Below are 922,746 nucleotides of genomic sequence, written 5' to 3'. Positions count from 1 at the left end.
CATGATTCGTTCGGCAGGGTTACGGGAAGACGAGCAGCTAGAATCCATTCAGAGAATTTCGGTTTGCCCTCCTGATATTGCCGAACAGATGAGATTTTCCGAGAATGAGCCCATGATTGCTCTAGAGCGTACACGCACTGCCAACGGAGAGGCTGTAGCCCACTCTATCAACTGGATGCCAGAGAAATTAGCCGGACCCATTCTGGAAGGTGACTCTTTTTCAGGCTCGCTTTTTCAGAGTCTTGAGTTCAAGGCGGGGGTACGAATCGTCGGAGCGTATTCCGAGCTTACCGTTCCCAACTATGACGATGCACATATGACGCGTCTGTTGAAGCATCCGCAGGCTACGGTATTACTATTGAAGCAGCTTCACTATGATGAAATGAACAGGCAAGTGCTGTATTCTCTGGATTATGTCCGCAGTGACATTTTCCGTTTCTGGGTGCGTCGTACGCGCTGATTCGATCAGAAGGTGGCATCTCCTATTGAATTGTGCTAGTTTTACATATTCCATGGGTTAAAAATCGTCATATCTCGTCAATACTGATCTATATGCACTTCATGATGATACACACATGGCAGGATGCGTATAAGGAGGTAACGGGATATGAGGTGGCTTGGATGGCTGCTCAAAAAAGGAATGACAGTCGTGTTGGTTAGCGCACTAACGCTGGCAGTGACAGGTGTAGTCGTTAATGCTTATGTTCAATCGCTGCTGCGGCAGTTTAACATTCAGCTTGATCATCAGCCCATATGGGGATTGGGTTGGCTAAAGGGCAATGCGGGTACGGACCAAAGCACAGACACGGGGAAGAACAAGACGACAGGGAGCAACTCGGGAAGTGTAACACCGCCTGATGATGCGTTGCCTGTCATGGGACAGGGCTTAGAAGAAAGCGGAAGTGAGGCTGGTGGCGCAGCCAATGGCAAGGCATCTCAGGAGGGTGCCACGTCGGCGGGAACATCAGGCAATGAGTCTCGGAAGCAGGCAGAAGGTACAACAGCTACACCTGAAACAAGTATTGAAGGCCATGATTTGGTTATTACGCCCGACCATTTGACGGAAAAGAAGAACAATTTACCGGCGGCACAGAAGCAGGAGATTTTTGCGATTCTGATGAATAAGCTGCCGCCGGAGGAGATGCAGAAGATATCAGCTGCGATGGAAGGCGGTCTCACCGAGCAGGAGCTTCAGGATATTCAGCAGGTGCTAGCGAAGTATTTGACCAAAGAGGAATACAACAAGTTAATGGATTTGCTTAAATGAGTATTTTGCAAAATCCTGAATAAATAACGTTGAATTCAGGGGAAATGTTTATGCTCCAAATAGGACTGTAGAATCCGCGCCATGCGCGGATTTTTTTGCGTGCCAGGAAGGAATTGGAGTGTAGTTGAATTCTTTGTAAAGGCTATGTTAAAGTAAACAGTGTTGTAAAAAGGTTAAATTTTTGAAACCTTTTACGCAACTATGCAATGGTAGATAGCGACTAATATCATAGATGCTTGTGAATACAGGCTAAATTCATAGTGTGAAAGACCAATAACGAACGCATTTATATAGAGATAAGATATGCTGAAAAGGAGAGAGTCATGAAGGTTTTGAAGGAGCAGGATTCACCAGGCAGCAGGAATGCAGTTTCAAACGTTGCAGACAAGCCTGCTGTGGAAGCGGGGAAAATAGCAAAGTGGTGGAGCGGTCGGAGAAAATGGTTGAGCTGGACGGCAGGCGGTGTGGTGATTGCAGGCAGTCTTATTTTTGCGAGTAATCAGTATGTCGGAGCTAACACAGTTCCTTATTATAAAGTGTATGTAAAAGGCGTCGAGGTCGGAAATATCTTGAATGAGCAACAACTTAAACAGCTATACGCAACGAAGAGCAAACAGTATAAGGATAAGTATCCCGGCGTGGATATGGTGCTCAATACGAGCGCGGTAACGACAGACATTGAGAAGGCATATAAAGCGGATATCGACAGTGCGGCCACGCTGAAGAAACTGGACGGTATGCTGACAGCGTATGCCAAAGGGGTAGAAGTGAAGGTCAACGGTCAGACGGTTGGCATTGTAAAGGACAAAGCGACTGCACAGGCGGCTTTAAAGCAAGTACAGAAGAAGTACACACCTGTGGGTGAGGGAACATCTACAGGCATCAAGGGGCTGGTTCGCAAAACATCCGTAGGCAGCAGCCATGCGAGTGCTAGTACTAAAACCCCTAAAGCATGGCTGGAGTCTGCCAGTATCCGTGAGAAAATCGCGTACGAGCCTGTGAAAGCAGACCCGAACAAGGTACTGACGGAGGCAGAAGCAGTCAAAGTGTTGACTGAGGGGCGTGAGGCTCCTATCACGTATACAGTGCAAGAAGGCGATTCTTTGTCGTCGATTGCAACTAAATTTAATATGACCGCTTGGGAGATTAAGCAGAACAATCCCGGCTCGCGTGAGCTATATTTGCAAATTGGAGATGAATTGAAGCTTACTGCTCCAAAGGCTCCGGTTACGGTGCGAACAGTAGAGAAGGTCGTCGAACAGATTGCCATCGAGCCTGAGGTTGAGATTCGCCAGAGCGATGAACTGAAGGCAGGGGTTACCAAAGTAGTCAGACCAGGACAAGTAGGTCTTAAAGAGATGGACTATCGTTTGACCAAGGAGAACGGTGAGGTCGTGCAAGAGGAATGGCTTGGTCAAAAGGTGCTGCAGCCGTCTATTACTGAGGTGGTTCTTAGAGGAACGAAGGTTGTGGGAGAAGGCTCAGGGCAGTTTGCTTGGCCGGTGTCCGGCGCATCGATGTCGAGTAGCTTTGGCGCACGTTGGGGACGTATGCATGAGGGTGTCGACTTGGTCGGTAGTGCTGACATTCACGCATCCGATGAAGGCGTGGTATCATTTGCAGGTCAGCAGAATGGATACGGCAATGTCATTATGATCGATCATGGCAACGGCTACCAAACCGTGTACGGGCATTTGAGCAGCATTGGCGTTCATGTAGGACAGGTGGTTCAGCAAGGCGAGTCGATCGGGGTCATGGGGAACACGGGACGCTCGACTGGAACGCATCTGCATTTTGAAATTCGTAAAGATAATACGCCACGCAATCCAATGACGTATTTAAGATAGGTTGGATGTTTATATCGAGAGTTACATGATTTATGAGGATCAAGGGGAAAGGCCATGTTTTTCTGCATGCTTAACAGTAGGTGCAGGCATGGTTTTTTTCTGCGTAAAGAAAAGGGTCTGGAGAAGTAATGGAATGGCGCACGGGTATGATAGAATAGAATAAACATCTTATAGGTACTGACAAACGAAAGTTAATTATAGATTATGATCCGTGAAGAGAGGTGAACGCTATATGCAGGGAACGATTCTGGTAGTGGATGATGAACAGCCAATCGCTGATATTTTGAAATTTAATTTAGAAAAAGAGGGTTACCAGGTGATTTGCGCCTTCGATGGAATCAGCGCGGTGGATATCGCGGTCAAGCAGCAGCCTGACCTGATTCTGCTGGATCTGATGCTGCCGGGCATGGATGGCATGGACGTATGCCGCGAGGTACGTGGGCATCAGCTTCAGACGCCGATTATTATGCTGACCGCCAAGGACGGCGAAATCGACAAAGTGCTGGGGCTGGAACTGGGCGCGGACGATTATGTGACAAAGCCGTTCAGCACACGGGAATTGCTGGCACGAGTGAAGGCACAGATGCGCAGACAGCAACGTGGCGGGGCAGGCACGTCGGAAAACCGGCCGCAGGAGGATAAGCAGGGGCTGCGCGTGGGCGACCTCTTTTTTGATACAGATATGTATACAGCTTACAAAAACGGAACACCGCTTGACCTGACGCACCGCGAATATGAGCTATTGCACTATATGGCGAAGAATGCTGGAAAAGTCATGACGCGGGAGCATTTGCTCCAGGCAGTATGGGGCTTCGAATACTACGGGGATGTGCGGACAGTAGATGTGACCATTCGGAGGTTGCGCGAGAAGATTGAGGAGAACCCGAGCAAGCCGGAGACCATCCTGACGCGCCGTGGTCTTGGATATATCGTGAGCGGGGGCAAAGGTGGCCTGCGGGCATGAGATGGCTGTCTTTCTTTCGTACCATTCATGCAAAGCTGATTATTATCTATGTGTTACTAATCTTGGTGGCTATGCAGCTGATTGGGGTTTATTTTGTCAGCTCGATGAAGAACTCTCTCACGAGTAATTTTACGCAGGATTTGCAAGCACGGGCGGAGATGCTGTCCGTGCTGGCGGAGCAGGATCTGAGTGGCAGTGACGGCAAAATGGAAGAAGACAGCGTGGAAAGCCTGCGGGCACGCGTAAATAATTTGTTTGATTTCAGCGGCGCGGAAATTCAGGTGCTGGATGCCAGCGGCAAAGTGTTAATTACTTCCCAAGGTTCACACGCCGATTATGTTGGACGCAAAAATACGCAGACAGTGGTCAGCCGCGCACTCCAAGGTATCCGTGATAACGAGGAATACATGGTGGACGAAGATAACGTCCGCAAGAAGGTCGTCGCCAAGCCCGTCATCAGCCAAGGCAAGATTGTCGGCGCAGTGTACATCGCCGCTTCGATGACCGAGCTCTACGATACGATGAAACGCATTAACAATGTGTTTCTCTCAGGTATGCTCATTGCGCTGGCGCTAACGGCTGTGCTGGGCGTGGTATTGGCCCACACGATTACGCACCCGATTAAGGTGATGACACGTCATGCAACAGAGGTTGCGGAAGGAAAATTTGACCAGCAGATGCCTGTATTTGGGGATGATGAGATCGGCAGGCTCAGCGTGGCCTTTAACTATATGACAGGCCGTCTGCGTGAGGCACTGTCTCAAAATGAAGAGGAGAAGGAGAAGCTCTCCTCCATCTTGACCAATATGAGCGACGGTGTGGTCGCTACCGATGACAATGGCCGGGTCATTCTGGTCAACCGCCGGGCCAGCGCTATGCTGGGCGTGAACGAAAACGAAATGACCGGCAGGCATATCGCGGTACTACTAGGGATCGACCCGGAGGAAACCGAGGCCCTGTATAGCGGATCTTCGGCCTCCACGCTCTTGCAGCTGGAGCCAGCCGGTCAGGATGAACCCATCGTCATCCGTGTGACATTCACGCCGATTCATCGGCGGGAATTTGGCATTACGGGGACGATTGCCGTGCTCCAGGACGTGACGGAGCAGGAGGAAATGGAGACGACACGGCGGGAATTCGTAGCGAATGTATCACATGAGCTGCGCACTCCGTTGACGACCATCCGCAGCTATGCTGAGGCGCTGGATGACGGCGCGATGGCTGAACCGCAGCTCGCGGAGCGTTTTGTAGGCGTGATCCGCAACGAGACAGAGCGTATGATCCGGTTGGTTACGGATTTGCTGCATCTGTCACGGCTCGATTCCAATGAGGCGCCTTTGCGGATGCAGCCTGCGGATGTGATGGAGATGCTGGACGAGGTCGCAGATCGGTTTTCTTTTCAAATGAAGCAAAAGCACATTCGCTCAGGGATGTTCGTAGAGCAGGGAATCGGTAAGGTCGTGATCGACCGGGACCAAATTGAGCAGGTGTTGGACAACTTGATGTCCAATGCGTTGAAATATACGCCAGATGGCGGGAGTATTCGGATTGAAGCTCGCCGCAACAGTGAGGGAATGCTGTCCATTTCGGTACAAGACACCGGAATTGGTATTCCCAAAAAAGATCTGGACCGGATTTTTGAACGGTTTTATCGTGTAGACAAGGCGAGATCGCGCAATATGGGTGGTACGGGACTGGGACTGTCGATTGCCCGGGAAATTGTAAAGGCGCATGGGGGCCAGATTTTTCTGGAATCGGAATACGGTCAGGGAACCTGTACGACCTTTACGCTACCCATGTCGAGTGAAGGGAGGGAAGCACAGTGAAGGAACGTTTGAAGTCCTGGACGCTTATTTTGCTGGTTGCTTCCAGCCTGGTACAGACTTATTTTTTGATTTACCGCCTTCCAGGCAGTGATTCTGTACTCACTTCAGAAACGAACTATGTCAAAACCGAAAGCATGGGGCAGGAGAAAAAGATTGAGAACCTTGTGTTTCCTGATAAAATGCTCATTCACCAAGGTGAGAAGAAGCATACCGTTTTTTATCCGGGTGTTACTTTTTACGATTTAATTTATACACGGCTGGAAAGCCGGAGCTTTAACAACTTCCAACGTCGAAGTATCCAATCGGCGGACTGGGCGCAGATTCGCAGCGAAAATGAAGGCATCGAATTATCCTTTTCAGGCGGAGTCCCGGTTTCATTATTGGAGCGGGTCATGCGTCTGACGCCGGATTCGGTGTTTCAGGGAGAGACGATTAACCGCATTTGGATCTATATAGACGAAAAGAATGCCAAGCCGCATGCGCTTTTTTTCAGTGCCAGAGGCGATGTGGTGTATGAGGCGAACCAGTTCGATATGACGGTAGAGGACATTCGGCAGCATGTGAATTTCGGTGAAAATGCCCCGTTGTACGAGCTGGTGGATAATCAGTACTACATTCCCGTGAATGACCTGGAAACTGTGCAGCCTGTGGTGTATGCCGGGTTGTTTACGACGGAGCAAATGCAGCGGAACTTGTTCTTCGATCCGGGGATTACCCGCAATATTCAGGAGAAGGACGGCTCACAAATTTACACGGATAGCAAGCGTAGTCTGCAAATCAAGCAGGAGCAACGATGGATGAGCTATACCGATCCCAGTGCGCCAGGGGCAAGTGGAAGCAGTCCAATTAGGGATGTACTGGCCGCAGTTGATTTTGTGAATCAGCATGGCGGTTGGGATGCTTCGTACCAAATGAAATTAAGAAGCAGCGATGAAAATCGTACGACTGTGATGTTTCAGCAGTATTATGGTGCTTATCCGGTGCTGGACACACCATCATTCCGCTTTGGTACGATTTCGCTGCAAATCCAGCAGGAAACGGCTTCTGTCTATGAACGTTCGCTACTGTATCTCAAGGGAGGAGAGCAATCCTCGAAGAAGGTTATGCTGCTGGGTGGCGAGCCCTTGAAGAAGCAACTGGAGAGTGTAGCAAAAGGGAAGACGATTCGTGAGCTGACTCCTGTATATCAGCCGGAGCTGACCAATGATGGATTGAAGCTTGCTCCTGAGTGGCACGTTACGCTCAGTGACGGTTCTGTTGCAGAAATTCATGCTGTTCCTGTAACGACAGCATCCAACACAACACAAACGAAGCCAGACCGGGAGACAAAGAGGTGACAGGAAGGGGGAACGGGAATGGATTGGAGCCGCGCCAAAAACGTATTGATCTGTACATTTTTGCTGCTCAATGTGGTATTGGGTTACCAATTGTGGCATGATGCGCAGGAAACGGCAGGGCCGAATCTGGATTTTACTTCATTGGATGAAAATACGCAGCGTTTAATGGAAGAGAAAAGCATTCAGGTGCTGGCTCCGATTCCCGGGGATACCCCGCAGCTGCCTAAACTTTCTTACACATACGTTCATAGTGGAGAAAAGGATGATCGTGTGCAGCTGGTGAAGCCGGTGGACAGCAAACTGGTATTCACCCATGACGCGCTAGTTGAGGCATTGGAGCCACAAATCAAGGATATCGATAACTTTCAGTACGATCCGCTGGATGTTCAGGAGGAATTGGCATCCGGACAAGCAGATGCTTTTGTACTTCATCCGCTGGTTCAGGGCAAATGGCCGCTATTTAATGTGAAGCTGGCTCTGTTTTACAGCAATCAGAAGATTACAGGGTATCGCAAAATTAAGGTCGATCTCCAGCCTTCGGATGAGGCAAAGAAAATGCTGCCTGCGTCCAAAGCACTGGCAAGGCTGATCGATGGCTATTTGCCGCGTGATACGATTGTGAAGGATATCCGGCTCGGTTATTACGGACAGACCTTTAACTCCGATAGCCAGGTGGCTGCCCCCGTGTGGCGGTTTATGCTGGACAACGGGAAAGGTGTGTATTATGTGCAGATGAACGGAGATGTCATTAGTCCAAAGACAGAACATACAGAAGGGTCTTGAACAGATATGGGGATTTCATTTACCGTGCTGTCGAGCGGTTCGACCGGCAACGCTACCGTTGTGCGGAACGAAGACACGACATTGCTCATCGACGCAGGTCTCAGCGCGAAGCGTATTGACGAATTGCTGAAAGAACGCGATCTGAGCGGAGAAGAGTTGGATGGTATTTTGGTCACGCATGAGCATTCAGATCATGTTAAAGGACTAGGCGCCATGGCGCGTAAATATAATTTACCTATATATGCTAACGAGAAGACATGGTTTGCCATCAGCAATGCTGTTGGGCAAATCGCAGACGATAACCGCAGAATATTGGAGACAGGCGCAACGCGGGAATTTGAGTCATTACGCGTGGAGTCTTTTGGCATATCCCATGATGCGGCTGAGCCTGTAGGGTATAGCTTTTATGATGGGGTAGAGAAGCTCAGTGTAGCGACCGATCTCGGCTATGTCAGCGACAAAGTGAAACAGGCGATATCAGACGCGGACGTATTGGTACTGGAGTCTAATCATGATGTGGAAATGCTGCGTATGGGACGTTATCCGTGGAACATCAAGCGCCGTATTCTCAGCGATATCGGTCATTTATCCAATGAGATGGCGGGCGCGATTCTTAGCGAGCTGCTGACAGGTCGTACGAAGCGAACGTATTTGGCACATTTGAGCCGCGACCACAATATGATGGAACTTGCGAAGTTGACTGTACGTGGGGCGATGGAAGACCGCGGCTGTTTTTACAAGGACAGTGAGTTTCGATTGTGCGATACGTACTATGATCGTCCTACACCTTGGGATAAGGTAAGTGAGCCATAAAGCTGTCCAGCTCGGCGGCTTTGCGTTCTACCTCTTCACGGGTCACTACGCCTTTGTCCACCAGTAGTTCAATCAATGTACTTAGCGCCAGTGTATTGCGGTAATGCTCGTCTTTCAAATCCGCAAGCTTGGCAGCCATGCGAACTTCATCCATAGCCGAACGATGTGAATTCATCATATATTCCTCCTGTAAAAATATTTTAGAAATGGCGTGCAATGAGCTTGGTTCTGCCTGTGGTTTTGCTGGGTGCTGTGATACAATAAAGCTAACAACGGAAAGCTTTCTGAAGGAAGGCTCTCATCGAAAGTATAGGCAGCTTTAAGCGGACGGGAACAGGCCAGAACGTCTCTATGAGACGATCATTTTGTAATAGAATAGAAGACTTGTTACTATTGTAGTCCATTGGTTTGGAAATCATTCCTCTTTTTTCCTCTATTCGGAGTCAGATTCGGCGTGTATGCTAATTTATGAGATTCGGTTGCTTAGGAAGGCACCATTTGTGGTGATTAATAAGTAGGCCGGAACGATTGGTTGCTGGATTCCGATGATAAGGGATATTCAATCCATTTGAGATGTTCAACGGAGCAGGTTCTCTGTAGCATAGGTTGGCGCAAGCCCGAATAGCCCTAATTTTTTAGTGAGTGTCGGTGCATGACAACGAAGGGGAGAGGATTAGCATGGGCTTGTTTGAGGACGATTTTTATTCAACGAAGGTATCCACACGTGCGGCTAAAAAAATGGCATTTAAGGCGCGCCGTGGAGGACGGGGACGTTGGCCACACAGGAAGCGTGGAGTAAGTCCGGTGCAAGCTGCTGTCATTAGCGGTGCAGTCAGTGCAGTGGTTGCTGTGCTTCTGTTCAGCTTTATTACAGGTCTGCCCTCCACTACAGCGGTAACCGGAGCCAGTCACTATCCCTTGCGGCAAGCAGCGGGTGATCCGTATGACCGGATTGTGCAGGCGGCAGCCAAGGTGCGCCCAGCCGTCGTCAGCATCGTGAACCTGAAAGAGGAAGAGGGGAAAAGCACGGAACAATCCGCGCTTGGATCGGGTGTTATTTTCCGAGTGAGTTCAGGCAAAGCCTTCATTATGACAAATAACCATGTGGTCGAAGGATCAGATGATCTGGATATTGTAACGGTAGACGGCGTCAGAAAAGAGGCAAAGCTGATCGGAAAGGATCGCATTAGTGATATCGCTGTACTCGCAGTGGACGATAAAGGCATTAGCACGGTAGCGGATATTGGCGACTCCAGTAAACTTCGTCTGGGTGAGACGGTCATTGCTATTGGCAATCCGCTCGGCCTGGGAGACACGCTTACCTCCGGTATTGTGAGTTATACGAATCGCATCATTCCGATTTCCATTAACCAGGATGGCGTGTATGACTGGGAGCAGCATGTTATCCAGACCGATGCGGCGATTAATGAGGGAAACAGCGGCGGCGCCCTAGTCGATCTGGACGGACGTGTGATTGGCATCAATACGATGAAAATCGCTGATACAGGTGTTGAGGGACTTGGTTTCGCCATTCCCGCCAATGAGGTGATGAAGACGGTGAATGAACTGGTTGAGGACGGCAAGATCACTCGCCCTTATCTGGGGGTATACACGGTCGACCTCAATAATGAATATGCACCGCTGGATGAAACTCAGCGCAAGGAGCTCAAGTTGCCGGACAGCGTGAAGAATGGGGCTGTCGTTCTGGAAGCCCACGGTCCTGCCAAGGAGGCTGGCTTGAAGCTGAACGATGTCATTACAGCGTTTGATAGCGAACCGATTAACTCTACGCTTGATTTGCGTCGCTACTTGTACGATAACAAGAAGATTGGCGATGAGCTGAAAGTTACTTTTTACCGGGCAGGCAAGGAAGAAACGGTGACGTTAAAATTAACAGATAAGCCGGAAGGCTAAGGTATGATTATAGGTTTAACTATAAAAAGGCGCTCTCCGGCTTATTCCCGGGAACGCCTTTTTCGATCTTCTGCTGCGCCTTAGATTAAGATGTCGTTCCCGTCACACGGGTTCCGCTCTTAGTGATTTTGTATGTCACCACATCGCCGCTCCAGAAATGGAACTTCAGCGTGACTTCACCATCTTTTACACTATTAAAAAATTCAGGTAGCAGGTTGATGCCATTGGCATCATAGGCAGGGGCAAAGGTATTGCCAAACTCTTTATAAGGTGTCCAATCCTGTGGACCGGCATTGCCACCATTGGTATAAACGGCTTCCATCGTGGCAAGCTGGCTACCGCGGAAGTCCGTTGGAATGGTAAAGGCTTGTGTAGTCCCTTCGACAGCACTTAATTTTGGAGTATCATACACGACTACTTTGAAATTCCAGTCTGCCCCCTTGTTAAACTTAGCGGTAATGACGGCATTCTCCCCATATTTACCGGAAGTGGTCAGGCTAGTGAGCAAGCTGGCCTTTAAGGTTAATGTGTCTCCGCTCAGCGCATAATCGGTGCCCTGTGTCAGTTGCTTGCCGCCCACACTGAGTGTTTTCAGCTGATTGCCGTTCAGGTTTAAAATGACCTTGCCATCCTGAGCAGGAGTGCCCTTCTTCAAGTGAATGAGGTCACTGGCTGCATTGGAGGAACGTCCTTTTAGGCTGGACTTAATGACATTGAAGAGTTCAGGATCAGACCATTTGTACGTTGTCCGGTTCAAGTGCTGGCCGTTATCCCAGAGCATACCTGTTATTTTTTTCTCTTTCATATAATAGGTCAGGAACTCGAAGAATTTTAGCTTTTCGCCCTGTTCAATAACGCCTGTATTTTTATCGAAGCCGAGTAGGCCGTATTCACCAACAATGACTGGGATTCCCTTGGCTACAAAGGTGTTATAGACGTTATCAAAGGTTTGAACAATATCGTTCTTGGTATCTTTCTCAAATGTAGTATATCCGGCAATGTTCACACTGAAAGGCCAGAAGCCATAATAGTGGACGGTTGCAATCAGGTTGGGATCGTTCAGCTTGGTTATCGTGTTGTACAGCTCGTTGATTTTGGCCTGAGCAGGTGATGTATCCAAGCCAGGCAGAACAAGGGGGCGAGTGGCATTTTTACCGCCAGAGGCACGGACAATTTTGTGGAAGGATACATTCAGTTCTTGGAGCATCTGGTTCATTTTCGCTTCATCCGTAGTCCCTCCTTCGGAGAAACGGGGTTCGTTAATGCTTTCGAACATCAGCTTGTTAGGTTGATCTTTAAAGCGCTGGGCAATTTGTGTCCATAACGCGTTATAGCGAGCCAACACTTCATCATGTTTGGGCTCCATACTGCTTACCCACGTCCATGAATCATGATGGATATTGATCATGACGTACAGATTGGCATCCAGTGCCCAGCGAACAACCTCTTCCACACGGTTCATGTAGGCAGACTCAACGGTATAGTTGGGTGCTGCTCCAATGTGCTTATCCCAGGTGACGGGAATACGAATACTTTTGTAACCTTGGGCAGCAATTTGCTGGATCAACGCCTGGGTAATGCGCGGATTGCCCCAGGCTGTCTCATCCGCTCCGACAGCATCCAGCGAGTTTCCTAAATTCCATCCAGGCTGCATGGCTTCCACATACGATTGCATGCTGCTCGCAGCCGCAGCTTGCGGTGCTTGTCCGTCAGATTCGGCAGCAGCGGCAACGGATGCGAACGTAGATAACAATAGAGTGATGGCAAGCGTCAACGACAGCAATGAAACGGGTCTTCGTTTTAACATAACAGGCCCCTTTACAAAGTTATTTTTGAAAGCGCTTTCCAATAAAACACTACCACACTATTTGAATATGGAATACCTGTATAATTCATGTAAAAATCATGTGTTAATTAGATATTTTAATTTTGTAAGCGTTATTATTGAAAAAATACAGAAATGAGTGTAGAATCTATGGCCCTACGTGGATTGTAGTATAGCATCGGATTTGTAAATACAAAAGAAAGAAGGAGATGAATATGAATAAGTGGGACACGGAAGAGGCCATTCGACGCTGGGATATGCATGCAGAAAACTTTACTGCCAAGTACACTGAGGAAGGAGATCGATCTCGCGAGGTACTGCTAAATCCGGCATTGCAAGCTTGTATGGGACCTCTCGGGGGCAAAAAAGTGCTGGATGCCGGGTGTGGCGAAGGTTATCTGAGCCGGAAAATGGCCAAGGCGGGTGCATCGGTGGAAGCCGTCGATTACTCGACAGAGATGCTGAAGCTTGCAAGAGAGCGAACGCCGTCAGCGTTGGGAATTACATATCACCATGGCAATCTGGAAAAGCTGGAGATGTTCGGGGACCAGAGCTTTGATCTGATCGTGTCCAATATGGTCATCCAGGACTTGGCCCATTATGAGCAGGCGATTGCCGAAATGCAGCGGTTATTAGTTCCAGGGGGCCGCTTTATTTTTTCTATTCTGCATCCATGCTTTCAGACACCGCAGAGTGGTTGGGTGAAGGATGAGACAGGAAAAAAGCTGTATTGGAAAGTGAATCAATATTTCAACGAAGGTCCACTGGAGCAAGCAATCCCTTATGATCAGGAAGAAAAGTTTTTATACTTTCACCGTACGCTGGGCAGCTATGTACAGACCATTATTGAGGCGGGTTTACTGTTGGAAGGGATGATCGAACCCAAGCCGTCTGCCGAAATGTTGGAAAAATATCCCCATTTTCACGAGGACCTGAATGTCACTAATTTTCTTATTTTTACAACCAGACGATTGGGGTAAAAAGCAAGCCCTTTCCTTTCTGCGTCAAGTGTGGTAGAACAAAAGAAGGCGGTTTTGGCACACCTACAACAGGAAGAGCTTCAAACGGAAAGGGATGCAACTGGAATGTACGTGGTATGTAAAGAGCATGTGGAACTGGCAATTGATATGTTCGTCGATGAATACGAGGATGCACCGGATGTCGTCGATCTCAAGGAAACGAAATTTTCGGATTGGGACCCTCCAGTGAAGTGCAAGGAATGTGAGAAGAAAGCAGAGTTTTTGGTCGTCTAAAAAACAAGCACGGGCGTTTCGGGGAGAAACGTCCTTTTTGTATATCAGGATTTATTGCAAAAATACCCCATACATAGAGCTATATATTTATTCCCACCACGTGCTGAGACAGGAGTGAACGATGGATGGACCCTTTGCTGCATTCACTATTTCGTCCCCTTCAAGTCAATGGAAGTGATCTCTCCACGTATTATATCGAACAAAAGCCGTCTGCTGCGCTGAAAGCTTACGTGGCCTGTTATTGGGAGTCCGGTCCGGCTAATAGGGTGGTAGAAGAGAATCTAGCAGCTTCGTGCGAAGACACCGCTTTGTTAAGCTTGCCGCAGGAAGAAACCATGGAGCGGGTATTACCTGACGGCTGTACGGATATTCTATTAGAATACGATCCGGTGAGTAAGCGTCAGGAACTCTCGTACTGTGGGACATTTACGCAACCGTTTGTGTCTGCCAGACAAGCAGGGTCCGAGACACGTATTTTTGCCGTTCGATTTTTTCCGGGCGGGGCACATTATTTTCACGGGATGCCGACTCACTTGTTTACAGGCGGTAATTACCGCTTGGAAGATCTCTGGCCCGAAAGCATCGCCGTCATAGGTGAGCGCATTTTGGAAGCACAGAATTTCAATGAACGGGTGCGCATAATGGATGAGTATCTTAACCGGCTTCTGCTGCGCCAACGCACGAACGATTGTGATCTGATGAAAAACCTGCTGCATCGCATCTTTGTGAGCGGTGGGAGTGTGGGGGTTAAGGAGCTTGCGGAGCGTGAGGCGATCAGTGAAAGGCAGCTTAATCGTAAGTTTGGACAATGGATCGGAATCAGCCCCAAAAAGTTCAGTGAAGTCGTCCGCTTCCAGAGCGTCCTGCACAGTATCCAAAGCGGCGGGGGTCTGGATTGGACGGAGCTGGCATTGAAGCATAGCTTTTTCGACCAAGCGCATTTAATCCGCGATTTCCGCAGGTTTTATGGCGATTCTCCGCTTACTGCGCTTAAGGATTTCCGGAAGTTGTCCGATTTTTACAATACACGCCCAGAGGCTTCGGCTATACTCAAAATATGAATAAGAATGGCAAAGGAGAGATGTGAATATGAGTGGAACGCTGCAAGTTCGAGATCATTTGCTGAATGAGCTGGAGACGGGAGTACGGACGGGGGAAGCCTTGATCCGTAAAATACGCCCAGAGGATTGGGGCTTTCGCCCACAGGACAATTTCCGCTCACTACTGGAGTTAGTACATCACTTTGTACTTATTCCAGCTTCGGATCTTGCGATAATGCAGGAGAAGTCTGAGGGTGAAGTGGGAAGCATTGAAAACAGCCTATCCGGGGTGGAAGATCCCGAGCGCTTGGCTGCGACTTTCAGGCAGAATTTTGAAGCCTATAAGGCTTACATTCTTTCGCTTAGCGAAGACGATTATCTGAACCGTTCGACGAAGGCCTTCTATATGGAGCATGGACATTTGCAGGTTCAATGGCAGATTGAGACCGTAACCCATGTGTTCCATCACCGTTCGCAGATTTATAATTATTTGAAGCAGCTGGGACATGATGTGAGCTTTTTTATGTTGTATGCTTAAGTATTTTTATAAAAGGTTTAGAGGGCACCTGTGCGGTGCTCTTTTTTGTTTTTATTTAAGGCTTTTTAGGGTGGAATGGCTTAGTCGAACGCACGTGAAACTTCTTTACTAACTCGTCTGAGAATGCCGATTTGTTCTTCATTCAATCTGCTGGTCAACGCTACAAACTCATCTATCGCCTCTTGCCTGATAGTTTCGTCTTCAGTCATATGTTCTTTGGAAAACATTAACTCACTGATAGACACGTTTAAGGCGGTTAACACTTTCTCCAAGGTATCAATCGAAAAGTTTCTTTCGCCTCTTTCTAATGCACCAATATATCGATAGTCCAAGCTTGCGATGTCAGCTAGCTTTTGCTGTGTAAGTCCCTTTGCATTTCGAATAGCACGGATTCTTATTCCCATCTGCTTGCGTAATTCTGTCATATAACCACCTCATAACAAGCTTATGGAAGATGAAGTGTAAAAGTCAGGTAGAAGAGAACTGTTCAATTCTTTTTTTGTTGTAACTCAACTAAACCAACAATATTTTTAGTTATAGTAGTAAGAATTTCGAGCTCTGTTGTTTCTCTTGAATTTATGAGCACCATAAGTTCATTTATGATCTGTTTTCGATCCGTATTTTCATCGAATTGAAAAAGTTCAAAGGGTGGAACGTTTAATGCTAGAATTATTTTTTCCAACGTCTCCAATGAAATATTTCGATCTCCACGTTCTACTCCACCAATATAACTGTAATGAAGTCCTGCAGCTTCTGCCAGTTGTTCCTGTGTCCATCCTTTAGCTTTTCTTAGCTCCCGTATCCGATTTCCGACACTTTCTGGTAAACTCATGTAATCACCTCCACTTAAGGTTAGAAGAGGAGAGAATATCGTTACAGACCATCTTATACAAAATAAATACATATAAAACTGTACTTTTAAGTACTATTTATATTGACCTCCTTTTTCACTTTCTATACAATTGGTTATGAATGGAAATATAAGGAGGGGCTACTCTTGAGAACTTCTATCCTGAAATCACTCAAACCGGACATTATTGTTGAAATGTTGGAGATGACTGTGGCTTTTGAAAATTGGAAAAAGGTAATGGAGACGGCGGATATTTTGTATCAATGTGTCCAGCGTATCTACGAAGAACGGCAGTATCATAAAGCAATGAAATTATCCATCCCACATGTCAATTTAGAACGTCCGTTGGTATATTATTTTGGGCTCAGTCACCTGACGTGTGGAATGGCTCACCAGAACCAGGGTGCATATGAGCAGGCAAGGGAGTGCATCTATAAGTATGCTGAGCTGGGGTGGATGGAGGATTTAAAGGAAGAAGACAATCAGGTTGTGGAGGAATTCAGGTTTTTAGCCAAAACTAATTTATATACAGTAGATATTTTGTCTGGAAATATAGAGCTTGTCGAGGAGTACGTAGCCTTTTTGCAGGATAATCTAGAGGAAATATTACCGGGGCTGAATACCATATTACAGGCAGCGCTTATGTATCATTTGGATGTAGGAGATATTTTACATACGTTTGCAGAGCAGATTGATGAATTCGGGAGTTATGAAGACTCAGAGAACGTATCTTACTATTATAGCTACTGCTATCATTTGGCTTTGTACTATCGGAAGTATGATAAATTACAGGATGCAGTGAGGCTTACTTTACAGGCGATGCAACTAGCTGATCAGTCGGGTAACGATCGTAATTTCAAGAAATGTACAGCATTGTTCGAATCATTGCGGGAGTCAGCGACAGCGGAACAAATCAGCAAATATCGGCAGCTGCTAATGCAGTGTCTTGATGAATACGAAACGGATAGCATTTCATTGTGAAGAGCGTAAATGAATGATCCGCTATGATCTGAACAGGGAATAGGCTCGTAGTGGAGAGGAAATAGATAGGTAAGAGACGTTTCAGGTGCTAAAATAACTATGTTAAAGGTATCTTTCATGTATGGGCTCGTAAATGCGATTTTACATTATCATTCGACATAGATAGGGGTATGGAATTTGTTTATTCAGCTTATAGGTGTGGGGAAGTTAAAAGAGAAGTATTTGGTCATGGGCATTCAAGAATACGCTAAACGGCTGGGCCCATACATTAAGTTTCAAATGATCGAAGTAGCGGATGAAAAGGCTCCCGATACACTGAGCGAGGCGGAGGTTCGACAGGTCAAGGAGCGAGAGGGCGAGCGTATTCTTGCCCATGTGAAAAGTGAAGCACATGTTATTGTGCTCGCCATCGACGGCAAACTGTGGAGCTCGGAAGAACTCGCAGAGGAATTGGACAAGCTCGGCACCTACGGCACAAGCCATGTTGTCTTCGTCATTGGCGGCAGTCACGGCCTTTCTGACGAAGTCCTCCGCCGTGCCCAGCAGAAGCTGAGCTTCGGAAGAATGACCTTGCCACATCAGCTGATGCGATTGGTGCTGGTGGAACAAATTTATCGGGCGGTGAAGATTAATCGGGGTGAACCGTATCGCCTATAAAGGTAAAATAGAAAGGGACTTCATGATGGAATCCCTACGATTATCCCTCGGTAGATTGTTGTCAAAATCCAGCATCCATGCATCAACCGGAACGGCCTAGTCATATGATTATTTCGTCGTAAGGTGGTTAAGCAGGTTAAAAGAATCGTGGTTGATACAATCAATAGTAAAGTCAAAATGAAGATTAATGGCCTTGACCTGCCTTCCTTTGCCTCGGGGGGCTTCGAGGGTAATCGGGATGCTTTCGACCATTGGTCTTAACAGGGCTTTCTGTTCTTCTGCGACCAGCTTGTCCTGAATGTGCTTTAGTAGGAAGTACAGGGCGGTTCGATCAACGGGGTGCTTTTGTCCTCAGCAATTTTTGCTCCCACAGCTTCGAGATTCTCCTTTAGCTGTTCATGTTGCTGATGAGCCTTCATAATCTTGGGCTTAAGAATAGGAACAAGCTCAGGGTCGTTCATCAGATTGTCCTCGAGCTTTTACAGCTTTCTTCCTAAGTTGTTCATCTCATTTACAATGGCTTTCTTCTCAGCCAGCAGGGGGGGCGTATTGGAACGAAGCTTGTTGATGTTGTCGGCCAGTTTCTGGGCAATTCCGGTCTGGAGGCGACACTCACAAGTTCTTGAAGCAACTGCTCCTCTGCTACATCTGCACGAATCATATTGGATCGCATACCGTCTTACTCTTATTATGAAATTGTCCGCACATATAGTAGCGATATGATAGCCCTTTGGCTCCTTTGGAGCGGGGCCAGAACCATCCCATGACCGCATACTGGCATTACATCAAAGAAAGCGAACTACTCCTCATTTTCCGATCTACCAGCAACAAACTGGGCATCACCATTCGTAGAGGCAGTGAAGGACTACATGACGGGCTACCGCACTGCGGATGGTAAGTACATATTTAATTCAACAGCACCAGCAATCCGTGAAGATGTGACTGTCGCTATCGTTAAACTTAAGGGCTATGATACTACTCGTTTGCCGGATCAAAGTATCATTGAAGCCATGTTCACGGACTTTGAAGGTATATCTGAATCGGCAAAGAGCTATGTTGCATTAGCTGTGGAAAATAGCCTTGTATCACGCTTTCAGGATGACACATTCCGTCCACAGGCTATGATTACTCATGGAGAAGCAACGGTAATGTTTTGGCGTGCTTATCAGTACAGCAATGACAATAAAGAAATTAGCGGTGGACAACCACGTCAGACCCAACATCAACAACTCCTTCCACACCGGACACAACCTCACCAAGCCCATCTGCATCAAATCCACCAACAGAACAGCCATCTGTAGAGATACTGGTCGGTGGAACAGGTGCTGCTGATGTAGCTGCTCGATATAGTCCAATCAACAACAAAGTGCACTTAATGGGTCAAAGATCCCAAAAATATGCTTACGACAATAATTTCGTCTTTTTAGATGGTGCATCGGTAAAATTAGAGTAATTCTTCTTAATACTCCCAATACCATTAATTTCATATTATTTATGGTAGGGATGATTATGGATAATACGGAATGCTCGATAAAGCTGCTCAACCAATATGGTTGTTTTGAGTCCTGTGTCCATATCCATTTGACTTAGCGTCAGAGTCTCATCGTATGGTGCAGTTTCTGAGCCGACAATAATGGAAATATCCGATGTTCCGGAAACTCCTAAATCACTGATCTTTGCCGCAAGCTCCTCCGACGACAGCGATTGCTTGGTGTTGGTCACAATAATCTTATAGCTGCTATCGATAAGCTTCTTTTCAAGCTGATTTTCCCTTTTGAGATAGATTAACTTAATTGTGCAGTATCGTCCTAGCCGCTTTTCGTATTCTTTTATAGCCTCAAGACAAAAGCTTTCTGTTTTCTCGCTAACGGCATATATTGTGAACTTCATACTTTACCTCATTTCATAAATTAGCTTAAACGAGCGATATTAGTATAATCTTAAACAGAAATTAAAACACTTGGAAACGAACTGATATACTTAATAAGCTCTATATCTTAGCTCGGCAAAGGAAGACTTTATAAGGTGAACTGCAGAATTTGTAATATTTCTGTGTAAATTATCTTTTAAAATTTAATGTTATGCAGGTAATTAGTCCTAAGTGTAGAATAGTATTTAATTCAGGAAATGTAAAATGACAAGGCAATACGAGCTTGATATAATGGGGAATAAACGTTCGTGGAGAAAGGTTTTGAAAAATGAGAGTAGCTGATTTTTTTTGTGGTGCAGGGGGATTTTCTGAGGGATTCAGGCAAGCGGGTTGTAAAACTATTTTTGCTGTGGATAAATGGGTTCCAGCAGTAAATACACATCACGCTAACCACCCATATTCTAATACAATACTAGAAGATGTAGAAAAGATTTCTTTACTTCCTGATATCGAGTTCCACAACTTGGTTCCAGATACGGAGGTCATTATTGGATCACCTCCTTGTGTCGCATTTTCTAATTCTAATAAATCAGGAAAGGCAGATAAAGCCCTTGGTATACGGCTGTTAGAATCATACTTGAGAATAGTTGCAAGAAAAAAATATAAAGAGAATTCTATACTGAGGTACTGGATACTCGAGAATGTACCAAACATTCAAAAATATATAAATCCGCTGTATACTTCAAATGATTTGGGTCTTAATGGCAACTTCACACTACAAGTTTTATATGAAAATTCAGGAGTGTATAACTCGAAGAATTTTGGAGTCGCACAAAATAGAAAAAGGTTTTTGTGTGGACAGTTTCCCACGCCAGAATTAATTATCAATAAAGATGAGGAAGTAATACCTTTAAAAGTAATACTTCAGTCATTAAAAGGCCCAACTGATGATATAGATGGAACAATTATTGATCCCAACTACAAATTTCAAATGGAGTCAAAAAATGTGACTGATCATCACTATATAAAAGAGTTGGCAACACATGAATGGAAAAAAGCAAAACAGCTAAAGGAAGATAAAGGATATATGGGGAGAATGGCCTTTCCTGAGGACGTAGATAGACCTGCAAGAACTGTGATGGCCAATTCTTCTGTGTCTTCAAGGGAGTCTGTTATTTATCACTATAAACAAAATAGGTACAGAATGCCAACAGTGAGGGAATTAGCTTCAGTCATGAGCTTCCCTATAGATTACCGTTTTTATGGTGAATCTAGAGGAATAAAATCTAAATTAGTAGGTAATGCGGTCCCTCCTAAGATGGCTTATGCATTTGCTAGAGCGATTACAGCAAGTTTAGGGAGGACAGTTCCGGATCAATACAAACCAATCGAACACGCAACAGATATAAGCTTTGTTAATTTAAACAACACTATGTTTCCTTTAAATAATGAAAAGCCCAAAAGGGATTCGGCTCGATTCAAATACCATCTTCCTTATTTAATAGTAAGAGCGTTTCGAGTTGAGCTAACCAACTATAAGTCGGATTTTGAAAATAAAAACTATCAATGGAATATTGAAATCCATAAAAGTCAAGGGCCAAGAGCTAAGATATTCTTGCCTTTTATTGAATCAACGATTTTTAGTAATGAAATAAATAAAAGAATACAATTTTATATTTTATCCATTGAACATAAACTAGTTTCTTTTAATAAGTTTCAACAGCATTACTGTTTGACTACTGAAGAGAGGAAGGATTTATTAGGGCCAGATGAGCTTTTAGAGTCAGTTAAGGAGTTAGTTCTAGAAATAACAAAAGGTAATTTTGGCGAATCAGTTATGATTGATGAAGAACCTAATACGCTTCCTACTGCAATTGCAATCGGTTATTTTGTATTAAAAATACTAATTGAAAAGATGGGGCGAATAAAAGATGAATAAAGATTTGAGAATTAAGAGGTTAAAAGAGATTGTAGACAATGAAATCCCCTATATGACTGGAATTAGAATTAGATACAAGGGGGAAATTCAAGAGTTTAAAGCCTATAAAATACCATTGGATTTTCTTGTATACAATAAGTACAACGGCAGAATTGGAAGTGTAGTGAAATCTTTTGAAAAGCAACATCGGTCGATTAATCCCGAAGACATAGAAGATAGAAAAAGGCTTGAGGATTATTTATTCGCCTCAAAACCTGGAAGAAATGAAACAACACTCAAAAATTTGATTGAGAATGGCCAACAACAGTATGGAATTGTAACTAATGATGGAGTAATTATTGATGGAAATAGGCGTGCAAGTTTGCTAAATATTATCTATCGTGATAGAAAAAAATGGCCTAATCATAATCTTGATCACTGTCAGTATTTCATTGCTGTCATACTTCCAGATACCCCTGAACCAAAAGAAATAATGAGATTAGAAACAACCTATCAAATGGGAGCAGACGAGAAGCTAGATTATAATCCTATTGAGAAATATCTTAAATGCAAGGATTTAAAAGATGTTGGCTATGAGGAATCTGATATGGCTGATATGATGAGTGAAAAAGAGAGCACCATTAAAGAGTGGATCGAAATTATGGACTTGATGGATGGTTATCTTGATTACTTAGATTATGACGGTATTTACACGAGATTAGAGAAACGTGAAGGTCAGTTTGTGGATTTAAACGGATATCTTAAAACATATAACAAAGGAACAAACAGGGCCGAGTGGGGATTTAAAGAATCAGATGTTTCCGATTTAAAGGCTGTTTGCTTCGATTATATTAGAGCAAAATACGAAGGTAAGGAATTTAGATCTATTGCTAAACCAAGTAAGAAAGAAGGTATTTTTTGTGATGAAAATATATGGAATACATTTTTAGACGAGCATACAAAACATATTGAATCTATAACAGAAGATTCGCCTGAGCAATTGTACAAAGATAATCCAGATGCTGACTTGTCTAAGTTGTTGGAAGCAAGAGATGATTCATGGGCAGACCAAGCTAGAGGATTATTACAAGGAAATTTAAATATTTCGGTAAGAAAATTAGACGATAAGAAAGATGCTAATGAGCCTCTAGAATTATTAAAAAGGGCTAAGAATGCTTTGGAAGCAATTAATTCAGATGCATTAGATAAAAATAATTTAAATCTTGTTAAAGAAATAAGTACAATTGTTTGGGATTTTAAAAAAATAATAGAAAAGAAATAGGTGCATCCCAATATGCGAATAGAAGTTGAAATTAACCAAGAAAACAAGGAGTTTATTTTAACTGGTTCAACTGACGATCTTTTAAAAAATAGAAGAGCTAAAATATACATGAAAGATTATTTGAAAGCTAGGTTGGTAGAAAATGAAATAGTTATTCCATATGAAGATGAAGATCAAGAGAAAGTCTTGACGCATATAAGAGAAATGTTATCAAAATATGGATTTGAAGAAGCACAATCAGCCTTGGTAGAACAAACATTAAATCACTATTTTCAAGAGGAAAAGAATTTTAGTAAATTTTCTGAACAAGCGTATAATATACGAAATAATAATTTTGATGTAGTTGATTTTGCTGAGTTTACGAAAAGTCTTGCGCAAAATTTGCAAAATAGAACGTTATATAAATTACAACTATTATCTGCCTACCATTTAGCATTTTCTCAAAATGCTTGTAATTTTTCGGTTCCCGGAGCTGGAAAAACTAGTATTGTTTATGGTGCATACACATATCTAAAAAATCTTGATGAAAACGATCCTAAACATGTGAATAAAATTCTAATAATTGGACCGCTGAGTTCATTTGGCCCCTGGGAAAATGAGTATGAAGAATGCTTTGGTGTAAAGGCACAGTCAAAAAGACTTTCAGGTGGAGTTTCAAAACAAGAAAAATCAAAATACTTTTACTCTTTTGAACCAGATGAACTAACTTTAATGTCGTACCAAGCTGTAAGCAGCGTAATAGAAGATCTCATTTATTTTATTAAAAAACATAAAGTTATGGTTGTGCTTGATGAGGCACACAAGATAAAAAATACTGAGGGAGGAGTAATTGCTGATTCAATACTAAGTTTTGGAAAATATTGCCGATCAAGAGTTGTTTTAACTGGTACCCCAGCACCTAACGGTTATGAGGATTTAATTAATTTGTTTCAATTTCTTTGGCCGTCTAAGCAACTTATTAGGTTTCATAAGTATCAGTTGAAGGAAATGTCAGAAAACCCTCAAGATAAAAGAGTTGAGGAGCTTATTGAAGATATTTCACCTTTCTACATACGAATTAGAAAAAGTGATTTAGGCTTACCAGAAGCTATCAATCATCCTCCTATATTTGTTCAAATGGGGAAATATCAAAGAGAAATATATGATTTCATTGAAAAAAATTATATGGACTATTTCATTGATAAAACTGAACTAAATGATATCAGAGGTGCTTTAATAAAAGCTAGGTTAGTAAGATTAACGCAAGCTGCTACAAATCCTAGTTTACTGATTAAACCGGTTGATCAATATTTTAGCGAACATGGATTGACAGAAAGAACATATATTGATGACTCTGAAATTATAAATAAAATAGTTAAGTATAATGATCTCGAAACTCCTTCAAAATTTAAAGTAGTCCTCAATTTAGTTAAGGATATAATTAACAGAAAGCAGAAAGTAATAATATGGGCTATTTTTGTTCAAAATATGCATGAATTAAAAGGTTTTCTTGCTGATCATGGTATTGAATCTAGATTACTTTATGGAGATGTTCCCGTAGAATCGGATGATAAACAGTCTTCAGTTGAAACCCGTGAAAGTATAATTAAGGACTTTCATGATAAGGATTCAAAATTCAAAGTTATAATTGCAAATCCCTTTGCAGTTTCAGAATCTATCTCATTGCACAAAGCTTGTCATAGTGCCATTTATTTAGAACGTACATTTAACGCAGCACAGTTTATCCAATCCAAAGATAGAATACATCGTTATGGTCTAAAGTCTAATGATGAAGTTAATTATTATTATATATTATCGGAAAATTCTATAGATCAAACTGTGCATGATCGACTTAATTTTAAAGAAAGTAGGATGAACCACATCATTGAAAATGAACCTATACCGTTATTTTCTTTAGTTGATGAGGATGACTTTGGTGATGATGATATAAAGGCGTTGATTAATAATTATGTTAAGAGAGTTAAAGAAACATAATAATTTAGGAAGCTTAGAAGAAATTTTGTATGTGTTAACTGAAGCTATATCCAAAAATCCTAAGAGGATTACTGACATTGAAAAATTTTGTCTTAACAGTACTTTATTTTATAATATTCCTAATAAAGGGATATTATCACTGCTTCAGTTTATTTCAGCAGTTTCGACTTGTGACAGTGGACTGTATCTAAGTAAAGTTGGAGAAGAACTTTTAAGTTCTGAAATTGAAGGGACTATTGGGGAGAAGATAGCAAAAAAAGTTTTATCAAAAATTTTAACGAATGATGAATTCTCGGACTTTCTTGATTTAGATTCCATATACTTTGACTACCTTCATGAAGCCTATATTATTAAAAATAATCATATCCCTTTTAAGTATTCTGGGGTTAGGAATTTGCTAATAGAGTTAGGTTTTTTTTCTTCTAGCTCTCAGGTGAAAAATTTACTTGTTATCCATGTTGGCTACAATGATTTTTTAAAAGGAATTCTTAGACCTGTTCGAAAGAAAATTAGCATAAAAAAGTTTAAAGAGATGCAGGTACTTAAAGAGAAATATGGGCGGGAAGCTGAAGAATTTGTATTAAATTATGAAAGGAATCGAATTTCTGAGCATGCACAAGCTTCAAAAATTTCACAAATATCAGATATTGATGTCAGTGCAGGTTATGATATAATCTCATTTAATTCACTTACCTCATTAGTTTTTGACAGGTTTATTGAGGTAAAGTCATATTCGAAAAATCTCAGTTTTTACTGGACTAATAATGAAATCAATGTATCAAGAAATAAAGGATCCAATTATTATTTATACTTAATAAATAGAGAGCAAATGAATGAAGATGGATATGAGCCTTATATTATCGCTAATCCATTTGAAACAGTGTACAAGAACGACATTTGGAAGCGAGAACCTCAGACATGGCTTTTTTATACTTTACCTGAGTTAAAATAACCGTTGTAAAATGAATTGAAAATAAAGGAGAGGAGATTAAGCCTCTCCTTTATTTATTAGTTTACCATATCAACCGATACGATGAACCGTACCATAAGTAGGGCGAATAGCTTAGAAAAAAGAGATCATAAACATGCTCTAATGGAGATGAAACTCCAGGTAGGAGAGCAAAAAACCATACCTCAAGTGACGGTAAAATGTTGTAGTGAATGCAAAATAGTTCAAAAGAGGGTGTCTCAAAGCCGGAAAATAACGGAGAGACATCCTCTTTTATCATGAGGGAGTGAATCGCCCATATTTCCAGGATTCAGGTAGAAAGTAGGTAGATTTAGGACAAACAATTTTTATAATGGAAATAAGATATATATTTTATAGGGCTAAGGGGCGAATGTCATGAAACCGACGCAAGGAATAGAGGCGCTGGCGGCAGAGATTGCCGATGTGGCTAGGAAGTCCTTTCGCACTCTTTTTGAAAATGGCGAACGTTACTATTACTGCACGCTATTTACTACTGGAGAGGGACATGCGCCAAGCATCTCCGCCTGGTCATGGGAGGCCTTGGAGAGGGAAGCGGCCAGGCAAAGAGAAGAAAGTGACATGCCGGGGTCAACGATTGCGGAACTCATCAAATGGTCCTATGCCGATTCACCCTATTGTTGTTTCAGGGATGAGGACTTCGATGATGTTAAACAATTGTTTATGAGGCGTCCTTCTATTGCGGAGCTTGAAGCTGACGAATGGAATCGTGAATTTGATTCGAGGCTGAAGGCCATGGAGCTGGCGATGAAAATGCTCGATGATGAAGGCATGTTTGCCTTGAATCAACCGCGAGAGGCTGTATGCGTCCTTGTCGAGGTCATGCCGCCGGATGAGATCAATACCGAAATCGCCTTACGTTTGAATCGGGCGGAGTCTCCGGCTATGCAAGCATGGCTGGTGGAAGCAGCGGAGTAAGGGCATTCGCGTTTCTTGAGGGAGAGTTGTAAAATGCCTAATCATCAAGCGATTTTTGGCGTGCGTATGTCCCATTCGCACAAGCAGACAGCCCGCCCCTGGCGTAAACTGAATTATAATCAGTGAGCGAGGTGAACTTCCATGGCACAATCGAAAGAGATGCGTGCACGGGCTAAGAAGTTTCAGGGCCGTCCGGTCTGTGTCACCCTGCACAGCGGAGAGACTTACGTCGGCTACATCACCGATGTTAATCACGGCGGGTTGGTACTTGCCAGCGCTGGAGTCCCCCCACGCACTTCTTCCGGGAAGCAAGGCTCCCGATCTATTAAACGCAGAGCTGGTACGCATGCCCCGGGCGTCCGTCTCGGCAACCGGAAAAGCGGCGCGCGCAAGCCGTCTGGCCGTTCGCGCTCCCGCAAGCCGGACGCCAAGGTGTCGGCATTCCTGCCGATGATGGGCTCGCTGTTAGGCGGCCTTGGCGGCGCCACTGCGGGCGCAGGAGGGCTTGGCGGTATGCTCGGCGGCGGCTTGCGGCTGTTCGGCATGATCCAGAAATTTGTCCCGGTCGTGAAGATGGGCTACGGTATGATCAAGTCCATTCGTCCGTTTCTCGGCGCCGTTAAAGGCTTGATGCCCCCGGCCAGTCCAGCCACGCCGGATAACGAATAATCGTATCCCTGTGGACTTTAAGTCCCCTTTGAGTGGTCAAAGGGGGCTAGCTCACACCATCATTTTCTAACAAGAATAAAAATGATCACGGTCTTCGTCATCAAATTTGCCAAGTGTCCGTCTCCTAACAAATTTGTGTTGGCCCCCATATGGATTCCATTCATATGGAATTTGTTCTGTAGTACTCTAAGGTGGTTCAGTGGTGACCTTAAGAGAAGCTACAATGAAAGATTACTTAAAGATACATATCATTTTAAAGAGGTACGACCCATAGAAAAAATAATAAAATTGCTGGATAAGCAAACAAAGGAAACCTGGCTATGGTCAACAGGAGGGTTCAATATGTGGTTTAGGAAGAAAGAAACGCAACTGGATCGAATAAAAAACAAACTGAGTCAAGCTATGCACAAAGACGCCGATTTCTCAGTGTTTGGAGCATCCTCACATCAATATAGGGTTAAAGAGAAGCTTACAGCAAAAGAGCTGGCGGACTGGCAAGTCCGCAATCAGGTTACACTTCCTGAGCCTTACGCGCTGTTTTTAACGAAAGTCGGCAACGGAGGCGCCGGACCCTATTATGGAATCTATTCAATTGGAAAGGCAACTTCCTACACCGAGCGCCAGGCGCTCCTTGCAAAATCCGTTCTGTATCCCGGGATGACCAAAGAGGAATGGAACCATCTGATTGAGCCCCTGACCAAGGACGAGGACATTCCCGATGAGGAATACGACGCCACCCGTAATAAGGTGTTGGGCGGCATGTTGTGCATAGGCACCCAAGGCTGCGAATACGATATGTATCTCGTACTTGAAGGGAAATACAGGGGGAGAATTGTGTACACCTCCGATTTTCATCCCGATCATCCTTTTTTCTTTGTCTATGAAGACAGCTTTCTGGACTGGTACGAGCGCTGGCTGGATGAAATTATTCTGGATTATGATATCGGGTGGTTTGGCAGTCGAATGCCGGGTGATGAGAATGCGCTGATCCAGACTTATCAGAGCGCTCCAAACGAAGAAATCCAAGCCAAAGCGCTTAATGGAATGTTCAAGTTTAAGAAAGTCTCTCAGCCAACCATTGATTTTTTGAAACATATTGCAGAGCAAAGCCCAAAAAATCAGACTACAGCCATTTGGCTCATTTGCAAAACTTCTTTTGACGCGGGTAGAAAATATCTTCTGGAGCTGTTGCAATCGAATGGACATGAGAGTTTTCTGCAATCCTTACAGATTCTGCACGCTTCCAGTAAAACTGAGGATTTAACGGATTTTATTCCAGTGATCTTGCAAAGGCTTGACAGGATTCACGACCCGGAAACGTTGCGTTATGCAGGATACATCTTGGAAGATTACGGTGCGATTACGCTCCAGAACTTCGCGCCTTTTTTGTGTCACGCCGACCCTAAAATGCAAGCCACTGCGATCTATGCCGCGCGCAGTTGCGAAAACAAGCTGGGAAGCTGGGAGATCATTGAACAGATGTTGATGGGGGGCGGCCCGGAGGTTCTGAATAACTCGATTTTATACTGGGGCATTATTCCACATGAGAAGTTGCTGCCTCACTATAAGGAGGTATGGCCGCAATACAAAAGCAATCCGAATTTCAGAGAAAAATTTATCGGTTGTTTGCGAGAGCTGCATTTGCCAGATGATTATTTTGACAAAGACGAATGGTGAAGAAGGTGTACATGGATTATCCAGCTCACCTTCGATTTAATTTGACGTGGCGGAGCCTGAACATTCCGAAATCGGATTTACGAGGAAACCAAAAAATGAAAAAAAGCTACTGACATCCCGTTGTCAGTAGCTTTTTTGTACATTAGGAGTATGCGAATAGCGCAGTGTTTGGAGATGGGGCGACCTTTCTCAAAATCTTATCATAGAGGTGGAATTTATTTATGAGCAATATCAATTGGGAAGTGGATCCGGACCACAGTTCCGTCGAGTTTTCGGTGACGCATTTAATGATTAGTAGAATTAAAGGAGTATTCGAGCATTTCCAAGCGATCTTGAGTTTTGACCCCAACGATTTAACAACCATGGGTGTTCAGGCCTCCATAGATGCAAATAGTATCACAACTCGCCAATCGCAACGAGATGAACACCTGAAGAGCGACGACTTCCTTCATGCAGCCAAGTATCCAACCATTACGTTTCAAAGCACCAGCTGCGTCCTTGCTAGCGAAAGGCAATATGAACTTACGGGCAATCTAACTCTGCATGGAGTAACCAAACCCGTCACTTTTCATACTATTTTTGAAGGACTTAACAAGGACCCTCGCGGCCGGGAACGTGTAGGATTTCATTCAACAGCCAGTATCGAACGCAATGAATTTGGCTTGACATTCAACTCTCCTCTGGAAAAAGGTGGGGTTGTTGTCGGAAATGAAGTGAGAATCGAGCTTTATATCGAGGCAATTAGAATAGATTAGCGTTCCTCAAGGCCATCCTTTTAGCGGGGTGGTCTTTAAACTTGCCGTTACATGTAGGTTGGGGAACCGTATCACAAATAAGGGCGAAAATGTTGAAGCAAAATTGTTCAGAAACGAACCAAGACTAAGAGCTTACTAATAAGAATGTGGACTAAATGCTAATGCTTCGATAGAATATCATTCTATATTGTTGTATTCAGGATTTTATTAAGGGGATTGGAGAGGTCATGGGAAATACGGATAAGTTTGAAATGATAGCTAATATATATGACACTTCTGAAAGAATTCAAATTGCAAAGGTATCATCTGATGCCATTCGTGAATATGTAGTTGACGCTAATAGTAAGAATGCTATTGATTTTGGGTGTGGAACGGGTCTTGTCGGAATGAGCTTGTTAAATGATTTTAATTCTATGCTTTTTCTGGATACTTCACAAAACATGATTAATCAAATAAAGCAAAAAATTACTGATCTTCATATTCAGAATGCAGATACATTATGTTTTGATTTTGAAAAGGAAGGTCTAACGGATTTACATGCTGACTATATTTTTATGGCTCAGGTTCTACTCCATATTCATGATGTTGAATTCGTTTTATCAAGGCTATTTGATGTTCTAAATGAAGGAGGACATTTACTAATCGTAGATTTTAATAAAAATGAAAAAGTAGTTTCAGATATAGTTCATAACGGATTTAATCAAGAAGAGCTGACTGACATTATGACTAAAATAGGATATAGAGATATTCAGTCGAAAACTTTTTTTAACGGAAGTAAAATATTCATGGGACAAGATGCATCTATGTTTATTCTTGATTCTCAAAAATAAAACTTTTAGGCAGAAATCAGCTCTCCTTATAGTCGGGGTGCTAAGGTACAACGAAATAAAGGCCGCCCCTTATGAGACAGCCTCATGCTTCTTGCAAGGTTTTTAACTTATGATTCAATCTGTGCCTAGTAATGAATCAACTATGTTCAGGTGGCTTTTTTATAAACCAACCCAGCACCAGAATAAGTATTGCAAGAATAAATTCAATCCAAAAAACCGTTTGTAGACCGGAAGCCATGCTTTGTGTCTTCTCATGCATCGCAGTGGGATTGAGCGAATGGTGAAGATAACGATTGGCCCCAGACGACATGATGCCGACGAACAATGCGATGCCAATCCCTCCTGCAATCTGTTGGAGCGTATTGTATATGGCTGTGCCATGAGGGATCAGGTGACGTGGAAGTTGATTCAATCCTGTCGTCTGAGCCGGCATGACGACGAACGACATGCCTAAGAATAAGAGGATATGATTGAACAGAACGGAACCTTGTGTTGTATCACTGTCGATGCCGGTAAACAGCCACAACGATATGACGATCAGGAGCAGTCCGGGCACAATTACGAGTCTCGGCCCGAATTTATCGAGTAATTTCCCCGATACTGGCATCAGCATCCCGTTCAAAATGCTACCTGGCATTAGAAGTAAGCCTGTCGCGAATGCTGTCAACTTCATCACATCCTGCATATAGAACGGCAGCAATGTTGTTGTGGCGAATAGAACCATCATCAGAATTACAATCAATACCGCAACCAGAGAAAAAGTGGAATGCCGGAATACGGAAAGATCGATCAACGGCTCTTTGATCTTAAGCTGGCGCCATACAAGCAAGAGCAAGAAAAGGCTACCTATTGCAATTGATCCGTAACCTTCTGGCTCAAGAGAGACACTTGTTTGGCTGAAGCCATAGGTGACGCAGCCGAAACCGACGGTTGACATCACAATGGATACAAGATCGACCCTTGGCTTGGTCAGTTCTGTCACATTCTTTAAGTACATGAATGCATAAATCATCGAAAACAGTGCGACAGGAATCACCATGTAAAACAGCCATCGCCATTGAAAGAAATCGATAATCAAGCCAGACAAAGCCGGCCCGATGACAGGGGCGACCATGATGACCAGCCCCATGAGACCCATGGCGGCACCCCGGCGTTCTGGAGGATAGAGGGCGAGAATCGTATTCATCATCAACGGAATCAATAATCCTGTCCCGCAAGCCTGAACAACCCTGCCCATCAGCAAGATTCCGAATCCCGGGGATACTGCACACAAGCAGGTACCGGCCAAAAATAACGCCATCGCAGACATAAACATCTGGCGAGTCGTGAACCATTGCTGTAGTAATGCGGTCACCGGCACCAGTACGCCGACCACAAGCATATAACCCGTCGATAACCATTGTATGGTCGAAGCCGCAACGTTAAATTCTCTCATCAATGCAGGAAACGCATTGGTAAGTAAATTTTCGTTAAGAAACGCGACAAATGTACCGATGAGTAGAGCGGTTAATATTTCTCCTCTCTTCATTCCTCTTGCATCTTGAGCCTGATTGTCCATCTTCTACCTCCCGATTGTTCATTACGTTCCGTCCATTGTTTGTATATCACTTATCCCGCAACGCCTGAAGATCATTCTACGTGAGGTGGGATGAATTGGAAAAAGCGAAATTGTCCATCATACTCGGAAATTCATTCATATTTCGAAAGCATAAGGGGGGCTCCCCCGCGATGTCGCTCATTCGCGCATTATTTCTTGACAAGATGAGGTTAGGGGATTATGATAACGTGCCGGTCAACTCTACAAGGCAAATAAAATCAAAAAGGCTGATTTTTCGTAGTGCCTTGGCACCGGAATCGTCAGCCTATCGTGCAGATTATCCTACACCATCACTTTCTAACAAAGAATAAAAATTATCACGGTCTTCGTTATCAAATTTGCCAAGTGTCCGTATCTTAACAAATTCGTGTTGGCCATACATGTCTATTTCCTCACCGTACCTATTGTAGAGCGCGATCATATTTCCATCCTGATTCAACTCCATGTACCCGTAACATTTTGCTTCAGGCGCTTCACCGTAAAAGAGCATAAATTTTATTTTGACCACTCTGTGCATGCAGATCCTCCTTTTCTGTCTTTCATATTGGCTTTGAATATATACAGTATTTTCCATGAAGTGTCAACAGATGAGGTTTCCACGTGATGTGAAAACAAAGTAATTATTAATATGATGGATTAAAATTTTTGTATGTATAACTAAGATCGAACGGTTTTTACTTTCTCTGGAGCTCATTTTATTCCACTATGTGTTCCAGCACAGAAACTTGAAGGATTCGTTGTCCAAGAATATAAAATTTCTTGGGAAATATCTGAGGAGAAAGGATATATGGATAGTGTTAATTTCAAGCTTCTAAGTCTTTCCGCCTTGTGTCATATGACATTATGGCACTGGCCGATTTGACATCAAGAGCCGTAGGATACGACTACTACTTGTAAAGGATGTGGGCTCTTTGATGACAAGAACCGTCGTCAGCTTTATTCAAAATGGCTATTTCCTACTGCTTACTTTCGCTACCGGATTGTTTTACTTTTGCTTTTATCTGGTCGCTCTTACATTAGGCTTGAGTCTTTCGTTTACCGTCGCGGGCGTTCCTCTGATTACTCGCATTTTGCGAACTACATACGCCTTCCTGCAATTTGAACGCACACAGACCAAGATCTATACGGACATTACCACCGAGCTTTACGTTAAACCAATAAACACCGATGCCTCTATCTGGCTTCAAGCAAGGAAGGAGCTGCTAAATCGGCGCAACTGGATTGCTATCGGCTGGCTGATGCTGAAGCTTCCGGTGGGTATTTTTAGCCTCATTAGTGCGGCCTTGCTTTATATAACTCCACTCGCAATGATTGCGACCCCGCTCCTCTTTCCGCTATTTAATTATTATTTTATGGGTTTTCTTATAGATACTGTGATAAAATCCATACTGGTTTCGGCCTCAGGAGTCGTATTCACTATGGTGAGCTATAGGCTTGCGAACAGCTTGACGCGTATGCTAGGCGGCTACACCCATCTTATGATCAAGAGTGTGAACCGTTAACCGGAATGTCCCGGTCTGGATTTAAAAGTATTGTTGGATGATGTTCTGCTCTATAATAGTTACGTAATGTCATACTGATAGTTCTTAGGGGTTGATGTTTTTGTTCGATATGGTAAAGCAGTGGTTCTGGTACGACTGGTTCATGCTTATGATCCGCCTGATTTGCAGTACTTCTCTCCTGCTCACTATCATAGAGCGGCAAGCTCATTTCACGCTGCCGCTTGGGGTTCTTGTGTTTTGGCAGCTTATTGCTTTTTCCGTTCCCTGGCTGTGCTTGCAGCTCAATTATAGATACTACCTGCTTACCGAGATTGTGATCCCGGGCGGGCTGTGCTTGTATTTAGCTTCGTTTTTTCCGGAAGCCTACCTCACATTCCTGTTGTATCCATTTTTAATTGCCGCTAACAGCAAACAAAGAACATATCTTTGGTCAGGTCCTTTATCGGTATTGCTCCTACCCACTATAATTAAGCTGCTTGTAGAGCAGACTGATTTTTGGGTTATGACCATTCAATTCGGGACGGCTTATGCATTCGGATTTTCCTTCCATTTATTGATGGTCAATCATCGTCAAAGCGAAATTATACGCGAGCAAAATGCGGTGCTGGAGCAGTACTTGTCCCAAATCGAGCGCATCACGCTGGCCGAAGAGCGGAATCGGCTCTCCAAAGAGCTTCATGATACTGTCGGTCATGCCTACACTTCCCTCATTATGGGATTGGAAACCTTGCGCCCTGAGCTAGAGACGGATACAGGAACGAAACGGCTCGATTCCCTATTGAACCTGGCCCGGAAGAATATGGATGAAGTGAGAGGCTATGTGCATCAAATCGAATCGCCGCATGAAGAACTCCCACTGCTTCAGTCTTTGCGGAAGCTGGCAGAGGAGTTTCAGGAGCATGCTAAGGTGTCGGTTCGTTTCCAGGCCTTCGGAGAGGAATACCCTGTAACGAAGCAAGCGAAGATAGCACTGTATCGCTGCTTGCAAGAATCATTGACGAATGCCGTGCGTCATGGACACTCGACGGAGATTACGGTTTTGGTGCAATTTGAGCCTCAGCAGACGAGGCTCGAAATTAAGGATAACGGCCGCGGGATGGAACATGGACGGGATGGTTTCGGCTTGAACGCCATGAAAGAGCGAGCGATGAATTTGCAAGGTCATGTTGGCATCTATACCCAACCGGGCGAAGGCACCCTCGTTACCTGCACCCTACCACGGCAAACGGAGCTTAAGGATGAAGTCATCCGTCTGTTGGTCGTCGATGACCAGCCTTTTATCCGTGAAAGTCTGCGGACTCTTCTCGAGGAGCAGCAAGATTTGCAAGTCGTAGGGGTAGCAGAAGATGGCGAGCAAGCCATCGAACTGTGCAGGCAGGTTCAGCCTCAGCTGGTGCTTATGGATTTGGACATGCCGAACCTGGACGGAATCTCCGCATCCCGTACCATAAAACAAACGTGGCCCCACATCCGCATCTTGATTCTCACCACGTTCGAAGATACTGGACAGGCTCTGGAAGCGCTGCGAAGCGGAGCCGACGGATACTTATTGAAGGCGATGAAGCCAGTAGAGCTCGCCGAAACAATACGCACGGTCTATCGCGGAGGCACGCTGATCGATCAGGAGATGTCGCACAAATTGTTTGCACAGCTGGAAGCCGCCAAGGGCGGGGAAGATCCGTCGACAACTCGAGTGGCCGCGACCTATGACTTAACTCCACGGGAGCTTGAAATTTTACAGTTCGTGTCGAAAGGACTGCGATATAAAACCATTGCCTCCAAATTGTATTTATCTGATGGTACGGTTAGAAACTATGCGTCATCGGTCTATCTGAAGCTGGGGGTTCGCAACCGGGAGGAAGCGGTGCAAAAAGCCGGGGAGGCAGGGCTTCTGGAATAAACCTTACGGCTCGATGCGGATTTCCGTTGGATATGGAGAAAACTAAAAATAAGCGGCAGCATCAGCAGCCGCTTGTTTCTTATTATACAAGAAAACCCCCAGTTTGATCGGGGGTTCAGGAAACCTTATAAAAAGTATCATTATCTTACTTTTTCCGGTTAACCTTTTGAATTAGTGACTGATTGGCAACGTATAGTAATTAAATGCTTGATCTAATAAGGCACTGGCTTCTTGACGCTTCAAAAGCTGTTTGGAGCGGAAATCTATGGAGCCGTCTGACTTGATCTTGGTATCCGGGTCCATGATACCTTGGGAAACAAGAGCTGTGACTGCTTTAACTGCCCAAGCATCCGTTTCACCACTCCATTTAACCTTAGTTCCAGGCTCAACCTGTTTCAGGTTCTGGATCATTACCGCCGCCATTTGTCTAGTGATAGGAGAATTAGGCTGATAATTACGTAGTCCGGCCATCATCTGCTTCTTATTCGGTTCAATCATGAAGGGTTGTTTATACCATCCGTGGGCGCGCAGCAGCACTTCTGAGAATTCTCCCTGAGTCATCGTTCCTTTCGGATCGAAGAGGTTGGCTGACTTTCCGCTCATGACGTTCAAAGCATTAAGGTTGTTTATATATGGAATATATTTACTATCCGCAGGTACATCAGAAAATGGTGAATCAATGTTTATTTTTTGCGCATAAGCAACGAGGTCTGGGAGCTGCATGTAATACAAATATGCAATATGGCCTGCTTCATTTTTATTAAACGTCAATTTATTACCTGATTCATCTTCAAATAATAAAGGGTGGATCATTTTTAGTGTATGTTTGCCTGATGTTCCTGTCTCCATTATTAATTTCCCGTCCGAATACGAAACCTTCGTCCTTAAGGCAGCGAAACGCGTGTTTTGGTATAATCCCACGTAGTCTTGGGCCTGCTGCTCACTTATTGTCGCGTAGGTTGACTTTGGAACTTCTGATTTTCTCGGATAATAATGATTCATAAATTCTTCATACACGTCAAGACTCATCATGGAGTCGTTATTGTAGGACATATACATCGCTGTATTCTTCTCAGGCAGAATAACAACCAAGGAAGAATGCCCTGTAACATTTCCTCCTTTTAGAATCACATGCTGATTATTCATCTTCTCTTTGAAGTAGCCTTCGAATCCAATTGTTGTAACCGGGAACTCCTTGTCAGGGAATAATTGGTATGTGTGCATTTGCTCTATGCTCTTTGGACTCACCACTTCTTTACCTTTGTACTTTCCTTTGTTCAGGTGCATCATGAGGTACTTCGCCATGTCATCTGCTGTTGAAACCATACCGCCTTCAGGTTTTTCCGTTGGTTTAAACCCGTCCAAGGGTATCAGGTCGCCTGTTGGTCCATAGTGAGCAGCCATTCTGTTTAACAATTGGGGGGTAAACCGCACACTCGTCGAAGTCATGCCTAACGGTTTGAAAATATTCTTTTCCATATATCGGGAATATGACATGCCCGTTACGTTTGCTACTGCATATCCCGCTAGCATGAAACCAAAATTGTCATAAGTGTACGCTTCTCCTGGAGGCCTGACAACAGTTGGCATACGTGATGCAATGTACTTCTTCATTGGAAAATATTTGTCCGCGTATTCTGGATGCATTTCCATGAGAATATCTGGTTCATCAAATCCACTTGAATATGTAAGTAGATCAAACATCGTCAGTTTTTTTCCTGTTTTATTCGGAACCTTTATTCCTCCTAAATACTCTTGGATATCGTGTTTTAAATCCATTTTCCCCTTATCGACCAACTGCATAGCTGCCAATGCAGTGAATGACTTTGTAACAGAGCCGATTTGGAAAACGGTATTTTTATCAACAGGAATTCTTTTTTTCTTGTCGGCATAACCGTAACCTTTGCTTAGCATCACTTTCCCACCCGTGACGACCACAAAATTAGAACCAACTGTATTAAACTTCTTCATCTTGTCCGCAAAAAGACCATCTGCAAAAGCTTCTAGTTCCTTGGCATTTCGCGGTCCCTCCAAGCTAGCCTTTTCAGATGTAACTGGTGCGTTAACGGGTGCGGCAACTGACGCGCCGTTGGGTGCCATACAGGCGGTAGTTATCGTAGCAGATAACAGTAGAACCGCGAGATTGGTATGAATCATTTTTTTCATGAATGATCTCCTTGAAATGTATTTTTGCCTCATAGCGTCCGGCAAAACCAAGTATGGCAAAGGACTTGTCATACCAACAAGTTACATTTCGTCACCGACCCATACCAGTCACTTCAAAGTGTCATATGACAATTAGGCACTAGGTGCCTAGTGTTCAATGGTAATATCGTTTTTGGGTGTGTCCATTTGATTGTTTACAATGAATGTTGGACCCCTTCACTTCAGTTTCTTCTTTACCGTCTCTCCTTCAATTAACACAGGTTGATAATAGGTGTGGTTGCGTAGATCTTTCTTCCCTTGCAGTTTCTTAATAACCCAATCGGCGGCATCACGTCCCATTTGTTCCTGTGGGTGTGTTAATGTCGTTAGTTTGATGTTTGCATTCTTGGAAATATAGGAATTATCTTGACCAATAATGGATATGTCTTCAGGAACAGATATACCAAGTTGTCTGCATACATGTACAACTTCTAATCCTACCTCGTCGTTATAGCAGACAATTGCGGATAACCCGTCTCTTTGTTCGGTTAGGAATTTTTTTAAGTTGGTGGACAGGTCTTGCTTCGTCTCTGTATAGAATGAGAGCACTTGCTCTGGGTAAAACCGTAATTTGGCTTCTCCAAGCGCCTTGATATAGCCCTTCATTCGATGCTTTCCTTGTAAATCGTCCATTTTGGCAATGATACCAATGTGTGTGTGTCCGTTAGCAATCAATTCTTTTGTTGCCAGATAGCTGGACTGTACGTCATCGAGACAAAAGAAGGGAACTTCCAACTCTTCATAATAAGCATTAATCATGATGAACGGAACTTCCTGCTCCTTGAACGTCAGATAATAAGAGATATTGGGATTATATAGATTGCTCTTCGTAGGCTCAATGATCAAGCCATCCACACCAAAGGACAACATCATCTCCAAAGCTTTCTTTTCTTGTGCGACATCATTATTTGTACTAGCTAATAGCAATGAATAATTATCTTCATTCAATCTGGCTTCAATCCCGCGAATAATAGAAGGGAAGATGTAATCGGAAATGTAGGTTGTGATGACTCCGATGGTTTTATTACTGGAATTCCCGCCGTTTTTTGATCGAAATTGGTTACTGACATAAGTGCCCGATCCTTTTTCACTTCTTAAAAAACCCTCGTTGGATAGTTCTAAAATTGCCTTACGTACCGTCTGGCGGCTAACTTTATACATATCCTGCAAAGCCGATTCCGTTGGAATTTGTTCTCCTACGCTGTATGCTCCTGATAGAATGTTGCTCTTTATATCCTCAAGGATGACCTGATACTTTGGTTTCACTTTATTCCTTCTTTCCTGGTTGTCCTAATACTAATTTACCTACCCATAATATTTGTATGTACATATCTTAGCATAATTATGAACTATTATAATCCATAGCCTAACATGCATAAATACTGAAGGCCAAGTGGGGCAAGTTGTACCCAATGGAGATGCGGTCCTGGGTTTGCCAACGATGTTTTATATCAGAAGCTGCTTTAAGCCCATATTACGTTATTGTCACACACCTAATAAACCTAAAAGGCGAAAAAAGGTTGAACAGATTTTATCTTGCTCAACCTACATTCATAAATACAAATTGCTATTAACAAAAACTGAAAAAACAGTGGTAGGCATTTGTATAATATGCTTTTCAAAGAGCGGAATTGCTAATCACCGCTTTAACACAAGTGGCAAGAATACTTCGTCCACAATCTCAGCAATCGTCTGACACCTCTCCTCGGTCAACGGCTCGCTGTAGCACTAATAATCGGTCCATGAGAATATTTGTAGGTATAACTATGTATTCACGTTGACAAATGTACGAACAAAAAATATACTAAGGTTGTAAATTAAAGAAAGCGCCTTCTTTCAATTATTGCGATTATAACAGTTGTTCAGAGAGAGGAGTAACGTGAGCATGGATCAAGACATTAAACAAGCGATTACTAAGGGAGAAACCTCACTTGGTATCGAATTTGGATCCACACGTATCAAGGCAGTGCTGATTGATCATCATTTTGAAACCATCGCATCTGGAAGCTATGAGTGGGAAAATCTCTTGGTGGACGGATATTGGACGTACAACTTAGAGAGTATTATTACGGGTCTGCAAGAGGCTTATAGTGAAATGAAGCAAGAGGTTGAACAAAAATATGGGATCACCCTTCGTACCGTTGGTTCTATAGGATTCTCTGCAATGATGCACGGCTATATGGCTTTTGACAGCAAGGGTGAGTTGCTTGTTCCGTTCCGGACTTGGCGGAATGCGACAACCAGTGCCGCAGCAAAAGTGTTAACTGATAAATTCCAATTCAACATCCCTGAGCGATGGAGTATTGCTCACCTGTATCAAGCTATATTGAACGAAGAGCAACATGTCCCTCAGATTGATTTTATGACGACGTTAGCTGGATATATTCACTGGCTGCTGACTGGAAATAAGGCTATTGGCGTCGGGGATGCTTCGGGCATATTCCCAATTGATGAGACTACACATGATTATAACGAATCGATGGTTAAGCAGTTTGACGAACTCATTGCAGCCAAAGGTTACGATTGGAAGCTAGAAGGAATTCTCCCTAAAGTTTATATGTCAGGCGAGCAGGCAGGTGTACTAACCGCCGTGGGAGCTAAAATCTTAGATAAATCCGAAGATTTACAACCAGGTATTCCGCTTTGTCCTCCAGAAGGTGATGCGGGAACAGGGATGGTCGCTACGAATAGTGTGAGAAAACGGACGGGCAACGTCTCTGTGGGAACCTCGGTTTTTGCCATGCTTGTATTAGAGAAGGACCTTTCAGCGGTATATCCGGAAATTGATCTGGTGACTACACCGAATGGTAATCCGGTCGGAATGGTTCATGCCAACAACTGTTCAAGTGATATCAATGCTTGGCTGGGATTGTTCCGTGAATTCTCTGAGGCAATGGGGCAAAAGGCGGATCCGAATCAATTGTTCAGTGTGCTGCTGAACAAGGCTTTGGAAGCAGATCCAGATGGCGGCGGTTTACTCAGCTATGGCTATTTGTCAGGGGAGAATATCACCGGAATAGAGAAAGGCCGGCCATTGTTTGTCCGCTCTCCTGAAAGCCGTTTCAATTTGGCCAATTTCATGCGGACTCATCTATTCACTGCGTTTGCTGCTTTGAAAATCGGAATGGATATTTTGACAAAGAAAGAAAATGTCGCAATTGACAGCATTCTGGCTCACGGTGGCTTATTTAAAACCCCTATCGTCGGACAAAAAATTGTTGCGGCTGCCATGAATGTCCCGGTATCCGTGATGTCAACAGCTGGAGAAGGTGGGGCGTGGGGGATTGCTATTCTGGCTTCTTACATGATGAACAAGGATCAACAAGAAAGTCTGGAAGACTTCCTCGACCAAAAAGTATTTAGAGATGCTGAGGGGCAAGAAATTTCTCCCGACAGTTCCGACGTTAAGGGATTTGAAGCATTCATGGAACGCTACACACAAGGCCTGGCGATTGAACAGGCTGCTGTAGATAATCTAGTGGAAAACTGGAGGAATTGACGTGTTAGAGCAACTGAAAGAAGAAGTATATCAAGCCAATCTGGATTTGCCTAAACATGGACTCGTGAAATACACCTGGGGTAACGTAAGCGCTGTTGATCGTGAAAGCCGCTTATTCGTTATCAAACCTAGTGGTGTTAGTTATGACACGATGAAACCTAGCAATATGGTGGTTGTTGATTTTGATGGCAATGTTGTTGAAGGAGAGATGAGACCTTCATCAGATACACCGACTCACGCCGTACTTTATAAGCATTATGCAGAGATCGGCGGTATTGTACACACGCATTCGACTTGGGCGACCATTTGGGCTCAAGCAGGCTTGGATGTACCTGTAATGGGTACTACTCATGCAGACACCTTCTATGGTTCTGTTCCTTGTGCCCGTTTCTTGACGCAAGAGGAGATTGATCGTGGTTACGAAGCGGAAACCGGCCGTGTCATCATCGAAACTTTTGAGCAGCGCGGGCTGGATATTTTAGCAGTGCCGGGTGTTCTGCTTAAGGGTCATGCTCCCTTCACTTGGGGCAAAGATGCAAAATCGGCAGTCATGAATAGCGTCGTGTTGGAAGAAGTTTCGAAAATGAATTTATTCGCACGAGAATTGAACCATTTTGCTGAAGAATTGCCGCAACGCATTCTAGATAAACACTATTTACGCAAACATGGGAAAGACGCGTACTACGGGCAAAAGTAATATAAATTAAAAAATTAAGAAAAGAGGATGAATGATGTCAACAGTAGGTACAAAACAGTTCTGGTTTGTCGTAGGTTCACAACATCTGTATGGAGAAGAAGCATTAGCAGAAGTTAAAGCACACGCACAAGAAATGACCGATGCCTTAAATAAGAGTGGCGTTCTGCCTTATCCGCTTGTATTGCAGGATCTGGCGGTTAGTGCAGACAAAATCACCAATCTCATGAAAGAAGTCAACTATCGTGACGAGGTTGCTGGTGTCATCACTTGGATGCATACCTTCTCACCTGCAAAAATGTGGATTCGTGGTACTAAATTGCTGCAAAAGCCGCTACTTCATTTGGCTACACAGTTCAATGAAAGCATTCCTTGGGCTACGATTGACATGGACTTCATGAACCTCAATCAGGCAGCTCATGGTGACCGTGAATATGGATTTATCAATGCCCGTCTGAAGAAACAAAATAAAGTGGTTGTAGGGTACTGGGAACGTGCGGAAGTGCAGAAGCAAATCGCAGAGTGGATGGATGTAGCGGTTGCTTATAACGAAAGCTTCAATATCAAAGTTGCCCGCTTTGGCGACAACATGCGTAACGTTGGCGTTACGGAAGGTGATAAGGTCGAAGCTCAAATTCAATTTGGATGGACCGTTGACTACTTCGGAATTGGCGACCTTGTTCAGTACGTCAATGCTGTGAAAGAAGAAGAGATTGATGCTTTGTTCGCGGAATACTCCGAACTCTATGAATTTGATTATGGTACTTATAGCAAGGAAGCTTGGGAAGCCAGTGTAAGAGTGCAAGCAAGCTATGAAATTGCCCTTAAACGGTTCCTGGATCATGGCGGCTATACTGCCTTCACTACGAACTTCGAAGACCTCTATGGTATGAAACAACTTCCTGGTCTTGCCGTTCAACGTTTGATGGCACAAGGATACGGCTTCGCCGGTGAAGGAGATTGGAAGACTGCAGCGCTCGATCGTCTGCTTAAAGTCATGAGCCATAACCAATCCACTGGCTTTATGGAAGACTACACCTATGAATTAGCGGCTGGTCAGGAATCGATCCTTCAATCGCATATGCTTGAAGTTGATCCAACGTTGGCAAGCAACAAGCCTAAAATCATCGTTTCTCCGTTAGGTATCGGCGATCGTGAAGATCCAGCTCGTCTGGTGTTTGACGGCAAGGCAGGAGACGGTGTAGTTGTTTCCATGGCTGACTTTGGCACGCATTATAAACTGTTGATCAATGAGGTTGCTGCATTTGAACCGACAGTTCCTGCTCCAAATCTTCCAGTGGCCCGTGTACTGTGGAATGTGAAGCCAAACTTCCAAGATGGGGTTAAAGCATGGATTGAGAACGGCGGTGGTCACCATACCGTGGTTTCCTTGAATCTAACCACAGACCAAATTGTTACTTATGCAAAACTGGTTAACCTGGAATACGTAATTATTAAGTAACTAGAAGATAGTCATCTACTAAAAGCATTGGGTCAGTCCTCAGGACCCAGTGCTTTTTATTAGTTTTCTAAGAATGTCGAGATATGGGAAGGTTCCTAAGCTATCTGGCGTTATAACGGGATAATTGGTTTCTCCTTAAGGTAATCATTTAATTCATAAGGATGTGATACTATGGCCAATTTACCAGCTACGAAAACGAAACTGGTTATCGTTGAAGGTATACCTGGCTCTGGCAAATCCACATTATCTAGACACATACATGACATGTTAAACACACATCAAATAGAATCGGAATTATTTTTAGAAGGGAACTTACGACATCCCGCTGATTATGAATCGGTTGCATGTATGCCGAACGAAGAACTTGATCGGCTCCGATCTATCTATTCTGAGGTGTTTCATTACATTGATCCGTTTGTATCTGTGAATGGCAACGACTCTTTAATCGCATATGCACTTGCGCAGCAATCAGCTCCAAATGGAATCCCTTCTAGTTTGTATGAGGAAATCCAGCGTTATGAAATTTACGATGGAGTACCCGTAGAAAAGCACTGCGAGTTGATGATTCAACGTTGGAAGTCTTTTGTTAAAGATCAGCGAGAAAAAGAAAAGTTGATAATACTCGAATGCTGTTTTTTACAGAACCCAGGGTGTGCATTACTTGCCCGGCATGATGCTGGAGAAGATCGTTTTACTCAGCATGTATTACAGATTGCGGAGCAAATTCAGGAGTTAAATCCAATTTTGTTCTATTTGAAGCAACCGAATGTGCATGAGACGATTGAGCGTGTTAAAACAATGAGATCTCAAGAATGGTTAGATTTCGCGATTTGGTACCATACGGAGCAAGATTATGGAAAGAACAAGGGGCTTTACGGATATGAGGGATATATTCAGTTCCTTGAACATCGACGAGAGCTAGAATTACAAATTATTGAGCAACTCCCTTTTCAATCGTTTATTATGAATAACTCCGATTATGATTGGGAGAATCAACAACAGACCGTTTTGAATATCATAATGAAGTATTTATTAGGGTCTATCCCGTAAAGACATATTTTACCGAATTATTCATATACATGGACTATTGATTCAATCATTGGAAATTTGATACTCTACATCATTTGCTTCTAAACGCTTTTTTGGTGTCTGTTATGACTGCTAGTAAGTGAAGCCCAAATAATACAGCGTGTTGAGATCCATTCTTATTATTTCTGCAAAGAAAATTCTCACTTTTTAGCAGAAATGATTTATAATTATCAGATAATAGACAATATAATTTTTAAAAGATTATATTTTAGTTATAATAGAGACAGAAAAGATATGTTCCTGAGTGGAGCCTTGCTTCTTGTATCACCTAAGCAGGAGGGCCTGCTCTTTTTTGCAAATATAAGAGATAAGGAAGGTTTTTATGAATAGCATTCAGAAAAAAACAGACATTATCTTAATCGGTGCCGGAGTCATGAGCGCGACTCTGGGATCATTGCTGAAAGAGTTAGCACCAGAATGGGAAATCAAAGTGTTTGAGAAACTCGCAAACGCGGGAGAAGAAAGCTCTAACGAATGGAATAATGCAGGTACAGGCCATGCTGCACTGTGCGAACTGAACTATACATCCGAGAAGGCTGACGGATCTATAGATATTCGTAAAGCTGTAGACATTAATGAGCAGTTTCAGCTTTCAAGACAGTTTTGGTCTTTTCTTGTAAACAGCAATTTGATTCGTAATCCACAGGACTTTATCAAACCAATACCTCATATGAGTTTGGTAACAGGAGAGAAAAATGTATCTTTTTTGAAAAAAAGGTTTAAAGCGCTTTCAACTATTTCTCTGTTTCAAGGCATGGAATTTTCCGACGACCCTGAAAAGCTGAAGGAATGGATTCCGCTGATTATGGAAGGCCGTACATTGAATGAACCCATCGCGGCAACCAAAATCGACTCTGGAACAGATGTCAACTTTGGTGCTTTAACACGCATGTTGTTTGAGCATTTAAAAAGTAAAAACGTCGAGATCAATTACAAACATAGTGTAAAGGATATTAAACGTGCGAGCGACGGCTCGTGGAAAGTCAAAGTCCATAACCTGGACAACGGTAAAATCGAATACCATAATGCCAAATTTGTCTTTATCGGTGGTGGGGGTGGAAGTTTACCTTTGCTACAAAGAACCGGTATTCCTGAGTCCAAATATATCGGGGGATTCCCGGTAAGTGGACTATTTATGGTATGTAACAATCCTAAGGTTGTCGCCCAGCATCATGCAAAAGTATATGGTAAAGCTAAGGTTGGTGCTCCTCCCATGTCTGTTCCGCATCTGGATACAAGATATATCGGTAACCAAAAAGCACTGCTATTTGGACCGTTTGCCGGCTTCTCACCGAAGTTCTTGAAAACGGGCTCAAATTTGGATTTGATCGGTTCTGTAAAACCCAATAATCTCATCACGATGTTGGCCGCAGGCGCAAAAGAGATGGCATTGACCAAATATCTGATCCAGCAAGTAATGTTATCGAATGAAAAGCGTCTGGAAGAATTACGCGAGTTTATTCCGAACGCCAAAATCGAGGACTGGGAGATCGTGGTAGCAGGCCAACGTGTGCAGGTGATCAAAGATACGGAGGGTGGAAAAGGAACACTTCAATTTGGTACGGAAGTGGTTAGTGCCGCTGATGGTTCGGTAGCTGCACTGCTCGGCGCTTCTCCGGGTGCTTCTACTGCTGTTCACGTTATGCTGGAAGTATTGGAAAAATGCTTCCCACAACATATGGAAGAGTGGGAACCAAAAATCAAAGAGATGATTCCTTCTTATGGGGTGTCACTAGCGGAAAACCCAGAGCTTTACCAAGAAATTTACAATTCCACAACGGAGGTGCTGGGTCTGGGCGAAAAAGAACCGCTTCATCGTTAATTTTTGCATGGCTGGTAACTGGATCATCCCACTACTTTTTAATAAAATGTACAGTAATCTTACGATATATTTTAAAGTCGAATAAGCAATAATACCAAGCGGCGGGAAGGAAGTCCCCACCGCTAAAATGCTTGCTTAACAATACAAAATTTTGCAATCCTTAGGGTGGAAATAATTATTTAACGACCGTTCCCAATATGATAGGATGAAGCCAGACAGAAAAGAAAGCAGCCCTATAGGCTCTATTCAGTTCCAGTTGTCCAATGAACTGGTGCAGCGGATTGCTACCCCGGCTTGGTTAAAACGCAGATGGGCGGGGAAAAGGCAGAGCTGTCGGTGGAGGATGGAGCGAAAACGGCGGTCCGACTGGCGACCCTCTCGGAGGATGGTCCAACGGGCGGATTCTATTACATGGATGAACAGCTTCCATGGTAAAGCTTTATGCTAAATAGATAGGGATGCACTCACAAGAGGAGGTGCCCCTATCTATTTATATTACATTTGTGCGGTTGGACGGATTACGATTTCGTTCACATCAATATCGGCCGGTTGTTCAATTGCGAATCCAATTGCACGGGCTACCGCGTCAGGTGTCATGGCTAGTTTATCCCGAATGGCAGCGAGTTGATCTCTCAATGCTGGATTGGTCATACCCTCCGTGAAATTCGTCTGCACAATACCAGGCGAAATGATGGTCACGCGCAGCTTGTCGCCAGCCTCCTGGCGCAATCCCTCTGAGATGGCGCGCACGGCGAACTTCGTACCGGAGTAGACCGACTGGTTCGGCACAGTCTTATGTCCTGCTACAGAAGCGATGTTCACGAAATGTCCGGAACCCTGCTTGCGAAAAATAGGCAACGCTGCGGCTATACCGTACAAAACGCCTTTAATGTTGACATCAATCATATCCTCCCAGTCCTCGACACACAGATCTTCGAGAGGGGAAATAGGCATAACGCCAGCGTTGCTGACGAGAACATCCAGCTTCCCGTACTTTCGCAAGCCAAATTAACGAGATTGCACAGATCCTCGCGCCGTCTCACGTCAGTGCGTGCATAAACAGCTTCGCCACCTCCATTGGAAATGCGTGTCGCCAGCGCTTCAAGGCGCTCCGCTCCGCGTGCTCCAAGTACGACTTTTGCTCCACGCTCGGCAAGCAACAGTGCTGTTGCTTCTCCAATTCCGCTGCTTGCACCTGTAATCACGACGACTTTGTTCTCTATTCTTCCTTCCAAATGCATAGCCCAATCCTTCTTCCTTTGATCTATTTGCCTTAGGCCCTCTGTTGGCCTTGCAAGTAAATTTTAAGTAGAATTCGATTGAGACAGGTAGACCGATCAAGTCCAATTCTTGCCTAATCCTATTCGGCGCGCATATAATTAGCACATCAATATTAGCGTTCAACGGAAAGGAAGGTGAAGCATGAATGATTTCGTCTCCTCCCCCCTCTGATATTTCTACGAATCTACAAGAACTGATTCATCTAATTGATCAACATGCGTCTTCGGATGGTACGTTTGTCTCGTCTGTGCCAGGACTTTATTTCAGACGTGCAAGCCATGTGTCCGAGCTGAATCATACGGTCCATATGCCCTCCCTGTACGTGGTTGCACAAGGCTCAAAGACAGCAATGCTGGCTGGAGAAAACTATGTGTACGATCCAACAACCTACATGGTCACATCAGTTCAACTTCCCGTAATTGGTAAAATAACTCAAGCCTCGTCGGAGCTTCCTTATCTAAGTCTTCAATTATCCATTAGTCCAGACGTCATCCTGGACATTATCAAGAAGAGTCCTCCTCAAGGTACCGTAAAGACTGGACGCGGCATACTAGTGAGCCAATTTGACCCTCTGCTGCTTGATGCGCTGCTTCGGCTTGTCAGACTTTCGGATACGCCTGCGGATATTCAGTTTCTTGCGCCGCTTATCACGCACGAGATCCTTTATCGTGTATTACAAGGTGAGCAGGGGGCTTTAATCAGGCAATTTGCCGTAGTTGGTAGCTATGCACATAGCATCTCCCAAGCGATCCATCTGATAACCCGCGATTACTCTAAGCCTCTTGTGATTGAAGAATTGGCGAAGGAAGTAAACATGAGCCCTTCTTCCTTACACAAGCATTTTAAAAAGGTAACGGCTATAAGTCCTCTGCAGTATCAGAAGGCCATTCGACTGCAGACTGCACGCCGCTTGCTGCTCTCGGAGGGATTGGAAGCGGCCAATGCAGGCTTTCGCGTTGGCTATGAGAGCCCTTCGCAGTTCAGCCGAGAATATGGACGCATGTTTGGGCGTCCACCGATGAGTGATGTTAAACATTTGCGCAATTCCCTTAGTGTCTCAGTTGATTGAGAGATTCTTCGGGTGATCTGGAGGAGGCCCAGAGCAAGTTGTCTTTGGTCTGGTCAAAGAGGATATATCACACCAACGGAAGTTCGTCGAGCCGTTCGTAAATCAACAATCCTTTCTCTTTCGCAACCCTTACCATTTCATCGGCACCCTGAGAGGGTCCTCCAACCCGAAGCACGGCGTTACAGTAATCAAGCAGGCGAATGGAAGACGGGTGAAAGATTTTGTTAAAGGTCTTGTCTCCCAGAGCAGTGGAACCGGATGTCGCGATAAGGGACAAAGCATACCACTCTCCCAGCACCGGCATGTGACCAGCCTCGTAAACTTGAAGAGCAATTTCATTCATGTAGTTGACGTTCTTCTCAGACCTGGGGATTCGTACTGTACTTGTCGTAAAGATGTATTCGCGTTTACAGACGGTTCGCCGTCCGATATTGTTCCCCCCAATTTTGCTCACTCTGCACGGTTTGGATAACATCCGCCAAATGGTTCCAATCGGAGCCATAGGCCGACATTTCCATAGCATCTCGTATTGCATGCACTACGTGCTCCGTATGGGCGATTTTCTTTTGTAAAACATCGAGTTGTGCTTGCAACGAATGTCTGATCTCTCCGTTGGATGGCGATTCTGCATCTAAAATGTCCATTATTTTTTGAAGCGATAACCCTAGATACTTCAACATCTGAATTCGCTGTAATCTTTCCATATCTTTCATGTTGTACAGTCTTATGGATCCAGTGCGATGACTTCCTGGACTCAGAAGTCCAATTTGATCGTAATATCGCAATGTCCTGACCGTTATCCCTGTACGTTTGGCAAGCTGTCCTGTCGTCAGACAGTTCTCTTTTTCCATCCATTGCTCACATCCAATTGATTGCTCTAGCATGTCGTTCTCAGTCAGTATAGCAAATGACGTAACGTCACCTTCAAGAAAAATTTATGCAATAAGAAAAGAGAAAACTATCCTAGCAAAAGGTGACTTGGTAGTGAGTCACGAATATCATGTAATAAAAATTCATCAGCTCTTCATGGAGGATACTATGAAAACTTTCATTTACATGGTGAGACATGGCGAATCACCGAAGACGGAAGGAAATGAAAGAACAAGAGGTTTGACTGATAAAGGCAAGTCAGATGCTTTTCAAATAACTGAATTATTAAGAGAAGAGGGGATCGAGGTTTTCGTTTCAAGTCCATATCAACGGGCAATCCTAACCATTCAAGAATTAGCTCAATGCTCAGGACAAGAAGTTTTAATATTCGAGGATCTTAAAGAAAGAATTTTTTCTAGTGAAGACAACCGAATGCCCGATGATGAATTATTCCCTTTGTTAGATAAGTCATTTTCTGATCCCAACTTTTCTTTAACGGGAGGAGAGTCTAATGCAGTTTGTCAGAACCGAAGTATAACGGTCTTAAAGGAATTGTTAAAAATCTACCGAGGACGGAAAGTCGCATTAGGCACTCATGGAGCTGTGATGACTTTAATGATGGGGTATTATGACAAGCAGTACGATTTGGATTTTTTACTACACACATCCAAACCAGACGTATACAGAATGGAATTCAATGATCAGGAATTAGTTGAGGTAAAAAGATTGTGGAACATGCCGTAATAGTTTGTGAGGAAAAGGTATAAGGACTATTCTCCAAAAAGAGACCACCCTTAAAAAAGGATGGTCTCTCTTCAAAGCTTTTCTTTTATAGCTATTGCGGTGAACCGTTAAGCAAATCTTCGGCTATTTTTACCAGGTCTTCTTTGCTCAGCGGGCTGTCCTGGTTATCAGATATGTTGTAGTGTAAACGCCTTTTTTCATCGAGCCATCCCAGTCGATTTTTCCCTACCTCCAAGGGCGTGCTTGTTTCGCTTGCCCTGATGTAATAGGCCTTGGTTCCTTTGATCATCAGTTCCTCAGCCGAATCCTGTTCATTTTGCATCACGGTCGTCTTTGTGACTTCGGGAGCGTACTTGGTGACGGTGATGTTTACATAGTCATTTCCTCTTGCATACCGGGCAAAGGTGAAGTCTGACTTGCCCCAGCTCAGCTTTTGAATAAACAGATTTTCACCTTTCGGTGCGGCCTTGGCCTGTTGCATCAGTTTATCCGTTAAAGCCCGATATTCCTCTTTGTTCATCATCCCAGGATATGCAGCGACTGGATAGACGTATCCGAAATCAAATCGGTAGTCATTCGGCAGATGAGTAGGATTGTGGAATAGTGGGGCTTCTGTACGCTTGATTTCATCCTGCAGACTGCTGAAGCTAGAAAGTTCAGTCGGTTTGTATGCAAACAGGACAGGATTAGACGAATTTCTTGGATTCATAGAATCGTCTTTAACGTAATAGGCGGCATACTCTCCAGGCTGTAGACGGTCTCTCACCTTTTCGTTCCACTGTGTGTAGGTGGTTGTATACGTTTGGGAAGCGTCCGTTTCGGCAGGTGTTTTGGCGGTATTTAATACGACATCGCCTTTGCCGTTACGTAATTCCAGATATTGCGAAGCGGCGTACCCAGTCACAGAGGCGCCTAATACAAAAAGTAAGATCATAATAGGAGCGGTGATGCGCGGTTGAAGACGCATTTTTACGATGAGTCCCTTTTTGGGTTTCGCCTTTTGGTAGACCTGTTCCATCACTTTGTCAGAGACGTCAAAGGCTTGTATTTTTAAGACGTTCTCTGGCTCCGTCAACAAGTCCATATTTTTAAAGCCTTTGTCTTTCAGGTCGGTGTATTTCAGACCTTGTTCCTGAGTTCTGTCTTGTAATTCACGCATTTTGGGTCCTCCTTTATGGGCTCCATCATTTTTTTGAGCTTTGTTTTTGTTCTGCCGTATTTTTTCTTGATAGCTTCCTCGCTTTTGTTCATAATTTCCCCGATTTCTCCAAACGATTTTTCTTCAAAAATGCGTAGCACCAGCAGGTTTCGTTCTTCTGCATTCAGTTGGCCCAATGCCCGGCTTAGCGGTTCACTGAAAAGCTGACGTTCCATAACCTGCGCGGCGCTGTCTGAAGTCATGTTAGTTGAGGTAAACAAATTAATTCTAAATTTGCGTTGCAGATTCTTCCGGCGAATCAGGTTCAGGCAGTGATGATAAGCCATTTTATACAACCAGGAAGAAAACCCCATAGTCGGCTTGTACATATTAATTTTCTCAAAAGCTTTGACCAAAATATCCTGCACGGCTTCTTCTGCTTCATGCTCACTTCCTAACAGCCGCCAGCAATACACAAAAATCTGACGCTGATGCTCCTTCACAATGTAGGCGTAATCCTGGATCTCGCCAGCTTGGACCCGTTTAATTCTATATTCGATTTCCTCATTCAAAGATTTAGGCACCCCCTCGGATTAAAAAGAAAACTATATCTGTATAACAAATGAAGAGGAACCAAAGGGACATCTTTTCTAAAATTTTTTAAGTATTAAATCAACCCTCTAAGAGAATACGATAAAGCAGAACAATTATCACCAACGTTGTTGATTTCATAGAGCTTGTATTTTTATTGTGGAAATAAATAGAATAATAAATATACCTATCAAAAAATTAAAAAATAATTGTAAAGAAAAAAGGGGATGGGAAATGAAGTTTTATGATAATAGGGGAGTCCAGATGGTGGTTGCACTTTTATATCCTGTTATAACATTTGTTATATTAAGTAATGGTCATAAGATAGGTTCATGGACTGTTCCGGCCATTATTGCAATTTTGTTTTGTCTGTTATGGAAAAATACTTTTTATGTAATCATCTCTAATGTCTTGGTGTGGATTATATCCGTACCTATGTGGTGGCTGCTAGTTGAACGTGTGAAAACAGACCAGGGCGCTGAAATTTTCATTTCGTCATTACCATTCATTATATTGTTATACATATTTGCTGTATTGATTAAACAATCAAGAGATAAACTCGGCAATCCCGCCCGTATAGCTAACGAAAACCATCGGCTATGCTGGGCGGGATTGCCTCACCCTCTTTAATGCAGCGTATCTTCTACTTATTCCCTTTGCGTACTTTTAACAGCTTACCCTTTACGGTTGTATTCTTCATAATCTCGAGCACCAGTGGACCTTTACCATTCAGAATTTCAACATCTGTCGCATAATCCAGAATCGTAATAATCCCGATATCATCTGCGGTGACCCCATCAAGCTTAGCGATGGTCCCCACGAAGTCGACAGCTCTAAGTTTTTTCTTCTTACCGCCGTTAAAATTCAGCTTCATAATCTGTTGGTTTAATTGCTCGCGCTTATCTTTTTTGAGTGCGGTTTTTACATGCAGTTTCTGCTCAAAATCTTCTCTACGGAGGTCAACAGCCTCTTCTGAGGGAGCCTTTACCTGCGGAATCGCGAACCCAATATATGCTTCAATATCAGCTAATCTTCGGCCATCCTTAGGAGTGATGAGGGAAATGGCTTTACCCGTTTTGCCAGCACGTCCCGTACGTCCTGTGCGGTGAACATAGCTTTCCTTCTCAAGGGGAATATCGTAGTTAATGACATGGGTGATATTCGTGATATCAATTCCTCTGGCGGCAACATCTGTCGCGATCAAGTAACGGAATTGACCCCTTCTAAATGCATTCATTACCTCAAATCGCTCGTCTTGCTCCATGCCACCATGAATGCGATCACATGGATATTCAAGATCAGCCAATGCTCTGAATAATGTATCTACATTCTCCTGCGTACGACAGAAAATAATGCAGCTGTCAGGATTCTCAACAATCAGCAGATCTTGCAGTAGTGCCAGCTTGTCTGACTCCTTCACCTGAATAAGAGAGTGATCAATTGTAGCGGTCGTTATACCGGTTGCTTTTATTTCAATTTCAACAGGATCGTTCATATACTTGTGTGACAGTCTGGCTACATCCTCAGGAAAAGTAGCGGAGAATAACATGGTAACCCGGTCACTAGGCAGGGCCTGAATGATCGACTGAACTTGCTCGATAAAGCCCATATTCAGCATCTCGTCAGCTTCATCAATCACGAGGTAGGCCATTCGATCTAACGATAGCGTGCCTCGTTCAATATGGTCCAGTACACGTCCTGGCGTACCTACAGCCATATGTGTTCTTTGTTTTAACTCGGCCTTTTGGATATGAAAAGGATGTTTTCCATAAAGGGGCGTCGCTTTTATCCGCTTAAAGCGTCCAATATTCGTGATGTCCTCGGTGACCTGTAATGCAAGTTCACGGGTTGGCGTCAGAATTAAAGCTTGGGGCTTATTCTCATTCCAATCTACTAGCTCACAAAGTGGAATACCATATGCTGCTGTTTTGCCGCTACCAGTTTGCGATTTGGCGACAAGGTCCTTCTTCTCAAGCGCAACAGGAATAACTTCCGTTTGAATCTCTGTTGGCGTCTCATAGCCCAAGCTATTCAGCGCTCTTACAATTTCTTCACTTAATGCGTAATCTGTAAAATGCTTCTGACTCATTTTCAACCTCTTCTGCGCTGTATTTGAATACCATTACATATATAATGTCATCGTGTATCGAACTTATACTCATATAGTATACTCTATATCCAGGTTCACTCTAATACATATCAGCGGTTTACAATTTCATACAGAATTAATCTTTTCGTCTTGCTGTTTTCCAGTAAGGCAACTATACAAGAGTACCATGTCAGTAACCTTCCCCCCTCGGGATGTCCATCGTTTCGATTTAAAAGGAGGGGGATTAAAATGAAGCTTTGTCGTTTGATACGAGGCTAGATTTTAACCGAAACGATGTGTTAAAGGAGCACCAGGGTGTTCAGTCACCCCGCAATGATGTAAAGTTTTTCGGGTAAAATCTTTACTTTTACATGTAGCGGACAATAACCTTTCATTCTTATAATTGGAAATGTAAGCGATTTATTTAGAGGTAAGAATATTAAAAACTATACGTATGAGGAGGAGATTTTATGTCGAAATTTAAAGTGGGCAAGTTGGTAAGCAGCTTGGCGTTGGCGGGTGTGTTGTTATCATCAGTTCTGATAAACCCGGCTAGTGCCAGTATGGCGAACGGTGGCAAATTCCTCGGGAATATCATTGCTGGAAGTGTCCCTGCAAGTTTCGGAACATACTGGAACCAGGTGACGCCAGAGAATTCGACCAAATGGGGGTCGGTTGAAGGCAGCCGTAACAACATGAACTGGTCGCAGGCGGATACCGCCTACAATTATGCCCGTAACAATGGCTTCCCGTTCAAGTTCCATACATTGGTATGGGGTGCTCAGGAGCCAGGTTGGATTAGCGGACTGTCGGCTGCTGATCAGAAGGCGGAAGTGACCCAGTGGATTAAAGCAGCAGGTCAACGCTATCCGAATGCGGAGTTTATAGATGTGGTGAATGAGCCCCTGCATCAGAAGCCATCCTTCCGCAATGCCATAGGCGGTGACGGGTCGACCGGATGGGATTGGGTCATATGGTCGTTCCAACAGGCAAGACAAGCCTTTCCAAATGCCAAGCTGATGATTAATGAATATGGAATTATCAACGATCCCTCGTTAACCGACCAATATGTCAATATTATTAATCAGCTCAAGAGCAGAGGCCTGATTGACGGAATTGGTATTCAGTGCCACCAGTTTAGCATGGACACTGTTTCAGTTAACACAATGAACACTGTACTGAACAAGCTGGCGGCAACAGGATTGCCAATCTATGTGTCGGAACTGGATATAACTGGAGATGACAACACCCAGCTTGCCAGATACAAGGAGAAATTTCCGGTATTATGGAAGCATTCTGCGGTGAAGGGAGTTACGCTCTGGGGGTATATCCAGGGACAAACTTGGAAGCCGAACACACATCTGCTGAATTCTAACGGCACGGAACGTCCCGCGCTCCAATGGCTGAGACAATATGTGCAGAGTTAAACTATAGGTGGCACTTAAAACCCAACAGATACGAACTTTTGCCAAATGTCTGGGCTGGGTAGATGTTTATTTGACGAAGTCTTGGCTGAAATGTTATACGCCCAAGGCTTCTTTTTATTTAGCTTAAACCTAACGTATCAAAACCTAATCCAACTCAATTAGGCTTACATACCCAATCCATAACTTTAACCCACTTGAAATAAAACCGTCTGGACGGTATAGTAAAGAGGGGTGATCAATATGAATACAACTAAAAAAGCATTAAAAAGAGAATTAATTCTTAAAGCGGCCTCGATGATTGTGCACGAAGAAGGAGTAGAGAAATTAACGTTAGAAGCGGTGGCTAAGAAAGCGGGAATAAGTAAAGGAGGATTGCTTTACCATTTTCCGAATAAAGATGAATTGATTTTGGGAATGGTTGAACAACTATCGACCAGCTTTGTCTCCGAATTTAATGAGAGAGCAGAAAACGATATGCATTCCAAAGGAAGATGGACTCGCGCGTATATGAATACATCATTTTCTGGCGATCGGAATGCAAGTGACCTGTATACCGCTCTCTCAGCAGCACAGTTTACGAACCCTCACATGCTAAAATTACTTCAGGACGAGTATGAGAATATCCAAAATAAAATTGAAAACGACGAATTGGACCCCGTTCGTTCCACGATAGTCCGATTAGCTATAGACGGTTTGTGGTTTGCTGAAATGTTTGGGCTTGCTCCTCCCAATGAAGAAATGAGGCAAAAAATGATGGAAGAATTGAAAACATATATAAAGGAGAATGAATAATGGCTTATCTTTTCTTGGCAATCTCTATTGTTGGTGAACTTGTTGGAACTTCAATGCTTAAAGCTTCAGAAGGTTTCACCAGACTGTATCCGACTCTATTCACAATTGTGGCGTTCGTGATCTCTTTCTTCTTTATCTCCTTATCCCTTAAGACGCTCCCCTTAAATATGACTTATGCCATCTGGTCAGGTGTAGGAGCTGTTGCTACAACGCTTATTTCAGTATTGATTTGGAAAGAAAAAATCAATACAGGAAGTATCGCAGGTATTGCTTTAATTGTTATTGGCGTGGTGGTACTGAACCTATTTGGTGCAGGACATGGTGAGGCAAAAGGAACAACAGAAGCAACGAGTTCAATCGTTCAAAAATGAGATGAAATAGTATAGACACTGGAGATTTACTATCACTATCGATCACTGCCAGTTTGTGTGAAAGGACCCTGCTGCATCACTTCGTTCATAAGTATGGGCACCAAAATAATCCCTTTGTGCTTGCAAAAGGTTAGCATTCGAAATGCCTGTCCGGTAACTATCATAATAAGTAAGTGAAGCACTTAAACATGGAAACGAAGTGCCAGAATTAATACCCTCACAGACAACTTTTCGTAATCCTTTTTGATACTCTTTAACTTTTTCAGCAAAATACGGGGCGATTAACAGATTAGCCAAATTCGGCTGTTCTTGATATGTTTCGCTTATTACGTTTAAGAATTCAGCACGAATGATGCAACCACCACGGAAAATAAGGGCTATATCCTTTAAAGGTAAATTCCATCCGTAAAGTTCAGAAGTCATTTTATATTGTATAAATCCTTGCGCGTAGGCACAAATCTTACCCATATAAAAAGCTTGTCTAATGTACTCAATCCACACATCTTTATCTAAACTTCGCTGATCAATCCCTGGTCCTGTTAGAATATTTTCTGCATAAACTCGTTCTTCTTTTAAAGAGGAGATGTAACGGGCAAACAATGACTCTGTAATAATGGATGATGGGATCCCATTGTCAATTGCTTGAATGCTTGTCCATTTACCTGTGCCCTTTTGCCCTGTTTTATCAAGAATCACATCGATTAGTGGTAAGCCTGTTACATCATCCTTTTTCCGTAAAATCTCTGCGGTGATTTGGATTAAATAACTTTTCAGTTCCCCTTGATTCCATATTTCAAAGATATCAGCAATTTCATTCACAGATAAACGTAACCTTTTTCTTAAAAATGTATAGGTTTCTGCGATTAATTGCATATCTGCGTACTCGATTCCGTTATGTACCATTTTTACAAAGTGACCGGAACCTTTTGGACCCATATAAACACAACAAGGGTCTCCGTCCACGTGGGCCGCTATTTTTGTTAGAATAGAAGCTGCTTTTTCATATACGTTTTTATCTCCACCAGGCATGATCGAAGGTCCATTTAAAGCCCCAACTTCGCCGCCGGAAATACCGATTCCTAAATAACCGATTCCTTTTGACTTCAATTCATCATATCTACGTTCCGTATCTTTGTAATGGGAGTTACCACCGTCCATGATCACATCGCCTGCTTCAAGGAAGGGTACTAATGTACCTATTACCGAATCGACCGGTTTGCCCGCTGTTACCATAAGGAAGATTTTCCTTGGAGTTTTTAAGGAGTAAACAAAATTTTGAATTTCGTAGTAGGGATGGATGGAGTGACCTTCACTTTTTTTAACAAGATCATCCGTTAAATCCCTCGTATAATTATAGACAGCGACTTGCTCACCCTTACCAGCCATATTTAAAGCGATATTACGGCCCATTACCCCTAAACCAATGACACCAATTGTGTTGGACATTTTTTCTGCTCCTTTTATTTGAAATGAATAGGCCGTAGATCCTCACTTATAGGCTTAGAAGATTCTAAGAAAAATAAGTGGGGATCTACCGCCCGGGAATCATGATTTATACGAATAAACTTAGTACTAAAATAAATCCTAATCCAGCTACAGAAATGATGGTCTCAAGTAATGTCCATGTTGCAAATGTTTCTTTCATGCTTAAACCAAAATATTCTTTAAACATCCAGAAACCAGCATCGTTAACATGTGAAGCTATTAAACTACCCGCTCCCGTTGCAAGCACAACTAAAGCAAGATTAACGTCGGATTGTCCTAACATCGGAATAACTAAACCAGCGGTTGTTAAAGCTGCAACAGTTGCAGAACCTAAGGAGATTCGTAATATTGCAGCGATAATCCAGGCAAGTAAGATGGGTGATAATGTAGTTCCATTGAATAATTCAGCTACATAGTCACCTACGCCGCCATTAATCAGTACTTGTTTGAAGGCTCCGCCACCCCCAATGATTAAGAGCATCATCCCAATATGAGTAATAGCCGTTGTACAAGATGCCATTACATTTTTGATTGGAATTTTTCGTGCTATTCCCATGGTGTAGACAGCTACCAGTAAGGAAATTAACATGGAAGTTGATGCATCACCAATAAAACGGATCGCTGCTAGTAAACTGCTATCTTCAAATCCCATTGTTTTTTGAAGCAAAGTAATAACCGTAGCAATAGACATTAAAATAACAGGAAGCATTGCAGTAAATACACTGATACCAAATCCCGGAGTTTCCTCGGATTTAAATACTTTTTGTTCACCTAAAGAGGCGATATTACCGGTTTTCGTAAATGATGCAGGTACGAGTTTTTTGGCAAGCTTAGTAAATACAGGTCCAGCTAAAATAACGGTTGGAATGGCAATAATGAAACCGTAAAGTAAAACCTCACCAAGGTTCGCGCCATATTCACCAGCAATAACTGTTGGTCCTGGATGTGGAGGTAAGAAACCATGTGTTACGGATAAAGCTGCAACCATCGGAATCCCGAGATATAAAATAGAAACCTTTAATTCTTTTGAGATGGCAAATATGATTGGAATTAACAATACTAATCCTACTTCAAAAAATAACGCCACACCGATAATGAATGAAGCAGCTACGACTGCCCATTGGATATTTTTTTCACCAAATTTGTCTACGAGGGTCATGGCAATTCGTTGAGCACCACCAGAATCAGCGATCAACTTACCTAACATCGCTCCAAGTCCAAAGATTAACGCTAAGTGACCAAGGGTTCCGCCTAATCCGGCTTCGATGGTTTTGACAATTTCCTCTAATGGCATTCCAAGTGCTAAAGCGACGCCGAACGATACAATGATTAATGAAATAAAGGTATTCAATTTGAAGCCCATTATTAAAACTAATAATGCTAAAATTCCAATCGCTACGATAACTAATGGCATTGTAATTACCCCCTGCTTTTTATCTTTTTAGTGTTTAATTAAGCTTCTTTGATAATTGGAAATCCGTGTATAATCATCTTCTAATACTCTGGATAGGTTAATGAAAATCGGCAGTAATTTCCTATATTCCTTGGTCGCTTCTTCTTTTGGTGTATGTTTGTTGGTACTGCCAATCATTTCAGAAACGACTTCAAAGGACTGGATTTGTCCGGTGGCATACAAGCCTAAAATACAAGCTCCTAGACAAGAACTTTCGTAGCTTTCTGGAACGACGACTTCAGATGAGAATATGTCAGACATCATTTGCCGCCAAACATCTGATCTTGCGAAGCCTCCAGTAGCTTGAATTCGGGTCACAGGACCGTCCATACATTCGGTTAATGCTAAAAATACGGTGTACAAATTGTAAATGACTCCTTCTAGGGCTGCGCGAATCATATGTTCTTTCTTATGTGACATCGTTAAACCGAAGAATGAGCCACGTACGTCTGGGTTCCATAATGGCGCACGTTCACCAGCCAGGTATGGATGGAATAACAATCCGTCAGATCCTGGTCTTACACGTTCAGCAATCTTGGTTAGTACATCATATGGATCAATTCCTAGTCTTTTCGCTGTTTCTACTTCTGATGAGGCAAGTTCGTCACGGATCCAGCGAAGGACCATCCCGCCATTGTTCACCGGCCCCCCAATAACCCAGTGCTTTTCTGTTAAGGCATAACAGAATATTCTTCCCTTTTCGTCTGTTTGAGGCTTGTCTATAATGGTTCGAATAGCTCCGCTTGTCCCGATTGTAACGGCAACTTCACCTTTTCGTATCGCATTTACACCTAGATTAGAAAGGACTCCATCGCTAGCTCCAATGACAAACGATGTTTGTGGATCGATCCCCATCTTTTTTGCTAAATCTGAATCACAGTTGGTAAATATCCTGGTTGTTGGCACGAGCTCAGATAATTGAGAAGGGGTTATACCAGCAATTTTTAATGCTTCTTCATCCCAATCTAATTTTTCTAGATTCATCATGCCCATGGCAGAAGCTAGGGAATAATCCACTACATATTGATCAAAGAACTTTTTAAAAATATATTCTTTAATTCCGATATACTTTTTAACCTTGACAGCGGTTTCAGGAAGGTCATTCACAATCCAGGCTATTTTCGTTAAGGGTGACATGGGGTGAATAGGTGTTCCTGTTCGTTTATAGACTTCATGGCCATTCAGCTCATCTTTTATTTTATGTGCCCATGCTTCACTTCGATTATCTGCCCAAGTGATACAAGACGTCAGTGGGCGGTCATTTTCATCCATGGCAATGACACTATGCATGGCACTGCTAAATGAAACAAACGATAGCTTTTTTTGTGAGTGATGTTTCATGATATTCGAAGTGGCTTGCAGGACAGCCTGAAAAATCTCTTCTGGGTTTTGTTCAGCTGTCGCTATATCCGGTGTATAAAGCGGGTATCCAATATTCTCTTGTTGGATGACTTCGCCTTTTTCGCTAAATAGAACGGCTTTCGTACTTGTGGTTCCGATATCTATACCCAACATATAGTTAGTCATTTTGTTGCACGACTCCTTTAGATAGCATTTGTTGTGACATCCATAGGTCTTCTACTTTACCTTGAACATCATCAAAGTTTTCATGTAAAGACTTGATCATGAGGTCTCTATCTTTTACTTTGATTGCTTCAATATAAAGTTCGTGATTGTTTATAATCCTTGTAAAATCTTCATACTTTTCAGTGAAACGCATACGCATCGACAAAAGAATGAGACTTTCCATAACAGGCTTTAAATTATTCCAAATCATCAGAATATGTGAATGGTTGACTGCACGAATAATCGTTTCATGGAACAAGACATCTTGATACGAAAACTCATCAGCATCACTATATTTGACGGCGACTTTCATCATTTCGAGTATTTTACTAAGTTCCTTCGCCAAATCATTAGTGTCCATCTTTACAAGACGTTCAAATACGAAGGATTCTATGAGCAGACGGACATCATAAATTTCTTCTATTTCTTTTTCTGATAGGCCAATAACAACGGCTCCCATTCTTTCTAATCGAATGATATTTTCGGATGCCAGTATTTTTAACGCTTCACGAATGGGTGAGCGACTTACAGTGAAATCAGCAGCTAGTTTATTTTCAGATAATATGGTACCGCTTTCAATTCCGCCAGAAATAATGCGCATTCTAAGCTCGGATGTTACGCGATCACCAGCTGAGGCTTTTAAAAGCCATTTGGAGGGATATAGGAATTCTGATTCGACCATCATTTCACCTTCTCAATTAATCAAGTATACTTGTATACAGGTATTATAATCTGAAATTTTAAATTTGCAAGCGTATTCATTGAATTTGTTTTGTGACACTCCGACACATAGAATGAAATTTTCATATCAAGACATAGATCCTGTTCGGATTTTTTGTTCAAATGCACAATCAATTTCGTCTGTTCTTCAATATTTTTAACGTGCGGCAATCGATATAATGAAAGCGTAATCAAAAATTGCCCGGGGGGTTAGACAGATGGAAGGATTGACGATCAGTTGGATAGGAGCTCTGGCAGGGCTGGCTATTGCAATTATTCTGATATTAAGAAAGCTGAATCCGGTTTACGCTTTATTTTTGGGAGCTATTGTAGGCGCTTTATTGGGCGGAGCCAATTTGGAACAGACGATCAGCGTGTTAATAAGCGGTACGCAAAGTGTGATGGGGACGGTCATTCGTGTGCTTGCCGCAGGTGTATTGGCAGGCGTAATGATGGAATCTGGGGCGGCGGAGACGATTGCGCAGGCTATTGTAAAGAAGTTCGGCGGCAGTAAAGCGATACTCGCACTAGCCTTGGCGACGATGATTATTACGGCGGTAGGTGTATTTATTCCCGTTGCCGTGTTGATTGTGGCACCTATTGCATTGTCGGTCGGTAACAAAATGGGGATTTCCAAGCTGGCGCTCCTGTTGGCTTTGTCTGGAGGCGGAAAAGCGGGGAACATCATCTCTCCCAATCCTAATACGATTGCAGCGGCGCGCGGATTTAATCTGGATTTAAGCCACGTGATGTTGGCGGGTGTGGTTCCTGCGATATGCGGTTTAATCATGACTGTTTTGGTGGCATCTATGTTGAAAACCAAAGGTGTGAAGGTGTCTGACCAGGATATCATGGACAGTGATGTCGATACATCGAAATACCCGGCGTTGGGACGGGCGATTGTAGCCCCGCTGGTAGCTGTTATTTTGCTGATGATTAACCCGATTGGTTCCATCTCTGGTATTGAAGCACTTTCGAATTTCAAGGTGGATGCGATGTACATTTTGCCGATCGCTGGGATTGTAGGTATGCTGGCCATGGGACAAGGGCGCAATATCCTGAAGTATTCGGCCTCCGGTTTGAATAAAATGACGGCGACCGTGCTGATTTTGATCGGTGCAGGCGGGATTGCGGGCCTGATCTCTGCCTCCAACTTGTCTGCTCAGGTGGTTGGTCTGATTGAAGCTTCAGGAGTTTCCGGTACATTTTTGGCACCGCTTGCAGGTATTCTGATGGCAGCTGCTACGGCGTCCACCTCGACGGGCGTTATTTTGGCGACAGGCTCGTTTGGGGAAGCCATTCTGAACATGGGAACGGCCCCGCTCGCTGCAGCTGTGATGGTGCATACAGGAGCTACAGTCATTGATTCCTTGCCGCAGGGCAACTATTTTCACGTCACGGCAGACAGCATGAAAATGAGCATTAAACAACGGATGGGATTGATTCCTTACGAAGCTATTGTGGGTGGAACGATGGCAATTGTAGCGACAATTATGTATGGATTTTTACTTTAATATTCACGATGGGGTGAGAAGATGAGAGAGAAAACATTTGTGCTGGCACCAGATTCTTTTAAAGAAAGCATGACGGCTAAAGAAGTGTGTATCGCGATGGAGAAAGGACTGCGCAAGGTCTATCCGGCGGCGAATTATGTCCACGTACCGATGGCGGACGGCGGTGAAGGAACGGTGCAGTCACTGGTGGATGCGACAGGCGGGCAGATTCGTTATATCGAGGTGACAGGACCGCTTGGAGAACCTGTAACTGCTGCATACGGCTTGCTGGGAGACGGCACCACGGCGGCAATCGAGATGGCATCTGCTAGTGGAATCCATCTGGTCAACAAGGATAACAAAAACCCGCTAAAGACAACAACCTACGGCACAGGGGAGTTAATCCGTGAATGTCTGAACCAGGGAATTCGAAAAATTATCATCGGCATTGGTGGAAGCGCGACGAATGATGGCGGTACAGGAATGGCGGAAGCGCTGGGCGCCAGATTTCTGGATGCAACAAGCAATACTCTTCCGCGCGGCGGCGGTAGTCTGGGCGAGCTGGCCAGTGTTGATATTTCATCACTGGATGACCGCTTGCAGCAGGTACAATTGATTGTAGCCTGTGATGTGACAAATCCGCTGTGCGGAGAGCATGGGGCATCTCAAGTATTCGGGCCACAAAAAGGGGCAACCCTGGAGATGGTGCAGCAATTGGATGCCAATCTTGCTCATTACGCCGATGTGGTGAAACAGCAGCTGGGCAAGGATGTGCGCGATCTCCCAGGCGCAGGCGCAGCAGGTGGATTGGGTGCGGGCTTATTGATTTTCACTCAGGCGACGCTGCAAAAAGGCATTGAAATTGTGATTGAATACACCGGTTTAAAACAAAAGCTCGCCACTGCCGATATCGTTTTGACGGGGGAAGGCGGTATTGATTTTCAGACCAAATTCGGTAAAACTCCTTATGGAGTAGCTCAGGCGGCAAAACAGTCTGGTAAAAAGGTCATTGCGGTCGCAGGTTATATTGGGGACGGGATCGACACGTTGTACAAGGAAGGGATCGATGCGGTGTTTGGCATCGTGCCGGGAGCCTCGGAGCTCGGTAAGCTGCTGGCCGAAGGGCCGCAAAACGTAGAGCGTACGTGCGAGAATATCGCAAGAGTACTTCAGTTCAGCGAGAACTGAACAGATGGAGAAGTGGGTTATAAACATAAAACGGCATCATACAAATACGATATAATACGAGCGCTCGCCTGTAATCCCGAACTTAGCCAAAGCTGGATTGACTGAGAAATTTGGGAGACGGCGAGCGAAAATATGGTGTTACTGGTGCATGGTCTGGCGTGAATACAGCAGTTCATTGATACAGTGCCAATAAGCCATGCGTAAGCTCAAAAAGCTGAAGGAGGTTCCGGGGATCTTTACCGGTTAAGGTATGGATGCGCTTCAGGCGGTATTGCAGCGTATTTCGGTGAATATTTAATTCATCTGCGGTAAAGGAGACACTGCCGTTATGGTTAATAAAGCTTCGCAGCGTATCCAGCAAATCCACAGTATCTTCCAGCTTGCTAACCAGATAGATCGTGTTCGTCAGGTTCGTTTGACTCAATTTGACCAGAAACTCGACTTCCGCAAAAGAAATTTTTTGCACAGGCGGGCGCAAAGCCAGTAAAACATTCATAGCTGACTTGGCTTGCATATAAACATCCGCAATGTTGTGCTCCTGTCTGCTGACCGTAATCAGCACATCGGGATGGCTACGCACAAGTGGCTCTAGCAGTTTGTCTGTCGGCTCCTGATTTTGTATCAGAATGAGATAGCAGTCTTCCTCCATACGAAAGGACGGATGCTGCATGAATATATTGGACAACTCGGCTAAATGAGCTGGATCAGCAGGCAGATACTTTACATATACAGCCGAAGTTTTTAGAAGTAAATCAATGTGATATTGAGCTGCTTCTTTTTTTGTTTTTTGTGTGTAGGCTCCCTGATGATTTAACAACATTTCCAGCACAGATTTTTTGCGATTGGCTTCATGGGCCAGATGCTCCAATGAGATCCGCTGTTCAATCAGGAGAGACACCGTAGTTTTAACAATATTGCAAAAAGGACGCACTTCATCGGGATTGCCTGAAATACCAATGACACCAACTAACTCATGATGAATGACAATCGGTTCATTGGTTCCCTTTTTCTCATAGTGGCCGTCCTGCCACACTTCAACCATTTTCCCAGTTTCGAGCGCCTGAACAGCTCCTTGGTGAATGGTTCCGATTCGTTCACTCTCGCCGCTGCCAATGATGATGCCTCGTTCATTCATAATATTGATATTGTATGGAATATCCTTCATCATTTTGTCTACGATGTCTTGGGCTTGTTTTTCGGAGAGCTGAAACAAATCCGGATTCCTCCTTTATCTATAGTGATATAGCGTATTTTAATGTACCACCTTAGTGAAAGGGTTTTCAATTCATTGTGCATCTGAACAATATGATAAGGCGGATTACCGAACATGTCAGTCAATTTTATCATAGATGTGAAATTGCAGCGTATTATGATAATCCATTAGACGATGTTATATATTTTTGTATTGAGTGTAATCTAAGGAAGAGTATAGTTGTACGCAAAAAAACAGGGCTCATAGGAGCACCTGCTTTTTGTGTCTATCCTTTTTATTGCCAGCCACGCTGTCTAATGACGAACCTCGCGGAAGCTATAGGTTATGTCGTGTAGTTCTTTCTTTAAACGGGCATCTTTAGACGCTGGTGCATATCCAAGCACCTGGTAGTAATACCTTTCGGTCTCAATAATCGCTACATGGGTAACATATTTGTCCACATCTTTCTTGCCTTTAATCACGAACTCAAGGGCAGGATATCCATAAATGGTTGTGTTAGAGACAGGTCCTACACTGGACAGGTTGCACTCTTTGGTTAAGTTATTTTCAGCTTTCTTACCATACTGTTGGAGAGTTATATTGCCCAATTGCTTTTTTGAGTGGGATAGTACCACAACGGATTTTTGGATGTACGGATTGAATATTGCAATCTCTGCCTTTCCTTCACGGTCCGGGTCTGTTGACCAGTCCAGCGGGGCCGTGATTTGAAATCGTCCATCTTTACTTACATAGCTTTGCTCTTTCTTGCTCACCAGAACTTCAGGAGGTACGTAACTGTCTGCAAGTATAAAAATAGCATTTACAAACGAGGCTCCCAAGATCACCATTGCGGTAAAAAATATAAAGAGCGAACGTTTCATTGTCTTTTTGCTAATCGGCTCTAAATCCCGTACCTTTACAACATATGTACCTGCAGCTAAATCTCCAATTCGTTGTCTTGATGCAGTTACTAACACACTGATACCAGCAGGTATCCCACCCATTAGCAACGGATTGGTGTCGATTAGCCTGAGCAGCGTACGAATGAGTGATTTAAGAAAACCAGGAGGCTTTCCTTCCCCGTTAACCACCTGAATACGAAAAACGAACTTACCCAGCGTATAGCCTGTGTAACCTTCCAAAAGCAAATAATAGCTGAAGAAAGCAATAAGCAGAATACAACGGGTTGCAATCGCTAAAGGCAAAAACCATCTGTCCGTTATTTGAATGACAGAAATAAAAAAACAAATATACCCGATTACAAAAAATATGCAATCAAAAACTGTTGCTCCCCACCGTCTAAACAGAGTAGAATTCCCGTATGTTTTTGATAACGCCGCCATCCTATTTGGATCTACCCCATAATTTTGACCATGCCGAATGTACGTCTGTCTTGAAGTTTCCTGCGGATTGTGTGATATGTTTGGAAGAAGAAAGTAACGATAAGCGATTATTGAACTCAGGAGGCATGGGTATGCAAGAAGAACTGGCAAAAGCGAATAAGGCAGCAAGAGGTGAGAATGTGAAAGGTGAGTTTCCGGTTATAACGACTGAACGTCTCATATTACGAAAAATGGTAGCGACGGACAGCAAGGACATGTTGGAATACTTTTCAGATGAGCAGGTTATGAAGTTTTATGGACTTATCCCGTTTGAGTCTGAACAGGATGCGCTGGATGAGATTAGTTGGTATGATCAGATTTTTGAGACAGATCAGGGAATCCGCTGGGCTATTCAAACAAATGAAGGTAAAATCATCGGTTCTTGCGGATTTCATAACTGGGATCAACGTCATCACCGGGCAGAAATGGGCTATGAATTGTCCAGAGTCTATTGGGGCCAAGGGCTAATGTCGGAGGTACTTGCAGCTGTAATCGACTATGGGTTTAACACCCTCTCATTGAACCGCATTCAGGCGCTAGTAGAGCCAGAGAATGCACAATCCTTGCGGTTGCTTGAAAAAGCAGGCTTTCGGCAAGAAGGGCTCCTCTCCCAATATGAATTTACGTTAGGAAAATATGATGATCTTTATATGTGCGCATTGCTCAAATCAGTGTATATCAATCGTTCTCAGAAATGATAGATGTAGGTGAATCAAGCAGGGGAGCATGGATAGGAAGAAGGTTGATCATTGTACAACATGATCGACCTTCAGCGGCATACCCATTTCATATTGCTCAATGGGGTCTTTCAAGAGACCTATTTTTTGGATAAAGCCTTCAAGAGAGTCATTGTCAGACAGACAGATGTTCACCTTCTCAATCTTTTGGATCTCTGCTGCTCTATGAAGGAGGGCGCATCCTAATCCTTGGTTGCGATGCTTAGGATCGACCCAAAGAAAGTTGATTTTACCCTTAGCACTCATGCTCACCATGCCGAGGCACGTTTGATTTACTTCGTAGATGCCGAGAAAAGCTTCCTGTGTACTGGTGGCGTAATAAGGTGTGTCACTTTGCCAATGGATGTGGCAGTCGATAAGGGTCTTTCGAAAAGCTGCGATGTCATCAAATGTAACTTCCTTAAAAATATACGAAGATGAGAGGGCAGCGGGTGGCGCGGAGGGCAGAGTGCCGTTGTAGTATTTCAGCGTATAGCGTGGCTGATAGCCTTGCTTTTCATATAATTTGACGGCCCGATGATTATCCTTGATGACTTCGAGCCATAGCTGCTGGCAACCCGCGGAGATGGCTGTTTGTTTATGTAATTCCAGCAACTTGTTGCTAATCCCCTGACCGCGGTAAGCCGGAGCGATGCATAGCGTGCCGCAACGCATGGTCTTGTACCCGTCGAACTGCCGGACACCGCCGAGAATTAAGCCGATCGGTTGATCCTCATCCATGGCAAGGAAAGAGTGATTCCGTGTATTACCCTCTGGACCAAAAAAACGTGCTGCGAAATCGTCCTGATCCGTGGTCAGGCGAATGGAATAATCCGAGAACCCAAGCGAAAATGCTTGGAAAATGTGTTCCATGCTGACGTCGTTGCATCTCATATAGGTGATCATCGTTATTCCCCCTAGAAATTCATGCTATATTTGGATTATAGGGAATTAAGGGAGCTCCATCAATCTCCCGCTGGAAATAAAAAAACCCCTTAAAAAAGGGGATTGGTGCTGGGTGTTATAGGGTTGCAATTCGTATCGCTAAGATCAGGATTGGTAGAGAGGTCACGATAGTGATTGAGCTTATATTCAATAATTTTTTGAGTTTCCATCAGTCTGGAAATTTCTTGTTGAATCTTCTGATTATGTTTTTCAAGTAAGGAGTATCTGTCAGGAAGGGTAATGTTACCTTGCTCCGAAAGTTCTCGATAATGCTTCATTTCCTCTATAGTCATTCCAGTGGCTTTTAATCGGGTTAAAAAGATAATCCCCAGAATCTGATCTCTACTGTAGAACCTGTGTCCGTTAGCCTTTCGTTCTGCATAAGGCAGCAAGCCAATTCGCTCATAATAGCGTATGGTATCTTCTGTTAAACCTGTTAGTTCTGCGGCTTGGCTAATAGAGGTTATCGTCTCCGGAATTTCTTGCAAAGTATTCAGCTCCTTAGTAGCAGTTACCAAGGTACTTCTCCGTTGGCGTCGAAAAATCCTCCTGTCGGCCCTCCATCATTTAAAGTGGCTAAACGAACAACGACAGCAGCGGCTTGCTGTACCGAACCCGTTCCTGTAAAGCCATTTAAGTCAGTGGCGGTAAAACCAGGGTCAGCCGAATTGATTTTGAGAGGTGAGTCTTTGAATTCTTTGGCAAGGGTGACGGTGAACATATTAACCGCTGCTTTGCTGCTATTGTAGGCAACCAAATTAAATTGGGCATGCTCATGCTCAGGATCGCTATTATAGGTTAACGAACCAAGACCACTCGACAAGTTAACGATTCTACCGCATGGAGATTCTTGCAATAAAGGTAGCATGGCTTGCGTCACCGCGACCAAACCGAAAAAGTTTGTTTCATACGTTTCTCTTAAATCGTCCAAAGAGAACTGACTTGGAGGAGTGGCTCCTCCTAAAGATATGCCGGCATTGTTGATGAGTACATCAAGGGAACCGAATTCTTGTTTGATCTGTTGGACTGCGGAATCAATCGTACTTTGATTCGTCACGTCTAACAAAATCAATCGGGCTTCTACTCCCTCATTAGCCAACTTAGCCACCGCTTCCCGGCCGCTCTGCTCATTCCGTGAGCCAATCAGGATTGTAAGACCCATCCCCCCCAATTGTCTGGCTGTTTCATACCCGATGCCTTTGTTGGCCCCAGTAATAAGAGCTGTTTTTCCAATGATCATGAGCGATTCCTCTTTTCATTATTCTTGAATTTGGCGGCCACCATGCTTTAAATGTACTACTTGGAGTATACTTAAAGTCAACACAAAACCAGCAAAAATATAGCTCGAAATGCCCTGGACATTCTTTATTTTGGAAGATGGGAGAATGGAATGAATAAAAGGCAAATGGAAATTTTACGCCTGTTGTTAACTGAACCGGACCGGTTGTGGTTAGCGCAGGATCTGGCGGATCTGACCGACTGCTCTGAAAAGACGATCCGCAACGATCTGAAAGTAATTGAAGATTATATCGTCAAGCATTCTGATGCCAATCTGGTGAGAAGGCCGGGACGCGGCATTTATCTGGAGATGGGTGAAGCGGATCATAATGAATTGTTCCATCGACTGTATGCGGACGAGAGTACAGCCCAACATGAGTCGGATGAGGAAAGGGTGCTGCATGTCGCCTATCGGCTCTTGATGAATGCCAAGCCTGTGACCATCCAGGATCTAGCTTCACAGTATTATGTGAACAAGACTGTGATTCGTAGAGATATGGAGAAGATCGATGGCTGGCTGCACAGCTTTGATCTGGCCTTGATTACCAAGCAGCGCGTTGGATTGACCATTCAAGGCTCTGAGAAAAATAAGCGTATCGCTTTGGCGCGGATGAACCAGCTGATTGACAGTCCTGAGTTAACAGGACAGATGATGCGCAAACAGTTTGAATCGCACGAGATTACAACCATAAATCATGAATTAAAAGCATTTCAAAAACGCCATGAGCTCAGCTTTACTGACGAAGCTTTCGAAGCTCTAATGCTGCATATCCTCTTAATGGTTAAACGAACCAAGATGGGACAACCCATTTCGCTCTCCAAGCAGGACATTGCCTTTTTGCAGGAGAGACGCGAATTTACATGGGCTACGTCTTTTTTGCAGCAGTTGCAAAAGTTGTTTGCTGTGCCTTTTTCCAAGGAAGAGACGGCGTATTTAACTCTGCACCTGCTTAGCGGGAAGTTCCGTTACCAGCAGGAGGGAAAAACAGGAAAACAAGGTGAGCTGGCAGATAGCCACCCGCTTTTGCCTGAGTTGATTGAGCAGTTAGTCCGGCGGATGTCCGAGCTGAATATGATTGCCTTTTCCAAGGATAAGATGTTGCTGAAAGGGTTGAATGTCCATTTATATACGACCCTGAACCGTCTTCAATATGGATTGACCGTGTCCAATCCTATGCTGGCCGAGATCAAGAAGATGTACCCCTACATGTTCGACCGAGTTATTATTACACTGGAAGAGGTGGGGAAATGGACCCGGCTATCATTCCCCGAGGAGGAAGCGGCGTATTTAACGCTGCATTTTCAGGCTTCTGTGGAGCGATTGCACCAGAAAGAGAGTCATCCCCAGAGAGCCATCATCGTGTGTCACATGGGCATCGGTATGTCCCAACTGCTACGCACCAAGGTGGAACGTAAATTTCCGGCTGTACATGTGGAGACAACCCTTTCCAAAGCAGAAGTCCAGGACTATCTGGCAGCCCAGGAGGTGGATCTCGTCATTACCACTGTAGATCTCCCAGAGATGAACATTCCGCACATTCTCGTCTCTCCCTTGCTGGATGCCAAGGACGAACGTCGACTGGAGCAAGTGATCCGACGACTGGATGAGCCGGAACATAGGGCAGCAGAAGAATCGGTATTTTTTAAATATACAACACCTTTTTTGGTCTTTCCCCAGCAGGAAGTGCAGCATCCGGAACAATTGATCTCCAAGCTGGCGCAAATACTGGAGGACAAAGGATATGTGGAGCCTGGTTATGTGGACAGCGTACTGGCGCGAGAAAAAATGTCGGCCACGACGATTGGGGGAGGCATAGCCATCCCGCATGGCGGTTCTGAGTGGATAAGGCAGTCCTCCATTGTAATCGCTACCTTGAAGCAGCCGCTTACCTGGGGAACCGAGAAAGTAGAGCTTGTGTTCTTGCTTGCGGTCAAACAGGATGGGCGGGGAGAAATGCGCCAGTTATTTAAGGAATTGTCCCTGATCAGTGAGCAGCCTGCTTTGGTTCATGCCTTATCTAAGGAGACCGATGCGATGAGATTATTAGGGAGAATGAAGGGATAAACTAAAATCAAAAGCTGTGCTCTGGAACAGGACTTATAGATAAGTCCTCAGAGTGTCGAGAAAGTCCAGAGGACTTTTCGACACTTCTATTTTTATATGGGGAGACGCATCTTTTAAAACAAAAATCGATTTAAAACGATCTGAGGACCCTAGTTTTTAGACCACTAAGACAGTTTTAAACCCCCTGCAAAAAAACAGGGGGTTTCTCGACAATCTGAGGACTTATAGATAAGTCCTGTTTTTTTGTTGGTATAATTCCGTTTTTCCGAAAGTTCCGGTAAAAAGTTCGTCCGATAACAGCAAGATAGGCCTTTATACTATGAATGTAAGCGGAAACAACAGAGAGAAGGGGAATGACTATGAAGATATTAGCGATTACCTCATGTCCTAACGGAATTGCACATACGTATATGGCAGCTGAGAATCTGCAAAAGGCAGCAGCAAAGCTGGGCGTCGAGATGAAGGTCGAGACACAAGGCTCCATTGGAGTCGAAAATCAACTGACCGAGCAGGAGATCCGTGAGGCAGATGGCATTATTATTGCAGCGGATAAAACGGTGGTCAAAGACCGCTTCGTCGGTAAGAAACTACTGGTCGTTGGCGTACAGGATGGCATTCGCCGTCCAGAAGAATTGATCCAGCGGGTGATGAAGGGTAATGTACCTGTGTACCAAGCAGAGTCACGTTCTGCCGAAGGTAGTTCACAGGAGAACAAACCGAAACAAAATCCCATCTACCGCCACTTGATGAACGGTGTATCCTATATGGTACCCTTCATCGTCATTGGGGGATTGCTCATTGCCATTGCGTTGACGATTGGCGGTGAGAAGACACCAGGCGGTCTGGTTATACCGGACGGTTCATTCTGGAAGACGGTTCAGGATATCGGTTCGGCTTCGTTTACCTTTATGATACCGATCCTCGCCGGATTTATCGCGATGAGTATTGCAGATAGACCGGGGCTTGCACCGGGTATGATTGGCGGATTCATTGCTGCGAACGGCAGCTTTTATGGAAGTGAGGCGGGGGCTGGATTTATCGGCGGCATTATCGCCGGTTTCCTGGCCGGTTATGTTGCACTTGGGATTCGGAAAATCAAGGTTGGCCGAGCATTACAGCCGATCATGCCTATAATTATTATCCCTGTATTGGCATCGTTAATTGTTGGATTAATCTTTGTCTTTGTGATTGGTGCTCCAGTCGCACAATTGTTTGAGGCTTTAACGGGTTGGCTTGCAGGTATGCAAGGTACAAGCTCAATTCTACTGGCATTGATTCTAGGTGCGATGATCTCCTTTGATATGGGCGGCCCTGTGAACAAAGTTGCTTTCTTATTCGGTTCGGCCATGATCGGCGAAGGGAATTATGAAATTATGGGGCCAATCGCCGTTGCGATTTGTATTCCGCCGATTGGGATGGGACTTGCAGCCATGATCAACAAACGTAAATTTGCACCTGCGGAACGCGAGGCTGGGAAGGCAACATTCACAATGGGGTTGTTCGGTATTACCGAAGGTGCAATTCCATTCGCGGCGCAAGATCCACTACGTGTTATTCCTAGTATCATGGTAGGATCCATGGTCGGTTCAGTCATTGCGATGTTGGGGAATGTAGGTGACAAGGTAGCTCACGGTGGACCGATTGTAGCTGTACTTGGTGCAGTGGACCATGTGCTCATGTTCTTCATCGCCGTTATTGTCGGCGTAGCTGTATCGGTTGTCCTGGTGAGCTTGCTGAAAAAAGATATTGCAGCAACTGTAACTCCTGATGTTGCTGGGGAAGCTGGACAATCTGCGATTACTACAACGGCCGCTACGGAGTCATCTGCTTCAACAACTGTTACAAATAATGGGCCAGCCGTTTCTCCACAAGCCATTCACATTGAGAAACTGACGGATATTGTAACGATGGATCTGATTAATTTGGATCTGGAAGGAACGACACGAGATGCTGTGGTTGATGAAATGATCGGAGTACTTGAGAGAACTGGAGCCGTAAGTTCTGCCAGTGATTTCAAACAGGCGATATTAGCCAGAGAGGAAGAAGGCTCCACAGGCATTGGAATGAATATTGCCATTCCTCATGGCAAATCGGAAGCTGTCCTGAAGCCAAGCGTGGTCTTCGGCATCAAGCAGGGCGGGGTTGACTGGAATAGTGCAGACGGAAGTGAAGCAAAACTGATCTTCATGATTGCCGTACCGCGCAACAGCAAGGAAAATGCGCATCTGAAAGTACTGCAAATGTTATCGCGTAAGCTGATGGATGATCATTTCAGAGAAGCGCTCCTGGCGGTTAAAACGAAGGAAGAAGCATATCAATTGCTGGATCAGGTGCATTAATTCCAAGCGATAAGAACTTGAATTAAAGAAGAGAGGCTCCCGAAGTTTCAGCCGGGAGCCTCTCTTTCCTAAAGCATGTATTCTTACGAGGATTGTGCCATGCGTACTAGCATATGGGCAAGCGCATGCTGCTGCTCTTTGTCCCCCGCTTTCCACAGCTCCTGGAGGAGCTTCTCCTCGCTGTTTCGAGGTTCTTCTTTGGCTGCCAGATATCCAGCTATCTTCTCAGCTGCTTTTGCGATCAATTCTTCATTCAGACCAATATTTTGAGCCATTTCAATCTTGTCGCTCAAATAACTTTTGAATGAATCAAAGTTGCTCAGAATGTCATCCTTTTTGCTGTCGTCTATCCGATTTAATGCGTCATCTACTTTGTTCAATGCCACTTCGCCTTCCTTATTTACAACATGATTGTGCTCTGCCATTTCTAATGCCTCCTCAAGATTGTTTTTAAGGGATAAGGACTTTTCCGATATAGTGTACTTACCCCGACTAACTAAAGTGAAAACGTGAGAAGCAAGCAGAGTATCGTGGAGTGATGAAGGAAAACAGAGTAGAGAGATTCCAAGAAAAATACAGTTGATCCTACATAAAGTCAAAAAAATAACGAATTACGTGGAAAAAGACGGGCGAGGTGTAGGTCAAGCTATCCACCCGGCTTAAGTAGCTTTTTTTCAAAGCATCGAACTTATCATCATCGCCGATTAATAAATCCCGCTTCAGCACGGAAACCGTTAAGCTGCCGAAGAAACCGCTCAAGCTGATCAGCATGCCGAAAATAATTCCAAATTTCAGGTCAAACGGCGTCAGGTAGGGATAGATGAGATAGGAGGCCGCTATAGTTACGGGAAAAGCGAATGCAAACCCTTCCCAAGTTATATTGGGATTGGATGTCGGGACGATTTTCCGTTTTCCGAAATAGAGTGATGCTAGATAGTGTACGACATCATTGAGTTGCGTCAGTAACACTAGAAAAAGTACAAGTTTCGCTCCGTATTGCGGCGTAGCAAACTGAAAATAGGCCAGATGACTCAACCCGAAAACCATCAGCATGAGTCCCCATTGGGTCGAGCTGACACTGCGCAAAAAACCAACCGTTCCTTTGTTGATCAATCGCGGGAGCGGTAGCAGCAAGAATACATAGATAGGGATAAAGACAATAAACATTCCGTACCACCCGATATAAATCCAATAAAATTGTACGGGAATCGCCAAGTACGCCCATAGAAACAATCTGCGATCAGCTTTTCTGGATCTAATCATGGAAAAGTATTCTTTTAGCGCAAAAAAGGTGAGTGCCATCAAGGAAAGCAGTGAAACGATCGGATTGAAAAGAGTTGCCAAGCAAAAGATAAAGAACATACCCCACCATGTCTTGATGCGAAGCCCAATAGCTGCATAGTCTTTGTCTGGCTGTGTTTTGACTACTACTATGTAAATCAGATGGATGACCAATAAGGCTGTAAAAATAAGGATTAACGTTAATAGCGAACTATCCATTACCACTCACCAACTTATCGCGAAATAGGGTTCCATTAGGGTTCCTATGTTATTATGAAGGAATAATTCAAACTTGATAAGGGGAAATTTCGTAAATGGTAGCAGATCAATCCGTCTTTATCTTGCTTACGAATACGGGAACGTTTCTTACGAGAGTCATTAAAAGCTATACGAGAGCGCCATACAATCACGCCTCCATTTCCTTCAACCGGGAACTTTCGGAGTTATACAGCTTCGGAAGAAAGACCCCGAATAACCCTCTGGATGGTGGTTTCGTGAAAGAGGATATTAAGACAGGTACATACAGCAGATTTCCGAATACAACATGCGTTATCTACGAGCTTCAAGTAACCGACCGTGAAGTCGAAAAAATGAAGCGAGTTTTACATGTATTTATCCGAAGTCGTCAAAAATATATGTATAACTTACTGGGTTTGATCGGTATTGCACTCAAAGAACCAGTCGAGTTCAGCAATTCCTATTTTTGTTCCCAATTCGTCGCGGAAATTTTACAGCGATCCGGCATAAAAATATGGAACAAACTGCCCGCTCTTGTTACGCCAGATGATTTTCGTCAAAGTGATCGATTCCATTTGATCTACGAGGGGAAATTGAGCGAGTATGATCCTCAAGCTTGAGGACCAGCACCGCATTACTTAAACCTCTTCCGGCACAATTACCTCAATATGACGCGGTAAAATACCAAGCTCGATAGGCAAAGACGGCCCTTCCTCACCATCTACATTCGTACTGACCGGTTCTGTGGAGCTGACACTTACATGCTTTGCGGTAAAGTAAACGATATCACTATGATCCTTCAGGTTGCCTAAAAATAAGGATATGCTGGCCGTCACGGTGTTCAATATATTGAGGTTTTTGAAAATAAAGCAGTGAAGTAGACCATCATCAACAGCCGCATCGGGTGCCAGTTTCTCGAATCCGCCAACTGAATTGGTTAACGTAGCCAAAAAGAGTGGAGATTTCCCTTCCCAGGTCTTGTCATCATAGCGGACGATAAGTGAGTGGGCAGGATGGCTGATAAGCTCTTTCATGCCTTCTTTGAAGTAGGCAAACGTGCCAAACATGGATTTATCGTCTGATGATACAGCTGATAGCGATTCAGCAAGCGAACCTGTGGCAACCACATTGGCAAACATTCGGCCGTTTAAGAGGCCCATATCTACGTTTTTCACGCGGGTAGAAGTCAGTGTACGGATTGCCAGCTCAGGACTTAGCGGAATGTGTAAGGCACGGGCAAAATCATTGACTGTCCCAAGGGGGATGACACCCAGCCTTGGACGGTGGTCTTGATCAATGAATCCGTTAATGGTTTCGTGAAGTGTGCCATCCCCACCGATGGAAACGACTAGGTCACAAGCTTCCTCACACGCATTAACGCAAAAACGGGTGGCGTCCAGTTCCTTTGCCGTCTCTTTAACCGTAACAACGTATCCTTGATCACGTAGAATTTCTTCTACGCTGCTGACATGTTGGAGGGATTCCTCTTTGCCGGAAGAGGGATTTACAATGATCATAGCTTTCTTCATATACAGGTTCCTTTCTCTGGGGAAAGTTTGGGTTACCCACTCTTACCCGAAAAGCAGACCTTTAGACTCTAGATTAGACATGTGTTATATTTTTAGTTACTATATAAAAGTAAACAAAAATCTGAATGGAGGATTTCATATGAAAATCGCATTAACAGGAGCAACGGGGCAACTGGGTTCCATCGTGGCAGATACGTTGCTTACATTTGTCTCCGCAAACGATCTTATTGTTAGCGTAAGAAATCCAGAAAAAGCAGAGAACTTAAGGTCTCGTGGTGTTGACGTTCGTCATGGCGACTTTGATAAACCGGAGACGCTGGATCAGGCGTTTGCTGGAGTAGACCGATTGCTGATTATATCCGCAGACGGGGATAATGATACTAGAATCCGTCAGCATAAAGCGGCTGTTGATGCTGCTGTACGTGCTGGAGTAGGCTTCATCGCCTATACTAGCGCTGCCAATGCCGCTGACAGCACTCTATTCCTTGCCCCCGTACATCGCATCACGGAGGAGTTCATTCGCGAGTCAGGTATTCCTTACTCCTTCCTGCGTAATAATTGGTATCTGGAGAATGAGGCAGGCACGATCCAATCCGTACTCGCGGGGGCTCCTTGGCTAACCTCGGCAGGGTCCGGTAAAGTAGGTTGGGCTACCCGCGCAGATTATGCGCAAGCAGCTGCAACCGTTTTGTCTGGCGAAGGGCATGAGAATACAATATACGAGCTCTCCGGTAAGCCGATTACCCAAGAAGAGTTTGCAGCGATACTGGCTGAGGTTCTGGGCAAAGACGTTCCTGTACAGCAGGTGGATGATGCTACGTATGCCGAGGTTATGCTCGGTGCGGGAGTCCCGGAAGGTGCAATCCCTATTGTGGTCGGTATTCAACAAGCGATTCGTGAAGGAGCTCTGGATGTCGTAAGCAACGATTTCGAGAAGTTGTTGAAACGCCCCCTTACGCCGCTTAGCCAAGGAATGAGTGAACTGATCAAGCAAACCCAAGCATAATAAACGTACCGTAGAGTACAATTTCAACATATGATACTGCTTATGTCTAAAACGGATGCTGCCTAGAGAGGTCAGCATCCGTTTTAGTTACATGTTCACCCTCTGGGTATTTTCAGAGGCAGGGCGCTTACGTATCGGTACAAAACTCAGATTAATTTCATCCATGAGTGGAATCGTGACTGTTTATCCAATATACTTGTAGGGAACTCCAAGGGAGACTTGGAGCAGGCTTGGTCTATCCAGGAAGCTTAGCATAGCAGTAGAATTTGAAAATGAATGGAGTACATAATACCATGTCTAATTTACCAAATTGTCCTGAATGTAATTCAGAGTACACTTATGAGGATCGCAGTCTTTTCATTTGCCCGGAATGCGCTCATGAGTGGTCTACCGAGTCAGAAGCAAGCAGTGAAGACGTAAAGGTCGTCAAAGATGCGAATGGTAACATCCTGCAGGATGGTGACTCTGTAACGGTCATTAAAGACCTTAAAGTGAAGGGAAGCTCATCCGTCTTGAAAATCGGGACCAAAGTAAAAAACATCCGTCTGGTGGATGGCGATCATGATATTGACTGCAAAATTGATGGTTTTGGAGCAATGAAGCTAAAATCGGAGTTTGTAAAAAAGAATTAAAATGTAAGAAAGGAGAAGCCGGGGCTTCTCCTTTCTTATGTTTATAATGGTGCTAACCATACGGTTCCTGTTCCCCTGTACACATTTACCAGCCCTTCGCCGGAAGCAGCAGAACCCATTTTGGTTTTCCCGGATTTTTCGACGGTGAACTGTAAGGTATTGGACCACATGAGGGCAAAGTTACCATCCACCTTCAGCACATCATTTTGCAATTCTATAACGACCGCTTCCTCGGAAGGGATCGGAGCTTGAAGTGCCAGCACTCCTTTCCCGCGGGCGCTTAAATTAAATAACCCTTCTCCGCCCAGTGCAGCAGAGGAAAGATTACTACGTGCAACGACGGATATGTCTAGCGTCGTGTCACAAGCCAAAAACAAGCCGTCTTCGATGGCAATATCATCATTGTCCACATCAATAAGCCAAATATATTGGTAGGTAGGCTCCAGCATGATGGTACCCGTGCCTTTATAGTGTGGTTTAATGGCACCTGTCCCGGTTACAGCACCGGACACCAAGTTTCGCATTAAGCCTCCAACGCCTTTTACACCGGTAGTCATTTCCATGCTACCCACAGTATATTGCATGGCTCCCGCCTTCATCATAATCTCGCTATTGTTGATTTCGATCATGAGTTGTTTGCGGCGCATATTACTTTTGCTCATATAGTAATTGTTTTTCGCAGCCTCCACCGAGGTGGAACTCAAATCTGTTATGTATTCCAGTACCGTAAATCCGCCTAATTGGTCAGTGATGGCAACATTGCTGTTATCCTTTAAATTGTTAATGACAAAAGCCATAAATGTATGTGCCTCCTTGTTGTATTCATGTTGTGGGATGGGAATCTTCTTTATTCCATACCATATTCGACAAAGAGACTTCTTTTCCTGCGGCGAATCTAGACACTTCCCTTGACTGGTTTTCAGACTCAGAAAAAGAGAGCTTGAAAAAGATGTGAAAAAGGTTCAATATAAAGATATCGGTTTTTAAAATGATTGGCTTTGAAAGCAGCCGTATGAGAATAGGGCATGAAAATAGGGGGTAGAACAAGTGGAGATAGGGATAAGCACGTTTGTAGAAACAACGCCGGATCCCCAAACGGGTGAGGTCATCAGTCATGCACAACGAATACGTGAAGTTGTCGAGGAGATTGTGCTTGCAGATCAGGTAGGGCTGGATGTGTACGGCCTGGGGGAGCATCATCGTAAAGATTATGCAGCATCTGCTCCGGCTGTTATCCTCGCTGCTGCTGCTGCGCAGACCCAACGAATTCGGTTAACCAGTGCAGTTACGGTGCTTTCATCGGATGATCCCGTACGTGTGTTTCAGGATTTTGCTACACTGGACGGCATTTCGAATGGACGAGCTGAGATTATGGCAGGCCGGGGTTCTTTTATCGAATCGTTCCCGTTATTTGGGTATGATTTGGATAACTACGATGAATTATTCGATGAAAAGCTGGAGCTGTTATTGAAAATACGGGAATCCGAGAAAGTTACCTGGAAAGGCGGACATCGGCCGGCAATCAACAATTTGGGCGTGTATCCGCGTCCAGTTCAAAATCCGTTGCCCGTATGGATTGGGAGTGGGGGTAATCAGGAATCTGTGGTTCGTGCAGGCTTGCTCGGATTGCCGTTAGTCCTGGCGATTATTGGGGGTAGTCCTGTACAGTTTGCCCCGTTGGTGGAACTGTATAAAAAAGCCGCTAGGCATGCCGGTCATGATGCATCGCTGCTTCCGGTTGCATCACACTCACATGGTTTTATCGCAGAGACGACTGAGCTGGCAGCGGATAAGTTCTTCCCTTCTACTCAGCAGAGCATGAATGTGCTTGGGCGTGAACGGGGGTGGGGTCCTTACACTCGCTCCAGCTTCGATGCCGCACGCAGCTTTGAAGGAGCGTTGTATGTAGGCGATTCCGACACGGTTGCCAAGAAAATCATCCATCTGCGTAAACAGGTAGGCATTACACGTTTTCTGCTCCACGTACCCGTCGGGACGATGCCGCATGATGATGTCATGAGAGCTATTGAGCTATTGGGAACAGAGGTAGCACCACGGGTGCGTGAAGAGATATCCAAGTGGGAATCCGAGAGTAAATAAGCGGATTACCTCATAGATAAAAGAGAAAGGAGCAGGCCATGGGGGTGAGGTCGCTCCTTTTAATAAAAAATATGACTGCTTTAGATCTCATGCAATTTTCGAATTAGGAATTCTACATCAATTCTTTCTCAGTCTTGTAGGTACTGCAACACGGTTGGATGACAGAGGTTTTCCCTGTTTCAATTTTTTAGCCGTTCTAGGTATTCTTACGACTAAGGATCCTTCTGTGCTTTGTTTGGAAGGCAAGGCTATGCGGATATTCCCGGATTGAGGTGCGCTTTGGCTAGCGCTGCTAACCAGGTTGATGGTGTAACTTGCGTAGATTGGACTGACAGGAATCCGCCGCATACCTAAATTCCTACAGGTCGTACATCCTACGTTCCAACACCAATGGAAGGCCTGGCTAGGGAGCTGGGTAAAATAAGAACCTGACCATGTGCGTCCAAAGCTACTTTCGGCATAGTAATAGAACGTATTGCCTCCGGCATATCCACTCCAAACTTCTCTTGTCTGCCCAGGATCTACACGATACCAGCCAATCTTGGCATAGTTGATAGGACTACAGTTGAAGTTCGGATAAGCGTAAGCAATATAGATAGCCGCATTAGTACTGTTGCGAAAATTGAGACCCATTGTCGTCACTTCTTTCCTCATATATTAATCCTACAGAATATTCTATGAGAGTTTTGAAGGAAGGGAACGGACAGGAGTCTCTTAATCACTAAAATTAAACCATTTGCTGATGTCTATTTTGTGATGTTCATTCATAGATTGCCACTCGTTTGATTCTGGTTGATAGGTATAATCTTTTTGCCAGGTCATGATGTTTTCCACGATTGCCCGTATGGAAGAGGCGATATAGGAGACTTCCTGATTCGTCATCATGGGATGGAGCGACAGACGCACCCAGCCCGGTTTTCGAGATAAGTCTCCCGCATGGATCAGGTCTGTCATTTGTTTAGATGTTTGGTGGTCGATGCCCAGCAAATAATGTCCGTAGGGGCCTGCACAAGAGCAGCCGCCCCGGACCTGAATGCCAAACCGATCATTCAATAGTTTTACAATCAGGTTATAGTGAATATGGCCGACAACGAAAGAAACGATTCCCATTCGTTCTTGGCTGCCTCCTCCTAAGATGTGTAGCCCTGGTATGGTACTCAAGTTCTTTAGTAATAATGATGTCAGTTCCTTTTTGCGCTCCAACAAGCGCTTCTGTCCCATTTGTTCCTTCAGCCGAATGCAGAGCGCGGTTCGAACGGCCTGTAGAAAGGCAGGCGTCCCTCCATCCTCACGGGCCTCAATATTATCTTTATACTCGTATCCACCCCAAGGATTGGTCCAGCTAACTGTGCCCCCTCCGGGCTGATCTGGAGCACAATGGAGGCACAGCCTCGAATCCATAATTAAAACGCCGCTTGTACCGGGACCCCCAAGAAATTTGTGGGGTGAAAATACAATCCCGTCCAGTTTCTCAAGCGGATCTGTGGGGTGCATGTTGATCTCGGCGTAAGGTGCGCTTGCCGAAAAATCAATGAAACAAACGCCACCATGTTCGTGCATTTTGCGGGCTAGCTGGTAAATCGGTACTTCGAACCCTGTAACATTGGAGCAAGCGGTAAAGGCGCCGATTTTGATAGGGCGATGCTGGAATTGAAGCAGCAGTCGTTCGAGATGAGTTGGATCGACCATTCCGCCGGGACCCGGAGGAAGACACACAACGTCTCCAATGGTTTCTGCCCAGGAAATATGATTGGAATGATGCTCCATGTGGGTAACGAAGATAACGGGACGTTCTTTTTCGGCGATGGGGTAGAGAGGCTTTAAATTTTCATGTATTTTCAATCCTAACAGTCGCTGAAGCTTATTCACTGCACCTGTCATACCGGACCCGGCGAACAGGATGATATCATGTTCATTGGCATGAACGTGGTTTTTAATGATTTGTTTCGCTTCTTCATAGGCTTGGGTCATCAGAGTTCCTGTCAAATTAGACTCCGTATGCGTGTTCGCCACAAAAGGGCCTAATTCATTAGCTATTTTCGACTCGATGGGTCCATACAGACGGCCGCTGGCTGCCCAATCCGCATAAATCAGCTTTTTTTGCCCGTATGGAGATTCAAAGGTCTGATGATATCCGATTGTACTTTCACGATACCTTTGGAAATAAGCCTCGTTAGAAGGCTGATACCTACAATTACTGCTTCCAATTCGAGCCATGAGCATACGGCGCCTCCCAAGTCGTTCTGTCTTCTTAGGGTACGTAGGTAGGCCCGAATGGGTTAAAAAAAATAGGCGAGTGTCATCATTTAGTCACAATAAAAGCCTCATCCAAAAGCGGGATAAGGCAGTAGGTCTATCTTATATAAACAACTGCATATCGGATTCGAGCGCATCTTTTAGATACGTTTTGGCCTCGATAATTTCTAGTTCAGGTATAAATTCTTCCGGTTTAAAACCCATAATATCGACCGATAGCTTACAGGCATAAAATTTTACATTTTTCTTTCGGGCTCCTTTCAGAAAATGAATGAGCTTCGGGGCTTCGTTATCTTCGATCATTTCTGTCAGCATCAGCTTGCCAAGGCCACTAAAATTCATTTTGGACAATGGCAGCTCCTCGGGTCCTTTTGGAGTCATCCAGCCCATGATTTTTTCATAAATGGTCTTGTCTTCAAACGTCATCTTGTCAGGGTCACGAACCAGAAATAGTCCCCAGAACGCAAAAAACATCGTCACATCCACATCCAGCTCCCGAGCTGTATTTGCCAGAATCAGTCCAGCCATTGCCTTATCATAATCGCCGCTGAACATAAGCAGATTCATCCTTTTATCCATAATTCCCGCCTCCATTACCAACAGATATATTCAGTATGGATTTGGGAATGAGAAGTATGCCTAGTTCACATATTGATCACAATTACAGGACATGTGTCGGAATCAAGGGCACTATTCAATATATGTTATTATTATCTATGGAAATTACATAGCACCATTGTTTTATGGAATATTAGTAGGATAAATGTGAAAGGAACGGGGTTTGAAATTTATGAAAAGGGATGGATCATCCTAACGGGGTGAAAACGTTGGTGGTATTCCCTTCCGAGTCTACAGGTTGGCCGCTCGACCTGTCTTCAACTGGAGAATCGGAAGCCTTTGACGAGTTTGGGGAATTGAAAGCAGGCTATAGGCTTCAAGCGAGTGTTTACGACTTTGATCATGATGGAACTAACGAGATAGTCATTGCAGCGGGTGACTTGGCTACGAATGCTGAGACATGGGTTTTTTCATTTACAAATGTAGAAAACATTAAAAAGATAGATCCCTTTCATCAGGAGTTAGCTGTAACAGGGCAATCCTATATTACTTTGAATGGACATGAATTAGATGTACCTTATGGCTCTCAAGGTTTATTTGAGGCTTATAAGTATGTAGATAAAGAATTTCTTACTTCTGTCAAGTAGCCCGCCGTTACCAATGTCATATCTACAAACCGCTCCCATCTGTATAATCTCAAGGGAATTCAAGACTTAAGCCTGAGATTGGGAGGATCATGAGAAAGTGAGTATAGACAACAAATATAAAGCACTTGAACTGGAAAAGCCGGGCATCTACGAGCTGGAGGGACTGGAAGTCGGGGTTACCTCCAATTGCAACTTCAAGTGTGATTACTGCTGTGCGTATCAGCGGAACGACGGGCAATGCATCAGCAGCAAAGAAGTCATTGATATTATTGATGACATTCCAACGTTAAAACGTGTGCGACTGTCCGGGGGAGAAGTGACCTTGAAATATGAGGATTGTCTGGACATCGTGAATCACTGTTCAAGCAAGGGCATCGCAACCCAACTTAATACCAATGCCAGCTTGCTCAGCCCTGAACGAATTGAGAAACTGCGTGATGCAGGACTTTCCAATATTCATATCTCCTTTAACTTCACGGATGCTGATAAATATGCAACCTATTATCATGTTCATCCTCGCATGTATGAGAACATTGTACAGAATATTCGGTTATGTACCGAAGCCAAGCTAGAAACGGTGCTGGAGACGTTGCTATTTGCCGAGACGCAGAACAACATGCCAGCTATTAGCGAAAAGGTATATGAACTCGGTGTGCGTATCCATGAAATCCAAAACAGCATCGTAATGGATCATACCAATTGGAACGCTATTTCTACCAAGGAAGCGCTCATTCGTTCCGTTCATGACCTGATTGCACATAAAAAGGACGATACTGTGTTGTATTTCACCTGTATGGACCGTTTTGCAGAAGCACTGGGCTTCAAGGAGCAGCCGGGTGTTTATTTTTCCAACTGCGTTGATGGTAAAAAACAGCTCCATCTTCACGGGAACGGGGACATCCTGATCTGTGAGCTATGCCACCCTGTGGTCATCGGCAATATTTATAATGGAACATCCCTAAAGGATATTTACAAAAATAAACCGAAGCAGCTTCAGGAGTTTCTCGATAAACTGCCTTGTCCTGCCTATGATGCGCTTTTTCCTGTAGGAAGCAAGTAGACATGATTTAAGATTGTGAGGCTATGAGCATCTACCATCCAAATAGGTTGGATGGTAGATGTCCTTCATGTAACTCCATGAATCCTTTATTATTTCAGGATTTTGCAAAATCCTCATTTGTTTTAATGAAAGGGTTTACATGTTAAAATATAAAAATATGATCCTCTTATGAAAGAAGGAGTAGATATGAAATATAGAAATGTAGGCAACAGTGGTCTTAAAATTAGTGAAATCGGTCTAGGGAGCTGGTTGACGTACGGTACAGCCGCCGAGAAGGAAGCCGCTCATACCTGTATTGCCAAAGCGTTTGAACTTGGGATTAATTTCTTTGATACCGCGAACGCGTATAACCGGGGAGAAGGCGAGAAGGCTATGGGAGCTGCCCTGAAGCCTTATCGAAGAGAGAGCTATGTGTTATCTACCAAGGTGTACTTCCCTATGGACTCCGGTCCCAATGACAGGGGACTGTCACGCAAGCACATTATGGAGCAATGTGAAGCGAGTCTGAAGCGTCTTGGTACGGATTATATCGACATGTACTTCTGTCATCGTTATGATTCGGATACTCCTTTGGAAGAGACGCTGCGAGCGCTCGATGACCTTCAGGCTCAGGGTAAGATTCTGTACGCTGCTGTCAGTGAATGGAGTGCTGCCCAGCTCACGGATGCCTATGGGATTGGAAAAAGGCTGAATTTGCGCCCGCTGATTGCCAATCAGCCGATATATAATATGTTCGAACGTTATATCGAACATGAGGTACTTCCCGTATCCGGGCAGGTAGGTATCGGCCAAATTGTATTTTCGCCTCTGGCCCAAGGTATCCTCACGGGTAAATACAAGCCGGGACAGCCTTTACCGACGGGTAGCCGCGGGGCTGATGCCTCTGTCAATAATGTCATCAGCAGTTACATGAACGATACCGTTCTAAACTGTGTCCAAGAGCTGGATAAGCTGGCGAAGGGCTTGGGTGTCACCCTGTCACAGCTCGCGCTTGCCTGGATTCTGAGAGAACCGGGTATCAGCGCTGCACTCATTGGGGCTACTAAACCGGCACAAATTGAAGAAAATGTGAAAGCAGTCGAAGTGACGCTACAACCGGAGACATGCGTGGAAATTGAGCGAATTCTGAAGCAAGCAGAGGGTTTTGAACCTTTGCGTTAAGCATTTTTAACCTGCTTCAAGCATGGCATAAATACCTGAACCCACACTAAATACGATCCCGTTCACTAAAACAAGGATTTGCTTCTTACTGAGATCCAGCGGATCAAAAAAGATGGGCAACAGCCATTTTAGGCTGATGACAGCCCATAAACCCTCCAGTAATCCTAGCATCAACACCTTTTGTCCCCAGTGAAACTTCATTTGCGGTGTTAGCGGACCTTCAAGAAACAGGTCACCTGAAGTATGGAGGTTCCAAGAAACGATAACTACGAATATAAGAAGAGTTAATAGGGTTGACATAATATAGGTGATATCTTTTTTAGCCTCTTTCGTAAGTCTCGGCGATTTTTTAAACTCAGGCAAGCCAATCAGGAAAAAGACGATTCCTACGATAATAGCCACGCCTACAGAGGAACCGAGTATGATATTGGCTAAGATGCCGATGCCATTGATGATTAATAATAAAATAAGCTCTCCCCCTTTGGGGTTACGACTGATAGTTATTTTATTGTACATGTAGGAACGAAAATGCTCAAATATTTGAAAAAGCCCCAGCACTTTCGCCTGGGACTTTTTTGCTTTTTACCAATTACAATGCTGATTTAATGACCTTTTTATAATACAGGATGGATAGTATCCCAAAAATGGAATATAAGGCGGTGTACAGCACCATAACGATGATCATAGGCATCCAAATTTCAGTTCCAAACAAGAACCAGCCGGATTGGACGGCGAAATAGCTATGTGAAAGGCCAATCACTAATGGGATGCCGAAGTTAAAGAGTTGTTTTATTTTAATGCCTCTAAGCAGGTCACTTTGAGTGAACCCTAACTTTCTTAACACGGTGTAATTGGCTTTTTCGTCTTCGCTCTCATCCATTTGCTTAAAATAAAGGATACAGCCTGATGTAATGAGAAAGGTGAGTCCTAAAAATCCAACTACAAACATGATCACTCCCATGTTCCGCTTCTGATTGCTGCTCATTTCAAGGCGTGATGTTTGTTGATCATTAAAATCCGCAGCTGCAAAGAGACGATTCGCTTCTTCAATCTGTTCTGCATTTATCATATCAATTCCAATATATAAGGATGATTTCTTTTGAATCTCAGGATTTATATCTTTCTTTAACCGCTCAAATATGGTTTCGTCTACAATGGCAGTGGGTAGTCCCCCGGCTGTAAAATAGTAGGGAATCACATACTCCTTTTTTAGACCCAAATATTGTTGATGTATGACTTCTTTTTTTCCCTTCAAATCCAATGGACCAAAGTTTTTCAAGGACATAAATTTCTGTAACAAATCATTATAGCCCATTAAAATTGCTTGACCTGGAGATACATCCGTACCCTCCACAGATTGATCGCTTATGACAGGCAACGTCATGGAATTCGCACCGATATTTAACCCTTCCAGAGGAGTCTCCATGATTTGCGCTGTGTCCACACTGACTTGAATAACTTCAATTTTCTTCTCACGATACTTTATGTCATGCTCCTGAAGTAACGTTTTGAATTTCTCAGCATCCGGTTCATTCGTCATTGCAAAATGGGAAGGTACATTGTCCTCAGCTGATTGATCCGCAGAATAATAGGCGATATAGCTTAAGGAAAGTAAACCGATGGCAAGTGCCGATACTGTTGTAATAATGGTCAACAACAAAGCATTGGATTTCATGCGGAACATAATGGATGAGAGAGATAGCACCTCATTAATGTTCAAATAACCGCCTTTACTTTTTCTGACGATATTGGAAATAAAGCGGATAGATCCTTTATAAAAAAGTAGTGTTCCGATGATGACAGTGCCCAAAATAAACACCATAGCCATAAACAACTCATTCATGGATGTAAAGTCTCCGCCAAATAATTTGGAGGAAACATAGTAACCTAAAGCGATGAGAGAGATGCCAATGATCCCGATGATCATCTCATAGATCGTTATTTTCTTGATTTTCCCTTCGGTGGTTGAGTTCACTCTGAACAAAGACAAAATACTTTGTCTCTTGATAAAGGAATAATTCATGAGCATGATCAACAGGTAGATGATACAAAAAACGATGAGTGTTTGAATCAGTGCTTGGTTAGAGAAATATAGAGTGGCAATGGCTTCGACGCCTGTCGTCTTAAATAAGATCATGATCACTAATTTAGAAAAGGAAAATCCAACTCCGATTCCAATAAACAGGGAACTAAAGTATAGAATTAAGTTTTCAGCACTCAGGATGCGAAAAATTTTGTTTTTGGTCATTCCGATCAATTGAAATAGGCCAATTTCTTTGCTGCGTCTTTTTATAAAGATATTATTAGCATATAAAAGGAAGATACAGACAATGGCGACCAGTAAAACGGAAGCTGCCCTTATGGAAGCTGCCCCTTTAACAGAACCCTTCACTTCGTCCATGGAAGGATCGTATTGTAATGTGACGAAAGCGAAATAGAGCGCAACACTAAAAATGAGAGCAAAAACATACAGGTAATAATTCTTTAGATTTTTTTTCAAATTCTTTAGAATGAGCAGATTAATGTTCATATTGGACCCCGCCTAAGACCCCTTGGGTTTTCATAATATCCTGGAAGAAGCTTTGTCTTTCCTGCTCGCCTTTATGAAGCTGCGTATACATCTGCCCATCCTTAATAAAAATGACCCGACTGCAATGGCTGGCTGCGACAGGATCATGCGTGACCATAATAATGGTCGCCTTGCGTTTTTGGTTCAACTGGCCCAGCTTATTTAATAAATCGGAGGCCGACTTGGAATCCAGCGCACCCGTAGGTTCATCGGCAAAAATAATACTGGGCTCATGAATAAATGCTCTGGCCGCAGATGTACGCTGTTTCTGTCCACCCGAGATTTCATTGGGGTATTTGTCCTTGAGCTCATAAATTCCCAGTTCTGTAGCTACTTCCTGAAATTTTTGGTTGGCTTCTTTTTTAGGCGTTTTGGTGATGGATAACGGTAAGAGAATGTTCTCCTTCACGGTTAGCGTATCCAGCAGATTATACTCTTGAAAAATAAAGCCTAAATGCTGTTTGCGAAATTCAGCCAGTTGCTTTTCTTTCATTTTCGTCATTTCGATATCATTGATTTTAATGGAACCTTGGCTCACTTTATCAATAGAGGAAAGAACATTCAGCAGTGTGGTTTTACCTGAGCCGGAGGCTCCCATAATACTGACAAATTCCCCTTCTTCAATGACGATATCAATTCCCTTCAAAACCTCCTGCATATTTAACTTATTACCGTAGCTTTTATGAATTTTATGGGCTTCTAAAATATTCACTTCGATGCACTCCTTATTGTTCTTGTAGCCTTATTATAAAAATAGAGCCGATGTTTTTCCTTTGATTGGGCGAACAATGCATAAAAGCATGTGACATCTCTGTCACATGCTCACCATGCTCACGAAATCATTTCGTTTGGGAAAAATTAAAGTGAAGGTTGTACCCACGTTCGGTTTGGAGTGCACATCTATATGTATGAGCAAGGACTGGGCTGCCTTTTTCGTTAAATATAACCCCATGCCCGTTGAAGTATGATCAGAATGTTGGGTTGTGGAGGTAAAACCTTTCTCGAAAATACGGGGTATATCCTTCGGATCAATACCGCGCCCAAAGTCTTGGATCTCAAGCTGTATTCGATCCCTCTGTTCATAGCTGTGAATGATAATATCACTGGCATTGCTATATTTGATGGCATTAGTTAAGAGCTGTCTGATGATAAAGGCCAGCCATTTGGCATCACTCAGCACTTCCATGTGCTCCAATTGGATGTCAAAACCGATCCCTTTTTGGATGCACCATGACTGTAATGCTTTGATTTCATTAAAAACCAGAGATTTTAAATTCACTTGCTCAACATACAGATCATTTTCAATAAAGGATATGCGTTTGTGATGGAGCTGCTGATCCAGCAGTAAGTGGATTCGTAGCCATTCATAGGTTAACTGAGCTTTTAGGGGCTTATCGTCCAACCGCTCAATCATCAAATGCATGGTGGTCAAAGGCGTTTTTACCTCATGAATCCAGGATAATAGTTCATCTTTTTCATGTTCAAGTATCAATTGATTTTGTGAGATGATCTGTTGTAACCGTTCGGTCTGGTCAGTGATTTTTTGTTCAATGATTTGCTCAAACGGACTCTCCGGTTCGCCTATACCCGTTAGTTCAAGAGGGCTCCTCCATTCTTCTAGTGTTGTATAGAATTTGGTTTCCTTGGGATAGCGCATGATTAAAAAAGCCAAGAAAATCATCATGGATAAGAAGACGATATAAAGGATGGGCATTAACGGAATTGCTGCATCCACATAAGCAATGAACAGGATCAGAAATTGCTGGCATACAAACAGTAGAATCCAGCTCCGCCTCTCTATAAGATATTTTTTAATCATAGGAAGGTGCCTCTTCTGTAGCCATGTAGCCTTGTCCGACTTTCGTTTCAATGAAACGACCCAAATCCAGCTCGTCTAATTTTTTACGCAGGCGGTTCAAGTTGACGGTCAGGGTATTGTCGCTGACAAAACGTTCATCATCCCAGAGGCTTTTAATTAATTCCTCTCGTGCGACAATTTTATTTTTTTGTTCGATTAGCAGCTTCAAAATAAAAATCTCGTTCTTGGTTAATTCGATGGAGCCAGCCTCATTGGCTACTACATTTTTTTCATAATCGACCGTCGCTCCACACCATGTTTTCAGGGAGACGGGTTCTGTATTGTAATTATATACGCGGCGGAGTGTCGCCTGTAATTTTGCAATGAGTACATCAAAATGAAACGGTTTTTGGATAAAATCATCCGCTCCAAGCTGCATCGACATCACCATATCCGTAGGATGATCCCGTGACGATAAGAAAAGGATGGGGACGTTAGAGTGGGATCGAATCATTCGACACCAATGAAACCCATCAAATTTCGGCAATTGAATATCTATCACGATCAGATCAGGTTTTATCGTTGTGAATTCCTGAATGACTTTATTAAAGTCATGGATGCCATACACATCATAGTTCCATTGAGTTAACCGATCCTTCATTTCATGGAACAAAGTTTCGTCATCTTCAATTAGTAAGATTTTGAACAACGATTTCACCACTTTTTACTTTTTTTGTTTTTTGGAAAATTCGATTCCAGTCGCTTATTGGATTTTGCAAACTCCTCTTTTATAAAGTGTATAGCAAAAATTGTGTATGTGCTATATGGTGGACTCAACTTGATATTGCGATAATCTACTGTTAATAGTTGAGGTTTATAGTGGGTTTATATTGACTATCTCATATATTTTAAAGGATGGATGCAATGATGGGAATTCACACGTATTTTCGGTCGCTAAATGAGCTGGAAAGAATCATCCGTTGTCCAGGTAAGTTTAAATTTGAGGAACACAGCGTATCGGCTCATTCCTGGAAAGTGGTGCAATATGCCAAAACGCTGGCTGATATTGAAGAAAGAAATGGTGTCAGTATTGACTGGAAAAAGCTATACGAGATTACGAGCAGTCACGATTACGGGGAGATTTTTATTGGAGACATCAAAACGCCAGTTAAGCATTCCTCTAAGGAACTACGGCTATTAATCCAGCAGGTCGAAGAAGGTATGGTTGAGTATTTTATTGAAGAGAATATTCCCGAGGATTTTAAAGCCATTTTTCGCAAACAGCTAAGGGAGGGTAAAGATAATTCAGTAGAAGGTTTGATCCTTGAAGTTGCTGACAAGATGGATCAGGTGTACGAAGCATTTGCCGAACTACAGCGGGGAAATACTGAAAAAGAATTTATAGTCATGTATCGTAATGCGCTTGTGAAAATCAAGAATATTCAGTTACACTGCGTTGATTATTTTTTGGAAAATATCCTGCCCGATATGGTCAAGGAAGAAACGCCTTCATCCATTGATATCAAAAAGATTACGGAAGAGGCCTTAGCTCTGTAAATGAATTTCCCTACCGTCCAGAAGCTACTGAAGCGCTTCTGTTCATACATAATCATAGTTTTATTTAAAATAAAGCAGGTTTTATATGAAAATAAAAAAGCAATAAGGACAGTTGATTGAACTGCCCTTATTGCTTTTTTGGGGTTGGAAAAAACGGAGGGCTAAGCGTATTCCTTAAACAATTTATTAAGGATAAGAATATTAGTTATTTGGAAAATGGATTCGGGAAATTCGATTTCGTGGCAGCATATTGTTCCTTGGTGCTACCGATTCCCAGTTCGCCGTTTTTGTTATATCCCCAGGACCAAACCGTCCCATCGGCTGTCAAAGCATGGGAGTGGGTTCCTGCTGCACTGAATGCTACTACATCGGTTAGTGGCGTGTTTGTGTCATCTACAACTTGGGAAGGGACTTTAACAGAAAATACATCGGTCCCGTCACCTACCTGTCCCTCATTATTGGTTCCCCAGCCCCAAAGAGTTCCATCATTTTTAAGTGCAAAAGTTTGAGTTTTGCCTGCTTTCAATCTACTTACATTGGAAACATTGATCAATACGGGTGATCTTCTAAAAGTAGAGGTTCCATCCCCAAGCTTTCCAGAAGTGTTACTCCCGGAAGCATATACTTCTCCGCTGTTCGTTAGTACATAAATGCGGTCAGCTCCGGCAGTAAAAGTTTTAATATCATCAATTCGATATTGAACAGGGGTAAGCTGGTTTTCTTTGTCATCCTGCCCCAGTGCGCCGTCATAACCACGTCCCCATACCCATAGCTGATTATTTTTGTCCAGGGCTGCGCCAAAACTGTCACCAGCATCAATGGATACAATATCTTCTAAACCTTGTACCTGAACAGGCTTAACGGAAAAGGCGGAAACTCCTTTTGTGCCAATCCCCAGCTGTCCAAAGTTGTTTTCTCCATAAGCCCACACTGTGCCGTCATTTTTGAGCGCAAGCGTAAATTGACCTCCTGCTCTCACTTCTTTAACATTATCAATATATTTGTTTTTAACAGGTACTCTTGCCGTATCCCTCTTATTCCCTGTCCCTAGTTCGCCGTAACTTGCAAACCCCCAAGACCAGATGGTTCCGTCTTTTTTGAGCAAAGTTGAATGCAAATCACCAGCATCAATCATTGCGATGTCGGATACATCTGCTTGCATTGGGCTTGTTTTATTATTCCCTCCGCCAGCGCCTACGCCGAGCTTGCCATCACTGTTACTTCCCGTTGCATAAAATGAAGATCCATCTTCCATGGCCAGGAAAGCGTTAGTGGTCCCTGCCGAGAGCAAATGATCGTAATTTACAGTAGAATCAGCGCTTGCCGTAATAGAGCTTCCTACTAAAAGTGTTGATGCAGCGAGGACTGCCAAACCGAGTTTTTTTAACATATAATTGCACACCTTTCAAAATGTAATAGATAAATACAGATTAAGGCAACCAAATTGTTCCTGTCCGCGTCTTAATAGTGAACATATTCTATAAACCAGATTAGGGAGGATCACTTATGAAAAATAGAGTTTCTGCCCTTGTCCTTGTCTTGCTTGCGGCAGCATTACTGCCCGCATGTTCTACAACAGAATCGGCTACGCCGGTTAACGAATCTAATGGAGCGGTGGCTCAATCTATTTTTGACTTAGACCGTCTGGAAAGCACAACGGTATACACAGGGCGTGCCAAAATCGAAAGTATTAAAAGAATTGAAAAAGAAGTAGAACAACCATTAGCAGCCCCCACCATGGACTATTTGGTCCGATTTGAACAGCCTGTTCAATTTGCTAAAGAACTACCCCAAAGTGATGATCCAACGGAAAAACCTATCCAATCGGTCTATATATCTGTCCCAGATACACATATTTATAAGCAGATGGATGGTCAGCGGAGGCAATTAATCAATCCAGCAGAATTACAGGTAGGGCAACCGATTGAAGTTTCTTATGTGTATCCTGTAACACCTGTTTTCCTAGCATTGGAAATGGTCGTGCTGGATGAATTGTAGAGGAGGCCAGTAAGGCCTCCTTACTCCTATGAAAGCACGTCATATCATAAGGCTTAGGTGATATTAATGAGTTTTACCATGTTGTAGATATAACGTGTCTGCTCATACTTAACCATAGTGCCTGCAGAGTTTTTAACTTGAATACCGGACGAGCCTCCACCATCAAGAAGAATGGCTTCAAAGCAATCCTGTTTAATAAAATAATTGCGAAGTTGTTTCAGTGTCGCATTTTCATGAACAACCAGGTAGACTTGCCAAACATTATTTACGACCTTGAAGCCCAGGCCAGTTCGCCCGGTGGAATCGGTGTATCGCAAGGTTCCGTTTAAATCAAATTTTTCAATATCTTTTAAATCCTCAAGCCATGCTTCTTCCTCTTTCTTCAGCGACAGGCTACCGCCGCTAATAATAGACTTATACGTAATCGAAGTCCCCATTTGTTTTTTGAGATCCGTCACACTTGAAGCACGGGTAATCCCTATTTTTGTTTTGTTGCTCTCCGTGTATACAAATGCTGTACCACGGCTATTCCCTTTGGCATTCGCCTTAGTATCATGGGTATTATTAGGTGTGACCGCGATAGACAAACACTCGGTCGGCGCCTTTGTTGTGCTGATTGGGTTAAAGAAGCCCCCATTAATCCCGTAATCGGTTTGCTGTGTGATCCGGCTTCGAATATTTTTATTTTGAATATTCGAAGCTGGCGTGATGATAACATGGAAACCATCGGACGTTTTGGTGTAAGAATAGTTTGCTGGCATGGGAAACCTCCAATTGGATTATTTTGAAACCGAATCTCGCGCGATAATTCGTTTCTCATATATATAGGAAATTTACAGCTGCCTCTTACAACCCGGAAATCAAATTTTTCTAAAAAACTTTGAAATAGCATATACAAGACAATGCTTGACTTCAAGTTAACTTTAAGTAGTAACATACGGAATGTGACGTAGTGATTAGGAAATGCGATGACTATTCTGATAATTTAGGAGTGATAGAAATTGAAAAAGAAACAACTGGGTAACAGCGACCTTCAAGTATCTGCACTGGGTCTGGGCTGCATGGGTATGTCCGAATATTACGGTGAGTTGAATGATCAGGAGTCGATCAAAACGCTTCATCGTGCGCTGGAGCTAGGGATAAACTTCTGGGATACTGCCGATGTCTACGGTGTGGGAAAAAATGAAAAACTGATTAGCCAAGTCCTGCGGAGCCACCGTGACGAAGTCGTATTGGCTACTAAATTTTCCATTATGCGTGGGGAAGATGGCGAATTCCTGGGTGTTAGCGGTCGTCCTGAATATGTAAAAGAGGCATGTGACCGCAGCCTGCAAAGACTGGGTGTAGATGTGATTGATTTGTACTACCAGCACCGTGTCGATCCGAATGTACCTATCGAGGAAACGGTGGGTGCGATGAGTGACTTGGTTCAGGCGGGAAAAGTCCGCTATTTGGGGCTGTCCGAAGCTTCTCCTGGGCTCATTCGACGCGCTCACAAGGTACATCCGATTACAGCGCTGCAAACGGAATACTCCTTATGGAGCCGGGAAGCGGAAGATGAAGTTATACCGACGTGTAAGGAGTTGGGTATCGAATTTGTGGCCTACAGTCCACTTGGACGCGGATTTTTGAGCGGGCAAATTCAGAAGTTTGATGATTTTGCAGAAGATGATTTCCGTCGCTCGGTGCCACGTTTCCAACCTGAGAATTTCCAGAAAAATCTGGACCTCGTGCAGCATGTTAAGGACCTTGCCGCCCAAAAAGGGGTCAAACCTTCTCAACTGGCGTTGGCATGGCTACTTGCGCAAGAGGGAATTGTACCGATTCCAGGAACCAAACGGGTTACGTATTTAGAGGAAAATGCAGGTTCCATCGATGTTGTTTTATCCACACAGGAAATGGAAGCTATTAACGCAATCATTCCAAAAGGAATGGCAGCAGGCCTTCGTTATCCGGCAGAGCGGATGCCGAATTGGCAAGCTGAATAATGAAGATAATGAGATAAACCCCAAAGCCGTCTTTCACGCGGATCGGCGTGAAAGACGGCTTTGCGGGTTTCATAGATAAGCAAGAACGTACTTTTTATAAAGCTAAAGGGACGTCCAACGAGCAAAAAATACGGCCAAAGTTATCTTTTTACAAAACGGGAGCTTGCAATGCAGTATTGATATTTTGCAGATCCATCGAAAGCTGCTCTTTTACGTTCCAAGGGTGATACCAGCCGCGTTCAATCATGTACGTGGAAATTTGCTCATGCGTATCAATAGCTTCATCCAGTTGCTTTGTAAGAATTGCCTTAATTTCTGGAGTTCCCGCTTCTGTTACGGCCATAGCGTAATTTCTCACACCGCTTTTGGCCGCGTTCAGAAAATCAGCTGCAATGACTTGGTCCGTTAAGGTATGCAGTCCGGTCAAATGCTCCAACAGTGTATTCATGGCTTAACCTCCTGTGAAATGGCTTGATCTAAGAGGGTGCCGAGTTCTTGTAATTGGCGGGTCGATAAGTCAACATCCTGCTGTAATATAGCTTTGAGAGTCGGATCAGAGATTAATGCTTGCATTGTTTTGGACTTGGTAAGACATACTGCTTTGAACGCTGACAGTTCATGGACTTCAAGGGTTTCATGCAGGCCATACACCATATGACGTTTACCTCCAATACTCCAATATATAGTTAAGGTTTAAGTACCACTTTGATGCAATTGTCTTGTCTGGTATCGAAAATTTCGTATCCACGTTTGGCGTCGCTTAACGGAATGACGTGTGTAACAACGTCTCCGGGGTCCACCTTTCCCGTATCAATCAGCTCATACATATATGGCATATAGTGAATAACGGGAGCCTGTCCCGTACGTAAATTAACATTTCGCTGAAAAATGTCTCCCAAAGGAAAACCGTTATATCGTCCGCCGTATACCCCGGTAACTTGAATGGTCCCGCCTTTGCGGACAGCTTGTGTGGCTATGACCAATCCTCCTAAAGCTCCACCGTGAAGTTTGAGACCAGAAGCCAAGGATTCCAGCGGAGACATTTTACCGCTCATGCCGGAGCAATCAATAACTACGTCCGCGCCTCCTTTGGTCATCTCCTTCAGGTAGTTGCCAACGTTTTCTTGCGATTCCACATTAACGATCTCCACGTGATTGGTGCGCTTCGCGTGTTGCAGACGATAATCCAGATAGTCTGCCGCAATGACTCGTTTTGCTCCTTTGAACCAGGCGAACTTTTGCGCTAACAGACCTACCGGCCCACAGCCAATAACAATGACAGTATCCCCCTTCTTCACTCCGGCATTATCGACGCTCCAAAATGCAGTAGTCATGGCATCAGCAATCAGGCAAAGCTTCTCGTCAGGATGTTCACAACTCTCCGGAATTTTGAAGTGAGTGAAGTTGGCAAAAGGCACACGTAAATATTCAGCTTGTCCACCCGGATATCCACCGGTTGTTCCTGAATAGCCGAAAAAGCCGCCCATTTCTCCATGCTCATTAGAATGATCACATTGGCTTTCCAATTGGTTTTTACAATAAAAGCATTCACCGCACGCTATGTTGAACGGAATGATCACGCGGTCTCCCTTTTTCAAGTTGGTTACGCCGCTGCCGACTTCTTCTACAACCCCCATCGGCTCATGCCCAATTACATAATCCTCTTGTAGATTCGGAATCATTCCATGAATGAGATGCAGATCTGAACCACAAATAGCGGTTGTTGTCAGTCTGATAATCGCATCATCGGCTTTTTGAATACTCGGGTCCGGAACATCTTTAACCACAACGTTTTTGATACCTTGGTAGGTCACTGCTTTCATGCCTGGTTTCCTCCCATATGTTCGTCCGGCGTGCGATCAAACATACCCTTGCGGGTGGTATCGTCTGGGAACAGTTTCATTTTACTGATGTCCACCGTCTTGTTGGCTGATAGTTGATCCAATTGATACTGCTTTTGCAGATCATAGGGATGAAACCATTTTTTTCGTACCATAAGATCAGTGATTTCCTGATGAAACGCGATGCCTTGATGCAATTGATCGCGCAACAGAGTTCTAGCATCTGGAGAGACGGTTTCCGTCAAGGCTATGGCTGTATTTCGAACCCCTTCCTTGACGCGAATAAGAAAGTCCATTGCAAATGTCATGTCTGCCATTTCTGGCATATTTAATGAGTTTTTTGGATCCACATAATCCATTTTAGCGGACTGGGTCTGATCTAATGTCACATCATTTCACCTCAATTTAAAATTGGTGTTGGTCGGAATTCTGGAACAGGTGCCTGGAACGGCGCTTTAGCATAGATTGCTTGCAGATCGGCAATAGCCTGAATAGATTGCTGAACATCTTTTTCCATTAAATCCTTTAGCTCTTGATCGAATACTAAGCCCTGCATTAATTTGGACTTGGCTAAGCATAACGTTTTGAAATTAAGCGCTTCGTGGATCTCTAGGGACTCATGCGCCGCTAATGTAGGCTGTTGGCTTATCATAGGATCACCTTTCTTTTATGATTCTCAAAGGTATGTTGTCCTGCGTAACTAAGTTTATTCAGAGCTATGAAAAGGTTAGGTTACCAAACGAGGGCGACCCTTTTGGAAGAACAGCGAGCGGTTCCAGTAAGGCCTGTGCTCTTGAGTCTCCTTAAGCATACAAAGGTTGGTGCTATTCCCCTTCAACCTTGCCAAGCGATTTTTTGGCCGGACCTTCAATGACTTCGCCTTGATATGAAAAGCGTGAGCCATGACAAGGGCAATCCCATGTTCTTTCCGCCTCATTCCACTCGACTTCGCAACCCATATGGGTGCATGTTGTGTCCACTAGGTGTAATGCTCCTTGTGGGTCGCGGTATGCGCCCGCTCTTTTGCCGTTCACCCGAATGACCGCCCCTTCGTCGTGCTGCAGTTCTTCGGCTTTTTTGTAGTTGATCCCCAATTTCCCAGCAATCAAATGTTTAGCCACATTCGCATTTTGAGTCACAAATGTTTTAATGTCAGGGTCCATATGAAATCTTGAAGGGGAGAAAAGATCCTGATACGGGCTTTCCTCTCTGGTAATCAGATTCGTATTTAATAAAGCTGCCGCTACACTTGTGGTCATCCCCCATTTTCTATACCCCGTAGCAACGAGGATGTTAGAAATGCTAGATAGTTCCTGCCCAATATAAGGGAGTTTGTCTAGTGTATATAAGTCTTGAGCCGACCAGCGATAAACGATCTCCTTTAATCCAAATGTTTGCTCTGCGAACTTTTGTAAAGCTTCATAGTACTGGAAAGTACAGATTCCTTGTCCCGTTTTGTGGCCTTCGCCACCGACGATGACCATCGGTTCACCGTTTATTAGGACAGAGCGAAGCGAACGTTTGGGGGTTTCCGCACTTAGGTACATACCACCCGGATAGGTTTTGTCCGTCTTGACCGCTAGTACATAAGACCGCTCGGCATGCAATCGCGCAAAATAAAGACTGTTTGGATCATTGAACGGAAAATGCGAGGAGGATACGACATAGTTGCAGGTGATTTTGTGCCCGTCGCTTGTATTAATAATGGAGGGGGTTCCCTTATCCACACCTACAACGGTGGTCTGCTCATAAATCTTCCCGCCTTGCCGGATGACTTGATTGGCTAGATACCTTAAGAAAGGAATCGGATTAAACTGAGCTTGGTTTTCCATCATAATAGCTGCTTTAGTTGAAAAGGGCAGAGGCGTATGTTCGACATAACTTCCCGGGATGCCAAGTTCCTTGTAAGCTTTATATTCGTCGTTGATTTTTTCCACATGCGTATCCGCACATGTATAAACGTAGGCATCTTCTTCTGTAAATTGACAATCGATATGATACTCTTCTACCGTTTGTCTGATAAATTGAAGAGCATCACGGTTCGCTTCGTAATAAAGCCGGGTTTTTTCCTTGCCAAAATGTGAGAGAAACTCGCTGTAGATCAAATCATGCTGTGCGGTAATTTTGGCGGTCGTATGGCCTGTCGTTCCATGAAGTATCCGCCCTGCGTCGACGACTGCGACGTTTAGTCCTTTTTTAGAAAGTAAATAAGCAGTGGTAATACCAGTAATCCCCGCACCTACAATGGCAACATCCACCTGAATATCTTCACTAAGTTTGGGAAAGTTGGGGATGTCAGTTGAAGCTAACCAATACGATTCGGGAAATTGCGGAAATATAGTACGAGATTCGTCTTGTGTCATTTTTACAAATACCCCTTTGATTACAATTTATGTATATTGTTATCATCGTGGGCTTTTATATTCACTAAACGACTCTCTTTAGTATTTTTTTGATACGGAGGGAGTGATGGAAAAGAAACAAAACCGTCCTTAACGCGGATCGGCGCGAAAGGCGGCTTTGTGGGTTTACATATACAGCTAAGGACGTGGCTTAAAAATGCCGAAAGGACGTCCGACGGGCAGGAATGTACGGCCAAAATGAGCATTCAGAACGGCAGCTCCTGTACCATACAGTGAGAGCAGACCAATGCCCATTTCAGCATAAGCGGCGATGGTATGGAACACCTCTGGGGCAACGCCAAATGCATCGAAGCTAAGACCGAGGAACAGAAAATCAATCAACACAAAAATAAAGAATAAAACCTTATGCGTCTCCATCGCTCCAATGGTCATGAAAAGCGTAAAGATGAGATAGCCCGCAAAGGCAAAGCCGAGCTGTTTGCCATCTACAGCAGATGCCAGCTCTGAGCCGAATACGCCCATTTTAATCATCCAGCTACTGGCTACGGCCAACCAGAAGAAGGCGTAAGCACCAAATGCCGTCATGCCGAAGGTGTTGTTATGTTTTGCATCCTGAATGGAAGCAAATAGCTGTGCAAAAGCACCGAGAAATATAGCCCAAGGGATGATGAAGCTTAAGCCTTCGGTGAGGCCAAGCTTTTGGGATGAAGCCACAAGCGTTACAATAGCCAAGCCAAACAGGCCGATCGCACTCGGATCGGCCGTTATGATTTTTACGTTAGAATGAGATTCATTTTGCATAAAAAAATAGAAGCCTCCAATAATGTTCAAGTACGCGTCAATCTGCCGATGCCAGAATCACACTGACATATTGTAACGGAAACCGACGTACTCGCATAGTAGGTAAGTTATAAAATTTCTACCGATCTGTCTTGTGATGGGGCAAGGATTATTAAATGGTGTTACCGCAAGATTTGTGATAATATTTACACCTATATAGAATGAGGAAGTGACATAGTGATTAATATAACAATTCCAACTCCGGATATCACGATTACCAAACAGGTTAACCCTGAGCTCAGCCATATTTACGGATTTACCGACTTTCACCTGATCCCTAGAGATAAGGCGGGTATCTTTATGTTCTACAACACACAGGAGGAATTGCTGTTTGTTGGTAAAGCAAGAAAGCTGAGACAAAGAATCAAAAAGCATTTTGAAGATACCGTATCGCCGATCAAGGACAAGCGGAACGAAGTAGCGATTATTGAGGTTTGTATTGTGGAAGATGCAGTAGAGCGGGAAATTTATGAAACCTACATCATCAATTCACAAAAGGCTAAATATAACGTCGAAAAAGTATTTTTTAAGTAATGGAGTAACTTCCATATGAAAAAAGAGCAATAAGTCGCAGTGACTGTACTGTCCTTATTGCTTTTTTGTATTTCTGCATTTTTGATCCTTCCAGAGAGGGGCCGTGACATGAATAAAACAGATCGTATGCTAGCGATCTTGCTAGAGTTGCAGCGTAAGGATATTGTACGAGCCGAGGATTTGGCAGCCATATTCGAAACGAGTGTGAGGACCATCTATCGGGATGTTCAGGCTCTAAGTGAATCGGGCGTACCGATTGTAGGAGCACCGGGCATTGGATATTCCTTGATGGAGGGGTACTTCCTGCCCCCCTTGAGCTTTACCGCAGAAGAGGCTGTGGCGTTGCTAATCGGAACGGATTTTGTCGAACAAAAATTTGATACAGACTACGGCATCAAGGCGCAAACCTCCCGCAGGAAGATTGAAGCTATATTACCGGAGAGCGTCCGCAGGGAAGTCTCCCGGGTGCGTAAGACCATCAGACTGCTCGCGGTGGGTGAAGGAGCAAACCATAGAGAGAAAACCTATTTGGAAACGCTGCGTCTCGCTGTATTGGAAAAACGGAAAGTACAGTTTGGCTACTCCAAAAGAATGCCAGAGGCTGACGGGAATCGTCAAAGTGTGCGTGTGGTCGCTCCTTATGGTCTTGTCCTGCTCCGTGGTTCTTGGGTGTTAATTGGGCAATGTGAATTGAGGCAGCAGCTTCGCCATTTCCGTCTGTCACGTATGGACGAGCTTATCGTGCTGGAGGACAGGTTTCAGTTGCCTGTCGATTTTCATTTGCAGGATTACAAGCAAACCGATGACCGTCATGTAACTGTTCGCATACTAGCACGTTCGGATATCGCAGATAAGGTGAAGGAAGCGAACAACTTTTATATGGAGGCCATAGAGGAGCGTGCAGATGGACTACATATACTCTTCCGCGTCAGACAGCCGGAGGAATTACTGCAATGGGTACTTGGATGGGGCGCGGATATGGTTGTGCTGGAGCCTGAGTCGCTCCGGGAGCGGATACGTACGGAAGTGGAAAAAATGTTGAAATGCTACTGACATAATGCTGTCAGTAGCATTTTTGTATAGTAAAGCTACTTTGATAGAGAGGGGCAATTATTAATATATGAATACAACTGAAACATTACAGCGTTTCGAAGAAACGGCACAACACTATCTTCTTGAATTGGACAGCTTTAGCTTGGAGCAATTGCAGTACACACCTCAGGAGGGTCAATGGTCGCTTGGACAAATGTATCTTCATTTGGTGAACTCTGCACTGTATATGCATCTTAAGAACATTGATCTTTGTCTACAGCCTAATGGGGAGACCGGAGTTAAAACGGAGGCAGGCACGGCCATTTTTAATCTGGGGAGCTTTCCAACAATGCGCATCCAAGTTCCACCATCCCCGCAGTACACTCCCCAACAACCCACTAGCAAAGAAGAGATTGTGGAGGGATTAAACGTCGTGATCCGCAAGATGAGAGAGATTGAGCCAACCGTTGGGAAATCAACAGGGCCGTCTACCGTCTCTCATCCCAGTTTCGGCGCGCTGAATGCTGGAGAGTGGTTTTCGCTCATCGAGATGCATTATCGTCATCATCTTTTGCAGAAGGAGCGCTTGAAGCACGCAATAGCCGATTAATCGTCTCCCGACGCAGCCCTATAAACTGGCCGATTTCCTCCTGCGTCAGCACGTCCGTTAACGTGGCGGGTGCGATGTAGGAGTGGAACCAGCGTTGAAGCTTCCGAAGCTTCTCGGCAGGTGACACCTCGGTGAGCTGGTCAATTCGTTGCTGCATCATGCGCAACTTATCCTGTAGCTGCAAAGCGATCTCCCGACATTGAGCTGGGTCTTGCTCCAGCTTTAGATACCATTCTTTTTGCGACAAAACCCCAATCTCAGAGGTTACCAACGCCACCGCTGTACCATAATAAGGATTGGGGCTGATCAGGGAGTGGTGCGGAATGATTTCATCGGGCACAATCACATTAACTAAAATTTGCGAGCCGTCTTCATGGACTCGGACAATTTTTAACAAGCCGCTCTTTAAGTGATATAAAGGACCCGATTCTCCTTGTCGAAATAAGGTCTCGCCTTTGTGTAATATCATGAACGTAAACAGCCTCCATTCCATGTATTCCAGCTTTTAGATAAACCCGCCATTGACGCGGATCGTCTGCCCGGTAACCCACTGTGATTTGGCGCTGACCAGGAACTCAATCACATCAGCGATATCTTCCGGTTCGCCGAGCCGACCCATAGCATTCATTTTTTTCATGCCTTCGATTTGCTGCTCGGTTTTTCCTGCTTGGAAAAGCTCGGTGTTCACAGGACCGGGAGCCACGGCGTTGATCGTAATTTGCTTGCTTCCGAACTCCTTGGCTAGCTGACGTGTAAATTGCTCCACTGCGCCCTTGGTACCTGCGTATACGCTATATGCCGGGAACATTTGTCCGATCACGGATGTGGACAGGTTCACGATTCTTCCGTAGTTCTCCATATATTTCATGGCTTGCTGACAGGCAAAGAAAGTGCCCTTTACATTCAGTGCGAATTGTTTATCAAAATCAGCTTCGGTTACCTCAGCCAGAGGTTGGGTGATCATCAGCCCAGCGTTGTTAACCAGAATATCCACTTTACCAAATTCAGTAATCGTATTTGTGAATAATGCTTCAATATCACTCATTTTTCCCAGATCAGCGTGAAGTGCTATGGCTTTGCCGCCTTTTTGGATAATGCTCTCGACGACTTCTTGGGCTTTATCCGTACTGCTGGCATAATTGATGACTACATTAGCGCCTAGATCAGCCAGTTGCTCGGCAATGGCACGTCCAATCCCTCTGGAGGACCCGGTGATAATTGCTGTTTTTCCGTCCAAATGCTTCATATGTGTTCAGCCCTGCTTTCCATATCTATTTTAAGTGATTCCTTTTTCTAAAAGCGTCCACACATCCGAAAACTCCTGATTAATCACAGGGCTCTTCCATTCGTAAGCATGAGCGGGGTGATGAAAACGGGCTGTGGCATAGAAAAGGGTACGCGCCAGTTGGGCTGGCTGATCTGATATGATGTCCCCGCGTGCAATGATATCAGCGAGATGATCCACAATGTGGGCGATATGCTGGTCGATTAAATCAGCGGCTTGCTCGGTGACCCTCGTATACATCTCGAACATTTCCTCGTCGTCGCGAGCATAATACTGTTTGAGTTCAACCAAGGTCTGTATATATCGTTTTAAATGTGGCGTTCCCAGTATAGATGAATTCTGACAGACCTCCGTTAACGGGCCAATAATCTTTTCATTCAGCCATTTCTCGGTCACGCCTTCAAGAAGCTCGGCCTTACTTTTAAAGTGTCGGTAAATGGTGCCATGACTTACTCCCAATACTTTGGCAACATCGGTTACGGAGGTTTTGGCTACACCAAAACGCCTAAGTGTGTCTTCAGTAGCAATGAGAATCTGTTCCTTGGTTAGCACATCTGAGGATTTTTCCATAGGGACACGGTCAAGTGCCGTGTGAGTCACCTCCTTGAAGTCAGGATAACACAAAGAGTATCAAATGACAAATATTTATTTTTGTCATTTGATACTCTTTTTTTTAAGAATCCAAAGAAATGAACAGAAAAACTACAATAGCGATTCGATGACAGGATCAATGGTACAGGGCTCTGTTGTTACTTCAAACCTTCCTTTTACCTGGCCATCGCGATCGACCAAGAATTTAGAAAAATTCCACTTGATACCGTCGCCAGCGTATATTTCTGGATACTTATCCCGCAGGAAATCCTCCATCCATTGACCGTCTTTGGTTTGGGTATCGAAGCCTTGAAACGGTGCCTGTTGGGTCAGATATTGAAATAAAGGATGAGGAGATGAGCCTCTTACATCCGTCTTCTCAAAGAGCGGGAAGGTTACTCCATGGTTAATTTGACAGAATCCCTGAACCTCCGAATTGCTACCTGGCTCTTTTTCATTGAATTGGTTACAAGGAAACGCGAGGATTTCAAAGCCTTGTTCCCTCCGTCTCTCGTAGAGCCTCTGCAGATCCGCGAATTGACTGGAGAAGCTACACTTGCTGGCTGTGTTTACAATGAGGAGAACCTTTCCTCTGTAGTCTGAGAATTCAATCGGTTTCCCGTTAATTGAGGTTGCTTGAAAATCATAAATAGACATGTTAACGTTCCTCCTCACGTTATTATTTAATACATCATATATCCAGAATTATTATTGGTCTAATATATTATTAGGATCAACTTTATAGGTATTTACAATAACTTCGTCTTGCAGAACACATTGTCCATCTCTCTCTTGAAATCAAAGAAAACTCGCCTTAAAGAAAGTAGGAGATTTGCCTCTTTCATAGCAAACTGTGGCATTCGCCGTTACCAAGATAGAATATAGATGCATATTCATGTAATGTGTGCAAAAACCCAACAGAATCGAGGGATATTCGTGCCCATTGGAAAGATGATTCAATACAAGGAAATGCAACAACATCCCATTTTACGTTCTCACTTGCCCGAAACCCGCTGGATCAGTAATGCAAGGACTTTACGGATGCTGGATACCTATCGCACAGTCTTTATCAAGCCTAATTATGGGAGTGGAGGAACTGGCATCATACGTGCGAAAAAGCTGGGGAGGAAATATGAGGTTCGTTGTGGCTCCAGTCGCAGAGTCGTTAGATCCCACGCCGTAAGAAGAGCAGTTAGAACCTATCGGAGACCTCATCGTCGTTATTTGGTACAGCAAGGACTTAAGTTAGCCAAGTACAAAGGTTCCATTTTTGATGCCAGAGTGTATATGCAGAAGCCGGAATCGGAATGGGTCATTTCAGGAATAACCGGTCGTGTCGCTGCACCTCGAAAAGTCGTTACCAACTATCGGAAGGGAGGACATGCGGCGCCGTTGTCCAAAGTGCTTTTAAGGGTCTTTAAAAATGACAGAATAAAAATGAAAGAGATTCTGGACCAGATCATCGAGCTTTCTAGAATCATTGCCGACACGATAGATAAAAATCATCCGGTTCGCGAGTTGGGCATCGATCTTGCTATTGAAAAGAGCGGTCAAATCTGGATTATCGAGGCCAATCCGCATCCCGGACATATGTTGTTCAGGCAGCTCCCCAATCACAAGATGATTCGCAACATTTTGAGAAACAAACGTCGTATTCATCATTAGGATAAAGTATGTGAAATCATTCATTGATAAGAAAAGGAGGAGAACGCCCAAGCAAAGATGCGGGAGCGTTCTCCGTTTTTTTTGTTAAATGACTGACGGATTTAAGACGAAGCTTTTATGTTAAAATATGTCCGCCATCCACATGAAGGACGGTTCCGGTCACAAACTGATTTTGAATCAAATAAAGTACACCTCGTGCAACATCCTCCGCAAGTCCAACTCGCTTTACAGGAAGCTTATGTGCGACCGTATCATAGAATTGATTACGCGTATTTTCAGGCATTTTGCTGCGGGAAGGTGTATCAATAATGCCGGGTGAGACGACATTCACGCGGATGGGAGCAAGTTCTAACGCCAAAGTTTGACCAAGATTCGAAACGGCTGCATTCACAGCACCGAGCGCAGAGGAGCCAATCATCGGCTTGTATGCCACCACTCCTGAAAATAAAGTAATGGAACCCTTGGTTGAGAGTTGGGAAGCCCCGTATTTAGCTGCATAATATTGGCCCCAAAATTTGTTTTCGAATAGCTTGCGGGCTTGATCCGTCTCCAATTGAAGGAATGACCCGCCTGATGTTTCTGCGGCGCTAACGATAAGATGATCATAGGGACCGACTTTTTCGAAGAAAGATTTTACCTGCTGCTCATCTGACGTGTCCAGCACATATATTGCAGCACGAGGGCCCAGCATTTCTTTGGCCTTGTGCAATTTATCCTCCGAGCGGCTGGCGATTACCACTTCCGCTCCAAGCGAAATGACTTGCTTAGCTGTTTCTAAACCGATACCTGAGCTTCCACCAATAATGACAATCTTTTTGTTTTGCAAATGGATTACCTCCTCGTATTAGAGAAAACATGACTTGCTACAGCGATATTGTATATGTAGTAAGTTTATTTAGGGAAGTAGTGATATTTAATTCATATAGTTTCCTAAAAGGAACTATTGTGATACCATTGGTTTTAACAGATGATTTTTGGAGGAGTTCCCATGCATGCCCAAGAACCTATTGAATTGACCAAAGGAATACCAGGCAAGCCGTGTCCTATTGCCCAAACACTTGATTTGATCGGAACGAAATGGACTTTTCTAATCATCCGTGATCTGCTTATCGAAGGAACACTGAGATTCAGCCAACTTCAGAAATCCATGAAGGGGATTAGTCCCAAAACGCTTTCTCTACGCCTGAAGGAACTTGAAGATAACGGCCTGTTAGAAAGAAAGGTATATGCCGAGGTTCCACCGCGAGTTGAATATTCGTTAACGGAGAAAGGGAAGCGACTGGAAACTGTTTTTATTGAGCTGAAGAGATTTGGCTTAGATTTAGAAGCAGATCATTGAGGGATATGACTGCAACATTCCGAGGTATCGTTGAGTTGAACGATGCCTATTTCTTATATATATAAAGGGAAGCGCTTACTATAAAGTTCACAGAAAGTTCACTTATGTGGAGGTTTCGACTATTTATATAATTACCAAGGTACACAGAAGGGATGATGGAATTGCCAACAACGAAGAAAGAAAATTTTTATTTTGGTTTAATGATGTGCTTGGGGATGGTCGTATTCATGACATTTTATAATCTATATACAAATGACTTGATTGGCACAATATCTCTAAAAGTAATGTTTCTTCAATTTATTTTATGTTTTATCATTGCTTTCGTATTGGAATTATTTATTGTCGGTCCACTAGCAAAGAAAATAGCCTTCTCATTACCATACGACAAATCTAAAAAGGTATTTGTGATTCTGTCCCTTTCATGCTGTATGGTCATTGGAATGGTTCTCTGTATGTCACTTTATGGATTGGGGACAGCTTACTTTTTTAATGGTCTTTCGGGAGATTCATTATTTAAAAATTACTTATCTTTAGTTTTTAAGAATTTTATTTTTGCTTTCCCTCTGCAGCTCTTAATTGTGGGGCCGCTTGTTCGGTACTTATTTGCTAAATTCGTGAAAGGTACACGAATTGCGGTATCTATAAGCTAAAACGTAGTCAACGACGGTATACGATAGCTCAAAAGCCGCCTTCTGTCTGAGAAGGCGGCTTGTTTTTTTACGCAGAAGTCTCAGTATCTTTAAAGTGTTTGTCCGCTGTCCACCGTAATAATCTGGCCTGTCATGGCTTCCTGTTCCAAAGCAGAGCAGATCATGCTGGCAATATCCTCCGGCGTAGAAATGCGCTGTAGGAGTAAATGAGGAAACAGTTGCTTCATTTGTTCTTCCCTGCCTGCCCACCATCTTGTCGCTACGGCTCCCGGCACGATGCAATTGACGCGAATATCCGGTGCCAGTGCTCGTGCTAAAGATTTGGTCAGTCCGTGGACGGCCGCTTTGGATACCGCATAGGGAAGAGAGGAACCTAGCCCTGTTTGTCCTGCTATACTTCCCAGATTGACGATAGCTCCTTGTTTACTACGCTTCATAAAAGGAGCTACAGCTCTGGCACAGTAAAACATGCCTTTTACATTTACATCAAATAGATCATCCCATACTTCTTCCGTGGCTGACTCCAGATCATCCATAGGAATATGATGTGTAATGCTAGCGTTATTCACGAGTATATCAATCGTACCGAATTGCTGGACAATCTGGTCAACCATAGTTCGAACTTCCTGATCTCGGGAAACATCTGCCTGTAATGCGATAGCACGTCCACCCTTTTCGAGGATCATACGTACCGTTTCCTCAGCATCGTTTTTAGAGCGGGAATAGTTTACGACTACCGTAGCTTTTCGATCTGCCAAGGCCATACATACGGCTCTCCCAATTCCTGTACCTCCACCTGTAACCAGTGCTACTTTTTGATGTAAATCCATATATATTCGCTCCTTCTCCAAACAGTTCATTTTGCGTCTGAAAATAATATGATCTGATATGTATCATTGTAGAGGATGTATTGTGTTCTGTATAATTGAATTAACTGAATTTATGATTCAATAAAATTGAATTAATTGTGCATATAGGAGACTGAGAATGGACATTAAAACGCTCAAAACATTTCAAATGATTGTGAATTACGGGAGTTTTATGCGTGCAGCGGAAGAGTTGAATTATGCACAATCTACCGTGACGATGCAAATACAGAAGCTGGAGTCCGATATGGGAATTCAACTGATCGAACGGGGCAAGAAAATAAAGTTAACTGAAGCGGGCAGGATGTTTTACGAGCAAAGTCTACATATTGTAAAGGATATGGAGCAATTGCAGGAAAATATGGACAATCTGCAAAGAGGAACCGCAGGCGACATTCGTATAGGAGTGACCGAACCGACTGCCAGTTATCGACTACCAGAAATTTTAAAACGCTTCTTAACCCATTATCCGAATATTCGGGTTTCTGTTGAGTTTGGGAATACCCCTACCTTAAGCGAGCGTATTCTCAAGGGGGATATTGACTTAGCGCTGTGTTCTACACCGGAGGTGGGCACAGAGCTATATTTTGAACCTTTATTTAAGGAGAATTTTGTAGTTTTAATGCCTGAAAATCACCCGCTTGCGGAAAAAGAAAACATTGGACCAGAGGATTTACAGGGGCATCGGTTGCTTATTACATCGGCCACCTGTCCATATCGTCGCAAACTTGAAATGGTCATGAAGGAATATGGAATAACCACGCTAGATACGATGGAGATTGGCAGCATGACGGCTCTGAAATTTTATGTGGAAAGCGGTTTGGGTACTGCCCTTGTGCCACAAATTCTGGTCAGTCCTATCCCGGCAGGAGTAGCGGTGAGGGAATTAAGCGGCAGCCTGATCGATATGACCTTCGGCCTTCTTTGCAAAGCAACAGACTATCCGCTAAGGCTGGCAAGCTCAAGGCTATATTCTGTGTTGAGGGAGGAGCTTGGGAAATGGTCCTCGGTGCATTGAGCTAGAGTAGCGAGTATGCAGGGAATTGTGTTATCTGTCACCTTATGATGTAAATGCAGTACGGTATAAAACCGACTGCGATACGCAATCGGTTCGGTTTGTTTACTTTTTCTTAATCGGAATCCAAACTTCACTTCGGTAGTCTTCAGCATGTGAATCTCCCATAGTATACACTTCTAGTTCCGGGCCGCCTGAATGCTCATAATTACTGGCAGGGAACCATTCGTGAAAAATTCTTTGCCATACCTTTTGGATCGAGTGAGGCATAGGGCCGATGGATGTAAACACTGCCCAGGTTGAAGCCGGAATGGTTCTGGATTCCAGCCCATTCGCGGTCGCTACGTCTTCGCTGCCTTCTGCGGCGATTAAGTAACTTAACGTCTCCTCACCATGTTTCATGTCCAAGCATATACCGAGTATATCGTCGCCTGTCCCCAAGGCATGAATTCGATCCGATGTACCATCCGCATTCAGTTCGTTCCAGAATTTTGGGATTTCTCGAAGATTATCGCCGTTCTTAGTGGTGACTTGAATGGACTTGCCAATGACCGTAAAGGCCGTTTTCTCTACAATTTTGTAATCCATTTCCTGATCTCCCTTCAACGATAGATGGAAGGTGATGCGTGGAAAGGCTTTCAGGTTTACCCCAGGGCTTCTGGCCTCAGAGGGAGAAATACCGTGTACCTTCCGGAACGCTTTAGAAAAAGATTCGGGGGAATCATATCCGTATTTGAACGCTACATCCAGCACCTTGGCGGAAGAAAGACTCAATTCCTGAGCAGCCAAGGTCAATCGACGTTTGCGCACATATTCTGCAACCGTGACGCCGGTTAGCATATGAAACATGCGCTGAAAATGGAAAGGAGACGAGTAGGCTGCCTTTGCAATTTCCTCGATATCGAGTGGCTGCTGCATTCTCTCTTCCATCAGATCGAGTGCGTTCTTGATCCGAAGCAACCATTCCAACCGCATCACCTTCCTTAGTTGTGATCATATCATTAGGAGTATCTGTAATCCTGTCTTTGCGTGCTCTTGTTGAACAGGTTCTGTCGCATAGTTTAATGTGGCTTGTACTTGGTTTCAAGACATAATTTCACGCTAAAATTTTGGAGAAACAATGTGCCTGCCCCCTTGTGTTCATAATTAAAATTTGGGACAATGAAAGAGGCGCTTAAATAGCGCAGATAGCTTAAACATGCTATGATGCAATGATGGTTGAGACGAATGGTGCGTGCTTAGTTTTATATAGAGGAAGACGAATTTGAATGTTTTGAAAAGAGGATCGAACATGAAAAAAGAATCCATTTATGGATTAACGCTAGATCAATTGACAGCATGGCTCATCGAGCATGGACATAAGAAATCCCGGGCATTGCAGGTATGGGACGCATTGTACCGGAAGCGGGTTACTGATTTTGCAGCGATGGCAGAGGTTCATGAGGATTGTACTCGCCTGTTGGCAGAGCACTTTTCCATTGAAACACTTGAAGAACACGTGAAGCAACAGTCAGCAGACGGGACGGTCAAGTTCTTGTTCCGGCTTCAGGATGGTAATTTGATTGAGACGGTATTGATGCGGCATAAGTTTGGCTTATCCGTATGTGTGACTACGCAGGTAGGATGTAACATTGGGTGCAGCTTCTGTGCGAGCGGATTGTTGAAGAAGAGCCGTGATCTGTCCAGCGGTGAAATTGTAGAGCAAATTATGAAGGTCCAGCTGTATCTGGATCAGGAACGTCCGGGTGATCAAGTCAGTCATGTTGTTGTGATGGGAATTGGCGAACCGTTTGATAACTTCGTGAACTTGTCCGATTTCATTCGGGTCATTAAGGATCACAAAGGGCTAGCGATTGGGCCGCGGCATATTACCGTTTCCACAAGTGGACTTGCTGATAAAATCATTGAATTTGCAGATTCCGACCTGCATGTCAATCTGGCGATCTCCCTCCACGCTCCGAATAATGAGATTCGTACTCGCATTATGAAGATCAACCGGGCGATTCCGATTGAGAAACTCATGCAGGCGATTGATTATTATTTGGATAAAACGAATCGTCGGATTACGCTGGAGTACATCTTGCTGAAGGATGTTAATGACGGTAAGGAGCATGCGCTCGAACTGGCTGAGCTGGTGGGCCATCGTCGTAATCTGGCCAATGTAAACCTGATTCCGTACAATCCGGTGGATGAGCATAGCCAATACCAGCGGAGTGAGTCGGAGTCGATTACGGGCTTCTATGATGTGCTGAAAAAACAAGGCATTAGCTGTAGTGTTCGGCTGGAGCATGGAGTCGATATTGACGCAGCCTGCGGACAGCTACGCAGCAAGCAAATCCGTAAGGATGCCAAGGGTAGCCGCAATGCGGAGCGCGAAGCCATTAGTTAAATACACAAGCGTACTCTCTAACAGGAGTACGCTTTTTTATATCACGAGTCGTAGGGCGAAACGTTGCCCTAAAATGTGAAAATAGTCACGTAATAGTTGCTGCTTTTACGTTATAGTGAGTGGTTAGTGGAGGGGTTATATGGCTAACGTAATTTCGAATGTGGCGCTCGTACCGGGCATCTATGTGATGAAAATAGAGGGAAAGTTTAAAGGGGACATGGGGCAGTTTTACATGCTGCGCAGCGGTACAGGTTACCCACTGCTGCCTAGACCCATCAGCATTTATGATATCGGGGAAGAGAGTATTTCCTTTTTGTACCGGGTTGTTGGAGAGGGGACAAATTTGTTTTCCCAATTACAGCCTGGTCAGGAGATTCAGTTAGAAGGACCTTTCGGAAACGGTTTTCCGCAGGTAGAGGGTAGTTTGGCTTTAATCGGCGGTGGCATGGGTACAGCTCCGTTGCTGTTGGCTGCAAAGTACTACCCGCATGCGCATGTTTATCTGGGGTTTGCACAGCAAGCCTTCGGGGTTGAAGCGTTCGAAGCTGTGGCGGCATCTGTACAGGTCAAGGTAGGGGGAAGCATCGTCGAACAGGTCGATCCGACGCTTTATGCAAATATGTTCTCCTGCGGGCCAACTCCGATGTTGCAAGCACTCGCCATGAAAACGGTGGATACGTCGTCCCGTTTATATATTTCAACTGAAAGACACATGGCCTGTGGTATTGGCGCATGTTTGGGCTGTACGATGCGTACCCGTGGAGGCAATCGGAGGGTATGTAAAGAAGGGCCTGTATTCCCGGTGGAGGAGGTGGAGTTCGATGATCTCCATGGCGTGTAATATTGCGGGTGTACCGTTCAAGAACCCAATCATCATGGCTTCCGGTACGTTTGGATTCGGACGTGAGTATGCGGAATTTTATTCTCCTGAATTATTGGGCGGTATCGTCGGCAAGGGACTAACCCTGCATCCGAAGGCTGGTAATACGGGATCACGAATACATGAGACAGCATCCGGCATGCTCAATAGTGTAGGGCTGGAGAATCCGGGGGTTGCCGCCTTTTTGAAGGATGAACTGGATGACATGACTCACTGGAACACGGCTATTATTGCCAACGTAGGCGGCTCCAATCTGGAGGAATATGTTCAGGCCGTAGCGATGATTACGGAAAACGCGCAAAAACGACGCACGATGAATCGAAGAGGCGTCGATATGCTGGAATTGAACATTTCGTGTCCCAATGTGAAGCAGGGTGGAATGCAATTTGGTATCCAGACGGAGGTAGCGCGGGAGGTTGTGCGTCAGGTGCGCAATGTGACTGCGCTTCCGTTGGTCGTCAAGCTGTCTCCAAACGCAGAGAACATCACGCAGATGGCGGTTATGTGCGAGGAAGAAGGCGCAGACGGAGTTTCGCTGATCAATACATTTTCTGCAATGAAAATAGATATACGCCGGCGTCGCAGTGTCTTCGCCAACACGTATGCTGGTCTTTCCGGCCCGGCAATTAAGCCAATTGCCTTGCGCATGGTTCACCAGGTGGCACAGGCGGTGTCGATTCCGGTAATCGGGATGGGCGGGATTAGCTCGGTAGAGGATATTATTGAATTCACCATGGCAGGGGCCGCTGCCATTCAGGTGGGAACGTACAACTTTGTCCATTTACATGCAGGGGCTGAACTGGTACATGGACTTGAACAATGGATGCAGCGGGAAAAGGTGCAGTCATTGGATGAGATACGGGGAATTTTGTGAATTTGAAACCTTTTAGCATACACTAATTCATATAGAACCGGCTTGTCTTTAAAAGACAAGCCGGTTTTATTTATTTACTGAAATAGCCAAGCTTCAACTAGTGGTTAATATCGCACTTGTTCAAGATGAACGAAATTTGATTTTCCAGTCGATGGATGGCATCCTCGGATGCCTGGTCGTTCGCACCTTGTTCCTGAAGCGCGGCGAGTTCCTGTTTGAGTTGATGAAGATCCTGCCCTGCATTGGCGCAGTTGTAGTTACTTTCGAGATTTTCGATCATCCTATATCCTCCATTCGTTAGGTATACGTCCTTATTATGGAGAGTTGATACTTCCTTATTCAGCATATTGTCTTAATTCAGATAAAGTTTACGTTGTTGTCGCTGGAATGCATAGAGCTTGCGAAATAAGAAGGAAATTGTCAAACGGTGTCGAATAACAAGGGATTATAGGGGAAGAGATAGGCTCTTTTTCCTAATGGAGAGCTTGACAAAGAAGCTGGGTGATGGGGTTGCGGTTAATAGGTAAGTCGAAGCCGAGACGACAATTCAAGGTTTCGCTACAATTCATGATTATTATTTTGGTTGTTTTAGTTATTATTATTTCCTTAATTATATCCTTGCTTCTCATTCGTAATTTCGTAATTAACCAACATTTTGATAATACGAAGGAAAAACTTTCGGGTATTGCCAAGGTGGTCGCTAGTGACAACGATGTTATTCGTAATGTTGAGCAGGGAGTCCCTGTGAAGCAGATCCAAGACTACTCGCTTGGAGTCATGCACAACGTTAATGTGGATTTTGTAGTCATTCTGAACCACGATTTAATTCGGCTATCTCATCCGAATGCAACGATGGTTGGCAAACCGTTCTCTGATTTGAATGATGCCAGAAGAGCGCTATCCGGTCAGGGACATTTTTCTGAGAATATAGGTATTTTGGGCAAAGGTTACCGATATTTTACGCCGATATTTAATCAACAGCATGAGGTCATTGGCATTGTATGTGTAGGGCTGACCATGAGGACCCTAAATCATGATTTGATGCAGGCGCAGTATACCATTTTTGGGGGGCTGATGCTGGGGCTCTTTAGTGGAGTTCTGGGCGCGATCATTCTGGCTCAGAAAATCAAAACGATTTTATTTGGGCTTGAGCCGCAAGAGATAGCAACACGATTGCGCGAAAAAGAAATTATTGAAAATGAGGTCGCTGAAGGAATTATAGCCATTTCGGCGGACAAAAAAATTATGCTCATGAACAAAGAAGCCCAGGCCAAGTATCAACTGGCAAACCAAGAGATAAAAGCCCCGATTGGAGAGCAGATAGATACCAACTTTTATAACGTGCTCTTCAAGAGAGTGTTTGATGATAAGAAGAAGATCAAGGATCGCTCATTTTATGTGAATGGTATAGAAGTCATTGCGACAGTAACCCCTATATATATTGAAAATGAGTTTTTTGGGGCGGTTGCAACGTTACGCGACCAATCCGAGATGATTCATCTTAGCAACCAGTTAAGTGGTACAAAATATTATATTAACTCCCTTCGCGGACAGACCCATGAATTTATGAACAAAATGCACGTAATATCCGGGCTGATTGAAATGAGGAAATATGCGGAGGTCAGTCAATATATTCAGCAGCTAAATCACCGATATCAAGATGAGGTAGGCTTTCTGACTGAGAGAATTAAAGTTCCGGCATTAGCAGGTTTTATTATGGGTAAAATCAACGAAGCACGCGAACAGAATATTTCGGTTCTTCTTGCAGAAAGCTCGAATGTCTCTAATGTGGAGATGCAGGATATCGTTCATGATGTCATACACATCCTGGGTAATTTTTTTGACAACGCCATAGATTCCATCTTACAAAAAAAAGAACCCGGCAAAATTGAGCTGAAATTGAACTATGAGTGTGAGGGAAATGTATTTATTTTGAAAGTGAAAGATAATGGGTTGGGGATTGATTTTGAGATGCAAAAAAGAATATTCGAGCATGGCTTTTCAACCAAAGGAGAAGACAGAGGCTACGGCTTGAATCTGGTTAAAACCATGGTGGAAAATCATCAAGGAATCATTGAGCTTGATAGCCAACCGGGTCTGGGAACAAGTATTTATGTAGAGTTGCCCTGTACATTGGAGGTGACAACTGAATGAAAGTTCTAATTGTTGAGGATGATCCGATGGTTGCTGAGCTTAATCAACAGTTTATCGAGCGCATGGACAATTTGGACGTTGTATGTAAGGCAGATACCGTCAAGAAAGCACAAGACTGTCTCCAAAAGTGGAAACCGGATCTGGTATTACTGGACGTTTATTTACCTGGAAAAAGCGGATTAACTTTATTATCACATATGCAGGAGCATCAGTATCATGCTTCAGTTATTTTAATTACGGCTGCAAAAGATATTCAGACGGTGAAGGAAGCTGTTTTTTATGGTGTTGCAGACTATTTAATTAAACCCTTTACATTCGAACGCTTTAGACTGGCTGTTGAGAAAATCCAGCGCCTAGCCACGGTGATGGAGGAAGGGAACGGAATTAATCAAGCTGTCATTGACCATTATTTTAATAAAGAAGAGTATACGGGTGTGGAGAAGAAAAAACCTGTTGAACATCCATCGCATAATCTACCGAAAAACCTGTCTAAAAATTTGTCCAAACTGACCATGACCACGATACTGAAGAGTATTCAAGAGCTGGACGGACCATTCTCGGTTGAAACGTTAGCCAGAGAAGTGGACTTGTCCCGTATCACGGTAAAAAAATATATTCAGTTCCTGGTGGACGATGGCTTCCTGGTTGAATCGATAGAATATCACAAGGTTGGCAGGCCGCTAATGCTCTATCAGTTAAATCCTGATGTAAAAGAACCGCTATTTCCATTGTAATCTGGAAATAGCGGTTCTTTTTTTGTTCACAAGAGTACCGAGCTTCCTAATTATTTCATAGAGAGAACAGGAAGTGGGACTAGGTTATCTGAAGAATGAGTTGTAACGATATCATGGAAGTTGTCATAGCTAGTTTCAATCATGTTGGATAACGCCGTAACGGTATTCGAGCCAGCATGAGGCGTTACCAAAACTCTTGGATACAGCTCCACAAGCTTCTGGATCGTTGGGTCCGGGAGCATTTGCCATGGTTCAAATGCTTTAAAGAATAATTCATCTTCTTTAGGGAAGACATCCGTAGCGAAGCCTTCCAGATGGTTACTGAGCAAAGCGTCCAAAATAGCTTGGTTATCTTGTAATTCTCCACGTGATGTATTGATGAGAATAGATCCCTTTTTCATTTTTGCTAAAAAGCTGGCGTTAATCATTTTGTCGTTCTGTCCCGGCAGATAAGGAACATGCACACTAACGACATCACACTCTGCTAGTAATTCATCCAAGGTCGTGAATGGAATGACTTCCTTGGCCGCGTCCGATTGGTACACATCATAGCCGATAACAGAAGAACCTAATCCTTTAAATAATTTGGCTTCTGTCAGACCAATGCGGCCGACCCCAATTATCCCAACTTTACAGTTATGGATCTCTTTGCTGAATGTATGCTCGTCCACAATAAAATTTTTGAACGAGCTTTTGGTAGTCATATAAGCGGTGTGTCGGAACAGCATCATTGCTAAGGTTAAGGAGAGCTCGGCGATGGCATTCGGAGAGTAGGATGGTACGCGTGCCACCTTCATTCCGAATTCGCTGCAGGCATCCAAATCAATGTGGTTGATTCCGACTGTTCTGGTAAAAACATATCGAATGCCGTATTCATTGAATTTTGTGATATTTTCCCGATTGGCAGCACAGTTTCCTCTTAGCAAAACGGCATCGTGATGCTGTGCCAATTCTGCATTGCTAGTGGTTAACAACTCTTCTACCAGCGTTAGTTGAAAGTTATATTTATTGAGATCCTGGAAATAGGGTTTCTCATAAGAACGGACACCATAGCAAATGATTTTTAACATGTTGTTTTCCCCCTGATTTAGAAAATTCCAATTTTATCAATGACATTGAGCGTAACGATCCACACTGGAATCATGACGACAGAAGTAATAGTTGATAGAAGCGATGCATTGGAGGTCAATATGGCTTCCTTATCAAAACTGATGGCATAGGCTGCGGCTACGGTAGCTGTAGGAGTAGCCATCATGATGACAATAGTAGCTAAAGCGACTGAATCGACTGACAGAATATGAGATACAGTCAACAAAGCCAGCAAAACGATGTTAACAATAGGTACAAGCCAAACCTTAACTATGCTGTAATACCAAGAGGTCTTATCCGTAGCTGCTGACTTGAAGCTGATCTCCCCTAATGTCGAGCCAATCGATAACCAGGCTAACGGAGAAGCTAGTCCAGCAAGGTAGGTCATGGGCTTGAACAGCCAGACAGCGGTTTGATCAATTCTTAGAAAGGCGAACTGCTGAATGGCCCCATCCTCTGTAGCTACACTCATCTGTGGCAAATAACCTTGAAACAACCAAACAAACAAGCCTAGAAACGTGGCGATAACGATTGGATTCAAAAACATGGTTTTGAGATTTTTAAGCTCCATTTTCAAGCCGCTCATTTTGATATAGCCATAGGAGTATAAGAAAATGCGGTACCCTATGTTAAAAATGGAACTGTACATCACTCCGGTAGGACCGTAAATGGCTCCGACAATTGGAATTCCGAAGAAAGTCGTAGAACCGAAAATGGTTAACACCCGCAAAACATCCTGTTTATCCTTGTTGTAGCTCAGAAAGAACGGTTTAGAAATAAAGATGAGAATAATATAAATTAGAACTCCCCATATTAAAACATTCATTCCTTGTTTTAACATTGAAGGATTAATGTCCTGCATGAAAGAATTAAAGGCTAGTGCCGGTAGAGCCACGGTTAGAACAACCTTGGATAACATCTTTCCTACTGCTGCGTTAAAAATCCCCTTCTTGCGGCAAAAGAAACCAAGAAGGATAATAAAAACGGTGGAAGCGATAGAACTGACAATTTTGTTATCTGTTAAGGTCGCTGTAATCATTTCTAGTAAAGACATAGATAAAACCCTCTCTTGTACCTTTTTTCACATAAATGACGATGCAGAATGTGACGATGCAATTCCCTGATCTTTTGGCCAAAGTGTTGGTTTGCACTTTTATAGTAAAATGACTTTGTGAAAAAAAGAACAATATCTAATTAATTTAACTTATGAAACTAATTTAAAAAATTTATACGTTACATCAGATGGCAAATGAAACGAGAGGGGACGTCTTCACGGAATGATTATTTCTTGGCTTTGTGAGTGCTCATCAATATTCGTGCTATAATGTAAATCATTAAAACCCACTTGATTAGTGGGTTTAGTAGAAAAGACGAGCAGGAGGGGCCGCATGAATCCGATACAACATATACTGGACGAATTTCAGCTGATCGTGCTGGACGGCGCAATGGCGACCGAGCTAGAGCGTCATGGACATGATCTGAACGATAGCTTATGGTCAGCTAAAATCCTCCATGAGCATCCGGAGTCGATCAAGCGTGTGCATAGAAATTATTTTGAGGCTGGGGCAGACTGTGCGATTACTGCGAGCTATCAGGCTACCGTTGAAGGCTATGTTAAACGAGGCCTAAGCGAAAATGAGGCGCTGGAGTTGATTCAATCATCGGTGCGGATTGCTGTGCAGGCACGCGATGAGTTTTGGGCTGACGTGATGGCTACTGCAAGTCAGCGACATCGTCCCAAGCCGCTAGTCGCGGCCTCTGTAGGCCCTTACGGGGCGTTTTTGGCAGATGGATCAGAGTATCGCGGCGATTACAAACTGAGCGAGGAACAGCTAGTGGAGTTCCACAGGCCGCGTATGAAAGCTCTGATTGAGGCGGGTGCAGATATTTTAGCTTGTGAAACGATACCCTGTCTGGTTGAAGCCAAGGCCATCGCCCGATTGCTGAAGGAATTCCCTGGCACGTATGCCTGGATCAGCTTTAGCGCAAAGGATGGGCAGCATATCAGCAATGGTGAGTCTGCCGCTGCATGTGCTGAGTGGCTGAATGGGCATGAGCAAGTGGCTGCTGTAGGAATCAATTGCACTTTGCCGAAATTCGTTCCATCGCTTATTCACGAAATACGCAGCCACACGGATAAGCCTGTGGTGGTATATCCCAATCTGGGGGAGGAATATGACCCGGTCACCAAGACATGGCACGGCAGCACTTGTACAGAGACATTCGGACAAAGTGCCCGCCAATGGTATGAAGCGGGAGCTCGTCTGATTGGCGGTTGTTGCCGGACTCAGCCGCAGGATATTAAAGAAATAGCATCATGGTCGAGAGATGAATAAACGGAGATAAACGATGGTCCGAAAAAAACAAGCAGGCTGAACCAAGTTGTGCTCCAGTAATGGAGGGGCTTGGTTCAGCCTGCTTTGTCTACTACCTTCGCCGATCCGGTCAGCTTTCTGCCAAACGTTCCAGCAGCGCGTCTCCATTGCGGCTCACCCGAATATGGGCAAAATGTGCGTTCTGTTCTACAGTACGTCCGGTTCCCTCAGGAATGAAATAATTCTCAATACCGTACAGAATACGGGAACCATACCATTGTCCATTTAGAATGACCTCATGGCTGGCAAGTTTTTCACCATCTTGATATAGGCGATCCGCGACGTATACTCCTTGGCTATCTGGTGTGAGAACGACTTTGACCTTGCCTCGGCTCCATTCCTCCTCCTGAAGAGGGGTCTTGGAAGGCGGGGTAGATATGTCGTAATTCAGTGCCACATAATCGCCTTGCAGCAGGGAGCGCGGGTCTATAGGAGCCAGTTTGAGCTTAATGGAAGCCCCTGTGGCGAGCAGGGTTTCACTTCTCGCCGTCTGATAGCCGACGATCCCCAGCTGTAGCACGATGACAATAGCGATGAGTAACGGGCTTAAGCGCATGAAGCTAAAGCTGCGGTGGTCAGCATCGAATGCTGCTTTGCCGCTATGGGCCATTCGCCGATCCGCCCACCAGGTAATTCCGAGCGCAATGATCCCCAGTAGCGCCAGCGTAAAAGATTTATACAGTAGCGTCCACAATAAATCATAATATTTGAAGCCGATAAAAATAAACCAGAAGACAACGCTCGTGATAGCCTCCGATTTTTGTTTCAGACGGGCAAAGGCAAAGATCATCCCGGTAACGATAACAAAATAAAAAATGTTAATGAACATATAAGAGTGTGGAACGACATCCTCGAAAAACGTCGCCCAAAACAGGAACAGCAAGCTGAAAAATAATGAGCCATTCCGTAGATGTTCTTTTAACTCCGTCTTGGATATAAAGTAACTTACCCCATATAACACGGCATTGACGATGAAAAGAGAGAAGATGATGAACTTATAGGTCCAGTTCCAACCATCCCACTCCTGATACTGCTGAAATAAAATGGTCGCCAGATTCAGGTTTACAAAGGTGTAGGCAAAAAACAACTGCCTTTTCCCCTTGGAGCGGAACCATCCAGCGATGGAAACGATCAGAAATAATACCGAAAGCAGCGACTGATCTGACCATAGAATGGCCGCCAAGCCTGTAATATAGCTGATGGTCAGCAGTGTATAACGTATTACCGAATCCAGCTTGGATTCCGGTATGACAATCATCAAAATCATAAGCAGCAACGACACAACCAACAGTACATATTCGGTGTGGTTTACATTCGTGCTAATCATAATCAATCCGATGAGAGATATACTGCCGATCAGCACTCCAACCACTTTGATCACACGGGATACGGTTTTGCTAATCCATTCACTGCCATGTTCCTCGTGGACGGTCGCCTCATTCTTTGATGTACTGATGTCCGTTGTCCCTGAATCCGGCAGTGTTTTCCCCAAACGATTCAAATAGCGGAAAAACCACACGTTACCCGTCAGCAGCAAAGCCACAAAAATCAAACCAAAAACAAAAAACAGAGATGAGGAGTACGCCTCAGCCAGCTCTATAAATTTAAAGACAGCAAACGCCGAAAGTGCCAATGCATTCAAGGTCAGTAGCGTTTTATTCAGCCGCACCTTGATAAATATATAAAATCCTAAAGCAATCACAGCAATATGCGGTACATTCATGATCAGGCCATACTCATCAAATGCAAAAGAATTGGTCATCGCTAACATGGCTATATGGAAAACCGTAAAGCTCATATATTGTAGTGGAGCAGAATGTATACGATGGAGGAACGTCAATAAAAATAGCAGCAGATTGACTATTGCGAACATTCCGGCAATGGACAACGATTCCAGCTCGCTATAAGGCACACTTTGCATCGTAGGGTAAAAATAAAGCCACAAACCAAGATGAATTAGTACATAAGACAGCATATAAAAAGGATTGTAGCGAGTAATCCAGCTAAGCAGTAGAGCCGGCACCGACCAAATAAAAAACAATCCGTAGCTGTCCGCATGGGAATTGTAAATTTGACCGAGCAATGCCACGGAAACGCCAAAGGCTATACAGCCAGCCACCAAAAACATATTAGACAGAAAAGCTTGTTGACCGGGAACAGCACGTATCCGTGCAAATACAAAAGACAAGCCGTAGAACAGAACAATAAGTGCAGCAGCAAGTACAATCTTGAATGTCCGATCCAGTCCGCCCCAATTGGAGGCGAAAAAATAAATAATTGCGGCCAGTATCAGTGAGATGCCCAGCAGATAGCCCGTACGTATCGCATTGAATCGCAGCATGGATTTCACGTACCTTTCCTGTTGGTTTGATGCCTATTATAGCGTTGAAAGGGCTCAGAACCAAGTGCGAATTAGGATCAGGTCATAAAAAGAGAGAGACACCGTATACAGTGGCTCTCTTTAACGTTACTGGATTCCGACTAAGCGTTGACGGTACGAATCTCTTGCCGGGACTGATGTCGGAAGCGATACTCACGCGGTGGAATCCCTGCTGTTTTCTTAAATGCCTTGGAAAAGGTGGACATATCGGTATAGCCGATGGACTGGGCTATGATCGACAAATTGTAAGTCGTCTGCTCCAGTAATCTTTTGGCTTCGTTAATCTTGAGGTTTTGCAAATACTTGGCAGGAGAGATGAGGAAGGTGGAATGGAATTTACGTGAAAAATGCGCACGATCCACACCTACATGCTCGGCAATTTGTTCAATCGTAACACGGTCACAATAATGCATTTCAATGTAATCTTTCCCCTGCTGGAGCCAATAATCAGAGCATACAAAGTTGCGCAGCACGTCAGATGTGTTGCGGGACAATTCCTCGAAGATCTGGTGCAGTGTAATCAAGCGGGCCAGATCGCTGCCCTGTCTGCTGTTGTCGTGTACGATGGAAAACAGGTTGGAGATAAGTCCGAGGATTTCCTCGCTCACTGCGTTAGCCATCAATGGCGTAGAGGGATTAATTCCGATCCGCTCCAGCAATGCGAGGGACTTGGGTCCCTCAAAGGCAATCCATACCTTTTGCAACGGGTGCTCCTGATCGGTGTAATATTCATGGGCAAGATGCGGAAAAAAACAGAATAAATCAGACTTTTGGACGCGGTACTTTTGTTGCTTATAAATAAACTCAGCCTGACCTTCAAGTACAAAAATCAAATAAAAATAGGGAACAGCCTTGGGACCGACATGGCAGCTTGTTTTCGAAATATCCATACCTAGTCTGACAGGCCAAACGGCGCTGGATTTTTCCAATTCGGTGGCTGTGAAATAATGGTCTTCCACGATGTCGAAGTGATCTTCATTTTTTGCTCTTTTCATAACTTGTCACCTCTCCTTTGGTGGAGATAAGGGAATTTTGATTTTATTGTATATAAAGGAAAGCATAATTACAAGTTAATTCATTGGAATTGAGGGTTATATAATTGAAACTAGGTATGCCAAAGGCTCCATGGCCAGTTTAAGACGATCCATGGAGCCTTTTAAGTTCTGTATTATGAGATGGAGATTAGTCTATATTTATACGTTCAGGATTCCTTCTTTTGGAGTAACGTTGAAGGCTTTGGCCAGATCGGCCAATTCCTGATCTGTAATCCGTTGCTGAATATCATGGTGAGCAATGAGCATATAAATTTGCGCCGCTTTTTCAATCGTTTCAATCAGGCCAAATGCTTCATCAATGGAGCTGCCCGTTCCGAAAATGCCATGATGAGGCCATAATACAGCGTGATGATCCTTCATTTTTTTAGCCGTTTCGCGGCCGATTTCGCTGGAACCCGGTACCATCCAAGGGATTACACCGATACCGTCTGGGAAGACGACAATACATTCAGTACACATTTCCCACAGCGTTTTGGTGAATTGGTTTTCGTCCAGACTATGAATGAAAGTCATGGCAATAACATGGGTGGCATGATTATGAATCACAACACGATGGCTAGGATCGACCTTCAAGCGCTCAATATGGCTCATAAAATGGGAAGGCAACTCACTGGTAGGCACTGCGCCATGTTTGAGGCCCCACAAGACTTCCAATTGCTCGCCATCCTGGGAGACACGAAGGACTCCTAAGTTAGCTTCTGGATCTGCAATTACGTTTTTGAAATATTTCCCTGATCCGGTGACGATAAAATATTTACCAGCCAGTTCATTCACCGGGAAAGCAGGTTTAATCGTCCGAATGACCTGATGAATATCTATATATTTTGCAACCTCAGCTTCATCCAGAATATAGCTTACATTCCCTCCATTGCGTTCATCCCAGCCGAATTTCCACATGTTTTGTGTAATTTCCGCCATCTCGCGAACAAATGGGATATCCAGTCCCGATTTTCGTTCTTTTTGATTCTCCAGTACAGTAGTCATGGATAATCTCTCCCTTTTGGATGATATGAATATAAGCATTATCAGTACAGTAGTTAACGTTTCAGCAGTACCTGTTGTTCATAATTTTTAACTTCGGCCAGCCATTCCTCACGAACAGGAACGCCGTTTTGAGCGCAATAGTAATCCCATATGGCACCAAACGGATACGATTTAAACTCTTCGACCAGAGCAAGACGAGTGGTAAAGTCCCGTTCCTCTTCCGCCTGCTTTAATGCTTCAATCGGTTCGAGCATAGCGCGAAGCAGCGCTTTGATCGTGTTGCGTGTTCCGATGATCCATGCTGCTACATGATTGATACTTCCATCAAAGAAATCAAGACCGATATGGGTTCGGGAAAGCAATTCACCGCGAACCAGCTCACGGGCAATGTCCAGCAATTCGTCGTCCATTGTCACGACATGATCACTGTCCCAGCGAACCGGTCTGCTGACATGGAGCAATAATTGGTCGGTGAACATCAGCACAGAGGACAGTTTGTTCGAAATGACTTCGGTTGGATGGAAGTGACCAGCATCGAGACAGATAGATTTACCGCGTGTCAGGGCGTAACCCATATAGAATTCATGGGAGCCCACGACATAGCTTTCCGAGCCGATGCCAAACAGCTTGCTTTCAACCGCATCGATGTTGTATTCCTCGCTGATTTCCTCGCTGAAAATTTCGTCCAGCGCATCACGCAGCCGTTCTCTTGGAGCCAACCGATCAACAGGGGTATCCTTGTAACCATCCGGCATCCAGTGGTTTGTGACACAGGGCTGACCGAGTTCTTTTCCAAAATGCTCTGCAATCCTACGTGATTTTTTACAGTGTGTGATCCAGAAATCACGAATTTTCGAATCCTTATGGCTCAGTGTGAAGCCGTCTTCCGCTTTGGGATGGGAGAACAGTGTTGGATTAAAATCAAGCCCAAGCCCTTGCTGCTTAGCCCAGTCTACCCAGTTCTGAAAATGGCGTGGCTCCAGTTGATCCAGATCCACTTGTTCTGTGGTGTCCGCATAGATTGCGTGCAAATTGACCTTGTGTTTACCCGGAATGAGTGCTAGAGCTTTTTCTAAATCCTGACGCAACTGATGCGGCGAGCCTGCTCTGCCCGGGTAGCTGCCCGTTACGGCAATCCCCCCGCTAAGCTGTTTGTCTTTGAACAGAAATCCCTGAACATCATCTCCCTGCCAGCAGTGCAGTGATATTTTGATTTGTGAAAGCTTCTGTAAAATATCGTCAACTTGAATACCGTGGCGGGCATACAGCTTTTTCGCTTCGTTATAACTGGCTTCATTAGCTTCGTTCATGGCTTTACTCCTTTATTGAGATATGTGAATAGAGGATGTTGCTTGTATCTTAAGGTGCTCCCAGCGATCCAAAAGTTCTTGCACGCCTTCCACCGATTGTGGCTCATATAGCCGAGTCGGAAAGGAGCGGGCGATGGTTCGGCCAGCAGCTTTGAGATCCTCAAGAACACCAGAGCTAATTAATTGCACGACAATATTGCCGATGGCCGTAGATTCGGAAGGACCTGCCTGAACCTCAATTCCCAAGAGATCGGCGGTTAGCTGACATAGTAATTCGTTGTTAGCGCCTCCGCCAACAATGTGCAATCTGGTAATTGTTTCGTCTGTTAAACATTGCAGTTCGTGTAAGGCATCGCGGTAGCTTAAGGCCAGACTGTCAAAAATACAGCGGGCGAGTGAACCCGGCGTCCTGGGGATGGGCTGGCCTGTTTCTTCACAGAATCGCTGGATTTCAACGGTCATACTATCCGGGTTTAAAAAGGATGACTGGTTACAGAGGACGAGACTGACAAACGGTGCCTCTGCTGAAGCCAGTTCGGCCAATTCGGCAAAGCTATGTGCGGAACCGCCCTCTCTCCTAACCTCCTGAATCATCCATAATCCCATAATATTTTTCAGAAAACGGTACGTACCGTAAGCGCCCCACTCATTCGTGTAGTTCGCCTGCATGGCTGCCTTGGTATTCAAGGCTTCGGATCGTTCCATTCCCAGTAGTGACCACGTTCCGCTGCTAATATAAGCCCAAGGTTCTTCCCGCTGTGACGGAACACCTGCAACAGCCGATGCAGTATCGTGAGTCGGCGCAAGAATGATCTGACAGTCTGGAAGATCGTATTTTTGAACAAGCTCCGGCAAAAGAGAACCCAGAACCCGTCCAGGCTCGGCAAGCTCTGAAAACTGATTGCGTCGCAGTTGGAGCAGGGAGAGCAGGTCTTCATCAAACTCTCGGGAGTTCACGTTGAGAAGCTGCATCGTGGACGCATTCGTCATTTCATTGATCATGATGCCTGTCAGGCGATAGTACAGATAATCGGGGACCATCAATATTTTATCCGCCTGGGCAAGCTGTTCCCGATCATGGACGAACAGTTGATACAGGGTATTAAAGTTTAGTTCCTGAATGCCTGTTTTCTCATACACAGCCTCTCGACTGATGAGCTGATGCAGCCTATCGTGTGCATGGAGGGTACGTGCATCCCGGTAAGCGTATACCTCATGAATGCGGTTACCTTTCTGATCAAGCAGCACGTAATCTACAGCCCATGTATCAATGCCGAGCGTACAGGAATGAATCCCTTTTTGTTTAGCTTTTTGCAAGCCCTGAATAATCTCATTTAATAGTTCGTCGATATTCCAGTAATCGTGTCCGTTTTTTTCGGTAAAGGAGTTGTTGAAACGGTGAAGCTCTTGCAAGTGTAGCTGGTCACCTTGCAAAGTTGCACTTACGAGCCTTCCGCTTGAAGCTCCAATATCAACAGCAAGATAATTATTCATATCCAATCTCCTTGCATGGATAAAATACGGGCAGCCTGAAAGTCTGCCTTTTGTTTTCTTAACTAACTCCATACTACTTCTGTTTTTCTTTGCAGTCAACAGAAACGGAAGTTGAATTTGTGGTTTTATTTTTGTTTTCTAAAATTATAATTAAAATTAAGTGTTGTTTTGTATGCATTTTTGTTTTTTTATCTGTTTTCTACAATCAGGATAATGCAAAGTCCTCACAATATATATACCTTGAACAAAGTTCGATTTGATTTTACGATATTCCAATTGTGGAAGGTTCTCCAAATGCCGCTGTCTGTATGAAAAATAGTCTTGAAACCGCCCGCCAGAGGGTGTAGTATACAAGATATCAATTTCATATGACTCGTATAATATTGGGGATATGGCCCAAAAGTTTCTACCGGATGACCACTGTAATCGTCCGACTATGAGTGATAGCGCATCGGCTTTGGATGAATGCGGGCATTTATTTGTGCGCCAATCCGTCAGGGATGACAACCCCAAGGACAGGCTTCACTTGAGAAACAACTCAAGGGAGCCTGTCCTTTTTTGGTTTTGGCAGGTTTTATACTATTTTAAAGTACAGAAGGAGCGATACTCGCATAATGAAAGCTTTGGAGGAACGTATTCGTCAAGAGGGACAAATTTTATCTGACACCGTATTAAAGGTAGATTCATTTTTGAATCATCAGGTAGATACAGCATTAGCATTGGAGATTGGTAAGGAGTTTGCACGCCTTTTCGGCAGTGCTCCGATCACCAAGGTACTTACCATTGAAGCTAGTGGTATTCAATTTGCTATGGCTACTGCTATTGCCTTGGGGGTCCCGTTCATTTATGCGAAGAAAAAGAAGGCAATCACGCTGAATGAGCAGGTATACTTCGCAGAGGTTCATTCGTTCACTCGGCAGGAAACCTATCAGGTGAGCATTTCCCAAAAATATCTCGATGCTAGCGACCATGTGCTGATCGTGGATGATTTTCTGGCTACTGGCGCAGCCTTGGTCGGACTTACGGATATTGTGAAGGAGGCAGGAGCGGAGCTGGCCGGGGTTGGCTGTGTGATTGAGAAGAGCTTCCAGGAAGGCCGTGGACTGTTGGAGCAAAGAGGCGTTGCCGTCCGTTCTCTTGCGCGTATCGCTTCCATGGCACCAGGCGAGGTTCATTTTATAGAGGAAGCTGGCGCGGTGATTCCTCCCGTTAAGGAGAATGTGGGATGTTAAGTAAACAAAAGTTATTCGCGCTGGGTTTCCAGCATGTCATGGCCATGTACGCCGGAGCAATTGCTGTACCTCTAATTGTAGGGGGAGCATTGCACCTGACACCAGCCCAGATGGCTTATTTGGTGGCTGCCGATTTGTTCACTTGCGGGATTGCTACGTTATTACAGATTATGGGAACACGCTTTTTCGGTAGTAGACTGCCTGTCATTTTAGGCTGTACGTTTACGGCAGTAGGGCCCATTATCGCAATTGCTTCGACCTCAAATTTAGCGACAGCGTACGGTGCCATCATTTTGTCCGGTATATTTGTGGTATTAGCGGCACCGTTGTATGGCAAGTTGCTACGCTTTTTCCCGACGGTCGTTACGGGTTCGGTCGTTACGATTATCGGTCTATCTCTTATTCCGGTGGCGATGAACAATGTAGCAGGGGGCCAGGACAGCGCGGATTTTGGACAGCCACGTAATTTGCTGTTGGCGTTAGTTACACTACTGGTTATCCTGCTTGTGAATCGGTTGGCAAAAGGCTTTTTGCGCTCGATTTCCGTGCTTATTGGTCTGTTCGCGGGTACGGTGGTTGCTTATGGAATGGGAATGGTGCATTTTGCTCCCGTGGCGGAAGCCTCATGGGTGAGTGTCGCGCAGCCGTTTTATTTTGGTAAGCCAGAGTTTAGCATGATGGCAGTATGTACGATGATTATCGTCAATATTGTCAGTATGGTTGAGTCTACAGGCGTTTATCTGGCAGTAGGCAAAGCGATTGATCAGAAGGTGGAACAGAAGCAGATCGTCAATGGTCTACGTTCCGAAGGACTCGCGATTATGCTTGGGGGTATTTTTAATGCGTTTCCTTATACAGCTTTCTCGCAAAATGTTGGCCTGATCTCACTCACACGCGTCAAATCGCGGAACGTTATTTTTGCTGCGGGCGGGATCATGGTTGTTCTTGGTTTGCTGCCTAAGCTGGCTGCCTTAACGACAGTGATTCCTAACGCTGTGCTGGGCGGGGCGATGATCGTCATGTTTGGCTCGGTTGCTGCATCAGGCATGTCTATTTTGTCAGAAGTGGATCTGCGGAAGGAAAGCAATCTGCTGATCGCAGCATGCAGTATTGCCGTGGGCCTAGGCTCTGCCGTTCTGCCACAAATGTTCGACCAGCTGCCGAGCTTTGCCAAAATGCTGCTGCAAAATGGGATCGTTTCGGGTTCGATTACAGCGATTGTCTTGAACATTGTTTTGACGAGAAAACAAGGGGAATCGGTCAAAAGCGTGACGGTTTCGGAGGTTCCACAGAAGGTTTGATGATTAGGAATAAATAAAGATAGCCGGAGAGAGGACGTATGCCTCTTTTCCGGCTTTTTGGCATGGAGTTATCCAGATAGTAGATACCCTTGCCGTGTGGGGACATATAGATAAAGCTTCGGGATGAAATGGGTAGCTCTAATTTGGTGCGTTTTCCAGTTTATGCGCTAGAAGAATTTGCTAGAGTGGTAGGAAGGGGCATGGTATAATCCAAATTATGGATTTTGAATAGTGGTGGATGTTTTCGGACCACGGTGCAGCTTCCCGAAAGGGGGTGAAGCCGATGGTCAACCTTGTGTCGTGCTACGATGTGTTGCGTTGGATGGTTACGTTACTAAGCCTGGTGTTTAGTATTCGTAAACTTTATCGCTGGCTACGTCGGAAATTTCGGACAAGCGAAAACCCACCGCGTAATTAGGTTAGGCGCCTAACGGTGGGTTTCGTTTGCATTAACATTTAGTTGTGCAGCGCGCCGTGGTGGTGATCCACAGCCTTTCAAGTCCTAAGAGTCTTTGCCGTTGGCGCGGCGAAGGCTCTTTTTAGTATACGGACACGGTGGTTTACTCTATACCTAATTTTAGCACGTTCATTTCGTGCACGCAATGAATAGCCATTACCTTCATTCTCGCCATATTGTTCAAATTTAAATTATTGTGCAGCCTTTATTGACAAGCCTGTGACAACAAAATAAGATCGTAATGGAAAGAAATAAAGGAAGAAAACAGGTGTGAGCCGGACGACTCTATGTACGGGGTTTTGTTGAGACCATGTGGATAGTTGTTGAGCGTGTTCACTTAAAAGGGAAGTTCGGTTGATTCCGACACGGGCCCGCCACTGTATACAGGCATCAGCAGGATACTGCTGGAGCTTTCAGAACAGCCACTGGAACTGTGAAGAACCGGGAAGGCCTGAAAGATACGCTTGGAGTCAGGAGACCTGCCTGTTTTGACATCACTGTCAGACCCACGGGATGCTGGGGAGGTGGTTAGGCGTGCTGCATACGGAATGTCTGAAACCGATCTGATCCCTTCTATGTTTTTGGAGTTGGCTTCGAGGTGTGTTTTGACATTTTATAATGAAAGCATTTCTGACTGCTGATCAAGTGGTCTGGAATGCTTTTTTCGCCTTTTGCGTTAGGTTTATATGATTTTACAAGATAGAGGGGGATTCATCGAATGATTAGCAATCGTAGCAGGCGCTCATGGTTGATATGTACAGGGGTGATGCTGTTACTGGCAGTTATGGCTCTTTCGGGATGTACTAGCAATAAGACGTCGAATAGCTCCGGCAAAGATGAGAACGCGTCAGCACAACAAACAGCGACAGGTAAAAAGCTGGTAATGGCGTATACATGGAAACCGTCAGGTGTTGACCCGCACGGAGATAATAGCTGGGATGTGATGCGATCCGGTGCAGGTGAGACACTGGTACGTTTGAATGAAAAGCTGGAGCCTGTGGCTTGGCTGGCAAAGGAGTGGAAGCAGGATAGTCCTACAGTTTGGACGTTCAGCTTGCAGGATAAAGTCACTTTTCATAATGGAAAGAGTATGGATGCAGCAAGTGTAAAAGCATCTTTGCTACGCTCTATCGAGAAAAGCCATCTGGCGAAGGATTTACTGAATGTGAAGTCCATTGATGTAAGCGGCCCGCTGGCCTTAAAGATCACGACAAACCAGCCGAATGCGGCGTTGGTGTCCAATCTAGCTGATCCATCGACGATTGTACTGGATGTGACATCGATGAAAGATGAGCAGAGTTACCCAGCGATGACAGGCGCCTTTAAAATCAAAGCGTTCAACAAGGACCAATCCTTGATCGTAGAGCGTTATGACGGATATTGGGGCGAGAAGGCACGATTGGCTGAAGCGACGATGAAGTTCATTACGGACGGGAATTCGCGCCTGATGGCGCTGCAATCCGGCGAGGTGGATGTAGCGACGGATATTCCGGTTGATAACGCAGAGGTACTGAAAAAGAACGACAAGCTACAGGTGCTGTCGGCTCCCTCCTTGCGCACCCATATGCTCGTGTATAATATGGAATCCCCAGTATTCAAGGATGCGGCGAACCGTAAGGTGGTGGACAGCCTGATTCCACGCACATCGATTGTGAGCGCCGTCATGAGGGGCTTCGGTACGGAAGCAAGCAGTCCGTTCCCGAGCATTCTTCCCTTCGGTAAAGTTGAGCGTAAAGCGCTGGACGGAACGGCGGATCAGCTGTTAACGAAGGATGGCTGGCAGAAGGACGCCCAAGGGACATGGACTAAGCAAGGCAAGCCGTTCGAGGTTACGCTGCTGACTTTTCCTCAGCGTCCAGAGCTCTCTGTTATGGCTGAGGTCATCCAAAGCCAATTGCTGAAAGAGGGAATCCAGGTCAAGATTCGCAAGGTGGAAAATATCGACGAGGCGTTGACCAAAAACGATTGGGATTTTGCTATGTACAGTATGCTTACTGCTCATACAGGAGAGCCACAATATTTTATGGACATGTTTTATTCTTCGCAAAGCGAAGCCAATGTAAGCCGTTATAGTTCCAAACCGCTGCAGAGTATTCTTAACAGCTTGAAGCTGGCGAAGGATACAGCGCAGCGTAATGCTGTGACACTACAAGCGCTGGATATCATCAATACGGATTTGCCACAGTCCTTCATTGTGCATCCTGACAATGTGTTTGGTGTGAAAAAAGGGGTAGAGGGTTTTACACCCCATCCGATCGAGTATTACTACATTACAGCGCAATCCGATATTGCGGAATAACGAGCGGCGTATCCTATGATTCGTTTTATACTGGAACGTGTGGCGCAGCTGCTCATCATTGTATTTGTTGTATCCACGCTGACTTTTGTACTGATGCGGCTGGCTCCTGGAGACCCTGCTACCATTTTGCTCACCGCGCATAATGTCCCTGCCTCTGAGGAGGCGTTGACGACGCTACGGCAGGAACTAGGCTTAAACGAACCGTTTCATATTCAATATGTGAACTGGCTGCGGGATGTGTTCACAGGGCATTGGGGCACCTCGTATGTATCCAAGGAATCCGTGCTAGCCGAACTGTGGAACAGACTGCCTGCTACTGTGGAGCTAGCTGCTGCGGGCTTTGCCGTCATGACGGTGCTTACGCTGGGGTTGGGGCTGGCTGCCTCTCTAAAAATTAGCGGCCCATTGGATCGTCTGGGCAGGCTATTCGCCCTGCTGGGATCGTCGATCCCCTCTTTTTGGCTTGGTTTTCTGTTGATCTATCTATTCTCCGTTCGCTTGGGCTGGCTCCCATCCATGGGAAGGGAGGATTGGACACATTTAGTGCTCCCAGCGCTGACTCTTGGCGCAGGTTTGGGAGCTGTGCAAGCCCGTGTACTACGCGCTCAAATGCTGGAGCTGGGTGACCGGAATTTTGTGAAAGCAGCGAAGGCTCGAGGCTTTTCCCGTATGCATATCCTGTTTTTTGAGATATTTAAGCATGCGGTTCTGCCTATAATTACACTGCTAGGTACCAATCTATCATTTATGCTGGCAGGTAATGTCATCGTAGAGACCATTTTTTCATGGCCGGGGTTGGGCAAGTACTTTATAGATGCAATTACACAGCGAGATTATCCGGTGATTCAGGGGTATGTTATTTTCGCCGTATTTTTAATTGTAGGAGTTCAGTGTTTGGTGGATGTGGTCCAGACGGCGATAGATCCGAGGCTGCGTTTGCGTTAAGGGGGAAGCTGAAAATGAAAAAGATACGGCTTTCCTTTCAAGGGAGCTTGCTGGCAGGAGGCGTACTGTTTGGTCTGATCGTGCTGCTTGGGTTATTAGCTCCATGGGTCGCTCCTCATGATCCTCTTCAAGTGGATCTTTTGAACCGTCTGGCACCACCCAGTCGGAAATATCCTTTCGGTACGGATCATCTGGGTCGGGATGTAATGTCAAGGCTAATTTACGGGATTCGGATGAGCGTGCTAATCGCATGTGCAATTACTGTAGCTACGTTATGCTTCAGTCTGCCTATAGGGTTGCTCATTGGTTATGTGCGCGGACGCGTGGATCAGCTGATCATGCGGGGAATCGACGGCGTACTGGCTTTTCCTGATATTATTTTAACGGTGGCAATTGTGGGCATTTTGGGTCCAGGTTTTGTTAACATGACCCTTGCGATTATTGCGGTACGGTGGGCGGTCTATGTCCGGTATATCCGTAGTCTGGTTCAAAAAGCCTGTCAGGAGGACTACGTTCGATATGCCCGTTTATCCGGCAATTCACACGTACGTATACTGAGCCGTTATGTATTGCCACAAGCGTTGCCGCAGTTGTTGGTTTATGCGGTATGGGATATCGGACGCGTGGTGCTGATGATCGCTGGGCTGTCCTTTCTTGGATTGGGTGTACAGCCGCCTAAGCCAGAGTGGGGCGTGATGCTGCATGATGCAACCTCGTATTTTCAGGTGGCCCCGCATGTCATGATTTTCCCGGGCTTGGCGATTATGCTGTTCGTACTTGCCTGCCAGCTTTTGGGCGACCGCTTTTCGGAAAAGGGGGCGGACAAATAGTGGAGGATCAAACAGCCCTTGGGTGCAAGGATACGATAGAACAAGTGGCAGGGCGAAGACCGTTGTTACACGTGGAACATTTGGAAATCTGCCGCACAGGCGTAGGAGCAAGCGGAAGCGGGGGCAAACTACTGCTGCGTGATGTGAGCTTTTCCATATATTCAGGGGAGATTGTGGCCCTGACCGGACCGAGTGGATGCGGCAAGAGCCTGACCGCACACGCAATCGCAGGCATGCTGGAACCAGGTATTAATGTTACGCAAGGGCGTATCTATTATAACGGGGAAGACATCCTCCCGTTCCAGGAACGGCGCTGGCAAAGGCTGCGCCGAGAGGATATTGCCCTGCTCATTCAACAGTCGCTGAGCGGGTTGAACCCGATCCGGACTGTCCGCGCCCAGCTGATGGATACGCTTAGACTGCACGGGCGGCGTCGGATGCCGCATGACCAGATGGAGCCGGGGCACGCTGATGCTGTCGCATCCCACACTGCACCGCAGCAAGTCCACCCACTGGGCGTGCTGCCACGGATGGGGCAGATGCTGAGCCGTGCCACGGAGATAGCCAGAGGAGGCGCTACTCCAGTGCGGGAGGCCTATTTGCGCTCTCTGCTCCGCAAGGTTGGATTTGCAAATCCTGAGCATATTTTGTCGTCATATCCTTTTGAACTAAGCGGAGGCATGTGTCAAAGGGTGCTGCTGGCTGCAATGTTAAGCTCCGGTCCGAGCCTCTTTATTGCCGACGAGCCTACTACGGCGTTGGATGTTATCAACCGCGACAAGATTCTGGCATTGTTGCAACAATTGAGAGAAGACTTTGATCTCACCATATTGTTGATTTCACATGATCGCCAGGGTATGAGCCGCATAGCAGATCGAGTGTTGGAGATGGGTCCGGAAGGAAGGATGAACCAGTGATGCTGGAATTGAAGAATGTGACCAAAGCATACCCTGTCCGCAAACGGAGAAAAGGTTGGTTCAGCACGCAAGATAGCGAGCAGGCCGTGAAGAAGGTGAGTCTGGAGTTACAACAGGGGGAATGTCTCGGACTGGTTGGAGAAAGTGGAAGTGGCAAAAGCACGTTGGCACAATGTATTCTAGGGCTGGAGTCGTTGACCTCAGGAGAGATTTGGCTGGATGACCAGCCCATTCACACCGGAAGGGTGAAGGATATCCATCTGTACAAACGAATCCAACTGGTCGCACAGGATTCGTCTTCCTCGCTCCATCCTCGCATGACCATACGAGATATTTTGGAGGAGCCAATCCACAACTATTTTCCCGGACGAAAAACGCAAGCACTCGATATTTGCCAGTCTTTACTGGAATCTGTGGGGCTGGACACGGAATGTCTGGAAAAATACCCAACACAACTAAGTGGCGGGCAAAAACAGCGGGTATGTATTGCCCGAGCGTTGGCGGTGGAGCCGGATATTATCTTGTTCGATGAATCGATCGCCAATCTGGATACGACAACGCAGTCTTCTGTACTGGACATGCTCAAAAGAATGCAGATGGAACGTCAGTTGTCCTACCTATTCATCACTCACGATCTCCAATCTACTCGTCAGTTTTGTGACCGCGTTGCCGTTATGGTTCAGGGGGAGATCGTGGAAATATTTAAGGAATGGGATGAAGACTTGTTACAGCATGAGTACACGCGTGCTCTGTTTCAAACGTTGGCGAATTAAGCCATAAATTTAATATTCTACAAATTTAAAAATAAATAAGAGGACGGCTTGTCGAATGTTGTTGACAAAATAGAACGTGGTACCTATTCTAAATATGATTATGATAATCATTATCACATATATAGAAAAGGGGAAATACATTGATGTCCGTTCGACACCGCAAGACTGCCACCCTTATGTTGGTGGCGCTCCTCTTATTATCCGTTGTTTTGGGCTGCGCGAAGCAGGAGAACACGCCTGCATCCACCTCAACTGACGGAGCTGCCAATGAAAAGTCGATCACGCTATCGTGGCCGCGTGACATTGGTACGATGAATCCTCACGTATATAATCCTTCCCAACTTTTTGCACAATCTATGATTTATGAGCCGTTAGTCAGCTACAAGCAAGGAGGTAAGCTGGAGCCTGCTTTGGCTGAATCCTGGACTATATCCAAGGACGGCAAAATATATACGTTTAAGCTACGCAAAGGTGTGAAATTTTCGGATGGAACGCTATTTAATGCGGGCATTGTCAAAAAGAACTTTGACGCTATTATGAAAAATGAGAAGACGCACAGCTGGCTTGGTATAGTAGGCGTTCTCGACAAAACTGAAGCTGTAGATGACAGCACCTTCCGAATGACACTCAAAGAACCATACTACCCAGTGCTTCAGGATTTGTCTGTCGTTCGCCCGTTCCGTTTTCTGGGTGAAGCGGGGTTCCCGGATGATGGAGATACGTCCAAAGGAATCAAGAAACCTGTAGGTACAGGACCTTGGATGCTGGATGAATACAAGCAAGATGAATATGCAACCTTTAAGCGTAATCCAAATTATTGGGGCACTGCACCAAAGGTGGATAAAATTACGGTAAAAATCATTCCCGATGGCGAAACCCGTGTAATGGCCTTTGAAAAAGGCGATCTGGATCTGATTTATGGAGAGGGTGTCATTAGTCTGGATGCTTTCAAACAGCTTCGCGACACGAATCAGTATGTTACCACGCTGTCCGAGCCTGTTGGTACAAGAAGCCTGTTACTCAACTCATCCAATCCCAAGCTGGCAGACCTTCGGGTACGTCTGGCACTCCAGCATGGCTTTAACAAGCAGGCAATGGTGGAAGGTGTAACCTCGGGGCTGGAGGAAACAGCGGACACGGTTTTATCCAAAAACTATCCGTATACGAATGTAAACTTACAGCCTGTTGGCTATGATGTGGAAAAATCCAAAGCGTTGCTGGATGAGGCTGGCTGGAAGCTGCCCGCAGGGGGTACAGTACGCGAAAAAGACGGACAACAGCTAGATTTTGAGCTGATTTTCGATAAAACCGATCCGATCCAAAAGGCGATGGCTGAAACCATTCAGGCTGAATGGGGAGAACTGGGTGTCAAAGTGAACCTGACCGGACTGGAGCTGACGGTTCAAATTAAGCGTCTTAGATCCAACCAGTTTGATCTGTACTTCTGGTACAACTATGGTGCGCCTTATGATCCGCATTCCTTTATTAATGTTATTGCTAAGAAGAGCTTCGGAATTTCCGAGGTGCTGAGCGCCCTTCCGATGAAGAAAGACCTGGATCAGCAAGTACACGAAGCGCTCTCATCGACAAATGAAACCAAGCGCCAAGAGCTGTATGCTTCGATTCTGAAGACGCTCCAGGAGCAATCTGCCATTGTGCCTATCTCGTATATTAAGAAAACGGCAGTGTACCAGAAAAAGATTACAAACTTTGTATTCCCGGCTAATCGGGATGAAAATCCGTTTGAGGGAATTGAAATCGGAAAGTAGCTGAAGCCGATGGGTAACGGTAGTTTACAGGATAGGAGGACAACTCATGATCAGCTATATCGGGAAGCGAATGGTAGCGGTCATTCCTATTGTTCTCTTTGCCACCCTCGTTACCTTTGCACTCATTCATATTTCACCAGTTGATCCGGCCGAGGCCTATTTGACGGCTGCTCATATTTACCCTACTCCAGAGATTCTGGAGCAGAAAAGACATGAGTTCGGGCTGGATCAGCCTTTGCTGACGCAGTATATGCATACACTTCAAAGAATCAGTCAATTGGACTTTGGTACTTCGTATCTAACCAACAAGCCGGTGTGGGATGAGGTCAAGGTTCGGCTGCCCGCCACTTTTGAATTGGCTGTGAGCAGTATGTTGCTATCTATTGTGGTAAGTATTCCGCTGGGCGTGCTGGCGGCGATGCGTAAAAATGGCTGGATCGACCTGCTTAGTCGAGGAATTTCATATTTTGGCGCGTCTATACCCCAGTTCTGGCTGGGATATTTGTTAATCTTCTTTTTCTCTGTCCGATTGGATTGGCTCCCTGTGGAGGGGCGAGGAACGTGGCAGCATCTGGTGTTGCCCACGTTGACCCTGTCGCTGGTTCTGATTGCTTTATATACGCGCCTGCTGCGTTCCAGTGTGTTGGAGCAGCTTCAGGAAACGTATGTGCAGTATGCCAGAACTAGAGGAATTCGTGAGCGGGTGATCATGCTCAAGCATGTACTGAAAATTGCCATTGCTCCACTGATTACAAGTATGGGTATGAATCTGGGCAAGCTTCTGACCGGAACAATTATTGTGGAGCAGGTGTTTTCATGGCCCGGGTTTGGCCGTTATTTTGTGGAAGCGATTTTTAACCGGGATATTCCCGTCATACAATGCTATGTGTTTTTGGCGGCATGCCTGTTCATCGTATGCAATTTGCTCGTTGATCTAGTGCATTTGTATATGGACCCCCGAATTTCATCGAAGGGACGAGCAGAGCAGTGATGATAAGGTTGCGTACAATGTTCAAAAGTCAAAAGGTAATCGTGGTCTGCTCTGTCGTACTGGCTGCTCTTTTTATCATTATGGCGCTAGCTCCTTGGCTGGCTCCCCATGATCCGGTTAAAGTCAATTTACTGCACAAGCTGGAGGGACCTTCGAAAGAATACTGGCTGGGGACCGATCATTTGGGTCGATGCAATTTATCCCGGTTGCTGTATGGAGCGCGGATTTCCCTCGGCTTTGCGACATTAATTTTCCTGTCCTCGCTTAGTATCGGCGTTGTGATCGGGTCGCTTGCAGGTTATGTGGGTGGCTGGGTCGATAGTGTGTTGATGCGGTTTTGCGAAGGTATTATGGCGTTTCCGAATTTGGTGCTTGTGCTGGGCATTGTCGGTATTTTTGGGCCGGGCCTCATGCAGGTGCTGCTTGCTTTAATGATGGTGCAGTGGGTGTATTATGCCAGAATGTGCCGCAATATGGTCGTCAGTCTGAAAGAACGGAATTTTATAGCTGCCGCAAGGATTAGCGGGTCCTCCTCAGGGGCCATTATCCGCCGGCATATCATTCCAAATGTACTAAGGCCGATTGTGGTCATTGGTACGCTGGAAATGGGCTGGGCGATCATGGATATTTCTGCGTTGTCTTTCCTCGGTTTGGGCATCCAACCGCCGACTCCCGAATGGGGAGCGATGATTCATGAGGGAACGGGATACATCCGCAGTCACCCGGAATTAATGATCTATCCGGGGGTTATGATTCTGGTGGTGGTGATGGCCTTCAATATATTGGGGGAGGCGCTGTCCGACCGATACAGAATTGCCAAACGTCAGTAAAACAGGAGTGAGTTACAACGATGGACGACAGGGCGAAGGTGCTGGAGGTCAGCGGCTTACAGGTGAAGCTCAAAACCGATGCCGGGGGGGTATCTCTGCTGGAGCCAACTCATTTTGAGCTGAAAAGGGGACAAGTTCTGGGTCTTGTCGGTGAGAGTGGAAGCGGCAAAACGGTGACTTGTAAAGCGTTGCTCCAACTGCTGGATCGCCAGACGATGGACGTGGAAGGTAGTGTCCGTCTGAACGGGCGTGAACTGAACGGAATGGCGGCCGAGGAAATGCGGCGTATTCGGGGCAAGGAAATCGCATTTATAATGCAAAATCCGATGAGCGCCTTTACGCCAGTGTATACGATCGGAGCTCAGTTTATGGAAACGGTCCGCACGCACACCGGATTAACCAAACGACAGGCCCGTGATCTTGCCATAACGGCTCTGGAAAATATGAATTTGCCCGATCCAGCCAAGCTGATGAAGCGTTATTCGTTTCAGTTGAGCGGCGGGATGCTGCAACGGGTCATGATTGCCATTTCCATGTGCCTGCGGCCAGCAGTGGTTATTGCGGATGAACCAACGACGGCGCTTGATGTGGTCAATCAGCTACAGGTGCTAAGAGAGCTGGATCGCTTGCGTACGGAATACAATACGTCTATTTTGCTGATCTCGCATGATCTGGGCGTCATTTCCCAATTGGCGGATGAAGTGGCTGTCATGCAGCAGGGTCGTATTGTTGAGCAGGCTGAGGTCCATCAGTTGTTCGATCACCCGCAGAATGAATATACCAAAATGCTGCTACAAGTCAGACCCAAGTTGTCCATTCGGGGCATGAATCAGGTAGGTGGTTAGTCGCCTGTTCGACAGTTACACTTTCAAAAGGGGAGCGAATGCGTATGCTACAAGTGAAGAAAGTAACTCATAGCTATGGAAGGCGCAAATGGCTGGGCCGTTCTGAACCACGCCCCCCTGTGTTGGCTAACGTTTCACTTACTATAGAGAGTGGGTTTTGCCTAGGCTTACTTGGAACCAGTGGAGCCGGTAAAAGCACGCTGGGCAAGGTTATTCTGGGGCTGGAGAAGCCGCAGGAGGGTCAGGTGCTGTTCCAGGGACAGGACATTTATAATGCGAGCCCTCAAGTCCGCAGGGGAATGCGACGGGATATGCAGGTCGTATTTCAGGACTGCTACTCTGCTGTAAACCCCCGAATGACCGCCGGGCAGATTATTGGGGAGCCATTGGACAATTACGAACGGTTATCGGTGCAGGAACAAAAAAGAACGGTCGAAAGCCTACTGGAACGGGTCGGCCTCAAGCCAGAGGATCGGATTAAATATCCGCATCAGTTCAGTGGCGGACAATTGCAGCGGATCAATATTGCACGGGCGATTGCGCTCAAACCAAAGCTGATCGTGCTGGATGAGTCCGTCAGCAGCCTCGATATGGTTCACCAGATGCATATTTTATCCCTGCTGGGAGAACTGAAATCTTCGTTTGGATTGTCATATCTGTTCATCACGCATGATATTCGGGCAGCTTATGCTGTCTGCGATGGCATTGCTGTGATGGAGCAGGGGAGACTGATCGAGCGCTGTGATGAGAAGGATCAGATTTTTGAATCTGCTCATCCGGCTGTACGACGGTTGATCTCGTCCATTTTGCCGGAACATCCAGCAGAGCGTTTTCCGCTTCATGGATGACATTGGACCCGCAAGGGTCCTTTTTTGTGCAACATATAGCTAAATAATCAATATGAAATTTACTTGTTGTATTATTTGAATAACCCGTTATAATATAAAATCATAGTAAATTACTTGGATATTAAAAAGGGGATGTCATAATATGAAGAAATCTGCTTTGGTAGCAGCGATTGGTCTATCTCTTGTGTTATTAACGGGTGCCTTGAGTGGATGTTCCTCGAAGGATGCGGCATCGGGGGATAAGGTAATCTATGTCGGCACACAAAATGACTACCCACCGTTTGCTTTTATGAATGATAAAAACGAGCTGACTGGATACGATGTGGAAGTAGTCAAGGAGATCGACAAGAAGCTGGACGGTTATAAGATTGAATTTGTACCTTCGGGCTGGGATGCGATATTCCTTGCACTAGATTCAAATAAAGTTCAGATGATCGCCGATGAAGTTGCCAAAAATCCCGAACGTGAGAAGAAGTATTTGTTCTCGGATGAGTCCTATTTCTCGGCTCAGTCGGTTATTATTGTGAAAAAGGGTAGAACGGATATTCATTCCCTCAAGGATTTGGAGGGCAAGAAGGTAGCGGCCTCGGTAGGCGACTCCTACACACAGTTGCTGGAACAGTATAATGCGGAGAACGGAAATAAAATTATTTTGAAATACAATGATACAGGTACTTCGTCCGATAACCTTCAAGACGTGCAAAATGGCCGAGTGGACGCTTATGTGAATGATCCGGTTATGGCGGCGGCAACAATCAAGAAGGAAGGCTTGCAGGTGGAAGCTGTGGGTGAGCCGGTGCAAAGCGATAACATCAACCTGGTGTTCAAAAAGGATAAGCAGGGCGAAGAGCTGAAAGCTAAAATCGACCCGATTATTAAAGAGCTGAAAGCGGACGGAACACTGAAAAAATTGTCTGAACAGTGGACAGGTGGAGAATTTATTCCTCAGTAATAACAATGTAAAGGGTAAAGTGGGGTTCCTATGGAAAAGCTGTTTGATCTTGATTATATGCTGAAAAGCCTTCCCCAGATCGTCGAGTATCTCCCCGTGACCTTATGGATTGCGTTTGTGTCCATGCTGCTGGGTGGGATCATCGGGTTAGCTACGGCCTTAATCCGGATATACAAGGTGCCTGTCTTGGCGCCATTGTCTACGTTGTATGTCTCGTACATTCGGGGAACACCGCTCATTGTGCAGCTGTTTCTCGTATATTATGGAATACCCAAGTTTCTGTATTATTTCCAGAGCGAATATGGATTCTTACAGCAATTCAATGTCTATGTCATTCCGCCCGAGCTGTTTGCGTTGCTCTCATTTTCATTGAACCTCGGGGGATATTTGTCGGAGACGTTCCGGGCGGCGATTCATTCAGTCGACCGGGGACAATTTGAGGCTGCCAATTCCATCGGTATGAGCCAAACACAAATTATGATCAAAATTGTATTGCCGCAGGCGTTGACGGTCGCTTTGCCCAATTTGGGAAACACGCTGATCAGTACGGTGAAGGATACGTCTTTTATTTTTATGATCGGTGTCGTCGATATGATGGGACAGGCTAAAATCATGGGCGCGCGAGCGTTGGCTTTTTTTGAGGTATATGTTGCGGTATCTCTGATTTACTGGTTGGTGTGCATTATTATTGAGCGCGGGCTTGTCGTGCTGGAGAAGCGTATTCGAATTTACGAAAGAAGTGAGTAAGGGTATGATTCAACTTCATCAAATTCATAAGCATTTTGGACAGCATCACGTGTTGAAGGGCATAGACCTAACGGTAGGCAAGGGAGAAGTCGTAGTGATCCTGGGCCCAAGCGGATCGGGGAAGTCCACGCTGCTGCGCAGCATTAATTTTTTGGAACAGCCGACCAGTGGTGTTATTGAAATTGACGGTGTAAAGGTCGATGCCGCCAAGGCGGGAAAAAAGGACATTCTCGGACTACGGATGGCAACGGCAATGGTATTTCAGCAATATCAGTTGTTTAAAAATTTGAATGCACTCCACAATGTGATGATTGGTCTGACCAGTGTGAAAAAGCTGGATCGTAAGCAGGCGAGAGAGATCAGTGAAAGCATTCTGGAAAAGGTCGGGTTAAAGGATCGTATGACTTATTATCCTGCCCAGCTTTCGGGTGGACAGCAGCAGCGAGTTGCGATTGCCCGTGCTTTAGCACTAAATCCACAGGTGTTGTTGTTCGATGAACCGACATCCTCACTTGATCCTGAATTGGTGGATGAAGTGCTGTCCGTGATTCAAAAGGTGGCGAGTGAAGGCAATACGATGATTATTGTCACACATGAGCTTGGTTTTGCGAGAGATGTAGCGGATCGGGTTGTACTAATGGAGCATGGCGTGATCGTGGAGCAGGGACCCGTCGAGCAGTTTTTCACCAATCCGAAGGAAGAACGGACACGGCAGTTTCTGGGCAAAGCGTTGGTACAGAGAGCGCCACAGGAGCAGCCTGTATCCCCATAAGAAGTACGTGGATGGGTTATAGGTATGTGGTGCAGCGCTGTAGAGTTATTGCACCTATAGTAAAAAGCACGTTAGACAAGTCGCAGGAGGAAGGAAAGCCCGCGCTTGTTTGTCGTGCTTTTTTTGGCCCCTCATATCCCAAATTCTTTTCCATTGCAAAGTAGCTTATCACACTTATTCATGATAAATTCTAAGAACAATACAGTGAAGATGTAATCGGGAAGGAACATTGGCATATGAAAAAGGTTTTGTTCATTAATACCGGAGGGACCATTTCTTCCTCCTATCAGGAAAGCGGCCTGACACCGACCCAATCGGCTGAAAATATTTTGGCGGAAATTCCGGAGCTGAAGGAGATCTGCGAGATTGATGCCCATAATCTGATGAGCATTGATAGCACAAATACACAACCTGAGGATTGGGCTTCTATCGCCCGGATGGTACATCGTTCGCTCGATCAATACGACGGTATTGTCATTGCACACGGCACGGATACGATGGCTTATACGGCTTCAGCCTTGAGCTTCATGCTGGGAACCGTAGACAAGCCCGTCGTCGTGACAGGTTCGCAGGTTTCCATTTTGGCGGAGCACAGCGATTCCAAAAAAAATGTAATCGACTCATTCCTGACCGCATGTGGCGAGGTGGCCGGGGTTTTTGTTGTGTTTAACGGCAAAATTATTAACGGCAGCCGCAGCTCGAAGATCAGAACACGCAGCTATAATGCTTTTGAGAGTATTAACTATCCGTATATCGGACTCGTGGAGAACGGTAAGGTGATCTATACGGAGGGCGTATTTGCAAATCGCGGTACCGCTCGTCACCCATACAACGACGGGTATGCTTCGGAGGTATTTCTGCTCAGGCTGATTCCGGGTACGAATCCGGCGATTTTCGATGCCATTCAGGGCTTGGGCTATAAAGGTATCGTCATTGAGGGCTTTGGTATGGGTGGCGTTCCTTTTAAAGAAAGAAGCCTGATCAGCAAAATCGAGGAGCTGATGAAGGACGGTATGAGTATTGTCGTGACTACTCAATGTCCTTATGAGGGCGGGGATTTGACGATTTACGAAGTGGGGCAAAAGGTACTGGAGAAGGGCGTTATTCCGGGGTATGACATGACAACGGAAGCGCTGGTGACGAAAATGATGTGGGCGTTGGGGCAGACGACCGACCCGGCAGGGGTAGCCAAGATTATGGCAACGAACTACGCGGACGAAGTTTCCTTGCCTGCGGATACAGCTTCCTTATAGGAAGCTGATTTCCCTAGATAAGAACAGGCATAAGAAAAAATACGGGGTTAACGCTGGGTTTGCCCCAGTCTGCTTTTAATCTCAACAGCCACTTTCAGCGCTTGTACAGCCGATTCCAGTGAAATCAGGTTTTCCGAATGTCCGCCAAAGCATTCAAGTGCATGATCCAAACTTTTTTCATATGGATTGGCAGATTCGAGGTTGATTTTTTGCTGTCCTGATGCGGTGTACTCATATAATGCGGTAGGTATAAGATCGTTTTCGTCGCTTTCATGAAATACCAGCTTGGCCTTTCATGAACTGAGTAGGAATGGAGCTTAGTCCAAGATCCCCCCACAGAGGAGGCGTTTCTCTTTTCAAAGATAAGGAGATGAGCTTCCCGTATTTCTGTTGGCGGTATGCCTCATACAGATAGGTATAGGCGGGATCAAACTTAATGAACTGGTTGACCAGAATCTTTTTGCTATATTGCTTCTCAGCTTGTTGCATAAGAAGAGCGTCTTCGAGATCAAAGCAAACCGGTGTTTCACAAAATACATGCTTACCGTGCTTCAGCGCATCCACGGCATAGGACCTATGCAGCTGGGAGGGCAGGCATAGATCGACGATATCCACGTGTGGGTCCAGCAGAATATCCTCTATATTTTGTGTGACTTCTACGTTTAGCTCCTCTTTCAGCTTTTGCAGCTTGGTTTCGTTCCTTCCAAATACCATGATTCTGTTTACTTTGGGATGGTTGTTTAACAGTGAGGCATGATACGCGCCGAATCCCGTCCCCAATATTCCAATATTCATCATCCATTACACCCCTTTACTTCTATGATACACACCTATTACTGCCAACAGGGTGTCAACAATCGTTGCATCATCTTTTCAATTCGGGTTAACCATCTATTGTGGAGGTATGATTGTGAGACTGCATCGTTTAATCGCGATTTTATTATGTATCAATCTAGAGGGAGAATGAAGGCCAAAGAATTGGCGTTGGCACTGGAAACCTCTGTACGCTCTATTTACAGGGACATCGATCTCCTGGCTGAAGCCGGCGTTCCGATTGTTACCGCATCCGGCCCGAAGGGCGGAATTTATTTAATGGAGGGTTATACGGCGAACTTGAAACAGTTGAATGGCGGGGATGTTATTCAGTTGTATTTAACAGGGATGGGCATTTATACAGGCGGGCCCACGGAATCGGGTTTGAAGTTAAAGAATGCTCTGCTCAAACTGGAACAGACGATGCCAGACCCGTATCAGTCCGATATTAAGAAAGCCAAAGCGCGGTTTTATTTTGATGATACGCCGTGGTGGACGGAACGTATAGCCATTCCTTGTCTTGAGGCCGTGAGAACTGCAGTGTGGGGGTCACATAAAATAACCATTCAATATGAGAAAGCTGACGGAATCTGTTCTTCCCGTCATGTGCATCCCTATGGACTTGTGGTGAAAAAAGGAGATAAATTATTAAAAAAACACCTGCCTAGGGCAGATGCTTTGCTTGTTAAGTCCAGGCCCAGAGAAATCCGTCACGATCCCAGGCAATTCTGCCACCATGAAGCTTGCGGAATGCCTTTTTGATTTCTTTTTCCAGAGATACATGACCATGCTCGCTTATAAACACATACTGCTCTCCATACTCAGAGCGTACATATGCAATTGCATCTTCTTGTTTCAGGGTGCCCACTTCACGGATCTGCGCGACCATCCATTGTGCAATCTCTTGTTCTGTTGTAGGGGTGTTGTCCATTTGTCGTATCCTTTCCTGCGTACCGATTGGGTGTAGCTGTTCGGCTCACCTCCCCGTAGTATACGGCAATTCGGAGAATTATTGAATTTTTTGATATAAATTTACTTGAGCGGTTGGCTAAGTGGTCTTTCTTTTGTATAATTAAGGGAATATTCACGGGAATTTTCTTTTTTTGTATTGTAATCATGCAAGTAATCCCTGGGGGTGCCTGATTTGAAGGAAACAACCACAATTCGCGCAGAGCTGGAGCAGTACATCAGACGAGAAGGAATTACGATTAGTAAGTTTGGGGAGAACACAGGTATTAATGCAGGAACGATCAGTGCCATTATTAACGGTAATCGTCCGATTGCGATGCTGCTATTGGATCGGATTGGTGCAGGCATGGGGCTTGAAGAAGGGAGCCTCTATGAGTTATACATTGATGAATTTATACGGAATACGGCACCGAATTGGCGACGGGTTCGTCCCTTTTTGCATCGCTGTGCAGAGCTGAACAAACTGGATTGTATTAAGCAAGTCGTGGAGTTTATGATGGACTATCTCATATACGCCCCAGCTTTGTTTGAGACAGCAGAAGAATTATTCAGTGAAGGTAAGCTTGAGGCTGCGGCAATTATTTATAAAAATGTTTCCGAAAGTGAGAAGTACCAACATTCAGAGCGTCTGGCGCTCTGCCAATATCGTTTATTTACGATTGCCGTTGGCGATGACCAGGACGAAAATTTATGGGCAGCCACACACTTCGAAAGCTTTGTGGACCGACTGGGTGAAGCAGACCAACTGGATGCCTTAAGAGACCTGGCTAATACCTATGCCTCCTTGCGGCGTTGGGATAAAGTAGAATGGTTTGCTGAAAAAATGGCTCAAAAAGCCAAGGTACAATACGAGCAAAAATACGGAAATACCAGAAGACCGGAGCGTGGCAAGGAACCCAAGGGTCCTTTGTTTATGTATATTGTATACTCTTACGTGTTGCGTGCCGGGGTGTGGGATGAGCGCGGGGATTATCAGAAGGCGCTGGAGTATGTATCGCTATACTCTGATTTGAGCTGGGTGCAAGAGGATACGGAAGAAGCTCGGCGTTTGAAGGCCCTTTGTAGCAACTGGGCTGAGGCCAACGGGTATTTGTATCAGTTGATGTCAGGCAGCTTGGATGTGATTCCACAATATGTGGATTATTTGGAAAAAAACGAAGGCGAAATTCTGGTGGGGTTGCATAAAATTATGGTAGCGGCCAACCGTTATGATTTTAATGTGGATCATGTACTGCAACGTTTTGAAAAACAAATTGAGGCATTTGCAGATCAGCATGTCAAGGTAGGCACCTATACGGAGCAAATGTCAGCAGATCTTTATGCACGATTTTTGGCAGAGATGGCTTGTTATGATCTCAACAAACACCGTTATACCAAAGGCATGAAATTCTTGCTTGAGAGTCTTTCCTATTCTGTAGTGCTGAATGGTAATCCTGTCACCATTAAATGTGTAGGACTATTTGAAAAGTATCGGCATACTGCCACTTCTGAGGACAAAGAGGAATATAAAAACTTACTTGGAGAGGTAGAGTACATCCATGATAAAAAAGATCGTTTTTTCTCTGCTCGCATTTAATGTTTTTGTCCTATTGAATTTTTCACCCGTTACCCCCCCTCTGGAAGATCCTAGCGACGTCCACAGTCATGGGTTGGGGGGATGGGCTTTTTCATCCCTTGAACCATCCGCTTAGAGGATCTAGAAAGCGGCATTCAAAAAGGTATTCTCTTATGAAGAAGAGGATACCTTTTTTTGATGTGAAGTGCATTTGAAGGAGCACTTTTGCCGTCAAGAGTGGGGAGCTGGAAGTTGAGCAGGTGGAAACCAGACATGACGTAGATCCACCCAGCCCTGACTGTTAAAAGATACGCCACGCACAGAAGGGAGATAGGCCGTCTGAACGGGCTTTTCATATAAAATATGCAGCTGGTGCTCATCCATGAGCCGAGTTTCGATATGTTCGAATTGCTGCGCCCTAACAGTATGATCGGCCTCCCGTGCAATTTCACGCAGCAGTCTTTCGATATCCACACGGCTATGAGGCTCCACATGCCCAGATACATTGAGATACAAGTCAAACAGGCGTAATTGCTCATCACGGTCACGAAAGAGAGAAAAGATGATTAAGTCTGACTCCATACGGATAGATGAGCTTTTGAATTCATTCATAGATGCGGCCACGATGTTACAGGTATACCCACAGGATTCGAGCTGAGCCGCAACCCGGTCTGCGTCCGCTTTATACTCGGGAATGGTAGCAATTTGCAGCGCCGCCAGTGGTTCATAAGAATCGTTAGGTGAATCCACTGCTGGAGGAAGGGAGCGATGATCCAGACATGCTACAATGCGGGCACGTATTTCTGGATTGCGTAGCGGTCCATCCTTGTGTGTATTACATGTGATAAATTTGCGTACCGAAGCCGCCGAGTGAATCTGGCTCCATGCGGTATCCGTATCTCCCGCCGATACGGGATTATGGATAATGTGAAAAGAAGAAGCGGTGTCTTCCGTATCCGACGATTCCAGCTTAGTCGCCCATGGGAGTTGGACAATTTCCACTCGGTCCAGATGAGCCCGGCCTTGAAAATAAGGTGCGAAAGCCTCCAGTGTACACAGGCTTTCGTTCATTTCCGTGACTTTGAATGCCCCTGTACCGACAGGGCGGATGCCAAAGGCGGCTTCACCCACCTGATTAAGCTCACGCGGCACAATCGCAGCCCGGCTGGTACACAGGAAGGATAGAAACAGCTCGTTTGGCTCCTTTAGTACGAAGCGTACCATCGTCGGACTTAACGCCTGAACGTGCTGAATTTGCCGGACGATAAAATGGTAAAGTCTCCTTCCCGGCGCCCGACTCAGTCGCTCAAAGGTATAGACGACGTCTTCAGCGGTCAGTATTTTTCCGTTATGAAACAACACTTCTTTACGCAGGAAGAAGGTCCACTGTGTACGAGTGGTGTCCACCTCCCAAGCGTGCGCCAATCCCGGCAAAATCTCGCCGCTTTCGTTCGCCCGGCGGGCCAGACCATCAAAGACGTGGCTGGATACGAAGGACTCGGCGAGCCAGTTCAAATACAACGGGTCCAGCGTATAGAGCTGCTGGCGAATAGGCAGACGCAGCGTGTCGATCTGCTGCTGATCACTGCGCACCTCTGCGTGATGCCCAAAATAATTTAGCAACCAGCCTTGCAAATGCTCCTGCATGGTGGAGGAGCGTGAATGAACTCGAATTTCATCCAGCGCGCGTTTGATATCATGGCGGTCTATGGCTTGCATCATGGATTGCACGGCAATGTCTTCCGGTTGAATGAGGAAGCGCAGACTGGAGCGACGACCTCTGCCTCGGCGGGGAGTCCATTGTATCCAGTCATGCTGCTCCATTTTCTGAATGATCATCAGGGCGTTGCGGTGAGTACAGTCAAAAATAGCCGCAAGCTCATCCAGCGTCGTCTCTATGGTATGGTTATCGTCCTTGTCGTCAGCTGCGTGGGAGTGAAGCCGTAAAAATTGGGCATGGAGTTTCATTCAAGGTTGCTCCGTTTCCCCTATATTTGATTAAAAGCGTCGTCACTTTTATAAAATAGGAAATTTTGTTTGAATTAATTTCTCTTTATCTTCTTATTTTATCATCTACAATAAGGGTTATAAAGCATATTTGTGGAGGTATTTACCATGCATGACAAGATGAATGGAACGTCTTTGCCGAAAACGTCGTTTCTGTCCGCCTTTGCTGGCGCAATTGTGTTGGCGCTGGTTCATCAATATCTGTTTTACGGACATGGGCTGGGCGTGTCTATGCCAATTTTTGTTATTGGGTTTTACGCCTATATGTATGCCTTTAATCGAGATCGTTTCCAGTCCAGATCATGGATAGGGCGTTTGCTGTTTGTGATCATTATGATGCTGGCATTGACATACGCGCTGTTCAATAATCCGGTCCTATACGTGTTAAATGCGCTGGCGATACCTGCTCTGATTAGCGTACACATGGTGCTGCTGTTTGGGGAGAAAAGGCATAGCTGGTCAGAACCCGGTATTATTGGTCAGGCGTTAAGCCATTGGTTTTATCAAAACTTTCGTCATATCGTGACCCCCTTTCGGATGGTCAAGACAGTAGCTCTTCGGAATGTAAAGGATGAGCGTAAGCGTGTATTGGGTAAAGTGATGATTGGTTTACTTATTGCCTTGCCGCTACTGTTCATTATCATATCTTTGCTGGCTTCGGCGGATGGGATGTTCGAAAAGTTGTTAGCTGGAGTACCCGAATGGATCGGAACGCTGTCCTTTGGGAGTGGCATGCTGCGGCTGATCTGGACCTGCTTTTTCACCTTCTGTTTCTTCTGTTATTTGTGGGGATTTGTACAGCCTGCTCCGCGTAATACGCAGAGAGAGACCCAATCATGGCACGGGTTAAATGAGCGCACGAATGGCCAAACCACCGAGTATGATGGTCACTCTTCAGTGATGATTGACCGACCAACGGTGCCTTACCACGAGCCGGTCGCGATTAAATTTGACCCTGTCATTACCGCTACGGTGCTGATTGTCATGAATCTGGTGTATGTTGTATTCGTCGTGTTGCAGTTCGGATATTTGTTTGGTGCATGGGAAGGTGCTCTGCCCGAAGGAACCTCGTATGCCGAATATGCGAGAAGAGGATTCGGGGAGCTGGTTATGGTAACAGGTATCAACTTTGTGCTGATGATCAGTGTATTGAAGTGGACTGAATTTGGCTCAGGTATAGTGCAAAAAATGAACAGTGGCCTGCTGTACATACTCGTGGGTTGTTCGGGTGTGATGCTGTATTCGGGATATACCCGGCTGGTTATGTACGAAGAAGCATACGGCTATACGTACACCCGCTATTTGGTACACGCGTTTATGATTTTTCTGGGCTTGCTACTGCTTATTGCAGCAATGCGCATTCATTTCCGTCAACTGCCGTTGGCGAAATATTATATTGTACTCGCTCTGGTCGCCTATGTCGTCGTGAACTATGTGGGCATTGATATACGGATTGCTGAAAATAATCTCGAACGGTATCGCACGACATCGGTGATAGATAAGGAATATTTGAGTGAGCTATCGGCGGACGCGATTCCGCTGCTGATTGACTTTAGTCGTAAGGAACATGGATCACTAGATGAGTTTTTACAAGCCCGTTTGACGAGCATGACGAGAGAAGAATCGGCTTGGCCTGAATTCAATTGGGCAAAGTATCGAGCGCAACGGGAATTGCACGACTATATTTTGGAATGAGAGGTGTTTGGGAATGATCGGAACAGAAACGGCACAGGGTATGGTACTGGAGCTACAGGATGAAATGTCACAGTATCAGCATCAGTTTGGTGTAAGACGGAACGATTTTCTCGTGGAGGCTATGTCTTACGGAATGAGTGAGGAGGAAGCTCGGTCTTATGCTATCCAGAGTATCGGTCCGGTCGTTCCCGTCGCCTATATGCCTACGTTGGCTCCCGGTAAAATCCGACCACTCAGTCCAATGCTGGCAGCGCGGTACCGATATGCGGGAGATTGGAAGGATATCGACGAGCATCTGCTCCTACCTGATGAAGTCCTGCGGATCGCAGGTACAGAGCAGTTCCGCAGCTGGATCAGCGATATGCGGAATTACTGGGTGGAATCGGCTCCATACCGATTCGGGGATGATCGTCTTTCGCTGCTATCGGTTGCGAGCGAGGAAGAGGGTCACTTTTCCATGCTCGTCTGGAAGGAGCCCGGTGAAGAGCCAGAAGTATGGACGTATGCCTTGCAGCATGAATACCGATTCAGTCATCTGCTCCATTGGTTCAAGTGGCTGAACGGGCGCAGTGAAGAATGAGAGGTACAGATGATGAAAAAGAATCGTAATTGGGTCGTGCTATTTATCGGCATCGCTCTGATGATGGGGGCAGCAGACTATTTAACACAAGCTAAGCCTACGACTACTCCTGAGCTTATCGTTCCAACCGTAATCAGTGAAGAAAGCCTTCAGTTATGAGAATGAAGTGTTTTTTTGTAGTATTACGTTGTTAAAGTAAGCCGGAAATCACCCTAATAGTTGAGAGGGAATTGAGGCCAACATCAATGAATGTGGAGCCATTCAGATGTTCAAGCGACTCCGTCGTTTCCTCTACAACTTATATTCAGGGGGAATTTCAATGGCTAGAAGTGCAAGTACTTACGCATCTGTAATTGACGGTTTTAAGGTAGAAACGAACAAAAAGTATTCGCCAGTAGGTGGAACGAAGTGTAATATTTTTGCACAAGATGTGATGTCTGCGATGTCGGCTTCCCTGCCAAGTGGCTTAGCCAATCAAATGGCTGATGCTTTACTGGGCAACAATGCGCCGGGATGGTACACTGTAACCTTTCAGGATGCTCAAAAAAGAGCAAATCTCGGGTATCCTACCATCGGAATCAAAAAAGCAGATGGGCATGGTCATGTGGTCGTTGTCAGACCGAAGGGTTCATCGATCACGATTTTGAAAGAGGTACAGGTTGCACAGGCCGGGACCAAAAATTACAACAGTAATACCATTAATTATTCGTGGGTGGCAGCAGATCTGCCTGGAGTAAAATTCTACACACACGACTAATTGTATACAAGATATTGGAAATCTAATGACCCCGGAAGCAGATTCACTCGATCTGCCTTCGGGGTCGTCTTTTTTATTTTGAAACGGAATGTTTAGATACAATAAACGCTTTGCCTGGCTTGATAAAAGCAACAGCATAGCCATTGGAGAAGGAGGAGGATTCCGCTCTGTACTCAAGTTTAGTTAGCAGTTGCCCTTGACGATTGATGTAGCCAAATTTGCCGTCTGAGACGGATGATTGGGTTTGTTTACCGACTAAAGCTAAGCCTTCTTTGAACGGAGAAGTAACATCATACTTTTGTTGATATTTAATGACCAGCGTTCCGTTTTTATCAATAAATCCGACTTCGTTTTTTGCATTTTTCACACTCGCCAGGCCTTCACTAAAATCCTGGGCATCTGTAAATTTAAAGGGAATCGCGATTTTTCCCTGTTTGTTGATGAATCCCCATTTTCCCTTAGTATTTTGCACAGGGGCCAATCCTTCCGAGAAGTCTCCACCGGATAGATATTGAGGAGGAATAACTTCTTTCCCTGCTGTATTGATATATCCGTATAGCCCTTTGCTATTCTGAACAATAGCCAAGCCATCCGAGAAACCACGACTGTATTTATATTTATAGGGAATCGCTAGTTGACCAGAGGTATTCACAAAACCGATCTTGCCAGTGTTGGGGGCGTAGGCGAGGGCCAGACCGTCTGTAAATACATATTCTGACTCCACATTTTCTTTAAAATGAGAAAGAATTTTTCCCGTTCGATCTATAATTGCATTTTCTTTGGTGTCTGCTATGGTAACCTTGGCCTTTCCTTCGGAAAAGAAATTGGCTTCGGTATATTGGCAAGGGATGACCAGTGTCCCTTTGGTGTTAATGTATCCATAGAGATTGGTTTTTGTATTTTTGACTACGGCTCGTTGCTCATGAAAATCACCAATGGGTTTAAGCTCGGCGGGAAGTGAGAAAGCTTTCTCTCCTTTGGTATTGTAATACACGAGGTTTCCAGCAGATGTTTCAGCAGCCAATAAGCCATCATGAAAAGCACCATCGCTCAGCGGGCGAGCAACGTTGTAATCCAGAGCAGTTTTAGAAACTTCAATGGTTGTTGTGCCGGATGCGGCCCAGCCTGTTCCAATAACGGAGAGGCTAGTAACCAGAATCAATGCAGCTAATCCTAACTTTTTTAACATGCATAAGCTCCTTTGTGAGTTGATTTTTTACCTTTGGGCTTCGAAAAATCTTACCTTCATACGTAAGGTATTCCATAATATAGACGATAAAAATGTAGGAATGTTTCTTAATATTCTAAATTTTTCTAATTTTCATCTCGATAACCAGAAAGGGAGCAAGCTAATCGCTTGCTCCCTCTACACCTAAACCTGCCCTATATCTTTCGTATGCTTAACAGAGAGTTGCCGTTACGCATAAACTCATACGGAACCTTGGCCTCTGTCACCCGTAAGCCTTCTGCCTCCAGCTCAAGAATCAAACGATCTAGCAGATCGTAACGAGTTCCCGTTAAATCGGTCAGAGGAAAAATACGAACTTCCTCTGAAGCCACTCGCAGCAGTTCGTGTACCGTATTCTTATGAAACTCATAGTCGAGTCGATCACTATACATAAACAGAAAATGGGCAGACAGCACGATATTAAACTGTTCATCTTCAAAGGGAAGCTCCGGCAGTACCGCAGCAACGTAGCGTTCTGGGTGCTTCCTCATATCCTGCGTGCAATCCTGCAGTGCTTGATGGCGCTGCTCGCTAAGCCCTTGCACATCTCCATAACAGCTCCAAACATAATTATCTTTTGCACGTTCTAGCGTTTCCATTGCATGCTCAATATCCAATAGGCCTTTGCGTTTCAGATCATCAATCTTGTGGTCGTAGGCGATATCACTTGCGGTGATATCCAGCGAGGCTTTGGTGCCCAGAGCGGTGAAGGAACATGCTCCCGCAGGACAGTCCAAAATCTTTTTGCCTACAAGTTCAGGAATGTGCAAATTGAACATTTGGACGTATTCCTCAAACGTGCGGCCGATGAACACGACCCGGTCTAACTCTTGCTTGGTTTTACTTTGACTCTTCTCATCTCTACTCATCTCTTCTCACCTCAGCTATTCTTTGGCTACGGAGGAGCAATCAAGTTTACTCCGTAAGCTCATGTTAACATTTTACAGAATCGAATAACATATCATTTGGCAAAACTTCTTATAGTGAAAATCGATTCTATTGAGAGATTAAAGATAAGAGATCACGTTCATTTTCAAGAAAAAAAGTGAAGAAACAGTGTCATTTTAAAAAAAGTCTATACATATATATTAAATGTATAGACAAATCAAAAGACTGGATTTATAATTACGCTGTAAACGTTTTCTAGTAGTTAACATCCAATCAGACCTTGAAGGGAAGGAACAATCATGAAGAAAATTTTGCTGGCGTGCAGCTCAGGTATGTCTACAAGTTTGCTGGTTACTAAGATGCAGGATTATGCTAAGTCCATTGGAGACGAGGCTGAAATTTGGGCAGTAGGTCAAGATCAGGCGGCAGAAGACATGGCTAAGGCTGACGCAGTATTGATTGGCCCGCAAATGAGTTTTCTTAAAGGACAGCTGGAAAAGGAAGCAGCCCAATATGGTATTCATGTAGAAGTGATTGACATGATGGCATACGGGATGGTTGACGGTAAGAAAGCCTATGAGCAAGCAGTGAAGCTGGTGGAACGCAAAAATGGATAAAGTCAATATAGCCGAACTGACGGAAGAGCAAATTAGTTTCCAACTTATTCTTCATAGTGGAAGCGCTCGCAGTAAAGTGATTCAGGCGCTGACCGAATATCGAAATGAGAATGTAGAGGGTGCGGACGAACTGCTCAAACAAGCCAAGCAGGATTTACGTGCTGCACATGATATCCATTTTCAAATGGTTAAGAAGGAAGCGGGAGGTACCCAAACTCCTTTCTCGCTCCTTCTAATGCATGCCGAGGATCATCTGATGTCCACGGTTACCATGAAGGATCTGGTTCTAGAATTGCTGGAGCTGTTCAAATCCAGAAATTTATAACGGAACATGTAAGTTTGTGAAATTTGGGACATGAAAAGCTTGCAATCCTATTAATGCAAGTCACTTCGCGGGGAGGAATAGGCTTTGTTTGAGAAATTAAGCCGGATACTGATACCTATTGCCGGTAAACTGAACAACAACCGCTATCTTACTGTACTGCGTGATGCATTTATGTTGTCATTTCCATTAACAGTTTTTGGCTCCATCATTGTCGTTATTATCAATCTGCCGTTTCTAAAAGATTGGATGGGCGACGGTAATTATGCGACTTTTAACAGTCTGCTGAACATTGCGCCGAGTGCCACCCTGAACATCATGACCTTATTCGTGGTTGTCGGGATAGGCTATTATTTATCCCGAAGTTATAAGGTCGAGCCCATATTCGGTGGCATGATCGCGTTGGTCAGCTTCTTGATGCTCACCCCGTTTGTGCTGACACAAGAAAGCGGTGCCACGATTGCTGGTGTCATTCCGTTGGATCGGATTGGGGCCAAAGGCATGTTCCTTGGCATGATCGTTGCTTTTATAGCTGCTGAAATTTACCGAAGAGTGACACAGCGGAACATTGTTATCAAAATGCCTCCAGGCGTTCCGCCAGCCGTTGCCAAATCGTTTGCCGCTTTGCTTCCGGCGTGTATCACATTGGGCATATTTTTGATCATTAATGTTGTAGTTACACTGACTCTTCATAATAACCTGCATGATCTGATTTATCATGCTGTACAGGCACCTCTGGTGCACTTGGGCAGTGGTATTATACCTACATTAATTGCTATTTTCTTTGTTCAGCTTTTATGGTTCTTTGGGCTTCATGGTCAGATTATTATCAACTCAGTCATGGAACCGATCTGGAATACGCTGGCACTTGAAAACTACGAAGCGTACTCCAAAGGAGCGGAACTGCCGCATATTATCACCAAGCAGTTTGTGGATATTTATACCGTAGGTATCGGTGGTACAGGTATGACACTGGCCGTAGTGCTCACGATTCTGATCTTCCTGAAGAGTAAGCAATTGAAGCAGGTCAGTAAGCTGGCCCTTGGACCGGGTCTGTTTAATGTCAACGAGCCCGTCATATTCGGTTTGCCGGTTGTGATGAATCCGCTTATTTTTGTCCCATGGGTCATTGCTCCAATGATCGTTACGCTGATTACTTACTTCGCCATGTCTACTGGGATTGTACCGCCGCCAAACGGAATACAGGTTCCTTGGACGATGCCGTTGTTCTTTAGTGGAATGATGGCTACGGGATCTCTGATGGGAGGCGTACTGCAGTTGTTTAATATGGCTGTCGTCTTTGTCATCTGGTTCCCGTTCCTAAAAATTATTGATCGGATGAACGTTCGTAAAGAGCAGGAAGAGGAGCTTAACCAAACAGCCATTGCAGGTAAGGATCAAACTGTTGGAATGTAATGTGAATAAGCTGCTAGATTAGCAGCTTATTCATGCAAAAGAGAGAGGAGTAGAGCTGTGAATCATACCGAAATGAAAGATATAGAGCAGCAAACCATTCAATACCGTTTTCCATCCGACTTCTGGTGGGGCTCATCGGCCTCGGCTACCCAGACAGAAGGAACCGTGGAGGGAGACGGCAAAGGACCGAACATTTGGGATTATTGGTTTGAGCAGGAGCCGAACCGTTTTTATGACGGCGTTGGACCTGGCGAAACGTCCCGTTTCTATACCCGTTACAAAGAAGATATTGCACTCATGAAAGAGCTTGGTCACAACTCCTTCCGGTTCTCTATTTCCTGGTCGCGTCTGTTTCCGGCAGGGAGAGGTGAATTGAACCAGAAGGCGATTGATTTCTATAATGCCGTCATTGAAGAGTTGCATCAGGCGGGGATTGAGCCATTTGTGAGTTTGTATCATTTTGATTTGCCGATGGCTTTACAGGAAAAAGGAGGCTGGGTGAACCGGGAGACGGTCGAAGCTTACGTAGATTACGCTAACACTTGCTTTGAGCTATTCGGGGATCGTGTAGCCAAATGGTTTACGCATAACGAGCCGATTGTCCCGGTGGAAGGCGGCTATCTATACGATTTCCACTATCCGAATGAAGTGGATTTCGGTAAAGCCGTACAGGTGGGATATCATACCCTGTTATCGAGCGCCAGTGCTATTAAGGCTTACAGAGAGGGCGGTTATAAGGGGAAAATTGGAATTATTTTGAACCTGACGCCGACTTATCCGCGTAGTCAGCATCCGGCAGACGTGCAGGCTGCTGAAATATGCGATGCGTTCTTTAACCGTTCCTTTTTAGACCCATCTGTGACGGGAGAATTCAATCCTTTGCTCGTGGAGCTGTTACGCCAAGAGGGATATGTACCAAGCATGGAAGACGGAGATCGGGAGATTATACGCCAGGGCACTGTGGACCTACTGGGTATTAACTATTATCAGCCCCGCAGAGTCAAGGCTCGTGAAAGTCTGCCGAACCTGGATGCTCCTTTTGTGCCGGAACGTTTCTTCGATTATTACGTCATGCCTGGCCGCAAGATGAATGAGATGCGGGGCTGGGAGATTTATGAGAAAGGCATTTACGACATCCTGACCAATGTCAGAGAAAATTATGGAAACATTGAATGCTTCATTTCAGAAAACGGAATGGGCGTTCAAGGTGAAGAAAAGTTCAGAGATGAACAGGGCATGATCCGCGATGACTATCGCATTGATTTTATCCGTGAGCATCTCAAGTGGGTTCAACGGGCCATTTCAGAGGGCTCCAATGTGAAGGGCTATCACTTATGGACGTTTATGGACAACTGGTCCTGGACGAATGCTTATAAAAATCGCTATGGTTTTGTGTCTGTCGATCTTCAGAACGGTGGCAAGAGATCCGTTAAACAGAGTGGGCACTGGTTCAAACAGGTGATCGAGAATAACGGATTCTAAGGTGGTCCTCTGGACCGCCTTTTTTTCTTCATCATCATCAAAGAACTGTGCTGTACGCCGCTGGTGAGAAAGTATAATGTTCGGTATACTTACTTATACCGTGATACCTTAACGTCCCGCCTGCAGAACCAAAAGAACCAGCGCTACCGATGTTTTGGTAAAATGCTGACATAAAACAAATTTTAGTACAGGTGGTAGACCAATGAACAAATACGAACGGATTGCACAAGAGGTCAAGAAGCGTATTATAGACAAGACCTATAGCAGTGATGATCCGATTCCCGATGAAATTTCACTGGCCAGTGAGTTCCGGGTAAGTCGGATGACGATTAAGAGGGCATTGGATACCTTGGTGTCGGAAGGGCTGTTGAATCGTAAAAGAGGACACGGAACCTTTATCGTCAAATCGATCTACAATGGCCCGGTTAATGTCGTTGTGAATGAAATGCTGGGGCTGACAAACGTGCTGCGCGGGAAAGAAATCAAAAGTAAAATCATAGCCTTTGACGTTCAATTTCCATCTGAAGAGGTAGCGGCGCATCTATTTATTGATGCCAATTCTCCTGTGTATCGTGTAGTCCGTCTGCGTATTGTAGAGGGCGAGCCGTATGTGATAGAGCGCACATACATGCCTACGAAGCTGATCAGCGGTATTACCGAGCAGGTGTTGCACGGCTCAGTGTACAAACATATTAAGGAGGAGCTGGGCCTTAATATTGTCAGTTCACATCGTACCATCCGCGCGTCCAAGTCGACCGAGCTAGATTGGGAGTATTTGGATTGTGGTGCGGATGATCCAGTTTTAGAAATTGAGCAGGTAGGTTATCTGGATACGGGTATACCGTTTGAATACTCATTCTCACGGCATCGGTATGATAAATTTGTGTTTACCACAGTAAATCGGATACGTTGAGCGAATGAGTACGAAACAGGTGGTAAAGCAAACATGGCAGAAGAAGCCTATCTAATATGGGATTCTCCTGCCATGTTCTTTTTTAATGAAGCAAGTTAATTGCCAAGCAATCTTACTTCATGCACTGTCGGGGTATACCAGTTGTTCGGATTATTGAATAGCACTGCATTTACAAGGTTGATTCGCACGTAGCGAGCTTGAAAATTGACTTTGTCACTGGTAAAACCATACGTGGTATTACCTGTGCGGTCAATCGTGGAGTAGTTAACTCCATCCGTGCTGTATTCAATTTTATATTTGTAATACGCTTCAGATCCTTTGTACATAAACCATGAAATATCCACTTCGCTGATGGTCTTGGTACTGCCCAAATCGACCTGCCACCAAGCGGGCCAGGATGCGGAAGCAGCTTTCCACGAGGTTTGGGCGTTGCCATCGTTCGCCAGTGAAGCTGGAGAACTGGATGCGGCTGAGCTCGCAGTCGCTGTTTTGCCCTGTGCGTGATTCACAAAGGACGGTAGGATTACTGTGCCTGTCGCAGCATCCAGATCCCAGCTACTGTACCAGTTCAGGGTTGCTGTTTTGTTGGAGTCATTCAGAGTTAGTGGCAACCAGATGAATTTGTGGTCGCTCAGATTGAGCGGATTCCAGCGGTCGCCCATATAGATGTAGCTGGTTCCTGAGCTACCCGTAATTGTGGCGATGGAATGGATTTGCGAGCCGTAAGCTGCCGGGTCACCGAAGGGCGACAGAGCAGACCAGCTTCCAGTCATGGAACTGGCGGTTGCGTAAGCGCCCTGATTCGGATACCAGCCGGAAGCCTGCGAGGTGAACAGGTAGTAGGTATTGTTCTTTTTCACAACAGCAGGAGCTTCGCGATAGCCATTTTCAAAAATCCAGCCAACGAACGACTGCACGCCTGTATAATCGGCTGTCAGCTTGAAGATCGCCATCGTATCGTTGGCGCCGCCATTTTTACGGGAAGCTGTAATAAGGTAGCCGCTACCGTCAGTATCCGTGAACACCGTCATATCCCGAGACTCGTAATTCAGCGGGCGGAAGCTGCCTTGGTAGGCAAAATTTCCGTCGGGTGTATCGCTGGTAGCGACGGCTACACGACCGAGTGAGTAGTCCGTGCCATTTTCATAGTGCGCCCATAGTACATATTTTCCGGTGGTTTTGTTGTAGATGACTTTGGGACGCTCAATTTTGCTCGAATTCAGCTCAGGGGCGGAATCTTTGGTGAGAATACTGCTGCGGAAGGACCAATTTTTCAAATCGGTTGAGGTATATACGTTCACTTTTTCAAATTTCCAGTTTTCGGCGTGCTCGCCGTACCAATAATAAGTAGAACCTACTTTTAGAATATTACCGCTGTTCGCCTGAATCGGGTTACCTGCGGTGTCTTTCCAATCCGTTCCGTTCGTAATGGCTGTGCTTGCTGTTGCGCTCAGGGATAGTTCAGCATTGGCGACGTCCAAACCATTCAGCGCTTGGTTCACCTCGGTCCCGTAGGTTGCTTGCGTAACGCCTGTTGTATGGGCATGTGCTGTATCGGGTTGAAGACCCGCACTGGCCACTGCGAATAGGATACAAATCCATGCGGCTAACCATTTGCTGCTGTTGATCCACTTCACGATATCATCTGCCTCCTTTAACACGGATAGGATAGGCCGAAACGGCTTGTCCGGCACTTCATCTTCGATTTTATCTTAATTGGAAGCGTTTACAAGTGGAATAAATTGAAGTCTTTAGCATGGTGAAACTGTTGTTACGAGAAAGGAAAAATCTGAACACTACATACAAAATAGGTATATAGATATTTGAAACTTTGGGGAAAGCTCGTCAGTTATGTGGAAAGTGTGTTTTAATTGTGCGTTTTGTCATTGACACGTTCACATTATTTCAAATTTAAAGTGACTGGAATCACATAAACGGTTACTTTATGTGGGTATACTGGGTTTTAAATTGAGGATTAACAAATGGGACATATGTTGAAATACCCTTTGTTATCTTATTTTGGAGAGAAGAGGGATACAAAGATGCTAAGTGAGCAAACCATTGCAACGATCAAATCGACTGTACCTGTTTTGGAGGTACACGGAACTACAATCACCAAGCGTTTTTACCAGATGATGTTTGAGGCCCATCCCGAGCTTCTCAATATATTCAATCACGCGAATCAGAAGCAAGGACGTCAACAGGGAGCGCTGGCCAATGCTGTATATGCGGCTGCACAGCACATTGACCGCCTGGAGGAAATTATTCCGGTGGTACGCCAGATTGCACATAAGCATCGCAGTTTAGGAATTAAGCCCGAGCATTATCCTATCGTCGGAAAATATCTGCTCGCTGCGATCAAGGACGTACTGGGAGATGCTGCTACAGACGAGATCATTGCCGCATGGGCCGAAGCCTACGGCGTGATCGCTAACGTATTTATAGACATGGAAGCTGAAATGTACAAGGAGGCTGGTCAGCAGCAGGGAGGCTGGTCAGACTTTAAGAGCTTTGTTGTGCAGAAAAAGGTTAAGGAAAGCGACCAAATTACGTCCTTTTATTTGGTGCCGCAGGATGGGCAGGTGTTGCCTGACTTCGAGCCTGGACAATATATCAGCTTAAAGATGGAAATTCCGGGCGAACACAATACCCACATTCGTCAATACAGTCTTTCGGATGCACCGGGCCAATCTCACTACCGGATATCTGTAAAGCGTGAGGATGCTGTAGAGTCCCGCCCGGCAGGTAAAGTATCCGTGTATCTGCATGAGCAGGTGCAAGAGGGCGATGTGCTTCAAGTATCTGCACCGGCGGGTGATTTTACGCTGGATCGGACAGATCGCAGACCTGTCGTGCTGATCAGCGGAGGGGTCGGACTAACCCCGATGGTTAGTATGCTGGCTTTCTTGGTGAAATCTGCTCCGCATCGGCCTATCACTTTTGTCCACGCAGCAGTCAATGGGGATAACCATGCTTTGCGTAATGAGGTAGAAAAGCTGGTCGCCACACATGCACAGGCTGCAGTTCGCTGGTGTTACAGCAGACCAACGGAGCAGGATCGGCTGGCACAGGCTTTCCACAAGGAAGGCCGTTTGGATCTGGCCTGGTTACAATCCGTGATACCGGATCGGAACGCCCAATATTATTTTTGCGGCCCTGAGGCATTCATGCAATCGGTATACGGCCTGTTGAAGGAGTGGAATATCCCTACTTCGGATATCCACTATGAATTCTTTGGTCCTGCCAGCGCATGGGAAGCAGAAGCACAATGACACAATGAAACACCAAAAAAGACGAAGGGTATTTATCCTTCGTCTTTTTTGCGATGATTACGATCGAAAATCCTGCTCATTGGGTACTACTTTTCAAAGTGCGCTCCTGTTTTCATAACAAGGGAGTACGCAAAAATTCCATACCTCGCGGCATATATGGGCGTAAAGCCTCCGGAATACGGATCGAACCGTCCTCTTGCTGGTGATGCTCCAGCAACGGAATCAGAATCCGGGGTGAAGCGACCGCTGTGTTGTTGAGCGTGTAACAATATTTCAATTTGCCGTCCGCATTGCGGTACCGGATGTTGGAACGACGTGCCTGGAAATCAAGCAGCTGGGACGACGAATGTGTCTCGCCGTAAGCTTGGCGGCTGGGCATCCATGTCTCGATGTCCACCTGCTTGTAGGTTTTTTGCGCCATGTCGCCTGTACAGACAGCCATCTTACGGTAGGGCAGCTCCAGCAGTTGAAGCAGGTCTTCCGCATTGCGCGTAATCTCCTGAAACATCTGCTCTGAAGCGTCCAGGCTGGCTTCGCAGATGACGACCTGCTCAACCTTGGCAAACTGGTGCACACGATACAGTCCATGCACATCCCTTCCGGCCGAGCCGACCTCATTGCGGAAGCATACGGACACGGCTGCCAGCCGTATCGGGTCCGTAACATCCACGATCTCACCGCTGTAATACGAGACCAATGGCACTTCCGAAGTGCCTACAAGCCACTGATCCTCTCCTGTGATGCGGTACGTCTGATCCAGTCCGAGTGGGAAAAAACCAGTGCTGCGCATCGCCTCTGCACGTACCATCAGTGGAACGTCCAACAACTGGAATCCGCGTGCAGTCAGCAAATCCACCGCAAGCTGCTGAACAGCCCGATGCAAAGCAACCCCTGCTCCCGTCAGATAGTAGTTACGGGTACCGGCTGTTTTGACACCCCGAGGGACGTCGATAAGCTTGTGAAGCTCACCGAGCGCCATATGATCCTTTGGTTCAAATCCGAAGTTCGGAACCGGCCCGACCCGCTCCAGTTCTACATTATCGTCATCCGATCTTCCCCGTGGCGTATCTGGCGATACGATATTAGGCATCAGAAGCAAAAGCTGTTGAAAGTGTTCTTCTACTTCCTGTTGCGGGGCTTCCAGAAGATCTAGCCGTCCGTTAATTTCTTTGACCTGCCGCTTTGCCTCTTCTGCCTGTTCACTCTTGCCGGCATGGATTAACGCGCCAATATCCTGACTACACTGATTACGCTTCTGTCGAAGCTGTTCCACTTCCTGAAGTAGCTGTTTTCTCTGATCATCCAGGGTCAACAGCTCCACGACCGATACCTGTATTCCTTTGCCGTCTGCTGCTGTCTGAACTTGCTCTTGATGCTCTCTGATCCATTTGATATCCAACATGACACCGCACTCCTTTTCGGATAAAAATACAAAAAGCGCCCTCATCCACATGGGACGAGGAGCGCTTTGATCTCGCGGTGCCACCCAAATTGACCGGACAGCATGACAGATGTCATGACTCTCCAATCCACTTTGCTCGCTGTAACGGGCGGGTCCGGTTTACTTAGGTACATATCGCCATATCCTACGCTAACGTATGGTCCTTGGCGTAAACGCCTCCGAGTTGGATGCTCTTCACAGGCATAATATCGTTTGCTTTTTTGTTAGTATACGGATTTTCGGCAGGTTAATCAAGCTACAACAACTTTTTAAGCTGCGATATACGGACTTGTGACACGCCAAGCCATTGTGCATATTCGCCCTGCTTGGCATGGGGATGCTCATGCAGAAGTTCCCTTAGGTGTTGGATTAATTTTTGTGATGATTGGTTTACTCTCTTTCCTTTGTGCACAGGTTTCTTAGCCATTGGAGCAGGAGTGCGGCTTACGGCTATATTTTCTTTGAACTCTTGTATACAGGTCTTACATAAAAGTGAATCCCTAAAATAGGTCAGATCTTCATCAGCATTACATAGGTTACAAGCGACCCCGATATACTTTCGCATACTCAAAAAAACCGTTTCGATATCCATATAAAATTCTATAGGATCGCCAACATCTATCCCCATAGACATCCGCATTTCTTTAGGAATAACGATTCGTCGTAACGAATCTAAAATCTATCCTTTGACCTAAATGTAAAAGAAGAAGGCCTAGGCCTTCAGAGTGTCGAGAAAGTCCAGAGGACTTTTCGACACTTCTATTTTTATATGGGGAGACGCATCTTTTAAAACAAAAATCGATTTAAAACGATCTGAGGACCCTAGTTTTTAGACCACTAAGACAGTTTTAAACCCCCTGCAAAAAAACAGGGGGTTTCTCGACAGCCTGAGAAGGCCTAGGCCTTCTTCTTTTTTTTCAAATATCCATATTCACTTATAATTAAGTAAGCTACTCCAATAATCAAAGCCATTACGGCAAAAACTTTTAAAGAACCAAACGGAGCATAAAAAGGATTTAACTGCCCGGCTCCTGTAATTGCTGCACAAAGATAATAAGAAGAATACAACATAGCAGATATAAAACAAAATATTGTTCCTGTCGCAGCCCTATTCATTGTCATCACCCTTTATAATTTTATGTAATAAATCCAAAAAATACAAACGTGATTATTATAATCCAAAAGATTGCGCACATCAACTTTTGGAGATTATCATATTCATCACTTCTTTTACCCCTCTCAGTCATCCTGACAGAATCAAAACGAAGTATGTATTTGTAAAAAAACTTCAGTCAAAATGAAGTGGTTTACAATGTTCCAGAGGCTACAGATAAAACCAAAGTAATTATTGCATATGACGTACTTATGTTAAGGAAGAATAACAATCGTTGAAATTTACACTCATTACAAAAAATAAGAAAGCTAATTTTAAGTGACATGCAGAAAGCTCTAAAGTCTGTGGCGACTTTCATGAAAAAGTATTAATTTTGTGTAAGGAAGAATCCTACGGGGTTCTTCCTTTTTTCATCGTGATCTTTCCAATAAAAATAAATACACAGCGTAGACTCTGCAACACATCCATGCGGATTTCATGTTTGCGAAGGGGAAAGGTAGGCTTTATTTCATATGTATATCCATTCTACTTCATCTGCGATCATGAAACTGGAAGAATATATAAGTAAATGCCCCAATTTAACGTCCAAAATGGGCTATAGTCTCTATAATGACTTTTTAATTTCATGTAAAATGTAATGATTACCAAAATGGACAGCAATGGAGGAGAACATGGAGGATTTTAAAGATCGTTTACATACGATCCGCGAAGAACAGAACAAGCTGCTCAAGGAGTATCAAACATTAATCGCGGACTATGAAGCCTCAGATATCATTTTGGAGAATGAGGTTCTGCGAAAAAAGTTCGAGGATTATCAGGCTCGCTGCATTCACTTGGAAGAGCGAGTACGACATATTGAGCAGGAAAATGGAAAGCTGCGCACTGCGCTGACGGAGCAAATGCTGAGTGAAAAGGCAAATATGATTCGCATTTCGCGTGAAAAGCTGGAGACCTATTTTGCTTCCAGAACCGCAGAAGGGAAAAATCGGCTGACATCCTTTGAATATGGGGCTAAAAACCGGGTGGACCAGCTTATTCAGCAAACTACGCATGAGCTTAAAGAAGATCAGGACGAGATCGTCGCCAGATTACGATTGTTCTCAGAGGAGATTCGTGACCGGATCATGGAACAACGCGAGCGGTTTCAGGAGGCCGAGCGCAAATTGCTTCATCAGACGGCAAGCGAGTTTCAGCAACTCGGAGAAGAAGAAATCAGCGAGGAAACGATGCAGAAGCGCATGAAGCAAAATCAGTTTGAAATGAAGCTAGGCTTGAACTGGATCAACAAGCTGGGGATTTTGCTCATTATATTGGGTGTGGGAGCCGCTTTTAAATACTCATATTCGAACTGGTTTACAGGAAATATGAAGGGTGTGGCCTTCTTTCTGCTAGGAGCGCTGATGCTGGGAGGCGGCGAATGGCTGTATCGCAAGCAGAAGCAGACCTTTGCGCTCGGTATTTTGGGCGGCGGTATTTCTGTACTGTACGGATCGATTTTTTACAGCTACTTTTTGTTAGAAATCATAGGAATGTATACAGGCATAGGCTTGTCCGTACTAGTTACGGTGACTGCTGTGCTACTGTCATTAAGGTATGAATCCCGAACGATATGCTCTTTCGGTTTAGTAGGGGGGTATCTTCCGCTCTTTTCTTATATGGCAGCCAACGGGCTGGAAGGGAACGCCGTGTATATCGCCATGGGCTATTTGTTCCTGTTAAACCTGCTGATTCTGCTTGTATCCTTCCGCAAACGGTGGGTCGTCGTGCAATATATCAGCTTTCTGCTTAATACGCCCTTGATGATTGTGCTGGCGTGGTTATCGGAAAGCACCGTAGCGAGCATGCTGTATGCAGTCATTACATTTGCGATGTACCTCGGGATGACACTGTGGGTGCCGTTCCGTTTAAAAACAAAACTGTCATGGCTGGATTTCTCCCTATTGGCTCTGAATACAGTCGTGAGCTGTTCCGTTCTGTATTCTCTATTCGGCGATGCAGGCCTGGATGATTATAAAGGTTTGCTGGCTCTGGTCTTTTGCTTGGTGTACGGAGGTCTGGGACAATGGGTCCGTCGATATATTCCAGAGGAGAAACAAACCAAAATATTATTTTATGCGACTTCTTTGACCTTTGCCATCCTCATGATTCCGTTCCAGTTTGGAGTTAGATGGTTATCTATGGGGTGGTTGATCGAAGCAGTTCTTCTTACATTATATGGACACCGTTACCGGTTGAAGGAATTGGAACGAGCTGGCTGGGGCATTTTATTACTGTGTCTGGGCGCATTCTTTTTCGTCGATTTCCCTATATATCTGTTGTCAGGATTTGAGACAGACTATTTTGGACTCAAATATACGCTCATTACACTGGGAATGTTGATCGTTACCGTCTTCTATGCGATTGAATTTAGCCGTCCGAATGCTTTCAAAAACAATCGGTTGTACGAAATGCATATCATGCAAGGATTTAAATATGTAGCTTTGGTGAACGTATATTTCTACCTTTTGTATGAAGCAGGGCATTGGTATAACATCGTCTTATCCGACGAGTTTGCTCATTACACCTTGTACAAAGTATTGTTGTATGCCTGCGTATCGCTGGTGTTGGCTTATTTCCTGCCTAAGGTGAGGTTGCTGTATGATCGGGTGATTAAATACTACAGCTTGGCGTTGTACGTCATAGGCTACGCGCTGGCACTGGTGGTTACTGTAACGGTCCCAACCTTGCATGAAAATTATGCGCAAAATACGGCTGCTGATTATGTGGCATTGGTGGTACTCGCAGCCTTTAATGTGTTGGTATTTTTCAGCAGCAGGGATTTCCTGAATGCACTGATGACCCGACATTATAGAAGTAACGAGTTGTATCCGGTTATTATGGGTGTATATTTGCTGGGCATCATAACCGCCTTTCTCGGAGTTCAGTTCCGCCTGGGGGATGCTGGTCTTGTGTTCAGTCTGGTGTATTTGCTGCTGGCCATTTTGTATATTGTATACGGCTTCCTCAAGCGAGTGGTCTACATTCGCAGATTTGGATTGGGCTTGACCTTGCTGTCGACAGGTAAGCTGCTGTTGTATGATCTACATCTGTTAACGACAGGAAGCACGATTGTAGCCTACTTCTCTTTTGGTGTTGTACTGTTGGCGATTTCGTATATTTATCAAAAAGTATCTAATCGCATGGGAGAGACCATAATAAAGAAGGATGTTGAAGAAAATATGTAGTTTTCTGTTGTATTTTGTAGATACCGAACATTATGAAAATAAATCCGGTAATAGTGAAAAATTATGCATGACCTTACATCCTACTTACGCTATAATGAGTAAAAATTATTTATGTACGCATGCTCATGTTTATGCGTAAGTAGAGAGAATGAGGGGGATATAATGAATTTGAGCAAGGGGCAGAATAGCCTGTCTGATAAAAATGAACGCTTCTCGTCTGCTGGATTTATATTGGCGGCGATCGGCAGTGCGGCAGGACTGGGTAATATTTGGAAATTTCCGTATATTACAGGACAATATGGTGGAGCTGCATTTTTCTTATTGTTTATTGTCTGCCTGTTGCTTGTTGGTTTGCCTGTACTTTTAGCGGAGCTTGCGCTTGGTCGTGCAGGTCGAGGAAGTGCTGCTTCTGCAATGGTAAAAGTAGGCGGTCATCCAATTTGGGGCAAGATGAGCATCATGTTTGTTATCGTGCCGTTTGTTATCTTGTCGTTCTATGCCATTGTAGGGGGCTGGACACTGCATTATGCCGTTGAGGCATTTAGCGGAAATCTGTTTTCGAATAATGATTTTGCTGGACAGTTCGCTTCTTTTTCCTCCGGCTATGCGCCGTTGGTTTGGCTGTTAGTTGTTTTTGCATTTACAGCAGTCGTGGTAACTCTTGGGGTATCGAACGGGATTGAAAAGTTCAATAAAATTTTGATTCCTGCCAAGGTCATCCTGTTGCTCGTGTTGATGATTAACGCTCTTATGCTGCCAGGCTCTGGTGCGGGCGTATCCTTCTTTCTGAATCCCGACTTCTCTAAGCTAAGTATAGAGTCTGCATTGGTTGCTTTGGGACATGCCTTCTTCTCACTCTCACTGGGGATGGGAATTATGATCACGTACGGTGCATACGTAGATCGCCGTCAATCGCTGGGTGGAGCCATGCTGGCCGTTGGTGGCGGAGATTTAATCTATGCGTTTATCGCAGGTATGATTATTTTCCCTACAACCTTCTCCTTCGGAATTAATCCGGCTCAAGGACCATCGCTGGTTTTCATTGCTTTACCGGCTGCTTTCTCGGCAATGCCTTTTGGTGCATTCTTCGGCGGTTTGTTCTTCGTACTGCTGGCGGTTGCTGCATTAGGTTCTATGGTATCCTTGCTGGAAGTTCCAGTAGCCTATGTCATGGAGCGTATGCGTTGGAGCCGGGTTCGCTCCGTTCTCGTCGTATCGGTCCTGTGCTTGATGCTGGGCGTCCCTTCTGCATTGTCCATGGGGCTGGTGCCTGAACTAAAAGTAGGGGATAAATCATTCTTTGATTTCGTAGACTTTACCGCATCCAACATCTTCTTACCGTTAGGCGGTTTGTTGATTGTTATATTCACAGGTTATTACTGGAAGACTGCGGCTGAGCATGCGAACATCAAACCCTTCTGGTTCAACGTATGGTTATTCGGTCTTCGGTATGTTGCACCGATCCTGATGTTGTTGGTCTTCCTTCATACCTCAGGTATCATCAAGTTTTAAGAGAATAGAATACTAATAAAAAGGCATTTTCTTCCTAAGGGAAGAGATGCCTTTTTTTGTATATCTATCAGTGGTTACCTAACTGTGGAAAGGAATGATATAATAAAAACATTGTCATTAATTTTAACTTCATTGAAATCATTACGATTATGAAGTTTTATATAATGAATGAAAAGGCTACAGGGCATCGCAGACGATGTGCAGGAGAGGGAAAGGGCAGAAGAGCATTGAAACAGACAGGGAGCTTGAATTTGCAAGAAGGACGGCGGCTGAAATGAAGTCTAATCGGTTGTCGTCACAACGTCGTTATATGCCAGGTTTGGATGGTTTAAGAGCGCTGGCAGTCATCGCAGTCATTGTGTATCATCTGAATCCGGATTGGTTGCCGGGTGGTTTGTTGGGTGTAGGCGTGTTTTTTACTTTGTCAGGATATCTGATTACAGATATTTTGGTTAGTCAGTGGGATACATATCATAGTTTTAAAATGAAAGATTTCTGGTTGCGTCGTGCCAGAAGGTTGCTGCCTGCCATGTTGACGGTTGTGGCTGTCATTGTCCTGTGCTCGTTGCTTTTCGATCCGTCCCGGCTCACGGCCTTGCGCGGAGATGTACCTGCCGCATTGGTGTATATGAGCAATTGGTGGTTTATTTTCCATCAGGTTTCGTATTTTGAAAGTTTCGGCCCACCTTCTCCGCTTGGGCATCTGTGGTCGCTGGCGGTGGAGGAGCAGTTTTATATCCTGTGGCCCTTACTGCTGGCGCTCGGGCTAAAATTCATGCCCAAGCGTATTGTGCTCGCAGGCTGGGTAACTTGTCTGGCATTAATATCTGCGCTCCTGATGGCAGTGATTTACGTACCGGGAAGCGACCCGAGCCGGGTGTATTACGGCACGGATACGCGCGGATTTGCTTTGCTGATTGGTGCGGCACTGGCTTTGGTGTGGCCAAGCGGCAAACTGAAAGAGAAAGCTTCTGCTAAGGCGCGTATGCTTCTGGACAGCATCGGTGCAATAAGCTTGCTGTTGCTTTGTCACTGGGCGTGGGCCACGAATGAATATGACCCATCTCTGTACCGGGGCGGCCTGCTGGGCATAGCTTTAGTCACTGCTATTGTGGTCGCAGCGTTGGCACATCCGGTAAGCCACCTTGGTCGTCTGCTTGGAATCAAGCCGCTACGTTGGATTGGAGCCCGTTCCTACGGACTGTATCTGTGGCATGTTCCGGTTATCACGCTAACGACGCCTCAGGTAGATACCGATGGCGTGCATGTGCTGCGTATCATTTTACAATTGCTAGCTACCGTATTGCTGGCGTCTCTCTCGTTTAAATATATTGAGGAGCCGATTCGCCATGGAGGATTCCGCCACTGGATCACAGGAATCCGCTCTGCGGTTCGTAGACAGGCGCGGTGGAGATGGATGCCTACAACTACAGCGGCTGTGCTGTTTGTAGGTATTCTCGTGGGTACCGTCCACCTGTACGTGGCTTCTCCTGATGCAACGATTCAGGCGGCATCAAGCGATGAGAATCCAGTCGCAAAGGCAAAGGCGATGCCGCCGCTTCACGGAACGGTATCCGTGGCTTCCAAGGAGCCCCAAGCCATCAAGCTGCAAGGGTCCGAGGGCAGCAAGGCGCAGACCCCAGTCCCGTCTCAAACCCAGACGCCTAAGAATACGGCGGTCCAGGCTGGTACTACGGACGATGTTACGAAACCGTCGGAACCTTCGGACAAACCCAAAGAAGCTACGCCTATGACAGGTGATGGCTCGAGTGTTACCGCCATTGGAGACTCTGTCATGTTGGATGTACAGTCGTACATTCAGGAATCCTTCCCGGGAGCTGTTGTAGATGGGCGGATCGGCCGTCAGATGGCGGAGGCGCCTGCCGTACTGGAGCAGCTAAGACAGAACGGACAGCTCGGTAAGACGGTTATTATTGAGCTGGGCACGAACGGCGCTTTTACCAAGGACCAGTTATCCGATCTGTTGGCCAGCCTGAAGGATGCGAAGCGTATTATACTTGTGAATACCCGTGTGCCTCGGCCGTGGGAAAGTATTGTGAACAAGCATCTTGCCGAAGCAGCGTCCCAGGACCCGCGAATTACAATGATTGACTGGTATGGAGCCAGCTCTGGTAAAAATTCATATTTCGAGCATGACGGAGTACATTTAAAACCTAAAGGTGCTAAAGCTTATGCGTCCTTGTTGGCTCAGGCCCTAACGAAGCAATCGTAATAAACTGCAATGATACTCATAAATTATGTAAATGCAAGACAAGAAAGCCACCGGGAGTAGGTTGTCCTCTGGTTGAAGCACATCCCTAAATTTTCATCGGCTAAACCTAAGGGTTTTTCCAATGTCTATTCTAAGGTGTGTACACCAACCCTGATCCGGTGGTTTTTCTTATTTTAGTATGGAGGTACATAAGCTAATGGAAAAGGGCTATTCACATAGTAGGACAATGGAGCACCGCTTGAAGAGGAACAGAAAAAGACTCATTTGGATTGCTATTTTATTATTTGTGGCAGGTTGTATTACTTTCATTGCAATAAAGGTCTCAGATAACAAAACACATGCGCCAACACAGGAGCTTGCTAAAAAAACAGATTCCGTATCCAAGGACTCATCAAAAGGTAAAGCGGTCTCTCCAAAAAGCGACCCCGAAGTAGAAGATGGTGCCTTTGTCGAAAAATATTTAAAGCAGCAAATGCTAGGGCAGATGCCCGATGGAGCCGATGGTAAAAAAGTGGCCTACTTATCCTTTGATGATGGTCCATCCGTGACGGTAACACCTAAAATATTGGACATTCTGAAAAAACAGAAGGTCAAGGCAACCTTTTTTATCGTAGGAAAAGAAGCCGATGAAAATGAACATACCAGGAACATTATCAAAAGAATTGTTAAAGAGGGTCATGCGATAGGAAACCACACGTACTCTCATAATTATAAGTATTTATATCCTAACAGGCGGGTAAGCACGGACCATGTTATGCAGGATATTGAGAGGAACAATAAGGTGTTAAAAAGTATTCTAGGGCCAGAATTCACCACAAGAATGATCCGGTTTCCTGGGGGCCACATGACATGGAATAGAAGAGATCCACAGGGGATGGCTGCTTTGGATAAAGTCTTACTTCAGAAGGACTATCATCAGGTAGATTGGAATGTACTAACGAAGGATGCAGAGGGAGCATCCAAGAAAGCCCCCGGACTAATCAACCAATTTATGAGGTCAGTGAAAGGTCGAGAAAAAGCCATCATACTCATGCATGACACCTATGGTAAAGAAGAAACTGCAAAAGCTTTGCCGCAAATTATAGAATATCTAAAAAAACAGGGATATGAGTTTAAGGTTATGAAGTAAGATATGTTTATATATAAGAAAAGGACGGAGCTGATGGCCACCGTCCTTTTTGCTAATAAGGTATATCGTTCGGGTGTTTTAGATACGCTCTGCTTCACCCATTGCCTGAATGAAAGCTCCGATACCTTTGGGGTCGTTGGTTATAATCGGCTCACTGATATAGTAAGCGAAGGTACCGTCCCGACGATCTTTGCCACCCAAACCGCTTACTTGCACCGTTTTGTTCAGATTCACGAGTCCTTCTTCAGTGATCGTGATAAATTCATCGATAATACCCTTACGGATGATTTCTGCCTCTTGACGATATTGCTCTGGCAGATAGCCTTTGCGAACGCCCTTGGCAATAGCATAGAGAATCATGCAGGAAGCAGAGGCCTCCAGATAGTTGCCTTTCACATGGCCCAGGTTGAGCACTTGATAAAAGACTCCACTTTCTTTATCACGCACTTTCAGCAGGGCTTCCAGTGTTTCCGTCAGCATATCAATCAGGACGGGACGGTCTGCATGATCCTCTGGAATATAGTCCAACACGTCAACGAGTGCCATAACGAACCAACCCATCGAGCGTCCCCAGAAATTTTTAGAGCAGCCTGTTTCCGGGTTGCACCAATGCTGCTCACCCTTCTCATCCCAAGCATGGTAGAGCAGACCTGTTTCAGGATCACGCGTATGTTCGTAGCAGAGCTTGAATTGCAGGGTCACATCGTCAAACTCTGATGGATCTCCGAATTCGCGGATGAATTCAGCATAGAACGGGGCACCCATGTACAAGCCGTCGAGCCAAATTTGATACGGATAAATTTGCTTATGCCAGAATGCGCCCTCGCTTGTGCGTGGGTGTTTTTCCAGCTGACTGCGTAATTGGTAGGCTGCCTTTTTGTATCGTTCATCTCCTGTGGCACGATACAGCGAGAAGAGCAGCTTGCCGTTATTCACGTGGTCAATATTGTACTCATCTACTTTATAGCGCTGAATTACGCCATTTTCGTCAACAAAATGGTCCATATGTTTTTTTATAAATTCCATGTACTTGGGATCGCCTGTCAGTTCGCCAACCCATTCCAGACCTCTGTAAATGACACCGTGGTCATATTCCCATTTTTCATAAAATTCCGGGCTCCGTTGCAGAACGGAATCGCTCATACGTACAGCCCAAGAATCTGTTTTTGTAGGACTGGTGGTTGGTTGTGATGTTGGATTTGCCATGATACAGTCACCTCTTTAGTAAATGTTTAATCTGTAATTGTTATTGTTGTTACATAGATGGAGTGTGTGTCTTAGGGTCAGCGGGTTTGTTCTTGAAGCCCACGTTATTGTTACCCCAGCACCGATCGTAATGGAAGCCTGTCAGTTCCTCGAATACCTTCCGGGCTTCCGGTTTGGCTGATTTCATGGAGCCACCGTTTTTGAGGCGGTCAATTTCGGCGATTAGCTTCTTGTGGCTGTCAATATCCAGCTTCATCACGACAGAAGCAATCATACCGATGATCGCGAGAACGATAGTACCAACCACGAGTACATAAAAGATGGCGTGCTGAGCAGCGACGGGCTGACTATCAGCCCCGGATACAAAGCCAAAATGCTGTAACACCCAGCCGAGAATGAAGACGACAACGGCCCGCACCATTTTTCCGGCAAAAGTCATCATACCTGCATAAATACCTTCCCGGCGACGGCCGGTCAACGCTTCATCCACATCGGCAAGGAACGTGTATTGATTCCAAGGGATGTAGTAGACGCCCCCAGTACCAAGCCCCATGAACAGGGTGATGACATATAGCCATACCATCGTATTCGAGGCTCCCGTTATATAGAGCAGGCCATAACCTGCTACGCTAAAGCAAACGACAACGAGTGCGGCGATGAAAGGCATACGGAACCCTTTACGCACGCAGAATTGGATGAAGAAATAGGTAGAAATCAATTGAATGACAGAGTTAAAGCTGTTCAAATTGGATACCATCTCCGAGCTTTGGAACAAGGAGAAGACAATAAAGTACGTAAAAGCAGAAGTAAACAGCCACTCAGCTGAAAAGCCGCCCAGGTACATCCCGAGATGATGACGGAACGTCTTGACTCGGAAGGTAGAGGAAATGTCAACAAACAACTTTTTCATCGAATCTATGAAGGAAAGCGGAGCTTCACCTTCCAGTTCCTTTTGCAGTTCCTCACTTGGACGTTCCCAGGAGTTTTTGTACAAGAATGCCATCGCAATCAGCAGAATAGCTGCAAAAACGAGACCGGTATAAAAGAAAGGCAATGGAGAGTCTTTGCCATACTCGGCAATAAAGCGACCAGGGATAAAAGCGGCAGCGAAATTGGCAATTTTGCCAAACATAGCCTTCCATCCAGTCAATCTGGAGCGTGCGCCGAAGTCCCGTGTCATCTCTGACGCTAGTGCTTCATACGGCACCATGACAGAGGTATACACCAGTTCAAACAGCACGTACGTACTCAGGTAATACCAGAAGCCCAACCCATCTACCCAAAGCATCGGATACACGAGCATCAGCGGGATACCCATCATGATGAAAAAGCGTCGTCTGCCGAATTTACGGCCCAAGCGGGTCCGGTGAAAGTTATCGCTGATAAAGCCCATGACCGGATTGCTGACTGCATCTATGATGCTGGCAACAGAGAAAATGGCCGCGGCCTGAACGGGAGACAGTCCGCAAAAGGTTGTATAAAAGTACATTAACCATGCACCGCTAATAGCAAGTGCGCCACTTCCTAGCATGTTACCGCTTCCATAGGCGAGTGTATGTTTCAGTGTGATTCTTCGTTCCATGATCTGTTCACCTCATATTTTGTCTGGTTATGAGGACAATCACCGGTCGCTATATTATGCAAAATTGTCTGAGTTGGTAGATGGGCCAGGGCGTCCTGATTAGGCGAGGCTTTTAACGTGCCCCTATATTTTTTCCGCTCGGAGTACCCGAGCCGATCAGATCGCTTCCTTTGGCCAGCTTAAGGAAATCACCTAGCTGGATGGAACCGTCTGCACTTCGAGTGATAGAAGGCGTGAGACTAACAAAGTCGTCTGCACTGACTACCAGACCATTGGCATTCGTCGATTTTTTGTTTTTCCACCAAACGCTAGAGTTGTCTTGATCTGTACCGCTTGTTTTGTCACTGGCGCTTCCCTCAAAGGAAAGATTGTTTATGAACACGTGATCACCCTTGTCAAAAGCAAAATTACTTTGTCCATTGTCCCACGAAGTATTATTGGTCAACGTAATGCTGCCGGGGTTGCTATTGTAGGTGAAGCCGTGTTTTTTGTTTTGGAAAGCAATACTGTTTTTCACAATATGGTTGACTTTGATTTTGTCTCCACCCAGCTTAAAGCCGTTGCCGTCGCTGTTCGCGGTAGACGTTCCATCTGCGGTCTGCCCGTTGTGGTGGGCCACACTGTTCAAAATGGTTACTTCGCCGATGGGACCCGTTTCGGTTTTGCTATACAAATCCCAGCCATCGTCTACGTTGTACGCAGCCAAGCAGTTATCAAACACATTGCCTGATCCCACAGTCAATTTGGCAGCGAAGCCATCGGCATCCTCACCATTATCGGGATCAGCGTTATCGTGAGAGTAAGAATTCAAAATCAAATTGTTCGAAGGCCACTCACTAGTGGAAGCGTTAGGGGAGTAACGTCCAAGCTGAAGTCCAGTATCCCGGTTGTGGTGAGTTTCCACGTTTTCGATTCGGTTATTGCTGCCGCCGATATAGATACCATTATCTCCGGCACCCTTGACTTCCAGGCCCTTTACCAGCCAAAAGTCTCCGTTAAGCTGAAGTCCACGATTGGCTGAACCAAAGGCTTGAGCAGAGAAATCAAGTACCGGCTTTTCACTACCGTAAGCGACCAACCCTTTGAGTGAGCCGTTATTGCCGCTATTTTCACGCTGAATTGTAACCGTTGAGGAGTAGGTGTAGTTGCCACCGCGCAGGTAAATGGTTTTACCAGGAGCAATTTGCGTAAGTGCTGCTTCGAGCGTGGTAGGACTGGATATTGTACCCGGATTGGACACGTTACCATTTGGCGCTACATACAAATCACCTGCCGCTAACGTTGTGGAGACGGTGGTTGAGTCGGTTGTACTAACTGCCTCTTCTGTGAGTGCGGAAGAAGGGATGTCGTTGGATAACGTATCTGCGTAAGCGGTTCCAATAAGGCAAGAAGAAGCAAAAACAAAAGAAACACCGAGTCTTAGAGCGTTAAAGCCGGTTTTTGGACGATCATTTCGTTTAAACATGTAATTTCCTCCTTATTTGAGCTCATATTTTAAAAGAAGATAGCATCTATAAAAGTGACTCATGCTGTCTTTCCACTAAAAACAGGACACCTCCTGGGGGAATAGATTGATCTACCATTAGTCCAAAACGCTCTAAGAAGTATATGCACAGTGTAATATATGTTAACGTTTGCATCAACAGTTTTTTACTGTTTTTTTGATATTGTGAAAAAAAGTTCACACTTTTGTTTCAACTAAAAATGTAGTTTTGCCAGACTGGGAAAATTTGATTATACTTAAACATTATACATATAATAGGAATGAAAACTGTGGGAAAGGGTGGGTTTAGCGCATGGAGAGTGGAAATCATTTGACGGATTCAACTGTCGAACAATTGCAGGAAAAGCGGCCACGAGTGAAAAATGAGATGATCGATTGGCTTAAGGCCATTATTGTAGCCATTGTGTTCGTGTTCATTATACGTTGGCTATTATTTGCGCCATTTATTGTTGAGGGAGCGTCCATGGAACCGAATTTCAAGACAGATGAACGAGTGGTCGTGAACAAGGTGATTTACGATTTTCGTGATCCCAAGCCGAGTGAGGTTGTTGTATTCCATGTGAGAAAGGAACAAAGAGACTTTATTAAACGTGTTATTGGAGTGGCTGGAGATACGATTCAGTATCAAGGCGACAATCTTTATGTGAACGGTAAGAAAGTAGAGGAGTCATACATTCAGGGAGCTATTCAGGATGCGCACGCCAAGGGAGAACTATATAACAATGTTGATTTTCCAAATGGAACCATAACCGATTCCAAGGTACCTGAGGGGTATATTTTTGTGATGGGTGACCACCGCAATAATAGTAGGGATAGTCGTGCTATTGGCTTTGTCTCTATTAAAGATATTGTTGGCCGTGCGGATGTGATTTTTTGGCCGGTGGATAGCGCACAATGGGTTAAGCATAAATAATATAAGAGCGCCTAAGAGGGGGGGATTCCTCACTTAAGGCGCTTTTTATTTTATAAACTTCGAATATTTGACTCAGCCTTTGACGGCTCCAGCAACGACGCCTTTAACAATGTATTTTTGCAGAAAAATAAATACGATGATCGAAGGCAGAACAGCCATTACCATCGCGGTCATGGCATATTGCCAGTCTGACGTATACTGTCCGACAAAGGTGTAGGCGGCCAGCGTCAGCGTTTTGGTGCTGGGTGAGCCGTTGACCATGAGTAACGGAAGCAGAAAATCGTTCCAAATCCACATCACGTCGATAATGACAATGGTGGCGGTGACTGATTTTAGCAAGGGAAAAATCACGGAAAAGAAAAGCCGGAAGCCCGAGGCCCCATCGATTTTGGCGCTTTCATCAATCTCAGCCGGAATACCTTTCACGAAGCCGTGATAGATAAACACTGCCAGCGGTGCGCCGAAGCCCCAATACAGCAAACCAAGTCCCCAAGTGCTATCTGCCAGATTTAAGTCTTTTGCCAGTCGCAAGACAGTGAGCATGATGGACTGAAACGGGATCAGCATCGGCATAATGCACAGCATGTAAATCACGGAGCTCCATTTGCTTTTGGTTCTTGCCAGCTTGTAGGCCGCGATGGAAGATATCAGTACGATACCTGCCAGTCCGACGACGGTGATAATGGTGTTATTCAGAAATAGGCGCGGATAGTCAATGAATTTCCATACATATACGTAATTATCCAGCGAAAGCTGCTTGGGCAGCGCAATAACATCGGTCATGACCTCAGCGAAGCTTTTGAACGAATTGTTAATGGCGAGAAACAGTGGGTACAAAAATAACAATGATAATACAATCATGCCCGCTTCTAGCAAAATACGTCCCGTACGGCTGCGTTGCATCAGGCTTCAACCTCCCTGCGTTTGAAAATAGACAATTGAATAATCGTAATGATCAGGACTGCAACGAATAAAATCAATGCTTTGGCTGTTCCGTAGCCATACAGATTGTTCTGGAACGTGTCCCGGTAAATATCATACGCAATACTGTATGTCGTACCACCTGGCCCACCGCCGGTCAGAGATAAAATGACGTCAAACACTTTGATCGAGTTGGTCAGTGCCATGAAGACTGAGATCGTAATGGAAGGTGCGAGCATCGGTAGAATAATACTGAAAAATCTCCGAATCGGCCCCGCGCCATCGACAATGGCAGCTTCTTTTAAATCCTCTGGCACAGATTGCAAGCCTGCAATATAAATGACCATGTAAAAGCCAATGGATTGCCAGATCGATACCGCCAAAATGGAAATAAACGCGAGCCCTTCCTCACCCAGCCAGCTTAGCTGGAAGATACCCCAGCCTGTACTGTGTCCCAGTGACTCAAAGCCTTGCATGAAGATGAATTTCCATATAAAGCCGACAATCACGAGACTGAGGATATACGGGATAAAGAAAGCCGCCCGCAGCCAAGCCGAGCTTTTCAGCTTCATATCGAGAACGAGCGCCAGCAAAATGGCCAGGACATTCACCAATACAATGTACAGAATGGCATACTTGACGGTAAACCAGGCTGCATGTGCAAAATTGGCGTCCCCAAGCAGGATTTGCTTAAAGTTATCCAGACCTACAAATTTCGGATGTTTGGATATGCCGTTCCACTTGGTCAGGGAATAGCGTATCGTCATCAAAAACGGAATATAAAATGCAATCGTAATGCACAGGATTACGGGCAGTGTGAATAAACCGAATTCCAGTTTACTGCCCTTGTCGCCCCAAGTTCCCCTTTTTTTCAGCATAACGCACCTCTTTTTCTCAACATTTTCCGCTCTTTCGCTCCAAGCTGTTTAAGATATAATGAAAGTATAGGATAGCCCCTAGGGCCGGACCAATGGATTTAAGAAAACAGTTGAGGGTAAAAATGTGTACGCTTTCAAAAGGGGCGATTATCATGATGTCAGAGCGTGTAGGAACGTTTCTTCGCTCTATGTGGAGGAGGATCACGCAAAAATTAGTGAACAAGCTCATTCTACTTTTTACCTCGGTGATTATTCTGGTGGTGGGCTCACTCACAATTATTTCCTATCAGATGATTGAAAAGGAGTCGGTTAACCATAGCATCGCCAGCACGACCAATAATCTATTGCTGGTCAATCAGAATTTGGAGGATTACTTGGAGGGAATGCAGCAGTTGGCTCTTCCGCAGCTTCGTTATAACGATATCATGAACGCCATTGCCAATGAGAATCGAGACTATGCTTCGAGAATGGTCATTGAAAATTACTTGCGCAGCATGTTTTATTCACGTAATGATCTGGAAGCGATCTATCTGTACGTGGCGGACCGACATCAATACTATGTGGTCACCAGGGAGACATACAACATTACGGTGCGCAAAGGAATAAACACGGATATTCCCAAGCTTCCCTGGTATAAAGAGGCGATGGCTAGTACCACGAACGAATCATTTCAATCCTTTGTGGGGTCCCGCTCTGATATGGGCTATGTGGCGCCACAAGCGAGCTTTATGGCATACCATCGAGTGTTGAGGTCGATTGCATCCCGCCATCCGCAGGCGGTGCTGTCTTTTTATTACAATACGAGCGCCGTGGATGAAATCATGCAGAACATTCCACTCGGCAAAGGGGATCAATTGATGCTAATGAGCCCTGAAGGGGTTCCCTTTTATGTGAACAGCTTTCCGCTATATGAGCGGATGCGTGATTCCGGAGTGTTGGCACAGATCGGCAAGGGAGGAAGCGGGCGAGTAACGTGGTCAGATAGCAGTGGGGATCAGGAGTATTTGGTCGTCTATGATGCTGGTGAAAAAGAGGGGTGGCAGCTCATTAAGCCCATCCCATACCGCCAGATTTATGAAGCAGCTACGACAACACGGAATTGGAGCTATGCCATCGGAGCTTTATTTTTAGGTGTGTCTATTATATTAGTGACACTGACCTCGAACGCTATTACCCGACCTTTACATAAGCTGTCCACCCAGATGAAGCGGTTTAGCACCGGAGATTTTGGAGCAACAGCTCCTGTGAAGGGACATGACGAGATTGCATATTTGTCGCTGCATTTTAACGAAATGGTACAAAGAACCGAAGAACTTATTAATGAGCGCTATCGCATGAAGCTGGTCGAAAAGAACGCCATACTCAAGGCGTTGGAGGCTGAAATTAATCCTCATTTTCTGTACAATGCCCTGCAAGCCATATCCACGCAGGCATTAAAGCGGGAGATGTTCGACATGGTGGATATGGTGGATGCGTTGGCCCAAACGTTGCGGTATTCCATCAACGGCAAGGATATCGTAGTTGCCCGCGAAGAGCTTAGGCACATTGAACGGTATATAGGTCTGCAAAAAGCAAGGTTCGGAGCGAGACTGCGGGTCGAAGTGGTATGGGAAGAAACGCTGATGGAGCTGCCGATTCCGAGATTATCTGTGCAGACGTTGGTGGAAAACGCTATCAAGCATGCGTTGGAAAAAGTATCAAGCGATATTCTGATCGTCATTTCAGCCGAATCGAGTTCTACAAATGCCACAATTACAGTCAGGGACAACGGACCTGGAATTTCAGAGGACAAGCTGAAAATGGTGCTGGATTCATTCCATGAAAAATGGGAAGAACGGGAGAGCGAGCATATTGGTTTGAAAAATCTGAACACACGGTTGAAGCTTTTGTATGGAGATCAGGCAGGATTATTCATACTTACGGATGAAACGGGAACGGAAATGAGAATGCAAATTCCCCGGGGAGGAAGTAGTCATGTATAACGTATTGATTATTGACGATGAGGAGCCGTTGCGCGAAGCCATTCGTATTATCGGGGACTGGGACGGTCTGGGCATCGAACATATTTATGAGGCGACGAATGGAAGGTTGGGACTGGAGCTGTTGGGTCAGCACCATATAGATGTGGTGATGGTCGATATGAAAATGCCTGAGCTGAACGGTATCGAATTTCTTCGTGCCATCGAAAAGGCATATCCCCACCTGCTGACGATTGTCATTAGTGGCTACAATGACTTTGAATTTACACGGCAGGCGATTCAATCCCGGGTGGTGGACTATCTGCTCAAACCTATTAATCGTCACGATCTGAACCAGGCACTGCGCAAAGCAGTGGACATTCTGGAAAGTCGAGAGCAAAGCAAAAACAAGTTCATTAGCCAGAACATTACACTGAATATGTCACTGCCGAAGCTGAAAGAGAAGTTATATTTGTCCATTTTGGACGGTAGCTTTAAAAGACAGGCCAATACAGCGTTGCTCCCATTGATCGGAGCGGATCAGCCGGGGAATCGCTTTGGGGTGATTGTGCTGCGGCTGCTGAACAGGGATGAGATTCGCAGGACGCGTTTTCATGGCGATGCCGATCTGATGGATTTTGCCGTGACCAATGTGTTAGCTCAGACGTCAGATGAACGGTTGAGTTGTTTTAGCTTCTTCCATCCGCGACGGGAGCGTGAGGTCGTTTCGATCTGTACCTTGGCCCCAGGACAAGAAGAACATATGGCCTTACTATTGGCACAAGTGACACAGAAGGCGGTGGCGAATCTGCATGGGCTGTTCAGTATGGTGGTAGTTGCCGGATTGGGTAAGCTCTGCACAGATGTATTGGAGCTAGCGTCTGCTTATATGGATGCCAAGACGCTCATTCACAGCACGGATGTGTTGAAGCTGGAAGGGGAATCCATTCTTCATACAGTGCCACGGCAAATGGGTACGTTAGAGGAAATGTCATGGACGGAGCGACTGTTGTCGATCCAAAAGGATGCTCAGACAGGTCAGGCGAACCGGGCAAAGGTACTGCTGGGCGATCTGCTGAAACAATTGGCATCAGGCCCTATTTTCCGTTTACAGGATGCGGATCGAATGATGAACGAGTTCCATTTTTTACTGAGAGAAGCTGCGATTGAGTTAGGTGCGTCTACGTCAGCGTTGAATCAAGATGGAGCTTTGAAAGAACTGGAGCACGCGGGGGAAAGCGATTTGTCTGCTGATTTTACGAGCTTTGTCCACTACGGTCAGAGATTGAATCGGATGCTGGAGCTTTACATTGCTGGGGTCCAACATGCTCAAGCGGGGAACCAGCCCTTTGACATAACGGATATCAAAAGGCACATCGACCGTTATTATTTTGAGGATATCAAAATTTCGTTTTTTGCCGAAACCTATTTCTTGAGTCGGGAATACCTGATGAAGCTGTTTAAGCAGCAGTTTGGTTACGGTATTCACGAATATGTACAGAAGGTTAGAATGGACAAGGCGAAGGAGCTGCTGGGTGATTCTAGCCTGAAAATACAGGAAATCTCGGATATGCTCGGCTACAAAGATAAAAATTATTTCAGTAAGGCTTTTCGTAATTATTATCAGGTGTCACCGTCTGAGTATCGCGTGAGCCTGCAATAAACCACTTTTTTACCCTTAACGCTTCACTAATCTGCCTTTTTAAATTGGAGTATATTTTTTAGAATGAGCGCATGGACGTTGATCACAAACAAATGGGGGAGTATCCATGTTAAAGAAGATGATGGCGTTATCCGGCAGTTTGCTTTTGACGGTCGGTTTGTTGAGCGGATGTGGAAGCAGCGGCGGCACGGATGCGTCGAAAGAAAGTGCTGGCGGCAAAGAAGATTTGAAAACGGTTACAATAAACATGTTCACAGCTTCACCAGAGTATACCGATGCTTTTAACGCGTATATCGAGGAGTATAAGAAGGTCAAACCTAACGTGAAGATCAATCTGGAGATCATGCAGGCAGACTACAACACGATTCTGAAGTCGAAAATAGCCTCAGGTAGTACACCGGATGTATTCCAAACGACGGCAGGAGGCGACATCGACACGTATGCGGATTATAGCGCTGATCTGACCAATGAGCCGCTGGCAGCAGCCATGACGGATGCTGTTCGAGCGAATATGAGCTCCAGTGACGGCAAAGTGCTGGGACTCCCGGTAAAAGGGAACCTGTTTACGCTGATTTACAATAAGGATTTGCTTACCAAGGCTGGGATAACCTCCCCGCCGAAGACGATTGCAGAAATGCAGGATGCGGTCACCAAGCTAGAGGCGAAGGGCATTACTCCATTTGCCAACGCATATAAAGAGTGGTGGGTATGGAAACATATCTTCCAACACTATGTAGATGCTGCCGCGCAGGATGCAGGCGTGGAACCGAAGCAACTCGTTAGTGATTTTATCGCAGGCAAAGCAAAAATCAAGGACTACCCCGTGCTGTACAATAACTTCTTTAACTTCATTGATTTGACGGTGAAACATGGCACAGATAAGCCACTGGAACGGGACAGCAATGCGGAAGTAAGTGATTTTGCATCCGGAAAAGCTGCGTTTATGACCGGTAAAGGTGCATGGGATGAGGAAGCAATCAAGAAAATTAATCCTGATCTCAAGATTGGCATCATGGGATATCCGGTGAGTGACAAAGCGGACCAATCGGTCATTATTACCGGTGCAGATCAGGCGCTGCGTATCAACAAGGATTCCGAAGTATCCAAGGAAACAATTGAATTTTTCAACTGGCTGTACACTTCGGAATACGGTAAGAACTGGTTCTCCCAGGTAGCGAAGGTGATTCCTCCAATTAAGGATGCACCGCTTCCTGATCTGGAAATGCCTAAGGAAATGGAAAGTATTTTGAAAACGTCGAAGTCCGGTGATCTGTCTGTTAACTACTCGCTGGATACGTTCCACCAAAAATTTGGTGAGCTGATGCAGGCATATATCAGCGGTAACATGAACAAGGATCAGGCGGTTGCAGAGATTGAGAAGGCATGGGTACAATTAGGTTCAGCACAATAAGATTGGTATTGCAGAGGCGTCCGTAAGGGCGTCTTTTTGTGTTATAGCTAGGAGGCGGAAAGGGGATGGACAAAAAAATATTTAATAATATTTAAATATTTACTTGCAAAAAGTTATTGAGTTGTGGATAATAGGTTGTGTGCAATATATCTACACCATACAACATACATAATGACTGCAAGTTGCAAATGTGAGAGATCCCCCGTTGGAGGGAATCTCTTTATTCCGTTTGGACTATGCCGATTATGCCTATAATAGACCGTGTTAATTTGGAGCGTATTTTTAGTTATGTGGTAGAGATGAAAAAGGAGATGAGCGTTTTGAAGACTTCGTTGTTTACGCCGTATACAATCAAAGATTTGGAATTAAAGAATCGTGTGGTGATGCCCCCGATGTGTCAATACTCGGTGACAGCCAAGGACGGGATTCCGAATGATTGGCATCATGTCCATTACCTGAGCCGAGCTATTGGAGGCACGGGCCTGATTATTATAGAAATGACGGACGTGGAACCGGATGGACGGATTACAGATTATGATCTGGGTCTTTGGTCAGACGAGCATGTCCCAGCTTATAAGAAGCTGGTTGACGGCATTCATGCGCACGGGTCCAAGGTAGGCATCCAGATTGCTCACGCGGGCCGTAAAGCTGAGGATGCAACTGAGCCAGTTGCTCCTTCCGCGATTGCATACCCGGATGCGAATTATAAACAGCCACGCGCGCTTACGACGGAGGAAGTCCGTGGCATGGTGCAAAAATTCGCAGACGCTACCCGGCGTGCAGTTCAAGCGGGCGTGGATACGATTGAACTGCACGGGGCCCATGGTTACTTGATTCACCAATTCCATTCGCCAGTTACAAACAAGCGGGACGACGAGTACGGTAAGGATTTATCCCGTTTCGGCGTTGAAGTCATTCAGGCTGTACGCAAGCAAATGCCTGCGGGTATGCCGTTAATCTTACGCATCAGCGCGGTGGAATACGTAGATGGTGGGTACGATGTGGATCATGCCATTGAGCTGAGCCGTGCATATCAGGCGGCAGGCGTAGACGTGATCCATGTTAGCTCGGGCGGGGAAGGCCCTGCTGGCGCCAGAAAGCCGGGCAACTATCCGGGCTATCAAGTGCCGTTCGCACGCCAAATTCGCGAGGCACTGAACATCCCGGTGATTGCTGTAGGCTCATTGGATGACCCAGCCTTGGCGCAGTCCATTATCGGCAACGAGGATGCCGATCTGGTCGCTGTGGGACGCGGATTGCTGCGCGATCCATATTGGGCGATTCATGCAGCAGTGACGCTGCGCGGCGAGGAGCCTTCCATACCTGAACAATATCAACGTGGCTACTGAGGCCTAAGTAATCCCACGTTGTTTATATATAAACAAGGCACCTGCAACGAAGTGTACGCTTCGTCAGGTGCCTGTTTTGTTTTATGGACAGATGGTACAGTGTAAGCAATCTTACACGTAGTAGTGGTTATATTTTGTATACTTGTATTATTTAGTGATTAGGAGGTTTGAAAGTGGAATATATTATCGAAACGAAAAAGCTCCGCAAACAGTTTGGGGGGGCTGTAGCTGTAGACGACATATCCTTACATGTGGAGCGTGGCAGTATCTACGGTTTCCTCGGTGAAAATGGAGCTGGTAAGACAACCACTATCCGCATGCTAATGAGGCTAATTGAGCCTACAAGTGGGGAGGTTTTTTTATTTGGCGAGCGGCTGGAGAAAAACTATCCTTCTATTTTCTCGAAAATAGGTACAATTATCGAAACGCCTGGTTTATATGAAAATTTGAGCGCACGCGACAATCTAAGAATTTGCTGTATGTACATGGGGGTGCAGGATGATGGGAGAATTGAACGAACATTAACTACTGTGGGATTAGAGCATACCGGCAAAAAAAAGTTCAAGAATTTTTCCCTAGGAATGAAGCAAAGATTAGGGATTGCAAGGGCGCTTGTTCATGACCCTGAGTTGCTTATATTAGATGAGCCGACGAACGGACTGGACCCATCTGGAATTAAGGAAATTCGTCAGCTATTGAAGCGGTTGTGCGAGGAAGAAGGAAAAACGATTCTTATTTCCAGCCACATCTTGAGCGAAATTCAGCAGTTAGCTACACACATCGGGATTATACATAATGGAAAACTGTTAGCGGAAGATCGTTTGAGCCGATTAGAGGAAGGTTTTGAGCAATATACAGATGTAAAGGTAGACGATGCAGAAGCAGTGCAAGCATTTCTGCAAGAACACATGAAGCAACTTCAATCTAAGGTGATATCCCCACAACAACTAAGAATTCATAGTCAGATTGAGAATACAGCTGCGTTAAATAAGCAGTTAATAGATCATCAGTTTTCAGTCTATGAGATACACACCACAAAGCAGACACTGGAGGAGTACTTTCTAACACTCATTTCAGAAGAGGGTGAGCGGCATGATTAGAGCAGAACTTATTAAGCTTAAAGGCTCTAAAGCCTTCTTGTTGAGCTATATTATATTACTGGCTGTTGTACTGTTGATGTTTGGATTGAGCGCTATTTTTTACAGATATTCAATTGATAATCTAGGTTGGGACTACTATTTTACAAATATTGTTTCCTTGGTCAATATTGCAGCCGGATTTATCAGCTATTACATTTTAACGGGTCATATTTTTGCAAGAGAGTATCAGGAAAACACGCATCTGTTTATGTTTACCACGCCTGTCACCAGGGTTAAATTTTATTTTAGTAAATTGATCCTTATTTATGGATTTATAATGGTGTCCTTATTTTTCGTGCTGTTTTTGTCTGCATTATTAGGCATGCTCATTACAGATCGACCTTTAACGATGGCTATCTGGGTATACCAAATCCAAGTGTTTGCTAAAATGTGTGTGATGCATGCGATGTTAATCCCAATCGCCTCTTTTTTTGCTATACGCTGGAAGAGCATCATGGTGGTTGTACTCGTAGTTTGTACTGCAATATTTTTGAATTTTATATACAAAAGTGAATGGTACCCTTGGATTGTGCCCTATCTCTTATCTCCTAATGAAAGAAATGCGACTATACCTACCAATGTTTCAATAGCATGGCTCAGCTTATCCGTGATCTTTCTTCTTGGATTGTTTTTATCCATATGGACATATCAAAGAAAAGACTAATGGAGAATTTAAATTGAAAGGAGGGATACTATGCTTGCCCTGTTCAAAGCAGAATGCTTGAAGCTAAAAGGAACCAAAATTCTTTCTCTAAGTGTGTTTATCTTAATTGTAACCGTATTTTTAACTTTTAGTACTTTCGCTGTAAGTCCCAAGTTTTCCTTGGAGCGTAACGGATGGAATGAATACTTTATGGATTTGGTATCCTCCATTAATTTAATAACTGGATATATGAGCTATTACATTTTGACCTGCTATATCTATGCGAGAGAATACCAGGAGAACACTCATATTGCACTGTTTACAAACCCAGTTCGCCGAACTCGGATTTACTTCAGCAAGCTGCTCGTTATCTATATGTACATCGCTGTTAGCCTGCTGTTAGCATTTGTGCTATCTACAGTATTGGGTACGTTTATTACGACCAGACCGCTAACCTTTGAAATTGTTATGTATCAGCTTGGGGTATTTGCTAAGATGATTCTTATGCACGCTATGCTCATCCCGATCATCACATTCTTTGCTATTCGCTGGAAAAAATTTGTACCCGCCATTATTGGGATGTGTACGGTTATGTGCTTAAATTTTGTTTTGATTAATACACCGGGGAATACCTTTTATCCATGGACAGTGCCGTTATTGTTTTCTCCCCATGGACAAATGGGCAGAACACTCACGTATGTTCCTGGAGGGGTCATCAGTATTTTCTTTATATTTGTGCTGGGACTTTTTTTAGCGTTGCGAAGTTATGTTCGTATAGAAAAATAAGTAGAGTATAACAAAAAGAAATAGACCGCCCTGGAGAGGGAAACACGGTCTATTTCTAATAGCTAGCCCTTTTCAGCCGACCGCTCTTCAAAGCGGCTGTTGCCAAGAGTAGGGATGTTACCAGCATCCTTGCTCTTTTTTTAGTATATCCTTCTATCATTTATTTCAGCACATCTGAATATTCGGTGTAACTTATTTGGTGAAAACTTTAACTTCCTTTGGAGCGAGAGTCACGGTGATCGAACCGTTGTTAATCTGAATGGAGTCGTTGCTCAGCTGGTTGGTCAGACGGGTACCGTTGGACAGATTGTCGAAGTTGCCAATCGTGCGAGTTTGACTGCTCCATGAGTTGTTGATAAGTACGATGGCCTCGTCGCCGTTTTTAGAGCGCTGGAAGCTGTAAAAGGAGTCGTCTACCCATTTTTCCTTTTGGCTCCCGTTTTGCAGGGCAGGGTGGCTGTTGCGCACACGGTTCAGCTTAGCGATGTACTGATACAGATCATGATTGGCGTTAAACACAACGTTTTCCCGGTTAGCAGGATCATCTCCGCCACTAAAGCCTTGCTCGGTGCCTTGATAGATGATAGGAATCCCGCGTGAGGTCAAAGTAAAGCCTAAGGCAGTTTTGAGCTGTGGCCATTTGTCATAGTTAGCACCCGGCTTGCCGGAGGCGTCATTCAGGAAACGTTTTACATCATGATTGTCGATAAATACACCGTTGGTCTGGGCATCGCGATAGTAACGATCATCGGAGTAGCGCTCCTTGATTTTTCTCATGGATTGATCGTGTCCGAACACGTCCTTGATTGTATAATACATCGGAAAATCTAATGCGGCATCGAGATATCGGGTGTAATCCCCCACATAAGCAGGGTCGCCATGGAAAATTTCACCCATGGTGAAGGTATTGGCGGCTTGGTCAAAATCCTTCAGGAACCCTTTGGGTACATGCTTCACAGTGTCCACCCGCAGTCCGTCGACCCCCGACTCGTTCAACAGCCATTTGATCCAGTTTTTGAGCTCATTTGCTGTTGCAGGGTTGTCCTGATTCAGGTCATCTAATCCAGCCACATCACCGTTTTCGATTTTCGATTGGTTGTTGGAGCTGTAGTCTGCTCCTGTGATGTCGCCATTGTGATGATACCAATCTGCTTTGTCAAAGGGAGCCTTGGCGATGCCGTTCCCAGGTTGAAAATCGCCGGTGTGATTGGGAACTACGTCCAGCATAACAGCGATATTTTTGTCGTGTGCCTTACCAACCAGCTCTTTGAACTTGTCCATGGTACCGAGATGTCCGTCTACCGCATAAAAATCATACGTATGATAGCCGTGGTAAGCGTATTCGCTCTTTTGCATCGTTACCGGAGTAATCCAAATGGCAGTAAATCCCATATTTTTAATGTAGTCGAGTTGGTTAATAATACCTTGAAAATCGCCGCCATGCCACTTGCGCTGATCGCTGTTGTTGGAATTGAAGCCACCGTAGTTATCGTTGGATGTATCTCCGTTGCTGAAACGGTCTGTCATGATAAAATAAATGCTCTGTTTGCTCCAGTCTGTGCCAAGGGGAGTGGGCTTGGAGAGGGTACCCGGATCTATAGAGGTTAAGGCGCTCGAAAGCGCCTCCGTTTGAGCAGTTACTTCAACTCCGTTAACATTGGATGTGTAGGTAGAAGTGCTTACGTTTAAGGATACACCCGAAAGTTTTTCTGTTTGGATAGGCCCTGCCACTTCGTTGAGGTCGGTTGTGTAGGTGGAAGTCACTACGCTGACGGCACTTCCTGAAGGTGCCCCCGTTCGGATAGATCCTGCAGCTCCGTTCAAGCCGGGTGTGTAGGTAGAAGTTCCCGTGCTGAAAAGGTAATTTTTCGTGTTGTTGCTGTCCCAGCTGTTATTGCCGTCGTTAAAAGCGGCTTCCAATTGGGCGGCAGAACCGATATCGACGGTAATTTTGGCATAGCCGCTAATTTCGGCATCCTGCATTTTCACACCCGGTGCAGCAGTCCAGCTACCACCAGCCGGACGGTAGTGAATGTAAGGCGAGTTAAAGCCTTTTTTGTAGTATACCGTTACCTTGTTAGTTGTACCGCCGCCATCCCCGGGAATCGTACCCGCTGGAGCGCCAGATGTGATCGTTCCCGCATTGCCGCTGTTACCGGGCGTGTACGTAGAAGTGCCCGTGCTGAAGGAGTAGTTTTTGGTGTTGTTGCTGTCCCAGTTGTTATTGCCGTCGTTAAAAGCGGCTTCCAATTGGGAGGCAGAACCGATATCGACGGTAATTTTAGCATAGCCGCTAATTTCGGCATCCTGCATTTTCACACCCGGTGCAGCAGTCCAGCTACCACCAGCCGGACGGTAGTGAATGTAAGGCGAGTTGAAGCCTTTTTTATAGTATATCGTTACTTTGTTGCCTGTACCGCCATTATTGTCAGGCTTGGCTTTGCTGATGATATATTGTTTGAATCCACTCAACTCACCGGTTGGTGAGCCATCATTGTTGACGAGATTATTGATGCGCAATAACGTAAACCCGTGATAACCGAACTTCGTGATTTTCTCCTCGATTTTTTGGAAGCCGCTGCCGCCTGTCGGGAGTGCATTTTCACCATTCAGGCGAACACCCTTGGCATTCGCGATGGAGGAGACGGTATCAACCAGGGTGGACGGCAACGAATAATTCGGTGCTGTGCCACTGTCACTCATCTCCAGGCAAGTAAATGTCAAGTCTAGATCGGCATCCTTGAATTTCTGAATGAGACGGTTGTAATCATAATATCCACCCGCTTGTTCTGTGCTGTGCGGCATGGCAGGATTGTTCATCTGCCAGTGCAGACCGGAAATCTTGGCTCCGATACGGACACCGAACACAGAATCGAAGTTTTTGTGTGCAGCTGCTCCGATGACGCCCAGATGCTTCTCAAGCACACTTTGGTACCACGACAGAAAATCCTTTCCATACGTGGAATTATATCCCCCATTCGTGTAAAATCCGTCCCCATCGGTCGGCGGATTGATTTGGCTAAGGCTACTCAGCTTGGTACCCCATGCTGCATTAATCTTGTCCATTGATCCGTACTTTTCATTCATGGCCGTGCGGAACGCACTTTTAGCTGTTTCAGTGTAGGCTTGGAATTTGCCCCGTGCAGGATAACTCCATCCCGCTGCCGGATAGTATGAAGGATATCGCAATTCTCCAGAGGGCCCACCGCTTAAATAAATTTTGGGAATGATGCTTTTGTAGCTAGCAAAGGTTTGAGCAAATGAGGCATATAGCTCGTCATATTGTTTACCAGTCCCGTTCCATAATGGAGAGAGGGCTTCGTTATTGGCAAAACCGCTTTCGTCCTTGAACTGCATTTCATCTGCACTGCCCTTGCTCGACAGCCAGCTTGGCAGTGGGATGTTGCAGTCATCTCCCACATTTCCTCCACACTTATGCGTTGAGATGATAGGAACCCACTTCAGTCCCGCTTCTTTCACGGCATCTGCATAGGTCTTGTAGTAGCTCCAATCGAACTGGTTGTCTCCTGCGCTCTCCACATAGCCCCACCAGACGTCGGTAGTGATGGCATGCACGCCATTGTTTTTCAACGTTTGCAGTTGCTTTTTAAAGGAACCCCAGTCATTAATTTTCGCCAGCGGTCCCATAACGGAAGCCTGAAAATCATCTGCAACCGCAGCGCTCGCCGTATTAGAGGGTGAGCCAATGAAGGCGGTCAGAGACAGCACAAGGCTCAGTAGAAGCATACACCCTTTTTTCCATAGACTTCGATACAAGGTCAAACCGATCATCCTCCCCAAAGCATAGTCTAATTCGACAACATTTTGTAAACGTCTACAAAAATAGTATAAAGCAAGCGGTTGCATAAAAAGAAGAATTTATTGCACACTCAGAGTGGACAAATATGACATTTTACGTAAGCAACCGTGTGCTTAAAAGTTTCCAGGCAAAAAAATAAGGCATAGGTCTGAGTAAGACGCATGCCTTTTAATGATGTGTGGATAGACAATGCCAGTATAGGAGAAGGCGAATCTAGGCGTAGAGAAGCCTTGTTCCAGTCTGTATGAAAGTATTGCCGAGGCAACTTGCTTAATAAATAGGGCGATCCTTCTGGTCGGCAATGCCACTTTTACGGTAGAAATACGTATTGATCCGATCCCGCCATTCTTTGGCATGCTCAGTCTGATGCTCCAGCCGCTTCAGAACCTGTTCATACATGGCATCACTCAATTGCCCTCGTAGACTAACCCATGTGTCTCGGAGATGGGCCGCACGTTCTGCACCTTCAAAATGGGTATCATAAATGTGCTGTATGACAGTTTGACCGGAGTGGAGCAAGTGTGTATAAGGAACATGGTGAAAGAATAAAAGCAGCTCATCCGGGCAGGTGTCCGTAGATTCGTAGATATTAGTATTGGGAGAAAAATATTGTCCTGCATAGCCCGTTCCGGTTGCGGACGTGCGATCTACCCCGATCCCCCGGCAATCAGCAAAATGGTAGGTGCCCCACATAGAATATTCGTACCCGTCTACATCCGGCCCATAGTGATGATCGGGACTGACCATCCAGCCGACCCCGAGAGGGGCGGTGTAGGATTCGTAGATATTCCATGAATCGAGCAGCATCTGCTTAATGGTAGAAATTAAATCTGTGTCGCCGTCGCTATTCCCTTGTCTGCCAAACGTCAGCCGAACCCACTCATCAGCGATTTCGTCTGCGGACAGGTCCGGGTCCCAAGCCAACCGACCATAGCCATAAAGATTGGATTGGGCGAGCAAATGTCCGGTCCAATTGGTGTCTGCACCGATATTGGATACAGCGGCTATTCCATAGTTGGTATGCTTGGGAGAATGCAAAGCGCCACTCACGATACGCTTGATGGTGGAGCCTTTTCCTCGGGCGTAGGTGTCAAAATCCAATACCTCTTTCCATTGCGGAACAAGGTAACATAGATGTTTCTGTTGGCCGGTGTACTCTTGCGCAATTTGAAATTCCAGCAGTACCTGAGTGGATTCCAGCGCACCGAACAGGGGGGAGACAGGCTCCCGCACCTGAAAATCCATGGGACCATTTTTGATCTGTAAAATGACATTTTCCCGAAACAGCCCATCCAGCGGTTTAAAATGGTCAAAGGCTGCGCGGGCCCGATCCGTCTTGCGATCGCGCCAGTCCTGCTTGCAGTTGTAGACAAAGCAGCGCCAAATCACGCGTCCGCCATAGGGCTGCAATGCATCTGCCAGCATATTGGCTCCATCGGCGTGATGGCGTCCGTAGCTGAACGGTCCGGGCCGATTTTCGGAATCGGCTTTGACCACAAAACCACCCAGATCAGGAACGGCGGCGTAAACTTCCTGGGCTTTGGTCTGCCACCATTTAGCTACAGCGGGTTCTAAGGGATCGGCCGTGGTTAACCCGCCGAGCTGAATAGGACTGGCATAGTTAATGCTCAAGTAGATCTGTATGCCATAGGCGCGAAACACCGCAGCTACTTTAGCCACATCCGGTAGGAATCTATCTGCGATCAGCTCGGTTTCTACCTGATGGACATTCACATTGTTGATGGATAGCGCTTGAATGCCTACAGAAGCGAGTAGACGGGCATAGTCACGCAGGCGCTCCATATTTGTAGTAAAAGCATTATTGTCGTAGAAAATAGATCCGCCCGCATATCCACGTTCAACACTACCATCCATGTTATCCCAGTGGTTGATCATGCGGATGGGATTAACAGGGTTGGATAATTGGTCTAGAATGGGGGCGTGCAATGATTCGGTGGTGGGCTTCAACTTCCCATCTAGTCCTCCCTGTAGGTAGCGCAGCAGATGAAAGACTCCGTACAATACGCCTTTGGAGGTCTGCCCTGCGACTGTAACGTATTGTCCTTTGAACTCATCGTTACCATGCGAAGCTGAATATGCTGGATCTGGCATCTCTATCCCGCGAATTCGGTAGCCTTCTGCGCCCACTTCTGCCTGTTCCTCTGCGCTGAATCGTTCTGCGACCAAAGGATGCGCTGGGAACGTACCCAGCGCAATGAATGGCGCATTCACAGGAACGGCGCTGATCTTCGGCTGCTGTCCAAACATGGAGGTCAATCCGTGCTGAAGCTCACTCGCAGCCGATTGAAGCACTTCATCTGTCTCATGGACCACGATGAACCTGCACCAAGCGGGTAGCTTTTCTACCTTACTATTGCGGCTGTAATGCAGCCAAGCCGCATAGCCGCTCTCTTTTGGCATATCCATAAGCTTGCTCATATTGGAGCCTCCTTTTGGGCAGGTGAAGATGATCCTCAGACATGCTGTTTCTGATCCTGACTCATATGCTCAGGGAGAGTCAGACGGTTGCCGTTGCCTTCATACAGCCACAAAATAGCAGTAACTCCGCGTGGATAGTATTTGCTGCCGTGAGCAATACCGGAGAGTATCTGATCACTCCAGCACCAATAGGATTCTTCAGGGTGAAGGAGCCATGAGACGTGGGCAGCGTCTGCGGCCTGCCCTGCTTCTTCCCAAGGCAGTTCCAGCAGCTCGCGGGCAATAAACTGTGACAGATAGATTTTGCTCAGCCAGGAGTTGTTACTGGTCGAGGACAGCTTCCAGCCTCCGTCTTCAAACAGACAAACTCCCGGTACCAGTACAGTTTCCAAATGGCGCCGCAGTGCTTGAATATATCCACCGAACCGTCCATCAGGCTTAAGCGCAGCCTCACATCCTGTAAAGTAAGGGAAGATCAGCCCCTCAATGGCAGGAATAATCTGCGAGTCATTGCCTTCCTTAATAACTGCAGGAATATAGCCCTTGTCTGTCATATGTGCTGTGATTGCTGCTGCGCATTTGTCCGCCTGTAAGCCAGCCTCCTGTGAGAGGGAGTTAAGCCCTTTTGAGGCAAATATTTTTTCCAGTGCAACATATACCGCCCAGCATTTGCTGCCTAGATAAATGTTGTTGCGGGACTGACCCAGAGATACGTCCAGACTGTCGTAGGTCGTAATTTCTGCGCCTCCCCGGGTTCTAGAGCTGTCCAAGCCCATCAAGCCGTTTCGTTGTGCCGGGTCGGGGTGATCCCGCCGTAGCATGCTTTCGAAGCAGTCACACAAGACAGGCAGCATGCGTGTTGTAAATGACTGATCCTGTGTCTGCTCGATATATACCGTAGCGCAGCAAAGCCAGTTCACCAGCTCCTCATGGCTCATGTAAGAGAAGCAGTCGTCAATCCCTGCCAGCTCATAACAGGAGTATCCCTGCCGGGAGAACACGTTGGCCACGCCCATATCATGCGTAAACGTGATACCACCCGGATAGGTCTGTTCCTCTCCCGGAAAGCGTACCTCATCCCGATAGCTGTACCTTTGGACAAACCACTCCAGCTCGTTGCGCACCGTCCATGGATTTAAAATCAATTCATAGTAGAGCTGATCTGCCGTCAAATCGAGTGTATTCATCATCCGATACTCGCCTTCGTTCACAACCCAGATCGGTTCTCCATCCGCTTGGTGACTAAGCAGTTGGGTGCTGCCGTAGTAGCTGTGGATCGCCTGAGCGAGCATAAATTCCTGATCCGGGCTCAGGTTGGCCGACTCCATCCAGCGATTAGCCTGAACACAGGCTGCGGTGAGGTCTGTAAAATGCTTCAATGCATAGCTCCCCACGTCTTCAATATCCTTGAACAGCCGGGTATAGTAATACGATGCTTCGATGCCTGTCGTTACGATGCCGCCGCGATAGAAGCATATGGCGAAGGTATACGTGCGCTTCTCACCTGCGGGAACGTCCATCAGAAGCGCACCCGTCACGCCCAGGCCAAAGGATAAATTCTCGGCCATGGTCTCCCCAAGCAGCTTCTCCATTGCAAATCCGCTGGCAGGTACTGCTTCGCTGCTGTTGGTCACAATGGCTGTGCTGCGCCCTTGGCCGATGCCTGTGAGTCTTCTCTCCAATGGGGTAGAATCCGTAGCGTCCCTGCGCGGATCTTCTCCAATAATGCGTATGCCGCTATACGGATCACTGCCCTGATAGCCGAAAAAAGCTTTTCGCGCTGCAGTTCCTTGCGTGTTATCGACGGTTAGCTCAGCGAATACCGCCGGAACCAACGCTGCTCGCAGCTCATCCATACCCGCGGTTCCCGGCTCGGGCACCGGGCGAACAGGAGAGTACAGTCGGAACGTCAAATCACCAGCCCGCCATGTATCCGTTCCTGCTTTTAGCTCACGGGTAATGTCTGAATCGGCAAAGGCCATAAGCTGTGGTTCCGTTCGTTTACCCTTTTTCTCCACGTCGTAGCGGGCACTTTCATCCTGTGTGGATGCAAAAAAGGGAAGCGCCTCGTATGATCCGCCATCTCTGGATTGCAGCCCAATATATACATTTTCATCGGCAGGCTTGCCCAGCTCCAAACCGAGTCCGCCGCGATTGCCCTTAAACCCAAGCGTAAAGCTGGAAAAAGAACCGATAGGTGCATGCTGCGTGTTATAAAATATATTTTTCGACATATAATGAAACCCCTTTCATAGTAAGGTTTAACTTTGACTAACTTCACTTAGAGCCTAGCATGTCAAATGGCGGGGAACCATTGTCAAATCGCTCAACTATTTATCCAAATCGCGCTGAAAGCGATATACTGGAGTATATCCATGTAAGTAAGCCAGGAGGGAAAACATGTCGTCACCACGTTTACCGAAGCTTCCCCGTTATCCAGACCTTACAGCTGCCGGAGAGGAATTCTTTTTTCCCGATGTACGGACCACGGTCAATTTGTTTGCCATTCATACACGAAGTGTCGGAAGAGAGTGGAGCTATCCGCCACACGAGCATCCTCAATATGAAATTAACATCGTGCTTGCGGGAGAACAGATCATGGTTGTGGATGGTTGCAGCTATACCCAGCGACAGGGTGATCTGGTGCTGCTGCGCCCGGGGATTGTCCACTCCAGCCATAGTAACGGAGAGGGATTTACGTATTTTTGTATGCATTTCGACATTGATGATAAGCTGTTTCTCTCGCTCCTGAGTCGTCTGGAGCAGGTGCTGTTTCCAGCTGAAGGCACCGTGGCAGGTCAGATGGGACCAGCGTTGAGCAAGCTGCTCGATCTTTCAACGCCAGAAGACATAGGAATAGGTAGTGATTCGGTGGCAAAGCGTATGCGAATTCAATCTGCTGTGTTTGAACTGTTCGCAACATTGTGGGAGGCTGTATCCAGTGAAGCGGCCCATCTGCCGGGGCGTGGATATGTGCAGGCAGAGCTTGCCCATCAGATTGCCAGTCGTCTTCAGGGCAGAGTGAATCAGCCTTATGGACAGGCCGGATCGGTGGAAAAACAGGATGGGATCGAGGGGATTTCATCCGAGCTAGGTATTAGCGTGTCCCATTGTAATCGTGTATTCCGTAGCGTTTTCGGCGTATCTCCCCGTGTATATCTATCTGAGCTTGTGCTGCATGAGGCCAAGTTGCTGTTAGCTGACCCGCAATGGTCGGTGCAACAAATTGCCGATATGCTCGGCTATGGGGATATTGCGCATTTTAGCAGACAGTTCAAGCGCTGGTCGGGCCAATCGCCGACATCCTATCGCAAAAGCACGGTACAGGAAAGCCCATACGAATAAAAATGAGTATGTCTTAAAAATAGTTACGATATAATCCTTATAAAGGAGCTGACAATAATACGCATTTACATAATCAACGTGTCGTCGTGATTGGCGGCAGTGCAGGTATAGGGCTGGCAACAGCCATAGAAGTAGTAAAGCAAGGGGCAAGCATCGTGATCGCTGGGCATGATCCAATCCGACAGGCAGGAATCAATCTTTAAACAAAAATCGGTTCAACACCATACAAAGTGTTGAACCGATTTTTTATGATAACATGCTTGGCCCTCTTGCAACTTTTTAGCTTTGCACATCTAACCCTTTATATTTTCGCAAAATACGTGGATAAATCAACTTAGACCCGATGCATATCATCGCCAGCATGGCGAACAGCAAACCGCTCCACAGCGTCCCATGGATTCCCGCTCTGGCAATAAACCACCCCCCTGCCAGCGAGCCCAGTGACACTCCTAAGTTAATAAACGAGATATAAAGACTATTGGCAAACGCGGGAGCTTCTTTGGCCTCATCAATCACCCAAATCTGGGCGACAATCAGTCCGCTGGTATGAACGGCCCCCCACACGATAATGATGAAGAGCGTAGGGATAAATGAAGAACTGATCCCGTACAACAACAAATAGGTGCCCCCCAAGACTACTGGATGAAAAAGAGCGGTCCGTACCTTATGCAAGCCCATGAGCTTGCCAGCCAACAGATTGCCGAGCATTCCGCCGATGCCGAAAATAATAAGCAGAAAACTACTGATAACCTTGCTGCTCATCCCTGTATTTTGCCCCAAATATTCGGCAGAATAGCTATACACCGAGAACATGGCTGCAAAAATAAAAGTAGCCGCCCCGATATTGAGCCACAGCGATACTTTACGCAAAATGCCAAGCTGCTTCCGATAGGAGAACATTTCGGCTTGCGGTGTATCCGGCAGCATAAATAAAATACCGATCCCTGCAAGCCCATTCGCTACCGCAGTAAACCAGAAGGAGGCCTCGTATGAAAATTGATTGGCGATATAGGCTGTAATTGGAATACCGAGTACCATTCCCATGCTCGTGCCGAGAAAGGCCTTGGCGGAAGCTTGCGTTGCTTTTTCCGGGGGATACAACGCAGTGGCAGCGACAAAGGCAAGCGAGAAATACACCGGGTGAAACAGAGCCGGAATGATACGTAAAATCACTAGTAGATAAAAGTTGGATGTATAGGCTGACAGCAAGCTTGTTATGGCAAAAACAAACAACGACATTGTCATGATTCGCTTGCGGTTAAACCTGGACATCAATAGCACCATGAAGGGACCGAACAACGCGATGATCAATGCAAATGAACTGACAAGAAACCCGGCCTGAGCTGCCGTAATATGAAACCGTTCAATGATGACCGGCAAAATGCCAACCACACCGAACTCAATCGTGTATACACCAAATAGGCCAAGCGCAATGAAAAGCAGGGGCTTACTATATTTCATTAGTTTCATTCCCTTTCCACGTCTTCCTGCTTTACGTCCTTGGTTTTGCATGCTAATATTTCATTAAATCATAAAATAATAAGGCAATATTCGAAATAATACATAATAATAATTGTGTTTTTGTAATATTACCTTGAACTTAAGGAGGCTGGTTTGATGGATCAAGTGGATCATAAAATTTTGTTGTGTCTACAAAACCAGGCGCGTATCTCCATGACCGAGCTGGGAAAGGAGGTTGGGCTTTCCCAGCCTGCCGTAACGGAAAGAGTGCGGCGCATGGAGGATAAAGGTATTATCACTGGGTATCGTGCCATAGTTTCACATGAGAAAGTTGGAAAACCGATCATGGCTCACGTGCTCGTGCACACGAATCAATGCAATTCATTTGTTGAGTTTTGCCAATCTGCACCTGAAGTCATTGAGTGCCATAGAATCAGCGGCGAGCAAAATTACTTACTGAAAGTCATGGTTGAGTCTATGCTCAAGCTGGAGCAGTTCGGGGATGAGTGTGGAAAGCATGGGCACTCTACCACGTTAATTGTCCTGTCCTCGCCTGTAGACCATAAACATGTAACCCCCACTTTATTAGACCCTATTTGAGCTACCGTAAATGGCTTGGCAAAGCTCGGTTGTAAACGGACCTGACATCCCTTCAAATGCTGTATTGGTAAAGGCGACCACACTAAGTCTTAGTGCGGGATCAACGAACCACGAATGACCGTAAGCTCCTCCGAGACGCCACGTTCCGGGTGATTCTGCTGTTCCGCTTTCATCGGGATTTTGGAGTACGGTGAATCCTAATCCAAAACCCCGCCCCGGCCAGCCTGCCAAGGGGAGGTTCCCGGTCTGGATGGTGCCCATTTCGCGGACCCATTCCTCTGAAAGTAACGGATTGCCGCCGTTTCGCAGTGTTTCCAGCAGCCGCATGAAATCTTTTGCGCTGCCAATCATACCAGAGCCACCAGAGTGGAAAGCCGTGGGATCAAAGGCTCGTGCAGGCTGAAAACGAAGTCCTGCGGTGCCTTCAAAAACCTGCGCAACCTCAAGCTCACGCATCCGCCGGGGTTCTGATATATCGTTGACATAAGGAGCCGCAAGCCGTCCAGCATCCGCGACCGCGAAACTGGTGTCGTGCATACCGAGAGGTTCTGTAACGAGCTTTTTAATAGCTGCATCAAGGGTTGTGCCACATACACGGCTAATGATAGCGCCGAGCACATCAGTAGCAATCGAATATCCCCACGCTTTACCCGGTGCATATAACAGAGGCACAGAAGCCAAACGTTGCAAGTTCTCTTCCAGTGTAAGATTTGAAAAATCCATGCCATCTGATACGCCTGCACGATGATAGGGACCGCCGCCTTCTTCCTCTAAAAAGCCATAGGTCAACCCGGCAGTATGTGTCAGCAATTGGCGTACTGTAATGGAGGGCTGCTCACCACTGATTAATCGGGGGCGGAAATCGGGCAACCAGCGTTCAATAGATTCATCGAGCTTAATCAATCCTTGGGCTGCCAAAACCAAAGCCGCAGTAGATACAATCGGTTTGGATACAGAAGAAAGCCGAAATAAAGCATCCTCGTGCATAGGACGTTGTTCTTCTCGATCAGCCAGCCCCGCCGCTCGGACATACACGGGTGAACCATCCATATATATCATGACGACTGCGCCGACCAGGCGCTTCTCGGCAAGGGTTTGATCTATAACTGCATTTACACGTCCGTCCAGACCAGCTTGTATCGCAAAAACTCTATTATCCAAACCCATAAATATCTCATCCTCTCTATGATCCAGCGGTTACCGCTTGATGGAACTTAGTTTACAGGATGGGAAGACGACATTACATAAGGTAACAAAGGTATTCGGTGAGTATTTACGTTAAAATAAAATTATATGAAAAGAATGGCCTTGGATTTAAATGAATGGGGTTTTACAAGAAGTTATGCTGCGTTTTACAGTGGCTGTTTAAGTTGAGATACGTTGAAAATAGGTGGTAAAATTTACAACAAAGGGGGTTTTATTTATTGAGGATTGTATCGCGTAATAAGTTGGCTTGCTTGGTTGTCTTAGGAGGGATTTTGACCGTAATTGCTACAGGTTTTGGAGGAGGTAAGGAATCTTATAAACTTCCCGATAAGCCCAAAGAGGCTGCTATCTCGACATTTTCAGAATATATGAACGCTTCTATGAGTCGCGATTACGATAAGATGCTTTCACTGTCTGATGATTATCGCTTTAAAACAGAACGGGCACGGCTTAATTTTCTAAAAGCCCAGGGAACACCGATTGATTATCGTATCGTGTCTGTGGATGATTCTAACCCTTCCAAGATTGTTGTTTCGTCGATAACGAAGTATGAGGATATGGAGTTACCTTCCATTAAGCATATTCTTGCTTTTGAGGAAGGAAAGTACAAGCTACAAATGAGAAATGTTGTGATCAATATGATTCCTTCATCACCTGACTACAGAACGGTCGAGTACGAGCCTGACAAAGTAGACGACAATTTAGAAGGTAATTTCAAGTGATTTTAATTTTTCAATTTTCTAATCAAACAGTCCAAAGCGTATCCAATGAGATACCAGAAAACTAGTGTAGTAAAGTAAACAATGGTTATGGGGATGTTTGCCTCTCGCACAAATCGAAATGATTCATACATCCAAACTAGCGGGCTAATGATAGCCAATAGTATATTATAGTCGTCGTACCCCGTAATATTAACAGTAATAACTAGACATGAGATTAGGACTAGCCAAAAACGAAAAGAATTCATTGCCTGTACCTCCATTCCATTCGTACAACGAGTTTTCCCTCCTTTCGACTCCATCTTAACAGTCGGAATGCAGGAATATTTGATTTGAGTTGCATGCACTCTTTTGTATCCATGAAGCTTTAACCAAGGGCTGTGTTAGTCCTTGTTGTCTTGTTCTGTTTACTCCTCTACATAACGGATATATGGGTGTTGAAAGTACCTTTGATCAGACACGAAATAATATTGTTTGCCTATAACCAGAGGAGGGATCACAGACTTTGGGGAAATATATAATTCTTTATATTCACCTCCGCTAGAAGCATCTCTCTGTATGACCAAGTAATCATCTGTAGTTTTAACTAATTTAGCGGTTTCTGCCGAGTGATGACCTGAATAATAATAAATCCAGCTGAAAATCAGTAAAAAAAATATAATTCTTAGAATAGTTGCAGCCGTTTTATTCTTTGTAATCAACATTCGCGCAAACCTCCTATAATCCATTCTTTCATTTGTAATAAAATATGTATGATTGGTTATTTAACCTGTTTATGTATATTGTAAGGCGTATGATCGGTTGACGAAAGTAACTTTCACACAAAAAGCCTATCTGCCGTTGTTCCGGCAGATAGGCTTTTATAACATAAACGTCCACTATACTTCATGTTTATATGCAGTCTGTGCCTCTACATTGCAATTGCACCGACCACATACTCCCTATTGTCAGTTATCTCTACGCTGACGTGCGCGGGCTTCGCCGCCTTTACGGCCAGCTTCTTCCCTGCTCATTTTCCCGTCGCTATCACTTTGGTCTGAGTTGCCACGGGCTTCGCCGCCCTTGCGTCCGATTTCTTGATAGAATTCCTTGTCATGGTTTTTGGAAGTGGCTTCGCCGCCTTTTTCACCAATTTCCTGGTAGAAGTCCTTGCCATGACTTTTGGAAGTGGCTTCGCCACCTTTTTCGCCAATCTCTTGATAAAATTCTTTGTCGTGATTTTTAGCAGTAGCTTCTCCACCTAAACGTCCTGCCTCTTCGCGACTCATTTTGCCATTTTGGTTGTTGTTAGCCATGTTCAATCACTCCTCATCGAATTTTAGTAAAGCGGGTACGTGTATCTATTAACCTTTGTGTCAGGAATTAAACATGTCTCTTTTATTTTGTGAAATCACAGATAACTGGGGATATTCACCTGATTAGCGTTCCCATGCTTCTGTGTGCAGTTGTTGCTGGCGGTTAAATAATGCCGGATAAATGAACAGGCTGAGCAGCACGCTGGTCAAAATAGCAGAGGTCATGGTAGTGAATACAATTAGCAATTGCAAACGCACGGCGGCAATCGGATTGGCACCTGCGATGATTTGTCCGGTCATCATGCCGGGAAGCTGGACAAGCCCCAGCGTTTTCTGCCCCTCAATGGTTGGAATCATACTGGAACGTATGCAATCCTTGAGTATAGGGAAGATGGCTTGTCTAGGCGTACCGCCTAACGCCAGAATGAGCATGATTTCAGGCTTGCGCAGCAGGACTTCCGACTTGAGCCGAGACACCAACAGGCTGGACAAAATCATGGAACTGCCAATGATCATGCCGCTAATCGGAATCATATACCGGGCTGTCGCAGGAATGATATGCAGGCCAATGAGGAATGTCTGTGTAACGATTTCCACACACAGCAGCGTCAGGAATGATTTCCACATGAGACCGGGGATAAATCGTCCTTTGCGCGCAACATTTTGTGAGGCTACGGTAATCATGAGCAGAATGAATAATACGATAAATCCGTAGCTTTGCATCCCAAAAATCAAATGCAACACATATCCAATCGCCAGCAGTTGAACCGACGCTCTGATTGTGGCGATGGTTATGTCTCGGTCCAGACCGAGTTTGAAGGATTTGGACATGACGATGGCGATAAATACAAAACCGAGAGAGAGAATCAAGGCAACAATCGTCATACCCATTCTCCTGCTACAAACCTGCGGGTCTCACTATGCTGTGGAGCATTAAAAAACGTCTCCGTATCCGCTTGTTCTATCAGTCTTCCGTCGATCATCAGCCATGTTTCGTGGCCTACCCTGCGGGCTTGTTCCATATGATGCGTAATCCAGATCATCGTTGTTCCTTCTTCTTTGTTCATTTGCAGCAGCAATTCCTCAACCTCTTTGACCGAGGCAGGGTCCAGTGCAGAAGTAATCTCATCCAGCAGTAAAATATCCGGACGGTTCGCGAGTGTCCGCGCCAAGGCCAAGCGCTGTCTTTGTCCGCCGGACAGTTCCTGCGCCTTTTGTTCCAACAGGTCGCGAGTAAGTCCTACGCGTTCCAACAGGCCGGCAGGATCTTCCAGTACTGTACCGTGCAGCCGTTCTACGGTTTGGAGATTGTATAAGACCGTTCCCTGAAGCATGGGGGCATCCTGAAAAACCAATGCTACTTTCCGTCTCAGTTCAGGGATCTCCCACTCCGATATAGGTTTGCCGAGGACATGGATGTCTCCTTCATCCGGTGTCATTAGGAGGTTGCACAGTGAAAGCAACGTGCTTTTACCAGACCCCGATGGACCGACCAACGTGGTGATTTTGCCGGGGGAGACTTTTGCTGTAATCCCGTTCAGAACAGCACGTTGCTGTCCAGACCCGGTGAAATATTTGATAATGTGATTGAATTCAATAGCTGGAAGTGGCTTGGGTTCCATAGATATAGCTAGCTCCTTTGTAAGGGATCGAGAAAGGGATCAGATCCGTTCCGTTTATGATTTTATTTTTTTATTATATCAGTAATGCCTGCTATGCTCTTCTATAAAGGTTCGATGCAGGTCGGCTGTTGTAAATGGCATTTTCTTTGTATAAACTAACAGGATTAGTTAAAATAGAATCTGGATCGACTCATTATATGCATAAGGAACCGGATTACATAGAAATTAGATGGAAGGAGGCAGGATGATGTCGCCTAGAAACGGAGTAAAACTGCAAGATATTCTGCGGGCTGCCGAGGACATTGCCAATGAACAAGGGATGGGGGATGTCACGCTCACCACGCTGGCGCAAAAGCTGCACATTCGCCCTCCGTCCTTGTATAACCACGTGAACGGATTGAATGGACTGCGCCAAGTACTGGCATTGCACAGCCTCGAACAGTTGGAGGAAGCTTTGATGAGCGCAGCGGTTGGTAGAGCGGGCGAAGATGCGCTGACCGCTATGGGGAAGGCGTATATGCGGTATGCTCGCGAGCGACCAGGTTTGTATGAAGCGATGCTGTATGCAACTGATCGAAATGATACCGAAATGAGGCAGGCTGCGGATCGCGTGGCTGAGCTGGTCATTACCGTCCTGTCCAGTGGTTATGGCTTTAAGGAAGAAGATTGCATTCATGCAGCGAGGGGATTCCGTAGTCTGCTTCATGGATTCGCCTCGCTTGAACAAAAGGGCGGCTTTGGTTTACCTGTGGAGGTGGACCAGAGCATTGAGGTGATGATGGCTACCTTTTTGGCAGGTCTGCGTGTGCGGCAAAAGCGAGATGTCGAGCTTACCAAAGAAGTCTGATTTCAACCTGATGCAGCTAACATGATTGCGTCGCAGACCCGAAGGGTAAAATACATCTGTATAATGTAGATGAGAGACTGCGAATACAGGAGGGGTATGAGTGAACGTACTGGTGATTGGCGCAAATGGAAAAGTAGGCAGACATCTTGTCCGTCTACTGGGGCAGAATAAATCGCATCGCGTAAAGGCGTTGATCCGCCATTCGGATCAGGCCGAAGCGCTTGAACGTTTGGGAGCAGAAACGGTGGTAGCTGACCTCGAAGGGACGGTTGGTGATATTGCCGCAGCTATAAAAGGCAGCGATGCTGTCGTATTCACAGCAGGCTCCGGTGGAAAAACAGGAGCGGATAAAACGCTGCTTATCGACCTGGATGGAGCGGTCAAGGCGATGGAAGCCGCCGAACAAGCGGGTATCCAGCGCTTCGTTATGGTCAGCGCCCTACATGCGGAGAATCGGGAGCAGTGGCCTGCATCCATTAAACCGTATTATGTGGCGAAGCATTACGCTGACCGCCTGTTGGAAGCGAGCAACCTGGACTACACGATTCTTCGTCCGGGTGGTCTGACGGATGATGTGGGCACCGGAAAAGTTGCTACCGGTGAGGAGCTCACCAGCCACACCATTTCTCGTGAAGATGTGGCGGCAGCGGTGGTAGCAGCGCTGGAGGAACAGCAGACGTATCATCGTGCAATTAATCTGGTGTCTGGCAGTACGCCTATTGCTGAGGCAATCCGGCTGTAATTACGGATGAAGTTGTTGCCCAAAGGACGCTTATAAATGACAAAAAAGCGAGAAGACGGCCACAATGGTCATCTTCTCGCTTTAATAATTTTACAGCTTGGTTGGATCCATTTCTTTTGGGAATGTTTCTTCAAAGCTGTGTTTTTTCTCGTATAAGTTGTACCAAGTTTCTGCAATGATATCTGGATGTCCTACCTATTCATGCCAACATCATACATGAGGCTGGTTATTTATGGGCATCTGGAATTACTCCGTTTGATAAAGAGGAAATAGTCAAGAAGGCTTCGTTATTAATAACAGGAGGAAAAGATTAATTCTTGTTTTGAGAGGTATCCCCGGTGGCAGAGTCCCGGGGATGCTTTTTGCTGTTTTCTCAGTACGGCCGTCCCCGTAGCAGTTCCAAGCTCCAACTCCAGCTGAATAGCAGCAAAAGTATTTGCTTAAAACTAATTATATTATTTATAATACTAATATAATTAGTTTATAATTAAGTCAAGGAGATGAGATAAATGCGTATTGTTCAGGTGCAGCATGTGTATCAATTGACGTTTATGCCCCGGCTGTTCCCGGTGAACTGTTATTTGGTGGAGGAGAAAGAGGGGCTCACCTTGGTAGATGCCGGATTGCCATACAGTACCCGTGGTATAGAGCAGGCTGCGGCGCAGATCGGGCAGCCGATTATTCGAATTGTACTTACCCATGCCCATGGGGATCATGTGGGTGCGTTGGATAAGCTCAAGGCAAGGTATCCTGACGCGCAAGTGTTCATTTCCAGGCGGGACGCACCGCTGCTACAGGGCGATGTATCGTTGGAGACAGGAGAACCGGATACTCCTATTCGAGGCGATGTACCGAAGCATATCCTTACCCAGCCTGACGTTTTACTGGAGGATGGGGATCATGTAGGTTTGCTGTTGGCGATCAGTGCACCAGGACATACGCCGGGCTCGATGGCGTTTTTGGATACTCGCACCCGAGCGCTAATTGCAGGCGACGCCTTTCAGACCCGAGGTGGTATAGCGGTTTCGGGAAGGCTTAAGCCGCTGTTTCCTTTTCCGGCACTGGCTACCTGGAACAAGGAAATTTCGCTGAAAAGCGCCAAAAAGCTGGCGAGTTTCTTTCCATCTTTATTAGCTGTCGGTCACGGTAACATGCTGAAGCATCCACAATCTCAGCTGGAAAGGGCGATTATGGAGCTGGAACGACAATCTTCAGTGTGATGATTTCGTATTCAGCCAACATTCAGCCAGAACTCACAAAGTCCTAAGCTAAGGCAGATACAATATGGGAAAATAGAAACAGAGAGAGGTGCATCGGATTTGAACGTTTGGAAAGCGAACGGTCTGAAATATATACTTCTATGTAGTCTCATATTGTGTGCTGTCGCTAGTGTCGTTTCGTTATGGAGTTATTCAGGTAGCTCCGCGTCCCAGTCTGCGGCTGTTAGGCAGGGACCATCCGGCGGGTTTGGGGGAGGAGGCGGACCTGGCGGAGGTATGAGGGGGACGGATTCGGCGAATAGCGCTGACAGCAAGAATCAGGGGACGACAGACCAAACTACCAACTCCTCCACTGAGGGGACATCGACATCGGGTGACAAAGGTACAACGACCGGGAATGATACGTCTGTATCGGGCGGCAGTGGTGTTGCCAGAGACGGACAGCACAGAGGCCCCGGTGGCATGTCTGGTAACGGATCTGGCATGGGCGGTCCTGGCGGTGGTATGGGTGGTGGAAGAAGTGGGAACTCCTCATCTGCTTATGCTACTCCGCTGGCGATTTTCGCCGCTTTGTTCTTCGGTGCGTTCGTGTTTATTGCGTACCGGTTTCGGACTCGTGAATGGAAGCTCGGGGAATGTAATCGAGGACTGATGCTGTGGACTGTGCTGGGTGTGGGTTTCTTTTTAAGAATGGCGATCGCCCCATGGATTTCGGGTCACATGGATTTAATGCTATTCCGGAACTGGGCTACGACAGCAGCGGATAGCTTATCGGGCTTTTACACGAACGGATCAAGTGATTATCCGCCGTTTTATATTTATATTTTATATGTGATCGGTCAAATCGGTTCTACGGATGCTTTCAGTCCCTATATGTCCGTGCTGCTGCGGCTTCCCAATATATTAGCCGATATCGTGACAGCGTACATGCTGTACCGGTTGGCGAGCAAACGGGTCGGCTATGGAATAAGCCTTGGATTGGCTATATTCTACGTGTTTAACCCGGCGGTGTTTATCAATTCGACCTTCTGGGGGCAGGTAGATTCTTTCTTTACGATGCTGATTGTGGGCATGATTGTGCTGCTTGTGGAAAACCGGGTCGGCTGGTCCGCCGTATTGTTTACGGTAGCCGTATTGATGAAGCCGCAGGGAATTATTTATGGCCCTGTTCTGTTCTTTGAGCTGTTGAGACAACGTAAAATACAGCCTTGGCTGTTGTCCATTGGCGGTGCTGTTGTGACGACCATTCTGGTCATATTGCCATTTTCGTGGGGGCAAGAGCCGTTATGGCTACTTGACCTATACAAGGGAACGGTCGGCGAGTATCCGTATGCTTCGGTGAACGCGTATAACTTTTTTGCATTGATCGGTGGCAATTATACGCAGGACACTACAACATTGTTCCTGTTCAGTTACCATACATGGGGTATGATCTGCATTGTGCTGGTGACTCTATTTACATGGTGGATGTATATCCGCAGTCGCAAACCACAATTTGCAGCAGCTGCTGCGCTGGTGCTCATTGCAGGTGTATTTACCTTCGCTTCCAGCATGCATGAACGGTACTTGTTCCCTGCGGGCGCGTTAGCTGTACTGGCGTATCTGTATTTACGAGACCGCAGATTCTTGTGGCTTGCGGGGGGATTCAGTCTTACGATTTTCCTGAACACCTTTGATATTTTCTATAGCTCCAACTCTCGGGATCAATACGGTATTATTTTGTGTGTGACATCATTGTTGAATGTGTTGTTGTTTGGGTATTTGATCAAAGTAGTGTGGGATTGCTCCAAATCGACCACGATTGAGGCTGCTCCTTCCACAGACAGAGTTTCGCCAGAACTTCCTTCAGCGCGGCCTGCATGGGGAGCGTCTTCCCAAGGTGTAAACACGACAATTGATAGTTAGTGGAGTATAAAATATGCTAAAAAACCGCCTTTTAACGAAATGGAAGTGGTTGATAGATCAACTGCAATCCATAAGTTAAAGAAGCGGTTTTTTGTTGTCCTCATGTTAGAGTAACATTGTATCTATGTGTCTCAATCCATATATTCGTTCAGTTTCTGTACATCGCAGATGGTAATCTCTCTTGTACCCCTGCTATGAATAATCCCCAGCTGTTCAAATTTTCCGAATTTGCGACTGATGGTTTCGCGGGTGACACCCACATAATTAGCCATTTCCTCGCGTGAAAGGGGGAGGTTTATTTTAATGTAGGAACCATCCGGCTTGCCGTATTTATGTCCAAGCTCAAGAATCATATAGGCGATGCGGATTTCCGGGTCTTTGGTAGCTAGGCTTTGAGCCAGGTTTTCGGTATGTGCCAAGCGTTTAGTAATGGTTTTGAGCAGCTTCAAAGAGATATCGGGATTGTTGCGGATCAACTGCTCCATATCATCCTTGGTGAGCATACAAATATCAGTATCTTTTAAGGCATACGCACTAAAGTTACTCAGCTCATCGCTGTTAAATATGTTCAACTCGCCAAAAAAATCGCCAGTTGTCAGAATGTGCAGAATTTGCTCCTTGCCCTGAGGCGTCATCTTCAGTAGCTTGACATGCCCGCTTTTAATAATGTACAGCGTATCGGATGCTTGTTCCTCGATAATCAGGGCTTCACCCTTCTGATATTTTCGGTGTCGGATCATAGAGCTGACCTTACACAAATCTTCGCAGGACAAAGAGGAAAAGATAGGCACTTTGCGGGCACAGGGCTCCTTTTCGCACTGGCAGGGACAGGACATCGCATTCACATTCATTCACTCCATTCATAAACCGGAAACTACAGGTTATAGCGCATGGTTGTTATTCTGTATCATCTATTGGGGCAAAATGACTTTGATCCTCACCGCAGACGGGACAAACCCAGTCTTCTGGAAGATCCTCAAACGCTGTACCAGGCATAACGTCTTCATCGGGGTCACCGATAGCAGGATCATAAATGTATCCACAGGGCTGACAAACATATTTTTCCATCTCTAGTTCTCCTTGTCATTCAAAATTTTTGTAAGCTCTGGTGCGTCCGGTTTGAGTCCCTGCATGATGGCTGTTTTGTATGGTAGTGAAGCAAGGGCATCTCCAAAGCCAATCACGCCGCAGATAGAGCCGTTTTGTATAAACATACGTGTATAAGAAGCTCGATTTTTAATAATCAGGCTGGTGTCGCAGACTTGTTCATCTACCAGACCGATGGAAAAGAGAGGAGATTCATAGCAGTTTGAAAGGGTTACAGGGAGGGGACGCTGATAGCTGACGGATGCGCCCGCCATATTAGCGCCTGCTATTTTTCCCTGCTCCATTGCGCTTTCCCATAACCCATCTACTCTACTTTGAAATTCGGCTGCATCACCTGCTGCATAGATATTGGCGGAGCTGGTCTCCATCTGTGCATTCACCAGAATGCCTTGTCTAATATCAAGGCCGATTTGGCGAGCAAGCTCCGTATTCGGCACAATTCCGATAGAGTATATGACATGTTCGCAGGGGATAACAGAGCCGTCCTGTAGTTCCACACCTTCTACGTGATCTGTGCCTTTAATACGTTTTACGCCTTGCCCAAGGTGGATCTGAGTACCCCGTTCGGTCATTTGATCGGTCAAAATAGCGGAGGCCTTTTCATCTAGCTGGCGGGGCATAAGCCGATGCGAAGCTTCCAGTATGGTTACAGCATACCCGGCTTGCTGGAAGGACCAGGCGGTTTCCACGCCTTGAATACCGCCCCCGATGATACATATCCGGTCTCCCTGTCGCAATTCTGCTTTAAGGCTATCTGCATCTTGTCGAAAACGGATATTGTGAACGTTCCTTAGGGAAGCCCCATCCAGCACAAGCTTACGGTTGTGAGCTCCTGTACACAGCAGCAGCTTGTCATAAGCAACGGTTTGTCCATCTATTGTTTTGATAATACAATCCTCTGGATGTATCTCGGTTATCTTGATGCCGGAATACACATGAATTCGTTGATTGGCAAACCATTTTTCCTTTTTGATCAGGATTTTGTCACTGTGCAAATCAGTAAATAGTCCCTTGGAAAGTTTGACTCTGTTATACGGAAAGGATGCTTCCTCCCCGTAAATAGAAATTTCGGCCAGCTCATCATGATCTCTAATCGCTTTTGCCGCGTTGACGGCGGCGACACTGCCTCCGATAATAACGTAATGTTGGTTACCCATTCAGTATCTCTCCTATTCGCTATACGCTACTGTGTTTTAAATAACACTAAGCAGTAGATCTGAGACAAATTCAGCGGCATTTTTAATTTTTTTCACTTTTTCAACTTCTGTAGGAGAGAAACGAATACGTACCGGGAATTCCACATGGGTCATACCCGTTGATTTGATTACATCTGAAGTGCTTTGCACCTTCATATTAGTACCGTTCAAGTAATCCTGTACAACTTCAATGGCTTCCCCGCTCCAGCCGTAGGAACCAAAGGCAGCAGCCAGCTTGCCTTCCAGATTCATCTTTTGCATTTGTTGCAATAGGTCTTCCAATTTGCCCGTCATATCGGCATATTTAGTAGAGCTACCAACGAACACAGCATCTGCTGAGGCGATACTATTCAATATTTCTGTTTCATCCGCTTTATCCACGTCCCATAGCTCCACCTTGATTTGGTTCTCCAAAAAGCAGTCCTTCAGGATGTTTGCCATTTTTTTAGTATTATTTTTTAGGGTGGCATAGACAATCGCTACTTTTTTATCTTCCTTGGTTTCGGTACTCATAGAGGCGTACAAATCAATAAACTTGGCAATATCATGCCGGATCGCGAAGCCGTGGGAAGGCGCAATCATCTCAATATCCAGATCGGCAACAGCTTCGATTAATGTGCGCACATATCTGCGATGTGGATGAATAATAGCCTGATAGTATCCGATAAAGTCCTCGGTGATATCAAAACCAGCCTCATCGGCAAATAGATGCTCTACAGCCACGTGTGTACTGAAAATATCGCAAGGGAACAAGATTTTATCTTCTATACAATACGTAATCATGGTTTCTTCTGTATGCAGGTAAGGTGTTTCTTTGAACAGCAGCGTTTTGCCTCCAATGTCCAGTTGATCCCCGTCCTTGATTACGAGGAAGTTGCGATGCTGAAGCTTGTACATTTGTTGAATTTCCGGAACGGCAATCTCAGTGCAGACAATCGTAGCGTTCGTTGCCTTGGAAGCAAGTGCCGCCAATCCGCCCGAGTGATCTGGTTCCGTGTGATTGACGATGATATATTGAATATCCAATGGATCGATCAATTCGGTTACAGCTTCGGCAAATTCTCTACCGAACGCCATATCCACGGTATCCACAATGGTTGGCTTTCCGGTTTTTAATAGATATGCATTATAAGTTGTACCCTTTGATAGTAGAAGACGATGAAAGGGAACCTCACGATTATCAATTTTTCCTACCCAATAAATATCCTTTGCCAGCTTGAATCCGGGCTTCATAGGAATAACCTCCTGCTTGTTATTGTTTTAGCATCTTGCATAATCCGATTCTAGTTGGATGTGTCGATGAAAAAGATGATTGAAATCAAATTTTTAAATAATTAAAAGTATTTTTTACTTAAATTTAGTTTTGTGATTGCAATCACAAGGCGAGCGAAATAATCCAATACAATAAAGGTATTCATCCATCTTAAGCAAATTTAATTTCAAACAGGAGCGTGAACCAATATGAAAAAATCAAACCTCATTCAATTTCAGGAATATAAAGAAGCTGCGTTTACAAAACGAATTGTGCATAAGGAAGCCGACAATGTAATTTTTATTCTCAACTTTACTCCTAATGCCGAGTTGCCAACACATAATCACCCAGGAGCGAATGTATATTTGCTTGTTCTTGAAGGCAGCGGGACTGTAACTGTGAACGGCGAAGCAACGGAAGTTGTCCAAGGGGATATCATTCATGTTACGGGAGATGAGCACTTTTCCTATCGTGGCGGTGCAGAGGCGAATTCCAGTCTGCATGTAGTATTGACCCAAACGCCAAGTGAAAGCTATGCGCAGAACATATAAAAGAGGACACAGCACCATCATTGTATAAATAGCATTTGCATAAATCGTAAGAGCGGGTCTCCAATCGGCAATATATAGATATTGAATGATGCAAAATGCTCATATCAAAAAAAGAAAAAGGTTATTTTTTTTACACTCGTATTGATAATGAATATCATTATCAAATTTTAAGAAGAGGTGTTAATAGCCAATGCAGACAGTAGATTACAAACAGGTGCCAGGGCACTGGATATTAGCAAGTCTCGGTAAGCGCGTGCTTAGGCCCGGAGGGTTAAAAACGACACGTTGGATGATAGAGGGACTTGACGTAACCGGGCAGGATGAGGTTATTGAGTTTGCCCCCGGATTGGGTATAACTGCCCAAATCACACTGCGGCTTAATCCCCGTCGTTATATTGCGATTGAACAGAATGAGAAGGCGGCTTCTATCGTAAAAACGTATGCAAGCGGAGCAAATCGGGAAGTCATTATTGCCGATGCTGAACGGGTTCCGTTGCCGGATGCCTCTGCGACGGTGGTATATGGGGAAGCCATGCTGACGATGCACACAAGGGCCAAAAAGGCGCAGATTATTTCGGAAGCCAGGCGGCTTTTGAAAGCAGGTGGGAAGTATGCTATTCATGAGATGTGCCTTGCTTCTAACCATATTGAGCCTGCGCTCAGAAAACAAATTTACAAGGATTTGGCTGTAGCCATGAGAGTTAATGCGACACCGTTGACGGTGTCAGAGTGGGAACAGTTACTGAAAGAGGAAGGCTTTAAGGTCGTTAAAATCTATACGGTTCCCATGCACTTATTGCATTTGCCACGTATCATTCAGGACGAGGGCTGGTTGAGATTTGGGAAAATTGCCTTTAACCTTATGCGTAACCATGCTGCCCGGACAAGGGTTATGGGTATGCGCAAGCAGTTTGTAAAGTACGCCGACCATCTGCAAGCGGTCAGTATCATCGCTGAGCGATAGCCTGAATTCACGAATAAGAGAATAAAGCTTTTTACGCAATAGCAAAAAAGGAGACGAACCCCTATTCAGGGATTCGTCTCCTTTTTGTATATTTGCTGCTTTGGCTTGGCCGCTGGCGTGCGCATGCTTTGCACCCCTCTGTTCGTCATATAATACGCGTAACGAAAATTTCCAATTCCTGATGTTTTACATTACCATAGTGACTGAGATCATTGGAATAGTTAACCAAAATAATAAAATAGGCATACTTCAAAAGGAGGAAGCGTGTTATGAAGCTGCATCGAGCCATTGTGGTGGATGATGAAACCTTTACTCGTAAAGGGCTGCTTCAACTCATGGATTGGCAAGCCTGTGGTTTTGAAGTCGTAGGAGAAGCTGATAACGGTGAGGATGCGCTGGAGCTAATCAGCCGTATTCACCCGGACCTGGTCATTACCGATATTCGTATGCCTGTGCTGGACGGATTAGAGCTGATTCGGTCTGTGCTCGAACAGAGTACAGAACATCCCGCGTTTATTATCTTAAGCGGCTATAGTGATTTTGCTTATGCGCAGCAGGCAATCCGCTATGGGGTTCATGATTTTATGCTTAAGCCGATTGATGAGGGTGACTTTTCGGCTACATTGCGCAAGCTGAGTGAAAGACTGCATCGTGAACAACAGAATACGCAACGATATCAGAATCACCATGCAGGTGGGCTGTTAGAGACTGTGATGATGAACCCAGTGGATGATGTAGTGGTGACACAGTGGGAGCAGCAGCTACGGCTTGGGGAAGCCACTTATATGTACTATGTACTCGTCGAGCTGAATGACCAACATCCCTGGCGCTCCGGTGACAATAATATCATGCTATCGCTTTTCCAATTCAGGGAGCTTATAGAGCAAGCGCTTCATCGTTTAATGGATGGCAAGTACCCTCTCTATGTTCATGAGCATCGTAACCGGATTGGTCTTATCGTACCGGACTTCCTTTTGGAGTGTTTTGAAGGCAAGGTCCAAGTTTTTATGAAAGCGCTACAACGCGAGATAGAGGGGATGAAGACACTAAAAGATCAGCTGGGAAGTCGAGTTTTCATCTATGCAGGAAAGCCTGTGAATCGGTTGCAGGATATCCAGCAGTCCTATGCCTGTGCGAAGGAGGCAGTGCTCCATAAATACATTTATGACCATGGCGGTATTGTTGTATATCTACAGAAGGAAATGCCACCACTTCACTATAAGACCATCCCTCAGGACGTACTGGATCGCTTGACGGAACAAGTTGAGGAACTGCGGTTGGATGAGCTGCGTGTGGCCGTCGATTATTTATTTAGCATCTTTCGGGAGGAGTGTTATGCTCCTGAGGCTATGAAAATGAGTCTGCATCAGTGCGTACTTAGTATCGTTCGGGTCATTCAAAACATGCAGGGAGATGAGCGCTCACTTCAGTCACTAGAACCGATGATGAACTGGCAGGACATTAACCTGTCCCTGGGTGAACTACAGCGATTGTTTACAGCTTTTGTCGAGGAAAGTGGAAGGTATATCGGGGTTCTGCGCAAGGATTGTCAGCAAGGAGGCATCCAGCACATCCGTACTTACATTGAGCAGCATGCCGCCGAGAATATAAGCCTGAAAAGTATTGCGGCTCGCTTTTACATGAACCCGGTATACCTCGGTCAATTGTTCAGAAAAACGTATGGTGTGTACTTTAACGAATTTCTGCTGAAATTGCGCGTTCAGGAGGCGAAACGCTTGTTGCGGCAGACGGATCTGCGGATTTATGAAATTGCTGAGCGCGTGGGCTTCGGCAGTTCAGACTATTTTGTTACCCAGTTTGAAAAGATGGCGCATGCCACACCAAGCGAATACCGCAACAGCCTGATTGTTGGCAACGAGTCAGAGAGGGCCGGCGAATGAAGATGCTGAGAATGACTCTTGATCATGTGCGACTGCGAGATAAAATGCTGCTGCTTTATTTTCTCTGTGTTTTTACGCCTGTAGTGTTGACCAATCTGATTTTTTACCATGTCACCTCGCAAAACGTGAAGGAACAGCGTATGCAGGATATTTCGCGCGCACTGGAACAGATTAAAATTGAATTTTACCGTGAATTTGAAGATGCGATGGAAATCTCGTCTATCTTTTATACGGATCATCAGCTCAATGAGGTATTGGAAGAAACATATCCCCACCCTGCTGACTATATCGCCGCTTATGACTCTTATTTACGTCATATCTTGAACAACACTTACAGTCCTGCATACCATTCCGTAGGTGGAATTACGATCTACACCAATAATTCAACGCTGCTGAATTCCGGGGGAATCAGCTTTATAGATGAGGGAGTCAGAAGTTTGCCTTGGTATACCAAAATCTCGCCTGGACGCCAGTCCAAGCCTATATTTGTACGTACCGATGACAGCACAGGTGAACAGATGTACCCTTTTAGCCTGATTCGGCGGATGAACTACTTTTATTCCCAAAATGGTCGTGAAAAAATACTGAAAATAGAACTGCGAATGTCGTCCATTCGCGAGATTTTCAATAACCTGAATTTGCAGGGAAGTCTCTTTCTGCTGAACGAACGAGGGGAAATCGAATATACAACCGACCCCAAAGTGGATATAAACCACAAACATGTAGCCTATAACACTCTCAAGCTGCCCGAGGACACCATGGAGTTCAAGACGAATTATGTGCTTACGAGCAATCTGAATGGCTGGAGCATTGTGGCTGCGGTATCGAGAGATGCAGTGCTGTATGAAATGCAGGAATCTCGCAATTTTGTGCTCTTGTTAACCTGTGTAAATATGCTGCTGCCTACATTAATCATTATTTGGATTACACGTTCGTTGAACGTGAGGATTCATCGTATTTTAAAGCACATGAAAAAGGTGAAAAACCAGCATTTTGAGCTGATTCGCGGTATAGAGTCGCGAGATGAGATCGGGCAATTAACAGGTGAGTTTAATCGGATGACGCTGAAAATAAAGCGACTGATTAACGATGTCTATATGGCCGATATACAGCGAAAAAATCTGGAAATTCAGCGCAGACATGCCCAGTTGAATGCACTTCACAGCCAGATCAACCCACATTTTCTGTTCAATGCACTGGAGACGATTCGCATGCGGAGCTTGATGAAGCATGAGGATGAGACAGCGCGCATTATTCATAACATGGCACGGATTTTCCGCAATTCGCTGGTGTGGAACAAGGATCGGGTTACTTTGCGGGAGGAGCTGGAGCTGATCCGTTGTTTTCTGGAAATCCAGCAATATCGCTTTGGTGAGCGAATACAGTACGAAGTGCAGGCGCGCTCTGAAGACTTAGACAATCTGCTTCCCAAAATGGTCGCGCTGACACTGGTTGAAAATGCAAGCATCCACGGCATTGAGCCGCTAAAGCATGGAGGACGCATTGAGATTCATTTTGAGCATGAGGAAGGACAACTGATTCTAACGGTTCGGGATGATGGGGTGGGCATGTCTGAGGAACAGGTACAACGCTTATATAGTTACATGCAAAGGCAGGAAGAAATGGGTGAGCGTATAGGTCTACAAAATGTCATATATCGTCTTAAACTTTACTACGGGAGCCGCTTTGAGCTTGCCATTCGCAGTGCACCCGGCGAGGGTACGGAGATTCGAATTAGGATTCCTGCGGATCGGGAGTGAGATGGAGAGTAGTACCTATTTTGCTTTGAAGGACCTTTACCTATAGTTTTCTAAGTAACACCTTTAGATTGACAGGTGAACGAAATGAACAGCATTTTATAAAATGAAAGTGCTTACAATTTAGGGTGTGCGGGATTCTCAGTGCTTGAGGTACGTGCGCACGATATTCACACACAATCGACAAAAGAGGGCGAAAGGGGAGGGTCTGGCATGACAAGCAAAAGGTTCGGAATCATCAGTCTGGTAATGGTTATGATGGCGTCTATGATCGCTGCTTGCTCAGGGAGCTCGGGCAAGGAGCCGGCGTCAGGAGATAGCAAGGAGAAGGTCACATTCACGTATTTTAATGCCACTGCGGGGAGGGACATTAATACCAATGAAACGCGGATCGGCAAAATCCTGGAGGATCAGACGGGGGTAAACTGGAAGCTGGAGCATTTGGTGGGTGATTCCAATACGAAGATCGGTACATTTATTGCCAGTAACGATTACCCGGATGTGATAGTGCCGGATGGCACGATCGATAAGCTGCTGGATGCCGGGGCTTTTATTCCCCTGAATGATTTGATCGACAAATATGGACCCAATATTAAGCGTGTATATGGACCGTACTACAACTTGATGAAGGCGGAGGATGGGAACATTTACTTTCTGCCGCTAAGTGCGGTGGTAGGCGATTATTTACCTGCGCCTAACTTAGAGCAAGGAGCCTTTTGGGTGCAACGCAGGGTATTAAAAGAAGCGGGATATCCAAAAATCAAAACACTTGACGAGTATTTAGCTCTGATTCGTAACTATGCGAAAAAGCATGCAGATGAGGGCTTGACTGGGTACCTAGCGTTAACCACGCAGGATAGGTTTTATGCTCTTACGAACGCGCCGATGCATCTGGCAGGCTATCCGAATGATGGCGGCACGATTATTGATATGAAAACACACCGGGCCACGGATTATGGAGATATGGAAATCACAAAGCGGTATCTGAAAGAGCTAAATCAGCTCAATGTAGAGGGCCTATTTGATAAATCGTCCTTTGTGGACAATTACGATCAATATTTGGCAAAGCTGACCTCGGGTAAGGTGCTGGGCTTTTTCGACTACCGCTGGCAGGCGGGGCAGGCCCTGAATAATCTGCAAGAGGCTTCCAAGCAATCGGGCAATGATGATATGGAGTATATAGGGCTGCCTGTTGTATACGACCAGAATATAAAGGATCAGTACATTGATCCTTCATCATTCGTTAATAACCGAGGCATAGGAATTACGGTCAGTGCCAAGGACCCGGTGCGTATCATCAAATTTTTTGACAACCTGCTGACGGACGAAAACCAGATATTATCCAACTGGGGAATCAAGGGAGAAACCTATGATGTAGATAAAAAAGGACGCTTTTACCGGACTGAGGAGCAAATTAAGCAGACTGGTCAGGACGCGTTCCGCGAATCATTTGGGTTCAAATATTTTGAATACAGTTGGCCGCGATACGGTAGCGGTTCTACCCTGCCTGACGGCAACTCGGTTGGCCCCGGACGGCAGCCTGAGGTTGCGCGTATGTCCTACACCGAGGGAGATAAAAAGCTACTAAAAGTCTATGGTGTAGAGTCCTTCTCGCAAATGTTTTCCGCACCTGACGAGCGCCCATGGTATCCGGCCTGGAGTATTCCGATTGCTCAAGGCTCAACTGCGCAGCTCTTCCAGCAAAAGAAGGGAGACCTACAGCGCAAATATTTCCCGCGTTTGGTGCTGTCTGCACCGGAGCAGTTTGATGCGATTTGGAATGAATACACCACTGAATTCAACAAGCTGGATGTAAAGGCGTATGAGGAGCTGATCACGAAGGAGGTTGCCAAAAAAATCGAAAATCCCGGTAAAAAATAAAGGAGGAAGCAGCTATGGGCCACTCGTCACCGCCACCTGTCACGATCTCCTCGGATCATTTGCCGCCCTCGCGGCGAACCGGCTTTAGGGGATTTATGCACAAGCTGAATCAGCAACGGGCACTGGTATGGATGTCCGTCCCTTTTTTAATCTGGCTGTTCATCTTCAAGTATTTGCCCATCTGGGGTTGGACGATTGCCTTTCAGGATTTTAGGCCTGCCCGCAAGTTGCTCGATCAGCAATGGGTCGGATTAAAACATTTCCATTTTCTATTTCAGGATGAACACTTTCTGCGGGTCATGCGCAATACGCTGGCGATGAGCTTTATTAATCTGGTGCTGGGCTTTGTCACCGCTATAACATTAGCGATTTTGCTGAATGAGCTTCGTCAGATCATGTTCAAGCGGGTCGTGCAGACGGTCAGCTATCTGCCACATTTTATTTCGTGGGTGGTCGCGGCTAGCATCATCAGTACGGCACTGTCTGCGGATGGCGGCATCATCAATGAGGTGCTGATGTGGCTGGGGTTGATTAAGGAGCCTATTCTGTGGCTGGGCGAGGGAGGCTATTTTTGGGGCATTCTCGGGGCATCGGAGGTATGGAAAAATGTCGGCTGGAACACCATCATTTATTTGGCCGCGATGACGATGATTGATCCCTCGCAGTATGAGGCAGCCGAGATGGACGGAGCAGGGCGTTTTCAGCGGATTTGGCATGTGACATTACCGGGATTGAAGCCTGTATTTATCATCCTGCTCATTATGAACATTGGCAATTTACTGGAATCCGGCTTTGAGCCGCAATACTTACTGGGCAACGGCATGAACGTGGATTACTCGGAGAATCTGGATATTTTCGTGCTGAAATATGGTATTCAGATGGGTAATTTCTCGCTTTCCATTGCTGCTGGGATGTTCAAAACGGTGGTCAGCTTCATCTTACTGTTTAGCGCCAATCATATTGCGAAGCGGTTAGGGGAGGAGAGGCTGTTCTGAAAAAGGAGTGAGTTATGGTGGGGGACGGCCGCTTCGCGTGCGGATTGTTCTTCCGATCGCTGTTATCCCCGTATTTTCTTATTGGAATAAAGATCATAGGTTAAAATCCGGGGATAAAGGCGAACGCTCCGCTTCTTCAGAACAATTCCGCCCGCTCCGCTGCTACCCGCCGTAAAGTCACTTTTTTAAGAACTGAGGGTAGGGGCAGGGGAGAGCTTAAGGAAGGCGTGTGACTCGCACTTCCTTGGGTAAATGTGCCATCATGGTTGGCTCAGCTTCGCTATCGCTTGTTTTTAGGATTGTGCTAGTGGTGGTGGTAACAGAAGGCGCATGCTCATGCATACTACAGGTGCAAGTCAGTGGATTTTTAGCAGGCCGCTTCGCTGACCTCATCAAAACCTTATCAAACGAACTAAAACATGACTTCTTATAGTACCAATAATATTTCACCAAGGTTAACTCCAATTGCCACTAATATAACCACTCAAAATAACAGTTCCAAGTAACAGCACCAACAAGCTCCAATAACAATTAGTTGAATTAGGGTGCGGGATCCAAATGCCTAAACTATTTTTTAGAAAGGAGCGGAAAGTCATGGGCAAAGGGAAGGCCGTACACGGGCGATTTCGGGCCCCCTCAGATCGAATTTTTGATGCGTGCAATATCGTGTTTATGCTCTGCCTGATGGTGTTCACGCTGTATCCGTTTTTAAATACGCTGGCGGTTTCGTTAAATGAAGCGAATGATTCGATTCGGGGCGGGATCTATTTGTGGCCACGTGAATTCACGTGGAGTAATTATGAATTTGTGTTTAAGGAAGCGACGATTTTCCATGCTACGCTGATTTCTGTATTACGTACAGTTGTGGGTACAGTGACTTCGGTGTTTTGCTGCGCGATGGTGGCGTACACGATCAGCCGGCCGGAATATGTGCTGCGCAAATTTGTTTCGATTGCTTTTATTTTAACGATGTATTTTAGCGGTGGATTGATTCCGAACTTTCTCCTGATTCGTGAGCTTGGGATGCTGGGGACTTTCTGGGTGTATGTCGTGCCGGGATTGATTGGGGTGTTTAATGTGATTGTCATTCGCTCCTTTATTGAGGGATTGCCGGAAGGGATTTTGGAGTCGGCGCGTATTGACGGGGCTGGGGAGTTTGCCACTTTTATGCGCATCGTTTTGCCGCTGTGTGTTCCCGTACTGGCGACGGTGTCGCTGTTTACAGCGGTGGCACAATGGAATTCCTGGTTCGATGTGTTTTTGTACAATTCATCATATGAGCAATGGAGCACTCTTCAATATGAGCTGATGAAAATACTGCAAAATTCTAACACGTCTGTTAACGCTCAGGACTATGCGAGCCAATTCGCTGGTTCGGAAAATCTGGCGAAGTCGGTCACGCCTACCTCGATTCGGGCCACGATGACGATTGTCGCTTCAGTGCCTATTATTTTAGTGTATCCCTTTTTGCAAAAATACTTTGTGAAGGGTATGACCTTGGGCGGTGTCAAAGGATAGTAAATGAAAACCAATGGTGCCAAATACCAATTCCAAAAAATTGGAGTACGGGAGGGATTGCTTTGCGGTCATGTTGGGTTAAGCCTTTTTGTCTGGTACTGGCTGGAGCGCTGTTGTTATCGCCTGTCGGTTGGTGGGGAGCGTCTGTGGCGAAGGCAGCTCCGTCTATAGAACATTCCCCGCCCGTTTCGGATATGGTGCTATCGGCGGGTAGTATCCATAAGACCATTGGAACGTATGGATTTGAGCAAGGAAACAGCGACGGCTGGAAGCCGCGAGGAACTTATACCCAAATTGCATCCGTCACGGAAGCAGCATATGGCGGCACGCACAGTCTGAAGGCAACCGCTCGTACAGCGGCTTGGAACGGGGCGGAGCTGGATGTGAAGTCGCTGTTGCAGCCGGATGTGGAGTATGAAATTAGTGGCTATGTGAAGCTGGATGGTCATTCTGCGGTTCCGAGCATGGTTAAACTTACAGTGGAGCAGCAGCCCACAGGCGGGACTACGACATGGAAGACGGTAGCGCAGACGGAGACGGCGGATACATCGTGGATCAAACTTCAGGGGAAATATACTTTTACCGGGGGGATGGATGCATTGAAGCTGTATGTGGAAAGCTCGAATCCCGCGCAGGCCTACTATGTGGATGAGATAGAAATAACACAGGTATCGAAGACGCCAACGGAGCCGGGCAATGGTATCGTATCCGGGTTTGAAGATGGTACGGCTCAAGGATGGGTGTCCCGTATGGGAGATGAGACCGTGCAGGTTTCGGACGCCGATGCACGAAGCGGCTCATACAGTCTGCTGACAACAGGCAGACAAAAGACATATGCCGGACCCAAGCTGGATGTGACTGCTACGATGCAAAAGGGCAGCCGATATACGGTCAGTGCCTGGGTGAAGCTGGCGCCGGGTGAGCAGCCTGCCAAGGTGAGACTCAGCGTACAGCGTGATCATCAAGGGGATAGTGCGTATGAAACTGTTGTAGGCGACACGGCTACTACGACAGGGGGATGGATGCATTTGTCTGGTATGTATACGCTTGCGCATGATGCAGACACTGTTTCTATGTATTTGGAAACGGCAGAAGGAACGTCTTCCTTTTATATGGATGATTTCGAGCTGTCACTTGTACCACCGCTGGCTATTGAAAAGGACATTCCTTCTTTGCATGGATTATATGGGGGACAGTTTAGCATTGGCACGGCGATTGAAGCTTTCCAGACCGAAGGGGCTTACGGAGAGTTGGTACAGAAGCATTTTAACAGCGTCGTTGCAGGGAATGCGATGAAGCCGATCTCCTTACAACCGTCCGAGGGACAGTTCCATTGGGAGGAAGCAGACCAAATTGTGCAGTTTGCTAGACAGCATGGACTGGAAATTCGCTTCCATACTTTGGTGTGGCATAACCAAACTGGGGATTGGATGTTCAAGGATAAGAATGGACAGCCGATGACGCCGACTGCTGAGAATAAAAAGCTTTTGCTGGATCGGCTGGAGACGCATATTCGCGCTGTTGCAGCCCGGTATAAAAATGTCATCACCGATTGGGATGTGGTGAATGAGGTCATTGATCCTGATCAGCCGGACGGCATGCGCCGCAGCAAATGGTATCAGATTACCGGTACTGATTATATTGAAAAAGCATTCCGTGTCACGAGGGAAGTGACGGGCCCGAACGCACGGCTATTCATTAACGATTACAACACGCATGAGCCGAAGAAACGGGATTTTCTGTACAATTTGGTACGTGATCTGCTCGCTAAAGGTGTACCGATTGACGGGGTAGGCCACCAATCGCATATCCGCCTGGAGTTTCCCGCTATTAGCGAGATTGAGCAGTCCATAGAGAAGTTTGCTTCGCTTGGTCTGGATAATCAAATTACCGAGCTGGATATGGGTCTTTATTCCAATGACACAGATCGCTATGAAACGATTCCAGAATCTATGCTCATCCGGCAGGCTCACCGCTATCGGGCGCTGTTCGATATGTTTTCAAGGCAGCAGAATCATATCAGCAATGTGACGATTTGGGGTACGGATGATGGAAATACGTGGCTCAGCACGTTTCCGATAGCCCGGTTGGATAAGCCGCTACTATTCGACGAACGGTTAAAGGCCAAATATGCCTATTGGGCACTTGCTGATCCGTCCAAAGTTCCGCCGTTGCCAGCAGGGAATAACGAATAAATGGTTTGAATACATGCCGGGCTTGTTTTGCCTTATTCTATGCTGTATCGAACGTCGCCTTATACAAGCATAAAAGCAGGCTGTCCTTCACATGTGACATGTAAAGGACAGCCTGCTTTGTTATCGTAAAGGAATTGCAGTTTTATTCCAAATTGGCGTGTTGACCAAACATAGATTTGGAGGTCAGCTTGCGCAGATCCATCGTTCTGAGTACCAATGCGTCACCGTACAACAGCAGGGTTTGCTCAAACAATGAGCCCATGGGCTGGATCGTCTGGTAGTCCTTGTTGGACGGGTCCTTGGCCGCACCAGGCAGCTTGACGATGATATCGGCCAGTTTGCCAATGGTGGAACCGGGAGAAGTGGTTAGTAGCGCCAGAGAGGCTCCGAGTTTCTTTGCTTTTTCTGCCATGGAGATCAGGCTTTTGGTTTCACCAGAGCCTGAACCGATAATGAGCAGGTCGCCCTCGCCCAAACCGGGAGTTACGGTTTCCCCGACTACGTAAGCTTGAATTCCCATATGCATCAGCCGCATTGCCAGCGAGCGAATCATGAACCCTGAGCGGCCCGCACCTGCCACGAATACCTTATTGGCAACGGCGATGGAATGGATCAGCTGTTCCGATTCCGTATCACTGATCAATTGTGGAACCAATTGTAGCTCCTTGAGTACCTCAGATAAATATTGAGAGGTTTCCATTGGGGTTAACCTTGTTTGATGAGCTGTTGCATTTGGGAAGCTACAGCCTTTTTGTCGTCCTCGCCAGTGATACCACCGCCGACGATAACCAGATCCGGTTGAGCCTTTACGACTTCAGCCAATGTGCTCAGCTTAATACCGCCAGCCACAGCAGTTTTGGAGTTTTTCACGACTTTTTTGACGGTTTGCAGTGCTTCGAACGGGCTTTGTCCTTCAGCTTGCAGATCGTAGCCTGTATGCACACAGATGTAGTCAACGCCCAGAGCGTCGATTTCTTTCGCACGTTGCTCCAGGTTTTTAACACCGATCATATCCACCAGGATTTTTTTGCCGCCTTGTTTTTTCGCTTCTTCTACTGCGCCTTTGATTGTTGCATCTTCAGCTACAGCCAAAATCGTAACGATATCTGCACCAGCCTCGGAAGCTTTTAGCACTTCATAGCCCCCTGCATCCATAACCTTCAGGTCAGCCAGCACTTTCAGATTCGGGAATGCTTCTTTCATTGCTTTTACTGCATGAAGTCCTTCATTGATGACAATCGGCGTACCGATTTCTACGATATCAATATACGACTCTACTTCTTTTACCAATGCAATCCCTTGCGGGATATCTACTAAGTCTAAAGCCAATTGAAGTTCCATGTTATTAACTTCACTCCTTAAGTGAATTTATATTTTGATGAACAGGTACATGCTCTGTTGAGTATCAATCTATACTTTAGTTTCATGCACAGGTTTGATTGTAAGGCCCAGCTACCCGGTTGAAAAGTACGCACTAATTCGTAACGTAGTTACCCCCACGATACTATAGCATCATAAAAACCATCCATGAGAGAGCCTACATTTTGTCTTCTTTAGCATTATTTCTATAAGGGGAGTCAACTATTCGTAACCGATAACCGTACACAGCAATGTAAGGTTGCAAAAAAAGAAGGTAGTGATGATTGAATTGACTTCAAGTTAGGTTTTGACTATATTTGTAATATAATGGTATACAAAAAATGGAGGCTAAGAGTATAACTACCCTGAAGAGTAGCCGCTGTGCTAAGGGGTAATCGCAATTTTCAGGATAGGGAGGCGGGTTTAGTGGAAGAGGTCCTGAACCAAAGGGAAGCCATTTATTTGTTGTCGGACAGCCACGAACTCGATAAAGCTTGTGAGTTGTTTAGAATCAGCTACACACATAATGATTGGGATGAAGCGAACAAAGTAGCAGACTATCTGCATACGTTGGCTGAAAACCTGTATCACACCCAACTGAGAAATGCTGCAGACGGCAAGTATGAGACATTGGACACCAAACACCCGCTAGTGTTTTATTATGCTTATAGTTATTTGGCGAAATCTATTTACTATCAGAATATGGGCAAGTATGAGGAAGCCAGAAACTATATTATGAAGTATAGCGAAATGGGTTGGTTTATGGGCCTGGATCAGAGCGGTCACGAAGAAGTAGAGAGATTCCGTTTCCTCGCCAAGGCCAATTTATTTACGATTGAATTACTTTCGGGGAGAAGGGAACTTTTGCCTGAGTACGTTCAATTTCTTCACGACAATGACGAGGAGCTACTTCCAGGATTGGTTGGTATTGCCGAAGCAGCTAACCTGAATAATTGGAATATAGACGACCTGCTGAACGATTTTGCCGATGATATTAAGATATTTGAAGGTTATGAAGATAGAGCAAACCGCGTATATTATTTAAAACTGGTCAACCAATTGGCCATTTACCATTTCAAGAAGAAGCAGTACTCCGTTGCCTTAAATTATGTCCTTGATTCTCTGCAATTCTCTGCCAGTGTAGAAGCGGATGCTGATTTCAGGACACTGGTTGCTCTGTTTGAGACTTATCGAGCTTTGGCAACACCATCACAGCAAGAGCAATACCAAACCATTTTATTAAGGGGGCTTCATAATGAAAAAGGCATTAATCTCGGTAATTATGGTCTTGGCGTTTCTTAGTATTGCTCTTCCGGTGGGAAATATTTTGGGAGGGTTAGACCCTGTAATTCCTTCAAATCATGGTGTTTTTTCTTATACTGCTTGAGTCAGAATTAGACCTTCAAGCCCGATAGGGCTTTTGTACATAAAAGGAGCACACTTTTACGCATTTTGCGATCAGTGTGCTCCCCTCTTTTATGCCAAGATTTATTTTACGACATACGAAGTCAGGTGACTGGCCAGATGTTGCATCGTTTCACTCGCCTTTTGCATACGCTCCATCACTTCAGTGAAAGAGCCTACCAGAGTCGCCTGCTCCTGAGAAGAAGAAACAATTTGCTCAATTTCCTGCTCCATTTGACGCATGGAGTTCTGTACATCCTTAAGGGCTCCTTCAATATCGACCGTCGCCTTTTTGGATTCTACGGATAGCTTGCGCACCTCTTGAGCGACGATACCAAAGCCTGCACCTGCTTCTCCGACACGCGCGGCCTCGATCGCTGCATTCAATCCAAGCAGGTTGGTTTGATCAGAAATTTCCTTGATGAACACAGCTACCTGATTGATTTTACCCGAGTTTTGTACGGCGATTTGGGTGTTTTTCAAAATCTGTTCACTGGTTGCCTGAAGCTCCTCGGAATGAGCCGCCACATGCTGTACCATATCAATGAGCTGCTCGGTGATGGAGAGGTTCTCGGATACGATTTGATCCAGTTGATTTTTGTTAGTCAAATTATAAGAGGCCGCAAATGCTGCGATGACTTCACCTTTCTCGTCAAATACAGGAATACTGATCATATCAAGAGGAAACCCTAGAATTTCAGCAGGGATGTGGGTCAGGCTGGGCTCACGTCCATTTTTAAGCATGGCAAAATCTTTATAGTCTTCGAGCAGCTCCGAGCCCGTTTCAAAGCCGAGGTCCATACCCTCCGATTGGGTATACATAAGGACATGAGTGCGGTCGAAGAGAGCAAGAGTCACTTTCTCACGCATAATCTGTTGTATGTAGGGAATGGCTGCAATTAATGCATCTATTGTATTCAAATAGATAACCTACCTTTCTTTACTAGATATATTTTTTATAGTCTCGTATATAGTTGTCGGTCTAAAGACGGATAAAAGTTATAAAGATATTGAAAATTTAAAGGGAAATGAAAGCTTGAGAAAAAAAGGCATACCGTTTCCATTACGGAACGATATGCCTTCTATTTAATCTTAACGTGTCAGTGCTGTGTATAGGTAGTTCACTTGCCGCGTTGCTCGAACAGTTGTGCGATTTCCACAATAACCTTGGTAGCAAGTACCATGTTGTCCACCGACACATATTCAAACTTACCGTGGTAGTTCTCCCCACCTGTAAAAATATTCGGGGTAGGCAGTCCCATGTAGGATAGCTGTGAACCGTCTGTACCGCCACGAATCGGCTTAATAATGGGTTCGATATTCAGCTTTGTCATTGCTTCATAAGCGACATCGACGATATGCTTGACTGGCTCTATTTTCTCTTTCATGTTGTAATACTGATCTCTCAATTCCAGCGCAATACGGTTTTCTCCATATGCGGCCTGCAGCTCTTTGACTACATTTGTTAAATAAGCTTTCCGGTTTTCAAAGCTCTCGCGGTCAAAATCACGGATAATATAGTATAGCTTAGCTTGTTCTGCCGTGCCTGTAGACTCCAAGAGATGATAGAAGCCATCATATCCGTCTGTATATTCTGGGGCTTCGTTTGCAGGTAACCGACTGTGCAGCTCCATAGCGATTTTGGCAGCGTGGATCATTTTGTTTTTAGCCGTACCGGGATGCACATTCACACCGTGAATGGTAATATGGGCGGCTGCGGCGTTAAAGCTCTCATACTCCAGTTCTCCGAGCGGTCCGCCGTCTACCGTATAGGCATATTCAGCGCCAAAAGCGGCTACATCAAAGCGTTCCGGTCCTCTTCCAATCTCTTCGTCCGGTGTAAAGGCAACGCGAATTTTGCCATGTTGAATTTCTGGATGGTCAATCAGGTAGTGGATAGCTGTCATGATTTCTGCGATCCCGGCTTTGTTGTCTGCACCGAGCAGGGTGGTACCATCTGTTGTGATCAGGGTGTGGCCTTTATATTGAGTTAGTTCGGGAAACTCACGTGGAGAAAGAACCACACCAAGCGAAGCATTCAGCGTGATATCGCCCCCATCATAGTTCTCCGTCAATTGCGGCTTTACCCCTGCGCCAGTCAGTTCGGTAGCCGTATCGAGGTGAGCGAGAAAACCGATGACGGGAACCTCTTTATCCGTATTGGAAGGAAGGGTCGCCATCACATAACCATTATCATCAATAGTTACGTCTGTCATACCAATGGCTTTCAATTCGCCCACCAAGAGGTTGCCCAATGTGAGCTGTCCGGGTGTAGTGGGGCAAGTGTGGCTGCTTTCATCAGATTGGGTATCTACCTGAACGTATGTAGTCAGGCGGTCAATCAGTTCCTGTTTCATGTGTGTATCCTCCTTAGTGTCATTTCTATTATGGTACGTATTTTATCATGATTAGGCTTATAATATGAAAAAAATGGTTGACCCTTTTAGGAATGACGGGTTGTGTTGCACAGGGGAGACGAGTAAGATAATAGTAAAATAAAAGTAAAAATAGAGTAAAACGATTAAAGGAGTCTGCAATGCCTACGTTAAAAGATATCGCCCAGGAGGCAGAGGTTTCGATATCCACGGTCTCCCGAGTGCTGAATTATGATGAAACACTGTCTGTATCAGAGGAAACGCGGCGTAAAATTTTTGAGGTTGCCGAGCGCATGAAATATACGACGGTTAAACGTAAAAATGGCGGTATTGGTCGTCAGCCCCGCAAGAAGGCAGAGGGACCCATCCGGTTAGGTATGGTGCACTGGTTTAGTGCGTACGAGGAACTGGAAGACCCTTATTATCTATCTATTCGGTTTGGCGTGGAAAAAGAGTGCCGCCAAAGTGGGGCGCAGCTGGAGCGTATTTTCAGAAGAGAGGACCTAACTACACTGAAGGCATTATCCGAAGGGCTACATGGACTGATCGTGCTGGGGCATTTTAGCAGTGAAGAGGTAAAACGTATGCTGGAACTGCCCATTCCTTGCGTCTTTCTGGATCATCCGGTAGAGCGTACAGGGGCAGACTATGTGGTCATTGACCTTGCTCACGCTGCGGCTGATGCACTGGATTATTTGATGGGCGCGGGCCATCGTCACATCGGATATGTAGGTATGGGTAAGGATGAGCAGTCCCATGATTCCGAACGAGCGGATCTAGATGCCCGCTATGAGACGTTTTTGCGGTATCAGGAACAGCACAGGCTATGCACGTCGGATGATATTCATGTGTGCGGAGGAACGGCGGCAGACGGCTTCCGTGCGATGGAAGCGGCTATTCTGGCAGGACCAGAAAACCTGCCTACAGCCTTCTTTGTCGCGAGCGATTCGGTAGCTATTGGGGTGTTGAAGGCGCTGGAGCAGCATCAGCTTGCGGTGCCGGAACGTATCTCAATTGTTGGCTTCAATGATATTCCGACAGCGGAATATTTGACCCCATCTCTGTCAACAGTCAAAACGCATACCGAACTGATGGGAGAAACGGGCGTTCAGCTCTTGCTGCATACGGTACGAAACGGTGCAAACGAGGTGGGGCGCAAGGTCATCATTCCGACCGAGCTAATGATTCGCAACAGCAGTGCGCCGCTGCATACCGATACACAATAAAATGGCCGTTATTGATTTGAACAGCCCCGGCTTACCGGGGCTGTTTTTGGTATGAAAAGATACAAAAATGGATTGACAATTATCTTGGAAATGCTTACATTGAACATATATTTATTTTACTAAGTTTTACTCATAATTTTTACTTAAATATTTTACTTTGGTATAAGAGTGAAAATAAAAGGTTGAGGTGACTGCCCATGCGTACCATTTTGCCGTTGAATGATCAATGGTTTTACCTTCCTGAATATGTCGAGAGCGAAGTAAGCGCAGGCATTGATGCAGGTCGGTATGAGCCAATTCAGCTGCCGCACACCAATGTAGAGCTTCCGTATAATTATTTTGACGACAAGGCATTTCAGTTTATTTCTACGTATAAAAGAGAGCTGAACATTCCGGCAGATGCCAAAGGTAAGCGAGTGTATGTTGATTTTGAAGGAGTCATGACCTATGCCCAGGTATATCTAAACGGGGTAAAAGCGGGGGAGCATAAAGGTGGATATACACCGTTCAGCGTTGAATTGACCGAACTTGCCGAGTATGGCGGCTCCAATGTGCTCACAGTCATTGTCGATTCCACGGAACGGGACGACATCCCTCCCTTTGGGGCAGTCATTGACTATCTGACCTACGGCGGTATTTACCGCGAAGTGCAGCTGCGAATAGTGGAGCCTGTACACCTTGGAACGATATTCATTCAGACACCGGAGCCGCTTGCGGTAAATAAGGCGGTGCGCGTGGTCGTGGAGCTGGAGGGCATTGGCGATCAACAGGACGACTTGACGGTCGCGCTGCAATTGCTGGACGGAGCGAGCGTGAAGGCGGAGACCGAGCTGGCAGCGGTGACGGCGGCGGAAGTAACGCTGGATCTGAAAGAGCTGGGCGGCCTGCGGCTTTGGGATATAGATGATCCCAAGCTGTATGAAGCGAAGCTGACGCTGCTACGAGGCGGAGAAGAACTGGATCAGGTGACCGTGCGCTTTGGCTTCCGCGAGGCTGAATTTCAGCCGGACGGTTTTTACTTGAACGGGCGGAAGATCAAGCTGCTCGGCCTGAACCGTCACCAGTCCTATCCGTACGTTGGCTATGCTATGCCCAAAAGAGCGCAGCGTCGTGATGCAGATGTGCTCAAGGAGGAGCTGGGGCTGAATATGGTACGGACATCCCACTACCCTCAGTCCCGTCATTTTCTAGACCGCTGTGATGAGATTGGATTGCTCGTTTTCGAAGAGATTCCGGGTTGGCAGCATATTGGCGGTGAAGCGTGGAAGGAGCAGGCGGTGAGGGACGTAGAGGACATGATTATCCGTGATCGTAATCATCCCTCCATTGTAATCTGGGGCGTACGAATTAATGAGTCGCAGGATGACCATGATCTGTACACGCGTACCAATGAGCTGGCACGAAAACTAGATCCGACCCGTGCTACGGGTGGTGTGCGTTATATTGTAGGCAGTGAGCTGCTGGAAGATGTATATACGATAAATGATTTTGTTCATGATGGTGGGCACAAAAAATATTTGGCGAAGGAAATCCGCAATTTTGATACGTATGACGATACAGAAGGCGTAGATGGCGAAACGACAGGCTTGCGCCAGCCGTCTCTCGTTACAAAGCTGGATCATCCAGTCCCTTATCTGGTAACGGAATATAACGGGCATATGTACCCGACCAAGCGTTTTGACCAGGAGGAACGGGTAATGGAGCATGCACTGCGCCATACGCGGGTCCAAAATGCTTCCTATGCCGATGAGGGCATTGCCGGAGCGATTGGCTGGTGTGCTTTTGACTATAACACTCATGCTGATTTTGGTTCCGGTGATAAAATCTGCTACCACGGTGTCATGGATATGTTCCGCCTGCCTAAATTTGCAGCCAGTGTGTACCGGAGCCAGAAGAACGTCGAACAGGAAATCGTTATGGAGCCGGTCACTTACTGGTCTCGTGGCGAGCGGAATATCGGGGGTATCGTGCCGCTGGTCGTGTTCACCAATTGCGATGAGGTGGAGTTCATCTACGGTCATGAGCGCAAAGGTATTTATCGTCCGAACCGAGAGAAGTACCCGGCGCTTCCTCACCCTCCTGTCGTGATCGATGAGTTGACAGGTCACTGGGGCATGAAGTGGGAAGACGCTGTATTCATTGGGTACGTAGATGGGCAAGAAGTGATCCGCAGATACTATTCACGTAATCCGGTGCCGACAGAGCTACGGGTAGCTGCAGATGATATGGTACTGGAAGCTGGCGATTGGGACGTAACCCGAGTAGTAGTGGATGCTCTGGACGAATACGGCAATGCCCTGCCGTTCTATGCAGATCCTGTTTCGGTGGAGGTCGAGGGAGTGGGTGAATTGATCGGTCCTTCAAGCTTATCCCTAATTGGTGGACGCATTGCATTCTGGATTCGTACAAAGGGTGAGGCTGGCAATATCCGCGTGAAGGTTTCAGCGCCTTCTCGTTTCGGTTTGCAGGAATTGAGCATTGACGTGCAATAAGGAAGCAAAGGCAACATACAATCCTGCTAACTGCTAATATACTGTCTGATACTTCTATTATTTAATAAGGAGTTGTCCGCAGATTCTGCAAAGAATCTGAGAGGGCAACTCCTTTTTAGCATAGGTTAGGGTACGTTAATCTATAAGTCTTTCAAATTGTGTCTTATTACTGAGTCACTTAACGTTACGCTCGTAGATTGGAAGCATAGAATACACTATCAAGCGCAAGGGAGGTGAAAACTATGGCGATTCTTTTACCTCAACAAAACTTTACGATAGCGGCTGGTATCGGCAAATCGTATTATGAAAATTTGCGTGGTGGTGCAGATGCAGCAGTAACCGTTAATAATAACGGTCCCTTTCCGATTGATCTTGTCCTTACTGTTGTCAATGCGCCTGTGATTACCTATACGATCCCTGCATTCACTAGTCTTACGGTGGAAGTTGCCTTATTGCTGGTAGCTGGTTTATTGACTAGCGCGGCCGGAGGCACATTTGGTACGATTCAGATTGCGACAGCTGATCTTTAACCTGTAACGACCTGATCCTCTAACTCTAGCTTTGCCATGTGGCAAGGTTAGAGTTTTTTTGAAATTTTCTGAAACTTTTTTCATATTGTGCCGATATATACATATAGCATAGCAAACAACAACATCGAAAAGGAGTACCCTGTATGAGCTTTAGCAATCCGGTTTTACGTGATGACATCTTTTTGCGCGAAGATGAAAGAGAAGCTAGTGAACAACGCATGACCATCGGAGGAACGGTGAACAAAACGTTGCTTCTGCTGGTTCTGCTCATCGTCTCTGGAAGTATTACCTGGTACATGACCTACGAAGGAACCGTAGAGGTGCTATCCTTGCTGACGGCAGGCTTTATTGGTATGGCAGGCGTAGCACTTGCGATATCCTTTTTTCCCAAAACGGTTCCATTACTCTCTCCTGTATATGCGATTCTGAGTGGTTTTGCTTTGGGTGGCGTTTCAGCTTTTATGGAGTATGAGTACCCTGGAATTGTAGCCAATGCCATTTTACTGACCGTGGGTATCTTGTTCTTGATGCTCTTTATGTACACACAGCGAATCATCAAGGTGACACGCGGCTTTATCTCATTCGTTGTCCTGTGTACGATGGCGATTTTTCTGGTGACGCTGGTTGATTTTATTTTGAACTTTTTCGGTATGAATGTTCCCTATATCCATGAAACAGGTTGGCTGGGTATTGGCATTAGCTTATTTATCGTGATCATTGCGGCTTTGAATCTGCTGGTTGATTTCAATTTTATTGAAGAGCAAGCAGATCAAGGCGCACCCAAATATATGGAATGGTATGGTGCTTTTGCATTGCTGGTGACTCTAGTATGGCTGTATGTACGGATTTTGGATCTGTTGGCCAAGTTCAGTAAGAGGGACTAAGTGCAGGGTGAGAAGAAAAGGATGGCTGAATGCCGTCCTTTTTTGTATTAAATAGACGGTTTAAAAATTGCATTTTACGTTAAATACATAGAAGTTGGGTAAAACATAAAGACAGACAGGAGAGGAGTGAGTGCATGTATCAAGTGGTGCTGGTTAGGCATGGACAGAGCGTGTATAACCGACAAAACCTGTTTACGGGCTGGACGGACGTGGACCTGACTGAACAAGGGACTCATGAGGCCATTGAGGCGGGACGTATTCTCAAGGAAGCTGGTTATACGTTTGATTTGGCATTTGCCTCTGTGCTAAAACGTTCTATCCGCACGCTGTATCACATCTTGGATGAACTGGATCATCTGTGGATACCTGTGCAGAAGTCGTGGAAGCTGAATGAACGCCATTACGGTGCTCTTCAGGGGCTTAGCAAGCTGGATTCCGCCGTGCAATACGGCGAGGAGCAGGTTCATATCTGGCGGCGTAGTCTGACGGTGCGGCCTCCCATGCTGGATGAGAAGGACGAGCGGAGTCCGCATCGGGAAGAGCGTTATCGTAATATTAAGCCAGAAGAGCTGCCGCTTGGGGAAAGTCTGGAGGACACCGTGCATCGGGTCGGTGAGTTTTGGAAGCAGCGGATTGTACCTTTGATTCTCAAAAAGGATCGAGTTATCATTTCTGCACATGGTAACACTTTGCGGGCCTTAATCAAGTATATGGAGAATCTGGACGAAACCGAATTGCTGGATTTGAATATTCCGACAGGCATTCCACTGGTGTACGAGCTGGATGAGCATATAGATCCCATCCGGCGTTTTTATCTCGGTGATCCGAGTCATGTAGAGGCTAAGAAGCAGGCCGTGGCCAACCAAAGCAAGGTAACGGAGTGACTTTCCATACACAAAGAGGACAGGGCGCTTCCTCGCATCCTGTCCTCTTTGTGTTGGGTATAGATTAAGCGTTCGCTTCCTCTTCTTCTGTTTCCTGGCTGTCTTCCTCTGCGGGAAGTGCCCACACCGATACACTGCCGGCACGAACGGGAAATATGCCGTAGCCATCCTGCTCAATCTTTACGGTATGATCGTGATGTCCGGTCAAATCCATCCATTCTTCCCCTGCACGTTGTTTACCTACGAACATGCGCTTTTCTCCGTCATTTGCGTTGGTGATCACCACAGCACATCCGGAGCCTTCCAGTTCAGGCACGCCTTGACGAACCCATCCAATCGTATGGGGATCATCGAAATAATCTTTTTGCTCACCATAAGCTTTATGGTACCGGGCATATAGAAGCGGGTCTAGCTCAGCCTGCTTGCCTTTCACGGGTGTTTGCCCCTGGATACCGTAGTAATCGCCGTAGAACACACAGGGATAACCGTCCTTGCGCAGCAAGATGAGTGCATAGGCGCTAGGCTTGAACCAGTCCTCCACCCAGGATTCGAGCGCTTCATGCGGCTGGGAATCATGATTATCGACAAAAGTAACCGAGTTCAGGGGATGGGTATGAACAAGCGTATCCTCGAAAATGGTGCTTAAATCGAAATCCTTGCCACCCAAGGAAGCGCTATGTAGTTTGTAGTGGAGGGATACGTCAAACAGGTCGATTTTATAATCAATGGTATCCAGGAACTTTTGACACGATTCCAGATCCGGTTTCCAAAACTCGCCTACCATATAAAAATCCTGCCCGCGTTTTTTAATCATTTCTGTAGCAAACTCTCGTACAAATTCATGATTAATATGCTTGATTGCATCCAGACGGAATCCGTTGCATTGCAGAGTATCTACCAGCCATTTTCCCCAACGGATCATCTCTTTGCGCACATCCTGATGATTATAGTCAATATTGGCGAACATTAAATAATCATAATTGCCGAATTCATCATCTACATTTTCGCTCCAGCTTTTATTTTTACCTAAAATACGATAGATTCCTGTCCGGTCCTGGCTTGCATCGTAATCGGTTCCGTTAAAATGTTCAAAGTTCCATTGAAATGTGGAATACTGACCTTGACGGCCGGGGAACGTAAATTTAGTCCAGCCTTCGATATCAAAGGGCTCAGAAATGACTTCATTGCGGTTATCCGGGTTGACCTCGACGACCTTGAATACTTCAGTTTCATCCGCGCCGGCCTTATGATTCATGACCAGATCGACATAGACGGACACGCCGTGGCGAACACAGGCGGCAACAGCCTCCAGCAGGTCTTCCCTGGTTCCGTATTTGGTGCGCACCGCACCTTTTTGGTCAAATTCGCCCAGATCATAAAGGTCATAGACGCCGTATCCCGTATCCTCGGGCGATTGGCCTTTGGTGACAGGTGGAATCCATATCGCGTCAATTCCTTTGGCCTTCAGTTCCGGCGCCAGGCGGGTAAGCTTTTTCCAGTGAGAACCGTCAGCTTCGACATTCCACTCGAAAAATTGCATCATCGTATGGTTCCTTTTCATGTACGTCCCTCCTTCATATATAACAAGTTACCCACCAAGTGAGGGGGGCTAAACGTCAGACGGTCAATATGATGCTGAATGAAGAACAAGGATCGCTGTATAACGTATGCTGAATCATTAAAATTTGTTATACCTGAGTGTTCACAACGACTCGGGTAGCTAGAAAAGAGAACGTGAAAACGGTAAAATGAATCTAACTTAACAATAGTTCGGGTTTTGGGCAAACTGTGAAGCGCGAGCAACAGAGGAAAGGAGGAGTGGACGTGACAGAACCGCAGCAGAACAAGGATGAAGCGAGCAAACCGCTGATTAAAAAATGTACGTATTGTCAGGAGATGAAACCTTTAACGGACTTTCAGCGCAGAACGGGTCGCCGGGCTGGTCCTTATTCCCGGCGTGGTCCTTGCCGTTCCTGCCGAGGATTGGCCCCACAAGAACGTGCGGCTACGTCCGCTCCCTCCGGCGAGGAAACAAATCCCTCGGCTGCTCCCGTGATGCAGCATAGCCTTGAAGCAAATACGGCTGCGCACAGCCTAGAGGCGTCGCTACCTATGGAGGCACAACGCCCCCGCAGGAAGCCGGTCACGGACAAAGCGCGTGAGCGCCATCGGCAACGGGTTCGGCATCTGCTTAGCAGGCTGAAGCCTGCGGATACCCGGGCGTTGCGGCTCAATCGCAATGGCATGATTCGGCTAAGAGGCAAAACCGACCAGGGGAGACGCTGGCATCAAGAGATTGAGCTTGATCTGGCCATGACCCTGGTCAGAGAGCGTATGGCGGTGATTGTTAATCCATACACCGTGCGTAGACTGTATAGCAACAAGGAATTTCGTCAATATGTGCTTAAGCGTGACCGTTATACTTGTTTTTTTTGCGGGGGCTACGGTGACACGATTGATCATTTACTGCCTCGGGCAAAAGGGGGGCACACGACGCCGGTCAATTGTGTATGTGCTTGCAATGAATGCAATCAAGTTAAGGCTGCCCGCGATGTAGATGAGTTCATTGAGTCTGGTGTACCGCAGCCGTCTCCTGATGATTTCGAGGCACCTGATAATCCTGACGCTTCTGAAGGCACCCTACATACGTAGGGCGACTCTTGCAGCGTAGATCCCTTAGTACAGTTCTATTTCAAAGCTGGATTCCTTCCAGGCTGTTGTTCCGCCTTCGATAAAAGCTACATTGGTAAAGCCCATCTGCTGGAGTGTATAAGCTGCCAATGCAGCTTGTCCACCTGCCCCACAAGTGGTGATAATCGGGCGGTTACGGTCACGTAGACGTTCGTCACGCAAATCCTGTGGAACCTCCAAGTCAGCGCGGATGGGCAGCATGCCCAATGAAATATTGGCGCTTCCGCGAATCAGACCGCAAGCGCCTGCATCATGGGAGTCCTGTACATCGATAACGAATGTATCTGGATTTGCCTCCATTCGCTGACGTGCCTCCTGTGAATCAATGCCCTGAACGTGCTGCCTCGCTTCTTGAACCATATCTCCAAATGTTTTAGCCATCATTTAAAACCTCCGTATGAATATATTTTGTGTTATTTTCATATTATCGAACTAAAACTCACTCTCTTTATTACCCTCCTCTAGCATAAGATGACCCTTCTTTTAAGGGAAACTTGGACAAAAATCGAGCTTATTCTAATTTTTATCTAAAATAACAATAAAAATTTTGCAGAAATTTGTGCAAATTTAAAATTTCTTCGACGATTGTGTCGTGAAAGGTGTAATATAGAGGTATAGGGTTCCGTTTCGGCCTGTTGTAGTCACGAAGGAGCGCTTCGTGGAATATTCCGCAGCAGTAACAACAGAATACCGTCTGAGCAATATACAATTGGCATCTGCGATAAATCAGTCTTGCCCTGTAGGGTATAGGCCGGTTTTAGCTGTGCTTCTTGCATGTTTAAGGGCGTGAATTCGATGAACGTTTTATTGCTAGAGTTTATGGATACAGGTTACGAGAAAGGAATGGACTTCTATTTTCACAGTAAAGGAGGACGTTCACGCATGTCTGAAAACCAACAAGAGGTGGCAGTAACACAGGAAGCTACCAAAGAGTCTCGGGATGTATTGGACCAATTGATGAAACCGGAGGTTCAGCAATCGCTGACCGTGCTGGTAGAAAATCTGCCCAAGTTGACTGAGATGGTTACTTTGATGACCGACGCTTATGATGTAGCTCGCAGTCTGGCGACTGACCCTGTCTTTATCGGAGATATGAAAAGCTCCATGGGAGAGTTTGTGAAGCCTGTTACAGATTCGGCTAAAGGATTGGCTTCTGCTGCAATTGAAGCAAATGACCGTGTACAAACTACGGACGGCAGTGTAGGTCTGTTTGGCCTGCTCAAAATGCTTAAAGATCCGAATGTACAAAAAACGCTGCGTTTCAGCCAGGCTTTCCTGGATATTCTGAATGAGCGCCAACGCGAAAGCAAATAATTACCTGATCGAGAACGGAGGATGGACATGTCGAAGCAAATTTTGATCTTGGGCGGCGGGTACGGCGGATTGCTAGCCGCTCTTACAGCACGCCAGCATATGGACGCTAGCCAAGCAACCATTACAGTGGTTAACCGCTTTGCGTCGCACCAAATTATTACAGAACTGCACCGTTTGGCGGCAGGTACAATTGCCGAAAAAGCTGTTGCGCTTCCTTTGGAAAAGCTGCTGCGTAACAAAGAAATTATCCTGAAAGTGGATACTGTTTCCGAAATCAAGCCTGACGATAAAAAAGTAACCTTGGCCAGTGGCGCTACGTTGAGCTATGACGCTCTCGTTATTTCCCTGGGCAGCGAAACGGCTTACTTCGGTATTCCAGGACTGCAAGAGCATAGCTTCACGCTGAAATCTGTGGCAGAAGCCAATCGTATTCGCGCACATGTGGAAGCTCGTCTGGATGCTTACAAGCAATCCGGTAACCAAGCAGACGCTACAATCGTTATCGGTGGTGGCGGTCTGACAGGCGTTGAGCTGGTGGGTGAATATGCTGACAAATTGCCTGTAATTTGTCGCGAAAAAGGTATTAACTACGAAGATATCAACTTGTATTGCGTAGAAGCTGGACCATCTATTTTGGCAGGCTTCCCTCAACCACTGGTTGATCGTGCAGTAACAAGCCTTGAAAAACGTGGCGTTCAAATCGTAGCGGGTGTTCCGATTACAGAAATGAAAGCTGACGAAGTTCTCTTGAAAGACGGACGTTCGATCAAAACGAACACACTGATCTGGACAGGCGGCGTACAAGGTAATGCACTGGTTGGCGCATCTGGTATCGAAGTAAACCGTGGTCGCGCTACTGTGAATGGTGCACTGCAATCGACTTCTCACGAAGACATCTTCCTCGCTGGCGACAGCGCAGTGGTGTTCCCGGGTGAAGGCGAGCGTCCATACCCTCCAACTGCACAGTTGGCTTGGCAAATGGGCGAATTAGTTGGTTACAACATCTTCGCTTATTTCAACGGAGCGAAAATGGAACGCTTTACACCAGTATTCTCCGGTACACTGGGCAGCTTGGGCAGAACAGACGCGATCGGTACTGTAGGCGCGAATGGCACCCAACTGAAAGGCGCTGTAGCTACTTTGATGAAGGAAGGCAGTAACATCCGTTACTTGTCCCACATCAAAGGACTTTTTGCATTGGCCTATTAATATTCCTTATATTTTATATGTTTCATTGGAAGAGAGCGCTATTCAGTGCTCTCTTTTTTTGTGGTTTTTCTTTTCGACACTAGAGTTGCTTACGATTCATTAGTCTTAATTCACTTCATCTTCGCTAACTCTGCCACCTGTACAGGGGGGAGCGCACCTTCAAATATACTCAGCTCATCAATAGATCCTTTGAACGCAGGGTCCCACCAGTTGACACCTAAGCTGAATGTTCCAGATTTGGAGGTAAAGACATCTGGGAATTCTGAACCGATAAATTGAAGCTCGCCATTCACATACACGGCTAACACCCCACGTTCTACAGTGAAGGCGAGATGGGTCCATTCATTTGTTTTGATCTTTAGGCCAGTACTGCCGGTATACCAAAGTGAGCTGCCGGACCAGACCATTGTATTATCCTTCTCGGGTCCTCTGGGCAGAAGGCTAATCCAGTGGTTACTATCCATAGCTCCAAAGAAAGTTGGTGTATGCAGCGTCAAATCGCTTGGTTTTACCCACAGTGACACGGAATATGCTGAGCTGGATATGAGTCCTTCAGGTAGAGCAATGCCTGACTTTCCATCAAGGACTATAGCTTGGCCCTTTACGCCTTCAGCGTAGGATACACTTCCTCCCTGGCGATCGATTCGGTCACCGATAACTTTGCCATTAGCAAAAGCATCCTGCTGATCCTCCAGATTATTTTCAAATGTGTATGACGCAGTCAATATAGCTTTCTCATAAGGGGATACCGTGATGTTAAAAACTTTGTCCCGACTACATTCTCCTTTGGTAATGGTAGCCGTCAAAGTGGCAGATGCAGCCTTTTCTCCGATTCCTGGACGCTTGATTTCACCTGTATCCGTAATGACGCTTTGGTCTGAAGTTTTCCAGGTAATCCGGGTTTGCCGACTGCCTTCCTTCGGAAGATTCAGGCTAGCCGTCACCCGACTTGTATCGCCAAGATCTAACTCACGATATACACTGTCCACTACTGTCGTATCGGTCATATCAGGGAGCTTACTGCCCCAAGCCATTTCACCTTTATTCGATAAAACTGTAAACGCCAGGATGTATTGATTCGTAACCTGATCCCATTGTCTTAAGAACACCCCATCCAATACAGCACCATCCAGTGTTAATTGGATATTCGCATTTCCCGACTTGCGCCATGTTCCTTGCACATCGCCTTCGATGGTATGATCTGCTCTAAGCTGAATGAATTGTGTATTCTTGATCGTAGCCGAAGAATCACTGCCATGATTAATATATTGATAATCGCCAATGAATTGTTTCTCATCCAGCTTTGTAAGCGTCTCGCCACCGTAACGGTAAGGAGCTACGACAGGCCAGTCATCCTGATTCATGAACATTTGGTGTACACGCAGCTCATGTGTCTCCCCCTGCTGAGGGAATCGGGTATGAAAGACGACAAACATTTGTCCAGTAGTAGGATTGGTGTATACAGAATTGTGTCCAGGGGAAATATAGCCGTAGCCAGTGCCTGAACCGGGATCGCCTATTTTACTATCGAACAAGAAATTACCTATCAACTTGTTTCCATAAGTTGTATTTTTGGTGTTTGCCGGCAAAACAGCATTCTGTCCTTTGGCATCTTTATAAGGTCCTGTCGGACTCTTGGAACGGAATAACCTCATGTTATACCCTCCGTCGGCTGCAAGACCGCCGTAGGTTACATACAAATAGTAATAACCCGTTTTTGGGTTGTATTCAATATACGGACCTTCCCCGGACTCACCGTATCCACCTGCGATCTTGGTGCCAAAATAACGATCAATCAGACGGCCGTCCTCCGTAGTTCCATCTTGACCTGGATACATGGGTTTGCCAGTTGCCTTATCTAGCTCCAGTAAAAATATTCCTCCGGACCATGATCCATACGTCATCCACAAGCGCCCATTTGCATCGTAAAAGACGCTTGCATCGATTGCATTTGGGAACATCCGGTTCGCATAAGAACCATCGGTATTAAACCATCCCGGTCTGAGCCCCTCGAGCTTGCCTTCCTTAATGAGTTGTTGAATCGGCGTATTTGTCCATTTTTTATCTACCTTGCTATCTTTATCGAATGCAGTCTCCTTCGTAAAACCAGTGTGTATAATGGTATCCACATATTGATATGGACCCTCGATTTTGGGTGCAACTGCAATGCCGATCGCGGAACGAATGTAGGTGGAAGATGCGCTATAATAAATCATATATGCCCCTTTTGTCCCATCCTCATTGACATAATGCTCATTCCAAAATACATCGGGCGCCCATACCGAGAATCCTCCCTTACTGTCCGCATCATTCTCACCCGCCCAAGCGAAAGATCCAGCCAGATTCTTCGATAAGTCCCCGTAAAGTGTGTTCCCAGGCGTAATGTAACCGTTTGCAAAATAAGTCCAGTTTGTGAGATCTTTGGACTTCGCCGCAGAGATGTGTGACCCAAATACATAATAAGTGTCACCGTCTTTGACAATGGAAGGGTCATGAACCGATACATTAGAGAAGGTTGGCGCATCCTGCTTATTATTCTGGTCTGGCACCGTTGCCGCCGCGTCTATTGCACCTACTGGTGCGCTTGCGATTGCTAATATTAATGTTATTGCAATACTTTTCCTGACTTTACGTTTAACAAAACTTCTCATCATACACATTTGCCCCTTTATTTCTGAATTGGAGTACAGTGATATATTCTGCTTTTATTGCTAAATACCTTTATACTTATGAGTATTATTAATGTATTTATGAATTATATGGCTGTTAGGTAAAAATTATAAATTATGGTTGACGTTGTGATTTTGTGAGGGTAATCTAATTAAGAAAAGTAACTATAAGAAGGTTGCTTAAACAAATTTTTATTTTAGCCTAAACGCTAGCAAAGGAGAACATTATGAAAATCAGACTGTTGGTCTGCCTTATGATTGTACTAAGTTTTGCTACTGTACACTCCAATTCGACATCAGCTCAAGCTCATACGCCCATACACTTGAAGGTCAATGATCATTACGTTTTATACACCTACCCTGCATCCCCCTTTGTGGATACGAAGGGAAGGCTGCTTATACCGCTCCAAGTGGCTGAGGATATACTGGGTGGCAAAGTAACTTATAATGCAGCGAACAAGACGGCTGCTGTTGATCTGTTGGGGCGTAATGTAACGGCTACGATTGGATCACCCGAAATATCAGTTAACGGTGAGCCGATGACAATGGACACAGTCCCCATCATAAAAAGCAACGCGATGTTTTTGCCGGTATCCATTTTGTTGAAGGATACAGATGCGCAGATGGAGTGGGATTCCAAGCGTGGCTTATTGAAGCTAAGGCATGATAGCTTTACAGAAAGTCCAGTTCTTATGAGGTTCAAGGGACAAGACTTGGCCCAAGTCATTGACGCGAATGCATTTGATCTTTTTTCCTTTGGCTGGGATCAAAGGCAAGGTGTATTGAATATTCATGCTACGTATAAGAGCGACTTATCGCCCGCCTTCAAGCAAATTGACTTTAATCCTATGATTGTTTATAGCAAAGGGACCTATAGTGTATATCCTTATTCTAAACCCAGTATGTTTTACAAAGTTAAAATAACCAGTCCTGGTAATTTGGTTTATACAATGAATATCGATACAACCAATGCGGATGAAGATTATATAAAATATATTACTTCTGTTGGCAGATTAATTAAGTAGTAGAATGTATGTTGCTTGTACATTATAAAAAAGAGACAAAGGCTTAAGGGCCTTTGTCTCTTTTTTTGAAAGATTAATCTTAGAAGGTAATGATTTGACTGCTGTTTCCTTTATTGCGTACGTATCCCACGACTTTGGATACAGACTCTCTGTCTTTAAGATAATTAGTAACGCCGTCTGTCAGGTTGTTTTTTTGATTGTTTGACATTTTATTCCAGTCATCCGAATTTACATAAACTTCGACGATAGCTTCACTGCTGTCGCCTCTTACTGTGAAATCAAAGCCGACCCCATTATAGGTGCCATATCTATCGGACAAGTTACGTTGGATCGTACTTGTATCCAGAGAAGAAGCTACCTTTTTAATCGTCACATCGCCTCTGCTGTTGGTTGAAAAGGTCGCCAGTTTATCTCTATTACTGGAGTTTTTCACTGTGCCTTCAATATCAGCATCTTTATACTCTTTCAAAATATCTTCAACGATGTCTTCCAGGTAGCTTTCCTTTCTGCTGTCGGATAGATCATCCCATCTGGATTTTGTCATTTCGATGGTTACTGTAATATCACTTTTGTTACCATCCAACGTGATATCAGAGTTGGTGCTATAGGCATCGCTGTGATCATCGTTCAGCTTCTTTTGAAGATCCTTCAAGGAGCTAGAGCTATTTTTGCTTGCGTCATCTTTTAGCGTCTGATTGTCTTTTTGCAATTGAGCAATGGTAGCGTCCTTCGTCGTGTTCGCTGCTTTTGCTGTGTTGAGCTCTTGAGTCAGCGTCGTAATCTGGTTGTTCAACGCCGTAACTGTAGACTGATCAATCGGAACGCCGTTATCAGCAATGACTACGCGTTTGTTTGTTCCATCCCATGTTACTTTTTTATCCAAAGCTGTACCTGCCAGCTTCAGTGGGATATACGTCACGCCATCCAGCAGAAATGGTTCTGTTTTAGCATCAGCAGGAACCTCGGTTCCGTTGTAGATAATTTTAATATTGTTATATACTGCTTGGATCGGCTTAGTTACTTGTGCAGCATATGTAGATTGGCTGAACAGAGCCCCGGAGATGGCCAAGGCCGATACGGCAGTAATGATGACAGGTTTCTTCATGGACTTCAATGATTTCATTCGTCGGTCTACCCCTTTATTTAAGAATTATAGCGTGATACATAGACTAGAGTAACATTAATACATGCAAAATCCAACAGGTTGGAAGGGTTGTTATTGGTTGTGCCTATATTAGTTAGACGCAAAGGTGCCTGCAAAAGTTGCCCTGTTTGCGAAAATATTTTTCCAAAAGTATCCGAACAAAAATTAAACAAGCCCGCTGCAAAAGCAGCGAAACTTGTTTGTAGGACAACCCATTACAGTCTCAAGAGTTGGATTATTTGCCGTCCTTCAGTTTGCCTGCTGTTTCCTGAAGATGGCCTTTGGCCTTATCCAGTTTGCCTTCGGCTTGAAGGGACTTATTATCGGTAGCGTTCCCGATTTGGTCCTTGATTTCACCTTTGGCTTTGTTCACATTACCTTTGATTTTATCGCTAATTCCGTTATCCTTCATGTTATAGCCCTCCTTATGTGATCGAACTTTCATTCAACATGCTGTAGTTAGTCATTACCCGAGCGAGGGTAATACGAAACCAGAGGCTGTATATCACAGACGGGGGTATAATGTTGGATACGGATTAAATCAGAACGTGAAGTGGGGAGTGAGCGCATGCTCAAAATTTTATTGTTTATTCTCGTTATTCAAATTATTTACGTATCGGCGTATACACTGCGCATGATTCTGACGCTGAAAGGACAGAAGTACATTGCTGCGCTCATTAGCACCGTGGAGGTTACGGTCTATGTATTGGGCTTGAATGTTGTGCTTAAGTATCTGGATCAAGTGGCAAGTCTTGCAGTATACGCCATTGGCTATGCATTGGGCATTCTTATTGGAGCATGGATTGAGGAAAAAATAGCGCTCGGTTATGTCACCGTTAAGGTGATCAGCAATGAGATCAATGGAGGAATTGCCAATGCGCTGCGGGACAAAGGATACGGCGTTACAGCCTGGCTGGGCAGTGGACGTGATGGAGAGCGCCTGGTAATGGAAATTTTGGCTAAACGAAAAAACCAGAATAAGCTGTATCAGTCCATTCTGGAGCTGGACCCTAAGGCTTTTGTCATTACGGTAGAGCCGAAGCAGTTTCATGGCGGCTTCTGGACTAAGGCTATCCGTAAATAAACATTTTGGTAAATTGCGCATATTTTTTGGAGGTTGGAGCATATTAATACCCGCACAGGTGAGGATTTTGCAAAAATTCAATAAGCGAATTCCAATGAACAAGATATAGATCGAAATGGTTTAGTTCGTCTATATCTTGCACTTCGGAGCGACTGGAATCGAATTTTGCAAAATACTGGCGTGGATAGAAATTAACAGTAAGTCGACAGGGGATATTACCCTATAAAAACCGAGGGGGGATATAGATGTACAGACGCCAGGCCCCGGAAATCATTCCAGAGGAAAATACGGCTATTTGGTCGTGTACAAACGAGGGTTGCAACGGTTGGATGCGAACGGATTTCACCTTTTTGAACGAGCCAGCTTGTCCATTTTGCCAAGCCTCAATGGGGCAGGAAATGCGGATGCTGCCGATTCTCAATCGGGCGGGCAATTCCTTTGTCGCCCAGCGCTCCTAATCCAGGATTTTGCAAAATCCAAAATTGGAAAGTGAGTACGATGATCACACTGCAGAATTTATGAATGCCAAAGGCCGCTCCAGCGACATGCTGAGCGGCTTTTGGTTGTGGAAATTGGGGTAGGGGTGACCTGTCCCCGAGTAAGTATGTGTTGATTATGGTCTCTGGATGGGCTGTACGGAATCACGATATACAATATGACCCTGCACGAGGACTCGACCAAAGCGGCCGCCGGGATGGCTTATTTTTTTCATCATCGAATCAATCGCGGTACGTGCCATCTGCTCGATGTCTACTCCGACCGTGGTCAGTTGCGGAACAATAAGAGTGGCATATACGTCGTTGTCAAATCCGACCACAGAGCAGTCCTCAGGCACGCGGTATCCTAGACCAATGAGCTTGTGTACCAGATTGTGAGCGACCTGATCGCAGTTACATACAAAGGCAGTCGGTAGCGGCTGAGGCAGCTCCATTTCAACAAAAGCACCTTCGTCGTCCCGGTCACTGAGCACCCACTCGTTACGGAGGGGCAGTCTGTGCTCCAGCAAGGATTTATAGTAGCCGAGGAAACGATCCTGAATACTACTGGTGGAATAGATATTGCCTACATATGCAATATCACGATGCCCCTGGGCGATCAAATAGTTGGTCAGCTCATATGCTCCGTAGAAATTATCCGTCACCACGGAGTCGATATCGGCATGTTCATCATAAAAATCGAGAAACATTTTGGGTAGATCCATGGTTTGTACCAGCTCGATATATGGCTTGCTCACTTGGCCCAGGAGAATGAAGCCGTCCACCTTGCGGTCGTAATAGATACGTGGCAGATTAAGCTGTTCTTCGTCTTCGCGATGAAGGATGTGAAGGATGCCATAGTAGCCGTATGGCTCCAGTGCCCGTGAAATTTGCTGGTAGATGTGCAGATAAAACGATTGGCCGGGGCCAGTAAAACGTTCAGGAATGACAACACCTATGTTATAGGTGAGGCCCTCCTTCATGGACTTGGCAACGGTATTGAAACGATAACCCATTTCGCCCGCGAGCGTCTTAATACGCTCTTTTAGCTCCTCGCTAACCCCATCCTTGTCATTGAGCGCCTTCGACACGGTCACGCTGCTTACTCCCAGCTTATCTGCAATATCCCGCATCGTAACGTTGCTCTTCATTCCTGTTCCGCCTTCCAATTTTAAAAAGATAAGCATTTTGCCTAATCCAGAGAATGGATGCAAAATGCTGGGGAATATATCCGTAGCTTAGCCGCCTGTAAAATCCAAAAAACTTAGCAGCATGGCTGCCCATAGAACAACTATTAGCCTGCGGGTAACAGTTGTTCTATGGATAGTATACATGGTTCCGCAAGTAGGATAAAGCCTGCGGCTTATGTCCGCTGGGAAGGACGGGAGTGTGCTTGCAATAGCGCTTCATTGTGATGAATTAACTCGCGGCGAACAGCGGCGCTGCCGAGAGAGCGCAAGGGATCGGATGGTGTATTGAAGGTGTAGTCCTCCAGTCGAGCGATGGTGGTCGTCGCTACGTGAATACGGGTATCGCTGGACGCGTAGTAAATAAAGACTTCATCTTGCTCGTTAACAACAGCCCCGTTGCAAAAAATAACATTCGAAACGTCGCCCACGCGTTCCTCATCATAAGGAGCCAGAAAGTGCCCGCCGGGCTTAGCAATGACGCGCGTAGGGTCTTCCAGACTGGTGGCAAAGGTATACAGCACATACCGCAGCCCGGCGGCTGTATTGCGTACCCCGTGAGCGATATGAATCCAGCCGCGACTGGTCTTGATCGGGGCAGGGCCCTGCCCGTTCTTGGCTTCGTACACCGTATGATAACAGCGCTCATCAATGACGGTTTCGTGTTCAATCACGGGTTGTGTAATATCTTTGCACAGGCCGAAGGCGATGCCTCCGCCTGAACCGGTGGAAATAAACCCGTCCTGGGGACGAGTATAGAAGGCATATTGACCGTTCACAAATTCAGGGTGCAGGACAACGTTGCGCTGCTGTGGGGACTGGGTAGTGATGTTAGGAAGCCGGGTCCATGTACGAAGATCACGAGTGCGGACCAGTCCGGCCTGAGCGACAGCACTGGAGGTATCGTGGGGTGGTGCGTCAGGGTCCTTTTTTTCCGAGCAATAAATACCGTAAATCCAGCCGTCCTCATGCTTTACCAATCGCATATCGTACATATTTGTTTCTTCCGGGTCGATATCCTCCCATACGAGGGGAGCGTCAATGAATCGAAATTGATCAATGCCGTTATCGCTCTCTGCCAAAGCAAAAAATGACTTTCGATCCAGTCCCTCTGTGCGCGAAACAAGAATGTATTTTCCTTCATGATAGATCGCCCCTGGATTCAATGCCGCATTTACACCCAGCCGCTCCATGAAAAAGGGATTGGTTTGCGCATCCAGATCAAACCGCCAGTGAAGTGGAACATGATGGCGTGTGAGCACTGGGTAGATGTAGCGTTCGTAGATACCATTATAAAAGGTAGTTTTAACCTCATTGGGGCGTGTAATCAGTTCCTCTTGCTGCAACCGCAGCTCATTATATTTGCTATGGATCATTGGTTTTCCATCCTTTCTAGCATTTCTATGCAAAATCGGCTGTTGTGATAAGGGCACTTCCAGGGTCCTGCAATCTCTCTCGCATCAGGCTTACCATCCGCTTGAACTGACCAGAACCATTCGCCTCCGGGGCGCGGATCGATGATATGTTGCTGGGTATAGGACCATAGATTTTTCACAATTTGCAAAAAACGTTCGTCTTTTGTACGTTGAAACGCATTATAAAAACCAACCATCCCCTCGGCCTGTACCCACCAGATACGTGAGGTGTCTACCCGCTCTCCTTCCCGCTCATTGATGAGCGATCCGTCTGGCTGAACAGCGCGCTCTGCTACCGCATTGGCAATATCCATCACCATATCCACGTATTCTGACGGGTAATAACCAAGCACATTCATAGCGTCCTCAATCAACCAGCTGGCTTCGATGTCGTGACCATATGAGGTCAGGTCAAGCAGAGAGCGCCATTCACGGTCGAAAAATACCCCCAGTCGTCGGGCAGAGGCATCGTAAACACGATGATATAAAATATCCAGTACGTTCGTCAGTGCATCTCGAACCTCTTCATTTGGCCAGACGCGCAGCAATTGGGTGTACGCCTCCAAAACATGAATATGCGTATTCATAGTGATATGCGCGGTGACGCCATTTTCGCTGAGTAACTCATTAGGCTGCGTGTTCCACGAGCGGTCATATTGTTCGCCGTATGCCTGCCGGGTGGGATCATATCCTTTTTGCTCCAGCAGGTGGAACAGCTCCATAGCTAGTGGTAATGCATTCGGGTCGTCTGTGGCACGTGCATACTCTGCTATCGCATAGATCGCGAATGCCTGCGCGTATACATGCTTGCACGTGTCCACGGGTTGCCCGGTGTAGTCCACCATCCAGTACATTCCTCCATGTAATGGATCAAGCAGGTGATCTCGCAGGAATGTGAATGCATGTCGTGCGGCTTCTGCATAGGTATCTTCCCCTGTTACACGGGCAGCCGCCGAGAATGACCAGAGTAGCCGTGCAGTGGCAATCCCTCCTTTGTCGGCTTGGTTATGAATGTGCAGATCCACGTCCACCTCGCCGTAAAACCCACCGTGTGTCTCATCCTTCAGTCCAAGCCAGAATGGGAGTATGTGTTCCTTCCATTCCTGTCTAATTTCGTCCAGTAATGTTTCCAAGAGACAAAGCCTCCTTCGGAAAATAAATTATTAAGTTATCGTTAACTTTACAGGAGTATCATATCTAGCTGTTTGTAAACTGTCAACCATGCTAAATTGGTGTTTTTTCATAAGATGTGACCCATTCCACTTTACAAAAAGAATATTGTAATTGACACAGTAAGCGCTAACATAATAAAATGATTTTGTTACTTTAACGATAACCTTATTTGAAAACAACAGGAGGAGTCGTCTCATGAAGTTGTCCAAGGTTTTGATGTCATTACTATCCGTGGTTTTGTTAGCGGGGCTGTTTACTGGCTGTACCTCAAAGAAGGATGAGCCAGCTGCCAGCTCTGATCCGAAGGGTGTGGAAGGTGAAATTACGGTTATCACACAGCGGACTGATATTGTGGATACCGTATTTCAGGATTACGCCAAGGAATTTAACAAACTTTATCCGAACGTGAAGGTCAATTTTCAGGCATTGGCCGATTATGAGGGTCAAATTAAAATCCGGATGGGGACCAGGGATTATGGAGATGTTTTGCTGATTCCTGGCAGTATTCCAGTTGAAGAGCTGCCCAACTTTTTCGAGCCGCTGGGTACTTATGAGGAGATGAAAAACAAGTATACCGGCCTTGAAGAACGTACGGTGGATCATAACAGCTACGGTATTCCAATTGCGATGGTTTACTCTGGTGTGATTTATAACAAAAAGGTGTTCAAGGACGCAGGAATCACGCAGCTTCCCAAAACACCGGACCAATTCCTGACAGCGTTACAGCAGATTAAGGACAAAACCAAGGCAGTACCGCTGTTTACGAACTATGCCTCTGGTTGGGCACTGACCCAGTGGGAGTCTAGTCTGGCAACATTGGCGGGTACGAAGGAATATGTGAATGTCACACAACCGAATACAGATGACAATTTCACGAAGGGCCAGCCTCACTATGAACTGTATAAGGTCCTATACGATGCAGCTAAAAAAGGCCTGATTGAAAAAGATCCAACGACTACGGATTGGGAGACCTCCAAGGCGGATCTCGCTCAAGGCAAAATCGGTACGATGGTACTTGGCTCTTGGGCGATTGACCAGATCAAAAGCACAGCTTCTAACAAGGATGATATCGGTTTTATGCCTTTCCCGACGAATGCCTCCAAGGTACTTGTGCCTCTAGCTGGTGATTTTAACCTCGGTATTAACGTAAACAGTGAAAATAAACCGGCGGCCCGTGCCTGGGTGGATTGGTTTACCGAAAAGTCCAACTATGCCGTAGAGCAGGCAGGTAGCATTAGTCCGCTGAAGGGTGCCCCAATGCCTAGCATTTTGAAGCAATACGAAGATCAGGGAGTCGTTTTTGAAACGCTCACTCCGTCTCCAAAAGGACAGGAAGGGATTGTCGATAAAATCGACAAAAAGGGAGAAATCGGCTTGTGGCAGCCTGACTTCAAAAAACGCATTATTGAGGCAGCGGTCGGTAACCGCCCGGAATCGTATGACACCATTATGAAGGATCTGAACGACGCATGGGTGAAGGCGCGTGCTGAAGTGGCTGCAAAGGAAGCAAAATAGCCATCTGAACTGACGAAAAGAAAGGATCGACGTAGCAGTCGATGGACGGATAGCCAGGAGGTGCAGCATGTTAAAATTTTCGAATCTCAGCTACTCCAAACAAAGATTGGCGATTATTGTTGCCTTTTCAATTATTCCGCTAGCGCTGCTGATCACTTTTGCGTACTTGCCAGTGATCAATATGTTTAAGTACAGCTTTTCGGACTGGAACGGTTATAGTAAGCGTCTGGAATATGTGGGTTTTGAAAACTATATCAAAATCTTTACCGACCCCGAGTATTTCTCGGTGTTTAAGGTCAGTCTGTATTACTTTGTAGCCACGTTTGTACAGATGGGGCTGGCCCTTTATTTTGCAACCATTCTCAGCTTTCAAACCTGGTTTAAAAATTTCTTTAAAGGCGTTTTGTTTTTTCCTTCCCTGATGAACGGGGTAGCTATTGGTTTTATTTTTCTATTCTTTTTTAAGCCAGACGGTACCCTTGATACACTGCTTCAGGCGATGGGGCTGGGTTCGTATGTCAAGCTGTGGCTGGGCAACCCGGAAATTATCAATATTTCGCTGGCTGGCACGTCGATCTGGAGATACATGGGCTTTAACTTTATCGTGTTTCTCGGTGCGATTTCCTCCATATCCAGTGATCTGTATGAAGCGTCTGATATAGACGGGGCTAATCGCTGGCATCAATTCCGCTCTATTATTTTGCCGAGTATCAAGCGGATTTTGCAGTTGAATCTCATCTTGGCGATTAGCGGGGCGATCAGTGCGTTCGATATCCCGTATATTATGACCGGTGGCTCCAACGGCAGTGAAACATTCGTCATTCAGACGCTTGATGTGGCATTCAAATACAGCAAGGTCGGTTTGGCCTCAGCGATGGCGGTCGTTCTGCTGCTGATCGTGATTGCTGTTACGCTGCTTCAACGGTTGCTAATTCGGGGAGAGGAGGACTAATCATGTATAAGCTGAAAAGAATACTGGGTAGCAGCATCAAGTATGCCGCGCTTCTACTAGGTGCGTTCATTGCACTGCTGCCGATTGTTGTCATTTTGTTTGCATCTTTGAAGACGAAGGCTGAATATGCGGCAACCAGTCCTCTGACTCCCCCTGTGAACTGGCTGAATTGGGCTAACTATACCAAAGCCTTTATCAACGGAAATATGCTGACCGGATTTGCGAACACAGCTTTTATCCTGTTGATTTCGATCATCGGAGCTACGTTGACGGGTTCCATGATCGCGTATATTTTGAACCGTTTTAAATTTAAGGGCAAAAGTCTCATGCTGGGTGCGTTCTTGCTCGCCACGCTCATTCCGGGGGTGACGACACAGGTGTCGACATTCCAAATAATCAACAAGCTGGAGCTGTTTAACACGCCTTGGGCGGCGATCTTGCTGTATTTGGGAACGGATATTATTGCGGTGTATATTTTTCTGCAATTTCTGGATTCCATCGCGGTGGCGCTGGATGAATCGGCCATGCTGGATGGGGCCTCCTATCTGACGATCTACTGGCGCATTATCTTGCCCCTGCTGAAGCCTGCCATTGTGACGGTGATCATTATCAAGGGCGTTAATATTTACAACGACTTTTACACCCCGTTCCTGTATATGCCCAAAACAAGCCTTCAGGTCATATCGACGGCGCTGTTCAAGTTTAAAGGGCCATATGGCTCGCAATGGGAAGTCATTAGCGCGGGCATAATCATTGCCATTATTCCGACGCTGATTGCGTTTTTATCATTACAAAAATATATCTATAACGGTTTCGCGCAGGGTTCGGTGAAATAGAACAATGGCGAAATAGAAAATTTGGTGAATCAAATATCTCGGTGAGAGGGGAATACACGTATGAATAAATTGAATGTGGATTTGGGAGTAGATAGCGTACGAATTGTGGGAGGTAGTCTGCCGGAAATGCCGTGGCAGGATAAGCCTGAAGGCAGTGAGGCTCCGGTATGGAGACATAGTGAGAATCCGGTCATTGGACGGAATCCGGTACCGGGCATTGCCCGTATTTTCAACAGTGCAGTAGCTCCGTATGAGGGAAGGTTTGTAGGGGTATTTCGGGCTGAAACGATTAATGGACGTCCGCATTTGCACCTAGGCTGGAGTGACGACGGCTTGGCTTGGGACATTGAGACAGAACGTTTGCATTTGGTTGATGAGGAAGGGAACGATTACCAGCCAAATTATGCTTACGATCCGCGTCTGGTTCGCGTGGAGGACACGTATTATATCATCTGGTGTACAGATTTTTACGGTGCAGCATTGGGGATAGCACAAACGAAGGATTTTAAAAGCTTTGTACGATTGGAAAATCCGTTCCTGCCGTTTAATCGTAATGGTGTGCTGTTGCCCCGCAAGCTAAACGGAAACTTTATGTTGCTATCCCGTCCGAGCGACAGCGGACATACACCATTTGGCGACATTTTTCTGAGTGAAAGTCCTGACTTGGTCTATTGGGGCAAGCACCGTCATGTCATGAGCAAGGGCGGACAGGGCTGGTGGCAATCGGTAAAGATTGGTGGCGGACCGGCTCCGATTGAGACGACAGAGGGCTGGCTGATGTTCTACCACGGGGTGACAGGCACGTGCAATGGGCTGGTATACAGTATGGGCGTAGCCGTTCTTGACCTGGATGATCCGTCTAAAGTTAAATATCGTTCCTCGAATTTCGTGTTGACCCCGGAGGAATGGTACGAAGAACGGGGGTTTGTGCCGAATGTGGTGTTCCCGTGTGCTACGCTGCATGATGCGGACACCGGGCGGATTGCGATTTATTATGGAGCCGCTGACACGTATGTAGGTATTGCATACACGACAGTGTCTGACATTATGAAGTATGTCATCGCAACGGATGAAGTGGTCGCAGACGACCGTGAGTCAGGCCGGATGTAGGAGGAACTTGAATGCCGGAGGATATGTCTTTACAGCAATTGCAGTCATATATGGGGAGTAACCCGAAGCCGCCGGATTTTGACGCATACTGGGAACGGGCATTACAGGAGCTGAAGCGGCAGCCGCTTGATTATACACTGGAGCCTGCTGATTTTGTCTCTCCGATGGTGGAGTGTTACCATCTATATTTTACTGGAGTGGGTGGAGCAAAGGTTCATGGGAAGCTGGCTCGTCCCAAGCACCTTACGGAACAAGGGCCAGCTTTGGCCATGTTTCATGGATATTCCTGCGACAGTGGCGACTGGTTCGACAAGGTAAGCTATGCGGCACACGGATTCACTGTGCTGGCCATGGATTGCCGGGGGCAAGGTGGGCTGTCCGAGGACAATTTGCAGGTTCAGGGAACGACGGTACGCGGCCATATCATCCGAGGGATTGACGACCCGGACCCGGATCGGTTGTATTACCGCAATGTATTTTTGGATACCGTGCAGACGGTGCGCATTCTGATGTCTATGGAGCGGGTCGACCCTGAAAGGATCGGCGCATTTGGCTGCTCCCAGGGAGGGGCCCTGACGGTTGCCTGCGCTGCATTGGAGCCGCGTGTCCGTATGGCAGTTCCGGTATATCCGTTTCTGTCGGACTATAAAAGAGCCTGGATGCTGGATGCCACTACATCTGCATATGAAGAACTGGTTTATTATTTTCGTTGGTTTGATCCGAACCATCTGCGCGAGGAGGAGCTGTTTCACCGACTAGGCTACATTGATATTCAACATTTGGCAGATCGTATTCGTGGTCGTGTGTTGTTTGTGACAGGACTGTCGGACATCATCTGTCCGCCTTCCACGCAGTTTACGGTGTACAATAAAATCGTATCAGACAAGGAAATGCTCCTGTATCACGAATACGGTCATGAGTACCTACCTTATCTGTCGGATCGTGCTATGAGCGAATTTTTGCGGCTGTAGGGGGTTGAACTTAGCCACAGGCTCCTTTATAGTAATAGCTATAACCTTCGTGAATGCGTAATAAATGAATGCCCCATTTGTATAACCTCAATAATATGGTTTGAGGGTCTCTACCAGGAACCGATAAATCCTGATTACAAAAAGTGTACGTCTTGTACATTTCTTGTGGTCAGGATTTTTTTGCGTAATACGAGGGGATTTACATGACAGCAAAGGAGCTAATGTAATGAACTTCAAAGTAGTTATTTTAACGATTGCGACCTTTACGGTGGGGCTGGTGGAGCTGATTATCGGTGGCGTGCTACCCCAAATTGCACAGGATTTGAATGTCTCCGTAAGCACGGCAGGACAGCTTATCATGATCTATGCGCTCGTGTATGCTATTGCTGGGCCAACTTTGTTGGCGTTGACCGCCAAAATTGAACGAAAACGACTGTACCTGTGGTCGATGTTTATTTTTATTCTGGGAAGTCTGCTGGCCTTCTGGAGTCCGAATTATGCAGTCTTGTTTGTATCCCGTATCATTACCGCTGCAAGCGGGTCGCTGATCGTGACATTGTCACTGACCATTGCAGTCAAAGTGGTGTCCAAGGCTTATCAGGCCCGTGTCCTCGGTGTCATCTCCATGGGGGTTAGCTCCTCCATCGTTCTAGGTATTCCAGCCGGGGTGCTGATTGGAAATGCATTTGGCTGGCGGGTGCTTTTCCTGATCATTGCTTTGTTGACGGTCGTTGCTATGATCGTTATCAACTTGTTTATGGAGCGGATTCCGACAGAACATGTTGTACCTATGCGTGATCAGTTGAAATCCTTAAAAAATGTTAAAGTCATCAGTGCTCATTTGGTGACCACGCTGACACTGGCGGGCCATTACACGTTATATGCATATTTCACTCCGTTTTTAGAAAATATGATGGGCTTGAACGCTTCGTGGGTTAGTGTGGCCTATTTTGTCTTTGGGCTGGCGGCAGTGAGCGGTGGTTTTATTGGCGGCTCTTTGGCAGATCGGTTCGGCACAGCGAAAAGTATTCTAGTTGTCGTAGGCGTGTTTATCGCCGTGATGTTCTTGCTGCCATTCTCAATTCACTCGATTTATGTATTTGCGCCACTACTGATTATCTGGGGCATACTGAGTTGGGCCTTGTCGCCCCCGATGCAAAGTTATCTTATTGAAAATGCACCCGAATCGGGTAGTATTCAGCAAAGCTTTAATTTCTCCGCGCTCCAGGTCGGGATCGCTCTCGGTTCTGCCTTGGGAGGAGTAGTGATTGAGAATAGTGAATCTGTTGCCACGAACGCTTGGGTAGGTGGGGCATTTGTGATTGTTGCTTTTGTCTGCGGCGTATTTTCGATTACCAGAGTCGGGACTTCGCAGGCTGTCAGAGGACGCCACTCTGTTTCATAGTTCGATGGACCATCGTTCTCTTTCATAATACGAGCAAACATGTTATACTACACACAATTATGAAGAAGGAGGTGAGGTAGGTGAATCACGAGATGCTGAACAACCGTATTAGCCAGCTGCCGATTGCTATGGCTGGCATTGTTCATGCTTTTCCATCCAACGGGAGAAGTCTGTCCAATTTTAATCATACGGTTGTAAACATCGCGAGAAGACGCCTACCTTAACTCGAACGGATTGCTGTATCTTCCGAAGAGTCGCGGGGTTGCTCCTGCGGCTCTTTTTGTGTTACCCGGGTAAGGGTCTTCCTAAATAAAGGAGAGCCTGAACATGTATATAGTAAACGGTCAACAATTGAAAAAATACCACGCTGCCAATCTGATTTTGGATGGTGCATCGTTTGATATCCATACGGGAGAAAAGGTGGGACTCATCGGCCGCAACGGAAGCGGTAAAACCACCCTATTACGCCTAATCGCACGTTTGTCCCGCCCAGATGAAGGGCAGCTCGTCATCGCCAAGGATACGAAAATTGGCTATTTGCCGCAAATTCCGGCGGAGTTTGAGAGCTTCACCGTGTACGAAACGCTGGCTTACGCCTATCGTGAGCTGAAGGATTGCCGCAATCAGATGAGCACACTGGAACGGGAAATGTCAGATCCGGTTGTGGCAGCGGATGCGAGCCTTCTGGAGAAGCTACTGCAATCGTATGCTGCCTTGCAGGAACGGTTTGAACGCAATGGCGGCTATGAAATGGATGCAAACATTGACCAGGTAGCGGATGGGCTGCGTATTCCCAAAGGTATGTATACGCGCAGCTTCGGCTCGCTGTCGGGTGGAGAGAAAACAAAAATAGCGCTGGCATCACAGCTCATCGGACGACCGGATTTGCTGCTGCTGGATGAGCCGACCAACCATCTGGATTTGAAGGGGCTGGAATGGCTGGAGCAATTTTTGCAGGGCTATACAGGTGCGTGTGTGGTTGTATCTCATGATCGTTATTTTCTGGATCGGGTCGCCGTTAAAATGATTGAGCTTGAGGATGGCGAGGCGTTTACGTATTATACGAACTACAGCGGCTATGTTAAGGAAAAGGAAGAACGATTGCTACTACAATTTGAAGATTATAAGGAACAGCAAAAACGGATCAAAAAGATGAAAGAGGCCATTCGGCGTTTTGAAGAGTGGGGTCGCAATGGCGACAACGAAAAGTTTTTCAAAAAGGCAGCCTCCATTCGTAAGGCGTTGGAGCGCATGGAACTGGTGAAGCGGCCTGTATTGGACCCGCAGGGGGCGGAATTTCACTTAAAGCTGGAGGATCGTTCCGGTCGCCGGGTGCTGCAGTTTGAAGAAATTGTTAAAGCCTATGGAGAGCGCCAGATATTAAACGGGGCAACGGGTAGTCTGGAATTCGGCGAAAAGGTGGCCTTGCTGGGTGATAACGGCTCAGGCAAAACGACGCTGCTCAAGCTGCTGCTTGGTCAGGAAAGCGCAGATGCAGGCACGGTCCAGTGGGGTGCACGCGTGGAGTACGGATATTTGGCGCAGCAAGAGAGAGAACGGAATAGCCGGGCAACTGTGCTTGCTTACTTTAAGGAGGAAGCAGGGGTGGAAGAAGGCGAGGCACGCGGGTTGCTAGCGAAGTATTTATTTTACGGTGCCGATGTGTTTAAGCCCGTGAGCATGCTGTCCGGTGGCGAATGGTCCCGCTTACGGCTGGCGTTGCTGGTCATGAAAAAGCCAAATTTGTTGGTGCTGGATGAGCCGACGAACCACCTGGATATTGACTCACGCGAGGCACTGGAGGAAGCGCTGGATACCTACACGGGAACGGTGCTGGCGATTTCACATGACCGCTACTTTGTGAACAAGCTGGCAGGGCGCGTGTGGGAGCTGGAGGCTGGAAAGCTGACCTTTTATCTAGGCAGCTTTGATGAGTACCGAGCGAAGAAGCGGGAGCTGGAGAACGCTCGTCTACAGAGCGAGGGGGATACCGGGACACGCCCGACATCTGCAAGCAGAGCCGCATCGGGTGGCGGCTCAGGCTCGGGCACAGCTGTACATTCCAGTGTAGCGAGCAATGGCATGGGGGCGGCTGCGCATACGGGAGCGACTACGGAAGACGATGCGAGCCGTACACGCTCAGGTCGCTTGGGCTCGCCCGCTGCCGGGTCTGGGGCACGCGAAACGAAGGCCGCGAAGCCATCACGCACGCCCGCTGCATCCAGCGAGCGGTTGGAGCGGGCCATCGCCGCCAAAGAAGCAGAATTGGTGGCGGCGGATGCCGAGCTGGAGCTGCTCGGCACAAGCGGCGACACGATACACATGGCGGAGCTGTGGGACGCGCGTGAGCGACTGCAAGCGGAGCTGGATGTATTGCTTGGCGAGTGGGTTGAACTGGAGTAGGTGACAGGCTGGTTACTGAATGGACAATGGTTTATTTTATATAGAGGGTGGCCCTGAGGTAGAGCGTTTACTGAGGGGCTACCTTTTTTGCAGCGTAAAGACAAAGATATCATCACGAAAATTAATGACCATTAATTAAGATAAATGGTATTGATGTGTCATTATCATTATATTTTACATATAAAGTGAGTTGTTTGCATTTCGCAACATGTGATATTTTTTAAATTGAATAAATAATTTGTTTCATTGTTAAGCGAAGTCTGTGTTGTCCATCATGATCTTACATATCAAATGCACGCGTTGGCTATGTTGTGATTTGTTATGGATGGAGGGAATAGTATGTCAGACTCCTTGCTGGAGGTCAGTCAGGTAACGAAAAGAATGGGGAAAAGGCATTTGTTAGACCGTGTTTCCTTTAAGCTTCAGAAAGGGAAGATATATGGATTCATCGGACCTAATGGAGCTGGTAAAACTACAATGATGCGAATCATGACCGGATTAATGCAGCCAACCAGCGGCTCTGTAAAGATAGCTTCATATGATGTACAGACGGATCGGGAAAAGGCGCTGTCCAAGGTGGGGGCTATCATTGAATCTCCGGTCTTTTTTGATTATATGACAGGCAGACAGGTTTTGCGCAATTTGTCACGGTTACACTCTGAGATTGCGCCCTCAGATCGGGAGATACATATTGAAGAGTTGCTTACAAAGGTGAGACTGGAAACACGGGGAGATGACAAGGTGAAAACCTATTCGCTGGGAATGAAGCAAAGGCTAGGTATTGCGCAGTCCATGCTGGGTGCTCCTGAGCTTTTATTGCTGGATGAACCGTCTAATGGGCTTGATCCTATGGGAATGCGGGAGCTGAGAGATATCGTGCTTCAGCTACGTGATTCAGCGAATTATGCCTTTTTTATCTCCAGTCATCTGTTGGATGAACTGCAACAGATGTGTGACGAACTCATTGTTATCAAAGAGGGCAGGCTAGTTTGGCAGGGACCTGCTGATCAACTAGTAGAGGACGGCCAACGGCTAGAGGATGCTTTCATGGGATTGATGGGACTATGAAATCATTAATATACAGTGAGTTCGAGCGATTATGGAGACGAAAGTGGTTCTGGCTCATGGTGTTATGTACGCCGCTGCTTGCTTGTTCGACAGGAGTATATTTTTTGCGCACGATGAAGGTTCCTGTTGAGGTATTATCTTTAAACTTTGTCGTTACTGGTCTGCGTGAGAATTTGTTTTTAGTATGCAACATAGCTGTAGCTGCTTTAGCTGCTGCTGTATACACAGAGGAATTTCGAAGCGGGCAACTGCGGTTGTTATTTATGCGCCGATTTACCCGCGGGCAGATTTTCTGGAGTAAACTGCTGGTTTTAAATGCTACTATTTTGTTTCTTCTCATTGTATTTGCAGTATCATCGCAGGTGATCGTTGAAGTATGGACTCTTTCATATGATGTAAGTGATGCGGGGTTGTCCGAATCTCAAGGACTGCAGATGCTTAAATACTATGGTTGGGCGCTTGCCTCATTATTAGCAATATGCTCCTTCTATTGTTTCGTCGCTATGTATAGCAAAAGTGTAACGTATGCCATCGGTGTTTGTATGGTATACAATCTGGGTTCTCTGTTGTTTGATTCATTATATTTAAAATTGGCCTCTTTTGTTTCCCATATCCCATACCTATATAATGTGATCGCATTTATGATTATTCCATATATGCAGCATACAGGATTAGATAGGTCCTTAATGGGCAATTCGTCTGTGAATGGGGCGATTATCACCGTTGTTAGTCTATATCTTATCTTGTTTACTTGGGGCGCATACCGCCGTTTTGTGACTGATGATTATCTGTATTAGGGGGGATTTCCTCATGCTGGCAATCTGGCGAAGTGAAATGGAACGAATTTGGAATCGCAAATCCACTCTCTTATTATATATAGCCTATATATTCATCGTGGTTGCAATTATATGGAGCCATAAAGTAACGGGTACGAAGGTCTTACGTTTTGGTGAAGGAACTGTGGTCGTAAATAATCTGAACCTGCCGTGGCTGATGATGAGTGAGGTTGCCTTATTTCTAGTTACAGCAATCCTGCCCATTCTGTACGTGGATCAGTTAAGCGGCGATCTCTATTCTGGAGCATATAGGCTATATATGCTACGACCGTATCGACGTTTTCAGTTTTGGCTTGCCAAGTTGTTCGCACTATCAGCCTCAACGGCCATTTTTATGGGGACAAGCTTGCTTATAGGTGTATTCGCTGGATGGTTGTTTTTCCCACACAGCTCTACTTTTTTTAAATATGGTTCATCCGTCGCCTCTTCCCCATCAGATGCCGTACCCTACATACTTTCGTTTTATTTGGTATTAATGCTGGTTTGCTTGGTAAAGCTCATGTTGAGTAGCGCTGTATGTTTGTTCATGTCACGGCCACTGTTTGCTTATATAGTGATTCTTATCTTATCCGTATTTCTCTTTGAGTTGTTTAGGCCCCTCATTATGTTAATGGACCCATTTCAGCAAATAATGCTTGCTTTAAGAGTAGACAGTTCTTTTAATTTTTGGATGTGTGCAGGTGGATTGATTCTGGTAAGTATCATTATTAGTTTTACACGATGGGAAAAAAAGATTGTTTAGAAATAAGACTTGTAACCTGAACATCATAAAAGTAAAAGAAAGATCCAACCGACCGTTTGAGGGTCAATTGGATCTTTTTTAACATTGGTTCCTCCTGTTATCAGATTGTTGTAGCAGTATCGTTTCTTTTCCATAAGGGACGGGTATTAATTGTCTAGTTCCGCATAGATTGACATAGGGGAAAAGGAGGTATGAGCATGTGGTGTTGGGTCAAAAAGCTGTCTACACTGGCGGCGATCCTTTTATTGGCTATTTTTGTAAGCGCATGCAACAAGGGTGATGCTTCGGGTAAGGTGAAAATTGAGTTTTTTCAAAACAAGCCGGAGGCCAAGGGTTCATTCGATAAGCTAATCTCTCAATTCAATCAGGAACATCCCGGTATTGAAGTGACACAGGTCAACCCGCCAGAGGCAGAGACTGTGTTATTGACCCGGGTTGTCAAAAACGATGTACCTGACATTGTGGGGCTTGGAGCCACTGATACCTACTCCATTTTGGCACAAAGCGGTATTTTTACGGATCTGGCGAATACAGAATTGCCACGTACGATTGACCCGATTTACCTCAAAATGCTTAAGGATGTGACCGGGGTCGATCCCGTGTATGGAATTCCTTATGCTGCGAATGCGAATGGTGTGATGTATAACAAAACGCTTTTCAAGGAAATGAGATTAAGGGTACCCAAAACGTGGGATGAGCTGATTGCAACGGCGCAAAAGATCAAGGCAGCTGGAAAAATCCCGTTCTATTTTACATATAAAGATGATTGGCAAACGAACCTCCCCTTTAATGCGCTGGGCCCGAATCTGGTGGGCATTGATTTTTTCCTGCAAAGGCGTGAAAATCAGGTCACTTTTCAGGACAAGTACCGCGAGGTTGCGGAAAAGCAGCTGGAGCTACTGAAATACGGACATGGTGATAATTTTGGCAAAAACTATGCCGATGGTAACCGTGCCTTCGCTAACGGGCAGGGATTGATGTACATTCAGGGCTCGTGGGCCATATCTGAAATTCGCAAAGCCAATCCGAAAGTGGAGCTTGGATTTTTCCCATTACCAACAGGGAATGACGAAAAGGCAGTCAAGCTGGTGTCCGGTATAGATACGCTATTAGCCGTATCGGAGAGCACTCCGCATAAAAAGGAAGCCGAGGAGTTCATTGCCTTCTTGTTGAAGCCGGAGAACAGCAAGCAATACATTACAGAGCAAACGCTGTTTTCGGCGGTGAAGGGAGTCACGCAGGATGATCCGAGTGTGGCAGAGCTGTTGCCGTATTTTAAATCGGGCCGCGTCGTTGATTTTGCCGATCACTATATTCCCAAAGCGGTCCAATTGAATTCGATTGTGCAGGCCTTTCTGCAAAACAGAGACATCGACGCCTATCTAGCTAAGCTCGACCGTGAATGGAATAAGGTAGCTAACCGCCGATAGGAGAGGAGGAGACATGAATAAGCGACTAACGACTTTTTACTGGATGACGGTGCCGGCGGTGCTATTGTTTTTTGTATTTTTGACCTTGCCTGCCTTGCAGGGCTTTTATTATTCGCTTACGAACTGGAACGGCTTTGGTCATCAGTATCACTTTGTCGGGTTTAAGAACTATATTAATTTGTTTCAGGACGACAATGTGGGGAACGCATACTGGTTTACTTTCAAATTTGCGATTGTGGTTACCATTGCGACTAATATCCTTAGTTTGCTGATTGCGCTAGGGCTGAATGCTAAAATACGGTTTCGTAACTTTTTCCGCGGTATTTATTTTCTGCCTAATATTTTGAGCGTGCTAATCGTGGGTTACATATTCAATTATTTGTTCTCGAACGTGTTTACGATTTGGGGGCAAAATTTAGGTATTACCTCATTGTCGACGAACATTTTGGGCAGCGAACAACTGGCTTGGGTGGGGGTTGTCATCGTAGCTGTATGGCAGGGGATTGCCTTTAATACGATTCTCTATCTGGCCGGGCTGCAAACCATTCCGACAAGTCTGTATGAGGCGTCCAACCTGGACGGTGCGGGTAAATGGCGCGAATTCTGGAGCATTACCTTTCCGTTAATTGCACCGTTTTTCACGATTAATATGGTATTGGCGATGAAAAATTCCCTGATGGTGTTCGATCAGATCGTGGCTTTGACGAATGGCGGGCCGGGACGAGCCACCCAGTCGATTTCCCACCTGATATACACCGGGGGATTTAAAGGCGGAGAATTTGCTTATCAGTCGGCTAACTCTGTTATTTACTTTATTGTGATCGCGATCATTTCCATCTTACAGCTGCGATTCCTCCAGAGAAGGGAGATGGATAACTGATGAAAACAAGCAGACGTACCAACTGGCCTGTGCTGCTTCTGGTAGCGTTGGGGACAATATTTATCCTGTTTCCCCTCTATATGACGGTAACGATAGCACTTAAAAATCCCGAACAGATGGCGCACTCCGCCTTTGCCTTTCCGACCGAGCTGCATTGGGAAAATTTTAGTCGTGCAGTAGAAATGACCAACTTCTTCAGCGCTTTTCAGAACAGTGTGATGGTCACGACATCGACGGTCATATTGACTTTGCTAACCAATTCGATGGTCGCTTATGCGATTGCCCGTAATATGCAGCGACGCTTGTTTAAGGGATTATATTTTTACTTTGTGAGCGCCATGTTCATTCCGTTCCCGATCATTATGTTGCCGATTGTTAAATTGGCCTCGGGACTTCATATGACCAATCTGTTTGGCCTGATTATGCTGCATACGGTGTATGGTTTGGCGTTTAATGTTTTCGTCTATGTCGGCTATATATCCGTTCCATTCCGGTGGCGCTGGAAGAGGCGGCTACGGTAGACGGGGCGACGACATGGGGCACGTTCTGGCGAATTATTTTTCCGTTGATGGCACCGATCAGTGCTACCGTGGGGATTCTCACCTGCCTGTCCACATATAACGACTTCCTGCTGCCGCTCATTATTATCAGCGATGCAGAGCAGTACACGCTGCCGCTCGTTCAGTATGTGTTTCAGGGGCAGTTCAATACCGACTTTAATCTGGCCTTTGCCTCGTACCTGATGGCCTTGCTGCCGATGATTATTGTCTATCTGATTGCACAAAAATGGATTATCAATGGCGTTACGCAAGGTTCTGTAAAGTAGGACGGGAGTCAATCGTTCCAGGCAGACTGTGCCTTCATAGGAAAATAAAAAGGGGTTCCCTATACCACGGTTCACACAGGTATAGAGGACCCTCTTTTTATAGCATTGCTATTTGGATGCTTTGCTGTTGCTTGTCAGAGGCTGCAAGGGTACGGTTGTCTCTGCTTCCGGGTCGTCCGTTGTATAGTAGAACATATAGATAGAAGCTTCCTTCTTTTTGAAGTTCTTGTAGACATCCACTGCCTTGTTATTGCCGTCTCCGGCAAAATTGGCTGTGATCGGCTTGCCGATAATCCGTTCTTTACCCAGGCCAATATGCGTCTGGTTAATCCCTCCAAAGTGAGCATCCTCGCTTTCGGTTTCTACGAATAAGTCTGATCCCTGTTTGTAGTAGGTCCACTTAACAGGATAGCCACCGACTTGCGTCGTTAGTGCCTGCTTTTGCTCAGAAATGTCAGTTAAACGCTGTGGCGTTTTGTCATCCGAATGGGTCGTAACCTTGTATTTGCCTGTAAAAGTAATAGGAGTGTCCTTGGTAATCACAAGATTGGAAGGTCGTTCAAAACGGATCGTGTTCAGATCGTGTTCCTGATCAGGTGAAGACCAACGACTACCTTCTAATGTTGTGCCGTTCACAGAAAGAAAGTACTTTTGATAAGGTAACATGGCGAATTTCTCCTTGCTTCTGATCGTGACACGGATTTGCGTAGGTGTGACAATCATTTGTTCTAGCAAAACATTTGGATTGCCTTTCTCCAGTGGGATATTCAGCGCACTTTTAATCGTCCCGCTTTCCATCTTCTTCTTGCTTAGCTGCAGGTCAAATTTTATAGGTTCATTTATACTTTTCTCGGTTTGCGCATATTGAAGTTTGAAGGTAGTCTGTCCTTCCGGCATATCCGCTTTGGAAAAATATTGCTGTGCTGTATACTCCCCGTTATCACCGGGTTTGCCAAAAGTTCCTCCCGGCTGCGACATCACAGGGATTCCGCCCTTGTAGGCCATGATCTGCGGATTATCCCATCTCTTGGGTATCGACGAATCGAAGGTAATTGCCGAGGACAGCATCAGCTTATCCTTCCCTTGTTCAAATACCTGCACTTTCATATCTTGTAAGCCATTACGATCCAGCTTGAACGTCTGCATCTGAGACGATGTGATATCGAGCGGCAATCCCAGTTCTTGAACGCTGGTGAGCTCAATATGATCTACGTTCAGCCGCACGTTCTCTGTTTCTTGCTGCGGTGTCCAGTCACTTTCAAAGTACCCGTTGTACCGTTGATTTTTCGGGTCCCATTGCTGAAAGTTATATTCCCCTGCACTGCTTTCCCCCGCGGCACTTTTTAGCGATACGCCTTTGACATTCCAAAACTCGTTGTCTGCTCGTTTTCCGACCTCCAAGCTGTACAGAATCACGGTCCGGTTCTCATCGACAATAGCTGTATGCAGCGTTAGCTTCACTCCGTCTCTGGTCACGGACTGCTCCAGCGGTTGCCCGAGGTTTTGCTTTAATGCTGTCTGGATGCCACTTCTTCCGCGTAGCAGATTGTCCCAGTTGTAGTGGATGGCGGCATAGACAGGAACTGCAACCAGAAGTGCACTCAGAGAGGCGGCGATAGCTATTTTGCGCCAATTTCTGTGTCGGTGCGGAATGAATGAATCGGAAGTGTCGGTTAGCGTAGGGACAGTATGCCCTGTCTGTTCCATCCGGTTCCACATCTCACCGAAGTCAGGATAGGCCATTTCCGAATCATCATTTAACTTGCGCTTCAATGCCTTTTCTACGTTGTTCATAGTTCTCTCCTTCCATCTCGGGAATTTGTACCCCTGCATCCCGCAATATTTGCTCCAATAACTTTAGTCCTTTGTGAGTCCTCGATTTGACGGTTCCCAGCGGAATTTCCAGCAGTTTGGATATTTCCGCCAGCGTGAAATCATGCATATAGCGGAGTGTCAGCACAGCGCGGATTTTGGCCGGAAGGCGATTCATATAAACGGCCCATTCCTCTGCCGATTCGCGTTCTTCCACCAGCCTGTCTACAGGTTTACCTTCCGCCCCACTAAATAGATAGGGATTAGCCGATACCTTCAAATGCAGGCTTTTCTGGCGTTTAAGGTAATTCAGACAATGATTGACCGTAATCTTCATAATCCAGGCTTTTAGTCGTTCGATCTGTTCACGATTGCTGCGAAACAGGATGATAAACACTTCCTGCGTTAAATCCTCTGCATCCGATGCATTATGTACCATGTAGTAGCAGGTTCGGTATACATCTCGTTGATACAAATCAAACAACTCTCGATTGCTCTCCAATGATGTGCTCTCCTTTCTCGTGCAGTTTATCTATATAACAACTGGGGTCCTCAAAAGGTTCATTTGGTTGCGAAAAGTAAACCGTCTGCTTCAAATGTACCACACGAAAAAAGAAGCCTGTAAATCTCAAAACTGCAGATTTACAGGCTTCTTACATGTTCCTAAGCTAGACCCTATGGGATGACACTTCTTCACGCGAAAACACGTCAATGGATAGCTTGCGGACTACTCCGCTTAGTCAACCAACCGTACTAGCGTTCTTCCTTGCGAGCGGGCTGCAAGGATGTCTTCGAGCGCGCTTGGCAGGTCGGCCAATCCGACTTCGCGCTCAACGAGCTGCTCCAGCTGTTCCGGCTTCCATTCGCTGCCGAGCCGCTTCCAGATCGCTACGCGGGTGTCGTATGGGCAGAAGACAGAGTCTATGCCCAGCAGACTTACGCCGCGCAAAATAAACGGCAGCACCGTCGTAGGCAGCTTGGTGCCTGCCGTCAGGCCGCTCACGGCAACGGAGCCGTTGTAGGCGATCTGGCTGAGCAGCGAAGCGAGCGGCTTTCCGCCTACAGGATCAACAGCCGCTTGCCAAAGCTGCTTGCCCAGCGGGCGGACGCTCTCCGCACCGTCGTAGACCTCCTCGCGGGAAATAACCTCGGCTGCTCCGAGCGCCTTGAGGTAATCATGCGCATCGGCCTTACCACTGCTGGCTACGACATGATAGCCCCTCTTGTTCAGCAAGGCAATGGCTGCCCCGCCTACGCCGCCCGTCGCTCCGGTGACGAGTACCTTGCCCTGCTCGGGAGTAACGCCGTTTTGTTCCAGTCGATATAACGACAGGGCTGCGGTGAATCCGGCTGTCCCGAAAATCATTGCCTCTCTCGGCGTGAGTCCGTTTGGAAGTGGAACCACCCAGTCCGCAGGCACGCGTGCATATTGGCTGAATCCTCCGAATTGAGACACACCCAGCCCGTATCCGGTAACGAGCACCGCTTGTCCTTCGCTAAAGCGGCTATCCTCCGAAGAGACGACGGTTCCCGAGCAATCTATGCCTGGTACGAACGGATAGGCTTTGACAATATTGCCATCCTTGCGGGCAGCAAGCCCATCTTTATAATTGATGCTGGAATAAGCGACACGAATCAATACTTCTCCAGCAGGTAAACTGCCAGCTTCCAGAGAACGTACCCCTGCTTGAACTTCACCGTCCTGTGTCTGATCGACGACAAGAGCTTGAAATGATTGAGTCATCTGTAAAAGCCTCCTTTATTACCTTTTAACCCTATGAATGTCCTATATATTCCATCTTTAATTCACAAATTATGCTTAGGAAGCATACAACAATCTTCACAACCTGTCAGCGGCAATGCTCACAGGCTCGTATTCTATTATACTCTTTAGCTCATAATTGCGTCGAAAAGACCAGACTACTGATATATTCTTGCAATATCCTGTTTCAATAAAGTTCGATAATCAATTATAAAGAGGGTGATAAATGAATTCTTACGCATTTTGCAAATCATTTTACGTAAACGGGATGTATTTTCAGAATGACTGTGCTAACATACCTTTTGATCGTTAAATAAATCTATGAAGAAAGGTGAATGAATGACAACCAGAGCACTAAAAAAAGGTTCGGTATTGTCCGAAGCTAAGGAACTGAATTTGTTCCGTTTAACATGGCCTATTTTCCTTGAATTGTTTCTGTTTATGCTAATGGGGAGCGTCGACACATTCATGATCAGTTCTGTATCTGATAATGCGGTGTCGGGTGTGGGCGCGTCCAATCAAATTATTTCAATTGCTATCCTTGTACTGGAGGTTATCGGCAACGGCGCTGCTATCGTCGTAGCTCAATATATCGGTTCTAAGAAACTAGTCGAAGCGGCCCAGGTTACAGGTACGGCCATTACGTTGAATTTGATGGTAGGTCTTTTGCTTAGCGTAATTTTCCTCGTATTTGGTACGCACATGTTGCAATGGCTGAATGTCCAGGGTGAGATTCTGGCTTACGCGGAGTCTTATATGAGCATCGTCGGAGGTGCCATTTTTCTTCAAGCATTGATTAATGCGCTGGCGGCGACTATTCGTACACATGGTTTTACCAAAGAAACAATGTATGTCTCGGTTTTTATGAACGTGATCCACGTGGTCGGCAACTATGTTTTGATTTTTGGGCATTGGGGAATGCCTGCACTTGGAGTAGAAGGTGCTGCTATTTCTACAGTAGGTAGCCGCTTTATTTGTCTCCTGATCTTCTTCTGGCTGATGTACCGGGTCACTGAGGTTCGTGTCGAGTGGAAATATTACGTCCAATTGTCCAAAAAGTTCATCTCTAAAATATTGCGCATTGGTGTACCATCCGCGCTGGAGTCCATTATGTATCAGTCGTGTCAGCTCATCTTCACACTGTACGTGACTTATCTGGGCGCAGAAGCAATGGCGACACGTCAATATGCGAATAATATTTCGAGCTATATTTACTTATTCAGTATGGCAGTCGGTATGGGTACGGCTATTGTGGTAGGAAGGCTCGTGGGAGCCAGACAGAAGGATACTGCCTATAAACGTGTACTGACCAGTGTGAAATGGGCGCTACTCGTGACCGTGATTATTGATGCGGTGGTCATCTTTTTCCGTGTTCCCTTGCTTGGTTTGTTCACGGAAAACCCTGAAATTATTCGTTTGGGAGCACAGGTCATTTTACTTAGCATTCTGCTAGAAACTGGTCGGACCACGAATATCGTCATTATTAACTCGTTGCGTGCTGCTGGAGATGCCAAGTTCCCGGTCTTTATGGGTCTGATCTCCATGGTTTGCATGAGCTTGCCGCTTGGCTATTTGCTTGTGTTCAAGCTGGATATGGGACTCGCGGGTGTGTGGCTGGCCATTGCTGCTGATGAATGGACTCGTGCTGTCATCATGTATGCCCGCTGGAAAAGCCGGTTATGGGAAAAGCATGCGCTGGTCGAGCACGATACACCAGATCAGTCTGCAACGCCCGTTCCGGCACATTGATGTCGAGCAGCATTTAGGGCCAGCTGGAACCTAGCTTTTCGATAGAGTTGTGTACGCGGAGGCAGTTCAAGAGAACATCTTGAACTGCCTCTTTTTGCTGCTGGAGAACCATACTTCTACACGGGGGCACAATAGGCAGCTTTGAAGTTCGACTTATATCATAATGGCATCCATAAATAGAAGTATGGTAAATTTACTAAAAAAAAGATATACTTTTGTTGCACTAACGCAGTACATGAAAGACAAGGAGTGTACCGATGAAGAAGCCGACGATTGAAGATGTTGCCCAGAAGGCAGGAGTGTCTAAAAGCACTGTCTCGCAATTTCTGAACAAACGATATAAATATATGAGCGACCAGACCAGAGACCGGATTGCCGAGGTTATTCAAGAGCTGAACTATCAGCCTAACGGGCTGGCCCGCAGCTTGAAGCAAAACCGGACGTTTATGGTGGGGGTCATTGTAGCCAACATTGATTATACGCTGTCGATCCAATCTATCCGTGCGATTGAGGAGGAATTGCAGCGCTTCGGCATTCAGGTGATCATTTGCAACGCCGATGAAAATCCCGACAAGGAGAGTCAGTATATTGAGATGCTCAAGGCCCGTCAAGTGGACGGCTTGATCATCTTCCCGACAGGCAAGCATGCAGATATTTACAACCAACTCATTCGTGAAAAGTATCCGTTAGTGTTTTTGGACCGTTTGGTAGATGGGGTAAATACGCGCAGCCTGCTACTGGATAACGAAATGGCGATTAAGCTGGCGATTCAGGAACTTGTGGCTCATAAACATGAGCGAATTGCGCTGATTACTTTGCCCCTTGGCTTGAATCGGATTACTCCACGAGTGGAACGGCTCAGCGGATACAAAAAGGCGCTGGAGGAGCATGGCTTGCCGTCTCGTGAAGAATATATGCACAGTGTGCCGAGAGAAGAAATTCAGCAGACGCTGAAGGAGCTGTTCCAACTGCCGGAGCCGCCGACTGCGCTGTTGGCCGGGAATGATATCGTGTTGGCTGAGGTGTTGAAGTATGTGAATGCCCGCCGTATACGTATTCCGGCAGAGCTGTCCATTATCGGGATTGACGATGCGGAGTTTGCCCATATTTACAATCCGCCGATTACGACCATTACACAACCGATTGCGGATATGGGGAAGCAAGCGGCAAAGACACTGCTGTCCAGCATTGAGGAAGGCGGCGAATCGGTTCCGATTATTTACCGTTTTGTGCCGGACATCAATCGGGGAGAATCCGTCAAAACGCTGTAGACGAGCAATGTGTCATATATTATAAAAATAGCCCGTATTCCTTTGTATAACCTGAGCTTGCGTATGCTACTCAGGTCACACAAATGCGAATACGGGCTATTGAAAGTTAAGGCCGACTTCTTTCGGCCTTGTTGAGCTTGCGCTAATAGCGGTGAAGGCTATGCGGGGAATAAACCGGACTAATTCGTGCTGGCACTGAGCAAAAAGGATTCCAGCTCGGCTCGTGTCGGATAGCCGTCCATATCTCCGGCTGACATGACGGCCAGTGCGCCAAGTGCATTCCCGCGCTTGACCGCTTCAGCCAGGGGTAAGCCCTCCAGCAGCGCACTAATCACACCTGCGGCAAAGCCGTCACCTGCGCCGACGGTATCTACGACATGATCTACGCGGAAACGTTTGACATATCCCTCAGCATCTGCGGATTTGTAATAGGCGCCTTCGGTTCCCAGTTTGATGATGACCAGCGAGGTACCTCGGTTAAGATAGAAGGAAGCGATATCCTCTGGTGAGGTGTAGCCTGTCAATATTTTACCTTCATGAATGCCCGGCAGAAGCCAGTCGCACCCCTCAGATGCCTCGTTAATAGCCTCCACCATCGTTTGCGTGTCAGGCCATAACTTAGGTCTGAGGTTCGGATCAAAGGATACGGTTTTGCCAGCCTTTTTCATAAATTGCCGCGCATGACGTGCGAAATCACGGCACTCAGGGGAGAGGGCGACAGAAATACCTGTAAAATGCAGATGGCGAGCTCCGGAAAAGTAAGCCTCGTTAAAATCAGCGATGCTTAATGTAGAAGCGGCGGAATGTTTGCGGAAATATTCCACCTCGGGGTCCCCACTTGTAACTTTGGATTTAATCAGCATCCCGGTAGAGTGGTCTTTGGTAAACATGACGTTCTGTGTGTCGATCCCTTCCTGACGTAGCGCACTGGCAATGAACTTGCCGAACGTATCCTCGCCGAGTTTGGTCACGAGTCCCGCCCGTAGCCCCAAACGCGCCAAACCAGCTGAAACATTCGTCTCTGCCCCGGCTAACGCTTTGGTGAATGAACGCACCTCATCCAGAGAGCCTGCTTCATTGGCATAAAACATGGCCATCGGTTCTCCGAAGGTAACAGCATCCAATGTTGCGGTCATTTGTATTCCTCCTTATGTTTAGTAAACTTAATCTGTAAGCGCATGCACCAACTGAATAAATTGAAATTATCACATAAATCGGTTTTTCACAATGATGAAGTTGATATATTGGCTAAAAACTTTTTAGGTAATACAGATAAAAAAATGTGATTTTGTTTATCAAAAGGTAAAAAGCGTGTAAAACTTCGTATGTACTAAGGGTTTTTCTAGGAATAGTGAAGTTTTGGGTTGACACCCTCTTAGATAATTATTACAATTCTAGCTAAGAAGTAGAGTTAGAAACCGCTTTTATAACAATTCCGTTGATAAAAAAGTTTATCTAAACAGGAGGAATGTTTTTATGGAAATGCGTTATTCAACTCATCCCGAACATGCCAAGCATTTTACGACTGAAGAGTTGCGTCAGCACTATTTGATCCAGGAACTGTTTGTACCTGAGGAGGTAAAGCTGGTCTATACGCATGAAGATCGTGTCATTATCGGGGGCATTTATCCCGTGAATAAATCTGTTGCGCTGGAAGGTAACGATCAAATCAAAGCAGAAACTTTCCTGGAGCGCCGCGAACTGGGCATTTTTAATGTCGGCGGCAGCGGTACGGTCAAGGTGGACGGTGAAACTTACGAGCTGGCCACAAAAGACTGTCTCTATGTAGGCAGAGGGGGCAAGGAGTTGATCTTTGAAAGCGATTCCAGTGAAAAGCCGGCGAAATTTTATATCGTTTCGGCCCTGGCTCATACCACGTATCCGACGACGAAGCAGTCTTTTGCCGATGTACCGTCTGAAAGTCTGGGTTCGCAGGAAACAGCTAACAACCGTACGTTGCGTCGCTTTATCCATGATGAAGGCATTCAAAGTTGCCAATTGGTTATGGGGATGACGACGTTGGAGAACGGCAGTGTGTGGAACTCCATGCCGACACATGTTCATGACCGTCGGATGGAAGTGTATTTCTACTTTGAACTGGATGAGAATGCGAGAATGTTCCACCTGATGGGTGAACCGAACGAAACGCGCCATCTGGTGATGAAAAATGATGAAGCCGTTATTTCTCCACCTTGGTCTATCCACTGCGGTGCGGCTACGGGCAGCTATACCTTCATCTGGGGCATGGCCGGTGAAAATAAAACATACAAAGACATGGATCAGGTTGCCATGAGCGAGTTGCGTTAATCCAATTAGTGTATTGGGGCGTGAATCTGCAAGTGGCTGAGGGTACATGGTCATCCCATTCGTGGAAAGGATCAGGAACATGACGAAAAAGAAAGTTTTGGAACATATCACTTCAGTAGGTGTCGTCGCAGTCATTCGGGGAAACACGGCGGAGGAAGCATATCTAATGTCTAAAGCCTGCATTGAAGGCGGCTTGGATAATATTGAGCTTACGTTTACAACGCCGGATGCGGATCAGGTCATTCGAAGATTGAGAGACGAATTTAAGGATCGGGCAGTAATTGGTGCAGGAACGGTACTGGAGTCACTGACGGCAAGAATTGCTATTCTAGCCGGAGCAGAGTTTGTCGTGAGTCCTTCTTTTGAAGAAGAAACAGCGAAGCTATGCAATTTGTACGCGATTCCTTATATGCCCGGCTGTATGACGCTGAATGAGATCAAGGAAGCCATGAAATTGGGTAGCGATGTCGTGAAGTTGTTCCCAGGCAGTGCGATGGGGGCGGACTTTGTGAAGGCTGTCAGAGGTCCAATGCCTCATGTACAGATTATGCCAACTGGTGGCGTTGATCTGGACAATATGGAAACCTGGCTGCGTAACGGATGTGTAGCCGTGGGAATTGGGGGTAATTTGACCGCTCCAGCCAAGGAAGGTCGCTACGACTTGATCACAGAAAATGCAGCACGTTATGTAGCTAAATATAAGGAAGTACGCGCAGCGCTGTAGGCTTCAGGAATATAGGTTTTTATACTAATTTGTAATGGAGGCGTAGGCATGGGTCTGGACAATTTTTCATTGGATTTTTTCAGTCTAAAAGGTAAAACGGCGATTGTAACAGGAGGCAACACTGGTTTGGGTCAAGGATATTCCGTAGCCTTGGCCAAAGCAGGTGCAAATCTGTTCATTGTAGCTAACAATGATGAATATGAAGAAACAAGACGTTTGCTGGAGCCAACGGGTGTGAAGGTTGCCTTTTATCAGGCTGATCTGACAGAGAAAGAATCCATTAAAAAAATTGTAGAAGAATGCGTCAATGAATTCGGTAAAATTGATATCCTTGTAAACAATGCAGGTACGATTCGTCGCGCCCCTCTGCTGGAGTATAAAGATGAGGATTGGGACGCTGTTATGGAGATTAACCTGAATGCCGTATATCACCTGAGCCAGGAAGTGGCAAAGGTGATGGTAGAGCAAAAAAGTGGGAAGATTATCAATGTCGCTTCTATGCTTGCTTTTCAGGGTGGCAAATTCGTTCCGCCGTATACAGCGAGCAAGCATGCGGTAGCTGGTTTGACCAAGGCATTTGCGAATGAGCTGGCGGTTCATAACGTTCAGATTAATGCGATTGCGCCGGGTTATATTGCTACGGCAAATACAGCTCCAATCCGTGCGGATGAAAGTCGCAATCAAGAAATCTTGTCGCGTATTCCTGCGGGTCGTTGGGGCGATCCGTCTGATTTGATGGGAGTTGTGGTTTTCCTCGCCAGTCAGGGTTCCGACTACATGAACGGTCATATCTTGGCGGTGGACGGCGGCTGGCTGGTACGTTAAGCAGCGCTGGTCGCATCGAAGTTTATGAACTGAAAGCTGCCTCAAAAGGAAACTATCCTTTCAGGCAGCTTTTATTTTTTCAATGAAGCTATATGCTGAACTTGAAGACTTGGAGCGCTGTTTCGATCCGTCCTATGCATATGGCACGAATGCCTTTATAATTTAATGAGATAAAAATTGCTAGGCTCCAGCCGTACACTTGGTTGGAGCCTTTGAGCATAACACAGATAGATTGGAGAATGGAGAGATGAGTTCACAGCAACATCAACGAGCTTTGGTATACAAATCTTTGTGGCATGCCGGTCCTTGGGTGCTTGCCATAGGGATCATTCTGGTAGGTGCCAATCTGCGCGCCTCGATTACCTCGGTAGGACCTCTTATCGGTTTGATTAAGGATTCTTTGCATATTTCGAATACACTGAGTGGCCTATTAACGACATTGCCGTTGCTGGCTTTTGCCCTGTTGTCGCCTTTTGTAGCTAAACTGTCGCGCCGCTTCGGGTCGTCTCTTATTATTTTTGCAGCCTTGCTGCTGTTGACCGCAGGTATTGTGGTGCGCTCAACGCTGGGGGTGACCGCATTATTTGTCGGGACCGCCATGCTGGGACTGGCTATTGCCGTGTGTAATGTGTTGCTGCCGAGTCTGATCAAAGAGGAGTTTCCTCGCAACAGCGGACTGATGACCGGTGTATATTCAGTATCTATGAATGTGGTCGCTGCAACAGCCTCTGGCCTGAGTATACCGCTGGCTTTGAATGGAGGTATGGGCTGGCGAGGTGCTTTGGGAATATGGGCGATTGTGGGTGTCGTAGGTATTTTACTCTGGGTGCCCCAGCTCCTTAAGGCCCGCAAAACAGCCAATAAAGCGGCAGTGTCTGCCCGAACCGTGAATGTATATACATCGTCTTTGGCTTGGAAGGTGACGCTGTTTATGGGGCTGCAATCTGCCTTGTTCTATGTTCCTGCCGCTTGGTTTCCCGAAATGATGAGCGGACAGGGGATGGATTCAGAGACTGCGGGATGGATGCTGTCCGTGCTGCAGTTTTCACAAATGCCATTTACTTTTATTGTGCCTATTTGGGCAGCGCGGGTGAAGGATCAGCGGGTATTGGTTCTAATTATGGCTGCGCTGTATTTTATCGGTTTGGGTGGATTTCTGCTTGGGGCTACACAGTGGAGTGTGATTTGGGTTATTTGTATCGGTATAGCGGGTGGTTTTGCTTTCCCGTTAGTGATGATGTTCTTTAATTTGCGGACGCGGACACCGCAGCAGGCAGCAGAGCTGTCTGGTATGGCACAATCCTTTGGTTATTTGCTAGCAGCAACAGGACCGACGCTGTTCGGTTATTTGCATGATGCGACGCAAGGCTGGACAATCCCGCTACTGCTGCTCTTGTGTCTGAGTGTGTTGCTTATGTTTATAGGGCTGGGTGCAGCTAAGAAACGATATGTCGGAGGCGAGGTGGATGATCAGGCTACAATTTGATGCAGATGGGCTACAGTGTGGTCTGTAATGCAGATCGTGTTATGTTGTTGGCTAAAGAATTTGCGCTGTTGCGCTTTCTGTACGATAACCGGAATCAGGTGTTCACCCGGGAACAACTGTTGGATCGTGTGTGGCCGCTGGAGTATCCGGTGGAGCGTACGGTGGATGATCATATCTACAGATTGCGCAAAAAACTTAAGTCATGGGATGGGCTCCGTATTCATACGGTTAGAGGGTATGGCTACAGCTTGACCTTGACTGACGTGCAGCCACAGAATCATCCGTCCTTGCTCGATCAGGAGGTGCAGGACGCCGTACATGGACTTTTCCGGAAATACCAGCTGTTGGGGCAGGGGAATTCCATCGTAGCGCTGGCTGCCCAGCAGGAGCAGATGGGTTTTCAAATGTCTGCCTTTTATCAAATGTATACCCGTTTTGTACAGGCGGATGTGTCCTGGTTCTTGGAGCGGGAGGATTTTGCCCCTGTAGACCGATTGTATTGGATGTTGCTGCTATTTACGGGCACAGCAGGGGTAACGGATGCGGGGATTGCTCTATGTGAGTGTGCGCTTTCCAGCAGGCTGCTGTCCAGTGAACAGGAACGGGAATTACGCATTCTCAACATCTTGGAGGCTTATGTGGAAAATGGAGAACCTGAACGCGCACAGGAAGGTCTACCACTAACCTTGAGGGTAATGAAACGGGATAATCTCGATAAATTTGTGATGCCTGTTGCACTGATGGAGATGTACATGCATCTGGTTTCCAATCATATGGAAAAGGCTGCGGAACTGTCTGATCGTCTGGAAGGCATGCTGTCGGAGGCTCCGTATTTGCGTGAACTGGGCCGTTATCGCATGATGCGCGGACTTATGCTTTTGCGTACTGGAGATGTGAACAACGCCGAGCGGCTTATGGATGAAGGGCTGGATACCCTTGATATGGCTAAACAGGAATTGCTAAAAATTAAAGCGGTCTGCCAAATCCGCGGTTTTTTGAAGCTCTGTGGCACCTATCCCACGCTGGAAGAGAAATATGCGGCTCAATATGATCGGCTTGACCGGGACAACAGTTTAACACTGCATCGTCAGGCGCTAAGGCACTGGTTGGAGCAAACACTTTCTGTGGTCTGATGTTTTTAGCTGTCTGATTTTCCTCTGATATAGACCCGCTAGAATGTTCTTATTGCTAAAAGAAGCTGAAAATGAGAGCAGGGTGAGTAGATAATGAAGGAAAAGAAAGAACTGCAATCCACGCCTAGCATTTGGCGCAATGGCCGTTTTCGGCGGATGTTTGCGGCGCACACGGCTGCCTCCTTTGGCGATTGGTTTGATGCTATCGCCATTCAGGTGCTTGTTGCCTATCGCTGGGAAGCCGACCCTATGATGATTGCGCTGATTCCGGTAGTGATGGCCCTACCGGGTCTGCTGCTGGGTTCCATCGCGGGCACGTTAGCCGACCGGGTGCACAAGGCCCGGCTGATGATCGTCTGCGATGCAGCTATCGCCTTATTGACGCTGGCGATCCTCGCCGTCCCGGGCCCGGCGTGGCTGCTGCCTTTGCTCGGTCTGCGCGCGGCGGCTGGCGTATTCCAAATGCCTTCACAGCAAGGCTTGACCCGCACGGTAGTCGCCAGCGACGACCTGTTTCGGGCGACCTCGCTGAATGGGCTGGTCAATCAGGCCTCCAAAGTAGCAGGGCCATTACTGGGCGCTATGACCTTGACTGTGTTGTCCCCTCAGGCATGCATTATTCTCAATGCATTGCTGCGTCTCTGTTCCGGCCTGCTGCTGTGGCCGTTGCGCGGAATCGGTCCTACGCTGGTCAGCACAGACCAACAAGCTGTTGCAGCCGGGCAGCAAGGAAAGTCGGTTGCGCATATAGCGCCTGAGGCTGATGAAGCCAAAATGCGGGAGGAGCATGTCCGCGCATCTCGTTTTTTCAACCAATGGCGCGAGGGCTGGGCGTTCTTATGGCGCAGTCGAATGCTTTTCCATACGCTTATATTCGGACTTTTCGGCTTGATCGCCATTCTCATGATCGACTACCAGTTCCCTACATTGCTGCGAGTGCTCGCTCCGGGTAATGAATCACTGCTTGGCTGGCTGGTTTCAGCCATTGGGGCTGGCGCCGTCGGCTGCATGCTTGTGCTTAATCGTTTGAATCGCATAAGCGCAGGCTGGGGGCTCGGTGGTGGATATGTACTGGTTGGCGGAGCTATTGCTGCTTTAGGCTGGGCGCGACCCGGAACAGGATTGCCTGTACTGCTTATGATCGGGGCCGTGCTGGGCGTGGGCAACGGCCTGTACATTATCACCCAGAATTATATATTACAAGCCAAAACCCCTGCTGATATGGTGGGGCGCGTCTTTGGTATCCAAAGTACCGTGATTGGAGCAATCATGGTCGTTTCCCCGCTTGCAGGGGGAGTATTGATCCGAATAGCAGGGGCGAGAACGGCTTTTGTCTGGATCGGGATGACTGTTGGAATCTTGGGTTTGGCAGGCCTGCTGCTTCAATCCGTAATTTGGCGCGAGTCCCTCGCTGATTCTAGCCTGACTACGGAGCAAAATGCAGACCTTGCGTAGTCGAACTTGCGCAATATTTGCTTTGATTTTCGTCATTTATATTATTAGCATGGGAGAGATCATGATGACTCAACAAACTTCAGCCTCAGAGCCTGTGGCACGGTTACTTGAAGGATCACGGGTGTACTTGCGTCCCGTTAACGTAGAGGACACCGAGCTATACTATAATACATTGTTCCATCAGGATGTGCGGAGGCTGACAGGCACACAACGCAGCTTTACCAAGGATCAAATTGCCCGTTATATTGAAGCTAAAGGACAGGACACCTCAAGCCTGTTGCTGTTGATTGCGCTTCGCGAAGATGATCGTGTCATTGGGGATATAGCCCTGCAGGATATGGACAGCCTGAACCGCAGTGCCAACATCCGTATTGCGATCAATGAGCAGGGAAATCAGGGGAAAGGCTACGGCACCGAAGCGCTTGTACTCATGCTGGGTTACGGATTCGGTATCTGTAATCTGCATCGGATTGAGCTGAACGTATTTGATTTTAATGAACGTGCCATTCGTTGCTATGAAAAAGTAGGCTTTCAGCGCGAAGGTGTGCAGCGGGATGCTTTATTCTACAATTATGAATACCATGATTCGATTCTGATGAGTATGCTGGACCACGAATACCGCGACCGCTATGTGAAAAAAGCAGAAAATTGATTCAACACGTTTACACGGGTTTGCAGAAGAGATATAATTAAAAGATAAAATTGCTTGTTTGCGCAAGTATGACCGACAACATCAAATGAATATATGAACTTACCGGAGGAGCCTGTCACCAAGGCTCCTTTATGTCTTTTTTAGGGGAACCTGTGCTTTATTTCAGGTTTCCCTTTTTATTTTGCGAGCAGTTTGTTTCAGGTCAGACACATATTTTGCACGTTTGTTTAGCATTTTATGATTATCAGTATCTTCAATATTGTGGGTTATGCGCAGATGAGTTCAAGGATTAAATAAAAGGAGGTTATCAGCCTATGCAATTTATACTATATCTTCTGCTGATTCTACTGTTCACAAAAGTCGCGGGTCATTTGTCCGTCAAGCTCGGTCAACCAGCGGTGTTAGGAAAGCTGATCGCAGGAATTGTCCTGGGTCCAGCCGTATTGGGATGGGTTCAGAATGATTCACTGATTCATGATATGTCTGAAATCGGCGTGCTGCTGCTGATGTTCATTGCTGGACTGGAGACGGATTTGGATCAACTTCGACGTAACTGGAAGCCTGCGGTAGCTGTGGCGGTTGGAGGTATTATTTTACCGCTAATTTGTGGTTTTGGTGTAGGGGAAGCCTTTGGATTCTCGGTACATGAAGGCTGGTTTCTAGGAATTATTCTGAGTGCTACCTCGGTAAGCATTACGGTACAGGTACTCAAGGATATGAATAAGCTGAATACCCGGGAAGGCTCAACCATTTTGGGTGCGGCAGTGCTGGATGATGTGCTTGTCGTGGTGCTGCTAGCGGTAGTAATGAGTATATTCGGTATGGGTGGAGAAACTTCGCTGGGACTTCTTGTTGGCAAAAAGCTAGTTTTCTTCGTCGTAGCTATTCTGGGGGGCTGGTTCGTTGTTCCATGGGTTATGAAAATACTTGCTCCACTCAAGGTGACTGAAGCAGTCATCACGACTGCGTTGATTATTTGCTTTGGGTTTGCGTATTTTGCGGATATGTTGGGGATGGCAGGGATTATCGGAGCCTTTGCGGCCGGGATTGCCATTGCACAAACCAGCTTTAAGCATGTTGTAGAAGAAAAGGTGGAACCCATTGCTTATTCCATCTTTGTTCCTGTATTTTTTGTCAGCATCGGATTAAATGTTTCCTTTGAGGGAGTAGGACAGCAGCTCGGATTTGTTGTTGTTTTGACACTGATTGCGCTGGTGACAAAGCTTATCGGGGGAGGACTCGGGGCGCGGCTGACGGGCTTCGATAACCGTTCTGCCCTTGCGATCGGATCCGGGATGATATCTCGCGGCGAGGTCGCACTTATTATCGCAGCTACCGGTCTACAGTCGGGTCTGTTGGCACAGCAATATTTTACATCGGTGATCATTGCCATCATTCTGACGACCTTGGCTTCGCCTCCGATTCTCAAGCTGTGTTTTAGCGATAAGAGGGAGACTTCCGCTCACGATACAGAAAAGAAGGTCAGCACGGACAAGTCATAACGAGAGTATCAACAGGTCATAACAAAAAGACCCTTCGGGTTCAATTTCTCATAGCGTGCAGCATGAGAGAATGGGCAAAGGGTCTTTTTTATGCTAAATGTGCTGCGAGAACACAGTAATTAGGACTCGGATACGACAGTGAAACGTTGGTTCAGATGTTGTGGTTTTTCGATTTCGTCCACTACGGCAACTGCATAATCTTCGTAGCTGACATAGCTTGCACCTTTGGAATTAACCAACAGTGTGTCTTTTCCCACTTGGTAAGAGCCTGTACGTTTACCCAGTGCAAATTCCGCTGAAGGGCTAATGAAAGTCCAGTTCAGGTCGCTGGTACCACGCAAAATTTCCAGGTTTTTTCCTTGATTATTTGCTGTTGGGTATACGAAATCAGGGAAGCCGGGAGCATCTTTTACCAAAAGTGTTTGGGATTCATCAGTGAACAGGCTGCCTGCACCACCTACGACAATCAGGCGAGTACCGGATACATTACGCAGGGCTTCAATCAGTACGTTACCTGCATCGACATGCAGATGCTCTTGTCCGAGTGGAGCGGCAAATGCATTAACGACTACGTCAAAGCCTTTCAGATCATCTGTTTTCAGATCAAAAACGTCTTTTTGTACTACAGTAGCACGACTTTCTGTTACTTTAGCCGAGTCACGGACGATGGCGGTTACTTCATGTCCTCTGTCTAATGCTTCTTTTACGATATTACTTCCTGCTTTACCGGTTGCACCAATAACTGCAATTTTCATAATAGATAGCCTCCTATAAATATGATGTGGATGATGGATGATTCATTCGTTTGATCGTAAGTGTACCCAGTGCATTTACGAACTTTAATATGTAACTATTATAGTTACAACACAAAATAAAAGTCAAGCTCTTCTGTTGGGCAAACTAAAATCCTCCGATTGGAAAGAGAGGAACTCGTTTAAATATATAAGGTGAAACTAAATGAGCAAACTTAAGCCATATGGATATATGTAGACCACAGAATCAGAAGGGAAGAGTGAACCGATATGAGTAAAAAAGTACAGCTTGAACCGGCAGCACAGAAATTTGCAGACGATAATGCCAAGCCTCCGTTTCTATATGATTTGGGTCCTGAAAAAGGACGTGAAACGGTCAATGAGGTTCAATCCGGTCCAGCAGACAAACCTGCCGCAGATGTAGAAGATTTAACTATTCCAGATGGGCCTGGCGGTGAGGTAAAGGTCAGAATTGTTCGTCCACAACAAGTGACAAGCGATCTGCCGGTCATTGTATATATTCACGGAGCAGGCTGGGTATTCGGTAATGCCCACACGCATGATCGTCTGATTCGTGAATTGGCAGTCGGCTCCCAGGCAGCCGTTGTATTCCCGGAATACAGCTTGGCACCTGAAGCTAAATATCCGACGGCGATTGAGGAAATTTACGCGGTCGTTCAATGGGTGGCACAGCATGGGCGCGAGCATGGACTGAAGCCCCATACGCTGACGATAGCCGGAGACAGTGTCGGCGGCAACATGACCGCGGCCGTAACGCTGCTGGCCAAAGAACGCGGTGGTCCTGCCATCCGGCAGCAGTTGTTATTTTATCCGGTGACGGACGCTTCCTTTGACACGGAATCCTACCAGGAGTTCGCCACAGGATATTTCCTGAGCCGCGAAGGAATGCAATGGTTTTGGGATCAATATACGACAGATCCCAATGAACGAGCGCAGATTACGGCGTCCCCGTTACGTGCCACCACAGAGCAGCTCAACGGGCTACCGCGTGCGCTGGTCATTACAGGCGAGGCCGATGTGCTGCGCGATGAAGGTGAGGCCTATGCGAACAAGCTGCGTGAAGCAGGGGTAGAGGTAACCGCTGCACGCTTTCAGGGCATCATCCACGACTTTGTGATGCTGAACCCATTGTCGGAAACCGCGGCCAAGCGCGGTGCGATCGCGCTCGCTACCTCATGGCTGCGCCAAGGGTTTGAGGGCTAGTACACTATAGAGCGTTTTAAGGGTGCCGTCGTGTGATTTGATCCAGTTCCTTTGAACGATTGGGCTGACTTCTTCCTGCTGACATCTATTGCAGGGAAGGCAGCCTTTATACATATCTGCAATGAAACCGCTTCACGTTCGTCGAACAGAGTGATAATATAAAATTTGAACGAGTTTGACCGACATTCAGCCTAAGGGGGATATCCATGCCATTTCAGGGACAACGCATTTTACCTGCAGCTAAGCATATGAAGCAGCTGGAGGGTATTTTGGACAGTTCTTATGAGTATGCTGTTTTTTTGGATACGCATGTAGCGCAGCTGCGCAACCTGTACCAGATGGCTAGAAGTCGCAGCAAGCAAATGCTCCTGCATGCCGATCTGGTGCAAGGCTTGAAGAATGACGAGTATGCGGCTGAATATTTGTGTCAGGAAATTAAGCCATTTGGGATTATTTCGACCCGATCCGGGGTGATCGCAACCGCTAAAAAGAAGGGGATTCTTGCTGTACAGCGGGTGTTTCTGCTCGATACGATTGCGCTGGAAAAAAGCTACGCGCTGGTGGAAAAAACACGACCTGATTATATTGAGGTACTGCCTGGTGTTGTCCCACTGATGATTAAGGAAGTCAGCGAACGCACGGGCGTTCCTATTTTGGCGGGCGGACTTATTCGCACCCCTGAGGATGTGGAAGCGGCGTTGGCTGCGGGAGCTACAGCAGTTACGACCTCCAATAAACAACTGTTCGAGCATTATAAGCAATAGCCTCTATTTGGATCAAGTGGGCAACAATACATAAATATGCAAGGAGGCTGGAAAACGATGGAGCAATACATTCTTGCCTTGGATCAGGGCACAACCAGTTCGCGGGCCATCTTGTTTGATCGGCAGGGAAAAGTGGTATACAAGGCACAACGGGAGTTCCCACAGTATTTTCCCCAGCCGGGGTGGGTAGAGCAAAACGCAAATGAGATATGGAGCTCTATTTTGGCCGTCATCGCCTCCTGCTTGTCGGAATCAGGTGTGAAAGCCAGCCAAATTGCCGGGATTGGTATTACGAATCAACGGGAAACCGTAGTGGTGTGGGATAAACATACGGGTCTGCCTGTATATCATGCGCTGGTATGGCAGTCACGGCAAACAGCCGGGATCTGCGAGGAATTGAAAAGCCGTGGATTTGATCATATTTTTCATAGCAAAACGGGACTACTCATTGATCCCTACTTTTCTGGCACCAAGGTCAAATGGATACTCGACAACGTCGAAGGGGCACGAGCTCAAGCAGAGCGCGGGGATTTGCTATTGGGTACGATTGATACCTGGCTAATCTGGAGATTGTCCGGTGGTAAAGCACATGTAACGGACTACTCCAATGCGGCCCGCACACTCATGTACAACATTTATGAGCTAAAATGGGATGAGGAGCTGCTGGATATTCTCGGCGTTCCTGCGTCTATGCTACCAGAGGTGAAATCATCTTCTGAGATATATGCGCATACGGTGGATTATCACTTTTTTGGACAGGAAATTCCTATTGCCGGAGCGGCGGGTGATCAGCAAGCAGCTCTGTTCGGTCAGGGATGCTTTGACAAGGGCATGATTAAAAATACTTACGGTACGGGATGCTTTATGTTGATGAATACCGGAGATGAACCCTGTGACTCGGAACATGGACTGATTACGACCATTGCATGGGGGCTGAATGGTCAGGTGAAGTATGCGCTGGAGGGCAGCATTTTTGTAGCCGGATCTGCTATTCAGTGGCTGCGTGATGGGTTGCGTATGTTCCGCGAAGCCAAAGATAGTGAAGCGTATGCGGCGCGTGTGACCTCGACGGAAGGGGTATATTTTGTCCCGGCCTTTGTGGGTCTGGGCAGCCCGTATTGGGACAGTGACGTGCGCGGTGCGACATTTGGTTTGACGCGGGGAACGACCAAGGAGCACTTTATACGAGCGGTACTGGAATCGCTGGCCTACCAGACTAAAGATGTCCTAACTGCCATGGCGAGCGACTCGGGTGTACCTGTGCGTTCATTGCGTGTAGATGGGGGTGCAGTGATGAACGAGTTCCTGATGCAGTTCCAGAGCGATATTCTCGATCTACCTGTAGAACGACCTGCTGTGAACGAGACAACTGCACTCGGTGCGGCGTATTTAGCGGGACTGGCAGTTGGGTTTTGGAGCAGTCTGGATGAAGTCCGGGGATATGCTCAGAGTGATCAAACCTTTACTCCGTCCATGAGTGAAGACGTGCGGGCTAGGCTTTATGGTGGTTGGAAAAAGGCAGTTCATGCCGCAATGGCGTTCAAGTAGGGATGGTTTTACGATAGAAGGCAGCCATGTGGCAACAGGCAGATTTCCCTTTTCATAGCGTATCGTGTGTGCTACGATATAGATAAGTTAATACTCGTCAGGAGACTTGGAGAGACCATGAACCGCTCGGCATCCGCCGCAGCGATGTTCGTGGTCTTTTTTTGTACCTTATGATGATTCGGTTGGCAGATTGCATCGTGAATATATACAAAGCTGGAGGGATACATGATGGGAGAACAGGGATTTGCTGCGCAGGAGAGAACCGCTGTTTTGGAACGTATGGGAGATGAGCATTTTGATATTTTAATTATTGGCGGCGGCATTACAGGGGCGGGGATTGCGCTGGATGCGGCGGATCGTGGTTTGAAGACAGCACTGGTGGAGATGCAGGATTTTGCAGCAGGTACGTCCAGCCGCTCGACTAAGCTAGTGCATGGTGGTCTTCGTTATTTGAAGCAGTTTGAAGTTAAGATGGTAGCCGAGGTCGGGAAGGAGCGGGCCATCGTATTCGAAAATGGCCCACATGTGACCATACCGGAGCGTATGCTGCTTCCTTTTCACAAGGGCGGCACGTTTAACGCATTCACCACCTCTGTCGGGTTGCTAGTATATGATTTCCTTGCTGGTGTTAAGCGTAGTGAGCGCCGTCGTATGCTGGACATCCAGGCTACGCTAGAGCGCGAGCCTTTGCTGAAGCGTGATGGACTGAAGGGGAGCGGCAGCTACGTGGAGTACCGCACAGATGATGCTCGCCTGACGATTGAGGTCATGAAGGAAGCTGTTACACGAGGAGCGCTGGCGGTGAACTATGCCAAGGCTGACAAGCTGCTGTATGACGAAGGACGAATAAGCGGTGCAAGCGTAACGGATCGGGTAAAGGGAAAGCCATACGAAATTCGAGCTTCACTGGTTATTAATGCGGCCGGACCATGGGTAGATACGTTGCGGGAAATGGATCGCTCCAAAGAGGGCAAGGTGCTACGCCTGACGAAAGGTATTCACCTGGTGTTCGATGCTGAGCGCTTTCCACTCCAACAGGCAGTGTACTTCGATACACCGGATGGGCGCATGGTATTTGCCATCCCACGTGATGGAAAAACCTATGCAGGTACGACCGACACGGTGTATGAAGGGGATACGGCGCATCCTCGGATGACCGCCGAAGATCGGGCCTATGTGCTCCAAGCGATCAACGGAATGTTCCCGGATGTGAAACTGACTGTTACGGATGTAGAATCCAGTTGGGCAGGGGTACGGCCGCTCATTTATGAAGACGGTAAAAGTCCTTCGGAAATTTCACGCAAGGACGAAATTTGGGAATCCCGTTCAGGTCTGATCACGATTGCAGGCGGCAAGCTGACGGGCTACCGGAAAATGTCCGAACTCGTCGTGGATCGTGCGGTACGGGAGCTGGGACGCTTGCACGGGCAAAGCTTCCGGGCATGCCGCACCAGACATATCCCGATTTCGGGCGGCAGCGTAGGCGGCTCGGCGGGCTGGGACGCCTTCGTGAGCAAGCAAGCCGCAGCGGGTGTTGCGCTCGGTTTGTCGTCGGATATAGCTAGAGCATGGGCTACTCGCTATGGCTCCAACACAGAGCGGCTGTTTGCCATAGCGGCACGGAGCATGAAGGAGGCTACCGAGAAGGAAGCAGCGCTGCCTGTGGAAGTGCGTGTCCCGCTCCTGTATGCGATGGAACAGGAAATGACGGTGACACCGTCTGATTTTTTCATACGCCGAACCGGGGCGCTGTTCTTCCAAATTGACGAGGTGAAGCGCTGGAAACAGCCCGCCATTGCATTAATGTCCGAACATGCAGGCTGGAGCGCCGCACAAGAACGACAATATACGGCTGAGCTGGATGCTTACCTGTATGAAGCTGTAACGCCTGTAGAGGCAGAGGTGAAACCCGGCAACGTTAAAGCTATTTGAGGCCGCAAGGGAGTTATATCCTTGAGCCGTCCATTGCTTTAAGACATGGACTGAAAGCAAAGAAGCAGCGATTCTTCAATAACAAGAGAATCGCTGCTTCTTTGTATACAGATTGCTTACAGCATCAAGTGGAACAGGAACGGGGCGGCTGCCAAGGTAAAGAGAGCGGCGAGCACCATCGAGATGCTGGATATCGTCCCCGTCAGCGAACTGAACTCGAAGGCTTTGGAAGTGCCAGTACCATGAGCACCGGTACCGAGCAGCACCCCACGTGAGACTTCATTTTCAATACGGAACAGTTTTACAATCATCGGACCGATAATAAGACCGCTCAAACCGGTCAGAATAACGAATACAGCTGTGACCGTCGGATTGCCGCCAATCGTTTGCGATACATTCATCGCAATGGGTGTCGTAATGGAGCGAGGAATCAGGCTGCTCAGCAGCGAAGAATTCAGATGCATCCACTTGGCAAGCGCCATGGAGGACAACACGGCTACAACGGACCCAGACAGCACGCTAAGCACAATTTGTGTAGCATGTTTTTTTAACACAGGGAAATATCGGTACAAAGGGACAGCAAATGCAATCGTAGCTGGCTGTAGCAGCATGGACAGCAAGTGGGCGCCCGAATTATAAGAACGGTAGTTCACACCCGTCAGCGTCAAAATCAAAATGATAACAACAGGTGTAATGAGCAATGGGGACAAATACACCTTGGGCAGTGTGCGGTACATGCGTTTGGCCATCCAGTAAATAGCGAGTGTCAATATAATACATAGAAGACCGGTCATGATGATTTATGCTCCTTTCGTTTACCAAGCAGACTGGCGACCATACCTGTGCAGGCCATCACCAGAAAGGTGCCGAGCAACACGACCAGCATGATGCTCATACCATCGTGTTCCAGCATCGGCCAATAATTCATAACGCCGACAGCGGAGGGAATAAAGAATAATAGCAGCTCGGCCAGCAACCAGTTTGCGCCAACTTCAATCCAGCTTAGCCGGACCAAGCCGGTTTGCAGCAGAATAAAAAGGATCAGCATACCAATGATACTACCGGGTACAGGCAGGTGGAGCCAGGAGACTACCGCGTTCAGGATGAGCGAAAAGGCCATCAGGACGGCGATCTGGAGGACACCGCGTATGAAGCTTTTCATATATAATGGCTCCTATCTTTGAGATCGGTTATTTTCAAACTGTAATGAAATTTTACATCACAAGCTTTCATGAGTAAAATGCATATAAAGAATGCAATCTATTCCGTTTGTCTATAGGAGAAGGTGTAAGTTTGGATATCCGACATTTACAATATTTTTTGGAAGTCGCGCGATTGCGTAGCTTTACAAAGGCAGCCCAGAGCATGTTTATTACCCAGCCGACGATCAGTAAGACGATTAAAAGTCTGGAAGATGAGCTGGGGGTCGCTTTGTTCGACCGAATTGGCAAAAGAATCGAACTGACGGACGCGGGAAAGGTAATTGAGCTTCAAGCACAAGCGATTGTAAAGTCCTTTCAGAGCCTGTCCTCGGAGCTGAGTGATTTGATGAACCTGAAAAAAGGACATATCCGTATTGGCCTGCCCCCTATGGTCGGATCGAGCTTTTTTCCGCGTGTCATTGGAGAATTTCATAAGGCATATCCTGATGTGACCATTCAATTATTTGAGGACGGGGCGAAGAAAGTGGAACAGGACGTAGAAGCCGGGGCATTGGATATCGGGGTGATTGTGCTACCTGCGGTTGGAGATATGTTTGAGACATTTCTGTTTGTGGAGGAAAAGCTGAACTTGCTCGTTCATCCTACGCATGCATTGGCAGAGTGCAAGGAGGTACCGCTATCTGCGCTGGCGGAGGAGGCGTTTGTACTGTTCCGTGAGGATTTTACGCTGCATGACCGTATCATTGCCGAATGTGTCCGTGCGGGCTTTCAGCCGCGTGTAGTCTACGAAAGCTCGCAATGGGATCTGATTAGCGAAATGGTTGCTGCAAACCTGGGAGTAGCGCTGTTGCCGGAGGCCATTTGCCGAGATCTGGATTCTGAGCGCTTGCGTGTTCTTCCATTGGTGGACCCCGTCATTCCTTGGCATTTGGGGATGATCTGGCGGAACGATCGTTATCTGTCCTTTGCAGCCAGAGAATGGATATCGTTCACACAGCAATTGTTGCGGACGGAATATGGCGGGAAGTAGTCAGTCCGCGAGAAGGTGAGTACGATGCAGATGTGTACCGAAGGAGGACGAATACTGTTTACATCATAAAAAAGCTGCCCTGAGGGGCAGCGATGTAGCTTGCTTCTATGAGTGTGTTTGGTTTATTGCACGCTTGGTGTGAAGGTACTTGTCCATAATACGGTCAAGTCTGGAGGATTTGTCCAATACACGTTCATCTTTTAATCCGTGTAAGTCAGCCATGCGATTCAGTTCACGGCGTTCTTTTTCCATGAGTTTTTCCAATTGTTCGAGGTTCACAAAGCCCACCCCCCATGTCGATTGTAAGGCATGTCTCCACTAGCGGCAGAAGTTTTTTTGATAACGATGTTATTTCCATTTTACCACTTTTTATTAACAATAATCCAGCTTTCCTGACATTTAGCGACTAATATCTATGGTTTTGCTAGTTTCACCTGATTGCGTCCTGAACGCTTAGCTTCATATAATGCCTCATCTGACTTTTCCAGTAAGTGCCTCGATGCTATGACAGGTGAACTGCCTGCTCCGATGGATACGGTTAGAGAGATCGAGGTTCCGTCATTCAAAAGGAAACGTTCATTTTCCACAGCTTTCCGAATTTTTTCGGCAAAGCTTGCTGCTTTCTGACTATCACAATTTCCAATCAGAATGGCAAATTCCTCTCCGCCCTTACGGGAGGGGTACGCCCTCGTTGTAGATTCCCGGGTTAACAGCATTCCCAATTGGCTTAAGACGGTATCTCCGTTCAAATGACCATACGTATCATTAATATTTTTAAAGTGGTCAATATCCAGCATCACGAGTCCAAAGGGTTGTTTTGTAGTCTTGGAAGTATGAAAGACCTCTTCAAATAGCGCATCGAAAGCACGTGGACTGTAGAGTCCGGTTAAATGATCCCGATTTGCAGCTTCTTCCAGCAGATGAACAGCCCGTTCTGTTTTTTTGATATAGGACATCATAAAATAAGTGAACAGGCCGCCAAGCAACTTAACAGTTGTGATTATTATAATAGATTCATTATCAGGAGGGTTAACTACAAAGAAAGTAGATAACAACGACACTACAGCAGCTCCAAGTACGGCCGACATCCACTTGCGGAGTGTTAGGCTTTTTTCTCGAATAAAGATAAGTGAAATGCCCAATGTCATGAAACAATTGACGGTAGCAGTCAGAGAAACATCTGTCCAACCACCTGTGATGTAAATACGGTACAGGCTTATGATCAAGGTGGTCAGCAGACCGGATACCGATCCTCCCATATAAACAGATATGATAATCGCCAATTGGCGCAGATCGACCACAAAGTGCCCACGGACCCATAAACCGGTCATCATTAACAGAATGCCAAACAGACCCAGCATTAAACCGTTCATTACCCGATAAATGAATACATGTTTTTTTAGGTAACGTTCATATTTCCGGAAAAATAAATTTCCAAAGAATAAGAAGCTTGTTAATAACGCAAAATTGTTAATTAATTCTTTTAACATATCCCTATCCTTTATGCTGTATTGAGAGTTGTAGTATCGTGGGGAATAAAGCAAAAGGCCTCGTTTCTATATTTCGGTAAAAAGTAGGCATGAGTGAATACCAATTGAATACAAACGATTCTTATGTCCCTTACGTTTCGTTTATCTACGTGGTACAGTGAAAGGACTATGACCGGAACGGGTGATCGTATGAAGGAACCAATTCACATATCGGTGCGTCCACTTGTGGAATATGTGCATCGGAGCGGTAGCATTCATAGCGGCTTTCGATCGAATAGTAGTATGCTCGAAGGAACTCGCATGCATCAGGTTATCCAGAAAGGTTACAAGGAGCATGACCGCAAAGAGGTACATTTACGTACAGAAATTCCGTATAAGGATGAATTGTTTATCATTGAAGGCCGCTGTGACGGACTGATTGAGCTGGATGGCGTATGGACGGTCGATGAAATTAAGTTGATCTCTTTGCCACTCGAAGATATTCAGGGTGACGGCCAACCTGTACACTGGGCACAAGCATTTCTGTATGCCTATATGATTGCTCGTGAGGAACAACATCATTCGATGCAGGTCCAGCTTACTTATGTACAGGCACACGGTGAAGACATTCGCCGATTCAGACGGGAACTATCCTTTACTGAGCTAGAAGCTTTCGCACAGGAGATGATTGCTGGTTATGCTCCGTATGCATTCCTGCTGAGAGCACATGCGGAAAAGCGGGATGCCAGTATTGCTATGTTGAACTTTCCCTTTGACACGTATCGTTCGGGTCAGCGAACGCTCGCGGGTTCGGTGTTCAAGACGATTGCCGAAGGGGTTAACCTGTTTGCCAAAGCACCTACAGGTATTGGTAAAACGGTATCCACCTTGTTTCCTGCGATCAAGGCGATCGGCGAAGGATTGGTAAGACGAGTATATTATGTGACGGCTCGTACCACCACTCGGGCAGCAGCCGAAGAAGCTTACGCCAGAATGCAGGCTCAAGGGCTGCACATGCATGTGGTGACATTGACTGCGAAGGATAAAATTTGCTTCAAGGATGAAAATGATTGTGATGCTGGATCATGCAGCATGTGCAAGGGCTATTACGACCGGATCAACGGTGCGGTTTCCGATATTTTGGCGAATGAGACGTTAATGACCCGGGCAGTGATTGAGCATTATGCGCGCAAGCATAATGTATGTCCCTTTGAATTTTCTCTGGATGTGGCGTATGCCTCGGATGGTATAATCAGTGATTATAATTATGTTTTCGATCCACGAATTTCTTTGAAAAGATTGCTGGAGGAGCACAAGCGAAAAGGTGTTGTACTGGTGGATGAGGCGCATAATCTGGTCGAACGCGGCCGGGACATGTTTTCGGCGGAAATTTTGAAATCTTCTTTTTTGGAACTGAAACGGGAATTTAAGTTGCTAAGCCCAGAGATTGCTGCGGCTGCGAGTGCAGTGAACGCACATATGATTACGCTGCGTAAGCAATATGCAGATACAGGAAAAGCAGTGGAGACAGCAGCACCGCAAGAGGTACTGGAGCTGTTGGTGCCTTTTGTAGAAGCAGCTGAACGTGAACTGGTGACGGGGGGCAGTACAAGCCATGCAAGCGGTGAGGGTACGGCTTATGCATTGCTTCTAGATACGTATTTTACCGCTCAGAATATGCTGCGAATTGCAGCTTTATATGATGAACGGTACGTTACTTATGTGGAAGCAGGACGCAGTGAAGTGAGGGTCAAGCTGTTCTGCCTTGATCCTTCTCACTTGCTGGGACAAGCTATTAAGGGCTACCGCTCAGCCATTTATTTTTCCGCGACGTTGACACCGCTTGCTTATTACCAGGACATGCTCGGAGCAAACGAGGAAGATTATACGTTACAGGTTCCTTCGCCCTTCCATCAGGAGCAGTGGGATGTACGTCTGCTGCCGCTCTCCATCCGTTATCGGGATCGTGAGCGTTCCAAAGGGGCGATTGCGGATATGCTGGCTGCATTGGTTGTGGAACGGAAAGGAAATATCCTTGTGTTTTTCCCGTCCTATCCATATCTGCGTGAGGTGTATGAGGAATTCATGCTTCGGGACGTGTCCGCAAATACGTTGGTACAAAGTCCGGGGATGACCGAACCAGAGCGGGATCAATTCCTAGAGGCCTTCCAGCCTGGGCAAGAGCACACCTTGCTTGGCTTTGCCGTATTGGGTGGTGTGTTTGCTGAAGGTGTCGATTTACCTGGGGATCGCTTAAATGGGGTAGTGGTCGTCGGCGTCGGCTTGCCGCAAATTGGAGCAGAGCGGGATGTGCTGCGGAATTATTTTTCGGAACAGGGACGGAATGGTTTCAACTATGCGTATGTATATCCGGGAATGAACAAGGTTTCTTCAGGCAGGTGGCAGACTTATTCGCACAGAGCACGACGAAGGATTGCTGATCCTGGTAGATGATCGTTTTGCCAAGGAACCATATGCTTCTTTGCTGCCTGACGAATGGAAAAGCTACCGTCTGACGGAACAAGCGGGATTAAGGAAGGAATGGATAGACTATGAACTTTAATTTTCATAATGACTCCATACGCGGGGTGCTGCGTAGCTTTGGACATGAAGATGCCGAAGTGGATAATATAGAGACTTTTGTGACATTTGCGCGCTTGGCTAATGGTATTTTCAGAGAAATGGATACGGATTTTAGCAAGTTGGGGGCTTCTCAGGGTCGGATTATTGTTCTTAGCCTGTTGCATTGCCATTCGCCGCATCGCATGACACCATCAGAGTTGGCGGAAAAAGCTGATGTGACGCGTGGAACCATGACGGGGCTGATCGACGGATTAGAGCGAGATGGCATGATTGAACGTGTGGCTCATGAGAGTGACGGACGGATGGTGACTGTCGGATTAAAAGAGGCAGGACGAGAGCTGTTAAGTAAGATAGTCCCTTATTATACGAAGTTGATTCGGTCGTGTATGTCTGAGTTTACGCCACAGGACCATAAGATGATGAAGGGTTTACTGGGAAAAATGAAGGGCGGTTTTGAGCGGTCTTTGCCGAAATGCTGAGTTCCTAATATAGGGAGTAAGGAATAGGAGAGAGAACATGTTTTTTTATACAGATGAGGTCTATGAAGCCCGTGATTTTGGCTCAATGGATGCCAGAGAAGGCGAGTGGAGAAATTGTGAGTTTACCCGATGTCGCTTTCGGGGTGTGGAGATGAATGAGTCCCTCGTGGAAGGCTGTACTTTTGTGGACTGTGATTTTACCGGAGCCATCCTGAATGCATCTCACTACAAGGAGTCGGCTTTTACCAATTGTTTGTTCACCAGCGCCAATTTGTTTGTAGTCCGGTTTGAAAACTGCAAGCTGGTAGGTTCAGATTTTGCGGGGGCGAATATGGATGGTATCACAATTACGGGCGGAGACTGGTCTTATACGAATTTGCGTCATGCAGATTTAAGAAAACAAGATTTGCGAAAAATACGATTCAAGGAAGCCGACTTATCCGAATGCAATTTGGAAAAAGCAGATTTGCGGGAGGCGGATCTTACCCGGGTAAGACTGCACAAAGCCCATCTTCAAGGAACAGACCTGCGCGGTGCGAAGATGGATGGCGTGAATTTTAAAGATCTGGACATCACCGGAGCCAAGTTGGATATCGAGCAGGCAGTAGCGGTGGCCCGCTCCTATGGAGCCAAGGTGGAAGGCTAAAAAGCACGGGATACAGGACCCGTCTCGATCTGCAGTACCCCGTGCAGGTGAAATGGATGGTTGACTCGAATGTGAAGAACTTAATCTTTAGGGGGTGCCGGCAGTAGTGGAATCGCTGCTCCCGGGTCCCGGTTTGGCAAATGATCCACTCCCACAGGCTCTAGAGGCTGCTGTGGAACTGTCCAGTTGCGCGCGGTATCTGCGGCAGTTCGCTGCTCCAGCAAGCGTTTGGCTACTTCATAACATTGATCGACATGCCGATTACCAATGGTTCGCATAGCAGTAAAGCCAATTGCCGCGGCTAGCCCTTGCCCCAGAAGGGGGACAAACTTGCTAACCTGCTTGGTAGCGATACGAATGCCCATTTTTTGCAAAATCTGCACGATAACTTCACGGGTGATGAGTCGCCCGATCAGCTTGCTGCCAATTGAGGTGATAAAACCATACACCATGGATTTTGTTTCTGCGTCCAGACCTTCCAGCTGCTTCTCAGATAATCCGAATTTTCCATTAATGGCTGGAAGTAGCTGCATCAAAATGCCAACATCAGCAAGAACGTCAGCCCCTGGAACTGGAACTAATACCGCTCCACCAGAAGCCGCAGCCCTTTTTGTCACCATGGATTTGCACTCTTTACGGATCTGCTCCAACTCTTCTATTGTTCGGGCTGTCATATGCATCTCTCCTTCATACGCTTCCGATTAGAACCCATGATTCTACCCTGTTATTACACACATTTCTACCTTTCTTAAGCATGGAATAAGCAAAAAATCCCTGATCCACACACTATCGCACATTTACTCCTGTGAATCGATCAGGCATAATGAAGGATGGTTGCCGATAAGAACAAGCCTGTTTTACGGGGATAAAGGAAGGAAGAGACAGATGAGTCAGACAAACGTTTATTTTAATCATGATGGTGGAGTGGATGATTTAGTATCCCTGTTTATGTTGCTTCAGATGGAGCAGGTTCATTTGACCGGAGTATCGGTTATTCCAGCAGATGGTTACCTGGAGCCGGCGACGGATGCCAGCCGTAAAATTATTGATCGTTTTGGAAAAAATAAAGGGCCTGTGGAAGTCGCCAAGTCTAATTCACGCGGTAAAAATCCGTTTCCTGCCGCTTGGCGTTTACATTCCTTCTATGTAGATGCATTACCTGTGCTGAATGAATCGGGACGAATGGAAGCGCCGCTTTCATCCCTGCCAGCTCATCAGCATCTGATTGAAAAGGTACGCGGAGCTGAAGGTAAGACGCTGTTGCTATTCACTGGACCGCTAACCGATCTGGCGCGAGCGCTGGATGAAGCACCGGATATTGAAGCAAAGATCGAAAAGTTGGTATGGATGGGCGGAACCTTTGAAAAAGGGAATGTGGAGGAGCCGGAGCATGACGGCACAGCAGAGTGGAATGTGTTCTGGGACCCAGAAGCGGCATATCGGGTGTGGCAAAGCGGCATCACGATTGATCTGGTAGCGCTGGAAAGCACAAGCAAAGTGCCATTAACTCCAGCAGTACGCAATCGTTGGGCGGCCGAGCGCCGATATGAAGGCGTGGATTTCTTGGGTAATTGCTATGCTGGATGTCCGCCGCTCGTCTATAGCGAAACGAACTCAACCTACTACTTGTGGGATGTACTGACCACTGCATCCGTAGGACGCCCGGACATTGTCAAGAAAAAGACGGTGCATTGCAGCGTTATCGCAGAAGGTCCAAGTCAGGGCAGAACGGTGGAACAGGCAGAGGGACGTCCTGTGAACCTGGTATACGATACAGATCCAGAAGCCTTTTTTACGTATATGGCGGATTTGGCCAAGCTGGCTGCTCCCAAACGTTACTAAGTCTGACTATGCACAAACGTGCGGCCTAGGGTGATAATACTGCCTAATGACACGTATCCATAACATAAAGCCCGTGACGTTATGCGTCACGGGCTTCTATTACATGATGTGTCCTATAATTATCACAAGCTAGTTTCTATTTCATGCTGACCCCTGGTATGTTTTCAGAGTGAACTGGAGCGTTATTTCTGTCCCGCTACCAGGTTCACTGATTCCAGTCATTTTACCATTCATTCGTTTTAATAGATGTTTGGTAATCTGCCAACCCAATCCTGGATTGCCATATGAGGGAGAGTTCCCACGGTCATGCTCAAGCCACAATTTCAGTTTGTTAGGAGATATACCGATCCCAGTATCCTTCACCTTTAACTCCAGTTCAACCTCAGGTGCATCGGTCACGGATTGGGCGGTTGCAGATAAGATGACAGCTCCTGTGCTTGTAAACTTTACTGCATTATCTACCAAATTAATCAGCATACGGCGAATTTTAGCCTCATCCCCGATAAAAATAGGCGAGCTGGTGAGATTCCAGTCGAGCTTCAACTCTAGATTCCGTCGCGCAGCTACCTCTGTATACAGACTCAACACATTTTCCATCATCGTTCTCAGATCAAACGGATCTTCAATATCATCGATCTGCCTGGACTCTATATGGCTGTAATCCAAAATATTACTCAACAACGTCATAAGCGAGCGACTGCTCGACTCCATGATGCCCATATATTGCTGTTGTTCCTCTGTTAACTCCGTCGTCAGCATGAGATCAGTGGCTCCCCATATTTCGGTCAGCGAAAACCGAATTTTATTACTCAGGGAAGATATCAAATCCAGCTTGCTCATGGAAGAGATTTCAGCATCGATCTTGCCTTTCTCCAGTTCAACTACATACCCCAGAAATACGGCCATAGCCTGTAGTGCCTTCAGTTCTGATTCTGTCAAATGTACAGATGGCGCGTCCAAGATACAAATGGTTCCGTAAGCCTGACCATTTTTCATGCGAATAGGGATTCCAGTAAACGAGTGGTTTCCAATGGTTTTAGTCACATCTAAATCACGTGTTTGTGGATGAGTAGACGTTTCCGAAATGATGAGGTAATCCGCAGAATGGTTCAGCACCAGACTGCAATAGCTAAGCTCAAAAGGGAGCTCCTCTCCATTACGAACCAGCACCTCTTCCCGGTTAAATGAATCTACAATTACATTTGTAACCCCATCATTAGCGGCAATAAAAATGGTATTAACATGTAAAATATCACTCAACACATCAATGACATGCGCGGTAGCCTCTTGAATACTATTATAAAAACCTGTAGGTGAAGTAGTCATATGTCTCCAATCTTGATGCAAAGTGGTGGTTAACAAAACTCTAATAGTTTGTGTATCCCATTCCTAGTCCTCTGAAAGTATTGCTGGAGCGTATTATTAATTATACATGATTATTTCGTTATAAACCTGAGTCTTCTACTTCGATTTACCTATTCGCTTGCACAAACCTTCATTTTTTAGGTCTAATACTGGCCTTTCTTGGAGAATTTTTGAATATATTATTACACATTAACGAAAAAATGTGATTATTTTCATTCTGTTTTCATACATTCATATGTAATCTCATGATATGAAAATTGTGTAATAAAATAGGAGGATAGAACCAGTAATATCATGTAAATATTCTATATAATAGGTTCAGAGGTGGAATTATGAATAGACAGGAAGCCCTACAACACTTCCATAAGACCTATGCGGAAGATGTACTGAATGAGAAATTACATCAGGCAGCGTCTTTATATGAGCATAGAAAAGAGGAACTCATTTTTTCTTTTATTCAATCCTTTCAATCAATCTGCCTGCAAGCCCATTCTGCAGAAGTGGCCAAGACAAGGATCGGATACATTACTTATTCTATGAGGCGCACGTATCTGATGGATCGTAACTATAACTATGTCGTCGAAGCCTATGATAAAAATTGGTTCTTTGATCCTCAACCTTGTTATGGAATCTATGATGCAGGCTGGGCATTCAGCTTTTTGGGAGAATTGGAGGATGAATTGAATCAGCTTAGTACAAATAGGGCGGCCGATGGTGAGCATGGTGCTGAAACTAATTATGCTAAAGATTTGATGAAAGCCAATAGCTTAATATTTGGAAAAATATTGGGCTATATATATTATGGTCAGGGATTTAGGCAAGCAGTAGTAAAAAACAATAAATTGAGTGGTATTACAGGCAAAGGAGACGTTTTTCAATACTGTAATTGGTTCACGCCGATTCTTAGAATGAAATCTAAGCGAGTTGAATGTGGTATATACGCTAGCGATAACCGTTGGGGTGAGAATGTGCAGAAAATATACAATACCTTTAGTGGGAATGAAGCTTCTAACTATGAACAATACCTGTTGAGTCTTGATAAAAGTGTAACTCAGAAAATTGCTGCATCCGAAGGTATTAAGCTTCCTAATTTTAAATTTAAACCTACCCAAAATGGTAACGATAGCAGAAAAAATGATACGAGTGAGTGGAGTATCGTCGGTGAAAGATAAATCACAATTCGAAATGAGGAAAAGAAGTGTACAAACCAAGTTACGGTTATTTCATGATAATGCTTATAATGATTTTTGGAGTAACTGCGTGCGGTTCCACAGATATCAATAATTATAAAAGTGAGAAAACAGTTAGCGTCAAAGACCAGAGCACAGGGAACTATCGAGGTGAAAAAGTCGAAAAAGCCCAGAATATTGCATCTGCCGATCCGGAGTCCCTTCAGGACGACGACTTTGAAGTCTCATATCGATCACATAAGATTGATAAGAATACGGATATTAAAGAACTTATCCATAAGTGGGGTTACAGTGAAGGATTTGAAGCTAACAATAGAGGATATAATAGTGGGAATGGAACATATAGAAGATGGAGTCTGTCCTATCCTAACTATGAGGAGCCAGAAATAAGATTTGTAGTTTTATCTAAGATTGAACTTGAAGGGGAGGAACTGGTGGATGGTGAAAGCTATTTAGTAGCCGTGAGTTTGGAGAATCCCAAGTTTAAAACAAAAAGAGGCTTGAAGATCGGTGATACCCTTGGCAAAGTGCTACAGCTCTACGGCAAACCGAGTATTGTAACTAATGGGAGTCTGCTTTATTCCAAGAATGGCTTACATTTGAGGATTCAGTGGGATACTGAAACGGAAAAAGTAAATAATATCTTCATAGAATATAATATGGAGAAATCCGTAAAGCAGCAACGTAGTGCTGACTATGTAGAAGAAGGTGCTCAGCCCGACCCTGATCTGGAACCTTATACTATTCAAAGAGAACAATCATTTACCACCACTCTTAATGGATGGGGAGAAGTAAAGTTTATATCCACTTTAAAAGATGAGGATACGGATGATCTGATTCAAGCAAAGTTTTTTTTGGAAGCCAACGACGAGAAGCATGTGGAAAACAAGATCCTGTACGAATTCCCCGAATTTTATGGTAACAACGGTAAAATGATTGATAGGATCAAGGCAGTAAGTTTTAAGGATTTGAATCAGGATGGACGTACAGATATTGTTATTATTGCTGATTATATCACCGGAGTTAATGCACACGGAATAGAGACTCTACCTGTCGCGGGGATTTACTTTCAGAAAAAAGATAACACATACACTACCCAGCCTGAATTGGATAAAAGTATCAATCAAACTGGACATAACCGAACACTTCAAAATGTCATTCAATACGTAAGCAAACAACGAATAAACGTACAGTGATTAATACAAAAGGGAGTTTTTTGAAATCAACTTTATAAAACAAAATAAAATACTATTTTTAATATTGTTATTTAGTCTGCTATTTAATGGATGTTCTGAAAAGCCTACGAATGAGAAGAAACAGGCAGTTGAGCCCATCAAACCTAGCACTCAAGTGATAGAGCAAAAAGTTGTGACTGAACCAGAGTCTGCTGCTCAAGAACAAGATCGAAATAGCAATATTGTGAATCCGGTAAATAAAAGAAATGGAAATTACACCACAGATTCTAACACATTAGATCAGTTTATAAAGAAAATCCAACCCCAAAATGAGCAGCTTCAAAAAATAATAAAAGAAGATTTGGACCATGATGGAAAGCCGGAATATGTGCTTGCTTTTGGATTAGAAAAAGAGGAGATTTACAACATATTTGTAGTCCGGGAGGATGAGGGTTATCACATCATTGATAAACTAGAGGACCCGGTTATAGTTGTGCATCTAAATACTGATGTGAAAATCATGAAGCTGGATCAAACAGACCAAAAATTTATCGTAGTATATTCCACTAGCGAAGTGGATGAGGCCGAAGGATTCTCTATATTTACTTTAGACCATAACCGAATTAATAACCTGAATTACAGTTATCCAGAAGCAACAGGGCAAGGGAGCAGGAAGCTAGAGGACATTAATAAAGATGGTGTTTTTGAGGATGTGAGTTACTACCGTTTTCAGGATACTCAACAACATACGATAATAACATATCATAAATTCGACAGCACCGGACCCGAAAAAACAAAAGTCCTATATGAAAATAAGAATAAAAAATTTGTATATCCCACGGTTCCTAAAGATATTATCCAAAATTATTTGGAAGATTATTATCTTATGAATCGCTTCTTGATACACTTGCCCGAAATGGAGGTATTCACTGCTTTGTTAGCAAGTCCAAAAAATAATTTTGAAGATATCATAGATTTTTCCGCTATGGACTATACGGGATTAGATCTAAATATAAAAGAGATTGCTAATAAGGCTAATCAGCGGGCGTTTTTGGTAAAGAGTAGCTCAGAAGAAGAGGAATCAAACCAAGGACTTGTATTTACATTAGAAAAGCAATCAGGCAAGTGGAAGATTATGAGTATAGAGATGAACGATAAATTGTAGAAAGTGTGATATCCAGCATGAATTACTTGAAGTACGGGCGAGCTTCTTGCGTCCTGTTATTACTCATTTCCTGTGTAGTGCTGAATGGGTGCATGAAGGGACAGGATTCTCCAGCGACTGAAACAAATCATGCGCTTTCTCTCCAAAATGACGATAAAACGATTTCCTATTCGAAAAAGCTGGACACGCTAGTGGAAAAACTCCATATAGTCAACGATGAAAATAAGGATTCTGATACCAGACAAAATAAGCTTGAGGAGTTCACACAGGAACTTAATTCGTTGTTAAACGAGCCTGAAAGTGTAGAGATGAAGGATGAAGAATTAGTAGAAAAGTTCGATAATAATCTCACTATCTTAACAAAATCGTTTCCGTTAAAAAGCGGGCAGCTAAACGTTAGGGTTATGAATTATAGAGCACCTAAAACGGTGACAGGTACGATCGGGGATAAATACACATTTATTCAGTGGTGGAGTAAGAAGCAACTTGTACACGCCCAGATGATTCAGAATGGCGGGTCAGAGTTGACTACAGACTTTGTGGTTCGAGATTCAGACCAAGGAATACAGTTGTGGTTAGGGGGACATGTCTCCATATATCACCCAGACCCTGTATTTGTGGATTTGTGGGAGTTGTCTGGACAAAAGTGGACGGAGAAAAGCATAAATGTAGGTAAGATGAAGCTTCCGGATGCGTGGGAACTGAACAAGGATATGAATAAGCCTATCATGTTTGAGAATCGACAACATGATAGCATGAGTATCGGAGTTTTAGACCACGGCGATGGTTTCTTAATAAACAGTGATGATTCTGAACAAAACCTTATCATTGAGTTCTCCAAAAGTGGAGAAGTCCGTATTGATTCTGAGTATAGCACCGCCTTGAATACTCATAGTGAACGGCAAAGCTATGAACTCATTCAAGAGGAATATTCAAAAAATGGGATCGTGATTAAATACCCTCAAATTATAAAACTCAAGGATATTGCAAAGCAGAAATCTTTAAACAAAATTCTTAAGGCTGATGCTTTAGAAGGATTACAAAACTATGCGGATTCCAATTCTGGAGTCCATGTCGAAATTGATTATGAGATCAAACGACAGAGTGAACGATTCTTGAGCGTTCAATATACGGGTATTCATTATATGAAGGACGCAGCCTATCCTACTTATATGTTTTATACCACGAACCTGGATATGAAGCAGGTTTCAAGAATAAAATTGAGAGATCTGATAAAAGTCGAGAAACCTTTTATTGAGCTTATAAAAAGCGGGAAGATTACAGCTGTTCAGCCGGAGCAACAAGGGTTAATTGGTGATTTCACAAAAGATGATTTGATTCAATTGTTAACAAATGCGGATGTAACCAAAGGTTCGCTTGCGGAAGTAGAAATGGAATCGTTTAGTTATTTCACAAATGATTCGTTAGGGATGAGTGTACCTATGGCACATGTGGTAGGGGACCATGCGGAGTATGAAATTCGTTTTGCACAAATTCCAGAGAATATTAGGCGAAATGAGGAACTATGGAGTGAGTTAAGTTCTGTTGAGGATCAGTCTGTTTCCACAGTTGGCGGTGAAAAGTTGAATACTGACCAATATGAAATTGAAGAGTCGCAGTCTTTTCAAACTACTTTCGAAGGCTTTGGGAAAGTACGGTTTGTATCGACATATGGGTATCCGGAAGGTTTTCGTAAATTCTTTTTCTTCCTATTGGATGACCAAGGACATATTCTGTATCCATTCCCCGATTTCTACGGGAACCGTGAGTGGGTTGCACGTTACGGAGGAGTAGAAGCAGTGGCCTTCAAGGATGTGAATAAGGATGGATTGAAGGATGTTATCATCATTGCCGATGTTGATAATGGGATTCATGGATCTGGTAGAGTTGATGAATTCTCTATAGCGGACATATATTTTCAGAAAAAAAATAAAACTTTTACCACGATTCCTACATTAGATGAGGCTCTCAACGATCAGGGACATAATCAAACCATTAAAGATGTCATTCAATACGTAAGCAAACAACGGATAAACGTAAACTAACCGACAAAAGGGAGCGGTAACATGGGATATCCAATCATAAAGTATAACGGAACGGTTTTATCTCTTAAAAATCCGAAAGTTAAAGTTGTACAGAAAATGAATGAGCATGTGAAAGTCTTTTTGACAGGTGTGTTAACGGGTGCCCAAATGGAAGAGTACACAGATCATATGGAGGCAGGGGCCAAGTTAGTCGTTTCTTATGTGAATGATGATCAGAAGCAGATTGTATTATTTAGGGGATTAGTCACGCAGTTCAGAATCAAGTTGGTGTCCAATGTAGCTCATTTGGTTGTCGAAGCTCTATCTTATACAAGCCAGATGGATGAAATACCTCATAGACAATCTTTTCAAAATGTAAAGATGAAGCTGCAAGCATTGCTTGAACACGTGCTCAAATCCTATCCCAAAGCCAATTGTACGAGCCGGTTGAAGGATCAGCTTCTACAGGAATTTACGATGCAATTCGACGAAACGGACTGGTCATTTCTAAAACGTATAGCGTCTCGGATTGGTTGGGGACTGACACCTGATCCGATTGGAGACAAACCGCAGTTTTATTTTGGATTACCGGATGGCGTCAATCAGCCTGAGCTCAGGCAGTATAACTACTCCATGACCAGAAAAACCAAACCAGGAGCCAGCAAGGATGGCAACCTTCTATATTATAAAGTACAAACGACAGGGGCTAGAGATGTCTTGCTGCAAATTGGGGCGGAGGTTAAATTTAAAGGGAAAGCATTATACGTCCTGCAATCGGTTGCGTTTATACGCCATAGTGCTTTGTGGCATGAATATGTGCTGACTACATCGGATGGAATGAAGCAGGATTTGATTGTAAATGAGAGCATTCGTGGCATCTCGTTGAAGTCCAAGGTTATTGGAATTGAACAGGATCATGTGAAGGTTTTCTTTTATGAAATGGATAAGGTCAAGCCTAACGTCAAGGAAACCTGCGCTTTTCCAACGGCTACATTTTATACATCGGAAGGGAATACCGGATGGTACTGCATGCCAGAGCTGTTTGACTTTGTAGATATCTACTTTCCGACCTCTACAGAAAAAGATGCCATTGTGACCCACTCGATCCGAAAGAGATCCAAAGGCGGTGACTTTATTAAGGACCCGTCGACGAAGATCTTTATGACCAAGTACCGCAAAGCTATTATTTTTGAGAAAAATGAAATTTTAATCACGGGGAACGACGATGAAGTGGTGATTCGACTGCTGGATGACCATGGAATTGAACTGCGAAGCAAAAAGGATATTCGTGTAAAAGCCGACGGGAACCTGGTATTCAACGCAGGTAATACAATACAGGTCACCGCGAAGGATGCTATCGGTTTAAAATGTAAAACGAGTTTGGTAGAAATGGATGGTAACATCAAAATGACTGGAGAAAAGATAAAGACGCAATAACTAAAACCACCAAGAGAGGGTAAACCATGGCTAAAGTAACTACAGGAGCAATCGTGAATGAGAAACCGCCTACCCAAGAAGACATGATACAAGAGTGGAAACGTAAAATAAGCAAAGGTGAATATCCTTTTATTCATGTAACTAAGCATAGCGCCCAAAGTGAAGAGCGCTAAATATGTTTAGCAACAAGTAAATAAGGCTCCTAAGGAGCCTTCAGAGTGTCGAGAAAGTCCAGAGGACTTTTCGACACTTCTATTTTTATATGGGGAGACGCATCTTTTAAAACAAAAATCGATTTAAAACGATCTGAGGACCCTAGTTTTTAGACCACTAAGACAGTTTTAAACCCCCTGCAAAAAAACAGGGGGTTTCTCGACAATCTGAAGGCTCCTAAGGAGCCTTATTTGAGTTTGATGATCTATACCCTTTTAGCACTGTTATGTAGCCGTAAAGGTGAATTTTATTAACTACATTTGTCATTGCATACTCTTTAATAGTACAAATTAAAAATGGTGTTCATCTATGCAATTTTCCCCTAACATACAGTTACAAAGACCTATTCTACATAAACTATGTACTGTGACCAGATATACTGTATCCAATGACTTTATACTTATTTTTCCTCTCGGCTATATCGCTCGCAAAAAGGATGCACTATAATTATACTACTTCTTAATTTGGGAAAAATTAGACTTTAACATAGATTACAAATATTTTGAGAGTGAGATGCTCGATGAGTATCCCTTCTCAGGAAGAAGGGGTCTTGTATTTGGGGACTTCACTGTCGATAAACCAATCTGGCCCGGAGACGTCGATCACTTCTTTGGTTTTATAATTATAGTAGATGGTAATTTTGTTGTCTTCGTGGCCTTTAATGTACCCATATAGATAGAGCCTGGAGTGGACAGCAGGATCATCCACAGCATAATCCTTTAATATGAAATCGGCATTATAGTGTTCTTTAATAAACTCCACACCGATGGGAGTGGCGACGTCTACTAATTCTTTTTTCTCTTTGTCGGACAAGCTGGAACAACCTCCTAAATACATAATAATTAAAATAAGTGCCAGAATCAGTGGGATTTTTCTGTTCAAGTTACAATTCTCCTTTTCTGGTAATCACCTTTTTTCATAACTCTATAATATATTTACACAATAGACAAGGTGGGAATAACTTGACCTACATTAACGATAAAACATACTGGACCATTGCGGATAGAGTTTATGACCGAGAGTTGACTGCCAAAGATTCTAAAAGCAGAATTCTTCCTGACTGGAAGATTGTTGAACCTGAAGGAGCTATGCTGCATGATACGAATGGTTCTGGATTCGATGCGACTGTATTCCTTAACGAGAAGACCAATCAGGTGATCATCGGTTATAGGGGGACAGAACCTCCGAATCGACCCAAGTGGAGCGTGGCGATGGACTGGGGAACGGATTTCAACGATGTCGTCGGAGGACGCGCGAAAACGTTGGAAGAAGTCCATCAATATTATGAAAATAATAAGGCAGAGGTGGCTAAAATCCCACCACAAGTGCAAAGCGCATTTCTTCAATATGAGGAGAAGTACCAGAATAATCAATTTACACAAGCTGAGAATCTATATGATGTTGTAAAAAAAGAGTATCCCTCTGCTGAAATAACGACCACAGGCCATTCTCTGGGAGGAGCGGAGGCAGAATATGTGGCGGTGCGGAACGGACTGACATCAGTCGCTTATAATCCACCAAGCATTGTACATCTATTACCGGATGATCTTCAAAAGAAGGTGGAAAATGGCGATTTTCGAAAGACGAATGTCGCTTATGTCAATCCGAAAGATACTATCGGTTCGGGAGCTAATGATGCACAGCCACATGTGGGCACAACCTACTTTATAGACAATGATTATAAGACGGCTAATAAAGCCAAAATCACTATTCCTGTTTCATTACCAGTCGAAAGAGAAAATAAGTGGGCTAACTTTTTTTTGGGACCCAAATGGTCTCCCATTGTGTATGTCCCGATTACGTTGCCTATGATGCAGCAAGATCCGATTACAAAGTTCTATAATTCGGTATTTGGAGAAGCGACGCATAGCATGGATCATTTCACATTTGATGAAAACGGCAATATAATCAATCCACTGTACACGATGGACGGTCAATTGGTGGAAGGCAATCCACGGGTGCAGGCATACGAGCAGATGCTGGCCGCGCGAGCAGAGCTCAAGGAAGTCATGGGCGATCTGGTTGAACGCTATGGTGGACAAATGGGGGCCTTCGGGCAGTTTGCTGCTAATGCACTGGGAGTGAATATCCTGGGAGTAGGACAACAGAATGGTCGCTCCAATGGCGGTGCATATTTTGTAGGCAACAAAAATGGGGGCACAATTCAATTAACACCTGAGGAGCTAAAGCATGCGGCTAACCAGATGCGTTCCAGCCTGCATGGATTTTCTAGCGATACCCGAGCATCCATCCAGTTATTTCAGGCTCATATCGGGACAAGTGAAAGTCAGTCTTTGACCCCAATTGCGCATAGTGCAACGGCGACACTGGATGGGGTTAATCGCTGGTATCAGGAATCGATTACAGAGATAGCAGAGTACATCGATCGCAAGGGCCAGGAATTTACGATGGTGGATCAATAAAAAGAGCAGCTGGAAGAACACAACGGGAGGCAAAAGAGATGAGTAGAATATCTTTGAGCCTGGGGGATCTGCGTAGGGCTGTACAGCAGTGCGAGCAGCTAAAGCAAAGACTTCAGCATCAGGAGCAGCAGATGAGAAATATATATGGTCGTCTGCAAGACTGGAGGGGCGAATCGGCTGCTGAATTAACACGTAAAATGGAGACGTTTCTCCAAGGCACAACTGTACGAATACAGGAATTGGATGATCATAAAGAGCAGTTGAAACGTTATATTCGGAAAATGGAAGAAGCTGATCGGCGTGAGGAGAGACGTAAACGGGCTGCACAATGGTGATACAGGCAGACTGCAATAGTTAGGAGAACATCATGAAAGATCAAAATGCATTTGTCATTTTACTTATATTGAATATCGTTTATGGCTTAACGCTGTTTGCCTATCCGGCCATGCTGATGGTGGTCGCATTTTCTTTCGATGCACCAACAGCTGGAGATTATCTCATCAGTTATATTTTTGCCTATGTCATAATGAGCTACCCGATAGGAGTATTTATCTCATGGAGCTGTTGGTATTTTTATCATCGTTATGCTTTTAAGAAGGCGTATATCATAGCTAACTTTATGCTGCTGTGGCCAGCTACTCTTGTAGTGTCCTCGTGGATTCAATCGGCTTTTTCTTGAAGGGGTTCCCATCTGGCCAGTCAGCTACATAACATAAAAAACCGTACAATCGCTAGGGGGCTCCCGCGGGGTACGGTTAAATGCGTTTAAATAAAAACTACATATATAGTAGTAGAAAAAAATATTCTTCCAGAGAGGTGACGGTAACGACTTTGTAATCTACTTTAATTTTCCTGCGGGGAATATAGCAGTGTTCGAAAACTTAAGGGTTAGACGAAAAAGTGTAAAAATGTTGAAAAGCTACAAAGTTCGACATATTGTTCGCTTTTTCGCATCATATGTTATTAGATTAGGGATTTTTGTTTGCTATTTATCGTATATTTATGTATAATCTATCGTGTTGAAAGATTGATTGTACGTAATATGCTGATGAGGGTGGGTTCATGACGCTGCTCGACAGTAACGAAAGCAAGAAGCGGATGTGCCAGATTTACAATGAAGTTTCAAAGGAACTGTTCGGCTTCGGGACCACGCTACTGCGGGCCACCGTTGAGAACAACATTGTTACCTTTGTGGCGAAGCACCGGCGTTCTCCACGCTCGGCGGCATTGGAAGTGGAAGCCCCCGGCTTGAAGCTGGAAGTGGATTTCCGAATGTCCATGCTGTACAAGAAGAGACTTCGCGAGAAGCTGATTGAGGATATGGAGCTCGATATAGAAGCTTTACTGCGTGATTATGATTCAGCAACGCAGTGGGCAATTACGAACATCATACTGAAAGAATCCTAATAAAATTGGATATTCGGCTTTTCGCTTCGGATCTATCTGAGGGGAGAACCTGTTATAACGCGCAGCGGGATCAACTTATTCTTTGTTTACGAAGAAAAGTATTCTTGTTTTACAAGAGTACTTTTCTTTTTTGTGTCATAAGGTGTGCATAATAAAAAAATAGGGGGAGTTTCATATGAAAAAATGGTTTAAAGGGTTTATGGCTGTGACCTTGGCATCCGTGGTACTGGCAGGTTGCGGCAGCAATGCTACTGGCGGTCAGACAGATGGAAAAGATGGTTCAGCTGATGGGAAAAAGAAACTAGTTATTTCCACATGGGGCTTTTCCGAGGATTTTTTTAACAAAGAAGTGTACGAGCCTTTTGAAAAGGAACATAACGTTGATATTGTTGTAGAAATCGGAAATAACGCGGAACGGTTGAACAAAATCAGTCAAGGCAGCACTGATGTCGATCTGATTTATCTGTCTGATTATTATGCCCAACAGGGAATTCAACAGGGATTGTTTGAGAAGCTGGATCGCAGTAAAGTGCCGAACTTGAACCAAATTTATGATATTGCCAAAGCGCCGCTGGGTGAGGAGTATGGTCCTGCTTATACAGTTGGACGCCTTGGTATTGCCTATAATCCGGAGCTGGTGAAAAAGAATGTGACCTCTTGGGCTGACCTGTGGGGAACTGAGTTCAAAGGAAACGTGACTTTGCCGAATATTACGGCGACTGCCGGACCGATGATGGTAGATGCAGCCTCCAAGGTAGCGGGTAGTAAGGAGTTTAATGAAGACCAAGCCTTCGGAAAACTGAAAGAGCTGAGTCCGAATATCGTTAAGTTTTATAGCAAAACGTCCGAGTTCGTGAACATGTTTAGTCAACAAGAAATTGCGGGCGGTCCGATCATGGAAATGTACTTCAAAGATTTGCAGGCGGCTGTGCCAGGAGCGAAATTTGTAGCTCCTAGTGAAGGTGCTTACGCAGTAATGAACACGATTAATGTAGTGAAGGGCTCCGACCAGAAGGAGCTGGCTGAGAAATTTATCAACTGGCAGCTGAGCAAGGAAGTTCAAGAAAAATCCGCCAAGGCGAAGGTTGATTCTCCGGTGAACACGCAGGTGGTACTTTCCGGTGCGGATACAGAAGGAATTACGTACGGTACAGATGTAGTGAATAAGCTGACCAAGCTGGATATGAAGTTCGTTAACGATCATATCAAGGCATGGACAGATCGCTGGAACCGGGAAGTAGCACAGTAATGAAAAAGGTCATATTAGATGTAGATACGGGCATTGATGATGCGTTGGGTATTTTACTGGCCGCCAAAAGTGGTCAGTTGGATATCCAAGCGATTACTACAGTATGCGGTAATGTTTCACTTAAACAAGCAACATTAAACACATGCAAAATCCTCGACCTTTTGGATAGACCGGATATTCCGGTTTATCGGGGGGCGGAGGCTCCCTTAATACGTAAAGGTCTGCACGAGCACCGTGTCCATGGAGAAGACGGCATTGGAGGTGCATTGAGTGGAGTAGTCCCAGCGATGTCTGCGTCCGAAGGTTTTGCGCCGGATATCATCATCGATACCGTGATGGCTCACCGGGGGGGAGTGACGCTCATTTGCACCGGGCCGCTCACCAATTTGGCACTGGCGCTGCTGAAGTGTCCCGAACTGACGGATCACGTCGATGAGGTCATTTTTATGGGCGGTGTTATTCACGGGTGCGGCAATATTACACCTGTAGCGGAGTACAACATGTATGCTGACCCTGAAGCCGCACGGATCGTATTTCATGCAGGATTTGGTCGGTTGATACAGGTGGGACTGGATGTAACACGGAAGGCTCTGCTGACTGCCGATCATATTGCTCGTCTGTCCCATCCTGCAATTCGTAATTATGTAGCTGAAAGTACGGCTGTTTATACCAAGCGTTATGAAGAACGCAACGGGGTAAAAGCGTGTGCGCTTCATGACCCGCTTGCCGTAGGTGTCGCATTGAATTCGAGGTTAGTAGATACCTCGTCGTTGTATGTCGACGTGGAAACCTCCAGTCGTATATGTGACGGACAAACGGTGGGCGATGTGCAGAACCGCCTCAATCATAGCCCCAATATGAATGTGTGCGAACAGGTGGACAGCGAAGCTTTTCTGGAACTGTTTATCCAGGTGCTGAATAAGGAATAACATTTTGATAACCGCAAGGAGCTACCCATGAAGAAAACATACTTGTATTGGCTGCTGCTGCCAGGTCTGCTCTTTCTGGCGGTGTTCATGGTCATTCCGATTGTGTTGACGATCGGTTCGACCTTCGTACAGAACAGCTCATTCACCCTAGAAGGCTATCTCCATTTCTTCAAGGACCCTTATTTTCTGAAAATATTGCTGACTACGCTGGAAGTCAGTGTCGTAACGACACTCGTGTGCGTATTACTCGGCTTCCCGACGGCTTATTATATTTCGCAAAAGGCCCCGCGTCGTAAAGGTATTTTGCTTGCGCTGGCTATCTTTCCCTTGTTGACGAGTCCGGTGGTGCGGTCATTCAGCTGGATGGTCATTCTGGGTCGCAAGGGGCTGTTAAATAACGTGCTCATCGGTTTAGGACTTGTAGATGAACCGCTGAATATTTTGTACACCCCGGCAGCGATGATTATTGGTCTGGTTCATTTGTTTTTACCACTGATGATTATTTCACTGATTGGTGTGCTCGAAAATATCGACGGTGATCTTGTTCATGCTGCTCAGAGCCTCGGGGCTTCCAGATTCAGCGCATTTCGTAAAATCGTATTTCCGCTGTCTGTGCCGGGCCTGATCATTGGAAGCATTCTCGTTTTCGTAGGCAGCCTGACTGCATATACGACACCAGCACTACTTGGAGGAAAACAGCGGGTTATCGCTACATTTTTGTATCAGAACGCGATGACGCTAAACGACTGGTTTTTAGCTTCTGTTATTGCAACAATTATGATTGTTATTACATTTATCGTGGTCGGTCTCTTAAATAAGGCGGCCCATAAACTCAATCCGAAGGGGTAGGTGGATATGCGGGAGAAACATTACGGACTAGGCTTCTTTAGCCTGCTGGTCTTCATCTTTCTGCTCGGTCCGCTGTTGATCATATCGGTCACTTCTTTCGAGCCGGGCACGGTATTAAAATTTCCTCCGCAGGGCTTTTCTTTGCGCTGGTATGAAAATATTTTTGAAGTGGATTTGTTTATGTCCACGTTCAAAACGTCCATTGTCGTCTCTCTGCTAGGCAACATCTTGGCACTGCTGATCGGTATGCCTGCCGCCTATGCACTTAGTCGTTTTTCGTTTCGCGGGAAGGATGCGCTGAATGCTTTGTTCCTTTCCCCGTTGCTTATACCGGGTATTGTTCTTGGTTTTACACTGCTGCGCTATTTGATCATTGTTTACCATTTACCAGTATATGCTGGACTATTGATCGGACATACGGTGATTATGTTGCCGTTCATTATTAGAGTCATTGCATCCAGTTTGTCTAACTTTGATTTTGCGATTGAGGAAGCAGCGCTTAGTTTGGGGGCTGGACGGCTGGAAACCTTTTTCAAGGTGGTTCTGCCGAACATCCGCTCAGGTATTATTGCGGCTATCCTGATTGCCTTTCTGGAATCATTCAACAATGTCGACATCTCCGTCTTCATGACAGGACCGGGCTTCAGCACCCTGCCCATTCAAATGCTGACTTACGTCGAAAATTATTTTGACCCGACGATTGCAGCGATTTCGGTTATGCTGATGATTTTGACCGGTATCCTGATGTTCTTGATTGAACGACTGATGGGATTGTCTTACTTCACTAAAAGGTAATGGAGGCTTCAACCTTATGGCACTGCTTACTCTGGATCGCGTGTCGGTCGCTTATGACAACCAACTGATCTTGCAGGATTTCGATTTGCAGCTCGAACGGGGCCAATTGCTCTCGTTGCTGGGACCGAGTGGTTGTGGCAAAACGACCACACTTCGTCTCATTGCAGGATTTCTCGAAGCTAAACAAGGAACATTTTTGTTTGGTGATAAGGATTATACTCGGGTTCCGGTGAATAAACGGAACTTCGGCTTTGTATTCCAAAGTTATGCACTCTTCCCGCATTTGTCCGTTTTTGATAATGTTGCCTTTGGTCTGCGGTTACGTAAGGTAAAGGAAGATGATGTGAAACGTCGCGTTATGGCCATGCTGGATACGGTTAGCCTGGGGGGATTTGAAAAACGTTTTCCCGGTGAATTGTCAGGCGGACAGCGTCAACGTGTTGCGATTGCGCGAGCGCTTGTGATTGAACCCGATCTGCTGTTGTTTGATGAACCTCTGAGTAACTTGGATGCTAACCTGCGTGTAAATATGCGAGTGGAAATCCGCCGTATTCAACAGGAACTAGGCATCACTACTGTGTATGTCTCGCATGATCAGGAGGAATGTTTTTCGATTTCTGACCAGGTTGCGATTATGAATAAGGGGAACATCGAACAATTAGATGCTCCATCGACCATTTTTAAATATCCGACGACCGAATTTGTCGCCCGTTTTATTGGGTTTAATAATTTTCTGAGTTTTGACGAGCGTACTGAAGAAGGGGATCGTATTCGACTGAATACAGGCGATCTTTCGTTCGGCGTAGCGCGTAATCAGGGTACTGCCCAACCGGGTGCTCGTCAGGGCGCTATTCGCCCGGATGATTTGGTCATTCGAACAGAAGGCAACGAGACAGGGGAAAATGAGCTTCCCGGTATTATTAAAGTAAGTACTTACCTGGGACGTAGCTATCAGTATGTGGTAGAAACGGCGAAAGGCAACTTTACGGCTAATCAGGAAATGGATACGCCTTACCTGAGTGGTCAGCGGGTTACCCTACATTTTCCGGCAGATAAAATGGTGCTGGTCCAATAATCAGCGGGTTCGATGAAGGAGATACATCATGCGTGCAGACAAAATGATTTTACAAGTTAAGGTGTATAACAGTTACTACAAGACGTTCGAAGAAGGTAATGTAGCTATACTTGGCGGTAAGTTTATGTATATCGGTCAGCGTGGTCTGGAGTCTTTCGAGGTGGCTGAAATTGTGGAGGGGCATGGGAAATATATGATTCCCGGCCTGATCGACATTCATTTGCATATCGAAAGTACCATGGTGACACCGGCAACCTTTTCCTATGGGCTGATTCGCAATGGGGTAACGACGATTGTACCGGAACCGCACGAAATGGCGAATGTTTTCGGATTGGAAGGCATTCAGGAAATGATGGAAGCCAGCAAAGATTGCGTGGCTGATATGTTCTACGGCATTCCAAGCTCTGTCCCGGCAACGCCGCTCGAAACCTCAGGGGGCGAGATTGGTATTCCCGAGATTGATGCGCTACTGCAAACCGGCGAAATGATCTGCCTGGGTGAAATTATGAACTATGTGGATGTCATTCGAGATCCAGAGAGCAAGACGAATCGCATCTTACGCCATGTTCGTGAGCACTACCCGGAGCTAATCATTGAAGGCCATACGCCGCAGTTGCTTGATCTGGATCTGCATCAGTTGATCTATGCGGGAATAGGCTCGGACCATACTCACCAAAGTATTGAAGGTATGAAGGCGCGGATGGCTGCCGGAATGTTTATTGAAATCCAGGAAAAATCCATGACCCCTGAAGTGATGGACTATCTTATTCAGGAAGATGTGGCACAACATTTTTGCTTCGTAACGGATGATGTCATGCCAGACTCTTTTGTAGAGCGAGGTCATCTGAACCATATTGTAAGTAAAGCAATCGGAATGGGCATGAAGCCTGAGGATGCCATTTATGCAGCTACGTTTACTCCTGCTGCACGGATGCGAATGCATGACCGCGGAACAATTGCACCGGGAAAAATAGCTGATTTTGTATTGCTGTCCGATCTTGGTCAATTTGATGTGGAGCAAGTCTATAAGGACGGACTCAAGGTATTCGATAAGTTCGAGGAATACCATCAAGCACCGATAAAAAGCCGCTTCCCCGCCCATTTTTATCAAAGTGTGAAGCTCAATCCGCTCACGGAACAGGATTTTACGGTAAAGATGGATGTAGCTGATGGCACACATCAATGTCGTATTATGATGGTCAAGGATGGCTCAACTTTTACGAGCGAACAGATTGCACCTGCACATGTGGAGCAGGGTGAACTGGTATGGGAACATGGTGAACATGGACTCATCGCTACGTTTGAACGGTATGGAAAGAATGGCAACCGTGCTTACGGTTTGATCGGGGGAGATACGATTAAACGTGGGGCAGTGGCAACCACCTATTCGCACGATAACCATAACTTGCTGGTCGTAGGGCATAACAAGCAAGATATGATACTGGCTGCGAATACGGTTTTATCCAGCCAAGGTGGCTTTTGCGTAGTTGAAAATGGCAAGGTGCTGTCCCATTTGCCGTTAACCGTAGGCGGGATTTTAACAGAAGGACCGCTGGAAATGGTTGCGGCCCATGTGAAGGAGCTTCGTTCAGCCTTGCTGTCGCTGGGCTACCGCCATTACAATCCAATCATGTCGCTGAGTACGCATTCTTTGCCGGTCAGCCCGGCCTTGAAAATTACCGATCACGGCCTGATTGATGTAAATGCTGGCAAGGTTGTATCCTTAATCGTGGAACCTTCGGAGATGCAAGAATAAAAAAAGAGCCGACCCTCTTACGGGTCGGCTCTTTTTTTGTCGTGGCTAGGTATGAGGTAGTAGGTTATGGACTTTGCCTACAATACAGATACTTTAGCAGACAAAATTAACATCTTTTTTACTCCTATTGATGTAACCTATGTATAAAAGATAAATAAGTCTTGGTCTGGATATCCTATTGCCTATAGAGTTGTTTGATTTATAATCAATTCACGTAATCTTCATGATTAAAACCGAATAAAGACTTGAAAAACATCGACATAGTGTTATAATTAAAACAGGATTTAGATTAAGTCTAAATTAATTAGTAAATATTTATTGGATTCACGCATGGGATTTTGAAGAAAATCAGACACTACTGTTAACGAGTATCCAAGCTTTACACCAACTATACTTTGAATGAAACGAGAGGGGATTTTAACATGAGTACATTAAATCATACGAACGCACCTACACAAGAGGCTATTCAAGAATTGCACAAGGCATTGAATCGTCAGGTAGCTACCTGGTCTGTATTGTATACGAAACTGCATTATTTCCACTGGTATGTGAAAGGACCTAAATTCTTCACACTGCATGCTAAATTTGAAGAGCTTTACAATGAAGCAACAGCTAATTTAGATACGATTGCTGAACGTTTGTTGGCTATTGGTGGCCGTCCGGCTGCGACCTTGAAGGAGCATTTGCAACTTTCAGCTATTCAGGAGTCCGCAGGTGAACAGACAGCTGATGATATGGTGAAGTCCGTTGTTGCTGATTTTAAAACCATCACTGTTGAACTGGCTAATGGGATGGAAGCAGCGGAAGCAGCACAGGATAAAGCGACAGAGGATCTTCTTAACGGCTTGAGAGAAGCAATGGATAAACATATCTGGATGCTGAGTGCGTATTTGGGATAATTAATTGGTGTATATTTCCATGTATATGGAGATCAGGTGAACAAGATACACATCCCGTTGGTTCCAGTCTGCCACTGGAGTATAATGGCGAGAAGGCGTGGAAGACCACGGGCTCTTGAGTCATGGAGCTGCCGGGATGGGGTGTATGTTATGGAAGTAAAACAACAGCTTTTGCATGAAGCGGAGCAGTTTATATATACATGTTATGAGGAGCTGGGCCGAAGCCGCGATGAAGCGGAAGCCCGGCTTCTTAATATTCGTTACGACATAGAGGCTACGGGAACGTATGATCATACTTACGAAGAGCTGGAACACGGAGCGCTCATGGCTTGGCGCAATAGCAATCGTTGCATCGGGCGCTTATTTTGGGACAAGCTTTTGGTCAGGGATGCGCGGGGCGCATCAGATGCGACGGAGGTGGTCAGCGAGCTTCTGGAGCATATACGCATAGGAACGAATGGCGGTAAAATTAAGCCAACGCTTACTGTATTTCGTGCCTCCAAGCCGGGGCAGCCGAATATCCGCATCTGGAACCATCAACTCATTCGTTACGCTGGATATGAAACCGATCAAGGGATCATAGGAGACCCGGCCTCGGTGGATTTTACCCAAGCTTGTAGAGACATGGGCTGGCAAGGGGCGATGACTCCTTTTGATATATTGCCACTGGTTGTGGAAGCCGGTGGGCAGCCTCCCCAGCTCTTTGATATTCCCAAACATTTGGTAATGGAGGTGCCCATTGAGCATCCAGAACTCTCAAGTATAGCCTCCCTTGGACTACGTTGGTATGCCGTGCCTATGATTGCGGACATGACGCTGGAGATTGGCGGTATCATCTATACAGCGGCTCCCTTTAACGGCTGGTATATGGGAACAGAAATCGGCGCCCGTAATTTTGCGGATACCTTCCGCTATAATATGTTGCCACAGGTTGCTAAGCTGATGGGACTCGATACGACGAGTGAAACAACGCTTTGGCGTGATCGGGCGCTGGTGGAATTGAATATTGCTGTGCTGCATTCTTTTAAAAAAGCGGGAGTCAGCATTGTCGACCACCATACCGCAGCGGCACAATTCAAGTTGTTTGAGGAACGAGAAGCCAAGGCTGGGCGTGCGCTGACAGGCAATTGGACATGGCTGATCCCCCCGCTATCCCCGGCGACAACGCATATTTTTCATAGTTCCTATGATAATCGGCTTGTGAAGCCGAATTTCGGAGTTCAAGAGAAGCCGTATATGTCGAGACAGGCTAATACAGCATCAGATACAGTGCTTCAGCAGAAGCGCCAAGGCTGCCCTTTTCATTCCGGATAACGATGGGAATGACCTAATGGCTGGATTAGGGCTCCAGCTTATCCCATGCAACGATAAAAAGGGTAGCCAGTGGCCCTATTAATAGGGAGAGCAGAAACCAATTTAGCCCGCTCCGGTTTTTGGACTGTGCCAAGCCGGCATTAATCAGGGCAAGCGTTCCCCAACCTATATAATAATCTTCTGACATGGTATTCTCCTTTGTAAAAAGGTATAATATCGTACTGTATATGGTATGAACACATCCATGATTTCATAAGTTTAAGGTAAATATAACTTTATATATCCTGGTTTGAGGAGCGAAGCTAAGTTGGAAAGAAATCAGGCAGAGCGCATTGTCGCTGAGCTGTTGGAACGGGCTGCTATAGGTGTGACAGTCAAGCTGGAGAAACGTTTTCCTGGTGGAAGGCTGATTGGGGGCAAGTATGCCATGAATGCTCACGCCATTACCATGTATACGGATGTTATTGAAACACAGTGTGTACAGATGTTCGGCAGCGTTGATCGAGTTGAGGAGTATTTTACGGTTGTGCTTGCACATGAGATCGGGCACGCCGCCGATACGGAATTAGTGGACCTCTCCGATGCGTTGGAGCAAGAGAACGGGATAGGGACCCGGCAACGACTTGCGCTGCAAATTGAAGAAAACGCATGGAATTATGCGCTTAGACTGGTGCCTGAAATAGAAGCAACGTTTATTTCTGCCGTAATAGACGAGTCCTTGCTGGCCTATCGGGTCCCGGTTATAGAGCAGTCCGACATTGCGTAACGATGATGATCCAAGAGCCGTCAGGCTCTTTTTTTGTTGATTAGAACAGACGAGATCGGGTCGGATGATTTAAAGAAGTAGCTTTTTAAGCTGTGACACGCGTCCCTGGGATAGTTCGAGCATTTCGGCTAATTCTTTTTGAGATACATTAGGATGCTCCTGCATGAGCTGTTTTAGTTTATTCAGGAGATCATTCTGATTTCTGTAACTCCTTCTTTTCTTGGGCTGGACAGGACGGGATTCATTCAAATGACTGGAAGGATTATCGCTCTTCAGATTTTCAATACAACTTTTACATATCAGATGATCCCTAAAATAGCTCAAATGATCTACGGCACCACAAAAATAGCAAGAAACCCCCGTATACTTGCGAATCATCAGTCCCTCTGGGGTAATAAAAAAATCGAGGGCATCTCCAATATTAATATTCATAGAATTGCGCAGCTCCTTGGGCAGCACAATGCGGCCCAAATGGTCTAATGGCCGTGTCATTCCTGTGTTCTTCATCATTTTTCCCCTTTCCTGAAATGCGCTTATAGTTGTAGGAATTGTATGTATATATGCTGGAAGTACAAAGCGCTTATATTACAGTTTGTTTTGGTATAGCTATGCTGAAAAAAAGCTCCGGCATGACGAACAATTACGTCTGCCGGAGCATTGTACAGCCAATGAATCTAAGATGTCATGTCGAATTACTGTGGGTTGGTTGTCCAAATACCGGCTACTTTTAATTGAACCCGTGGAGGCAGTTTCAATGCGGCTAATGTCAGATCGGCCAAATCCTGCGGTTGAAGCATGCGATCCTCATCACCAATAGACAATCCTGCGTTTGCCGCCAGTTCTGTATTGACAGTACTTGGAGTCAGCGCGGTGACGCGAATATTGGATTTGCGAACTTCCTGCATCAGTGCTTCCGTGAAGCCCATCAAAGCAAATTTGGATGCGCAATATGCCGAGCCTGTTGCAAAACCTCGTTCTCCTGCCGTCGAGGAGATATTAATAATGTTTCCGCTCTTTTGTGCCAGCATGCTTGGAAGAGCAGCATGTGTAACATAATAGGTTCCCATCAGGTTTACGCGAATAATACGTTCCCACTCTTCGGGGTCCATATCTGCGACTGTGCCAAAGGTAGCAATGCCTGCATTGTTGATCAAAATATCGACAGCGCCCAATTCGTGTTCCAGTGAAGCTACAGCGGCAGCGGCCTGTGCGCGATCCGATATATCTGCAACAGCACTCACCACTTTCACGCCGTATGTACTCCCCAGCGAATCCTGCAGCTTTTGCAGGTCAGTCAATGTTCGTGAGATTAATCCCAGGTTAACGCCTTCCTTGGCTAAAGTTTCGGCAATTGCTTTACCGATTCCTTTGCTGGCTCCTGTAATAATGGCTGTTTTATTCTTAAGTTCCATCCAGTCTCCTCCTTTTCACTCCATAACGTGGTTGTGCATGTGAGCACATGGTTACATTATACAAGGTTAAACTCATTGAACCAAACTTCGCCTCTGATGAGGTATTCATCTAGAGGTCTCCTATTTGGAAATATTAATATCCCCTGAGGTGGTTTCTACCTTTATCACGTTCACACTACCGGGAACAGATTCGGGAGTATCTATACTCCCAGAGTCAGAGTGGACATTATAAACACCTTTAAAATCGGGAGCTTGTTTAATCTTCACGTCACCAGAATCAGCATTCACTTCCAAGTTGGCTACGGCACGTTGCGTAATATTTGTCTCCCCTGAGGTTAGGGAAATAAGGCCATTACCGCTATAATCGCGGATGGTAACATCGCCTGAAGTAAGCTTCAACTCCAGATCTGCTGCAAGCTGACTGGCTGTAAAATTACCGGATGTTAAATTTGCGATCAGGTGGGTACTTTGGAGGTTTGTAATCTCGGCAGTGCCTGAAGTAGCGGTGATGGAAGTATTCTGCACGGAGGCATCTTGAAGTTTTACATTCCCTGAATGTGCATCTACCTGTAGGTCAGTTAGTGTTTCGCCGGAGGGCATCTCTACGGTAATCGTTTGATCTAAATCAGGGGTGATCGAAAGAAATGACAAGGAAGCGGCCGGCTCCGATTGAATCGTAAGCTTACCGTTCTCAATTCGGGCATTATGAATTTGGTCGGCTACCTTTGTCTGAACTTCTCCACTAATGCGTATCGTACCTTGGTCGCCAGAGCCGGGAGTAAACAAAATAGAGACATCATCAGAACTGTCCACTTTCAGCTTCTGTAGCTGACCACGTGTGAACGTCCATTTTTTGTTAATCGCAGTTGTTTCCTTCATGACTTGTTGACTCCATGGGGCACCGTAAGCCACCATTCCGGCTACACCGATCACAATGCACAGACCTGCTGCAATAAACCACTTTTTATTCATGTTGTTAGTAAGCTCCCCTCAGGGTAGTCTGATTCCATTTCCAGTATCGTACTGTGCCTTTGACCATAAGGAATAAGAGATAACGTACTCCAGGCAGCAGCAATAGACCTATACCCGTCAACGTGATAGAGAAAAAGAATTTGGCCGGGTAAAAGGTGTTGTTCAGCGCATAATCAGTAACGGCGAGAAGGGGGGCTGCAATGAAGCTGACCGCTACCACGGTCAATGAAACCCATACTACCCATAGGGTAGCCATAATCGGGATGGAGATCAGCAAGTTGAGAAACAGCAGTCCTAAGAAAGTAAAAAGATTGCGTGCGAAGCTTCCCTGGCGAAGCGGAGGAGAAGCGTTCCAAGCTGCATTAGGATCATCCAACGCTTCTCGGGCAATATCCTCTGGGTTACCCAGCTCATTGGCAATCTCACTTTCGCTTTTTCCATTGACCAACCCGTAGTCAAAATGCTGGCTCAAATCACTAAGCAGCTCATTGCGTACCTCTGCAGGGAGAGGAGAAAGACGCTGCTCCACCTCTGTAAGAAACTGTTTTCTATTCATCGGAATTTCCTTCCTCCAGTAGGCTTGCGACATGATGGACAAAATCATTCCATTCCCGCGTAAGTATTTTTGTATAATGGCTTCCAGTATCAGTCAGCCGATAATATTTACGGGGAGGCCCCTCGGTCGATTCCTGTAAATACGTTGTGCAGTATCCTTCTGATACCAGACGGCGAAGCAGTGGATATAGGGCTCCCTCAGCTACTTCAATATGACGGGAGACGGCTTGAGCCAACTCGTAGCCATAACGGTCTCTGCGTCCAATTAGAACTAGAACGCACAGTTCCAGTACCCCTTTTTTGAATTGGATGTTCACATTCACGAGCGGTGCTCCCTTCCTGGATGTTATCAATGATTCATAGGTGTCGTTCGGAATAAGGGGAAGAAACGTGTGTTTGTGCATAATTTGTCACGGGTACTAATTATAGAACAGTAGTCAGGTATAATTTAACATCATGTACTGATTAATGCAAGGTACTAAATTTTTAATAATAAAATATTTGTGCCGAAATGGGCAGATTTTCTTTCTTGAAGGCTTTATTGAATAGCGAATGTTGTAGAAAAAAGTAGTTTCATTTGGAAATTCCTCGAAATCTGGCTGGAAGCCCAAATAGGCTGCCGCTTTAATTTCATTCATTAAAATGATAGATTGTAAAGTATTCAATAGGGTTAAAGATTACTTTTTATGAAGAGGTGGTAAGGGTGGATTGGAAACACTGGTATATGGAACTGGAACAGGATGATGAGTCTTGGGATGTATCTGAGGAGATTGTTCTGCGTGGTATAGTACATGTTAATTTTTGCGGGCAGCCCTCGGAAGTAGAAGTCGAATTTATCGTGGGAGCCGACTCCGAAGAACAGGCACAGACTATAGAAGAACCTACACAGTTGCAAAAAAAGACATGGGAGCAGTATATGGAATATTCGTCAACTATTCATCCTCAAGTGTTGGAGTCCATACACCATCATTATGCTGGCATAGTGGAAAAGTACCGGAATGCTTACAGTACATGGGGAGAGGACCCAGATGAATATGCGCCTTATGTGGAGCGCCCGGAACAATTGTTGGATCGAATACAGCTTATGTCTATACTGATTTCCGACTCATCGGCAAAGGATGAACTGTATTTGAATTTTAGTTGCTCCTGGGATCGAGAACATGGCTTAGGCGTACATATGAAGCAGATGAAAATGGAGCATATTCAAGGCGTATATACATTATATGATCTAGAATAAATCCCCCTTCCTGGCTTTTAGCAAAAAGGGCCGGAAAGGGGAATAGGATAAGGCGAAAATGATGGCGCGATTGGATACGATAAAAAAATTAGTTGGATACAGCCAATGCAGCCCGGGCTGCTTGAGCCGCTTGTACCATTTGTCGCAAGGCGGCGACAGATTCCTCTTTGGTACGGGTTTTCAGACCACAATCCGGATTAACCCAGAACAAATCTGATGGCAGTACGCGCAGGGCACGCTGGATCATGCTTAGCATTTCAGATACATCGGGGATGCGCGGGCTGTGGATATCGTACACGCCCAGACCGATGCCTTTGTCGTATACCTGATCTTCAAAGCTGACAATCAGTTCTCCGTGGCTTCGCGAGGTTTCAATAGATATAACGTCGGCATCCATATCGGAGATGGACTGAATCATATGCTGAAATTCGGAATAGCACATATGCGTATGGATTTGGGTCGCTGGCTCAACGGTGGCCGTGGTCACAAGGAAGGCTTGAACCGCCCAATCCAGATAGGCTTGCTGCTGTTCTTTTTTCAGCGGAAGCCCTTCACGAATTGCAGGCTCATCGACCTGAATCATGCCGATGCCCGCTTGTTCCAGTGCCTCTACCTCTGCCCGTAATGCCAGAGCCAACTGTAAAGCAACTTGACTACGTGGAATGTCATTACGTTCGAAAGACCAGTTCAAAATGGTCACAGGACCCGTAAGCATTCCCTTAACAGGCTTGGAGGTTAACGATTGGGCGAATGCCGTTTCTTCCACGGTCATGGGCTGATCGAAGGAAACGTCTCCGTATATAATCGGTGGTTTGACACAGCGGGAGCCGTAGGACTGCACCCATCCGTTTTGCGTAAAAGCAAAGCCGTTCAGCTTTTCGCCAAAAAATTCAACCATGTCGGTCCGCTCAAATTCCCCATGTACAAGCACATCAATGCCAATGTCCTCTTGGATATCAATCCATTCCTTAATTTGCTGTTGGATGAACGTTCGATATTGCTCGGCAGACCATTCTCCTTTGCGATAGTGCAGGCGGGCCTTGCGGATCTCGGCGGTTTGCGGGAAGCTACCAATGGTCGTCGTAGGCAGTGGAGGCAACTTCAGCTTATTTTGCTGAATCTCACGACGTTCGGCAAAAGGAACGCTGCGTGACAGAGGCTCTTTGGCCAACAGGTCGGCCAGATCGGCAGCTGTCTGTACGCGTGCTGCTGAACTGTTGAAACGGGCTACCGCATCTGCACTTTGCTCAAGCTTGGATAGTGCGGATGGATCGTGTTTGCCAAGTGCAGCCGTCAGGATGGCGATTTCCTCTAGCTTTTCATCAGCAAAGGCCAGCGCTTGCACCAGCTCCTTGTCCAGCTTGTGCTCTGCCTCCAGGCTGACTGGCACATGCAGCAGACTGCATGATGGCTGTACGATAAGCTGCTCGGCAGTGGTCTGTTCTGCTAACTGACCCAGCAGAGCAGCTACAGCGTTCAGGTCGCTGCGCCATATATTGCGTCCGTCAATGACACCAGCGCCCAGCGTTTTTCCTTTAGGAAAGCCATGCTGCAATATATGCTGAAGATTTTCGCCATCATCATACACAAAATCAAGACCCAGCCCCTGTACTGGAAGTACGGACAGACGCTCATAATGATCTAGGCTGCCAAAGTAGGTTTGCAGCATTATATTTAAGGAGGGCGCAGCTTGGGTCAAAGCTTCATAGACTTCCTGGATAATGCCCAGATCCTCTACTGGGAATGAGGTGGTCAGGACAGGTTCATCGATTTGGACCCACTGAACACCTTCTGCTGCTAGTTCAGACAGGACACGGGTGTATAAAGGCAGGAAGGTTCTTATAATAGAGGCAAGCTCCTTACGATCATAGCCTTTGGAAAGGGTAACGAATGAATAGGGGCCGATGAGGACCGGTTTCCCATCAATACCTAGTTCTTGTTTTGCTTCACGATAAGCCTGTAAAGGTTTATTTTCAGTGAACACCGGAACTGCATTCGCCAATTCAGGAACGATGTAGTGATAATTGGTATTCATCCATTTGGTCATTTCACTGGCGGTTGCTCCCTTCTGACCGCGAGCGATCCCGAAGTACACGGACAGAGGAATCGGACCTGCGGGACGATAGTTGAACCGTTCAGGTACTAGACCGAACATCACAGATGTATCCAGCATGTGATCGTAATAGGAGAAGTCTCCGACAGGAATGCGATCAATCCCCTTGTCACGCTGCTTGCTCAGATGCTCCAACCGTAATTTTTTCATCTCCGTCTGCAGTTCGCTTTCGTTAATGCTGCCGTTCCAGAAGCGTTCCAGTGCTTTCTTCCATTCCCGGTTTTCGCCGATACGCGGATATCCCAGATTACTGCTAATTAAGCCGGACAATTCAGGCCATTCAATAATGGACATGTACTTTTCCTCCTAGTGGGTAGCTGTTTTATTTTTACGTACCAAAAAAGGCATTCTTCCCCCCAAGGTTAAAAATAAGTAGGGGAAAGAATGCCTCCGTGATTAAAAAATCAAAAATACGGCGACTGCTCTTAACACCTCCCTATCTTCCGTAGGTACTTGCGATGTTGTTAAAATAGGCAGGTCTCCTGACTTACGGATCATGACGCTCAGCACTCCTTCCCGGTCTGTGGACCAGTGGATATATGAACAGCTGAAAGTTCCCCGTTTACAGTGGCGGGACCGTGCCGGATTTGCACCGGCTTCCCTTTTAAGCCTGATCTGAATAGAACAGACACCTATCTCCAAGCTATGCGGTTAAGGTATGACGAATAATTATGCACTCGTATACTTGTTCACCATCATAAGTGAAACTTACAGGATGCGCAATAGAAACTCCAATGGAATCTGTTAGCTATATGAAAAAAAGACAAGCTTACCCATGATGGGGGCTTGTCTTAGATTAGATATAGCATCTTGCTTGCTGGGTAAGCATCGCCTTATGTCAATGAAACGGTATAACCTGCCTGAATGCTGGCTTTTACATCTACCAGACGCTGGTTGCGACTGCCCCGGAAGGGAAGGGTCAGGTCCTTTTGCTGTTCTACAAAACGACCGTCCACAATCACATCGCACAAAAGTGCCAGTTCCTGTCGCTCCGGATCTGTGAGTAGATCTTCATAGACAAAGCCAGTGTAAGCCCACACGGTTCGGTCGGGACAGGCTTCGCGGAAGTCACGCACAAATTGCGAGCATTCTGCTGCTGAGAAAAACGGGTCTCCCCCGCAGAGAGTCAGTCCATCCAACAACGGATTTTCCATGATGTCACGAATGACCTCCTGTTGTCGTTGGGGGGTGAATGGCTCGCCTGCACGGAAGCTCCATGACTCTGGATTAAAGCATCCAGGACAGGCATGACGGCAACCGCTAATGAACACAACGGTGCGCAGGCCGTATCCTTCGTTCAGAGATTCCGGAATGTAGCCACACAAATTCACTTATGTTTCACCCGGTCTCGAACTTCTGCCTGTTTTGCGGCATTAAAGCGAACGGTATAATCTCCTGTCAGATATCCGGTTACCCGACGTAAGCGCTGAAAGTGTGTGTGCTCCTCATCTGTGCCACATTGGGGGCAGCTTGTCCCGATAATCCCTTCATAACCACATTCCGTACAACGATCCACCGGATGGTTGATGGAGAAATAGCCGATGTTCTGATGCAGCGCATACTGAACAATTTTAAGAAACGCATCCGGGTTATTCCGCGCATTACCGTCCAGCTCAATGTATGAAATCGCACCAGCGTTGCATAGGTTATGGAACGGAGCTTCCAAGCTGATTTTACGAGCAGCCGGGAGCGTGTAATACACGGGAATATGAAAAGAATTGGTGTAATATTCTCGATCATTTACCTCAGGAATAATCCCGAAATCACGTTGATCCAGCAATGTGAACTTGCCCGACAGACCTTCGGCAGGCGTAGCGAACAATGTAATATTTAAATTGTGATATTCACTCATTCGATCGCAATACACGCGCATGGAAGTGATGATTCGCTGTGCCTCGCGGTATACAAAATCATCCTCCCCGTGGTGTTTCCCGTATAGTGCCTTCATGCACTCAGCCAGCCCGATGAACCCGATCGAAAGCGTACCGTGTTTTAGTACGCCTCCCACCTTATCATCTGGTGCCAGTTGTTCTCCACCTTCCCATACCCCTTCGCGCATCATAAAGTCCGAGGCTTTGGCCGGTTGGCTGGTCTGGATTTGATAGCGATGAATTAGGCCATCTACCGCAATGCGCATAACTTCTTCTAGTCTCGCATCAAAGCGATCACGGTCAGGTGTCAGGCGTTTGCCTGTGCAAATACCATATTCAATGCCAAGCCGCACCAGATTAATGGTATTGAAGGAGAGATTCCCCTTGCCACTCTGCCGGTTTCTACCGAAACGGTCAGAAATGGTGCGGGTACGGCAACCCATTGTCGCTATAATGGTATCTGGATCATCAGCACGGTAAAAAGGCAGGTTGAAGGTGGCATCCACATTCACAAAATTGGGATACATCCGTCTGCTAGAGCATTCTACCGCCCGTAAGAACAAATCATAATTGATGTCGCCTTCTGCCTGGTTGATTCCCTCTTTACATTGGAAAATATGTTGTGGAAAAATAGGAGTTTCCCCGCTGCCCAAGCCGCGAATAGTGGCCTCCAGCAGCGATTGAGTAACAAGCCGTCCCTCAGCAGACGTGCACATTCCGTAATTCAGTGAAGTGAATGGAATCTGTCCCCCCGCCCGACTGCTCATGGTGTTCAGGTTATGAATGAGCGATTCAGCAGCCTGCCGGGTTTCCGTCTGCGTTTCTTCGCGTGCGAATGCGTATGAACGAGGGCAGACTTCTTGCAAATGGGGATTGGCCATATGTAGTTCGTCGTCAGACAGACTGGATTCTACCTCTTCCTCGAACAGCCGAAGTCCCTTGCGCAGATGCTTGCGGAAGGACCGGGCAACGTATGGGGCAAGGTCCCAATCGATTTTATTGGCAGAGACACCTCCGAATTGGCTGTTTTGCTGAGACTGGAATATGATGGCGACAAGTGCCATAGCAGACATAATCGTTTGCGGTGTGCGCACAGAGCCGTTGCCTGTATTGAAGCCGTCTCGCAGTAAACGACCAAAAGGAATAAAGATACAATTTGTAGTTCCGAGTGCATATTGGTCCAAATCGTGAACATATACATACCCGTGGTCAATCGCGTTCGTCAGTTCAGGCGGAAGTACCCGCAGGCGCGCATACCATTTGGCATACTCGGACCCAAGCTTGCTCATTTTGCCGCTGAACGATTCTCCATTCAAATTTGCATTCTCCCGCAGCATGTCCAGATCTTGTGCCCCAATGACCCGTTCGCCGATGTCGTATAATTGATGTTCCTCCAGCACCTTCATCGTAAAACCCTCCATATAGTAAAATATATATATTTTTCACAAAAACAACATATTGATGATATCTTGTGTTAACCAATTGTTTCGATCTATATATTGTATATACGTATACATTGAGAGTATGTGACTATTGTCACATTGGTAGGGGCGGGCAGCATAAAAAAGCCAGATACAGAGTAAGGGACACATCCACGGATATGCACCTTACTCTATATCTGGCCATCGTAGTTGCGATGAAAATGATAGGCTTGCGAGTACATAGTATATGATCTTGGGATATTGTTTTGAGAAGGTTTAGAGTAGCTTTTTCAACTGGGACACCCGGCCTTGGGAAATATCTAGCATTTCGGCATATACTTTTTGTGGCAGGTTCGGGTGTTCCTGAATCAGCTTGCGTAGCTTTTTTACCATTTCACCTTGCTGCACTCTAGATTGCTTGGGTTGCCAGGTTGTGTTGGTTCGGGTCGGCTTAGAATCTTCTTGAGCCTGGATAGCATCGGTGCTTGTGGCATGCACGTTTTCATCGGTCTTTAATACCTGGATGCACTCTGCGCAAATAAAGCTGTCGCGAAAATAAGTTAAATGATCCACCGCGCCGCAAAATTTGCAGGAGACACCGGTGTATTTTCTTAGTACAAACCCTTCTTCATCTACGAAAAATTCAAGTGAATCACCGATATTGATATCCATTGTGGTCCGCATTTCCTTAGGAAGTACAATCCGGCCCAATTGATCTAGAGGCCGTGTCATTCCAGTATTTTTCATTAGAGCTTCCTCCTTCCATGATATATCCTGATTATACCAAAAAATATTATTTTTAGCTTTGTATATTGAAGGTAAAATACAACTTTTTTTGTCTTTATGCTGCGGTCTCTCTTTCAACCAGTATAGGATGTTTTCGGTATTGTTGCCGGGGTATCCCTTTTTAGCTATGATATATTAAAACGCTTTCATAAATAAACTTTTTATCATCTTAATTAAGCTTATGCCACAATTGAGCTGCGTTTGGACGCGCCGGACAGCGAAGCTGTGGCACGTGTGAATGTGGGCAATACAGGAGGGGCGCAAGCATGGGCTACGCTCGCGGAAGCGGTACATTCAGTCTCTGGCACACGTGATGTATACCTGTTGTTGAGCGGGGAAGTGCGGCTAGCTCATTTTACTTTGGGCGCTAATGCTACAGAGGATTCCGGCTTTCAGGCTTGAACTTACTTCTGACATCACGTACAATGCATTCAACGAAGTTTCTACAGCTTAGGGGTGTCATCTCATTTGAATAGTGAAAAACGACTACGCACCGCAACGCCCAAATGGCTTGGGGTGGCGGTAAAGGCGCTTGTCTATTTGGAAAAGTACGGAGAACTCTGTGCCAGCGGTTCTATTGCCCGTTCCATTGACTGCGAAGTCACTTTGGTGCGCAGGGTGCTGACGCGACTTGTACAGGCAGATTTGATTGCAGCACGCGAAGGTCGTGAGGGAGGCTATGTGCTTACCCGTTCGGCCGACCATATTACACTTGCCGATATATACCACGCCATTGAAATATGTGATCCGATTTTCCCGGGTATGATGCATGAACCGGAAACCAATCCTTTTTGTGAGGAGTTGGCGATAGCCGTATCCGAAATTTTAGCCGAGAGTGAACAACGTATGCTAGAAGTATGGGGGTCCCATACGCTGGCTTCGCTTGCCAATCGTACGTCACTCGTGGTGGGGAAATGCAATCATAATGAAGATTCAAAATGATAATAGCCGATACGACTCTCAAGAGAGGGGGGTATCGGCTATTTCTATGAAATGGTCATGTCTCAAATTATATTTCATATGAGCAAACCCGGTTACGTCCTGCATTTTTAGCTTCGTATAGTGCTTTATCTGCCTGCTCCAGCAGGGCTGCCCCGGACATATCTTCCCCGGTACCAGGAAAGGTCGTCACGCCGATGGACACCGTGACTTTAAGAACAAGATCGTCCGCTAAAATAAACTCGTGCTGATTTACTCCACTTAGAATCTGATTAGCTATGCGTAGCGCTTGTCGAAAAGCACAATTCGGCAAAAGCACGGTGAATTCTTCCCCCCCGCTGCGGGTGACTACATCATTGGGACGACATTTTTCCATTAAAATCTGCCCAAGCTGGCGCAGCACTGCATCTCCTGCCGCATGTCCGTAGCTATCATTAACTTTCTTGAAGTGATCAATATCCAACACCAGTACAGATAAGTGCTCATGACGTTGGCGAGCTTGAGGGAGCTTCTCTTCCAATGAAAACTCAAGCTGTCTTCTGTTGCTTAAATTAGTGAGATGGTCTGTGTAGGAGGTATGCTCCAGTCGAAGTAACAGCTCATTGGATGTGTTGATAGATTCAGCAATGAGGTACAGAAGACATCCACCAACCATCGAAATGAAGAACTGAAGCGGATAAACATGCAGAACATCATCAAGATCTTTTAAATTAACCATCAGGGAACAAAATATAAAGCCCAAAGCAAAAATGTTCATCATAATCAGCTTGGGCAAACGTGACCACGACAAATGTGACAGTATAGCGCACCCCAGACCGGCAAACAGCATAAAAACAGCGCCTACGATGGCTTGAGTGTTAATACCAAACAGTAATAATCTACCTACACATATAAACAGGGTAGCCATGAGTGCTGCTGGGGCGCCGATATACGTTGCGGTAGCTACGATGGCCAAATGACGAAGATCGGCAATCGTATTAAATCCTACTGGAATTGAATAGTACATCATAACAATGCCGTAGCACCCAAAAAGGGCGCCTCCGATCCAATGTATCTTACGCTTCAAGGTGTGCAGACGGATTTTATATCTTTGTGATATGAGGCCAGTTATGTACAAAAAGGTGACAAGGATACAGGTATTTACAAAAAACGTACTGAACAAGATGCTAACCCTCCCGAGAGGCATATTTCTTCATTTTATCAAAAAAACTGACATTAAGCTTAAAAATGAAGAATTTATTGAAATTTATTATGCGGGTGCGCTTATAACGTTTCGTTCACGTGTTTAGTGCATAACTGGGAATAGATTGAGCATACTCCAAAGATACAAGAATAAGGAAAAATGGGCGGTAGCTATTGCTGCCTTACTGGAGATGAGGTTTGCTCATGATTCGCTATCCCTATCGCAAACATAATAAAAAGTCGGGTGCGGACAGGAATAAAGAAAATTCTTCACGTTCTTTAAAGATCGAGGCTCATTTGGATACCAACTTGCAGCAAATTAAGGAATCGACGTCTAACAGCCCAGACTTCTTGATTCGCCGTTTTAATGTCGGACTAAAGGCGGATGTTCCTGCCGCCATTGTATTTCTAGATAGTATGGTCAAGACGGATACGGTGAATGAGCTCGTCATGAAATCATTGCTTAGCCGCCCATCTGCCGAGGTGGCTGCTGAGGTAGAAAGTGCAGAAGAGCTTTACAATCGGATACAGGCTCATGCGCTGGAACTGGGTGAAGTGAAGGATTGCGATGATTGGAATTCCATGATGGAACAACTCTTGATGGGAGATACGATCATTCTGCTGGAAGGCTGTAAAAAAACCATCGCATGCGGCACACGCGGAGGAGAGACGCGGGGGGTTAACGAGCCCTCCACACAGTCTGTCGTCCAGGGGCCGAAGGATGGATTTGTGGAATCCCTGTTCACGAACGTCTCTCTTGTACGTCGGCGGATTAAAAGCTCCGATCTTACGATGGAGATGTTCAAAGTGGGAAGTACGTCCCTCACGAATGTGGCCATACTGTATATGAAAAATATTGCAGATTCAAGTGTCGTAGATGAAGTTCGCAAACGAGTAAAAGCCATCAATATTGACGCCATATTTGAATCCGGCATGGTAGAAGAGATGATACAGGACCAAAATCTCACACCATTTCCAACGATCTATAACTCGGAAAGACCGGATACGATTAGCAGCAACATTATGGAGGGTCGGGTGGCACTCATCGTCGATGGAAATCCATTTGTACTGGTGATGCCCACTGTATTTGCTCAATTTTTTCAAAGTTCTTCCGATTATTCGGAACGTTATGACATGGCAACTGTCATCCGAGTCATACGTTATATCAGCTTTATTATTCTGATTTTGGGGCCTTCTCTCTACATCGCCTTAACCACTTATCATTATGAAATGATACCAACCCCACTGCTGATCAGCATACTAGCGCAGCGGGAATCCGTTCCTTTTCCGGCATTTCTGGAGGCGTTTATTCTGGAAATCACCTTTGAAATCTTGCGAGAAGCAGGTATTCGAATGCCCCGTGTGGGCGGACAAACGGTATCCGTTATCGGTGCGCTTGTATTGGGACAAGCGGCTGTGGAGGCTGGAATTGTCACCCCGCTGCTCACGATTGTAGTAGCGCTGACGGGGATTGCCAGCTACGCGATTCCGACATATAACATGGCGGTAGCCGGGAGACTGTTCCGGTTTGTTTTTATGGTGCTGGCTGCATTTATGGGGCTGTATGGCATTACATTGGGGCTCATTGCGCTAATCGCCCATATGAACAGTCTTCGCTCTTTTGGGGTGCCCTACATGGCCCCTTTCAGTCCTTTTGTGCTGGAGAGTCAAAAGGATGCGGTATTGCGAATGCCATTTTGGATGATGCGGAAACGTCCTAAAAGTATTACATCAACGAATCAGAAACGAATGAAGGATGGAAGCGGGATTTCCCCTTCCGATAAAACTTCACCAATGCGGGAGGGGGGCGCTCAGGGTGCATCTGGAGAAGGGGAGTGAACGAAGCACAGTAACCTTTAAATGGAGAATATGGATGCTGAGTTTGGTGGGGCTACTAGTCATGCCGCTTCTCTCTGGCTGCTGGGATTCAGTGGAGTTGAACCAGCGGGCAGTAGTCGCGGCTATAGGCATTGATGCGGATGGTGAATCCGATTATGTGGTTTCACTACAGATTATCGTAGCGGATGAAATTGCCGGGGCTAAAGCCCGAGGAAATACCCCAGTTGTGCTGTATCAGCAAAAGGGAAGTAACCTTTTTCAAGTGATTCGCAAAGCTTCACAGAAGATTCCGCGGGTAGTTTCTCTGGCCCATGCGAGGATTGTCGTTTTTGGAGAAAAGCTGGCTCGACGTGGAATCGGGGATACGTTGGATTATTTGGAAAGGGCCGCGGAGCCCCGACTAACGATGAAAATGCTGGTAGCACGCGGTGAAACGGCCAAGAACGTACTGGCATCCATGACTGCAATCGGTCGTATTCCTGCTAATGATATCTCGGGTAAGCTGGAAGCGTCGCAGCGTATGTACGCGGGGGATTACGCAGTGAGTCTAGACGATGTTATCCGGAGTATGTCCAATAAAGGTAGTGGGCCTGTCCTTACTGGTGTAGAAGTAGAAGGTAATTTGGAGCAGGCTCCCCTTAAGGCTAACGTGGATACTATTTTGCCCGAAGCGGTTGTTCGCATTAACGGTATGGGTGTGTTCCGTAAGGATCGTCTCGTCCATTGGCTGGACGATAACCGAGCTATTGGATTATCTATAGTAAACAATAAAGTGAAAAGTGCTGAAACCGCGTTGAGCTGCGGCAAAAAAGGTGAAACCATTGGAATCGAAACCTTGTATTCTAAAACACATGTACACAGTCTGATCGAGCAAGGGAAGCCGGTATTTGTTATTAATTTGGAGCAGACCGGGACGATTCAGGAAGCCGAGTGCTCGATTGACTTAAAAAGTCCAGAGGTTATGTATAGCTTGCAGAAACAGTGGGGAGAAGAAACAAAAAAAGTGATTACTTCAACGGTTAAGGAGGTTCAGCGTAGCCGTAGTGATGTACTCGGCCTAGGCCATGCACTGGAGAAAAGCCATCCTGAACAGTGGAAAAAACTCTCACCTGAATGGAGCCGCTATTTTGCAGAAAGCACCGTTCGTGTTCAGGTGACTTCGGTACTGAAGCATACACAGTCACGGACTAGCCCTTATTCAAAGGGAGAGTCCAATTAGTGAAATCGGGAAAGGAGGGAAGGCATTGAAAAAGATACAAATCGACGCAAAAGAGATGATTTCCCTGATGATGCTGTTTGAGTTGGGGACGTCCATGATGTCTATTCCCGGAAGAGATGCGGGCAAGGATGCGTGGATTGCTATTCTTATCGCCGCAGGCTTGGGAGCCCTACTTTTTCTATGCTACGGCAGCCTTCACCGCCACTTTCCCGACCTGCTCATGACACAGTACTGCAAGGTGCTCCTGGGCAAAACTGCTGGGAGCGTGCTTGCCTTTTTATATATTGTGTTTTTTCTTTACGGCGGAGCACGCGATCTTCGAGATACTGGAATACTGATTGCCGACCGGACATTACAGCATACGCCGTTAACTATCGTCTGTGTCCTGATGATTGGTCTTGTCATGTATGTGATGCATTTGGGAATTGAGGTCGCAGGCCGGACGGGACTTATGCTGTTATTTTTGCTGCTGTTGCTGGGCTTCGCTACGAATATCATGATTTTATTGTCAGGTATTGTTCATATGAGCAATATATTGCCTATTGCCCAGCATGGCTGGCAGCCGATATGGGAGGTTGTCTATTCACAAGCCTTGATGTTGCCATACGGTGAGATGGTCACGTTTGCGATGATCCTTCCCACATTAAAGAAAGGTTACCGTGCCAACGGGGTTGGGGTCACCGCTGTATTGTTGGGAGGCGCAATCCTGTCTTTTGTTACACTGTCAAATGTGGTTGTGCTTGGGGAGGACGTATTCAAACGGGCCACTTACCCGCTGCTTTCTATGATCAGCAAGGTGGAAATATCAGATTTCGTCGATAGAGTGGATGTAATTGGGGTCATGACTGTCATTATTTTTGATTTTTTCAAAATTTTTATTTTCTATTATGCAGCGGTTAAGGCTGCTGAAGATGTATTACGTGTTTCATACCATAAACTGATTCTGCCGTTTGGGCTGATCATGCTTGTTTCTTGCGTGTTGATGGCTCAGGGCTATCAAGAACATCTTACAACAGGCAAGTTTGTACTGAAATGGGTGTTTCCGATATTTGCTGTGTTCTTTCCTTTCTTGTTGCTTATGGTGTCATGGCTGAAAAAAAATCGCAACAAAAAAAGAAAGGAGTATGCCTCGTGAGTCATCGTCTTGAAAACAAAACATACATCAGCACGGGGCAATTGCTCATTCTTATGTTTCATTTTCTTACAGGCAACGCAATTACCATTAATATGGATAGTTATATGCAGCGGGACACCTGGATTATCCAACTCGTTGCTATGATTCTGGGTATGGTATTATTCCGAATGTACTGCTACACAGCTGAAACGTTCCCTGGTAAGCCTCTCACAACCTATGCTAGCGAATTGGTCGGTCATACATGTGGAACAGTCATGGGAGTATTATATATTTTGTTTTTTTTATTTCTAACAGGCGGGAATTTGCGCGATGAGACAGAGCTGATTCGTATTTCCGTACTGGAGCAAACGCCCAACCTCGTCGTTGCCTTCCTTATGGTTTTGTGCGTAATGTATGTCCTTTGGTTAGGATTTGAAGTATTAGCTCGAACAGGACAAATCATGCTTATTGCAGTGGTGACCGTCATTTTTGTGGGAAATGTACTGTTGATTTTATCGGACAGCATTCATTTGCATGAGCTGACGCCGGTGATGGAGCATGGCTTTAAATCTGTGCTTCATTCAGCCATTCGGGAACATTTGGCATTTCCATACGCAGAAATGATTTGTTTTATGATGTTCGTGCCCCATTTGGAAAAAACGTCGCAGATGGCCAGAACAGGCTATGCGGGCATTATCGTAGGCGGTTTCGTTTTAGCTGAATCCGCAATACTAAATGTGGCTGTTATGGGCACTGACATTGCGCAGCGCTCCATCTTTCCTTTACTCAGCACCTTTGGGAGTGTAGAGTTTTCAGAATATTTACAACGTCTGGATGTGATTGTTCTGATGACGATGATTGTGGGCGATTTTTTCAAAATTGCCCTGTTCTTCTATGCTGCGGTGCTCGGGATCTCCGATATTTTTAGCCTCCCCTACCGGAAAACACTACTTTTTGTCGGAATCATTGTCTTACTGTGGTCACAGGTACAAACACCTAGCATGATTGAGCACCTTGCTTTTGGACGATTATCGTTTATTTATATTCATCCGTTATTTGTTTACATCTTTCCCTTGCTGCTCTTTTTGGCCGCTCTTTTGCATCGAAGCAGAGTTAGAACCCGAGGAAGAAGCGGAAACTTTAAGAAAACGGGACCATCGTGAAAAAAGGAAGTGAAATCCGTATTTAATTTGTTTTTTTGCCACGGTCACAAAGAATACGAGCAGCATTCCTGCCAAGACGATATATTCGGATGGACGCATAGTGCTAAAAGCTAATGCCATCGGCTCCCACGGGGTATGAGTACTGAATAGCAAGTTCACTAGCAGATTGGTGCCGAGCATAAGCATCATAAAGAGTGTGAATATCCACAGTATTTTCATAAAATATTCCTCCAGTGTATATGAGCTGAGATGTACCATGTATACATTGTGTTGCAAAGCCGTTCAATTTATCCGATCCCATTGACTTGAAATAAATTAAGATTTATACTTATTCTAAATTGATCTTTATTATGATTGTAAGTTTGTAATTAATATAATCTGCGTTGGTTAAGGGAGATGCGGCATGAGAACTTTAAATTTAACTTCGCAGCGCCAAGCGGTATATGATGTGGTTCGTGAAGCCCACGATCATCCTACTGCGGCCGATGTTATGAATCGGTTGATGGAGCGCGGATATAATCTGGCCTATGGAACGGTATATAATTCACTGCGTTATTTGACGGATAAGGAATTAATCCGTGAATTGAAGCTGGGGGAAGCTGCTAGTCGTTATGACGGACGGATGGACGATCATCAGCATATTATTTGTCAGGTATGCGGCCGGGTAGATGAAGTGATGAGTGAAGTCCCACATGATTGGATTGACACGGTTGCGCATGAAACGGGGTATACTATTGCCCATGCCCATGTCGTATTCGGAGGAGTGTGTAAGGAATGTCAAAGCAAGCGAATCAGATAACGAATCGTTTCAAAGTGGCTGACATGCCTAGACGGGTGAAGGGTAGTTGGACATCGATGTTAGCAGCTCCCTCTACACCTACGGTGCAGACCGTTCCCTCCAATGAGCCTTTGTATTGTCCGACCACACGTCGTATCATTCTAATCAGTTCGGTACCGGGTGTAGTTCACGGGTTGGTGAGTACGTTGTCAGATGCGTGTTTTGATGTGATGGTTTTTCATCGCTGGGAGCCTGAAGTGCAGCGTCATCTGGGAAGCGATCTGTTGATTTACGATTTGACCGCCACCGAACCACAGAGTGAATTACTGGATATCCGCAATCGTCTGGAGGTAGAACACATGAAAGACACCCCGGTTATGTACGTGGTTCAGGATCGGGTGTCTGTACATGCGCATGAGCTGCTTCCTTCAGAAGAGGTGCTGGTGTGGCCGCTGGCTTCCAATCATATGGTGCATGACATTGAACGGATGATTGTTCGCCATCCTGCCGTTTCCCGTCAGGCAGCGCAAGCCAGCCGTCGTACGGTGTTCAAGGACATCTGGATTGACCGAGATAAAATGCTGGTATATAAAGAAGAGAGTCAACTGAATCTGACTAAAACAGAATACGATTTGCTGCTGAAGCTGATTGATGCTCAAGGCAAAGTGATCTCTCGCGAGCAAATGATGCACGATATCTGGGAGACGGATTTTGTAGGCGGCAGTAACGTTGTAGATGTGCATGTCAAAAGTTTGCGCAAGAAGCTAGATGATCGACCTGCGGAACCTGAATATATTGCAACCGTAAGAGGTGTAGGATACAGATTGGCAGATTGACCTGAAAGTTATAAATACCGATGAATTTCCGCCGGATGGAGACATTCGGCGGTTTGTATATGATTTTCCATGAAGAAACTGACATTAGGTGTGACGGTTGACTTTAGCCGGATATATACACTACAATCGGTAGTGTGAGGTGCTTCTTATGAAACGACTGAATTTTAAAGCTGGCGAAACCGGGCTTAACCGATTTTTCGGACCTCTGGAAGCCAAGATTATGGATATTTTATGGTCCACTTCGGATCGGAGTATCAAAGAAGTGCAGACCGCGTTGGAGGGGGATCGGGACTTTAACTTCAATACGGTAATGACCGTGATGAACCGTTTAGTGGACAAGGGGATACTGAGTAAGAGTATACGTGGGAGAACGTCTTTATATCGTCCAGTTTTAAGTAGGGAAGAGTTCATGGATGAGCAATCCAAGGGACTCAGTCACGAATTGGTGGATGAATTTGGCCCACTTGCTGTCAATCATATGATTGATGCTCTGGAGGTGGCCGATCCGAAGTTGATCGAACGTCTGGAACAAAAAATTAAACAATGGAAAAAGGATATGTAGCGATGTGGAAAACACGTTCTAAATTACTGTTTACAGCAGGCGCCTTGATTTCGGGTTTCGCCCTTATACAGATGGGTATGTACGCCGGGCAGCATGTTTTCGGCTGGAAATTGAATTATAACGTGTTTCAAATTTGCAGAAGTTTGTTGCAGCACTACGGAATTGGCTACATGGTGGATGCGCTCAGCGGGCTGGTTTTCGTTACCTTTGCTATCGCTGGAGGAGAAGCAGTCAGACAGTGTATGGCTACCAGGGCAGCTTTTCGCAGACTGCACCGAATGCGTGATCTGCCGCTGACCGAAGCACTGGGTGAGCGATATCGTGAACTCGGGACCGATCGGATATGGGTCATTGATTATGCCAAGCCAGCCGCCTTTACGATGGGATTATGGAAGCCACGCATTGTATTGTCCTCTGCACTATTGTCCGTACTGGACAAGCACGAGGAAGAGGCTGTCATATACCACGAAGCCTATCATATGAAACATTATGATCCGTTGAAGACCTGGTTGCTGCAAGTGTGTGCTAAACAGCTGTTTTACTTGCCAGTGCTGCGTCACATTACCAATCATTATAAGACGGCCCGTGAAATTTTGGCTGATAACGAAGCGATCCATCGAGCCGGTTCACCCGTTGGGATTGGGAGCGCATTGCTCAAGCTTCTGAGTATGACACCTGCCAATACTCGCCTGGTAAACTCGGCCGCTTGTTCCTCGTTTGCAGAAACGTCCATTAATTATCGTATCTCACGTATTTTAGACCCTCAGCAAGAACCTGTCATTCAAATGCCTTGGCGTTCGATTATGTTTTCCAGCTATGTGCTAGTGATGCTGACACTTATGTTCGCACTGGCGCTAATCTAGTTGGACAAGATGTTTCTTACGGGTGGCGCTTTTCGCGCTCCCGATTCTCGATGTGCAATACACTACACTATGTAGTTTGTTACAGGGTTTTTATACAATTTAAAAGGAGATGAGCAAATGAATCAAACGCTTATGAATATTGGATTATTGTTGGTACGAATCTTTACAGGGATTATTTTTATCGTTCACGGTGCACAAAAGTTTCAGGGATTAGACGGAACCTCCGGCTTCTTCCAAAGTATCGGACTCCCTGGTTGGATGGCCCCTGTGGTCGCTACGGTTGAGCTGGTTGGAGGAATTGCACTGGTTCTGGGTATCGGAACACGACTGGCTGGAGCGGCATTGACCATTGTTATGATTGGTGTATTGCTAACCGCTAAAAAAGGACAGCCTTTTGGCTCGATTGAATTTGATCTGCTGATTCTGTTCACCAGCCTTCAGCAAGCGCTTGTCGGTGGACGTTTTCTGGCAGTGGATCAGTTATTTGGCCGCAAAAAGGCTGAAAACAGTAACGTACAGGTCTAAATGTTCATATAACCGCGTCCTTAGTCTTATAGGGCGCGTTTTTTGTTTTTCTCCTTTGTGAAATTTTATTGTAAATCATTTGCTACTTTCAACCGATATAACTAACACGGAATGTAATTCAAATATATCGGTTTATGAGCAAAGGGGAAAAAACATGGGAACAACGCGAAAGAGAAAAACGATATGGACACTCAGGAACAAGCTAAGTTTAGGCTTTTTACTTGTTTTGCTGATTCCGAGCTTAAGTATTTCCACTGCGACCTATAAATCATCATATAATGCTATGGAGAAACAGCTCCACGGGAGTGCGAATCAGGGGGTAGCGACAGCTAACTCCATTATTGAATACGCAATCGCCAGTAAAATTAAAGATGCGAGTTATTTGGCGGAGCGTCTGGACGGTTCGATGATAGATGGTCGAAACAGCCCTTTGATTCAGCCCAAGCTGATCCAATACAAGGGTTTGCACGAAGATGCAACGGATATTTTTGTTGGTACACCGGAGGGGCTGATGATCCGGGGGGTGCCCAAGGAGGATGAAGGGACATTTGACCCTCGCACACGTCCATGGTACATCGAAGCGATGAAGCAGCCCGGTAAGGTTGCAATTACGCCTGTGATCATCAATTCATCGGGTATTCCTGTTGTCGTAGTATCTCAGACGCTTTCCGACAAGTCCGGGGTTATCGGGATTTCTCTAAATCTGGAGAGTGTACGTAAACTGGCCTCTATCAAAGTGGGCCAGGAGGGGTATATCATCATTTTGGATCATACGAAGAAATTCGTAGTCCATCCTACGGCTAAAGCGGGCTCATCTCCTCAGGAGAATTCGCTTGATACGTTGTATACTGCGCCGAGCGGGAACTTCAACTATATGCATGAAGGTCGCGAGAAATATTTGACCTATGTAACGAATACGGATACCGGCTGGAAAATTGCAGGTACCTTCTATCAATCCGAGATTAGCGATGCCACTGCTGCCATGCGTTATGTAACCATTTTCGTGCTGGCTGCCTCACTGGTGATTGCGCTTATCGCGATTTTCCTGATTACCCGTTCTGTTTTGGTACCGATTCGTAAGCTGCAAAAATCAGCAGAACGAATCAGTGAAGGTGATTTGACGGGCGATTTGGAAACTGGAAAAACGGATGAGGTGGGCGAATTGTCTGCTCACTTTCAAACCATGGTGGATAGTTTGCGCACGATGATTCGAAGCGTACACGAAACGACAGATCGGGTAAGTTCTTCAGCGGAGGAGCTGGCTGCGGGTGCAGATCAGACAACCCAAGCGATTGAGCATGTCACCATTGCTATCCAGGAAGTAGCTGTGGGCAGCGAACGTCAGGTGGAGAGCGTCAAGCACGGCTCCGTAAATATGGAGGAGCTTGCTCAGCAAGCAGCGAACGTATCCGAGCGTATGGTGGGCGTATCTGAACATGTGAAGATGAACGCCGAGTCGGCTCAGGAGGGCAGCAAGGCTGCTACGCAGGCTGTCCAGAAGATGCATGACATCGACGAGACCGTTAACGATCTCGGACAGGCCATGGACTCTCTCAATGAGCGCTCCGGTGAAATCGTGAATATTATCAGCGTTATATCCGGTATTGCCAAACAGACGAATTTGTTAGCTCTGAATGCGTCCATTGAGGCCGCACGTGCTGGGGATCATGGTAAGGGATTTGCCGTGGTCGCCACGGAGGTACGTAAGCTAGCTGAGGAATCAGCGAAATCGGCTACTTTGATCTCGGAGCGCATTGAAGCGATGCAGGTGGATATGAATCATGCTCTGGGCGCTATGCATCAAGCGCGGACACGGGTGACGGAAGGCATTGATTCGGTAACCACGTCTGAGCAATCCTTTGCGGAGATCAGCCAGGCCGTGGAACGAGCTATGGTACATATCAATGACATTACCGGAGTGACTCAGGAAATGGCACGGGGGACTGTAGGCGTCGTAGATATTATGAGCGATATTGCCCACATTTCGGACGAGGCAGCGAGCAACACCGAGTCGATCTCAGCAGCGGCTGAGCAACAGCTTGCTTCTATTGAGGAAATTGCTTCATCTACAGCGGACCTGAGCCAAATGGCAGAGGAATTGCGTGAACTGGTTGGACGTTTTCAGGTTGAAGGAAAATCCTAAAATGATAAAAAGCGCCCGGATACAGGAGATTGTACTCTGTATCCAGGCGCTTTTTAATGTTTTTAGCATAATTTCTGGTTTGCAGGGTTAGAAGTTAACGTTGGAAGGACTTGCGGCGATCCAGACGGAAACGGACATCCCGTGAGCTGTCGGAAGGACGCAGCGAACTTCTCTGAAACATATTGTTCAGAATCAGTGCGAAAATGACTAGCACTGTCCCATATAGTTCAAAACGGCTAATGACATAACCTTGGAAGTACATGAGTACCAGCGTGGTAATCGGTACAAAGTTAATAAATAGAATTCCGTTCAGTGGAGACAGCTTTCGGATTCCGGCATTCCAGCTAAGCAGGGCAGCTAGCCCTGGAAGCAGGATCATAAAGCTCATTTCGTATTTAACTGACCACACAGCCTGCCAGTCCGGCACCACAATCCAGTTGAAAGCAGAGGCAAATGTGACGACTACGAAGGAGACGAGAGTTCCGAGCAGGCAGGTTAGGGTTGAATACCGAAGAGTAGACCATCCTGCAAAGTGGCTGCCTCCCATGGAATATACGACCCATCCGACGACGCCTACGAAAATAAGCAGCAGCGGCAGTAAATGTTGTCCGGCAAGTGTGAAAAAGGTCCACTTTCCGTTCGTGATCACAAGTAAAGCCCCAGCCAGCGCAATCACCATGCTGATTAGTGTATATTTCGGAGGCATTTTACGAGTCATGATCCACACCATCGCAATGGAAATCATCGGCATTAGCACTTCCATTATAGAAGCTACCAGAGTACCTGCTGCCCCCATCGCGTGCTGTCCCTGGAAAACGGCCATATTATAAATGGTGAATCCCATGGTCCCAAAGAATAACAACGTCTTGCCCTTGCCCTCAAAGCGAAATGCCGTCCGTCCCTCTTTGAGCCACAATAGCACGACTAAAATGAGTGTAACCGATAAATAGCGCAAAAATGAAAAGTACAGTGGATTGATATGTTGTAATGCAATGTGCGAAACCGGAAACATCGCCCCCCAGGACATACTGGCGATTAGGCATAATAAAGATCCGGTCATGATTTGTCTGTTCATGGTGTACAAAAGCTCCTCCTTGCCGGTCTCAGCGGACATATCTTATGGACACATCATAAAGGATAGGAAGCTGTTGGTAAAATGATTGAAAATAAACATTATGATCATTTAAAATGATAATAAGTGACAAGGCGCGTCAATTTTGATGGCCCCTTGTCCTTCACAATAAGGGGGAGCAGTAATGGATCTGAACGATTTAAACATTTTCCAGACGGTGGCTGCGCATGGCAGTGTCAGCAAGGCTGCAGCCGAGCTTAGCTATGTCCAGTCCAATGTAACGGCCAGAATCAAGCTGCTCGAAAAGGAACTGCAAACGCCTTTATTTAATAGACATAAGCGGGGAATGATCCTCAATGCAGAGGGCAAGCGTCTGCTGCAATATACGAAAAGCATTTTATCGCAATTTGAGGAAATGAAACATGCGTTTCAGAATACCTCTGCACCTTCGGGGGTACTGGAGATTGGCATTGTGGAGACTGTCATTGCCCTCCCGGCCATTTTACATGCTTACTATAGCAAGTACCCGGATGTCGAGTTGTCCCTCAAGGCCGGGGTTACAGAGTCTCTGGTGCAGGAGGTTGCAGAAATGCGGCTGGATGGAGCTTTTGTGACCGGGCCGGTCAAGCATCCGCTGATTGAACAGTTTGATGTGTTTCAGGAAAAACTGGTCCTCGTATCCCAAGGAGATGACTTTTCTGTCGAGGATCTTACAACCCGTCCACTCCTGCTGTATAAAAAAGGTTGCGGCTACCGGGGACGGCTGGAAACTTGGCTCAAGATGGAGGGGATTATTCCCAAGCAGATTATGGAGTTTGGGACATTTGAGACAATTATCGGCAGTGTGGCGGCCGGTATTGGAATGACTGTTTTTCCCGAATCGTCGATCAGCGGGCTGGTGGCTCAAGGCCTTGTATGCGGTCATGCGATGCCTGAGCCGTACAATGAAGTAACAACGGTGTTTATCCGGCGTAAGGAAGCCTTTGTTACCAGTACTTTGCAGTCTTTTATAGATGAGATTATCACTCAGACAGAGGCGTAGCTTTATCGCTTGGGCTCAGTTACAATGAGAGGGATTTGATCTCATTTTTCTTCCTGAAGGAGGGCTATTATGTTTACAATATATCCGGCGGCTTCCCGATTCAGCTTCGATAAGGGCTGGCTGCGGGGAAGTCACAGCTTTTCATTCGCGGAGTATCAGGATGAGAACAATACAGCGTTTGGTCCTATGCGTGTCTGTAATGACGATGTCATCGCACCGGGACGGGGATTTGGGGCGCATCCGCACAGTGATATGGAGATTGTTTCGATTGTGCTGTATGGGGAACTGCGTCATGAAGACAACCATGGACATGTAGCGGTAACCCGTTTTGGAGGCATTCAGCGAATGTCAGCGGGCCACGGCATCATTCATACGGAGCACAACGCTTCACAAACGGAGGATGTCAGTCTGCTGCAATTGTGGTTTAGCCCGCATACGAGAGGACTGAAACCGTCATATGAGGCTACAGCATTCAATCCTGAGCGTCTTCACGGTCAGCTTCTGCCTGTCGTTGCCGGAAAGCGCGTACCAGGCACAGAGGGTGAAATAGCTGCAATCAACCAGGATTTAACGATTTATTTAAGCAAGCTTCAGCCTGGAGAACAAGTAGAATTCACACAGGCCGAGGGTCGGCGCGTGTTCCTGTTCATCATCGAAGGCTCGCTGCGTGTGAACGGTGAACATATTCTGCAAGGACGCGATTCCGCTCGTATTGAGCAGGAGCCGAAGCTCTCACTGAAAGCAGAAGATTCTGTTTTTTATATGTTGATTGATTTGCCCTAAAAGGAGGTGCGCACAATGGCGCAGCAGGAAACATGGCTGATCAAGCATGCCGTCACGGGACGTAGCTTTGCTGACAGCCGCAAGCAGAGTTTCGATTGTCATTTTGAATCGGTGGACGGTGTGTTTCGCTTTACGCTTCAAGAGTTGCCGCGTGAGACGGCGGAGGCGATTGTGCGTTATAGCGGGGAGTTGAACGTATTTCGTTTTGTAACCCCAGTAGATGATGGCCCCCTGGTGAAGCATTGGTATTACGTCACCCCGGAAAGCGTGGAATATCATGATCAGACAGATAAGCTTACGTTCGAAGCCGGTTCTGAGATTGAATACCATCCCGAGGAGTATTGGGGCGATTAATCATTCCTTTATCATAATTTTTCAGATATATAATGGATTTTCGAAGGCTCTGCATCATTGCAGGGTCTTTTTGTTATCCGTTCAATATGTTGAGTTCATTGGATACATAATCCTTTGCAGGCTGGTACATCCTATATGTCATATTATCTGTTCGGCTCATTCGTAAAGGGGGAATAACGATGAAGAAAGGGCGCTTTCCCAAGTTGCCGAAGCCACCGTGGAGCCGGAGAGCGATTCCAGCCGCAGACCGCAAGACACGAAATTCCAATGTGCCTAAAGGACTGCCTGAGTCTTCGTGGCTGGAACAGCCGCTACGTAGCAGTGTGGAAGACAATTTGATTGCTTTGCGTGATATTTTCAAGGATTGCTCTGATATCGTCTATCGAGAGCTCATGATTTCCCCTGAACGCAAAGGGGTGTTGGCTTATTTTGAAGGTACGGTAAAATCGGAGGATTTGCAGGATCATATCCTGCGGCCTGTCATTCTGGGTATGATGCTCAAGGACCCTGAAGTGAACGGCAAATTGGAGCCGCTGGATGAAACTCGTATCTCCATGTCCCAGACCAAAACGATGGACGAATGGAAGATGGTATCGGCAGCGATACTGGACGGCAATGCCGCCTTGTTCGTAGATGGCACGCCTCGTGCGTATATTTTTAGCGCCAAGGGGGGCGTTCGTCGTGGCGTAGAGGAACCACAGACAGAAGCGGTTATTCGAGGTCCGCGTGAGGGCTTCACTGAGACTCTTCGCGTTAATACGGCACTGTTACGCTTCAAGCTGAAGACCTCCAAGCTCAAGATGTACAGCATGACCATCGGAACAGAAACTCAAACGAGCGTCGTCCTTACTTATATTGAAGGGATCATAGATTCGAAGCTGGTGGAGGATGTAAAAAAACGGCTCAGCGATATTAAAATTGATGGTGTTCTGGAGACGGGGTATATTGAGGAACTGATTGAGGATCATCCGTTTTCACCGTTTCCGCAAATGGAATACACTGAACGTCCGGATACCGTCACTGCGCAGTTACTGGAAGGACGTTTTGCCATTTTTGTGGACGGAACGCCTTTTGCTCTGATTGGGCCAGTCACCATGTGGCAGATGATGCAAGCGAGCGAGGATTATTACGAGCGCTTTTTCATCAGTAATATGGTGCGCTGGATTCGTTTTCTTTTTCTCGTAATGGCTCTCTTTCTACCCGCATTATATGTAGCGGTGACGACCTATCATCATGATATGCTGCCGACGACGCTCATCCTGAGTATTGCGGCGGCTCGCGAATCCATCCCTTTTCCAGCACTGGTGGAAGCATTGATGATGGAGATTTCCTTTGAGGCATTACGGGAAGCAGGGATTCGTCTCCCCAAAACGGTCGGTCAGGCCGTCAGTATTCTTGGTGCGCTCGTCATTGGGCAGGCCGCAGTACAAGCAGGAATCGTATCGGCGCCCATAGTCATTGTTGTGTCGCTCACAGGTATTGCGTCGTTTACCATACCGCGTTTTAACTTTGCCATCACGGTTCGTCTGCTGCGATTTCCCATCATGCTGATGGCGGGTTTATTCGGATTGTTTGGGATCATTATTGCGACAACGCTGATTGCTACGCATCTAACCAAGCTAACCTCGTTTGGTGTCCCTTATATGAGTGGATATAGCCCATACAACCATATGGATCAAAAGGATATCGTCGTCCGCGCGCCTTGGTGGAAAATGACCAAACGTCCTTCCTGGATTGGTAAAGACAACAACAAACGAGCGAAGGAAAAGATGAATGGAACGCCCAAAAGCGAGGAGGGATGGTGATGAAGCCCAAATCGAATACACAACAAATACGTAAAGTCGCTGTGCTCTGTTGTCTGCTGCTATGCTCTGTTCTCTTGGGAGGATGCTGGGATCGCCGTGAAGTGAATGATGTGGCTTTCGTGATGGGTACCGGGCTGGACAAGGAAGGCGATCAATACCGGGTAACGATGCAAATCGCTCTACCCGGACAACTCGGATCTTCGGGCAGTACAGGAGGAGGGGGAGGTACCAGTGGTACGAAATCCTACTATTTGGAGTCCAAAATAGGCCCAAGCTTTCGAGGAGCAAGTACCGAGGAACAGCGCGGAGTTTCGCGAACACTCAATTACTCCCATCGGCGGGTACTGCTGTTCGGCGAGGCGCTGGCACGAGAAGGGATTAGCAAAATGATGGATGTACTGGCACGTGTTCCGCAGAACCGTCTGTCGTCCCTGGTTGTTATTACGAAGGGTTCAACGATGGAATTGCTTCAGGCAGATGCTCCGATAGAGCAATATCCAGCAGAAATGGTGCGTGAGCTCAATATTTCCTATATGAAAAAACCTCGTTCCGTTAAGCTGTTGATGAATTCCGTCCTGCTGGAAGGCGTTGACCCGGTGGTACCAGTAATGTCTCTGGTGAAGAATGGGCCCCCTAACCTTAAAGACAAGAAAACGAATATTCAGGTCGATGGACTGGCTGTGTTTCGCAAAGACAGGTTAACAGGAATTATTGATAACCACCTCAGTCGGTTTCTGCTTTTGGGTATGGAGCAAGCCAAGGAGACAGAAATATTTATTCCCCCTCCCAAAGGTAGAGGTTACATATCTGTACACCTCATCGAAAATAAAGTCCAAATTAAGCCCCATATTCAAGGGGATGAGATTCGAATGACCATTCATATGAACTGCAATGGGAATGTGAAGGAAAATGAGACGAGTTTCGATATTTCCAACGAGGAAAATTTGAAGTGGCTGGAGCGGCAGACAGCCGAGGAAATTAAGAGGGAGCTGGGAGAGGCTGTTCAGGTGATTCAGCAAAAGTATCGTTCAGACGTACTTGGTTTGGGCCGGGCTATTATTACGAGTCAACCGGATGAATGGAAACGGATCAAACCTCAATGGGAACAACTGTATCCCAAGGTGAAGGTCACCATAAATCCGGTCGTGCATATTGAGAATATCGGTGCGGTCACCAAACCATTCGGGGTCAAAAAGGAGCAAATCCAATGAATAAAGTATTTCTGTTACCTTTGGTGCTGGTTATGCTCTTCATGTATCTGATGGACCGTAAAAATATTCACAATGCACCAGCCATCAATCGCTGGGTCTCCCGCGTAATGTATGTTATTAGCATTGGTATCTGGATTTACGGAACATCAACGAAGAGCACCGTTTATGTGGCTACATGGCTAACCCGTTTTATTGACATGTGGCTCCCCCCTACGTTGTAAATCGTGTAATGGATGCCTGCGGGCAAAAGGAGGATGTACCTGCATGAAACAGTTCACAACCAGACAAATTGTGCTGCTTGGTGTATTGATGGAGGTCGGTATTACCCTTATACATGCTCCGGCGCAGGCAGCGGATCACGCGAATCAGCATGCTTACTGGACCTGTATAATTGCGGCTATCGTGCTATGCTTGCCGATCTGGGCGATGTTGAAACTTAAACGACGGTTCCCTGATCAGGATCTGATGCAGGCGATGGTGAGCTCTCACCCTGTGCTGGGCCGTGTGCTGCTTGCAATCTACCTTATTTTATTCCTGATCATCTTTGCACGGGATTTGAGGATTATTACGGATCTGGTGGAGGTGGTGCTTTTGCCGCTGACTCCGATTGTGGTCACTTCTCTTATTGTGCTGTTGACTCTAGTATTTATGGCTAAAGGCGGAATAAGCACCATCGTGAATATGACCGAGAATTTTATACCGCTGTTGATTGTGACGCTGTTGACCATGCCGCTTTTTTTTGGGCGTAATATGGATTTTTCGATGCTGAGACCCTACTTACATCCAGAAGTAGAGGGAGTAATCAAGGGGAGTTGGCGCATGCTGGGTTATATGGCCGATATTATGATAGTCCCCTTTGTGATTTCTGGGAAGAGCTATAATGGGCGTAGTGCGTGGTTTGGGCATTTGCTCGGAACCGCTTTTCTGACCATGCTGGTGCTGCTATCCGAGTTGGTTATTGGTGTTCCTATCTTGTCACGGCTGTTTTATCCAGCGTATGAACTGGTGCGTCAATTACAGCTAACGGACTTTCTGGATCGGTTCGACTTGTTCGTGGCAGTACTGACCGTACCGACCTTTCTTACGAAGATTGGGGTTGATCTGTACGTTACCAGTTTGGCGGTAAAACGGATGTTTGCCCAAGCCTGGGGGAGCCTGATGGTTTGGCCCGTAGGTTTGTTAGGCTATGTCTGTTCGTTTATGCTGTTCTCCAACATTGTGCAAATTTATGAGTTCAGCCGGGAGTGGACCGCGGTGATGATCATTTTTTTTGTTATCATGCCTTTGTTGCTATGGATGTTGCTCCGACCCAAATCTAAAGGGAAAGGCGGAGATGATAGGGCATCTAACGGAGAGCAGGATAGCAGTAGTCAGAAAGAAAGCCAGCATGGAGGCAGAACAGAACACGGCCACTTATAAGATTACTGTATTCATCGGAAAAGTAATTCTTATTTGTCTTTTACCCCTCTGATTGTATACTTGGTAGAAAGAAATACGACATCTACAAGGGAGGCAACAGAATGGCACAACGCATGGCAGGCAAGAGAGTCGCTCTTGCGGGTCCCCGTAAAGCAGAAGAAATGGCGCTGCTAGTTGTGAAGATGGGGGGTGAGCCAGTACAGCGCCCGGCCCAGGGTACCGTTTTTCTGGATGATATCGAGCTGCGCAACGCTGTTGTATCGTGGGTGAAGCACCCTCCAGACTGGTACATCTTCACGACAGGTATGGGGCTGGATGCCCTGTTCGATATGGCAGAGGATATGGGCGTGGCTGAGCAGATTATGGAGCTGCTGCAATCTTCCAACATTGCAGCGCGGGGCTACAAGACGGTCAATGGACTCAAAAAGCGTGGCTTTACGCCAGCAGTACGAGACGAGGACGGAAGTTTGATCGGATTGACAGGAGCTTTCGCCCCATACGATTTGAAGGGGAAGGAAGTATTGTTGCAACTGCATGGCGATCCAGCCCCACGGTTGGTAAAGTGGCTGGACGAGCAGGGGGCAGTGACCCGCCAGGTACTTCCTTATAAGCATATCCCACCTGAGGAAGCAAAATTGCAGGCGTTACTGGAGGATGTTATCCATCGTAATGTTGATGCCGTTACGTTCACGAGTGGCCCGCAAATTCGATTTTTAGCCCAATATGCGAGAGAGCAAAATCGAATCGAGGATTTACTGGAAGCTTTCCGTGAGGATGTGATTGCTGTATCAGTAGGGAAGGTGACTGCACAGTCCATTGTGGAAGAAGGGATTGATCGAGTCGTGTTTCCAACCGAAGAACGCATGGGCGCGATGATGGTGGAGCTGGGCAAATATTTTGAGCATAACGATTCGGTGCATGGCTGTGGTCTGAAGATCATGAATGGTCATTGAAATGAGATGGAAATGAGATAGAAATTATAAATATAGTATGCTAAAAATGAACTTATATTTTTGGATAAAGCGTAAAATAAAGATAAGGGCCTGCGAGGTCTTTATCTTTTTTTTTGTTGGACATGCATCGACAAAGATTTTTGTTATAGCGAAAATATTTAGCTAATATAATGAATAAGTTTCGATGCATGATACTTAGGACAGGAGCTGAGACGTTAATGAATTCTATTTGTGTATTTGCCGGGTCCAGACCTGGACATTCATCGGTATATGTTGAAGCGGCAGGCAAGCTGGGAGAAGCCATGGCTCGCCATCATATCCGTCTGATCTACGGTGGCTCCAGTAGGGGGCTGATGGGAGAGGTGGCGGATGGAATACTGGCGGGTGACGGTCAGGTCACTGGCATTATGCCCACCCTGTTATTTGATGCAGAGATCATTCATCAGGGAGTTACCGAGTTCATTGAGGTAGCAAGCATGCATGAGCGTAAAGCGGCAATGAGCGAGATGGCCGATGCGTTTATTGCCCTTCCGGGTGGCTTGGGAACCTTTGAGGAGCTGTTCGAGGTATTGTGCTGGGCGCAAATCGGCATTCATCGCAAGCCGATTGGGCTGCTGAATGTGAATGGATATTTTGACCCGTTAGTAGAAATGGTGCGTCATAGCGTGCAAGAAGGGTTTACCGGGGCTGAGCATCCAGCGTTATTAAGTATCTCTGCGGACCCGGACGAATTGCTACATATGTTAAAAAATAAAGCAGAGAACTTGAAATAAAGCGTTTTTCGTGCTTGCACAACTGATTGAGGCAAGGTTATGATAAGACCCATAATCAAATAGCGGACAGACAAGGTGCCTTTGCGGTTGAGCAAAGGGTAACAGGGAATCGGGTGCAAATCCCGAGCGGTCCCGCCACTGTAAGGAAGAGGATTTTTTTAAATGGTCACTCGTGAAAAACGGGGAAGACGAAAGAATCTGTTGATGCCAAGCCAGGAGACCTACCTTGATCTGTATGCACCGTTAACCTTCGCGGAGAGGATGGGTGTACGAAATCAGGAAATCAGGCACACGTTGCTTTTTCCATGTTGGTTAGAGGTTTGCGTGGATATGAACGTGCAGCAGCGTTTGAAGCGTAAACAGACAGGTGGAAAACAACGGCAGGCTGGAGGAAGACAAATAGTGTCTTCTTACGCTGTTTTTTCGTCTGATGAGAGATACGTACATAGAAACCCCATCCGGGCAGGATGGGGTTTTTTGAGTTACACGATGTGCATAAATCATTGAAATAGATAGGATAGCTACCCTGAAAAGGGTGAATAGGAGGAGCACGATGAGCCCATTAGGAAAATTGCTGGTGATTGGATTTGGACCAGGAGATATGGAACATATCACAAAACGGGCGCTGGATGCGCTGGCCGAAAGTGAGGTCATTATCGGCTACAATACCTACGTTGATTTGATCCGTCCGTTGTTGAACGGACAGGAGATTGTACGCACAGGGATGACAGAGGAAGTGAGCCGTGCGCAGGAGGCGGTTCGCCAAGCAGAGATGGGCAAGAAGGTAGCTGTCATTTCCAGTGGAGATGCAGGAGTCTATGGTATGGCAGGGCTGGTGTACGAAGTGCTGATGCAAAAAGGCTGGCGACGCGAGGACGGGGTTGAGGTAGAAGTCGTGCCGGGGATCTCGGCTATTCAGTCCTGTGCTTCACTGTTGGGGGCGCCAGTGATGCATGATGCTTGCACGATCAGTCTGAGTGATCATCTGACCCCATGGGAAACGATTGTGAAGCGTGTAGAAGCAGCGGCTTCGGCCGATTTTGTGATTGCATTATACAACCCGCGCAGTGGTCGGCGTACCCGCCAGATTGTGGAGACGCAGTCCATTTTGCTGCGTTACCGCGATCCGCAAACTCCAGTTGGGTTGGTGAAAAGTGCTTATCGTGAACGTCAGCAAGTTATTGTAACGACGCTGGAAGATATGCTGAATCATGACATCGGGATGCTGACAACTGTAATCATCGGCAATTCCTCGACAACGGTGTATGACGGCTTGATCGTGACTCCGCGCGGATATCAGCGCAAATACACGCTGGATGCGACCGAGCAAGCGCTCAAGCCGCATCAGCGGCTCCGCACGGAAGCGGAGCCGTGGTCGCTGGGCGCACAAGAGGCTGCACCGCAGGCAGGCGCAGCCCCGACTACGCCCGCTGGACCCTCCGCGAGCGGCGCTGCGGTTGCGACGCAGGCACGCCCGCAAGCGATGGCTGCCGTGCAGGCAACGACCGCTGTGCAAACCGGCGCAGCAACCCCGGCATCGCTGGCGGCAGAGGCACTAAGCCGCCTCGCTGTCGGCGGCAAGTTGCCCGGCGCAGCCAACGCTCGCTGGAGCGGGCAAGCGCCTACCGCCGAGAGCACCGCCGGAACGTCAGCGGTGGCCGGAGCGGGGGCCCCGGCCGGGATGGCGACAGGCGGCTTTGGCAAGCCTGCGCTATTTGAGGTGGGCGTTTCCCCGGGTGTGGGAAACAAGAAGTTCACCGCTCGCCAGATGGCGCTGCTCGCCGAGGTAGCGGGTGATGACGGCGAGCTGGAATACACGCCAGATCATCAGATCGTGCTGCGCGTACCGTGTGCAGACCCCGAGGAACTGGTCGGACGGCTGCGGGATGAACGATTCATTGTCATGCCGATTGGCGATGTGTTTAAGGTGAAGGCGTGCGACTTCTGCAATATGGAGAAGGATGACGCTGTGCCTGTGGCTGAGCATCTACAGGTTGTACTTGGCGGATTACAGGCACCCAAGGAAACGAGCATTGCTTTGAACGGATGCGGTATGGCCTGCTATGGAGCGGTGCTGGAGGATATCGGCATCGTCTATCGCAAGGGAGGATACGACCTCTTCCTTGGTGGCAAAAAATTCGGTCGCAATGCTCATGCCGCTCAGCCCGTAGCGGAAGGGATTCCGGGTGATCAAATTACTGACATTGTGGAGAACGTCATCGCTGAATATAAGGAAAAAGGGCATCCGAATGAGCGTTTTCATAAATTTTTTAAACGTGTAGGTGTCGTTGCGGGTTTCCGGCATGAAGATGCACCAGCAACGGTAGAAGTGAATGCGGTTTGTGGTGATTAATGGACTGAAGGCCTGATGAACTGGATACAAGCATATATATAAAATAGGGCGTCATGCAGGCTATCCCTATTAAAGAGGAGGAAAAAACAGCAGTGGATGCAATATTGTTAGTTGGACATGGAAGTCGGGACCCGGAGGGGAACCAGGAACTGCTGGAATTTGCACAGGCAGTGGCAGACCGGGTACCGGATATGTGCGTGGAAACCTGTTTCTTGGAGTTGGCACGTCCCAGCATTGCTGATGGGATGCAAACATGTGTGGAGAAAGGTGCGACGCGTGTCGTTCTCATTCCGATTATCTTGTTCGCAGCGGTACATGCCAAAATTGATATTCCGATGGCTATTGATCGGGCAAAAGCAAAATATCCGCAGGTGGAATTTGTATATGGACGCCCGATTGGCGTTCACGAGAAAATCGTCAGCATTCTGCAAAGCCGCTTGAAAGAGGCCCGTCCGGTTGCAGTTCCAGCGGGAATGAATAGCGCTGTAGAGGCATTTGCCGAGGTATCCGACGAAGAAACGGCGGTACTTGTGTTAGGACGCGGAAGTAGCGATCCAGATGCGAACAGTGACTTTTTCAAAATCACCCGTATGCTGTGGGAGCAGCTTTCTTATACGTGGGTAGAGAGCAGCTTTATCGGTGTGACGCAGCCTTCTTTTCCCGATGGATTGGAGCGTTGTGTACGACTGGGGGCCAAAAAGATTATCGTGCTTCCCTATTTTCTGTTCACGGGTGTGCTGATTAAGCGCATCGGAGAAATGACCCAGGAATTTGCCGAGGCTCACCCTACATTACAAGTGGAAATGGGAGGATATTTTGGTTTCCATCCTCAACTGATTGAACTGGTGCTAGAGCGAGCTAAGGAAGGCTTGTTCGGCAAGGTTACGGCCAATTGTGATAACTGCCAGTTCCGTCTGGAGGCGCAGGAGCACCACCATCATCACCACGACCATGACCACCATCACGATCATGAGCATCATCACCATCATCATGCACATGAGCACGATCATCATGATCACCATACACACAGCCACGATCACACTCATGAGCATGACCATGCTCACCATCACGAGCATTCACATACGCCATCTGTAGTGAATGGAAGCGGGCAGGTGAAGGGCTCATGATATTCATGCTATGTGGAACGAGCGATGCTCGGGAATTGGCGCTGCAAATCCGTGACAATGGCTTCAACGTATTGACCTCGGTCGTAACCGAAAGCGCGGCAGCCAGCTTGTCCGAAGCAGGGCTGGACGTACGTACAGGGCGAATGACAGCCGATGAAATGACTGCAATGATTCGGGAGCAGGGAATACAGGCGGTTGTTGATGCCAGTCATCCTTTTGCAGAAGAAGCACATGCGAATGCAATGACAGCCGCTCGCGAGTCCGGAGTTCCTTATATTCGCTACGAGCGGGCGGGACTGATGTATGACAATCATCCATTGCTCCACATCGTGTCTTCCTATGAAGAGGCCGCATTAGAAGCGAAGCAACTCAAAGGCTCTGTCATGCTTACGACAGGTAGTAAGACGCTCGGCACGTTCACCAAGCATTTACTCGGAGACCCGGAGATTCGTCTGGTTGCACGCATGCTGCCGCGCCTAGACAATATGGAGAAATGCGGCGAACTGGGCATGGAGCAAAAGAATATTATTGCCATGCAGGGACCCTTTTCCCGCGAGATGAACGAAGCATTGTACAAGCACTATGGCACGACCGTGATGGTCACCAAGGAAAGCGGACGCACGGGAGCAGTGGATGAAAAGGTTCAATCTGCATTGGAGCTGGGGATTCACGTACTTTTGATTTCCAGGCCGGAAGTGGAATTTGGCACAGTATTTGATCATTTCGACGGAGTCATTAACGCACTGCGCACAGCAAAAGAGAAAACTTCAATTTGAGTTGAGTCTTGCCCTTGCGAGTCCAGTTAATCAGGAACGACTTCTGGCATGTATTTAAAATATAGTCATCTTAAAACAGGTGTTTTTTAGAGGTATCTATGATTTTGTAGCAATGAATTGTCATTTTCCTAAACTATTTTCTAATTTTCCATAAGGGAGTGGTCGATACGATGGATTTTAAAACAGAATTCAAACCGCTAACGGTGCAGCCGCAGGAAATTGAGGGCAAAAGCTTCGAGATGATCACAGAAGAATTGGGAGAGCATCCTTTTACAGCAGAGCAATATCCCGTTGTACAGCGTGTCATTCATGCATCTGCTGATTTTGAGCTGGGCCGCAGCATGGTGTTTCATCCAAAGGCGATTGAAGCCGGGATTGCAGCTATTCGTGCAGGACAGCAGGTAGTGGCGGATGTGCAGATGATTCAAGCGGGGCTGAGCAAGGATCGTATCCGTCAATTTGGCGGGGATGTGCATGTGTACATATCTGACCCTGATGTCATGGAAGAAGCGAAAAGACTGAATACGACACGCGCCATTATTTCCATGCGCAAAGCGATTCAGGCGGGCGAAGGTGGTATCTATGCCATTGGTAATGCGCCGACAGCGTTGCTGGAGTTGATCCGTCTGGTAAAAGAAGGAGCGGCTAAGCCCGGACTGGTGATTGGCATGCCCGTCGGTTTCGTATCGGCAGCAGAATCCAAGGACGAGCTGCGCAAGCTGGATATTCCGTTCATTACGAATATTGGACGCAAGGGCGGCAGTACAATTGTCGTAGCAGCATTGAATGCGATCTCCTTAATGGCTGTCCGCTAGATGCGGTTGTCCGTTTGCTGTATCATGAAATGAATTAGAACATGATCAGCAGAAGAGGTTAAGGAGGAATTGGCATGGAAAAGGAAGCGGCGTCCGCCAACAGGCCCAAACGGATGAAAAGCGGTGAAGCTCCCGCGCCGGACAAGCCAATGCGGTCAGGCTTTACGACTGGAGCTTGTGCGGCTGCAGTGGCCAAAGGAGCGGTACAACTGCTCATCACGGGCATTCCACCGAAGGAAGCAGTGATATCGCTGCCCGCGGGATTCGATCATGCGTTTGAGCTGATCGAGCCTGTGTTGGACGCGGACGAAGCTTCCTGCACGACGATCAAGGACGGTGGCGATGACCCAGATGCCACGCATCAGGCGAAAATTATCGCCTCTGTTAGCTGGCGCGAGGAGCCGGGTATTGAGCTGGACGGCGGCGTCGGAGTAGGGCGGGTAACGAAACCCGGTCTGCCTGTGCCTGTCGGGGAAGCAGCGATCAATCCAGTGCCGCGCCGGATGATTACGGAGGCTGTGACAGGCGTGCTTGAAGAGCACGGATCGGCCAAAGGTGTCCGTGTTGTCATCAGTGTGCCAGATGGTGAAGAAATTGCCAAGAAAACGCTGAACGGACGGCTTGGCATTCTTGGCGGTATTTCCATACTAGGTACACGCGGTGTGGTCGTTCCGTTTTCCACGTCAGCTTATAAAGCCAGCGTCGTGCAGGCCATATCGGTTGCACAAGCGATGAACTGCCAAGAAATAGTCCTGACCACAGGCGGCAGCAGTGAAAAATATGCCATGCAAATGTACGATCAGCTGACGGAAGAGGCCTTTATTCAGATGGGGGATTTTGTCGGCTTTGCCATTAAGCATGGGAAACGGCTGGGAATGAAAAAGATTATTCTCGTCGGTATGCCTGGCAAGCTGTCAAAGGTAGCTCAAGGTGTCATGATGGTACACTCCAAGAGCGCTCCGGTGGATTTTGGCTTTTTGGCTGAGGTCGCGCGTGAAGCGGGGATGGATGAGTCGCTTGCAGCGGCAGTGGCAGAGGCGAATACAGCTACGCAGGTGGCGGATATGATGACCGAAGCGAATGCGCTTAGCTTTTTTGAAAAGCTGTGTACCTATGGATGTCAGCATTGTCTGGACCATGCAGGTGGTGGAATTGTCGTGGAAATGGTACTGGTAACGATGAAAGGGAACGTGCTGGGGAGGGCGAGAGTCGGTGAGTAGAGTGATTCGTGTCATTGGTATCGGTGAAAATGGAGCGGCAGGTCTGTCGCAGGAGACGCTGGAGCACATTGAGCGTGCCGACCTGCTGGTTGGTGGAGAACGCCAGCTAGCCTTTTTCAAGGCATTCGCAGGGGAAAAACGAACATTAAAGAGCGGCTTATCTGCCGTGGTAGAAGAATTGGGACGGTTGCGCAAGGACAAGGATATTGTCGTGCTTGCGTCAGGCGATCCGCTTTTTTTTGGAATTGCAGGTTATTTGTCCGCCAAGCTGGGGGCTGAACATTTGGATATTTTGCCGCATATCAGCTCGGTTCAGCTGGCGTTTGCGCGTCTCGGTGAAAGCTGGCAGGATGCGGTGCTGGAAAGCGTACACGGCCGTCCGATGACCGGATTGGCGCAGCGGATTGACGGACAGAACAAGGTCGCACTGTTGACGGACGACCGGAATCATCCCGCCGCAGTCGCTGCCTATCTGCTGCACTATGGCATGACGGAATATGATGCCTTTGTCGGCGAGCATGTGGGCGGACCGGATGAGGCGTATCAGCATTATACGTTGGATGAGATGGCGCAGAGAACGTTCCAACCACTGAATGTGGTTATTTTGCGCCGCCGTAAGGGAGAAGACGTGCCTGCAATTCGTCGGGGATTTGGCTTCGAGGATGCGGAATTTCACCAGCGTAAGCCGGAAAAAGGACTGATCACGAAGCGTGAAGTACGCGTATTCAGCTTGTCCGAGCTGCGTCTGACCGAGCGAAGCATCGTATGGGACATCGGTGCAGGTTCCGGCTCTGTAGCGGTGGAATGTGCGCGGCTGGCCAAGTATGGGCAAGTATTTGCCATTGAGAAGAACGAAGGCGATTTGGCTAATGTGGAAGCGAACAAAATCAAATTCCGCACCGATTTCCCGGTTATTCATGCCAAAGCGCCTGCCGGACTGGAAGATCTGCCAGACCCGGATGCGGTGTTTATCGGTGGGAGCGGGGGAGAATTGGCCGAACTGATTCGTCTGTGTGCTTCCCGTCTGCGGAAGGATGGACGAATTGTAGTGAATGCTGCAACGATTGAGACGCTGCATGATGGGATGAAGGCGATGCAAGCAGCAGGTCTCGATACTTCGGTGACGTTATTGCAAACAGCGCGCAGCAAGCCGATTTTGAATATGACTCGTTTTGACGGACTCAATCCGATATATGTTATTACAGGACAGCCGTCGGTGGACGTGGCTGACGAAGTAGCAGGGGAGTAAGCTGGTAATTCAAGAGGGGGAGAGAGACAGCATGAATACGGCAGCAACAGGAACACTTTACGGCGTAGGCGTGGGGCCGGGTGATCCCGAGCTGATTACGGTCAAGGCGTATCGCATGATTCAGGAATGTGCAGTTGTGGCTTATCCGAAGAAACGCCGGGGAGGTAAGTCGTATGCTCACGAAATCGTGGAGTTGTACGTCAACCCGGAGGAAAAGGAGATGCTGGGACTCATTTTTCCAATGACCAAGGACCCGGTTGTACTGGAGCGTGAGTGGAACAAAACGGTGGTTGCTTGCTGGGAGGCACTGAGCCAAGGCAAGGATGTAGCCTTTGTTACAGAGGGAGACCCTAATTTGTACAGTACCTTTATTCATTTGGCACGGCTCATGAAGGATCTCCATCCTGAAGTGCCGATTGTATCTATTCCGGGCATTTCGTCTGTGTTGGGAGCGGCGGCAGCGCTGGAATTGCCTTTGGCAGACGGAGATCAGCAGGTCGGTATTATTCCGGCTACGGATGATCGGGAAGCGATGAAGCGGGCGATTGAGAATCACGATACGGTCGTGTTTATCAAGGTTGCCAAGGTGCTGGATTTGATTTTGGATGTGCTGGATGAACTCCATCTTGGGGACCGTGCATCAGTCATTACCAAGGTCACTTCCCCTTATGAAATGGTATGGCGCGACGCACGTGAGCTGCGCGGACAGGAGCTTGAATATTTGAGTTTAATGGTGGTGAGCAAATGACGTTGGAGCCCAAAGTGTATATCGTAGGAGCAGGTCCCGGCGACCCGGAGCTGATTACTGTCAAAGGCTCTCGGATTCTACGCACGGCCGATGTGGTATTGTACACGGATTCGCTCGTGAACGACGAGCTGATTGCCACGGCCAAGCCAGAGGCGCAGGTACTGCAAAGCTCAGGCATGGATCTGGAGCGGCAGGTTGAGATTATGAGCGAGGCTGTGCAGGCTGGACGCAGTGTAGCTCGCGTACATACAGGTGATCCGGCAGTGTACGGAGCCATTTTGGAGCAAATGGTGTTGCTGAAGCAGCGCGGAGTAGCATACGAAATCGTACCAGGCGTCAGCTCGGTCTTTGCTTCTGCGGCCGTGCTGGGTGCAGAGCTAACTGTGCCTGACCTGACGCAGACGGTCATTCTGACGCGTGCCGAAGGCCGTACACCTGTACCGGATCGGGAAAAGCTGCGTGACTTGGCATCCCATCACTGTACAGTGGCACTGTTCCTCAGCGCAACGCTGGCAAAGAAGGTGGTCGTTGAGTTTCTGGCAGCAGGCTGGAGTGAGGACACGCCTGTAGCGGTTGTGCAGCGCGCGACCTGGCCGGATCAAAAGATCGTGCGCACGACGCTTGCTCAATTACCCGCCGATTTGCGTGCAGCAGGCATAACGATGCATGCCATGATTTTGGCAGGCTGGGCGCTCGATCCGGGACTGGTGGACAAGGACGCGCATCGTTCCAAGCTGTATGACAAGTCGTTCACCCATGGCTACCGGAAGGGAGTGAAGCCCGGTGAGTAATCCATTTGCCGCTGTGGCGATCACGAAGCATGGAGTGGAAATGGTCCGCAATTTGGGAGCCAGCTTTCCGGGTACGGATGTGTATTACATGTCCAAATTTGAGCGTGGCGACGAGCAGGAGCGTGGCATTCAGTTGTTCGAAGGCTCGGTCAAGCTGATTTTGCCGGATTTATTTAAACAATATAACGGTATTATTTTATTTATATCTCTCGGTGCAGTGGTTCGTATGATTGCACCAATTTTGGTGGATAAAAAGGTAGACCCGGCGGTAGTTGTCATTGATGATCGTGGCGAGCATGTCATTAGCGTATTGTCTGGCCATTTGGGTGGCGCCAATGAATTGACCCGCCATGTAGCGGCTGTACTGGGCGCACGTGCTGTAATCACGACTGCATCGGACGTGCAGGGCACGATCCCGGTGGACATGTTTGGTCGGGAATTGGGTTGGGTGGTCGATAGCTTCGACAAGGCCACTCCTGTGAGCGCCGCTGTTGTGAACGAGGAGCCTGTTGCGCTCATACAAGAGACAGGCGAACGGAACTGGTGGCGTTATGACAAGCCTGTACCTGGACATATCAAGGTATATGCTTCGACGGCAGAAGCATTGCAAGAACCGTTTAACGCCGCGTTGGTCGTGAGTGACCGTTTATTGGAGCCGGAGGAAGAGCAGCAGCTTCTTTCTAATGGCGTGCTGTACCGTCCGAAAAGCTTGGTGCTCGGCATCGGCTGCAACCGTGGGACTGCATTGGAGGAGCTGGAGGCGGGTGTGCTGGACACCTTGCAAGAGCTGCGTTTGTCCGTGAAAAGCGTACGGAATATTGCCACCATTGATCTGAAAAAGGACGAAGAGGGCTTACTTGCCCTTTGCGCCAAATACGGTTGGGAACTGGTGACGTATACTCCGTCAGAGCTGAATACGGTGCAGCTTCCCAATCCATCGGAAACCGTCTTCAAATACACTGGCGCATATGGGGTCAGTGAACCTTCAGCCTTGTTGTCTTCTGGTGCAGACCATTGGCTGCTGGAGAAGAAAAAAAGCGGCAATATGACGCTGTCTGTAGCGCGGGTTTCCTATGACTGACGTCATGAAGCAGGCTGTACAGTCTGATCCGTCTGCTGCTACGCGCAGAAGCCGTATTGTTGTTGCTGGAACAGGCAGCGGCGCAGGCAAAACGACTGTTACCCTCGGGCTGATGAAGGCGTTCGCCGACAGCGGCCTGCGAGTGCAGGGTTTTAAATGCGGGCCGGATTATATCGATCCGACCTATCATACTGCCGCGACCGGGACCTCTTCCCGTAATCTGGATTCATGGATGACCTCACCGGATACGGTGCGTGAAATCTTTATCCGTGCTTCCGAAGGCGCGGATATTTCCGTGATTGAAGGCGTCATGGGGCTGTATGACGGCAAGGACCCGCTCAGCAACACCGGCTCGACCGCTGAGATCGCCATGCTGACGGAAAGCCCTGTATTGCTGGTGGTCGACGTGCGCAGTATGGCACGAAGCGCCGCCGCTATTGTGCTCGGCTTTCAGCGCTTGGAGCCCAAGCTGCGCATTGTGGGCGTAATTGTGAATCGCTGCGGTAGCCAAGGGCACTATGGCATCGTCAAAAAGGCGATTGAGCAGGAGTGCGGCATCCCCGTGCTCGGCTGGTTAAAGCGTGATGACGGGCTGGATATTCCTGAGCGTCATCTGGGTTTAGTACCCGCTGTGGAACGCGGCGAGCTGGAGCCGCTTTTCCAACGGGCGGCAGAGCTGATCCGCGCGGGTACGGATCTGGATGCACTGCGGGCATTGGCGGATTCGGCTCCGCCGTTGTCTCTGCCCGCACAACCGTTGTTTCCCCCGGATTGGCTTCGATCAGCAGGGCATGAAGCTGATACCGGGGAACGTCCCGTCATCGCCGTCGCCAGAGATGCGGCGTTCAATTTTTACTACCCGGAGAATATGGATTTGCTACGTCAGGCGGGAGCAGAGATTGTCTATTTCAGTCCGCTGGCGGGAGAACGCGTACCTGAGCAGGCAAGCGGCCTATACCTGGGCGGCGGTTTCCCCGAAGAGTTTGCCGCAGATATCGCTGCAAATACGGGCTTTTTGGAAGATATCCGCAACGCGGTAAGCCGGGATATGCCAGTATTCGCCGAATGCGGCGGTTATATGGTACTGGCACGGACACTTACGGATCGTATGGGGAATGCCTATCACATGGCCGGGGTTATTCCGTCGGACGTCCGCATGCAGGAGAAACGGGCTGCACTGGGATACCGGGAAGCAACCGCTTTGCAGGATTGCTTGCTGCTGGAGGCTGGAGAGACCATTCGGGGACATGAATTTCATTATTCTGTCATGCACTATGATGAATCATCCGCCCCCTACTCCTACGCCTATCAAACCAAGGGGATGCGTGGTCTCCAGAGTGAGGGTTATGCGAAAGGGAACCTTTTGGCAGCCTACACGCATATTCATCTTGCATCTCTTCCCAAGGCGGCAGCACGCTGGGTGGAACAATGCCGGGCTTACGGTCAATAGGTTTGCAAACGAGTCCACTACTTCATATAAACGAAAAAAGCCGAGTCCCCTAAAGGGCCCGGCTTTTCTAAATTCAATAGATTTAAACCTTACATAGTATGGAAGCGTATACATTACTTTTTTGGTGACTCGCTTACATGAGTTTTTTCAGCTGGGAAATCCTTCCCTGGCTCACGCCAAGCATGGAGGCAAGTTGCTTTTGTGAAGATGCTGGATGTTCTTCCATAAGCTCTCTCATTTTTTCCAAAATAACATCTGTGCGCTGATAAATTTTTTTCATATGCATATTTTGCTTAAGTGGAGGTGAATGGGTTTCAGTCGCTGTGACCGGAATTAAATCTTCCGTTTTCATCGAGGCTGCACATTCATCGCAGATAAACTGATCTTTAAAGTAGGTGTTGGTATCAACCGCACCGCAAAATATACAGTTGGTTGATTTGTACTTACGGAGCATGAGTGTCTGGTCTTCAATAAAAAACTCTAATGGATCGCCGATGTCAATCTCCATCGTCATGCGCAACTCTTTAGGAAGCACAATTCGCCCCAAGCTGTCCAAGGGCCGGGTCATTCCAGTCCTTTTCATTCATGCAACCTCCCCGCTTTTTTAAGATTTATAGAATGTATAAGGTTTGAGGCAATTCTTATCAATTCTATAACCGCAAGCATAAATTCTTACAAAAAGCGGCCCTTCATTGTTAATCAAGCATGGACGCACTTTTTTTCTTACGAGTATACCATAAACAGGCCGAATCGCCATCGTTCAGATTTATAAAGTTTGAATAAGTTTTAATAAGTTTATTGCGAGCGAACATATATGCTATAATCGTCTGCTAAAGGATTTAATAGGTCGTCTGTAGAATTATTTATATATGCCGTAGCTCGGACAATGATGGCGGTGTTATGGGAAATGGATAAGGGCCAAACGGAATTTTCTGAGCGTTTTGACCCTACAAACAAGAATAAATGACACGGGCCCCGCCTTTAAAGTCCTTATATACAAGTCAGGCAAGGAGGATTTATCATGGAAAAAAGAAAAGCATTGTTGTTAGGAGATTATTCGTATCCGGAGTTTCACCCGCTGCAAGGGGTGGACGAAGAGATTAGCCATATTTTACAGGATTGGATGACGGTACAGTGCAGTGAGAATCGTAAAATGCTGCTTAAGGAAAATCTAACCTCATTTGATCTATGTATCTCGTACTGCGATAGCCGCAAGGAGGTTCTGTCACCTCAACAAACAGCAGGATTGCTGTCTTATGTTAGCGGCGGGGGTGGATTGCTTGTGCTGCATAACGGAATCACATTGCAAGGACGGTATGAAATTGCACAGTTAATGGGGGCACGTTTCTTGCGACACCCGGCTGCAGGTCCACTTTCCTTCAAAGTAACGGAGCCGGATCATCCGATTATGGAAGGAATCGAGCCGTTCGAAATGCAAGAGGAGCCGTATCGTTTTGATTTTGATCCATTCACTGAAAAAACACTATTGATGGAATATGAACACGAAGGCCAGTGGTGGCCGGCGGCATGGTCACTGTCCTATGGCTTGGGTCGGGTCGTCTATTTGATGCCTGGACATAATCAGCCAAGCTTCCAGCACGAGGGATACCGCAAGCTGCTGCTTCAGGCTGCCAAGTGGGCTGGACGCTTTCCGGGTTAAACATAGATCATTCCATTCATTGAGGAAGGGGAGCTGCGAACTTTATGCGGCTCCCCTTTTCAGGTTATACTATAGGTAATCACAGGTAGGGGAGGATATATTATGAGCGATTTGTTCAAAAAAGCCATCTCATTGGGGTGGGGCCTCACCGTTGTCAGCAAAGAAAAGGTGGAGAAAGCCGTCGAGGATCTTGTAAACCGGGGAGAACTTGCGCCCTCGGAATCCAAAGCACTGGTCGATCGTCTGATCGAACGAGGGGCAGAGGAACAGGGACAATTCAAAACAGTGATCCGCGAACAGGTTAGCCGCATTTTGCAGGAGCTGGAAGTCCCTACCGAAAACGATGTCACAAGTTTGGAGCAACGTGTGGCATTGTTGGAAAAACAGGTAGCGGAGCTGGAAAAAGAAAAGGCGGCGCTTACGGGTTCGAGCGACGCTGAAGAAGCGAACCGGCTGGATTAAAATGGCGGTTCGTATGAAGCACGCCGGTCGTTACCGGGAAATTGCCATGGCGCTGGCGCGTCATGGCTTTGGCTATATGGTGGAAGAAATGGGACTGTTCCAGCTGCTGTCATTGCCTCGCAAGTGGCTGACGAGAGAAACTCCCGAGTCCAAAACGCTAGGTGAACGGATTCGACTTGTGCTGGAGGATCTGGGGCCTGCATTCATCAAGCTTGGACAGTTGGCAAGCACACGTGCTGACCTGCTGCCGGAGCCTATTATCCGTGAGCTGGTTAAGCTTCAGGATCAGGTACCACCGTTTTCATCTGAAACGGCGCGTGGCATTCTGGAGCAAGAGCTGGACACGTCATTAGAGGACATACTGGTTCGTTTTGACGATGTTCCGCTGGCTGCTGCTTCGATCGGGCAAGTGCATCTGGGCAAGCTGCACAGCGGCGAAATGGTCGCCATTAAAATCCAGCGTCCTGGCGTTAATCGCATCATTCGGCGAGATTTGGACATTTTGCGGGAACTAACCGCTATGGCAGCCAAGCGCTGGGAGTGGGTAGAGCGGTATCAGCTTCGCCAGATGGTAGAGGAGCTAGGGAGATCGCTCATTCAGGAGCTGGATTACAACCATGAAGCCCGTAATACAGAGAAGATTGCGCTCCAATTTGAGCAGGACCCACATATCTATATTCCGAAAATATACTGGGATCATACCTCTTCCCGTATACTGACCATGGAGTTTCTAGACGGAACTCACTTGGGTAGTCGTGAAGAGCTATTACGCCGTGGATATAACTTGAAAGAACTGGCGCAGCGGCTGGTGAACAGCATGCTGCATCAAATTTTTATAGAGGGATTTTTTCATGCCGATCCCCATCCGGGGAATTTACTCGTTTTGAAAAATGGCAGTCTTGCTTATTTGGACTTTGGCATGACGGGAAGGTTGAGCGAAGAGATGAAGAATCATCTCGCTTCCCTCATTATTGCCCTGATGCGCAAAAATACCGATGCCATGGTTCGGTCTATCGAACGTTTGGGTCTGGTCGAACCGGACACCGACCTGAATGCGCTGCGTGCCGATCTGGACAAGATACGCGAAGATTACTCAGACGTTCCTTTCTCACAGGTCAGTATTGGTGATGCTTTGAACGACCTATTTGGCGCAGCGCAGCGCCATCGGATTGGTTTGCCGTCGGACGTCCTGTTGCTAGGCAAGGCGTTGCTGACACTGGAGGGGGTCGTGGAGCATCTGGACCCCGATCTCAGTATTATCGCTTTGGCTGAGCCCTTTGGTAACAAGCTGTTGAAGGAACGCTTCAGCGGTCGTCGTATCCGAGGCAAGCTGCTGGGTGGTGCGACTGAGCTGGTGGAGACGCTGATGGAACTGCCAGGACATGCGAGGCATTTGGCCTCGATTATCAGCAAGGGCAAGCTTAAGCTGGAGGTTACTGTGCCGGAGCTGGAAATGCTTCTGCGCAGGCTGGATCAGATCAGCAACCGTCTGTCATTCAGTATCGTGCTGTTAGCGTTCAGCATTATTATGGTCGGACTGATTATCGGTTCATCGCTGAATCATCAGGCGACCATGCTGTGGAATGTACCTGCCATTGAAATCGGCTTTGTTGTCGCTCTCTTAATGGTTGCCTTTTTACTGTACTCCATTTTTAAATCGGGAAGATTCTAGATACTGACCAGAAAGGAAAACTTATGGATACACATAAGATGAATAATCTCCAAATTGCAGATGTGCCATGGCACCGCCTGACTACTCCTTATGGTAGGGGCACGAAGTTGCCACAATTGATATCCAACGGGGAGTACGCAGCAATTGCTGATCTGATAGAGCATCAAGGCACATTGTGGCAGGTTACGCCATGGGTGTTACTTTTCTTATTGCGTAATATGCATATGAGAAATTCGGATGATATCACGCGGAGTGAGTTGGAACTGTACCATGTGGTTGTTGGAGCATTGGACATGGAAAACGCACAAGTGGATTCACAGAAGTCTGTAGATTCCCTAACCATGCTGCTGGACGAAAAATATCTATGGCCGGCAGACAGCGATCCAGAAGAAGATGAACTGGAGTGGGAAGAGGAAGAAGCACGCGGTTATGATCCGGTAGCTTTTTGGAGTTATTATGACTATAGCTATCGATTATTGAAGCAAGCACTGCCTGACTTTGAAAGCTTACTCCAGCAGCATGCGGACTCTGAGATTGCTGAAGCCCTATCGGAGCTTGTACAGGAATTGCGAAAATTTTAATTATAAGAAAACGAATCAAATGAGCTATGACAGCAAACTAATCTTTTGCTAAGGAGTGATTTTAGTGGCAAAAAAATTAACTGATCTACATCGAATACGTCTCTTAAATCTCCTTCGTGATATTGGGTTTGAACCATCAAAAGTTACTATAGAAAATAAACAGGGGGAAACTGAGGTTATTGATTTAGAGTCCCCGTTACCGAAAGGGTTGCAAGCTGTTTTAAATTCCCGAGGCAGCCTAAGTAAGGAGCAATTACTTGAGATCGAAGAGAGTGTTAAACAATCCAGAGAGGATTGGGATTAGATGGGGTATTTATTTGATACGAATGCAGCTATTGCCCTTCATAGACTTGACTCATCTTTGGATAGAGTAATACGACAAGCTGAGAAAGACAAATAGAATTTTTTCTTTTCTGTTATAACTCAGTCCGAGTTTATAGCCGGGTTGCCCACTGATACTGACTTAGATTCAATACCTTTTCTTGGCGGGGAATTTATTGCAGTTAATTCAGATATCGCAGTTAAAGCGGGGCGTATCAGAAGAGAACAAAAAGATAAGTTTGCAAGAAAGCTCAAGACTCCAGATGCATTCATTCTTGCGACAGCTATTATAAACCAATTGGTACTGGTTACGGCGGATCAAGATCTACAGTTCGCGGAGTCTGAGTATGAAGTTAAGGTGATAAACTTTAGCAGGTTAGAATTTTAGGAATTGCGAAAATTTTAATTATAAGAAAACGAATAAGATGAAGATAATGATCGATATTTCAAGGAAATAGATGATTTCTTTCTGTAAACAGCCTTTTAACTCATTCGTCTCTGCGAATTCCTTACGTTATAATGATGGACTGAATGTAACGGACCGGGTTCGTTTGAGAGAGACGAACTGAATGATAGGAGAGCCTTGGCGATTGGGCGCTGGACGGAGACCCGAAACACACGGGGTGCGAGTCAACACGCTACTCTCCGTAAATATAGGAGGCTGGAACGAGACAGTATGAATCTTAGACACCAATGGTTCGGTAATATCCGGGCCGATATACTTGCGGGCATGACCGTGGCGCTAGCACTAATTCCCGAGGCGATTGCCTTCTCGATCATTGCGGGGGTCAATCCCATGGTCGGACTGTACGCCTCCATCTCGATGGCAATTGTCATCTCTTTTGCAGGTGGACGTCCGGCGATGATCTCGGCAGCAACTGGAGCGGTAGCGGTACTGGTCGTTGGCCTAGTGAAGGATCATGGCGTGGAATATCTGTTTGCAGCTACCATTTTGGCAGGAATCATTCAAGTGCTGCTGGGTGTTTTGAAAATAGGTCGCTTTATCAGCTTTATTTCGCAGCCGGTTATGACCGGATTTGTGAATGCGCTGGCGATCCTCGTCTTTATGGCGCAACTCACCCACTTTCATGGAGCTAATTGGATCATGTACGCGATGGTAGCGGGGACGCTGCTCATTGTGTATATTTTACCGAGATTTGTGAAAAGCATTCCTGCTCCATTGACGGCAATCATCATCATGACGATCATTACGTATGTATTTGGATTGAATGTGAAAACGGTAGGAGATATCGGTATGCTAACCAGCTCGCTGCCTTCATTCCATTTGCCGCAAATTGAGTGGTCGTGGCATACTTTGCGGATTTTGTTGCCGTATTCCTTTACGATGGCACTGGTTGGACTGCTGGAATCGCTGCTGACAGCCAGTATTTTGGATGAAATGACCGAAACGAAGAGCAATAAAAACCGGGAAGCCCGCGGGCAAGGGATTGCCAACTTTGTAAATGGCTTTTTTGGTGGTATGGGTGGTTGTGCCATGATCGGACAATCCGTCATTAATGTCAGCTCAGGTGGAAGAGGGCGTTTGTCCACTTTTACGGCTGGGGTATTCTTGGCCTTTCTGCTGCTCGTGCTTGGCGGGGTTGTAAAGGAAGTGCCAATGGGTGCATTGGTAGGAGTCATGTTTATGGTGTGTATCGGAACCGTAGACTGGAAATCGCTCCGAAACATTGCTAAGGTACCCAAGGCGGACACGTTTATTATGGTGGTCACGGTGATCATTGTGGTGGCTACGCATGATTTGTCCAAGGGCGTGATCGTAGGCGTACTGCTGAGTGCTCTGCATTTTGGCTGGAAAATGGCTAAAATTCGCATCAGCGCAACGGAGAACAACGACGAAAAGGTGTACCATGTCAGGGGTCCGATGTTTTTTGCTTCAACGACTCATTTTGTCGATCATTTCGAACCTTCGGATGATCCAGAACGTGTCGTGGTGGACTTCAGTCATTCTCATATTTGGGATCACTCCGCAGTTACTGCCATCGGCAAGGTGTTGCAAAAGTATACGAAATCCGGCAAATCCATCACCCTGCGGGGATTAAATGAGGAGAGCCGTTTAATTGTAGAGAAGCTCGGCGGCCCTCTTGTTACCGAGCCGCTCGTATGATGAATCGTATAGCATAAATCAAAGCTTGAAATGAAATTTATTCATTTCAAGCTTTTTTTATTTATTTCTGAAATAAAACAACACTTTTCTTCCTGAATCATAGATAAATATGACAAATTTTCATCAAAGTATTGACGTAATAATTGGGCAGGAATACAATCATTGTTATTAAGCAGAGCAAGTACATAGGAATAATTGAAAATCGAAAGGTATACACATATGAACTTAGACTGGGAGTTTATTGTAGAGAGCTTGCCGTTATATGGAGAAGCTATGTGGTTGACGTTGAAGATCGCCTTTTTTGCTATTCTATTTTCATTAGTCGTCGGTTTGCTGTGCAGCACAGTACTGTATTACAAGGTAAGGGGAATTAGCGGCATCGTTGTTGCCTATATTGAGCTTTCCCGAAATACGCCGCTGCTTGTACAGTTATATTTTCTGTATTACGGGTTTACGAAAATAGGTCTGCATATGAGCGAAATGACGTGTGCCATTGTGGGCATGACCTTTTTGGGCGGGGGTTATATGGCTGAGGCGTTCCGTGGGGGAATGGAAGCAGTGAGCAAAACCCAGACGGAATCCGGGCTGAGTCTCGGGCTGTCCAAGATACAACTGGCGAGATATGTTATTTTGCCACAGGCTTTTGCCATCAGTGTTCCGTCTCTGGGAGCGAATGCGATTTTTTTGCTCAAGGAGACTTCCATTGTTGGCGCCATTGCTTTATTAGATCTGATGAATGTAGCAAAAGACCTGATTGGCATGTACTACAAAACGACAGAATCGCTAATTCTGCTGGTATTGGCATATCTCGTTCTGCTTTTACCTTTGTCGATACTGCTGACGTGGGTGGAAAGGAAGGTGCGATATGCTGAATTCGGGGATTAATGTGCTCTTTGAAGGTTCCAATTTCGAGCGTCTATTAGGGGGATTGCTCGTTACGCTGGAGATTGCGCTACTTTCCATTATTATCGGTACTCTATTAGGCATTTTGATGGGGTTGCTGCGCACCTTAAAATCAAGACCGATTCGGTTTGTGCTGAGGTTATATTTGGAGACATTCCGCATTATTCCAATTCTGGTGTGGTTGTATGTCGTATATTTTGGATTTACTCCTTTGTTGAATGTGAATATCAGCGGGGAATTGACAGCAATTATCGTATTCAGCCTGTGGGGAGCGGCCGAGATTGGTGACATCGTTCGTGGTGCATTAGAATCACTGCCCAAGCATCAGGTGGAATCCGGGCAAGCATTGGGACTGACATATGGACAGTTATACCGCCATGTGCTCATTCCCCAGGCGGTGCGCCGAATGCTTCCCGGTTCTATTAATCTGGCGACACGGATGATCAAAACCACTTCATTAGTGGTGCTGATCGGTGTAGTGGAAGTGGTCAAGGTCGGGCAGCAGATTATTGAGCTTGGTGTAATCAAGGCGCCCTCGGCATCCTTCTGGGTGTACGGCTTTATTTTCATATTGTATTTTCTCGTATGCTATCCGTTATCCAGACTTTCCAAAAGATTTGAACGCAGATGGCAAAATTAGCAGGATGGGGTGGATGTCATGGGAGAGGCTGTGGAGGTTTTACTCGAAATTCGAGGGCTGCACAAAAGCTTCGAAGACCGAAAAGTACTGCAACAGATTAATCTGGACGTAACGAAAGGGGAAGTCGTGGTCGTTCTCGGTCCTTCGGGATGTGGAAAAAGCACGCTCCTCCGATGTCTCAATGGTCTGGAGCCGGTCCAGAGTGGAGATATCCGTTATAGAGGGCAGGACCTGACGGATAAGAAAGTGAATTGGCGTGAGGTGCGGCAGCATATCGGAATGGTGTTCCAGAACTACGAGCTGTTTCCGCATATGACGGTCTTAGAAAATATACTACTCGGCCCGCTTAAAGTTCAGCGGAGAAGCAAGCAGGAGGCACTTGAGCAAGCGGAGCAGCTATTGGAGCGAGTGGGTCTGCTGGATCGCAAAGATGCGTATCCGAGACAATTATCAGGCGGGCAAAAGCAACGGATTGCAATTGTGCGCGCCCTGTGTATGAACCCGGAAATTATGCTCTTTGATGAAGTCACCGCATCCTTGGACCCGGAAATGGTCAGAGAGGTGCTGGATGTCATGCGAGAGCTAGCACAGCAGGGCATGACCATGATTATCGTGACGCATGAAATGGGATTTGCCAAGTCGGTAGGGGATCGTATCGTTTTTATGGATCAAGGACAGATATGCGAAATGACTACGCCACAGCAATTTTTTACCCAACCGGAAACAGAGCGTGCCCAGCACTTTCTGGATATATTTCAGTACGAAACGATATAAACAGGGGGATGAATACAGATGAGAAAAGGAATGAAGTTCACGACGTTATTACTGGCTTTGAGCTTGCTGATTGTTGGTTTGGCCGGATGTGCAGGAGGCGGAAATACCAACGGTAGTTCAGGCTCGGCTAAATTTGCTTCGATTGAGGACATTAAAAAGAATGGCAAGATTCGAATAGGTGTATTTGCAGATAAGCCGCCTTTTGGCTACGTGGATTCGGAAGGGAAGAATCAAGGCTTTGACGTCTATATTGCGAAGCGGTTTGCCAAAGATCTCTTGGGTGACGAGTCCAAGGTGGAATTTGTTCTGGTGGATGCTGCCAGCCGGGTCGCCTATTTGGAATCCAACAAGGTAGATATCATCATGGCTAACTTTACGGTGACGGATGAGCGTAAGGAAAAAGTCGATTTTGCCAACCCGTATATGAAATTATCCTTTGGCATTGTGTCGCCTGATAGCGCTCCAATCACCACGATTGACCAATTGAAGAATTCGGATCAGAAGCTGATTGTCGCAAAGGGAACAACGGCTGAAACCTATTTCACGAAAAATTACCCTGATATCAAGCTGCTTAAATTCGATCAATATACAGAAATCTTCTCAGCCCTCAAAGACAAACGCGGCGCCGCCATTGCCAACGATAATACAGAGCTGATCGCCTGGGCAAAGGCCAACCCTGGCTTTACCGTAACCATCCCGGCCTTTGGTGGTCAAGATACGATTGCACCCGCAGTAGCAAAGGGAAATAAGGAGTTATTAGACTGGATCAACAATGAGCTGGCTACATTAGGCAAGGAAAACTTTGTGCATCAAGCCTACAAGGACACATTGACCTCTGTTTACGGAGAAGGCTTTACAGATCAACTGGTCGTAGAGGGCGGCAAAGTGGATTAATTTTTGTATAAGTTGCTTATTAATTATAAAGAAGCGTTGGGCTTGCTGTCCCAACGCTTCTTTCATATGGGGAAAAGGGAGCACGGGCAACTACTTATTTAGTCATGGAGATGTCCGCGGGGCCAATAGTAATCTTCATTCTCATGTTATAGTTTCACTGTTTCTCCATTCCATCTTCGGGGATGTATTCTATAATATCAGCAAGAGTAATAGTCCTTGAAAATCTTCGTTGATAGGCAATTCTGTTCAAAGCATCCAGGATATGGACAAGTGTTTCTAATTCAAGTCTTTTGGTTTTGCCATTTACCATATCTATTACAGTAGCCGGACGTATTTTTGCTTCTACGGCCAGTTTATTTCGGGAAATATCAAGTTCTTCTAAAATATCGCCAAGTTTAAAATGATATCTCTCATGAATATTCATGATAAAAAATACTCCTTTATCAGTATAGATTCTAGTTACACGTACTCTGAAATAATGATAACGATTATGCTAAATAACAAGGGAAAAAATATCCCTGCCAGGGGCAGAGATATAAGGTGCAGCGGACTATTCTGTGAATGTATCAGTGTTTCTCTGATTCATCCTCAGGTATATATTCGAGAACATCATGTAGGGTTAATGGACGACCAGAGAGCCGAATCAGTGTTTCCATCACGGTATTAAATGTTTTAAATTCGATTCGCTTGGATGTATTGTTACACATCTCATAGATGGTATTAGGCCTGATTTTTGCCTCACGAGCGAGAGCGTTTTTAGTAATCCCGATTTCTCGAAGTAATTCTTCAAGTTTAAAAACAATTCCCATACATACACCTCATTATAGAAATTTAAATAGAAATAGCATTAACTATTGAAGTTTATCTTTAAAGGATATAAAATAACTACAAAGGTTAATCTTGAAAAGTTATAAAATTTACAAATCTAATCTTTAGTAAAGACCGATTTAATAGATGTGAAGGGAGCTAAATCTAAATGAACAAAGGCAATTTTGAAAAAGTAAGTGTCATTCTTGGTCCCTGTGATCTTCCGCATATGTATGAGCTTTTTGAAGGCTATCTGATCAAGGACCGTTACGTCATGATGATCGACAATAGCGTGCTTACTCTTCGACATGTAAAAAAGGAAAAGCATTATTCGCATCTATATGTTGATGGTGACACGGGAGGAATCACTCTTGCAAGACATGTACAACGTGAAGACATAGATGTGATTACTGAGTTGGTCGAACGATTGCGCAACATGGATGCATTAAGTTTTCTTACAGATGAACTGTTATGGAACACATGTCGGGAAGATATAGACTTTGACTTAGTTCGGAATAAAGGACTATGAAAAATGGCGAACGTAAATTCTGATTCGAATTTTTGTTCTCGTTTTACTTATATAATGTAACACAGAAGCGTAAAAGGGTGAAATGAACACTGCCGTAATAAAGATACATACTCCCCCAAAAGCTCTTGCATGCTAGTAGATTTCATTATATAATCTTAAATGATAATGAGAATCATAATCATTAATAACAGTCTTTAGGTGCATGCTCCCAATATGAGCCTAAGTGAATAGGATGGTGATGTACACATGGCTAAAGCAGATGTGGCAACTGCCAGAAGACAGCTTCGGAGTCCGAACAAGGTAACTCGCAGACGAGCTTTGAGAACGATCAAAGCTGCGAAACGCGCGAAGTAGCAGGTTCCAAGTTAACTGCAAATGGCAATACCAGTGTCAAATTTTTCAGTCTCCTCGTTTTGATATTGCACCTGCATTCCTGATGGTGGTACACAGGAAAGTAGGTGTCTTTTTTTGAATAATAAAAAAGCGCCAGGCGGGTATCGAACCGTTCTGGCGCATTATTTGGAGATATAAAAAAACCAAACTCAAAATGAACATAAAAACGGAGTAGACGAAATAGTGCTGTACAAGCGAAGCGATCGCTTTAAAAGCTTTCCGTAGGAAAGCGCGCTTCGGAAGCATCACCTCCCCGGATTACTACTCTATAAAAGGCTTTGTTCAAGAAATCCGGGGGCGGTGGCGATGGGAAGCACTATCCGACTGCGTAGTGGCACAATATGAAACTTTTAAGTTCGGTTTTAATACAAAAACTACACTTATTTCTTTTGTGCAAACAGCCATTCAATCATATCCTGATTTTGCAAAGCCGGAACCCAGGAAAAGTGTCCTGTAGGTTTGATAATCCCTGCTTCGTATTCAGTGAAGTGAATGAGGTTTCCGTTTTGTGCTTTAATGGCAGCGACCATTTCTTGCGAGTTTTTAGGACTTACTGTGGTATCGTCTGCAGCATGGAAGGCCCAAATAGGAACGTTTTTCAATGCCTCGACGTGTGTAGGTTCAACAGGCGCATACATGTTAACGGCTTTTTCATAGTTGGTCAAACCGGCAATCGGCACACCTGCGGCGAACAAGTCCAGATTTTTTTCCAACAATCTCCACGTTCCCATGGCTCCTTGAGAAATACCAACAATATAGATTCGGTTGGTATCGATCGGGTATTTTAACGCCGTTTCACGTACCAGATCGGCTATAGCGCTGTTACGTGGCTCATCCGCCCAAATGAATTTATGCTCCAGGTCAATCGGGCTTTGTGGAGCGATGACGAAGGATGGGTGTTTGGCTTGCTGCTCAGGAGAAGCCCAAGTGACAGCACCAGCATTCGCTAACAGGTTGACTCCGTTTCCATCACCGCGTTCGCCGTTTCCGTGCAGGAATACAACCAACGGGTAGGTTTTGCCTGGTTCTACTTTAGGTTCAAATGTAAAGTAGTTCAGCTTGAAGCCTTCTTTATTTTCAAAGGTGTTTTTTTGGAAATCGTCCACGGTTGGTGTAATTTTATCCGTTGCTTTTACAGTCTGTGTAGAGGCTGGGATGACTGTTTTCTTTGAAGTTGCAATATCTTCCTTTTGACTAATCGTATAATTCAGCGTGTTGATGCGGTTAACTGCGCTTGTTGCATCGTAAGTAAGGGTACTTGCATTTTTATCTTGTGTATCCAGCTCAATCACGACATATTTACCATAAGTACTGCGGTTGGTGATGGCTCCAGTATCATTGGTATATACACCGGTTACGGTTCTGTCTGTATATACATCATTGAGTACAGATTGAACCTGAAAGCTGGACGTGGATAAGGATGCCCCGTCAATATTGGTGCTGTATTTCAGTACGACAGCAGAAACGACTTCACCCAAAGGCTGTACCTGAGTAAGTAGGGTAGCCTGTGGCGCTGGGACATCGGCTGCTGCGGCAGAGCTGGAGGATGGGAAAAAGATCGTAAGCAGGAACACGAAAGATAATAAAACAAGGGCAAAACGTCTTCTTTGCATGAGATTAATCTCCTTTGGTGTCATTTTTTAAAGCGCTTACTACATGTTCGGGATGGTTGACTGTATGCTGTGGAATTCATACAAATCAAAAAAGGCAAACTCCGGGTACACGTGTGTACTCGGGTTTTGCCTTTTCAGTAACAATCCCACTTGAAGGATAACACCTTCATTGGAATCTGACAAGTGAAAGCGCTACATTTTTGGGTGTTTTTAAAAAAAGTTTTACTTTCGTTACGGATGATTCTACAAAAATCCTTAAAGCAGCTTGCAATTAGAAGTGGATATGTCGAACTCATGGTATTCATCTATAGTGGGCAACCAAGATACCGGGCTTTTCAATGGTAATATTGTGGTATATAATCTCCTTAACTTAACACTGTTAACTTAAATAACGATGTTAACAAAAGGGGATGAAATCATGAACCAATACGATGTTATTGTCATCGGTGCAGGACTGGGTGGCTTGTCCTGTGCAGCAAGACTTTCCGCGCTCGGTTACCGAACAGCTGTTTTTGAAAGCCATACTTTGGCTGGTGGTTTCGCAACTGAATTTACAAGAAAGGGATATACCTTTGATGTCTCCTTGCACGGTGTCGGCGGACTCGAGGAGGGCAGCTTCGGTCGGCTGTTAAAGGACTGCAAAGCGGACCAGCGAATTGTTCCCCTCCGCAAAAAGCACCCTTACTCCATTCGTTGGGAAGGACAGACCATTGATATTCCGTCCGATGTTCAGGAGTATGTGCAGCTCCTCAAAAACATGTTTCCCGCTGAGGTGGCAGGCATTGACAGTTTATTCGCGGGCATTCGCCGTTTTGAAACAGGCTTTTCTGCTTTTTCTACTCTCACTTCCTGGCGCAAGGCGGTTGGCCTGCTCAAAGCAGGAACCTTCTTCCGTTGGACGCAAATGACGACCTGGGAAGCTGTAAGCCAATTCGGGTTGTCTGACCGATTCACGGAATTTTTTACCGCGCTGTGGGCCTATTATGGATTGCCTCCAAAGCGGCTTGCGGCCTTGTATTTTTTCATTCCCTGGATCGGCTATCATTTGGAGGGGACGTACTACATTGAGGGAGGCGCACAGGCTTTATCCAATGCATTGGTTGACGCTATTAAGTCAGCGGGAGGAGAAGTTCACCTGCGCAGTCAAGTATCTGAGATTATACTCGAACGCGGTAAAGCAGTTGGAGTCCGTCTGAAAAAAGGCGATATATATAAAGCCAACTGGATTGTGTCTGGTATCAGTCCCCATCATACGTATGGCCGCCTACTGGAAAACCATGATGCTGCCCGTCGTGAGCTGGAAGCTGTCAGCAGTCTGGAGACTGGCACGTCTCTCACCCAGCTATATCTGGGATTATCATGTGAGCCTCATGAGCTTGGCATCACCGAAGAAGACTTAATCCTGTGCAATGAGCCGGATTCGGAAACAGATTATGAAGTTATGATGAGCGGCCAGTATACCAAAGGCAACTGGATGCTCACGAATTATAACGCCATGGACCCTAAGCTTAATGAACCGGGAAAGGGTGTCATTGCAATTACATTTTTGGACAGATTGGAGAACTGGCCTGCCGCACGTCCCCAATATAAAGCCAAAAAAGAAGCCGTGACACAGCAGATACTGGGATGTCTAGAACAGCTGTATCCGGGTTTTCGCAGCAAGGTAGTGGTGGCCGAGTTGGGCACACCGCGCACGATGCAGCGTTATACCGCTAATCCCGACGGGGCCGTTTATGGCTACGCACAAACGGTCCGGCAGTCCGGTATAAAAAGACTGAAGCACAAATCAGCTGTGAATCGTCTGTCATTGGTAGGGGCCTGGACACAGCCTGGGGGCGGGTTTCAAGGGGTTATGAACTCGGGTATAATGGAAGCTGATCGTATCGCCGCCAAATTGGGGTAGGCAGAAAGGGCAAGTACATCTACTCATGAAACATATCAAACGCCGAGAACGTGAAAGCAGTGAGATCCGCCGGAAAATCATTGAGGCCGCCCGGTCGCTTTTCCTGAATCAAGGATATGCCGAAGTCTCCATGCGCAAAATTGCGGATCAGATCGAATATTCACCAACAACTATTTATCATTATTTTGCCAATAAGGAAGCCGTGGTCCGTGAACTGCTGGTAGAAGGAAATACCTTGTTCCTGCAGGCTCTTCAGCAGCGTGTGGATGAAGCACAGGCAGCGGGATTGAACGCTCTGGACACACTGAAAACGGTATCTGATGCGTATGTTCGTTTTGGAACGGCTAACCCGGAATATTACAACATCCTGTTTATCAGCAACCTGGAATCTGTAAGCTTGGTCAGCCTTATAGACAGTGGGCGTTTTAAAGGCTTTGAGTTGCTTGAAGCTGGGCTCAAAGCCGCTATGGAGGAAGGCTGCATCATGCAAGGAGATGAGCGCCTGATCGCCAGATCCGTATGGAGCATGCTGCACGGATTGACTTCTTTGCTCCTGAATTTTGAACTTCCTATGGCAAAATCCAATGATGAATTGATCGCATTCACTATAGATACTTTCCTCAGGGGGTTAAGCCGCTGACGCAGCGGCTAACTTTCTTTACCTCGCATCACTGTACATGCGAATCCGCGTCTGAAAGCTGCTTAAGCACGGCTTCAATGCGACGTTTATCTTTTTTGAGCATAACGAGCTGCAAAGAAGCAAGAAGCAGATCTGAGATATTGGCCCAAGCGTCTGCTTCCAGAGCGGGAAGAAGATCCCGATGAATCATGATATCCAGCGCCTCCGTTGCAATTTTCTGATGAAGCTCGCTATCGGATAGCCATTCAATCAACTGCTCAGCTGTAGGACGGGAGTGAGCGAAAAGTATTGCCCAGCCATCCACCGGATGATTGACTTTATCCCGTATCCAGTTAATGCTCTGTGGTGAACGAAAATGCTGTAGCTGCCCATTAGCGGTGTATCCTTCTAATTTGTCTTCTGCAGCCGAATCCTGTAGCAGGTGATTGCAAACACATACCAAGCCTTCCTGCTCGGGTAGGCAACGGGCGCTCAGATAGGCACGTGTGGACACAAATGCACCCTTAGCATGTAGGGTATTGTTTTGAGCTAAAGATGTCCATGCTTGCGCGGTTTCTGGTTCCTACAAGGAGCGGACCCAATCAGCAGCCCCAATCCCCGCGGTCTCCCCTACCAAAACGGCCCAAGTAGAGAATGGAACCTGGCTATGTTGAATGTTCTGCCAGTGCTGCTCCCAGGCAAGAAAAATATCCTTTGGATCATAGGCTTGAAAAGCCTGCAACACAGCAGGATGATCTACGCCATGCATGGTGGTGTAATGGATCAGCGTCTCCAACGACTGCGCATCCTCCAGTTTCATCGTGCAAAACATGTTCAACCAGCGTAGCCAGAGTTGCAGTGGTGGGCTGTTTAGCTGAATGCCATGCTCATCGGCCACTTTAAACCAATCCCATAGCCATAGCCCATGCAAGGTGAGCATGGTGTCTATATAGGCAGGTAGATTTTCCGCAAGCAGCGTGAACTGGTCCAACTCGTGATGATAGCAGAACACCGCTGGCTCTGTAGTGGATGTCGCCATATCAAGCAGTATCGGATCACCCGCACCATTATAATTAAGGATCAGATATCGTTGCTCGTCCGCTACCGAGTCGGTATCTTCCCCATAGGATGAAAAATAGCCAATATACTCATGATTCCAGCCAAACTCTCCTGTGATATCGTCTAGGATACTCTGCTCTTGTTCAAGATCATTGCTGTTTTTATATGAACACTCCGGTCCATCAGCTACAATACAGTGTGGGGGGAGGCACCATAGTAAATTTAAGCTGCCACACCGCTGTATTAATTCAGACAGGGAGGCAGGCAAAGGCATCCGCAGCCGTTCCTCCAGCTCAGTTAGTTCACCTGTAGAAATCCCCTCCGTCCATTGGTATACCACATCAGGCATCCCACTTTGTCTCAGACGATCAACGACTTGTTCCAGTTTTTCTAAGGTTTGTGCAAAATGTACTGTCATTCGTATTCGTCCTCCTCTTACTCTACAACCCGACAATGCTCTTTTTGCAAGAATGCTAGAATTTCATCACGAAGTGCTATCGCTTTCGGTTCATAAATGATCGCCACTTCGCGTCCATATGCATAGTTAAAACGCACGTATCCGCCTAGAGTATGAAGAAAAGCCATGCAGATATGCTCATTTTCAATCCATAGGTTTGAGGCAAAATGCTGTTTAAACCGCTGAGCCAATGCTTGTATGGATGCCGGAGCGAAATCCAGGGCTTGCTCGTTCGGATGGGCTGGATTGTAGGCCTCGGTCGTATCCGGGGGATTAAACAGTAGGAATGTTGCGGCTTTGTCTGGGCTGACAGGTTCGAAATAACGGGGAAATGGTTCCATCTTTCCGAATTCATCCCGTAAAATATGTTCCAGTGTTTCTGTGAATGGGACTTGAACATCTAAAGTCTTCGTAGTAATGATCTCCGAGTGTCGTGGCAGCCACCGTCGTATGTTGTGTGGAAACCCAATACATGTAGGATACACCTGCTTTCCGGCACTCTATCTATAGGGATAGAGATCAAAAGTAAATGAGAGATATGCTATAATTAGGAAATAAAATAGTTATAGATTAGTCTATCTTAATTTCATAGGAACTACAATTTGTGAGGGGACGAAGGAGGAACACATCTTATGACAACATCAGGGGTACAAGCCTACATAGATCCAATTTTTGAGGCGATTGATGAGGCGTACGCTTCTGAGCAAAAGCGCATCGCCGAATTCCAAATCAAAAGTGTCCTTCACGAAGGGATTCATGAATACTTAAAAGTTACCTGTAAGAAGGATGGGCTGTGGGTGGATACCTACGAACCGTTTGATTGGGATCATCGTAGACCGGACATGGAGATTTCTGGTTTTACGGAGGGGGTAACACTGCAGCAGGTTCAGGACGAATGGATGCCTGTGTTTAGGGAACGGATAGAGGCGCTATTTAATTCGGAAGAATTCAGTTCCATGTTCTTTCGTTATCGGCTGGATTTTCATCTGGAAGTGGTCTTGGAGAGTAAGGCCAATCATTTTACATTCTCACTCCTAAATGAAGATAAACGGCAGCAACTGTTAGCCACTATCCAGCAGTTTGTGGAGCAGAAGCTCAACCCCTCCAGTAAAGCTATCCCGAAGGAAGAGGACGATTTCTTCTTAGTGAGACACTTGCTTGATCCTCATTTGTACGCTATAGATCCCCAGCGGGTGGATGAGTTTCTCCATATAATGGATGCCAAAGTGAAGGTCAGCCGCAAGCGTGAGGAAGCATGGAGGTATCAGCTCAGCAGTGGCTTAAAGCATTGGGCTGAAGATGAATTTTTGCTGAAGTATGCGGATCGGGAAAAAAGCTATGGGTTGGATTATAAAGTGAAGCCCGATATTCTCCCTTCGGAAATTCCCGCGCCAGCCATGGAGATGTTCCTGCTTACCGCGATGCGGGTGGGTTCGACCGATGCCGATGCACGGCAGAAATATTTGGAGATTGCTGCACAGCTAGGCTCGGAGCAGGCTTCCGTGTGGCTTGAGAGCGGATCAGGAAGCATCCCAGCGCTACATACAAGCGAGCGAGTCATCTGCCAAGCCAATGATATTTTGCAAACATTGGAGGTTCAGATTCGTTCAGAGGAAGAAGAAAGCTATAGACAAGCACTTGTATATTTATGCGATATTTTAAAGAAGGGCTTTACCAAGGAATATCGGATGAAGTTCAAAAGCAAGGTGAAAAACTACCTGCCTGTACCCAAGTTGGCTAAATCTACGCTACATCGTTTCTTCGCCAATGCACTTGAGTATCCGTCGCTGCATCCGTTGCTGGCTGAATATGCCGAAACCGTGATGGAAGAATTCAAATGGTATAACGATGTAGAGCCCGGTGAAAAGTCGGCGATGCCGGGAACCTATGCGGTAATGGGATTAGGACTGAAAGGAACGAACTATTTCCCATTAGTGAATCGTTATATGAAGCTGGTGGACAGTGAACATCAGTCCGTACAGGACGGTTACGCGGCTGCTTTTGCCGAAGCGCATGGGCTAACACCTGACACGATCCCCGTTTGGACGAGGATTCTACTGGCAAGCAACGAGTCTGCCAAACCACTGAAGTCATCCGGAATCGAAACTGTAGAGCAGGCACAGGTACTGGTGGAGGAGCTTGAGAAGCTGGAGGACTACGAACAAGAGGTGCTTGTTTATCGTATATGGGGTGGCGCGAAGAAACTAAAAAACAGCCTGAAGCAGGCTGTCCCTGAGGTGAAAGAGTTGCTGGAGACGCTTATTCCATAAAAGCATCATATTCATGATAATATCGCAGTCCCTGCGCAATGCGTTCAATATCCGGCTCGCTTCCGCTGTGGCGTAACACTTCAATAACATCCTGTACAGTCGCTACCTCCAGCCAAGATTGCACGTGATGGTCTGGCAGAGATGCAGGGATACTTTCATCACGATGATTGGTGACGGTGAGACCCGCATCCTCCAGCTCCCACAATTCTTCCTCGGGGATGATGTAGTAGGTAGAATTGAGCGGATTACTTTGAACACGTTCCAGATTGGCAAATACCCATTCATTGATTTCTGTTTGGTCAACGGCATGAACTAGTGCTTCAAGGCTGTCAAAAGTTAGTATGCTCATGTATGGAGGCCCCTCTCTTAGCTGCTGGCTTATGCTGTAGCTTTTGTAATATCTTTAAGATGGCCTGGCGATTCTTCGCATCCTTAATGTACTTGGGAATGGAATGGGAAGCCGTACGCATCATACCGGATGTAGGCTTTTCCCGCAACTCAGCAGAGATATAGGAGAGCAGGTAATTCAGGTGTATCCGGTTAAGAGCCCAGACAGGTTTACCCCGATAGTAATCAAGGAAGTACAGCTGGAGCTGGAAAATAGGGTCTTTTCCGTTTTGGATCACGTCCGTATGCCATTCGCGTGATTGAACACGATGCACCGGAACCTGATTACGTGTCTCACAGTGCGGACAGTTTATATTCGTATTTTTATGGAGTTTCGTTCGGTCATCATGGATTTCGATATTAAAATACCGTTCGCAATGGTTGCATACGCCGCGTGCATAGAATGTATAAGATTCTGGCTGCTGATACGTGTAGTAACAATGAGAGCATCGAACAACGTAATAACACTCTTTTTTGGATCTGGAAATAAAAGCTTGGCCCTGACAACGGGGACAGTGAACAGCTACTTGTTCTCCTCTCCGGATCACGGCGGCAAAGTCATATTTATATCCATGTTCATCTTTGAAGCGCTTTTGCTCCATATTCGTTCCTCCTTTTCGGAAAGAGCGTAAAAACGTACATTTTATGATTCATATGTTATAATATTCCTCAACAACAGAATGGCTTAGATGGGCGGTCGGCTAGTCTCCTGTGAGGGAGGTGAGGCCTGTGGAGGTTAAAGACACCTTAATGTTGATGATTCAATTCGCAACGTTGGTGATTCTGATTCTTTCCTTCCATAAAAAGAAATAGACCGCCCGTGGTAGGAACCGGTCTATTTCGAATACCGTGAACTTGCAGCCACCGCCCTTAAAAGCGGCTGTTGCCAAAGAGTGAGGATGTTGACGCATCTTCACTCTTTTTTAGAATATACATCTTATTCCCATTTTAACACTTGAAAAAGACCTTTTCAATGTGCCTAAGAGCGAAAAGGTGAATAAAGATGCGCGAAAGGAGAGGGCGAGCATGAGCATTTTTACAGGACTACAGCGTCCGCAATTCCAGGCCTACTATGATGAGGAATTTCTTATAGAGCATTGTTTTGAAAATGGTATGGGCTTTCCGCCTTCTTATATAGATTATGTCAAAACTCTTGGTTACGGGCGACTATGCGGCTTATGGAACATTCATATTCCTCTTGGTGATCACCCGGATTCATGGCTCCATCGTTATCATGATTGGCGGGCTTGGTTTTATGATTTGCTGGAGTCAGAAGAGGTTTTACAAGAAGCGGTGCTGGAGCCAGATGGTTTTCCGGAGCTTTTGGAGCATGCGGTCCCTTTCGCTTCCAGTGGAGAGGATGACTTGCTGATCTGGGATATTCAATCGCCTGATGAACGGGGGGAATTCCCAATCTATGCTTTGAATCTACGCACATGGGGCAATTTTCGGTATGCAGCCTCGGATTTGTATAGCCTCGTCGAAGCGTTGGTGGATGAAGAGCGCGTAAAGTCGGTATTGGGCACAGATCGTACACCATTCCCTTATACATTCGAGCCTTTTTAACAACGCTTTTTTGAATCTACCATACAGTGCGCAGATCACCTGACATACCGCAAATCGGCCATCATGCGTGGGAATAACAAAAATATCGCCTTCCCGATGCTTGATTCTTTTGAACACCATCGTCAGGCCAGCTCTTCCTGAATTATCTCTGTTTTTAGACCTTTAGCGCTGGTAATCGTAATGCTGATCGCATCATAGCCGTTCCGCTTCACATCTTCAAAATTGCATCGTTCGCCGCTGATCAGCTCTAACTGTCCATTCTCATCCACATCGTCTGCAAACTCGTCATCCCAATCCACATTATAAAAAGCGGTCAAGCTTACCTCGAAAGTATCTTCACCATCTTCGTCCAGATAGGGCAGCAGGGGAGTGCGATTGTTCTGCTGTTCCTTGGTATACACTTCGCATAGCAGAGCATCGTAACCATGGCGGGTTCCATCAAAAATCACGATTTGTTCACCTGTGACTGCATCTTCTGCAATAATGAGCTGGGGTGCAAATTCAGTTACAGCGATTAGCTCGTCCATAAACTCTCCATAATAAAAAATGTGGAATTTCGTATGTCCGGCCTGTGAACGGAGCTTACCTGTCCACTCCTGCTCGACCCATGCCTCCGGGTTCTCGGGTACAACCCAACCTTCCAAATAAGCCGGTCCCCATTTAGGATTATGTATTTCTGTCATCAGTAGGCCTCCCTTTCTGCTCGTTGAGTCGTTCAATTACCTGGTTAAAAAACGTTGTAAAGTCTGTTGCCACCAGATACAAATGTCCACATTGGGCCTGCTCTGCAACATCATAGTTCAGTTTGTCATCATAAGCATGAAGATGTGTGCGGTCCCAGTAGTACACATACGGGGTGTATTCATTACATATCAGAACGTAAAAATTGTCGCCCGCATCTGCACCAATCAACAAAGCGTTCTCGACATGATTGATTTCATCCAGAAATTCATTATTAATCGCTAGCGGTGCATCATTTGTGAGATCATGTCATAGATAAGGTGACGATTTTGTTGTTCTCATCCACATCTACCTTCACATTCACTCCCAGCTTGTCCTTAAACAGCTTACTGATATTGATATAGTCATCCTTTACCGCACGGCTTGATCTACCGGTTGTGCGAGTCATTCCAGCGGTGATGATGGAACGGACGTATGTTTTATCGAGCTTGGCTTCGGGATTATAGGTATAAATAATCTGTTCCTGCTGATTGTAATAATGGGTTAATTCCGTGTAGTCGTTAGCATTCTCATACTGCTTTTCCTCACGCACATACTCAGGATGGTCCATGGTGTAGTGGACTCCCCCGTCGAGGAAAGGATTTTCCTTGGAGGGTCGGAGTTCATAGTGTCCGTAGGCTAGTTGAAACAGATACTCTATGCCTGAGCCCTCCGCCTGATAGTAGAGCTGACGATTGTCTCCTTTTTTATCTATAGCGGTATAGCTGCTGATTAAAGGCCAGGCATCATACTTTTTATCCTTTATTTCAATGGCAAGCTTGTAATGTACAAGCACCTTTTCATTTTGAAATAATCCAAAGCTACTCATAATGAAATAGGCAGGCACACATATAATTCCGATAATCAATATGAATATAAATATTCTTACACGCATAAGTAGAGTGATTCTCCTTTGGATGTCGATGATGTGGACAGCTCCCGTTCTACGGATGGTTTCTCCAACTCATCTGCCAGAACTTCAATGGTGGTCATCAGCTCATGGAAATTATCCTCAATCAGTTCTCCCTGGAAGGGGCGGAGCATCCCTAGAAATCCGTTTTGCATTTTGGGATGATCCAGATCATCCTGAATAAAAGAATGACAACGTAACAGCTCGCGAGCCTCCTGTTTATTCATTCAGTTCCTTAATCTCTGCGCGGATACCTCTGCACAGAAAGCTACCTGACAGTCCCGACAAGGCATCGATATCAACGACCATGTCTGCTTCTTCATAGCGGAAATCAAGCTGCAAGATGATGTTTTCTGTTTCTACAGGAGTTAATACATGTTCTTTGGTTTCCAGAAATGTAAAAGTCACTGCATAGCGTGGGACGTCTTTTGCTGGAGCCTCAGGGATTACAGGTGCCTCAGCCGAAGGCTCCAGATCCGGTGATCTAGGGACAAGCACGCTAGCGTAGGATAGCTCAATCGTCAGTGTAATCTGGTCTTTCGTCATATTAGCAGCCGTAATTCGGTCATAATGAAAGGGAGGAAAATAGCCGAGCTTTTCAACAATGCTGTCTGCACCTTGAATAGAAACGGTTGGAGAGAAAGCCAGTTCCAGTCCGATGGACCCTGCCAGTTGGTCTTCATATTCTGGATTGATACGTACAAGGGCTTGTTCCGGCTCTACTTTCAAAATCGTGCCTATAAAATACTGTTTGCCATGGATCAGAACAATATCATGCGGAACGAACGGCAACGCTCCCCCGGCTTGATAATGAATGAGATATTCGTTCTCTTTTTTTTCAACCTTTTGAACTTGAATTTGCATAAATTGCAGCCTCCTAGGGTTAATGGTATGGCGGATTGTTTAAGTGTGTGGTAAAGGGAACGGAGCCCACGATTGAAAAACATACTTCATATCCGGTGTATCCTGTTCGAGCATAAATGGAACAATATCCATAATAGCGCGTGCTTTACTGCCAGCATAAAAGTTACGCGGACTGTGTAGCAGCTTGTGTGCCTTTAACCACTGGCTCAGCTTCATCATAACGTCTTCGACGATTGCTTGGTCGATATTTTCATAAACGTCCTGACGGATTGAAATGAGCATGCCGCAATGATTAGAAGATTGGCACATGGGGTCATTGGACAAAAGAATGTACACTTCCGGCGTTGTCCCTTTGTTATAGGATGATTTGATACTGGGAGCCTCGATAGCTAGCATCAGCGGAATCAATTCATCATCGGTTACAATGCGGAGCAACTCTTGCAGGTTGTTAACCACAAGCATCCATCCTTTATTCATGAATTACCAATTCTTATACCATAATATATGACATGAAGATCGAATTCACCTTTTACATCGACTGTGGTACTGTTCATTAAAATCGTTTGGAAACCAGTTCAACTTCGCGTATACTAGGAAAGTCATACATGGAACGGGCCTGAGCCGCATGGCGGCCGTATGTTGGTTACATGAACAGATTCAACAATAACGGATAAGCTCCCTTCCTGAAAAGGGTAGAATGAGAACCGATACAAAAATGGGAATTCTGAACTATGGAACGATAGATGTCATATGGCACATGAACCTATTTTACGTGACACATATTGAATACAGATAAGGGAAGTGAATAACACTTGAAGAATTTTGCAGCATTAGGCGTAGAGCAGCATTGGGTAGAAGCCTTGAAAGAACAGGGAATTTCATCCCCAACTCCTGTACAGCAGGAGTCGATTCCACTGTTGATGGAAGGTCAGGATGTTATCGCCGAGGCACATACGGGAACCGGGAAGACGCTTGCGTTTTTACTGCCGATTCTACAAAAGCTGAATTTGGATAAGCGACACCCACAGGCGCTCGTGATTGCACCTACGCGTGAACTGGCGCTCCAGATTACGGAGGAAGCAAAATGCTTGGCTGCTACGGAGCCGAACCTGTCATTACTGGCTGTATATGGAGGACAGGACGTAGAGCGTCAGCTTCGTAAACTGAAAGGCGGCGCACAACTGATTATTGGTACACCTGGGCGACTGCTGGATCACCTGAGACGTGGCACGCTGGATCTGGGTGGCATTAAAATGCTGGTCCTGGACGAAGCCGACCAAATGTTACACATGGGCTTTTTGAACGATGTGGAGACGATTCTTCAGGAGGTTCCTTACCGGAGACAGACGATGCTGTTTTCCGCTACGATGCCAGCCGGTATTCGCAAGCTGGCTCGTGTCTATATGAACGAACCCGTAGATGTCAAAGTGAAATCCGCTTCTTCCGTTCCGGTGAGCCAAATCCGTCAGGTCGTTGTGCAAACAACAGACCGTGGTAAGCAACAGGCATTGGTGGATATGCTGAATACAGATCGTCCGTACTTGGCTGTTATTTTCTGCCGTACGAAGCGCCGGGCTGCCAAACTGAACGAAGAGCTGCAAGAGATGGGCTTCGAGAGCGGTGAGCTTCACGGAGATTTGTCCCAGAACAAGCGGGAGCAAGTGATGAAGGCATTCCGGGAAGCGAAACTCCAATTGCTCGTAGCGACTGATGTAGCTGCACGCGGCTTGGATGTAGAAGGCGTCACGCATGTCTTTAACTATGACATGCCGCAGGATGCCGAAAGCTACATCCACCGCATCGGGCGTACCGGCCGTGCCGGAGGCAAAGGCGTGGCAGTGACGCTCGCGACGCCAAGGGATGTTCCAGAGCTTCGGAACATCCAAAGAGTTGCTGGTGTCACATTCACCAGCAGTGAGGGCGGCGGACAGCGTAGACCTGCTTCCGATACGGCTGATCGGCAGGGTCGAGAACGCCGTTCGGGCAGAAACGACCGCCGTTCCTACGGCGGCAACGACTCCGGCGGTGGGCGCCGGGGCAGCGGCCGCGAACAGGCGGGCCGTCGTGATGCCACAGGCGGCGAACGCCGCTCTAGCCGCGGCAGTAGCGAGCGCGGCGGATATGACCGCAGTAGCGGCGGTTCTGCACGCGGAGGCCAAGGCCGCACGGCAGGACAAAGCAGCGAGCGTGGCGGATATGACCGCAGTAGCGGCGGTTCTGCACGCGGAGGCCAAGGCCGCACGGCAGGACAAAGCAGCGAGCGTGGCGGATATGACCGCAGTAGCGGCGGTTCTGCACGCGGAGGCCAAGGCCGCACGGCAGGACAAAGCAGCGAGCGTGGCGGGTATGACCGCAGTAGCGGCGGTTCCGCACGCGGAGGCCAAGGTGGCCGCGGTGGACAAGCCAAAGGCGGCCCGCGTGGTGGTCAAGGACAAGGAGGCCGTCGCGGACGGTCCAGATAGTTAAAACAGGAGTATTCTCATAGAATGCTCCACTATGGTTATCATAATAGCCCCGGGGAGGCTCATCTTCCGGGGCTATTGTAATCTTCATCCATACCGCTGAAGGAGCGGCACCATAAGATGACATGAGTAGCGGAGCTACCTTGAAATATACGATTAGCGTTTAGGTTACATTTTTCAAAAGATAAATTTGGAGGGGTTATACATCATGCAGGAACAGGATATGGGCAAGCGCGCCATGGTCTCAGCATGGATCAGCCTGATTAGCAACATCCTATTAACCGGCATTAAGATTATTACAGGACTTATGTTCAACAGTAAGGTGCTGGTAGCCGATGGTGTGCATAATGCCGGAGATGTGATTGCCTCTGCGACGGCACTGGGAGCGATGCGCATATCCAGCCAGCCGCCGGATGAGGATCATCCTTATGGTCACGGCAAAGCAGAAGTGATCGGTGCAAGCGTGGTGGCGGTCATATTGTTTGGAGCGGGCATATTTATCGGCTATCATTCCATTGCAGCACTGTTCGAACCGATGCCACAGGAGCATATACTGGCATTGGTGGCCGCCATTATTTCCTTGCTCTGGAAACAGTGGCTGTATATTTACACGATTCGTATCGGGAGAGCGGCCAATAGTCAGGGTCTTATTGCAACGGCAAAAGATCATCTCGCTGATGTGTACGCCTCTGGGGCTGCTGTACTGGGTATCGGCTTAGGGCTAATTGGGGAGCACTGGAGCATTTCAATCTTATCTTACGGCGACCCTATTGCGGGATTCGTAGTGGCATTGCTAGTTCTGAAATTGGCGTGGGAAATGGGCCGTGAATCCATAGATGTACTTATGGAAAAAGCGATTGCAACGGAGGAAATTGAAAGCTACGCCGAAGCCGCACTGAGTGTAGCCGAGGTTCAACGTATTGACCGTATCCGTGCCCGTGAGCACGGCCATTATATCATCGTGGATATCCGCGCTTCAGTGGATGCCTCTTTGACGATTCAGCAGGGACACGATATTATCCGACTGATTAAGGGGGCTGTTATGAAGCGGGAACCGCGGGTTTATGAGGTGCTTGTCCATTTGAATCCATGGTATGCGGACGACCACTAGAACAGACGACACAAATTGACAGATAACTTGCAGGAAGGGTATGCTTTTAAAAGCCGAACGATGATGAATAAAAGCGAGGTTACCCGAAAATATGCGAAAATTTTTAAAATGGTTAGGCATTTCTGTGACTGCAGCGGTTCTTTTAGTGGGCGGTTATTATACGTATTCTATTTATCATTTTACGAATCAAATTTCGGTTGCTTCCGGACAGGATTCGAAATTCAAACCGCAGGCACAAACTCAAACCAATGTACAACCTGTAGAGGTATCGCTCCCACCGGAATGGGATGGGACAGAAAGAGTGAATATTCTGCTGCTAGGCGGCGACTCCCGTGGAGAGGATTCAGGGCGTTCTGACTCCGTTATGGTTGCTTCTATTGATCCGGTTACGAAAAAGGCTACACTTATGTCGATTCTTCGTGATACGTACGTCAATATCCCAGGTCATGGGCAAAGTCGATTGAATGCTGCTTTTTCCTACGGTGGACCGGATTTGACCAGACAGACCGTGAGCGACCTGCTGGGCATACCGATTCAATATTATGTATATACTGATTTTAATGGCTTTATTGCGCTGGTGGATTCTGTGGGTGGTATTGACCTGGATGTCGAAAAAGATATGCACTATACCTCCAAGGCAGATAAACACCAGTTTGATATTGATTTGAAAAAGGGAATGCAGCACATGGACGGTAAAACAGCCTTGCAATATGTACGCTTCCGTCATGATGCAACTTCCGATTTTACGCGTACGGAGCGGCAACGCAAATTCATTACCGAGCTTGGCGGTAAAATTCAGTCAACCTCATCTCTAATTAAACTGCCGAGTATTTTAAATAGCATTTCTCCTTATATTGAAACGAATCTCAGTACTACGGAAATGCTGCAATTGGCTTCATTGGGCTTTAATATCGATGCAACAACAGTAGCGAAGCAGCAAATCCCGCCGAATGAATTGGTGCGCGGGGAAACCATTAAGGGTGCGCAGGTGTTGGGTGTAGACGAAAGAAAGCTCAAGCGCTTCATACAGAATCTTTTTGAACAGGAGAACAAACCTGTGACCACGACGGTGGATACTGCAACCACGATAAATGATACTCCATAACCCTCGAAAGCAAGCGAAGTTCGTACGATGACGTACAACTTTGTTTGCTTTTGTGTTTATTTGGGTATAACCTTGTATATTTTGTTCCAAAAATATATCGTATCTATGAAGAACGTCTACTCATTTGTGTAAAGAGAAGGGGAATGTGGTGTGGAAATAACTCCGGCATGGAAAGACCGATTCAAGAAGTTTTTTCTGAACAACAAGTTTGTGTTATTCCTGCTGGTACTGCTGCTGATCGGCTTGAATATCTTGGTGCTTACCAAAATTTCATACATATTCACACCTGTCATGGTGCTGTTAAAAACGATAATTCTCCCTGTCATTTTATCCGGCGTGTTGTACTATCTGTTCAACCCGTTGGTTGATGTACTGGAGCGTAATAAGGTGAAACGAGTATACTCCATTGTTGTACTGTTTTTGCTTATTATAGGGGTTATTGCGATTGTGGTTACATCGGTGGTACCTGTAATCCGCGATCAAATACAGGGACTTATCCAGAATTTTCCCGACTATAGCGAGCAAGTACAACGACAATTCGAGAAACTGATCGGCAGCGATTTTGTAAACCAGTTCCAGAACACCATTCAAATTAATCCATCTGAGCTGGCCTCCAAAGCTTCTGAAAAATTATCTAGCTTTATTAATAATGCATGGACGGGTGTGGGCAGCTTTTTGGGCGTGGTTACAGAAACGGTACTTGCGATTGCCACGGTTCCATTTATTCTGTTCTACTTGCTAAAAGATGGACACAAGCTGCCACAGTTTATCCTGAAAATGCTCCCGCCTATGTTTCGTAAAGAAACAGATCGCATTATGACCGAGATGAATCATCAGGTCAGTTCCTATATTCGTGGGCAGATTATTGTCAGCTTCTGTATTGGGGCGCTGTTGTATATTGGTTACCTAATCATTGGATTAGACTACTCTCTGACGCTTGCAGTCATTGCGTCCTTTACGAGCGTTGTCCCCTACTTAGGTCCCGTCATTGCCATTACACCCGCGTTAATTGTAGCCTTGGTCACCTCACCGATTATGCTGCTCAAGATGGTTATCGTGTGGACAGTCGTACAGCTCATTGAGGGTAAATTAATTTCTCCACAAATTATGGGCAAATCTCTTCGAGTACATCCGATCACGATTATCTTCGTTATTCTGACTGCAGGCAATTTGTTTGGTGTGGTGGGAATTGTACTGGCGGTTCCGGGGTATGCTGTCTTGAAAGTAATCGTTACACATTTGTATAGTTTCTTTAAAAAACGTTCGCATCTCTATGAGGCGGATAAAGGGAACGCAAGTCTTTACGAAAAATAAAATTTTCCACTATAAAATGGATATGGGCCCCTCTTTGGTAACTGTGGCTACGCGTGCTATAATTAATGCCTATCCTTATTCCCAAATAGAAAGGTCAGACTTTTATGATAAAACTCAGCATTCTTGACCAATCTCCGGTATCGGAAGGCATGACACATGCGCAGGCATTACAAAAGACCGCTGATCTTGCTATAGAGGCGGAACGCTTGGGTTACCATCGCTTTTGGGTATCAGAGCATCATTCTGCCGCAAATCTCGCAGGCTCCAGTCCGGAGGTACTGATTTCACATCTGGCCGCACGTACCCGGGCCATTCGAGTGGGGTCGGGTGGTGTGATGCTGCCCCATTACAGCGCTTATAAAGTAGCGGAAAACTTCCGTGTGCTGGAGGGATTGTATCCGGGACGCATTGATTTAGGTCTGGGACGAGCGCCCGGAGGAATGCCGATTGCTACCAGAGCCCTGCAAGAAGGCAAAATGCGAGGTGGTGTAGATCTATACCCTGAGCAGTTGGATGACCTGTTAGCTTATTTACATGACAGCACAGGCAATAATCACCGTTTCGGTTCGCTACAGGCGATGCCGCTTATAGAAACTGTACCGGAAATGTGGTTGCTCGGCTCCAGTGGTGATAGCGCAGGTTTGGCAGCCGAGCGTGGCGTGGGCTTTGCGTTTGCGCAGTTCATTAATGGTGAAGGCGGCACAGGGGCTATGAAGGAATACCAGGAAAGCTTCCAGCCTTCCCAGCATAGTGACCAACCACGTTCGCTTGTTGCCGTATTTGCGATCTGTGCGGATACCGAAGAGGAGGCGAATCGGTTGGCTTCCAGTATGGACTTGTCTCTTGTTCTATTAGAGCAGGGAATGCGCTCCGCTGGAACACCTTCCGTCGAAAAGGCACTGGCGTATCCGTATACGCCGTTTGACCGGATGCGGATTCGTGAGAATCGCAAACGTATGGTGGTCGGTTCGCCCGAACAGGTGAAGCGTCAGATTGAGCAATTAAGTAAGGACTATAATGCACAGGAGATCATGGTTGCGAGCATTATTCACGACTTTGATGCCAAAATGAAATCTATACGTCTCATGGCTGAAGCATTTGGACTGTCTTCTGTACAGTCATAATGCGATTCGCCGAATTTAAAAGATCACAGCTCCGAGGAGCTGTGATCTTTTTTTGAATTTTTTGAGGGAATATTGGATGATATGCACTGTATGATATAGGAAATAAACCAGTTAACACTTGATAATGATTATCAATATCTTTATTATATAAAGATAGAATGAAGTTTTGATGAAAGTCGTGCGTTAAGCCCGTGACTATATATATTGGATAAGGGAAAGGGATGATTCCAAATGTTTCGTCTGAAAACGGCAAATCTGGATATTGCTTATGAAGATCGATTGATTGTAGAAGATCTGAACGTAGAAATACCGCAAGGGAAAATCACAGCCTTGGTGGGCGCAAATGGTTCTGGCAAGTCCACCATTCTGAAGACGATGGCTCGCATCATGAATCCTAAGGGCGGCAGTGTTCTGCTTGACGGTAAATCCATTCATAAGCAATCCACCCGGGAAGTAGCTAAGCAGCTGGCTATTTTGCCACAAAATCCGACTGCACCGGAAGGATTAACTGTGACGGAACTGGTATCTTACGGACGTTTTCCCTATCAAAAAGGTTTTGGTTCTATGAAAGCGGAAGATCGCAAAATGGTGGAGTGGGCCATTCAAGTAACGGGAATGAGCGAGTTCCACGATCGTCCGATTGATCAGCTTTCTGGCGGTCAGCGTCAGCGTGCCTGGATTGCTATGGCGCTTGCGCAGGATACGGATATTTTATTTCTGGATGAGCCGACGACATTTTTAGATATGGCACATCAACTGGAAGTGCTGCATTTGCTAGAGTATCTAAATACTTCGGAGAAGCGTACCATTGTTATGGTCGTGCATGATTTAAACCATGCCGCCCGGTATGCTCAGCATATGATTGCAATCAAAAAGGGGAAGGCCGAGGCGGTAGGAACTCCAACAGAGGTTATGTCCCCTGATGTGCTGCGTGAGGTGTTCGGGATTGAGGCGGATATTGTAACAGATCCTCGTACGGGTGTACCGCTCTGTCTTCCGTATGCTTTGGCTGGACAGCCTGCGGTGAGCCAAGCAGTAAAAGAAATGAATGTGGAAGATAAGAAACTCATAGGTTCTGTTGCTGAGCGACGTGATGCTAGAGCACAAGTAGCGGCAAGAGGTTAAAGAGGACATACCATGAAACCACTGGATTACGATCAGCTTGAGCAACTAGCGAAAATAGTGAGAGTCACGCCGGAGGATGCAGTATATTCCGGGCCAGTGGCCGAATGGCTTGAACCAGAGAAGATCCGTTCTGTGATGGAGTATTACGGCGATCTTCTGCGTGCTGAAGACGATTTAACCGCAGCCGTTTATTTTGTGAACCAGTTGCGTGGTCTCGTGTTTGCACAGCATTTTATGGTGTCACTGTGTGAACGCCGTTTGGATCTGTCCGTATCTAATCTCAGATTTCATATTTGTTATGAAGGTCAATATCCCTCTATTAGCATCCAGGTCATCGATCTCACAGAGCTGGACAATACGCGGAACAATGGGGATGACCATTCTTCCGAACAGGCTCAGCAAGTGTTACGTGACTTTTACAGTTTGCAGATGCGGCCCATAATGGAGGCAATAGCTGCAGTGGGAAGCGCATCTATTGGGCAAATGTGGGGACAGTTTCCGTTGACATTGCTGTATTTTAAGGATAGAGTACAGCCATCGTTGACTGATCCTCAGGATGTGGAGCGCTTTGAACAAGATTATATTTATGTGACACGTGAGCTGAAGGGAGAGGTATTCGGACGTAAAAGAAATCCGTTTACGATTCGTCTCATTGAATTGGACAATCCTTACCGCCCCGGTGAAAATACCTACATGAAACCGTCCTGTTGCCAATATTACAAGACAGGTGGAGGCCAGCGGTATTGTTATGCTTGCCCAAAAATGTCCGCTTCCGAACGTGAAGCACGCAGACTCGAAGTGATGGCATCACGGTAAAGGATCTGCGGATGTTGGCATGTCCGCCACGTTTTGGTTAAAATAGGTTATGTAACCTAAACCAAGCGACACGAAGGAGGATACTGTATGTCTGTCTATTCACATAATGCCGTAACACCAGCGAATCAGGAGGTTTCTCTGGATACTTACACCGGTAAGGTGCTGGTTATTGCGAATACCGCCAGTAAATGTGGCCTTACCCCGCAATATGGGGATTTGCAAAAGCTTTATGATGAATATAAGGATCGGGGATTAGTTGTATTAGGCTTTCCTTGCAACCAATTTGGCGGTCAGGAGCCGGGCAGCAGCGAGGAAGCGGCTGAATTTTGCCAACTGAATTACGGGGTTAGTTTCCCGGTATTCGCCAAAGTGGACGTCAACGGACCGGATACAGCGCCTCTGTTTGAATATTTGAAAAAGCAACAGCCTGGAGAACAGGAAGATGGAACAATTCAGTGGAATTTCACGAAATTCATTGTGAATCGTGAAGGTGTACCTGTGGGTCGTTTTGAACCGAAGGAGTCACCAGAAGCGATGAAAGCAGCCATTGAGCAATTGTTATAGTAGCTTTGCCTTAACTCCAAAGTATATGTTTAAAAAGGTCTGATTTCCTGCGTGTCTCCGGGAAACGGACCTTTTTTTGTTCTCTACATGTGCATTTGTTTAAGGGGGGCGCATCATGTGAAAGTCGATTCCAAGGGCATAATCAGGGGGCTTACAGGGAAAACTGAATGGAGCAAAAAAATATTTCAGCAAACCGTTGATTTTGTATATCCTTTCTTTTTTAAATGTGGACAAATTGTGAATATCACGAAAAGCTATTGTAATGTGAAAAATATCACACTATAATAAGCGCATGAAGTGAAATAAATCACAAACGCAAACGAGCTGTTTACGTGAAACTATTCACAATTATTATACATTTTATGCCCACACACCAAGGAGGAATTTTACATGAAAGTAGCAGTTATCGGATGTACACACGCAGGCACGGCAGCTATCGTCAACACAGCTAAATGTTATCCAGATGCAGAAATTACCGTTTACGAGCGTAATGATAATATTTCATTTTTATCTTGTGGTATTGCCCTGTATGTAGGTGGTGTCGTTAAAGATCCACACGGCCTGTTTTATTCGTCTCCAGATCAACTGTCTGACTTGGGTGTAGTGACCAAGATGCTTCACGAGGTAACGAGTGTGGATACGGCAGGCAAGACGCTGCATGCACGTAATCTCCAAACAGGTGAAGAATTTACAGACACATTTGATAAATTGATTGTGACCACAGGATCATGGCCCATTATTCCAAAGCTGGAGGGCATTGAACTTGATCATATTTTGCTCTGTAAAAACTATAATCATTCCAATGATATCATTGAGAAAGCCCAGCACGTACAGAACATTACAGTCGTCGGGGCTGGATACATTGGTGTTGAACTGGTAGAAGCTTTCCAAATGAACGGTAAAAACGTAACGCTGATCGACAGTGCTGATCGTATATTGAATAAGTATTTGGACCATGAGTATACAGACCGAATTGAAAGTTCCCTGAAGGAACATGGCATTAAGCTGGTACTTGGCGAAACGGTGAGTCGTTTTGAGGGTACGAACGGTAAGGTGAGTAAAGTCGTGACCTCTAAAGGAGAATATGAAACAGAGCTTGTTATTCTCTGCATCGGTTTCCGACCTCAAACGGATCTGCTCAAAGGTCAGGTAGATATGTTGCCTAACGGTGCGATCATTGTGGATAACTATATGCAAAGTAGCTGCCCGGACGTGTTTGCAGCAGGTGATAGTTGTGCAATCCGCTATAATCCGACAGGTAAAACGGCTTATATCCCTTTGGCAACCAACGCAGTTCGTATGGGTACGCTGGTAGCACGTAATCTGGTACAACCAACGATTGCCTACATGGGAACCCAAGGAACTTCGGGTATCAAAATTTACGAAGACAATATCGCAGGAACAGGCTTGACGGAAGCGGCGGCAACGGACGAAGGCATGACTGTAGAAGCTGTAACCATTGAGGACAGCTACCGGCCTGAATTTATGCCAACCTCCGAAAAGGTATTACTGAAAGTGGTATATGAGCAGGAGACACGAAGAATTTTGGGGGCTCAAATTATGTCGAAGGTGGATTTGACTCAATCCATTAACACACTATCCGTAGCCATTCAAAATCATATGACCATTGACCAGTTGGCCTTTGTCGATTTCTTCTTCCAGCCGCATTATAACAAGCCTTGGAATTTCCTGAATGCAGCAGGCTTGCAAGCATTGCCTACAATATCCGAACGGAACCCAGTTACTGTATAATTAGATTTGTCTGTGACATTGTTCATAAGTTTGTCAACAATCTGAGACGTACGGACGAATCCTTATAGTACAATATAGAGTAGCATAAGGATTAGGGGGTAAGTAGCTTATGGATTTGTTTTATATCCTTTTTCTTGTAGTCGTGGCCCTGGTAGGCCTCGGTGGAGTTATTTGGTTCTTGAGAGCAGTTGAAAAGGAAGAATACAACTAAATGTAAAGCGCGTAGTAGCGCAGTAGATGTAATAATACAGAAAGACAGTCCTTTTTCCAAGGGCTGTTTTTTTTATAGTTGAGAAAGTGATTTTTTTCACAAACATAATCACTGATTTTAAATAAAATATGAAAGAAGAATATTTTAGTAAAAAGATATTAAAGGAGCGGGGACATATGGCGAGCTATAAACCGGGGCAAATTGCTGAAAAGACGGTGGAAACAGGAGTGGCCAAGGCGAACAACCCGTGGACTGTGGCGGTGGTACTGGGATTTTTGGCAGGTGCATTTATTGCACTCGGTTTTTTGCTGGATATACGTGTTATTGCAAGTGCGCCTAAAGAATGGGGAAGCATTGCCACCTTTATTGGAGCTGCGGTGTTCCCCGTAGGTCTGGTATTAGTTTTGATCGCCGGCGGAGAATTGCTGACCGGCAATATGATGGCGGTCCCTTTGGCGAGATGGGCAGGACGGATTAAGACAGGAGCCTTGCTTCGTAACTTGGCGATTATTACGCTCAGTAATTTTGCAGGTGCGTTATTCGTTGCATTTTTCTTTGGGCATGTGCTGGGTTTGACAGAAACGGGCCCTTATCTGGACAAAGTGGTGGATATGGCAGGACATAAGCTACATGAAAGCTTTTTGCAGTCTTTTATATCGGGTATAGGATGTAACTGGCTCGTAGCACTGGCTGTATGGCTGGCATATAGCACAGACTCTATCGGTGGCAAAATCATGGGGATTTGGTTCCCGACAATGGCCTTTGTCGCTATTGGATTTCAGCACGTTGTTGCCAATATGTTTCTCATTCCGGCGGCTATTTTTGCAGGTCACTTTTCGTGGGCAGATTATGTTATGAACTTCATTCCGGTCTGGCTGGGGAATTTGGTAGGAGGTAGCCTGTTTGTGGCTGGAGCCTACTGGTTGGCCTATTTGAAAAAGCCTCAAACCAACGCACTTCCAGCGAATGAATCTCCAACTACTTCTTCGGTTGCACATCAAATCCGTTGAGTGATCCTGCTTAATTACGGTACTTTAAACAGCAATGAACAAAGCAAATCCGCCATGACAGGCCCGGGGGAACGAAACCTGTCATGGCGGATTTTTTTGGGAGTGGTCCATGATTTGGCATGGAGGATGAGTGTGCTCTCGTCCCATAATGCCTTGATCTCTTTTACCCTCGGTAAGATATGATGAAACAGGATGTCGGAAAAAAATTATGATTCTTAAAAAATCCGGTTTGCTCTATGCAGCAGACGGATTTTTTTAATATTTTGGAGAGCGGCTGTGTGGGGAAATCCTTCTCTTGCCATAGGCCAAAGCTGTGGATATGATAAGATCAGTGTAATTTTTGGAAACGGTAACGGAAAGGAGCATCAACACTATGGATCATCGTAATAGCGCGCCTCCTGAGGCCACGCTTCAACAAGACTTACAAAGGGGGCAGCGGATGACGGAGCAGCAGGATGGTATTTTTCCGGCTGTATGCCCGTTAGATTGCCCGGATACGTGTGGGCTCCTGCTTCACAAGGAAAATGGAAAGATAGTCAAGGTGACTGGGAACCCGGATCATCCTATTACCAAAGGGGCTATTTGTAACAAAGTTCGCAATATGACGGAGCGGGTATATGATCCTGATCGGGTGCTCTATCCGTTGAAACGTATAGGCCCCAAAGGAGAAGGAAAATTTGAACGTATTAGCTGGGAGGAGGCAGTCGATACCATTACAGGTCGGTTCAAGGAGCTGATACGTATGGACGGACCGGAATCTATTCTCCCCTACAGCTTTTATGGCAATATGGGCGTATTGAGTGTGGATGGAATGGACCGCCGATTTTTTAATGCGCTGGGTTCAAGCCAACTGGATCAGACGATATGTAGCGTGGCAGGGAATGAAGGCTGGGCGTCCGTTATGGGTTTTAAGGGCGGCACCAGCCCGGAGGACACGGAGGATGCAGACCTCATTATTGTGTGGGGTGGAAATGTCATTAGCACCAACATGCATCAGGTCGTTTTGGCTGAGAAAGCACGTAAAAAAGGTGCTAAGGTAGTCGTTATTGACGTTCATCGCAACCGGACGGCGCAATGGGCGGATTGGTTCATTCCGTTATATCCGGGGACGGATACGGCGCTCGCGCTGGGTGTTATGAATGTGCTGTTCGCTCAGGGACTGACGGACGACGAGTTTTTACATCGCTACACGGTAGGCCATGAGGAACTGCGCGAGCATGTTAAGACATATACACCAGAGCGAGTTTCGCGGATTACCGGCGTACCGGAAGCGGATATCATCCGTTTGGCGGAAATGTACGGAACTGCGCGAGCAGCGTATATCAATATCGGCAATGGGCTTCAGCATCATGATAATGGCGGTATGAACGTACGTGCGGTTACATGCTTGCCTGCGCTCACTGGACAATGGCTGAAGCACGGCGGGGGAGCGTCACGCTCTAATGGCGCTTATGGCAAGTTTAACGGCGCCAATCTGGCGCGTCCTGATCTGCGACAGAATCCGGATGCACGGGTGATCAACATGAACCGGATCGGAGAAGCGCTGCTACAGAAGGAACAGCCGATTAAGGCGTTATTCGTATACTGCAGTAACCCGGTAGTTGTAGCCCCCGATTCGGAACGGGTGACTGAAGGATTTGGACGAGAGGATTTGTTCACAGTCGTTCATGACCTGTTTCTTACGGATACGGCCCGTTATGCCGATATTGTGCTGCCTGCAGCGTCTTCCTTTGAAGGTACAGACCTATATAAATCCTACTGGCATCACTATGTTCAGATGCAGGAACCCGTCATTGCTCCGCTCGGGGAAAGCAAAAGCAATTATGAGCTGTTTAGCCTGCTCGGACGGGCTATGGGCTTTGACGAAGCTGCCTTTACGGAAAGTGAAGAGGACATGATAGTGGGCGCGCTTGATAATCCAACGAACCCTTATCTCAACGGTGTAACTTTGGAAGCCTTAAAGAAGTCACCTTTTGTAAAGCTCGATATGACGCCAAAGGCTACTTATTTGGATCGTTTAACCACGCCTTCAGGCAAGATTGAGTTGTATTCGGAAAAAATGAAACAAGCAGATCTGCCCGCGATGCCTTCTTATGTGCCGCTGATTGAAGGGTACGACGGAGAGCATCGACCGCAAGCGGACGAGCGATATCCATTAATGTTTATTTCACCGCCAAACCATAATTTTCTGAATTCTACTTTCGCTAACTTGCCCAAGCATCAGCGACTGGAGCGGGAGCCCTTGCTACAAATTCACCCGGAGGATGCTCAGACAAGGGACATCGCGGATGGGGACCCGGTTACCGTATGGAATGATCGAGGGACGTATGAGCTGAAAGCGAAAGTCACTGATCTAATGCTGCCCGGTACAGTGATTAGTCAGGGATTATGGTGGGAAGGCAAAGGACGCAGACAGCGTGCCAATGTGTTAACCTCTGATCGGCTGTCGGATATGGGACAGGGGGCTACTTTCTTCTCAACGGTGGTGAATGTGAAGCGCCAATGAGATAATGCCTTTTATGGCGTCAGATGCAAAAGGAGAAACAAAAGATATGAAATGGTTGGAGTCTTATCCGAAAGAAGTGAAAGTGTTTCTCGTTGCTAGTCTGATTAATTCCGCTGGAAGTTCCCTGATGTGGCCGTTGGTTAGCATGTATGTGTTTGACGAGCTAAACCGTAGTATGGGAGATGCAGGGATTGCGATTTTAGTGCAATCTCTGGGCGGAATTTTTGGTCAAGTGCTGGGCGGAGCCCTCTATCACCGTATTGGAGCCAAGAAACTGATTGTTGGCTCACTCGCGATGAACGCGCTGGGACTTCTCGCGCTTCCATTTACCAGTGGTCATTGGGTAGCGTTTGTCATCATGATGGGCTTTATCGGTTTTTTTAATGTCGTATCTGTGCCTGCGATTCAGGCCTTTGTAGGTTTTCGTTTTGCTGACCGTCGTGGTGAGCTGTTTAATATTATTTATGTCGCTAACAATATTGGGGTTGCAGTGGGTACGGGATTGAGTGGCGTTCTGGCTGACCTTTCCTATCAGCTCAGCTTTGTGATGAACGGAGTGACCTCTGCGGTATTTGCCGGGTTTTTCTGGTCTTATCTAAGCAGGGTGGATCGGGAAGAGGGAGAAGTGCAGCTCAGTAAGTCCGTGAAAAAAAGAGAGGAAATACCAGCTCGATTGCTGTTTCGTGATACCAGACTGTATCTCTTTGTGGGGTTAGGTTCGCTTTTTTTATGGTTCGGGAATTCGATCTGGAATACAGGAGTGTCTCCCCATATTATTGAGCAGGGCTTGCCTAAAACGATGTATGGATTACTATGGACACTGAATGGTATCCTTATTTTTGCCGCACAACCCATTATTTTTTGGATAAAACGACTGTACGCTCATCACGCTTCAGCGCAAATGACATGGGCCGGAGGATTTTATTTGGCGGCTTATATTGTCATGCTGGGCACACAGAACTATACTGGAATGATATTCGCTATGGTTCTCGCGACCCTGGGAGAAATGCTGATTGCACCTGCGGTTCCAGCATTTCTGTCTGATCATGGAGGTCGGGGTGCACCCTTTTACATTGGGCTTGTGGGGGGCATTGGCGCAGCCGGACGGGTAATGGGGCCTTATATTATGGGGAAGTTGTATGATGGCGGTGGGTTACCGCCTACACTTTGGCTGGCATCAGGCGTAGCGGTGTTGTCGATCCTGTTTTTCGTCCTGCATAGCTGGTTGAACCGTTTCCGGCATCATTCGGATACTTTGGATACTACGACGTCCAAGGTGGATGCTCCCAGTTCTTAAGTCCTAATAAAAGTGCAGTAATATGCTGTGATTATGGTACAATAGTGACGGATGGTTGTAGTTATTGCTTCAGGAAAGCCTTCACAGGAAGGATTGAAAGGAATTGTTTACAAGTCAACCCTTGACGATACGTCATTCGGAGATGAAGGATGCTCCTGATCTGATCGCGCTGGATGAATTGGTATGGAATGAACGCACGGCTCCCGCTTCATTGTCTTGGAAGTCGCGTGGAGAGTTTCTGCGCAATACGCCTCCAGGCTCTCAACTGGTTGCCATCGAACAGGAAGTACTCTGCGGGTATATTGGATTTCGTCCTCCAACGCTGTTGGCTAGTAACTGTCATGTACTCGAAATAAATATAGCTGTACATCCAGCTTATCATCGCAAAGGTATTGGGACGGCCCTTATGAACTCCATGAAGGACATTGCAGCTGCGGAGGGCATACGTAAGTTGAGTTTGCGTGTACTCTCATGCAACACGGAAGCCCTTATGTTTTATGAAAAAAGCGGTTTCGCGATTGAAGGACGTTTGCATGAGGAGTTTTACATAGCAGGCCAATTCGTAGATGATGTGTTAATGGCCTATTTCTTGAAATAGGCGGGAGGCTACAGACAGCAATTCGGTTGTATGCCCGGCCTAAACCAACAACGCCGCAGACCTGATCAGGTCTGCGGCGTTGTTGTACAATACATTATTACCGAAGTTGCTTCCATTCATTTTGGAGCATACCGTACACTGCGTGGTTCATGTAGCCGTCGGGCAGCAATTCCGCTTCGCGTACAATGCCTTCGAGCACAAAGCCCAAACGTTCCGGAATACCGCGGCTGCGGCGGTTCGTAGTTGCGCAACGGATTTCGACCCGATGCAAGTCCAGCTCCATCAAAGCATATTCAACGAATACGCGGCAGGCGCTGGTCATTAGACCTTGTCCTTCGTACCCGTGTCCAAGCCAGTAACCGATGCTAACGGAGCGGTGAGTCCAATTGATCTCATGGTAGCTGATGATGCCAGCAAGCTCGTTGTCTATCCAAATTCCGGCGGTCAGACTACCGTTCTCTGCGGCTTGTTTCAAGGCGCCCTGCACGAACTGCTCTGTGTGGCTGATTTCCGTGGTAGAGTCTACCCATGGAAGCCATTGACGCAGGCGATCACGGGACATTTCGATCAGCTCAAACAGAGGCTGCACATGCTCCTTGGTGAGCGGCCGAAGGACTGTGCGTTCGTCCAACGCATATGTAAACATGATTGATCCCCTCTTTCACTCGGAAAATCGCTAAACCAGCCAGTCTAGCATTTAATCCCATGCTACCTTATTCTGCGAGAGTCGTCAAAAGGGAGAGGAAGCTTCAAATTCAATAGGTCCCACCCGGAACCGTTCATGCTCGTATACATATTTTAGATCCAAATCCCCTACAAATTCGGTTGGGGATACACTGCCAGATACAGTGGCTTGCAGAGGAAGCTGTTCAGCATCATACATTACGACAGAACTAAAATCGAGATACTTTGTAAATTGGGCTGGATCATCGTAAAATACGGATGCTTTAGGGTTTATCGTGTGTGTAACACCGTCAATCGTGACAGCAATATGAACCTGGCGGTTGTGGTCACGTAGCTCCACTGAGCTATGTACGCGCTGGGACACAGCATCTACTGCCGATTCGACCGCATATTCTTCCATCGTGCGTGCGTTAACAATATGCAATTCCTGCAATTCGACACCCGTTCCCGAGGCACGCGTGAGGATCACGACGGCTTCACGGACACCATCCCCGTTCACATCCCTGTAAAATAATTGTGGTGCGGTGGAGATATCCGCCGAGCCTGACCATCGGAATGTGCGGCGTTGCTGGCCGATTTCCAGTACAGCTGATTGGAATAATCCCTGTGACGGATTAACGGCATATAAGCGGACGGATGAGTCTTCTGGAGCGCTGGCTAGCGGACGAGATTGTACGGTTTCGTTCACTGGGTCCGATGAAGGATGGCCGGAAGTCATGACGGAAGAGGACAAAAGCATAGACAGCAGGATCACAATGAGCAGCTTAAACACGGGTGGGTCTCCTTTTCCGGGCAAAATAAAAGATATATACACTATAACGAATTTATTTGCCGAAAATGTTAACTCTTTTTCATAACTTGTCACTTTTTTTGCTGAAGAGAGCATAAGGATTTTCATTTTATTGAGTTATGCGGTGTGAAAGGGTATATTTAAGGGAACAGGTTTTACACAGATTATACGGAAGAAAGGTTGATTAGCGTGGAGAAGCCGATCACTCCCCCCAATTTTATTAAAAATGTTATTGAAGAGGATTTACGTACGGGTAAGGTAAAGGAGGTCGTTACACGATTTCCGCCTGAACCAAACGGATATTTGCATATTGGACATGCCAAAGCTATCTGGATCAATTTCTCGTTGGGAGATGAATTCGGAGGACGCACAAATTTGCGTTTTGACGACACCAATCCGGCGAAGGAAGACACGGAATACGTGAACTCCATTCAGGAGGACGTGAAGTGGCTCGGTTATGAATGGGAGGAAAAACATTTTGCCTCCAATTATTTCGAAGAAATGTACAAGCGTGCCATCCTGCTGATCCAAAAGGGTAAAGCCTACGTGGATGATCAAAGCGCGGACCAAATCCGTGAAACTCGTGGCACATTGACCGAACCGGGGCAAAATAGCCCTTATCGGGATCGCAGTGTGGAAGATAATCTGAAGCTGTTTGAAGAGATGCGTGCAGGCAAATACCAAAATGGTGAAAAGGTGCTGCGTGCCAAAATTGATATGGCTTCAGGAAATATTAATTTACGTGATCCGGTTATTTACCGCATTTCACACACAGCACATCACAATACAGGCGACACATGGTGTATCTATCCAATGTACTCCTATGCTCATCCGCTGGAAGATGCGATTGAGGGAGTAACGCACTCACTCTGTTCGCTGGAATTCGAAGATCAGCGCCCGCTGTATGATTGGGTTGTAGCTGAATGTGAGATGGAAAAGGTACCGCACCAATACGAATTTGGACGGCTGAACCTGGCTCAAACCGTAACCAGCAAGCGTAAGCTCAAGCTTCTGGTCGATGAAAAGCACGTAGATGGTTGGGATGATCCGCGTATGCCGACGATTTCCGGTTTACGTCGTCGCGGCTACACGCCGGAAGCCATCCGCAACTTCGTATATGAGACAGGCATTTCCAAAGCCTACGGAGTCATCGATTTGCAGGTGCTGGAGCATTTTGTACGTGAGGATTTGAAGCTTAAGGCACCCCGCACCATGGCAGTCATAGATCCGTTGAAGGTAGTTATCACAAACTATCCTGAAGGACAAGTTGAAATGCTGGAGGCGGAAAACAATACTGAAAATCCGGAACTCGGTACACGTCAAATTCCGTTTTCCCGTGAGATTTATATTGAGCGTGAGGACTTCATGGAAAATCCGCCGAGCAAATACTTCCGTTTGTTCCCTGGTAATGAAGTACGTCTCAAGCATGCTTACTTCATTAAATGTAACGATGTGATTAAGGACGCAGACGGAAATGTAACGGAAATCCACTGTACCTATGATGTAGAAACCAAGAGCGGATCAGGCTTTACTGGACGTAAAGTGAAAGGCACGATCCACTGGGTAGAGGCTACTCAGGCTGTACCTGCCGAATTCCGTTTGTATGAGCCTTTGATTAACGCAGAGAACACGGAAGAGATTGAAGAGGATGCATCGGAAAAAACATTCCTTGACCAATTGAACCCGAACTCTTTAGAAATTGCTCATGGTTATGTCGAGCCGAACATGAAAGAAGCTCAATCACAGGACAAGTTCCAATTTTTCCGTCATGGTTATTTCAGTGTCGATCCGAAGCTTTCCCAACCGGGTAAGCCTGTATTTAACCGTGTTGTATCGTTGAAAAGCTCTTTCCAATTGCCTAAGCAATAGGCTGGTGGAAAGTGTGGGAGAGATGGTAGCTTCGTGCGACCAAGTTGAAAAGGAGTCTGCCGTCGGCAGACTCCTTTATTTTACGCATGCACACTCTTTATACATGATCATTGACTTGACGATACTCTATTGTCTTTGCTAACGAGCCAGAAGGGAGGATAGCTCATTCCTCTAGTGTTGTTAAGGGGCTTCTTCTATTCGTTTGTGCCCGCTGGCAGTCCTGGCTGATAACCGTTCTTGTACAGCATATACCACATGATAGCGAATCCCGCAGATCCAAGTAGGGCGAAGAACACCCCTGCATGGTACATCATTTCTCCACCAAAGTTCTGGAATAGCCATCCTCCCGCAAAACCTGCTACGATACCGGATATACCACTCCAGGTCAAGGTATATACGGCCTGTCCGGATGATCGGTATGCTGCAGGGGTAAATAGGACGGTCAACTGGGTGCCTACATAGAAGTATCCACCGAAGGTGACGCAATGAAGTGCCTGAATGAACACAATCTGAATCGGGTCTGTGGCCAGAGCCATCAGTTCCCAACGTAAGGCAAACAGCAAACTGACGAGTGCCAAACAGCCGACCATCACAGTCATTCTTTTCTTCAAGAAGCGATCAAACAGCAAAAATACAATAATTTCGAATACCGATGACATAAAAACAGCAAAACCAAGCATCTGTTTGGACCCACCCAGCTCGGTGATGTACAGGGACATAAAGGCGCTGTTGATCGAATTCGGGATGGATACAAGGATGCCCAATAAAATAAAGGATATAAAGTATCCGTTCATTAAAACACTGCCAAAGCCGCGTAAATGGATGGTTGCTGTCTCCACAGTGCTTTTCAGTGGTGGAATCGACAAGGTGCAGATCAAAGCAGCCAGAAGAAGTACCGTAAAGATGGTGGATATGCTGGATATCCCCGTTTGGTCAATAACTATGCCGGCAACTGCTGCTGTCACTGCCCAACCGAAAGAGCCCCATATACGGAATGCACCAAATTTCCGGTCTGTGCCCTCAATATAACTGAGAATCAGGCTGTTGCTTTGCGCAAATAAAGGGCTTTGGAAAAAATAAAAACCAATCATCGACACATAAATCATGATATACGTATGGACATGAAACAAAGCTTGTAGCAATAACAAGGTACCTATAATCATAAATAGCAGAATACGTCGGAGGTTACGGCTCCGGTCGCTTGTATAGCCCCAAAAAGGGTTCGCAAATACGGATACAAAAGGCCCGATGGCCATCAGACTCCCGATCTCCAGCTTGTCCATGCCGATATCTTGCAGATACAACGGGAAGAAGCTGGAGAAAATGACCATAGCTCCATATAGAAAAAAATTATACAGTTTTAAGGAATATAGAGGAGTCTCTTGAATTTCTCTCTTTTGCAAGACAAGCCATTCCTTTCTTAGCCCGATAGAGAACTGCGCATCGATGCCGATCTGTGGGGAGGTTCTTTATTCCAATGTATCATGTGTTGAAAGGGTTAACAAACCAATAAATTAACAATTATGTAATAATTAAATTTTGTTCAAAAATTCATATGCATATTTGCAATTGTTTTCTGAAAAAAAAGGAGGATTTATTTGTGAAAGTGACTGGTATTATCGTCGCAGGAGGACGTTCCAGCCGAATGGGACAGGATAAGGCTTTGCTTGAGATCAATGGAGCCACTATGCTTGAACGGACGTATACTACATTGCAGCAGGTTGCCCAGCGGGTTGTAATAGTCACTCGTGACAACCAAGGATATGGTCTGAGTGGTATGGAAACTGTGTCTGATGTTTTTCCAGGTATGGGACCCCTAAGCGGTATTCATGCGGGATTATCTGCATCTACTACGGAGTGGGGAATGGTTGTCGCTTGTGATATGCCTTTTATACAGCTAGAGGTGCTGCAAGACCTGCTCGTTGTAACTGAGAAATGGACGGAGTTGCATGGAACGACGGAACCAACATTGCAAGCAGTAATACCTTCTATGGATGGACGTATACATCCGTTGCTGGCTGTGTACCATCGGAGCGTGCTGCCGTCTGCCGAGGAATGTTTGCGCAATAGACAGCTTCGTCTCACCGATTGGTTGAACAAGCTGAACGTTCGTTATGCGACCGTAGAGGATTTGCCGCGGGTGAGTGAAGACATGTGGCATAAGGCCGCGTTCAATATGAATAATCCGCGGGACTACGAGCTTGCGTTAGAGCAGTTGAAGCATAGTGTACAACAGAACACGCAGAACGTGAAGAATTTAAAAGAAATACGAGAGGATTAGAAACGTACAAGCTTCCTGCGCGAGGACTATTTAGGAGAGCAAATACTAGAGAAATATGATGGACTAAATTTGGGGGAATATAATTATGCTGGAAGCTATTATACATGCCGTTTTATTGGCATTGGGATTGATTTTGCCTTTGGGGGTACAAAATGTATTTGTGTTTAATCAGGGGGCGTCCCAGTCGCGATTTCGCAATGCACTGCCTGCTGTCATTACAGCGGGTGTCTGTGATACAATCCTGATCACGCTTGCGGTTGGGGGCGTGTCCCTTATTTTGCAGCAATTTCTATGGCTCACGAACGTACTCTATGCGGCGGGCTGTTTGTTTCTGCTGTACATGGCCTGGACTTTATGGAGATCGAAGGCAGCTTCCTCGGGAGAAAGTCAGGCGATGCGGCCGAAACGCCAGATGATTTTTGCCGCTTCGGTATCGCTATTGAATCCACATGCCATACTCGACACGGTTGGCGTAATTGGAACCAGCTCCCTTCAATATGACGGCGGGGAACGCTGGGCCTTTGGTCTGGCCGCCGTGTCCGTATCTTGGATATGGTTTATCGGTCTGGCAACGGCAGGGCGTCTCGTGGGACGTATGGATTCAGAAGGGAAGTTTGGGACTGTGCTCAACAAAATATCGGCACTGATTATTTTAGGCCTGGCAATGTATATGGCGATAAATTTTATTACCAGTATGTGATCCAAACCTGGTTAGAAGAAAAATTTTAATACAGCGAATACCCCGCTCAAAGCAAAGGGAACACCGATCAAAAACAGCATAAAGGCCAGACAGCCTGCACCATTTACACCGCCTGCAATTCGGGCGTCCCGAGGGTTAGATGGATTGTATAATACCTTAATCTTGCTGCCAACCCGGTTGAGGCTTAGGTTGGTGCTATAGATGAGTAGCAGTCCAATCAAGCTGAACAATGGCATCAGCAATTCGGAACTAAAATGAAACCAATACACATTGAAATCAATTGAGATGATAATCTACTCCTTTAAACAAAGCGATAATCAATATATCGGATGTTTTTTAGGAACCGTTTAATTCTTCCATAGAGATAACGACAGAGCTGTATGGAATATAAAATGATCCTACTTCACCGGGAAGTGGATTTTTTTAATAGCTATGAGAATTACTTATTGCTAGATAAGGACATATCAAAATCAACATCCTCGATAAATTCGATAACCTCACCATTGGGGCTGTGGACTAATGCATTTGTTACAACTAGAGGAGGTTCGCCAAGTGTAAGCTGATTGGGTTCCACAAAGGTTCTTGTTCCGTGGGCAAGGGCTTTTTGATATATTTCATCCACATTAAGAGTTGGTTGAATTTTGTAGAGAGGCGAAGGAAGTCACTGATTTATTTCGCATCAGTGGGGAATTTAATTATCTCATTAAGGTACAAACCGCGTCGGTAGAGGAAATTGCAGAGCTTCAGGATTCATTAGTTAAGCTGGGGCCTTCGAAGTCGCATATTTGTATGAAAAATATACTGGAAAACAGGGTTTTGCTGTAAGCAACTCGAAAACCCACATTTGGAATATAGAGCATTCGGAATAACTGTATTTGTGAAATGAAGATAAGCGAATGCTTGGATGAAATAAAAAAAAGTGACGCTGAATTACAACAGCGTCACCGTAATGCCCTGCTCCAGACGCTTCACGTCCTGGAGCTCGATCTTCCCGGCCATGGCGTGCAGAGCTGCTGCTGTGCCGCAGGCCGCTCCCTGCCGTAGCATGGCAGGGAGATCCAGCCCCGTAGCTGCGCCGGTGACCAGCCCGGCGACCATAGCGTCACCGCTGCCGAGCGCGCTGACAATGTCCGCGTCTGGCAGGCTCACGCGGTAGCGCGCATCGTGCGTTACCGCCAGCGCCCCGCGCGCGCCGAGCGAGATGACGGCCAGCTGCGCTCCGGCTTCCAGCAGCTTTGCTGCCGCCGCTTCAGCGGCATCCGGACGCGCTGCGTCGATTCCCGCGAAGCGAGCGGCCTCGTCCTCGTTAGGCTTCACGAGGTCGGGCTTTCCGCGCAAGCCCAAGCGCAGCGCCTCACCGCTCGCATCCAGCGCTACCCGCGCGCCGCGCGCCTTCGCCAGCGTGCACAGCTCGGCGTACAGATCGGGCGGGCAGCCGGGTGGCAGGCTGCCGGAGAGGACGACCCAAGCCGAATCCTCGGCAAGGGTCTCAATTTTGCGCCGCAGTGCGGCTAATTCAAGCGGCCCAACGGTCGGTCCGCTCTCAATCAGCTCGGTCTGCGTGCGCGCGGACGGGTCGAGCACGGTAATGGCGAGACGGGTCTCCCCATGTGCCGTTTCAATGAAATCGGCGCTTACGCCTTCTGCGCTCAACCCGTCAATGAGCAGCCGTCCCGTGTGTCCGGCAGCAAACCCGGTCGCTCGTACAGGCTCGCCTAGCGAGCGGATGACGCGGGCGGCATTCACGCCCTTGCCGCCCGGCACCGTCAGGCCGCCTTCAATGCGGTGAACGGCATTCAAACCGAAGCCTGCAACCATGTAGATTTTATCCACAGCCGCGTTAAGCGTTACGGTGGTAATCACAAGGCATCACTCCTTTAAGATCAGCAATTTGCAATATTTGATGCCATTCGCTCATGCTAAGATATCAGCTTTAATCCCAACGCTGCGGCAAGAATCATGGCGATGAATAAAACGCGCAGTACGCTTTTTTGTTCACCGTACAAGAACATGCCTGTAATCGTGCTGCCAACCGTTCCTATGCCTGTCCATACGGCATAGGAGGTGCCCATAGGCAAACTTTTCATGGCATAGCTGAGTAGAGAGAAGCTAAGAACAAAGGATAGGACCATAAGCACTAAGGACTTCCAGCCTTTGCCCACCGTAACTCCCTTCATACCGATGACTCCTAACACTTCCGAGCACCCCGCGATAACCAATGCAATCCAAGCCATTATGCGCCACTCCCTTCCTGAACATCACGGTCGGTAACTAACTTCAGGCCGACCACACCTGCCAGCAAAAGGGCGATTAATAGCGTTTTGGACCATTGAAACGGTTCTCCGAATAGTAGCATTTCGCCTACGACTGTTCCCCCCGTCCCTAGTCCGGTGAATACAGCATACACTGTGCCTACAGGCAGTCGGTTCGCAGCCTTCATGATTAAATAAAAGCTGGCCACCACGGCCAGCACCGTTACAATCCAGGCGAGTATAGAGTCCGCATGCTTCAAACCCGATACCCATACAACCTCAATCAGACCTCCAACAAAAACGTAAATCCAACTGCGATTCATGATGAATGTTCTCCTTAAAAATAAATTTTATAAGTTCGACGGCTTCACGCTTCATGAGGTGAGGTTAACGTAATCCCACGCCAAAAAATAGGCCATGCAGCGTTCAGCCTTCGGTGGTAGTTGATGCTTCCACTGTACAGGAGCTCCACCATGACCCCGTCCACCAGGGTCATGTAAGCCAAAGCCACATCCACTGGCTCCATATGCCCAAAGGGTTCCCGATCCCGTGTATTCCGGAGGCGGCGAGTTAATTTTCGCTCCATTTTATCCAGAAAAGGATTAACAATATCCAGCACCTCGTGATACAACGATACAGGCGGAAAGAAGGAAAAGCGAAGCATAAACTTGGCTGAGTCGTTGCTCTCATATTCCTGTCCCATCCAAAACAAGAAGTCATGCAGGGTATGCTTAAGCGGCTGATCTTTACGTTCCGTAAAGTATTCGAAAATACGTAAATTCTGCTCTTGAAAAGCGTACCTAGCCACCTGTAGAAACAGATCCTCCTTGCCTTGGAAATGCGCGTATATAGACGGTTTTCGGATACCGACCTCAGCGGCAATACTGCTCAAGGAGGCTCCCTCATACCCATTGGTGGCAAATTGAAAAAGAGCGGCCTTTCGAATCTCTTCCATCCCCATTATTGTCACCTACCTAACGTTCGTTAGTTTATTCTTGCACGAAAAAAAGTAAGTGTCAACCCAGCATCATTGCGTTTTGTATAAAGCTTTTCTTTGGATTTTTTTTATCAACATTTTAATAAAAAAGTGGGAAGAAATAAGGGGCTCATGTACAATATAATGAAGAATACTTGTCAAATGCAGTCCACTGGAAGTGAGGTTAGTTATGAGGCGAAGCTTACTGGCCGTATTGATCGCGGCTATGGTGTTTATTATTTATTATTTTGGCTTGTTTAATTACATCGGCAAAAATGAAGGAACTGTCATCAGTATTTTTTCCACCCTGACAGTGATCTCCATCAGTCTGATTATTTTTACGGAGAATCGTAATCCCTCCACTACGATGTCCTGGATTTTGCTGCTGGCATTGCTGCCAGTCGTTGGACTTCCTCTTTATTTTCTGTTTGGGCAAAATGTATTCAAGCGTCGCAAGTATGATAAAAAGGCATTGCGTGACCAACAGGCTTACGACCGCATAGAAAAGGATGCTTTGCGAGTCAAACGAGATCTGACCTGCTTTACAGGTGAGCAGCAGCAGTTAATGCGTTTGGCCCGCAGACTGGCCCGCTCCCCGATTTATTTTGCGACAGAAACTCAAATTCTGAACAATGGAGATGAAACCTTCTCCACTTTGCTGGAAGAACTGCGCAAGGCGCAGCATCATATCCATATGGAATATTACATTTTCCGGTCGGATGATATCGGTACCAGCATTCAAAAAATTCTGATCGAAAAGGCTAAAGCGGGTGTTAAGGTTCGGTTTATGTACGATGCGGTGGGCAGTATTCAGTTGTCGAAGTCATTTTTGAAGGAAATGAGAGATGCAGGAGTAGAGGTTGTTGCGTACGGCGGCGCTCGGATCTTGTTCTTCTCCAGCCGGGTAAACTATCGTAATCACCGTAAAATTGTAGTCATCGACGGTAATATTGGATTAATTGGCGGTCTAAATGTGGGAGATGAGTATCTCAGCCGCAACAAAGCCTATGGCTTTTGGCGTGATACGCATATGATTGTGAAGGGCGAAGCTGTACGGACGTTGCAGCTTATATTTCTACAAGATTGGCTTCACATGACGGGTGAGTCGGTGCTCGATAGCGAATATCTGTCTCCCAATATTGAACCCATTACGGACGGAGGCGTGCAGATTATTGCCAGTGGCCCGGATAATGAGCGGAGAGTGCTCAAAAATCTCTTTTTCTCCATGATCACGTCCGCCCGAAAATCAGTCTGGATTGCCACTCCTTATTTTATCCCGGATGAAGATATCCTGACTGCCTTACGGATGGCTGCATTGTCCGGGTTGGACGTGCGTATTCTGTTTCCCGCAAAACCGGATAAATGGCTACCGTTTCTCGCGTCTCATTCGTATTTCCAGTCGTTACTGGAGGTTGGAGTCAAGGTATATGAATATGAGAAGGGGTTCCTCCACTCCAAGCTCCTTATCATTGACGGGGAAGTTGCGACGATTGGGACAGCCAATATGGATATGCGTAGCTTTCATTTAAATTTTGAAGTTAACGCTCTGTTAATTCAAACGCACAGTGTGCAGCAGATGGTAACAGACTACGAACGAGATTTGCACTCTGCCAGTCTGATCGTACGCGAAGAATTCATGAAAAAACGTCTGTTCAAACGTTTGATGGAATCGCTCGCGCGGCTGCTTTCACCGCTGCTGTAAGCATAAACGAATTCGCTACAGCAGTATCCCGTAGTTAAAATGTAGTAAAGCCTAAAATATCCTGTAGACGGTATATAATATCTTTCCAAAATGTTGAATGATCCTCGTAAGCTGCTAGATCCAAACTGTATTCAGCCCCCTGATTATTCCATAGCTTATCAAAATAGGCCGCAACCTGTCGGGTCAGCTTGCTGTCCGCCGGAGCGGCCACCCACAACTCATTTTCCAGATTCAAATCATCCAGATTACGGGGGGTCAGATTGGTAGAGCCACCCCAAATGATATGCTCTCCTTGCGCCTTGGCGATATAAATCAGTTTGGTATGGAACTGCTCATGGGTGGTATGATACCAGCGAATTTGAATGTTCCCGCCCGATTTATCGGACAACTCCTGGGCAACCGGACGATTGGGGATGCCGATTTTTTCCTGACCAAACGCGTTTTCATTGGGGTCCAGCAGCAATTGGATGTTTACACCGCGGGCAGAGGCATCCAGCAGGCTGTTCAATACTTTGCGGTCAGCCAAATAAAACATGCCCATATGAATGCTGTCACCTTTCTTCGTCTGCGCAATGCCATCCAGAACTGAGGTGTACACCTTGCCCTCAGTTAGATATTTGATCCGATAGCTGTCCTCACTCGATGGAACTTTGGGTTCCGCCTGTGGTGTATAGGCAGGAAGCTGTCCACCGCCCGAAAAGTCCAATACCGCCTGCTCTGTTTGTAAAATGTCTCCGATGATAGGCCCCTTCACCTCCAGCGCTACATTGGAGTGATAGGCGCTCGCGTCGTGCACGTTGCCTGTAGAAATGAGCGCTGTCTGTTCGTTGGCAACCAATTTTCGGTGATTGGCCTTGACGTTCAACAGCTTAAGATAGGAGCGAGCCGTAACATCAGGTCCGTCACTGGCCATCAGGTTGGGAATCCAACCTGTGCCCTGCTGCCCGAACCATTGGAAAAAGGTACGCCACACTGCCGAATAGATGGGGGTGGAGTCCCGCAACGGGTCTACATCGGTCTGCACGACTTGAATCCCTGCTCGCTTCATATTCTCCAACAAAGGATTGGGGGCAGAATTGTAGTTGGTATTGACTTCATCTGTAATGAAAAAGATAGGCATATCCGGATGAGCTTTCTTTTTGGCAATAAGATAATCGGTCATTTGTGCGCTGACTTGGGGGAAGTGCTGACCTTTATGCTTATAGTCATTGAACAGAAATAGGTCGATGACAATAAATTGCTCAGCTTCATCAATGATCCCGAGCATACGATTCAAAATTTGACCTTCATGCTGTGCAGTGCTTCCATCCCCGGTGGGATAGGTCAAATCTGTCCAGAAGTTTACCTCATGGGTCGAATACTCCTGACTCTCATAAGAGACGAACGGAGGCAATGGTTTATGGGTCTGATACAGCATGACGGCAATCAGCCAGAGGATAAGTACCAGAATGGCGATTTTAAAAGCCCGACCCTTTTTCTCAGTTCTTCTTTGATATTCCGGCACAGAATGCAGCGGATCACGTGTAGTCATATGACGATCAACTCCTCAATTGAATGCTGCATTCCATTTTATCGTGCCGGAACATGCAGTTTTATGATGGGATACTGTCAAGTTATTAACGCAAGTGTGCAGGATTGAAGCGGATGCTGAATGGAATGAATTGGAGGATGTTTTACTATTCGTTGAGGACATATGTCCTTTATAGGAAGTATGCCCTATAATTTAATATATAGAAAAGTCATTTTACATGGGGAGAATAACGATTTATGAGAGGAATCTTGTTTGCTTTTCTGGGAGGGGCGTGCATTACGCTACAAGGGGTAGCGAATACACGGATTAGTCAGGATATCGGTACATGGCAGGCGGCCACTGTTACTCAGCTAATAGGTTTTATTTTGGCAGCATTAGTCTGGATGTTTACAAGGGATGGCAATGTGGCTGAACTGAAACAGGTAAAGCCGATGTATCTTTGGGGCGGTGCCTTTGCAGCAATTATTATATTTAGTGAAGTCACGGCAATCCAACATATTGGGGTTACGTTCACGATCTCGGCGTTGTTGATTGCGCAGTTGTGTTTAACCTTCCTGGTAGATATTAAGGGATGGTTCGGTATAGTGAAGCAAAAGATGAAGCTGCCACAATTTATAGGTATTGGTATGATGATTGCGGGTGTAATTATTCTGAAACTTTAAAATAGAAATTTAACTTGTAAAGAAAGCTTAGAATGTAGAAATTGAAGGTGAGCTTAGGAATGAGAGAAATTCAGGATCAAGAGCAGCTAAAATATTTTTTGCAGCTGCATGAGTTGGAATCCATACTCTACGAGCCACTACATCCTTATTTGTCGTTGCATCGTTTGGAGCAAGGGGAAAAGCTCTGTTTACAGGGGGACCCCATCGAGCATCTATATATACTGGTGCAGGGCAAGGTCAAGATTTATACCAGTTCTACAGAAGGGAAAACCCTGATCCTTTGCTTCAAAACACCGATCGAGGTTATAGGAGATGTTGAATATATTCGGAGTAGTCACGTCATCAACACAGTAGAGGCAGTGTCTCCGATCTATGTGATCGGTATTCACCACCAATGGATGAACAAATACGGCAGAGACTATGCTCCTTTGCTGCAATTTCTATTGGATATTGTCACGCGAAAGTTTTGCCTAGACTCCGACTTTTCCAGTTTCAATCTCATGTATCCGGTGGAAGTCAGGCTGGCGAGCTACCTGCTATCGGTTTCTTTTGACGAATCGAATACGGCTTTTCATGAGGAATTACGTGCATCCAGTCTGGTAGATGTGGCGAATTTGATCGGAACCAGCTATAGACATCTCAACCGTGTTATTCGCAAAATGATTGAAGATGGATGGGTTGAACGGACAAAAGGCTACATTGTCATTAGAGACAGAAAAGGTTTGAGTGAACTGGCAGGACATAATATTTATGAATCATTGTAATATGGGCATTTATGAAAGCAGAAGAATATCAAGGATCATCAAGGGAGAGTTAACATATGTTATTAGGAATTGTATTGGCGATTATCGCAGGTGCCTTGGTCAGTCTGCAAACGATATTCAATAATAAGGTGAATGAACGGACAGGATCGTGGGCTACAACAACATTGGTGCTGGGAACAGGGTTCGTGGCTTCCTTACTCGGAAGTCTTATTTTTGAAGGGAAAAATACATTTACTTTACAGCATATGCAGCCGTGGTACTGGTTCAGTGGCATGATTGGTGTCGGTGTTGTGTTCTGTCTGGTGCAAGGAATGAAGCGACTTGGCCCGACCTATGCGATCTCCATTGTATTGACGGCGCAATTAGGTACGGCCCTGTTGTGGGATTCGTTAGGATGGCTGGGATTAGAAAAGATTCCGTTTACCTTTAACAAGTTGATCGGAGTATTGGTCATTATCGGTGGTATTCTGGTATTCAAATTTGGACATGGGCGTACGAAGGGTCAAGCAGAAAGCATTTCATCTGTACCTGATTCGATGAAGGGATGAAGGAGATTGTAATGACCTTTATCTTGCTGGGATAGGGATCGTCCTTTCGAGTAGGCATTTTGCAGAAAAGCGGCAGCTCCATTAGGAGCGGCTTTTCTGTAGAGTTTCTGTAATAACTGGTTTATTGCAAATTTTGAACATGGCCATGGGTAAGAAAAAATGTTCACGATCGTGTATATATTTTTCCATCCATGATACAATGAAAGTATCTTAAAATAGCCACTTTAAGGGCTACGATATTGAATATAAGAGACGATAAATAGATCGGTTACCGTGTTCGGGAACGGTCTTATTTGTGCTTCTTGAACTTGATGCAATAACAGAGTGACTTTGGATGAGGTGGGACATAGATGAGTAGTACGGAGAATATAAAGGGAGCACCTGACGGTTTTAACAAATCCGGCTCTTTGCTGCCTGCCGCAAGGACAGGTGAACGGAAGATTGAGCACGTCCGCCTTTGTTTGCAAGAAGATGTAGCCGGACATGGCATCACCAGTGGGCTGGAGCGATATGCCTTTAAGCACTGCGCTCTGCCGGAGTTGCATTTTGACGAGGTTCGTCTGGATAGTACTTTTTTAGGACGAGCTGTACGAACACCGCTGCTTATTAGCTCCATGACAGGCGGCAGCGCCGAGACAGGAGCGATTAATGAGCGACTAGCAGAGACAGCGGAGAGACGCGGATGGGCGCTGGGCGTCGGTTCGGTACGGGCTGCGGTGGAAAGGGAAGAACTGGCTTCAACCTTTGCGGTTCGCCGTCTGGCACCCAGTATCCCGATCCTTGCCAATCTGGGTGCGGTGCAGCTGAACTACGGATTTGGTGTGGATGATTGTCGCCGTGCAGTGGAAATTGCCGGAGCAGATATGTTGGTGCTGCATTTGAACGGATTGCAGGAGATTTTTCAACCCGAAGGGAATTTGGATTTTAGCGGTTTGCTTAAGCGCATTGAGGAGTTGTGTCGTCAGCTTTCAGTGCCTGTAGGAGTGAAGGAAGTAGGTTGGGGCATAGATGGCGAGACGGCATCGAGACTGTATGATGCGGGTGCAGCCTTTATAGATGTCGCTGGCGCAGGCGGGACAAGCTGGAGCCAAGTGGAGAAATTTCGCAATCCTGATCCTGTGCGTCGCGCGGCGGCGGAGGCGTTTGCGGATTGGGGCAACTCGACCGCTGATTGTATCGTGGAAGTCAGAGCCGCTGAGCCACATGGTGCTCTGATCGGCAGCGGTGGACTGAGAGACGGTGTCGATGCAGCGAAGGCGCTTGCTTTGGGAGCTGACATGGCAGGCTTCGGGCGTTCTTTGCTCGGTTCTGCGGTTGCCTCTAGGGAAGCGCTGGAGGCACGTATGGAGCAGGTCGAACTGGAACTCCGCACGGTTATGTTTGGTATTGGGGTAGATGGAATAGAAGGACTCAAAAATACGACTCGACTAAGAAAGAAGGTAAACGGATGAGCGGACTTATTACATTGGTTCCGATGAATGCAAAGCAATATGATCAATTTGAACAACGCTCGCTTGCCGACTACGCGGATGAGAAAATCCAAGCGGGTACATGGACGGTAGAAGAAGCACCAGAACGTGCGGCAGAAAGTTTTGCTCGATACCTGCCACAGAGACTAGACACACCTCATGCTCACCTGTATATGTTGATGTTTTCCGATGCCGGGGAGCAGAGTCAGGAGGAAGCTGGCTACATCTGGTTCAATATTACGGACGGCGTGCAAGGAAAAGAAGCTTTTCTACTGGATATTCTTGTATACGATTCATACCAGGGGAGGGGTCTAGGCACGCTTGCGATGAAGGCTTTGGAACAGGAGGCTCACAGGCTGGGAGCTGTACGCATCGGTTTGCATGTATTTGGGCATAATGAGCGAGCTTTGCATGTATATCGCAAGTCGGGCTATCGGATTACAGATATCCAGATGAGCAAAGAAATCTAAATAGGGATATAGCAATATCCTGAATTTCATAACCGTATGCTTGCCGCGTGTATAGGTTCTCATATATAATGTGGGTTGGTAAACTAACGGATGGCATAACGCATATTTTATATAAACGGGAGTTGTTCTGATTATGGCTTTAAAAGCGGGGATTGTGGGCTTGCCGAACGTGGGCAAATCAACACTTTTTAACGCAATAACGCAGGCGGGTGCGGAATCCGCAAACTATCCATTTTGTACGATTGACCCCAATGTAGGCGTCGTTGAAGTACCAGACGAGCGGCTGGATAAGCTGACCGAACTGGTTGTGCCGAATAAAACGGTGCCAACGGCATTTGAATTTGTTGATATTGCAGGACTTGTGCGCGGTGCGAGCAAGGGCGAGGGTCTGGGTAACAAGTTTTTGGCTCATATTCGTGAAGTGGATGCGATTGTACATGTGGTACGTTGCTTTGAAGATGAGAACATTACCCATGTGGACGGCAAAATTGACCCGATCAGCGACATTCAGACCATTAATCTGGAACTGATTCTGGCGGATATCGAAAGTGTAGACAAGCGTATTGAACGTTCCCGCAAAAACATGAAGGGTGGCAACAAGCAGTACACCCAAGAGGTAGAAGTGTTGGAGCGGATCAAGGAATCGCTGTATGCTGATAAACCTGCGCGTAGCTTAGAATTGTCGGATGAAGAACGGTTGATTGTACGCGATCTTCATTTGCTTACGATGAAGCCTGTACTCTACGCAGCTAATGTTAGCGAAGATGGCGTAACGGAAGCGGATAGCAATCCATATGTGCAAAAGGTACGCGATTTTGCCGTGGCGGAAAATGCAGAAGTGGTGCCGATCAGCGCCAAGGTAGAATCTGAAATTGCTGAACTGGAAGGCGAAGACAAGGCGATGTTCCTCGAGGAGCTGGGATTGGCTGAATCCGGATTGAACCGTCTGATTAAAGCAGCTTATCGCTTGCTGGGCCTGTATACGTATTTCACAGCAGGTGTGCAGGAAGTACGCGCTTGGACGATTCACAAAGGAACGAAGGCACCGGGTGCTGCGGGCGTAATTCATACGGATTTTGAACGCGGATTTATTCGTGCCGAGGTTGTATCCTACAACGATTTGGTCGCTGCTGGTTCGATGAACGGGGCTAAGGAACGTGGTCAGCTTCGTCTGGAAGGTAAGGAATATGTAGTTCAAGACGGAGACGTTATGCATTTCCGTTTTAATGTTTAATATATAATTTCCAGAATACAATACCTGATTCGGATATATAAAAGACGATGACTTCATGTATGTGTGTTCTGAAAGGTGCTAGATTACGTGGTCGCTGCCTATATTAGGGCGGCGACTTTTTTTATTGTATTGCATGTTGTGTGGATTTTTGCAAAATCCTAAATTAGTCAGTATTTCTTGTAGCTAATTCATGAATTAGTTGGTATAATAAAGAGCTGTAGCCAGTGGAATTGAAGCTGGTTTCATATTAATTTAACTGAAGAGGTGAATCGCTTGTTGGACCGATTGCAATCATTGGCGGACCGCTACGATAAACTGAGCGAACTGCTCTGCGATCCGGATGTAGCGAACGATAGCAAAAAACTTAGAGATTATTCCAAAGAACAGTCTGATTTACAGCCTGCTTATGAAGCATATACCGAATATAAAAATGTCGTTGAAGAGCTGGAAGCTGCAAAAACCATGCAGGGTGAAAAGCTGGACGACGAGATGCGTGAAATGGTCAAAATGGAGATTGAAGAACTGAGTGTTCGCAAGCGGGAGCTGGATGAAAAAATCCGTATTTTGCTGCTGCCAAAGGACCCGAATGATGATAAGAACGTTATTATTGAGATTCGTGGTGCAGCAGGTGGTGACGAAGCGGCACTGTTCGCAGCTGACTTGTATCGGATGTATACTCGTTATGCCGATACTCAAGGCTGGCGTGTAGAGCTGATGGACGCGAACATGAATGATCTCGGGGGCTTTAAAGAGGTTATTTTCATGATTAACGGTCGTGGTGCATACAGCAAGATGAAATTCGAAAGCGGCGCACACCGCGTACAGCGGATTCCGACGACGGAATCAGGTGGGCGTATTCATACGTCGACATCTACAGTATCCGTTATGCCTGAGGCAGAAGAAGTGGATATTGAAATTTCCGATAAGGATATTCGCGTGGATACGTTCTGTTCCAGCGGTGCGGGCGGACAGTCCGTTAATACGACCAAGTCGGCGGTGCGTGTAACGCATATGCCAACAGGTATTATGGCAACCTGTCAGGACGGAAAATCCCAGAACTCCAATAAGGAGAAGGCGCTGCAAGTTTTGCGTGCCCGTATTTCGGATATGCTGCGTCAGGAAGAGGAAGCCAAATATGCAGGCGAGCGTAAGAGTAAAGTAGGCACCGGTGACCGCAGTGAGCGTATACGTACCTACAATTTCCCGCAAAGCCGTGTAACGGATCATCGTATTGGCCTAACTATGCATAAGTTGGACCAGGTGATGAACGGGGAGATCGAAGAAATCGTATCGGCGCTCACGATTGCAGAGCAGGCTGATTTGATGGAACAAGAGGTTTAAGTTTTGGGGAACGAACGCGATTGTGTGTATCGGATGTCGCCGGAACGGAACATGAGTGTCAGAGAAGCCTTAGTTGAGGCTTCTTCTTTTTTAGGAAGCTGTGGCGTTCTGGAGCCGCAGCATAATGCCCGTTTGCTGCTGGAGCATGTGCTCGGGTTGGAAGGTACGGCGTTTTACGCCGCTTTGGGTGATCCGTTCCCTTCCACCGCCAAGGAGGCGTGGGAACGGATCATAGCCCGCAAAGCTGCGGGTGAACCGGCGCAGTATATTATCGGACGGCAGGAATTTTATGGCCGCTCGTTCATGGTTTCGCCGTCGGTGCTGATCCCACGCCCCGAGACAGAACTGCTCGTCGAGGCGATACTCCAGCACGGCGATCGGCTGTGGCCAAGCGGCGCTCCGCAGGCGCTCGACATCGGCGCGGGCAGCGGTGCGATTGCCGTGACGCTGGCGGCTGAGCGACCGAGCTGGCGCGTGGCGGCAGGGGATATTTCGGCTGCCGCGATAAAAGTAGCGGCTCATAACGCCGCTGCGAACGGCGCAGCCGTAGAATTCCGCGAGGGCGATCTGCTGGCGCCATTTGCGGGAACGACGGTGGACATTCTCGTGTCCAACCCGCCGTACATCCCGGCTGCTGACATCGCTGGCTTACAGCCAGAGGTCCGCGACCATGAGCCGCGGATGGCGTTGGATGGTGGTCCTGACGGGCTCGGCCCGTATCGGGCAATGCTGGAGCAGCTCGGACTCCTTCAGGCTCCGCCCCGGCTAATCGGGTTTGAGCTGGGGATGGGACAGGCCAGAGATGTGGCTGACCTGCTGGAACAGGCGGGTCATTGGAAGAACATTATAATCGTTCCTGACCTTGCTGGGATCGAACGACATGTCCTAGGTGTCTCGGAGTAGTGCTGCATTTTCTTTTTGCGAGTCTTTCCTTTAGAATAAGAGGAGTATGACCGAGAAACGGCTCAGGGGGAAATCATGCTTCAGAAATTGAAAAAAATTGACGGTCCGGTTATCTTTATTCTGATTTTGCTCATGGCGATTAGTATCGTAACAGTATACAGCGCAGGTAGAGCTCCTACGAACCTGCCTGATCACGGCAACGATTACCAGAGGATGATTGGGTATTATATATTGGGTTTTGTGGCGATCTTGGGTTTAGCGATGGTCGATTTTCGGATATTCATTAAAAAAGCCCTGTACGTATATGGAGGCGGAATATTCCTGTTGGGTCTCGGATTTTTTGGCGGGACGGTTAACAACTCTCAGGGCTTTCTGAAAATTGGTGGCTTGAATCTTCAGCCTGCTGAGGTATTCAAGCTGGTCCTTATCATTTTTCTGACTTATATGCTGATCAAAAAGCGCAAGAGCAAGCTGTATTTTATTCAGGATGTTCTTCCAGTCGCTCTGGTGAGCTTTGTCCCGTTTGCCATGGTTATGGCACAAAATGACTTGGGTAATGCGCTCGGTTACATTGTCATCGTCATCGGTATGCTATGGATTGGTAATGTGAAGGCATCCCATGCGTTAATCGGATTCATCGTATTTGCAGTCGCTGTTGGTGGCGGGATCAAAGCTTATATTTCGTTTCACGATGAGATTGATTCCTTTATGAAGGGGATTGGCCGTAGTCACTGGGTTGAGCGTTTGGACCCTTGGTTGGTACCGGAAGAGGCAACCGCGAAGGCGTCTTATCATACCAAAAATGCCAAGCTGGCGATAGCCTCTGGCGGGATGATGGGCAAGGGCTTTTTGCAAGGAACCTCGGTACAGTCCGGGCGTGTTCCTTATACGTACGCGGATTCTATTTTTGTGGTCGTAGCGGAGGAATTTGGCTTTGTAGGCTCTTCAGTGCTGCTATTGTTATATTTTATTTTGATTCACCGAATGATCCTGATTTCGCTGGAATGCCGGGATCGCGCCGGACCGTATATTATTGTCGGGATTGTGTCCATGTTGCTGTACCAGATTTTTGAGAATATTGGTGCGTTTCTGGGCATTATGCCGCTTACGGGGATTACGCTCCCGTTCATAAGTTATGGTGGTACCTCGTTGCTTATTAACATGGCTAGTATCGGCTTGGTTATGAGTATTAAGGTGCACGGCCAAGAGCTGGAGGACGATCTGCCACAGCCTTCCAGAGTAAGCTTGACGAAGGCGAAAAAAGCCTAGTGCAGGTGGATTTGGCTTGAAACTGATTGGCATTTGTGTGAGTTGAAACGGTGCAACGAAAAGTCCAGATTGTGAAATCTGGGCTTTTTTATATGCCTCGGTGAGGGTCAGAAGCTTGGTGTAGCATGATTTGAGGGTGTATTGAAGAAAATCTGTAAAGTGTTCCTGAATCTTTTATAAGATTCATAGGTTTAGACTCTCCCAAACCGGACAGACTGATAGACATGATAGAGTTTGGGTTTGGGGGAGACGAAGATGAGAAGTTGGATCAAGCAAGCTGCAATGATACTATTTTGTATTTCGATATTAATGATGTCTTGGGAAGGTCAAAAGACGGATGCTGCTATGACCACTGGAACAAGAGGAACCTTAGCATCAGGAGTAGCTACAACAGGGCTGAATATAATTCCACATGACTCCATTCGACTGCGTATTTTGGCCAACTCGGATCGTCCGGAGGATCAGCTGGTTAAACGCGAAATACGGGACGCTATTGTCCAGCAGATGAATGCCTGGGTGGGTGAGCTGGAAAACCCGCAAAGCTTAGATCAAGCTAGATCATTGATTGATGCCCATTTACCTGAAATTGACCGTTTGGTAGGTACGGAACTGGCTCGTCGAGGCATTGCATATGATCATCAGGTGGAACTGGCGAGCGTACCTTTCCCGACGAAAATGTACGGTGGTCTGGTCTACCCAGCAGGGAATTATGAAGCGCTTCGGGTTACGCTGGGGCAAGGAAAAGGGCAAAATTGGTGGTGCGTGCTGTTTCCTCCGCTGTGCTTTATTGATGCAGGCAGTGGGGAAGCAGCGGCACAAACGGTATCAGCAAAAACGGATCACGGAGAAAGTCGGACGAATGCCGCTGACAAGGAGCCGGAAGTACGTTTTTTTCTGTGGGATGCACTTGCGGGACTGTGTAGCTGGGTGAGTGGCTTGTTTGCCTAAACGTTGAGGAGTGTAAGTTTCCCCATATGCTATAATGGAGCTTACGACAGATATACACATGGCAGAGCCAAATAAACTGATCTTTCAAAGTAGCCTTATAGGATCAAGCGAAATCACTGGCCTGTATATGACAATAAGATATGGGATGATCTGATATGAGCGATAAATCGAATCAAATGCAAGACTTGCGCGGAGATTTTGTGCAAAAGAAAAAATCGGAGCAAAAGCTGGACGAACAGGAAAATTGCGAGCTGAAGCAGGCATTGAAGTCTTCCCATACCCAATGGTGGGATGTAAGATGTTTGGTTCCTGTGAGCAACATTGACGGGGATGTTTCTGACGAAGTTTGGGCTGAACAGACTCGGATCGCGGCGGAAAAGGGCATACGGGAGGCCGGCGTACTCCTCCAAGCTGGAGAGACGGTAGCCTTTCCTACGGAGACCGTGTACGGCCTGGGGGCCGATGCTCGTAGTACAAAAGCGGTGGAGGCGGTATTCGCTGCCAAAGGACGTCCCTCCGATAACCCGCTCATTGTACATATTTCTGATGCTGATCAATTAGAGGGTATGGTAGCAGAAATAAACGATACGGCCCGAGCGCTGATGAATATGTTCTGGCCGGGACCGCTGACTCTCGTATTGCCGGTAGTGCCGCAGGCACTGTCATCGCGTGTGACAGCCGGGCTGGATACAGTCGGTGTGCGCATGCCGGATCATCCGATAGCGCTTCGTTTGATCGCTGAAGCGGGTTGTCCACTGGCTGCGCCAAGCGCCAACCGGTCGGGAAGGCCCAGTCCCACCCTTGCACAGCATGTACGAGAGGATCTGGAGGGCCGCATCGGCGGCATTTTAGACGGAGGTCCCACAGGGGTGGGGCTGGAGTCCACGGTGGTGCAGGCGGGTGACGACGGAACCGTCACCATCCTGCGCCCCGGCGGCGTGACGGCTGAGCAGCTCGCTGCGGTTGCTCGCGCCGTCGTGCTGGACCCGGCGTTGGCTGCTACGCCCGGGGAAGACGCGGACAGCCCAGCGCCGCGCTCGCCGGGCATGAAGTACACGCACTATGCACCGCGAGGCCGCTTGAGCGTGGTACAAGGCCCGTCGTCCGTTGAGGTGACGGGCTGGATTCGCGCCGCGCTGGCGGAGGCTTCCGCGCGCGGGGAGCGCACGGCAGTGCTCGCGTTCGACGAGCATGTCGCCGGCTACGCCGGAGAACGCGTCTACACGCTAGGCAAGCTGGACGCGCTCCATGAGGCGGCGCAGCGCCTGTACGGCGTGCTGCGTCGCTGCGACGAGGACGGCGTCACCTACATTTTGGCGGAATCCTGTCCGCCGAAGGGATTGGGGGACGCCGTCATGAACCGCCTGCTTAAAGCGGCAGGTCACCGAATCGTCCGCTTGTAGCTTCTGTCGAATCAGAGCCTCTTATATTAAATTTTCCTCCCTCCTCGTCTCGGTATTGGGTACTTTCAGTACATGCTTGTACTGATTTGCCCCTTGTCCGCATAACGTGTACAAGAACAGACGGATAATGGAGGGATGGAGTATGCTGGCAGCCTCTGCCCATGCCGGGCAGGTTGTAACGATTCTGATCATGGCGGTAGCGCTAGGAATGGATGCGTTATCGCTGGGCGTAGGAATCGGCATGAAGGGGATACGCCTGCGAGACGTGCTGCGCATCAGTACTGTCATTGGCTTTTTTCATATTCTGATGCCATTACTGGGAATGTTCACAGGCCATTATATGAGTTCTTTATTAGGTCATGTGACGGCCTACTTCGCAGGGGGTCTACTCATCCTTTTGGGCGGGCATATGGTGTATAATTCCTTTAAAGGGGACGGCGTACAGGTATTGGATCATCGTTCGCCTTTAGGCCTTTTGCTGTTTGCACTTGGGGTGAGCGTTGACTCATTTTCTGTAGGAGTGTCACTAGGTATGTTCCAGAGTGATCTGGTGCTATCCGTTCTGGCGTTTGGTTTTTGCGGGGGAGCAATGGCGATGCTGGGCCTGCTGCTGGGTCGCAAGGTCAGCCGTAATCTAGGAGATTATGGGGAAGCAGTGGGTGGTGCCATTTTGTTGGCATTCGGCTTTATGTTTATGTTTTGATTTTAGCGTAGACAGTGTAAAATAAGTGCAGGGTTATAGTAAAGGATTAGGATTATAGTAATCCTCTGTTTATATATTTTTTTAACATACGGGGGGTGAAAACGTTGAAGAATATCTTATTCGTATGCACAGGGAATACCTGTCGCAGTCCAATGGCTGAAGGGATGCTACGTAAGTTGGCTGCTGAGCAGGGGCTAGAACTGGAAGTGCGTTCTGCGGGAGTAGCCGCGATGGAAGGCACGCCGATATCCCGACATGCAGAGGCGGTTCTACGTGATCACGATATATCCGATCAGATCACTTCAACCCCTTTGAGCGACGGGCTTGCCGGGTGGGCGCATCTGATCTTAACCTTGACGCAAGGACATAAACAGCACGTCATTCAGCGCTTTCCCCAAACGGCGGGCAAAGTATTTACACTTAAGGAATATGTGGAGAACCGGGATGCGGTGTTGAATGATGTACAGGAGTTGGATGGGTTATATGCTTCACAGCAGTTGATGGCTTCACTCGGACAAGAGCTATCGGCGCAGGAGCGTGAACGAATGATTGAATTACACCAACGGATTCCGGGCTTTGATATTTCAGATCCGTTTGGCGGTTCGCGAGAAGACTACGATGTCACAGCTGCAGAAATCCGTACGGCGCTGCACAAGCTGCTGGACAAGCTAAAGGCTTCTTCCGAATAAAATTGGTATTACTCATCTGTTTTGTACGGAATCTGTTGATTTTCGGCGGCTAATCCGTTAAGATAAGGTGGAAAAATGAGAATCCGATGTAACTGGCGACAAAAGTGGGATTAACCACGATGGAGCATCGGATATACGGCCGGTCGCCTGGGCAAAAGAGCAATTCCACATAGGTGTGGACTGCTCTTTTTTTCATATACAAGTTGAGCCAGATTGTTAGCTGAGAGTTGATTCCTTTAAAGGTTCTTCCATTTTTTCTGCTCGAAATCTGAAACATCGGCTATAATATAGTCAGATTGTGATCAGGAGAGAGTGTGTTGAACTTGGGGCATGAGACCGTGCCTAGTCTCTGAGAGGCTGTTCAACCAAAGGAGGTTCCAATAGTGGGACAATTGGATCATGAGATTTCGCTGGAAGCACAGACCACTTCTGTCGTGCGGGAAATCGCAGAAGCAGCCAGTCTCAAGTCTGGCCGCCTGCTGGCTATTGGCGTTAGCACAAGTGAAGTGGCTGGAAGTCGGATTGGTACGGCGGGAGCGCTCGATGTGGCTCAGCAACTATTGTCTGGAGTAGAGTCCGTTCGCAGGAAGTATGGCTTTGATGTGGCGTTTCAATGCTGTGAGCATTTGAACCGAGCGCTGGTCGTTGAACGGGCTGTGCTGGAGCGACTGGGACTGATGGAGGTTGCAGCTGTCCCTGTTCGTACAGCAGGAGGCTCTATGGCCACCGTAGCCTATCGTTCTATGAGTGACGCGTGTTTGGCGGCGAACGTGCAGGCCCATGCCGGGATAGACATCGGCGAAACGCTGATTGGCATGCATCTGCGACCCATTGCTGTTCCATTTCGCCCAAGTCTTCGCTGGATTGGCGAAGCACGTGTGACAGCGGCGTTTACCCGTCCTCCACTTATTGGTGGACAACGGGCAGTGTATAGTCTGGAGCAAGAAGTCGGCGGAAACTGCGATTAGCATTTGGCATGGCGGCATGTTTGTACTAATCTTTTTTGCATTGATGATGAGGTACCCAACAGAGGAGCAGGCGTTTGCTTGTATACCCAACAATTGACTATGGAGAGGGAGTAATCAATCATGATGGAACACCTGCGTAAAAGTGACCCGGCAGTGATGGAAGCAATGGGACTTGAACTGAAACGACAACGCCACAATATCGAGCTAATCGCATCTGAGAACATTGTCAGTGAAGCAGTAATGGAAGCCATGGGCTCCGTGCTGACGAATAAATATGCTGAAGGTTATCCGAACAAACGCTACTATGGTGGCTGTGAGCATGTAGATATTGTTGAAGACATCGCACGTGACCGCGCAAAAGAATTGTTCGGCGCCGAGCATGCTAACGTGCAGCCTCACTCTGGAGCACAAGCCAACATGGCGGTGTATCTGGCAGCTCTCAAACCTGGAGATACTGTACTGGGTATGAATCTGGCGCATGGTGGCCATTTAACACACGGAAGTCCGGTTAACGCTTCTGGCTTGTTGTATAACTTTGCTGCTTACGGTGTACGCGAAGACAACTTCCGCATCGACTACGATGAAGTGCGCAAGGCAGCCTTTAAGCACCGCCCTCGTCTGATTGTAGCTGGCGCGAGTGCATATCCGCGTACTATTGATTTTGAAGCTTTTGCTTCCATTGCCAATGATGTAGGCGCTCTGTTTATGGTGGATATGGCACATATCGCTGGTCTCGTGGCAGCGGGAATTCACCCAAGTCCAGTTCCGCATGCCCAATTTGTAACAACAACGACACACAAAACGCTGCGTGGTCCGCGTGGGGGTCTGATTCTGACTCGCAAAGCATGGGCGCAAGCGATTGATAAAGCTATTTTCCCTGGTACTCAAGGGGGGCCACTGATGCATGTGATCGCGTCCAAAGCGGTTGCTTTGGGTGAAGCGCTCCAGCCATCGTTCAAAACCTATGCGCAAAACGTAGTTCGCAACGCACAGGTGCTGGCTGAAACACTGTTGGCTGAAGGGATTAACATTGTATCCGGTGGTACGGATAACCATCTGATGCTGTTGGATACGCGCAATTTGAATATCACAGGTAAAGAAGCGGAGCATGTATTGGATTCCGTGGGCATCACAGTCAATAAAAATGCGATTCCTTTTGACCCGACCAGTCCATTCGTAACAAGCGGAATTCGTATTGGTACACCTGCTGCAACATCTCGTGGTATGGATGAAGAGGCTATGGTCAAAATCGGTAAAATCATTGCTGAAACCCTTAAAAACCCGAAAGATGATACTGTATTGTCCAAAGCAAGCCAAGCGGTTGGCGAGTTGACAGATAAGTTCCCGATTTATCCAGGAACTCAATACTAATTCATCGACATTCATAATTTTTATGTTATAGACTGTTTTCCTTCCGTAAGCCGGAGGAGAACAGTCTTTTTTTGCTTCCGAACGACTCGAAACATACATTTTTGGGTAATAAGCGATTACAGTAAGGGTTATGCGCGCTATCCTTCATGATCTACGACAAAGGAGTGATTGCATTGAGTCAAAGAAAATCCGCGCAATTTTTGCAGCAACTCGTATTTGTAGGACCGATGGCGTTGTTTTTTGTCTTGATTATGGTCATTCCGTTCCTGCTGGGGCTGTATTATTCTATGACGAACTGGGATGGAGTATCTGAAAATATCCGATGGCTCGGACTGGGGAATTACATTCATATTTTTAGGGATGATCCAGATTTTCGTAATGCATTCTGGTTTACGGTCCGGTTTACCGTATGTGGTGTCGTTTTGACGAACCTGATTGGCTTTTTCCTAGCCTATGCACTTACCAAACCGTTACGTACCCGTAATGCACTGCGAACTGTATTTTTTATGCCCAATATGATTGGCGGCTTGCTGCTCGGCTTTATCTGGCAATTTATATTTGTACGCGGCTTTTCTGCAGTAGGTGAGGCAACAGGGCTTTCTTTTTTTAAACTGCCGTGGCTGGGTGATGGGCCAACTGCTTTTTGGGGAACTGTCATTGTGTTTGTGTGGCAATATGCAGGTTATCTCATGGTTATTTACATATCCTCGTTAAATAATGTCCCGCATGCCCTTATTGAATCGGCACAAATCGACGGTGCGAGCCGAAGACAGATTCTGCGTCATATTGTAGTGCCACTTATTATGCCAGCGGTGACCGTCTGCTTGTTCCTGGCGATATCCTGGTCCTTTAAAGTATTTGAGTTGAATTTGGCTCTCACGAAGGGGGGACCTTTCAAGTCGACAGAGTCTGTAGCGTTGGACATATATAATGAAGCGTTTACAAATAATCGACTTGGATTGGGGACTGCCAAAGCTATGATTTTCTTTGTGGTCGTTGCAATCATAACCAGCATTCAGGTGCGTCTCACGAAGAAAAAGGAGGTCGAAATGTAATGGGAAAAACGTCAAACTATCGTTTGGGCACATGGGCTGCTGAAATAATGCTAATTGTGATCGGGTTAATCTTTCTGGTTCCGTTTTATTTTTTGCTCGTAAACTCCGTTAAATCCTTTGGCGACATTTTGGCCCATTCCGCTTCGTGGCCGACAACCTTCCGTTTTGAAAACTATGCTAACGCCTGGAATAAAATAAACTTTCCCACAGCACTGGTAAATTCACTGATTGTCACGATCGTCAGTAATGCGCTTTTGCTACTAATCAGCTCGATGGCCGCTTACCAGATGGTTCGGCATGACACTCGTTTTAACCGGTTCCTGTTCGGTTTGCTTGTGGCTGCGATGGTAGTTCCCTTTCAATCGATTATGTTGCCGCTTATGGAAGTGTCCAACGTATTGAGCTTGAACAACAGTATACCGGGACTGATCTTATGTTATCTGGGTTTTGGAGCGCCTTTATCCGTTTTTCTTTTTCATGGCTTTATTAAAACGGTACCTATTGAGATCGAGCAGGCGGCAAGGGTGGACGGTTCATCCCGGTACGGGGTGTTCTTTCGCATCGTTTGTCCGCTGCTGCTGCCTATGTTCGTAACCGTGCTTATCTTGAATACCTTATGGATCTGGAATGACTATCTGTTGCCTTCACTCATTTTGAATGATCCTGAGCTGCGTACCATTCCGATTGCAACCTATATGTTGTTTGGTCAGTACACCAAGCAATGGGACTTGGCGCTGCCAGCACTAGTGTTGGGGATCACGCCAATTGTTGTGTTTTTTCTGGTGATGCAAAAATACATCGTTTCTGGCATTGCAGCCGGCGCGGTCAAAGGCTGATGGGAGGGATAATCGATGAAAAAAACAACGTTACTTGTCATCTCCTTGATGGTGCTGCTCGCATGTACACTTGCAGGTTGTGGAAATACGAAGGCTCAACAGAGTGAGACGAAAACGATACACATTTATCAATTCAAAGTAGAGATATCGGAACCGTTAAACAAGCTGAAGGCTGAATATGAAAAAACGCACCCTGGCATCAAGCTGGATATCCAATCTGTCGGTGGTGGTACGGACTACGGTGCTTCGTTGAAGGCTAAATTCGCATCAGGCGATCAGCCGGACATTTTTACAAATGAGGGCTACCAGGATCGCGATACGTGGTTGGAGTACCTGGAGGATTTGTCGGATCAGCCATGGGTGAAAGATCTGGACGATTTCGCTCGTAAGCCGATGACGGTTAACGGTAAGATTTATGGACAGCCTATGAACCTAGAAGGATTTGGATTTGTTTATAACAAGGATTTGTTTAAAAAAGCGGGCATAACCAAACTGCCTCAGACAATAGATGAACTGGAGGAAGCAGCCAAGCGACTGAAAGTGGCAGGGATTATACCTTTTGCTAACGGGTATGCGGAATGGTGGGTTCTGGGGAACCATTTTATCAATATCCCGTTTGCCAGACAGCCGAACCCGGAAAGTTATGTTGAGGATTTAAACAAAGGAACGGCTCGCATCCCCGGTAACCCCGTGTTCGATCAGTGGGTGAAGTTGCTTGATCTGACTATAAAATATGGGAACCGCAATCCGCTCACGACAGATTACAATACACAAGTGACACTTTTTTCGACAGGCAAGGCTGCTATGATGCACCAGGGGAACTGGACGCAACCGCAAATGGATGGAATTAATCCTAACTTGAATTTGGGTATTCTGCCTGCGCCTATAGACAATGATCCCTCCACAGGAGGTAGACTCGCGGTGGGAGTTGCCTCGAACTGGGTGATCAATAAAAATTCGCCTGTGAAGCAGGAGGCAAAAGAATTTCTCAATTGGTTGGTCACATCAGAAACAGGCAAACATTATATCACCAAGGAATTTAAGTTTGTTCCTGCCTTCAAAAGTATCACGTCCAGTGACGAGACGACAGGTGATCTAGGTGCAGAAATATCTCGGCATGTGAGGGAAGGCAAGATATGGAGTTGGAACTTTCAACGCTTCCCGAAAGGGCTAAATCAGGATTTAAGCAGTAGTATGCAAGCCTATATTGCAGGGGTTATCACGAAGGACGAAATGCTTCAGCAATTTCAGGGGGCATGGGACAATTTGAAGTATAGATAAAAGAATACCGCTGCATGAGGAAGCAAAGGCTATAGCATGGGCAGGAATTTTAAAGCCAGCAGGCTTTGACGGTCAAGTGCCGTCAGGGCCTTTTTGATGTGGTTTTATGTGACGAAAGTCACACGTGAAGCGGTCCTATTAAGTATTTTACATGTCATATCTTTCCCTTGACAAAAGGTTACGGTGGCAGGTGTTAAATCAATCAAGGGAATGTTATAATAAACAGGATTTACAGGCACGCATTGCATCTGTGCTTATTTGGTTTGTGCAAATAGGTTACATAGATCCTTTCGACTCAGGATAGTTCGATATGCTGGCGCGAAAGAACGTGACGATAATACCGGAGGGAATATATTATGGCGAAACTGGTGGTTTGCGATCACCCTTTGATCCAACACAAGCTTACATTTATCCGCGATGTGCGGACCAACACCAAGGATTTCCGCGAGCTGGTGGATGAAGTAGCAACATTGATGGCTTATGAAATTACACGGGATATCCCGCTGGAAAGCATTACGGTGCAGACACCGGTTGCTGAGACAGAAGGTAAAGTGATTTCAGGACGTATGCTGGGTCTTATTCCGATTCTGCGTGCAGGCTTGGGTATGCTGGATGGCGTAGTAAAGCTGCTGCCTGCAGCAAAGGTAGGCCATGTGGGACTGTTCCGCGATCCTGAGACGCTGCAACCCGTAGAATACTATACGAAGCTGCCTACAGATGTAACTGAGCGTGAATTGATCGTGATTGATCCGATGCTTGCAACGGGTGGCTCGGCAATTGCGGCGATTGATGTGTTGAAAAAGAGAGGCTGTACTCAAATTAAAATGATGAATCTGATTGCTGCTCCTGAAGGAGTCAAAGCTGTGCAGGATGCGCATCCTGATGTAGACATCTATGTCGCTGCATTGGACGAGCGTCTGGATGATCATGGATACATCATTCCGGGTCTTGGCGACGCAGGAGACCGCTTATACGGAACCAAGTAGACAACCCTTGGCGGTTCGGCAAAATCTATGGACGTTATGACAGGTCGTTTTTCTGATAATGGAAGACCTGTGAAGCGGACATTTATTATGAAAAGGAGTTCAACAGAAAATGTCCAAAATCAAAGTGATGACAATTTTTGGTGTGCGTCCGGAAGCGATTAAGATGGCTCCTCTTATTTTGGAGCTTCAGCGTCACCCGGAGCATATCGAGTCCGTGGTATGCGTTACGGCTCAACATCGCCAGATGCTTGATCAGGTTCTGGAAGTTTTCAATATTCACCCTGACTATGATCTGGACGTAATGAAGGATCGCCAGACACTGAATGAAATCTCGATGCGGGTACTTCAAGGTCTGGAGCCTGTATTGCGTGAGGCCAAGCCCGATATCGTGTTAGTTCACGGTGATACGCTGACGACTTTCCTGGCCAGCTATGCAGCCTTTATGCAGCAGATTGAAGTAGGGCATGTGGAAGCGGGTTTGCGGACGTGGAACAAGCTTTCTCCATATCCTGAAGAAATGAACCGTCAGCTCACAGGCGTGCTGTCTGATCTGCATTTCTCGCCTACTTCTTTATCGGCTGGAAATTTGCGGAAGGAAAACAAGCCTGAATCGCGAATATATGTTACAGGCAATACAGTAACTGATGTATTTCAGTATACGGTTCGCCAGGATTACGAGCACCCTGTACTGGATTGGGCTCAGGGCAAACGCCTGATTCTCATGACAGCACATCGCCGGGAATCCCAAGGGGAACCGCATCGTCAGATTTTTAATGCGGTTAAGCGAATTGCGGATGAGTTTGAGGATATCGCTATTGTTTATCCGGTTCATCCAAGTCCGGCAGTGAAGGAACCTGCATTTGAGATTTTAGGCAACCATCCGCGTATTAAGCTGATTGATCCGCTGGATGTCGTGGATCTGCACAATTTTTATCCACATACACATCTGATCCTTACGGATTCCGGTGGGCTTCAGGAAGAAGCACCTTCGTTCGGAGTACCTGTTCTGGTGCTGCGTGATACGACTGAAAGACCGGAAGGAATTGAAGCGGGCACCTTGGAACTGGTGGGTACGAGTGAAGAGAACGTGTACAATCGGACCAAGGCACTTTTGACAGATTCCGCGTTGTACGAATCTATGAGCCAGGCAGCGAATCCTTACGGCGATGGACAGGCATCAGTAAGAATTGTCAATGCGATTTTGCACCATTATGGTGTTCAAACTGAACGTCCTGAAGAATTTCACACAATGTTCACAAAAGGTGTTCGTCCGATATAATTATTCTTTACAAGGCAAGCATACAGTTAAACTGTACGGTTACCAAGGGATACAGCAATTTAAGATGCTTTGTCGTTTGATTTTATACTTTAGGGCGCTAAAATATCTCAATTGACAAAGCATCTTATATTTAAGTAAAATGGACTGGAATTGCAGGGGTGACATGGAAAAGTGGTCAAACCTTCCAAGCAAAACAACAACCGAAATAACACCGGAAATGCCTTTAAGGCTATAGGACTGGTGAGCGCGATCGGCATTGATTTGGCGATATGCACACTGGGTGGCTTCTATGCAGGAAAATGGCTTGATGCCAAACTTGGTGGCTCCGGAATTTGGATTGGCGTAAGCGTTCTCGCAGGCTTGGTTGTAGGCGCATTAAGTATTGCCCTTGTGATCGGAAAGGTACTGAGGGATAACCATGAATGAGATGACCCGTATGCAAAAAATGTTATGGATCGTAGCGCTTGGTATTATGGCTCTGTGTTTCCTGGTCTCCGCCTTCATGCCCCAACATCGTGACATTGCTCACGGAATCATTCTGGGAACGGGAGTAAGCTGTCTAAATGTGCTGTATATGGCCTACAAAATTCGACAGGTTGCGAGTGCGGCCGCCGGTGAAAGAAAGAAGAGAGTGTTTGGTATTGGCTTTGGCGTTCGATTAGGGACCTCAATTTTGGCAGTGGTGCTGGCGATAGAATTTCCGGCCTATTTCCATGAGATCGCTGTAATGGCAAGCCTGGTGACTGGGCAATTTCTTCTGTTAATTATAGGCATCATATTCGCGCTTCAGGAAAAATGATGGCTCAACTGAGAAAGGGGTGAGAAAACATGTTGCATGAATCACCGATTATCCAATTGGGCGGGTTTAACATTGACTTGTCCGTCATTATTATGCTTATTGTGACTTGTGCGATTGTATTTGGACTGGCATTTGCGGCAACGCGCAATTTGTCTGTGGACAATCCAAGCAAGCTGCAAAATTTTATGGAATGGGTCGTAGAATTCGTTCAAGGACTGATTACCAGCACGATGGATTTGAAAAAAGGGAAGCCGTTCCTCTCCTTGGGGATGACGCTGATCATGTTCATTTTCGTAGGGAATATGCTGGGCTTACCGTTCGGGATTGTGACCGAATTCGATAATGCGCAAAGTGCCCAAGTATTTGGACATGAAATCATTCCAGTCAAAGAAGCATTAGAACAAGCACAGGCGTCTCACCCGGGCGAAGTTGCCCATGTAGGCATCAGCTGGTGGAAATCACCTACCGCAGATGCAGGGGTATCCATTGGATTGGCTTTGATGATCTTTGTCCTGGTTCATTTCCTAGGGATCTTCCGTAATACCAAAGCTTACTTCAAGCATTACGTTCAGCCATTTCCATTCTTTTTGCCAATTAACTTGATTGAGCAGTTCTCAAAACTGTTGACACATGGTATGCGTCTATTCGGTAATATTTTTGCTGGCGAAGTTTTGATCAGTGTCCTGCTGAAATTGACAGCACTTGGTGTAGGAGGCTGGATTGCTTCCGTATTGGGACTCGTTGTCTGGCAAGGGTTTAGTATTTTTGTCGGCAGTATTCAGGCGTTCGTCTTCACCATTTTGACGTTCGTATATATTTCACAGGCAATTGACACGCATGAAGAAGAGCATTAGGTAAATTTAGTTTCGGGTTTTTAGTTAAGTTCAGGAGTACGCTTCGCTCTTAACTGCAAATACATGTATAACACAAATACACATCTCTAAGGAGGATTTTTAAATGGGAGCTTGGGCATTAATAGCAGCAGCTATCGCAGTAGGTTTGGGTGCGCTCGGCGCAGGTATTGGTAACGGTCTGATCGTAAGTAAAACAGTTGAAGGTATCGCTCGTCAGCCTGAGGCTAAATCAACTTTGCAAACGGTAATGTTTATCGGTGTAGGTCTGGTTGAAGCCTTGCCTATTATCGGGGTCGTTCTGGCGTTTATTTTCTACGCTAAGGCATAATAATTTGAAACTTGCAAGGTTTGGCGGGGAAGGCCACAGCCATCCGCGCCTTCTTTGTTGCTTGGCTTAAGAGATAACTAGGACCGACGTTCACCGGAAAGGAGTGACTTCAATTGAGTTTAAATTGGACAAGTATCGTTTTCACAATCATTGCATTTTTGATCTTGTACTGGTTACTGACGCGTTATGCATTCGGCCCTCTCTTTTCCGTTATGGAGAAGCGCCGTCAGCTTGTATTACAGCAAATGAATGAAGCGGCACAGACGCGTGAACAGGCTGCTGCTTATGTTGAGGAGCAAAAGCAGGCTCTCCAGCAGGCACGTAAGGAAGCGTACGACATTATTGAGCAGTCAAAACAAACAGGTAACAAGCAAGCGGAGCAAATTATTGTTCAGGCTAAAGACGAAGCTGTCCGCCTGAAAGACGAAGCTGTTCGTGAAATCACAAGCGAGCGTAATAAGGCGGTTGCCGAACTGCGCAGCGAAGTGGGTAAAGCTTCGGTACAAATTGCTTCCAAACTGATTCAAAAGGAAATCAAGGAAGACCAAGTCCAAGGAGAGCTTGTCGACCAATACCTTAAAGAGGTAGGAGGCAAAGCATGAGCCGGGATACGGTAGTTGCCAAACGGTATGCGAAAGCTTTGTTTGAAGTGGCAGAGCAAGAACAGACCATTATGGAAACCGAGCAGGAGCTACGTGCTTTTGTAGAGGCTGTATCGGGGGATGCTGAAATCCGTAAATTCATTAATTCTCCTAACATTACGGAAACGGTCAAGCTTCAAGTTCTGGCTAACAGTTTTGAAGGCAAGTTGTCTGCCTCGCTAATTAACACGATCAAACTGTTGATTCAGCGTAGTAGAGCAGATTTGTTCGAATCTCTCCTTGCCGGATACCTCGATATTCAGGAATATAAGCTGGGACTTGCTCATGCAAAGGTGTATTCGACTTATGCTTTAAGTGATCAGGAAAAAACAGCGGTAGCCGAGCAATTCGGAGCCCGTGAACATAAAACAATCCGTGTGGAAAATATAGTGGACCCGAGTCTGCTGGGCGGATTGAAAGTGGTTATCGGCGATACACTGTACGACGGCAGTCTGGCCGGCAAGCTGGATCGTCTCGAGAAATCCTTTAACAGACGAGTATAGAAGATAGGGGTGAACACACTTGAGTATCAAACCTGAGGAAATCAGTTCATTGATTAAAAGTCAGATTGAACAATATAAAAATGATATCGAGGTCGTTGAAGTCGGCACTGTTGTTGAAGTCGGCGACGGTATTGCCCGCGTCTACGGACTGGAAAAAGTTATGGCCGGTGAATTGGTTGAATTCGACACTGGCGTATTGGGCTTGGCGCTCAACGTGGAAGAAAGCAATGTCGGTGTTGTTATTTTGGGTCAATTCTCCGACATTCGTGAAGGCGGTCAAGTAAAACGTACAGGTCAGATCATGCAGGTCCCTGTAGGGGAAGCACTGATCGGACGTGTAGTTAACCCACTGGGACAACCGGTAGACGGTAAAGGACCGATTGCTACAACAGAATTCCGTCCGGTTGAAAGTCAGGCTCCAGGTGTTATGGCCCGTAAATCGGTACATGAGCCTATGCAGACGGGGATTAAAGCTATTGATGCAATGGTTCCGATTGGTCGTGGTCAACGTGAGTTGATCATCGGTGACCGTCAAACAGGTAAAACTTCTATCGCAATCGATGCAATTTTGAACCAAAAAGGCAATGGCATGAAATGTATTTATGTCGCTATTGGTCAAAAACAATCCACGGTAGCTCAAGTTGTTGAAACATTGCGTCGTCACGGTGCGCTGGAATACACGATTGTCGTTACGGCATCTGCTTCCGAACCATCACCATTGCTGTACATTGCTCCTTACTCTGGCTGTGCCATGGGTGAGTATTTCATGTACAAAGGCGAGCATGTCCTTGTTGTTTATGATGACTTGACTAAACAAGCGTCAGCTTACCGGGAACTGTCCCTGTTGCTGCGTCGTCCACCGGGTCGTGAAGCTTATCCGGGTGACGTTTTCTATCTTCACTCTCGCTTGCTGGAACGTGCAGCGAAGCTGAATGATGAGTTGGGCGGCGGATCACTTACCGCATTGCCGTTCATCGAGACACAGGCTTCCGACGTTTCTGCATATATCCCAACTAACGTTATTTCCATCACGGATGGACAGATCTTCCTGGAAGCTGACTTGTTCTATGCAGGGCAACGTCCAGCGATCAACGTAGGTATTTCCGTATCTCGTGTAGGTGGTTCTGCTCAGATTAAAGCGATGAAAAAGGTAGCAGGTTCCCTGCGTCTGGATCTTGCTCAATATCGTGAGCTTCAAGCGTTCTCCCAATTCGGGTCCGACTTGGATAAATCCACAAAGGCCCGTCTGGATCGCGGCGCACGCATGATGGAAATTCTGAAACAGGGCGTTAACCAACCGCTTGCTGTAGAGCAACAAGTAGTGAGCTTGTATACTGCTGTAAAAGGCTTCCTTGATGATATCCCTGTAGCGGATGTAAAACGTTTTGAAAAAGACTTCCTGTCTTTCATGGTGTCTGACCATCAGGACGTGCTTCAATCTATCCGCGACACGAAAGACTTGGTGGCTGATAACGAAGCGGCTTTGAAGGCGGCTATCGAGAAATTCAAAAAATCATTCGCCACGTCGGTTTAATACATTGGAATTGCCTGTTTATGATGAAAGATGTCCTAAGGAAGCGTGCCCTCCGGGTTTTGGCTTCCTTGGCATGTTTTACCCTCTATAACAGGCCCTTTAACATATGTCCGGCTGGATTTGAATCTTACGAAGTGCTTAGACTTGGTCCAAGCTAAGCTAAGGGATTGCTTACGAAGTTAGCTTTGGCTTTGCTAGAGCTTAAAGGTGGTGAAATCATGGCAAAAGGTATGCGCGAGATTAAACGTCAGATTAAAAGTGTGCAGAGTACGAAGCAGATCACGAAAGCGATGGAAATGGTCGCTGCATCCAAGCTGAGAAAAGCTCAGGAGAAAGCGGAGTCGGCTCGTCCTTACTCGGAAAAGCTTAAGGAAGTTGTGAGTAGCATTGCTTCTGGAGCGAATAACATCAAGCATCCAATGCTGGAAACGCGTCCGGTTAAAAAGACTGCTTATCTCATCATTACATCAGATCGTGGTCTGGCTGGTGGTTATAACGCCAATATTTTGCGACAGGTTACGCAGACGATTGCTGAACGTCACCGTTCACAGGATGAATTTGTGATTTTCATCATTGGGCGAAAAGGACGGGATTATTTCAGACGTCGTGAATTCCCTATCGCTGAATCGGTAACAGATCTGTCAGATACACCTGCTTTTGCAGATATCAAAACAATTGCAAGCAAGGCTGTACAAGGCTTTGAACTTAAAGAATTTGATGAGCTTTATCTATGCTATAACCGCTTTGTCAACGCATTGACTCAAATTCCAACAGTTGACCGTCTGTTACCAATGGCAACACCGGATTCAGCTACAGCTTCATCCTCAATTAACTATGAGTATGAGCCTTCACCAGAAGGGGTGCTGGAAGTATTGCTGCCGCGTTACGCGGAAACGCTCATTTACGGCGCTTTGCTGGATGGTAAAGCTAGTGAACTGGGAGCGAAGATGACGGCGATGGGATCTGCTACGAAGAATGCTTCCAAGTTAATTGGTGAGCTTTCCTTGACCTATAACCGTGCTCGTCAAGCGGCTATTACCCAGGAAATTACGGAAATCGTTGCAGGGGCAAGCGCTCAGTCTTAATCAGGCTTGTTGCGACTGTTTTATAGCATGTCTACACTATTATGATAAATTGCGGGCGCAAAACAAATCAGAGTGGTTCGGATTTGCGGCTGTGCAAGCTTGTAGGAGGGAAACCAAAAGATGAACAAAGGACGCGTAGTGAGCATCATGGGTCCGGTTGTTGACGTTGAGTTCGAACGTGGACAGCTTCCGGAAATCCTGAATGCCATTCATATTGGGACTGTGCTGGAGAGCGGAGTCAAAATTGACCTGACGCTCGAAGCTTCAAAACATCTAGGTGACAACCGTGTGCGTTGTATTGCCATGTCTTCCACAGATGGTCTGGTTCGTGGAGCTGAAGCCATAGATCTGGGAGCACCTATTTCAGTACCTGTCGGCGAAGCTACTCTTGGACGCGTATTTAACGTACTTGGAACGCCAATTGATAATGGTACTGATATGAGTGAAACGGCTAGAAATCCGATTCACCGTCAAGCTCCTTCTTTTGATGAGCTGACAACTCAAGCAGAGATGCTCGAAACAGGTATTAAAGTTATCGACTTGCTAGCTCCTTATGCCAAAGGTGGTAAAGTCGGATTGTTTGGTGGTGCTGGTGTAGGTAAAACCGTAACCATTCAAGAATTGATTAACAATATCGCTCAGGAGCATGGTGGTATTTCTGTATTTGCGGGTGTAGGTGAACGCACACGTGAAGGAAATGACTTGTATCATGAAATGAGAGATTCCGGCGTTATCAACAAAACAGCGATGGTGTTCGGACAAATGAACGAGCCTCCAGGTGCACGTTTGCGTGTAGCTCTCACAGGTCTGACGATGGCGGAATACTTCCGTGACCAAGAAGGCCGTGACGTGTTGCTCTTTATTGATAACATTTTCCGCTTTACTCAAGCGGGTTCTGAGGTTTCAGCCCTGTTGGGACGTATGCCTTCAGCAGTAGGTTACCAACCTACGCTGGCTACTGAGATGGGTCAATTGCAAGAACGGATTACTTCTACTAAAAAAGGTTCTGTTACTTCCATTCAGGCGATCTATGTGCCTGCGGATGACTACACTGACCCGGCTCCTGCTACGACGTTTGCCCATTTGGATGCTACAACGAATCTGGAACGTAAAATTTCCGAAATGGGTATTTACCCGGCGGTTGATCCACTCGCATCAAGCTCCCGTATTTTGGCTCCAGACGTTGTGGGTGAAGAGCATTACAATGTAGCGCAAGGGGTAAAACAAATTTTGGCCCGCTACAATGAGCTTCAGGATATCATTGCGATCCTGGGTATGGATGAGCTGAGTGAAGAAGATAAAATGTTGGTAGCACGTGCACGTAAAATCCAGCGTTTCCTTTCTCAACCTTTCCACGTTGCCGAAGCATTTAACGGCTTCCCAGGTAAATATGTGCCGGTTAAAGAAACTGTACGAAGCTTCAAAGAAATTTTGGAAGGCAAGTATGACCATCTTCCAGAAGCGGCTTTCCTTTTTGTAGGAGCCATCGAAGAAGCAGTTGAAAAAGCGAAAACGTTGTAAACAACAGGCAAAGAATAGCCGAGCCTTACGAAGTGAGCTGTCTGCGGACAGCTTCCAGGAGGGATTCAAGTGAGCACGTATTTACTAGAGATTGTGACGCCGGAGCGCCTGGTCTATACAGAACAGGTAAACAGCATCAGTGTTCGCGGCTCGGAAGGCGATCTTGGGATTTTACCCGGACACCTTCCCTTGGTCACTCCCTTGAAGATTGCACCGATACGCATTAAAATCGGTGGTCAAACCGAAGTGATCGCGGTCAATGGGGGCTTTCTTGAAGTCCGCAAGGATAAAGTGGTCATTTTGGCTGAGAGTGCGGAACGTTCCGAAGAAATTGATGTGGAGCGTGCCCGTGCGGCAAGGGAGCGGGCAGAACTGCGGCTCCAGAGCAAACAGGAACAGATAGATCACCATCGGGCGGAAGTAGCTCTGCAACGGGCGCTTAACCGTTTAAATGCTACAAGCATCAGAACCAATAAGAATTAATATTGGATTTTAAGTGGAATTTTAAAAGGGTTCGGCATAGTATACGGATGGAACGACAAGGAGACCACTTCATAACTTCTGCCAAAGAATGTCCGGTAGAAGGTGAGGGAGAACCTTGCTTCCTTCGATCACTGTGATCGGGCCCTTTTTTAGCTGTTATTACCAAATGTACAGTCCTATTTCTTGCCCGGTTGCTAGGTATTTAGTACCTTTTAAATTCACGAAACAGAAGTGATTAATCACATTTTGTCGAAATAAATGTCCTAAAAGCAGAAATAGCACTGGCATATTAGGCGTTCGCCGAGTATTATAAAGAAGTCTGTGACGCAGATGGGAGGAATTATGATTGAACGGGAAACAGCAATTGGCTGAACAGCTAAGTCAATCGGCGAGTATGACCGCGCTGATCTCCATGATCGTGTCGCTTATCTGTATAGCGTTAGCTTGGTGGGCTTTACAGAGCTTAAAGCTGGATTTGTTAATTCGGCAACCCAAAGGACCGCAGGGCAGATTGCTGCACTTGTTTCTTGCTATAATCTTGGGACAGTTGGTTTCTGGGTTCCTGTTGAGCTACATCTCTTGGAGCCAGATGCTCTAGAATTTGTTTTAACATGAAGTAGGCGGGTTATATGACCTTATGACTGTGTCTCTGCGGGAATTGTCGAATAACATCGCGTCATATTGTTAACAATGGTAAACAAAAGAACCATACATGTATAGCTGGCTGAATCAGTTAGAGTACAATGGTCATCAAGTACAAAAAACGCTTGTATACTTGTTTTAATCAGTGGTATGATGGCAGTTAGGGTATTAGTAAAACCTTGTTTTTTTATGTAATGAAAAAGCAAGGCATGAAAATAGCGGAATATGTTCTTTTTTTCCAGAATGGAAAAGGGAAATGACGCGCGGAGGGAACCATAGATGAGCAAATTTATCGTCCGCGGTGGCAACAGATTGACCGGGAGTGTCAAAGTCAGCGGAGCCAAAAACTCAGTTCTGCCGATCATCGCCGCTTCTCTGCTAGGAGAAGAAGGAGAAAGTGTTATTATTGATGCACCTCCTCTAGACGATGTGATGACCATTAACAAAGTGCTGGAGTCCTTAGGAGCAGGCGTTACATACCAAGATGAGGTCATTCGTGTTGACGCGCGGAAGATAATTTCCTGTGAAGCCCCTTACGAGTGGGTTAGGAAAATGCGCGCATCATTCTTGGTTATGGGACCGCTGCTTACACGTTTGGGACGTACAAGAATCTCGCTTCCAGGCGGATGCGCAATCGGAACGCGACCAATTGATCAGCATTTAAAGGGTTTTGAGGCATTGGGCGCGGAGATTAGCCTGGGCCAAGGTTTTATTGAAGCTAAAAGTAACGGGCGTCTGCGTGGAGCTAAAGTTTATTTGGATGTAGCCAGCGTAGGAGCAACCGAGAATATTATGATGGCCGCTACTCTTGCTGAGGGCGTAACTACCATCGAGAATGCTGCTAAGGAACCTGAGATTGTTGATCTCGCAAATTTCCTGAATGGAATGGGTGCCAAAGTACGCGGTGCGGGCACGGGCGTTATTCGTATTGAAGGCGTCGAGAAGCTGCATGGTGTAAAACATACCGTCATTCCCGACCGGGTAGAAGCAGGTACTTATATGGTTGCTGCTGCGATCACAGGCGGGAACGTATATGTAGAAGGCGCAATATCCGATCATTTAGGACCGGTTATTTCCAAGATGGAAGAAATGGGTGTAACCATTCAACCTGATGAGAACGGAATTCGTGTCATTGCAGATAAGCCGTTAAAGGCCGTTGATGTTAAAACATTGCCTTATCCTGGTTTTCCTACCGATATGCAGTCTCAGATGATGGCACTTCAACTTGCCGCTGAAGGAACGAGCATTATTACGGAAACCGTGTTTGAAAATCGTTTCATGCATGTGGATGAATTTCATCTCATGAATGCCGAAATTAAGGTCGAAGGTCGTTCCGCCATTGTAACTGGTAATGCTAAGCTGACAGGTGCGAAAGTAACCTCTACAGATTTGCGTGCAGGTGCTGCGTTAATTCTGACCGGACTCATTGCGGAAGGTACAACGGAGGTATCCGGCGTACATCACATCGATCGCGGTTACGTTCATTTGGCTGAGAAGCTGACTGGATTGGGAGCGGACATTTACAGAGTGACCGTAGAAGAGTCCAAACTGGATCATTCACCCAGTACAGAGCGCGTAATGCCGGAAGAGACGTCGGGGAATCTGTTTAAGAAAATCCAGCCTTCCCTCGCCTAAGCCTTAACGTATGTAGCTTCATGTTGCATAAGTATATTCTTGAACAATAAGGAACCAAGTCCGAAAAGGCTTGGTTTTTTTGTTGTTTACAGTCAGTCTTTTTCGTTCTTCCAGTTCTCTTAAAATGGTTCTATCAAAGTGGACGACTTCATATGATTGAAAATATCTGCTGGAGTATATCTGTACTTCCAGCCGGACACTTAGCCCTTTGATGGAGGTTTCAGCCTATGAAAGATTCACAGGTTCGCATCCGTATACCCATTCATCATCCTAAGGAACATTGCCAGGCTTCACTTGCGGAGGAACGCTCTGGCTCTATAGCTACTTCGTTACAGAAAAATAAGCTTATGCAACAGCAGCCGGACACAAGAGGTACATTGCCGACTGGCGTCAAGCCCAATCGGCGTACAACAGCCGTGCCTTCCGCTGTGAACTCCGTTGAAACGGCTCTGCCTATCGCTGGAGCAGCGGCCCATGACACACGCGCTGCAACCCCGCTGCAAGTGACGCTGCCGCACCTGCGTCCATCCGCCGGGCGTACCCCGCGCTGGGGCAGCAGACGCCCATGGCTGCCATTCGCTGCCATGGCAGGGGTGCTGGTGCTTGCCATGGCTGTGCCCGCGCTAATGGCGTGGCCTCGCCAGACGGCGCAGCCGTTGCCGCCGAGCAGTCGCACGGCAGCACCAGCTGCGCCTAGCGTGACGGCAAAGGGCGAGACGCCCGTCACGCGCTTGCCGGGCGTCCCGCCGATACCGGCGGTGCCGGCTGCTCCAGCGCGCAGCGTGCCGGTGGCGGCAGAGCCGGACGTGCGCGTGTACGTCACGTCTACCGGTCGCACGGAGACGTTACCGCTGGAGCAATACATTGTCGGCGTAGTAGCCGCCGAAATGCCGCCCAGCTTCGAGGGCGAGGCACTAAAAGCACAGGCTATTGCCGCGCGTACCTTTATTGCCCGACGTTTGCTGGCTGATGACACTAGCGGTGCGCCGGCGGGAGCAGATGTGACGGATACTGTTAAACATCAGGCTTATATCTCCAAAGCCAAACTTACTAGAGAATGGGGGCGTTCTGGTAAATCCGCAGAGCTGGCTAAAATTCAGCAGGCTGTACGAGACACCAAGGATACGATCATGGTATATGAGGGGAAGCCCATTACCGCTTCTTTTTTTTCTACTAGCAACGGCTATACCGAAAATTCAGAGGATGTATGGGCGAAGCCAGTACCCTATTTACGAAGTGTGTCAAGTCCATGGGACAAGCAGTTGGCCCCGCGTTATACAGATACCGTCACACTGAGCCGTCAGAGTGTGTTCGATAGATTGGGACTGAGTCGTACTGCGATTGCTGCTTCTACTGGAGGAGGGGGTATGCCAGAGATTCGTATACTCTCCAAGACAGAAGGGCATCGCATCAAGAAGATTGAGGTTGGTGGTTCAGTCTTTACAGGGCCGGAAATCCGTAACAAATTGGGGCTGCGTTCGGCTGAGTTTACATGGAAGGCTGAAGGGGATCGGATTGCTATAACAACCTATGGTTATGGCCATGGCGTTGGTATGAGTCAGTGGGGAGCCAATGGAATGGCCAAGGAAGGCCATACTGCCACTCAAATTCTCCTTCACTATTATACTGGCATTTCTTTTGCGCAAGCCTCTCGTATTCTAAGTTAGTAAATATTTCGAAACTTTGAAGTATAAAAGAGTTGCACCCGGTAACACTGGTTACTGAGGTGATGAGCAAATGAATGAACAAAATAAAAACCAGAACCAAAACCATGAAGAAACACCCAAAACCTTTCAGGGTGGAAGAGCTTCACGGCCGTCTTCGTGGAAAAAGCTGTTGTCCAAAAGGTGGGCATACCCGGCAGCCTACATTGCCGCAGCAGCCATTATACTAACCTTAGTGTGGGTCTATCAGGATGCCAGCCAGAAGTCTTTCAAACCTGACCCAGCTAGTCCATCGGTACAAAGCACAAGTGCAGTGGATACCGATGTTAACGGACAACAGCCAGAAAGTGTGGAAGTAGTTGCCCAGTCGGAAAATATCGCATGGCCAGTGGCAGATGCTGGCGCAGTACAAGTCGTAAAGCCGTTCTTTGATGAGAACGCAACAGCTGATGAGCAGGCGGCAGCTATGGTAGAGTACGATAAAACATTTACCGCTAACACTGGAATTGATCTTTCCCGGGCCGACGATCAGGCGTTTGAAGTGAGAGCCGCCCTGAGTGGCAAAGTATCTCGTGTAGAACAACATCCGCTGGTAGGTAATGTCGTAGAAATCACGCATGATAATAATCTCAAAACGGTGTACCAAAGCTTGAGTGATCTGAAAGTAAAAGAAGGCGATCAAGTGAAACAAAACGATGTGATTGCTTTAGCGGGTCGTAACGAGCTTGAGAAGGATTTGAAAACACATCTGCATTTTGAAGTGTATCAGGATGACAAGCCGGTGAATCCAGCAGGTCTGCTTCCTAAAAAATAAATTTGGTCATGGCTTTGCATGCAAAGCGGGGAATCCATATTCCCTGCTTTTTTCTTTTGTTGTTTTTGTGCATAAGGTAAACATAAGCTGCTTTTGCCAAATAAATAGGCCTTCCGAAGCATGTCTTCCCGCCAAACCGCGAATATATAGGCACGCTCCTCATATAATGTACCAAACTATCCACAGTAGGGAGGCGGGAGCGTGCACGATTACATCAAGGAACGGACCATCAAAATCGGTCGCTGTATCGTGGAAACAAGGAATACGGTCCGTACGATTGCCAAGGAATTTGGTGTCTCCAAGAGCACGGTGCATAAAGATCTGACCGAACGGCTGCCTGAAATCAACCCGGATCTTGCCGATCAGGTGAAGCACATTCTCGAATACCATAAATCCATCCGCCATCTGAGGGGAGGAGAAGCAACGAAAATTAAGTACAAAAAAACGAGTGGCAAACGAAGGGAGATTCTCGTTTCCGGCAAGTCCTAAAAATATATAGTGAATTGGCTGGCAAAGCCATTGAATCAACCCCCTGAAGTATGATATGTTAAAAGATGGTACAAGACGAAAAATGACATGTAACCATAGGTTTATACATATATTTGCCGCTTCTTGTCGAATCTTAGCTTTTAAAATATCACTTTGGGGGCCTTTTTAATATGTTCAGTAATGATATCGGTATCGACCTCGGTACGGCCAACGTGCTTATCCACGTCAAAGGGAAGGGGGTTGTTCTTGACGAACCTTCCGTTGTCGCGATAGAAAGCGATACAAAAAGAGTTCTGGCTGTCGGAGAGGAAGCGCGCCGTATGGTGGGACGTACTCCTGGTAATATCATAGCCATCCGTCCATTACGTGATGGTGTCATCGCCGATTTTGAAGTAACAGAAGCGATGTTAAAATATTTTATCAATCGGGTAGGGGGAAAAAGCTGGTACAGCCACCCTCGTATTCTAATTTGTGCGCCGACGAACATTACCTCAGTGGAGCAAAAAGCGATTCGTGAAGCGGCGGAGCGTAGCGGGGCCAAGGAAGTATTTTTGGAGGAAGAACCAAAAGCGGCTGCCATCGGGGCAGGAATGGATATTTTTGAGCCTAGTGGCAACATGGTAGTGGATATTGGTGGCGGAACGACTGACGTTGCAGTCCTCTCTATGGGGGATGTCGTAACAGCTTCTTCCATTAAAATGGCAGGGGACAAATTTGATACAGCCATCATGAAATATGTAAAAACGAAGTACAAGCTTTTGATCGGGGAACGTACGGCTGAGGATATCAAGATTGCTATCGGAACCGTGCATCCGAGCGGACGGCGTGCAGAAATGGACATCCGTGGACGGGATATGGTATCCGGATTGCCCAAAACGTTAAGTATTTCTGCGGATGAAGTGCAGGATGCGCTTAGAGATCCTGTGTCGGCGATTGTTGCTGCGGCCAAGTTTGTATTGGAGCAGACCCCACCGGAACTGTCAGCTGATATTATTGACCGTGGTGTTATTTTGACTGGTGGCGGTGCCTTGCTTAGCGGATTGGACGAGCTGCTTGCTGAAGAGCTGCGTGTTCCGGTACTGGTTGCCGAAGATCCGATGCATTGTGTCGTTAAAGGTACAGGAATTATGCTGGATAATTTGGATCATGTGGTTAAGAAAAAGTTCTAATCTGCCGATAGTGACTATAAGAGACTCGTGTGCGGTCAGACAGGTTGCCTGCCTCCGCGCGAGCATATGATTTTAGCAGAGTATAGGATTGGGGTGCACCATACATGTTGAGAGGTTTATATACTGCGGCCGCCGGATTGATGACACAACAACGACGCCATGACACCGTGACGCAAAATATTGCTAATATGAATACGACGGGATACAAACAGGAGAACAGTGTTCAGCGTTCTTTCCCCGAAATGCTTATTTCCATGACGGGTGGTAACCCTGATAACCCGGACCGTACGGTCGGCAAGCTCAATACTGGCGTTTTTGCTGAGGAAAGCCTCTCCCCTTACATTCAGGGAGCATTAAAGGACAGTGGACAAGCGACGGATTTCGCGATACAGTCCAATATTAATGTGAACGACCCAGCTACTGGTCAACCTATGGCTTTTGATCAGGCAGGGAAATTCATCAATGCTAACGGTGAAGTCACCTACCGTCCAGAAGCGTTTTTTACGGTGCGGGACAGTAATGGTAACGTTCGTTATACACGTGATGGACATTTTCAAGTAAATGGAGCAGGAGCATTGCTTTCATCGACTGGCTCAGCGGTGCTGGATACGAATGGAAAGCCAATTCAATTGACGGGGGCTGTCTCAGCGCTTAAAGTAAATGAGCGGGGCGAATTGGTAGATAGCCAGTCCAACCAGACGTTAGGGACGACGCTCGGTATTAGTGTCATTGATCGTCCGTACCAGCTCGTTCGTGAGGGCAATGGGAATTTTCGCCTGAATGATACTGACGGTGCTACAGCTAGAATGATGACCGCTAATGATGCTGTATCCGTTCGTCAAGGTTATCTGGAGGTATCTAATGTAGATGCTTCACAGTCGATGGTGGATATGATGGCTGCGTTAAGAGCGTATGAGGCGAATCAGAAGGTAATTCAATTTTACGATAAAAGCTTGGACAAGGCCGTTAATGAAGTAGGCCGTGTATAACAGGGGGTAAGTGATGAACAACTCCATGATTGGCGCAATGGTATCTATGGCCAGTGTGCAGCAGCGTTTGGATTTAATTGCCGATAATATTGCTAATATCAATACAGTTGGTTATAAGAGTAAACAGGGTTCCTTTGAAGATGTACTGGCCAATGTGCAGCAACAGCCTTCAACGTATCTCCAAAATGGACGAGCCATGCCGCTCGGCTATAATTTGGGCTACGGAGTTAAAACGGCCGCAATCATGAAAAATATGGAGCAAGGTCCGCTCAAGGAGACGGGACTTCCTACCGATCTGGCGATTCAAGGTAATGCCATGTTTGAAGTCCAGGGAAATGGGCAAAAAGCTTGGACCCGTGACGGTAGCTTTCATTTTGTTCCTGATCCGAATGATAGTGCGACGATGATGTTGACCACTGCTGAAGGTTACTCCGTGCTGGATAACAATGATGTTCCTGTGACTGCTCCAGCGGGTTCCAAGGTGGCTATTAACTCGGATGGCGAATTGCTGATTCGTGCTAATGGAATTGGGGCTCCGACAGTTGGTCAGAGAATCAAACTAATGGATGTACAGCGTCCAGAAGGACTGGAACAGCGGGATGATAATCTGTTCGTGTTGTTGAATGGTGTAACAGAGGCAAATGTATTCGGAGCTGCAGGTGTGGCAGGTGCTGTTCCAGCGGACGTATCTGTGCGTTCCGGTTATCTTGAGGAATCTAATGTGGATTTAGCGGGCGAAATGACGGATATGATGCAAGTTCAGCGGATGTATCAAATGGCGGCACGGGCACTAACTTCTAGCGATACGATGATGAACCTGGCCAATAATCTGAGGGCATAAGGATTTGGTGATGAAAGAAGAACAATCTGATTCCCGTCCGGTGCCTGAAAAGACGAAGTCCCGCTGGCGTACTGCTCGTTATTTCATAGTTCCGTTGCTGCTCCTGTTATCGCTGTTAGGCGGCTTAATTGCAGGATATGTAATTGTAGGTAAGCAAGGGTTGTCAGGCGTGTTCGAGTGGAAAACCTGGCAGCATGTCATTGATCTTATATTTGCGCCTTAATTTTAATTTAAAAGAGTGGGGTGGCGGGAAAAGACCGCTCCGCGTGCAGATTGTTCTTCCGATTGCTGTTATCCCCAGATTCCTTTTGATTATAAAACATTGGAGGTTTGAATCCGGGGATAAAGGCAAACGCTGCGCTTCTTCAGAACAATTCTGCCCGCTCCGCTGGCTACCCGCCATCAGGGCCACTTTTTTTAAAATAAACCACCCGCAATTTGTGTGGGTAGTATATAACAAAACCCTGTGCCAGTGGCGCAGGGTTTTGTTATGCTTTTAAGGGAGGGGCCTCCAGCGTAGCACGCATGGATTGTGGCCAATGAAGGCCATCACAGAGGCCTTCGGTTTTCTCTGCCCTTCACGGCAAGCGAGTATTATTGAAGCGAGGCTTCCTTTTGAGCCAAAAGTAACTCGGCGGAGGGATTTATTTGAATCTGGAGAAGCGATAGCGTTCGCCTTTGCCCCTAAATTTTAACCTTGCAGGTTTTATAAAATGAGAAAATTTAGGGGCAACAGCGATCGGAAGATCAAATAAATCGTGCAGCCCCTCCCCCTTGGCTCAAATGAAACTTCGCTTCACCCCATAATCGGAGCACCCAATATGGTACTTCCGCGTAATTTTCTTTTTGCATCTGTTAACTGTATAATGATGGGGAAGTTTATAACACTGCGGGGTAAAACCAAGCACGGGCAAAAGGGCTTCTTCGCGCCTCAGGTTGCATAACCGGCGGAAAAAGCCCCTTATCTCAACCTCCACTTCTGCAGTAGGTGAAGGATATCTAACATTGTTGCCGTTATGAGCTGTTTTTATGCAGCGTAAGCGGGGTAATATTATGCTTGCAGTAACTCATGACTGATACAGAGTCAAACCTGCAAGCGGGAGGAGTTATTAAGGTAAATGGACAAATTGCAATTGGATGTTAATCAAATTCAGGAGATTATCCCACATCGAGCGCCATTTCTATTGGTGGATCGTATTATTGAGCTGGAGGAAGGGAAAAGAGCAGTAGGCATTAAAAATGTAACGATGAATGAGCCTCATTTCATTGGACATTTTCCGGGGTATCCTGTTATGCCTGGTGTGTTGATCACCGAAGCACTGGCTCAAGTTGGGGCTGTCGCATTACTGCATCTAGAGAGCAATCGTGGCAAAATCGGGTTCTTGGCAGGGTTGGATGGTTTCCGTTTCCGTGGGCAGGTGGTTCCTGGGGATACACTGACGCTTGAAGTGGAAATCACTCGTTCCAAAGGCGCATTTGGCAAAGGGAAAGCTACGGCTAAAGTAGGCGATACGGTAGTAGCTGAGGGCGAAATTATGTTTGCTTTATCTGACCCTCCCCAATAATTAAAGCACTGCCTACATAAGCACGACGTCTGAACTGAGTGCATGTGTACATAGAAATCCTGTTTTGACAACCCAAAAATGGAGAGGGGAAATTCCGTATGACGCAGTTGAGTAAAAAAGCACTAGAAGGCATTGAGAGCTGGCTGCAAGACCCTTATATTGATGAAGAGACCAAACAGGAGTTGCGCGCATTGGAAGGCAACGAGCAGGAACTGGAGGATCGCTTTTACAAAGAGCTGGAATTTGGTACAGGCGGTCTGCGTGGAGTGATCGGGGCAGGAAGTAATCGGATGAACCGTTACGTCATTGGACGTGCGACTCAAGGGCTGGCTCGCTATATTTTAGAACAGCATGCTGGTAAAGAAGGCAAACCTTCGGTTGTCATTGCACATGATTCGCGTCATTTTTCACCAGAATTTGCTCTGGATGCAGCTTTGGTGCTGGCGGGCAATGGTATCGTGGCTAAGTTGTTCCCTTCCTTGCGTCCAACGCCACAGCTTTCGTTTAGTGTACGTCATTTGGGAGCCAGTGGAGGGATTGTTGTGACAGCGAGTCACAATCCTCCTGAGTATAATGGATACAAGGTATACAACGATGAAGGGGGTCAGCTTGTTCCAGATCAGGCTGAACAGGTAATTGGTTATATCCGCGAGGTTCCTTCTTTTGCCGACATTCGCAGTCTGACACGTGAGGAAGCAGAGGCACAGGGATTGTTGGTTTGGCTTGGAGAAGAGGAAGATGAAGCGTTTGTAGATACGGTGGCCAGTGTGAGTGTGAACCGTGAGCTGATTGCAGCCGGACCAGGCAAAAACTTCAAAGTTGTGTTTACACCTCTCCATGGCACTGGAAATGTACCGGTTCGTCGTGTGCTGGAGAAAATCGGTTTTGAACAGGTGCATATTGTGCCTGAGCAAGAGTTGCCAGATGCTGAATTTTCGACTGTCAAGTCGCCAAACCCAGAAGAACGTGATGCGTTTAAGCTGGCAATTGCGCTGGGTGAGAAAATTGGTGCAGATCTGTTGATCGGAACAGACCCTGATGCTGACCGTATGGGTGCAGTTGTGAAAAACCGTGATGGCGAATATGTGGTATTGTCCGGTAATCAGTCTGGCGCGATCATGGTTTACTACTTGTTGAATCAACTGAAAGAAACAGGCAAACTTCCGAATAATGGGGCTGTTATCAAAACCATCGTAACCAGCGAAATGGGTGCAGTCATTGCCGAACATTTTGGAGCAACCGTGTTTAACACGCTAACTGGCTTCAAGTATATTGGCGAGAAAATGAACCAATTTAACCAAACTGGCGAGTACACCTACCTGTTTGGCTATGAAGAGAGCTATGGTTATTTGGCAGGGAATTATGCTCGCGATAAGGATGCTGTCTTGGCGGCTATGCTGATCGCTGAAGCTGCTGCTTATTACAGCACACAAGGTAAGACGCTCTATGATGTTTTACAAGAGCTGTACGAGCAGTTTGGCTACTTCCTTGAGAAGCTGGAGTCTCGTACCCTTAAGGGTAAGGATGGAGTGGCACAAATTCAGGGCAAAATGACCGATTGGCGTAGCAACGCGCCTCAAGAGATTGCAGGCGTGAAGGTAGACAAGGTACTGGACTACTCACAAGGTCTGGACGGACTTCCACAGGAAAATGTACTCAAATTCTTACTGGAGGACGGTTCGTGGTTTTGCCTGCGTCCTTCGGGCACAGAGCCGAAAATCAAAGTATACTTTGCGGTACGCGGCTCCTCGCTGGCAGACGCGGAGCAAAGAATCAGCCATCTGGTCGATGCTGTTATGGCTCGCGTAGACGCTTGAGAAAAATCCCTTTATAATAGAATAGATTAAGGTAATTGGATAAGATATAGTAATCGGTGACCTCTCACGGCAAAGGGCAGTACGCCGTGGAGGTCATTTCTGTATTGCAGAATAACCTGGAAGAGGCTTTGGGAAAATAGGCTTATTCCGGCAACGGAGGATTTTGCAAAATTCAATGAGTGCCCTACCAAAAGGCTGAGTATGGCGAGGTGGGCAGCATTGAATTTTGCAAAATCCCGAATATTAAGGAGGTTCTTTGGTGTATCAGAAATGGCAGTATTGGAATACGGCTTCTCGAAAATGGTTATGGATTTTGGTGGCTGTCGGCTTGCTGGCTTCCATTCCAGTCATCGCCGATCGTGTGAAGACAGAATCCTCGAGTAAAAAAGTAGAGATTGTATTCGATTATCGGGATTTGACAGAGGCAGCCTCGTATCAGGCTCACCCGCAGGACTATCTGAATGAGCAACTTGACCGCTTACAGCAAGCGGGTGTGAACAGCATGGCGATGTATGAAAGTACGTTGGATGATTTCCGTAAAGCGGGTCGCGTCGTAACCTATACGACTCAGAACGTTGCCGATATGGAAAAACGGCTTTCACCTGCAAATGAGAATTTTACGTATATTGTTTTCGCTGATAAAGAAAATGCCGAGGCATTAAAGCCGTTAATTTTACGTACGTTTACAAGCCTGGACATCAATGTAAAACCTTGGACTTATCAGGGACAGGAAGGGTTAGTTGTGGAAACATCTCCAGAGGATGCGTATCTCAAGCCCATGCAGCCTGACCCGATTGCGATGAAGCAGCTTCGGAGCAAAGGATTTTTTATTGTTCCACGGATGAGCGACAGTCTTCCTTACAACCAGGAGTTGACGGAAGAGATGCTTGCTTCCTTTCAGCAAAATGGTGTAAAACGCATTTTGTTTGAAGGTGATTCAGTCAAAGGCTTCACCGATAACGAGAAAGAGCATAGCTTAGCGGCATTTGCTAAATTGCTGAACAAATACGATATTGGCCTAGCTGCTATCGAAAACTTAAAAAAACCGCAAGCAGGCTTCAATAAGCTCGCTTACGATATCCACTATAACGTTGTGCGTTTATACTCATTGAGCGATAAAGATTCAACGCTCGATGTTGAAACGTTGGCCGATCGTTTTGCATTGGCCACCAAGGACCGTAATATTCGCATGTTGTATCTGAATACCGCGCCTAGCCGTAGTATTGCTGAAGCCAAGGTGAAGGATTCGGTAGATAACCTAATCCACAGCTTGGACAAGCCGGGTAACGCTGTACAACGGATGGAGAAAAAGGGGTTTGAACTCGGACAGGCTGAACCGTTCCAAGTCGTCGATTCGTCCATTCAGCGCTATCTGAAAATGATTGTCGTACTAGGTGCACTGGCATTCTTCTCCATTATGGTGTCCTATTTCGTCCCGGCATTGACTTTGCTGGCATTTGCACTTGGCTTGGTAGGTTCAGCAGGACTTTATGTTTTGAACTCTAGCTTGATGGAGCAAGGCCTGGCCCTACTCGCAGCGATTAGCGGACCTACGGTTGCAATGATCATCGCTGTGCGTACGATTAGAATTAAACGTGAACAGGGTGCTGAACTTTCTGTAGGTCAGCGTTTGATTCAAACGTTAATACTGTACGTGCAGACGGCGATTTTGTCGCTGGCTGCGGTGCCTTTCGTTATTGCGCTGTTGAACAGTATTGCCTACAGCCTTGTGCTGAATCAATTTAGAGGTGTAAGCTTGCTTCACATTCTGCCCATCTTCTTGGCAGCGATATATATTTTCTTTTATCGTGGCGTTTCTATACGGGAGGAAATTTCCAAGCTGCTACGTACGCCGATTACTGTATTGTGGGTTATCGCACTGGCTGTTATCGCAGCCGCAGGTTATTACTATTTGACTCGTACCGGAAATGCGGGTACAGTGTCGAACACGGAGTTGGTATTCCGGAACTTCCTTGAAAATGCGTTTGGTGTACGTCCGCGCAATAAGGAATTTTTGATGGCTCACCCACTGTTTATTGCAGGGGCATTCCTGGCTTTGAAATATCGCAAAGCAATCTATTTGTTGATTATAGCTGCTATTGGTCAAGCCTCTATGGTGGATACCTTTGCTCACATTCACTCTCCAGCGGCATTGTCGCTTAGTCGCGGGCTGTTAGGATTGGGCTTGGGCCTGGTGCTGGGAATCATCGCAATTGTCGTGTGGCAAGTGCTGGAAGGGTGTTGGAAGAAATGGTCACCACAGCTCAAACGATAATCATCTCGGGTTATTACGGCTTTAACAATAGTGGAGATGAGGCGGTGCTTAAGTCGATTTTGACAGCTTTAGAGGAGGAGAGTCGTCAGGCGGGGATTACAATCAAGCCTGTTGTTCTGTCTTCTGACCCCGCTTGGACACAGAAAATGTACGGAATAGAAGCTGTACCACGGATGAGTCTGGGGGAAGTTCGTAGAGCGATTAAAAACAGCGATGGGCTAATAAGTGGCGGCGGGAGTTTGCTCCAGGATGCAACAAGCCCTAAAAGTATTCCGTATTATCTGGCGATTCTGAAACTGGCCCAATGGGCTGGAAAACCGACGTTTGTATATGCTCAGGGCATTGGTCCGGTACAACGGAAGATATTTTATCCTATGATCCGTTCTGTGTTTCAGCGCTGTGAATATGTTTCTGTAAGAGATGAGCAGTCTGCCGCACTACTGGGTACTATGAAACTAAAGAACCCGGTTGTCGAAGTTGTTCCTGATCCGGTAATGGGGCTTCCATTGCCCTCGGGTTCCGAGCTGCATAAAGCACCAACTGAAACGGATAAGGATAAACTTCCGATCGTTGGTGTATCTGTACGTTACTGGGATAAGGAGCGTCGCGATTTAACGGCTATTGCGGACGGCTTGAAAAAATTAGCTGCTGAGCGCCATGTACACTTACGCTTTTTACCTTTCCATCTGCCTGATGACGAGCAGGCTTCAAGGATGGTAATGGATTTGTTGGGGGATATTAGGGGGACGGGAAGCCTTGTCAGCATGTGCGATCAAGTCACCGATCCTCAACAGATGCTTTTGGAAGTCAGTCGTTGCAGTTTGATGATCGGGATGCGATTACACAGCTTGATCTATGCAGCATCCCACCAAGTGCCTCCGTTGGGGATATCCTACGATCCCAAAATTGATCATTTCCTCAGCCGTGTCGGTAGCCAGCCTGTAGGCACTACAGAGGCACTGGATGGACAAAAGCTGGCTAATGAGTCTATGCGGTTGCTGGATCAGCGAAGTCAATGGATCGAGAGCCAGGGAGCGGCCATTGCTTTGTTAAAAAGTGAGGCTCGCTTACCGGCACAGCATATCGTTAATTACTTGTGTCGCAAAGGATGATGGATACAGTGACAGTTGATAAGGTTACGAATGTGCCTACCGTCCCGATTTTCGGTGTTCCGGTATCAAGGCTTAATATGAAAGATACATTAAATGTATTAATTCAAGCAGTGGAGTCTCGCCAGCCCCATCAAGTGATCACTGCCAATCCGATTATGGTAATGGCTGCATTGGAAGATCCAGTGTACATGGACGTGATGAAACAGGCAGAGTTGATTGTTCCAGATGGGACTGGCGTGGTCTGGGCTGCAAACTATGTAGGACATCCTGTACCTGAGCGGGTAGCGGGCTTTGACTTGTTACATGAATTACTTGCAGCTGGAGAAAACTATCATTGGAAGGTTTATTTACTGGGATCAACATCTGAGGTGATTCAAGCGACCGCAAAGCGGGTACATGAGCTTTATCCCCGGATTACGGTTTGTGGCAAGCGTGATGGCTTTTTTGGACCTAAAGAGGATGAAGCGGTGATTGCAGCCATTCGTGAAGCAAATCCCGATTTGTTGTTTGTAGCACGTGGAGCGGACACACAGGAACCCTGGATTGGTAAATATAAGGAACAACTGGGTGTACCGGTGATGATGGGGGTTGGCGGTAGCTTCGATGTTATATCAGGCAGAACCAAACGCGCACCTAAATTGTTCCAAAAGCTAGGGGCTGAATGGTTATATAGACTCCTCAAAGAGCCAAGCCGATACAAAAGAATGCTTGCGCTGCCGAAATTCGCCGCGAAAGTGATGCGCGAAAAAGAAAACGTCACAAAAGTGTGATAAATAGCTTGAATCTGCCTTCAAAACCCGCTAATTTGCCAGAATATGAAGCTTGGTATTTATTTTTGATCAGAGTATAATTCAATGCGGTTACATCTGAAAAGGGATTGCTTTAAAATTGGGGGTCGAATGATCAAATGTTATTGATCTATATTATTGGGTTCATCATGGCACTGGGACTTGCGCTGTTACTGACACCGCTCGTCAAGAAATTCGCTGTGAAGGTTGGAGCCGTCGATGTACCGAATGCCCGAAAAGTACATACCCGAATTATGCCGCGTCTTGGCGGACTGGGGATTTTCTTGGCATTTCTGTTGTCCTTATTGGCGGTGTTACCTTTTGTGCCTGACGGAATGCTGTCCTCTCGGGATATTAACTTTATCGCAGCCTTTCTGATTGGCGGCACGCTGATTACACTGATTGGTGCTCTCGATGATCGTTTTGATCTCAATGCAAAATTGAAATTTTTGGCTCAAATTGCCGTTGCGTGTATGGTCGTGTTTGCTTTTGATATTCGTGTAGATTTTGTAAATGTACCTTTTCAGGATGCATACTCATCTTTGGAAAGCTGGATTTCCATTCCGCTTACGATTTTCTGGATCGTAGGTGTAACGAATGCCATCAATTTGATTGACGGTCTGGATGGACTGGCTGCGGGTGTCTCAGGAATTGCGATTGGGACTATCTTTGTGATGTCGGTATTGATGGGCAATTACATGGTAGCTATGCTTTGTCTTGTACTGCTGGGAAGTATTATCGGATTTTTATTTTTCAACTTTCATCCTGCGAAAATATTTATGGGTGATACAGGGTCATTATTTTTAGGTTTCTGTCTGGCCATGCTATCCATGCTTGGTTTCAAGCAAATTGCTATCGTATCTTTTATTACGCCATTGATTATTATCGGTGTACCTTTGTCAGATACATTCTTTGCTATCATTCGTCGCAAGTTGCAGAAAAAACCGATTTTCTCTCCGGATAAAGGTCATTTGCATCACTGCTTACGCGAACTAGGTTTCAGTCACAGACAGACGGTGTTGATTATCTACGGTATTGCGGCATTTTTCGGTGTATTGGCCGTGATTCAATCGTCTGCTGCGCTTAATGAAGCGAACTGGGTCACCTTTGTCGTGATTTGTATTATGATGTTCTTCCTACAGATTGGTGCAGAGGTTATTGGTCTTGTTGGCAAAACCAAACGCCCAGTTATAAACACACTGATTCGCTTGCTGGCTAAGCCAGATTCCCAAACGCGTTCGAAATTATAATTTTAATTTAAAAGTAAGCCTTCAAGCTTGGCGGTATACCGCGGGTTTGAAGGCTTTTTTGATGTTTGCTGTAAAAAAACTCCCTCCTTTTTTGAGAATTTACTAATTTTTTGTATGTTTACTACCGATAAAAAAAGTATTGAATGATTACGTACCCCAAGGTGCGACAGAATCAAAGGAGGACAATGATTTGAAACGATTGCTATCCATGTTGCTGACGGTTGGTCTCATCATTGGCTTGGTGCCGGCGGCCCTGGTAGGTACGGCTCATGCTGCGACGGGAACTTATTTTATTTTTCCAAGTGAAAAATATGATGTGGATTCGGCTAGAATGGTAAACACTGACCGAGTTACAGTAAACGGTACGATTAACGGAGTGAACGGAAGTACTATATCTTATAGTGTATTCCAACTCTCTAAAAATGGAACAAACCTTAACGTAGTTAATAAGAACGAGAGTCAAAAAGGCGGAATTACAGTCAGTGGCTCTACGCTTAAAGTTACAGACATTAAACTGTTTCCTGGTTTGAACCGGATTACATTTCAAAGTAGCCAAAATTCGGCTGATATGAAGGACTCCATTTACATTGAGTATCAGGATGGGCCTAAGCTTTATGATCTATCTGCTACGTTGAATGGTGAAACCGAGCAGTTGCTTGAGAATCAGACAGCGGTGCTGACAGACGCACGCAATAGCGGTACGGATGATGTGAAAGTAGTCATTCAAGGTACGGCTCCTAATGCTGACAGTGTAACGCTCACGTCTGCAAAAAGCAGTAATACGTATAATGTCAGCTCTTACACTGGCTATAAACTAACGGGTAGTGTTGTACTGAGTCCGGGTAAAAATATAGTGACCATTAAAGTGAATAACGGAACTCAGGCTCTTACAGTTACACGTGAAATTACGATTTATACGGGTAAACCGGAATTTTCTGATTTGACCCTGAATAAGGATGGGAATGTTTCTGCTGATTTGGCCACTTCGCCTGACTTTACCGTATCGTCTACAAGTGGTGTGGTTTTAAAAGGTAATGTTTTGGTGCCAGGCGGTGCAACTGATCCAGGAGTGGCCACAATCAATGTACGTTTTACCGATGTGAGTAACAATGGTAGTGCTGTGGGTAGTGCGACTGGGGTTGATGCCACAATTGATACTGCAAATGTAGTTACATCAAATGGTTATAAAGTATATCCATTTCAGGTGACTGTACCTTCGGAAGCTGTACTTGATCATTTGACCAGAGCATCCCTGGGCATAACTTATACGGATAGCAGTACACCACCGGCTCCATCGGCTGTCCAATTTACACTGCGCAGCAGCACTCAGCCGTATATTGATGATGTTAACTATCTTCCTGATTTTAATACTCAATTGTTGAACAGAATTAATGGAAGCGGCTCTGATCAGGCAGCTGCCCTAGATGAAGCTATGAAATTAACAGGTAGCTCTATGAAGAACAAGACTACAGATGCTGCATCTGTACCTGTAGGTATGGAGTTTATCGTTGTTAATGGCGCACCTTCTTCAATTAGCGAGCTTTCTGGAGTATCGGTTCACACTGTAGGGTCGCCTCAAGATGTGATTCGTACAATTAATGGTAAGTCAACGCAAGTGAAGAAAATTGTTGCTTATGTAGACACTTTGCCTAAAGAAGGACAAAATGTACTGAATTTTTATCTGAATGGTGACTCGACCAAGTTAATTAAAGCAACGGTGAATCTGTTGCAGGGTCCGTTCATGAAATACGATACGATTTATGATGGGCAACAAATTCCGTTGAATACATCCAGCTCAAACTTGAATACCTATAAATTGACTCAACTGGGCTACTTTAAAGGTAAATTGCTTGATGTGAGCAATGCAGCAGATATTCATTACACTGGAAGTAACCGAAATGTATTCCTATATATTAATAATGTATTGGTTGATTTGGATGGTTCAGGAGCGGACTTCAAGCTTGCTGCTTCCTCGGACACAGCCGCAGCCAATGCCTTGGCGAACGGGAATAATGAAATCAAGTTTGTATACAAGCCAGGTATTGAGTACAGCAATACGGTAAAAGTAAACTTTACACAGACGAATATTCCAGTAATTCCTGTTCCCAACACACAAGGAATCATCCCTTTTACACCAGTTAGCGGCTTGAGCAATACGCCGAAATATAGCGAAATTGCTCCGAAATCAAAAGATGCTAATTTCACCAAAGTGGATGACACCAACTACAATACATCTCTGAAAAATATCAATGTATTTGGTACTTTCAGTATTGCTGATTTGGGTAAAGCAGATCAGGTAAATGGTTCGTTAAGTGATATTGCTAATAAAGATCAATATATTTTGGAGATTAAGGGATCGGATGACAGTGAAGTCAACTGGACACTGAGTAACGAGTTTTTCTCAGCAGAAGATGCTAAGACAACATACAATTCCGGTTCTACTACAGATAAATTTACAAATAAAGATTTAAAAGACCTGCTTGTGTACTACCATCCGGACAAAAAGTATTTCAGCTTTGTGTTGAAAAACCAAACTATTTCGCAAGATGGAACACCAGTAGCTTATAACATTACCTTGTACAATAGCGGCAAGGGCGGACCATTTGCTACTTTCCGACTGCAAGTATCCGGTCAATCCACATCTTTTGATATTTTGCGTCCGCTCCCTGAAAAGAGAATCGTGAATCAAAACTTTGTGCAAGTTGTTGTAAATGCAGGTAATGCAGATAGTGTTACGGTAGGTAAAGAAACAGCAGTTCAAGAGGGTTTCGACTCTGATTATGATGGCACCATTGATTATCCATCAACTTATAAAGCCATCGTTACAGGTCTAAAAGCCAACAAAGATAATAAAATTGACGTAGTGGTTACTGTAGGTAAAGAAAAACTAAAACAGACCATTACTGTTAAATATGTGCCTACTAATATTCCTGGCGAGCAGTACATGGAAGCGATGAAAACATCGCACAAAGTGTTCGATGGTAATCTTACACTTGCTTTTGCAAAGGGAACGAGTCTGATTCGTCGGGACTACGATCAACCGCAACAGTTCAAAAACCAGGTTTTCTCTGGTCACAATTTGTACTTTGCAATAGCAAATAGCGAAGATGGTGTGGTTGACCGTCATGAATTTGAAACTGAAAAAGCATTGTCCGATATGCAGAGCTTGATTGCAGATGGAAGTAGATACTTCAACAGAGATTTTCCGGCCCGCTTTAATATGTCGAGTCCGGTATTCTGGATTGATCCAGGTACAGCAGATGACATTAAAACGGATGATTACGATCCGGTAACTTATGGTGCTGATCCTTATCAATTGGCTAACAAGTCGCAAAATGACAGTAGCAAGATCAAAAACTTCTACTGGCGCGACCCATCTAACGAGTTAGTACCATCCAAGCGTGCTACATTGACGCTGACGTATGATAGCAGTATTGCTCAGGATGCAGGGAAACAAATGACAGTGTTCTATTTCGATTCTGATCTTAAAGATTGGCAGAACATTGGTGGTGTGGTGGATCCGAAAAAACATACCATTAAGGTACCGTTTGATCGTTTCGGCTACTATGTAGTTGCTAAGGTTGGAGAAACGTATAGTGATGTCATTAAGCACAAATACGCTAGAGATTACATCGAAGCTATCTTGGCCAAAGGTGTCATGAACCCAATGGATCCAATTAATAGCTTTGGACCTGACAGCTACATTAAAAGAGGCGAATTCACGTCTATGATTGTCAAAGGTTTGCAAATTCCGCTTAATTTCAGTGGAGCGAAGCATTTCGACGACGTGTCTATTCCAAATACGATATCAGCAGATGCTCTATACGATTATCGTTATATTGAAACAGCTGCGCGTGCCGGGATTGTCAAAGGTTCACAACCAAGAATCTTTATGCCGGAAGATGTAATCACGCGTCAAGATGCAGCAGTCATTATTGCCAAGGCATTGAATTTGAAGCTGGAAACAGATCATGACAAAATCATGAAGAACCTGTCTAAGACCTTTAAAGATGCGGACAAGATTGATTACTATGCGCAAGCATCTATATTGGCTATCGCCAAGAAGGGCTTTATTACAGGGTCACCTGTGGATGCAAGTGATCTGAAAAAAGGATATATGTTTAATCCTACTTCCTTGACCTTGCGCGGAGATGCAGCGATTATTGTAGCTAAAGTTATGGCTGATAAAAAACTGCTTCCTAAAATCTAATCAACAAAACACCTGAATTTATTAAACATCCCTCCATGCGAAATGGTAATTCCCTTTCATATACATGTGAGGGATGTTTTTTATAAATCAGGTATTTGACTGGGATTAAGAGCCTATGCCATAATATCAATGAGATGAAAACTTTGGCTAAGCATTACAACGTTTTTTAGATTCACATTAAACGTATGTAATTAACTGTTTTTTTTTAAGCGTTTATCTCAAAATGTGTTTATTATTTTTTTATATGTTTTTTTTGCACATTTATCTGAAACTTTACGCCTATTTCATCGTAGTAGTGGATGAGTGTGCTTAAATATTACATAGAGAAGTGAGTGGGGAGTGATGAGATGTCTCAGTTTTCAATACGCCGTCCTGTAACAGTATTTATGTTAATTATTGCTTTGCTAATCGGGGGCGGTATTTTTGCGTTAAGGCTTCCTGTCGAGTATATGCCGGATATGAAGCTGCCTTACGCTGCAGTGGTGACTAGTATTCCAAATGCAACGCCTACTGAGGTTGAGGAATTGGTTACTAAACCTATTGAAAAGAGTCTGGCTTCTATTGAGAACGTGGATACAATCACGTCCGAGTCTTCAGAAGGATCATCTATGGTCATGATTCAATTTAACTGGGGAGTAGATATGAACCAGGCCACCCTCGACATGAGGGATAAAGTTGATACAATTAGAGGTTCTCTTCCAGATTCAGCAAATTCGCCGCGTGTCCTTAAAGTGGATCTCAATGCAACACCAGTTATTACCCTCGCTTTTACAGGAGACCAGGATATTAACAAGTTGAAGCCTATTGCTGAAGATATTATCGAGCCACGGCTTGAAAGAATTGCGGGAGTAGCCGGAGCCAACATGTCAGGCGGTCAAGAACGGCTCGTTAAGATCACAGTAGATCAGGCTAAGCTTCAAAGCTATGGCATTACGCTGGATCAAATCCGACAAGCGCTATCGGCTAATAATGTTGCTGGCTCTGCTGGTTCTGTATATCGTGGTAATACACAAATCCAACTTCGCGTTCAAGGTGAATATAAGGCTGTTTCAGAAATGGGCGAAACACCAATCCCTGCAGGCAAGGGAAGTGTGAAATTAAAAGATATCGCAACGGTTGAAGACTCCGTGGAGGAAGTCACCACCATTTCTACCTTTAATGGAAAGCCGAGTATTAATATATCTGTAACGAAAGCTACGGGAGGAAATACTCTTTCAATCGCCAATTCTGTGAAGGAAAGTTTAGAGTCGATACGGAAGGATCTGCCCCCGGGAACTCAACTGGAGATGGTAACTGATGCTTCCAAACCCATTAGCGATTCCGTACACTCACTAATAGAGCATGCTATATTGGGGCTTATTATTGCAGCCATTGTGTTGCTGTTATTTTTGAATAGTATACGTTCTACTATTATCGCTGCGATCGTTATCCCAATTTCTTTCGTAGCAACGTTTATGATGATGTATTTTACCGGACAAACCATTAATATTATTTCACTGAGTGGTTTGCTTCTGGGGTTAGGATCCTTTGTCGACTTTGCCGTTGTTATTATTGAGAACATTTTTAGACAGCGACATGAAGGGAAAAGTATGCTACAAGGGGCTATTGATGGTTCCAAGCAAGTGGGCAATGCGGTTATGGCATCTGCACTTGCACAGATTGTAGTATTTTTACCAGTTGTTTTTGTTGACGGAATTGCAGGAGTTATGTTTAAACCGTTGGCATTAACAGTTATCTTTTCTCATATAGCAGCCTTGCTGGTATCCCTTATGATTGTGCCAATGCTCGGCTCACGTTGGATGCCTACAGTACCGGATGAATCCATATATTCTTCAGGTACTTATAAAGGTATTAACCCTATTGTGTGGTTTAATATCGGATTTGAAAAATTTAAGGGTGGCTATCGACGTGTACTGAAGTGGGGCATTAATCATAGAAAATCTGTTTTAATCATTACGTTATTAATGTTTGTGGCAGCTGGTGCTCTGATTCCTATGGTTAAGGCTGAGTTTATTCCAGAATCTGACACTGGGGAATTCTCAGTTACAGTGAAACTTCCTAACGGAACAATTCTGGAGGAAACTGAAAGAGTTGTTCAAGGTATAGAAAAAGAAATTCTGAAAGTACCTGATCTGGACAAAATGACAGTGACTGTTGGTTCTGGTGGTCTTTCTGGGTATTCAGGGGCGGCTCCATCCAATTCAGCAGAACTAGGTGTAACGCTGAAGGATGGGCATCAGCCAACAGATACTGTAGTTGAGGGCCTTCGCAAAAAATTCGATAGCATTCCGGATGCAGAGATTACATTGGCGTCTGCAACGGGTCTTTCGAGTGGAAAGGCTGTTAACATTAATCTGAAAGGCGACGATATGGACGTCCTGCGAGAGCTCTCGGACAATCTCGTTGCTGGTGTAAAGAACATACCGGGAACGGTCAATGTAAAAAGTTCTTTGAATGCGGTTCGAGAAGAATATGAGATTACCGTTAATCGAGAACTTGCTAGTCAATATGGTTTATCTGCAACCCAAGTTCTATCTGCTGTGAACACTTCCTTTAATGGATCTGTTGCAACAAGCTATCGCACAGGCGATGATCAAATCGACGTTAAAATATCTTTGCCAGAGCAGGATCGCCATGACTGGTCCTATTTGAATGCATTACGTATCACCACTTCACAAGGGATTGATGTACCTTTATCTTCAGTAGCAAGTATTGATAAACGTGCTGTACCGGATAGTGTCACCCGTGAAGATCAGACGCGTCAAGTACAGATTACTGCTGACATTGATGGATCAGGGGACATTCTAACCGTCAATCAAAAAATAGAAGCTCTTCTTAAAAATACCCACTTCCCAGAAGGCTATAGTGCAGATACGGGTGGCGGGGCAAATGAGCAAATGTTGGAGTCTTTTATGAACTTGGCGATAGCTATTCTGCTATCTGTAGTTCTGATTTATATGGTTATGGCAGGACAGTTCGAATCGTTGCTTACCCCGTTTGTTATTATGTTTTCGATTCCACCAACGTTAATTGGTGTTCTTATCGGTTTAGTGGTAACTGGAGCGAGCCTCAGTGTTTCAGCTTTTACCGGTTACATCATGCTCGTTGGTTTGGTCGTCAACAATGCTATTGTTATGATTGATTTCATTATTCAGCTTCGAAAAGAAGGTGAAGATCGAGATGAAGCTATTATTCATGGAGCGTCTGAGCGGTTGCGTCCGATTTTGATGACCACGCTGGCTACTGTACTAGCTTTGCTCCCAATGGCATTCGCTACAGGAGAGGGTAACGAAACACAAGCGCCGATGGCTGTTGTTGTTGTATTCGGGTTATCCTTCGCAGCTGTTATTACATTGATTCTTATTCCGGTAGTCTACGTCATCATGGATAATATGATACAAAAACGTAAGAATCGGAAATTAAAAAGACAAGCGAAGAGAGAATTAAAAAAAGAAGCGAAACTACAAAAAAGTGTTCATATATAAGGTGAGGTGGAGAAACATAATGAATAAAAAAAGTGCTCTGATTGCTACAACTTTGCTTTTATCAGTTGCATTAGCGGGTTGCGGTGGGGGGGAGGCCCCTGTCGCACCGACTACGGCCCAACAGGCCACTCCGGTCCAAGTGGCAAAAGTCACCAAGGGCAGCATTAACGATTCAACAGGTATCATTGGTAGCTTTGCTCCTAAAGAGACGGCTCAGGTGTCTCCGAAAATTAGTGGCAAAATTCAAAGCATTAACCTTACAGTGGGGCAAAAAGTAAATAAGGGCGACACATTGTTTACTATAGACCAAAAGGACTTGCGGGACTCAATTAAGCAATCTCAGGAGTCGTACCAGGTTGCCCTGGCCAATTTAAAGCAGGCAGAGTCAGGTGCAGCGCAATCGGTGCAGCAGGCAGAATCCAGCGTGGATCAAGCCAAAAGTGCGCTTGTCCAGCAAGACAACACGATCACTCAAGCTCAGACCAGTCTGGTAGATGCTCAGAGTTCCGTGCGTGATGCTCAAAATACGCTCAATCGCAACCAACAGCTGTTTAGTGCGGGTGCTCTTTCTCAATCCGAGTTAGAGCAGTCTCAAATAGCGCATAGAAGGGCTGTAACTGCGGTGGAGAATGCACAGATCACACTTCATAATGCACAAACGTCTAAGGAAAGTGCGCAAACAACATATAATAATGCTCAAAAATCATTACGTCTTGCACAACAGAAAACGGGCATTGACGTAGCTCGTGCTTCTGTCAATCAGGCTAAGTCCAGTTTAGACACAGCTCGTAGTCAATTGGTGGATACTGTAGTCAAAGCTCCAATTTCCGGCACGATATCGGTAGTAACAGGAACCCAGGGGCAAATGGTTAGTGCACAATCTGCGGTTGCTACAATAGCGAATACCAATCCTATTATTGCCAAAGTTAACGTTTCTGAAGCTGAGCTTCTTAAATTGCAGGTGGGTTCATCTGTGACTGTAGGTGTGGACTCGTTAAATAAGCGAATTGAGGCCAAAGTATCGGCCGTCAATCCGGTAATGGATAATGATCTCAAGGCATATCCTGTCGAGATTTCAGTCCCTAATGGTTCTGGTGAATTAAAATCAGGGATGGTTGTAACTGTATACATGAAATCAGAAGCTCCTAAAAACATTTTGGTATCGCAGGATGCCATTACGGAGCAGGCAGGGAAGAAGTATGCTTATGTAGTGGAGGGAACTGTTGCTAAGCGGGTAGAAGTGCAAACAGGCCAGGAAAGTGCCAAACAGGTTGAGGTAACCAAGGGGCTTGCTGAAGGACAAAATGTTGTCGTTAAGGGCGTTAGTCTGCTTACGGATGGCGCGAAGATTAATGTAGTGAAGTAATTTGTCTCGGTTATATATACCGTAAATCACTGTTTCTCCGTCATTCCTACTACTTAAAGTGTATTAGAGTATTAGATTTCAAGAGAATCTATAGACTTTATGTGCTTTATATATTCTATGGATAATTCTTAACGAATATACTCCATTAAAGACCGACTTAAATGTACGAAAATAATCCTTGTACATTTAAGGTGGAGAAGGTAAAAGTTGTAGGATGACGGAGGAACAGGTTCAATAGTATAATTATGACTGTGGAAAGCGGAATACATAATCAAAAAAATAAAAATTTTTTTTGAAACGGACGCAACTTTTTGAACCCATGCTACGTCTAATTGGGTGAGTATGAAACAAAGGGGTACAAAAGCGTAAAGACAAAATTCGCTAAAAAAAATCTTTACTGCATTGTTATCACATTGTATAATACTGGAGTACGTCATAAATGGACGCTTTCTTTCAACTAGATTCCAAGCTTCTGTGATATTGTCACAGATATCATTTTATAAGGGTTCTCATAAAGCTCGGAAAGGAGGTGTAACGACTGATGAGTGACAAGATCCGACAAAAAGACAAAAATAATATTTCTGGTTATATTCAAGGAGGAGAAAAAAAGGTTATGACAAAGTTTAATAAAAAAATGATTAACGTGCTGGCAACAGCAACATTGGTTGCTGGTGTAGCAGCTCCAATCGCAGCATTGACTGCACCAACTGCAATCCATGCATCTTCCAGCTATACTTCCAGTAATACACCTAGTATTGGTTCAGGCCAAACTACAAATTCTACTCTGGGTAGAGTTAAAGTTGACGTGAGCCAAGCTTCCGTTGGTAAAGGTGATTCTTTCACTGTTTCATTGCCTAAAGGCTTTGAATTCGGTAAAGATCCTGGAATTGTTACTTCTGCTTCTGATGCTACTTATGGCTTGGGTGTTTACATTGATCCAGGTGATAACGACGAAAATGCTGCTGCTCGTGCTGAAACTGGATATGTACCTGGTGAAGGTGTGTCTGTAGAAAAGCTGACTAATAACTCTGCAAGAGTGACCTTCAACTTCACTAACTCTAAAGATAGCGTTAATCTGTACATGAACTTTGGTAAAATCAATGTAAACGGACCTAGCAATGGACCTGTGAAAGTTACTATTTCTGCACCTTCTGCAAGTGGTTTTACTAGCGGTGAAGCAACAATTGCAAACGTAGTATCTTCCGGTCAGATAGCTTTGTCGGCACTTGATACTGTTTCTAGCGAAGAAAACTTTACTGCAACATTGAAAGTTAAAGAACAAACAGCTGGTTCTTTGGGTAATAACAACATTAAGTTGAAATTGCCTAGTGGTTTCAAATGGGATTCCGCTCCTAAAAGCCCAGCCACTATTTTGTTTACTTCTAAGACAGACAAAGCAATTAAGCCATCAGATGTGAATTATTCTGTTGATGGCGATACACTTACTTTATCTTTGAAAACAGTAAGTGATGCCGAAACTTCTTTCCAATTGCCTGTAGGATTCTATGTTGACGATGAAAACAGTGCAAAAGAAGGCGACGTTACTGTTAGCATCTCTGGTAACGCAACGACTGACGTTAGCTCCCTTGTAGTTGGTAGCTATGGTCAAATCGGTGGTGGCGTTTCCGTTGCTACTCCATCAACAATTCTTGCTGGTCACGACGAGCAAAAAGTTGGCGATATCGTAATTAAAGAAACTGTTGCTGGTTCTTTCGTAAAAGGACGTACTGTAACTTTGCGTCTGCCTGAAGGTGCTCGTTGGCAGTCAACTTTTGAAAGTAATAACCCAGGAAGCAACTTCTCCGGTTCTATGGAGAACACTAATGGTTTGGGTGGAGCAGAGGTTTCCTATACTGACTCTGACAAACGTACTTTGAAATTGACTTTCAACAACGCTAACAGCACAACTGATGCTGGTAGTTTGAAATTGAAAAACGTTGAAGTTGCTACGCAACCAGGTTTCTCCGGCGATCTGAACGTTGATGTTGCTGGTAGCCAAGGTCTGAGCGGTACTGTTAAGGTTGCTACTGTGAAACAAGCAGTTACTCTGGCTGCTGCTTCCAAACCAACCCTGACAATCGGTCTGGGCGATCAACAAGTTGGCGATATCACAATCACTGAAGCTGCTAAAGAAGCTTTCGTTAAGAAAGACGGTAGCCGTGAAGTAATCTTGGAATTGCCAACAGGCGTACGTTTTGCTTCTACTCCAGAAGTAAAAGTTACAGCTGGTGACGTTAAAGTGAAGAGCGTATCTACTGATACTTACGGCGAAAGCAACAAAGGTCGTCTGAGCTTCTACATCGACAGCGAATCTGCTACTCCAAGTACAATCACAATCTCGGCTCCTAAGCTGACTGTTGACCGTACTGTAGCTCAAGGCGACATCGTTGCTAAGCTGAAAGGTAGCGCAGTTTCTTACACTGCATACAAAGGCGCAACTGACAACACTCAAAACTGGAAAGACAACAACACTGCAGCTGCTGAAGTAGCAATCGCAACTGTTGGAACTCCAGCTCCAGGTGCTACTAAAACTAAAGCTGTCTTCACACTGGGAAGCACTTCCTACACTGTGAACGGCGAAAGTAAAACTTCTGATGTAGCTGCTTATGCTGAAAACGGACGCACTTACTTGCCAGTACGTTATGCAGCTGAAGCTTTGGGTGTATCCCCACAAAACATCCTGTTTGACAAAGCAACTTCCACAGTTACCCTGATTAAAGGTGACCGCGTTGCTCAAATCAAACTGAACACAAACCTGTTGACTATTAACGGTTCTGTGGTTCGTATGGACGTTAAAGCTGTAACTAACAAAAACCGTACTGTACTGCCTATCTTCTGGGTGAGCAGAGCGCTGGATGCATCCATCAACTATGATGCAACTGCTAAAACAGTAACTGTTGAAAACAACAACTAATTTAAGAGCAACTCTTTTGAGTTAACTGAATTAGATTAGAAGAGGGTTCCTTTTGGAGCCCTTTTCTTTTATTAGTCTTATTGACAAAGGAGAGAAATTATGAAACGTTTTGGAGTGGCAGTACTGTCCACATTGGTTCTTTCTTCTGCGTTCGCCAGTCTTGCAGGAGCTCAACCAGGTGATATAAAGGTTATTATTAACGGTGTAACTCAGCAATATACCCAGTCCCCAGTTGTTAGTCAAAATACAACCTTGGTGCCTCTGCGTGGTGTTTTTGAAAGCTTGGGTGCGAAAGTCGATTGGGACAGCAAAGCTAAAAAAGTGACAGCATCTAAAAATGACGATACGTTAACTTTAAATGTTGGTTCTAAACTTGCTTATAAAAATAGTAATCCTGTACAGCTCGATGTAGCAACTCAAATTCAAAAGGGTCAAGTACTCGTTCCATTACGTTTTGTGAGCCAATCATTAGGCGCCAAAGTAAATTGGGATCAGGCTACACGAACAGTGACCATTTCCAATCAAGCTAATGGCAGTACTACTGACGACCAAACCAATAGTTTGTCCAGTAAGCCTCTCACAGCTCCTGTGACTCAAGTTACTTATGATACCTATTATAATGATTCGTTGACCTATAATGATGCAGTTAAACTGGCCGTAGCTGATAGCACTTCAGTTAAAACAGCTACAACGAATATCGATCAAGCCGGAAAAATAATGAAAGAAGCTGGCAAGGATATTAATTTTGTTCCAGCAGAAGCAGGTGATGAAGCACAAGACAAAGCTTTTAAAGGTTATGCCCAAACGAACCTTAATTATGAGGCTGCTAAAAAGAACTTGGATATGACCAAAGAAGGCATTGAGTACAATGTGAAGGATCTTTACAATAAGCTTCTTCAAAAGCAGAATGCCGTTAAACTGGCTGCATTGAATATTGAAGATGCTGAGCGCAAGCTGAAAGTTGCACAAATTAAAAGAGATAACCAAATGTCGAGTGATTATGAGGTTACGCAGGCAACTAATCAGTTGACTCAAAATCAAGCTGCTTTAGAGAAGGCAAAAAAAGATCTAGATAGTGCATATGTATCTTTGAACCAAGTGATTGGTTATAAACCAGAGCAACGTTATGAATTAAAGGATAAACCTGTATATTCTGAGTTTAAAGATAATGTGGAAACTAAAGTAAGCCAAGTACTTACCAGCAGCACGGCTATTTGGCTGAGTGAGCAAAAAGTGGATTTGGCTGAATTGAGCTTGAAGCTCTACAATTTTAGTACGCCAGGTAACACACCTTACGAAGCCGAACAGCTTAATGTCGAGAAAGCTCAGTATGCAACAGAGGGTACAAAGAGACAACTCGAAGAAGCAGTAAGAACAATCTATAACAACATCAAAGCGTTGGAAAGTCAATATTCACAGATTCAAGCTGGCTTGGTGAGTGCTAGAAGTGCGGCTGATATGGCTAAGAAACAATTTGATGTTGGGTTGGCTACAGAGCTTCAGGTTTATGAAGCTAATTTGAAAGTCACTACTGCTGAGCAACAGGCCGAAGATATAGTTACAAATATTGATACTTTGAAGTTGGCTTTTGATAAGCCTTGGGCTATGCAGGGTTCTTCTGGAGCTAGCGCACAATAATTAAAACTTAACAATACTTGCTATAACCTGCTGTAGGAGGACTTTATGAAATCACGCTATAAAGTATCGTTGGCTGCTGTTTTACTTGGAGGAGGAATTGTTGCTGGTTCCTTAATGAACAATTCAGTTAATGGTGCCTCCAGTTCTGGACAACCTGGTACAGCTGATGATCCAGTCGTAACCAAAAGCTATGTTGACCAAAAAATTGCTCAGGCAATTAAAGGTGGAGCACCAGCAAGTAATACGAGTAGTAAAACGACTAGTTCGACTACTCCAACAACAAATGCTACTTCTAACACAACAGCGTCAGGAGCTTCTGGTGCAGGAAAAACTTCCACACCAGAGCAGACAGAGGTTTTAAAGGTAGTTGATGTAAAGCCTGGTCAAAAACTGATTGCCAAAGCAGGGTCAGAGTTTATTTTACGTAATGGTTATGCTGTTGTGTATAGTATGGATGCCAGTGGTGCTATTGATATTACTTCTGGAACGGAAATTGTCCATAATCAGACTGTCGAAAAAAATCATTTATTATCCTTTCCTAGAGAAGGAAGAGGTATTCAAGTAAAAGAAGGTCAGAAGTTTGGTCTGGTCGTTATGGTACGAGGCGGTTATACTGTTCAGTAACTGTTTTTGTATATAAGCTGCTTTCGGTGGCTCTTTTTCTTAAATACTGCTTGGGATAGCAAATTGTTCTTGGCTAAATTGAACCTAATCGCTGCACACTAACCCCATGAAAGACAATATGTTTAGTGGAGGGTGTATACGATGGCGTCAAGAGGTCAAAGACGATTAATTCCCGAAAGCCGTGCCAGGTTAGATGATTTGAAGTATGAGATCGCTGCTGAGTTTGGGCTACCAGTTTATAATCCTCAATATACTCATATACATCCCAATGCTGACAGTGAATTTGCTGCAGAATTGGGGGAGTTTGCGGGGGGCCAAAATGTAGCATGGCGTGATTTGACTTCAAGACAGAACGGTTCAGTTGGTGGTGAAATTACTAAGCGACTGATACAATCTGCTGAACGTAGCTTATCTGAATTTGGTACATTGTAAATAGCAATAATTTTCTAAGTTTTTGATTATATAGTAGCGTATAAACTAGGTTATTTACATGTGAATCGAAAATGATTTGCATGTAAACTTACCTCAATTTCGAATGTTGTAATTGGGCAGCATGAATTGACACCTTGTTTTAAATAGGATATCATGGCATTTGAGGCTTGTACGCAACCTTTTCCTACCGGAAAAGGTTCATTTTTTATTAATAAGGTAACAAGATATCTCCCGCCATTTGTTGGCTTGAAGGTATCTGAATAATGCCATTGCCATGTCAGGATTTTTTAATAAATCCTCATGTATTTTAATTGTGGGAGGTTGAAATTCATGTCTGTAAAAGGCCGCCATTTGTTCACGTCCGAGTCTGTAACAGAAGGCCATCCGGATAAAATCTGTGATCAGATATCCGATGCTGTATTGGACGCCTTTCTGGCTAATGACCCTAATGCACGGGTAGCATGTGAAGTATCGGTAGCTACTGGTCTCGTTCTCGTCATTGGTGAAATCAGTTCCAAATCGGAATACGTGGATATTCCATCCATTGTACGTAATACGATTAAGGAAATTGGCTATACACGTGCGAAATACGGTTTCGACTATAATACTTGCGCTGTATTGACTTCTTTGAATGAACAGTCGCCGGACATTGCTCAAGGGGTTAATGCTGCCTTGGAAAGCCGTGATCCTGCTGAAGTAGATAAAGAAACGGAAAACATTGGGGCTGGGGATCAAGGATTGATGTTTGGTTTTGCTACGAACGAGACACCTGAGTTGATGCCTTTGCCTATCGCTATGTCTCACCGTATTGCACGACGTTTGTCTGAAGTACGTAAGGATGGAACACTGAATTATCTTCGTCCAGACGGTAAAACTCAAGTAACGGTAGAGTATGAAAATGGCAAACCTGTTCGTATTGATGCTATTGTGGTTTCTACGCAGCATGCGGAAGATACTACTTTGGAGCAAATTCAAGCAGACATCAAAGAAAAGGTTATTTTGCCAGTTGTTCCTGCCGAATTACTGGATGAGCAAACCAAATATTACATTAATCCAACAGGACGCTTTGTTATCGGTGGCCCTCAAGGAGATGCAGGTCTGACAGGCCGTAAAATTATTGTGGATACGTATGGTGGTTATGCGCGTCACGGCGGGGGAGCATTCTCCGGTAAAGATCCAACCAAAGTGGACCGTTCCGCTGCTTATGCTGCTCGTTATGTAGCGAAAAACCTCGTGGCAGCTGGATTGGCAGACAAAGTGGAAATTCAGCTTGCTTATGCCATTGGTGTAGCTACGCCTGTTTCGATTAACGTCGATACATACGGTACGGGTAAAGTAAGCGATGAGAAGCTAGTTGAATTGATCCGAAATAACTTTGATCTGCGCCCAACAGGCATCATTCGTATGTTGGATCTGCGTCGTCCAATTTATAAGCAAACTGCTGCCTACGGTCACTTTGGCCGTACAGATTTGGATGTACCATGGGAGAGCGTAGATAAAGCTGAAATTCTAAAAGAACAAGCGGGGCTGTAATTCCTCGTATATTATCAAAATAAAAGCAATAACCCAAAAAGACTGTTTCATGCTTTGCATGAACAGTCTTTTTTTGATGTGTTTCGCTGTTAAGTATGAATTTGCACCGAAATACCGAATACTGAGTGACTACTCGGATATCGGTGCATGGTCCAATAAATTTTTAAGTAGACGACAAACCTTTTGCAGTTCCTTGTACTGCTCCAAATACGCAAAAAGGGCTTTCAGGAGGCCTTTTTGCGGGTTGGATTTCAGAGCCTCTTTCTTTAAATGAGCGTAGATTTGCTGACACTCTTGTTTCTCCTCTGAACTCCACGAAGACAGCAGTATACTGTCTTCCAAGGAGTGGAGAAGGCTGTTAATTTGACGGCCTTGGTCAAAGGGATTACTTAGAGCACTTTCAGGTAACCAGCCTTGCTTGCTCCAGAACAAATGTGGAGCTGAATCAGCATTGTTCAGGCTGGTTGCCAAGGAGCTGGATAAGAAGATAATAAACTGTGTTAGATGTTCAATCGTTTCATCATTCATCCGATCGGCAAAGAAGCGAATATATTCAAACACAATGCTTTTAAGTACAAAGGTCATATCCCATGCATGATCTTCAATGCTCGGTCCAAAAATATCAATCAGGCAGTCGCGAACCCATCTGTACAATTTGTATTCATGATTCTCGAATGCGTAATTGAGTTGTTCATTCTGAAAAATAAGCATGGAAGGCTCAGGAAGATCCATCATGAGATACACTTTGTTTTCAACGAGATTTTTCAAGTAAAGTACAATAAAACCGTGCAGTTTATCATGCTTAGAAAGATTAGGTTTACTGTAGAGAGCCCGGATGTCTTGTTCAATGTTATTTTCCAGAATGATACACATTTCTAGAGGGAGTTCTTCTTTTCCTTGAAAATATTTATAGAAGGATGCTTTCGCCATCCCACTTTCTTTGGCGATTTCTTCAACAGATGTTGAAGAATAGCCTTTTCTGGAGAACAGCCGAATGGCTGCCTGTAAAATATCATTTTTCTTACTTTCCATACATACTTCCCCCTAGGGAGCAGCCAACTCGACAGCATCGAAATCACTTCATACATCACAAAGGTTGGTCACGTGTGATAACTGTGTGCTGCTGTTTTTTGAGTTGACGGCGCATCTTGTACTTGGCCATGATCATATACAAGGACGGCACGACAAACAAGGTTAACAAGGTCGAGAATAACAAACCGAAAATGACGGTAAACGCCAGTGGCTTAAAGAGCAGGCTTCCCAATAGTGCTAATGGAATCATACCTACAATAGCTGCCAAAGATGTCAATAAAATCGGTCTGAAGCGAGCAGCAGCCGCCTGTATTACGGCTTCCTTTAATTCCATTCCTTCATGTCGTGCATCCTCGATAAATTCAATTAACACAATCCCATTCCGCACAACAATGCCCGCGAGTGCAATAATTCCCATGATGCTCATAAAACCAATAGGCATACCGGTCAAGAAAATACCAATAATCCCGCCGGCTGCTGCCAGGTACACGGTCGTCATAATAATAATAGGAATGGAGAGAGAATAAAATTGCATAGTAATCAAGAGTAAAATGAGCAAGACTACAACGATCGCCAGCTGTCCTAAGTCCTTGAATATGGTCGATTGGTCAGAGGTTTCCCCACCAACCTCCCATTTGTAGCCTTCTGGGAACTTCATTTGTGCCAGCTTACTTTCAACATCAACCATCGCTTCGCTTGCAGTTCGTCCGTTCAAATCGGCTTCCACCGTAATCGTCCGCTCCATATTGTAATGCTTGATTTGCTGAATAGCAAATGACGGCTTAATCTGGACAAGCTGGTTTAATGGAATTTGCTTACCAGCTGCATTAACTACACTTAATTGTTGGAAAAGCTTACTTGGCTCCTCTTCGCTGTGATTCAAATACATTCTAATATCTACCAGACTGTTTCCAGTATCAAATTGGCTGACTTGGGCTCCTTCTTTTAATAGAAGCAGGGTGCGAGTCAAATCTGTGTAGCTTACCAGGTACTGATCCATCGCTTGTTTGTTGACCTCAAGCTCCAATGCATATCGTTCAATTCCTATATCATCCACGATGCCTGTTGTGCCTTCTACTGTCGCGATCTGCTCCTTTGCTTTTTGGGCAAGGGTTTGCAGTTCATTCAGATCCTGACCTGAGATACGAATAGAAACGGGCTTACCCACTGGAATCCCGAGACGAGGAACATACATCGTAACTGTAACTCCAGGGTAGGATTTCTTAACATGTTGTTCCCAAGCATCAACTGTCGTATTGAGATCGAATACGTTTTCTTTGCCGACGACAGCAATCTGCCCCACCGTTTCGTTATAACTAATATTTCCACCCGAACTATTAATGTCACTAAACAGTTGTGGGGCAGTCCCTCCAGCGCTGTAGACGACCTTGGAAGTTTCAGGTTGCTTTTTCACCCAGCCTGCAAGGTCTTTAACGACCTGGTCGGTTTCCGCAATTGAAGTGCCTACAGGCATTTTTACATTTAGTGCAACATGAGGATCTTCCGACTCAGGAAAAAGTTCAACTGAGGTAAAGGGAACTAATCCATAGGCGGCTGTTCCAAGCATGAGTCCGACCATGGCTGTCAACAAGGGACGCTGAATGACCTTAGGCATCAGTTTTTGTGAATAAAGCTTGTTTAAAGAATGAATCTGCTGGCCGAGCAAGCCTGCTGGTTTAGATTTACCCTGAGGGTGACGAGCCTGTCTGCGCTTCTCATACCATTCTCGAAAAATAGGGATGATGGTGAGCGACATAATCATAGAGGCAAGCATGGTCAGGGAGACAATAGCAGGAATAGGTTTAATAAACGCACCTACATTTCCAGGAAGAAACAACAATGGCGCGAAAGCTGAGATGGTAGCCAGAGTTGCAACCAAAATAGAAAGCATGACCTCTTTGGTACCTTTTACAGCTGCGACTGAGGGTGATTCTCCTAATTCCGTAAGTCTACGCTCAATATTATCATTTACAACTACGGCATCATCCACGAGTATGCCGAGTACGATGATCAGACCGACAACGGAAATCTGATTTAGAGTGATGCCGAACATAGGCAAAAAGATAATGGCAATCGAAACCGAAATAGGAATGGCCAGTGCAACAAATGCAGAGGTGAGCAAATTCAGCCCCAACATACAAACGAGAATAACGGCCGCAATCGCAAGAATCGTTTCACGCTTTAAGTCGTCAAAGATATGGCTTACCTGATCCTTTTGTGCAAAAAGAGTTTGAAAGTGAACACCTGCGGGAAGTGTTTTCTCCAGTTCTTTGAGCTTGGTATTGACCTTTTCGCTCATAGAAGGGATATCTGTGCCTGTTTCTGCTCCAATACTTAGCGTAATGGCCGGTTTACCCTCTACATAGGCAAAGTATTCTGTATTAGGATGTGCCAGCTCCGTTGTGCCGACATCTCTCAAATATACAGGATTACCTTCTTTGGTACGTGTCAAAAGGACCTGATTCAATTCATCAGCTTTTTCGGTCTCGCGAACAATAAGTTGATAGGTACGTCCGTTGTATTCAATATTACCAGTAGGAACCCGATCAATTTGAGACTGGATCGCTTGAGCTACTTGTCCCCATGACAGCTGGTATTGCTGAAGCTTCTGGTTGTCAATATGAACACGTACTTCTTGATCAGGGAGACCATTGAATTTGACGCTAGATACGCCAGAAATGGTGTTGAGCTGATCTTTCCAAGTTGTTGTTAAATCATTTAGTTTATACAGTGGTGCGGAAGAGTCAGCTGTTAGGGCATAGGAGCCGATAAAAGAGCTGGTTAGCTTGTCATTTACAACAGGCACTTCAGCGCCTTGAGGAAGATCAGCTTGTGCATCCTGCACTTTTTTACGCATATTATCCCAAACCGTTTGAGGATCAACTCCGTTTTTAGATTCGATTAAAATAGAGGAGAATCCGTTACCAGAAGTCGAACTAATCGTTTTAACACCTTCAACTTCCTTAATGCGTTTCTCCAGCTCTTTAGTTACGGTTTGTTCTACTTTTTGTGGTGAAGCACCAGGGTAGACTGTTGTTACCGTGGCATTTTGTATGGTGACATCCGGCATTTCCTGCTGTGGTAACTGGAAAAAGCCGAAGATTCCGACCAAAATCAGCATGACAAAAAACAGCAATGTAATTTTTCGTTTTTTTACGATGTACTCAATCATGGGCGTCCGCCTTCCTCCGACTGAATCGCATTTCCATCAAACAGGTTTTCTGCCCCTTTAACGATAATACGTTCGCCTTCACGAAGTCCCGATACGATTTGCAACTGATTATCTACAACCTGATTACCAAGCTCCACAGGGGTTTTAACAGCTTTTCCTTGAATGTCTTTGAAAATAAAAGGCTTGCTTCCCGTGTTAATGACTGCTTCGGCAGGAACGAGAATCCCATTCTTGTCGGTCACCTGTTGAGCAGCTTTAATGACCTGACCGGGTAACCAGTCTCGCTGTGGATTGTTTATAACAATCTCTACGTTAACCCTTCCCGTGTCGGTGCTGGTTGAAGGATAGACGTTAGACACCGTACCTTGACGAGTCTCTTCATAGAGCGCCACTTCTACTTGTTGACCCTTTTTCCAATCCTTAATTTCACTGTCTGGTACAGGAAGCAGTACTTTGAGGCGGTCGATGGAGCCTATGCGATAGACGGCTTGCCCTGACGCGACCAAATCACCTGTATTCACGATTTTGTCTAAGATTACACCGTTCACAGGAGAGATTAGACGTGTGCGTGAAAGTGCAAGTTCTGCCTGCCCCTTGGCAACAAGGGCTTTTTCGTAGTTGGCATGGGCTTGTTTTTGGGAAGCTGTAGCCTGTTCACTGGCCGCAAGGGCTTTGCTTTTACCTGCAAGCGCATCTTGAAAGGAAGCTTGGACGGATTGATGATCTTCGGCTGTGGCTCCTTCCAGCAAAAGGGACAGGGATTCCTTGGCTTGTTCCAGGTCTTTCAGGGCTGCGGTAGCATTCAGGCGAGCATTTTCATTATCTGATGCGGTAGCAGCGCCTGCCTCAAACAGCTTCTGTGTACGCTCGCTATCCGTCTTGGCCTTGTTATAAGCGCTTTGTGCCTTATCTACAGTAGCTTGCGCTTGTTGTTTCTCTTGAGCACGTGCGCCTTTATTGACCTTGTTAACATTCGCGCGAGCTCCTGTAATGCCGGCATCGGCGGATTGAATCGCGGAGGTAGCAGCCTGTAAATTAGCCTGTGCGTTATCAATACCAGCCTGTGCCTCCAAGATGGAGGCTGTCGCCTGTGCCACCTGAAGCTTGTAGTCAGCGTCATCCAGACTAGCAATAACGGCGCCTTTCTGTACAGCAGTACCGACAGTGAGATATGCACTGGCTACAGTGCCTCCATTTTGGAAAGCCAGTGTGTTCTCCTCATAAGCCTGAAGAGTGCCTGACAAGTTATAGGCCGTATGAAGTGGCGTGGATTTGACGATTGCGGTGCGCACAACGGTTGGCTGTGCAGATGAACCTAGAGCGGCATCTTTTTTTTCTGTAGAACATCCGGTCATTGCGATGCTCAGGGATAAAGTGAATATGATGATGGCCCGTTGTTTATTCATGATTATCAATCCTTCCGATAGGGTCATAATTGGAGTTGTGAACTAATCAGTATTATTTGAACTATTAAGTTCAAATGTATTATAGTGCGCCGATATTGCATTCGTCAATTCATCGTTTTAGATTTTATGAATTAGTTGACGGGATTTTCGTAACTTTTGCCTATATAATAAGTCTATTAACATAAGAGGATTTTTTTGTTTATTGATAGAGTACACGTGCGGAATAAAACCGTTTGAATACACTGGAGATGGGAGCTATTATCCAAATGTTTTTAAGTAATAAGAAACAGAGTGAAGTGAAAGTAAATGGCAGAGGAATTGCTAAAAGATGGGCCGTGTTAACACTGGCAGGGGTATTATGGGTCGGTCCGGTTGCTGGAGCTGGGGCTCTAATCCCCTTGAATGGTTGGATGTCTGCTCCAATCGCAAGTGCAGCCTCTGGTTCAACTGTAAAATTGGGCGAAGAGATCATTACTTCGGGTGCAACATTATTGAAATATCGTTTTAAAGGGTCCAAAGGAACAGCGCTGGCTGATATCATTCGAGTGGACTTACAAAATCCGTACGTCAAGCTGGATGTCATGACGGGGAAGAATGGACAGTTTACGACCCGTCAGAGTACAGGTGGCATGGCAAAAGAGACCGGGGCGGTTGCTGGTGTAAACGGAGATTATTTTAATACCTCCAGCGAGGGAGCGCCGATCGGTGGACAAGTATCCAAGGGTGTGTTGATGTCTACTCCATCTGATTTAACGGGTATGTATGCCTTTGCTGTAACCAAGGATGGTTCTCCCATGGTAGAGCAGTTTACTTTTGAAGGTACAGTAAAAGCTGGAGATGGGTCGTCCTTCTCTTTGGCAGGGATGAACAAGGCTTCGTATTCGCCTGAGACGAGTGGGGGCGGCTATAGCCACTCTAATGCTATGTATATTTATACATCTGCTTGGAAAGCGATTGAGCGGCCCAAAAACAGTTCGACAACGCCCACCGAGATATTGGTACAAAATGGTGTGGTTACACAAGTCTCCGACAATGCTACATTGAATATGACCGTTCCGCAGGATGGCTATATTTTACGTACTCATGGTAAAGCTGCTGATTATGCCAAAGCGCATCTGACCGTGGGACAGACGGTAGAAACAAGTTATCACCTTCGTGTTAAATCGACAGGGAGCGAAGTAGATCCTTCTAACCTTCAAATGATGATTGGTGGACATACCATATTAGTAAATGACGGTCAGAAAACCTCTTTTTCTCGGAGCACAACAAGCATAGGCGGGACGCGTGCGCGTACAGCTCTGGGATATTCTCGTGACAAGCGTTACGCTTATGTCATTGCTGTTGAGAAGAATGGGAACAGCGTCGGTGTATCCCTGAGCGAGTTGCAAACGCTGATGAAAGATATTGGCGTCTGGAAGGGTATGAACCTTGACGGGGGCGGCTCTACCACCATGGTGACTCGTGATTTGGGAGATACGACAGCGGGGCTTACGTTCAATACAGAGTATGGCACAGAGCAACGTAGTATTGTAAATGGAGTGGGGGTATATACCAATGCTCCTAAAGGAACGCTCAAAGGCTTCACCATCAAGGGCAATAAAACGTTGCTGATTGGTCAGACCGGAAGCTATTCCTTCAAAGGTTATGACAATTACTACAATCCATTCGATACCTCGAAAGTACAAGTGACGTGGAAATCCAGCAATCCGGCTGTTGTGTCAGTGAGCGGCGGTGTTGTAAAGGGAGCCAAACCGGGAACTGCTACTTTAACGGCATCCAGTGGCTCAGCCAGCGCTACAACCAAGGTCACGGTGCTTGGAGCAGATGAAATTTCATCACTTACCGCTGGTACTGGAAGTGGCTCGCTTACCGCTGGAGCTAAAATCGCTGTACCGGTAACGGCAAAGACAAAAGATGGACAGAGTGTCAGCATTACCTCAGATGCGCTCAAATGGGATTTCATCGGCTTTAAGGGAAGTGTCAAGGACAATCAGCTTACGGTAAATACAGTGGATGCAGGTGTGAAAACGGGCTATGCCATCGGTCGCTATGATGGTTTCAGCGCTGTCGTCTTCCTATCTGCTGGCGGAGCAAGTACAAACAACTGGGAGAACTTCGAAAATGTTTCGTATCCGGTTGATTTTACTTCGAATGTGGAAGGTGTTACCGGCACAGCGGCTGTTGTACAAGGAGATGGCGACCATGCCAATTCCAAAGTACTGGAGCTGAACTACGATATGACGAACGGCAGTGGTAAAATGTATGCTTACGCTCAATTGAACGGCATATCCGGGAAAACGCTTGAACAGGCGGCTACTTCCATCTCGATTGATGTCAGAGGGGATAAGAGTCTGAACTGGTTGCGTGCGGAGTTAGAGGATGCTCAAGGCAAAACAGCATATATTGATCTCGCTAAAGTGATCGACTGGAACGGCTGGAAAACCATTAACGCAGATATGAGCGGTTTGAATATTTCGTATCCGGCGAAGCTGAAGCGTCTTTATGTGGTCAATGTGGCGGAGGGTCAGGACGAGCGTGCTAAAACAGGTAATATTGCTTTTGATAATATTTCTTTTAATACACCGGGAACGGTCGGTACAGAAGGACTCAAAAAAGGAACAGCTCAAATGACGATTGGACAAAAATCAATGACGGTGAACGGAACGCCGACCACGATTGATGCCACACCGATGACTCGCGATGGTTCAACGTATGTTCCGATCAAGTATGTACTGGACGCATTTGGCGGACAAGCCAAATGGAATGCGGGCGATCAGCGGATCACCATTATGCGCGGCGGTGTGCTGATGGATTTGACCGTAGGGAAAAAAGAAGTTGTTCTGAACGGGAAGCGTCAAAGCACTGATGTTGCACCCATTGTGCTAGGAGGTAGGACTTTAGTCCCATTAAGACTCGTTTCTGAGCAGTTAGGAATGACTGTAAAATGGGAACAAGAAACGAAGACCATCACCCTCCAGTCATGATATGGTATGATATATACTTGAAATGCTAGGATTGGAGTAGAACATTTGTGGACTTTCAAGCCGATATCATAGACCGAGTCATTAAAAATGCCATCCAGGTGATGGAGAACAGCAAATATCAGATGTTCGAAATATTGGACACGGCCCGGACCGAGCTGGTCACGTTAAATCAGGAGCTCCAGAGCGTCTTGAAGGAAACAGCAGAAACGATCGAAAAGGTGGACCAGCTGGAAATGAACTATCGGCGGTCCCGCATTCGGTTGACTGAGGTCAGCCGCGACTTCGTTCGCTATTCGGAAGAGGATATCAAGCAGGCTTATGAGAAGGCAACACAGCTTCAACTTGATGTGATGATTTTCCGCGAGAAGGAAATGTATCTCAAAGCCAGGAGGGATGATCTTCAAAAGCGGGCCAAAAGTGTCGAGGCTTCTGTCGAGCGCGCCGAAACCATCGGTTCGCAGATGGGGGTCGTGCTGGAATATTTGTCGGGTGAATTAGGGCAAGTGACGCGGATCATCGAATCGGCCAAAAACCGGCAGTTTATTGGTCTGAAAATTATTTTGGCTCAGGAAGAGGAGCGCAAGCGTATATCCCGTGAAATTCACGATGGACCTGCGCAGCTCCTTGCGCATCTAGTGCTTAGGACGGAAATTGTGGAAAGAATGATCGCCAAGCAGGAATTTAAGATGGTTCAGGACGAAATAGTAGACTTGAAGAAACAGGTTCGCTCCAGTCTTGAGGAAATGCGAAAGGTCATTTTCAATTTGCGTCCTATGGCCCTGGATGACCTGGGACTTATTCCGACGCTCCGGAAATATGTGCAGGATTTTGAAGAAAAAACGAAAATTAGATCGCTTTTTGAAACAAGGGGCAAGGAACACCGTCTCTCTTCCGCGATGGAAGCAGCCATTTACCGTCTGATCCAGGAAGCTTTGACCAACGCTGCCAAGCATGCTTATCCTACCTATGTGCTTGTTGAGATTACCTATCAGGCGCAGCTTGTAAAAATCGTGGTGCAGGATAATGGTTTGGGCTTTAAGCCAGAGCTTTTTCAGCAAAAAAGCAAAGATCATGGGCATTTTGGTCTGATTGGTATGCGGGAAAGGGTTGAACTGCTCGAGGGGAGAATGGAGATCGAATCAGCTGAGAATCAAGGCACCAAGATAGTGATTCATATCCCAACCAACGTGGAAAAGGGAAAGGAGTAACAACATGGAAAATCAGGAAATTAGCAATGCACCCATTAAAGTTCTCTTAGCGGACGATCATCAGTTGTTCCGTGAAGGACTTAAACGTATTTTGAATATGGAGGACGACATTGAGGTCATCGGAGAATGTGGCGATGGTATTCAAGTGTTGGAATTCTGTAACGTAGAGAAACCAGATATTGTTCTGATGGACATTAATATGCCAATTGAAAATGGTGTAGAGGCAACCGAAAAACTGCGTGAGATGTTCCCGGATGTCAAAGTTATCATTTTATCCATTCATGATGATGAAAGCTATGTATTCGAGACGTTGCGCAAGGGAGCCAATGGTTATCTGTTAAAAGATATGGAGGCCGAGTCCCTCATTAATGCAATTCGTTCGGTTCATGAGGGATATGCGTTTATCCATCCGAAGGTAACGGGTAAGCTCATTCAGCAGCTTCGCCGGATGACCTACCTGAATGAAACAGGGGCTATGGCTGAAGGTCATACGAAGGAAGCCGGCGTGAAGTTTGTCGCAGGTGAAAATAATCCATTGACCCGTCGTGAAGCTGAAGTGCTGCGTCTGATGGCTGAAGGTAAGAGCAACAAGATGATCGGTGAATATTTATTCATTAGTGAGAAAACGGTCAAAAACCATGTCAGCAGTATTCTGCAAAAAATGGAAGTTGATGACCGTACACAAGCAGTTATTAACTCAATTAAATATGGATGGGTTACGCTGTAAAGTGTAGTCTTTCCATGCATTAGACGATGCAGCTGCTAATAGATATGAATGCTGTACCGCCCTTCTTTGGGAGCGATAGGTCCGCTCATACGGAAACCCAGTACATAACCGTGACACCTCTTCCTGTTATACGGCATATATTGTCGCTATAGGAGGAGGTGGAACCCTCGTGACGGCTCACTTGGTTTGGATATTGCTTATATACGGTGTGGGAGCCGCAGTCGTTCATCTTATGTATATACGACAGGCGGTTCAGGCTTATCACAATGGTGAAGATTCACGCGCAATATCTCCGGGTCATCGCGCGACTCGCTATATTGTGATTACGTCCAATGACGGAGATCGTGTGGAATGGGTGATGCGTTCGCTGAACATACTTGCCTGGCTACACCGGAGGCCGCTACATGTGACGGTACTGGATGATGAATCTATGGACGATACGCTACCGATTCTGACACGGCTACTACGCTATAGTCATATGGATGTTTCAGTCATTTCAAGTCGTTTTTCACCGGGGAACCCGGTCTTACCGAAGTCAGGCGGTGAAAAGCAGGTTGTTATTGATCTTAGAACGGTCAAGTCGTTGGCGGACGCCCCATTTGTTCCTTAGCGATAGGGGATTGTGGACATCGTGGTTAAAATCGGATATAAATGTTTTAAAACAGTTGCATAGGCAAGACGACAGGGATTTCGTTGATATCTACTTGATGTGAAGCACACTTCAGGCTATTAGCCATAGAAGTGTGCTTTTTTGCTGTTCTCTGGGGTGACAAGAATCGCAAAAATCATGAATGGGAGGAGCAGGGGAAGGTGAAGATTTCAGTATATGCAGTGAGGTATAAAGGGAATTGGACTCTCCGATTATCTGTGGATATTCGAGTAGATATGACATGGTGGATGAATCAAGATGAGGGGCAGGAGAATGTTGTCGAAAGATGGGTGTTATTAGGAGGTGAGCTTCCCTTGTCCTGGGGGACAAAGTTGTGCGAAACATTTAAGGGATTGGCAGATATGGAGCGATGGGGAAAAGGACAGTGGTGGGCTTATATTCTCGCACAGCTAAAAAGTGAACTGGCTCTTGAGCCTTTTGATGGTGAACGAATTTTATCTGGAGGAGTAGAAAATATATGCATTTGGGATCATGTACAAGGGTGGACTTCCTGCACAAAAGGTGGGGATGAGGGACGGGAAACAGACGGAGTTTTACGTTCTATTCAAATAAGGAGTCTCATCACGGGAATTGATGGATTGGATAGGGAGTGTTTAACACGACAAGCGAATGAACTGGCAAATTTGTTGTCAGGACGCCAGTTACTCGTTCCGGAAGTCGAAGCGCTGCTGGCAGAGGCAGCGCCAGGTTTGGAGCATACTTGGCGATCCGCTGCACAACTTGCATATCTGCAAGGCCGACTCTGCTTTGCTGCTGGCCTCGCTCCAGCACCACGTACGCGCTGGTCTGCCGCGCGTACGCATGAACTTCGCTGCAATCGTTGTGGCAGCGGGATAGTGCACCGCACGAGCTGCGCATCGTGCGGACGTAAGGCGTGCGCTTACTGCGAGACATGTCTCGCACTCGGGCGCAGCCGTGAATGCTCGCTGCTGCTTCGTGGCGTAGCGAAACCCGTCCTGCCGTACACAGCAGGCAGGGCCCCGGCGACGGAACTCGACCGCTGGGGGCTGAGCCCTGCACAACGTGCCGCCGCCGAAGCGGTGCTGCGCTTTTTGGCCGCACCGCACGGCGAAGTGCGGGGTCGTTTTCGCCCGGAAGGCCGTGGGCTCCGGGCGTTGTTCCGGCGCGTTAGGGTTGCGCGCCGGGGATCAGATGCTGCCGCTTCGCAGGGCAGCACCCTTGCACGCAGCAGGCAACCTTCGCCAAAACCTGGCGAAGGTGCGAGGCATAACGCTGATCGGCAGGTGCCTGATACCACGGTAGAACGTTTTCTGCTCTGGGCTGTAACAGGCGCAGGCAAGACGGAAATGATGTTTCCGCTATTGCAATATGTGTTGGACCACGGAGGAACGGCACTTGTGGCAACACCACGCCGTGATGTGGTACTGGAGTTAGCGCCTCGATTGGCCATTGCTTTTCCCGATGTGAGCATGGTGACGCTCTACGGGGGAAGCGCAGAACGGTGGCAAAGGGGACAGCTTACACTAGCAACGACACATCAGCTATTGCGTTATCGTCAAGCTTTTGATTTGGTTGTGATTGATGAGATAGACGCGTTCCCTTATCACAATGATCCTATGCTTGCCTTTGCTGCACGAGCAGTATGTAAGCCGAAGGGAAAGTTTATCTATTTATCTGCTACACCACCGCAATCCTTGCAGAAAGAGGCTGCACGCGGTCTACTGCCACACGCCAAGGTTCCCGTTCGTTTTCATCGTTACCCTCTACCTGTCCCATTTCGTCTGGGGACTGCTTCAGTGCAACATTGGCTGCAAAAAGGTCGGCTTCCCCTATCCTTTATTCAACGCCTACGCGTTTCCATACAACGTGGGGCACAGGTTTTCCTGTTTGTGACACGAATCTCACATATTCAGGGACTTGTGAAGCTGCTGATTAAACAATTACCTGATGTACCTATTGCAGGCACCTCCTCACAGGATGAAGAAAGAACCGCTAAAGTGCGCTTATTTCGAGCTACTGAAATACGTGTTCTGGTTACAACGACGATTTTGGAGCGAGGGGTAACTGTTCCACGGAGTGATGTGTACGTATTAGACGCGGACAGCAGTCTTTTTGATGAAGCCTCTCTTGTCCAAATGGCGGGTCGTGCAGGAAGGTCCAAGGATGACCCATGTGGAGGTGTTATTTTTACATCCCCCCAATGGACTCGAGGTCAAAAGAGAGCAATTAGACAGATTAAACGTATGAATGCACTGGCTCGGAAAAGAGGATACCTGAAGGAGGCGAAGCACTAAATGCATTAAATAAAAAAAGTTTTTTTGGAAATGTGAAACCTGAAACAATGTCGGTACGTAAACTACCAAGAAAGGTGCATTCTGGTATGGGGATGATTCCAACAACCCGTCTTTTTTTGAATTGGTTATTCCATCGCCAGTCCCAAACATGTATGGCTTGTGGCACTCTCACTGGGCGTTTTTCCGAATTTCCCGGAATTTGTACTTCTTGTTCGCTTCAAATTCCTTGGGTTTACAATATTCGTTGTGTTTATTGTGGACGTCCGACGTCTTGCCCGGATTGCGTAAGGCTTGACCGATTAGTACGTTACTATGTGTGCAATCGGAGTGCAACCAGCTATACACCGATGATGAGAGAATGGATTGGGCAGTTCAAATATCGTGGAAATGAAAAGTATGGTTCCTTGCTGGGCGAGATCATGAATCGAGCCTATCAGGCGATGAGGTATGAGTTTGCAAGTCTTAAACATTCTCGTTTCAAGCAATCTTTGTGGAGTGTGGATGTAGTGACTTGTGTCCCGGTAAGTGAGAAGAGGCTGACAGAGCGAGGCTTCAATCAGGCTCAGATCTTGGCAGAAGAGATTGCTAGGAGGAATAAGCTCCCCTTCCTATCTTTACTTGCTCGTCCACAAGATACAGGCAAACAAAGCTTTAAATCCAAAAAGGAACGCATGAACACCATGAATAACGCGTTTTCTGTCCACCCCAATATGGAAAATTTGCTGAAGTCGTTTATTTTAAAAGCTGAATCTCATCGTGCTACGGAGAATAAGTTCTCCGTTACCGTTTTGCTTGTAGATGATATTTATACAACGGGGAGCACATTGCAGGCGTGTGCACGTGTTTTGAGAGAAAAGGCATTAGAGCAAGGAATACATTTGACTATTTTTTGCCTGACCTTAGCAAGATCATAAGCCTAAATATCTAGTATTTTCCATGAAATTTTGCTTGAAACTATGAAAAAGAGGTTATAACTCTCTTGAAAGAAGGATTAAATGATAGAGTAAAAGTCTTTTAAGCCGTACAATCAGCAGGATTTGACAACGAGCTAGAGAGAGGTATATAATAAAAAATATAGAGACAAACAAAAAGTAAGGAAGTGAGGGATGAAAACAGAATATTTCAATTTAGAGGTTGATTTTTTTGGAAAAGAGGAGTACAATTTCTATCTGTTGATAGCTAACATGATTGGTAATAAGTGATTAGCTAATGACTAAAGAGCGGACATTGGGAGTGTCTCGCTCAGTAGTAAAGCAGTTAATTAAAATTTAAAGTTAAAAAGAGGAGAGAAAAAATCATGAAAAACGTAATGAAAAAAGTAGCAGTATCTAGCATGCTGGCAGTTAGTTTAGGTGCAGTATCTTTGTTGAGTCCACTTGCAACAGGTCAAGTAATGGCAAAATCGAACTCTGACCAAAATAAGGATCGTTATGAGGAGCAACTGATCATTCAACAACAAGAAGCAGCACAAAAAGCATTTGAAGAAAAAGTTTTTGGAACTGTAACTCCTAAAGATGCAGCAACTACAACACCAGCTCAACCAACTACTGAGAACAACAATCAAGCAACAACTACAAAACCAGCAACGACTACAACTGAAACACCAGCAACTGTAAATACAATCACTGTAAATGTTCAAGAGGGCGACACATTGGCTTCTATCGCTGAAAAATACGGTGTAACTGTTGAAGAACTGGTTAAAATCAACAACCTGGTTAAAGTAGGCCAAGAACTGCAAGTACCGCAAACAAACACAAATAAATAAATATCATTATAAATGTATAATGAAGTGTGTTTTTTAAACCAAGCGTTTGACTATAGTATACGGGAAGGCCTCTATTAAAACAATGCTTTTTTGAATAATTATTTGTGAAATAGCTTGTTTTTTTGGGCTGCAAATTTCCACTGATGCATCTAGCTTGATTTCAGATATGTTATAAGTTGAGATGATGTTAGGTCCATGAGATTTATGAATACCCACACTCCATGTGCGGAGCATTCGTATGGGCGCCGTTCCCCCGGATTTACAGGATTTCCTTGATGTCATTCGGGGCACAGGTGAACATGAATTCTTCTGAGGATTGTTTCGCCCGGTTTTTCCCTCATCTTGATAATTAATTTCTACATTTACTCATATTCATATATAGCTATTTTAATTGTACAATGAAGCGCTATTCCCGAAAATAACTGGAATGGCGCTTATTTTATTTTCTATCTAAAGTACGGTGTAATGTTTGACGATAAATAGATACATGCACTAGGCTGAGCTATAGCCTTCATGGGCTTTCTTTATTTTTATGTCATTGCATATTGATGCATATAAATATAGAGAAACTTTTGCTGATGGATCATTCTCTCTTATACTTTTAAATATGATAACTTATAAGATGTGCAATTGTGTAAAACCTGAAAATCTTTTTTTTGAAATATTTGCTAGACGAGGCTCTTCATTATAAGTTAATGTAAGGATAAAAGTAATTAAAGATCGGAAATTGGAAAGGGGCGCTACAGAGGATGAATTTGGATAACTGTCCTCGCTGTGGAAAGCTGTTTATTAAGAACGTCAGGGGAATCTGTCAAAACTGTATTAAAGAAATTGAAATTGAATACGAACGCTGTGTCAAACATATACGTGAAAATAAGGGCATTCATATGCATGAGCTTTCAGAGGCTACTGAGGTATCTGTAAAGCAAATCACGACATTTATACGTGAGGGACGTATTTCCATTGCTAATGCGCCTAATATGACGTATCCTTGCGAGGTATGCGGGATACCGATTCGTGAAGGGCATATGTGCGATTCTTGTCGAACACGTCTGACTAAAGACCTGCATCAGGCTGTACGCGAAAGTAGTAATCAGGATCAAAGTAATAATATGGGCTCAGGTACCTACAGCGCGATTGATAAACTTCGTGGAAAGTAGTACAGGGGAATTAAAAACGCATTCAGCTATTCAAAAAGTTTCAAATACCGCCGATAATCTTTATAGAGCTTATCGGTTTTTTTATTTTTAGCAACATGCACAAAATAAAGAAGTCAGGCATAATACGAACCATGTTCGACGCTATGTCGTCTGATACATTCTGACCATATCAAATAACTAAGGAAGGTGGAAGTTATGAAAATTAACGAGACCAACCGCATCGGAGCTATTAATCCATATCAGCGAAATATTGAAACAGGACGTCAAGAGGAGCTTAAGAAGTCCCGCCGCAAGGATGAGGTTTCGATTTCTCCGGAAGCAATGGAAATGCTGAACCGCAGCAGTGATGCAGACCGTGTTAAGAAAATTCAGGAGCTTAAGCAGCAAGTAGCTTCTGGAACCTATCGTGTGGATGCCGATAAAATTGCAGAGAAGCTGTTACCTTACTTCAAGCAGTCTTCTGAAAGCTAGGTGAAGGAATATGCCTTTAGAGCGATTGATTGATGTGCTGGAGCAGCTTAGAGAGGCTCACGAGCAGTTGATTGCATTAGGAAATCAAAAAAAAGAAGCACTGATATCAAATAAGGTAGATCAGCTCATTCTAGTCATGAACCAGGAATCGAAGATGTCCAGACACATTGAACAGTTGGATGAGCGACGCCTGCAGGCAGCATATGAATTTTTGCAGGAACGTGGTATTAAGTCTAAGTTGAATCTCAATATTACGGAGTTGTCTCGTCTTGTGTTTGATGTAGAAGACAAACAGCGCCTCCTTCAAATTCAGAAAAATCTAGCGGATACGCTTGTAGAATTGAAAAAATTAAATGAGTTGAATCAACAGCTTATACAACAGGCGCTTTCCTATATTGATTTTTCTATTGAGAGTATGTCATATTATGCGGAATCTGAAGCGGTCTATCAGCGTCCAGCTGACAAAAGCACCTCTACTGTACGAGCGGGACTATTTGATACACGCGCCTAATTGAAGGAGGAAAACATGGTCTCAACATTTCATGGTATAGAAACAGCGAAAAGAAGCTTAAACACACAAACGGCAGCACTTAATACAACCGGACACAATATCTCAAATGCCAACACAGCTGGTTACTCAAGACAAGTGGTTAGTATGAAGGCCTCGGATTCTATGGAAGCCTACGGTTTGAATCGTTCCGTTGTACGAGGTCAAATGGGTACAGGGGTTGAATTCACTGCTATTGAGCGCGTCCGTCAGACTTTTCTGGACGATCAGTATCGTAATGAAAGTTCTTCTCAAGGTGGATGGGACATCCGTTATGACACACTGAACAAGCTTGAGACCATTATGAATGAACCTTCGGATACAGGTATTCGTAAGGTCATGGATAATTTTTGGGATTCATGGTCCGATCTGAGCCAAGACCCTCAGGATGTCACGAATCGCAAAATTGTAAAAGAGACTACGCTTGCTCTGACAGATGCGATGAACCAGGCTAGCAAGCAACTGGATGCACTCAGTTCTGATTTAACTAATAACGTTACATTAAAAACATCTGAGATGAATTCGTTATTGCAGTCTATAGCGGACCTGAATGGTAATACTTACAAGTTGGAACAACTTGGGGATAATCCAAATGACTTGCGTGATCAGCGGGATTATGCAGTTGATAAGTTGTCCAAGCTTGCAAATGTGCAGGTAACTCAGCTGGATAACGGTTATCAGGTAACGGTGGCAGGACAGATAGCTGTAGCGGGCACAGAGGTAACTGCTATTACAGCGGCTGGCCTTGAGGCTGCATATCAAGGTGGAGCGTTAACTGGTGGCGAAGTGTACGGTATGATTTTATCCAGAGATAAATATGTAGCAGATTACAAAACTCAGATGGACCAGTTAGCTAATACGCTCGCGAATGGCAACATTGAAATTACTTTGCCCGCAGGTACAGTTCTGCCTGAGGGAACGGTACTAAATTCAGGTGTCAACAATGCAGCAGTTACTTACTCAAATGCGAATAACAACAGAACCTTGACCGCGGATTTGAAAGTAACTGTACAAGGGATTAATGGACTCCATCAATTGGGATACACACTCAGTGGCACAACTCCAGAAAAGGGAGGAGTGTTTTTTACCTCGAAAGATGGAGCTGCTATTACAGCCGGTAACATTACGCTGAATAAGGATATTCAAGATGATCCCAATAAAATTGCCAGTTCTTTGCGTGTAGATGGAACGGGAACAGCTAATGAAAAGGTAACTGTAGGTAACAATGCTTTGGCATTGTCTATGGCGAGCCTAAAAAATGTGAAGTTTGGTTTTAATACAACTCAAGCCCAATCTACTACGGTAGATGACTTCTTCAGTTCAATTGTTGGACAATTAGGTGTCCAAACCCAGGAAGCAGAGCGTCAATCGAAAAATGCACAGCTGTTGACCGAGCAAGTGGACTTGAACCGACAATCCGTCAGCGGGGTGTCGCTTGATGAAGAAATGTCAAACATGATCAAGTTCCAACATGCTTATAGTGCAGCTTCCCGGTTCATGACAACTTTTGATCAACTGTTGGAAAAGCTGATTAATGGTACAGGTCGCGTAGGTCTCTAGTATAATGAGAAGGTGGAGTAAGCCATGCCAATTCGAGTGACTTCAGGGATGACTAATATGCAATTGCTCAGTAACCTGAATCGAAATAATAGTAATATGGGTAAAATGGAGAATCAGATTTCGACTGGTCGTAAGCTGAACAAGCCTTCAGATGACCCAGTGGGGGTAACTTATGCGCTACGTTACAGAGCTGAGTTAGCTTCTAATGAACAATACAAGACGAACTCAGATGCGGCTGTTAGCTGGTTGGATTTCACTGATACAACCATGCAACAAGCCAGTGATGTAATGAAGCGTCTTAAAGAGTTGACAGTACAGGCTTCAAGTGAAACACTACCTCAATCCGGCTTGGATTCGATTAAGCTAGAAGTTGATCAGTTAAAAGAACAAATGATGAATATTGGTAACAGCCAGCTTCGTGGGAAGTATGTTTTTAATGGACAAAATTATGATCAGATGCCGTATCAGCTATCTGCTACGGTAACAAGTTATGATCAGATTAATCCGGATCAAGGCGCTGTCAGCTATGCAGTTGGAGACCAAGATGCATTTCGGGTAAATACGTCCGGTAGCGATTTTTTTGGGAAATCAACAGAGGCGGATAATGTTTTTAAGGTTATGGATGCTATATCTTCTGCACTAAGCGGCGGAAATAGTACAGCAATATCGAGTCAACTTTCAAGTATTGAATCCCGCTTTACTAAAATGCAGACAAGTTTGTCTGAAGTGGGTGCACGTACGAATCGAGTTGAACTGATACAATCCCGTTTGGAAGAGCGAAATTTGAACTTGACGACACTTCAAGCTAAAACGGAAGATGCGGATGTTGCTAGTCTGATGATTCAAGCTACATCTGCCCAAACCATTTATGAAGCTGCCCTGAAATCATCTGCTAAGATCATGCAGCCATCTTTGATGGACTTTATGAGCTGATTTTTATCTTTGACATTTGTGATTTGAAGCTATGGACGAGTGGTCCGTAGCTTTTTTGTTACTATTTATAGGAGGAGTTACTTATGACCCCAGAACAGAAATTAGATGAAGAAAACCAAGAGAAAAATACTAGTCTTTATGTGTTTCCAAAAGGAATACCAGGATTTGAACAACTTCGGGAATTTCGGCTGCAGGAACATAATGAATTATTTAGTCTTTTCAGTGCAGTAGAGCAGCCAGCTACTATTTTTATCACCGTAAATCCATTTGATTTCTTTGAAGATTATGAATTTGAGTTATCTGATGATGCTCTAGAGGATATTGGGATTACAAGTCAGGAACAAATATCAGTACGATGTATTTGTACATGGAACAGTGATCAATCCAAAACAACAGTTAATTTGCTTGCGCCTTTAATTTTTAATATTGAGCAGCAGACGGGAAAGCAAATTGTTTTGCAAAATACGAACTATACAATTAAGCATCCCTTGTGGAATGAAATAGAGTCCAGCAAAGGCGGTGAGTCCTAATGCTGGTATTAACACGTAAAAAGGGTGAATCCATTGTAATTCAGAATGATATCGTCATAACAGTTCTTTCTGTTGAAGGAGATACTGTGAAAATCGGTATTTCTGCCCCTAAGGATATTGATATTTACCGAAAAGAAGTCTTTGATGCTATTCAGCAAAATAATCAAATTGCTGTTATGGATTCGAATGCTATTCAAAATGTAATGTTGGAAATGGATAAGAGAAAGTCCTGATTAAACAATAATAGTAGTGCACATTCATTGAGAAAGGCCGACACGAGTAAAGTGTCGGCCTTTGTTTTTGCTTATTCATCTGAAACAGTAATAGATATAATCGTCTATATAACAGTGTCGTAAACTTCTAAGAAAATATTTTTAAAAAAATCTGGAATGCTATAAACAATTATAGCTTAAGGGTCGATATATATTTTAGAGCGGTAATTCTTCAGGGCGGCCGACCTGTGAAGACGCTTATACCACAAGGACGTGGGAATCAAACCATTTCAGGGAGGAAATTTAAAATGATTATCAATCACAACTTACCTGCAGTAAATACACACCGTAATATGCAATTGAACAACACGGCAGCAAGCAAAAACATGGAAAAATTGTCTTCAGGTCTGCGTATCAACCGTGCAGCTGACGATGCTGCTGGTCTCTCCATTTCCGAAAAAATGCGTGGTCAAATCCGTGGTCTGGAACAAGCACAACGTAACGTTCAAGATGGTATCTCTTTCGCACAAACAGCTGAAGGTGCAATGAACGAAGTATCCTCCATGCTGACTCGTATGAAAGAACTGAGCGTTCAACAATCCAATGATACTTACAGTGCTGGCGATAAATCCAACATCAAAGCAGAACTTGGTCAATTGGGTGGTCAAATTGACGCAATTCTGTCTAACACTAAATTCAACGGTATTGCAATTTCCGGCGGACCAGGTGTTAAAATCCAAGCTGATGATAACAAGTTCGTAATTACTATCAAAGGTATCGATTCCACTGAAATCCGTGGTCTTACTTCTGGAGTAACTTTGTCTCAAACAACAAATGCAATTGAAAAAGTTGCTAAGCAACGTGCGAACCTTGGTGCTATGCAAAACCGTCTGGAATATACCTCCAACAATTTGGGCACAACTGTAGAAAACCTGACAGCTTCCGAATCCCGTATCCGTGATACTGACATGGCAAAAGAAATGGTTGCTCTGTCCAAAAACAACATCTTGCTACAAGCTTCCCAATCCATGCTGTCACAAGCAAACTCCGCGCCACAAGGCGTACTGTCGTTGCTTCGTTAATTTTAAACGACAGCAATTACAAAAAAAAGATCCTGCGAGAAGCAGGATCTTTTTTTTTTGCTTTTATTTTAGTTTTTTCATAAATAATTACACCCATCTACCGATATATAATGTATTAGCATTTCAAGTACAGAACGGATTTATTGTGTCTAAAAAATTTTAATGGAGGTTATTTTATGGACTCGATGATACCCCCTAGCACTGGGAATCCGTTGCCGACTCAGCTATCAGCAGGAATAAAACGTGAAGCCCCTTCAGATGCCGAAGTAAATTATGTTACCACACAAGATGCTGTTCGAACAACCAATAGAGGTGGTACCAGTCAGAAGCAACCGACACATGAGGAAGCAGTTTTGGAGCTACAGAAAGTAATTGATGCTATACAAGGTCCGCAGAAGACATTTGAGATCTCTGTGCATGAAAAGACACATGCAATCATGATAAAAGTGATGAACAAGGAAACGGGCGATCTGATTCGTGAGGTACCTCCTGAAAAAATTCTGGATATAGCCGCTAGAATGATGGAGATTGCAGGAATTATTATCGATAAGAAAATATAGGAGGACATACAATTATGGTAACAAGAATAAGTGGTCTTGCCTCAGGCATGGATATTGATGCAGTAGTCAAAAAGCTAATGACAGCTGAGCGTGTACCGCTCGACAAAATGAATCAACAGAAACAATTGATGGAATGGAAACGAGAAAACTATCGTGAGGCTAGTACTAAAGTTGTTTCATTTCTACAAGATAAGTTGACGATATTAAGCCGTACTGCTTCAATGAATCCGCAGAAAGTAACAGTAACGGGAAATAGTGACGCGTTGACTGCTTCGGCTTCATCGTCTGCCAGTGGAGTATTGGATATCTCAGTAACCAATCTCGCTACTGCCGCAAGATCTGTCTCAGACAGCACATGGTCTGAAAAGGCAAGCACCGAGCTTGCATTTGCCGATGGGGCAGCTCGTACGGTTCAAGTTGGTGGGACCACTATTGATGTGGATGCAAACGAAACCATTGAGTCATTTGTCAAAAAAATTAATGATAACAGTAAGACGGGAGTAACTGCCCTGTATGATGCCAAATCTGGTTTGTCGTTAACAAGTAAAACTACGGGCTCGCAAATATTCAATATCGATGCTCAAATTAGTAGTGAGTTTAAACTGTCTTCAACGAACGGAACCGATGCTGTGCTAAAGGTAAATGGACTTGAAGTCAAAAAGTCATCAAATAATTTTACCATTAATGGCATTGATATTACGCTGAAGGCAGCTGGTGGTGCTGCGACAAGGATCGAAGCTACCAAAGATACCGATAAGATTGTGGAAAATATTCAAAGTTTTGTCGATGCGTATAATGATGTTCTCGCTACACTCAATGTTAAGGTTGGTGAAGAGAGATATAAAAAATACACTCCGCTTACGACGGAACAAAAAGCCGCTATGAGCGATGATGAAGTCAAGCTCTGGACAACCAAGGCTAAGAGTGGCATGCTTAGAAACGATCCCATCTTGCAGGATACATTATCTGAAATGCGTAATGCTATGATTCAAGGTGTAGATATCGGCAGAGTTGATGCAAATGGTAAGAATAAGCCTTTAATGATGTCTGAGCTGGGAATCACTACGGGTACGTATGATACGAAAGGCAAGCTTATTCTAGATGCAGACAAATTGCGCGCAGCGGTTGAAAAAGATCCAGATGTTATCTCAAATTTTTTTGGGAAACAGGATCCAAGCACGGCGCTAACTAATAAATATACACAGCAAGACGGTATTCTTGCTAAACTAAAGAAAATTTCGAATACCTCACTTCAAAGAATGGCCGATACAGCGGGTACTTCAAAAGTTAGTAAGGACCTAACTGCTTCATTTCTTTCTACGAGTACAATGGGAGAGCAATTGTCGAGCCTGGACCGTCGAATTAGTGACATGACTAGTCGCCTAACGATGATTGAAACTAACTATTACAAAAAATTCACTGCGATGGAGACGGCAATTAGCAAGTATAATAGTACATCTTCGAGTCTTACAGGCATGTCGTCATAAAGGAGGTTTTACAATTGATCAATACACCCTATCAGAAATACCGGCAGACTCAAGCGCAAACTGCATCCAAACCTAAACTGCTGATTATGCTGTACGATGGGGCTATTCGTTTCGTTCGTGCGGGGATTGAGGGGATAGAGAATAAGGATAACGAGAAAGCAAATAATAGTTTGTGTAAAGCGCAAGCTATTGTACACGAGTTGATATCTGCGTTGAATTTTGAGTATCCAATGTCCCATGACTTATTGCGAGTGTATGAATATATGCTGCATGAGCTGATTGAGGCGAATGTTCACAAGATAGCCGCTCCTGCACAAGAGGTGCTGGAACATTTGACTGACCTACGGGAGGCTTGGCTGGAAGCCGCGAAAATGCCTGGTGTAGTTGGTAGTGTGTGATGGCAGATCCTAATATGCAAGTACTCCTTGAAGAACTGCAACATAAGACAGAAGCAGTGTTGGTTAATCTTCTGAATTTAAATGAGGAAGAATTTGAACAGTTTGCAGATCAAAGACAGCGCATTGTAGAACAGATGCAGCCCTATCAACTATCATTAACGGAACATGATAAGCAGAAAATCCGTAATATACTAAGCCACGATTCTATAATTTTGCAGCGTATGCAAGCACTTAAGGATGAAGCAGGCCACTGGATGGAGAAACGTGGAGCCATTCGTGTGCAGCAGCATGCTTACCAGCAAGCTTATTCTGTAGACAGTTTGTTTATTGATCATCGCAAATAAAAAATGCTTTATGGAGCGTACCCCCTATTCGATTTAGAATGGGGGTATTTTTGTGAAAAGGTTCATTCCATTAAGAGTAAATCCGATATACTAATTAACAAATATTAATGTGAAACGGTGGTATTACCTTGTCCCAACTACAAATAAACCATACAATTCTAGAGCAAAGGTTCCCTCATGTTGCAACCAAAATAAATAGTTTGCTGAATGATGACTTATCTATACCTTTGTTTACTGAGCCCTTTGAAAGGGATATCGCTTGGCTCAATGCTGTCGATGGATCTATTGGAAATGGTAAGATTATTTTTGTATATGGGTTTGAAAGGGGGCTCAGTATTGCTGACCTCCTCGAATTGTATCCGAACCACTGGTTATTTGTATACGAGCCAGATGAGCAGCTGTTTCGTAAATCAGTGACGGATTACGATCTCAGTCTTTTGTTGGGACATCCCAATTTGTACTGGTTATCGGTTGGCCAATCTCAGCTCAATATGATGTTTCATATGCTAAGTAGTTATATGCTGGAAGATTTGGGGTTTATCGCACTGCGCAAGTATCTATCAGAAGATATGAATTTGTTACGTGAAGTAAAGGAACAATTTCAGGAATATCGTCAGAGCTTCTTGGTAGATAAACATACAGAGAATCGTTTTCGAGAAGAATGGACTCGAAATTTTCTATATCACCTTTCTGATGTGTTATACACTCCTTCCATTGAGCGACTATTTTATGCTTTTGAAGGTGCAACAGTAGTTGTTGTATCATCGGGACCATCTTTACAAGAAGATATCGAATGGCTCAAAAAATTACGTCCTCATGTACTGATTATTTCAGCAGGCTCCAGCATTCAGGCTTTAGTAAAGCATGGAATACAGCCACACCTTGCTGTCATTATGGATGGACATCCAGTCAATAAGAAGATCTTTTCTTCTTCTGTAACAAGGGAGCAGCCTTTATTGTTTACCTCCTCATCTTATTACGAAATCTCTGATCAGCACTGCGCAGAGAAAATTCATAGTATTATGAAAAGTGATGCTGTATCTCAGTATTTCTTTGGACTCAGTAAAGAGGAACTATTTATATCCCCTACAGAAACAGTTGCAGGAACGGCTATTCAAGCAGCAGCATGTTTAGGGGCTAAACGGATCATACTTGCAGGTCAGGATTTGTCGTTCCCTGATAACAAATTTTACGCAGATGGAATTGAACATTTTGCAGCCGAAGCTACTGATAAGACAGTGCAAGAAGCGCCTAAGAAAGTACTGAATGTAAAGGGAACATACAATACTACAGACGAGAGTTTCTCTTTGATGAAGGATGGACTCGAAAATCTCATTACGGTCCTTCCGAGAATCGAATTCGTTAATTCAAGCCGCAATGGTGCAGTGATTGAGGGTGCTCCTTTCAAGCCCATGGAAGAGATGTATAAATTGTTAGCTTCAGAATCTATTAATCCTGATGCAATTGCCGATTTGATAAATGAAAAAAATGTTGCTGTTGATATGAATAAGGTGCAGGATGTCAGAGATAAGCTGATAGCGACACGTGAGGACCTTTCCAATGTACGCTCTGAGATTGCAGCCATTCACAAGCTTATGAATAAATTACGTGAGTTTAGCCGAACTAAACCGGCAAAGGCTCAAAATATGATGGAATGCATAGAGCAGATGTGGGGATTGATTGCCAACAGGAACTGGTTCTCACCTATATTTGAGTCCATTATGCCTATCGAAATTGCGCGTTTTGATCAGTTGCTCCCTGTGATTGTGACAGAACATCAGTTGACTCGTAAGTCTGATCTAATCTATGAGCATCTGGGTAAGCTGCTACAGGATATTACAGCACAAATCCCGATACTCCAAGAAATGTTTTCGGAATCGATTTGCCGTTTAGATAAAAAAACAGATAGGGATGCAGTGGTCCATAAAAATATATAAATTAATCGTTTTACACTCCGGAGGTCATTATGTTTACCAACAAGATTGTATTGGTTACGGGCGGCACAGGTTCGATTGGAAGCGAAATTGTACGTAATATTTTGTCGTATAACCCTAAAGCCTTGCGGATTTTTAGCAGGGATGAGAGCAAGCAGTTTGATCTGCAGCAGGAATTAAAAGAGTATACGAATATTCGTTATCTAATCGGTGATATCAGGGACAAGCAAAGACTGAGTTATGCTATGGAGGATGTGGATTATATTTTTCATGCTGCTGCTCTCAAACATGTGCCTGCATGCGAGTATAACCCTATGGAAGCAGTAAAAACGAATGTTATTGGCGTACAAAATCTGATAGAGACGGCTATTGAGCATAATGTAGAAAAAGTAGTAGCCATCAGCACAGATAAAGTGGTAAACCCAACGAATACGATGGGGGCTACGAAGCTGCTATCAGAACGTTTGATTTCTGCCGCAAACTTGTATAAAGGGAGCAAACGTACCATCTTTTCTTGTGTCCGCTTTGGAAATGTTATGGGATCCAGGGGCTCTGTTATTCCTTTATTCCGTGATCAGATTGCTAAAGGGATACCGGTGACGGTCACACATGCAGAGATGACTCGGTTTATGATGTCTATTCCTCAAGCAGCTCAATTGGTCATAGATGCGGCGCACTATTCGCAGGGTGGAGAAGTATTTGTACTAAAAATGCCGATTCTCAAAATTACGGATTTGGCCCAATGTTTGATTGATTCGTATGAAGAGGCAGTTGGTAAACCTTATGGTGGAGAAATCATTGAGACCGGAATCCGGCCGGGAGAAAAGCTATATGAGGAACTAATGACGCTTGAGGAATCTGAAAGAGCGTTGGAGAATGGACAGATGTATATCATTCCTTCGTTATTTCATACCGCAGAGCAAGAATATGAAGGTTTTAAAAAGGCTATTCGTCAAGAATATTCTTCGATGACTGCACCACAGATTTTCCCGAAAGCCATTCGGGAGCTTATTGAACAGAACGGATTGGGCTTCACAAAAGGTATTGTATGATGAGCAATCACAAATGTTTGGCGATTATTCCTGCGCGGGGTGGATCAAAAGGTTTACCCGGTAAAAACATAAGATTGTTACATGATAAACCGCTCATTCAATATAGCATTGAAGCTGCACTAAATAGTGGTTGTGTGGACGAAGTTATAGTTTCAACGGATTGTAAAGAGATTGCTCGTGTGTCGGGCCAAGCCGGAGCGGCTGTTCCGTTTATAAGGCCCGATGAACTGGCTACCGATGAGGCTAAAAGCATTGATGTATTGAAGCATGCAGTTGAATTTTATGAGCAGACACAAAATCAATTTTTTGATGTTATTATGCTGCTGCAGCCCACATCTCCGCTGCGAAATGCTATGGACATTAAAGAAGCATATAAAATATTTTTAGATCATCAGGCTGATTCCCTTCAAAGTGTCACTTTGTCTGGAGTGCAACCCTATCTACTAAGGGAAATGGATAACGGTCGGCTTACGCCCTACCTGAAAGGTGAACGGGAGCATTTGAGGAGACAAGATCTGAAAGAACTACATGCTCTAAACGGAGCCATCTATATCGTAAAAAGAGATCTGTTGATGAATAGTGAAACTCTGGTTGGTCCTAATAATTGTGGCTACATTATGCCTAAAGAACGATCTATTGACATAGATGACGAGTTTGATTTAAAAATGGCAGAGTTTTTTGGGAGAGAATCCAATCATAAGGAATCCTTGTAGTAGGAGGGAGGGATATAAAATGAAAAACCTCTTATCAAATAATGGTAGCGACCCCATCTATATTATCGCGGAGGTAGGAGTCAATCATAACGGATCATTGGAGCTTGCATTCGAGTGTATTGATCAAGCGATTTTATGCGGTGCCGATGCAGTGAAATTCCAAACCTTTAAAAGCGAAAAGCTGGTAACCAAGTACGCCCAGAAGGCTAATTATCAGACAGAAAACACCAATTCAGATGAAAGCCAACTAGATATGTTAAAACAGTTGGAATTGAGCTTTGAGGATTTTGTTCTTTTGAAAAGGTACTGTGAGGATAAAGGGATAGATTTCCTTTCCACACCCTTTGATGAAGAAAGTGCTGAGTTTCTGAATTCAATTCATATCGACGCATTCAAGGTAGGATCAGGAGATATGAACAATATCCCCTTTCTTCAGAAGCTTGATAGTTATGGGCGTCCGATTATTCTATCCACTGGGATGTCCAATCTCGATGAAATTAGAGAATCGTTAGAAGTAGTCAAAAAAAGTGATGTTCTATTGCTACATTGTACTTCCGACTATCCAGCACCATTGGAAGATGTAAACCTGCTGGCCATGAAGACTATTTCTACAGCTTTTGATAAGGTCACAGGATATTCTGATCATACGGCGGGCATCGAGATCGCTATAGCAGCTTCAGCATTAGGAGCGAGAATTATTGAAAAGCATTTTACATTGGATCGAAATCTTCCAGGTCCAGACCATAAGGCTTCACTGGAGCCTGCTGATTTCTCAAAAATGGTTCTTGCGATTCGAAATGTGGAGCAGGCTCTAGGGGATGGGGTTAAAAGGTGTATGCCTTCCGAGGAAAGCACCAGAGCCGTTGCAAGAAAAAGTATTGTGATGGCAACATCCAAAAAGGCTGGCCAGCAATTAACTCAAGAAGATCTGCTCATCAAGCGCCCAGGCACTGGAATAGAGCCTAAATATTTTGATGACTTGGTTGGTAAGCAGCTTTTAAAGGATGTACATGAAGATAGTTTGTTATCATGGGATGATGTGCAATGAAGAAAAAAGTATTGGTAATTACCGGAACACGAGCTGATTATGGGATATATTACCCGGTTTTGCGGGCGCTTGAGGAAGAACATGCTCTGGAGCTCCACCTATTGGTTACAGGAATGCATTTATCTCCACAGCATGGGTATACATTGGACGCTATCCAAAAAGACGGATTTCGTATATCTGCTAAGGTAGACTGTCTGCTGCAGGGATCTACCCATGCTAATATGTCTCGCTCTATTGGAATAGCAATCATGGGCATGACACAAGCCGTAGAAGCTTTGGAACCAGATTTCGTTATTGTATTAGGAGATCGGGGAGAAATGCTTGCAGCTGCGATTGTATCCTCTCACATGAACATTCCGCTTGTTCATTTGCATGGTGGAGAAGTATCCGGCACGATTGATGAGTCTGTTCGGCATGCGATTAGTAAGTTGGCCCACATCCACTTTGTAGCTACAAATGGAAGCAGAGAGCGCCTAATCAGGCTTGGCGAGGAACCTTGGAGAATTCATGTAGTCGGTGCTCCAAGAATTGAAACGATGATGAATACATCCCTGCCTGAGCTAGAGAGGACGAAACGTAAATACGATCTGAATATAGATAAAGATTATGTGCTGTTTGCTTATCATCCTGTCACCACGGAAGAAGCGGATATGCACATCCTTGGTAAGATGATGGAAGTTCTCTTGGCTGGGGAGAATGAGGTAATTTGTGTGATGCCCAATTCGGATGCCGGAGCTGATGCGATTGTTGATGTTTATAATCGTTTTGCTGCAAGAAAAGGGATGCACCTTGTAACTAGTTTTGAGCAACTTGATTATCTGACGATGTTGAAAAATGCAAAAATATTAATTGGAAATTCTTCGTCGGGGATTATTGAGGCTGCCTCCTTTCATGTTCCAGTCATTAATATTGGAACTCGTCAGACAGGCAGAGAGCGTTCTGTGAACACAATAGATATTGCAGCTGACGAGCTCGAATTGACTTCTGCAATAGAATACGCAATGTCTGAGCCTTTCCAACAAATTGTTAAAGCAACCGACAATATTTACAGTAGAGATAACACAAGCTCTCGCATCGTAGATATATTGAACCGAACATCCAAGTCAGAGCAGCTTATTCAAAAGACAATTACCTATTAAGGAGGATCGGCCTTGAGCTATATTGTTTTTGGAGCAGGAGGACATGCCAAGGTCATCGTGGATATTTTACGGTCCTGTGGTGAAGAAATCATTGGAGTTCTGGATGACTATTGTAAAGAAGAAGCATGGAACGGATTGCCGATCTTGGGGGACCGTAATCAGATTGCTCAACTATTATCTCTGTATCCAGAGGCGCTGTTCGTTGTGGCAATCGGAGATAATACAACCAGAAGGAAGATTGTAAGTCAATTAAAAGTTGCTTCAGTCCAATTTGGTACTGCTGTTCATCCAAGCGCTGTAGTCGCACCCAGCGCATTCATTGGGGAGGGGACGGTTGTCATGCCTAATGCTGTAATTAACGCTGATGCGTACGTTGGAGAGCATGTCATTGTTAATACGGCGGCTACTATAGACCATGATTGCCGAATAGAAGACTTCGTGCATATTTCCCCAGGTGTACATATGGCAGGTGGAGTTCAAATCGGGTGCTGTGCTCATATCGGAATAGGTGCAAATCTTATACCTGGTGTTCGTGTAGGGTGTGATACCATCGTTGGTGCTGCTTCTTGTGTCATCCGCGATTTGCCAGAAAAAGTTACAGTTGTGGGTTGTCCGGCCAAAGTAATAAAAAACCTATAAGGATAAGGGATGAAACAAAATGTCCAATCGAGATAGAATTTATTTATCTTCGCCGCATATGGGCGGGTTTGAACAACAATATATCACAGAGGCTTTTGAAACAAACTGGATTGCTCCACTAGGTAAAAATGTAGACGCTTTTGAAACAGAGGTGGCAAGTTATCTGGGGTGTGGAGGTGCAGTTGCCCTAAGTTCTGGAACAGCAGCGATTCACTTGTCTTTGATATTGCTTGGTGTGGAAAAGGATGATATTGTTTTTTGTTCTTCTCTTACCTTTGTTGCCAGTGCTAACCCGATCTTATATCAAGGTGCAATTCCTGTCTTTATCGATTCGGAACCAGACAGCTGGAATATGTCCCCTGAGGCACTAGAGCGAGCATTCAAGACTTATGCAGATAAGGGAAAGAAACCTAAAGCTGTAGTTATAGTCAATTTGTACGGGCAAAGTGCAGACTACGATCGGTTGAAAAAAATATGTGATTATTACGAGGTGCCGATTGTAGAAGATGCTGCGGAATCACTCGGAGCAACTTACGGCAAGCAAATGAGTGGAACGCTTGGGAAATTCGGCATTCTTTCATTTAATGGAAATAAAATTATTACTACTTCAGGTGGGGGCATGCTGGTTTCAGATGATTTAGAAGCACTAAGTAGAGCAAGATATTACGCAACTCAGGCGAGGGAAAAGGCGATACATTATCAGCATGAGGATGTAGGCTTCAATTATCGTCTCAGCAATGTCCTGGCTGGTATAGGAAGAGGGCAGCTTCGTGTGTTGGACGAACGCATTCAACAGAAACGAGAAGTTTTTGAAAAGTACAGCTATGAGCTATCAGGGGTGGATGGAATACAATTTATGCCGGAAAAGAGTTTTGGCAAGTCTACTCGATGGTTGACAACAATGATAATAGACCCTGAGATTATTGGTACAAGCGTTAGTGATTTAATAGGGTATTTAGGAAAAGATAATATTGAATCTCGACCAGTATGGAAGCCACTTCATCTACAACCGCTCTTTAAAGATGCCGTATATTTTACTCATGAAGATGGCAGGGATATTGGCAAAATATTATTTGAAAAAGGGGTTTGTTTGCCCTCTGGAACAAATATGTCGGTGGATGAGCAGAGCTTTGTTATTAATCAAATGAAGGCTTTTTTTCGATGAATATATGTTGAATCCATATCGAACATCCCATTAATGTGCTTGTTACATTGTTTCTAAAATCCTAATCTAGCTTCCCTCTGTAAAATCTTAATTATAGAATGAAAAGAGGTTCCTAATGAGAAGTTCCAAAGTAACGCTTGAAATAGAAAAAATACTGTCAAATGATAAACTATCAATTGTGGAAGTATACAAATTACTAGATCATGAGTTAACCAAATTAAATGGAAACTTTGAAAGTCTAAATTCAAATAGTCGTCAAGAGATAGTAACTGAAATCGAACAAATGATATCAGATTATAAGAATTGGGGACTATATTTAACGTCATTTCTACTCGCATGTACAAAGGATCAGAAGTTTTTGGAGGATATTTTTGAATATATAGAAAAAGAAGTAAGGATAGACGTGCTTCATTTTATTTATTGGCAAATTACCAGCCTTCTTTTTACTACTCCTAAATTGAAAACGAAAAAAAATACTAACAGATTGAAAAAAATATATCGAAGATATTTTGAGTATTTTAATAATCAAATCGCTAACGAAGGGAATTGGATTCCTTATGAAGAACGAAACAAAGATCTGGTAGTTGTTGTAGCTGGACAGATACTTTCTATGTCACATAGTCCAACACAAGTAGCGCTAGATCATTGCAAAGCTTTATATAATCTCAAAAAAAATATTTTTCTCATAAATACCGCAGACATGCCACGCTCTATAGTCACGCCTTATTTTAATGCTGTCCTGTTTAACTATGATGAGGGGTACAATCAAGCTGGCAGGTTAATGTACGAAAATTCAAGTATTCCATTCTCTCAATGCGAAAAAGAAATGCCAGATGGCGACCAAATAATGGAGTTGATCCAAGCGATACAGTATTTAAAGCCTCTATTTGTTTTATCTATATCAGGCTCAAATGTAAGCGCCGACTTGTTTTCTAATTTTGTGCCTGTTATCACGCTGCCATTAGCGTATGATCTCCCCACCTCCGAGAGCACATTTTCAATTTTGCCCAGAAAAATAAACCAAGCAGATTTGAACACGCTAGAAGAATTAAACAGGTCTCGGGAATCAATTATTGAAAGTGTGTTTACTTATAAATATACGCCTCCACAAACTAAAATGCATAGAGAGTATTGGGGGTTAGGCGAGGAAAATTTTGTATTGGCCGTAGTAGGTAATCGCCTTGATGCGGAGCTAGACGATTCTTTTTTAACAGAACTAGACGATTTGTTGAAATGTAATGATCATACCCGAATTATGTTTATAGGTGAACTTGAAAATTATAAAAAAATAACGAATAGATATGTCACTCTTGATAAACAATCTGTCCATGTCGGAGCTCAAAAGGATTTAGCCGCTGTTTATGAAGTGTGTGACGCGTATTTAAACACAGTTAGATCTGGAGGCGGTACTTCTGCTGCCATTGCTTTACGGCAAGGGCTACCTGTTTTTACATATGCCTTTGGAGATGTTGCTCACACGGCAGGAGAGTACTATCATATTAATAGTTTTGATGATGTGAAGACATTTATAAAAAAATGGGAAAATCCTGCATTTAGGGAACGCGAAAAATCTGTAGCTTTAAACAGGGCGGATGAAATTTTTGACAGTGAAAAGGTTATGAGAGAAATTATAGAGACTATGACTAAATCACCACACTTTTATTAAGCTGCATGGGCTTTACCACATAATTTGCTGAAATGAGAGATGATAATGATAAATTTCAATGTACCGGCAATCGTAGGCAAAGAAGGAGAGTATGTCGAAAAGTCATTTTCTAGTGGACATCTTTCGGGGGATGGAGAATTTACGCGTTTATGTGCAAACTGGTTTGAAAGAACTTTTGATGTAAAAAAAACATTAATAACGACTTCTTGTACACATGCGCTGGAGATGGCTGCTATTCTCTTGGATATCCAACAGGGTGATGAAATTATCATGCCATCTTATACGTTTGTATCCACTGCCAATGCCTTTGTTTTAAGAGGAGCTAAGATTGTATTCGTGGATATTCGACCTGATACTATGAATATTAATGAAGATCTTATAGAAGATGCGATCACAGATAGAACAAGAGCAATTGTCCCAGTGCATTATGCTGGAGTAGCTTGTGATATGGATAAAATTTTAGAGTTGGCGAATAGATACAATTTGGCAGTTGTGGAGGATGCAGCACAAGGGATTCTTAGCGAATATAAAGGAAAGAAACTGGGTACCCTTGGTCACTTAGGATGTATCAGCTTTCACGAAACCAAGAATGTACATTGCGGGGAAGGTGGCGCTTTGTTAGTTAATGATGAAACATTTATGGAAAAGGCTGAAATAATACGTGAGAAAGGGACAAACAGATCTAAATTTTTTAGAGGTCAGGTAGATAAGTATACTTGGGTTGACATAGGTTCTTCCTACCTCCCTAGTGAACTGAACACTGCATTTTTAATGGCACAACTTGAAGCCTCAGAAATGATTACAAAGAATAGATTGGTTAGCTGGAATTTATATTTTAATCTATTACAGCCTTTGAGTGAATTAAATTTAATCGACTTACCATTTATACCTCTTAATAGTACCCATAATGCTCATATGTTTTATATTAAAGTAAGAGATTTAGAAATAAGAACCGAACTATTGAATTTTTTGAAAAGACATGAAATCATGGCTGTTTTTCATTATGTGCCGCTTCATAGTTCCGAGGCAGGATTAAAGCATAGTTCATTTATTGGTGAGGATGCCTATACAACTAGAGAGAGCGAACGCTTAATTAGATTACCTCTCTATTATAATATAAAAGAGTCAGATATAAATAAGATTGTAGATTGTATATACGATTTTTTTCGACAGTATAGTTGGAGGGATTTAGGATGCTAAGGCTTTTGCATTGGGATTCTATTTTTTTTGCTATGAATATGGCGGAAGTTTCTACTACTTCCCCAGTTACAAGCTCATATTTTCAACATGTGATAGAAAAGAATCAATTAGATTTTATACAAGCACTTTGTAAAATTGATGATATAACGACTATTCATTTTCTCGAAAATGAAAATTTCCACTTAGCAGATACTAAAGTAACATTTGAGACTAGAATAGATACTAATGCACAGAATAAAAGTTCTCTTGTATTAGCAACGGAGCATGACTTTCCTGTTTTACAAAATATGATGACTGGATTATTTAAGGATAGTAGATATTCTTGTTATCCACATATTTTTAATATTGAAAAAGTGGATGAGTTATATAAACTATGGGTGAAAAAGTCTATTACTGGTACGTTCGATGATTATTGTCTTGTCATTAAATTAAATGATGAAATTATTGGGTTCGTGACAATTAAAGAAAATTTAATAGATAGAAAGGCAAGAATCGGTCTTTTAGGAATTGATATAAAACATCAAAGCAATGGAATGGGCGCGAAGTTGCTAACAGAATTAAAGGTGTTTCTTGAAAGTAGGCCGATTGAACAAATAGTAGTTTCAACACAAGGTCGGAATTACAATGCATTGAACCTATATATAAAGTGTGGTTACAGAATTCAAAAAATGGAAAGTTGGTATTATTGGACGAGAAGTCGAAAGAAGGGTGCACATGAAACTTTCTAGCTTTCCAAGATGACAGTGCTCTCTTTGTATGATGAGGGTGCTGATCAAGACTCATTCATAGATTCAACGTAAGATCGTCTAAGACGAAATCTTAGAATAAAGGATAATTAAGTATTTTATAGAATTAGTACATCATCCATAGGAATTATTTTCAATCTATGAATAATTTTAAATATTCTGAGAAGGGATGATGTTTATGAAGTGGGGAAAATATCTTTCAGGAATTTTATTAGCCATTTTAGTTTTAAGCAGTATGTCAATAGCTCCAGCCTCAGTTGAGGCCAGTTCATCAAGTACGACGGAGAAGGGGAGCCCTACGCCATTTTCGGTCAGTACGACTCAAATGCTGGAACCTACCAGCACGACTGAGGCTGTATATGGTGAGACTCTTAAAGTGAACAATCACCGGGTTACATTAATGTCTAATTTCAATGTGAACGGTGACCTCATGAGTTTCACTGATTCTTTAACGACAACTGATCCAACAGATTTTTGGTTTTTTAACGTACCTACGGATAGAAGCATTCTGGCTCAGATCAAATCCAGTAATCCCAATTATAGATTTGATTTGTATTCGATTGATTGGAGCACGGGTACAGCAAGTTTGACGGGTTTTGGAGGAAAGGCCTCTGAATTGAAGTTTGCTACAGACTTAAAAGCAGGGGACTGGGGACTTCGTGTTACCTCCACAGGAACGGTAGGTGAAAGCTATAGTATCCACATGAATGCGACCTCGCCAGCGGATACACCGATTAATGGTAAGACGGCCAAGCTAACATCCTACTCTAACAATTTGTTATATACGGTCATTGAGTATCCAAATGGAGATATTAAGGTGAATGGGACCCAAATTGCCAATACAACGGTGGCAAACCCGAATTTGGAATGGTCAAGAGAATTCAACTTTTCCAGTGGGGGCAGTTATTCTTCAAGGAGTCATAATGTATCAGATGTTCGGGTTAAAAGTATCACTACGCCTGTGAAGTATACCTCAAATTATGCAAGCTCGGATAATGCTGTTCTGATTGTTCTAAATGCAGACACGCTTTTTACCTATTTTGAATCTGCATATAGTTCTGGCAACCCACCGTATCACAGTTCCTCTTTTGTTGACACCAGTGGCAGAACTACGCCGAGACGCCTAGATTTTATTGATATGGCTGGAGATCCAGACATTCTTGTGTATGATCTGGATACAAAGAAAGTAATTGATTTTGTAAGTAATTTGAATTACTACTACGCAAAAGGAATTGAGCCCCAGCCAACGGTATTTTACTATAATTAGGTAAAAAAGAAATAACAAAAATTTTCAATGTTTTCTCCCCTAGAAGTTTCAAACATTCACAAAGAGTTTACTATACAAGTATAGTAAACTCTTTTGCCTAATATATCATTTCAATCTATAGGAATAGGTCGCTTTGTAAAATTGGAATAACTATGAATGAAAACATTATCAATTCCAATTGACAATGGATAACTTTGGGTGGTATAGTCGGAAATGTGGGCGAGAGCTTCACTTCATTTGATGACGAAGGGAATGTTAGTGCATGCAAGGTAAAGTAAAATGGTTTAACGCAGAAAAAGGTTATGGTTTCATTGAAACATCTGACGGCGGCGACGTATTTGTACATTTTTCCGCAATTCAAACAGAAGGCTTCAAAACACTTGAAGAAGGACAAGACGTGGAGTTCGACATTGTCGAAGGCGCACGTGGACCACAAGCCGCTAACGTAACCAAATTATAATCATCCCCGGCATAGCCGACCTACATAATTGGTAAGATGGTTAGCAATGGATAACGCGCTAGCAACTGCCCTGGAATATATTCCAGGGCTTTTTTATGTTTTCTAATTACATAAAAAAGCCCCTTACCCAGTGGTAAGGGACTCAACACAATAGAACGTTTACTCTAGAGAACCATCAAAGTCAGCCATTTCCACAAAAATGGTATTGGAGGAGGCAGATTGATTCTCTACACTTCCGTCTGGATAACGGAATTGATAGCGCAGGATAACTTGGGCGATCAGATACGCACGGAGCGCAGATTCGATGTCGAAAGAGAATACGATGACTGCTTTGTGGTTTGGATCAAGCCGACCTAACGGAATACCTTGGAGCAGGTTAGGATGCGGAAGTGGCACAGAATTCACGGTGACCGTTCGTAGTAAAATGGAATCTTCGGCTGCAAATGGTGCAGTGAGCAAGAGCTCTTCCAGTGGGGTATTTCCGATGTTTTCCACATGGACGGTAAAGGACAGGGTATCTTCTTGGCCGACACGCAGAGCACTGGAGCTAAGCGTAAGTTTAGGGATGGCTGCAATAACGGTCACGCCGACGGTGTTGGTCTGGGAGGTTTCCTGAATGGTCTCTCCTCCACTACGACGTGAGGTATATTCGATGGTGGCCTGGTTGCTGAATGTTCCATCTGCAGGTGCTTCACGGATTTGTGCCTGTAATGTAAGGGTGAGCGTCTCCCCTGGTGCAATATCCGGGAGCGTGATACCTGCAGCGGGATTAGCGCCTGGCTGTGCTTTTTCTTGAATAGTCAGGCTGTTGGGTACATAAATGAGTCCATGCGGCAACGGGTCTGTGAACAGCGGATACTGCGCTGTGATTCCCCCTTTGTTAGTAATCTGTATGGTGAAGGTGAGTGTGTCGCCTACAGAGGCATCCGTGGTACTCACCTTTTTAACTAATTCGAGCAGTGGGAATACAACTGGGATCGTAACGGTATTGGTATTCAATGTCCCCGATACGACTCTTCCTCCAGGTAACGTAAACGAGTAGGCAAAGGCAGCTTGATTTACGATGTAGCCGGATGGAGGCGCCTCTAATACGGTCACTTGATAAGTCAGTGTCAATGACTGTCCGGGTTCCACAGACCCAAGGCTAACACCGACAGCAGGATCGACTCCCGACAGTGACTGACCATTCAACTGTATGCTGTCAGGAATCAATAGAGTCCCGGCAGGAATGAAATGTTGCAGTGTAACTTCGGATGTTACGTTGCCAAAGTTGTTGAGCAGTACCGTATAAGTAAGGCTTTCTCCGGCGATGGCCTCTGTATTCTCCGTAGAGATACTTGCGGCAAGCTGTGGATCAAAAACAGTTATAGTCACGGTGTTGCTGGTAACCTCGCTCGCACCGTCACTGCCAGCATATTGAAGCCGTACGCTATTGTTTAGACGTCCTCCGAGAGGCAGAGACTGAACGTTCACGCTGTAGGATACATCCATTGTCTGTCCCGCCTGTAAGCTGCCGATAAATAATGGTTCACCCGGCTTGCTAGCAGCAGGTGGAGAACCGTTAATTCTCAAGCTATCCGGGTTTATGATGGTTCCATTCGGTACGTAATCGGCTAATACTACATCAGTAATGACCGAGCCTCCATCGTTAACAAGAGTCAGCTGATAAGGTACAGCATCCCCTAATGTGACAGTAGACACTGTTGTGCGTAGCACGGCTGACAAGGCTCCTCTAGCAGTAGGGGCTACTTTAACCGAGACAGAAGGTGAAGCAGTTACCAGATTCGTGCTTCGTCCGTCTGGCAGCTGGTAGGAGTAAGCCAGCGAAGCTTGATTCACCAGTGTGCCAGACTCGGAGGCACGAATGACAAGCGCGGAGAAGACGGTAGTCGTTTTTTCTCCTGGTGCGATGGTGCCTAGGGCAATGCCTTGCCCTGGACTGACCCCATATTGAGGGATTCCATTAACCGAAACAGAGCCAGGAACAAAAGAAAGTTCCGATGGCAATGAGTCCGTTAACAAGCCAAACGAACCGATATTTCCCGTATTTTCTGTGACGATAGAATAGGTGATGCTTTGGCCTGGCTGTACGCTCTCCGTGCTGGCTGTTTTCGTCAGTTTCACCACAGGCTGAAGTAAGGCAATGGTGACAGCATTGGACAAAACGGCACTCGCTTCTTCACCATTTGAGAGTAACAAGCGCGCCTGATTCGTACGTGGTCCTGGCTGTTCTGTCGCTGTGATGCGGACATCAAAGGATATGACAGTCTTGGTATTCGCTTCTAACGGTGGCAAAGGTATGCCAGTGCCGGGATCGCTTTCTGCCACCGTAGATCCATTAATCTGAACTGAACCTGTAATAAACTCGATGTCCTCTGGCAAAGTGTCCAGCAAACGGCCATCTTGCACGGTATTCGTATCCTCGTTGAGAATCACAAGTTCATACGTCAAGGTATCGCCAGTAGTGGCGAAAGGTGAGCTTACGCTTTTACTTAATGTGATGTCTAGCGGTGACACGGCAACCTCAACAATGTTGGATAAATGGAAACCGCCTGCCTCTCGCCCATCTGGTGCATTAAAGCGATAGTCTACCTCAGCCTGATCGACCAGCAGTACGGTTGCAGGGATGGAGGATACCAGCACTTGGAAAGTGACGGTTGCCGATTGTCCTGGTGGTATGGCTGGAGTCGGGATGCCAGAAACCGGGCTTACACCGGGAGCTGCAATGCCGTTAATCGAGACTGTGTTGGGAAGGAATACAGAGCCGTCTGGAATATTGTCACTTACAGTAGTCGAGGCTGCAATGTTACCCGTGTTGGATACGACAATCGTGTAAGTGATGATGTCTCCGACTGTGGCATTATTGGTATTGCTTGTTTTGACTGCTGTCAGGATCGGCTGGAAGACCGAAATGGTTATCACATTAGATGTTGAGCTGCCAGTAAATACTCCGCTGGTAAAGCTAACGGATGCCTGATTAGTTAATTGTGCCGGTGTTGGCAAGAAGTCGACTCGAACCTGGAACGTAACGGTAGTAACAGCTCCTGGAGCGAGCGTACCGATGGCAATGCCAAAGCCAGGGTTTCCATCAGGGAAGGAAGTTCCGTTTATGGTAACACTGCCATTCACAAAGGAGCTTCCCGCCGCAATCATATCTGAAACCACTATATTACTGGCTGTGCTGATCCCATTGTTGGAGACAGCCAGTGTGTAGGTAATGATATCGCCAATAATGGCGTCGGTAGCTGTCGTTCCTTTGACGATGCTAACGTCTGGTGAGGATACAGAGATACTAACTAAATTGGATACCGCAGATCCAGATACAGTTCTGCCATCTGGTGGTTGGAAAGTGAATGAGCCTGATGCCTGATCGACCAGTACCTGTGGATTAGGCAGAGTATTGATAACGGTTTGGAACGTTACAGATACCGTTCCGCCTGGCAGCACGGATCCAACTGGAACGCCAGTTTCGATGGACAATCCAGGTTGTGGACTGCCGGCAATGCTGACACTGTTGGCAAGGAAAGTCGATCCGGCTGGGATGTTATCGCTGATGGTAAGCGCTGCTGCAATATTGCCGCTATTCACGGCCGTAATCGTGTAGGTCAGTGTATCGCCGACGGAGGCGTTAAGAGTGCTGGATGCCTTAGTAATTGCAATTAACGGTTGGAACACAGGTACGATGAGTGGATCGGAAAAGGCAGTGCCAGTGAACGTTCCGCTAGTAAACGTGACGGCTGCAATATCTGTGAGCAGTGGTGGCTGCGGCAAAGACTGGACAGTCGTTTGGAAACTGACGACGAATGTATTTCCAGGTGCGACGTTTCCAATGGCAATTCCAGCAACCGGAGAGGCATTAGGGAAGGCTACTCCGTCGATTAGGACACTGCCCGGAACGAAGGAGGCACCTGCAGGAATTGTATCGGTTACAACAGTATCTGTGACTGAATCCACACCGCTATTCGTGATGCTCAGTGTATATCTGATCGTATCTCCGACTACAGCGGCTGCTAGACTGGATGTTTTCGTCACCTGAATATTAGGTGCAGACACAGCAACATTGACTGTATTGGATGTGACGGAACCACTCAGCACCCTACCATCTGGCGGTGAGTACGTAAAGTTCGCTTGCCCTTGGTCGGTCAATATAGGCGGAGTTGGCAGAGATGAGACGATGGTTTGGAAGCTCACTGTAATACTGCCAGAAGGGGCCAATGATCCGAGCGTTATGCCTGTAACTGGCGAAGCTCCTGGTACAAGGATGCCGTTAACGACTACGCTGTTAGGCAGTAGTTCAGAGCCAGCAGGAATGTTATCCGACAGCACAGGTATAACGGCAATATTTCCGGTATTGGTGAGCGTCAGGGTATAGACCAATGTTGACCCGATCTGTGTATTAACGGTATTCACGGTTTTGGTCAGGCCGATGATCGGCTGATAAACGGGCAAGGTGACCGGATCGGATTGCGAAGACGAGGTCAACGCGCCTGAAGTAAAGCTGACGGTCGCTTGATTGGTTATTTGCGGCGGCTGCGGCAGATTAACGATGGAGACCTGGAATGTAACTGCTGCCGAACCACCTACTGCAATGGTGCCTACAGGGATACCGGAGCTTGGTGACGCAGCAGGCACCGAAGTTCCATTCACGGTTACGCTACCCGGAACAAAGCTGGTACCAGACGGTAATGGATCAGATACAACGGCATTGACGACTTGACTGATTCCGTTATTCGTAGCAATCACAGTATACGTAATGGTATCTCCGACTACGGCATCTGTAGCGGAGGCTGTTTTGATAACGTCCACATCTGGCGAAGAGACCGAGACGGTCACAGACGGAGATACTGCACTTCCAGTCAGGACACGACCATCTGGAGGTTGATAGCTGTAAGCTGCGGTCGCCTGATTGACCAATGTACCTGATGCGGGTAGTGAGGTAATGACTGCCTGAAAGGTCAGATTGACAGTCGTAGCTGCACCTATGATACCTAATGGAATCCCAACATTTGGATCTGAACCAGGTGCGGCGGTGCCATTGATCACGACACTATTAGGAATAAAAGTAGCCCCTGCCGGAATGGGATCACTAAGGACGGTATCTGCGCCGATGTTTCCAGAGTTCGCAACGGAGAATGTATAGGTTACAGTATCTCCAACCGTAGCTCTTCCCGTTCCGGCGCTTTTAGTTACAGTGACGATCGGTTGATACACAGGGATGGTAACAGGATTGGATACCGAAAATCCGTTAAATGCACCTGAAGTAAAGCTGACGGTCGCTTCATTGGTAATGGACGCTGGCGAAGGCAGTGATTGTACGTTAAGCAAAAAGCGAATGGTGGCTCCGCCCCCAGCTCCAAGCGTTCCGACAGGAATGCCGTTTTGCGGGTTGGCTGTAACAACAGGTGTACCATTGATTGTAACGCTGCCCGGGACAAAGGCAGTTCCAAAAGGAATGGTATCTGTGACGATTACGTTAGTAACCGGATCGAGTCCGTTATTGAACGCAGTTATGACATAGGGGACAGAATCACCTACGACAGCGACAGCCACATCAGCTGCCTTCGTGGCGGTAACATTCGGTGATGAGATCGGAATGGATACAGGTAGGGCTGCACCATTTCCGGTCAGCGTTCGTCCATCTGGTAGCTGGAACGTGTAGTTCACAGTGGCCTGGTTGGTTAGTATGGAGCCAGGTGGTACTGATATGACCACAGCGCTAAACGAGACGATTACCGTTGCACCTGGGGCGACCGAACCGATATTAATGCCTGTAATCGGGTCTGCTCCGGGAATGGGCGAACCGTTGACCAGTACGCTATTTTGATTCAGGCTAAGCGAGCTGGACAACAGATCAAGCACGACCGTTTCTGCAGGCGCGTTGCCGGTATTGGTTACAGTGATGAAAAAGCCAAGTGTATTCCCTACGGTTGCACGATCTGCACTGAGGGTATTGGTCACATTCAGGATCGGCTGTAATACAGGCAGGCTGACCTGATTCGATGCGGATTGACCTGCGAAAGCCCCGGAATTAAAGGAGACCGTTGCCTGATCCGTTGACAAACCTGACGCTGGCAAGGATGTTACCGTGGTCTGGAAGGTGACCGCTACTGAGCTGCCGGCAGGGACAGTGCCTACGGATACGCCTGTGGCGATGTTGGCGCCCGGTATAGTGACACCATTGACTTGTACGGAGTTAGGTATAAAAGTAGTGCCATCAGCAATCGGGTCGATAAAGACAGTTCCCGTCACGGGTGTAATGCCGCTATTTACTGCATTAATGGTATACGTAATGGTATCGCCGAAGGCAACAGAAGTCTGATTGACCGTTTTGGTCACGGTGACATTCGGATTGGATACGGGAATGAACACCGGATTCGATTGTGCGCTCCCATTTAATGTGCGGCCGTCAGGTGGCTGGAAGGTGAATGTGGCCGAACCTTGATTTAATAGACCCAGACCAGCAGGGACAGCGTTAATGACCACTTGAAAGGTAAGGGCGACAGAAGCCCCTGCTGCAATGTTTCCGACCACTACCCCTGATTGAGGATTGGCTCCAGCAACAGGCAGACCGTTCACGGTGACGCTATTCGGTATAAAGGAGGAGCCTGATGGAATGGCATCGGTGAAGGTGGCGGTCGCTGCTAGATTACCTGTATTTTGGGCGGTGAGTGTATAGACTACGGTGTCGCCTACTGTTGCTTGACTCGTATTTGCGATTTTAACAAGACTGATAATAGGCTGGTAAACAGGGACGACGACTGTGTTGGAGAGTGATGTGAAGTTCAGTGTACCGCTGGTAAAAGAAACTGTAGCCTGATCACTCAGCTGAGGTGGCTCAGGCAGGCTGTTGACAGACACGGAAAGGTGACGGTTGTTGACGCTCCAGCAGCGATGGAGCCGATTGGAATCCCCGTTAAGGGGCTGGCTGACGGCAATGTCGTTCCATTTACAATAACCGAGCCAGGAACAAAAGTGGAGCCCGACGAGATCGTATCGTTTACCCGAACATCCGTCACGGTTTGGACTCCGCTATTGGTAGCTGTAATGGTATAAGTTATTGTATCGCCGGGAACTGCGTCAGCTACCGAAGCACTTTTACTTACCTGCACATTGGGTGATGATACAGGAATTGTGACAATATTGGACGAAACATTGCCGTTAACAATCCGGCCATCCGGCGGTTGAAAGGAAAAGCTGATATTCGCCTGGTCGGTGAGTTGGGGAGGTAAAGGCACGGAAGTAATCACCACCTGAAAAGTTGTTTGAGTCACGGCTCCAGGTGCAATGGAGCCAATAGACAGACCTGTTTCGGGACTGGCACCGGGAATAGGAACACCGTTGACAACCACACTGTTCGGTACCAGTGCTGAGCCTGCGGGAATATTGTCTATCAATGTGGCAGCAGCTGCAATATTACCGCTGTTGGTTACTGCCACAGAGTACGTTACGATGTTTCCGACTGTGGCTGATATAGGCTCGGCGGTTTTGCTTACGCTTAACACCGGAGCGTTCAAAGCCACTGTCACCGGGTTAGATACGGATACGCCTGAAAAAGCACCGCTGGTGTAGCTGACACGCGATTGATTGGTGAGCTGCGGCGGACTTGGTAATGGAGAGGTTACCGTCACCCTGAAAGTGATCGTAGCCCCTCCTCCAGCGGCAATGCTCCCAATTACGATACCTAAAGACGGATCTCCACTGGTTATTGTGGAGCCATTCAGCGTTACGCTACCCGCAGTGAATTGAGAGCCGGCCGGGATAGGATCGGAAACGACCACATTGCTCACGGTCTGGATTCCGTTGTTGAGTACGGTCAGGGTGTATAACACCGAATCACCCGGAATGGCGGTGGAACGGTCTGCAGTCTTCGAAATGGACACATTCGGCGCTGACAGAGGAATGGATAACACGTTGGACGATGTGCTATCTGTTCGCACTCGCCCATCGGGCAACGTAAAGGAAATGGCGGCGGTGGCCTGGTCTGTCAGTTGGGATGGTGTTGGAAGAGAAGCCACTACAGTTTGGAATGTCAATGTGATAGGGCTTTGCGGCGACACGGTTCCGATGAAAATACCTGCTGCTGGACTGGCTCCGGGCTGACTAACACCATTGATTACCACGCTGTTCTCCATAAATGTGGACCCGGCAGGAATAGCATCTGTCAGCGTTACAGAAGCGTTATAGTTGCCGCTGTTCGTGACCAACAATGTGTACAGAATCGTGTCGCCTATCGTAGTTGCTGTTGTATTTGCAGATTTGGCCACACTGATGCGAGGCTGATAAACCGGCACAGAGACGGTATTTGTCTGGGATGTTCCGGTAAAAGCACCGCTGGTGAAGCTGACACTGGCTGTGTTTTGCAGCGGCTGTACGGACGGAACGGCATTGACCAGCACAGCATAGGACACCTGTACGGATGCGCCTGCGCCAATGGTGCCGACTGGAATGCCACTTCTTGGGTCGGCTGTGCTCACAGGTGAACCACCGACGGTTACGCTCCCGGGTACAAATGACACGCTGCCGGGGAGTGGATCGGTAATCACGGTGTTTGTGATGGGGTCAATTCCGTTATTAACGGCGTTCACGCTGTAGGTCAGCGTTTCGCCAACACTAACGGATGTGAACCCCGCAGACTTGGTTACTGCTACGTTGGGAAGTGAAATCGATACGGAAACAATATTGGAGAGAAGCGAGCCCGACAGGGTTCTTCCGTCTTGCAACTGATATGAATATTGGAGTAGGCCCTGATCGTTTAACTCACCCCCGGGTGGTAGGGAATCCACTGTCGTCTGGAATGAGACTGTAATTTGTGCACCAGGGCTTACGGTGCCCACTGCAATTCCCGTATTAGGATTGGCGCCTGGCACTGAGGACCCGCCGACAATGACGCTTCCGGGAATAAAGGTGGAGCCTGTCGGTACAGTTTCCGTCAAGGTTGTGTTTAATACGGCTGTTCCGGTATTAGCGATGAGAAATGAATAAGTAATCGTCCCGCCAACGCTGGCACGGTTGGAGCTGGCGCTTTTGGTAATCGTCGGCGCTGCAATAACGACTGGTATGGTTACAAGATTGGACAAAGATGATCCGGTAAAGGCCCCGGAAGTGAAGCTGACAGTTGCACGATTGTTGATCTGTGCAGGAGAAGGCAGAGAATTAATAGCTGCCCGAAATACAACCGTAACCGATGCGCCTGGAGCTAAAGTGCCGATCGGAATACCGTTCACAGGTGTAGCAGTCGCAGAAGCAGTTCCGTTCACGGTGACGCTACCAGGTACAAAGGCAACTCCGCTTGGCAGCGGATCGGTAACGACTACATTGGTCACATTGGCGATTCCGTTGTTTGTGGCGGTTATGGTAAATTGAACAGTCTCTCCGACTGCGGCTGCTGCCAGGGAAGAGGCTTTTGTCACGGTCACATTTGGTGAGGATACGGGAATGGTGAGCGTGTTGGATGTCCCGCTTCCGTTCAATACACGTCCGTCAGGCGGTGTGAAGGTATACGTATAAGCCGCCTGATCGGTCAGATTACCAGAGGCGGGAACCGCGTTGACGAGGGTCTGGAAGGTCACGGGTATAGTAGCACCTGTATTAATCGTTCCTACTGAAAAACCAGTAGCGGGATTGGCAGCAGGCACGGAAGAGCCACCAATGGTCACACTGCCCGGAATGAAGGATGATCCGGCGGGAATGCTCTCCGAAAAGCTGAGATTTGCAGCAATGCTGCCTGTGTTGGATATCTGAAACGTGTACGTAATCGTATCTCCAACTGTAGCAGCCGTTATATTGGCACTTTTAACAATCCCAATAACAGGCTGATAGATTGGTGTACTGGCAGTGTTGGACGGAACATTGCCAGAAATGACAGGTCCCCCAGGCACCGTTTGGAAGGAAAAGGATGCCGATGCCTGATTGCCCAGCTGGGTGTTTGCTGGCAATGAAGTGACGGTTGCACGGAATGTAATGGTCACCGTGGAAGCAGGAGCTACACTGCCCACTGTGATACCTGTAGCGGGATTGGCCGTTGGCTGGGCTGTGCCCGCGACAACAACACTGCCGGGTACGAAGGTAGCCCCGGCTGGTATGGTATCGGTAAGCACTGTGTTGGAAGCACTGACGAGCCCCGTATTCGAAATGTTAACCGTATAGGTAACTGTATCGCCAATAACCAAGCCTGTAGAGCTGGCAGTTTTGGTCAGGGTCACCAGCGGAGCATTGATATCAATTTGAATGGCATTGGCATTTACAGTGTAAATGTCGCCATTTGTTGTCAGCTGGAGGACGCCTGTGGTTTGGCTGTTGAGCAGCGTGGAGGAAATATCGACATTGGTAATGTCCCAGCCTTGCCTTCCGCCCGTCACCTGCGTTCCAGGTGCCCCATTCACGGCATTAGTTGTACCGAAGGTCCCGGTCATGACCAATGTGCCGTCGTCTCCGTTTATTTGAGAAGCGAAAAAATTAGTTGAAAAATTATTAGGCCCAGACAGCGCAGTCAAACTGGATGTGGTAGGTCCAAACAACGCACGGTCACCAGTGATGTCCACGTCACCCTCTTGGGCGCTAATCAGCGCCCTACCGCGCAAAGTCCCCTGTACGGGCGTGGCAAAGCCACTCACCACCACATTAACCGAGCCTGTAGCGGTACTGACCCCTTCACCACCAACGCGTAGCGACAGGTTACGGAAGGGCAGAGATGGGTTATTGTACACCACAGCCAGCGTCCAGCCGGCATGGTTGGTGTTGGTGGAATCGGGAACCGTGATGGTGCCCGTCACATTTCCGACCGTGTATGCCCCTGCACCGCCTTGAATGACCAGATTTGTGACATTCGCTGTTCTCACATAGGTACTGAGACTGGTGACGTTGACTGATGTTGCAGATTCAGGACTGACCGTAGTAGATAAAGCAGGTGTCTGAAATGTGACCGGGTTGCTGACGCTGGACAATACATTGGTACTGCCGTTGGCATAACTTCCTCCCCAAATAAGCTCAGCGTACAGCACCGTACTGCCCGCAGGAAGCACAAGGAATGCTGTCGATGAGTTACTGGTAAAGGCAGAAGTTGTGCCGAATGGATACGTGCCGAAGCGAGAGGCTGTATTGGTTGTGATGAACGCGCCAATGCTGGTCGCTGTTCCCGGCACTCCTACCGAATTAGAGCGTGCCAGCCCAAGTGTATTCCCTATAAAGGTGACAGCCCCCGTCTGGTTCGTTACGTAACGCTGAATAAAAGCCATGGATTAGCTTCCTACTTTCCATCTCTTCCAAATCCGTTATCTTGGGATCTCCGTATAGGAAGAGCCAGCTAGGCTGGGTGTAATAATCCTTTCGTATAAATTGTCTGGGTTGTAACCAGGCCTTGCATACCGCACAAGTCCATGTACCTGTCCAGCGGGAAAGGGACACCCCCTTTTTCGATAAAAATCGCTTAGCATGAAGCCAAAAATAGTTGTTTGTCATGACGTCAGCGGAGCAATATTCGTATATGCACTCATTATTCACATATGTATGCAAGTCGATTTTAAACATACCTGTTTTCAAAGAATGACGTTATCGGAAGCGTTTTAGCGAAAAAAGAAGAATTTTGTAAAATAGCTTCGGAATGTTGGTCTCTTTTTTTACTTGGCGTTAACATATGTGCTATACTGAAGGGGCAAAGGAGGCGTGCCCTATGAACTTAACAGTACGAGGTCAACAGATCGAGGTTACCGACGCTTTGAAGGACTACGTTGATAAGAAATTCAGCAGACTTGAAAAGTATTTCGATGCACCCCCGACGTCTGATGGAAGTGTAACGTTAAGCACAACCAGAGATTTGCACACTGTAGAAGTAACCATTCCTTTGCCAGGGCTTGTACTCCGTGCCGAAGACGAGAGCGATGACATGTATGCATCCATTGATGCCGTGGTAGACAAGCTTGAGCGGCAAATTCGCAAGCACAAAACCAAGCTAAACCGAAAATTCCGTCAGGAAGGTAGTTTGAAAACCCTTTTTGTGGAAGATCCGGCAGGTGGCGTGGCTGTTGCTGAAGATGAGGATGTAGAACTGGATGAGCTGGAAGTCGTCCGCACCAAGCGTTTCTTATTGAAACCTATGGATGTGGAAGAAGCTATTCTTCAAATGAACATGGTTGGACATAATTTCTTTGTATTTTCCAATATTGACAACGAAGAAGTTAACGTAGTTTACAAGCGCAATGATGGTAAATACGGTCTGATCGAACGGGAATAGCCTGTAAGTAGGAACTTTTCACATTTTAAAATGAATAGAACGATTTCGATTGAAGCATGCTTCATGGATATTAGGAAAATGAAAACAACACGAGCCTTATCCTTGCGAACCTGGCGGGATAAGGCTCTTTTATATGTTTTTTTGTAAATGTAAGGAAAATTCAACTTGGATAAGTGTAACCAAGTTGTGTATTTCGTGCGTCAATTGTTTTGGTATCTTTAACCGGATGCAAATCTGGAGGCTGCTTGTGTTGCGGCATGTCCTACAAACTGTTACAATTTATGCAAAGAACATCGCACGATGGGCTGGTACAGCCGGGCCTGTCAAACATATCGGGAATCAATTTCATCATGGACCCTTTCTTATTGTGAAATTGATTCTATTAATTGTTTTGCGTGAAAGGGGTAAACCATGCTAGGAATTGTTAAGAAAATCTTCGGAGATACCAATGAACGTGATGTCAAGCGTTTAATGAAGACGGTTGAACTGATCAATAAGATAGAGCCGGATTTCGAAAAGCTCTCGGATGAGGAGTTGCAAGCGAAGACGGAGGAATTTAAAGCTCGGGTCGAACAAGGGACTACGGCTGAAGAAATTTTGCCGGAAGCTTTTGCAACGGTTCGTGAAGCGTCCAAACGGGTGCTGGGTAAACGTCATTATGACGTACAGTTGCTCGGCGGTATTGCGCTGCATGAAGGTAAAATTGCCGAAATGAAAACCGGTGAAGGTAAAACACTGGTAGGAACACTGCCGGTTTATTTGAATGCTCTGTTGGGCAAAGGCGTGCACGTGGTTACGGTCAATGACTATTTGGCGCAACGTGACAGCGGAGAAATGGGACAGATTTATAACTTCCTGGGAATGTCCGTAGGGCTGAATTTGGCCAATATGGATCATGCCGCTAAGCAGGAAGCGTATGCTTGTGATATCACGTACGGTACAAACAACGAGTTCGGGTTCGATTATCTACGCGATAATATGGTGCTTTACAAAGAGCAGATGGTTCAACGTCCGTTGTACTTCTGTATCATTGATGAGGTCGATTCCATTCTCGTCGATGAAGCTCGTACACCATTGATTATTTCAGGACAAGCTCAGAAATCGACAGAGCTGTATTTCGCGGCCGACCGGTTTGTGAAGAGCCTGAATGTTGAAGAAGATTACACGCTGGATATTAAGGTGAAGTCGGTTGCTTTGACCGAAAACGGCGTATCCAAAGCTGAAAATTTCTTTGGTCTCGAAAACTTGTACGATCAGGAAAGTGTTACAATCAATCATCACATTGTACAGGCATTGAAGGCTAATGCTATTATGCGTTTGGATGTGGATTATGTCGTAGCTGACGGTGAGGTTCTGATTGTCGATGAGTTTACAGGTCGTCTGATGGCTGGACGCCGTTATAGTGATGGTTTGCATCAAGCCATTGAAGCGAAGGAAAACATCATTGTACAAAATGAAAGCATGACGCTAGCGACGATTACATTCCAAAACTATTTCCGTATGTACCGCAAATTGGCGGGGATGACGGGTACAGCGAAAACAGAAGAAGAAGAATTCAAAAAAATATATGGTCTGGAAGTGCTCCAAATCCCGACGAATCGCCCCAACCAGCGTGTGGATATGCCTGACGTAGTGTACAAGAGCGTAAAAGGCAAATTCCATGCAGTGGTAGATGAAATTCTGGAGCGTAACAAAAAGAACCAGCCGATATTAGTAGGTACGGTTTCTATTGAAAACTCGGAGCTTCTTTCTGAAATGCTGAAACGCAAAGGCGTTCGTCACAAAGTGCTTAACGCCAAGTATCATGCTGAGGAAGCTGAGATTATTTCCCGTGCAGGTGAAGCTGGCGCAGTTACCATCGCTACCAACATGGCTGGACGCGGTACTGACATCGTACTGGGCGAAGGCGTATCAGAACTCGGTGGTTTGCACATCATCGGTACAGAACGTCATGAATCCCGTCGTATTGATAATCAGCTTCGCGGACGTGCAGGACGTCAGGGTGATCCGGGCTCTACGCAATTTTACTTATCACTGGGCGATGAGTTAATGAAGCGTTTTGGTGCGGACAACGTACTGAATATGATGGAGCGGTTGGGTTTCGAGGAAGACCAACCTATCGAGAGTCGTATGATTACACGTGCTATCGAATCAGCTCAAAAACGTGTCGAAGGCAACAACTTTGATCAACGTAAAGTCGTTCTCCAGTATGATGATGTAATGAACCAGCAGCGTGCTATTATTTACAAGCAACGCCGTGAGGTGCTGGAATCAGAGAACATCAAAGAAATTGTGTTTGACATGATCAAGCCTGTCATTGAGCGTGTGGTGGAAGCTCATTGCGGTGATGATATTCCTGAAAACTGGGAACTTGAAGAAGTAGCAGAGTATGTGAACAACAACCTGCTTGAGGAAAATACACTTACACGTGACGACCTGTGGGGCAAGGAAAAAGAGGAGATCGTGGATATGATCTTCGAGAAAGTGACCAACAGATACCACAGCCGTGAAGAAATGATTGGCGAAGACATGGTACGCGAGTTCGAGAAGGTTATCGTACTGCGTGCAGTCGATAGCAAATGGATGGACCATATTGATGCTATGGATCAATTGCGTCAAGGTATTCACTTGCGTGCTTACGGCGGTACTGATCCGCTGCGCGAATATCAATTTGAAGGCTTCGAAATGTTCCATGCTATGATTGCTAGCATCCAAGAGGAAGTAGCGACATACATCATGAAAGCACAAATTGAATCCAATCAAGAGCGTCAAGCTGTCATCGACGAAGACAAAATCTCGACGAGTGGTGAACCCGCGGCTCCTAAAAAGAAATCCGCTCCTTCGCGTCCGCGTAGAAAATAACGGATTGAAATTAAGGGAGAGATCTTGAGATACACTATTCCCTGCAGTGCATATAATGGCAGGCGGCAGTTCAACCACTGACCGTCGGCCATTTTGTGCCATACAGGGGTGAGACTGATGTATTCAACTTATAGTTCTCTGTTGGAGGATCAGTTTGAATATTGGTGAATGGCTAGATTGCTCTCAATTCTTTTAAAACAATTATGACAAGCAAGCAGGTATCTGCTTGTTTGTCAGTTAATTCAGCTCTTGACTCGGCTTCACATACCAGAGCCGATTATTTAAAAGTCGTTTGACTTTACGGCGGTTGGTAGCGAAGCGGAGGATTTGAATCTGGAGAAGCGTCAGCGTTCGCCTTTGCAGTGAGATGCCCACCTTTGAATGTGTTAATCCAATCAAGGGCATCTCACTGCAACAGCGATCGTAAGATCAAATCATTCGCGCAGCGCCTACCCACCAGCCCGTAACTCATAACGCTTTTACTCCCCCTAACCATATATTAAAAGGAGAATGACATCATGATTGATCCAAGTGTAAAGCATGATTTGCGAGAAATAGGCAAGAAACTAACAAACCTTAGGGGGTCTCTTTGACTTAGATCTCAAACAGGAAATGATTGCAAACTTTGAAGTAAAGATGGCTGCACCTGACTTTTGGGATGATAATGATAAGGCTCAAGGTGTAATTGCAGAAATGAATGCTGTTAAGTCATCAGTAGACAGCTATGAACAGCTTCGTCAGGAATATGAAGACGCTGGTATGATGGCTGAGTTGGCTGATGAGGAAGGCGATGAAACACTGGCTGGAGAGATCGAGAACAGTGTCACTTCTCTGCTGAGCAAGCTTCAGGAGTTTGAATTGCAATTGCTTTTGAATCAGCCGTATGACAAACTTAATGCCATTCTAGAGTTGCATCCGGGAGCAGGCGGAACTGAGTCCCAAGACTGGGGACAAATGTTGCTACGGATGTATACACGCTGGGCTGAAAAACGGGGCTTTAAGGTAGAGACCCTGGATTATCTAGCGGGTGATGAAGCAGGGATTAAGAGTGTAACACTATTGATTAAAGGCTATAATGCCTACGGCTATCTGAAAGCGGAGAAAGGCGTGCATCGGCTGGTTCGTATCTCTCCATTTGATTCCTCCGGCCGTCGGCATACATCGTTCGTATCCTGTGATGTGGTGCCTGAAATTGCGGATGATGTGGACATTGAAATCCGCACGGAAGATCTCAAAATTGATACGTACCGGGCCAGTGGTGCGGGCGGTCAGCATATTAATACGACCGATTCAGCCGTTCGGATTACGCATTTACCTTCCGGTATTGTCGTGACCTGTCAGAATGAACGTTCCCAGATCAAGAACCGAGAGCGTGCCATGACGATGCTCCGTTCCAAGCTCTACGAGCGTAAGATCGAAGAGCAACGTCAGCAATTGGACGAAATCCGCGGAGAACAGTCCGATATTGCATGGGGAAGCCAAATTCGCTCCTACGTGTTCCATCCATACAGCATGGTTAAGGATCACCGTACTAGCGTGGAGACTGGCAACGTAGGAGCTGTCATGGATGGCGATCTCGATCCATTCATCGATGGTTACCTGCGCAGCCAAATTAAGCTGGACGCAGAATAATAGCCTGTACGTTTTCCTACAGTCCGCAGACCATGTGCCTGCGGACTGTAGGAATTTTTGTGTAACGGTATTTTTTAACTAAAGGAGAACACGAATGATGTTTCAATTGAATCCTCCCGCTGCCCGCCGAAGACGACGCAAGCCTCTGATTGCCGCCAGCGGACCCGCACGCAACGTGACCGATATTTTACTTATTATACTCGGCTCTTTCATTACAGCGCTGACCTTTAACATGTTCTTGCTCCCAAACCGGATTGCATCCGGGGGTGTATCGGGCTTGTCAATCTTGGGCGAGGACCTGTTTGGCCTGGAACCCGCCTATACGCAGTGGGGAATGAATATTCCGTTATTTATCGCAGGGGTCCTGCTGTTAGGGAAAAAATACGGTTTACGTTCTCTGCTGGGAAGTATTATGCTCCCGCTGTTCGTTTATGTGACGAAGGACTGGGCAGTACCGACAACAAATCCGTTGCTGGCTTCGCTATATGGTGGAATCGGAGTAGGATTGGGTTTGGGTACCGTGTTTCGGGGTAGGGGCTCGACGGGTGGACTGGCTATTTTGGCGCAGATTATTCAAAAGTATACGGGTTTTAGTCTTTCTCTCTGTGTCATGTTGATGGATGGCACGGTGATTACACTGGCTGGTTTCGCCCTCTCGCCGGAACGGGCGCTGTATGCATTGATCGGCTTGTTTGTAACGGGCAAGGTCATTGATGCCGTGGAAATGGGACTGAGCTACTCCAAAGTGGCTTACATCATATCCAATCAGAAAGAAACGATCACGCAGGCTATTTTGCAGGATTTGGACCGGGGATTGACAGAGCTGGCGGGACGGGGCGGTTACACGAACGAAGAACGTCCTGTGCTTATGGTTGTAGTCGGACAAAACGAGGTAACTCGCCTTAAAACGCTCGTCCGCTTGGTAGACCCAGAAGCCTTTGTGATTATTAGTAATACTCGTGAGGTATTGGGTGAAGGGTTTAAGAAGGAAAGCTGAAACCAAGAGGGCCTTCTGGAGGCATGCTCTTAAATGAATCCATGCAGGAGAGCCCACTAATGTAGTGGGCTCCTCTCTCTTCAGTATGGCTTTACTAGATTCTTTTTACTAATCGTTCAAGCCAATTTGCCGTTTGTCCTTGATTGAAATACGAGGTTGGCGTCCCTTTTACGCCTGTTTTCACCATGAATAGACCGCCTGCTAAGGGTTGATCGGCACTATCATCATCTTGAGCAGTCGTAATATATAACTCATCCAGATGTTCACCGCCAAAAGCGCACGAAGTCACACAATTGACGGGGAGTGACACCTCAGCAATCACTTCTCCATGAGCAGGATGGATACGGGAGACACGTTTACCGCCCCATCTCGCGATCCACAACATGCCCTCCGCATCGATTGTCATGCCATCTGGATACCCTTCACTTTCATCCAATCTAGCCACCAGTTGCTTATTCCTAATCGTACCTTGTGCCACATCGTAATCGAAGGAGACAACCTCCAATGTTGGAGTATCAATGTAATACATTATACGATGATCTGCGCTCCAGGCTAATCCATTAGATATGGAGGCTTTATCAACCAGTAAGGAGACATGGCCTTTTGTGCTCAAACTATACAATGCCCCTTGCGCGTGTTCGTCATTTAGGCTCATTGTTCCTGCTAAAAAACGCCCTGCAGGATCGCATTTTCCATCATTAAAACGATTACCTAGTCTACCTTCCTCAGGATCATGAATCAATACTTTGGCCCCTGTCTCAATATCCAAACAATATAGACCACTAATCAGCGCTACGATTACTTTATTTTTGAGATAAGGTACAACTGCACCAATATGTTCACCAATATCTATTGTACGATCTGTACACGTAGAGGGATCATAGATATGCAATTGAAAACCTTCAATATCGACCCAAAATAAACGCTGAAACCGCTGATCCCAGCTGGGCCCCTCGCCTAACTTTGCTTTTGCATCTATAACGATATTCGCAGTATATGTTTCGATGTGAAGCACTCCTAACGTTTTGGTTTATTTTCGACCTCAATTATCCGCTTCAGCGGCTCCTCTGCGCAGATTCACTAGATGCAGCCCATGTGATTTGCTCTTGTGTGTAGTGCTACGTGTACTCCCTTCATGTTCAACAAGTTCATAAAGTGCAGCAAATGACCAATCGAGATGAATACCAATATGTGAAATAATTTAAAGGGAATATCCCCCTTTTCTTTATGCAAAACGGCAGATTGTATTCAAGAGGCCCTCTGTCTATTTTTTATTTCCTTTATTATAGCCTGTACTGCCTGCCCGTCAAAAGAATAGGTAAGAGCGCATATTTTAAATTTGGAGGAATAACATGACATGAGGTGTTGTATTTATATGAATAGAGTCGTATAATAATACATATTTCATAGGAACGGAATGGAGGAAGGTCTGTGAGCAGCAAGTTAAAAGTGGCAATTGTCGGTTCCACCGGGTATGGCGGGGTGGAGCTGATTCGTTTTTTGGTTCATCATCCGCAAGTAGAGATTGTATCTGTTATTTCTTCATCCAGCGCGGGTGTCCCAATCAGTGACGGGTTTCCACATCTGACGGACATTGTGGTGCAGGATTTGGACGGTGTCGAAGTCCACGAAATTGCTGCCAAGGCCGATCTGGTTTTCACTGCTACGCCATCGGGCGTTAGTACCAAGTTAGTGCCGCAGCTTCTTGATGCCGGGTTGAAGGTCATTGACCTTTCCGGGGACTTCAGGCTTCGAAGCGGGGAAACGTATGAAGCATGGTATAAAAAGCCTGCGGCTTCACCCGAGTATCTCAAGCAAGCAGTATACGGACTCAGTGAGGTGTATGCAGAAAAGCTGGCGGGCGTTTCTTTTATTTCTAATCCAGGCTGTTATCCGACCGCAACATTGCTGGGCATTATTCCTGCACTGAAAGCGGATTGGATTGACCATCGGTCGCTGATTGTAGATGCCAAATCCGGGGTATCCGGCTCAGGTAGGGGCACAAGCCTCGTTTCGCATTATGCGGAAATGAACGAGAATTTTAAGGCTTATAAGGTGAATAAGCACCAGCACATCCCTGAGATCGAACAGGTACTGGGTGATATTGCGGGCGAGGACGTTACGATTACGTTTACGACACAACTTGTTCCCATGACCCGAGGCATTATGAGTACAATTTATGTCACGCTGAAGGGTGACCATACAGATCAGGATCTTATCGGGTTATACCGGGATTATTATAAAGGGCATCCTTTTGTCCGTGTACGTGGCGAAGGTATATGGCCAGCAACGAAGGAAGTATTGGGTTCGAATTACTGCGACATCGGTTTTGCAGCAGATGCTCGAACCGGGCGCCTTACGATTATTTCCGTCATTGATAATGTTGTGAAGGGTGCCGCTGGACAGGCGATTCAGAATTTAAATTTGATGATGGGATGGGAGGAGAACCTCGGGCTGGGCTTCATACCGGTATATCCGTAAGTAGCAAGTAACCGCAACATGGATACGGAAACGTCAGCGAGCGGAATTTCGAATACAGGCAGCTGTCATTCATCGAATATGTTGCGAACGAGGGCACATAATTATGGGCAAAGTAGAGTTTACAGTAGTAAACGGAGGCAACATCGTAACTCCGCGTGGCTTTACAGCCGGAGGATTACACTGCGGACTGAAAAATTCGTACCGCAACGATATGGGCGCGATTCGTTGCGAGGTAGAAGCGACAGCTGCTGCGGTGTACACCACCAATGTGTTTCAGGCTGCACCGCTGAAGGTGACCCGCGAGAGCTTGGCAGATGGTCGATTGCAGGCAGTAGTGGTGAACAGCGGGAACGCCAATGCCTGCACGGGACAACAAGGAGAGCAGGATGCCTACGCTATGCGTTCGGCTGCGGCTCATAAACTGGGTGTTGCTGAGAGCAATGTAGCCGTCGCCTCGACGGGCGTGATCGGCGAGCATTTGAAAATGGATTGTGTGCTTGACGGTATATCCTCCTTACCTGACCGTATGAACGGGGCAAACGATGGAGCAGAGCAATTTACGCAAGCCATTCTGACAACGGATTTAGTTAAAAAGGAAGCGTGTGTGGCGGTTGAAGTGGACGGTGTGACCGTACACATCGCTGGGGCGGCCAAGGGATCTGGCATGATACATCCGAATATGGCAACAATGCTCGCTTTTATGACCTGTGATGCAGCGATCGGACAGACCGCGCTTCATCAACTATTAAAGCAGGCAACGGATACCAGCTTTAATATGATTACGGTGGATGGGGATACGAGCACGAACGATATGCTAATCGCCATGGCGAGCGGACTGGCTGGCAATCGTGAGCTGAACGTTGGGCATCCCGATTGGGACGCTTTTGCCGAGGCGTTCACCTATATCTGCCGAGAGCTGGCGAAGGCAATTGCTCGCGATGGAGAGGGTGCTACGAAGTTGGTAGAGGTGTCTGTAAGCGGAGCGGTAAGCGATGCGTCCGCTCAAGCGATAGCCAAGACGGTGGTTGGGTCCAGTCTGGTCAAGTCAGCCGTCTTCGGAGCAGATGCGAATTGGGGACGGATTATTGCGGCCGTAGGGCGTGCTGGAGAGCCAGTTAATCCAGATACGGTAGATATTCGCTTGGGTGATATTGTTGTGCTAAGCCAATCGAGTCCGGTCGCTTTTGACGAAGAAGAGGCGCTAGCCTATTTGAGGGGAGATACGGTGCAAATTATTGTTGATTTGCATCACGGGAACGGAACCGCTACAGCATGGGGTTGTGACTTAACCTATGATTATGTGCGGATAAACGCTGCTTATCGGACATAGAGACCAGAATAAAATACGGATTGAATAAGGATAGTAGATAATAGAAACAACGAGCGGATGGAAGTCCAGTATCATTTGAAAATTGCACGGATATGCAGAGAAGAAAAGGAGAGATGATATGCAATCGGCAGTGGAACACGCGGATCAAGCGAATCATGCGGGAGTGGCACGTCGTAATTTTGTGATGAAATGCGGAGGAAGTACGCTGGCTGCGTTACCTGATTCCTTTTTTGAAGATTTGGCGCGTTTGCAGTCGGAAGGTCTTCAACCTGTCATTGTACATGGCGGTGGCCCTGCGATTTCCGACAACTTGGCGAAGCTGGGGATCGAAACAGAGTTTATTCATGGATTACGCAAAACGACCGAACCTGTGTTGGATGTCGTGGAAATGGTACTGGCAGGCAGCATTAACAAGCAGATTGTACGTAGAATAGGGATGCATGGGGGCCGAGCGTTGGGGTTGTCAGGCAGTGATGGCTATTTAATCGAAGCCAAGCCTGTGTCGAACGCCGCTGAGGTCGGTTGGGTCGGAGAGGTAACATCCGTTCAAGCCTCGATTATTACAGGTGTACTGGATATGGACTATATGCCTGTTATTGCACCCATCGGGATTGATCGATCTGGTCAGCGTTACAACATTAATGCGGATACAGCGGCGGGTGCGGTAGCCTCTCATCTGGGGGTCAGTCGGATGATCGTCGTTACAGATGTACCAGGCATATTGAAGAAGTATGGCGGAGAAAAGAAGGTGTTGGACTCTATCACTGTACAGGAGATTGAGGATATGATCAGCACAGGTGAAATATATGGTGGTATGATCCCGAAAGTGAGAGCGGCTATTGCCTGTATCCATGGCAAAGTGAAGGAAGTCGTCATAGTGAACGGTAGCGAACCCCAGGTACTAAGCCGTGTGCTGGGCGGAGAATCGATTGGAACACGCATCGTGCGTATGCAGTAATTGCAATATATAGCTCGACCTATATAACCAAACGATAAAGGAGCGTGAACATAATGAGTAAGGAACCGAATACGCTGGTGAGCGAGGAAATGCCAAGTACGGATGGAAGCGGAGTGCAAACGGAAAAGGTGTCGGCAAAAGCGCAGACAGAAAGCTCCCTTTTTCCAACCTACGCAAGATACCCGCTTACACTGGTGAAAGGACAAGGAAGCTGGCTGTGGGACGATCAGGGCAAGCGTTATCTGGATTTCATGTCAGGCATTGCCGTTACCAATCTCGGCCATGCGCCTCAAGCAGTAGCTGAACGATTGAAAAAACAAATCGATGAATTGTGGCATGTGTCCAATCTGTTTCATATTCCGGGGCAAGAACGGGCTGCTGCCTTGCTGACAGCCAATAGCAGCGCAGATGCCGTGTTTTTCTGCAACAGCGGGGCCGAAGCGAACGAAGCTGCAATTAAGCTGGCGCGTCGTTACCACCAGAAGGTAAAGCAGACCGGTCGCTACGAAATCATTACGTTCACGCAATCCTTTCACGGACGGACGCTGGCAACCTTGACCGCTACGGGTCAGGAGAAAGTAAAAGAGGGTTTTTTACCGCTTCCTGCCGGGTTCAAAAGTGTTCCGCTTCATGATCAGACGGCTCTTGAAGCAGCCATTAGTGAGCACACGGCGGCAATTATGCTGGAAATGGTGCAGGCCGAAGGTGGTATGTATCCGGTAGACCCTGCTTTCGTAGATGTGATTACAAAGCTGTGCCGCGAGCATGGTTTGCTGCTGATCATTGACGAGGTACAAACAGGTATGGGACGGACGGGCAAGCTGTTTTCCTTTGAGCATTATGGTATAGAGCCGGATATCTTTACATTGGCGAAAGGACTGGGCAGTGGTTTCTCTGTGGGTGCTATGCTAGGCAAAGGATATTTGCGTGAAGCGTTCACAGCGGGCAGTCATGGTTCTACCTTTGGAGGTACGCCACTTGCTATGGCAGCGGTTCAAGCTACTATTGAAACGATTATTGATGACAAGCTACCAGAACGTGCAGCTGAGATGGGAGATTACCTTTTCTATAGTCTGCAAAAGCAGCTTGGAGATAGTCCTTTTGTAAAGGATATCCGTGGAAAAGGTCTGATGGTTGGTATTGAGTGTGCGGAACCGGTAGCGGAGCTTGTTTTGGCAGGACAGAAGAAGGGCATTCTGTTCATTACAGCAGGACCAAACGTGATTCGTCTGTTGCCTAACTTGTATGTAACGAAAGACGAAATAGATCAGGCTGTAACCTTGATTGCTGAATTGTTTCGGGAGCATTTGGCTTAGTGTAAAGGCCAAATTATCATAGACTAGAGTGTAAAAGGAGACGATAGCATGAGCCAGAGCGGCGCACTGCAGCAGATGAATTTGAAAGGACGGGACTTCCTGGAGCTGGATGATTATTCTCCAGAGGAAATCCAGTATTTAATTGATCTCGCCATTGAAATTAAGCGTAAGCACAAAAACGGGGAAACTTATCAGCCGCTAAAAGGGAAAACGCTCGGACTGATTTTCGAAAAATCCTCTACACGTACACGGGTATCTTTCGAAGTCGGTATGTATCAATTGGGCGGGCATGCCCTTTTCCTCAGCAAAAATGACATTCAACTGGGACGCGGCGAACCGATTAGCGACATGGCTCAAGTCATGTCACGTTATCTGGATGGCATTATGATTCGTACCTTTGGGCACGATAATGTGGTAGAGTTGGCCCGTTATGCGTCCGTTCCTGTGATTAATGGATTGAGTGATTTGGCGCATCCATGCCAAGTGCTAGCTGATTATCAAACCTTGTATGAGCAAAAGGGTAAGCTAAAAGGGCTCAAATTGGCTTACATCGGAGACGGTAACAATATGGCTCATTCCCTCTTAATTGGGGGAGCAAAGCTTGGAGTGCATGTGTCCATTGCAAGTCCAGTTGGATACGAGCCGGACCCGAGTGTGGTCGCAGCTTCCCGTGAAATTGCCAAACAGACAGGGAGTGAGATCGTTATAACCCAGAGTCCGCAGGAAGCAGTGCAAGATGCGGATGCGATCTACACAGATGTGTGGGCGAGCATGGGGTTTGAGGAAGAGCAGAAGGAGCGGGAGCTTGCTTTTGCCGACTTCCAGGTGAATGAGGAGCTAGTCAAGCTTGCGAAGCCGGATTATTTATTCCTGCACTGTCTGCCTGCGCATCGTGGGGAAGAAGTAAGCGCAGGCGTAATCGATGGTCCGAATTCGGTCATCTTTGATGAAGCAGAGAATCGTCTGCATGCGCAAAAAGCGCTGTTAGTTGCTTTAATGGCATAAGGTTGATAGGTATTGATAGGTAAAGAAGAAAAGGCTAGAAGCATTCGGGGAGGACTTCAACAATGGCAAAAGAAAAAATCGTACTTGCATATTCCGGCGGTCTGGATACGTCGGTCATTCTGAAATGGCTCAAAGAAACTTATGATGCTGAAATCATCGCATTCACCGCAGATATCGGTCAAAAGGAAGAGCTGGACGGTTTGGAGGAAAAAGCACTCGCTACAGGGGCTTCCAAAGTGTACATTGATGATCTGCGTGATGAATTCGCCAAGGATTTTATCTATCCGATGTTTCAGGCGGGTGCTTTATATGAAGGACAATATTTGCTCGGAACGAGTATTGCACGTCCATTGATCGCTAAGCGGATGGTCGATATTGCGATTGCCGAGGGAGCAACAGCCATTGCTCACGGGGCAACAGGCAAAGGTAACGATCAGGTACGCTTCGAGCTGAACGCGGCGGCGTTGACGCCGGATATCAAGGTGATCGCACCTTGGCGGCTGGAAGAGTTCCGCAATCAGTTCCCGGGCCGTGCAGAAATGATTGCCTATGCGGAAAAACACGACATTCCGGTAACTGCTTCTGCAGCCAAGCCATACTCCATGGACCGTAATCTGCTGCACATCAGCTATGAAAGCGGCGTGCTGGAGGACCCTTGGTTTGATCCAAGTGCTCCTGAAAATAAAGGAATGTTCTTGCTCAGCAACGCGCCTGAGGACGCTCCTGATGAAGCAGAATATTTGGAGTTGGAATTTGAAGCAGGTAACTGTGTCGCTTTGAACGGAGAACAGCTAAGTCCATTGCAAGTGATGGAAAAACTGAATGAGCTCGGCGGCAAGCATGGTATCGGACGTGTGGATATGGTAGAGAACCGTTTTGTCGGCATGAAAAGTCGGGGAGTCTATGAGACGCCGGGCGGTACGATCCTGTTCACAGCTCACCGCAAAATGGAATCCATCACGATGGATCGCGAGGTTATGAATTTGCGTGATAGTCTGATTACCCGTTATGCTACCTTGGTTTATAACGGTTTCTGGTTCGCACCGGAACGTGTCGCTTTGCAGGCTTTGGTTCATGAGAGTCAGAAAAATGTCAGTGGTACCGTGCGCGTGAAGCTGTACAAAGGCAACGTTATCGGTGCAGGCGTTAAAAGCCCGGTTAGCTTGTACAACCCGGACATTGCAACCATGGAAGCCGACCCGACACAAGCCTACGATCAAGGCGATGCAACAGGCTTTATCCGCTTGAATGCTCTGCGTTTGAAGGTCAACGCGGGCGTAACACAAAATCATAAATAATAATGTAACCTAAAAAAATGTACGGAATGCGGGCCGTTCTTGTCCAAACGACGAGGGCGGCTTGTATTGCAGAGAGGGGATCATGCAATGAGTAAGCTATGGGGCGGACGCTTTACGAAGCAAACGAATAAGCTGGTAGAGGAATATACGGCTTCTATCGGGTTTGATCAGGCATTGGCGGAAGAAGATATTCAAGGCAGTTTGGCTCATGTGGCCATGCTGGGGAAATGCGGAATTATTCCGCAGGAGGATGCAGACACGATCAAGGAAGGACTGCACACGGTCCTGGAGCGTATCCGCCGTGGGGAAATTGAATTTTCCGTTTCGGATGAGGATATTCACATGAATATCGAAAAAAATTTAATCGAGGCCATTGGTCCGGTCGGAGGTAAGTTGCACACTGGGCGCAGTCGTAACGATCAGGTAGCAACGGATATGCACTTGTATTTGCGAGGACGTGTGGTATCGCTGGTGGGTATGCTGCATGACGTACAAGCTGCATTAATCGGCCAGGCAAAGGATAATCTGAACACGATTGTACCTGGATATACACACTTGCAGCGTGCGCAGCCTATTTTATTTGCACATCATCTGCTGGCGTATGTGTCTATGCTGGAGCGTGATATTGACCGACTCAAAGACAGCTATAAGCGGATTAACGTGTTGCCGCTCGGTGCTGGCGCTTTGGCCGGGACCACTTTTCCGATCGACCGTCACTTTGTAGCCGAGCAGCTGGGATTTGATGGTGTATATGAAAATAGCCTTGATGCCGTCAGCGACCGAGATTTTATCGTAGAGTTCCTGGCTGGCGCCTCGCTGATTATGACGCATTTGTCTCGTCTGAGCGAAGAATTGGTGCTATGGAGCAGCACGGAGTTTGGTTTTGTCGAGCTGGATGATGCTTTTTGCACAGGCAGCAGCATTATGCCGCAGAAGAAAAACCCGGACGTACCGGAGCTGGTACGTGGTAAAACCGGACGTGTCTATGGAAACCTCGTCGGCTTGTTGACTGTATTGAAATCCTTGCCGCTGGCATACAACAAGGATATGCAGGAGGACAAGGAAGGGATGTTCGATACCGTTGCCACGCTGGAAGGAGCCTTGCAACTGTTCGCACCGATGATCGCCACGATGAAGGTGAACAAGGATCGTATGCGTCAAGCGGTCAATCAGGATTTTTCCAACGCAACGGATATTGCGGACTTCTTGGTCGGCAAAGGGCTTCCGTTCCGTCAGGCGCATGAGGTCATTGGCAAAACCGTACTGTATTGCATCCAGCATGGAAAATACTTGCTTGATCTGACACTGGACGAATTCCAGCAGTTTTCGGATCTGTTTGACGAACGTATCTATGAGGTACTTCAACCAGAAGCGGTAGTGAATGCACGGAATGTATATGGCGGAACCGCTACCGGACAGGTACAGGCAGCTATTGGGCGCAGTGAACAGCTCCTGGCGAATACATCAACATGGTTTGCAGGGCACAAGCCGAAAAATTAATCAGTAAAGAAAGATATTATTCTCTTGCATAGCAGCGGGATGCTGTGTAAAATCAAATTTTAAGGAATTAGCAATCTAAGTTTCAAAGGCACCGTTCGCGGTGTCTTTTGTGTTTTTTGGGGCATTAATTCATAGTTCCAAATACCTATTAATACACTGGTGTGAAAGTTTCTAGAATTTACATTTTTGTATACTACACCTATGATGATTATGGTAGAATAGCACTAAGTTTTTCATCGAATTACCAATTCAATAGGACAAGAACTATATTCAATAAGTAAATGTCAAGTTACTAGGGGCTCTTTTGATCAGGCGAATTTCATAAATGTGTAAATGAAGGGCTTGAATGAGAACATAGGTATGTCCTGGTTTTGGGAGAACGGTAAGTAAAAGCTCTAAAGTAGCGACGTAGCTGAAGGCAGAGTCGGGATGATCCAGGGAGGTATTATGAGAACTAAAAGGACGGCGCGTCAGTTAAAGAGCGCTTGGATCGGTTATCGCGCTTCTGAAGCCGATCAACTGATATCTTCATTGCATGAGGAACGGGTGCAAGCGGAGGAGTTACTGCGTGAGGAGCGGGAACTTTTCCACGCGGCGCTGGAACGGAAAAAGCAGCGGGATGCGGAGTTAAAGCAGCTGCTTGCGGATGCGCTTGCGGAAGAGCGGCGCTGGATTGAAAGGGCGGGAATTCATGGGTGACAAGCTTAGGTGGCAGGTTGGAGGAGTTTCAATTCGCCAAACCAAGAGAAGAATAAAAGAAGAGCGTCAGCGAATCGAACAACTGCAACAACAGCTAGAGGCTCAGCGGTCAGAGCAGGCCCCGGTGCTGTACAAGCTTGATTTTCATATCGAAGAGTTGGAACGGCGACTTCAGGATACAGAACTTCGTATCCAGGCGATACAGAACGCCAATGATACAGCAGCAGCTGTGGAACAATTGCTGGATGAAGGGTTACAGGATGGACAGGTGCAGGAGGCTCAAGTCCAATATGCATCTGGGCAGGAACAGGTAGCGGCAGGAGCCGCTATGGGTGCTGTTACCAGTATCCCTGGTACCGAGGTTGCAGCAGGAACGCAGACCGGACGAAACGGCAAGGCCCGTCTGGGGGATCAACTGGTGGAGAACGGGATGATCACCCGCGATCAGCTGACAGATGCCATCCGCAACCAGAAGCGTTACGGTGGCAGGCTGGGCGATATTCTTGTAGAGATGGGTTTCATTACAGCCGAGCAGCTACAGGAGCAGGTTGACGGCGACGAGTCCAAGGAGCGATTAGGCGATATGCTAGTTCGTTCCGGCTATATATTACCGGAACAACTGGAGCGCGCACTGGAGTTCCAGGCGAAGAGCGGCGGACTACTGGGAGACATCTTACTGTCATTGCAAATGCTGGAACCTGCGGATCTGTACCGCGCGATTGCTACACAGAACCGAATTGGGCGTATTGGTGAGGAACTCGCGCTGGATGCGGCGTATAAACTACCCGAGCAAGTGGCGATGGCATATGGCGTGGTCGTCATCCATCAATATATGAACCGTTATATTGTGGCGGTCAGCGATCCGCTGCCAGAAGAGCGACGCTTGAAGCTGGAGGAAATTTTGGGTATGCCGGTAGAGCAGGTGCTTGCTACGAAGGAAGAGATGGAGCAGCTCTGGGGTAAAATCTACGGTGAAGAAATGATGCAGGAGAGCACGACCGGGCTATTGGAAAAAGAACCACACAATTCAGCACGGACGACCTTTACAAAGGGACAGCTCTGGGTGTTCGCGGCCATGGGTATGATTACACTGCTCGGTCTCCTCTGGAACAGTTGGAAAACGGTGTTGATCATCAATATGATGATTCAGCTGTTTTATTTTGCGATGACGCTATTTAAGTTTGGCATTATTTATCTCGGTTCCCGGCGTGGGGCGCAGCTTCGTTTTACGAAGGAAGAGGTTGACGCCATGGATGAAAAGAAACTGCCGATCTATACCATTCTTGTACCTATGTATAAGGAAGCGGGCGTGCTTCCGATGTTATTGCGGAATTTGGAGCAACTGGATTATCCAAAGTCCAAGCTGGATGTGCGGCTGCTGATTGAAGAGGACGACATAGAGACGATTGAGCTACTTCGGGAAATGAAGCTACCGGCCTATTACACGACACTGGTCGTTCCAGACGGTTTGCCCAAAACCAAGCCGAAGGCATGTAATTATGGACTTATTCGGGCACGTGGCGAGTTTGTCGTGATTTACGATGCTGAGGATCGTCCCGACGCTGATCAGCTTAAAAAGGTCATTGCGGCGTTTGATTCACTCCCTGAGCATTATGCGTGTATTCAAGCGAAGCTTAACTACTTTAATAGTACACAAAATCTGCTGACCCGCTGGTTCACTCAAGAATATAGTATGTGGTTCGAGTTACTGCTACCGGGTATTATGCAGTTAGATACCCCAATTCCGTTAGGCGGCACATCCAATCATTTTCGGGTATCTGTATTAAAAGATATTAATGCGTGGGACCCCTACAATGTAACCGAGGATGCCGATCTGGGCATACGTCTGTATAAAGGCGGCTACAAAACGGCTATTGTCGATTCCCGCACATGGGAGGAAGCTAACAGCCGCGTGGGCAACTGGATTCGTCAGCGGTCACGCTGGATCAAGGGGTATATGCAGACATGGCTGGTTCATATGCGCAATCCGGTTAAGCTGGTGCGCGAAGTGGGCTGGAAAGGCTTTTTCGGCTTTCAGGTGATGATTCTGGCAACTCCGATGTTGCCGTTGCTGAATCCGATTTTTTGGGGGTTGCTTATTTTATGGTTTGGCTGGGAGTTGTCCTTTATTCCCAAGCTATTCCCGGGTTATGTGTATTACCTGGCCAGCGCGGAGTTTTATATCGGTAACTTTCTGTTCGTATTCAGTAATGTGGCCGGAATGTATTGGGTCATCGGGGAACTGGAAGAGCGCGGTGAACGAACATTTTCATACGCGATGGTCAAATACGGTCTACTCTCGCCGTTATATTGGGTACTTATGAGTATAGCTGCGGTGAAAGCCGCTTGGCAGCTCATTACCAAGCCGTTCTATTGGGAGAAGACCACGCATGGTCTGACCGATATGCACGACTTGGATGATACCCCGGCACAGTCCTCCTGAATATGAAGAAAGAAGGAGCAAGAATGGAGACAAAAACACCTTTTTTATCCGTCGTCATTCCCATGTACAATGAAAGCTCGCATCTCGAGCGATCGCTTAAGGTAATTGATGGGGTATTGTCTGTCGTCACCTCACGCTATGAGCTCATCATAGTAGATGATGGTTCCAAAGACGATACGTGGCTTAAGCTGTCCGAATTGTCCCGTCGTATGCCCTCTTTGCTCGCGCTCCGGCTGAGTCGGAATTTCGGTAAGGAGCTGGCGTTGTGCGCAGGTCTGGAAAATGCCTCTGGCGATGCGATTATTGTCATGGACGGTGATTTGCAGCATCCTCCTGAAATGATTGGAGAAATGGTACGTTTATGGCAAAATGAAGGTTATGATTTGGTCGAATGTGTGAAAGAATTTCGGGGAGAAGAGTCGGTGGGCAAAAAGCTCGGTGCTTCTTTGTTCTACGCGACCCTGAACCGCTTGACAGGCTTTAATCTCAAGGATGCCTCCGATTATAAGCTACTGGATCGACGAGTGGTGGATGCCTGGATGGCGATGCCAGAGCGGATGCCGTTTTTCCGCGGGATGACAGCCTGGCTAGGTTTCCGCAAAACCCAGATTTCATTCCGGGTGGCTCCACGCGAAGAGGGGCCAAGCCGCTGGAGTCCGTTAGGGCTGATTCGACTGGCAGCAGAAGCGATCGTTTCATTCTCGACAGTACCGTTGCGGGTAGTAAGTCTGATGGGCCTCATTTTTATGCTGATTTCAGTCGTATTGGGGATTCAGACCTTAATGCGCAAATTAACGGGTGACGCTGTGACCGGTTTTACCACTGTGATTTTGCTGCTCTTGATTATTGGCAGTGTACTCATGCTGTCGATTGGAGTGGTAGGAGAATATATTGCCGCCATATATCACGAAGTTAAAGCTAGGCCTCGCTATCTGATAGCAGATAAACGGGCGAATGCTGACCGATTGTGGGTGGACAGGGAGTTTAATCAACATGATCAGACGTTCATATCTAAAGTATCCAATCATTAAATACGGTATTGTGGGATTGCTGGGTACAGGTATCCATGTGGGTGTGCTTGTGCTGCTGGTGGAGCTGTTTACGGTACCAGCAGTAATGGCTACTACAATCGGATTCGTAGTTACATTGCTCGTTTCGTATGTGCTGAACCGAAACTGGACGTTCGAGCCTACCGGCGAGAGAAGCCGCACCCAGTTTCTTAAATATTTATTGGTCTGTACCTGTGGCTTGCTCTTAAATGCCGCTCTGATGTACGTGACCATTCACTGGATCGGTTGGTCGTATCTGATCGGTGAAGTACTAACTACCATCATCGTGCCTGTTCATAATTATTTCTGGAACCGCTACTGGATCTTCTCCGTTCCGCAACAGCGTCAGAAAGAGGTTTCATGATTTTAAGAAAACACGGAAAATTTCTATCATTGTTTGCTTGTATTACTGCTCTTGAACTGGCCGTGGGCGTGTATTTTGCATGGTATCTTGGTTATATGCATACCGATGCGCTCAGTCGAGTGGCTAACGCATTTTATGTGCTATACAGTCGTGACCCACACTTGGGTGCTATCGGGTTTGTATGGAATCCCCTGCCCAGTTTGATGGAACTGATTGTGCTGTTGTTTTATCCTTTATTTCCAGTACTCGCTTCCCACGGGCTGGCGGCAGTGATTGTGAGCAGCCTGTTTGCAGGGGCCAGCGCGGCATTATTGTATGCGACGGGCAAACAGTTGGGGCTCCACGGTGCAACCAGCTTGCTGATTGCGCTATTATTTTCACTGAATCCATTTATGTTTCTGTTTGGCTTCAACGGCTTAAGTGACTCGCCATATATCTTTTTCATCCTGTTGACAGTGAGTCGATTTTGTATGTGGTTGAAGGATCGCAAGGCGGCGAATTTGATCGTATCCGGTTTTGCGCTTGCACTGGCTTTTTGGGTACGCTATGAAGCGGTTCCGCTTGGCGTTGCGATGGCTTTGGGTGTATTGCTGACGATCTTTTTTCTGCATAGGTGGCGTACAAACAGAGAGATGTTTAGAACGGAATTGTCTTTAAAAGAGCGCCTGTACAAGGTGGAAGCGACATGGCTTCTATTGTTGTTGCCACTTGTTTTTTCCGGTCTGCTGTGGCTCTTTTTTAACTGGATTATCATGGGCGATCCGCTTTACTTTTTACGCTCGCAATATTCCAATTCCACACAATCAGCGGCTTTGTTAGAGGATCAACGCTTTGTGGCCATGTTTGCCCACCCTGTGCTGATGCTAAAGTTTATCGGGCAACGAACCTTATGGTATGCTGCTCCGTTGATTGCCATTTTGCTCATACGTTTGTTGGACAAACGTCTGTTGAGTTGGAGCACGCTTACGCTATTAGCAATCTTTTTATCGGTGCCTGGACTTCAGCTTTTGCTGATGCTCAAGCACTCTTCTTTTGGGTGGTTCCGATATTTTATGTATGTGTTCCCGATTACGGTTGCCTGGTTGCCGTATGAGCTAAGTTTATTGAAGGGGAAAATGAGGGGGATCGGAATCTCTCTGGTAACAGCAGGAATGTTGGTAACAGCAGGCTTGTTATCCTACGCACTGACGAACCCCGCGATTGCAGCAGATGAACACAGCTATTTGACGCATAGTGGTAATGAAAGCTACGAACGTCAAATTATTGAGCGGAAAATAGCGCCGTGGCTGGATGAGCATTATGGTTCATCTCTCATTTTGACAGATTCTTATGCCGCCTATCCGATCATTTTGAGCAGCAAAATCCCGAAGAAGTTTATGATTACGAGTGATTTTGATTTTGGGGAATCTTTAATGGATCTGCCTGCTTCCAAGGTGGATTATGTCTTGGTCACGCGCTTGGTGGATGGGGTACCGCTGGATCAGGTAAATCGGAACTATCCTGATTTGTTCGAAAAGGGAGCGTCGTGGGCCTCACTGGTACATGACTTTGACGGGCAGTGGCGACTGTACAAAATAGAGCATGAAGAATCGAAATAATTATTATATTTTAGTGCATCGTAGCGGAGGGAAGAATACAGCTGTAGGGTGTGAGTGGGCTACAGCTGTATCACCGCAAGAAGTTTGAGGGGGAACGAGAGGAATGTCCTTTCGCAAATGGTCTGCAAGCAGATGGATGGCTATAGGTCTGTTTGTATTTATACTTGCATTGGAGTTGTCTGCGGGCATCTATTTCAGCTATGTTCTGGGATATATGCACACAGACGCGCTCAGTCGCGTAGCTAATGCATTTTATGTGTTGTACAGCCGCGACCCGCATCTGGGCGCAATCGGATTTATCTGGAATCCACTACCTAGTCTTCTGGAAATGGTGATTCTACTGCTGTATCCAATCTTTCCGGCATTAGCTACCTATGGATTGGCTGCTGTCATTCTTAGTGCTACCTTTGCCGCTTTGACCGCTATGCTGCTGTATCGGGCTGGGGTCAGAACAGGGCTTAGCTCAGGGATGAGCATCATGCTGGCACTGCTGTATGCACTGAATCCGTTTATTTTACTGTTTGGTGCCAATGGGCTGAGCGATTCGCTATACATATATTTCATTATGATGACGGTGATTGAGTTTGCATTGTGGCTCAAGGATCGCATGACGGCAAGCCTGATTGTTTCTGGATTAGCGCTTGCCATGGCGTTCTGGACTCGCTATGAAGCGGTTCCTCTGGGCGTGGCAATGGCGGGTGGAGTGGTATTGGCGATCATGTTTCTACATCGAAACATGGGCAGACGTGAGCTGGCCTTGCGAGAAAAACTGCACAAGGTCGAGGCAACTTGGTTACTGCTTCTGCTCCCCGTGGTCTTTTCCGGGCTGTTGTGGATTTTCTTCAACTATCTCATTATGGGGAATGCTTTTTACTTCCTGAATTCGGAGTATTCGAACACAGCTCAATCGGCAGAGCTGCTGAATGATGATAAGTTTGTAGAGATTTTCTCCAATCCGCTGGTGGCCTTGAAATTTATTGCTTCCAAAACACTCTGGTATTCGGTACCGTTGTTTGCTATTCTGTTCATTCGTCTGTTGAGTGGGCGCTTGTTCCGATGGGGAACACTGATTATTTTGCTGCTGTTCCTGTCAGTGCCGGGGTTGCAATTTTTACTCATGATGAAGCAATCTTCGTATGGGTGGTTTCGTTATTTTATGTACGTGTTCCCAATTACTGTAGCTTGGTTGCCCTATGAGCTGAGCCAGCTTCAGGGACGATGGCGGAGGGCAGCCTTTGGCCTGGTATCCGTCAGTCTGCTGCTTACCGCTGGATTACTTTCCTATGCGTTGACTCGCCCGGATATTGCACCGGATGAGAACAGCTTTCTCACACGAACGGGTAATGTGAACTATGTGAGACAGGAGTCAGATCGTAAGATTGCCGTCTGGTTGGATGAGCATCTGCCGAAGTCTACCATTATGACCGATTCGGCTTCAGCCTACACCATGATTGTCTACAGCCAATATCCCAAACGCTTCCTGATCACCAGTGATTATTCGTTCAATAAGGCATTAAGTTATCCGCAGGATAACCATGTGGATTATATCCTTGTACCTAAGATCATGTCAGGCATGCCACTGAGTAAAATCAACATGGTATATCCGAATTTATATGAAAAAGGCGCTCCATGGGTCCAGCTTGAACGTGAGTTTAACGGTGAGTGGCGCTTGTACAAGGTGCTACCCAAGTCACTAACTAAAGCCTCTCCCTCGACGGAGACCACGACAAATCCGTAATGTGCATAATAAATCCCCGGAGCCTATCCCTTCGCCATGGTGCGATGAGGGAAGCTGCGGGGATTTTTTTAACCTGTTTAGTGCTCTTTGAGTGGTAGCCACGCCAGTACATCCTGAATTTTCGCGTCCCAGTATCCCCATTCATGAGCCCCAGGACCTTCTTCGTAGGTCAGCGGAACTCCGGTAGTATTACATGTTTCACGGAAAGCCTGATTTCCCTTATATAGGAAATCTTCCGTGCCGCAGCATTGGTAAAGCCGGGGAAGCGAGGTCCCCAAGGCAGCATGACGTTGTAACAGTTCCAGCAAGTCGTGATCCGTTCCACGTATTTCATCTGGACCAAAAATGTTAAGCCATTCCGCTGGACTCATCGCATTTTGCATAGGATCGGTGCGTGATGCGTGTAAATCCATGACTCCCGAAAGGCTCGCAGCAGCTGCAAAACGCTCTGGATGCTGGAGTGCCAGTTTGAAAGCACCATATCCACCCATAGAAAGCCCGGCTACAAAATTGTCTTCACGCTTGTCGGACAGAGGAAAGAATGAACGTGCCAAAGCCGGCAATTCCTCACTGACAAAGGTCCAATAAGCCGCTCCTTGCTCCATATTCGTATAGAAACTCCGATGTACCTGGGGCATGACGACAGCTAGGCCCAATGAGGCGACATAGCGTTCAATGGAGGTTCGACGCAACCAGGTTGAATCATCGTCCGACAGGCCATGCAGCAAATATAGCGTCGGATGTGGCCCGGTTCCTTGCTTGCCCTCCAGTCCGATTTGCGAACGGGTTGCCTGAGGAAGAATAACATTCATGGATGTGCTCAGACCTAGAACTTCCGAATAAAACTGACATTGAATAAGAGCCATAAGAGACCTCTTTCCTGGGGTTTTGTGACCTCATTGCGGTGTTCCAGCATATGACCGATTATTCATTCAGTATACCTTAGCCTGTCTAAATATACATATCCAAGCGAATGACTAGGTATTAAGTCCCGTTTCTTATTTATCCTACATTAGGTGGGGGTATGGTTATATGGGACGATTTTTTTAATTTGGGGGTTATTTGGGTTTGATTTCTGGTAAAGTGTTTAAAAAAGAATGATGAATCCAATCAGAGGAGGAATTTATAGCATGGGAAAAAAGTTAAGAAACACAGTTACAGGTGTATTGAGTACAGGTCTTATTCTTAGCGCATTCAGCGCAGCGGCAGCTGCTCCCCAAACTACAAGTGGACATTGGGCGGGAGACCAGGTGCAACGCTGGTCAGCCACAGGGCAATTAGACGGGGCGGTAAAACCAGATGCGGCGATCACACGTGCCGAATTTATTGTTCTTTTGAATCGCAGCTTGGGAACGTTCACACAGGAAACTCCAGCAGTGACAGACGCAACATATGCGGGTGGTGTGAAAGTAAACGGTAATGGAAGCAGAACGTTCACAGATGTTCCAGCTTCGCACTGGGCATACAACGAGCTGACAAGTGCCGTGAATGCAGGCTACATAAGCGGCTATGCAGATAACAAGCTCAAACCAAATGGTAAGGTAACACGTCAAGAGGCTGCGGCTATCGTAGGCAAAGCTATTGGACTGACTGCGGGTAACGCAGCAGATGTTACTAAATTCATTGACTCCGACAAAATTGGGTCTTGGGCGAAGAAAAGTGTAGCGGCAGCTGCAGAGCAAAAAATCATCAACGGTTATCCGGATGGTAAATTCCAGCCACTGAAGTCGCTGACTCGTGCAGAGGCGATTGCTATTCTGGACGCTGCTTCCGGTTACAACCTGAGCTCTGTCGATAATCTGACGACGACTCCTGGTGGAACGGTGACGGACTCCACATACAGCAACGTGACAGATTCCACTTATGGTAACACGTCAACTACTTCTGGCAGCGAAACAGGAGATAGCAGCACAAGTACCAGCACAGATAGCACGACTACGGACAACTCTACAACAATAGATACCAACACAGATACAGACACAACTACGAATACGACTACAGATAGCACTACAGACACAGCTACTACTGACGCAGTTGCAACTACGGAAGCTCTGAAAGTCAACAATGTGTATGATGGAGAAGGTACAATTACGGGGACAGCTAAAGCAGGTTCCACAGTAACCGCCTATTCCAACGAACTGCCTATCGGTAGTGCAGTAGCCAAAGATGATGGCACATTTAGTATCAGTGTGCTTACTCAAAAAGCAACGGTTAGGCTGGTAATCAAAGCTAAAGATGCAGATGGTAACGAAAGTGAGCCTGTAGAAATTTCTGTTTTGGGTAAACGCAGCGAGTAATTTATAGCTAAAATCCCCCTTTCACTCTGTCTGGAACAAGTCCAGCCGACAGTGGAAGGGGGATTTTTCGTTTATTCGCTTATACCGTCCTCGACAATAGATTTCTCGGGTTCACGTGTTTGTGGCTCAGACGATGTGCCACCGCCATAACTAGCTATAATGCGTTGCTGCGCTCGATACGTATCGCGGCTGATTCGGGTGCGATCTACAGTTTTTCCGTCTACCTTTTTTACCCGGAATGTTTCTACCACATACCCTTCTTTGCCCTGTCGAAGTACTTGATAGAAGCCGGGGGAAAGTGAGTCATTACGGAGTCTCTTCTCCGGTATGGGAAGTACGCGAACTGTATGGGATTCCAGTTCATACGAAACATTGGACGGAAATGTACCAAAAAATTTAACAGTAAGCGTTCGGTTTTGGACAGCCGCACGAAGCAGTAAATGCTTGCCTGTATTGTTTCTAAAACGAAAATTAATGGAGCCTGTAGCAAAAGTCGCATCCTGACCTTTGGGCAGGTAGCTAACCGGCAAGGAATGGTTGCGGCGCTCAACAATGTCCAAACCGACTCGCAGCGCTGCATTATACACCGTGCTGGATACCTGACAAATCCCGCCGCCTATGCCGGACTCCAACTGACCGTTGACGATCACTGGAGCTTCACGAAAGCCATGAGTGCGCTCAGCCTTGGCAATCAATTGACCGTAGTCGAATATGTCGCCTGGCTTAAGAATTAGACCATCAACGGTGCTTGCCGCTGAATTAACGTTATACACGCGTCCTTCCGAGCTACTGCCGAGACTAGTGGAGAATTGGACGATTTTGCGCTCAATCCCTTCGTTCCGTAGACTGTCCACCGAAATGTTCGGTTCCAGCTGACGGAAAGGTAATTCCACTCGTACGGGCTCTTCCGAATCGGTAAAATCCTTGGGCAGCGCCTTATCTAGTGCGGCGTCCAATCCGGGCCAATCCATGCGTCGGGCAGAGCGCCCTGGAATATAACGAACCTGATCATTCCCGTCAATCTGACGCACAGCATTGATAGGCATGCCGTATCGTTGCTCCTCCCAATCGACTCCGAATCGGGCCCTTAATATCTCCTCCTGTCGGAAAGATGTGATAGACCATTCTTTTTCGAAGCTAAAACGTGTCTGCACACGAGTCCATAGATGCTCCGAGCTGAGTGCCTTCACGGCATTCCGAAATGCCTCCGCTTTATAATGAATTCCTGCTTCCCCGAGTGTAAGTTTTATATCCTGTGCACTGCTGTCACTGTCCGTCAGAAGCAGTGGGCGTTGCTTCAATGCATCCAATTTTTTATCCACCAGCCGAAGAGCGGCTGTGTGATCCATGCTTCCTACGTTCATTCCTCCGACCCTCACTCCCTCCGGCAGCGTTTGTCTGTCGGCGTACAGATGAAGTCCTCCCCACAACATGGCCAGCGCCAGAACACCAGACCATATCCAAATGACAGATAAATGAATTTTTTTCATAATGCAGATGTCTCCTGTCTGATAAGCTTGATAGCGTACTCGTGTGCCATAATATTCATATATATGTGCCAAAAGCAGAAAACTTTCGGTACTATTTAGGTAACAAATTTGTTACAATGATAAACGGTATGATGAAATAGAGAAGTTTTTAAAGGAAATGCATGGAATATGTCGAATGGATATTAGGTTATGCGTAATATGATTAAGCAGCGGGAAGTGATCGAGTGATTGAAATGCAGGATGTGTGGAAGACCTATACTAACGGAACCCACGCACTTCAAGGAGTATCGGTCAGAATTGACCGTAATGAATTTGTATACGTAGTCGGCCCGTCTGGAGCGGGGAAATCGACTTTTATGAAGCTTATTTATAGAGAAGAAGTACCTACCAAGGGGCAAATTTCAGTTAATGGTTTTAATATTGGGAAGCTTAAGCAGCGTAAAATTCCCTACGTTCGTCGTAACATCGGAGTCATTTTTCAGGATTTCCGGCTTTTGCCGCGTTTGACGGCTTATGAGAATGTGGCTTTTGCTATGGAAGTTATTGAAGCTCCCAAGAAGCTGATTCGCAAACGGGTACCAGAAGTGCTTGAACTGGTTGGCTTGAAAACAAAAATGAATCGTGAGCCTGCCCAGCTTTCCGGTGGGGAGCAACAGCGTGTAGCAATTGCACGGGCGATCGTGAACAATCCTTCCGTGATCATTGCCGATGAACCTACGGGTAATCTGGACCCCGAAACATCCTGGGAGATCATGCAGTTGCTGGACGAAATTAATTTTCGGGGTACGACTATTGTAATGGCGACCCACAATAAGGACATCGTGAACTCCATGCGTAAACGTGTCATTGCCATTGAAAATGGCAACATCGTAAGGGATCAGGTAAGAGGGGAGTACGGATATGACTTTTAACACCTTCTTACGTCATGTGCGGGAAGGTTTCAAAAACATATTCCGCAATGGCTGGATGTCCGTGGCATCCGTCACCTCGATTATTGTGTCATTACTTATATTGGGCGTATTTATCATGCTGGTGCTCAACGTCAATTCCCTGGCTGATCAGGCAGATAGTCAGGTGGAGGTTAACGTATTTCTGGAGCTAAATGTAGAGCAGAACATGCGTGAAACGCTGCAAAAGGAAATTGCGGCGATGCCGGAAATCAGCAAAACGACCTTTGTGACTAAAGCTCAGGGTTTGGAGGAGCTGCGCAAAGATTTGGGAGACAGCGGCAAGGAGCTGCTGGAGGGTTTTGACAAGGACAGCAATCCACTCCCGGACAAAATTGTGGTAGAGGTTATTGAACCAACAACGGTTCCATTTGTGGCCGAAAAGATTGAGAAGCTGAATACGTTGCATCCAGAGAAGCCGATTTTAAAGGTTCGTTATGGAAAAGGCACCGTAGAGACACTCTTTACAATTACGAAGCTCATTCGTAATGTAGGCTTTATATTTGTCGCCGGACTGGCGATCATGTCCATGTTCCTCATCTCGAATACGATTCGCGTGACCATATTGGCACGACGCAGAGAGATTGGCATTATGAAGCTGGTCGGTGCAACCAACTTTTTTATACGCTGGCCGTTTTTTATCGAAGGCGCGCTTATTGGTCTCATTGGTTCCCTTATTACTGTAGGTATTTTATTTACTGGCTATCAGCGTTTGCTGACTGCCGTTCAGGGCGATATAGCTCTGAATATGTTGAAGCTAATGCCACTTGAAGGCATTTGGATTCAGTTGAGTGCATTGTTGATTATTTTGGGGATGCTGGTCGGAATTGTTGGCAGTACCCTGTCCATGCGCAAGTTCTTAAAAGTATAAAGAAGCGTTGGCTGGACGTCGTGGTCGATATCAATTAGAACGGGGAAGCCCGGTGTTATTTTGCGATAAAGGATGGGGAGTGCAAGTTGAAAAAAACAGGATCTGTGTTGGCCGCTACCTTGGTAGCCGCATTGCTAATCCAGCCTTCTGACGGATATGCCAAAAGCATGAGTGAAATCAATTCGCAGCTGAACCAATTGGAAAAGCAGGCCCAATCTGCCAAGCAACAACAGGAAAAGGCTGCTCAAGATAAACAGTATGCTCAACATTACAAAAATAAAACCGTGCAAAACCTGAAAATTGTGCTTGCTCAGATTAACAGCGTCAGCGATCAGCTGACTCGTGTTGCGGTTCAGATTGACCAAACGGAAGATAATCTGCGTGCGACCAAAAAAGATTTAGCCGAGGCCATTGATCGTATCCAGTCACGGGAAAAAATGCTGGAAACTCGTGTGCGCTTGATGTATACGGATGGAACCGTCTCATATATGGACGTGCTTATGTCTTCGTCCAGTTTTAGTGACTTTCTCAGTCGGGTAGATTCCCTGAAAACGATCGTGGAGCAGGATCAAATCCTGTTGGACGAGCATAAAAAGGACAAGGCACTGGTCGTAAGCAAGAAGAAACAGCTGGACACGGAATATAAAAATGCCAAGAAGCTGTATGCGCTCAAGCAGGACGCCAAAGCAGAACTGAATTCGAAGGAAAAAGAGAAGCAAAGACTGATTTCCAATTACGATCATGATATTGCTGAGTCAGATGAAATCAGCGAAGAGCAAAATGACATGCTGGTAGCACTCGCTAACAAACGTGTGGGTCTGGTGCAGGAGAAGAACAAGCTTAGAGCGGAGCAGGCTGCCAAAGCCGCACGCGCTAGAGCGGCTGCACGTGCGGCTGAAGCCAAACGATATGCATCTTCATCCTCAGGTGCCGCCTCGAATTCCAGCCATGCGGCAGCCAGCACGTATACAGGCGGAACGGGTACATTGGCTTCGCCTGTATCCCATTACCGACTTTCATCTACTTTTGGCATGCGGGTACATCCGATTACTGGCAAGCTTAAAGGCCACACAGGTGTTGATATGGCGGCTCCGCAGGGAACCGATATTCATGCAGCCGAAGATGGTGTTGTCATTGTTGCCGAATGGTGGAGTGGCTATGGAAACACAGTTGTGATTGACCATGGAGACGGACTATGGACCCTATACGGACACATTCGCAATGGCGGTACGGTGGTTCATACCGGGCAGACTGTGAAACGTGGTCAAAAAATTGCAGAAGTTGGTTCGACGGGCAATTCCACAGGACCTCACTGTCATTTTGAGGTGCGCGAAAATAACAAACCTGTAAATCCGATGAACTATTTATAGTAGATAAGGTAAGCCCTATTTATAGCCATTACGGTTGTAGATAGGGCTTTGCTGTAATGGTTAATATCCGATGAAGAACATGTGCATTGAGACACAGAGTAGGATACAATTAACATATTCCGTACAAGCTAGACGTATACTTCGTGGATGGACATGCGTTGTAAGGCAATAGGATACAAGATAATGAGAAGGCGGTGGACGATTAGATGTTGAAAAAAAGTACAGCGATACTCTTGATGGTGATCGGGCTGCTTGGCGGCAGTCTGCTCACTTTTGCCTATACTGGAACGACTACAGTAGGGAACAGCGCTCTGGGCGAAGGACTGCTGGCGAGTGTGACAGGTAGCAGTTCTACCTCCAGAAGTGATATCCGCAAAATTGAGACGGCGATGGACTTGATTCAGGGACAATATTATCAGGATGTGGATCGTACCAAGCTGGTGGATGGCGCCATCAATGGTATGATGGAGTCGCTCGGTGACCCGTATTCCTCTTATATGGGTAAAGAAACCGCACAACAATTCGAGCAATCCATAGAAGGTTCTTTTACCGGGATCGGAGCTGAAGTAGCAGCGGAAAACGGGAAAGTAGTTGTAGTCACGCCAATTAAAGGCTCCCCGGCAGAGAAGGCAGGATTACGCTCTAAGGATATTATTTTGTCTGTTAATGGTGAAACACTGGACGGATTGGATCTAAACAAGGCTGTTTCCAAAATCCGTGGACCTAAAGGCAGTCAGGCGAAAGTCAAAATTCAGCGCAGTGGCTCTCCTGATCCGCTCGAATACACGATTACCCGTGACAACATTGATATGGAAACTGTAACGGCTCATATGGAAAGCGACGGTGTAGGCGTCATCACGATCACCCAGTTCTCCTTGAATACAGCAGAACGTTTCAAGGAAGAGTTAGCGAAGCTCGAAAAACAAGGGCTTAAAGGGCTCGTCATTGACGTGCGTAATAATCCGGGCGGCGTGCTTTCCGTAGTCATTGATATTGCACAGCAATTTGTACCTTCTGGCAAAACGATTGTACAAGTGGAAGACAAGAATCAGAAGCGTGAAGAAGAAAAATCCAAAGGTTCACGCAAAAATTATCCTGTGACTTTGCTAATGAATAAAGGTAGCGCAAGTGCATCCGAAATTCTGGCAGGTGCTCTCCAGCAATCAGCGGGTGCCGTGTTGATCGGGGAAAATTCCTTTGGTAAAGGTACTGTACAAACCAGCTATGACAAGCAAATGGGTGACGGTAGCCTGCTCAAAATCACGATTGCCAAATGGTTAACGCCAAATGGAACGTGGATTCATAAAAAAGGGATTAAGCCGAATATTGCGGTGGAACAGCCTGAATACTTCACAGCAGCACCGCTGAACAAGGAAAAGTCCCTGAAATACAATATGAATAGCAGTGATGTGAAAAATGCACAAATCATTCTACAAGGCTTGGGTTACAACCCAGGTCGCGAGGATGGCTATTTTGACAAAGTAACTGAAAGCTCTGTTATTGCTTTTCAAAAACAAGCGAAGCTGACGGCTAGCGGCATCATTGATGCGAAGACAGCAGCAGCGATGGAAGCCAAGCTGATTGAGAAAATTCGTGATCCGAAAAATGATAATCAACTCAAGCAGGGGATTGAAGAGATTCGGAAGGAAATGAAGACAAGCGTAGCGAAATAATAGTGAGGCTACAACAAGGGGGCTGGAAACAGCCTCCTTTTATATTGGGATTTATTTGCAGTCTGTCGGTTTGTCTTCCCTACGTTGGCAATTTCATATAGAATAAATGGATATGAAATGTACGTGATCCGCTATACAGCGGGCCAGGGGCATAAGGAGTGTGAATGGACTTGGAATGGGCATTACAATGGGGATGGAGCGTCTTAAATGCTTGCTTGTACCTGCTTTTGCAGCCGTTTTATTATATCTCAATACTCATTGTAGCACTTGGTTATCGTCGGCAAATGCTGCTGGAGCGCAAGCTATTTCATACCAAAATGCATAGCTGGGCTTCAGAGACCTGGCGTGTCGTATGGAGTGGTTTGCTTGCTGGAATGGCGCTATCTGCTCTGGGAATGTTCGTCAGCGTGCATCTGAACTCGGCTTCCATCGTGTGCCTGTGGGTAGCAACATTACTGCTCATGCTGGTACGCGTCCGTTACCTGTGTCTCGCTTATTCGGTAGGTCTGCTAGGTGTGGTTCAATTTTTCCTAAACGTGGCCAGTGGCTGGCAACCTGGAGGAGCGCTCGGAACATCAGTAGCAGCTATCCGCGGATTGGATATTCCGGCACTGTTGGTGTTGGTCGCCGTGCTGCATGTGGCTGAGGCGCTGTTGGTTCGCTGGCAAGGGGGGAAGGCGGCCACTCCGCTGTTTGTCGAGGGCAAACGGGGAAGATTGGTTGGCGGCTATCGTATGGAAGACCTCTGGCCCATTCCGTTGTTGTTGCTGGTACCGACCCAGGGAGGATTTACGCTTCCCTGGACACCTTTGTTCGGCGGCGATGCCGGAACCGGGTATATGCTGGCAGCCTTGCCAGTCCTGATGGGCTTCAGCAGCGTGACGCTAGGCCAGCTACCACGACAGAAGGCGGTACTTACTTCGAACCGTTTGCTCCTGTACAGTGTGGCTTTACTTCTGCTGAGCTTGCTGGCTGCATGGTGGAGTCCGCTGATATTGTTAGCAGCGTTATTCTCCTTTCTGGCTCATGAGGCGCTGATCTGGCATGGTAATATAGAGGAAAGTCGTCTTAGCCCGATGTTTATCCATCCGGAGCAAGGGATGCGTGTTCTCGCTGTGCTGCCAGACAGTCCAGCGACAGCCATGGGCATACTGCCGGGCGAGGCCATTTACCGCGTGAATGGGATTGTTGTGAATACCCGTGCCGAGTTACACCAGGCCTTGCGGATCAACTCTGCTTTTTGTAAGCTGGAGGTACGCAATCTGCAGGGCGAGAGCAAGTTTGTGCAGCGAGGCATGTACGATGGCGATCATCACCAGCTAGGGGTTGTGCTTGCACCGGATGCAGACGCGAGCTGGGCCGTATCCATACAGCCAGCCTCCATCTACCGGATTGTTGCCATGCACATAGGCGCACGCCGACGTAAAGCTGGACAGGCATCGCAGGCAGAGAAGGCAAATTTGGATACCATGGACAAATAGATGTTACAACAAGAGGGTAGTCATTATTTGATTAGAGTCGAATAAGGCTACGCTCTTTTTATATGCCGACAGTAGCCTGCTTGAAATCAATATTCTGATCGGTATACAATGAATATGTAATAAGAAGCGTTGATGAACCGAATGCCTATCATGTGTGTCAAGCAGGGAGAGGAAAAGATGAACGCGATCCACTTTATTCGAGAGTACATCAGGCATCCACGCAGCGTAGGCGCTGTTATACCCAGCTCAAGACAGTTGGCCAAACAAATTGCCACACCGATTTACTTTGACAAAGCATCATGCATTATTGAATATGGTGCAGGAACCGGTGTGTTTACGCAAGAGTTGATTTTGAACAAGCGTCCAGAAACGCTACTTTTAGTCATTGAAGCTAATGAATCGTTTTACAAAACGCTACAAAGCAAGTACGGACACTTGGAGAGGGTACACATTATTCATGGATCGGCTGAGCATGTAGCTCAGTATATACGACAGTATGAGGTCCCAAAGGTGGATTATGTCGTGTCAGGGCTCCCTTTCACCAGCTTGCCCGCTGCATTATCCAGCCTCATTTTGGGACAAACGGCTGAGGTTTTGGGCCAGGAAGGCAAATTTATTACGTTCCAGTACAGCAAGGTCAAACACAATTTTTTTCGCACCTTTTTTGCTGACATTCAGATTAAAAAGGTAAACTGCAATGTTCCGCCCGCTTATGTGTTCACTTGCAGCCTGTAACTTTGCAGCTATGTAGAGGAATAGAATAAATACAAATGTGAATATACGGATGATTATGAGAAGACTTGGTCAGCGTCATTGAGATGCTGAAACGGTCTTTTTTGTTGTGCACTTTTATGGATATATAAGAAGGGGATATGTTAAAAAGCAAAATTCATTTAAGGAATCATATTTTAAAATGGGGCTTAACCTATATATTACATAAGATGGAACCCGCTAGATTTTTGTAAGATTCATGATAAATCTGAACTTTTGTTAAAGGAGATTTATATATGGTAAAACCGCTGATATTCATGCGTTGGTGTGAGTACTATGAGTTAAGTGACCGTGAGACGGATTTTGTATCTTTTTTTATGATGAATTTCTCGGCTGCCCGTTCAGGCAATCAACCGAAGCTTAGGGAGCAGTTTGTTGAAATTCAGAAAAAAACCTTCCCTGAATACCCGTTTGATATTACCCCGGAAGAACTGGATTACTCCAAATTCGAAGGCTTGATGAAGCAAGTGTTGAAAATTCATTTTGACACGGCCGAGCTGCTATACTCCTTTTATCTCCAAAAACTGTGCGCACCTTTAGCAGAATACATTTTATCCACCGGAGAATCAGAGCCTGCACGCATCTATTATAAGCTTATTCAAAAGGATAAAGTGCGCTAGGTAAGACGAGTGTGGATGAGCAAGAGCTATTGGGATACCTCAAGCTATATGGTTATTTAAGAAATTAATACTAGCTAATTAAAACAATAGTTAAAAATGTCAATATACCTTTGTGTTAAGGTGATATTATAAATCCAGTTTCAAAGAAAGAGGGTGTTGTTTTCGGCTGGAACATTTCAAGCACGGATATGACGCTGCAACGGAACGATAAGCTCGTTTGGGGACAGGGAAGGGGCCTTAAAGCCTCAAGGAGGGGCATTCGTATGGGTGCCGCTCCTTTTAAATTGAAGGGAGGAAGAGGCATGAAGGGGAAAAATTGCAGGGGTATTTTGTCCAAGCGTTCCAAATGGCTGCCGATCGTTATGGCATGCACGATTATAGCAGTGGGGGCTGTACCGGCTCCAGCTGTAGTTCACGGTCAAACGGCAAAGACTGTTACTATTAAGGTCGATACATCCAAGGATCGTAAGCCCATTAGTCCTTATATATACGGTACGAATCAGGACTTGGCCGGAGATGAAAATCTGACTGCCAGACGACTTGGTGGCAATCGAATGACCGGATATAACTGGGAAAACAATATGTCCAATGCAGGAAGCGACTGGATGCAGTCCAGCGATAGCTATTTATGCGACAACGCCGGATTGACAAAAGCCGAATGTGAAAAGCCAGGTGCGGTGGCAACCTCGTTTCACGATCAATCGCTGAAGCAGGACACATATTCTTTAGTCACACTGCCGATGGCCGGTTATGTGGCCAAGGATGGAAACGGAAGTGTGCAGGAAAGCGAAAAGGCTCCTTCCGCTCGGTGGAATGAGGTCGTAAACGCCAAAAATGCGCCGTTTCAATTGCAGCCTGATCTGAAAGACAATCAGGTTTATGCGGATGAATTCGTCAACTTTTTAGTGAAAAAGTATGGCTCTGCTTCAACAAAAACAGGTGTGAAAGGATACTCGCTCGACAATGAACCCGCTCTCTGGTCGCATACGCATCCGCGCATTCATGGTGAAAAGGTCGGAGCGAAAGAGTTGGTAGAGCGGTCGGTAAGTTTATCCAAAGCCGTTAAGGCGGTTGACGCGGGTGTGGAAATTTTTGGGCCCGTTCTTTACGGTTTTGGCGCCTATAAAGATCTTCAAACTGCACCTGATTGGAACTCTGTAAAAGGCAACTACAGCTGGTTCGTGGACTATTACCTGGATCAAATGCGCCTCAGTTCGCAAGCCGAAGGCAAGAGATTGCTGGATGTTTTCGATGTGCACTGGTATCCCGAAGCGATGGGTGGAGGCATACGAATTACGAATGAGGTAGGCAATGACGAAACGAAGAAGGCCAGAATGCAGGCGCCTCGTACCTTGTGGGACCCGACCTACAAGGAAGATAGTTGGATCGCTCAATGGAACAGTGAATTCTTGCCTTTACTGCCTCGATTAAAGCAGTCGGTGGATCAGTATTACCCGGGAACCAAGCTGGCCTTGACTGAGTATAGCTATGGCGGCGAAAATGATATTTCCGGCGGTATCGCTATGACCGATGTGTTGGGCATCTTGGGCAAAAACGACGTTTATATGGCAAACTACTGGAAGTTAAAGGATGGTGCCAACAACTACGTTAGTGCCGCTTACAAGCTTTATCGCAATTATGACGGAAAAAGCTCTACTTTCGGTGATATCAGTGTTAACGCGCAAACATCGGATATTGTTAATAGCTCGGTGCATGCTTCCGTAACGGATGCATCCTACAAAGAACTGCACCTCGTTGTCATGAATAAAAGCATGGACAGTGCATTCGACGCCCAATTTGATCTTTCCGGTGAGACGACTTACGGTTCCGGTAAAGTATGGGGCTTCGACAAAAATAGCTCGCAAATTAAAGAAGCAGCGCCAATTACGCAAATTTCAGGCAACCGCTTTACCTATACAGTACCGCCTTTGACGGCTTATCACATCGTCTTGACTGCTGGCAATGATACGTCTGTGCCACCTGTGGAAGGTCCTGAAAGCTTTGCGCTGAGGGCTGAGGCTGGCGATGGGAAAGTCGATTTATCCTGGGACGCTTCCAGCGGAGTTGTAAGTTACAGTGTACAGCGGGCAACGTATGAAAACGGTCCTTTTGCTGCTGTAGCATCCAACTTGGTCGAAACGTCTTATACGGATACGAACGTAACGAACGGCACTTCTTATTATTATAAAATAACCGCACAAACAAAGGCGGGAACGAGCGAATCCAATGTTTTGAAAGCGGTTCCGCGAACGCCTGTAGACGGACCGGATCGCTATGAAGCCGAAGATGGCGCGCTGAAGGGAACCATTGTGGAATCCAGCGGAACCGGCTTCTCCGGTACTGGTTATGTAACTAATTTCCACAATGCAGGGGATTCCCTGACGATGACGATTCAGGCAGAGGCGGCAGGCTTGTACAATCTTACAATCGGCTACCGTTCTCCTCATGATGACAAACGCACCAACTTCTCTTTAAACGGCAAAGCGTTTGGCGAGCTGATACTTTCGAAATCGGCTGATTTTAAAGAAACTTCCGGAGGCAAGCTTCTGTTGAATGCAGGGGCGAACACGATCGGTTTTGAAACAGGCTGGGGCTGGTATGATATCGACTACGTCAAGCTGGAGCCAGCTGCTGACCGTCCACCACATGCGGTAACCAAAACGCTCACCAATCCGAATGCGACGATAGAAGCAAGAGCATTGATGAACTATCTGGTTGATCAATACGGGAAGAATATGCTTTCCGGTCAAGAGGAAATAACCGAAATTGATTGGCTTCAAGCCAATGTAGGTAAAAAGCCGGCTATTGCAGCGCTTGACCTGATCGACTATTCGCCAAGTAGAGCGGAACACGGTCTTAGTTCCACAGAGACGGAAAAGGCGATTGAATGGGATAAGCAAGGGGGAATTGTTACCTTTGCATGGCACTGGAACGCGCCGAAAGGTCTGATCGATACGCAGGGAAAAGAATGGTGGAGAGGCTTCTATGCCGATTCGACTACATTCGATATAGAATATGCGATGAATCATCCAGAGTCCGAAGATTATAAATTGCTTATTCGCGACATCGATGTGATTGCAGGGCAATTGAAGAAGTTGCAGGATGCGAAAGTTCCTGTGCTGTTCCGTCCTTTGCACGAAGCGGAAGGGAAATGGTTCTGGTGGGGCGCTAAAGGTCCTGAGCCTGTTAAAAAATTATATATTTTGATGCACGATCGTTTGACTAATGTGCACAAATTGAACAATCTGATCTGGGTCTGGAACTCTGTTGCTCCCGACTGGTATCCGGGAGATGAGTATGTGGATATTTTGAGCTTCGACTCTTATCCGCAAGCAGGCGACTACAACCCGCAAATTGCAAAATACGAAGACCTTGTTACGTTGGGTAAGGACAAAAAGTTAGTTGCCATGAGCGAAAACGGACCTATCCCGGACCCTGATCTGATGAAGGCGTATCAAGCCCATTGGAGCTGGTTCGCTACATGGTATGGGGATTTCTTGAGAGACGGCAAACAAAACAGTCTTGAGCATCTGAAAAAAGTGTATAATCATCCGAACGTCATTACGCTTGACAAGCTCCCGACCAACTTAAAAACGTATGGTATTACCGAGCAGCCATCAGTACCGGGCAGCTTCACGCTGAACGCAGCGGGCGAAACGGCGAAAGTAAAGCTGAGCTGGACAGCATCGGCGAATGCGGCAAGCTATGAAGTGAAGCGTTCGACGGCTGAAAACGGCGCTTTCGCCACAGTAGCGAGCGATGTATACGGAAGCAGCTACATCGACACAGCCGTAACGGCAGACACGATGTACTATTACCAAGTCGTAGCGAAGAACGATGCAGGTCAAACGGTTTCAAACACGGCTAGCGCAGCACCGAAAGCGGATACTCAGCAGCCGACAACGGGACTGGTGCTCCAGTATCGCACAGCGGATACAAATGTGAACGACAATCACTTGAACCCGCATTTCCAAATTGTAAACAAAGGTACAACCTCCGTACCGATCAACGAGTTGAAAATTCGCTACTACTACACGATCGACGGCGACCGCGCGCAGACATTCAACTGCGACTATGCGACGCTGAGCTGCTCGAAGCTGAATGGTAAGCTGGTTAAAATGGATAACGCTGTAACCGGTGCTGATTATTATTTGGAAGTCAGCTTTAATTCGGATGCAGGCGTGTTAGCACCTGGAGGAAGCACAGGCGGAATTCAAACCCGTATTCATAAAGCAGACTGGTCGAATTATAACGAAAGTGACGATTACTCGTATAAAGGAACGCAGACTTCATTCGCCGATCATACGAAAGCTACGTTGTATCATAATGGCGTACTGGTTTGGGGAAGCGAACCGACAGCTAGTTAAGGCAGGCGTCTGATATAAGGCAACATGTGAATCAACCGATTATTTACGCCGCTGGGGAGATTCAAAATTATATAAATACCATCGTTGAAATGAGCAGGGGATTTAGTATCCCACCTGCTCATTTTTTTGTACAAAAACCCTCCAAGAGATATGTTTGATTATTATATTCAGGTTTAAGAAATCACGAACTAAAATTACCTTATAATGTTAGAAGAGACGAAAAATATAATTCTTCAAGTTAAAGAGGGGGATTGAAATGGAACATACACCTACGATCCGCTCGAAGATAGAGACAGAACTAAAGCAAAGGGGGCATACATTTAGCAGCTTCAGTAAAGTATCTGGAATTAACCGTGGTATATTTAGCACCATGCTTAACAGCAACCCACCCAAGCCGATCTCGGTTCGGCAGATGGACTTGATTACCAAGGCATTGGGATATCCCGAAGGCTGGCTGTATGAGTTATACATAGATGAATGCTTTTATGAGGGAAAAGGACACTGGAAACGGATTAAGCCTTTTTTATTACGTTGTGTAGAGTTAGGGAGGGAAGACTGTATTCAAAAGGTACTGTCAAGACTAACCGAGGACTTGTCCTATGTACCGACGATATTTGAGCTTGCAGAAGAACTACACGAAGCAGGAAAGAAAAAGGAGTCTATCCCCTTTTACGAGTGTGTAATAGAGAATGAGAGATATTACCACTCGGAGCGGTTGGCAATTTGCCAGTATCGTTTGTTTTGTTGTTCTCTGAATACTGACTTGGATAATAATCGGCAAGCAACTATAAAGTTTGCACCGTTTCGGAGGAATCTTCCCGAGAATTACCAATTAGACGCGTTGTTAAAATTGACTAATGCATATTTCCAATTTTACGATTATGAGGCGGCTATACACTATGCGAAGGAACTTGAGGTACTAGTCACAAGCATTTATTGGCATCAAGCTCAAGCGAGGGCGAAGAATCGTGAAGTTATACGTTTAAATACAGAAAGACATCTAATCGTTTATTATGGACAAGCCTATTTAATGCAGGGAAATTCCTTAGAAAAACAAGGACTATATGAAGCAGCTATGAAGTTCATACCTTACTATGAAAATTTAACTGAATTTGAAGGTCTAGATGAGATTGGAATGATAGAGGCACAGAAATTCGAAATATGGGGAATAGCAAACCGTTTGAATTTAGAAGTTCTGATGGGGGATACGACTAGTTTGCCTGCCTATGTCGAACTTATTAGAAATAATCCTCAGGAAATATTACTTGGGCTATTGACTATTATAGAATCGGCCAATCATTACAGTCACTCAGTAGACGAAACTCTGGCTCTTTTTGCTGAGAATATTAATGAATTTAGGGAGCTACGTACAAATATTTCGTATTATCATACAAATAATGATCTGCTGACATATTCTCGTTTTTTTCTTGAGCTTAGTCGATACTATTTCAGTAAAGGAAGCTATACCGAGGCAATAGACAGTATGCTGATTAGTTTAAAAGCCTCCTCAGAGTTAAACGATAAGAATTACTATATCAAGTCCATCACGCTATTATTTGAGAAATATAAGGATCATTCGACCGAAGAACAACGGACAGAATATAAAAAAGTGTTACAAGCAGTGGAAATTAGTATGAGGCAAATGACCTCTTAGAACAAAAAGGGCTGTGTTTCTCTATCTAGAGTAGGGAGATCACACAGCTCTTTTAATTTTTCGTACATGTTAATTGAGTGAAATTTACTATTCCTCATGTGTATCAGGGGTGTCGGAGTTACTCTCCAAAAGCTCGCTTTGTGAAGAAGTGAACAGTTCCTTCAATATCCGATAAGCTTTATTTTGTTCCGCTTCACTCTGCTGGGAAAGGATATGAATACAACCCCATATCCAGGGCTGACTTTTGAGTTCTTCATATGGATTATAGTCAAAAAGTGCGAATACGTTTGTGTTCAGTGCCTCGGCTATTTTCTCCAGTGTTTTGATCTGCACATTGACCTCACCGCGCTCCAACTTGCCGATATAGGAACCTGTTGAATCGGATGCTTCTGCTAACTGTTCTTGTGTAATACCACGCAATTTTCGAAATTGACGGATTTTCGTTCCTAATAGTTTCGTTGTTTCCATAGACACCCACACTCCTATAGTATGAGTGTAGACAAAGGTAGATTAAGCGTGGAGGTAATTAAATTGCCTTAATTATTCGATATTTAGTTCTTGTAAGAACTATTTTAATAAACATCAAATTCCATAATATAATAAAACAGTGTAGAAAAGGGGTTGACCGTCATCCAATTTATTCATATAATTTCTAGTATATTGTAATTGATTGTCGAGGAGGGTGATTTTTTAAAATCATCTGAATACGCCGGGGGTGTTTTTATTGGAAAATGCAACCACGATTCGTTCGGAAATTGAGAAAGAACTAAAACTTGGTGGCTACACTTTTAATAGTTTTGGACAAGCTACGGGTCTTAATCGGGGCATATTTAGTGCTATGCTTAATGGGAATCCGCCTAAACCTATCTCCGTAAGACAAATGGACTTGATTACTAAAGCGTTTAATTATCCAGAGGGCTGGTTGTATGACCTGTATGTGGATGAATGTTTTTATGATGGAAGACCACATTGGAAAAGGGTCAAGCCGTTCCTGATTCGTTGTGTTGAAGTAGGGAATCTGAGGTGTGTGGAGAAAGTGCTCTCACGCTTAATGGAAGATCTTAACCACATTCCAACAATCTTTGCTTTGGCAGAGGAGTTATACGAAGGTGGGAAGCTGCAAGAGGCAATTCCATTCTATGAATGTGTTATTGAAAATGAAAAGTACCAACATTCTGAGAGATTGGCAATCAGTCATTATAAATTATTTGTAGCTTCTGTGGGTCAAGATCTGGAGAAAAATTTGGAATCTGTTCTGAGATTTATTCCTTATCGCAATCGCCTACCAGAGAGTTATCAGCTAGATGGGCTTTTAAAAATTATCAATATATATTTTTATCTACATAAATGGGACAACGTAGAGAAGTATGGAGATGAGTTGTGTACTCTCGCCAAAACTGTTTATTTAAATCGATACGAAAATAATAATACTAAAAGACGTGTTAAGGACGAATTTAAAACAGAGAAAAATCTTGTTTTTTATTACGGATACGGATATTTATCTAAATCTACAGCTCTCCAAAAAATGGAGAAATTTGAGGAAGCACAATCTTATATTAAATATTACGCGGATTTAAGTTGGTTCAAAGGACTTAACTCAGAAGGCGAGCAATATGTAAAGATGTTCAGTCTTTGGGCAAAAGCAAACTCTTATACACTTGATATGCTTTTAGGAAAAAGAGATGTTTTAGTAGAATATATTTCTTTTCTCAATCAACATCCGGAAGAGAAATTATCTGGTCTTTTAACTATCTTGGAATCAGCTAACAAATATAACTTCTCGGTAGATTATGTACTTGAAAGTTTTTCAGCAGAGATTGATCAGTTCAAGTTTCTTGATGATGTAAAGAATAGAAACTATTATTGTTGTTTTTTATACCAAAGGGCAATTTATGAGTATAAAAGTAATAGCTTGGAGAAAGGAACAAACTATGTTCTGGACTGTCTTGCACTTTCATTAATTAGTCGGAATGATAGTGACTTTAAACAATGTGTTGCGTTGTTTGAGGTTTACAGAGAATTTGCTACTTATGAACAAACAAAGAGATACGAAAATATAATTAAGGAGGTGAATATCTATGAAAAAAGGTTATTTGGTGGTACTAGCCTTAGGTATTCTATTTTTTAGTATATTCCCTTTCTATAATCCAAGCAGTGTAGGAAGTTCTAATGAAATTATATTATTTAATCATGGCATGGGTTGAATAATTCATAGAACAGAATCACTGTTCTCGAAGCCAATTCCTATGGATTGGCTTTTTTGATTCATCCCGTTAAAGGGATGAATTGGGTTTTATTATATTTTTAACCTGTAGGGAAGGTATCAGCTTGTAAACTAATGTAAATACCACACCGAACAGGAGGTTTATTGATGTGAAATGGAAACAATTGGAGGAATGCATCGAAGAAAAGCGGAAGGAACTAAATGATTTGGCGAATGAGGTGGGATTGAAGGATCGGCGGGTGTTAATCAAGTCCATGGAGTTGGATCGACTCCTTAATAAATACAGTGACTGGAAATATAGCTATCGTAGACAACAGAGCATACCCCAAAGTTCACAAATGCAAGAGAAGCAACACGAGCTTGTCCTATCTTATTGATTTTCAAGTATCATGACAAGATACAACCTAACTTCACCAGGGCTTCTAATACATAGTGGGATATAGAATAAACAAAATAATCTCTATTGCATCTCGTACGCCGCTCTTATCCACGTTGTTCGTACGGTTTATGTTCTGTGTCTACTTCAGAGCGGAAGCCATGTATTAATGTAAATAGGCATCAAAAAAACCTCCCGATTCACGTTACTGCGTGACTCAGGAGGTTTTTGGGTTTTACTGTTGAAGCTGGCGTAATACGGTGATTTCGACACGGCGGTTTTTTTGTCGTCCAGCTTCGGTACTATTGTCACCAACCGGCCGGGTATCTGCATACCCCGCATACTGAAATCCTGAGGGTGAAAGTTGCTCTCTGTCGAGAAAGAATCGGAGTACTGATAGTGCCCGTGCGCCAGAAAGCTCCCAGTTGTCCTTATACGTCGATGAGTTCGAGGAGCGTGTGAACGGAATGTTGTCCGTATGGCCCTCAATGCTAATCGGTGTTTTCAAATCTCGAAACAGACTGGCCAACTTAGATAGCGTGTTGGCAGAGCCTTGCTTGAGTGCTGCTCTACCTTGATCGAATAAAAAGCGGTCATTTAGCGTAATGACAATACCACGCGGCTGATCTGACACGAAAATCTGGTTTTCCAGTTTGTTGTCCGTAATATATTCTTGAATGACACCCATTAGATTTTGCAGCTCTTTTTCCTGCGTGCGGAATGCTTGTTCACGTTCGGTGAGCTTTGTCGATCCAGCTTCCTTTTTATCGGCTGGTGGTTGCTTGGTCGTGGGTGGATTCTTGCTGGTGTAACGATCGGCAGTACCTGTAATGCCCGAGCCTTGCTCCAAAATAGAATCTCCCTTGTGGAACGTATCCTGGAGGGATTGAACAACGACATCGTATTTTTTAGCATCCAGACTACTCATGGCATACATCACAACGAAAAATATGAGCAGCAGGGTGATCAGATCGGCATAGGTAATCATCCAGCGGTCACGATGGTCTCCGCCGCCTCCTTGACCCCCACGGCGCTTACCGCGCGCTCTCATGGAAGTCCTCCTTTGGAGAAGCGTCATCTGTGCGTGAGCGACGAGGCGGTTTGTGATCTATATTTTGCTCTGAGCGGATAAAGAACTCCAACTTTTTGCGTACAAGCTTTGGATTCTCTCCGTTTTGGATGGCCAGAATTCCTTGCAGCAGCAAGTCCATAGTGATAATTTCACTCTCACTGGCTGCTCTTATTTTGGATGCGATGGGCAGGAAGATCAGATTGGCGCTAGCAACGCCATATAGTGTTGCGATAAAAGCAACAGCAATGGACGGACCAAGCGCAGTAGGCTCGGTCAGGCTGCCCAGTACATGGATCAGGCCCATGACAGTACCGATAATCCCCATCGTAGGGGCATAACCGCCTGCGGATTCAAATATTTTGGCGTATCCTTCATGTTTGTGTTCAATGGCATCTAACTCAAGCTCTAAAATCTGTTTGATCTGCTCCTGCTCGGTGCCGTCGATGACCAACTGAAGACCTTCACGCAAAAATGCATTCGGATGCTCTGATGAAGTACGCTCTAGCGCAAGCACACCGGATCGGCGTGAGGTGGTAGCCATGGAAACCAAATCTTCTATATATTGCTTCGTAGGATTGTCCTCACGGCTAAATGCCATCCGTAGGGCGGTGGGGATCGTCTTCAGCTTGGAAGCTGGGTAGCTGATCACAACTGCGGCGAAAGTTCCCCCAAATACAATGAGAGCCGATGTACCTTGAAGCAGCCCTGTAAATTCGCCGCCTTCCCATAAGAAGCCACCGATTAATGCTATGATTCCGGCGATGATGCCCAATACGATGGTGATATCCAAAATTTAATTCACTCCTATTCAAGACTTATCGTTTGCATCCACGGTAAGAAAGAGGTATAATACGGGAACAAACATTCTTATCCAACCATATTTCCCAAGTATCATTGCTCGGGAAATATCGACATAGAGTTACAGGTAAAGACGTTAAAGCTCGACTGGTGTAAAATCATGATGTTTCCATTTTAGACGATAAGGGTGATGCAGGGCAATGAGTGATATCGTTGTTAGCGATAAGACTTTTGAAATTCAGTCGGAATTCCAACCTCAAGGCGATCAGCCTCAGGCCATTTTTGAATTGGTAGAGGGAATTGCAGAAGGAAAGAAGCATCAAACGCTATTGGGTGCTACGGGAACAGGTAAGACGTTTACCATCGCACAGACCATTGCCAAGTTGAATCGGCCTACGCTGGTTATTGCACATAATAAGACTTTGGCTGCTCAACTGGCGAGTGAGTTTAAAGAGTTTTTTCCGAATAACTCAGTCGATTATTTTGTCAGCTACTATGATTACTATCAACCGGAAGCATACATTCCGTCTTCCGATACGTATATTGAGAAGGATTCCAGCATCAATGAGGAGATTGATAAACTTCGCCACTCAGCGACAAGCTCTCTGTTTGAGCGTCGTGACGTTATTATTGTAGCGAGTGTCTCCTGCATTTATGGTTTGGGTTCCCCGAAAGAATATTCAAGCCTGCTGCTTTCGCTTAGAGTCGGCATGGAGAAACCCCGCAATCAGATTTTGTCCCGCTTGGTCGATATTCAATATCAGCGGAACGATATCAACTTCGTGCGGGGTACTTTCCGTGTACGGGGGGATGTTGTCGAGATATTCCCGGCTTCCCACGGGGAACACGCTATACGTGTAGAACTGTTCGGGGATGAAATTGAACGAATTACCGAGATTAATGTGCTTACGGGTGAATTGATCGGTGAACGTGATCATATTGCCATTTTCCCGGCATCTCACTTCGTTACTCATGAGGATACAATGAAGGTAGCATTGGTCAACATTGAACGTGAGCTTGAAGAGCGATTAGCGGAGTTGAAGGAGCAAGGGAAGCTGTTAGAGGCGCAACGTTTGGAACAACGTACCCGCTATGATATCGAGATGATGAAAGAGGTTGGTTTTTGTTCGGGCGTCGAGAATTATTCAGGTCCACTGACATTCCGCGAGCGAGGTGCGACACCATATACACTGATGGATTATTTCCCGGATGATATGCTGATCGTCATTGACGAGTCCCATGTTACGTTGCCGCAGATTCGTGCCATGTATAACGGTGACCAAGCACGTAAGAATGTACTGGTAGAACATGGTTTCCGTCTACCATCCGCATTGGATAATCGCCCGTTGAAGTTTGAAGAGTTCGAGGACAAGGTAAGTCAGATCATCTATGTATCGGCTACTCCAGGACCCTATGAGATGGAGAAATGCGAAACGATGGTACAGCAGATTATTCGTCCTACCGGGCTTCTTGATCCGATTATTGAGGTGCGTCCGAGCAAGGGGCAGATTGACGATCTCATTAGTGAGATACGGCTTCGCATAGAACGTGAAGAACGGGTACTGGTGACCACACTTACGAAGAAGATGTCTGAAGATTTGACTGACTATTTAAAAGAAGTAGGCATCAAGGTTCGGTATATGCACTCCGAAATTAAGACGTTGGAGCGGATGGCTATTTTGCGGGATCTTCGTCTAGGGACCTTCGATGTATTGATCGGGATCAACCTATTGCGGGAAGGTCTCGATTTGCCGGAAGTATCTCTGGTCGCGATTTTGGATGCGGACAAAGAAGGCTTCCTGCGTTCTGAGCGCTCTTTGATTCAGACGATCGGACGGGCAGCACGGAACAGTGACGGTCGTGTTATTATGTACGGCGATAAGATTACCGATTCTATGGATAAAGCGATAAAGGAAACGGAACGTCGTCGTGCGATCCAAATTCAGTACAATGAAGAACATGGGATTACCCCGCAAACCATCCGTAAAAAGATTCGTGATGTTATTGAAGCAACCAAGGTGGCAGAGTCTAAGAATGATTACCTTCCTAATGAGACGGGTAAACTTTCCAAGAAGGAGCGTCAATCACTCATTCAGCGTCTGGAAGCAGAGATGAAAGACGCCGCCAAGAACCTACAGTTCGAGCGGGCAGCCGAGCTGCGTGACGCTTTGCTGGAGTTACGAGCTGATTAAACATTGAGAATAAGCTAGAAGCAAAACATATGAAAATAAAATGTTTGATTGCTTTGCTTTTAAAAATAGTGAGGGCGGCCTATGTGGTCGTTCTCTTTGCGATATATCACTTCCATGGGATAATCCAATGCGATATAGCATGACGTGAACTACGGCTAAGGAGATGAAACATTTGGCGAATGAAAGCATCATCATCAAAGGCGCACGCGCGCATAATCTCAAAAATATTGACGTGACGATTCCACGGGACAAGTTCGTCGTCCTGACAGGGCTTAGCGGCTCAGGTAAATCGTCGCTGGCTTTCGATACGATCTATGCGGAAGGGCAACGGCGGTATGTGGAATCTTTATCTGCGTATGCCCGTCAATTCCTCGGACAAATGGAGAAACCAGACGTTGATTCGATTGACGGTCTGTCTCCTGCCATTTCCATTGACCAGAAAACAACAAGTCGGAATCCGCGTTCTACTGTCGGAACGGTTACCGAAATCTATGACTACCTGCGGTTGCTGTTTGCTCGGGTGGGTCATCCTCATTGTCCTGAACATGGCATTGAAATTACTTCACAGACCGTTGAACAGATGGTAGACCGCATTTTGCAGTATCCTGAAAAGACAAGACTTCAGATTCTGGCTCCATTGGTATCCGGCCGCAAAGGTGAACATAAAACACTGTTTACGGATATAGCCAAGCAGGGCTTTGTACGGGTACGTGTGAATGGAGAACTACGTGAATTATCTGAGAAGATTGAGCTGGAAAAGAACAAGAAGCACTCGATTGAAGTGGTCGTAGACCGCATCGTAGTTAAAGAAGATGTGCGTGCGCGTCTGTCTGACTCTATTGAGACGGCACTGAATCTTTCAGGTGGGCAGTTGCTTGTAGACATTATGGGGCAAGAGGAGTTGCGTTTCAGCTCCAACTTTGCATGTCCTATTTGTGGATTCAGCATAGATGAACTGTCTCCAAGAATGTTTTCCTTTAATAGTCCGTTTGGCGCTTGTCCAGATTGTGATGGGATAGGAGTTAAAATGGTAGTTGATCCTGATCTGCTCATTCCCGATCCTGAAAAAAGTGTGGAGGATGGGGCGTTTCAGGCTTGGAGTGGTGGAACTTCCACTTATTATCCTCAATTTTTACAGTCAGTATGCGAGCACTACGGTATTCCGCAGGACATTCCTGTTAGTCAATTGACGACAGAACAAATGAACCTCATTTTACATGGAACGGGAGAGCAGAAGATCCGTTTCCGCTATGAGAATGATTTTGGTCAACGTAAGGAAGCCTATGTGACCTTTGAGGGGATTATCCCCAATCTGGAGCGTCGTTATCGTGATACGGCTTCTGAAGGTATACGTGAATTTATTGAAGGCTTTATGAGTGCAAAGCCATGTAACACCTGTAAGGGACACCGACTGAAAAAAGAAAGTCTGTCGGTAACCATTCAAGAGCGTAATATAGCTTTTGTGACAGCTTTGTCTATCGGTGAAGCCTCAAATTTTTTCCATACACTGGAGCTGAGTGAGAAGGAGAAGTCGATTGCCAATCTCATTTTAAAAGAAATTAACAGCCGTCTGGGATTCCTCGTTAACGTTGGTCTGGAATACCTGACTTTAAGCCGTGCGGCAGGCACGTTGTCAGGCGGTGAAGCACAGCGTATCCGGCTGGCGACACAGATCGGGTCCAGTCTGATGGGTGTGCTTTATATTTTGGACGAGCCTAGTATCGGGCTGCATCAGCGAGATAATGACCGTCTAATTAGTGCTTTGGAGCATATGCGGAACCTCGGCAATACGTTGATTGTGGTGGAGCATGACGAAGATACGATGATGGCGGCGGACTATATCATTGATATTGGGCCAGGGGCTGGAATCCATGGTGGGATGATCATGTCGCAGGGGACTCCGCAGGAAGTTATGGAAGACCCGAATTCCTTAACCGGGCAGTATTTGAGCGGTCGCAAGTTCATTCCGGTCAATACCGAGCGGCGCAAGCCTGCTGATAAGTGGCTGGAGATTCGCGGAGCCAAGGAGAACAATCTCAAAAATGTGAATGTCAAAATTCCGTTGGGTGTTTTCTCAGCTGTTACTGGTGTATCCGGCTCTGGAAAATCGACACTGGTCAACGAAATTTTGTACAAAACGTTAGCGCGTGATCTAAACCGGGCGAGAGTACGTCCAGGGCAGCATAAAGAAATTCGCGGACTAGAACATATCGAAAAGGTTGTTGAGATCGATCAATCGCCAATTGGCCGTACACCGCGTTCCAATCCTGCAACGTATACTGGTGTATTTGATGATATCCGTGATTTATTCTCGCAGACGAACGAGGCCAAAGTACGAGGCTACAAGAAAGGCCGCTTTAGCTTTAACGTTAAGGGAGGCCGTTGTGAAGCTTGTAGAGGCGACGGTATCATCAAGATTGAGATGCATTTTCTGCCGGATGTGTATGTTCCATGCGAAGTGTGCAAAGGCAAGCGTTATAACCGGGAGACCCTGGAGGTTAAATACAAAGGGAAAAGTATTGCCGATGTGCTGGAGATGACGGTTGAGGATGCAACGGAGTTTTTTGAAAATATTCCGAAGATTCATCGCAAGATCCAGACGCTGATGGATGTAGGATTGGGGTATATCAAGCTGGGTCAGCCTGCGACTACCTTGTCTGGCGGTGAAGCACAGCGCGTGAAGCTGGCCTCCGAATTGTATCGTCGTAGCACAGGCAAAACCATTTATATTTTGGACGAGCCGACAACCGGTCTGCATGTTCACGATATTGACCGATTATTGACGGTGCTGCATCGTTTGGTTGATTCAGGAGAGACGGTGCTGGTTATTGAGCATAATCTGGATGTGATTAAAACAGCCGATTATCTGATTGATTTGGGACCGGAAGGCGGAAGCGGCGGTGGAACGATCTTGGCTACCGGGACACCAGAGCAACTCGTGAGAGTCGAAGAATCCTATACAGGTCGATACTTAAAGCCGATCCTTGAACGGGATACCCAGCGTAGTCAAGCGCTTCAGACAGTCGATCTATAGATACCATTTAACGTACGATTTAAAAACCCTGCACAGGCAGGAAGGCAGAATACGAACTAGTGTATTGATGCCTTCCTGCCTGTGCAGGGTTTTATTTTTTTTGTAAAAAAAGAAAACTTTTATCAAATTCCTGCGTTAAAGCATGTGACACATAGTTTACCAAGCGCTGGAATAATAAATCTATACGTATATTCATCGACAGAAAGTCTCTGAGTAGTCTCTAAATTTTGGAGTTTTGGATGTTTAGGCTCGGGCTTGAAGAGGTAAATATATAATTTATGATTACTTAGCATCATACGGAGTTCCTTGCCCGCGTGACAACCATTACAAGTTGAAGCGAAACCGTCTGTAGTTTTATCACATCTAAGGTTCATACAACATCTTTGAGGAAGTCATGAAGGGAGCTGGAACGCTTGAAGATTAAGCAAAGTAGAGTTTTACGTACACGTGTATATTCATGGGCAGCAGGAGCTGCTTTGGCGGCATGTTTGATGGGTTATAGTGCTGCACCGTCCTATGCCTCCGAGGTGTCTGAAGCGTTTGCGCCCAAACAAGCCGAAATCGAAACAAGTGCAGCAATTGGCAGTATTAAGGATTTAGAAAACGCTCATGATTACATTCAACCCGCAGCGAATGGTGGGTTTTTAATGCTGAACGTCGAGGACGATACAGAAGCAAGTGTAGTACACGTCACATATGGCAAGCTGGACAGTTCTGTGGAGGCTGTATGGAAACATCAGCAGGACCTGAACGTACAGCCCGGGACAAGCAGCAGGGGAGTCCAGCGGGAGACGCCGGATAGGGGCTTGCTGTTTCTGATTGATTATACAAAACCGAACGGAATACGAGAGTTGCAGGCTTCCCGATTGGACGAGGATGGAAACACCTTGTGGTCCAAAACATTACCCACAGATGGCTTGATATCTCATGGGCAGGATTCTCAGGTTGGTTTGGAGACACTGGAGGATGGCAGTTTCCTGGTCTCCTATCTAAACCTTGCGGAGCAGTCCTTCACTGTACTCAAATACACTGAAACTGGCGATCTACAATGGAATCGAACGACGGCCGGAGTGACCTCGGGTTGGCTGGTCGGCAGTCACAATGGGTATTATGCGCTTTTGAACAGCTCAGATGGTCCCGTTGGGGTACAAGCAGATGTATATGGTCGCGATATTCGTGACATCCATCTGGACTTAGGATCAGGTAAAGAAATTGCCGCAGTACGTGAGTTGCCGAGCGGTCATATTGCTGTAACAGGGCTTAAAGGAAACAGCAAGCGTACACAGGTGCTTAGTAATGGTCTACAATTATTTAGTAATACAGAGGACTATGCGGCTGACCGGGTGTATCTGCCTGAGGAGCAGTTGTATGTCCAGTTCAGTGATCAATATGATCCACTGGGTAAAACCACGAAGATGCATGGCATCACCATTACAGGCCTGAAAGGAAACGGTACGAAGGTGTGGGAAACGAGGACTCATTATAAGGAGGATAATTCCTTCGGCATCCGATACGATACGGGATTGATATACAAGATACCTTCAGGCTACGTGGTGGTGACATCTACAACAGGAGCTCATAAGCCAACAGTACTGGATTTTGCGAAAATATTGATACCGGAGTAATCCGGTGTCTTTTTTTGTGGAATTGAGGGAAACGATATTGCGAGGTTGTATGACGATAAGAAACAGCCTGCTTGTATATGTAATACAAGCAGGCTCAGATTGTCGAGAAACCCCGTCTTTTGAGACGTGGGTTTCTTTTTCTTTACATCATAAGGCTCTGGTCTCTGGAGAAACAGGGGGTTACCCCTGTTTCTTCAGGCGATCCAGGTGAATCGCCATCTTCTTCATGTTCTGCACGGCTGCCGTCATAAGGGCTTGTTCCCTGACATTTGGAAGACCGCGCAAACGGCAATAGCGAAACCCATGGAGCTCTTTGGCATCCGCGAAGCTTCGCTCAATCGTCTCTTTTCGTTTGCGGTACAGCCGTTTCCCGGATGGGCTTAGCCGGTTGCTCCGTACCCACTCTTTGCTGTCTTCCCAGACATGCCGAGTCACCACTTTGCGGTGGTTTCGAGACTGGGTACACTGGTCTAGCAGTGGGCAATGCTGGCACTGAGCTGGGTCAGAGGTATACTGCCGGTATCCCTTACGGTCCGTCGTTCGGTAGGGCAGTTCCTGTTGGGCTGGGCATCTATACACATTGCGTTTGGCATCGTATTCAAACTTCCATTTCGGAAACAGCCCTTGTCTGGGATGGAATCTTCGGTGAGCAATCACGGCAAAAATCTTTCGGTTTTGCAAACCTCGGCAAATCGGCGTCGTTAAATAACCTGAATCTAGCGCAACAGCTTCTACTTGAAAACCAAAGCGTCGTTCTCTTTGTCGATCCAAACGGGACAAATAGGGGACAGAATCATGTACATTCCCCGGCGTCACATGCACATCCGTAATCAGATTGTACTTCATATCCACTGTGCGGTGGTCCAGATAGAAGAAGCCTTCAGGCTTGCCATCACGGATCATATAGCCGCTGTCTGGGTCTGTTTTGCTCACTTTAATTTCTTTTTCTTCGTTCACTTCCTCTCGGGATTTTAAGGCTTTTTTCCGTGGCTTTTCCGGTCCTCCTTCACCGCTTCGTTAAGCTCGTCCATATAGTCTTTGGTATTCTGCAACACTTGTTCTTTGGTGTACTGGTGTCTGTTAGCATTGGCTTTGACGTGTGTGGAATCGGTGACGAGAACACGCCCACCCACCATTCGGTGAGAGATCGCCTGCAGCACAATTTCATCGAAGATATCTTGAAAGATCGTGGTGTCTTTAAAGCGAGTGCGACGATTCCAGCTAATCGTCGTATGGTCTGGAACCTTATCCGTTAAGCCCAGCCCCAGGAACCAGCGATAAGCCAGGTTCGTCTGAATTTCACGCTCGAGTTGTCGTTCTGAGCGAATGCCATAGAAATAACCGAGAAAGATCATTTTAAACAACACGGTAGGATCAATGGCAGGACGCCCGTTGTCTGCACAATACAGCGGGCTTACCTTCTCATGAATAAAGGAGAAGTCTATATATGTATCCACTTTACGAAGCAGATGATCTTGTGGTACCAGTTCTTCCAGAGAAACCAATTCAAAAGATTGTTGTTGGTCTCGATGAGGTCGCAGCATATCAACACCGTCCGTTCTACAATAGTTACCTATATTATACAACATTAGCGCGGTGTCGTCTTAAATAAAATGAACATAAAAAAAGCTGTCGAGACTTTCTCGACAGCCTGAGCCTGCTTGTATATGTGATACAAGCAGGCTGTTAATAGACTCTATATTTAGGATGCAACGTGGCCGGATTGTAAAATGGCAGACAGCTTTTCCTGGAAAGTCGGAATACCTACACGCTGTACATATGCGTAAAAGCTTTCGCCAGCGCTCCTGTTTTCTTTGTAGAACAGAATGAGCTCTGCCAGTACAGGTCCAACCTGATCCCCGCGTACGCGACCTTTGAGCGCCTTGTTAAACTGGGCGCCTGCTCCAAGCGCTCCGCCGACAGCGATGTCGAACGCGTCGACCAAGCCCTCCGGTGTCTTAATAAGCGAGCCTTGCAGACCAATGTCCGCAATATGCTTTTGACCGCAGGAATTCGGGCAACCGATAAAATGAATGCGCACCTTTTCATCCAATTGTACGTGCTGATCCAAATACTCGGCAACGTCAACCGCCCGTTTTTTGGTTTCCACAATCGCCAGATTGCAAAACTCATTTCCTGTGCACGATACTGTACGGCTCATAAAATGCTTGGGCTGTGGTGTCAGGCGTTGCAGCACGGGGGCTTCAAGTAGTTCATCCACTTGCTCATCCGGCACGCCGCTTAGCAAAATATTTTGCGACATCGTGGTACGAATCTGACCATCGCCATAGCGGTCAGCCAGGTCGGCCAGTTCGTGCAACTCATCAGCACTAAGGCGACCGACAGGCACGTTCAGACCGACATAGTTCAGACCTTTTTGAGCTTGAGGATGCACACCGTCAAAATAGGCGGCTTGCCAGCCAATCGTTTTGTCCTCGCCTCGTCCGGGCATTTCACCGATGTACTCGGTGAGCTTAGCCAGAAATTTGTCTGGGCCCCAATCGGCAACGAGGAATTTCAAGCGGGCATGGTGCCGTTTTTCCCGATAGCCGTAATCACGGAAAATGGTGGTGACAGCAATAGCAACCTTCAGTACTTCCTCAGGACGAACAAACAAATCCAGCGACTGTGCCATATGCGGCTTGGCGGACAAGCCTCCACCAACCATCACATGGAAGCCGATCACTTCTTTTCCGTCGAGGATCTTGGTGGCCGGAGTGAAGGACAGGTCGTTAATTTCAGCCTGTGCATTGTTGTACGTATTACCGGAGATAGACATTTTGTACTTGCGCGGCAGGTTGGAGAAGTCTCGATTCAATAAGAAAAATCGGTTCACTTCATCTACAATCTCCTGGGTGTCGACCAATTCATTGGGATCGATGCCAGCCAGCGGATTACCAACAATGGTACGCGGGCAGTCTCCACAGGCTTCAAAGGAATACAAATTGACTTTTTCCAGTCTTTCGAAAATATCGGGCAAGCTTTCGACCGTCAGCCAGTGAAATTGAATCGCCTGGCGAGTGGTGACATCCACAAGACCGCGTCCATATAGCGCGGATATGTCCGCCAAGGCATGTGCCTGTGCTGAAGTCATGATTCCTGTGTTGATGCGGACTCGCATCATGAAATGGCCATCCTTGGGCTTTTGCTGATATACCCCAGCCCATTTGAAACGGTCCATATCGTCCGCAGAGATCGAGTCATAGCCTTCGTTGGCATAGTTTTCGATAATGGTACGGATAACGTCGAGACCGTCCTTTTCCAGCTTGACTAACTCGAATTTGTTAAGCTTATCGGGATGAGCGTTCCAGATTGGTTCGTAGGCCATTCTTTTAACCTCCTGTAAGTGCTTATTTATACTTTAGTGTTTTGGATAGAGGATTCATGATTTTATTCTTTATTTCCGACAATAAAACTAAGATATAATGTGATGGTATCATAGTTGGTTATGCCCGTAAACGAAGGAATGACCTAAACGGTATAACGATTATTTATCGTTTTTGCTTATTTTTTTGATATAAGGATTTGGAAAATTTATAATATAAATAGCATGAGAGGACAGGGATGTAGCAAACGTCGCCTTTTAGAAAAAGATAGGGCTTAAAGCGATTGTATACGTGTCCCCTCTATGGTAGATTTGGACTAACTGATAGAACAGGGTCATGTAAGAGAGGAAATGGTGAGTATATGCGTAAGATGGGGAAAAGGGCAGTTGTTCTGGCTTTGGGCAGCGCTCTATGTATTTCTGGAACGGCAGGTGCAGCCAGCAGTGGAACTGCGTTAAAGGCCAAAGTCATTAATGGCGGGGTCTATGTTAACGTAAGCGATATGAATAAAGCATTAGGAACCAGCGGCGCATATAACAGCGTAAATGGTACATATACGTTATCGGCCGATCGTGTGCCGCAGGTGGTTAAAAATGTATCTCCTTCTGTGGTCGGTATCATTGGCCGTTCAGCCACGGGAGAGACTGTAGCAGGAGGAGATCGATACAACCTAGCTCACGGCACGGGTGTCATCATTCGTACCGATGGATGGATTGTGACGAATGCACATGTTATCGAAGGATTAGGTGATGCCGTGGTCGTAACCTCGGACGGAAAATCTTACGGAATCACCGACAGCTACAGCGATCCGATCAGTGATTTGGCATTAGTCAAAATCAAGGCAAGCGGCCTCAAACCCGCCACCTTGGCAGCTTCAACGAACAGTCTACAGGTAGGTGAGCAGGTAGTGGCTATTGGTACGCCTATATCCTTTTCACTTCGCAATTCGGCAACCTCGGGTGTTGTTAGCGGGCTGAACCGTGGTGTCAACGCTGCTTATCGTTTGATCCAAAGTGATACCGCGATCAATCCTGGTAACAGCGGCGGTCCGCTGGTCAATCTCAAGGGTGAGGTCATTGGGATCAATACGATGAAATTCTCGGCGGTCGGCATTGAAAATATGGGCTTTTCGATTCCGTCGGATACGGTGAAATATGTCATCGGCCAATTTTTCAAATACGGAGAGGTTCGGCGTGCCAGTCTTGGTCTGAGTCTGGAAGAGAGCTGGTCAGCTATCGTTGGATTACCTACCGAGGACCCTCTGAAAGTTACGAAAATTACCTCAGCCAATGCCATTCAGGCCAAAATCAAGGAAGGCGATGAGCTGTATAGCATTAACGGTAAGCGTGTAGCTTCGGCCATTGATGTCAATGAGCTGCTTAAAAACTATCAACCAGGTCAAACGGTGAGTGTACTAATGCAGTCGGACGGTGATATTGTGAAGCGCAAGCTAGTACTGACACAGGATAATGGTGAAATCTATGAGTCCATTCAGTCTGGAGAAGATGGTGAAGATTCGAACGGTTCGGAGGCCGCTGAAGATGACGGCGTAGCGCTTCCTAAGGAAACATCGGAGCCAGCTCAAGGGGCAACTACTGGAAAGTGAACAATAACGGCTCTTGAATCTATAAAATAAAGCTAAAGGGAGATTTACTGTGAAGCATATTCAAAGAAAAATGATGCGTAAGCTGGGGGTCGGCGCTGTCGCATTGTCCCTTCTGCTTTCCGCTTTGCCAGCAGTTGCAGCAGATCATGATAAAACCATGCTGGAATTGCGGTTGCAAAGCGGCAGCAATAGAGCCATCGTGAACGGCCAAAATGCCAATATTACGAAGCCATATTCAAAAAGTGGTGCACTGATGGTTCCAGCTGGTATTTTTAAAAAGGCATTTAACAGCAAAATTCGATTGGCTGAAGATAATGTGGTTAAAATCACTAGCGGAACTCATGTTGTATCGCTGACCATTGGTAGCCGTACTGCTTGGGTGAGAGGTCACAAGGTGACACTTCCAGCTCCACCGGAAATGTCATCAGGTATTCTCATGGTGCCTCTGCGTCAAGTAGCAGAAGGGCTTGGCGGTAAGTTGGAGAAGAACGGCGCCGGAATCATTATTCGGATGGAAGCACAAGAAGAGGCGGGCACGGTAGCTGAAGAGACACCGAACATTGATAATGATGAGGGCAAGACGCAGATCGGGAACAGTTACTATGGCTGGTCTATGAACTATCCAACAGGTCTCGTCATCGGTCAGGGAGGTGGAGATGAGAGTATCTCCACTTTTATGGATGAGAACAGTGCCTACTATATGGAGGTGCACACAGCGTCACAGCCGGTTCCACTGAATGCGGACGATCTGTTGCAACAATTAGTGCAGGCAGCCAAGGAAACGGGAGAAACTGTGATCGATCGAAAATCCTTCCCGAAAGCGAAGGTACCTTATGCTCGTGTCATTACGAAGGATGGGGACGGCGTATTGTGGGAAAATCGTCAGTACTATGACAACGGACGATTGTATGTAGTTTATTTTTCCGATGCTAAAGCAACGAATTATAAAGATCTGGCTCAGTATGCGGGACTGTTAAATTCCTTCAAGACCTCTTTTAATGCGCAGGATAAAAGTATTAAAGACTTGTCCACTGTCGTAGGAGGCACACGCGAGGCTGGAAATCCAGACTACGGTGTGTCACTCAGCATACCCGCAGGCTGGAAAATGGACGATCAACGGATGCAATATGAAAGTAATGATGGATCGAGCTTCCGCATGAAAATAACCTCGGCTCCAGCGGATGGAAAGTTGGAGAACTGGGGCCAGCAACTGCAAAAATGGCTGAGCGATTCATTTGTGTCTACGGCTTATGAGGCACAGAAGACGTATCCGCTGGAGGTTGCAGGCGTTCAAGGGTTAGTACAGGAGTACCGCTATAATTTTGGCGATGGATGGGTCAAAGAGTACAATGTGCTGATTCAGCAAAATGGATACCGCTATTTGGCTGAATACGCAGTGCCTGAAAAAGTAAGCAAAGGAAATGATCAGTTCAATGCGCTCATTTCCTCGCTTCAAATCGATTTTCAAACCGTAGCAAGTAACTTTGGACAGTTGGAAGAAGACGACTATTTGACGGACAAAACGAAAACGGTCAAAAAGACGTCAAAAGCCTATGAATATACGGTGAATATCCCACGATATTGGACCGCGATTAGCGATCAATTTGAATTGGGCGATGTAGAGTACCAGTTTACTGGAGGACGTTTTTCCATCAAAATCGACAACGACCAATCATTTGAACTAACGGTATCCCAGCTCAAGGACTTCTATGATAAGCAAGCAAAGAACTACAAAAACCTCAAAGTTGAGGAAGTTAAGGACGTAACGTTTGCTGGTGTTCCGGCAGTGTCCTTTACATTCCATCGTATAGAGGAAGGCATTGGCTACACAGGCCACCAATTGGTTTTGGAACGTGACGGAAAAACGTATACTGTGACAACAACATTAAATGATGCGAACAACACGGCTGTACAGTCTAACGCACTGGATTCGACGTTAAATTCGTTTAATTTTGTGAAGTAGAAGGTGTAGGTAAAAGATTAGCGAGGTTGTGGGGGAAGCGCTACGCGTGCCATTTGAGCCTACGAGCGCTGACGCTTCTTCGGATTCAAATGGCCCGCTTCACTGGCGCCCGCCAAATACCACCAATCTTATAATGAGTGAAGTAAGCACTAGGGAAGTCTATACGGATTTCCCCGTATAGGAGGAATCCAAAATGATTACGCTAAAAGCAGTCGACAAACATAATTGGGAAGCATGTGCCGAACTTAAACCGACACCTGAGCAAAAAAGATTTATGGTATCCAACCTTTTTTCGATTGCGGAGTGTCAGTTTTTAGATGGATTTTTATCTAAAGCAATTTATAATGATGACGAATTAATTGGTTTTACAATGTATGGTTTAGACCCGGATGACGGAAATTACTGGGTTTACCGATTTATGATTGACGAAAGATTTCAAGGTCAAAGTTATGGCTACAATGCGATGTTGCTGGTTATCGATGAAATAAGGAAAGCCAGTGATAGGACGGATGTTATCATGATTGGGTATAAACCAGACAATGAACTAGCTAGAAAGCTATATAGTAAAACAGGCTTCAGGGAGAAGGGAATATCACCCTGGGGAGAAATGCTTGCGAAGTATAGGTTTGCCTAGTTAATGATAGGATGACTCACCTCCAAAGCACCGCTTGACGGGATTGGAGGTGTTTTTAGTATTATTTTTTAAAGGAATCGCTTGGAAAGTGTAGAAGCTTAGGTCGCAGTCTGGTACACTAGATTAGTTACAAGATAAGAATGATTCTGCCGCAGATGTTTGTGATGCGGATTTTTTGAGTTGGATGTAATTCACGCGAGGAACCGATGGTTCAGTGTGTGGATGATCGGACAAGATGATAGAGACGGATAGGATTTAAAATATGATTCTTAGTAGGCTTCCATTCCCCTGACTAAACATGATCAGCGTTGGAATGAGTCTATGGAACATCCATGAGATTACCAAGTAAGCAGCATAGCTGCCCTGAAAACAACGATTATCCCTCGGAGATCATTCGTTTTCAGCATATGGGGAGGGAAATAATGAAATCAGCAGTACGAAGAGAAGATGTCGAGCTTCTGGCACCAGCCGGTGACTGGGATTGTATGCGTGCGGCGGTGGCAAACGGGGCTGATGCGATCTTTTTCGGGGTGGAAAAGTTCAACGCACGAGCACGGGCGAATAATTTTCGCATGGAGGAACTGCCTGAAATTATGGCGTTTTTGCATAGCTATGGAGTTAAAGGTTTTTTAACATTCAATATATTGGTATTTGAAAACGAGTTGGAGGACGCTAAGGAGCTGATCGATGCCTGTATTGATGCCGGAGTCGACGCCTTAATTGTCCAAGATATGGGCCTGGTGAAAATGATCCGCGACATTTCACCGGATTTTCCGATTCATGGTTCTACCCAAATGACGATTACCTCGCCGGAAGCGGTAGAGTTTACAAAGCCGTACAATATGGAACGGGTCGTGCTTGGACGCGAAAACAACCTGAAACAGATCCAAAAGATAGGCGATCAGGCGAGACTTCCGATGGAGGTATTCGTACATGGAGCGTTATGCGTATCTTATTCTGGCCAATGCCTGACTTCAGAAATGTGGGGCGGCCGCTCTGCTAACCGTGGTGAGTGTGCACAGGCATGTCGTTTACCTTACGATCTGATGGTGGACGGAGAGCAGAAACCAATGGCAGATGTGACGTATCTGCTGTCACCTAAGGATCTGGCAGCGATTGACTTGATGCCTGAACTGATCGACGCGGGTGTTGTTTCTTTTAAAATTGAAGGGCGACTGAAAACACCTGAATATGTGGCAAATGTGGTCAGCAAGTACCGCAAGGCCATTGATAAGTATTTTGATGGCGATACGTCCAAGACCAGCAAAGAAGATATCCGCGAGCTGCAACAGAGCTTTTCACGCGGCTTTACGCACGGTTTTCTCGAAGGGACCAATAACAAGAAGCTGGTTGACGGTACGTTCCCGAAAAGCCGTGGGGTGTATCTGGGCCGAGTGGAACAAATCCTTCGTGATGGCGTAGTGTGCCGTATTGATGCCCCGCTCAAGCGTGGCGATGGTATTGTATTCGATGCGGGAGATCCCACGCAAAAAGAAGAAGGCGGACGCGTATATGATATCCGCCGCAAGGGCGTGAAGATTGAAGGCGAAGCCGGGGAAGGCTGGATCATCGATATCGTAGCGGGACGCAACGATGTGGATCTGCGCCGTGTGCACGTGGGCGACCGCATTTGGAAGACCAACGACCCAGCGCTGGACAAACGTCTGCGCCAGTCGTACGACACGGACAAGCCGTACCGGGTCTTCCCGGTACATGTGCGGGTCAGCGGCTCCCCAGGGCAGCCGCTGTCGACATGGTGGACCGACGTGCAGAAGGGCACAACGGTCCGCGTGGACTCCGAGCTGGAACTCGAAATTGCCCAGAAGCGTCCGATGACGCATGAACTGCTCGAAGAGCAGTTCGGCCGACTGGGCGGAACGGTGTTCCAGCTGGAAGAACTGGACGTCCATCTGCATGGGGACGTCATCGTGCCGATGCGCGAGCTGAACGGTATCCGCCGTCAGGCGGTGGAACTGCTCGCGGGCGAGCGCCCCAAACCGCCCGTGTACACGAAGCGGACGGTCGAGGTGTATGACGATGCATCGACTCCGGCATCGTCTGTGGCACGCGGTCAGGCAGAGCTGATCGCGTTGTGCCGCAGCCTCCCTCAGGTGGAGGCTGCGCTCGAGGCCGGCGTGGAATTCATCTACGCCGACTTCGAGTTCATCAAGCAATTCCCGGCAGCCGTAGAGGCTGTGCACGCTGCAGGCCGCCGAATTGCGCTGGCGACCCCGCGTATTCACATGCCGGGTGAAAATGGCTACCACAACAACATCCTGCGCTTGAAGCCGGATGCTGTGTTGGTACGCAATCCAGGGGCACTGTATTTCTACTTGCGACATCGGTTGGAGAACCCGGACGCACATCACCCGCAATTGATTGGTGACTTCTCGCTGAACATAGCCAACCATAAAGCGGCTGATCTGTTCTTGGATTCCGGCTGCGACCTGGTTACGCCTTCGTACGATCTGAACATTCAGCAAATGGTTGATATGCTCAGACGTACACGTACCGATAAGTTGGAGATCGTGATCCAGCAGCATATGCCCATGTTCCATACTGAACATTGCGTATACTGTACCTTTATGAGTGAAGGCACCGACTACACTAACTGTGGACGTCCATGTGAGGACCATCGCGCATCCCTGCGTGATCGAATTGGTATGTCTCATCCGGTCCGTGTGGACGAAGGCTGCCGCAACACGGTGTACAACGCGATTGAGCAATCCGGCGCGGAATACCTATCCAACTTCCTGGAGCTGGGCGTGTCCCGTTACCGCGTGGAATTTTTGGAGGAGACACCGGAGCAAGTGCATGAGGTTATTGATCTCTATAACCGTGCCCTGCGCGGAGAAATCAGTGGAACACAAGTATGGAAGACGCTGAAAGCGACGAATCAGTTGGGTGTTACACGTGGGCAGCTGGTGAAGTAAATAACTGTATATTTGTTCGGGAGCCAGAAAGATTCCGGCAGCATAATATATTCATATAGAAAGCAAGTGATTAGAAGACATGTTCTCTTTGAGGGAAGATGTCTTCTTCTTTAACCTATCAAATTCATCTATCTCCCTGTTATAATCATAGACAGTTATCTATCCGTTATATTGAAGACAAAGGAGTTTTAACCTATGAAAATCCGTAAAGCGATTATTCCTGCTGCGGGATTAGGGACTCGGTTCCTTCCTGCTACGAAAGCGATGCCTAAAGAGATGCTTCCCATTGTAGACAAACCAACAATTCAATATATTATTGAAGAGGCTGTTGCATCTGGTATAGAGGATATCATTATCGTTACTGGTAAAGGCAAAAGGGCGATTGAGGATCATTTTGACTACTCCTTTGAGCTGGAGCATAATTTGACTGCGAAGGAAAAATGGAATCTGCTCAATGAAGTGCGTAAACCATCGGAGATGGCAGATATCCACTATATTCGTCAAAAGGAACCTAAAGGGTTGGGGCATGCCATCTGGTGTGCACGTAAGTTTATCGGTGACGAACCTTTTGCCGTCCTTTTAGGGGATGACATCGTTGAGTCTGAGAATCCGTGCCTCAAACAGATGATAGACGTGTTCGATGAGTATCAGCGTTCTGTTGTAGGTGTAAAACAAGTGGATTGGAACGAGGTACATCGTTACGGCATAGTTGAAGGTCATGCACTTACTTCCAAAATCTCTGAAGCGGAACGATTGGTAGAAAAGCCAAAGAAGGAAGAAGCAACCTCCAACTTGGCGATCATGGGACGTTATATCTTGACGCCTGATATTTTTGATATCCTGGGTCAGCAATCTGCGGGAGTAGGCGGGGAGATTCAGTTGACAGATGCATTGTCCAAACTGGGAGAAAAGAATCCGATCCTGGCCTACGAATTTGACGGGAATCGCCATGACGTTGGCGAGAAATTGGGATTCATTGAAACAACGATCCATTATGCTCTACAGCATAACGAAATCAAGGATGAAGTACTGGCTTATATGAGACAGGTTATTGAAGATATTGATCAACAAAAATAAACACCTCACCAAACCTCTCTTTCTCCAAATAAAAAAGAGACTACCGGATGATATAACATCATCTGATAGTCTCTTTTTCTGTACTATTTCTCCGATTTTAACTGAGCAATTTGCTCCCTCTCCTTCGGATCAGCTTTAATCAGCTTATCGTACAATGCTTTGTCATCCTGTCCCTGCTGTTGCAGAGCAGCGATATAGTAGCGGGCGACCTCACGATTCGTAGCATCACTCAAATCGTCCTTCAGACCGTTTTTCAGGATGCTAGCAGCCTCTGCGGGCTTGCCTGACATGAATTCAATTTTGCCAGTGCTGAGCGCAATACCTGGAGTTACCTCAAAAGTACGTGGCAACTGAATTTCAGGTGGAACCGTCTTAATATGAGCTACCCCATCCAGAACCTGCTGGTATGCAGCAAGCCCTGCTTGGAAATATTTCTGCTCCTTGGCGGTGTCCTTCTGTTCACGTGCCTTATCACCAATAGAGTAGGCTTGAGTAATCAACATGTTGTACCAGTCATTGTCCCATTTGAAGTTGGAAATGTTATTTTCCAAAATACTGAAGGCTTGCTCATGCTCACCTTTTGCTTTTAAAAGGTTAACTTTGGAGTAATACATGATTTTATTATACGGTTCTGCCTTCAGGCCCGTATTAAGTACCTCTATTGCAGCATTATAAAATTCCTCTTTTTTCGTTTGATCATACACATTCTTGTACAGTGCAGCCAAACTTATAACCGAATCTGGGTGCGTAGGACGAAGTTCAAGATCCTTATTAATGGCACTTTGGATTTCCTCAAAAGATGTGCTGACCGCCATGATCTGTTTGGCAGATGTGGCAGCATTGGCCGATTGCACGAAGCGGAGACCTGCAAAAAGCACCACAATGCTTAGAATGCCGATGACTGCACTATACATGATTCGGAAACCAGAAGTACTCATGGACAAGCGTCTAAGAGGTTTGCTGTCCATAGCAGCGGCCATACCACCAAGACTCATAAATATCAGTATGCCCATGAACACGTAGCTCAGATTAAAGTCCAGCAAGCTATGAAGTAAGATCGAGAGCGCCAAAATGAGATACAGAAAGTGAGAATCCCGTTCTTCATCATTTTGTCTAATATAGTTACGGATATATTTGTAGAAAATAAATAAGATGAATGACATGAAAATTACAAAACCGAGAATACCAACCTCAACCAGATACTGCATGAAGAAGTTATGGGCCTGACGGCTTGTGTAAGGATAGTCTTGGTATTTCTCATATAAAGTAGCCCAACCGCCGCCGCCGGTGCCAATAACAGGATGATCTTTAATCGATTTGGCAGCATCCTGATAGAATACAAGTCGTTCCAGTACACTATGCTGCCGGAAATTGATATTTTCAAACCGGACCTGGACGTTTTCTGGTAGTACGCTGCGCAGGCCAGTTCCAATAAACAGAAAAGCCAGCAAGCCAATCACGACAACTGATCCGACAGGCAGCCATAGGTTGGATAACTTACGGGAAGTCCAGCCTGTGAGGGCACTTTCCAGCTTCGGTGCCAGATAACGTTCAACAAGCCACAGTACAACAGCTACAGCAAGGGAGACCCCAATAAGTAACCCCCAAGCCTTGGCAGCCTCACCACCGTTGTAGGCCTTATTGAGTTGTAATCCCATATTTGTAATTGGCGCCAAGATAGATATTGACGCTACACCAGCAATGGCGCAATGCAAAATCCATATAATTTGGCGTGCAGGTTTAAGGAAAAGCAAGAGCAGCACGAAAACGACTGGCAACATAACCAGACCGCCCCGTGACAAGGTCAGGAATAACGAGACCAGAATAGGCACCAACATGAAGCCGTGAATAGCCTTGCCATACCATAGTTTTGATTTCATCAGACAGAAAACGGCAGCGAATAGGAAAGCCATTAGAAAAGCGGCATATGTATTCGCATATTGAAACACGGATGTCAGCCGGAGACCATTTGTATCTGTCATAACTGCATTGGTATAACGATATTGATACACATATTGGGTAAACCAGCCTACCATCTTGCCGGCAATTACCCACTGTCCGAACCAGTTAATAAAGCCAAAGCCGACAATGACATAAGCAACAGTCATAATCAGGTTGTGAATAATCTTATTGCCTAAGCGATCTTGTAGTAGATAGATTGAGATGATAAACAGGGCGGCATATATGCACTGTACCACCACCATATTCATGGCCAGGTAATGTGAAGCTGCTGATGTCAGTGAAAGCACATAAGTCAAGGGAAGCAGTAGTACTAATACAGCCAGCCAATCCCTTTGCTCTTCCAGCTTGAATTTTTTATAATAGGTTACGATTCCTAAAATCAATAGAATCGAGGCGATGATAACAGCCCAATAGAGAGGCTTCTCAAAGTCGAGCATTTGACCATTAAAAAGTGCAGCCTGGAAGGGGGCCCAAGCTAAGAACAAAATCATGCCAACAATTAACACCCAAAATATAGCCGGCCTTTTATCGTCACGGGTCGACGTTTTGGCCTGTTTCCCGTATACTGGATTCGACAAGGTTTACAATCTCCTTTTCTTGTAGATACGTCAATATTTTAGCATACATTGTCTTGTTATAACTAGTAACCCAATTTCACACGAAGTAAAATCGACTTATTTTAAATCTATAATTTAAAAAGGAAAGTTGGCGAGTAGTTGTGCATTCAGTTTTATTGCGTTTTCTAAAACAACATAAATTCATTTTTGATATGTCCAAAGATGACTTTAAAAAAAAATATGTTGGATCATATCTGGGAATTGCTTGGGCATTTATTCAACCATTAATTAGCTTGTTGATTTTTTGGTTTGTTTTCCAAGTAGGTTTTAAACATATGCCTATGAACGATTTTCCCTTTATTCTCTGGTTTTCTGTAGCATTAATACCATGGAATTTTTTCTCTGATGCACTTCAAACAGCTACTAATTCAATAACAGAGAATAGCTTTTTGGTGAAAAAAGTTATTTTCAAGGTCCAGATTCTACCTATTGTTAAGATTTATTCTTCATTGTTTGTACATTTGTTTTTTTTGGTCTTTTTATTCGTATTGTTTTCTATATACGGATTTCAACCGAACATTTACTATCTACAAATTCCATATTTCTTAATTTGTATGATCGCCTTACTATTAGGTCTTTCGTGGATTACTTCTTCACTAGTTATTTTCTTGAAGGATGTAGGCCAGGTGGTTTCCATGATTCTGCAATTTGGTTTTTGGCTGACTCCAATTTTTTATTCCCTAACGGCTATTCCGGAAAAATATCAATTTTTAATTAAGCTAAACCCTCTTTATTATATCATTGAGGGCTATCGTGGAATATTTTTGTATCATTATTGGTTCTGGGAACGGCCCCAACAAACACTGTACTTTTGGCTGGTTACTTTTATCTTTCTACTAATTGGTTACTACTTATTCAAAAAATTGCGGCCTCATTTTGCTGATGTCATTTAAAATTAAGGAGGTTACGGAGATGTCCAGTACCGTGCAAGAATTACTCTCTCCAAACCCAGTTATAAGTGTGAATAATGTTTCTAAAATTTATAAGCTATATGAGAAGAATACAGATCGCTTAGTGGAAGCGGTAGTCCCAATGAAGGGTAAAAGGCATAAAGAATTTTATGCTTTGAAAAACCTCTCGCTTACTATTAACAAAGGTGAGTGCATTGGGATATTGGGCAAAAATGGTGCGGGTAAGTCAACATTACTAAAGATGATCACTGGGGTACTGAAACCGAGTGAAGGGGACATTCTGGTGGATGGTAAAATTGCAGCACTCCTCGAATTGGGCGCGGGTTTCAACCCTGAACTAACCGGTTTGGAGAACATATATTTTAACGGTCGAATTATGGGGTTTTCAAAGGATGAAATGGATTTGCGTCTAGAAGATATTTTGAGCTTTGCTGATATCGATGATTTTATTCATCAACCCGTTAAAACCTATTCTAGCGGGATGTTTGCCAGGTTAGCATTTGCTGTTGCAATAAATGTTGATCCTGATATTTTAATTATCGATGAAGCATTGTCTGTCGGCGATGTTGCCTTCCAGACGAAGTGTTTTAGAAGAATTAATGAATTTATAGATCAAGGCAAAACTATTATATTTGTTACTCATTCAATGGATACGATATTGAAGTATTGTAATAGAGCTGCAGTTATTCATAATGGAGAAAATGTTGCTGAGGGAACTCCAAAAGAAATGGTAGATGTATATAAGAAAATACTGGTGAATCTTTATGATATAAGTGAGGAGTTAAAAGTAAATAAGCAAACTAGCCTCGCTGAAGTTGGCGAATGGAAAAAGAGCTTTTCTGTTAACAAAACATTACTTGAATATGGAGACAAACTGGCCGAAATCATAGACTTCGGTATTTTTGATCTAGATGGTATCCCTTCATCTAAAATTATCAGTGATGAGCCAGTCGTGATTAAGATGAAAGTTAGATTTCATGCACAATTAGAGCAACCTATTTTTGCATTTACAGTTAAGGATTTAAAAGGAAATGAAATTTGTGGAACTAATACAATGTTTGAAAATATATTGACACCAGATATAAAACCAGACGAGGAGATAATTGTGACATTCACGCAAAGTTTTAAACTCCAAAGTGGATATTATACTCTTTCTTTGGGTTGTACTGGTTTTCAGAGCGATGAATTAGTAGTCTATCACCGTTTGTATGATGTACTTTCCTTTGAGGCTTCCATTTTTAAAAATATTGTAGGTTTATATGATTTAGAGTCACAAATTCAGTTGTTTAAAAATGAAAATAGAGGGTAACCCTATGAAAACAAAAATTGGAAATGTGCTAATGAACTATGAATATTATAATGGTGAGGATCTGTATAGTGACGGTGATATAGAAAATGAAATTTTAGAAATGGTAAAAAAAGATTTTGATGTTCATGAAATCCTAAGTAAGGATGATAGATGGCCTGTTTTGTATCATTTATCACCCTATCGATTTAATTTGCTTGATTGGTACCCTTTTAAAGAAGGAAGTGCTGTATTAGAAATTGGGGCAGGTTGTGGCGGTGTTACTGGGATAATATGCGAAAAGAATGAAAAAGTTGTGGCTGTAGAGCTTTCTAAGAAGAGGGCAGAAATAAATGCCTATCGTAACAGAGATAAAAAAAATCTGGAAATTATGGTTGGGAATTTAAACGATATTCAATTCGATGAAAAGTTTGACTATATAACTCTAATAGGAGTTCTTGAGTATGCAGGGAAATTCACGAATACTGCTGAGCCTTATCTAGATTTTCTGAAGAGTATTAAAAAAATGTTAAAACCAGATGGTGTTTTGATTGTTGCCATTGAAAATAAACTGGGTTTAAAATATTGGGCTGGAAGAAAAGAAGATCACACGGGAGTTCAGTTTGAAAGCTTAGAAGGGTATATCTCTGACAAGGGTGTTAAAACCTTTGGTAAGACTGATCTAACTAATTTGCTTGAAACAGCAGGATTTCAGAATTCGCAATTTTATTACCCTATGCCGGATTATAAGCTCCCTACACAAATATTCTCCGACGATTGCTTTCCAAAAGTGGGAGAACTAGAAAAAGTAACTCCAAGTTATGATACTGAGCAAACTGTTTGTTTTGAAGAGTACTTAGTATTTAATAACATTATACAAAATGGTCACTTTGACCTTTTCGCGAATTCATTCTTAGTCTTTAGTGAAAATTATGAGGGGACTGCGAAATGAAAATTGTATACACCAAATACAACCGTAACCGTCTGCCGAGATTTCAACTTAAAACAAGTATATTAACAGATAACTCGGGAACTAATTATGTTCAAAAGGAAGCTCTAACAGTCGACAGTAAAGCTCATATCAAGCAGATCTATGACAATTATGTGTTTATGAGCAAACAATATCCACATATAAACTCCGCCAAGGCATCTTTAAAGAATGATAGTGCTATTACATTTGATTTTGCCCCAGGGAAATCTTTAGATGAGCATATGCTGGATGCGATTTCAAAAAAAAACATCCCAGATTTATTAGGATTTATTAAAGGATATATTAATTATTTGAAAACCTTTGATATTAGGCACCAAGAAGATTTTAAACCCACTACATTATTTTTGGAAATATTCGGATTTGAACCTGACTTTTCAGATGTAGAGTGTATGGCTGAAGCAAATATTGATTTAACCTTTGATAATATTTTTTTTGACGGATCTATATTTACTGTTATTGATTACGAATGGATATTTTACACATCAATTCCTTTGAATTATATAATTTATAGGAGTCTATCTAGACTGTTTTGGAAGTATGGTGAATATTTAAACTCTTTTCTGAAATTGGATGATCTTTTTGAAGAATTTCAAATTGATGAGATTGCCCAATATCAAAAAATGGAGATGGCATTCCAAGAGTATGTGCTTGGCAAAAAGCGTTTTTATAACATTGGTGATCAATATTCGAAAAAAATTGAAACTTTAAATAAGGTTTTAGATGAAAGCAAAAAGAATGAGAGTCAAACAATTAACCAACAACACTTGCTAGGTGAATATGAAGACAAAATTAATTCATTGAATAGTGAAAAAGAATTGCTTTCAATTAAATTAGAAAACAGCAAAATAACATTAAATAATAAAATGATTGAGCTAGATAATTATAAAAGTCAAGAAGCTCATTTAAAAACGGAGTCAGAAAGCATAAAAAATCAGTTTAGCCAATTACAACTTAAGTATGACACATTAAAAAAACAGCATAATGAAACTAATCTTCAGATTGACCAAAAGATTACTGAATTATTAAATCGAAGTCTTAAAAGAAGAGCGATCTTCAAAAAGACTAAGCATTTAATAGAGGAAAATCAATTTTTAATAAACGAAAAAGATAGGGTTGCTCAGCAAAGTTCGGAAGAGCTAGCTCTAAAGAATCAAGAATTGGATTTGTTAAATGAACAACTCGTAATAAAAAACATTCAAATTACTGAGTTGAGTGAACAAAATTATGAATTTAGGTTACAAATTAATCATTTGAATTTATCGCTTCATGAAATGACAGAGAAATTCAATGAAAATAATCTTGCGTATACTCATTTACAAAAGCATAATCATGAAGTTGTTTTAGAAAATGGAAGATTGTCTGATTCGTTAAAAAATCTTCAAAATGATTATCATCAGTTGAAGTATGAATTTATGCAATTGAAAAAACAAATTTTTAATGATGCACGAAGGAAGGAAGAAGATGAATGAGTAAGAAAGTGCTTGTTTTAAATCCCTATTATCCCACTCTTGGAGGAGGGGAGAAGCATATGGCCTATTTTTGTAAATTCATCGAATCCTATTATAACGATGTTGAAATTGATATATTGGTTCATAATTATAACGAAGTTAACATTCATTCGGAGTATTACCCTACCATAAATGAATTAAATAATCGTTTTGGAATTCATTTGGATAGAACTAAAATTTTAAAATTAGATTTGAAGGCACCTGGGTCATTAATAGAACACTATAAAAACAAAAAGGTTATAGAAGAAATTACAAGTAAGTATGACTTGTTTTTAAATTTCATGTTTCTAAGCAAACATATAGGCAGAGCGAAAAGAAACTTATACTCTTGTATGTTTCCACCTCAGAAATTTAGTTTTAATAAATTCCCACATAATTTAGTTGCCGATTGGTTGAATTTTCGTTTTAAGAATAGCTACAATTATTTTATAAGTAATTCTAAATTCACAAACCATTGGCTGCAACACTATTGGAGAACTGGAAAGAAAAATGTCACTATATATCCTCCTGTGTTTTTAGAAAATGAAATCAATGAAATTGAGTTTGAAAAAAAAGAAAATATTATTTTATCTGTAGGACGTTTTTTTGTAGGGGCTCATAATAAGAAACAGGATTTCTTAGTTGACTTTTTTGTAAAGAATATTCATAAATTCCAAGGATGGGAACTGCACATAGTTGGAGCATTATCTAATAACCCTGTTGATATAGAGTATGTGGCTAAAATAAAGGAGAAAATCCAAGGATATCCCATCTATCTGTACATTAATAGTGATTTGTCTCAAGTAAATAATCTCTATGATCGAGCTAAGCTTTTTTGGCATGCAACGGGATTTAATGAAGAGAGTGATCGTTTCCCTGAGAAAATGGAGCATTTTGGTATAACTACTGTAGAAGCAATGAGCAAAGGTGTTGTTCCGATTGTCATAAATAAAGGGGGACAAACAGAAATTGTTAATCAACAAAAGGATGGGTTTTTATGGAATTCCGAGGAAGAGTTACTGGAATACACTCAGGAGTTAATTAGCAACTCGGAAAAACGAGAAACTATTGCTCTTAACGCGTCCAAAAGAGCAAAGGATTTTTCAGTAGAAACTTTCTATGAAAAGAATAGGGAGATTTTTGATGTCTTATAAAATTTCAATTGTTATTGTTAACTTTAACGGGAAAAGGTATATAAAAAATCTGTTTGATTCTCTTTCTAAAATGGATTCAGCTGGTCTTACTTATGAAATAGTCTTTGTTGACAACAATTCTACTGATGATTCCATTCAATTTTTAACAGAAAGCTATCGTGATGTTTTTCCCAATTTAAAGATTTTAGAAACGAAAGAGAATCTTGGATTTGCTGGTGGTAACAATTATGGTGTTAAACATTCGGAAGGTGAATATGTTGTTTTTCTTAATAATGATACTGCGGTAGAGAAAAACTGGCTTCTCGAAATGTACACCTTTTTTAGTAGTCAGAAAAATATTGGTATGGTAGCCTCAAAGCTAATATTTTTTCATGATTTTATCAAAGTTCAAGTTAAAACCCAAGACAAAATTATAATATCTAGTAATGTACAGATAAATGATATTAGTCAAAAAGTCGATATGAAATTCACAAAAAACTTATTGTACATGGATAGTGAATTAACTTGCTTTGGTCATACTGTTTTTTACTTACCACTAATTCATGGAGTGTCAGAATATAGTATTGATTTAAAAATAATAAAAGAACACGATCAAACTACTGATTTTATAATTATAGGTGAAAATAGCTATTCTCTTCACGAAAAAATTGTCCTAGACGAAGATTTCATTAGTAATAATAAAGTAACATTGATCCAAAATGCAGGCTCTGGAGTCGATGAAGATTTTAATGGCTTTGATCAGGGTTTTTGTGAAGAAGACCAGGGACAATACGATATAGCCAGAGAAATTGATTCCTGCTGTGGAGCGGCAATGATGATAAGACGTGATTTATTTGTTGAAATAGGCGGGTTTGATAGTAAGTTTTTTATGTACTATGAAGATACTGATTTATCATATAGAGTAAAGAAACAGGGTTTGCAATTATTATTTTGTCCAACAGCACTAGTTAGACATGTACATACAGGGAGTAGCCAAGAATGGTCGCCATTTTTTGTATTCCATGTCTATCGCAATAAGCTACTGTTTATATCTAAAAATTTTAAGTTTAAAACATTTGCTAAACAATTTATTTTGTATGTTGCTCATGTGATTAAAGAGGTCTTTTTTACAAAACAAAAAACAAGCCTAAAAAGGGCGAAGCTGAAGGCATTATTTGCTGTTATAAAAATATATCCTTCCTATTGGACAAAGAAATAAAAAAATGAGGTAATAAAATGAAATTAATTTTGCTTTCAGGTGGTTCCGGTACTAGATTGTGGCCACTTTCGAATGATTCGCGTTCAAAGCAATTCTTGAAAATTTTAAAGGATGAACACGGGAATGATGAGTCAATGGTGCAACGTGTTTGGAGACAGATAAGAACTGTGTCTTTAGATTCGTCCACATTTATTACGACTAGCAAATCTCAAGTTGAGATGATACAGTCTCAACTTACTGATTGCCCGCCTTTAATTATAGAACCTGAACGAAAAGATACATTTCCAGCTATAGCTCTTTCTGCTTCATATTTATTATCTCAAACAAACGAGAGTCCTGATGAAGTTGTTGTTGTTTTGCCTGTAGATTTATATGTAGAAGATAATTTCTTTCAGCAAATTTTTCAATTGGAAAAGATAATGGATGAGGAAGAACTAAATATTGCTCTGTTGGGTGTTAAACCACTTGTTCCTACTGAGAAATATGGTTATATTCTTCCAAAGGTTAATTCTAAAAATGTTGCCTCATTACAGGAAGTTGATTGTTTTATAGAAAAACCACCTGTTGAAAGGGCTAAGGAGCTAATCGACCAATCAGCTTTATGGAATTGTGGGATATTTGCTTTTAAACTCAAGTATTTAGTAGGAATTATGGAAAACAGAGGTCTTCCAGTTCAATTTGATGAAATGGTTGAGGGATATAATAACCTTCAAAAAATTAGTTTTGACTTTGAAGTTTTGGAAAAAGAAAAAGTACTTCATGTCCTCCCTTATGAAGGGAAATGGAAAGATTTAGGGACATGGGATTCTCTGGTTGAAGAGATGGATTCTAAACAATTGGGTAAGGGCATCGTTTCCGATTGTCAACAAGTCAATCTGATTAATGAGTTAGACATACCTGTTGTGGTTTTAGGATTGAGCGATGTTGTTGTGGTAGCTAGTCCTGATGGTATATTGGTTTCAGATGTAGCAATAACGCCACAGTTGAAGAACTCTATTAAGAATCTGAATAATCGCCCAATGTATGAGGAAAGAAGATGGGGGTGGTTTAGAATCCTCGATTACAATATTAATAATGAAGATGGGGATGAAGTGCTTACAAAGAAAATCTGCATAAAAAAAGGGCAAAATTTGAGCTATCAGATGCATACTAAACGTACGGAGATTTGGAATATTATCAGTGGTAGTGGTGAGTTAGTTATTGATAATTGCATAAGTTCATTAAAAACAGGCGATAGTGTCAAAATTAGTCCGGGGCAAAAACACAGTGTATTTGCAAAGAGTGACTTGGAAATTATAGAAATACAAAAGGGTCCTGAGCTTATTGAGGAAGATGTTATAAGATTTTGTTCCGTTTGGGACGAAATTAAAGGAAAAGTTGTTAATAGTATGTGACTGTGAAGGGAGAATTGGTATGAAAGGAATAATTCTTGCAGGTGGTACAGGCTCACGTCTCTACCCTTTAACCAAGGTAACGAATAAACACTTATTACCTGTTGGTAAGTACCCAATGATCTTTCATTCGGTAAATAAACTCAAACAAGCAAACGTTCTTGATATTCTAATTGTAACCGGTAAGGACCACATGGGAGATGTTGTTAATCTTCTTGGTAGTGGTCGTGAAATGGGAGTGACGTTCACTTATAAAGTACAAGATGAAGCTGGTGGAATCGCACAAGCTCTTGACTTGGCTGAACAATTTGTGGGCGATGATCAAATGGTTGTAATTTTAGGAGACAATGTATTTGAAGATGATATTGCGCCTTTTGCGGACAATTTCCGTAACCAAACGACGGGGGCCAAGATACTACTTCAACAAGTCCAAGATCCTCATCGTTTTGGCGTGGCTGAGCTGGAAGGAGAACGAATTGTTTCTATTGAAGAAAAACCTAAAAATCCTAAAAGTAATTTTGCCGTAACGGGTATTTATATGTTTGATCATAATGTATTTGAAATTGTAAAAACGCTCAAGCCTTCCGCGCGTGGAGAACTAGAGATTACTGATGTTAACAATGCATATATTGCTAATGGGACTTTGACATACGATGTCCTTCAAGGCTGGTGGACTGATGCTGGAACCCATCCATCTCTTGCACGTGCTAATGAACTAGCTAAAGATCTCGTCTTTGGCGACGAATTTGGGAAATTAAAGCTATAAAAATTATAATTGAAGGGAGGATACATATTGATGAAAGTAATTCCTCTGAAACTAAAAGGAGCCAAAATCATTGAACCCGTGGTTCATGGTGATCACCGTGGTTTCTTTATGGAAAGTTACAATGAGCAGATCATGAAAGACAATGGTATTAATCATTCTTTTATTCAGGATAATCAGTCCTTATCTGTAGAGACTGGTGTGATCCGAGGGTTGCATTACCAGCTTAATCCTAAAGCCCAGACCAAACTCATTCGAGTGCTCTCTGGAGCCATCTATGATGTTATTGTGGATATTCGTAAAAGTTCTCCAACATTCGGCCAATGGGTCGGGGTAATCTTAAGCGAGCATAATAGACGTCAGCTGCTGGTGCCTAAAGGGTTTGCTCATGGGTTCTGTACGCTTGTTCCAAATACTCAAGTGCTGTATAAGGTAGACGAGTATTACTCACCCGAGAATGATCGGGGAATTCTGTGGAATGACTCTGCGCTAGGGATTGATTGGCCAACTTCTCAGGCTATTCTTTCAGAGAAGGATCAGAAGCATCCGGTACTGGCTGATGCAGACATTAATTTTGATTAGAGGATTAAACCTCAACTATATACACAGTTGAACTAATAAAAAACCATTTTTGTTTCTTATTAGTTCAATAAAGCATATCTTATATGTATTAGAGTATGATTTAGGAGGACTATATGAAACTTCTTGTCACCGGCGGGGCCGGATTTATTGGCAGCAACTTTGTATTATACATGTTAAAGCAACACCCAGATTACGAAATTGTGAATGTGGATGCACTCACGTATGCAGGCAATCTGGAGAATTTGAAATCCATCGAAAATCACCCTAAACATAGCTTTGTCAAAGCGGATATTACCGATACACAAACGATTGACCAGGTGATGCAGCAGGGAATTGATGTAGTGGTGAACTTTGCAGCTGAATCGCATGTAGATCGGAGCATTTTGGAACCCGAAGTGTTTGTAAAAACAAACGTATTGGGTACGCAGGTGCTACTGGATGCTGCAAAAAAGTACAAAATAACCAAGTTTGTACAGGTATCAACAGACGAGGTGTATGGCACTCTGGGTGAAACAGGCTTGTTTACGGAGGAAACTCCACTTCAGCCCAATAGCCCATACTCTGCGTCCAAGGCAGGCGGCGATTTGTTGGCTCGTGCATATCACGAGACCTTTGGTCTACCAGTGAATATCACACGTTGTTCCAACAACTATGGCCCATATCAGTTTCCGGAAAAGCTGATTCCGCTGATGATCTCACGTGCGCTGAGTGATCAGCAGCTGCCTGTATACGGGGATGGTTTGAACATTCGCGATTGGTTGTATGTAGAGGATCATTGCAGTGCAATTGATCTGGTCATTCATCAGGGTAAGTTTGGTGAGGTATACAATATCGGTGGAAATAACGAGCGGACGAATGTGCACATCGTCAAAACGGTATTGGAGGAGCTGGGCAAGCCAGAATCTCTAATTTCGTATGTGCAGGATCGTCCGGGGCATGACCGTCGTTATGGTATTGACCCGACTAAAACAATGAATGAGCTGGGCTGGAAGCCCAAGCATTCTTTTGAGACGGGCATTAAAGAAACAATTAGTTGGTATTTGGATAATAAGGAATGGTTGATCCGCATTCAATCTGGTGAATACCAGCAGTATTATGCTAAGCAGTATGACTCTCGCTTGGGGGATTCGTAGTTATGAAGGTTCTGGTTACTGGAGCATACGGCCAACTGGGCAAGGATGTGGTAAAAGTCTTTCAGGAGAAGGGTCATGATGTAGTTGGTTGCGGCCGAGATGAACTGGATATAACGAACTTGGAGCAGGCTGTTAAGATTATTGAACAATTTCAGCCTGACGCTGTGATTCACTGTGCCGCCTATACAGCAGTGGATGCGGCAGAGACGGATGTAGACAGGGCTTATCAGGTAAACGCGGCGGGAACACGAAATATGGCAATTGCTACGGAGAAGGTGGGCGCCAAGCTGGTTTATATTAGTACGGATTATGTGTTCGATGGTTCGGCGGTGCAGCCTTACCACGAGTATGATAATACCAATCCACAAAGTATCTATGGTAAATCCAAACGTGCAGGTGAAGTATTGACTCAGACGCTTTCCAGCAGGTATTTTATTGTGCGTACATCCTGGGTCTATGGATTACATGGGAATAATTTTGTTAAAACGATGCTGAAGCTTGGGCAGGAAAAGCCTCAGCTTCAGGTTGTGCATGACCAGAAAGGTTCACCAACTTACACAGTGGATTTGGCGTTTTTTTTGGTGGAGTTGGCTCAGACGGAGAAATATGGCGTTTATCACGCATCCAACAGTGGCACATGTACTTGGTATGAGTTTACGCAGGCTATTTTCCACGATGCGGCGGAACTACTTGGTGCTAAAATCACTGCAAAACTAGAACCGTGCAGTACAGAACAATTCCCGAGACCGGCAGCACGACCTTGTAATTCCGTAATGGAGCACATTTCCATTCGTGCAAATGGTTTGAAGGATTTACGTGCTTGGCGCGAAGGATTACAGTCCTTTATGAGAGAATTGGAAAAAGTAAAATAAATGTACACCTTTCTGAGCAAGAGATCTACCGAAGGGTGGGATCTCAGGAACTGTTGCTTATCCATATTATAGGGAAAGAAGAGACGGACCATTATTATAAGATATCTTATTGTTGGGATTGTTAATACTTTGGTTGGGCTTACATCTGTATTACTACTCTTTAATCTACTTAATTTTAATTATTGGGTCTCAAGTTCTGTCGGGAATATATTTGGAATTTTAGTTAGTTTTTTCTTGAATAAAAAATATACTTTTAAATCACAGAACAAAATAGTAAGCACCCTATTTAAATTTATTTTAGTGTCATTATTTTGTTATATAATATCCTATTCTATTGGTTATTTTATTTCATTAAAAAATATTATCGGAAACTGGACATTGGCCAGTAATCTATCCATTCTCCTTTCTTCTGGGCTTTATACTATATTGGGGTATATAGGACATAAAAAAATTACCTTTGCCTCTAAATAACCGGGGGTCATATGAAATCCATATTTAGCTTGCGTAATAATTTAATTATTATATGTGCTTTAATATTAGTAATCACGTTCAGTTGGCATTATGGTTCTATTTACCTCTCTTTAGGTACTTGTATCATTATCAGTGTACTATTTCTAGTATTGAATAATAGTATTAATTTTGATAAAAATACAATTAATATTTTGCGTTTAGTAATAAGCATAGGAATAGCTATAATATTTTTTATTACAGTGCTAAGCGCAAAGGTATTAAATACTTCAACCATTGATTGGCTATTATCACGTGCTGATCCCGCTCAACATTTTTTGGGGTGGCACTTTTTCAGAAATGAGCCATGGAGAGTACCCCCGGGTATTATAACTGATTTTAATACACCAACAGGAACATCTATCACTTATACTGATTCTATACCATTACTGGCCTTTTTCTTTAAAATTTTTAGTCGTTTACTTCCCAATGAATTTCAATACTTAGGAATTTGGATTCTTCTATGTTACATTCTTCAAGCTTTATTTGGTATGTTGTTTATGAGAAGGTTGACTTCTAATATTTCACTACAGCTTTTAGGCTTAATGTTTTTCATAATGAGTCCAGTTATGTTATGGAGAGCCTATGGTCATGAAGCCTTAATGGGACATTGGCTTATTCTCGCTTCACTTTACCTTATGAAAAAAGACTATAAACACATTTACTGGCTACTTCTGTTATCAGTAAGTCTTCTCGTACATCCATATCTATTTTTAATGAGTCTACTGTTCTTCTTTATAAAAATTTGCGAGCTATTATTTAACCGACTTATTAATATAACTAGTTGTTTAATTTACCTTACGACTGCAGGTGTAGTTATACTTTTAGTTCTTTGGTTTATTGGATATTTTTATTTCAGATCATCAGGAGTTTCTGATGGTTTTGGTTTCTACTCAATGAATATAAATTCTGTTTTTAATCCTCAAGGGTGGTCTCAATATGTACTTAAAGATCAGCCTAATGCTACTGGGGGGCAATATGAAGGGTTTAATTATTTAGGATTAGGGATTCTTTTGCTAATGATGTGGGGTTTTTATTCGATAGTTACAGGAAGGTCAGCTATCCATTTTAAAGGTAATACATGCTTGTTAGTTGCGAGCATTATTTTGAGCTTGATTGCATTAAGCAACATAATTACTTTTGGAGATAGAGTTTTATTTGAAATTCCAATTCCTGAATTACTGCTAAAGATATGTAATGTTGTTAGAGCCTCCGGAAGATTCTTCTGGCCCGTTTATTATATGATTATTATTTTATCTCTCACTATTGTTATTAAAAGTACTAAAACTAAAGGTGCAATGGTACTCTTGATAGTAGCATTGTCTGTACAATTTACTGACCTATCGGGGAAATTCACTGAATTTCATGAAATGTATGCAAGTGAGGCTAAATGGGATAATCCGTTAAAATCAGAAATATGGGAGAAGATTGATGGAGGGAAATACCGTAATATAGTATTTGTACCAGCAGTGGCCAACAAAGAGTCTGTTGCTTTTTCTATGTTGGCATCAAAAAAAGGTATGACTATAAACGCTGTATATACCGCAAGAGACGATTATGCTAAAAGAGAGCAATATAATAATGAGTTAACTAATAGTTTTAAAAATGGGGTTTGGGATACAAAAGGTATATATATTGTTGATAACTCATTACTTATCAGTACAATAGAAAATAAAAAGGCTAATGATTTATTTCTTTCTGTTGATGGGTTTAACTTGTTGATTCCAAATGGAGTATTAGATAAAAATTTTAAAGATTTTGATTTGAAGCCATTTAACTTTCATTATACGTATGGTCATAAAATAAATTTTGGATCAAGTGGAGACTCGCATGTTATAAAGGGCTATGGATGGGGAGAGTCTGAAGAAAAGAACACTTGGACATTTGGAAAGGAAGCAAGTTTATATTTTGTTTTAGATAAACCTAAAAAAGATTTAATGTTATCTATCAGAATGTCCCCACTAACAGGTGGTTCACTAAAAGAACAACATATAACTCTTATTGCGAATAACCATAAGATTAAAGAGTTAAGCATCACTTCAACGAGTGATTACCAATTTTTGATTCCAAAAGATATAGTAAATAATAAACTTAAAATTATTTTAAATTTACCAAATGCAGCTACTCCTAAAGAATTAGGTATAAACGGTGACACGAGAGTACTTGCTCTCTCTGTAGAGTCGTTAAGTTTAGACTAAATTAATATCTGTATGTTGACAGTTAATCTTCTACAATTGAAAGGATAGCAGATGACTAATAATGAATTTAATATATCAATTATTGTCCCTATGTTTAACGAAGGTGAAAATGTTAATGTTTTTTATGAAAGAATGACTAATTTATTAAATAGTTATGACTATAATTATACAATTATTTGTATTAATGATGGCAGTAAAGACGATACTATGGAAAGACTTAGGATTGTTGCAAGCCAAGATAAGAGAGTGAAAGTTATTAATTTATCCCGAAACTTTGGAAAAGAAATTGCTATGTCTGCGGGATTACGTTATTCACAGTCTGATATAGTAATCCCTATTGATGCTGATCTACAGGATCCTCCAGAAGTAATACCACTTCTCATTGAAAAATGGAAAGAAGGGTATGACGTAGTTTATGCAACACGCTTAAAAAGAGAAGGTGAAACTTGGTTCAAAAAATTTACTGCACATTTCTTTTATAGGGTCATAGGAAAAATGACTCGGTTTGAAATCCCTGCAGATACAGGCGATTTTAGATTGATGACAAAACAAGTTGTAGAAGCCCTCAATAAGTTGCCAGAACAGCATCGATTCATGAAGGGCTTATTTAGTTGGGTGGGTTTTAAACAAACGAGCATCTCTTATTATAGAGAGCCAAGATATGCGGGTAAAAGTAGTTTTAATTACTGGAAACTTTGGAACTTTGCTATTGAGGGAATAACTTCCTTCTCATTTGCTCCTTTACAAATAGCTACTTATTTAGGTCTGGTTATAGCAGGGCTGTCGTTACTATATGCCATATATTTAATTGTAGCGACAATTACTCTAGGTAATGCTGTAGCAGGGTATCCGTCTTTAATGGTAGCAATTTTGTTTTTTGGAGGAGTTCAACTAATGACTCTGGGGTTAATCGGTGAGTATGTGGGTAGAATATATAATGAATCCAAACGGAGACCATTGTATCTAGTAAAAGAAGAGATTAACGTAGACAATAGCCAGAGATCATTTGAACTGAAATTATTAAAATAATGATTATACTGACTGTTATTGATGAATGGGACTTACATTAACAATATAAAGAATATATTGAGAATATCGATAATAACTCCCATTATAAATATAATGGGAGTTATTATCGATATTCATTCTAAACGATGTAAAACAGAAAGAATAATTATTACTATTCTATGCATATTTACGTATATTATTATTCGGTAAAATGTTTAAATTCTAAATTCATATTGTAGGGAGGTCATTACTCTGAACAGACCTAACGTACAAATTTTATTATCTACATATAACGGAGCAGCTTACTTAGATGAGCAGATAGAAAGTCTCATCAATCAAAAAGACGTAGAAATTCAGATTCTAATTCGTGATGATGGCTCGACAGATGATACGGTTGCCAAGTTGAGCGCGCTGAAGCAACGTTATCCTCAACAGATTTTTTTATGCCTTGAGAGCAATGTAGGGGTTATTAAAAGCTTTTTTGATCTGATTCAAAGATCGTCTGAGACATTCGACTATTACGCTTTTTGTGATCAGGATGATGTGTGGATGCCGAATAAACTTGCTCAGGCTGTGGCTCATCTCAGGGTTCAGGATGAGAGCCGACCGCTGATGTACTGTTCTGCTACTCAAATGGTCTCTCAAACATTGGAACCACTCAAAGTATGGCCAGCTGACATCCCCCGACCTGTATCCTTCTATAATGCTCTCATTGAGAATGTATGTGTAGGTTGTACCATGGTGATCAATAAAGAAACACTCAAGCTCGTGAAAAAGAGAATTCCGACTTCTTTGGATAATATTATCATGCATGACTGGTGGATTTACTTATGCACTTCCTCTTTTGGTGAGGTTGTTTTTGACCCCGATCCGTACATTTGGTATCGGCAGCATCAAAACAATGTGCTGGGAGGTTCTACGGATGGCTGGGTTAGCAAGTGGAGGAAAAGACTAAGTAGATTTGCAAAAGGAAAAAATCGCTATATTTTAAGCAAACAAGCCCAACAATTTATTCAACTTTATGGACAAGACATGTCTCCTCAAATGTATAAAGATATGGATCAATTCCTGGACAGCTACCAAAAGGGTGTGTTTTCTCGTATGAAATATATTTGGCAGTCTCCATTTTACAGGCAGTCACGGTTGGACAACTGGATTTATAAGTTGGTTTTTGTATTGAGGAAGTTATAGAGGTATGGAAAGAAAAAATATTGAAACTTTTTTCCATATATAAGCGTCAAATAGTCAAAGGTGCAAATGAATACTAGATAAAATACCATCGAATGCGTGTTCCTTTATGGAAAAATATAGTATAATTGAAACGTGCAACCGATAGAGCTGCCAAGGGCGGTCGGCTAACTCTCCCGAGGAGGGGGGTGAAGCCTGTGACAGTGTTTGAGGCGCTCAGTTTAATGCTGACGTTCGGGGCGTTAATCGTCACACTGTTAGAGTTTAACAAACGAAAATAGACCGCCCCCGCAAGGAAGGGTCTATTTTCGGCCTAATTGTTCCAAAACCGTCCGCTCTTGGAGCGTTGGTTGCGCAGGGGCTGGCTGGCACCAGCCCTTTTTCCATGTATATCTTACCACGATGAATTTTAGACCTCAACCGAGGATTTTACAAAAATCTAATAAACGACTTCCAATGAACTATATATAGATCGAAATGGTTTCGTTTGTCTATATTTGCACTTTGGAGCAACTGGGATCGAATTTTTTGAAATTCTGCTAACTATGTAAGGTTACAAGTTATGTGCTTTTTTGCGCCCCGTGGTCTGCGCGGTATGCTATAATAGGCGATAGTAGAATAGATTACTGAATTTGTCAGGAGCGTTTTAAATATGGATGTAAGCATACTGGTCGTCAACTATAATACGTGTCGATTGACGCTGGATTGTTTGCAATCGGTGTATGCGTCAAAGTCGCAGTACCGATATGAAGTGATTGTGATTGATAATCACTCTAGTGACGGATCTGTTGAGGCTATTCGTGCTGCATACCCGGAGATTACGTTGATAGCCAATAAGAATAATACAGGTTTTGCCAAGGCGAACAACCAGGGGATGGAAGTAGCCAGCGGGCGTTATGTATTGTTATTGAACTCCGATACGTTGGTGCAACCGGACACGCTGGATACAATGATTCAGTTTATGGATACGCATCCGGAAATGGGAGCATCGGGCTGTAAGGTCATCTTGCCAGATGGCTCGCTAGATAAGGCTTGTAAGCGTGGCTTTCCAACGCCGTCAGCTTCTTTTTACTACGCTTTCGGCTGGTCGAAGCGTTACCCGGATAACCCGAAGTACAATCAATATCAGCTTGGGCATCTAAGCCCGGATGATGAGTATCCAGTAGATGTACTGGTAGGTGCTTTTATGCTGGTGCGCCGGGAGACGATTGACCAGGTCGGTGGCTTGGATGAAACCTTTTTTATGTATGGTGAGGATATTGATTGGTGTTACCGGATTAAGCAAGCCGGGTGGGGCATTTACTACTACCCGCGCACATATATTATTCATATCAAAGGGGGCAGCGCTCGCCGTCGTCCTTTGAAAATTATTTATGAGTTTCATAGAGCTATGTGGGTATTTCATCGTAAGCATTATAAACAGCAATACAGTTGGATCACCAATATGGCTGTATATGCGGGAATTACGGTGAAGTTTGGCATGGCCTTTCTAAAAAATAAGTTGTCTGCACCGGTCAAGCCGGACAGCGGGGAACAATCTCGTACTGAGGTGAAAGCATGATACGCAGAAATCAGCGTTTTTTAACCCAATTATATATTGTGGCGGATTTCGCGGTCATTCAGTTGTCCTTTCTGATCGCTTGGTTTTTCAAATTTGAAAGTGAATGGATCACCTATAAAGAACCGCTTCCTATTCAAGTATATGGAGGCTGGAGCTTAATCTACGGCCTGATTGCCGTAGTGCTGGGGATGTTATTCTCGCTCTATTCGCCCAAACGCAAAAAACGATTTGCAGATGACGTATTCCGCGTCACCCAAATTCATATTGTTGGCCTGTTCGTGCTGTTGAGTGTGATGTTCTTCGTGAAGCAAATCGACATTTCGCGGTCCTATCTGGCGATCTATATGGTTGGGAATGTGCTGCTTATTTTGTTTTACCGGTTCTTTTTGAAGCAAGTTCTTAAAGCTCTCCGTCAAAAAGGGTACAACAAGCAGTTCATGCTTATTCTCGGGGCGGGTACTCTAGGCCAACGATTTTATCATAATCTTGGACAGTATCCTGATCTAGGATACGAGGTCGTGGGTTTTCTGGATGATAAGCGGCATTGGAGTGAAGAGGAAGCGGCGCATTTCCGCCCGATTCTTGGAGGCTTAGATCAATTGGAGGCTACGCTGTCGTGTCTGATGATTGACGAGGTCATTCTGGCGCTTCCGCTGGATGCCCATGATAAGTACCCCAAGATTATCAATATGTGTGAAAAGGCTGGAGTGCGCACGCTTATAATCCCCGACTTTTTCGATTATTTGCCGGCTCGTCCGTACTTTGATAACTTTGCAGGTATGCCGATGATTAATGTACGGGATATTCCACTGGATGTGGCGGGGAATCGATTGTTTAAGCGTCTATTCGATATTTTATTCTCTTTATTCGCGATTCTTCTGACCTCTCCGATCATGCTGGCAGTGGCGATTGGTGTAATGATCACATCCAGAGGGCCCATCATTTTTAAGCAAGAGCGGGTGGGCTTGAATCGTCGCACCTTCCGAATGTACAAATTTCGTTCGATGAAGGTGCTGCCTCCTGGAACTGAAGATACGGGCTGGACGACTGCTAATGACCCAAGACGCACACGTTTTGGTACTTTTATTCGTAAAACGAGTCTCGACGAGCTGCCTCAATTTTTCAACGTTCTGCTGGGTGATATGAGTGTCGTTGGTCCACGCCCAGAACGACCCTATTATGTGGATCAGTTCCGTGAGGAAATTCCAAAATACATGGTGAAGCATCATGTTCGTCCTGGAATCACAGGCTGGGCACAGAGCAACGGGTTGCGTGGAGATACATCTATTGAGGAACGGATTAAGCATGACATCTTCTATATTGAGAACTGGTCGCTCTTATTCGATATTAAAATTATTTTCCGCACGATTCGCAACGGTTTCAAGAACGCGTATTAATACAGAAGCACCCTTCGGTTTAGCCGGAGGGTGTTTTTGCGTCTGGCAGTTGTTTTGAGCATGCGTATGTGGGGTATTGACCTGTACGAAAAGGATGTGACACCCCATGAAACGATTGATTGTTGCGGTTATTCTTTTAATGTTAATCGGCACATTTTTACTGGCATACAAAGGAAAATCTACAGAAGAACATACTGGCTTTACCACGTACCGTGTGATTTCGCATGCCATGGGAGCCGTTGATGGTTTAGCCTATACTAATGCGCGTGAAGCGTTTGTGGAAAATTATAAAAAAGGCAGCCGCGTATTCGAGGTCGACCTGATGTTTACATCGGATGGACAATTGGTGGCGCGCCATGAATGGACAGAATCTTTTACAGAGCAAATGCAACAGGAACATGCAGTTGCTACGGAACAGGGCGGAAAACCTTGGAGCTATCATCAATTTAAGAACACCCCCATACACGGTTCCTATACCCCAGTAGATTGGAAGGATGTATTGGATTTATTGGAAACATACCCGGATGCTTATATTGTGACCGATACGAAAGAACAGGACCCTGCCCAAATCAAACAGTTGTTTGCGCAACTGACCCGTCAGGCACAGAAGAAAAACCCCAATCTTTTGTCCCGTATTGTTCCTCAAATTTATAATGAAGAAATGCTGCAAACGTTGCGGAGTATTTATCCCTATCCATCCGTTATTTATACGCTCTACGCCACAGAGGATAAAGATGACCAGATCATTCGATTTGTACAAGAAAATGATATAACGGCAGTAACTTTACCAGAGAATCGGGTGAGTGGTGCTTTAGTGGAAAGTTTGCGCCAGGCAGGAGCAGTGTGCTACGTAAATACCATTAATGAGTTGAAGGATGCGGCTGAGTATGAACAGATGGGTGTGCGAGGTTTCTATACCGATGTTTTAACGGAAAAAGAACTTAGTAAACGCAGTTGGTTGTATGCGCTACGACCATGAGCTGTCTGAACGGGGTGTTCCCATTTGATACGAACATTGACACCTTTTAAGCACTGTCATAGACTTAGCATAGAACGCTTTTGGATATTGGAATTCGGCTCGACTGGATCATGACAAAAGCAATGGATGCTGGAGGAATGTGTGTTGGCAGATTCAATTCAATCATGGAAGCATGTGTTTAAGCTTGATCCTGACAAGGAACTGGATGATGAGGCACTTGACGCCGTGTGTATGTCTGGTACGGACGCCATTATGGTAGGAGGTTCATCGGGCGTAACCTTTGAAAATACGGTGGATTTGCTGTCACGGGTTCGGCGTTATGAGGTGCCGTGTGTGCTTGAGGTGTCCGATCTGGAGGCTGTAGTGCCAGGGTTTGATCTATATATGATTCCCATGGTACTGAATACCACTGACAGTAATTGGATTCTAGGGCAGCACCAACGTGCGATTGAACAGCTTGGTTATATGATCCCGTGGGAATTGCTTGTGGCGGAAGGATATATTGTTTTGAACGGTGATTCTACGGTCGCTAAGCTTACCGGAGCAGATACTTCGCTGGGTGCTTCATCTGCCGCCTCATATGCACAGATTGCTGACAAGCTCATGCATCTACCGATTGTATATGTGGAATATAGCGGTGCTTTTGGGGATATGGAGCTGGTGCAGAAAATACATCGCAGTACGGAGCGCTCTCGTGTCCTATACGGGGGAGGTATCGTGGATAAATCTACCGCGTTACAAGCGGCTGGCGTTTGTGACACCATTGTAGTAGGAAACATCATTTATCGTGACTTGGCGAAAGCGCTGGAGACGGTAGCTGTGAAATTGGAAGTATAGAACGTGAATTTATGGAAGCTCAGGGAAAGGAGCATGCACGCATGCAATCAATAGATATACACGAGGCGGTAGCTCGCCTTAATCCACCTCAGCGTCAGGCTGTGGAGGCGGTAGATGGTCCACTGCTGATTATGGCTGGCGCAGGCAGTGGTAAGACGCGGGTGCTTACACATCGAATAGCTTACCTCATTGCGACCCGCAAGACGGCTCCATGGGGCATTTTGGCGATTACCTTTACGAACAAGGCCGCGCGTGAGATGCAGGATCGCGTATCCAAGCTGATTGGCCCACAGGGAAGAGATGTATGGGTATCCACCTTCCACTCGATGTGTGTGCGTATTTTACGTCGGGATATCGAGCGGATTGGATTTACCTCGAATTTCAGCATTTTGGATTCTACGGATCAATTGTCTGTTATTCGGAGCTGCATGAAGGATCTGAATATAGACACCAAAAAGTTTGAACCCAAAGCAGTCCAGTCTATGATGAGTACGGCTAAAAATGAACTGGTCACTCCCGAAATGTATGAACGCAAGATTGGCGACTATTTTGAGGGGATTGTGGCGAAGGTATATACCAAGTACCAACAACGACTCAAAAATAACAACTCTCTTGATTTTGATGATTTGATCATGGCAACGATTCAGCTTTTTAAAGAAGTACCTGAGGTACTGGATTTCTATCAGAAGAAATTTCAATACATTCATGTTGATGAATATCAAGATACGAACCGTGCGCAGTACATGCTGTGCAAAATGCTGGCCGACAAGCATCACCGGATTTGCGTAGTAGGTGACAGTGACCAATCCATCTATCGGTGGCGGGGGGCGGATATTAGCAACATTTTGAATTTTGAAGAGGACTACCCGGAAGCGCGCACCATTTTGCTGGAGCAGAACTACCGGTCCACCTCAAATATTCTCAATGCTGCCAACGAAGTTATTGGTCAAAATACAGGTCGCAAGCCGAAGAAACTATGGACTGACAAAGAAGGCGGCGCCAAGATTAAAGTTTATCGTGCTGACTCTGAGCATGATGAGGGCTACTTTATCGCCTCCGAAATTCATAAGAATATTAATGCGGGCAAAACCTATAGCCATCATGCCATTTTGTACCGTACGAATGCTCAGTCTCGGGTTGTCGAGGAAATTTTGATTAAATCGGATATTCCTTACCAGATCGTGGGTGGTATCAAGTTCTATGATCGGAAGGAAATCAAGGATTTGCTGGCGTATCTTCGCCTGCTCTCGAATCCTGACGACGACATCAGCTTGATCCGAATCATTAATGTGCCAAAACGAAGCATCGGAGACACAACCGTCGGCAAATTGCAGGCAGCTGCAGCGGAACGTGGAGTTTCGATTTTCCGTGTCCTTCAAGTTGTAGACGATTTGGGCTTTGCAGGACGTACGCGCAATGCGTTGGTAGAGTTTTACGATATGATTGAAGGTTTAAGTCGGATGGTAGACTACCTGTCAGTTACCGAGTTAACAGAAAAAATGCTGGAAACCACTCAGTATCGCTTGGAGCTGCAAAATGAGAATACACTCGAGTCGCGCTCACGTTTGGAGAATATTGATGAGTTCCTGTCGGTAACCATGGAATTTGAAAAAGGAGCGGAAGACAAGTCCCTCGTCTCCTTCCTGACCGACCTTGCTCTGATTGCCGATATTGATTCCATGAATGACGATGAAGAAGAGCAAAGCGATGCGGTTGTATTGATGACCATGCATAGCGCCAAAGGATTGGAGTTTCCCATCGTATTTATTGTCGGTATGGAGGAGGGAGTATTCCCTCATAGTCGTGCCTTTCTGGATAACGAAGAGCTGGAGGAAGAGCGCAGATTGGCGTATGTCGGGATTACCCGTGCAGAGGAGCAACTGTTCCTTACATGCGCACAGATGCGCACTCTGTTTGGCCGCACCACAGCTAACCCGCCTTCCCGCTTTCTCGAAGAGATTCCGGACGAGTTAAAAGAGGATACGATCATCAAACGTGACCGCTACCGTCGTTCAGGCAATGTAGGCGGATCTTATGGTGGGCGCGGACTGAATAAAGGTAGTGGCAGCAACTTTGGTGGAGAACGCTCGTTTGATACGATGAGCCGTAGTGGTTCGTCCGCTTCCGCGTCACCCCGAGTAACAGTAACGACATCTTCATCCACGAAACCCACTCCGGCTGCTTCGGCAGGAGGTCCCTCCATTTTTGCTGCTGGAGACAAGGTACAGCATGGTAAATGGGGGATTGGAACTATTGTAGCTGTAAAAGGGACGGGCAATGATATGGAGCTTCAAATTGCTTTCCCGGCTCCAGTAGGGGTTAAACGACTGTTAGCTGGCTTTGCACCGATTACAAAAGTAGAATAAATCTCAAACATCATTAAATCTCGAACCTCATGAGTGGCAGCTTGGCTTAGGACCTCTGCCCTGATGAAGTTCCCGGAGGGATACGCCTGCATGAACCCAATGCACAGGATGGAGCAGCTTGTTGCTGAACTGAACACATATAACTATCATTACTACACACTGGATGAACCCAAGATCAGCGACAAAGAATATGATGTGCTTTATGACGAGCTGGTAGCGCTTGAACAGACGAGCGGTCTTGTGCTGCCGGATTCGCCGACACAGCGTGTGGGCGGGGAGTTACTTAAAGGGTTCACACCGCATCGCCACCTTGCCCCATTATGGAGCCTTGATAAAGCTCAGAATATGGAGCAGCTGCGTGCATGGAACGCGCGTGTCGTGAAGCTGGTCAATGATTACAATACCAAGAACCCAGAGCAACCTTTGCCATCTCCAGGTTATGCGATAGAACTTAAATTTGATGGTCTAACGCTGAACCTGACGTATACTGATGGACAGCTGGTACAGGCTTCTACCCGCGGTAATGGTGTGGTGGGTGAGGGGATATTGGCGCAGGTAAAAACAATTAAATCCGTGCCACTTACAATTCCTTTTCGAAATGGAACTATTGAAGTTCAGGGAGAAGGGATAATGAATCTATCTGTACTGTCCAAATATAATGAGACTGCCGCAGACCCTCTTAAAAACGCACGTAACGCCGCAGCTGGCGCTTTGCGTAACTTGAATCCCAAAGTGACAGCAGAACGGCGATTGAATGCATTTTTCTACAATGTGGGTTATGCAGACCGGATCCAGTTTAACAGCCACCAGGAAATGATGACTTTCCTGCGTGAAAATCATTTTAAGGTAAACCCTTACTTGACTTACTTTGATAATTTTGAAGATGTAATGGAGCAACTGATTGAGATTGAAGAATCTCGTGCCGGATTGGATTACCTCATTGATGGGGCAGTATTGAAAATTACAGATATGCGCACACGTGAGGCTCTCGGGTATACCGATAAATTCCCACGCTGGGCGGTGGCCTATAAGTTCGAAGCCGAGGAAACGACAACGGTGCTTAACTCGGTTGAGTGGAATGTAGGACGAACGGGTAAAATCACCCCACTTGCAAGGGTAGAGCCGGTAGAACTGGCGGGAGTCACTGTACAAAATTGTACACTGAACAATGCTGGTGACATCGAGCGCAAAAACCTGAAGTTTGCTTTGGGTGCACGTGTGTTTATCCGTCGCTCAAACGATGTCATTCCGGAGATATTAGGAAAGGTAACATCTGAGCACGACGGAGAGGAAATTGTCGTACCAGATCATTGTCCAGCCTGCGGGTTTCCGTTGCAGCAGCGAGGTGCCCATTTATTTTGCGACAATAAGCTGGGTTGTAAACCACAAATTGTAGCTCGTATTTCCCATTTTGCTTCACGTGATGCTATGGATATTGAGACATTCAGTGACAAAACGGCCATACAGCTGCATGACGAACTGGAAGTGCGCGAGCCTGCGGATCTGTATACACTCCAATATGATGATCTTGTGAAGCTGGAGCGGTTTGGTGAGAAAAAGGCCAGTAACCTCTTGGCAGCACTTGAAAAGAGTAAAGAGAGAGATTTGGCTTCTTTCCTTTATGCTCTAGGTATACCAAATACCGGTAAAGCAACAACACGCATGTTGGCTGAACACTACCGTGATTTGCACAAGACGATGTCCGCTACGGTGGAAGAACTGATAGAACTACCGGATGTGGGCGGGATCGTAGCCGAAAGCATTGTTGCTTTCTTTGCAGATCCATTTACTCAGGCGGGAATTGAAAAGATGCTGTCTCTAGGGGTGAAAGCTCAGGCCCCTGAAGCTCCACAGGAGAAGAAGACAGACAGCTTTTTCAGTGGCAAAACGGTCGTGCTTACAGGTACCTTGCATCAGCTTACGCGTGACGAAGCTGCATCCAAGCTGGAGGCGCTGGGAGCCAAAGTTGCGGGGTCTGTATCGAAAAAGACGGATCTAGTCATAGCTGGTGAAAAGGCTGGGAGTAAGCTGGCTAAGGCCCAACAGCTCGGAATTGACACCATAGAAGATGAGGATGAATTTATCAGACTGCTGGAACAAGAATAATAGTTTTGCAATGAGTGCAGTCATTCCGCTCTGGGGCGGGGTGGCTGCCTTATTATCTGTTGTATAGTAGGAAATAAAATAGATATAAATAAATGCTTGCTAAATAACTGTAGGCATGATATATTATTAGACGTTGCTTTGAGAGTATCATTTCTTGAAGCGAGGTTGCTGAAAAGATAATTAAAAAAAAGATTTGACAAGAAAGCAACCAACATGATATGATATAATTCCTGGCTCGTTGAACGAACGAGAACAGACAAGTTCTTTGAAAACTGAACAAATGGATGATGAAACAAAGATTTCTTCTTTTATAAAGAAGAATCGCTAGCATTAAAAATGAGCTTATCGCTCTTTCTATAAACCAACTTCGGTTGGTCTTTAATGGAGAGTTTGATCCTGGCTCAGGACGAACGCTGGCGGCGTGCCTAATACATGCAAGTCGAGCGGGGTTATGTAGAAGCTTGCTTCTACATAACCTAGCGGCGGACGGGTGAGTAACACGTAGGCAACCTGCCCACAAGACAGGGATAACTACCGGAAACGGTAGCTAATACCCGATACATCCTTTTCCTGCATGGGAGAAGGAGGAAAGACGGAGCAATCTGTCACTTGTGGATGGGCCTGCGGCGCATTAGCTAGTTGGTGGGGTAAAGGCCTACCAAGGCGACGATGCGTAGCCGACCTGAGAGGGTGATCGGCCACACTGGGACTGAGACACGGCCCAGACTCCTACGGGAGGCAGCAGTAGGGAATCTTCCGCAATGGGCGAAAGCCTGACGGAGCAACGCCGCGTGAGTGATGAAGGTTTTCGGATCGTAAAGCTCTGTTGCCAGGGAAGAACGTCTTGTAGAGTAACTGCTACAAGAGTGACGGTACCTGAGAAGAAAGCCCCGGCTAACTACGTGCCAGCAGCCGCGGTAATACGTAGGGGGCAAGCGTTGTCCGGAATTATTGGGCGTAAAGCGCGCGCAGGCGGCTCTTTAAGTCTGGTGTTTAATCCCGAGGCTCAACTTCGGGTCGCACTGGAAACTGGGGAGCTTGAGTGCAGAAGAGGAGAGTGGAATTCCACGTGTAGCGGTGAAATGCGTAGAGATGTGGAGGAACACCAGTGGCGAAGGCGACTCTCTGGGCTGTAACTGACGCTGAGGCGCGAAAGCGTGGGGAGCAAACAGGATTAGATACCCTGGTAGTCCACGCCGTAAACGATGAATGCTAGGTGTTAGGGGTTTCGATACCCTTGGTGCCGAAGTTAACACATTAAGCATTCCGCCTGGGGAGTACGGTCGCAAGACTGAAACTCAAAGGAATTGACGGGGACCCGCACAAGCAGTGGAGTATGTGGTTTAATTCGAAGCAACGCGAAGAACCTTACCAGGTCTTGACATCCCTCTGACCGGTCTAGAGATAGACCTTTCCTTCGGGACAGAGGAGACAGGTGGTGCATGGTTGTCGTCAGCTCGTGTCGTGAGATGTTGGGTTAAGTCCCGCAACGAGCGCAACCCTTATGCTTAGTTGCCAGCAGGTCAAGCTGGGCACTCTAAGCAGACTGCCGGTGACAAACCGGAGGAAGGTGGGGATGACGTCAAATCATCATGCCCCTTATGACCTGGGCTACACACGTACTACAATGGCCGGTACAACGGGAAGCGAAATCGCGAGGTGGAGCCAATCCTAGAAAAGCCGGTCTCAGTTCGGATTGTAGGCTGCAACTCGCCTACATGAAGTCGGAATTGCTAGTAATCGCGGATCAGCATGCCGCGGTGAATACGTTCCCGGGTCTTGTACACACCGCCCGTCACACCACGAGAGTTTACAACACCCGAAGTCGGTGGGGTAACCCGCAAGGGAGCCAGCCGCCGAAGGTGGGGTAGATGATTGGGGTGAAGTCGTAACAAGGTAGCCGTATCGGAAGGTGCGGCTGGATCACCTCCTTTCTATGGAGAATCGTTTCCTGCAATGGAAACATTCAAATATGAAGCATTAGCTTCAACAATCATCATTCCATTTGTTCAGTTTTGATGGAACTTGTGAGGGGCCATAGCTCAGCTGGGAGAGCGCCTGCCTTGCACGCAGGAGGTCAGCGGTTCGATCCCGCTTGGCTCCACCAATTACAATTTCATCTAAAAATGTATGAGAATCGTTAACTCTTTGGAGATTGACTGATAATCAAACAGCTTTGCACCTTGAAAACTGGATACCGAAACGAAATTGCGTTTTAGAATATTCCTTTAAGCTGATCTTGTGTAAACAAGTGAAATAAAGGTAGCAGGTAGGGAAAGATCTTTTGCCTTTGGCAAAAATCATTCTTTATCGAACATCGACATTTTCTTTCTTTGAAAGAAAAGTCTAGGTTAAGCTACAAAGAGCACACGGAGGATGCCTAGGCGCCAGGAGCCGACGAAGGACGTGGCGAACAACGATAAGGCCTCGGGGAGCTGTAAGCAAGCTTTGATCCGGGGATGTCCGAATGGGGAAACCCGGCTGTCTTCATCGACAGTCACTTTCTGCTGAATACATAGGCAGAATAGAGGCAGACCAGGGGAACTGAAACATCTAAGTACCCTGAGGAAGAGAAAACAATAGTGATTCCGTCAGTAGCGGCGAGCGAACGCGGATTAGCCCAAACCAAGGAGCTTGCTCCTTGGGGTTGTGGGACGTCTCACATGGAGTTACAAAGGAACCGGTTAGATGAAGAGGTCTGGAAAGGCCCGCCAGAGAAGGTAAAAGCCCTGTAGTTCAAAACTTGTTCTCTCTGAGACGGATCCCGAGTAGTGCGGGGCACGTGAAACCCCGTATGAATCCGGCAGGACCATCTGCCAAGGCTAAATACTCCCTGGCGACCGATAGTGAAGCAGTACCGTGAGGGAAAGGTGAAAAGCACCCCGGAAGGGGAGTGAAATAGATCCTGAAACCGTGTGCTTACAAGAAGTCAGAGCCCGATCTATGGGTGATGGCGTGCCTTTTGTAGAATGAACCGGCGAGTTACGTTCCCGTGCAAGGTTAAGGTGAAGAGCTGAAGCCGCAGCGAAAGCGAGTCTGAATAGGGCGAATGAGTACGTGGACGTAGACCCGAAACCGGGTGATCTACCCCTGTCCAGGGTGAAGGTGCGGTAACACGCACTGGAGGCCCGAACCCACGCATGTTGAAAAATGCGGGGATGAGGTGGGGGTAGCGGAGAAATTCCAATCGAACCCGGAGATAGCTGGTTCTCCCCGAAATAGCTTTAGGGCTAGCCTCGGAAATAGAATCGTGGAGGTAGAGCACTGATTGGGTGCGGGGCCCGCAAGGGTTACCAAGCTCAGTCAAACTCCGAATGCCATAGATTTAGTTCCGGGAGTCAGACAGTGAGTGCTAAGATCCATTGTCGAAAGGGAAACAGCCCAGACCATCAGCTAAGGTCCCCAAGTGTGTGTTAAGTGGGAAAGGATGTGGAGTTGCACAGACAACCAGGATGTTGGCTTAGAAGCAGCCACCATTGAAAGAGTGCGTAATAGCTCACTGGTCGAGTGACTCTGCGCCGAAAATGTAACGGGGCTAAACACACCACCGAAGCTATGGCTTGATGCTTGCATCAGGGGTAGGGGAGCGTTGAATGCGGGTTGAAGGTGTACCGTAAGGAGCGCTGGACTGCATTCAAGTGAGAATGCCGGTATGAGTAACGAAAAGATCTGTGAGAATCAGATCCGCCGAAAGCCTAAGGGTTCCTGAGGAAGGTTCGTCCGCTCAGGGTAAGTCGGGACCTAAGGCGAGGCCGATAGGCGTAGTCGAAGGACAACAGGTCGAAATTCCTGTACCACCGTAATCCGTTATGAGCGATGGGGTGACGCAGTAGGGTAGTGACGCGGACTGATGGATGTCCGTCTAAGCAGTGAGGCTGATGTGTAGGCAAATCCGCACATCGTTAAGGCTGGGCTGTGATGGGGAGCGAAAATTGGAGTAGCGAAGGTCATGATCTCAGACTGCCAAGAAAAGCCTCTAGCCAGGAGAAGGTGCCCGTACCGCAAACCGACACAGGTAGGCGAGAAGAGAATTCTAAGGCGCGCGGAAGAACTCTCGTTAAGGAACTCGGCAAAATGACCCCGTAACTTCGGGAGAAGGGGTGCCTCGGTAGGGTGAATAGCCCGAGGGGGCCGCAGTGAAAAGGCCCAAGCGACTGTTTAGCAAAAACACAGGTCTGTGCGAAGCCGCAAGGCGAAGTATACGGGCTGACGCCTGCCCGGTGCTGGAAGGTTAAGGGGAGTGGTAAGCCCTTCGGGGCGAAGCTATGAACCGAAGCCCCAGTAAACGGCGGCCGTAACTATAACGGTCCTAAGGTAGCGAAATTCCTTGTCAGGTAAATTCTGACCCGCACGAATGGCGTAACGACTTGGGCGCTGTCTCAACGAGAGATCCGGTGAAATTTTAATACCTGTGAAGATGCAGGTTACCCGCGACAAGACGGAAAGACCCCATGGAGCTTTACTGCAGCTTGATATTGAATTTGGGTACGATCTGTACAGGATAGGTGGGAGCCGTAGAACTTTGAGCGCCAGCTTGAAGGGAGGCATCCTTGGGATACCACCCTGATCGTATCTAGGTTCTAACTTGGTACCGTGACCCGGTGCGAGGACAGTGTCAGGTGGGCAGTTTGACTGGGGCGGTCGCCTCCTAAAGAGTAACGGAGGCGCCCCAAGGTTCCCTCAGAATGGTTGGAAATCATTCGAAGAGTGCAAAGGCAGAAGGGAGCTTGACTGCGAGACCTACAAGTCGAGCAGGGACGAAAGTCGGGCTTAGTGATCCGGTGGTACCGCATGGAAGGGCCATCGCTCAACGGATAAAAGCTACCCTGGGGATAACAGGCTTATCTCCCCCAAGAGTCCACATCGACGGGGAGGTTTGGCACCTCGATGTCGGCTCATCGCATCCTGGGGCTGAAGTAGGTCCCAAGGGTTGGGCTGTTCGCCCATTAAAGCGGTACGCGAGCTGGGTTCAGAACGTCGTGAGACAGTTCGGTCCCTATCTGTCGTGGGCGTAGGAAATTTGAGAGGAGCTGTCCTTAGTACGAGAGGACCGGGATGGACGTACCGCTGGTGTACCAGTTGTTCCGCCAGGAGCACCGCTGGGTAGCTATGTACGGAAGGGATAAGCGCTGAAAGCATCTAAGCGTGAAGCCCCCCTCAAGATGAGATTTCCCAATTCGTAAGACCCCTTGAAGACGACGAGGTAGATAGGTTGGGGGTGGAAGTGCAGTAATGCATGGAGCTGACCAATACTAATCGGTCGAGGGCTTATCCTAAAGAATAAAACGCAAATAAGTTTCGGATCCAGTTTTCAGGGTGTAACCTTGAATGTAGAATTTACGATGTAAATTCATGTTTGGTGGCGATAGCGGAGGGGTTCCACACGTACCCATCCCGAACACGACCGTTAAGCCCTCCAGCGCCGATGGTACTTGGACCGCAGGGTCCTGGGAGAGTAGGACGTCGCCAAGCAAAAGTGAAAAGGATGATAATCTCATTGAGATTATCATCCTTTTTTATGCGTTTTTAGATGACCACCTGTTTCTAAGGTTGACAGAGAGAATGGGGTTTGCCACACTCTAAGTGTGTAATCTTTTTATGGATGTCCAAGTATACAAGCGAGGTGACGAAGTTATGGAGATCAGACAATTACAACGTAAGGAATTTGAAGCGGCTATTGAATTATCTCAATATGCTTTTCAGTTTACAATGTCCATGGAGGATCTGGAGAAAGCTAGGAAGAAGTTCAAACCAGAGCAAACATGGGGAATATTCGACGGACATGACTTGAATGCTAAACTGACTTTGTTACCGCTACAGGTATACATAAACGGTCAGGTTTTTGATATGGGAGGCATTGCTGGTGTGGCAACATGGCCAGAAAAGCGTCGCGGAGGCATGGTTTCACGTTTGTTGACGCATGCGCTTGAAGAGATGAAGTCTGCGGGACAAAGCCTTTCTTTTCTGCATCCCTTCTCCTTTGCCTTCTATCGTAAATTTGGATGGGAAACGTATATTGAATACAAAAAGTACGTCATTCCCATTGAAAAATTCCCTGCAAAACTTAAAACAGAGGGTACAGTCAAACGCGATGTCAAAGATATTTCAGAACTGGACCAAGTGTATCAAGCGTATGCATCTCGTTATAATGGCACGCTGGTACGAGATAAGGAATGGTGGCAAGAGCGGATTTTAAATGAGAATTATCGAACTGCGGTATATTACTCAGAAACAGGCGATCCTCAGGGATATGCACTGTACAAAATTGAAAATAAACAGTTGAATTGTGATGAGTTGGTTTATGAAAATGAGACGGCCCGTCGGGCTTTATGGACTTATTTTGCAAATCATGACTCCATGATAACCCATGGTAAATTTATTTACGTTCCAGCAAATGACAATCTGCCATTTTTACTTGATGATCCGCGAATTCAACAGGAGACCGTGCCTTATTTTATGGGCCGTATTGTGGATGCAGCTGCTTTTGTAGAAAGATACCCTTTTGAGCAGGTTGGAGAGGAAACACGTTTAACCTTAAATCTGATAGATCGATATGCACCATGGAATGAAGGAGTATGGAGATTAACAATTACTACGGAAGGGAAAGGACATCTGGAGAGAGTGGATACAAGCAATTCATCTGAAAACGCTATGGTAGCTGACTTGAAACTTGGGATTCAGTCATTGACGACTCTGATGCTTGGCTACCAGCAGGCTGATGATCTGTATAAGTGGGGGCGTATTGAAGGGGGCAGTGAATTTGTGTCTGCGCTTAAACGTGTAATACCAGTAAAACAAACGTTTTTATTGGATTTTTTCTGATAAAGGCCCATTTAGATCTTCTTATGTTCCGTTTTTCAGGGAATATAACTTATGTGCTTATTATAATTTTCAAAACTCTTTCTGTAATTGGGAAGAGTTTTTTTATGGTATTGTATAAAACATAATTAGATTGCGAAAAATGGTATTGACCCCTTGGCAAAAATGAATAATGTGCTATAATATGAATATAGTCAAAGAAAGTCAAAGTCAATCAAACCTCGTGAGGTTCTGTAGAAGTATTTTGATGGATTGGCCGTATAAAGTAATTTTAATAGCAAAGAAGCAAACGAGGATCGAAATGATTTGCGTATAGTTAGGAACTGCCTTTTATGAAAATAAGAGAAGTGTATGACTAATCGCAAATAAAGGCCACACTAGAGAATAAACGGTACAATTCCAATGAGTGTAGAACAGGCAACAGCCTGAATACAGCTTAGATTCGTGACTTTACCGTTTGGTTAAGTTCAATATACGGCGGACTCTGTGGAGCGTGAAATGTACTTGAATACTTGCGTTTCCGTTAGTGGAGGATGATGAAATGCGCAATGTTTCCGATATTATTGAACAATATTTAAAGAGTATATTGCTGGAAAGTCCCCAAGGTTTAGTGGAGATTCAGCGCAATGATCTGGCTGACCGCTTTTCCTGCGTGCCGTCGCAAATTAATTATGTAATTAGCACCCGGTTTACGCTGGAAAAAGGCTATGTGGTGGAAAGTAAACGCGGTGGCGGGGGCTACATTCGTATTCAGCGAATTCAGCTGCCTGCACAGCATGCCATCCATACACATCTTCATCAGAGCATCGGGGAGGAAATAAGCCAATCGGCAGCAGAAGGACTGATTTATCAGTTAGAGGAGGCCCATTTTTTAAGCAAAAGGGAAGCTAATCTAATGAAGGCTGCCTTATCGAGGGATACATTATTACTGAAGCTTCCCTATCGTGATCAACTGCGAGCAAGATTGCTTAAGGCTATGCTGATCTCGTTGCTGGCGACCAAATAGTTTGTGAATAGAGACTAACGTTTGGATGTAGGGATTGGTATAAATCCTGACATTAAAGGAGGTGCTTTTATGCTGTGCCAAGAATGTAATATGCGGCCGGCAACTTTGCATTTCACCAAAATTGTGAATGGCGAAAAGACAGAGTTTCATATTTGTGAGACGTGTGCCAAGGAAAAAGGGGAGATGATCCCTGGAACACCTAACGGCTTTTCGATTCATAGCTTGTTGTCGGGGATGCTGGATTTTGACTCCAGTACAAAGAGCCAGTCTCCAGGCCACAGTGGTCCGCAAAACCTGCAATGCAAGGATTGTGGCATGACCTATGCACAGTTTAGTAAGCTGGGACGTTTCGGATGCCCGTCGTGCTATCAATACTTTGATAGTCGTCTGGACCCTCTGTTCAAGCGTGTGCATGGCAGTACGAATCATGTTGGTAAAGTTCCGGTTCGCACTGGAGGCCGCCTGAAGGTTAAACGGCAAATTGACGATTTGAAAAAAGAGATGCAACAGCATATTGTACAGGAAGAATTTGAATCAGCTGCTGAGCTTAGGGATCAAATCAGAGAGCTTGAAAAAGAAATGACTGAAGAGTAAAGTTTGTGAAGAGTAGGAGGGATGCGTAATGCCCAATATTCGGTTTACGGAGAAGCCGCTAAGTGACTGGATGCGTGGTGATGCTGCGGATTCGGAGATTGTCATTAGCAGCCGGGTGAGAATTGCGCGTAACTTGCAGCATCTGCCTTTTCCCATGCTTGCTACCAATCAGCAGTCGGAAGAAGCACTTCAACGCTTGACGGATATCCTTCAGTATGATGATTTAGGTGGTTTTGGTACTTTTCATACGTTGAAAATATCCGAGTTGGATGAGATCGACAAGCGGGTGCTGGTTGAGAAGCATTTGATTAGTCCTAATTTGGCGAACGAATCTCGTAACGGTGCTGTTTTAATTAGCGATGATGAATCGGTTAGTGTTATGATAAACGAAGAGGATCATCTGCGTATCCAGTGCTTATATCCGGGATGTCAGGTTAGGGAAGCTTGGGAACGCGCAATGATTATTGATGATGCATTTGAAGCGCATGTTGATTATGCATTTGATGATCGGAGAGGTTTTCTGACCAGTTGTCCGACGAATGTCGGCACAGGTATGAGAGCTTCGGTGATGATGCATTTGCCCGCATTAGTCATGACTCATCAAATCAATCGTATATTGTCTGCTGTTTCACAGGTAGGTCTTACGGTTCGCGGCATTTACGGTGAAGGTAGCGAAGCTGTCGGAAATTTGTTTCAGGTATCTAATCAGATTACACTAGGACAAACCGAGGCGGAAATTATAGAGAATCTACATGGCGTGGTGCTACAAATTATTGAGCACGAGCGTTCTGCCAGAGAACGGCTAATGAATGAATCTATGCTGCGAATTACAGATCGGGTGATGCGTTCATTCGGTATTTTGTCATATGCAGCAGTATTGGATTCCAAGGAGGCTGCACAGCGGCTGTCCGATGTGCGTCTTGGCGTAGATTTAGGAATTTTGGAGCGTCCTTCCACCGCAGCGATGAATGAGCTGAATGTGATGACACAACCCGGGTTCCTGCAAAAAAGCTTTGGGGATAAAATGAATACCGAAGAGCGCGATATGTACCGGGCGAAGCTGATCCGGCAAAAATTAGGCACAACCCTTTAATATATAGAATGATCTGAAATACACACTGTGGAGGTGCAGGATATATGATGTTTGGAAGATTTACGGAACGTGCACAGAAAGTGCTTGCTTTGGCTCAGGAAGAAGCTGTTCGATTGGGACACAACAACATTGGCACAGAGCACATTTTGCTAGGCCTCATTCGTGAAGGTGAAGGAATAGCAGCGAAAGCCTTAATCGGTTTAGGACTGGGACTGGAAAAAATTCAGGATGAAGTGGAAACGCTGATTGGACGCGGTCAAGAGCAACCGACGAACATTGCCTATACTCCACGCGCCAAAAAAGTCATCGAACTGTCTATGGATGAAGCCCGCAAACTGGGCCATACCTATGTAGGTACAGAACATATTTTGCTTGGTCTTATTCGTGAAGGCGAAGGCGTAGCAGCACGTGTACTGAATAACCTGGGCATTAGTCTGAACAAAGCGCGTCAGCAAGTGCTTCAATTACTCGGTAGCAGCGAGGCTGTTTCCAGCCATCACGGTGCTCCAGCTAATGTCAGCACGCCAACTCTGGACAGTCTGGCGCGCGATCTGACGGCATCTGCGAAGGAAAACAACCTGGACCCTGTTATTGGGCGTAGCAAGGAAATCGAACGCGTAATTCAGGTGCTCAGCCGCCGTACAAAGAACAATCCGGTTCTGATTGGTGAGCCTGGGGTAGGTAAAACGGCGATTGCCGAAGGATTGGCCCAAAAGATCATAGCGAATGAGATTCCCGAAACGTTGCGCGACAAGCGCGTAATGACACTGGATATGGGTTCTGTGGTAGCAGGCACCAAGTATCGTGGTGAATTCGAGGATCGTTTGAAAAAAATTATGGACGAGATTCGTCAAGCGGGTAATATCGTGTTGTTCATTGATGAGCTGCATACGCTGATTGGTGCTGGTGGAGCGGAAGGCGCAATTGATGCGTCCAACATCCTGAAACCTGCTCTGGCACGTGGCGAGCTGCAATGCATCGGTGCGACCACGCTGGATGAATACCGCAAATATATTGAGAAAGATGCTGCTTTGGAGCGTCGTTTTCAACCCATTACAGTGGATCAACCTTCTCCAGAAGAGGCGATTCAAATCTTGTATGGTCTGCGTGACCGTTACGAAGCGCATCACCGTGTAAAGATCACAGATGAGGCTATTGAAGCGGCCGTAAAATTGTCAGATCGTTATATCACCGACCGCTTCCTGCCAGATAAGGCTATTGACCTTATTGATGAGGCGGGCTCCAAAGTAAGGCTGAATTCTTACACTGTACCGCCAAACCTGAAACAGCTGGAAAACCGTCTGGAAGATATTCGTAAGGAAAAGGATTCAGCGGTACAAAGTCAGGAATTTGAAAAAGCGGCAGCGCTACGTGATACAGAGCAAAAAATCCGTGAAGAGTTAGACGTAACGAAAAACCAATGGAAAGAACAACAGGGTCGTACAGATTCCGAAGTTACCCCAGAGGATATCGCTCAAGTCGTTGCAATATGGACAGGTGTTCCAGTCAGCAAGCTAAAAGAGGAAGAAACACACCGCTTGTTGAATATGGAAGAGTTGCTGCATGAGCGGGTTATTGGACAGGATGAAGCAGTTAAGGCAGTAAGCCGGGCGATTCGCCGGGCACGTGCCGGACTGAAAGATCCGAAGCGTCCAATTGGTTCCTTTATTTTCCTCGGTCCAACTGGGGTTGGTAAAACAGAGCTGGCACGCGCCTTGGCTGAATCCATGTTTGGAGATGAAAATGCGGTTATCCGTATTGATATGTCTGAATATATGGAGAAACACTCCACGTCCCGTCTGGTAGGAGCGCCTCCAGGGTACGTTGGATATGAAGAAGGCGGTCAACTGACTGAGAAGGTACGTCGTAAGCCATACTCTGTTGTGTTGCTGGATGAAATTGAAAAAGCACACCCAGAAGTATTCAATATTCTTCTGCAAGTGCTGGAAGATGGTCGTCTGACAGATTCCAAAGGTCGTGTCGTTGATTTCCGTAATACACTCATCATCTTAACATCTAATGTTGGTGCACAGGCGATTAAACGTAACTCCACGCTTGGTTTTACAGCTGTAGTGGACGCTGGAGCGGATTACGATAATATGAAGGGCAAAGTGATGGATGAACTGAAGAAAAGCTTCCGTCCTGAGTTCTTGAACCGGATTGATGAAATTATCGTTTTCCATTCTCTCGAAGAAAAACATATTGCCGAAATTGTATCACTCATGTCTGAGGAGCTGCGTAAGCGTCTGAATGAGTATGAGGTGGACTTCGAGTTGACAGACAACGCTAAAAAATTCCTTGCCAAGGAAGGTTTTGATCCAGCGTATGGTGCGCGTCCTTTGCGTCGTGCAATCCAGAAGCATATTGAAGATCGCCTGTCCGAGGAACTGTTGACTGGCAACATTACTAAAGGTGACTCTCTCTTCATTGATGAGGAGAACGGTGCATTGACTGTAACCAAAAAGGATAATGTATCTGCCAAGTCCTAAAGCAGTTTACTAAATAAATAGTAGAAAAGGGTGTCTCGCAAGCTGGAAAGCTATTGCGAAGACACCCTTTTTGTGTATAAAACACGGTGAAAAGGTTGGGTAAATGCTTTGGGAAAGTTTGTGATATTGCTTTACGTCCGCCAAGCTTCAATGGTAAACTTTTATTGTTACAGCTCTTTCTGGGCTGTATGAACATAAATTTGACATCATCGTCGTCAATAAGGAGCCAGGGAACAAAGTATGGCTAAAGTGAAAACTAAATTTTCCTGTACGGAATGTGGTTATGAATCGCCCAAATGGTACGGAAAATGTCCTGGATGCCAGGCATGGAATTCCATGGTCGAAGAAACGGAAAGCGTTGTAAAAACTCAAGGAATGGGATCTTCCCTTCTTACTCATAGCACAAAAGACAAGCCACTCCCTATTATAGAGGTGGAGAGTGGCAAAGAAACACGAATTTTGACGGGAATTGGCGAATTGAATCGAGTACTCGGTGGAGGTGTGGTGCCGGGTTCACTCGTTTTGGTGGGCGGTGATCCGGGAATCGGTAAATCTACGCTCATGCTGCAAACATCTAATGAACTGGCTTTAACTGGTTTAAAGGTGCTGTACGTGTCTGGTGAGGAATCTGTCCGTCAAACGAAACTACGTGCAGATCGGCTCGGTGCCTTGTCCCCCAGCCTATACGTATTATGTGAGACGAATTTGGAGACGATTGAAGAAGCAGTGGACAGCTTGAAGCCGGAGTTTTTGGTCATCGACTCGATACAGACTGTATATTTGCCTGAGGTGACGAGTGCACCAGGTAGTGTGGCTCAGGTGCGGGAGTGTACTTCACGCTTTATGCGAATTGCCAAGGGGCTCGGTATTGCTACGGTATTGGTAGGACATGTGACCAAGGAAGGGGCCATTGCAGGTCCGCGTTTGTTGGAACATATGGTTGATTGTGTACTTTATTTTGAAGGAGAGCGTCACCATACGTATCGGCTTTTGCGTGCAGTTAAAAATCGTTTCGGTTCTACAAATGAAATTGGTATTTTTGAAATGGCTGAAAGCGGTTTGCGTGAGGTGTCGAATCCTTCTGAACTTTTCCTGTCTGAACGACCACTGGGTGTGGCAGGTTCTACTGTTGTAGCCAGTATGGAAGGAACCCGACCTGTATTGGTTGAACTGCAAGCATTGATTGCAGCTACACATTTTCCCTCTCCACGCCGAATGGGCACAGGAGTCGACCATCATCGAATGGGATTAATCATAGCCGTGCTAGAAAAGCGGATGGGCATGTTTTTGCAAAACCAGGACGCTTATCTCAACGTAGCCGGAGGCGTGAAGTTGGATGAACCGGCGGTGGATTTGGCTATAGCTGTGAGTATTGCTTCCAGCTTTAGGGATGCTCCTACAAAGCCGTATGATGTGATTTTTGGCGAGGTGGGACTGACAGGTGAGGTGCGCGCGGTATCCCGAGCAGAACAGCGAGTACGAGAAGCGGAGAAACTAGGTTTCAAACGGGTGATCATGCCGGAGAAAAGCTTGAAGGGCTGGACACATCCGAAAGGGATACAAATTATAGGAGTAGGAACGGTGGCAGATGCACTGGCAGCCGCATTAGATTAGGGGGCATTGAGAATGAAAGAAGCGAGCCAACTGGATAAAATGAACGATTTGCTGCGGCTTGTGGCACCGGGAACTCCCTTTCGCGACGGGTTGGAAAACGTTTTGCGTGCCAAAACGGGTGCTCTTCTGGTCGTTGGCTATAGCCCAGAAGTTATGGAAGTCGTGGATGGCGGTTTCTCCATCAATTGTGATTTTTCACCGAACTATTTGTATGAGTTGGCTAAAATGGACGGCGCAATCATATTGAGCGAGGATTTAAAACGAATTTTATATGCCAATACACAACTGATTCCGGACTCCTCCATTTCTTCAATTGAAACAGGAATTCGGCACCGGACAGCAGAACGAGTTGCAAAGCAAACTGGCAAATTAGTTGTGTCTATTTCCCAGCGGCGTAATATTATTACCTTGTATCAGGGGACATTACGGTATGCGCTTAAGGAAATCGGGGTTATTTTAACGAAAGCCAATCAGGCTATTCAGACGTTAGAAAAATATAGATCCGTATTGGGGCAAGCCTCTACGAATTTGACAGCATCTGAATTTGAAGAGCTGGTTACCATGCCGGAAGTCGTTAATGTCATCCAGCGGATCGAAATGGTGCTGCGCATCAAAATGGAAATCAAACGATTTATTAACGAGCTCGGAAATGAGGGCCGTCTGATTAGTATGCAGATGGAAGAGCTTGTCAGCAACATTGAAGAAGAAGCTTGGTTGCTGTATAAGGATTATGCCAAAGACGATAGCGACGAGAAGATTCGTGAAATTATATTGGGACTCAAACGTTCTACGGACGACGAATTGTTGGATGTGAATCATATTGTACGCTTACTAGGCTACCCTTCTTCAGCTGCGACATCAGAGGAGTATATTGCTGCACGTGGCTATCGGGTACTGAACAAGATACCGCGTTTGCCGAATGTGATTATTCATAATCTGGTGGAGCGGTTTGGACGTTTTCCACATGTCATCACAGCAACGATAGAAGAACTGGATGAAGTGGATGGTATTGGAGAGGTTCGTGCGCGTACGATTAAAGAAGGTCTTAAACGTTTGCAGGAACAAGTTTTCATTGACAGGCAAATGTAAATGTAATACAGTGAAAGGATTATAATGGAACAATTCATACATTGAGGTGAAGAGATGATTACCAAATCAATTCCGAACATGTGTACCTTAGGTAACTTGTTTCTCGGAATGATCGCCATTTTATTGGCGGTAGACGGAAAATACAGTCTTGCCGCTATTATGGTTATTGTCGCCATGTTGTTGGACGGACTGGATGGTAGGATGGCCCGGGTCCTGAATGCCCAAAGCGAATTCGGTAAAGAACTGGACTCCTTATCAGATATGATATCTTTTGGTGTTGCTCCTGCAGTTATTATGTACATGGTTGCTTTTCATGATGCGAATTCGGCTCTCGCTTGGACGGTTACTGCCATTTTCCCGATGTGCGGAGCGTTGCGTTTGGCTCGATTTAACGTACGTCCTGGTGTTCCAGGTTATTTTACGGGGTTGCCAATTCCGGCAGCAGGTGGCGTATTAGCCACTTTGTCCTTATTCCATAACGATATTTCATTGTTATACATGTCGATTGCGATGTTGCTGGTTTCTTATTTGATGGTCAGCTCCATGAGATATCCGAATTTTAAAAAGGTCGGCCTTCCGAAAAAAGCGATCTGGGTTGCTCCATGGGTCGTAATTGCAGCGGTGGTGTTGGCTGTTAAATTCCCTGACCAGCTGTCGAAGCTGATTTTTGTGCCGCTGGTGCTGTATGCATTGTATGGTATGAAGCTGAACATTCGTAAGCTGTCACGCAGACGTGGACGTGATCGGGAGCGTTCCAGTCAGGAAGAACAGGACGATCAATATCGTCATTCACAGCGCTAGTATCAAGCAAGAACAAGAATAAGCATTTATTTCCTTGAATCATTTTAGGGAGATAAATGCTTTTTTTTTATGCATAAAAAGTGAAAACACAGGGTTAGTTATGTGGGAAATGGATCATACTGGTAAGAGAAATGCTATGTATCCAACAAGCAGCAGACTATATGCAAAGAAAATAAAGGAGGTATAGAGACTCAATGTGGAGAAAGGCTATTTTAACTTTTACAGGATTGTGCGGAGCATGGTTTGGCTATACGTTATACCAGCGGGTAGGAGGCATTGTATCGTGGATGCCACAATGGTTGAGTGATGGGTCTTTACCGGGAATGATTGTTTGGATGATGGCGGGAGCAGTGCTATTTATGGCTGGGTGTTCATTCGCAGGGGCATCCGTGGCAAATCGATTGCAGCAGGGCATTGAAGGCTTGGTACGAATTCCGATGAACGAGATGATGGCAGGTGTGATTGGTTTAGCAGTGGGATTGACGCTTTCCTTAGCAGTTTATCCGCTTTTTTCATGGTTGGGGGCCCCGGGTCAACTTATCCAGACCGCTGTTACCGTGATATGCGGATATGTAGGATTGATGGTTGGACTAGAAAAGCGGGACGAGCTGTCTTCCTTTTGGAGTTCTGGTTTTTTTGGTCGGGGAACGGGTGTAGAAGAACGCAAGCTGGAGGAACATAAAATATTGGACACCAGCGTCATTATAGATGGACGTATTGCAGATATTTGCAAGACAGGTTTTATTGAAGGAACGATTGTGATTCCTGAATTTGTGCTGGAGGAGCTTCAGCATATTGCAGATTCATCAGATTTACTTAAGCGTAATCGTGGACGCCGGGGTCTGGATATTTTGAATAAAATCCAAAAAGAGCTGGATGTGAATGTGCTCATTTACGAAGGTGATTTTGAGGAAATTTCAGAGGTCGACAGTAAGCTGGTCAAGCTGGCAAAGGTGTTGCAGGGTAAAGTTGTAACTAATGATTTTAACCTGAATAAAGTATGCGAACTGCAAGGTGTATCGGTGCTAAATATTAACGATTTGGCGAATGCAGTGAAGCCTGTCGTATTGCCCGGCGAGGAAATTATGGTGCAGATTATTAAAGACGGCAAGGAGCATGGGCAGGGTGTAGCCTATCTGGATGATGGCACGATGATTGTTGTAGAAGGCGGACGTGACTATATTGGCTCTCTGATGGAGGTACTGGTCACGAGTGTACTTCAGACCTCTGCCGGCCGTATGATCTTTGCTAAACCAAAATTATTGGAAAAAGCTCAATAAACGCGGTATGATGAAGTAGATGTGTTATCATACGGATCGTCCAAGTGCGATCAGGGCAGGAGTTATTTGAATGAACAATCGGGTAGGAGTTGTCATTGTGGCAGCAGGGCGCGGCTCCCGTATGGGGACGCAGGAGAGCAAGCAATTTCTGCTTTTGCGGGACAAGCCCATCTTCATACATACACTTGAAATATTCGCAGCTATGCCCGAAGTGGATGAAATGGTGATGGTGACTGGGACAGGAGATGTGGAACGCTGCCGAGATTGGATTCATCAATACAAAATCGGTAAAAATGTACGGGTGGTGGCTGGTGGCAATGAACGCCAGCATTCGGTTTATCGCGGTCTGCGCCACTTACAAGCGGATTGGGTGATGGTGCATGATGGTGTGCGTCCACTCATTCAACCTGAGCTTGTACGTTCATGCCTTGAGGCAGCCCAGCGTACTGGTGCTTCTGTAGCGGCAGTACCTGTAAAGGATACGGTCAAGCAAGTGAACGGAGATGGTATCATTACAGCAACGCCGGATCGCCGAAGTCTGTGGAGTATTCAAACGCCACAGACTTTTCGTCTTTCTGATCTGCTGCGAGCCTATGAGGAAGCGGAGCAGTCGGGATTCTTGGGAACAGATGATTCTATGCTGATAGAGCGGCTAGGAATTCCGGTTACTGTCGTTCAAGGCAGCTACAAGAACATCAAAATTACTACGCCTGAGGATTTGGATATGGCGGCGTTATGGGTAAAAACAGAGGGAGAGGATATCAAATGATCAGAGTGGGACAAGGATTTGACGTCCACCAGCTGGTGGAAGGAAGGCCATGCATCATCGGAGGTGTGAATATTCCGTATGAAAAGGGTTTGTTGGGCCATTCCGATGCAGACGTGCTGCTGCATGCCATTAGTGATGCTATCCTAGGCGCGCTTGGCTTGGGAGACATCGGGAAGCATTTTCCGGATAATGACCCAGAATTTAAGGATGCCGACAGTCTTAAGCTACTGGAGCATGTGTGGGGGCTAGCTAAAGAGCGAGGATATCGCTTGGGGAATATTGATTCTACGATTATCGCACAAAAGCCCAAAATGGCATCGTATATTCCGCAGATGAATGAAGTCATCGCACGGGTGCTGGAAGCAGAGGAGCTATCCCAGGTGAACGTCAAGGCGACCACGACAGAGCAACTCGGGTTTCCCGGACGGGGTGAAGGAATCGCGGCTCAATCGGTTGTCTGTCTTATCAAGTAAATGCTATCATCTTGAGTAATTCAATTTGGAGGAGATTATATGAGCACGGAAGTTCGTGTACGCTATGCACCAAGCCCTACAGGGCATCTGCACATTGGAAATGCCAGAACGGCATTATTTAATTATTTGTTTGCTCGCAATCAAGGTGGAAAATTTATTATTCGTATTGAAGACACAGATGTGAAACGCAATATTGAGGGCGGAGAAGAAAGCCAACTTAAATATTTGAAATGGTTGGGTATGGACTGGGATGAGAGCGTAGACGTGGGAGGCGAGTTTGGACCTTATCGTCAGACGGAACGCTTGGACATATATAAAACGTACTGGCAGGATTTGCTGGATCGTGGTTTGGCTTATCGCTGTTACTGCACTGAAGAAGAGCTGGAGCGCGAGCGTGAAGAACAGACGGAACGTGGGGAGACACCACGCTATTCTGGAAAACATCGTGATCTAACAGAAGAACAGTGCCAGGCATTCGAAGCAGAGGGCCGTGTACCAAGTATTCGTTTTCGCGTACCGGAAGATCGTGAATATACGTTTGACGATATCGTTAAAGGTCAAATTACATTTAATTCCAAGGAAAGCGGCGATTTTGTTATCGTCAAAAAGGATGGTATTCCGACATATAACTTTGCTGTAGCGGTTGACGATTATTTGATGAAAATATCGCATGTACTACGGGGCGAAGACCATGTTTCCAATACACCGCGGCAGTTGATGATCTTTGAAGCTCTCGGCTGGGAACCGCCACGCTTCGGTCATATGACGCTGATTGTAGGCGAGGATCACAAAAAGCTCAGTAAGCGTAACGAATCCATTATTCAGTTCATGGAGCAGTATGACAAGTTGGGCTATTTGCCAGAAGCTATATTCAACTTCATTGCACTACTGGGCTGGTCCCCGGAAGGCGAAGAAGAGATCTATGATCGGGAACAACTGATTTCGATTTTCGATCCTAATCGTTTGTCCAAAAGTCCAGCTGTGTTTGATACCAATAAGCTTGCTTACCTGAATAATCACTATATTAAAAAGGCTGATCCTGAGCGAATTGCCAGCATGGCGATTCCACATCTCCAGGCAGCGGGGCTGTTGCCGACTGAACTGTCTTCGCAACAACTGGATTGGGCTAAGGCCCTTGTTCGTTTATACCAGGAACAGATGACTTCTGCATCCGATATTGTAGCGTTGTCTGAGTTGTTTTTCCGTTCACATCTGGAGCTGGATGCTGAAGCAGCAGCTGTATTGGCCGAAGAGCAGGTTCCTGAGGTACTTAGAGCTTTTGCAGGTAAAGTTGAAACGAGTGAGGAATTTACAGCTCCACAAATGGCTAAGCTGATCAAGGAAGTTCAAAAGGAAACGGGTTTTAAGGGAAAACAACTATTCATGCCGATTCGTGTGGCTCTTACAGGCCAAACGCATGGACGAGATCTGAATGAAACCATCTTTTTGCTCGGACGTGACAAGGTACTGGATCGTCTCAAGGCACAAATTAAAGGCTGATATTTCTTGTCAATTTGTTGTCTTTTCGCTATAATGACTCCATTGATACGGATTGATATTTACGTGTAAAGGCTGCGAACAGGAGAAGTACACTGCATATGGGCATCTGCCAGAGAGGACGGTCGAGGGGAAACTCCAGGCTGAGAGCCGTCCAGATGACCTGCGGAGGAAATGCGCCTGGGAGCCGTGCGCCCGAACTTTCATTAGCGTCAAATGCTGATGTGACAAGGGCGTGCCGAGTCGTTCCCGTTACAGGACGCCAAAGACGGACTGTCTGCTTTTTATGCAGCAGATATGTTCGAAGCAGAGTGGGACCACGTTCATGCGTCTCTGCAGCTTAGGCTGCGGAGACGCTTTTTCTTTTTTATCAGACTCAGACTCGTTATAGATTGAAAAATGTCGAAGAGTGCTGGTGGATGCGAAAATTGGCGGAACGTGAAGTGTAGTGATGATGCGGCAAGGATATGAAGGGAATAGGAGGGCGACATGTTCAGACATTTCAAATCCGACATTCAGACTGTTTTGGATAATGATCCGGCCGCCCGGAGTAAGCTGGAGGTCATTTTTACGTATTCCGGCGTTCATGCCCTTTGGGCACATCGAATCGCACATTGGTTTTATTTGCGAAACTGGTGTACTCTAGCCCGTGTTATATCCCAGGTATCAAGGTTTATGACAGGCATTGAAATTCATCCTGGCGCTCGTATCGGAGATCGGCTGTTCATTGATCATGGCATGGGAGTTGTCATCGGTGAAACCTGTGAGATTGGCGACGATGTCATATTGTATCAGGGGGTCACACTCGGCGGGACTGGGAAAGAGAAAGGGAAGCGCCATCCGACCATTGGGAATAATGTTGTTATCGGCTCCGGTGCAAAGATATTAGGCTCTTTCACGATTGGGGCACAATCCAACATTGGCTCTAACTCGGTTGTGCTCAAAGAAGTTCCACCAAACAGTACGGTGGTGGGCATCCCGGGGCGAGTTGTCAGACAGGATGGTAGGCGTCCAGACCGACTTAGTCATCAATTGCCTGATCCGGTTGTGGACTCTATGCGAGAACTTCAACGGGAAATAGAACGTTTGCGTGCAGAAATGTCTGATTTGAAGGATGGGGCATCTGCTCAGAAACATCAGGTGACCCAAGAGAATAAATTAGAAAAATGATTTTCATGAGGGAGGAACATAACAATGCCGCTTCAAATTTATAATACAATGACGAGGAGTCGGGAGCCTTTTGTGCCACTGGAGCCTGGAAAGGTTAAAATGTATGTATGCGGACCTACCGTGTATGATTACATTCATATTGGCAATGCACGACCTGTAATTGTATTTGACGTGGTGCGCAGCTACCTGGAGTACTTGGGCTATGATGTAAACTATGTGGTGAATTTTACGGATGTCGATGATAAATTAATCCGCAAAGCTCGGGAACTTGATATGGAGGTTTCGGCAGTTGCTGAGAAATTTATTGCTGCCTACCATGAGGATCTGGCAGGATTGAATGTTCCTGCTGCCAGTATGAACCCTCGTGTAACAGAGAGCATGGACCTGATTATTGATTTTATTAAGGGATTGGTAGACAAGGACTATGCCTATGAGAATGATGGCGATGTGTTCTATCGAACCAAAAAGTTCAAAGATTACGGACAACTGTCAGGTCAAAATCTGGAAGAGCTTCAGTTCGGTATTCGCATCAATGTGGATGAACGCAAGGAAAATGCTGAGGACTTTGTACTCTGGAAGGCAGCGAAACCGGGCGAAATTTATTGGTCGAGCCCTTGGGGAGATGGACGACCAGGCTGGCATATCGAATGCTCTGCTATGGCTCGCCATTATTTGGGGGATACACTGGATATTCATGGGGGCGGACAGGATCTGCAATTTCCGCATCATGAATGTGAATGCGCACAATCCGAAGCGATCACGGGTAAGCCATTATCTCGCTACTGGATGCATAACGGCTATATTCGCATAGATAATGAAAAAATGTCGAAATCACTCGGTAATGGTATTTTGGTTAAAGATTTGCGCGCTCATCACAAGCCGGAGGCTTTACGTTATTTTATGTTGTCGACGCATTACCGGAATCCGTTGAACTACAACCAAGAGACTATGAGTCAGGCAGAGAACAGTGTCGAGCGGATTGCCAATGCAGTTGCCAATGTGAAGCATCGTTTAGCTAATGCGCTGGAAGGTAATGGGGGAGTATCGACGGAACTGCAAACGGAGCTCGACGGAATTTTGCAGCAGTTTGGCGAAAAAATGAATGATGATTTCAATACACCTGATGCGATTACTGCTGTATTTGATTGGGTTAGCGAAGCAAACCATTTGTTGCAGCGAGATGTCGTACATCAGGCGGAACTACAAGCTGTATTGCATACCTTTCAATCGATGAATAACGTTCTTCGCATTTATTCGGAACCGAGTGAAGAGTTGCTGGATGACGAAATTGAGCAGTTAATTGCAGAACGTGTCGAAGCTCGTAAGACCAAAAACTGGGGTAGAGCTGACGAAATTCGCGATCTGTTGGCTGCAAAAGGCATTGTGCTTGAAGATACGGCGCAGGGTATGCGGTGGCGGCGAAAATGAGTGATAAGCCACTGAACTCAGGAGCATCGGCAGGTACGGGGAACTGGTTCCCGTACCCTGCGTCCAAGCCAGCTCGTTTGATGCCTCCCATTGCACTAGCTTATATTGGTGATGCAGTGTATGAGGTAGCTGTCCGGCAATATTTGTTGGCACAGCCCAACCTGCGTCCAAATCATCTGCACCGCCGAGCCACAGGGCTAGTCTCCGCCAAGGCGCAGAGTCGTATGTTGGGGCTATTGGAAAAGGTACTGACGGAAGAAGAACGCGATATTGTCCGACAAGGAAGAAATGCTAAATCAGGAAGTTTGCCTAAAAATGCTGATGTGCTTGAGTATCGGCACGCCACTGCACTGGAAGGGTTAATTGGATCTCTTTATTGTGATGGACATTTGGACAGATTAAGAGAGTTGATTACGTACGGAATTGCACAGATGGAAAATACAGAAAAATCATAAATGGGAACGGACTGGATGGAACAAGCATCGGCCGTGTCCCGGGAGGAAGCTAGAGATGGAAGAAGAATGGATTGCCGGTAAGCATTCGGTAACGGAGGCATTGCGTTCAGGCAGAACGATAAATAAAATATGGATTGCGGATAATGCACAAAAACATTTGACGCTGCCGATTACAGCTGAGGCCAAAAAAGCAGGAATTATTGTCTTGCAGGTGGACAAGCGTAAGCTGGATCAAATGGTTCCGGGCATTCAGCATCAGGGAGTGGTCGCGCAAGCTGCGCCTTTTGCCTATGTTGAAGTGGAAGAATTGCTCGCCACTGCTCGTGATAAGGGAGAAGAGCCGTTTTTAATTTTGCTGGATGAGATTGAAGATCCTCATAATTTGGGCTCCATCCTTCGTACAGCGGACTGTACTGGAGCACATGGTGTTATTGTGCCGAAAAGGCGCTCTGCAGCTGTAACTGTAACAGTGTCCAAAACATCGGCAGGTGCTGTGGAGTACGTCCCGGTGGCGCGTGTAAACAATCTGGGACAAACCATTGATCGTCTTAAAGAAGAAGGTGTATGGGTAGTTGGCACGGATGTTACAGCGACAGATCCTGTCTTTGGGAATGGAGTATTCACGGGGCCAGTAGCTATTGTCATTGGTAACGAAAATAAAGGAATGGGCCGTTTGATCCGTGAAAAATGCGATGTACTCGTCAAGCTGCCAATGGCGGGGCAAATTAATTCCCTTAATGCTTCTGTAGCTGCGGGTGTTGTCATGTACGAAGTATTGCGCGGACGACAGGCACGGGGCTAACGATATGGCTGACACGCGGGATGTTCTGCTTGTGGACGGTTACAACATGATTGGAGCCTGGCCCGAACTTTCCGCACTGGTACAATCTGGTATGCAGGAAGCGAGGGACAGACTTCTTGAACGACTGGCGGATCATCAGGCGTATTCCGGCAGAAGAGTCATCGTCGTATTTGATGCTTACAGGGTGCCAGGATTAGGTAAAACTTTTGCTCAGAGCAAAGTCCAGATTTATTTTACCAGAGAAAAAGAAACTGCTGATGAGTGCATCGAGCGATTGGTTCGGGAGCTGAGCAGTAAAAGAAGAAGTATTTACGTAGCGACAAGCGATCAGGTAGAGCAACATGTCGCATTTGGACAAGGTGCACTCAGGGTGTCGGCGCGGGAATTACTGATCGAGATTGAGGAGTCCGAAAGGGAAGTGCAGAAGCGAATCCAGCAGGATAGTGCCAAATTGTCCCGTAACTCGCTAGATGCCAAACTGAGTCCGGAGCTTCGAAAGTTGTTTGAACGATGGAGAAGAGAATAAACCAATAATTGGGGACTCCTCCATTTTGAAACCATTGACAATTTTGTTAGCGCTCTTCTTTTTTAGGTTGTTGTGGTTGACGGTATCAGGTTACATCGCGTATACTTGTCGTATATTTGAGAGAGTAACGGGTACCTTGCGTTGCAGCCGGAGGGATTGTTAGTGAGTGTGGACCTCAAGGATATCATGTTGTCAAAGTTTGATTACAAAAATGATGAAGACATTGTCGGAGCAGTCCATGAAGGTGATGGGGAAGCGCTGGAGTTTCTGATTAACAAATACCGGAACTTTGTGCGGGCCAAGGCCAGATCCTACTTCTTGATTGGTGCTGATCGCGAGGATATTATTCAGGAGGGCATGATTGGTCTCTACAAATCCATTCGTGATTTTAAGGGAGACAAGCTTGCTTCGTTCAAGGCTTTCGCCGAGTTGTGCATTACACGACAGATTATTACGGCAATTAAGACGGCTACACGACAAAAGCACATTCCTCTGAACTCTTACGTATCTCTGGACAAACCCATCTATGATGAAGAGTCAGATCGCACGTTGCTCGATGTGATTTGCGGAACACAAGTAAGTGACCCCGAAGAGCTGATAATCAATCAGGAAGAGTTTGTGGGCCTTGAGGACAAGATGTCCGAGATTCTGAGCGAGCTGGAACGCAAGGTACTTATGTTGTATCTGGACGGACGTTCGTATCAGGAGATTGCAGAGGATCTTGACCGCCATGTGAAATCCATTGATAACGCGCTGCAACGGGTCAAGCGTAAACTTGAAAAGTATCTGGAAGTAAGAGATAGTTGAAAGTAGAGGCTGACAGGGAAAAGGCTCGAATCCGAGTCTTTTTTTATTCGTTATAGGTAGGCTATGCAGGTTTATAAGTGTTACAAATGATTTATACTAAAAAAGATGAATAATAGATATCGCCTTGATTTTTGAAGCAGCTTTTCAGAGAACAGTTTAAAGGATGCACAGATGTTAAAATGCACCACAGCCGGGACTGCGAATTGTATGCAAACATTCGTTGACATGGAAAACCCCGTGTGATAAAGTGTTTTAGGTAGGCCTAAATTCGCGGTTTTTTTTAGGATCAATTATGAGACTTCCGGTGTTGGATGTCTTCGGGAGGTGCACATCATGCGGGTAATTATTACTTTGGCTTGTACAACATGCAAACAAAGAAATTACACAACGACGAAAAACAAGCGTAATCACCCCGACCGCATGGAGATGAAGAAATTCTGTAAGTCCTGTAACGAACAGACTTCTCATCGGGAAACCAGATAGTTTTTGGAGGTGTAGTCGGCGTGAAACGCAGTTTCAAGTCTCTGTTTTCCTTTTTCTCTGAAAGCTGGGCTGAACTCAAGAAGGTTCGCTGGCCCAATCGTAAAGAACTGACCAACTATACGTTGATTGTCATAGGGACAATTGCGTTCGTCACGATTTATTTTTGGGTTCTCGATATCGGCATTTCCGCTGTGATCGAAGCGATTATCTAGGAAGGGTTCCAGGTGGCTTGATATGGAAAAAAGATGGTACGTCGTTCATACCTATTCAGGGTATGAGAACAAAGTCAAAGCCAATTTGGAAAAACGCGTTGAGTCCATGGGCATGGAAGACAAGATATTCCGTGTTCTTGTTCCTATGGAAGAAGAACTGGTAACCAAGGACGGTAAGAAAAAAACCGTTATGCGTAAAGTCTACCCTGGTTATGTCTTAGTCGAAATGGTCCAAACCGACGACTCTTGGTATGTTGTACGCAATACACCAGGTGTTACGGGATTTGTAGGGTCGACAGGCTCGGGTTCCAAACCGACGCCATTGCTTCCAGAAGAAGTTGAACAGATTCTGAAGCATATGGGCATGGTAGAGCCGAAACCGAAGATTGAATTCGATGTTAAGGAATCCGTGCGAATTAAAGTTGGTCCTTTTGCGAATTTTGTGGGCTCCGTGGAAGAAATTTTGGTTGAGAAGAGCAAGCTTAAAGTTCACGTCAACATGTTTGGACGGGAAACCCCGCTTGAGTTGGATTATACTCAAGTGGAGAAAATATAGATTTTTCTTACAGGTTTCTTGTGGGAGGATCGATAGGTCCGTCTACCACTATTGAGTCAAGGAGGTGTCATCCATGGCAAAAAAGGTAATTAAAATGGTAAAACTGCAGATTCCTGCAGGGAAAGCTAATCCAGCGCCTCCAGTAGGTCCAGCTTTGGGTCAAGCAGGTGTCAACATCATGGCATTCTGTAAAGAGTTCAATGCTCGTACTGCTGATCAAGCAGGCCTGATTATTCCGGTTGAAATTTCGGTATTTGAGGATCGTTCTTTTACGTTCATCACCAAAACTCCACCGGCTGCTGTTCTGTTGAAAGTTGCTGCTAAAATCGAAAAAGGTTCCGGTGAACCGAATAAAACGAAAGTTGCAACTGTAAATCGCGCTGCTGTTCGTCAAATTGCAGAGCAAAAAATGCCTGACCTTAACGCAGCTTCCGTAGAATCGGCAATGCGTATGGTTGAAGGTACTGCTCGCAGCATGGGTATCACCATCGTAGATTAATTTTATTAATCTACGTGTGCCGGCAGTTTGACTGTCCGGCAAGTGTGGGAGGAATATCCGCTAATACCACATAAGGAGGAAAACATTATGGCTAAACATGGTAAGAAGTACCTGGAAGCTGCTAAGCTGATTGACAGCGAAGCAACTTACGAGCCTTTAGAAGCCGTTGAACTGGTAAAAAAGGCTGCGACTGCTAAATTCGACGAAACCGTTGAAGCAGCAGTTCGTCTGGGCGTAGATTCCCGTAAACAAGACCAGGCTGTTCGTGGTGTTGTTGTCCTGCCGCATGGTACGGGTAAAACACAACGCGTTCTGGTATTTGCAAAAGGTGACAAAGTGAAAGAAGCGGAAGCGGCTGGCGCTGATTTTGTTGGCGATCAAGATATGATCAACAAAATCCAACAAGGCTGGTTCGAATTCGACGTCTGCGTTGCGACACCTGATATGATGAGTGAGGTTGGTAAACTGGGTCGTTTGCTCGGTGGTAAAGGTTTGATGCCTAACCCTAAAGCAGGCACAGTTACTTTCGACGTTGCCAAGGCTGTTCAAGAAATTAAAGCCGGTAAAATCGAATACCGTCTCGACAAAGCCGGTCAAATTCACGCGCCAATCGGCAAAGCTTCCTTCAGTGCTGAACAGCTGAACGAGAATCTTAAAGCCTTGGTTGAAGCCTTGAACCGTGCGAAGCCAGCGGCTGCTAAAGGTGTATACCTGAAAAACATCGCTATTTCTTCGACTATGGGACCAAGTGCACGTGTGAACGCATCTGTTTACAGATAATATTTTGATTGACATGTTCAATCGAATTTGTTATTCTATAAAAGTTGTGAGTCCTTGTGACTGACCATTAAAGTTGAATATGCTTACCGTAGACAGTAGGTGCCTTTGGGCTTAATTTCCTACCGAGGTGTTATGATAGAACGTTTCATGTGACGGGCTTGTCCCGTCCATGTGGATTTATCAAGCCTTCGTACTCTACGGAGGCTTTTTTCATGCTTATGAAAGCAAGCTTTGTAAGATCACCAGATCGGGTGCTTCGAACAAAGCGGATAAATTGATCAGGAGGTGTACAGTTTGGCAAATGCAAAGGTGATTCAAGCAAAACAAGAAGCTGTTGAAGTTGTAGCTGCAAAATTGCGCGAGAGCGTAACGACTGTGGTTGCAGACTATCGCGGTCTGAATGTTGCCCAAGTAACTGAGCTGCGTAAGCAGCTTCGCGAAGCCGGAATCGAATTTCAAGTGCTGAAAAACACACTGCTCCGCCGTGCAACTGCGGCAGCAGAATTGACTGAACTGGACGCAGTATTGACAGGTCCTACTGCAATCGCGTTCGGCAAAGATGATGCAGTGTCTGCAGCTAAAATCTTGAACGATTTCGCTAAGAAGAACAATGCACTGGAACTGAAAGGTGCAGTTGTAGAAGGTCGCGTTATCGGTGTTGAGGAAATCAAAGCACTGGCAGAACTGCCATCCCGCGAAGGTCTCCTTTCCATGCTCCTCAGCGTGCTTCAAGCTCCTGTGCGCAACTTCGCGCTTGCAGTTAAAGCTGTTGCAGAAAAAGAAGAGCAAAGCGCATAAGTTAGGGATTAAACCTGCTGTATAGCAGTTGAGAACAAAAAAATACGAATTTAAATGGAGGTTCAACCATGAGTAAAGAGCAAATCTTGGAAGCAATTAAAGGTATGTCCGTATTGGAACTGAACGATCTCGTGAAAGCAATCGAAGAAGAATTCGGCGTAACTGCAGCAGCTCCAGTAGCTGTAGCAGGTGGCGCAGCAGGTGGCGCAGCTGAAGCTGAGCAATCCGAGTTCGACGTAATCTTGACAAGCGCTGGCGCTTCCAAAATCAACGTTATCAAAGCAGTTCGCGAAATCACAGGTCTTGGCCTGAAAGAAGCAAAAGAACTGGTTGACAACGCTCCAAAACCACTGAAAGAAAAAATCGCTAAAGAAGAAGCTGAATCCATTAAAGCAAAATTGGAAGAAGCAGGCGCTTCTGTAGAAGTAAAATAATTGACTGCTTTCTAGCAGACAATGGACTAAAACAAACCCCTTGAGGTGATCTTCAAGGGGTTTGTTGCTGTAAAACGGTAGTACCAGCATGTCTGAAAGGTTATTGTAAAGGCTATGATGGTAGTACAACCGAAAGAGGTGGGCATGAATGGCTGATCATTATTACTCCAAGCGGCCAGAGACGGCGCATGAACGACGGAGCCTGGAAACAGTGCTGCGGGGGCGGTCATACCGTTTTGCCAGCGATTCAGGCGTTTTTTCGAAGCAGGGAATTGATTACGGGAGTCGTGTGCTGATTGAAGCGATGCAGCTTCCTGCACAAGCCTCGGTATTGGATGTAGGATGCGGTTACGGCCCGATTGGTCTGGCGGCAGCCGCGCTTGTCCCAGAGGGACACGTCACAATGGTTGATATTAATGAGCGAGCCGTTCAACTTGCGATAGAGAATGCGGAACGTAATGGGGTTAAGAATGTCACCATTAAGCAAAGCGATTTGTTTGCGGAAGTGAAGGATGAACGCTTTGACGTGATCTTGACGAATCCTCCTATACGTGCAGGAAAAGAAACAGTGCATACCATTTTTGAGCTTGCTTATGAGCATTTAAACGAAGGTGGAGCTTTGTGGGTAGTCATTCAGAAAAAGCAGGGGGCCCCTTCGGCGAGTGCTAAGATAGAGAGCCTTTTCGGTCATGTAGAGGAAGTTACAAAGGATAAAGGTTATCGAATTTTGAAGGCTGAAAAAAGTTTTCAAGAAAATGCAATAGGACCATTGACTTGAATCCTGGTCTGTGATATTATTATAAAATGTCAGTATTAGGATGCCCTCCATGGCTTTAGTTTGTTGAAATGTCAATAGATTTATGCGTAGTAGGTATACTATTTATCTCTATTACGTATAATACAACCATTTTGGGCAAATCTACAAGTGATGAAGATCTTCCGGTAAGAGGATTCTGCAGATACGGTGCTCTTTTTTCGAATGCATTCGAGTAAGGGCTTTTCTGTATTTGTAAGATTGAATCTTCTGTATGTGTCTTATTATAAGGTCACAAACAGAGGTTCGCAATGTATTTTTAAAGTGAGTAGACATGAGGGGTGAGTTTAAGTTGGCAGGACATCTTGTTCAATATGGTCGACGCACTCGGCGCAGTTATGCACGTATTAATGAGGTACTCGAGGTTCCGAACCTGATTGAGATCCAACAAAAATCCTATGATTGGTTTTTGGAGGAAGGATTAAGGGAAATGTTTCGGGATATTTCTCCAATTCAGGATTTCACCGGAAATCTGATTCTGGAGTTTATCGACTATTCTCTCGGAGAACCCAAATATACCGTTGACGACGCAAAGGAACGCGACGTTACGTATGCAGCACCGCTTCGGGTAAAAGTCCGGCTTATTAATAAAGAAACCGGGGAAGTGAAAGAGCAGGAAGTATTCATGGGAGACTTCCCGCTGATGACTGAAACGGGTACGTTTATTATTAACGGTGCGGAACGGGTTATTGTCAGCCAGTTGGTTCGCTCTCCCAGCGTCTATTTCAGCACAAAAGTCGACAAGAATGCGAAAACAACATACACCGCAACGGTAATTCCTAACCGGGGGGCTTGGCTCGAACTGGAGATGGATGCGAAGGATATTATCTATGTCCGGATTGACCGTACCCGTAAAATTCCGGTTACGGTGTTGCTGCGTGCGCTGGGCTTTGGCACTGATGCTGAGATTCTGGATTTGCTCGGCAATGACGAATATATCCGCAACACACTTGATAAAGACAACACGGATTCCACCGAGAAAGCGCTGATTGAAATTTATGAGCGTCTTCGTCCAGGTGAGCCGCCTACACTGGATAACGCAAAGAGCTTGCTAGTTGCTCGCTTCTTTGATCCTAAACGTTATGATCTGGCCAACGTAGGCCGTTACAAAATCAATAAAAAGCTTCACATTAAAAACCGTTTGTTCAATCAACGACTTGCTGAGACTTTGATTGATACAACAACTGGTGAAATCATCGCTGAAGCCGGTCAAATGGTAGATCGCCGCCTGTTGGACGAGATTTTGGCCCAACTGGAGGAATCAGTAGGACATCGTACGTATCATGTTGCGAGTGGTGTGCTAGAAAGCAATGATATTCCACTTCAAACAATCGATGTGTTCTCACCAATTGAGGATGGTAAAGTAGTAAAACTGATTGCTAACGGAAATATTGATAAATCGGTTAAGAATATTACGCCTGCCGATATTATTTCCTCCATCAGTTATTTTATTAACTTGCTTCACGGAATCGGAAGTACGGACGATATTGACCATTTAGGTAACCGTCGTTTGCGTTCTGTAGGTGAGTTGCTCCAAAACCAGTTCCGTATCGGTTTATCCCGTATGGAACGCGTAGTGCGCGAAAGAATGTCGATTCAGGATGCTAATGTAATTACGCCACAGGCATTGATTAACATACGTCCAGTAATTGCTTCGATTAAAGAGTTCTTTGGTAGCTCGCAGCTGTCTCAGTTTATGGATCAGACGAACCCGCTTGCTGAATTAACGCACAAACGTCGTCTGTCCGCACTCGGACCCGGCGGTTTGACGCGCGAACGCGCGGGCATGGAAGTGCGTGACGTCCATCCGAGTCACTACGGCCGTATGTGTCCTATCGAGACACCAGAGGGACCAAACATTGGTTTGATCAACTCTTTGTCCACTTTTGCACGCATTAACGAGTATGGATTTATCGAAGCTCCTTATCGTTGGGTAGATCCAAAAACCGGAAAAGTTACAGACCAGATTGATTACCTGACTGCTGATGAAGAAGATAACTACATTGTTGCTCAGGCGAATGCGGAATTGACGGAGGAAAACACCTTTAAGGATGAGGTTGTCATTGTCCGTTATAACAAACAGTCTGATAACATTATTCCGATGGCTAGTAGCCGTGTCGATTACATGGACGTATCGCCTAAACAGGTCGTATCGGTCGCGACTGCACTGATTCCGTTCTTGGAGAATGATGACTCTAACCGCGCATTGATGGGTTCCAACATGCAGCGTCAGGCTGTCCCGCTTCTGATTCCGAAGTCTCCATTGGTCGGAACAGGAATGGAGCACAAGTCTGCAAAAGATTCCGGTGTTTGCGTTGTATCCAAATACAACGGAGTTATCGAACGTTCTTCGGCTAACGAAATTTGGTTGCGTCGTATCGAAACTGTAGATGGCGCTGAAGTGAAGGGCGACATTGTTAAGTATAAATTACACAAATTTATGCGATCTAACCAAGGAACTTGCATCAACCAACGTCCGATTGTGAACAGAGGAGATATTGTCAAAGTTGGCGATATTCTTGCGGATGGTCCATCTACAGAGATGGGTGAGTTGGCGTTGGGACGTAACGTTGTCGTTGCCTTCATGACTTGGGAAGGTTACAACTACGAGGATGCGATCTTGCTGAGTGAGAAACTGGTTAAGGAAGATGTATACACCTCGATCCATATTGAGGAATACGAATCCGAGGCTCGTGACACGAAGCTTGGACCGGAAGAAATCACTCGCGACATTCCAAATGTCGGTGAAGAAGCGCTTCGCAACTTGGATGAGCGTGGAATCATACGTATTGGTGCTGAAATTGGCGCAGGTGACATTCTCGTTGGTAAAGTAACACCTAAAGGTGTGACTGAATTGACAGCTGAAGAACGTCTCTTACACGCAATCTTTGGTGAGAAGGCACGCGAGGTTCGCGATACTTCTTTGAGAGTTCCTCATGGAACAGACGGGATTGTTGTAGATGTAAAGGTATTTACGCGTGAAAATGGCGATGAACTGCCACCAGGTGTAAATCAGTTGGTTCGAGTATATATTGCTCAAAAACGTAAAATCTCCGAAGGCGATAAAATGGCTGGACGTCACGGTAACAAGGGTGTCGTTGCCCGTATTCTGCCTGAAGAAGATATGCCGTTCCTGCCGGATGGCACACCAGTACAGGTCGTTCTGAACCCGCTGGGCGTACCTTCACGGATGAACATCGGACAGGTGCTTGAAGTCCATCTGGGTATGGCTGCAATGCGTCTTGGTATTCATGTGGCAACTCCAGTATTCGATGGTGCCAAGGAATATGACGTATTCGATACAATGGAAGAGGCAGGCATGCAGCGTAATGGTAAGACTGTGTTGTATGACGGACGTACGGGTGATCGTTTTGAACGTGAAGTTACTGTCGGTGTCATGCACATGATCAAACTGGCGCACATGGTCGATGATAAAATCCATGCTCGTTCTACAGGTCCTTACTCTCTCGTTACGCAACAACCATTGGGTGGTAAAGCTCAATTCGGTGGACAGCGCTTCGGGGAGATGGAAGTATGGGCATTGGAAGCCTACGGCGCAGCGTACACGCTTCAGGAAATTTTGACTGTGAAATCTGATGATGTGGTTGGACGTGTTAAAACTTACGAATCCATTGTCAAAGGTGAAAATGTACCTGAACCGGGTGTTCCAGAATCATTTAAGGTCTTGATCAAAGAGCTGCAAAGCTTGGGTATGGACGTGAAGATTCTGTCTGAAGACGAACAAGAGATCGAAATGAGAGAGCTTGATGATGAGGATGACACAACCGGCGATAAGCTGAGTTTGAATCTGGAAGGCTCTGAGGTTGGCGTAGAGTAGTTTGACTGCTGACTGACTCATATCAGCTTTGTTATATACCTTGATCCATTCTAGGATGGATCAGGTTTCTTGATACCGCCCGGTGCTGCTGGGCGGTATCAAACCTAAAAACTCAGGATTTGGTTAAGGAGGGTTGCTCCTTGTTGGACGTTAACAATTTCGAATATATGAAAATCGGGCTTGCTTCCCCCGAAAAGATTCGTTCTTGGTCCCGCGGAGAAGTCAAAAAACCGGAGACGATTAACTATCGTACGCTTAAACCGGAAAAAGAAGGACTATTTTGCGAGAAAATTTTCGGACCTACGAAAGACTGGGAATGTCATTGCGGTAAGTACAAACGTGTACGCTATAAAGGTGTTGTCTGTGACCGTTGTGGAGTAGAAGTTACTCGCGCTAAGGTTCGCCGTGAGCGTATGGGCCATATTGAGTTGGCTGCTCCTGTATCGCACATTTGGTACTTTAAAGGCATTCCAAGTCGTATGGGTCTTGCTCTTGATATGTCTCCAAGATCTCTGGAAGAGATCATTTACTTCGCATCTTATGTTGTAACCGATCCAGGAGATACGCCTTTGGAGAAAAAGCAACTCCTGTCCGAGAAAGAATACCGTAGCTACCGTGAGAAATACGGCTATGGCTTCCAGGCAGGTATGGGTGCTGAAGCGGTTAAAAAGCTTCTTCAAGATTTGGATATAGACAAAGAATTAGAATTCTTGAAAGAAGAGCTGCGTACAGCTCAAGGACAACGTCGTAACCGTGCGATCAAACGCCTTGAAGTTATTGAGGCATTCCGTAACTCCGGCAACCAACCGGATTGGATGATCATGGATGTACTTCCTGTTATTCCTCCTGAGCTTCGTCCGATGGTACAGTTGGATGGTGGTCGTTTCGCTACCTCTGACCTTAACGACTTGTATCGTCGTGTTATTAACCGTAATAACCGTCTGAAACGGTTGTTAGATCTAGGTGCGCCAGATATTATCGTGCAAAATGAAAAACGGATGTTGCAGGAAGCTGTTGACGCCTTGATTGATAATGGTCGTCGTGGTCGTCCTGTTACAGGTCCAGGTAACCGTCCTTTGAAATCCCTCAGCCACATGCTGAAAGGTAAACAAGGACGTTTCCGTCAGAACTTGCTCGGAAAACGTGTTGACTACTCTGGTCGTTCCGTTATCGTTGTAGGCCCGTACTTGAAAATGTATCAATGCGGTTTGCCAAAAGAAATGGCACTGGAACTGTTCAAACCTTTTGTTATGAAGGAACTGGTGAACAAAGGTTTGGCGCACAATATCAAGAGCGCGAAGCGTAAAGTAGAGCGTGTGAGTGCAGAAGTATGGGATGTGCTGGAAGAAGTAATCAAGGAGCATCCAGTTCTTCTGAACCGTGCCCCTACGCTGCATAGACTCGGTATCCAGGCGTTCGAACCGATTTTGGTTGAAGGCCGTGCGATTCGTCTGCATCCGCTCGTATGTACTGCATATAATGCCGACTTTGACGGTGACCAAATGGCTGTTCACGTTCCGTTGTCTGCGGAAGCCCAAGCTGAAGCTCGTTTGCTTATGCTAGCATCCGGGAACATTTTGAATCCGAAAGACGGCAAGCCAGTTGTTACACCTTCCCAGGATATGGTTCTTGGTTCTTTCTATCTGACTATGGATAACAAAGAAGAAGAAGGAAGCAATATGATCCTTCGCAACATGAATGAAGCTATATCGGCTTACCAACGTGGTACAGCTGGACTTCATGCTCGTGTAGCTATTCCGGTTAAAGCTTTGAATAAAACGAGCTTTACGGAAAAACAACAGGAAGCGATGTTGATCACAACGGTTGGTAAAATTATCTTTAATGAAATTTTCCCGGCAAGCTTCCCGTACATCAATGATGCTACCCGTGCGAACCTGCTTTATGGTACTGCGGAGGAGTTCTTTGTTTACGAGAAGGGTGTAAATCTTACAGAAGCCATTCAAAACGCTCCGCAAGCTAGTGGGGTAGGCAAGGATTACCTTGGTAATATCATTGCCCGTTGTTTTGAGACTTACCATACAACAGAAACAGCTGTAATTCTGGATAAAATCAAGCAGCTTGGCTTTACGTATTCCACTCGTGCAGGGGTAACCGTTGCTGTATCGGACGTAATCGTGCCAGTGGAAAAACAAGAGATTCTTAAGGGATCCGAAGATAAAGCGCAAGTTGTGACGAATCAGTATCGTCGTGGTCTAATTACGAATGAAGAACGCTATGACCGGATTATCGACATTTGGTCTAAAGCGAAAGATGATATTACCGAAGTATTGATGAAGTCCATGGATCGCTACAACTCCATCATGATGATGGTAGACTCCAAAGCGCGGGGTAACAAATCACAGATTACTCAGCTCGGCGGTATGCGTGGTCTGATGGCCAATCCATCCGGACGTATTATCGAACTCCCAATCAAATCAAACTTCCGTGAAGGTCTGACAGTACTCGAGTACTTCATCTCCACTCACGGAGCGCGTAAAGGTTTGGCGGATACAGCCCTTCGTACGGCTGACTCCGGTTACCTGACTCGTCGTCTCGTAGATGTGGCACAGGATGTTATCGTGCGCGAAGAAGACTGCGGAACGGATAAAGGCTTCACAGTAAGTCGTATCCAGGACGGTAAAGAAGTAATTGAGGATCTCTATGACCGTCTGGAAGGTCGCTATTGCTTTGAAACAGTACGTCATCCTGAGACTGGCGAGATTTTGGCTAGACGTAACGAATTGATTGACTCCGATAAAGCTGAAGCGATTGTTAAAGCTGGTGTACACAAAGTTCAGATTCGTTCTGTACTAAGTTGCCGTGCTAAACATGGCGTCTGCAAGAAATGTTACGGTCGCAATCTGGCTACTGGTAAACACGTTGAGATTGGTGAAGCAGTTGGTATCATCGCTGCACAATCCATCGGTGAGCCAGGAACACAGCTTACTATGCGTACGTTCCACACAGGCGGCGTAGCGGGTGACGATATTACACAAGGTTTGCCTCGTATACAGGAGCTTTTTGAAGCACGTAATCCTAAGGGTCAGGCAACTATTAGTGAAATTGACGGTACAGTTAAAGAAGTTCGTGAAGGTAAAGACCGCCGTGAGATCGACATTCAGGGTGAAGCCGAAACGAAAACATACTCAGTAACGTATGGTTCTCGCCTGCGCGTAAGCGAAGGTATGACTGTTGAAGCTGGGGACGAACTGACGGATGGTTCGATTGATCCTAAAGAAATGCTGCGTATTAAAGGTATTCGCGGGGTACAGAACTATATCCTTCAGGAAGTTCAACGCGTATACCGGAACCAGGGCGTAGAAATCAACGACAAGCACGTAGAAGTTATGATTCGTCAAATGTTGCGTAAAATCCGTATCATTGATGCGGGCGACACGATCTTACTTCCAGGCTCCTTTGTTGATGTCCATGAGTATGAAAATGCAAACAAGATAGCGATTCTCAGCGGCCAAGAACCAGCGGTAGCCAAGCCGGTACTGCTCGGTATTACCAAGGCATCTCTGGAAACTGACTCCTTCTTGTCAGCAGCCTCCTTCCAGGAAACTACTCGTGTCCTGACTGATGCAGCTATTAAAGGCAAGGTCGATCAGTTGCTTGGACTGAAAGAGAACGTAATTATTGGTAAATTGATTCCTGCGGGAACAGGTATGAACCGTTACCGTAGCGTGAAATTTGCCCAACCGGAAGAGGGGCAGTCTCCATCTGAGGAGCTCGAACCAATTTCGGCCGAGTAATATAAAAATAGTATGATTGCCGGAACACCGTAGACATAAGCTTTGCATAAAAGCTACAGCAGACGGTGCTCCGGTGCTTTTCAAAAATGAATCGTACTATTCTGTTTAAATGAATTATAGTTTATAATTGTCTTGACATTACTTATAGTCAATGCTAATATAGCAAAGGTGCGTGAGCAGCCTATATGCTATTGGGTCTTTTCGGAGGAATGAGATATGTCTAAAGAACAAGGACTGCAAGATGCTCATGTCAAAATCGGTACCAAACAAACCATTCGTATGGTAGAATTGGGCTTTGCCTCAGAAGTATATGTGGCAGAAGACGCAGATCAGCGTCTCACTTCCAACATCATTGCTTTGTGCAACAAGCAAGGAGTCAAAGTGACTCTCGTAGACACAATGAAAAATCTCGGAGCTGCATGTGGGATTGAAGTGGGAGCCGCAATGGCTGCTATCGTAAAACAATAGGGTAAGGAACGTTTTTGTCTAAGGAATTGTTATTCTTGGCGGCAAAGACTTTTCATTTGTTCTTTTATGAACCGCCTGGGTCTGTGGGCTTAGATAAGGTTTGTAAAGTAACAGCAAAAATTGAGGAAGGGGGTGGCAACCAACATGCCAACTATTAACCAACTGGTTCGTAAAGGACGTCAAGCCAAAATCGAGAAATCGAAATCACCGGCTTTGCAAAAAGGTTTTAATGCCTTGAAACGTGAAGCTACCGACATCAGTGCCCCGCAAAAACGCGGAGTGTGCACTCGTGTAGGTACTATGACTCCGAAAAAACCAAACTCCGCACTTCGTAAATATGCTCGTGTTCGCTTGACGAACCGTGTAGAGGTGACTGCTTACATTCCAGGTATTGGACATAACCTTCAAGAACACAGCGTAGTGCTGATTCGCGGCGGTCGTGTAAAAGACCTTCCGGGTGTGCGTTACCACATCGTTCGCGGTGCTTTGGATACTGCAGGCGTAAACAACCGCATGCAAGCTCGTTCCAAATACGGCGCAAAACGCCCTAAAGCTAAAAAATCCTAATGAATATAAACCGCGTATGTCGGTTTAACATGTAAGAAAGGGGGATATCCATGCCACGCAAAGGTCCAGTTACCAAAAGAGACGTGTTGCCAGATCCGGTATACAACAGCAAGTTGGTTACCCGCTTGATCAACCGCATCATGCTCGACGGAAAACGAGGCGTTGCTCAAAGCATTCTGTACAATGCGTTCAAGCTTATCCAAGAACGTACGGGGAATGACCCGATGGAAGTTTTTGAAGCAGCTATCAAGAATATCATGCCAGTCCTGGAAGTTAAAGCACGCCGTGTCGGCGGTGCCAACTACCAAGTACCAATCGAGGTAAAACCAGAAAGACGTACGTCCCTGGGATTACGTTGGCTCGTAAACTACTCCCGCAACCGCGGTGAGAAAACCATGGAAGAGCGTTTGGCGGCTGAAATTATTGATGCTTCCAACAACACAGGCGCTTCCGTGAAAAAACGTGAAGACACGCACAAAATGGCTGAAGCGAACAAAGCGTTTGCTCACTATCGTTGGTAGGATTCAGCTCAAAAAAATAACTTCAATTTTGAAGGGAGACCCATTTCATGGCAAGAGAGTTCTCCTTGAAAAATACACGTAATATCGGGATCATGGCTCATATTGACGCGGGTAAAACCACAACAACAGAGCGGATCTTGTTCTACACAGGCCGTACGCACAAAATCGGTGAAGTTCACGAAGGCGCTGCGACAATGGATTGGATGGAACAAGAACAAGAGCGCGGAATCACGATTACTTCCGCTGCGACGACCGCTGCCTGGAAAGGTCACCGCGTCAATATCATCGACACCCCGGGGCACGTTGACTTCACTGTTGAAGTTGAACGTTCCCTTCGTGTATTGGACGGAGCAGTTGGTGTTTTCAGTGCGAAAGAAGGCGTTGAGCCTCAGTCCGAAACCGTATGGAGACAGGCTGATCGCTACGGCGTTCCACGGATCGCATATGTAAACAAAATGGATATCATTGGTGCCGACTTCCTGAATGTTGTCTCTGACATGCGTGATCGCCTTCAAGCGAACGCAGTTGCGATTCAATTGCCAATCGGCGCAGAAAATGATTTTACTGGTATTATCGATATCGTTGAACAAAAAGCTCATATGTACAAAGATGATCTTGGTCAAGATATCGAAGAAGTAGAAGTTCCTGCGGAATTCAAAGATCAAGTTGAAGAACTTCGTAATGAATTGATCGAGAAGGTTGCTGAACTGGACGAAGAATTGACAATGAAATACCTGGAAGGCGAAGAAATTTCGGTTGCCGAAATTAAAGCCGCTCTCCGTAAAGGTGTTGTAGAAGTTAAAATCTTCCCAGTTATCTGTGGATCTTCTTACCGCAATAAAGGTGTTCAGCTGATGTTGGATGCTGTTCTCGACTATTTGCCGGCTCCTATTGATGTGCCAAGTATTCAAGGGCATTTGGAAGACGGTACGGAAGTTGAACGTCACTCTTCCGATGAAGAGCCATTCTCCGCATTGGCATTCAAAATCATGACGGATCCTTACGTTGGTAAGTTGACATTCTTCCGCGTATACTCCGGTGTTCTTCAATCCGGTTCTTACGTATTGAATGCAACAAAAGGTAAACGCGAACGTATCGGACGTATTCTTCAAATGCATGCGAACAGTCGTCAAGAAATCACTGTAGTTTACTCTGGTGATATTGCAGCTGCCGTAGGTTTGAAAGATACAGGTACAGGTGATACACTGTGTGATGAGAAGAGTCCTGTTATTCTCGAGTCCATGAACTTCCCTGATCCGGTTATCGAAATCGCGGTTGAGCCTAAAACCAAAGCTGACCAAGATAAAATGTCTGTAGCTCTCGGTAAGTTGACTGAAGAGGATCCAACTCTTCGCGCTCATACTAACGAAGAAACAGGTCAAACCATCTTGGCGGGTATGGGTGAGCTTCACTTGGACATCATCATTGACCGTATGCGTCGTGAGTTCAAGGTAGAAACAAATGTGGGTAAACCACAGGTTGCTTACCGTGAAACGTTCCGTGCTCCAGCACGTGTCGAAGGTAAATTCGTTCGTCAGTCCGGTGGTCGTGGTCAATATGGTCACGTATGGGTTGAGTTCGAACCGCTCGAGCCAGGTACTGGTAGTCAATTCGAAAGTAAGGTAGTCGGCGGCTCTGTTCCTAGAGAGTACATCGCTCCTGCTCTTGCTGGTATTGAGGAACAAATGAAAAACGGCGTTATCGCAGGCTTTCCGCTTGTGGACGTTAAAGCTACAATCGTGGACGGATCATACCATGATGTCGATTCCAATGAAATGGCATTTAAAATTGCCGGATCAATGGCGCTGAAAGCAGCGAAAGACAAATGTAAACCAGTATTGCTCGAGCCGATTATGAAAGTTGAAGTAACGGTTCCTGAGGAATATATGGGTGACGTAATGGGTATGTTGAACTCCCGTCGTGGTCGGATTGAAGGTATGGATTCCCGCAGTGGAGCTCAAATCATTCGTGCGAAGGTACCTTTGTCCGAAATGTTCGGATACTCGACTACACTTCGCTCCGGTACACAAGGACGCGGCGTGTTCTCCATGGAACTCTCTCATTATGAAGAAGTACCGAAGAGCATTGCTGAAGAGATCGTTGCCAAAACCAAAGGCGGCGAGTAATACAATGTATCAGCTGACCGGTATGCTTAAGGTTTTACCAAAAAGGCATCCGGCAGCCTAAAATAAAACAAGTTATTGAGGAGGAATTGTTCAAATGGCAAAGGCTAAGTTTGAACGTAACAAACCGCACGTTAATATCGGTACTATTGGTCACGTCGATCATGGTAAAACTACTTTGACTGCTGCAATCACAACTGTATTGTCCAAAACTTACGGTGGTGCTGCTGTAGCATTCGATCAAATCGATAAAGCTCCAGAAGAGCGCGAACGCGGTATCACAATCTCCACTGCACACGTGGAATATGAAACACCTAACCGTCACTATGCACACGTTGACTGCCCAGGTCACGCCGACTATGTTAAAAACATGATCACTGGTGCTGCACAAATGGACGGAGCGATCCTGGTTGTATCCGCAGCTGACGGCCCAATGCCGCAAACTCGTGAGCACATCCTGTTGTCCCGCCAAGTTGGTGTTCCTTACATCGTTGTATTCCTGAACAAATGCGACATGGTTGAAGACGAAGAGTTGCTGGAATTGGTTGAAATGGAAGTTCGCGACTTGCTGAGCGAGTATGACTTCCCAGGCGACGACACTCCAATCACTCGCGGTTCCGCTCGTGAAGCACTGCAAAACCCAGATGGCGACTGGGCTAAGAAAATCGTTGAAATGTTCGAAACAATCGACACTTACATCCCAACTCCAGAACGCGACACTGACAAGCCTTTCCTTATGCCTGTCGAGGACGTATTCTCCATCACTGGTCGTGGTACAGTTGCTACAGGCCGTGTAGAGCGTGGTACAGTTAAAGTGGGCGACGAAATCGAAATCATCGGTATTCAAGAAGAATCCCGTAAATCCGTAGTAACAGGCGTAGAAATGTTCCGTAAATTGCTTGATTCCGCTCAAGCTGGTGACAACATCGGCGCACTGCTTCGCGGTGTAGATCGTGCACAAATCGAGCGTGGCCAAGTATTGGCTAAACCAGGTTCTGTTAACCCACATACAGAATTTTCTGCTCAAATCTACGTTTTGACTAAAGAAGAAGGCGGACGTCACAAACCTTTCTTCACTGGTTACCGTCCACAGTTCTACTTCCGTACAACTGACGTAACTGGTATCATTACTTTGCCAGAAGGTTCTGAAATGGTAATGCCTGGTGACAACATCACGGTTACTGTTCAACTGATCAACCCGATCGCTATCGAAGAAGGAACTAAGTTCTCTATTCGTGAAGGTGGACGTACAGTTGGCGCTGGTGCCGTAGCGACAATCTCCAAATAAGAAGGCTTTAGCCTTTAAATAGAGTAACAGTGTACTGGAACGAGTAACGTTGTATTGGAACGAAGCTAAACGAGCCCCTGCCCTGGTGCGGGGGCTTTTCTCTTGGGAAAAATCGCGAGCTGCGAGCACAACTGTATCTTTTGAAAATAAGATGCATTGTTTTTTCGTTTTTGCTTGCAATAGGCAGAACTATTCGATATAATAACTAATGTTGTTTGTGACTGTGCGATGATGTGAGAGGTTACTGACACACCCGGCCCCTTTGCCATGGGAGGGCTGTCGGAAAATTTTCACGGAGTATGTCCGATACCAAATTGGGCGATAGAAGGAGGGACTAAAATGGCAAAGCAAAAAATTCGTATTCGTTTGAAAGCTTACGATCATAGAATTCTTGATCAATCCGCTGAGAAAATTGTTGAAACAGCTAAACGTTCGGGCGCAGGTGTATCCGGGCCAATTCCGCTGCCAACTGAAAAACAAATCATTACTATTCTCCGTGCGGTACACAAGTACAAGGATTCTCGGGAACAGTTCGAAATGCGCACACACAAGCGTTTGATCGACATTGTTAACCCGACTCCACAAACTGTGGATGCCTTGATGCGCTTGGACCTGCCGTCCGGTGTAGATATCGAAATTAAATTGTAATATGTAATTAGGAAAAGAAATGAGGTGTCAACATGAAAGGTATCTTAGGAAAAAAACTCGGAATGACTCAAGTGTTTACCCCTGAAGGTAACGTACTTGCTGTTACGGTTATCGAAGCAGGTCCTTGTGTTGTTCTGCAAAAGAAAGATCTGGAAAACGATGGATACGAAGCTATCCAACTCGGTTTCTCTGATAAGAAAGAAAAAAGATCCAACAAACCTGAAGCAGGACATGCGAAAAAAGCAAATACTGCACCTAAGCGCTACGTTCGTGAACTTCGTGGCATCGACCTTGCTGCGTACGAGGTTGGCCAAGAACTGAAGGCTGATGTCTTCACAGAAGGCGAGTTCGTTGACGTAACAGGTATTTCTAAAGGTAAAGGTTTTGCCGGCGTTATCAAACGTTGGGGACAAAGCCGCGGACCAATGGCACACGGATCGCGTTACCACAGAGGTCCAGGTTCTATGGGTTCCATTCAAGCTAACCGCGTTCCTAAAGGTAAACACCTTCCAGGACACATGGGGCATGAAACGGTAACGATCCAACGTCTTGAAGTTGTTAAGATCGATACAGAACGTAATGTATTGCTCGTGAAAGGTTCCATTCCAGGACCTAAAAATAGCTTCGTTAAAGTATTAGAAACGGTGAAAAAATAAACAACTGAAGAAAGGAGGAACACGAAATGCCAAAAGTAGCACTATTTAATATTAGCGGCAGCCAAGTTGGTGAAATTGAATTGAACGACGCAGTGTTCGGTATCGAGCCGAATAAGCACGTTCTTCATGACGCTGTTGTTATGCAATTGGCTTCCCTGCGTCAAGGTACTCACAAAGTAAAAGGACGTTCTGAAGTACGTGGTGGCGGACGTAAACCTTGGAAACAAAAAGGTACTGGCCGCGCTCGTCAAGGTTCGATCCGTGCACCGCAATGGGTTGGTGGCGGTACTGTATTCGGTCCGACTCCACGCAGCTATGCTTACAAATTGCCTAAAAAAGTTCGTCGTCTGGCGATCAAATCGGCGTTGTCATCCAAAGTGATTGAGAATGAAATTATCGTATTGGACGCTCTTACACTGAACGGACCTAAAACGAAAGAATTCGCAGCCATTTTGAATAACCTTAAAGCTGATCGTAAAGCATTGATTGTAGCTCCTAGCTATGATGATAATGTAGCACTGTCCGCTCGTAATATTCCTGGTGTGAAGTTTGTAGCCGCAGACGGCATTAATGTTCTTGATGTGCTCGGACACGACAAACTGATCATTACGAAGGAAGCAGTTCAGAAGGTAGAGGAGGTGCTCGCGTAATGAAGGATCCTCGTGATATTATCAAACGTCCGGTTATCACCGAACGTACGGCTGGTATGATGAATGACTTGAAATACGTTTTCGAGGTTGACATTCGTTCTAACAAAGTCGAAGTTAAAAAAGCAATCGAAGCCATTTTTAACGTGAAAGTAAGTAACGTAAATACGCTTCGTGTTCCTGCAAAACCAAAACGCTACGGACGTCATTCCGGCTATACGAGCGAGTGGAAAAAAGCGTTCGTAACGCTGAGCAAAGACAGTAAGCCGCTTGAGTTTTTTGAAACGGTATAATTGAAACTGTAAAGTAAGGAGGGAAACTCAGTGCCAATTAAAAAGTATAAACCAACGTCCCCGGCCAGACGTGCTATGTCTGTATCTACTTTCGAGGAGATTACAACTAATCAGCCCGAGAAATCGTTGCTGGCACCTCTGAGCAAGCAAGCTGGACGCAATAACCAAGGTAAAATTACAGTTCGTCATCAAGGCGGCGGACACAAACGTAAATACCGCATTATTGACTTCAAACGTAACAAAGATGGAATACCGGGCCGCGTTGCTACGATCGAATATGATCCAAACCGTACGTCCAACATCGCACTTATCCACTATGTGGATGGTGAAAAACGTTACATCATTGCTCCTAAAGGTCTGAAAGTAGGAGACGAAGTGGTATCCGGTGCAGGTTCCGATATCAAAATCGGTAACTCCTTGCCGTTGGAAAACATTCCAGTAGGTACGGTTATCCACAACATCGAATTGAAACCGGGTAAAGGTGGCCAACTCGTTCGCGCCGCTGGTACGGAAGCCCAACTTCTTGGTAAAGAAGAAAAGTATGTTACAATTCGTTTGACTTCTGGTGAAGTTCGCCGCATTCTGAAAGTTTGCCGCGCTACAATCGGTTCTGTAGGTAACGAAGACCACGAACTGGTGAAAATCGGTAAAGCTGGTCGTAGTCGCTGGTTGGGACAACGTCCTGAAGTTCGTGGTGTTGTAATGAACCCTAACGATCACCCACACGGTGGTGGTGAAGGTCGCGCTCCAATCGGACGTAAATCTCCAATGTCTCCATGGGGTAAACCAACCCTTGGTTACAAGACACGTAAAAAAGGTAAAGCATCTGATAAGTACATCGTTCGTCGTCGTACTAAGTAATAAAACGTGCGCTTAAGTCGCACGTTAACATATTAAGGAACGACTACGTTTTAACGAAGGGAGGATTCATAAATGGGTCGCAGTCTCAAAAAAGGACCATTCATTGATGGTTACTTGTTGAAAAAAGTAGAGGTTTTGAATGAGTCGGACAAAAAAGTGGTAATCAAAACTTGGTCCCGTCGCTCTACGATTTTCCCGCAATTTATCGGACATACGTTTGGTGTATATGATGGTCGTAAACACGTGCCAGTATACGTAACGGAAGATATGGTCGGACACAAATTGGGCGAATTTGCTCCAACACGTACGTACAAAGGCCATACGGATGACGATAAGAAAACAAGAAGATAATCAACACAGCGTAGTGTTTGAGAGGAGGTAAACTCAATGGAAGCAAAAGCACATGCTAAGTCCGTACGGATTTCTGCTCGCAAAGTGAAACTTGTTATCGATTTGATTCGCGGTAAGCAGGTTGGTGAGGCGATCGCAATTCTTCGTCACACTCCAAAGTCCGCTTCTCCAGTCGTTGAGAAATTGTTGAATTCTGCGATTGCAAATGCAGATCACAACTACTCTTTGGACGTAAATAAATTGGTAGTATCTCAGGTTTTTGTAAACCAAGGTCCTACAATGAAACGATTCCGCCCGCGTGCAATGGGTCGTGCAAGTCGCATCAACAAACGCACCAGTCATATTACTCTGGTGGTATCTGAAAAATAAGGAGGGAAAACGTGTGGGCCAAAAGGTAAATCCCGTCGGACTCCGAATCGGTATTATCCGTGATTGGGAATCCAAATGGTATGCAGGCAAAGATTTCGGTGATCTTTTGCTGGAAGACGTTAGAATTCGTGAACATCTGAAAAAAAGATTGAAAGACTCCGCTGTATCCCGTGTTGAAATCGAGAGAGCAGCTAACCGTGTCAACGTAACGATTCACACTGCGAAACCAGGTATGGTTATCGGTAAGGGTGGTTCCGAAGTTGAAAATCTGCGTAATGAAATTACTAAAATCGCAGGCGGTAAAAAGGTACACATCAATATTTCTGAAATTAAAAATCCTGAACTGGATGCAATTCTGGTTGCTGAAAGCATTGCACAACAATTGGAACGTCGTGTTTCTTTCCGTCGTGCTTTGAAACAAGCAATTCAAAGAACTATGCGTTCCGGAGCAAAAGGAATTAAAACTCAAGTAGGCGGACGTCTTGGCGGTGCCGAAATCGCTCGTTCCGAAGGGTACAGCGAAGGAACAGTTCCACTGCATACGCTTCGTGCCGACATTGACTATGGTACAGCGGAAGCTCATACTACTTACGGTCGTCTTGGCGTAAAAGTATGGATCTATCGTGGAGAGGTTCTTCCTCCAGCTAAGAAACAAGCTCCTCAGGAAGGAGGCAACTAATCATGTTGGTACCAAAACGCGTAAAACATCGTAAACAACAACGTGGTCATATGAAGGGTCGTGCAAAAGGCGGTACTACACTGAACTTTGGTGAGTACGGTTTGCAAGCTACTGAACCTGCATGGATTACTAACCGTCAAATCGAAGCTGCTCGTATTGCGATGACTCGTTACATCAAACGTGGTGGTAAGGTTTGGATTAAAATTTTCCCTGACAAACCAATTACTCAGAAGCCTCTTGAGGTTCGTATGGGTAGTGGTAAAGGTAACGTAGAAAAATGGGTTGCAGTAGTGAAACCAGGCAAGATTATGTTCGAACTTGCTGGTGTTCCGGAAGAGATTGCTCGTGAAGCAATGCGTCTTGCCGCTCACAAACTGCCAATCAAAACTAAGTTTGTGAAACGTGAAGAATTGGGTGGTGAAGCAAATGAAGGCTAGTGAATTCCGCAACCTAACCACTGCTGAAATCGAACAAAAGATCTCCGGTTTTAAAGAAGAACTTTTCAACCTTCGTTTTCAACTCGCTACCGGTCAGCTTGATAACCCGACTCGGATCGGCGCTGTGCGTAAGGAAATTGCTCGTGCTAAAACTGTGATCCGTGAAAGAGAACTTGGGATTAGCTAAGATATCAGACCGGGTGGAAAATCCGCCTGTAATTAGGAAGGAGGCCAACAATGAGCGAACGTAATGCCCGTAAAGTATTAGTCGGTAAAGTAGTCAGCGACAAAATGGATAAAACGATTGTGATTGCTGTAGAAACTTACAAAAAACATGATCTCTACCATAAACGCATTAAAGTAACTAAGAAATTCAAAGCTCATGATGAAAACAACACCGCACAAATTGGTGATACTGTTAAAATCATGGAAACTCGCCCTTTGTCCAAAGACAAAAACTGGAGACTGGTCGAAATCGTTGAAAAAGCTGTTATAATCTAATGTAGTGTAGTTTTTCCGAAAGGAGGATAAATAAATGATTCAACCATTTACACGTTTGACTGTAGCTGACAATTCCGGCGCGAAGGAACTGATGTGTATCCGTGTGCTCGGTGGTACGGGACGTCGTACAGCTCAAATTGGTGACCTGATCGTTTGTTCCGTAAAACAAGCAACACCAGGCGGCGTTGTCAAAAAGGGTGATGTAGTAAGAGCGGTTGTTGTTCGTACTAAACGTTCTATCCGCCGTAAAGACGGTTCCTACATCGGATTTGACGAAAACGCAGCAGTGGTCGTTAAAGAAGACAAGAGCCCACGTGGTACTCGTATTTTCGGACCAGTTGCTCGCGAACTTCGTGACAAGGACTTCATGAAAATCGTTTCCTTGGCTCCGGAAGTGATCTAAACTCACCTTAAAATGTGCCCGTAGGAGGTGTACGAAATGCCAAAAGTGAAAAAAGTTCTGGAATCCCATAACAACAAGCTGCACGTCAAAAAAGACGACACTGTTCTGGTGATTACAGGTAAAGATAAAGGTAAAAAAGGTCGCGTTATCGCTGCTTACCCTCGTCAAAACCGTGTGCTTGTGGAAGGTGTTAACATGATTAAAAAACACCAAAAGCCTAATCAGTTGAATCCACAAGGCGGCATCATCGAGAAAGAAGCTCCGATTCACGTTTCCAACGTTATGCACATTGATCCGAAGAGCGGAAAAGTAACCCGTGTTGGTTACAAAGTTTTGGACAACGGAAAAAAAGTGCGCATTGCAAAACGTTCTGGCGAAGTGATCGACTAATTATTTTTTGAAGAAAGGAGGTATATGATTCATGGCTACAACAAGAATGAAAGAACGTTTCTTGAAAGAAATCACTCCTGCTTTGATGCAGAAGTTCAACTATACAACAGTGATGCAAGTGCCTAAAATCGAGAAAGTTGTAATCAACATGGGTGTTGGCGACGCAGTCCAAAACTCCAAAGTACTTGATTCAGCTCTCAACGACATGCAGCTGATCGCTGGTCAAAAACCAGTAATCACTCGCGCAAAAAAATCTATTGCAGGTTTTAAATTGCGTGAAAACATGCCGATCGGTGTAAAGGTAACACTTCGTGGCGAGCGTATGTATTATTTCTTGGACAAATTGTTCAACATTACTCTTCCTCGCGTACGTGACTTCCATGGTGTATCGACAAAAGCTTTTGACGGACGTGGTAACTACACGCTTGGTCTGAAAGAACAGTTGATCTTCCCGGAAATCGAGTATGATCAAGTTGATAAAGTTCGTGGTATGGACATCGTTATCGTAACGACTGCCAAAACTGACGAAGAGTCCCGTGAGCTTCTGACTCAGCTGGGCATGCCTTTCGCAAAATAATGTTGGCATAACGTTTCGGGCGTCTGATTTTAAAGACACCCTGTTCTCCGAAACTATTTAGGAGGTGTCAGGCTAAGTGGCAAAAACTTCAATGAAAGTCAAACAACAACGCGCACCAAAGTTTAAAGTTCGTGCTTACACTCGTTGCGAGCGTTGTGGTCGTCCACATTCGGTACTGCAAAAGTTTAAGATCTGCAGAATTTGCTTCCGTGAATTAGCTTATAAAGGCCAGATTCCTGGCGTGAAAAAAGCAAGCTGGTAAAAAGTCCTGTTTGGGAAGGAGGTTTATACACAATGACTATGTCTGATCCAATTGCAGATATGCTTACTCGTATTCGTAACGCGAACACAGTTCGTCACGAAACAGTAGAAATGCCTGCATCTACAATGAAAAAACAAATCGCCGACATCCTGAAACGTGAAGGATTCATTCGTGATGCGGAATTTGTTGAAGATAGCAAACAAGGGATCATCCGTATTTTCTTGAAATACGGTGCAAACAACGAGCGTGTTATTACAGGTTTGAAAAGAATCAGTAAACCAGGTCTTCGCGTTTACACGAAGAGCAATGAGATTCCACGCGTACTGGGTGGACTCGGGATCGCAATCATTTCAACATCCAAAGGTATCATGACTGACAAAGAAGCGCGTCAGTCCAAAGCCGGCGGAGAAGTTGTTTGCTACGTTTGGTAAGATAACGTTTAAAAGATAGGAGGTGCAACAGATATGTCCCGTATTGGTCGTAAACCAATCACAGTACCAAGTGGTGTTGACGTGACTTTGAACAACACAGCAATCACAGTTAAAGGTCCTAAAGGAACATTGACTCGTGAGCTTCATAAAGACATGTCCGTTACTGTGGAAAACAATGAAATTAATGTAGTTCGTCCTTCGGACAACAAACTTCACCGCTCTTTGCATGGAACAACCCGCAGCGTTGTCAACAACATGGTAAGTGGTGTAACTGAAGGGTTTTCAAAATCTCTGGAGCTGGTTGGGGTCGGATATCGTGCAAGCAAATCCGGAGATAAAATCGTTCTGAACGTTGGATACTCTCACCCGGTTGAAATCACACCGGAAGCGGGCATCGAATTCGAAGTTCCTTCGAACACTAAAATCATCGTTCGCGGAATTGATAAAGAGCGTGTAGGTGCCTACGCTGCTAAAATTCGTTCCGTTCGTGAACCTGAACCATACAAAGGTAAAGGGATTAAATACGAAGGCGAGCGCATCATTCGTAAAGAAGGTAAAGCCGGTAAGAAGAAATAAGTTTCTTACCGACTTTGTGCGGTCTTTCTGCTGGAAAGACTTCGTACTTCTTTTTTACCCAGTGCGTCTTAGTATAAAGTTTTAAAAGGCAAACTGAAGGGAGTGAAAACTTGAGATGATTACAAAACAAGATAAAAATAAAGCACGTGTCAGAAGACATCTGCGTGTACGTAAGAAAATCGAAGGTACGGCTGTACGTCCTCGTTTGAACGTGTTCCGTTCTTCCAAGCATATATACGCACAACTGATTGATGATGTAGCTGGTGTAACATTGGTATCTGCATCCACTATGGATAAAGAACTGAGCAGCGAAATCAAAAACGGTGGTAGTGTAGAAGCAGCTCGTAAAGTTGGCGAACTCGTTGCTAAACGTGCGAAAGAAAAAGGTCATGCTAACATCGTATTTGACCGTGGTGGATACTTGTATCATGGACGGATTCAAGCTTTGGCTGATGCAGCTCGCGAAGCAGGCCTTGAATTCTAAGACATTTCTCAAAAGGAGGTTAACGACTTGCGTGTAGATCCGAATACTTTGGAACTGACTGAAAGAGTAGTAAATATTAATCGTGTAGCTAAAGTTGTCAAAGGCGGACGCCGTTTCAGCTTCAGTGCTCTGGTAGTAGTGGGCGACGGCAACGGCTGGGTAGGCGCTGGAATCGGTAAAGCTGGCGAAGTACCTGATGCAATTCGCAAAGGTATTGAAGATGCTAAGAAAAACCTGGTTCACGTTCCACTCGTAGGAACAACAATTCCTCACCTTGTTACAGGTAAGTTCGGTGCTGGCCGGGTTCTGTTGAAACCGGCATCGGAAGGTACTGGAGTTATCGCTGGTGGTCCGGTTCGTGCTGTACTGGAACTTGCTGGTGTAGGTGATATCTTGACAAAATCTTTGGGTTCTTCGAATTCCATGAATATGGTCAATGCGACTTTGGAAGGTTTGTCCCGCTTGAAACGCGCTGAAGAAGTTGCAAAATTGCGCGGCAAATCCATCGAAGAGCTGCTGGGCTAAGGAGGGAATATCATGGCGAAATTAGAAATTACCCTCGTTCGTTCGTTGATCGGCCGTCCTGGTAATCAGAGAACGACTGTTAAAACGCTCGGCTTGCGTAAAATCAACCATAAAGTAGTTCAACCCGACAATGCAGCTATTCGCGGGATGATTAATCAAGTTAGCCATTTGGTTTCTGTTAAAGAAATTGAGGCTTAAGAAATAAAGTATTTTAACAATAATCAAGGAGGTGCAACGAACGATGAAGTTACATGAGCTTTCCCCAGCTCCAGGCTCCCGCAAAGAACGTAAACGTTTGGGTCGTGGTCCTAGTAGCGGTACGGGTAAAACTTCTGGTCGTGGTCATAAAGGTCAAAACGCTCGTTCCGGCGGTGGTGTACGTCCGGGCTTCGAGGGTGGTCAAAACCCACTGTATCGTCGCTTGCCTAAACGCGGTTTCGTAAATCCTACTCGTAAAGAGTATGCGGTTTTGAATATCGAAGATTTGAACAGTTTTGCAGCGGGTACAGAAGTAAGCCCTGAGTTTTTGCTGAACAATGGCATTGTGAAAAACGCCAAATCCGGAATTAAAATTCTGGGTAACGGTGAAATCACTGTGAAGTTGACAGTTAAAGCGAACAAGTTCTCTCAATCTGCGGTAGAGAAAATTGAAGCTGCCGGCGGTAAAACCGAGGTGATCTAATGTTCAAGACCCTGAAAAATATATGGCGGGTTGAGGATCTTAGAACCCGAATCCTGTTTACCCTGTTTATACTCTTTGTATATCGTATTGGCTCCTTCGTGCCGGTTCCCGGCGTGAATAAGCAAGTCTTTACTTCTCAGGATCAGGCAGGAAGCGAGTTGTTTGGACTCCTTAACACCTTCTCAGGGGGCGCATTGTATCAGTTTTCGATCTTCGCCCTCGGGATTATGCCATATATTACAGCGTCCATCATTGTACAGTTGCTGTCAATGGACGTGATTCCGAAACTTGCGGAATGGGCTAAACAAGGAGAGCATGGTAAAAAGAAGTTGGCTCAAATTACGCGTTATGGTACGGTAATACTTGGCCTGATTCAAGCATTCGGAACGTCGATTGGCTTTAATCGACTGTACGGTGCAGCGATGATTCCAGGAGCCACTTTTGCAGATTATCTGGTTATTGCCATTGTGCTTACAGCAGGAACTACGTTCCTTATGTGGCTCGGTGAGCAAATTACTGAAAAGGGAATCGGCAACGGTATCTCTATTGTTATCTTCGCAGGGATTGCTGCGGGTATTCCAAGACATATTCGGACGGTTGTAGAATCTCAGTTTATTCAGGCAGATCAGCTGTTTATGAATATTCTGAAGGCAATTATAATTGCCCTGGTGATTGTTCTGATTATTGTTGGTGTTATCTACATCCAGCAAGGTATTCGGAAAATCCCGGTACAATACGCGAAACGTGTAGTTGGCAACAAAATGTACGGTGGCCAGAATACGCATATTCCGATGAAAATTAATGCGGCAGGCGTTATTCCGGTAATCTTTGCGGTATCATTGCTGCAATTCCCGACAATTATTGCGAGTTTCTGGGCAGATCATGCTTGGGCTAAGTGGATTACCACTTACTTGTACTATGACAAGCCGCTGGGCATGGTTTTGTATGTCGTAATGATTATCGGTTTCACATTCTTCTATACCTTTGTACAGATGAATCCGCAGCAAATGGCCGACAATATGAAGAAAAACGGCGGTTATATTCCGGGAATTCGCCCGGGTAAAGCCACGGAGAAATACTTGACACGAGTAATGTCACGTTTGACAATGACAGGAGCTTTGTTTCTGGCAGTCATATCCGTTTTGCCGGTATTCTTCGGTTCGCTTTCGGGCTTGCCTCGTTCCGTGCAAATTGGCGGTACTTCATTGCTCATCATCATTGGTGTAGCATTGGATACAATGAAGCAAATCGAAAGCCAACTGATCAAACGCCATTACAAAGGCTTCATCAACAAATAGGCAATAGGTACCGGCTTAGGATGTTCGCATGCTTACCGGCACCTTTTGTGCTGTTTCTTGTGTAGGGGTCGTCTTGAGGAGTGACAGATTGTGAATATTTTGATCATGGGCCCTCCGGGGGCTGGTAAAGGTACACAAGCAGATGTCATTGTGAAGGAATTCGGCATTCCTCATATCTCGACAGGTGATGCTTTTCGCCTAGCGATGAAACAGGGAACACCTATTGGCATTAAAGCTAAAGAATATATCGACAAGGGTGAACTTGTTCCGGATGACGTAACAATCGGTATCGTTGAAGAACGGCTACAACAGCCAGATTGCAAGAAAGGGTTCTTGCTGGACGGTTTTCCAAGAACTTTGGCTCAAGCTGAAGCCTTGGATCAAATTTTGGGTCGTTTGAATACGAAGCTAGATGACGTCATCAACTTGAAAGTGGATAGTGACAACTTGTTGGCACGAATCACAGGACGGCGGGTTTGTAAAAGCTGCGGAACTAGCTATCATATTGTCTTTAATCCTCCTAAGGTTGAAGGCATTTGCGATAAAGACGGTGGGGAACTCTATCAGCGTCCTGACGATAATGAAGATAGCGTAAGAACACGACTTGAAGAATATAGTAATAAAACAGCACCACTCCTCACGTTTTATGAGAACCAGAATCTTCTGCGTCATATTGACGGAGAACAGGATATTGATGTGGTTTCCCAAAATATCGTGTCCTTGTTGCGGGGTTAGCTGTAATGATCATTTGCAAGTCGGGGACGGAATCAAGCTTAATGAGGAAAGCTAAGAGAATAGATACGGAGACGGATCATCTCTTGGCAGGACACATCGAGCCCGGTATTACGACCGGTGAACTTGATCATTTAGCTGATCGGTATATTCGCAGTCAGGGAGCTGTGCCGTCTTTTAAAGGTTATAACGGTTTTCCTGCTAGCATTTGCGCTTCAGTCAACGAACAACTGGTGCACGGATTTCCCGGCAAACGCAAGTTAAACAAAGGCGATATCATCGCGAAAACTCGCCAGTTTACAATGTCGCATGCCATTCGGCAATATATTGAGAATCCAAACCGTGGTATTCCTGAGCAGGGGCCGAGGCTGAAAACCGGCATTGGGCTGGCTATTGAATCTATGATTCAGATAGGTTCTCACCATGTAGGGACGCTGGAAGACAACTGGACGGTCGTTACGATGAACGTAACCTCATGTGCTCATAACGAGCAAGCGGTGACGTGCGAAACGGGCGGCATGGACATTTTCACGAAACTGAGTGCGTAGGTGATTGGAATGATTCAGCAAGGAAACCTGCAAATCGGTCAGCTGGTGAAGATTCTGAAGGGCAGAGGTGCCGGACAGATTGCGGTTGTCGTTTCAGTAGCAGATAGCAGGTTTGTATATATTGCGGATGGGGATAAACGAAAGTTTGATCAAGCGAAGAAGAAAAATGTTCTTCATTTGGTGCCTCAGCCAAAGATTAGTAGCGAGATTGTAAACAGTTTAAACGAAAGCGGTCGGGTGACGAACGGAAAGCTGCGCCATGCAGTGAAAACTTTCCTGGACTCGTCCGAATACCAAGCTGAAGAGAAAGGAGACTGACTTTGGCCAAAGAAGATGTCATTGAGGTTGAAGGTACGGTAATCGAGCCACTACCGAACGCTACGTTCAAGGTAGAGCTGGAGAACGGTCATCAAATTCTTGCTCATGTTTCCGGAAAGCTGCGGATGCACTTTATCCGTATTTTGACAGGCGACAAGGTGGTTGTACAGTTATCGCCTTACGATTTAACCAAAGGCCGTATAACGTACCGCAAGTAATTCATGCAGGTTTTTATTAAACGTATGTCATTTAAAAAAACTTGTTTTGCTCGGCAAAACGATGTGAATGTTCACGAAGCGAGTTTTACCAGGGTAAAGCTTGGAGGAGGTAATCAACATGAAGGTAAGACCTTCTGTAAAACCTATTTGCGAAAAATGCAAAGTCATTCGCCGCAAAGGGAATGTAATGGTTATTTGCGAAAATCCGAAACACAAACAAAAACAAGGTTAATAGAAGGGGGTGTAGCGTAAAATGGCTCGTATAGCTGGTGTGGATTTGCCACGTGACAAACGCGTTGAGATCGCCTTGACTTACATTTTCGGAATCGGTAAAACGACTTCTCAGAAAATCTTGAAGGAAACAGGCATCAGTGCAAACACGCGTGTTCGTGATTTGACTGAAGATGAAGTGAGCAAATTACGTGAAACGATCGACAAAGAAGTTAAAGTAGAAGGCGATTTGCGTCGTGAAATTTCCTTGAATATTAAACGTCTGACTGAGATTGGCTGCTACCGTGGTGTTCGTCACCGTCGTGGATTGCCTGTTCGCGGACAACGTACTAAAACTAATGCTCGTACCCGTAAAGGTCCTCGTCGGACTGTAGCGAACAAAAAGAAATAAGAAGGGAGGATAACATTCAATGGCTAAACCGAAAAAAGTTGTACGTACAAAACGCCGTGACCGTAAAAATATCGAGACTGGCGTGGCACACATCCGTTCCACGTTCAACAACACGATCGTTACGATCACAGATCCACACGGTAACGCAATCTCTTGGGCCAGCTCAGGCGGCATGGGATTCCGTGGTTCCCGTAAATCTACTCCATTCGCAGCACAAATGGCTGCAGAAACTGCTGCTAAAGCTGCTATGGAACACGGCATGAAAACTGTCGAAGTCATGGTTAAAGGACCTGGTGCAGGTCGCGAAGCAGCAATTCGCTCTTTGCAAGCTGCTGGTTTGGAAGTTAACCTGATTAAAGACGTAACTCCGGTACCTCATAACGGATGCCGTCCTCCAAAACGTCGTCGCGTCTAATGAGATTTCTCCTCTGCGTGTAGTATAGATCCGGCACAAACTGCCAAGAATGGATGTTTAGGTATACTGCATGATAGACTATGGATAAGGTGAATGTTTCATATAGGAGCGACGTTTTGAAGGAGGGATATTGCAGTGATAGAAATCGAAAAGCCGAAAATTGAGACGGTTGACGTCAATGATGATGGCACCTATGGAAAATTCGTAGTAGAACCGCTGGAACGCGGATACGGTACGACGTTGGGTAACTCGCTTCGCCGTATTCTGTTATCCTCGTTACCGGGGGCAGCAGTCACATCGGTTCAGATCGATGGGGTTCTGCACGAGTTTGCAACGGTTCCCGGTGTGAAGGAAGACGTAACGGAGATCATTCTGAACTTGAAAGCTTTATCGCTTAAAATCCACTCGGATGAAGAGAAAGTACTCGAAATCGATGCGGAAGGCGAAGGAGTTGTAACGGCAGGAGATATCCGTGCGGATAGTGATGTGGAAATTCTTAATCCGGATCTTCACATTGCTACGCTCGGACCGGGTTCGAGACTTCACATGCGTATTTTTGCCAATCGCGGTCGCGGTTACGTTAAGCAGGATCGGAACAAACGTGATGACCAGCCGATCGGCGTCATTCCCGTCGACTCCATCTACACTCCGATTGCACGCGTGAACTACGGCGTAGAAAATACGCGTGTCGGCCAGGTTACGAATTACGACAAGCTGACACTTGAGGTTTGGACTGACGGAAGTATTCGTCCCGAGGAAGCAGTGAGCCTTGGAGCCAAAATTTTGACCGAGCATGTGATGTTGTTCGTGGGTCTCACGGACGAGGCAAAAGATGCTGAAATTATGGTTGAAAAAGAAGAAGACAAGAAAGAAAAAGTTCTTGAAATGACGATCGAAGAGCTGGATCTCTCCGTCCGTTCCTATAACTGCCTTAAGCGCGCTGGTATCAATACGGTACAAGAACTCACGACTAAATCTGAAGAAGATATGATGAAGGTCCGTAACTTGGGTCGCAAATCTTTGGAAGAAGTACAAGAGAAGCTTGAGGAACTTGGTTTAGGACTTCGTACGGAAGAATAGTACAGCAACGTTTTTGTGAAGGAGGGGAAATTACATGGCATACCAAAAATTGGGCCGTAACTCCAGTGCCCGTAAAGCTTTGTTTCGTGATTTGGTAACCGATCTGTTCTTGTATGAGCGTATCCAAACTACTGAGGCTAAAGCGAAAGAAGTTCGTTCTATTGCTGAAAAACTGATCACCAAAGCGAAAAAAGGAGATCTGCACGCACGTCGTCAAGTGGCTGCGTTCGTTCGCCGTGAAACTTTGGATGGTGAGCAGGATGCAATCCAAAAGCTGTTTAGCGAATTGGCTACACGTTACACTGAGCGTCCAGGTGGATACACTCGTATCTTGAAATTGGGACCTCGTCGTGGCGACGCCGCTCCAATGGTATATCTGGAATTGGTTGACCGCGCGTAGACAGGCGAAGATGAGGGAAGGGTGGACAGAATCGGCTTGATTCTGAACAACCCTTTTTTTCTCTTGGAGGAGTCCTTGAGGGACTTCTCCTTTGTTATGTTCGGTTATTCCTTGTAAGGCCAGAGACTACCCCTATAAAGGTGTGAGAAACATGCGGAACTTGTGCATGAAGGTGAACTATGACGGAACCCACTATGATGGCTTTCAGACGCAGCCTGACGGTAACACCATTCAGGACTGCCTTGAACATGCTATTTACTCATTGACGGGCGAGCGTCTTAAAATTACAGGCTCAGGCCGTACAGATGCAGGTGTACATGCATACGGGCAGGTATTCAATTTTCACACTGAATCGCCGATTCCGTTACAGCGCTGGTGTCTGGCACTTAATGCCTGGTTGCCTCGTGATATCATCGTTACGGATGCGAGAGAGGTGCCACTGTCCTTTCATGCACGCCGCATGGCGAAGCGGAAGACATATCGGTACAGTATTAATGCGAACCGGTTTCCGGACATCTTTCACCGTCGTACACAGGCCCATCATCCAACGAGACTGGATGTAAGAGCGATGGAGGAAGGGTTGGCTCATTTAGTGGGCACCTTTGACTATACTTCGTTCGCATCTCGACGTTCCCAAAAGACGAATCATGTTCGCACTATTTACGAAGCCTATATGACAGTAGACCATTCCTTTTCACGTCCGGGCTCGGATGATCAGGGAATTATCCATACTTATATTACAGGTAGCGGATTTTTACAGCACATGGTTCGGATTATTATGGGTACTTTGCTGGAAGTGGGAGAAGGCAAAAAATCGTCGGATGATATTCCTTCCATTTTGGAGGCGAAAAATCGTTCAAAGGCTGGACCTACGGCCGTTGGACACGCTTTAACGCTCTGGAATGTAGAGTACGACGAAAACATCAAAAAACATTGATTTTACCCTTGCGGAATTGATGGTTATCCTGTAATATAAAAGTTGTGTTTTCTTAATGGCTTTCCCACAGCCCCAATTAAGATAATCACTTTAAATTAACATCTAATCCATCAATAATGCAGCAACTTAACGAACGAAGATAAATGATGATTTCTGTTAACGAACTTAAGGAGGATACTTTTCATGCGTACTACGTATATGGCGAAGCCAAATGAAGTTGAGCGCAACTGGCACATCATTGATGCCGAAGGCAAAACGCTCGGCCGTCTGGCAAGCGAAGCGGCTGCGTTGATTCGCGGCAAACACAAGCCACAATTTACACCACATGTGGACACAGGTGATTTTGTTGTTGTAATCAATGCGGAAAAAATCGTATTGACCGGTAAAAAAATGGAGAACAAGAAATACTACCGTCACTCCCTGCATCCGGGTGGTCTGAAAGTAACGGTTGCACAAGAAATGGTTAAGAACAAGCCTGAGCGTATGTTGGAATTGGCTGTTCACGGTATGCTTCCTAAAACTCGTCAAGGCGAGAAAATGAAGCTGAGACTTAAAGCTTACAGAGGCACTGAGCATCCACATGCAGCACAAAAACCTGAAGTTTACGAACTTCGCGGATAATTAAAAGGGAGGACAGTTTCATGGCACAAGTACAATACTATGGGACAGGTCGTCGTAAACATTCGGTAGCTCGTGTTCGTCTCGTACCGGGTGAAGGACGCATTGTCATCAATAAGCGTGATATTAATGAATATTTTGGTTTGGAAACTCTCAAACTGATCGTAAAACAACCACTGAACCTGACAGAAACAGTTGGCAGCTATGACGTACTCGTTATCGCTCATGGTGGTGGTATCTCTGGTCAAGCCGGCGCAATTCGCCACGGTATTTCCCGTGCTCTGTTGAAAGCAGATCCGGAATTCCGTCCAGCTTTGAAAAAAGCAGGCTTCTTGACTCGTGACCCACGTATGAAAGAACGTAAAAAATACGGTCTCAAAGCCGCTCGTCGTGCACCACAGTTCTCGAAACGTTAATATTTCGAATACAGAAGAACCTTTTCCTTATGGAAAGGGTTCTTTTTTATTTAGTCATTTCCTGATCCTTATCCACATGTGGATAAGTAGACCTACTCTAAAAGTTACAAGCTTCAGCATGTTTCAGCGAATACATAAATAACTGCATGCAAATGCACGGAATACGAAAAGTTATCCACCATGGAATTGATGATGATATTGTTATACACAAATACAGTTTGCTATTTCAACGCAGCTTATTCTGTAATGTTTATAACCTGTGACTAAAAATATAATGTTCGGCTATTCAATATAGCCTCATCTTAATATTCTTTGCTAAGTGCTTTTCACGAGGATACTTTGCTTTCACTTGTTTATGTAAAGTCCTCCTTGATATGTTCTGGCTGGCACTGTCTATGCCTCTTGTACAGCTGTTTTGGGCGTAGCTAGGGATACGGCAAGAAATACCTCTTTTTATTTGTATGCCGGAGCAGAAGGACGGTCCTTAGCCTAGCGTGCCCGCTTCCTAGACTACTGCTATTGCAACGGCGATGTAATGTTACTGGTAATAGAAATAGTCTACAGCAATCGCTCCAAACTATAACCGGGAGCCCGTGTATTGTCCGACTGTCTACCCTCATAAAATCGCCCTTCATTGATGACAGGCTTTAAATAGGCTTCCAGTAGCGATAAGAGTTCTGCTTGTGTCCAGTGATCAATTCCTCGGGAATTGCCGCTACGAGCGCTTTGGGATTGAATAGAGGTTTAATAAGAGTTCAGCGCGCAGTCATTCCTTTTATAATTTTCAGAATGAAGGCATCGCTGACGCCAGAGCTCCAGAATAGTAGAGTGGGTTTCACTTGCTTTCTTCTACAGATGGTTCTTGCTTGATCAAAGCAACCCAAAGCTGTTCAGCATTACCGATGGCTGCCGCGCACTGGGCCTATGGGCCATTTTTCAAATGTTTGGTATAAGAATATTTTATATAAAGTCAATGAACTTGATTGGATACGCAAGAAAGCATTAAAGAATGCTGACAGAGCAACATTCCTGCAAATTTAGGTGGATAAATGCTTGCATCAGGGCATTTTGCGGTGGATTGACAATGATTGTGAAAGTTTTATACTGTATTTAATCTTATTAGTTTAGTCGGTATTGGAGTGACACTTATTTATGAATCTTCATATGGAGGCGCATTGATAATGAATTTATTGGAGAAAGAAGCGTTGATTAGAGTCAAGGCAATTGAACTGGAAGAGGCTACGCCAGAGGAAATTATCCAGTATGCTGTTCTTACATTTCCCAATCTTACCTTTGCTTGTAGCTTCGGAGCAGAAGATGTAGTACTAGTAGATATGCTTCAAAAAATTAGCCCTTCCACCGACATTTTTTACTTGGACACCGACTTTCATTTTCAAGAAACTTATGATACGCGAGATCAGATGAAAGCCAGATATAACTTGGATTTTGTTAGGGTCTCTCCCTTAATTACTCCTGAAGAGCAAGCGGCTGAGCATGGAGAGGAACTGTGGAAAACAGATCCAAACACATGTTGTGGTATACGCAAAGTTGAGCCGCTGACACGTATTTTGTCACAATACGATGCATGGATTACCGGTATTCGCCGGGATCAGGCCCCTACCCGTGCGAATTCAAAAAAGGTAGAGTATGACGAAAAGTTTGGACTCGTTAAATTTAACCCCTTGGCAAGCTGGACATCCGAGGATGTATGGAACTATATCCGTACTCATGAAGTGCTGTATAATCCATTGCATGACCGCAATTATCCCAGTATCGGTTGTGAGCAATGTACCCGTGAGGTCCTACCAGGTGAAGATCCTCGTGCAGGTCGCTGGTCAGGCAATGAGAAAACGGAGTGTGGGCTCCATCAATAAAATGGTATTCAGGTAGCTATGAGTCATATTTATGAAGAGAAGGGAAGTGCATTATGACTGCAATTCTTCCGCATGGCGGAACACTTGTTGATAAAATCATTACAGGACCGAAGCAAAAAGCACTTTTGCAGGCCGCAGAGGAATTGTTCCCAATCTGTGTAAACTCATGGACCATTTCTGATCTGGATTTGATTGGAGTGGGGGCATTCTCTCCTTTGACGGGGTTTATGAATGAATCTGATTATCGGTCAGTGGTAACAGATATGCGTCTTGCCGATGGTACAGTCTGGAGTATTCCCATTACTCTTGCAGTTGCAGAAAGTGTAGCCAGTGAATTGAAATTAGGTCAGCAGGTGGCTTTGGTGGGTGAAACAGATGGTACTATTTATGCTGTACTTGATATTGAAAGTATTTATCAGGTAGATCAGGCTGAGGAAGCCAGACGAGTATTCAAGACGGATGATCCGGCTCATCCTGGCGTAAAAAAACTGTTAGATCGACCTGCTACGTATGTTGGTGGATGTGTGCAAGTGCTGAATCGGCCTGAGCCGACACAATTTAGTGAGTTTTACTATACACCTTCACAGACACGCGACTATTTTGCAGAAAAAGGCTGGAAAACAGTAGTCGGATTTCAAACACGAAATCCGGTACACCGGGCACATGAGTACATTCAAAAAAGCGCGATGGAGATTGTGGATGCTTTGTTTCTAAACCCACTCGTTGGTGAAACCAAGTCAGATGACGTTCCGGCAGATGTGCGTATGAAGAGCTATCTGGTGCTGTTGGACAATTATTATCCGGCTGATCGGACTTTTCTGGGGGTATTTCCTGCTGCCATGCGATACGCGGGTCCTAGAGAGGCCATTTTCCATGCTATTGTGCGAAAAAACTATGGCTGCACCCATTTTATTGTTGGAAGGGATCATGCTGGTGTAGGAGACTATTATGGTACCTACGAAGCACAGGAAATTTTCAGGCACTTTACACCTGAAGAGCTGGGGATTACTCCATTGTTCTTTGAACACAGCTTTTATTGCACCCGATGTGGAAATATGGCCTCAAGTAAAACATGCCCACATCCCAAGGAGCATCATTTAACGCTCTCGGGCACCAAGGTACGGGAATTGTTGCGCTCTGGGGTTTGCCCGCCACCTGAATTTACACGACCGGAAGTCGCTCAAGTGCTGATTGAAGGTATGAAAGAATTTGTTCATGCCTGAGTTGTACTATCTACACGCCTCGTCCCATATAGATTATTAGTATCTGTATAGGACGGAGGCGTTTTGTTATGCAAAAAAATAATCGTAAAAACGAGGTTACACTGTGGATTCGCTATCGGACGTTGCAAAAAATGCTGTTGGGCTGTTGTCTCGCCGTTCTATTTATTACACTGGCATTGTATGAGATACCTGCTTCGAGAGCTTGGACCCATTGGAGTTTACCCCTTACTGGTAAAGTAATTGCCCTGGATGCTGGACACGGAGGGCCTGATGGAGGGGCGGTTAGCAAAGAAGGGATTATTGAAAAGGATATTAATCTGGCAATCGCTTTTTATTTGCGGGATTATTTACAGCAAGCAGGTGCTGTTGTTGTCATGACACGTGAGGATGACCGCGACCTGGCGCAGCAAAAAACGAAAGGTTATTCCAGAAGAAAAACGGAGGATTTGAAGCAGCGTGTGCGTATAATTGAGGAGCAGAAAGCAGACCTCTTTCTAAGTATCCATATGAACAGTATTCCGTCGAGCCGTTGGAGTGGAGCCCAAACCTTTTACGTACCTAACCATGCAGATAACGGGAATTTGGCGTCTTTAATTCAGGAAGAGATCAAACGCAACTTGGAAAATACGGACAGAGTGGCTAAGACCGTGAACACAGTTTATTTATTGAAAGCTCTCAAAATGCCATCAGCCCTTGTAGAAGTAGGATTTTTGTCCCATCCTGAGGAAGCTAGACGACTTAGTGACGTGAACTATCAAAGGCAGGTGGCGGCGTCCATATATAAGGGGATTTTGCGTTACAGTGCCGGGGAAAAGGGGATCTCACCAGCACCTGAAGCCAGATAGTGGTATACTGTAAGTGTTTACCACTCCGTAATTCATTAGAGCAGAGGTGCTGATAATTCATGCAATCAAGAGAGCAAGTTATAGAGCTACTTCAACAAGTACGGGAGCCTCATACAGGACGCCGTCTAGTCGATCTCCATTTTATTCGGGATGTGGTGGTTAAAGAGGATCGGGTATCCTTGACTGCCATTACCCTGAATAGCCAGGAAGAGACGCTGAAAGAGTTGGAACGAGAAATACGGCAGACATTAGAAGAGGCGGGATTAAGTCACGTTCATATTCGTATTCGTGAGGCATCTGAGCATGAAAAGTCTGCCCTTCAAAATGGAGAGGAGGCCGAGGAAGCGGCTGACCCGGTTTTGACCAAAGGACATGCTGTTGGCATGGAAGAACATGAGCTGCTTAGCCCAGCATCTGGCGTACGATTTATTGCCATTGCAAGCGGAAAGGGTGGTGTCGGAAAATCGACAGTAGCTGTAAATTTGGCGGCTGCTTTAGCTAGACAGGGGAAGCGTGTGGGTTTAATTGATGCGGATATCTATGGATTCAGTGTGCCGGATATGATTGGAGTAGAGGATGTGCCTTCTGTCGAAGATGGTATCATTCAGCCAGTGGAGCGATTTGGTATCAAAATCATGTCTATGGGCTTCTTTGTCAGAGAGAACAACCCGGTGATCTGGAGAGGTCCCATGCTGGGGAGAATGCTCAGACAATTTTTTAGTGATGTCGAATGGGGAAAACTGGACTATATGATTCTCGATTTACCACCAGGCACTGGCGATGTAGCGCTTGACGTACATCAAATGATTCCGCAGAGTGAAGAAATCATTGTCACTACTCCACATGCGACGGCGGCTTTTGTAGCTGCACGTGCAGGCGCAATGGCGCTTCAAACGGATCATAAGGTCATCGGCGTTGTGGAGAACATGTCTTATTATGTGTCCTCCACTGGAGAAAAGGACTATGTTTTTGGGCGAGGAGGGGGGGCTATGCTGGCAGACACTCTTCATACAAAACTTCTTGCTCAAATTCCGCTGGGTATTCCAGATAACCATCCGTCAGAGGCCGACTTTTCTCCATCTGTATATAAATCTGAGTCTGCCACGGGGACCATTTACAATGATATTGCTGCTCAGATTACGATCTTGCACACGGAATCTGAATAAAGAAAAAAGAGGCTGGTTTATTAAACCAGCCTTTTTATTATTGGCTTCCTCCTTGTTCTCCTTCGCCCCCACCTTCGCTACCTCCACCACCACCTTGCTTATCGCCGCCTGCACCGCTTTGCTCACCACTTTTTTTCTCAACCTTGGGTTGAAGCTCCTCTTGTACGACGGTTTTGAGTAAATTCATAACCTCAAGTCGGAAAATTGGATTTTGCATGGCATCATGCATGACTGTCATAGATTGTTTGCGATATTCAGGGGTTTTAGTTAAGTCCATATACATTTTGGTTAATTCTGGTGACTTGAGCATTGCTTCAATTGATTTTTGATAAGAAGGGTCTTTTATAAGTTGCATATGAAGCTGTTTGCTTTGGCTGTTGATGGCTTTGGCAAATTCTCCGGCAAAACGCGGATCAGTCATAATCTTTTCGATTTCTTTTTTATATTCAGGTGATACCAAAGTATCTTTGACTGCGATCTTCATTTGTTCAGCCGATTGCATGGGCATAAGCATTTTCATTCCCATGCTACCACCAGATCCACCACCAGACCCACCCTCTTCACTGCTTTGACCGGATTGTCCTTCTTTGGATGAACTGTTTTCCCCGGTTAAAGCCTCCTCTACCGCTTTTTTTCCGTCATCGCTTTTCAGGATATCGACAACCATCGTTTTCATCTCTTTATAACTGTTCTGGGGGGGCGTAGAACCCTGATCCGAGCCGCATCCACTCAGTGCAACGCCCAGTACGCATACCGTGCTAACAAATCGCAAACGAGTCCAATTCATGGCCGTATTCCTCCTTCATCATGAATGTGGATAGTATGCGGATGAATGGGGAGAAATATGTCGATTTGCTTTTGGTTTTTAGCTGAGAACGATGTAAAATAACTCCTTAAAGACCCAGTGCCTGATCGCGTACCTCTTTGCCTTTTACTGTACCCTGTTGAAGCAGTTCGGATACAGTCACGAATTCATAGCCTTGTGCGCGCAACTTGTCAATAATGACGGGCAGGGCTTCATGCGTTTGTTTACAGGAATCACTGGCATGCAGAAGGACGATATCGCCAGGATGCGCTTTATTTACAACACGGTCGATTATGACCTGAGTACCAGGGTTTTTCCAGTCCAGGGAATCTGTATCCCACTGAATGGTTTTGTAGCCTAAAGTGCCGGCAACCTGAAGGACTCTTTTATCAAAGTCGCCATTAGGCATACGGATCAACTTCGGGGACTGTCCTGTCAGTTCGGTTAATGTGGTATGAGCAATTGAAATCTGCTTACGAATATCTTCATCGCTTAAGCTACTGTAATTTTCGTGTTTATGGCCATGACTGCCGATCTCAAATCCGCTTTCTTTAATCTGATTCACAAGTTCCGGATGTGTTTTACTCCAAGGGGCAGAAAGAAAAAAGGTGGACTTGGTCACTTTTTTATCCTCAAGGACTTTTAAGATGGGGGCAGTACGCTTATCGCCCCAACTAATATCAAAGGTGAGAGCGATCAACTTTTTGTCCGTGGGCACACTATAAATAGCGGTTGGTGCTTCCTCGGAAAAAACTGTAACATTATCGGTTTCTACATAAATGACTCCGACAGTAAAGATGGCTGCAGCCATTACGATTAAGAATCGTTTGATTTTTTTACCGTTTAATACATAAAAAAAAGAATTCATGGTTAATAACGCCCCTTTCATCCTAGAAGTGCTTGTTTACTTAAAGCTATGCCAGGGGTTGTCAATTATTCCATTGGGCTAATAGGAGGAATTATCAAATGGGACTAAACGCATTTTTTCACGACTTACACATGACAAGACGGTTAATTTTAATCTCTGCACTTCTTTTCTGCACAAGTATTATAGTGGGGTGGTTAAGTACAGGCACTATTCAATCCATGCTGGCGCAACAAATGGAGGGACTGGGAGAAGTAGCGCAGTACTTGCAGAATTCTGAGCATCCACAATGGAGTTTTTTTGTATTTATCTTTTTCAATAATGCAATTAAATGTGTGCTGGTCATATTTATGGGGGCTGTATTTGGAATCGTACCGTTTATATTTTTGATTGTGAACGGTATGGTTTTAGGGTTTGTAGTACACTTGCAGACAGATATGGGAAGAAGTATGTATGAAGTTGTTGTAAAAGGGTTACTGCCTCACGGTGTGATTGAATTGCCTGTTTTGATTATCGCCTGTGCCTTCGGATTGAAGTTTGGAATCAACATAATGTCTACTATAGGTACAAGCATAGGGCTAAAGCGCAAAGGAACTGGCCCATCGTGGAATGTATTTAGGAAACAAACGTTGAGGGTATCCCTATGGTCTGTCATCTTACTGCTTATAGCAGCTGCTATTGAGAGTGGCATAACTTATCGTTTATTGTCACAATAAAATATTATGGCCAATTATTTATATATTTCCTGAAAATTGAACATAACAAAGGGGAGAGCTTAAAGAGAAGCTGAAGATTAATCGGGGGAAGTTTGAAACCTTAGCAGTTGAGTTTAAAAACAGGTAAAGATTGGAACAATAGTTGAGCAAATATAAGTACTATATAATCTGCTGATAAGGGAGTTTGGTCATATGTTGGGAATGCTGTTTAACGAAAAAGAATGCAAGGAACTTGACTACGTTCTTCGTAAGGAGCTAGATGAAATGCTGCTTGATATGAGCGATACTCGATTGGATCAAGATATTCGCTACGCAATCGCACTTCGATATAAAACAGTCTTCCGCATGTATGCCCGTTTTGCACCCGCCAAGGAACTATCAAAATATGCTCGCAGAGGGCGAGTCCCACAAACCAAACAATAGATAGGTTAGAAAACATATCAGAGATATCAGGAAGTAAACTATTTTAAAAAGCTTATACTTTCTGATATCAAAAAAAGTATTGACTCTATTCAATATTCATGGTAAATTAATTTTCGTTCCTTTTTGAAGGATTTGCTCGAAAAAAGAAATTAAAAAAAACTCTTGCAAATTCTAAAAAGAGATGATATATTATAAAGGTCGCCACTGAGACGCGGTGACGAAACAAAGTAAGACATTATGCAAGTTTGATCTTTGAAAACTGAACAACGAGTGAGTACGGATTTTGTTTACAAAATCCAACGCAGAAATTTTGGTACATGCCATTAGGTTGTATGAAATGGAAGCGAAAATGAGATATTTTATCTCGTCAGTTTCAAAATGAGCTTATCGCTCTTTCTATAAACTAACTTCGGTTGGTCTTTAATGGAGAGTTTGATCCTGGCTCAGGACGAACGCTGGCGGCGTGCCTAATACATGCAAGTCGAGCGGGGTTGTGTAGAAGCTTGCTTCTACACAACCTAGCGGCGGACGGGTGAGTAACACGTAGGCAACCTGCCCACAAGACAGGGATAACTACCGGAAACGGTAGCTAATACCCGATACATCCTTTTCCTGCATGGGAGAAGGAGGAAAGACGGAGTAATCTGTCACTTGTGGATGGGCCTGCGGCGCATTAGCTAGTTGGTGGGGTAAAGGCCTACCAAGGCGACGATGCGTAGCCGACCTGAGAGGGTGATCGGCCACACTGGGACTGAGACACGGCCCAGACTCCTACGGGAGGCAGCAGTAGGGAATCTTCCGCAATGGGCGAAAGCCTGACGGAGCAACGCCGCGTGAGTGATGAAGGTTTTCGGATCGTAAAGCTCTGTTGCCAGGGAAGAACGTCTTGTAGAGTAACTGCTACAAGAGTGACGGTACCTGAGAAGAAAGCCCCGGCTAACTACGTGCCAGCAGCCGCGGTAATACGTAGGGGGCAAGCGTTGTCCGGAATTATTGGGCGTAAAGCGCGCGCAGGCGGCTCTTTAAGTCTGGTGTTTAATCCCGAGGCTCAACTTCGGGTCGCACTGGAAACTGGGGAGCTTGAGTGCAGAAGAGGAGAGTGGAATTCCACGTGTAGCGGTGAAATGCGTAGAGATGTGGAGGAACACCAGTGGCGAAGGCGACTCTCTGGGCTGTAACTGACGCTGAGGCGCGAAAGCGTGGGGAGCAAACAGGATTAGATACCCTGGTAGTCCACGCCGTAAACGATGAATGCTAGGTGTTAGGGGTTTCGATACCCTTGGTGCCGAAGTTAACACATTAAGCATTCCGCCTGGGGAGTACGGTCGCAAGACTGAAACTCAAAGGAATTGACGGGGACCCGCACAAGCAGTGGAGTATGTGGTTTAATTCGAAGCAACGCGAAGAACCTTACCAGGTCTTGACATCCCTCTGACCGGTCTAGAGATAGGCCTTTCCTTCGGGACAGAGGAGACAGGTGGTGCATGGTTGTCGTCAGCTCGTGTCGTGAGATGTTGGGTTAAGTCCCGCAACGAGCGCAACCCTTATGCTTAGTTGCCAGCAGGTCAAGCTGGGCACTCTAAGCAGACTGCCGGTGACAAACCGGAGGAAGGTGGGGATGACGTCAAATCATCATGCCCCTTATGACCTGGGCTACACACGTACTACAATGGCCGGTACAACGGGAAGCGAAATCGCGAGGTGGAGCCAATCCTAGAAAAGCCGGTCTCAGTTCGGATTGTAGGCTGCAACTCGCCTACATGAAGTCGGAATTGCTAGTAATCGCGGATCAGCATGCCGCGGTGAATACGTTCCCGGGTCTTGTACACACCGCCCGTCACACCACGAGAGTTTACAACACCCGAAGTCGGTGGGGTAACCCGCAAGGGAGCCAGCCGCCGAAGGTGGGGTAGATGATTGGGGTGAAGTCGTAACAAGGTAGCCGTATCGGAAGGTGCGGCTGGATCACCTCCTTTCTATGGAGAATCGTTTCCGGAGAGCGGAAACATTCAAATATGAAGCGTAAGCTTCAAAAACTACTCACTCGTTGCTCAGTTTTGAGAGCTCAAACTCTCGAACGTTTGGTGGCGATAGCGGAGGGGTTCCACACGTACCCATCCCGAACACGACCGTTAAGCCCTCCAGCGCCGATGGTACTTGGACCGCAGGGTCCTGGGAGAGTAGGACGTCGCCAAGCGCAACCACTAAAGAAGAACTTCTTTGGTGGTTTATTATGGGCCCTTAGCTCAGCTGGTTAGAGCGCACCCCTGATAAGGGTGAGGTCGGTGGTTCGAGTCCACTAGGGCCCACCATATAACTTTATATTTCCTTTTGGGGCCATAGCTCAGCTGGGAGAGCGCCTGCCTTGCAAGCAGGAGGTCAGCGGTTCGATCCCGCTTGGCTCCACCAAAAAGATTTATTATCATTGCACCTTGAAAACTGGATACCGAAACGAAATTGCGTTTTAGAATATTCCTTTAAGCTGATCTTGTGTAAACAAGTGAAATAAAGGTAGCAGATAAGGAAAGATCTTTTGCCTTTGGCAAAAATCATTCTTTATCGAACATCGACATTTTCTTTCTTCGAAAGAAAAGTCTAGGTTAAGCTACAAAGAGCACACGGAGGATGCCTAGGCGCCAGGAGCCGACGAAGGACGTGGCGAACAACGATAAGGCCTCGGGGAGCTGTAAGCAAGCTTTGATCCGGGGATGTCCGAATGGGGAAACCCGGCTGTCTTCATCGACAGTCACTTTCTGCTGAATACATAGGCAGAATAGAGGCAGACCAGGGGAACTGAAACATCTAAGTACCCTGAGGAAGAGAAAACAATAGTGATTCCGTCAGTAGCGGCGAGCGAACGCGGATTAGCCCAAACCAAGGAGCTTGCTCCTTGGGGTTGTGGGACGTCTCACATGGAGTTACAAAGGAACCGGTTAGATGAAGAGGTCTGGAAAGGCCCGCCAGAGAAGGTAAAAGCCCTGTAGTTCAAAACTTGTTCTCTCCGAGACGGATCCCGAGTAGTGCGGGGCACGTGAAACCCCGTATGAATCCGGCAGGACCATCTGCCAAGGCTAAATACTCCCTGGCGACCGATAGTGAAGCAGTACCGTGAGGGAAAGGTGAAAAGCACCCCGGAAGGGGAGTGAAATAGATCCTGAAACCGTGTGCTTACAAGAAGTCAGAGCCCGATCTATGGGTGATGGCGTGCCTTTTGTAGAATGAACCGGCGAGTTACGTTCCCGTGCAAGGTTAAGGTGAAGAGCTGAAGCCGCAGCGAAAGCGAGTCTGAATAGGGCGAATGAGTACGTGGACGTAGACCCGAAACCGGGTGATCTACCCCTGTCCAGGGTGAAGGTGCGGTAACACGCACTGGAGGCCCGAACCCACGCATGTTGAAAAATGCGGGGATGAGGTGGGGGTAGCGGAGAAATTCCAATCGAACCCGGAGATAGCTGGTTCTCCCCGAAATAGCTTTAGGGCTAGCCTCGGAAAGAAGAATCGTGGAGGTAGAGCACTGATTGGGTGCGGGGCCCGCAAGGGTTACCAAGCTCAGTCAAACTCCGAATGCCATAGATTTAGTTCCGGGAGTCAGACAGTGAGTGCTAAGATCCATTGTCGAAAGGGAAACAGCCCAGACCATCAGCTAAGGTCCCCAAGTGTGTGTTAAGTGGGAAAGGATGTGGAGTTGCACAGACAACCAGGATGTTGGCTTAGAAGCAGCCACCATTGAAAGAGTGCGTAATAGCTCACTGGTCGAGTGACTCTGCGCCGAAAATGTAACGGGGCTAAACACACCACCGAAGCTATGGCTTGATGCTTTGCATCAGGGGTAGGGGAGCGTTGAATGCGGGTTGAAGGTGTACCGTAAGGAGCGCTGGACTGCATTCAAGTGAGAATGCCGGTATGAGTAACGAAAAGATCTGTGAGAATCAGATCCGCCGAAAGCCTAAGGGTTCCTGAGGAAGGTTCGTCCGCTCAGGGTAAGTCGGGACCTAAGGCGAGGCCGATAGGCGTAGTCGAAGGACAACAGGTCGAAATTCCTGTACCACCGTAATCCGTTATGAGCGATGGGGTGACGCAGTAGGGTAGTGACGCGGACTGATGGATGTCCGTCTAAGCAGTGAGGCTGGTGTGTAGGCAAATCCGCACATCGTAAGGCTGGGCTGTGATGGGGAGCGAAAATTGTAGTAGCGAAGGTCATGATCTCAGACTGCCAAGAAAAGCCTCTAGCCAGGAGAAGGTGCCCGTACCGCAAACCGACACAGGTAGGCGAGAAGAGAATTCTAAGGCGCGCGGAAGAACTCTCGTTAAGGAACTCGGCAAAATGACCCCGTAACTTCGGGAGAAGGGGTGCCTCGGTAGGGTGAATAGCCCGAGGGGGCCGCAGTGAAAAGGCCCAAGCGACTGTTTAGCAAAAACACAGGTCTGTGCGAAGCCGCAAGGCGAAGTATACGGGCTGACGCCTGCCCGGTGCTGGAAGGTTAAGGGGAGTGGTAAGCCCTTCGGGGCGAAGCTATGAACCGAAGCCCCAGTAAACGGCGGCCGTAACTATAACGGTCCTAAGGTAGCGAAATTCCTTGTCAGGTAAATTCTGACCCGCACGAATGGCGTAACGACTTGGGCGCTGTCTCAACGAGAGATCCGGTGAAATTTTAATACCTGTGAAGATGCAGGTTACCCGCGACAAGACGGAAAGACCCCATGGAGCTTTACTGCAGCTTGATATTGAATTTGGGTACGATCTGTACAGGATAGGTGGGAGCCGTAGAACTTTGAGCGCCAGCTTGAAGGGAGGCATCCTTGGGATACCACCCTGATCGTATCTAGGTTCTAACTTGGTACCGTGACCCGGTGCGAGGACAGTGTCAGGTGGGCAGTTTGACTGGGGCGGTCGCCTCCTAAAGAGTAACGGAGGCGCCCCAAGGTTCCCTCAGAATGGTTGGAAATCATTCGAAGAGTGCAAAGGCAGAAGGGAGCTTGACTGCGAGACCTACAAGTCGAGCAGGGACGAAAGTCGGGCTTAGTGATCCGGTGGTACCGCATGGAAGGGCCATCGCTCAACGGATAAAAGCTACCCTGGGGATAACAGGCTTATCTCCCCCAAGAGTCCACATCGACGGGGAGGTTTGGCACCTCGATGTCGGCTCATCGCATCCTGGGGCTGAAGTAGGTCCCAAGGGTTGGGCTGTTCGCCCATTAAAGCGGTACGCGAGCTGGGTTCAGAACGTCGTGAGACAGTTCGGTCCCTATCTGTCGTGGGCGTAGGAAATTTGAGAGGAGCTGTCCTTAGTACGAGAGGACCGGGATGGACGTACCGCTGGTGTACCAGTTGTTCCGCCAGGAGCACCGCTGGGTAGCTATGTACGGAAGGGATAAGCGCTGAAAGCATCTAAGCGTGAAGCCCCCCTCAAGATGAGATTTCCCAGTATGTAAGACCCCTTGAAGACGACGAGGTAGATAGGTTGGGGGTGGAAGTGCAGTAATGCATGGAGCTGACCAATACTAATCGGTCGAGGGCTTATCCTAAGCATAAAACGCAAATGAGTTTCGGATCCAGTTTTCAGGGTGTAACCTTGAATGTAGAATTTACGATGTAAATTCATGTTTGGTGGCGATAGCGGAGGGGTTCCACACGTACCCATCCCGAACACGACCGTTAAGCCCTCCAGCGCCGATGGTACTTGGACCGCAGGGTCCTGGGAGAGTAGGACGTCGCCAAGCAGAGCTTTATGATTAATATTCCCTGATAGCTCAGTTGGTAGAGCACTCGACTGTTAATCGAGTTGTCACAGGTTCGAGTCCTGTTCGGGGAGCCATTTGCTCTCATAGCTCAGCAGGTAGAGTGCATCCATGGTAAGGATGAGGTCACCGGTTCGAACCCGGTTGAGAGCTTGTTATAGGATGGCCCGTTGGTCAAGGGGTTAAGACACCTCCCTTTCACGGAGGTAACAGGGGTTCGAATCCCCTACGGGTCATAGGATAGTATGGAGGCTTAGCTCAGCTGGGAGAGCATCTGCCTTACAAGCAGAGGGTCGGGGGTTCGAGCCCCTCAGCCTCCACCATTTTTCATCCTCTTACCTGGATGAAATCTTGGGGAATTGTGAATCATATGCATATTGGGGATTAGCCAAGCGGTAAGGCAACGGACTTTGACTCCGTCATGCATAGGTTCAAATCCTATATCCCCAGCCATTAAGAGCCATTAGCTCAGTTGGTAGAGCACCTGACTTTTAATCAGGGTGTCGAAGGTTCGAGTCCTTCATGGCTCACCATTGTATTACATGCGCGTGTGGCGGAATTGGCAGACGCACTAGACTTAGGATCTAGCGTCTTTGACGTGGGGGTTCAAGTCCCTCCACGCGCATCTTGTTTTTGCGGACGTGGCTCAGCGGTAGAGCATCGCCTTGCCAAGGCGAGGGTCGCGGGTTCGATTCCCGTCGTCCGCTCCATATTTGCGCCCTTAGCTCAGCTGGATAGAGCGTTTGACTACGAATCAAAAGGCCGGGAGTTCGAATCTCTCAGGGCGCGCCATATTTAAAAAAGTATAATATCGGGATGTAGCTCAGCTTGGTAGAGCACCTGGTTTGGGACCAGGGGGTCGCATGTTCAAATCGTGTCATCCCGATACTAATTTGCGGGTGTAGTTCAATGGTAGAACTTCAGCCTTCCAAGCTGATAGCGTGGGTTCGATTCCCATCACCCGCTTACCGATTACCTAGAAGCCGAAAGGCTTCTTTTTATTTTGTCCACATTACATTTACTTCTATGTATATAAGTTAATGCAGTTATGTCTCCTGTCATGCACAGTTGGGGATGACTTGTGCATATTGTACATAGGCTCTTGTTACTATGGCGTCTAGATCCCGAATTTCCCCTCAAGCGTACCCCTTTTCTCCTGCAGTAAGGCTAATTTCGTGATCAAATCCTTTGAATATAGGAATCCTATAGCTATTATGGTACGAATTCATGGTGATAACTCTGCATCTGCTCTTGCGTTGTGCACATTCCCATTTATTTATGTGGGTAAAAAGCGAAGTCTTAAAGAGGAAATGCCCTAGAAACACTGAGGATATGGCTAATTTGTGTATATCTTTGTGGATAGAAGGATAATGGGGTTGACTTTGTTAACAATTAATAAACATATACACATCATGTTGCATGAATTTGCACCTTTAAAACCACACTCTTTATAAGAGACTGTGCATAATGTTTCACGCATCACTAGTGTATACATTCATTTCTATTATAAATTTCATCTTTTTGCATAAAAATCCAATATTTTCTTAAAAGAAGTATTTCAAAAACATGATTTTTTACTGTAAATTTTGCAGCTTTTCATGCGTTTTTATTGTATGATGTTAAGAAAGTGTCAAATTTCGTGTGTATACGTACCTTTGCTACAACTGTATATGGTGTGGAACAGATCAGATGGGGGGAAAAGCATGACTGAGCTTACGTTAACCGCTAACAAAAACCAATCCAACAATCTGCTGCGGCGGGACGTTCGTTTTCTAGGGAATATTCTTGGTGAGGTTTTGGTTCATCAGGGTGGCAACGAACTTTTGGATATCGTGGAGAAAATACGTGAGACAAGTAAATCGTTACGTGCCGGGTATCAACCGGAGTTGTATGAGGATTTCAAACAAATGGTCAGCGGACTGGATACGGATATTCGTCACCAGGTTATTCGCGCGTTTGCGATTTATTTTCAGTTGGTGAATATCGCTGAGCAAAACCATCGTATTCGTCGTAAGCGGGATTATGAGCATTCCGCTGGTGAAGATGTTCAACCTGGTTCCATTGAAAGTTCCGTTCAGGAGCTTAAACAAGGGGGCTTCTCCGCCGAGGACGTTAGCAACTTGCTGAATGAGCTCTCTTTGGAGCTGGTCATGACCGCACATCCTACAGAAGCGACACGACGAGTAATACTTGATATCCACAAGCGCATTTCCGAGGACGTCATGCTGCTGGATAATCCGATGCTTACCTTACGTGAGCGGGAACAGGTACGGGAGAATCTGCTAAACGAAGTAATTACGCTTTGGCAGACAGATGAGTTGCGTGATCGCAAGCCAACTGTATTAGATGAAGTAAGAAATGGAATGTATTATTTTCACGAGACCTTGTTTCATGTACTGCCAGATGTGTACCAAGAATTGGAACGATGTTTGGACAAATATTATCCCGAACAAAAATGGCACATACCCACTTATCTGAGATTTGGTTCCTGGATCGGTGGAGACCGGGACGGCAATCCGTCTGTGACAGCTCATGTGACTTGGGAAACGTTACGTATGCAGCGCAAGTTGGCTTTGAGAGAATATCAGCACACGTTAAAGGAACTCATGGGTTACTTGAGTTTCAGCACCAGCATTGTGCGAGTTTCCGATGATCTGCTGGCTTCTATTGAAGAAGACCGTACTCATATTACACTTAAAAAGATGGAAGTATGGCATAACGAAAAAGAGCCTTACCGCATTAAACTGGCATATATGATTGCCAAAGTGAACAACATCCTGGATGAAAGCAAACAGGGTACCCATGAGCGTTATAATTCTGCGGAAGAGCTCATTGCAGACCTAAATGTTATTGACAACAGCCTGCGTCATCATTTTGCCGATTATGTGGCAAACACATATATTCAAAAGATGATTCGCCAGGTAGAGTTGTTTGGATTCCATACAGCTACACTGGATGTGCGTCAGCATAGTCAGGAACATGAAAATGCGATGACTGAAATTCTGTCTAAAATGAATATTGTATCGGATTACAGTAAGCTATCAGAAGAGGAAAAAATAAATCTGCTGGAAAAGCTGCTGAATGAACCTCGTCCGATTACTTCACCGTATTTAAAATATAGCGATAGCACACAGGAATGTCTTGACGTATATCGTACGATTTATTTGGCTCAGGAGGAATTCGGCAAGCAGTCCATTACAAGCTACTTGATCAGTATGACTCAGGGAGCCAGTGACTTACTGGAGGTTATGGTCTTATCCAAAGAGGTAGGCCTGTTCCGCATCGAGAAGGATGGCACTGTTATCTGTACGCTGCAATCCGTCCCTTTGTTCGAAACGATAGATGATCTGCACGCTGCACCTGATATTATGAGAAGATTGATGAACTTGCCTGTATATCGACAATCTGTGGCTGCGATGGACCAGCTTCAGGAGATTATGTTGGGATACTCGGACAGTAATAAAGATGGCGGTGTGGTTACAGCGAACTGGGAACTTCGGGTCGCTATGAACAGCATTACGGAAGTAGTTAATGAGTTTGGCGTAAAAGTGAAGTTTTTCCACGGTCGTGGAGGTGCGCTGGGTCGTGGAGGAATGCCACTTAATCGCAGTATTTTGGCTCAACCTCCTCATACGATTGGAGGCGGAATCAAAATTACGGAGCAAGGTGAAGTGCTATCATCCCGATACTCGCTTAGAGGCATCGCGTACCGGAGCTTGGAGCAGGCAACATCGGCGCTGATTACGGCTGTGGCATATCATCGTTCCGGGAAGAAGGAAGTGTTTGAGGAGAGCTGGGAGGAGATTATCGCCCGCATTTCCCAAGTTTCACTGGATAAGTATCAGGATTTGATTTTCCGAGATCCGGATTTTTTCAACTTCTTCAAAGAATCTACACCGTTGCCTGAGGTAGGCGAGCTGAATATTGGATCTCGTCCGTCCAAGCGCAAGAACAGCGAACGTTTTGAGGACTTACGCGCCATTCCATGGGTTTTTGCATGGACACAAAGCCGTTACTTGTTACCTGCATGGTATGCGGCTGGAACAGGTTTGCAAAGCTTCTATCAAAACAATGAGGATAACCTCAAAGTGCTGCAAACGATGTTTAGGGACTCTGCTTTCTTCCGGTCACTTATTGATACACTGCAAATGGCAATCGCTAAAGCGGATTTACTGATTGCAGAAGAGTACGCTGGGATGTCGGTTAACGAAGAGGCCCGGCAGCGTATTTTCGGGCAGATATCAGCGGAGTTCAAGCTGACATCTGAGTTGATTTTGAAAATAACCGGACAATCCGAGATTTTGGACGACGTGCCGGTTATTCAGGAATCTATCCGGTTGCGTAATCCTTATGTCGATCCGTTAAGTTACTTGCAGGTTCAATTGCTAAGTGAGCTACGGGAGCTGCGGGATCAGAACGGTGATGACACTGAAATGCTGCGTGAGGTATTGTTGACAATTAACGGAATTGCAGCAGGCTTAAGAAATACGGGCTGATATAGTACGGTTGTACGAAAACAGGCAATCGGGTACTCATGGGGTGCCCGATTGTGCTGTTTGTATATTGATGGCAGGCGTGCTTGCAGTTAGTAACAATACTACAGTTGATTTCCGGATAAAATTAAACTACGATGAATAATCATAAACATGTAATAAGTAACCCATCAGCAAGTCTGGGGGAGTATAGAGTGGATAATATGGAAAGCCGCTTGGTAAGGCTGGTACAGAAAGGCGATCAGCGAGCTTTTGCGGAGTTAGTCGAGTTATATAAAGATCGGATTTTTCATCTTTCCTACCGGATGCTAGGTAATCGCCATGAGGCGGAGGATCTGGTGCAGGAAACTTTTTTGCGTGTGTATCGTAATTTGGAAAAATATGATCATGGACAGAAGTTCTCAACCTGGATTTATCGAATTGCTACAAATCTGTGCATTGATCGTCTGCGAAGGAGAAAACCTACATACTCACTTGATGCTGAAATGAATGATCAGGAAGGTGTCGATGGGTACGCCATGCTCGCCAGTGAAGAGCTTACCCCTGAGGGGAGTACGCTTCTGTCCGAAACGCAGGCTTTGATTCATGACGCCATTGACAGCCTTCCAGATAAATACAGAACGATTATGGTTTTACGGTACTTGCAGGAGCTTTCCTTACAGGAAATCAGCGATGTGCTCAATCTCCCAGTTACCACTATTAAGACAAGAGTACACAGGGGGCGGGATTTTCTGCGCAAAAAACTGGAGCACAAGCTATAGATCATACGCATAGATTCTAGGAGAAGAGTCTGCATAGATGTTTTTATGAAACATAATGCTCGTTGTAACGTATGTAAGATGAGCAAAGTTTCTAAGCCGGAGCATGTTATGTTGAGAAACACGGAAGAATATTAGAAAGGATTGGCTCATATGGATTGCAAACAAGCCGTCTCTTTTATGCATGACTATCTAGATGGCGACCTGTCTGAGCAGGACAAACATGAGTTGGAACAGCACTTGTTAGACTGCCCGGAATGCCGCATGCGTTTTAAAGAGCTGGAGCGGACGGATGCGATGCTTTACGGTACACGCTATCATCAAGTGCCGTGTGTATCGGATGAGCTGACATTTCGCATTATGAATGCTTTGCCGCCGCATAAAAGACAGACTGCGGTGCCTATGCTGACGTGGGTGAAAAGGCATCCCGCTGTAACAGCCGCTGCCTTCTTCCTTATTGTTATATGCTCAAGCATGGCCAGCTTTTCTAGCACGGACCATCAATTGGTAGTCAAAGGAAGCCAACTGGATCAAGTCGTTATTCAGGGTGATACTGTGATTGTGCCTGAAGGGAAATCCATTGCCGGAGATTTAACAGTGCAAAATGGTGAAGCCCGTGTATACGGTGATGTGGAAGGAAATGTAACTGTGATTGATGGTTCTTATTATCAAGCGTCCACCGCCCATATTGCAGGACAGGTTAAAAGTATTGATCAAACCTTGGATTGGATTTGGTACAAGGTTACTGATTTATTCGGGGGACCCTCTTCTCCATAAAAGAAGCTTGAAATGGCAAGGACAATATCGAGCGCCTCTTTCCGCTGGAAAAGGCGTTTTTTTGTATATGAAGCTGGCGAATTGTACTGTATTTTACTGATTTTAGCGGTTCTTTTGTCACACAGCTTGCAACGTGAGCCTGATCGTTATAACCTAGATAGAGAGAGCATACTGTGTACATATTACACCCACTCACTACAGAAAATTGCGGGGGCATGCGCATGTTGGATTATTTTGCGGACCTGACTTGGAAAGAGTCCATTAAAGATATTATCGACATTTTGATCGTAACCTATATTATGTATCAGCTTATTTTACTTGTTCGCGGAACGCGTGCAGTTCAATTGTTGAAAGGGATTCTGTTTCTGGTTGTCATTTGGGCGGTTAGCACCTGGTTTGATTTGTATACGCTCAAGTGGTTGATGAACCAGATGTTCACCTTTGGTGTGGTGGCTATCTTTATTATTTTTCAGCCTGAGTTGCGTCGTGCACTGGAGCAGTTGGGGCGTGGCAAATTATTTGGGCGTTCGTCTGCGGATGATGAAGAGATTAACAAGCTAATCGGAGAAATGATTAAGGCGCTGAATTATTTATCACGTAGGAAAATAGGAGCTTTGGTCGTATTTGAGCGCGAGACAGGGCTAAACGAATATACGGAGTCTGGTATCAAGACACAGGCCGTAGTCAGTTCTGAACTGCTAATTAACATCTTCATTCCTAATACGCCTTTGCATGATGGTGCGGTGATTATTCAAAATAAACAGATTGCTTCTGCGGCCTGTTATTTGCCATTATCGGAAAATCCGTTCATCAGCAAGGAGTTGGGAACCCGTCACCGAGCTGCGATTGGGGTGAGTGAGGTAACGGATGCCGTAACTGTCGTGGTATCGGAGGAAACAGGGCAAATTTCTTTGGCCATTAATGGACAGGTCGTGCGCGACATTAAGGAAGAATCCCTAATCTCCAAGCTGTATGAGGAGTTGCGGCCAACACCGTCCTTGAAAGAAAAACGCGGCTCATTCTGGAATCGGAGGGGAGGCCGTGGAAATTCATGATGGACAAATGGATTAACAATAATACGATTTCCAAGATATTGGCGCTTGCGGTTGCTGTCCTGCTATGGGGAATGGTCCATCTAGATACAGGTACACCTTCATCTACGCTGACCGTTTCTTATAATAATAAAGTGATTGATAATGTGGGCATTCAGGCTAGTGGTCTGGATGATTCAAAATATGTATTGTCTACCATGGATACTGACCATGTTAAGATGGAGGTCAGAGGACAGCGCTCTGTGCTGACTTCTTTTTTCGCGGATAATTATCAGGCAAAGCTAAACTTAAACGGCTTAGGAGCAGGTACTAAAACATTGTCACTCGAACCGGACTTGCCGGATGGAGTGGAGTTGGTGTCTATGACTCCTAACCGTGTTACAGTGACGATTGAGGAAAAACAAACGAAATCATTTAATGTATCTATAGTTCCTAAAGGAAACCCAGATGGGGGACTGCAGCTTGGGAAGCCTGTAATTGCTCCTCAAACCGTGAAGGTTACCTTGCCTAAAAGCCAGTTGAGTACCGTTACTGCCGTTCAAGGGGCTGTTAATACGGATGGTATCTCAGAAAAGTTTGAACAGAAGCGTGTAAAACTGAAGGCTTATAACAAAAAGGGACAGGAACTTACAGGAGCGGTCATTGAGCCATCCACTGTGTCCGTTGAAATTCCGGTAACTCAGCAGGCGAAATCTGTGCCTGTTAAGATTGTCTATGCTGGAGAGTTGCCAGACGGATTGGCGCTTTCTAAAGTCAATGCAAACGTGAAGGAAGCGGCGGTGTATGCATCGCAGGATGTATTGAGCAGCCTCAGCTCTTACGTCACGGCTACATTGGATTTAAGTCAATTCACGGAAGCGGGGACTCGTACAGTTCAAGCTAATTTGGCAGCCCCCTCAGGTTCTGATAAAATCGAGCCAGGGTCAATACAAATTCAGGTGACCGTCGTCCCTTCCAATGAAGTCACAGATACGGAACGGACGCTGTCAGGCATCCCAATCGTTTTACAAGGTGCAGGAGATAAAGCGACTACGACTGTTACAGCACCCGTAGGTAAGACGATGGATGTTACTGTGAAGGGCCCGCAGGATATGGTAAATAATTTAACCAATGATGATATTAGTTTGGTGGCAGATGTAAGTGGCCTCGCGGCTGGTCAACACGAGGTTACTCTGAAAGTAGGCTTGCCTAAATATATTACGCAAGCCGGAAATGCTGGCCAACTAAAGGCAACGGTCAACATTGAGAGCCCTTCTACGCCTGCTGTAACGAATCCGAATAGTGAGAATGAATCAAACCCCTCTGGTAGTGGCGAAAAGGGGCAGGAGAGGCCACAGGAGGGGCAAGGTAGTCAAGGTGGGGACTCTGACGCTAAGACCGGGGACAACGCAGCTGCGGAGGATAAAACAAATCCTCATAACGGCGCAGATTCTTCTGCGAATGGAACCTCGGAGAACAGTCAGCCATAACATGTTTTATCTGTAGTAAATAATCAAGATTTATTAGACAAAAAAAGGGAGTCATTTTACATGGGGAAATATTTTGGTACAGATGGTGTACGAGGCGTTGCTAATCAGGAACTTACAGCCGAACTGGCATATAGCATTGGCCGCTGCGGCGGATATGTTTTAGCAGGTAATGTAGAGAAACCGACAGTTGTTATTGGTATGGATACACGGATATCCGGACTGATGCTGGAATCGGCTCTTGTAGCCGGTTTGCTGTCCATTGGGGCTAATGTGGTTCGTCTAGGTATTGTTTCGACACCTGGGGTAGCATATCTCACACGTCAATTGAAAGCTGACGCTGGTGTAATGATCTCAGCATCACACAATCCAGTTGAAGACAACGGCATTAAGTTTTTTGGCGGTGACGGTTTTAAATTGACAGACGAAACGGAATTGAAAATTGAAGAGCTCATGGATGCAAAAGAAGACCAACTGCCTCGTCCGATTGGCGGCGGATTGGGAACGGTTGTTGTAGACGAGCATTCTCGCTACGATTATCTGGAGTTCTTGAAAACAACAATTAGCCATTCTTTTGAAGGGTTAAAAATTGTACTAGATTGTGCTAACGGAGCAGCTTATGAGCTGGCACCGAAGCTTTTTGCAGAACTGGGAGCTGAGGTACACACCATCGGTGCCGAGCCGAACGGTTTGAACATCAATGATCATTGCGGCTCGACTCATCCTGAAAAGCTGAAAGAGGAAGTACGCCGTTTGAAAGCAGATATTGGTTTGGCCTTTGACGGCGATGCCGATCGTCTGATCGCGATTGATGAGAACGGGGAAGAGGTAGACGGCGACTATATTCTCTGCATTTGCGGAGATGCAATGAACCGTGCGGGAAAACTCAAGGACAGCACCATTGTATCGACAGTGATGAGTAATATCGGTTTTTATAAAGCTACTGAAAAGCTGGCACTGAAGACTGCAAAAACTGCGGTCGGGGACCGTTATGTGATGGAAGAAATGCGTCGGGGTGGATTTAACCTAGGCGGTGAGCAGTCTGGTCATGTTATTTTCCTGGATCACAATACGACAGGCGATGGCATGCTGACTGGGATTCAGCTGGTAGATACCTTGAAAGCTTCCGGCAAGAAAATGAGTGAGCTAAAATCGCTCATGAAACAGTATCCGCAAGTGCTCGTAAATGTGCGTGTGCAGGACAAACGCAATTACGAAGGGAATCCTGCCATTGCAGAAGCAATTGAGCAGGTGGAACAACAATTGGGCGATAATGGGCGTGTATTGGTCCGTGCTTCAGGCACAGAATCACTTATTCGTGTGATGGCCGAAGGCCCGGATAAGGACGAACTGGAGCAATTTGTCGGTCAGATCGTAGATGTCGTGAAGAAAGAATTAGTTTAAAATTTTGTAAACGTCGGTTGCCTGTGAAAAAGAAGCAGGCAACGGCGTTTGCGGTTATTTACTAACGATTTATGGCCTTCATGGTGTAATTATGAATAAAGTGTCATTGCCAAATGATACTTAGCTGAATATAATATAGGGATGCTGTGACTCAGATAGAGAAAGCGAGGGTTGTAAGGTAACGTAATACAAGCGCCAGAGCTTGATTTTGTGCGGGGGAACTTGGTGGAAAGCAACGGATTCAGTTGAGATAAAGTTGCCCGCAAATCGGTTCACGACAAAACAAGCTGACGAGGTGAAGGTGTTCGAAACATTCGGCGGGGACCTTCCGGTGAAGCATCGAGCCGTAAACCGGCAGCGGAAAATGAACAGGCAACTGTTTACACAACGCACCGGTAGATGCCTTTATTATTTTATAACCTAAATTATAAGATTCATTTCATGAATGTGCGGCCATCATCATTGGCGTGCGCGGTTTGGGAATTTCGTTACATTCGTGAAGAGATGCCTGTAAATTCTATAGTTATCATTGACAACTTCATAGATGAATGAACTTTATTCCACAATCTACCGCACACGTTAGTCCTGTGATGAGTCGTCTTGTGAAATGATGATCGGGAGGATAACGAATATGTGTGGCATTGTAGGATATATTGGTAATCAGAATACGCAAGAGGTATTGATTGACGGATTGAAGAAGCTGGAGTATCGCGGTTATGACTCTGCGGGTATTGCCGTGTTTACAGATTCAGGATTGCAAGTAGCCAAGGCTAAAGGTCGTCTGGCGAATCTGGAAGCTAAACTGGATGGTACGCCGTTGGTAGGCCATGCAGGTATCGGACATACACGTTGGGCAACGCACGGTAAGCCTTCTGATGAAAACTCCCATCCACATTTGGATGAGAGCCAAAAGTTCTCCGTAGTTCACAACGGAATTATTGAGAACTATCTGGAGCTGAAGGAGCAGCTGATCAGCGAAGGTCATACCTTTATTTCCGAAACGGACACGGAAATTATTTCCCATCTGGTTGCGCGTGAATATAAAGGGGATATCGTTAAAGCAGTACAAAAAGCAATTACCTTTATGCGCGGTGCTTTTGCACTGGGTGTGCTGACAGAGCACGAGCCTAATAAGCTGGTTGCTGTTCGTCAAGCTAGCCCGCTGGTTATTGGTGTGGGAGAAGGCGAGAACTTTATCGGTTCCGACATTCCGGCTATTCTGAAATATACACGCAATGTATTTATTTTGAACGATGGCGAAATGGCTGTTTTGACCAGTGATGCTGTCGAATTAATGACAATCGAAGGCCAATTTATTTCTCGGGAAATGATTCATGTCGAATGGGATGCTGTAACAGCGGAAAAAGGCGGCTATGAGCATTTCATGTTGAAAGAAATTCACGAGCAGCCTAAGGCTTATCGTGACACAATGTTGGGCCGTATCGATAAAGATACTAAAAAAGTTGTTCTTCCTGAGCTGAAGCTGACAGAAGAACAAATTAAAAATATCCGCAACATTCAAATTGTTGCGTGTGGTACAGCTTACAATGCTGGTTTGATTGGTCGTACAGTTATTGAAAGTCTGGCTCGTATACCGGTAGAAAATGATGTGGCTTCTGAATATCGTTATCGTTCACCTATCGTAACACCAGAGACATTGGTGATCGTGGTGAGTCAATCCGGTGAAACTGCTGACACGTTGGCAGCCCTGCGTGAAGCACAAGCAAATGGCGCTCATGTACTGGCGATTACAAACGTAGTCGGTAGCTCCATCGCCCGTGATGCAGATGATGTGTTGGTTACACTGGCAGGACCGGAAATTGCCGTAGCCTCCACTAAAGCATATTCTTCACAGTTGATTGCGTTCTATCTGTTTGGTTTGTATCTCGCTCAAGTGCGTGGCACACAAACAGATGAGCAAGTAGCTCATGTGCTGGCTGCTATGGAATCTCTGCCAGAGCAAGTGGAAGAGATGCTGGGTAAAGCAGATGCGATCAAAGCCTATGCTGAGCAAATTGCAAGCCACAAGCACCTGTTCTTTATTGGTCGCGGTCAGGACTATGCTGTAGTACAGGAAGGCTCCCTGAAGCTCAAGGAAATTTCCTACATTCATTCCGAGGCTTATGCTGCGGGTGAATTGAAGCATGGTACACTGGCATTGATTGAAGACGGCATTCCGGTTATCGCTTTGGTAACACAGGAATCCGTGTTGGAGAAAACCGTGAGCAACATTAAGGAAGTCAAGGCTCGTGGGGCAGATGTTCTTGCGATTACGTACGAAGAGCACGCAGTTGAGTTGCTGAAGTCCGTGGATCAGGTATTTGCCATTCCGAAGACACTTCCAATTCTGTCTGCTGCAATTTCAGTTGTCTCTCTCCAACTGTTGGCTTACTACGCTTCTCTTGCACTGGGTCATGATGTTGATAAACCACGTAACCTAGCGAAAAGTGTTACTGTAGAATAAGCTTTAAGTTGCTTTTATGACTTTTGTCTGGTGATAAAAAAGTGTGGAACCAGTAAAAAAGTCTGGAACTAGTCATTTTACAAACACCAAGAAAGATCCCGATAATATATCGGGATCTTTTTAGCTTAGGAGGGTAATTATGTCTACAATAGGCAACGAATTTGAACTATTAGAAAAACAAACAACTTGAATCAAATAAAGTTTGCAAATATAATTGGAATTTCTCAAGGAACGTTGAGTGAGCTGGAGTAAGATAAATACATACCCTCTCTTGCTATAATTATAGCAATTAAAGAAAACTTCACTTCTCATATAGAGTGGTTAATCTTTGAAGATACGCCTGTATCAAAGAACACTATTTTTAATTTAGCCATTGAAGCTCAGGAATTAGAACTTATTTCTTTGTTTCGAGAACACCCCACGGTATCTGTTTCAGCAAGTTTTTTATACTTGCTCAAGAGCCATACGTGAGAAATGGTTTGAAAGAGCTTTGAAAGAAGGCGGTTGGAACCTCAGCATTAGATATACCCCAACTGATCTAAAATCAATTTACATAAGAAATGAATTTGAAGATTATGAAGAATGTAGATTGGTGGTAAAAGTATCATTACAAGGTCTTAACATAGAGATCTATTTACAGAGTGTGCAACTAATGAAACTTGCAAAAGAAATATTGAAAGACTATCCCTAAAAGTAAAACTTCAGCTAACACATAGTTAATTAAATTGTAAAAGAAGGTGTGAGGCGCTACTTCTTTAAGCGAACTAATGAGTACTAAAATTTTCTATTTACTATATCTTTTCTTTAAAGGAGAGACAAAATGCTCCATTAAAAAGGTAATATTTTTACCGATTAGATTCAAATCTTCTTGTTCTAATACCTGCCCATTTAATTCAATTCGAAAACCAGAATTTAGAAATGATAAAAGATCAAAGGATTTTTTGATTTTCTCGTTATTAAGGTCCGAATGAATTGTATCAATTGAGTCCACACAGTAGGGGAACGTCATTTGATTAGCAATAAAGTAAATAATCGGTTGTAGCATCAAAAACCTCTGCTAAAGATATTAAATGATTAATTTCAGTTCGCTACATTTCGCTCCCAATTAGAAATAACCTGTTTGGTTACCCCCGATTTTATTAGCAGGTTCCTCTTATGTCCATTTATGGACTAGTCTTAAATTTCTACATCGCTGTCCCAAAGTATTCATGAGTTCACCTCTATAGAGAATATCAAATAGGTTTTAACCCGACCCATCTACTTACTAATTATACCTACTTATAGCCCATATTATAGCTTATTCATACCCTACTGTACCCTACGAGTAGCCTATGAATAGGATATCAAGTAAAATATAGCTAAAAAATATTACTTTGCTATTGTATAAAGCTGTGAGTTGTTATATTCTACATTTGTATTTTGAAGTAAAACTAAAATATATCTTAGGAGTAGAAAAAGATAACTGAACTTTACTCTGATTTAGTACTTCTAAAAAGAAGGTGAATAATGAACAAAATTCGATCAAGTAAATCTATAGCATCTATTCAACGGAAAATCAAAGAAGGAAGAGGTCAAGGCCACTTTTCGGAATATAAACCTTGGTTGACTGTACATGATGTACCTTCAGTAGGGATAGTTACTCGAATTCTTGGTTGGAAAAGTGGTCGACTTCACCATTATCTGTCTACAACACTTTGAATTGGCACATCATTACCAAATGGAGTGGTCAGAGCAAGAGATTGATATTCGCGAACAATTTCCTTTATTACCCCTAGATAAAACCCTCTATATTGCACAAAAGTTAGGCATTAAACATCCAACTGACCCCAAGAATAAGCTTCCCATCATTATGACTACAGATATGTTACTTACAGTAAAACAAGAAGAAAGTATAAAATTTATTGCACATTCCGCAAACCGTAGAGCGCCAATATATCCCCAAGAAGGATGCGGATTGGGCATACGAGATCATTCAAACGATAATGGAACGTCTAGAGTTAACGTTACACCCGACCTAAACGCGAGTATCCAACGGATTTTCCAGCAGAGTATCCAGCTGACATCCAGTCACGTTTCCAGCCAGGCTTCCAGAAATTCGTCAGGTAATCATGTTAAGTTATCGCAAAGCGCAAGGATCCGGAGCACCGGCAGAGAATGTTTACAGGGAAGATCTTCCAAATCGGCCGGCACCCCGCCTGAATGTCGACACGCGTCGAATTCCTCGATTGATGGCAAACCATTCCCAGCGTTTCTTCTCCATTCGCTCTTTTTAGGCAAAATATTAACACCGTGTTGACCAAATTTAACTGAAGTTTTACTATACATTATTGGAAATTTTGATATAATTCTACCTAGGTCAACTTTCCAATTATGATAGAAAATAGAATTGGATGGTTTTTATACCTATCCAAGCTGTGTGCGAGAGACCAGTCCACTGGCTACCCAGCAAGCCGGCATGCGGAGACCGACAATTGTGGAAAATGACAGCCGAGAATATGTTGATCCATGACGTCAGAAGGTGGGGACCTGTTATATTCTGAGGACGGAAGAGCATATATTGATTTTTTTGCAGGTGCCGGGGCACTGAATTACGGTCATAACAACGATTATATCAAGGACCGGGTTCTCGATTACTTGACCTCCGACCGGATTATGCACGGTCTGGATATGTATACAATGGCTAAGCGCGAATTCTTCAAGAGCTTCTCGGAGCGGATCCTGGAGCCGAAGAAGCTGAATTACAAGCTTCAAGTCTGCGGTCCGACGGGGACGAGCGCGGTGGAAGCGGACCTTAAGCTCGCACGCAAGGCGAAGAAGAGAACCGGGATACGCATTCATGGGCGGCTTCCACGGCATGTCGATCGGCAGCCTGTCGGCGACAAGCTCCAAGTCCATGAGGGAAGGGGCGGGGCTTCCTCTGGGCGGAGTTACGTTCATGCCGCACCCGAACGGGGCTTTCGCAGAAATGGATACGCTCGGCTATATCGAGAATATCCTGACTGATTCGCACTCTGGAATCGACAAGCCGGGCGGCAATGCCGCTCTCGAGTTCCGGGACAGAGCCGCCCTGGAAGCCCAGGTGAAGCAGAAGGAGGAGTTTGTGCGCTCGTTCTTTGACAAAGAAATCAAGCCCCTGCATCCGTCCATCGCCATCCGCGGACTTGGCCTGATCTGGGGCATTGACGTCTCGGGCTTCACGGATGAAACCGGGGCGAAGTGGATGACGGAGATCAGCTTCGAGAACGGGCTCATCATTGAAAGAGCTGGCAGAGGAGACCGCGTACTAAAGATCATCCCTCCGCTGACCGTCTCGATGGAGCATCTGGCCGCCGGCTGCGACATTATCAAGTCCAGTATGCAGCAGGTGATCTCTCAGGAGATCCAGGATTTGCTGGTAACGACCTAAGCTCGGCCAAGCCGGTGGCCGCCCCGGCAAGAGGCACGGAAGTGCCTTCCGGGGCCGTGCGGCCCTGATGTTAAGATAACGCTTTCACCCTCATGCAGCACCATCGTCACATCTAATCGTCAGGAAAAGCTCACTACCCCGCAGTCGGATCTTTACTTATCCACACCAGGCGGGGGAATATACAAATCGTACATAGAGTGTATCAATATCCCTTAAACATAGGCTTCGACAAAGGCAGCTCCGGTGCCGAATCCGGAGGTACGGCCGACTTCCTGCTGGCCGGCCGGAATCCTACAGCAAGCCTTACATCGATGGGAGGAACATCCCTTGTTCACCCCCAAATCCAATTCCGAACCCAATGTTAAACCAAAGTCCGTCTTCGGGCGGCTCGTCCGCAGCAAGCATATTGAAGCAGAGGAGCCGGAAGCAGCCGCATCTCTTGCGTAGAACGATGCTCTTTGTTGTCTTTCACGCATGGGAGCCGAGCGGGACAGCTGCTAGGCAGAGGATTGCCGCATGCGATCAACCGGGCAAGCGAAGCAGTGACCTGGCGAAAGCCATTGACATTGTTGTCACATGTTTGAAAAGGCGGGGAGCGAGGCTGGAGCGTTGCTGCGGCATATGCTCCGCCGGATTGCTTTTACCGATGAAGAGAGGGGAACGATCCAGATGGCTTTTGAAAAAGAAACGTTGTTTTGGAACGAAAAATTCGGTAGCGACGATTATACCTTGACGCGGCTGCCTTACAGCAAAGCTCCAAGCTCCCTGGCGCCCATTATGACAACCGTCGGCGGGACGCTTTCGGAGGAAGTGGCGCAGCGAGTACTTCAAATGAGCAAGGGCGCTCCGCTGGCCACTTTTATGATTTTGCTCGCCGGTGTTCAGTCGCTCTTGCATAAATATACAGGCGCTTCTGACATTCTGGTCGGCATGCCGGTTGTACGGAAACCGACGGAGACGCGCCGATCCGTTAATCATACGATGATTTTGAAAAACTCGCTTTCGGCGGGTGCGACTTTTAGAACGCTTCTGAGCGAGCTGAGGACTTCCTTGCCGGAAGCGATTCAGCATCAACATATTCCGTTCTTGAAAATGACGGAGAAGCTGGACCTGCAATATGCAGGCGGGATACCCGTCGTCCATACGCTAGTATCCCTTAAGGAGCTGCATCTGGACGAAATCGGGCAAAACGTGGTCACGGATTGTTCCTTTGAATTCAGCTTAACCGGCGGGACGATACAGCTAGCACTGTCATATAACGAGCACTTATATGACTCCGAGTTCATGACTCGGGTCGTCGGCCATCTGAATCGCCTGCTGGCCGTGGGGCTTCACGAGTTGGAGCTGGACATCGTGCGGGCGGACATGCTGTCGGGGGACGAGAAATTTCAATTGCTGCAAAGCTTTAACGATACCGAGAAGGACTATCCCCGTGATCGGACGATTCATCAGCTCGTGGAGGAGCAGGTGAAGCGGGTGCCCGAAGCGACGGCGGTTGTCTTTGAGGGGCGGCGGCTTTCGTACGCGGAGCTGAACGAACGGGCGAACCGGCTGGCGCGGACGCTGCGATCGGTCGGCGTGCTGCCCAATCAGCTGGTAGGCTTGATGGCTAGGAGATCGCTGGAGACGGTCGTTGGCATTCTGGCGGTTCTGAAAGCTGGCGGTGCCTACGTGCCGATAGACCCGGAATACCCGGAAGAACGCATCCGCTACATTCTGGAGATCTCGAACGCGCAGCTGCTGCTGACTCAAAGGGAGCTGCAGCAGCAGGTGTCGTTCGAAGGGACCGTGGTGGCGCTGGATGACGAGCAGGCCTACAGCGACGATGGCTCGAACCTGGAGCCGGCCAGCGGTCCGAACGATCTGGCTTATGTCATCTATACATCAGGTACGACGGGCAAACCCAAAGGGGTCATGCTGGAGCATCGCGGGCTGGTCAGCCTGAAACTGACGTTTGCCCATACGCTTCACACGACCGAACAGGATCGAGTGCTGCAATTCGCCAGCCTATCGTTCGATGCGTCGTGCTGGGAGATGTTCAACGCTCTGTATTTCGGGGCGACCTTATATATACCGTCAACCGAGACGGTTTTGGATGATCAGCTGTTCGAACGTTTCATGAACGAGCATGCAATTACGATCGCCACTTTGCCGCCAACTTATGCTGCTTATTTGAATTCAGACCGCCTGCCGAGTCTGAGCAGGCTCATCACGGCGGGCTCCGCCGTTTCAGCCGAATTCGTGCAGCAGTGGAAAGACAAGGTACAGTACTATAACGCGTACGGTCCGACGGAAGCCTCGATCGCCACATCCGTGTGGGCGGCGTCTACGTATGACACCGAACGCAGAGCGATACCGATCGGACGTCCGATCTGGAATCATCGCTTGTATATACTGGGCGCACAGAATCAGCTGGCGCCTATCGGAGTGGAGGGAGAATTATGCATCGCGGGCGTCGGCCTCGCCCGGGGATATTGGAACCGGCCGGATCTGACGGCGGAGAAATTCATCGAACACCCGTTTGAGCCCGGAGAGAGACTGTACCGGACGGGCGACTTGGCCCGCTGGCTGCCGGACGGAAATATTGAGTATTTGGGCCGGATTGACCATCAGGTGAAAATCCGTGGATTCCGGATCGAGATCGGCGAGATTGAAGAGCAGCTTCTGAAGATCGACTCCGTGCAGGAGACGATCGTAATCGCGCGGGAAGGCAAAAGCGGGCAAGAACTGTGCGCTTACCTGGTCGCGGGCCGCCCGCTTACGCTCGGCGAGCTGAGAAGCGCGCTGGCGCAAAAATTGCCGAATTACATGATTCCAGCGCATTTTGTTCAGCTTCCGCGGATGCCGCTCACGCCGAACGACAAAATCGACCGCAAGGCTTTGCCCGCTCCGGAAGGAAACGCGCTGACCGGCGGCGCGTACGTAGCTCCCCGCAATGAAGCCGAGCGGACGCTTGCCGATGTGTGGCAGGCGGTATTGAACGCCGATCGCGTTGGGGTAACGGATCATTTCTTCGAGCTGGGCGGAGACTCGATCAAGTCCATTCAAGTATCTTCGCGGCTTCATCAAGCCGGGTACAAGCTGGAAATCCGGGATTTGTTCAAATATCCGACTATCTCACAGCTCAGCCTGCATGTGAAACCGATCGGACGTACTATCGATCAAGGCGAAATAACGGGTGAAACGGCGCTGACGCCGATTCAGCATTGGTTTTTCGAGAGCTCCTTTGCGGACCCGCATCATTTCAGCCAGTCGGTGATGCTGTACCGGAAGGAACGCTTCGACGAAGAGACGGTACGTCAGGTGCTGCAAAAGCTGGCCGAGCATCATGACGCCTTGCGGATGGTGTTCCGCAAGACGGAACAAGGGTTTAGCGCGCGGAACCGCGCGATTCAGGAAGGCGGGCTGTTCACGCTGGACGTGTTCGACTTCAAGGATGCGGAGAATACCGCGCAGGCTGTGGAAGCGAAGGCAACGGACATTCAAGCGGGTATCGATCTGGAGAACGGGCCCCTCGTGAAGGCGGGACTGTTCCGGTGCGCGGACGGCGACCATTTGCTGCTCGCGGTTCATCATGCCGTGGTGGACGGCGTGTCTTGGCGCATTTTGATGGAGGATTTCGCTGTGGGTTACGAGCAGGCCGGCAAAAGCGAGGAAATTCGTTTCCCGGCGAAAACGGATGCGTACCGCACTTGGTCCGAGCAGTTGGCCGCTTACGCGCAAAGCCCGGAGATGGCGAAGGAACGGGCCTATTGGCAGGCCGTGGAACAAATTGCGGTTCCGGCCGTGCCGAAGGATCTGGAGGCGGACGTTACGACGCAGCAGGACAGCGAATCGCTGTTCGTCCGTTTGACTCCCGAAGAAACGGAGCTGCTGCTGAAGCGGGTTCACCGGGCCTACAACACCGAAATGAACGATATTTTGGTAACGGCACTCGGCATAGCTGTTCGCAAGTGGACGGGACACGAACGGGTGCGGATCAATCTCGAAGGACACGGACGCGAATCGATCGGAACGGATATCGACATCACGCGCACAGTCGGCTGGTTTACGACCAAGTTTCCGGTCGTCCTGGAGCCGGAAACCGACCGGGACTTGGCCTATCAGATTAAACAGGTCAAGGAAAGCTTGCGCCGCATTCCGAACAAGGGGCTTGGGTACGGCGTATGCCGCTATCTCTCCAAATCGGAGGATGGCTTTGTTTGGGGCGCAGAGCCGGAAATTAATTTTAACTACCTCGGCCAGTTCGACGATGATGTCAATCAGGACGAGATCGGCATATCTTCTTATTCCAGCGGCAGCCCGGCCAGCGACCGGCAGGCCCGCAGCTTTGTGCTGGATATCAACGGCATGGTGCTGGACGGCGCTTTATCGCTCGATCTCAGCTACAGCCGGAAACAGTATCGCAAGGAAACGATGGAAGCCTTCGCTCAGCGGCTTGAGCAAAGTCTCCGAGAGCTCATTACCCACTGCGCAGGCAAAGAAAACACCGAATTGACGCCGAGCGACGTGCAATTTAAAGGCTTGACCATCGCGGAATTGGAGCAAATCGCCCAGCGCTCGGGCCATCTCGGGGAAATCGAAAATATTTACTCGCTTACGCCGATGCAGAAGGGCATGTGGTTCCACAGCGCGCTTGACCGACAAACGGCCGCTTACTTCGAGCAGACGCGGTTTACGATGCGGGGAGCGCTCGACGTCCAGCTTTTCGAGAGGAGCTGGATGGAGCTTGCGAAACGTCATCTGGTGCTGCGGGCGAATTTTGTGAAAGGACCGGCGGGCGAGCCGCTGCAAATCATATATCGCGACAAGCCGGTCGGCTTTGAATATGAAGAGCTGCTTCATTTGCAGGCGGACGAGAAACAAGCGTATTTGGATAAAAAGGCCGAGGATGACAAGCTTCGCGGCTTCGACATGGAACATGACGCGCTCGTTCGGGTTACGATCCTGCGCACCGAAGAGCAAAGCTATCATGTGCTGTGGAGTTTCCAGCATATTTTGATGGACGGCTGGTGCCTGCCGCAGCTGACGCAGGAGCTGTTTGAGACGTACTCGGCCTTGGCATCCGGCAAGCAGCCAGCGGGAGATAAGGGATCGGATTATGGCGCTTATATCGAATGGTTGGAGAAACAGGACGATCAGGCGGCATCCGGCTATTGGACGGCATTCCTGGCAGGTTATGAAGGGCAAACCGTACTCCCGGGACAAAAGGAACCGGCGCCAAACGGCAGATTTACGGCTGATCACGTCACCGCCGAGCTGGGCAAGGACTTGAGCGAGCGGATGGACCGGGTGGCGAAACAGCGCCTGGTTACGGTCAATACGCTGCTGCAAGCCGCTTGGGGCGTGATGCTGCAAAAATATAACGGAACAAACGATGCCGTATTCGGCAGCGTCGTGGCCGGAAGACCGGCGGAAATCCCGGGCATCGAGTCCATGATTGGGCTGTTCATCAATACGGTGCCGGTTCGCGTCACGAGCGAAGCGGACACCGTGTTCGCCGACCTGATGGCGAAGCTCCAAGAGCGGGCGCTGGAGTCCGGGCGTTATGATTACTATCCGCTGTATGAAATTCAAGCCCGCAGCGTGCAAAAGCAGAACCTGATCAACCATATCATCGCTTTCGAGAACTATCCAGTGGACGAGCAGATGGAGCAGGCGGGCGACCAGCAGCACGGCGACCTTACGATCGCTGACGTTCAGATGGAGGAGCAGACGAACTATAACTTCAACGTGACCGTGGTGCCGGGAGTCGAGATCGAAATTCGATTCGACTTTAACGCCGAAGTGTTCGATAAAGACAGCATCGAGTTGCTCAAGGGGCATCTCGTCCATCTGCTGGAGCAGGTGACGGATAACCCGGAAATTACCGTGGGCGAGCTGGAACTTGTGACGGAGGCGGAAAAGGCCGACCTTCTCGGACGTTTTAACGACACCACCACGGAATTTCCGCGCGGGAAGACGCTCATTCAATTGTTCGAAGAGCAGGCGGAGCGCATCCCGGATGCAGCCGCTATCTCCTTGAATGAGCAAGAGCTGACCTACCGCGAGCTGAACGAACGCGTCAACCGCCTTGCCCGTACCTTGCGTAGCCACGGGATATCCAAAGGCCGTCTGGTCGCCATTATGGCTGAGCGTTCCATCGAAATGGTGGTGGGCATGCTGGCGGCACACAAAGCCGGAGCGGCTTACGTACCGATTGACCCGGAATATCCCGAGGAGCGTATCCGTTTCTTGATTGAGGATTCGGGAGCGCAGGTCATGCTGACGCAAAGCCGCTTGCGCGAGCGCCTGGCGGGTTCGGACTCCGTGATCTTACTGGATGACGAGTCCTTCTATCACGAGGACGGCACAAATCTAAATCCGTGCACTGAAGCGACGGATCTGGCCTGCGTCATCTATACGTCAGGCACGACGGGCAAGCCGAAAGGCAACCTTGTTTCGCACCGCAACATCGTGCGGATCGTGCGAAATACGAATTATATCGACATCACCGAACGGGATCATGTCCTCCAGCTTTCGAGCTATTCGTTCGACGGAGCGATTTTCGATATTTTCGGCGCTTTGACCAACGGGGCGCGGCTGGTGCTGGTTCCCCGCGAGACTTTGCTGGAAATCGTCCGGCTGGCGGATCTCATCCAGCGTGAGCGCATCTCGGTCATGCTGATTACGACGGCTTTCTTCAACGTCCTTGTAGATGTGAACGTCGATTGCCTGCGGGATGTCCGGGCGATTTTGTTCGGAGGAGAGCGAGTGTCGGTCGGACATGTACGTAAAGCGCTCGCCCATATCGGACCGGGCAGGCTCAACCACCTGTACGGCCCGTCGGAAAGCACGGTTTATACCACGTACCTTCCGGTCGACTTCGTCGATGAGTCGGCGGTTACCGTACCCATCGGACGGCCGATCAGTAATACGAAGGTGTATATCGTCGACAGCCGGAATAAGCTTCTGCCGATCGGCGTGGCCGGGGAGCTTTGCGTCGGCGGAGAAGGCTTGGTACGGGGCTACAATAACCGGCCGGAGCTGACGGCGGAGAAATTTGTGGACAATCCGTTTGTGCTGGGAGAGCGCATGTACCGGACGGGGGATTTGGCGAAATGGCTGCCGGACGGCACGATCGAATACGTGGGACGGACGGACGACCAAGTGAAAATCCGCGGCTTCCGCATTGAGCTGGGCGAGATCGAAGCTCAGCTTCAGAAAGTGGAGGGAATTCGGAAAGCGACGGTATTCGCGAGGGAAGACGCCTCCGGCGAGAAGCAGCTTTGCGCCTATTATGAAGCGGACCGCGATCTTACGGCGGCCGAGCTGAAGAGCGTGCTTTCCCAGGAACTGCCGGCCTATATGATTCCGGCGTACCTGATCCAGTTGGAGCGGCTCCCGCTGACGACGAACGGCAAGGTCGACCGCCGATCACTCCCGGCGCCGGAGGAGAGCTTGCAGCGGGGCGAAGAACGTACTCCGCCTCGGACTCCGCTGGAAGCTAGCTTGGCGGGAATTTGGAAAAGCGTGCTCGGACTGGAGCACATCGGGGTTCATGACAACTTCTTCGACCTGGGCGGCCATTCCCTGCGGGCGACGACACTGGTGAGCAAGGTGCATCAGGAGCTGAACGTCGAGCTGCCTCTGCGCGACGTATTCCGCTACTCGACGATCGAAGAGATGGCTCTCGCCATCTCCCGGATCGGAGAACAGTCGTTCTCGTCGATTCCGCTGGCGGGCGCAAGAGCATATTATCCGCTTTCCTCAGCTCAGAAGCGGCTGTTTATCCTGAATCAGCTGGAAGGGGCCGATCAGAGCTACAACATGCCGGGCGTGCTGCTGCTGGAAGGATCGATTGACCGGAGCCTGCTGGAGAAGGCTTTCCGCGGACTGATCGCACGGCACGAAACGCTGCGAACCGGCTTTGAGATCGTACAAGGCGAAGCTGTACAGCGCATTTACGAGAGCGTCGACTTTGCCGTCGAGTACCGTCATGTGAGCGAGGAAGAAGCGCCCGAAGTCGTGCAGGCCTTCATCCGGCCTTTCGACTTGGCGAAGCCTCCGCTGCTGCGGGCGGAGCTCGTAGAGCTGGCAGCCGAACGTTATTTGCTGATGTTCGACATGCACCATATCGTCTCCGACGGGGTTTCGATGGACGTGTTAGTCGAGGAACTCGTTCGTATGTATGGCGGCGAGTCATTAGAGCCTTTGCGCATTCAATACAAGGACTATGCGGTATGGCAGCAGTCGGACGAGCAAAAAGTGCAGTTGAAACGCGAGGAAGCTTACTGGTTGGATCGTTACCGGGGCGAGCTGCCGGTTCTGGAAATGCCGACGGACTATCCGCGTCCTGCCGTGCAGAGCTTTGAGGGACAAACGCTGACGTCCTTCGTGGACGAGGCAACGAACGAAGGCTTGAAGCAGCTGGCCGCTCAAAGAGGAACGACGCTGTATATGGTGCTGCTTGCGGCATATACCGTGCTTTTGCAAAAATACACAGGTCAGGACGATTTGATCGTCGGAACGTCGATTGCGGGCAGAACACACGGAGACACGCAGCCTTTGATCGGAATGTTCGTCAATACGCTGGCGCTCCGCAATTATCCGGCTTCGGAGAAGACCTTCCTGTCGTATCTGGAGGAAGTGAAAGAAACGACCTTAGGCGCTTATGAGCATCAGAATTATCCGTTCGAAGAGCTCGTTGATAAAGTGCAGGTCAGCCGGGATTTGAGCCGCAACCCACTGTTTGACACGATGTTCTCCCTGCAAAACTTGGAGGATAAAGAGTTTGAGTTGGAAGGGCTGAAATTGTCCCCGTACCCTAGCGAATACGGCACGGCCAAGTTCGACCTGAGTGTGGATGTTACGGAAGAAAACGGCGGCCTGGAGTGCAGCTTTGAATTCGCAACGGCTCTTTATAAAGAAAGCACGATCCGGCGGCTGTCGACTCATTTCGGACATTTGCTTGCGGCAATCGTAAGCCGTCCGGATGCGAAGATTGCCGAGCTGAACTTGTTGACGGCAGAGGAAAAAGAGCAAATTCTCGGCGCGTTTAACCCGGCGCAGCCGGAAGCGGCTCCTGCGGCCGCGTTCCACCGGCTGTTCGAGGAACAGGCGGAGCACACGCCGAAAGCGGCGGCCGTCGTGTATGAGAACGAGCGGCTGACGTATGCGGAGCTGAACGAGCGGGCGAACCGCTTGGCGGCCACGCTGCGCGCAAGCGGCATCGGCCGGGAGTCGATCGTCGGCATTCTCGCCGAGCGTTCGGTGGACTTGCTGGTGGCCGTGCTGGCCGTCTGGAAAGCGGGCGGGGCGTATGTGCCGCTCGACCCGGATTACCCGGCGGAGCGCGTGCGGTTCATGCTCGAAGACAGCGGAGCGAAGGTACTGCTGACGCAAACGGCGCTGCGAGAGCGTGCCGAAGCCTGGCTCGGCGAAGAGGAGCTGGCGCTGGCGGCGGTGCTGTACCTGGACGACGAAGCGTCGTACAGCGAGGAGCGGGCGAATGCCAACAGCTTCCATGAAGCCCGTCCAGAGGACCTGGCGTACGTGATCTATACGTCGGGAACGACGGGCAAGCCGAAGGGCGTGATGATCGAGCACCGCAGCCTGGTGAACACGGCGGCGGGTTACCGGCGGGAATACCGGTTGGATCAGTTCCCGGTGCGGCTGCTGCAGCTCGCAAGCTTCTCGTTTGACGTGTTCGTGGGAGATATCGCGCGGACGCTGTACAACGGAGGCACGATGGTGATTGTGCCGAAGGACGACCGGATCGATCCGTCTCGTCTGCACCACTGGATGGAGCGGGAGCGGGTCACCATCTTCGAATCGACGCCGGCGCTGATCGTGCCGTTCCTGGAGTACGTGCACGAGCAGCAACTGGACATAAGCCGGTTGGAGCTGTTGATCACGAGCTCGGACAGCTGCAGCGTGGCGGATTACCGGACCTTGCAGGAACGCTTCGGCTCGTTGTTCCGGATCATCAACGCATACGGCGTGACGGAAGCGGCGATCGATTCAAGCTTCTACGACGAGGAGCTGGCGAAGCTGCCGCAGACAGGCAATGTGCCGATCGGCAAAGCGTGGCTGAATGCGAAATTCTACATCGTGGACGCGCATCTGAACCCAGTGCCGGTCGGGGTGCTGGGCGAGCTGGTCATCGGCGGAGTCGGAGTGGCGCGCGGGTACTTGAACCGTCCGGAGCTGACAGAAGAGAAGTTCGTAGACAGTCCGTTCGCCGCGGGCGAGCGGCTGTACCGCACGGGAGACTTGGCGCGGTGGATGGAAGACGGCAACGTGGACTTCATCGGCCGGATCGACAACCAGGCGAAAATCCGGGGCTACCGGATCGAGACGGGCGAGATCGAGTCGCAGCTGCTGCGGGTGGAAGGCGTGCGCGAAGCGGTGGTGCTGGTTCGAAGTGACGCGAACGGGCAGAAGGCGCTATGCGCGTATTGCACGCCGGATACCGGAGCGGAGCTTGCGGTGAACGATTTGCGCAGCGCGCTGGCGCAGAAGCTGCCGGGGTACATGATCCCGTCGTACTTCGTGGAGCTGGAGCGCCTGCCTCTGACGCCGAACGGAAAGATTGACCGGAAGGCGCTGCCAGCGCCGGAAGGGGAAGCGGGAAGCGGAACGGAGTACGTCGCACCGCGCAATGAGCTGGAAACGAAGCTGGCGGCGATTTGGCAGGAGGTGCTGGGGCTTGCGAAGGAGGTTGGCGTTCACGACAACTTCTTCGACATCGGCGGCCACTCCCTGCGAGCGACGACGCTGGTCAGCAAGATTCATAAAGAGTTGAACGTGGATCTGCCGCTGCGCGACGTGTTCCGCCATTCCACGATCGAGAGCATGGCGGCCGCCATTTCCCGGCTGGATGAGCAGACATTCGTTGCCATTCCAGTGGCGGATGACCGAGAGGTGTACCCGCAATCTTTTGCTCAAAAACGTCTCTTTATCCTGAATCAACTGGAAGGCGCGGAGCTTAGCTATAACATGCCGGAAGCGATGTTGCTGGAGGGTGCTTTGGACCGGGCAAGGTTCGAAGAAGCGTTCCGTAAGCTCATGGCGCGGCATGAAACGCTGCGCACCGGGTTCGAAATGGTGGATGGCGAAGCATCGCAGCGGATTTACCAGGACGTGAATTTTGCCGTGGAGTTCTATCGAGCGGATGAGCAAGAGGCCGAAGAGACGGTTCGCCGTTTCGTCCGTCCGTTTGACTTGGCGAAGCCTCCGCTACTGAGGGTAGGCCTTGTCGAGCTGGCTCCGGAACGCCATGTTCTAATGTACGACATGCATCATATTATTTCCGACGGCGTCTCGATGGAAATCTTTGTTGAAGAATTCGTCCGCTTGTACGGCGGCGAGCAATTGGAGCCTCTGCGCATTCAGTACAAAGACTACACCGTTTGGCAGCATTCGCAGGAGCAGAAGGAACGGCTTCAGCGTCAGGAGGCGTACTGGCTGGACCTGTTCCAAGGCGAGCTTCCGGTGCTGGAAATGCCGACCGACTATCCGCGTCCGGCCGTGCAGAGCTACGAAGGCCAAACGCTGGAGTTTTTCTTTGACGCTTCGAAAACCGACGGCCTGAAGCAGCTGGCCTCGGAAACGGGCACGACGCTGTTTATGGTGCTGCTTGCGGCGTATAACGTCCTTCTGCATAAATATTCAGGTCAGGAAGACGTGATCGTCGGTACGCCGATTGCCGGAAGGAATCATGGAGATGTGCAGCCGTTGATCGGGATTTTCTTAAACACGCTGGCTATCCGCAGTTATCCAGCTTCGGAGAAGACATTCCTGTCATACCTGAACGAAGTCAAAGAAACGACCCTCCACGCCTTCGAGCATCAAAACTATCCGTTCGAAGAATTGGTGGACAAGGTGCAAGTCACCCGTGATTTAAGCCGCAATCCGCTCTTCGACACGCTGTTTACGATGCAGAATACGGAGAACGAGGAATTTGAGCTGGAAGGGCTTCGCCTGATTCCTTATCCGAGCGCACTGGATACCGCGAAGTTTGATATCAGTTTGGATGTGGGCGAGGAGAACGGCGGCTTGGATTACAGCTTCGAATATGCGACGGCTCTCTACAAAAGGGAGACGATCGAACGGCTGGCGAAACATTACGAGCAGCTGCTCGTAACGATCGTAAGCCGTCCGGATGCGAAGATCGCCGAGCTGAACTTGCTGACGGCAGAGGAAAAAGAACAAATTCTCGGCGCGTTCAACCCGGCGCAGCCGGAAGCGGCTCCTGCGGCCGCGTTCCACCAGCTGTTTGAGGAACAGGCGGAGCGCACGCCGGAAGCGGAGGCCGTCGTGTACGAGAACGACCGGCTGACGTATGCGGAGCTGAACGAGCGGGCAAACCGCTTGTCGGCTACGCTGCGCGCAAGCGGCATCGGCCGGGAGACGATCGTCGGCATTCTCGCCGAGCGTTCGGTGGACTTGCTGGTGGCCGTGCTGGCCGTCTGGAAAGCGGGCGGGGCGTATGTGCCACTCGACCCGGATTACCCGGCGGAGCGCGTACGGTTCATGCTTGAAGACAGCGGAGCGAAGGTGCTACTGACGCAAACGCCGCTGCGAGAGCGTGCCGAAGCCTGGCTCAGCGAAGAGGAGCTGGAGCTGGCGGCGGTGCTGTACCTGGACGACGAAGCGTCGTACAGCGAGGAGCGGGCGAATGCGTCGGTTGTCTCCGGCAAGCTGACGGATGCTGTGGACGACGGCGATGAGAGGCATCAGAATGTTGGCACCGACAGCTTCCATGAAGCCCGTCCAGAGGACCTGGCGTACGTGATCTACACGTCGGGAACGACGGGCAAGCCGAAGGGCGTGATGATCGAGCACCGCAGCCTGGTGAACACGGCGGCGGGTTACCGGCGGGAATACCGGTTGGATCAGTTCCCGGTGCGGCTGCTGCAGCTCGCAAGCTTCTCGTTTGACGTGTTCGTGGGAGATATCGCGCGGACGCTGTATAACGGAGGCACGATGGTGATTGTGCCGAAGGACGACCGGATCGATCCGTCTCGTCTGCACCACTGGATGGAGCGGGAACGGGTCACCATCTTCGAATCGACGCCGGCGCTGATCGTGCCGTTCCTGGAGTACGTGCACGAGCAGCGGCTGGATATGAGCTGGATGGAGCTGTTGATCACGAGCTCGGACAGCTGCAGCGTGGCGGATTACCGGACCTTGCAGGAACGCTTCGGTTCGTTGTTCCGGATCATCAACGCTTACGGCGTGACGGAAGCGGCGATCGACTCCAGTTTCTACGACGAGGAGCTGACGAAGCTGCCGCAGACAGGCAATGTGCCGATCGGCAAAGCGTGGCTGAATGCGAAATTCTACATCGTGGATGCGCATCTGAACCCGGTGCCGGTCGGGGTGCTGGGCGAGCTGGTCATCGGCGGAGTCGGAGTGGCGCGCGGGTACTTGAACCGTCCGGAGCTGACGGAAGAGAAGTTCGTAGACAGCCCGTTCGCCGCGGACGAGCGGCTGTACCGCACAGGAGACTTGGCGCGGTGGATGGAAGACGGCAACGTGGACTTCATCGGCCGGATCGACAACCAGGCGAAAATCCGGGGCTACCGGATCGAGACGGGCGAGATCGAGTCGCAGCTGCTGCGGGTGGAAGGCGTGCGCGAAGCGGTGGTGCTGGTTCGAAGTGACGCGAACGGGCAGAAGGCGCTATGCGCGTATTACACGCCGGATACCGGAGCGGAGCTGGCGGTGAACGATTTGCGCAGCGCGCTGGCGCAGGAGCTGCCGGGGTACATGATCCCGTCGTACTTCGTGGAGCTGGAGCGCCTGCCTCTGACGCCGAACGGAAAGATTGACCGGAAGGCGCTGCCGGCGCCGGAAGGGGAAGCGGGAAGCGGAACGGAGTACGTCGCACCGCGCAATGAGCTGGAAACGAAGCTGGCGGCGATTTGGCAGGAGGTGCTGGGGCTTGCGAAGGAGGTTGGCGTTCACGACAACTTCTTCGACATCGGCGGCCACTCCCTGCGAGCGACGACGCTGGCGGGCAAGGTATTTAAGGAATTAAACGTCAACCTGCCGCTGCGCGACGTATTCCGTCACTCGACGATTGCGGCGATGGCCGAGGCGATCGCCCGGATGGAACGACGGGAGCATGAGGCCATTCCTCAAGCGGAGGAGAGAGAGTACTACCCTCTGTCCTCCGCGCAGAAACGGCTGTTCATTCAGCACACGCTGGATGGAGCGGATCAGCTTTACAACATGCCGGAGCTGGTGCAGGTGGAAGGCGAGTTTGATTTAGACCGGTTGGAAGCCGCCTTGCGGAAATTGATAACACGGCATGAATCGCTGCGCACCGGTTTTGAAATCGTGAAGGCCGAAGCGGTTCAGCGGATTTACCCGCAGGTCGATTTTGCTATCGAGCATCATCAAGCGGATAAAGAGGATGCGGCTCAAATCGAGCAGATCGTCCGCAGCTTCGTTCGTCCGTTTGATCTCGGCAAGCCGCCGCTGCTGCGCGCCGGGGTCATCGAGCTGGAGCCGAACCTGCATATTCTCCTTTTTGACATGCATCATATGGTGTCCGACGGCGTATCGATGGCGATTGTGATCGATGAGTTCTCGAGTTTCTACGCCGGGGAAGAACTGCCGCCACTGCGCATTCAATACAAGGATTATGCCGTTTGGCAGCAGTCGAAGGCCCACCGAGAGCGGATCGGGCGGCAGGAAGCGTACTGGCTGCAAACCTTCGAAGGCGAGCTGCCGACGGCGGATCTGCCGATGGACTATGAACGGTCTGCGGCTCGCAGCTACGAAGGCGCGCATCTGGAGTTCGACGTCGAAGCTTCTCTCTCTGCGCAGCTGCGTGAATTGGCGGCCGAGAGTGAAAGCACGCTGTTCATGGTGCTGCTTGCGGCTTATACCGTGCTGCTGTCCAAGTACAGCGGGCAGGAGGACTTGGTCGTGGGTACCCCGGTGGCGGGAAGAACGAACGCCGATTTGGAACCGGTCATCGGGATGTTTGTCAATACGCTGGCAATTCGCAATCGTCCGTCGGGCGACAAAACGTTCTTGTCCTACCTGGAAGAAGTGAAGGAAACGGCTTTGGGTGCTTTCGAGAACCAGGATTATCCATTCGAGGAGCTCGTGGAGCGTTTGAATGTGAAGCGGGAGCCGGGCCGCTTCCCGCTGTTCGATGCCGTTTTCGACTTGCAAAATATCGAAGAACGAGACGCCGAGCTGGAAGGGGTCAGCCTGAAGACTTACGAGCTTGACCATTTGGAAGAAGCGAAGTTCGATCTGACGCTGTTTATGTATGAAAACAACGGGGCGCTGAGCGGGGGCTTCTTCTACGCCACCAAGCTGTTCAAAGAAGCGATGATCCGCACCTTGACCGAGGATTACCTGCGGGTACTCTCTCAAATTGCGGAAAATCCGCAACTCGAGCTAAGCCGGATTGAATGTCATAAACCGGCGGCAGGCGCAAAGAGTGCCGTCGATACAATCGAATTCGCGTTCTAATCCTACAAGCGCGCCTCCGCCGTCAAGCGAAAGCGGCGCGCATCCCAAGGAAGACGGCGAACAACGTCCAAGCCCGTAAACGCGCAGGCCGAAAGCAAGCTTTTTCGGACCTGCGCCGGGGCATGCGGTCACTTCATTATTAGGGGAGGTACAAATGAAATCTTTGTTTGAAAAGGAAGAACAGTACTGGAGCGGCAAGTTTGACGCCGATGACAGCCTGAGCTTCCTTCCCTACAGTCAATCCTCCAAATTATCCGCCGACGGGGAAGCTGCGGCCGAGCCGGGCTTGCTTCACCGTACTCTGCCGAGTGAACTCTCGGAGAGAATCATTTGCCTCGCCAACGGTTCGGATTTGGCTTTGTACATGATTGTTTTGGCAGGAGTAAAAAGCCTGCTGTTCAAATATACCGGGCGGAACCAATTGCTGGTCGGCATGCCTTCTTATAGCGCAGACCCCGACGGGACTCCGCCGCCGCATGACATCTTGGTGATCAAGACGTCCGTAAGCCGCCAGACTACGCTGAAAACGCTGCTCGGGGGCATCAAAGCCTCCATCGGCGAGGCGCTGGAGCATCAGCACCTGCCTTTTCGGAAAATGGTGGAGCCGCTCCATCTGGACTATACGGGGGACGGCCTCCCGGTCGTCAACACCGTCGCATCCTTCGCCCCGATTCATCCGGAACCGCTGGGTAACCGGGTGGCGGCCGATACGGTTTTTCGCTTCGACCGTCAAAACCACTCCATCGAGATGGAAATAAGCTTTGACAAGCAGCGGTACGAGCGGGCATTTGTGGAACAGGCGGCTGACCATCTTGTTCGGGTGCTGTCCGTGCTTTTATTTCAGCCGGATCTGGAGCTCGGACAAGCTGATGTGCTGTCCCCAGACGAGAAGGAGACGCTGCTGAAGCGATTTAATGACACCGAAACCGGGTTCGAGCGGGGGAAAACGATTTACGGCTTGTTCGAAGAACAGGCGGAGCTTTACCCGGACAACGTGGCCGCCGTCATGAATGAGCAGCAGCTGACCTACCGCGAGCTGAACGAGCGATCCAACCGCCTTGCGCGGAAGCTGCGGGAGACGGGAGTAGAAGCGGACCAGCTGGTAGCGATTCTGGCCGAACGCTCGCTCGATATGGTTGTCGGCATTCTGGCGATTCTCAAAGCGGGCGGAGCATACGTGCCTGTCGATCCCGACTACCCGGAGGAGCGCATCCGCTTCATGATCGAGGATTCGGGCGCGCCATTATTGCTGATTCAAAAGCATCTGCACGAGAAGACCGACTTCGCAGGAACGCGCCTCGAATTGGACGATTTCGTTTGGGGCGACAGAGGGGCGGACTCCGCCGATGCGCTGGACGCTTCGAACCTGGAGCCGATTTCCGGGCCGGGTAACCTGGCTTATGTCATCTACACGTCGGGAACGACCGGCAGACCGAAAGGAACGCTGATCGAGCATAAGAACGTCGTGCGTCTCCTGTTCAACGACAAGAACCTGTTCGACTTCGGGCCGTCCGACACGTGGACGCTGTTCCACTCGTTCTGCTTCGATTTCTCCGTCTGGGAAATGTACGGAGCGCTGCTGTACGGAGGCAAGCTGGTCATCGTACCGCCGCTCACGGCGAAAAATCCGGCCGATTTCCTGGCGCTGCTGGGCCGCGAACAGGTCACGATTTTGAACCAGACGCCAACGTACTTCTACCAGCTGCTGCGTAAGGTCTTGGCGGACCATCCGTACGATCTGCGGATTCGCAACGTCATCTTCGGGGGCGAAGCGCTGAGTCCGCTGCTGCTCAAGGGCTTCAAGACGAAGTACCCGGAGACGAAGCTGATCAATATGTACGGCATTACGGAGACGACGGTTCACGTTACGTATAAGGAAATCACGTGGGTCGAAATGGAGGCGGCGAAGAGCAATATCGGCAAGCCGATCCCGACGCTGAGCGTGTACGTCCTTGATGAAAACCGCCGCCCTGTGCCGATCGGCGTAGCGGGCGAAATGTATGTGGCCGGGGAAGGCCTTGCGAGAGGATACCTGAACCGTCCGGATCTGACGGCGGAGAAGTTCGTCGATTCCCCGTTTGCGGAGGGGGAGAAACTGTACCGCTCGGGCGACTTGGCGGCTTGGCTGCCGGACGGCAACATCGAATACCTGGGCCGGATCGATCATCAGGTGAAAATCCGTGGGTACCGGATCGAGCTGGACGAAATCGAGACGCAGCTGCTGAAGATCGCCGCCGTGCAAGAAGCTAAGGTGCTCGACAGCGACGACGCGAACGGCCATAAGCAGCTTGTCGCTTATTACGTGGCGGAAACGAGGCTGGCGGCGCATGAACTCAAGGAGGAGCTCGCCAAGCAGCTTCCGGGGTATATGATTCCTTCGCACCTCGTGCAGCTTTCGCGGATGCCGCTGACCCCGAACGGGAAAATCGACCGCAAAGCGCTGCCCGCGCCGGAGGAAGCCGCGGCCGGAGGAGCGGAATATGTCGCGCCGAGAACTCTGCTCGAAATGAAGATCGCCCGCGTCTGGCAGGATACGCTTGGCGTTCCGCAGGTCGGCGTAAAGGATAACTTTTTTGAGTTGGGTGGCAATTCGTTAAGTCTGATGAGGCTCGTTCAAGCTGTTTACGATGAAACGGGCCTCGAGATACCGCTGAACCGACAATTCCACAATTTGACAGTTGAAGCCATGGCTTTCGGCGAGGGGGATCTGGGCCTGGATAAAGGAGGAGACTCCTTCATTAAGCTGAATAAAGCAGGAGATCTGAACGTGTTCTGTTTCCCTCCGGGTAGCGGCTTCGGCATCGGTTACCGAGAGCTCGCAAGCAGGCTCGACGGCCGGTTCGTGCTCTACGGCATTGATTTTATCGACGATGCCGTCGATTACGAGGCCATGCTGAACCGTTATGTGGACGAGATCGTCCGCATCCAGCCGGAAGGACCTTACGTGCTGCTCGGCTACTGCTTCGGAGGCAACCTGACGTTCGAGGTAGCCAAAACGATGGAGAAAAGAGGGTATTCCGTAACGGACGTGCTCATGGTGGACTCGTGGATTAAGGACACGCTGACGCCTTCCGAAACGTCGGAGAAAGAGCTTGAAGAAACGCTTGCCGATTTCGACGAAGAAGAGAAGGAATTAATGAGCAACCCGCTCGTGCGGGAGCGGGTTCATCGGAAGGTCAAAGCGACCTTGGCGTACGAAGCGCAGCTTATTAATTCCGGCACGATCCCGGCCCGGATTTACGAAATGATTGCGAAGGACAGCGAAGCGTTCCGCCTTGAGCACCAATTGCCTTCCTGGCGGGGGGCAACGACGCAAGCTTACGCCGATTACCGGCTGGAGGGCGCGCACGAGGAATTGCTGGAACTCGCGCGCGTGGAAGAAACGGCCGTCGTCATCCGGGACATCTTAGAGCAAGTCAAGCGGCAGATCGAAGCGGAGGCCGGGGTACTGCATGGAAGCTGACCGCCAGCCGTCTGTTCTAGAACAAGGCACAGCGGCGCCTTCCAAGCGCCAAACCGCTTACGCCGCCTGGAAAGCGTTCCGCTGGCTGATGTCCTATGTAAGCCGTCACAAAGGCTGGATGATCGTCGGTATCTTGTCCGCGATTGCCGCCGCCGTTATTGAGATATGGATGGGAAGTTTGATCGAGCAGCTGACCACCCAGGCCGAGAAGGGGGCGGGGCCAATCGTTCTGCAAATCGTGTACACGGTCTTTGTGGTCATCTTGATCGGTGTGCCGGCGAAGTTTTTCATGAGCTTCGGCGTGGAGCGAAGCAGCGCCTCTGCGGTGCAGGATATCCGCAACCATGTCATGCGTCATATCGGCAAACTCCCGGTCTCCTATTTGGAAAAGCAGCACTCCGGCGACGTATTGTCGCGGATCAACAACGACCTGCAGCTCATCCAGCAGTTTATGATTCGGGACCTCGCCCAGTGGTTTTATCATCCGCTGGTGTTCATCGGCTGTTTCGCTTATTTGATCTACCTCCAATGGGAGCTGATGCTGTACAGCCTGCTGTTATTTCCCGTAGCGCTGCTGGTTTCCCAATGGATCGGCAAGCAGTTGGAGCGGTTGACGGAGGAAGCCCAGGCGAACATGGGCCGAATGAACGTCAACCTCCAGGATACGCTTGGGGGTATGCCTATTGTAAAAAGCTACCTGCTATCCGGCATGTTATCTCGCTCCTACCAAGTGCTGCTGCAATTGACGGCCCAAAAAAAGCTGGCCGTGAAAAAGCGGGAAGCCTGGGTCAACCCGCTGCTTTCCACGCTGATGATCAGCCCGATCATTTTCGCCGTCAGTTACGGAAGCTATTTGATCTACAAAGGGCAGCTAGGCGCGGGAGAGCTGATCGCCTTCCTGTACTTGCTGAATCTGTGTCTGGAGCCGCTGGAGCATATTCCCGAGCTCATCACGCGGACGTTCGAAATGGCCGGTGCCCTGAGAAGGGTCTCCGAAATCGTCGAGCAGCCGACCGAAACGGAAAATGGCCGTTCGCTTCCGAAAGCGAGCGCCGCCCCCATCGAGTTTCAGAACGTAACCTTCGGGTATGAGGAGAGCTCCCCGATCCTGCGGAATGTTAGCTTCTCGGTGCCGGAAGGGAAGACGATCGCGCTTGTCGGAGCGAGCGGCGGAGGGAAGAGCACGGTGTTTAAGCTTGTATGCGGCTTTTATCCGCTTCCAGAGGACCAGGGCGAGATCCGCGTGTTCGGCAGCCTGATCCACGGCGTCGATCCGGAGCAGCTTCGGTCGCATTTTTCCGTGGTAACCCAGGATTCATATTTGTTTAGCGGCACGATCGCTGAAAATATCGGCTACGGGCGGGAAGTAGCGTCGATGGACGAGATTATCGAAGCCGCTAAAGCCGCTCAGGCGCATTCCTTCATTATGCAGCTTCCCGACGGCTACCAGACGTATGTCGGAGAGCGCGGAGGCCTTTTGTCCGGCGGGCAGCGCCAGCGCATTGCAATGGCCCGGGCTTTTCTTAAGGATGCTCCCGTTCTGCTGCTGGACGAGCCAACGTCGGCTCTTGATCCGGAGTCGGAAAGCGCGGTTCAGGAAGCGCTGGGCGCATTGATGAAGCAGAGAACGACGATGATTATTGCCCACCGGCTTTCTACAGTACAAAACGCCGACGAAATTTGGGTCATGGAACAGGGGAGTATTGTTGAAAAGGGCACTCATGAACAATTGCTGAAGATGAAGGGACTGTACGCCCAGTCGTACTATCAGGAATTTACCGAGTCTGCCGAACGCAGGGAGGTGGCGTACACATGAAAAAGGGCGGATGGCTCTCGCAAGTGAAAGAACTCGGCTACTTGCTGATGTTTATGAACCGCAAGCGCAAAACCCAGTACGCCATTGGCCTGGCCGTGACGGCGCTCACCCAGACATTGTTCTTGATCGCCTTCAGCTTGGTCGTACATAACTTGGTTGATTTCGCCGTGTCTCGAGATACGTCCCTGATGGTGGAAGCCTTTATTATTTTGGGCGCGGCCTTGTTCCTGGAAAATGTGATTTCTCCCTGGTTCATTTACTTATACCAGCGCAGTGTCGAGCTGACTGTGCTGAATATCCGCGAACGTCTTTATGACAAGCTGTGCCGGGTGCGGACGAGATTCCTGGAGCAGACGCACCATGGGGATTTGCTGTCGCGGGTGAACAACGACGTAACGACCGTTGAGTTTACATTCTCGCAGGTTTACTTCGTTTTGCTGCTTCAAGTTGTCTTTTGCATCGGCTCCATTGTCTCCATGGTGTTGATCGATTGGCGGTTTGCCGGCGTATCCTTCGTCATTCTGCTGCTGTCCTCCGTGGTCAGCCTGAAATTTGCGCGGGATATTCGCGCCTTGTCCGAACAAGGCTTGCAAACGCTCGGTAAAATGACCGAAAAATTCAAAGATTTTATGGGCGGCATTCAAATTGTGAAGCTGTTCCGCATCCGCACGATTTACGGCCAGTACAAGGCGTTGAACGAACAAATGACGCAGACGCTTCGGCAAACCGCGCAGAAGAACGGCATGCAGGCTGCGGTGAATCATTTTATCAGCTACGTCACGTTCTGCGGCATCATCGTCATCGGCAGTCTTCTTTATGCCTACGGACTGATGGGAATGGGAAGCGTCGCTGCCCTGGCGGTTCTGCAAGTGAATCTGACGCACGCCTTGTTGAACTTGGGGATGGTTCTGTCGATGACCCAAAATTCGATCGCGGGCGCTCACCGGATTCAAGAGGTACTAAGAGAGGAAGAGGAACCGGAGCGTTTGGGATCTCCTCACAGCGAGCTCGTGTCGGAGGCTGCGGTGGAGTTTCGCGATGTGGAATTTTCCTATCAGGCGGATAAAAAGGTGCTTGTCGACATCTCCATGCAGGTGTTTCCCGGCCAGGTCGCCGCTATCGTGGGGGCCAGTGGCAGCGGCAAAAGTACGCTGATCAAGCTGCTGCTCGGCTTTTATCCTGTGGACAGCGGAGAAATCCTGCTCCAAGGCAAACCGTTCGGCCATTACACGCTGGACGAAATCCGCAGGCAGATTGCATACGTTCCGCAGGAGCCGTTCTTGTTTACCGGCACGATTGAGGAAAACATCCGCTACGGCAACCCGGATGCAACGGATGAAGAAGTGATCGAAGCGGCCAAAGCGGCGTACGCTCACCATTTCATTCAGGAACTTCCTGAACAGTATAAAACGCCGGTGGGAGAGAGAGGAGCGTCGTTGTCGGGCGGACAAAGGCAGCGAATTGCGATCGCCCGGGCGATTCTCAAAAACGCCCCGATTCTGCTGCTGGACGAAGCGACTTCCGCGCTGGATAACGAATCCCAGCATTGGGTACAGCAGGCCCTGAACGTATTGATGAAGGGGCGCACCACCATTCTGATCGCCCACCGTCTCAGCACCGTGGAACATGCAGATTTGATTACCGTCATGAACCAAGGGATGGTCGTCGAGCGGGGCCGCCATCAGGACCTGCTAGCACTCGGGGGTTATTACGCCCGGCTGTACGGCTAGACCCGCTTTACGGTGGGCGGCTTCCTGCTTGCGAATGCGACAAAGTCTTTTAGTAATCCAAGGTATGACTTTATAACCGGTAGTTACCAGAAAACGCAGACACGAAAAAGGGGACAGAGTCCGAAGGAGCCGTTCCGGGAATGGCCGCGCGGTTCTTCTAAGAGTGACTAAGTGACATCTAGGTACAAAGCCTATCTATAAAGAATCTCTAAACCGGGAGTGTGTCGATGTGAGAGAGAATACCAACGAGCAATATGGATTAACGCAAGCCCAGCGCCGAATATGGTTCATGGAAATTATGAATCCGGGAACGTCCATCACGATGCTTTCCGCGACCTACCAGATTACGGGCGAGATCAACACACAGCTTCTGGAGCAAGCGGCGGCAGAGATCGTCAAAACCTATGACGTTTTCCGAATCCGCATTAGCGGGGATTTGCAAAATCCAACGCAGTGGTTCGAAGAGCTGGAGAATGTCCAAGCTAGGATAAGCCGTCTCGAAATAGGCACAACCGAACAGTTCTATGCTTGGGTGAAAGAAGTAAGCGAAAAACCGGCCAGCGTGTTCGACGAACACCTCTACCAATTTACGATTATCCATTTTGCGAACGGCCAAGTATGGCTCAATTTGACGGTAAATCATATTATCGCCGACGGCTTGTCCGTCAATGCTTTGCTGCATGCGGTGATGGAAAAATACCTGGAACTGCGCAAAGGCATCTCCAGCAGTTACCAGCCCCCTACCTATCTGGATTATATTTCCGCGGAGCGTGAATATGAGCAATCGCAGCGTTATCAAAAAGGCAAGGAATACTGGCTGACGAAGTACAACACTTTGCCTGAAACGACCGGCATTAAATCGTATCCGCCATTCTCGATCGGCAGCGAATCCAATAAACTGGCCATCACTTTGGACGGTTCCCGGTATGAACGCATTCTGGCCTTCAGCGAACAATATCAGGTCAGCTTATATACGTTATTTCTGTCCGCCATGTACGCCTTATTGTACAAGCTGACCGACAGCACCGATGTTCCGGTCGGCACGGTTTTCGCCAATCGCACCAGCAAGAAGGAAAAAGAAACGATCGGCATGTTCGTCAGCACCGTGGCTACGCGGATTCGTCTGAATCCAGACGGGCACGTGCTTTCCTTGATCCAAACGGTTTCCAAGGAAAATACGGCGGATCTGCGGTATCAGAAATACCCTTATAACCAATTGATCCAGGATTTACGCGAACAACACGGCCGCAACGATCTTTCGGGGCTGTTCCGCACGTCTCTGGAATATCTGCCTTTGAAAATCGTGGAGTACGAAGAAATCAAGGTACGCCTGGAGGCTCACTTCGCTAGGCACGAGATGGACGATTTGCTGCTGCGCTTCGACCATATGCTAAATGAAGGCCATGTAATTCTCCATGCTTCCTATCGTACCGGCCTGTTCGAGACGGCCGAGATTGATCGGATTATGGAACAGTATGTAACCGTTCTGGACCAGTTCCTTCAGACTCCCGAACTGCCGATACGCGAGATTTCTCTGCTGAGCGATGAGGAGAGACACCGCATTCTCAACGTTTTTAACCCGCCGATAGCAGGGCTGAGCGAGGGAGAAGCGTTTCATCGGTATGTTGAAAAGTTTGCCCGGGAAATTCCAGATCATCCGGCAGTCGTCTACATGGACAAACAGCTGACCTACGGCGAATTGAACGAACGCGCCGAGCGGCTGGCTTCTCTCCTTCGCGAACAGGGCGTGGGAAGGGAGACGATTACGGGGATCTGGGCGGAGCGTTCGGTGGAACTGCTGGTCGGGGTGCTCGCCGTTTGGAAAGCCGGCGGAGCCTATGTACCGCTGGACCCCGATTATCCGGCGGAGCGGATTGAGTACATGCTCAGCGATAGCGATGCATCGGTGCTGCTTACGCAGCGTCATCTGTTGGAGCGGGCCAGAGGTTGGTTGGCCGATGACCAGCTGAAGCTTCAAGCTGTCTATGCCATGGACGATGAACAGATTTATAACGGGGATGCCTTAACCGTGGAATTTGAATCTGCCGACAGCGCCCCGCAAGACTTGGCTTATGTGATTTACACCTCGGGTACGACGGGACGCCCGAAAGGCGTCATGATCGAGCACGGTAGTCTCGTGAATACGGCAGATGCGTACCGTCGCGAGTACCGGTTGGATCAGTTTCCGGTGCGGCTGCTCCAGCTGGCCAGCTTCTCATTTGACGTGTTCGTCGGAGACATCGCGCGGACGCTGTATAACGGAGGCACGATGGTGATTGTGCCGAAGGATGACCGGATTGATCCGAACCTCTTATACGGCTGGATTCGGGACCAAAACATTACGGTATTCGAATCGACGCCTGCGCTCATCCTGCCGTTCATGCAGTATATTTATGAAGAAGGGCTGAACGTTAGCTCCATGCAGTTGCTGATTACCAGCTCGGATGCTTGCAGTGTCACCGATTACCGATTGCTGCAGGAAAGATTCGGCGGACAATTCCGCATCATCAACAGCTATGGCGTTACCGAAGCGGCCATTGACAGCAGCTTTTACGGTGAGCCGCTGGATAAGCTGCCGCCGTCGGGGCATGTGCCGATCGGCAAAGCTTGGCTGAACGCCCGGTTTTACATTGTCGATGCCGCGTTAAAGCCGGTTCCTGTAGGGGTTCCGGGCGAGCTTGTCATCGGCGGCGCCGGGGTGGCGCGCGGGTACTGGAACCGTCCGGACCTAACCGCTGAGAAGTTTGCGGACAGCCCGTTTGTGCCGGGCGAACGTCTGTACCGGACAGGCGATTTGGCCCGCTGGCTGGAAGACGGCAACGTCGACTTCATCGGCCGGATCGACTATCAAGTGAAAATTCGCGGGTTCCGGATCGAACTCGGCGAAATTGAAACGGCCCTGCTGCGTTTCCCGGGCGTCAAGCAGGCTGTGGTGACCGATCGTACGGATGAGCAGGGGCAAAAGTATTTGTGCGGCTACGTGGCGGCGGATGTTTCTTTGCAGCTGAGCGATCTGCTGTCCCAATTGAAGCAAGAGCTGCCGGCCCATATGGTCCCGGCCCGGCTGGTGTCTCTTGATAAGCTTCCGCTCACGCCGAACGGCAAAATTGACCGTAAAGCGCTGCCTGAACCGACCGGAGAGGTAGAAGCAGGCCGTGAGTATGTGGCTCCTCGCACAACGCTGGAAACAAGACTTGCTCTCATTTGGCAGCAGGTGCTGGGTATTGCGCGAGTTGGAGTCCAAGACGATTTCTTTGACTTGGGTGGTCATTCCTTGCGGGCCTCCACGCTTGTTTCCAAGATTCGGAAAGAGCTGCAAGTCGAGGTTCCGCTGCGGGAAGTTTTCCGCTACACCACGATCGAACAGCTGGCCCAAAGAATCGGCGGTTTAAGGCAACAGGAGACGTATGAGATTACAAAGGCGGCTGAGGCCGAGTACTATCCGGTTTCATCCGAGCAAAAGCGTCTGTACGTCCTGCGCCAGCTTGATGGGGCCGAGCGCAGCTACAATATGTCGGCGGCGCTTCTTCTCGAAGGCAAGCTGGACCGCACGCGCGTCGAGCACGCGTTCCGGGCGCTGATTCAGCGCCATGAGACGCTGCGTACCGGGATCGAGCAGGTTCAAGGCGAGCTTGTCCAGCGCATCTATGACGAGGTGGAGTTTGCTGTAGATTATTTTCAAGCGAGCGAGCGGGAAGTGGAGCAAGTGGTGGAAGCTTACTATCACCCGTTTGATCTGACCAAGCCGCCACTTCTCCGCATCGGCCTGATCGAAGTCGCCGAGGATCGCCACATTCTGCTGTTCGATATGCACCATATCGTCTCGGACGGCATTTCGACAGCGCTGCTCTTCGACGAGTTCAGCCGCTTGTATCGGGGCGAGGAGCTGGCCCCGCTGCGCATTCAATACAAAGATTATGCCGTTTGGCAGCATTCCGAAGCTTACGGGCAGCTGCTCCAGCCGCAGAAGGAGTATTGGCTGGAACAGCTGTCGGGCGAGCTGCCGGTCTTGGAGCTACCGACGGACTTCCCGCGGCCTGCGGTGCAAAGCTTTGACGGCCGAACCGTGAAGTTTTATATCGGGAAAGATCGGACGGAGAAGCTGAAAGAGCTGGCGGCACGGACAGGGACGACCCTGTACATGGTGCTGCTGTCGGCTTACACCATCCTTATGCATAAATATTCGGGTCAGGAAGATCTGATCGTAGGCACGCCGATTGCCGGAAGAACGCAGGAAGAAGTGCAGCCGATCGTAGGGATGTTTATCAACACGCTGGCCATTCGCAGCCGTCCGGAGCGTTCCAAGCCGTACCTTTCGTACCTGGAAGAAATCAAGGACATCACGCTCGGGGCTTTCGAACACCAAAATTATTTGTTCGAAGACTTGGTGGAAAGTCTTCACATTCCGCGCGCGACCGGCCGGAATCCGCTCTTTGACACGTTCTTCTCCCTACAAAATACGGAGAACGAGCAAATTGTCATCGAGGGGCTGGAGCAATCGTTTTATCCACTGGAAAACCAAACATCCAAGTTCGAGCTGCTCCTGGATATTTCGGAGCTGGACGGTCAGCTCGAATGCCGGTTGGAGTACGCTACGGCTTTGTATAAACAAGAGACCGCGGAGCGGTTCGCCAGACATTATGACAAGCTGCTCGAAACCATCGCAGCAGCGCCGGACGGGGATATTGCCTCGCTGGAAATGCTCACGGAGGAGGAAATCCGCGAGTTGGTGCGCGGTTTCAACGATTCGGAGGCGGACTACCCGCGGCAGCAGACGATTCACGGCTTGTTCGAAGAGCAGGCGGAGCTTTACCCGGACAACGTGGCCGCCGTCATGAACGAGCGGCAGCTGACCTACCGCGAGCTGAACGAGCGATCCAACCGCCTTGCGCGAAAGCTGCGGGAGACGGGAGTAGAAGCGGACCAGCTGGTAGCGATTCTGGCCGAACGCTCGCTCGATATGGTTGTCGGCATTCTGGCGATTCTCAAAGCGGGCGGAGCATACGTGCCTGTCGATCCCGACTACCCGGAGGAGCGCATCCGCTTCATGATCGAGGATTCGGGCGCGCCATTATTGCTGATTCAAAAGCATCTGCACGAGAAGACCGACTTCGCAGGAACGCGCCTCGAATTGGACGATTTCGTTTGGGGCGACAGAGGGGCGGACTCCGCCGATGCGCTGGACGCTTCGAACCTGGAGCCGATTTCCGGGCCGGGTAACCTGGCTTATGTCATCTACACGTCGGGAACGACCGGCAGACCGAAAGGAACGCTGATCGAGCATAAGAACGTCGTGCGTCTCCTGTTCAACGACAAGAACCTGTTCGACTTCGGGCCGTCCGACACGTGGACGCTGTTCCACTCGTTCTGCTTCGATTTCTCCGTCTGGGAAATGTACGGAGCGCTGCTGTACGGAGGCAAGCTGGTCATCGTACCACCGCTCACGGCGAAAAATCCGGCCGATTTCCTGGCGCTGCTGGGCCGCGAACAGGTCACGATTTTGAACCAGACGCCAACGTACTTCTACCAGCTGCTACGTGAGGTCTTGGCGGATCATCCGTACGATCTGCGGATTCGCAACGTCATCTTCGGGGGCGAAGCGCTGAGTCCGCTGCTGCTCAAGGGCTTCAAGACGAAGTACCCGGAGACGAAGCTGATCAATATGTACGGCATTACGGAGACGACGGTTCACGTTACGTATAAGGAAATCACGTGGGTCGAAATGGAGGCGGCGAAGAGCAATATCGGCAAGCCGATCCCGACGCTGAGCGTGTACGTCCTTGATGAAAACCGCCGCCCTGTGCCGATCGGCGTAGCGGGCGAAATGTATGTGGCCGGGGAAGGCCTTGCGAGAGGATACCTGAACCGTCCGGATCTGACGGCGGAGAAGTTCGTCGATTCCCCGTTTGCGGAGGGGGAGAAACTGTACCGCTCGGGCGACTTGGCGGCTTGGCTGCCGGACGGCAACATCGAATACCTGGGCCGGATCGATCATCAGGTGAAAATCCGCGGCTACCGGATCGAGCTGGACGAAATCGAGACGCAGCTACTGAACGTCGAGGGCGTGGAAGAAGCGGTGGTGCTCGCCCGTCAGGACGGCGGGGGCGAGAAGGCGCTTGTCGCCTACTTTGTGGCGGACCGGACGCTGACGGTCAGCGAAATGAGAACCTCGCTGGCCCAGGAAATGCCGGGGTACATGATCCCGTCGTACTTCGTGCAGCTGGAGCGCATGCCGCTGACGTCCAACGGAAAAGTGGACCGCAAAGCGCTGCCGGAGCCGCAAGGCGGCTTGCAAACGGGCGTCGAATACGTAGCGCCGCGTAACCGGACGGAGTCCCAGCTTGTGAAGATCTGGGAGGAAGTGCTGGGCTACTCCGGCATTGGAGTCCTGGACAATTTCTTCGAGCTCGGAGGCCACTCCTTGCGGGCGACGAACCTTGTCAGCAAGATTCAGAAGGAAATGAACGTCGAACTTCCGCTGCGCGATGTGTTCCGCTATACGACGATAGAGTCGATGGCCGGGGCTATTGCCAGCTTGGAAGAAACGCGGCACAGCTCGATTCCGAAAGCGGAAGAGAAAGCGTACTATCCGGTTTCCTCCGCGCAAAAAAGGCTGTACGTCCTGCACCAGCTGGATGGCTCGGAGCTGAATTACAACCTCCCAAGTGCCTTGCAGTTGGAAGGGGCTTTGAACGAGGCCAAAGTGGAAAAGGCGCTGACAACTTTGGTGGCCCGGCATGATATGCTGCGTACCGGTTTTGAAATCGTGAATGGGGAGCCGGTTCAGCGTATTCATCCGCTCGTAGCTTTCAAGGTCGAGAAGCTTCAAGCAAGCGAAGATCAGGTTGCGGCCATTCTTGAAGGCTTCATTCAGCCTTTTGACTTGACCCAGCCGCCTTTGCTGCGCGCCCTGCTGATCGAACTGGAGAAAGAGAAATTCCTGCTCGCGCTGGATATTCATCATATTGGTTCCGACGGCCTTTCCATGGACGTGCTGCTGCGCGAATTCGTGCGGCTTTACAATGGGGAAGAATTGCCGGAGCTGCGGATTCAATATAAGGATTACGCCGTTTGGCAGCAATCCGAGGAGCAGCGCCAGCGCATCAAACGGCAGGAGGAATACTGGCGCGGGGTATTCAGCTCCGAGCTTCCGGTTCTTGAGCTGCCTCTCGACTTCTCCCGCCCGGCCGTCCAGCAGTTTGACGGTCAAACGCTCACGTTTACGCTGGATGCGGAGAAAAGCGAAGATCTCAAACGGCTTGCCGGCGATTCGGGGGCGACGCTGTACATGCTTCTGCTGGCTGCGTACTCCGTATTGCTTCATAAATACGCGGGACAGGAAGATATAGTGGTCGGCACTCCGATTGCCGCCCGTTCTCACGCCGACCTGCAGCCGATTATCGGCATGTTCGTCAATACGCTGGCCCTTCGCTTGGGTCCGGCGGCGGAGCGGACGTTCCTGGATTACTTGCAGGAAGTGAAGGAAACGACGCTTGGATCCTACGAGCACCAGGACTATCCGTTCGAGGAGCTGGTGGAAGCTCTTCAGGTGAGCCGGGATTTAAGCCGGAATCCTCTGTTTGACACCATGTTTTCTTTGCAAAAACACGAAAGCTTGGATTTAACCATGGAAGGCTTGCAATGGTCGCTGTTCGACATCGAGGAAAAGACGGCAAAGTTTGATCTTAGCCTTGATATCGTGGAAGCCGATAACGAGCTGGTTTGCAAGATCGAGTACGCTACCTCGTTGTTTAGACAGGAAACGATGGTACGGCTGGCGGGTCATTACGAGCAGCTATTGGCGTCGATCCTGGCTCAGCCGGGTGCGCGGATTTCGGATTTGGATATCTTGACGGACAGCGAAAAGCATGATTTGCTGGTCGGGTTTGACGTGTCGTCTTCGGCTCTTGCGAAGCAACCCGCCGCAGAGGGTACAGGTTTGGAAGCGGATGAGTCGTGGAGAGAGAGAACGTTCCACGAGCTGTTCGAGGAGCAGGCGGAGCGCACTCCGGGAGCGCTGGCGGTTGTCTACGAAGACAGCAAGCTGACGTATGCGGAGCTGAACGCCAAAGCGAATCGTCTGGCGTATGCACTGCGGGCGCGCGGGGTGAAGCCGGAGCAGGTGGTCGGCATTCTGGCCGGCCGTTCGGCGGAGCTGTTGATCGGGGTGCTCGCCGTATGGAAAGCGGGCGGCGCTTATGTGCCGCTCGACCCGGACTATCCGGCGGAGCGGATCGAGTATATGCTCGCGGACAGCGGGGCGTCGGTGCTGCTCACACAGACCCGCCTGCTGGAGCAGGCGGAAGCTTGGCGCAGCGACGGAGCTCTAGTGCTGCAAACGGTGCTTGCGCTTGACGACGCCGCGACGTACAGCCTCGGAGCGGCTTTGGGCGAAGCAGGCGCGGAGGCGGAGGCTTTGGCGCAAGCGGAAACGGCTTCTGCCGAAACTTCCGCCACGGCAGAAGCCGAGAAGAACGTACTAGCGGCGGATCTCGCATCGAATCCGGCGAATGTGAACAAGCCGCGCGATTTGGCTTACGTCATCTACACCTCCGGTACGACGGGCAAGCCGAAGGGCGTGATGATCGAGCACCGCAGCCTGGTGAACACGGCGGCGGGCTACCGGCGGGAATACCGCCTGGATCAGTTCCCGATCCGGCTGCTGCAGCTCGCCAGCTTCTCGTTCGACGTGTTCGTCGGCGACATTGCGCGGACGCTGTACAACGGCGGCACGATGGTCATCGTGCCGAAGGACGACCGGATTGATCCAACCCGCCTCTACGGCTGGATTCGCGACTACGCCGTGACGGTATTCGAATCGACTCCGGCGCTGATCGTGCCGTTCATGGAGCATGTGCATGCCGAGAGTCTGGAGCTCAGCTCGATGCAGTTGCTGATCACAAGCTCGGATGCGTGCAGCGTAGCGGATTACCGCACCTTGCAGGAGCGCTTCGGCTCGCAGTTCCATATTATTAACAGCTACGGCGTAACGGAAGCGGCGATTGACTCCAGCTTCTATGACGAGCCGCTGGAGAAGCTGCCGAAGACGGGCAGCGTGCCGATCGGGAAAGCGTGGCTGAACGCCAAGTTCTACATCGTGGATGCGAATCTGAAGCCGGTGCCGATCGGGGTGTTGGGCGAGCTGGTTATCGGCGGAGCGGGTGTGGCCCGCGGTTACTTGAACCGCCCGGATTTGACGGCGGAGAAATTCGTAGACAGCCCGTTCGCCGCTGGGGAGCGGCTGTACCGGACGGGCGACCTGGCGCGCTGGATGCCGGACGGCAACGTGGACTTCATCGGCCGGATCGACAACCAGGTGAAAATTCGCGGCTATCGGATCGAGCTTGGTGAAATTGAAGCGAAGCTGCTGAGTGTAGGTGGCGTGAAGGAAGCGGTCGTCGTCGTCAGGGAAGATCAAGAAGGTCAGAAAGCTTTGTGCGCTTATTATACAGCGGAAGAAGGCTTGACGGCGGCGGACCTGAAGCGGGCGATTGCCAGCGAGCTGCCGGGGTACATGATCCCGTCGTACTTCGTGGAGCTGGAGCGCCTGCCTCTGACGCCGAACGGAAAGATCGACCGGAAGGCGCTGCCGGCACCGGAAGGGGGAGCAAGCGGAGGCCGCGAATACGTGGCGCCGCGCACCGAACTGGAGGCGAAGCTGGCCGCCATTTGGCAGGATGTGCTTGTTCGGGAGAAGACGGTAGGCGTAACGGACAACTTCTTCGACCTCGGCGGACACTCCCTGCGGGCGACGACGCTTGTCAGCAAAATGCATAAGGAGCTAGGCATTGAATTCCCGCTTCGCGACGTATTCCGCTACTCGACGGTTGAGGAAATGGCCGCGGCTATGGAGCGGCTGGAGATCGGCTCGTTCACGGCTATTCCGGCTGCGGAACCTAGCGAGTATTATCCGCTCTCTTCCGCTCAGAAACGTCTCTATATCTTGAACCAGCTGGAAGGAGCCGAGCTGAGCTACAACATACCGGGAGCTATGCTGCTCGAAGGGGAGCTCGACCGGCAGCGGTTTGAAAAAGCGTTCCGCGGGCTCGTAGCTCGTCATGAAACGCTGCGTACCGGCTTTGAGATGGTAAAAGGCGAAGCGGTTCAGCGGATTTACGAAGAAGCCGCCTTCCAGGTGGAATATGTGCAGATCAGCGGGGAGCAGGCGGAAGAAACGGTGCGCCAATTCGTTCGTCCGTTTGATCTAGCGAAGCCGCCACTTCTGCGGGTAGGCCTTGCCGAACTGGCGCCGGACCGGCACATTCTAATGTTCGATACGCATCATATCGTATCTGACGGCGTTTCGATTGACGTACTGATCGAAGAGTTCGTCCGCTTGTACAGCGGGGAGCAGATGGAGCCGCTCCGCATTCAGTACAAAGATTATGCGGTATGGCAGCAATCGAACGAGCAGAAAGCTCAGCTTGCCAAGCAGGAAGCCTACTGGCTCGACATGTTCCGCGGAGAGCTGCCGGTTTTGGAATTGCCGACGGACTATCCGCGCCCGGCTATGCAGAGCTACGAGGGCCGCACGCTGCAATTGTTTATGCATAGCGAGAAAAGCGAGGGTCTGAAACGGCTTGCAGCCGAGAACGGCGCAACGCTTTACATGGTTCTGCTTGCTGGTTATACAATATTATTGAATAAATATACAGGGCAAGAAGACGTGGTGGTCGGTACGCCAATTGCGGGAAGAAATCACAGTGACGTTCAGCCGCTGATCGGGATGTTCGTCAATACCCTGGCCATCCGCAGTTATCCGGCTGCCGGTAAGACGTTCCTTGACTACTTGAAGGAAATCAAGGAGACGACGCTGGGCGCTTTTGAACATCAGAATTATCCGTTTGAGGAACTGGTGGATAAGGTGAACGTGGCTCGCGATTTAAGCCGCAATCCGCTATTCGATACGATGTTTGCTTTGCAGAATACAGAGAATTTGGAAATCCAGCTTCCCGGACTCCATTTGTCGACGTATGCCAGTGAAGAAATTGTTTCTAAATTCGATCTCAGCTTGGACGTCACGGAGATCGAGGAAGGCTTGGAATATCTGTTTGAATACGCCACTGCTCTTTATAAAACCGAAACGGTGGAGAAATTGGCCGCTCACTACTTGCAGCTGCTTGAATCCATTCTCCGCAACCCGTCGGCGACTATTGCCGAGCTGGGCATTTTGACACCGGCGGAAAAAGAGCAAATTCTCGGCGCGTTTCACCCGGCGCAGCGGGAAGCGGCTCCTGCGGCCGCGTTCCACCGGCTGTTCGAGGAACAGGCGGAGCGCACGCCGGAAGCGGCAGCTGTCGTGTACGAGAGTGACCGGCTGACATATGCGGAGCTGAACGAGCGGGCGAACCGCTTGGCGGCTACGCTGCGCGCAAGCGGCATCGGCCGGGAGTCGATCGTCGGTATTCTCGCCGAGCGTTCGGTGGACTTGCTGGTGGCCGTGCTGGCCGTCTGGAAAGCGGGCGGGGCGTATGTGCCGCTCGACCCGGATTATCCGGCGGACCGCGTGCGGTTCATGCTCGAAGACAGCGGAGCGAAGGTACTGCTGACGCAAACGGCGCTGCGAGAGCGTGCCGAAGCCTGGCTCGGCGAAGAGGAACTGGCGCTGGCGGCGGTGCTGTACCTCGACGACGAAACTTCGTACAGCGAGGAGCGGACGAATGCGCCGATTGGCTCCGGCAAGCTGACGGATGTTGTGGACGACGGCGATGAGAGCCATCAGAATGTTGGCACCGACAGCTTCCATGAAGCCCGTCCAGAGGACCTGGCGTACGTGATCTACACGTCGGGAACGACGGGCAAGCCGAAGGGCGTGATGATCGAGCACCGCAGCCTGGTGAATACGGCGGCGGGCTACCGGCGGGAATACCGGTTGGATCAGTTCCCGGTGCGGCTGCTGCAGCTCGCAAGCTTCTCGTTCGACGTGTTCGTGGGAGATATCGCGCGGACGCTGTACAACGGAGGCACGATGGTGATTGTGCCGAAGGACGACCGGATCGATCCGTCTCGTCTGCACCACTGGATTGAACGGGAGCGGGTCACCATCTTCGAATCGACGCCGGCGCTGATCGTGCCGTTCCTGGAGTACGTGCACGAGCAGCGGCTGGACATGAGCCGGTTGGAGCTGTTGATCACGAGCTCGGACAGCTGCAGCGTGGCGGATTACCGGACCTTGCAGGAACGCTTCGGTTCGTTGTTCCGGATCATTAACGCATACGGCGTGACGGAAGCGGCGATCGACTCCAGCTTCTACGACGAGGAGCTGGCGAAGCTGCCGCAGACAGGCAATGTGCCGATCGGCAAAGCGTGGCTGAATGCTAAATTCTACATCGTGGATGCGCATCTGAACCCGGTGCCGGTCGGGGTGCTGGGCGAGCTGGTCATCGGCGGAGTCGGAGTGGCGCGCGGGTACTTGAACCGTCCGGAGCTGACGGAAGAGAAGTTCGTAGACAGCCCGTTCGCCGCGGGCGAGCGGCTGTACCGCACGGGAGACTTGGCGCGGTGGATGGAGGACGGCAACGTGGACTTCATCGGCCGGATCGACAACCAGGTGAAAATCCGGGGGTACCGGATTGAGACGGGCGAAATCGAAGCGAAGCTGCTGAGTGTAGGTGGCGTGAAGGAAGCGGTCGTCGTCGTCAGGGAAGATCAAGAAGGTCAGAAAGCTTTGTGTGCTTATTATACAGCGGAAGAAGGCTTGACGGCGGCGGACCTGAAGCGGGCGATTGCCAGCGAGCTGCCGGGTTACATGATCCCGTCGTACTTCGTGGAGCTGGAGCGCTTGCCTCTGACGCCGAACGGAAAGATCGACCGGAAGGCGCTGCCGGCACCGGAAGGGGGAGCAAGCGCAGGCCGCGAATACGTGGCGCCGCGCACCGAACTGGAGGCGAAGCTGGCCGCCATTTGGCAGGATGTGCTTGTTCGGGAGAAGGCGGTAGGCGTAACGGACAACTTCTTCGACCTCGGCGGACACTCCCTGCGGGCGACGACACTTGTCAGCAAAATGCATAAGGAGCTAGGCGTTGAATTCCCGCTTCGCGACGTATTCCGCTACTCGACGGTTGAGGAAATGGCCGCGGCTATGGAGCGGCTGGAGATCGGCTCGTTCACGGCTATTCCGGCTGCGGAACCTAGCGAGTATTATCTGCTCTCTTCCGCACAGAAACGTCTCTATATCTTGAACCAGCTGGAAGGAGCCGAGCTGAGCTACAACATACCGGGAGCTATGCTGCTCGAAGGGGAGCTCGACCGGCAGCGGTTTGAAAAAGCGTTCCGCGGGCTCGTAGCTCGTCATGAAACGCTGCGTACCGGCTTTGAGATGGTAAAAGGCGAAGCGGTTCAGCGGATTTACGAAGAAGCCGCCTTCCAGGTGGAATATGTGCAGATCAGCGGGGAGCAGGCGGAAGAAACGGTGCGCCAATTCGTTCGTCCGTTTGATCTAGCGAAGCCGCCACTTCTGCGGGTAGGTCTTGCCGAACTGGCGCCGGACCGGCACATTCTAATGTTCGATACGCATCATATCGTATCTGACGGCGTTTCGATTGACGTACTGATCGAAGAGTTCGTCCGCTTGTACAGCGGGGAGCAGATGGAGCCGCTCCGCATTCAGTACAAAGATTATGCGGTATGGCAGCAATCGAACGAGCAGAAAGCTCAGCTTGCCAAGCAGGAAGCCTACTGGCTCGACATGTTCCGCGGAGAGCTGCCGGTTTTGGAATTGCCGACGGACTATCCGCGCCCGGCTATGCAGAGCTACGAGGGCCGCACGCTGCAATTGTTTATGCATAGCGAGAAAAGCGAGGGTCTGAAACGGCTTGCAGCCGAGAACGGCGCAACGCTTTACATGGTTCTGCTTGCTGGTTATACAATATTATTGAATAAATATACAGGGCAAGAAGACGTGGTGGTCGGTACGCCAATTGCGGGAAGAAATCACAGTGACGTTCAGCCGCTGATCGGGATGTTCGTCAATACCCTGGCCATCCGCAGTTATCCGGCTGCCGGTAAGACGTTCCTTGACTACTTGAAGGAAATCAAGGAGACGACGCTGGGCGCTTTTGAACATCAGAATTATCCGTTTGAGGAACTGGTGGATAAGGTGAACGTGGCTCGCGATTTAAGCCGCAATCCGCTATTCGATACGATGTTTGCTTTGCAGAATACAGAGAATTTGGAAATCCAGCTTCCCGGACTCCATTTGTCGACGTATGCCAGTGAAGAAATTGTTTCTAAATTCGATCTCAGCTTGGACGTCACGGAGATCGAGGAAGGCTTGGAATATCTGTTTGAATACGCCACTGCTCTTTATAAAACCGAAACGGTGGAGAAATTGGCCGCTCACTACTTGCAGCTGCTTGAATCCATTCTCCGCAACCCGTCGGCGACTATTGCCGAGCTGGGCATTTTGACACCGGCGGAAAAAGAGCAAATTCTCGGCGCGTTTCACCCGGCGCAGCGGGAAGCGGCTCCTGCGGCCGCGTTCCACCGGCTGTTCGAGGAACAGGCGGAGCGCACGCCGGAAGCGGCAGCTGTCGTGTACGAGAGTGACCGGCTGACATATGCGGAGCTGAACGAGCGGGCGAACCGCTTGGCGGCTACGCTGCGCGCAAGCGGCATCGGCCGGGAGTCGATCGTCGGTATTCTCGCCGAGCGTTCGGTGGACTTGCTGGTGGCCGTGCTGGCCGTCTGGAAAGCGGGCGGGGCGTATGTGCCGCTCGACCCGGATTATCCGGCGGACCGCGTGCGGTTCATGCTCGAAGACAGCGGAGCGAAGGTACTGCTGACGCAAACGGCGCTGCGAGAGCGTGCCGAAGCCTGGCTCGGCGAAGAGGAACTGGCGCTGGCGGCGGTGCTGTACCTCGACGACGAAACTTCGTACAGCGAGGAGCGGACGAATGCGCCGATTGGCTCCGGCAAGCTGACGGATGTTGTGGACGACGGCGATGAGAGCCATCAGAATGTTGGCACCGACAGCTTCCATGAAGCCCGTCCGGAGGATCTGGCGTACGTGATCTATACGTCGGGAACGACGGGCAAGCCGAAGGGCGTGATGATCGAGCACCGCAGCCTGGTGAACACGGCGGCGGGCTACCGGCGGGAATACCGGTTGGATCAGTTCCCGGTGCGGCTGCTGCAGCTCGCCAGCTTCTCGTTCGACGTGTTCGTGGGAGATATCGCGCGGACGCTGTACAACGGAGGCACGATGGTGATTGTGCCGAAGGACGACCGGATCGATCCGTCTCGTCTGCACCACTGGATTGAACGGGAGCGGGTCACCATCTTCGAATCGACGCCGGCGCTGATCGTGCCGTTCCTGGAGTACGTGCACGAGCAGCGGCTGGACATGAGCCGGTTGGAGCTGTTGATCACGAGCTCGGACAGCTGCAGCGTGGCGGATTACCGGACCTTGCAGGAACGCTTCGGTTCGTTGTTCCGGATCATTAACGCATACGGCGTGACGGAAGCGGCGATCGACTCCAGCTTCTACGACGAGCCGCTGACGAAGCTGCCGCAGACAGGCAATGTGCCGATCGGCAAAGCGTGGCTGAATGCGAAATTCTACATCGTGGATGCGCATCTGAATCCGGTGCCGGTCGGGGTGCTGGGCGAGCTGGTCATCGGCGGAGTCGGAGTGGCGCGCGGGTACTTGAACCGTCCGGAGCTGACGGAAGAGAAGTTCGTAGACAGCCCGTTCGCCGCGGGCGAGCGGCTGTACCGCACGGGAGACTTGGCGCGGTGGATGGAAGACGGCAACGTGGACTTCATCGGCCGGATCGACAACCAGGCGAAAATCCGGGGCTACCGGATCGAGACGGGCGAGATCGAGTCGCAGCTGCTACGGGTGGAAGGCGTGCGCGAAGCGGTGGTGCTGGTTCGAAGTGATGCGAACGGGCAGAAAGAGCTATGCGCGTACTACACAACGGATGGCGAACTGACGGCGGCAGACCTGAAACGGGCGATCTCCAGGGAGCTGCCGGGTTACATGATCCCGTCGTACTTCGTCGAGCTGGAGCGCCTGCCTCTGACGCCGAACGGGAAAATCGACCGGAAGGCACTGCCGGCGCCGGAAGGGGGAGCAAGCGTAGGCCGCGAATACGTGGCGCCGCGCACCGAACTGGAGGCGAAACTGGTCGCCATCTGGCAGGACGTGCTCGGACCGGTCACGATTGGCGTGACGGACAACTTCTTCGACCTCGGCGGGCATTCCCTGCGGGCGACAACGCTGGTCAGCAAGGTGCACAAGGAGCTGAGCGTGGACCTGCCGCTGCGCGATGTGTTCCGGCACTCGACCATCGAAGCGATGGCCGAAGCGATCAGCCAATTGGAGCGGCAGGAACACCTCTCCATTCCGGTTCTGGATAAGAGGGATTACTATCCGCTTTCCTCCGTGCAAAAACGGCTGTACATCCAGCAGCAGATGGAAGGCGCCGAGCTTAGCTACAACATGTCCGGCATGACGGTTCTCGTCGGGCGCTTGGAACGGAATCAATTCGAGGCGGCGCTCAAAGGATTGATAGCTCGTCACGAAATTTTGCGAACCGGCTTCGAAATGGTCGACGGCGAACCGGTACAACGGATTTATCCGGACTTGAAGTTTGCCGTCGAGTATACGAAAGCGACGGAAAGTGAAACGAAGAGCATCGTAGACGGCTTTGTGCGCGTCTTTGATTTGGAGCGGCCGCCGCTGTTGCGTGTGGGCTTAGTCGAATGGGAAGCGGAACGGCATCTGCTCATGCTGGACATTCATCATATCGTCACGGATGGCATGTCGATGGGCATCTTCGTCGAAGAGCTGCTGCGCCTGTATAACGGTGAGACTCTGGAACCGCTTCGGATTCAATACAAGGAATTCGCCGCTTGGCAGCAGTCCGAACCTGTAAAAGAGCGGCTGAAACGTCAGGAAGCCTACTGGCTGGACGTGCTGGAAGGCGAACTGCCGACGCTTGAACTGCCTACGGACTTTGTCAGACCTGCCGCTCGCAGCTTTGAGGGAGATGTGCTGCCTTTCAGCATCGACAAGCAGATGACCGATAGCTTGCAGCGCATCGCCGATGAGAACGGTGCCACCCTTTATATGGTGTTATTGGCGGCCTATTCAATCCTGCTCAGCAAGTACTCAGGACAAGAAGACTTCATTGTAGGCATACCGGTTTCGGGCCGCACACATGCCGACCTGGAGCCGCTCATCGGAATGTTTGTCAACACTTTGGCGATTCGCCATTATCCGTCCGGGGAGAAGATGTTCCTCGCTTACTTGAACGAAGTCAAAGAAACGATGCTGGGGGCCTACGACCACCAGGATTATCCGTTCGAGGAGCTTGTGAAAAAGCTGCAGGCGCCGCGAGATCAAAGCCGCAATCCTGTATTCGATATCATGTTTGTTCTGGAAACCAAGGAAGATAATGTTCAAAGCTTCGGGGATATCAAGATCGAATCTTATCCGGAAACTCATACGGTTTCCCAATTTGATCTTACCTTGGTCATTTCGTTGCTGGATGAGGGAATGAACGGGCAGTTTGAATATGCCACCAAGTTGTTTACGCGCAATCTGATCGACAATTTCGCTCAGGACCTGCTCGTGATCATCACCCAAATTTGCGAACAGCCTTCGGTGCTGTTGAAGGATATTTCCCTGAACGGGCAATCCGAACAGGAGCAAGATGTGCTAGAGGCCATTGATATTATTTTCTAATCCCTTACCCGGCTTGGGTGTATGCCGTATTTCTCTCGGTACGCATCCTGCCGGGTGTTTTTTTCCAAATGAAAGGGAAAAATCCACCACAGGAATCTGACGTCAAGTGCCGCTGAATAACGATTTCGATTTATTGGAAAATCGACAAAACACAACAGAAATCGTAGTTTACCTTTGGTATACTAAGAATCAAACCATTCCATAAGTTCACTATTTAAAGAATGAAGTAAAATCAAGCTATCATTCGAACAAAAAAAGAGAATTAATAAACTAGCTAGGGATATAATGGCACAGCACTTCTTGAACTCTCACGAACTACAGGGCGGTTAGTTCAAATATATGGACAATGGACTAAAGATGGACAGATTATTAGAGATAATTCTTTGAAAAAGAAAATTGATCATTTAAGCACGTTATATGCGACATTCAGTATATTGAGGAAATGGTTATGAAAATTATATTATCGTAATAGTACAAGTTTCCAACTTTCTTTTTATGGTAATTTGTGGTGGTTTCAGACTTTTTATTTTTCGTGTTTATCACGTGCTCTGGCAACGCAGTAAAATCAACAAACTTGGTTCACGACTTTTTTATCACCTGACAAACTATTGTTTAGTTACATTAAAGTTGGTACCTTTGTAAATCGGGCTTTTTTATTAAATTCAGAGGCTACAGCTTTGGCTCAATCAGTGCGTAGTATAGTTACATGAATCCTTTCCTGTATTGGTGTTTTAAAGTAATTGAAGCAGATGAATTCCAATCACCTACAAACGTATGGGGTAAACTGAGGAGTTATTAAATCCCTGATTATATTCAAGCTGCGCATCGATGATCGCCAGCTTTGAATAGATTTCCGGTGGTTTTCTTCATGGCCGAACATGGCTGAATCAGTGCATCATCAAAAAAACAGCCCCTACAGGGCTGCCAGAGTGTCGAGAAAGTCCAGAGGACTTTTCGACACTTCTATTTTTATATGGGGAGACGCATCTTTTAAAACAAAAATCGATTTAAAACGACCTGAGGATCCTAGTTTTTAGACCACTAAGACAGTTTTAAACCCCCTGCAAAAAAACAGGGGGTTTCTCGACAGCCTGACAGCCCCTACAGGGCTGCTTTTGTACTACGGGCTAATTGCTCGTGTATTTTACCCAATCATATTCAGCGTATAGCGGATTCACTCCATTATACGAACCCAGCCAGTCGTCAACGCCAGTACCATTCCATAAATTCATCATAATCTTGCCTGGCGTGCTTGGTATGTTTGTAGTTGCCGTATGTTTTAAAACCCCGTCAACATACCACTTAATGTACCCTGGCTGCCAATCGAAAGCATAGGTGTGGAAACCTCTTGATGCATCAAAGCCCAGATCAACAATCTTCTCGTGACCACCGACCCCGTTTGTATAATAGTTGAATTGCACTTTTGTCGTGTCTTTGCCTAAAAATTCAATATCTATTTCGTCCCATTGCGTGCCATCAGTAGGTCCCGTATACGTAAAAAAGGAAGATACGATCCCAGTATTTTTAGCAGGCTTCATGCTGACCTCGTATAAGCCGTATCTGTAAGTGTTCGTCGATCGATACTCTCCACAGTCAAATTTATTGTACGCAGAACTTGTTAAGCCAAGCTTCATTTTGCCATCGTTCGTAAAATTGACATTATTGGCACGCCAAGTGCAATTAAACATGTTCCCATTGGAATATCCATCCGCCTTTTGCCATGCACCAGAATTGAAACCATTAAGTGGTTCCCAAAAAACATTCCCCGCATAAACGCTTACCGAAAAAAACAGAGAGACAATACCCGTGACCATTAAAGTGAACCAAGATTTCTTCTTCATTTTACACCTCCATAAAAGATTGACCAAACATGAAAGAAACGGCTGGCAATGATACATTATTTCAAGTATTGGCCGGCTTACCGAAAAAATATAAAAGACTTCCATATTTGGTATCTTCATTGTAGCTTGAAATTGAGGCGTAGACTATAGCAAACTTAACGATAGAAAAATAATTTCAAAAAAACTAAATTTTATCAAGTTGTGGTTTGGAAATGTAAGTTATACAATTAGATGCAAGAAATACAAATAAACGTTATAATCTTCCATTAAGGGAGGTGATGATTTTGCAATAGGATAGACTCAGGAAGCGCAGCCACTACATGTTTATACCATTTTATTCTTTTGGCATAATAGTCAATTAAATTTTTGAGGAGGAGGCCTTTCTTTGAAAAAATTAGGTATGGTATGTAAAATAGTTCTGATACTTGTATTCATATTGCCTTTAAAACCGGTGTTTGACCAACATATAGATGCATGGTCAGGTATGCCCATGGGAGAGCTCCATGTCAGGGGCAATCAATTGGTGAACAGCAGCGGAAAACCTGTTGTTTTGAGTGGCTGGCATCAGCCGTCGGGAGCATACTGGACCTATCAAAATAGTAATTATTATCTCAAATTGAATGGTAACAATCGTCATGCAGCAATTTTGGCTTATTTGAAGGATATCACCGACACCTTTACAGACACCAGACCGAAGTATGGAAGCAACCACGGTTGGTATATGAATCAGGTCCGATTGTTTATTGACCGCCAGGATATGGGAGATGTGGCCGCAGGGTCATACAACTTCGCCGGTTTACAGGCAGTTACACAAAATGTGATTATTCCATACATCAATTATGCGAAAACAAAGGGCGTTTATGTTACCCTTGGTCTTGATTTCACTTTGGCTAACGACCAGGGTACAACACAATCCAATTTGGACAAATTTAATCAAATCTGGGGGTATCTTGCCTCGCAGCCTGCTATTAATAGCGCGGATAACGTCATGTTTGAACTGATCAACGAGCCAATTAAGTCGTATGCGAATGGGCATTGGGGAGGCTATCCCGGCGAGAATGATTTTCTTGACCATTGGAATGATCTGAGAAGATTCCAGAACTCTATCATTTCCACGATTCGAAGTAAAGGAGCGGATAATGTCATCTGGGCTGCAGGACTTGGATACAACCAATTTTACAGCCCGGTGGCAAAACACCCGCTGACAGACCCCTTGAACAACTACGGCTATGCTGTCCACTGGTATCCAGGCTACGGAGCTTATGATAACAAGGACAAGCTGCAATCGCAATGGAATTCCAACATTAAGGCGGCAGCTCAAGCCTATCCAATAAATGTTACAGAATTTACCTGGTTCAAGACACAACCCGGCGATTCAGAGTACTGGAATTTGTTTAACGGCTCTAATGATGGATTTGGGAAAAACACGAAGTCCATTTTTACAGCAGCCGGTAATGTCAGCATGACCGCACACATGAATGGCTTTCTGCTGGAATCTGGAGCAAGGAGTTCATTTGCGGACCCAACAGCAGGGTTAAAGTGGGATGGCGATACCCGACGTCAGGCGATGGCCCGCTTCTTGTTTAACTGGTACTATGAGCGTGCACAGGCCTATCCGAGAGCACTACTCCAGAACAGTGAATCAGCAACGGATAATGTGCCTGCGGATGCACCGACTGATGTGCTTACAGATACATACATTAATGCACCGACTGACGCACAATCAGAATGATGTTAATACTTTCAGCTACCGACAGCCTATCCAATTGGATAGGCTGTCGTATTATTTTATAGAAATGAGAACTCAAAATCACTCGGCAGGCGGTGAACAAATGGAAGAAGAAAGCTCTTCGCGAATTATGTATGATGATCAGTTTATGAAGTTAGTAGAACTTGCTGTAACCTCTAATTTGGGATTCGCAAAGTTCAGTCACCTAACATTTACGTCCATTTTTAGGCTTCCGTTATGTAAGGTTGTTGAAATGATGAGGAGAGAGTATAGTTTGTATGTATTTATTTTGTGCGGGAAGAGGTTAATATGGCGACAATTCATGATGTAGCATTAAAAGCGGGCGTGTCGGTCACAACAGTATCCCGTGTAATGAACAACCGGGGATATATTAGCGAAACTACACGCAAAAAAGTGTTCGACGCAATGGAGGAACTTAATTATCAACCGAATGAAATAGCACGATCCCTATTGCGCAAGCAGTCTAATATTATTGGCCTGATTATTCCCGATGTCTCGCATCCTTTCTTCAGTGAGCTTGCCAATCAGGTTGAGTTCTATGCCTATCAGGAAAACTGTAAGGTCCTGCTGTGCAATTCCCATATGGATCCCGTGAAGGAAAAAGTGTATATCGATATGTTGAAGCGGAACCGGGTGGATGGCATCATTATGGGTAGCCATACATTAGAAGTAGAAGAGTACCGACATTTGAATTCACCGATTGTGACATTTGATAGACAGATTGACCCGTGTATTCCTTACATATCCTCGGATAATTATCGCGGAGGCGAGCTGGCTTCAGAGCTGCTCATTAGCAAAGGCTGTCAGAAAATTGCGCATATATGCGGAAATCTGGAGCTGAATATGCTGTCCAATGAGCGGACCAAAGCATTCCGAGATGTCGTGGGCAGGGATGGTGTCCAGCATGTGATCGTTCAAACAGACTTGAATGTGTTCGACCAAAAGGAGTACGAGCGAATCATTTCAAAACTCGTTCATGAACATCCCGATGTTGATGGAGTGTTCGCAACAAGTGATATTATTGCGGCTTTTGCGCTGAAAGAATATATTCGCGCTGGAAGGCATGTGCCAGAGAATGTGCGCATTGTAGGCTTCGATGATGTAAGCGTTGCTTCCTGGCTGACGCCGGAACTTACATCGGTAAGACAGCCGATTGCAGACATCGGCAGACTGGCGGTCGAGCTGATCCGCAGGCAGGCGGAAGGGGAGCAGGTACAACCTGTCAATCTGCTGCCTGTTGAACTAATTGAGCGTGCAACGACCTGAATGAAAATCTGTTCCTCTAACAAGGGGAACAGATTTTTTTTAGTACATGTTAAAAATTCAACATGTCAAACGATTGACACAAGTTAAACCCTTGACATATAATCCGTTTGTAAGCGTTTTATTTAAGTGTTCAGAGCCATTATATAAATAAGGGGATGACAACAATGAGGAAATTCAAAAGAGTTCAATGGATGGTAATGCTGCTCCTTTTGGTTATGGTGGTGTCTGCATGCAGTGGCTCCGGAGGAGAAGGTAATTCGGCTTCTGGAGGGGGATCAGGGGATTCGAAAAATGTGAAAATTACGCTTTTGAACTCCAAAGGTGAAATCCTTCCACAGCTGGAGGAAGCCGCGAAGGCGTTCCAGAAAGACAATCCGGGCATTACTGTTGAAATCCAGCCGGTTCCGACTGGTGGATCTCCTTTTGAGCGTGCCTCTGCCTTGTATGCATCAGGAAACCCGCCGACCATGATCATGCTAGATACAGGTGATGTTGAGAAATTTAAGGACCGTATCCTCGATCTAAGCGGGGAAAAGTGGAATGCGGACACTGTTGAAAGCGCTACCACTGCTACGACATTTGATGGTAAAAATTACGCGTTTCCACTGGCTGTTGAAGGCTACGGATTCATTTACAATAAAGCCGTTGTAGATAAAGCGGTAGGCGGAAGCTTTGATCCCACCACAATTAAAACCCGAAATGACCTTGAAAAACTGTTTCAGCAAATCGAGACATCCGGAAAGAAAGCACTGGTGATTTCATCAATGGACTGGTCCCTGGGCGCTCATTATTTGCCTCTTGCTTATGCAGGCCAGAACAAAGACATGGCTGAAGTGGACAAATTCATGGCGTCACTAAAAGCGGGCCAGGCGGACTTGGCTAATAATCCTGTATTTAACGGACTTATGGATACATTCGACGTCATGATGAAATACAATATCGATCAGGCTTCTCCGCTAGCAGGAACTTATGAACGCGGACCGGAACTGCTCGGCAAAGGTGAAGTTGGCATTTGGTTCATGGGCAACTGGGCATGGCCGCAAATCAACAGTTTTGATACCGCTAACAAAGAATATGGTTTTCTGCCTGTACCCATCAGCAACAATGCCGATGACTACGGCAATCAGGAGATTTCGTCTGCTGTATCCAAGCGCATTGTTATTGACAAGGAGAAGGCTACTCCAGAACAGCAAGAGGCGGCGAAGAAGTTCCTGAACTGGATCGTCTATGAAGAGAAAGGCCAGGATTTCCTCGTGAACCAAGCAAACATCATCCCGGCGTTCAAAAATATTACACTGCCTGCGGCCGACCCGCTCGGCAAGTCCATCCAGGATTATATCGCAAAAGGCAAGTCAGAGCAGTCGATGAGTATGCTACCTGCCGACCACTGGTCCAAGACAGGATCTTCCATGCAAAAGTATCTGGCGAAACAGGGCGATCGTGCAACACTGGTTAAAGAAATCGAAAACTACTGGAAGACCGTAAAATAAGGTTGTTTTCAAATTACCTGGAATAGAGAGAGAAATCAGGGACAAAGAGAGGGGGATCATCATGATTGCGGAAAAAGGAGTATGGAATCGGCTGCGGACGCGGCTGCTGTTTACCGGACCAACCTTGTTTGCCTTCATAACGGTAATGATCATTCCATTTTTGTACGGCATCTATCTGACGTTCACAAACTGGGATGGTATTTCCACCACACTATCGCTGGTTGGCGTCCAAAACTATCTGGCTGTTTTTAGAGATATTGAGTTTTGGAAATCGTTCAGCTTGACGCTCAAGTATGTGTTTTATACCGTTGTTCTTATCAATGTGATCGCTTTTATGCTGGCTTATGTGCTGACAAAAGGGTTAAAAGGACAGAGTATTTTCCGGGCGGGATTTTTCCTGCCCAACCTTGTCGGCGGCATTGTACTCGGTTTTATATGGCAGTTTATATTCAACAACGTGCTTGTCTATTTGGGACAACATGCCAGCATACAGTCGCTCAGCACGACTTGGCTGGCTGATCCCGACAAAGCGTTCTGGGCACTCGTGATTGTAACCGTGTGGCAGAACGCGGGTTACATGATGGTCATTTACATCGCAGGGTTGACTGGTGTCCCGAATGATATTATGGAGGCCGCAAGCATTGATGGGGCAAACAGCTGGACCAGACTGCGGAAAATGGTGCTGCCCTTGATGGTTCCTTCTTTCATCGTATGTATATTCTTGTCCCTGCAGCGCGGATTTATGGTCTATGACGTGAACCTTGCGCTCACGAAAGGTGGGCCGTTCAGCAGTACTCAAATGGTGTCGATGCATGTGTATGAAAAGGCATTCCTTTCCCGTGATTATGGTGTGGGGCAGGCAGAAGCATTCGTGTTGTTCCTGATGGTTGCTCTCATCACTCTGCTTCAGGTTTATTTTAGCAAGAAGTTGGAGGTGGAGGCGTAATGACAAGAAAAAGAATTGCTTCCTCCGTGATCAAATTCATTGTGCTGACAGTCATACTCATATTGTTCATCGTACCTTTCGTCTTTCTGCTGATCAATTCGTTCAAGGAAAACATGGCCATCACCTCAAATCCGTTATCGCTTCCAGAGAGCTTCAGTACGGTCAATTATATGAATGCATTTGATAAAATGAATTACATCGCTGCCTTCACCAACTCATTGGTCATAACGGTGTTAAGTGTTCTGTTTATCTCACTGTTCGCGGCGATGACGGCTCATTATTTTGTCAGAAACAACACCAAGTTCAACCAATATACATTTATGCTGATGGTTGCATCCATGATCATTCCATTCCAGGCTATCATGATTCCATTGGTGAAAATCTACGGGTCACTTGATCTGCTGAACAGCAAGTGGTCGCTGATTTACATGTATATCGGTTTTGGCAGCTCGCTGGCCGTCTTCATTTATCATGGTTTTGTAAAGAGTATTCCAAAGGAACTGGAGGAAGCGGCGCTAATTGACGGATGCACGCGGTTTCAGACATTCTTCCGGATTGTGTTTCCGGTACTGATGCCCACGACTGCCACCATTTCCATTCTCAATGTACTGTGGATCTGGAATGATTTTCTGTTGCCTTCCCTTATTCTTGTCGATCCGGAGCAAAGGACACTTCCGTTGTCCACGTACAACTTTTATGGAACCTATACAGTGGATTATGGTCCATTGATGGCAAGTTTGGTACTGACGATATTTCCGATCATTATCATCTATCTGTTCGCCCAGAAGTATATTATTCAGGGTGTTATGCAAGGCTCGATTAAATAACTGCAGGGGGAGGATGCTTTATCAAACAGACTAGAACGTATACGAGAGAGCGTGCAGATCAATTTATTTCCCAATCGAAGCATATGCTTCGGCCAGATTATCGGCTGCACTACCATTTAATGGCTGAATTGGGCTGGATGAATGATCCGAACGGCTTCATTCAATATAACGGGCAATATCACTTGTTCTATCAACATTACCCGTATAAATCAGTATGGGGACCGATGCACTGGGGACATGCAGTCAGCCGCGATCTTATGAAGTGGGATTATCTGCCGATCGCTTTGGCACCGGACGGTGAGTTCGACCAGGATGGCTGCTTCTCTGGCAGTGCGATTGAGCAGGACGGAAAGCTTGTCCTGATGTATACCGGACATGTTGTAACCGGGCCTGACAAAGATCAGGATTACAAGCAGTCGCAGGGAATTGCAGTATCAGAAGACGGAATGACGTTCGAAAAGTGGGAGGGCAACCCGGTCATCGGTTATGACGCTATACCGGACACGATCAGCCGTAAAGACTTCCGTGACCCTAAGGTGTTCAGGCACGAAGATCAATATTACGCCGTTCTCGGCTCTAATGATGCGAAAGGGAACGGACTTGTACTGCTTTACCGTTCTGAAGACCTGAAAAGCTGGACGTATGTCAATGTACTAGCCGTGAGTGACGGACGCTTTGGCGATAATTGGGAGTGTCCAGATCTGTTCCCGCTCGGTGGTCGGCACGTATTTATGCTATCCCCGCAGCGCATGCCTGCACAGGGAGAGGCTTACCGCAATCTGCATTCAACCATGTACGGTATAGGTGATTTCAATTCCGCTGCCGGAACATTTACGGCAGATCGGTATGCTCAGGTGGATCACGGATTCGATTTCTATGCCCCACAGTCAACCTTGGATGATAAAGGACGGCGTATCGTCATCGGATGGATGGATATGTGGGAATCGGAGATGCCGACTCAGGAGGGGCACCATTGGGCTGGTGCGATGAGTCTTCCGCGGGAAGCGGTGATCGACGGCGCCAGGCTGCTGTTCCGTCCACTTGAAGAGGTAAAGAATTACCGATACAATCTGTTCGAGCAGCGGGATATCTTAATGACAGGTGAGCAGATTATGGACACGCGCGGAGATAGCTACGAACTGAAGGTCGTATTTGAGTTTGAGTCCAGTAACACCGATGAATTCGGTTTGAAACTGCGGGTGGGTAACGAAGAGGAGACTGTACTGTCGTACCGTCCCGATGACGGCCTGTTCCGTTTTAACCGTGAGCGTGCCGGTATCGGCCCGGGTGGAGAGAGAAGAGTGCCTTTGGGCTTAAACGAGGGCCGCCTGGAGCTTCGGGTTTTTGTCGATAAAAGCTCGGTTGAAATATTCATCGGCGACGGTGAATACGTCCTCACAGGAAGAGTGTATCCCGGAATGGAATCAACAGGTATTCGTGCATTTGCGAACGGAAACTGTACGATTGCCTCGTTCCAGAAGTGGGATATCCTCGGATAGAATCGCATACAAACAGGAACCTGACCGTGGATGGTCAGATTCCTGTTTTTTTGTGGCCATTTTGCTCGTGTGATTTTAGGCGCGCTTATGTTGCAGATAAGCATCAAGATAAGCATCAATTTTTGCGAGAGCTTCTTTTGTACCGCCGGATTGCTGGAAGCTGTCATTTATTTTTTGTACGCCCTCTTTATACGCTGCGTTTGACACTACCTCATGTACGGCATCTCTTAACGTTTGTGTATTGATTTGATCCTTAGTTATTCGATAGCCCGCTTGAAGTTCCGTTAACCGCTGCGCGACCATGGGCTGATCCTTGTCCTGAGGCAGCACGACCAAGGGGACATTAAAGTGAATTCCTTCATTTACACTGTTCATTCCACCATGAGTAATAAATACATCTGAATGACGTAATACCTCCAATTGAGGAACATAAGACGAGATGATAAAGTGCTCAGGAGCCGGGTTAATTTTGGTAAAGTCAGCTTTCTCGCCAGCTGCAATCACGACGATGCCTTCAAAATCGGAAAAAGCCTCAATGCAGGTGTTAAAAAAGTCTTCAGTGTGGTCCAGCACAGTTCCCATCGAAATATATAAAACCTTTTTACCCTGTAGTCTGTCTAGCGGGAATGAATTTTCTCCTTTGCGCTCCGGGAAGCTGGGGCCAATAAAAAGATGCTCGTCCCCAAATTGTTCACCATTCGGTTGAAAATATCTGCTCGTATATACAACATTCAAAGCTCCTGAATTGTTCATAAATTGAACCAGATCTTTGGGAGCAACACCGAACCTTTCTTTCATGAGATGCAGTGAAGACGTGACTTGTTCATCAGGCTGAAACGGTACTTTAGCGTCGGAGCGGAAGAGATTGGCAGCCATCAGATGATTTGAAATGAGAAAAGATGGGGATGAAGAAATGCCTGGAATATTCAAATAATCTCTTACTAATTCACCAGCTCCGAATCGATCATAGAACACCAAGTCAAATTGAATACGCTCGGACAGTTCCTGAGTGATGGCTAAGATGTCCATCGAAGTCTGGATATGAATATTCATAAATGCGTTCAGTCCTGCCGGAGTGTTGGTATCAATGGAAGCAGTCCTGACTAGATCAGGATGCAGGTGAACCATCGCTCCAACTGCTTCGAGTCTATTCTTGTATTTCTCAGTTGTAATGTAATGAACCTGGTCCCCTCGTGCTGCAAAGGCTTGCGTGATCCCAAGCGTGGGGTTTACATGTCCTTCTGCCGGAAAGTTAACCATTAATACGTTTAACATCCATCATTACTCCTTTTCTCTACAATTAAGATCGCAGTTTTCACTGAATCTCTTAATCCATAATAACAATAATATTTATTTTTTCAAATGATATCCTTTCATGATCGTGAAACACATGTTGGCATGAAATGTGTATAACAAATATTTAACTCGTGCATAGTAAAGGCGAACTCTACTTAGCAAGGGAGGTTTTTTCTAAGTGAATGTTCAAAGAGCGCAAGAAATAGCGTCCTCTTCCATCATGGCGGATGTGTTGTGCGATGGGCTACCCATTTATATTCAGCATGTGAATGAACAGCGTGAGACGGCACGCATTTATGCGCTGAGCAATCCAGAAGAGGAACGGGAAGTACCTTTATACACGTTAACAGAACGAGATCAGGCACTGGAATAAGAAAGGAGCGCTATGAAAAATGAAACCCAATCAACAGAAGGAAATCGAGGCAGACCGTTTGAATTTTCGTGACCAGACGGATGATGTGGTTAGAGAAGTACCGGCCACGACGGATGCCAGCGAAGCCGTTGCAGCAATAACTTCACATATCAATAAATACGATGTACCGGATGAGTTGGAGGAGAAATAGAGAATGACCAAGCGCGCACGGGATAACCTGTTGCGTGCTTTTTATATGACACATATTTGGCTGGAGTCGAACAAATAGTATTTAATGCCCAAACGTACAAATGATATTGCCCATGTGTACGTTTTTTTCTGTTTGTTTTTTTGTAAAATAATATATAAATGATTTCTATTCAAACTAAATTGACCAGGTCGTCATAGGGGCGTTGTCTCTAATAAGTTGAAAAGCCGAATTCAGAATTGTAGGAGGGAATTATGATTGATGTATTCAATGAACAGATTCAAAATCTAGATCCGGAAATAAGTGAAGGTGAATTTGAGAAGAAAGATATTTCAAAAGTATTAACTATAATATGGATTTTTATAATTTATAGTGAGTCTGTAATTCTTCAACATTTGTCTAGTGGTCTAAATCTGCTGCAAAGTGTCTTATTCACTGTAATCATCATATTGCACATCCTCTTGTACTTGCATGCTCATAGAGTTGCAAAATATTTTTCTTGGGCTTATTTTGTTGTGCAAGGGGGATTGATCTTTTCAAGTGCATTTCTTCTACCTGACAGTTTTTCGATTGTACTGGTTGGGTTAATGCCAATTTTGGTGGGTCAGAGTATAGGTATTTATTACAAGCCGCTTAAGGTCATTCTTGTATTTTTGATCTCCTATGTACTTTTTTGTGTTGCTGTGGTCTGGCATAATGATGGCAAGCAATTTGTGTTGTTCATCCCTCTATTTTTTCTAATTGCAGTTGTTATAGTAGCTTATGCCGTTCTTTTTCTCAAACAAGTCAAAGCACGAATCCGAACGCAAAACGTTCTTAAAGAACTTGAAATCGCACATCAAAAGGTCGAAGAACTTACAATTGCTAACGAACGACAACGTATGGCCCGTGATCTTCATGATACGCTGGCTCAAGGGCTTGCTGGGCTAATCATGCAACTTGAAGCCATTGATGCCCATCTGACAAAAGGGAGTACGCAAAGAGCTCAGGAGATCGTCCAACAATCGATGTCACAAGTGCGAAGAACATTGTCTGATTCAAGGCGAGCTATAGACAATCTGCGTTCGAAAACCATCTCGGAAGTTGATTTTGCAGAAGCAGTGGAGGAAGAAATACATCGATTTACAATGGCTACGAGCATTCGTGTAATACGCAACATCAAAATTAAAGCTTCCGTCCCCAGACTGTTGTTCGAACATGGATTGTTTATTATAAGCGAGTGTTTAACCAACGTAGCGAAACATTCACATGCTAATACCGTATGGATTCATATTTTAGATAATGAAGGCAAGATTGAAATTCAGATTCGCGATGATGGAAAAGGATTTGATACAGATATTATTGCCAAGCAAACAGGGCATTACGGAATAATAGGCATACATGAGCGTGTACGGATGCTGGGTGGAAAAATCAATATCAGCAGTATATTTCAAGAAGGTACAGCTATAAAAATAGAGGCGCCTCTTACTAAAGGAGACCTATCATGAAATACAAGATTTTAATCGTCGACGATCATTGGGTAGTTAGAGAAGGATTAAAGCTGGTGCTGGAGACCAATGACAGTTATGAAGTGATTGGTGAAGCTGGAGAAGGTGTAACGGCTCTTAAATTGATCGAAGAACTTCAGCCGCATGTCATATTGTTGGATTTATATATGCCACAAATGAGTGGTTTGGAAACCATGAAAGCCCTCAGAGAAAAACAAAATGAAACACCAGTCATTATCCTGACGACCTATAACGAAGATGATTTAATGATTAAGGGACTCTCATTGGGGGCAAAAGGATATTTACTAAAAGATACCAGTCGAGAAAACTTATTTCGCACTATTGAGTCTGCGCTAAGGGGTGAAACGCTGCTTCAGCCAGAAATAACAGCAAGGGTATTTGCTACTACGAATAAGAGAGAAGCTGAGATAGAATCACACGAAAGAAACTTAATTCTAACTGATAAGGAAAGACACATATTAAAGTCTGTTGCACATGGTTTTAAAAGTAAGGAAATTGCGTTTGATATGGGAATTTCCGAGCGTACCGTAAAGGCACATTTAACGAATATTTATAACAAGCTTGGTGTTGATTCCAGATCCGAAGCCGTTGCCGTTTCGTTGGAACGTGGTATTTTACAGCTTTAGAAATAATAACTGAAAATATGTTATTTATTTGCCCAGTCGTACATAAGGTGCTTGCCCCTTTGTACGATTTTTTTGTTTGTTCATTGCTATAACATGAAAAAAGGATGAAAAAGTTTACTTGACCCACGGGTTGCTGATAGCACCTTTAGAAGAGAGAATCAGAGAGGATGACATTAGTTGAAGAGAAAAGAAATCAGGATAATGATTGCAGGGGTTGCATTAGCCTTAGTAGTTTCCGGTTGCTCCAGTGCATCGGAGAACTCTGTAACAGAAGCCAGTCACCCGGTGAAAATTGAGAAACTTGCAATGAAACCTTTGGCCAATGATTTTAATTTGGCGGGAACATTGCAGGCAAGTAATGAGGCCAATGTTTCCTTTGAAGCGGATGGACGTATATTGAACACTATGGTCGAAGTTGGGGATTCAGTAGAAAAAGGGAGTGTCCTTGCGAAGCTAGATACATCTGCTTACCAGTTACAGCTGGATCGGGCAAAGGCAACCATGGAAAAGGCAAAGGCTGGTGTTAGCCAAGCGGAGGCTACTGTCCAATCGGCCCAGGCAGGCATTCATAGTTCACAATCCCAGGTCAACGCGGCCCAATCCAAATTGCAGGAATTGAACAATGGCGCCAAAAAGCAGGAGATTGCACAGTCTCAAAATGCGGTTACTGTAGCAACTAATAATTATAACAAGAAGAAAGCGGATGCCGCACGGTCCCAAAGTCTATTCCAGGCAGGTGCAGTATCATTAACGGAAAATGAGAATGCGCAGCTGGAATTAGCAAACGCACAAAAAAGCTTAAGTGATGCGCAAGAGAAATTGTCCCTTTTGCTTGCAGGGGCATCCCAGGAACAGCGTGCCCAAGCTTCGGCCGGGGTAGATCAGGCCAGGGCAGGGCTGGAATCGGCTAGGGCTACTATACAACAAGGGCTAGCCAGTAAAGCTCAGGCGCAGGCTACCTATGAGGATGCATTGGCTGCTTATGAACAGTCAGCCTTGTCACTGAAAAAAGCTACTTTAACTTCCCCGATCACGGGTGTTGTGATTGAAAAAAAGATATCTGATGGTCAACTGGGCTCCAGCGGGAGTGAGGCATTTGTTGTCGGAAATATCAAGACTTTAAAAGTACTCCTCCCTGTACCGGACAGTGAAATCTTATCGTGGAAGAAAAACCAAAAAGTAAATATATCTCTCTATGATGAAATTAGAACAGGGACCGTTACTCAGATCTATCCATCGACTAACTCCAAAACGGGAAGCATCAATGTGGAAGTTAGCATTCCCAATCCCGAACTGAATTGGAAACCTGGTCAAGTCATAAGCGCATCTAAAAGCATGAATCAAAACGAAGCGCTTTTAGTGCCCGTAGAGGCCGTAATTAGTACGGGAAGTGATCCTTATGTCTTTAAAGCAGTAAACGGAAAAGCCGTCAAAACACCGATTAAACTGGGGAAAGTGACTAATAATCAGCTCGAAGTGGTCTCTGGATTACAGGCAGGCGATCAAATCGTTACACAAGGAGCAGGAACCTTATTTAATGGTGATTTAATTGGGAATGACGTACTTGAGAAATCGGAGGAGTCGTCCGAATGATTAAATATATCGTTAAAAAACAAAAAATTACACTCATTTTCTTTGGCATGTGCATTGTGCTAGGGCTCTATAATTTTACATCGTTACCTAAACAAGAGCAGCCCGATGTTATTCCCTTGTCAGCCAGTGTTACCACCATCTATCCGGGCGCCTCACCCGAAAGAATCGAGCAAACCATTACTAAGGTCATGGAACAGAAAATTAAAGCCGTACAAGGTGTCAAAACGATTTCTTCCACTTCATCTAAAGGCCAATCCAGTATAACTGTAGAAGCTTTTGAAGATGCAGACCCGACAAAGGTATGGGCTGATCTTCGTACAAAGGTACAGGATGCACAGTCCGAGCTTCCAGATGATGCGATGCAGCCGGTTATCAATGATAGCATGACAAGCTCTTTCATTGGTTCATATGCGATTACTTCTGATAAAATTGAGAATTTATACTCGTTGAATGAATTAATGAACAAATGGAAAGATCAATTAAAAACGGTCTCGGGTGTTTCGCAAGTTAATATTCAAGGAATACCAGATCAAGAAGTACGAATCAGTTTAGACACACAAAAGATGCAACAATATAATATCTCCTGGGAGCAGGTTGTTCAAGCAATCAAAAATGAGAATGAAAGAGTTCCTACAGGTAGTATGGATTTCAATGAGCGTACTTATCAGCTGACGGTAAATGCCTCTACCGATCCATCCATTCTAAATAACGTCCAGATTTCAAGCAATGACGATGGATTCCCGATATCTCTGAAAGATGTAGGGACAGCCTCACTTGTTTTTAAAAAAGCAGCTAGTTATACGTATGTGAATAACAAGCCTGCTATTTCGATCAGTGTGAGTGGAGATACAGGCACAGACGTGCCAACGGTATCTAAAGCGACTACAGCCAAAATCAATGAACTTGTGAGCAGTTTGCCGAAGAATGTACATTTTGAGCTGCTTTTTGCGCAAAATGATCGAGTAGATGAAATGTTTGGAAACCTAACCAAAGAGATGATCATCGCTATTATATCGGTCATTGTTATATGTACATTAGGTTTAAATTTGCTGACTTCTGCATTTGTGGCCTTGGCCATTCCTGTTTCCATCGCCATCGGCTTTATTTTCTTGCCCACAACAGGAATCACGCTGAATCAAATTTCAGTCATCGGATTAATCATCGTGCTAGGGATATTGGTTGATGATGCCGTCGTGGTCAATGACAATATTGAACGCCGACGCACTGAATTTGGGGAAGATGCTACGGAGGCAGCCATTAAAGGAACGAAAGAGGTATCCTTATCAATCATTACAGCTACACTAGCTACGGTTGCAGCATTTGCCCCGCTTTTATTCCTGCCGGGCACCATTGGTGACTTTATTAAACCGATACCTACCGTTATTTCGTTAACGATGCTGGCTTCCATGATTATGTCATTAACGATCATTCCTATTTTCCGTCAATGGTATGATCAACGTCGTAAAGGAAAAGAGAATAATAGGACAGTTAAGCCACCTGGACTTCTGGGGAATCAAATCCAGTCTCTATCCAATGTGTACTCTAAAAACTGGATGCCAAGAATACTGCGCCGCCCACTTTTAACAGCGCTTATTGGTCTTATGATGGGTACAGCAGCTTATGGACTACTTGCTGTTGTTCCTATTGAGTTATTTCCGGATTCCGATCAAGCGGATGCCACGATCAGTGTAACGATGCCAGAAGGAACATCGTTGCAGGCAACCAATCAGGTTATTAACGAGATTGGCATGTGGGTCAAAAAACAGCCAGAAACAGAGCGGTTGGCGGCAACGGCAGGTGGAGGAGCGCCTCAGCTGTACAGCGATGTTGCAGGTGGTCACGGCTCTGGGGGAGCGGTAAACGGCCAAATTGCTGTCGTTGGAAAAGAGGGGCTATTTGATCTCAAAAAAACAGTGGATAACTGGACCCATACGCTACAAGCTAAATATCCATCTGCATTAATCAGCATTCGTGTTCCCCAATTAGGTATTCCGGTCGGCAGTGCGGTGTCTATCCGTATAAAAGGAGAAGACATTGATAAGCTGCAAAACATGACAACTAAAGTCAAAGAAATTGTTGCGGGAACCCCCGGAGCTGTAGATGTGACCGATAATATGGGTATGCAAAGCTATAATCTGAATTTCCAAATTAATCAGCAAGCCTTGGATAAATATCAGGTTAGCTATTCCGATTTAACGCGTACTTTGCTATTAATGGGTGACGGTGTGAACGTAACGGATTTTGATACGGGTAAGGAATTGCTTGATGTCAATATATACATGAACAAACCAAACCATGATCCTGAGGTATTATTCCAACAATTAAGTGTGAACAATGCGGCAAGGGAGCAAATCCCCTTATCCCAATTAGCCACGATGAAACCGGACTTTTCCATCCAACAAATCCACCGCTATGATCTGGAACGGACGGTAACGATCTCAGCCAATGGAAATGGGCGTACAGCTACAGAACTCACTAATGATATCCGTAGCAAACTTACAAATACCCAGTTTGAACCAGACTACACCTGGGAGATGGGAGGGGAAACATCCGCGCAGTCTGATATGTTTAAGGATTTGGGCAAATTAGCTGTGATTGTTATTTTTCTTATTCTCCTCTTAATTACCATGCAGTTTTACTCGGTTTCCACACCGCTCATTATTATGACCACTGTTTATCTGGCAGCGGCAGGGGGAATCCTTGGAAGTTTTATTTCGGGGATGCCAATTGGATTCATGAGTATTATGGGTATCATTTCACTTGCTGGTATTGTCGTGCGTAACGGTATCGTGCTGATAGAGTTTATTGAAGATGCGCGGCGTGAAGGCGCTGATTTAACAGACGCCATTCTAATGGCATGCTCTGCCCGTTTCCGTCCGATCTTGCTTACTTCGCTAACTGCGATTGTGGGTATGATCCCTATTGCCACAATAGGCGAGATCTTGTTCAAACCGTTAGCAACGACCATTATTTTCGGACTGATTTTTTCAACTATTTTAACATTGTTTGTAGTTCCGACGCTGTATATGGTCGTAGCTCATCTGAAGCTGAAACGGAAGCATAAGAAGGAAAAGGCTATAAATAGCGATAGCTCAATGACCTTATAGGTAAATATATGAAATCGTGCATTAGACGAGTGTCTTAATGTACGATTTTTTCTTTTGTCGATATTGATTATTATTTCATTGACAGAGTCCACAAAAATCATTACTATAATTGTTGCAAAAGTCCACTAAATAGGGGGAGTTATGATCAATATAGATGCTAATATCATAGCGGATATGAGGCGTTTTAATCGGTTCTATACGAATATACTAGGTGTTTTAGATAGACATGTGCTGGATAGCGGATATTCCTTTACTGAGGCCCGTGTCATTATAGAGATCGGGTTGATCGAGCCATGTATTGCGAATACTCTAGTCGAATCTCTTAAAATTGATCGCAGCTATATGAGTAGGATCATTGCAAAATTTTGCAAAGAGGGCTTTCTTGTTAAGGAAAATTCAACGTTGGATAATAGAACAAATCTGATTCGTTTGACTCCTAAAGGAAAAGTGTTCTACAACCAACTGAATGAAAGGTCTGATGAACAAATTCTAAAATTAGTTCAAGGACTTTCAGAAGAAGAGATTAAGGAATTACATGCTTCTATGTTGTTAATTCAGAAGAAATTGGATAATTTGGAGAGGATACAGAATGATACGATTTGAATGCGACTATACCGAAGGTGCTCATGAGCGCATATTAAAGCGACTACTGGAGACTAATGATGAACAAACTCCAGGTTATGGTGTCGACGATCATTGTGAAAAAGCCAGAGCATATATTAAAGAAGCATGTGACTCCCCAAATGCAGATGTACACTTTTTGGTTGGAGGTACACAGACCAATACCACCGTCATTTCTTCTATTCTGCGTCCGCATCAAGGCGTTGTTGCTGCAGTTTCTGGACATATTGCCGTACATGAGACCGGAGCGATTGAAGCTATTGGGCATAAAGTACTTACTTTGCCAAGTGATGATGGGAAAATCCGGGCCGAGCAGGTAAAGGAGCTATATGACGCTCACTGGAATGATGCCGCTCCTGAGCATAGTGTACAGCCCGGGATGGTTTATATTTCCCAACCTACTGAAAATGGAACAATTTATAGCAAATCAGAGCTGGAAGCATTAAGTAGAGTCTGTCAAGAGTGTGGTTTACCACTGTTTATAGATGGAGCCCGATTAGGTTATGGCTTGGTGGCCGAAGATAGCGACGTATCTTTAGCAGATATAGCAAAGCTATGCGATGTATTTTATATTGGCGGGACCAAAATTGGAGCCTTGATGGGAGAAGCAGTAGTCATTCTAAATGATACATTGAAAAAAGATTTTCGATATATGATCAAGCAAAAAGGAGGACTGCTGGCTAAGGGAAGAATGTTGGGCATTCAATTCGAAACTTTGTTTGAAGACGGTTTATACGTTGAAATTTCCAAACACGCTATAGATATGGCAATGCTACTTCAAAACGGATTATCTGAGCAAGGTTTTTCTTTTCAATACCGTTCTACAACTAATCAGCAGTTTCCGATTTTACCAGATCGTATACTAAAGACATTGAGTGAAAAATATACTTATTCCTTTTGGGAAAAGGTTGATGATGCACATAGTGCTGTTCGATTCTGTACCAGTTGGGCTACAAAGAAAGAGAATGTTGCAATGCTGATTCAGGATATTAAAGCATTGCGATAAGGCCATAGAAAGAGTAATTTATATAATTTTAAAGATGTAAAATGACTATGGAATAGCCATACTTTGTTGCATGTATTGCAGCGAAGTATGGTTTTTTTGTGCATTTTACTTATTCCAAAGCGGCTTGTCTTTAGTTCCATGAAAGAGCAAGTGGATATAAAAATGGAAAAACAAGACAAGAGCGGATGTATAAAGTCGGCGTCTAATTCTTTACACTGAATATCTACCGAACCTGCTTGCGGTACTGAAGAGGAGAGAGCCCGGTTATTTTTTTAAAGATTTTATTAAAGTGGGAAGCATGACCGAACCCGACATCCTCTGCAATATGCTGGATTTTGTCTTTGGTGGTTCGAAGTCTTGTTTGGGCCGCCCTGACCCTCACTACGCGGATGTATTCGCTGAAATGAAAACCAGTCAACTTTAGAAAGATACGGCTTAGGTAAGCTGGACTGATGAAGAAGCATGCGGCCACTTGTTCGAGAGTTAACGGTTCATTGTAATGATCCTGAATAAAAGAAGAAATTTCCGTGATTTTCTGATGCATGGGATGAGAGGAAACAGGTTCACTTCGCTCGATCGCTTCCGATCGGTGTACCAGGATAAGCATTTCCAGCAGTAAATGCTGTACACAACGGTCATGCAGAGGCTGCTTATTCCTGCATTCGGTATTCATCTGTAGGAATAAACGTTCAACCTCCACTTGCTCTCTCGCAGGTAAGCGAAGTAGCGAGGATTGCTGATACGGCGGCAGGTCAAGAATGTCATGATCCTGCTGTGGGAGAAACGTCGGAGAAAAATGAATCAAAATGCGCTCTGTTTCCTGCAATTGCGTACTGGCAGTAGAGTGCAAGTCATGAGGAAGGATGAATATCAGATCCCCCTTGCGAGCGGTGTATACCTTGCCATTCATAAAATAGATGCGTTCTCCTCGCAGTAAGAGATACAGCTCATAGTTCTCGTGGACATGAGGCCGGGGCATAACCGTGAAACCGGTACGATAGATGTGATGAATGGAGAATTGTTGTTCGCCAATGACATATTTATCTTCTTTCATTTCATTCATGTGCTTCTTCCTTTACAAATTAAGATAAGTAAGCGCATTCATATACCACCAGTATATATGACAACCTGCCAATGATAAAAGCAGAAAAGATTGATGAAAGGAGGTGAAGGCGCTTCTGAACGTCTCGGATCGTGTTTTTATAAAAATATGCGCTGATGTGGAAGAAAATCTTAGGGAGGAAACAGAATATGAGCAAGCAGCGTACATGGAAAAAGGTGCTATGTAATGTGGTTGTGGGTTCATTGTTGTTGACCTTGTGCCCACCACTAATCCAAGCGGAGACTGCGGTAGGAACAGAGAACGCAAAGGTGTCAAAAGTGGCGACGGATATTCCGGCTTTTCCAGGGGCTGAGGGTGGCGGTAAATATGTTACCGGTGGACGCGGAGGTGAAGTGTATGAGGTTACCACGCTGGCAGACTACGGCAAAGGGGAACAGATAATACCCGGATCTCTTCGTGCAGCGGTCAGCTCCGATAATCGGACGGTCGTATTCCGGGTGGGTGGAACGATTCATCTCAAGGAGCCACTTAAAATCTTGGGAAACAACCTGACGGTTGCGGGTCAGACAGCTCCTGGCGATGGTATAACTGTAAGCGATTACACAACAGGGATTGATGCAGATAACGTCATTCTCCGTTACCTGCGTTTCCGATTGACCGACCGTTACCCCAGTGAGGATGACGCATTAGGAGCCAGATACCATAAAAACATAATGATTGATCACTGTTCCTTTAGCTGGTCGGTGGATGAGGTACTGAGCCTGTATGACAATGTCAATACAACAGTACAATGGTCCATTGCGTCCGAAAGTATGCTAATGACCACGCATCAGAAAGGTCGCCACGGCTATGGCGGCATATGGGGTGGACGAAACTCCACCTATCATCATAATTTGTTGGCTCACAATGCAAGTCGTAATCCGCGTTTTCCAACCGATAAAAAACAAATCGACGCTGTGGAAATGACCAATAATGTCATTTATAACTGGGGATTTTTCTCTTCATACGGTGGCGGTGAAGGATCGTATAATGTGCTGAATAACTATTATAAGTATGGCCCCAACACATATGAGGACGTTCGCGGTCAAATTTTTGTAGACGTGGGTAGTAAAAAATATAAAACACGTATCTTTATTGGTGGTAACTACATGTACGGCAATGACTCGGTTACGAAAGACAACTGGCAGCTTGGAACATCCATTGGGTCAATTATTGATCCTTCCACCCGTTTGGCGGAGCCGATTGAAGTCAGAGGGGAATACGACAACGGAATTTCAACGGATGCGTATGGTCCATATCAAGCGACAGATGCACAAACCGCATATACGGAGGTGCTTGCCGGCTCAGGAGCCACGCTGCCTAGAAGAGATGCGGTGGACGCCCGAATTATGAATGATGTGAAGAATGGAACGGGTGCGTTTATTAACTCTCCGCGTGAAGCAGGGTGGATTTACGACGATTCTAACGTAACGACGACGGTGCTTTCTGACACTGACCATGATGGAATGCCGGATGAATGGGAACGTGCCCATGGGCTGGACCCCAATAATGCAGATGATCGTAACGGTCAATTGCTTGCCGGCACAGGGGCGTATGCTCATTTTGCCAAGGGTTATACCAATCTGGAGGTCTATTTAAATGATCTTATTGAGAAGCTGTCGAATGGAAATGAGGTGGATAATCCAGAGGCCGTCGTTCAGGTGTCGGATGCAAACGGACGTTCACTGAAGCATAACGATATTTTGGAAGCAGGCCGTGATGCGACCATAACAGGAACAGCCAAGGACAAAGATGGTATTGCTCATGTTGAATTTATCATTGACGGCAAACTTGTTGGTAAAGTAGAGACCGCGCCTTATCATCTCGATTGGAATCATGTAACAGACGGTACCCATAATATTATTGTACGGGTGACCGACCGCATTGGGACTGCTGCATTTTCCAATCCTGTTACCATTCACGTCAATACGACTGCGCCATCGGGAAGTTGGCTCAGCGAAGAGATTGGCTCTGAGGGCAACGATGGTTATATAAAAGGGCATACTCAGGTCTTAAAAGAAGATGCAAGCGGCAGCAGTATAAGACTGAAGTCAGCGGGAGACGTTGACGGTAAGGCAGATATTTTCCATTATGCTTATCAAAAATGGGAAGGTGACACTGAAATTACAGCCCGTGTGGAACAAATTACCCCGGTGGATGATAATGCCGAAGCGGGTGTAATGATTCGTGAATCGCTGAAGTCTGGATCAAAAATGGCTTTTATGTCTTTAGCATTTGTTAAATATGGCAAACAGGGTATTCTTATTAGTCGTGATCAAACGGATGCCAAGACGAAACGTGCGTCAATGGAGACTTTTATTGCAACGCCATATTCGGTTCGTCTGGTACGACAAGGGCAAAAGGTTACCGGCTGGGTATCCGCAGATGGTGTGACGAACTGGGAGAAGGTTGGTGAAACTGTTATAGATGTGCCGGATAATCAGCCGCTATTGTTCGGGTTGGCCACCGATGCATCCAAACAACAAAACGATGTATGGAATTACAATACGTCGGAATTCAGCAATGTCACCATCCGCAACCTGACAGACTCAGGAGGAACTCATCCCACTAGTGTGGTGGTAGCGACCTATGGCCCTGCTGACTTTACATCTCTCCAGGCAGCGATTGACGCAGTCCCTGACGACAGAAACACAAGGACAGTTATCCATCTCAAAAACGGTACGTATCGTGAAAAAATAAAGGTGAATTCCTCCAAAAAAAATCTGAGTATTATCGGAGAAGATCGCGACAAAACGATCATTGCTTTTGATGATACGGCCAAAACGGTGGTGGACGGAAAAGAATTAGGAACAAGCAACAGCTATACAATGCGTGTGCAAAGTCCCGATTTTGTGTTGGAGAATGTCACGGTTGCCAATACAGAAGGAACCGGGCAGGTGCAGGCTGTAGCGTTATATGCCGAAGGCGATCGTGGTAAGTATCACAATGTCAAAATTACCGGCCTACAGGATACGTTGCTTGTGAACCGTGGCAGACAGTATTTCAAGGACAGCTACATCAGTGGTAGTGTAGATTTTATATTTGGCAATGCACCTGCCGTGTTTGATAATTCGATCATACACAGCCTGCGTGCTGGATATGTGACAGCAGCTTCAACAGAAGAGAACAAGCCGGGCTTTGTATTTATTCAATGTCGTCTGACAACAGAAAATGGCTTGACAGGCAAGGTGGATCTCGGACGGCCATGGCGCCCTTATGCTCATGTTACTTTTTTGAAGACCTATATGGATGACCATATCAAGCCGAGCGGCTGGAACAATTGGGGCAAGGAATCCAATGAGCAGACCGCAAGATTTGGAGAGTTTGACAACTTTGGACCAGGTGCAGGAAGTAGCGGGCGTGTACCTTGGGCCAAACAGCTTACCGCCGATGAAGCAAGCCAGTACACCGTTGAAGCTGTTCTGAGCGGGACAGATCATTGGGATTGGCGTCTTTAAATTTGATATTCAGTGGTTAAGCGGGGCAAGCGCTTTTAGCGTTCAGCCTCGCTTATTTCTATAGTTTGAGTAGAGTATACATACTTAATTTTTCGGCATTGAAAAAACTTGTTTATGTGGTAAATATTCGCTATGTTAAAAGTGCATTTATTTCAAATTGTAATTTATTATTGATTTGGAGGTGTAAGGTATGGCACGTGTATTAGTAGTGATCACGCCTGCTGAAGGCCATGTTAATCCGACACTAGGATTAGTAAAAAGGTTGGTAGACAGTGGGGAGAAAGTTGACTACGTGTGTACGGAAGAATATCGTACGAGAATTCAACAGACAGGAGCACAGATGATCACCTACCCTTTTGTTGATGATGCTTTTTCTAAAGACTCTGATTTAAAGCCAGCAGAATACAAACATCATTATCAATTTGTGTACATGATGGTAAAAGGTATGATTCTTCCGATTATTCCAGAGGTTTTGAGAGTTATTGAAAACAGAACCTATGATTATTTAATCTATGATTCTTTGATGGGCTGGGGAGGCACGATTATTGCTGAGAAGCTAGGAATCCCTGCTGTGTGCTCTATCGCTTCTTTTGCTTTCGTAGAGCCATTGGGATCGGGGCAAGGCATGAATGACAATGATCCGGAGGTAAAGAAGTTGTACACGGCTACGATGCAAATAACGCATCAACTAGCTAATGAGCTTCAGGTTGAAGCTCCAGCTATAGAAAAGATTGCTCCTCATGGCGGACACTTAAGAATCGTTTATACAAGCCGCTATTTTCAACCGCAAGCTGAAAAACTGGATCACAGTTTTATTTTTACAGGTCCTTCTATTGTACCGCGTAAAGATGCTCCATCTTTCCCGTTCGAACAACTTCGTGTTCTGCATCCACAGGCGGTTTACATTTCGATGGGTACTATTTTGAATAAAGACTTGGAATTTTATAAGCTTTGTTTTGCAGCATTTCGTGATTTGCCTGTGCAGTTTGTGCTGTCTTCAGGCAATTATACAGACATGGAGCCATTGGCCCCATGTATCCCTGACAATTTTATAATCAAGCCTTATATTCCGCAATTGGAAATGCTTCAGCATGTGGACGCTTTTGTTACACATGCGGGGATGAACAGTACAAGTGAAGCTTTATATTACAATGTACCGCAGGTCATGATTCCTTTAACATCGGATCAGCCGATCGTAGCCAGTCGGGTGCAGGAACTGGGAGCGGGTGTTGTTGTGGATAAAAATAAGCTTACACCCGCTAGTTTGAGAGCAGCCTTATTAGAGGTATTGAGTCATCCAACCTATAAAGAACAGGCTCATGTGATCGGCGAATCATTACGCCAGGCTGGTGGGTACAGACATGCGGCAGATACAATTATGAGTCATTTCTCCACCATAGAAAAATAAGCGCAGTCTATATACTGTGATTCCTTTCTTTTAAAGCAGCAGATTTTTCAAACTCTAATTTCTTCGAAATTGCCAGGAGACTCAGGGAGCAGATGATTAGGGCCAAACATACCCAATAGGTGTTTCGGTAACCCATCCATTGAGCGGTTAATCCGCCCATCAAGCTCCCCACGAGTCTTCCGATAGTTGTCGCATTGGAATATAGCGTCGAAGCGTACCCTGGAAGAGAGGGCAACAAATCCTGCATGTAACTAATGCCAATGGCAGAAATCACTGCAACAAAGAAGGCTAGAAGAAGTTGCCCCACGAATAGCTGCCACATCTCCGTAGACATAAGGACAAGGATATAATAGACAACTCCTGTTAATGCCCCTAAAAATACAAGCAAACGGTTGGAGTATTTAGCTGCTAGTACGCCTAGCATAAGCATCAAAGGTATTTCTAAAATGGCGCAAATACTGGATACTAGAGCAACGTCACTCGTGTCACCTTTTAAATTGTGAATGATGAACAAGGAAATATTTAAACTGTTCATCCAGTGAGACGTATAGAGCAGAGTAAGAACTAAAAAGGGAATCAGAATCTCAATATTTTTATGTAATGTAATGTGATGAAGTGAAAGTTGATTCTTATGTTTAAGCTGAGCGGGAGGCTGCTGGATAAAAAAGAATAAAAGAACAGCAATGAGAACAAAAATAGAGGTCGTTCCCATAAAGATACCTTTAAAGCCCGTATGTGCAATCAAAAAGGAACCAAAAAGCGGCCCGGTAATAAAGCCGAGAGAAAACATAGACCGAAGCGTTGAATTAGCAAAGGCGTGATCCGCAGATTTACTGCGATCTACTGCTTCACGTGCACTGGCAAATAACTGCGGCATCCCAGGAGCACCAATGGCCGTAAAGATCGTCATATAAACAAAAAGTACATAAAAATTTTGGATTACAAGATATCCTGCAAAGGCTATGGCATTAAATAACGTACAAATCACCAAAATTTGTTTGCGATCTAATCCGGTATCAGAACGTTTGGCAATCAGAGAGCTTATCCATATGCCACAAATCAAAGTCACCGCTGTAAACACACCAAAGGTTCCCACAGATACGCCAAGTGTACTTGTAAAATATACAGCTAAAAAAGGTGCGCTGATGGATATAGCCATGCCTTGCAATAACATGCAGATCATGAACAATGGGTAGTTAGGGATAACAAAAAGATTCTGAATACGCTTTAGCATTTCATTTTTACACTCCTTCCGAATACATACCTATCCAAACCAAACTATATATGACTTTAGCATAATTTGTATATTCACATGGTGTAAAATATTATATATTATTTTTCGCTTTGATGAGCAGGACAATATACAGGCAAAGATACTGTAACAGGCTAAGCGTCAAACTCTCCACACCTTCAACTACTAACCTAGCTATGAGATCATGAGATTAACCTGACTGTTCCGCTGTCTTCCAGTAGTCATGATCGTGGGCAAGACAGTAAAGAACAATGTCTATTCGTTCCTGATGATTGGTAGACCGCCCCTTGCTCATAGCTTTCGCTTCCCCATTCCGTACAACTCATAGCGATGTCGCCATTTCACTCAGGTGGTAACGCTGATGTTATGTTTTTTGGCTACTTCCACACGGCTGCTCTGTCCTGCTTTTAACTCCTGTATGATGGCTAGTTTCTCAATCGCATTGTATGCGTTCTTCTTAGACAAAGGAAAACTCCCCTTCAAGTAGCGGTTTATTTATTAAACCTGCCTACTTGAAGGGGAGCATATCAAAATCGGTAGCCTGTTCCGTAATTTATAATAGCGAGGTTACGAACTTCACCTCCGGAAAGCGGCTATCCGGTCCTTTCATTAAGATACCGCCTTGATTTTTCAGATACCTATCGAAGAAATCCAGCATATAGGCATTGATAACGGAGTTCGCTCTTTCGGGCGCAATCTTTCCTGTAATGCCCAGCATTTCGAAAATCGGAGAAATAAACTGTACGTCGGCAAAATTCAAGTGCTCCGTATTTTCGATATAGAGGACTTGTCCCCCTTCGTTGACCGCTTCGCGCATCCGTTCAAGCTCCAACTTTTTATCTTCCGTTACTTGATCCTCCCACTCTCTTGTTGAGCCCATACGGTTAAGCTCTGCATCCGTGTAGACCCGGTTATCCATCACCATTTTTAATTTTTCGAAATAGCTTTCCGAGTTGATGAACAAAAACGGCTTTCGCAGACCGTCTCTGTCACGCAGTCGATAAAGCCCTCCATCAAGGTCTATTCCAACCGTGACTCGCGGATCGTAAGAAGCGTCATAGGCCGTCGCTCCGCCGATGGAATGACCGAACACCCCGACATGACCGAGATCAATCCTCCCTTTTAGATGACTTGTAATCTGCCCCGATTGGATGAGCTCGAATTGGTCCAGCGCAAACGCCACATCGCCGGTTAAAACTTTTCCCAACTTGTCGCGATTTCCTCTACTCGTCTGGTAATCATGGGCGGGCGAGAATAAGTCGTTGGTTGTGCTGGTCGTGATTCGCCCGTCCGGAAACTCGGTTGCAAATGTATTGTAGGTGTGGTCGATCACTGCCACGATATATCCATGACTCGCGAGATTTTCGGCTTGCGACGTGTGGAGCAACCTGGAAGAGCCATTGCCGGGATTCGCAAGGATCAGCGGGTATGAAGTCTGTGCCGAAGAGACTTCGGCCCCCGAATAAGCATGACTAGATACGTACTTCAGGTGTTGAAAAGTAAACTCAGGAAGGCCATAGTCCGCGGCCATATAACGTAAAATCTGGGTATCGGGAATAAAGGGAGCGTACTTGTCGGTGCCAGCTTGAGCCGGATACCATACCTGAACCATCAATTCCCTTTTGCCTGTCGCGGTTTTGCCAAATGTCTCCTCCCGGCTTGGATCGATGAAATGAAAGACTTGCGTGCCTACCTTCAACTCGCCGGTTGGCGCCGGAAAGTCGAATACGGGAAACACATAGAGGAAGCACGCCGTTGCGATTAGCCCAATCACGATAAAAAGGCGGCCCAGCACCCGCACCCTACGGATTCGCGAGGCAGTCCGAACGACTTTCAGCGTTATGAAAACGTCTATAAGCGAGAGCATAAGCATCAGGATCGTAAATCCGTATAAAAATAAAAGCTGAACCCTGTATCCTTCGACAAGCAAATGTATCACTAAAAAAATGGAGCCTGCTCCGCTTGTCAGGAGCAAAGCGGGTCTTCGGATACGTTGATTGATAATGAACAGGAGTGCCAACAAACAAGCACTTGAAAAGAATAGCAGCATTTCAAAAAACCTCACGCCAACTCCCCCTTAAAAATAATCCTATCAATGGATTAGTATAGAGGAGCAGCTAGGTTGATACCATTGATCTAGATGACAATTGCCTAACACTCTTGTAAGGTTGCGCGACGATGGCGCAGAAAACGGCATGTAATGTACTGATTCCTGCCTTTCGGCCGGGGTCCGGAAAGGAATGTCCCATCCGCCGCATGTCATGGCCAACGGATGTTGACAGGTGGGGGGCTATTTGACGCTTAACGTAACAGGAGTGGGATGTAGATATGTATGTGGAATTATCCTGTAGGATTTGCCTTAAAGGCTGAACCGATCTACGAACTGCTTGATCAGTTCATTCAATAATCCGGCGGCCTTCGTAGGAAGGCGATGATCAGCTTTCTTAAGGAAAACCAGCTCACTATTTGGTAATTGTTGATGCAATATTTTGGCATAGGGATGAAAGTGCTTATCTTTTTCACCATAAACGAGCAGGACAGGGAGATGGATTTCCCCGAGCCGTGAGGTGCAGTTGTACTTCAAGCTGTATCGATAATATTGTTCGACATTCCTGGGATTTCCCTGCTTCGCATCGTTGAATAACTTACGGAATAAAGATAGCTGTTTCGTTTGTGACCAAGCATTAGAAAGGGCAATCGTACCGATTGTGCCGATTTTGGAAAGAGCAATGCCCAAAGAAATTTTATTTCTTAGTCGCCATTCGTTTACTTCCGACATTCCACTGATAACAATGCCTCCCCATGCCCGATCTGGATAAGTCAAGAGGAATTCAAGTACTATCGAGCCCCCGGTAGAATATCCACACAGAAATACTTTATCAAGGCTCATCCGGTCCATCAAATGTTTAATATCCAGGGCGATGAGAGGGTAAGTAACCGTTTGCTGGGAAGGCTGACTTTTACCGTGTCCTCTAATATCAAAAGCTATAGTTCGAAAATGGGGCGAGAGTCCTTGGATTTGGTATGTGAAATTTAAGCTTGTGAGTACTGGAGGGTGAATGAATAGGATGGCGAACCCTTTTCCGGAATCAATATAATGCATCGAATATCCGTTTATGCTTGTGGTAGTCATCGTTATATTCCTCTCCCTTTGAAGAATTTGGTTTTACTGAAAAAAATAACTCGTGATATAAAAAACATTTTCGGAATCGTTTTATGACTCTACAATCATAATTCTGATCTCTAAACAATCGAATATATTCTTTTTCATTACGAATATACTCCCCGTTGTCGTACCATTTCATAAACCAGTTACATAGCGGTTTTTTCTTGGATAAACATGGTTCCATAACGACAATGGTTCCGTTAGGCTTTAGAATTCTTTGAAATTCCTTCATGTAACTTGATATTTCATCCGAAGAAATGTGGTGTAATACAGCGATAATAAGTATGTAGTCGAACGACTCATTATTAAATGGGAGCTTCTTACTATTTAAAACTTGAAATGCATGGTGGCTATATAATCGCTTTGCATAACCAATTCGTTGGGTGTCAGGATCAATCCCAACATAATACAATGGGTGAAACATGGAGCAATTTGCTCCAGTGCCGCAGCCAAAATCCAGTACAGTTTGTCCATCAAAAGAAAAATGAGAATGTACATAATCATGGATATATTTTTTAGTAAACCATTTCGGACGGACAAACCAATGATAAAGTCTAGGTGAGAACGGAATGTTAATGGGAATTCACCATCTTTCTAATTATTCGAGTCACTAGAGATAATTTGGCCTATTAGATCAAAAAAATTCATTTCGGAATAATTTTTTTTAGTGTAAGCAAAAATAAAAAAATCAAGGGAAAGTGTTTTTCAAAGAAGGGGATACACAAATGGGAATAAAGTATAAAATCGCGATTGTACTAGTGCTAAGTTTAAGTTTACTACTCGTCGGTTGCAGGGCGGACTCCATTCAACAGCTAAATCAACAAAGCATCAAGTCCCATATCCCAGTGAATAATAAGGCCAAACCGGTCATATTCATCATGATTGATTCTTTAATGGATAAGCCTTTGCAAGATGCGATTCAAGCAGGCCGAGCTCCGGCAATGCAATATCTCCTTAATCAAGGGCAATATTTCCCGCATGTAGTGAGTTCATTTCCCACGATGTCTGTGACAATCGACAGTACATTATTAACGGGAACGTATGCAGACCAACATCATGTGCCTGGACTCGTTTGGTACAGCGACCAAAAGAAACGCATGATTCTCTACGGCAATGGTGCCAAAGAAGCCTTGAAGATAGATCAAATGCAAGTATTTATGGATGCTATTTATCAGTTAAATCAAGTTCATTTGAACAAAAAAACAAAAACAATTCACGAAGAGCTGGCCGACAAAGGAAAAGAATCGGCATCAATCAACGCTATTGTTTTTAGAGGAAGAACGGAACATGACTTAAAAGTACCTCGCTTTATAACGAACAGCAATCGTGTGCCAGAACAATTGAGAATAACAGGACCTAAATGGTTTTCTTATGCAACTTTTGCACAACTGGATCCAAAGAATAGCTGGAATACTCCTCCGTGGAAAAAATTCGGGATGAACGACGAGTTTTCCGCAAAAGATACCGCTTTTCTAATAAGTCAGAAGAAACTCCCAGACGTAACCATCACATACTTTCCAGAGAATGATAATTTGGCGCATAGAAAGGGCCCGACTCAACTGGAGGGAATCGAAAAAGCGGATCAAGCACTGCAAACTGTGTTGAATGCATATGGTTCGTGGGAACAGGCTGTAAACAATGCGACATGGATTGTCATGGGTGACAGTGCGCAAAGCGCTATTTATAATGATCGACAGGTAGCAACGGTTGATTTAAAGTCGCTTTTGAATCATTACCGCATTGCAAAATTAAATCAACCCGTAAGAAACGATGACCAAATCGTGATTTCTGCTAATGAACGGATGGCTTATATCTATGCCATAAACGATGATGTGGAGTTATCCAATGTGGTGAAGTTTTTACAAAATGAGGACAAGCTCGACATTATCGCTATGAAAGATGGTAAAAACAATATTCATGTTACAAGGGGGAAAAAGGGTAAGCTGTTTTCTTATCATCCTGGTGGAAAATACATCGATGAATATGGACAATCGTGGACATTGTCGGGCGAAGAAGAACTTGTGGATATTACGATAAATAACAACCGGATCAAATATGGAAAATATCCAGACGTTTTGGCGAGGCTGCACGGGGCAATGTATTCACATGAAGGAAGATATATTGTCGTCACGGTACAACCCGGATATGAACTCGTCGGTGAAAGTTCTCCCACCCACATCGGTGGAGGTGCTCATGGTTCGTTGCATGAAAAAGATTCCCTTGTCCCATTAATTATTTCCGGAACGAATACACGCCCCAAAACACTGCGAATCGTTGATATAAAAGACTGGATTATGCAATTGGTGAATGGATAAGTATTATTGTTCTTGATATTAAAAACGTACCCCATTAGTATATAAGCATACAGTTATATAAACGAAAGGAGGTTACACATTGGAGCAACTTGGTTATATAGCCGATCATTTAAAGCTATTGGGCGATAAAACTCGGCTGGCCATGCTTTCCCTGCTAAGAGAAAGAGAATGGTGTGTTTGCGAATTTGTAGATATCTTTGATATGTCGCAGCCAGCAATTAGCCAACATTTGAGAAAATTAAAGTCGCAAGGAATTGTAAAAGAAGAACGACGAAGTCAGTGGGTATACTATTCCTTAAATGTAGACGACAAGCCGCATATTCAAGCCGTTCTTGAGCGTATGCCAGACTCCAAGCAGATTTTAAAATGGCTGAATAAAGAGGAGCCGATAGCATCTTGTGCACCGGATTCATCGGCTTGCTGCTCATCCTAAAGGCTGTTCCGTTTATCTCCTTGGGGGATAGACGGTGTTTTTAACATAATTATATGTTTATAAGGTAATGTGATGGAGGTTTAAAACATTGATTTTGTTGGCATGCATTATATTTTTAGCCACTTTAGTGTTGGTGATCTGGCAGCCTAGAAATCTGTCTATCGGCTGGTCTGCCTGCGGCGGTGCCATACTCGCCTTGCTGGTGGGTGTCGTCGATTTACATGATGTTTGGGAAGTTACTCATATTGTCTGGAATGCGACACTGGCTTTTGTAGCCATTATTCTGATTTCATTGGTGCTTGATAAAATCGGCTTCTTCGAATGGGCGGCGCTTCACATGGCACGAGCTGCACGAGGAAGCGGAACCCGGATGTTTGTTTATGTGACCCTTCTTGGCGCCGTTGTTGCTGCTTTTTTTGCGAATGACGGTGCCGCCTTAATACTGACACCGATTGTACTGGCGATGGTTCGGGCACTTAAATTGGATGAGAAAATGATTTTTCCTTTTATCATAGCGAGCGGTTTTATTTCAGACACGACGTCGCTTCCGCTTGTGGTCAGCAATTTGGTCAACATTGTGTCAGCCGATTTCTTTGGGATCACCTTTATGGAATATGCGAGTCGCATGATTGTACCTAATTTATTTTCTTTAGCAGCCAGTATAGGAGTACTGTATCTTTTTTTCCGCAAAAGAATTCCGAAAACGTTTGATACGGCACAATTAATCACGCCTGCGGCAGCGATTAAAGATCCAAAAATGTTCCGTATGTCTTGGATCGTTCTCGCGGTTTTGTTCGTTGGCTACTTTGCATGCGAATTTTTTAACATTCCCGTTTCGGTGGTGGCCGGTATTATTGCTATCTTTTTCTTATTGATAGCGCGTAGAAGCCCTGCAGTGCCGATGAAAGAAGTCATTAAGGGCGCTCCATGGGCCATCGTATTTTTCTCTATCGGAATGTATGTTGTGGTGTATGGTCTACGTAATGCCGGTTTGACGGATCTGCTGGCCCATGTGATTCAAGCGGCTGCCGATCAAGGTATGTTTGTGGCCACCATGGGCATGGGTTTTATTGCGGCGATTATCTCGTCGGTCATGAATAACATGCCTACGGTCATGATTAATGCGCTTGCCATTGATGCCACCCATACAACCGGTATGGTCAAAGAGGCGTTGATTTATGCTAACGTCATTGGTTCTGATCTGGGGCCGAAAATAACTCCGATCGGTTCATTAGCCACGTTGTTGTGGCTGCATGTGCTTCGATCGAAAAACGTGAAAATTTCTTGGGGAACTTATTTTAAGACAGGCATTGTCTTAACCATTCCTACACTTTTTATAACCCTACTGGGCTTATATCTATGGTTAATCATTTCATAATTGAACATTGAAGGAGACGGTAATGATGGAAAAGAAGACAATTTACTTTTTATGCACTGGTAATTCTTGTCGCAGTCAAATGGCAGAAGGCTGGGCCAAAAAATACTTGGGAGACCGTTGGAATGTATACAGTGCGGGCATTGAGGCACACGGCCTTAACCCTAAAGCGGTGCAAGCGATGAATGAAATAGGGATCGATATCTCCGGTCAAACTTCAGATATTATAGATCCTGCTTTGCTGAACAGCGCGGATTTGGTTGTGACCTTGTGCGGAGATGCTGCAGATAAATGTCCTATCACACCTCCGCACGTTCGTCGTGAACATTGGGGATTTGATGATCCGGCTAAAGCACAAGGAACAGAAGAAGAGAAATGGAGCGTGTTCCAGCGTGTACGGGATGAAGTCGGGGCTCGTATTCGGAAATTTGCGGAGACTGGTGAATAAACAAGGTGCACAGCTATAGTATTTCAAACAAGCACGCCTCCTTAAAGAGGTGGTGCTTGTTTGGCGTTTTTTTCCTTCGCAGAATACTCTTCCAGCACCTTTGTTTTATCTCCATAGATCCTATCCAAATGATCTTCTCCCCATAAGCAAAAACGATCAAGCAGATCTTTAAAATCCCATCCATATTCACTAAGCTCGTACTCCACTTTGGGTGGAACCTGGTTATAAATGATGCGGTGGATGATTCCATCCTTTTCAAGCTCTCTAAGCTGTTGGGTTAGCACTTTTTGGGTGATTTTCGGAATGAGTTGGCGAAGTTCGTATGTACGTTTTCTGCCGCTGGTTAAATGATGTAGGATGATGCCTTTCCACTTTCCACTGATGACCTCCAAAGTTGCCTCGATCCCGAGCATATAGGTTTTGGCTTTGTCTTCCATAGACTTTCCCCCTCTCCGATCTGTAGTACAAAAGGCACTAAGGAACCTTAAAGTACCTACAGTACATTGAAGTGCGTACTTCACACTCTAATGTATAACATCCATAATAGCATCTGTAGACAGGGTTCAACAATTATGAGAAGAAAGAAGGTTACGGATACATGAAAGTTCTATTGGTCGTCACGCATCCTAGAGAAGATTCACTTACCCTTGCGGTCATGAATCGTTTTGTAGAGGGATTGAAAGAGAATAAGCACGAGGTAGATATTTTGGACTTGGATCGGGATGGATACAATCCGGTGTACAGCGCTGCAGATGAGCTGGATTGGAATACGACCCATAAACAATATGCTCCTGAAACGCGGAAAGAGATGGATAGAATTGCAGCTGCGGATGCTCTGGTCTTTGTGTTTCCACTATGGTGGTACAGTGTTCCCTCCATGCTAAAAGGGTACCTGGATAAAGTCTGGAACAAAGGTTTACTTCAGGAATTTACGACGAAGCAGGTGTTGTGGATGTGCTTGGCGGGAGGGACGAAAGAACATCTGATCAAGTATGAATATCACGATTTGGTTACTAATTATTTAAATAAAGCCATTGCTGGTTACGCAAGAGTAAGAGAATCCAAGGTGGAGTTCTTCTATGATACTTTATCCGAGTCGAAAGAATACATTGCAGGTTTACTGGAGCACGCTTATCAATTAGGTCGGGCATATAAGTAAATTTTATTCTGATAACAATGGGAAGTTAATATTATTGAAAAAGGGTTAAGGCTCGTTAGACGGCACTTAACCCTTTTTTATTTTATAGACAAGACTCTATCCTTTTATAGGCTCGTGCATAGGTGCTGACGGTGCCCCTTGCATAGATAACCCGCCGCCAGTTGTGCTTGCTGGAACAACGGGATGTGGTGAATCCTTTTCAGAAGCAGAACCCGCAGTCTGCTTGGCCAGCTTCTGTTTTTCCCATAGGGCTCTGGCGATCACCAGCATGGAGAGTACACCCACATATAGTAACAGAGAACCGAGTTCGGGAAGCATCTCTTGCAAAGGTGCACCACGCAGACCCATGGTGCGCAGGAATTTGTACATCCATACAAAGGGGAAGAAATCACCGATTTGAATCGCTAAAGGTGGAAACAGTGATCTGGAAAGAACAGCCCCCGATAGAACAAAAGCAGGCATGAGTATCATCACCATTCTGCCAATGGCTATTCCCGGATGTGCAGCGCCCCATGCAACCAGGACATTGATACAAACGGTACCGAATACATACAGGACAACTGGAATTATAAAGAGAATTGGATTGGCCTCGAAACGGCCTCCTCCAAACACTTTAAGCATCCCGAGAGAGAAGATCAAGCCAGCCGTCGAGAACAGCGTATAAGGAAGCATACGCAGCAGGATGTTGAATGGATTTTGCAGCTCAGTAGCCAGCCTCTTGGAAACCCGGAGTCTGGCGACCAGAGGTAAGCTATTTATATTCAGTATCATAAAAGAGAACATACAAGTGAATGCAAGTATCGTCGTATTCTGATAGTCATTAGTTGGATTAAACAGGGAACGCACTTCCAAGGCGATACCATTGAGGGCCCCTTGAGCCTGTTCTGCGTTCATCCCGGTTTTCAACATAGCTGGAACAGACAATTCCATATTCTCGAAAACGCTAATTTCCTGCATAGCTGTACGAATCGAAGTAATAGATTGAACATTGGTATTATCGAGAATGAGACCCACGCGGCTGGAAAGGGAGCGATTGTGATTATCCTCTAAACCATGCGGCAAGGAAATAACAGCCAAATATTGCTCGTGATAAAAATACTGTTCAGGGTTGTCCGTATACGAAACAATCTCAGCTACGTTCATATACGGGGAAGCATCTATTTTCTGAATGAACTCACGGCTGTAAGCTGTGTTATCTTGATCCACTACTACCACGTTAGCGTCGTTAATTTGGCTGCTTGGGAGCAACAGTGAATACCCCAGTACGGCAATCAACGGGAAGATAATAGCTATGATCGGATACTTGGAGTGAACCAGATACGACCATTCATCACGAAGAGATTTCATTTGTATTCACCTCAACTGTCATGCCTGGTAGCAAAGCTGCTTCTCTTGTTACATATACACGTACCTGGAATGTAGCGGTATCTGCTTCTCCTTTTTCACGGGACATCTTCACATTAGCGAATTGTGGTGCAGCAGTTACATAGCGTACGGTACCTTTCAAGTCCTTATTGAGACCAGAGATATGAGTTTTAATTTCTTGATTGGCCTTGAATTTCCCCGCTTGTTCTTCATTCACATAGAGATCGTAATATAAATCATTGGTTTCTAGGGTAATCACAGGAGCCCCTTGCGCCACATTTTCGCCGACTTTGGTACTAATTGAAGTAACCTTGCCATCCTGTGGTGCTTTTAACACCAGGCGTTCTTTTTTGAGCAGCAACGTTTTAAGCTGAACTTCCTGTGTGTCTTTTTGTTGCTTTATGAGGTCAATAGCCAGCTTCTGATCTGCCAACTGTTGACGACTCTGCTGAATGGTTTCCAGCTGGGTCTTGGAACGATCGACGGACAATTGGGCACCGCGAATTTCTTCCTTGGCTTGTTTTACCGAAACGGTTGCTTGTGTCGTCTGTTCACTGGCCTGCATACGTTCTTCGGAAGTGGCACCATGAAGTAGCTTTTGAAGAGACTCTTTTTGCTGGCTCAACTGATTTGTCGCTAAAGTGAAAGAGGATTCGGCATCATCCAACGCTGCTTTGGATGCACTTCCTGCATCATAGAGTGCTTTATTACGCTTATAGTTGGTCTGCGCCGTCTGAACGTTTTTGGTGGCTGAAGCTACGGCAATTCGTTGCTGCTGAACATCTTCATCCCGAGCCCCGTTATTGACCTGTTGTTCCGCAGCAGTGGCTTGACGCTCAGCCGCTTGTGCCCGCTGCAATGCCGCCTGACTTTTACGCTCAGTCACTTGAGCTTGCGCGATATCTAGCTGTGCCTGTTTTTCCTGAGTTGCTGCTCGTGTATACCCTAAATCGATGGATTGCTGTTGTTGGCTGATTTGCGTATTGAACTGGGCGATTTGTGTCCGCAGCTGCTCAATTTGCAGATCCACATCTGTGGAATCCAAAGTCATAAGGACAGTTCCTTTTTTTACCTTAGTTTCTTCTGTTACCGGGATGTTCAGGATTTTGCCTCCTACTTGTTCAAACGATACATGAATGCTATCCGCATTTAGTGTTGTGCCTTTAACGGATCGAGAAGCATTGACTTGATCTTGTCCGTTGGTCTGGAGTAGGAACCCCCCGCCGATAAGACAGGCGATAGAAATGAGAGGGATGATGAGGCTGGTGACTTGTGTGCGATTCATGAGTAATACGCTCCTTAAATTCATAAAATGAGTTAAACAGAGACTCGAATAAATAAATATCCTGATATGTACATTTTATTTATTCTTTTATTTAATATTTTAAAAGTTAGTTGGCTAACTAAAACGCAAAATTAAAACTTATTCTGGTTTTGCTGCTTTATATATCTCTTTTGCTTGAGGGATGCCGCTTTCTATTTTTTGCAGTAAAGTCAGGAGCAGCTCTTTTTCATCGGTGGACAGGTAGCTCATCAGTGTGGAAGTGCTTGTAAAATGTATAGGCAGCAGTATTTCCATCATTTCTGTTCCTTGATCGGTCAGTTTAACAATGCTCATGCGGCGGTCGGAAGGATGAACAGATCGAATAATAAGCCCATCGCGTTCCAGGCGGTCAAGCAGACCGGTAACGGTAGGCTTGCTAACCCCTACTTTCTCCGCAAGCTCTGTAGCCAGCAATCCTGTATGGATGTTGCGGTACAGAAGAATTAATATCGAAAATTTACCATGAGATATACCGAATTTCTCAAAGCCCTCAAAGCTGACTTTAAAAACACTGGAAGATACTCGCATAAAAAATAACATAGCTTCCGTCGCTCTTACATCAATCTCGGGGATACGCTTAGAAAATTCTTGTAGCGCCTCACGAGTGGGCAAGTCCCGTAAATCAAAATCCATAAGGTTCTCCTTTCTTCTTACAGTATGTTCCAATCGACAAATTAGTTAGCCGACTAATCTTAATCTATTCAAAAATGAATTTCAAGCTAAATTTTGTTAATCGTCATGCGATTTTTCACCATATGGAGGTTGTTCGTGCAATGGTTCAAGCTTTTCCCTACATTGATATTTACAATGAAGTGTTTGATAATAAGTGGATATCGTACTAGACCAAAAACTCAAAAGTGAGGAACCTGGAATGACGACAAAATTATACTACACTGCTCCAAATCTTACGGAGTGGGACACTCATATTACACAGAACATGGAAAGAGACGGAAAATATTTGGTTATGCTGGAGGAAACGGCATTTTATCCGCAAGGTGGAGGTCAGCCTTGTGATACAGGAACAATTCAGGGCATCCGTGTATTAGATGTTGTTCTTGAGGATGGGGATATTTGGCATCAGGTAGAGCGTTTGCCGGAGGATAGGAAAGTAGCCTGCCGATTGGATTGGGAGCGCAGATTTGATCATATGCAGCAGCATAGCGGGCAGCACTTGCTGTCAGCGGTTTGTCTAGAGTTGTTGGGTGCGCGTACTGAAAGCTTTCATCTGGGACAAGAATATGCCACGATTGATGTGAACTGTTCGGATGTAACGCCTGCGCAGCTATCGGCAATCGAGCAGGAAGTAAATCAGCAAATCTATAGTAATCGCAGCATAAAAAGTTTTTTTGTAACCAGTGAGCAATTGAAGGATATTCCGCTGGTGAAAACGCCCAAAGTGACAGAAAATATTCGGATTGTCGAGATCGAGGGCATTGAATATAATGCTTGCGGCGGCACACATGTAGCTCAGACCGGGGAAATTGGGATCATTAAATGCTTAAAATGGGAGAAGCAGAAGGGGATGGCAAGAATCCATTTCAAATGTGGCGTTCGCGCACTCCAGGATTTTAACGATAGTGTTCAGATATTGGACGTGTTATCTACGAAGTTCAATACCGGGCGAAAAGATATTTTGACCCGATTCGAAAAATGGGAGCAGGAGCATAAGCAGCTTAAGGCGCAAGTGGAGCTCCTACAAGAGGAAAATGCTTCGTACCAGGGGAAAGAGTTGCTATCTGCTGTGCAGGGGCAAGTTCTTGCTCATGTATTCGAGCAAAAATCCCTTCAGGACATGCAGCAATTGGCTACCAAGCTAACAGCTGAGCATGATCTGCTTGTTTTATTTGCCACAACAGCAGAAAACAAAATCATTCTGGCACATAACGGCACCCAGTCTGTTGCCTGCGGAGCATTTTTGAAAGAAAATCTGGGCGCGTTTCACGGTAAGGGGGGCGGTAGCAACCAATCTGCTCAGGCAGCATTCTCGTCCCGCAATGACCTCTTGAATTTCTTTGAAACGGCCCAGCGGCAGTTCATTCAGGGCTGATGTAATGGAGGATTAGTGACGCAGCGGCAGCTTCCACTTTTCCTTTTCTGTAAATAAAATAAATGAAAAAATAAGTGCAACAACAGCACCCCAAACGGCTTTATCTCCAATCGTCAAAGTCAGAAATCCCCCCAGCAAGGCTCCTACCAAGAAGGCTGCCAAGATGACACCATAACGCATCGCTCGAATGGCAGCGTTCGTGTCCTTGGTCGTTATGGCGATATACACGGCCTCTATAGCTGATCGGAGGTTACCGGTGCTGACCGTAGAGGTGTACGGCACATCAATGAGCTTGCGGAAGGAAGTCATTTGCACGGAAGCGACGAACGAGACGATCACCACCACTACCGTATTGGGAACTTCTTGCGGAATCAGTCCCACGATGAAAAAAATTGCAATTTCCAATAAAATAATTGCGCGGGTCCAGTCCGGAGTTAGACGGTGGGTTGATTTTCGTTTAATCCCTTCAGCAACAAAAACGCCCAGGGAAAAGGCGATCAGGGGTGGGATATAGAATAACGCCTGAATCCAGTGTCCCTGAATGACTTTGACAGCCAGCAGCACGATATTGCCTGTCTGTGCATTGGCGAAAACACCGCCTCTTCCAACAAAGGTATATGTGTCCAAAAAGCCCCCTACTAATGATAGTAAGGCGCCCAGTCGTAACGATTCGGACGTTACCTGATGTAAATGGATTTTGCCTTTCATAATCACGGCATATAAGCCTCCTATGCTAAACGTCGATTCTTTAAAGCTAACACGAAAATCCAGGACCATACAATTAAATTAGTCACTTTAGCATGAAAATGACACAAAGAAGCCACATCAGGTCCCATACAATAGAAAGGACGTGATGCGGCTTCTTTGGGGATGCTCGTTTTTAGTCCCCACACGGGACTTTAAAGGGTGCTTATCGCAGGGCTTGAACGAGCGCCTCGCCAAATGCCTGTGCGCCATCTGGGCCATCGGCCGTGATAATATCGCTATGCGCAACGACATGCTGCGCCACATATTCGGCTTGATGCGATTGGAGCTGATCTTTTTGTACATCCACTGGATAGCATGTAGCCGTTCTGCCAGAGAGCAGTCCGGTTTGAGCCACGGCTACAGAGCCTGCGCAGATGCCAGCCAATAAAGTCTTTTGCTCATGAGTTTGTTTTAGCAGAGCTTGGAGATCCGCGTTATTCCACAGATGGTCATTCGTACCTGATCCGCCGATCACAGATACTACATCATAATCAGCCAGCACAGCGTCTGTAAAAACAAGATCAGCTGTCGCTTTACCGTTGTAGTCACCCGTGATTTCGCCTGTTTTTGTACTAGCTAGCGTCACAGTAACACCTGCTTGCTCCAGTGCTTCCTTGGGTTTAAACAATTCATCCTCATTAAAGCGCTCTGGGGGTATAATAAAAAGAGCTTTTTTACTCATACTTTATTCCTCCTTGAATGTGTAACGTTATCTACTATTGTAGGGTGGCTTCGTCAGGCTGTGAAGAATGCACTTTCAAGTACGGAGGTTACCTGCAGGTTACTATTAGAGTGCAAGACCATGATGGTTTAGAAGGAGTTAGTTGATATATGACTGATACGCTGAGAGAAGAAATAAGGGAAAAGATCGTTAACGGAGACTATAACTGCGAAAAGGAACTAACCTTGTCAGTGTTAAGCGGAAAATGGAAGGTCGTCATTTTATGGCATCTGGGTGTGGAAGGAGCGCACCGTTTCAGTGACCTGCAAAGGCTGTTTCCGAAGCTGTCGCATAAAGTGCTGACCAATCAGTTGCGGGAGTTGATGGAGGACGGTATTGTGCACCGGGAAGTGTATCCCGAAGTGCCTCCAAAAGTGGAATATTCAATGACTGAGCTGGGAATGACGATTTTACCGATTGTGGAGATGATGTATGACTGGGGGAAAAAACGGGTGCAATCCATTCGTGAAGAAATGCAACGCAGCAGTGAGGGAAACGTCTAAAATCTTGGATGCGATCTAAGGTGGACATTATCGCTTTGTCATATGAAAAAAAGAACGCCTTGCGCTAAGAGTACAATTGTACTTAGAGCAAAGGCGTTCTTTGGCATGTTAGCAGTCTGTTTTTAACATATTAGTCTAGGAAAAATAGCGGTAGCCGTGTATTGCTTCAATATGAATCATTGCTGTCAAGTACGGGTAAAACCTCAATCCAGCGTGTAGCCCAGGTACCGATATGGTCAAATAAAGGAGCTAAATCGCGTCCCTTATCCGTAAGTGAGTATTCAATCCGCACGGGCTTCTCAGGGTAAACCGTACGTTGTATGATTCCTTCTTCCTCCAGCTCTTTCAAACGGTCCGAAAGGACCTTTCCACTTAAATTAGGAATTGAATTCTCAATAGCGACGAAACGTTGCGGTCCATTCGTTAGTTGAAATACGATCAACACCGTCCAACGTTTGCTTAGTAGCTCCATAGCTTTTTCAAACCGTGGGCACATCTGCGGAATGTTCATGTGATCACCTCATGCTCTTATTATTAACGATTCACTGTTAAAAGTAAATGATTTTACTTTACATAAATTTATTACTTGACGAAATTGAATGATATAAATATACTTTGTTACATAAAGTAACTTGTTGGATTTGATACGGAGCCTTATATGTGAATACTTAAAAATTGAACTTGTTTTGATATGATTAATGATAAAATGAACAGGTACGAACGAATCGTTGTGGTTATGGTTTGGGCGCAGGGGGAAGTCGGATGAAGCTGGAATGTGAAGTGTGTGTAGTTGGGGGAGGACCCGCAGGGACTTTGTTATCCTGTCTACTGGCGGAGCAGGGTGTTTCCACGATATTGGTTGAGCGGCAGAGCTTGCCCGGAAAGGCTTTCCGCGGTGAAATTTTAAATGATGAGGGTCAGGAAGTGATCCAAAAGCATAAGCTGCTCGAACAAATTCATGAGGATTATATTCTCGCCTCCACAAGAATCGAGTATTGGCAGCATCAGCAGCAGGTCAAAACGGTCGAGCCAGCTTCAAACCATGGTAATGTGGGAGTGCACATTCCACAACCTCGATTTTTGGAGGCTTTGCTCAAGCAGGCGTCTATCTACGAGTCTTTCCGTTACCTGGCAGGTACAACGGTGACTGCGTTGGAGGGGAACAGCACGCAGGGGTATACCGGCTTGATCGCCCGCAATAAGAACGGTCATGAGATCACGATTGACAGTTCGTTGATTGTAGGGGCAGACGGTCGCTATTCGACTGTGCGCAAGCTGGCTCAGATGCCTGTGACGAACATTCGACACGGCTATGATCTGCTATGGGCCAAAATCGCAGCACCTGCCGGGTGGGAGCCCGTCACTCGTCTGGCACGGGTCAACGGAGGGCAGCTGGCTTTATTTTCACAGGCTGAGGGCTATATTCAAATCGGCTGGAATGTGAAGGAAGGCAGCTTTCCAACCCTGTTTAAGCAATCCTTTGCACCTTTTATACAGCTGCTTACGGACGCTTTTCCGGATTTGAAGCATAGTGTGCATGATCAGATCCGTTCATGGAAGGACTTCGTACCGTTGGATATTTTCAGCAGCCGCAGTGACACCTGGACGCAGAACGGCCTGGTCCTTATTGGAGATGCGGCGCATACCATGACACCTACCGGAGCTTTTGGCTTGAATGCAGCTTTGAAGGATGCCGATGTGCTAGCTAGTGAGCTTCTTCGTTTACGACAGAAGAGCTATACCGCAGGAGACCTAAAGGCGTTCGAAGACGGACGACGACAGGCTGTCACCGAGCTTCAGGAACGGCAGCTGACGATGGAATCCACGTTTCATGAACATTTCTTACACATAGTTCAATGATTTATACCCTGACAATAACGATTAGCCTTTGAAGAATTAGGCATTTTTCTATATAGAGCTCATATAAAGGATGGTGCAGAGAGATGAACCAAAAAGATGTAGCTACGCTACTTAACGATAAAATTCAAACCGTTCGCGGAGAGCAATCTTCGACGATTTTGGTAGGACCGATCAAGCTGCCAGTTAATTTGGAAGGAGAAACGGTTGTTTTTCAGTGGTACTGCTGGTTGCCCGTACGGGATGAGGAAGATCGTCAGGATTTACTGAATGCCACTGCTGAAACGATTGTGAAGCGATTGTCCACACTGGATTTGGCAGAGGGACAACAGTCAAGCGTTTTGGTGTACGGTGATCTTCAACAGTCGGAAAATGCATTAGTTCGCATGCATAGTATTTGTCATACTGGAGATATTTTTGGTAGCAAGCGTTGTGATTGCGGATTTCAACTCCACCAGTCCATGAAAATGATCGTGGAGCATGGAACGGGTGCATTGTTCTATCTGGCTAACCATGAAGGCCGCGGAATCGGTTTGTTTAGTAAAGCAATGGCTTATATTCTGCAGGAAGAAGGCATGGATACTGTCGAAGCCAATCATCAATTGGGTTTTGAAGATGATACACGCAACTATGCGGATGCCATTAGTGTGCTTCGTCACCTGAGACAAAAACCGGTAACTTTGATTACAAATAATCCTAAAAAAATGGATGCCTTGAAGAAGTCGGGTATGAATGTGGCGGGTCGCATGCCGCTCTGGGGCGATGTGTCGCAATATAATGAACGGTATTTGAATACAAAAGTGGAACGATCCGGCCATTTGCGGGATTCCGATCTCAGGGAGGTTCTATGACCACTCACGAAAAATATATGCGCCTGGCACTGGAAAATGCCAGAAGTGCTAAAGGGCAAACAGAACCTAATCCGCTCGTCGGATCAGTCATTGTCAACAACGGTCGTATCGTTGGGATCGGCGCTCATCTGAAGCCCGGCGAGCCACATGCCGAGATTCATGCGTTGCGTATGGCGGGTGAACACGCTCAGGGAGCGACGATTTACGTAACGCTGGAGCCGTGTTCCCATCACGGCCGGACAGGCCCGTGCGCGGAAGCGATTGTGAAGGCTGGCATTCGTCGAGTGGTGATTGCAGCGCTGGACCCGAACCCGCTGGTTTCCGGCAGAGGGGTACAGATTTTGAAAGATGCGGGCATTGAGGTCATTGTCGGAGTATGTGAGCAGGAATCCATCCGCATGAATGAAGTGTTCAATCAATATATCGTGAGCAAGCGTCCTTTTATTACGATCAAATCGGCAGTAACGCTGGACGGTAAAATTGCGACCCGGACCTCGGAAAGCAAGTGGATTACATCTGAGGCTGCACGGGAGGATGTGCATCGTCTTCGTAACGAGCATGTGGGAATCCTGGTCGGTGTACAGACGGTGATTCACGATAATCCTCAGCTTACGACTCGTCTACCGGAAGGACGGAATCCGATTCGTATCATTTTGGATAGCAAGCTTCGAATTCCATTGGATGCCCGTGTCATTACAGATGGGGAGGCACCTACCTGGATATTCACAGGACGCACTTATGATGAAAGCAAGCGAAGCCAGTTGGAACAGCTTGGTGTGAGGATATATCCGACACAGGATGAAAACAGCGATCGGGTGAACCTGCCGCATATGCTGGATATTCTGGGTGCGGCGGAGGTATCATCGGTGTTCGTGGAAGGCGGAGCCGAGGTGAACGCTTCGTTCGTGCAGCAAGGGCTGGCAGACAAGCTGGTGCTGTACATTGCACCAAAGCTGGTTGGAGGGCGCGCAGCCCCGGGCTTTCTCGGAGGAGAGGGCGTGTCTGCGATGAGCGATGCGGTGGCATTGCAGGATTTGAGCGTAACGCAGGTGGGCGTAGACTGGAAACTAGAAGGGTATTTTGAGCGGGGAAAATGAGTGTTGTTTGCGGGTGAAGAAGGCGCTCCGCGAAGGGGTTGATCTTCCGATCGCTGTTGCAGTGGGATTCTTCGGATTGTATAAGATATTTAAAGGTAAGAATCCCACGGCAAAGGCGAACGCTTACGCTTCTCCAGATTCAACCCCTTCGCTCCGCTATTGCCCACCGCAAAGGCACTCATTTTTTCGAAACGTTGGGAGCATGGGGGAAGGGCAAAAGGACTTAAATACTCAAAAGCTCATATACTTAAAAGAACGAGAATCTGAAGGGCTAAAAGGCCTGGAGGATTCTTTTTTTATATGCTAAACGTTTATTAGGGTGAATGGTTAATGGGATGAATAACTCATAGGGTGAATGTCTAATGGGGTGAAGTCGAGATAACATAATTACGCATGCTTGGGTTTTTCGTCCTGGTTTCTTATGTATTCTTAGAGACTTTCGCCTCGTTTAGTTAGAATATAGAAATAAAAGGATTGACCTGGAAATTGAGATCAAGCACAATGAAGTTGAATTCAACTTGGAAGAGAGAAGGGAAAATCCTTGCAGTAAAAGGGATTAGAGAAATCAAAGGAGGATGTAGGTTGTGAAAAAAACGATATTATGCTTGTTAAGTGCCAGTCTGATATTTTTAGCTGCACCAGTTTCTACTAAAGCCTTTTCGGGTGAGGTCACACAAGGCGCTGGCTCATATTCAACCACACTACCTACCGGAGCAGCAACACCGCAAACCGAGATTTACAAAACAGCGAATGTAACCAGCCCAATGCCTACCAATGACTGGTGGAGCAGTCTGGCCTGGGTACCCTACTCCGAGGCTCAATATCCGCATCCCCTTGCCTTGAAAAATCAGCAAAACGGTTTACGCATCTTTAACCCGAGTGGGAAAATTACAGTAAATCCTGGATACATCGCAGGCTGGATGGATGATGTGAACGATTTTACCGTCGGCCATTCTGTAAGCGCTTCATTTACTGATGCCAAGGTGGACGGTTTCAGCGACTGGTTTGTCAAATCATTATTTCAAAGCGGCAGCAATAAAATGAGTGCTACCTATGGACACGGCTCCCCCTATGTTTTTTTTGAGTTTGGCGGTGGCAATCCCAAGCTTTCATTTAATGGGGTACCAGAGGTATGGTCTGGGTCAGCTAGTTCTCCTGTGCTTGGCATTACGGTTAATGGCTCACACTATGGTCTGTTTGCTCCTTCAGGCAGCACTTGGTCTGGCCTCGGAACGAGTACTCTGATCAATCAATTGAACGGGAAAAACTATTTTACAGTGGCGGCTTTGCCTGACAAAACAAAAGCGACATTGGACAAGTTTCAGCAATACGCTTATTCTTTCGTTACAAACTCCAAAGCACAGTACAGCTATAACGAAGCCTCTTCCGAGGTAACGACCACCTTTAACGTTGCAACCACAGCGAAGGAAGGCACACAAAGCGGCACTATTTTTGCCTTATACCCGCATCAGTGGAAAAATTCATCACAACCCCTGCTAGGCTATACGTACAATTCTGTACGCGGTCTGATGAAAACAGCAGAGGGTGCGTCTTTTCAAACGAAAATGAAATTTACAGGAGTACTGCCTTCCTTGCCCGACTTGGGGTCCTACGATAAAAATACGCTCAACAATTATATAAACGAAGCGAAAGCAGAAGTCTACTCCGGCGATAGAGATACGTACTGGACTGGAAAACGTCTGGGCAAGCTAGCAGCGCTGGCGCCGATTGCCGACCAGGCTGGCAATACCGCAGCAGCGATCCAGTTCCGCAATGAGATCAAAAGCCGGCTGCAGGACTGGTTTAAGGCCAGTGACAGCTCGGGGAATCTGAAAAGCTCCAGTCTATTTGTGTATAACAACCATTGGGGGACATTGATCGGTTATCCTGACAGCTTTGGCAGTGCGGTAGAATTAAATGACCATCATTTCCATTATGGCTACTTTATCAAGGCCGCAGCCGAAATTGCACGTGTGGACAAGAGCTGGGCATCCGATTCCCAATGGGGACAAATGGTGCAGCTGCTCATTCGCGACATTGCCAATACCGACAGGTCTGATTCAAAATTTCCGTATTTGCGTAATTTTGATCCCTATGCCGGACACACTTGGGCTTCCGGCCATGCCAAATTTGGCGATGGCAACAACAATGAATCCTCCTCGGAGGCGATGAATGCTTGGGCCGGTCTTATTTTATGGGGCGAGGCGACGGGAAATACTCAAACTCGTGATCTCGGCATCTATCTATACACAACGGAAATGAATGCCATTAACGAATACTGGTTTGATGTGCATGGCACAAACACCCCTGCAGGGATGCAAAGCGCGACGGCAAGCATGATCTGGGGCGGTAAAACGGTAGGGAATGCAACATGGTGGACCGATAATGCCGCAGAGGTGCATGGTATCAACTGGCTGCCGATCACCTCGGCCTCCTTGTATCTGACGCAATATTCGGAGTATGCGGCTAAGAACTATACCGATCTGCTGAGAAAAAGCAGTGGGAATTTCAGTCCATGGGAAGATATTGTGTATATGTACAGAGCGATCTCGGACCCGTCCGATGCCAAGGCCAAATTCAGTGCACGCGTAGCGGCCATGACACCGGAAGCGGGGAATTCCAAGGCGAATGCCTACCACTGGATCTACAATTTGGATGCTTTAGGCAACATCGACCGCAGCATCACCGCTAATTCACCTATTTATGCTGTATTTCATAAAAACGGTGTAAAAACTTATGTGGCCTACAATTTTACAAACCAGGTTAAAACAGTAACCTTCTCAGATGGGCACAGTATTACCGTGCAGCCGAATAGCTTTAATACCGGAAATGGAAGCGGCGGTGGCAATCCGCAACCTGATACGGAGGCTCCGTCCATCCCGGCGAATGTTCGAGCTACGACCAAAACGGCTTCGGTGGTCACTCTGGAGTGGGATGCAGCTACAGACAATGTTGGCGTTACGGGTTATATCGTTTATAAGGACGGGGCTCAGGCAGCAGAGATAAGCGGTACTTCCGCTTCAATTACAGGGCTAAGTGCAGCTTCCACTTACAGCTTTACCGTTAAGGCTCGCGATGCAGCTGGTAACCTATCTGCAGCAAGCAATGCGGTAGGGGTAACGACAGAGCCAGCATCTGGTGGTAATGAGGGTGGCGGAGAAACGGAGGATTATAAAGTAGGAGCTCGCTTTGTCAGCGATCGTGAAGCATTGTTTCAATTTACACCCAAAACAGCCTCAGCCTATGTTGACGTGCATTATACTTTAACGGGTGGACAACAGCTCAATTACCGGATGACAAACAACGGCGGTGTCTGGGAGCAGCGGGTTACAGACCTCGATATCGGGAAGGCTGTCAGCTATTGGTTTACCTATGAAAAGGCGGGATTGCAATACGAGACCCCTTCATTCAGCTATACACACCAGCAGACTGCTTCTACAACGACAGACGTTCCAGAACTTCCACTACCGAGCGCTGATCCCGTTTTCGAAAAAACATCCTAGTGGATCAGGTCTAAGATACGAACGCGACAGTTAACTATAGAAAGAAAGACACAAGGGAAGCACATACGCTTCTCCTGTGTCTTTTTTTATAGGGTCGTAATACTTTCGCCATGTTCGTGAGTTCCAGGTTGCGCGATAATGATAAAGGCTGATACAGGAAGATATTACCGAGGCGTGGATTTCCAAAGGTCCCGCAGTGCCTACCCTGATGGGGTCAGGTATCCTGTAAATCTGATGTATCCACCAACATTAGGGTTCAATTCCCAATCGCCTTCCACGCGACGTCTGGTAGAGTATTCGAATGATCGAATAAAAACAATGAAAAGACCCGGATGAGAGCATCCCATGTCTGGTCTCGATGACAGATATCGGGGCGATGGCTATGCGGCCAGTGGATACCGGAGAGAGCAAGCGCCGACAGGCTCCGAAGCTTCGGGAGATGCGAGTTCACAGTCGAAGTTGGACTGCTGGACACCATCTTAGGAACACGGGAACAGGCGGTATCTTCCTTTCTCCTCAAGCTTGACCCCGCCGTCCACCCCGAAGGAATGCTCTGCAAGGGTCATACCCCTACTACAACGAATAAAAATAAAAAATCCTCATTTTAAAAGTGTGTTGATTTTAAGGCGGATAGCAGCGGAGCGGCCCATTTGAATCTGAAGAAGCGAAGCGTTCGCCTTTGCCAACGAATTTTAACCCTTTAACGGGTTCATCCATTCTAAAAATTCAGTGGCAACAGCGATCGGAAGATCAAATGGACCGCGGAGCCGCTACACACGGAAATGTACATTTTTAAGTGGAGGATTTTAAATACTAGGAGTGATACGATGTTTAAGAAGATAACGATTAAATCTGATGAGCGCGGGCTGCTGTTCAAAAAAGGAAGCTACCACAAGTTGTTGCACCCAGGAACTTACCTATTGAAGACATTTCAGCAGGAAGCAGTTGAAATTTTGAATGTAGCCGAACCATTTTTTGTACCGGATCATGATATTCGTTTGTTTTTGACAGATCCCCTATTGCTTGAACAATTGAATGTCATTGATGTAGAGGACCATGAATATGTGTTGCATTATGAGGATAATCGGTTTGTGGAGCTTCTGACGGCTGGGAAATATGCTTTTTGGAACATGCTCAAGGAGCATCGTTTTGTTCGTGCAGATACTCGGCAGCCTGCAATTGATAAAGCATTGGGGCAAGCATTCTTGTCCAAGACACCGGGCTTTTGGAAGGCACTTCAGGTGGCCAGCTATGAAATGGGCTTTTTGTATTACGATAATGTGTTGCAGGGTGAGCTGAAACCGGGCAAATATTATTTCTGGATGTCCACGGTGAATACAGAGATCAAAACGATAGATATGCGACAGCAGCAGTTGGACCTGATGGGACAGGAAATCATGACAGAGGACAAAATCACGCTACGCCTCAACTTTGTCTGTCAGTACCGTATTATCGACCCGTTGCGGGCGTTGGAATTCCGAGCATACGAGGAACAAATGTACATTATGCTTCAACTGCTGCTGCGCGAGTACGTTGGCACGATGAAGCTGGATGATTTGCTGAAAATGAAGCAGGAGATTGCGGAATATGTTTTGACTCGACTAAATGAGCAGAGCGGCGAATATGGAGTGACTTTTACGTCAGCAGGGGTGAAGGATATTATTTTGCCAGGGGATATCAAGGATATTCTGAATACCGTGCTGTTGGCAGAGAAGAAGGCACAGGCCAACCTTATCACACGACGTGAAGAGACGGCATCCACTCGTAGTTTGCTCAATACGGCCAAGCTGATGGACGAGAATGCCACCCTCTATCGTCTTAAAGAACTAGAATTCATGGAAAAAATCTGCGAGAAGATTGGCACGATTTCGCTGACTGGCGGGAATACGTTGCTGGAGCAGCTGAACACGCTGGTTCACATGAAAGAGGCGCAGGGACTCCAATAACGGAAAATACTCCCGAACGATGAGTGCAAGCCGGCTCAAGGTTCGGGAGTATTTTGCGTTTTAGTTCGTCTTGGTGGATGCAAGAAAAGCGTCCATATCGATCACCGGAATGAGGGTACCCTGATGCTCCATCACAGTAGGGAACAACTCGCGCTGCCATTCTTCCTCATTGCTTTGTAGCTGACTGTCCTCGGCAGAAGCCGTGTCCTCCACCTGATCGACAAGCAGAGCAATCTTCGCACGGCTGAGCAAAATCATTTTGTCTTCGGAGGAATCGCTTGATGCAGGAAGAAGCAGTTTTTTGCGTAAATTAAGGATTGTAAAGACACCACCGCGAATAGTTACCATTCCTTCATGCCACGCTTCGGAAAAGGGAAGTGGAGTCCCTTTTTTGGCATTCATGACTTCTTCTACTTCTAGAAAGTTTAAAGCGAACTTTTTGTCCGCCAGACTGCACACAATAAATTCAGACATAGCAATTCTCCTTACATATTCAGATAAGCCATCACAGGTTGTGAATGAGCGGTAAAATGGATTAGCTATTGCGTTTTGACAGATGGAACGATAAAGTTGAGGATGCGTTAAAGTAGTTGTAGTTAATCACAGAATATCACAAACGAGCAGTTAAATCTTCCAAAATAACAACCATACGGCCAAGGCGTGGCTTCAAGTTTCCCTTCATATATAATGATTGGGACTAAAGCTGTGTCCGATGGCACTACATTTTAAGATAAGCGGGTTGAGGTAGAATGGATCATGAAAAGCAGCGATTAAGTATCGAGGCAGCCAGATTATACTATCTAAACGACTACAGTCAGCAAGATATCGCGGTCAGACTCGGGGTTTCGCGTCCTACGGTATCGCGGTTACTTCAGGCTGCCAAGGAACAGGGATACGTGCGGATCAGTATTGTGGACCCGATGGAGGATATGGACGCGCTCGGAGAGCAGGTGAAGAAGAAGTACGGACTGGATACTGTGTTAGTCTGTTATTCGCCGTTAAATGAATATCAGGAGATTAAGAAGCATATTAGCAAAAAAGCAGCCGATTATTTGCATGAAACGGTACAGGATGCTGATATTATTGGAGTGACATGGGGAACAACAATGCATGCCGTGGCGCTTCATCTCCAGCAAAAGCAGGTCAAGGGTGTTGAGGTGGTTCAGCTCAAAGGAGGCGTGAGCCATTCACATGTCAACACATATGCCGTGGAAACCGTGAATTTGTTCGCAGAAGCCTTTCATACCATAGCAAGGTATTTGCCGCTGCCTGTGATTTTCGACAGTCACGCCGTTAAGAAAATGGTTGAAGAGGATCGGCATATCCAGCGCATCATCGAACTTGGCAAGCAGGCGAACATCGCTGTGTTTACGGTGGGGACGGTCAAGGAGGATGCGTTGCTGTTCCGATTGGGCTATTTTAACGGAGAAGAGCAGAAGCTACTGCAAAGAATTGGCAAGGGCGATATTTGCTCGCGCTTTTTTGACGCTGAGGGCAATATATGCAGTCAGGAAATCAATAGCCGTACCGTCGGGATTGATTTGCCTGATTTGCGAAAGAAGGAGAAGTCTATTCTCGTCGCTGGAGGCCAGCGTAAAGTGGAGGCCATTCGGGCATCGCTGCGTGGCAAGTATGCGAATATTTTGGTGACGGATCAGTTTACGGCTCAAGCACTTTTACAATAGAGCAAGTCGTCTCAACCCAGCAAAATATACGGCTATGGCACGTCCCTACAGGGTAATATGAATTGTAGGTGACGCCTTGTGCCTAAGCTTGAACATAATTTCAAAATGTGTTTTACATATGTTCAAAGCCGTGCTATGATGGTCTCATCACAGAGAAATAAATGACTTTTGTCTTCACACTATTTATCTAATGAAGGAGCTTTTAGATATGAACATTGCAGCATTAATCGACCATACATTGTTGCGTGCAGATGCGACGAAGGATGAAATTACGAAATTGACTGCCGAAGCCAAAAAATATCAGTTTGCTTCTGTATGTGTGAACCCGGCGTGGGTAGCTTATGCAGCAGAACAGCTCGCAGGCACAGGTGTAGCCATCTGTACAGTTATCGGTTTTCCGCTGGGAGCGAGCACGTCGGCAACGAAAGCATTTGAAACGAAAGATGCTATTGCTAACGGCGCGACTGAAATTGATATGGTTATTAACATAGGCGCTTTGAAGGCACGTGATGTACAGCTCGTCGAGCAGGACATCCGTGCGGTCGTGGAGGCAGCTGCCGGTACACTGGTAAAAGTGATTATCGAAACTTGCTTGCTGACAGACGAAGAGAAGGTACTGGCATGTGAGCTGTCCGTCAAAGCGGGAGCGAATTTTGTGAAAACCTCGACAGGCTTCTCAACAGGTGGAGCTACTGCGGAAGATGTGGCTTTGATGCGCAAAACGGTAGGACCTGAGATTGGTGTTAAGGCTTCAGGCGGTGTACGCAGTCTGGAAGACGTGCAAAAATTAGTAGAAGCTGGCGCAAGTCGGATCGGCGCAAGTTCCGGTGTGAAGATCATCGAGGGCGAGCAGTCTACATCTTCCTACTAAGTTTCATTTTAAAGTCATGGAGGGATTCGCGATGAAGGATCAATTGATTCAGAAAGCGCTTGAGGCGCGTAAACAGGCATACGTTCCGTATTCGAATTTTCAGGTGGGTGCTGCGATTCTCGGAAGCGATGGCACGATTTATCACGGATGTAATGTGGAAAATGCCTCCTACGGCTTATGCAATTGTGCAGAGCGGACAGCGATTTTTAAAATGGTATCCGAGGGCTGCCGTAAAATTGATTCGATTGCGGTTGTAGCTGATACGGAAGGGCCTGTGTCTCCATGTGGGGCATGCCGTCAGGTCATTTCCGAATTTGCTCATCAAGATACCAAAATTTATCTGACAAACCTTCATGGCAACACGGAAGAGTGGACGGTGGATCAATTACTGCCGGGTGCTTTTCGACCTGCGGATCTGGGCAAATAAAAAAAAGAATGCCTCTTTGGAGCGCATTCTTTTTATAGGGAATGTAAGCGCTTAATGTAATGAGGGGGAAATTAAATGAAATATGTAATCGCTCTGGTGGGACTGCTCGTTGTATTTGCACTTACTTACGTTGCCAGCAGTGACAAACGTAAAATCAGGTATCGTCCGCTGATAGTTATGGTTGTTTTGCAAGCAGCGCTTGCTTTCGTATTGTTGCATACAGGAATTGGCGAATTTTTGGTCAAAGGCTTTGCAGAAGGTTTTAATAGTCTTTTGGCATATGCAACTGAAGGGATTAACTTCGTTTTTGGCGGAATTGCGAATGAAGGAGCAGCACCGTTCTTTATCGGTGTACTGCTGCCAATCGTGTTCATATCCGCGCTGATTGGTATCTTGCAATATGTAAAAGTGTTACCTTTTATTATTAAATATATCGGGCTTGTCTTGAGCAAAGTAAACGGAATGGGTAAACTGGAATCCTACAACGCTGTAGCTTCGGCTATCTTGGGTCAATCCGAGGTGTTTATTTCCGTTAAGAAGCAAATTGGTCTGCTGCCAAAACATCGGTTGTATACGCTGTGTGCGTCTGCGATGTCTACAGTGTCCATGTCGATTGTGGGAGCTTACATGCAAATGTTAAATCCCAAATATGTGGTCACAGCTTTGGTATTGAACCTGTTCGGCGGTTTTATTATCGCTTCCATTATTAATCCGTACAAGATTGAGAAGGAAGACGATTTACTGGAGGTTCAGGAGGAAGAGAAGCAGTCCTTCTTCGAAATGCTCGGGGAATATATTATGGACGGTTTCAAGGTTGCTATTACGGTAGCTGCAATGCTGATCGGTTTTGTGGCGCTGATTGCCATGGTTAACGGGATTTTCTCCTGGTTGTTTGGAATCAGCTTTCAGGCGTTGCTTGGATATGTGTTTGCGCCTTTCGCTTTTGTCATGGGTATTCCGTGGAACGAAGCCGTTCAGGCGGGCAGCATTATGGCTACCAAACTCGTATCCAACGAATTCGTGGCCATGCTGGATCTGACCAAGCAAACAGGCTTGTCGGAGCGCACGGTCGGGATCGTATCGGTATTCCTCGTATCCTTTGCTAACTTCTCATCCATCGGTATCATTTCCGGGGCTGTGAAGGGTCTGCATGAAAAACAGGGAAATGTGGTGGCCCGCTTTGGTCTGAAGCTGTTGTACGGGGCAACGCTGGTTAGCGTGCTGTCGGCAACGATTGCAGGGTTGTTTTTGTAAAAAAAACAGCGAGTCAGGAAAGGATTTTTATGATGTCTAAATTCAAACGGATTCACTTGGTGGTTATGGACTCGGTTGGTATCGGCGAAGCGCCGGATGCTGCCCAGTTTGATGATTACGATGTAGATACACTCGGTCATATTGCTCGCGAACGCGGTGGCCTGAAGATGCCGAATATGGGTAAGCTCGGTCTGTCCAATATTCGTTCCATAGAAGGAGTGGCAGCGGCCGACAAGCCGCTCGCGTATTACACTAAGATGCAGGAAGCGTCCAATGGTAAGGATACGATGACGGGCCATTGGGAAATCATGGGTTTGAATATTGCAGTTCCTTTCCGTGTATTTCCTGATGGGTTCCCGGATGAGCTGATTCAACGCATTGAGGAGCACACAGGTCGCAAAGTTATTGGCAATAAGCCTGCTAGCGGAACGGAAATCATTGATGAACTGGGCGAAGAACACGTGAAAACTGGAGCGCTCATCATCTATACCTCGGCGGACTCTGTGCTGCAAATTGCGGCGCACGAGGAAGTTGTACCTTTGAAGGAGCTCTATGAGATTTGCGAGTTCTGCCGTAAAATCACGCTGGAAGATCCGTACATGCTGGGTCGCATTATTGCACGTCCGTTCGTAGGCGAGGCAGGGAACTTCTCCCGTACCTCCAATCGACATGATTATGCGCTCAAGCCGTTTGGTCGCACCACCATGAACGAGCTGAAGGATGCAGGTCTGGATGTGATCGCCTTGGGTAAAATCTCTGACATTTATGACGGTGAGGGTGTGACGAAGGCGGTGCGTACGGTGTCCAATATGGACGGCATGGATAAGCTGGTGGCTACGCTCGATGAGAATTTCACCGGATTAAGCTTTCTGAATTTGGTGGACTTTGACGCTGTATACGGTCACCGTCGTGATCCGCAGGGATATGGTCAAGCTTTGGACGATTACGATGCGCGTCTGCCAGAGGTTTTTGCCAAAATGACCGATGGCGATCTGCTGATCATCACTGCAGATCATGGGAATGACCCGACGTATCGGGGAACGGATCACACCCGCGAATATGTACCTTTGCTGGCATATTCGCCACGTTTTACAGCTGGGGGCAAGGAGCTTGCGGTTCGTAAAACCTTTGCTGATATTGGAGCGACTGTAGCAGATAACTTTGGTGTAAAACTGCCTGAACACGGAACGAGCTTTTTGGCAGAGCTTCAGTAATCAAGGACCAGCAAGAGTAAGCAAGATTACTAGTAACGATATAAATAACGATACAAGCATGGACAAATGGGACGGAGGAATAAAAAATATGAGTGTACACATTGGAGCCAAACCCGGAGAAATTGCAGAAACGATTTTGCTGCCAGGAGACCCGCTACGGGCAAAATTTATTGCTGAAACGTATCTGGAGGACGTGACCTGTTACAACGAGGTTCGCGGAATGCTCGGATTCACGGGTACGTACCAAGGCAAACGCCTATCTGTGCAGGGAACTGGGATGGGGCTGCCTTCCATCAGTATTTATGTCAACGAACTGATTAGCGAATACGGTGTGAAAAACCTGTTCCGCGTAGGTACATGCGGCGGAATGAAGGAGCATGTGCACGTTCGTGACGTCATTTTGGCACAAGCATCCTGTACGGATTCCGGCATGAACCGCCATATCTTTGGCGGCTACGACTACTCGCCGATTGCCAGCTTCGATCTATTGAAGGGCGCTTATGATCGTGGTGTTGCCAAAGGCCTGAACATGCATGTCGGTAATGTATTCAGCTCAGACAGCTTCTACCGTGATGACAAATCAGTGGTACAAAAGCTGATGGAATACGGCGTGCTGGGCGTAGAGATGGAAACTTCGGCTTTATATACGTTGGCAGCCAAGTTTGGCGTAAACGCACTGACGATTCTGACGGTAAGCGATCATTTGCTGACGGGGGAAGAAACGACCGCAGAAGAACGACAAACAACCTTTAAAGAAATGATGGAAGTTGCACTGGATACAGCAGTATCTCTGTAAACGATCATACGCACAGTGAGGAGAAATGACATATGAGAATGGTAGACTTGATTGAGAAAAAACGTGACGGAAAAGAACTGAGTACGGAGGAAATTAATTTTATTATCCAAGGCTACACTCAGGGTGAAATTCCCGATTATCAAGTCAGTGCATTGGCGATGTCCATTTTCTTCAAAGATATGACTGAACGCGAACGCGCTGATCTGACGATGGCGATGGTTCATTCGGGTGATACCATTGATCTGTCCGCGATTGAAGGTGTAAAGGTCGATAAGCATTCCACTGGCGGTGTGGGTGATACAACAACGCTGGTACTGGCTCCGCTCGTAGCGGCCTTGGACATTCCGGTAGCCAAAATGTCAGGCCGCGGCCTCGGACATACCGGAGGAACAATCGACAAGTTGGAGGCTATTGCAGGCTTCCACGTCGAAATCAGCAAGGACGAATTTGTGGATTTGGTGAATCGCAGCAAAATTGCGGTCATCGGACAAAGCGGTAACCTGACACCTGCGGACAAAAAGCTGTATGCCTTGCGTGACGTTACGGCGACGGTCAACTCGATTCCGCTGATTGCCAGCTCGATTATGAGTAAGAAAATCGCTGCCGGCTCCGATGCCATTGTGCTTGATGTAAAAACAGGTGCAGGCGCATTTATGAAAACCGTAGATGATGCCAAAGCACTGGCACATGCCATGGTAAGCATCGGTAACAATGTGGGTCGCAAAACGATGGCAGTCATTTCCGATATGAGTCAACCGCTGGGTCTGGCCATCGGTAACTCGCTGGAAGTGAAAGAAGCGATTGATACGCTGCGTGGCGAAGGACCGAAAGATCTGGAAGAGCTGTGTATGGCTTTGGGCAGTCAGATGGTATTTTTGGCAGGGAAAGCAGAATCCCTTGAAAACGCCGAAGAGAAGCTCAGAGAAGTCATTCGCAATGGCAAAGCACTGGAGAAATTCAAAGAGTTTATTGCGAATCAGGGCGGTGACGCTTCTGTCGTGGATCATCCTGAACGCTTGCCACAAGCACAGTATCTTATTGAGGTACCTGCGAAGCAGGACGGTGTGGTAGCTGAAATCGTGGCTGACGAAATCGGTACCGCAGCGATGTTGCTTGGAGCAGGACGTGCGACCAAAGAATCCGAGATTGATCTGGCTGTCGGCTTGATGCTGAACAAAAAGGTCGGAGATGCTGTTCAAAAAGGCGATTCACTGGTTACCATCCATGCGAACCGTGAAGATGTAGCTCAAGTACTGGAGAAAATCTACGCGAACATCCGTATTGCGGATCATGCGGAAGCACCAGTGCTGATCTACGGAACGGTGACAGAGTAAGCGAGCGGTAAGACCTATTCAAAAAGTTTTGTTGGGTGTCTTTGATCAAGTTTGAAAAATATGACAGCTGGACTCATAATAGATATGAGTTCGGCTTTTTTTATTGTAAGGCCGAGGGCAGTTGAGTGCGTGAAACGCGCGAAATATAAAACCACCCGCTATGCGGGTGAAGGGAACGAGGGTTTGGCCAATAAGACCATCCCGATAAAATGGAGATAATCAGGCTCGATAGAGAAAATGGTATTAAATGTAAAACTGGAATAATAGTTTAGCGCCCACGAAGTGTGTAAATATCACATCGTGTTTACTCCGAAGTATAAACGCAAAGAGATCTATAAACAAGTGAGAAAGGATTTAATAGAAATTGTAAAACGATTATGTAAGTATATGCCTGTTGATTAACTATAATAAGTAATTTAATCCATAAAACTAGAAGTACTCTGGAGAAGAACGCGCTGAATTAGAATCAGCCATTCATCAAGTAGTTTGTGAAGATAGAAAAGTCGAGAAAATCGTGCAAAGAAAGAATGGCATGTTTGGGCCACGCCGTTTGAGCAGCATAAAATAGTCATTTGAGCAGGACATAGACGATGAACGCACAGAACAGTTGCCCATAGACCGCATTTGGGGTCGTACCAAACAGAGTTGGAATATTCAAATGTTGCTTGATCCAACGGAAAAAGACCTCCATCTGCCACCAAGCTTTACACACTTTATTTTACAGGCTCTGCTCTTTATGTATGTCAATCAGCATGGGGAGTTACAAGAGAGAGCTAGTTAGGGAGCGTGTATTAATTATATAGTTGAATAACCAAGAATGACCCAGCCAGAAGTTTTGACCAGGTCATTTTCTTTACAGGGGGATTTATTCTGCTGTTCGCAGTCGTTCTACGATAGTTTTCTTGTTGCTCAGAGAATAAATAGCGAGAGGAAGACAGATCCCAAGCACGAGCAGAACAGGCAGCACGAGGATCAGCGGCCAAATAATAAATTTATAACTCATAAACCACATTACGTTACTCAAAGGTCTTGCAATCAAGACGGAAAATAAGCTTCCTAATAAGATGGAGCATATGCTAGTACCGAGCACATAGTACAGACCCTCATAAATGAGCATTGTCTTTAATTGTTTATTAGTCATACCGATACTTTGTAGTATAGCAAATTCTTGATGGCGGGTCAGAATGCTAGTTAGAAGCGCGTTTGCAAAATTAAGTGTACCAATCAAACCGATAATAACGCTGAGCATACCGCCAATCATCAAAATAGTATTTCGCATACCTAATAACGCGGTAATTACGGTAGATTTGGATCGATAGTGCATCGTTCGCTCCTTTACTCCGGTATAGTTCTTTAAGAAGCTCTCCATCGTTTTTTCTTTACTGTTGGATACATTAAAATCATAACTCATCACCGTAGGCTTCTTCACAAGTGTTTTGTAGATATCCGCCGGAAGAAAGAATTCAACATTAGCACCTATTACACCATTATTAATTCCTTTTCGGGCGGCATGACCGAGGACTGTGAATTCATGGCTAGTATACTCCTGGACTTTTGCTGTGTCCATATAGTTATGAAGGACAACCTTTTCACCTATTTTATATGCCGAATATTTCATTTTGGGATTACCATCGTTATCCAGTATGACATTTTCCAGGATATATTTACCCGAAGCCAGCTTGCCATAATCAAGCTCACCGTCAATTAATTGTAGTCGGTGAAGAGGAAACTCTTCGAGACCATATGCTGCTGCTGATATGTTGCCACGAGCGTCGGTGTCGTATGGTAAAGAGCCACAAGCATTAATGCCTGCTGGCGTTGCAGATAAGTTGCCACGAGCGTCGGTGCCGTCTCCCTTTAAGGTCTCTTTACAATCAGCAGTGAGTAAATTGCTGCCACTGTACAATCGTCCACCTTCTTCAAAACCAGGTTGTGCTTGTACGGCCTGGATATAACTTTCCGTCGTTGCATTGTCAGGACCTGTGAAATGTTCTTGAAAATAACCTGCATGTGCAATCACAAAGTCAGCGTCAATGCTTCTAGACACATATTTATCCATATCCAGACTTTGGGATAATGTAAAAGTAATATTCAGTAGCGCCAGACTTAGAGAAAGGCCAATCAGCACTAAAGTAGTCCGCTTCTTATTGCGCCCTAAGTTGGCTTGAGCCATCAGCGGCATTTTAGCACCGTTAGTTGATTTTTTCAGTTTTTTCTTACCCTTTTTGATAGCTCCGTCTACGTATCTTACTGCCTCGATTGGAGACACAGTCGCTGCAATCCTAATAGGCTTATAAATACTGATGATAACTGTAATGGCTGCAAACAAAGCGGAGCTGATAAAAATCCATGGGTTGGGGGATAGGGTTACCTCAGCGTGCCCAAAAGTGTTCATAAGCAGAGGGAGAAGCGATTTTCCGACCCCAAAACCCACAAGTAAGCCGATGGGAACTCCGACCAAGGAAAGAAATAATGCCTGTCTATGAATGAGCCTACGGAGTTGGCTACTGCTTGTGCCGATGGTTTTTAGAAGACCGTAGAAACGAATATCACGCATCACCGAGATTTGGAAAATATTATAGATGATCAAATAGCCAGTAAGCATGATCAGTAACAGACCACCAGCTAAGACAAAGACGACTTCAGGGTTCGAACTGAAAGTGTTGGAAAAATACGTCCAGTTCACAGAACTTGCAATGTAGTTCGGTGCATTTTGGTCTAGGGAATAACCGCTTTCTGTAATCACTTGATCAAGTTTTCCCTGGATGTTCGAGCTGTTATCGAACATGATATCTGCCCTGATGGCTCCGGTCCGATTATAATCCTGCTTATATGTGTTAATTAATTCTTCAGCATGGGCATCCACATAAGCTTTAGAAGCATAGATTGTGCCTACGTCCATCCCGGCGGCGAGGTCACTCTTCCACCAGCCGACGAGGATAAATTCACGCTGCACCGTTTTGCCGTGAACCTCAAGCTTCAAGGTCAATGGGACGCCCTCTTTCAGGGGAATACCCAGTAACTGTAAGGTGCTAGAGTCCGCGATAACCTCATTTTCTGCCACCGGTTTGTGGCCTTTTTCTAGCTCAACCAATCCTAGCTTTAGCCCTAGATCGTCACGATACCAGAACTCCGTTTTGCGCTTTAAAAATTGCTCGTTTGTTACCTTTTGACTTAACGAGCGGCAATATGCTATCTCCTTAATAAGAGGGTGGTCTTTGATGTGATTAAATTCCTCATCGTTGATAAATTTGAGAGAAGCATGCGCTTCCCCACCGGCCTGTCGCATCGTTGCCTGCTGGAAACTTTCCATCGCGCCAATCCCCATAGTAAACACAGATGTAAATAACAAAGTGGTTAAGGCAATAGCGATAATCGCAATAATATTGCGGGTTTTATTCGCTTTAAAACTTTTATCTGATAAATTATGAACGCCCTTACTGTTTTTTACTTTGGTCATCGGGTCACACCACCTACAATTTTACCGTCCTCAATGCGGATGATGCGGTCTGCCATCTGCGCGATTTCTTCATTATGAGTAATCATCACCATCGTTTGAGCGAAGCGTTGGCTGGAGACTTTGATCAACCCGATGACATCCAGACTGGTTTTACTGTCCAGATTGCCAGTAGGCTCGTCGGCCAGAATAATGGCTGGTTTCGTCGCTAGTGCTCTCGCAATAGCTACCCGCTGTTGTTGCCCCCCTGAAAGATTGCTCGGTAGATTGTTTAATTTGTTCTCAAGTCCCAGCGTGTTCGTAATTTGAGTCAGATAGGCTTTGTCCGGTTGGTTTCCATCCAGTTCAATGGGTAGTACAATATTCTCATAGACATTTAAGACTGGAACTAGATTATAATTTTGAAAAATGAAGCCAATCTTTCTTCGGCGGAAAATGGTCAATTCTTCATTTTTCAGAGAATAGATATCCTTGCCGTCTACGGTGACGTTTCCGCTTGTAGGTCGATCCAACCCACCAAGCATATGCAGAAGGGTGGACTTTCCACTGCCGGATGTCCCAATGATAGCCACGAATTCACCAGTGCTTACCTCCATGTTGATTCCATCCAATGCATGAACCTCGGTATCTCCGCTGCCATAAGTTTTTCTGAGCTCTCTGGTTTCTAATATATTCATGTTTCTCTCTCCCCTAATAAAAATATCTTTATCGTAAGTGCTTACAACACAAATTTATTATAATGTCTCATTCTGACTTGAGTAAGCTGTGGAACGACTCAATGCGTGCATTTTTGTTCGGCGTCCTCGGCGGAATGCGCTCATGAACCGTTTCATGCGTTAGACAAGCCTGTTCAAAGACATGGCTAATAAACTGTGGACCATTATCGGTTCGAATCACCGGACGGACGTTAGATCCAATAGTTTTCTTTTCCACAAACTACGTTGAATGAGCCCAGCAGCATGCTGGCCTTCGCAAGACAACCCCATATAAAAATCAATCACCTTGTGATCGTAAACATCCAGCACCCATAACAGAAAAAAAGCGGTACTCGCCTGTGATATAGCAGTATTTAATGTCCAACTCCCATAATGGGTTGGATGCCGTGTTTTCACGATTGTTTGCTAACTTACGCGGATGTTTTGCCTGGATTTGAGAAACGAATCGAAAAGCCAGGCACAGGTCGACTCCGCCTTTATTAGAACGGGACGTGTGCTGATTATTCCTGCGGTAATAGTAAATCTGCTCGCTGACGCTGACGATCCGAAAAATGCGGCTTACCGCGTGTCCCAGCTTAATCCACTTGTCGGCTATTTCAATTTTGTCCGATAAGCTGGGTTCTGCTTTTTTAGCAAGTCTTGAAGTACAGAAATTTCCAGATCCTCCTCACCAAGAAGCTCCTTGAGTTGCTTGTTCTCGCCTTCTAGGGAGCGAAACTCCTGGGATGAGGGTGTGTATGCCTTAATCGTCTTGGACGACAGGACGGTTCGTTGCCAATCTCAATGCTCTGCTTGTTCGATCCAACGATAAAGCAGTTTAGGGTTTGATGTTTTGTCGACGAGCAACCTGAGACGCATTGCCTACTTCCTTGGCCTCTTGAATAACTTGCTGTTCGAACTCGATCGTAAACCTTCTTCGTTGCATAAAAAATCCCCTCCATCGGCTCAGTATCCAGACTACACTGTTAAGTGTGCTAGAATCAAATCCAATTTCGGGGCTTAAGAGATTCTTAGTTAGTCAGAATTATTCTTTCATTAGTTCCACGGAGACCAACTAGTGTCACAATCATTCGTTTTTACGAGACAATCATGCGCACAGTCATCAGGATCACATAATGCTTGCACTTCCATTTCAAAATCAACAGTTTCCAAAACCTTAACCTTTTCCATGTTAATTCACCTCCTCTCACTTTTAAATTATCATTAAAAACGCCTCTAAATTTTCTATTGTAAAAATCATCATGTTATTTGTCATACATGCCTGTTGATTAACTATAATAAGTAATTTAATCCATAAAACTAGAAGTACTCTGGAGAAGAACGAGCTGAATTAGAATAAGCATTCACCAGGCAGTTTGGAAGATAGAAAAGTCGAGGAAATCGGGCAGGAGAGTATGGCATGGTTGGGCCACGTCGTTTGAGCAGCATCGAATAGTATTTGAGCAGGACATAGACGATGAGCGCGCAGAACAGTTGCCCATAGACCGCATTTGGGGTCGCACCAAACAGCGTTGGAATATTCAAATGTTGCTTGATCCAACGAAAGAAGACCTCCATCTGCCATCGAGCCTTATACATCTGTGCAATTTGTTCTGCCGTGACCTGCATAACGCTCTCCGTGATAAGGAGCCCAGGGTAGTCTAACTGGTAAGTATAAGTGACAAATAACACTGAGCCTGAGCAGAACATGGTCAGGCTAGCGTCTTTAGGCGCAGTTTGGCAACAAGGGGTTATACCCTAGTGCAAACCACCCTTTTGCTGCTATTCGGTATCAACCGGATCGAGTGGAGCTCATGCAGTATGGTTTGGCGGGAGATCCTGAACGGATTAGAGAATATTCTCTGAAGCATCTGACTATCTTTGAACAGGATATATGAACACACTACCATCTGCTTTGTTTGAATTGGAATCATTGGAGTCACTGACGATCCAAGTAGCAGATTTGGAGGAGCTACCTGTGTGCCATCATGGTGACGATTGAATTGATATAGTGTAGCTTCAGCATATCTTTTGTAGGAGGGATATGAAATGGTGGAAAAATGGGTTTGTATGGGCGTTGCGGGGGTGATCGTAGGTTATGTCGCTTTTGCCAATATGAGCGTCCCGTCATCAACTATTACAGAAGTAAATCAGAGTCATTCGACTGTTCCGCTTAGTACGCAGAGTAAGCAAGGAAGTGCAGCGAAACGCATTGTACATGACCAGGAGATGCAATTTGGAGGACAAGGACAAACGAGCTTTAGATTTGAAGAGGGGCACAAGTTGTACATCAGTATCAAGAATACAGGCAAGCAACCCGTACAATACAAGCTCAATAGTGCGAATGGATTAGACTTGCAAGGGTCAACGAGCGGGTTTTCCAGCCAAACATTGCAGCCGGGAGAACGCCACGATCTGCTGTTTGTAAAGCCAGAGGGGCAGGATGAAGCTGCAAATGACTCCTTGAAAGAGATGATTTTGAAAGTAAGTACGGACGATGGATCGCAAGGAAGCGTTAAAACCTTCGCATATATTACACTGTAAGCTCCTTCCAGAAAGGGTGCGACATGCGGTCATTAGTCTACTTATGTTACAATAGAACGGTTGAAGACTTAATGAACAGAATAGGTCAGAGCAGAAAGCAGAAAGGATGACCCGTTGTGCCCAAAAACCATGAATTCGGTAATCAAAAGATGTCACGGAGGCTGTCACTCACAGCCATTTTACTTACACTTACTTTTGTAGCACTTACTGGCTGTGGTCAGGATAAGAATGCTGAAACCATTGATACTGGAAGCAGTACAAGCGTGATCGAGAACGGAGCCGGTGGTAATCGTAGCGGTTCAGCCCAAAGTGACAAAGCAGCGAAAGAGAGTGAGAGTGCAGAAAACAGCGGTACGGATGCACAAAAGTCAGCTCCTTCGGCTCCAGCTGCTTCATCGGATACATCTTCTTCTCCGGCAGTCTCCAATCCATCGCAAAATCCATTTGAGGTAGCAGGTATTCAAGATCCTAAAGCGTTTTTGAACACGTTCAAAGCGCTGCAGAAGGCAGTTGCCGACAATGACAAGGAGAAAGTGGCCGATTATATTTTGTACCCTCTGCGTGTTAATGATAGTGAAAAGTCGCTAACGATTCCGAATAAGAAAGATTTTATGGCCAAGTATGATCAGATTTTTACGGACGCAATTCGCGAGGCGCTGGTGAATCAAAAGACAGATGATTTGTTTGTTAATTATCAGGGAGTCATGGTGGGTTCGGGTGAACTGTGGTTGAGAAGAGCTACGGACAATCCGAAGCTTTTTGGAGTCTTTTCGATTAATCTTGAAACGGTTGCCAACTAAGTCGTACTCCGTGTGTAAATGACCTCTAAACGGTCGGAAACATATATCATGTTTCTGACTGCCCCCCTTTAAAGAAAGAAAAGTACAGATGATACATACCAAAAAAAGGTTTGACATCACTCCTAAACTCTCGTATTATATCCATATAACTCATTAAACAGGTAGGAATTAAAGAATTAAAGTATGATCTCGCCATTTTGGCGGAGAACCTCTAGGAACAGCAGGCAGACACTGTCCACGCGACAGGTTTGACCTATCAGAGCTGCATCAGGGAATTCTCCGCTCTTTTTTTGATTATGTCTGTAAATAACAGGCGTAAATGAATACAAATTACATAGAATGCGGGGTGTCTTGATGAAAAGGCAATGGAAAAGTGGACTTATTCTCGGACTATCTTTGGTTTTAACGATTATGCTGAGCGCTTGCGGGGTAAGCAAGGGAGGGACGCAGGCGGATGGTAGTTCTGCTGCCGGTTCCAAGGAAGTGGAGTTGCTCAATGTTTCTTATGATCCGACCCGTGAGCTGTATGAGGCATATAATAAAGCGTTTGCCGCCCATTGGGAGAAGGAGAAAGGACAGAAGGTTACGATCAAGCAATCTCATGGAGGATCTGGCAAGCAAAGTCGTTCTGTGCAGGACGGGCTGGATGCGGACGTGGTAACTCTGGCCCTGGGCTACGATATTGATGCGCTACAGGAAAAAGGACTTGTTAAAGAGGGGTGGCAAAGTAAATATGAGCATAACAGCGCCCCGTACACTTCAACCATCGTGTTACTGGTGCGCAAAGGGAACCCGAAAGGGATCAAGGACTGGGACGATTTAATCCGTGGCGATGTGCAAGTTATTACACCGAATCCTAAAACTTCGGGCGGGGCACGTTGGAACTATCTTGCAGCCTGGGCCTATGCGCTCAAGAAGAACAATAACGATGAAGCTAAAGCCCAGCAGTTTGTACAGGACCTGTATAAGCATGTGCCCGTACTGGATAGCGGAGCACGTGGAGCGACAACGACTTTCGTAGAGCGTGGAATTGGCGATGTGCTGATTGCATGGGAAAATGAAGCATTGCTCTCCGTGAAGGAGCTGGGTGCGGATAAATTCGATATCGTATATCCATCGATCAGTATATTGGCTGAACCTCCGGTAGCAGTAGTCGATAAGGTGGTAGATAAAAAAGGTACACGCGAGGTGGCGGACGCGTACCTGAAATATTTGTACAGTGAAGAAGGGCAGACCATTGCTGCCGAAAATTATTATCGCCCAACACTGGAGAGTGTGACGGCAAAGTTCAAGGATCAATTTCCTAACTTGGAGCTCGTAACCTTGAAGGATGTATTCGGGACATGGAAGGAGACGCAGCAGAAGCATTTCAGCGACAAAGGCATTTTTGACCAGATTTATGTACCCGGCAGTTCATAAAATAGGTGGACTGTGTAGGGATTGGATCGGTAGCCGCGAGTGTCATAGTGAATGGATTCAGAGAGGGATGAACAGAACATGAGTCAAGTGCAAGCCACCCGAAAACGCGTACTTCCCGGGTTCGGGTTAACAATGGGTTATAGTGTGCTGTATCTCAGTCTGGTGGTGCTGGTGCCTTTATCGGCACTGCTTCTGAATTCAACTGGACTGACGTGGGAAAAATTTTGGGACGTGGCGACTGATGTCAGGGTGCTGGCTTCCTACAAGGTAAGCTTTTTGTGTGCCGCGGCTGCGGCGCTGATCGACCTGTTTCTCGGTTTATTGATAGCCTGGGTGCTGGTGCGTTATGAGTTTCCGGGGAAACGAATTTTTGATGCGGTGATTGATCTACCCTTTGCTTTGCCTACTGCCGTAGCGGGGGTTGCTTTGACTGCTCTGTATGCGCAGAACGGCTGGGTCGGTTCATTGTTTGAACCGCTTGGATGGAGGCTGGCATACTCACAGACGGGAATTACGCTAGCATTGATGTTTATTGGCATTCCGTTCGTCGTACGGACAGTTCAGCCGGTTTTGGAGGAGCTGGATAAGGATGAGGAGGAGGTCGCTGCTACGCTGGGAGCTGGCAGATGGCGTATCTTCTGCAGCGTTATTGTGCCGGAGCTGGTGCCACCGCTGTTGACGGGTTTTGCGCTCGCCTTTGCCCGTGGTATTGGCGAGTACGGTTCTGTCGTCTTCATCTCTGGCAATATGCCGATGAAAACGGAAATTGCTCCACTGCTCATCATGTCCAAGCTGGAGCAAAATGACTATGCAGGAGCTACGGCGGTAGCGTTGATGCTGTTGGTGATTTCATTCGTGCTGTTACTCGTGATTAACAGCATTCAGCGCTGGTCACGGCGCCGTGCAGTTTAACGTAACTGCCTGAACGCAACTGTCTAATGTAATTATCTAACGTTAACATGCAGGGCTGCGCATGATACCCGCATTCTAAGGAGGGATACACCATGTCACAAGCAATAACTGGGCAGGAGCTTGCTTCTGCACCAGTGCCTTCATCCGCACCGCCCAACAGGGTCACGACCGAGGCCACTTGGGTGAAGTGGACGCTGATTGGTGCTGCTTTTTTAGCTTTGCTCTGGGTGCTGGTATTGCCGCTAATCGTCGTGCTTACCGAAGCGCTCAAGCAAGGATGGAGCGTCTACGTCGAAGCGTTACGGGACCCAGATGCCATGTCTGCATTGCGGTTGACGCTGCTGGTGGCAGCGATAACGGTACCGCTGAATACGGTATTTGGTGTAGCTGCCGCTTGGCTGATCACGAAATTTCAATTTCGCGGCAAAGGCTTGCTGGTCACCTTGATTGATTTACCCTTTGCCATCTCTCCTGTCGTCGGAGGGCTGATGTATGTATTAGTGTTCGGCGCACAGGGCTGGCTTGGACCGTGGTTGGACGAGCATGATATTAAAATTATATTTGCTCTGCCTGGTATTATTTTAGCGACGCTGTTCATCACCTTTCCATTTGTGGCGCGAGAACTCATTCCAATGATGGAAGATCAGGGACAGCAGGAGGAAGAAGCGGCGGTCACGCTGGGCGCGCGCGGCTGGCGCATTTTCTGGAAAGTGACGCTGCCGAACATCAAGTGGGGTCTGCTGTATGGCATCATTTTGTGTAATGCGCGAGCCATGGGTGAGTTCGGTGCAGTGTCCGTCGTCTCTGGACATATCCGGGGAGAGACGAATACACTGCCGCTGCATGTAGAAATTTTGTATAACGAATATCAATTCTCGGCATCTTTTGCGGTGGCCTCGTTGTTATTGTTACTAGCTCTGGCTACTTTGGTGCTTAAAAGCTGGTTTGGACGCAAACGCGTGCATTAATTTATGATTTTGTATATGATCCCTCAGGGCCTCTCTTTGCGTCTATCGTCTGTTAACGGCGAGAAGATGGGAAGAGAGGCCCTTGTTCTAAGGTAGCTTATATGGATAATAAAATGATCATATCAAGGCACGTTGGTGTGCCCAGGAGGAGCGAAGGGAAAAATGAAACATCCGTTTCAGTCCTACCGTCAGCTGTTTCCAGTGCTGTCCTCACATATCCATGTGGGGAGCTGTTCCCAGGGGGCCGTATCGAGGCCGGTTTCCGCTGCCATTGAGGAATATCATCGAAGTTTGCTGCAACACGGTCATAACGGCGATCTGTCTATGGCACGTTTGGAGGAGGCTAGAGGGCATTTTGCCAAGCTCATTGGGGCGGAGCCTGACGAAATTGCGGTCTTGTCCTCAGCCTCTGAGGCGATTGCCGGGGTGGCCACAGCCCTTCCTTATGTACCGGGAAAAGAAGGCATTGTGTATGCGGACACCGACTTTCCGACGGTGGGACACATCTGGCAGGCACAGGAGATGTTCCGGGATCACATCTGCTGTATCCCCTCCATCGAGGGAGAAGTGACCATAGAGCAGTATGAGGAGCATGTTACGGAGAAAACTGCACTCGTTATGGTGTCACAAGTGAACTATACCAACGGATTTCAGCAGGATTTAAAATCCATTGCCGATATAGCTCACCGAAATCAGGCGTTGCTGTTTGTGGATGCTTATCAGTCTGCAGGGATCATTCCAGTGGATGTAAAGGCAATGGGCGTAGATATTTTGGTCGCGGGAGCACGCAAATATATGCTTGGAATTCCGGGCGTGGCTTTTCTTTATGTAAGCAAGGACCGAATAGACCGGTTCAAGCCCCGTCTTACAGGCTGGCTTGGGCAGGAGCCCGCTTCCCGGTTTGATATTGCTCACCCGGTTCCGGCGGCAGGAGCCCGACGCTTTGAGACGGGATTGCCTTCTTTCATTAGCATTTTTGCTGCCAATGCGGCCTTAAAGCTGCTGCTGGAGATTGGAGTCACGAGTATTCAGGCCTATATGAGTGAGTTGTTGGATTTTTCCGTTGAATATGGACGGCGCAAAGGGTTACACATACGTGTACCTTACAGGGGAGGCACATTACCAAGCCTGCTCGCTGTTGAAGTAGCCGACGTGTCGGCTATGGAAAGGAATTTGAGAAGCCAAAATATGATCGTTTCAGCACGAAAGGATGTTATCCGTGTGGCTCCGCATTTTTACAATACGGCTGAGGAAGTCCGACGGGTCATAGATGAATTGGCAGGGCGATGTTGAACGAACGGCAAAAGCCTCTTCCGAGTGAATGGGAGTATAACATCCCTTTTTACACAGGAGAGGCTTTTTGGACGTTTAGAATTCTAATTATACGATCCGTTTGCGCAGCCAGCCGGAAATCAGATCCGTCAAAATGATCAGGACCACAATGCCGAGCAAGATAACGCCTACACGGTTCCAGTTGCGCATTTGGAGTGCAAACAGTAGCGGAGTACCGATACCCCCTGCACCGACCAGACCGAGCGTGGTAGCGGAACGGATATTAATTTCAAAACGGTAAAGCGAATACGAAAGAAACTGTGGAATCACCTGCGGTAACACGGCGAAGAAAATCACCTGCCAACGGTTGGCACCGCACGCGATCAAAGCCTCTTGAGGCCCGTGATCGACACTTTCGATCGTTTCCGAGAAAAGCTTCGCTAGCATGCCGATGGAGTGAATGCCGAGGGCAAGCACACCCGCAAATGAGCCGGGGCCAACGGCTTTGATAAACAAGATGGCGACGATCATTTCTGGAAAAACCCGGATGACACTAAGCACAAATTTCCCGCTACCCGATAAGGGACGTAGACGGGTCATATTGCTGGACGCCCAAAAGGCGAACGGAAGGCAGACAAATGCGGACACGAAGGTTCCGAGCACTGAAATGACCAGCGTATCCAGCAACCCGCGCAGTAAATCCTCTCCCTCAGGGATGTAGACGAACGACCAGTCGGGATGAAGGAAGCCGTCCAATATAGCGACAGAGACACTTTTGGCCGTTCCCTGTAATCCTTCAAACTGCATCCCGCGAAAAGCCCAAATATAAATGATGATTAGCAGAATAGCTATCGCCCATAGGCGCAGGCGGGAGCCAATAGGTCTGCGAAGCGTAGGATCATTCATAATAATTTCCTCCGTAGCAGGTTACTGCCGTAATCAATCGCAAGGACGATGACGAGGGTCAGTAGAATAATGATGCTTGCCCGATCATATCGGAACAGACCAAGGGAACGGTCAAGCAACAGACCGATACCACCAGCCCCGACCAGGCCCAGAACGGAAGCCGCGCGCACATTAACCTCAAAGGTATACAGTAAGTACGACACAAAATAAGGAAGAGCCTGCGGAACCACACCAAAGGCGATGACTTGAATGCGGCTCGCGCCAACAGCGGTCATGGCTTCCAGCGGCCCGGGATCAATGGCTTCAATCGCCTCAAAGGTCAGCTTGGCTATGATGCCAAAGGAGAAGAAGAGCAGAGCGAGCATCCCTGCAAACGGGCCGATGCCGAACACCGCCACAAAGATTGAGGCAAACAGCAAATCAGGAATTGTCCGTACTAGGTTCAGGATCGTGCGCATCGGCAGCGAAATCAGTTTGCGCGGCATCACATTATAGGCACACAGCAACGCGACAGGGATCGCCAATATGGCTCCCAGTGTCGTGCCGACAATGGCGATCTGGATCGTTTCCAGAATGGGTTTCCAGATGGTAGGCAGGTAGCTCCAGTCGGGTGGAAACATTTCGCCCAACAATTTGCCCATCTCCGGCAAGCCGACGATCAACTGGTAAGGTGTGGCATCCGTATGAATGGAGCAGGCTACCAGCACCACGATAAAAATCATCCAGGTGGCATAACGCTTGTAACGTCCTGGCAAAGGTGGCCCTGCGGGCGGCTTGCTTGGCTGTGGCGGTCCAGCATGCGGTGACGGTTGCGTCGAAGAGAGCGGCTGGGCAGTAGAGTCGGGCTTCATGATCCCACTCCCAGCAGCTCATCATGCTTGATGGCCCGGCCGTAGATCTCCGCAAAGGCCTCATCCGTAGCCTCCTCCGGTGTGCCGTCAAAGACCACTTCTCCGGCGCGCAATCCGATGATCCGCGTTGCATATTCGCGCGCGAGATCAATGAAATGCAGATTGACGATGGTCGTAATCTGCATTTCACGGTTGATGCGCTGGAGGTCATCCATGACCTGGCGGGTGGTCAGCGGGTCCAGCGATGCGACAGGCTCGTCCGCCAGAATGATTTTAGCCTCCTGCGCCAGGGCGCGGGCGATGGATACGCGCTGCTGTTGGCCACCGGACAGTTCATCTGCCCGGCTGTAAGCTTTTTCGCGGATGTTCACGCGCTCCAGCGCTGTTAGTGCCAGTTCGATATCCTCCTTCGGGAAGAGACCGAGAATGGTCCGCAGCGTCGAATGATAGCCGACGCGGCCGGAAAGTACATTGCGGAGCACTGTCGAACGCTTAACCAGATTGAAGCTTTGAAAGATCATGCCGATATCACGGCGAATGCGCCGCAACTCGCTGCTTCCAGCAGACGTGACGGACCTGCCACCCACGACAATGTCGCCGGACGTAATGTCATGCAGTCGGTTAATGGAACGCAGCAGGGTAGACTTACCTGCACCGGATAAGCCGACGATGACGACCATTTCTCCCTCCTGAATCGTCAAATTAATATGGTTCAACCCTTTGGTGCCGTTCGGGTATGTTTTCGATACGTTACGGAATTCGATCATATGCTCCCAACTTTCTCCCCCGATGGGGTGGAATGAAAACAACACCGCCATGAATACATGGACGGTGCTGCCCTGTCATTCGTAAAGCCTGTTTCGTAGCTGTTACTTCATTACAGTATCTAGTTTGCTCCGATTACTTAACCGCTTGGCCAACGGCTTCGGCGTATTCACGCACGGAGTCGAAGTTTTTATCGTCGCCCTTTTCATAACCTACATGGGTGTAAATTTCTTTAATGATCTCGCCGCCTGCAGGGTCTTTGGCAATGTCAATAAAGGCTTGGCTGATCTTGTCTCTCCACGCTTGATCCATATCAGAACGTACGCTGACGGTGTCATTTGGAATTTTAGCTGTGTAATGAATGACGCGAGTTTTTTCAAATACATCCGGGATTTCCTTCTTCACCGTGTTACGTGCATCCTGGAAAACAGCTACCGCATCAACTTGACCGTTCAGCAACGCCAGAATAGCAGCATCGTGGCCTTTGATCGTCACACCCTGCACATCCGTGTCCGGGTCCACGCCAGCTTTTTTCAGCTCTGCTGCAGGGTACACGTAGCCTGCGGAGGAGGTTACATTTTGCCAGCCAACCTTCTTGCCTTTCAGATCAGCTAGGCTTTGAATCGGAGAATCCTTTTTCACCACGATCATTGCTTTATAAAAGTTTACTTTTTCAGTCGTGTCCTTGCCTGTAGCATCTTCAATGCCGTAGCGTTGAGCTTGCAACAGCAAATCGGCTGCTTTACGGTTATCGTGGGCCAGTACATAAGCATTCGGCGGAAGGAATCCTACATCTACCTGCTTGGAAGACATGGCTTCCACAATTGTATTGTAGTCAGGAGATACCGTTACTTTCACCGGGATTCCAAGCTTGTCACCGAGTAGATTTTCGAGCGGTTTGGCTTTGGCTTCGAGCGTATCTGCATTTTGAGAAGGAACGAACTGTACCTTTAACTCCTTAGGAACATAGGCTGTGCTTTCGTTTTTAGATCCATCTGTACCCGGAGTAGACGCGCTGTTGTTATTGCTTGCATTGGAGCCACAAGCGGCTAGACCCGCTGCCAGTGTGAAGGTCATGCACAAGGTCAGTGCTTTTTTGAACAAAATAATTTCCCCCTAAACATCGTAATAACGAAAATAAAATTAAAAACCTGTAAATGCTGTGACAAACCAAATCTTAACAGCTAGTCCCACAGCTAGGGTAAAAACCACTCCTGACTTTGGTAAAAATGATGTAAAATTTATCGTATGGTAAAAACCATTTTCTGGATTTATGCGAAATGCTTATTTTAACATTCTCTTAACAGTGCTCTGTTAGACTTGTTCAAGCTCTATGACCGAAGCTGAGGGAGAGAACAAGATTGGATATTTTGGATATTAACGAAAAGGCAGACCAAGACAATGTAAGCCTTGTGAGAGTGAAATTCCGCATTATGGTTACAACCGATTTGCATGTAAGTTTGTGGAATTACGATTATTATACGGATCAGGAAACGCTGCATTACGGTCTGGCGCAAACAGCCAGCTTGATTCAAATAGCCCGGGCGGAGGTACCCAATCACCTGCTGCTGGATAACGGAGATGTGATTCAGGGGAATCCAATGGGAGATTATGCTGTACAGCGAATCCAACAGGACCCAAGCACGGTGCATCCCGCCTATAAAGCCATGAATCTGCTTGGATATGAGGCAGGTAATATCGGGAATCATGAATTTAATTATGGACTGGAATACTTGCAGACTTGCCTTCAAGGAGCGCAATTTCCTTATGTGAATGCCAACATTTATATAGCAGGAGAACAAGAACGAAATTACTTTACACCTTATCTATTGCTGGATAAGACGGTAGAGGATGAAGCAGGTGGTAAGCATTTGTTGAAGGTGGGGGTCATCGGCTTTGTCCCTCCGCAAATTATGCAATGGGACAAGGCGTGGCTGGAGGGGAAAATCATTGTCAAAGATATGCTGGAAACGGCAAGACGGTTTATTCCAGAAATGAAGGCAGCGGGAGCCGATCTGATCATTGGTATGCCCCATGCAGGCTTAGAGGATATTCCCGAAACGCTTGATATGGAAAATGCGGTGCTGCATCTGAGCAGGGTGGAAGGGATTGACGCCATTGTGTTTGGTCATGCACATAAAGTATTTCCCGGACCTTCGTTTATGGGGCAAACAGGTGTTGATCTAGCGCGAGGTACCATCCACGATATTCCAGCAGTGGAGCCGGGCTTTTGGGGGGATCATCTGGGTATCATTGATCTGGAGCTGGCCTTTAGTGGAGGGAAGTGGCAAGTGGCTGCATCTGCTGCCGAGGTACGCCCGGTGTATGATCCGATACGCAAGGAGGCGCTGGTACAACCGGATACTGCCATTCAGTTGGCGGTAGCAGAAGAGCACGCCGGAACACTGGAGTATATTCGTGCACCTGTAGGTCAGACGACGGTGGCGGTGAACAGCTTTTTTGCTCAGGTGATGGATGATGCTTCGGTTCAGCTGGTGAATGATGCGCAAATGTGGTATGTGAAGCAGCAAATGCAAGGGAGCGAGTACGAAGGATTGCCCGTTCTGTCGGCAGCAGCTCCTTTTAAAACAGGCGGCAGATATGGCCCATCATACTATACCTATATTCCGGTGGGGACGTTGGCGATCAAGCATATCGCCGATCTGTACAATTTTCCGAATACGCTGCATGTCGTTCGACTGACCGGTACAGAAATTCGGGAATGGCTGGAGTGGTCCGCTGGACAATTCCGGCAAATTGATCCTTCAGCAGAACAAGAGCAAGAGCTGATTAATTCTGATTTTCCAAGCTTTAATTTCGATATCATCGACGGCATCAGGTATCAAATTGATGTAACACAGCCAGCCAGATATGATGCTGACGGGGGTCTAAAGGACCCAGATGCACACAGAATCATTCAGATGTCTTTTGATGGCGAACCGATGGATATGCAGCGAAATTATCTGGTTGTTACGAATAACTATCGCGCGTTTTCCTCTGCGCTGGTCAATCCGGGTGGAGAGCGAATTATACTTGCTTCACCGGATGAGAACCGTCATGTGCTGACCGAGTACGTGCGGCATATGGAGACGTTGACGCCAAAAGCTGACGGCCATTGGTCCCTCGCCCCATGGTCAGGGCGTCCGCATGTGACGTTCCTGACCTCGCCGCAAGCAACGGATGCCGCTAATGCCTATTCGGAGTTGCTTTATGAAGGGTTAACGGTAGAGGGATACGCTAAGTTTGCCATCGATTTCGGACGTTCACGGTAGAACTGCTAACTTGTTTTTGTCCTATAAGTCCACAGCATCAAAATAATAGAAATAGACTGTCCCGCAGAGGACGGTCTTTTTTCATAAAACAGTTTTAAAATCGTACAAAATTCGTGATTTTATATGTCCTGAGTCGTGTTTAAAGTTATTGACCTCTCGTATAAATAGACATATACTTTGATTAAACAAATTTTGGTTTAAAAGGTAATGAAAAAGTCACCATCATTCGTTTGAGGGGGTGTCCCTTTGGAAAAAAACACCACGATCCGCGCAGAAATAGAAAAGTATATTCAAAGTGAAGGCATTTCAATGCAATGTTTTGCAGATGCTTCCAAGGTAAATCCGGGTACACTTAGCGGTATACTTAATCGGAATCCACCACGGCCTATCTCAGTCAATCAGCTTGATCTGATTACCGAGGCCATGGGATTGGAAGAAGGATCTTTGTTCGAGATGTATGTGGATGAATGTTTTATTCATTCCTTACCACACTGGAGGAGGTTGCGTCCGTTTCTCCTACGTTGCTCAGAGTTGAACAAGCTGGAGTGTATACGCAGTGTACTTGGCTATTTGATGGACGATTTATCGAACGTTCCTGCTATTTTTGAGACCGCAGAAGCGATGTTTGAGGATGGCAGACATGAAGCCGCCATGCTTCTGTATGATTGTGTCATCGAGAGTGAGAAGTATACCCACTCTGAACGGTTGGCGATCAGCTATTTCCGTATATTCCAGATTCAGATTAAGGATAACCAACGGAACTTGAAGGCTGCTGTACAATTCCATTTGTACCGTAGTCGTCTACCGGAAATTTACGCACTGGAAGGCTTACATATGCTATCTCAAGTGTTTGCTTTAAAAATGCAATGGTCCGAGATGGAAATGTATGCGGACGAGCTAAGAGAGCTGGCGCAGGCATTGTATCGCAATCGGAACCGTTTTGGAGATGAGCACCTGGAGCTGCTTAAACCGCTCGTTTATTACTATGCTCAGGGGCATCTGCTCAAGGCCAGCTGCTATGAGTTTCAGGGCAGATATGAGGAATCCAAGCAATGGATTGAGGGTTATGCAGATTTGAGCTGGTTTGAGGGTTTAGACGAAGAAGGCTGGAAAGTGGTCAACCTACATCGTGTATATGCACAGGGCAACCGACTTTGTATTGAAATTAAAATGGGCAACACTTCTGCAATCTATGAATATATTACTTACCTGCGTGAGCATCCGGATGAGACACTGGAAGGCTTGAACACCTTGCTCGAATCGGCGAACCGGTTCGGTTATTTCGTGGATGCCGAACTGGGACTGTTTAGTCAGCAACTCAAGAGCTTCTGGGAGCTTGCACCGGAACGATGGGACACTCATTATCGCAAGCACTTTAATGCATTTCGCTTTGCATCCTTTTGTAAGGTGTATGCGGAATATTATTTCCGAAAAGGCGATTATCCCGAGGGAGTGGGACAAATACTGCATTGCTTGCAACTGTCTGTTGATAATAGCTATACCGAACATATCATTGGTTGTATGGCTTTATTTGAGCAGCATCGGAATTTTGCTACACCGGAACAGCAGCAGCTGTATCAGAGTCTGTGTCTGGGCGTACGTGCAAATGAAAAGAATCATGCCTATGATCACAGTACCGGTGGATATCTATAATTCCAAATTTCTTTCGAATTCTTCATATAACACGTTATTGCGAGGATGTTCCTGTTTCAAAAGGGGATGTTCTCGTTTTTTAGCTGCTGCTGTCGCTTGTGACTTTTAACATAGAGAGGACCGTTTTGCGCGTTGACAAGTTTCGCAAGCGGGATTAGGATAAATGCAGCACAGAAAGTGAAGGAGAGCATGTACAAATGACGATTCCCAAAACATTAACGATAGCGGGCTCCGACACAAGCGGTGGAGCGGGTATTCAGGCAGACCTGAAAACCTTTCAGGAGCTTGGCGTATATGGCATGACCGTATTGACAACCGTAGTAGCGATGGGTCCTAAAACCTGGGATCATCTTGTATATCCTGTTGCGTTGGATGTGGTAGAAGCGCAGCTGCGTACTGTATTGGAAGGTATCGGTTTTGATGCGATGAAAACCGGTATGCTTGGTTCCGTTGAAATTATCGAGCTGGTAGCCAGCCATTTGAAAAAGCATGATCTGAAGCGGATTGTAATTGACCCGGTCATGGTCTGCAAAGGGACGGATGAAGTGCTTCAGCCGGAAAATACAGAGGCGATGCTGGAATTGTTGATTCCTGGCGCTGACCTGGTAACACCGAACTTGTTCGAGGCTTCGCAACTGGCTAAGAATGGACCGATCACGACACTGGAGCAGATGCAGGAAGCGGCTTCGATTATCCATGAGCGTGGAGCTAAGCATGTACTGATCAAGGACCGTGGCAAAATTCGCGCAGGTAAAGCGATGGATCTGCTATATGACGGAATCACTTTTGACTGGTTTGAAGCCGATGTTGTAAAAACAAACTTTACCCACGGTGCAGGCTGCACCACTTCGGCAGCGGTAACGGCTGGTTTGGCTCAAGGGCTGACTGTACGTGAAGCAGTGGATCAGGCCAAGAGATTTATTACACAGGCCACTGAAGGTAGCTTCAAGCTGAATGAATTCGTCGGTCCGACCCTGCATGCGGCACATCGTTTGCAAAATCAATAAAGCATGAAGGTCTGCGATCTTAGAAAGACTTATAAATCTCCATCAGGCTGAATATATATTAGATTGTTTTAGATCATGACTTTTTTGATATATAGAGTTAGATGTGGCTCAAAAGCCGCAATACATAGTATTGCGGCTTTTGAGGTTGTATTTTTTTGGAATTGCAGCTTCCAGTTTAGTCTACTCGTACTGTATAATAGGCATCAGATTTATTACATTTGAGGAGGAACCGAAGCAATGACATTATTCAGCCAAATGGCTTACAGTCGACCAGAGCAACCTGAAATTGAACAGCGGTTTAAAACGCTGTTGCAGCAGTTTCGTGAAGCAGACAGCGTAGAACGTCAAAATGAAGTGATTCATGCGATTAACAAGCTGCGCAGTAATGTGGAAACACAATTGCAATTGGTGGAAGTTCGGCACTCCATTAATACGGAGGATGCCTTTTACAAAGCGGAGCAAGAGTATGCTGATGATTTCATGCCGGTTATTCAGGAGTATGTAACCGATTACTACCGGGCATTGGTGGATTCTCCATTCCGAACCGAGTTGGAGAGTCAATGGGGCAGCCAGCTTTTCAGTATTGCCGAGGTAGCACTCAAGTCGTTCCATCCGGATATTATTGAGGATTTACAGCAGGAAAATAAGCTAACCTCGGAATATGCTCAATTGATTGCTTCAGCGAAGATCCCGTTCGAGGGAGAAGAACGCACATTGTCGCAGCTCCTGCCTTTTGAAATGGCTACCAACCGGGAGACACGCAAACAGGCCTCCGAGGCTAAATATCAATTTATGAGTGAGCATGAGGACGAGCTGGACCGGATTTATGATGAACTGGTGAAGGTACGTACGCGCATGGCACACAAGTTGGGCTATGACAACTTCGTAGAATTGGGCTATGCCCGCTTGGGACGTACAGATTACAATGCCGAAATGGTAGCCAATTTCCGCGAGCAGGTGCTGAAGCACATCGTTCCTCTGGCAACCAAGCTGAAGGAGCGCCAGCGCGAACGGATCGGAGTAGATCAGCTTCGCTATTATGACGAGGGCTTCAACTTCCTGTCAGGCAATCCTACGCCTAAAGGTGACCCGGAGTGGATCATTCGTAATGGAGCACGTATGTATGAGGAACTTTCAGCGGAAACACATGAATTTTTCAGCTTTATGATCGAACGTGGATTGATGGATTTGATCAGCAAAAAGGGCAAGCAAAGCGGAGGCTATTGTACATTTTTGAGCGAATATGGCACGCCGTTTATTTTCTCCAATTTCAATGGTACATCCGGTGATATCGACGTATTGACGCATGAAGCAGGTCATGCCTTCCAGGTCTATGAAAGCCGACATTTTGAAATTCCTGAGTACCATTGGCCAACTATGGAGGCGGCTGAGATCCACTCTATGAGCATGGAGTTTTTCGCATGGCCTTGGATGAATCTGTTCTTCGAAGAAGATACGGACAAATATCACTTTGAACATCTATCCTCATCGTTGCTGTTCGTACCTTACGGCGTAGCCGTAGACGAATTCCAGCATGCCGTATATGAACACCCAGACTGGACCCCAGCCGAACGTAAAAGCGCATGGCGCTCCATTGAACGTAAGTATAAACCGCATCTGGATTATGAAGGCAACGAGTATCTGGAGCAGGGCGGGTTTTGGCACAAACAGGGTCATATTTTTCAATCTCCGTTCTACTACATTGACTATACACTCGCGCAACTGTGCGCGTTCCAATTCTGGAAACGCATGAGTATCGATCGGACAGCTGCGTGGGAAGATTATTTGAAGCTATGCCGTGCCGGAGGAAGTCGATCTTTTACCGGATTGGTTGAGTTGGCTGGACTCATCTCGCCGTTCCAAGATGGCTGTATCGCCTCTGTAATCGGAGAAATCGAAGCATGGCTGAACAGTGTGGATGATAAAAAGCTGTAAGCATAACTAAAAAGGGCATTTCGCTTACCTGTCAAAGCTGAAAAGCTTGTAGATGAGATGCTTTTTTTAATGAAAGCAGAGCAGTTGCACGAGAAAAGCCGGGAACCTCTACATGATGTAGAAGTCCCGGCTTTGTGTTTATTTTAGATTAAATATAACTCTATTCATGTTTGGTGTTAAGCGGTTTGAGATTGGCTTCAATAGATGCGCGGCGAGATTCCAAAAATGGCGGTAACGCCAGCGATTCACCCAGAAACTCGAGTTCTTCATCCGTATCAAAGCCAGGTCCATCGGTAGCCAATTCAAACAGAATGCCGTTCGGCTCACGGAAGTACAAGGAACGGAAGTAAAAGCGATCTACAAAACCAGAGTTGGAAATTTGCAGTTGCCCAATACGGTCTACCCACTGTTTGAGCTCTTCCTCGGTTTCAACACGGAAAGCGACGTGATGCACACTGCCGCGTCCTGGTCGCTCTTGTGGCAGATCGTTGCGCTCTTCCAGATGAACTTCAGTTCCTGTACCGCCTTCACCTGTTTCGTAGATAACCACATCCGGTTGTCCGGCAACTGGGGAAGGGTAGGAGCCTTTTTTGCGGAAGCCCATCACTTGCTCAAGAATGAGAATAGTATTCTCCGCTTTGGGAATAGTCAGATGAACCGGTCCAAGTCCTACAATGCCGTATTCGGCAGGGACAGGGCTTTTCTCCCAAGGCGTGCCGCCGCGCATTCCGTGATCATGCTCATCTGAAACGAGGAAGAAGCGTTGTCCTTCAAAATCCTCGAACGAAAGTGCCAGGCGTCCCGCTTGATCCGTAATTTCACCATGTTTTACATCCAGCTGCTCGAAGCGGTTTTTCCAGTAATCCAGTGACTTGTCATTCGGTACCCGTAGGGAGAGAGCTGAAATGCTGTTATTTCCTGTACGAGTTTGTCCCGCATGTGGAATTTCAAAGAAAGTGACTTCTGTACCCGCAGTTCCACGCTCATCTCCGTAAAAAAGGTGATACACACTAACATCATCTTGGTTCACCGTTTTCTTGATCAACCGAAGTCCCATTACCTGAGTATAAAAATCAACATTTTTAGCCGCTGCCGCTGTAATCGCCGAAACGTGATGCAATCCTAATAGTTTCATGTCATTATCCTCCTTGGTTTTTATATGATTAGGTTTTTCTAAACAAAATAAACAGTCGAAAAACTTTTCTTTATATTTATTATCTTGATATTAAGATATATTATTTTTGATTGTTTGTCAACTTAAATTACGGTCTTGCTTCAAAGACGGACAAAACTAGAATTTCGAAATAATGCAAAAGCAGATACAATAAAGCTCAATATAGCCCAAAGTAGATAGAATGAATTTTATTATAAAAGGAGTGTACTCAATGTATACGGATAAGGATTTAACGATTAGGCCTGTTACAGAAGAAGACCTGCCGGCTCTGTGGACGTTAACTTTTAAGGAAGAAGCACCGGAATGGAAGCAGTGGGATGCACCCTACTATGAACATAAGCCACTTTCTTTTGATGATTATTTAAAAGAGAAGGAAAAACGAATCGGACAAGATGACTTTTGGATCATTGAAGTGGAAGGCAAGATCATTGGATCGGTGAGCTACTATTGGGAGCATCAGCCTTCACAATGGCTTGAAATGGGGATAGGTATCTTTGATTCACAATATTGGAGCGGTGGGTATGGTACGAGGGCGCTTCGACTATGGATCACACATTTGTTTAATACATTGCCTCTAGTAAGAGTAGGCTTTACAACCTGGTCAGGAAACCATCGGATGATGAAGGTGGGAGAGAAGCTGGGCATGACCCTCGAAGCCCGGCTTCGAAAGTGCAGATATTATAATGGAGAGTATTATGATTCGATCCGAATGGGGCTTCTACGGGAAGAGTGGGGACCTTAAAACAACATTCTGTCTAGAACCCTTTTCACTTGCGGATTGATACAATGATTTCATTTTATGCTCACTGAATGTCCAAGGTTTACCCCGCTTTTTTATTTATGAAGCCAGAAGACTCGCGAGATGGACACTTTTTCAAGAGGTCACCTGCGAGTCAGATTTTTAATGGTTTGTCTTATCTTTTCAAAGAATGATTACTGAGGGCAATCAGCAAAAATAGTCTGTAATTCATCCGCATTTGGTCCTGTGCCCGCTTGTTGGGCAACAACTTTTCCATCTTTAATATATGCTAGAGTAGGAGTACCTTTAAAATCTATATGGCCAATAAGAAATTGCCTGATTTCAGGTCCCCAGTCACCACCAGCCATGTTGTAATAGTAAATGGGTTGTGATATACGTACAGAAAATTCTTTTAGAATGGGAGAAAATTCTCGGCAATAATAGCAAGTAGGCCTACCTAGATAAAAGTAAAAGCCTTCCCCTGAGTTGAATTTATTTATAGTTTCCTTTGCATTCAGCCTAGGTAAGTCTTTTACATAATTTTCGTACTCTTCCACAGTTGGGTTACTTTCATTTTCATTTATAGCGGTAAAATGTTCGTTTTCTGCAGCATAGTTAATATCATTAGTAACAAAAACACTTGTCAAACACATACAGAGTAAAAAAGTTATTTTCACTATAAGAGATTTTTTAGTTCGTATCATATATAAAACCTCCATTTTTGTTGTGACTTATTAATTCTTTAAGTTGCTTTTTAAGCTGAGTGATGCACAAATCGGATAAGATATTTTGCATGATCACCTTCCTAATGTATTTATATGATCGCTTAATTTTGGTACCAAATTCTGTGGTGCAATAGAGCATTGTGGATTAAAATTACTATAAATAAGCAGAAAAAAAACACTATTGTAATAAATAGCGTTTTTCTTGTCATTTTTGCCTTGATGTCTGAAGCGATGATTGTATTTTCAATACTTTCTATCGAAGAGGTGCTTTTTATAGCGCAAAATAGTAAGTTTATGACATTAATGTGTAGTATTGAATTAAACTGTTATTTTGGATATAGCATGCATTGTGCTAACTTGGATGAGCTGAGGAGGTTTCAGGCTATGAACAATAACAATCAAGTAGCCATCATTGACACAGGGATGGATATGACTAATCAAAGTTTAAATAAACATGTTATAGGTGGAGTAAGATTTCAATATTCAGGTAATGAAATAATCAAGGATAATGAATATCAGGATGATCATGGACATGGAACTTCTGTGGCAGATACGATTGTGCAAATCTTTAAAGAAGCTCAATTTTACATCATAAAAATAGCGAATGCAGAAGGGAAAACGAGTACTGCTCTTTTGCAGGTGGCTTTAGAAAAATGTCTTACTCTGAACATTAAGTATATATGCATAAGCATTTCGGTTACCTCAGAAAGATACCATCAGCAACTTAGCGAAATTACACAACAATTAGTGGATCAAAACAAACTTATTTTTGTTTCTGTAAAAAATGGTAGTCAGAGTAGCTATCCGGCTAGTCTGCCAACTGTCATTGGTGTAAACGGGCAAATGTTCTGTTCAACTGAATCTTTTTTGTTTTCAAAAAACAAAGAGATCCAAGCCGTATTTGATGAGGCTCCCATTTTTGTCTATACACTTGCTGAACGGTTTACTTTTTTTAAAGGCACCTCTAAAGCGAATGCTCTTTGCGTGGGGAGAAGTATGCAAATAATCCATTCCGAGACAATGAACAATACCATTTATAATAAAGATATCACGTTTTCAGAGTTTAATGATATACTTGAACGCTGTGCTTTGGAATATGAGGTGACAGTACCTGAATTTAAGACTACCCTTGATGCTGGCATTGAAAGTAACCTATTGGTGAAATTTGGCAATTCTATAGAAAAAGCGATTTATGAAACCACTAATCTTGAAATTGACATCTATTCTTTATTTAAAGCTCCTTTTATTTCTAGATTGACGGGGATAACCTTTAATAATTTTGATGATTTTTGGAGTAGCTTAGAAAAAGAGTTGAACCATACCTTAAGCGATTATCACAATATACATATATTAAATGTATGTTCTCTTGCTGCATTACTGATGTACCTAGAGGAGCTAGGAATTTAATCAATTAGGCTGTTTGAATTCTATATTTTTAATATCTAATAAAAATATAGAATTGTATTTATTTAGAAAAGTAGAGTTGATATAGAAAAATTGAAACGGTATACTATATATGTAATTAGCAAGCATCTTCGATACATGGGATAAAAGTTTAAACTACATAATAAACCCAGAAAAGAGGGGTGATCGGAAATCATATCATTCCTTGCAACTGAGAATTAATTCATTGATGTGATGTTCATAAGCTAACTTTTACACGATACTTTACTATTAAGAATATTTAATGTATATAGGGATGTGATCGGATGTTAAACATTGCTTTGTGTGATGATACAAATGTAGAACTGGCCCGGGTGGAGAGGTTTACGTTAGAATATCCCTTTACTAAAGTAGAAGTAGATACTTTTGGAAGTGGGCAAAAGTTGCTGCAATATGTAGCTAAGAATAAAACTGAATACAATATTTATCTGCTTGATATTGAGATGGCGGATATGGATGGCATTAGTTTAGCCAAAAAAGTAAGAGAGTTTGACAATAAAGCTGTAATTATCTTTGTAACCAATTATGACGAATACATGCCAGATGTATTTAAAGTACAAACCTTTGATTACATACTGAAACCTGTGAATAAGGAAACCCTTTTTGAGGTTCTTCAAAGAGCTGATCACTATTTGCATAGTTCACATAGTTATTTTGAGTTTAGCTATGAACGAAATAAGCTCATTGTAAACGAAGATGAAATTATGTACTTTGAGAAAAGTGGAAGGGCTGCTCATATTTATACAGAAACAAAAGAATATAAGTGTAATCAGACAACTTCACAAATTCTTGCTCAACTTGATCCGATGGCTTTCACTCAGATTCATGCTTCGTATATCATTAACCTGAAATACGTTGTAGGAATAAAATGCGAAAATATAATGATGAAACGGATTGTAAATGGCGAAATTCAGGACACTTATTTGGAACTACCGATCAGTAGAAAGTATAAAAAAGATTTTAAACAAAAAACGATGAATTATATGAGGAAGAGATTCTAATTGGAAAGAGCCATGTTTGACTTTATACTAAATTCTTTTGATATTTTCATTATAAGTAGATTTCTGAATAAAGTTTTATTTACTAAAAAGGGACTTTCGACGGAGAAAATCTTGCTGTTTACGATTGCATTAATAGGTCTGACAGTAGTCGGTATGTACTTTTTGAAAACAACATTTGATGTTATGCTAAATGTTGTTCCAGTGTTCACTGTACTTTGTTTTTACCCGAAAAATCATATAACAACAAAACTGTGTTGGGGTACAGTTGTAATTGCAATTGAAATCTTATCTGAAGGAGTATGTTACGCCATCATGAATGCTTGTTTTTCAAATGTATTCCTTACATCAGATAATGTATCTTATTATTACGAAGCGGGTGCTCTCCTCTCAGAAATCAGTAAATTTTTCTTTTTTTTATGGGTCCCTTTACTTTTTAAAATAGATGTTTATCAAAGAAAAACTACTCTGCATTATTTATACATGTGTTTGTTTGCAGTTCCTATCATAACTCTTTGCTTGTTGTGCAGTCATTTTGATTTGATTTTAAGATCAGACAAGAACCCAAATGAGTGGTTAAGTGTAATTTCTATGATTGGTGTTTTATCAATCAATATTATCATGTTAATTATTTATGAACAATTAAGCCGAATGTATGGCGAAATGATAGAGCAGGAATTATTAAATTTCAATCTTAAAGCAGAAAATATTCACTATGATAATCTGGAAAAATCGCAAAAAGAAATTCGGAGAATCAGGCATGATATGAGAAATGAATTGTTGACCTTAAAAGGATTGTTGAAGGAAAATAACGTAGAGGCAGCAGAGGGGTTTATAGAAGAAATTCTCTCAGATATTAAATGTACTGAAACTCAGAAATATTCACCGAACAATGTACTTAATTACGTACTCACCGAGAAAATAAATTTGGCTACTAAAAAAAGCATTGTAGTGAGCATTGAAAGTTTTCTTCCAGAAAAATTTTCTCTAAATAATAATATTATTGCCGTTGTATTTGGTAATTTGCTGGATAATGCAATAGAGGGCTGTGACAAGGTAACTGAAGGTAAGAAAACAATAGATATAAAAATAAAATATCATGAAAAGCAGCTTTATATAGAGATTTCCAATACGTTTAATCCGCTGTTTGTAAATAGTAATTTTATAAGTAATAAAAAGAATAGAAAAAATCACGGTTTTGGATTGAAAAGTGTCAAGCAGATTGTAAAAGAAAACTCAGGAATCCTGGATATAAGGACCGTGGAAGACCGGTTTTGCGTCAATATTATTTTATGGGACTTAGAATAGGAACTGAATTTATGATAGGACGTAGACGCTTATGCATCTACGTCCTGCTCCTGCATTACAACAATATTTGTTCATATTTACTCCCTAGTTCACTATCATGTGTAATTAATATGATGGTATGGTTGTACTTTAGATCATCTAATAGATCAATAAAGTTCTTTTTTACAACACCATCTAAATTTGAAGTGGGTTCATCAAAAATTAATACTTCTTTATTAGTATAGATATTCCGCAGTATCGAAATTAATTGCTGCTGTCCTCCTGATAAAGAAAAGTTTTTACCGATTATTTGATCTTTTTTACTTTCTTCGATAAATTTCTTGGTATCCAATAATTCAATATATGAATTCAGTTGCTCCATAGGGATACCCGGTTGCCCCAAAGTTATATTGTTAAAGATCGTATCTACATACATGACGGGTTCCTGGAAGCAAATCCCTATATTGCTGATAATATCTTTACGTTTCCAATCTCTCATTTCCTTTCCGTCCACTAAGATTTCACCTGTATAATTACAATTAATCTTGGTGAGTAATTTTAATAGTGTGCTTTTTCCTGCTCCGTTGCGTCCTGAAAGGCGAAAAATATGATTTCCATGAATGGAGAATGAGACATCGGATAGAGCTTTTTCTAAACCGTTATAGCTGTAACTGACATTTTTAAATTCTATATTCATTTCATTTCACCTCGTCCGCTTTCATAATGGACTCAATTCGTTCAATAGACACTTTTGCTTGCTTCCAACCAGCCACATAGTTGGTCACACTTTTTATAGGACCTATAATCTGATTTGAATAAAAGACAAACACCGTCAGTACCCCCATACTTGTTTGACCTTCCATTACTAAAATTGCACCAAAACCTAAAAGAATTACACTTCCTACAGAAGTAATGACAGAAGGGACAGTGGAAGCCACGATAATTGTGTTCGCCCTCCGTCTATTAGCTTCAAGTGATTTTCCCTCCAAAGGCATGTACTTTCCCAAAATATAGTCTTTTATATCCATTCCAATAGAATAGAGAAGTGTTCCAAGCGTATGCCTAATATAAGAAATAGAGTCATCAAAAGCATTCATGACTGCTTTTGTTTTTTGAGTGATTTTTTTATTAAAGAATATTTGAGTAATCATTGTTAAAAGCATGATTAAAAATACAAGTGTAAATAATTTGTAGTTGAAAAAAAGCAGTACGCTACAAATAACAATTAAAAAAAGTAAGTTTGATATCAGCATGGGGATACCATTGGATACTAATCTTTCGATGATTCCAATGTCATTAATAAACAGGGAGAATAGTTTATCGTTGTTTGAAGTAATAGTCTCACCTGGCAAAACGAACAACTTTTCTAACAACTTTTTTTTCATAGCATAAGAGATTCTTTTTCCTAATTCGGAAAAAATGAATCCACAAAGTAAACTACATAGGTGAGAAAGGATAAATAAGCCTGTTGCTATTCCTATAAACTTCACAATTAAGGAGATATCTTTGGATATTAATCCTGAGTCAACAATTTTACTAATAAATTTCGGAATAATCATACTGAGTATTGCGTCTGCGGCTTGGAAAGTTAAAATTAAAAAAACAAAAAGTTTGAAATTAGATACCTCTGTAACAATCCACTTATATTTAGTAAACATCTACTTTTATCGCCTCCAGTGTGACTTGCAAAAAATATATATGTGATTTTTCATATTTTTGAAATATACTGTTATTCATTTTATAGATTAAATCTCTCATTCCCTTGTTCATGACACTAAGCACCATTTTCCTGTCATAAAATACATTCCGTTTGTTTAACTCAACTGATTGTTCGTTTATTTTGTCATTAAAACATTGGAATATGACATATAAACGATTTTCTTAGTAATTAATGGTGTATTTAAAGTTGGAAAGTAAATTTCAAGAGAGGAGAATTAACCATGAAGTATGTTTTTAATCCTTATTTGCATGAGTTATTTCATAAAAATCAAGTTATTATTGCTAATACAAAAACAGGTCGTTTTCTGAAAACATCCAAATCCTATTTCGATGTCTTAAAAGATATGATAAATGCAGGAGAAACGGAGTTGTTATTAACCCCCACAGAAAGTTCACCGTATGCTGAGGTCGTCCACAATTTATCGAACCTTTTCCATGGGCTAGTAGATATTCAATGTATCCTAACTGAAGATCAGTTCACCCAGGCTTATAAAGAGTCCCTAGATGTCGTATATCTGGCTTTGACGAATAAGTGCAACTTAAAATGTAAACATTGCAGCGCTGGTGCTGATCTAAAATTCATCGATGCTTTAACAACAGAAAAAGTAAAAGAGGTTATTGATCAAATCGTCGTCCTTCAGCCCCAGGCCATTAATGTGACAGGTGGCGAACCTATGCTGCGTATGGATATTATGGATATTTTGGCTTACCTAAGAAGTAAGTTTGATGGTGCTATTCTGTTATCAACGAATGGTCTTTTTATTTCTGAAAAAAACGCTGAACAGCTCCTCAAGTATGTAGATAAGGTATCATTTAGTGTAGATGGATATGATGAAGAAACGTGTACAAAAATTAGAGGCAGGGGCGTCTTTAAAAGAGTAATTCAAAGTATCAAGTTGCTCCAGTGTAAGGGATTACGGAAAATTGCTTTATCAATGACGATCACTAATTACACCCTTGATAGAGGAAGGGAAAGGTTCCTTGAACTGTGTGAAAACTTGAGGGTTGAACCCATTGTACGTATCTTAACATCGGCTGGAAGAGCAGGAGAAAACATTAATGAGATTTTTCCTAAGAAAGCCTTTATAGATGAACTAACCTCCCAAGATGTTACATGCCGACTTTGTTCGCCAGGGAAAAAAGAAATTTTTATAGGAGGAGACGGAAATATTTATCCCTGTGGAGGGTTGATAGAATCAGAAGATTTTGTTCTTGGCAATGTGTTTGATGATCATTTAATTGAATTAATGGCTAAAGGCAATCAAAAGGAAGATTACGATCCAATTAGTCTTGTAAGACCATGGGAATTTGAGCCTTGCAAGAACTGCAATGTTAATTTATTTTGCCATCACTGCATAAGCAACATTTATTATTTACACCAAAATCAAGAATTATTTGATTCCGTGTGTCAAAAGCAAAAAAAGCAACTTCAAGAATTAGTTTGGAATAACTAAATATTTTTATAAAGGAGAGGGATGTTATGAACTTCACTTATTGGGTGACCGAAAATTGCAACTTGAGCTGCAAATATTGCTACGTTAATAAGGCTCCAAAAACAATGGATCAGAAAACGGCAACTAAAGCAATTGAATTTACACAAGAAATGCTCTCTACAATCTCCATTAATAATAAAGATAAAGTACGTATATCACTACATGGTGGCGAGCCGCTGCTTAACTATCCAATAATTCAGTATTTTGTAGAAGAATTGAAACAAAGAATTCCTGTCCCCATTACTTTTATGATGACAACGAACGGTACCATCCATGACATGAACATACTTGACTATGTTTTGAAAAATATTAAATTAACCGTTAGTTTGGATGGGCAGCAAGAAAGTCATGATCTTAATAGGGTATACAAGAATGGAAATGGAAGTTTTAATAAGGTGATTGAAACCCTAGATTACATCAAGACTCAATCAGACTTTTTCCGCGTAAGGATGACAGTAACATCTAATAATGTTGCCTGTTTTGCTGAGAATTACATGTATCTTTCTGAAAGGGGCTATCCCAATGTTACCTTTGCACTGGATGAAAGCGATATGGACTGGAACAAAGAACTTATGAAAGTTTATCAGAAAAATCTTGAAGAAATCTTTTCATACATGGTTAATAGAGATTTCAACAAAGCACAATACTTTTTGTACAATTTCAAAAATGAGTATTTTCGACCAAGAGGAAACTGTGATGGCTGTCACACAAGCTTTCATATCTCCAGTACAGGGGAAATCTATCCTTGTATACTTGCAGTAGGTCACGAAGAATTCACTATGGGGGATGTAGTCTCAGGTATAATCGAGCAGCGTTTATCTGATTTAGATATCATTAATCAAACAGATAAAGGAATCTGTACAAGTTGTGCTATGTACAATAATTGCCGTACAAAAATGTGTAAGATTATAAATAAAATACAAACAGAGAGTTATTATCAATCTTCTCCCGTATTTTGTGCCACGCAAAGGATACATTATTCTACTGTGAAAAAGTATGAACATATATTAGAAAACTTCGATCTTCTTTTTTTGAAGTGAAGTTTAAAAACCAATTATGTAAGAAACTGGACGTAGGAAAGTTTTTAAAAGAAAAATAATCCAATCTAACGATTTTGAGGTATCCTTAAGGTCTCACTCTTAAAAGGATAAAATCGCTGAAAGGGTTATAGACAGTAGTCTACCCGATTTCCGAGTGATTGACATACCTATATATCAAATACCTGAATGACCTTTTCATGCCCTTCCGTTCTTGTTTCTCCAGACAAGCCTCGTTTGAGTGGTTTGTCGTTATCGTCGTTGGCTTTATGCTGCGCTCCGACCATCTCGGTGTAACTTCGGTCATTCGGGATCTCTCCCTGAGTAGTCGCTGTTATGAAACACTCCTTCCGTTCTTCTGCCTGGTCTCTGCCCTCTTTACGGCAGATGTGGCTTCAGGTCGTTCGACGGTCTGCGCCTCTGCTGGTGATTCAGGAGTGTGTCGTCCTTGTCGGCGACGGGATGAAAGAGGCTAATAAGGAAGGTCGTCGGATGCCCGGCGTCAAGAAGCTTCACCAGAAATCCGAAAACGTCTCCAAGGGCGAGTATATTTTCGGTCATTTCTAACTCTTCGTATTCAACTTTGCTTTAGTAGTTAAAATATTTTGTAAGTTAACTTATTTACCGGAAAAAGAAGAAGTGGAGTTACTTCTTCTTTTTTTGCTATTTTATGTAAAAATAACACCATATTGAGGCGAATAAAAAAGAAAAGCTGAAAAGAGGTTATCCCAAAAGTCATTAAAAAAATGACGAGGACGCCCCTTTGTCTTGAAAATGTAAAAGACGGATTGTTAAACCAAGTGCGATAGTCCTTCTGTGAAAGATTCGTGAGCGGTTCGCCACCCCAAGCATTTTCTTGGTCGGTGATTGATTAAATGTAGTGCTTGTTCCAATGCTTCATCTGTTTTTTGGGCGAAGTCCGTACCTTTAGGGAAGAACTCACGCAGCAAGCCATTGGCATTTTCATTTTAGCCACGCTGCCAGGAGGAATACGGATCGGCAAAGTAGACCTGTACCCCATGTGTAGCTTCCAGATTTGCATAACAGGCAAACTCTTTGCCTCGGTCAGCGGTTAACGGTTTGAAACGCTCCAGCAGGGTACTGGGCTGCGGCTACACCAAAGGCAATCTCCATCGACAAGGCTGTGCGATCGGGCATTGGAATCGGGGTATACAGACGGGTTTCCCGCTCAATGAAGGTCGCTACACAGCTTTTGCTTTTTCCCACGACCAGACATCACCGGATCTAGCTTCCAGTGTCCAAAGGTGTCCCAAGAACGCACCTCCTTGGGGAGTTCAGAAATCGACTTACCCACGGCAAGCTTCCCTCGTTTTTCAGCAGGCTGTTGTCGTTTACCTTTGTGCCGTAGCACCTTTACGTCTGCTTGGGCAAGGCGGCCCGCATAGAGCCAGCGATAGATAGTGGATTCTCCTTGTGTGAAAGGGAGTGTAGGAACTTCCATTCTACACGAATCCGGCCACTGGCCCTTTTTTATTTATTTCCAGCAGGTGTCGCACTTCATATTACAATCCGTCTAACTGGTGGAAGAAATGAACTCGTAAATTTATTCTGCCTGCCGAAGCCGCTCCACAATACTTTGTTTGTCGTTCATAGAATAGACTGCTACTGGAATAAGTATCCCCAGCAATAACAGTAAAGGCAATGAGGCTAGAAGTGGCCAGTTTATAAAGTGATAGCTCAAAAACCACATCATACTGCTTAGGGGTTCCACAATTGAAATAGAGAATATGATCCCTAATAAAATGGAGAATAGGGCGGTGCCGAGAACATAATATAGCCCTTCATAGATCAGCATACCCCGCAATTGTTTTTTGGTCATGCCGATACTTTGCAGCATGGCAAACTCCTGACGCCGCGTCAATATACTCGTCAGAATTGCGTTTACAAAGTTGAGGATACCAATTAGGCCGATAATCAGACTGAGCGTGCCACCGATCATCATGATGGTGTTTTGCATACCGGAAAACTCATTCATTGAAGTGAATTTGGATGTGTAGTTCATTACCGGCTCTGTAGTTTCGGTGTAACTTTTAAGAAATTCCATTCTTTCGAATGAAAAAGAAAAATTGTCTAGCTGAGTGGAGTCTGCAAGCGAGTATCTGGATTTCTTTAGCTGAACGCCAACTCTTGCTCTCAGTACCATAAGACTGAAGGGTTTGGTGATATAGTCGTCAGCACCCAGCTCAAAACCAGTGACGTCATCTGTTTCCATATCATTCGCAGTCAGAACGATGATGGGTATAGTTGTTTTTTTTCGTATATGGGTTAAAAGGTCGAGTCCACTTCCATCCGGCAAATTTATATCAAGAATCATTAGGTCAAAGGCAGTGACGTTCAATTGTTCTTTTGCAGTAGCTATGTCATACGTTTGCGTAAATAGGTTGTTAGGTTCTTTAAGAGCAAGAACAATACCGTTACTCAAGGCGATATCGTCCTCGACGATTAGTATGTAATTCATCATTCTCCTCTTGTATTTTGGTTAACCAAGTCATTGAATCCCGAGCTCTACCAACCGCTCACAATAAAAATGTAAATGAGAGCCGCCCAATTCTCTATTTCTATTTTACAGGATATTGCTCTTATTTGCTCATGGCTCAGGGAGCAGGTATTAATACACTGTTGAATAACCAAGAAATGACCCAGCCAGAAATTTTGACCAGGTCATTTCGACTAAGGGGGATTTATTCTGCTGTTCGCAGTCGTTCCACGATAGTTTTCCTGTCGCTCAGAGAATAAATAGCGAGAGGAAGACATATCCCAAGAGCGAGCAGAACAGGCAGCACGAGGATCAGCGGCCAGATAATAAATTTATAACTCATAAACCATATTTGAGTACTCAAGGGTCTCGCAATCAGGACGGAAAATAAGCTTCCTAATAAGATGGAGCATATGCTGGTGCCGAGTACATAGTACATCCCCTCATATATAAGCATTGTTTTTAATTGTTTGTTGGTCATGCCGATGCTTTGTAGTATAGCAAACTCTTGATAGCGGGTCAGAATACTAGTTAGAAGCGCGTTTGCAAAATTAACAATGCCAATTACACCAATAATAATACTGAGCGTACCGCCAATCATCAGAATTGTTTTTTGTATACCTGAAAACTCGGCAATCACGGTGGATTTGGATTTATAGTCCATCACTGGCTCCTTTATTTCGGTATAATTCTTTATAAAGTTCTCCATTGTTTTTTCTTTACTGTCGGATACATTAAAGGCATAACTCATCACCACAGGCTTCTTCACAAGCGTTTTGTAGATATCCGCCGGGAGATAGAAGTTAGTATAAGTAGGAACGTCTACACCAGAATTGGTTGGTTTTACGCCAACATGACCAAGCACTGTGAATTCATGGCTAGTATACTCTTGGGCATTTGCTGTGCCCATATAGTTATGAAGAGTAACCTTTTCACCTACTTTGTATACGGATAGTTCCATGTGAGGATTATCGTAATCGCCTAAAATGACTCCTTCCAAAATATACTTTCCCGAAGCTAGCTTGCCATAATCAAGTTCGCCATCAATTAATTTTAGTCGGTGAAGGGGGAGATCTTCAAGCCCATACACTACTGTAGATAAGTTGCCGCGAGCGTCAGGAGTGGCGATTTCCCAATTTTCCTCTTTGTTCTCTTTATGCTCGACAGTGAATAAATTGCTGCCACTGTACAATCGTCCACCTTCTTCAAAACCGGGTTGTGCCTGGACGGCCTGAATATAGCTTTCTGTCGTTGCATTGTCAGGGCCTGTGAAATGTTCTTGAAAATAATCAGCATGTGCAATCAGAAAGTCAGTATCATGGCTTTTAGACACATACTTATTCATATCCAGACTTTGGGATAATGTAAAAGTAGTATTCAGTAGCACTAGACTTAGAGAAAGGCTAAGCAGCACCAAAGTAGTCCGCTTCTTATTGCGCCCTAAGTTGGATCGAGCCATCAGGGGAATCTTAGCACCGTTAGTTGATTTTCTTAGTTTTTTCTTCCCCTTTTGGGTAGCTCCGTCTACGTATCTTACAGCCTCGATTGGAGACACAGTCGCTGCAATCCTAATAGGCTTATATGCACTGATCATAACTGTTATGACTGCAAACAGAGTGGAGCCGATAAAAATCCATGGGCTGGGGGATAGGGTTACCTCAGCGTGCCTATAATGGTTCATAAGCAGCAGAGGGATAAGCGATTTTCCGACCCAAAAACCCCCGAGCAAGCCGATGGGAATCCCGATCAAGGAAAGAAATAATGCCTGTCTTCGGATGATTCTGCTGATTTGTCTGCTGGTTGTGCCGACGGTTTTTAGAAGACCGAAGAAACGAATATCACGCATCACCGAGATTTGGAAAATATTATAGATGATCAAGTAGCCAGTAAGCATGATCAGTAACAGACCAGTGGCTAGGGGAAAGACGGCTTCAGGGTTCGAACTGAAAGTGTTGGAAAGATACGCCCAGTTAACATTACTGTTAATATAGTTTGGTGCATTTTTGTCCAGGGAATAACCGCTTTCTGTAATCACTTTATTAAGATTTTCCCGCATGTTCGAGCTGTTATCGAACATGATAGTTGCATTGATGGCTCCGGTCATATCATGATCCTGCTTATATGTGTAGCGTAATTCTTCGGCATGTGCATCCACATAAGATTTAGAAGCATAAATTTGACCTCTGGCTATCCCGGCGGCGGGGTCACTCTTCCACCAGCCGGAGAGGATAAATTCACGCTGTACCATTTTGCCGTGAACCTCAAGCTTCAAGGACAATGGGGCGCCTTCTTTCAGGGGAGTACCCAGTAACTGTAGGGTCTTGGAGTCTGCGATAACCTCATTTTCCGCCACTGGTTTGTGGCCTTTTTCTAGCTCAATCAATCCTAGCTTTAGCCCTACATCGTCATGATACCAGAACTCCGCACGACGCTTTAAAAATTGCTCGTTTGTCACCTTTCCACTTAACAGGCGGCTATATGCTATCTCTTTAATAAGAGGGTGGTCTTTGATGTGATTAAATTCCTCATCGTTGATATATTTGAGATAACCCTGCCCTAACCCACCAGCCTGTCGCATCGTTGCCTGCTGGAAACTTTCCATCGCGCCAATCCCCATAGTAAACAGAGATGTAAATAACAAAGTGGTTAAGGCAATAGCGATAACCGCAATAATATTGCGGATTTTATTGGCTTTTAAACTTTTATCTGATAAGTTACGAACCGCCTTACTGTTTTTTACTTTGATCATTTGCCTTCACCGCCAACTATTTTACCGTCCTCAATCCGAATGATCCGGTCTGCCATCTGCGCGATTTCTTCGTTGTGGGTAATCATCACCATTGTTTGGGCGAACTGCTGGCTGGATACCTTGATCAATCCCATTACATCCAGACTGGTTTTACTGTCCAGGTTTCCGGTGGGCTCATCTGCCAAAATAATGGCGGGCTTGGCTGCCAGTGCTCTAGCAATGGCTACACGCTGCTGTTGTCCACCGGAAAGATTGTTTGGCAGATTATTCATTTTGTGGTCAAGGCCCAAGGTATGTACAATTTTATCTATGTGGGTTTTGTCGGGTTCTTTACCATCCAGTTCAATCGGAAGTACAATATTTTCGTAGACATTTAAGACAGGCACCAGGTTATAATTTTGAAATACGAAGCCAATCTTTCGTCTGCGAAAAATAGTTAATTCTTCGTCTTTCAATGTGAAAATATCTTTGCCGTCAATCGTAACACTTCCACTGGTTGGACGATCCAGTCCACCCAGCATATGGAGAAGGGTAGATTTGCCGCTCCCGGACGTACCAACAATAGCGACAAATTCACCGCTTTCCACCTCCAGATTCACGCCGTCTAAGGCATGAACAGCAGTATCTCCGTTCCCGTAATGCTTCCTTAATGCCTGAGTTTTCAATAGGCCCATATACATTCTCCTCCACAAAAAAATGTCTGTATCGTAGTCATCTACAGTACAGACATTAGCACACTAATCTTTCTACAATCTTTCTGAAATCTAACAGTGTTGAAAGAATAACCTGCCTATGGAAAGAAAAATGGAAGAGGTGGAGCCGCGAAGATTTTACCATATTCCTCTTCCACAATGCCTATACCATTATCGGTAATATCAATTCGGCAAAAAAATCGTACGCATCACATTAATGTTCATGTGTCCGGCAGTTTCTGTGTATTTGATCCCTTTAGCATCTGCCTTGGAGAAACCGTGATAATCCCCGTTTCAAGTTGCGAGGTTTTCAGCAATGCCATTCGCGTTTTCATTAGAGCCCCGTTGCCAGGAGGAATACGGATCAGCGAAATTTTGTACATCATGAGTGGCTTCCAAATTTGAATAGCAGGCAAACTCTTTACCGCGGTTAGTGATTACCGTTTGGAATGCAGAGTAGGGTATGGGGAAGCAGCTACGGTAAGTAGGTCTTTCACCAAAAGGCCTTATATAGCCAGCGATAGATGGTTTTAAAGCATACGATAATGACCCAGCCAAAAGTTTTGACCAGGTCATTTTCTTTACAGGGGGATTTATTCTTCTGTTCGCAGTCGTTCTACGATAGTTTTCCTGTCGCTCAGAGAATAAATAGCGAGAGGAAGACATATCCCAAGAGCGAGCAGAACAGGCAGCACGAGGATCAGCGGCCAGATAATAAATTTATAACTCATAAACCATATTTGAGTACTCAAGGGTTTCGCAATCAGGACGGAAAATAGGCTTCCTAATAAGATGGAGCATATGCTGGTGCCGAGCACATAGTACATCCCCTCATAAACAAGCATTGTTTTTAATTGTTTGTTGGTCATGCCGATACTTTGTAGTATAGCAAATTCTTGATGGCGGGTCAGAATACTAGTTAGAAGCGCGTTTGCAAAATTAATAATGCCAATCACCCCAATAATAATACTGAGCGTACCGCCGATCATCAAAATTGTTTTTTGCATACCTGAAAGCTCGGCAATTGAGGTGAATTTGGATTTATAATGCATCGTGGGCTCCTTTATTTCGGTATAGTTCTTTAAGAAGCTCTCCATCGTTTTTTCTTTACTATCGGATACATTAAAGGCATAACTCATCACCACAGGCTTCTTCACAAGCGTTTTGTAGATATCCGCCGGGAGATAGAAGTCAGTATAACTAGCAACGGCTACACCAGAATTGGATGATTTTACGCCAACATGACCAAGCACTGTGAATTCATGGCTAGTATACTCCTGGGCATTTGCTGTGTCCATATAGTTATGAAGAGTAACCTTTTCACCTACTTTGTATACGGATAGTTCCATTTCAGGATGATCGTAATTGTCTAACCCGATTCCTTCCAAAATATACTTTCCCGAAGCTAGCTTGCCATAATCAAGCTCACCATCAATTAATTGTAGTCGGTGAAGGGGGAGATCTTCAAGCCCATACACTGGTGCAGATAAGTTGCCGCGAGCGTCAGGAGTGACGATTTCCCCGTACAGCTTCTTCCCCTCTTTGTTCTCTTTATACTCGACAGTGAATAAATTGCCGCCACTGTACAATCGTCCACCTTCTTCAAAACCGGGTTGTGCCTGGACGGCCTGAATATAGCTTTCTGTCGTTGCATTGTCAGGGCCTGTGAAATGTTCTTGAAAATAATCAGCATGTGCAATCAGAAAGTCAGTGTCATGACTTTTAGACACATACTTATTCATATCCAGACTTTGGGATAATGTAAAAGTAGTATTCAGTAGCACTAGACCTAGAGAAAGGCTAAGTAGCACCAAAATAGTCCGCTTCTTATTGCGGCCTAAGTTGGCTCGAGCCATCAAGGGCATTTTAGCACCGTTAGTTGATTTTTTCAGTTTTTTCTTACCCTTTTTGGTAGCTCCGTCTACGTATCTTACTGCCTCGATCGGAGACACAGTCGCCGCAATTCTGCTAGGCTTATATGCACTGATCATAACTGTCATGACTGCAAACAGAGCGGAGCCGATAAAAATCCATGGGCTGGGGGATATAGTTACCTCAGCATTTGCGTGCATAGAAGTGTTCATAAGCAGCAGAGGGATAAGCGATTTTCCGACTAAAAAACCTGCGAGCAAGCCGATGGGAACCCCGATCAAGGAAAGAAATAATGCCTGTCTGCGGATAATTCTGCTGATTTGCCTGCTGGTTGTGCCGATGGTTTTTAGAAGACCGTAGAAACGAATATCACGCATCACCGAGATTTGGAAAATATTATAGATAATCAGATAGCCAGTAAGCATGATCAGTAACAGACCAGTGGCTAGGGGGAAGACGGCTTCAGGGTTCGAACTGAAAGTGTTGGAAAGATACGCCCAGTTCACAGAACTTGCAATGTAGTTCGGTGCATTTTGGTCTAGGGAATAACCGCTTTCTGTAATCACTTGATTAAGATTTTCCCGCATGTTCGAGCTGTTATCGAACATGATATTTGCATTGATGGCTCCGGTCATATCATGATCCTGCTTATATGTGTAGCGTAACTCTTCGGCATGTGCATCCACATAAGCTTTAGAAGCATAAATTTGACCTCTGTCTATCATGGCGGCGGGGTCACTCTTCCACCAGCCGGAGAGGATAAATTCACGCTGTACCATTTTGCCGTGAACCTCAAGCTTCAAGGACAATGGGGCGCCCTCTTTCAGGGGAGTACCCAGTAACTGTAGGGTCTTAGAGTCCGCGATAACCTCATTTTCCGCCACTGGTTTGTGGCCTTTTTCTAGCTCAATCAATCCTAGCTTCAGTCCTACATCGTCATGATACCAGAACTCCGCACGACGCTTTAAAAATTGCTCGTTCGTCACCTTTTCACTTAACAAGCGGTTATATGCTATCTCCTTAATAAGAGGGTGGTCTTTAACCTGATTAAATTCCTCATCGTTGATATATTTAAGTGAAGCATGCGCAGTTCCTCCGGACTGCCGCATCGTTGCCTGCTGGAGGCTATCCATCGCACCAAGCCCCATAGTAAATAGAGTTGTAAATAACAAAGTGGTTAAGGAAATAGCGATAACCGCAATAATATTGCGGATTTTATTGGCTTTTAAACTTTTATCTGATAAATTACGAACGGCCTTACTGTTTTTTATTTTGATCATCGGGTCGCACCACTTACTATTTTACCGTCCTCAATGCGGATGATGCGGTCTGCCATTTGCGCAATTTCCTCGTTATGAGTAATCATTACCATCGTTTGGCGAAACTGCTGGCTGGATACTTTGATCAGTCCCATCACATCCAGACTCGTTTTACTGTCCAGATTTCCGGTGGGTTCATCTGCCAAGATAATGGCGGGCTTGGCTGCCAGTGCTCTGGCAATAGCTACACGTTGCTGTTGTCCACCGGAAAGATTGTTTGGCAGATTATTCATTTTATGGTCAAGGCCCAAGGTATGTACAATTTTATCTACGTGGGCTTTGTCTGGTTCTTTACCGTCCAGTTCAATAGGGAGCACAATATTTTCGTAGACATTCAAGACAGGCACCAGGTTGTAATTTTGAAAAACAAAGCCAATCTTTCGTCTGCGAAAAATAGTCAATTCTTCGTCTTTGAGAGAGGAAATATCCTTGCCGTCAATCGTAACGTTTCCACTTGTCGGACGATCAAGTCCACCCAGCATATGGAGAAGGGTAGATTTTCCGCTCCCGGACGTACCAACAATAGCGACAAATTCTCCGCTTTCCACCTCCAGATTCACGCCGTCTAAGGCATGAACAGCAGTATCTCCGTTACCGTAATGCTTCCTTAATGCCTGAGTTTTCAATAGAGCCATGTACGTTCTCCTCCACAAAAAAATGTCTGTATCGTAGTCATCTACAGTACAGACATTAGCACACTAATCTTTCTACAATCTTTCCGAAATCTAACGGTATTGAAAGAATTAAGTATCCATAGGAAGAAAAATAGAGAAGGTAGAACCACGGTCGTAGTGTGACCGTACTTTGATGTACCCACCCTCCGCAGCGATGATTTCTCTAGCTAAAAACAGACCAATCCCGACGCCCTCCTGCGAGTTAACAGTAGGGGAGCGATAGAAGCGAGTAAAGATCTTCCCTTGTTCTTCTTCTGCAATGCCTATGCCGCTATCAGTAATATCAATTCGACAAAACAATTCGTATGCCATCACTTTTATATCCATGTTTCCGCCTGTCTCTGTATATTTTATAGCGTTATCCATAATGTTATAGACAGCTTCACTTGTCCACTTTAGGTCAAAATAAGCATGAATAACGGTGTCCTCCCTAAAAACTGTTATCCCTTTGGCATCTGCTTTTGGCGTTATTTGCTCCAGTGCAGCATCAAGGAGCTTATGAACAGATTCTCTCCTTGGCGCTACCGTGATAATCCCCGTTTCAAGCCGCGATGTTTTCAACAATGCCTGAATCAGAAAGTTAAGCTTTTCGGCCTGTGCAGATAGAGCTTTCACACAAGTGGAGGTATCCTGTGATAGTTCGTATTCGCTAAGTAGTTGGGAATAAAGCAGGATGTTGGCCAATGGTGTTTTCGTTTGGTGTGAAATATCGGAAATCAGCTCATTTATTTTATTCTTTTCAGCAAGCAGATTTTTGGAGGACACGGAACAAATGGAAAGAAATCTCACGAATTTAGCTTCTATTGAAGAAAGAACGGATTCATCAAAGACATCCTCTGAGAAGCTGCCATTTATCGCGGCATCCAGCATGTTCTCAATGGTTTTCATTGTTTTTTGGATGCTCCTGCGATACAGCATAATAGCACACACAGCAGTGCATACAGCAGCGACGGCAATTCCAATACATATATATAGGAATGTCGTCATCTCATTTCAAAGCCCATGTGTAGCCCAACCCATACACCGTTTTAATATATTGTGGGGAAGAAGGATGATCCTCGAGCTTGTCACGTAGCCTTTTTATCGTAACCGACAAGGCATTTTCACCTACATATTCAGCACCGTCAGTCCAGATGCTGTCTATCAAATGATCGCGTGAAACGGTATTTCCTCGATTGTTGATTAGAATGCGCAACAATTTTTGCTCTGTTTTACTTAGTTCAATAGGTGTATCATTTCTAATAAATTCCATCTTTTCAAATGAGAAAGAAAAATCTCCTAGCTGAATGGAGTCTGCAAGCGAGTATCCGAATTTCTTTAGCTGAACACCAACCCTCGCTCTCAGTACCATCAGACTGAAGGGCTTGGTGATATAGTCGTCAGCACCCAACTCAAGACCAGTGACGATATCTGTTTCCATATCATTCGCAGTCAGAACGATGACGGGTATCATTGTTTTTTTTCGTATATCTGTTAAAAGGTCGAGTCCACTTCCATCCGGCAAATTTACATCAAGAATCACTAGGTCAAAGGGAGTGGCGTTCAATTGTTCTTTTGTAGTAGCAATGTCATATGTTTGCACAAATACGTTGTTAGGATCTTTAAGAGCAAGAACAATACCGTTACTCAAGGCGATATCATCCTCGACGATTAACATATAATTCATCATTTGCCTCCTATTTTTTAATAAGCGTTTGCCTAGGTTCGGGTTTCGAAAGCAGTGCACAGTAAGATGTTAAAGAGGGTCATAGTTCATAGAAATATTCTATTTCCAGTTTACAGGATATTGCTCTGATTTGCTCATTGTTTATCTGGACTGTTCGGAAACTCTTCATACAAGGGTGAAGATATCACTGAAATAATAAAATGCTGGTTTCTGAAAAGTGGTTAATTTTACAAAAAAAGAACTGTTTTTTTACAATGGGAAAATCCAGGGTAATTTCAGTGGTATTTTAGGAGTGAAAGGAGGTGAGGTAATCATGGAAAAGCTTGAGGTTTTGGTGAACGCAGATTTTGATATGGAAGTGCAAGAGAATTGTGGTGGTTCATGTCATACAGATTGTGATGAAGGCTCTCACTGTAGCGCACATAATTCTCCATGGTGGTAGTGAGTAACTAAATTTAATTCTGAGAAGCTAAAAAAGTTAACAGTAACCACGAAAAGAAGAGGTAGAGATACTTCTTCTTTTTCATTTACATAGCAACATCTACATTATAAAGATTAAAATAGCACTACTTCTTATAAAAAAATTTGCGATCAAAAAGTTTCCGTAGTTTTTTAATTGTACACTTTTCAAAGAATTTGACAGATACAATATCACTGATATAATTTATGCTAGTTGATTTTTGATAATGATTATCATTATTGGAGGGGAGGACAGGGCCGAAGCTTGGTAGAGGTTATTGGACAGGCTCCCTTAGTTAGAGATGAAATTGCGTTATTTAATACTGGCTTTTCTGGTACTGGCTTTCGCCTCGGTGTTTATTGGTGTTCATGATGTAACTCCACTTGATTTGTTCCACTTAACCAACGATCAGGCGCAGGTGCTCCTGATTAGCAGATTCCCACGATTGATCAGTATCATTATCGCAGGGGCGAGTATGAGTATCTGTGGATTGATCATGCAGCAGCTTACCCGGAACCGGTTTGTATCGCCCACCACCGCAGGGACGATGGATGCGGCACGATTGGGTGTGCTGATGGCTATTATGGTGTTTGGAGCGGCAGGATTTTGGACGAAGATGCTGACGGCTTTTGGATTTGCTCTAGGGGGAACACTGATTTTTATGAAAATACTGGATAAAATCCGTTTCAAGGACCCGGTATTTATCCCGCTGGTCGGTTTGATGTTTGGAGGCATCTTAAATTCGGTAACGACTTTTTTTGCCTACAAATATAATCTGATTCAGGGCATTTCTTCGTGGATGCAAGGGGATTTTTCTCTAATCATGAGTGGTCGCTACGAGATGCTATATCTTAGTGTTCCTTTGGTTGCGCTGGCGTACATATATGCGAATCGTTTCACAATTGCAGGCATGGGTGAGGATTTTGCGGCCAACTTGGGTGTACATTACAAGCGCACCGTCAATGTCGGGTTAGTGATCGTGGCTTTGGTTTCCTCTGTTGTCATCTTAACGGTCGGGACGATTCCCTTTTTGGGACTGGTTGTACCCAATCTGGTCAGCATGTATATGGGGGATAATCTGAAAAAAAGCCTGGCCCATACAGCGATCCTGGGCGCCGTTTTTGTGCTGTTTTGCGACATTTTGGGGCGGGTGATCATTTATCCGTATGAAATTTCTGTAGGGCTTACGGTTGGTGTGATCGGGAGCGTGTTGTTCTTGTATTTGCTGCTGAGGAGAAGGGCTTATGAATCCTAAATTAAAAATCGGAATATTAGCCGCTGCCGCGCTTGTGTTGATTGCTGCTTTCGTGTTTATAGATCTTCCGCATACCTGGCATTACGCGCTGCCACGACGATTGAAAAAGATCGCAGCCTTCATTCTGACAGGTGGCTCCATTGCTTTTGCAACCGTTATTTTCCAGACGGTTACGAATAATAAGATTTTGACTCCCGGTATTATCGGACTGGATTCACTGTATATGCTGATTCAGACGACGATTATTTTTGCATTTGGTTCCGTACCCTTCATTTCGACCAGCAAAGAATTGAACTTTTTGCTGTCAGTGGGACTGATGGTGCTGTTCGCAGGACTGCTATACAAATTAATTTTCCGCAAAGATGGACGTGGGATTTATGTACTTTTGCTGATTGGTCTGGTGTTCGGCACGCTGTTTAACAGTTTATCTACCTTTATGGAGGTACTGATTGATCCGAACGAATTTGCAAAAATTCAGGACAAGAGCTTTGCTAGCTTCAGCAACGTAAATACCGAGCTATTGTGGCTTTCTGTATTCATTCTTGTTCTCGTATTCGCTTATGCTTGGAGATTCATCAAGTATCTGGACGTGCTGTCGCTGGGACGGGAGCATGCGATTAACCTGGGTCTTCCTTATGGTTTTATCATTAAAAGGCTGCTGGTAATTGTAGCGATTCTCATTTCCATTTCTACAGCGCTTGTCGGGCCGATTACGTTTCTCGGATTGATTGTGGCCAATGTGGCTTATCAGGTGATGAAAACCTATCAGCATCGTTATATTATTCCGGCCTCCATCTGTGTTAGCGTCATTGCATTGGCAGGGTGCCAACTGCTGGCAGAAAGAGTATTCGACTTATCGACAACGGTCAGTGTCATTATTAACTTTATCGGGGGGGTGTACTTCCTGTATCTTTTGCTGCGGGAGAATAAGTCATGGTAGAAGTCAGAAACGTATCCAAACGCTACGGGAATAAAAATGTGGTGGATCAGGTATCCGTCACTGTACCTAAAGGCACGATTACCTCCTTTATTGGACCTAACGGCGCTGGAAAAAGCACTTTGTTGTCGATGATCAGTCGCCTGACTGACAGTGATGAGGGGGAAATCCTCATTGACGGGCAGGCCGTGAGCCTGACGAAAAGTGAGGAGCTAGCCCGGAAGATATCTATTTTAAAACAGACCAATGATGTCAATATTCGCTTAACCGTGAAGGAGCTGGTCAGCTTCGGCCGTTTTCCGTATTCCAAAGGCAGATTGAACAGCGAGGATCGCAAAATGGTGGAGCAGTCTATGGCCTACATGGGACTGGAGGATATGAAAGATAAGCATATTGATTTGCTTAGTGGGGGACAGCGACAGCGGGCTTTTATTGCCATGATTCTGGCTCAGGACACAGAATACATCCTGCTGGATGAGCCGCTGAACAATCTGGATATGAAGCATTCGGTTCAGATTATGAAGACGCTGCGCGATTTGGTGGATGATCTCGGCAAAACGATTCTGGTCGTGTTGCATGACATTAATTTTGCCTCCTGCTATTCAGACTATATTGTAGGGATGAAGGATGGCAGGTTGCTAAAACAAGGAACGGCTGACGAGATGATTGATAGTCAGGTATTAAAGGATTTGTACGATATGGATATTCCGATTCAACAGATCGGTGACCATAAAATTTGCGTTTATTTCACTTAGGGGGAATGTTAAATGAAGAAAAATATGATGTTTTTAACGCTAATGCTTGCATTGGTACTGATTGTGTCGGCCTGTGGCACAGCAGCTCCGACAACACCGGAAGCGACTGGAAACGGTTCTTCTACTGCAACAACGGAATCCAAAACCATCTCGGTCAAACACGCACTGGATGAAAACCCGGTCCAAGTCAAAGTTAATCCCAAAAATGTCGTTGTCTTTGATTTCGGTTCATTGGATACGCTGGATAAGCTGGGTGTTGACGTTGCGGCAGTAGCGCAGCAGGATCTTCCTACGTATCTGAGCAAATTTAAAGATTCCAAATATGCAAGTGCGGGCACGCTGTTTGAACCGGACTACGAGAAAATCAGTGATCTGTCTCCTGAGCTGATCATCATCGGTGGCAGACAAGCTGATGCCTATAAAGAGTTGAGTAAAATTGCACCGACCATTTCGATGGCTGTAGACACCAAGGATTATATCAATTCCTTTAAGAAAAACGTTGAAACACTAGGCCAAATCTTCGACAAAGAGGATGCTGCCAAGCAGGAACTGGCTGCGATTGATAGCTCCATCAAGGCCGTACATGACAAGGCTGTAGCGAGCAAAGCTAAAGGACTGATCGTGCTGACGAATGAAGGAAGCCTGAGCGCATATGGCTCACAATCTCGCTTCGGTATCATTCATGATGCTTTTGGCGTAACCCCTGTAGATCCTGGCATTAAAGTATCCACGCATGGTCAAAAGGTTTCTTTTGAATATGTACAGCAAAAAAATCCGGATTATATTTTTGTCGTTGACCGTGGGGCTGTGGTGGTCGAAGAAGGCAAGGAACAGGTTACAGGCAAACAAACCATGGAGAATGAACTGGTGAAGAAAACTAATGCGTTCAAAAACGGTCATATTGTATACCTTGATCCTAACTACTGGTACCTGTCAGGTAATGGTCTGGAATCCGTATCTGAAATGATCAAGGAAATGGATGCTGCACTGTAATGAATACATTCACATCATGGAGGACTGTGTAGGATGAAAGGTCATATAGATGAAATTCCATTAGATGGGTACCTTGTGCACGTCTATACACCTCCCGTCTCCATGAATCATAATGAGCTGTATCCTGTGCTATATGTGCAGGATGGCAGCTCTTTATTTCTAAGCGGGTTGGATGAGCTGGAAAGAGGTTTTTCTACGGGAGAGCTGCCCCGTGTGGTGCTGGTAGGTATTGAGCCCGTAAATCGACTGGATGATTACACGCCTTGGAAGGCAGCGGCTTTAGTAGAAGGAAGACCTGCTTTTGGCGGTGGCGGAGATGCCTATCTGGCGTTTGTGGTTACAACAGTAATGCCGTATGTCGAGGGGAGATATCCGGTACAAACCGGACCGGAGCATACGGGGATCATTGGCGCCTCATTGGGCGGATTAATTTCCATGTATGCCGTATTCAAGTATAAGGATGTATTCGGACGCATCGGTTCGATCTCGGGCTCATATTGGTATCCCGGTATGATCGATTATATGCAATCTGCATCATGTGCAACTGTGATGGATGGGACACATCGCTTGTATATATCTGTCGGGACCCTTGAAGGTGAAGGGAAGACGAATGTACAAAAAGATATGGTTCCGCTGACCCTCCAGGCACACCAGGTGCTGCGGACACAGGGACTGGATGCAAAAGATGTGCTTCTTGAGCTGGATCAGGATGCGGTACATCGTGTGGATTGTTTTCAGCGTCAATTTCCTAAGGCTGTCCAATGGCTGTTCGGATAGCATGAATGGAATACGAATCTCATACAACAACCTCAAAGGATTGGAGAGCGTGGAGTCTCTATGTCTTTGGGGTTGTTTTTTTTGTATATTTTTTTCGTATAATAAAGCAATATTAAAAATTTAAAGTTATACGTTGTTGGAAGTGAGGGGAGCATAAATGAAAAAAAACCGCCTGGGATCATCGGATTTGCTGGTAGGTGAGATTGGTTTGGGATGTATGTCGGTCGGTACGGAGGAGCAGCAAGGTGTTTACTTGATTCATGAAGCGCTAGACAGGGGCGTAAACCTGTTGGATACGGCAGATTTGTACCAGCACGGACGCAATGAAGAAATCGTAGGTGCAGCGATCCGTGGACGACGACAGGATGTCATCCTGGCGACCAAGGTCGGCAATCGGCGTCTACCGGGGCAGGAGAGCTGGGGATGGGACCCATCCAAGAAATATATTCTGTCTGCTGTTAAAGAGAGCCTGCGGCGCCTTGGAACGGACTACATCGACCTGTATCAGCTGCACGGAGGGACGATTGACGATCCGATGGACGAAACCATAGAGGCTTTTGAGCAACTACAGCGGGAGGGCGTTATTCGTTACTACGGTATTTCCTCCATTCGCCCTCATGTCATCCGTGAATATGTCGAACGTTCGAATATCGTTAGTGTTATGAATCAGTATAGTTTACTGGATCGGCGTGCAGAGGAAGAGGTACTGTCTTTGCTTCAGGAGCGGGGAATTAGCGTGATTGCACGTGGGCCTGTGGCCAGCGGTGTATTGGCTGACGAAGGGGAAGGGAAGATAGCTAAGGGATATCTGGACTACAATGAAGCAGAGCTGCTGGATGTACGTAAGCAATTAAAGGCATTTGCAGGGTCGGACCGTAGTATGGGTCAGACAGCGATTCGTTATAGCCTTTCACATCCGACTGTCGCCGCTGTGATCCCGGGTGCAAGCTCTTTGGGACAATTGGAGCATAATATTTCTGCTGCGGATATAGCACCACTAACTCAACAAGAGCGGCAGACGCTACAGCAAATCAGCCGAGCCAATCGTTATGATGCGCAATACCGCTGATAAGGGCAATGATGGTACAAAAGCGTGTTCATCTGTTGCTCCTAGCTATAAACGCTACATTTCAGTCTATAACCGAAGTACACGCTTGAACATGTACCTATCCCAGTTGCAATTTATAAAAGAACCATTACAATATAAGAATAAGCTTCGGTTTATTATTCATATGTGAATATGGAGACGTTATAAATACACTCTAGGAGGGACCAACGAATGGAACGCATCGAATCTCAGCAGCAATATCAGGATTTAATTAACGGTGACGGTCTAACCGTCGTGAAATTTGATACAACCTGGTGTCCGGATTGCAAGACACTGGATAAATTTATGGACGGCATTATTGAGGAAAACGCGGATAAGCGTTTCTATGCGCTTGATGCAGAGAAATTTCAGCCAATTGCCGAAGAAAATCAAGTGCGCGGCATTCCGAGTCTGCTCGTGTTCCGTAATGGCGAAAAAATTGCTCATTTGCACAGCAAATACGCTAAAACGCCAGCTCAAATTTCGGAATATTTGACTACGCTAGAATCCAAACAATAATCAGAACGCATGATAGGGATAGTTCAGTACGATCTATCCTTTCTGCAAAATAGTAAAAGGGATATCCAAAACTGATCATTCAGACCCTATGGATATCCCTTTTTAGTTATTGGTTATGGGTACCAAACAATGGCTTATAAAATAATGAAAAAGAACACAGCCGCCAGCACGAAGCGGTAAATGGCGAACGTAGTCAGACTCAAGCGTTTGAGCAGACCAAGGAATGTTTTGATCGCCAGCATCCCGACGATAAAGGCAGTAATAAAGCCGGCCGCGAACACTGGAAAATCACTCATAGACAGATGATCCATACTTTTGATCATATCAATACCCGATGCACCCAGCATGATCGGAACCGATACGAGGAATGTAAATTCCGCGGCTGCCGTATGGCTTACACGTGCGAATAGGCCCCCAGACATGGTTGAGCCTGAACGGGAGAAGCCTGGCCACAGAGCTAGGACTTGGAACACACCGATGGTAAATGCTTGTTTGTACGTGATCTCATCCAGCGTATGTGATCTAATAGGCGGATGGAATTTTTCAGCTGCGATCATGAGCAGGCCCCCGATCACCAAACTGTATAAAACCGTTTCAGGACCAAACAGGTATTGCTTAATTACATCACGGAACAGTACGCCAATCAGGCCCGCAGGGATCATGGCTAAAATAATATGTAACAGGTTTAGACGTGGCTGACTCGAGATTTTGCGTCTGAAATCAAACAGACTCAGGAATCTGCGCCAGTATAATACGACGACCGCCAGCACAGCACCTAATTGCACGATAACCTCAAACGTTTTGACCGTATCATTCTCTGTGTTTAATCCTAGAAGATTAGCCGTGAGGATCATGTGACCGGTCGAAGAGACCGGCAAAAACTCTGTCAGTCCTTCAATAATTCCCATAATAATAGAAGATAAAATATCCACTTTACTAGCTCCTCCTTACACGCGTGCAGGGCAAACGACCTAAGTCGTCTGCCCTGGGAATATGTCATTTCAGTAGGAGTGAACGCAAGTGTCACAAGTGCAAAGATAAACGCTCAGGTCACACGGTTCACTCTCGGGAAGAAGTGTCCGATTCTGCTTCCAATTCAGATGCGGGGGATGTGTGGTGTAAAATAATCTCCACCCGACGAATACGATTTTTACCCATTTCACGAATGATAAATTTCACATCATCTTCTATGAATTCCTTGCCCTGTCTAGGTTCCGGAACCCGGCTATACACCCACCCTCCGACAGTATCCACGTCTTCATTGTCCAATGTCAAGCCAGTCAGATCACTCAGATCGGAAAGCATCACTTTACCATCCATCAAATAACTGTTCTCCGTCAGTTTCTCGATTTCCTTCCGTTCATCCTTATCGAATTCGTCCCGAATTTCGCCAACAATCTCCTCCAAAATGTCCTCAATCGTAATGAGGCCGGAGGTTCCACCGTATTCATCGACCAGGAGAGCAATATGAACCTGCTCCTTCTGCATACGTTTCAGCAGCGTGTTGACGGGGATAACTTCCGGAACGGTCAAGATCGGTTGAATCAGGCTGTCGAAAACAAGCTCGGGATTGCGATCATACTCAAGGAATAGCTGTTTGGTATTAATCATACCAATGATCTGATCCTTGCTATCTGTCGCCACCGGAAAACGGGTATACTGCTCTTCGTGAATAGTCAGCATGTTTTCTTGTAGCGAGCGATTCGTAAACAAGCATACCATATCTGTACGTGGCACCATAATTTCCTTGGCAACGGTCTCGTCAAAAGCAAAGATACGATTTACGTAGCCATATTCGGTGTTATTGATCTTACCACTTTCCACGCTTTCGGACAAAATGATCTGAATTTCTTCCTGAGAATGCGCTTCTTCATGCTCACTAGCCGGCTGAAGACCAAACAGACGAACCAGACGATTGGCCGAGCCGTTAAGGAGCCAAATAAACGGATACATAATCCGGTTAAACCACACGATAACTGGAGAGGTTAACAGACTGACAGCTTCCGCCTTGCGGATTGCCAATGTTTTGGGAGCCAGTTCACCGATCACCACGTGCAGGTAAGTTACAATGACGAATGAAATAATAAAGGCCAGGATATGTGAAAAATCCCCATTGATGTTGAGCTGTTGAAAGAGAGGCTCCAGCAATTTGACTACGGTCGGTTCACCGAGCCAGCCGAGTCCCAACGCTGTAATCGTAATACCAAGCTGACAGGCGGACAGGTAGCCGTCCAGATTATTGACGACTTTTTGTAGCGCCAGTGCGTTTTTACGGTTCTCCACCACCAGCTGATCGACCCGGCTGGAACGGATTTTAATAATCGCAAACTCGGTAGCCACGAAGAAAGCACTAAATAAAATCAACACCGCAAACAAAAATAGACTGACACCTATACCCATATAATTTTCACTCATCCCTTTTTCGTTCAATTTTTTAAGGAACTCCATTTTAAGTTCACTTGAACTTATTTTAAGAACTTAAAAGAAAATATACAAGGTTCATATGGAATCGTAGCAGGTCACCTACCTCCAATTTACACGGAAAATAAGGCATAATAGAACCCGCACGGCTCATTGCTTCGCTTTACAAGCCTAGTTTGAGGGCGTATGATGAGTTCAAATGAACTTGAAATGTAAGAAAAGGGAGGAAAGCAGATGGAGTCTTTTACCCTTACTCGTCGTGATATGGCCCATTTGCTGCTGGCCATGGAAGGTCGCCGCGAATTGCAGCCTTTGGCCGTTCTGCAGGACGCCTGGAGGCGCACTCATAGCCATCTCGCCCGCTCCGGGAGCACGATGCCGACATTTTTATACACCGACGTGACACCTGTGCTAGATAAAATTATCAAGGGTAAGCACAGCGCAGCCTTTTCGCTGCAGGAGATCGTTTCCCTGGGTCAACTGGTCGAATACAGCCATGTCTCACTGGCCTCTATGCAAAATTGGGTCAAACGTGACTTCAAGGAATTTCTCGGCGCTCCGAAGATCGGCAAAAAATACTCGGTCAACCAGGCAGCTATATTGCTCATTGTTGAAGACTTAAAATCATGTCTTGATTTTGAATCCATCCGTCAGCTATTTCATATCCTGTTCCAACAACCCGAAGATGATACGGACGATCTGATTCAGCCGGTCGATTTGTACGCCGCCTATTCAACTTTGTTTGAGGAGCTGGATGCGAACGGAGACCAACTGCTTGATGTGGCAGTAGCAGGCTTTGCAAAAGACAACGGAATTTCCGTTACAGGACAGCAGCGTCAAGAAAGTGCGACAGAGGAGTTGCTGGTTCAGGCGGCTGATCAATACACCAGTCGTTTACAGCATTTGACCCCTAACCAGTGTGAAGCGGTGCGTAATACTTTGCTGGTGGCAGCAGTAGCGGTACAAAATAGTTATTTTTTGTCCATGGCACGTCGGTATGTGAATGCGACGTTGTTTCTGGACTTCCAAGGGTAAATCAGGATTGGCAGTAGAAGCCAATCCTATTTTTTTGCTCTTTTTAGAGGATTGTCTACCCTTTTGGAGACTGAAAAAGTATACAAAAGAGGTATATACACTAAAACGCTGTCAAAGATACAATAAATATATATAATCCAGCAATTGGAAAAACTTTGAATATCTCTTCCAAAGCATCTGGATACACACACAGGAGGTAATGGCATGTCCGATGTCTCCATCATCATTTGTACCCGCAACCGGATCGAAGACCTGACACGCTGTATACAATCTATTGCAGTACAGCAGCAATTGGAGCATACGGCTGTAGAACTGCTAATTGTTGATGACGGCGATATTTCCGACCAACAGATCGAGCAGTACCGTCACATGGTATCCGGATTGCCTCAAAGCGTTTTGAAATATTATAAAAAAAGTCGTCCCGGCGTTTGGTTATCCCGCTATGAGGCCTTGTCCCTTGTGCGGTATGATATTGTGCTGTATTTTGACGATGATGCAGAACTGGACGATAAACTCTATATCCGGCGCTTGCTCGATACCTATGATCAGGATGAAACGATTGTGGGTGTTGGAGGGATTGCAAAGGGATTACATTCGAGCCGGGCAGGAAAGCTGCTGGGCGTTTTGACATTTCAGATGTCTCCATCCCTCGGCAAGCTCTCGCCTAGTAGTCTGGCAGGTTCTTTGCTGCGTTGGGGCGAAGCAACTGAGGTTTTCGATACAGAATTTTTCCATGGCTGCAATATGTCATTTCGGAGGGATGCGCTTCGGGACATGAAGCCGTATCCGTGGATGACCAGTTATGCCGTGGCTGACGATTTGTACATGTGCCAGTTAGCGAGCCGTTACGGCAAATTGGTTATCAATCCTGACTTAACCATCATTCATCATGAATCTCCAAGCTCGCGCGATAAGGCGGGCAAAGTAGCCAAGGCTACAGCGATTAACCACTATTATTTTCTTGCCTTGAAAAAGGCTGGAGTGATTCAGTATGGAGCCCTTTTATGGACCTTATCCTACTTGATGCTCAAAGAAACGCTGCGTCGCAATTTTAATGCCGCAGATGGATACAAGCAGGGGGTGTTGTTCATTCTGAACCCGCGCAAGCAAAAATATAACGAATATTTAGGCCCGGCGGTTCAGTAAGCCGTTTTATACACATTGACAGGATAAAGGGGGAGTATGATGTTAAGCTTGTCCATTGCTCTGTGCACCCGAAATCGGGTTGATGATCTGACCCGATGCATCAATTCAATTGCCATTGGGGGAGCACCGGAGGCATGTGAAACCGAGCTATGGATTATTGACGACGGAGAACTGCCGAAACATGTGCTGGAACGTTATGAGCGTCAGTTGGGCAGAGCGGGAATTACCTACCGATATCATCGTAAGGAGCAGCCGGGATTATGGTTATCTCGTGTAAAGACAGCTGAACTTGCGCAGGGTGACATCATTTTGTTCCTTGACGATGACGTTGAGCTGCCGAGCAGCTACTTGAATGAGTTGATGCGTACCTATGAGGCTTACCCGCAGGCCGCTGGTGTCGGCGGTATTGCACAGGGAATGAGTAACAGCTTCATGGGAACAATTCGATGCTTGCTGTCATTCCAGCAGTCTTTGTCCAAAGGAAGGCTATCCCTCAGCGGTCAGTCCGGCTCGATGTACAACTGGCACAAGGCCAAGAAGACGTTTAGGACCCAGTTTTTCCATGGTTGTAATATGTCATTTCGTCGTGAAGCGATTCGCGGTCTGGAGCCGGTACCTTGGTTGCAAAGCTATAGCGTAGGCGAGGACTTATTACTTTCGCGCATCGCGATGAAAAGCGGTCCGTTATACATTAACCCGGCGCTTACGCTGCTTCATCACGAATCGCCGTCCTCACGCGACAATATGGAGCAGGTTACTTATATGCGGGTGATGAATCATATTCATTTGCTGCGTGACGAGGGATCTGGGCCGATCGGTTATGCAGCACTATACTGGACGACGTTGTATCAGATTTTGAGAGAAAAGCCCAAGAAAAATCATACTGCCATTCAAGGCTATAGAAGAGCGCTGAAAGCGATCTTTTCAAGCCCGAAGGAGCCTGTTGGCGGGGGACAGTTGCCTGAACGTAATTCCAAAAAAACGGTAGGCTGATGGAGGTGCGTCATAAGACGCGATTGAGCATAGAGACGAGAGGCTTAATAAGGAACAGGAGTTGGACGTAACATGAGCACATGGACAGCAGCAAGGAAAGTATTCACGGGTGACAGTCTCGCTAAAACGATCATGCGCACGAGCTTTAACAATTTTTTTGTGCTAATCGTCACGACCCTGACTTCCATCCTGACCGCACGTATGCTCGGAGTAGAGGGGAAAGGAGAACTGGCGGCAGTTCTGTTCTGGCCTACGCTGATCGGCAGTGTGTTGAGCTTCGGATTACCAACGTCGTTAATTTACAACATCAAGAAGAAAACAGGCACGACGGAAGAACTGCTGGCGTTGTCGCTCTGGATTCAGTTGCCTGCCAGCTTGTTGGCAGGGGCTGTGGCCTGGATATGCATGCCGCTGTGGCTGAATGGTTATGGTGCGGACATCATCCAACTGTCCCAGCTTTATTGTGCGGCAGCCATACCACTGGCAGTGCTTACAGCGCTGACGACAGCATTGTCGCAAGGACTGGATCGGTTTAGCGTATATAATGGTCTGTTGTTTTACTACCCGTTACTGAATTTCATCGGTCTGGTGACACTGTGGCTGATGGGCTTGCTCAATGTGCAGCTGGCTGGGGTAGTGAATTTTGCCGCGAGTTTCCTTGCACTAGTGTGGGCGTTCCTCCGTTTGCGCAAGTATATGAATGTGCGTGCTTTCCGCCCATTTACCAGCCGCCAAGTGCTTCGTCCTTATTATAGCTATGGAGCGAGAGTTTACGGGATGGAGCTGATGGGGACGCTGTCCACACAAACGGACAAAATCGTTATTGTGGCGCTGCTATCACCCAAAGCGTTCGGCCTGTACTCTGTCGTCTACGCCTTGTCTCGTGTGTTCAATGTGGTGCAAAATGCCGTCACTAACGTTACCTTTCCAAAAGTGACGGGGATGGAGCATAGCAAGATTGTCGAAACGGTAGGACGTGCTTTTCGCATCTCTATGGCTGCGATGCTAATCGTCATTGTGCCTGCTCTCTTCATTGGACGATACATGCTGGGTTTGCTGTACGGCCCCGCTTTCCTGGAAGCATCGCTAACGTTCTATCTGCTGTCACTGGAATGTATCATTGGTGGCGGCTCATGGATTCTGGCTTCGGCCTTTAACGCGCTGGGACGTCCGGGACTGGTATTGTTCCGGCAAATTGTAGCCTATGCGATCACCGTCGGTCTATTTTTTATTTGTACACCGATCTTCGGTCTGGACGGCATTGCGATTGCTTTGCTTGTAGGCGCTTGTGTACGATTGGCGTTCTCACTGTTCTCATTCCCGATGTTTTTCAATGTTCCGCTATCACGGATCATTTTTGATAAAAGTGATATTACATTTGTCATTCAGACTATACAAAAGAAGCGCAGGAAGGGAGAACTGAAAGATGCCGAATTTGCATCCCATGGCTAAACTGAAAAATAAGCTGAGCGTCATTCTCGACGTAGTCCCCCAAGGTTCGAATATCATTTATGTCGATTATCCCGTCTATAATAACGGTGGGGATGTACTCATCATGAAAGGCACTGAAGCGTTCTTTAAGGATAATGGCATACGTGTCCGTGCCCGTTATAGCGCTATGGATATTCCCGATCGGCTCCAAATTCCGGGTGACTGGATTATCGTGTGCCACGGCGGCGGCAACTTCGGCGATCTCTATTCAAATCACCAAAATTTGCGAGAACGCATCGTTCGCGATTTCCCTAACCACCGAATTGTGATTATGCCGCAGACGATCCACTTTCAATCTGAACAGAAGGCTAATGAAGTCGCTGCCTTGTTCAATGCTCATCCGGATCTACATATGTTTGTGCGGGATACTCGCTCTTATCAGTGGGCTAAGGACAAGCTGAACCAGTGCAGTATCACACTATGTCCTGATATGGCACACCAGCTCTGGCCATTGAAGCCGACTACGGAAACCGTGAAGGATGTATTGTATTTCCTGCGGACTGATATTGAAACGGTGGGTGGACAAAAGAAGTTCGATGACGAGGCAGATGCCGCTCACCGGCTGGACTGGGATACTTTGTTCACTCCGCTGGAAGTGAAGGGAATTGTCTATTTCCAGAAGTTTTATCGACTGGATAAGAAAATTGGTGGCCCGTTGCCTACGCGAACATTCTGGTACAAGTACACAGACCATCTCATGAACAAGGCGGTTACGCTGTTCAGCTCTTACCGAGAGGTTCGCACTTCACGGCTGCACGGTCACATTCTGGCCTGTCTGCTTGATATGCCGCATGTTGTCATTGACAACTCCTACGGCAAGAACTCGCAATATTATAATACCTGGACACAGCCGAATCCAAAGGCGCAGCTGTTTAGTGAAGCTCCAAGTGCGTTGGAGCAGCCATCTTAATAGTAAGAAAAGATACGTAGATTAATTTCAAAGGTATGATAACGGCAAAAAATCTCCTGACCACTTCATTGGTTAAGGGGGTTTTTCGTTTAAGCATATATAGAGCATCAGTATCATCAGTATCATCAGTATAATTGTTAATTAGATAAACCATTAAGGCAATGAATATTTAATGGCTTAAATACCGCTTCATTTTGACAATTCATTTCATGAATAGATATAATTTATGGGATAAAACTTGTAGGAATATTGGGAACTCCCTAACTTTTGCAGAATAACATGAAAGTATATTTATTTAAATGAATCGAGGCTGACGAATGAGTAATCAATCGATGGACATGCTTCTCACGAAGGATATCGTGCGTGAAGGGGAACCGATTTTGCGCACAAAGGTTGAGCCGGTATGCCTGCCGCTGTCTGAAGAGGACCTGCAACAGATGCAATGGATGCTAGATTATCTGAAAAATAGCCAAAATGAAGAGCTGGCCACTCGCTATGATCTACGCCCGGGTGTGGGGCTATCCGCGAATCAGGTAGGTCTGAACAAAAGAATGTGCGCTATTTATTATGAAGATGGGGACAAAACGGTAGAGTACGCATTGTTTAATCCGAAGCTGGTCAGTCACTCCACGTCCATGATTTATTTGGAACAGGGAGAGGGGTGCTTGTCTGTAGATCGGTACGTAGCCGGATATGTACCGCGTTACGAAAAAATTCGTATTAAGGCCACTTTACCAGACGGAACACAGGAGCTATTGACTTTCAAAGGTTATGCAGCGGTTGTCGTGCAGCATGAAATGGACCATTTGGACGGCATTATGTTCTATGACCGTATCAACCCGGAAGATCCGCACAAGCTGCCGCAGGGAGTGCATATCGAACCTTTTGTACGTAAATAGTTTAGGAATTGTAAAGTGTGGTGACTCCGTTCGCCACATTTTTAAATTTTGCAAAAATATAGATATAGAGGTTACGAAGCATTAAACTGGATACATATAGGGCGAGATAGAGAATGTGAAAATACATAAAAATGTAAGCGCTTATCTTATGGGAGGAATGGCATGAATCGTGGAGTACGGCTTTTGATGAATAATATGCGTATGCGGAATAAGCTGCTGTTCTCCTACGTACTGATTGTCATGATCCCGGTGCTGGTGGTGGGCGGTTGCGTTACTTTTTATTTGCGAGAGCAGGCATTGAATAGTGCAATTGCCCAGACGGTAAACAATGTGGAAAAGATCAAGAGCCAGACGGCAAATTTACTGCGTGTGCCAACGGATATTTCAAATGGGCTCATGTTCGATAAAAGGCTGAGGGAGATGGCGAACCGCCGCTATTCGGGCATGCTTGAGCTCATGAATGCGTATCATCAGTACAAGGATTTTAATGAGTATACTCAGCAATATAGAGAAGTTGCTACCATCCGGTTCTATTCGTACAATCCGACGCTTGTCAATAATCTGGAGTTTATTCCAGTGGACTCTAACATTGAGCGGCAGCCGTGGTTTCAGACGGCTTTGAAGGGGACGGCGATTAACTGGTTTTACATTCAGGATAAGGAAGATAACCCGGTTAATCGCCTGAGCCTGGTACGGCAAATTCCATTTCCCGAATACAATACCAAGGGAGTTCTGATGATATCGCTGAGCCAGACCGAGTTGAATCATATGCTGAGCAAGGAGCCTTTTGAAACATTGATTACAGATCGTAACGGGATTGTGGTCGCAGCTACTCATCCACAGTCGGTGGGCCAAACGTTGAGCGATTTACATTTGGGCTTTGACGTCCAGCGTGCGGGTAAGGGGATATATGAAGCGAAAATCAACGGAGTGCCCTCCAACATCATCGTGGATGAGCTGCTGCCCGCCTCCAGTGTGAGCGGATTTACGATTATTTCAGTGTTTTCGACGGAGCATATTGTACAGGGAGCCAACCGAATCAGCCTGATTGGTGCTTTATGTGTTCTTGCAGTGCTGGTTATGGCACTGATTCTGATCACCATCATTTCCTGGCTGATTACCAAACGACTACAGCGGTTGAGCTATGAGCTGGGTAAGGTAGCCGCGGGCGATTTTCATGTGGTATCGAGTGTGGAGGGAAAGGATGAGATCGGGGATTTATCCCGCCGTTTCAACTATATGGTGAGTAGTATTCGCCAACTCATGGCGCAGGTCTATGAAACGAGTGAGCACAACAACAGGCTGGAATTGGCACAAAAGGATATCAAGCTAAAAATGATGGCCAGCCAAATTAATCCGCACTTTCTGTTTAATGCGTTAGAGTCCATTCGAATGAAAGCACATCTGAATGGGGAAGCGGAAATTGCAACGACGGTGCGTTTGCTTGGCAGGCTGATGCGCCGGAATCTGGAGATTGGTAGTGGTAAAACGACGGTACTACAGGAGCTGGATATGGTGCGATCCTATTTGCAAATTCAGCAGTTCAGATTTGGAAATCGTTTGATCTATGAAGTGAATTTGGAAGAAAGCGCGACGGACATGTCGATTCCTCCCTTAATCATACAACCGCTGGTGGAAAATGCAGTCATTCATGGCCTGGAAAATAAGGAAGAGCCAGTTACCGTGAAGGTAGATATTACAATAGAACAAAGAGAGTTGAAAATTAAAGTAGAAGATGACGGGATCGGCATGGAAGCTGGGCAACTGACCCGTCTGCTAGATCGGATCAGGGGGGCGGATGAGCCGGAAGGGAGCAGTATTGGCCTGCGTAATGTACATCAACGTCTGACATTGATGTACGGCGAACGTTATGGACTGCATATTGAAAGCGCATTACAAGTAGGAACAACCGTATACTTTTCCATACCAAGGGAGGAAGAGTCAAATGTATAAAGCAATGATTGTAGATGATGAGCCTGCGATTCGTGAAGGATTGTCCTCTATTATTGACTGGGGGAATTGTGGCTTCCGTATTGTCGATACGGCAGGGAACGGACGCGAGGCTCTGGATAAGTTCGGAGAGCATCGGCCGGAGCTGGTCATTGTAGATATTCGTATGCCCGGGATGAGTGGACTGGAGGTCATACGAAGCATACGTGAAAAGAACGGAGAGCCGTTTCATTTTCTCATATTAAGCGGATATGCAGACTTTGATTATGCACGGCAAGCCTTGGGCTTCGGGGTAGATGGCTATCTGCTGAAGCCAGTTGATGAGGAAGAAATGACGACAGAGTTGAAACGGGTATGGCAAAACATTGAGGACGAGAAAGAAGAAGGCAAATGGGGAAGTACGCCTTCCCATGAGCGTAATTGGATCGAAGCATTATTGTTTCCGGTTCATCGAGAGCATGCTCGTAAGGCCGTAGAAAGCAGCGATTCTCTGCACAGAGCATCCGAGCAAGCTGAACATCAAAGCGGTAACGGAAAACATGGACAACAGCCCGCGTTACCAGCGTTGGACTGGAGTAGCTATCAGGTTATTCTGCTGGATTTACGTATTCCTGACTGGGATCGGCAAGCTCGGCAGTCGGCAGCAAAGCAGCGGCTAACGGAATTGTGCCATGAGCAGGGCAGAGGTATCGTGTTTGAGGCTGGAATATATATGGGTCTTTTGCTTCCCGCCACGTTAAAAACGGAGAAAGATGCTGTTCAGTTACTGGCTACTTGGCGACAGGAGCTAAAGCCGTGGGCAACGGAAATTTATGTGGCTGCCGGTGATCCTGTATCCATTCTTAACGAAATTCCCAGATCTTTTGAGCAGGCACTACGATTGTTAGAACGTACGTTTTTGTTCCGGGCAGAAAGAGTCATGCTTTCCGGAGACCTACACGAATTGGAGACAGTTGAGACTGAAATGAGTGGAGCGTCTGATCGTGCTACAAATGATCCCCTACGTTATGCAGAAAAGCTGTACTATGCGCTAGATATGGCTAATAGTGAAGCTGCAACCCGTGTCATTAAGGAAATGGAAGACCAATTTCCACGGATTTATCGCACAGAATCTGCAATCAAGGCGGCGTTCGCTCAAACATTCACACTGGCGTTGAACAAGTATGCAGCCGGACAGGATCACAGCCGAACCGTGCTGGAGGAGCACTCCAGCTTTATAACCGATGTATATGCTTATTCCACATTGGGCGAGTTGGTGGATCACTCGCTGGAGCATGTGTTGCAATGGATTGGCCAGACTGAATCTGGTGGCAAGGGCATCATCATGAAACAAATGATTGACTTTATACATAGTCATTATGATGAAAATTTGCGACTGGAGTTACTGGCAGATATGTTCAATTACAATAGTGGCTATTTGGGTAAACTGTTCAAAAGTCATACTGGCGAGGCCTTTAATGCCTACCTGGATAAGGTGAGGATTGAGCGAGCAAGGGAATTGCTTGCACAAGGAATTAAGGTACACCAGGTGGCGGAACGCGTGGGATATGCGAATGCAGATTATTTTCATAGTAAATTTAAAAAGTATGCTGGAATGTCACCTTCCTCCTACCGTAATCGGGTTCAAAAGAACGGAGGAACAGATGGCTGTTGATAGATTCCTAGGTTTAACGCTATGAAGTCTCTCTTGCAGATGTCGGAGGTACAACCTCCGAACGAAGAGAGGCTCTTTTTTATGGTGAAAAAATGGATAGATCAATCGAAAATGTCACATTTGTTATGGAGTTTAGGGCGTTTTCATCAAATCGCCACCATTATGACACAGCTTTGACACGATGTTCACATTTTCGATTCTATTTCATTTAAATTTATTCTATATAATGGGGATAAATCTGAAGCCGGATCATGACAACCATGGTGAAGGTATGGAGTGAGTCATTTTCTAAAAAGTGACCGCTGCATATGTAAGAATGTGAATACTATCACAAATGGAGAAGACTTCAGATTATAAATACTATAAATCATTGTTAAGAGAAGTGCAGGGGGGAGCAACATCATGGACGTATTGGATTTGGCACGGTTGCAGTTTGCAACCACAACGATTCTTCACTTTGTTTATGTGCCGATCTCCATTGGATTGTCGTTGTTAGTGGCAATTATGGAGACGATGTATGTTATCAAGAAAAATGACTTGTACAAAAAAATGGCTCAATTCTGGGGAACGTTTCTGCTGATTAACTTTGCACTGGGCGTCGTCACCGGGATTTTGCAAGAATTTCAGTTCGGGATGAACTGGTCGGACTTTTCCCGTTTTGTCGGTGATGTATTCGGTACGCCGCTGGCGATTGAAGCATTGCTTGCATTTTTCCTGGAATCGACCTTTATCGGATTATGGGTTTTCGGTTGGGAAAGATTGTCCAAAACGGTCCATTTAATCTGTATGTGGTTGGTATCTATCGGTACGATGTTATCGGCATTGTGGATTCTAGCTGCTAATTCATTCATGCAGCGTCCCGTAGGATATGAGATTCAAAATGGACGTGCAGAAATGAAAGATTTTGCCGCTCTGCTAACGAACGAACAACTGCTATGGGAATTTCCGCATACGCTGTTTGCTGCTTTTGCGACAGGAGCATTTCTGATCGCAGGTATCAGTGCATGGAAGCTGATGCAAAAAAAGAATATGGACTTTTTTAAACCTTCTTTCAAATTGAGCATTATTGTTGCCTTAATCAGCGCCATAGCTATTCCTTTGTTTGGTCATGGTCAGGCTCAATATTTAGTGAAAACACAACCGATGAAGATGGCTGCCAGTGAGGGCTTATGGGAGAACAGCGGTGACCCCGCTCCTTGGACAGTTATCGCATGGATTGATCCTGGAAAAAAGGAAAATACCTTTGAGATTAAAGTTCCTTTTGCTTTGAGTTTTCTATCCTATAGTAAATTTACCGGCTCTGTGCCTGGTATGAATGAGCTTCAGGCAGAATATGAGAAAACCTATGGTCCGGGAGATTATATCCCGCCAGTAAGAACCACGTTCTGGAGCTTCCGCATTATGATTGCGGCGGGATGTGGCATGATTGCACTCGCTTTATACGGAGCTTATCTGACGTTCCGTAAAAAGTTGGAAGGTTCACATCGCTGGTTCTTCCGTCTTATGATATGGGGGATATCCCTTCCATTCATTGGGAATACTTCAGGTTGGATCATGACTGAAATAGGTCGCCAACCGTGGACTGTATTTGGTTTACTTCAAACGAAAGATTCTGTTTCGCCTACTGTTGTGGCTGGAGAAGTGTTGTTCTCGTTCATCTCATTTACCACATTGTATTTAATTTTAACAGGTGTGCTGGCGTTTCTGTTTTACCGTACGGCTCGCAAAGGTCCAGATATTGAGCCGCATCAACAAACGGTAATTCATGATCCTTTTGCTCAAGGGGGTGACACCATTGTCGCTAAATGATTTATGGTTCCTATTGATTGCTGTGCTGTTTACTGGCTTCTTTTTTCTGGAAGGCTTTGATTTTGGCGTAGGAATGGCCACAGGATTGGTGCCGCGTAATGACCAACAAAAACGTTTGATGATCAATACGATTGGTCCATTCTGGGATGCCAACGAAGTGTGGCTGATTACAGCAGCAGGTGCGATGTTTGCCGCATTCCCGCATTTTTATGCAACCATGTTCAGCGGATATTATCTGGTATTTGTCTTTATTTTGCTAGGTTTGATCTTGCGTGGAGTTTCTTTTGAGTTCCGCGGCAAGGCTGAAGGGAAATGGTGGACAGGAACGTGGGATGCCTGCATTCTGATTGGCAGCTTTCTACCGCCGATGCTGTTCGGTATGGCTTTTGCGGCTTTGGTGAAAGGTGTACCTATTCAGCAAAACATGGATTTGAAAGCTGGATTTTCCGATGTATTCAATGGATACACCGTATGGATTGGACTGACAGTGGTCGGAATGTGTCTAATGCACGGACTGACGTTTATTTCCCTGCGGACGATTGGAGAAGTACGGGATCGCGCTCGTGTGATCGCGTCCAAGTTTCTTCCGGTATTGGGCATTTTACTCGCGGGCATGGTGGTATGGACTTATTTTGCAACGGATTTATTTGCACGTCGCGGTCCCTTTATGTATGCTGCGGTTGCGGTGGGAATTGTCGCCTATGTGCTGACATGGTACTTCCTGAAGCAGCGCCGTGAAGGATGGGCCTTCGGGATGACAGGTGCAGTGATTTTACTGACCTTCGTATCGTTATTCGTCGGTTTGTTCCCAAGATTTATGGTGAGCTCGATTAACAGTGCTTTTGATTTAACGATTTATAATGCAAGCTCCAGTCATTACACACTGAAAGCCATGACGATTGTTGCAGCAACGCTTTTACCCTTTGTGCTGGCTTATCAGGCATGGAGTTATTTTGTTTTCCATAAGCGTCTCAGTGAGAAGGATCATTTGGAATACTAATGGATAAGGCATGGTTTGAATTAAAGGGCATTCGGCCAGTGATGCTGCTACTGGCTGCCCTTTCCCTGCTCCAGGGGGCCGCAGTGATTGCACAAGCAGTCTTCTTGGCAAAGGCTATTACGATTTTATTTGATAAAAATCCGCTGGTGATGGCTTGGCCTTCGCTGGCGTTGTTTTTCGCTGCTTTTGCAACGAGGCATACGGCGATCTGGCTGCAACGCCGGACAGCAGGCCGTTTTGCTGAAGCTTCAGGCGCTTCCTTACGGGAGCGTCTGCTTGCACGTTTGTTCGAACGGGGGCCGGGTTTTGCAGCGCGGGAAGGTAGCGGCAAGTTGGTGACGCTAGCGCTGGACGGCATGGATCGTTTTCGCACGTATTTGGAACTGTCCATTCCTCGTATGATTGACATGATGGCTGTAACTATACTTGTGCTTGTGTATGTTTTCACATTGGATGTCATTTCAGGTGTGATTTTGACGACTACGATGCCAATCCTGGTAGGCTTTTTTATTTTGCTCGGCTTGGCGGCGCGGAAGCAGGCAGACAAGCAGTGGCGTTCCTATCGTCTGTTATCTCATCATTTCACGGATTCGCTGCGTGGACTTCAGACACTAAGGTTTTTGGGTCGTAGCCAAGAGCATGGGGAAACGGTTGGGAAGGTCAGCGACCAATACCGCACGGCAACGATGCGCACGCTGCGGGTAGCGTTTCTTTCCTCATTTGCCCTTGATTTTTTTAGTATGCTATCGGTCGCTTTTGTCGCGGTAGGCTTGGGTTTGCGCCTGATTAGTGGCTCGGTGGGTTTGGAGGCAGCGCTGGCGGTGCTTATTTTGGCGCCAGAATATTTTATGCCTATACGCCAGTTGGGATCAGACTATCATGCTTCACTGGATGGCAAGGAGGCTTGGGGAGCAATGCGCTCCATTCTCAGTACAGAGGATGATGCGACCAAGCCGAATAAACCGGCAGCTAACGATAAAGGATTGGACATCACGGGACAGGACATTCTTGAGCTGTCCGACGTGTGCCTCCTGAATGAAGACGGTTCTGCCCGGCTTGAACATGTGTCTGCACATGTTGAACCGCACATGAACATGATCGGCATCGTTGGAGCTAGCGGTGCAGGTAAAACGACGCTGCTTAGTCTGCTTGGCGGCTTTGCTGATCCGACTTCAGGCGAGCTACTCCTGAATGGATGCGGATTGGCTGGGGAAGCCAAAGCCGAATGGCAGCGTCATATTGCGTATATTCCACAGCATCCATACTTGTTTAGCGCATCTTTGGCAGATAATATCCGCTTTTATGAACCTGAGGCATCCAACCAGCGGGTAGAGTGGGCGATTGATGCGGTTGGACTGCGTGAACTGGTAGACGGTCTTCCGGGTGGAATGAATGAGCCCATTGGTGAAGCAGGTAGGACACTGAGCGGAGGGCAGGCGCAGCGGATTGCATTGGCGCGGGCATTGCTCAGTAACCGTCCGGTCATTTTATTGGATGAGCCTACGGCGCATCTGGATATTGAGACAGAGTGGGAGCTAAAACAGACGATTTTATCGGTTTTAAAACACAAAAGAGTGTTTCTTGCCACCCACCGGCTACATTGGATGCCAGATATGGACTGTGTCTGGATGATGAATCAAGGTCGTCTGGAAGAAGTAGGTTCCCATCAACAATTGATTGCCCGTAAGGGGGCATATTACCGATTGCTGACGGGGATGTCGGAAGGAGGGAACGGACGATATGAGAGTAACGGACAATAGCAGACAAGGCTGGTTTGTGACGTATCTGAGACAATATTTTTGGGCCTTTCTGGTAGCTGCTCTTTTGGGTGCATTGGCCATTGGATGTGCGGGCGCGTTGCTCTTTACGTCCGGTCATCTGATTACCCGTTCGGCCTTAAAACCGGAAAATATATTAATGGTGTACGTTCCAATTGTGCTTGTGCGAACATTTGGCTTTAGTAAAGCGGTTATTCAGTACCTGGAGCGCTTGGTAGGACATGATGCAGCATTGCGCCTTGTGTCCCGCATGCGGGTACGCTTATATCGGGCAGTGGAACCGCAAGCGCTGATGATTCGCAGCAAATTCCGTACAGGGGACCTCTTGGGACTGCTGGCAGAGGATATTGAGCAGCTTCAAAACATCTATTTGAAGCTAGTTCTGCCTGCGCTATCGGCTTTGCTGATTTATGCAGCAGGCATCTGGGCGCTTGGACGGATGGACGGAACCTTTGCCTTGCTCATGGCGTTATATGGCGGATTTTTGCTTTTTATTGCCCCAGCTATCTCACTATGGACCTCACTCACCAAACGGCGAGTGTTCAAGCAGGAACGGAGTAAAGCCTATCAGGAACTGACGGATGCTCTGTTCGGCATGAGTGATCTGGTGCTGAGCGGACGGACTGGGCATTTCCTGAGCACCTTTACACAACGACACAATAGGGCTGCCGTAATGGAAAATTCACTTCGCCGGAGCGAGTGGCGTTCTCATTGGATCGCACAATGCGTTGTAGGTGGCGGGGTTGTGATTATGACTGTGTGGGCCGGAGGACTGGTAGCACAGAATCGTATAGAAGCCACATGGCTGGCATCCTTTGCCCTTGTGGCTTTTCCATTGCTGGATGCCTTCGTTCGCGCTGGAGAAGCGGTGGTTCATGCGTCGGAGTATCAGGATTCACTTCGACGGTTAAAGGATTCGGAGAAAGACACACCTACACCTGGAGCAGGCGGAACAGCAGATATTCTAGAGGAACAGGCTACCGCTATGCGATTGGGCCACGGAGGAGGCCTGCTACTGAGCAACGTAAGCTACCGCTATGCGGCAACACAGGAATGGAGCGTGCGTAATATCTCCCTGCACGTACCACAGGGGGGCAAGGTTGCATTGCTTGGCCGCAGTGGTGCGGGCAAGTCCACGCTACTGAACCTGATTCAGGGAGCATTGCAGCCTGATGAAGGTAGCGTCACTGTCGCAGGGATTCCCGTATACACAGGTGGAGCATACTCCAGTCTATTTGCAGTGCTAAACCAACAGCCGTATTTATTCGATACAACGGTAGCGAACAATATTCGGCTGGGACGACCCGATGCTACGCTGGATGAGGTTCGTGCAGTAACAGAGCAGGTAGGGCTTGGAGCCCTGATTGATTCTTTGCCGGAGGGCTACGATACCCGAATGCAGGAGACAGGTCTTCGTTTTTCCGGTGGAGAAAAACAGCGAATTGCACTGGCGCGGATTTTGCTGCAAAATCACCCGATTGTTTTACTGGATGAGCCGACAGTGGGGCTTGACCCGCTGACAGAGCATGAGCTCATGCAGACGATGTTTCGAGTGCTGAAGGGCAAAGCATTGATCTGGATCACGCATCATCTCACAGGAATGGAGCATATGGACGAGGTGATCTTTATGGAAAAAGGGGTCATTTCCATGCGAGGAAGCCATGAACAGCTGTGGCAGGAGCAGTCCCGATACCGCAGCCTGTATGAGCTGGATCATCCGAGCCTGTGAAATGAGGTATTTAAAATTTTGATTAACTTTTATATACTGGTTAGAGTTGATGCGTCACATGTAGACACTCAACTGTAGACACTCAACTGGAGGGGCTGATATGAATGAAAGCACTTATCTCTAAGCATTGGCATTTGATGCTGATTGGTTTTGTAGCCCTGAGTATGGGCGGGTTTGTCTTGTTTTATTTTCAGGGGAGCGTGTCGTCGTTTCCGGCCAGTCAACCTAAACAAGCTCAGGAAGAGCCAGACAAGACCAAATATGAGATTGTTACAGTGGGTGTAAAAGGGGACGGTTTCTATCCTAAAAATATTGAAGTGAAAGCTGGCGTTCCAACCAAAATCAATTTCAAGAAAATGACATCCTTTACTTGCATTGATGAAGTGCAGTCGTTGAAGATCGGAATGGACGTTTACCTGGATCACGAAAATAATTATTTTACCGTCAAGGACTTGAAGCCGGGGGTATATGAGTATAATTGTGGCATGTACATGTACTTTGGGACGATCACAGTAAAATAAATCAAAATAGCTTTCTAGCACATTGATGCTAGAAAGCTATTTTTTTCCTTTAATCAATTAGGTTAATTGCGACAGTCTGTATATACCATCATCCACCTGTGGTGCAATATGCATTATCCTTTATCCTTTACCTCTGATCAGCTTACATTGCTGATCTTTTGTTTTTTACAAGACTTCTCTCAGAAAATTTACATGAGAACGGAGCAGGCGGAATGGTGCTGGACAAGCGAAGCGGTCGCCTTTGTCCCCGGATTTCTACCTTTGGTTGCTTATTCAAGAAATCCGGGGACAACAGCGAGGGAAGCACCATCCGCATGCGTAGTGGTACGAATGTAATTTTTTTCATCCCATATATCTAATTTTGAACTGATTTTTCTCCTAATTCGTCGGGTACCCGCTTTCAAGCCAGCAAAGTATGATAATAGTATCTAGAGATGAGGAGGAGCTTGTTATGGGATCTTCAACTGAAACCGCTTCCAACAATGGTGCTGTGATTCCTGAATCCAACCGGGGAAGACCGCTCAAGGCTCGCGGCCCGAAGCCTGAACGTGGTAGAAAAGGCTTGTGGGACAGTGTGAAGCAGCAAAAGTATCTTTATTTTATGTCTATTCCTTTCGTCATATGGGTGTTTGTTTTCAGCTATCTTCCACTCTGGGGCTGGACGATGGCGTTTCAAAATTATAAGCCAGCCAAATCTTTTTCGGACCAGAAATGGGTAGGGCTGAATAACTTTATTGAGCTATTTCAGGATGAACGATTTTATCTGGTATTACGCAATACGCTAGCGATGAGCCTGATGGGGATTATATTTGGTTTTGTCGTACCGATCTTCTTTGCAATTCTGTTAAATGAGCTGCGTGGTATGCTGTTCAAACGGTTTGTGCAGACAATATCCTACCTCCCGCATTTTGTATCCTGGGTAGTTGTAGCCGGTTTGGTCACCAAGATGCTGTCCATTGACGGAGGCATTGTCAACGATATATTGGTAGCGCTTCATATTGTGGATGAACCGATTCAGTTCATGGCAAAGGGGAGCTGGTTCTGGTACATTGTAACCGCTTCCGACATCTGGAAAGAGACGGGCTGGAATACGATTATTTATTTAGCTGCAATCACCGGAATTGATCAAGAACAGTATGAAGCATCACGCGTGGATGGAGCGGGCCGCTGGAGACAGATGTGGCATATTACACTGCCGGGTATCCGCTCGACGATTGCCGTTCTGTTCATTATGGCGATTGGACATCTGGTGAGCAACGGTTTTGAAAAGCAGTTCTTGCTTGGCAATAGTCTCGTGACGGATTATTCCGAGGTGCTGGATCTGTACGCGCTCAATTATGGGATTAATTTGGGTCGCTTCTCTTATGGGACAGCAATTGGTATTTTCAACTCGCTGGTTAGCATTCTGCTGTTGTTTACGGCGAACGGTATATTCAAAAAACTAACTAAAGAAAGCATTATGTAGGGAGGGAGAGGCGAAATGACGAATAAGGCATTTAATGCTACCCGATCTGAGAAGCTGTTTGATCTGTTCAACTATATCCTCATGGCTCTGATCGTGGTGTTGACGCTGTACCCGTTTCTGAACGTACTTGCGATTTCCCTGAACAATTCAACGGACACGGTTCGCGGCGGTATTTATATATGGCCCCGCCAATTTACGCTCGAAAATTACAAAACGATTTTCCAGTACGATGGCCTTCTTCAGGGACTGCAAATATCTATTCTTCGTACTTTGGTTGGGACGGTACTCGGATTGATCTGCGCGTCTATGCTTGCTTTTACATTGAGTCGGGTCGAGTTTCGCGCTCGTAAGTTTATTTCTACGTTTTTGGCGTTGACGATGTATTTTTCCGGCGGGATGGTGCCCGTGTTTATTTTGATGCGTGATCTGCATCTGCTGGGTTCGTTTTGGGTGTACATTTTTCCAGGCTTAATTAGCGCATTTAACGTGTTTGTTATTCGTTCCTTTATGGACGGTTTGCCGTATGCGCTGCAGGAGTCTGCCAAACTCGATGGGGCGAATGATTTTACGATTTACTGGAAGATTATTTTGCCGCTGTGCAAACCAGTATTGGCAACGATTGCTCTTTTTCTGGCAGTAGGTCAGTGGAATGCTTGGTTTGATACGTATTTGTATAATGGTGGGGCGCCGCAATGGACGACGCTACAGTATGAGCTGATGAAGATACTGCAAAGTACGCAGCAAGGCGGCTCCAGTATGACGAATAGTAACGATATGGCTAAGCAAATGGCTCAAATTTCACCAGAGTCGATTAAAATGGCAATCACGATTACGGTTACGCTCCCCATCCTGATGGTGTATCCGTTCTTGCAAAAATATTTTGTAGGCGGTATGACGCTGGGGGCAGTGAAATCATAAAAATCGGGATACCGGTAGTGAAATAGAAGTTATTTGCAGGAGAATTCATCATAGGAATATAGGAGGATTTATACATGAACAAACACTGGTCCAGATTTGCACTGATTCCCTTGCTCGCGGTGTCTCTTACCGCACTCGCAGGTTGTGGAGGAAGCGATAAAGCAGCGAAGGAAGGCACGTCCAGCGGCACAGACCCGATTACGTTTAGCTTCTTCGGAGCAGATACAAGCCCGCAATGGAATGGAATGAAGGATGAAATAGGCAAGGAAATCACCAAGAAAACAGGTGTAACCTTGAATGCGGAATTTGATGTCAGCGGTGGAGGTGGAGATGACCGAATTGCTTTGATGGCAGCAAGTGGAGAATACCCGGATTTGGTTTCTCCTAAAGCGAATATTAACAAGCTTGTGGATGCGGGGGCCATGATTGATCTGACAGATCTGATCAACGATCACGCACCCAATCTCAAAAAGCTATATGGACCCTATATGGATCGTTTGAAATACAGTAATAAAGATCAATCCATCTATGTCCTTCCTACGTATGCAGGTGTGGGACAGGAGAGCTTTGACGCGACGGGCGGATTTGAAATTCAGCATAAGGTGCTCAAGGAGTTGGGTTATCCAAAGGTAAGAACGCTACAGGATTATGAAAACGTACTCAAAACCTATACAGCCAAGCATCCAACGATCAATGGCAAAAAAACGATACCACTCACGCTGGATGCAGACGACTGGAGAATTATGATTACCGTAACGAATCCTGCCTTCCAGACGACTGGAGCGCCAGATGATGGTGAATATTTTATTGATCCCACAACATTTGAAGCGAAGCTTCATTACAAACGTCCTGAAGAAAAGGAATATTTCCGTTGGTTGAACCACATGTACAATGAAGGGCTGCTCGATAAAGATTCGTTTGTGCAAAAAAGTGATCAATACAAATCCAAAATTGCCAGCGGCCGTGTCCTCGGTCTGATTGATCAGGAGTGGGGGTATCAGGATGCCGAAAATGCGTTAAAAGCTTCAGGCAAGGCCGATTCCAGCTACGCGCATTTTCCAGTTACACTTTCGGAGAAATACAAGGATAGCTCCTTTCAGGATACGGGCTTCGCGTCCGGTTATGGTGTAGGGATTACGGAAAATTGCAAGGACCCGGTGCGGGCTATTAAATTCCTTGATTATTTAGCTTCTGATGAAGGACAGGTGCTAGTGAACTGGGGGATCGAGGGCAAGCATTATGAGATCAAAGACGGCAAACGCGTCATTCCGGCTGATGTACTGGAGCAAAAAACGAACAATACAACCAACTTCAACAAATCCACGGGTATAGATTTGTACACGCTCATCAGTGGACACTATGGTGACGGCGTGAAGGACCCTACAGGCAACTACTATACTGCCAAATTCCCGGAGCAAATTATCGCGGCTTATTCGAAGCCAGAGAAAGAATCGCTTAAAGCGTATGGCGTAAAAACGTGGAAAGATCTGTTCCCGGACAAGAAAGAATTTGATGTAAAGCCTTGGGGCGCAGCCTATAACCTGACAACAGACAATGAATCCAACTATAACGTTACATTCAAAAAAACGACAGACATTATCCGCAAACGTATACCCGAAGCGATTTTAGCACCAGCTTCCAATTTTGATACGGTATACGACAACATGATTAAAGAACTGGATGCCGCCGGAGCTGTCCAAATGGAACAGCAATACACGCAACTGGTAAAGGACAGAGTGGAGTTATGGAGCGGTAAGGCTTCTAAATAGCTGACTGCTTTTAACGAAATTTTGAATGCCGGAATGACAGAGCGCTTGTCCTTTATGGTCCATACGGGATTAGCGCTTTGTTTCATCTTGATGGGGGAGGGTTTGATGTGACGAAAGGCAAAAGACCACAGTCCCTGCGTTTATGGTATCGCCAGCCTGCTGAGGTATGGGAGGAAGCATTGCCAGTCGGCAATGGAAGACTGGGAGCTATGGTATTTGGCGGAATCAGAGAGGAGCATTTGCAATTAAACGAGGATACGCTCTGGTCCGGGTTTCCCAGAGACGGCGTTCAGTATGATGCTTTGCGATATTTGCAGCCTGTCAGAAAACTGATTGCAGATGGAAAATACAAGGAAGCGGAACAACTGATTAATGCGAATATGCTAGGTCGCGATACGGAAGCCTATCAGCCTTTGGGAGATTTGTGGATTACGCAGGAGGGCCTAGGGGAAATTGTGCATTATGAGCGAGAACTGGATTTGCTGACCGGAACGGCAGCGGTCACTTTTCAAAGTGATGGAGTCCGCTATACCCGTGAAGTTATCGCCAGTGCGCCAGATGGAATCATGATGGTGTCACTGACTGCGAATAAACTTGGGAAGATCCATGCATCTGTGCGCATCACTTCCCCCCATCCTTGTGAAGACGAGGTTGGAGAGGATGCACATTTTGGTGATTCATCCAAATGGGATAGCGATAATGGCGATCCATCCGATGAGCCGATCAGGGACTTTATTACGTTGACTGGGCGAGCGCCCAGTCATGTGGAATCTAATTATCACGGCGATCATCCACAGGCTGTCGTTTATGAAAATGATTTGGGGATGGCTTTTGCAGTTCAGGCGAGGATTATTCCTGAGGGAGGAACCTTGACGAAGGGTGCTGATGGAGCACTGATCATCTCGGGCGCGGATAAAATCACGGTGTATTTGGCAGCAGCTACCGGATTTCAGGGATTTCACGCTATGCCGAATAGTGATGCAACGGAATCAGTAGAAGCATGTCAAGTCATTTTAGACGGAGCAATTTCGCTGGGAAGTGAGCAGGTACGGCAACGCCATGAACAGGATCATCGAAAGTTGTTTGACCGCGTTGCATTAGAACTGGGAGGTGATACTCTAACCGACGACTCCGTTCTACCGACAGATCTGCGATTGGAACGTTATCAGAAAGGTCAGGCCGACCTGGGGCTGGAGGTGCTGTTATTTCAGTATGGCCGCTATTTGCTCATGGGCAGCTCGCGTCCGGGGAGTCAGCCTGCCAATCTTCAGGGCATCTGGAATGACCGGGTGCAGCCACCGTGGAACAGTAATTATACAACCAATATCAATACGCAGATGAACTATTGGCCCGCAGAGGTATGCAATCTTGCCGAGTGCCATGAACCATTGCTGCACATGATTGGAGAAGTGGCTCGTACGGGACGGAGGGTAGCCTCCATCCATTATGGTGCTCAAGGGTGGGCAGCTCATCACAATGTAGATGTGTGGAGATACGCCGGACCTTCAGGAGGCCATGCCAGTTGGGCGTTTTGGCCGCTTGGGGGTGTATGGCTCACTGCTCACCTATGGGAGCGCTATCTGTTTACCCTGGATACAGCCTATCTGGCAGAACAAGCTTATCCCCTCATGAAGGGGGCGGCAGCCTTTTGCATGGACTGGCTCGTGGAAGGCCCGGAGGGTCGGCTTGTGACATGTCCATCTACATCACCTGAAAATAAATTCAAAACGCCGGACGGCGAGGATTGCAGTATCTCTATGGGCTCCACCATGGATATGACGCTGATTCGGGAGCTGTTGGATAACTGCATTCAAGTTGCGGACCTGCTGGAATTAGACGATGAATTCCGGAACCGCTGCGAGGAGACACGGGCACGGTTAATGCTCTATCAAATTGGCCGTCACGGTCAGTTACAGGAATGGTTTGTCGATTTTGAGGAAGCGGAGCCTGGGCATCGACATGTTTCGCATCTATATGGGTTATATCCCGGTCGACAAATTCACATCCGTGATACCCCGGAGCTGGCTGAGGCAGCCCGCATATCGTTGCGTCGACGGCTTGATCACGGTGGTGGTCATACCGGATGGAGTTGTGCCTGGTTGATTAACCTGTACGCTCGGCTGGAAGATGGCGACGCCGCACATCGGTATGTTCGCACCTTGCTGTCGCGATCGACCTATCCTAATTTATTCGACGCTCACCCGCCTTTTCAGATCGACGGTAACTTTGGTGCGACGGCGGGGATTGCAGAAATGCTGCTACAAAGCCGTCCGGGAGAGCTGACGTTACTGCCTGCCTTGCCAACGGCATGGTCGGAGGGACGGGTCAGTGGATTGAAGGGGCATGGCGGGATGACGGTCGGCATGGAATGGTCTGGTTCCAGGCTCGTCCGTGCTGAATTGACCGCGTCTGTCCAGACGGGAAGCTGCACGATTCGCTATTCCCATCCGTTTAGCGCAGATGCTCGTCAGGCTCTGCCTGATCCTGAGCATGGAGGATTCATTTTGTCATGGATTTTTACCAAAGAGCAGGAAATAACGAACAGATATACGATTATAATTGAAGGAGAGGAAGAGACAATATGACCATTTTTCAATTTCCGCAGGACTTTATGTGGGGGACCGCGACGGCAGCCTATCAAATCGAGGGAGCTTATGAGGAGGATGGGAGAGGTTTGTCGATCTGGGATACCTTTGCCCATACGCCTGGCAAAGTATTCAACGGTGATAACGGCAATGTAGCTTGTGACAGCTATCATCGCTACGAGGAAGATATCCGCCTAATGAAGGAACTGGGCATTCGTACATACCGTTTTTCAGTGTCCTGGCCGCGTATATTTCCCAATGGTGACGGTGAAGTCAATCAAGAAGGATTGGACTATTATCATCGCGTAGTCGATTTGTTGAACGAAAATGGGATTGAACCGTTTTGTACACTGTACCATTGGGATCTGCCTCAAGCGCTTCAGGATGCTGGAGGATGGGAGAATCGTCGCACGATTCAAGCGTTTGTCCGGTTTGCAGAAACGATGTTCCGCGAGTTTCACGGTAAAATACACCATTGGCTAACATTCAATGAACCATGGTGCATCGCCTTTTTATCCAATATGCTGGGTGTTCATGCCCCGGGTCTGACAAATCTTCAGACAGCCATTGATGTAGGACATCATTTGCTAGTTGCGCATGGTCTTTCTGTGCGCCGTTTTCGCGAGCTGGGCACCAGTGGCCAGATCGGTATCGCTCCCAATGTCTCCTGGGCTGTTCCTTACAGCACATCTGAGGAAGATAAAGCCGCTTGTGCGCGCACCATTTCCCTGCACAGTGACTGGTTTCTTCAACCTATTTATCAAGGCTCGTATCCTCAGTTTTTGGTAGACTGGTTTGCGGAGCAGGGAGCCACCGTGCCTATTCAGGATGGGGATATGGATATTATCGGAGAGCCTATTGATATGATCGGTATCAATTACTATGCTATGTCAGTTAATCGTTTTAATCCTGAAGCCGGGTTTCTTCAATCTGAAGAAATCAATATGGGGCTACCTGTAACGGATATCGGTTGGCCAGTGGAGTCGCGTGGGCTGTACGAGGTACTGCATTATTTGCAAAAATACGGTAACCTCGATATTTATATCACAGAGAATGGGGCTTGCATCAACGATGATGTCGTGAATGGCAAGGTTCAGGATGACCGTCGTATTTCGTATATGCAGCAGCATTTGGTGCAGGTACACCGGGCTATTCATGACGGCCTTCATGTCAAAGGATATATGGCATGGTCACTTATGGACAATTTTGAGTGGGCAGAGGGATATAATATGAGATTTGGCATGATTCATGTTGATTTCCGCACACAGGTCCGCACCCCGAAGGAAAGTTACTATTGGTATCGAAATGTAATAAGTAATAACTGGTTGGAGACCAGACGTTAAACGATAAACGAAGAGATGTTTTGAAAATAAGGCAGATTTAGGCCTGTCTCTGCTCCCTTTTGTTTGAACACTGGGTCTTCCGGGGTAATAATAGTCAAGATATGCAGAGGGTTGTTTCAGGTATGTAGAGACCAAGGAATAAAGAAGCAAGATATGTGCATACTGACAAAAATACCGGACGAGGGCGCTGAAAATTATTTTAGACCGAAGGGAGTGGAGGGTATGGCTGCAAATTTTAGGAAATCAGGATCAACTGACGGGCAAATGAGCCGGACGGTATCTGTTATCGCTTGGATCGCCTGTATTGCAGGTATTATCCTTATTTTGCTTGATATAGGTAATTTAACTGATCGGAATATATATTTAATGACAGGCATTGGCTGCGTTGTTGCCGGGATTTTTATTTTTCTAGTTGGGAAATCATTTGTCATTGCACGCAAGAAGGAAGACCAGGAAAACGGCCGCAGTTAATACAATTTAAAAATGATTTAAAGCAAAGATATGCCGAAAACAACAATGTGGGGCTTCGAGCAGTGTAGGATGATAACTGTAAGGAGTCCCGCTTTTTTCTTTAATATAACTTCTTTAAGATACACAAATAACGTTTTTATTATGTCATCTTTGTATTAATAAGAAATTTTGAATTTGCAAGAGAAATTTTATTTTTAGAGATGTTTTTCACAAAAAACGGACAAATAATCGACAATTCTGTTAACAATAAAAAAAGTGGCCACTTTTCTGCTATCTTATATAGGGGCAACATTACAGGAGTTCGTAAAGTTTTGAGTAATTTATTATTTAAGGAGAGGGGAACAACATGAACAAAAAACCAAAAGCGATTATTGCGTTGGTTTTGACCGTGCTCACGGTAGCATTGCTCATTTGGACGTGTTTTTATGCTGGCGGAAAATACGTTGTTTTCGATCCGAAAGGACCCGTTGGGCAAGCACAAAAAGAGCTGATCATTCTTACAACGGCATTGTCTGCGCTAATAATTGTACCGGTCATGATTTTGACTTTCTTCATCATTTGGCGGTATCGTGATACACCGACAAACAAGGTGAAGTATCAACCCCACTGGGATGACAGCAAAAAGCTGGAGACCACATGGTGGGCTATTCCAATTATCGTTATCTGTATTATTGCGGTTATTACTGCAAGATATACCTACTTGCTGGAGCCTTCCAAGCCGTTGGCAAGTACGCAAAAGCCAGTAACCATTCAAGTGACTTCACTGGATTGGAAATGGCTCTTTATGTACCCAGAGGAAGGTATAGCTACAGTTAACCAAGTTCACATTCCTAAAGGTGTTCCAGTCCGTTTTGAACTGACTGCTGACGCCCCGATGAACTCGTTCTGGATTCCGCAATTGGGCGGACAAATCTACACCATGTCAGGCATGGCTATGAAACTGCATTTGCAGGCCGATCACGAAGGAACTTACTTTGGTTCGGGTGCAAACTTTAGCGGTGAGCATTTTGGACAAATGCGTTTTGATGTAGAAGTCCAGTCGGATGAAGAGTATAAAAACTGGGTCGCTGACATCAAAAAGCAGTCTAAGCCGCTGACGAAAGACGGCTATTTGGCGCTTGCAAAACCAGGTTTGTCCCAGCCTGATGAGTATTCTTCGATTCCAGATGGCTTGTTCAAAGACATTGTTAACAAGTATGTAGTGGAGGGTGCTTCTAACCCACATGCTGGACATGGTGAAGCTACATCCACAGAAGGTTCTTCTCAGTCCGGCACAGAAGATCATGCGGCAATGGACATGAGTCATATGAATATGAGCGGACACAATTAAATGATTATAGGGAAGGAGGCCCCCAATGCTTGACAAAATAAAAGAGTTTGCATCCACTTTCTTCGTTACTGGAGATCCGATGATCTATGGAGCCGACGTCTCCATCGCATTGGCAACAATCGGGATCGTGTTTGTGCTCACTTATTTCAAAAAATGGGGCTGGCTTTGGAAAAACTGGTTGACTACCGTTGACCATAAAAAAGTCGGTATTATGTATATTCTTGCGGCCATCTTGATGTTATTCCGCGGAGGCGTGGATGCATTATTGATGCGTGTTCAACTGGCTACACCGGATGTTACACTACTGCATCCTGAGCATTACAACCAGATTTTCACAACACATGGCACGATCATGATCCTGTTTATGGCGATGCCGTTGATGTTTGGTTTGTTTAACATTGCCGTACCACTTCAAATTGGTGCGCGCGACGTTGCGTTCCCTTTCCTGAACGCATTGAGCTTTTGGCTTTTCTTTATGGGCGCGATGTTGTTCAACCTGTCCTTCGTTATCGGTGGTTCGCCAGACGCAGGTTGGTTGAGTTATCCACCGCTTTCAGAACTGCAATTTAGTCCTGGCGTCGGTCAGAACTTCTATATCTGGGGTATTCAGATTTCGGGTATAGGTTCATTGGCTACGGGTATCAACTTTATTGTTACTATTATTAAAATGCGTGCACCTGGTATGACTTGGATGAAAATGCCTGTCTTTACGTGGTCCGTATTTTCTTCATGTGTTATTATCATTTTCGCATTCCCGATTCTGACGGTTACTTTGGCATTGCTGTTCCTTGACCGCTTCGGAGGAGGACACTTCTTTACGCTTGATTTCGGCGGTAACCCGATGATGTATATCAACTTGATCTGGATGTGGGGTCACCCTGAGGTATACATTGTAGTTTTGCCTGCCTTCGGTATTTATTCCGAGGTTATCAGCGTATTCTCCAAAAAGAAATTGTTTGGATACAAGTCCATGGTTTACGCCATGTTCATTATTGCGATCTTGTCCTTCTTCACCTGGGCGCATCACTTCTTCACGATGGGATCAGGCGCAGATGTTAATGCATTCTTTGCGATTTCGACGATGGTTATCGCAATACCGACAGGGGTTAAAGTATTTAACTGGCTGTTCACGATGTATCGGGGTAAGATTACATTCAAGACTCCTATGATGTGGTCAATTGCTTTTATTCCGAACTTCTTGATTGCTGGTTTGACGGGCGTCATGTTGTCTGTAGCGCCTGCTGACTTCCAGTTCCATAACAGTTACTTCCTGATCGCTCACTTTCACTCCGCTCTGATTGGTGGTGTAGTGTTCGGTTACTTGGCAGGTCTGTACTATTGGTGGCCTAAAATGTTCGGTTTCACATTGCCTGAAACGCCTGGTAAATGGGCTTTCTGGTTCTGGAACATCGGTTTCTATGTATGTTTTATTCCGCAATATTCTCTCGGTCTGATGGGTATGACGCGTCGTCTGAGCACTTACGGCTGGGATACCGGCTGGCAGCCGCTTAACCTCGTTTCGACCGTTGGGGCATTCTTGATGGGGATTGGTTTCTTGTTCCAGGTTCTTCAAATTCTTCTGGGCATCAAGAATTACCGTAAGCTGAAGGATACAACAGGCGATCCTTGGGGTGGCCATACGTTGGAATGGTCGATTCCTTCACCTGCACCGGAGTACAATTTTGCTACCATTCCACAAGTAGAAGCACGTGATGACTGGTGGGCAGAAAAAGATAAACGTGCAAAAGGTATTTTCAGAAAGCAACCGCCAATTGAAGCGATTCATATGCCGAAGAACTCGGCGATTCCATTCATTATGTCGGTATTCTTTTTCATTGCAGGTTTCGGGTTCGTATTCGGATGGTCGTTCTTCTATATTCCAGGACTGATCGGTGTGGCAATTTGTATGATTTGCCGTTCGTTCTTCTCCTATGATGGCGACTACTATATCCCTGCGGATGAAGTAAAACGCACGGAAGCGGCAATAAGGGGGTCAGTATAATGGCACAAGCAGCAGCACACCAAAGCCATGATCATGACCACGGGCATCACGATCCGCAAGAATTGAAGATGCTTGGTTTTTGGATCTTCCTCGTAACGGACGTAATCCTGTTCAGTACCTTGTTCGCAACCTTCGTCGTCCTTCGGAACAACACAGCCGGAGGACCGGGTGGCGCAGAGCTGTTTAACATGACGGGCGTTATTATTGAAACGTTCCTCTTGCTCACGAGCAGCTTCACAAGTGGTCTGGCTGTGTTGGCCATGAACAAAGGAAGCATGAAGGGATTAATTAACTGGTTAATCGTGACGGCGATCCTGGGTCTTGGCTTTATCGGTTTTGAGGTTTACGAGTTTGTTGAGTTGGTACACGAAGGAGCCAATTTTGGAACTAGTGCGTTCTTGTCGGCATTCTTCACTTTAGTCGGAACGCACGGACTTCACGTTTCGTTAGGTCTGGTTTGGATGATTGGACTCATGTTCCAGTTGAAAAAACGCGGGCTTACACCAGAGACGAAGGGGAAAGTTTCGGCATTGAGCTTGTACTGGCACTTTTTAGACGCTGTCTGGATCTTCTTGCTGACAGTCGTCTATTTGATGGGGGTGATGTAGATGGCACAGCATCAAACAGGAGCGGGTTCGCATGGTCATGATGATTCTCACGGTTCAGTGAAATCCTATGTTATCGGGTTTATTCTGTCCATCGTACTGACCATCATTCCTCTTGGTGTGGTTATGAATCATATGTTGAGCCGCACTTCGACCATGGTTGTTATTTTAGCCGCGGCAGTGCTGCAATTTCTGGTTCAGCTTTTCTTCTTCATGCACATTCGTGAAAGCAATGGACCACGCTGGAATGTCATGACTTTGATTTTCGGGGTAGTTATCCTGTTGACCGTTGTTGGTGGTTCTGTATGGATTATGGAATACAACATGGTAGCACACTAATAAGTCAGGATTTTTGCAAAATCACTCAAGTATAAGCGAATTAGGAAAGAAGAAGCGGACTTAGAGCCGCTTCTTCTTTTTTTGTGTAGCTTATTAAAATAAAAACTGTGGCTTCTTGAACTCAAGTTTACATATGTGTAAAATGGAATTGTATAACAGTAGAGTGAAAACGATAATACTAGTGGAGAGCGGAGGAAAAAGTAATGAACACAGAATTACTGTTTAAACCTTTTAAGTTAGGTAATTTATCTCTTCCCAATCGGATTGTTATGGCGCCAATGACACGGAATTTTTCTCCTCAAGGTATTCCAGGGCCTGACGTGGCCGCGTATTATCGTCGCCGTGCCGAAAATGCAGTTGGATTGATTATTACAGAGGGAACTGCTATTAATCATCCCGCAGCTGTGGAGCACACAAGCATTCCTAATTTTTATGGTGAGGGATTAAAGGGGTGGGCCAAGGTAGTTGAGGAGGTTCATGCGGTAGGTGGCAAGATTATACCGCAGCTCTGGCATGTGGGTACGGCCCGTAAAATAGGTGCAGATAATCAACCGAATCCCGAGGCATTGCCTGTCGGTCCATCCGGTATCTCTCCCGCCGGCGAAAAGGTGGTTGAGCCATTGACGGAGGCTGAGATTGCGGATATTATTTCAGCTTATGCACAGGCCGCTGCCGATGCCCAGCGAGTGGGTTTTGACGGTATTGAGCTTCATGGAGCACATGGCTATTTAATCGATCAATTTTTCTGGGACAAAACCAATAAGCGCACCGACCAATACGGAGGCAACTTGGTCCAGCGTACTCGGTTTGCGGTGGAGGTCATTGAGGCTTGTCGTCGTGCAGTAGGGCCGAATTTCCCAATTGTATTGCGATTCTCCCAGTGGAAGATGTACCATTATGAAGAAAAGCTGGCCGAAACACCACAGGAACTTGAACAGTTTCTCACTCCATTAGTGAAGGCCGGGGTGGATGTATTCCATTGCTCAAGCCGCCGTTTTTGGGAACCGGAATTTGAAGGGTCTGATCTAAATTTGGCAGCTTGGACCAAAAAGATAACAGGCAAGCCAGTGATTACTGTGGGCTCGATTGGTTTGGAGAAGGCCTTTTTGAGTGATTTGGAAAATAATAATCGTCAAACCGATCAATCCAGTAATGTAGAGGCAAGATTAGAACAACTCGTGGGGCAAGTAGAACGAGAGGAAGCTGATCTGGTTGCGGTTGGGCGTGCTTTGCTGGTTGATCCAGCGTTTGCGGTGAAGTTACGTGATCAACAAATAAATGAAATTATTCCTTACAGTGATGAAGTGTTAAAAACGTTGAATTAAGCTTTAATTAAGCTCTAAGTAGTGTAAAGCTATAGTGTTAGGCAAGCATTGAGACTTGGAAGTTTTCTGTTACAGGGCAAGCTGTAATATAAGCTATTCGTAAACTCTACGAATTTGCTATAATAGGAGCATCAAGTCGAAATACACGGGGTGAAAAGGATGAATTCTGAAACGGAAGCTTTGGATTGCGAGCCGGCTTGTCACGGTTCAGATCAGGAAATTGAGCGCATAAAATCTTCCCTTGTTGAGGATTCCATCGCATACAAAATGTCGGAGCTGTTCAAAGCACTGGGTGACCCGACACGAATCAAGCTGATTTATGCCCTGGCACAAAAAGAACTGTGTGTTCATGATCTGACCCAGGTGTTGAACATGGGACAATCTGCGGTATCCCACCAGCTTCGTTATTTGCGCAACCTGCGTATTGTCAAACGACGCAAAGAAGGCAAGACGGTGTTTTATTCACTGGATGATAATCATGTGGAGCAGATCTTTTTGCAAACCCATCAGCACATATCACATCAATAATTTTTGGGATAAAACAACAGAGGGCGCCAAGCGATTGGCGCTCTTTTGGCGTTCGTCTGTTGAAGTCGATTTTTTTGTTAAAAAGGGCTAGAGTCATTGACTTTTGACCCTGATCCTGAATATAATGGCCTTAACAAATAATATATGAACAGTTGCTCATATATAGTTAATTGGAGGCCAATGACTATGGATGCTCTAAAAAGAACGGAACGGCATGAATGGATTTTGGAAGGTTTGGATTGCGCCAACTGTGCTCTCAAGATTGAAAATGGTGTCAGTAAAATAGAAGGGGTCATGGATTGCTCGGTCAATTTTGTTACGAAAACGTTGACGATGACCACAAGTTCGGATCAAAAGGAAGAGGTTTTTCGCCAGACTGAACGGAAGGTTCACAGACTTGAGCCACATGTTCGGATGGTGGTAAAAAGTGCTCGTGGACGCCTGCGTGAAGACAGTCGAAGCAATGCTGGTGCAGTACAGTCGGATTGCACAGAGGACTGTGCATGCGGTCATGAGCATCATAGTGAAGGTGAAGGGCATACACACGAGGTCGGGCAACATGCTTCTCACAGCCACGCTGGTCATCATCATGGAGCACATGATAAGCAAGCCCGCACGCACGATGGACACGACCACGGCGATCATGCACACGAGCATCACAACCACCATGCAGAGCACGAACATGGTGAAGCTACCCACACTCATTCACATTCGCATGGAGATGATAGCCACGCTGGGCATACGCATGATCACGGTACGGACGGTATGCGCCGCATGATTGCGCGTTTGGCTATTGGTGCGGTCGTTGCGGCTATTGCCTGGTGGTTACCTGTCGAAGGTGTAGGCAAGCTGGCCCTATTTTTACTGGCATATATCATCGTTGGCGGTGATGTTGTCTTGCAGGCTGCACGCAGTTTGGTACGTGGAATGGCCTTTGACGAATACTTCCTGATGACGCTGGCTACAGTTGGTGCATTTGCAATTGGGGAATACCCGGAAGGCGTAGCTGTCATGTTCTTTTATCAAATCGGAGAACTGTTTCAAGGCATTGCAGTTAATCGTTCACGTAAATCCATCAGTGATCTGATGGATATTAGACCGGACTATGCCAACCTGAAGACGGCTGAGTCCGTACGGAGAGTGTCCCCAGAAGACGTTCGCATTGGGGATTTGATTGTAATTAAGCCGGGCGAGAAGATCCCGCTGGATGGTAAAGTTATAGATGGTAAATCGCATGTGGATACCTCTGCGTTGACTGGTGAATCCGTGCCTCGTACCGTAGAGCCGGGAAGCAACGTGTTGAGTGGGTTTATCAATACGAACGGACTTCTAACGGTAGAGGTTAGCAAGGAATTTAGTGAATCGGCGGTCACGAAAATTTTGGAATTAGTGCAAAATGCGAGTGCCAAAAAAGCGCCGACTGAAAAGTTTATCACGAAATTTTCCAGATACTATACTCCAGTAGTGGTTATTGTAGCGCTGTTGTTGGCGGTTGTTCCACCGCTTGTTGTGCCAGATGCACAATTTGCAGATTGGGTATACCGTGCGCTTGTTTTCCTCGTTATTTCTTGTCCTTGTGCGCTGGTAGTATCCATTCCACTGGGCTTCTTTGGGGGAATTGGGGCAGCCTCCCGTTCAGGAGTTCTGATCAAGGGCGGGAACTATCTTGAAGCTCTGAATCATGTGAAATACGCTGTCTTTGATAAAACAGGTACACTCACCAAAGGTGTTTTCCGTGTAACAGGGATTTATCCTGCCGGAGATTTTACAAACGAAACCCTGCTCGAAACCGCCGCTTTGGCCGAGCTGCATTCCACACATCCTATTGCTGCGTCTCTGCGTGAATCCTACGGTAAAGAACTCAGAGCAGAACGGGTTCAGCAATATAGTGAAATATCCGGTCACGGGATTCAGGCACACATTGATGGTCGTCTGGTATCAGCCGGAAACGCCAAGCTGATGGAACGGGAGCATGTGGCTTTTAACGTGGCGCAGCAAGCAGGGACGCTGGATGAAGGAACGGTCGTACATGTGGCTGTAGACGGAACGTATGCCGGGTGCATTCTGATTTCAGATGAGGTTAAGGAAGACGCAGCCCAAACGGTTGCTTCACTGAAAAAGTTGGGTGTGGTGAAAACCATCATGCTGACGGGTGACAATCGGACTGTTGCCGAGGCCGTAGGACGACAGTTGGGTTTGGATGAAGTACGGGCAGAACTGTTACCTCAGCACAAAGCCGAAGCCATCGAGCAGTTGTCTGCAAGTAAAAAAACGAGCGACAAAATTTTGTTCGTAGGCGATGGGATTAATGATACACCCGTACTGGCGCTGGCAGATGTCGGTGTAGCGATGGGCGGTTTGGGATCGGATGCTGCGATTGAGGCGGCAGATATCGTAATTATGAACGACGAGCCTTCAAGGCTGGTTACGGCGATCCATATCGCCAAGCGCACACGTCGTATCGTATGGCAAAACATTATATTTGCGCTAGTTGTCAAAGCGGTTTTTCTTACGCTGGGAGCATTCGGTATTGCTACGATGTGGGAGGCTGTATTTTCCGATGTAGGTGTAACATTGCTAGCTGTATTGAATGTGATGCGTGTATTGAAGGTTCGTTCTTACGAGTAAAAATAAACACCTCTGGGTTAGCATCGGATGTATAGGCATCCTGTGAAAACCGGGGGTGTTTATTTTATAGGTTCCTTTTTCGAGTGATCTTGTACCAGCAGGGATAGAGATTTATTTTGGGATGTAGTGTAGTTGTGCCGAAATGTATAAATGTGTGGCGTGCCTAATACGTTAAGGTAGGGGCTTTACAAGTAAGGCCCATGTAAGATTCGGTTGCTCCATTATGGGTAAGCGTTTTCTTTGTTTGGAGGGGTACTCGAATTCGTGTGTGCCAACTTGCTGACGGAAGAAAGGATGGATTAATAGCATGGAGGCTAAACTGATGCATGTATTCTCAGAGCTATTGGGTGGCAAAAATAGCCGGGATCTCAAAGTTCCAGAGCCGGGTATGGAGGCTGCTACACAGAGGTTGGCTATGGAGACGCTAAAGGCAGGCAGCCATGAAGTATCTGCTACGCAGGAGGAAGATCCGTTGGGCTGGCTGGTTGGTTTAGCTGAGCAGGGCGTAATCAGTCGAGCAGAGGCTTTGATGGCTGCGAATCCGGAATTACTTGGGGAAACGATGCTGAATAACGGCAACGATATTGGGCAAGCAATGGGCACACTCCTAAAATGGAGCGATGAATACAGGCGCACCTCCATACGGATTTATGCCGATGCTCCTGCAAGTTTGAGTCGTATAAGCACAGAGACAGCATCAGAAATAGGCAGTTATGACGGTTATAGTCTTCTGCATGGTCCCTTGTCACAGGCATCTGGCCGTGTAGGGAAACTATGCTATGCGTATCTGGACGTAGCAGAGTCTGGACAGACGATTCATGCCCCTGACGGGGAGCCTGATCCCATCCTTATTCCCGGTTCACGTGCATCTGACACGTACAAAACCTTTAACCAGGCATCTGGCCTGCCTGGATTGTGTGAGCATTTGTCCCGCCGAATTATCAGTTTGCTGGAAACACAATATGAAAGCTTATTCGAGTCTTTGAACGGATCACCACTCACTATAGCCCTAATTGAGCAGAACAATGCAGTGGGTATTGGAAGCTTGCAAGATATGCAGCTGGAGGCATTACTGCGTGCGGCGTTGCGGAGCGTGCGGCAGGGGGGAGAACCCAAGCTGGAGATTATAGTGCGCAATCCGGCTGACGTGGACGAATTCCGGGCAGCGCGAGACTGGATTGACGGCGTTGCAGAGCAGACTTTATGCGGGCGTCTTCGGTGCATTCCATATCGGGTAGGCGTGCTTTTGACAGTTGACCCGTCTTTGGTGCCTAACGTAAGCCAAACAGGGAACAGGCAAGCCGCACGGTCGGGGGAGTCAGCCAATTCCAATAACATGTCCGAAGTGAGCGCACGGCAGATCAAGCAGGTGGCTCAAGCTGCAGATCTGGCACGTTTTGCCGATACGGTCATTTTAGAAGTCATACCAACTCCATCCGATGACATTAGGGCTGAGGAGCAGTTGATTCCATCCGGTGTCGATGGTCATGAGAATAATAGTGATACGATAAAATGCATAATGGAAGCTGTTCGACGTGTAAAGCCTGAGCTTCCTTTATGGGTAGCAATAGATGAAATTAACCATTCTCTGGATAGGATTTCGATCTGGGAGAATGAGCTGACGGGGGTCATTTGCCCGGACACAGCGGTTCCCACTGCACGCCTTGCGGCTGCGCGTTTGGGACTGCAACAGCCCGCAGATCGTCAGCACACTTCAGGAACTGCACACAATCATGCGTGGAAGTTTCCTTTAGCCTGAAGATAACCGGAATTCTTGGAATAGAGGATTTTGCAAAAATCCAATAAGCGACTTTCAATGAACAATATATAGATCGAAATGGTCTAGTTCGTCTATATATTGCACTTTGGAGCGACTGGAATCGAATTTTGCAAATCCTGAATAGGATGCTTTAAATATGGAGGATACCTGCGGTGGCGCGGGTATCTTTTTTTATTTAGGCCATTGCTGGTTTACAAGTGGAAAAGAAAAGGTATATAATAAAACAAAAGTTTCGCTAATCCAAAATAATTGTATAGATGCAAAAATGATTATCATTCTCATTGTCAAACATGCTGCTTCGGACTTCCCGAAGCAGCATGTGCTATTTTAGGGCACTTAACAATGGATATCATTCTCAATGAAATGCTAGTACAAGGAACAAAATATGGAAAGGAACGTGACATGATGCAAGCTACTCAACGATTACAAGATACATTGTCTCCCTCTAACCGAACCCTTTCAAAAAACAGTGGTAGCGGACGACCCGGTCCGAATCGCAAGCCGCAATTTCAGCTCAAAAGCATGCTGAAAAATAAGGAGATGCAAGCTGCTCTAGGTAGTGGATTGCTGATGCTGATGGCATGGGGAGTCTCACATTGGTGGCAATGGCTATCGGTCATTCTGTATGTGGTGTCCTATGCTCTTGGAGGCTGGTCCAAAGCCAGAGAAGGGGTCGAAACACTGATCCGAGAACATGATCTGGATGTTAATCTACTCATGATCGCTGCCTCCCTAGGAGCTGCAACCATTGGCTATTGGAATGAAGGAGCCATGCTGATCTTTATTTTTGCACTCAGCGGTGCGCTGGAGAGCTATACCACCGAGCGTAGTAGTAAGGATATTTCTGAGCTTATGGCGTTGAAGCCGGAAACGGCTTTGCGCTTATCTCGTGAGGGGATGGAAACAGTCGGCATTGAACAGCTGTTGCCAGGCGACCTGCTGCTGGTGAAGCCGGGCGAACTGATTCCGGCGGACGGCCGAATCTCTAAGGGCGTTTCGGCAGTGAATCAGGCATCGATTACCGGGGAGTCTGTTCCGGTAAATAAGGTGGAAGGTGACGAAGTATATGCGGGCACCATTAATGGAGAAGGCGTGCTATATGTAGAGGTGAGTCAGTCCTCGGAGGACACTTTATTTTCAAAAATCATTCGTATGGTGGAAGAGGCTCAGACCGAAGTTCCTGATTCCCAGCGGTTTATTAAAACGTTCGAATCGGTGTACGCCCGAATTGTTGTTGCTGTTACGCTGATGGTCATTGTCGGTGCACCCATCGCATTAGGCTGGACGTGGGCAGCAGCGTTCTACAAGGCTATGGTGTTCCTCGTCGTGGCCTCACCCTGTGCGCTCGTGTCATCCATTATGCCAGTGATGCTATCGGCCATTTCCAACCGTGCTCGACGGGGCATCCTGTTCAAAGGTGGAGCACATGTGGAGAATATGGCATTGACTTCTGTTGTTGCTTTTGACAAAACAGGCACGTTAACGATGGGGTCACCTGTCGTCACGGATTGGATTACCGCCGCAGAATACGATGCCGATGAGCTATTGCAGATTGTTGCCACAATTGAAAGTTATTCTTTGCATCCGCTGGCGCGAGCGATTGTAGCCAAAGCTCAAGCTGAATGGGGACAGAGAGATCCTCTCCCAACCGAGCAAGTACAGGCACTCACTGGATGGGGGATGGAAGGCATCATAGGCGGGGTGAAATGGAAAATCGGTCGCACAGATGTGCTGGATGGACCTAGTCCCCTGGCAGAGCCAGAGTGGATGGAGAGTCGAGCCCGTCTGGAAGCTGAGGGCAAAACCGTATCCATCATCCTCGCGGATGATCGGATTGCTGGAATGCTGGCACTACGCGATGAGCTGCGTCCGCAGGCTCAAGAGTCCGTGAAACGCCTGCAAGCGCAGGGTATCCGGGTTGTCATGCTAACCGGAGACCGTCCAGAAACGGCCACTGTGATCGCGGAGCAGGCCGGAGTCGACGCTGTATATGCTGGCTTAATGCCGGAGGACAAAGTCAGCCATATTCGCATGCTGCGGGAGCAGTACGGGCATGTCGTCATGGTCGGCGACGGTGTGAACGACGCTCCTGCGTTGACAGCAGCAACCGTAGGACTAGGCATGGGGATGCATGGCAGCGGAGCAGCGCTAGAGGTCGCAGACGTGGTACTGATGAACGATGGAATCGAGGAGATCGCTCCGACGATAGCACTGGCGCGCAAGGCGCAGCGGGTGGTCAAACAAAATATGATCTTCGCGGTAAGTGTTATTTTGCTGCTTGTGATCAGCAACTTTGTGCAGGATATAGCCTTGCCATTTGGGGTTATTGGGCATGAAGGCAGCACAATACTGGTCATTTTGAATGGCCTGCGCTTATTGCGGTCATAGGACTAATAATTACAAGATGACAAACAGGAAGGAGCATTCATACCTCTTAAAATCCAAGGGGGTGAATGCTCCTTCTTTTGCAGCCTCGCAACGCTGTACGTCTATCTTCGGCGCGGCGTAGATCGTCGTAAGAACAAGGAAAACAATAGCCCCGCTAGTGCAATCCCTGTAGCAATGATGAAGGCATCATTAATGCCATGGATCGTTGATTCTGTAACGGCATTTCGGTACACCTGTTGTAGCGCCAACGATGAACCACTTTCTGTTGAAATGCCCGCCGTTTGCGCGAGGGTTTGTCCCAACTGTGCTACCCCTTCGGTTAAAGGAACATTGGCGGTGGTAGCGACATTCGCATAATCCGCTACATGAATTGTCGTTCGGCTGCTCATTACAGTAATGAGCCAAGCGGTACCGATAGACCCGGCAATTTGCCGTACTGTATTGGACATGGCTGTACCGTGGCTACCGAGATGGGCAGGTAGCTGGTTTAGCCCTTCCGTCTGGACGGACATCATCAGCAATGACATTCCGAAGCTGCGAATCGTATAGATGATCATAATATGTCCGTAGGTGGTGGCATCGGTCAGCAGACTGAATTCCCAGGTTGTGACTGCTGTAATAATCAGTCCAATGATCGCCAACGGCCTTGCGCCTATACGGTCAAATACTGCCCCTGATATCGGTGACATCACACCCATCAGCAGTGCACCCGGCAACAGCAGCAGACCGGATTGCAGCGGTGTAAAGCCGCGTATATTTTGCAAATAGATCGGTAGCAGCAGCATCCCGCCAAACATCGTCATGTTGACGGTAGCCCCAACTAAGGTCGATACGGTAAAAATATCATATTTAAACACACGGAACTCCAGCATCGGCTGTACCATATTCAGCTCGCGTACGATAAACAATACAATAAACACAACCCCGGCAGCGAGTGTAAGTATTACCGTATTGCTGTCCCAGCCCTTGTCTCCAGCTGAACTAAAGCCATACAGCAGGAAGCCAAAGCCCAGTGTGGAAAAGATGGTTCCCAACAGATCAAAGTTCGGTTTCGTTAGCTTGGATACATTTTTGAGCCAGCGTATGGCAAACAGAATATCAATGATTGCCAACGGAATCACCAGCAAAAATAGCAGTCTCCAACTATAGTGCTCCACAATCCAACCGGATAAAGTTGGTCCAACCGCCGGGGCAAACATCATGGCAATCCCCATGGTCCCCATAGCAGCGCCTCGTTTTTCGGGGGGAAACACAGTCAGGAACACGTTCATGACCACAGGCATGATAATGCCCGCTCCGCTGGCCTGAATAACGCGTCCAACCAGCATAGGCGCAAAGCCGGTACTGGTAGCACAGACGACAGACCCGGCCGTAAATAACCCCATCGCGGAGATGAACAGCGCACGTGTTCCGAATGACTCAATCAGAAAAGCAGTGATAGGAATCAAAATCCCGTTGGTTAGCATATATCCGGTGGATAGCCATTGAACGGTTGTTGCAGATACATTAAAATCATTCATCAAATGTGGAATGGCCACGTTGAGCAGCGTTTGATTCAAAATCGAAATGAAGGCGCCTAGCAGCAGCACGGACAGAATACGTCCGACGGACATTTTTTGATCCATGACAGCCTCCTACTTGTGAACTCTGATGGTCGCACTCATTCCCGGGATAATACCCAGCCCCTTGTAACCTTGAATGGAAATATTGACAGGCACGACCTGTGTCACCTTGGTATAGTTGGCAGTGGTGTTAGAAGTGGGCAGTAGTGAAAAAGTTGATGCGGTCGCCAGGCCGATCTTTTCGAGTTTACCGCTCAGGGACGTATCCGGGTAAGCATCAATATATACATCTACCGTCTGTCCTACTTGAAGATCTTGTACAGCCGTTTCGTCAATATTGGCGGTAATCCATAAATTGTTTAGATCAAAAGCCTTCGCTAAGGGTGTGCCTGCCCCAACAATCGAGTTGTTGACTGCAGATTGCTGTACGATGGTACCATCGGTTGGAATCGTAACGCTAATTCGGCTTCCTCCCCCTTCTACATTACCAAGCGTGCTTCCAGCGGTGTAGGTCTTACCAACTTCAGCATTCCAGCCTGTGAGTTTGCCAGCGCCTGGAGAGGCAACGGTAACTGCTTGTCCGCTCACTTGGGCATTATCGGTTTTTATGTAGTTGGCGGATTGATTGTAGTAATAGGCGGCGGCTCCACCACCTGCCAGAATAATGATAATAACTAGCAGGTTGACTAATATGGCGCGTGAATTCATGTTTACATGCCTCCCTAGTTCTTTGGATTTTCAAAGTATGCGTCAAATGATTCATAATATTCAGATGGGTTTTGGGCAAGGTTAAGAGCGCATGCGAAAAAGATGATTTTGCTGACAAAGGATGATGCGCATAATGACGACCAGAATCATGATTGTATATGACAGTGAAAATGGGCATACCGAACGTCTCGCTCGCTCGATCGCAGAAGGAGCACACCTTGAGCATACGGAAGTGTTGTTAAAGCATGTAAATGAGGCCGATGTGAATGAACTAGTGAGTGTGGATGCCATTATATGGGGTTGCCCGGGCCATTTTGGTACCATCAGCAGTGGTCTGAAAAGCTGGATCGATAAGCTGGGGTATCTGTGGGCGCAGGGCAAGCTGGTGGATAAAATCGGCGCTGTGTTTTGCACAACCGCTACCGTTCATGGTGGATTGGAATCTACGCTTCTGAATTTGATTACTCCGATGCTTCATCAAGGTATGATTATTGTAGGACTGCCCGCTAATATTACGGAAAATGCATTATACGGCTCCTATTACGGCGTAGGGGTAACATGTCCAGTGGAGACAGACCCCAATGGTCCGCCTAATCTTCCAACGGGTGATGATCTTGCACTAGGTCGTTCTTTGGGTAAACGGGTCGCTGAGATAGCGGGACGGTACCGTAGCGCTGAAAGAGAATAGGAGGCTACCGATGACCATTGCTTTTATCGTAGTAGCTGCGGTTGCCTTTATTTTTTTGCTGGTATTTAATACAAAGATGACGCGCAAATCCTCTCCCAAAACTCGCCCCACGGAAGAGGAGTCACGGCAAAGAAGCAAACGTCCTTATCCTGTACAGGTGGAACCCGAGGCACGTGAAAGGATAGATTCTACGCGAGAGATGCCGCATAAGGATATCGACGTCGAAGAACATCACGCGGAGGAACAACACAAGGTGCCTGATATCCAGACGGATAAGAAGGTAGAAAAGGATCGCGAGAATATCAAAGATGCTTACGGAGATCAGGATTATCGTGCGGCTTTACGTGGTTTTGCCAAAAAGGACGAAGAAAAGGATGGACGTTCCCAAATATCCAATGGAGAGAAGGAGACTCACAAAAGTGAGGACGAGCAGTATCGTGAAGCACTGCGCTCCATGAACCAAAAAAAATGAGGTATCCCCATGTGAACATGCCAAAAAAGGCTGCTTATCTGTCTGGATTACAGGCAGAAGGCAGCCTTTTTGTGTTGCTCGGCTATAGCCATTCGGTTAGCCCAATCATCGTAATTAAGCCGAGAATAAAAGAGAATGTGGCGATCCGCTGGTTGCCATCCCCGTGACTCTCGGGAATCAATTCCTTGTAGACAATAAACATCATGGCTCCGGCGGCAAAAGCAAGGCCGTAAGGTACCAGTCCGTTCACCCAGCTGCTCAAATAAAACCCGATCAGACTCGTAATGATTTCCACGGCTCCGGTGAGGGTAGCAATGCCCAAGGCCTTGAAACGGCCGATATTTTGATTCACAAGGAACAACGCTACGATAAAGCCTTCCGGGGCATTTTGCAGGCCGATAGAGAAGGCGATCAGATTGCCGAGATTTTGAGTTTCACTTGCATAGCTGACCCCAACAGAGAGTCCTTCTGGCAAATTGTGCAATGTAATAGCTGCGATAATGAGAAAAGATTTGGACTCCAGTTGAAAGGTCTTGGAGTCTGGGTCCTCCAAATCCGCATGGGGAATGTACATTTCCATCACCAGTAATACGAGACAGCCGAGCAGGATTCCCGCAGTCAGCACGAACCAATTGGAATGCTGGATTGCTTCGGGAATGAGGTTATACACGGATGCAGAGGTCATAATTCCTGCGGCATAAGCCAACAGAACATCGCGAAGCCGATGCGTGATATTGCGCATAAACAGTATGGGCACGGCGCCGAGTCCGGTGGACAGGGCAGAAATAAAGCTACCTAAAAAAACGTCATTCATAATGGGGATAATCCCTCCATACCTGATTTATCTTTATACTTCGCTTCATGAAAACTTCATTTGACTGTTTACAGCTATTTCCGCATAATGAAATTAGGATTTAGAATCAGTCTAAGTCATAAGAAGCTACAAAACAAGTGATTCGTTTTTGCAATATCCGGGTGTCCACATTTTGGGATAAGCTTCTGGTGGAATTACTTTTAGAGTATATGCAGCTGCCCAGCGCCCGGTGCCGAAAACTCGTTATATAATACTTATGATATTTTAGGAGGAACCAAGATATGTACAAGTCCATTATTATAGGTACCGGCCCTGCCGGTTTGACCGCTGCAATTTATCTGGCACGCGCTAACATGAGCCCACTGGTGATCGAAGGACCACAGCCAGGCGGACAATTAACTACAACTACGGAAGTCGAAAATTTCCCAGGCTTTCCTGAAGGAATCATGGGACCCGATTTGATGGATAATATGCGTAAGCAAGCGGAGCGTTTTGGAGCTGAATTCCGCACAGGCTGGGTAAACAAAGTAGACACAACGGCTCGTCCATTTACATTGGATGTAGAAGGTTTGGGTGAACTGGTTACTGATACGCTGATTATTTCCACAGGGGCGACTGCCAAATATCTGGGTATTCCCGGTGAACAGGATAATATCGGACGTGGCGTAAGCACTTGCGCAACATGCGACGGCTTCTTTTTCCGTGGCAAAGAAATTGTTGTCATCGGCGGTGGAGACTCTGCATTGGAAGAAGCCAATTTCCTGACTCGATTTGCCTCCAAAGTGACATTGGTACATCGTCGTGAAGAAATGCGCGCCTCCAAAATTATGCAGGATCGTGCTCGTGCGAACAACAAAATTGAATGGGCGCTTAATCGTACTCCTGTAGAAGTGATTGCGGACGAGAATGGAGTCACTGGCTTGAAAGTACTGAATAATGCAACAGGTGAAGAGGAAATCATTACAGTTAGCGGCGTATTCGTGGCGATTGGTCATCATCCGAATACAGGCTTCCTTGAGGGACAAATTACAACGGATGCGAACGGTTATATCGTCGTAAATCCGGGTACTTCCGAAACAAACGTGCCTGGCGTATTCGCTTGTGGTGACGTACAGGATACTCGCTACAGACAAGCGATTACCGCAGCAGGTAGTGGCTGCATGGCTGCTATGGACAGCGAGAAGTACATTGAAAGCCTGGAGCACAGCGCACTGGCCCTGTAATGATCCTTGGAAATATGAATAAATATGTTGTAACAAAATAAATGATGAGGTGATATTCATGGAAAAAGCAATAGTATACACATCTACAAACTGCCCGCATTGCCGTCAAGTAAAAAGCTATTTGAGTGAAAAAGGCGTAGAGTACGAAGAACGCAACATTGAAACCAATGAAGCTTTTGCACAAGAGGTTTGGGATATGGGCATTCGTGCCGTTCCATTGACTTTGATCGGGGAAGAACGTATTTCCGGTATGAACAAAACCAAGTTTGAAAAAGTATTGAACGCTTAATCCAACCTAACAGCATATGACGGTCCTATGATCGTTATAGGGTATATATAAGGCCTCCATCGCAGTTACATACTGCGGAGGGGGCCTTTTTATAGTCCCTAATCTTTTTTATAGGATTTTGCAAATTCCGAGAAAAGTGGGCGTACAGGAACCTGAGTGTTCCCGTACGCTTTTTTTTCTTATAAAGACACGCGTACTCGCCCCAGAAAAGGAGCTGTTGCCGCATAGGCGGCACCTAGCATCGTCGAACGGCTGCCAAGCGTGGAGAAACGAATCTGTAGTTGCCGACGGTGATAGGGCAGGGCACGTTCGTCAATCACACCACGCATGCTTTGCTCAAACCAAGGTCTGGCTTCCGCCAGTGGACCGCCGATGATAAGCATTCCGGGGTTGAGGCTGTTCACAATGTTGGTAATACCCACACCCAAATATCGCCCAATATCATCAAGGACGCTTAATGTACTTGCTTCACCTTGCTGAGCAAATGGCAGTAATTCCGCTGTATTCTGTGCAGGCAGTTTCAATGTGGATGCTACATACGCCTTCTCTGAAGCATAGAGTTCCCAGCAGCCGCGACTACCGCAGGAGCAGAGTCGTCCGTTCCAATCAATGGTCATATGACCCGTCTCTCCTGCGTACCCCCAAGCTCCTTGATACGGTTTGCCATCAATGATAATCCCGGCCCCGATCCCGGACCCTGCACTGATGTAGACCAGATCCCGCACCTGCTGTCGGTGATCGCCGTCCATCCCATAGTACAACTCGCCCTGTGCGCCGACGTTAGCTTCGTTATCCACTACGACGGGTAGACCTAGCTCGGCTTCAAGTTGCTGCCGCAGCGGAACCTCTTCCCAGCCCAGATTGGGTGCGAACAAAACGGTTCCGGTTTCATCCACCATACCCGGCACCCCCAGCCCAATGCCGACAATACCGTGAGGGGAGGGAGGAGTGGCCTGCATGAGCTCCTGAACGAGCTTTCGAATCTGTTCCATAACAAAGGCGGGATCATGCTGAGTAAGGGAAAGGGTAAGCTCAGTTTCAATGGTACCTGCCAGATCAGTCAGAGCGCCCTTGATGTACTGTACGCTCACCTCAATACCGAGTACAAAGCCTGCACGGCTGTTGAACAGCAGCATTAAAGGCTTACGCCCGCCGCTGGATTCCCCTAATCCCGTCTCATATACAAGTCCATCGGTGATGAGCTCTGCCACCAGATTGGAAACGGTAGCCTTGTTTAATCCAGTTTGACTGGATAACTGTGCCCGGGATAGCGGAGCATGAAGGCGAATACGCTCCAGCACAATGGATTTATTTAGCTTTTTGACAAGCGCCTGATCGCCAGTGACATTCATGGTTAATTCACTTCCTGTTGGTGTAATTCCTGATATTATATCATAAAAACAAACTTAGTTTAAGCAATAGACAAAGTCTTTCGGCTGTGCTAGAATCGTTTTTGTAAACGTTTACTACAAAGGAGGAACTTATAATGGCTTATTTCGAACAGGTATCTAAAATTAACTTTGAGGGCAAGCAATCCGACAATCCTTTTGCGTTCAAATTTTATAATCCACAGGAAATTGTAGCGGGAAAAACGATGGAGGAGCATTTGCGTTTTAGCATGGCCTATTGGCATACACTGGTTGCAGGCGGCTCCGATCCTTTTGGTGTAGAAACAGCGGAACGTCCATGGTCCAAGTTTACCGGGCTGGATTTGGCAAAGGCACGTGTGGAGGCTGCCTTTGAGCTGCTGGATAAGCTGAATTTACCTTATTTTGCTTTTCATGATGTGGATATTGCACCAGAAGGCGCGTCATTGAAGGAATTTTACAGCAATCTGGATACCATCGTGGATCTGATTGAGGAACATATGAAAGCTACAGGGAAAAAACTGCTGTGGAACACGGCAAACATGTTTAGCCATCCACGTTATTTGCATGGGGCCGCGTCGACTTGCAATGCAGATGTATACGCACACGCAGCTGCTCAGATTAAAAAAGGACTGGAAGTGGGCAAACGTCTGGGCGCAGATAACTATGTTTTCTGGGGAGGCCGTGAAGGCTACGAAACACTGCTGAACACGGATTTGAAGCTGGAGCAGGACAATTTGGGACGTATGTTCCATATGGCCGTAGACTATGCGCGTGAAATTGGCTTTGACGCTCAGTTCCTGATTGAGCCAAAACCGAAGGAGCCAACGAAGCATCAGTATGATTTTGATGCGGCGACGACGATTGCCTTCCTGCAAAAATATGATCTGGATCAGCATTTCAAGCTTAATCTGGAAGCTAATCATGCAACTTTGGCGGGTCATACTTTTGATCATGAAGTACGTGTAGCACGGATTAACGGCATGCTGGGATCACTGGATGCAAATCAGGGAGATTTGCTGCTGGGCTGGGATACGGACGAATTCCCGGTTGATCTGTATGATGCCACACTAACCATGTATGAAGTGCTGCAAAATGAAGGCTTGGGCCGTGGCGGTATCAACTTTGATGCCAAGGTGCGCAGAGCATCATTTGAGCCGGAAGACTTGTTCCTTGCGCACATCGCAGGTATGGATACGTATGCGAAGGGGTTGAAGGTAGCTGCCAAACTGGTCGAGGATCGTGTGTTTGAAGACTTTATTGAGAAGCGCTACAGCAGCTTTAAAGAAGGTATTGGAGCAGACATCGTATCTGGAAAAGCAACGCTTGCTTCTCTGGCTGAATATGCTCTGGCGAACGAAGCACCACGCAAAAACGTATCCGGTCGTCAGGAATATCTGAAAGCAACATTAAATCAATACATTTTGGCTGACTAATACCAGAACTTATATATGAAACAACGGCTGCACGATGACAAGGAAGGAGGAACTCCAATGCAGGAGAAGCTAAATCAGGAGCAGGAACGCTATGTCATTGGCGTAGATTTGGGTACCAGCGCGGTCAAAACGGTGCTGGTTAACCGCAAGGGGCAGGTGGCCTATGAAACCTCCCAGTCTTATCCGCTCCATCAGCCGAAGGCAGGGTATAGCGAACAGCACCCTGAGGACTGGGTCAGTGGCACGTTAGCATCACTGAAACAGCTTGTGGAGAAGGCTGGAATCGGCGGCACAGATGCTGTGGACGGTATTAGCTTTTCGGGACAGATGCATGGGCTTGTGCTGACTGACAAGGAAGGCCAAGTGCTTCGTCCGGCTATTCTGTGGAATGACACGCGTACAACAGCACAATGCCGTCGTATTGAAGGAAAGCTCGGGTCGGAGCTGCTGAACATCGCACGTAATCGCGCGCTGGAAGGCTTCACGCTGCCCAAGCTGCTGTGGGTACAGGAGTATGAGCCAGAGGTGCTGGCCCGTGCGGCACATTTTATGCTGCCCAAGGATTATGTGCGCTACTGTCTGACAGGAGAGCTGGCGACGGAGTATTCGGATGCGGCGGGCACGCTGCTGCTGGATATTGCGAACAAGCAGTGGAGCGAAGAGATCGCTGCCGCGTTTGACCTACCGTTGTCGCTGTTCCCGCCGCTGGTGGAATCCTTTGATCAGACGGGTACGCTACTGCCGGAGATTGCGGAGCAGAGCGGGCTTTCGCCTGAAACGAAGGTCTTTGCAGGTGGTGCGGACAACGCATGTGGCGCGATTGGCGCTGGCATTTTGAGCGAAGGCCGCACCCTGTGCAGCATCGGCACCTCAGGGGTTGTACTTTCCTATGAGGAGCGCAAGGATATTGATGTGCAGGGACGGGCACATTTTTTTAATCATAGTGAGCAGGATGCTTATTATATTATGGGGGTTACGCTCGCGGCCGGATACAGCTTGACTTGGTTTAAGGATACCTTTGCACCAGAGCATTCTTTTGATGCACTGTTGGCAGATGTGAACTCTATTGAACCAGGCAGCCGAGGGCTGCTGTTCACGCCTTATATTGTCGGCGAGCGTACACCTCATCCAGATGCAACCATTCGAGGTAGCTTTATCGGGATGGATGCGGGGCATAAGCTTGCGCATTTTACACGGGCAGTACTGGAGGGAATTACGTTTTCGCTCAAGGAATCCATTGATATTCTCAGAGGAACGGGCAAAATGGTGAATGAAGTGATTTCCATCGGCGGCGGTGCGCGTAATGAGGCATGGCTGCAAATGCAGGCAGATATTTTTAACGCGGATATCATTAAGCTGGAAAGCGAACAGGGACCTGCTTTGGGGGCGGCCATGCTGGCTGCTTATGGTAGCGGCTGGTTTGAATCTCTGCAAGCGTGCGCTGAAGCTTTTCTGCGTGAAGCAGCGAGATATTCCCCGAACCCAGAACGTGTGGCACAGTATGAAGGCCTATACGAGCTGTACCGTGAAGTTTACTTGCACACGCGAGAGCTAAGTGAGCATTTGGCAGTATATCGGTGAAGCGTAAATAAGAAGCGGCTCCGGGTGTAAGAAACCCCCGGAGCCGCTTTTTTTTGTGATGATGAGTTTTTGAATTAAATACTTTTCTTGATTTTCGCATGATCTTCATTCATAGAACTCACGGCACAGCCAGGACATGACTTGCTCGACGAACACCCCGCACAGGCGCCTTGACGGCTTTTTCGCAAAAATCGCACCAGCACCCACGCACTATAACCGAGGATCGCCAATAAAATGATGATATTGATCATGGAATTCACTTCCTTTTGTTTACTATAGGGCCTGACTTAACCCCAACCTAATAATCTGCCACATTGATAGATCAAGACAGCGATGATATATGCGACGGTCAAAGGATAGATCACAGAAAATGCGGTCCAACGCCACGAAAGGGTTTCTTTACGAATGACGGCTACCGTAGCCAGACACGGAACATACAACAGAATGAACACCATAAAGCTAAAGGAGGCAAGCGGTGTAAAGGCCTGTCTGACTTGTAGTTCCAGTCCCTGCATATCAGGAACGTGGTAAATAATATTCATCGTTGATACGACAACTTCCTTGGCCATAAAGCCTGTGAGCAGGGAAGCACCTGCTTGCCAGGTGCCAAAACCGAGAGGGGCCAGTAATGGAGCGAACCAACCTCCAACGGTGGCAAGCAGACTGTCATTCATTTCTGCCCCGAAGCCCTGCGGACCGAAATTGGACAAGAGCCAGATGCCAACGGAACCTGCAAGAATAATGGTTCCGGCTTTACGGACGAAGCCTTTGACCTTCTCCCATGTGCTGCGGAATAGTGTAAGAGCCTGCGGCACTCGATAGGGAGGAAGTTCCACGATGAAGAGGGAGGGCTCACCCGACAAAATGGATACTTTGGAAAAAATTTTGGCAAGTATAAGTGAAACGATGATTCCTAACACATACATCAGCATGATGATGCTTGCTGCATGTGTTGGGAAAAACACACCCGCAAACAACGCATATACCGGCAGGCGGGCTGAACACGACATAAAGGGCACCAGCAACGTGGTAATGAGGCGTTCTCTGGGCTGTTCAATGGTGCGTGCCGCCATAATCGCAGGGACATTGCAGCCAAATCCGATGATGAAGGGAATGAAGCTTTTCCCGTTCAAGCCAACGGCTTGCATCAGGCGATCCATGAGTATCGTGACCCGTGCCATATAACCAGAGTCTTCAATCACAGAAATTATCAGAAATAAAATAGCAATTTGAGGCAGAAAAACAAGCACACCCCCGACTCCAGCCACGATGCCGTCCACGACTAGACTTTGCGTAAAAGCGGACGCGTTCAAGTGAACGAGTAATTCAGAAATCCAAGTGCTGAGTGTCCCTGAAAAAAATCCATCCAGCATATCTGAAAGGATCGTACCCGCCCAATCGAAGGTGAACTTGAAGGTAGCGTACATCAGCAGCAAAAAGATCGGAATCCCCAGATACCGGTGAGTTAATAGTGCATCTAGTCTATCCGTCAGGCTGTGCGGTTTGAGTTTGGAGGTGTCGAGTGCCTTGGTGCACAGATCAGCAATCCATGCTGTTCGTACAGAACGAATATGCTGAGCAGGGGTGATGGCATGGCCTTCACCGAGAAGTTCTTCCTCGCAACGTTGGATACGTGCAGTTACTTGTTCACGCTGTACCTCATTCGTCATCCATTCCATGACGACAGGATTGCCTTCCAGACATTGCAGTGCGGCCCACCGCAGTTGCGGCACAGGTGCATTTGGCAGCAAGTTGCAAATATCGGTAATAGCAGCTTCAACGGCAGGGCCGTAGTCCAATTGAAAAGCATTGGATGTACGTCTTACCTCCCGAAGAGAAGCGAGCATTTGCTTACTTCCACTGCCTGTACGCGCCACCATAGGAATGATGGGAACGTTCAATTGATCAGCTAACAATTCCTTGTTTACACGAAGACCCGTGGCATCGGCTACGTCAGTCATGTTTAAGCCAAGTACAAGCGGACGGCCATACTCCAGTAGTTGTACGGTTAGATAGAGATTACGCTGGAACTGGGAGGCATCCACAATGTTGATCAGGGCCGTAGGAGGTTCTTCCAGCAAATATCGAGTTGCGACACCTTCATCCAGCGAAAGAGGGAGTAAAGAGTAGGCGCCCGGCAAATCCACCAATACGGCAGACTTGTCACGCAGGATTCCTGTTTTCTTTTCCACTGTGACGCCGGACCAGTTTCCTACTTCTGCATACGTACGAGTCAGCTTGTTAAATAATGAGGTTTTTCCTGTGTTGGGATTACCGAATAGAGCGATCATGTCCATGTTGGAACAACCTCCAGTTGTTTCACCTGATTTTGGCGAAGGCCGACCAGCTGGCCGTTGCATTCAATGACAATAGGACCGCCCAATAAACTGATTTTTTTTAACCGTATGATGGAACCTTCGTTAATGCCCATGTCTGTTAAGCGGCGGCGCAATGAGGGATGAAGAGGGGCAAGAGATTGCAAACGCACAGTCTGACCCAGTGGCGTACGAAGGAGTGAGATACATTCTGGCATGGTGCTCAGCCTTTCTGATCTAGAATGAGAATCAATATCATTTACTTCCGATGCCAGTACCATATCATGAGGAAATCTAGATTGCTGTGATAAAACTCTCTACGAACGACATGTTTGCTCATTATCCGATCTGTTATATAGCCGAGTATGATGTCACAACCTGTCTTGAACTGCACCCTTACTCGTCTGCAACCGACAAAACTAGAGCGTTTGGGGCAACTGTTTTTATGGTAAGATATAGCTGTTTACAACTATGCTAAGAAGGGCAGGAACGCTCTGTATGAACAGAAAAATCGGGGTTAGGCTTGTAAAATGTCTAGTTGCGGGTGCAGCGCTGGCTGTGTTGCTGCCGCAGGCTGTGGAGTGGGGCAGCAATGTGTATGCGACGTCGGTTAAGCCGGCTCCATCCGTATCATCGCAGCAGCTTCAGAACAAGCTTTTACAGGCAATGGCTACGCGGAGTGAAACGCTGACCTTTACATATCAAGGGCGAGTGAATGGTCTCAAGCAGCAATTACAGACGGCCATCCAACAGGCCATGGAGAGCGATCCGTATGTGAATTATACGATCAAAAGCTACGCATTCAGCTATACAGGCACAACGACCTCCGCTCAGGTTACGATTCGTTTAAGCTACCGGGAGACGAAGGAACAGACAGCATATGTGGATAGCACAGTTAAAGCGGTGCTGGGGGATATTATTACGAAGGGAATGACGGATCATGAGAAGGTAAAGGCCATTCATGATTGGATCGTCGTTCGTCTGAAGTATGATGAAGCACAGCAAAAGTACACAGCCTATGATGGCCTGAAAACGGGAAGCACGGTCTGTCAGGGTTATTCACTGCTGGCCTATAAAATGCTGGAACGTGCAGGCATTACGAACCGGATTGTGGAAGGAAGAGCAGGGGGCCAGCTGCATGCATGGAATCTGGTTTTATTAGATGGTCGATGGTATCACATGGATACGACATGGGATGATCCAACCCCGGATCGCGCGAACGAGGTAAGCACTTCATATTATCTGCTGACGGATACCGAAATGCGGCGGGATCACTCATGGGTTAAGCCGTATCCTCAAGCGAATACATCGTATCGGGAAACCTTGTCAGCACTGGTAACTGCCGGAGGATCAAAGGCTGCTGTGTATCAAAAACTGTACAATACCCTCGAATATCCGCTGCAAGACGGCAAGGGTCTGGTTAAATCATCCGCCGACATTAAGGAACAGGTACGTAAGATTGTAAATAAGGGAGGGACGACACTTACCTTTGCCTATCAGGGAACGGAGCGAAGTCTCAAGGAGGATTTACAATCCTTATATCAACTCGGTTTGAAATCCATTTCCTATCAGATTACGGATCTAGGAAGTACCGGCAATCTTCGTGTAACCCTGAAATGGACCTAATCATCTTGCTGTAAAAAGCTACATTAACAAAGGAGTATTTTATTTATATGCACAAGCGTTCCTTTACCTATTTGCTTGGCACGCAGACCATGTCTAATGCGGCCGACATTCTTTACATTATGGCACTTGTGTCTCTGGTTTTTCATGAAACGGACTCCATCTTCTCTTCGGTGCTCGTTCCGTTGCTGCGAATGGGAGCACAGATGATCAGCGGCTTTTTAGCACCGCTCATTTTGGCTCGATTCCAGCTTCCTTTTATTTTATTCGTTTCTCAGTTCGGACAACTGGTTTTCTTCGCTATTCTGCTGGGCCACTTGTGGTCAGCGGGTACGGAGCCGATATGGGTGATTGTGTTTACGTTGGTGGCAGCCATGTCCTTTTTGGACGGCTGGACCACGCCTGCACGTAATGCGCTGATTCCCCGCCTTGCGTCCGGGGAAGGACTCATGCGGGCAAACAGTCTGGTATCGGTCAGCGATCAGACGGTGCAATTAGCGGGGTGGGGGCTTAGTGGTGTGCTCGTAGCCATGCTAGGCTCGGAAAAAACACTGCTAGTGGCTGGCGGACTCTATATGGTAGCAATGATCTTCACCAGCTTGATTCGAGATCCATTAGAGGGTAAAGCCCATTATTTACTGCAACCTGGAACAAGGGTGCGAGGTGGAGATATTTCGGTTTCCGAAGCTGGTACTGAGCCCGGGCAAGGGCATCATGACCTGCCTCCTGCACAGTTGGAAGATACACTGTATGGCCCGGAATCAGAGAGCCCTGCACTACCTCCCAAACGTAAAAAGGAAATACTCCGTGAAGGCTGGAGCCTCATCGGAGCCAGTCGCAGACTGAAAGCTCTTATTTTTATGGATATGATTGACCTTCTAGGGGGTTCGGTTTGGGTAGGCGCGTTCACGCTTGCTTTCGCCCAGCAGGTTTTGCACAAGAGCGAGGCATGGTGGGGATACATCAATGCAGCGTATTTTGCAGGAGCGATTGGCGGCGGCATCGTTGTCCTCGCCTGCGTCAAGCATTTGCAGCGCAGGCTGCTGCCCGCCATGTTGGCGGGGATGGCAGGTTATGGGCTGCTGACAGCATGGTACGCACTGAACACATTACCGCCGCTGACACTGCTTATCGTGTTGTTGATGGGACTACCTGCGGAAATGTCTGTCGTATCCCGCCGCACGATGATGCAGATGAGTGTGTCTGTACATGATTTGCCCAAGGTGCTGTCTGCCCAGGCCACACTGACAAGTTTGACCTTTTGTATCTCGCTCTTGTTAATGGGCTGGATTGCAGATCATCTAGGCATCGTTAATTTGTACTTGTTTTCTGCAGTGCTGACGCTGATTGCTGTTATATACGGTGTTTTTAGTCGTCGTGCCTTATCCATGTCTTTGTCAGCTTCATTGGAACCTTCCTCCAAATAAACAGAAAAAGCCCGTCTCCGGGCATATACAGGTGAAAATGCGGATAAATGGTCTTGGACCAGGTTTATCAGCGTGTTTTCCCCTGATATGTGGAGACGGGCTTTTTTTACTGTTTTCTATTATTTATCCGAGGAAGCATCTGGACTCAAATCACATTCTTTTAACGGAACGATTTTAGTACGTTTGATCCATTTGTAGCCGAGCCACAGCAGAAGGAACAGCGGCACACTCATATACGTAGCGATCATCGTTTTCCAGTCAATCTCCTGTCCGGTGAAGGCATCCGCCCCTTGCCCGATAATGACAATGATACACAGAGCGAAGGCAAACAACGGCCCAAACGGGAACCAGCGGGCTTTGTATGGAAGCTCACTCAGACTGTGGCCCTGTGCAGTAAAGGCACGGCGGAAACGATAATGGCTGACTGCAATCCCGACCCACGTAATAAACCCACACATTCCAGAAGCATTCAGCAGCCAGTTATAGACTACACCGTCTCCATACAGGGAGGCGAGAAAGGCTAGCAT

At 46.1% G+C, this 922,746-nt stretch carries 775 protein-coding genes, 14 tRNA genes, 7 rRNA genes, 20 pseudogenes, 6 riboswitches and 1 other annotated feature (2 of these 823 running past the window's edge); of the genes and pseudogenes, 605 read left to right on the top strand and 211 right to left on the bottom strand.

The features are described from left to right. The 8 genes from ACYCSE_RS09070 to ACYCSE_RS09035 all read left to right on the top strand — a co-directional run. Positions 1–460, top strand: the 3' portion of a protein-coding gene (locus ACYCSE_RS09070) for a GntR family transcriptional regulator (protein WP_069080189.1). It extends 212 nt beyond the left edge of the window; 460 of the gene's 672 nt are visible here — the last part of the coding sequence; the start codon falls outside the window, past its left edge; the stop codon is at positions 458–460. 147 nt (positions 461–607) lie between these two features. Next, positions 608–1,267 (top strand): hypothetical protein, encoded by a 660-nt coding sequence (locus ACYCSE_RS09065; protein WP_061830429.1) that lies wholly within the window; start codon positions 608–610, stop codon positions 1,265–1,267. A 323-nt stretch (positions 1,268–1,590) separates the two neighbouring features. Next, on the top strand, positions 1,591–3,114 hold the full coding sequence (locus ACYCSE_RS09060; RefSeq protein ID WP_459702089.1) for a peptidoglycan DD-metalloendopeptidase family protein: 1,524 nt from the start codon (positions 1,591–1,593) through the stop codon (positions 3,112–3,114). A gap of 232 nt (positions 3,115–3,346) precedes the next feature. Then, on the top strand, positions 3,347–4,078 hold the full coding sequence (gene yycF, locus ACYCSE_RS09055) for a response regulator YycF (RefSeq protein WP_459702087.1): 732 nt from the start codon (positions 3,347–3,349) through the stop codon (positions 4,076–4,078). After that, complete coding sequence (walK, locus tag ACYCSE_RS09050; protein ID WP_160788382.1) at positions 4,075–5,904, top strand: cell wall metabolism sensor histidine kinase WalK; 1,830 nt, start codon at positions 4,075–4,077, stop codon at positions 5,902–5,904. The genes yycF and walK overlap by 4 nt, the downstream gene beginning before the upstream one ends. Further along, complete coding sequence (locus tag ACYCSE_RS09045) at positions 5,901–7,241, top strand: YycH family regulatory protein (protein ID WP_459702085.1); 1,341 nt, start codon at positions 5,901–5,903, stop codon at positions 7,239–7,241. Before walK ends, ACYCSE_RS09045 begins: the two co-directional genes overlap by 4 nt. An 18-nt stretch (positions 7,242–7,259) precedes the next feature. After that, positions 7,260–8,024 (top strand): two-component system regulatory protein YycI, encoded by a 765-nt coding sequence (gene yycI / locus ACYCSE_RS09040; protein ID WP_028540969.1) that lies wholly within the window; start codon positions 7,260–7,262, stop codon positions 8,022–8,024. A 6-nt stretch (positions 8,025–8,030) separates the two neighbouring features. Further along, positions 8,031–8,837, top strand: a complete 807-nt coding sequence (locus ACYCSE_RS09035) for an MBL fold metallo-hydrolase (RefSeq protein ID WP_459702082.1) — start codon at positions 8,031–8,033, stop codon at positions 8,835–8,837. Here the strand turns inward: ACYCSE_RS09035 and ACYCSE_RS09030 are convergent. Then, complete coding sequence (locus ACYCSE_RS09030) at positions 8,806–9,012, bottom strand: hypothetical protein (RefSeq protein WP_025723164.1); 207 nt, start codon at positions 9,010–9,012, stop codon at positions 8,806–8,808. The genes ACYCSE_RS09035 and ACYCSE_RS09030 overlap by 32 nt on opposite strands. A 503-nt stretch (positions 9,013–9,515) precedes the next feature. Between ACYCSE_RS09030 and ACYCSE_RS09025 the strand changes: the two genes are divergently transcribed. Beyond that, complete coding sequence (locus ACYCSE_RS09025; protein ID WP_414125938.1) at positions 9,516–10,751, top strand: S1C family serine protease; 1,236 nt, start codon at positions 9,516–9,518, stop codon at positions 10,749–10,751. Between the two features lie 85 nt (positions 10,752–10,836). On the opposite strand, the gene ACYCSE_RS09020 is transcribed toward ACYCSE_RS09025, so the two are convergent. Continuing rightward, a complete protein-coding gene (locus ACYCSE_RS09020) occupies positions 10,837–12,558 on the bottom strand; it encodes a cellulase family glycosylhydrolase (protein ID WP_459702081.1) in 1,722 nt (573 codons plus the stop codon). Between the two features lie 233 nt (positions 12,559–12,791). On the opposite strand from ACYCSE_RS09020, the gene ACYCSE_RS09015 reads away from it, so the two are divergent. The 4 genes from ACYCSE_RS09015 to ACYCSE_RS09000 all read left to right on the top strand — a co-directional run bounded on the left by ACYCSE_RS09015 (position 12,792) and on the right by ACYCSE_RS09000 (position 15,407). Then, complete coding sequence (locus ACYCSE_RS09015) at positions 12,792–13,556, top strand: class I SAM-dependent methyltransferase (RefSeq protein WP_459702080.1); 765 nt, start codon at positions 12,792–12,794, stop codon at positions 13,554–13,556. A 105-nt stretch (positions 13,557–13,661) separates the two neighbouring features. After that, positions 13,662–13,829: a CxxH/CxxC protein gene (locus ACYCSE_RS09010; RefSeq protein ID WP_013373879.1), complete on the top strand. Its 168-nt coding sequence runs from the start codon at positions 13,662–13,664 to the stop codon at positions 13,827–13,829. A 125-nt stretch (positions 13,830–13,954) separates the two neighbouring features. Then, positions 13,955–14,890, top strand: a complete 936-nt coding sequence (locus tag ACYCSE_RS09005; RefSeq protein WP_459702079.1) for an AraC family transcriptional regulator — start codon at positions 13,955–13,957, stop codon at positions 14,888–14,890. 28 nt (positions 14,891–14,918) lie between these two features. Continuing rightward, a complete protein-coding gene (locus ACYCSE_RS09000; protein ID WP_459702078.1) occupies positions 14,919–15,407 on the top strand; it encodes a DinB family protein in 489 nt (162 codons plus the stop codon). 80 nt (positions 15,408–15,487) lie between these two features. Here ACYCSE_RS09000 and ACYCSE_RS08995 read toward each other — a convergent pair whose 3' ends face one another. Both ACYCSE_RS08995 and ACYCSE_RS08990 read right to left on the bottom strand, forming a co-directional pair. After that, positions 15,488–15,832 (bottom strand): helix-turn-helix domain-containing protein, encoded by a 345-nt coding sequence (locus ACYCSE_RS08995; protein WP_459702077.1) that lies wholly within the window; start codon positions 15,830–15,832, stop codon positions 15,488–15,490. A gap of 62 nt (positions 15,833–15,894) precedes the next feature. Then, positions 15,895–16,239, bottom strand: coding sequence for a helix-turn-helix domain-containing protein (locus ACYCSE_RS08990; protein WP_103049735.1), 345 nt, complete (start codon positions 16,237–16,239; stop codon positions 15,895–15,897). Between the two features lie 165 nt (positions 16,240–16,404). Between ACYCSE_RS08990 and ACYCSE_RS08985 the strand changes: the two genes are divergently transcribed. From ACYCSE_RS08985 to ACYCSE_RS08975, 3 genes are all read left to right on the top strand, one after another. Beyond that, on the top strand, positions 16,405–17,238 hold the full coding sequence (locus ACYCSE_RS08985) for a DNA-binding protein (RefSeq protein ID WP_459702076.1): 834 nt from the start codon (positions 16,405–16,407) through the stop codon (positions 17,236–17,238). Positions 17,239–17,415: 177 nt separating this feature from the next. Further along, the gene (gene rlmH / locus ACYCSE_RS08980; RefSeq protein WP_216974483.1) at positions 17,416–17,895 is read left to right on the top strand and encodes a 23S rRNA (pseudouridine(1915)-N(3))-methyltransferase RlmH; all 480 of its coding nucleotides are present in this window, start codon (positions 17,416–17,418) and stop codon (positions 17,893–17,895) included. An 869-nt stretch (positions 17,896–18,764) separates the two neighbouring features. Then, entirely contained in the window at positions 18,765–19,196 is a 432-nt protein-coding gene (locus ACYCSE_RS08975) for an S-layer homology domain-containing protein (RefSeq protein ID WP_459702074.1), read from the top strand. A gap of 187 nt (positions 19,197–19,383) precedes the next feature. Here the strand turns inward: ACYCSE_RS08975 and ACYCSE_RS08970 are convergent, their stop codons facing one another. Continuing rightward, positions 19,384–19,785: a 23S rRNA (pseudouridine(1915)-N(3))-methyltransferase RlmH gene (locus tag ACYCSE_RS08970; RefSeq protein WP_459702073.1), complete on the bottom strand. Its 402-nt coding sequence runs from the start codon at positions 19,783–19,785 to the stop codon at positions 19,384–19,386. Between the two features lie 308 nt (positions 19,786–20,093). Here ACYCSE_RS08970 and ACYCSE_RS08965 point away from each other — a divergent pair, with 308 nt between their 5' ends. From ACYCSE_RS08965 to ACYCSE_RS08925, 9 genes are all read left to right on the top strand, one after another. Next, positions 20,094–21,704: a DNA cytosine methyltransferase gene (locus ACYCSE_RS08965; RefSeq protein WP_459702072.1), complete on the top strand. Its 1,611-nt coding sequence runs from the start codon at positions 20,094–20,096 to the stop codon at positions 21,702–21,704. Beyond that, on the top strand, positions 21,697–22,965 hold the full coding sequence (locus tag ACYCSE_RS08960; RefSeq protein ID WP_459702071.1) for a hypothetical protein: 1,269 nt from the start codon (positions 21,697–21,699) through the stop codon (positions 22,963–22,965). The genes ACYCSE_RS08965 and ACYCSE_RS08960 overlap by 8 nt, the downstream gene beginning before the upstream one ends. A 12-nt stretch (positions 22,966–22,977) precedes the next feature. Continuing rightward, the gene (locus tag ACYCSE_RS08955; protein WP_459702070.1) at positions 22,978–24,939 is read left to right on the top strand and encodes a DEAD/DEAH box helicase; all 1,962 of its coding nucleotides are present in this window, start codon (positions 22,978–22,980) and stop codon (positions 24,937–24,939) included. Then, complete coding sequence (locus ACYCSE_RS08950; RefSeq protein WP_459702069.1) at positions 24,914–25,891, top strand: protein NO VEIN domain-containing protein; 978 nt, start codon at positions 24,914–24,916, stop codon at positions 25,889–25,891. The genes ACYCSE_RS08955 and ACYCSE_RS08950 overlap by 26 nt, the downstream gene beginning before the upstream one ends. Before the next feature lie 393 nt (positions 25,892–26,284). Then, positions 26,285–26,845, top strand: a complete 561-nt coding sequence (locus tag ACYCSE_RS08945; RefSeq protein ID WP_459702068.1) for a DUF4303 domain-containing protein — start codon at positions 26,285–26,287, stop codon at positions 26,843–26,845. Between the two features lie 141 nt (positions 26,846–26,986). Next, positions 26,987–27,514, top strand: a complete 528-nt coding sequence (locus ACYCSE_RS08940) for a hypothetical protein (protein ID WP_459702067.1) — start codon at positions 26,987–26,989, stop codon at positions 27,512–27,514. Positions 27,515–27,856: 342 nt separating this feature from the next. Continuing rightward, positions 27,857–29,191 carry an SMI1/KNR4 family protein gene (locus tag ACYCSE_RS08935; RefSeq protein ID WP_459702066.1) on the top strand — a complete coding sequence of 445 codons (1,335 nt, stop codon included), beginning with the start codon at positions 27,857–27,859 and terminating at the stop codon, positions 29,189–29,191. Positions 29,192–29,412: 221 nt separating this feature from the next. Further along, complete coding sequence (locus ACYCSE_RS08930; RefSeq protein ID WP_254349796.1) at positions 29,413–29,946, top strand: YceI family protein; 534 nt, start codon at positions 29,413–29,415, stop codon at positions 29,944–29,946. A gap of 227 nt (positions 29,947–30,173) precedes the next feature. Continuing rightward, positions 30,174–30,776, top strand: a complete 603-nt coding sequence (locus ACYCSE_RS08925) for a class I SAM-dependent methyltransferase (protein ID WP_254326347.1) — start codon at positions 30,174–30,176, stop codon at positions 30,774–30,776. A gap of 136 nt (positions 30,777–30,912) precedes the next feature. Here ACYCSE_RS08925 and ACYCSE_RS08920 read toward each other — a convergent pair whose 3' ends face one another. Both ACYCSE_RS08920 and ACYCSE_RS08915 read right to left on the bottom strand, forming a co-directional pair. Then, positions 30,913–32,334, bottom strand: coding sequence for an MDR family MFS transporter (locus ACYCSE_RS08920; protein WP_254349797.1), 1,422 nt, complete (start codon positions 32,332–32,334; stop codon positions 30,913–30,915). Between the two features lie 316 nt (positions 32,335–32,650). Then, positions 32,651–32,890 carry a hypothetical protein gene (locus ACYCSE_RS08915; protein ID WP_254349798.1) on the bottom strand — a complete coding sequence of 80 codons (240 nt, stop codon included), beginning with the start codon at positions 32,888–32,890 and terminating at the stop codon, positions 32,651–32,653. Positions 32,891–33,287: 397 nt separating this feature from the next. Here ACYCSE_RS08915 and ACYCSE_RS08910 point away from each other — a divergent pair, with 397 nt between their 5' ends. Then, the gene (locus ACYCSE_RS08910; protein ID WP_414126192.1) at positions 33,288–33,875 is read left to right on the top strand and encodes a sensor domain-containing protein; all 588 of its coding nucleotides are present in this window, start codon (positions 33,288–33,290) and stop codon (positions 33,873–33,875) included. Between the two features lie 100 nt (positions 33,876–33,975). Next, positions 33,976–35,775 carry a response regulator gene (locus tag ACYCSE_RS08905; protein ID WP_459702065.1) on the top strand — a complete coding sequence of 600 codons (1,800 nt, stop codon included), beginning with the start codon at positions 33,976–33,978 and terminating at the stop codon, positions 35,773–35,775. A 171-nt stretch (positions 35,776–35,946) separates the two neighbouring features. On the opposite strand, the gene ACYCSE_RS08900 is transcribed toward ACYCSE_RS08905, so the two are convergent. Together ACYCSE_RS08900 and ACYCSE_RS08895 are read right to left on the bottom strand one after the other, a co-directional pair. Next, entirely contained in the window at positions 35,947–37,941 is a 1,995-nt protein-coding gene (locus tag ACYCSE_RS08900) for a serine hydrolase (protein ID WP_459702064.1), read from the bottom strand. A gap of 216 nt (positions 37,942–38,157) precedes the next feature. Beyond that, positions 38,158–39,246, bottom strand: a complete 1,089-nt coding sequence (locus ACYCSE_RS08895) for a substrate-binding domain-containing protein (RefSeq protein WP_459702063.1) — start codon at positions 39,244–39,246, stop codon at positions 38,158–38,160. Between the two features lie 619 nt (positions 39,247–39,865). Between ACYCSE_RS08895 and ACYCSE_RS08890 the strand changes: the two genes are divergently transcribed. From ACYCSE_RS08890 to ACYCSE_RS08865, 6 genes are all read left to right on the top strand, one after another. After that, a complete protein-coding gene (locus ACYCSE_RS08890) occupies positions 39,866–41,479 on the top strand; it encodes a xylulokinase (protein WP_459702062.1) in 1,614 nt (537 codons plus the stop codon). 1 nt (position 41,480) lies between these two features. Further along, the gene (locus ACYCSE_RS08885; protein WP_459702061.1) at positions 41,481–42,176 is read left to right on the top strand and encodes an L-ribulose-5-phosphate 4-epimerase; all 696 of its coding nucleotides are present in this window, start codon (positions 41,481–41,483) and stop codon (positions 42,174–42,176) included. A gap of 34 nt (positions 42,177–42,210) precedes the next feature. Continuing rightward, positions 42,211–43,635, top strand: a complete 1,425-nt coding sequence (gene araA / locus ACYCSE_RS08880) for an L-arabinose isomerase (RefSeq protein ID WP_459702496.1) — start codon at positions 42,211–42,213, stop codon at positions 43,633–43,635. A 171-nt stretch (positions 43,636–43,806) separates the two neighbouring features. Beyond that, positions 43,807–44,685, top strand: a complete 879-nt coding sequence (locus ACYCSE_RS08875) for a P-loop NTPase family protein (RefSeq protein ID WP_459702060.1) — start codon at positions 43,807–43,809, stop codon at positions 44,683–44,685. 361 nt (positions 44,686–45,046) lie between these two features. After that, positions 45,047–46,546, top strand: coding sequence for a malate:quinone oxidoreductase (locus tag ACYCSE_RS08870; RefSeq protein WP_459702059.1), 1,500 nt, complete (start codon positions 45,047–45,049; stop codon positions 46,544–46,546). 294 nt (positions 46,547–46,840) lie between these two features. After that, positions 46,841–46,981 (top strand): Rossmann-fold NAD(P)-binding domain-containing protein, encoded by a 141-nt coding sequence (locus ACYCSE_RS08865; RefSeq protein WP_231109433.1) that lies wholly within the window; start codon positions 46,841–46,843, stop codon positions 46,979–46,981. A gap of 60 nt (positions 46,982–47,041) precedes the next feature. Here ACYCSE_RS08865 and ACYCSE_RS08860 read toward each other — a convergent pair. Beyond that, positions 47,042–47,787: pseudogene (locus ACYCSE_RS08860) on the bottom strand (SDR family oxidoreductase). A 185-nt stretch (positions 47,788–47,972) separates the two neighbouring features. On the opposite strand from ACYCSE_RS08860, the gene ACYCSE_RS08855 reads away from it, so the two are divergent. Continuing rightward, a complete protein-coding gene (locus ACYCSE_RS08855; protein ID WP_459702058.1) occupies positions 47,973–48,896 on the top strand; it encodes an AraC family transcriptional regulator in 924 nt (307 codons plus the stop codon). A 67-nt stretch (positions 48,897–48,963) separates the two neighbouring features. Here ACYCSE_RS08855 and ACYCSE_RS08850 read toward each other — a convergent pair whose 3' ends face one another. Together ACYCSE_RS08850 and ACYCSE_RS08845 are read right to left on the bottom strand one after the other, a co-directional pair. Continuing rightward, positions 48,964–49,239 (bottom strand): hypothetical protein, encoded by a 276-nt coding sequence (locus ACYCSE_RS08850; protein WP_459702057.1) that lies wholly within the window; start codon positions 49,237–49,239, stop codon positions 48,964–48,966. Between the two features lie 64 nt (positions 49,240–49,303). After that, positions 49,304–49,747 (bottom strand): MerR family transcriptional regulator, encoded by a 444-nt coding sequence (locus tag ACYCSE_RS08845; RefSeq protein WP_459702056.1) that lies wholly within the window; start codon positions 49,745–49,747, stop codon positions 49,304–49,306. Positions 49,748–49,934: 187 nt separating this feature from the next. On the opposite strand from ACYCSE_RS08845, the gene ACYCSE_RS08840 reads away from it, so the two are divergent. Then, positions 49,935–50,510: a histidine phosphatase family protein gene (locus ACYCSE_RS08840; RefSeq protein WP_459702055.1), complete on the top strand. Its 576-nt coding sequence runs from the start codon at positions 49,935–49,937 to the stop codon at positions 50,508–50,510. Between the two features lie 91 nt (positions 50,511–50,601). On the opposite strand, the gene ACYCSE_RS08835 is transcribed toward ACYCSE_RS08840, so the two are convergent. Together ACYCSE_RS08835 and ACYCSE_RS08830 are read right to left on the bottom strand one after the other, a co-directional pair. After that, entirely contained in the window at positions 50,602–51,669 is a 1,068-nt protein-coding gene (locus ACYCSE_RS08835; protein WP_459702054.1) for a DUF4367 domain-containing protein, read from the bottom strand. Continuing rightward, on the bottom strand, positions 51,630–52,220 hold the full coding sequence (locus ACYCSE_RS08830; RefSeq protein WP_061829755.1) for an RNA polymerase sigma factor: 591 nt from the start codon (positions 52,218–52,220) through the stop codon (positions 51,630–51,632). The genes ACYCSE_RS08835 and ACYCSE_RS08830 overlap by 40 nt, the downstream gene beginning before the upstream one ends. A gap of 253 nt (positions 52,221–52,473) precedes the next feature. Here ACYCSE_RS08830 and ACYCSE_RS08825 point away from each other — a divergent pair, with 253 nt between their 5' ends. Next, the gene (locus tag ACYCSE_RS08825; protein WP_459702052.1) at positions 52,474–52,869 is read left to right on the top strand and encodes a hypothetical protein; all 396 of its coding nucleotides are present in this window, start codon (positions 52,474–52,476) and stop codon (positions 52,867–52,869) included. 13 nt (positions 52,870–52,882) lie between these two features. On the opposite strand, the gene ACYCSE_RS08820 is transcribed toward ACYCSE_RS08825, so the two are convergent. Next, positions 52,883–54,328, bottom strand: coding sequence for a DEAD/DEAH box helicase (locus ACYCSE_RS08820; RefSeq protein WP_235306776.1), 1,446 nt, complete (start codon positions 54,326–54,328; stop codon positions 52,883–52,885). A gap of 470 nt (positions 54,329–54,798) precedes the next feature. Here ACYCSE_RS08820 and ACYCSE_RS08815 point away from each other — a divergent pair, with 470 nt between their 5' ends. The 3 genes from ACYCSE_RS08815 (at position 54,799) to ACYCSE_RS08805 (ending at position 56,918) form a co-directional block, all read left to right on the top strand. Beyond that, positions 54,799–55,755 (top strand): endo-1,4-beta-xylanase, encoded by a 957-nt coding sequence (locus ACYCSE_RS08815; protein WP_160788349.1) that lies wholly within the window; start codon positions 54,799–54,801, stop codon positions 55,753–55,755. Positions 55,756–55,995: 240 nt separating this feature from the next. Continuing rightward, positions 55,996–56,547, top strand: a complete 552-nt coding sequence (locus tag ACYCSE_RS08810; protein ID WP_069290723.1) for a TetR/AcrR family transcriptional regulator — start codon at positions 55,996–55,998, stop codon at positions 56,545–56,547. Further along, entirely contained in the window at positions 56,547–56,918 is a 372-nt protein-coding gene (locus ACYCSE_RS08805) for a DMT family transporter (protein WP_069290722.1), read from the top strand. Before ACYCSE_RS08810 ends, ACYCSE_RS08805 begins: the two co-directional genes overlap by 1 nt. 42 nt (positions 56,919–56,960) lie before the next feature. Here ACYCSE_RS08805 and gnd read toward each other — a convergent pair whose 3' ends face one another. The 4 genes from gnd to ACYCSE_RS08785 all read right to left on the bottom strand — a co-directional run bounded on the left by gnd (position 56,961) and on the right by ACYCSE_RS08785 (position 62,107). Next, on the bottom strand, positions 56,961–58,364 hold the full coding sequence (gnd, locus tag ACYCSE_RS08800; RefSeq protein WP_069290721.1) for a decarboxylating NADP(+)-dependent phosphogluconate dehydrogenase: 1,404 nt from the start codon (positions 58,362–58,364) through the stop codon (positions 56,961–56,963). 106 nt (positions 58,365–58,470) lie between these two features. Further along, entirely contained in the window at positions 58,471–59,817 is a 1,347-nt protein-coding gene (locus ACYCSE_RS08795) for a GntP family permease (protein ID WP_023991059.1), read from the bottom strand. 27 nt (positions 59,818–59,844) lie between these two features. Beyond that, a complete protein-coding gene (gene gntK / locus ACYCSE_RS08790) occupies positions 59,845–61,383 on the bottom strand; it encodes a gluconokinase (RefSeq protein ID WP_459702051.1) in 1,539 nt (512 codons plus the stop codon). After that, a complete protein-coding gene (locus ACYCSE_RS08785; RefSeq protein ID WP_053326458.1) occupies positions 61,376–62,107 on the bottom strand; it encodes a GntR family transcriptional regulator in 732 nt (243 codons plus the stop codon). Before ACYCSE_RS08785 ends, gntK begins: the two co-directional genes overlap by 8 nt. Before the next feature lie 253 nt (positions 62,108–62,360). Here ACYCSE_RS08785 and ACYCSE_RS08780 point away from each other — a divergent pair, with 253 nt between their 5' ends. Then, the gene (locus ACYCSE_RS08780; RefSeq protein ID WP_028540931.1) at positions 62,361–63,656 is read left to right on the top strand and encodes a GntP family permease; all 1,296 of its coding nucleotides are present in this window, start codon (positions 62,361–62,363) and stop codon (positions 63,654–63,656) included. Positions 63,657–63,677: 21 nt separating this feature from the next. Next, positions 63,678–64,823, top strand: coding sequence for a glycerate kinase family protein (locus ACYCSE_RS08775; RefSeq protein WP_459702050.1), 1,146 nt, complete (start codon positions 63,678–63,680; stop codon positions 64,821–64,823). A 172-nt stretch (positions 64,824–64,995) separates the two neighbouring features. On the opposite strand, the gene ACYCSE_RS08770 is transcribed toward ACYCSE_RS08775, so the two are convergent. Both ACYCSE_RS08770 and ACYCSE_RS08765 read right to left on the bottom strand, forming a co-directional pair. Beyond that, positions 64,996–66,036, bottom strand: a complete 1,041-nt coding sequence (locus tag ACYCSE_RS08770; protein WP_459702049.1) for a CdaR family transcriptional regulator — start codon at positions 66,034–66,036, stop codon at positions 64,996–64,998. Between the two features lie 293 nt (positions 66,037–66,329). Next, positions 66,330–67,358, bottom strand: coding sequence for an RDD family protein (locus ACYCSE_RS08765; RefSeq protein WP_459702048.1), 1,029 nt, complete (start codon positions 67,356–67,358; stop codon positions 66,330–66,332). A 179-nt stretch (positions 67,359–67,537) separates the two neighbouring features. Here ACYCSE_RS08765 and ACYCSE_RS08760 point away from each other — a divergent pair, with 179 nt between their 5' ends. Continuing rightward, on the top strand, positions 67,538–68,095 hold the full coding sequence (locus ACYCSE_RS08760) for a GNAT family N-acetyltransferase (protein WP_459702495.1): 558 nt from the start codon (positions 67,538–67,540) through the stop codon (positions 68,093–68,095). A 48-nt stretch (positions 68,096–68,143) separates the two neighbouring features. On the opposite strand, the gene ACYCSE_RS08755 is transcribed toward ACYCSE_RS08760, so the two are convergent. The 3 genes from ACYCSE_RS08755 to ACYCSE_RS08745 all read right to left on the bottom strand — a co-directional run bounded on the left by ACYCSE_RS08755 (position 68,144) and on the right by ACYCSE_RS08745 (position 70,298). Beyond that, positions 68,144–69,019 (bottom strand): GNAT family N-acetyltransferase, encoded by an 876-nt coding sequence (locus tag ACYCSE_RS08755; RefSeq protein WP_459702047.1) that lies wholly within the window; start codon positions 69,017–69,019, stop codon positions 68,144–68,146. Positions 69,020–69,108: 89 nt separating this feature from the next. Next, complete coding sequence (locus tag ACYCSE_RS08750) at positions 69,109–69,546, bottom strand: MerR family transcriptional regulator (protein WP_254349820.1); 438 nt, start codon at positions 69,544–69,546, stop codon at positions 69,109–69,111. A 23-nt stretch (positions 69,547–69,569) separates the two neighbouring features. Then, positions 69,570–70,298: an SDR family oxidoreductase gene (locus ACYCSE_RS08745; protein ID WP_459702046.1), complete on the bottom strand. Its 729-nt coding sequence runs from the start codon at positions 70,296–70,298 to the stop codon at positions 69,570–69,572. 150 nt (positions 70,299–70,448) lie between these two features. Between ACYCSE_RS08745 and ACYCSE_RS08740 the strand changes: the two genes are divergently transcribed. Both ACYCSE_RS08740 and ACYCSE_RS08735 read left to right on the top strand, forming a co-directional pair. Further along, the gene (locus ACYCSE_RS08740) at positions 70,449–72,401 is read left to right on the top strand and encodes a BglG family transcription antiterminator (RefSeq protein ID WP_452567794.1); all 1,953 of its coding nucleotides are present in this window, start codon (positions 70,449–70,451) and stop codon (positions 72,399–72,401) included. 359 nt (positions 72,402–72,760) lie between these two features. After that, positions 72,761–74,740: a fructose-specific PTS transporter subunit EIIC gene (locus tag ACYCSE_RS08735; RefSeq protein WP_459702045.1), complete on the top strand. Its 1,980-nt coding sequence runs from the start codon at positions 72,761–72,763 to the stop codon at positions 74,738–74,740. Positions 74,741–74,823: 83 nt separating this feature from the next. Here the strand turns inward: ACYCSE_RS08735 and ACYCSE_RS08730 are convergent, their stop codons facing one another. Both ACYCSE_RS08730 and ACYCSE_RS08725 read right to left on the bottom strand, forming a co-directional pair. Beyond that, positions 74,824–75,165, bottom strand: coding sequence for a DUF3243 family protein (locus ACYCSE_RS08730; protein ID WP_459702044.1), 342 nt, complete (start codon positions 75,163–75,165; stop codon positions 74,824–74,826). 160 nt (positions 75,166–75,325) lie between these two features. Further along, the gene (locus ACYCSE_RS08725) at positions 75,326–76,240 is read right to left on the bottom strand and encodes a phosphatidate cytidylyltransferase (RefSeq protein WP_459702043.1); all 915 of its coding nucleotides are present in this window, start codon (positions 76,238–76,240) and stop codon (positions 75,326–75,328) included. Positions 76,241–76,335: 95 nt separating this feature from the next. Between ACYCSE_RS08725 and ACYCSE_RS08720 the strand changes: the two genes are divergently transcribed. Further along, entirely contained in the window at positions 76,336–76,878 is a 543-nt protein-coding gene (locus ACYCSE_RS08720) for a hypothetical protein (RefSeq protein WP_023991046.1), read from the top strand. An 18-nt stretch (positions 76,879–76,896) separates the two neighbouring features. On the opposite strand, the gene ACYCSE_RS08715 is transcribed toward ACYCSE_RS08720, so the two are convergent. Beyond that, on the bottom strand, positions 76,897–77,787 hold the full coding sequence (locus ACYCSE_RS08715; RefSeq protein ID WP_459702042.1) for a diacylglycerol/lipid kinase family protein: 891 nt from the start codon (positions 77,785–77,787) through the stop codon (positions 76,897–76,899). A gap of 139 nt (positions 77,788–77,926) precedes the next feature. On the opposite strand from ACYCSE_RS08715, the gene ACYCSE_RS08710 reads away from it, so the two are divergent. Together ACYCSE_RS08710 and ACYCSE_RS08705 are read left to right on the top strand one after the other, a co-directional pair. Further along, a complete protein-coding gene (locus ACYCSE_RS08710) occupies positions 77,927–78,793 on the top strand; it encodes an SDR family oxidoreductase (protein ID WP_459702040.1) in 867 nt (288 codons plus the stop codon). A 293-nt stretch (positions 78,794–79,086) separates the two neighbouring features. Continuing rightward, positions 79,087–79,425, top strand: a complete 339-nt coding sequence (locus ACYCSE_RS08705) for a zinc ribbon domain-containing protein YjdM (protein WP_013312677.1) — start codon at positions 79,087–79,089, stop codon at positions 79,423–79,425. A gap of 41 nt (positions 79,426–79,466) precedes the next feature. Here ACYCSE_RS08705 and ACYCSE_RS08700 read toward each other — a convergent pair whose 3' ends face one another. Beyond that, positions 79,467–80,222, bottom strand: a complete 756-nt coding sequence (locus tag ACYCSE_RS08700; protein ID WP_068939217.1) for an AIM24 family protein — start codon at positions 80,220–80,222, stop codon at positions 79,467–79,469. Positions 80,223–80,472: 250 nt separating this feature from the next. Between ACYCSE_RS08700 and ACYCSE_RS08695 the strand changes: the two genes are divergently transcribed. Continuing rightward, positions 80,473–81,525, top strand: coding sequence for an LLM class flavin-dependent oxidoreductase (locus ACYCSE_RS08695; RefSeq protein WP_459702039.1), 1,053 nt, complete (start codon positions 80,473–80,475; stop codon positions 81,523–81,525). Between the two features lie 117 nt (positions 81,526–81,642). On the opposite strand, the gene ACYCSE_RS08690 is transcribed toward ACYCSE_RS08695, so the two are convergent. From ACYCSE_RS08690 to ACYCSE_RS08680, 3 genes are all read right to left on the bottom strand, one after another. Then, positions 81,643–82,158 carry a DUF1036 domain-containing protein gene (locus ACYCSE_RS08690; protein ID WP_250262151.1) on the bottom strand — a complete coding sequence of 172 codons (516 nt, stop codon included), beginning with the start codon at positions 82,156–82,158 and terminating at the stop codon, positions 81,643–81,645. An 81-nt stretch (positions 82,159–82,239) separates the two neighbouring features. Beyond that, positions 82,240–83,748, bottom strand: coding sequence for an aminotransferase class V-fold PLP-dependent enzyme (locus ACYCSE_RS08685; RefSeq protein WP_459702038.1), 1,509 nt, complete (start codon positions 83,746–83,748; stop codon positions 82,240–82,242). 135 nt (positions 83,749–83,883) lie between these two features. Next, positions 83,884–84,360, bottom strand: a complete 477-nt coding sequence (locus ACYCSE_RS08680; protein WP_023991039.1) for a DsrE/DsrF/DrsH-like family protein — start codon at positions 84,358–84,360, stop codon at positions 83,884–83,886. Positions 84,361–84,599: 239 nt separating this feature from the next. Here ACYCSE_RS08680 and ACYCSE_RS08675 point away from each other — a divergent pair, with 239 nt between their 5' ends. The 3 genes from ACYCSE_RS08675 to ACYCSE_RS08665 all read left to right on the top strand — a co-directional run bounded on the left by ACYCSE_RS08675 (position 84,600) and on the right by ACYCSE_RS08665 (position 87,207). Beyond that, positions 84,600–84,986 carry a hypothetical protein gene (locus ACYCSE_RS08675; protein WP_452567785.1) on the top strand — a complete coding sequence of 129 codons (387 nt, stop codon included), beginning with the start codon at positions 84,600–84,602 and terminating at the stop codon, positions 84,984–84,986. Between the two features lie 97 nt (positions 84,987–85,083). Next, on the top strand, positions 85,084–86,046 hold the full coding sequence (locus ACYCSE_RS08670; RefSeq protein ID WP_459702036.1) for a radical SAM protein: 963 nt from the start codon (positions 85,084–85,086) through the stop codon (positions 86,044–86,046). Between the two features lie 186 nt (positions 86,047–86,232). Further along, positions 86,233–87,207 (top strand): aldo/keto reductase family protein, encoded by a 975-nt coding sequence (locus ACYCSE_RS08665; RefSeq protein ID WP_459702035.1) that lies wholly within the window; start codon positions 86,233–86,235, stop codon positions 87,205–87,207. 6 nt (positions 87,208–87,213) lie between these two features. Here the strand turns inward: ACYCSE_RS08665 and ACYCSE_RS08660 are convergent, their stop codons facing one another. From ACYCSE_RS08660 to ACYCSE_RS08640, 5 genes are all read right to left on the bottom strand, one after another. After that, positions 87,214–87,723 carry a hypothetical protein gene (locus ACYCSE_RS08660; protein ID WP_459702034.1) on the bottom strand — a complete coding sequence of 170 codons (510 nt, stop codon included), beginning with the start codon at positions 87,721–87,723 and terminating at the stop codon, positions 87,214–87,216. 73 nt (positions 87,724–87,796) lie between these two features. After that, the gene (locus tag ACYCSE_RS08655) at positions 87,797–89,737 is read right to left on the bottom strand and encodes an FtsX-like permease family protein (RefSeq protein WP_459702033.1); all 1,941 of its coding nucleotides are present in this window, start codon (positions 89,735–89,737) and stop codon (positions 87,797–87,799) included. Next, the gene (locus ACYCSE_RS08650; protein WP_061829789.1) at positions 89,727–90,488 is read right to left on the bottom strand and encodes an ABC transporter ATP-binding protein; all 762 of its coding nucleotides are present in this window, start codon (positions 90,486–90,488) and stop codon (positions 89,727–89,729) included. The genes ACYCSE_RS08655 and ACYCSE_RS08650 overlap by 11 nt, the downstream gene beginning before the upstream one ends. A gap of 102 nt (positions 90,489–90,590) precedes the next feature. Continuing rightward, the gene (locus tag ACYCSE_RS08645) at positions 90,591–91,595 is read right to left on the bottom strand and encodes a sensor histidine kinase (RefSeq protein WP_459702032.1); all 1,005 of its coding nucleotides are present in this window, start codon (positions 91,593–91,595) and stop codon (positions 90,591–90,593) included. Beyond that, complete coding sequence (locus ACYCSE_RS08640) at positions 91,588–92,283, bottom strand: response regulator transcription factor (RefSeq protein ID WP_250260057.1); 696 nt, start codon at positions 92,281–92,283, stop codon at positions 91,588–91,590. The genes ACYCSE_RS08645 and ACYCSE_RS08640 overlap by 8 nt, the downstream gene beginning before the upstream one ends. A 218-nt stretch (positions 92,284–92,501) precedes the next feature. Between ACYCSE_RS08640 and ACYCSE_RS08635 the strand changes: the two genes are divergently transcribed. Then, positions 92,502–93,131 carry a YfbR-like 5'-deoxynucleotidase gene (locus tag ACYCSE_RS08635; RefSeq protein WP_459702494.1) on the top strand — a complete coding sequence of 210 codons (630 nt, stop codon included), beginning with the start codon at positions 92,502–92,504 and terminating at the stop codon, positions 93,129–93,131. A 205-nt stretch (positions 93,132–93,336) separates the two neighbouring features. Here ACYCSE_RS08635 and ACYCSE_RS08630 read toward each other — a convergent pair whose 3' ends face one another. After that, entirely contained in the window at positions 93,337–94,521 is a 1,185-nt protein-coding gene (locus ACYCSE_RS08630; RefSeq protein WP_250266994.1) for an RCC1 domain-containing protein, read from the bottom strand. 116 nt (positions 94,522–94,637) lie between these two features. Here ACYCSE_RS08630 and ACYCSE_RS08625 point away from each other — a divergent pair, with 116 nt between their 5' ends. After that, positions 94,638–95,129: a hypothetical protein gene (locus tag ACYCSE_RS08625; RefSeq protein WP_061829793.1), complete on the top strand. Its 492-nt coding sequence runs from the start codon at positions 94,638–94,640 to the stop codon at positions 95,127–95,129. A 53-nt stretch (positions 95,130–95,182) separates the two neighbouring features. On the opposite strand, the gene ACYCSE_RS08620 is transcribed toward ACYCSE_RS08625, so the two are convergent. Further along, positions 95,183–95,890, bottom strand: a complete 708-nt coding sequence (locus ACYCSE_RS08620) for a phosphodiester glycosidase family protein (protein WP_023991026.1) — start codon at positions 95,888–95,890, stop codon at positions 95,183–95,185. Between the two features lie 240 nt (positions 95,891–96,130). Here ACYCSE_RS08620 and ACYCSE_RS08615 point away from each other — a divergent pair, with 240 nt between their 5' ends. Then, positions 96,131–97,117 carry an aldo/keto reductase gene (locus ACYCSE_RS08615; protein ID WP_250266993.1) on the top strand — a complete coding sequence of 329 codons (987 nt, stop codon included), beginning with the start codon at positions 96,131–96,133 and terminating at the stop codon, positions 97,115–97,117. Positions 97,118–97,265: 148 nt separating this feature from the next. On the opposite strand, the gene ACYCSE_RS08610 is transcribed toward ACYCSE_RS08615, so the two are convergent. The 7 genes from ACYCSE_RS08610 to ACYCSE_RS08580 form a co-directional block, all read right to left on the bottom strand. Continuing rightward, the gene (locus tag ACYCSE_RS08610; protein ID WP_025719163.1) at positions 97,266–97,565 is read right to left on the bottom strand and encodes a spore coat protein; all 300 of its coding nucleotides are present in this window, start codon (positions 97,563–97,565) and stop codon (positions 97,266–97,268) included. Then, positions 97,562–97,771, bottom strand: coding sequence for a hypothetical protein (locus ACYCSE_RS08605; RefSeq protein ID WP_061829795.1), 210 nt, complete (start codon positions 97,769–97,771; stop codon positions 97,562–97,564). Before ACYCSE_RS08605 ends, ACYCSE_RS08610 begins: the two co-directional genes overlap by 4 nt. A gap of 32 nt (positions 97,772–97,803) precedes the next feature. Further along, positions 97,804–98,940, bottom strand: a complete 1,137-nt coding sequence (locus ACYCSE_RS08600) for a zinc-dependent alcohol dehydrogenase (protein ID WP_250260059.1) — start codon at positions 98,938–98,940, stop codon at positions 97,804–97,806. Next, positions 98,937–99,317: a spore coat protein gene (locus ACYCSE_RS08595; RefSeq protein WP_250262153.1), complete on the bottom strand. Its 381-nt coding sequence runs from the start codon at positions 99,315–99,317 to the stop codon at positions 98,937–98,939. Before ACYCSE_RS08595 ends, ACYCSE_RS08600 begins: the two co-directional genes overlap by 4 nt. 41 nt (positions 99,318–99,358) lie before the next feature. Further along, positions 99,359–99,610 carry a spore gernimation protein GerQ gene (locus tag ACYCSE_RS08590; protein ID WP_459702031.1) on the bottom strand — a complete coding sequence of 84 codons (252 nt, stop codon included), beginning with the start codon at positions 99,608–99,610 and terminating at the stop codon, positions 99,359–99,361. Between the two features lie 172 nt (positions 99,611–99,782). Further along, positions 99,783–101,321 carry an FAD-dependent oxidoreductase gene (locus tag ACYCSE_RS08585; RefSeq protein ID WP_459702030.1) on the bottom strand — a complete coding sequence of 513 codons (1,539 nt, stop codon included), beginning with the start codon at positions 101,319–101,321 and terminating at the stop codon, positions 99,783–99,785. A gap of 177 nt (positions 101,322–101,498) precedes the next feature. Further along, on the bottom strand, positions 101,499–102,122 hold the full coding sequence (locus ACYCSE_RS08580) for an acetate uptake transporter (RefSeq protein WP_069290703.1): 624 nt from the start codon (positions 102,120–102,122) through the stop codon (positions 101,499–101,501). 216 nt (positions 102,123–102,338) lie between these two features. Between ACYCSE_RS08580 and ACYCSE_RS08575 the strand changes: the two genes are divergently transcribed. The 3 genes from ACYCSE_RS08575 (at position 102,339) to ACYCSE_RS08565 (ending at position 104,337) form a co-directional block, all read left to right on the top strand. Further along, positions 102,339–102,695 (top strand): nucleotide excision repair endonuclease, encoded by a 357-nt coding sequence (locus ACYCSE_RS08575; RefSeq protein WP_023991017.1) that lies wholly within the window; start codon positions 102,339–102,341, stop codon positions 102,693–102,695. A 108-nt stretch (positions 102,696–102,803) separates the two neighbouring features. Then, the gene (locus tag ACYCSE_RS08570) at positions 102,804–103,748 is read left to right on the top strand and encodes a helix-turn-helix transcriptional regulator (RefSeq protein ID WP_459702029.1); all 945 of its coding nucleotides are present in this window, start codon (positions 102,804–102,806) and stop codon (positions 103,746–103,748) included. A 67-nt stretch (positions 103,749–103,815) separates the two neighbouring features. Then, positions 103,816–104,337: a DinB family protein gene (locus ACYCSE_RS08565; protein ID WP_459702028.1), complete on the top strand. Its 522-nt coding sequence runs from the start codon at positions 103,816–103,818 to the stop codon at positions 104,335–104,337. Here ACYCSE_RS08565 and ACYCSE_RS08560 read toward each other — a convergent pair. The 4 genes from ACYCSE_RS08560 to ACYCSE_RS08545 form a co-directional block, all read right to left on the bottom strand. Continuing rightward, positions 104,270–104,806 (bottom strand): Crp/Fnr family transcriptional regulator, encoded by a 537-nt coding sequence (locus tag ACYCSE_RS08560; RefSeq protein WP_069290701.1) that lies wholly within the window; start codon positions 104,804–104,806, stop codon positions 104,270–104,272. The two genes, ACYCSE_RS08565 and ACYCSE_RS08560, sit on opposite strands and share 68 nt — an antisense overlap. Positions 104,807–104,842: 36 nt before the next feature. Further along, positions 104,843–105,583, bottom strand: a complete 741-nt coding sequence (locus tag ACYCSE_RS08555; protein WP_459702027.1) for an SDR family oxidoreductase — start codon at positions 105,581–105,583, stop codon at positions 104,843–104,845. Positions 105,584–105,613: 30 nt separating this feature from the next. Then, positions 105,614–106,192: a TetR/AcrR family transcriptional regulator gene (locus tag ACYCSE_RS08550; RefSeq protein WP_061829804.1), complete on the bottom strand. Its 579-nt coding sequence runs from the start codon at positions 106,190–106,192 to the stop codon at positions 105,614–105,616. A gap of 132 nt (positions 106,193–106,324) precedes the next feature. Beyond that, positions 106,325–106,870 carry a glutathione peroxidase gene (locus ACYCSE_RS08545; RefSeq protein WP_250260065.1) on the bottom strand — a complete coding sequence of 182 codons (546 nt, stop codon included), beginning with the start codon at positions 106,868–106,870 and terminating at the stop codon, positions 106,325–106,327. 279 nt (positions 106,871–107,149) lie between these two features. On the opposite strand from ACYCSE_RS08545, the gene ACYCSE_RS08540 reads away from it, so the two are divergent. Then, a complete protein-coding gene (locus tag ACYCSE_RS08540) occupies positions 107,150–107,878 on the top strand; it encodes a YheC/YheD family protein (protein ID WP_231109436.1) in 729 nt (242 codons plus the stop codon). A 115-nt stretch (positions 107,879–107,993) separates the two neighbouring features. Here ACYCSE_RS08540 and ACYCSE_RS08535 read toward each other — a convergent pair whose 3' ends face one another. After that, the gene (locus tag ACYCSE_RS08535; protein WP_322171875.1) at positions 107,994–108,704 is read right to left on the bottom strand and encodes an SDR family oxidoreductase; all 711 of its coding nucleotides are present in this window, start codon (positions 108,702–108,704) and stop codon (positions 107,994–107,996) included. A gap of 162 nt (positions 108,705–108,866) precedes the next feature. On the opposite strand from ACYCSE_RS08535, the gene ACYCSE_RS08530 reads away from it, so the two are divergent. Both ACYCSE_RS08530 and ACYCSE_RS08525 read left to right on the top strand, forming a co-directional pair. Continuing rightward, entirely contained in the window at positions 108,867–109,217 is a 351-nt protein-coding gene (locus ACYCSE_RS08530) for a winged helix-turn-helix transcriptional regulator (RefSeq protein WP_250260068.1), read from the top strand. A 161-nt stretch (positions 109,218–109,378) separates the two neighbouring features. Further along, positions 109,379–109,867 (top strand): hypothetical protein, encoded by a 489-nt coding sequence (locus ACYCSE_RS08525; RefSeq protein ID WP_165178164.1) that lies wholly within the window; start codon positions 109,379–109,381, stop codon positions 109,865–109,867. An 89-nt stretch (positions 109,868–109,956) separates the two neighbouring features. Here the strand turns inward: ACYCSE_RS08525 and ACYCSE_RS08520 are convergent, their stop codons facing one another. Further along, positions 109,957–110,697: an SDR family NAD(P)-dependent oxidoreductase gene (locus tag ACYCSE_RS08520; RefSeq protein WP_459702026.1), complete on the bottom strand. Its 741-nt coding sequence runs from the start codon at positions 110,695–110,697 to the stop codon at positions 109,957–109,959. A 157-nt stretch (positions 110,698–110,854) separates the two neighbouring features. Here ACYCSE_RS08520 and ACYCSE_RS08515 point away from each other — a divergent pair, with 157 nt between their 5' ends. Further along, a complete protein-coding gene (locus ACYCSE_RS08515; protein WP_459702025.1) occupies positions 110,855–111,751 on the top strand; it encodes a LysR family transcriptional regulator in 897 nt (298 codons plus the stop codon). A gap of 102 nt (positions 111,752–111,853) precedes the next feature. Here the strand turns inward: ACYCSE_RS08515 and ACYCSE_RS08510 are convergent, their stop codons facing one another. Further along, positions 111,854–112,723 carry an AraC family transcriptional regulator gene (locus ACYCSE_RS08510; protein WP_459702024.1) on the bottom strand — a complete coding sequence of 290 codons (870 nt, stop codon included), beginning with the start codon at positions 112,721–112,723 and terminating at the stop codon, positions 111,854–111,856. A gap of 316 nt (positions 112,724–113,039) precedes the next feature. On the opposite strand from ACYCSE_RS08510, the gene rlmN reads away from it, so the two are divergent. The 3 genes from rlmN to ACYCSE_RS08495 all read left to right on the top strand — a co-directional run bounded on the left by rlmN (position 113,040) and on the right by ACYCSE_RS08495 (position 115,891). Beyond that, positions 113,040–114,137: a dual-specificity RNA methyltransferase RlmN gene (gene rlmN / locus ACYCSE_RS08505; protein WP_023991003.1), complete on the top strand. Its 1,098-nt coding sequence runs from the start codon at positions 113,040–113,042 to the stop codon at positions 114,135–114,137. A 139-nt stretch (positions 114,138–114,276) separates the two neighbouring features. Further along, positions 114,277–114,978, top strand: coding sequence for a dihydroorotate dehydrogenase electron transfer subunit (locus ACYCSE_RS08500; protein ID WP_322159013.1), 702 nt, complete (start codon positions 114,277–114,279; stop codon positions 114,976–114,978). Further along, on the top strand, positions 114,959–115,891 hold the full coding sequence (locus ACYCSE_RS08495; protein ID WP_061829812.1) for a dihydroorotate dehydrogenase: 933 nt from the start codon (positions 114,959–114,961) through the stop codon (positions 115,889–115,891). The genes ACYCSE_RS08500 and ACYCSE_RS08495 overlap by 20 nt, the downstream gene beginning before the upstream one ends. Positions 115,892–115,988: 97 nt before the next feature. Here ACYCSE_RS08495 and ACYCSE_RS08490 read toward each other — a convergent pair whose 3' ends face one another. Further along, positions 115,989–116,171, bottom strand: a complete 183-nt coding sequence (locus ACYCSE_RS08490) for a hypothetical protein (protein WP_061829813.1) — start codon at positions 116,169–116,171, stop codon at positions 115,989–115,991. Positions 116,172–116,395: 224 nt separating this feature from the next. Here ACYCSE_RS08490 and ACYCSE_RS08485 point away from each other — a divergent pair, with 224 nt between their 5' ends. Continuing rightward, entirely contained in the window at positions 116,396–118,045 is a 1,650-nt protein-coding gene (locus tag ACYCSE_RS08485) for an ATP-binding protein (protein WP_452567770.1), read from the top strand. After that, the gene (locus tag ACYCSE_RS08480) at positions 118,042–118,779 is read left to right on the top strand and encodes a response regulator (RefSeq protein WP_061829814.1); all 738 of its coding nucleotides are present in this window, start codon (positions 118,042–118,044) and stop codon (positions 118,777–118,779) included. The genes ACYCSE_RS08485 and ACYCSE_RS08480 overlap by 4 nt, the downstream gene beginning before the upstream one ends. Positions 118,780–118,829: 50 nt before the next feature. Here the strand turns inward: ACYCSE_RS08480 and ACYCSE_RS08475 are convergent, their stop codons facing one another. Together ACYCSE_RS08475 and ACYCSE_RS08470 are read right to left on the bottom strand one after the other, a co-directional pair. Next, positions 118,830–119,849 carry a 2-hydroxyacid dehydrogenase gene (locus ACYCSE_RS08475; protein WP_250266982.1) on the bottom strand — a complete coding sequence of 340 codons (1,020 nt, stop codon included), beginning with the start codon at positions 119,847–119,849 and terminating at the stop codon, positions 118,830–118,832. A gap of 17 nt (positions 119,850–119,866) precedes the next feature. After that, positions 119,867–120,922, bottom strand: a complete 1,056-nt coding sequence (locus tag ACYCSE_RS08470; RefSeq protein ID WP_459702023.1) for an AEC family transporter — start codon at positions 120,920–120,922, stop codon at positions 119,867–119,869. 334 nt (positions 120,923–121,256) lie between these two features. On the opposite strand from ACYCSE_RS08470, the gene mmuM reads away from it, so the two are divergent. Next, positions 121,257–122,204 (top strand): homocysteine S-methyltransferase, encoded by a 948-nt coding sequence (mmuM, locus tag ACYCSE_RS08465; protein WP_459702022.1) that lies wholly within the window; start codon positions 121,257–121,259, stop codon positions 122,202–122,204. A 109-nt stretch (positions 122,205–122,313) separates the two neighbouring features. Here mmuM and ACYCSE_RS08460 read toward each other — a convergent pair whose 3' ends face one another. The 5 genes from ACYCSE_RS08460 to rhaB form a co-directional block, all read right to left on the bottom strand. Continuing rightward, positions 122,314–124,584, bottom strand: coding sequence for a GDYXXLXY domain-containing protein (locus ACYCSE_RS08460; protein ID WP_459702493.1), 2,271 nt, complete (start codon positions 124,582–124,584; stop codon positions 122,314–122,316). 140 nt (positions 124,585–124,724) lie between these two features. Beyond that, the gene (locus ACYCSE_RS08455) at positions 124,725–125,618 is read right to left on the bottom strand and encodes an AraC family transcriptional regulator (RefSeq protein WP_069290685.1); all 894 of its coding nucleotides are present in this window, start codon (positions 125,616–125,618) and stop codon (positions 124,725–124,727) included. Positions 125,619–125,816: 198 nt separating this feature from the next. Beyond that, entirely contained in the window at positions 125,817–126,662 is an 846-nt protein-coding gene (gene rhaD / locus ACYCSE_RS08450; protein ID WP_061829820.1) for a rhamnulose-1-phosphate aldolase, read from the bottom strand. A gap of 53 nt (positions 126,663–126,715) precedes the next feature. Beyond that, on the bottom strand, positions 126,716–127,972 hold the full coding sequence (rhaA, locus tag ACYCSE_RS08445) for an L-rhamnose isomerase (RefSeq protein ID WP_459702020.1): 1,257 nt from the start codon (positions 127,970–127,972) through the stop codon (positions 126,716–126,718). Positions 127,973–127,984: 12 nt separating this feature from the next. Beyond that, positions 127,985–129,466 (bottom strand): rhamnulokinase, encoded by a 1,482-nt coding sequence (gene rhaB, locus ACYCSE_RS08440; protein WP_459702019.1) that lies wholly within the window; start codon positions 129,464–129,466, stop codon positions 127,985–127,987. A 353-nt stretch (positions 129,467–129,819) separates the two neighbouring features. Continuing rightward, positions 129,820–129,923, top strand: a riboswitch (purine riboswitch). 157 nt (positions 129,924–130,080) lie between these two features. Between rhaB and ACYCSE_RS08435 the strand changes: the two genes are divergently transcribed. From ACYCSE_RS08435 to ACYCSE_RS08360, 16 genes are all read left to right on the top strand, one after another. After that, positions 130,081–130,698 carry a xanthine phosphoribosyltransferase gene (locus ACYCSE_RS08435; RefSeq protein ID WP_459702018.1) on the top strand — a complete coding sequence of 206 codons (618 nt, stop codon included), beginning with the start codon at positions 130,081–130,083 and terminating at the stop codon, positions 130,696–130,698. Then, positions 130,692–131,999: a nucleobase:cation symporter-2 family protein gene (locus tag ACYCSE_RS08430; RefSeq protein ID WP_459702017.1), complete on the top strand. Its 1,308-nt coding sequence runs from the start codon at positions 130,692–130,694 to the stop codon at positions 131,997–131,999. The genes ACYCSE_RS08435 and ACYCSE_RS08430 overlap by 7 nt, the downstream gene beginning before the upstream one ends. 754 nt (positions 132,000–132,753) lie before the next feature. Next, positions 132,754–132,957: riboswitch (cobalamin riboswitch) on the top strand. A 217-nt stretch (positions 132,958–133,174) separates the two neighbouring features. Further along, positions 133,175–134,755 carry an ABC transporter substrate-binding protein gene (locus ACYCSE_RS08425; protein ID WP_459702015.1) on the top strand — a complete coding sequence of 527 codons (1,581 nt, stop codon included), beginning with the start codon at positions 133,175–133,177 and terminating at the stop codon, positions 134,753–134,755. Positions 134,756–134,770: 15 nt separating this feature from the next. Then, complete coding sequence (nikB, locus tag ACYCSE_RS08420; protein WP_039271928.1) at positions 134,771–135,700, top strand: nickel ABC transporter permease; 930 nt, start codon at positions 134,771–134,773, stop codon at positions 135,698–135,700. A gap of 14 nt (positions 135,701–135,714) precedes the next feature. After that, complete coding sequence (locus ACYCSE_RS08415) at positions 135,715–136,530, top strand: ABC transporter permease (protein ID WP_459702014.1); 816 nt, start codon at positions 135,715–135,717, stop codon at positions 136,528–136,530. Next, complete coding sequence (locus ACYCSE_RS08410) at positions 136,530–137,447, top strand: ATP-binding cassette domain-containing protein (protein WP_459702013.1); 918 nt, start codon at positions 136,530–136,532, stop codon at positions 137,445–137,447. The genes ACYCSE_RS08415 and ACYCSE_RS08410 overlap by 1 nt, the downstream gene beginning before the upstream one ends. After that, complete coding sequence (locus tag ACYCSE_RS08405) at positions 137,444–138,220, top strand: ABC transporter ATP-binding protein (protein ID WP_459702012.1); 777 nt, start codon at positions 137,444–137,446, stop codon at positions 138,218–138,220. Before ACYCSE_RS08410 ends, ACYCSE_RS08405 begins: the two co-directional genes overlap by 4 nt. Positions 138,221–138,363: 143 nt before the next feature. Beyond that, a complete protein-coding gene (gene nikA, locus ACYCSE_RS08400) occupies positions 138,364–139,989 on the top strand; it encodes a nickel ABC transporter substrate-binding protein (protein WP_459702011.1) in 1,626 nt (541 codons plus the stop codon). Positions 139,990–140,035: 46 nt separating this feature from the next. Further along, on the top strand, positions 140,036–140,980 hold the full coding sequence (gene nikB / locus ACYCSE_RS08395) for a nickel ABC transporter permease subunit NikB (protein ID WP_165178117.1): 945 nt from the start codon (positions 140,036–140,038) through the stop codon (positions 140,978–140,980). Beyond that, positions 140,980–141,810 carry a nickel ABC transporter permease subunit NikC gene (gene nikC, locus ACYCSE_RS08390; protein ID WP_459702492.1) on the top strand — a complete coding sequence of 277 codons (831 nt, stop codon included), beginning with the start codon at positions 140,980–140,982 and terminating at the stop codon, positions 141,808–141,810. Before nikB (ACYCSE_RS08395) ends, nikC begins: the two co-directional genes overlap by 1 nt. Before the next feature lie 20 nt (positions 141,811–141,830). Next, entirely contained in the window at positions 141,831–142,655 is an 825-nt protein-coding gene (locus ACYCSE_RS08385; protein WP_459702009.1) for an ABC transporter ATP-binding protein, read from the top strand. Positions 142,656–142,693: 38 nt separating this feature from the next. Further along, positions 142,694–143,503, top strand: a complete 810-nt coding sequence (gene nikE, locus ACYCSE_RS08380) for a nickel import ATP-binding protein NikE (RefSeq protein WP_039271913.1) — start codon at positions 142,694–142,696, stop codon at positions 143,501–143,503. A 142-nt stretch (positions 143,504–143,645) separates the two neighbouring features. After that, a complete protein-coding gene (locus ACYCSE_RS08375) occupies positions 143,646–144,455 on the top strand; it encodes a transporter substrate-binding domain-containing protein (RefSeq protein ID WP_061829538.1) in 810 nt (269 codons plus the stop codon). Between the two features lie 30 nt (positions 144,456–144,485). Then, positions 144,486–145,202, top strand: coding sequence for an amino acid ABC transporter permease (locus ACYCSE_RS08370; RefSeq protein WP_459702008.1), 717 nt, complete (start codon positions 144,486–144,488; stop codon positions 145,200–145,202). A gap of 4 nt (positions 145,203–145,206) precedes the next feature. Further along, positions 145,207–145,974 (top strand): amino acid ABC transporter ATP-binding protein, encoded by a 768-nt coding sequence (locus ACYCSE_RS08365; protein WP_459702007.1) that lies wholly within the window; start codon positions 145,207–145,209, stop codon positions 145,972–145,974. 236 nt (positions 145,975–146,210) lie between these two features. Further along, complete coding sequence (locus ACYCSE_RS08360; protein WP_459702005.1) at positions 146,211–147,227, top strand: asparaginase; 1,017 nt, start codon at positions 146,211–146,213, stop codon at positions 147,225–147,227. Between the two features lie 47 nt (positions 147,228–147,274). Here ACYCSE_RS08360 and ACYCSE_RS08355 read toward each other — a convergent pair. Then, positions 147,275–148,025: pseudogene (locus tag ACYCSE_RS08355) on the bottom strand (Gfo/Idh/MocA family protein). 165 nt (positions 148,026–148,190) lie between these two features. Between ACYCSE_RS08355 and ACYCSE_RS08350 the strand changes: the two are divergent. Further along, complete coding sequence (locus ACYCSE_RS08350) at positions 148,191–148,802, top strand: helix-turn-helix transcriptional regulator (RefSeq protein WP_459702004.1); 612 nt, start codon at positions 148,191–148,193, stop codon at positions 148,800–148,802. Here the strand turns inward: ACYCSE_RS08350 and ACYCSE_RS08345 are convergent. Beyond that, positions 148,726–148,971: a DUF6953 family protein gene (locus tag ACYCSE_RS08345; protein WP_013312611.1), complete on the bottom strand. Its 246-nt coding sequence runs from the start codon at positions 148,969–148,971 to the stop codon at positions 148,726–148,728. The two genes, ACYCSE_RS08350 and ACYCSE_RS08345, sit on opposite strands and share 77 nt — an antisense overlap. A 213-nt stretch (positions 148,972–149,184) precedes the next feature. On the opposite strand from ACYCSE_RS08345, the gene ACYCSE_RS08340 reads away from it, so the two are divergent. Continuing rightward, entirely contained in the window at positions 149,185–150,585 is a 1,401-nt protein-coding gene (locus tag ACYCSE_RS08340) for a transcriptional regulator (RefSeq protein ID WP_459702003.1), read from the top strand. Positions 150,586–150,795: 210 nt separating this feature from the next. Here ACYCSE_RS08340 and ACYCSE_RS08335 read toward each other — a convergent pair whose 3' ends face one another. Then, positions 150,796–152,532, bottom strand: coding sequence for an ABC transporter substrate-binding protein (locus ACYCSE_RS08335; protein ID WP_459702002.1), 1,737 nt, complete (start codon positions 152,530–152,532; stop codon positions 150,796–150,798). Between the two features lie 147 nt (positions 152,533–152,679). Here ACYCSE_RS08335 and ACYCSE_RS08330 point away from each other — a divergent pair, with 147 nt between their 5' ends. From ACYCSE_RS08330 to ACYCSE_RS08315, 4 genes are all read left to right on the top strand, one after another. Further along, a complete protein-coding gene (locus ACYCSE_RS08330; RefSeq protein WP_459702001.1) occupies positions 152,680–154,266 on the top strand; it encodes a DUF4153 domain-containing protein in 1,587 nt (528 codons plus the stop codon). A gap of 13 nt (positions 154,267–154,279) precedes the next feature. After that, positions 154,280–154,846: a hypothetical protein gene (locus ACYCSE_RS08325; RefSeq protein ID WP_160788297.1), complete on the top strand. Its 567-nt coding sequence runs from the start codon at positions 154,280–154,282 to the stop codon at positions 154,844–154,846. A 9-nt stretch (positions 154,847–154,855) separates the two neighbouring features. Next, positions 154,856–155,005 (top strand): hypothetical protein, encoded by a 150-nt coding sequence (locus tag ACYCSE_RS08320; protein WP_172828237.1) that lies wholly within the window; start codon positions 154,856–154,858, stop codon positions 155,003–155,005. 160 nt (positions 155,006–155,165) lie between these two features. Then, positions 155,166–155,603 (top strand): hypothetical protein, encoded by a 438-nt coding sequence (locus tag ACYCSE_RS08315; protein ID WP_069012257.1) that lies wholly within the window; start codon positions 155,166–155,168, stop codon positions 155,601–155,603. A gap of 73 nt (positions 155,604–155,676) precedes the next feature. On the opposite strand, the gene ACYCSE_RS08310 is transcribed toward ACYCSE_RS08315, so the two are convergent. Beyond that, the gene (locus ACYCSE_RS08310) at positions 155,677–156,792 is read right to left on the bottom strand and encodes a WG repeat-containing protein (RefSeq protein ID WP_459702000.1); all 1,116 of its coding nucleotides are present in this window, start codon (positions 156,790–156,792) and stop codon (positions 155,677–155,679) included. Positions 156,793–156,986: 194 nt separating this feature from the next. Continuing rightward, on the bottom strand, positions 156,987–157,700 hold the full coding sequence (locus tag ACYCSE_RS08305) for an SAM-dependent methyltransferase (protein WP_165178095.1): 714 nt from the start codon (positions 157,698–157,700) through the stop codon (positions 156,987–156,989). A 318-nt stretch (positions 157,701–158,018) separates the two neighbouring features. Here ACYCSE_RS08305 and ACYCSE_RS08300 point away from each other — a divergent pair, with 318 nt between their 5' ends. From ACYCSE_RS08300 to ACYCSE_RS08280, 5 genes are all read left to right on the top strand, one after another. Further along, complete coding sequence (locus tag ACYCSE_RS08300) at positions 158,019–158,336, top strand: PTS sugar transporter subunit IIB (RefSeq protein WP_013312603.1); 318 nt, start codon at positions 158,019–158,021, stop codon at positions 158,334–158,336. Next, positions 158,329–158,661 carry a PTS lactose/cellobiose transporter subunit IIA gene (locus tag ACYCSE_RS08295; RefSeq protein WP_013312602.1) on the top strand — a complete coding sequence of 111 codons (333 nt, stop codon included), beginning with the start codon at positions 158,329–158,331 and terminating at the stop codon, positions 158,659–158,661. Before ACYCSE_RS08300 ends, ACYCSE_RS08295 begins: the two co-directional genes overlap by 8 nt. An 84-nt stretch (positions 158,662–158,745) precedes the next feature. Beyond that, positions 158,746–160,074, top strand: a complete 1,329-nt coding sequence (gene celB, locus ACYCSE_RS08290; protein WP_039271894.1) for a PTS cellobiose transporter subunit IIC — start codon at positions 158,746–158,748, stop codon at positions 160,072–160,074. Positions 160,075–160,146: 72 nt separating this feature from the next. Further along, on the top strand, positions 160,147–161,556 hold the full coding sequence (locus ACYCSE_RS08285) for a glycoside hydrolase family 1 protein (RefSeq protein WP_459702491.1): 1,410 nt from the start codon (positions 160,147–160,149) through the stop codon (positions 161,554–161,556). Positions 161,557–161,758: 202 nt separating this feature from the next. Next, positions 161,759–162,469, top strand: a complete 711-nt coding sequence (locus ACYCSE_RS08280) for a GntR family transcriptional regulator (protein ID WP_250260098.1) — start codon at positions 161,759–161,761, stop codon at positions 162,467–162,469. A 95-nt stretch (positions 162,470–162,564) separates the two neighbouring features. Here the strand turns inward: ACYCSE_RS08280 and ACYCSE_RS08275 are convergent, their stop codons facing one another. Beyond that, a complete protein-coding gene (locus ACYCSE_RS08275; RefSeq protein WP_459701999.1) occupies positions 162,565–164,106 on the bottom strand; it encodes a family 43 glycosylhydrolase in 1,542 nt (513 codons plus the stop codon). A 405-nt stretch (positions 164,107–164,511) separates the two neighbouring features. On the opposite strand from ACYCSE_RS08275, the gene hmpA reads away from it, so the two are divergent. Beyond that, positions 164,512–165,741 (top strand): NO-inducible flavohemoprotein, encoded by a 1,230-nt coding sequence (hmpA, locus tag ACYCSE_RS08270; protein ID WP_250260100.1) that lies wholly within the window; start codon positions 164,512–164,514, stop codon positions 165,739–165,741. A 112-nt stretch (positions 165,742–165,853) separates the two neighbouring features. On the opposite strand, the gene serS is transcribed toward hmpA, so the two are convergent. From serS to ACYCSE_RS08255, 3 genes are all read right to left on the bottom strand, one after another. Next, the gene (gene serS / locus ACYCSE_RS08265) at positions 165,854–167,143 is read right to left on the bottom strand and encodes a serine--tRNA ligase (protein ID WP_459701998.1); all 1,290 of its coding nucleotides are present in this window, start codon (positions 167,141–167,143) and stop codon (positions 165,854–165,856) included. 295 nt (positions 167,144–167,438) lie between these two features. Next, positions 167,439–167,822, bottom strand: coding sequence for an AbrB/MazE/SpoVT family DNA-binding domain-containing protein (locus ACYCSE_RS08260; RefSeq protein ID WP_459701997.1), 384 nt, complete (start codon positions 167,820–167,822; stop codon positions 167,439–167,441). A gap of 257 nt (positions 167,823–168,079) precedes the next feature. Further along, the gene (locus ACYCSE_RS08255; RefSeq protein ID WP_061829527.1) at positions 168,080–168,298 is read right to left on the bottom strand and encodes a hypothetical protein; all 219 of its coding nucleotides are present in this window, start codon (positions 168,296–168,298) and stop codon (positions 168,080–168,082) included. Positions 168,299–168,967: 669 nt separating this feature from the next. Here ACYCSE_RS08255 and ACYCSE_RS08250 point away from each other — a divergent pair. From ACYCSE_RS08250 to ACYCSE_RS08235, 4 genes are all read left to right on the top strand, one after another. Further along, positions 168,968–171,520, top strand: a complete 2,553-nt coding sequence (locus ACYCSE_RS08250; protein ID WP_459701996.1) for a DUF2339 domain-containing protein — start codon at positions 168,968–168,970, stop codon at positions 171,518–171,520. 162 nt (positions 171,521–171,682) lie between these two features. After that, the gene (locus ACYCSE_RS08245; RefSeq protein ID WP_061829525.1) at positions 171,683–173,032 is read left to right on the top strand and encodes a sodium-dependent transporter; all 1,350 of its coding nucleotides are present in this window, start codon (positions 171,683–171,685) and stop codon (positions 173,030–173,032) included. 274 nt (positions 173,033–173,306) lie between these two features. Next, complete coding sequence (locus ACYCSE_RS08240; protein ID WP_459701995.1) at positions 173,307–175,265, top strand: acyltransferase family protein; 1,959 nt, start codon at positions 173,307–173,309, stop codon at positions 175,263–175,265. Positions 175,266–175,461: 196 nt separating this feature from the next. Further along, on the top strand, positions 175,462–176,394 hold the full coding sequence (locus tag ACYCSE_RS08235) for a polysaccharide deacetylase family protein (RefSeq protein ID WP_250266952.1): 933 nt from the start codon (positions 175,462–175,464) through the stop codon (positions 176,392–176,394). Positions 176,395–176,472: 78 nt separating this feature from the next. On the opposite strand, the gene ACYCSE_RS08230 is transcribed toward ACYCSE_RS08235, so the two are convergent. The 3 genes from ACYCSE_RS08230 to ACYCSE_RS08220 all read right to left on the bottom strand — a co-directional run bounded on the left by ACYCSE_RS08230 (position 176,473) and on the right by ACYCSE_RS08220 (position 180,647). Next, entirely contained in the window at positions 176,473–177,600 is a 1,128-nt protein-coding gene (locus ACYCSE_RS08230) for a glycoside hydrolase family 88/105 protein (protein ID WP_103047202.1), read from the bottom strand. A 49-nt stretch (positions 177,601–177,649) separates the two neighbouring features. Then, positions 177,650–179,182: an MFS transporter gene (locus ACYCSE_RS08225; RefSeq protein ID WP_061829521.1), complete on the bottom strand. Its 1,533-nt coding sequence runs from the start codon at positions 179,180–179,182 to the stop codon at positions 177,650–177,652. 112 nt (positions 179,183–179,294) lie between these two features. Next, positions 179,295–180,647: a right-handed parallel beta-helix repeat-containing protein gene (locus ACYCSE_RS08220; RefSeq protein ID WP_452567746.1), complete on the bottom strand. Its 1,353-nt coding sequence runs from the start codon at positions 180,645–180,647 to the stop codon at positions 179,295–179,297. 331 nt (positions 180,648–180,978) lie between these two features. Between ACYCSE_RS08220 and lepB the strand changes: the two genes are divergently transcribed. Further along, entirely contained in the window at positions 180,979–181,599 is a 621-nt protein-coding gene (lepB, locus tag ACYCSE_RS08215; RefSeq protein ID WP_452567745.1) for a signal peptidase I, read from the top strand. 72 nt (positions 181,600–181,671) lie between these two features. Here lepB and ACYCSE_RS08210 read toward each other — a convergent pair whose 3' ends face one another. Together ACYCSE_RS08210 and ACYCSE_RS08205 are read right to left on the bottom strand one after the other, a co-directional pair. Beyond that, the gene (locus ACYCSE_RS08210) at positions 181,672–182,502 is read right to left on the bottom strand and encodes a carbohydrate ABC transporter permease (protein ID WP_013312583.1); all 831 of its coding nucleotides are present in this window, start codon (positions 182,500–182,502) and stop codon (positions 181,672–181,674) included. Continuing rightward, on the bottom strand, positions 182,502–183,398 hold the full coding sequence (locus tag ACYCSE_RS08205; RefSeq protein ID WP_134904268.1) for a carbohydrate ABC transporter permease: 897 nt from the start codon (positions 183,396–183,398) through the stop codon (positions 182,502–182,504). The genes ACYCSE_RS08210 and ACYCSE_RS08205 overlap by 1 nt, the downstream gene beginning before the upstream one ends. Positions 183,399–183,520: 122 nt before the next feature. Between ACYCSE_RS08205 and ACYCSE_RS08200 the strand changes: the two genes are divergently transcribed. The 7 genes from ACYCSE_RS08200 to ACYCSE_RS08170 all read left to right on the top strand — a co-directional run bounded on the left by ACYCSE_RS08200 (position 183,521) and on the right by ACYCSE_RS08170 (position 192,347). Next, entirely contained in the window at positions 183,521–185,380 is a 1,860-nt protein-coding gene (locus ACYCSE_RS08200) for a cache domain-containing sensor histidine kinase (RefSeq protein WP_459701993.1), read from the top strand. Beyond that, positions 185,373–187,019, top strand: a complete 1,647-nt coding sequence (locus ACYCSE_RS08195; protein ID WP_459701992.1) for a response regulator — start codon at positions 185,373–185,375, stop codon at positions 187,017–187,019. The genes ACYCSE_RS08200 and ACYCSE_RS08195 overlap by 8 nt, the downstream gene beginning before the upstream one ends. Positions 187,020–187,125: 106 nt before the next feature. Then, positions 187,126–188,430 (top strand): ABC transporter substrate-binding protein, encoded by a 1,305-nt coding sequence (locus ACYCSE_RS08190; RefSeq protein ID WP_459701990.1) that lies wholly within the window; start codon positions 187,126–187,128, stop codon positions 188,428–188,430. Between the two features lie 320 nt (positions 188,431–188,750). Next, complete coding sequence (locus ACYCSE_RS08185; RefSeq protein ID WP_459701988.1) at positions 188,751–189,779, top strand: NADH:flavin oxidoreductase/NADH oxidase; 1,029 nt, start codon at positions 188,751–188,753, stop codon at positions 189,777–189,779. Positions 189,780–189,952: 173 nt separating this feature from the next. Then, complete coding sequence (locus tag ACYCSE_RS08180) at positions 189,953–190,879, top strand: ABC transporter ATP-binding protein (RefSeq protein WP_459701987.1); 927 nt, start codon at positions 189,953–189,955, stop codon at positions 190,877–190,879. Further along, positions 190,872–191,582: an ABC transporter permease gene (locus ACYCSE_RS08175; RefSeq protein WP_322171904.1), complete on the top strand. Its 711-nt coding sequence runs from the start codon at positions 190,872–190,874 to the stop codon at positions 191,580–191,582. The genes ACYCSE_RS08180 and ACYCSE_RS08175 overlap by 8 nt, the downstream gene beginning before the upstream one ends. A gap of 30 nt (positions 191,583–191,612) precedes the next feature. After that, a complete protein-coding gene (locus ACYCSE_RS08170) occupies positions 191,613–192,347 on the top strand; it encodes an ABC transporter permease (RefSeq protein WP_459701985.1) in 735 nt (244 codons plus the stop codon). A gap of 192 nt (positions 192,348–192,539) precedes the next feature. Here the strand turns inward: ACYCSE_RS08170 and ACYCSE_RS08165 are convergent, their stop codons facing one another. The 3 genes from ACYCSE_RS08165 to ACYCSE_RS08155 all read right to left on the bottom strand — a co-directional run bounded on the left by ACYCSE_RS08165 (position 192,540) and on the right by ACYCSE_RS08155 (position 200,840). After that, the gene (locus ACYCSE_RS08165) at positions 192,540–196,130 is read right to left on the bottom strand and encodes a family 14 glycosylhydrolase (RefSeq protein WP_459701984.1); all 3,591 of its coding nucleotides are present in this window, start codon (positions 196,128–196,130) and stop codon (positions 192,540–192,542) included. Positions 196,131–196,437: 307 nt separating this feature from the next. Beyond that, positions 196,438–198,606, bottom strand: coding sequence for an alpha-glucuronidase family glycosyl hydrolase (locus ACYCSE_RS08160; protein WP_459701983.1), 2,169 nt, complete (start codon positions 198,604–198,606; stop codon positions 196,438–196,440). Between the two features lie 35 nt (positions 198,607–198,641). Further along, positions 198,642–200,840, bottom strand: a complete 2,199-nt coding sequence (locus ACYCSE_RS08155; RefSeq protein WP_459701982.1) for a glycoside hydrolase family 52 protein — start codon at positions 200,838–200,840, stop codon at positions 198,642–198,644. Between the two features lie 166 nt (positions 200,841–201,006). Here ACYCSE_RS08155 and ACYCSE_RS08150 point away from each other — a divergent pair, with 166 nt between their 5' ends. Then, the gene (locus ACYCSE_RS08150) at positions 201,007–201,951 is read left to right on the top strand and encodes an AraC family transcriptional regulator (protein ID WP_322158967.1); all 945 of its coding nucleotides are present in this window, start codon (positions 201,007–201,009) and stop codon (positions 201,949–201,951) included. 86 nt (positions 201,952–202,037) lie between these two features. Beyond that, positions 202,038–202,118: pseudogene (locus ACYCSE_RS08145) on the top strand (SDR family oxidoreductase); the annotation flags it as partial. 112 nt (positions 202,119–202,230) lie between these two features. Here the strand turns inward: ACYCSE_RS08145 and ACYCSE_RS08140 are convergent. Next, positions 202,231–203,412 (bottom strand): MFS transporter, encoded by a 1,182-nt coding sequence (locus ACYCSE_RS08140; protein WP_459701981.1) that lies wholly within the window; start codon positions 203,410–203,412, stop codon positions 202,231–202,233. Between the two features lie 156 nt (positions 203,413–203,568). On the opposite strand from ACYCSE_RS08140, the gene ACYCSE_RS08135 reads away from it, so the two are divergent. After that, positions 203,569–204,012: an Lrp/AsnC family transcriptional regulator gene (locus tag ACYCSE_RS08135; RefSeq protein ID WP_023990936.1), complete on the top strand. Its 444-nt coding sequence runs from the start codon at positions 203,569–203,571 to the stop codon at positions 204,010–204,012. Here ACYCSE_RS08135 and ACYCSE_RS08130 read toward each other — a convergent pair. Further along, positions 203,998–205,179 carry a serine hydrolase domain-containing protein gene (locus ACYCSE_RS08130; protein WP_235306679.1) on the bottom strand — a complete coding sequence of 394 codons (1,182 nt, stop codon included), beginning with the start codon at positions 205,177–205,179 and terminating at the stop codon, positions 203,998–204,000. The two genes, ACYCSE_RS08135 and ACYCSE_RS08130, sit on opposite strands and share 15 nt — an antisense overlap. A gap of 257 nt (positions 205,180–205,436) precedes the next feature. On the opposite strand from ACYCSE_RS08130, the gene ACYCSE_RS08125 reads away from it, so the two are divergent. Continuing rightward, positions 205,437–205,940 carry a hypothetical protein gene (locus ACYCSE_RS08125; RefSeq protein ID WP_459701980.1) on the top strand — a complete coding sequence of 168 codons (504 nt, stop codon included), beginning with the start codon at positions 205,437–205,439 and terminating at the stop codon, positions 205,938–205,940. 404 nt (positions 205,941–206,344) lie between these two features. Here the strand turns inward: ACYCSE_RS08125 and ACYCSE_RS08120 are convergent, their stop codons facing one another. From ACYCSE_RS08120 to ACYCSE_RS08105, 4 genes are all read right to left on the bottom strand, one after another. Continuing rightward, positions 206,345–206,641, bottom strand: a complete 297-nt coding sequence (locus ACYCSE_RS08120; protein ID WP_250260121.1) for a hypothetical protein — start codon at positions 206,639–206,641, stop codon at positions 206,345–206,347. A 243-nt stretch (positions 206,642–206,884) separates the two neighbouring features. After that, on the bottom strand, positions 206,885–207,232 hold the full coding sequence (locus ACYCSE_RS08115) for a KGG domain-containing protein (protein WP_061829502.1): 348 nt from the start codon (positions 207,230–207,232) through the stop codon (positions 206,885–206,887). Positions 207,233–207,355: 123 nt separating this feature from the next. Further along, entirely contained in the window at positions 207,356–208,117 is a 762-nt protein-coding gene (locus tag ACYCSE_RS08110) for an ABC transporter permease (RefSeq protein ID WP_459701979.1), read from the bottom strand. After that, entirely contained in the window at positions 208,114–208,854 is a 741-nt protein-coding gene (locus ACYCSE_RS08105; RefSeq protein ID WP_254349892.1) for an ABC transporter ATP-binding protein, read from the bottom strand. The genes ACYCSE_RS08110 and ACYCSE_RS08105 overlap by 4 nt, the downstream gene beginning before the upstream one ends. A gap of 247 nt (positions 208,855–209,101) precedes the next feature. On the opposite strand from ACYCSE_RS08105, the gene ACYCSE_RS08100 reads away from it, so the two are divergent. The 4 genes from ACYCSE_RS08100 (at position 209,102) to ACYCSE_RS08085 (ending at position 213,568) form a co-directional block, all read left to right on the top strand. Next, positions 209,102–209,701, top strand: coding sequence for a TetR/AcrR family transcriptional regulator (locus tag ACYCSE_RS08100; protein WP_459702490.1), 600 nt, complete (start codon positions 209,102–209,104; stop codon positions 209,699–209,701). A 100-nt stretch (positions 209,702–209,801) separates the two neighbouring features. Continuing rightward, positions 209,802–210,443 carry an SDR family oxidoreductase gene (locus ACYCSE_RS08095; RefSeq protein ID WP_254349893.1) on the top strand — a complete coding sequence of 214 codons (642 nt, stop codon included), beginning with the start codon at positions 209,802–209,804 and terminating at the stop codon, positions 210,441–210,443. Between the two features lie 509 nt (positions 210,444–210,952). Continuing rightward, on the top strand, positions 210,953–211,663 hold the full coding sequence (locus ACYCSE_RS08090; protein ID WP_322158959.1) for an MBL fold metallo-hydrolase: 711 nt from the start codon (positions 210,953–210,955) through the stop codon (positions 211,661–211,663). Between the two features lie 99 nt (positions 211,664–211,762). Further along, positions 211,763–213,568: a glycosyltransferase 87 family protein gene (locus tag ACYCSE_RS08085; protein WP_322158958.1), complete on the top strand. Its 1,806-nt coding sequence runs from the start codon at positions 211,763–211,765 to the stop codon at positions 213,566–213,568. A 131-nt stretch (positions 213,569–213,699) separates the two neighbouring features. On the opposite strand, the gene ACYCSE_RS08080 is transcribed toward ACYCSE_RS08085, so the two are convergent. The 4 genes from ACYCSE_RS08080 to ACYCSE_RS08065 form a co-directional block, all read right to left on the bottom strand. Beyond that, entirely contained in the window at positions 213,700–214,404 is a 705-nt protein-coding gene (locus tag ACYCSE_RS08080; RefSeq protein WP_254326386.1) for a Crp/Fnr family transcriptional regulator, read from the bottom strand. Positions 214,405–214,465: 61 nt separating this feature from the next. Next, positions 214,466–214,636, bottom strand: a complete 171-nt coding sequence (gene rd, locus ACYCSE_RS08075; RefSeq protein WP_235306667.1) for a rubredoxin — start codon at positions 214,634–214,636, stop codon at positions 214,466–214,468. Between the two features lie 2 nt (positions 214,637–214,638). Further along, positions 214,639–215,832: an NAD(P)/FAD-dependent oxidoreductase gene (locus ACYCSE_RS08070; protein WP_459701977.1), complete on the bottom strand. Its 1,194-nt coding sequence runs from the start codon at positions 215,830–215,832 to the stop codon at positions 214,639–214,641. Between the two features lie 36 nt (positions 215,833–215,868). After that, positions 215,869–217,104 carry an FprA family A-type flavoprotein gene (locus ACYCSE_RS08065; RefSeq protein ID WP_190298233.1) on the bottom strand — a complete coding sequence of 412 codons (1,236 nt, stop codon included), beginning with the start codon at positions 217,102–217,104 and terminating at the stop codon, positions 215,869–215,871. A 228-nt stretch (positions 217,105–217,332) separates the two neighbouring features. Between ACYCSE_RS08065 and ACYCSE_RS08060 the strand changes: the two genes are divergently transcribed. The 8 genes from ACYCSE_RS08060 (at position 217,333) to ACYCSE_RS08025 (ending at position 228,885) form a co-directional block, all read left to right on the top strand. Next, on the top strand, positions 217,333–217,674 hold the full coding sequence (locus ACYCSE_RS08060; protein ID WP_025721355.1) for a cupin domain-containing protein: 342 nt from the start codon (positions 217,333–217,335) through the stop codon (positions 217,672–217,674). A gap of 190 nt (positions 217,675–217,864) precedes the next feature. Beyond that, positions 217,865–218,638 (top strand): class I SAM-dependent methyltransferase, encoded by a 774-nt coding sequence (locus ACYCSE_RS08055; RefSeq protein ID WP_459701976.1) that lies wholly within the window; start codon positions 217,865–217,867, stop codon positions 218,636–218,638. A gap of 269 nt (positions 218,639–218,907) precedes the next feature. Then, entirely contained in the window at positions 218,908–220,539 is a 1,632-nt protein-coding gene (locus tag ACYCSE_RS08050; RefSeq protein ID WP_459701975.1) for a response regulator, read from the top strand. Then, on the top strand, positions 220,536–222,299 hold the full coding sequence (locus ACYCSE_RS08045) for a sensor histidine kinase (RefSeq protein ID WP_459701974.1): 1,764 nt from the start codon (positions 220,536–220,538) through the stop codon (positions 222,297–222,299). Before ACYCSE_RS08050 ends, ACYCSE_RS08045 begins: the two co-directional genes overlap by 4 nt. A 210-nt stretch (positions 222,300–222,509) precedes the next feature. Continuing rightward, the gene (locus tag ACYCSE_RS08040) at positions 222,510–224,177 is read left to right on the top strand and encodes an ABC transporter substrate-binding protein (RefSeq protein ID WP_254328134.1); all 1,668 of its coding nucleotides are present in this window, start codon (positions 222,510–222,512) and stop codon (positions 224,175–224,177) included. Between the two features lie 14 nt (positions 224,178–224,191). Then, positions 224,192–225,172: an ABC transporter permease gene (locus ACYCSE_RS08035; RefSeq protein ID WP_459701973.1), complete on the top strand. Its 981-nt coding sequence runs from the start codon at positions 224,192–224,194 to the stop codon at positions 225,170–225,172. A 594-nt stretch (positions 225,173–225,766) separates the two neighbouring features. Then, positions 225,767–226,690, top strand: coding sequence for a carbohydrate ABC transporter permease (locus ACYCSE_RS08030; RefSeq protein ID WP_103047237.1), 924 nt, complete (start codon positions 225,767–225,769; stop codon positions 226,688–226,690). 62 nt (positions 226,691–226,752) lie between these two features. After that, positions 226,753–228,885 (top strand): endo-1,4-beta-xylanase, encoded by a 2,133-nt coding sequence (locus ACYCSE_RS08025; protein ID WP_459701972.1) that lies wholly within the window; start codon positions 226,753–226,755, stop codon positions 228,883–228,885. 142 nt (positions 228,886–229,027) lie between these two features. On the opposite strand, the gene hxlB is transcribed toward ACYCSE_RS08025, so the two are convergent. Further along, positions 229,028–229,585, bottom strand: a complete 558-nt coding sequence (hxlB, locus tag ACYCSE_RS08020) for a 6-phospho-3-hexuloisomerase (RefSeq protein ID WP_069290647.1) — start codon at positions 229,583–229,585, stop codon at positions 229,028–229,030. Positions 229,586–229,590: 5 nt separating this feature from the next. Continuing rightward, entirely contained in the window at positions 229,591–230,226 is a 636-nt protein-coding gene (hxlA, locus tag ACYCSE_RS08015) for a 3-hexulose-6-phosphate synthase (RefSeq protein WP_013312540.1), read from the bottom strand. A gap of 444 nt (positions 230,227–230,670) precedes the next feature. Here hxlA and ACYCSE_RS08010 point away from each other — a divergent pair, with 444 nt between their 5' ends. Next, on the top strand, positions 230,671–231,546 hold the full coding sequence (locus tag ACYCSE_RS08010) for a DNA-binding protein (RefSeq protein WP_069290646.1): 876 nt from the start codon (positions 230,671–230,673) through the stop codon (positions 231,544–231,546). Positions 231,547–231,732: 186 nt separating this feature from the next. On the opposite strand, the gene ACYCSE_RS08005 is transcribed toward ACYCSE_RS08010, so the two are convergent. Together ACYCSE_RS08005 and pepT are read right to left on the bottom strand one after the other, a co-directional pair. After that, positions 231,733–232,569, bottom strand: a complete 837-nt coding sequence (locus ACYCSE_RS08005) for a methyl-accepting chemotaxis protein (protein WP_061829482.1) — start codon at positions 232,567–232,569, stop codon at positions 231,733–231,735. A gap of 200 nt (positions 232,570–232,769) precedes the next feature. Next, entirely contained in the window at positions 232,770–234,005 is a 1,236-nt protein-coding gene (gene pepT, locus ACYCSE_RS08000; RefSeq protein WP_061829481.1) for a peptidase T, read from the bottom strand. A 179-nt stretch (positions 234,006–234,184) separates the two neighbouring features. Between pepT and ACYCSE_RS07995 the strand changes: the two genes are divergently transcribed. From ACYCSE_RS07995 to gpmA, 5 genes are all read left to right on the top strand, one after another. Further along, positions 234,185–235,249 (top strand): LacI family DNA-binding transcriptional regulator, encoded by a 1,065-nt coding sequence (locus ACYCSE_RS07995; protein ID WP_459701971.1) that lies wholly within the window; start codon positions 234,185–234,187, stop codon positions 235,247–235,249. A 197-nt stretch (positions 235,250–235,446) separates the two neighbouring features. Then, the gene (locus ACYCSE_RS07990; protein WP_459701970.1) at positions 235,447–237,741 is read left to right on the top strand and encodes a glycoside hydrolase family 2 protein; all 2,295 of its coding nucleotides are present in this window, start codon (positions 235,447–235,449) and stop codon (positions 237,739–237,741) included. 242 nt (positions 237,742–237,983) lie between these two features. Further along, positions 237,984–238,271 (top strand): hypothetical protein, encoded by a 288-nt coding sequence (locus ACYCSE_RS07985; RefSeq protein ID WP_069290641.1) that lies wholly within the window; start codon positions 237,984–237,986, stop codon positions 238,269–238,271. A 143-nt stretch (positions 238,272–238,414) separates the two neighbouring features. Next, positions 238,415–239,155, top strand: a complete 741-nt coding sequence (locus tag ACYCSE_RS07980; RefSeq protein WP_459701969.1) for a Bax inhibitor-1/YccA family protein — start codon at positions 238,415–238,417, stop codon at positions 239,153–239,155. A gap of 134 nt (positions 239,156–239,289) precedes the next feature. Then, positions 239,290–240,039, top strand: a complete 750-nt coding sequence (gene gpmA, locus ACYCSE_RS07975; protein WP_459701968.1) for a 2,3-diphosphoglycerate-dependent phosphoglycerate mutase — start codon at positions 239,290–239,292, stop codon at positions 240,037–240,039. A gap of 64 nt (positions 240,040–240,103) precedes the next feature. Here the strand turns inward: gpmA and ACYCSE_RS07970 are convergent, their stop codons facing one another. Continuing rightward, positions 240,104–241,600 carry an alpha-amylase gene (locus ACYCSE_RS07970; RefSeq protein ID WP_069290639.1) on the bottom strand — a complete coding sequence of 499 codons (1,497 nt, stop codon included), beginning with the start codon at positions 241,598–241,600 and terminating at the stop codon, positions 240,104–240,106. Positions 241,601–241,863: 263 nt separating this feature from the next. Between ACYCSE_RS07970 and ACYCSE_RS07965 the strand changes: the two genes are divergently transcribed. Beyond that, complete coding sequence (locus ACYCSE_RS07965; protein ID WP_061829475.1) at positions 241,864–242,691, top strand: HNH endonuclease; 828 nt, start codon at positions 241,864–241,866, stop codon at positions 242,689–242,691. A gap of 24 nt (positions 242,692–242,715) precedes the next feature. Here ACYCSE_RS07965 and ACYCSE_RS07960 read toward each other — a convergent pair whose 3' ends face one another. Further along, positions 242,716–243,111 (bottom strand): rhodanese-like domain-containing protein, encoded by a 396-nt coding sequence (locus ACYCSE_RS07960; RefSeq protein WP_459702489.1) that lies wholly within the window; start codon positions 243,109–243,111, stop codon positions 242,716–242,718. Between the two features lie 501 nt (positions 243,112–243,612). Between ACYCSE_RS07960 and ACYCSE_RS07955 the strand changes: the two genes are divergently transcribed. Continuing rightward, positions 243,613–244,044 (top strand): DUF1641 domain-containing protein, encoded by a 432-nt coding sequence (locus ACYCSE_RS07955; RefSeq protein ID WP_013312528.1) that lies wholly within the window; start codon positions 243,613–243,615, stop codon positions 244,042–244,044. Between the two features lie 27 nt (positions 244,045–244,071). Further along, positions 244,072–245,253 (top strand): NAD(P)/FAD-dependent oxidoreductase, encoded by a 1,182-nt coding sequence (locus ACYCSE_RS07950; RefSeq protein ID WP_061829474.1) that lies wholly within the window; start codon positions 244,072–244,074, stop codon positions 245,251–245,253. 110 nt (positions 245,254–245,363) lie between these two features. On the opposite strand, the gene ACYCSE_RS07945 is transcribed toward ACYCSE_RS07950, so the two are convergent. Further along, positions 245,364–247,907 carry a LamG-like jellyroll fold domain-containing protein gene (locus tag ACYCSE_RS07945; RefSeq protein WP_459701967.1) on the bottom strand — a complete coding sequence of 848 codons (2,544 nt, stop codon included), beginning with the start codon at positions 247,905–247,907 and terminating at the stop codon, positions 245,364–245,366. A 242-nt stretch (positions 247,908–248,149) separates the two neighbouring features. On the opposite strand from ACYCSE_RS07945, the gene ACYCSE_RS07940 reads away from it, so the two are divergent. Next, complete coding sequence (locus ACYCSE_RS07940; RefSeq protein ID WP_459701966.1) at positions 248,150–248,947, top strand: copper amine oxidase N-terminal domain-containing protein; 798 nt, start codon at positions 248,150–248,152, stop codon at positions 248,945–248,947. 79 nt (positions 248,948–249,026) lie between these two features. Here ACYCSE_RS07940 and ACYCSE_RS07935 read toward each other — a convergent pair whose 3' ends face one another. After that, positions 249,027–250,070 carry a stalk domain-containing protein gene (locus tag ACYCSE_RS07935; RefSeq protein ID WP_459701965.1) on the bottom strand — a complete coding sequence of 348 codons (1,044 nt, stop codon included), beginning with the start codon at positions 250,068–250,070 and terminating at the stop codon, positions 249,027–249,029. 256 nt (positions 250,071–250,326) lie between these two features. Continuing rightward, on the bottom strand, positions 250,327–250,503 hold the full coding sequence (locus ACYCSE_RS07930) for a CsbD family protein (protein ID WP_068939077.1): 177 nt from the start codon (positions 250,501–250,503) through the stop codon (positions 250,327–250,329). 156 nt (positions 250,504–250,659) lie between these two features. Here ACYCSE_RS07930 and ACYCSE_RS07925 point away from each other — a divergent pair, with 156 nt between their 5' ends. Both ACYCSE_RS07925 and ACYCSE_RS07920 read left to right on the top strand, forming a co-directional pair. Beyond that, positions 250,660–251,175, top strand: a complete 516-nt coding sequence (locus ACYCSE_RS07925; protein WP_023990890.1) for a DUF2179 domain-containing protein — start codon at positions 250,660–250,662, stop codon at positions 251,173–251,175. A gap of 245 nt (positions 251,176–251,420) precedes the next feature. Continuing rightward, a complete protein-coding gene (locus tag ACYCSE_RS07920; RefSeq protein WP_025721956.1) occupies positions 251,421–251,633 on the top strand; it encodes a cold-shock protein in 213 nt (70 codons plus the stop codon). A gap of 155 nt (positions 251,634–251,788) precedes the next feature. On the opposite strand, the gene ACYCSE_RS07915 is transcribed toward ACYCSE_RS07920, so the two are convergent. The 3 genes from ACYCSE_RS07915 to ACYCSE_RS07905 all read right to left on the bottom strand — a co-directional run bounded on the left by ACYCSE_RS07915 (position 251,789) and on the right by ACYCSE_RS07905 (position 255,386). Next, positions 251,789–252,802, bottom strand: coding sequence for a substrate-binding domain-containing protein (locus ACYCSE_RS07915; protein WP_235306647.1), 1,014 nt, complete (start codon positions 252,800–252,802; stop codon positions 251,789–251,791). A 212-nt stretch (positions 252,803–253,014) separates the two neighbouring features. Next, positions 253,015–254,214: a glycoside hydrolase family 130 protein gene (locus ACYCSE_RS07910; protein WP_459701964.1), complete on the bottom strand. Its 1,200-nt coding sequence runs from the start codon at positions 254,212–254,214 to the stop codon at positions 253,015–253,017. Then, complete coding sequence (locus tag ACYCSE_RS07905) at positions 254,211–255,386, bottom strand: AGE family epimerase/isomerase (RefSeq protein ID WP_459701962.1); 1,176 nt, start codon at positions 255,384–255,386, stop codon at positions 254,211–254,213. Before ACYCSE_RS07905 ends, ACYCSE_RS07910 begins: the two co-directional genes overlap by 4 nt. Before the next feature lie 235 nt (positions 255,387–255,621). On the opposite strand from ACYCSE_RS07905, the gene ACYCSE_RS07900 reads away from it, so the two are divergent. From ACYCSE_RS07900 to ACYCSE_RS07835, 14 genes and pseudogenes are all read left to right on the top strand, one after another. Next, positions 255,622–256,941 carry an ABC transporter substrate-binding protein gene (locus tag ACYCSE_RS07900; RefSeq protein WP_235306645.1) on the top strand — a complete coding sequence of 440 codons (1,320 nt, stop codon included), beginning with the start codon at positions 255,622–255,624 and terminating at the stop codon, positions 256,939–256,941. 67 nt (positions 256,942–257,008) lie between these two features. Next, on the top strand, positions 257,009–257,893 hold the full coding sequence (locus ACYCSE_RS07895; protein WP_061829466.1) for a carbohydrate ABC transporter permease: 885 nt from the start codon (positions 257,009–257,011) through the stop codon (positions 257,891–257,893). Positions 257,894–257,895: 2 nt separating this feature from the next. Then, a complete protein-coding gene (locus ACYCSE_RS07890; RefSeq protein WP_061829465.1) occupies positions 257,896–258,729 on the top strand; it encodes a carbohydrate ABC transporter permease in 834 nt (277 codons plus the stop codon). 60 nt (positions 258,730–258,789) lie between these two features. Beyond that, positions 258,790–259,839, top strand: a complete 1,050-nt coding sequence (locus ACYCSE_RS07885) for a glycoside hydrolase family 130 protein (protein WP_250260146.1) — start codon at positions 258,790–258,792, stop codon at positions 259,837–259,839. A gap of 11 nt (positions 259,840–259,850) precedes the next feature. Then, positions 259,851–260,810: an acetylxylan esterase gene (locus ACYCSE_RS07880; protein ID WP_459701958.1), complete on the top strand. Its 960-nt coding sequence runs from the start codon at positions 259,851–259,853 to the stop codon at positions 260,808–260,810. Positions 260,811–260,867: 57 nt separating this feature from the next. Continuing rightward, positions 260,868–260,967: riboswitch (purine riboswitch) on the top strand. Between the two features lie 69 nt (positions 260,968–261,036). Further along, entirely contained in the window at positions 261,037–262,215 is a 1,179-nt protein-coding gene (locus tag ACYCSE_RS07875) for an MFS transporter (protein WP_459701957.1), read from the top strand. An 80-nt stretch (positions 262,216–262,295) separates the two neighbouring features. Continuing rightward, positions 262,296–262,439, top strand: coding sequence for an RAxF-45 family protein (locus tag ACYCSE_RS07870; RefSeq protein ID WP_179085895.1), 144 nt, complete (start codon positions 262,296–262,298; stop codon positions 262,437–262,439). Positions 262,440–262,542: 103 nt separating this feature from the next. Then, positions 262,543–264,618 carry a ribosomal protection-like ABC-F family protein gene (abc-f, locus tag ACYCSE_RS07865; protein WP_459701956.1) on the top strand — a complete coding sequence of 692 codons (2,076 nt, stop codon included), beginning with the start codon at positions 262,543–262,545 and terminating at the stop codon, positions 264,616–264,618. Between the two features lie 339 nt (positions 264,619–264,957). Next, the gene (locus ACYCSE_RS07860; protein ID WP_322158934.1) at positions 264,958–265,686 is read left to right on the top strand and encodes an ABC transporter ATP-binding protein; all 729 of its coding nucleotides are present in this window, start codon (positions 264,958–264,960) and stop codon (positions 265,684–265,686) included. Then, positions 265,683–266,483 carry an ABC transporter permease gene (locus tag ACYCSE_RS07855; protein ID WP_250266908.1) on the top strand — a complete coding sequence of 267 codons (801 nt, stop codon included), beginning with the start codon at positions 265,683–265,685 and terminating at the stop codon, positions 266,481–266,483. Before ACYCSE_RS07860 ends, ACYCSE_RS07855 begins: the two co-directional genes overlap by 4 nt. Before the next feature lie 13 nt (positions 266,484–266,496). Further along, entirely contained in the window at positions 266,497–267,264 is a 768-nt protein-coding gene (locus tag ACYCSE_RS07850) for an ABC transporter permease (protein WP_459701955.1), read from the top strand. 197 nt (positions 267,265–267,461) lie between these two features. Further along, positions 267,462–268,694 (top strand): ABC transporter substrate-binding protein, encoded by a 1,233-nt coding sequence (locus tag ACYCSE_RS07845; RefSeq protein WP_459702488.1) that lies wholly within the window; start codon positions 267,462–267,464, stop codon positions 268,692–268,694. Positions 268,695–268,707: 13 nt separating this feature from the next. Continuing rightward, positions 268,708–269,574 (top strand): carbohydrate ABC transporter permease, encoded by an 867-nt coding sequence (locus ACYCSE_RS07840; RefSeq protein WP_069290633.1) that lies wholly within the window; start codon positions 268,708–268,710, stop codon positions 269,572–269,574. Continuing rightward, positions 269,574–270,400 (top strand): annotated as a pseudogene (locus ACYCSE_RS07835) (carbohydrate ABC transporter permease). Before ACYCSE_RS07840 ends, ACYCSE_RS07835 begins: the two are co-directional and overlap by 1 nt. Before the next feature lie 108 nt (positions 270,401–270,508). Here ACYCSE_RS07835 and ACYCSE_RS07830 read toward each other — a convergent pair. The 3 genes from ACYCSE_RS07830 to ACYCSE_RS07820 all read right to left on the bottom strand — a co-directional run bounded on the left by ACYCSE_RS07830 (position 270,509) and on the right by ACYCSE_RS07820 (position 273,956). After that, complete coding sequence (locus ACYCSE_RS07830) at positions 270,509–272,194, bottom strand: DUF4179 domain-containing protein (RefSeq protein ID WP_459701954.1); 1,686 nt, start codon at positions 272,192–272,194, stop codon at positions 270,509–270,511. After that, a complete protein-coding gene (locus tag ACYCSE_RS07825) occupies positions 272,154–272,714 on the bottom strand; it encodes an RNA polymerase sigma factor (protein WP_459701953.1) in 561 nt (186 codons plus the stop codon). The genes ACYCSE_RS07830 and ACYCSE_RS07825 overlap by 41 nt, the downstream gene beginning before the upstream one ends. 234 nt (positions 272,715–272,948) lie before the next feature. Continuing rightward, positions 272,949–273,956: an acrylyl-CoA reductase family protein gene (locus tag ACYCSE_RS07820; protein ID WP_459701952.1), complete on the bottom strand. Its 1,008-nt coding sequence runs from the start codon at positions 273,954–273,956 to the stop codon at positions 272,949–272,951. A gap of 357 nt (positions 273,957–274,313) precedes the next feature. On the opposite strand from ACYCSE_RS07820, the gene ACYCSE_RS07815 reads away from it, so the two are divergent. Further along, positions 274,314–275,723, top strand: coding sequence for an MATE family efflux transporter (locus tag ACYCSE_RS07815; protein ID WP_023990870.1), 1,410 nt, complete (start codon positions 274,314–274,316; stop codon positions 275,721–275,723). A 257-nt stretch (positions 275,724–275,980) separates the two neighbouring features. After that, on the top strand, positions 275,981–276,994 hold the full coding sequence (locus tag ACYCSE_RS07810; protein ID WP_322158928.1) for a LacI family DNA-binding transcriptional regulator: 1,014 nt from the start codon (positions 275,981–275,983) through the stop codon (positions 276,992–276,994). A gap of 179 nt (positions 276,995–277,173) precedes the next feature. On the opposite strand, the gene ACYCSE_RS07805 is transcribed toward ACYCSE_RS07810, so the two are convergent. Next, positions 277,174–278,130 (bottom strand): sugar kinase, encoded by a 957-nt coding sequence (locus ACYCSE_RS07805; protein ID WP_459701951.1) that lies wholly within the window; start codon positions 278,128–278,130, stop codon positions 277,174–277,176. A 340-nt stretch (positions 278,131–278,470) separates the two neighbouring features. Here ACYCSE_RS07805 and kduI point away from each other — a divergent pair, with 340 nt between their 5' ends. The 8 genes and pseudogenes from kduI (at position 278,471) to ACYCSE_RS07765 (ending at position 287,078) form a co-directional block, all read left to right on the top strand. After that, on the top strand, positions 278,471–279,301 hold the full coding sequence (gene kduI, locus ACYCSE_RS07800; RefSeq protein ID WP_061831956.1) for a 5-dehydro-4-deoxy-D-glucuronate isomerase: 831 nt from the start codon (positions 278,471–278,473) through the stop codon (positions 279,299–279,301). Positions 279,302–279,380: 79 nt separating this feature from the next. Further along, a complete protein-coding gene (locus tag ACYCSE_RS07795; RefSeq protein WP_025683172.1) occupies positions 279,381–280,025 on the top strand; it encodes a bifunctional 2-keto-4-hydroxyglutarate aldolase/2-keto-3-deoxy-6-phosphogluconate aldolase in 645 nt (214 codons plus the stop codon). Positions 280,026–280,073: 48 nt separating this feature from the next. Then, positions 280,074–280,850: a 2-dehydro-3-deoxy-D-gluconate 5-dehydrogenase KduD gene (kduD, locus tag ACYCSE_RS07790; RefSeq protein ID WP_061831955.1), complete on the top strand. Its 777-nt coding sequence runs from the start codon at positions 280,074–280,076 to the stop codon at positions 280,848–280,850. Positions 280,851–281,097: 247 nt separating this feature from the next. Then, the gene (locus tag ACYCSE_RS07785; protein WP_165177966.1) at positions 281,098–282,336 is read left to right on the top strand and encodes a CynX/NimT family MFS transporter; all 1,239 of its coding nucleotides are present in this window, start codon (positions 281,098–281,100) and stop codon (positions 282,334–282,336) included. Next, positions 282,317–283,469: pseudogene (locus tag ACYCSE_RS07780) on the top strand (winged helix-turn-helix domain-containing protein). The gene ACYCSE_RS07785 and the pseudogene ACYCSE_RS07780 overlap by 20 nt, the downstream one beginning before the upstream one ends. A 93-nt stretch (positions 283,470–283,562) precedes the next feature. Next, a complete protein-coding gene (locus tag ACYCSE_RS07775) occupies positions 283,563–284,924 on the top strand; it encodes an MFS transporter (RefSeq protein WP_459701950.1) in 1,362 nt (453 codons plus the stop codon). 61 nt (positions 284,925–284,985) lie between these two features. Then, positions 284,986–285,576 (top strand): GNAT family N-acetyltransferase, encoded by a 591-nt coding sequence (locus ACYCSE_RS07770; RefSeq protein WP_414126120.1) that lies wholly within the window; start codon positions 284,986–284,988, stop codon positions 285,574–285,576. Between the two features lie 314 nt (positions 285,577–285,890). Further along, a complete protein-coding gene (locus ACYCSE_RS07765; protein ID WP_348620898.1) occupies positions 285,891–287,078 on the top strand; it encodes a cation:proton antiporter in 1,188 nt (395 codons plus the stop codon). Positions 287,079–287,197: 119 nt separating this feature from the next. On the opposite strand, the gene ACYCSE_RS07760 is transcribed toward ACYCSE_RS07765, so the two are convergent. Continuing rightward, the gene (locus tag ACYCSE_RS07760) at positions 287,198–287,833 is read right to left on the bottom strand and encodes an NAD(P)-dependent oxidoreductase (RefSeq protein WP_459701949.1); all 636 of its coding nucleotides are present in this window, start codon (positions 287,831–287,833) and stop codon (positions 287,198–287,200) included. A gap of 267 nt (positions 287,834–288,100) precedes the next feature. On the opposite strand from ACYCSE_RS07760, the gene ACYCSE_RS07755 reads away from it, so the two are divergent. The 4 genes from ACYCSE_RS07755 to ACYCSE_RS07740 all read left to right on the top strand — a co-directional run bounded on the left by ACYCSE_RS07755 (position 288,101) and on the right by ACYCSE_RS07740 (position 293,298). Then, on the top strand, positions 288,101–289,054 hold the full coding sequence (locus ACYCSE_RS07755) for an alpha/beta hydrolase (protein WP_459701948.1): 954 nt from the start codon (positions 288,101–288,103) through the stop codon (positions 289,052–289,054). A 206-nt stretch (positions 289,055–289,260) separates the two neighbouring features. Beyond that, positions 289,261–289,818, top strand: a complete 558-nt coding sequence (locus ACYCSE_RS07750; RefSeq protein ID WP_459701947.1) for a glycerol-3-phosphate responsive antiterminator — start codon at positions 289,261–289,263, stop codon at positions 289,816–289,818. A gap of 57 nt (positions 289,819–289,875) precedes the next feature. Next, entirely contained in the window at positions 289,876–291,366 is a 1,491-nt protein-coding gene (glpK, locus tag ACYCSE_RS07745; RefSeq protein ID WP_459701946.1) for a glycerol kinase GlpK, read from the top strand. 228 nt (positions 291,367–291,594) lie between these two features. Next, positions 291,595–293,298 (top strand): glycerol-3-phosphate dehydrogenase/oxidase, encoded by a 1,704-nt coding sequence (locus ACYCSE_RS07740; RefSeq protein WP_459702487.1) that lies wholly within the window; start codon positions 291,595–291,597, stop codon positions 293,296–293,298. A 116-nt stretch (positions 293,299–293,414) separates the two neighbouring features. Here the strand turns inward: ACYCSE_RS07740 and ACYCSE_RS07735 are convergent, their stop codons facing one another. Together ACYCSE_RS07735 and ACYCSE_RS07730 are read right to left on the bottom strand one after the other, a co-directional pair. Continuing rightward, on the bottom strand, positions 293,415–294,092 hold the full coding sequence (locus ACYCSE_RS07735) for a CidB/LrgB family autolysis modulator (protein ID WP_061830543.1): 678 nt from the start codon (positions 294,090–294,092) through the stop codon (positions 293,415–293,417). Further along, a complete protein-coding gene (locus ACYCSE_RS07730; RefSeq protein ID WP_013312485.1) occupies positions 294,089–294,460 on the bottom strand; it encodes a CidA/LrgA family protein in 372 nt (123 codons plus the stop codon). The genes ACYCSE_RS07735 and ACYCSE_RS07730 overlap by 4 nt, the downstream gene beginning before the upstream one ends. A gap of 131 nt (positions 294,461–294,591) precedes the next feature. On the opposite strand from ACYCSE_RS07730, the gene cidR reads away from it, so the two are divergent. After that, positions 294,592–295,491, top strand: coding sequence for a cidABC operon transcriptional activator CidR (cidR, locus tag ACYCSE_RS07725; protein WP_023990853.1), 900 nt, complete (start codon positions 294,592–294,594; stop codon positions 295,489–295,491). A 105-nt stretch (positions 295,492–295,596) separates the two neighbouring features. On the opposite strand, the gene ACYCSE_RS07720 is transcribed toward cidR, so the two are convergent. Together ACYCSE_RS07720 and ACYCSE_RS07715 are read right to left on the bottom strand one after the other, a co-directional pair. Beyond that, a complete protein-coding gene (locus tag ACYCSE_RS07720; protein ID WP_013312483.1) occupies positions 295,597–295,770 on the bottom strand; it encodes an aspartyl-phosphate phosphatase Spo0E family protein in 174 nt (57 codons plus the stop codon). 134 nt (positions 295,771–295,904) lie between these two features. Continuing rightward, positions 295,905–296,981 (bottom strand): GGDEF domain-containing protein, encoded by a 1,077-nt coding sequence (locus tag ACYCSE_RS07715; RefSeq protein WP_039271752.1) that lies wholly within the window; start codon positions 296,979–296,981, stop codon positions 295,905–295,907. Between the two features lie 168 nt (positions 296,982–297,149). Here ACYCSE_RS07715 and ACYCSE_RS07710 point away from each other — a divergent pair. The 3 genes and pseudogenes from ACYCSE_RS07710 to ACYCSE_RS07700 all read left to right on the top strand — a co-directional run bounded on the left by ACYCSE_RS07710 (position 297,150) and on the right by ACYCSE_RS07700 (position 300,668). After that, positions 297,150–299,523, top strand: a pseudogene (locus tag ACYCSE_RS07710) (helicase C-terminal domain-containing protein). Further along, positions 299,513–300,022: a MarR family winged helix-turn-helix transcriptional regulator gene (locus ACYCSE_RS07705; RefSeq protein WP_013312480.1), complete on the top strand. Its 510-nt coding sequence runs from the start codon at positions 299,513–299,515 to the stop codon at positions 300,020–300,022. Before ACYCSE_RS07710 ends, ACYCSE_RS07705 begins: the two are co-directional and overlap by 11 nt. Before the next feature lie 37 nt (positions 300,023–300,059). Then, complete coding sequence (locus tag ACYCSE_RS07700; protein WP_250260168.1) at positions 300,060–300,668, top strand: pentapeptide repeat-containing protein; 609 nt, start codon at positions 300,060–300,062, stop codon at positions 300,666–300,668. A gap of 80 nt (positions 300,669–300,748) precedes the next feature. Here ACYCSE_RS07700 and ACYCSE_RS07695 read toward each other — a convergent pair whose 3' ends face one another. Next, positions 300,749–301,342 carry a hypothetical protein gene (locus tag ACYCSE_RS07695; protein WP_209940612.1) on the bottom strand — a complete coding sequence of 198 codons (594 nt, stop codon included), beginning with the start codon at positions 301,340–301,342 and terminating at the stop codon, positions 300,749–300,751. A gap of 211 nt (positions 301,343–301,553) precedes the next feature. On the opposite strand from ACYCSE_RS07695, the gene ACYCSE_RS07690 reads away from it, so the two are divergent. Then, positions 301,554–302,510 carry a nucleoside hydrolase gene (locus ACYCSE_RS07690; protein WP_322158912.1) on the top strand — a complete coding sequence of 319 codons (957 nt, stop codon included), beginning with the start codon at positions 301,554–301,556 and terminating at the stop codon, positions 302,508–302,510. Positions 302,511–302,651: 141 nt separating this feature from the next. Here the strand turns inward: ACYCSE_RS07690 and ACYCSE_RS07685 are convergent, their stop codons facing one another. Beyond that, the gene (locus tag ACYCSE_RS07685; RefSeq protein ID WP_459701945.1) at positions 302,652–303,836 is read right to left on the bottom strand and encodes a GAF domain-containing sensor histidine kinase; all 1,185 of its coding nucleotides are present in this window, start codon (positions 303,834–303,836) and stop codon (positions 302,652–302,654) included. 371 nt (positions 303,837–304,207) lie between these two features. Here ACYCSE_RS07685 and ACYCSE_RS07680 point away from each other — a divergent pair, with 371 nt between their 5' ends. From ACYCSE_RS07680 to ACYCSE_RS07655, 6 genes are all read left to right on the top strand, one after another. Continuing rightward, the gene (locus tag ACYCSE_RS07680; RefSeq protein WP_459701944.1) at positions 304,208–305,047 is read left to right on the top strand and encodes a hypothetical protein; all 840 of its coding nucleotides are present in this window, start codon (positions 304,208–304,210) and stop codon (positions 305,045–305,047) included. A 26-nt stretch (positions 305,048–305,073) separates the two neighbouring features. Beyond that, positions 305,074–306,261, top strand: coding sequence for a hypothetical protein (locus ACYCSE_RS07675; RefSeq protein ID WP_459701943.1), 1,188 nt, complete (start codon positions 305,074–305,076; stop codon positions 306,259–306,261). 172 nt (positions 306,262–306,433) lie between these two features. Next, positions 306,434–307,405 (top strand): hypothetical protein, encoded by a 972-nt coding sequence (locus ACYCSE_RS07670; protein ID WP_459701942.1) that lies wholly within the window; start codon positions 306,434–306,436, stop codon positions 307,403–307,405. A gap of 17 nt (positions 307,406–307,422) precedes the next feature. Continuing rightward, the gene (locus ACYCSE_RS07665) at positions 307,423–309,450 is read left to right on the top strand and encodes a polysaccharide deacetylase family protein (protein WP_459701941.1); all 2,028 of its coding nucleotides are present in this window, start codon (positions 307,423–307,425) and stop codon (positions 309,448–309,450) included. Between the two features lie 21 nt (positions 309,451–309,471). Beyond that, on the top strand, positions 309,472–310,866 hold the full coding sequence (locus ACYCSE_RS07660; RefSeq protein ID WP_459701940.1) for a hypothetical protein: 1,395 nt from the start codon (positions 309,472–309,474) through the stop codon (positions 310,864–310,866). Between the two features lie 26 nt (positions 310,867–310,892). Next, positions 310,893–311,039 carry a hypothetical protein gene (locus tag ACYCSE_RS07655; protein ID WP_165177926.1) on the top strand — a complete coding sequence of 49 codons (147 nt, stop codon included), beginning with the start codon at positions 310,893–310,895 and terminating at the stop codon, positions 311,037–311,039. Positions 311,040–311,613: 574 nt separating this feature from the next. On the opposite strand, the gene ACYCSE_RS07650 is transcribed toward ACYCSE_RS07655, so the two are convergent. Beyond that, the gene (locus tag ACYCSE_RS07650) at positions 311,614–311,961 is read right to left on the bottom strand and encodes a hypothetical protein (RefSeq protein ID WP_025721830.1); all 348 of its coding nucleotides are present in this window, start codon (positions 311,959–311,961) and stop codon (positions 311,614–311,616) included. Between the two features lie 80 nt (positions 311,962–312,041). On the opposite strand from ACYCSE_RS07650, the gene ACYCSE_RS07645 reads away from it, so the two are divergent. The 12 genes from ACYCSE_RS07645 to ACYCSE_RS07590 all read left to right on the top strand — a co-directional run bounded on the left by ACYCSE_RS07645 (position 312,042) and on the right by ACYCSE_RS07590 (position 323,775). Beyond that, a complete protein-coding gene (locus ACYCSE_RS07645) occupies positions 312,042–313,502 on the top strand; it encodes a lipase family protein (RefSeq protein WP_459701939.1) in 1,461 nt (486 codons plus the stop codon). A 38-nt stretch (positions 313,503–313,540) separates the two neighbouring features. Then, positions 313,541–313,837 (top strand): WXG100 family type VII secretion target, encoded by a 297-nt coding sequence (locus ACYCSE_RS07640; protein ID WP_014278615.1) that lies wholly within the window; start codon positions 313,541–313,543, stop codon positions 313,835–313,837. A gap of 32 nt (positions 313,838–313,869) precedes the next feature. Beyond that, positions 313,870–314,181, top strand: a complete 312-nt coding sequence (locus ACYCSE_RS07635; RefSeq protein WP_322171960.1) for a hypothetical protein — start codon at positions 313,870–313,872, stop codon at positions 314,179–314,181. 383 nt (positions 314,182–314,564) lie between these two features. After that, positions 314,565–314,909, top strand: coding sequence for a hypothetical protein (locus ACYCSE_RS07630; RefSeq protein ID WP_013373571.1), 345 nt, complete (start codon positions 314,565–314,567; stop codon positions 314,907–314,909). A 175-nt stretch (positions 314,910–315,084) separates the two neighbouring features. Then, positions 315,085–316,158, top strand: coding sequence for an ABC transporter substrate-binding protein (locus ACYCSE_RS07625; RefSeq protein WP_322171961.1), 1,074 nt, complete (start codon positions 315,085–315,087; stop codon positions 316,156–316,158). Beyond that, positions 316,158–317,087, top strand: coding sequence for a nucleoside hydrolase (locus ACYCSE_RS07620; protein WP_322171962.1), 930 nt, complete (start codon positions 316,158–316,160; stop codon positions 317,085–317,087). Before ACYCSE_RS07625 ends, ACYCSE_RS07620 begins: the two co-directional genes overlap by 1 nt. A gap of 27 nt (positions 317,088–317,114) precedes the next feature. Beyond that, the gene (locus ACYCSE_RS07615) at positions 317,115–317,936 is read left to right on the top strand and encodes an ABC transporter permease (protein ID WP_013312457.1); all 822 of its coding nucleotides are present in this window, start codon (positions 317,115–317,117) and stop codon (positions 317,934–317,936) included. Positions 317,937–317,942: 6 nt separating this feature from the next. After that, on the top strand, positions 317,943–318,731 hold the full coding sequence (locus tag ACYCSE_RS07610) for an ABC transporter permease (protein WP_013312456.1): 789 nt from the start codon (positions 317,943–317,945) through the stop codon (positions 318,729–318,731). A gap of 16 nt (positions 318,732–318,747) precedes the next feature. After that, positions 318,748–319,806, top strand: coding sequence for an ABC transporter ATP-binding protein (locus ACYCSE_RS07605; RefSeq protein WP_061830494.1), 1,059 nt, complete (start codon positions 318,748–318,750; stop codon positions 319,804–319,806). A 28-nt stretch (positions 319,807–319,834) separates the two neighbouring features. Further along, entirely contained in the window at positions 319,835–321,562 is a 1,728-nt protein-coding gene (locus ACYCSE_RS07600; protein ID WP_459701938.1) for an adenine deaminase C-terminal domain-containing protein, read from the top strand. A gap of 422 nt (positions 321,563–321,984) precedes the next feature. Beyond that, positions 321,985–322,461, top strand: coding sequence for a Dps family protein (locus ACYCSE_RS07595; RefSeq protein ID WP_023990827.1), 477 nt, complete (start codon positions 321,985–321,987; stop codon positions 322,459–322,461). A 150-nt stretch (positions 322,462–322,611) separates the two neighbouring features. Continuing rightward, positions 322,612–323,775: a nitric oxide synthase oxygenase gene (locus ACYCSE_RS07590; RefSeq protein ID WP_459701937.1), complete on the top strand. Its 1,164-nt coding sequence runs from the start codon at positions 322,612–322,614 to the stop codon at positions 323,773–323,775. 25 nt (positions 323,776–323,800) lie between these two features. Here ACYCSE_RS07590 and ACYCSE_RS07585 read toward each other — a convergent pair whose 3' ends face one another. Beyond that, positions 323,801–323,962, bottom strand: coding sequence for a hypothetical protein (locus ACYCSE_RS07585; protein WP_348620875.1), 162 nt, complete (start codon positions 323,960–323,962; stop codon positions 323,801–323,803). Between the two features lie 120 nt (positions 323,963–324,082). On the opposite strand from ACYCSE_RS07585, the gene ACYCSE_RS07580 reads away from it, so the two are divergent. Then, positions 324,083–324,541, top strand: coding sequence for a hypothetical protein (locus ACYCSE_RS07580; protein ID WP_061830488.1), 459 nt, complete (start codon positions 324,083–324,085; stop codon positions 324,539–324,541). A 69-nt stretch (positions 324,542–324,610) separates the two neighbouring features. Here the strand turns inward: ACYCSE_RS07580 and ACYCSE_RS07575 are convergent, their stop codons facing one another. From ACYCSE_RS07575 to ACYCSE_RS07555, 5 genes are all read right to left on the bottom strand, one after another. Then, positions 324,611–325,048 (bottom strand): AbrB/MazE/SpoVT family DNA-binding domain-containing protein, encoded by a 438-nt coding sequence (locus ACYCSE_RS07575; RefSeq protein ID WP_061830486.1) that lies wholly within the window; start codon positions 325,046–325,048, stop codon positions 324,611–324,613. A gap of 185 nt (positions 325,049–325,233) precedes the next feature. Further along, positions 325,234–325,953: a 3-ketoacyl-ACP reductase gene (locus ACYCSE_RS07570; protein ID WP_061830484.1), complete on the bottom strand. Its 720-nt coding sequence runs from the start codon at positions 325,951–325,953 to the stop codon at positions 325,234–325,236. A gap of 120 nt (positions 325,954–326,073) precedes the next feature. Then, positions 326,074–326,925, bottom strand: a complete 852-nt coding sequence (locus ACYCSE_RS07565; protein ID WP_322172981.1) for a DUF4097 family beta strand repeat-containing protein — start codon at positions 326,923–326,925, stop codon at positions 326,074–326,076. 4 nt (positions 326,926–326,929) lie between these two features. Further along, on the bottom strand, positions 326,930–327,481 hold the full coding sequence (locus ACYCSE_RS07560; RefSeq protein ID WP_061830480.1) for a DUF1700 domain-containing protein: 552 nt from the start codon (positions 327,479–327,481) through the stop codon (positions 326,930–326,932). After that, positions 327,474–327,803, bottom strand: coding sequence for a PadR family transcriptional regulator (locus ACYCSE_RS07555; protein ID WP_061830478.1), 330 nt, complete (start codon positions 327,801–327,803; stop codon positions 327,474–327,476). Before ACYCSE_RS07555 ends, ACYCSE_RS07560 begins: the two co-directional genes overlap by 8 nt. A 380-nt stretch (positions 327,804–328,183) precedes the next feature. Between ACYCSE_RS07555 and ACYCSE_RS07550 the strand changes: the two genes are divergently transcribed. Then, positions 328,184–328,717 (top strand): DUF6985 domain-containing protein, encoded by a 534-nt coding sequence (locus tag ACYCSE_RS07550; protein ID WP_061830476.1) that lies wholly within the window; start codon positions 328,184–328,186, stop codon positions 328,715–328,717. Between the two features lie 88 nt (positions 328,718–328,805). On the opposite strand, the gene metE is transcribed toward ACYCSE_RS07550, so the two are convergent. The 4 genes from metE to ACYCSE_RS07530 form a co-directional block, all read right to left on the bottom strand. Continuing rightward, positions 328,806–331,124 (bottom strand): 5-methyltetrahydropteroyltriglutamate--homocysteine S-methyltransferase, encoded by a 2,319-nt coding sequence (gene metE / locus ACYCSE_RS07545; protein ID WP_459701936.1) that lies wholly within the window; start codon positions 331,122–331,124, stop codon positions 328,806–328,808. Between the two features lie 161 nt (positions 331,125–331,285). Next, positions 331,286–331,481, bottom strand: a riboswitch (cobalamin riboswitch). Positions 331,482–331,663: 182 nt separating this feature from the next. Next, positions 331,664–332,161 (bottom strand): anaerobic ribonucleoside-triphosphate reductase activating protein, encoded by a 498-nt coding sequence (gene nrdG / locus ACYCSE_RS07540; RefSeq protein ID WP_336076661.1) that lies wholly within the window; start codon positions 332,159–332,161, stop codon positions 331,664–331,666. Continuing rightward, the gene (locus tag ACYCSE_RS07535; protein WP_459701935.1) at positions 332,158–334,107 is read right to left on the bottom strand and encodes an anaerobic ribonucleoside triphosphate reductase; all 1,950 of its coding nucleotides are present in this window, start codon (positions 334,105–334,107) and stop codon (positions 332,158–332,160) included. The genes nrdG and ACYCSE_RS07535 overlap by 4 nt, the downstream gene beginning before the upstream one ends. A gap of 291 nt (positions 334,108–334,398) precedes the next feature. Next, positions 334,399–334,869, bottom strand: coding sequence for an AbrB/MazE/SpoVT family DNA-binding domain-containing protein (locus ACYCSE_RS07530; protein WP_023990816.1), 471 nt, complete (start codon positions 334,867–334,869; stop codon positions 334,399–334,401). A 240-nt stretch (positions 334,870–335,109) separates the two neighbouring features. Between ACYCSE_RS07530 and ACYCSE_RS07525 the strand changes: the two genes are divergently transcribed. Together ACYCSE_RS07525 and ACYCSE_RS07520 are read left to right on the top strand one after the other, a co-directional pair. Further along, positions 335,110–335,310 carry a carbohydrate-binding protein gene (locus ACYCSE_RS07525; protein WP_459701934.1) on the top strand — a complete coding sequence of 67 codons (201 nt, stop codon included), beginning with the start codon at positions 335,110–335,112 and terminating at the stop codon, positions 335,308–335,310. Between the two features lie 66 nt (positions 335,311–335,376). Continuing rightward, the gene (locus ACYCSE_RS07520) at positions 335,377–335,850 is read left to right on the top strand and encodes an Rrf2 family transcriptional regulator (RefSeq protein WP_069290611.1); all 474 of its coding nucleotides are present in this window, start codon (positions 335,377–335,379) and stop codon (positions 335,848–335,850) included. Positions 335,851–335,917: 67 nt separating this feature from the next. Here the strand turns inward: ACYCSE_RS07520 and ACYCSE_RS07515 are convergent, their stop codons facing one another. Next, the gene (locus ACYCSE_RS07515) at positions 335,918–337,009 is read right to left on the bottom strand and encodes a diguanylate cyclase (RefSeq protein ID WP_250266870.1); all 1,092 of its coding nucleotides are present in this window, start codon (positions 337,007–337,009) and stop codon (positions 335,918–335,920) included. Between the two features lie 224 nt (positions 337,010–337,233). Between ACYCSE_RS07515 and ACYCSE_RS07510 the strand changes: the two genes are divergently transcribed. The 10 genes from ACYCSE_RS07510 (at position 337,234) to ACYCSE_RS07465 (ending at position 348,071) form a co-directional block, all read left to right on the top strand. After that, complete coding sequence (locus ACYCSE_RS07510; RefSeq protein WP_459701933.1) at positions 337,234–338,868, top strand: spore germination protein; 1,635 nt, start codon at positions 337,234–337,236, stop codon at positions 338,866–338,868. Further along, the gene (locus ACYCSE_RS07505; RefSeq protein WP_237166348.1) at positions 338,846–340,087 is read left to right on the top strand and encodes a Ger(x)C family spore germination protein; all 1,242 of its coding nucleotides are present in this window, start codon (positions 338,846–338,848) and stop codon (positions 340,085–340,087) included. Before ACYCSE_RS07510 ends, ACYCSE_RS07505 begins: the two co-directional genes overlap by 23 nt. A gap of 25 nt (positions 340,088–340,112) precedes the next feature. Continuing rightward, a complete protein-coding gene (locus ACYCSE_RS07500) occupies positions 340,113–341,222 on the top strand; it encodes a GerAB/ArcD/ProY family transporter (protein WP_459701932.1) in 1,110 nt (369 codons plus the stop codon). Beyond that, positions 341,219–342,364 (top strand): GerAB/ArcD/ProY family transporter, encoded by a 1,146-nt coding sequence (locus ACYCSE_RS07495; protein ID WP_459701931.1) that lies wholly within the window; start codon positions 341,219–341,221, stop codon positions 342,362–342,364. The genes ACYCSE_RS07500 and ACYCSE_RS07495 overlap by 4 nt, the downstream gene beginning before the upstream one ends. 403 nt (positions 342,365–342,767) lie before the next feature. Beyond that, positions 342,768–343,163, top strand: a complete 396-nt coding sequence (locus ACYCSE_RS07490; RefSeq protein WP_069290605.1) for a Fur family transcriptional regulator — start codon at positions 342,768–342,770, stop codon at positions 343,161–343,163. Further along, positions 343,139–343,978 (top strand): winged helix-turn-helix domain-containing protein, encoded by an 840-nt coding sequence (locus ACYCSE_RS07485; RefSeq protein ID WP_459701930.1) that lies wholly within the window; start codon positions 343,139–343,141, stop codon positions 343,976–343,978. The genes ACYCSE_RS07490 and ACYCSE_RS07485 overlap by 25 nt, the downstream gene beginning before the upstream one ends. A gap of 148 nt (positions 343,979–344,126) precedes the next feature. After that, on the top strand, positions 344,127–344,540 hold the full coding sequence (locus ACYCSE_RS07480; RefSeq protein WP_039271686.1) for a BlaI/MecI/CopY family transcriptional regulator: 414 nt from the start codon (positions 344,127–344,129) through the stop codon (positions 344,538–344,540). Positions 344,541–344,542: 2 nt separating this feature from the next. After that, the gene (locus ACYCSE_RS07475; RefSeq protein WP_190299638.1) at positions 344,543–345,403 is read left to right on the top strand and encodes a M56 family metallopeptidase; all 861 of its coding nucleotides are present in this window, start codon (positions 344,543–344,545) and stop codon (positions 345,401–345,403) included. A gap of 117 nt (positions 345,404–345,520) precedes the next feature. Continuing rightward, positions 345,521–345,928 (top strand): DoxX family protein, encoded by a 408-nt coding sequence (locus ACYCSE_RS07470; protein WP_459701929.1) that lies wholly within the window; start codon positions 345,521–345,523, stop codon positions 345,926–345,928. 154 nt (positions 345,929–346,082) lie between these two features. Next, positions 346,083–348,071 carry a methyl-accepting chemotaxis protein gene (locus ACYCSE_RS07465; protein WP_452567686.1) on the top strand — a complete coding sequence of 663 codons (1,989 nt, stop codon included), beginning with the start codon at positions 346,083–346,085 and terminating at the stop codon, positions 348,069–348,071. Positions 348,072–348,165: 94 nt separating this feature from the next. Here the strand turns inward: ACYCSE_RS07465 and ACYCSE_RS07460 are convergent, their stop codons facing one another. Continuing rightward, on the bottom strand, positions 348,166–349,146 hold the full coding sequence (locus tag ACYCSE_RS07460) for a DMT family transporter (protein WP_039271680.1): 981 nt from the start codon (positions 349,144–349,146) through the stop codon (positions 348,166–348,168). Between the two features lie 181 nt (positions 349,147–349,327). Between ACYCSE_RS07460 and ACYCSE_RS07455 the strand changes: the two genes are divergently transcribed. The 19 genes from ACYCSE_RS07455 (at position 349,328) to ACYCSE_RS07365 (ending at position 369,093) form a co-directional block, all read left to right on the top strand. After that, entirely contained in the window at positions 349,328–350,185 is an 858-nt protein-coding gene (locus ACYCSE_RS07455; RefSeq protein ID WP_023990802.1) for a LysR family transcriptional regulator, read from the top strand. Positions 350,186–350,254: 69 nt separating this feature from the next. Next, positions 350,255–350,968, top strand: a complete 714-nt coding sequence (locus tag ACYCSE_RS07450; RefSeq protein ID WP_322158883.1) for a pirin family protein — start codon at positions 350,255–350,257, stop codon at positions 350,966–350,968. A 15-nt stretch (positions 350,969–350,983) separates the two neighbouring features. Continuing rightward, a complete protein-coding gene (locus tag ACYCSE_RS07445) occupies positions 350,984–351,322 on the top strand; it encodes a hypothetical protein (protein WP_322158882.1) in 339 nt (112 codons plus the stop codon). A gap of 179 nt (positions 351,323–351,501) precedes the next feature. Beyond that, on the top strand, positions 351,502–353,127 hold the full coding sequence (locus ACYCSE_RS07440) for a spore germination protein (RefSeq protein WP_440723269.1): 1,626 nt from the start codon (positions 351,502–351,504) through the stop codon (positions 353,125–353,127). Further along, entirely contained in the window at positions 353,127–354,338 is a 1,212-nt protein-coding gene (locus ACYCSE_RS07435) for a Ger(x)C family spore germination protein (protein WP_459701928.1), read from the top strand. Before ACYCSE_RS07440 ends, ACYCSE_RS07435 begins: the two co-directional genes overlap by 1 nt. After that, positions 354,335–354,559, top strand: coding sequence for a hypothetical protein (locus ACYCSE_RS07430; RefSeq protein WP_069290596.1), 225 nt, complete (start codon positions 354,335–354,337; stop codon positions 354,557–354,559). The genes ACYCSE_RS07435 and ACYCSE_RS07430 overlap by 4 nt, the downstream gene beginning before the upstream one ends. A gap of 43 nt (positions 354,560–354,602) precedes the next feature. Further along, the gene (locus ACYCSE_RS07425; RefSeq protein WP_459701927.1) at positions 354,603–355,757 is read left to right on the top strand and encodes a GerAB/ArcD/ProY family transporter; all 1,155 of its coding nucleotides are present in this window, start codon (positions 354,603–354,605) and stop codon (positions 355,755–355,757) included. Positions 355,758–355,858: 101 nt separating this feature from the next. Next, positions 355,859–356,710: a uroporphyrinogen-III synthase gene (locus ACYCSE_RS07420; RefSeq protein ID WP_069290594.1), complete on the top strand. Its 852-nt coding sequence runs from the start codon at positions 355,859–355,861 to the stop codon at positions 356,708–356,710. A gap of 218 nt (positions 356,711–356,928) precedes the next feature. After that, entirely contained in the window at positions 356,929–357,483 is a 555-nt protein-coding gene (locus ACYCSE_RS07415; RefSeq protein WP_459701926.1) for an LOG family protein, read from the top strand. Between the two features lie 57 nt (positions 357,484–357,540). Continuing rightward, positions 357,541–357,726, top strand: a riboswitch (cobalamin riboswitch). Positions 357,727–358,036: 310 nt separating this feature from the next. After that, complete coding sequence (cobJ, locus tag ACYCSE_RS07410; RefSeq protein WP_459701925.1) at positions 358,037–359,836, top strand: precorrin-3B C(17)-methyltransferase; 1,800 nt, start codon at positions 358,037–358,039, stop codon at positions 359,834–359,836. Positions 359,837–359,928: 92 nt separating this feature from the next. After that, positions 359,929–360,963 carry a sirohydrochlorin chelatase gene (locus tag ACYCSE_RS07405; RefSeq protein WP_446675442.1) on the top strand — a complete coding sequence of 345 codons (1,035 nt, stop codon included), beginning with the start codon at positions 359,929–359,931 and terminating at the stop codon, positions 360,961–360,963. Beyond that, complete coding sequence (gene cobK / locus ACYCSE_RS07400; RefSeq protein WP_459701924.1) at positions 360,960–361,739, top strand: precorrin-6A reductase; 780 nt, start codon at positions 360,960–360,962, stop codon at positions 361,737–361,739. The genes ACYCSE_RS07405 and cobK overlap by 4 nt, the downstream gene beginning before the upstream one ends. 170 nt (positions 361,740–361,909) lie before the next feature. After that, entirely contained in the window at positions 361,910–362,554 is a 645-nt protein-coding gene (locus ACYCSE_RS07395; RefSeq protein ID WP_039271658.1) for a precorrin-8X methylmutase, read from the top strand. Between the two features lie 74 nt (positions 362,555–362,628). Continuing rightward, the gene (locus ACYCSE_RS07390; RefSeq protein ID WP_459701923.1) at positions 362,629–363,774 is read left to right on the top strand and encodes a cobalt-precorrin-5B (C(1))-methyltransferase; all 1,146 of its coding nucleotides are present in this window, start codon (positions 362,629–362,631) and stop codon (positions 363,772–363,774) included. Further along, on the top strand, positions 363,767–365,023 hold the full coding sequence (cbiE, locus tag ACYCSE_RS07385; protein ID WP_459701922.1) for a precorrin-6y C5,15-methyltransferase (decarboxylating) subunit CbiE: 1,257 nt from the start codon (positions 363,767–363,769) through the stop codon (positions 365,021–365,023). The genes ACYCSE_RS07390 and cbiE overlap by 8 nt, the downstream gene beginning before the upstream one ends. A 31-nt stretch (positions 365,024–365,054) precedes the next feature. Beyond that, on the top strand, positions 365,055–365,771 hold the full coding sequence (gene cobI / locus ACYCSE_RS07380) for a precorrin-2 C(20)-methyltransferase (RefSeq protein WP_039271654.1): 717 nt from the start codon (positions 365,055–365,057) through the stop codon (positions 365,769–365,771). Further along, the gene (gene cobM / locus ACYCSE_RS07375) at positions 365,768–366,562 is read left to right on the top strand and encodes a precorrin-4 C(11)-methyltransferase (protein ID WP_013373518.1); all 795 of its coding nucleotides are present in this window, start codon (positions 365,768–365,770) and stop codon (positions 366,560–366,562) included. Before cobI ends, cobM begins: the two co-directional genes overlap by 4 nt. Then, positions 366,555–367,643, top strand: a complete 1,089-nt coding sequence (locus ACYCSE_RS07370; RefSeq protein WP_459701921.1) for a cobalt-precorrin 5A hydrolase — start codon at positions 366,555–366,557, stop codon at positions 367,641–367,643. The genes cobM and ACYCSE_RS07370 overlap by 8 nt, the downstream gene beginning before the upstream one ends. Continuing rightward, on the top strand, positions 367,636–369,093 hold the full coding sequence (locus ACYCSE_RS07365) for a cobyrinate a,c-diamide synthase (protein ID WP_459701920.1): 1,458 nt from the start codon (positions 367,636–367,638) through the stop codon (positions 369,091–369,093). Before ACYCSE_RS07370 ends, ACYCSE_RS07365 begins: the two co-directional genes overlap by 8 nt. A gap of 133 nt (positions 369,094–369,226) precedes the next feature. On the opposite strand, the gene ACYCSE_RS07360 is transcribed toward ACYCSE_RS07365, so the two are convergent. After that, the gene (locus tag ACYCSE_RS07360) at positions 369,227–369,676 is read right to left on the bottom strand and encodes an AbrB/MazE/SpoVT family DNA-binding domain-containing protein (RefSeq protein ID WP_039271650.1); all 450 of its coding nucleotides are present in this window, start codon (positions 369,674–369,676) and stop codon (positions 369,227–369,229) included. Positions 369,677–370,114: 438 nt separating this feature from the next. Between ACYCSE_RS07360 and ACYCSE_RS07355 the strand changes: the two genes are divergently transcribed. The 11 genes from ACYCSE_RS07355 (at position 370,115) to ACYCSE_RS07305 (ending at position 379,125) form a co-directional block, all read left to right on the top strand. Further along, on the top strand, positions 370,115–370,753 hold the full coding sequence (locus ACYCSE_RS07355) for a ThuA domain-containing protein (protein ID WP_039271649.1): 639 nt from the start codon (positions 370,115–370,117) through the stop codon (positions 370,751–370,753). Positions 370,754–370,855: 102 nt separating this feature from the next. Continuing rightward, positions 370,856–371,215 (top strand): phasin family protein, encoded by a 360-nt coding sequence (locus tag ACYCSE_RS07350; RefSeq protein WP_013312404.1) that lies wholly within the window; start codon positions 370,856–370,858, stop codon positions 371,213–371,215. Between the two features lies 1 nt (position 371,216). Beyond that, positions 371,217–372,887 carry an ABC1 kinase family protein gene (locus ACYCSE_RS07345; RefSeq protein ID WP_322172934.1) on the top strand — a complete coding sequence of 557 codons (1,671 nt, stop codon included), beginning with the start codon at positions 371,217–371,219 and terminating at the stop codon, positions 372,885–372,887. 23 nt (positions 372,888–372,910) lie between these two features. Further along, positions 372,911–373,468 carry a hypothetical protein gene (locus tag ACYCSE_RS07340; protein WP_459701919.1) on the top strand — a complete coding sequence of 186 codons (558 nt, stop codon included), beginning with the start codon at positions 372,911–372,913 and terminating at the stop codon, positions 373,466–373,468. 64 nt (positions 373,469–373,532) lie between these two features. Continuing rightward, a complete protein-coding gene (locus tag ACYCSE_RS07335) occupies positions 373,533–373,772 on the top strand; it encodes a hypothetical protein (protein ID WP_069290586.1) in 240 nt (79 codons plus the stop codon). A 141-nt stretch (positions 373,773–373,913) separates the two neighbouring features. Beyond that, positions 373,914–374,177 carry a PIN domain-containing protein gene (locus ACYCSE_RS07330; protein WP_459701918.1) on the top strand — a complete coding sequence of 88 codons (264 nt, stop codon included), beginning with the start codon at positions 373,914–373,916 and terminating at the stop codon, positions 374,175–374,177. Between the two features lie 288 nt (positions 374,178–374,465). Next, the gene (locus ACYCSE_RS07325) at positions 374,466–375,914 is read left to right on the top strand and encodes a SulP family inorganic anion transporter (protein ID WP_459701917.1); all 1,449 of its coding nucleotides are present in this window, start codon (positions 374,466–374,468) and stop codon (positions 375,912–375,914) included. Between the two features lie 219 nt (positions 375,915–376,133). Then, positions 376,134–376,799 (top strand): amino acid ABC transporter permease, encoded by a 666-nt coding sequence (locus ACYCSE_RS07320; RefSeq protein ID WP_039271644.1) that lies wholly within the window; start codon positions 376,134–376,136, stop codon positions 376,797–376,799. After that, complete coding sequence (locus ACYCSE_RS07315; RefSeq protein WP_069290584.1) at positions 376,780–377,457, top strand: amino acid ABC transporter permease; 678 nt, start codon at positions 376,780–376,782, stop codon at positions 377,455–377,457. Before ACYCSE_RS07320 ends, ACYCSE_RS07315 begins: the two co-directional genes overlap by 20 nt. 18 nt (positions 377,458–377,475) lie before the next feature. Further along, the gene (locus ACYCSE_RS07310; RefSeq protein WP_165177831.1) at positions 377,476–378,231 is read left to right on the top strand and encodes an amino acid ABC transporter ATP-binding protein; all 756 of its coding nucleotides are present in this window, start codon (positions 377,476–377,478) and stop codon (positions 378,229–378,231) included. A gap of 18 nt (positions 378,232–378,249) precedes the next feature. Further along, complete coding sequence (locus tag ACYCSE_RS07305; protein WP_069290583.1) at positions 378,250–379,125, top strand: cysteine ABC transporter substrate-binding protein; 876 nt, start codon at positions 378,250–378,252, stop codon at positions 379,123–379,125. A gap of 154 nt (positions 379,126–379,279) precedes the next feature. Here the strand turns inward: ACYCSE_RS07305 and ACYCSE_RS07300 are convergent, their stop codons facing one another. Both ACYCSE_RS07300 and ACYCSE_RS07295 read right to left on the bottom strand, forming a co-directional pair. Continuing rightward, positions 379,280–379,549 carry a helix-turn-helix domain-containing protein gene (locus tag ACYCSE_RS07300; protein ID WP_452567674.1) on the bottom strand — a complete coding sequence of 90 codons (270 nt, stop codon included), beginning with the start codon at positions 379,547–379,549 and terminating at the stop codon, positions 379,280–379,282. 142 nt (positions 379,550–379,691) lie between these two features. Then, positions 379,692–379,934, bottom strand: a complete 243-nt coding sequence (locus ACYCSE_RS07295; RefSeq protein ID WP_235306563.1) for a helix-turn-helix domain-containing protein — start codon at positions 379,932–379,934, stop codon at positions 379,692–379,694. Positions 379,935–380,101: 167 nt separating this feature from the next. Between ACYCSE_RS07295 and ACYCSE_RS07290 the strand changes: the two genes are divergently transcribed. Together ACYCSE_RS07290 and ACYCSE_RS07285 are read left to right on the top strand one after the other, a co-directional pair. Beyond that, a complete protein-coding gene (locus tag ACYCSE_RS07290; protein ID WP_235306562.1) occupies positions 380,102–380,461 on the top strand; it encodes a hypothetical protein in 360 nt (119 codons plus the stop codon). A gap of 246 nt (positions 380,462–380,707) precedes the next feature. After that, the gene (locus ACYCSE_RS07285; RefSeq protein ID WP_158451783.1) at positions 380,708–380,815 is read left to right on the top strand and encodes a putative metal homeostasis protein; all 108 of its coding nucleotides are present in this window, start codon (positions 380,708–380,710) and stop codon (positions 380,813–380,815) included. 419 nt (positions 380,816–381,234) lie between these two features. Here the strand turns inward: ACYCSE_RS07285 and ACYCSE_RS07280 are convergent, their stop codons facing one another. Continuing rightward, complete coding sequence (locus ACYCSE_RS07280; protein ID WP_459701916.1) at positions 381,235–382,467, bottom strand: peptidase; 1,233 nt, start codon at positions 382,465–382,467, stop codon at positions 381,235–381,237. A 418-nt stretch (positions 382,468–382,885) separates the two neighbouring features. Between ACYCSE_RS07280 and ACYCSE_RS07275 the strand changes: the two genes are divergently transcribed. Together ACYCSE_RS07275 and ACYCSE_RS07270 are read left to right on the top strand one after the other, a co-directional pair. Beyond that, complete coding sequence (locus tag ACYCSE_RS07275) at positions 382,886–384,370, top strand: phytoene desaturase family protein (RefSeq protein ID WP_459701915.1); 1,485 nt, start codon at positions 382,886–382,888, stop codon at positions 384,368–384,370. Positions 384,371–384,395: 25 nt separating this feature from the next. Next, positions 384,396–385,010 (top strand): TetR/AcrR family transcriptional regulator, encoded by a 615-nt coding sequence (locus ACYCSE_RS07270; RefSeq protein ID WP_061831995.1) that lies wholly within the window; start codon positions 384,396–384,398, stop codon positions 385,008–385,010. A gap of 28 nt (positions 385,011–385,038) precedes the next feature. Here the strand turns inward: ACYCSE_RS07270 and ACYCSE_RS07265 are convergent, their stop codons facing one another. The 3 genes from ACYCSE_RS07265 to ACYCSE_RS07255 form a co-directional block, all read right to left on the bottom strand. Continuing rightward, a complete protein-coding gene (locus ACYCSE_RS07265; protein ID WP_459701914.1) occupies positions 385,039–385,503 on the bottom strand; it encodes a hypothetical protein in 465 nt (154 codons plus the stop codon). 69 nt (positions 385,504–385,572) lie between these two features. Next, a complete protein-coding gene (locus tag ACYCSE_RS07260; RefSeq protein WP_459701913.1) occupies positions 385,573–386,466 on the bottom strand; it encodes an SMI1/KNR4 family protein in 894 nt (297 codons plus the stop codon). A gap of 17 nt (positions 386,467–386,483) precedes the next feature. Then, complete coding sequence (locus ACYCSE_RS07255) at positions 386,484–386,846, bottom strand: hypothetical protein (protein WP_459701912.1); 363 nt, start codon at positions 386,844–386,846, stop codon at positions 386,484–386,486. Between the two features lie 291 nt (positions 386,847–387,137). Here ACYCSE_RS07255 and ACYCSE_RS07250 point away from each other — a divergent pair, with 291 nt between their 5' ends. Next, positions 387,138–388,775, top strand: coding sequence for a DUF6138 family protein (locus ACYCSE_RS07250; protein ID WP_459701911.1), 1,638 nt, complete (start codon positions 387,138–387,140; stop codon positions 388,773–388,775). Here ACYCSE_RS07250 and ACYCSE_RS07245 read toward each other — a convergent pair. Both ACYCSE_RS07245 and ACYCSE_RS07240 read right to left on the bottom strand, forming a co-directional pair. Beyond that, positions 388,765–389,124 carry a DUF7716 domain-containing protein gene (locus ACYCSE_RS07245; RefSeq protein ID WP_254328218.1) on the bottom strand — a complete coding sequence of 120 codons (360 nt, stop codon included), beginning with the start codon at positions 389,122–389,124 and terminating at the stop codon, positions 388,765–388,767. The genes ACYCSE_RS07250 and ACYCSE_RS07245 overlap by 11 nt on opposite strands. Next, positions 389,105–389,764 carry a hypothetical protein gene (locus tag ACYCSE_RS07240; protein ID WP_250240659.1) on the bottom strand — a complete coding sequence of 220 codons (660 nt, stop codon included), beginning with the start codon at positions 389,762–389,764 and terminating at the stop codon, positions 389,105–389,107. Before ACYCSE_RS07240 ends, ACYCSE_RS07245 begins: the two co-directional genes overlap by 20 nt. A 148-nt stretch (positions 389,765–389,912) precedes the next feature. Between ACYCSE_RS07240 and ACYCSE_RS07235 the strand changes: the two genes are divergently transcribed. Further along, entirely contained in the window at positions 389,913–389,975 is a 63-nt protein-coding gene (locus ACYCSE_RS07235; RefSeq protein ID WP_459702486.1) for a hypothetical protein, read from the top strand. Positions 389,976–390,188: 213 nt separating this feature from the next. Further along, a complete protein-coding gene (locus tag ACYCSE_RS07230) occupies positions 390,189–390,728 on the top strand; it encodes an SMI1/KNR4 family protein (RefSeq protein ID WP_459701910.1) in 540 nt (179 codons plus the stop codon). Positions 390,729–390,731: 3 nt separating this feature from the next. Here the strand turns inward: ACYCSE_RS07230 and ACYCSE_RS07225 are convergent. The 6 genes and pseudogenes from ACYCSE_RS07225 to ACYCSE_RS07200 all read right to left on the bottom strand — a co-directional run. Further along, positions 390,732–390,848, bottom strand: a pseudogene (locus tag ACYCSE_RS07225) (Imm26 family immunity protein); the annotation flags it as partial. A 2-nt stretch (positions 390,849–390,850) separates the two neighbouring features. After that, the gene (locus tag ACYCSE_RS07220) at positions 390,851–391,411 is read right to left on the bottom strand and encodes a hypothetical protein (RefSeq protein WP_459701909.1); all 561 of its coding nucleotides are present in this window, start codon (positions 391,409–391,411) and stop codon (positions 390,851–390,853) included. Between the two features lie 302 nt (positions 391,412–391,713). Next, complete coding sequence (locus tag ACYCSE_RS07215; protein WP_459701908.1) at positions 391,714–392,343, bottom strand: hypothetical protein; 630 nt, start codon at positions 392,341–392,343, stop codon at positions 391,714–391,716. Then, entirely contained in the window at positions 392,334–392,585 is a 252-nt protein-coding gene (locus ACYCSE_RS07210) for a hypothetical protein (RefSeq protein ID WP_459701907.1), read from the bottom strand. Before ACYCSE_RS07210 ends, ACYCSE_RS07215 begins: the two co-directional genes overlap by 10 nt. Continuing rightward, complete coding sequence (locus ACYCSE_RS07205; protein ID WP_250266845.1) at positions 392,578–393,222, bottom strand: immunity 50 family protein; 645 nt, start codon at positions 393,220–393,222, stop codon at positions 392,578–392,580. Before ACYCSE_RS07205 ends, ACYCSE_RS07210 begins: the two co-directional genes overlap by 8 nt. 39 nt (positions 393,223–393,261) lie before the next feature. Beyond that, entirely contained in the window at positions 393,262–393,699 is a 438-nt protein-coding gene (locus ACYCSE_RS07200) for a hypothetical protein (protein WP_459701906.1), read from the bottom strand. Between the two features lie 335 nt (positions 393,700–394,034). Between ACYCSE_RS07200 and ACYCSE_RS07195 the strand changes: the two genes are divergently transcribed. The 13 genes from ACYCSE_RS07195 (at position 394,035) to ACYCSE_RS07135 (ending at position 410,217) form a co-directional block, all read left to right on the top strand. After that, complete coding sequence (locus ACYCSE_RS07195; RefSeq protein WP_459701905.1) at positions 394,035–395,684, top strand: DEAD/DEAH box helicase; 1,650 nt, start codon at positions 394,035–394,037, stop codon at positions 395,682–395,684. Between the two features lie 208 nt (positions 395,685–395,892). Next, positions 395,893–396,795, top strand: coding sequence for a cation diffusion facilitator family transporter (locus ACYCSE_RS07190; RefSeq protein WP_250260234.1), 903 nt, complete (start codon positions 395,893–395,895; stop codon positions 396,793–396,795). A 91-nt stretch (positions 396,796–396,886) separates the two neighbouring features. Then, complete coding sequence (locus ACYCSE_RS07185; RefSeq protein WP_459701904.1) at positions 396,887–397,900, top strand: LCP family protein; 1,014 nt, start codon at positions 396,887–396,889, stop codon at positions 397,898–397,900. A gap of 150 nt (positions 397,901–398,050) precedes the next feature. Further along, positions 398,051–399,214 carry an AI-2E family transporter gene (locus tag ACYCSE_RS07180; RefSeq protein WP_250266841.1) on the top strand — a complete coding sequence of 388 codons (1,164 nt, stop codon included), beginning with the start codon at positions 398,051–398,053 and terminating at the stop codon, positions 399,212–399,214. A 104-nt stretch (positions 399,215–399,318) separates the two neighbouring features. Further along, positions 399,319–400,338 carry an LLM class flavin-dependent oxidoreductase gene (locus ACYCSE_RS07175; protein WP_459701903.1) on the top strand — a complete coding sequence of 340 codons (1,020 nt, stop codon included), beginning with the start codon at positions 399,319–399,321 and terminating at the stop codon, positions 400,336–400,338. Between the two features lie 231 nt (positions 400,339–400,569). Continuing rightward, entirely contained in the window at positions 400,570–401,463 is an 894-nt protein-coding gene (locus ACYCSE_RS07170) for an ABC transporter ATP-binding protein (RefSeq protein ID WP_459701902.1), read from the top strand. A gap of 12 nt (positions 401,464–401,475) precedes the next feature. Then, complete coding sequence (locus ACYCSE_RS07165; protein ID WP_459701901.1) at positions 401,476–402,279, top strand: hypothetical protein; 804 nt, start codon at positions 401,476–401,478, stop codon at positions 402,277–402,279. An 87-nt stretch (positions 402,280–402,366) separates the two neighbouring features. Continuing rightward, a complete protein-coding gene (locus ACYCSE_RS07160; RefSeq protein WP_039271605.1) occupies positions 402,367–402,843 on the top strand; it encodes a glutathione peroxidase in 477 nt (158 codons plus the stop codon). 390 nt (positions 402,844–403,233) lie between these two features. Further along, on the top strand, positions 403,234–404,595 hold the full coding sequence (locus tag ACYCSE_RS07155; RefSeq protein ID WP_069290565.1) for an FAD-dependent oxidoreductase: 1,362 nt from the start codon (positions 403,234–403,236) through the stop codon (positions 404,593–404,595). 387 nt (positions 404,596–404,982) lie between these two features. Next, complete coding sequence (locus tag ACYCSE_RS07150) at positions 404,983–405,816, top strand: formate/nitrite transporter family protein (RefSeq protein ID WP_155765235.1); 834 nt, start codon at positions 404,983–404,985, stop codon at positions 405,814–405,816. 373 nt (positions 405,817–406,189) lie between these two features. After that, complete coding sequence (locus tag ACYCSE_RS07145; protein WP_322172893.1) at positions 406,190–408,322, top strand: molybdopterin-containing oxidoreductase family protein; 2,133 nt, start codon at positions 406,190–406,192, stop codon at positions 408,320–408,322. Positions 408,323–408,368: 46 nt separating this feature from the next. Then, positions 408,369–409,619, top strand: a complete 1,251-nt coding sequence (locus ACYCSE_RS07140) for an MFS transporter (protein ID WP_069290563.1) — start codon at positions 408,369–408,371, stop codon at positions 409,617–409,619. A 103-nt stretch (positions 409,620–409,722) separates the two neighbouring features. Continuing rightward, on the top strand, positions 409,723–410,217 hold the full coding sequence (locus tag ACYCSE_RS07135; RefSeq protein WP_039271600.1) for a GNAT family N-acetyltransferase: 495 nt from the start codon (positions 409,723–409,725) through the stop codon (positions 410,215–410,217). 97 nt (positions 410,218–410,314) lie between these two features. On the opposite strand, the gene ACYCSE_RS07130 is transcribed toward ACYCSE_RS07135, so the two are convergent. Beyond that, entirely contained in the window at positions 410,315–410,863 is a 549-nt protein-coding gene (locus ACYCSE_RS07130) for a GNAT family N-acetyltransferase (RefSeq protein ID WP_028540721.1), read from the bottom strand. Between the two features lie 84 nt (positions 410,864–410,947). After that, complete coding sequence (locus ACYCSE_RS07125; protein WP_039271598.1) at positions 410,948–411,673, bottom strand: hypothetical protein; 726 nt, start codon at positions 411,671–411,673, stop codon at positions 410,948–410,950. A 207-nt stretch (positions 411,674–411,880) separates the two neighbouring features. Here ACYCSE_RS07125 and ACYCSE_RS07120 point away from each other — a divergent pair, with 207 nt between their 5' ends. After that, positions 411,881–413,560, top strand: coding sequence for a glutamine--tRNA ligase/YqeY domain fusion protein (locus ACYCSE_RS07120; RefSeq protein WP_039272163.1), 1,680 nt, complete (start codon positions 411,881–411,883; stop codon positions 413,558–413,560). 180 nt (positions 413,561–413,740) lie between these two features. Here ACYCSE_RS07120 and ACYCSE_RS07115 read toward each other — a convergent pair. Beyond that, positions 413,741–414,963, bottom strand: a pseudogene (locus ACYCSE_RS07115) (MFS transporter). Between the two features lie 197 nt (positions 414,964–415,160). Between ACYCSE_RS07115 and mobA the strand changes: the two are divergent. Both mobA and ACYCSE_RS07105 read left to right on the top strand, forming a co-directional pair. Further along, positions 415,161–415,841 (top strand): molybdenum cofactor guanylyltransferase, encoded by a 681-nt coding sequence (gene mobA / locus ACYCSE_RS07110; RefSeq protein ID WP_039271594.1) that lies wholly within the window; start codon positions 415,161–415,163, stop codon positions 415,839–415,841. Positions 415,842–415,926: 85 nt separating this feature from the next. Continuing rightward, the gene (locus tag ACYCSE_RS07105) at positions 415,927–416,541 is read left to right on the top strand and encodes a LysE/ArgO family amino acid transporter (RefSeq protein WP_039271593.1); all 615 of its coding nucleotides are present in this window, start codon (positions 415,927–415,929) and stop codon (positions 416,539–416,541) included. Positions 416,542–416,552: 11 nt separating this feature from the next. On the opposite strand, the gene ACYCSE_RS07100 is transcribed toward ACYCSE_RS07105, so the two are convergent. After that, a complete protein-coding gene (locus ACYCSE_RS07100; RefSeq protein WP_250266835.1) occupies positions 416,553–416,810 on the bottom strand; it encodes a DUF3592 domain-containing protein in 258 nt (85 codons plus the stop codon). A gap of 170 nt (positions 416,811–416,980) precedes the next feature. Further along, a pseudogene (locus ACYCSE_RS07095) lies at positions 416,981–417,166 on the bottom strand (VOC family protein); the annotation flags it as partial. 2 nt (positions 417,167–417,168) lie between these two features. Here ACYCSE_RS07095 and ACYCSE_RS07090 point away from each other — a divergent pair. Then, positions 417,169–417,366: pseudogene (locus tag ACYCSE_RS07090) on the top strand (Lrp/AsnC ligand binding domain-containing protein); the annotation flags it as partial. Between the two features lie 105 nt (positions 417,367–417,471). Here the strand turns inward: ACYCSE_RS07090 and ACYCSE_RS07085 are convergent. The 4 genes from ACYCSE_RS07085 to ACYCSE_RS07070 are packed head-to-tail and all read right to left on the bottom strand — an operon-like array spanning position 417,472 to position 419,754. After that, the gene (locus ACYCSE_RS07085) at positions 417,472–418,404 is read right to left on the bottom strand and encodes a 1-phosphofructokinase family hexose kinase (RefSeq protein WP_459701900.1); all 933 of its coding nucleotides are present in this window, start codon (positions 418,402–418,404) and stop codon (positions 417,472–417,474) included. A gap of 56 nt (positions 418,405–418,460) precedes the next feature. Continuing rightward, positions 418,461–418,775, bottom strand: coding sequence for a DMT family transporter (locus tag ACYCSE_RS07080; RefSeq protein ID WP_013312355.1), 315 nt, complete (start codon positions 418,773–418,775; stop codon positions 418,461–418,463). Beyond that, complete coding sequence (locus tag ACYCSE_RS07075) at positions 418,775–419,116, bottom strand: DMT family transporter (RefSeq protein ID WP_039271586.1); 342 nt, start codon at positions 419,114–419,116, stop codon at positions 418,775–418,777. The genes ACYCSE_RS07080 and ACYCSE_RS07075 overlap by 1 nt, the downstream gene beginning before the upstream one ends. A gap of 44 nt (positions 419,117–419,160) precedes the next feature. Continuing rightward, on the bottom strand, positions 419,161–419,754 hold the full coding sequence (locus tag ACYCSE_RS07070; RefSeq protein ID WP_322155121.1) for a TetR/AcrR family transcriptional regulator: 594 nt from the start codon (positions 419,752–419,754) through the stop codon (positions 419,161–419,163). Positions 419,755–419,959: 205 nt separating this feature from the next. Between ACYCSE_RS07070 and cls the strand changes: the two genes are divergently transcribed. Next, positions 419,960–421,471: a cardiolipin synthase gene (gene cls / locus ACYCSE_RS07065; protein ID WP_039271582.1), complete on the top strand. Its 1,512-nt coding sequence runs from the start codon at positions 419,960–419,962 to the stop codon at positions 421,469–421,471. A gap of 34 nt (positions 421,472–421,505) precedes the next feature. On the opposite strand, the gene ACYCSE_RS07060 is transcribed toward cls, so the two are convergent. Further along, positions 421,506–423,002 (bottom strand): phospholipase D family protein, encoded by a 1,497-nt coding sequence (locus ACYCSE_RS07060; RefSeq protein ID WP_459701899.1) that lies wholly within the window; start codon positions 423,000–423,002, stop codon positions 421,506–421,508. A gap of 236 nt (positions 423,003–423,238) precedes the next feature. Between ACYCSE_RS07060 and ACYCSE_RS07055 the strand changes: the two genes are divergently transcribed. The 53 genes from ACYCSE_RS07055 (at position 423,239) to metK (ending at position 484,181) form a co-directional block, all read left to right on the top strand. Beyond that, complete coding sequence (locus ACYCSE_RS07055) at positions 423,239–423,664, top strand: DMT family transporter (RefSeq protein ID WP_039271579.1); 426 nt, start codon at positions 423,239–423,241, stop codon at positions 423,662–423,664. Between the two features lie 59 nt (positions 423,665–423,723). Further along, positions 423,724–424,428, top strand: coding sequence for a Crp/Fnr family transcriptional regulator (locus ACYCSE_RS07050; RefSeq protein WP_165177763.1), 705 nt, complete (start codon positions 423,724–423,726; stop codon positions 424,426–424,428). 56 nt (positions 424,429–424,484) lie between these two features. Further along, positions 424,485–424,976, top strand: coding sequence for a DMT family transporter (locus ACYCSE_RS07045; RefSeq protein WP_459701898.1), 492 nt, complete (start codon positions 424,485–424,487; stop codon positions 424,974–424,976). A 350-nt stretch (positions 424,977–425,326) separates the two neighbouring features. Next, a complete protein-coding gene (gene fni, locus ACYCSE_RS07040) occupies positions 425,327–426,427 on the top strand; it encodes a type 2 isopentenyl-diphosphate Delta-isomerase (RefSeq protein WP_459701897.1) in 1,101 nt (366 codons plus the stop codon). Continuing rightward, positions 426,424–426,915 (top strand): GNAT family N-acetyltransferase, encoded by a 492-nt coding sequence (locus ACYCSE_RS07035; RefSeq protein WP_459701896.1) that lies wholly within the window; start codon positions 426,424–426,426, stop codon positions 426,913–426,915. The genes fni and ACYCSE_RS07035 overlap by 4 nt, the downstream gene beginning before the upstream one ends. A 133-nt stretch (positions 426,916–427,048) precedes the next feature. Next, positions 427,049–428,149 carry a redox-regulated ATPase YchF gene (gene ychF, locus ACYCSE_RS07030; protein WP_039271572.1) on the top strand — a complete coding sequence of 367 codons (1,101 nt, stop codon included), beginning with the start codon at positions 427,049–427,051 and terminating at the stop codon, positions 428,147–428,149. 273 nt (positions 428,150–428,422) lie between these two features. Next, positions 428,423–429,490 carry a peptide chain release factor 1 gene (prfA, locus tag ACYCSE_RS07025; RefSeq protein WP_013312344.1) on the top strand — a complete coding sequence of 356 codons (1,068 nt, stop codon included), beginning with the start codon at positions 428,423–428,425 and terminating at the stop codon, positions 429,488–429,490. A 3-nt stretch (positions 429,491–429,493) separates the two neighbouring features. Then, entirely contained in the window at positions 429,494–430,393 is a 900-nt protein-coding gene (prmC, locus tag ACYCSE_RS07020) for a peptide chain release factor N(5)-glutamine methyltransferase (protein ID WP_459701895.1), read from the top strand. A gap of 75 nt (positions 430,394–430,468) precedes the next feature. Further along, a complete protein-coding gene (locus ACYCSE_RS07015; protein WP_039271567.1) occupies positions 430,469–431,662 on the top strand; it encodes an FtsW/RodA/SpoVE family cell cycle protein in 1,194 nt (397 codons plus the stop codon). Positions 431,663–431,917: 255 nt separating this feature from the next. Then, positions 431,918–432,610 carry a stage II sporulation protein R gene (spoIIR, locus tag ACYCSE_RS07010; RefSeq protein WP_459701894.1) on the top strand — a complete coding sequence of 231 codons (693 nt, stop codon included), beginning with the start codon at positions 431,918–431,920 and terminating at the stop codon, positions 432,608–432,610. Between the two features lie 155 nt (positions 432,611–432,765). Next, positions 432,766–434,013 carry an L-threonylcarbamoyladenylate synthase gene (locus tag ACYCSE_RS07005; protein ID WP_459701893.1) on the top strand — a complete coding sequence of 416 codons (1,248 nt, stop codon included), beginning with the start codon at positions 432,766–432,768 and terminating at the stop codon, positions 434,011–434,013. Positions 434,014–434,155: 142 nt separating this feature from the next. Next, positions 434,156–434,716, top strand: a complete 561-nt coding sequence (locus tag ACYCSE_RS07000) for a manganese efflux pump MntP (RefSeq protein WP_023990719.1) — start codon at positions 434,156–434,158, stop codon at positions 434,714–434,716. A 104-nt stretch (positions 434,717–434,820) separates the two neighbouring features. After that, positions 434,821–435,405: a low molecular weight protein arginine phosphatase gene (locus ACYCSE_RS06995; RefSeq protein ID WP_061832035.1), complete on the top strand. Its 585-nt coding sequence runs from the start codon at positions 434,821–434,823 to the stop codon at positions 435,403–435,405. Positions 435,406–435,483: 78 nt separating this feature from the next. After that, a riboswitch (ZMP/ZTP riboswitch) is annotated at positions 435,484–435,565 on the top strand. A gap of 220 nt (positions 435,566–435,785) precedes the next feature. Next, a complete protein-coding gene (locus tag ACYCSE_RS06990) occupies positions 435,786–436,373 on the top strand; it encodes a TIGR01440 family protein (RefSeq protein ID WP_459702485.1) in 588 nt (195 codons plus the stop codon). Positions 436,374–436,493: 120 nt separating this feature from the next. After that, positions 436,494–437,744 carry a serine hydroxymethyltransferase gene (locus ACYCSE_RS06985; RefSeq protein ID WP_013312336.1) on the top strand — a complete coding sequence of 417 codons (1,251 nt, stop codon included), beginning with the start codon at positions 436,494–436,496 and terminating at the stop codon, positions 437,742–437,744. Positions 437,745–437,917: 173 nt separating this feature from the next. Beyond that, on the top strand, positions 437,918–438,799 hold the full coding sequence (locus tag ACYCSE_RS06980; RefSeq protein WP_061832037.1) for a carbohydrate ABC transporter permease: 882 nt from the start codon (positions 437,918–437,920) through the stop codon (positions 438,797–438,799). Further along, entirely contained in the window at positions 438,799–439,635 is an 837-nt protein-coding gene (locus tag ACYCSE_RS06975) for a carbohydrate ABC transporter permease (protein ID WP_459701892.1), read from the top strand. Before ACYCSE_RS06980 ends, ACYCSE_RS06975 begins: the two co-directional genes overlap by 1 nt. A gap of 15 nt (positions 439,636–439,650) precedes the next feature. Further along, positions 439,651–440,916 carry an ABC transporter substrate-binding protein gene (locus ACYCSE_RS06970; protein WP_459701891.1) on the top strand — a complete coding sequence of 422 codons (1,266 nt, stop codon included), beginning with the start codon at positions 439,651–439,653 and terminating at the stop codon, positions 440,914–440,916. A gap of 356 nt (positions 440,917–441,272) precedes the next feature. After that, positions 441,273–441,902, top strand: coding sequence for a uracil phosphoribosyltransferase (gene upp, locus ACYCSE_RS06965; RefSeq protein WP_013312332.1), 630 nt, complete (start codon positions 441,273–441,275; stop codon positions 441,900–441,902). Positions 441,903–442,011: 109 nt separating this feature from the next. Beyond that, positions 442,012–443,181: a non-hydrolyzing UDP-N-acetylglucosamine 2-epimerase gene (gene wecB / locus ACYCSE_RS06960; protein WP_061832041.1), complete on the top strand. Its 1,170-nt coding sequence runs from the start codon at positions 442,012–442,014 to the stop codon at positions 443,179–443,181. Positions 443,182–443,352: 171 nt separating this feature from the next. Beyond that, positions 443,353–443,607 (top strand): AtpZ/AtpI family protein, encoded by a 255-nt coding sequence (locus ACYCSE_RS06955; RefSeq protein WP_023990711.1) that lies wholly within the window; start codon positions 443,353–443,355, stop codon positions 443,605–443,607. Continuing rightward, positions 443,600–443,980, top strand: coding sequence for an ATP synthase subunit I (locus tag ACYCSE_RS06950; RefSeq protein WP_013312329.1), 381 nt, complete (start codon positions 443,600–443,602; stop codon positions 443,978–443,980). The genes ACYCSE_RS06955 and ACYCSE_RS06950 overlap by 8 nt, the downstream gene beginning before the upstream one ends. A gap of 29 nt (positions 443,981–444,009) precedes the next feature. Beyond that, positions 444,010–444,834, top strand: coding sequence for a F0F1 ATP synthase subunit A (gene atpB / locus ACYCSE_RS06945; RefSeq protein WP_459701890.1), 825 nt, complete (start codon positions 444,010–444,012; stop codon positions 444,832–444,834). Between the two features lie 103 nt (positions 444,835–444,937). Next, positions 444,938–445,162, top strand: coding sequence for a F0F1 ATP synthase subunit C (atpE, locus tag ACYCSE_RS06940; protein WP_025683777.1), 225 nt, complete (start codon positions 444,938–444,940; stop codon positions 445,160–445,162). Positions 445,163–445,275: 113 nt separating this feature from the next. Next, positions 445,276–445,764, top strand: coding sequence for a F0F1 ATP synthase subunit B (gene atpF / locus ACYCSE_RS06935; RefSeq protein ID WP_023990709.1), 489 nt, complete (start codon positions 445,276–445,278; stop codon positions 445,762–445,764). Continuing rightward, positions 445,761–446,306: a F0F1 ATP synthase subunit delta gene (locus ACYCSE_RS06930; RefSeq protein ID WP_061832042.1), complete on the top strand. Its 546-nt coding sequence runs from the start codon at positions 445,761–445,763 to the stop codon at positions 446,304–446,306. The genes atpF and ACYCSE_RS06930 overlap by 4 nt, the downstream gene beginning before the upstream one ends. 19 nt (positions 446,307–446,325) lie before the next feature. Beyond that, positions 446,326–447,840: a F0F1 ATP synthase subunit alpha gene (atpA, locus tag ACYCSE_RS06925; protein ID WP_013312325.1), complete on the top strand. Its 1,515-nt coding sequence runs from the start codon at positions 446,326–446,328 to the stop codon at positions 447,838–447,840. A 218-nt stretch (positions 447,841–448,058) separates the two neighbouring features. Further along, positions 448,059–448,925: an ATP synthase F1 subunit gamma gene (gene atpG, locus ACYCSE_RS06920; protein WP_039271553.1), complete on the top strand. Its 867-nt coding sequence runs from the start codon at positions 448,059–448,061 to the stop codon at positions 448,923–448,925. A gap of 120 nt (positions 448,926–449,045) precedes the next feature. Further along, entirely contained in the window at positions 449,046–450,446 is a 1,401-nt protein-coding gene (gene atpD / locus ACYCSE_RS06915) for a F0F1 ATP synthase subunit beta (RefSeq protein ID WP_039271552.1), read from the top strand. A 69-nt stretch (positions 450,447–450,515) separates the two neighbouring features. Beyond that, on the top strand, positions 450,516–450,929 hold the full coding sequence (locus ACYCSE_RS06910) for a F0F1 ATP synthase subunit epsilon (protein ID WP_013312322.1): 414 nt from the start codon (positions 450,516–450,518) through the stop codon (positions 450,927–450,929). Positions 450,930–451,275: 346 nt separating this feature from the next. Further along, positions 451,276–451,527 (top strand): DUF1146 family protein, encoded by a 252-nt coding sequence (locus ACYCSE_RS06905; protein WP_013373430.1) that lies wholly within the window; start codon positions 451,276–451,278, stop codon positions 451,525–451,527. 323 nt (positions 451,528–451,850) lie between these two features. Further along, entirely contained in the window at positions 451,851–453,206 is a 1,356-nt protein-coding gene (gene murA / locus ACYCSE_RS06900) for a UDP-N-acetylglucosamine 1-carboxyvinyltransferase (RefSeq protein ID WP_013312320.1), read from the top strand. Positions 453,207–453,433: 227 nt separating this feature from the next. Continuing rightward, a complete protein-coding gene (spoIID, locus tag ACYCSE_RS06895; protein WP_459701889.1) occupies positions 453,434–454,873 on the top strand; it encodes a stage II sporulation protein D in 1,440 nt (479 codons plus the stop codon). 70 nt (positions 454,874–454,943) lie between these two features. Continuing rightward, positions 454,944–455,684, top strand: coding sequence for a peptidoglycan DD-metalloendopeptidase family protein (locus tag ACYCSE_RS06890; RefSeq protein ID WP_459701888.1), 741 nt, complete (start codon positions 454,944–454,946; stop codon positions 455,682–455,684). Positions 455,685–455,885: 201 nt separating this feature from the next. Beyond that, positions 455,886–456,173: a sporulation transcriptional regulator SpoIIID gene (spoIIID, locus tag ACYCSE_RS06885; protein ID WP_007432737.1), complete on the top strand. Its 288-nt coding sequence runs from the start codon at positions 455,886–455,888 to the stop codon at positions 456,171–456,173. Positions 456,174–456,343: 170 nt separating this feature from the next. Beyond that, positions 456,344–457,342 (top strand): rod shape-determining protein, encoded by a 999-nt coding sequence (gene mreB / locus ACYCSE_RS06880; RefSeq protein ID WP_023990703.1) that lies wholly within the window; start codon positions 456,344–456,346, stop codon positions 457,340–457,342. Between the two features lie 104 nt (positions 457,343–457,446). Continuing rightward, positions 457,447–458,331 carry a flagellar hook-basal body protein gene (locus tag ACYCSE_RS06875; protein ID WP_061831647.1) on the top strand — a complete coding sequence of 295 codons (885 nt, stop codon included), beginning with the start codon at positions 457,447–457,449 and terminating at the stop codon, positions 458,329–458,331. A 13-nt stretch (positions 458,332–458,344) separates the two neighbouring features. Next, on the top strand, positions 458,345–459,172 hold the full coding sequence (locus ACYCSE_RS06870; RefSeq protein ID WP_134902232.1) for a flagellar hook-basal body protein: 828 nt from the start codon (positions 458,345–458,347) through the stop codon (positions 459,170–459,172). Between the two features lie 10 nt (positions 459,173–459,182). After that, positions 459,183–459,395, top strand: a complete 213-nt coding sequence (locus tag ACYCSE_RS06865) for a DNA-directed RNA polymerase subunit beta (RefSeq protein WP_061831651.1) — start codon at positions 459,183–459,185, stop codon at positions 459,393–459,395. 895 nt (positions 459,396–460,290) lie between these two features. Further along, positions 460,291–460,737, top strand: a complete 447-nt coding sequence (fabZ, locus tag ACYCSE_RS06860; RefSeq protein WP_013312312.1) for a 3-hydroxyacyl-ACP dehydratase FabZ — start codon at positions 460,291–460,293, stop codon at positions 460,735–460,737. Positions 460,738–460,835: 98 nt separating this feature from the next. Then, positions 460,836–462,554, top strand: coding sequence for a phospho-sugar mutase (locus ACYCSE_RS06855; protein ID WP_250260256.1), 1,719 nt, complete (start codon positions 460,836–460,838; stop codon positions 462,552–462,554). A 259-nt stretch (positions 462,555–462,813) separates the two neighbouring features. Continuing rightward, complete coding sequence (locus tag ACYCSE_RS06850) at positions 462,814–464,829, top strand: DUF5693 family protein (protein ID WP_459701887.1); 2,016 nt, start codon at positions 462,814–462,816, stop codon at positions 464,827–464,829. Next, positions 464,805–465,941, top strand: coding sequence for a polysaccharide pyruvyl transferase CsaB (gene csaB / locus ACYCSE_RS06845; RefSeq protein ID WP_459701886.1), 1,137 nt, complete (start codon positions 464,805–464,807; stop codon positions 465,939–465,941). The genes ACYCSE_RS06850 and csaB overlap by 25 nt, the downstream gene beginning before the upstream one ends. Before the next feature lie 8 nt (positions 465,942–465,949). Beyond that, positions 465,950–466,711, top strand: a complete 762-nt coding sequence (locus tag ACYCSE_RS06840; protein ID WP_459701885.1) for a WecB/TagA/CpsF family glycosyltransferase — start codon at positions 465,950–465,952, stop codon at positions 466,709–466,711. Between the two features lie 137 nt (positions 466,712–466,848). Then, entirely contained in the window at positions 466,849–467,979 is a 1,131-nt protein-coding gene (locus ACYCSE_RS06835) for a glycosyltransferase family 4 protein (RefSeq protein WP_013312307.1), read from the top strand. Positions 467,980–468,169: 190 nt separating this feature from the next. Continuing rightward, positions 468,170–472,189, top strand: a complete 4,020-nt coding sequence (locus ACYCSE_RS06830; protein ID WP_459701884.1) for an S-layer homology domain-containing protein — start codon at positions 468,170–468,172, stop codon at positions 472,187–472,189. A 347-nt stretch (positions 472,190–472,536) separates the two neighbouring features. Beyond that, the gene (locus ACYCSE_RS06825) at positions 472,537–475,674 is read left to right on the top strand and encodes an efflux RND transporter permease subunit (RefSeq protein ID WP_459701883.1); all 3,138 of its coding nucleotides are present in this window, start codon (positions 472,537–472,539) and stop codon (positions 475,672–475,674) included. Positions 475,675–475,693: 19 nt separating this feature from the next. Further along, positions 475,694–477,040, top strand: a complete 1,347-nt coding sequence (locus ACYCSE_RS06820) for an efflux RND transporter periplasmic adaptor subunit (protein WP_459701882.1) — start codon at positions 475,694–475,696, stop codon at positions 477,038–477,040. Between the two features lie 541 nt (positions 477,041–477,581). Continuing rightward, a complete protein-coding gene (locus ACYCSE_RS06815; RefSeq protein ID WP_254350506.1) occupies positions 477,582–479,954 on the top strand; it encodes a copper amine oxidase N-terminal domain-containing protein in 2,373 nt (790 codons plus the stop codon). 99 nt (positions 479,955–480,053) lie between these two features. Continuing rightward, positions 480,054–481,592, top strand: a complete 1,539-nt coding sequence (locus ACYCSE_RS06810) for a stalk domain-containing protein (RefSeq protein WP_459701881.1) — start codon at positions 480,054–480,056, stop codon at positions 481,590–481,592. 45 nt (positions 481,593–481,637) lie between these two features. Continuing rightward, complete coding sequence (locus ACYCSE_RS06805) at positions 481,638–482,216, top strand: hypothetical protein (protein ID WP_459701880.1); 579 nt, start codon at positions 481,638–481,640, stop codon at positions 482,214–482,216. 141 nt (positions 482,217–482,357) lie between these two features. Further along, complete coding sequence (locus tag ACYCSE_RS06800; RefSeq protein WP_061831635.1) at positions 482,358–482,648, top strand: alpha/beta-type small acid-soluble spore protein; 291 nt, start codon at positions 482,358–482,360, stop codon at positions 482,646–482,648. A 330-nt stretch (positions 482,649–482,978) separates the two neighbouring features. Beyond that, positions 482,979–484,181: a methionine adenosyltransferase gene (gene metK, locus ACYCSE_RS06795; protein ID WP_013312298.1), complete on the top strand. Its 1,203-nt coding sequence runs from the start codon at positions 482,979–482,981 to the stop codon at positions 484,179–484,181. A gap of 129 nt (positions 484,182–484,310) precedes the next feature. Here the strand turns inward: metK and ACYCSE_RS06790 are convergent, their stop codons facing one another. Genes ACYCSE_RS06790 through ACYCSE_RS06780 form a run of 3 tightly spaced genes read right to left on the bottom strand, consistent with a single transcriptional unit; the run spans position 484,311 to position 489,791 of the window. Next, positions 484,311–485,213 (bottom strand): TetR/AcrR family transcriptional regulator, encoded by a 903-nt coding sequence (locus tag ACYCSE_RS06790; RefSeq protein ID WP_459701879.1) that lies wholly within the window; start codon positions 485,211–485,213, stop codon positions 484,311–484,313. A gap of 55 nt (positions 485,214–485,268) precedes the next feature. Then, entirely contained in the window at positions 485,269–488,385 is a 3,117-nt protein-coding gene (locus tag ACYCSE_RS06785) for an efflux RND transporter permease subunit (protein WP_459701878.1), read from the bottom strand. After that, the gene (locus ACYCSE_RS06780; protein WP_459701877.1) at positions 488,382–489,791 is read right to left on the bottom strand and encodes an efflux RND transporter periplasmic adaptor subunit; all 1,410 of its coding nucleotides are present in this window, start codon (positions 489,789–489,791) and stop codon (positions 488,382–488,384) included. Before ACYCSE_RS06780 ends, ACYCSE_RS06785 begins: the two co-directional genes overlap by 4 nt. Before the next feature lie 266 nt (positions 489,792–490,057). On the opposite strand from ACYCSE_RS06780, the gene ACYCSE_RS06775 reads away from it, so the two are divergent. The 31 genes from ACYCSE_RS06775 to ACYCSE_RS06625 all read left to right on the top strand — a co-directional run bounded on the left by ACYCSE_RS06775 (position 490,058) and on the right by ACYCSE_RS06625 (position 521,713). Next, on the top strand, positions 490,058–492,775 hold the full coding sequence (locus ACYCSE_RS06775) for a stalk domain-containing protein (RefSeq protein WP_459701876.1): 2,718 nt from the start codon (positions 490,058–490,060) through the stop codon (positions 492,773–492,775). A 47-nt stretch (positions 492,776–492,822) separates the two neighbouring features. After that, on the top strand, positions 492,823–493,983 hold the full coding sequence (locus ACYCSE_RS06770; protein ID WP_013312293.1) for a sensor histidine kinase: 1,161 nt from the start codon (positions 492,823–492,825) through the stop codon (positions 493,981–493,983). Between the two features lie 4 nt (positions 493,984–493,987). Further along, positions 493,988–494,710 carry a response regulator gene (locus tag ACYCSE_RS06765; RefSeq protein WP_007432713.1) on the top strand — a complete coding sequence of 241 codons (723 nt, stop codon included), beginning with the start codon at positions 493,988–493,990 and terminating at the stop codon, positions 494,708–494,710. A 169-nt stretch (positions 494,711–494,879) separates the two neighbouring features. Then, positions 494,880–495,320, top strand: coding sequence for a hypothetical protein (locus ACYCSE_RS06760; protein ID WP_061831630.1), 441 nt, complete (start codon positions 494,880–494,882; stop codon positions 495,318–495,320). 200 nt (positions 495,321–495,520) lie between these two features. Next, the gene (locus ACYCSE_RS06755; protein ID WP_459701875.1) at positions 495,521–497,635 is read left to right on the top strand and encodes a DEAD/DEAH box helicase; all 2,115 of its coding nucleotides are present in this window, start codon (positions 495,521–495,523) and stop codon (positions 497,633–497,635) included. 86 nt (positions 497,636–497,721) lie between these two features. Next, complete coding sequence (locus tag ACYCSE_RS06750; protein ID WP_459701874.1) at positions 497,722–498,549, top strand: ComF family protein; 828 nt, start codon at positions 497,722–497,724, stop codon at positions 498,547–498,549. A gap of 383 nt (positions 498,550–498,932) precedes the next feature. After that, positions 498,933–499,400, top strand: a complete 468-nt coding sequence (locus ACYCSE_RS06745) for a LysM peptidoglycan-binding domain-containing protein (RefSeq protein WP_459701873.1) — start codon at positions 498,933–498,935, stop codon at positions 499,398–499,400. Between the two features lie 749 nt (positions 499,401–500,149). After that, positions 500,150–500,560 (top strand): TIGR03826 family flagellar region protein, encoded by a 411-nt coding sequence (locus ACYCSE_RS06740; protein ID WP_044648603.1) that lies wholly within the window; start codon positions 500,150–500,152, stop codon positions 500,558–500,560. A gap of 195 nt (positions 500,561–500,755) precedes the next feature. Continuing rightward, positions 500,756–501,031, top strand: coding sequence for a flagellar biosynthesis anti-sigma factor FlgM (gene flgM, locus ACYCSE_RS06735; protein WP_039271505.1), 276 nt, complete (start codon positions 500,756–500,758; stop codon positions 501,029–501,031). A gap of 10 nt (positions 501,032–501,041) precedes the next feature. Continuing rightward, positions 501,042–501,542: a flagellar protein FlgN gene (locus ACYCSE_RS06730; RefSeq protein WP_076294041.1), complete on the top strand. Its 501-nt coding sequence runs from the start codon at positions 501,042–501,044 to the stop codon at positions 501,540–501,542. Positions 501,543–501,557: 15 nt separating this feature from the next. Next, positions 501,558–503,138 (top strand): flagellar hook-associated protein FlgK, encoded by a 1,581-nt coding sequence (flgK, locus tag ACYCSE_RS06725; protein ID WP_459701872.1) that lies wholly within the window; start codon positions 501,558–501,560, stop codon positions 503,136–503,138. A 24-nt stretch (positions 503,139–503,162) separates the two neighbouring features. Beyond that, the gene (flgL, locus tag ACYCSE_RS06720; protein WP_459701871.1) at positions 503,163–504,071 is read left to right on the top strand and encodes a flagellar hook-associated protein FlgL; all 909 of its coding nucleotides are present in this window, start codon (positions 503,163–503,165) and stop codon (positions 504,069–504,071) included. Positions 504,072–504,154: 83 nt separating this feature from the next. Continuing rightward, the gene (locus tag ACYCSE_RS06715) at positions 504,155–504,601 is read left to right on the top strand and encodes a flagellar assembly protein FliW (protein ID WP_459701870.1); all 447 of its coding nucleotides are present in this window, start codon (positions 504,155–504,157) and stop codon (positions 504,599–504,601) included. Further along, positions 504,601–504,834, top strand: a complete 234-nt coding sequence (gene csrA, locus ACYCSE_RS06710; protein WP_459701869.1) for a carbon storage regulator CsrA — start codon at positions 504,601–504,603, stop codon at positions 504,832–504,834. The genes ACYCSE_RS06715 and csrA overlap by 1 nt, the downstream gene beginning before the upstream one ends. A gap of 287 nt (positions 504,835–505,121) precedes the next feature. Further along, positions 505,122–505,895 (top strand): flagellin N-terminal helical domain-containing protein, encoded by a 774-nt coding sequence (locus tag ACYCSE_RS06705; protein ID WP_446675382.1) that lies wholly within the window; start codon positions 505,122–505,124, stop codon positions 505,893–505,895. Between the two features lie 176 nt (positions 505,896–506,071). Continuing rightward, on the top strand, positions 506,072–506,455 hold the full coding sequence (locus ACYCSE_RS06700; protein WP_446675381.1) for a flagellar protein FlaG: 384 nt from the start codon (positions 506,072–506,074) through the stop codon (positions 506,453–506,455). Between the two features lie 14 nt (positions 506,456–506,469). Next, on the top strand, positions 506,470–507,942 hold the full coding sequence (gene fliD, locus ACYCSE_RS06695) for a flagellar filament capping protein FliD (protein ID WP_459701868.1): 1,473 nt from the start codon (positions 506,470–506,472) through the stop codon (positions 507,940–507,942). Between the two features lie 14 nt (positions 507,943–507,956). Continuing rightward, positions 507,957–508,340, top strand: coding sequence for a flagellar export chaperone FliS (fliS, locus tag ACYCSE_RS06690; RefSeq protein ID WP_459701867.1), 384 nt, complete (start codon positions 507,957–507,959; stop codon positions 508,338–508,340). Then, positions 508,340–508,684, top strand: a complete 345-nt coding sequence (locus ACYCSE_RS06685; protein ID WP_322158806.1) for a hypothetical protein — start codon at positions 508,340–508,342, stop codon at positions 508,682–508,684. The genes fliS and ACYCSE_RS06685 overlap by 1 nt, the downstream gene beginning before the upstream one ends. 128 nt (positions 508,685–508,812) lie before the next feature. Next, positions 508,813–510,621, top strand: coding sequence for a motility associated factor glycosyltransferase family protein (locus tag ACYCSE_RS06680; protein ID WP_322158805.1), 1,809 nt, complete (start codon positions 508,813–508,815; stop codon positions 510,619–510,621). Positions 510,622–510,650: 29 nt separating this feature from the next. Then, complete coding sequence (locus tag ACYCSE_RS06675; protein ID WP_459701866.1) at positions 510,651–511,670, top strand: UDP-N-acetylglucosamine 4,6-dehydratase family protein; 1,020 nt, start codon at positions 510,651–510,653, stop codon at positions 511,668–511,670. Between the two features lie 17 nt (positions 511,671–511,687). Continuing rightward, on the top strand, positions 511,688–512,383 hold the full coding sequence (locus ACYCSE_RS06670; protein WP_459701865.1) for an acylneuraminate cytidylyltransferase family protein: 696 nt from the start codon (positions 511,688–511,690) through the stop codon (positions 512,381–512,383). Positions 512,384–512,402: 19 nt separating this feature from the next. Next, entirely contained in the window at positions 512,403–513,431 is a 1,029-nt protein-coding gene (gene neuB, locus ACYCSE_RS06665; RefSeq protein ID WP_459701864.1) for an N-acetylneuraminate synthase, read from the top strand. Then, positions 513,428–514,570, top strand: a complete 1,143-nt coding sequence (gene neuC / locus ACYCSE_RS06660) for a UDP-N-acetylglucosamine 2-epimerase (protein WP_459701863.1) — start codon at positions 513,428–513,430, stop codon at positions 514,568–514,570. The genes neuB and neuC overlap by 4 nt, the downstream gene beginning before the upstream one ends. 12 nt (positions 514,571–514,582) lie before the next feature. Continuing rightward, on the top strand, positions 514,583–515,209 hold the full coding sequence (locus tag ACYCSE_RS06655; RefSeq protein WP_459701862.1) for an acetyltransferase: 627 nt from the start codon (positions 514,583–514,585) through the stop codon (positions 515,207–515,209). Positions 515,210–515,228: 19 nt separating this feature from the next. Then, positions 515,229–516,374 (top strand): DegT/DnrJ/EryC1/StrS family aminotransferase, encoded by a 1,146-nt coding sequence (locus ACYCSE_RS06650; RefSeq protein WP_459701861.1) that lies wholly within the window; start codon positions 515,229–515,231, stop codon positions 516,372–516,374. A gap of 115 nt (positions 516,375–516,489) precedes the next feature. Beyond that, the gene (locus ACYCSE_RS06645) at positions 516,490–518,040 is read left to right on the top strand and encodes a glycosyltransferase (RefSeq protein ID WP_459701860.1); all 1,551 of its coding nucleotides are present in this window, start codon (positions 516,490–516,492) and stop codon (positions 518,038–518,040) included. A gap of 45 nt (positions 518,041–518,085) precedes the next feature. After that, on the top strand, positions 518,086–519,240 hold the full coding sequence (rffA, locus tag ACYCSE_RS06640; protein ID WP_459701859.1) for a dTDP-4-amino-4,6-dideoxygalactose transaminase: 1,155 nt from the start codon (positions 518,086–518,088) through the stop codon (positions 519,238–519,240). After that, positions 519,234–519,968, top strand: a complete 735-nt coding sequence (locus ACYCSE_RS06635) for a GNAT family N-acetyltransferase (RefSeq protein ID WP_459701858.1) — start codon at positions 519,234–519,236, stop codon at positions 519,966–519,968. Before rffA ends, ACYCSE_RS06635 begins: the two co-directional genes overlap by 7 nt. A gap of 196 nt (positions 519,969–520,164) precedes the next feature. Further along, positions 520,165–521,253, top strand: coding sequence for a hypothetical protein (locus tag ACYCSE_RS06630; RefSeq protein ID WP_459701857.1), 1,089 nt, complete (start codon positions 520,165–520,167; stop codon positions 521,251–521,253). 262 nt (positions 521,254–521,515) lie between these two features. Then, positions 521,516–521,713: a cold shock domain-containing protein gene (locus tag ACYCSE_RS06625; protein ID WP_013312263.1), complete on the top strand. Its 198-nt coding sequence runs from the start codon at positions 521,516–521,518 to the stop codon at positions 521,711–521,713. A 159-nt stretch (positions 521,714–521,872) separates the two neighbouring features. Here ACYCSE_RS06625 and ACYCSE_RS06620 read toward each other — a convergent pair. Next, a pseudogene (locus tag ACYCSE_RS06620) lies at positions 521,873–532,947 on the bottom strand (DUF7507 domain-containing protein). A 434-nt stretch (positions 532,948–533,381) separates the two neighbouring features. Between ACYCSE_RS06620 and hpf the strand changes: the two are divergent. The 4 genes from hpf (at position 533,382) to ACYCSE_RS06600 (ending at position 539,433) form a co-directional block, all read left to right on the top strand. After that, positions 533,382–533,942, top strand: coding sequence for a ribosome hibernation-promoting factor, HPF/YfiA family (hpf, locus tag ACYCSE_RS06615; protein ID WP_013312261.1), 561 nt, complete (start codon positions 533,382–533,384; stop codon positions 533,940–533,942). 411 nt (positions 533,943–534,353) lie between these two features. Further along, a complete protein-coding gene (gene secA / locus ACYCSE_RS06610) occupies positions 534,354–536,804 on the top strand; it encodes a preprotein translocase subunit SecA (protein ID WP_069290528.1) in 2,451 nt (816 codons plus the stop codon). A 518-nt stretch (positions 536,805–537,322) separates the two neighbouring features. Beyond that, a protein-coding gene (prfB, locus tag ACYCSE_RS06605) for a peptide chain release factor 2 (protein ID WP_155765234.1) occupies positions 537,323–538,436 on the top strand; the annotation gives its coding sequence in 2 pieces (ribosomal slippage) (positions 537,323–537,394 and positions 537,396–538,436; 1,113 coding nt in all). A 97-nt stretch (positions 538,437–538,533) separates the two neighbouring features. Continuing rightward, complete coding sequence (locus ACYCSE_RS06600) at positions 538,534–539,433, top strand: YitT family protein (RefSeq protein ID WP_235308283.1); 900 nt, start codon at positions 538,534–538,536, stop codon at positions 539,431–539,433. 94 nt (positions 539,434–539,527) lie between these two features. On the opposite strand, the gene ACYCSE_RS06595 is transcribed toward ACYCSE_RS06600, so the two are convergent. Further along, positions 539,528–540,448 (bottom strand): SMP-30/gluconolactonase/LRE family protein, encoded by a 921-nt coding sequence (locus ACYCSE_RS06595; RefSeq protein ID WP_459701856.1) that lies wholly within the window; start codon positions 540,446–540,448, stop codon positions 539,528–539,530. Between the two features lie 416 nt (positions 540,449–540,864). On the opposite strand from ACYCSE_RS06595, the gene argC reads away from it, so the two are divergent. From argC to ACYCSE_RS06530, 13 genes are all read left to right on the top strand, one after another. Further along, a complete protein-coding gene (gene argC, locus ACYCSE_RS06590) occupies positions 540,865–541,914 on the top strand; it encodes an N-acetyl-gamma-glutamyl-phosphate reductase (protein ID WP_069290524.1) in 1,050 nt (349 codons plus the stop codon). Between the two features lie 103 nt (positions 541,915–542,017). Next, entirely contained in the window at positions 542,018–543,244 is a 1,227-nt protein-coding gene (gene argJ / locus ACYCSE_RS06585) for a bifunctional glutamate N-acetyltransferase/amino-acid acetyltransferase ArgJ (protein WP_459701855.1), read from the top strand. A gap of 118 nt (positions 543,245–543,362) precedes the next feature. Then, the gene (gene argB, locus ACYCSE_RS06580) at positions 543,363–544,202 is read left to right on the top strand and encodes an acetylglutamate kinase (RefSeq protein ID WP_061829941.1); all 840 of its coding nucleotides are present in this window, start codon (positions 543,363–543,365) and stop codon (positions 544,200–544,202) included. Between the two features lie 53 nt (positions 544,203–544,255). Beyond that, positions 544,256–545,518: an acetylornithine transaminase gene (locus ACYCSE_RS06575; RefSeq protein WP_459701854.1), complete on the top strand. Its 1,263-nt coding sequence runs from the start codon at positions 544,256–544,258 to the stop codon at positions 545,516–545,518. Positions 545,519–545,566: 48 nt separating this feature from the next. Next, positions 545,567–546,523, top strand: a complete 957-nt coding sequence (argF, locus tag ACYCSE_RS06570; protein WP_103047454.1) for an ornithine carbamoyltransferase — start codon at positions 545,567–545,569, stop codon at positions 546,521–546,523. Positions 546,524–546,585: 62 nt separating this feature from the next. Continuing rightward, a complete protein-coding gene (locus tag ACYCSE_RS06565) occupies positions 546,586–547,821 on the top strand; it encodes an argininosuccinate synthase (RefSeq protein WP_061829944.1) in 1,236 nt (411 codons plus the stop codon). 87 nt (positions 547,822–547,908) lie between these two features. Beyond that, positions 547,909–549,321, top strand: a complete 1,413-nt coding sequence (gene argH / locus ACYCSE_RS06560) for an argininosuccinate lyase (RefSeq protein ID WP_459701853.1) — start codon at positions 547,909–547,911, stop codon at positions 549,319–549,321. 447 nt (positions 549,322–549,768) lie between these two features. Further along, positions 549,769–550,020, top strand: coding sequence for a hypothetical protein (locus ACYCSE_RS06555; protein ID WP_069292030.1), 252 nt, complete (start codon positions 549,769–549,771; stop codon positions 550,018–550,020). After that, positions 550,013–552,463: a glycosyltransferase family 2 protein gene (locus ACYCSE_RS06550; protein WP_459701852.1), complete on the top strand. Its 2,451-nt coding sequence runs from the start codon at positions 550,013–550,015 to the stop codon at positions 552,461–552,463. The genes ACYCSE_RS06555 and ACYCSE_RS06550 overlap by 8 nt, the downstream gene beginning before the upstream one ends. Positions 552,464–552,486: 23 nt before the next feature. Further along, complete coding sequence (locus ACYCSE_RS06545; RefSeq protein WP_025721702.1) at positions 552,487–553,494, top strand: glycosyltransferase family 2 protein; 1,008 nt, start codon at positions 552,487–552,489, stop codon at positions 553,492–553,494. Next, entirely contained in the window at positions 553,457–553,876 is a 420-nt protein-coding gene (locus tag ACYCSE_RS06540) for a GtrA family protein (protein WP_061829947.1), read from the top strand. The genes ACYCSE_RS06545 and ACYCSE_RS06540 overlap by 38 nt, the downstream gene beginning before the upstream one ends. After that, positions 553,873–555,474, top strand: a complete 1,602-nt coding sequence (locus tag ACYCSE_RS06535) for an ArnT family glycosyltransferase (RefSeq protein WP_061829948.1) — start codon at positions 553,873–553,875, stop codon at positions 555,472–555,474. Before ACYCSE_RS06540 ends, ACYCSE_RS06535 begins: the two co-directional genes overlap by 4 nt. A 103-nt stretch (positions 555,475–555,577) precedes the next feature. Further along, on the top strand, positions 555,578–557,212 hold the full coding sequence (locus tag ACYCSE_RS06530; protein ID WP_250266789.1) for a glycosyltransferase family protein: 1,635 nt from the start codon (positions 555,578–555,580) through the stop codon (positions 557,210–557,212). Between the two features lie 77 nt (positions 557,213–557,289). Here ACYCSE_RS06530 and ACYCSE_RS06525 read toward each other — a convergent pair whose 3' ends face one another. Next, positions 557,290–558,078: an alpha/beta hydrolase gene (locus ACYCSE_RS06525; RefSeq protein WP_235306466.1), complete on the bottom strand. Its 789-nt coding sequence runs from the start codon at positions 558,076–558,078 to the stop codon at positions 557,290–557,292. 264 nt (positions 558,079–558,342) lie between these two features. On the opposite strand from ACYCSE_RS06525, the gene ACYCSE_RS06520 reads away from it, so the two are divergent. Beyond that, entirely contained in the window at positions 558,343–559,509 is a 1,167-nt protein-coding gene (locus tag ACYCSE_RS06520; RefSeq protein WP_459701851.1) for an S-layer homology domain-containing protein, read from the top strand. Between the two features lie 71 nt (positions 559,510–559,580). Here ACYCSE_RS06520 and ACYCSE_RS06515 read toward each other — a convergent pair whose 3' ends face one another. Next, entirely contained in the window at positions 559,581–560,999 is a 1,419-nt protein-coding gene (locus ACYCSE_RS06515; protein ID WP_459701850.1) for a VanW family protein, read from the bottom strand. A 224-nt stretch (positions 561,000–561,223) separates the two neighbouring features. Between ACYCSE_RS06515 and ftsE the strand changes: the two genes are divergently transcribed. The 9 genes from ftsE to ACYCSE_RS06470 all read left to right on the top strand — a co-directional run bounded on the left by ftsE (position 561,224) and on the right by ACYCSE_RS06470 (position 574,753). Then, complete coding sequence (gene ftsE, locus ACYCSE_RS06510) at positions 561,224–561,910, top strand: cell division ATP-binding protein FtsE (RefSeq protein WP_023990620.1); 687 nt, start codon at positions 561,224–561,226, stop codon at positions 561,908–561,910. Beyond that, the gene (gene ftsX / locus ACYCSE_RS06505; RefSeq protein ID WP_013312238.1) at positions 561,900–562,817 is read left to right on the top strand and encodes a permease-like cell division protein FtsX; all 918 of its coding nucleotides are present in this window, start codon (positions 561,900–561,902) and stop codon (positions 562,815–562,817) included. Before ftsE ends, ftsX begins: the two co-directional genes overlap by 11 nt. A gap of 86 nt (positions 562,818–562,903) precedes the next feature. After that, positions 562,904–564,187 carry a M23 family metallopeptidase gene (locus ACYCSE_RS06500; RefSeq protein WP_023990619.1) on the top strand — a complete coding sequence of 428 codons (1,284 nt, stop codon included), beginning with the start codon at positions 562,904–562,906 and terminating at the stop codon, positions 564,185–564,187. A 206-nt stretch (positions 564,188–564,393) separates the two neighbouring features. After that, a complete protein-coding gene (locus tag ACYCSE_RS06495; RefSeq protein WP_061829953.1) occupies positions 564,394–565,860 on the top strand; it encodes a S41 family peptidase in 1,467 nt (488 codons plus the stop codon). Between the two features lie 164 nt (positions 565,861–566,024). Then, positions 566,025–567,341, top strand: a complete 1,317-nt coding sequence (locus ACYCSE_RS06490) for a serine protease (RefSeq protein ID WP_459701849.1) — start codon at positions 566,025–566,027, stop codon at positions 567,339–567,341. Between the two features lie 177 nt (positions 567,342–567,518). Next, positions 567,519–568,076, top strand: coding sequence for a class I SAM-dependent methyltransferase (locus ACYCSE_RS06485; RefSeq protein ID WP_023990616.1), 558 nt, complete (start codon positions 567,519–567,521; stop codon positions 568,074–568,076). 272 nt (positions 568,077–568,348) lie between these two features. After that, the gene (locus tag ACYCSE_RS06480; protein ID WP_023990615.1) at positions 568,349–568,732 is read left to right on the top strand and encodes a hypothetical protein; all 384 of its coding nucleotides are present in this window, start codon (positions 568,349–568,351) and stop codon (positions 568,730–568,732) included. Positions 568,733–569,034: 302 nt separating this feature from the next. Then, positions 569,035–573,099, top strand: a complete 4,065-nt coding sequence (locus tag ACYCSE_RS06475) for a glycosyl hydrolase (RefSeq protein ID WP_459701848.1) — start codon at positions 569,035–569,037, stop codon at positions 573,097–573,099. A 256-nt stretch (positions 573,100–573,355) separates the two neighbouring features. Then, positions 573,356–574,753, top strand: a complete 1,398-nt coding sequence (locus ACYCSE_RS06470) for a DNA-binding protein (protein WP_459701847.1) — start codon at positions 573,356–573,358, stop codon at positions 574,751–574,753. Between the two features lie 87 nt (positions 574,754–574,840). Here ACYCSE_RS06470 and ACYCSE_RS06465 read toward each other — a convergent pair whose 3' ends face one another. After that, entirely contained in the window at positions 574,841–575,221 is a 381-nt protein-coding gene (locus ACYCSE_RS06465) for a helix-turn-helix domain-containing protein (RefSeq protein ID WP_459701846.1), read from the bottom strand. Between the two features lie 256 nt (positions 575,222–575,477). Between ACYCSE_RS06465 and ACYCSE_RS06460 the strand changes: the two genes are divergently transcribed. Beyond that, complete coding sequence (locus ACYCSE_RS06460; RefSeq protein ID WP_459701845.1) at positions 575,478–576,881, top strand: DNA-binding protein; 1,404 nt, start codon at positions 575,478–575,480, stop codon at positions 576,879–576,881. 245 nt (positions 576,882–577,126) lie between these two features. After that, complete coding sequence (locus ACYCSE_RS06455) at positions 577,127–577,354, top strand: Spo0E family sporulation regulatory protein-aspartic acid phosphatase (RefSeq protein ID WP_235306458.1); 228 nt, start codon at positions 577,127–577,129, stop codon at positions 577,352–577,354. Between the two features lie 234 nt (positions 577,355–577,588). On the opposite strand, the gene ACYCSE_RS06450 is transcribed toward ACYCSE_RS06455, so the two are convergent. Then, complete coding sequence (locus tag ACYCSE_RS06450) at positions 577,589–578,404, bottom strand: flagellar motor protein MotB (protein WP_061829964.1); 816 nt, start codon at positions 578,402–578,404, stop codon at positions 577,589–577,591. Then, complete coding sequence (locus tag ACYCSE_RS06445) at positions 578,388–579,215, bottom strand: flagellar motor protein (protein ID WP_235306457.1); 828 nt, start codon at positions 579,213–579,215, stop codon at positions 578,388–578,390. The genes ACYCSE_RS06450 and ACYCSE_RS06445 overlap by 17 nt, the downstream gene beginning before the upstream one ends. A 208-nt stretch (positions 579,216–579,423) precedes the next feature. Here ACYCSE_RS06445 and uvrB point away from each other — a divergent pair, with 208 nt between their 5' ends. The 3 genes from uvrB (at position 579,424) to ACYCSE_RS06430 (ending at position 586,074) form a co-directional block, all read left to right on the top strand. Continuing rightward, a complete protein-coding gene (uvrB, locus tag ACYCSE_RS06440) occupies positions 579,424–581,415 on the top strand; it encodes an excinuclease ABC subunit UvrB (RefSeq protein WP_061829965.1) in 1,992 nt (663 codons plus the stop codon). 172 nt (positions 581,416–581,587) lie between these two features. Then, positions 581,588–584,449 (top strand): excinuclease ABC subunit UvrA, encoded by a 2,862-nt coding sequence (uvrA, locus tag ACYCSE_RS06435; protein WP_459701844.1) that lies wholly within the window; start codon positions 581,588–581,590, stop codon positions 584,447–584,449. A gap of 413 nt (positions 584,450–584,862) precedes the next feature. Next, the gene (locus tag ACYCSE_RS06430; RefSeq protein WP_336076742.1) at positions 584,863–586,074 is read left to right on the top strand and encodes a hypothetical protein; all 1,212 of its coding nucleotides are present in this window, start codon (positions 584,863–584,865) and stop codon (positions 586,072–586,074) included. A 180-nt stretch (positions 586,075–586,254) separates the two neighbouring features. Here the strand turns inward: ACYCSE_RS06430 and ACYCSE_RS06425 are convergent. Both ACYCSE_RS06425 and ACYCSE_RS06420 read right to left on the bottom strand, forming a co-directional pair. Beyond that, positions 586,255–587,618 (bottom strand): IS1182 family transposase gene (locus tag ACYCSE_RS06425; RefSeq protein ID WP_459701843.1). Its coding sequence is split into 2 segments (ribosomal slippage): positions 586,255–587,051 and positions 587,051–587,618, totalling 1,365 coding nucleotides; the frame shifts between segments, so codons are not numbered across the junction. Positions 587,619–587,776: 158 nt separating this feature from the next. Then, complete coding sequence (locus ACYCSE_RS06420; RefSeq protein WP_336076744.1) at positions 587,777–589,402, bottom strand: nitrite/sulfite reductase; 1,626 nt, start codon at positions 589,400–589,402, stop codon at positions 587,777–587,779. A 359-nt stretch (positions 589,403–589,761) separates the two neighbouring features. On the opposite strand from ACYCSE_RS06420, the gene ACYCSE_RS06415 reads away from it, so the two are divergent. The 5 genes from ACYCSE_RS06415 to galU all read left to right on the top strand — a co-directional run bounded on the left by ACYCSE_RS06415 (position 589,762) and on the right by galU (position 597,613). Continuing rightward, the gene (locus ACYCSE_RS06415) at positions 589,762–591,006 is read left to right on the top strand and encodes a S1C family serine protease (RefSeq protein WP_459701842.1); all 1,245 of its coding nucleotides are present in this window, start codon (positions 589,762–589,764) and stop codon (positions 591,004–591,006) included. Positions 591,007–591,055: 49 nt separating this feature from the next. Continuing rightward, positions 591,056–592,969 (top strand): stalk domain-containing protein, encoded by a 1,914-nt coding sequence (locus ACYCSE_RS06410; RefSeq protein ID WP_459701841.1) that lies wholly within the window; start codon positions 591,056–591,058, stop codon positions 592,967–592,969. A gap of 193 nt (positions 592,970–593,162) precedes the next feature. Further along, entirely contained in the window at positions 593,163–593,603 is a 441-nt protein-coding gene (locus ACYCSE_RS06405; protein WP_459701840.1) for a GNAT family N-acetyltransferase, read from the top strand. A 422-nt stretch (positions 593,604–594,025) separates the two neighbouring features. Then, the gene (locus tag ACYCSE_RS06400) at positions 594,026–596,536 is read left to right on the top strand and encodes a U32 family peptidase (RefSeq protein ID WP_459701839.1); all 2,511 of its coding nucleotides are present in this window, start codon (positions 594,026–594,028) and stop codon (positions 596,534–596,536) included. 195 nt (positions 596,537–596,731) lie between these two features. Then, positions 596,732–597,613 carry a UTP--glucose-1-phosphate uridylyltransferase GalU gene (gene galU / locus ACYCSE_RS06395; RefSeq protein ID WP_254350464.1) on the top strand — a complete coding sequence of 294 codons (882 nt, stop codon included), beginning with the start codon at positions 596,732–596,734 and terminating at the stop codon, positions 597,611–597,613. An 83-nt stretch (positions 597,614–597,696) separates the two neighbouring features. Here the strand turns inward: galU and ACYCSE_RS06390 are convergent, their stop codons facing one another. Next, on the bottom strand, positions 597,697–600,153 hold the full coding sequence (locus ACYCSE_RS06390) for an O-antigen ligase family protein (protein ID WP_459701838.1): 2,457 nt from the start codon (positions 600,151–600,153) through the stop codon (positions 597,697–597,699). 140 nt (positions 600,154–600,293) lie between these two features. Here ACYCSE_RS06390 and ACYCSE_RS06385 point away from each other — a divergent pair, with 140 nt between their 5' ends. The 98 genes and pseudogenes from ACYCSE_RS06385 to ACYCSE_RS05900 all read left to right on the top strand — a co-directional run bounded on the left by ACYCSE_RS06385 (position 600,294) and on the right by ACYCSE_RS05900 (position 690,436). Continuing rightward, a complete protein-coding gene (locus ACYCSE_RS06385; RefSeq protein WP_459701837.1) occupies positions 600,294–601,085 on the top strand; it encodes an ABC transporter permease in 792 nt (263 codons plus the stop codon). Between the two features lie 19 nt (positions 601,086–601,104). Next, entirely contained in the window at positions 601,105–602,412 is a 1,308-nt protein-coding gene (locus tag ACYCSE_RS06380; protein WP_250260307.1) for an ABC transporter ATP-binding protein, read from the top strand. 4 nt (positions 602,413–602,416) lie between these two features. Next, positions 602,417–603,340, top strand: coding sequence for a class I SAM-dependent methyltransferase (locus ACYCSE_RS06375; protein WP_250260308.1), 924 nt, complete (start codon positions 602,417–602,419; stop codon positions 603,338–603,340). Next, the gene (locus tag ACYCSE_RS06370) at positions 603,337–604,848 is read left to right on the top strand and encodes a coiled-coil domain-containing protein (RefSeq protein ID WP_254350461.1); all 1,512 of its coding nucleotides are present in this window, start codon (positions 603,337–603,339) and stop codon (positions 604,846–604,848) included. Before ACYCSE_RS06375 ends, ACYCSE_RS06370 begins: the two co-directional genes overlap by 4 nt. Next, positions 604,845–606,020, top strand: coding sequence for a glycosyltransferase family 4 protein (locus tag ACYCSE_RS06365; protein WP_250260310.1), 1,176 nt, complete (start codon positions 604,845–604,847; stop codon positions 606,018–606,020). The genes ACYCSE_RS06370 and ACYCSE_RS06365 overlap by 4 nt, the downstream gene beginning before the upstream one ends. Further along, on the top strand, positions 606,010–607,218 hold the full coding sequence (locus ACYCSE_RS06360) for a glycosyltransferase family 2 protein (RefSeq protein ID WP_250260311.1): 1,209 nt from the start codon (positions 606,010–606,012) through the stop codon (positions 607,216–607,218). Before ACYCSE_RS06365 ends, ACYCSE_RS06360 begins: the two co-directional genes overlap by 11 nt. A 17-nt stretch (positions 607,219–607,235) precedes the next feature. Further along, positions 607,236–608,612, top strand: a complete 1,377-nt coding sequence (locus ACYCSE_RS06355) for a sugar phosphate nucleotidyltransferase (RefSeq protein WP_250260312.1) — start codon at positions 607,236–607,238, stop codon at positions 608,610–608,612. Between the two features lie 19 nt (positions 608,613–608,631). After that, a complete protein-coding gene (locus tag ACYCSE_RS06350; protein ID WP_250260313.1) occupies positions 608,632–609,375 on the top strand; it encodes a sugar phosphate nucleotidyltransferase in 744 nt (247 codons plus the stop codon). A gap of 30 nt (positions 609,376–609,405) precedes the next feature. Further along, complete coding sequence (gene rfbC / locus ACYCSE_RS06345) at positions 609,406–609,954, top strand: dTDP-4-dehydrorhamnose 3,5-epimerase (protein ID WP_250260314.1); 549 nt, start codon at positions 609,406–609,408, stop codon at positions 609,952–609,954. Positions 609,955–610,067: 113 nt separating this feature from the next. Continuing rightward, complete coding sequence (gene rfbB / locus ACYCSE_RS06340) at positions 610,068–611,087, top strand: dTDP-glucose 4,6-dehydratase (protein ID WP_250260315.1); 1,020 nt, start codon at positions 610,068–610,070, stop codon at positions 611,085–611,087. A 2-nt stretch (positions 611,088–611,089) separates the two neighbouring features. Continuing rightward, entirely contained in the window at positions 611,090–611,959 is an 870-nt protein-coding gene (gene rfbD, locus ACYCSE_RS06335) for a dTDP-4-dehydrorhamnose reductase (RefSeq protein ID WP_250260316.1), read from the top strand. Between the two features lie 129 nt (positions 611,960–612,088). After that, positions 612,089–612,430 (top strand): GtrA family protein, encoded by a 342-nt coding sequence (locus ACYCSE_RS06330; protein ID WP_250260317.1) that lies wholly within the window; start codon positions 612,089–612,091, stop codon positions 612,428–612,430. A gap of 11 nt (positions 612,431–612,441) precedes the next feature. Then, positions 612,442–614,664 carry a DUF6311 domain-containing protein gene (locus ACYCSE_RS06325; RefSeq protein WP_250260318.1) on the top strand — a complete coding sequence of 741 codons (2,223 nt, stop codon included), beginning with the start codon at positions 612,442–612,444 and terminating at the stop codon, positions 614,662–614,664. Positions 614,665–614,715: 51 nt separating this feature from the next. Next, positions 614,716–615,693, top strand: a complete 978-nt coding sequence (locus ACYCSE_RS06320; protein WP_250260319.1) for a glycosyltransferase family 2 protein — start codon at positions 614,716–614,718, stop codon at positions 615,691–615,693. A gap of 198 nt (positions 615,694–615,891) precedes the next feature. Then, a pseudogene (locus ACYCSE_RS06315) lies at positions 615,892–616,200 on the top strand (glycosyltransferase); the annotation flags it as partial. A 21-nt stretch (positions 616,201–616,221) separates the two neighbouring features. After that, complete coding sequence (locus ACYCSE_RS06310) at positions 616,222–616,863, top strand: glycosyltransferase family protein (protein WP_459701836.1); 642 nt, start codon at positions 616,222–616,224, stop codon at positions 616,861–616,863. A gap of 221 nt (positions 616,864–617,084) precedes the next feature. After that, positions 617,085–617,141 (top strand): hypothetical protein, encoded by a 57-nt coding sequence (locus ACYCSE_RS06305; protein ID WP_413782955.1) that lies wholly within the window; start codon positions 617,085–617,087, stop codon positions 617,139–617,141. Positions 617,142–617,512: 371 nt separating this feature from the next. After that, positions 617,513–618,421, top strand: coding sequence for a glycosyltransferase family 2 protein (locus ACYCSE_RS06300; protein ID WP_254328323.1), 909 nt, complete (start codon positions 617,513–617,515; stop codon positions 618,419–618,421). Continuing rightward, positions 618,418–619,818 carry an undecaprenyl-phosphate glucose phosphotransferase gene (locus ACYCSE_RS06295; protein WP_459701835.1) on the top strand — a complete coding sequence of 467 codons (1,401 nt, stop codon included), beginning with the start codon at positions 618,418–618,420 and terminating at the stop codon, positions 619,816–619,818. Before ACYCSE_RS06300 ends, ACYCSE_RS06295 begins: the two co-directional genes overlap by 4 nt. 106 nt (positions 619,819–619,924) lie before the next feature. Continuing rightward, positions 619,925–620,797 carry a phosphatidylinositol-specific phospholipase C/glycerophosphodiester phosphodiesterase family protein gene (locus tag ACYCSE_RS06290; RefSeq protein ID WP_322163111.1) on the top strand — a complete coding sequence of 291 codons (873 nt, stop codon included), beginning with the start codon at positions 619,925–619,927 and terminating at the stop codon, positions 620,795–620,797. A 144-nt stretch (positions 620,798–620,941) separates the two neighbouring features. Continuing rightward, positions 620,942–621,634: a heptaprenylglyceryl phosphate synthase gene (gene pcrB / locus ACYCSE_RS06285; RefSeq protein ID WP_459701834.1), complete on the top strand. Its 693-nt coding sequence runs from the start codon at positions 620,942–620,944 to the stop codon at positions 621,632–621,634. Between the two features lie 41 nt (positions 621,635–621,675). Beyond that, a complete protein-coding gene (gene pcrA, locus ACYCSE_RS06280; protein WP_069290489.1) occupies positions 621,676–624,000 on the top strand; it encodes a DNA helicase PcrA in 2,325 nt (774 codons plus the stop codon). A 90-nt stretch (positions 624,001–624,090) separates the two neighbouring features. Further along, on the top strand, positions 624,091–626,106 hold the full coding sequence (gene ligA / locus ACYCSE_RS06275) for an NAD-dependent DNA ligase LigA (RefSeq protein ID WP_250266763.1): 2,016 nt from the start codon (positions 624,091–624,093) through the stop codon (positions 626,104–626,106). A gap of 378 nt (positions 626,107–626,484) precedes the next feature. Then, positions 626,485–628,040 (top strand): 16S ribosomal RNA (locus ACYCSE_RS06270). A 97-nt stretch (positions 628,041–628,137) separates the two neighbouring features. Next, positions 628,138–628,213, top strand: a tRNA-Ala gene (locus ACYCSE_RS06265). A 242-nt stretch (positions 628,214–628,455) separates the two neighbouring features. Continuing rightward, positions 628,456–631,382: ribosomal RNA gene (locus tag ACYCSE_RS06260) — 23S ribosomal RNA — on the top strand. A gap of 79 nt (positions 631,383–631,461) precedes the next feature. Beyond that, positions 631,462–631,578 (top strand): 5S ribosomal RNA (gene rrf, locus ACYCSE_RS06255). Together the 16S, 23S and 5S rRNA genes with 1 tRNA gene alongside form the textbook arrangement of a ribosomal RNA operon. A gap of 162 nt (positions 631,579–631,740) precedes the next feature. Next, positions 631,741–632,928 carry a GNAT family N-acetyltransferase gene (locus tag ACYCSE_RS06250; RefSeq protein ID WP_459701833.1) on the top strand — a complete coding sequence of 396 codons (1,188 nt, stop codon included), beginning with the start codon at positions 631,741–631,743 and terminating at the stop codon, positions 632,926–632,928. Positions 632,929–633,466: 538 nt separating this feature from the next. Further along, positions 633,467–633,931, top strand: a complete 465-nt coding sequence (locus tag ACYCSE_RS06245; protein ID WP_013312188.1) for a CtsR family transcriptional regulator — start codon at positions 633,467–633,469, stop codon at positions 633,929–633,931. Positions 633,932–634,000: 69 nt separating this feature from the next. Next, positions 634,001–634,525 carry a UvrB/UvrC motif-containing protein gene (locus tag ACYCSE_RS06240; protein WP_023990574.1) on the top strand — a complete coding sequence of 175 codons (525 nt, stop codon included), beginning with the start codon at positions 634,001–634,003 and terminating at the stop codon, positions 634,523–634,525. A gap of 28 nt (positions 634,526–634,553) precedes the next feature. Then, positions 634,554–635,618 carry a protein arginine kinase gene (locus ACYCSE_RS06235; RefSeq protein WP_039274956.1) on the top strand — a complete coding sequence of 355 codons (1,065 nt, stop codon included), beginning with the start codon at positions 634,554–634,556 and terminating at the stop codon, positions 635,616–635,618. A 44-nt stretch (positions 635,619–635,662) separates the two neighbouring features. Next, positions 635,663–638,107: an ATP-dependent protease ATP-binding subunit ClpC gene (gene clpC, locus ACYCSE_RS06230; RefSeq protein WP_023990572.1), complete on the top strand. Its 2,445-nt coding sequence runs from the start codon at positions 635,663–635,665 to the stop codon at positions 638,105–638,107. Positions 638,108–638,347: 240 nt separating this feature from the next. After that, entirely contained in the window at positions 638,348–639,721 is a 1,374-nt protein-coding gene (gene radA, locus ACYCSE_RS06225; RefSeq protein WP_013312184.1) for a DNA repair protein RadA, read from the top strand. A gap of 12 nt (positions 639,722–639,733) precedes the next feature. Next, a complete protein-coding gene (gene disA, locus ACYCSE_RS06220) occupies positions 639,734–640,810 on the top strand; it encodes a DNA integrity scanning diadenylate cyclase DisA (protein WP_013312183.1) in 1,077 nt (358 codons plus the stop codon). A gap of 54 nt (positions 640,811–640,864) precedes the next feature. Then, the gene (gene pssA, locus ACYCSE_RS06215) at positions 640,865–641,611 is read left to right on the top strand and encodes a CDP-diacylglycerol--serine O-phosphatidyltransferase (RefSeq protein WP_025723803.1); all 747 of its coding nucleotides are present in this window, start codon (positions 640,865–640,867) and stop codon (positions 641,609–641,611) included. A 194-nt stretch (positions 641,612–641,805) separates the two neighbouring features. Beyond that, a complete protein-coding gene (locus ACYCSE_RS06210; protein WP_039274953.1) occupies positions 641,806–642,891 on the top strand; it encodes a PIN/TRAM domain-containing protein in 1,086 nt (361 codons plus the stop codon). A 70-nt stretch (positions 642,892–642,961) separates the two neighbouring features. Continuing rightward, entirely contained in the window at positions 642,962–643,660 is a 699-nt protein-coding gene (gene ispD, locus ACYCSE_RS06205) for a 2-C-methyl-D-erythritol 4-phosphate cytidylyltransferase (RefSeq protein WP_061831389.1), read from the top strand. Next, the gene (gene ispF, locus ACYCSE_RS06200; RefSeq protein ID WP_254351860.1) at positions 643,657–644,133 is read left to right on the top strand and encodes a 2-C-methyl-D-erythritol 2,4-cyclodiphosphate synthase; all 477 of its coding nucleotides are present in this window, start codon (positions 643,657–643,659) and stop codon (positions 644,131–644,133) included. The genes ispD and ispF overlap by 4 nt, the downstream gene beginning before the upstream one ends. 39 nt (positions 644,134–644,172) lie before the next feature. Next, complete coding sequence (gltX, locus tag ACYCSE_RS06195) at positions 644,173–645,633, top strand: glutamate--tRNA ligase (RefSeq protein ID WP_459701832.1); 1,461 nt, start codon at positions 644,173–644,175, stop codon at positions 645,631–645,633. Between the two features lie 486 nt (positions 645,634–646,119). Continuing rightward, the gene (gene cysE / locus ACYCSE_RS06190) at positions 646,120–646,800 is read left to right on the top strand and encodes a serine O-acetyltransferase (RefSeq protein WP_069290484.1); all 681 of its coding nucleotides are present in this window, start codon (positions 646,120–646,122) and stop codon (positions 646,798–646,800) included. Between the two features lie 24 nt (positions 646,801–646,824). Beyond that, positions 646,825–648,228, top strand: coding sequence for a cysteine--tRNA ligase (gene cysS, locus ACYCSE_RS06185; protein WP_459701831.1), 1,404 nt, complete (start codon positions 646,825–646,827; stop codon positions 648,226–648,228). Continuing rightward, complete coding sequence (locus ACYCSE_RS06180) at positions 648,225–648,683, top strand: Mini-ribonuclease 3 (RefSeq protein ID WP_069290482.1); 459 nt, start codon at positions 648,225–648,227, stop codon at positions 648,681–648,683. The genes cysS and ACYCSE_RS06180 overlap by 4 nt, the downstream gene beginning before the upstream one ends. A 55-nt stretch (positions 648,684–648,738) precedes the next feature. Next, entirely contained in the window at positions 648,739–649,485 is a 747-nt protein-coding gene (rlmB, locus tag ACYCSE_RS06175) for a 23S rRNA (guanosine(2251)-2'-O)-methyltransferase RlmB (RefSeq protein WP_013312173.1), read from the top strand. A 4-nt stretch (positions 649,486–649,489) separates the two neighbouring features. After that, a complete protein-coding gene (locus ACYCSE_RS06170) occupies positions 649,490–650,011 on the top strand; it encodes an NYN domain-containing protein (RefSeq protein ID WP_007432599.1) in 522 nt (173 codons plus the stop codon). A gap of 162 nt (positions 650,012–650,173) precedes the next feature. Then, the gene (gene sigH, locus ACYCSE_RS06165) at positions 650,174–650,818 is read left to right on the top strand and encodes an RNA polymerase sporulation sigma factor SigH (RefSeq protein ID WP_016324748.1); all 645 of its coding nucleotides are present in this window, start codon (positions 650,174–650,176) and stop codon (positions 650,816–650,818) included. A gap of 333 nt (positions 650,819–651,151) precedes the next feature. Further along, positions 651,152–651,301 (top strand): 50S ribosomal protein L33, encoded by a 150-nt coding sequence (gene rpmG / locus ACYCSE_RS06160; RefSeq protein WP_023990562.1) that lies wholly within the window; start codon positions 651,152–651,154, stop codon positions 651,299–651,301. 20 nt (positions 651,302–651,321) lie between these two features. Next, positions 651,322–651,513: a preprotein translocase subunit SecE gene (gene secE, locus ACYCSE_RS06155; RefSeq protein WP_013312170.1), complete on the top strand. Its 192-nt coding sequence runs from the start codon at positions 651,322–651,324 to the stop codon at positions 651,511–651,513. 22 nt (positions 651,514–651,535) lie between these two features. Beyond that, the gene (gene nusG, locus ACYCSE_RS06150; protein ID WP_007432596.1) at positions 651,536–652,069 is read left to right on the top strand and encodes a transcription termination/antitermination protein NusG; all 534 of its coding nucleotides are present in this window, start codon (positions 651,536–651,538) and stop codon (positions 652,067–652,069) included. 73 nt (positions 652,070–652,142) lie between these two features. Next, positions 652,143–652,568, top strand: a complete 426-nt coding sequence (gene rplK, locus ACYCSE_RS06145; protein WP_007432595.1) for a 50S ribosomal protein L11 — start codon at positions 652,143–652,145, stop codon at positions 652,566–652,568. A gap of 87 nt (positions 652,569–652,655) precedes the next feature. Next, positions 652,656–653,348, top strand: coding sequence for a 50S ribosomal protein L1 (gene rplA, locus ACYCSE_RS06140; RefSeq protein WP_013312169.1), 693 nt, complete (start codon positions 652,656–652,658; stop codon positions 653,346–653,348). A 68-nt stretch (positions 653,349–653,416) separates the two neighbouring features. After that, positions 653,417–653,568: a sequence feature (ribosomal protein L10 leader region), on the top strand. A 74-nt stretch (positions 653,569–653,642) separates the two neighbouring features. Next, complete coding sequence (rplJ, locus tag ACYCSE_RS06135; protein ID WP_013312168.1) at positions 653,643–654,146, top strand: 50S ribosomal protein L10; 504 nt, start codon at positions 653,643–653,645, stop codon at positions 654,144–654,146. Between the two features lie 68 nt (positions 654,147–654,214). Further along, on the top strand, positions 654,215–654,580 hold the full coding sequence (gene rplL, locus ACYCSE_RS06130) for a 50S ribosomal protein L7/L12 (RefSeq protein ID WP_010348819.1): 366 nt from the start codon (positions 654,215–654,217) through the stop codon (positions 654,578–654,580). Between the two features lie 148 nt (positions 654,581–654,728). After that, complete coding sequence (locus ACYCSE_RS06125) at positions 654,729–655,358, top strand: class I SAM-dependent methyltransferase (protein ID WP_459701830.1); 630 nt, start codon at positions 654,729–654,731, stop codon at positions 655,356–655,358. A 328-nt stretch (positions 655,359–655,686) separates the two neighbouring features. Beyond that, positions 655,687–659,232, top strand: a complete 3,546-nt coding sequence (gene rpoB, locus ACYCSE_RS06120; protein WP_061831396.1) for a DNA-directed RNA polymerase subunit beta — start codon at positions 655,687–655,689, stop codon at positions 659,230–659,232. A gap of 140 nt (positions 659,233–659,372) precedes the next feature. After that, positions 659,373–662,987, top strand: coding sequence for a DNA-directed RNA polymerase subunit beta' (gene rpoC / locus ACYCSE_RS06115; protein WP_029514492.1), 3,615 nt, complete (start codon positions 659,373–659,375; stop codon positions 662,985–662,987). Between the two features lie 216 nt (positions 662,988–663,203). Continuing rightward, complete coding sequence (locus ACYCSE_RS06110; protein WP_007432588.1) at positions 663,204–663,455, top strand: ribosomal L7Ae/L30e/S12e/Gadd45 family protein; 252 nt, start codon at positions 663,204–663,206, stop codon at positions 663,453–663,455. A 144-nt stretch (positions 663,456–663,599) separates the two neighbouring features. Then, positions 663,600–664,022 (top strand): 30S ribosomal protein S12, encoded by a 423-nt coding sequence (gene rpsL, locus ACYCSE_RS06105; protein WP_007432587.1) that lies wholly within the window; start codon positions 663,600–663,602, stop codon positions 664,020–664,022. Between the two features lie 50 nt (positions 664,023–664,072). After that, positions 664,073–664,543 carry a 30S ribosomal protein S7 gene (gene rpsG, locus ACYCSE_RS06100; protein ID WP_007432586.1) on the top strand — a complete coding sequence of 157 codons (471 nt, stop codon included), beginning with the start codon at positions 664,073–664,075 and terminating at the stop codon, positions 664,541–664,543. A gap of 47 nt (positions 664,544–664,590) precedes the next feature. After that, entirely contained in the window at positions 664,591–666,669 is a 2,079-nt protein-coding gene (gene fusA, locus ACYCSE_RS06095) for an elongation factor G (protein ID WP_029514491.1), read from the top strand. A gap of 94 nt (positions 666,670–666,763) precedes the next feature. Beyond that, on the top strand, positions 666,764–667,954 hold the full coding sequence (gene tuf / locus ACYCSE_RS06090; RefSeq protein ID WP_023990558.1) for an elongation factor Tu: 1,191 nt from the start codon (positions 666,764–666,766) through the stop codon (positions 667,952–667,954). A 339-nt stretch (positions 667,955–668,293) separates the two neighbouring features. Continuing rightward, positions 668,294–668,602, top strand: a complete 309-nt coding sequence (gene rpsJ / locus ACYCSE_RS06085) for a 30S ribosomal protein S10 (RefSeq protein WP_005544556.1) — start codon at positions 668,294–668,296, stop codon at positions 668,600–668,602. A 32-nt stretch (positions 668,603–668,634) separates the two neighbouring features. Continuing rightward, entirely contained in the window at positions 668,635–669,258 is a 624-nt protein-coding gene (gene rplC, locus ACYCSE_RS06080; RefSeq protein ID WP_013312161.1) for a 50S ribosomal protein L3, read from the top strand. A 26-nt stretch (positions 669,259–669,284) separates the two neighbouring features. Then, a complete protein-coding gene (rplD, locus tag ACYCSE_RS06075) occupies positions 669,285–669,908 on the top strand; it encodes a 50S ribosomal protein L4 (RefSeq protein WP_013312160.1) in 624 nt (207 codons plus the stop codon). Continuing rightward, positions 669,908–670,198 carry a 50S ribosomal protein L23 gene (gene rplW / locus ACYCSE_RS06070; RefSeq protein ID WP_013312159.1) on the top strand — a complete coding sequence of 97 codons (291 nt, stop codon included), beginning with the start codon at positions 669,908–669,910 and terminating at the stop codon, positions 670,196–670,198. Before rplD ends, rplW begins: the two co-directional genes overlap by 1 nt. A gap of 30 nt (positions 670,199–670,228) precedes the next feature. Next, positions 670,229–671,059, top strand: a complete 831-nt coding sequence (gene rplB / locus ACYCSE_RS06065) for a 50S ribosomal protein L2 (protein ID WP_013312158.1) — start codon at positions 670,229–670,231, stop codon at positions 671,057–671,059. Positions 671,060–671,131: 72 nt separating this feature from the next. Further along, entirely contained in the window at positions 671,132–671,410 is a 279-nt protein-coding gene (gene rpsS, locus ACYCSE_RS06060) for a 30S ribosomal protein S19 (protein WP_007432579.1), read from the top strand. Positions 671,411–671,446: 36 nt separating this feature from the next. Continuing rightward, positions 671,447–671,779: a 50S ribosomal protein L22 gene (rplV, locus tag ACYCSE_RS06055; RefSeq protein WP_013312157.1), complete on the top strand. Its 333-nt coding sequence runs from the start codon at positions 671,447–671,449 to the stop codon at positions 671,777–671,779. A 13-nt stretch (positions 671,780–671,792) separates the two neighbouring features. After that, positions 671,793–672,458, top strand: a complete 666-nt coding sequence (rpsC, locus tag ACYCSE_RS06050; RefSeq protein ID WP_013312156.1) for a 30S ribosomal protein S3 — start codon at positions 671,793–671,795, stop codon at positions 672,456–672,458. Between the two features lie 2 nt (positions 672,459–672,460). Next, a complete protein-coding gene (gene rplP / locus ACYCSE_RS06045) occupies positions 672,461–672,895 on the top strand; it encodes a 50S ribosomal protein L16 (protein ID WP_007432576.1) in 435 nt (144 codons plus the stop codon). Then, on the top strand, positions 672,885–673,082 hold the full coding sequence (gene rpmC, locus ACYCSE_RS06040) for a 50S ribosomal protein L29 (RefSeq protein ID WP_007432575.1): 198 nt from the start codon (positions 672,885–672,887) through the stop codon (positions 673,080–673,082). The genes rplP and rpmC overlap by 11 nt, the downstream gene beginning before the upstream one ends. A gap of 50 nt (positions 673,083–673,132) precedes the next feature. Continuing rightward, positions 673,133–673,396 (top strand): 30S ribosomal protein S17, encoded by a 264-nt coding sequence (gene rpsQ, locus ACYCSE_RS06035; RefSeq protein ID WP_007432574.1) that lies wholly within the window; start codon positions 673,133–673,135, stop codon positions 673,394–673,396. Positions 673,397–673,430: 34 nt separating this feature from the next. After that, the gene (rplN, locus tag ACYCSE_RS06030) at positions 673,431–673,799 is read left to right on the top strand and encodes a 50S ribosomal protein L14 (protein ID WP_007432573.1); all 369 of its coding nucleotides are present in this window, start codon (positions 673,431–673,433) and stop codon (positions 673,797–673,799) included. A 36-nt stretch (positions 673,800–673,835) separates the two neighbouring features. Next, a complete protein-coding gene (gene rplX / locus ACYCSE_RS06025; protein WP_013312155.1) occupies positions 673,836–674,189 on the top strand; it encodes a 50S ribosomal protein L24 in 354 nt (117 codons plus the stop codon). Positions 674,190–674,220: 31 nt separating this feature from the next. Beyond that, complete coding sequence (rplE, locus tag ACYCSE_RS06020; protein WP_007432571.1) at positions 674,221–674,766, top strand: 50S ribosomal protein L5; 546 nt, start codon at positions 674,221–674,223, stop codon at positions 674,764–674,766. A 76-nt stretch (positions 674,767–674,842) separates the two neighbouring features. After that, positions 674,843–675,028 (top strand): type Z 30S ribosomal protein S14, encoded by a 186-nt coding sequence (locus ACYCSE_RS06015; RefSeq protein WP_010348808.1) that lies wholly within the window; start codon positions 674,843–674,845, stop codon positions 675,026–675,028. Positions 675,029–675,060: 32 nt separating this feature from the next. After that, positions 675,061–675,459: a 30S ribosomal protein S8 gene (gene rpsH, locus ACYCSE_RS06010; RefSeq protein WP_007432570.1), complete on the top strand. Its 399-nt coding sequence runs from the start codon at positions 675,061–675,063 to the stop codon at positions 675,457–675,459. Positions 675,460–675,492: 33 nt separating this feature from the next. Further along, positions 675,493–676,035 (top strand): 50S ribosomal protein L6, encoded by a 543-nt coding sequence (gene rplF, locus ACYCSE_RS06005; protein ID WP_013312152.1) that lies wholly within the window; start codon positions 675,493–675,495, stop codon positions 676,033–676,035. A 115-nt stretch (positions 676,036–676,150) separates the two neighbouring features. Next, positions 676,151–676,519, top strand: a complete 369-nt coding sequence (rplR, locus tag ACYCSE_RS06000) for a 50S ribosomal protein L18 (RefSeq protein ID WP_007432568.1) — start codon at positions 676,151–676,153, stop codon at positions 676,517–676,519. Between the two features lie 27 nt (positions 676,520–676,546). Next, complete coding sequence (gene rpsE, locus ACYCSE_RS05995) at positions 676,547–677,044, top strand: 30S ribosomal protein S5 (protein ID WP_013312151.1); 498 nt, start codon at positions 676,547–676,549, stop codon at positions 677,042–677,044. A 12-nt stretch (positions 677,045–677,056) separates the two neighbouring features. After that, a complete protein-coding gene (gene rpmD, locus ACYCSE_RS05990) occupies positions 677,057–677,242 on the top strand; it encodes a 50S ribosomal protein L30 (RefSeq protein WP_013312150.1) in 186 nt (61 codons plus the stop codon). A gap of 43 nt (positions 677,243–677,285) precedes the next feature. After that, positions 677,286–677,726 (top strand): 50S ribosomal protein L15, encoded by a 441-nt coding sequence (rplO, locus tag ACYCSE_RS05985; RefSeq protein ID WP_013312149.1) that lies wholly within the window; start codon positions 677,286–677,288, stop codon positions 677,724–677,726. Next, entirely contained in the window at positions 677,726–679,024 is a 1,299-nt protein-coding gene (gene secY / locus ACYCSE_RS05980) for a preprotein translocase subunit SecY (protein ID WP_061831397.1), read from the top strand. The genes rplO and secY overlap by 1 nt, the downstream gene beginning before the upstream one ends. A 90-nt stretch (positions 679,025–679,114) precedes the next feature. Further along, positions 679,115–679,759 (top strand): adenylate kinase, encoded by a 645-nt coding sequence (locus ACYCSE_RS05975; RefSeq protein ID WP_061831398.1) that lies wholly within the window; start codon positions 679,115–679,117, stop codon positions 679,757–679,759. 5 nt (positions 679,760–679,764) lie between these two features. Then, entirely contained in the window at positions 679,765–680,304 is a 540-nt protein-coding gene (locus ACYCSE_RS05970) for a M24 family metallopeptidase (protein WP_061831399.1), read from the top strand. A gap of 9 nt (positions 680,305–680,313) precedes the next feature. Further along, positions 680,314–680,622, top strand: coding sequence for a KOW domain-containing RNA-binding protein (locus tag ACYCSE_RS05965; RefSeq protein WP_013312145.1), 309 nt, complete (start codon positions 680,314–680,316; stop codon positions 680,620–680,622). 2 nt (positions 680,623–680,624) lie between these two features. Further along, positions 680,625–680,840, top strand: a complete 216-nt coding sequence (infA, locus tag ACYCSE_RS05960; RefSeq protein WP_006212898.1) for a translation initiation factor IF-1 — start codon at positions 680,625–680,627, stop codon at positions 680,838–680,840. Positions 680,841–680,958: 118 nt separating this feature from the next. Further along, positions 680,959–681,072, top strand: coding sequence for a 50S ribosomal protein L36 (rpmJ, locus tag ACYCSE_RS05955; RefSeq protein WP_003333770.1), 114 nt, complete (start codon positions 680,959–680,961; stop codon positions 681,070–681,072). Between the two features lie 21 nt (positions 681,073–681,093). Continuing rightward, positions 681,094–681,462, top strand: coding sequence for a 30S ribosomal protein S13 (rpsM, locus tag ACYCSE_RS05950; protein WP_007432560.1), 369 nt, complete (start codon positions 681,094–681,096; stop codon positions 681,460–681,462). A 19-nt stretch (positions 681,463–681,481) separates the two neighbouring features. Further along, positions 681,482–681,877, top strand: a complete 396-nt coding sequence (gene rpsK, locus ACYCSE_RS05945) for a 30S ribosomal protein S11 (protein ID WP_013312144.1) — start codon at positions 681,482–681,484, stop codon at positions 681,875–681,877. Between the two features lie 135 nt (positions 681,878–682,012). After that, positions 682,013–682,957: a DNA-directed RNA polymerase subunit alpha gene (locus ACYCSE_RS05940; protein WP_007432558.1), complete on the top strand. Its 945-nt coding sequence runs from the start codon at positions 682,013–682,015 to the stop codon at positions 682,955–682,957. 34 nt (positions 682,958–682,991) lie between these two features. Next, positions 682,992–683,357, top strand: coding sequence for a 50S ribosomal protein L17 (rplQ, locus tag ACYCSE_RS05935; protein ID WP_013312143.1), 366 nt, complete (start codon positions 682,992–682,994; stop codon positions 683,355–683,357). Between the two features lie 151 nt (positions 683,358–683,508). Continuing rightward, positions 683,509–684,294 (top strand): tRNA pseudouridine(38-40) synthase TruA, encoded by a 786-nt coding sequence (truA, locus tag ACYCSE_RS05930; protein ID WP_061831400.1) that lies wholly within the window; start codon positions 683,509–683,511, stop codon positions 684,292–684,294. Positions 684,295–684,477: 183 nt separating this feature from the next. Beyond that, the gene (gene rplM / locus ACYCSE_RS05925) at positions 684,478–684,915 is read left to right on the top strand and encodes a 50S ribosomal protein L13 (RefSeq protein ID WP_013312141.1); all 438 of its coding nucleotides are present in this window, start codon (positions 684,478–684,480) and stop codon (positions 684,913–684,915) included. A gap of 20 nt (positions 684,916–684,935) precedes the next feature. After that, positions 684,936–685,328, top strand: coding sequence for a 30S ribosomal protein S9 (gene rpsI / locus ACYCSE_RS05920; protein WP_013312140.1), 393 nt, complete (start codon positions 684,936–684,938; stop codon positions 685,326–685,328). Between the two features lie 1,181 nt (positions 685,329–686,509). Beyond that, entirely contained in the window at positions 686,510–687,202 is a 693-nt protein-coding gene (locus ACYCSE_RS05915; protein WP_013312138.1) for a phosphoadenylyl-sulfate reductase, read from the top strand. Positions 687,203–687,255: 53 nt separating this feature from the next. Further along, positions 687,256–688,425: a sulfate adenylyltransferase gene (gene sat, locus ACYCSE_RS05910; RefSeq protein ID WP_459701829.1), complete on the top strand. Its 1,170-nt coding sequence runs from the start codon at positions 687,256–687,258 to the stop codon at positions 688,423–688,425. A 68-nt stretch (positions 688,426–688,493) separates the two neighbouring features. Next, a complete protein-coding gene (cwlD, locus tag ACYCSE_RS05905) occupies positions 688,494–689,270 on the top strand; it encodes an N-acetylmuramoyl-L-alanine amidase CwlD (protein ID WP_459701828.1) in 777 nt (258 codons plus the stop codon). Positions 689,271–689,329: 59 nt separating this feature from the next. Continuing rightward, entirely contained in the window at positions 689,330–690,436 is a 1,107-nt protein-coding gene (locus ACYCSE_RS05900) for an Mrp/NBP35 family ATP-binding protein (protein WP_459701827.1), read from the top strand. Between the two features lie 37 nt (positions 690,437–690,473). Here the strand turns inward: ACYCSE_RS05900 and gerD are convergent, their stop codons facing one another. Further along, the gene (gene gerD / locus ACYCSE_RS05895; RefSeq protein ID WP_459701826.1) at positions 690,474–691,223 is read right to left on the bottom strand and encodes a spore germination lipoprotein GerD; all 750 of its coding nucleotides are present in this window, start codon (positions 691,221–691,223) and stop codon (positions 690,474–690,476) included. A gap of 106 nt (positions 691,224–691,329) precedes the next feature. Then, complete coding sequence (gene pdaB / locus ACYCSE_RS05890; protein ID WP_061831406.1) at positions 691,330–692,109, bottom strand: polysaccharide deacetylase family sporulation protein PdaB; 780 nt, start codon at positions 692,107–692,109, stop codon at positions 691,330–691,332. 98 nt (positions 692,110–692,207) lie between these two features. Here pdaB and ACYCSE_RS05885 point away from each other — a divergent pair, with 98 nt between their 5' ends. The 32 genes and pseudogenes from ACYCSE_RS05885 (at position 692,208) to ACYCSE_RS05730 (ending at position 754,985) form a co-directional block, all read left to right on the top strand. Then, the gene (locus tag ACYCSE_RS05885) at positions 692,208–692,822 is read left to right on the top strand and encodes a stage II sporulation protein M (protein ID WP_254351868.1); all 615 of its coding nucleotides are present in this window, start codon (positions 692,208–692,210) and stop codon (positions 692,820–692,822) included. A gap of 192 nt (positions 692,823–693,014) precedes the next feature. Next, complete coding sequence (locus ACYCSE_RS05880; RefSeq protein WP_013312131.1) at positions 693,015–693,245, top strand: hypothetical protein; 231 nt, start codon at positions 693,015–693,017, stop codon at positions 693,243–693,245. A 420-nt stretch (positions 693,246–693,665) separates the two neighbouring features. Next, positions 693,666–695,221: ribosomal RNA gene (locus tag ACYCSE_RS05875) — 16S ribosomal RNA — on the top strand. A gap of 104 nt (positions 695,222–695,325) precedes the next feature. Continuing rightward, positions 695,326–695,442 (top strand): 5S ribosomal RNA (gene rrf / locus ACYCSE_RS05870). A 38-nt stretch (positions 695,443–695,480) separates the two neighbouring features. Then, positions 695,481–695,557 (top strand) — tRNA-Ile (locus tag ACYCSE_RS05865). Between the two features lie 21 nt (positions 695,558–695,578). Further along, positions 695,579–695,654 (top strand) — tRNA-Ala (locus ACYCSE_RS05860). 189 nt (positions 695,655–695,843) lie between these two features. Further along, positions 695,844–698,771 (top strand): 23S ribosomal RNA (locus ACYCSE_RS05855). Between the two features lie 78 nt (positions 698,772–698,849). Next, a 5S ribosomal RNA gene (gene rrf / locus ACYCSE_RS05850) occupies positions 698,850–698,966 on the top strand. Between the two features lie 19 nt (positions 698,967–698,985). After that, positions 698,986–699,061: transfer RNA gene (locus ACYCSE_RS05845), tRNA-Asn, on the top strand. A gap of 3 nt (positions 699,062–699,064) precedes the next feature. After that, a tRNA-Thr gene (locus tag ACYCSE_RS05840) sits at positions 699,065–699,137 on the top strand. 11 nt (positions 699,138–699,148) lie between these two features. Then, positions 699,149–699,220 (top strand) — tRNA-Glu (locus tag ACYCSE_RS05835). Between the two features lie 11 nt (positions 699,221–699,231). After that, positions 699,232–699,307: transfer RNA gene (locus tag ACYCSE_RS05830), tRNA-Val, on the top strand. Positions 699,308–699,362: 55 nt separating this feature from the next. Further along, positions 699,363–699,437, top strand: a tRNA-Gln gene (locus tag ACYCSE_RS05825). Positions 699,438–699,441: 4 nt separating this feature from the next. Then, positions 699,442–699,517: transfer RNA gene (locus tag ACYCSE_RS05820), tRNA-Lys, on the top strand. 11 nt (positions 699,518–699,528) lie between these two features. Continuing rightward, positions 699,529–699,609: transfer RNA gene (locus ACYCSE_RS05815), tRNA-Leu, on the top strand. Positions 699,610–699,619: 10 nt separating this feature from the next. Beyond that, positions 699,620–699,694: transfer RNA gene (locus ACYCSE_RS05810), tRNA-Gly, on the top strand. 5 nt (positions 699,695–699,699) lie between these two features. Continuing rightward, a tRNA-Arg gene (locus ACYCSE_RS05805) sits at positions 699,700–699,776 on the top strand. Between the two features lie 20 nt (positions 699,777–699,796). Next, a tRNA-Pro gene (locus tag ACYCSE_RS05800) sits at positions 699,797–699,870 on the top strand. Between the two features lie 9 nt (positions 699,871–699,879). Further along, positions 699,880–699,950 (top strand) — tRNA-Gly (locus ACYCSE_RS05795). Between the two features lie 737 nt (positions 699,951–700,687). Then, on the top strand, positions 700,688–703,480 hold the full coding sequence (gene ppc, locus ACYCSE_RS05790) for a phosphoenolpyruvate carboxylase (RefSeq protein ID WP_459701825.1): 2,793 nt from the start codon (positions 700,688–700,690) through the stop codon (positions 703,478–703,480). Between the two features lie 191 nt (positions 703,481–703,671). Continuing rightward, positions 703,672–704,238: an RNA polymerase sigma factor SigW gene (gene sigW, locus ACYCSE_RS05785; RefSeq protein ID WP_016818747.1), complete on the top strand. Its 567-nt coding sequence runs from the start codon at positions 703,672–703,674 to the stop codon at positions 704,236–704,238. A 150-nt stretch (positions 704,239–704,388) separates the two neighbouring features. After that, positions 704,389–705,012 (top strand): anti-sigma factor, encoded by a 624-nt coding sequence (locus tag ACYCSE_RS05780; RefSeq protein WP_013312128.1) that lies wholly within the window; start codon positions 704,389–704,391, stop codon positions 705,010–705,012. Between the two features lie 221 nt (positions 705,013–705,233). Next, on the top strand, positions 705,234–706,067 hold the full coding sequence (gene cdaA / locus ACYCSE_RS05775; RefSeq protein ID WP_013312127.1) for a diadenylate cyclase CdaA: 834 nt from the start codon (positions 705,234–705,236) through the stop codon (positions 706,065–706,067). Continuing rightward, the gene (locus ACYCSE_RS05770) at positions 706,064–707,533 is read left to right on the top strand and encodes a CdaR family protein (RefSeq protein ID WP_250260342.1); all 1,470 of its coding nucleotides are present in this window, start codon (positions 706,064–706,066) and stop codon (positions 707,531–707,533) included. The genes cdaA and ACYCSE_RS05770 overlap by 4 nt, the downstream gene beginning before the upstream one ends. 60 nt (positions 707,534–707,593) lie before the next feature. Further along, on the top strand, positions 707,594–708,934 hold the full coding sequence (gene glmM / locus ACYCSE_RS05765) for a phosphoglucosamine mutase (protein ID WP_013312125.1): 1,341 nt from the start codon (positions 707,594–707,596) through the stop codon (positions 708,932–708,934). A gap of 631 nt (positions 708,935–709,565) precedes the next feature. After that, positions 709,566–711,398: a glutamine--fructose-6-phosphate transaminase (isomerizing) gene (gene glmS / locus ACYCSE_RS05760; RefSeq protein ID WP_061832056.1), complete on the top strand. Its 1,833-nt coding sequence runs from the start codon at positions 709,566–709,568 to the stop codon at positions 711,396–711,398. A gap of 2,520 nt (positions 711,399–713,918) precedes the next feature. Next, positions 713,919–714,804: pseudogene (locus ACYCSE_RS05755) on the top strand (aminotransferase class III-fold pyridoxal phosphate-dependent enzyme); the annotation flags it as partial. 576 nt (positions 714,805–715,380) lie between these two features. Further along, positions 715,381–730,284: an amino acid adenylation domain-containing protein gene (locus ACYCSE_RS05750; protein ID WP_459701824.1), complete on the top strand. Its 14,904-nt coding sequence runs from the start codon at positions 715,381–715,383 to the stop codon at positions 730,282–730,284. 154 nt (positions 730,285–730,438) lie between these two features. After that, positions 730,439–733,747 carry a non-ribosomal peptide synthetase gene (locus ACYCSE_RS05745; protein ID WP_459701823.1) on the top strand — a complete coding sequence of 1,103 codons (3,309 nt, stop codon included), beginning with the start codon at positions 730,439–730,441 and terminating at the stop codon, positions 733,745–733,747. Then, positions 733,737–735,563, top strand: coding sequence for an ABC transporter ATP-binding protein (locus ACYCSE_RS05740; RefSeq protein WP_459701822.1), 1,827 nt, complete (start codon positions 733,737–733,739; stop codon positions 735,561–735,563). The genes ACYCSE_RS05745 and ACYCSE_RS05740 overlap by 11 nt, the downstream gene beginning before the upstream one ends. Next, the gene (locus ACYCSE_RS05735; protein ID WP_459701821.1) at positions 735,560–737,293 is read left to right on the top strand and encodes an ABC transporter ATP-binding protein; all 1,734 of its coding nucleotides are present in this window, start codon (positions 735,560–735,562) and stop codon (positions 737,291–737,293) included. Before ACYCSE_RS05740 ends, ACYCSE_RS05735 begins: the two co-directional genes overlap by 4 nt. A 229-nt stretch (positions 737,294–737,522) precedes the next feature. Further along, positions 737,523–754,985, top strand: a complete 17,463-nt coding sequence (locus ACYCSE_RS05730; RefSeq protein WP_459701820.1) for a non-ribosomal peptide synthetase — start codon at positions 737,523–737,525, stop codon at positions 754,983–754,985. A gap of 1,127 nt (positions 754,986–756,112) precedes the next feature. Here the strand turns inward: ACYCSE_RS05730 and bglS are convergent. Beyond that, positions 756,113–756,826, bottom strand: coding sequence for a beta-glucanase (gene bglS / locus ACYCSE_RS05725; protein WP_061828971.1), 714 nt, complete (start codon positions 756,824–756,826; stop codon positions 756,113–756,115). 385 nt (positions 756,827–757,211) lie between these two features. On the opposite strand from bglS, the gene ACYCSE_RS05720 reads away from it, so the two are divergent. From ACYCSE_RS05720 to ACYCSE_RS05695, 6 genes are all read left to right on the top strand, one after another. Next, on the top strand, positions 757,212–758,558 hold the full coding sequence (locus tag ACYCSE_RS05720) for a cellulase family glycosylhydrolase (RefSeq protein WP_069290474.1): 1,347 nt from the start codon (positions 757,212–757,214) through the stop codon (positions 758,556–758,558). Between the two features lie 306 nt (positions 758,559–758,864). Continuing rightward, positions 758,865–759,842, top strand: a complete 978-nt coding sequence (locus tag ACYCSE_RS05715; RefSeq protein ID WP_459701819.1) for a LacI family DNA-binding transcriptional regulator — start codon at positions 758,865–758,867, stop codon at positions 759,840–759,842. Positions 759,843–760,006: 164 nt separating this feature from the next. Then, a complete protein-coding gene (locus tag ACYCSE_RS05710) occupies positions 760,007–761,332 on the top strand; it encodes an ABC transporter substrate-binding protein (protein ID WP_414126417.1) in 1,326 nt (441 codons plus the stop codon). Between the two features lie 61 nt (positions 761,333–761,393). Beyond that, positions 761,394–762,278, top strand: a complete 885-nt coding sequence (locus ACYCSE_RS05705; protein ID WP_061828966.1) for a carbohydrate ABC transporter permease — start codon at positions 761,394–761,396, stop codon at positions 762,276–762,278. Then, positions 762,278–763,105, top strand: a complete 828-nt coding sequence (locus ACYCSE_RS05700) for a carbohydrate ABC transporter permease (protein WP_069290469.1) — start codon at positions 762,278–762,280, stop codon at positions 763,103–763,105. The genes ACYCSE_RS05705 and ACYCSE_RS05700 overlap by 1 nt, the downstream gene beginning before the upstream one ends. Positions 763,106–763,188: 83 nt before the next feature. Next, on the top strand, positions 763,189–764,604 hold the full coding sequence (locus ACYCSE_RS05695; RefSeq protein ID WP_459701818.1) for a glycoside hydrolase family 32 protein: 1,416 nt from the start codon (positions 763,189–763,191) through the stop codon (positions 764,602–764,604). Between the two features lie 75 nt (positions 764,605–764,679). Here ACYCSE_RS05695 and ACYCSE_RS05690 read toward each other — a convergent pair whose 3' ends face one another. Further along, positions 764,680–765,879 (bottom strand): macrolide family glycosyltransferase, encoded by a 1,200-nt coding sequence (locus ACYCSE_RS05690; protein WP_459701817.1) that lies wholly within the window; start codon positions 765,877–765,879, stop codon positions 764,680–764,682. A gap of 199 nt (positions 765,880–766,078) precedes the next feature. Here ACYCSE_RS05690 and ACYCSE_RS05685 point away from each other — a divergent pair, with 199 nt between their 5' ends. The 8 genes from ACYCSE_RS05685 (at position 766,079) to ACYCSE_RS05650 (ending at position 774,921) form a co-directional block, all read left to right on the top strand. After that, positions 766,079–766,273, top strand: a complete 195-nt coding sequence (locus ACYCSE_RS05685) for an H-type small acid-soluble spore protein (RefSeq protein ID WP_069290466.1) — start codon at positions 766,079–766,081, stop codon at positions 766,271–766,273. 19 nt (positions 766,274–766,292) lie between these two features. Beyond that, complete coding sequence (locus ACYCSE_RS05680; protein WP_165179260.1) at positions 766,293–766,463, top strand: hypothetical protein; 171 nt, start codon at positions 766,293–766,295, stop codon at positions 766,461–766,463. 251 nt (positions 766,464–766,714) lie between these two features. Beyond that, positions 766,715–767,947, top strand: coding sequence for a sensor histidine kinase (locus ACYCSE_RS05675; protein ID WP_459701816.1), 1,233 nt, complete (start codon positions 766,715–766,717; stop codon positions 767,945–767,947). Continuing rightward, a complete protein-coding gene (locus ACYCSE_RS05670) occupies positions 767,944–768,594 on the top strand; it encodes a response regulator (RefSeq protein WP_254329451.1) in 651 nt (216 codons plus the stop codon). The genes ACYCSE_RS05675 and ACYCSE_RS05670 overlap by 4 nt, the downstream gene beginning before the upstream one ends. Before the next feature lie 201 nt (positions 768,595–768,795). After that, positions 768,796–770,187: an efflux RND transporter periplasmic adaptor subunit gene (locus ACYCSE_RS05665; RefSeq protein WP_459702484.1), complete on the top strand. Its 1,392-nt coding sequence runs from the start codon at positions 768,796–768,798 to the stop codon at positions 770,185–770,187. Beyond that, a complete protein-coding gene (locus tag ACYCSE_RS05660; protein WP_322175907.1) occupies positions 770,184–773,294 on the top strand; it encodes an efflux RND transporter permease subunit in 3,111 nt (1,036 codons plus the stop codon). The genes ACYCSE_RS05665 and ACYCSE_RS05660 overlap by 4 nt, the downstream gene beginning before the upstream one ends. Before the next feature lie 141 nt (positions 773,295–773,435). Continuing rightward, positions 773,436–773,897, top strand: coding sequence for a MarR family winged helix-turn-helix transcriptional regulator (locus tag ACYCSE_RS05655; RefSeq protein ID WP_069290461.1), 462 nt, complete (start codon positions 773,436–773,438; stop codon positions 773,895–773,897). Next, on the top strand, positions 773,884–774,921 hold the full coding sequence (locus ACYCSE_RS05650; protein ID WP_250266734.1) for a threonine aldolase family protein: 1,038 nt from the start codon (positions 773,884–773,886) through the stop codon (positions 774,919–774,921). Before ACYCSE_RS05655 ends, ACYCSE_RS05650 begins: the two co-directional genes overlap by 14 nt. Positions 774,922–775,144: 223 nt before the next feature. On the opposite strand, the gene ACYCSE_RS05645 is transcribed toward ACYCSE_RS05650, so the two are convergent. After that, the gene (locus ACYCSE_RS05645; RefSeq protein WP_165179265.1) at positions 775,145–775,984 is read right to left on the bottom strand and encodes a helix-turn-helix transcriptional regulator; all 840 of its coding nucleotides are present in this window, start codon (positions 775,982–775,984) and stop codon (positions 775,145–775,147) included. 188 nt (positions 775,985–776,172) lie between these two features. Here ACYCSE_RS05645 and ACYCSE_RS05640 point away from each other — a divergent pair, with 188 nt between their 5' ends. Both ACYCSE_RS05640 and ACYCSE_RS05635 read left to right on the top strand, forming a co-directional pair. Beyond that, a complete protein-coding gene (locus tag ACYCSE_RS05640) occupies positions 776,173–779,481 on the top strand; it encodes a pectinesterase family protein (protein ID WP_459701815.1) in 3,309 nt (1,102 codons plus the stop codon). A 190-nt stretch (positions 779,482–779,671) separates the two neighbouring features. Next, positions 779,672–780,889, top strand: a complete 1,218-nt coding sequence (locus ACYCSE_RS05635; protein ID WP_459701814.1) for a macrolide family glycosyltransferase — start codon at positions 779,672–779,674, stop codon at positions 780,887–780,889. A 7-nt stretch (positions 780,890–780,896) separates the two neighbouring features. Here the strand turns inward: ACYCSE_RS05635 and ACYCSE_RS05630 are convergent, their stop codons facing one another. From ACYCSE_RS05630 to ACYCSE_RS05615, 4 genes are all read right to left on the bottom strand, one after another. Beyond that, positions 780,897–782,123 (bottom strand): sugar efflux transporter, encoded by a 1,227-nt coding sequence (locus ACYCSE_RS05630; RefSeq protein WP_459701813.1) that lies wholly within the window; start codon positions 782,121–782,123, stop codon positions 780,897–780,899. A 571-nt stretch (positions 782,124–782,694) separates the two neighbouring features. After that, on the bottom strand, positions 782,695–784,206 hold the full coding sequence (locus ACYCSE_RS05625; protein ID WP_459701812.1) for an alpha/beta hydrolase family protein: 1,512 nt from the start codon (positions 784,204–784,206) through the stop codon (positions 782,695–782,697). Between the two features lie 294 nt (positions 784,207–784,500). Further along, positions 784,501–785,274, bottom strand: a complete 774-nt coding sequence (locus ACYCSE_RS05620) for an alpha/beta fold hydrolase (RefSeq protein WP_459701811.1) — start codon at positions 785,272–785,274, stop codon at positions 784,501–784,503. Then, positions 785,231–785,815, bottom strand: coding sequence for a class I SAM-dependent methyltransferase (locus tag ACYCSE_RS05615; RefSeq protein ID WP_459702483.1), 585 nt, complete (start codon positions 785,813–785,815; stop codon positions 785,231–785,233). Before ACYCSE_RS05615 ends, ACYCSE_RS05620 begins: the two co-directional genes overlap by 44 nt. Positions 785,816–786,032: 217 nt before the next feature. On the opposite strand from ACYCSE_RS05615, the gene ACYCSE_RS05610 reads away from it, so the two are divergent. The 4 genes from ACYCSE_RS05610 (at position 786,033) to arsC (ending at position 789,878) form a co-directional block, all read left to right on the top strand. Then, positions 786,033–787,622: an alkaline phosphatase family protein gene (locus tag ACYCSE_RS05610; protein WP_459701810.1), complete on the top strand. Its 1,590-nt coding sequence runs from the start codon at positions 786,033–786,035 to the stop codon at positions 787,620–787,622. A 79-nt stretch (positions 787,623–787,701) separates the two neighbouring features. Beyond that, complete coding sequence (locus ACYCSE_RS05605) at positions 787,702–788,055, top strand: ArsR/SmtB family transcription factor (protein WP_061828949.1); 354 nt, start codon at positions 787,702–787,704, stop codon at positions 788,053–788,055. Positions 788,056–788,143: 88 nt separating this feature from the next. After that, a complete protein-coding gene (locus ACYCSE_RS05600) occupies positions 788,144–789,433 on the top strand; it encodes an arsenical efflux pump membrane protein ArsB (RefSeq protein ID WP_061828948.1) in 1,290 nt (429 codons plus the stop codon). A 25-nt stretch (positions 789,434–789,458) separates the two neighbouring features. Further along, positions 789,459–789,878, top strand: coding sequence for an arsenate reductase (thioredoxin) (gene arsC, locus ACYCSE_RS05595; RefSeq protein ID WP_061828947.1), 420 nt, complete (start codon positions 789,459–789,461; stop codon positions 789,876–789,878). Positions 789,879–789,919: 41 nt separating this feature from the next. On the opposite strand, the gene ACYCSE_RS05590 is transcribed toward arsC, so the two are convergent. Continuing rightward, a complete protein-coding gene (locus tag ACYCSE_RS05590; RefSeq protein WP_061828946.1) occupies positions 789,920–790,315 on the bottom strand; it encodes a winged helix-turn-helix transcriptional regulator in 396 nt (131 codons plus the stop codon). Between the two features lie 161 nt (positions 790,316–790,476). Between ACYCSE_RS05590 and ACYCSE_RS05585 the strand changes: the two genes are divergently transcribed. Continuing rightward, positions 790,477–791,037, top strand: coding sequence for an NAD(P)H oxidoreductase (locus tag ACYCSE_RS05585; protein WP_165179273.1), 561 nt, complete (start codon positions 790,477–790,479; stop codon positions 791,035–791,037). A gap of 96 nt (positions 791,038–791,133) precedes the next feature. On the opposite strand, the gene ACYCSE_RS05580 is transcribed toward ACYCSE_RS05585, so the two are convergent. The 3 genes from ACYCSE_RS05580 to ACYCSE_RS05570 all read right to left on the bottom strand — a co-directional run bounded on the left by ACYCSE_RS05580 (position 791,134) and on the right by ACYCSE_RS05570 (position 794,359). Further along, on the bottom strand, positions 791,134–792,384 hold the full coding sequence (locus tag ACYCSE_RS05580; protein WP_459701809.1) for an ABC transporter permease: 1,251 nt from the start codon (positions 792,382–792,384) through the stop codon (positions 791,134–791,136). Beyond that, complete coding sequence (locus tag ACYCSE_RS05575) at positions 792,368–793,687, bottom strand: HlyD family secretion protein (RefSeq protein WP_459701808.1); 1,320 nt, start codon at positions 793,685–793,687, stop codon at positions 792,368–792,370. Before ACYCSE_RS05575 ends, ACYCSE_RS05580 begins: the two co-directional genes overlap by 17 nt. Positions 793,688–793,825: 138 nt before the next feature. Beyond that, positions 793,826–794,359: a MarR family winged helix-turn-helix transcriptional regulator gene (locus tag ACYCSE_RS05570; protein WP_459701807.1), complete on the bottom strand. Its 534-nt coding sequence runs from the start codon at positions 794,357–794,359 to the stop codon at positions 793,826–793,828. Positions 794,360–794,597: 238 nt separating this feature from the next. Here ACYCSE_RS05570 and ACYCSE_RS05565 point away from each other — a divergent pair, with 238 nt between their 5' ends. After that, complete coding sequence (locus ACYCSE_RS05565; RefSeq protein WP_459701806.1) at positions 794,598–795,773, top strand: alanyl-tRNA editing protein; 1,176 nt, start codon at positions 794,598–794,600, stop codon at positions 795,771–795,773. 12 nt (positions 795,774–795,785) lie between these two features. Here ACYCSE_RS05565 and ACYCSE_RS05560 read toward each other — a convergent pair whose 3' ends face one another. Next, positions 795,786–796,487 carry a YoaK family protein gene (locus ACYCSE_RS05560; protein ID WP_459701805.1) on the bottom strand — a complete coding sequence of 234 codons (702 nt, stop codon included), beginning with the start codon at positions 796,485–796,487 and terminating at the stop codon, positions 795,786–795,788. A gap of 196 nt (positions 796,488–796,683) precedes the next feature. Continuing rightward, positions 796,684–797,202 carry a DJ-1/PfpI family protein gene (locus ACYCSE_RS05555; protein WP_165179278.1) on the bottom strand — a complete coding sequence of 173 codons (519 nt, stop codon included), beginning with the start codon at positions 797,200–797,202 and terminating at the stop codon, positions 796,684–796,686. A 149-nt stretch (positions 797,203–797,351) separates the two neighbouring features. On the opposite strand from ACYCSE_RS05555, the gene ACYCSE_RS05550 reads away from it, so the two are divergent. Then, positions 797,352–797,744, top strand: coding sequence for a winged helix-turn-helix transcriptional regulator (locus ACYCSE_RS05550; RefSeq protein ID WP_069290444.1), 393 nt, complete (start codon positions 797,352–797,354; stop codon positions 797,742–797,744). A 166-nt stretch (positions 797,745–797,910) separates the two neighbouring features. Here ACYCSE_RS05550 and ACYCSE_RS05545 read toward each other — a convergent pair whose 3' ends face one another. Continuing rightward, entirely contained in the window at positions 797,911–798,255 is a 345-nt protein-coding gene (locus tag ACYCSE_RS05545) for a winged helix-turn-helix transcriptional regulator (protein WP_459701804.1), read from the bottom strand. 251 nt (positions 798,256–798,506) lie between these two features. Here ACYCSE_RS05545 and ACYCSE_RS05540 point away from each other — a divergent pair, with 251 nt between their 5' ends. The 6 genes from ACYCSE_RS05540 to ACYCSE_RS05515 all read left to right on the top strand — a co-directional run bounded on the left by ACYCSE_RS05540 (position 798,507) and on the right by ACYCSE_RS05515 (position 806,998). Further along, on the top strand, positions 798,507–799,604 hold the full coding sequence (locus ACYCSE_RS05540) for an FAD-dependent monooxygenase (protein ID WP_459701803.1): 1,098 nt from the start codon (positions 798,507–798,509) through the stop codon (positions 799,602–799,604). Between the two features lie 83 nt (positions 799,605–799,687). Next, entirely contained in the window at positions 799,688–800,452 is a 765-nt protein-coding gene (locus tag ACYCSE_RS05535) for a GTP cyclohydrolase II (protein ID WP_235306387.1), read from the top strand. After that, a complete protein-coding gene (gene ribD, locus ACYCSE_RS05530) occupies positions 800,449–801,549 on the top strand; it encodes a bifunctional diaminohydroxyphosphoribosylaminopyrimidine deaminase/5-amino-6-(5-phosphoribosylamino)uracil reductase RibD (protein ID WP_459701802.1) in 1,101 nt (366 codons plus the stop codon). The genes ACYCSE_RS05535 and ribD overlap by 4 nt, the downstream gene beginning before the upstream one ends. A 584-nt stretch (positions 801,550–802,133) precedes the next feature. Further along, positions 802,134–805,052 (top strand): glycosyl hydrolase, encoded by a 2,919-nt coding sequence (locus ACYCSE_RS05525; protein WP_459701801.1) that lies wholly within the window; start codon positions 802,134–802,136, stop codon positions 805,050–805,052. Between the two features lie 345 nt (positions 805,053–805,397). Beyond that, positions 805,398–805,535 (top strand): hypothetical protein, encoded by a 138-nt coding sequence (locus ACYCSE_RS05520; protein WP_459701800.1) that lies wholly within the window; start codon positions 805,398–805,400, stop codon positions 805,533–805,535. A gap of 344 nt (positions 805,536–805,879) precedes the next feature. Next, positions 805,880–806,998 carry a slipin family protein gene (locus tag ACYCSE_RS05515; protein ID WP_254350645.1) on the top strand — a complete coding sequence of 373 codons (1,119 nt, stop codon included), beginning with the start codon at positions 805,880–805,882 and terminating at the stop codon, positions 806,996–806,998. 60 nt (positions 806,999–807,058) lie between these two features. Here the strand turns inward: ACYCSE_RS05515 and ACYCSE_RS05510 are convergent, their stop codons facing one another. Then, positions 807,059–807,472 (bottom strand): chemotaxis protein CheW, encoded by a 414-nt coding sequence (locus tag ACYCSE_RS05510; RefSeq protein ID WP_039273916.1) that lies wholly within the window; start codon positions 807,470–807,472, stop codon positions 807,059–807,061. A gap of 275 nt (positions 807,473–807,747) precedes the next feature. Here ACYCSE_RS05510 and ACYCSE_RS05505 point away from each other — a divergent pair, with 275 nt between their 5' ends. The 8 genes and pseudogenes from ACYCSE_RS05505 to ACYCSE_RS05470 form a co-directional block, all read left to right on the top strand. After that, positions 807,748–808,683, top strand: coding sequence for a sugar-binding transcriptional regulator (locus tag ACYCSE_RS05505; RefSeq protein WP_023990386.1), 936 nt, complete (start codon positions 807,748–807,750; stop codon positions 808,681–808,683). A gap of 208 nt (positions 808,684–808,891) precedes the next feature. Continuing rightward, complete coding sequence (deoC, locus tag ACYCSE_RS05500) at positions 808,892–809,554, top strand: deoxyribose-phosphate aldolase (protein WP_134903747.1); 663 nt, start codon at positions 808,892–808,894, stop codon at positions 809,552–809,554. A 31-nt stretch (positions 809,555–809,585) separates the two neighbouring features. Next, positions 809,586–809,981, top strand: coding sequence for a cytidine deaminase (locus ACYCSE_RS05495; protein WP_459701799.1), 396 nt, complete (start codon positions 809,586–809,588; stop codon positions 809,979–809,981). Positions 809,982–810,056: 75 nt separating this feature from the next. Beyond that, the gene (locus ACYCSE_RS05490) at positions 810,057–811,235 is read left to right on the top strand and encodes a NupC/NupG family nucleoside CNT transporter (RefSeq protein ID WP_235306383.1); all 1,179 of its coding nucleotides are present in this window, start codon (positions 810,057–810,059) and stop codon (positions 811,233–811,235) included. A gap of 29 nt (positions 811,236–811,264) precedes the next feature. Further along, positions 811,265–812,449 carry a phosphopentomutase gene (deoB, locus tag ACYCSE_RS05485; RefSeq protein WP_459701798.1) on the top strand — a complete coding sequence of 395 codons (1,185 nt, stop codon included), beginning with the start codon at positions 811,265–811,267 and terminating at the stop codon, positions 812,447–812,449. A gap of 88 nt (positions 812,450–812,537) precedes the next feature. Further along, positions 812,538–813,245, top strand: coding sequence for a purine-nucleoside phosphorylase (gene deoD / locus ACYCSE_RS05480; RefSeq protein WP_013312036.1), 708 nt, complete (start codon positions 812,538–812,540; stop codon positions 813,243–813,245). Positions 813,246–813,277: 32 nt separating this feature from the next. After that, positions 813,278–814,579, top strand: coding sequence for a pyrimidine-nucleoside phosphorylase (locus ACYCSE_RS05475; protein ID WP_039273927.1), 1,302 nt, complete (start codon positions 813,278–813,280; stop codon positions 814,577–814,579). Positions 814,580–814,861: 282 nt separating this feature from the next. After that, positions 814,862–814,978: pseudogene (locus tag ACYCSE_RS05470) on the top strand (transposase); the annotation flags it as partial. 172 nt (positions 814,979–815,150) lie between these two features. Here the strand turns inward: ACYCSE_RS05470 and ACYCSE_RS05465 are convergent. From ACYCSE_RS05465 to ACYCSE_RS05455, 3 genes and pseudogenes are all read right to left on the bottom strand, one after another. After that, a pseudogene (locus ACYCSE_RS05465) lies at positions 815,151–815,276 on the bottom strand (transposase); the annotation flags it as partial. 168 nt (positions 815,277–815,444) lie between these two features. Beyond that, positions 815,445–818,039 (bottom strand): ABC transporter permease, encoded by a 2,595-nt coding sequence (locus tag ACYCSE_RS05460; protein ID WP_459701797.1) that lies wholly within the window; start codon positions 818,037–818,039, stop codon positions 815,445–815,447. Then, a complete protein-coding gene (locus ACYCSE_RS05455; RefSeq protein WP_459701796.1) occupies positions 818,036–818,713 on the bottom strand; it encodes an ABC transporter ATP-binding protein in 678 nt (225 codons plus the stop codon). Before ACYCSE_RS05455 ends, ACYCSE_RS05460 begins: the two co-directional genes overlap by 4 nt. A 472-nt stretch (positions 818,714–819,185) precedes the next feature. Here ACYCSE_RS05455 and ACYCSE_RS05450 point away from each other — a divergent pair, with 472 nt between their 5' ends. Then, positions 819,186–819,365 (top strand): hypothetical protein, encoded by a 180-nt coding sequence (locus ACYCSE_RS05450; protein ID WP_459701795.1) that lies wholly within the window; start codon positions 819,186–819,188, stop codon positions 819,363–819,365. Between the two features lie 422 nt (positions 819,366–819,787). Here ACYCSE_RS05450 and ACYCSE_RS05445 read toward each other — a convergent pair whose 3' ends face one another. Then, on the bottom strand, positions 819,788–819,922 hold the full coding sequence (locus ACYCSE_RS05445; RefSeq protein WP_301336228.1) for a hypothetical protein: 135 nt from the start codon (positions 819,920–819,922) through the stop codon (positions 819,788–819,790). 264 nt (positions 819,923–820,186) lie between these two features. Beyond that, positions 820,187–820,348 (bottom strand): annotated as a pseudogene (locus tag ACYCSE_RS05440) (transposase); the annotation flags it as partial. Positions 820,349–820,780: 432 nt separating this feature from the next. Here ACYCSE_RS05440 and ACYCSE_RS05435 point away from each other — a divergent pair. The 6 genes from ACYCSE_RS05435 to ACYCSE_RS05410 all read left to right on the top strand — a co-directional run bounded on the left by ACYCSE_RS05435 (position 820,781) and on the right by ACYCSE_RS05410 (position 826,667). Continuing rightward, positions 820,781–821,275, top strand: a complete 495-nt coding sequence (locus ACYCSE_RS05435) for a putative periplasmic lipoprotein (RefSeq protein ID WP_459701794.1) — start codon at positions 820,781–820,783, stop codon at positions 821,273–821,275. A 116-nt stretch (positions 821,276–821,391) separates the two neighbouring features. Then, positions 821,392–822,075 (top strand): hypothetical protein, encoded by a 684-nt coding sequence (locus ACYCSE_RS05430; RefSeq protein WP_235306378.1) that lies wholly within the window; start codon positions 821,392–821,394, stop codon positions 822,073–822,075. A 354-nt stretch (positions 822,076–822,429) separates the two neighbouring features. Further along, positions 822,430–823,494 carry a sulfate ABC transporter substrate-binding protein gene (locus ACYCSE_RS05425; protein ID WP_440723459.1) on the top strand — a complete coding sequence of 355 codons (1,065 nt, stop codon included), beginning with the start codon at positions 822,430–822,432 and terminating at the stop codon, positions 823,492–823,494. Positions 823,495–823,572: 78 nt separating this feature from the next. Further along, positions 823,573–824,406 carry a sulfate ABC transporter permease subunit CysT gene (gene cysT / locus ACYCSE_RS05420; protein WP_440723460.1) on the top strand — a complete coding sequence of 278 codons (834 nt, stop codon included), beginning with the start codon at positions 823,573–823,575 and terminating at the stop codon, positions 824,404–824,406. Positions 824,407–824,498: 92 nt separating this feature from the next. Beyond that, positions 824,499–825,374: a sulfate ABC transporter permease subunit CysW gene (gene cysW / locus ACYCSE_RS05415; protein WP_250260386.1), complete on the top strand. Its 876-nt coding sequence runs from the start codon at positions 824,499–824,501 to the stop codon at positions 825,372–825,374. A gap of 162 nt (positions 825,375–825,536) precedes the next feature. Continuing rightward, on the top strand, positions 825,537–826,667 hold the full coding sequence (locus tag ACYCSE_RS05410; RefSeq protein ID WP_459701793.1) for an aminotransferase class V-fold PLP-dependent enzyme: 1,131 nt from the start codon (positions 825,537–825,539) through the stop codon (positions 826,665–826,667). An 87-nt stretch (positions 826,668–826,754) separates the two neighbouring features. Here ACYCSE_RS05410 and phnE (ACYCSE_RS05405) read toward each other — a convergent pair whose 3' ends face one another. From phnE (ACYCSE_RS05405) to ACYCSE_RS05390, 4 genes are all read right to left on the bottom strand, one after another. Then, positions 826,755–827,552, bottom strand: coding sequence for a phosphonate ABC transporter, permease protein PhnE (phnE, locus tag ACYCSE_RS05405; RefSeq protein WP_013312028.1), 798 nt, complete (start codon positions 827,550–827,552; stop codon positions 826,755–826,757). Next, positions 827,549–828,403 carry a phosphonate ABC transporter, permease protein PhnE gene (gene phnE / locus ACYCSE_RS05400; protein WP_459701792.1) on the bottom strand — a complete coding sequence of 285 codons (855 nt, stop codon included), beginning with the start codon at positions 828,401–828,403 and terminating at the stop codon, positions 827,549–827,551. Before phnE (ACYCSE_RS05400) ends, phnE (ACYCSE_RS05405) begins: the two co-directional genes overlap by 4 nt. Further along, the gene (phnC, locus tag ACYCSE_RS05395; RefSeq protein WP_039273947.1) at positions 828,400–829,170 is read right to left on the bottom strand and encodes a phosphonate ABC transporter ATP-binding protein; all 771 of its coding nucleotides are present in this window, start codon (positions 829,168–829,170) and stop codon (positions 828,400–828,402) included. Before phnC ends, phnE (ACYCSE_RS05400) begins: the two co-directional genes overlap by 4 nt. A 133-nt stretch (positions 829,171–829,303) precedes the next feature. Further along, entirely contained in the window at positions 829,304–830,272 is a 969-nt protein-coding gene (locus ACYCSE_RS05390; RefSeq protein ID WP_025722520.1) for a phosphate/phosphite/phosphonate ABC transporter substrate-binding protein, read from the bottom strand. A gap of 257 nt (positions 830,273–830,529) precedes the next feature. Between ACYCSE_RS05390 and ACYCSE_RS05385 the strand changes: the two genes are divergently transcribed. From ACYCSE_RS05385 to ACYCSE_RS05370, 4 genes are all read left to right on the top strand, one after another. Next, on the top strand, positions 830,530–832,440 hold the full coding sequence (locus ACYCSE_RS05385) for a bifunctional 2',3'-cyclic-nucleotide 2'-phosphodiesterase/3'-nucleotidase (RefSeq protein ID WP_459701791.1): 1,911 nt from the start codon (positions 830,530–830,532) through the stop codon (positions 832,438–832,440). Positions 832,441–832,686: 246 nt separating this feature from the next. Continuing rightward, a complete protein-coding gene (locus tag ACYCSE_RS05380) occupies positions 832,687–834,093 on the top strand; it encodes a DNA-binding protein (RefSeq protein ID WP_165179296.1) in 1,407 nt (468 codons plus the stop codon). A 197-nt stretch (positions 834,094–834,290) separates the two neighbouring features. Continuing rightward, positions 834,291–835,100 (top strand): bifunctional hydroxymethylpyrimidine kinase/phosphomethylpyrimidine kinase, encoded by an 810-nt coding sequence (gene thiD / locus ACYCSE_RS05375; protein ID WP_459701790.1) that lies wholly within the window; start codon positions 834,291–834,293, stop codon positions 835,098–835,100. Positions 835,101–835,337: 237 nt separating this feature from the next. Continuing rightward, positions 835,338–837,035, top strand: coding sequence for a M3 family oligoendopeptidase (locus tag ACYCSE_RS05370; RefSeq protein ID WP_053326125.1), 1,698 nt, complete (start codon positions 835,338–835,340; stop codon positions 837,033–837,035). 160 nt (positions 837,036–837,195) lie between these two features. Here ACYCSE_RS05370 and ACYCSE_RS05365 read toward each other — a convergent pair whose 3' ends face one another. Continuing rightward, positions 837,196–838,170 (bottom strand): ring-cleaving dioxygenase, encoded by a 975-nt coding sequence (locus ACYCSE_RS05365; protein ID WP_459701786.1) that lies wholly within the window; start codon positions 838,168–838,170, stop codon positions 837,196–837,198. 250 nt (positions 838,171–838,420) lie between these two features. Between ACYCSE_RS05365 and ACYCSE_RS05360 the strand changes: the two genes are divergently transcribed. Further along, positions 838,421–838,951: a GNAT family N-acetyltransferase gene (locus ACYCSE_RS05360; protein ID WP_459701784.1), complete on the top strand. Its 531-nt coding sequence runs from the start codon at positions 838,421–838,423 to the stop codon at positions 838,949–838,951. A gap of 191 nt (positions 838,952–839,142) precedes the next feature. Here ACYCSE_RS05360 and ACYCSE_RS05355 read toward each other — a convergent pair whose 3' ends face one another. After that, positions 839,143–839,652 carry a thioredoxin domain-containing protein gene (locus ACYCSE_RS05355; protein WP_459701782.1) on the bottom strand — a complete coding sequence of 170 codons (510 nt, stop codon included), beginning with the start codon at positions 839,650–839,652 and terminating at the stop codon, positions 839,143–839,145. A gap of 159 nt (positions 839,653–839,811) precedes the next feature. Between ACYCSE_RS05355 and ACYCSE_RS05350 the strand changes: the two genes are divergently transcribed. The 3 genes from ACYCSE_RS05350 (at position 839,812) to ACYCSE_RS05340 (ending at position 843,422) form a co-directional block, all read left to right on the top strand. After that, on the top strand, positions 839,812–841,080 hold the full coding sequence (locus ACYCSE_RS05350) for a S8 family serine peptidase (RefSeq protein WP_459701780.1): 1,269 nt from the start codon (positions 839,812–839,814) through the stop codon (positions 841,078–841,080). 302 nt (positions 841,081–841,382) lie between these two features. Beyond that, the gene (locus ACYCSE_RS05345; RefSeq protein WP_459701779.1) at positions 841,383–842,117 is read left to right on the top strand and encodes a LytR/AlgR family response regulator transcription factor; all 735 of its coding nucleotides are present in this window, start codon (positions 841,383–841,385) and stop codon (positions 842,115–842,117) included. Continuing rightward, the gene (locus ACYCSE_RS05340; RefSeq protein WP_459701777.1) at positions 842,118–843,422 is read left to right on the top strand and encodes a sensor histidine kinase; all 1,305 of its coding nucleotides are present in this window, start codon (positions 842,118–842,120) and stop codon (positions 843,420–843,422) included. It begins immediately after the preceding gene. 55 nt (positions 843,423–843,477) lie between these two features. Here ACYCSE_RS05340 and ACYCSE_RS05335 read toward each other — a convergent pair whose 3' ends face one another. Beyond that, complete coding sequence (locus tag ACYCSE_RS05335; RefSeq protein WP_459701775.1) at positions 843,478–844,098, bottom strand: ATP-binding cassette domain-containing protein; 621 nt, start codon at positions 844,096–844,098, stop codon at positions 843,478–843,480. A gap of 1 nt (position 844,099) precedes the next feature. After that, a complete protein-coding gene (locus ACYCSE_RS05330) occupies positions 844,100–845,059 on the bottom strand; it encodes an ABC transporter transmembrane domain-containing protein (protein ID WP_459701773.1) in 960 nt (319 codons plus the stop codon). A 282-nt stretch (positions 845,060–845,341) separates the two neighbouring features. Between ACYCSE_RS05330 and ACYCSE_RS05325 the strand changes: the two genes are divergently transcribed. From ACYCSE_RS05325 to ACYCSE_RS05315, 3 genes are all read left to right on the top strand, one after another. Then, on the top strand, positions 845,342–846,574 hold the full coding sequence (locus ACYCSE_RS05325; protein ID WP_459701771.1) for a radical SAM protein: 1,233 nt from the start codon (positions 845,342–845,344) through the stop codon (positions 846,572–846,574). Positions 846,575–846,600: 26 nt separating this feature from the next. Then, positions 846,601–847,653, top strand: coding sequence for a radical SAM protein (locus ACYCSE_RS05320; protein ID WP_459701769.1), 1,053 nt, complete (start codon positions 846,601–846,603; stop codon positions 847,651–847,653). Between the two features lie 333 nt (positions 847,654–847,986). Then, a complete protein-coding gene (locus ACYCSE_RS05315; protein WP_459701767.1) occupies positions 847,987–848,217 on the top strand; it encodes a hypothetical protein in 231 nt (76 codons plus the stop codon). Positions 848,218–848,441: 224 nt separating this feature from the next. Here ACYCSE_RS05315 and ACYCSE_RS05310 read toward each other — a convergent pair. The 10 genes and pseudogenes from ACYCSE_RS05310 to ACYCSE_RS05265 form a co-directional block, all read right to left on the bottom strand. Next, positions 848,442–849,073 (bottom strand): annotated as a pseudogene (locus ACYCSE_RS05310) (IS30 family transposase); the annotation flags it as partial. A gap of 141 nt (positions 849,074–849,214) precedes the next feature. Continuing rightward, positions 849,215–849,709: pseudogene (locus ACYCSE_RS05305) on the bottom strand (ABC transporter permease); the annotation flags it as partial. Next, positions 849,692–850,129 (bottom strand): annotated as a pseudogene (locus ACYCSE_RS05300) (response regulator transcription factor); the annotation flags it as partial. The pseudogenes ACYCSE_RS05305 and ACYCSE_RS05300, both read right to left, overlap by 18 nt. Before the next feature lie 223 nt (positions 850,130–850,352). After that, the gene (locus ACYCSE_RS05295) at positions 850,353–852,896 is read right to left on the bottom strand and encodes an FtsX-like permease family protein (RefSeq protein WP_459701765.1); all 2,544 of its coding nucleotides are present in this window, start codon (positions 852,894–852,896) and stop codon (positions 850,353–850,355) included. Continuing rightward, on the bottom strand, positions 852,893–853,570 hold the full coding sequence (locus ACYCSE_RS05290) for an ABC transporter ATP-binding protein (RefSeq protein WP_241081075.1): 678 nt from the start codon (positions 853,568–853,570) through the stop codon (positions 852,893–852,895). Before ACYCSE_RS05290 ends, ACYCSE_RS05295 begins: the two co-directional genes overlap by 4 nt. 333 nt (positions 853,571–853,903) lie before the next feature. Further along, a pseudogene (locus tag ACYCSE_RS05285) lies at positions 853,904–854,050 on the bottom strand (IS30 family transposase); the annotation flags it as partial. A 131-nt stretch (positions 854,051–854,181) separates the two neighbouring features. Beyond that, positions 854,182–856,740: an ABC transporter permease gene (locus ACYCSE_RS05280; protein WP_459701763.1), complete on the bottom strand. Its 2,559-nt coding sequence runs from the start codon at positions 856,738–856,740 to the stop codon at positions 854,182–854,184. Beyond that, complete coding sequence (locus ACYCSE_RS05275; protein WP_459701761.1) at positions 856,737–857,414, bottom strand: ABC transporter ATP-binding protein; 678 nt, start codon at positions 857,412–857,414, stop codon at positions 856,737–856,739. The genes ACYCSE_RS05280 and ACYCSE_RS05275 overlap by 4 nt, the downstream gene beginning before the upstream one ends. Before the next feature lie 108 nt (positions 857,415–857,522). Next, positions 857,523–858,440, bottom strand: coding sequence for a sensor histidine kinase (locus tag ACYCSE_RS05270; protein ID WP_459701759.1), 918 nt, complete (start codon positions 858,438–858,440; stop codon positions 857,523–857,525). 1 nt (position 858,441) lies between these two features. Beyond that, entirely contained in the window at positions 858,442–859,119 is a 678-nt protein-coding gene (locus ACYCSE_RS05265; RefSeq protein WP_459702482.1) for a response regulator transcription factor, read from the bottom strand. Positions 859,120–859,432: 313 nt separating this feature from the next. On the opposite strand from ACYCSE_RS05265, the gene ACYCSE_RS05260 reads away from it, so the two are divergent. The 8 genes from ACYCSE_RS05260 (at position 859,433) to ACYCSE_RS05225 (ending at position 865,902) form a co-directional block, all read left to right on the top strand. Continuing rightward, positions 859,433–859,561: a hypothetical protein gene (locus ACYCSE_RS05260; RefSeq protein ID WP_328800887.1), complete on the top strand. Its 129-nt coding sequence runs from the start codon at positions 859,433–859,435 to the stop codon at positions 859,559–859,561. 319 nt (positions 859,562–859,880) lie between these two features. After that, positions 859,881–860,834, top strand: a complete 954-nt coding sequence (locus ACYCSE_RS05255; RefSeq protein WP_459701757.1) for an ABC transporter permease — start codon at positions 859,881–859,883, stop codon at positions 860,832–860,834. After that, the gene (locus tag ACYCSE_RS05250; RefSeq protein ID WP_013312013.1) at positions 860,824–861,774 is read left to right on the top strand and encodes an iron chelate uptake ABC transporter family permease subunit; all 951 of its coding nucleotides are present in this window, start codon (positions 860,824–860,826) and stop codon (positions 861,772–861,774) included. The genes ACYCSE_RS05255 and ACYCSE_RS05250 overlap by 11 nt, the downstream gene beginning before the upstream one ends. Then, positions 861,768–862,526: an iron ABC transporter ATP-binding protein gene (locus ACYCSE_RS05245; RefSeq protein ID WP_459701754.1), complete on the top strand. Its 759-nt coding sequence runs from the start codon at positions 861,768–861,770 to the stop codon at positions 862,524–862,526. The genes ACYCSE_RS05250 and ACYCSE_RS05245 overlap by 7 nt, the downstream gene beginning before the upstream one ends. A 12-nt stretch (positions 862,527–862,538) precedes the next feature. Then, positions 862,539–863,519, top strand: coding sequence for a siderophore ABC transporter substrate-binding protein (locus tag ACYCSE_RS05240; RefSeq protein ID WP_459701752.1), 981 nt, complete (start codon positions 862,539–862,541; stop codon positions 863,517–863,519). A gap of 33 nt (positions 863,520–863,552) precedes the next feature. Continuing rightward, positions 863,553–864,296 carry an alpha/beta hydrolase gene (locus tag ACYCSE_RS05235; RefSeq protein ID WP_459701750.1) on the top strand — a complete coding sequence of 248 codons (744 nt, stop codon included), beginning with the start codon at positions 863,553–863,555 and terminating at the stop codon, positions 864,294–864,296. A gap of 157 nt (positions 864,297–864,453) precedes the next feature. Next, complete coding sequence (locus ACYCSE_RS05230; RefSeq protein ID WP_322174707.1) at positions 864,454–865,365, top strand: aldo/keto reductase; 912 nt, start codon at positions 864,454–864,456, stop codon at positions 865,363–865,365. Between the two features lie 210 nt (positions 865,366–865,575). Further along, positions 865,576–865,902, top strand: a complete 327-nt coding sequence (locus ACYCSE_RS05225) for a thioredoxin family protein (RefSeq protein WP_165179315.1) — start codon at positions 865,576–865,578, stop codon at positions 865,900–865,902. 134 nt (positions 865,903–866,036) lie between these two features. Here the strand turns inward: ACYCSE_RS05225 and bacA are convergent, their stop codons facing one another. Continuing rightward, a complete protein-coding gene (gene bacA, locus ACYCSE_RS05220; RefSeq protein ID WP_061828974.1) occupies positions 866,037–866,810 on the bottom strand; it encodes an undecaprenyl-diphosphate phosphatase in 774 nt (257 codons plus the stop codon). 151 nt (positions 866,811–866,961) lie between these two features. Continuing rightward, a complete protein-coding gene (locus ACYCSE_RS05215; RefSeq protein WP_061828973.1) occupies positions 866,962–868,332 on the bottom strand; it encodes a hemolysin family protein in 1,371 nt (456 codons plus the stop codon). Between the two features lie 225 nt (positions 868,333–868,557). Between ACYCSE_RS05215 and ACYCSE_RS05210 the strand changes: the two genes are divergently transcribed. From ACYCSE_RS05210 to ACYCSE_RS05075, 28 genes are all read left to right on the top strand, one after another. After that, on the top strand, positions 868,558–869,358 hold the full coding sequence (locus tag ACYCSE_RS05210) for a DUF1836 domain-containing protein (RefSeq protein WP_254329507.1): 801 nt from the start codon (positions 868,558–868,560) through the stop codon (positions 869,356–869,358). A 204-nt stretch (positions 869,359–869,562) separates the two neighbouring features. Further along, positions 869,563–870,504, top strand: a complete 942-nt coding sequence (locus tag ACYCSE_RS05205) for a glycosyltransferase family 2 protein (RefSeq protein ID WP_235309915.1) — start codon at positions 869,563–869,565, stop codon at positions 870,502–870,504. Between the two features lie 39 nt (positions 870,505–870,543). Then, positions 870,544–871,497, top strand: coding sequence for a glycosyltransferase family 2 protein (locus ACYCSE_RS05200; protein WP_254329508.1), 954 nt, complete (start codon positions 870,544–870,546; stop codon positions 871,495–871,497). Between the two features lie 72 nt (positions 871,498–871,569). Next, positions 871,570–872,949 (top strand): lipopolysaccharide biosynthesis protein, encoded by a 1,380-nt coding sequence (locus ACYCSE_RS05195; protein ID WP_459701747.1) that lies wholly within the window; start codon positions 871,570–871,572, stop codon positions 872,947–872,949. Continuing rightward, a complete protein-coding gene (locus ACYCSE_RS05190; protein ID WP_023990345.1) occupies positions 872,924–873,898 on the top strand; it encodes a polysaccharide pyruvyl transferase family protein in 975 nt (324 codons plus the stop codon). The genes ACYCSE_RS05195 and ACYCSE_RS05190 overlap by 26 nt, the downstream gene beginning before the upstream one ends. Positions 873,899–874,215: 317 nt before the next feature. Next, positions 874,216–874,797 carry a peptide deformylase gene (gene def / locus ACYCSE_RS05185; protein ID WP_165179319.1) on the top strand — a complete coding sequence of 194 codons (582 nt, stop codon included), beginning with the start codon at positions 874,216–874,218 and terminating at the stop codon, positions 874,795–874,797. A gap of 162 nt (positions 874,798–874,959) precedes the next feature. After that, a complete protein-coding gene (locus tag ACYCSE_RS05180; protein ID WP_459701744.1) occupies positions 874,960–876,750 on the top strand; it encodes a cache domain-containing sensor histidine kinase in 1,791 nt (596 codons plus the stop codon). Beyond that, a complete protein-coding gene (locus ACYCSE_RS05175) occupies positions 876,743–878,401 on the top strand; it encodes a response regulator (protein ID WP_459701742.1) in 1,659 nt (552 codons plus the stop codon). The genes ACYCSE_RS05180 and ACYCSE_RS05175 overlap by 8 nt, the downstream gene beginning before the upstream one ends. A gap of 402 nt (positions 878,402–878,803) precedes the next feature. After that, positions 878,804–880,210, top strand: coding sequence for a cytochrome ubiquinol oxidase subunit I (locus ACYCSE_RS05170; RefSeq protein ID WP_069290415.1), 1,407 nt, complete (start codon positions 878,804–878,806; stop codon positions 880,208–880,210). Continuing rightward, a complete protein-coding gene (gene cydB / locus ACYCSE_RS05165) occupies positions 880,197–881,210 on the top strand; it encodes a cytochrome d ubiquinol oxidase subunit II (protein WP_061828918.1) in 1,014 nt (337 codons plus the stop codon). Before ACYCSE_RS05170 ends, cydB begins: the two co-directional genes overlap by 14 nt. Next, entirely contained in the window at positions 881,210–882,970 is a 1,761-nt protein-coding gene (cydD, locus tag ACYCSE_RS05160; RefSeq protein ID WP_459701739.1) for a thiol reductant ABC exporter subunit CydD, read from the top strand. The genes cydB and cydD overlap by 1 nt, the downstream gene beginning before the upstream one ends. After that, positions 882,951–884,717, top strand: a complete 1,767-nt coding sequence (cydC, locus tag ACYCSE_RS05155) for a thiol reductant ABC exporter subunit CydC (RefSeq protein ID WP_061828916.1) — start codon at positions 882,951–882,953, stop codon at positions 884,715–884,717. The genes cydD and cydC overlap by 20 nt, the downstream gene beginning before the upstream one ends. A gap of 104 nt (positions 884,718–884,821) precedes the next feature. Beyond that, positions 884,822–885,238, top strand: a complete 417-nt coding sequence (locus ACYCSE_RS05150; RefSeq protein WP_254329516.1) for a cupredoxin domain-containing protein — start codon at positions 884,822–884,824, stop codon at positions 885,236–885,238. A gap of 451 nt (positions 885,239–885,689) precedes the next feature. After that, positions 885,690–886,703, top strand: a complete 1,014-nt coding sequence (locus tag ACYCSE_RS05145; RefSeq protein ID WP_459701736.1) for an ABC transporter permease — start codon at positions 885,690–885,692, stop codon at positions 886,701–886,703. 15 nt (positions 886,704–886,718) lie between these two features. Continuing rightward, a complete protein-coding gene (locus tag ACYCSE_RS05140; RefSeq protein WP_025721946.1) occupies positions 886,719–887,621 on the top strand; it encodes a carbohydrate ABC transporter permease in 903 nt (300 codons plus the stop codon). A gap of 74 nt (positions 887,622–887,695) precedes the next feature. Beyond that, positions 887,696–889,390 carry an ABC transporter substrate-binding protein gene (locus ACYCSE_RS05135; RefSeq protein ID WP_459701734.1) on the top strand — a complete coding sequence of 565 codons (1,695 nt, stop codon included), beginning with the start codon at positions 887,696–887,698 and terminating at the stop codon, positions 889,388–889,390. Between the two features lie 107 nt (positions 889,391–889,497). Next, positions 889,498–891,975: a glycoside hydrolase family 95 protein gene (locus ACYCSE_RS05130; RefSeq protein WP_459701732.1), complete on the top strand. Its 2,478-nt coding sequence runs from the start codon at positions 889,498–889,500 to the stop codon at positions 891,973–891,975. Further along, a complete protein-coding gene (locus tag ACYCSE_RS05125) occupies positions 891,972–893,318 on the top strand; it encodes a GH1 family beta-glucosidase (RefSeq protein ID WP_459701730.1) in 1,347 nt (448 codons plus the stop codon). The genes ACYCSE_RS05130 and ACYCSE_RS05125 overlap by 4 nt, the downstream gene beginning before the upstream one ends. Positions 893,319–893,540: 222 nt before the next feature. Continuing rightward, positions 893,541–893,789: a hypothetical protein gene (locus ACYCSE_RS05120; RefSeq protein ID WP_061828909.1), complete on the top strand. Its 249-nt coding sequence runs from the start codon at positions 893,541–893,543 to the stop codon at positions 893,787–893,789. A 346-nt stretch (positions 893,790–894,135) separates the two neighbouring features. Next, on the top strand, positions 894,136–895,119 hold the full coding sequence (gene cyoA, locus ACYCSE_RS05115) for a ubiquinol oxidase subunit II (RefSeq protein ID WP_061828908.1): 984 nt from the start codon (positions 894,136–894,138) through the stop codon (positions 895,117–895,119). Positions 895,120–895,144: 25 nt separating this feature from the next. After that, complete coding sequence (locus ACYCSE_RS05110; RefSeq protein WP_459701727.1) at positions 895,145–897,121, top strand: cbb3-type cytochrome c oxidase subunit I; 1,977 nt, start codon at positions 895,145–895,147, stop codon at positions 897,119–897,121. Then, entirely contained in the window at positions 897,121–897,729 is a 609-nt protein-coding gene (gene cyoC, locus ACYCSE_RS05105; protein ID WP_023990327.1) for a cytochrome o ubiquinol oxidase subunit III, read from the top strand. Before ACYCSE_RS05110 ends, cyoC begins: the two co-directional genes overlap by 1 nt. Next, positions 897,730–898,065 carry a cytochrome o ubiquinol oxidase subunit IV gene (cyoD, locus tag ACYCSE_RS05100; RefSeq protein WP_013311980.1) on the top strand — a complete coding sequence of 112 codons (336 nt, stop codon included), beginning with the start codon at positions 897,730–897,732 and terminating at the stop codon, positions 898,063–898,065. It abuts the gene before it with no gap. A gap of 203 nt (positions 898,066–898,268) precedes the next feature. Further along, entirely contained in the window at positions 898,269–899,390 is a 1,122-nt protein-coding gene (locus tag ACYCSE_RS05095) for an NADH:flavin oxidoreductase (protein WP_459701724.1), read from the top strand. 159 nt (positions 899,391–899,549) lie between these two features. Then, positions 899,550–899,918, top strand: a complete 369-nt coding sequence (locus ACYCSE_RS05090) for an ArsR/SmtB family transcription factor (RefSeq protein ID WP_007432172.1) — start codon at positions 899,550–899,552, stop codon at positions 899,916–899,918. 186 nt (positions 899,919–900,104) lie between these two features. Next, complete coding sequence (locus ACYCSE_RS05085) at positions 900,105–902,546, top strand: heavy metal translocating P-type ATPase (RefSeq protein ID WP_459701722.1); 2,442 nt, start codon at positions 900,105–900,107, stop codon at positions 902,544–902,546. A 307-nt stretch (positions 902,547–902,853) separates the two neighbouring features. After that, on the top strand, positions 902,854–904,305 hold the full coding sequence (locus tag ACYCSE_RS05080; protein WP_459701720.1) for a PEP-utilizing protein: 1,452 nt from the start codon (positions 902,854–902,856) through the stop codon (positions 904,303–904,305). A gap of 426 nt (positions 904,306–904,731) precedes the next feature. Then, positions 904,732–906,714 (top strand): heavy metal translocating P-type ATPase, encoded by a 1,983-nt coding sequence (locus ACYCSE_RS05075; protein WP_459702480.1) that lies wholly within the window; start codon positions 904,732–904,734, stop codon positions 906,712–906,714. Between the two features lie 101 nt (positions 906,715–906,815). Here the strand turns inward: ACYCSE_RS05075 and ACYCSE_RS05070 are convergent, their stop codons facing one another. Further along, positions 906,816–908,339, bottom strand: a complete 1,524-nt coding sequence (locus tag ACYCSE_RS05070; RefSeq protein WP_452567542.1) for a DHA2 family efflux MFS transporter permease subunit — start codon at positions 908,337–908,339, stop codon at positions 906,816–906,818. A gap of 9 nt (positions 908,340–908,348) precedes the next feature. Then, entirely contained in the window at positions 908,349–908,984 is a 636-nt protein-coding gene (locus ACYCSE_RS05065; protein WP_025724158.1) for an HlyD family secretion protein, read from the bottom strand. 133 nt (positions 908,985–909,117) lie between these two features. On the opposite strand from ACYCSE_RS05065, the gene ACYCSE_RS05060 reads away from it, so the two are divergent. Both ACYCSE_RS05060 and ACYCSE_RS05055 read left to right on the top strand, forming a co-directional pair. Then, complete coding sequence (locus ACYCSE_RS05060; protein ID WP_061828901.1) at positions 909,118–909,672, top strand: NAD(P)H-dependent oxidoreductase; 555 nt, start codon at positions 909,118–909,120, stop codon at positions 909,670–909,672. 10 nt (positions 909,673–909,682) lie between these two features. Further along, positions 909,683–910,144, top strand: coding sequence for an integrase (locus ACYCSE_RS05055; protein ID WP_322174763.1), 462 nt, complete (start codon positions 909,683–909,685; stop codon positions 910,142–910,144). A gap of 82 nt (positions 910,145–910,226) precedes the next feature. On the opposite strand, the gene ACYCSE_RS05050 is transcribed toward ACYCSE_RS05055, so the two are convergent. Next, positions 910,227–910,958 (bottom strand): ZIP family metal transporter, encoded by a 732-nt coding sequence (locus ACYCSE_RS05050; RefSeq protein ID WP_061828899.1) that lies wholly within the window; start codon positions 910,956–910,958, stop codon positions 910,227–910,229. Between the two features lie 281 nt (positions 910,959–911,239). On the opposite strand from ACYCSE_RS05050, the gene trxB reads away from it, so the two are divergent. Both trxB and ACYCSE_RS05040 read left to right on the top strand, forming a co-directional pair. Beyond that, positions 911,240–912,181, top strand: a complete 942-nt coding sequence (gene trxB, locus ACYCSE_RS05045; protein ID WP_023990316.1) for a thioredoxin-disulfide reductase — start codon at positions 911,240–911,242, stop codon at positions 912,179–912,181. A gap of 58 nt (positions 912,182–912,239) precedes the next feature. Next, complete coding sequence (locus ACYCSE_RS05040) at positions 912,240–912,470, top strand: glutaredoxin family protein (RefSeq protein ID WP_007432162.1); 231 nt, start codon at positions 912,240–912,242, stop codon at positions 912,468–912,470. 179 nt (positions 912,471–912,649) lie between these two features. On the opposite strand, the gene ACYCSE_RS05035 is transcribed toward ACYCSE_RS05040, so the two are convergent. Continuing rightward, positions 912,650–913,822, bottom strand: coding sequence for an ROK family protein (locus ACYCSE_RS05035; protein ID WP_459701716.1), 1,173 nt, complete (start codon positions 913,820–913,822; stop codon positions 912,650–912,652). A gap of 134 nt (positions 913,823–913,956) precedes the next feature. Here ACYCSE_RS05035 and xylA point away from each other — a divergent pair, with 134 nt between their 5' ends. Continuing rightward, positions 913,957–915,273, top strand: coding sequence for a xylose isomerase (gene xylA / locus ACYCSE_RS05030; RefSeq protein WP_459701714.1), 1,317 nt, complete (start codon positions 913,957–913,959; stop codon positions 915,271–915,273). A gap of 57 nt (positions 915,274–915,330) precedes the next feature. After that, the gene (gene xylB / locus ACYCSE_RS05025; RefSeq protein ID WP_459701712.1) at positions 915,331–916,854 is read left to right on the top strand and encodes a xylulokinase; all 1,524 of its coding nucleotides are present in this window, start codon (positions 915,331–915,333) and stop codon (positions 916,852–916,854) included. 74 nt (positions 916,855–916,928) lie between these two features. Here xylB and ACYCSE_RS05020 read toward each other — a convergent pair whose 3' ends face one another. Genes ACYCSE_RS05020 through ACYCSE_RS05010 form a run of 3 tightly spaced genes read right to left on the bottom strand, consistent with a single transcriptional unit; the run spans position 916,929 to position 919,387 of the window. Beyond that, positions 916,929–917,105: a FeoB-associated Cys-rich membrane protein gene (locus ACYCSE_RS05020; RefSeq protein WP_081112420.1), complete on the bottom strand. Its 177-nt coding sequence runs from the start codon at positions 917,103–917,105 to the stop codon at positions 916,929–916,931. Positions 917,106–917,141: 36 nt separating this feature from the next. Continuing rightward, positions 917,142–919,151 (bottom strand): ferrous iron transport protein B, encoded by a 2,010-nt coding sequence (gene feoB, locus ACYCSE_RS05015; RefSeq protein WP_459701709.1) that lies wholly within the window; start codon positions 919,149–919,151, stop codon positions 917,142–917,144. Further along, positions 919,142–919,387: a FeoA family protein gene (locus tag ACYCSE_RS05010; RefSeq protein WP_016820309.1), complete on the bottom strand. Its 246-nt coding sequence runs from the start codon at positions 919,385–919,387 to the stop codon at positions 919,142–919,144. Before ACYCSE_RS05010 ends, feoB begins: the two co-directional genes overlap by 10 nt. Positions 919,388–919,667: 280 nt before the next feature. On the opposite strand from ACYCSE_RS05010, the gene ACYCSE_RS05005 reads away from it, so the two are divergent. Then, on the top strand, positions 919,668–920,795 hold the full coding sequence (locus ACYCSE_RS05005; RefSeq protein ID WP_165179339.1) for a transglutaminase domain-containing protein: 1,128 nt from the start codon (positions 919,668–919,670) through the stop codon (positions 920,793–920,795). A 47-nt stretch (positions 920,796–920,842) separates the two neighbouring features. Beyond that, positions 920,843–922,219 carry an MFS transporter gene (locus ACYCSE_RS05000; RefSeq protein ID WP_442436752.1) on the top strand — a complete coding sequence of 459 codons (1,377 nt, stop codon included), beginning with the start codon at positions 920,843–920,845 and terminating at the stop codon, positions 922,217–922,219. A 119-nt stretch (positions 922,220–922,338) separates the two neighbouring features. On the opposite strand, the gene ACYCSE_RS04995 is transcribed toward ACYCSE_RS05000, so the two are convergent. Continuing rightward, positions 922,339–922,746, bottom strand: the end of a protein-coding gene (locus ACYCSE_RS04995) for an amino acid permease (protein WP_440723593.1). The gene runs 1,059 nt beyond the window's last position; 408 of the gene's 1,467 nt are visible here — the last part of the coding sequence; its start codon lies off the right edge, out of view — the gene reads right to left on this strand; the stop codon is at positions 922,339–922,341.

It is taken from the genome of Paenibacillus sp. SEL1 (assembly GCF_054602535.1).
The sequence above is the reverse complement of the archived record's forward strand: the minus strand, read 5'-3'. Positions and strand labels throughout refer to the sequence as shown.

Coding starts and splice junctions, on each gene's coding strand:
- ACYCSE_RS05880 (WP_013312131.1), top strand. CDS start 693,015: ATGTTGGGAATGCTGTTTAACGAAAAAGAATGCAAGGAACTTGACTAC.
- ACYCSE_RS07190 (WP_250260234.1), top strand. CDS start 395,893: ATGCAGGAACAGGATATGGGCAAGCGCGCCATGGTCTCAGCATGGATC.
- ACYCSE_RS05535 (WP_235306387.1), top strand. CDS start 799,688: ATGAACCAAAAAGATGTAGCTACGCTACTTAACGATAAAATTCAAACC.
- ACYCSE_RS05000 (WP_442436752.1), top strand. CDS start 920,843: ATGCACAAGCGTTCCTTTACCTATTTGCTTGGCACGCAGACCATGTCT.
- ACYCSE_RS07980 (WP_459701969.1), top strand. CDS start 238,415: ATGAGCTTTAGCAATCCGGTTTTACGTGATGACATCTTTTTGCGCGAA.
- mreB (WP_023990703.1), top strand. CDS start 456,344: ATGTTCAGTAATGATATCGGTATCGACCTCGGTACGGCCAACGTGCTT.
- mmuM (WP_459702022.1), top strand. CDS start 121,257: ATGAATCCGATACAACATATACTGGACGAATTTCAGCTGATCGTGCTG.
- ACYCSE_RS06785 (WP_459701878.1), bottom strand. CDS start 488,385: ATGATTGAGTACATCGTAAAAAAACGAAAAATTACATTGCTGTTTTTT.
- rpsI (WP_013312140.1), top strand. CDS start 684,936: ATGGCACAAGTACAATACTATGGGACAGGTCGTCGTAAACATTCGGTA.
- ACYCSE_RS06730 (WP_076294041.1), top strand. CDS start 501,042: ATGCCTTTAGAGCGATTGATTGATGTGCTGGAGCAGCTTAGAGAGGCT.
- argJ (WP_459701855.1), top strand. CDS start 542,018: ATGGGCAAAGTAGAGTTTACAGTAGTAAACGGAGGCAACATCGTAACT.
- ACYCSE_RS06635 (WP_459701858.1), top strand. CDS start 519,234: ATGCTAAGGCTTTTGCATTGGGATTCTATTTTTTTTGCTATGAATATG.
- ACYCSE_RS08910 (WP_414126192.1), top strand. CDS start 33,288: ATGACAAGAACCGTCGTCAGCTTTATTCAAAATGGCTATTTCCTACTG.
- ACYCSE_RS05360 (WP_459701784.1), top strand. CDS start 838,421: ATGTATACGGATAAGGATTTAACGATTAGGCCTGTTACAGAAGAAGAC.
- ACYCSE_RS05120 (WP_061828909.1), top strand. CDS start 893,541: ATGGCTGCAAATTTTAGGAAATCAGGATCAACTGACGGGCAAATGAGC.
- ACYCSE_RS07465 (WP_452567686.1), top strand. CDS start 346,083: ATGGGAACAACGCGAAAGAGAAAAACGATATGGACACTCAGGAACAAG.
- feoB (WP_459701709.1), bottom strand. CDS start 919,151: ATGGACATGATCGCTCTATTCGGTAATCCCAACACAGGAAAAACCTCA.
- ACYCSE_RS05515 (WP_254350645.1), top strand. CDS start 805,880: ATGTTTAAGAAGATAACGATTAAATCTGATGAGCGCGGGCTGCTGTTC.
- ACYCSE_RS05915 (WP_013312138.1), top strand. CDS start 686,510: ATGAATTTATTGGAGAAAGAAGCGTTGATTAGAGTCAAGGCAATTGAA.
- ACYCSE_RS07750 (WP_459701947.1), top strand. CDS start 289,261: ATGCCATTTCAGGGACAACGCATTTTACCTGCAGCTAAGCATATGAAG.
- ACYCSE_RS07935 (WP_459701965.1), bottom strand. CDS start 250,070: ATGAAATCATTGAAGTCCATGAAGAAACCTGTCATCATTACTGCCGTA.
- ACYCSE_RS05740 (WP_459701822.1), top strand. CDS start 733,737: ATGGAAGCTGACCGCCAGCCGTCTGTTCTAGAACAAGGCACAGCGGCG.
- ACYCSE_RS07655 (WP_165177926.1), top strand. CDS start 310,893: ATGGCTAAAGTAACTACAGGAGCAATCGTGAATGAGAAACCGCCTACC.
- ACYCSE_RS08225 (WP_061829521.1), bottom strand. CDS start 179,182: ATGGAACGAAGAATCACACTGAAACATACACTCGCCTATGGAAGCGGT.
- ACYCSE_RS07665 (WP_459701941.1), top strand. CDS start 307,423: ATGAATTACTTGAAGTACGGGCGAGCTTCTTGCGTCCTGTTATTACTC.
- csrA (WP_459701869.1), top strand. CDS start 504,601: ATGCTGGTATTAACACGTAAAAAGGGTGAATCCATTGTAATTCAGAAT.
- galU (WP_254350464.1), top strand. CDS start 596,732: ATGAAAATCCGTAAAGCGATTATTCCTGCTGCGGGATTAGGGACTCGG.
- ACYCSE_RS08725 (WP_459702043.1), bottom strand. CDS start 76,240: ATGGATAGTTCGCTATTAACGTTAATCCTTATTTTTACAGCCTTATTG.
- cobJ (WP_459701925.1), top strand. CDS start 358,037: ATGAGCCCATTAGGAAAATTGCTGGTGATTGGATTTGGACCAGGAGAT.
- ACYCSE_RS05275 (WP_459701761.1), bottom strand. CDS start 857,414: ATGGCTCTATTGAAAACTCAGGCATTAAGGAAGCATTACGGTAACGGA.
- ACYCSE_RS05140 (WP_025721946.1), top strand. CDS start 886,719: ATGACGAATAAGGCATTTAATGCTACCCGATCTGAGAAGCTGTTTGAT.
- ACYCSE_RS08155 (WP_459701982.1), bottom strand. CDS start 200,840: ATGTCGAAAAATATATTTTATAACACGCAGCATGCACCTATCGGTTCT.
- ACYCSE_RS08105 (WP_254349892.1), bottom strand. CDS start 208,854: ATGGAACCCAAGCCACTTCCAGCTATTGAATTCAATCACATTATCAAA.
- ACYCSE_RS05290 (WP_241081075.1), bottom strand. CDS start 853,570: ATGGGCCTATTGAAAACTCAGGCATTAAGGAAGCATTACGGGAACGGA.
- ACYCSE_RS06970 (WP_459701891.1), top strand. CDS start 439,651: ATGAAAAAAACAACGTTACTTGTCATCTCCTTGATGGTGCTGCTCGCA.
- ACYCSE_RS08945 (WP_459702068.1), top strand. CDS start 26,285: ATGAAACCGACGCAAGGAATAGAGGCGCTGGCGGCAGAGATTGCCGAT.
- ACYCSE_RS08715 (WP_459702042.1), bottom strand. CDS start 77,787: ATGAAGAAAGCTATGATCATTGTAAATCCCTCTTCCGGCAAAGAGGAA.
- ACYCSE_RS05335 (WP_459701775.1), bottom strand. CDS start 844,098: ATGAATATAGAATTTAAAAATGTCAGTTACAGCTATAACGGTTTAGAA.
- ACYCSE_RS08055 (WP_459701976.1), top strand. CDS start 217,865: ATGCAGACAGTAGATTACAAACAGGTGCCAGGGCACTGGATATTAGCA.
- ACYCSE_RS08470 (WP_459702023.1), bottom strand. CDS start 120,922: ATGTCTTTACTAGAAATGATTACAGCGACCTTAACAGATAACAAAATT.
- thiD (WP_459701790.1), top strand. CDS start 834,291: ATGACGATTCCCAAAACATTAACGATAGCGGGCTCCGACACAAGCGGT.
- secA (WP_069290528.1), top strand. CDS start 534,354: ATGCTAGGAATTGTTAAGAAAATCTTCGGAGATACCAATGAACGTGAT.
- ACYCSE_RS08960 (WP_459702071.1), top strand. CDS start 21,697: ATGAATAAAGATTTGAGAATTAAGAGGTTAAAAGAGATTGTAGACAAT.
- ACYCSE_RS08285 (WP_459702491.1), top strand. CDS start 160,147: ATGAAAGATATAGAGCAGCAAACCATTCAATACCGTTTTCCATCCGAC.
- ppc (WP_459701825.1), top strand. CDS start 700,688: ATGACTGAGCTTACGTTAACCGCTAACAAAAACCAATCCAACAATCTG.
- ACYCSE_RS06485 (WP_023990616.1), top strand. CDS start 567,519: ATGAACGCGATCCACTTTATTCGAGAGTACATCAGGCATCCACGCAGC.
- def (WP_165179319.1), top strand. CDS start 874,216: ATGAGTAATCAATCGATGGACATGCTTCTCACGAAGGATATCGTGCGT.
- ACYCSE_RS05060 (WP_061828901.1), top strand. CDS start 909,118: ATGACGACCAGAATCATGATTGTATATGACAGTGAAAATGGGCATACC.
- ACYCSE_RS07415 (WP_459701926.1), top strand. CDS start 356,929: ATGAATTCTATTTGTGTATTTGCCGGGTCCAGACCTGGACATTCATCG.
- ACYCSE_RS07245 (WP_254328218.1), bottom strand. CDS start 389,124: ATGAGCATACTAACTTTTGACAGCCTTGAAGCACTAGTTCATGCCGTT.
- ACYCSE_RS06365 (WP_250260310.1), top strand. CDS start 604,845: ATGAGTAAGAAAGTGCTTGTTTTAAATCCCTATTATCCCACTCTTGGA.
- ACYCSE_RS05250 (WP_013312013.1), top strand. CDS start 860,824: ATGAATCCTAAATTAAAAATCGGAATATTAGCCGCTGCCGCGCTTGTG.
- ACYCSE_RS08310 (WP_459702000.1), bottom strand. CDS start 156,792: ATGTTAAAAAAGTTAGGATTAGCTGCATTGATTCTGGTTACTAGCCTC.
- ACYCSE_RS08780 (WP_028540931.1), top strand. CDS start 62,361: ATGGAAGGATTGACGATCAGTTGGATAGGAGCTCTGGCAGGGCTGGCT.
- ACYCSE_RS08240 (WP_459701995.1), top strand. CDS start 173,307: ATGAAGTCTAATCGGTTGTCGTCACAACGTCGTTATATGCCAGGTTTG.
- ACYCSE_RS08850 (WP_459702057.1), bottom strand. CDS start 49,239: ATGAATGAAATTGCTCTTCAAGTTTACGAGGCTGGTCACATGCCGGTG.
- phnC (WP_039273947.1), bottom strand. CDS start 829,170: ATGATCGAATTCCGTAACGTATCGAAAACATACCCGAACGGCACCAAA.
- ACYCSE_RS08625 (WP_061829793.1), top strand. CDS start 94,638: ATGAAAAATAGAGTTTCTGCCCTTGTCCTTGTCTTGCTTGCGGCAGCA.
- ACYCSE_RS08630 (WP_250266994.1), bottom strand. CDS start 94,521: ATGTTAAAAAAACTCGGTTTGGCAGTCCTCGCTGCATCAACACTTTTA.
- ACYCSE_RS06295 (WP_459701835.1), top strand. CDS start 618,418: ATGATACGCAGAAATCAGCGTTTTTTAACCCAATTATATATTGTGGCG.
- ACYCSE_RS05545 (WP_459701804.1), bottom strand. CDS start 798,255: ATGAACATTCCGCAGATGTGCCCACGGTTTGAAAAAGCTATGGAGCTA.
- rplL (WP_010348819.1), top strand. CDS start 654,215: ATGAGTAAAGAGCAAATCTTGGAAGCAATTAAAGGTATGTCCGTATTG.
- cyoA (WP_061828908.1), top strand. CDS start 894,136: ATGAACAAAAAACCAAAAGCGATTATTGCGTTGGTTTTGACCGTGCTC.
- ACYCSE_RS07255 (WP_459701912.1), bottom strand. CDS start 386,846: ATGGAACCATTTCCCCGTTATTTCGAACCTGTCAGCCCAGACAAAGCC.
- ACYCSE_RS06820 (WP_459701882.1), top strand. CDS start 475,694: ATGAATAAAAAAAGTGCTCTGATTGCTACAACTTTGCTTTTATCAGTT.
- ACYCSE_RS05555 (WP_165179278.1), bottom strand. CDS start 797,202: ATGAGTAAAAAAGCTCTTTTTATTATACCCCCAGAGCGCTTTAATGAG.
- ACYCSE_RS05505 (WP_023990386.1), top strand. CDS start 807,748: ATGGATCATGAAAAGCAGCGATTAAGTATCGAGGCAGCCAGATTATAC.
- ACYCSE_RS07200 (WP_459701906.1), bottom strand. CDS start 393,699: ATGAATAAAGGATGGATGCTTGTGGTTAACAACCTGCAAGAGTTGCTC.
- rplM (WP_013312141.1), top strand. CDS start 684,478: ATGCGTACTACGTATATGGCGAAGCCAAATGAAGTTGAGCGCAACTGG.
- ACYCSE_RS07660 (WP_459701940.1), top strand. CDS start 309,472: ATGGGATATCCAATCATAAAGTATAACGGAACGGTTTTATCTCTTAAA.
- ACYCSE_RS06545 (WP_025721702.1), top strand. CDS start 552,487: ATGGAGACAAAAACACCTTTTTTATCCGTCGTCATTCCCATGTACAAT.
- ACYCSE_RS07290 (WP_235306562.1), top strand. CDS start 380,102: ATGAACAAAGGCAATTTTGAAAAAGTAAGTGTCATTCTTGGTCCCTGT.
- rplK (WP_007432595.1), top strand. CDS start 652,143: ATGGCAAAAAAGGTAATTAAAATGGTAAAACTGCAGATTCCTGCAGGG.
- ACYCSE_RS07160 (WP_039271605.1), top strand. CDS start 402,367: ATGTCTGTCTATTCACATAATGCCGTAACACCAGCGAATCAGGAGGTT.
- ACYCSE_RS08825 (WP_459702052.1), top strand. CDS start 52,474: ATGAAGTTTTATGATAATAGGGGAGTCCAGATGGTGGTTGCACTTTTA.
- ACYCSE_RS08520 (WP_459702026.1), bottom strand. CDS start 110,697: ATGGATTTACATCAAAAAGTAGCACTGGTTACAGGTGGAGGTACAGGA.
- ACYCSE_RS08100 (WP_459702490.1), top strand. CDS start 209,102: ATGTCGCCTAGAAACGGAGTAAAACTGCAAGATATTCTGCGGGCTGCC.
- ACYCSE_RS07080 (WP_013312355.1), bottom strand. CDS start 418,775: ATGGCTTGGATTGCATTGGTTATCGCGGGGTGCTCGGAAGTGTTAGGA.
- ACYCSE_RS08565 (WP_459702028.1), top strand. CDS start 103,816: ATGAATACAACTGAAACATTACAGCGTTTCGAAGAAACGGCACAACAC.
- upp (WP_013312332.1), top strand. CDS start 441,273: ATGGCGAAACTGGTGGTTTGCGATCACCCTTTGATCCAACACAAGCTT.
- cobM (WP_013373518.1), top strand. CDS start 365,768: ATGACGTTGGAGCCCAAAGTGTATATCGTAGGAGCAGGTCCCGGCGAC.
- ACYCSE_RS05635 (WP_459701814.1), top strand. CDS start 779,672: ATGGCACGTGTATTAGTAGTGATCACGCCTGCTGAAGGCCATGTTAAT.
- ACYCSE_RS05735 (WP_459701821.1), top strand. CDS start 735,560: ATGAAAAAGGGCGGATGGCTCTCGCAAGTGAAAGAACTCGGCTACTTG.
- ACYCSE_RS05900 (WP_459701827.1), top strand. CDS start 689,330: ATGCAATCAAGAGAGCAAGTTATAGAGCTACTTCAACAAGTACGGGAG.
- ACYCSE_RS08740 (WP_452567794.1), top strand. CDS start 70,449: ATGAATAAAAGGCAAATGGAAATTTTACGCCTGTTGTTAACTGAACCG.
- ACYCSE_RS08060 (WP_025721355.1), top strand. CDS start 217,333: ATGAAAAAATCAAACCTCATTCAATTTCAGGAATATAAAGAAGCTGCG.
- rpsG (WP_007432586.1), top strand. CDS start 664,073: ATGCCACGCAAAGGTCCAGTTACCAAAAGAGACGTGTTGCCAGATCCG.
- ACYCSE_RS07000 (WP_023990719.1), top strand. CDS start 434,156: ATGCTGGCAGCCTCTGCCCATGCCGGGCAGGTTGTAACGATTCTGATC.
- cls (WP_039271582.1), top strand. CDS start 419,960: ATGAGGCGAAGCTTACTGGCCGTATTGATCGCGGCTATGGTGTTTATT.
- ACYCSE_RS07005 (WP_459701893.1), top strand. CDS start 432,766: ATGAGCGATAAATCGAATCAAATGCAAGACTTGCGCGGAGATTTTGTG.
- ACYCSE_RS08120 (WP_250260121.1), bottom strand. CDS start 206,641: ATGTTGATTACAAAGAATAAAACGGCTGCAACTATTCTAAGAATTATA.
- ACYCSE_RS08580 (WP_069290703.1), bottom strand. CDS start 102,122: ATGCAAAATGAATCTCATTCTAACGTAAAAATCATAACGGCCGATCCG.
- ACYCSE_RS08435 (WP_459702018.1), top strand. CDS start 130,081: ATGAAAGCTTTGGAGGAACGTATTCGTCAAGAGGGACAAATTTTATCT.
- ACYCSE_RS08475 (WP_250266982.1), bottom strand. CDS start 119,849: ATGTTAAAAATCATTTGCTATGGTGTCCGTTCTTATGAGAAACCCTAT.
- radA (WP_013312184.1), top strand. CDS start 638,348: ATGGCTAAAGTGAAAACTAAATTTTCCTGTACGGAATGTGGTTATGAA.
- ACYCSE_RS08360 (WP_459702005.1), top strand. CDS start 146,211: ATGAAAAAGGTTTTGTTCATTAATACCGGAGGGACCATTTCTTCCTCC.
- ACYCSE_RS08255 (WP_061829527.1), bottom strand. CDS start 168,298: ATGAATAGGGCTGCGACAGGAACAATATTTTGTTTTATATCTGCTATG.
- ACYCSE_RS06480 (WP_023990615.1), top strand. CDS start 568,349: ATGGTAAAACCGCTGATATTCATGCGTTGGTGTGAGTACTATGAGTTA.
- ACYCSE_RS05370 (WP_053326125.1), top strand. CDS start 835,338: ATGACATTATTCAGCCAAATGGCTTACAGTCGACCAGAGCAACCTGAA.
- ACYCSE_RS08280 (WP_250260098.1), top strand. CDS start 161,759: ATGAACAAATACGAACGGATTGCACAAGAGGTCAAGAAGCGTATTATA.
- rpsM (WP_007432560.1), top strand. CDS start 681,094: ATGGCTCGTATAGCTGGTGTGGATTTGCCACGTGACAAACGCGTTGAG.
- ACYCSE_RS08170 (WP_459701985.1), top strand. CDS start 191,613: ATGCTTGCCCTGTTCAAAGCAGAATGCTTGAAGCTAAAAGGAACCAAA.
- ACYCSE_RS05175 (WP_459701742.1), top strand. CDS start 876,743: ATGTATAAAGCAATGATTGTAGATGATGAGCCTGCGATTCGTGAAGGA.
- ACYCSE_RS08935 (WP_459702066.1), top strand. CDS start 27,857: ATGTGGTTTAGGAAGAAAGAAACGCAACTGGATCGAATAAAAAACAAA.
- rffA (WP_459701859.1), top strand. CDS start 518,086: ATGATAAATTTCAATGTACCGGCAATCGTAGGCAAAGAAGGAGAGTAT.
- ACYCSE_RS06300 (WP_254328323.1), top strand. CDS start 617,513: ATGGATGTAAGCATACTGGTCGTCAACTATAATACGTGTCGATTGACG.
- ACYCSE_RS08245 (WP_061829525.1), top strand. CDS start 171,683: ATGAATTTGAGCAAGGGGCAGAATAGCCTGTCTGATAAAAATGAACGC.
- spoIID (WP_459701889.1), top strand. CDS start 453,434: ATGAAAGATTCACAGGTTCGCATCCGTATACCCATTCATCATCCTAAG.
- ACYCSE_RS06645 (WP_459701860.1), top strand. CDS start 516,490: ATGAGAAGTTCCAAAGTAACGCTTGAAATAGAAAAAATACTGTCAAAT.
- ACYCSE_RS05295 (WP_459701765.1), bottom strand. CDS start 852,896: ATGATCAAAGTAAAAAACAGTAAGGCGGTTCGTAACTTATCAGATAAA.
- ligA (WP_250266763.1), top strand. CDS start 624,091: ATGAACCCAATGCACAGGATGGAGCAGCTTGTTGCTGAACTGAACACA.
- ACYCSE_RS07610 (WP_013312456.1), top strand. CDS start 317,943: ATGCGGGAGAAACATTACGGACTAGGCTTCTTTAGCCTGCTGGTCTTC.
- ACYCSE_RS08220 (WP_452567746.1), bottom strand. CDS start 180,647: ATGTTTAAACGAAATGATCGTCCAAAAACCGGCTTTAACGCTCTAAGA.
- ACYCSE_RS08915 (WP_254349798.1), bottom strand. CDS start 32,890: ATGCACAGAGTGGTCAAAATAAAATTTATGCTCTTTTACGGTGAAGCG.
- gntK (WP_459702051.1), bottom strand. CDS start 61,383: ATGACTAACTATATGTTGGGTATAGATATCGGAACCACAAGTACGAAA.
- ACYCSE_RS05550 (WP_069290444.1), top strand. CDS start 797,352: ATGACTGATACGCTGAGAGAAGAAATAAGGGAAAAGATCGTTAACGGA.
- ACYCSE_RS08045 (WP_459701974.1), top strand. CDS start 220,536: ATGAAGATGCTGAGAATGACTCTTGATCATGTGCGACTGCGAGATAAA.
- pepT (WP_061829481.1), bottom strand. CDS start 234,005: ATGAAACAGGAACTGATTGACCGCCTGACTACATACGTTCAGGTAGAT.
- pcrA (WP_069290489.1), top strand. CDS start 621,676: ATGCAATCAATAGATATACACGAGGCGGTAGCTCGCCTTAATCCACCT.
- rfbC (WP_250260314.1), top strand. CDS start 609,406: ATGAAAGTAATTCCTCTGAAACTAAAAGGAGCCAAAATCATTGAACCC.
- ACYCSE_RS07060 (WP_459701899.1), bottom strand. CDS start 423,002: ATGACTACACGTGATCCGCTGCATTCTGTGCCGGAATATCAAAGAAGA.
- argH (WP_459701853.1), top strand. CDS start 547,909: ATGAGTAAGCTATGGGGCGGACGCTTTACGAAGCAAACGAATAAGCTG.
- ACYCSE_RS07490 (WP_069290605.1), top strand. CDS start 342,768: ATGAGAACTTTAAATTTAACTTCGCAGCGCCAAGCGGTATATGATGTG.
- yycF (WP_459702087.1), top strand. CDS start 3,347: ATGCAGGGAACGATTCTGGTAGTGGATGATGAACAGCCAATCGCTGAT.
- ACYCSE_RS08745 (WP_459702046.1), bottom strand. CDS start 70,298: ATGATCATTGGAAAAACAGCTCTTATTACTGGGGCCAACAAAGGCATC.
- ACYCSE_RS07325 (WP_459701917.1), top strand. CDS start 374,466: ATGAATCTTAGACACCAATGGTTCGGTAATATCCGGGCCGATATACTT.
- rlmN (WP_023991003.1), top strand. CDS start 113,040: ATGAAAAAAGAATCCATTTATGGATTAACGCTAGATCAATTGACAGCA.
- ACYCSE_RS08130 (WP_235306679.1), bottom strand. CDS start 205,179: ATGGGTTTGGATAATAGAGTTTTTGCGATACAAGCTGGTCTGGACGGA.
- ACYCSE_RS08140 (WP_459701981.1), bottom strand. CDS start 203,412: ATGAAATATAGTAAGCCCCTGCTTTTCATTGCGCTTGGCCTATTTGGT.
- ACYCSE_RS05460 (WP_459701797.1), bottom strand. CDS start 818,039: ATGACCAAAGTAAAAAACAGTAAGGGCGTTCATAATTTATCAGATAAA.
- ACYCSE_RS08560 (WP_069290701.1), bottom strand. CDS start 104,806: ATGATATTACACAAAGGCGAGACCTTATTTCGACAAGGAGAATCGGGT.
- gpmA (WP_459701968.1), top strand. CDS start 239,290: ATGTATCAAGTGGTGCTGGTTAGGCATGGACAGAGCGTGTATAACCGA.
- ACYCSE_RS05240 (WP_459701752.1), top strand. CDS start 862,539: ATGAAGAAAAATATGATGTTTTTAACGCTAATGCTTGCATTGGTACTG.
- ACYCSE_RS06370 (WP_254350461.1), top strand. CDS start 603,337: ATGAAAATTGTATACACCAAATACAACCGTAACCGTCTGCCGAGATTT.
- ACYCSE_RS07850 (WP_459701955.1), top strand. CDS start 266,497: ATGCTGGCAATCTGGCGAAGTGAAATGGAACGAATTTGGAATCGCAAA.
- cdaA (WP_013312127.1), top strand. CDS start 705,234: ATGTTGGATTATTTTGCGGACCTGACTTGGAAAGAGTCCATTAAAGAT.
- ACYCSE_RS07930 (WP_068939077.1), bottom strand. CDS start 250,503: ATGAAGGATAACGGAATTAGCGATAAAATCAAAGGTAATGTGAACAAA.
- ACYCSE_RS05700 (WP_069290469.1), top strand. CDS start 762,278: ATGACAAGAAAAAGAATTGCTTCCTCCGTGATCAAATTCATTGTGCTG.
- ACYCSE_RS08160 (WP_459701983.1), bottom strand. CDS start 198,606: ATGAGCAAGCTTATGGATATGCCAAAAGAGAGCGGCTATGCGGCTTGG.
- ACYCSE_RS05330 (WP_459701773.1), bottom strand. CDS start 845,059: ATGTTTACTAAATATAAGTGGATTGTTACAGAGGTATCTAATTTCAAA.
- ACYCSE_RS06360 (WP_250260311.1), top strand. CDS start 606,010: ATGTCTTATAAAATTTCAATTGTTATTGTTAACTTTAACGGGAAAAGG.
- ACYCSE_RS08950 (WP_459702069.1), top strand. CDS start 24,914: ATGTTAAGAGAGTTAAAGAAACATAATAATTTAGGAAGCTTAGAAGAA.
- ACYCSE_RS07630 (WP_013373571.1), top strand. CDS start 314,565: ATGACGCTGCTCGACAGTAACGAAAGCAAGAAGCGGATGTGCCAGATT.
- ACYCSE_RS07420 (WP_069290594.1), top strand. CDS start 355,859: ATGGCACAACGCATGGCAGGCAAGAGAGTCGCTCTTGCGGGTCCCCGT.
- ACYCSE_RS07735 (WP_061830543.1), bottom strand. CDS start 294,092: ATGACCGGTCTTCTATGTATTATATTGACACTCGCTATTTACTGGATG.
- ACYCSE_RS08385 (WP_459702009.1), top strand. CDS start 141,831: ATGGACGACAGGGCGAAGGTGCTGGAGGTCAGCGGCTTACAGGTGAAG.
- gnd (WP_069290721.1), bottom strand. CDS start 58,364: ATGTCCAACACAATTGGTGTCATTGGTTTAGGGGTAATGGGCCGTAAT.
- ACYCSE_RS05265 (WP_459702482.1), bottom strand. CDS start 859,119: ATGAATTATATGTTAATCGTCGAGGATGATATCGCCTTGAGTAACGGT.
- ACYCSE_RS05085 (WP_459701722.1), top strand. CDS start 900,105: ATGGATGCTCTAAAAAGAACGGAACGGCATGAATGGATTTTGGAAGGT.
- clpC (WP_023990572.1), top strand. CDS start 635,663: ATGATGTTTGGAAGATTTACGGAACGTGCACAGAAAGTGCTTGCTTTG.
- ACYCSE_RS07575 (WP_061830486.1), bottom strand. CDS start 325,048: ATGAAGAACACAGGAATGACACGGCCATTAGACCATTTGGGCCGCATT.
- rplW (WP_013312159.1), top strand. CDS start 669,908: ATGAAGGATCCTCGTGATATTATCAAACGTCCGGTTATCACCGAACGT.
- arsC (WP_061828947.1), top strand. CDS start 789,459: ATGGAAAAGAAGACAATTTACTTTTTATGCACTGGTAATTCTTGTCGC.
- ACYCSE_RS05580 (WP_459701809.1), bottom strand. CDS start 792,384: ATGAAATCTCTTCGTGATGAATGGTCGTATCTGGTTCACTCCAAGTAT.
- ACYCSE_RS08955 (WP_459702070.1), top strand. CDS start 22,978: ATGCGAATAGAAGTTGAAATTAACCAAGAAAACAAGGAGTTTATTTTA.
- rhaB (WP_459702019.1), bottom strand. CDS start 129,466: ATGAATAATTATCTTGCTGTTGATATTGGAGCTTCAAGCGGAAGGCTC.
- ACYCSE_RS08080 (WP_254326386.1), bottom strand. CDS start 214,404: ATGTCCTGTCCCTGCCAGTGCGAAAAGGAGCCCTGTGCCCGCAAAGTG.
- ACYCSE_RS08110 (WP_459701979.1), bottom strand. CDS start 208,117: ATGACGATTGTTGCCTTGATTCTCTCTCTCGGTTTTGTATTTATCGCC.
- rplN (WP_007432573.1), top strand. CDS start 673,431: ATGATTCAACCATTTACACGTTTGACTGTAGCTGACAATTCCGGCGCG.
- ACYCSE_RS08840 (WP_459702055.1), top strand. CDS start 49,935: ATGAAAACTTTCATTTACATGGTGAGACATGGCGAATCACCGAAGACG.
- rplO (WP_013312149.1), top strand. CDS start 677,286: ATGAAGTTACATGAGCTTTCCCCAGCTCCAGGCTCCCGCAAAGAACGT.
- ACYCSE_RS05200 (WP_254329508.1), top strand. CDS start 870,544: ATGTTAAGCTTGTCCATTGCTCTGTGCACCCGAAATCGGGTTGATGAT.
- ACYCSE_RS08720 (WP_023991046.1), top strand. CDS start 76,336: ATGGTAGCAGATCAATCCGTCTTTATCTTGCTTACGAATACGGGAACG.
- ACYCSE_RS05365 (WP_459701786.1), bottom strand. CDS start 838,170: ATGAAACTATTAGGATTGCATCACGTTTCGGCGATTACAGCGGCAGCG.
- ACYCSE_RS07535 (WP_459701935.1), bottom strand. CDS start 334,107: ATGAAGGTGCTGGAGGAACATCAATTATACGACATCGGCGAACGGGTC.
- ACYCSE_RS07155 (WP_069290565.1), top strand. CDS start 403,234: ATGAAAGTAGCAGTTATCGGATGTACACACGCAGGCACGGCAGCTATC.
- ACYCSE_RS06800 (WP_061831635.1), top strand. CDS start 482,358: ATGGCGTCAAGAGGTCAAAGACGATTAATTCCCGAAAGCCGTGCCAGG.
- ACYCSE_RS07165 (WP_459701901.1), top strand. CDS start 401,476: ATGAAACCACTGGATTACGATCAGCTTGAGCAACTAGCGAAAATAGTG.
- secY (WP_061831397.1), top strand. CDS start 677,726: ATGTTCAAGACCCTGAAAAATATATGGCGGGTTGAGGATCTTAGAACC.
- deoD (WP_013312036.1), top strand. CDS start 812,538: ATGAGTGTACACATTGGAGCCAAACCCGGAGAAATTGCAGAAACGATT.
- ACYCSE_RS08495 (WP_061829812.1), top strand. CDS start 114,959: ATGATCTCCATGGCGTGTAATATTGCGGGTGTACCGTTCAAGAACCCA.
- deoC (WP_134903747.1), top strand. CDS start 808,892: ATGAACATTGCAGCATTAATCGACCATACATTGTTGCGTGCAGATGCG.
- ACYCSE_RS07275 (WP_459701915.1), top strand. CDS start 382,886: ATGAACCAATACGATGTTATTGTCATCGGTGCAGGACTGGGTGGCTTG.
- ACYCSE_RS06575 (WP_459701854.1), top strand. CDS start 544,256: ATGAGTAAGGAACCGAATACGCTGGTGAGCGAGGAAATGCCAAGTACG.
- ACYCSE_RS07600 (WP_459701938.1), top strand. CDS start 319,835: ATGCGTGCAGACAAAATGATTTTACAAGTTAAGGTGTATAACAGTTAC.
- ACYCSE_RS08490 (WP_061829813.1), bottom strand. CDS start 116,171: ATGATCGAAAATCTCGAAAGTAACTACAACTGCGCCAATGCAGGGCAG.
- ACYCSE_RS07105 (WP_039271593.1), top strand. CDS start 415,927: ATGCTGGAAGCTATTATACATGCCGTTTTATTGGCATTGGGATTGATT.
- ACYCSE_RS05705 (WP_061828966.1), top strand. CDS start 761,394: ATGATTGCGGAAAAAGGAGTATGGAATCGGCTGCGGACGCGGCTGCTG.
- csaB (WP_459701886.1), top strand. CDS start 464,805: ATGGTCACCACAGCTCAAACGATAATCATCTCGGGTTATTACGGCTTT.
- ACYCSE_RS05495 (WP_459701799.1), top strand. CDS start 809,586: ATGAAGGATCAATTGATTCAGAAAGCGCTTGAGGCGCGTAAACAGGCA.
- phnE (WP_013312028.1), bottom strand. CDS start 827,552: ATGAATGATCCTACGCTTCGCAGACCTATTGGCTCCCGCCTGCGCCTA.
- rplA (WP_013312169.1), top strand. CDS start 652,656: ATGGCTAAACATGGTAAGAAGTACCTGGAAGCTGCTAAGCTGATTGAC.
- cysW (WP_250260386.1), top strand. CDS start 824,499: ATGTCACAAGCAATAACTGGGCAGGAGCTTGCTTCTGCACCAGTGCCT.
- ACYCSE_RS08305 (WP_165178095.1), bottom strand. CDS start 157,700: ATGAGTAGAGATGAGAAGAGTCAAAGTAAAACCAAGCAAGAGTTAGAC.
- ACYCSE_RS06875 (WP_061831647.1), top strand. CDS start 457,447: ATGTTGAGAGGTTTATATACTGCGGCCGCCGGATTGATGACACAACAA.
- ACYCSE_RS05650 (WP_250266734.1), top strand. CDS start 773,884: ATGATACGATTTGAATGCGACTATACCGAAGGTGCTCATGAGCGCATA.
- ACYCSE_RS06490 (WP_459701849.1), top strand. CDS start 566,025: ATGGACTTGGAATGGGCATTACAATGGGGATGGAGCGTCTTAAATGCT.
- ACYCSE_RS06855 (WP_250260256.1), top strand. CDS start 460,836: ATGACGCAGTTGAGTAAAAAAGCACTAGAAGGCATTGAGAGCTGGCTG.
- ACYCSE_RS06890 (WP_459701888.1), top strand. CDS start 454,944: ATGAATGAACAAAATAAAAACCAGAACCAAAACCATGAAGAAACACCC.
- ACYCSE_RS08350 (WP_459702004.1), top strand. CDS start 148,191: ATGAAGGCCAAAGAATTGGCGTTGGCACTGGAAACCTCTGTACGCTCT.
- wecB (WP_061832041.1), top strand. CDS start 442,012: ATGTCCAAAATCAAAGTGATGACAATTTTTGGTGTGCGTCCGGAAGCG.
- ACYCSE_RS05070 (WP_452567542.1), bottom strand. CDS start 908,339: ATGGATCAAAAAATGTCCGTCGGACGTATTCTGTCCGTGCTGCTGCTA.
- ACYCSE_RS06355 (WP_250260312.1), top strand. CDS start 607,236: ATGAAATTAATTTTGCTTTCAGGTGGTTCCGGTACTAGATTGTGGCCA.
- serS (WP_459701998.1), bottom strand. CDS start 167,143: ATGTTGGATATCAAATGGATCAGAGAGCATCAAGAGCAAGTTCAGACA.
- ACYCSE_RS07350 (WP_013312404.1), top strand. CDS start 370,856: ATGAGCGATTTGTTCAAAAAAGCCATCTCATTGGGGTGGGGCCTCACC.
- truA (WP_061831400.1), top strand. CDS start 683,509: ATGCGGAACTTGTGCATGAAGGTGAACTATGACGGAACCCACTATGAT.
- ACYCSE_RS09000 (WP_459702078.1), top strand. CDS start 14,919: ATGAGTGGAACGCTGCAAGTTCGAGATCATTTGCTGAATGAGCTGGAG.
- ACYCSE_RS06535 (WP_061829948.1), top strand. CDS start 553,873: ATGATTTTAAGAAAACACGGAAAATTTCTATCATTGTTTGCTTGTATT.
- ACYCSE_RS06495 (WP_061829953.1), top strand. CDS start 564,394: ATGTTGAAAAAAAGTACAGCGATACTCTTGATGGTGATCGGGCTGCTT.
- ACYCSE_RS07700 (WP_250260168.1), top strand. CDS start 300,060: ATGTTTTTTTATACAGATGAGGTCTATGAAGCCCGTGATTTTGGCTCA.
- flgM (WP_039271505.1), top strand. CDS start 500,756: ATGAAAATTAACGAGACCAACCGCATCGGAGCTATTAATCCATATCAG.
- ACYCSE_RS08300 (WP_013312603.1), top strand. CDS start 158,019: ATGAAGAAAATTTTGCTGGCGTGCAGCTCAGGTATGTCTACAAGTTTG.
- ACYCSE_RS07705 (WP_013312480.1), top strand. CDS start 299,513: ATGAACTTTAATTTTCATAATGACTCCATACGCGGGGTGCTGCGTAGC.
- araA (WP_459702496.1), top strand. CDS start 42,211: ATGTCAACAGTAGGTACAAAACAGTTCTGGTTTGTCGTAGGTTCACAA.
- rd (WP_235306667.1), bottom strand. CDS start 214,636: ATGGAAAAATATGTTTGTCAGCCCTGTGGATACATTTATGATCCTGCT.
- ACYCSE_RS08605 (WP_061829795.1), bottom strand. CDS start 97,771: ATGGTGTATGGCCTGCATGAAACCCTTGAAGTCCATGAACTGTCAGCG.
- cydC (WP_061828916.1), top strand. CDS start 882,951: ATGAGAGTAACGGACAATAGCAGACAAGGCTGGTTTGTGACGTATCTG.
- ACYCSE_RS07755 (WP_459701948.1), top strand. CDS start 288,101: ATGAGTAAAAAAGTACAGCTTGAACCGGCAGCACAGAAATTTGCAGAC.
- ACYCSE_RS07625 (WP_322171961.1), top strand. CDS start 315,085: ATGAAAAAATGGTTTAAAGGGTTTATGGCTGTGACCTTGGCATCCGTG.
- ACYCSE_RS07570 (WP_061830484.1), bottom strand. CDS start 325,953: ATGGAACTTAAGAATAAAACAGCCATTATTACAGGAGCCAGCAAAGGA.
- glmS (WP_061832056.1), top strand. CDS start 709,566: ATGTGTGGCATTGTAGGATATATTGGTAATCAGAATACGCAAGAGGTA.
- rfbD (WP_250260316.1), top strand. CDS start 611,090: ATGAAGGTTCTGGTTACTGGAGCATACGGCCAACTGGGCAAGGATGTG.
- cwlD (WP_459701828.1), top strand. CDS start 688,494: ATGCAAAAAAATAATCGTAAAAACGAGGTTACACTGTGGATTCGCTAT.
- ACYCSE_RS05630 (WP_459701813.1), bottom strand. CDS start 782,123: ATGCTAAAGCGTATTCAGAATCTTTTTGTTATCCCTAACTACCCATTG.
- fni (WP_459701897.1), top strand. CDS start 425,327: ATGAGTAGTACGGAGAATATAAAGGGAGCACCTGACGGTTTTAACAAA.
- ACYCSE_RS08870 (WP_459702059.1), top strand. CDS start 45,047: ATGAATAGCATTCAGAAAAAAACAGACATTATCTTAATCGGTGCCGGA.
- ACYCSE_RS05565 (WP_459701806.1), top strand. CDS start 794,598: ATGACGACAAAATTATACTACACTGCTCCAAATCTTACGGAGTGGGAC.
- ACYCSE_RS06110 (WP_007432588.1), top strand. CDS start 663,204: ATGTCTAAAGAACAAGGACTGCAAGATGCTCATGTCAAAATCGGTACC.
- argB (WP_061829941.1), top strand. CDS start 543,363: ATGCAATCGGCAGTGGAACACGCGGATCAAGCGAATCATGCGGGAGTG.
- bglS (WP_061828971.1), bottom strand. CDS start 756,826: ATGAAGAAGAAATCTTGGTTCACTTTAATGGTCACGGGTATTGTCTCT.
- atpD (WP_039271552.1), top strand. CDS start 449,046: ATGAACAAAGGACGCGTAGTGAGCATCATGGGTCCGGTTGTTGACGTT.
- glpK (WP_459701946.1), top strand. CDS start 289,876: ATGGAGCAATACATTCTTGCCTTGGATCAGGGCACAACCAGTTCGCGG.
- ACYCSE_RS06350 (WP_250260313.1), top strand. CDS start 608,632: ATGAAAGGAATAATTCTTGCAGGTGGTACAGGCTCACGTCTCTACCCT.
- ACYCSE_RS08620 (WP_023991026.1), bottom strand. CDS start 95,890: ATGCCAGCAAACTATTCTTACACCAAAACGTCCGATGGTTTCCATGTT.
- ACYCSE_RS05445 (WP_301336228.1), bottom strand. CDS start 819,922: ATGGAAAAGGTTAAGGTTTTGGAAACTGTTGATTTTGAAATGGAAGTG.
- ACYCSE_RS09010 (WP_013373879.1), top strand. CDS start 13,662: ATGTACGTGGTATGTAAAGAGCATGTGGAACTGGCAATTGATATGTTC.
- ACYCSE_RS06180 (WP_069290482.1), top strand. CDS start 648,225: ATGAGTGATAAGCCACTGAACTCAGGAGCATCGGCAGGTACGGGGAAC.
- ACYCSE_RS08775 (WP_459702050.1), top strand. CDS start 63,678: ATGAGAGAGAAAACATTTGTGCTGGCACCAGATTCTTTTAAAGAAAGC.
- ACYCSE_RS06805 (WP_459701880.1), top strand. CDS start 481,638: ATGAAATCACGCTATAAAGTATCGTTGGCTGCTGTTTTACTTGGAGGA.
- ACYCSE_RS08990 (WP_103049735.1), bottom strand. CDS start 16,239: ATGAGTTTACCAGAAAGTGTCGGAAATCGGATACGGGAGCTAAGAAAA.
- ACYCSE_RS07475 (WP_190299638.1), top strand. CDS start 344,543: ATGTGGAAAACACGTTCTAAATTACTGTTTACAGCAGGCGCCTTGATT.
- ACYCSE_RS05255 (WP_459701757.1), top strand. CDS start 859,881: ATGAAATTGCGTTATTTAATACTGGCTTTTCTGGTACTGGCTTTCGCC.
- ACYCSE_RS07480 (WP_039271686.1), top strand. CDS start 344,127: ATGAAACGACTGAATTTTAAAGCTGGCGAAACCGGGCTTAACCGATTT.
- xylA (WP_459701714.1), top strand. CDS start 913,957: ATGGCTTATTTCGAACAGGTATCTAAAATTAACTTTGAGGGCAAGCAA.
- ACYCSE_RS05965 (WP_013312145.1), top strand. CDS start 680,314: ATGATTCAGCAAGGAAACCTGCAAATCGGTCAGCTGGTGAAGATTCTG.
- ACYCSE_RS06470 (WP_459701847.1), top strand. CDS start 573,356: ATGGAACATACACCTACGATCCGCTCGAAGATAGAGACAGAACTAAAG.
- ACYCSE_RS08295 (WP_013312602.1), top strand. CDS start 158,329: ATGGATAAAGTCAATATAGCCGAACTGACGGAAGAGCAAATTAGTTTC.
- ACYCSE_RS07880 (WP_459701958.1), top strand. CDS start 259,851: ATGCCGGAGGATATGTCTTTACAGCAATTGCAGTCATATATGGGGAGT.
- ACYCSE_RS05620 (WP_459701811.1), bottom strand. CDS start 785,274: ATGACTACCACAAGCATAAACGGATATTCGATGCATTATATTGATTCC.
- hxlB (WP_069290647.1), bottom strand. CDS start 229,585: ATGGAAACCTCTCAATATTTATCTGAGGTACTCAAGGAGCTACAATTG.
- ACYCSE_RS07685 (WP_459701945.1), bottom strand. CDS start 303,836: ATGACTACTTCACCTACAGGTTTTTATAATAGTATTCAAGAGGCTACC.
- ACYCSE_RS08930 (WP_254349796.1), top strand. CDS start 29,413: ATGAGCAATATCAATTGGGAAGTGGATCCGGACCACAGTTCCGTCGAG.
- neuB (WP_459701864.1), top strand. CDS start 512,403: ATGAAAAACCTCTTATCAAATAATGGTAGCGACCCCATCTATATTATC.
- ychF (WP_039271572.1), top strand. CDS start 427,049: ATGGCTTTAAAAGCGGGGATTGTGGGCTTGCCGAACGTGGGCAAATCA.
- ACYCSE_RS06705 (WP_446675382.1), top strand. CDS start 505,122: ATGATTATCAATCACAACTTACCTGCAGTAAATACACACCGTAATATG.
- rpsH (WP_007432570.1), top strand. CDS start 675,061: ATGACTATGTCTGATCCAATTGCAGATATGCTTACTCGTATTCGTAAC.
- ACYCSE_RS08925 (WP_254326347.1), top strand. CDS start 30,174: ATGGGAAATACGGATAAGTTTGAAATGATAGCTAATATATATGACACT.
- ACYCSE_RS07860 (WP_322158934.1), top strand. CDS start 264,958: ATGTCAGACTCCTTGCTGGAGGTCAGTCAGGTAACGAAAAGAATGGGG.
- ACYCSE_RS05715 (WP_459701819.1), top strand. CDS start 758,865: ATGGCGACAATTCATGATGTAGCATTAAAAGCGGGCGTGTCGGTCACA.
- ACYCSE_RS08555 (WP_459702027.1), bottom strand. CDS start 105,583: ATGAAGCATTTGGACGGAAAAACAGCAATTATCACCGGGTCCTCCAGA.
- ACYCSE_RS07175 (WP_459701903.1), top strand. CDS start 399,319: ATGATAAAACTCAGCATTCTTGACCAATCTCCGGTATCGGAAGGCATG.
- ACYCSE_RS05320 (WP_459701769.1), top strand. CDS start 846,601: ATGAACTTCACTTATTGGGTGACCGAAAATTGCAACTTGAGCTGCAAA.
- disA (WP_013312183.1), top strand. CDS start 639,734: ATGAAAGAAGCGAGCCAACTGGATAAAATGAACGATTTGCTGCGGCTT.
- uvrB (WP_061829965.1), top strand. CDS start 579,424: ATGAGTGATATCGTTGTTAGCGATAAGACTTTTGAAATTCAGTCGGAA.
- ACYCSE_RS08545 (WP_250260065.1), bottom strand. CDS start 106,870: ATGTCTATTTATGATTTTCAAGCAACCTCAATTAACGGGAAACCGATT.
- ACYCSE_RS06415 (WP_459701842.1), top strand. CDS start 589,762: ATGCGTAAGATGGGGAAAAGGGCAGTTGTTCTGGCTTTGGGCAGCGCT.
- ACYCSE_RS08700 (WP_068939217.1), bottom strand. CDS start 80,222: ATGGCTTTTGTCATTAACAATTTAAAGGATAACAGCAATGTTGCCATC.
- ACYCSE_RS07635 (WP_322171960.1), top strand. CDS start 313,870: ATGAAAGATCAAAATGCATTTGTCATTTTACTTATATTGAATATCGTT.
- ACYCSE_RS09065 (WP_061830429.1), top strand. CDS start 608: ATGAGGTGGCTTGGATGGCTGCTCAAAAAAGGAATGACAGTCGTGTTG.
- ACYCSE_RS06750 (WP_459701874.1), top strand. CDS start 497,722: ATGGGGATGATTCCAACAACCCGTCTTTTTTTGAATTGGTTATTCCAT.
- ACYCSE_RS07435 (WP_459701928.1), top strand. CDS start 353,127: ATGAAGCCCAAATCGAATACACAACAAATACGTAAAGTCGCTGTGCTC.
- ACYCSE_RS05675 (WP_459701816.1), top strand. CDS start 766,715: ATGATTGATGTATTCAATGAACAGATTCAAAATCTAGATCCGGAAATA.
- ACYCSE_RS07170 (WP_459701902.1), top strand. CDS start 400,570: ATGTTTCGTCTGAAAACGGCAAATCTGGATATTGCTTATGAAGATCGA.
- ACYCSE_RS08970 (WP_459702073.1), bottom strand. CDS start 19,785: ATGAAGTTCACAATATATGCCGTTAGCGAGAAAACAGAAAGCTTTTGT.
- ACYCSE_RS07900 (WP_235306645.1), top strand. CDS start 255,622: ATGAAGTTGTCCAAGGTTTTGATGTCATTACTATCCGTGGTTTTGTTA.
- cyoD (WP_013311980.1), top strand. CDS start 897,730: ATGGCACAGCATCAAACAGGAGCGGGTTCGCATGGTCATGATGATTCT.
- ACYCSE_RS05210 (WP_254329507.1), top strand. CDS start 868,558: ATGGAGTCTTTTACCCTTACTCGTCGTGATATGGCCCATTTGCTGCTG.
- ACYCSE_RS05010 (WP_016820309.1), bottom strand. CDS start 919,387: ATGCCAGAATGTATCTCACTCCTTCGTACGCCACTGGGTCAGACTGTG.
- ACYCSE_RS05745 (WP_459701823.1), top strand. CDS start 730,439: ATGAAATCTTTGTTTGAAAAGGAAGAACAGTACTGGAGCGGCAAGTTT.
- ispD (WP_061831389.1), top strand. CDS start 642,962: ATGAACAATCGGGTAGGAGTTGTCATTGTGGCAGCAGGGCGCGGCTCC.
- ACYCSE_RS07150 (WP_155765235.1), top strand. CDS start 404,983: ATGGCGAGCTATAAACCGGGGCAAATTGCTGAAAAGACGGTGGAAACA.
- ACYCSE_RS05710 (WP_414126417.1), top strand. CDS start 760,007: ATGAGGAAATTCAAAAGAGTTCAATGGATGGTAATGCTGCTCCTTTTG.
- rplX (WP_013312155.1), top strand. CDS start 673,836: ATGCCAAAAGTGAAAAAAGTTCTGGAATCCCATAACAACAAGCTGCAC.
- ACYCSE_RS06765 (WP_007432713.1), top strand. CDS start 493,988: ATGGAAAATCAGGAAATTAGCAATGCACCCATTAAAGTTCTCTTAGCG.
- ACYCSE_RS07770 (WP_414126120.1), top strand. CDS start 284,986: ATGATGACTCAACAAACTTCAGCCTCAGAGCCTGTGGCACGGTTACTT.
- ACYCSE_RS08710 (WP_459702040.1), top strand. CDS start 77,927: ATGAAAATCGCATTAACAGGAGCAACGGGGCAACTGGGTTCCATCGTG.
- ACYCSE_RS08190 (WP_459701990.1), top strand. CDS start 187,126: ATGTTAAAGAAGATGATGGCGTTATCCGGCAGTTTGCTTTTGACGGTC.
- ACYCSE_RS08785 (WP_053326458.1), bottom strand. CDS start 62,107: ATGATGGTCGAATCAGAATTCCTATATCCCTCCAAATGGCTTTTAAAA.
- cysT (WP_440723460.1), top strand. CDS start 823,573: ATGAGTCAAGTGCAAGCCACCCGAAAACGCGTACTTCCCGGGTTCGGG.
- rpsL (WP_007432587.1), top strand. CDS start 663,600: ATGCCAACTATTAACCAACTGGTTCGTAAAGGACGTCAAGCCAAAATC.
- hpf (WP_013312261.1), top strand. CDS start 533,382: ATGAACTTAACAGTACGAGGTCAACAGATCGAGGTTACCGACGCTTTG.
- ACYCSE_RS08430 (WP_459702017.1), top strand. CDS start 130,692: ATGTTAAGTAAACAAAAGTTATTCGCGCTGGGTTTCCAGCATGTCATG.
- ACYCSE_RS08635 (WP_459702494.1), top strand. CDS start 92,502: ATGGGAATTCACACGTATTTTCGGTCGCTAAATGAGCTGGAAAGAATC.
- ACYCSE_RS08965 (WP_459702072.1), top strand. CDS start 20,094: ATGAGAGTAGCTGATTTTTTTTGTGGTGCAGGGGGATTTTCTGAGGGA.
- ACYCSE_RS06835 (WP_013312307.1), top strand. CDS start 466,849: ATGTTATTGATCTATATTATTGGGTTCATCATGGCACTGGGACTTGCG.
- rpsK (WP_013312144.1), top strand. CDS start 681,482: ATGGCTAAACCGAAAAAAGTTGTACGTACAAAACGCCGTGACCGTAAA.
- ACYCSE_RS07590 (WP_459701937.1), top strand. CDS start 322,612: ATGGAAGTAAAACAACAGCTTTTGCATGAAGCGGAGCAGTTTATATAT.
- ACYCSE_RS09005 (WP_459702079.1), top strand. CDS start 13,955: ATGGACCCTTTGCTGCATTCACTATTTCGTCCCCTTCAAGTCAATGGA.
- ACYCSE_RS08680 (WP_023991039.1), bottom strand. CDS start 84,360: ATGGATAAAAGGATGAATCTGCTTATGTTCAGCGGCGATTATGATAAG.
- metK (WP_013312298.1), top strand. CDS start 482,979: ATGTCTGTAAAAGGCCGCCATTTGTTCACGTCCGAGTCTGTAACAGAA.
- ACYCSE_RS07075 (WP_039271586.1), bottom strand. CDS start 419,116: ATGAATCGCAGTTGGATTTACGTTTTTGTTGGAGGTCTGATTGAGGTT.
- ACYCSE_RS08510 (WP_459702024.1), bottom strand. CDS start 112,723: ATGCGGTTGGAATGGTTGCTTCGGATCAAGAACGCACTCGATCTGATG.
- ACYCSE_RS05655 (WP_069290461.1), top strand. CDS start 773,436: ATGATCAATATAGATGCTAATATCATAGCGGATATGAGGCGTTTTAAT.
- ACYCSE_RS07640 (WP_014278615.1), top strand. CDS start 313,541: ATGAGTAGAATATCTTTGAGCCTGGGGGATCTGCGTAGGGCTGTACAG.
- ACYCSE_RS07690 (WP_322158912.1), top strand. CDS start 301,554: ATGAGTCAGACAAACGTTTATTTTAATCATGATGGTGGAGTGGATGAT.
- ACYCSE_RS08455 (WP_069290685.1), bottom strand. CDS start 125,618: ATGAAAAGAGCAAAAAATGAAGATCACTTCGACATCGTGGAAGACCAT.
- nikE (WP_039271913.1), top strand. CDS start 142,694: ATGCGTATGCTACAAGTGAAGAAAGTAACTCATAGCTATGGAAGGCGC.
- rpmC (WP_007432575.1), top strand. CDS start 672,885: ATGAAGGCTAGTGAATTCCGCAACCTAACCACTGCTGAAATCGAACAA.
- ACYCSE_RS05355 (WP_459701782.1), bottom strand. CDS start 839,652: ATGATACGAACTAAAAAATCTCTTATAGTGAAAATAACTTTTTTACTC.
- ACYCSE_RS07560 (WP_061830480.1), bottom strand. CDS start 327,481: ATGAATAGAAAACAGTTTCTTACAGAGGTGGAGCAGCGTCTTTCTCCT.
- ACYCSE_RS05190 (WP_023990345.1), top strand. CDS start 872,924: ATGCCGAATTTGCATCCCATGGCTAAACTGAAAAATAAGCTGAGCGTC.
- murA (WP_013312320.1), top strand. CDS start 451,851: ATGAGCAAATTTATCGTCCGCGGTGGCAACAGATTGACCGGGAGTGTC.
- ACYCSE_RS05135 (WP_459701734.1), top strand. CDS start 887,696: ATGAACAAACACTGGTCCAGATTTGCACTGATTCCCTTGCTCGCGGTG.
- ACYCSE_RS06400 (WP_459701839.1), top strand. CDS start 594,026: ATGAAATCAGCAGTACGAAGAGAAGATGTCGAGCTTCTGGCACCAGCC.
- walK (WP_160788382.1), top strand. CDS start 4,075: ATGAGATGGCTGTCTTTCTTTCGTACCATTCATGCAAAGCTGATTATT.
- ACYCSE_RS07260 (WP_459701913.1), bottom strand. CDS start 386,466: ATGACAGTACATTTTGCACAAACCTTAGAAAAACTGGAACAAGTCGTT.
- ACYCSE_RS05570 (WP_459701807.1), bottom strand. CDS start 794,359: ATGGATTTTGATTTACGGGACTTGCCCACTCGTGAGGCGCTACAAGAA.
- ACYCSE_RS09015 (WP_459702080.1), top strand. CDS start 12,792: ATGAATAAGTGGGACACGGAAGAGGCCATTCGACGCTGGGATATGCAT.
- ACYCSE_RS05225 (WP_165179315.1), top strand. CDS start 865,576: ATGGAACGCATCGAATCTCAGCAGCAATATCAGGATTTAATTAACGGT.
- ACYCSE_RS07460 (WP_039271680.1), bottom strand. CDS start 349,146: ATGAACAGACAAATCATGACCGGATCTTTATTATGCCTAATCGCCAGT.
- ACYCSE_RS05780 (WP_013312128.1), top strand. CDS start 704,389: ATGGATTGCAAACAAGCCGTCTCTTTTATGCATGACTATCTAGATGGC.
- rplF (WP_013312152.1), top strand. CDS start 675,493: ATGTCCCGTATTGGTCGTAAACCAATCACAGTACCAAGTGGTGTTGAC.
- atpE (WP_025683777.1), top strand. CDS start 444,938: ATGGGAGCTTGGGCATTAATAGCAGCAGCTATCGCAGTAGGTTTGGGT.
- ACYCSE_RS07440 (WP_440723269.1), top strand. CDS start 351,502: ATGAAGAAAGGGCGCTTTCCCAAGTTGCCGAAGCCACCGTGGAGCCGG.
- rpmG (WP_023990562.1), top strand. CDS start 651,152: ATGCGGGTAATTATTACTTTGGCTTGTACAACATGCAAACAAAGAAAT.
- ACYCSE_RS08150 (WP_322158967.1), top strand. CDS start 201,007: ATGTCGTCACCACGTTTACCGAAGCTTCCCCGTTATCCAGACCTTACA.
- ACYCSE_RS08795 (WP_023991059.1), bottom strand. CDS start 59,817: ATGCCATTAGTTATCGTAGCGATTGGAATTTTAGCATTATTAGTTTTA.
- ACYCSE_RS08810 (WP_069290723.1), top strand. CDS start 55,996: ATGAATACAACTAAAAAAGCATTAAAAAGAGAATTAATTCTTAAAGCG.
- ACYCSE_RS08485 (WP_452567770.1), top strand. CDS start 116,396: ATGGGGTTGCGGTTAATAGGTAAGTCGAAGCCGAGACGACAATTCAAG.
- ACYCSE_RS05665 (WP_459702484.1), top strand. CDS start 768,796: ATGATTGCAGGGGTTGCATTAGCCTTAGTAGTTTCCGGTTGCTCCAGT.
- ACYCSE_RS08175 (WP_322171904.1), top strand. CDS start 190,872: ATGATTAGAGCAGAACTTATTAAGCTTAAAGGCTCTAAAGCCTTCTTG.
- gltX (WP_459701832.1), top strand. CDS start 644,173: ATGAGCACGGAAGTTCGTGTACGCTATGCACCAAGCCCTACAGGGCAT.
- ACYCSE_RS08210 (WP_013312583.1), bottom strand. CDS start 182,502: ATGCAACGCAGCCGTACGGGACGTATTTTGCTAGAAGCGGGCATGATT.
- ACYCSE_RS06775 (WP_459701876.1), top strand. CDS start 490,058: ATGTTTTTAAGTAATAAGAAACAGAGTGAAGTGAAAGTAAATGGCAGA.
- ACYCSE_RS07695 (WP_209940612.1), bottom strand. CDS start 301,342: ATGACAGCCCGAACAATAGAAGAGTTGGAGCAGATCCGTAAAGAGTGC.
- rpmD (WP_013312150.1), top strand. CDS start 677,057: ATGGCGAAATTAGAAATTACCCTCGTTCGTTCGTTGATCGGCCGTCCT.
- ACYCSE_RS07430 (WP_069290596.1), top strand. CDS start 354,335: ATGAATAAAGTATTTCTGTTACCTTTGGTGCTGGTTATGCTCTTCATG.
- ACYCSE_RS07145 (WP_322172893.1), top strand. CDS start 406,190: ATGGATCATCGTAATAGCGCGCCTCCTGAGGCCACGCTTCAACAAGAC.
- ACYCSE_RS07055 (WP_039271579.1), top strand. CDS start 423,239: ATGAGAGGAATCTTGTTTGCTTTTCTGGGAGGGGCGTGCATTACGCTA.
- fusA (WP_029514491.1), top strand. CDS start 664,591: ATGGCAAGAGAGTTCTCCTTGAAAAATACACGTAATATCGGGATCATG.
- ACYCSE_RS06520 (WP_459701851.1), top strand. CDS start 558,343: ATGGGAAAAAAGTTAAGAAACACAGTTACAGGTGTATTGAGTACAGGT.
- ACYCSE_RS05090 (WP_007432172.1), top strand. CDS start 899,550: ATGAATTCTGAAACGGAAGCTTTGGATTGCGAGCCGGCTTGTCACGGT.
- ACYCSE_RS05410 (WP_459701793.1), top strand. CDS start 825,537: ATGAAACATCCGTTTCAGTCCTACCGTCAGCTGTTTCCAGTGCTGTCC.
- ACYCSE_RS05585 (WP_165179273.1), top strand. CDS start 790,477: ATGAAAGTTCTATTGGTCGTCACGCATCCTAGAGAAGATTCACTTACC.
- ACYCSE_RS06325 (WP_250260318.1), top strand. CDS start 612,442: ATGAAATCCATATTTAGCTTGCGTAATAATTTAATTATTATATGTGCT.
- ACYCSE_RS08050 (WP_459701975.1), top strand. CDS start 218,908: ATGAAGCTGCATCGAGCCATTGTGGTGGATGATGAAACCTTTACTCGT.
- ACYCSE_RS07955 (WP_013312528.1), top strand. CDS start 243,613: ATGTCTGAAAACCAACAAGAGGTGGCAGTAACACAGGAAGCTACCAAA.
- ACYCSE_RS06685 (WP_322158806.1), top strand. CDS start 508,340: ATGGCAGATCCTAATATGCAAGTACTCCTTGAAGAACTGCAACATAAG.
- ACYCSE_RS06550 (WP_459701852.1), top strand. CDS start 550,013: ATGGGTGACAAGCTTAGGTGGCAGGTTGGAGGAGTTTCAATTCGCCAA.
- ACYCSE_RS07295 (WP_235306563.1), bottom strand. CDS start 379,934: ATGGGAATTGTTTTTAAACTTGAAGAATTACTTCGAGAAATCGGGATT.
- ACYCSE_RS08855 (WP_459702058.1), top strand. CDS start 47,973: ATGATTTCGTCTCCTCCCCCCTCTGATATTTCTACGAATCTACAAGAA.
- ACYCSE_RS08890 (WP_459702062.1), top strand. CDS start 39,866: ATGGATCAAGACATTAAACAAGCGATTACTAAGGGAGAAACCTCACTT.
- ACYCSE_RS05280 (WP_459701763.1), bottom strand. CDS start 856,740: ATGATCAAAATAAAAAACAGTAAGGCCGTTCGTAATTTATCAGATAAA.
- ACYCSE_RS08845 (WP_459702056.1), bottom strand. CDS start 49,747: ATGGAAAAAGAGAACTGTCTGACGACAGGACAGCTTGCCAAACGTACA.
- ACYCSE_RS05690 (WP_459701817.1), bottom strand. CDS start 765,879: ATGTTAAACGTATTAATGGTTAACTTTCCGGCAGAAGGACATGTAAAC.
- ACYCSE_RS07315 (WP_069290584.1), top strand. CDS start 376,780: ATGCTGAATTCGGGGATTAATGTGCTCTTTGAAGGTTCCAATTTCGAG.
- ACYCSE_RS05770 (WP_250260342.1), top strand. CDS start 706,064: ATGATGGACAAATGGATTAACAATAATACGATTTCCAAGATATTGGCG.
- ACYCSE_RS06405 (WP_459701840.1), top strand. CDS start 593,163: ATGATTACGCTAAAAGCAGTCGACAAACATAATTGGGAAGCATGTGCC.
- ACYCSE_RS06125 (WP_459701830.1), top strand. CDS start 654,729: ATGGCTGATCATTATTACTCCAAGCGGCCAGAGACGGCGCATGAACGA.
- ACYCSE_RS06465 (WP_459701846.1), bottom strand. CDS start 575,221: ATGGAAACAACGAAACTATTAGGAACGAAAATCCGTCAATTTCGAAAA.
- cysE (WP_069290484.1), top strand. CDS start 646,120: ATGTTCAGACATTTCAAATCCGACATTCAGACTGTTTTGGATAATGAT.
- ACYCSE_RS08375 (WP_061829538.1), top strand. CDS start 143,646: ATGAAGAAATCTGCTTTGGTAGCAGCGATTGGTCTATCTCTTGTGTTA.
- ACYCSE_RS06240 (WP_023990574.1), top strand. CDS start 634,001: ATGCTGTGCCAAGAATGTAATATGCGGCCGGCAACTTTGCATTTCACC.
- hmpA (WP_250260100.1), top strand. CDS start 164,512: ATGCTAAGTGAGCAAACCATTGCAACGATCAAATCGACTGTACCTGTT.
- ACYCSE_RS05750 (WP_459701824.1), top strand. CDS start 715,381: ATGTTTGAAAAGGCGGGGAGCGAGGCTGGAGCGTTGCTGCGGCATATG.
- fabZ (WP_013312312.1), top strand. CDS start 460,291: ATGGACAAATTGCAATTGGATGTTAATCAAATTCAGGAGATTATCCCA.
- ACYCSE_RS05670 (WP_254329451.1), top strand. CDS start 767,944: ATGAAATACAAGATTTTAATCGTCGACGATCATTGGGTAGTTAGAGAA.
- ACYCSE_RS08570 (WP_459702029.1), top strand. CDS start 102,804: ATGAATAAAACAGATCGTATGCTAGCGATCTTGCTAGAGTTGCAGCGT.
- ACYCSE_RS08500 (WP_322159013.1), top strand. CDS start 114,277: ATGGCTAACGTAATTTCGAATGTGGCGCTCGTACCGGGCATCTATGTG.
- rhaA (WP_459702020.1), bottom strand. CDS start 127,972: ATGAACGAAGCTAATGAAGCCAGTTATAACGAAGCGAAAAAGCTGTAT.
- ACYCSE_RS07920 (WP_025721956.1), top strand. CDS start 251,421: ATGTACAGACGCCAGGCCCCGGAAATCATTCCAGAGGAAAATACGGCT.
- ACYCSE_RS08590 (WP_459702031.1), bottom strand. CDS start 99,610: ATGATAAGCCAACAGCCTACATTAGCGGCGCATGAGTCCCTAGAGATC.
- ACYCSE_RS05425 (WP_440723459.1), top strand. CDS start 822,430: ATGAAAAGGCAATGGAAAAGTGGACTTATTCTCGGACTATCTTTGGTT.
- ACYCSE_RS07355 (WP_039271649.1), top strand. CDS start 370,115: ATGGAAAAAAGAAAAGCATTGTTGTTAGGAGATTATTCGTATCCGGAG.
- ACYCSE_RS08995 (WP_459702077.1), bottom strand. CDS start 15,832: ATGACAGAATTACGCAAGCAGATGGGAATAAGAATCCGTGCTATTCGA.
- ACYCSE_RS06745 (WP_459701873.1), top strand. CDS start 498,933: ATGAAAAACGTAATGAAAAAAGTAGCAGTATCTAGCATGCTGGCAGTT.
- ACYCSE_RS08660 (WP_459702034.1), bottom strand. CDS start 87,723: ATGTACAATAAAATAACTATCAGTCGTAACCCCAAAGGGGGAGAGCTT.
- neuC (WP_459701863.1), top strand. CDS start 513,428: ATGAAGAAAAAAGTATTGGTAATTACCGGAACACGAGCTGATTATGGG.
- ACYCSE_RS05540 (WP_459701803.1), top strand. CDS start 798,507: ATGAAGCTGGAATGTGAAGTGTGTGTAGTTGGGGGAGGACCCGCAGGG.
- nusG (WP_007432596.1), top strand. CDS start 651,536: ATGGAAAAAAGATGGTACGTCGTTCATACCTATTCAGGGTATGAGAAC.
- ACYCSE_RS07320 (WP_039271644.1), top strand. CDS start 376,134: ATGAACTTAGACTGGGAGTTTATTGTAGAGAGCTTGCCGTTATATGGA.
- ACYCSE_RS06450 (WP_061829964.1), bottom strand. CDS start 578,404: ATGAGAGCGCGCGGTAAGCGCCGTGGGGGTCAAGGAGGCGGCGGAGAC.
- rplV (WP_013312157.1), top strand. CDS start 671,447: ATGGAAGCAAAAGCACATGCTAAGTCCGTACGGATTTCTGCTCGCAAA.
- ACYCSE_RS07775 (WP_459701950.1), top strand. CDS start 283,563: ATGAAGGAAAAGAAAGAACTGCAATCCACGCCTAGCATTTGGCGCAAT.
- ACYCSE_RS08765 (WP_459702048.1), bottom strand. CDS start 67,358: ATGGCGGCGTTATCAAAAACATACGGGAATTCTACTCTGTTTAGACGG.
- rplQ (WP_013312143.1), top strand. CDS start 682,992: ATGGCATACCAAAAATTGGGCCGTAACTCCAGTGCCCGTAAAGCTTTG.
- ACYCSE_RS08730 (WP_459702044.1), bottom strand. CDS start 75,165: ATGGCAGAGCACAATCATGTTGTAAATAAGGAAGGCGAAGTGGCATTG.
- ACYCSE_RS07485 (WP_459701930.1), top strand. CDS start 343,139: ATGTCAAAGCAAGCGAATCAGATAACGAATCGTTTCAAAGTGGCTGAC.
- ACYCSE_RS07970 (WP_069290639.1), bottom strand. CDS start 241,600: ATGAAAAGGAACCATACGATGATGCAATTTTTCGAGTGGAATGTCGAA.
- ACYCSE_RS08815 (WP_160788349.1), top strand. CDS start 54,799: ATGTCGAAATTTAAAGTGGGCAAGTTGGTAAGCAGCTTGGCGTTGGCG.
- ACYCSE_RS07205 (WP_250266845.1), bottom strand. CDS start 393,222: ATGCAAATTCAAGTTCAAAAGGTTGAAAAAAAAGAGAACGAATATCTC.
- rplC (WP_013312161.1), top strand. CDS start 668,635: ATGAAAGGTATCTTAGGAAAAAAACTCGGAATGACTCAAGTGTTTACC.
- rpsJ (WP_005544556.1), top strand. CDS start 668,294: ATGGCAAAGCAAAAAATTCGTATTCGTTTGAAAGCTTACGATCATAGA.
- ACYCSE_RS06525 (WP_235306466.1), bottom strand. CDS start 558,078: ATGGCTCTTATTCAATGTCAGTTTTATTCGGAAGTTCTAGGTCTGAGC.
- ACYCSE_RS06530 (WP_250266789.1), top strand. CDS start 555,578: ATGTCCTTTCGCAAATGGTCTGCAAGCAGATGGATGGCTATAGGTCTG.
- ACYCSE_RS05490 (WP_235306383.1), top strand. CDS start 810,057: ATGAAATATGTAATCGCTCTGGTGGGACTGCTCGTTGTATTTGCACTT.
- ACYCSE_RS06290 (WP_322163111.1), top strand. CDS start 619,925: ATGAAACGATTGATTGTTGCGGTTATTCTTTTAATGTTAATCGGCACA.
- ACYCSE_RS08875 (WP_459702060.1), top strand. CDS start 43,807: ATGGCCAATTTACCAGCTACGAAAACGAAACTGGTTATCGTTGAAGGT.
- rpsS (WP_007432579.1), top strand. CDS start 671,132: ATGGGTCGCAGTCTCAAAAAAGGACCATTCATTGATGGTTACTTGTTG.
- ACYCSE_RS07015 (WP_039271567.1), top strand. CDS start 430,469: ATGCTTCAGAAATTGAAAAAAATTGACGGTCCGGTTATCTTTATTCTG.
- ACYCSE_RS07845 (WP_459702488.1), top strand. CDS start 267,462: ATGTGGTGTTGGGTCAAAAAGCTGTCTACACTGGCGGCGATCCTTTTA.
- ACYCSE_RS08425 (WP_459702015.1), top strand. CDS start 133,175: ATGATTAGCAATCGTAGCAGGCGCTCATGGTTGATATGTACAGGGGTG.
- cobI (WP_039271654.1), top strand. CDS start 365,055: ATGAATACGGCAGCAACAGGAACACTTTACGGCGTAGGCGTGGGGCCG.
- ACYCSE_RS05040 (WP_007432162.1), top strand. CDS start 912,240: ATGGAAAAAGCAATAGTATACACATCTACAAACTGCCCGCATTGCCGT.
- ACYCSE_RS06540 (WP_061829947.1), top strand. CDS start 553,457: ATGATCAGACGTTCATATCTAAAGTATCCAATCATTAAATACGGTATT.
- pdaB (WP_061831406.1), bottom strand. CDS start 692,109: ATGAATTCTTTTTTTTATGTATTAAACGGTAAAAAAATCAAACGATTC.
- ACYCSE_RS07785 (WP_165177966.1), top strand. CDS start 281,098: ATGAGTTCACAGCAACATCAACGAGCTTTGGTATACAAATCTTTGTGG.
- sat (WP_459701829.1), top strand. CDS start 687,256: ATGACTGCAATTCTTCCGCATGGCGGAACACTTGTTGATAAAATCATT.
- ACYCSE_RS05885 (WP_254351868.1), top strand. CDS start 692,208: ATGGGACTAAACGCATTTTTTCACGACTTACACATGACAAGACGGTTA.
- ACYCSE_RS08610 (WP_025719163.1), bottom strand. CDS start 97,565: ATGAATACACTGTTGGAGCATTTGACCGGACTGCATACCTTAACGGAC.
- ACYCSE_RS07565 (WP_322172981.1), bottom strand. CDS start 326,925: ATGAATAAAAAGTGGTTTATTGCAGCAGGTCTGTGCATTGTGATCGGT.
- ACYCSE_RS09020 (WP_459702081.1), bottom strand. CDS start 12,558: ATGTTAAAACGAAGACCCGTTTCATTGCTGTCGTTGACGCTTGCCATC.
- ACYCSE_RS06245 (WP_013312188.1), top strand. CDS start 633,467: ATGCGCAATGTTTCCGATATTATTGAACAATATTTAAAGAGTATATTG.
- ACYCSE_RS05645 (WP_165179265.1), bottom strand. CDS start 775,984: ATGAATGAAATGAAAGAAGATAAATATGTCATTGGCGAACAACAATTC.
- kduD (WP_061831955.1), top strand. CDS start 280,074: ATGGGTCTGGACAATTTTTCATTGGATTTTTTCAGTCTAAAAGGTAAA.
- ACYCSE_RS08135 (WP_023990936.1), top strand. CDS start 203,569: ATGGATCAAGTGGATCATAAAATTTTGTTGTGTCTACAAAACCAGGCG.
- nikA (WP_459702011.1), top strand. CDS start 138,364: ATGTCCGTTCGACACCGCAAGACTGCCACCCTTATGTTGGTGGCGCTC.
- ACYCSE_RS05125 (WP_459701730.1), top strand. CDS start 891,972: ATGACCATTTTTCAATTTCCGCAGGACTTTATGTGGGGGACCGCGACG.
- kduI (WP_061831956.1), top strand. CDS start 278,471: ATGGAAATGCGTTATTCAACTCATCCCGAACATGCCAAGCATTTTACG.
- phnE (WP_459701792.1), bottom strand. CDS start 828,403: ATGAAGCCCGACTCTACTGCCCAGCCGCTCTCTTCGACGCAACCGTCA.
- ACYCSE_RS06825 (WP_459701883.1), top strand. CDS start 472,537: ATGTCTCAGTTTTCAATACGCCGTCCTGTAACAGTATTTATGTTAATT.
- ACYCSE_RS07840 (WP_069290633.1), top strand. CDS start 268,708: ATGAATAAGCGACTAACGACTTTTTACTGGATGACGGTGCCGGCGGTG.
- rplD (WP_013312160.1), top strand. CDS start 669,285: ATGCCAAAAGTAGCACTATTTAATATTAGCGGCAGCCAAGTTGGTGAA.
- ACYCSE_RS05095 (WP_459701724.1), top strand. CDS start 898,269: ATGAACACAGAATTACTGTTTAAACCTTTTAAGTTAGGTAATTTATCT.
- tuf (WP_023990558.1), top strand. CDS start 666,764: ATGGCAAAGGCTAAGTTTGAACGTAACAAACCGCACGTTAATATCGGT.
- ACYCSE_RS07240 (WP_250240659.1), bottom strand. CDS start 389,764: ATGGAGCAAAAGCGCTTCAAAGATGAACATGGATATAAATATGACTTT.
- ACYCSE_RS05510 (WP_039273916.1), bottom strand. CDS start 807,472: ATGTCTGAATTTATTGTGTGCAGTCTGGCGGACAAAAAGTTCGCTTTA.
- ACYCSE_RS06815 (WP_254350506.1), top strand. CDS start 477,582: ATGAGTGACAAGATCCGACAAAAAGACAAAAATAATATTTCTGGTTAT.
- ACYCSE_RS07070 (WP_322155121.1), bottom strand. CDS start 419,754: ATGGGGATGGAAGAGATTCGAAAGGCCGCTCTTTTTCAATTTGCCACC.
- ACYCSE_RS06475 (WP_459701848.1), top strand. CDS start 569,035: ATGAAGGGGAAAAATTGCAGGGGTATTTTGTCCAAGCGTTCCAAATGG.
- ACYCSE_RS08805 (WP_069290722.1), top strand. CDS start 56,547: ATGGCTTATCTTTTCTTGGCAATCTCTATTGTTGGTGAACTTGTTGGA.
- ACYCSE_RS07960 (WP_459702489.1), bottom strand. CDS start 243,111: ATGGCTAAAACATTTGGAGATATGGTTCAAGAAGCGAGGCAGCACGTT.
- ACYCSE_RS07985 (WP_069290641.1), top strand. CDS start 237,984: ATGGCGATTCTTTTACCTCAACAAAACTTTACGATAGCGGCTGGTATC.
- ACYCSE_RS07445 (WP_322158882.1), top strand. CDS start 350,984: ATGGCGCAGCAGGAAACATGGCTGATCAAGCATGCCGTCACGGGACGT.
- ACYCSE_RS08035 (WP_459701973.1), top strand. CDS start 224,192: ATGGGCCACTCGTCACCGCCACCTGTCACGATCTCCTCGGATCATTTG.
- ACYCSE_RS06675 (WP_459701866.1), top strand. CDS start 510,651: ATGTTTACCAACAAGATTGTATTGGTTACGGGCGGCACAGGTTCGATT.
- ACYCSE_RS07760 (WP_459701949.1), bottom strand. CDS start 287,833: ATGAAAATTGCAGTTATTGGTGCAACCGGTAAAGCAGGAAGTAATATC.
- ACYCSE_RS07130 (WP_028540721.1), bottom strand. CDS start 410,863: ATGTTTACATATGCGTTGGACGAACGCACAGTCCTTCGGCCGCTCACC.
- ACYCSE_RS08200 (WP_459701993.1), top strand. CDS start 183,521: ATGTGTACGCTTTCAAAAGGGGCGATTATCATGATGTCAGAGCGTGTA.
- ACYCSE_RS07585 (WP_348620875.1), bottom strand. CDS start 323,962: ATGTCAGAAGATTATTATATAGGTTGGGGAACGCTTGCCCTGATTAAT.
- bacA (WP_061828974.1), bottom strand. CDS start 866,810: ATGGGAATTATTGAAGGACTGACAGAGTTTTTGCCGGTCTCTTCGACC.
- ACYCSE_RS05080 (WP_459701720.1), top strand. CDS start 902,854: ATGGAGGCTAAACTGATGCATGTATTCTCAGAGCTATTGGGTGGCAAA.
- ACYCSE_RS05235 (WP_459701750.1), top strand. CDS start 863,553: ATGAAAGGTCATATAGATGAAATTCCATTAGATGGGTACCTTGTGCAC.
- atpG (WP_039271553.1), top strand. CDS start 448,059: ATGGCAAAAGGTATGCGCGAGATTAAACGTCAGATTAAAAGTGTGCAG.
- rplR (WP_007432568.1), top strand. CDS start 676,151: ATGATTACAAAACAAGATAAAAATAAAGCACGTGTCAGAAGACATCTG.
- ACYCSE_RS08205 (WP_134904268.1), bottom strand. CDS start 183,398: ATGCTGAAAAAAAGGGGAACTTGGGGCGACAAGGGCAGTAAACTGGAA.
- ACYCSE_RS06310 (WP_459701836.1), top strand. CDS start 616,222: ATGCCGAATAAACTTGCTCAGGCTGTGGCTCATCTCAGGGTTCAGGAT.
- ACYCSE_RS08835 (WP_459702054.1), bottom strand. CDS start 51,669: ATGCGTGAATTACAAGACAGAACTCAGGAACAAGGTCTGAAATACACC.
- ACYCSE_RS06250 (WP_459701833.1), top strand. CDS start 631,741: ATGGAGATCAGACAATTACAACGTAAGGAATTTGAAGCGGCTATTGAA.
- pssA (WP_025723803.1), top strand. CDS start 640,865: ATGATTACCAAATCAATTCCGAACATGTGTACCTTAGGTAACTTGTTT.
- lepB (WP_452567745.1), top strand. CDS start 180,979: ATGGAGAGTGGAAATCATTTGACGGATTCAACTGTCGAACAATTGCAG.
- ACYCSE_RS07450 (WP_322158883.1), top strand. CDS start 350,255: ATGTTTACAATATATCCGGCGGCTTCCCGATTCAGCTTCGATAAGGGC.
- ACYCSE_RS08460 (WP_459702493.1), bottom strand. CDS start 124,584: ATGCTGCGATTCAATGCGATACGTACGGGCTATCTGCTGGGCATCTCA.
- ACYCSE_RS07455 (WP_023990802.1), top strand. CDS start 349,328: ATGGATCTGAACGATTTAAACATTTTCCAGACGGTGGCTGCGCATGGC.
- ACYCSE_RS08690 (WP_250262151.1), bottom strand. CDS start 82,158: ATGGGTCTCAATTTTCGCAACAGTACTAATGCGGCTATCTATATTGCT.
- ACYCSE_RS06870 (WP_134902232.1), top strand. CDS start 458,345: ATGAACAACTCCATGATTGGCGCAATGGTATCTATGGCCAGTGTGCAG.
- ftsX (WP_013312238.1), top strand. CDS start 561,900: ATGACTTTTAACACCTTCTTACGTCATGTGCGGGAAGGTTTCAAAAAC.
- ACYCSE_RS06565 (WP_061829944.1), top strand. CDS start 546,586: ATGGCAAAAGAAAAAATCGTACTTGCATATTCCGGCGGTCTGGATACG.
- ACYCSE_RS08900 (WP_459702064.1), bottom strand. CDS start 37,941: ATGAAAAAAATGATTCATACCAATCTCGCGGTTCTACTGTTATCTGCT.
- ACYCSE_RS05180 (WP_459701744.1), top strand. CDS start 874,960: ATGAATCGTGGAGTACGGCTTTTGATGAATAATATGCGTATGCGGAAT.
- ACYCSE_RS09035 (WP_459702082.1), top strand. CDS start 8,031: ATGGGGATTTCATTTACCGTGCTGTCGAGCGGTTCGACCGGCAACGCT.
- ispF (WP_254351860.1), top strand. CDS start 643,657: ATGATCAGAGTGGGACAAGGATTTGACGTCCACCAGCTGGTGGAAGGA.
- ACYCSE_RS06375 (WP_250260308.1), top strand. CDS start 602,417: ATGAAAACAAAAATTGGAAATGTGCTAATGAACTATGAATATTATAAT.
- ACYCSE_RS07395 (WP_039271658.1), top strand. CDS start 361,910: ATGGATTTTAAAACAGAATTCAAACCGCTAACGGTGCAGCCGCAGGAA.
- ACYCSE_RS07995 (WP_459701971.1), top strand. CDS start 234,185: ATGCCTACGTTAAAAGATATCGCCCAGGAGGCAGAGGTTTCGATATCC.
- ACYCSE_RS08705 (WP_013312677.1), top strand. CDS start 79,087: ATGTCTAATTTACCAAATTGTCCTGAATGTAATTCAGAGTACACTTAT.
- ACYCSE_RS06865 (WP_061831651.1), top strand. CDS start 459,183: ATGAAAGAAGAACAATCTGATTCCCGTCCGGTGCCTGAAAAGACGAAG.
- rplE (WP_007432571.1), top strand. CDS start 674,221: ATGGCTACAACAAGAATGAAAGAACGTTTCTTGAAAGAAATCACTCCT.
- ACYCSE_RS08685 (WP_459702038.1), bottom strand. CDS start 83,748: ATGCTCATGGCTCGAATTGGAAGCAGTAATTGTAGGTATCAGCCTTCT.
- ACYCSE_RS06380 (WP_250260307.1), top strand. CDS start 601,105: ATGTCCAGTACCGTGCAAGAATTACTCTCTCCAAACCCAGTTATAAGT.
- ACYCSE_RS06790 (WP_459701879.1), bottom strand. CDS start 485,213: ATGGAAAGTAAGAAAAATGATATTTTACAGGCAGCCATTCGGCTGTTC.
- ACYCSE_RS08920 (WP_254349797.1), bottom strand. CDS start 32,334: ATGGACAATCAGGCTCAAGATGCAAGAGGAATGAAGAGAGGAGAAATA.
- ACYCSE_RS08645 (WP_459702032.1), bottom strand. CDS start 91,595: ATGATTAAAAAATATCTTATAGAGAGGCGGAGCTGGATTCTACTGTTT.
- ACYCSE_RS07470 (WP_459701929.1), top strand. CDS start 345,521: ATGAATCAAACGCTTATGAATATTGGATTATTGTTGGTACGAATCTTT.
- ACYCSE_RS06600 (WP_235308283.1), top strand. CDS start 538,534: ATGTTTCAATTGAATCCTCCCGCTGCCCGCCGAAGACGACGCAAGCCT.
- ACYCSE_RS07185 (WP_459701904.1), top strand. CDS start 396,887: ATGCGAAAATTTTTAAAATGGTTAGGCATTTCTGTGACTGCAGCGGTT.
- gerD (WP_459701826.1), bottom strand. CDS start 691,223: ATGAATTGGACTCGTTTGCGATTTGTTAGCACGGTATGCGTACTGGGC.
- ACYCSE_RS07285 (WP_158451783.1), top strand. CDS start 380,708: ATGGCTAAAGCAGATGTGGCAACTGCCAGAAGACAGCTTCGGAGTCCG.
- ACYCSE_RS05035 (WP_459701716.1), bottom strand. CDS start 913,822: ATGAATGTCACTGGCGATCAGGCGCTTGTCAAAAAGCTAAATAAATCC.
- ACYCSE_RS06715 (WP_459701870.1), top strand. CDS start 504,155: ATGACCCCAGAACAGAAATTAGATGAAGAAAACCAAGAGAAAAATACT.
- ACYCSE_RS08030 (WP_103047237.1), top strand. CDS start 225,767: ATGGGCAAAGGGAAGGCCGTACACGGGCGATTTCGGGCCCCCTCAGAT.
- ACYCSE_RS05315 (WP_459701767.1), top strand. CDS start 847,987: ATGAAACACTCCTTCCGTTCTTCTGCCTGGTCTCTGCCCTCTTTACGG.
- ACYCSE_RS08070 (WP_459701977.1), bottom strand. CDS start 215,832: ATGGGTAACCAACATTACGTTATTATCGGAGGCAGTGTCGCCGCCGTC.
- ACYCSE_RS08655 (WP_459702033.1), bottom strand. CDS start 89,737: ATGAACATTAATCTGCTCATTCTAAAGAATTTGAAAAAAAATCTAAAG.
- ACYCSE_RS05020 (WP_081112420.1), bottom strand. CDS start 917,105: ATGATCAATATCATCATTTTATTGGCGATCCTCGGTTATAGTGCGTGG.
- ACYCSE_RS07740 (WP_459702487.1), top strand. CDS start 291,595: ATGGGAGAACAGGGATTTGCTGCGCAGGAGAGAACCGCTGTTTTGGAA.
- rhaD (WP_061829820.1), bottom strand. CDS start 126,662: ATGACTACTGTACTGGAGAATCAAAAAGAACGAAAATCGGGACTGGAT.
- ACYCSE_RS05640 (WP_459701815.1), top strand. CDS start 776,173: ATGAGCAAGCAGCGTACATGGAAAAAGGTGCTATGTAATGTGGTTGTG.
- rpmJ (WP_003333770.1), top strand. CDS start 680,959: ATGAAGGTAAGACCTTCTGTAAAACCTATTTGCGAAAAATGCAAAGTC.
- flgL (WP_459701871.1), top strand. CDS start 503,163: ATGCCAATTCGAGTGACTTCAGGGATGACTAATATGCAATTGCTCAGT.
- cysS (WP_459701831.1), top strand. CDS start 646,825: ATGCCGCTTCAAATTTATAATACAATGACGAGGAGTCGGGAGCCTTTT.
- ACYCSE_RS07140 (WP_069290563.1), top strand. CDS start 408,369: ATGAAATGGTTGGAGTCTTATCCGAAAGAAGTGAAAGTGTTTCTCGTT.
- ACYCSE_RS05260 (WP_328800887.1), top strand. CDS start 859,433: ATGGAAAAGCTTGAGGTTTTGGTGAACGCAGATTTTGATATGGAAGTG.
- ACYCSE_RS05205 (WP_235309915.1), top strand. CDS start 869,563: ATGTCCGATGTCTCCATCATCATTTGTACCCGCAACCGGATCGAAGAC.
- ACYCSE_RS05455 (WP_459701796.1), bottom strand. CDS start 818,713: ATGAATATATTAGAAACCAGAGAGCTCAGAAAAACTTATGGCAGCGGA.
- ACYCSE_RS06930 (WP_061832042.1), top strand. CDS start 445,761: ATGAGCCGGGATACGGTAGTTGCCAAACGGTATGCGAAAGCTTTGTTT.
- ACYCSE_RS07815 (WP_023990870.1), top strand. CDS start 274,314: ATGACAACCAGAGCACTAAAAAAAGGTTCGGTATTGTCCGAAGCTAAG.
- ACYCSE_RS08480 (WP_061829814.1), top strand. CDS start 118,042: ATGAAAGTTCTAATTGTTGAGGATGATCCGATGGTTGCTGAGCTTAAT.
- ACYCSE_RS06950 (WP_013312329.1), top strand. CDS start 443,600: ATGAATGAGATGACCCGTATGCAAAAAATGTTATGGATCGTAGCGCTT.
- ACYCSE_RS05170 (WP_069290415.1), top strand. CDS start 878,804: ATGGACGTATTGGATTTGGCACGGTTGCAGTTTGCAACCACAACGATT.
- ACYCSE_RS08665 (WP_459702035.1), top strand. CDS start 86,233: ATGAAATATAGAAATGTAGGCAACAGTGGTCTTAAAATTAGTGAAATC.
- yycI (WP_028540969.1), top strand. CDS start 7,260: ATGGATTGGAGCCGCGCCAAAAACGTATTGATCTGTACATTTTTGCTG.
- ACYCSE_RS08320 (WP_172828237.1), top strand. CDS start 154,856: ATGATGAAAAAGAATCGTAATTGGGTCGTGCTATTTATCGGCATCGCT.
- ACYCSE_RS07305 (WP_069290583.1), top strand. CDS start 378,250: ATGAGAAAAGGAATGAAGTTCACGACGTTATTACTGGCTTTGAGCTTG.
- ACYCSE_RS08260 (WP_459701997.1), bottom strand. CDS start 167,822: ATGCGGATGTCTATGGGGATAGATGTTGGCGATCCTATAGAATTTTAT.
- ACYCSE_RS07810 (WP_322158928.1), top strand. CDS start 275,981: ATGAAGAAGCCGACGATTGAAGATGTTGCCCAGAAGGCAGGAGTGTCT.
- ACYCSE_RS06555 (WP_069292030.1), top strand. CDS start 549,769: ATGAGAACTAAAAGGACGGCGCGTCAGTTAAAGAGCGCTTGGATCGGT.
- ACYCSE_RS07280 (WP_459701916.1), bottom strand. CDS start 382,467: ATGCAAAGAAGACGTTTTGCCCTTGTTTTATTATCTTTCGTGTTCCTG.
- ACYCSE_RS08595 (WP_250262153.1), bottom strand. CDS start 99,317: ATGGATTATGTGGATCCAAAAAACTCATTAAATATGCCAGAAATGGCA.
- ACYCSE_RS07605 (WP_061830494.1), top strand. CDS start 318,748: ATGGCACTGCTTACTCTGGATCGCGTGTCGGTCGCTTATGACAACCAA.
- rplP (WP_007432576.1), top strand. CDS start 672,461: ATGTTGGTACCAAAACGCGTAAAACATCGTAAACAACAACGTGGTCAT.
- ACYCSE_RS07425 (WP_459701927.1), top strand. CDS start 354,603: ATGAAACAGTTCACAACCAGACAAATTGTGCTGCTTGGTGTATTGATG.
- ACYCSE_RS06320 (WP_250260319.1), top strand. CDS start 614,716: ATGACTAATAATGAATTTAATATATCAATTATTGTCCCTATGTTTAAC.
- ACYCSE_RS08230 (WP_103047202.1), bottom strand. CDS start 177,600: ATGGCAAATCCAACATCACAACCAACCACCAGTCCTACAAAAACAGAT.
- ACYCSE_RS07345 (WP_322172934.1), top strand. CDS start 371,217: ATGGCGGTTCGTATGAAGCACGCCGGTCGTTACCGGGAAATTGCCATG.
- ACYCSE_RS08755 (WP_459702047.1), bottom strand. CDS start 69,019: ATGATCACCTATATGAGATGCAACGACGTCAGCATGGAACACATTTTC.
- ACYCSE_RS07915 (WP_235306647.1), bottom strand. CDS start 252,802: ATGAAGAGCAACGTTACGATGCGGGATATTGCAGATAAGCTGGGAGTA.
- flgK (WP_459701872.1), top strand. CDS start 501,558: ATGGTCTCAACATTTCATGGTATAGAAACAGCGAAAAGAAGCTTAAAC.
- cyoC (WP_023990327.1), top strand. CDS start 897,121: ATGGCACAAGCAGCAGCACACCAAAGCCATGATCATGACCACGGGCAT.
- ACYCSE_RS08975 (WP_459702074.1), top strand. CDS start 18,765: ATGACGGGCTACCGCACTGCGGATGGTAAGTACATATTTAATTCAACA.
- ACYCSE_RS06985 (WP_013312336.1), top strand. CDS start 436,494: ATGATGGAACACCTGCGTAAAAGTGACCCGGCAGTGATGGAAGCAATG.
- ACYCSE_RS05575 (WP_459701808.1), bottom strand. CDS start 793,687: ATGAATCGCACACAAGTCACCAGCCTCATCATCCCTCTCATTTCTATC.
- ACYCSE_RS06700 (WP_446675381.1), top strand. CDS start 506,072: ATGGACTCGATGATACCCCCTAGCACTGGGAATCCGTTGCCGACTCAG.
- argF (WP_103047454.1), top strand. CDS start 545,567: ATGAGCCAGAGCGGCGCACTGCAGCAGATGAATTTGAAAGGACGGGAC.
- ACYCSE_RS07510 (WP_459701933.1), top strand. CDS start 337,234: ATGATTCGCTATCCCTATCGCAAACATAATAAAAAGTCGGGTGCGGAC.
- ACYCSE_RS07250 (WP_459701911.1), top strand. CDS start 387,138: ATGACAACATCAGGGGTACAAGCCTACATAGATCCAATTTTTGAGGCG.
- ACYCSE_RS05970 (WP_061831399.1), top strand. CDS start 679,765: ATGATCATTTGCAAGTCGGGGACGGAATCAAGCTTAATGAGGAAAGCT.
- ACYCSE_RS05150 (WP_254329516.1), top strand. CDS start 884,822: ATGAAAGCACTTATCTCTAAGCATTGGCATTTGATGCTGATTGGTTTT.
- nikB (WP_165178117.1), top strand. CDS start 140,036: ATGATCAGCTATATCGGGAAGCGAATGGTAGCGGTCATTCCTATTGTT.
- ACYCSE_RS07210 (WP_459701907.1), bottom strand. CDS start 392,585: ATGAATAAACAGGAGGCTCGCGAGCTGTTACGTTGTCATTCTTTTATT.
- ACYCSE_RS07940 (WP_459701966.1), top strand. CDS start 248,150: ATGAAAATCAGACTGTTGGTCTGCCTTATGATTGTACTAAGTTTTGCT.
- ACYCSE_RS07215 (WP_459701908.1), bottom strand. CDS start 392,343: ATGCGTGTAAGAATATTTATATTCATATTGATTATCGGAATTATATGT.
- ACYCSE_RS07715 (WP_039271752.1), bottom strand. CDS start 296,981: ATGTTAAAAGAATTAATTAACAATTTTGCGTTATTAACAAGCTTCTTA.
- spoIIR (WP_459701894.1), top strand. CDS start 431,918: ATGAGAAGTTGGATCAAGCAAGCTGCAATGATACTATTTTGTATTTCG.
- ACYCSE_RS06740 (WP_044648603.1), top strand. CDS start 500,150: ATGAATTTGGATAACTGTCCTCGCTGTGGAAAGCTGTTTATTAAGAAC.
- ACYCSE_RS05050 (WP_061828899.1), bottom strand. CDS start 910,958: ATGAATGACGTTTTTTTAGGTAGCTTTATTTCTGCCCTGTCCACCGGA.
- rlmB (WP_013312173.1), top strand. CDS start 648,739: ATGGAAGAAGAATGGATTGCCGGTAAGCATTCGGTAACGGAGGCATTG.
- ACYCSE_RS07230 (WP_459701910.1), top strand. CDS start 390,189: ATGAGCATTTTTACAGGACTACAGCGTCCGCAATTCCAGGCCTACTAT.
- ACYCSE_RS07340 (WP_459701919.1), top strand. CDS start 372,911: ATGGATACACATAAGATGAATAATCTCCAAATTGCAGATGTGCCATGG.
- ACYCSE_RS05110 (WP_459701727.1), top strand. CDS start 895,145: ATGCTTGACAAAATAAAAGAGTTTGCATCCACTTTCTTCGTTACTGGA.
- ACYCSE_RS07765 (WP_348620898.1), top strand. CDS start 285,891: ATGCAATTTATACTATATCTTCTGCTGATTCTACTGTTCACAAAAGTC.
- ACYCSE_RS07530 (WP_023990816.1), bottom strand. CDS start 334,869: ATGAAAAATACTGGAATGACACGGCCTCTAGATCAATTGGGCCGGATT.
- ACYCSE_RS07855 (WP_250266908.1), top strand. CDS start 265,683: ATGAAATCATTAATATACAGTGAGTTCGAGCGATTATGGAGACGAAAG.
- ACYCSE_RS07220 (WP_459701909.1), bottom strand. CDS start 391,411: ATGACAGAAATACATAATCCTAAATGGGGACCGGCTTATTTGGAAGGT.
- ACYCSE_RS05590 (WP_061828946.1), bottom strand. CDS start 790,315: ATGGAAGACAAAGCCAAAACCTATATGCTCGGGATCGAGGCAACTTTG.
- ACYCSE_RS08335 (WP_459702002.1), bottom strand. CDS start 152,532: ATGAAACTCCATGCCCAATTTTTACGGCTTCACTCCCACGCAGCTGAC.
- ACYCSE_RS05195 (WP_459701747.1), top strand. CDS start 871,570: ATGAGCACATGGACAGCAGCAAGGAAAGTATTCACGGGTGACAGTCTC.
- ACYCSE_RS07990 (WP_459701970.1), top strand. CDS start 235,447: ATGCGTACCATTTTGCCGTTGAATGATCAATGGTTTTACCTTCCTGAA.
- ACYCSE_RS07390 (WP_459701923.1), top strand. CDS start 362,629: ATGGAAAAGGAAGCGGCGTCCGCCAACAGGCCCAAACGGATGAAAAGC.
- rfbB (WP_250260315.1), top strand. CDS start 610,068: ATGAAACTTCTTGTCACCGGCGGGGCCGGATTTATTGGCAGCAACTTT.
- ACYCSE_RS07050 (WP_165177763.1), top strand. CDS start 423,724: ATGAGAGAAATTCAGGATCAAGAGCAGCTAAAATATTTTTTGCAGCTG.
- ACYCSE_RS05435 (WP_459701794.1), top strand. CDS start 820,781: ATGGTGGAAAAATGGGTTTGTATGGGCGTTGCGGGGGTGATCGTAGGT.
- ACYCSE_RS07945 (WP_459701967.1), bottom strand. CDS start 247,907: ATGATGAGAAGTTTTGTTAAACGTAAAGTCAGGAAAAGTATTGCAATA.
- ACYCSE_RS06625 (WP_013312263.1), top strand. CDS start 521,516: ATGCAAGGTAAAGTAAAATGGTTTAACGCAGAAAAAGGTTATGGTTTC.
- ACYCSE_RS08820 (WP_235306776.1), bottom strand. CDS start 54,328: ATGAGTCAGAAGCATTTTACAGATTACGCATTAAGTGAAGAAATTGTA.
- ACYCSE_RS07035 (WP_459701896.1), top strand. CDS start 426,424: ATGAGCGGACTTATTACATTGGTTCCGATGAATGCAAAGCAATATGAT.
- ACYCSE_RS08365 (WP_459702007.1), top strand. CDS start 145,207: ATGATTCAACTTCATCAAATTCATAAGCATTTTGGACAGCATCACGTG.
- ACYCSE_RS06235 (WP_039274956.1), top strand. CDS start 634,554: ATGCCCAATATTCGGTTTACGGAGAAGCCGCTAAGTGACTGGATGCGT.
- ACYCSE_RS07890 (WP_061829465.1), top strand. CDS start 257,896: ATGTATAAGCTGAAAAGAATACTGGGTAGCAGCATCAAGTATGCCGCG.
- ACYCSE_RS08090 (WP_322158959.1), top strand. CDS start 210,953: ATGCGTATTGTTCAGGTGCAGCATGTGTATCAATTGACGTTTATGCCC.
- ACYCSE_RS09025 (WP_414125938.1), top strand. CDS start 9,516: ATGGGCTTGTTTGAGGACGATTTTTATTCAACGAAGGTATCCACACGT.
- glmM (WP_013312125.1), top strand. CDS start 707,594: ATGGGGAAATATTTTGGTACAGATGGTGTACGAGGCGTTGCTAATCAG.
- ACYCSE_RS05345 (WP_459701779.1), top strand. CDS start 841,383: ATGTTAAACATTGCTTTGTGTGATGATACAAATGTAGAACTGGCCCGG.
- ACYCSE_RS08600 (WP_250260059.1), bottom strand. CDS start 98,940: ATGAAAGCAGTGACCTACCAAGGTATCAAAAACGTTGTGGTTAAAGAT.
- ACYCSE_RS07615 (WP_013312457.1), top strand. CDS start 317,115: ATGAAGAAAACATACTTGTATTGGCTGCTGCTGCCAGGTCTGCTCTTT.
- ACYCSE_RS07045 (WP_459701898.1), top strand. CDS start 424,485: ATGTTATTAGGAATTGTATTGGCGATTATCGCAGGTGCCTTGGTCAGT.
- hxlA (WP_013312540.1), bottom strand. CDS start 230,226: ATGGAACTTCAATTGGCTTTAGACTTAGTAGATATCCCGCAAGGGATT.
- ACYCSE_RS07360 (WP_039271650.1), bottom strand. CDS start 369,676: ATGAAAAGGACTGGAATGACCCGGCCCTTGGACAGCTTGGGGCGAATT.
- ACYCSE_RS08040 (WP_254328134.1), top strand. CDS start 222,510: ATGACAAGCAAAAGGTTCGGAATCATCAGTCTGGTAATGGTTATGATG.
- ACYCSE_RS07820 (WP_459701952.1), bottom strand. CDS start 273,956: ATGACTCAATCATTTCAAGCTCTTGTCGTCGATCAGACACAGGACGGT.
- ACYCSE_RS09060 (WP_459702089.1), top strand. CDS start 1,591: ATGAAGGTTTTGAAGGAGCAGGATTCACCAGGCAGCAGGAATGCAGTT.
- ACYCSE_RS08115 (WP_061829502.1), bottom strand. CDS start 207,232: ATGGCTAACAACAACCAAAATGGCAAAATGAGTCGCGAAGAGGCAGGA.
- ACYCSE_RS06975 (WP_459701892.1), top strand. CDS start 438,799: ATGGGAAAAACGTCAAACTATCGTTTGGGCACATGGGCTGCTGAAATA.
- ACYCSE_RS07310 (WP_165177831.1), top strand. CDS start 377,476: ATGGGAGAGGCTGTGGAGGTTTTACTCGAAATTCGAGGGCTGCACAAA.
- trxB (WP_023990316.1), top strand. CDS start 911,240: ATGTACAAGTCCATTATTATAGGTACCGGCCCTGCCGGTTTGACCGCT.
- ACYCSE_RS07950 (WP_061829474.1), top strand. CDS start 244,072: ATGTCGAAGCAAATTTTGATCTTGGGCGGCGGGTACGGCGGATTGCTA.
- ACYCSE_RS06170 (WP_007432599.1), top strand. CDS start 649,490: ATGGCTGACACGCGGGATGTTCTGCTTGTGGACGGTTACAACATGATT.
- ribD (WP_459701802.1), top strand. CDS start 800,449: ATGACCACTCACGAAAAATATATGCGCCTGGCACTGGAAAATGCCAGA.
- ACYCSE_RS05055 (WP_322174763.1), top strand. CDS start 909,683: ATGACCATTGCTTTTATCGTAGTAGCTGCGGTTGCCTTTATTTTTTTG.
- ACYCSE_RS06420 (WP_336076744.1), bottom strand. CDS start 589,402: ATGGCCTACGAACCAATCTGGAACGCTCATCCCGATAAGCTTAACAAA.
- ACYCSE_RS08940 (WP_459702067.1), top strand. CDS start 26,987: ATGGCACAATCGAAAGAGATGCGTGCACGGGCTAAGAAGTTTCAGGGC.
- nikC (WP_459702492.1), top strand. CDS start 140,980: ATGATAAGGTTGCGTACAATGTTCAAAAGTCAAAAGGTAATCGTGGTC.
- ACYCSE_RS07300 (WP_452567674.1), bottom strand. CDS start 379,549: ATGAATATTCATGAGAGATATCATTTTAAACTTGGCGATATTTTAGAA.
- ACYCSE_RS08515 (WP_459702025.1), top strand. CDS start 110,855: ATGGACATTAAAACGCTCAAAACATTTCAAATGATTGTGAATTACGGG.
- ACYCSE_RS07805 (WP_459701951.1), bottom strand. CDS start 278,130: ATGACCGCAACATTGGATGCTGTTACCTTCGGAGAACCGATGGCCATG.
- rpsQ (WP_007432574.1), top strand. CDS start 673,133: ATGAGCGAACGTAATGCCCGTAAAGTATTAGTCGGTAAAGTAGTCAGC.
- ACYCSE_RS06630 (WP_459701857.1), top strand. CDS start 520,165: ATGAAGTGGGGAAAATATCTTTCAGGAATTTTATTAGCCATTTTAGTT.
- ACYCSE_RS06810 (WP_459701881.1), top strand. CDS start 480,054: ATGAAACGTTTTGGAGTGGCAGTACTGTCCACATTGGTTCTTTCTTCT.
- ACYCSE_RS05145 (WP_459701736.1), top strand. CDS start 885,690: ATGGGATCTTCAACTGAAACCGCTTCCAACAATGGTGCTGTGATTCCT.
- ACYCSE_RS08195 (WP_459701992.1), top strand. CDS start 185,373: ATGTATAACGTATTGATTATTGACGATGAGGAGCCGTTGCGCGAAGCC.
- fliD (WP_459701868.1), top strand. CDS start 506,470: ATGGTAACAAGAATAAGTGGTCTTGCCTCAGGCATGGATATTGATGCA.
- ACYCSE_RS07885 (WP_250260146.1), top strand. CDS start 258,790: ATGAATAAATTGAATGTGGATTTGGGAGTAGATAGCGTACGAATTGTG.
- atpB (WP_459701890.1), top strand. CDS start 444,010: ATGTTGCATGAATCACCGATTATCCAATTGGGCGGGTTTAACATTGAC.
- ACYCSE_RS08550 (WP_061829804.1), bottom strand. CDS start 106,192: ATGGAAAAATCCTCAGATGTGCTAACCAAGGAACAGATTCTCATTGCT.
- ACYCSE_RS09030 (WP_025723164.1), bottom strand. CDS start 9,012: ATGAATTCACATCGTTCGGCTATGGATGAAGTTCGCATGGCTGCCAAG.
- metE (WP_459701936.1), bottom strand. CDS start 331,124: ATGTCCATTATTGAATGGCCTGAATTGTCCGGCTTAATTAGCAGTAAT.
- ACYCSE_RS05475 (WP_039273927.1), top strand. CDS start 813,278: ATGAGAATGGTAGACTTGATTGAGAAAAAACGTGACGGAAAAGAACTG.
- ACYCSE_RS06650 (WP_459701861.1), top strand. CDS start 515,229: ATGTCCAATCGAGATAGAATTTATTTATCTTCGCCGCATATGGGCGGG.
- ACYCSE_RS05075 (WP_459702480.1), top strand. CDS start 904,732: ATGCAAGCTACTCAACGATTACAAGATACATTGTCTCCCTCTAACCGA.
- ACYCSE_RS08250 (WP_459701996.1), top strand. CDS start 168,968: ATGGAGGATTTTAAAGATCGTTTACATACGATCCGCGAAGAACAGAAC.
- cydD (WP_459701739.1), top strand. CDS start 881,210: ATGGATAAGGCATGGTTTGAATTAAAGGGCATTCGGCCAGTGATGCTG.
- ACYCSE_RS05680 (WP_165179260.1), top strand. CDS start 766,293: ATGAAACCCAATCAACAGAAGGAAATCGAGGCAGACCGTTTGAATTTT.
- ACYCSE_RS07795 (WP_025683172.1), top strand. CDS start 279,381: ATGACGAAAAAGAAAGTTTTGGAACATATCACTTCAGTAGGTGTCGTC.
- ACYCSE_RS08315 (WP_069012257.1), top strand. CDS start 155,166: ATGGCTAGAAGTGCAAGTACTTACGCATCTGTAATTGACGGTTTTAAG.
- cobK (WP_459701924.1), top strand. CDS start 360,960: ATGATATTCATGCTATGTGGAACGAGCGATGCTCGGGAATTGGCGCTG.
- ACYCSE_RS05230 (WP_322174707.1), top strand. CDS start 864,454: ATGAAAAAAAACCGCCTGGGATCATCGGATTTGCTGGTAGGTGAGATT.
- ACYCSE_RS08325 (WP_160788297.1), top strand. CDS start 154,280: ATGATCGGAACAGAAACGGCACAGGGTATGGTACTGGAGCTACAGGAT.
- ACYCSE_RS07875 (WP_459701957.1), top strand. CDS start 261,037: ATGAACTTCAAAGTAGTTATTTTAACGATTGCGACCTTTACGGTGGGG.
- ACYCSE_RS06210 (WP_039274953.1), top strand. CDS start 641,806: ATGTGGAGAAAGGCTATTTTAACTTTTACAGGATTGTGCGGAGCATGG.
- nikB (WP_039271928.1), top strand. CDS start 134,771: ATGATTCGTTTTATACTGGAACGTGTGGCGCAGCTGCTCATCATTGTA.
- ACYCSE_RS07895 (WP_061829466.1), top strand. CDS start 257,009: ATGTTAAAATTTTCGAATCTCAGCTACTCCAAACAAAGATTGGCGATT.
- ACYCSE_RS08065 (WP_190298233.1), bottom strand. CDS start 217,104: ATGAAGCCCGGATTCAAGCTGGCAAAGGATATTTATTGGGTAGGAAAA.
- ACYCSE_RS05660 (WP_322175907.1), top strand. CDS start 770,184: ATGATTAAATATATCGTTAAAAAACAAAAAATTACACTCATTTTCTTT.
- ACYCSE_RS07680 (WP_459701944.1), top strand. CDS start 304,208: ATGAATAGACAGGAAGCCCTACAACACTTCCATAAGACCTATGCGGAA.
- ACYCSE_RS05520 (WP_459701800.1), top strand. CDS start 805,398: ATGTCTGGTCTCGATGACAGATATCGGGGCGATGGCTATGCGGCCAGT.
- ACYCSE_RS08345 (WP_013312611.1), bottom strand. CDS start 148,971: ATGGACAACACCCCTACAACAGAACAAGAGATTGCACAATGGATGGTC.
- ACYCSE_RS07365 (WP_459701920.1), top strand. CDS start 367,636: ATGACTGACGTCATGAAGCAGGCTGTACAGTCTGATCCGTCTGCTGCT.
- ACYCSE_RS08330 (WP_459702001.1), top strand. CDS start 152,680: ATGCATGACAAGATGAATGGAACGTCTTTGCCGAAAACGTCGTTTCTG.
- ACYCSE_RS05005 (WP_165179339.1), top strand. CDS start 919,668: ATGAACAGAAAAATCGGGGTTAGGCTTGTAAAATGTCTAGTTGCGGGT.
- ACYCSE_RS08585 (WP_459702030.1), bottom strand. CDS start 101,321: ATGACACAAGACGAATCTCGTACTATATTTCCGCAATTTCCCGAATCG.
- ACYCSE_RS08235 (WP_250266952.1), top strand. CDS start 175,462: ATGGAAAAGGGCTATTCACATAGTAGGACAATGGAGCACCGCTTGAAG.
- ACYCSE_RS08370 (WP_459702008.1), top strand. CDS start 144,486: ATGGAAAAGCTGTTTGATCTTGATTATATGCTGAAAAGCCTTCCCCAG.
- ACYCSE_RS05065 (WP_025724158.1), bottom strand. CDS start 908,984: ATGAATTCACGCGCCATATTAGTCAACCTGCTAGTTATTATCATTATT.
- ACYCSE_RS07595 (WP_023990827.1), top strand. CDS start 321,985: ATGAGTACATTAAATCATACGAACGCACCTACACAAGAGGCTATTCAA.
- ACYCSE_RS07270 (WP_061831995.1), top strand. CDS start 384,396: ATGAAACATATCAAACGCCGAGAACGTGAAAGCAGTGAGATCCGCCGG.
- xylB (WP_459701712.1), top strand. CDS start 915,331: ATGCAGGAGAAGCTAAATCAGGAGCAGGAACGCTATGTCATTGGCGTA.
- ACYCSE_RS06780 (WP_459701877.1), bottom strand. CDS start 489,791: ATGAATAAACAACGGGCCATCATCATATTCACTTTATCCCTGAGCATC.
- ACYCSE_RS08735 (WP_459702045.1), top strand. CDS start 72,761: ATGAAGATATTAGCGATTACCTCATGTCCTAACGGAATTGCACATACG.
- ACYCSE_RS05695 (WP_459701818.1), top strand. CDS start 763,189: ATGCTTCGGCCAGATTATCGGCTGCACTACCATTTAATGGCTGAATTG.
- ACYCSE_RS05270 (WP_459701759.1), bottom strand. CDS start 858,440: ATGACGACATTCCTATATATATGTATTGGAATTGCCGTCGCTGCTGTA.
- ACYCSE_RS05245 (WP_459701754.1), top strand. CDS start 861,768: ATGGTAGAAGTCAGAAACGTATCCAAACGCTACGGGAATAAAAATGTG.
- ACYCSE_RS07925 (WP_023990890.1), top strand. CDS start 250,660: ATGCTCAAAATTTTATTGTTTATTCTCGTTATTCAAATTATTTACGTA.
- ACYCSE_RS07910 (WP_459701964.1), bottom strand. CDS start 254,214: ATGATCCATAGCAAATATAATGAGCTGCGGTTGCAGCAAGAGGAACTG.
- ACYCSE_RS07620 (WP_322171962.1), top strand. CDS start 316,158: ATGAAAAAGGTCATATTAGATGTAGATACGGGCATTGATGATGCGTTG.
- deoB (WP_459701798.1), top strand. CDS start 811,265: ATGATGTCTAAATTCAAACGGATTCACTTGGTGGTTATGGACTCGGTT.
- ACYCSE_RS05325 (WP_459701771.1), top strand. CDS start 845,342: ATGAAGTATGTTTTTAATCCTTATTTGCATGAGTTATTTCATAAAAAT.
- ACYCSE_RS07730 (WP_013312485.1), bottom strand. CDS start 294,460: ATGAAAAGCTTCATACGCGGTGTCCTCCAGATCGCCGTCCTGATGGCC.
- ACYCSE_RS08530 (WP_250260068.1), top strand. CDS start 108,867: ATGCATGCCCAAGAACCTATTGAATTGACCAAAGGAATACCAGGCAAG.
- ACYCSE_RS08415 (WP_459702014.1), top strand. CDS start 135,715: ATGAAAAAGATACGGCTTTCCTTTCAAGGGAGCTTGCTGGCAGGAGGC.
- ACYCSE_RS06515 (WP_459701850.1), bottom strand. CDS start 560,999: ATGAAAAAAATTCATTTATCTGTCATTTGGATATGGTCTGGTGTTCTG.
- ACYCSE_RS05610 (WP_459701810.1), top strand. CDS start 786,033: ATGGGAATAAAGTATAAAATCGCGATTGTACTAGTGCTAAGTTTAAGT.
- ACYCSE_RS07830 (WP_459701954.1), bottom strand. CDS start 272,194: ATGAACAACGTAGAAAAGGCATTGAAGCGCAAGTTAAATGATGATTCG.
- abc-f (WP_459701956.1), top strand. CDS start 262,543: ATGTATATAGTAAACGGTCAACAATTGAAAAAATACCACGCTGCCAAT.